The organism is Candidatus Kuenenia stuttgartiensis (assembly GCF_900232105.1).
In the GTDB taxonomy this organism is placed as follows: Bacteria; Planctomycetota; Brocadiia; order Brocadiales; family Brocadiaceae; genus Kuenenia; species Kuenenia stuttgartiensis_A.
In genome coordinates, this window is record NZ_LT934425.1 from 2,477,998 (window position 1) to 3,400,743 (window position 922,746).

Genomic DNA, 922,746 nt, shown 5'->3' on the forward strand with positions numbered 1-922,746 from the left:
GTAAGATGTCATCCTGATTTTTAATAAATCTTGCATGCTTGTCAGCTTGTCAGCCTGTTTTTGACCTTTGACCGCTCACGGCCAAACTGCCAACTGTTTATTATCTAATCAACCATTTAACGTCTTAACGACTCAACCGTTCTAATGCAGACCTCTGACCTCTGACTTCAGGCCTCTGGATAATATGAAAATTGAATCAGCTAAGGATTTGCGGGTGTATCAGAAAGCTTATGCACTTGCTATGGAACTGTTTGAACTTTCGAAAGAATTCCACTGTGAGGAGCGTTTTGCTCTTACAGATCAAATACGCCGATCATCAAGATCAGTCTGCGCCAACCTGAGAGAAGCTTGGGCAAAAAGGCGTTACCCTGCACATTTTGTAAGCAAACTTACAGACTGTGACGGAGAAAACAGTGAAACAGATACATGGTTAGACTTTGCACGAGACTGCAACTACATTACGGACAAACATCATAAGGAGCTGACGTCTATTTGCTTAGAAGTTGGAAAAATGCTTGGGAGTATGATCAATAATCCAAAGCCGTTTCTGATCTCCGCCCCCTGATCTCTGACCTCTGACCTCTGACCTCTGGTCTCTGGTCTCTGATCTCTGACTTCTGACCTATGACCTCAGATTAAAACCAATTAACGAATCAAAAGATAAATGTTACAGAAAGAGCATCAATGGAAATAATCAATCCACACGACAAATTTTTCAAAGAGACCTTTTCCATAAAGAAAAATGTAATCGATTTTCTCCAGGGAACATTTCCCCCTGAAATTTTGAAAAAGCTGGATTTATCCACTTTAACACAGGATAATAATTCATATATCGACGAAGAACTAAAAGAACATTTCTCAGACATTGTATATACCTGTTTCTGTAAAGACAAAGAACTCCGGATAACCCTTTTATTCGAGCACAAGAGTTATGCCGTAGCATGTCCGTATCTACAGTTGATGAAATACCTTTTAAAGATATGGGAAGCAAACAGCAAGCAGTCACAAAGGCTCATGCCGGTAATTCCGGTGATATTGTATCATGGCAAAGATGCGTGGAAAGTCAGGAGATTCAGAGACTATTTTGAAGGGATAGACGAGGTATTCTTTAGATTTATACCGGAATTTGAATATCTGCTGACGGATCTGAGTTGTTATAGTAATGAGGAAATAAAGGACAGGGCATTTAGAAGGGTATCCCTTCAAATAACCATGTTATTAATGAGGAATATATATAATGACAAAATTCTGGGAGACAAGCTAAAGGCATTCTTTGAAATAGGGAAGCAGTATTTTGAAGAGGGTGAAGGATTAAAGTTTCTGGAAAGTGTGATCAGGTATTTGTACTATGCGTCGGATATAGAGGAAGAAAGGGTAATAGATACCCTAAAAGAGATATCGGAAGAAGGAGGTAGATTAAGCATGACAATAGCAGCCAGATTAATAGAAAAAGGCAAAATGGCCGGTAGGGCGGAAGGTAAAGTAGAAGGTAAAGTAGAAGGTAGAGTAGAAGGCCGGATAGAAGGCCTAAAAGAAGCGATAGAGATTGGTTTGGAGCTAAAGTATGGCGTTGAAGGTTTAAGGCTTCTGGAACGTATCAGTAAAATAGTAGTAATAGAGAAACTGGAGGCAATAAAAGAGGCGGTGAAAATATCAAAGAATATGGAAGAAATTGAAAAATTGCTCTAACATGAAAAACTCATATCGTAACAATTTAGCTTGCCGCAGAGAACGCTGGGACTTCGTCGTGAGCTCAATCGAACAATCGCAGAGGTTTTTAGGAGATAAAAACAGAAAATTATGCAGGTGCCCACGGGTATTTGTTTTCTCCGTGTTATCCGCGCCCTTTACGGTGAACTATTACCTCATATCTTATCCATGAAATATGGAAAAGAACTAAATTCACTGGTCAACTCATTAGAAAAAAAGACTCGACCGCAGACCTCCGACTTCTGCCCTCCGACCCCTGACTTCCGACTTCTGACTTCTAGTCTCTGCCCTCTGACTTCCGGGTGTATCAGAAAGCTTATGCACTTGCTATGGAACTGTTTGAACTTTCGAAAGAATTCCCCTGTGAGGAGCGTTTTGCTCTTACAGAGTAACTGTTCAGCGTAAATATTATCGTTTAATACCGACTTGCTCCCAAACTCCGGTTTCTCGTACATCGTTTCGTTAAAATGTGTACGTAAAAAATGTCATTGCGAGGAGTGGAGCGACGAAGCAATCTCTTGTTCCCAAAAGACTTAAGATTGCTTCGCTGTCGCTCGCAATGACGGTATCAATGTAGATATTCTAATGAAACGCTATACTAGATTTAAAAATCCAGTAGATATTAAAACTTTTGTTGCTAATGGTAAAAGGAAGGCCGAAAGCTGAACTGAAAAAGATTCCTTTTAGTTCTGGGGACACCATACATAAATTATTGACTTCATTATTAAAATAGTTAAGAGGTGTTCATGTCCAGAATTGCGCATATGGTAGTTCCGGAAACGCCACATCATATTACTCAACGAGGAAGTCGACATTTGCAGGCATTCTTCTGCGACTAGGATTGTGAGGCTACATATACTTGATGTCTCAGTGGTGTAGGCGCTGGGACATTGAAATATGTGCATATTGCTTGCTACCAAACCATGTACACCTGATTGGGGTCCGTCCTCTGGAAATGCGCTTAGTCAGGCGATTGGATAAGTGCATCGACGCTACACAAGTCGCGTAAACTTCCGGGAAGGCTGGAGAGGGCGCCTGTCACAAGGACGTTTTGCCTCTTCCTTAATAGACAAAACCCATTTGTACTTAGCCGCACGCTATGTTGAACTGAATCCGGTGAGAGCAAAATTAGTTAAGAAACTACAGGAGTACCGATGGAGTAGTGCACCGGCACACATTGCTGGGAGGTGCATTCCCGATTTTTTGTAATTATCTGCACAATGTAACACAAGCATACTGCTTGTGATATTTAATACACAAGCTGCCTGCCTATACGGGTTGGCACAGGCATTTTGCCTGTGCGAAATACAGGCAGGAATGACTGTACCACCCTTGCTGGGAGAGATGACCGTCTTGTGCATGTAGAGCCGTTGCTTGAGATGTTTGGCAAGTGGGACGATTTTCTTACCAGCGGTCTATCGGAAGAAGAAGTCGAAGAGGTTAGATGTCATGAACGAACCGGAAGACTTCCTGGCGCTAACAGTTTTTTAGTCCAGCTTGAAAATGCCCATGGAAGAATACTCCATAAGCAAAAACCTGGCCCAAAGAGGTCTCAAAAGGAAAAGAAGCCTCTCCTGAATTAAGTATGATGTCCCTGTAATTCCCAATGCTATTGCTGAACTTTTGAATAAAGAGCCTGAATTAAGGGAGAAATTGATAGTAGGCGCCTATATTGACGGAGAGATAAATCCTGGAAAAGCGGCAGAACTATTGGGGATTCACCCGGTTAAGCTGAGAGGGCAACTTTTATCAAAAGGCATACCTGTCAGGATAGGTGTAGAAACGATAGAAGAAATAGTAGCCGAAGGGATAGCTGCAAGAGGTACCAGGGAAAGTGCTGAATGATACTTATGGACAACAATGTCCTGTCAAACTTTGCCCTGATAGGAGAGATAAACCTTCTACAAGACTACAGTTTGCTGAGAATGTGGATATTCAGACAGAGGAATTTTGTGAAGATATGGCTGCCAAAAAAATAGAATATGTCATAATGATTGTAATCAACGATAGATACAGACATCGGCATATTCATGAGACATGAGGGAGGAAAGATAGTATTTTTCAGGGTACCATATAAGACAAGAATTAATGATAAATGGTGTCCTGTTGTCAGATATGATACTGCTCGTGGATTTGTACATGGGGATTTGATGAGTGTCAATGGAGATGTAAAGAAAACACCTTTATTTAATCAAGACAATAACAGTGCATTAACTTTTGCTGAAAATGATCTAAAATCTAATTGAGAGTATTACAAAAAGAGATTTTTGGAGGAGGGGTGATGTGCAAGGAAAAAGAAATGATAGAGCGCAATATTGAGCTAAGCGCTGAGTTTAGCAGGTATTTGTTTGAACATCCGGAAGTTGAAACAAAGATACCACTGGATGCAAAGGTTGTGCTTTTGCCTGAATTTGACAAAGAATTAAAGAGATTTAATCTTCAATTGGGAAAAAACATCGAAGCGGATGGTGGGCGGGTGGTATATATACTGATCAAAAATATTCGCCCTAAGGTTTTGTCAAGAATAGAAAAAATAGAATTTGAACCTGTTGCGAATTAAGTGTTTTTCTCCATAGAGAAAATCTTAGAGGGGCTTCTCTGTGATAGATAAAAAGAGAATTGTAGAGAAAAGCGGCATGCTTGGCTTTGAAAAACACGAGGTGGAAAATGAAACTGCTGCTTATAAATCCATATTTTGAATGGACGTGTTTATACGCCATCCATTGTCTTCTTGTCCTGGCTATCACATTAAAGATGCTGTTTTGAAATTAATTCAAGTAGTTTTGGAACGGGAAAAGAAGAAAAAGACGTAGGACTAAAAAAGGGGAGATATTCTATGAGATGGGATGAATTTATAAGGGGAATTAAGAGGTTCTGTGGTTTTTTGCAAGACCAGGTTGAGAAGGGGGAAAATAATCTTTTGAAATTTTGTGCCCCTTGCGTCTTTGCGTGGAACAATTTTCTCTTCCGGCTCGTTCGGGTTAGGCCATCTAAATGAAAACTATTTTTTCTAAATTTTTATATTTATTTAACCGCAGAGAAAAGCTACAGATATTTGCCCTGTTTATTTTAATACTTGTAAGCGCCTTATTTGAGACATTTGGGGTGGGGCTAATGTACCCCTTTATTTCGATACTTAAAAATCCGGAAGTTATCCACTCTTATAGAATCTTGCATTGGTTTTATGTTTTCATGGGTATGGGGTCCTTGAAAGAATTCTTAATTTGGGCTGTAATAGGATTGATTGCATTTTATTTACTCAAAAATGTCTTCCTGGTTTTATTGGCTTATGCACAATCAAGATTCATTTATAATAAACAGATATTGTTTGCCCACCGTTTATTTGTTTTCTATCTTAATCAGCCCTATACCTTTCATGTGCAAAGGAATACCGCAGAATTATTGCATAAAATCAACGTTACGGTTTCTACGCTTTTTAGTGGTTTTCTGCTTTATGCGATAATGTTCGTGATTGAAATAATAACTACTCTGTCTATCCTTTGCCTACTCATTATATTAAAACCACTGCCGTCTATAATTGCAGTAAGCGTGTTGGGCATTATTACAATTTTTTTTTATAAGTTAATTCGGAAAAAGATCGGGAAGCTCGGTGAGATGAGGCATCATTTCGGCGAACAGATGGTCCGCTGGGTTACTCAGGGTTTGGGCGGGATAAAGGAAACCAAGGTGCTGGGGAGGGAAGGGTTCTTTGCTAATGAATACAATAAAAACAGCAAGGGATATGTTAATGCAGAAAGATTTCTCTATGTGATTAATCAACTCCCTCGCCCATTTCTGGAGACGATATGCATTTTGAGTATGTTCCTGATAATGCTATTAATGATGGCTCAGAATAAAGATTTGGGATCGATCATACCCACATTGTCATTATTTGCAATGGCTGCTTTTCGAATCATACCATCTATGAACCGCATCTTTGCAGCCGCCACACTGATGCGCTACAACAGTTCTTCGGTTGAAATAGTTTATAATGAACTCACTTCCTTCGATAAACATCCTGCTTCATTTGAAAGGGCGCCTGCTGATGTTATTGCAAAAACAGTGGACAAACCAAAAACTCCTGCTGTTTCCTTTCCCGCAGGAGAGTCCTTCTTTGATAATGCAATAGAGCTTAAGAACGTTTCCTATCAATATCCCAATACTGAGAAGGCTGTTCTTAACGGTATTTCGCTCGTAATTCCAAAGCACTATTCTATCGGATTTGTTGGTCCATCGGGGGCGGGTAAGACTACTCTTGTGGATGTGATTATCGGCCTGCTTACGCCAACACATGGAGAGGTATTGGTCGATGGTAAAATTATGAAAGATAATTTATCAGATTGGCAACGCCGAATAGGTTACATTCCACAGAGCATATATCTCTCCGATGACACCATTCGGCGGAACATAGCTTTTGGTTTGCCTGATGAACAAATCGATGAGGATCAAATCTGGTCGGTTCTTGAATCTGCGCAACTTAAGGAATTCGTTAATAATCTACCTGATAAACTTGGTACTTTTGTAGGGGAGCGGGGCATTCGTCTTTCAGGTGGCCAACGGCAACGCATAGGTATTGCCAGGGCATTGTATCGTAATCCTGAGGTGCTGGTGATGGATGAGGGCACTGCTTCATTGGATAACGAAACGGAATGGGAAATTATGCAGACAGTAAAAAACCTACGTGGGGAAAAAACAACAATAATTATTGCGCACCGTTTAAGTACTATAAAAAATTGCAATCTGCTTTATTTCATAAAAGATGGTACTATTACTGACTATGGGGTGTATGACGAATTGTTCGATAAAAGCCAGGAGTTTAAATCGATGGTTATGGCAACGGAGTACAAATAGAATTCATGGAGGCTATCATCTTGGCAGGTGGTTATGGCACAAGGCTTCAAAGTGTTATAAAAGATATTCCAAAACCTATGGCGGATATAAACGGCCGCCCATTTCTATCCTATCTAATGGATTATTTATTATGCCAGAATATTCGAAAAATCCTGCTTTCTGTTGGATATAAACATGAAATTATTAAAAACTATTTTGGTTTAAGGTATAAAAATTTGGATATCGAATATGTAATAGAAGATAAGCCTCTCGGAACTGGCGGCGCTATAAAGGAAGCGTTAAAATGGGTGGAAGGAGATGATGTTGTAGTTTTAAATGGTGATACATTTTTCTACCTTGAACTTAAAAAATTAATTGAATTTCATCTTGCACAAGACGCAATTTTAACCATTGCAGTAAAACTTATGCATAATTTTGATAGGTACGGAACGGTGGTATTAAAAGAAGGCAAAATAATTAATTTCGAAGAAAAAACGTTTAAGGCTGCTGGCTATATAAATGGCGGAGTGTATGTTATTAAAAAAAAGATTTTTGAGTCTTTTGATATGAAAAAAGATAAATTCTCGTTTGAGATGGATTTTTTGCATAAAAATATAGAGGCAATCAAGCCAGCCGCTTTTTCTAGTGACAGTTATTTTATAGACATTGGAATACCCGAAGATTACAAAAAAGCACAAAAAGAAATAGGGCTTATTTTTAAGGAAATAGTCGGATGATTATTTCACGAACACCGCACCGGATTTCATTTTTTGGAGGCGGAACAGATTATCCAGCATGGTATTTGGAAAATGGGGGAAAAGTTTTAGGTGTGGCAATTGATAAATATTGCTATATAACCTGCCGAAAGCTTCCCCCCTTTTTTAGTCATAAGCACAGAATTGTATATTCTAAAGTGGAAACGGTAAATCAACTGAAGGAAATTCAGCATCCTTCTGTAAGAGAAACCTTAAAATACCTAAATATCAAAAATGGGTTAGAAATTCATCACGATGGAGATATTCCTGCTCGCTCTGGTATGGGTTCAAGCTCTGCCTTTACCGTAGGACTTCTTAATACTCTATACGCGCTCGAAGGAAGAGTCGTAACGAAAGAGAGCCTTTATAAAGAAGCAATACACATTGAACAGAATTTAATAAAAGAAAATGTGGGATCCCAGGATCAGGCTTGGGCTGCTTGTGGAGGACTGAACATTATTGAATTTCTACAAAATGGAGAGATTTTAGTTAAGCCAATAATAATGCGAGAAAGTCTTTTGAGAAGTTTTGAAAACAAGTTCATGCTTTTTTTTACATGGTTATCAAGGAATTCTTCAGAAGTAGCAAAAGAGCAGATCGAGAATACGCAGAAAAACAGGAACGAGTTAACAGAAATGACTGGGATAGTCAATGCGGCGTATAAAATACTTGTTTCAGGGAAAAGTGATTTTGCTGAGTTTGGAAAACTTTTAAATGAATCCTGGAGATTAAAAAAACGGCTTTCTACAAAAATCACCAATGGTGAAATAGATGCTATTTATGAAAAAGCGCTTAAAAATGGGGCTGTTGGTGGTAAATTGCTTGGGGCGGGTAGTGGAGGTTTTATCCTTTTTTATGTAGAACCTGAAAATCAAGCTAGGGTAAAAGAGGCATTAAAAGGATATTTGCACGTTCCCTTTAAGTTTGATTTTTCGGGATCTGAAATAATGGTGTATCAACCTGGTTTTTAAGTTAAGAATAAGGAAAAATATAATGAGATACGAACTTACCAGTTCAACATGGAGTGAAGAGGAAAAGCAAACCATACGAGAGATTATTGAGTCTGGAATGTATACCATGGGAAGGCATGTAAAGGAGTTTGAAGAGAAATTTGCAAAATATTTTGGTATGAAATACGCCGTTATGGTAAATTCCGGCTCATCAGCGAATCTTATTGCGGTGGCTTCATTTTTTTATAAAAAAGAAAACCCCCTCAAAAGAGGTGATGAAGTAATCGTACCATGTATTTCATGGGCAACTACTTTTCATCCACTTCAACAATACGGCTTAAAACTGAAATTCGTTGATATTGATTTGAACACATTAAATTATGATATAGATGAGCTTAAAAAAGCCTTAACTAAAGATACCAAAATGATAGTTGCGGTAAGTATTTTAGGGAATCCCTGTCCGTTTGATGAAATAACAAAATTATGTGAAGAAAATAATATCATTCTTTTTGAGGATAATTGCGAATCAATGGGCGCTAAGTTTCATGGTAAGTATACAGGGACATTTGGACTCGTGAATACCTTCAGCACGTTCTTTTCACATCATATTTCAACTATGGAAGGGGGGCTTGTTTTAACCAATGATAAAGAAATTTACAATCTCCTGAAATCAATCAGAAACCACGGCTGGATAAGGGGGCAGGATGCAGATAGTCCGATTTTCGAGAGGAGAGGGGACGATTTTTTTGAGGCATACAGATTCATTCTTCCTGGTTATAATGTAAGACCAGGAGAAATCCATGGCGCTGCAGGCAGAAAACAGTTAGATAAATTAGAAAGTTTTGTGAAGACCAGAAGAGAGAATGCAGGACATTTTGTGCAACTTTTTGGCAATGATGAAAGATTTATAATACAAAAAGAAATTGGAGAAAGTTCGTGGTTCTGTTTTACAATGATTATTAATCCAAAACTAAATATTGATAGAAAAAAAGTATTGCAGAAACTAACGGCAGCAAATATCGAACATCGTATCATTACCGGTGGAAACTTTTTAAGGCATGATGTAATTAAATATTATGATTACGAGGTCGTAAGTAGAAAAAATGCCGATATAGCCCATGACTACGGATTTTTTGTTGGGAATCATCCTTACGATATAAGAGATAAAATACATTATTTGTATAAAACATTGGAACAGATTTAAAGGAGAAATAGTAAATGAGTTACAATATATTAGTTACCGGCGGAGCTGGGTATTTGGGTTCAGTACTGGTTCCCGAATTGTTAAAATTAGGACACAAAGTAACTGTTTTAGACAATTTTATGTTCGGTCAAAGCCCTTTGCTGGACTGTTGCTCAAGTGAAAATTTTAATGTGGTAAGAGGAGATGCAAGAGATGAGGATATTCTAAAACTTCTTCTGGAAAAAGCTGATTATATTATACCTTTAGCGGCATTAGTAGGCGCCCCACTTTGCAGCAGAGACAAAATAGGAACGATAACCACTATTCGAGATGCAGCGGCTTCCCTGGTTAAGCTTGCCTCAAAAGAACAGAGATTCATCATACCTACAACGAACAGCGGTTATGGCATTGGACAAAAAGGGGTGTATTGTACTGAAGAAACTCCTTTGAATCCCATTACACTATATGGAAAGGCTAAGGTAGAAGCGGAAAAGATTGTACTCGATAAAGGAAATTCAATAAGTTTCAGGTTAGCAACGGTATTTGGCACGTCTCCCAGGATGCGACTTGACTTATTGGTAAATGATTTTACCTACAGGGCAGTCAAAGATAGATTTGTAGTGATTTTTGAAGGTCATTTTAAACGAAACTACATCCATATTCGGGACGTAGCAAGGGCATTTATACATGCCGTAAATAATTTTGATACGATGAAAAATGAGCCTTATAACGTAGGCTTGTCGGATGCAAATCTATCAAAACTTGAACTCTGTGCAAAGATAAAAGAGTATGTTCCGGATTTTGTATATTTAGAGTCGCCGATAGGTGAAGACCCTGATAAAAGAGATTATATTGTATCAAATGAAAAAATTGAAAAAACAGGATTTAATCCTGTCTATTCGCTTGAAATGGGAATAAAAGAGCTTATTAAAGGATACAAGATTATTACGAATAGTAAGTACTCAAACGTATGAAAATTAGAAAATGAGACACAGTCAATGCGAATTTTGGAAAAGAAAACCTATTTAAGAAATGGGGGTTAGAAAGATGACCATTTTAAAGGCATTAACAGGTAGTATTGAGAATTTGCCGTCTTTGCGCCTGCATATATTGCTAACAAAGGAGGATGATGTTATAGTTGCGCGGTGTTTGGATTTTTCGGTTTCAAGCCATGGGAATAGTGAAACTGAGGCGCTTAACTCTTTAAGCGATAGTATAAAGGACTATATTGGCCATGCTATAGAACATGATGCATTAGATGAAATTATCGATCCAGACGAAGATGAGTTTTGGGAAGCATTTAGAAAATCAGAATTACAGGATGAGTTGCTAAATATCAAGGAGAACATTGATATTTTAAAAACTAAGAAAATAAACGAAGTAACCTATGCCTAAAGCCCTTGAACTAAGAAAGGTTATTGAACTACTAAAAAATTATGGAATTGAATTTGACTCAAAAAGTGGCGGCAGGCATTCTGGGAAATTTATAAAAATGGGGAAATCTTTTCCCGTTAAGGCGCATGGCATGAAAACAACAATATTGCCGTATGCGTTAAAAGGACTGATAAAGAAATTTGAACTTCCTTCTGATATCTTTGATAGAAAATAATTATGAATAAAGATTCAAAAATCTATTTGGCTGGACATACTGGCCTATTAGGCTCTGCGTTACTAAAAAGATTGAAATCAGAAGGTTATTCAAATATCGTTATGCGAACTCATACTGAGCTTGATTTAACAAGGCAAGAATCTGTTGATGAATTTTTTAAGAATGAACAACCGGAGTATGTATTTTTGTGCGCCGGACTGACAGGAGGTATTATTGCAAATAAGACATATCCTGCAACCTTCATGCATACGAATATAGCAATCCAGGACAATGTTTTTGAAGCAGTTCAAAAATACGGGGTTCAGCACTTAGTGTTTTATGGTTCGTCATGTGTGTATCCAAAAAATTGTCCGCAGCCCATAAAAGAAGAATATTTATTGACTGGTGAAATAGAAGAAACCAGTGAGGCTTATGCAGCAGCGAAAATTGCAGGCATAATTGCTTGTAAGTCGTATAACAATCAATATAAAACAAACCGATTCATTGTCCTGATTCCCAATTCAATGTATGGTCCAAACGATAATTTTGACCTGGAGAATTCCCATGTGCTTTCTGCCTTAATAAGAAGATTTTATGAGGCAAAGACAGAAGGAAGAAACAGAATAACTCTTTGGGGCAGTGGGAATCCGCGAAGGGAGTTTATGTTTAGTGATGATGTTGCTGATGCTTCCGTTTTTGCCATGAAAAATGTAGAAAGACTTCAAAATACACATTACAATATAGGAACTGGAATTGATTATTCAATAAAAGAGCTTGCTGAAATTATAGCAAAAGTTGTAGGGTTTAAGGGTAAGATTGAATGGGATACAACAAGACCAGATGGTATCCAGAGAAAACTCTTGGATAGTTCAAGGTTTTATAGTCTGGAATGGAAGCCATTTACTGCGATTAAAGATGGACTGAAAATAACTTATGAGTGGTTTAAAAATATCCAAAAACAGTAAGGATAATATACCTAAAGAAGAATCAAAAAATTTGATCGAATTTTTAAAAAATAAAGCCTTATGGGTGCGTAAAGAGACCTTGAATATTCACAGGATAGCACAGGAAACAAGACTGGCTTCCTCTTTATCTGCTGTGGAGATATTTGTGGCTTTGTTTTATGGTAGGATTCTAAATTTTGATCCCAAAAATACCCTATGGGGAAATAGGGACAGATTTATTATCAGTAAGGGTCATGGTTCAATTTCATTGTATCCGGTACTTGCAGATTTGGGATATTTTGATATGCAGGAATTGAAACGGGTGTGCAAAGAGGGTTCTTTTCTCGGAGCAATTCCGGATACTATAATCCCCGGATACGAGACAATAAACGGCTCTTTAGGACACGGTCTTGGGGTTGCGTGCGGTATTTCCCTTGCTTTGAAAAGAAAAAACAAAAGTGAAGAAGTTTTTGTACTTCTTGGTGATGGTGAATTATACGAGGGTTCGGTATGGGAAGCAGTCATGTTTGCAGGGGCGCATAAATTGGATAATCTGGTATTAATAATAGATAACAATAAAATTTGTATGCTTGATTATTGTAAAAATATACTGGATTTAGAACCTCTTAGCGAGAAGTTCAAGATGTTTAGATGGATGGTTAGAGCAGTTGATGGGCACGACATTAATCAATTATATAAGTCCTTAAAAGAATTAAAAGAGAGTAAAGATAACAAACCAAAATTATTGATAGCTAGTACTGTAAAAGGAAAGGGTATACCAAGCCTTGAAAATGACCCCTTGAGTCATATAAAAAACATAAAACCTGACGAAATTGACAAAGCAATAGAGGAATTAAAATGATTACAGAGAGAAAGAGCATGAGGGATGTCTTTATAGAACAGATTTATCATCGTATGTCTGATAACAGCTCAATCTTTTTTCTCTCTGCTGATTTTGGTTCACCGAAGCTTGATAAACTGAGAGAGGATTTTAGTGACAGATTTATAAATGTTGGTATTGCAGAGCAGAACCTAATAAATGTCTCGACAGGTTTAGCGTTGGAAGGGTTTACTGTGTATGCCTATGCTATTGCACCATTTTTGATAATGAGGGCTTATGAACAGATAAGAAATAACCTCTCTCTGCTTTCCCATACTCATAAGGTAAATGTAAACTTGGTGGGAGTTGGCGCAGGCTTGAGCTACGATGTATCAGGACCAACGCACCACAGCCTCGAAGATATCAGTATAATAAGAACCTTACCCAACCTAAGCATTTTTTCTCCCAGCGATTGTTTACTCGCAGAGAAGTTTGTGGATTATTCAATAGAACACAAAAGCCCGAAATATATCAGGTTTGACGGTAAGCCATTGCCGGTTATTTATGGAAACACGAAGAGTTTGGATATACAGATCGGATTTTTTGAACTGACAAAGGGCGACAATGTATGTTTGGTTTCAACGGGCTATATGACGCATACAGCCCTGAAGGTAGTTGAGAAATTGACCAAGGAAAATGTTTTTATCGGGCTTGTTGATGTTTTTCTGATAAAACCGCTTTATGAGGATTTACTTTTTGAGGCACTGAGTAAATATAAATATGTGATAACTCTTGAAGAGGCATTTATAAATAAAGGTGGCCTGGACAGTCTGGTATCAGGCATTTTAAATAATAAAGAAGCAAGCATTAAATTAAAAAAAATGGGATTTAGCGATAAATATCTTTTTGAGATGGGCGGAAGGGATTGCATGCACAAGTTAAATGGACTGGATGAAGACAGTATTGTCAAAGATATAAAAGACTTGCTGAGAAAGATATAAGGCAGAGAATGGATATAGTCTTAATTAATCCTGGTGACAGGAAGCAGGTTTATCAAAACCTTGGGGAAGACTACGCTGCAATTGAACCTCCGTTCTGGATTGCTGTAATAGGTGCTTATCTTAGAAATAATGGGTTTGATGTGGCAGTTATTGATGCAAACGCTGAAAATATTTCTCCACAAGAAACTGCAGAAAAAGCAAATAGATTACAACCGTTATTGTCTGCAGTAATAGTTTATGGCTCGCAACCTTCTGCATCTACACAAAATATGACAGTTGCAGGAAGAATTTGTAAGGCATTAAAAACAAACACATCTTCGAAGGTAGCTATAGGAGGACTTCATCCATCGGCATTGCCAAAAAGGACATTAGAGGAAGAAGAGGTAGACTTTGTTATTGAAGGAGAGGGTACTTTTACATTAGAACACCTTCTTAACATTTTAAGATCGGGTAGCAAGGATTACTCTAGTATTCCAGGCCTGTGGTATTTTGATAATGGAGCTATAAGAAATAATCCAAGACCGTCGCTTATTAAAGATTTAGATAAAATGGTACCTATTGCAGCATGGGATCTTTTACCAATGGAAAGATATAGAGCCCATAACTGGCATTGCTTTGATGATATAAATAACAGGATGCCTTATGGCGCAATATATACAAGCCTTGGCTGCCCTTACAATTGCGTATTCTGTTGTATAAATGCTCCATTTGGAAAACCAGGGATAAGGTATAGAAGCCCTGAATTGGTAGTAGCAGAAATAGGTTTATTGACAAGCAAATACGGCATAAAAAATATAAAGATAGTGGATGAATTATTTGTTTTTAATGAAAAGCATTACATGTCAATCGTAGATTTAATAATCCGAAAAGGTTATAACCTGAATATGTGGGCTTATGCAAGGATTGATACGATTAAGCAAGAACATTTTAAAAAAATGAAAAAGGCAGGAATTAATTGGCTTGCATTAGGTATTGAATCGGCAAGTGTTGTAGTAAGAGAAGGTGTCAATAAGAGGACCCGAGTAAAAGATATTATAAAAATTATAAGAATGATTCAATCTGAAGGTATTCGAGTGGGTGCAAATTACATTTTTGGTTTACCAGACGACAATCTTGAAACTATGCAGGAAACCCTGGACATGGCTATGGGAATAAATTCTGAACTGGCAAATTTTTATTGTGCAATGGCTTACCCCGGCTCGGAACTTTATGATATAGCCATAAAGGAGGGTTGGGAGTTGCCAAAGGAATGGTATGGATATTCACAGCACTCTTATGAAACCTTCCCTTTACCGACAAAATATATTAGCGCCAGAGAAGTATTAAAATTCAGGGATGATGCATTTCATAAATATTCATCAAGTCCCATTTATCTAAATATGATAGAGAATAAATTTGGGAAAATGGTCAAAGAACATATTCAAGAAATGACGAAAACCAGATTAAAAAGAAAATTACTTGAGAGCTGACTCTCTAAATTGCTCATTGCTCTATATTTCGCCTCTTCGATTTCTGTGACCTGATCATCGTGAGAGGATATGGCCTGAATATCTGGGCTTATGCCAGAGTTGATACAGTCAATGAAAGATGCTAGCCAGGAGGAAACAATCGGGCATCAACTGGGTGGCCTACGGTTTTGAATCCGGGCGCATGAAAGTGCTTGACGGGGTCAGTAAAGGATACTTTCAGAATGAAAAATAAAAATATGGAGGAGGAAAAAGATGGAAGTCATAAGCAAGACAAAGATACTCGGAGATGGTGATATTGAGCTTTCTCCCGAGGCAAAAGAAAAACTCAAAAAATTGGTGGGAAAAACAGTAAGGATCGTTGTGCAAGAGGAAAAGGAGCTTGCCAGTCCCCTTCTTGAACTCTGTGGAAGGGCCGATGTGAAAATCAAAGACGGCTCCCTAAATCATGATAAGTATATCTATGGGGGAAAATAACCCTTGGAAAAAGCCTTTATTGACATTTCCTACTGGATTGCTTTTTTGAGTCTGTTTAGAAAAATAGAGTATAAAGATCTGAGTTTTGTAGATTGTACCAGTTTCACCCTAATGAAAAAGGAAGGGATTGCAAGGGCTTTGACATTCGATGCACATTTCGAGCAGATGAGTTTTCTCAAAGAGCCATAAAGGGTAACAGATGTAGGTAAAAATGGATTGCCATGCGGTAGTGCGGATAAGGTCGTCCGGGAAAGGTTGAAGATGAAAAATAAACCTAGTGTCTAATTGCATAAATTGTTGATAGTATTTCTCTCCAGAAATCCCTTTATTCTATGGGTATTCGAGGCAACAAGATATCTTGTGTACTATTGCAATTAAACACTAGAGAAAAATGTGGGAAGTGTACCAAATTTAAAGGAGTTTCTAAATGAATTACAATCCTGTTAAAATAACCGTTGAAGAGATAAAGCATATCTTGCCCAGACTTTCGAGGTGCCAGATCATAGAATTAGATCAAAGAATTCACGAATATCTGGAGACATCCCTATTGACCAGGGCTTCAGAAACAGCATTCTCTGAATGGGAAGACCCTGAGGAAGACCTCTATAATACCGATGTTTAAACCCGGCACTATAGTATTGGTCAATTTCCCTTTCACTGATAGCCAGTCTTCGAAGGTAAGACCTGCTTTGGTGCTTACCAAGAAGGGGGATGACGTTATCATCCTTGGTATTTTTTCCAAGTCCATTGATGGGCTTCGTGAGTCATGGATCAAAGTTGATGGACTTAACCCGGATTTTCATAAAACAGGATTGAAGAAGACCTCTATCATTAAAACGGAAAAAATCACAGTAATTCACCAGTCCTTGGTTCAGAAAGAACTCGGTTCCCTCTCCTTTGAATTAATGCAACAAGTTAGAAAAATACTTCGTAAAACTCTGGAAATTGAATAAAAAGAGGCTGGGCAAGTACATCACGCAATCCGCAATCGTCCTAATGACCCAATGGCCTATTGATTTTTTGCTATGCGATGTCAAGATTAGATTCTGCTGCCCCATGAAAATGGGCAATTGCAACATGCCACAGTGCAACGACTTAAAAAGGCGCGTTTTGGCAAAATGGCTCTTTTTCAGCAGAATCAAGATTAAAGACATGGTCACATGACAGCCATTGAAACAATGCAGGAAACCCTGGACATGGCTATGGAAATAAATTCTGAACTGGCAAATTTTTATTGTGCAATGGCTTACCCTGGCTCTCAACTTTATGATATAGCCATAAAGGAGGGTTGGGAGTTGCCAAAGGAATGGTATGGATATTCACAGCACTCTTATGAGACCCTCCCTTTACCGACAAAATATATTAGCGCAAGGGAAGTTTTGAAATTTCGAGACGATGCATTTTGTAAATATTTCAAAAATGCAGATTATTTGAATATGATGGAAGGAATATTTGGGAAAGAAGTTAAAGAACATATTCAGGAAATGGCGAAGACGAGATTGAAAAGAAAAATTCTTGAAACAGGACGTTATATTTTTTCGGAATTCGGAATAGGGATCAGCATGAAGTGCCTCTTTGCAGACGCTCGATTCTTGGAGAATGGAGTAGTATTTAGGGGTAAATGGGACAGGCTGAATTGTAAGGAGGATTTTGAAATATGCCCAGGATTCCAAGGGGATTGGTAGATGGATTTATTTATCATGAGGCGAGAAAAGGTAGAAAGGTAGCCTGTCCCCTTCCCCCCTTTGATTATATATCCCATTGGGGTTATCGATGATGCGAAGGCTTGTTTAAAAAATGTTTTTGGTAAAAAGAGTGAGGAGGTTGAAATATGCACAGCTTAATAGAATTATCCCCTAATTTAAAAGGTATATTTAAAGAATTTGGAGAGAAGGCAGAAGATATAGTAATGAAGGCATTGTCTGCCGGGCTCAGGGAACTTCTGAGAGAGTGCGAAGAGGAAATATTAGAGTTTGAGATAAAATATGGACTCTCTTTTGAAAAGTTTAAAGAACATCTCGAAAAGGGAAATGTAGGCGATTTTCACTCTTATCCTTTAGAAAATGACGCAATGTTATGGGAAGACCTTGAAGAAGAGAAACGGATTAGATTAGAATCATTGCGCAAATTGGAACGACTAGATTGATGTTGGGCAACTTAAAAAATGAATTGTTTCAATTATTAGAAAAATATTTTCCTTCAATTCGAATCGACAGTAAGGAAAAACGTGGAATTATACTCGAAGTGAGGGCGCATATCGATGAGGCAACTTTCATTGTGGTTTATGCTAATGCCATAACTGGAAAGAGGAGTTTTGCTCTAATCTCAAAGGGTGAGAGGATAATTGGCTATGACAACTACAAGTTTTGGCACTATCATCCTCCTGGCGAGCCAAACAGCCACATTCCTTGTGATGAACCTTCCATAGAATCGATAATTTTAGAGTTTAAGGCTGTACAAGAAAAATACTAACTTTTTACGAGAGGGTAAAATGGGACAGGCTGAATTGTAAGGAGGATTCTGAAATATGCCCAGAATTCCAAGGGGATTGGTATATGGATTTATTTATCATGAGACAAGGAAAGGTAGCCTGTGCCCTTTGTTTTTAATGCTCTTTTTTTAAAATGCATAACTGTAAGGCATTGATTATATGAGGCTTCCGTAAAGTTTGGAGCATTGGGTTTTTTGTCATTTGAATTTGTTTCGTATTTCGATATTCGTATTTCGAATTTGGTTGCGGCCAAAGGCCGCTCTAGGTACTTCATGGTGATACTATGAGTAGTAAAAATATGGAGGAGGAAAAGGATGGAAGTCATAAGCAATGCAAAGATACTCGAAGATGGTGACATTGAGCTTTTTCCGCAAATTTAAAGGAGGTTCTAAATGAATCCTGTTAAAATAACCGTTGAAGAGATAAAGCATGTCTTACCCAGACTTTCGAGGCGCCAGATCGTAGAATTAGATCAAAGAATTCCTAGCGCGGCCTTTGGCCGCAACCAAAAAGGTGATTTTTAGTTTATTATAAAGTATAGTAGTATCCTCGTAAATAGTAATCAGACAATTTGGAGGACACTACTTATGAATAAGTTGATGGAATTATATCGAGACAGGATCGTGGGTGCAATAAGCGGTCTGGACAGGATTCGTTTTCGCGGGACATTGCGGTGGTTGGCCAGTGAGCGTGGGATGGGAACATTCATGAACCAAGCGAGAATTCTGCTTAAGGATTTTTCCGGTTGGGTCAATGGGCTTACGGCACAGGTGCGAGACAGTTGTGAATCGCGGGCGAAAGATTTGGGTATCGAGGTGCGGTATTTGATGAGCAGCGGTGTTGATAAGGAGAAGTTGGCTCGCCAGATCGCGGCGGATAAGAGGATTACGGAAGGTTCCATCTGCCTGTTGAGTGTGGTAGAGCCTTGTATTGCGCCGATGGTCAAGGGCAACAAGGCCAGCAAGAAGCTCGAGTTGGTAATGGCGCCCCGCAAGTGTGTCTTTGTGTATCATTATTTTAACGATCCAGTGTTTGGTTTTGGTCATGTTCGTATCCAGAGTTGGGCGCCGTTTAATATTTTCATTTGTCTCAATGGTCGTCATTGGCTGGAGCGGCAACTTCAGAAGCAAGGTATTGATTATGTTAAGGACGGCAACTGTTTTGTGCGTATAGAGGATATTGCGGCTGCGCAGGTTCTGCTCCATGAGCAGCTTAAGACTGACTGGGCGAAGCTGCTGAACGGGCTTGCGTTGGGCAGTTGCCCGGCATTGTCGCAGATTCTTCGTCCGTTGGAACCGGAGTATTACTGGTCTGCGGATGAGACGGAGTGGGCGACGGACATCATGTTTAAATCGGTTGAGGCATTGGAGGAGTTGTTTCCATCGTTTGTTCATCATGCGATGCGGGTTTGCGACAGTTCTTCGGTGATGAAGTATTTGGGTAGGCGTAACCTTGCAGGCGCTGCCCCTGATGAGGTTATCAGCGACTATCGAAGACGCTATGAAGGTATACGGGTCAAGCACAGTGTGAATTATAATTCAGTGAAGATGTATAACAAGAGCGGTAGTCTCTTGCGTATTGAGACAACGATCAATAATACGCGGGACTTTAAGGTCTTTCGGAGTCCCAATGATGATGAAGGCAAACCGGCGTCATGGCAGAAGATGCGTAAGGGCGTAAGCGATCTTCATCGACGGTGTGAGGTGAGCCAACAATGCAATGATCGTTATGGGGATGCTTTGGCGGCGGCTCAGGTAGAGGAGAAACTGAAAGAAGTGGTGAGCAGCGCTTGTAACAAGGTTGTCAAAGAGGGCAAGAGGTATCGAGGTTTGAATCCCTGGCAGCAGGATGATTACCAGATGCTGATGTTCCTGTCCAAAGGCGAAAACGCGATAAATGGATTCCGCAACCATGATTTGCGTAAGTGGCTTTACCGGGAATCCGAACAATCCGGCAAGGATCAGCAAAAGAAATATTCCGGACGAACGACCCGACGGATAAAGATGCTGCGGGCACACGGTCTAATCCGCAAAGTTCCGAGGGCCAACCGCTATGTTTTGACGGAGAAAGGCCAGAAGTTCTCTTGTTCACTGATGACCGCTTCAGCCCTTGATATTAAAGCACTTACGGAAATGGCGGCATGAAAAACACGCATAAAAAACAAGAAATTGATGGATAGTAGTACGAATATCTGGAGACCTCCCTGCTGACCAAGTCTTCAGAAACAGCATTCTCTGAATGGGAAGATATTGAGGAAGACCTCTATCATTAAAACGGAAAAAATCACAGTAATTCACCAGTCCTTGGTTCGGAAAGAACTCGGTTCCCTCTCCTTTGAATTAATGCAACAAGTTAGAAAAATACTTCGTAAAACGCTGGAAATTGAATAAAAGAGGCAGGGTAAGTATATCCCGCAATCCGCAATCGTCTTAATGGCCTATTGATTTTTTGCTATGCGATGTCAAGATTAGATCCTGCTGTCCCATGAAAATGGGCAATTGCAACATGCCACAGTGCAACGACTCAAAAAGGCGCGTTTTGGCAAAATGGCTCTTTTTCAGCAGAATCAAGATTAAAGATCTGACCCCATGACAGCCATTGAGACAATGCAGAAAACCAAGAAAATGGCAATGTAATTAAATACTGAATTAGCAAATTTTTATTGTACAATGGCTTATCCTGTCTCGGAACTTTATGATATAGCCATAAAGGAGGGTTGGGATTTGCCAAAAGAATGGCATGGATATTCACAGCATTCTTATGAGACCATACCTTTACCGACAAAATATATTAGCGCAAGGGGTGTTTTGAAATTTCGAGACGAGGCCTTTTGTAAATATTTCAAAAATGCAGCTTATATGATGGAAGGAAAATTTGGGAAAGAAGTTAAAGAACATATTCAGGAAATGACGAAGACGAGATTGAAAAGAAAAATTCTTGAAACAGGACGTTATCCTTTTTCTGAATAGGAATCGGCATGAAGTGCCTCTTTGCAGACGCTCGATTCAGTAGTATTTAAGGAATAAAATAATGAGCTGGAGGAGTAAATGGATAAGGTAATATTCAATGACAACGAAGAGAAAGCTGTTTTGAAACTTAAAGAGGTTTTGACGGAAAGATTCAAGCTTCTGGACTTTCGGGTTTTTGGCTCAAAGGCACGTGGCGAAGCCTTGCCTGATTCCGATATCGATGTCATGATAAAAATTGATGAATATTCACCGGAAATTGAGTCGGCAATTGACGATCTTGTATATGAACTAAACCTCAGCTATGACTGTTTTATATCGGTTATCATCTTCAGCAAAAAAGAGATAGAAGAAGGTCCTATGAGTGAGTCACAGATATATAAGGCGATCGAAAGAGAGGGAATTAAGGTTTGATTCCTGATGATAAGAAAGATGCCCTCGCAAGATACAGGATAAAACAGGCAGAAGAAAGCCTTGCGGAGGCGAAGTTTCTCTTGGTAGGCAAGCAGAGTCCCCGCTCTGTGATCAATAGGTCATATTATTCAATGTTTTACGCTGTATCGGCTTTACTTGTGTATGAACAATACTCATCTTCAAAGCACAGTGGTGTTTTGAGTTATTTCAATAGACGTTTTGTAACAGGCGGTATTTTCAGTGAAAATCTCGGACGGTCTATAAACAAGGCATTTGAATTAAGACAGCGAGGAGACTATCGTGAGTATTTTGAATTGACTTATGAACAGGTTGAACCTTATATTTCTGAGGCGGAAGTCTTTATAAATGCGGTGAAAAACTATTTACAGAAAATAACAAAACCCGCTGCTGAACAGAATGAACATTGAAAGAGAGCGATTTTAGTGGGTGATCCACCTATTGAAATGCCAGTAGAATGGGATAAATATGTAGATGAACCATTAACAGAGAAGGAACTGGAAAGGTTGTGGCAGAGCGTAAACAGGCAATCGCCCTTTGGGGATATTATCTGGCAGCAAAAGGTATGCAAAGCATTATGGATTAGAATCGACCATAAGACCTGTGGAAAGGCCAAAGAAAAATGAGGAAGGCAAGAAAAAGTAGCCTGTCCCCTTTCCCTGCCTTTCCCTTTCAAAAGAATGGCATGGATATTCACAGCACTCTTATGAAACATTACCTTTACCAACAAAATATATTAGCGCAAGGGATGTTTTGAAATTTCGAGACGATGCCTTTCCTAAATATTTTGAAAATCCAGTTTATTTAAAAATGATAGACGAAAAGTTTGGGAAAAAAGTCAAAGAACATATTCAGGAAATGACAAAAACCAAATTAAAAAGGAAGTTAATTGAAAACCAATTCTAAAAATAACCAAAAACATAGTTTGGTTTTAAAAAATATTCAGTTAATAGTATACGATTTTGATGGTGTTATGACAGACAATAAAGTTATCGTACGAGAAGATGGGCTTGAAAGTGTTGTTGTTAATCGGTCTGATGGTCTGGCAATAGAAATGATAAAGAGTAAGGGAATAAAACAAATTATATTGTCAAAAGAAAAAAATAGGGTTGTAGAAATGAGGGCAAAGAAGCTTGGTATTTCGGTCATTAAAGGCATAAACAACAAAAAAGAAACCCTTATTTCTTACTGCAAAGAAGAAAATATTCAACTCAATGGTGTGGTTTACATAGGAAATGATATAAATGACCTTGAGGCTATGAAGATGGTAGGTTATCCCATATGCCCTTTAGATGCATATGAAGAAGTGAGAGAAATATCAAAGATTATTCTTGATGTTCCAGGTGGAAATGGAGTGGTTAGAGATTTCTTAAAATATATAAAGATTGATTGTAATCAAGGGGATACATAATGAATACAAATCCGTATGTAAATGAAGAAAAGTTGCCATTTATAATTGCTGAAATAGGTATAAACCACAACGGCAGTGTGGAAATAGCCCAAAAGCTAATCGATGGGGCAGTCTTCGCGGGTTGCGATGCCGTAAAATTCCAAAAAAGAACAGTAGAAAAAGTATATTCAAAAGAAGAACTCGATAAATATAGAGAAAGTCCTTGGGGAACTACAAATAGGGAACAAAAACTGGGTCTAGAATTTGGTAAAGATGAATATGATGAAATTGCTATGTATTGCAAGGAAAAGGGAATCTATTGGTTAGCATCAGCTTGGGATTTAGATAGTCAAAAGTTTTTAAGGCAGTACAATCTTAAATATAATAAGATTGCCTCTGCTCTGCTCACGTATAAAGAATTGTTGGAAATGGTTGCAGAAGAAAAAAAATATACGTTCATTTCTACAGGAATGAGCACCATGGAAGAAATAGAACGAGCTGTTAATATATTTAGAAAAAGAGATTGCCCTTTTGAGCTTATGCATTGTAATTCCACCTATCCTATGAAGGACGAAGATGCAAATCTCAGGATGATTCAAGTATTGCGTGAAAGGTTCAACTGTAAAGTTGGATATAGCGGTCATGAAGTAGGATTAATAGTATCCTGCGCTGCTGTAGTCTTCGGGGCAACTTCGATTGAGCGACATATAACACTTGATCACGCCATGTATGGTTCTGATCAGTCAGCCTCTGTTGAGGTAACGGGGTTCTGGAAATTAGTAAAATATATTAATGCGATTACGTTGGCAATGGGAGACGGTATCAAAAAGGTAACCGAAGAAGAAAAAAAAGTTAAGGCTAAACTAAGAAAATATGAATGGGACTGATTCACATTAAATATGGAGACAAAACGTGTAGCGATTGCTGGTTGCGGCAATGTTTCGGGTGACATCGACAATGATGCTAAGAAGAGGCATATTTATGGCCATGTAAAGGCAATCGGAATGGTAAAAAAACTTAAGCTCACGGCCTGTTGCGATATAAACGAAGGCCGGTTAACAGCATTTGCCCAGAAGTGGAAAATTTCACGTTCTTATCTGGATTTGCAAGAGATGCTGCGCAAAGAACCAATCGATATTCTCGTTATAGCAACTCCAACAAAAACTCATTATGAAAATGTCCTCTTGGCTTTGTCGAGCGATGTTAAGGTGATATTTTGTGAGAAACCAATTGCATTCGATCTCTCGCAAGGTGTTGAACTGGTGAAGAAAGCGGAAGAATCTGGGAAATTGCTGGTTGTTAATTACATGCGGAGATGGGATGAATTTTATGCCGAATGTAAGAACTTGGTAGAAAGCGGGAAACTGGGGAGGATCGAGACAATCGTTGCTTATGTAGATACTGCTTTTTATATGAATTCAAACCATATGCTGGATATGCTCATTTATTTTGGTGGCGATGTCCTTTCATGTGTGGGGCATATTGACAGGATTAATAATACCAGAGTTGTTCATGATGAAAAAGATTTTGGAGGCATTGCTTTTATCAAACACAAAAATGGTATTATCAGCTTTGTAAAAGCTACCGGCGAGTCACAGAGAAACCATTTTTTCGAACTTGATATTCAATGTACAAAGGGGAGGCTTAGGATATTGGATGATGATATGAGATATGAGGTGTATAAGTTCAGGGAGAGTCCTCAGCATAAAGGGTTGGATGAACTGGCCATTGACTATACCAAAGTTAATGATATTAAAAGTGAGCGGGTAGTTAATGCCTATCTCGATATCCTGGATTGTATCGAAAACAAAAAGGAACCTAAAATTACTGCTAAAGAAGCACTGAAATCATTGGAGTTGATTAATTTAATCTATAAATCAAATTCTATAGGTCATTTACCAGTAAATTCATCGCTATAAGAAAGATTATGAAAAATAATAGATTAGCTATTCATGGAGGAAAGCCGCTCAGAACAAGAGAGTTCAGGTCAAAACCCTTTATTACAAAGGAAATGATAGATGGTGTCAAATCCTTAATGCGTGAAGGTAGACTGACAAGGTTTATTGGCTCTCCTGTACCGGGCACCCATGAAATTATCGGGCTTAAAAGCTCTGAAGTAGAGGGTCTTACCAATAGCGTTTCTTTTCTTGGTGGGGCAAGCGTGAGAAAACTTGAGAGTAAATGGTCGGGATTGCATAAGGTAGATTATTCTATATCAGTAAACTCGGCGACATCAGGGCTGACAGCAGCAATTATGGCCCTTAATATAGGGCCTGGAGATGAAGTTATGTGTTCTCCATTTTCATTTACAGCCTCAGCGACTTCGATTGTTCTTGCCAATGCAATTCCTGTGTTTGCTGATATTGATTTAGATACGTTCTGCCTGTCTCCTGAGGCTGTTGAAAAGAGTATCACACAATCTACTAAGGCAATTATGCCCATCCATTGGAATGGTAATGCCGGGAATCTGGGTGCAATAATATCGATAGCAAAGAGAAAAGGGCTCAAGGTAATCGAAGACGCAGCACAGACACCTGGCATATTATATAAGGGCAAATTTCTTGGTACTTACGGTGATGCCGGAGTTTTCTCGCTCAATGAACCAAAGAATGTAATGACAGGCGAAGGAGGAATAATTGTTACCAATAGCAAAGAAATAGCTATAAAATGCAGGCTCATTAGAAATCACGGTGAGGCTGTTGTTAATGAAAACTCACCGGATGATCTGGTAGCCAATGCAATCGGCTACAATTTCAGGTTGGTCGAATTATTAGCTGAAATAGGCGTTGCACAGTTAGATCATCTTAATAATTTGAATAAGATAAGAGAAGAAAATTATACCTATCTGGTCAAAAAGCTCATATCAGAATTCGGTGAATATCTCAAGCCTCAAAAAATTACTCATCCGAAGTCTTATTCACCTTATACTGCGGGTTTCCGCTGGATGAGTAAAAAATCAAAAATACACAGGAATATAGTGGCGGATGTCCTTCGCGCAGAAGGAATACCGGTTGCAAGTGGAGTAGCAAGGCTCATGTCTGATAACCCGTTGTTCCAGCGGCAGCTAGCATATGGAAAAGACCATTGTCCTTTTTCGTGCCATTTGTATAAGAGAAGAGGAAAATATTCCATCCCTGACATGCCGAATGCAAGAAGACTGCAGGATGAAGAATATTTAGGTTTTTTCCAGGTAGGATGGCCAAATACGATTAAAGATATGAATGATATTGTTAAGGGATTTAGAAAGATTATGGCAAATAAAGACTCTTTATCCCGAATGCCTGTTTTATCAAAGGCGAATATATTTACATCTGGGAGATAGAGATGAAGAATGAGGTCTTGGTTGTAATCCCCGCCCGTGGAGGGTCGGTTCGTGTTCCGAAGAAAAACATAAAAATGCTTAACGGCAAACCATTAATTGCCTACGTTATCGAGGCTTCCAGAAATGCAAGGACTGTTAGCCGTATAATTGTTTCAACGGATGATGCTGAGATTAAAAATGTCACAACTAATCTTGGGGCAGAGGTTCCTTTTAAAAGACCGGCAGATATCTCTGAAGATGTCCCTACAGAAGATGTGATTATACACGCTGTCAAGTGGCTTAATGAGAATGAGCGTTATTTTCCGGATATAGTTGTGACTCTGGAACCGCCATCACCTTTCAGAAAATCCGAACATATAGACAGATGCGTTAACAGTATCATTGCTGATAAAACAATTGACTCAGCCGTTACAGTCTATTATGCCGGGGCAAACAGGCCTGAATGGATGGTATACGTGGATAAGGATAATTTAATCAGGCCATATACTGATTATTTTAAAAAACAGGGCGAGGCATTATTAAGATTTCCTGCCAGCCAGGAATTTGAAAAATTATATCAGGTTAGTGGTGTGGTTATCGCCTGCAGGACTGAGGTTCTCTTTAAATCCAAGAGTCTGGTTGGTAAAAAATGTGCCGCTGTTGAAATTGATCGAAATGAGACATTTGACCTGAACTACCAAGAAGATTTTGAGATATGCGAGATATTAATGAAAAAACGTTTTCAATAAGTATTATTCATAAAAAAGGAGAGGGATTTGCCTAATTATCTTGAAACCAATTACTTTGAAGATGAATATGCTCAGGACAGGTATCCGCAGAAATTGTGCAATTTTTTGACCGAGTGTTACTTTAAAACGGGAGATTCTGGCAAGATTCTGCTGGACATAGGATCTGGGAAGGGCAACTATCTTGTTGGTTTTTCAAGAAATGGTATGATTGTAAAGGGTTTGGATAAGAGAAGAGAATGTATAAGGATATTACCAGATTTTGATATCTGTGAATGTGACTTGGGAAAAGACCCATTCCCATTTGAAGATAATTATTTTGATTTTGTTTTCTCTAAATCTGTACTGGAGCATGTATATAATACTGAAAATATAGTCAAAGAGACTTATCGAGTGTTAAAACCTGGGGGTATTACGGTACAGTTAACACCTGACTGGGCTACGGATTTTAAATACTTCTGGGATGACCCTACCCATGTAAAACCTTTTACCAGAAAAGGTCTCAGACAGGCCTTTATACTCGGTGACTTTATAGAGGTCGAATGCAAGGAATTTTACCAAATTCCTTTTTTATGGAGACATCCGGGTCTTGTTTTTATTACACGAATTATATCTTTACTGCCGAATTCTCTTAAGTGGAAAGATAAAGAAGAAAGAATTCAAAATGTTCTTATTCGTCACTCTAAAGAGCGTATGCTTCTTTTGAGTGCACAAAAGCCATCTCAGCGATGAAAAATTCCGTGGGAATCATGCAGGGGAGATTATCCCCTCCAGTTGATGGGAGGATACAGGCGTTCCCTTGGGATTGCTGGGAACGGGAATTTTTTCAGGCTAAAGAAATTGGCTTAGATCTGATAGACTGGATTGTAGAAGCAGATAGACTTCATGAAAATCCAATTTTGACTAATCAGGGTAGTAAGACAATAAAGACACTTATGTCAAAGACCGGAATTCGCATTGGTGCAGTATGTGCTGATTATTTTATGGATTGCCCACTCCTGAGATGTTCTCCTTCTGAACTGAAAGAACGTTTGGAAGTACTTGATTTATTAATTGTTCGTTTAAATAACCTTAATATTAAATATCTAGAAATACCATTTGTGGATAATTCCGCGATTAAAGATGCTGCAGAATTAGAGCAGATAAAGCAGGTTATCAAACCGACCCTTGAGAAGGCTTACCAACTCGGGGTAACTTTTGCATTTGAAACCTCACTTCCAGATGAAACATTTAAGGCCTTTTTGCTAAGTCTTAATCATCCTGCAGCAAGGGCAAATTACGATACAGGCAATAGTGCTTCCCTCGGCTATAACCCGAAGGAGGAATTAGAGGCTTACGGTAAGCTGGTAGTTACAGTTCACATAAAAGACCGAATATTAAATGGAGGAACAGTGCCTTTGGGTCAGGGTAATACTGATTTTGCCACATGTTTTTTGACGCTAAGAGCTAAAAAATATGCCGGGCCTTTTATACTCCAGGTAGCAAGATCTGGTGATGAGATCGAATCAGCCAAGGGAAATCTGGCGTTTGTAAGAAAGTATTTGAATGAGTGAGGAACTATGTCAAAAAATAAAATGAAAATTCTATTTATCGGTCTTGGTGGCATAGGGCAGAGGCATTTGAGAAATATTTATGCCAAGTTTGGGGGCGATGCGACACTGCTTGCCTATCGTGTGCGGAATCTAAAGCAGGCTATAACTCCGACTCTGACCATAGATGAAAATGTTGATCTTATAGAAAAGTACTCGGTCGATATTTTTACGGATATGGATAATGCCCTCTCTCAATTGCCAGATGTGGCCTTTATTTGCAATCCATCGAGCCTTCATATTACTTCTTGTCTAACTGTCGCTAAGGCAGGTTGCGACTTTTTTGTGGAAAAACCTCTATCAAATTCTCTCGATGGCATCGAAGAATTAGTATCCATTTGTCAATCAAAAGGACTGATAAGTTTCGTCGGCTACCAGCTTCGATTTCATCCCTGTTACAGATTGTTTAAAGAGCTTATAGCAAAGGGAACCGTTGGGAAATTATTGTCTATTCATGCTGAGGTTGGAGAATATCTGCCTGACTGGCATAAGTATGAAGATTATCGGCAGATGTATGCATCGAGAAGTGATTTAGGTGGAGGGGTAGTGCTGTCACAGATACATGAACTGGATTATTTATATGATTTATTCGGCGTGCCAAGCAGGGTGGTTGCATTAGGGGGTCATCTAAGTAATTTAGAGATTGATGTAGAAGATGTAGCCGATATTTTGATGGATATGACCTTTAATGGGGGGAGACTGCCTGTTTCTGTGCATATGGACTATATTCAGAAGCCTCCTTCTAGGAATTGTAAGGTAATAGGAGAATCGGGAAAGATTACTATGGATCTCACCGAACTTAAGGTGATTGTGGAAAAACCCGGTAAGGAAAAGGATATCCATGATTTTGGCGGTTTTGAACGCAACGAACTTTTTGTCAGAGAAATAGATCATTTTTTTGAATGTGTTGCTAGCCGTAAGCAACCTGTCGTAACACTTATGGATGGAACGAATAGTTTGAGGATGGCGTTAGCAATTAAGAAATCGATGGAAACTGGAAAAATTATTGGTCTCTAAATGAATACGAAAAAGGTAAAAACAAAGATAAACCAGCTATTTGACCTTTCTGATCGTGTTGCGATAATTACAGGAGGCGCTGGTATGCTTGGTGAGATGCATGCCGAAGCTATCGCCGAAGCAGGAGGGTGTCCAGTTTTAGTCGATATTAACGAAAAAGAAGCTATAAAAAAAGCAAAAATTATTTCTGAAAAATATGATGTAGATTCAATTGGGATTAGGACAGATATCACTAATAAAACCGACGTAGAGGCAATGTTGGAAACTGTCTTAAAAAGATTTGAGCGAATTGATATTTTGATCAATAATGCAGCAAATGACCCCAAAGTAAAAGCTAATAATGAGAATAAAGCGGGGAGCAGATTTGAGAATTTTCCACTTGAAACTTGGAATCAGGATATAGCAGTAGGATTGACCGGAGCCTTTTTATGCACTCAGATAATCGGTTCTGAAATGGCAAGGCGAAAAAGTGGCGTCATATTGAACATTTCTTCTGATCTTGGGTTAATTGCTCCAGATCAGAGAATTTATACAAAAGAAGGTTTACCTGAAGACAAGCAACCTGTTAAGCCAGTCAGTTATCCAGTAATAAAAAGCGCTCTTATAGGACTGACACGTTATGCAGCTACTTATTGGGCTGAAAAAAATATTAGAGTCAATGCGATATGTCCTGGCGGCGTCCAGAGCGAACAGCCGATGGATTTTTTGGAAAAATTAACTTTCAGGATTCCAATGGGCAGGATGGCAAGAAAGGATGAATATAAAGGCGCAATATTATTTCTCATCTCAGAGGCTTCTTCCTATATGACTGGTGCGGTTTTGGTTGTGGATGGGGGAAGAACATGCTGGTGAAAAGGATTTGTGCAACAGCCTCATGTGCTATTTGTAATAATTCAGATTTTATTCGGTATCCATACAACAAGCATAATAGAATTGCCAAGAAATTCTTCAAGTATTATAAGTATTATCTCTCTCTCTTTATTTCACCTATACTGAAATTGAAAGTATTCAATCCAAATTATTATAGAATTAATTTATTAAAAAAAAGATTAATTTGGTTAAATAATTTGGCTAATTGGGCGAAGGAAGATGTTCTCTTTTCCCCTAGATTTGATATCCTGAAATGCAAAAAATGTGGATATGGGGTATATGATAGACAATTAGATGTTAAATTCCTGCATAAATATTTCAATGATACATATTTACCCCATCCCTTCTCGATTTCATCTAACGAATATCATAATGAAAGCCTATACCTTGAGGATATTCGTGCAATAGGACAGTATAATTTTGTTAAGGATGAACTTCGACATTTTTCCAAGATTAATATGCTTGAGATTGGAGGTGGCGGGACTTTATTTCCAAGATTAGTAAGAGAAAAGCATCAAGGACAAGTATTTATAAATGTAGTTGAGGCAAATGATTTTTGGGTACCATATTACAATGAATTAGGTATAAAATTAATAGCAAAATTTTTCCCTGAAGGCGAAATAGATCAAAAATTTAACTACATCCATGTTTCCTTTTGTCTTGAATATGTCTATGATTTGTTTGGTGCGATAAACAAGTTAAGGTATATGTTGACAGAAGATGGGCTGCTTTTTATAGCTGTGCCAAATTGCAATTCTGATTGGTATTCATTAGATCTTACTGACACGCCGCGTATTCATTTTTTCGCAAAGGAATCCTTGGCTAACCTCATGGAAAATTATCATTTTAAGGTATTATCGCTTCAAGAATATGGATTAACCCATTACGAACAATGTATGAGGGAAAGAGCCCCTAATAATTTCGATGAAAAAATACTTGAGGAAGCAAATATTTCTATAAGGGAAAATACCCCTCGCGCAGACGGAAATTGTTTGAGAGGGTTGTTTACTTTAAAAAACCATTCATTATTTGATGTATAGGCTGGATGGAGCAAAATTTATAATGTTATATAGGAAAAGAAGCTGTTAATCGATATATAACTATTATATGAATGAAAACATTACAAACTTTTACAATGTCAACTTTAAACAAGATGCGAGCTTTCGAGGTGCTAGACATATTTAATATAAAAATTTTACTATTTCCTTTGTTTTAAGTCTATCTGGAGTTTCGGATTTAATGCTATTGAAGACCGATAAAGAGACAAAAAAGGTAATATTTTTCTGCCCTGGCCCTGAGTATTTGTTTTATAACACTGGTATTTATTGTCTTTGGGAATTGTCACGCTCCTATTCAGTTGTTTTGCTATTAGATTTTCCATACCATGATTTAAACAAACTAGAGAAGTTGAAAGAAAAAGGAATAGTGCAAGATTATATATACATTTTTTTTAATCCGACAACGCACTTAAAACTATTTAAAATGTTTAAAAGGCATTGGCATTACTATCGGGTATGCAGATTTATTTTTGCCAAATATCAACCTACCGCGATCATTCAGCACAATGATTACGATCCACTAAATATTTATTGGTTCAAAGAAGCCTCCTTTCGAAAGTGTAAAAGAATAAGGTTTAATGCTAGCCATTCGCCTGATGATCCAAATCGTGATATTCAAAGGATGCAGCTTATGCATATAAACAGCCTGCAAAATAAATTTAAAATCCCGTATTGGCTGGCATTTCTCTTTCACTATTTTAATCATATTACGTCATATTATTTTGGTTATTATATAGTGCCTTTCGTAATTACAGGTCGTGTTTTTAAGCCAAGCATAAGATCCTTTCCAATTAAAAAGAAATGGTATAATAAAAAAATAAATTATTATGAACATAGCATTGCTTATTCAGAAAAAGAAAAGAAAGGTTTAGTGGTTTATTGTGGAGAACCAGCGACTGCAATAAGAAATCCTTTATATGATATTCAGGAGGATGTATTTTTCTGCCTTTACGGGCCAATAGAGGAAATGAATACAATTCTTATTTTGCTAACTGCCTCCGAAATGCAATATATAGCGAAAGCGAAGGATATGCCGCAGGAGGACGTAATTCAGTTCTTTTTTGATAGGTGGTCAGAGGCCATTGATATTTTAAAGAACAAATTCATTAATTATAAAATATTCTTGAAATTGAAACCCGGCCAATCAAGAGATATTCAGTTCCAATATAATGAACTTGCCAAACGCCTTTTAGAGCATAATGGGCATATCTCTATTATCCCGAGTGAAGAAAACACCCAAAAATTAATACTTGAAGCAAAAATTATTGTAACCAGTTATTCCTCTGTTCTATGGTGGGCCAATCATCTTAAAACTAAGAAAATCTTAATCAGCCTTGATATATTTGATATACCGGAGGGTGACCTTTTCTCAAATACAGAGGGTATTTGCTATTTTGATAGCTTAGAAGCATTGGCTAAGTATGACTTTTCAAAAGTTTCACAAAAAAGGAAAAGTATTTTGCCGGAACTTACATTGACAGCGTTTATGAAAAAACATGTTGGGGTTTGAATTTTATAACGGATGGTAAGATAATATGTTTGAAGATTTACTTTCAGTAAAAAAGCCTAAAATATCGATACTGACTCCATCATTAAACCATGGTAGGTTTTTGGTTGATACAATAGAATCTATTCTCAGTCAATCCTACAGAAATTTTGAGCATATTGTTTTTGATGGAGGTTCAACAGATAATACTATTGAAATTTTGAAGAAATATCCGCATATCCGGTGGATTTCTGAGAAAGAAGACAACATAGTTCAGGCATTTAGAAGAGGATTGGATATGGCTAAGGGAGAATATGTCATGCAATGCTGCGTTTCAGACGGCTACCTAAATAAAGACTGGTTTAAACATTGCGTGGAGATATTGGATTCAGATGAGGAAGTTTCTCTGGTGTGGGGATTACCACAATATATGACAGAGGATGGCTACCTTCGCAATATTTCATATGTAGAATTTTTTAATGATCATCCTCCCCAGAAGATGGACTTCTTTCCTTTTTGGTTAGCTACAGGGTTTTGGTATCCAGAAGGAAATTATTGCGTTTCCCGAAGGGTTTTTGATATATGCCTTCCCAAAGATGACCCTAGAGATCCTTTTATAGATCATTTGCATATGGGATTTATTTATAATTTTAATGCCCTTGGCTACCTTCCTTATTTTCTTCCTGTAATTGCAAATTATGGCAGAACGCACGAAGATTCAAGAGGGAAGCGGTTATCTAATATAGAAATGCCTATTATGGATAGATATTATAGGTATGTAAAAGATTATAAAAATAAATTTCTCAAAGGAAGTAGCATTCATGTTTTTAAAAACAGAGTGTCTACAATATTGAAGGAAGTTACTCATGCTGAGATTAGAAAATGTAGGTGGAAAATACTGAGATATCGCATTATTAACTCAAGATGTGTTCGGACTGATATTTATACTATGCAAAAAAAGTTACGTAAGAAAATAAAGGACAAACAACTATTAAGTTCCATTAAAAAGTTTTATAGCACTTTTTTTTGAAGGTTATAGGAATATTTTTACGTGGCAAAACACATTGAATAAGATTTTTAAAAAAACGAAATATAACTTGAAAGAAATTTTTTTTAAAATTTTCTTAAAATCTCTAAAAACAACAAATATAGAAAAACGTGAAGAATGGTTGAAGAAGACACTAAAAAAAATTCCAGATGGTTCTCGTATTCTTGATGCTGGTGCAGGAGAGCAGCAGTACAGGTGCTTCTGTACCCACCTAAACTATGTAGCTCAGGATTTTGCTCAGTATGACGGCAAGGGCAATGATGCAGGGCTACAGATGGGAAATTGGAATCAATCCAACCTCGACATCATTTCTGATATTACAGCAATTCCAGAACCAGACGCCTCTTTTGATGCCATAATGTGTGTGGAGGTACTTGAACATCTAACTGATCCCATTAAAGCAATTCATGAGTTTGCTCGCTTACTCAAACCAGGTGGACGTTTGATTTTAACCGCGCCTTTTTGTAGCCTGACGCATTTTGCCCCTTTCCATTTTTATAGTGGATTTAACCGCTATTTTTACCAAAAATGGTTGAAAGAACTTGGGTTTGATATTGTTGAGATAGTGCCAAACGGCAACTACTTTGAATTTCTCCAACAAGAAATTATGCGATTAAATCTTATGTCACTAGAATATGCAACAAAAGCTAAATCATTAAGTATGATTGAATATTTTGCTATATGGAAAATACTGCGAACATTAAAACGTTTGTCCAAAAATGATAACGGTTCAAATGAAGTCTTGTGTTATGGGTATCATGTCCTTGCTACTAAAAGGTAATTAATAAAACGGATAATTGATGAACCTTAAGAGTAAAATAAAAAAAATTCAATTCTTATATACTATAAATGCATATTGGAAGGCAAAACAAACAAAAAGAAATTACGCAACTATAAAAAAATATTATGAGGTTCTTTCTGCCGAAAGAAAAATCATATATCAGGAAAATAATATTCCAAATCAGTTGGCTGATTCTTTTAGTGAAAGAAATATCAAGATAAGGCCATTACCAAAAGGGAATTTAAGAATTATCTATGTAGGAACAGATGAGGGGCAAGATTTTGGAGGGATTATACAGGGTTTACGAAAGTTCGGAGAGGTTATTGCTTTTGATCAAAAATCTGGTCTATATGGACAAATGCTTTTTGATAAAAAGGGAGTAGATGTTGCCCAAATTAACGGAAAACGACTAATGGCAATTGTCCATGACAACATTAATTCATATCCTTTGCACGTTGTTATCGGCCAGATGTGGGGCGGGACAATGGATTCCAGTATATTGCAAGCTGTGAGAAATATGGGAATCCCAGTTGTCAATATTTCTATGGATGATAGGCATGCATTTCGATTGAGAAAAGTTGATGGCAAATGGATGGGAACATCCGGTCTTATTGGGGCAGTAGATCTTGTCTGTACAACAGCAAAGGAATGTTGCTTATGGTATCAAACAGAGGGTTGTCCAGCTATTTACTTACCGGAGGCAAGTGATCCAGAGTTATATAAGCCAGGTACTGTTACAAAGGAGTACGATGTCTGTTTTGTGGGAGCAAATTATGGGATTAGACGTAAAATTGTTAAGGCTATCGAGAAAAAAGGTATCAGAGTTACATCTTATGGGAATGGCTGGCCAAATGGGAGGATAGATGTAAAAATATTACCGGAAATTTTTTCTAAGTCCCGCGTAGTATTAGGTGTAGGCACTATTGGTCATTGTACAGATTTCTATTCGTTGAAGATGCGGGATTTTGACGGGCCGATGTCAGGGAGTTTTTATTTAACTCATGATAATCCTGATTTATATGAGCTTTATGATATAGGGAAGGAAATAGTAACTTATCGTAATCCCGAAGAATGCGTTAATAAAGTTGAATATTATCTTACACATCCTGATGAAAGGGAAACCATTGCTAAAGCTGGGAAGGAAAAGGCTATAAAGAACCATACATGGGAGAAAAGATTTGATAAGGTATTACGAGTCGTTGGAATTATTAAATAGAAAAATACAGGGATTTATTAATGCCTAAAGTTCCTTTAATAAGTGTAGTAATGCCGGTATACAACTGTGAGCAGTATGTACGAGAGGCAATAGAGAGTATTCTTCACCAAACGTTTCAAGAGTTTGAATTTATAATTATAAATGACGGTTCAACTGATCAGACACCAGAAATATTAAATGAGTATGCAAAAAAAGATATTAGGATAAAAGTAATAAATCAACTTAATAGTGGTATAGTTGTAGCTCTTAACAGAGGCTTATTTGAATCGAAAAGTGAATGGATATTCAGAATGGATGGAGACGATATTGCTTTGCCCCATCGGTTTGCAGTTCAGATAAAGGCAATTGAGAAAAATCCTTCTTTAATTCTTCTTGGTGGATGGTGTCAGCAAATTAATACAAAAGGAGTTTTTTTAAAGGTTAATAAATATCCTTCTCATCATAATAAACTAATACACAATTTAGAGGCACATAACCAGTTTTTTCCACATCCAACTGCATGTTTTCGCCGTGGAGTAGTTATGAAATTAGAAGGATATAGAGAAAGATTTCGTCATGCAGAAGATATTGATTTGTGGTTTAGAATGGTAGGACATGGTCAATTTGCTTGTTGTGACGATGTAATACTTTGTTTAAGAAAACATGAAAAGAATATATCTGATTTTGATTTTGGCAGAATTCAACAGGTGAAAGCTGTTGCTGCATTTATATGTAATTTTCAACGCAAATATAGACGTTTTGATCCATCGCAGATGAATGAAAAAAACTGGCAGGAATTTTTGTTTTGGATTGAAAATGAAATGGACTCAAATGGATACTTTCGAAAAATGCGAGGAATGGATGCATTAAGAAAAGTCTGGTACTCCAAACCAGGAACAAATATGTTAAAAAGGGGGGTATCTGTAGTCCGTGAACTAATTCGCAATCCTGTAGCCAGGAAAATTATTTGGAAGCAATTTGGGAATAGCAATTTTATTCTAAAATTAGCAAAGAGAAGCGAAGAAGCATTGAAGTAAATGAAAGATATAAAAGCAACAAATTTGTAAGTTGTCAGATAGTGTTGTGTCTCTTTAACCGTGCAGTTATCACAAATATTGTTAAACCGCACTTTCAAAAACTCTTAATGTATTTTTTACTGCATTTTCCCATGAAAAATTTTCTGCCCTTTTTAATGAAATTTTTTTCAATGTTAAAATTAAATTCTTATCTGTTATTGTTCTGCATATTGTATCTGCCATGGTAATAGGATTCATAGGGTCGAAGTATACAGCAGCGTTTCCGCACATCTCCGGCATGGGTTCTATATTAGAAGATAGTATTGGAGCGCCACAAGCCATTGCCTCTATTAAAATATTTGGGCAATTCTCACAGGTAGAAGGGTAAACAAAAAGTAAACACGAAGCATAAAGAAAAGGAAGCTCCTCGTACGACACCTCTCCCAGAAATAAGACCCTTTCTTCAAATTTCCTTTCTCGTATAAATCGCATCATTTCATCATAATAACCATCATCAAAACATCTCCCCACTAATACAAGTTTTATCTCATTATCTATTTTGTTACAGATTAGTGAGAATGCCTTTATAAGCTCAAAAAAGTTCTTATAACGATGGATATTTGAAACATAAAGTATAAATTTACTAAGATTATATTTGTTGCCTATTTGTTGTTTTTTATCTAAATCAACGTTTTCATGAAATAATTCTTCATTCTTTCCATGATATATGAGATTGGCATGCTTTAAAGAAAGCCCAAGATTCTTCATATCGTGAATCGCCTTTTTTGATATAAATATTACCTTTTTTGCTCTCTTGATGGATGCTATAGTTAATAATTTTAGGAGTTTTAGTCTGTACTTTTGAATTTTACGTTCGGCATCAATAATTGCATCGTCGAATGGGGCAAGATTTTGTATCATGACAACATTTGGTATCGTTGAAAAAAGAGGGCATATATTCCCAGGAGAAAAAAGAACATCAACGCCTTCTTTTTTCAGGATAAAAGGCAAGATTAATTGTTCCCACAAAATGCGTAATAGAGGATTTCTTGAGGCCATTCTAAAAGATAAAAATGTAAAATCGGGGTGTTGAAAATAAAATACATCTTTTCCTTTGAGTGTTGTGAGTATAAGAAATTGATGGTGAGTGTTTATTTTTGACAAATACGTTAAGAGATTTTTTATATAGGTGACACCTCCGCCGGCAACGGCAGATGTCGTATTAATGGCTATTTTCATGTAATATTAATCCATTAGGACACGGATAAATACTGATAAACGCGGATTATATAACATTCCCGTATCTGAAACAACGAATAAAATATTGTGTGACAGTTCTGTTTACCGCAGAGAAAGCGGAGACTTAGTCGCGAGTCTTCGGTGTGAGCGCAGACGAACACTCAGTTGAACGATCGCAGAGGCAGCAAGGTAGGTAATGGTTCACCAGGCGCAAAGGTAGTATTTTAATTTTTCTTTGCGTCTCTTATTATAAGGAGTATAACCTATAATTATCCGTCGGAGGAGCTTGAAGAAGAAATCAGGAAAGATTTAAATACTTTAAAGAATGTGATAAATTAAAAGATAAAGGTTGCTGGCTTGTCAGTTTTAGTAAATATCGTTGTCCCTGTTTTCCAATGTTGCTGAGGCACTTAGACATGCATGGCTTGTGTAAAGTAAATATGTCAGCTATGAACATTGGAGTGTCAAGATTCAAGATCTGACCCTCGGTACTGTCATATCAGATGGAAAGCGATGATAATGCAGTAATAAACGGCATACGTCAGAATACAAAAACCGGCAGACCTTGCGGTGGCAAGTCTTTTATAAAAAAAGAGATTAATGGCATTATCAAAGGGAAGACCGCCAAAGAAAAAATAAATGGTTGCCATCCCTATTATTCCCTCATATCGATAGGTGTATAATGCCTTGCTGAGAAGGGAGCAGGAAAGCCGTATGAGGGAAAAACCTCACGTAAGGTTTGATGAGAAGATGCTGGAAATAGGGTATGGTTGAGATGGTGTGTGACACTCTCAGAGGAAACGGAGAGAAACAGGGAACACAAATCTTAACCTGTAGCCACTACATCAGTGTTTTGCTTTACATTTAATAAGGAAGATTGTTAAAGATATGATTGATGCTATGCCAGAGGATGAGCTTAAAAAAGTCTTTGGAATCCTGGAACGTCTTATAGAAAAAGACAGTAATGAAGCGTGGTCAGTATGGGAAGAACTTGGTAAAGACGCTGCTGAAGGCAAATGGAATGATGCTTCAGAAAGACACGATTTCTATTTATACGGAATAAAGAAATGAAAATCTTTATTGATACCAGCGCGTGGGTTGCCTTAGAAAACAGAAAAGACATTCACTTGATAAAGATTTTGAACAAATGGGCTTTGCAAAAAGCCCTTTGCTAACGTATATATGACGTGGGGAATATTTTCCAAACTACTTTTAAACAAATATGGAAATCACAAAAAATATTCACAGTTTCGCAATCGGGTTCATAATAATGTTGTACCCTTTTCAGTGCCGGTTTTGCCCGTCATTCCATGTTTCTACGTATCAAGAAGATACTGAAGAACTCAAATGTTTTCTAATTAAATAAAATGAGAATTTATTTTGATAGTTGTAGCATTCAAAGACCATTTGATGATAAATCTCAAATTCGTATTAGAATTGAGACAGAAGCGATTTTAAGTATTACCTAAATCCTGCAAACAAGGCAAAGCCTTGTTGCAGGAATAGGATTGAAATGGTAGGATTTCCAAGGTATTCGGCGGTATATTGATAACAAAAAACACCTGAAAGGAGATTCACCATTTCGATGAAGAATATAGCAAAAAAATACAGCAAAAGACAACCGAAAATCAAGGCAGAGATGAGCGGGAAAGGCTTAACGGTACATGCAGGGCTTTTACCGGTATTGAATTTTATGGGTAAGCTGATGTTCCGGGAGAGAGTCCATGAAGCGGTCCATAAGGATCGTGGAGCAAATGCCCGGTATCAGTTTATCGATGCGGTACAAATGGTAGTGATAGGGTTGATAGCAGGGGCGACATCGATGGTAGAGGTGATGAAGGTGTGTACAGATGAGGTATTGAAGAAGATGTCCGGGTGGAAAGAGGTACCTGTAGATACTACGATAGGACGTATTATGAAGCTGGCGAGTCAGGGAGATATAGTGGAACTGACGGGGGTGATCCACCGGTTTAGGGGAAAGATATGGAAGCGTGCGGTGAGATCAGGCCATAAACTCAGGAGTGCTCTTTGCGAAGTATGGATAGATGTTGATTCTACCGTAGATGGTGTATATGGGAAACAGGAGGGTGCAGAGGTAGGATATAATCCGCACAAGAAGGGGCAGAAGGCGTATCATCCCTTAATGGCATTTATTGCAGAAACAAAGGAGGTATTACATAGTTGGTTCCGCTGTGGAAGCGCCTACACGAGTAACGGAGTAGTAGAGTTCATGAAGGAATGTATGGCGTACATGAATAAGGGGGTAAGGGTGGTATTTCGGGGAGACAGCGGTTTTTTTACCGGAGAATTACTTGAATACCTTGAGTCAATATTGGCGGGATATCTGATTAAGGTAAAGCTGAAGAATCTGGAAGGATTGCTTGAAGGGCAGAAATGGAATGAGGTGAAAGGGGAGCCAGGATGGGAACAGGCTGAATTTTGGTATCGATGTGCAGGGTGGGATCGTGCGAGACGTTTTGTGGCAGTGCGGCAATTGGTCAAAAGAGAAAAGAAATTAGTAGAAGTGTCCGTGTATGAGTATTTTTGTTACGTTACAACGGAGCGGTTAAGTCCGATGGAAGCGCATCGTTGTTATGGAAAGAGGGCTACCTGCGAGACTTTGATAGAAGAGAGTAAAGGACAGATGAATGCGGGGCACATACGTACGGGTGAATTTTTGGCCAATGCTGCGCTATTTCAGTGTGCGGTGTTAGCGTATAATCTTTTGAAGTGGATGGGATTGCTCAGTGGTGGAGTGATACAAAAGTGGGAAGTAAAGACGATGAGACTGTGGTTAATCCGTGTGGCAGGGAAACTGGTGGAGAGAAGCCGGCAGATGACATTAAAATTGCCGGAGAAATTTCTCCATCAGGAGGAATGGGAAAAGTGGGAACGCATGTCACTGGATGTAGTTTTTCAGTAGAAAACCGACGTTGTATTTCGTTTTTTTAGTCTTTTGAGAGTGGTAAGTATACCGCAGATGGAGACAGTACATCCCTATCTTGATTTTCATTGCATCAGAGAGCACGTTTCCGACAATTTCCCATGTCTTTTTGTTTAAAGTAGTACAATAGCGCTACCACAATTGCTAAAAAACGGATATCTGTTATCGCTTTTTGCCAATCTTGGTAGTGGAAAATACTGATTTTCGCATTGCGAAAATCGTTTGCAGGATTTAGGTATTATAGAACTGATTGAGGATGGAAGGATTGACCTGATTACCTCATCAGTGGTAGAATTTGAGTTAAAGAAAACACCTGATCCGGAACGAATATCTTCTGGATTAAAAGTAATATCGTTACATTCAGAAAGAATTACTTTGTCTGATAAAATTGTTAAGAGAGCCAAAGAATTTGAAATGCGAAATATAAAGGCAATCGATGCGCTACACCTTGCGATTGCTGATGTAGAAAAAATAGATTATCTTTGCACATGCGACGATAGGTTTCGCAAAAGTGCAAGCAAGATCAAAAAGCTAGATACAAAAATTGTTTCTCCTATAGAATTTATAGAGGAGTATGAAAATGATTACGATAACAAATAATGAAATAAATAAAGAAGCGTTTGAAGTTCTTTTTAAAGAACTTGGCGTTAGCAAAACGATACGGTTTATAAACCAGTTTAGCGCTGGAAAAGGAAACTATACTGAAATGAAAGATAAAATATTTAAAGGAATGACGGTGGATGATATAGTTTCTGAAATCGAATCAAACAAAGATTTACCATAAAATTTATGAGGAGATTCGTAACGCAACGTTTTTAAAAGGAGAGAGAGGATGCTATGCCAGAGGAAGAATTTAAAAAAATCTTCGAAACACTGGAATGTATTATGGAAAAAGACAGTAATGAAGCGTGGTCAGTATGGGAAGAACTTGGTAAAGGCGCTGCTGAAGGCAAATGGAACGATGCTTCTGAAAGACACTATTTCTGTTTGTACGGAATAAAGAAATGAAAATCTTTATTGATACCAGCGCGTGAGTTGCCTTAGAAAACAAAAAAGACATTCACTTGATAAAGATTTTGAACAAATGGGCTTTGCAAAAAGACCTTAGCTAATATGTATATGCCATGTGAAATATTTTTCAAATTCTTTTTAAACAAATTTGGGAATCAGAGAAAAATTTTTCCACTTTCGTATCCGGGTTTATAATAGGAGCATTTCCGATTTTTTGTAACCGTTTGTGTGATTGGGGCAAAACAACGCAGCAAGGGGGATGTGGCAAGCCTGTCCCCCGCTGGCGGGGGATTAAGGGGGTGGAATTGTCTGCGGAGGAAATCTGGGAGGTTTATAACATGAATAGCCATAAATTTTTCTTCTCATTCCTACGTTCTGCGGGAATGCATGTCACGAAGCAGGATAAAATTGTCCATTTGACCAGTCTGCGGAGCGTGGGAAAGAGGGTCAAATTTGTTTTCATAATAAAGGGGTAGTTGAATCGATGGAGAAATCCAGTCCACCCCCTGCACCCCCGCCAGCGGGGGACATAGTTTGAACAACAGGCGCATTCCCGATTTTTGGTTAACTAATTGTACATTGTAACACAAGCATCCTGCTTGTGGCATTTTACCCTCAAACAGGAAGCTTGTGTTACTATTCCTTTCCCTCTCCCCGCTAATGACATTTTTACAAAAATCGGGAATGCTCCCGTTCATAATAAAGAAACAGGCTTGCCCACAGGTATCTGAACTTTCGCTGACAGGCAATGAAGTTTTACAGCAATAACAAGACACTTAGTCAAAGATTTATCTGATAGATTGTGTATAAAATTTATGTATTGTATGACAAGGTGAGAATGTTGCATTTTTTTGAGAGAGGCGTACAAGCGCTGCAAATCCAATGGAGGAAGCGCCGGGGCAGACGGGATTACATTTGAAGATGTGGAGTCATACGGGGTGGAGAAGTTTCTTGGAGAGATAATAGAGGAACTTGAAAACAAAACCTACGAACCACAGCCGGTACTGAGAGTGTACATACCTAAAACCAACGGTAAGACACGACCATTGGGAATCCCTGTGATAAAAGACAGGGTAGTGCAGATGAGTGTAAAGCTTGTAATAGAGCCGATATTCGAAGCAGACTTTGAAGATAGCTCCTACGGATTCCGACCGGGACGTTCAGCGGGCGATGCTGTGAGGAAAATCAAAAGAAAGACTGCGAGAAGGGAAAACAGAGGTATTTGACGCAGACCTTAGTTCTTATTTTGACACAATACCGCACAAGGAATTGTTACTGTTAATAGGGATGAGGATAAGCGACAAGAACGTACTGCACTTGATAAAAATGTGGTTAAAAGCACCGGTGGTAGAGGAAGGCAAACCAGGTGGCTGGAGGAAAAATAAGATAGGAACACCGCAGGGAAGCGTAATATCACCATTATTAGCAAACATATATCTGCACATGCTCGATAAAGCAGTCAATAGAGAGAATGGGGTTTTCTATAAGTATGGGATAACAAATCATACGTTATGCGGATGATTGGGTACTGATGGCAAAGCGAATACCTCGTGAAGCATTAGACTATCTCAATAGGAAACACAAGAAATACTGGAACATAGAACCAAGCAAGAAATCACAAAAGAAGGTTAGGGAAAAGATAGGAAACTACCTCAAGGGCAATGGGCATAAAGCGGCGGAAAAAGTAGCTAATGAATTGAATGCAATAACAAGAGGATGGATAAATTATTTCACAATAAAGGAGTAACGTATCCAAACAAGGTGAAAAGAGACCTACGATATTATCTTTTCAGGAGATTGACGAGATATTATAAGAGGAAAAGTCAGCGCAGGAGCAAGCTCTATAATCGGGGAGCGTTTAAGGAATTAGTCAATAGATATGGACTAATAGACCCGACAAAATATGTTCCTGTCAGACAACCTGTGAAAGCTTAAGAAGAAGACTGTCCGGAAAGCCGTGTGCGGGAAAATCGCATGCACGGTTTGACGAGGGGGGCAGATGATAAGTATATGGCGGAGATATGGTGGCACTGGCGGAAAACCAGCCAGCAAACAGAGAAAACAAACTTCTGCCTAAATTCTCGTCGTCTGTTTCTACCTCTACCGTTTATTCGTGGCTAAATAATTAAATGGAGAGAAAATATGTTTGATAGAATATACATTTGATTCTCAGATTATGGGTGGAAGAGCGTGTATTAGAGGTATGAGATTCCCGGTTTCTGTAATTGTTGGGCAAATTGCACATGGGGCTACCTATTGAGGAGGTACTGGTTGACTATCCAGACCTGGAACGTGAAGATATACAGCAGGCATTAGAGTATGCAGCGTGGTTGCAGCAGGAGGAAGTCCATACGGTATAAGTGGTTAAAATGAGATTTATTGCAGATATGGGTATTGCCATGAAGGTTGTTGAATGGCTAAGGGAAAACGGACACGATGCAGTGCATCTTCGGGAAGAAGGTTTACACAAACTTTCGGATAGGGAAATTTTTAAAAAAGCTGGCCTCTGAGGGGCGTATTATTTTGACTTTTGATTTAGATTTCGGAGAAATTATTGCCCTTTCTGAAGGAATATTAGTTAGTGTTATTCTTTTCCGACTTCGAAATACTCGCACACCACATGTCATGAACGTCTTGAACATGTATTGATGAATCTTGTGATTCGCTTAAAAGAGGGGTCAGTTGTTGTTGTAGAAGAGACACGACATCGTATCCGTAAATTACCCATAAAGACTGAAGAGGATTGGCGATAACAATGAAACCAATTATTTCTGTGGAGATCGGATTTTAGAAATGGTTTGGACACAGATGAACACTGATGGACACGGATTATCGGCATATTAATTTAAAGATCTGACCGAGAAGATTATCGAAATCTTCTTTAAAGTTTATAATAACTTGGTTACGGTTTTCTGGAAAAAGTTTATGAAAATGCAATGATGATAGAATTCAAAAAAGAAGGCATTCACGCTGTATCACAATAATTATTTGTTGTTCGTGTAAATTTAGAAACCGTTCAAGATTACTGCCAAGCTATAGGACACAGATAACGCAGAGACGACACGGAGAAAGTATTTAAATGCACCTGTGAAAGATGGGATTTAGAGATTTGTCCCTTGGTTTTTGCATGTGCCTCTTTGGTTATGTGGCACACACTATGAAGAAAGGAAACGCAACCAATCTTCCCCTTTTGCCGTTGATTTCACATAATGATTTTGTTACTTTTGTGTTATGTATAAGTCTTCGACCTTATAAAAACCCTGAACCCAAAATCGGCGAAGAAGAGGCCCATAGAGTTCATTGAATCATTTATTAATCATTTAAGGGCGATATTGCTACGAAAACTGACCTTCAATTGCTAAGATAGACATCGAAGGTAGCTTGACAAACTCGATACAAAGATTGAATGGGTAAAGAGCGAGCTTGAGGGTAAAATCTAAAATTCCAGGCTTGATTTAATGGACAAATCGGGGCGGCAAAGATAGATATGCTCAATGGCTTTTTGGTTTCTGGATTACACTCATGGGAACTATTATTGCCCTATGGTTATCCAAATAGCATCCTGCCTGAATTTTTTTGAGAAAATAACTAATAATGCCAACAGTTCTTAACATAGCGCCAAGCGCCTAAAAATCTGCCATAGTCAGAACTCTTACCGATGCACATTGCATGTTACTTTAAGATACGGAGGTTTTTATGCCCATTATAAACACCCTTGAGATTTACGAAGACTTAAAATCACAATTCAAAGAAGATGAGGCGCGCACTTTGACAAAGGCATTAGAAAAATCTTTGGAGGAATACCAAAGAAAGCAGGAAAGTTTTTTGGCAACAAAGGATGATATTGCTAAACTCCGTGAAGAGCTGAAAGACGATATAATAAGTTTAAGTTTAATAACAAAAAATGATATTGCCAATTTGCGAAGTGAACTGAAGGATGATATTGCCAATTTGCGAAGTGAACTGAAGGATGATATTACCAAATTCCAAATAGAAACGAAAAACGATATGACTAAACTTCGTGAGAGCTGAGAAAGATATTAATAAGGTAAGAAATGATCTTGCTAATGCAAAGGCCGAAATTATCAAGTGGTTATTTATATTCCTGATAGGTCAGGGAGCGACAATTATTAGTATTTGAAGTTTATAAAGTGAAAATAAGGAGGTTCGCCATGACACCGGTTCTGGAAAATAAAAGTACACCTATGAAGATTATTTGAAAATTTCTGATGATAAAAGGTACGAACTGATTGATGGAGAATTAATTATAACACATTTCCGAGCACGAGGCATCAAAGGATTTCGAGGAAGATTGAATTTGTTATTGAGAAATTTGTAGCAGATAATAATCTGGGAGGTCTTTGATGCTCCCTATGATGTTTATCTTGATGAAGAAAATGTTGTTCAGTCGGATATCCTATTTGTTTCAAGAGACAGGTTGAGTATCATTGGTGAAAAGAATATCAGGGATCACCTGACATGGTAATTAAGATAGTTTCTGAAAATAGCGCATATAGAGATATTGTGCAAAGAAAAATCTTTATGCGAGATTTGGTGTAAAGGAATACTGGATCGTGATACCGGAGACCTAAGAGATAGAAATCTATATGCTGGAAGAAAACCATTACGGTTGTATAAGACAACGGGAAAAACGAATCTCTTGAATCGCCTGTGCTAAAGGGCTTAAGAATGGAGTTAAATAATATACTTTAGAAACAAGCATATGACCAGTTGGTAGGCTAGCGTTAAAACCTCCAGCCCCCAATCGTCGCCAGGTATATTTGTTACCAAACAACATCCCCTTTTAAACCATACGGCTTTCCCGTAGTTAGCGACCCCTGCAGAGTTGCGCTATAGCAGAGAATGGACGTTAATACCATGCAAAGCATCTGGCGATCTCCAATTGTCATTAGAATTTGTTTCGGTTTCGCGTTCGTGAAGGTTGCAGTTTAATTCCAGTTGCAGGGTTTAATTATTTGGGGTGAAGTTCCGTTATAGGGAAAAATTGAAAAGGTCTGCCTTCCGGATCGGAGAAATTTATTCGGGAAAAAAGATTGCAGGCAGACCGCCGTTACGCCACGCCATGCAGTCTGTCCCAAAAATAAAAATGACAGGTGTAAGAGGTAGTTCCCATTCCCTCTCTTTTGTTTTTTTCTTGCTTCAAGGTAATTAATTATATAAAATCTTCAAATTTTGCAAAAAAGCAAATGTACCTATTTTACCGAAATACCAACAGGCTTGTTTTACGGCATTTCGATAAAAAATACAGTGTTTTTATTCTTTTTTTCTGTAGTTTACAGCGTAGTAAATTTTTCGGGTATGTCGCAAATTTTTGACTTTGTTGTGTTTGCGGTTTTTGCGCCAGTAGCTCAGATGGATAGAGCATCGGATTTCTAATCCGGCGGCCGAGGGTTCGAATCCTTCCTGGCGCGCCATATTCATTTCAGCTAAGCCTTATATACATTTGTGGTGAGCGTAGCTCAGTTGGTTAGAGCATTAGACTGTGGCTCTAAGGGTCGCGGGTTCGAATCCCGTCGCTCACCCATTTTTTTCAATTCCTGATTGATACATCTTTCGTTATTCTTTAATAATAAAAGAACAGCGTATTTAAATACATTAAGTGTCTATTAGCGGTTTTGGACGCCATATTTATTTCGTGATAGAATTTTTGCGGGGTGAAATCAGGTTGACATTTGTCCTATCTTCTATAATAAATTGCTTGGACTTTATTTTATTGTCCAATTTTTGATGTATGAACGACTGCGCCGACATTGCGTTTTTTTTGCGCTCGTAGCTCAATTGGATAGAGTGGTGGACTTCGAATCCAAAGGTTGCCAGGTTCAAGTCCTGCCGGGCGCGCCATTCTTAAATTTTTTCAATAAATAACCTTTTGCGCCCTTAGCTCAGATGGTAGAGCAACTGACTCTTAATCAGTGGGTCGGAGGTTCGATCCCTCCAGGGCGCACCAATAAGATTGTCGTTTTTAGTACGTCGGGCATATCGTTTAATTGAAATTAAAACAGTGCCATTACGATGAGGGCATTGAAAACTCAATACCTTGCAAATGTAAGATTAAAACTGCTCAGTCGTTGTTTATGATGGAAGACAATAGGTCTCTGTTTTAGTAAAACGCGATACTGGCTTAGCAAAATTGCAAGAAGTATTTAAACGTAATTGCTGTTTATTCGGTTGATATATTTTTATGCCGCAATTGTAATTTTAATTGAGAAATTTTATTTCTTGATTTTAAACAGAGGTCTGCGAGGGTGGCGGAACTGGCAGACGCGCAAGACTTAGGATCTTGTACCTTAACGGTGTGGGGGTTCGATTCCCCCCCTCGCATAAATATGCGAATATAAAAAGCGGGTGTAGCTCAGTGGTAGAGCATCACGTTGCCAACGTGAATGTCGTGGGTTCGAGCCCCATCACCCGCTCCAATTTTTTAGCAAGTGTTTAGAATACGGAATGATGAATCATGAATATAACAATTGAAAATGCAGGGCCTTGTAAGAAACTTTTAAAGTTTGAAATTCCCAAAGAAGCAATAGAAAGCGAATTAGAGAAAAAGACGTTGGAAGCCTGTAGTACTGTACAGCTTCCAGGTTTTCGAAAAGGACACGTACCCAGAAAACTGGTTGAGAAACGATTCGAAACCCAAATCAAAGAAGATGTGAAGCAATCCCTCATAAGCGAATCGTATGAAAAGGCATTAGAAGAAAACAAAATCGAACCTGTAGGCGAACCTAAATTTGACCCTGAGTTCGGAAATTTGAATCTTGAAATCGGGAAACCGCTCACCTTTGACGTTACGCTTGAAGTTTTGCCTGTATTTGAAGTAGGCCAATATAAAGGTTTACAGTTAAAGAAGAAGGCGATCGATGTGTCTGAAGAAGAAATTGATAAGCTCCTAAAAGAATTGGCGCTGCAAAAAGCGCAATTTACTGTTGTGAGTGGTGGAGGTATAGAAGAAAAGGATCTTATTATTTGTGACTGCAAAGTTGAAGTAAATGGTATAACTGTTTTTGAAGACAATGACATAGAAGTCAGTGTTGTAGACGGAAGCAAAATTGCTCATACGGAAATCCCTGAGTTGGTAAAATATTTAAAAGGAAATACAACTGGTGCCACATGTACGATTAATGTTGTATTATCTGATACGTTCAATATAAAAGAATATCGTGGAAAAGAAGCAAGTATAAAACTTGTGGTTAATGAGATAAAACGTTTAAGCCCTCCGGAAATAGATGAGGATCTTGCCAAAACCTTAAATTTTAAATCACTGGAAGACTTAAAATTAAATGCCAGAAAGCGCCTGGAAATAAATAAGAATATCTGGGCAGAAAACGATTTGAGGACGCAGATTCTTGATACACTTTTGGCTCAAACACAATTTGATCTGCCGAAGGACTTTATTAACAAACATGCAGAAGAAAGGGTATATAAGCATCAGCTTGATTTGGTAAAAAGAGGCGTTCCGTTTGAAGAGGTTCAAAAACAAACTGAATCAATGAAAAGCGTTTCAGAAGAATCCGTAGTGAAAGAATTAAAGGCATCGCTTATAATTGAGTATATTGCGAAAAAAGAAAAAATATTTGTAACTGAAAACGAAGTTGAACAACGAATAGTGGAAATTGCATATTCTTATAACACAGATAAAAAAGTTGTTCGAAAACAACTGGAAACACAGGGAAACTTATCTTATTTACGGAACGAAATGCGGGAAGATAAGACATTGGCTTTTTTGTTAAAGGAAGCAAAAATTGAACAGGAAGCAGCGAAATAATTTCTGATTTATTAACCTAAAGGAGTTTTTGTGTATAAAGATTATTTGTCGCGTTTAGAAAATGGTGCGTTTCCGGATGTTTCTCCACAAATGAAACAAGGGGCGCTTTTTGTTCCGTATGTTGTGGAAAAAACGGGGCATGGAGAAAGACATTATGATATTTTCTCGCGGTTACTTAAAGATCGTATAATTTTTATCGGATCAGCCATCGAAGATACGTTAACAAATTTAGTTATAGCACAGATACTCTTTCTTCAGAATGAAAACAAAAATCAGGATATTAATATTTACATTAACTCGCCCGGAGGATCCATAACTGCAGGTTTAGCCATTTACGACACGATGCAATTTGTACAATGCGATGTTGCTACTTTCTGTATTGGGCAGGCATACAGCATGGCTGCTATTCTCCTTGCAGGTGGCACAAAAAACAAAAGATTTGGTCTCCCCCATACACGTATCATGTTGCACCAACCTTGGGGAGGAATGCGGGGTACTGCGACTGACATTAGCATCCAGGCGGAAGAAATTCTGAAAATGAAAAAGTGTTTAAACGAAATCCTTGTAAAACATACAGGACAGCCTTTGGAACGTATAGAGGCAGATGTTGACCGCGACTTTTACATGTCATCACATGATGCAAAAGAATATGGTTTGATTGATGAAGTAATTGAATCGCTACGAGATAAGAAGGAGAAGGAATAAGTATTTTGCAATGCAGAAATATTTTGACAAAACACAAGTATAGATCGTGACTTTTATTTTTAAGTTTTTTTAAAGGAGGAATGTTGATGCATAGAGTGCAAAAACGCGTAATGGTTGTTTTGTTAATGTTTGCAGTAGCCTTTATCGTAGGTCAGGGTAACGTTAGTTTTGCAAAGGCGAAGCTGCAAGGGCATGTAAATATTAATACGGCAACTGAGGCACAATTGGCAATGTTGCCGGGCATTGGTGAAAAACTGGCAAAAGAAATAGTTGCGCATAGAACAAAAATAGGACCTTTCAAAACAACCGGAGATATTATAAAAGTAAAAGGACTAAAAGATAAAAAGTTTGAAAAATTTAAAGATTTCATAGTTTTGGAAGGCGAAACAACGATAGAAGAGATAAAAGAGAAGAAGTGATTGCCTTTTAAAGAATAAATACAATACGAATCTTAGATAGTAAGAAAAGAAGGGGCGTCCAAAACAGGCGTCCCTTCTTTGTTTTAAAGTGTAAGGTTGTTGTAATTAACAAATAGTCGTAACTATTCAGCGTAATCTATTAAACTACCGAAGCACAACTCGTTCTCAAATCTTGTACTGAACATAGTGAAGTATATGATTGGGTACATAATGGCAATGGAAACTTCATTCGTTGGTTCAGGTTTGTAAACTGAACCAAACGTTTTATACTTTCAATCCCGCCTTCTATTAGCAGAACAAATTACAAATAAATTCCGGATTCCAACCAGTCATCATGTTTCATTTGCAACACCCGGAAACGATCAAAATGGTTTTATAACCATATCGTGTTGTAGTATCTGTGCTTAAACTATTTTTTGTAGTCTTACTTTTGAGTCGGAAACATCCGGCATTTCCGTTTCTGTACCGGTTCAAATGTATAGGGCCATCCAAAGGGCCTCAGCTTGTCATTGCAGGTGTTATTTGCAAGGGTCTCGGCTTTGTCATTGCAGGGGGTCTCCGCTTGTCATTGCGAGGGTCTTTTCTGAAGCAATCAGTATACTACGAGATATTTCGTGACGTAAGAAACGTCATATCCCGGGAGAAGCAAATTAAGGGTGGCTCAAGGGCTAAAAAAATAGAATTAATTAATGGAATGAATGCAGGATGGAAGGATCTCTATAAAGGTTTATGAGATTGCTTCGGAAAAGACCCTCGCAATGACAAAACGGATACCCTCGCAATGACAAGCTGATGCCCTTGTAATGACAAAATAAGTCACCTCATCATGTTGCATTTGCAATACCCAGAAACGATGAAAATGGTTTTATAACCATATCATATTGTGGTACCTGTGTTGGGATTTGGGCATTGGAATTTTACCGCAGTACATGGCCCCATTATACACATAAACTCATAGGCTCAGGCTGCAAGCCAATGTCATTAAGTTAAGCAACCTGCCTGAAGAGCCTAAAAAACAATGTAGCCCCTTTAGAGGCAGTCTGTTTGTAGCACAATAAAATTCAACAGGTAAATAGCTCCGTAGGAGCGGCCTGTATATGATTGACAGGAAGACCGGCCGCTCCTACGGAGCTTATCGGTAATACGTTTTTTTAAAAAACCAAAGTGTTACAATAATTCTTAACTTAATGACATTGGGTTGCAACCTGAACCCGCCGGGAGTCGTGTAATGTTTACGCTGAATAGTTACAAATAGTTTACAGAAGCGCTTTCTATGCTGATTATATCAATGTGTGTTTTTGGATCGCATGCGTGTCTTAATACTGCCTCTTTTTTGGTACAAATGGTCCTATATTTACCGGAGCATAATCAAGCCTGACTCCCTCTTCTGTAAAATAGGACAACGTATGTTTTAGCCAGTTTGTATCGTCTCTTCCGGGAAAATCCGTGCGAAAATGAGCTCCGCGGCTTTCTTCCCGTGCCAATGCGCCCATTAGGCATGCTTCCGCTACATCTAAATTCCCCTTTAGCTCCAATGCCCAAACCAACCCTAAATTTACTCGCGATCCCGTATAATCTAATTTAATTTGTCGATACCTTTCCTGTAATGCTTTTATTTCACATACTGCTACCCGCAAGTCAGGGGCATTGCGAAAAATTCCCACCTTAGCATCCATTATTTTATTTAGTTCATTTTTAATTGTTACCGGTTTTTCGGCGCCTGTCGATTTACCAATCTTGTCGATGTTTCGTTTTGTTAGCTTTAAGACATCATTGAGGCGATTTTCACTTTTTTGCCTCTCTGAATTTTGCACGTATTTAGCGGCATTCCCTCCTGCGATTGCGCCAAACACAATAGTATCCAACAGAGAATTTCCACCCAATCTGTTAGCTCCATGGACACTTATGCAGGCGCTTTCTCCCGCAGCGTACAATCCCTTTATTTTCGTTTCACATTCGATATTGCAGTCAATCCCTCCCATAGTATAATGCTGACCCGGTTTAATTGGTATAAGGGAATCAACAGGATCTATACCGATAAATTCCATGCATATATCTCTTATGCCGGGTAATCTCTGTAAAATTTTCTCTCTTCCCAAATGTCTTAAATCCAAAAACACATAACTATCATCATAGCCATACCCCGCCATAATTTCTCTTACGATATTTCTTGCAATAATGTCCCTGGGCGCGATTTCCATATCTTTTCGGGAATCATCATATTTTTCAAGAAATCGCTCGCCTTTATTATTCAGCAAAAATCCACCTTCTCCACGACACCCTTCTGTGATTAAAATATTTTTCCCCAAAGTAGTTGTGGGATGAAATTGAATGAACTCCATGTCTTTCAATGGCACGCCAGCCCAATACGGGATTGCCATGCCCAGCCCTGTATTAATCAAAGCATTTGTTGTATTGCCATATATCCTACCGGACCCTCCCGTTGCAAAAATTACTGCTCCGGCCTGTAACGCCTCAATCTCCCCGCTAATGATATCCATCACAATCACACCGACACAAACGCCTTCTTCGATTACCAGGTCTGTAACCAGCCATTCATCATACATCACCATTTCTTCCCGTTCTGATGCATGTTTCAATTGAATGATTTGTTGATACAGGGTATGTAACAATGCATGTCCTGTCTTGTCTGAGGCATAGCAAGCCCTCGGGAATCCTGCTCCGCCAAAAGGCCTTTGTGCGATCCGCCCCTCCGCTGTCCTGCTGAAAGGACATCCCCAATGCTCCAACTCATAAATACGATCTGCCGCATCTTTTGTCATCCGTATTACTGCATCCTGGTCCGCCAGATAATCACTCCCCTTTACGGTGTCAAATGCATGTTTTTCCCAGGTGTCATAAATCCCGCGGAAATGGTTTCCCAAAGGGGCGTTTATTCCCCCTTGTGCTGCGATAGAATGAGATCGCAGTGGATGTACCTTGGAAATTATTGCGATCTTAACGTTGTGGCGATTTATTTCAATGGCCGCCCTTAAGCCTGCTAATCCCCCGCCGACAACAATAACTTCATATCGTTTCATGGCAACCCCCCGCCCCAAAAAGGTGCGGCAATACTGTATTTAATTTCCCGCAACAATGTAGTTTTTTGAAAAGAAACATCTAATGCATTCGTTATGTATTTACAGGACTACTGAATAAAAACCAATAACTGCTATTATAAAGAGAATGAAGATGGCAAGTCTCAGCATTTGTTTCTGGCTGCGGGTAAACCCGCAAAAATCCATAATGGTAATCCTTATTCCATTAAGCAGGTGAAATGCTATTGTTAAAAGTAAAATATATTGAAAAATATAGCCAAAATCTGTGTCGAACTTACTAATTGTGTAATCATACGCATCTTTACCGCGAAAGACTGCGCTTAGTGTCCATATGTGGAGAAATAAAAACAGTGTCAGCAATATGCCTGAAATACGATGTGCCCAAAAGGCAGCCATGCCAATGTTTTTATTTCTCCAAAGATCATAAAGGGTTTCTTTTAATTTTTGTGTAATCATCAACAAAACTCAAAAAACAGTGCAAATGCTACATGTCACGGTAATTCCATGTAATTGCATTATTTGTTAATTACCCTGAGCTGGCATAGCCAGAGACAAACAAGACAAGCACGAAAACAGTCCTCAATCTGCAATCTGCCGACTGCAGAAGTGACCCTTAATATTTTGTCAAAAAATGCAAAGAAATTACTGCTAAGGTACTAATCCCTCAGCTTTTATTTTAGCAAACCAAATAAGTATATACACTCCTGTGCCAAATAAAACCATTCCCATAAACCATAAGGCTTGTTTGAATAGACCACCAGACCTCCTTTTAAAGTTGTAATCTGCAAAAATCCCCCAGATTCCATTCAAACCATGGAAGATTACCAATGCAAGCAAACAAATGTTAAAGGCAATCCACCCAGGAGAACAAAAGCGATTGACAATCTCATCATAGTAGCGGGAAGTATAACGACTCGGACTAAAATGAAATAAAAAGAAATGCACCGATATGCCCAATACCAGCAACAAGGCAGTGACCCTTTGTAAAAACCATGATAAAAAGCCCTTATTTTCCGTATTCATTTAAACTAATATTCCTGATAAAGCAAAAGGTATGTAATTTTTCTTAAACGAAGAATAAGTCGTATTTATATACACAGTTTAAAAAGTAACGTTTTATAAACACGGATAAACGAGATGAGCTTATGACATAACCATTGTATTATTGGATGGTTAACTACATTCTCTTGCCAAAGAATCATATGTGTGCCTTATTTGGCATGTACGTTGCGCATTTAACAAATTAAACAATACTACAAAAACCATGCTTTAATTTTATAGAATATACCGGAGTCATCCATTATGAAAAACAGAATATTACGTTTTGCAAGTAAGGGGAGTTTTAGAGAAGTTTCAGTTAAGTTAAATCCATCAATTCAAAAAGATTTGGAATATGTAGTTAATTCTTTACATATTTTTGCCTTGCTAAAAAAAATGCCCACTCATCATAATCGAAACACACTCAATCTTTGAGGTACAAATTAATTTTGTATAGTAGATATTGGGCAGATAAACGTTAGCCTTGCACTAAAATATTTTCCTTCAAAAAGATACTTTTCAGCAATACGGCATACTTTTCTGAAGTGTATGCAAGATCTCGTGACAGAAGTCGGTCAAGGTGTTATCCCTTGCGCCCATTACCAATATACAGTCCCCCTTTTCTACTGTTCTTACTATCTCCGGTATAATATCCCCTCTTTTTTCTACAAAGAATGCATTTCTGCCGCTTTTCCCTATTTCACGGATAAGGTCTGCAGAGGAAATCTCTTTGCTGACAGAACCGCCAATATAATAGATTTCAGGCATAAAAAGTACATCTTCAGGGGAAAGTGATTGTATAAATGCATTTATCAGTTCCTCTCTCATAAAACGAGCGGGAAAGAATCCATGTGGCTGAAAAACTGCAATTACCCTGTTCCCTCCAATTTTTACTGCGCGTATTGCCGCTGCGATTTTTTCAGGATTATGGGCGAAATCGTCTATCACTTTTATGCCATTGTATTCCCCGATATTATCCATCCGCCGCTGTACGCCTTTATACTCATACAATGCGGCGGCAATTTCATTATCCTTTATGTTCATATGCCTTGCTACGGAAATTGCAGCCAATGCATTTGATACGTTATGAATTCCAGGCAGTTTTAATTCAAATGATTGTCCATTAATGTCAAATGTCGAGAGGCATGGTCTGTTTATTATGTTGGAAGCATAAATGTCTGCGGATTTTCTTAAGCCAAACGTTATGGTATTCTTGTGTCTGAAAGGTATTTTTTTTAGTTCCGGACAATCATCATTAATAATAAGCAAATCCCGGGTATTTTGAGAAAATGTTTCAAACAATTTTGAGATGCTTTCAATTGGTTTGTGGTCTTTTGACATATTTGTAATGATGGAGATTTTTGGTGTGTAATTGACGATACTCCCGTCGCTTTCATCCGCCTCAATAGCAACAATATCAGAATCGCCTACCTTTGCATTGCCAGGAAAGTCAGGAGTAAGATAATTTTTAATACACCCGCCCACGATTATTGTGGGAGACATTCCCGCATGGTCGAGCACATAGCCCACCATACTGCTGACGGTGGTTTTACCGTTTGTTCCTCCAACGGCAATTCCAAATTTAGTATTAAACATTTCAGCAAGAATGTTCGAGCGTGTTGTAATTTTTTTATTGAGGGAAAGCGCCTTCTTAATATCCGGATTTTGCTCCTCTATTGCGGAAGAAACAATTACAACATCCGTTGTCTCTTTAATGCCTGAACCATCCTGGGGGGTCAGGTTGATGCCAAGGGAAGAGAGTTTTGAAAATATATTACCTGCAATTTGATTATCAAAATTCCTGTCAGAGCCGCTGACATGGTGTCCCATTTCTTTCAATACCTGTGCTATAGCACTCATTCCAATGCCGCCAATACCAACTAAGTGGTAGTAGCAAGGATTTTCGATAGGATTTTTCTTTAATGGATGTTTCATGGGCGCATTAGAATATATCTTGCAATGTTTTGATAGTCAAAATATTTATTTTGTAAAGAGGTCTTTTTGCTTTATATTCGTTTCTTGACAACGGAAATGTATCCATTTAAAATAGAACTTTTTACAGATTTTCCTGCATTTCACTTAACGCTTAAACATTGTCTAATCGGGGTGTATCCTGACATAGTTGATGATAAAATGGGGAAAACAGGATAGCAAAAGTACAAATAATTTATACCAAAACCAAAGAGCCTTTTCCTGAAAATACCGTTTTTGTAAACTATTTTTAAAAGCCGTTTATGCAAACAATAAACCACCATGCCTGCAAAAATCATACAGGGAAAGGAGATGTGACCGTTGGCTCTATTGGGGAAACATATTATTCTGGAAATGAAGGGTTGCTGCAGAGACATTATTAACAATGTCTCCTCAGTGAAAAACATCCTTGAAAAGGCAACCGAGATTTCGAATGCAACATTGGTCGACGTGATATGCCATCATTTTAGCCCTTATGGTATTACCGGAGTTGCTATTCTGGCTGAATCACACATATCAATTCACACATGGCCGGAGCACGAATATGCAGCGGTGGATATTTTTTTGTGCGGGAGCACTATGAATCCTCATAACGCGGCCTCGTACATTTCACAAGCATTTCATGCAAAAGAAACCTTTACTATGGAATTAAGAAGAGGCGATTTTCTTCTCCATGAAGCCGAAAACAGTTTGCCGTCAATATACCCTTGATCAATATCAATCTTTATTACAAAAATAACCATGGAAAAATTACCCTTAAACTGGATAGATGATTATTTCAGCGACTATGAACTTCACAAACTGGCATTCAAAAACATTGTGTACGAGGCAGAATCAAAACATCAAAAAATAATTGTTGTTGATACTTATAGCTTTGGCAAATGCCTTATACTTGACAATGAATTCCAGTCGGCTGAGTCAGATGAGTATGTGTATCATGAATCCCTGGTGCAACCTTCCCTTATAATGCATCCGGAGGCGCAAAGCGTCCTTATTATTGGCGGAGGCGAGGGCGCAACCCTGAGAGAAACGCTTCGCCATAAATCGGTAAAAAAGGCGGTAATGGTTGACATCAATGACGAGGTAATCTCGTGTGCGAAAAAAAGCCTCCCCTCATTTCATGAAGGGGCTTTTGATGATGAACGAACCTCGCTTGTTATTGAAGACGGGAGGAAATATCTGGAGAATACAGATCAACAGTTTGATGTTATTATTATTGATGTAAATGACCCTGTTGGCGGCAGCCCTTCTGCCATGCTTTTTACGAGGGAATTTTATCAGATCGCCGCAGGCAGGCTAAAGAAGGACGGCATTGTTGTTGTTCAGTCCGGCGCGGTTTCTGTTACGGATAATGACCTGTTTTCCGGTATATTCCATACGCTAAACGATGTATTCCCGCACGTATTTCCATACACCACCTACATACCGTCGTATGCATGTCTGTGGGGTTTTACCATAGCAACGCACAATCTGGGGGATTTAGACATCACCGGAGAAGAAATCGATTTCAGAATCGGGAATCGGGTTAATTCAGCATTGCGCTATTATGACAGCATTACCCATCATTCGCTTTTCAACTTGCCAAAATATTTGCGTGAAGAGTTAAAGAAAAGCAAACACATCATACGTGACAATGCACCTCTCATTAAACAATACCCCGGCGTTTCATCGGAAAAGATTTAGCGCCTTGTTCCATTTCCAGCAACCATTGCTTGACGTGAATCCCCGTTGCATATCCCGTTAATTTGCCATTTACCCCTATAACCCTGTGGCAGGGAATGACGGGCGGCAAAGGGTTTTTATTGTTTGCCATCCCTACTGCCCGCGCTGCCTTAGGATTACCAATCTGTTCTGCCACCCATTTATAGGAACGGCATTCACCGTAAGGGATTTCCCGCAGTTTGTCCCATACCTTCCTCTGGAAAAGAGTTCCGATGCTTAAATCAAGCGAAAAATCAAATACAACCTTTTTCCCTTCAAAATATTTTTTTAAAACAGCGATTTCGTGTTTCAGGAAAGCATCATTTTCGTGAAGTCTTGTATAGATTGCACATTGGTCATGGAGGGGCAAATCATCCCCTGAGGTGAGCGGAAATGCTATTCTGCAGATACCTTTTTTTGTTTTTGCTATGTACACATATCCAAGGGGGGTGGGGAATGTGCTAAAATGAATCTCTTTATAATTATTTGTTCGACCCTTTTTGTCCAAACGTCAACCGGTACCCTTTTATAAATCCCATAATGATTAAAGTAAAAAAAAGTAGTGTCGCAAGTACGGAAATGGAGAGCGTGGTTATTGTCCACAGCTCTTTTATAAAATAACTCCACCATGAATTTTTTAGCAAAGATACACCAAATTTTTCAAGAAAGAAGAGTATAGCAAAAAGGATGGCGAATCCGGGTATCAGATATTTAAAATCCTGTTTATGCGGGGACATTGATACGGTAAATACAATAATAGCAAAAAGGAACAGTACATGCCGCACTTCTTCTATATGAAACTGGCTGCGAAAAGAATGAAAAGTAATCCATACCGAATCAAGCAAATACCGGATTAAATTGAAAAGTCCATTAAATGAAAGAGGAATTTTTTCGGGAAATGCATTGTTTACGCGAATGGGATTGGACAGAATACCTGATATTAATAAGATGGAAAACGCACAGCCAAAAAGAGGCGCAGATGTGATAATAAAGTCGAAAACAAAGGGGATCTTTGGTTTATCATACTTTATCCCCGTGTTATCCGTTCGAAACAAATTAAGTTCGCTGATGGTGGTTCCCGTAATAAGACATAAAAGAGCATGGCTAAGTTCGTGAACAATAGCTCCGGGTAGGAGAAATCCTTTAAGAAACTTGTTATTGATATATTTAACCCATAGCTCATTCGTGGCAAAACTTAGGAATAGTACCAAAATAATGCCTATTGCAAGTGAGAAATATATCATAGTGCACTTTTACGAAACCGTTTTAGACGATAAGGATAACAATGCCAGTCAAAAATCATGATCTTCAACAGCATTCTTCACACCTTGCTCTACATTGTCATCTCACGGCTTTTCACAAACTTACCGACGTTGATAGTGGGCACAGGTGAATTTCGATATTATTTGCGGCATAGAGTATCAGAGCTTTTGTTCTATGTCAATCCAAAAAAGAAATCAATATAAGTAACTGAGGTGAAAAAATGTATAATGTATAATGTATAATGTTTAAAATTATCAAAAAAATAGTGAAATTGAATCAAGAGATTGTTATATTGAGAAAAAATATACCTTCTTTTAAGCTGTATTGAAATAGGGGCGGGGGCATAGCTCAGTTGGGAGAGCGTCTCGTTCGCAATGAGAAGGTCAGGGGTTCGAATCCCCTTGTCTCCACCATTTTATATAATCATCACTACAAGGAGCGATTGCATGAAAATTTCTATTGAAAGCCCGTCAAGAATAAAGATGACTCCGGAAACGGAACATGAAAAAGAGAGCCTTGAGGCGTTGTGGAAGATTCTTATACGATGTGAAAAAGAGAGCAAGACTCTTTGCCCTATCGGTGAATACATCCCCTCAAAGAATGATGGCGCCAATTTTGTCATACAGGAACACTAATTGGTTCTAAAGCAGGTGAGGTTTTTAAAACATCGCTTGTTTTATAGCCGGTTTAAATTATTTCATCTCTCGTTTCCATTTTAGCCATCAAGGGCAGAGGTCACAACGAGGCATGAAAGTAGTCCTGATTGTGATTAATACCGTATTCCCAGTGGTTTCAAGTTTTTTTTGTAACATAATAAATCCACGCGCTATGGTTATCGCTATCGCCAGGATGTAATGTATTGCCAAAGATATCGTACATTTCCACCGTTTCTAGTCCAATATCTTTGTTTTGTAATAGTTGATTATTTTTATTTATATAGTAAGTTAATAAAGCATAACTATGTGCCTTATCATTAATAATTGCGTATGTTTCGTTAAACTGTTCCCGCCTTTTATTTTTTAAAAAATTAATCACTGAGCTAAAATATTTTGCAAAGAGTTTTGCCTGAACGTATGGGCAGGGTGCAAAAGACATCCTGGGAAAGGAATTTTCAAGGCGGTAATTTCTATTATGAGAAGAAAACACAAATACCCCATCTTTTTTTAGTATTCTATGAATTTCCTTTAAGGTTTTTAGCCGGTTATTATTGCCCATAGAATCTAATCCATTATATGAAAATAATACAAAATCAAACGTGTCATCCTCAAAAATTTTCATATTTCTGACGTCATGATGGAGAAAAGTTGTATTGGCGAATTTTTCCTTGCAGAGTGCTATCATATCAAGAGAAAAATCCATCCCAATGTAATGCTTGCTTAATTTCGCCAGCGGTAAAGTTGTCCTTCCGGCGCCACATCCGATATCAAGTACCTGTCTGTCGGCAATATATTCCTTGTATTTTATAAAAATCATTACTTCGGCTATTTGCAATGCTGTAAGGGCATACTCTAGCACCGTGCGTTTCTTTTCATAACATCTCTTGTTTATAGCTTCGTAAGGCATTTTTCCCCTTTCAAAGAATCCTTTTCGTATCCTCTCAAAATTTCATCGTATTAAGATAGATATAGATATAGATTATAGATAAAGAATCCCTGATTTTTATAAAAAGTGACAAAAAATTAAGTTGAGAAACGAAAGACAGCAAGTTGTTTTCTTATCATAAATCAGGATAACGATAAAGCAAAAATCTATTTCTGTTATCACTACTGCTTACTGCTTGCTGCTTTCGCATCACTTATCATCAGGCTCTTTCGCGCATTTCTCCAACTCTTGGAAACATGTCAATGTGGATTTTACCCTCCCATGTGGCGAAGTGCATCGGCTTAATTTCCTGCTAAAGCAGATTTTATTATTTCCCCCCCCATGCGGCAGCATGGAGCTTGCACATGGAATGATTTTTCAAAAAATTAAAATGGTACATGGTTTTTAAATTTTAACGAATGAAGAATATATCGATATGACCGACTTCCGCCGGACAATGACCATATATAGACATGGTTTAACATGTTGCTGTCGCATTGTTTATTATACTTGCATTGCTATAAGATAGATATCCGGTGACCGTTTCGCGTCTATCTCCGTAAGTGATATTAATTTAAGAAAATCCGTATGCCGTTATTCACCAATAGGTTATAAACTAATAAACATAAAAATAAAGACGGCATAGATGTTGCTTGCCTTTTGTTCAATCTTTTGCAATAGGTTGTTGCAAAAATTATGGGCAATTTTCAAATGGACCTGGAATTCAGTCTTAAACTCAAAAAAAGAAAAATTTTGAGGCCTTGCCTCAGAAATAGTTGTTGTCAGCGCGTAATTGTGCAAATTGACAATCATAATTTGCACAAGGTAAAGCAGGGTGTTTAGGCTATATTCTGATGTGCAGGCACTATCAATTATTTTTGCAATCAGACATCCGTCGGCAAAATTCAAAGAGTAAAAATTATTCGCTTTTTGTATTGACTTGAAAAGCAGATTAAGTATAATAATCTGTCCGAAAAAAACGATGGTAAGGAAGTTCAGTCTACAGTTAATTTTAGAGATAGCGTTTAACAGTTTAGGTTTAGTGTTTCGGAAAGGGGGTGGTTTGAGGGGTTCCAAGGTGGTGAAGTATGTTTATTGTTCCGCAATCAAACGTGATTGTGGTATGAGAGAAATGCGAGAAAGGAGGAAGATAAAAAGTATCATGCGTAAATTTTTGAAAGTTACATTGGCATCAGCGTTGATTGGTTGTGGCGTTATAGGTACTGTTTCAAGCCTTATGGTGAAAGAAGCTAAGGCTGTAGAAATTATCACTCACTGGGTACCACACGAAGTTTATGGTATGCCTGGGGAGCCTGATAATAGTGGTAAGGTATTTTTCTCTGGTTTGAAAGCAAAATATATGGGTTACCCAAAAGATGCACAGAGGTCGCCATACCCGGGAAAATACAGCAAGTTTTGGAAGACATTGCCTGCGTACCGTTATTACATCCCGGATTATATGTACAACAGGGATGAGGTAAGGCCTTCAAACCCGATTAAGGGCACATTTAAGCTGGAGCAGTGTGTTGCTTGTCACTCAGTTATGACTCCCGGCATTGTAAGGGATTATAATAAGAGTGCTCATTCAAAGGCAGAGCCGGCACCAACTGGTTGTGATACCTGCCACGGCAACAACCATCAGAAGTTAACTATGCCTTCATCAAAGGCTTGCGGGACAGCGGAATGTCACGAAACGCAGTACAATGAGCAAGGGCAGGGAGGAATTGGTTCCCACGCATCTTGTTCCAGTTTCGCTCAGGTTGAGTGTGCATGGTCAATTGAAAGGCCACCCGGAGATACAGCGGGTTGTACTTTCTGCCATACCAGCCCTGAAGAAAGGTGCAGCACTTGCCACCAGAGGCATCAGTTTGATCCGGCAGTTGCAAGACGCTCTGAGCAATGCAAGACCTGTCACTGGGGTAAAGATCACAGGGATTGGGAAGCTTATGATATAGGTCTTCATGGTACAGTATATCAGGTTAACAAGTGGGATACGGAACAGTTTGACTTCTCAAAGAAGCTTTCTGATGCTGATTACGTTGGTCCTACCTGCCAGTACTGTCACATGAGGGGCGGGCATCATAACGTGCAGAGAGCAAGTATCGTATATACCAGTATGGGTATGTCGATGGCTGATCGTGGTGCACCACTCTGGAAGGAAAAGAGAGACCGTTGGGTATCTATCTGTGACGACTGTCATTCACCAAGATTCGCCCGCGAGAATTTGCAGGCGATGGACGAGTCTGTTAAAGACGCTAGTTTGAAGTATCGTGAAACATTCAAGGTAGCGGAAGATCTTCTTATTGACGGTGTACTAGACCCCATGCCAAAGGATCTTTGTCCTGATTGGTCAGGTCAGCACATCTGGAGTTTGAAGATTGGGGCTTACCACGATGGAGAAGCTTACGGTGGAACTACCGGCGAATCCGGAGAGTTTAGAATGTCAAACTGTACTGATGTGGAGAGGCTTTGTTTTGAAAGTGTTGGTTACTTCCAGACATACATTTACAAGGGCATGGCGCACGGCTCCTGGAATGATGCTACCTACTCAGACGGTTCATTCGGTATGGATCGTTGGTTGGTCAACGTAAAGCAGAATGCTTCACGTGCAAGAAGGCTTGCTGCTTTGGAAAAGAAGGTTGGTATTTCATGGCAGCCTGAGCAGTTCTGGAAAACAGGCGAATGGCTGGATCAGTTGACCGGGCCATATATCGTAAAGAATCACCCTGGCAAGACGATCTTCGATCTTTGTCCAGATCCAGGCTGGTTAGACACACATCATGCACCTGCTGAAGAGGTTGAGTACATTGAGAGAAAACTCAAGGAACTCGGCATTACCGCTGGTTCACACAGTGCGCATCATCATGAATCTGGCCATGATCCAGCTGCAAGATCCATGAAAGAGCATTAATAACGTAACTTTTTTCATTAGTATAAAAGATGTTTATGAAAGGAAGCTGTGCAGTAATGCACAGCTTCCTTTTTTATTATAAATGAGTTGAAATACAAGAAATTTTACCTATACTTTCGTATACTTAAACATAAGCGACAAATATTCTACTTTTTATTTTCGTTGGAGATTCCGGCAATGAAGTTAAAGTTTTTTTACCTGTTACTATTACTCTCTATGGTTTGTATCTCATTTGCATGTGGCAAACGGGAGAAACATATTGAGCGAGCAAACACTTTGGCAAAGGAAAATAAATTAGAAGAAGCACTTAGTGAATATACGAAAGCTATTGAGTCGGATAAGTCTTCCGAAATAGCATACTATGGCAGAGGTGATGTTTACTTTAAGCTGGGGAAATTAGAAGATGCTGCTAAGGATTTTCGAAGTGCTATTGATATAAAACCGGGCTTTATTGAGGCGCACAAAAAACTAGCAGAAACTTTTGATAAAATAGGCGCACCGCCAGATGAATTCCAAAAAAGAATTATTGCAATTGAAAATGAACCTGATAATCCGTTAACGCATGTGGAACTGGGCCTTTTTTTACATAAATTAGAACAAGATATCGATGCCATAGAAAATTATAAACATGCGCTGTCACTTGATCCAAATAACCCGTATATAATGTTTAACCTCGGCGTTGGTTATTTGGATATGGGCTTATATGAAGATGCAGAAAAAATATTTAGCGATGCCACTAAAATCGACGAGAATTATGATAACGCCCATTATAATCTTGCGATTGCATTGCATAGGCAGGGTAAAATTGATGAGGCGATAAAAGAGCTAAATACCACTCTTGAAATCAATCCAAAATATTCCAACGTTTATGTTGTATTTGGTTTAATGAGTTTAAGAGAGAAAAAATTTGAAGAAGCCCTCGTCCATTATAATAAAGCGATGGAAATAAACCCGGAAAACATAGAAGCCCGGTATCAGAGGGCAATTGTCTATGCATTACAACAGCGGTACGACGAGGCCTTGGAAGAAAACAGGGAAGTATTGAGAAGAAATCCGAAACATGCTAATGCCGCATACAATATCGGTACGATTTATCATAGAATGGATCGGATGGACAAGGCAATGGAATGGTATGATAAGATTACAAAGAAAATCGACCCTCTTTATGAAGACGCCTATTACAACAGGGCGCAAATTTATAGTATGCAAGGGGATCACAGTAAGGCATATAGCGACTATATGTCTTATTCTATGATTACAAAATGGAGAACGGGGAAAGACCCTGCTGTCGTTTATAATCAGGATGAAATAAAAGAATTATTCACGACTGCCGTACCTGCTTTGCAAGAAGAAGTGCGTGATCAAAAATTAGAATTGAAAACGAATTAAATAGACATCATCTGTTATCGTTCAAATGCATAATTGAACGATTCTTCAGTTAAGTGTGGTTGGTGTTTCAGCATAAAACAGTCGAGTTCTTTTAATAATGTCATCTTCTCTTTTGCAGTCTGGAATGTTGCCTGAAAGGAATTCCTGGCGAGCCGGTAAATATCGTTATGATCTAAACGCAAAGCTTCCTGGACAGCAAGGAGGTTTTCATTTATGTATCCGCCAAAATAAGCGGGGTCGTCAGAATTGATGGTGACATGCAGCCCCATATCAAGCATCTTTTTTAAAGGATGCATCTTCAAAGAATCAAATATATGTAATTTTATATTAGATAAGGGGCACACCGTCAAAGGGATGCTCTCTGCCTTTAACAGAGCCACTAATTGCATATCTTGTATGCAGGCAGTTCCATGGTCAATACGCAATGCTTTCAAATAATGTAAAGCCTGCCAGATGTATTCAGAAGGGCCTTCTTCTCCTGCATGCGCAACCGTGAGAAATCCTTCCTGCCTGGCTCTTGCAAAAACAGAAGCAAATTTTTTGGGAGGATACCCAACCTCGTATGAATCCAGGCCAACGCCAATAATCCATTCTCTATAGGGCAAAGATAACAACAGTGCTTCCATTGCAGACGCTACACTCATACAGCGTTGAAAACACATTATTAACCTCGCAGAAATACCAAGTTTCTTTTCTCCATCCATCATGGCTCCTAAAATACCTATAAATACGGACTCAAACGATATACCTCTTGTTATGTGCGCTTGCGGGTCAAAAAACATTTCTGTATGCCGTATATGTTGTGAGGATGCTTTTTTCAGATAGTTCCATGTTATTTCATAGAAATCCTGTTCGGTTAATAGCACCTGGATACCGCTGTAATATATCTCCAAAAAAGACGAGAGGTCTTCAAATGTATATGCCCTTCGCACATCTTCTACCGATTTATACGGGAGTTTTATTTTGTTCCTCTCTGCAATGGCAACCATAAGTTGGGGTTCTAATGTGCCCTCTATATGAACATGAAGCTCCGCCTTTGGCATACCGCAAATAAATTCATTCATACGTTTTCGAATTAACTCTCCACTATGAGGGAAAGAATCTTTTTTCCCCAATATTTAGTAAATAAAAATGTATGCCTTTTTCGAGTCCTTACCGAAAAAGGTGATGCTTTAAATGCAGACGTAATTATTGCAAGAAACAGCGTATTACAAGACATTGACAAAAATTTACTACTGTTTTGGTGTCGTGTGTAGTCAACAAAAACAGGAGCTATTCCAATACCTATTCCTTTTTATATTTTTCTATCAAATAAGGTTTTTGTTTTTCAAACTCCATTGCCTGTAATTCTATGATGTCTTCTGCTTCTGTGGAATCCATTTCCTTCACTTCACGGCAATATGATGCTGTTCGTCCGAAATAGAGGGGCGTTAACATGTCAACAAGCCGCCTTCTGTTCCTTTGCCAGTGGTTATACGTAAAGGCAAAGTCGCACAATATCCTTGCCCAAAGGTCTGAAGGGAAATGTATCTCTCCGGTTTTGTTGAAATCTATTGAAATATCATATAAACGGTTAAAATTCTCAGCATCAAGTATCTGTTCATAAAAGGGTTCAAATTGTTCAAACCCATCGCTGAATTCTGCCAGTAATTTTGTAAAATTAACCGATACAGGCTCAACCTTTGCCGCCTCGCCGGTAATTCCAACGGTTTCTATATCCACAGTCTTTTCCGCTTGTTTCCACTTTGATTCATATTTACTCATCAGATAATATAAAGTACTGATAACCTGCTGAAACATGGGGCCAAGGTCCGCCGCCGGGTCTTTTGCATTATGAACCTTTGTTCCCAAATGCGCCTGCACGATTTTAAACCCTTCATTAAGGGCAGTAGTAGTCATCCAGACGTCTATTCCGAAACGGGCAACATCTGACTCCCACACATCCTCGTTTACATAATATGCCGCCAGGTCGCCGCAAAATCCAAAATCTCCGCCAATGGGCTGCCGGATTTTTGCGCCATATAAAGCACGGGTAAGCGGATAAACAATGTTGTTTGTAATGGTGCCATCATATTTATGGCGAAGATATAAAGGGGCAACAAAACCTGCCTGTTTGTTTATAATGGGGTCAGCAAGCATCTTAATCCATTCCGGTGTAATGCTCCTCAAATCAGCATCAACAACAACGATGGCGTCTGCCTTCAATAATTGGGCAACCTCGAAAATTGCCCGGAATGCCGTTCCCTTTCCAGGAGTACCCCGGTAAATCGTTACGCGGCGCTCAATGCCGTCAGGAATGGTTGCGGAGTAAGCCTTTTCTCGTGTATCGTCAAGGGAACCACCATCGGAAACAAATACAGCGCATTTTTTATCGGGGTAATATTTTTTTAAACCTTCAGCGGATACTGCCACAACATGCGAAATGGTGTCTTCACAATTATAGCAAGGAATGCCGACAATTATATCCACCTCCTGCATTTTACTTATCCACATGTGTACATTTTGACGAACGGCTGATGAGTACTTCTTTTTTAAATTGATCATGAAAATCCCCCCCCTTCTTTTTGTTTATCCCCGGTTAATTATAAAATTACTCTGTATCGATGCACAATCTTTACCCTACTCCATATGTCCGAAAATGTAAGGTATATTTTTCAGATTAACGCGTTTTTGTATTATCAGCTTCTACTGCAGCAATTAATTTATTAAAGAAATCGGGGATTGCAGAAATAATCCTGTTCCAATTTGGAATAAAAGGTATCCCCGATGGGTCATTTAGAAATTGTTCTCCTGCTATGCCAATACTTTTGACGAATGCGTCAACGGCATTCATTTCCTGATGACGGTCAAAAACAAGCCCGTTAATTGCAGAGTCGTGGTTGTATTTTTCAATGAATTCATGACCTGCCCTTTGGTATGTAGCCCTCAGCGTTCTGAAGCATTCACCTGAAAAAACAACACCCATACTAGCCAGATTTTTGTAAATGGACTTAGCGATGTCAATGCTCATTTTGGTAAGCCCGGTGGTTGGGTCTTCGTCAGATAACGGTTGATGTTTGTGTTCATACGTTTCACACAAATCAACCTGGCAAATCCTTCTCATCGAACAATTTCTGTAAACTTCAGCCAAAACACCCACCTCCAGTCCCCAATCTCCCGGTATTCTGTTAATACGTGCAAGGTCGGTTGCCATTGAAAATTCTCCTGCAAGCGGATAACGAAAGCTGTCGAGGTATTCGAGGAAATCGTTATTGCCTATTATTTTTTTCAACGACCTGATGAAAGGAGTCACAAATAACCTTGTGACACGGCCGTGCATCCGATCGGTAATACGGTGATAGTATCCTTTGCAGAATTCAAAATCCAAATTGGGATTTACCACAGGATAGCATAATCGTGCCAAAAGTTCACGGCTATAGTTTGTAATGTCGCAATCATGCAAGGCAATTACTTTTGATTTTTCTGTCGCCAGCACATATCCATAAGCGAGCCATGCTGACCGTCCCTTTCCGTCAATGCCCGCAGATATCTTCTCGTCCGTTAAAAGCTTATACAGATTTTGAATATTTTCTCCGTCATTCCAGATTAATTTTGTTTCCTGAGGGAGAACCGAAAAAAATCGTTTTGCTTCGGCAAATTCGCTTTCATTAAACCGACCAAGCGTCACAACAACCTGGCTTATATACTTTACCTCCTTAATCTGTTCAACGATTCCCCGTAAAGCAGTTCCTTTCAGTTCAACGGGCGTCGCCGGCAAAACAAGCGCAACAGGCCGTGAATAGGCATATTTTTCAATGCCATGCTCTATCTTTTCTATTGTGGTGGTGTCAAACCTGTGAATTGTGGTAATCTCACCATTTTGAAAAAAATCTCCCATGTTTTTCCTCTTTTTATAGGTCTTCGAATATCCTTAATATCTCCCTATTCCAACCTGCCGGGCCAATTCCATCGGCATAAACAAGATTTGGAAGCTGAATCCTTTTATCATAATCTCCCGTTTTTTTCCGGACAATAACGGGAACATCTACCGCGGCTAACATAGGCAGATCTATATGGCTGTCGCCAATGCCAATTGTGCGTATTTGATCATGATAATGATCGCAATACATATTGATTAGCATTCTTACTGCTTTCCCTTTGTCGGTATTTAAGCTAAAAATGTGATGAAAACGTCCTCCTTCCATAAAATTAAAACCCAAAGCATTAAATATTTTTTTGATTTTGTTAATATTTTCATGACCACTTTCTATAAAAATTGGTTCAGAATAAAGACGCTGTTTCGCTCGTATCGCGGAAGAAATATCGATTCCCGTAATAGCCGAAATTTTCCCGGGCGTTAAATCGGAAAAACCTGTTATGGCAATACCGCAAGATTCCCTTATCTTGTGTAATGCAGCTACAATTTCCTTATAGGGGGTTCCAAGCCTGACTATGCTATAGTTCCCGTTTTTTTTATCAATGACAGATTTGAAATATCCGTCCGGTATAATAATAGCACCGCCATTTTCAGGGATAAAAGGGTCTTTATTGTCCAGTTTTTCACGATATACCTCAATCTCGGCCTGTGTTTTACTCGTACAGATTACTACAGGAATGTTACGCGCACGAACCAACGCCAGGGCCTCTTTTGCCTTTTCGAAGGAATAGGTGGTATGGTCTAACAACGTTCCGTCCAGATCAGTTATTATGATATACTTCATGGTTGATTTGTCTCCGTCTTTCCAAAAGACTTTTTCATGTAAAAATAGCTGAACCCTGCGACCAGAAGCAAAATAAATACAGAAGCTGCAGCTCCCTGTCCGAAATCGCCTTTATAAAAGAAAAGTCTGTAAGAATATACCGATAACGTTTCAGTAGCTCCTCCTGGCCCGCCGCCTGTCAAAACATAAACAAGATCAAATATCCTTAAGGTGTCAATTGCACGGAACAAAACGGCCACCCCCAATATGGGTAGTATTAATGGAAGCGTTATGTATCTGAAAGACTGCCAACTGTTTGCCCCATCAATTATGGAAGCCTTGTATATTTCACGCGGTATGGCAGAAAGGCCCGCCCATACAATTATAGCTACAAACGGAGACGTCTTCCAGACATCTGCCATCACCAGGGATAAAAAAGCGACAAATGAATTTCCGAGCCAATTAATTCTGCCAATTTCAATAATTCCTAAAAGATAATTCAAAATGCCAAGGTTGTAATCCAGCATCCATTGCCACATTCTGGCCGTTACTACAGTCGGTATTATCCAGGGTATTAATATAAAAATTCTCAAAAACCCTTTTTTTTCAGAAATAAGATTGAGCATAAGCCCAAAACATAAACCTACTATTGCCTCAAGAGATATCGAAACAAAGGTGAAAAGAAGGGTAAAAAAAAGAGCATGCCAAAAGCGTGAATACGATACTAAAACTTTGTAATTATGAAAACCATTAAATGTTTCGTCAGGCAGTATTGTTTTTGAGTTTTTGAAAGAAAGCACAAGCGTATCAATGAACGGGAATAGACTAAACAGCGCCACTAATACTAATCCTGGGATTAAGCAGAAATAGGGGAATCTATTCCTTTGCAAAATCATCCTTAATCCTTTCTATTTTATCCTGCATGATCTGCAATGCCTCCTGAATTTCCATTTGACGGGATAATACCTTGCTGAGATATTTCTGCAAGACGTCGCTAATCCATTGATAATACGGGACATTTGGCCGCATTTGTATATTTTCAAGCGACTGTTCTACTATTGGGAGGAAGGGCAATTTTTCAATCAACTCCGCATCTTTATACAAGGAACTTCTCGTGGGCGCCCACGATACATTTTCTGCCAGTCTTTTCTGAACTTTGGCGGAGGTTAAAAATTCAATTAATTTCCATGCCTGTGCTTTTTTCCCGGAGTTTGCATTTATTGCCAGATGCCATCCTCCACATACGGAAGCAAACGATCCATCGGGAAACTTTGGTAACAGGGCAACACCTACTTTGTCTTTCAGTGTTATGTCTTCCTGGCATAAATCCCACACATATGTCCAATTCCGCAAAAAAAGTCCCTTACCCTGTTGGAACAAATGCCTTGAAGATTCCTCCATTAGCTCGCTATAAGTATTTTGTGGAGAGATTTTATATTTCCAGATTAAATCATGCATAAGCTGGAGGGCTGTTTTGTTTTGTGCAGAATCTATCACAGTATTTCCGGTATCATCAATTATTTGACCATTGTTACTGCCAATAAATTCTATAAAATTGCAAACCAAACCCTCATACTGCTTGCCCTGCCATAAATATCCGTAAACATCCTCCTTTCCTGAAATCTTTTCACATACTGCCACAAACTGATCCCAGTCAACAGGCAGAGGAAGATGATATTTTTCCAGTAAATCTTTCCTATAATAGAGAAGTCCTATATTAATATTCCAGGGAATTGCATAAAGGGTATTATTGTAAACATTCGTTTTTTCCGTTACAGGAATGAACGCACCTCGTTCTTTGCTGTTAATATAGGCATTCAGAGGCTCAATCCAATGTGCTGATGCGAACTCAGGGATCCAAATGGTATCGATTCGCATAACATCTACATACTTGGTTCCGGCGTCTAAAGTGGAGAGATAATAGTGGTGTTGTTGATCTGAGGGGGAGGGAAGGGCATTTAATTTTACTTTTATTCCATGATTTTCTTTTTCATACGCAGCAATTATTTCTCTGATAAAGGAAATTTCTTTTGTACCTGCGCCAACACTAAAAACAATTTCATCAGTTTTTTCCTGTTTTAAAAATGTATAAACAATCCAAGTCCCTAACAAAAAATATACTGATAATACGGCAATTAGTCTTATATTGAATTTCAACTGAAATCTCTGTGTTTACCTATAGACATAGTAGTTTTATCTTTGGTCTTCTCTCTTGGTGATACTTGTCCGTTCCAACATTTTGAAAATTTAAACATTTGTTTATTGGAGAAAAGAGGCGTTTTTATCCTTAAATTACCATTACAGCGACATTTTTATTTCAGAATTGCAGCAATTTTTTGGAAAGAAACAACCCTGTCAGAGTTAATATCCTGCCGGTTTTCGTGCAGAACGTAAGAATAAAATGTCACAGAGGTACTACCTACTATGCCCGGCAGGACTAACAACCTCTCTCGCCTCCCGATTCCATGCTTTATGTTTTTTAACTAATTCATCCAATTCTTTTACGTTTAAAATATTTTGTTGCAGGAAATATTCGCCGAAAGGACGCTGAAGCCTCCGCTGTCTTCCCAGAAGTGCCAAATACTGAAAATGTGTTATAAAACCGTTCCGGCATGCGTATTCAGCGAATTTTTCACGATGGTTTCTTGTTGTCAAGATGTTTCGTATATCTTCAGTCGTTAAAATATTCCAATCTCTTGCAAGCTGCCCGATAAGCGGTCTTTGCTTCCTCTGCCAAAAAATAGCGGATAGCAATGTCCTCCACGAAATAGCGCCTGAATAATACATATATTGACCAATCAGTAGTTTCCGCTTTGGAATGCTGCCTTTGTAAAAAAATTCTGTAACATTGTTTTGCTTTTTAGAATGTGCCGTATGCCTTACGGTCTTTTGTACATCCTCCCTTTGTTTTGTTGTTTTGTTTCCGGCGATAAGCACGTTCGCACTTTGGCTCTTTATGAAAAGATTTAGTCTTTCATACGCCAGAACTATCTCTTTAAAATGCTGTATCATATCGGATTCTAACCTTCCCAGCATTTTAGCCCTGTCCGGGTGGGTTTCCAGCACCTTCTTCCTGTAAACCATCCTGAGTTCGGAAGGCAACATGTTTTGCAAGAAACTGGTGATATTTACAATGTCAGGGCCAAATAACAAACGGCAATCATTGAGAAGTTTTGTTCCGGATATAATATCTGGCATTATTTCCCCTTTATCATATTATCACTGCTTGGTATACAGGAAATAAAAAACATACAGGATTTTGTCGTTACAATAAAAGAATTTTTTTGCCTTGTCAAGCCATAAAACATTTTACTTCATATGGCCAGGCACTATTAAATTGCAGGAACGCGTGCGTCTCTACTTTTTGGTTGCGGCCTTGCTGCGCTATGCATTATGCCTTTGACGTCCGACAATTATTCCAGAGCTTCGGAAGGGAAAGATATGCTTCGTATCCCTTTATCTTCCGGTCGTTTTTTCCATTCCTCTTTTGCGGCAGAAATTGTTGCCCCTCGGCTTCTAACCGGTTAATTATTCTGTACAGTGTCGGTAGCGAGATGATAATGTTCTCCTCCTTCAGCAAGTCCTGTATCTCTTTTTTACCGGCTCGAAAATAAGACTACAAAAAATAGCTCAAACACAGGTACCGCAATATGATATGGCTATAAAACCATTTTCATAGTTTCTGGGTGTTGCAAATGCAAAATGATGAAGGAAGACTTATTTTGTCATTACAATTGCATCAGCTTGTCATTGCAAGGGGTCTCAGCTTGTCATTGCGAGGGCTTTTTCCGAAGCAATCAGTATACTACGAGATATTTCGTAACGTAAGAAACGCCATATCGCGGGAGAAGCAAATTAAGGGTGGCTCAAGGGCTAAAAAAATAGAATTAATTAATGAATACAGGATGGAAGGGTCTCTATGACGGTTTATGAGATTGCTTCGGAAAAAGCTCTCGCAATGACAAGCTGAGACCTTTTGGATGGCCATATATATTTGAACCGGTACAGAAACAGAAATGCCAGATGTTTCCAACTCGAAAGTAAGACTAGAAAAAATAGTTTAAGTACATATATTACAACATGATATGGTTATAAAATCATTTTCATCGTTTCTGGGTGTTGCAAATGCAACATGATGACTGTTTACAAAATATATTTCGAGTAATACTTTTATCCTGTCAGTTGTTTCTCTGGGTATCTATAAGCACCTTTTCTGCTTTGGCCTGCGGGATTTTTTCATCCTCAAGGGAAGAGGGGTCGCCCGGACGATAACGCTTCTTCCTCCGGTAAAACGTATCGGGAGAAATACCAAAATGCCTGCACGTTTTTCTCGCATTTGTCCCGCATTTTTCGTAATACTCAAACCATGCATGTCTTTTTTTGGGCTTCTTCTGACATTTCTATGCTTTTTCTAAAACCCCTGTTTTCCTCGGTCTGGCAAAACATCTGACCATACCGGAGTTTATAATGTATAGGCTTAATGCACACAAAGAGAAAATAATTTGACTTATTTCTTCAAATATACTAGATTAATCCCCTAATTTCCTGTCAAATAAATACTTATTTACTTCCTTTACCGTTAATATCGAATAGCATTTTGCCGGCATTGTCTATGAAATCCTGTACTGCCAGTAAATCCGAAATAACGAACCTGCTTGCCCCATTAAGAAAATGTTTAGGGGAAAAAAACGTCCTTATTGCCCTTGAAGACCGGATATGCTATGCATACGACGGCTCAAAACAAAAATACCTTCCCGATATTGTTGTGCGGCCGCAGACGACGCAACACGTTGTGGAAGCGGTGCGGCTCGCAAATGAACATGAAATTCCGGTTTATCCGCGTGGAGCCGGCTCAGGACTTACCGGCGGCGCGGTTCCTGTCTTTGGCGGCATGGTATTAGACTTTGCCCAAATGAACCGTATCCTGGAAATCGTTCCGGAAGACCTTGTTGCCACCGTAGAACCCGGCGTTGTTACACAAACATTACAAACAGAAGCTGCCAAATATAATCTTTTTTATCCCCCTGACCCTGCAAGTGCAGCATTCTCTACTATCGGGGGTAATGTGGCGGAATGCGCTGGTGGGATCACCGGTTTAAAATACGGCGTAACAAGGGATTACATCCTTGCACTGGAAGTGGTTCTTGCCGACGGAAGTGTTATTAATACCGGACGCAAAACGCTTAAGAGCGTTACCGGATATGATATCACCCGGCTCCTTGTTGGTTCTGAGGGTACGCTTGGTATTTTTACAAGAATCACAGTAAAACTGATTCCATTGCCGGAAAAAATTGAAACGCTTCTCGTTTTTTTCCCTACGCCAAAAGACGCCGTGGAATCAGCAAGTACCATCATCTCTCACAATATTCTGCCCCGTGCACTTGAATTTATTGACAAATCAAGCATCGATTGCATCAAAGGATACCGGCAGGAAATCGAATTGCCGGAAGATGCAAACGCAATCCTTATCATAGATATTGACGGGGAAGAAAAAAGCGTTCAAAAAGGAATTGCACGGGTAAAAACGTTTGTTTCAGAACACCGCGCAATTAAGATTATCGCCGCAAGTGATGCGAAAGAGCGCAATGACCTCTGGGAGGTTCGGCGCATTCTTTCGCCCGCTCTTTATAAAATCGCACCGTATAAAATCAATGAGGACATTTGTGTTCCCCGAAGCCGGATATTAGAAATACTTCACGCTATTAACGACACGAACTCCCGTTACCCTCGCCTGAAGGCTGCAAATTTCGGACATATCGGGGATGGCAATATCCATGTAAATGTTATGTATGAGGAAGAAGGGGACCGTCCGTTTGCGGAAAAAATGATTGATGAAATTATCCGCAGCACTATCAGGTTAGGTGGAACCATTTCCGGAGAACACGGCATTGGAAATGTAAAATCAAAATTCCTGCCGCTTGAAATAGCGCCGCAGGAATTGCAGATTATGAAAGATATCAAACGCTTGTTTGACCCAAAAGGAATATTAAATCCGGGCAAATTTTTTTAATAATTACACTGCCCATTCCCGGTCTCCGGTTTAGGACCTCTGATTTCTGTACATATTTAGATTAATTTGGCGTTTTACGTTAGCGCTTATGGGGCGAAGCTACCTGCTATACTAAACTGATTCACTACTTATAAACACTTCGGGTTGAGCAGTGTCTTCCATTTTATATATGTTTTCATTTTTTGTTTAGAGAAGGAGTCTTTTTTTTTATGGTATTATCAAGAGTTGCGCGAGAGATACAAGCATCAGCCACCCTTGCCATTACCGCCAAGGCAAAACAATTGGCCGCTGAAGGCAAAGATGTAATTGGTTTTGGCGCCGGAGAACCGGATTTTGACACGCCGGAAAATATTAAAAACGCTGCCATAAAAGCTATTAAAAACGGCTTTACCAAATATACCCCCACTTCCGGTGTGCCAAAATTAAAAGAGGCGATCTGTGAAAAACTTTTTAACGACAACCACCTGAAATACGCCTCATCACAAATTCTTGTTTCCGCAGGGGCAAAACAATCTATTTGCAATATAGCACTCGTTCTATGCGATACCGGAGACGAAGCAATCATACCCTCCCCTTATTGGGTTAGTTATCCGGAAATGGTGACATTGGCAGGGGCAAAGCCCGTTTTCCTGGAAACGACTGACAAAGATAGTTTTAAGATTACGAAGGAATCCCTGGCGAAGGTTATTACGCCCAAATCGAAACTACTTTTTTTGAACAGCCCTTCCAACCCTACCGGCATGGTTTATACAGAAGAGGAATTGCGGGAAATAGTTATGTTTGCCGTTGAAAAGGGACTATATGTAATTTCCGATGAAATCTATGAAAAAATTCTTTATGATGGTGCTGCGCATTTCAGCCCGGCGGCGATTAATGACGACTGCTATAATAAAGTTGTAACGGTAAATGGGTTTTCAAAAGTCTATTCAATGACCGGCTGGCGTCTGGGCTATGCCGCGGGACCTGAAAAAATAATTAAAGCGGCAACCAATATTCAGGATCATACCACTTCCGGTGCAAATTCTATTACCCAGCTTGCAGGACTTGAAGCCCTTCGTGGCAGTCAGGAGTCGGTAACCGTCATGGTGAAAGAATTTGACCGGCGCAGGAAATATATCGTAGAAAGACTTAATACCATAAAAGGCATTTCCTGCTTATTGCCGCAAGGGGCTTTTTATGCCTTCCCCAATGTATCCCGTCTTTGTGAAAACCTCTCCTTAAAAGGTTCTTTTGATCTCGTCTCTCTCCTGCTAGAAAAGGCACACATTGCATTTGTTCCCGGTGCTCCTTTCGGTGCTGACGCACACATAAGGATTTCATATGCAACGTCAATGGAGAATATTGAAAAAGGGATGGATAGGTTTGAGAAATTCCTAAATACCTAAACCGGGACAAACAGAACCAAACAAGCACGAAAACAGTCCTCGGTCCTCAATAGGCAATCGGCCGACCGCCGACTGTAGGAGTGTCAACAACAAATAGTAAAGGCCTTTGGTGTTTTAGCAATAAGTGTGAAGCTGAGTGTAAAGCGGCTAAGAGAACATGGTCCGAAGGGATTTTTTCGTCAGGCAGTGCGAACAATGTCCGCCCACCTGCTTACACCTGAGGTAAGAGAAAAGGTATAAAAGCGACTGGACAGAGGGCAGGGTGTTTCTGAAACAGGCAAGAAATTAAATATCAATTCAAGTACGATTCACAAAGCAATCCAAAGCAGACAGTTAGAGAAAAAAAACGGCAGAAGGCTTTCGGGGGCAAAGAAACAAAAGTGAACGTGCGGTGATCTATAGTCGTGCCGGTATGGGTATTGGATGTATGCTGGAATAAGCGTAAGCCGCAGGATAAATAGCATGCGAGCGGGTATGGAAAAGAATCTAAGGCTTAAAATGACTTTTGATATGCTGAAATCACGAACCAAGAGGTGATACAGACCTACTGCGCCTACTCATTCGCAGGTGTTCGTCAAATAAATATCCCTATCGATCCGTACTCCGGCAGTCGGACAAACATTAACACACTCCTCGCAACCATCGCAGTGAGTCTCGCCTAAAGGAATATTTATCATGGGAGTAATGCGTGTTGAAAATCCCCTTCCCGCATCGCCCAATATATAGCATTTTTTAACTTCATCGCAGGCCCTCACACAAGCATTGCAATTTATACACTTATGTATTTCCATCTTTATTTTTTCATGGGAATAATCGGTTTTGTAAGTTCTTCTCTCACCTACATATAAGTTCTGATCAGCCTGGTATTTCTGAGAATGCTTCTTTAACGAACAAATGTCCACTACATTACATCCACATTCCAGGCATCTATTCGCCTCATTTGTCATCTCATCTCTGGTAAAACTACATTCGACTTCTTCAAAATTGCCAAGGCGTTTTTCAACCGGCAGCAAATCGATTTCTTTTCTTGTAACAGGTTTAAAAGATTCAAACATTTCAGCGGGCAAAGTATCCAGGTCGCCCGGATAGGAACTGAAGCGGATTTTTTCTCCCACCACCTCTTCCCCGTTAAGAAATTGATTTATTGACTGTGCGGCCTTTCTTGCATCTGCAACTGCACGAACGGCAAGATCAGGCCCTTTGTAACAATCTCCGGCAACAAAAATTCTTGGGTCTGCAACTGTTTGGTAGCTGTTTCCTTTTGTATCGAACATGCCCCATTTATTCACCGCCTTGTTTTTAACAAAAGAAAAGTCCGTTTTCTGGCCAATGGCCATAATAATCGAATCTGCCTCAATTGCAAATTCACTGCCTTCTAAGGTGACGGGGCGCCTTCTTCCGCTCTCATCGGGTTCACTCAGTTCCATCTTTACGCAGATTATTTTAAGGCCTTTGCCAGATTTTTCTATTTTTATGGGATTGGTTAATACCTGAATATCCACCCCCTCGTCATAGGCATCCCGGACTTCGGCATGATGGGCGGGCATTTCTTTTTCTGTACGCCGATACACAATAGTTGCTTTTGCTCCCAACCTCACAGAAGCCCTTGCGGCGTCCATTGCTGTGCTTCCTCCCCCAGCAACAACCACACGCCTTCCAATATTTACAGGTTCATATTTAGCAAGTTTTTCCAGCAAATCTATGCCAGAAAAAACTCCTGGCAAATCCTCTCCTTCTATATTCATATACGATGCCCTGGAAGCCCCCACAGCCAGGAGGATTGCGTCAGAATCCTGCATGATTTTTTCAAAATCAATATCCTTCCCTACCTCCGTATTATAATGAATAGTGACGTCTAGCTGGTTTATTATGGCGTCTCCTTCCAAATCCATAACTTTTTCTGGAAGCCTGTAGTATGGGATTCCGTAACGTAACATTCCTCCATGTTTCGGATGGCGTTCGTAGATAGTTACTTCATGCCCTTGTAATCTGAGATAGTATGCTGCGGAAAGACCGGCAGGTCCCGCCCCTATAATCGTTACCTTTTTGCCTGAAGATTTTTGAGGTGTTTTCGGCAAAAAGGGGCCGCCTTCTTTTTCTTCCATTTCAGAAATATAGCGCTTTTGAATGCCAATTAATATCGGTTTATCCACTTTTTGACGGCGGCAAACTTCCTCGCATGGCCTTGGACAAACACGTCCCAAAACATTTGGGAAAGGTGCCTTTTCCCGAATAAGATTCGCCGCTTCTTTATACAGCCCCCTTGCTTCTAAAAAAAGGAAACCTTGTATATTGATATTAGCAGGACAGCCTTTTTGGTTGCATGGCGCATAACAATCGCCAAAATGATCTGAAAGGAGTAAATCCAGCGCAGCCTTCCGTGATGCCCGGACCTTTTCGTTTTCCAGTTCCACCACCATGCCATTTTCCAATTTAGTGGAACAAGATGGCACCATACCCCCACGACCGCTTTTCTGCTCTACCGTACAAACCCAACAACTTCCGTAATGCGATATTTTATCATTATGGCAAAGAGTCGGGATTTCCACCCCCAGCGATTTCGCCGCATCATATATGGTCATACCAGTATCAAACTGGTAATCCTTTCCATCGATAGTAACGTTGACTTTGTTTGACATAATTATCCTTTTAAAATAGCGTCAAATTTGCAGACTTCATAACACATCCCACACTTAATACAGATTTTCTGATCAATATGGTGAACCTTTTTCGTCTCTCCGGTTATAGCGTCTACCGGACAGTTTTTATAGCATAAGTGGCAACCAGTACATGCCTCCTCAATAACCGAAAATTTGATGAGTTCTTTACATACGCCAGCCCTGCATTTATTTTCTTTAATATGTTCTACATATTCATCTTTAAAATATTTGAGTGTGGTCATAATAGGATTAGGGGCTGTTTTTCCCAATCCGCACAGTGAAAGATCTTTGACTTTTTCTGAAAGGCTCTCTAGTTCATCCAAATCAGCCATACCCCCTCTGCCTTCTGTTATCTTTTCCAGTATCTCAAGCAACCTTTTAGTTCCAATACGGCAGAAGGTACATTTACCGCATGACTCGTTTTGCGTAAAAGTAAGGAAAAATTTAGCGACATCCACAATACAGGTATCATCATCCATAACTACCATACCGCCGGATCCCATAATTGCACCTGTTACAGAGATACTTTCATAATCTACCGGCGTATCAAGCAACCTTTCCGGAACACAACCACCTGAAGGCCCGCCTAATTGAACTGCTTTAAAAGGTTTACCTGAAGATGTCCCCCCACCAATGGTGTATATGATATCTCGTAAAGGAGTTCCCATATCAACCTCAATAAGTCCACCTCTGGCAATTTTTCCCGCCAGTGAAAAAACCTTCGTTCCCTTGCTTTTTTCCGTTCCGTATGAGGCATATATTTTCGCGCCATTATTGATAATCCATGGTACTGAAGCCAGTGTTTCAACATTATTTATATTCGTAGGATACCCCCACAATCCTGATCCTGCAGGAAAAGGTGGTTTTAATCTTGGATGTCCGCGTTCGCCCTCTATAGAGGCAATCAGCGCTGTTTCTTCTCCACAAACAAAGGCGCCTGCACCTTCTTTAATCTTTAAGTGAAAAGAAAATTCACTATTTAATATATTGTGACCTAAAAGGTTTTTTTCTGTTGCCTGACTAATGGCTAATTTTAACCGCTTTATCGCCAGAGGATACTCGGCGCGAACATACACATAACCATGTTCTGCACCAATTGCATATCCACCAATTATCAATCCCTCAATTACCTTGTGTGGGTCGCCTTCCAAAACTGCCCTGTCCATAAATGCGCCGGGATCACCCTCGTCTGCATTGCAGATCATGTATTTTTTTTCTCCGGTGCTATTTCTGGCAAATTGCCATTTAAGACCTGTTGGAAATCCAGCACCGCCCCTGCCCCTTAATCCGGAAGTCTTTATCTCCTCGATAACCTGTTGCGGAGACATAGTTCCCAAAACTTTTTTAACTGCCTCATAGCCGCCTTTTTTAATATAGGGCGCAATATCGTCAGGATCGATAATACCGCAGTTTTCTAAAACAATCTTATGCTGTTTCTGCCGAAAATCTTCTCTTCTGTCTGGCTTACTTGAATCTTCGATGATGAATTTTTCATCAATTGCGCCCTGATTAAGGAGGGGATCCAATATCTTGTCTAAATCTTTTTTATGAACGTTTCCCATCATCAGATGGTTGCCATCGGGATAAAAAACTTCCAGGATTGGTTCTTTAAAACACATTCCATTGCATGATGTGTGGCTTAAAGAAACATCGGGATTGTTTTCAATTTTTGAGGCTAATTCTCCATAGAGATCCTTAGCCCCTGCTGCTATGCCACAACTTCCTAAACCAATTACAAATCTTATGTGCTGATTATTCTTTTCCATATTTCTTTAGCGTCCCCCGCACTTTTGCTGATGAAAATCCACCAAATACATCTTCATTAATCATAATTACAGGGGCAAGAGAGCAACACCCTAGACAAGCCACCGTTTCCATGGAAAACGCTCCATCTTCCGTTGTTTGGTCAATATCAATGCCCAGTTGGTCTTTCATCGCTACAATGGTAATATCAGCGCCTTTCACATGGCAGGCGGTGCCTTTGCACACTTTAATGGCATTTCTCCCTTTGGGGGTTAATTTAAACTGTGCATAAAACGTGGCTACGCCATAGAGATGGGATTTTGTTATCTCCGACTCCTCACAAACCTGATCTAAAACATCAAGAGGAAGGTATCCATACTCTTCCTGAATCGACTGTAAAATGGGAATAGAAGCTTCTTTTGTATTGCCGCAGATTTCTAAATATTTTTTAACATTGGATTGGGACATTTTTGCACCATTATGCCTTTACAGGATGACAGGGAAGTTTGGTTTTGATCGATAAACTCTATTATTAAATCACAAAATTATAGAATTACAAGTGTTTTAAATTGTCTTGACAATTATGTCCCAATGTATTGACATTAATTGTTATCTTGATATAATTAAAAAGTTTTAGGATAGCGCAAACAAAATAATTCATCTTACCTATCTCCAATTCAATGGTACATTTTATTCCACAAGAAAAGATTGCGGAAATTCAGTTTGCCGCAGACATAGTTCAGATCATTTCAGAATACATTCAGTTAAAGCAAAGCGGAAAGGCGTTTATTGGCTTGTGTCCTTTCCATTCAGAAAAAACACCTTCTTTTTTTGTTAACCCGGATAAGAAACTTTTCAAGTGTTTTGGGTGTGGGGAAGGTGGTACCGTTTTTCAATTTGTCATGAAACAGGAAGGGATGGATTTTGTGGAGGCCGTGAAACTGGTAGCCTCAAAATCACGTGTCGACCTTACCCAAATATATGCGAAAGAAACGTCCCTTTCATCTTCAAAAAAGACGCATCTGTACGAAACAACCAGGTTTGCCGCAACCTTCTATCAGAAGATGTTGCTTGATGCAATGAAGGGGAAAAAGGCCAGAGACTATTTGTTGAAACGGAAGATAAATGACCACTCCATCAAAAACTTTTGCATTGGTTATGCTCCGGCAGAATGGGATTCGTTAGTAAAAATGTGCAAAGGGGGCAATGTTTCGATGTACCAGTTGCAACAGGCAGGATTAATTATACAAAAAAAGGAGCGCGATTCTTACTATGACCGTTTTCGGGACAGACTGATATTTCCAATACTGGATATAAGAAAGCAGGTGGTGGGTTTTGGAGGGCGGGCGCTGGATGATTCCCTCCCAAAATATTTAAACTCCCCGGAGACGGTTCTTTTTAACAAGAGTAATATATTGTACGGCATTGATATTGCGAAAAGTGCCATCTTAAAAAAACAAAAAGTAATTCTCATGGAAGGGTACACCGATGTAATAATGGCGCATCAGCATGGGATAGAATGGGCTGTGGCGGTTCTTGGGACTGCTATCTCAAAACAACATCTCAGGAGTTTGAGACAATATTGCAGTCGGGTAATACTCCTTTTAGACGCAGACAGTGCCGGCCAAAAATCTTCGGACAGAAACCTGGATATCTTTATCGAAGAAGAATTTGATGTAAAAATTGCCCAATTGCCGAAGGGATATGACCCATGTGATTTTTTGCTGGCGGAAGGTCCCGAAAAGTTCTTATCATATATTGATAGTGCAAAGGACTTTTTTCACTTTAAAATAGAATTTGCCGCAACTAAATGGGACATGTCCACCGTACATGGCAAGGCAAATGCTCTTAACAATGTGCTTGCTACAGCCATGAAGACGCCTGATGCTATAAAACGCAACCTGCTTATCAAATTAATTTCAGAAGAAATGTCTATCGATGAAGCAGCCTTGTGGTCACATATAAAAAATGTTAAAAGGCCTCTTTCTGTTCCTGCCAACAACAATAACCAGAAAACAAAGCAGAGGCTGGATGCTTCTTCTATGGCTGAACGGGAAATTTTATATTTGATGTTATCTTGCAACAGCCTTATACCACGGATAATAAACGAAAAGATTCCGGAAGAGTTTGATAACAAAGATTTCCTTGAGATAGCGGGAAGAATAGTAGAAATATATCAGAAAAACAAGGCCGTCAAAGAAGAAGATGTACTGCATTCAATTGGCGAAGCGCGGCTGAATAAGTTGCTGGTTGACATTGTTACCACCCGGGAATTTCAAGACATGACCGATTACAGAGATAGATTGGAGGCATGTATTCTTTTCTTCAAAAGACGAAACAGAAGAAAGGATATTCATATTACAAAGAAAAAGATGCTGGAAACTGCACGGTCTTCTCATAAAGAAGAAGATATTGTTATGCTGCTGGAAGAATATCATAAAAAGAGCAGAAATATTCACGCGTTAAAAAATAAACCCTAGTATCTCGTTTCTGTAAAATGCATACACCAAACAATGTCATTGCAAAGAGTGGTACGGCGAAGCAATCTCTTGTTTCTCAAAAGACTTAAGAGTGCTTTCATGGCGCTTGCAATGAGGGTATGGGTAAACATTTTGCCGAAGCGATATACGAGCGTCATTTTTAATTGCATTAAAATTATGAAATAAAGTTTAAGTGGGCAGGCTAAATGAATATTTCCCCGCTTTATTTTATAGGATGAGATGAATAGTATAGGGAGGTCTAATCTCTGAATGGAAAACTTGAATCAAAAAATCAAACTACTTACGCAAAAGGGTAAAGAAAAAGGGTATTTAACCTACGAAGAACTCAACGATATGTTGCCTGATGATGCAGAGATTCCACCAGGAAAAATAGACGATATATTGATGATGCTGGACGAACTGGGAATCGATCTGATTGACGAGGCGGATATTGAAGGTCGTGAAGTTGTTGATTCTGAAGAAGCAGAACATTATTCGGAAAGCGAATTCGGATTTGGCGAGGTTTCCACTGTTACGGAGAAGATAGATGATCCCGTTCGGATGTATTTAACCCAGATGGGAGAGATTCCACTTCTTACGCGGGATGAGGAAATCATGCTTGCAAAAAAAATAGAGATTACACGTCGTGGGTTTTTGAAAAAGGTTTTGCATTCTGACCTTTCTTTGCAGACCTGTTTGAAGATAGTTGAGGATGTAAACAATGGGGAGCTTTCCTTTGACCGTACGCTAAAAGTTGACGCAATGGTGGAAAATTACAAAGATGACATTCTGGAGGAGTTTCCCAGAAGCGCAAAATATTTACGGTCAATTATTCAAAAAAATAAGGAAGATTATCAACGGCTGAAACGAAAACAAACACCGGAGAAAGAAAAAATAAAGCTGTTAAGAACGATCCGGAATAGAAGACGGAAGGGCATCCGCCGTCTCGAAGAAATTAATATTCGAACAAAAAGAATACAACCGATGATGAAGCGACTCCAGGAGATCGCGCTCGAAATGGAGCAGCTTGAACAACAGATTGGAGAGAAAAATGGCCGCTCAAAAGCTAATAATCATTATAAGGAATTAGAGGAACAATATCTGGCTCTGGAGAATACCGTTTTAGAGACGGGCGAACGTTTGAAACGGCGCCTGCTTTCTATCGAAAGTATTTACAAGGAACATGAGTCAGCAAAAAGAAAGCTTTCAGGGGCAAATCTTAGATTGGTGGTGAGCATTGCGAAAAAATACAGGAATCGCGGCCTGAGTTTTCTCGATCTTATTCAGGAGGGAAACACAGGGCTTATGCGTGCAGTGGACAAGTATGAATACCGGCGCGGATATAAATTCAGCACCTATGCAACGTGGTGGATACGGCAGGCCATTACCCGCTCCATTGCGGATCAGGCGAGAACTATCCGCATTCCTGTACATATGATCGAGACCATGAGCAAGATACGTAATATTTCAAAAAAACTGTTACAGGATAAAGGACGGGAACCTACAATAGAAGAGATTGCACGAGAGGTAAAGATTTCCGTGCCAGAGGCGAGAAGGGTACTGAAAATATCCCGGCATCAGATTTCGCTGGACCGTCCCGTTGGCGAGAGCGAAGACAGTTCTTTCGGAGATTTTATTGAAGATGAAAAGGCAGAATCGCCGGTTGCCGCGGCAACACAGGAAATGCTAAAAGACAAGATTGAATCGGTGCTGGAAACGCTGACATACCGTGAGAGGGAGATTATAAAACTTCGTTATGGCATAGGGGATGGTTATACATATACACTGGAAGAAGTTGGAAAGATTTTTAAGGTAACAAGAGAAAGAGTGCGGCAAATAGAGGCAAAAGCGGTGAGGAAATTACAGCATCCGATCAGAAGCAGAAAGCTGGAAGGGTTTTTGGATGGCATTGGCAGTACTATTTAAAATGTGATTTAGTAAATCCAATATGGACTATTCATAAAAGTGATGGGAAATCAATGAGTGAAAAAATAGAGACGCTTCGCAGATTACAATCAATAGATAGCAAGCTGAAAAGGTTGGAAGGCGATAAGCTATACAGAGCCCATGATATAGAGAAAAAGAAGGGCGAAATTAAAAAAAAGAGGGACGAGCTGGCAGATATTGTGCGGGATATAAAGAATTATCAAAAGAACATTGGCATGAAAGAACTCGAACTGAAAACGAAAGAGGGAGAAATTGATAAATTAAACGTACAGATGAATCAGGCAAAAACGAATAAAGAATTCAGTGCGTTTAAGACGGAGATCGGGGGGAAGGAAGCGGATAAATCTCTCATAGAAGACGCCATACTTGGAATGATAACAAAGCTTGAGGAAATGCAGCAACGGCAAAGCACGTTTGAAAAAGAAATTGAGCATGAAGAAGTTCTTTTAATAGAACTTCAAAAGAAGGTAGAAACTGATATGAAAGCAATGGATGCAGAAATTGTAGCGCTCAAAGAAAAACGGAATAAATTCGCAGCGCTCCTCGATAATAATACATTGCAACAATATGACAGATTGACAAACAATAAGGACGGCATTGCTGTAGTGGGTGTCGTAAATAAGGTATGCCAGAGTTGTTTCATGTCCGTTACCTCTCAAACAATCAACCTGCTTATGTCGAATAAAGATATCACGTACTGCCACAGTTGCGGCCGCATTTTATATTTGGATGACGGCAGCAATGATCGGGAAGAATTATAAAAAAGTATAAAAGTAGACGAGGTGATCGCCGGTTATAATGAATCTTCGGATTTATTATTGGACGGGAGGAAAGTCCGAGCTCCATAGGGCGCAGTGCTCCGTAACGCGGAGTCCCGGCGACGGGAAGGAAAGTGCAACAGAAAATATACCGTCTCATCTTTTTTTCGATGGGATAAGGGTGAAATGGCGGGGCCGAAAGGCTTAATGTAAGAGCCCACCGCTCCGGCGGCGACGTTGGAGGCATGGCAAACCCCACTGGGAGAAAGGCCAAATAGGGAGGGATGAAGCTGCCCGCTTCGCTATACCTTCGGGTAGGCCGTTAGATCTCGCTGGCAACAACGAGGCTAGATGAATGATCACCCACGACAAGACTCGGCTTATTGTCTACTTTTACCAATAAATCCCCTGCGGCGTGAAACTGCCGCAGGGGATTTATATTGTTGTGATGTAAAAACCTCTTTTTTGCATATCCTTACCAACATTTTTCATATTCTGGCAAGGTATGTTGATGTATTCAAAATGTTCATGGGTTTATTTTTATAGATGCATGTATACCACCGATGTTTATGTTGTCATCCTCTCCTTATTGCGATATTCTTTCCGATTAAATACTCTTTTACTTCCCGCATAGAAATTTCTCTGTAATGAAATATCGATGCCGCCAGGGCAGCATCCGCCTTTCCCACGGTGAAGACATCATAAAAATGTTCTCGTTTTCCGGCGCCACCAGATGCAATAATCGGTATGTTTACTGATTCCGAGATCGTTTTGTTCAACTCAATGCCGTATCCGTCTTTCGTACCGTCATGATCCATACTGGTAAGAAGTATCTCTCCCGCACCCCTCTCCTCCATTTCAATTGCCCAGCGAACGGCATCTAATCCGGTTGGCGTTCTGCCGCCATTGATATATACCTCCCATTTTACGTTATTTGGTACCTGCTTAACGTCTATGGCAACCACGATGCACTGCCTTCCAAATCTTCTGGAAGCTTCCGTGACAAATTCAGGATTTTTTACCGCAGCGGTGTTAATTGAAACCTTGTCAGCGCCTGCATTTAATAACCGGCGAATATCCTCAATGTTTCTAATCCCTCCCCCTACAGTAAAGGGAATAAATACCTGTTCTGCCGTCTTTCGGACAACATCCAGAATAATATCCCTTTTCTCATGAGACGCAGTAATGTCAAGAAAGGTTAATTCGTCAGCGCCTTCTTTATCATATAAAGAGGCTATTTCTACCGGGTCGCCTGCATCCTTCAGGTTTACAAAATTTGTTCCTTTCACGACACGCCCGTCTTTGACGTCAAGGCAAGGTATGATTCTTTTCGCAAGCATATTTATTTAATTGTCCCTATTCATAATAGGAAGGGAAGTAGTAATTGTTTTTTGAGGGTTAACAATGTTGGAGCACATGAAAATGATCTGACGGGAAAAAGATTAAAAATCCTTTTCTGGACTGCTTGCATTTGCGTAAAGTTTTTTAGGGATACGGCCGGCAAGATAGGCAAAACGACCCGCTTCGCAGGCCAATTTCATGGCTATTGCCATCTTCACAGGATCTTTTGCATGGGCAATGCCTGTATTCAACAGCACGCCTTCACAGCCAAGCTCCATCGCCATTGCAACATCTGATGCAGTACCAACACCTGCGTCAACAATGATGGGGATTTTGGCGGATTCAAGAATAATCCTTATATTGTTTCTGTTAAGGATGCCCTGTCCTGACCCAATAGGAGAACCTGCAGGCATAACGCAGGTAGCTCCGGCATCTTCCAGTTTTTTCGCAACAATAGGATCGTCAGAAGTGTATACCAGTACGGTAAAACCTTCATTGACCAATACCTTTGTTGCTTTCAGTGTATCTATAGGATCAGGCAAAAGCGTTCTCTCGTCGCCGAGAACTTCCAGCTTAATCATGTCGGATAGCCCTGTTTCACGGGCAAGGTGTGCAACCCTGATTGCTTCATCGGCAGAATAACATCCTGCCGTGTTGGGCAAAATTGTGTATTTATTTGTATCAATGTAATCAAACAGGGATTCCGATTCGTTGATTTTTGCTCTTCTGACAGCAACTGTAATCACTTCAGCGCCGCTAGCCTCTAAAGCCTTTGCCATTATATCAAGAGTGGGGTATTTCCCAGTGCCAACGAAAAGCCTGGATGTAAATTTACGACTGCCGATCGTTAACCTTTTATCCATGTTCCCTCTTTTTTTTGTATTAACCGCCGCCTACAAAAGTAACCACTTCCAGCACATCTGTATCTTTTACTATTCGGGAAGAATGCTCCTTGCGCGGGATAATTTGTGCATTTAACTCTACCGCAGTGCGATGCTTATCAATAGTATACAACTCCAGCAGTTTTTCGATAGTAGTCCCCGCAGGACATTCTTTTATTTCACCGTTTAAGGTAATTCTCATTCTTTCTTCCTGGCCGCAGATGTCTTTTTTATCCATCACAAATTCTCCTCCCACCCCGCTATAAAATGGGGAGTTTCCTATAACACTACAATAAATTCTCAGGCAAAAATGTTAATGTATATAAAAATGAAATGCAAGTGAAAAGAACGGCCTGAAAAGAAGTTTTGCAAAGGGTTTGACAATAAGTTGCAACTGTTTTAAAATCCGGTTTGTTCATTATTTTAAAAATACCATATATGAAAAATGAAACCTTCCGACACGACCCTACGTAAAGACGAAATCGTCAAAATAATCAATCAGCATAAACGTTTCTATATTACCACGCATGTCCGTGCAGATGGAGATGCGCTGGGTTCAGAAATAGCCCTTTTTTATGTCCTTAGACAATTGAATAAATCTGTTTACATTGTGAACGAATCTATCGTTCCCAATATTTATAAATGGATCGCCCCTACCTCCGGAATGTATATTTATCCGGATATTCCTTCAGAAAAACCAGAAGTAGTTTTCTGTCTGGATTGTCCTACGCTTGCCAGAATTGGAAAGATTGCTGATTTCGTGCCAAAAGACGCCGCCATAATAAACATCGATCACCACATATCAAATGAGCTTTTTGGTGACATCAACTGGGTGCTTGAAGATATGAGTTCCACAGGAGAAATGATATTATCCCTTATTAAAGAAATGGATATTACCATTACCCCTGATATTGCCACGGCGATATATATTGCTATTGTGACCGATACCGGAAGATTCACCCATAGCAATACGACTCCGGCTGTCTTTCTGGCGGTGGCATTTCTTCTGGAGCATGGGGCAAGACATGCGGAAATATCTAAAAATGTTTACAACACAAATTCCTTTCGCTTATTGCAATTGTACGCGCAAGCGCTTAATACAATAGAACTGCATTTGGATAATAAGGTTGCTACCGTATTCCTTACAAAAGAAATGCTGGAAGAAGCAAAGGTTGATCCTATCGATACACACGAATTTGCGGATATCCCCGTTTCAATAGATGGGGTTTCTGTGGGGATATTATTCCGCGATGTGACGTCATCTCATTTTGTCAAAGTAAGTATGCGGAGCAGAAACGGTTTTAATGTAAACAAGATTGCAATGAAATTTGGCGGAGGGGGGCACAAATACGCTTCAGGCTGTGAAATAGAAGGAAGCATTAAAGATGCGCAGCGATTAATACTCGGGGAAATTAAAAAAGCTTTACAGGAAGGCTCTTATTAGAATCAATGCATTTGCCGGATTTAAAAACCGAATTAGCAGGTATCATAAAAGACCTCAAAGCGAGACTGGCATTTGAAGAAACATTCGGGGTAGAGGTAATTTCCCTTAACGCACAAAACAATCGGGTAAGATCCACCACAACAATTACACAGAAAAATGATATGCCAAAAACTTCTGCACCCCAAACAGAATCGAACGATAAAAAACCCTTAACGACACGCCCAAAAGAAGGCAAGGCAAAATTGCTGGAAGAACTCAAAAACGAAACGCTGGTTTGTCACAAATGTCCTCTCGGCGAAACGAGGACAAATCTGGTGTTTGGCGCAGGAAACCCCATGGCCAGTCTCATGTTTGTTGGCGAGGCGCCAGGGCGTGATGAAGATCTTCAGGGAGAACCATTTGTTGGCAGGGCAGGCCAGCTCCTTACAAAAATAATAGAAGCAATCGATATGAAACGCAGTGATGTTTATATTGCAAATATATTGAAATGCCGGCCTCCGGGTAATCGCAACCCGCTTACTGATGAAATTGCCCTGTGTATCCCCGTGCTTACGAAACAAATTGATATAATAAAACCTAAAGTATTGTGTGCCATGGGTACTTTTGCTGCCCAGACGTTACTTAACACAAAAGAACCTATCGGTTTCCTTCGCGGTAAATTCCATGATTATAAAGGCATTCCCACCATGGCTACTTTTCACCCGGCATATCTCCTGAGAAATCCTGGCGAAAAAGCAAAGGTTTGGGAAGATATGAAAAAGATTCGGGATCTTTTAAAAGAATTGAATAATAAGTAAGTCGATAATGAGATAAAACAAAATACCGTTTTATTGTCCCACAAAATCGTGAAAAACATCTTCCAACTCTGTAATAGTTCACCACAGAGGGCGCCGGGAACGCTGATAAAACAAATAAAATGGTGGAAATTAGCATAATTTTCTGTTTTTATCCTCTAATAAATAACCTCTGTGATCATTCGACTGAAGAAAAGAGGAAAAGAAAGAGTCGCACCTTGATTAGTGATTAGTATGTATGGTATTCATCATTACTGCCAGATAATCACAGATCAAGGTGTGACTTCATGCCTGCTTTATAAATGAAACAAGCCGCAGGGACATTGTTTGTCCCTGCGGCTTGTTTGTGGTATTTGATTCTTTGTCGAGGCTTTTGCGCGGTCGTCTGCTACCCTTGGTGTTTTTGGCTTACCAGTAATTGTATTATAGTGTCTATCCTTTGGTTAAGCTGCCCTATATCGTTTCTCAGACTTCCTATTTCGCCTCTCAGACTTCCGATCTCACCTCTCAGACTTTCTGTCTCGCCCTTGATCTCGCCTCTCAGACTTCCGATCTCACCTCTCAGACTTTCTGTCTCGCCCTTGATTTCGTTTCGCAACTGCCCCATTTCACTTCTTATGCTGCTTATATCGGTATCTATCTTTTGGACAAGATACCTGAAATCATCTTCCTGTCTCTTTCGTACTTCCTCTATTTTTGCCAGTATCTCTACTGTCCGCTCGTCAACTACCTGGTATATTAACTCTAGTGTTACTTTTTTTATAGCTGATGCGAAGAATCCCTTCACCATAGGAATAACCCTCCTGTGAGAACAAAGTATTATGTGTTTTACAATCCTGCACATGTTAACAATCCCGAGGGAAATATACAATAATTATTCCCTATACGCCGTTCCGGTTCCAGCCAGACGCTCCATTAGCTCTCTGAATTGCCGCCCAAGCTCTAGCTGGTAGGCTGGAGGCCATTAGCCTCCAACCCCCACTCGTCGCCAGATACTTTGGACAACGTGACAAAGCATCCTTTTTAAACCATACGTCTTTCTCGTAGTCAGCGACCCCGAAGTGTTGCTCTATAACAGAGAAAAGTCAAACATCATGCTTTAGCACACGCCTTAAGAAATTCTCTTTCGAATGAGAGTAACCCCATTTTAAAGAATCGGTGAACAGGGAAACGCTTGTTGTCTGTTCTCCATTTTCTTGAGAACTTGAAACATCTCAGTCTCATGCGTACCCAACAGTCTAATGAGCGATATACCTTTTGTACATTGCCCAGCCGAAAATAGTTGACATGCCCACGAATTACGGGGTTTAATGTATCAACGATGGCTTGCAGATTGACGCCCTGTGTACGTCTGGTGATGTCTCTGATGTTGTTCCTTCGGCAGGCTCAGGACAGGCTCTTGAGTTTGTTCAGTGATTTCGTGCTTATACCCTTATACTTGCCCTTGAAATCGTATCCGAGAAACCTGAAACCTCTTTTGAAGTTGGTGAGCTTGGTTTTATCCTCGCTCAGCTTCATTCCAAGTTTCCCTGCAATGATTTCTTTGACATAGCTGAGGGCGGCTGGGAGTTCATCTTTTGTTTTAGTCATGACAACGAAATCATCGGCGTATCGGACAAACTTATATCCAGCCTTTTCAAGTTCCTTGTCGATGATGTTACCGATAAGGTTTGCAAGCAAAGGGGAAATTACACCTCCTTGCGGAGTGCCTTTGTTTGTCTCATGCACGATGCCGTCCTCCATGACCCCTGCCTTGAGCATGTTCTCAATACTGTTCAAAACCCATCCATCAGCAATTTTCTCACGTAAGGAGTCCATAATAAGCTTATGGGGTATGGTGTCATAGAATGCCATTATATCGGCATCAAGGACGCTGGTATACCCTTCCTGCTTATACTGTTCAAGCCGTTTGATAGCATCGTGACAGCATCGTGACAGCATCTGTCAGGGCGAAATCCAAAGCTGTTATCTGAGAATCCTTTCTCAAATATTGGCTCTATGATTTGCCTGAACGCCTGCTGTACAATCCTGTCCTTAACAATGGGAATGCCAAGAGGTCTCTTGTCATGCCTGCCTTTGGGGATGTATACCCGCAGGACAGGCGCAGGGTTGTATATGGCAGTCTTGAGTTCCTGATGGATACTCATGATATTCACATCAAGATTGGACTCAAATTGCTTAATACTTACCCTGTCAAGACCAGCTTTGCCTTTATTCTTCTTTACGTGTTTGAAAGCAGCATAAAGGTTTTTCAGACTAAACACCTTGTCTCTTAATGAATGATACTTAAGCATCTCTCGATATATTCCTTTCGATTGATTACGGATAATAGATTTGTCAATCGTGTTTCCTGGGTACGGATTCTCCCAAACATAGGCAAAACAAGAGAGGCTCTTGTTACTGCTTACCTACGCAAAAGAGTTTCTTTTCTCATTGAACGTATTCAATCTGCCACTTTCATCAATTCCACTACGGTTATGCCCCTTTCATTTCCGATTCACACCGGAAACTATTATGAGCAATGCTGACGACTTCAAAGATAGACTTGTGAGAGAAGCTTGTCTATCACCATCTCATACAGCTCGGACTTCGGAATTTCCTTATACCTTGCTGTTAGGGAATTTTGCCCAAGGCGTAAGTCCTCCCCCGGTCATATGGATTACCCCTTTTCCCTTCGTGATGTATGTTCAAACGCATTAACCAGAGATGGTTTTACTTAATCTGTTTATCCATCTCCAACAAAGGACATTGTCAGTGCTTCGCTGAGAAATGGCAGTTGGCACGGAATAACACGCCACACTCATACACCCCAAAAGGTCGTCTGTACCTCGTAACTCCGTCATACCCCTCACGGGTATATGCTATCTTTCTACGCATACGGATTGCTCCATTGTGTGCGCATAGGCACAAACTTCTCTACGAGGATTAGGCTCGCAGAGGTGGTATTTTCAACCACTCAGGTATTCCATACTTCAAGGCACACATGAGCTCAGGGACAACCTCTTTTTCGAGGTTTCGGATTATATCAGAGGCGGACTTAACCGCCTCTCTTATGTCCTCGGTGTTGAAGTCTTTATGTACCTCTTTGATTTCAACATCTTGTTCGTGGGTAACAGGCAATGCCTGGCACGAAAGTGATGTTGCCGCTATTATTACCCCTATAATAGCGAATAATAACCAGTATTTTATTTGATACTCCCCATGTCTGAAGACAGAGGAATTATAGGGACACTTCCCTTATTTCCCCACCAGATCAAGCAGAAAATATGGGATGTATCTCTGATTTTCCCGTTTTGTTAGGTCCGCCAATGATAATACTTTCTAACATTACTCTTTTAGTTTTTTCAATTTTTTGTATCTAACAAATTATTCCTTAAATTATACCGTTAAACGCAGTAATAAATTACAGATGTTGCAAGAAATATTGGAAGTGTCCCCTAATTCCAAAGAAGCTGTGTTTGTTTGCATTTCCATGAATTTGAGTACTCTCGTAAATATACCTTGCTGGTTTACAAAATGTGAAATGTAGAGCGAAGAGACTCTTCGCTCTACAACTACAGTCTTTGAGAAATCACAATTTGTGAACCCGTAAGGTATATCAAAAACGTTTTTGGGAGGAAGCTAAGAGGTCTTCCATTAGAATATTCTTACCCGCTTATTTGACTCCTTTTGCATTTGTAAGTGATTATAATGCAGCGAAACAACATTCTAATCAATTGTTTTCATGAAACCGATACAACTCATTGGTCAACAGATGCGGTTTTTTTAAATATTTATGTATGGCATTTTTATTATTGTACCGATAAATAATTTTTATGAGCGGTAAATAGTACTTACCAAAGGTGGTGAAATAAAGCCTGTTGAGCCAACGCAGGTATTTCTCCCAATTTATTCCGTTCCTCCGGAATGTAAGGCGGATAACGTCATTCATATCCATGTCAAAAAAGTTTTTTGGCGGTCTTGGCGGCACGCCTTCGATCGGATAATATTCCTGAAGAAAAGGAATCAGCCTGAGTTTTCTCATAAGGACAAACCGTTCATAGTCTTCACTCAGGCGTGTATCAAAACCATACATTGCAATTACCGTAACCCTGTCTTCTCCAAAACTTTTTAAAATATCTTTCCTGTCTAAAAAATGTTTGACAGCCTTAACACTATTGCAGCTAAAGTAAAACATGGGTTTTGTAAATTTAGAGTTTCGTGAATCGATCTTATACAGAAGTTGAGCAATATGTTCATCTACATATTGTATATCAAGAGATTGGCTGAAATTAACGGCATATTTTTTGTTGATTATTTCGTAGAGTATGTCTTCAGAGCGTGGATATGTTAGCAGGTTATCGTCAAGCAGCATTATATTCCGTTGCCCGGAGGGAACGAAGTCTTCGAACGAAGACGTCTTTTTGATTTTCCCTTCTTTTTTTGGAACGAGACAAAACGCACACCTTTTACTGCAACCCCTTGTTAAAAAACCAATCGCATATGCCGTATGATTGTACAATTTGTAATCGGGAAAGCAGGATTCAATTTGCGGTGGCAAACGCGTATTGAGACATATTCCGGAACCGCCAATATCTATGTTATTGTGGTATATCTTTTTCAGAGTAGCAACTTTTTCATGTGAGGATTTGATGGAAAAGACCGTGCTGGCGTAATATCTGTCGGCCTTACTAAATCCAATATCTCCGGATAAAGCAACGCGATACCCTTGCTTTTTATAGAAGGCGCTGATCTTCATGAGCGCAAGGTTGGGTATGGTACTGTCTATATCGTAAAGGACAATGCTGTTTTTCAATCTACCTATGACCTGATTCGTTCAATTTAGCCAATACGTTTATGGTTACATCAAGCATAACAGCATTCCCTTATGCATAATAACATTGTCTTAGTTGTACTTCTGCCTCATTGCTGCAGAAATTTCACCCGTTAATTTCATTACCTTTTCAGCCTCTTCTATCGTTAATGTTCCGGCGCCGCAGCTTGGCGTCACCATTGACCGCTCTTTAATCAACGTTTTCGATAATCCCTTATTGACGAGAAATTGAATCCCTTCCTCCAATCTTTTTACCAGATCATCCAATGATACGTCCGCTATCTTTGCTGACGTAGGAACAATTCCCCATGCCAGATAACCGCCTCTTTCCATAAATGCAATTATTTCACGCCAATACATCAGGTACTTATCCATAAACTCATACGCATCAAAACTTACAATATCAACATTCGATTCCATAAGCATTGCCCAGTCGGTATTGCCGCAGCAATGAGAGCCTGTTAAGCCGCCGCGAGATTGAATACCTTCATATACCTCATTTAGAGCGCCAATGACTCTCTCCCGGCTGATATTCATAAATGAAGATCCGAAGCTGGTTAAATACGGTTCATCAACAAACATTAACACCGGAAGTTTATATCGGGCTAATTTAGTAAATTGCCAGTATGCCTTCATTGACAACAATTTAACAATCACATCAAAGAATTCGTCGCTATAAAGCGCCAAAATGCCGGAAGCAAGTTTCAGAGAACCTGCCAAGGTAACAGGACCTACAACCTGCCCTTTTACAGCACGAAGAGACGCCGGAAGCGATTGGTCAAGACGCTCCAGCATAGCATAAAATCCCACAGAACACGCCCTGTTTATTTGAAACAAATCAGGATCGTTTTTTAAATACGCCTCATAGAATTTTTCCAACCCGGATGCCGTATCGTTCGTGTCATCAATACTTACCGTCTTTTTTTCTGCATCTATTTTAATGCACGGAAGCCCTTCTGTATATTGAATACACATATCTTCCCTGCGGTCATATTTGGGCAACTGGACCCAGCATGGAATTTCACGGAGCGTTTCAAACATAAGGTTGGTGGCGCATTCAATATCAACATGGGGAAGACTTCCAATTGCGGTTGCCGCAAAGTTGGCGTTAAAGGTATTTGGCATCGTTTTTAATCCCTCTTTCTACAAAATAAGGTAAAAATAGTTAGTCTAACCTGACATGGCCAGAACAGATAGGTAGGGTGAGCGGCATGGACAAGCAGAGTTTATCCATGCCGCCCACCCTTGCAATGAATTTTATTTAAAATGTGCAAATCCTTAGCATTCATCCATCTTTCGAAAACCTCAATTGTTGTAACAATTTAGTTCTTTGAAAAAGTAGGGGCGAAGCATTTGCCCGTTTGGGTATGAATGCATTTATGACAATTTACAGCAAATGCTTCGCCCCTACGCTATGCGGCAAACATCGATATTATTAGAGTTTTTCAAAAAACTAAATTATTACTATCTATTTGACTATAAATATTTTGCCCAAAAATGCAAAGAAATTACTTTTAAGGTACTGACTCTTAAATTCCATTAAATTGCGGTGAGAAAACTACGCTATTGAAACCATGGGAAGAAGTATGCCAACTGTTTTTAGGGCAGGGTGTTTCTCTTTATGCCTTAATTTGTCCTTGACTTTTATTCCTAAAACGTTTAGTTTTTAAAAAAAAATTTAAAGAGGAAAAAAATATTGGCACAAAGTAATTGGCAGGAATTCTCAAAAGGTCTTTTTAAGTATAACGCATTGTTTGTGTTGGTGTTAGGTATTTGTCCCAGCCTGGCAGTAACAACTTCATTAAAGAATGGTGTATCAATGGGGGGCGCTGCGACCTTTGTTCTTGTGTCTTCCAATTTTATCATCTCTCTCATCCGCCCGTATGTCCCCCGCGAGATTAGAATCCCTTGCTTTATTGTTGTTATTGCTTCGTTTGTAACGATTGTTGAATTAATGATGAAGGCGTATTTGCCAACAGAGATAAACGCCTCGTTGGGAATATTTATTCCTCTTATCGTAGTCAATTGCATTATTTTGTATCGTGCGGAGGCCTTTGCTTATAAAAATAAACCCTTTGTTTCCATATTAGATGGTTTGGGTATCGGTTTGGGATGGACTTTATCCCTCTGCCTTGTTTCCGGTGTGCGTGAAATGCTTGGAGCGGGCACTCTTTTTGGATTAAAACTGTCCGAGCGCTATGAGCCTGCTTCTATAATGATTATGGCGCCGGGCGCGTTTATTATTACAGGTCTTCTCATGGGTTTATTCAACTGGAGAAAGCAACTAAAGATTGAAAAGTCGATGAAGGCTTATCAGAAAAATGATTAAAGAGTTAGCGATAATAATTGTTAGTGTTGTTTTTGTAAATAATTTTGTCCTGGCAAAATTCCTGGGGCTCTGCCCATTCCTTGGTGTTTCTCAAAAGACCTCCTCGGCGCTTGGCATGGGCGCCGCCGTAACGTTTGTAATGACGCTTGCTTCCGCCATTACGTGGATTTTATACAATTATATTCTGTTGCCGGGTGATGCGAACCTCGTGGGTATGGTTTTCCCTTCTATTGGGGAAACAGGGCTTATTGAGGTGTTAAAGACGATCAGCTACATACTTGTGATTGCAACGCTCGTACAGTTAGTTGAAATGATGCTTCGCAAGATGGTTCCTGCGTTGTACGACAGTCTGGGCGTCTTTTTGCCGCTTATTACCACAAACTGCGCCGTGTTGGGTGTGGCGCTTTTAAACACTACGGATTCTCCGCAGCATTTAGGGTTTATAGAAGCAATCGTTCAGGGCTTTGGTGCGGGTATCGGTTTTACGGTAGCCATATTACTAATGTCTGGTATCAGGGAGCGCCTGGCGTTGCTTAGCATACCAAAACCTTTACAGGGGCTTCCCATTGCGTTTATATGCACAGGCCTTATGGCATTGGCTTTTTTCGGATTTTCAGGGATGGTACCATAGATATGCGTCACGTTATTTCTGTGTTAGTAGAGAACAAAGTTGGGGTTCTTGCCCGGATTACCGGCTTAATCAGCGGCAGGGGATTTAACATCGATAGCCTTGCCGTGGGCGAGACCGAAAATCCCGATCTTTCCAGGATTACGATAGTTGTCAGGGGAGATGACGCTATTCTGGAGCAGGTAAGAAAACAGATCAACAAACTTATTGACGTTATTAAGATCACCGATTTTACCAATGAAGAGTTTGTCGAACGGGATTTAATGTTGCTGAAGATAAATTGTCCTATCGGGAAACGCGGCGAGATTATAGAGATTGTGAATATTTTCAGAGGAAAGATTGTAGATGTTGGCCTGAGAGATCTCGTTATCGAGATTGCCGGAATAGAGGATAAGATTGAAGCAATGCTGGCGTTATTGCGTCCTTATGGAATAAAAGAACTGGTGAGAACGGGGAGCATTGCTATCACAAGGGGAGCACGGTAAAAGATCAAGCGTGATTGGTATTGTTTGACTGAAAGACAAAAGGAAGGGTTATGATAAAAATATATTATGAAAAAGATGCTGATATCAGCGTTTTAAAAGGAAAGAAGATCGCCGTCATAGGCTATGGCAGTCAGGGACACGCTCAGGCGCAAAACCTCAGGGAATCCGGTATGGAGGTAATTGTTTCTACCAGAGAAGGTACGGCTAACTATCGGTTGGCCGTTAAGCATGGGTTTAAGCCGGTGAGTGCGGAGGCAGCGGCAAAAGAGGGCGATTTTATCCAGATACTTCTTCCTGATGAATCCCAAAGGGCTATTTACGAAACGCAAATCAAGCCTCACGTTACGAAAGGAAAGACATTATGTTTTTCCCACGGGTTTAACATTCATTTTGGACAGGTAGTTCCTTCCGGCGATGTAGACGTAATTATGGTAGCGCCGAAGGGGCCAGGCCATCTGGTTCGCTCTGAATTTGAAAAAGGCGGCGGAGTTCCCTGTCTTATGGCAATCCATCAGGATGTTACGGGAAAAGCAAAGGAAAAGGCATTGGCATATGCGCATGGGGTTGGTGGCACAAGAGGAGGGGTGATAGAAACTACCTTTGCCGAGGAGACGGAAACCGACCTGTTCGGCGAACAGGCGGTACTATGTGGTGGGGTATCTGCATTAGTAAAGGCAGGGTTTGAGACCCTCGTTGAGGCTGGTTACAAACCGGAGCTGGCTTATTTTGAATGCATGCACGAACTTAAACTGATAGTGGATCTTTTCTATCAGGGCGGCCTTAGTTATATGCGGTATTCGGTAAGCAATACTGCAGAATACGGTGATTTGACCCGTGGCCCCCGCATCATTACAGAAGAAACAAAAAAAGAAATGAAACGTATATTAGGCGAAATACAGTCGGGGCAATTTGCCAAAGAGTGGATATTGGAAAATCAGGCTGGTCGTCCAAGTTTTAACGCCCTGGAAAAGAAGGATAGAGAACACCAGCTTGAAAAAGTTGGCAGAGAATTGCGAAAAATGATGAAATGGATAAACGTTAAAGAGGTTACATAATGGTTTTTGAATAGGAGAAATAAATGTTAAAGTGCCGTAGCAAGGTTTTGGGATTTGTCTTATGTGGAATAGCAAGCATCTGTTTTAGCTATTCCGCCATGGCGTCAAAAGAGAAAGAAGCGACTGCCCCAAAGCAACAAGAAAAAACAACGGAAGCAAAACAGATAGGTGATTCAAAGAAGGTGGTTGCGACTATCAATGGTGAAAGCATTACGAAGGCAGAGGTGGAACGAGTGCTGGAGAGATTTAAGAATCAGCTACCTCCGGACAGAATTGCTTCTGTTGAAAAACAGATAATTGATGGCTTGGTGGCACAGAAGTTGTTTTTGCAATTTATTAAGAAGAATAAGATTGCAATAGGCGATGATGCGCTGAAGACGGAATTGGATAAAGTTCGTGAGGATATAAAACTGAATCCGGGGTTGCAAGGAAAGTCACTGGAAGAAGTGTTGGAATCACATGGTAGCAATATCGAAGACTTAAAGAGGGATATTACAATTTCTTTGTCTTTGGAAAAATACTTTGCTGATACCGTAAGCGATGCAAAAGTAAAAGACTATTTTGAAAAAAACAGACAGATATATGATGGCACTGAGGTTCAGGCCAGCCATATTTTAGTAGATACGCGTAACCTGCAGGGTGAAGAAGATCTGGCAAAGGCAAAGCAAAAGATAGAAAAGGTAAAAGCTGAGATCGCTGAAGGGAAAAAAGACTTTGCCAAGCTTGCCGAAGAATATTCTGATTGTCCGTCCTCGAAAAAAGGCGGAGATCTTGGCTATTTTGTAAGAAAGGGCCAGATGGTGGAACCATTTGCGGAGGCGGCTTTTGCTTTAAAAGTGGGAGAGGTGAGCGATGTTGTAACGACCCAGTTTGGATATCATATCATAAAGGTTACTGATATCAAAAAGGGCGGGGAAATTGATTTTAATGAATTAAAACCTGAAATTAAACTGGACATATTAAAACAAAATGCCGATTCCCTGCTGGACAGATTAAAGCAGCAGGCAAAGATTGAAATCAAGTAACATACGTAAACAGTAAAATATTTTCGATGCATTTTGGAGGTCTTTTAAACAAAAAGCTTCCCTTCCGGCAATTAAATGAATAGGAAGGGAAGCTTTTTTTATCTGTAAACAGTCTTAAAGTGTCTTTTAAAGCACAAGGGGAAAACAATAAATCAGGCTGCCCTTGGCACCTACTTTATGCTGCTGCTGCTGCTGTTGATGTTAATGTAGAGACGCATGCAATGCGTATCTACAAAAATATTGAAATTTCTAAACTGGCATAGCCAGAACCAAACAAACAGGAAATAAAAAATACGAAATTCGAAGTACGAAATCCAAAACAAATTCCAAAATCCTCCCCCATCACCCCTTCCAAGGCTAATCTTTACCCACAAATTTCAAGAGCACCGTAGTTGTACGGCCAATTGAGCTGAAGGCTAAGTGGTGTAAAGTTCGTAAGCAACTTCAATATCAGCCAAACGTGACATGCCTCGCCAAAGTACTTCACTTCCGGGATGGCCATCACCACGGCGACCCAGATGACCGCCAAGTTTACCTAAAAGCCGCACGGCATCATTGAGGCTTGGAGGTAAATCAGGAGGCTCCTTGACCTTGTTCGCAAAAGTTGTCAATGCTTTCCATTCAGAATCGCTGAAGTAGACAGTACAAGGGACATCAGGTGTTTCTTGTCCTAAAGTAGTCAGGTAATGGATACGCCAAGCTATAATCATATCAATGGCCAAAGCGTTGCACAGACGACGGGCACTCTCCAACTGCCGGGACTCGACACGACAACCGCTCTTGATAATACGATGATAACACTCAATACCCCATCGGCGAGCATACCATTCCAAACGTTCGTAAGCATCTTTTTCTTGCTTAACCGCAACTGTGGTTAACAGCATCCATTCTAACCCATCAATTCCTATAGGCGGATTGACTTCCTGCGCCAGCACCGCCCACACCCTGACCGCAGGCATATTCTTTTTTAGCATAGGTGGGCGCAGCGTAACAGGCATCGTTCGTACCATAAGTATTGCCTGACGTGCGGAGCGTTTCTCACTCGGAGGTATCAATATTTCGCGGGTACCTATAACCGGTTGCTGTTCCAGTTTAGTCCACAAAAACTCGCATGATTCTTTATCATCAACAACCTTTCTATTGCGCGAACGTTCTGCGCGGATCAGCAACTGAGCGCCATCAGGCGTATTATACTGCTCAGCGAATACCTCGTGAATATCGGCCTCACGATCTGCCACAACCACCAGTAAAGATTTGTTTCGACAGCGTTTCTGTACTTGCGATACTGCATGGTAACTCTCCACCCATTTCCAGCTTTCCTTCTCTTCGATAGGCTTCTTGTGTCGTTTATGTTTGCTGCCTATTCCGTCCCGCGCCCAGCATTGCACATTCAGAAGTCCCAAGGGTGTACCACTTTCAGTAAACGCCATCGTATCATGCACCATCAGTCCACGAACTTTTTCACTCTTAGTACCTATCGGTCCTAACCCCTGCGTATTCGGATGTGTGCTATAATTCAGAGTCGTAGTATCTTGCGCTACCAAAACCAAACTATTCTCCTTCACACGCTCTTCCGTGGCCTCATAATGAGCTTGCAATATCGCCTTCCAATCTACATTCTCATTGTCAAGGAATCGGTATGCAGCCTTAGTCGCACTGACTGAGCCGCACGCCTGCGGAATGTTTGCCAAAGGTTTGTCATAAAACATACCTGTCATTTCTAAAAGTCTTGAGGTCAATCGTGCATCGCCCAATTTTGTTCCTCCAAGTTCCGCTTCTATCCAATCCCGAGGCTCTTTTTGTGCCACTCTTTGGCGAACATGTACTTTGCCATCGGCACAACAACACAACACCGCCTGCCATTTCTTTTGCAACGGCATAACATAAACGTCTTTGACCGTTGCACCTGTTCCTTTTCGTCCTCGACCTTCCGTGCCTCCTACATACTTCCAGTTAGCTGCCCGATAACAGCTTCCGGAAAACCGTCCTCGTTCCACATAGGTTTCTAAAAGTACAGGACGATATTTATACACTCTTTCCCAATCATCTACCAAACGTGTTTGGCATTTTGCCAATACATGCGATGCCAAACATTTTACTCTTACCGTAGGCGCTATTAAATACCGACTGTTATTGATAACAAACGTATGATTCCGCTTACGTGCTTCCTCCGTCCATCCTATCCACTCGTCGCGACTTTCCACCCGTCTGGCACAGGCACTATAACTTAGCCCTCCTATCCATCCGTAATGTTCACTGCGTACAAGATACCGAAGTTGCGCCCCGCATAGGGGCCCACTTCCAAGATAATGATGCGCTTCTAACATGCTACGCCAAAGTTTCGAATGGAATCTCGTTGTAACCCGTATAATCTCTACGTCACCCAACTCCGCTAGCTCGCATGACACTTCCGCAATCGGAGGCGCCTCCGCAGGTTTATTGACTTTTTGAAATGCATAATGCTTGTTCACCTTTGGAAGATTGATCTCTTTACGACGATCCAATTCCAATAACGCCTTGCGACAACTCATCTCTTGCAAACGGCCCGCTTGATTCCTCCAGTCCATCCATTCGCATACCAGACGCGACAGTTTACGACGCGATAGACAGGGTTCCTTTTGGATAGTTTCTGATAAACGCTTTATTACATCATCTGAAAATATTCGACCTCCTACTCTAAGCATGTACACAGTGTAACATACGGTTAACACGGTGTCCAGCAAAAAATATGGGTCATCCCCAGTTCCAAGGGGGGAGAATGTCCTCCGCTGACGGGGGTGCAGGGGGTGGATTCGTATTTAGCATTTCGGATTCACCATGTAATATTTTGGCCAAAAATGCAAAGATATTACTGATAAGGTACTAATAGAAGCAAGATATTTTAAGTTGATTTTTCATCGTGGCTATAGTATCTTGCCCGGTGAAATTTTTATTAAACACTCTTATAATAAGCAGATGGGACAATGGCAATGCAAATAATACTTTTGACTATGTGAATCACATGTGATATATTCCCGTCTACGTAACCAAATAAAATTCGATAATGATGTGTAATTTTAATGCATTTGCATTGAAAAGGGGAACAAGTCAATGCCAATAAACAAAAAAAAACCAAAAACAGCAAGCATGAAAAAGACTGCAAAAAGTGCCATGAAAGCTACAAAAAAATCTACGGATAAGATTGTTTTGAGTTCTCTTTTTAAAACAATCATCATTGACGGCAAAACGGAGCAGGCGACCAGGCAGATTAGGCGGACGCTCTTTTTTGACCAGGTGGAAGTGTTTCCCTTTACGCAAATTAAAAAAATAGAATTAGTAAAAAATGAGAAAGAATCAATAACAGACAGCTATTTGACATACGCAGTTTTATTGCATCTTAACAACGGAAAAACCATGTTGGTTGATGAACTTGGCGAAACATCCGTCAGAGGAGGTTTCAAAGAAATGAAAAACCTCGGGAAAAAGATCAGCATGATTACAGGCAAAGAATTTATTTTGTGTGACGAGTAACCTATTTCCATCGACAACCTTTACCACAAAGCAGTTGTGGGGGAGTTTCATCATGTTCATTACGAGAAGTTTTTTTGCCGCCATTTTTATGGCGATACTTGTCTCTTCCCGCATCGTAAATGCCTTTGAATCTGAAATGAACGAAGAACAGATTGCTGCGGCGATTGGTTACGGGAAGAAGCATAAAGGTATGGATGTTTTTAAAGGCACTGTGATAAAAAATGCTTGTTTTGGAAAATATCCTGAATTAGATAGTGGATTGATTATGAGTAAATACATTGAACTTGCCATTGTTTCTGCCATGAATGCGGTGAAAGAAAAGGAAACGACCGCCGACGATATAAATGAAATACAATCTGCGGATTTTTTTAAAGTAATTGTACTTGTTTTAGAAGAAGGCATTCAAACTCCAGGAGGCGTGCAGATTACATTAAAACAAGGTTTAAACAACATCTTGCCGCAAAAAACCGAGTTTGGGAGAAAGCATAAGGACGGTAAACAAAGTGTGATAGGGGTCTTTCGGTATGACAAGATAGATACGTATGCAAAAACTGAGGTTATCATAAAAACGAGGGGACGGGAAAAAACCTATAAAATTGATTTTTCTGTTATAAAATGATCAGGGAAGCAGAAGAAATAAAGACATGCCCAAAGCATACCTTTAGAGATAAACTTTTCGATTTTTCCTGCCGTCGCATTGGTTCTCAGCAAACAAAAACTTTATTTAAATTATACGATCTAGCCACCTTCGACCTCTATGGCAAACCAAAAGGGGCAATAGGTGCGATTGATATTACCAACCGTTGTAACTTGCGTTGCAAACACTGTTATTTTTATGCGCATGATTACGCAGAAAAACCGGAGTTGAGTGACGATGAGTGGATTGAAAAACTGGAGGGACTGAAAGAAACAGGTTTCCCCTTTTATCAATGTTCATGGATTGGCGGTGAACCTTTGCTTCGGAAAGATTTGCTGGAGCGCTGCATGAAGTATTTCCGGTCAAATCTGATTGTCACAAACGGAACACTGGAACTTCCCAATTGGCCGGATGTGAATTTTTATATATCGGTTGACGGCAAAAAGGAGACACATGAAGCCATCCGTGGAAATGGTTGTTATGACATAATAAGAAAAAATGCGGGGAGAAACGATTTAAAGATTAGCGTTTCAATGGTAATTAATAAAATGAATTACCGTGAAATTGAATATTTTATTGAGGAATGGAAAGAGGTTGGCGTTCGGGGTTGTTTGTTTCAAATACATACGCCGGTAAAAGGGTTGGCGAACAATGATTTTTGGCCTGGCTGGAAACTGCGGGATGATATAGTAGATACATTGCTTCGATTAAAGGAGGAAAAGTATGGTGATTTTATAGGAATGCCGGTCCATGTGCTTAAGCTTATGAAATCCGACAAATGTAAGGAGGTGACACGGAATTGCATTTTCAAAAAAGTATCGTTTTGTTTTGACCCGCAGGGCCAGATTAAAAAACCTTGTATGTTTGGACAGCAAGCAGACTGTCTGCGGTGTGGCTGTATCCTTCCTTTTCACCTGTGGGCATTGGAAGGTAAGTGGCTTTTAATGAGAGAGCTTATGATATATTTTAAACGCCGAGTGGGTAAAAAAATGCTTCGTTAGCATATCGATACCAAAATAACATAGTAATGATGGTTGTTTTTAATACCTTTACTTTTTATTATTTTGGAATTGCACTATCAGCCGCTTATACAATTCTTACATCCTCATGCCTTATGCCCCTGGCAGTGTGTTGTCTCTATCATAAAACACATATACGAGCACTATTACCAAACCCGAAAATATGAAATTCCAAAAAACGCAATAGTTCCCCCACCCCTAATGGTAAAATCCGAAATGCTAAATACGAAATCCGAAACAAATTACAAATTCTAAATTCATCCCGTTAGATAACATTCAATAATACATCTATTATTTGATAATTCTGTATCTAACGGGGTAAAATTTTCAAATGTTCAAACCCCGGTTTTTTCATTGGGATTTTGTATTTTGCAATTTGTTTCGTATTTCGTACTTATTGTGTTCTTGCCTGTCCATATTAGGATATTAATTATTTATGTCTTATATTAAGAATATTGCAATTCGTTCATTCTTTATTAGCGGCATAATTTTTTTTCTTTTGTGCGGCGTCTATTTCTCGATTCCGGTAATTTTAGAAAAGAAAATTCTCCCTCTTCTTTTTAACAAAGCAGGATTCGTTCAATCAACCGGTAAAATCAGAAAATTTGGCTTTACCGGGTTAGATGTAACTTCGGTTCGATTGGGTAACCCGGAAAATCCCTCCATTTCCCTCGATTCTATCCGCATTGATTATTCTTTAATGGGGCTGGCAAGAAGGCATATTAAAAAAATAATAATCAGCGGGGTGGAGATACGGGCGGAGTTTAAAGACGGCAAAATGGGTATTCCCGGAATAGATTTCGGCAAACTCTTCAGAAATTCCTCAAATACCGGACGGGAACAACAAACGGTTTCACAAAGAATTCCCATTAACATTGGAGAACTAGAAATACGGCATGCCGCAGTTCTTTTGAAATCAGGCGTTGAAGATTTTTATATCCCTTTCAGTATGCGGATATACCCAGTCTTTGAGAATAAGGAAGAACAACCTTCCGGCTACGCAATACAGTACAGATTAGACCCGCAACATGCGAATATCTTCCATGGAGTAAGGATAAAATCCAGGATAAATGGCAGTGCAATGTATAATTTTACGACCTCTGATTTGGCATTGCGGCTTGATCTTACTGATATGGATGTAGTGTATAATGACCTGCAATTTAAAAATACATCGAAAGATGTTCCGTTAATAATAACCATCACAAGAACAAAAAATATCGTTCAAATGCATTTTAACCGGTTTAGTGTTATGTCGCTCCTCCCATTTGAAGTATCAATGAATCCTGATAGTCACCTTACGGTGAATATGGATGAAGACACACTGAATGCCGAAGGGAGCGTGAAGGTGTTTTTAAAGAAAGAATTGATGAACAACGATCCCCATATTGGCCTAAAATTAGGCCAGTCAGCAGAGCTGCCAATTTTTCTTAAAGGAGAAACCCAGGGAAAGCAGTGGCGTTTTTCACTAAACTCTGCCGGGACATCTCACCCTTTGACTTTTTCCCGGGGAACCGAAACAATGACTCTTTTCCCCAAAGAGCTTTCCATACAGGGAGAAGGTCTGAATACCAGCGGTTCTCTGCAATTTGATGCAAACCTCACTCATGTGCGGTATAAGGGGGATAATATGCATATACTGATTCCTCTTGTCTCATTGCAGGGCAGCGGATTGCTAAACTCTACGGAGAGTTCTTCTCTCCGGGCATTTGTGCAAATAACTGATGCGGAATGTGCTTCTCACGATTTTAATGCAAGGAAGATACAGGCGAAGATTCCCATTCAATGGCCATTCCCAGCTTCCGAAGATAACGACAGTATTGCGGAAGATACGAATTACCCCTATGTTGCCATCGATGATATAAACTATGGCGGCATAAACATCGGGTCAATTGTCGCAACGCCCTATCAAAACGGCGCAAACCTTCATTTTACAGGATTGTTTAAGGGCTTACTGTTCCCTGGTTTTAATGTAAATTTTAAGGGTATGGCGGGTCTGAATGATGAGAATACCTTTATTTCCAAGGTAGACTTCAACTCTGCGGAACCGGAAAAGACACTGCAATTTGAATTATCTTCTGTTGCATCGCAATTTAGCGGGATATTTTTTAATGGCATTGCCGACATCCGCGGTAATTGGAGCTTTGATGGAACCAGGGGAACAAGCACGGGCATGGTGTTACTTCGCAATACGAAAATAGATAGTCCTCAAAAAAAGATGACGATAGAAGGAGTGGAACTTCAACTTGCCATGAGCGACCTGTTAAACCTCCGCAGCGATCCTGGACAAGTGCTGAAATTCCAGCGTTTCACGTGGGGAGATATAGAAATAAGCGAAGGCGAGGCGTCGTTTCAAATAGAATCCCCTTCTTCCCTTTTCCTTAAAAAAAGTAGTTTTCTCTGGTGCGGGGGGAATGTCTATACGCATGGCCTGCGCTTAAAACCAGGCAATGATGGATTAGATATTATCTGTTACTGCGACCGGTTGAGACTGGCGACTGTTTTAAAACAGTTTCATCTCGCATCCGCTGAAGGTGAAGGCTCTGTAAATGGTCGTTTGCCTATCAGTTATAAAAATGGAGAGATAAAAATTGCCGATGGTTTTCTTTATTCCACGCCCGGGGAGGGCGGCATTATTCGTTTTAATACAGAAACGCTTATTCCTGGCGCGGCCGGCACACAAAAGGGTATACAAACGGATGTTGCGATGGAAGCCCTTAAGGATTTCCACTATGATTGGGCAAAGCTTTCGTTGTTGAGCAAGGGAGAAGACCTCCACGTTTATTTACAGATGGAGGGAGCGCCTGTTAATTTACTCCCGTTTGCCTACACAAAAAAATCAGGACTGGTGAAAGCAAAAGGAGAACCAAAGGCTCGTTTCCAGAAAATACTCTTTCATTTTAACTTTACATTACCCATTGATGAATTATTACACTATAGCGCAGGCTTGGGGGAATTATTACAATATCAGTAACATATAAAGATTTAGTAACACTTTAGTTTTTTGAAAAACGTAAGAGCGAGAGATGAAGCACGAGAGACGAGAGACGAGAGACGAAAGATGTCTGTCATCCATCATCCGTCGTCCCTACATCGTGCGGAAAACAGCGCTATTATTGGAATTTTTCGAAAAACTAAAGTGCTACGGAATATTGAGTTTTTTGTCATTAGAATTTGTTTCGTATTTCGAATTTGGTTACGCCCAAATGTTGCGCTAAGATAATTATTGTGATAGGGTATTCTTGCTTTTATACCAATGTATTCGTAAGGAATTACAGTTAAGGAGGGATTGATGAAACAAAATAGTGTCATTTTATGTATAGTGTTTTTTCTTGTCTTGCATGGTTGTAAAACGGAACATAAGGTAGAACTTGAAGTCAAACCAATGCAAATTACCATTGATGTGAATATACGAATAGATAGGGAGCTGGATAATTTTTTTGGCAACCTTGATGAAGCCGCAAAAACACTCGGCGGGGAAGTCGGTGATTCTAAAGCAGCGGAGACGCCAAACCCTGGCCAGTAGTTTTTTATTGATTAAGAGATTTTTGTCAGAAGGAGAAAAATAAATGAAGTCAAATTTTTTTGCAATGTTTTTTCTTATTTTATTGAGTGGAATTTGTCCTGTCGCTACAGTAATCTTTGCCGATAATATACAGACAATAAAAGTGCAAATGGAAAAACGCCTTCCTCTCATAGTAGAGTTAAAATCGAAGGGAATTATTGGTGAAAACAACACAGGATATTTACAGTATGTGCAGGCAAACCGTGAAAACGAAGAGGTTGTTAATGCGGAAAATGAGGACAGAAAAAAGGTGTATGCTATTATAGCAAAAAAGGAAGGCGCAAGCATCGGGCAGGTAGGCAGTCGCAGGGCATTGCAGATTGCAAAAAAAGCGCTAAAGGGCGACTGGCTACAGGACAGAAACGGAAAATGGTATCAAAAGTAGCACATGTAAGCATACTATGCCAGGGTTGATGTGCGGGCAGAATGCTTCATTTATTTTTGTTGTGCGATGTCCGTTTAGCACAACTCTGTTACTCGTGGCTTTCGCAATGATGGGTTTGTTTGATTATTAAACGGCAATATATGAGGTAAGAAATATGTCTTTTAAAGCAATTATTTTTGATCTGGACGGCACGCTTATAGACTCTCTGGAAGATTTATGCAATGCCGCGAACCGTGTATTAAAGAAAAATAATTTTCCAACGCACGAAATGGAAGAGTATCGGTATTTTGTTGGGGAGGGAGTTGCTGCGCTTATCACACGCGCATTGCCGGACGAAATAAAAAATGAGGACATAATAAACTCTTGCGTAGGGGAATTTCGTGAAGAATATCGGAAAAACTGGAATATAAAAACAAAACCATACGAAGGGATTGCCGAGATGCTGGACTTGATCACATTGCGCGGCTTAAAAATGGCAGTCCTTTCAAATAAACCTGATTACTTTACAAAAAAATGCGTAGCAGCATTTTTGCCGAACTGGAAATTTGACCGGATAATAGGCCAGCGCGATGATGTTCCTAAAAAGCCCGATCCCGCAGGCGCAAAAGAAATTGCAGAATACCTGGCCGTTTCTCCGTCGGAAATTATTTATGTTGGCGATACGCCCATTGATATGGAAACGGCCATTGCTGCAGGCATGCTTCCTGTAGGTGTTCTGTGGGGGTTCCGTCCTGAAGACGAACTTAAAAGGAGCGGTGCGCATAGAATAATTCAGAAACCAGAAGAAATTATTGAAGTTATCGACCATTCAACGGACGGAATAAGTAAGACTGACTTTTGAGAACCCATATTTTCTGGCAAAATATTTAATGGTGAAATCCGAAATGCCAAGTCCTAAAAAGAAACCAGGTTCATCTGCAGAATGTTTCTTATTCATCCACTTGGGCTTATCGCTTCCGGAGTATTGTTGGTAGCATTGTCACCCCCGGAGATACAAAAGAAGTTGTTGATAACATTAGGGAAAGTGGATAGTATGTACTGTGGTTGGAAAATTTACCCCAAAAGCGTGGGATTAAAGCTGCTGAGAAGGGGAAGGGTTACAAAATACCTGTTTTTAAAAAAGATACGATTATAAAGATTTTGTAAAAATAATCAATGTCAACAACGCATTGATACGGCAATGCACAACACCGTGCTGCCAATTGAGTGATTAGAGAAAAGGAGGTCGTAAATGCCTGATTATGGACCGCGCAGAAAACAGCCGGATATAAATTTCGAACAAATATCCTTGCAGCCATTAAAAAAGTTTCTCCCACCCATCATTATGCTGATCTTCATTATCATTAGCGGGTATTCGGCATTTTACACGGTAAAGGCAAATGAAGAAGCGGTAGTTTTACGGTTCGGAAAATATAAAGAAACGGTTGGACCAGGATTGCATACTAAAATTCCTTACGGCATTGATAAAATACTAAAAGGAGAGGTAAAAACAATCTATAACGAGGAATTTGGCTTCAGAACAAGACAACGCGGCACCACGAGTATTGTGGACTATGAATTCCCTGCGGCGCAGGAGGAAAAACTTATGCTTACCGCGGATCTTAATTGTGCGGAAGTGAATTGGGTTATTCGCTACAAAATTAAAGCCTTAGAAGAGTATTTTTTCAATGTAAGGGACGTTCGTGAAACAATCCGTGGCATTTCGCAATCGGTAATGAGGACACTGGTGGGAGACCTCTCCATCGATGAAGTTTTAACCATTGGCAGGATCGAAATAGAGCAAATGGCCAAAGAAAATATACAAAAAGGCCTGGATGAATATAAATGCGGTATCAGCATTCAATCGGTTTTGCTCAAAGGAGTTGATCCTCCTCTTGCCGTCAAGGACGCCTTTAATGCGGTAAACCAGGCAATACAAAACAAAGATAAAATCATTAATGAGGCGGAAGGTCAGAAAAATAAACTACTGCCCGCGGCTGAAGGGAAAAAAGAGCAGGCAATCAGGGAGGCTGAAGGATATTATGTAAGAAGGATAAACAGAGCAACAGGGGACGTAAAGGCATTTCTTGCAGTATATGAAGAATACAAAAAGGCGGAAGATGTAACAAGGCGGAGGCTCTTCCTTGAGACGATGGCGGATGTGTTGCCAAAATGCGAAAAATTGTATATTATCGATAAAGATTTAAAAGGATTATTACCTATCCTTGGCCTCAATGAGGAGGGAATGAAGAAATGAAAAGGAACGTTATAATTATACTAATCGCAATAGGCATCATTGCAATATTCCTGAAAAGTTCCCTGTATGTTGTTGATGAACGATTGCAGGCCGTTATCACGCAGTTTGGAAAACCCGTGCGAACGACGGTGGTACATGGACTTCATGTAAAAACCCCATTTATTCAGGACGTCAGATATTTTAATAAACGCATACTAAACTGGACGGGTGATATTAGTGATATTCTCACAAGGGATAAGGAAAACATAGGCGTAGCTTCCTGGGCGCGATGGAAAATTGTCGATCCTCTCAAATTTTATACTTCGCTGGGCATAGAAGCACGCGGACAGGGATTGCTTGATGAGGTTATCGAGTCGGCTGTGAAAAACGTTGTGAGCGCCTATCCGTTAAAAGAGGTTCTCCGAAACTCCAATCGTAAACTGGAATATACGACAAAGGAGCTTGAAGTAGCGGAAGAAACAAAAAAAGTAATCATTAAAAAAGGCCGCGATGAAATTACAGCAGAAATTCTTGCTATGGCACGACGCTCGCTTGAAGACCGGTACGGGATTGAATTGGTGGATGTGAGAATAAAATACATTAACTACGTGGCGGCAGTAATCCCAAAGATTTATGATCGTATGCGCTCGGAACGTATCCGCATCGCAAATAAATATGAATCAGAAGGGAGAAGGGAAGAAGCTGAAATTTTAGGCACGATGAGGAAGGAACTGGAGAGAATCGAATCGGAAGGGTATCGTACGGCAGAAGAAACCAGGGGACAAGCTGATGCAGAGGCCATTAAGGTTTACGCGGAAGCATATACAAAAGCCCCGGAATTATATTCCTTTCTCAAAACACTGGAAACTTATAAAACCACAATAAGCTCACAGACACGGCTTATTCTCAACACGGACGGAGAATATTTCAGGTATCTCAAGGGCTTTGAAAAAGATGTTGGAGCCGTTGAAGCGTGGTCTTTAGAGTAAAAAAACTGGAAGGGTTTCGCCTGTAGATCAGGAACCCCTTTTTTAAGAACTGGCCTGAAAAATCAGAGAAAGGCTGCGGGTTGCATTTATATTTGCCCCGCAGCAAAACCCAAAATACTCCAAGGGGGATGCACCTCAATTTTTTGTAAAAATGCAGTGAATTGAATACGTTTTTAAAAAACTAAACTATTGCAGAATTATGAAAATAAAAGACCTTATAGAAGAAGCAACTTCTTTGCCTGTTGAAGAGAGGGCGATGGTTATTGATTCTTTGTTAAAAAGTCTAAACCCACCGGAATTGGAAATAGAAAAAAAATGGGTATCAGTGGCTAAACGACGACTTGAGGAACTTCGTTCTGGTAAAGTAAAAACAATACAAGGTGAAGAAGTATTTGAAAAAATATGGAATAAGTTCTTAAAGTGAAATATTCCTTTCATCCCGAAGCAGAGATAGAATTCATTGAAGCGATTGAGTATTATGAAGAAAGGGAATCAGGTTTGGGATACGACTTTGCTATTGAGGTATATTCAGCTATTGAAAGAATGATAGCTTTCCCAAAAGCCTGGCCAATTATAGAGGAAGATATCCGACGGTCGTTAGTCCGAAGATTTCCATATGGAATTTTATATTCCGCAGAGAAAGAAGGGGTTTGCATTGTAGCCGTCATGCATTTACATAGAGAACCAAAATACTGGAAACACAGAATCTAAATATAGTCAAGCAAATCATAACAACAAATCTGATTTCAGAAATTTAGCGGTAATGTTTTTCTGAAAATAGATTTGTTTGACGATAATTCCAAAAAGGGATGCTTGTTGCATTTATATCTGCCCCCGCAGCAAAGCCCAAAGTATCCCAAGGTACTCGTAAAATACTTGTTCTGCCTTATCAAAACCATGTGAACTTGGGAAAAAATCACCGGGCGCGGTTGTTTGTGATTTCAGAATAGTGTGCCCCGCAGGAGCAGGTATGGGACTCATCCCTGATTTTCTGAACATTCCCATTGCGCGCGCCATGTGATTTGCCGATGTAACTAAAATAAAATGGTCATTCCCCACAATGGGTTTTACAAATTTCGCCTCATCATGCGTATCTTTTGATTCGGATTGCAAAATCAGTGATTCCTCTTCGACTCCAAGCGCCATTGCCAATTCTGCCATTGCTTCCGCTCCTGAAACGGGATCAAAAACCCTTCCCCCAGATAAAACAATCCTGCTTTCAGGCACCAACCTGTGCAGCCGTATCCCTTCCGCAAGACGAACGAGCGTTTCCCCGGAAACCCTGCTGGTTATCGGTATATCCGGATCGGAAGTATGCCCTCCGGCCAAAACAACAATCCATTTCACTTCGGGAACAATAGCTCCTCTTGTATCATCGGAGGATTGTATTGATAAAAGAGGAGGGTATTTATATTCTAAACGTCTGATAAAGACTTTGGAAACAGGAGAGGAGTAACAGAAAAATGCAAACAGCAGAATGCCAGACAAAACGATATACTTCCCACGTTTCTGCTTTCTGGAAAAGAACATCAACACGGCGCCGACTATCAATATTTCAAGACATAATGGAACTGGAAACAGCAATTGGGCAATAAGTTTTTTTAATGTAAGCATTTTTACCTTTCATGAGTCACAGACCACAAACGATAGAACGGGAAATCCTCAAACCATGCAGTAAATTGTTATAATTCTTCGGGATTGAATTTTATTGTGCTACAAACAGACCGCCACCCCTAACGAGACTACATTTTTAAAATACCCCCTGGATTTTTCAAAAAACTAAAGTGCTACGATTACGGAAATTTTTTCGCAAAAAAATATTGCATTATAAATATTATGATATTTATGATATTTATGATAAGTTTAAAAACAGATGTTTAAGTTTTTTAAATAATAACGAGTATACGCTTGTGCTGAGCTTGTCGAAGCAGATGAATTGCTTACCCTTTTAACTAAAAAATTTCAAATAATTGGGATCAAATTTAGAAAACCTGATTTGTTTGATTCTATACCCTAACTTATTGAGAAGTTGCCATAGAACGGAGAGCCAATATGAGACAATTATTAAAATATGAGTTGCTTGCTGCAGTACTCTTAAATATTTTTGCTCCAAATCTTCTTCATGCGGAAATGAGGGAAACCGAAGCGGTGCAGCAGATGATTCTTGCAAGGGAAAAGCAATTTACGCGGGCAAAACACGGTTTGACCGTATTATATGATGAATATCTTGCCTACAAAGAAAAATCGAAATTTCCTGCAAAAATCGCAAAATTTGAACCGGAAATGCCCCTCTACCGAATAGAAGGGGATATGGTGGTTATTGATGCTGTTGCCGTAAATGATGCAGCTATTTTAAAAGAACATCTTGAATCACTCGGCATGAAGCAGGCAGTTGTTTATGGTAATATGGTATCGGGATTGATGCCCATCGAAGCGGTTAAAAATATGGATGCACTGGAAAACCTCCGTTTTGCAAGGCCTTCATACGCCATAACCCGCGCGGGAAAGGTGGATGGTCAGGGCGATATTGCGATGAAATCTGATTTGGCGCGCAATACCTATGGAATTGATGGGAGAGGGATTACCATAGGAGTTTTATCGGACAGTTTTAACTGTTTGGATGGCGCAGTAGATGACGTAAGAAATGACGACCTCCCCTTCGAAATTACCGTACTGGAAGAAGAGTCTGGCTGCTCTTCCGGTTCGGATGAAGGACGGGCGATGATGCAGATCATACACGATGTTGCGCCGGGAGCAGGTCTCGCATTTCATTCGGCATTTAATGGCATGGCGGATTTTGCCGCAGGAATTATAAAATTAAAAACGGATGCGGGCGCACATGTCATTGTGGATGATGTGCAATATTTTGCAGAGCCGATGTTTCAGGACGGAATTATTGCCCAGGCGGTTGATATTGTGAAGGATTTGGGCGCAGTCTATTTTTCAGCGGCAGGCAATTCAGGGCGGGACGCCTATGAAAGTCTCTTTCGTCGGAGTGGCAAAGCCCCCGTGTTTTTCGGTGAACCGCATGATTTTGACCCCGGCGCTGACACCGATACATTTCAGGGCATAACCATACCGCCAGGAACAGAGGTTTACCTTGTCCTTCAATGGGATTCTCCTTTCTACTCGGTAAGCCCTCCAGTCTCCCAAAACGACATCGACGTCTTTCTTACCAACGACCCGCCAACAACAGTCCTTGCATACGGTATAGATAATAATATTGGTGGCGACCCGGTGGAGGCCTTGTATTATTACAATCCCATTGGTTCAGGAAACACAGATTTTAATATAGTAATTGAAAATATCAAAGGGCCTGCGCCAAGGCTTATAAAATACGTGCTATTTAATTTTGAAGGAACGTTGAACGAATATGCTACAAAAAGCGGCACAATCTACGGGCATGCGAACGCAGCCGGCGGAGTTGCGGTTGGCGCATCGGCATATTTTGAGACGCCTGAACTTGGCGTTGATCCGGCCATTCCGGAATATTACTCTTCCGCGGGGCACACAGTGGTATTTTTTGATGAAAATGGAACCTTTTCAACTCCACAAGTGCGTAAAAAACCGGAAATTGTAGCCATTGACGGAGTGAATACTACTTTTTTCGGAACGGATTGGGAGGAAGATGGATTCCCAAACTTCTTTGGAACATCAGCGGCGGCGCCTCATGCGGCGGCAGTTGTCGCATTAATGCTGGAAGCAAATCCACTTCTATCGCCGGATGACATTTATTCCATACTTAAAGATACCGCACTTGACATGGAAGAATCAGGATTTGACTATGACAGCGGATATGGTCTCATCCAGGCAGACCTGGCTGTGGAAGAGGCATCGTCACGATAAGTTTTTCTTGTAACGTTTTCGTTTTTTGAAAGTAACTATTCAGCGTAAACATTACGGTCTAACACCGACTTGTTAGAGAAACTCCGGTTTCTCAAAATAAAATCAATATGTCTGGTTTCTTATCCCTGCCGGAAACAGAGTTTCCTGCGTAATTGCCTGTCTGCCCACAGGCCGGCGTTCCCAAGCTGATACTTCACTATGTTCAGCACAAGGTTTGGGAACGAGTCGTGTTTTGGTCGTTTAATATATTACGATTAATGGTTACAAAGTCAATTAGATAATAAGCAACAGCAGTTACGCATATACTCCTAAAGAATGATGGGAGATGGGATATGAGTATTTTTATGACGCATATAACAAGTTGTGCTTCATTTCAAAACGATCGTGCTTAGTGGACACTGACGAGTAAAAAATGGGACTGCCTTGAAATGACACTTACGACAGAAAACCTACTTTTAATTGGTTCAATATTATTATTGTTAAGTATTCTTGCCAGCAAGACAACAGGAAAACTTGGCGTTCCTGCGCTTATTATTTTTCTGGCAGTGGGTATGTTTGCAGGTTCGGACGGAATTGGTGGCATCCACTTTGATAACCCCAATCTTGCACAATCACTTGGTGCTATTGCCCTGACTTTTATTTTGTTTTCGGGCGGACTTGAAACAAAATGGGAAAGTGTAAAACCTGTTTTGTGGCAGGGTGTTACTCTATCAACTTTGGGAGTATTGCTCACAGCAGTTTCTTTAGGATTTTTCATTTCCTATATTTCTGGCTTTACACTTACAGAAGGACTTTTAATCGGTGCAATTGTATCGTCAACTGATGCTGCTGCGGTATTCTCTATTCTTCGTTCAAAAAGCATAGGGCTAAAAGGAAATTTAAGACCATTGCTGGAATTGGAATCGGGTAGCAACGACCCGATGGCATATTTCCTGACTATTGGTATTACATCTTTGCTCGTGCATAAAGGTACCTCTTTTGCTTTATTAATTCCAATGTTCTTTCAACAAATGATTATTGGCGCAATTGCGGGTTACTTATTGGGTAAGGCAATGATATGGATGCTTAATAAGATAAATCTTGACCATGACGGGCTTTATCCCGTCCTGACGCTTGCTCTCATATTTTTTACTTATGGCATTACTACTTTTTTCAATGGCAATGGTTTTCTTGCTGTTTACCTCTCAGCAATTATTCTTGGCAATGAAAATTTTATTCACAAAAAAAGCATTATACGGTTTTATGACGGGCAGGCATGGATGATGCAAATTGTGATGTTCCTTGCTCTTGGTTTGCTTGTGTTTCCAAAACAAATGTTGCCTTTCATTGGAACAGGAAGTGTCATTGCTCTTTTTCTGATGTTTGTAGCAAGACCACTTGCCGTATTTCTTTGTCTTTTATTTTTTAAAATGAGAAACAGGGAACGCTTGCTTATCTCGTGGGTTGGGTTAAGAGGTGCAGTTCCTATTGTATTTGCCACTTATCCACTCATTCAAGGTGTTGAAAAATCAGAAATGATATTCAATATTGTTTTTTTTATCGTGCTGTCCTCTGTAATGCTACAAGGAACAACCATTCCGATTGTTGCAAAGTGGCTTTATTTATTTAAACCTGTAAAATTCAAAACCCGTTATCCGCTGGAACTGGAACTATCGGACAATTTTAAAAATGAACTTTTTGAAGTAGAAATAAAAGAGAATTCAAACGCAATCGGCAGACAAATTTTTCAACTCAAATTTCCGAAAACATCACTTATTGTATTGATTAACCGTAGTGACAAATATATTACACCAAGCGGGACAACTACCATAGTACAGGGCGACAAATTATTGATTATGTCGGACAACAAAAAAGACAAGGATGAGATTGAACAAGTAATTCTTAACTACACAGAAACACCATCAAACTAATGCTATGGACACGGAAGACAAAAAAGAACGAACGCGAACCGTCAGACCGGACAAGGGAGGGGGCTGCCTTTGAAAATAAATATAGAATCTGTTGTGCCGATTGTTTAAATCTTCTTTGTGTTTTCGTTTACCCCGATTATCTGCAGAGCAGCTTTTGTTGCCGCGCTTAAACTTGCACCAAATTACGCAGTGCCAAATAACTTAATGTCTGTGTCATCTTGTTTTTTCGTAACACTTTAGTTTTTTGAAAAAGTAGGGGCGAAGCATTTGCCCGTTTGGGTATGAACGCATTTATGACAATCTATATCAAATGCTTCGCCACCTACGCTTCAATTGTGAATTAATGAAGCAATTGAATGGCAACAAACGAAACACATTTGGAAACTCCATGTAATTGCACCTTGGGAAAAATTGTGCGGCAGAAGGAATTAGTGAAGGAATAGGGGTAGGGGAACTATTACCAAAAAAGCCATTAACAAAAGAAATTAATGGCTTTCCATGGACACATTGGGGATGTTATTTTTGACAGGTTAAAATCATTAGATATTTAATTACAATAACTTAATTGGTGGAGGCGGCGGGAATTGAACCCGCGTCCCTAGATGTTTCAATATAGGCTTCTACGTATATAGTCTGTTTTTTAATTTCGCCGTTAAAACCCTAACAGACAAGGTTTTTAAAAGCTAGCACAACTACTAGTTCATTTAAGACCCCGCGGTGCAAAAGGTCTAAACTAACCTGCTATTCTTCGTTTCATCAATTTCGCAGGTAAAACGGATGAAACGTGGCTGTCAATTAAGCAGCCATTGCCATTGGTTCTTCGGCATTTAATTGTTTTGCCAGGTTTTTAATGAGGCCGCCTGACAACCTCAATACGCAACCTATATATCGTACAATCCGGTCGAATCCTTTCGCCCCCTTATTTTATCTTTATTAAAAATTAATATGTAATACTTTATAAAATGATTATAGCATAAATGAGGGGAAATGCAATTCTCCAAATTACGTTTACCAAATAATTCTTTGGTTTTTGTGACCAATTTCACAACGGTATCACCAATAATCGTTTTTTTTTAAACGGTGAATAAATCCTATGCTTTATAAAAGCCCCTTCCAAAAAAATTTTATTAACAGCGTATCCACATTAAAAATAATCCGCATTCTTTTCAAAGAAACATGCCTTACCGAAAACATATCGCTAATTATAAGTATTTAAATTACATACAAATACATCATCTATTCGGAGAAAGATATCGAGTAAAAAAACAATATCGTTTCCTGCTTTATTTTATTTCTCTCATGGCGAAAACGTGTAACTATCGTATTTGGGCATGAAAATAGCTCGTATGCTATGCAACTTTAGAAATTGTATATGGGATTATTAGGTGGTTTTGGGGAAAGTAAAAATATGATAAATAATGTGAACTCATCGACGTCAGAACTGTTAAAACAAATACAAAGATTGTCTTCTCAAACAAAAACAAAACCAGCGCCAAAACCAGAAACGCATGCACTTTACAAAGGCAATGAAGTAAATACCCGCGCAGAAAACATAAAAAAAATACTTAATACCATAAAAACAAATAACTTAGAAAAAACACAAAAGGGAAATACGGTGGCGGGGCAAAAAATTGATGGAATGAAAAAGGTGAACAATGACGGGAAAAACCTTCAGATAGCAGAGAATTACAAACCCATTCCCTTAGAAAAGATATCCTTTAGCAGGCAAGTTGGTTCGTTTCTTGATACATATGTTTAAACTGTTTCGTCAATGAAAACAGACTGCCGTTTCGTATAACAATCCACTATTACTCAATACCACCATAGCAACAAATACTTCCCTTGATTTCCAGCTTGTTTTCCTTCTGCGTTTCTGTGTGCTTATCGTTGCAACATAAAATTCCCCAAAAAAAGCAGCAAGCTGGTTTTTGTAGAAAAGGAGGAAAACAAAAACCAGCTTGCCATTGAGAAAAGGAGAGTAATGTTGCTTTGTAAAACAACTATATTTCATAAAAAGTTCCAATGTGACTAATGTAAAATTTGTTTTTATGTTTCTTTAAATTTAAGTATAATTATTGACAATACATTGTAGTGTTCCCGCATCAGTTGTGTTTCTGTTTAGTTGTAAGGGAATGTTTCTTTTGCAACTCCTTAGCGATTGTATATGACAACAATTTCAAAACATGCCAATTTAATAAAAAAAGTCCTATTTATAACCGGGATATGCATTTCTTATAGCAGTATCATCTTCCTTACGTATTGTGCCATTATTAAAGTACATAATATTAACGACCCTGAACATGCAAAAAAAATTGTTATTAGTACTTTTTTTGCCAATATAATTCTCTTTGGGGGGAGTATTTATTTGATTTTAAAGCTGAAAGGTCTATCAAAATAAAAATGAAAATTACCAAAAAACTCTTTCTTGTTTTGCCGCTAACACTCTTCCTTTTCTCAAGCAATAGATTTGTCTTCTCAAATCAGGATATTAATGCAGAGACGTTGAGGCAGGAACTTGTCGAACTCGAAAAACACGCAAAACCAATCATAGAAATATTTCGAAAGGTTCCTGCGCTGGTGAATCCTTCCGTTGTAAGCCTTATTACGGAAAAAAAGGTATATGGGGGAGATAATCATCCCGCCCAACCGGCAAATCCTGACCAGGTCCCGCATGCCGGTGCAATTCCCAAAAAAGGACTTGGTTCCGGCATTATAGTGGATGAACGCGGTTACATTTTGACTAACAATCACGTTATCAGCGATTATTCGCCGGAAGAAATTACGGTGGTCACGTATAACGAGGAGCAATATCATGATATTACCATCATTGGCATTGACCCAAATACCGATCTGGCGGTCATAAAAATCGATGGTGAAGGATTTATGCCGGCAAGGTTTGGCAACCCTGAAGAGGTACAGGTAGGGGATTGGGTTATTGCTATCGGCAATCCTTTCGGATTTCAGCAAACAGTTTCCATGGGTATTATCAGCGCCAAAGGAAGAACACATGTAATCCCGCTTGCGCTTCCCTTTCTCTATGAAGATTTTTTCCAGACAGATGCGGCCATTAACCCTGGTAACAGTGGAGGACCATTGGTTAATCTAAGAGGGGAAGTTATTGGTGTGAATACCGCAATTGCCACCCGTTCCGGCGGATTTCAAGGCGTGGGTTTTGCGTTGTCTGCAAGCATCGCGCAAGAGACAGTCGAAACCATAATAAATACCGGTACAATCGTGAGGGGTTACCTGGGTATTGGAACACAGGATATTACCGATGAATTTGCGTTGAAGCTTGGTTTTGAAAATAAGTATGATATGGTAAAACACTTTGGCTTAGTCAAAGACAAGGGTGTATTTGTCATGGAAGTATGGAGCGAAACCCCTGCATTTAAGGCGGGAATCCTTCCCGGAGACGTTATATGTGAAATGAATGATGATGTTATAAAAAATTCACTGGATTTGCAACGCGTTATAAGACATGCGAAGATAGATGCCCGTATCATGATTAAAGTTTTAAGAAATGGGGAGGAAAACATCCTTACAGCCATAGTTGAACAGCAACCCGAAGACCTTTCCGGAAGAACATATGCCGCTTTTAGAAAACAAGATGAACCCTCGAAGTTTTCAATAGGGCTGATTGTCAATGATGTAACGTATGAAATCGCGAGATCGCTTGGACTGGAAAAAGAAGAAGGTGTGTTGGTGCTTGAAGTGGACGATAATAGCCCTGCCGGGCATGCAGGCATAGAACCAGGCGATTTGATTACCAAAGTCGGAACGAAAAATGTCAATTCTGTCATTGAATTCATGGGAATTATTGAAGAGTACCTAAGCTCTAACAAAACAATCACGGTGTATATTAAAAACAAAGGATTTGTTACCCTGAAGTAGCTATTTTATTTTGCCACACCAAGGCTTGTATCCGTAGCTTTTGTTATACAATCCTCCACAACAATACACCTGAGCTGCCATAACCAGAACCAGAACCAAACAAGCACGAAAACAGTCCTCAGTCCTCAATCTGCAATTTGCCGACTGCCGACAGTAGATTGCCGATTACAGAAGTGACAATTAAATATTTAGCCAAAAAATGCAAAGAAATTACTGATAAGTACTAAAATGCCCTGTGATACTGCAATCATCTTAAGGAAATCAAATGCGAACCCAAACCCAAATGTATAAACTCTATCAGATATTTTTCACACTGTTTTCATGGCTAACATTTGTTTTTGCCTGGATGCTTGCCACATTTCTATCAATACTTCTCAGTATGGACACAAAGAATAAAGAAAAGGTATTTAACACGATGGAAAGGGTTTTCAGCCGTATTTCTTTTAAGATCATTGGTATGAAGGTTGCTTTGGAAGGATTGGAAAATATTCCCAAAAACGAACCTGTCATCTTTATTGCAAACCATCAAAGCATGATGGATATTAAACTTTCTCTTGCGTACATTCCGGTAAATTTTAGTTTTATCTCGAAAGAGGCTATATTTCACGTGCCGGTATTGGGCGCATATATGACTGTTTCAGGACATATACCTATTAAAAGGGAAGAGGACAGAAAGGCATACACTAGTCTCATAAAAGCAATTAATGAGTTAACCGCAAAACAGAAATCACTGGTGATATTCCCGGAAGGCACAAGAAGCGAAGACGGCACACTGGGGACATTCAAAAGAGGGATATCGCTTATTGTCTTAAAATCAAAAAGAAGGGTCGTCCCTATGGCAATAAGTGGAAGTAACCGATTTATGCCAAAGCACGGATTTTTATCGTATCCCGAAAACAGGAACGTGAAAATATCATTTGGCAAACCGCTCTCCTTTGATAATTCAAGGACTGATCGGGAATACACCATTTATGTTACCAATACGCTGAGAAATGCAGTGATGGAACTTTTGTGAAATACTCAAGCAACTAAGAGACACGGAGAGGTGTAAATGCCATTAAAAAGATTCCGCTTTTCCTCCTTTGAAATCATGGAGATGTCTTTCTATCACTGTTTTTTAATATTGACTTTGAAAGTATTTATCTATAGATTAAAATAACTAATACTGCAAAATGCCGAAAAGAATTTATCCTGTAACTACTGTTTGTTAAGGAATTTGCAATTGAAGAAAACATTGATTTTCATGTGCCTCGTAGTGTTCTGTGCTGGCTGTTCCTTTAGTCACACAGGGGAGACGGTGAGCCAAAGTAAAGCAAGAAAATACCAACTGGCAATGGATTATAACAATCTTGGGACGAAATATTTCGACAAGGACATGATTCATGAAGCCATCATCCAATTTAAAAGGGCTATTGCTTTGAATCCTGACCTTGCAGAGTCGCACAACAACCTTGGCGTGTCCTATTGCAATATACAAGAATACGATAGCGCAATAGAAGAATTCAAACTTGCCATTAAGCTGAATCCTGATTACTCAAAGGCGCACGATAATCTGGGCTTTGCGTACACAAAGAAGGGTTTGTTTGAAGAGGCAATTGCCGAACATCAGAGGGCATTAAAAATAAATCCGCAGGATATGGAGGCAAAAAAGAATTTAGAGATTGCCAAAAGGGAGGCAAGCCTTGAAGTAACGAAAAAAAAATTCCAAATCGAAACTAAAGGCATTTCTCCCGGATACATTATCGGTTATAATCAGTATGCGAGTGGTTTATTTGACGACGCCCTCTCTTCGTTTAAAAATATCCTTGTAGGGTATCCTAATGATTTGATGTCCTGTTACTATCTCGGTTGTACCTATACCATGAAGGGAATGGTAAATGATGCCATAAATTTATACAAAAACCTCCTGGCAAAAGACCCATCCAATATTATCGCCCGATTAAATCTCGCGGATATTTACATGGAAAACGGACTTTATGACGAGGCGATTTTAGAATATGAGAATATCATACGAATCACTCCGAACAACATCCATGCACTGTGCAAACTTGGAGAGGCATACGCAGAAAAAGGACAGCCGGAAAAAGCAATCCTTATATACAACAAGGCTATTGCCTCAAATCCTGCTTTCTCCAAGGCTTACAAAGAACTAGGCAGTGTTTATATGCAAACAGGCCTTTATGATGATGCAATATCGGCATGGAGCAAATTTATCGCACTGAGTCCTGGTTCATCTAAAATACATTTCAATCTTGGCTTGGCATATGCCAACAAAGATATGTTTTCAGAAGCGATAGCAGCGTTTAAAAAAGCGTTGAGTATTGATCCGGAAAATATACAAACCCTTTATCATTTAGCAGATGCCTATGATAAAAGCGGTTTGATTGATGACGCTTTCCATGAATACAATATTGCCGCCAAATTGATCTCGAAAGCGAAAAATAAGAAGAATAATGCATCTGCAGATAAACAAAATAATTCTGAAGAAATAGTTGTTACATTTGGAGAAAAATGAACTTTGAGAGGAAAAATGACCATAAAGCCAAAATTAAAAATACTCATTATAACTGTTATGGCGCTGATTATTACACTAATTTCGCTTTATTCATTCGTAAGCGTTTCGCGCTCAATAGATCAAATTCGTGGCGCCGATTTATTCTGGAACTGTTTTGCAATATGGATAAAGGGTATCATACTAACACAAGGGGTGCTTGTTGTTGGAGGACTTTTTTTATTCATGCTGAGAAAACCAAAAGGTACCGGATAAACCAGAAATGTTGCGATTTATTATTATCTTTGCCATAATCTATCTGGTGTACCTTTCGCTAAAAAAGAGTCTACAGGGGGGGAAACAAAGGGAGGGGAGTACAAGAAGCCGTACTGAACAAAAAAAAGATGTTTTCAATACAAATCGTGTTAAAGAAATTTCTTATTTGTTTTATTCTGCAACAAAGGACGATTCAACATGTGATATTTGCAAAGAACTTGATGGGAAACATTTTTTACCCAACCACGAAATACATCATTCAATAAAACCCCCGCATCACCGTTGCAAAAACCCGAACGGCTGCCGTTGCTCGCTTGTCTACGTTACGGAAGATGAAGCACAGAGTGAAAAAATAGAATTGATCCTTAAGAAATATGGCGGTACATGCAATAAAAGCACCATAGAAAAAGAACTGAGAGGGTAAAAAATTGTCTGCTAACATAACGGAAACAATAATTGTATTTGTAACGGCAGGCTCAATAAATGAGGCCAGAGAAATAGGTAAAACATTAGTGGATGAAAGGTTAGTTGCCTGCTGCAATATAACGAATCCTATTGAATCCATATTTCAATGGCAAGGAAAGGTTACTATTGAGAATGAGGCGCTCATGATCTGTAAAACAAAGGAAGAACTCTTTGAAAGAGTTGCAGACCGTATCCGCCAATTGCATAGTTACGAGGTACCTGAAATTATCGCCGTACCTATAGTTCGCGGCTCAAATGATTATCTGAACTGGATCAGAAAAGAAACCATTCAATAAGACCGCAATAGGCGTTACTTTGAAAATTTGTAACACTTTAGTTTTTTGAAAAATTCCAATAATCACAGTGTAGGGGCGAAGCATTTGCCGTAAATTGTCATAAATGCATTCATACCCAAACAGGCAAATACTTCGCCCCTATTTTTTCAAAAAACTAAATTGTTACGAAAGTTAAGATTATTTTTTTACTGTTTTAAGGAGCATTACGTTGGCTAAGGCTTTGGCATTATTATCCGGTGGTTTAGATAGCACTTTGGCGATACGCGTTATTCAGGAGCAAGGTATTGAGGTTATAGCGCTGAACTTTGTCACAGTTTTTTGCCGATGTACTTCACATGGCAGTTGCAAATTGGAGGCGGTAAAAGTTTCAGAAAAATTTGGAATACCGATTAAGGTAATTAATACCACAGATCGATTTTTGGAAATAGTGAAAAAACCAAAACATGGATATGGTAAACACATGAATCCGTGTATTGATTGCAGGATTAATATTTTCCATGCGGCAGGAGACTACATGCGCGAAATTGGCGCAGATTTTATTATCACCGGGGAGGTATTGGGGCAAAGGCCTATGTCACAGCGAAAGGAAGCTATGAGGATTATTGATAAAGAGGCAAATCTTACCGGACTGGTATTGAGACCATTGTGCGCAAAGCATATGGAACCGACTATCCCCGAAAAACTCGGGCTTGTGGACAGAGAAAAGTTGCTTCAAATCAGAGGACGTTCCAGGAAAGAGCAGATACAACTGGCAGATGTTTTTGAGATCAAAGACTATCCTTGTTCTGCCGGCGGATGTTTGCTTACTGACCCGGAATTCGCGCACCGCATGAGAGATTTGATAGAGACATCCGATGCTGATGTAAATGATGTGAATCTTCTGAAGGTAGGAAGGCATTTTAAAATAGATAATACAACAAAAGCCATTGTAGGAAGGAACGAAGCGGAAAATGAAAGAATAGCCGCCCTTTTTAAATCCGGTGATTATCTATTAAATTTGATTGATGTGCCAGGTCCGATCACGTTGCTTCGCGGTGAAATTACGGAAGAAAAAATTCACACTTCTGCGCGTATCACAGCGAGATACGGAAAATCACAATTTCTTCCACAGACAAAAGTGGCTGTGAGAAAATCGAACAATGGAACACCTGCGAAAATAATGGAAATTGTTCCTATGACGCGTGAAGAAGCTGACGTTCTCATGATAAACAAAAAAAATGATTTTAACTGAGTAATAAAAGGCCAACCGTAGCGTCTACAGCCTACAGAAATTGAGGATTGAGGACTGACTTATTACCCCCCTGATAAACAAACAGGGACTAATTGCTAATATTCGATTTGCAATTTTTACAAAATAAAAACAAAACGCTTTCCAACCATGAAATTCATCTCTTTTAATATTTCTAAATACCTTGATAAATTTAAAAAAACTGCATCAATCGCAGAAAAACCATCCTTTATCAGGACAAATAAACAGATTTCTTTGATTATCGGAAGTATCTTTGCAATTTGTGTTGTTTCCCTTTGTTGCTATTGGTTTCTTAAAGAAAAACCTTATTATGAAAAACTGCTTTTAGAAAAGGATGAACAAATAAAGACGTTAAAATTTTTACGCATGAAACGGCAAAAGATCGATGAAAATGCGTTCGAAGCAAAAATTGCCGAGTATGATGAAAAAATAAAAAATGAATACATTCCCAGGTCTTTTTATGAGGAAAAGATAAAGGAATCTGAAGAAAAACTCGCTTCTTATGAAGGGGATTATTTTTCAAAAAAAGAACACGAAAAACAGATGAAGGAATTAGAACAAAAATTCAGAGAAGATCATTTATTGGAAATAACTGCTATTAAAAAAGAAAGTGAAAAGAAAACGACAAGGCTTGAGCAGAAAATATCCTTACTGAAGGACAAAAATTTTGAACTTACGAATATTTTTGACAAATCAGTTGGTTTTATTGAAAAAGAAAAAGAGGCATTGGAAAATGCCCTTTCTGCAGAAAGGAAAAAGGCCTTCATATCTTCATTGATTCTACCTGAAACTCAAAATAAAACATTAGATGCCAATACACTCAAAAAACTTGTTGCAATAAAAGAAAAATTAGAAAATATTGAGAAACTGAATATCAGCTTAAACTCAAACACTTACTTTGAATTGGGACTTATTTCCTATTATAACGGTCAATATGAAAAAGCAATAGAACAGTGGGAAAACGCGGTATCTCTCAACAAAAACAATTTAAGAGCGTATTTATGTCTGGGAATAGCATACAACCAGGAAAATATGTCGGAAAATGCTATTATAATTTTAAAACGAGCAATAACAGTCAACCCAAAACATGCAACCTTGCATCTAGCGCTGGCACGTATTTATGAAGAAAAAGAGCTGTTAGATAGTGCTATCTATGAATATTCAAAAGTATTGGAAATACAGCCAGACACCGTTGAAATATTAAACAATTTAGGTAACTTATACGAAAAAAAAGGTATGAAAGAAGAAGCAAGAAAGGCATTTGAAAGATATAGAAAATTAAAAAATGATACTACTGGTTAAATTGCCTTCCCCCAAGGACTTAAAAATTAAATGACTTTGCATTGCTTAGCATGCGCCTTTTTTGCTCAATACTGCAAACAAGGTCAAAAAGATAATTTTAATATCCAGAAATATTGATCTGCTACGTACATACGCTATATCATATTTTACCCAATCACCGAATTTCCCTGTAGGTCTGCCATAAATCTGCCACAAACCTGTCAGGCCAGGTTTTGCCGTAAGCCTTATATTTTTCCATAGGTCGTAGCCTGCCATTTCTTCTTTCGCCAAAGGCCTTGGCCCCACCAGGCTCATTTCACCTTTTAAAATATTAATAAACTGTGGCAATTCATCAATGCTCCATTTTCTAAGAAATAATCCGATTCTTGTAATCCTTGGGTCTTTTTTTATTTTAAATACCGGCCCTTCCATTTCATTAAGAAGATTTTTTTTCAAAATCTCGGCATCATCAACCATGGTTCTGAATTTTAACATAAAAAATTCTTTACCACTTTTCCCGCAGCGTTTTTGTTTAAAAAAAACAGCGCCTTTACTATCCACTTTGATTAAAACTGCAACAAAGAAAAATATTGGAGAAAAAAGCATTATAAAAAATAGACTACAGGCAATATCAACCCCCCTTTTTACCACATTTTCTATAGTGTGTTTCATAGTAGAATAATCTTTTGAATCTATATTTGGGCCAAATACGTCCTGTGTAATAATCTTTTCTGATAACATATAAATCCCCCATCTTCTTCTATAACATTAAAAAAAATACAATTTCAATGCACATGGTGAAAATTTAGAAAATGTACTCACAGCTTTTAAATATATCAAAATAGCAGACATAGTTTTCACAATTCTTATTATTCATCGCTAATTTTTAAACAATTATCGATGATAATTAATAAAGTAGCAATACTTGTGCCAAACATCTATGAAATTTGCTTGTATTATTACTTATTCAGTAATAATTTAAGGTATGGTCAATAGCGTGAATAAACAATAAACATGTGTTTTGCCTGTTTCACTATTTGCTATTATATAAAAAATATTTATTTATGAATATGATGTATATCACATTTATAAAGATCTTGTAATAATTCCAGAACTCCTGATCAGGTGGAATTTGATTTGACACCAAATTAAATGTTTGGTGGTAACAGAACGAATCGCAATGGCAATGTCTTTGCTCAAACTTTTGTCTATCTCACTGTAATTAATTGACTTAGATACTTTTTTTTGTAAAAAAGAACACTTCTTGAGTTCTGGATTTGGTTTTTTGAAAAAGTAGGGGCGAAGCATTTGCCAGTTTGGGTAGGAATGTATTTATGGCAATTTACAGCAAATGCTTCGCCCCTCCACCATGAGGCAAAAGAGGATATCCTGCTTTTTATTTACCTCTTCAGATTTTTTATATTTTCCATAACTTCATCGGCATCTGGCGCTTCGGGATTAAGCTTTAAGTAGGTTACATAATCTTTTAATGCTTTTTCTTTACATGCTAAATCGCGGTGAGTATTTGCACGATGAAGATATGCAAGGGGATTGTAAGGAAAGAGTTCTATGGAGGTATTAAGATCCGAAATGGCTTCAGAAGGCATTCCTAATATTTTTTTTACAAGTGCACGTTCATAATAAACACCTGCAAGCATTGGTTTCAATGCTATCATTTTGTTAAAATCTTCAAGAGATTCCCTGAAACGCCCGCTTCCGCGATACGCCTTTGCCCTTATGTAATATGCAAAGGCATTTTCAGGAACAGATTCAATAAAGGTAGTTATGTCCTGTATCGCCTCTTCGTAACGCATTGCATCGGCATGAAGGATGCTTCTTTTCATGTAAATATCTACATTGCCCGGATCAAGTTCCAATGCCTTATTAAAATCGTTTAACGCCTTTTCCGGTTCATTTGATTCGGCGTATGCCAGTCCCCTCGCTGCGTAAGCAGGGGCATATGCCGGATCAAAAGTTATCACCATGCTTAAATCGTGTATTGTTGATTCTATTTGTCCAATTAAATAGAATGCGATGCCTCTGTTATAATACGCCAATTTTGAGCCGGGGTCTAATGATATTGCCTTGTTATAATCCATTATGGCAGTATCAATATTTTCCATTTTGGCGTGATATGACCCCCGGTTATAATACGTCGACGCATAATCCGGATTCAAATCAACCGCCCTGTTATAGTCTGCTATTGCCAGTTCATTATTGCCAAGTTTTTCGTGGAGTACGCCCCTGTCACAAAAAGCAACTGCATCGGTATCGCGCAATGCCATAGCTTTGTTCACGTCGTGTAATGCATCTTTTAAATTGCCTTTTTGTTTTTGAACAAGGGAACGATTTAAATAAACACTGGCAAGCACCTCATCCACGGTAAGGTTTTTTAAATAATATCCATTCACAATACTTTTTTCAGAGATAGCCTTTCCTGGAACGTTTATGTAATAACGATCCGGTATGGAAAGTCCGTTATAACCTGTCTCTATGTTTATTTTATAACTTCCGTCATCATATCGCACAAACATATGTTCCGGCACACTTACTCCATATACCGGCAATTGAAGATTCTCTGCTATGCAAAGATACAGGAGAGATAATCCTACACAGTTTCCAATTTTATTGTCCAATACCTTATTTAGAAATATATATTCAATATCCCCCTTTTGTGTATATTTAAACCCGAATGTATCAAAAAGAATAGCATTTATCGTACTGATGATATACTCCGGCGTTTTATTTTTTCCTACAGATGTTTTTATGCTTTCACATATTTCATCTAATTGTTGAAGGTAATGTGTTTTGTCTATTCCCTGGCAGGATTCCGAGGCAATGTCAAGAATAATGCTTGCAATACCTTTTTTCTCCGGTTCGATTTCCCATACATGGTTAGGAATATGGTCATCTGCTGATACGTGAAAAGCAACGTTTCCCTTATCCGTAAAAAAGAAACCCTCATAGATTGCACAAAGAAGAAAACAAAGTAGCAGGGCTTTTTTAACGCTATGTTCCATAATCAATAGGCATGTTTGTTGATAAAGCCGCGCCATAATGTAAGCCAGATAATCTTCAAATCAAATTTCATCGACCAATGTTCAATGTAGTATAGGTCGTATTTTATACGTTTTTCAAGGGACGTATTGCCGCGGAAACCGCAAACTTGCGCCCACCCGGTAATCCCCGCCTTCATTTTGTGCCGTAACATATATTTTGGTGTGGTATTTCTGAAATTCTTTATAAAAACAGGCCTTTCAGGACGCGGTCCGACAATGCTCATATCTCCCCACAACACATTAAAAAATTGTGGCAATTCGTCTAAACTTGCCATTCGTAAGAATTTCCCGATTTTCGTACAACGGGGATCGTTTTTCTTTGTCCAGACAGGGCCGGTTTGTTCCTCCGCATTTATGCACATCGTCCTGAATTTAAGCAGGTTAAAAAGTCTTCCATCCAACCCCATCCTTTCCTGTTTATAGAAGACAGGCCCCTCCGAGGTGAGTTTTATTACTATTGCTATCGTTAACATAATTGGGGCTGCTACGACCAGCACAATGATGGCAAAAACAACATCCAATGTCCTCTTCAAAATAACACTCCACCCGTAAAGTGGAGTATCGCGCAGGCTTATAAGGGGCATGCCCTCAAATTCACTAACATTTCCGCGTAATGTCACAAAATCAAAAAGATCTGGCAAAACCATGATCGTAACCATTTCATCGCCAATATGCTCTAATACCTCTTTTAATTGGTAATGTGAGTGAAAGGGCAATGTGATAAAAACAATATCAATATTATGCCGTGTAATTAAATCACGAATATCAGAAAATTTACCTATAACTTCTATTCCGGAGATTTTTTTGCCGATAATGCTTGCGTCGTCCGACACAAACCCTGCTACCTGTATGCCCAGTTCCAAATGTTTTCTTAATTTGCCTGTAAGTTCTTGTCCCAGTTTTTCCGTGCCAACAACCAATGCGTACCTTTGGTTAAAACCTTTGTGCCGTATAAACCGCAAAAACTTTCTGAATATTACCCTTATAAAGCACAGGAATACGATGCTAATAATCCAAAAAAAGAGGAATATTACCCTGGAAAACTCATCCTGACGGAAAAGAAACGTTAGGGAAATGAGTATTAATGTTGCAAAGGTAGATGCCTTCACAATATCTATAATCTCTGATAATTTAGTAGAAACCCGGCGGGGACGATATAAACCAAATGTCTTAAATACAATTCCCCAAAGGGGAATCATAAAAATTAATAAAATGATGTAATTTTTGAGAGGAGGTATACCCTTATACACAGGGATAATTTCAGCATAACAGCGTAAATAATACGCGGTTATCCATGAAACAGACAAGGCACACCAATCGGCAAGCAACAACAATGATTCAAAAAATTTGCTGTGTTTTTTTAGCATAGGTAAGCACTACACCAAACTACCCTATTTGTTATTTTAAAAAAACACCCGCATTGCATAGAAAAAATTCTCAAACCAGCAGGACTTATCTGTAAAAAATCCGTCACGTTACTCTATTGCTTGAGCAAAAAGTTTTAAAAGCAATGGGTTTTGTAAAAAAAACATCTTAATAGTGCAGCGTATAAATTCAGGCTATTTTGTGTCCTATACGTAAACAAGAGCCCCTGTTTTACACGCCTCAACACACGCCATCGTATCGAATCCCTTACAATCATCACAATTAAAAGCGTATTTAAGTTCAGTATTTTTGGTAATGGCGCCAAACGGGCAAGCACTTACACACTCCCAGCACCCAACACATTTTGCGGTATCAATTACAACATTTCCATCCTCATATTTTGTAATTGCCCCATACTCACAAGAAGCCATACACTTTGGTTTTGCGCAATTCTGGCACACCGTCATATATGGATGATCTTTCCGGATAGACACTTGCAAGCGGTACTGCGATTTTGGATTTTCGGTAAAAGCATCATAAAGGTTTCGGGACGATGAATGCCTCACCGCACACTCGATCATGCATTGTTTACACGTTACGCATTTGCTTTTTATAAATTTTTTTTTCAGCATAGGTTCATACTCCTGCGTTTGACAAGTTCATTAAACGGTTTCTCTACAATTTATCTTCATAAATAAGTCAACGTGGGGAGAGCTTCCTGAAACCATGGATTGCTCAGATAAAAATATCAATACTCTGTGAAATCAGTAGCTTCAATCTTTTTTAATTGGTGGATAGTTTCTCCTCTCCAGTACAACGAGTATTTTATAATAGAATGATAAAAGCCGCAAACAAAATTCTGCTATGGTTGTTTTTCAGGGTCAACAATAGTAGGAGCGACTATCTTCTTCAGACCAGCCCCTTTAGCGGCATCCATTACGTCAATGACAAGTCCGTAGGGAACATTTTTGTCCACCCGCAAAACAAGGGTCTTTTCCGTTTGTTGAGAAAAAGCCTTCTTCAATACCTGTATAAGTACTTTTCTTTCAACAGGTTCATTCTGGAAAAATAACCTTCCGTCACGGGAAATATTTAATACTTGTTCATCTACTTTGCTGGTTGGTGTGTGTTTTGTCGTGGGAAGTTCCAGTTGAATATTTGGCTGATCGATAAAGGTTGAGGTAACCAGAAAGAATAATAGGATAATGAACAACATATCCACCAATGGAGTAAGATTAATAAATGATTTTGAAGGAGTTTTTTCTCTGAATCTCATTGTTTAATTACCAAATTTCTACGGGTTAGGGTTTGTAACCCGAAGCCCACATGTTTTCTATGGTTGATTTCTCTATCGCTCGCATAGAGTGTTATTAACTAAATTGTAGAGACGTATTGCAATGTGTCTCTACCCTTGTTCAGATTTTAAGCCCTAACCGTCGGAGTGCGCTGTCGCTTCTCTCACCTTAAATAACTCAAATTTTGGCTTTTTTCTCTTGAACTCGTTTCAAACAAGATGGGCTTTCGGATGCTTTTTTATACCATAGAGCGCGCTTATTCGATGCCTTTATTTCCTTAAAACCTTCTTCTTCCAGATGTTTTTTAATAGCATTTTCTTTTAATATTCTTTCAGCCATTTCTGATACCTTTCTTTGTAAAATTCGAAATTGTCTTTAATATCCTTTATTGCCATCGTCAATGCCTGTCCGTTATCGAGGAAATCATACCAGATTTTTCTTGTAACTTTTCCATCTGTATTGAGAATATCTTTATGTGGACAGCCGTGTCCACTATCATATCTAAGAATTTCATGCCATTCGCCTTCAAACGCGGACAAAAGCTTTACGACAAATTCTGTAACATATCCCTTTTCTGTTTTAAAGTGCACATAAACAATAGTTTTTTCTTCCAATTCCAAAAAATATTCTTTATCCATATTATCAAAGGAAATATTCCATTATTGAAATAATAATGTCGCATTTGTTTAAATCAACAGTGCTTTTCCGCCGCTTATATAGCTTCTTTTCAAAAAACTAAAGTGTTACCAGTAAATAGCATCAGGCATTTACCTCTACCTCATAAATAGCGCCTTTGTTTTCCTCAGCAAGCATTGTTAAATATGTATGAATTGCATCTTTAATGTTTTCCAGAGCATCTTCTAAAGTATCTCCTTGGCTGTGGCAGCCATGGTAGATTGGACAATGCACATCATAGCCATATTCACTTTTATGCACCACTACCGGGTATTTCATTTGTCAGCCCTCTTTTCAAAACAAAATTAGTTTATGATTTTACTATTCATCAGGTTTGTTGGCATTGCCATTAACTGGCACACGCGCCAAATACCACTATCCTTTTTTCCAGGATTCGATAATTAATGGCAACTTCATAAAATCTATCCTTTTTCTAAAGCTTGTTTTCGATGTATTGTCTTCCTTTAATTCTTTTCTGAAAAGCCCTTTTATTGTAACTCCAAACAAAAAATATCTTTTCTCTATACTTCGGGTGGATAAAGCTTGTTGAGAATAGTGAGGGAATATTCTTCTATTTCACGGACATAACCATCCACCTTCCTGTCAAAATAATTATATGCAACCAAAGAAGGAATTGCAATGCACAGGCCAAACACCGTTGTACGTATGGCAACCGCCAGGCCTCCGGCAAACGCCTTCGCATGTCCAAGTCCCAGTTCAGAGATAATGGCGAAGATATCTTCCAGCCCTAATACGGTACCCAGCAACCCCAGCAAGGGAGCGATTGCGGTAATAACCTCCAAAAGCCAAAGACGCTTTTCAAGCACCCTTGTTTCCTGCCTTCCCATGGCCTGGATATCAATAAACTTTTCTTCCCGCGAGAGGTGGTTATTCGAAAGAATACGCCGCAAAAGATTCGAAAAAGGGCCTTCTATTACCTCGCATTTTGAGATTGCAAACGGTATGTCTCTCGGGCTCTTTATTGCTTCTATTGTCTGTATTATTTCAGGTTTGAGTATCTTGTTCTTTCTTAAATTAATTGCCCGCTCCATAATAATTGCGAGTGAAAACACCGAACATACCAATAACGGTATCATTATCGGCCCTGCTCCCAATAGCCATTCCAAATTACTATTCCTCCTGTTATGTATTTTTCTGAATAATTAGAAAAAATAAAAATTAAACTTTACATTAATAGATGATTCCTTAATGTGTGAGGGAAAGGGGTCCAGCGGAGAAGCACTCTTAATAGAAGAAACAATACGCGAGGCAAGTTGAAAATTACCCGCATCCTCCACAATTTTTACCCCTTCAATAGCACCATTTGGCAACACTTTGAATTCAATAATAATCGGCTTGTCTTTGTTCGTCACCAGGTTAATCTCTGCCCGTGTGCCATATCCCAGAAACCAATACAATGATATTCTCTGCCGGATATGTTTAAAATATGCTGCATACTTGTGTTGTTTAACGTTAAAAGACGGCGCCCCTGGAATTTCTGCATTAGACAGCGTATCTTCAAACAACACCGGATCATTGCCGGAGCCTTCATCCTTGGCAGCAACATTAAAGGAGGCCTTGGGCTGCTCCTTTTCAGCTACAACCTTCTGGCTTTCCCCGGTGGTTTCTCTTTTATTTTGCTGTGTAACACCGTATGTTCCTGCTGGCGGTGTAGTTACATGGTCTTTTCTCTCTTTTCCAGTTTCTTTCGTTATTTCACTTTTCCTTATGCCTTGCAATTCTTGCGGCTCTGGTAACAACTCGCCTTTTTCCACCTTTGACGCATTTTTAATATTCCTTGTTTCTTCCAGAACATGTATCCCCTCCTGGCGGGAAATTTTCTCGGGGAATCTTTCCTGCCTAACGCCGGCTTCTGCCGCTAACGTTTGTTTCTGCAGTTCTTTTCCATCGGTATCCGTCAGGGTAGTGGTTTTATCGGTTTCATCTGCCTTTCCCGCGGAGGGCACTCTTTTGTATTCTTTTACGTCAACCCTTTCCTGCTGCATACCTATGGAGTCAATTTGTTCTTTCTGAGGAGCTGGATTTTTTTCTGTCTGCCGAGATTCCTTGGCAGCATTGTTTTCTGCAACTCTCTCTTCCTTACTGCCAGGCTTTTCAACCGTTTTCTGCGCCTGGTTTTGCCGCTGGTCTTCAATGGAAATGCCCTGTTCGCCTTTTCCCAGCAAAGGAACCTTTGACTGTCCGCCTGCGTATGGTTCGTTGTTAAGCACACTTGTGTCATCCGGGTTTTTGCCTTTTGCGGAAGCCCCTTTTTCACCAATCCTGTCTGTTTCGGCGGAGGGTTCCTCTTCTTCTTTGTTTTGGGAAGTATCCGTAAACGTCTTATCCTTCTTCTCCTTTTCTAATAGGCTTTTTTCCTTCGATACTTCAGAAGCCGTGAGTTCTTTTTTATCGTCCTTACTTTCCAGGTCAAATGTAATTGTGAATTCATCCGGTTCACGCACAAAACTATCTCTGAGCGATCTGATGCTTAATAACTGATTTCCCTGAGGAGAAAAGAAAAAAAAAAGGCCATGGATTGCTACAGAAACAATAATAAGGAGGGCAAACAGGTATCTTTTATAAAAATCGGAAAGGTGTTTAATGAACATATTATACCGTCACGGGTTAGCCGACAACAGTTTTAACGCAGGTATTAGGAGGAGATATAAAGCATAATAATCGTTTTTTTTATTCGTACTAAAGTTTAACGCACGCATATTTTCTTGTCAATATAATATAAGAGCCGTCCTTTCTGCGGTAAATAACTATCCTATTGATAATTTGTAACATTTTAGTTTTTTGAAAAAGTAGGGGGCGAAGCATTTGCCGCAAATTGTCATACATGCGTTCATACCCAAAACGGGCAAATGCTTCGTCCCTACACTGTGCGGCAAACATCGCTATTATTGGAATTTTTCAAAAAACTAAAGCGTTACGATAATTTTCAAATTTTTTATTGAGAAAACCCCGTAAAGTCCATATAGTTATCCAAATTTGCGAAAAAGATAAATTACAGGTAGTATGTATTTTTACAAATTGTATGTTTTTAATAAATACAACGTTCAGGAATTTCAATATTCTTGTAGAGACGCATTGCATGCGTCTGGAAACTGCTGCGCGTGAATAAAATGTTGACAAAAACAGAGAGACGCATGCAATGCGTCTCTACATTTAAAAATGGGGATAAAAAATGGGTTTAAACTGTGGTATCGTAGGTTTGCCAAACGTTGGGAAATCTACCATCTTTAATGCGCTAACATCTGCCAAGGCAGCATCTGCAAATTATCCCTTCTGCACAATCGACCCCAATGTGGGTGTGGTATCGGTGCCGGATATACGTATGGATAAAATAGCGGAAATAATATCAACGGAAAAAATTGTCCCTACAATAGTTGAATTCGTTGACATTGCAGGACTGGTAAAAGGGGCAAGCAAGGGCGAGGGACTGGGGAATCAGTTTCTGGGACACATCAAAAACGTAAATGCCCTATTGCATGTAGTGCGCTGTTTTGAAAAAAGCGATACCATCCATGTGGAAGGTAGTGTTCACCCGGAAAGGGATATCGACATTATTAATACAGAACTGATCCTGGCGGATATTGAAACGGTAGATAAAAGATTAAACAGGAGCGAAAAACTAGCAAAGACCGGGGACAAAAAAAACCTGGCAACTATTGATGTTCTGAAAAAGGTTAAAAACTCCCTGAACAATGGCGTACCGGTACGGTTATTGTGTTTGACCGATGAGGAAAAAGCCGACATTGCAGACCTGCATTTAATCACGTCGAAACCCGTATTATATGTGGCAAATATCTTTGACATAGAACAGGACAAAAAATACATCGACACCATTACCGGGTTTTCAAAAAAAGAAAACTCCGGGTTTGTCGTCATTTCCGGAGATATCGAATCTGAAATTGCGCAAATGGAACCTTCTGAAAGGAAGGCGTATTACGAAGAAATGGGGCTGCAGGAATCGGGACTCGAAAAGCTTATCCGGGAAACATACCAATTACTGGGATTGATTACCTATTTTACCGCCGGGCCAAAGGAAATAAGGGCATGGACTATCCTTCAAGGCACAAAAGCGCCTCAGGCGGCAGGGGTAATCCACTCGGATTTCGAGCGGGGTTTTATCCGTGCGGAAATTTATAATTATAACGATCTTATCACCCTGGGTTCTGAACAAAAGATAAAAGAAAAAGGGCTTTTGCGGCTGGAAGGCAAAGACTACGTCATGAAAGACGGCGATATCGTTCATTTCAGATTTAATGTGTAACCTTTTTACCACCCATCATCTCCCCTCTAAAAAGAGGGGCCGGGGGGTGTGTCAATTTTTCGAAAACCTTATTTGTCTGACTATATTTATAATGAGAGGGTGCCGGCTTATGCTGGGGAGAGATAGGGTTACGGTTTGTTTTTATAAGCGTCAATCAATTCATCCCGCGTAAAGAGGGACTCAAATATAACCATTTTCTTTTCTATATTCTCCCTGCCGCCTTCCTGCCTGTCTACAAGCGCAATTACCTTAACAATTTCAAGTTTGTGTTCCCTTGCCCTGTCTATGGCCTGAATAGTAGAACCCCCTGTGGTAACCACATCGTCCACAATCACCACCTTATCGCCTTCCGACACATTGCCCTCAATAACCTTCATAAGCCCGTGTGATTTGGCTTCCTTCCTGATAACAAATGCCTGAACTGGTTTTACTCTGAGGTCTGACCATTGATCTCCGACCTCTGACCTCTGACCTCTGGCTTCTGACATAGCGCTTACCATGGCGGTTGCAAATGCTATAGGATCTGCGCCATGGGTTAGGCCGCCTATGGCATCTACGTCAAGATGCCTGATTTTTTCATAAAAAAGACTGCCAATAAGCAACATTGAGGATGGATTAAGGGTTGTCGCCTTACAATTAATATAATAATTGCTTGTCTTTCCGGATGTAAGCTTGAAAACAGGCCTTTCATCATACTTAAACGATCTTTCTATAAGTGCTTGCAGTAATGCTTTTCTGGCGTTATCGATGTTTATGGGCGAGTTTTGTACAGATTCAAAATTAATTGTCAATTGTATACTTCTCCTTTTTAAGCCGTCTTCCATGTTAATATCATCTCCGGATAGTTTGTAATCATTTTTTCAAAATAGGTGCTTGCCGGTGCAATTCTATCCCACATTAATATTGCCGGCTTCAGAAAGATACGTTGCTATTTTTTATCTTTCATCGGCGCCAATGTTATCAAAATGTATACTGGCCAGATATGTTTTTTCCTTCGCCCCGGCATACATTCCATTTCTAACGCGCACAATTATTCCAAAGCCCTCAACAGTTTCGTTCTTAACAGGCAGATCAAATGTTATTTTAACCGGCGTAAAAGAGGGCAAATATTCTGTGGTCTCGCAACACCCCCCCCCGTTCACTCAAATTTATGCTATTCGCGGGAAAAGTATTGCCATCCACACACAATGTGACAGGAAAGTTAGTCCCAAATCTTGGAGAAACCCTTCTTTCTTCAGACACGTTATGCAACTCCTTTCATTTGCCTAATGATGTTTATAATAAACGTATAGCTCAATTAACAACGCGGTAATAACAATAATAGAAATAATGATAATTGTTTTTTTCACATAACCCTCCTCCGGTTTAGAGAGTAATTTAGCAAAGGTGTAATGATTTTAAAAGTAAATATTTATTATTTTGCAACAATATGCTAAAAAATGGAAAGAAAAGGAGTTGGCGGCACAAAACTGGAGTTCAACAACCCATGCTGAAGCAGTTGCGCAATCCACTCACAGTCCTTCATGTCGGTCTTCCGGTCGGTTTACAATATACGCATGCCCCAGACACATTTTCATCGTTTCTGGGTGCCGCTAAAGCGGCATGATGACTGGTTCGTAAAACGTAAAATACGGGAAAAAATTTGCATTCTTCTTTATTTTTGTGTTACCATCCTTTCTTTTCCAGGGAAACGCAATTTCCTATCCTCTCTCCATTTAAAAGAAACTTGATATTTTCAAACAGTGAATGATAGCCAATGACTCGAAAATAAGCCGCAACAAAAAAGTATAAAGATACCAATATCGCCATGTGATCGGCCGCGAAATCGGCGATCTCGGCAAGGTCATATGTACCCGCAAACCAACACGCTTGCCAGTGGTTATGACTCGCGATGAAGTGAAAGCTGTTCTTGCAAACTTGACGGACGATAAGTGGTTCATGGCCTCGCTTATGTACGGCTCGGGGTTATAGTCAAAAGCGTCTGGTTTTAGAATAATAAACACACCCCTTATATGATGAGTAATTTTAGAGAGATAGGAGGTTATCAATGAAATTTACAGCAATTATTGAACGTGAATGTGATGGACATGTATCACTGTGTCCGGAGTTAGATATTGCAAGCCAAGGTGATAGTATTGAACAAGCACGGGACAACCTTCGGGAAGCATTAGAACTGTTTTTTGAGACAGCATCCGCTGAAGAGATAAAACATCGACTTCACGATGATGTTTTCGTAACGCAGGTTGAGGTGGCAGTTGGGTAAACTCCGAGTTTTGTCTGGCAAAGATGTATGCTCGATTTTGGCAGCACATGGTTTCATAGAAGTGCGTCGCCGTGGTAGCCACATCGTCATGCAAAAAAACTTCCCCAAGGCACAATAACGGTTACTGTCCCAGACCTTGATGAAGTCAGAATTGGAACGCTTCAATCCATCATCCGTCAATCAGGGCTGCCTCGGGGTGAATTTGAAACATGAGGATTTGGTGTCTAACAAACCGCTGCACCTGACCGCGATTCCGCTGCGCTCCATAGCGGCAGGTGGGCTTTGTCGTTATGCGGTATAATTAAATCATTGGTGTCCAATAAGGCCACTGGCTTCTTGAAAATTTAATTTAGATAAGAGTGTAATTAAATATAAAACATTGGAGGGGATGTGAGAACCCCTGAAGAGTCAAAGATCGTATGGACTGACTATATGAAATATAGAGCCGAATTAAGAGGATTTGAACTACTTAAGGTTGAAAATATATTGCGGTATTCGGGAGAAATATACTTCGATACTGCAACCCAACGTTTAATTGCAGTAGGTAAACATGATGATAGACTGGTTATAATTCCATATGAGAAACAGGGGTGTGAAATAACACCTATCTCAATTCATGCTACTACGCGTCAACAAATTAATTTCCGACTTAAAACGGGGAGGTTCATATATGGATAAAACAAAGATGGCATATTTTAAAGATGAAGATATTCTGCATATAATTATCTCTGAGGAAAAAGAAGCAGATAGCATTGAGTTAAGCCCGAATATTACAGCGGAGCTGAATGAAAGCGGAGAATTAATTGGCATAGAAATATTAGAGGCAAGTTCTTTTCTTCGCGATTCAATATTGGAATCATCACAAGCTAAAATACTTAAATTAAAAAAAACCGTATAACAATCAAATTCAGCGGACGGCTAATAGTCCACCGCTGATTTCTGTCGTTATGTTTCACGATGACTGGAGTGCGGCATGAAGCTGGAAAGCTTTGGCGATGTACTTGCATCCATAAGGAAGAACTCTATTGATCCCTCAGATTACAGCGATTGTACGGGTGCATTCCTGATTTTTTGTAACTTCCGCTATGTTTTAATGAAACGTTGCAGTAGTGTTAACCCTGACAGGGTTGTTTCGTCCTGACCCCATCATTAACGGTTACAAAAAAACGGGAATGCTCCCGATTGTACAGATTAAAAAAACGTAGGAACACGGAGCACCATGTCCCTGCAATTGACCAATGACCAATGACGAAACACCTTCTAATTACAAGCCCAAATTCCGCAGACAAGGAAAAATGTTCAATATTCAATTCTCAATGTTCAATTCTCAAATTGTTGCTCATTTGCCTCTATTCTTTTACATTGAGCATTGAATATTGAATATTAATTTTCAAAAAGGTGCTAACGGAGCTTTTCGCGGTGTTTTTTCAAAAATCTAAAGTGTTACAAAAGACTTCTTAATGAAGATGGGGAATAGCCGCATTGTGAACTCAGATTTAACCTTTATTACCAATGAAGAAAATAGAAGCCTCCTGGAAAGATTCAGGGTCCTTATTGCAGACACCCGGCTCTTTGATGTACTCGTTGGTTATTTCTATACCAGCGGATTCCATGCCATCTACAAATCCCTGGAAGATACCGAAAAGATCAGGATTCTTATCGGGATAAGTACAAACAAACAGGCAATAGAACTCATTCAAAAAGCAAAAAACAATCACCAGCCATTCCTTCCATATTCTCACGCCGAAGTAAAAGAACAATTCGAACAATCTGTCACGGAAGAAGTAGAAAATGCTGAGGATAGAACAGAAGTTGAAGGGGGGATCCTTAAGTTTATTGAATGGCTGAAAAACGGAAAACTGGAAATCAGGGCTTATCCCACCGAAAATATCCACGCAAAGCTTTACATTATGACTTTTGTGGAAGGTGACAGGGATACCGGGAGAGTCATTACCGGGTCTAGTAATTTTACTCAATCAGGCCTTGTTGATAACCTTGAATTTAATGTAGAGTTAAAAACCAGGGCGGATTATGAATTTGCACTCCAAAAATTCAATGAACTGTGGAAAGACGCCGTTGATGTAAGGGAACGATATATCTATACGATTCAAATAAAGACATGGCTGAACAACACCATTACCCCTTACGAATTGTATCTGAAATTTTTATATGAATATTTCAAAGACGAACTCAGTCAGGCAGATGAAGTGTTTTTGAAATATCTTCCCCATGAATTTAAAAAACTGGAATATCAGGAGCAGGCAGTTTTAAACGCCAGGAAGATACTTCTGGAATACGGCGGCGTTTTTATCTCTGATGTTGTAGGGTTAGGCAAGACATACATATCGGCAATGCTGGCAGGACAGCTTGACGGCAGGACACTTGTCATTGCCCCTCCTGTGCTGCTTGAAAGATCGAATCCCGGTTCATGGACTAATGTATTTTCCGATTTCAGGGTATCGGCGGATTTTGAATCACTCGGTAAATTGGATGACCTTATTGACAGAGGGACAGAGAAATACACCAATATTATCATTGATGAGGCACACCGTTTTAGAACGGAAACAACGGTTACCTATGAGAAATTGGCGGAAATCTGCCGTGGCAAAAGAATTATTCTTGTAACGGCAACGCCTTATAACAATGCGCCAAAAGATATTTTAAGTCTTTTAAAATTATTTCAAAAAGCCAAAAAAAGCACTATTCCAAATCTTCAGGACATGGAAGGCTTCTTTAATGGACTAGATAAAAAGTTAAAAAAACTGGACAGGCAGAAAGATTATATTAGATACATAAATACGGTAAAAGAAAATGCGCGGGAATTACGGGAAAAAGTCCTCAAATATCTCATGGTTCGCCGTACCCGAACAGAGATTGAGAGATATTTTGGTGAAGACATAAAGAGCCAAAACATTAGATTCCCTTACGTTGAAAAGCCTGTTCCTCTTTTTTATGAACTCAACGATACGGAGGATGAAATATTCAGCAAAACCATAGCATTGATAGCGCAAAAATTCAAATACGCCCGTTATATGCCTATGCTTTATTATGACGGTAAAGTTGGCCAGCTTGAAAAGCAGTCACAGAAAAACATGGGCAAGTTTATGAAAATACTGCTTGTTAAGCGTCTTGAAAGCAGTTTCTTTGCATTTAAAAATTCGGTGGACAGATTCCTCCGCTCTTACGAGATGTTTATAAAAGAGCTTGATGACGGAAGTGTTTATATAAGCAAGAAACACACTGGTAAAATATTTGAGTTGCTTGATAGTGACGATGATGAAGCCGTCCAGCGATTGATAGAGGAAGGCAAGGCGGAAAGATATGCAAGCAGTGAATTTAGAGAAGGCTTAAGAGATGATTTACAGCACGACCATGACATTCTGCTTGAAATTAAAAAACTATGGCATCACATTGACCGCGACCCAAAGCTTTTAAAATTTTTGTGGGAATTATCCAAAAACCCGGTCTTAAAAGAGAATCATCTGATTATCTTTACGGAATCAAAGGAAACCGCAAACTATCTGTTCAAAAACATAAATGAACATTATCCGGATAAGGTGCTGTGTTTTACTGGTGATTCAAGCGAGGCAACGCGAGACAAGGTTATTGAAAATTTTGACGCCAAAGCACGTCATCCTAAGGAAGATTACCGGATACTGGTCTCTACAGAAGTATTGGCTGAAGGCGTTAACCTGCACCGTTCCAATACAGTGATAAATTACGATATCCCCTGGAATCCTACCCGCATGATGCAGCGCGTAGGGCGTGTCAACCGCGTGGATACGCTATTTGAAACGATACATACCTTTAATTTTTTCCCGACCAAACAATCGAATGACCAGATAAAACTGAAAGAAGCGGCAGAGGCTAAAATCAATGCCTTCTTAACCCTGCTTGGAGGCGACGCAGAACTTTTAACAGAAGGAGAACCCATAGGCTCGCATGAATTATTTAACAGGTTGATTTCCAGACAAACGCTGGAAGGTGAGGAAGGGTCGGAGGAAAGCGAATTGAAATACCTCCAGGTCATTAAAGAGATTCGCGATAAAGACCCCGACCTTTTTGAAAAAATAAAACGCCTCCCCAAAAAGGCGCGCACTGCAAAAACCCTGACAGGGTTCTCAACCCTGTCAGGGTTAATTACCTACTTCAGACGGGGAAAACTCCAGAAATTTTTCAAAGCCGGCAGTAAAAATGTGGCGGAAGAACTGGATTTCATATCTGCGGCAAAGATTTTGGAAAGCGCCCCTGATGAAGAAAAGAAAGACCTTCCCGGACACTTTTACGAACTTCTGGATAAAAACAAAGCGGCATTTATCTTAGCGACAACGGAAGAAGTGCCGCAGCAATGGCAAAGGGGCGGACGTGACAGCACGGCAAGTATCCTGAGAATTTTAAAGGCAACCACGAAGAACACCCAAAAACTGACAGAAGACCAGGAACTATACCTCAAAAAAGTCCTCACCCAACTCGAGGAAGGCGGACTGCCCAAACAGACTGCAACGCAAACACTGAAAACCCTGAATGCGCTGAAGAATGAAATCGTTAACCCCCTCAAGGTACTGGCAGTACTTCGGACGCATATACCGAAAAAACTTCTGGAAGAACATTATGCTGAGCAAAACCCAGCGGTATTTGGCAAGCGGGAAGTCATATTATCATTATATTTGACAGCAAAACCCTGACAGGGTTCTTAACCCTGTCAGGGTTACTTGTCCTTGGAGGAAGACAATGAGCACAACTATCACGCCACTGTTACCAGGACACTGGTATCATATTTATAACCGGGGTATCAATGGCGAAACCATTTATCACACCGAGGCAAATTACCAATATTTTCTGGACTTGCTCGCCAAATATGTTTTTCTCACAGCAAAAGTATATGCCTATTGTCTTATGAAGAACCATTTTCACCTGTTGGTTTCTATTCATGATGATACAAAGAGAAAGCCACATCTGTATTTTTCAGATATGTTTAACAGCTATACACAAGGGCTTAACAAACACCTGGGAAGGACGGGGAGTCTCTTCGAACGCCCCTTTCGCCGTAAGGTGATTTCATCCGAAAAACAGCGGGTTCAGGTGACTTTATATATACACAACAATCCCAGGCATCATGGTATCATGAACGACATTGCGAAGTACCAATACTCTTCTTACAGGGCAGTGATGTCAAGCGCCCCAACGAAAGTAGAGCGTGAAGAAGTGCTTTCGTGGTTTGGTGGGCGTGATAGTTTTGTGGCTTATCATGGTGCCAGTCGTGATGACATTTCAGATGATTTAACATTGGAGTAAATTTACCGTCAACCCTGACAGGGTTTGAAACCCTGTCAGGGTTAAAATGAGGCATTGACATGGATAAACAACAGGCAAAACAAATTATTCAGGAGACATTTGAGAACCCTTTTGATAAGGGCAGGTTTACCCTATTCATCAAAAATCTTCTGAACCATATTGAAGAAAACCGCATTCCTCCACGTCATGGTCAATTCATTCCTGACGCTTACAAGCCATACATCAGCAGTCTGGCGCGAATCGGCAAATTCAATGACAATGAAAACAGGGTTGATATCCTTATCATAAAACTTCAGAAAGAGACCTCCCTTGAACGCGCCCGCACCATGCAGCGAAACTTTGTTGCCGGGTATTTACAGGGCAAATACGGTAGTTCAAATGAAAAAGAAGCTGCACTGGTTGCCTTTGTATCCCCGGATTCGGCAGACTGGCGTTTTTCACTGGTTAAGATGGACTATAAGTTTGAACAGACTCAAGCCGGCAGAATGAAGGTAAAAGAAGAGTTTACACCTGCACGCCGATGGTCATTCCTGGTAGGCGCAAACGAAACCAGCCACACCGCCCAGAGCAGGCTGGTTAATATGTTGGCAAATGATGAGCATAACCCAACCCTTAAAGAACTGGAACAGGCATTTGATATTGAAACCGTAACCGAAGAATTTTTCCGAGAATACCGTGGGCTTTTTATCCGTACAAAAGAAGAACTGGACAAAATAGTAGAGACAGGTTTCAAACCTGTCTCTACCAGCCTGAAAAAGGAATTTGAATCTAAAGGAGTTGATACCGTAAACTTTGCAAAAAAACTATTGGGCCAGATTGTATTTCTCTATTTTTTACAGAAAAAAGGCTGGTTCGGTGTAGCCCGCGAAGCCGAATGGGGCACAGGCTCTAAACACTTTTTGCGAGAGCTTTTTGAAAAAAGGCACGGCGACTATAAAAATTTCTTTAATGACATTCTGGAACCACTCTTTTACGAAGCCTTGCGTAACGACCGCAGTCATGATGATCACTATTACAGCCAGTTTAACTGCAAAATCCCCTTCTTAAACGGTGGTCTTTTTGATCCCATTGGCAACAATGGCGGATACAACTGGGTACATAACGATATCTGTCTGCCGGACAGCCTATTCTCTAATAAAAATAAAACCAAAGAAGGCGATGAGGGTAATGGTATTCTGGATATTTTTGACCGTTACAATTTTACTGTTAGAGAAGATGAACCACTGGAAAAAGAGGTTGCCATTGATCCTGAACTTCTGGGCAAGGCGTATGAAAAGTTTAATGCAGTCCGTCCTGACAACTTTGAGGAATATGAAAAAGCGTTAAAGAGCGGTAAAAAAGGTGAAGAAAGCAAATTCAACAAGCAATATGGCGTTTATTACACACCCCGTGAGATTGTCCACTATATGTGCCAGCAGAGCCTGATCAATTACTTGCACACAGAATTGATCGCTTCCAACCCTGACAGGGTTCCAAACCCTGTCAGGGTTAAAGATATCGAAACCCTGATACACTTCGGCGAGCAGGTTAGCGAAAATGAAGAAATAGCATTGATCAAAGAACAAATAATCTTAGAGGGTAAACAGAAATCTTCTGATTACAAATCAAAACTACCCGAAAGCATACGCAAGAATGCCGTATTAATTGATCAGAAACTGGCGGACATCACCGTCTGCGACCCGGCAGTTGGCTCAGGCGCCTTTCCCGTTGGTATGATGAGCGAAATTGTAAAGGCGAGAAATGCGCTAGCACCCTTTATTGTAACTCAAGCTTCCCTATCTGCGTGTGTAGACGCACAGGCAGGCAGCTTGAGCCCAGGAACCCTGTCAGGGTTAAGGTTAGATACGCCAAGAACAACCTATGATTTCAAACGGCAATGCATCGAAAAATCTCTTTACGGCGTGGATATTGACCCCGGCGCGGTAGAAATTGCAAAACTTCGGCTGTGGCTATCGCTTGTTGTGGATGAAGATGACATAAAAACCATCAAACCGCTACCCAATCTGGATTATAGAATTATGCAAGGCAACAGTCTGATTGAGATTCTAAACAACGAATTTTTTGATGTGGCATTTAATCAAGAGAAGAAGGCACTTATAGAGCAACTTAAAAAAGCAAAGGACGAACTTTTTGCAATTTCAACTCCTTCATTAAAAGATGCAAAGCGAAAAGAAATTGAGGCATTGATTGCCAAAATTATTGAGCATGACAAAAAGGCAGCAATAGAAAAAATAAATTTAGAAATTCGTAGTAAGAAGGAACAAGGCAAGTTGTTTAATGATAAAATAATAGAAGAAGTAAATAGTAAGAGGATATTAGAATTAGAGGGAAAAATTCAAAAAATAAAAGACCTTAAAATCCCAGGACCATCAGAACATTTTGAATGGCATCTTAATTTTGTCGAGGTTTTTCTCGAAAAAGGAAGATTTGATATTGTGATTGCAAATCCACCTTATTTACGCATTCAAGAAATCCAGAAAAATACTCCGGAACTAGCTGGAAAACTTAAGGATTGTTACTTATCAGCATCAGGCAGCTTCGATATTTATGCCTGTTTTGTTGAATTGGGAATAAGGTTAATGCATGATAGCGGTAACATTGCTTATATATTACCGCACAAGTTTTTCCAGGCATCTTTTGGGAAGAACCTACGAAAATTAATTTCCTCACAAAAGCTTTTACGAAAAATTGTAGATTTCGGTAGTAGTCAGGTATTTGAATCAGCAACAACATATACGTGCCTTCTGTTTTTATCTTCTCAAAATAAGAATTTCAAGTTTGCGGAACTGAAACCAAATACAAAATTAGACGATTTAAATGATGTATTTGCGTCTATAAATAGCAATAATGACTTGCGTTCAGAAAATGTAGATGTTGCAATCATATCAAATAATACTGTGACAGAAAAAGAATGGCACTTTTCTGCAAGTAGTGCTGGAAATATCCTGTCCAAATTGAAGCAACAGCCAAGAACACTTGCTGATATTTGTGAAAAGATTTTTGTCGGTTTGCAAACAAGTGCTGACAAAATATATTTTCTTGAGCATATCTCAGAGAAGGATGGTGTGATAAATGCCTTTTCTAAGTCGCTCGATCGGGAAATCTCTATTGAAAAAGAAATTGTTAAACCATTATTAAAAGGTGCGGATGTTCATCGTTATTCAAAGTTACAGCCTAAAATATGGTGTATTTTCCCGTATGAACTGAAGAATAATAAGGTATTCCTTTATTCACAGAAAGAGATAAAGAGAAAATTCCCTTTAGCATGGAAATATTTACTAGAGAATAAGAATGAACTAGAAAATAGAGAGCATGGGAGATTTAAAAAAAATTGGTGGTGTTTCAGTAGACCGCAAAATTTAACAGAATTTGAAAAGATGAAGATTCTTACACCAGATATTGCTTCAAATTGTCAAATGACAATTGATGATAAAGGTCTTTACCATACAACAACAGTGTACAGTTTTGTTTTTAAAGAAAACGGTAAAGAATCATCGAAATATTTCTTAGCCTTATTGAATTCAAAGTTATTGTGGTACTTTTTAACAACAACTGGTTCTGTTCTTCGCGGAGGCTTTTTTAGATTTAAAACAAACTATTTATTGCCTTTCCCCATCCCGAAAGAGCTTTCACAAAGCGAGCAAAAGCCTTTTATTGCCGTTGTTGATCAAATCCTCATCACTAAAAAGAAAGACCCAAGCACCGACACGTCAGCGATGGAAAGGCAGATTGACCAAATGGTTTACAAACTCTACGACCTCACGCCGGAGGAGATTGCGATCGTTGAAGGGTAAAAGATGAACAAAAAAAGGAACTATTACATCTCCTAAAGATATGAATAAAATACTTGATAAATTACATCACATGTCTAAAATTCCCAGGCATGGTACAGACTGTTATAAGCAATGGCTTGAACAGAAAGATTTTTTGCAGTTTCTTTTAGATACAAGCCATGGAGATATTCCTTTATATGTCTCTTATAAAGAAAGCTATATTTATTCTGTATTTCTACCGCAAAACTGTCTGCGGGGGAATTATATTGACGATTTAATGAATTGGAACTGCTTCCCTGACAGTTCATGGGGATACAGTTATTCTTATGGTAAAAAGGAAAGGGCAATAGATATTTCTCTTTTGCATCCTTTCGATTCTTCCGGGTCAAAATTATTAAAGAATGCAACCCCTATAACTTTTCTAAGGAGTTTTGAAGGCAGAATAGGGCAAAAAAGTTATATAGAGGTTCTTCAATTGTTTACCCATCTTAATGGTTTGCACTTTGTAGAAGAAAAGAATGCCTATTGTCGCTTAAATGAAGATGGAGATATTGAAGAAATTATTAAAATTCATCATACACCGGATGATATTTTAGTTACCATTAAACAAGATGTACTGGATCATCATTTGTTTCTATCTAACTCAGTATTGTTACGACTTTTTGACAGAACTCTTTGCAATAACTGGATAAAATCTAGCGCAGAAACCCGGAATAAATCTAATTTTTCTGATAAAAAGAATAAAATATATGCTCGACAAGGTATTGCGTATGATAAAGAATGTCTGCCCACTGCGGGCTGGCTGAGAGGATTTCAAATCATACGAAATTATCAGCCACGCAAAAAGATGATAAAGATTTTAACCGATGGACATTCAAAACCTCAAAAGTATGAAGAGTTTATTGCCCATGATTGGAAGCGTAAGAAAATTGCGTCTTTTTCCTGTGACCCCAAAAAACTGGACAATTATTTTGTTGAATCAGATAAACCTTTTGAGACATCTCCTGTGTTTTTTAAACCAGATGTCCTTTTAAAGTATAAACAGAATCCAGAAAAATATACTCTCGAACAACGAAGTATACATTGTAGGGAGAGTTGGAGTTTAAAAACATACGATATTAACGAAGCGGGCCAAGTCCATACCTATTTGATTTACTTGGGAGATCTTCCGCATTCAGAACAACTTCATTGGAAGTCTTATAATGAGAAACCAAAGGCTAAAATATCCAGGAGAGCTTTTACAACAGATTTCATGGGGAAGTGTGATTTATCGTATGAGCCTTTATCTGCATTAAAAAAAGCTCTAAAAGATTTAGAGGAAGAAAAACCAGATTTATGGTCATGTTCAGATGGAAAACTAAATCAGCAACTCCACTATCCGGTTACTGATTCACTGAAAGAATGGATAGACGAAATTCATACATTGGATAAGCTTGTAGTTGAAGGGCTTAAAAAACCGTATTTAAGGAATATAGCGATATCATTGAATTGTTATGACAATAAAGTGGGCACTATAAAACTACTAAAAAAGATTCTTGAGACAAAAGAAATTGATAGTCATGAAATCAACGAAATCATATCCCCTTTGGAAGATATTCATTTTTTGAGAACAAAGTTAGCTGGGCATAGCTCTGGAAAAGAAGCAGATAAAATCAGAAAAGATCTAATTGCAAAGCATGGAGACCTAAGAAAGCATTTTCGCAACCTTGTTGAAAAAACTGATAAAAGCATAAAAGGGATGAAACGAATCCAACTATAAGCGTACGACAAGGGAATCGAATCTTTCCATAGTCACACCTTGATTAGTGATTATAATGTTGAGTATTCATAACTGTTTTAAGTTTTTTTTGGCGCATCTTTGCTATCATGAAAGAGGATTATCTGCAAAACATGAACAAACAAGCCCCGCTAGACAGGCATGTCCGTTATCTAACAAAGCAAACCAATATGCCTGCCTGAGCGAGGATGTTCACAGACATGTCCACGATTTGAAAAACACATTGACCCCATTAGATGTTTACTATCTAACGGGGCTGTCCAAATGGTTTACAAACTCTACGACCTCACGCCAGAGGAGATTGTGATTGTGGAGGGAAAATAAACAGGATTGATTTATCATATCTATTGTGACGAAAGCAGGCAGTCGAAAGATCGCTTTATGGTAATAGGCGGCGCAATTATTCCATCGGATAATGTAGAGCCGTTTAATAAAACGATGCAGAAATACCGAAATGAACAAAAGATGTTTTCAGAGCTAAAATGGTCAAAAGTAACCAATCAGAAACTTACCGAATACAAAGGTTTAATAAATAATATAAATTGATATAATGCTTATATCTTATTCTATCATTGCTTGAAAGAGGATGTATTTAAATGCGGGAATTGAAAGTGCCCGTATCGGCAGATGAAATTATAGAAGCGGTGAAAAAGATGAAAAAAAGCGACAGGGAGGCTTTTGTTGAGGATCTACTGGCTATAACTTCTCCTGAGTATTTACAGAGCATTAAAGAAGCAAGGGCAGGCTACAAGACAGGCAAGACAAAATCCCATAAAGAGATTTTTGGAAAATGAACTATAACCTTGTTTATACTTACAGGGCAGAGAGGGACATAAAGAAACTGGATTCTTCGATAAAAAACCGTATCGGGAATGCCCTTTTAAAACTTCGGGATAATCCCTTATTATATTCTGAAAAACTGAGTGACCCTGCACTTGGGACATACAAATTCAGGATGGGAGATTACAGGGTAATCTTTGATATTGAAGGCAGCGAGTTGTTATTCTCAGAATTGGCCATAGAAGGGAAATTTATAAAAGATTGATATAACCCTTAGCTCCCACTCAATCCATCCTTGCCAAAACCTTCCGCGGCGAACGCTGGGAGTGATTAAAGGGAAGAATCATTCAAAATGACAAGTTATATTTGAAGGGAAAAGTTCAAAGGCGAATCTTTTCTATCAAGAAAGACGAGTATTACTTGCAAAACATGGATAAGCAATTTGAGAAAACAGTTAGTGGGTTTGTTATAATATAATAAGAAAAGTAATTAGAGTACTGAGCGTACGTTTTAAAATAGAAAGGAATTACGTAAAATGAATACGGCAATTGAGAGAATAGCGATTGATCCAAAGATATGCAGTGGAAAACCCTGTATTAAAGGCACAAGAATACCAGTACATATAATACTTGACCTTCTTGCCGCTGGAGAAGATTTTGATGGTATAAAAAAGGCATATCCCAATATTACGGATAAAGATATTAGGGCATGCCTGAATTATGCAGCAGTTCTTGCTGATGAAGAAGCCGGGGTTACGGCGTGAAGATTTTTGCCAATGAAAACCTCTTTGAGCCAATTATTGATTATTTAAGGTCTTTAGGGAATGATGTGCTGAGTATCAGAGACTGCGGTCTTTCCGGTATTTCTGATGATGAGGTATATGAGATGGCGTGCAAGGAAAACAGGGTCATTATTACCATGGACAAAGACTTCACAAGAATATTCAGATTTCCTCTCCAAAGATGCGGGGGGAATTGTTGTTGCTAAAATTTATAAAAGACCTGTTGATGAGACGCTCACAATATTCAGAAAATATTATCAGTCTATCAAGGCGGAGGACGTAAAAGAAAATCTGGTTATTATTACCCCGGAAGGTGTACGGATAAGAAGGTCAGCAAGATGACGAACGACTTCCAATTCTCCCTTACTCTTGTTACCCAAACCCCTGCTGTAAAAGAATAACATTTCTTTTTATCCCGCTTTGATAAACCAGGGGGGGCGTGCCTTGATCAGAGATTATAATGTTGAGTATTCATGACTGTTTTAAGTTTTTCTGCGCATATTTGCTCTCATGAAAAGAGGATTATCTGCAAAACATGGACAAGCAAGCCAAAGTCCGCGATTTGGAATGCCAGAGTAATACCAGATGTTTACCGTCTAACGGGGTTGACAAGATTGTCTACAACCTTTACGACCTCGCGCCGGAGGAGGCTGAGATTGTGGAGGGGAAAAAGGGGAAGAATGGGAATAAACAGAGCATACTGTATAAATATTTCATCGAAGTAATGCCATGTGCCGCCTTGCAGAAAATGTTTGGTTTTGAAGTACATCGGAAGGAAAGAATATGTATTATTTTGAGATACTGGAAGGATTGTATAAGAGAGATGTCAGATATCTCATCGTAGGCGGATTGTCCGTCAATCTCTATGGTGTTCCACGGGTAACCCAGGACATAGACATCGTTATTGCTATGAGTAAAGAAAATATTCTTAAGACAACCTCCCTATTGAAAAAATTGGGCTATATTCCTCGCCTGCCCGTAAATCCCGAAGACCTTGCAAACCCCGAGAATGTAAAAGACTGGATAGAAACTAAAAACCTTAAGGCGTTTAGTTTCTATCATAAAAAAGATAATTATAAGGTTGTTGATATTGTGCTTGTTCATCCATTGGATTTCGAAAAATCGTTTATAAACAGAACAATCAAAAAGGCAATGGATATAGACATTTATCTGGCATCAATAGATGATATAATAAAGATGAAAGAATTTAGCGGAAGAAGTCAGGATTTAAGTGATATTGCAATGCTCAGGAAAGTAAGGAAATATCTGGAGGAAGAGAATGGATAAGGGATTTATGTATACACTTGAAGATGAAAAAATAATGGAATATATGAAATTATCCACAGAGGAAAAATTAAAATGGCTGGACGAAATCAACGAGTTTAACAAAATAGTATTAAGTGAACGCGAGAAGGGGTTAAGGGAGAAATTAAGAAAATGCGAAATATAATAAATAAGATGGTAAAATGTAGGAGGGGAATGGGGTCGCACCTTGATTAGTGATTATAACGTTGAGTATTCATAGCGGTTTTAAAGTTTTTGGCGCATATTTGCTATCATGAAGGATGATTATCTGCAAAACATGGACAAGCAGGCCAACGTCCGCGGTCCCGTTAAAATGTTTCGGATAAATCGTGGATGCCTGAACCGGTTATCTGTGTCTCCCGGGGAGAATTTTCCCCAGAACCACCTGTTCCCTTGCCCCCGTTGCATTAGGAACATTGTTGGTGTTTCCCGATATCGTTTCGTTTGCAAGGATGGCAAAGGCGAGGGCTTCTTTGGAATCAGAGGTAATGCCAAACATGTCTATTGGATATACCCTTATGGAAGGGTCAAGGTTTTGCTTAATACATTTTAATAGCGTTTTGTTGTGGCAACCCCCTCCGGAAAGGATTACCTCCGAGATACTATGCCTGTTTAATATCCATTGTTTATAGCTTTCCGCAATCGAGTATGCGGTAAACCATGTAACGGTTGCAAGGATATCCATGTTGTTTATGCCTGCCTTCACGGCATCGTTGTAAATCTTATCTGCGTAGCAGACGCCAAATTCCTCGCGTCCGGTAGTTTTTGGAGGCGGCTTTGACAGGAAAGAATGTCTTTGCAGATTCAACAGGAGTTCCCTGTTTATCTGCCCCTGCGCAGCCAGTATTCCATCTTTGTCAAAGTGCGCAGCGTTGTTTGTAATGCGTTCTGTTATTCTGTCAATGATCATATTGCCGGGTCCGGTGTCAAAGGCGATTACCTCGTTGATATTGCAATCTTTCGGCAGAAACGTAACGTTCGCGATTCCCCCGATATTTTGCAATGAGCGTCCCTTTTCTTTATCCCTGAAAAGAATAAAGTCCGCATATGACACAAGAGGCGCCCCCTGGCCTCCTGCTGCTATGTCTCTGGGGCGAAAATCCGCCACGGTGGTAATGCCTGTTTCATGGGCTATTACGGAAGGTTCTCCGATTTGAAGGGTTGAGCCGGCAGGAGCAATGCCAGGCAGCATGTTGTCATGTGGAGGGGAATCTGAAGACAAACAAGGTATATGATAAATAGTTTGTCCGTGAGACCCGACAAGATCAATATCAAGGAGAGAAATGCCGGATGCATTTGCAATGTTCTTTACTGCTTCCGCAAAGAGTTTTCCAAGGGTGAAGTTTAACCGGCAGATTTTTTCAACCGTACCGGAAGAAGGGTTGCTCGCTTCCAGGACAGCATTGCGAATGTTGTCGGGATAAGGATACGTGGCAAAGGCAAGGACGTTTACTCTGGTGCTTACCCCATTTCCTGAAATCTCAGCGAGGCAGGTATCTATTCCGTCAACGGAGGTTCCGGACATAAGCCCTACAACCTTCTTTGTAGTCTTTCCCTTTAATCGTAAAAGTTCCGCTAACATTTATTAATTCTTTTTGTTTAACTATTTTATCAAATGTCGTCGGTTCTATTCGTGTTGCCTTTTGAAGAAGCCGGTAGAAAAGCTTGCCGCGATGTTTCGAGGTTATCCGGTTGAATCTAAACGCATACTCAAAATAATCTAATCCTCAATCCTCAATCTGCAACTTGCAATTAGCCGACTGTAGATTGCTGACTGCCTTACCCTCTTATGCACAAGACGGGGCAAGGGGCATTTCTTATCACATTCTCTGTCACGCTGCCAATAAACATATGAGAAATGCCCGTACGGCCGTGAGTACCCATAACTATAAGATCTACCCCCACATCGCGGGCTGCTTTTAAAATCTCTTCGAAAGGAACACCCGCTCTCATCAGTATTTCAACATTTATACGATGCCTTATTTCTTCAGGAATACTGCTCCTCAATTTCTGTTCTATCTCTGCATCCGTTTCCGCAGTACGGTTTAACTCAGCGTCAAATTTAAGCCCGCCATAATCAGAGGTATGCTCTTCATGGACATGCATAAGATAAAGCACGGCAGCATCCTTGATCGCCAATTTCTCCGCATATGCAAGCGCATTCATGGAACAATCTGAATAATCTATGGGACAAAGAATTTTCTGATAGTGAATCATTTTTACCTCGGAGTATTCAGTTTAACACTGCCCCTTCTAATTCCTTTTTTCTTTTAGTAACAGGAAGAATCTCAGGAGAACAGCCTTTCTTTAGCAAGATGTTTCTTAAAAGAGAGGGGCATATGATGGAAGTAAATACAATTGCCATAATAACAGAGGAAAATACCGTATCACTTAACGTTCCCATATCCCTGCCAAGTCCTGCCAGAATTAATGTCCCCTCCATCTTTGTCGCCATCCCTATGCCTATGGCCAGACGGTTTATACCTTTCTCAATCGGGCAAACACTGCAAAACATCTTTCCGATAACGGCAGCGCCTGTTATGGCAAGGCCGAGGAGGAGGGCATTTAGATTGAAAAAACTCCCCAGTTCTACCTGTGCCCCCACCCGAACAAAAAGTATCGGTACGAGGAGCATATAAAATGGTCTTATAAACGATTCAACATTACGATGTTCCCCATCATCAGAGTTCCATAACTTCACATTCCGCAGGAATAAACCTGCAACAAATGCGCCTATTACCGTGTGGAGTCCTACAGACCCAAACATAAAGGCTAACAAAAGGGATAAAATTACCACTATGGGTATATTTAAACCCTCCGTAAGCCTTTTCGTGAGAAAATTCCCAAACTTATCACCATATTTTACGATAACAATCAAACTGATTATCAGAGAAGTGATTGCTATGCCAAAGCTGAGGGACATACCTACGAGAGAACCTCCTCCTTTTACAACAAATCCACTTACTACACCGAAGGTTAAAATTACAATAATATCGGTAAGAATAGTAGCACCGGCTATTACCCTTCCTTCCAGGGTATTTATTGCCTTTAATTCGCTCAAAACCGCAAGTAATAATCCGGTACTCGAATTACAAAGAACGATTGCCAAAAGAAGTTTCGTGCCGCTTGAGATATCCGGAAGGAGAAAATGCCCAACCATAAGTCCCAGCCCTGCAGGGGCTATTATACCGCCCAGACATACCAGGAGAGAAGATGTTCCTACCCGTAATAATGCCCTGAGGTCTGTATTGAGACCAGCGGTAAAAAGAAGTATCAACGTTCCAAAGTATGATATCATCTTTACGAATGGCATAGTCCTGAGAAAATCAAAAAAATCCCATCCGGTAAAGGTGATGACGTTACCCAGTATCATTCCTATTATCAGTTTTCCTACTACACCGGGAAGCCGTAACCTCCTTGCCAGCCATTCTGCTATCTTGGCGGCGATAAGTATTATGGCGATGGCAAGGATTACCGCATGGGTTGGATCTTTATGCCATATCTCCCACACATGCCCGGAACCTTCACTTTCTGCTATATCTCCAACTGGTTTTTGCAGAGATATTTCCTCATTGCGAACTGATTGGTACTCGATAGGTAATTTTTCTTCCTGTAAGAGAGAAATACTTTCCTCATCAGGAACAACAGATGATTGTGTACCCTTTTCTTCTTTAACCAATACCATCTCTTCTCCGGGAGAAGGAGTAGAAGGTGTTGACGTAGGCGCGATAGAAAGGGTTTCCTCTTCTTTAACATCCGAAAGCATATCTTTATCGATAACAATATCTTCTTTATCTTCATTGGTAGGAGATGTCTCTTCTGAACTTTCATTATTCGCGACATCAAATTCAGGAAAAGGTCCCTCCTCACGAGCAGTCGCAGGAGAGGGTTCTGGCAAATAAGAAGAGACACCCATCTCTTTTATATCCTGAAACTCGCCCTCGTCGGTATTTACCTGATGGCTAATAGGTGATTTCTCTTCTTCATGAGAAGATGCTTTTCCCTCATCAGGGGTATTTTCCTGCTGTTCGTTATCTACAACCGATGTTTGATCCCCCTTTTCTTCCTCAATTGAGGATACTTCTCCATCGGGGGAAGGATTAGAAAGTATTATCGGGGATGTGACATCATAAATTTCCTCTTCAGTTGCAATTTCCTGACCATCCTCACGAATGGAGGTGTTCTCCTTAAGGGTTTCCCCCTCTGCAGTAACGGTACCAGAAGGAGGAGTTTTCTCTACAACAATAGCCTGAAAGGGTTTTTCATCTAAGGCAGGTGACTGTATTTCGCATTGCTCGATAGGGGCGGATTGTGTCTCTAAAGTCTCTTTTTTATTATTGGCGGGAACTTGCTCCGAATCCTTTGTTATTGAAACTTTTTCTGCTTTTACCTGGGGTAACCAAATTCCATAAAAGTAAAACAAAAAAATTAATAGTATTACGGATGCCCGTTTCAATTTTATAGTATGCATCTGAAAGTTAATCATCGTTAACCCCTATTCAGTTTAAAGCTGACCCTTCTCATTCCTTTTTTTCGGCAGCACTATGCAAACCTTTGCAATGAACACCTTTCTTAAGTGTGTAAGAATGGTCTTAAGATTTTAGGTAACCGCGCACAGGGGATAAAATGGCGTTAAATATAATATTCTAAGCAAGTTATGTATTTTTTATGAAATTCATGAATTAGCCAGCAAATATTTAATGCGCTGAAAATAAGCGCTTTAGCAATTCAAATTTTTTTCTGTAATAAATTCATAATTTATTAAGTACCAATTTAACAGTAACTTAAATACTGTGAACGGTTACGGTTTTAGTAACACTTTCGTTTTTTGAAGAATTCCAATAACAGCGCGACTTGCCGTATTAAAAAGGTAAAAAGGATGGTATAGAGGCGGAGCATTTGCTGTAAACGGATGTTGTTCGTTCCTCACTTGAAACACCTAAGCCCACTAAATTCAAATAGTGCGACGGACCTCGTCACACTACAAAGGACTTTTTCCCGTTTCAAAAGGCTAAGGTGTTACAGGTTTTATGATTGTTCCTGCGTGGTTTTTGTAGTTATTGGCAATTGCAGCAAGCAATATTCAGTATACTTTCGTTTACATATTTGTCAAGAAAATGTAAATATAGGTTTACACATGGGAGGGTATTTTGTATCATAGTGTTGTCGTTGCACCAAAATACTTAAGACAATGAGAAAAGGCATTAATCGATTTACTTATTTTCAATAAAAGGTAATCACTCAAAATGAAAAAATACATTTCTTTTATCGCCTTTGTAATAAGTCTGTCTTTTTTATTAACGGGATGTACAGGGTTTTCCAAAAAAATTAACGAAATCCAAAAGGAACAAGAAGAACATGCTGCACTCGTTAATAAGAAGATTCAAGACCATGGGCAAATACTTTCAAATTTACAATCTTCCTGCCAAAATATTGAAGGACAAATTGAAGAACTTTCACAAAAAGCCACTAATACGGACAGCGATTATTCAAAACTTCAAACAGCACTGGATACCCTCAATAATAAAATTGAGACAAGAGGTAATTTCCTTGATACTATTTACCCGAAAATCCAAAAACGCATCGATGATCTTGAAATGAAGGTAAATACCCTTCTCGAGATAGAGCATGATTTACAAACTAAGATTACCGCACTTCAATCACAGTTGTCTGATATCTCGTCTGAAACAAAACAATATGATACTAGTTATGATGAGCTGGGCTACTCGAATAGGTGGCTAAGAAACCTTTCTAATAAAAAAGGGCAACAGGAGGAGGTTCAGAAACAAGAAAGGAAATAGTGGGGAAGAACTAACGGAATAGAAAGGAAGATAACGAGGTCACACATTAGAAGGTTTTAAAATAAAACCTGACTTAATAGGATTTTCATATAGCACTAAGACACTTTTAAGCCGATTTCGGGGCAGAAACTCGATGGACGATTTTTGTTTTTGTCCGTCAACGAATAGACCGCACAATGACAGAGCAATATCGTTGTGCGGCCTTTTTTTTGGTTTGCATATTTGCGATATTTGCGTTAGCCCGACTTTCGCAACTCAATGGGTAGATAAATCGCTAAGCCAGTAAATACAAGAGGTCCTCTGCTCCGGTGCAAGGGTCATCGGCGCAGATAAGCCCCTCGATATATTTACTATGGAGACAAACATGGCGTCCATTTCGCCACTATTTATCCAACATACCGCCAGTCCTTATGTTTAAATTTAAAGAGAAGGATATTTGATTGAAGCATTAGTTGTTGTACGTCTCTAATTATGTGAGAATTAGCCGGTCAAGTGAATGCCCCAATTATCAATATTTAATATGTGACTCTAAAAATCCCCTAAAATGAATTTAAGTTTCAATACAAAACTAGCAGAAGGATATTCTAGCAATTCGCAAATTGCAAGAGTATTAACTGAAAATTGGGTTAAAGAAAATTCTTATTGTCCTTGTTGTGGTAATTTTCCATTGAGTGAATTTAAAAACAATAGCCCTGTAGCTGTCTTTTATTGTCTTAAATGCAGCGAAGAATTTGAATTGAAAGGAAATAGACTCGAAGTGTCTCCTGAATTTGCTCAGGTTTGCGTTGTGGCTTAAACTATCATGTGATAGTAATTTTAATTTTCCATGCGGATAGAAGTGATAGTTCCAACATCAGCCAACATGGCACCGTCTTTGTCCCAATGATAACTACCCTCTTATGCACAAGACGGGGCAAGGGGCATTTCTTATCACATTCTCTGTCACGCTGCCAATAAACATATGAGAAATGCCCGTACGGCCGTGAGTACCCATAACTATAAGATCTACCCCCACATCGCGGGCTGCTTTTAAAATCTCTTCGAAAGGAACACCCGCTCTCATCAGTATTTCAACATTTATACGATGCCTTATTTCTTCAGGAATACTGCTCCTCAATTTCTGTTCTATCTCTGCATCCGTTTCCGCAGTACGGTTTAACTCAGCGTCAAATTTAAGCCCGCCATAATCAGAGGTATGCTCTTCATGGACATGCATAAGATAAAGCACGGCAGAGTCCTTTATTGCCAATTTCTCCGCATATGCAAGCGCATTCATGGAACAATCTGAATAATCTATGGGACAAAGAATTTTCTGATAGTGAATCATTTTTATCTCGGAGTATTCAGTTTAACACTGCCCCTTCTAATTCCTTTTTTCTTTTAGTAACAGGAAGAATCTCAGGTGAACAGCCTTTCTTTAGCAAGATGTTTCTTAAAAGAGAGGGGCATATGATGGAAGTAAATACAATTGCCATAATAACAGAAGAAAATACCGTATCACTTAACATTCCCATATCCCTGCCAAGTCCTGCCAGAATTAATGTCCCCTCCATCTTTGTCGCCATCCCTATGCCTATGGCCAGACGGTTTATACCTTTCTCAATCGGGCAAACGCTGCAAAACATCTTTCCGATAACGGCAGCGCCTGTTATGGCAAGGCCGAGGAGGAGGGCATTTAGATTGAAAAAACTCCCCAGTTCTACCTGCGCCCCCACCCGAACAAAAAGTATCGGTACAAGGAGCATATAAAATGGTCTTATAAACGATTCAACATTACGATGCTCCTTATCATCAGAGTTCCTTAGCTTCACATTCCGCAGGAATAAGCCTGCAACAAATGCGCCTATTACCGTGTGGAGTCCTACAGACCCAAACATAAAGACTAATAAAAGTGATAAAATTACCACTATGGGTATATTTAAACCCTCCGTAAGCCTTTTCGTGAGAAAATTCCCAAACTTATCACCATATTTTACGATAACAATCAAACTGATTATCAGAGAAGTGATTGCTACGCCAAAGCTGAGGGACATACCTACGAGAGAACCTCCTCCTTTTACAACAAATCCACTTACTACACCGAAGGTTAAAATTACAATAATATCGGTAAGAATAGTAGCACCGGCCATTACCCTTCCTTCCAGGGTATTTATTGCCTTTAATTCGCTCAAAACCGCAAGTAATAATCCGGTACTCGAATTACAAAGAACGATTGCCAAAAGAAGTTTCGTGCCGCTTGAGATATCCGGAAGGAGAAAATGCCCAACCATAAGTCCCAGTCCTGCAGGGGCTATTATACCGCCCAAACATACCAGGAGAGAAGATGTTCCTACCCGTAATAATGCCCTGAGGTCTGTATTGAGACCAGCGGTAAAAAGAAGTATCAACGTTCCAAAGTATGATATCATCTTTACGAATGGCATAGTCCTGAGAAAATCGAAAAAATCCCATCCGGTAAAGGTGATGACGTTACCCAGTATCATTCCCACTATCAGCTTTCCTACTACAGCAGGAAGCCGCAACCTCCTTGCCAGCCATTCTGCTATCTTGGCGGCGATAAGTATTATGGCGACGGCAAGGATTACCGCATGGGTTGGATCTTTATGCCATATCTCCCAGCCATTACCTGAATCTTTCCCTTTTTTCACTGCGGCTATGCGGCGTTCTCCTGAAGCTATTACCGTTGTGGATTCACCAGCATCCTTTCTCGGCGGTTCCGTATCTCTATCTTCCTTCCCCTGTAAAAAACCTTCAAGAGGCGTAGAAGGCAACCTCTCCACGGAGGCATTTGGGGAGGACTTACTTCCTCCATAAGGCGACGGCTCCTCCTTTTCTCCTGTAATCAGTGATTCTTCCACGTCAACGGATGCAGCGGAATATGTCGGCGTAGGTGCAGGCGCAGGCGTGTCGGAGAGGACACTTTTTTCTTCTGTATCTCTGTGATTTTCCGTAAGAATACTATGCTGCGGCGGAACTTCCCCTATTGATGATTCATCTCTTGTATGCTCTTCTGTTCCATGAGGAGTTTCGTTTTCAATAGGAATCGCCTGAGATAATTCTCCTTCCGGCGATGGCGTGTGGATTTCTCTTTCTTCCTCAATCAAAGATTGCCCATGGACAGTGGGTGTAACAGGTAGAATCGGCATTGGTGTAACAAGTGTATTATCTTGTGCCGTGGTATCCGAAAGTGCCTCTTTTGCAAGAATATCAGTATCGCTGCGACTCCCTGTAGTGATGGCATGCTGTGGCGGAACCTCTTTTATTGATGATTCTTCTTCAGGATGCTCTTCTGTTCCATGAGGAGTTTCGTTTTCAATAGGAATCGCCTGAGATAATTCTCCTTCCGGCGATGGCGTGTGGATTTCCCTTTCTTCCTCAATCAAAGATTGCCCATGGACAGTGGGTGTAACAGGTAGAATCGGCATTGGTGTAACAAGTGTATTATCTTGTGCCGTGGTATCCGAAAGTGCCTCTTTTGCAAGAATATCAGTATCGCTGCGACTCCCTGTAGTGATGGCATGCTGTGGCGGAACCTCTTTTATTGATGATTCTTCTTCAGGATGCTCTTCTGTTCCATGAGGAGTTTCGTTTTCAATAGGAATCGCCTGAGATAATTCTCCTTCCGGCGATGGCGTGTGGATTTCCCTTTCTTCCTCAATCAAAGATTGCTCATGGCCAGTGGGTGTAACAGGCAGAATAGGCATTGGTGTAGCAATGGTATTATCTTGTGCTGTGGTATCCGAAAGTGCCTCTTTTGCAAGAATATCAGTATCGCTGCGACTTTCTGTAGTGATGGCATGCTGTGGTGGAACCTCTTTTATTGATGATTCTTCTCCGGGATGCTCTTCTGTTGCATGAGGATCTCTTCTCGCAATAGGAATGGCCTGAGATAATTCTCCTTCTGGCGATGGTGTATGGATTTCTTTTTCTTCTTCAACCAAAGATTGCCCATAACCAGTGGGTGTAACAGAGGGAATCGGTGTTGGCGTAGCTACAATATTATCTCGCCCTGTGGTATCCGAAAGCGCCTCTTCTGCGTGAACAATCGGCCGGTCATCTTTATTGGTGTGTGCTATTTTCTGCGAATACTTATTTTCTGCATGTTCAGAAGTATAGGGTTCTTCTTTTTCAGTTGTGATAACATCGCTATTACTATTCGGCGTCTGAATACCGACGTCTCTCATATCAACCGTTGTGGGGGATGGGTGTTCTATAACAGGCGTTTGAATGGGTTGATTGTCCCCAGCAATAGTTTGTGTCCCATTTTCTTCTACTGCTAAAGAAACCCTTTCTTTTTGAGTGTCGGCATGAATTGGTTGTGAATCGTTGGAAGGTTCCAAATGCTTCGCTTCCAACACTGGCGCACCTAACATATCGGTACAATACAGGGAGATGAATACTATCAGAAAAACCAGGCTGGATTTGTAGCTACTCATGAAAGCATTGTGGGCTAGAGAACTTTCTGCGAGGATAGAATTAAGAACAACAGAATCAATATATTTACATTATAAAACAGGAAACATCTTAAATACAGAAAAAGTTTCGCAAGGGTTCAATATATTTTTAATTGGGGTATTTACCTGAATTTGTTAAGTATTGCTAAATATTTTAATGATTTTGTGTTTTATGCCCTTGATAAATTAATTTTAGATGATTATACTATGTCTCATTTCTTTGTTGGAAGGGGGTATTATTTCTTACGATTTAACTTTCGTTAAAACCTTTTGACTTTTATCAAATGTCGTCGGTTCTATTTGTGTTGCCTTTTGAAGAAGCCGGTAGAAAAGCTTGCCGCGATATTTCGAGGTTATCCGGTTGAATCTAAACGTATACTCAAAATAATACAATCCTCAATCTGCAATTTGCCGACTGTAGATTACTGACAGCCTTACCCCCTTATGCACAATACAGGACAAGGGGCGTTTCTTATCACCTTCTCTGCCACACTACCAATAAACATATGGGAAATGCCCGTACGGCCGTGAGTACCCATAACTATAAGATCTATCCCAATATCTCTGGCTGCTTTTAAAATCCCTTCACAGGTGTCCCCCGCCCTCATCAATATTTCAATATTTATACAGCACCTTATTTCTTCTGGAATACTGCTAATAAATTTCTGTTCTATCTCTGCATCCGTTTCCTCGGTACGGTTTAACTCCGTGTCAAATTTAAGCCCGCCATAATCAGAGGCATGTTCTTCCTTTACATAAATAAGATAAAGGCCTGGCAGTTTCCCTTGTTGCCAATTTTGCCGCATATGCAAGCGCATTCATGGCACAATTTAAATAATCAACGGGACAAAGGATTTTCCGATAGTGAATCATTTTTACCCCTGTGTATTCAGTTTAACGCAGCCCTTTTTAATTCCTTCTTCTGCTTTTGCAACAGAGACGATGTCTTGTGCGTCGCCCTTCTTCTGCAGGAATGCCCTTAAAAAATAAGGACATATGATAGAGGTAAGCACGATTACCATAATAGCAGAGGAAAATACGGCGCTGTTAAATATTTCCATATCTCTGCCTATTCCTGCAAGTATTAGAGTCCCTTCCATCTTTATCGCCATACCTATGCCTATAGTCAAACGATTTACTCCGCGCTCAATCGGGCAAACGCTGCAAAACATCTTTCCTGCAATAGCGGCACCCGTTATAGCAAGTCCGAGGATCGCTGTATTTACATGTAAAAAACTCATTAGATCAACCTGCGCCCCCACTTTAACAAAAAGTATTGGCACTATAATCTTATAAAATGGCCTTATAAAAGATTCAATAGTACGATATTCTTCTTCGTCGAATTCGTCGGAATCACTTAGTTTTACATTCCGCAGGAATAACCCTGCAACAAATGCCCCTATTACTGTATGAAGCCCAATTGTTCCAGTCATAAAGGCTAACAAGAGGCACAAAACTATTACAATAGGAATATTTAATCCCTCTTTAGCTCTTTTCGTTAAAAAGCTGCCGAATTTTTCGCTATATCTCAAAATAATTACTAACGCAATGGTAAGGAAAGAAATTGCGATACACACGCTAACTAAAATATGCAGGAAAGAATTCCCTTCACGAGCGACAAATCCGCTAACGAGGCCGAAGGATAAAATAACCATGATCTCTGTAAGAACGCCGGCACCGATGAGTATCCTTCCTTCCAGGGTATTCATAGCCTTTAATTCGCCTAAAATTGCCGTTAATAATCCCATTCCTGTACTGGCCAAAATAATTGCTAAAAGCATCTTTGTACCATTTGAGGCATCAGGAAGGAAGAAATGCCCTGCCACAAGACCCAGTCCGGCAGGGACGATAATACCGCCCATGCACACCAGTAAAGAGGAAGCCCCTGCCCGTAATAACATCCTGATATCGGTATGAAGCCCTGCGGTAAAGAGAAGTATCAACGTTCCAAAATATGATATCATCTTTAAAAAGGGCATTGTCTTGAGAAATTCGAAAAAATCCCCTCCGGTAAAGATATAGATATTGCCTAACACTAGTCCTGCCAATAGATTACCCACTACCGAAGGCAACTGAACGTTTTTTGCCAGCAATTCTCCTATCTTGGCAGCAATAAGTATTATGGCGATGGCAAGGATCACACTATGGGATGGATCTTTGTGCAATATATCCCAGGCAGGCCTTGAAACTCCCTCTTCTTTCACAGTGTCTAAGCGGTGTTCTTCTGAAGCTATTCCTGTTGTTGATTCATCGGTATCCTTTGTTGGCAGTCCAGCATCTCTCTCTTCATTCACCTGAGAAGAACCTTCAATATGCGTAAACGGCAACAACTCCAAGGGGATAGTTGGCGCTCCGCGTTCTACATCATGCGATGGCTTATCCTTTTCTATCGGAACCAGTGATTCTTCTGTGTGAGCGGATGCAGCAGGATATTCCGGAGTTGGAACAGGCATGGCGGAGATGGCGCCTTTTTCTTCAGCATCTCCCGGAGTCGCTGTAATTATAGCATGCTGCGGCTCAATTTCCTCTATCGATGACTCATCTCCGGGATGCTCTTCTGTTCCATGAGGAGTTTCGTTTTCAATAGGAATCGCCTGAGATAATTCTACTTCCGGAGATGGCGTGTGGATTTCCCTTTCTTCCTCAATCAAAGACTGCCCATGGACAGTGGGTGTAACAGGTAGAATCGGCATTGGTGTAACAAGTGTATTATCTTGTGCCGTGGTATCCGAAAGTGCCTCTTCTGCAAGAATATCAGTATCGCTGCGACTCTCTGTAGTGATGGCATGCTGTGGCGGAACCTCTTTTATCGATGATTCTTCTTCAAGATGCTCTTCTGTTGCATGCGGAGCGCTTATCTCAATAGGAATAGCCTGAGATAATTCTCCCTCTGGCGATGGTGTTGGTGTATGGATTTCCTTTTCTTTTTCAACCAAAGAGTGCCCATAGCCCGTAGGTATAACAGAGAGAATCGGTGTTGGCGTAGCCATGATATTATCTTGCTCTGTGGTATCCGAAAGCGCCTCTTCTGTGGGAACAATCGGCCGGTCATCTTCATTGGGGTGTGCTATTTTCTGCGGATACTTATTTTCTTCATGTTCAGAAATAATATAAGGTTCTTCTTTTTCTGTTATGATATTGTTGCTATTACTATCCGGCGTTTGAATGGGCTTATTGCCCCCTGCAGTAGTCTGTGTACCATTTTCTTCTACCGTTAAAGAATCTCTTTCTTTTTGAGTGTCGATATGGATCGATTGTGAATCATTGGAAGGTTCCAAATGCTTCGCTTCTAATTCCGGCGTACCTAACATAATAACACAGAACAGGGATATGAAAACTATAAGAAAAGCCAGGCTGGATTTGTAGCTACTCATAAAAGCATTATAGGCGAAAAAACTTTCTGCATGGATAGAATTAAGAACAACAGCGTCAATATATTTGCATTATAAAACAGGAAACATCTTAAATACAGAAAAAGTTTAGCAAGGGTTCAATATATTTTTAATTGGGGTATTTACCTGAATTTGTGTAACTATTCAGCGTAAACGATACACGGCTCGTTCCCAAACCTTGTACTGAACATAGTGAAGTATCTGTTTGGGAACGAGTTGCGCTCTTATCTCCGGTAGTTTAATAAATTACACTGAATAGTTACGAATTTGTTAAGTATTGCTAAATATTTTAATGATTTTGTGTTTTATGCCCTTGATAAATTGATTTTAGATGATTATACTATGTCTCATTTCTTTGTTGGAAAGGGGTATTATTTCTTACTGTTTAACTTTCGTTAAAACTTTTTGACTTTTTCATAAATAGTTCTATAATCCCGGTCAAATGATACAATATCTGCCCATTTTAATTTTATTCTTTGTAGCACTCGGTTTTGCACTAACCAATGTAGGGATTTCAGAGATCCTTGGCAGGAAAAAACCATCCGAAGAAAAACTTACTCCTTACGAATGCGGCGTTGAGCCGGTGGGGTCCGCGCACGAACGTTTTTCCGTAAAGTTTTACCTGATTGCAATGCTTTTTGTTGTATTTGATATAGAGGTTATCTTTATGTATCCATGGGCAGTTGCCTTTAAGTCATTAAAGCTTTTTGGATTCATTGAAATGGTGATATTTATTGGCATATTGCTTATTTGTTATTTATACATTTGGAAAAGGGGGGGATTGGAATGGGAATAGAGAGCCATCTGGGTGATAATATTCTGACAACCACCTTGACAACAATGGTAAATTGGGCAAGAAAATCCTCTCTTTGGCCAATGCCCTTTGGTTTGGCTTGTTGTGCAATAGAGATGATGGCCGTTGTAGCGCCGCGTCATGACCTTGCACGTTTCGGCGCCGAAGTGTTTCGATTCTCTCCGCGGCAGTCAGATCTAATGATTGTTGCGGGTACGCTTACCTATAAAATGGCCTCAGTGGCGAAGAAGATATACGAACAAATGCCTGAGCCTAAATGGGTTGTTGCGATGGGCGCTTGTGCTGTTTCCGGGGGGGTATTTAACACGTACAGCGTTGTACAGGGACTTGAACAAGTAATACCGGTGGATGTTTATCTTCCGGGCTGTCCGCCGAGACCCGAGGCGTTGATTCATGCTATCATGGAAATACAGAAGAAAATCCAGAAAGGATCACTATAAAAGAATATTTCAAAGTATGCCGCGATGAATAATGATTCAATTATTACATTAGTGAAATCTCATTTCCCAGAAGCGATAACCGATTGTTATGATTTTCGTGGGGAATTGACGTTTGTTATAAAAAAAGAACACATTATGCAGGTAGCTGAGTTTTTTAAGAAAAACGAGGAGCTTGAGTGTGATTATTTGTCCGATGTATGTGGCGTTGATAAAATTGAAACAAATGGTGTTTTTGAGGTAGTATATCACCTGTATTCTATGCAAAAGAAACACAGAGTGCGTCTTAAAGTTCCCGTTCCCTCTGATAATCCAACCATTTCAACTGTTACTCATATCTGGAAAACGGCAAACTGGCACGAAAGAGAAACTTATGACATGTTTGGCATTCAGTTTCAGGGTCACCCCGACCTGAGGAAGATACTCATGCCGGAAGATTTTGAAGGCCATCCATTGCGGAAAGATTATCCCATAGATGGAAGACAGCCTGCGAGCCTGAGAGCTATCTACAGAAAGGATGAAGCATGACTACGGCTACTTCCGCAAAAACCACTCATATGATGTCCATCAATATGGGACCCCAGCATCCGAGTACTCATGGCGTGCTCCGGTTAATACTCGAGATGGATGGCGAAACCATTACAAAGGCGGCGCCTGATATTGGATTTCTGCACAGGGGCGTGGAAAAACTAGCAGAATACAAGACATATCATCAATTCATTCCCCTTACCGACCGCCTTGATTACGTGGCGCCTTTCTCAAATAATTTAGCGTATGCGCTTGCGGTTGAAAAATTAATCGGCGTTGAAATTCCCGAAAGAGCGCAGCATATAAGGGTTATGCTTTGCGAACTTACAAGGATATCTTCCCATTTATTGTGGCTGGCCACGCATGCCCTTGATTTAGGGGCAATGACGGTTTTCTTTTATTGTTTCCGCGAACGGGAAACGCTTTACGATATTTTCGAGATGGTTTCCGGTTCGAGAATGAATCTTTCCTATATACGGATTGGCGGTGTTGCGCACGATTTGCCCGGAGGTTTTCTGAAAAGCGTTGAAAAGTTCGTGAATGAATTTCCTTCAAAACTGAAGGAATATGAAATACTATTAAAAGATAATCCGATTTGGAAAAAACGCACAATTGGCGTTGGTTATATTTCCCCGGAAGAAGCGATTGATTACGGGTTGAGCGGGCCGAGTTTAAGAGGTTCCGGGGTGGACTGGGACGTAAGAAAGGCAGAACCTTATTCCAGTTATGACAAATACGATTTTAACGTTCCACTGGGAGTGCATGGCGATGTGTACGACAGATACCGTGTGCGTATTGAGGAAATGATTCAAAGCAACAACATTGTTAAACAGGCCTTGGATATTCTTCCGAAAGGAGATCACATTGCCCATGCCCCGGCTGTTGCATTGCCGGCAAAAGAAGCGGTGGAAACAAACATGGAGGCTATGATTCACCATTTTAAATTAATTACCGATGGCATTTGCCCGCCAAAAGGCGAAGTCTATTCATGTGTGGAAGCCCCGAAAGGGGAATTGGGATTTTATATCGTCAGCGACGGTTCGAACCGTCCCTATCGTTTAAAAATCAGGCCGCCGTCTTTTGTAAATCTTGAGGCGTTGCCAAAAATGGTGGAAGGAAAGATGCTGCCCGACGTCGTTGCCGTAATCGGGAGTTTAGATATAGTTTTGGGTGAAATTGATCGTTAAAAACAAAAATGGCTGAAACAAATATACAATCCGCTGAGAATGAAGCATTATATCTTTCTAAGACAGAAGATGTTTTAGAAAAGTATAAACACGGCAGGGGCTCGCTCATTCCCATCTTGCAGACGATACAGACGGCATATGGTTATTTGCCGGAGAAGGTTGTTGATTTTGTTTCGGAAAGATTGAATATAAGCGTGAATGAGATAATCGGTGTTGCGACATTTTACGCCCAGTTTCATATGAGACCACGCGGCAGGCATATCATTAAGGCATGCAGCGGAACTGCATGTCATGTAAAAGGCGCAAAGCAAATTATTGAAAAACTGGGCAAAAAACTGGACATTCCTGTAGGGGAGACAACAAAAGATACAATGTTTACCCTCGAAGAGGTGGCTTGTTTGGGCGCCTGTTCGCTTGCGCCGGTTATAATGGTGGATGAAGATGTTTATGGCCAACTGTCGCATAATACCGTTGGGAATATAATAGACGAGATAAAGGGTTAGAGCTTGTGGGTAGTTTCTTTGCATTTTTTGCAGTACATTTAATTCCCAAATTCCAAGCTCAATTTATACACTACAAATTATAAAGAGCAATAAAGTAAGATAAATCAATGTCTTTTCGACTAATTGAATTCTTTAAACATGTTATGTATAGTGTATATTGTATACACTACACGAATAGTTTATGTTTTTATTAAAGGAAGCGAAAACTATTGAATATACAGGCTTTCCGCATATATATTCAATGTAGTGTATAAAATTAGCTTCGAAGTCAGGTTAATTGTGAAATCCGAAGTTGCCAGTCTACAGACTGCCGACTGGAGACTGCCGGTTGCAGGTTGCAGATTTTCTTATTTGTTTGGTTCTGGCTTGTCCTTGTTGAGGAGTTTCTGCTAAATGGTTCTTGACGAAAGGTCTGAAGGTTCAAAAGTGGATGCAATGCCCGCCAGGGCCAGGATAATTGTTGGCATGGGAACATGTGGCATTGGCGCTGGCGCGAGGGGGGTATTAAAAAGTATCGAAAGCGAACTTGCCAAACAACAGATTCAGGCGGATATTGTTCATACAGGGTGCATTGGTTTATGTTCCTATGAAGTACTTGTTGATATAATAATCCCTGGCCGTACCAGGGTAACGTATAAAAATGTGAAGCCGCAGACCGTCCCTCTGTTATTGGAGGAACACGTAAGAAAAGGGGAAATTGTTAAAAACCATGTATTGTCTCAAATGGTTGCGGAAGAGGGGTGCGAAGAGCCATATCCGCTAGTTCCTTTTTTTGATGAACTGATCATTAATAGACCGCAGCGCAAGCAGATTTTGAGGAATTGCGGCTACATTGACCCTGATAGCATTGAGGAATATATTGCCCGCGGCGGGTATGAAGCCCTTAAAAAAGTACTAAAGACAATGAGTCCGGAGCAGGTGATTGAGGAAGTGTCTAAGTCAGGTTTGAGAGGAAGAGGGGGCGGTGGGTTTTCTACCGGCAATAAGTGGGCGTCGTGTGCAAAATATTCTACCGATGAAAAGTTTGTTATCTGTAATGCTGACGAGGGCGACCCTGGTGCATTTATGGACAGAAGTCTACTGGAGGGTGACCCGCACGCAGTCCTTGAGGGCATGATTATTGGCGGATACGCCATTGGCGCAACCAGTGGTTACATATATATCCGTGCGGAATATCCTCTGGCGGTTAGAAGGATTAAGCATACTATTGAGCAGGCAGGAAAATATGGGTTTTTGGGTGAGAATATTTTGGGCAGCGGATACAGCTTAAATATTTACATAAAGGAAGGCGCAGGTGCTTTTGTCTGCGGAGAGTCCACGGCATTACAATATTCAATAGAAGGCAAGCGGGGAATGCCGCGCACAAGGCCCCCTCAATCTGTAGAGGCGGGACTGTGGGATAAGCCAACTGTGTTAAATAATGTGGAAACCTTTGCGAATGTCCCTCTTGTAATGAATAAGGGGGCAGGTTGGTATGCTCAGATGGGAACAGACAAAAGCAAAGGTACGAAGATATTTTCATTAACGGGGAAAATAAAACATCCGGGCCTTGTAGAAGTTCCCATGGGCACAACTATCCGGCAAATCGTATTTGATATAGGAGGGGGGATTCCCAGGAAAAGACGGTTTAAAGCCGTTCAGATTGGAGGGCCTTCCGGCGGTTGTTTGCCTGAATCATTGCTGGATTTTCCTATCGACTACGAATCATTATTGGAAATTGGCGCGATGATGGGTTCAGGTAGTTTTGTAGTGGTGGATGACGGCACCTGTATGGTGGAAATGGCTCGCTTTTTTATGGATTTTTGCGCACGGGAATCATGCGGAAAATGTCCTCCATGCAGAATAGGCACAACCCTTATGCTTGATATACTTACGCGGATTACTCAGGGAATGGGTGAAGAGGGCGATATTGCAATGCTTGAAGAGATGTGCGGAGAGGTGAAGACCATGTCCCTTTGCGGTCTTGGGCAATCAGCGCCCAATCCAATCAAGTCCACTTTGCGGTATTTTAAAGACGAATATATCGCTCACATCAGAGACAAAATTTGCCCCACCGCCACATGTACGGCGTTGCACAGGTATGAGGTTATCCCCGATAAATGCACTAAATGCCAGGTCTGTATACGTAATTGTCCTGTCAAAGCAATCAGTGGCAGCAAGACGGAAGTTGCTTTTATTGATAAAGCAAAGTGTATTAAATGTAATGTGTGTTACGAAAAATGTAATTTCCTGGCAATAAAATGAAAATTATCCATCTGACAATAGATGATAAATCAATCGTAGCGCCTGAAGGCACAAATATTTTTCAGGCGGCATTGGACAATAATATTTATATTCCAGGCCTGTGCTACCATCCAAAACTATCCCAGTTTGGCGGATGCAGGCTTTGTTATGTTGAAGTTACTGAAAGGAATCAAACAAGACGCCGTTTCGCCTGTGCACATCCGGTATCCGAGGGGATGAGCGTAAAAGTAAATACAGCAGAAGTGAATCGCCATAGAAAAGCGGTAATGGAATACCTGCTTGCTCATCATGAACTTGCCTGCCCCACCTGTAATAAATCCGGAGAATGCGGACTGCAAAATATTGCCCATGAACAGGAATCCCCTCTGGGAAGATTCAAGACGGCAAGGATGTCTGCTCCGGTAATTCGGGATAATCCGGTTTTGGAATTAAACAGAAACCGGTGCGTTTTGTGCGGACGCTGTGTAAACGCCTGCAAGGAAATAGAGGGTGTTGGCGCCATAGACTTCCAGAACCGCGGGTTCAGAACGGTTATTGGAACCGCCTTTGACAGGCCATTGGATTGCAGTTTTTGCGGAGGGTGTCTGGCTGTGTGCCCGACAGGTGCTTGGCAGGACAGAACGCTGAAGTTCAGCGGCAGGTCGTGGGAATTCGAGGGTTTTCAGACAATTTGCCCATATTGTTCCGTTGGCTGCACAATTGTTTTAAATACAAAAAATGGAAGCGTCAGGCGCGTGCTTTCCGAAGATAAACTGGGAATAAATGAGGGAAATCTTTGTGTGAAGGGAAGGTTCGGGCATGAATTTATTCATTCCCCTGAACGAATAACCACCCCATTGATAAAAAAGAATGGTGAATTTCAGGCTGTCCGGTGGGAAGAGGCGATTGGGTTTGTGTCGGAGACGCTTGGACGAATTATTGAAAAACATGGCAGCAATACGATAGGCGGCATCGGTTCTGAAAAATGTACCAACGAGGAAGATTACCTTTTTCAGAAATTTTGCAGAACGGTACTGAGGACAAATTGTATTGACAACATAGCAAATATGAGGGCGCCATTCTTAAATAGCGTTTTATATAAATCAGTTGAAAGCGGGTTTGCAGCCGCTCCATTGAAGGAAATCGAAAATGCCGGCACCCTGTTCTTTTTTGGCGTGGATATTACCGAGGCACTTCCCGTCATAGGATGCATGGCAAGGAAGGCAATAAAATTGAATAACGCAAATGTGGTGATCGCCAACCCGCGCACTATCATTTTTAAAAATACCGCCCCAAATGAAGCGCGACTAAACTATTCTTTGGGAAGTCAGCATATATTGCTCAACGCAATAATCAAAGTTATTGTTGAGGATAAACTTGTTGATATTAAAAAGTTAGAGTCTTCGGCAAGTAATCTTAGCGATTTACGTTTAGCGGTAGAAAATCTTAGTTTAATTGATGTTGAACGATTGACGGGAGTTTCGCCTGAAATGATACGCAACGCTGCCGGATTGCTGGCGAAACCGGGCAACTGTTGCATTGTTTACGGCAAAGACGTTATTGAAGACCCGCTTGGTGCGGATACCATAAAAACGCTGTTAGACCTTTGCACATTGATTGATATTTCCAATCGTAGTGAAATTCATCCTGGCAGGGTGTCTCTTTTCTGTGCAAGATATCATAATAATTCGCAGGGGGTAAACGATATGGGAGTCGTTCCGGAATCATTACCCGGTTATCTTGATATAAACGATGCATCGAATAAGGAGAGAATTGAAGAATTGTGGGGCGTAAAATTTTCTGAAGATCTTTTATCAAAAAAACCCTTAAATCTGATTGACGCCGCAAAAAATGGGAGCATAAAATCGCTTTACGTAATGGGCGCAGATCCTGTCACGGAGTATCCGAACGGAAAAGAGATAAGAGATAGTTTTAAGAATATGGAATTTATTGTCGTTCAGGATTCATTTATGACGGAAACAGCAAAACAGGCAGATGTGATCTTCCCCTCTGCTACATTTGCCGAAAAAGAAGGTACTTATACCAGTATGGGATTGATCACGCAGCGATTAAACAAGGCTGTTTCACCTGTGGGTGAATCGAAGGCTGATTGGAAAATTATCTGCGATGTATCAGAAAAAATGGGACATGCTTTCCCCTATGCGAATGTAACGGAAATTGTGGATGAAATAAAAAAGGCAGCCCCTCTTTATTCATCCTTAAGTTATGACCGCCTGAAGCGAAAGGAATTTCACTGGCCTTCATCGTTTCCTGAAAAAAAAGAATCAAATACCTGCACGTTTTTTGCGATTCAGGGTAAATTCCTGAAAGTGAATGTAGAAAAAGAATTTCCTTTCATCGTAATGACAGGTGCAAGCCTGAATCACCATGGCGCTTATTCAGCAAAATCAAGGGCATTGGTTTCGATTGCCCCTGAATGTTGTGTAGAAATAAACGAAAAAGACGCAAAGGATATGCAGATTAAAAATGGGGATATGGTTATGGTTGAGTCGCGGGTGGGAAAATTAAAACTGAGAGCAAGGGTAACAAAGAAATCTCCTCCGGGCATAGTTTTTGTGCCAGATGCATATGCAGACTCACCTGTTAATATCTTGATATCTCAGGCATATACACCGGTGAAGATTTATACTGTTTCTGATTTGGTGTTACGCCTGAGCCAAGGTGAATAAAAAAAGGATGTAATAAAGTAGACATGGTGTTTTCGTTAAACGAATCCGCACGGGATTGCTATCCTCTTTCTGGCAGCAAGACAGTCACGAACAACAATGTGACTTATTTGCGTTTTGCCTATAAAATGGGCGGCAATTCCGGGCTGTTATTCGAATAGACTAATTGGCAACACTCCTTGGCGGATTCAGGTCTGCGACCTGAACCAATGGGTTTATATGTTAACAACGCTTTGTGCGAACGATGACGGGATCAACAATATAAAATTGAAGAAATTATGGGCAAAAAATGGGTTGCGTGGTGGACAGAAATCTTAATTATTGTAACACTTTAGTTTTTTGAAAAATTCCAATAATCGCAGTGTAGGGGCGAAGCATTTGCTGTAAATTGTCATAAATGCGTTCATGCCCAAACGAGCAAATGCTTCGCCCCTGCTTTTTCAAAAAACTAAAGTGTTCATAATTATCAGGCAAGAAAAGAGATAAAAATATGGGAAAAACTAAAATTACTAATGAACAGAAGCCACAATTTGTTCAAGGTATGCCTTTGCTTAATATTTATATTATCAAAGATAACGGAAAATATATGGTTAAATGTCCGGAACTGGACATAGTAACCGAAATGGATACCGCAGAACAAGCCTTAGATGCTATTTTAGAAATAATAAGAGAATATTCAGAAGATTACAGGAATCGTGAAGAAATATTTATCAAAAGCCCTAATAGGTTCCATCATAAGCCTTATGTCGATAAGGTCCTTGAATGTAAAGATAAATGGGAACTATGCGAACTGATAACGGTTAAATATGGCCATATATACATACGATGATATGCGGTTTGTACTTAAGAGATTGGGTTTTAATAAGATTAGAAGCCAAAAACATGAGACATGGGAAAGAATTACGGATGCGGGGACCGTATTACAGGTAAGATTAAGCCACAAAGGTAAACGAGATATATCTAAAGGGACCTTTAATGAGATGTTAAAACAAGCAGGTATTGATAAAAAAATGTTCAGAGATTTACTAAAAAAATAATACAAAAAGGAAAATATACCATACTAAAGAAAATATGCATGAATATTGTGCCTATTTTCTGTGACGGCAGGTTTCTCCTGTTGCCTGAGCGTGAGAGACAGTCAGGAGGAAACTCCTGACTGCATGGGGGTATAAAATGTGGGGTTCAAATTACAAATTTGAATCCGCGATAATCCGGATTTAAATGCAGTATTGAGGTTTTATACATGGCGAAAAAAGGACAAACGTTTTTCTGCGAGATATGCAAGCAAAAGGTTGTTGTTGTTGACGGAGGTTTTGGGGTGCTTGTATGTTGCGGCAAGGAAATGACCCTGGTTGGGAAGAAAGATATGATGTCTGTCTGGACGTCTGCGCATAAGTCTCCTGAGGAGGGAAGCGGGGTGCACTTTATCTGCGGAATATGCGGACAAAAGATAAATGTGATTTACGAAACGACTGGGATATTGGAATGTTGCGGACAAAGAATGATGATGGAAGAGGTTTCAAATGGATAGAAAGCTACTCATTTTTCTTATCATTGCATCCGTTAAGATTTTCATTGTCTTTAATGTAGTGCAACTAATGATTGTCTCAATGATCTGGTTTGAACGAAAGATATTGGCGCACATGCAGGTGCGTCTCGGCCCGATGCGCGTAGGATTCCATGGTATACTGCAGCCTATTGCAGACGGCATAAAGCTTTTGTTTAAAGAAGATATTATTCCCGCGAAGGCGGAAAAAATACTTTTTGTGCTGGCGCCGGTAATGACTTTGATCCCCGCGTTGTGTACGTTTGCCGTTATTCCCTTTGGAGGGGTAATCAATGTATTTGGACATCGTATAGATATGGTCATTACCGATATTAATGTGGGAATCCTTTATATTTTAGCGGTTTCTTCAATGGGTATTTATGGCATTGTTATGGCAGGCTGGTCATCGAATAATAAATATTCGTTGTTAGGGGGGATACGTTCCTCCGCTCAGATGATAAGTTACGAGTTAACTATAGGCCTTTCTCTCATTGGGGTTATCATGATGACCGGATCGTTGAGTATGGTGGATATTGTGAATGCCCAATCAAAAATGTGGAATCTTGTTTGGCAGCCTTTAGGTTTTCTCATCTATTTGATAAGCGCTATAGCAGAAGTAAACCGGTGCCCCTTTGATATCCCGGAGGCGGAGACAGAGCTTGTGGCAGGTTACCATACGGAATACAGCAGTATGAAGTTTTCCATGTTTTTTATGGCGGAATACGCAAATATGATAACAGTGTCTGCCATTGCGGTAACATTTTTTCTCGGCGGCTGGCATGGGCCGTTTTTGCCGGGGGTTGTTTGGTTTATGCTGAAATTGTCCTTCTGCCTTTTTGGTTTTATCTGGCTGAGGGCAACATTCCCAAGGCTTCGTTATGACCAGTTGATGCATTTTGGGTGGAAATTTCTGCTGCCACTTTCATTGTTTAATATTTTAGTAACAGGACTTATCATGGTTATTCGAGGACTATGATTTTACCGTTAGTGAAAGGTCTATTACTTACGTTAAAACGGTTTTTGAATCCGTTTACGTGTGTCACCGAAAGCTATCCTGATGCGAGGCCAAGGCTTGCCAAAAGATTCAGGGGATTGCCGGAACTGCAAATCGGTGAAGATGGGCGCGAAAAATGTGTTGCGTGCGGACTGTGCGCCAAAGTATGCCCTTCTCAGTGTATTTCCATAGAGGGTGCAGAGGATGAACAATTCAGAAGGTATCCGTCGATGTATGAACTGGATTCTTTCCGGTGTATATTTTGCGGTTTTTGCGAAGAGGCATGCCCTGAAAGGGCCATTCTTCTCGGGGACGTTTTTGAACTCGCCACTGACAAGAATAGCGGCGTTTTAGATAAAGAAAAATTACTGGAATCTGCCAGAAAAAGAAAATTATAGCATGGTAATTAAACTATAATGGAACCATATTTATTTTATGTAATGGCGGCGACTTCTGTAGTTGCGGCGCTCTACCTTATATTTGAGAAAAACCCTATATACTGCGCTTTATATCTGGTTTTTTCCTTTTTGAATATAGCGGTGCTGTATGTTTTGCTTGAGGCGCAGTTTATTGCCGCAGTGCAGATAATCGTATATACAGGGGCGATTATGGTCCTCTTCCTCTTTGTCATCATGTTATTAATGACGAACAGTGAACAAAAGCAGAAAGATGGCCTGCCTTTTCAGCGGATACCGGCAATGGTTCTGGGTCTCGTATTGCTTATTATTATGGGGTTGACGATCAAATCAAAGCTATTCCAGGGCAGGGAAGGGATTTATACTTCCGCAAAGGTCGAAAGCATAGGGCATACACAATTAGTTGGCAAACTATTATTCACCGATTACCTTTTGCCGTTTGAAATGACCTCTGTTTTATTATTTGTGGCCGTTATCGGGGCTATTATATTAGCGAAAAGGAAACAGTAATATGATTACGCTGACTCATTATTTAATTTTGAGCGCTATATTGTTTTCAATCGGGGTTGTCGGAGTACTTATAAGGAGAAACGCAATCATAATCTTTATGTGCATAGAGCTTATGCTGAATGCGGTAAATCTGTCGTTTGTGGCATTTGCCCATTATCTGCACTCTATGGAAGGGCAGATGTTTGTATTTTTTTCCATGACGGTTGCCGCTGCTGAAGCAACGGTTGGTTTGGCCATAATTATTGCAATATTCAGGAACAAAGAAACCGTTGATGTCGATGACATGAATATCATGAAGTGGTAGGGGGCCTATGCTTAATCTGGTTGCATTCATTTTGTTATTTCCCTTAATTGGTTCCGCAATTAACGGGTTTTTCGGCAGACGATTGCGTAAAGAATCGGTAGGATATATCGCCTGCGGGGCAACAGGCCTGTCCTTTTTCATTTCCGTAATTGTTTTCTGCGGACTTCTTTTCTTACCGCCGGAAGAACGTCTTTTTGAAAAACACCTGTTCGGTTGGATTCAATCCGGATCATTCAATGCAACAGCCGGGTTTCAGGTAGACCCTTTGTCCGCCCTGATGATTCTTATTGTGACTGGTGTTGGATTCCTGATTCACATCTATTCGATAGGGTACATGCATGAAGACAAGGGATATCACCGCTATTTCAGTTACCTTAACTTATTTACCTTTTCAATGCTATTGCTTGTACTGAGCAACAATTTCCTCCTCATGTTTGTTGGTTGGGAGGCGGTTGGGCTATGCTCTTACCTCCTTATCGGATTCTGGTTTGAGAAGAAATCCGCTTCTGATGCAGCGAAAAAGGCATTTGTCGTTAACCGCATAGGGGATTTTGGCTTTGCATTGGGCATTATGCTCATCTTTCTGACGTTTCACAGCATTGATTTCACGGAGGTTTTTAGTGCGGCGTCTCACGGGAAATTTGCCATTGGGAATATAACGATAACATTCATTACACTCCTCTTGTTTATGGGTGCGGCGGGAAAATCTGCGCAGATACCCTTATATACATGGCTGCCTGATGCAATGGAAGGCCCCACTCCGGTGAGCGCCCTTATACATGCAGCAACGATGGTAACGGCAGGTGTTTATATGGTTGCAAGGTGTAATGTTCTCTATATGTTGTCCCCTTTTACCATGACCGTGGTTGCTTGTATAGGGGCTGCCACGGCGTTGTTTGCTGCTTCAATCGGGCTCATGCAAAACGATATCAAACGCGTTTTGGCGTATTCAACGATCAGTCAGTTAGGTTATATGTTCCTTGCCTGCGGTGTTGGAGCGTTTACGGCAGGCGTTTTTCACCTTATGACGCATGCATTTTTTAAGGCGTTGTTGTTTCTCGGTTCTGGAAGTGTCATTCATGCCATGTCCGGCGAACAGGATATGAGAAAAATGGGTGGTTTGAAAAACCACATTCCGGTTACCTATAAAACATTTTTGATAGGCACAGTGGCTATTGCAGGTATTCCGCCTTTTGCGGGATTTTTCAGTAAGGATGAAATATTGCTGGAGGCGTTTGTACGGGGAAATATTATTTATTGGTCTATAGGTGCTGTTGCAGCGTTTTTAACGGCATTTTATATGTTTCGCCTGTTGTTTATGACGTTTCATGGAGAATCACGTGTCGATCCTCATGTGAAAGAACATTTGCACGAATCTCCCAGGAACATGACGACCCCTTTAATAATACTGGCAGGTCTTTCCATAATAGGCGGTTTTTTCGGGATACCTGGTGCAAGCGCCTTGAATCATTTTCTATCTCCAGTGTTCGGAGGACATGGTCATGGGGAAATGCACGGCTCTGAAGCAGGCGGACATCATGGCGGGGGGCTTCCCTATCTTATGATGGTGGTCTCAACCCTTATTGCTGTCGGGGGTATTTGGCTTGCATATCAAATGTATGTGAAAAAACAGGCACTTCCCAAAAAGCTGGCAGAACGGTTTGCGTTGCCTTATAAAGTCTTGTTAAACAAGTATTATATTGACGAAATATATGACGCCGTATTTGTCAACCCTGTGAAAAAGATCTCTGTTCAGTTATGGAAGCGGGTTGATGCGATGATGATTGACGGTTCAGTAAACGGAATTGCACGTTTCTTTGTCGGGATAAGCAATGTCTTTCGCCTCTTTCAAACAGGTTATGTGCGTAATTACGCATTTTATATTGTGGTTGGATGTATTTTTATTCTCATACTGACGACGTGGTTAAATAAATGAGGTTTGTGGCAACAATTTCGTGCCGTGAAAAATTAAAAATGCCTGCTCCAAAGCTTCGGTTTGGGGCACAAGCCAATGTTTGACGGAAATGTTTACGCTGAATAGTTAGTGTGTAAGGCGGATTAGGGGTACATTTTGATTGTTAAACCCGTTCTTATACAAAAAAAAGGAAACAGAGAAAATGAAATCTATATATAAAATTACCATTCCAAAACGTATCACCGAAGGTGAAGAGCTTATAGTGATTCGCCGCCAGGAATATGATTAGCTAGTAAAACGTCTTGCTGAAGTTAAGGATGCTTTGGCTAAGATAAGGAACAGGTACAGAAGCTTGTCTTGCTAATCCCGGAAGAGAGTATTAAAGAATACAAAAATGCTGCCCAAATAAGGAAGGCGTATATGAAGGCTACGAAAGATTTTCATCCGGCATAATAAATGTTAATTCATAAAACTAAAGATTTTATTGAAGAATTAGCAGGATTGCCCGCTGAGATAGGAAAATTTTATAGAAAACAGTAGGCTATTTTCAAGAAAAATTGGCTCGATCAAAGATTGCATACAAAAAGGCTTAAGGAGTTTTCTGGAGTTTATTCTTTCTGGATTACCATCCGTTATCGGGCATTATTTTATTTCAGAGATGCAGAAGCAGTATTCTTTTCCGTAGGTCATTGAAAGGATATTTATAATGAGTAAATCTAAAAAGGGTTCGTATAATAATACCGGAATGTTCAAATGAATTTGCCAATTCTTACATTAATTACTTTTCTTCCGATTGTTGGGGTTCTCTTAATCCTTTCATTCGATTCCCGGCATAAAGAGTTGATAAGGGTAACGTCCCTTCTTGTCTCTGTAGTCACATTTCTGATTTCTGTTCCGTTATATTTTGCCTTCGATGCGAACACGTACGATATGCAATTTGTCGAAAAATTGCGATGGATACCTTCATTTGGAGTTTCTTACCATCTTGGCATCGATGGAATCAGCCTTTTCATGGTGCTTTTGACGACCTTTATTACTCCCATTGCCATTTTTGCGTCATGGAATGTAAAACGTAACGTGAAGGAATACATGATTGCCATGCTGGTGCTTGAGACGGGTATGGTCGGAGTTTTTGTTTCTCTGGACGTATTTTTATTTTATGTGTTCTGGGAACTTATGCTGATACCCATGTATCTCATTATTGGTATCTGGGGTGGGCAGAGAAGGATTTATGCCGCAATAAAGTTTTTTGTCTATACAATGGCAGGCAGCGTATTTATGCTGCTGGCGATAATCGGATTATTTTTCCTGAATCATAAAGCAACGGGAGAATATACGTTTAACCTGCTGGAATTTTATCGGCTGGATATTTCCTATGCCGTTCAGTTCTGGCTGTTTTTGGCATTTTTTCTGGCCTTTGCCATCAAAGTGCCAATGTTTCCCTTGCATACATGGCTGCCGGATGCCCATGTCGAAGCCCCGACTGCGGGGAGCGTCATCCTGGCGGGTGTTTTACTAAAAATGGGCACGTATGGATTTATCAGATTTTGTCTGCCACTCTTCCCGGAGGTAAGCCACTCGTTTATCCCGGTTATTTCATGGATGGCCATCGTTGGCATTATCTACGGGGCGCTTGTTGCAATGGTACAGGACGACCTTAAGAAACTTGTAGCATATTCAAGCGTAAGCCATTTGGGGTTTGTTATGCTGGGCATATTTGCCTTTAATATTCAGGGCATTGAAGGCGGCATTACGCAGATGATAAACCATGGACTGAGCACGGGTGCTCTGTTCCTTATTGTCGGGATGCTTTACGATAGAAGGCACACGCGTTTAATCTCTGACTATGGGGGATTGACGAAACAAATCCCCGTTTTTGCCATCCTGTTTATGATTGTTACGTTTTCTTCAATAGGCCTTCCCGGTTTAAACGGTTTTGTCGGCGAATTTCTGATCTTGGTGGGGGTGTTTAAATCACGCATTTTATACGCATCAATTGCTACTTCCGGAATAATCCTTGCCGCTATATACATGCTATGGATGTTTCAAAGGGTTATGTTTCACAATATTACCCATGAGGAGAATAAGACGTTGAAAGATGTGAGCAGCCGTGAATTGGCTATTATGATTCCCATTGTGCTGATGATATTCTGGATAGGCATTTATCCTAACTCATTTTTGAGAAAAATGGATAGTTCCGTAAAACATCTTCTGGAACAGGTGGAAAGGAAAGTGCCTGTTGTGTTTAATATGCAAAAACAGGAAACCCATGATACGCGGCATGGCAGGAGTATTCCTAAAATTGATATCGTTCCGGAGAACGAAACTGAATGGTAGCAGCGGGGCAACTTATCAATAAATTGAGGCAAACTACCCCATTTGCTTCCTATACTTTCGGCGAATACTGTATAATCGGCAACCGGCAATCTGCAGTTTGCAAATTACAGACGACAGAAATTATTACAAAAACCTTTTTTTATGAATTAAGGTGAGTTTTCCATGCCAGGTATATCGATAATGACATTTAACATCTTAAGCATCCTGCCGGTTCTCGTGCTTGCAGGTTTCGGGATGATAGTGTTGATGATGGATGTTTTTTCATCACGGAAAATGGGAGAAAAGAATTTTCTGGCGTATCTCTCTTTGATAGGAGTAGTAATAGCCGCTATTGTATCCAGAAGTTTTACCGGTACTACCCTCTTTTCTTTCTACAGCGTTTATACAATTGATAACTACGCCCTCTTTTTTCAATTTGTATTCCTGCTGTGCGCCGGACTCACCATCCTTATCTCCAAAAATTATGTTCAAAGAGAAAACATAAACCATGGGGAATATTATACCCTGATATTGTTTTCCACCATTGGCATGATACTCATGGCCTCAGGTGCGGATTTGCTGAATATCTTTATCGGCCTGGAGATTATGTCGATAAGTATTTATATCCTTGTCGGCATGAAACGGACAAGGCTCACGTCAAACGAGGCGTCATTAAAATATTTTTTGCTTGGGGCATTTTCAACCGGCTTTTTATTGTACGGTATTGCAATGGTGTACGGCGCAACGGGTACGATAAACCTGCGGCAGATTGCCGTTTTTCTTGCGGGTAAAGGAAGTGTGGTAGACCCTCTTTTATTAGCCGGTATGGGACTGCTCATTGTAGGGATAGGGTTCAAGATTGCATCCGTACCCTTCCATGCATGGGTGCCTGATGTGTATGAAGGGGCGCCCACTGCGATAACGGCATTTATGGCGATTGGGCCAAAGGCTGCAGGATTTGCCGCTTTTATGAGAATATTTTTTACCGCCTTTGGTCAGGCACACCATGATTGGGAAAAGGCTATTTGGGTACTAGCGGTACTCACCATGACAACCGGCAACATTATTGCGTTAGCGCAGACAAACATTAAGCGCATGCTTGCCTATTCCAGCATTGCACATGCGGGATACCTTCTTATTGCTTTGGTAGCCGCAAACAATATGAGTGTATCGGCAGTGTTGTTTTATCTCCTGGCGTATTTGTTCATGAATATTGGCGCGTTTGCCGTTGTCATTGTAGTAAGCCAGAAGGAAGATAGTTTCCTGAAGATTAGCGATTTTAACGGTTTAGCCTTTAAGCATCCGAGGCTGGCAATTGCCATGACGCTCTTTTTACTTTCCATGGCCGGAGTTCCGCCTACTGCCGGTTTTGTAGGAAAATTTTATATATTCAGTTCCGCCATAAAATCCGGCTACGTGTGGCTGGCCGTTATCGGAGTGATAAACAGTGCCATCGCCGTTTTTTATTATTTAAGGGTAACGGTAGCAATGTATATGCGCGACCCGGAAAGAGAATTTCAGCCACTCACCCTTTCCCCCTTCATCTTTGTCGCAATAGTCATATCAATCATCGGCACTATCCAACTCGGTATCTTTCCCGCGAAAGTGCTCGAAATTGTCCGGCAGTCTGTTCTGATTTTAAGATAGATACTTTGCAACCGGCTGATCCGCATTAAAAACACTGCTACTGCAGAGATGGATAGTAGCACAGATTAAAAAATTCACCATCGGTAGGGGGCGTTCCTTGTGGTTACCCATTACAATAGACCAATAAAGAAATAAATTCTGGCAAAGCATAAAATTCAAAACAAATACAAGACATCCAACTTTCTTATCAAAATGGTGGCGTTATTGAATTCAGGGCAGAGTGGGCAGAGGAAGCGGAAATAGCCTTCGGAGCATTTATGAGGTATGGAGAGGACGTCAGCGATGAGTCGATCGATGGGGATATCGTTTCGTAATGAGCGCAAGAGTTGAGGGGAAAAGAGACTGGCCATGGCAGACCTTCTTAAAAAGATTAAATTTCAGCAAGAGCCTGATGGAAGATATCCTGGGTAATTTTCTGTGATTGTCTGATGGAAGCGTTAATCAGGCAGGCGGTGGAAATGGCGTTGATTTGCCTGGGGATGCCGGCAGAGAACTCATGGATCAGGTCTTTGACATCTGAGTCAAAGATTTTATCAGATGCGCCGGAAGATTTCAGATGGAAGTCTATGTATGCAGCGGTTTGAGTTTTAGTAAGGGGATGGATGTGGTAATGTACCGGGATGCGTTGTGCGAAGTCGGCATGGATGTCTCTTTTGAGGATATATTTGAGGTGTTCCTGCCCCGAGAGGATGATTTTGAGATGAGTGGAAGAATCAAGCGGAGAGCTGACAAGGAGTCTGAGGTCTGTGATGGCGTCGGTTTTCAGGAGATGAGCCTCGTCGATAACGATAATGGGAGTGAGATTTGAGAGCAAGGATTTATCCATAATTTGGAGGAAGAGCCGGTCTTTGGTGTGTTTTGGTATTTCACCGGGCTGTGAGACGATTAAGGAGAGAAGGCTGGATGATTTTAGGTGGGTAAAATGGAGGTAGATGGGGAGAAACAGGTTTTGGGGGATTTGTGAGAGGAAGAGTTTGAGGAGTGTGGATTTTCCGACTCCCGTCTGTCCGTAGAGGACCGCGATAACACTGAATAGTTATAATCATCTTTTTGAGTAAATACAAACTGTATTACAAGAGGAGAAGAGCCGATCGCAGATAGAGATATATTTTAAAGTATTAAAGAGCGGTTGCAAGATAGAAGAGCGCCAATTGGAGACAGCGGAGCGTATCAAGCCGTGTATTGCTCTTTATATGATAGTGGCATGGGGGGTATGTTTGTTACCATGTTTGTAAGGGAATGCCCGGATTTGCCTTGTACAGCACTTTTAGAGGATGATGAATGGAAACCCGTGTATATGATTGCCAAAAACGAAGCTCCACCCGAAACCCCGCTATCGCTCGGAGGCTTTACCGTAATGGTACCAAGTCTGGAAGGATACTTAAATCGCAAATGCGATGGCCCACCAGTAAATTTTTAAAATCAGGTTTATTTGACTATAAGCCACAGATTAGGATAAGATTAAAAAGTTTTTTTATGTTTGCTAATCTGCAAAATCTGCGGAGAAAAAGTATTTTCAGGTGAAAGCTTCTGTATAATATTTTATATTTTTTGGCAGTAACCGTCATCCTGAACGGCGAGACCAGAATATCTCTTTCTTACGAATTGAAAAGGTTGGTTATGAATTTTTCGTGGCTACATGTATCGGTGCGTTGGATTATTTTTGTAAAGACCGAAGCGGGAGCAGTCCTCATTGCTGCAGTGCCTGTCTGCCTTTTTACGCATTCGGGGAAATCATGAAGAACAACCTGAGCGCAAAAAGAGTCTTATGGAGGTACTTTACTCTTAGTTACATCGCAGTACTTTTCAACACCCTGTTTTATCTGAAACAGATCCATTATAATGACACGGTCACGATCCTCTTTGGCCTTTCGATGTATCTCTTTTACAGTTTTTTGTACCTTTTCTTAGTATTCATTCCCGTCTTAATCCTTGAGATACTTGTACGAAAGGTGTTGAAAAGGCATGATCGATCACTTGTCAGAAAGCAGTGCCTTGCGGTTATTTTTGGAATTACCATCGTGTTGTTTACCTTGGTGCAAATCCTGATTTTTACCGACAAGCAACTCTTTCAACTCTACCACTTTCATATCAACGGCTTTGTCTGGAACCTTATCACCACACCGGGCGGTATAGAGTCGCTTGGCAGCAGCGATTCAACCCTTATCAGTGTTGTAATGATCTTTGCCGGATTTTTTGCCCTGCAGGTGGCGCTTTTTGTCATGGCCAGGTCTGGGGTTTTGCAAAGGGTTTCTTTCGTCTCGTTAAAATTTCGCTATCAAATATTATTTCCCATTTTTCTGATTTTTCTTTTCGGCTTTCAGTCCTTCACATACGGTATTTGTCATCTGCAGGCCAAAAGTGCCGTTTTGAGTGCGTCAAATGCCTTTCCACTCTATATCCCGGTCACCTTCAGGAGTTGGGCCAAAAAATTTGGCATTTCACCGAAAAGAACAGTTCAACTGAAGTTCAATGAAAATGAAAATGATCTCCAGCTCCATTATCCTTTACAATCAATGCAATACACCTGGGATGCTCCGGACTATAACATCGTGTGGCTTGTTGCTGAATCATGGCGGGCAGACATGCTTGACCATGAGATCATGCCGCAAACTATGGCCTTTGCGAAAAAATCAACGTGGTTTCTCAACCACTATAGCGGAGGCAACGGCACACGAATGGGTCTTTTCTCAATGTTCTACGGACTCTACGGCAATTACTGGTTTGAATTTTTGCATCATCGAAAAGGCCCTGTATTAATTGACAGGCTTATTGACCTCGACTATCAGATGGAGTTGTTTACCAGCGCAAAATTTTCTTATCCGGAGTTTGACAAGACCCTCTTTGTCGATATCCCCTCGAAAAACCTGCATGAATATACCAAGGGGCTGAGCGGTTGGGAAAATGATCGCAGGCATGTAACGGCAATGATCGATTTTTTAGAGCACAGGGAAAAAGGCAGGCCTTTTTTTACATTCATGTTCTTCGAATCGCCTCACGCACAGTACTATTTTCCGGAAGAGTCGATCATCAAAACCCCCTTTCTTAAAGACATGAACTATGCAAGGATGGATCTTGAAAATGATATAACGCTTATAAAAAACCGTTATATCAACTCATGCCATCATCTTGATTCACAACTCGGCAGGATAATACATTATTTGGAATCAAATCAACTGCTTGAAAAAACCATTGTTATCATTACGGGCGACCATGGTGAGGAATTTATGGAAAAAGGACATTGGGGACACAACTCCGCCTATACGGAAGAACAGATCCGGGTACCTTTAGTACTCTGGCTGCCAAAGGGACAGCCTCAGCTCGTTACAAAAATGACCAGTCACCTGGATATCCCCGCAACCATAATGCCTCTCTTCGGTACGACAAATCCTGCGAGCGACTATTCGCTGGGACACAATCTCCTTGAACCTACCGGGCGAACATACACTGTTGTTTGCGATTGGGATAGTCTTTGCTATGTTAACCATGACTACAAGGCTGTTTTCCCGCTGCAATCGTATAATTTTCACAAACAAACCACTACCACCAGAACAGATCAGGAAATAGCAGACAAAAAAAGATTCTTTACGTCATCTAAAAACGATCTTGCACTTTTGATGACGGAAATCAATAAATTCAATCAATAAATTAGGCCTCCGGCAATTTTTTCATGTAGAGCGAAGTGTCATTTCACTCGTGACGAAGCAATCGTTTCGTCCTACAACATTGAAATTCCTAAACGTTAAATTAATGAGAATAGCTCCGCTATTTCAAAAGCGGTTCTCTCCATGGGTAAGTATTTTATTCCTTTTTCTTATGCTACTATTCCTTGGTTTTGAAGTATACGCCATGCTTTGGTATCACTTCAAAGGACACGAGGAGCTATCCCAGCTATCCGGAAATTTTTTGCACGTCAGAGAAGAATTGATAAGGGAAAAACCGAAGGAAGAATTCCGGTTTCCGTTATCGGCGATACGAAAAGTGCGGGCACCTTTGAGAAGATTGCCAGGGAACTGCGCGAAGAGCCCTTATCGTTCGTTGTCTTTCCCGGAGATTTTGTGCGTAGAGGCACAGAAGGAGAACATCGTTATTTCAAGGCGGAGTTTGCAGCCGAATTTGCATTTCCCTTTTCAGCATCTTTTCTTAATAGAATACTTTTCGCAAGCGTTGTCTGGTTAGGTATTGGGGTCGCCTCCCGACTATTGACGATGTTTGCACGCAATGCATAGTCAAATGAATCTGTTTTCCGAAAAACACCACAGACAAGAAATGTTGTATCTGACAGTAGATTATGGTGGAATGACATTAACAGAAACAGAGCAAAGGTAGTGCAGGGGCGAAGCATTTGCTGTAAATTGTCATAAATGCATTTATACCCAAACGTGTAAATGCTTCGTCCCTGCTTTTGCACGAGTGATTATGAAATGAAAAGATCAAAATTATTATTCTTTATTTTTATTACTGAGGGTTTTGCATTACTGTTGGCACTGGTTCTTGCAAAATATCTAAGAATTCAATTGTTGCCTCTGACTGAAAATATTTTACGTGATACTTTCACTGGCACTATTGGGGCTGCTATTCCTTTCTCTATCTTTGTGCTTCTTCTTTCGGAAAAATCGGGGAAGATGCCTTTCGCAAATTCACTGAGGCAAACGATACTGCATGACCTAAAACCTCTGTTTTCTCATTTAACGCTCCCTGATATGTGTATAATTTCTCTTTTAGCGGGATTTTCCGAAGAATTACTGTTTCGGGGAGTACTGCAAAATAAACTTGGCATTTTTGCAGCAAGCGTGATTTTTGGGCTACTCCACTTTATCTCACCGGCATATTTTGTTATTGCATTTTTAATGAGTATATATATCGGATTTTTATGTTACTATTTACAAAGCCTGCTTATCCCCATACAAATACACTTTGTTTACGATTTGTGCGCATTGATCTATCTGAAACATTTCAGGAGGTTTAAATAAAGGCAACACTATTTAGTTTTTAGAAAAAAATCTGCCGATAAGTGATAGGATTTGTAGTGCGACGAACCTGGTCGTACTACATTGTTGGAATTTTTCAAAAAACTAAAGTGTTACGAAAATTGAGACAAATATTTTCGATCAACAAGGGTGGCACGGACAAACTCTGTTTGTCCGTGTCATCCTTGCAATGAATTTTATTTAAAAGGAATACGATTATGAGAAATATTTTTTCCCATTTTATCTTCTCCGTATGTAAACTGTTTTTGTGCCTGGTTGTTGTGTTTCTCGTTTCAACACTGGCGGTCAAAACTTCCTTTGCTGTTCAGGTTGCGCCCAAAATAGCGGCTGGCGCATTTCATACCCTTGCGCTAAAACCAGACGGCTCTCTCTGGTCGTGGGGAAAAAATGAATACGGCCAACTTGGTGACGGCACCATCAAAAACAAACATTCCCCCGTGCAGGTAAAACACCTTAGCAGTATTATTGTAATCGATGGAGGAGCGTGGCACAGTATTGCTTTAAAATCCGATGGAACAGTGTGGGCATGGGGAGGAAATTGGGCGGGTCAATTAGGAGACGGTTCCTATAAAAGCAGCAACATTCCTATTAAAACAAAAGAATTAAGCGGCATTATCGCCATTTCCTGCGGAGGACAACACAATCTGGCGCTAAAATCTGATGGAACGGTATGGGCATGGGGCATTAATGACAAGGGACAGCTCGGCATTGGCGATGCTAAAAACCAACAGATTCCCATCCGGATACCAGGACTAAACAATATTGTTGCTATTAGCGCCGGGGGGTATCACAGCCTTGCCATTAAATCTGACGGGTCACTGTGGGCATGGGGCTCAAACAATATGGAACAATTGGGTGATGGAAGCGCTACCAACAGGTGTAGCCCTGTCCATGTAAGCAATCTTCGCGACATCATTGCCGTGAACGGGGGAGGCGATTTCAGCCTTGCATTGAAATCCGACGGCACAATCATGGCATGGGGGTCAAATGGCTTGAGTCAATTGGGCGATGGAACAACTACAAACAGAAACACACCCGTTAACGTATCTGATGTACGGGATATCATAGAAATAGCTGCTAAAGGGAATCATAGCCTTGCGCTTACCATTGAAGGCAAGGTTTGGGAATTTGGCAGCATAGGAGCGACTCCCACGGAAAAAGAAGTTACATTGCCTGCCTATCGCCCTGTTTTAGTAAACGAGATAACCGATGTTATTGCAATAGCATGCGGAGAATTCCACAATGTTGTGCTTAAAAACGACGGCAGTTTGTGGGTGTGGGGCATAAATAATTTTGGTCAATTGGGAGATGGCACTGTCGGCAGCAAAACAAAACCCGTTTTGATCTGCAAATGGTATTGAAGAAACATTCCCGTTGGCAGTCTACTGTCGGCAAATTGCAGATTGTGGACTGTGGGCTGGGCTAAGCCATGAGTGGCCGTTTACTGGGAACATATGTCGTCATGTATAATTTACAACGCACAAACCTTTCTTTTTATAAAAGACTATGAACACTATAAAATATTCCCAACATCTTTTCACCGCTCTTTCCGCCGCCGGTAAAGCGGGACGCGCAATCTTAGAAGTGTACTACACCGATTTTGCAGTTGAGCACAAAGACGATACATCTCCTTTGACGCTGGCAGACAAGCATTCGCATGAAGTTATTACAAAAGACCTGAAAACCCTGACTACCGGCAATAATTCCGGCAATGCCAATGCTGTCTCCTCACTGCCTGTATTAAGTGAGGAAGGGAAAGAGATACCCTATACCGAGAGGAGATACTGGGAATCTTTTTGGTTGGTTGATCCGCTTGACGGTACCAAGGAATTTATTAAGAGAAACGGCGAATTTACCGTAAACATTGCCCTTATCCATAAAAACAGGCCTGTTTTAGGTTGTATTTATGTGCCGGTCAAGGATGTTCTTTATTTTGCATGCGAAGGATTAGGGGCATATAGGCGGGAAAACAATCAAGGCATAGCAAATGTTTTATCATTAAAAGAACTTGTTGATAGTTCGGAAAGATTGCCATCACGCCATACTCATAAAAAGAATGTTGAAAACAATCGTTCCCCGGACGAAGATGGAATTCATCTGACGGTTATCGGAAGCCGTTCACATCCTTCGGAGCAATTTGCAAAATTTGTGGAAAGTTTGCGTGGTGAAGGGCGGAAAATTGAAATCATCTCCGCAGGGAGTTCTCTGAAATTCTGCCTTTTGGCTGAGGGCAAGGCGGATATTTACCCAAGGTTTGGCCCAACAATGGAATGGGATACGGCGGCAGGACAAGCAATTGTCGAGCAGAGCAATGGGAAAATAATGGATGCAGAAACCAATATGCCTTTGAAATATAATAAGGAAAATCTGGTCAACCCGTTTTTTATAGGAAGGGGAGAAAATAGTCCCTTCCCGCCCATTACAGGGCAATAGTTACCAAAATTCTTAACCTTCATGCTATGTACTCAGGATTTCGCTTACTTTATGAAATAATTTATCAGGAATTATCGGTTTTTGCAGAAAATATACTCTCCCATCCTGGAGGTCTTTGTTTGTTAAAATATTTTCTGAATATCCGCCCATAAATAATGTTTTAATATCGGGTTTGATTTTTTTAATACGGTCATATGCATTCCTGCCATTCATTCCCGGCATCATGACGTCGAACAGCAGCATATCAATGCAGCCTTTATGTCCCTCAAATTTATTTACCGCGTCCTCACCGTCCACCGCGGAAATCACCTTGTATCCCTTGTTTTCAAGCAGTTTTTCCATTATTTCCCTCACGGCATATTCATCTTCGGCCACAAGGATTGCTTCCGGCTTTTCGCTGCCTGCGGCATACATTGTTTCCGGCACGTCTATTACCACTTTTTTGCAAAATGCAAAGAAATTACTGATAAGGTATTATTGTATCAAACGATCGCTCACGGTTCACTAAATTATTGTCGTCAAAATCAATGGATATATTGTTGCAGAAACATCTGCCTCCCGACGCATCCGTTCACATTCTATTTCCACGAACGGCGACCGGACTTCCCGCTACAATAAAGAATTGCGGCTTGATGTTCCCCATACCGTATAGTAAAATCAGACCCGGTATGACATTGTTTCCCAGTAACAATTAAAAACGCTCGTTCCCAAGTAGCGGCAAAGGCATGCCTTGCCGCTACTTGGGAACGAGCGCGTAATGACAAAATGATTTAAAATGCTAAACAAGCACATCTTTCGTATTTCGCATCTCGAATTTCACCATTTCAGTCCGGAAAGTAGTATATGATAAAAGGCGTCACCCTCTTTAGCGGCATTGGCAGAAAGCTATTCTGCTGGTTTTTGCTGTTATCTATTTTCCCCATCATAGTTGTCGCTACACTTACATATCGGTATGGTAAGGAAACTATTAAGAATGAACTCCTCAAAGAGGAAGCATTCATCGCCGAAGGGATCAAAAACCACATACTTACCATTCTTGACGCGGGTGAATATTCGGCACAATTTTTCGCATCTGACGAGTTTATCCGAATGCATTTAGAGATGCTTAATCACAATCCTGACAACAAAAATGTCGTAAAAAAATTTAATGATTATCTGGTGTACAAGACGAACCTGAATAAGGATTTTTATGAAACCTTTGTTTTAAACCCATCGGGCATAGTTGTTGCCTCAAGCGACGAAAACAGTATCGGAAAGAAGGAATGCGATGTTGATTATTTTATTTATGGCAAAAATGGTCCTTATATTAAGGATATCTACATAGACAGGGATACGGGAGAGTCTTCTATGGCCTTTGCGTCTCCTATCATTAGGAAACGCGGACGAAAATTCCTGGGAGTTTTAGTGATCCGTTATAACGCAACGAAGTTAAATGAGATTACCACTGGCAAAAAGCTGCTTATAAAAGATTATGGCGGCACTTTCCTCAGAAGGGGAGAAACCAGCGAGGCATATATTATAAATAAAAACTATTTGATGATTACTGAATCAAGATTTAAAACGAATGCTATTTTAACGCAATCGGTTCCTTCTGAACCGGTCACTGCTGTATTTTTAAACGGGCATGAGTTTGTAGGGGTTTACAAGGATTACCGGGGTGTTAGTGTTATTGGCGCCGCACGGTACTTAAAGAGAATGGAATGGGTTTTACTGGTGGAAACAGATGCATCGGAGGCATATTATCCGATCTATAGATTAAAATACCGCGCAATCACCATGGTTGGCATATGCATTATCGGCGTGATATTTGTATCATTATTTGTTTCACGGGGGATTATCAATCCCATCCTCATGCTTGTTAGGGGTATGAAAAGAGTGGCAGCAGGCGATTTGGATTTTCGGATAAAAAACAACCTGAAAGACGAACTGGGAGAATTGACCGATTCGTTTAACAAAATGACGTATTATATTAAAGATTCCAGTGAAAAGATCCTGAACCTAAAGGAGTCCCTTGAAGAAAAAAAAGAATATTTAGAGGGCATTTTAACGTTTGCAAATGAATTGATCTTTATGCTCGACGCACAGGGCAATTTTACCTTTATCAATCCTAAGATAAAAGACTGGGGCTACGAAGAAGACGAGCTGATAGGGCGGCATTTGATTTCTCTTTTATTCAACAAACAACAAATGCAGGTGAACCAGATTCTTCATGCCGGTTCCAGCAGGAGAGTGAAAGTCGAAGCGGTGGATAAACAAAACAATGTACGAAATGTATTGCTCAGCACTTCCCGGATAAAAAACAAGGAGGGACAATTAATAGGCATATTGGGGGTTGCCAGCGATATTACTGAACTAAGAAGTCTGGAGCATAAACTTGTGCAATCGGACAGGCTGGCGTCCATCGGCCAGTTAGTGGCGGGAATTGCCCATGAACTAAATAACCCTATCGGCGTAATATACCTCTATAGCACAGAAAGTCTGAGGCTTTTTGAAAGGATTACCAACACTTTTAAAGAAAGCAACACACTTTCCATCATTGAAGATACACAGCGGCTGATCAAGGTTCTTTCTGCCATTGACTGCGGGTCGTTTGTTAATAAGGAACTGTTTGAACAGGAATTGTCCTCCATAATTGAAAACCTGAAAAATAACAGCAGGAGATTTGAGGAGACCTATAACGTTATCAGCAAAAACAGATTTCATTTACATGAATACCTTGAGGGTTCCGCAAAGGAATCCATTCGATGTAAAGAATTAATTGGCGGGTTGCTGGATTTTTCCCGGCAGAAAGAGCCGAGAATGAGCTGGTCAAATGTCAATAAGTTGATCGACAATATACTCAATATTGTGGAAAAGCAATACCGAAAAGAGAAGATTGACGTTGTGAGAAATTTTGATCCCCGTATCCCTGATACGATGATGGATAGCAGCCAGGTAGAGCAGGTTATTATTAACATTGCCAACAATGCCGTCTTTGCAATAAAAGAATCTCTGAAAGAAGCCTTGCGTGAAGACGTCCGCAAAAAAGGGATACTGACAATTGGCACACATTTTCACGCAGATAAGGAATCGATAGAAATATGCATAAAAGATAACGGCATGGGCATCAATAAGCATGATTTGGGGAAGATATTTGATCCTTTTTTTACGGCAAGAAAAGATGGAAAGGGGACGGGACTGGGATTAAGCATCAGCTACGGAATTGTAAAAATGCACGATGGAAGTATTGAGGCAGAAAGTATGGCGGGAAAAGGTACAACATTCAGGATATTCCTGCCGGTAAAGGGGAAAAAACCAAAATGAACAGAACTAAAATATTGGTCGTTGATGATGAAGAGGGATACCGAAAGGTGCTTTATAACGCACTCACCGAACGCGGATTCCAGGTCAAAACAGCAGCATCGGGAGAAGAGGCGCTTGCGGAATTTAAAAAAAACTCGTTCTCTCTCATTGTTATCGATATGAAACTTCCCGGCAGCATTGACGGGCTTGAATTGCTTCAAAGGGCAAAGGAAATGAATAATGCTTCCATCCTGATAATGACCGCCTACGGCGGGATAGACACTGCCGTAGAGGCAATGAGGCGAGGTGCGTTTAATTACATCACAAAGCCCTTTAGCATTGATGAAATCATGCTTAATATTGAACGCATGATTGAGCAAAATAAAATTATTGAAGAAAACAACTATCTTCATTCCGAGCTGGAAAAGGCATTTGGGCGAAAAACCATTATCGGGAATTCGAAAGAAATACAGAAGGTTATGGATATGATTTCCAGGGTTGCATTTAGCTCCGCCACCGTTTTAATCACCGGCGAGAGCGGCACAGGTAAGGAACTCGTGGCGCGGGCAATCCATTTTAACGGCAATAGAAAGCATAAAAAATTCGTAGTAATCAATTGCGCCACCCTGTCTGAGCATCTTTTGGAAAGTGAATTGTTCGGACATGTCAGGGGCGCCTTTACCGGCGCTATAAAAGATAAAAAGGGCCTTTTCGAAGAGGCAGACGGCGGCACCCTCTTTATGGATGAGATTGGAGATATTCCAACACCGGTTCAGGCAAAAATCCTGCGCGTTCTGCAGGAAGGGGAATTTATCCCGCTGGGAGATACCGTTGCACGAAATGTAGACGTCCGGATTATTGCTGCGACAAACCAGCACCTGCTCAAAAAAGTACGGGATAAGGAATTTCGCGAGGATTTATACTACCGGCTGAATGTAATCAATATAAAAATGCCTCCGTTGCGGGAGAGAAAAGAAGATATTCCGCTATTAATAAAACACTTTATCGAAAAATATAATAAAAAAGAAAACAAGCAGATAAAGGGGCTTTCTCCCGAAACGGAAATGGAATTATATAAATATCACTGGCCGGGTAATGTGCGTGAACTTGAAAACGCAATAGAAAGGGCCGTTACCCTTACCAATGAACCAATCATTCCGCTACATGTTATTTTACCCATTGTACGGAAAGAAGACGGCAACAACATGCTCTTGGACGACCTGCTTTCTCATCCTTACAAAGAAGCGCGAAAAAAGGCCCTTGATGTCTTTAATACTAAATATGTAATGAATATCATTAATAAAAATAGTGGTAACGTAACCAACGCAGCAAGAGAATGCAAGATAGAAAGACAATATTTGCAACGCATGTTGAAAAAATACGCTATCAAATCAAGGCAGATAATATAATTGCCAACCTACAGTCGACAATCAGCAAATTGCAGATTGAGGATTGGGGATTGCTACAATAACTAAGGCATCCATATATACATAAACGAAGGGGCGCCGGAATGGATAAACGTCTTTATATCAATGTTGAAAAGATTAATGTTTCCTGCGCTTGCGCCGGTTAATTGCGAATATATGTTGTTTTTATATGACCCGGGTCTGTGGTAAAGAATAACTCGCGCCTCCGTAAGATTAGTTTCTTTTTTTGCGATTGAAACCGCGTCATCCAGATACCCTATTTGATCAATCAGCCCATTCTCCAGCGCCTGTTGAGCGGAATAAATCCTTCCGTCTGCAAGTTCTCTTATCTTCTCCATCGAAATGCCCTCCCTGTTTTCCTCAATGACGCAAAGGAATCTCTCATACATAGCATTAAGTATCTCTGAAAATATCCTCCGATCCTCTTCTGTCATCTTCTTCAAAGGAGATCCCATATCCTTGTGTTCTCCGGTTTTAACAGAGGCGTCGGCAATTCCAACCTTCTGCAAAAGCCCTTCTATGCTAAGGTTGATCATAATGACGCCGATACTTCCTGTTACCGTTGTCGGGTGCGCTATAATTTTGTCTGCAGAAGCCGCAACATAATAACCCCCCGATGCACCAATATCCATAATACAGGCAATAACCTTTTTCTTCGTCTCCTCTTTAAACCGCATAATTTCATAATACATCATGTCCGATGCTGTAACCTTCCCGCCCGGACTGTTTATGCGCAGCAGAATTGCCTTCACTTGTTTGTCCATCTTCGCCAGCGTCAACTCTTCCTTAACACGTGAAACCATATCCAGCTCTTCCGTCAAACCGGGAAAGCCTGCCTTTTTTTCATCAGAAATAATTCCTGAAATATCAATAATGAGTATTTTGTCTTTCCCCCTTCCCGAAACGGTCTTTTCACTAAGCGGACCCACCGTAGGCACCAAAGAAACCGTTATAAAACTACAGCCTGAAATCAAAAACATGAGACAGGAAAGAAAATAAGGAAGTAACATGTGACAATGATTGTTTTTCATAATTGATTATGGGGACGATTTTTAATAATAATTTATGTACCTTAATAAAACAGGAGTATTACTGATTTTTTGTGACTTCCGCCATGTTTTAATAAAACGTTGCAGTAGTGTTAACCCTGACAGGGTTGTTTCGCCATAACCCCATTAACGGTTACAAAAAATCGGGAATGCACACTAATAAAACAGATACCGGTAACTTCTCAATAAATTGTAGTCCACAGTCTCCATTCGGCAATCTGCAATTTGCCGATTGCCGAATGCACAGTATTCCCCATTATCAGGGCAATACCGTCCAGCTTTCTTGTCCATTCGTAAGTATCACCTTTTTAATACCAAATCTTCTTAGCGTTGACATCATATCTTCCTGGTGTTCAAGCAATGAGACGGTAAAACGCTTCATATGCTCCCATTCCACCTTCAGACAGTCTTCCTCTTCATTTTCAGGAATCGATAACTGGATTTCGTATCCCTGTTCCGATATTTTGCGCTGGAGCAACGAAACGAACTCTTCCTTATCTTCCGCATTTGTTAAAATTTCCTCCAATGAGAGGTCGCCAATTTCATCGTAAAGAAACAATTCCTTATCTACAAAGGCCATAATAAAAATTATCGCCGTAAGAAGGGCTATTGCTCCAAGGATTATTACAACATCTTTATATCGTTCTTTTTGTTTACGTTTTGCCATAGTTTATGCCTTTGCGTATTTTATTTCTAGTCACTATATTGCGAAAGCGGGTTTTTAATGCATACATTTGTTCTTGTCAAAAATGTATTGAATCTCGCATCATCATGCATTACAGTAAACCTTATGATTTCTTAACCCCCACAACAGGCCGGAAGAGAGGTGCAAGGCAGTCTTCGCTTTGCATTTATTGATTGCCGGTAAGTTTGAAATTCACTGTATGTGCCGGCATAAATGAGAAACAAGTATAAATTTATATCATTGGGTAATAGACAAAAACAACCATAAAATAATTAAGGAGCAGAAATAATGAACAAGCAAAAATGGAACTATGTAGCGATTGTATGTGTGGCGGCTATTTTTTTTACCTTTAAAATGTCGATTGCCTCAACCGATACCGTGGAGCCAATAACAGTATCTGAATTAAACACCCTTTTGCATAATAATAAGGGGAAAATCGTAATAGTTGATCTATGGGCAACCTGGTGCCCTCCATGCAGAAAAGAAATACCGGGATTTGTAAACCTCTATAACAAATATAAAAACAGCGGGTTAGAGATTATTGGTATCGCCTTTGATGAAAATGGACGTGAAGTGGTGCCTGATTTCGTAAAAAGCAACGGCATTAATTATCCCGTTTATCTTGCGGGAAACGAAATCGCTATTTCTTACAACCTAAGGGCATACCCAACCACCATTATTTACGACAAAAACGGAGACGTTGCAAATAAACACATTGGATTTGTGACGGAAGACGCATTCGACCAGGAAATTGCCGCTCTGCTGAAAAAATAGCCCTCTGGCAGGCTTGCCTGCCAAGGCGGTGCACACAGCAGGCAACCTGAAATCAAGATGTTTGTTTGAATAATGGCGTCATGTACCGCGGTAAAATTCCAACAATGTAGTGTGACGAGGTTAGTCGCACCGTATTCAGTGCAGAGATAGTCGTAAAAAGACCGGCTTTAGCAATGACTTTAGGCTATTTCATAACCCTGTCATGGTTAAAGCCCGCCATTCTCCACACAGCGAAATGCATGGGGTTAAGCCTGGACTATGCGGCAAACATCGCTACTATTGGAATTTTTCAAAAAACTATAGCGTTATAAATATTTCTTATCGATTGAATGGAAGCAGGAGCTTCCATGACACGTACATTCCCAAGTCGGAACTTGGGAATGAGAATGGAATCAGGCCACCTTTGGCAACGACTTTATTCTGTTGTGGATATTAATGCAGAGACGCATTGCATGCGTCTCTACAAAAATATTGAAATTCCTAAGCTGGCATAGCCAGAAACAAACAAGTACAAAGCACGAAATACTAAACAAATTCCAAAATCTCTTCCCCCCTATCCCCCCTCTCCAAAGGGAAGAATGTCTCACGCTGGCGGGGGTGCAGGTGGTGGAATTAAATATTTTGCCAAAAAATGCAAAGAAATTACCGATAAGGTATCAAACATCAAGTATAAAGAATTACCATGAATACAAAGGTTATTATTGCCATGAGCGGAGGTGTTGACAGCAGTGTTGCGGCACACCTCCTGGTGGAGCAAGGATATGAAGTCGTCGGACTTTTCATGCGCCTAGGACTTGAAAAACTGGACGCCATGACGAAAACAAAGGTGTGCTGCAGTCTGGAGGACGCCAATGACGCGCGAACCGTTGCCGAGCAGCTAGGGATTCAATTCCATGTCCTGAATTTTAAAGAAGCCTTTGATCACATTATAGACCATTTCTGCACTGAATACCTGAACGGAAGAACGCCCAATCCCTGCATCATGTGCAATCAGGAACTAAAATTCGGAAAACTGTTGAATTTTGCAAAGATGCTAAACGCGGACTTTGTCGCCACGGGACACTACGCAAAGGTAGAAAAACACAACGACAGGTTTTTATTGAAAAAAGGTGATGATCTCAATAAAGAGCAGTCATACGTTCTCTTTTCACTCAACCAGGAACAACTCTCAAAAACCCTTTTCCCCTTGGGAACGCTGACGAAAGAATCCGTCCGCCGGATAGCAAAAGATTTAAACCTGAAAACAAAAGACAAACCTGAGAGCCAGGATATCTGTTTTGTGCTGGACAATAATTACCATTCCCTTCTTTACGAGAGATATGGCAACCATATTATTCCAGGCCCCATCAAGGACAGGCAGGGAAACATCCTGGGAGAACACCAGGGGGCGCCGTTCTTTACCATCGGACAGCGAAAAGGTCTCGGAGTTGCTTTTGGCTCGCCACGATACGTAGTCGATATAAACCCACGTGAAAATGCAGTAATAATCGGCACGGACAAAGATCTCGAGGAAACCGGACTGATTGCCTCCTCACTAAACTGGATTTCCGTTCAGCAACTGGAATTACCCATGGAAGTGCAGGCAAAGATACGTTATCATCATATGCCGGCGCACGCTACCGTATCCCCCTTTGGAACAGACAAGGTTAGGGTACACTTCAATGAACCGCAAAAGGCCATCACCCCGGGACAGGCAGTGGTCTTTTACGACAATGACACTGTTGTGGGGGGGGGATGGATTGACAGGAAAGATTAATCGCACGTAGTTTTATATTCATTATTCAACAAAATGAAAAGGAAAAAAGACAACGACTATTCTTGTCCTTTCAAATGTATTGCTGGCTTTGTGCCTGGCGTAGTATTTTTCTTTATCATGCTTATCATGCCGGCGCCGGAAGGTATGTCCCCGTTTGCCAAAAAACCGCCGCAGTAACCTTGTTAATGGTGTGCTGGTGGATATCGGAAGCGCTCCCCATCTTTGTCACTGCTTTGACGCCTCTTGCCCTGTTTCTGATCCTGGGGATTATGAATGGCAGGGAAGTTGCAATGCCCTATGCGGAAGACGCGGCATTCCTCTTCCTCGGAGGATTCTGTATTGCAATATCCATGCATAAATGTAACCTGCACCGGCGCATTGCCCTTTCTATTATAAAGATAATTGGCAATAAACCGAGGCAGCTTGTGCATGGTTTTATGATAGCTATAGCCTTTTTGCCTATGTGGCTTTCCAATACGGCAACAACTATGATGATGCTTCCCATCGGGATGGCGTTGATTACCCATTTTTGCGGTAGTCAACACGGCCAGAAGAGTAAAACACTTTGGCACTGCATTGATGCTGGGTATTGCTTACAGCGCAAATATTGGCGGCATATGGACGCTTGTTGGAACACCTCCAAATCTTGTTTTTGCCGGACAGCTAAAATCCTGTTTCCCCATGCGCCGGAGATTGGGTTTTTTCAATGGATGAAGGTTGGTGTTCCCCTTGTATGTACATTTATTCCCTTAACAAAGGTTGAAAACTCATAAACTAAAAGGGAACCTCAGGGATTATTATATCTTTTTATAATGGAATTTATAGAATTGTATTTTGAAGATTCCGCTGAATTTGTTAAATTTGCGGAAGAATTTCGTGAGAGTATAAAATATTTGATACAGATGAATAGACAAAATATAACCGGTTACAAACAAGTGCTTACAGAAATATCAAAAACAAGGGTTGTTTTTGCCGAACTCGATGATTTCTTCCGCAAGGCAGATGAAAATATTTTCCATGACCCGGATGACCCGCGGGACGGAATCGGCCGCCTCCCTGGCCCTGACCGGTTGATGCTCCTCATACCCTGTGTTTTCAACCGCCTTGAGGAAGATATATCTAAGTGCAGAGAATGTGAAAATGTCACAATAATCATAGAAAGTTTACAGGTGTTAAAAGAAGGCATAAATAGTATATTGACCTATTATCTTCGGGATGATGTTGAAGACGCAATCAATTTACTCAGTAACGTCCTGTCAAAGATGGACAAGCTTTCCTCCCAAAAATCTCAATCCGGCATCCGTTTCCTTAGCGACATAGCGAGAATTGCGCCAGACTTTCAAATTTTCCTTAATATGCTTGAAGGTTTCAGGGAAAACAGACGAATAAGACCCAGTGAACCGGAGGCCGATACATCGTGGTCGCCTGAATGCTGGCTGGATTATTACATGGAACAAGCCAGACTAGCGTGAGTTTATCACGAAATAAGGTGTAAGACAAAGACATCAAGTTGCAATCCAATGATTTGTATCGGGTTGCGACTTTTTTTGTCTAAAAAATTATGTATACACTGAATAATACTATATTTATATTGCATTATATGCCTGTATATACTATTATACACGGAGTATTAATCTATTACGTATACACTAACAACTAATAGCCATGGCTACCATTCAATCTAAAAACTCCAGAGGTTATAAATATTGGTATATTGTCGAATCGCGGCGCGTTAACGGCAAGCCCAGGCCCATCGTCCTGGCCTATCTTGGCAAGGCAGACGATTTATTAAAACAACTGCAAGGTCTTACCGAAAAATTACGGCTCAAATCTTATTCACATGGCGCGGTAGCCGCATTGCTAAGTGTGGCCAATGCCCTGGACGTCCCTTCCGTGATTAATAAATATATAAAGTCGCCACGGCAGTATTGTGCTAAAAAACCTGTTCGAAATAATCTGACCGCCGGAAGTACCCTCTTGTTGGGTGCCGTGGGGAGAGTGTGTGTGCCTACCAGCAAAAGAGGATGGTGGGATTGGGCAAAGACGACTACTGCCGAATACTTACTCAGACACAGCTTGAGTAAAATAGACAGTCAGCATTTCTGGGATTTGATGGATGCACTTCCTGAAGAATCCATTGCAGAAATCGAGCGCGAATTAATTGAAAAGACATTTAAAACATACAACCTTCAAAGCGACACACTGTTTTTTGATACAACCAATTTTTTCACGTATATCGACACAACTAATCTGCGATGCACTATTGCCCGGCGGGGGAAAAACAAACAAAAGCGATACGATCTCAGGCAGGTCGGGTTGGCGATGGTCGTTACACGTAACGACATGATACCGTTGTTTCACCATACCTATCAGGGGAACATGGCGGATGCAAAGGTGTTCAGCGCGGTTCTTGAGACGATAAAAGACAGGATGACCGGATTAGGTTTCGACAGCAAAAAGCACACTATTGTTTTTGATCGTGGAAACAATTCCATGGACAATATGGCTATTGTAGAGAGATTGGCATTGCATTACGTTGGAGCGCTTACACCGTATCATCACAAGCAGTTGGTAGGGGATGCCATGTGTAATTTCAGGGAATATGACGTTGACGGCAGTAAGATACAGGTGTACCATGACAAACGGGTTATTTGGGGGCAGGAAAGAACCGTTGTCGTATTTATTTCCGAGAAATTAAAGGTTGGGCAATTAAGGGGAATGTCTCAGTCTCTGGAAAAGGCAGAACATCAGTTAAAGCTCTTACAGCAGCATCTGTGTAATCCAAAGGGAAAGATGCGGGACAAAGAGGGTCTGGAGGATACGATAAGAAGTGTAGTGAAATGTCAATTTGCGAAGGATGTTATCGATTGGTCGTTAAAAGAGGTATCTGAAGGCAAGTTTCAATTGAATTTTTCAATCGACCAGAAAAAGCTCGAAGAAATAGAAGGGGAACTGGGGTTCAGGATTCTTATGACAGACCATCACGATTGGGATACCGCGGACATTATAAAAGCCTACTATGGGCAATCAAAAATTGAACATGCCTTTAGAAATCTCAAGAACCCCTATCACCTTGCTTTAAAACCGCAATTTCACTGGACGGATCAGAAAATCAGGGTGCATTTTTTTATTTGCGTCCTCGGATACCTAATGGCGGCGATTGTGTGGTATCAGGCAAAAGCGCACGCACAATTTAGTGGAACGTTAGATACCCTGTTAGACACCCTTAATAATATAAGGCTTTCTGCTATGCTTGAAGAAACAAAGGCCAGAGGGAGAGTTAAGGCTACCTACAAATTGGAAGAAATGTCCGACAAGGAATCTCTGTTGATGAATGCGTTAGGCATTATGGATTTCCACAAACATCGGCTGAAACTTCAAGGACTCAGTGTATACAATTGATGTTGTGCTTAACGCATTGACTGTATTTATGTTACGTTGCTTCATGCCTTATTTTGTGATAAACTCACGCTAGAAGAACCCATCATTGCTGTGGTTGACGCCGAAGGACTTTCAGTGGCAAGCCTTGAAAAAGGTATGCAACTTATGATGGAAGAAAGCGCACAAAGGGACAAGATGATGGAAAAACAGTTCATCGCTTATGAACTGATGAAAAAGAGGGACGCAGCCTTCAACCCCGAACACCCGGAAAGGTTTTTAGACATTTCATTGATTCCGGACATAAGAGAAGAGGATGGTGATGAAGATTATGAAGTCAGAGTTGTAGACCTCCGTTACGAGGAAATGGAAGAAGAGCCACCTGAACCGTGGGCTAGTTCCCTGCCGGAACTATGCGATTGGAATAAATTCACACATGAATCGTCCTTTGACGATTCGGAATTTTACCGCAAGGATTTTGAAGACGATCCGGTTTACAGTCTGCTTAAGCCTTTTGTACACAACCTTTTTAAATGCCTGAAACAGGACTATCTCCGTCAGGATAAAGAAAGCAAAAAAGAAGAACATCAAATGCGTTCTCCTCTGGAGCATTATTTAATACTTCTGGCCCTCAAGGCGCAGGTACGAATATCATCTTGTGAAGTATGGGTTGAAAGCGTTGGACACGAAGCGCCGAGAAAAGGGGTTTATCTGTTTGCGATGGAATGTCTGGGACGGATTGCTGAAGCCATAGAAAGATTCTCACCGGAACATCATTACCATCTTGCTACCGAAGCAGGAAATATCAAAAAACAGATTGAAAAAATATTTTAATCGCAGAGGATAAGGAAATATCCGGTTTATTCTATTAAGCCAGTCAAAAACAAATGGTGAAATCCGAAATGCTAAATTTCAATCCTCCCCCCTACCCCCCTCCAAGCCTGATCATAATACGCGCTTAACACCGGGAGTGAAAATGTTTATACTGTTCACTATGAGAATATGTGGACAAGAATTTTCTATTGGAATCCTTGATCGAATAGGTACAGCGATTGCCGGGATGCCTGACATTTCCAGGCGGGCCCTGTCGTGGAAGGTGTGCGAGTGGCTCAACTGACGTTCCTCCAACGGTAAACTTCAGGAAGGGGAACTGCCGTAAGGCGCGGAACAAACTGCAGCAACAAGGCATACAGAGCCTTCCTGCGGCAGAGAGCATAGCCGGTTTTCAGCAGGCAAGGCAACGTTTGGACATGAAGTGAACGAAAGCAACGATAGAGCGGATAAAAGAACATAATGTATGCCATTTTCAAACATATTCCTCTTCCTCATAAACAATTTTGTCCTTTCTCCGTCCCGCCCCTCCCTGAACCCACGGCGTTTGGAGTGGTTAAAGGTTAGCGTAAACGTGGAGGGAAGGGGTGGAGTGTAATCCAATACCAGTTGCCGAAGGTCTAATTTATTGTTACAAAATATTTTATTTAAAAGCAATACGTGAATATGCAAAATAAAGACTATTTCAGCAAAGACAGGACGCCAACGAGGGGTTTTAACAGGGTTGTGATAAGAAAACTGTTTTCTTATATTTTACGCTATAAGGCATTGGGCATATTATCGCTCTTCATTGTTATTGCAGGTACAATTCTTTTTTTAATGGGACCGTATCTTTTTGGTTATACGATTGACCATGGTATTGTCAATGGGGATATATCGCTATTATACAAAATGGCAATTGCGTTGTTTGGAATAAAAACGGTACGGCTATTGTTAATAGTAATTCAGAGCTATAATTTACAAATGATTGGGCAAAAAGTAACAATGGATATGCGCATGGAACTCTTTCGCCACATCCACTCATTGCCGGTCTCGTTTTTCGACAAAAATCCTGTGGGCAGAATTGTTACGCGGTTGACAAATGACATTGCTTCCATCAGCGAGCTTTTTTCTGTGGGCGTTATCACCGTAATAGGAGACCTGTTCATAATAGCAGGGATTATTGTCGCAATGTTTCTCCTGGATGTACAGCTTGGGTTGTTGAGTCTTTTGGCATTTCCAATAATGATAATATTGGCATGCTGGTTCGGCGCCCGTATGAAAAACTCGTTTCGTGAAATACGCCGCAAACTTGCGCAGATAAACTCTTATCTAAATGAAAATATTACGGGGATGAAAGTGATTCAACTTTTCAACCGGGAAGGGAAGAATTATAAGATATTTGGAGAAATCAGTGATGACAATTTGAAGGAACAATCAAAGTACATTACATACTTTGCAATTTTTCAGCCATCAATCCACATGGTGAGCGGCTTTACCATTGCCATTATTTTATGGTATGGAGGAATGAGATACCTGGATGGTGTTCTTACTTTGGGAGTTTTAGTGACATTTCTGACGTATGTTCAAAATTTATTTGATCCGATAAGGGATATAATTGAAAAGTATAACATTTTTCAAGGGGCAATGGCTTCTTCAGAGCGTGTATTCGGTTTAATGGAAGAACAGCAGGAACCGGATTATAGTATTGCAAATCCCTACAGGGAAATCCCAAAAAAGGAATTTAAGGGAGATATAATCTTTCGTAATGTCTGGTTTGCTTATAACGACAGCGATTTTGTATTGAAGAATATTTCCTTTCAGGTAAAACATGGCCAGTCTGTTGCGTTAGTAGGCGTAACCGGAAGCGGCAAAACGTCTATTGCCAATGTGTTGACACGGTTTTATGAAATTCAGAAGGGGGCGATTTTTATTGATGGGATTGATATTAAAAAAATTGAGAAGATTGGGTTGAGGTACATGATTGGATATATCAGTCAGGATGTTTTTTTGTTTTCGGGCACGTTGCGGGAAAATATTACGTTGTTCAGGCATATGGAGGATTCCGAATTGTTGTCCATAATTAATTCTTTAGGTTTAATGCCGTTTATTAATCGAATGCAAGATGGATTGGATACGAAAATTTCAGAGCGGGGGGCAAATCTTTCGGTAGGGGAGCGGCAATTTATTTCACTATCAAGGATTATTCTGTACGACCCTCAAATTATCATTCTGGACGAGGCGACTTCCAGCATGGACCCCATTTCAGAAGTTTTTATCCAGGAAGCGATGCATAAAATTACAAAAGGCAAAACATCTATTTTAATTGCACACCGGCTATCAACCATACTTCATTGTGATAAGATAATTGAATTAAACAGGGGAGAAATTATAGAAGAGGGTACTCATGAGGAATTATTAAAAAAAGACAGCCTTTATCGTCAACTCTATAAACTCTCTTTAAAGGGAAAATTTGTGGAATCCCGGTGAAAGTAGAGATGCACGGCTGTGCATCTCTACAGCAAATTCCCCTATTGGGGAGGGGACAGGGGTGGGTAAAAATGGATACCGTTGGGTTTTTGTCTTTTAAAAACCCAACCTAATTTAATGATAAGTAAATTCAAGGTTGCAATTGTAGAGCGACGAGCCTCGTCGCTCTACATTGAGAAAGCCGCCAAAGGCAGTCTAATTTAAATAACTAAGCATGGAGTCCCCGGAATTCCGTCCAACGTGATAATCATGAAAGGCCCTCAATTAATTTCGCTCCAGGAAATAATTTCATAGCCTAAAACAGGATACCCTTCCAACCTTCCAAAAGCTTCATCGTAATGGAATTTTGCGTTTGAACGGCTCTTTATGTATTTTCCCCTGATTGCTCCCAGCGAATCGGAATTTGAGCTAATGTCAATTGCAGCGTTAGGGGCATAGATAGCGCCGGTTATAGTAGAATTTGAGCTTATGCTGATCTTATAGTCACTGTTACTGGAAGATGCGGCAGAAGAATATATCATAAGGTCTGTCGGCGCCCCCGGATTAACAATGGTATTGGATGAGATATCTAACTCGCCTGTAACATAAACAGCCAACGTTGAACCGCTACTCAATGTCAAACTGCTATTGCTAGCGTCTTCAAAGTCCCCGCTTACATAAAAAGTTACACTTCCATTTATGGTTAATGTTGAATTGGAATTGAGTTCAAAACTGTTGAAATGATAATTCCTGGTCTGTCCGGGACTTCCAAGAGAAAACGCATCGTTACTACTAAGGCTGAATGCCTTATTAGATGAATTATAAGGATTGTTGGTGGAAAGATTGACTATCTCAGCATTGTTATTGCTGTCCACAATATCATCTGCTTCATCAAAAATAGTCGCGGTATCTAATGGGTCACAATCGGTGGGTGGATTATTTTCGGTGGGGATTCCATAAATAACGGCATTAACGCCGGTGGTGTCCGGAGAGCCTCTATATCCGGTAAGATTTGCCGGGGTTCCCAGTCCCGTTACAGGAGAACCCGTTCCGGATGCCCCAACATATCTTGTTGCCCTGGCATTTCCATGTACCTGTGCATTGCCATCGACAGTTATATCGGCACCGGCATTGGCGGTACCTACATTTCCTTTATCCCTTGCCCATGCATTATTTTGGTTGTCCTTCCTGGTACCAACGGGAATTACCTGTGAATCATAAGTTCCAAGGTCAGAATCATAACTATCGGTAAAACCATTGCTTTCTATTGTTACACCGTCGCATCCCTCCAATGCCTTTGTGAAAGGAAGCGCATACACGAGGCGAACAACAGCTTCTATTTGCTTTATTGAAGACGAGCTGGAACCCGTTGATGTAATCAGAAAAAGGGGAGTGCCTCCGTCATCCGTCACAACACTGCTGTCAATAACCTGATGTGTTACGGTGAAACTATTGTTAAAACCGGTAGAAGAACCTGCAACGTTCCAATCCGGGTCTGTCTTTGCTCCATCATCTGATATGTTGCCATTCATTAATCGGCCAATTCCATCATATATCCCCGCCTCCGCCACATAGAATGCCTGGACGCTGGTCTTGTAATTTCCGCTTATTTTAATATCTGTTGTGGTTGTGTAAACAGCGACTGTGCTTACTATGGCTAAAATTGCTATTAATGCAAGAACAACAATAAGGACTAATCCCTTGTCCTGTCCACCCATCACGTTTAGAGAAAACTTTTTTTTGGATTGTTTTAATTCCATTATTGATTTCTCAATTTAATAATTGATGTGAGAGTTCCGCGCCGATAACCGTCTCCGGAATAATTTGGATCGATGTTAGCAGTACGTCCTGTTATAGCAATGGTAACGGTGTTTGTAGCTCCTGTGACGGTATTTGTACCGTATGTTAAACTAATAAATTCAATATTTTCTGCAAGTGGCTGACTATTTCGATATATCTTTAAATTAGCCGTGTCATGACTAAAAGTAACATTTTCCACGGTACGAACGGTAGTACTCCCTGCAATGTATGAATACAATAAACCTGAGCTTAAATAAATCGGGTCTGGTTCACCTACCAGATGACTGGCGGAACTATCAGAAGGAATAACTTCTGTACGGTTTCCATCGGAAATATAGATATAATCAGTGCTTGCTATCGAATAATTACTATCTGGCGTTAAACTAACGAAAACTACGGTTGTTCCTGCATTGGCATTAGTAACAAGGGTGGCGGCAATGTCGCTATCAATATCGCCCAGGAAAGTAATTGTGCTCGTGCCAGAAGTCCTGATTGTGCTTGTACCTGTTACCATACAACCAGCCATTCTGATCTCGCGGGTCATTATGTCCATGGCTGACCGGATATATTGCTGCATCTCACTTACCTGCTCCTGGACACTAAATGCCTTCCGCTGTGAAATAAGTAACTTGACCGCTGTACTCAGAATAATAACAGTAAGGACAAGACCTACTAACAATTCAACTAACGTAAAGCCATATTCATTATCGTTGCGAAAAACTGACATTGGAATTCCTATTGTGTAAAAATAGTTTTTAATTGAACATTATGTACCGAAGTACTTGTTCCAGGATTCCAGTAGACGCTTACTGCTACGGTTTTTGTGTTTACGATAGGAGTGTCATTGCCAACAGTTACTTCCAGATAATAGTCAGGATTATTGTATATGGTGTATGTGCCGGTAATTTCATCATAATCCATATTCCTGAAGTCCTCTAACTTATCCTGCGCTAAGGTTACAGCCGTAGTTGACTTGTTGCTGTGGGCATTCCCTTTTACTACTATGATGAGTACGCTCATTACCGCAAATAATCCAATGGCAATGATTGCGATAGAAATCATTATTTCGATTAAAGAAAAACCTGCATTATCATGAGGATCGAGCATTTTTTTTATTTAAAAAAATATTAATTAATTTTAACCCGGCCGGTACGTGCAATTGTAAGAGATTTTTTCCCATGAGGATTTTCCAGGGTTATGGTAATACCGAAAGGCCAGTGCAATAAACCATTTGTGCCGAATATAGGATTTTGTGATGGGACAGGATTAAAGGTTATTCCGGGATATTTTCCATTTAAATCTTTTGTTATTATTTTTTCATTTAAATCTGCAGTTCCATTACTATTATCGTCATCTAAAATCTGATATTGGTACTCATTCAAAAAAATTATCCTGTATCTGTTGTTTTGACTGACTGCCTGCATTCTTGCCCACATAAGATCTCCCATTACCTGTCTTGCCGCACCATTCAGCCTTATTTGCGGTTTCATATTATTATAAACAGGCACTGCTATCCCGGTGGCAATGCCCAGGATAGCCATGACAACGATCAGTTCGATAAGAGAAAACCCTTTTTGGTTTTGCATAATAATTACCTCAAGCGGGTTCAGGGTTGCAACCGGCATCGGCAATCTACAATCAGCCGTCGGCAGATTGCAGATTGCCGATTGAGGACTGGAAACTGCCGACTAAGAAAGCATGCTGAGAAGTTGCGAAAATCCTCGGCGCCTACTGCCTTTTTGTCTTTGAAACAGAAGGTACATAGGATTTTTCATTTGTCAGATGGAGAAACCTTTCCTGTTCCTCCTTAATGATGATTGTTGGTTTTAGCAAGATGATGAGATTCGATTTATTTCGTGTTTTCTGATCACGGGTAAACAGTCTTTTAATGATGGGTATTTTGGATAATACCGGAACTCCGCTTGTCTCATCCTTATTACTGAGAGAACCCAGTCCACCAATCATGAGTGTGCCTTTATCCGGCACATATACGGTCACAGACACCTGAGAGACATTTAACCTGGGAAGCTGTATTGTCTGTTCTGGAGGTATGTAAGTGGTGCCGTCGCCTCCACCAACACTCACCCCTTCTGATAATCCGCTAAACGTAAAGGATTCTATTTCTTCAATAGCAAAGACAGAAGGGGTTACTTCCAGGTAGACAAATTTTCTGTCAGCGCTTACGATAGGCCTTACGTCAAACGTTGTGCCTTCCGGCACTGTGCCGATAACCGGAGTGACTATCCCGTCTTCAACCGTGGTGCTCTGAATGTAATTTCTGGTTTGCAGTACGGCGATATTCCCGCGCTGCGTGTTTGAAAGCGTTATTCGCGGCGAGGTGAGCACTTCCGACCCTTTACTTTCCTGCACCGCCTTCAAAAAACCTTTTAATGCAGAATTTCCGAATATGGCAAAGTTGAGGTCAATACCACTGCCTAAGTCTCCCGCAATATCAGCTGCACCTGTACTGACGGATGTATTATCACTGAAAAACCGGGTTATATCTGTACCGATATCCTCTAAAAACTCATCCGTTACGGTAATAAAACGCGCCTCTATATTTACCTGCAGATTTTGAGAGGTTCTGAGCGACGCCAGCACGTCTTCAATTTGTTTATGAATGAACGTTGTGTTCACTACTACCAAATCTCCAGGTTGCCCCATTCGGGCGGTGATGCTCCCTTCTCCCTGCCCGCTTGTCCGGATGCTTCGTTGTACTCCGGTAGTAGGATTTCCAATAATTCCGGCATTGGCAGACCATGAAGAAGGTTCGATTGCTGTAACAAGCATCTCTATTAAATCCAATACTCTTTCAGAAGGGTCTCTTACCCTGGCAGACTCACCCCTTGTCATGCTTAACTGGCTGGATGTTGCGGCAGTGATATCGAATTCAAGGGGTTCTTTATCGTCGAGGTTGATTAATATGTCCCTTACATCATAAACCCGCAGCTCCATTTTCTGTTTGTATATATGCAATATGTCGCCTTCAACGAGATACTCATATCCTTTCGGAAGCAAGTAGTTCAACGCGGTTTTTACAGACACTTCGTTTAATCTTAACGTAATGGGAACATCCCCCGTATCTGCGTCAAATACCATATTTATGTTTGTTTTTTCCCGAATGAATGCAATGACGTCCTCTAATGATGTATCAATAAATTCAAAGGAAATAATGGTGTTTAAGGCGTCTTCAATTTTTTGTGAAAATTGTATTTCTGTGGGATTTGGTATTGTTCTCAGGAGTTCAGTCCTGGCCTTGTTTTCCTTTACCGATGCCGATAATTCAGGGAGTTTGCGGTTTGAAATACCGTCCCACTGTTTTTGATCCGGGAAACGAATAATATCCTGGTAGGGAACAGATGATTCCTTGAGATATTCCTTGCTTCGTAGTTTTTCCTGCGAATAGATTGCTTTAAGATTTTCATAATTCGATTTGTGCTTTGTTATATTTACCTTTTCTTTGTAATACAAAGCTTCTTCATTGTAAGGTTCTATTTCATCGAGTTCTTGTTCCAGATGCCTTCTGTTTTCTATAGAACCTAAAGCATATTGTTTCTGTCCGGTAATCATATCTCCGGAAAATGTTTCGGCAATTTCCAGGGTTTCTTCATAGGGCATTTGCAATAGTTCCTTATTTTTGGCAGCAGCGGAAACAGTTTGTGTGGAAGTGGTTTCACCTTCTTTATTAAGCAATTCAGGACGTTCGTTTTTGACGCTTCTGTCTATCGCTTCTTCTGCGTTTCTCTTTGTGACTAAAGGGTCTTTTTTCTCCGGCGTCACAGCGGGTGCTTTTTGTTTTATTTCCATCAGCCTCTTTTTAAAGTACAAGGCTCTTTTATTGTCAGGTTCTGTTTCAAGCACCTGTTCTATCAGTGCTGTAGCGTCATCGTAGCGGTTGTTTTCTGCCGCAGCACGTGCTAGTTTCAACAATTCTGATGTATCAATTGTTTTTGCAGGAACGGATGTTGCCGCCTTCGTTGTTTCGGGCAAGACGGCATCTTCTTTGAGGCGCGAAATGGCTTCATTTTTAAGTGCTAGCGCTTCCGCGTTACCGGGGTCTAATAAAATAGCGAGCGTCAGTTCATTAACAGCCCTTTGATAATTATTTAATTCAAGGTGTTTTTTTGCGGATTTAAGATAGTAATTGTCTGTGAGAGATGAATTATTTTCAGCGCTATCGTTATCTTGCGACCATGTTTTATATGTGCCAAGGGGCAAAAAAAACAAAAGGGCAAAAGTGGTAAACACAAATACACTTTTCATGTAGTTTCTCCTTTACCAGCGTGATGTATATGGGATTTTATTCTTTGACAACACTTAAGTTTTTTGAAAAAACAAAAACGCTAGTTCCCAGGCTCCAGCCTGGGAACGAGATCAAACCTGTTTCTCCTGTTGTACTCAATTAATTGCCAGTCATTGTATTTCAGAAAAACCGGTTGATACCGTTTCTGTCCCTAAATTTATCAATTCTCCCGCCCAAAGGTTGTACAGTTCTCCGTCCCTGTTTTTAAATAAGATACTGGATGATGTAATCATATGCGGTTCTTCCATAATGGTTGTTCCTACAAATTCGCCTTTTTCATTTTGTTGAAGAATGCGTCTTTTTATGATAATCGGTTTTTGAGCGGAGGGGATAATTTCCACAAGTTTGCAACGGGTATCAAAAGGTATAGTTTCTTTCCCGATGATCCTCTTTTCACCGATAGACATTCCTTTTGAAACAGTAAAGCTGCTTTCTTTCCAAACATCCCGATATAATTTTCTCACCTGAATCAAGGCGAGGTCTTCTGTGCCGCCTTTATAAATAAATTCCGTATCACCTTTTTCCGTTACCGTCAGACGGGAAGCGTCCTGATAGCGTCTCTTTTTTAGCAAATCCCTGAGAGTAATACCTTCACGGCGGTCTTTTATTGATGGAGTAAAAACAAACGCCCGTTCCAATATTTTTGGCTGGGGAGGCGTGGTAAAGCGTAATTCCATTTCCCGCGCGTTTGTTAATGATATTTCTACTTCAGGCGGTTTGCTTGTCAAAGGTTTTCTTTCAATTGCTTCGGATGACGCTTCCAAAGATGATACCATTTTGTGTGTTTTTGCATTCAACAGAACAAATGTGTGAAACATCGTATAAGAAAGACAAAACACCATGATGCCTGCAATACATTTTCCGCTATGTTTAATCTGTAAATTTCTTATATCCATCGTACTCAAAAAAATGTTTGCTCTTTATGTTTTAAAGTCAATCACATATGCATCAATAAGAATAGAAATTGTTGGCATTGCCGCTAAAGTATCCTGATTTTCTATCGGATTGCCGTCGTTTTTTCTGTAATTTATGCCGACTGTTTTTTTGCCGGTGCTTTCAATGTTTATATTTTCAATAACAAATGGAATACTGGCAGTGAGGAGATCATTCAATAAAAATGGTAAACGTTCTGCTTCAAGCGCTAATGAAATAGTTAAGGGGATGGTGGAATAAATCGGCAGGTGGGTATCGTCTTTGTTGTTAGGCGCAGTTTTGAAAGAGATTTTTTCCAGATTTATTACGCCCGTATTTTTAAGAAGTGCGTTGACCAGCGCTTCAAGTATCCAGAATCTTTTTTGTTCGGGCAGGATTTCATCCCATGTAGGAATAGTGGTTCCCCAATCATAAAATGGCAAGGCGGATCCATGAAAGCCGATAGTGCTTTCTTCTAATTTTGCAAATAACCGGGAAACCTTTTTTAAATATTCCTGTCTCCATAAGGCTTCATCTTCAATCTTTACTATTCCCTTTCCTGGAATGTTCTTTAAGAAAAATGTTTCCAATTGACTATCCATACGATGTATCAGGGCGCGGCATTTTTCAATTTCCTCATTATATTTATCCGTCTCTGCCTCTTTTGCCTGTATCCATTTGCTATTGTACGTAATTTTTGACAGGGCATACCTCTCAAGCATGGATGACATATTTTCCAGGTCGTGGTGAATAGTAGCGTGTTGTTTTAAAAGAGAGTAGTTGAAAACAAAAAGAACAATTACCATCGCAAGAAAAACAGCGCCAATAATTGTCCAGAAATTGTACAGGGATGAAAGAACGCTTTCCGTATGTTTTTCACCTTTTGCAAGATTGTCGTTTATGCCGGAATCCATACAATATTTTTCACGTTTAATTGTTTAGCAGTTATTATTTACCAATACAGCTACATTTTATTCTTACGTCCTGCACAAAAATCGGCACGGCATTAACCCTGACAGGGTTGTTCTTTCATTTTTCAAGGGTTAGGCAGATTTGAAACCTGCCTATATCAAAAAATTGCTGCAGCATCTGAAATAAAAACGTCGCAGTAGCGATACTTTGTAACAGTTTGGATTTTAGAAAAAGCAAAAATGCTCGTTCCCAGGTAGCGACAAGGCATGCCTTGTCGCTACCTGGGAACGAGCGGTTTTTTTTATAGAACTAAAGTATTACGATACTTTTGATTCCGCCTTTTTACAATTTACGATTCAAAATCCCAAATCGTAAATTGTTACATTTTTTCCGATTCTGCGATAATTTCTTCCTGTGATTTTACCAGCCATCGTATTTCAAAGCTGATGCACTCTGTTGCTTCGGCTTCAGAATATACCTGACGGCAGGAGTTGGGGACAAGTTCTACATTTTTAAATGCCGCGATTTTTTGTCCGGAAAGCGTTAGATTCTTAATCGGTTGTAAAACATGCTCTTCGATATAACGTATGCCAGGTTCTCTGCTTTCTCCTCTTATGCCCATAAGAAGACATTTTTTCACGATACTATCCTTTTGATTTTTCTTCGCTTTGCCTTCGCCGATATTTAACGCATCAGGGTCTATCCAGGAAGATTGCAGGGAGTTTATCGAGACATTGTCTGGAATTGACGCCAGTAATTTTTCCGTTGATTCAATCCAAAAAAATCGCGCGGGGTCTATGGATGATATAAATTCCAGTTCGGACTTTTTTTCATTGAAGATTTTATCAGCGTTCTTATAAGTGTTTTCAAGGTTTTTCACATTTTGCAGCATCGCCTGGTGATAATTGCGTGCGTTGTTAAGTTTGGAAATATGGGTGCGAAGCCCAATGTATTGAATGGCTATTAACAGCGCAAAACATCCAAGGGCTACGACTGCATAGGGTTTCATTTTTGCAATTTGTGCGGCTAGTATTCGCTCTTTAGGCAGTAAATTAATCGCTGTTTTTCCCAGTCCGATGCCTTGAATGGCTAGCCCCAGCGCAACACTTAATGAAGCACAATTACCGGAGAAAAGGGCTTGATCAACTGTGCGGGAAATTCTTATGTTATTTAAAGTATTTAATAATTCAACCTTATAGGTGAAATTGTCCTGAATGGTTTTTTGTAATAACGGATCATTTGATTTATTCCCGACGAACAGGAGTTTTTCGAAATGGACAGTGTCTGTGCTTTTGCTCAAGGATTTATAATATTCCATAGACCGTTGTATTTCTTTTACAAAATCTGCATTTACCTCATGTAATGGAATAGTTCTCAGCCAGAAGTGCGCGTGATCAATAATGATAAGGTCGGTATTTTCTTCCTCTCTGTTGACGATGATGGTTGGGCCTTCCACGTGTTGATCGAAAAGAACCAGATTATATATTGCTAACGGTGAACTAAGTATGCCGGTCAGGTTGAACTCCGGGAAAGAGATATTGTTTATAATGGAATCAAGTGTTTCCCGTTTTGACGCAAAAAATCCAATTTCGATGCCTTCTTCATTTGGAGTTCGCCCGGATAATCGATGATAATCCCACACAACGTCTTTAAGGTCGAACGGTATCTGCTGTTGTGCTTCAAAAGAAACAAGGCTTTTTAATTGCTTTTTGCTCACTAAAGGAATAGTGCTGAATCTTGACAAGGCAAGCTGTCCGGGAACGGAGACCACGACGTCCGTTTTTTTACTGAAAGTATGCTTTGACAGAAAGATTTTAATTGCATCTCTGATGTGATGGGATTCCAGTAATTTTGTATTTGGCAGGGCAGCAGGGTACTCAATGATATCAAAGTCCACAACGGTTACTTCATTATTTTTTTTAATAATCTTTACTGCCTTTAATGCATTGTTACCAATATCAAGCCCCAATACTGTTTTTATATTGTGCTGTTTAAAGAGGGAGGGCCTTTTTTGCAAAGCAGGTTTACACGTATCAGCGTGTTTTCGTGATTTCAATAAATGCATCATTTTCATATTGCCCGGTAAAAACCTCGTTTTTGCGCTTTTTTTCATTGTGGACTCGGTGTGCTTTGTGAGTACAATCTTCAAAAAGATATTTTTTGTCTTTTCAGCAAGCAAGCGTTTTCTTCAGTGCAGGATTTTTCAGAGCAAAGTAATCCAGGATGTTTTCTGCAAGGGAATCGGCATTTTCAGGTGAATCTGCCGTGACCCAGTGAATATCGGAGAAACTTCTAAACCAGGTCATTTGCCTTTTTGCTAACCGGCGCGTGCCTTGTTTGATTGCATTGACTGCATCCGGAAGCAAATAATTCCCTTTCAGTAAATCAATAACCTCCTTGTATCCAAGCGCTTGAGAAGCTTGTTTACTTAATCCCAGGGGGTTACTTATCAAAGCTTTCACTTCATCAATAAGACCCCGCGAAAACATATCATCCACGCGCGATTCTATACGCCGGTACAATTCTTTGCGATCATGCATAATCGCAACAACAATGCAATGGTACTTCGGATTTTTATTCCCAAACTGGGTTTGGTAAGAAGAAATGCTTATCCCCGTTTGTTGAAAAACCTCAAGCGCCCTGATTATCCTTCTCTGATCATTGGAGTGTAACCGGCTGGCGGTCTTTGGATCAATTGTTTCAAGCATATGGTATAAAGACTCTGTTCCTTGTTCTTTTGCGATTGTTTTTAACCGGTTCCGATATTCCCAATTTGCCGGAGGACCGTCAAATAAACCATCCATGATCGCTTTAAGATAAAGCGCCGTGCCGCCGACAACAATAAAGGGTTTTTCCTGTTCATAAAGATTATTCGTGATGATTTCAAAGTCTTTTATATAATTTCCCACACTGTATTCTTCCCACGGTTCCCTAATATCTATTAAATAATGGGGAATTTTGGTTCTTGTCTCAGCGCATGGCTTTTCCGTCCCAATATCCATGCCACGATAAATTAGCATAGAGTCGGCGGAAACAATCTCTGCCCCGGTTTTTTCAGCTATTTTCAGGGCTATTTGCGATTTTCCACTGGCAGTGGGGCCGGTTAGTATGCAGATTGTATGTGACATAAAATTTTTATTTTCTGTTATCAAAAGCCAGGATGTTTTTATTATATTTTTTAGGGGACAGCCGTAACAGCATTATACAAAATGATTTATAATAAGCAAAATAAATGTAATTCCGGCTTGTTCCCAAAATTCGTTCTTCTAGTTCCTACGCCCTGCGTCACATCAAAGTAAAGGCCATCGAATAATATGAAGCCTGTGCCACCAGACATAAAGCGTCTTGAATTCACACCTCTCCCACGGTAATTAATCAACTTGGGTACTTTCTGACAAAAAAAACACTTTAAGAGTTCTGACATTAAGAGCAATAACCGAATAAAGTTGCTACCAAACCCAGCCTAATTTAAAATTCCGTACCCTTTGCCATTTTTGCATTGTCTGATCCTCTGTTTTTCTTTAACGGGTCAAAAAAATTGTTTGAGGTAATTGCTGCTACATTTTGCATTCCATTTCCCATTACCGTTGCTATTTTCGAGGTGCAAACCATTTCGCATGCCGGCATGGAGCATAAATTGAGGATGCCGAAGATGATCGCACCACAGAGGATAGTCCCTTTAACAAATCCTAATACCGCGCACAATACATTATACCAACCGCCCATTTTCAAATTGTCGACCATGTTTTTGGGAAAATCTGAAATAATTGTGGTTATAAGCGCTGCAAGGCCGAACAGGATGAAATAACTCAATACATTGTGCAATGAAACCGAAAACACATTGCAGAAGATGTTGCTTATGACTGCATGGTAAAAAAGCGCCACACAAAAAGAGAGAAACAAACTACAGATTCTAAGAATTTGGCATATTGGTCCGTCAACAAAGCCAAAAATCACTGAAATACAAAGGACTACAGATAGTATTATATCAATCCAATTCATTTATAAAAATCCCCTCTGAACTCGCCAAAATGGTATTGCTAATTCAAAGCGTTTAAAATTTCCCGGCACATTTTATTATAGGAATACAATGAAAGGACAAAATGGATTCTGAGGATAATTTCCTCTTTTTTTGCTGTTTCGGGATTTGAACAATACTGTAAATATTGAGCGTGTATAATACTCACCTGTACATCCTCCTGAAACGGGTTTGATGCAATGGATTGTTTTAAGGCTTGTTCTGCGGCAGAATAATTTGAAATGAATAAATACATTTCCCCCAGTTTGTTGAGGATTATTACTTCCTGCGGATTCAATTCAGAAGCCCGTTTCAGAAGCATGATAGCCTCATTGCTATTCCCTAATTGGGCGTAAAGACTTCCCAGATTAAACATTGCCTTTACATAATGAGGGTCTTTTCCCAAAACAAGCTCATATTCTCTTATCGCATCGTCAAACATGTCATGTGTATCATAGAGAACTGCCAGGCAGAAATGCGGAAAAATGGCATCAGGGTAGCGTGCGATAGTCTTTTTATATTGTTCTATTGCTCCGTTGTAGTTACCTTCCAATTCCAGAATTTTAGCAATATTAACCAGCGCCTCAATATTTTCAGGATTTATTGTTAAGGCTTTTTTGTACATTTGTTTTGCGCTGGCAAACCGAAACATTTTTTCATAAACATAGCCAAGATTGTTAAGTGTTTCTGCGTTATCAGGTTCTAATGAGGCTGCTTTTTGCAGATAATGGAGCGCCTCGCCGTAATCGTTTCTGGCAAGGTAGATAAATCCCAGTTTTACATAGGCGTCAGTGAAGGCACTATCACTCTTAAGGCTTTGTTTGTAAGCATCTATTGCTTGTTCCGAATTGGGGAAAAGGCGGTCATATTTTTTCCCTTCCGCAAACAATTTTCGTGCTAATATTTTCTTGTTCATTGTGGTAGACATGATAATAGAGTAGTAAAAAAATTTACCGAAAAGTATGCAGCATACTTGCTGCCGTACCGGTATGATTTGATAGTATTCAGCAGCATATTAAAATCATTTTGCGGAAAAACCTCCTTTCATCAAAAGAAAAAGACCCGGGGCAGATATTGGCATCTTACGTCCGGGTCTTAGTTACACAATGAGAAGGTAAATACCTTATTATTTAAAGTTCATAGATCGGGTATTGCCGGATTCATTGTTACCGCCGCAATACCCGCGATAAAGCATACAAAAGCTATGCAAGATATGTTGTGAACATTAAATAAACTCTTTTACCGACTGAATTTGGCGACCTGGCATTCTTCTTTCCTGAAGACCCATGGCTTTGCGTCCCAGCCTCACAATTGGTTTGCCTTTTTTCAAATTGTTTTTGTTTTTTGTTACATTATATTTTTGCCTCATCCGCAGAATCTGTGGGTAAGTATTGGTTCCGGCAAATTACCAAGAGTATGATACAAGGCTGTTTGCAGGCATTCCAGAGATTTATAACCATAAGCCTTTCTCATAGTCAGTTTCGCCTTAAGGTTAAACCCCTCAACCGTACCGGAAGAAAGTCTGCCATCAGCCTTGAACCAGTTGAGAATGAGCTGCTTGTGATTGCGCAACATCTTTGCCACTTTTTTCATAGGTTCCAGGTTGGTTTTTAGGGTTCTCGTAATCCAGTTCTCGAGAAACCTGTCTGCATACGCCGGATACTTATACTCCCAAAAACGCTGAAAATCTTCACGCATTAAATATGCCTTTATTGAACTCAGGTTGATCTTAACTATCTGGCTTAACCGTACCGTTTGCTTTTCTGTCAAGTTCTCAGGCCTTTTCAACAGTAACCAACGGCTCTTTTCCAAAACATTGTCTGTGCCTTCATCCTTGAGCTTTTTGACCTCTTCCCTCCGTATCTGGTCTATGGCTTCATTGAATTTCTTCATGATGTGGAAACGGTCAAGAATATTAAGCGCCTGGGAAGCCTTCTTCGCTATCACCTTCAGGTACGGCGACCACATATCGCTGCAAACGAATTTGATTCTCAGACAACGTTCTATACCTAACTCCATGAAAAACTTCCGCAGGGTCTTTGCCTTCCGCTCAGGGCCACTCCATAAAAGCCTTTTGGCATGCGAATCAAGCTGATATACAAGGGTTAAATACTTGTGGCCACTCCAGACTTGTATCTCGTCTATTCCTATTTCCGTTATATTCTCCAAGTCCCTGTGGGCAAGGCCGTAGGCAACTACAAACTGCACTGCCCTATACACACTGTCCCAACTGGACTTGAATATCTCGGCTGTCTCTTTCCAACTCAGGCGTTTAGCCCATCGAGACAGGAATACCTTGTATGTGGTGGTCATCTGCTCCTTACCTTCTGACCAGGGAATTCGCTCTACATGGATTCCGTCCACTGGACAGGCGGCGCGTCGCGGGGAATATCGGAAAAATACTTGAAACCCCCATAATGGCGGATACTCGTATAACCGGGACGGCTGTGTATCATACCCAGACACTCTCTTCCCACATACTGAACATTCAGGCTTGGCATTTACCCTCGGCTTTATATTTGCTACTAATGCCTTTCTACCATTTATGACCTCGAAACTGACTGCTTTGTAAACAAATGACTTGAAATTCTCTACCGTATTTAATAATGTCTTTATCTGCATTGCCTCTCCTTTTGGGTTAAGATGCTTTCTTGATAAAAAACATCTTACTCCCTTTGGGATGGCAATGCACCTTTTCTCTTACTAATCCTTACTTATTACCCACAGATTCTGCGGACGAGCCATATTTTTTTACAAGTATGTTTCATCTCCTTATCTGATAGTTGCAGTTATTGGAAGTAATCGGTAAACAATCGTAACGATTTAGTCTTTTGAAAAAGTAAAAACGCCGTTCCCAGATTCCGGCTTGAGAACCAGGGCTGAATCCGCTTGCCTTTGGCAGCGGCTTTGTTCCGTTGTATATGCTAGTCCGGTTGGATTTTAAAAATAAAAAACCAACGGCTTTTGTTTTTACCCACCCCTTAGTCCTCTCCGGGAAGGGGATTGCGGGAGGTTCTCCCAAGAGAGGACTTTCCCAATTTCCCTTATTGGCAGAACAAACGTTTACGCTTGTCATCGCAATGCCAGGCAAGTATGCCAGGTCTACCACAGGGGCAGGGGTGGGGTGGAGGTTGTTTTTTCACCAAAAAATCGTAACACTTTAGTCTTTTGAAACTGGAGATAATTATTTGTAGTGCAACTAGGTTAGTCGCATTGTCTTGAACATATACTATGCCTTATCGCACTGCTTTTTTTTGGTGCGACGAACCTCGTAGCACTACATTGTTGTAGTTTTTCAAAAGACTAAAGTGTTACAAAAAATCTGAAACAATTACACACTAAATATCCTTCTCTCCTTCAACCATAAAAAAAGACCCATGGCAGATTTAATATCTGACGCATGGGCCTTAGCATTTTTTTTACTTTGCAAAAAATAAAATAGCTTTACCTTTTAACAAAGCAAAAGTTCCTTTTACGCTAAATCTGGCAACCTGGCATTCTTCTTTAAGAAAGACCCATGGCTTTGTGTCCCAACCTCACGATTGGTTTACCTTTTTTCAAATTGTCTTGTACTTACCCGTAGCTTCTATCACAAACAAAAAAGCAAATCAAGCAAAAAACTATAATGCTTTTATTGTCAGGGAATTAATTCCTGTAAACAGAGTACATTATACCATTCTTGTTTAGTAAAAATGTTATAGCGCCATCCCGATGTGTTTGAGTTGTTACGACATGGTAATCATTTAATGTATTGGTTGTCATGTGGGACACCGTATTATGCTGCGAGTTGATAAAGGCATATGACGGCTGAACCCTATTGATAAACTGCGGCAGGTTTACTGAATAAGAGCCGTGATGCGGTATCTGCACAATGTCTGACCTGATGGCCTGCTGTTCTGATAAGAGTGTGTTTATCCCTTGCTTTTGAATATCACCACATAAAAGAATGGAATGCCCGGAATATTCAATCTTCACTACGCAGGAATTATCATTTGTTGATAAAGAAGATGAAGGGGAAAAAGAGGGATGGAGTATCTTTACCGTTACGGGTTCAAAACCTTTTATCTCTAATCCATGGGAAAGCGCAGCGGTATGAATATTTTTTTTATGGAGACGTTCGTGTATTATACGGCCTGTTTCCGATTGGAAAAAATATGGTTGTGAATACACTCGTTTTACGTTGAATCTTTCGATGATTGAAGGCAAACCGCTCCAGTGATCATTGTGTTCGTGGGATAAAATTACCAGGTCGATTTTTTTGATTTTTTCACTCCATAAAAAAGGCGCGACGATTTGTTTTCCCACATCATAATTGTGCCATGTACCTGCATCGTACAGGATGTTTTTCCCGTTGGGGAATTGAATAAACAGGGCAGCGCCATGCCCAACATCTAAGCAGGTCACTTTTAAAGCATGTGGCCTGGATTTTATTATACCGGAGAAGGTGAGAACATTAGCGCTTATCAGCCCCCATAGTACAATATGAAGATAGTGTATTGATAAATACGTGCGATAAAGAAGGAAGAAGAGCAGCAAATAATAGACGAAAATCCCTGTTAAAGAAGGCCCAATCACATAAAAATGGGAATACGGCAGGAAAGACAACGTTGAAACAATTGATTCCAATGCGATATCAGTGGCAGACGCCAGCCATGCAAAAACCGAAGCGAATGGAGGAAATATGGTCCCGAAGAATAACAAAACAATCCCGCTGACAATGATAATCCAGAATAAGGGAAACACTATGATGCTTATTACGGATACGTATGGCGTGAAAAGATGAAAGTAATATGCGGTGAGTGGCAGGGTGGCAATCCACGCTGCCAGAGAGACGCAAAGGAGTTTACGTACATATTTTTTTATAAAAAATAACCTGCCTCGTTCTTCAGGCGCCTGTAATTTTTCTACAAACAAAGCAGTCTTAAATAACACTGCCTCAATCTTTGGCGCACCATAGACGATGCCCATCGTTGCCATGATTGACAACTGAAACCCAATGCTAAAAAGGTCTGATGGATTTTGCAGGAGAATAAATAATATTGCCGTAAAAATACTGCTGGTGATGTCCCATTGCCTATGCACCAAATAGCCGCAAAAGAAAACAATGGCCATGATGCCCGCGCGTTGCACCGGTGGGTTAAAGCCCGTTAAAAGTGCATAGAAAATGGTAACGAACACTATTATACCTATGGTCGCTGTTTGATTGACGCCCAGGGCACGCAGCGGCAACAGCACGGTAACTATTACTATTCCAACATGAAAACCGCTGATGGCGATGAAGTGGATGATCCCTGTTTTTGCAAAAGTATCAATTGTTTCTACCGATAACCCCGCCCTGTTGCCTAATAACATGCTGCTGATTAACGGAGCACTATTACTGAAAGCGTGAGTGTAAATGGTGTTGTTTAAGTAATTTCTTAAAGCGTATATAAAACTATAAAACCGGCTGCGGAACGCGGGGTCTGCTATTTTTATGTTATTTATGTGTAGTATGGTCATTAAGGAATTAATAGACGGTTTTTGCCTCTTTAGATAATTTTCATAGTTAAACTCTCCGGGGTTGCCCGGTGTTTTGGGAAGATATGCGTGGCCAAGCAATTCCACTCGTTGACCGTAGACTAATTCTTGTAATGTGATGCCTGAAAGTAATTCCTCGTCCTGCAGGTATACGGTAACCCTGATGTGTCCAAATATTTCTTCCCATCCGGATACGGTTTTCATCTCTTTTGCCTGCAGTATGAAGGATATTTTATGGTGAGATTTTTCACCAAAGGTATTTGATTGGCGATTCAGAAATAGTTTATTATGTGCGTTTCCCTCCAAAATAATGGGAGGTTTGACAATTATTCCCCTTACGCGGAGTAAAGATTTTTGCGTACCCAGCGCGTGTTCAATGTGATTGCGTGGGATAAAATCATTACGGCAATCGTAGTAGGCAACGGCAAGGATAATGATAAAAATACACAACAATGGCAGCAGGAATACGCAACTTTTGTTTAAAAATAAGGTGAAAAAACATACTATCCAGAAGAACAGGCATATTCCAAGGGTTATGGAGAGGGGAATTTTTGTCTGAGATCCAAGATAAATACCGCAGAGAAATAAAAGTGTAATGGGGATGATAGGTCTTTGCATATTTTTGGATAAGGCAGGTTAATAACGGTAACACTTTGGTTTTTTGGGAAAAGTAATTGTTAAATCATTGCGTAAAGCCTTATTTAACGAAAAATGTTAGTTGAATGCTTGATTAATGTCAACGTAATTGGTTATATTTACGAAGGGTTAAATTGTAACGGTATTGTAGGTATTTCATTTATCGGGGAGGCAATAGCAATGATTTATAAAGGGAAAATAATAACAGATCCGGCAATAATGCTTGGTAAACCTATAATTAAAGGGACGCGAATAACCGTTGAACATGTTCTGAGAAAGCTATCGGAAGGTATAACCGTAGAAGAATTATTAGAGGTATATCCTCATCTCACAAAAGAGGATATCCTGGCTGCTCTTTCATATTCCGCAGACGTAATTGAACTGGAGGAATTAATTGCCACTTAAAATCCTTGCCGATGAAGATGTTGATTTTCGGCTAATAAAAAATTTAAGGACTACTGGAAATGCCCACCCCAAATTGCTGTTCGGGAACGTAACGGCGCCGGAAACTACATCTGCGGGTTCAGGTTACAAACCTGGACCCGCCTGGAATCTTTTGAATGACAAATCCGTTTCAATCCTTTCAATAATTTCAGAAAGCTTCTTATCTCTTATTCATTTTACTTCAATCTGAATCCCTGTTCCCCCTGAGTTGAACTGACGCACCGCTTCTTCCGAATGTTCATGAATGCACAATGTGGATAATATGTTAAAAGGCAAGGTCAGATGGTCGGCGCCGCAAAGAAGCGAGCTGCTTGCTTCTTCAGAAGATTTGATGCTTGCCGCCAGAATTTCCGTGGTGCTACCGTGAAGTATCTTTGACATTGCATTCAGAAGCGCAAGCCCGTCTCCTATCAACTTTGTTGCGCGGTTAACATACACCGCAATGTATTGTGCGCCTGCCTCACTTGCCACTAATGCCTGTGATACGCTGTATAGTGCAGTTACGCAACAGGGTATTTCTTTTGAAAGAGAATAAACTGCCTGAAACCCGGCGGCAACCGGAGGGATTTTCAGTACAAGCTGGTCGCCTGCAATCTCTTTTGCCATACGGGCTTCCTTATGCATGTCTTTACTATTAGATGAAATAAGCTGATAAAACAGCTTTCCCATATTGAGTTCTGCAAGTTGTGCTAATACGGATTCAGCCTTCCTGCCTGCTCCGGCAAGGAGCAAGGGATTTGTCGTAATTCCTTTAACCCATCCGAAATCCTTTGCTATCTTTGCTTCTTCCGGAGTGGCGGTATCTATAAATATTGACATAAATGATGTATATTAAAAACTGGGAACCCAAGGCTGGCATAGCCAGAACCAAACAAGTGCGAGATAAAAAATACGAAGCACGAAATACGAAACAAATTCCCAAATCCTCCCCCTTGCCAGCTCCAAAGGGGGAGAATGTCCCCCGCTGGCGGGGGTGCAGGGGGTGGATTCGTATTTAGCATTTCGTATTTCACCATTAAATATTTTGCCAAAAAATGCAAAGAAATTACTGCTAAGGTACTAAAAAGGGGGGCTGAATCATGGATTATTCACGTTACAATTCAAATCATTGTAAAATCACTGCCTATCAGATACAATGCCATATCATACCTTTTATACACTGTTGTGTAAACAATCACATAATTTTTTAATTTCTTTCACTGCCCACTATGTTTTGTACAATGCCAGCAGATTGTCTAAAATCTTCTTCTGAAATCCGTCAGTGGTATGAAGAGAAGTATTACTCTCTTTCTATTGCAGGTCTTTGGTTAAAAGGCGGGGAGCCTAATACTATGTCCCCAGCCCTGTTTTCTGAATCTGAAGTGCGATTTCTTATATGCCGCCTGTCAACATACCGCGATGTGTCTGCTTCTATCTCCCACGCATTGATAGCGCAAATAGCACAGGAAACCGAAGGGGTCTTTACCGACTTTGCCTTTCTTCCGCCTCCCAAAGACCTGAAAATAATGATCGATGCAAAAATTCCACTTTGGGTGGGAACCACCACAAAGGAGCCGCCTTGTGCTTTTGACGTCATTGGTATAAGCAACTCCTTTGTGCTGGAAATGCTTAATTTGCCCAAATTATTGCTCTTTTCAGGCATACCCCTTTATAAAAGCGAGCGCATTGATCAAAATACTATTCCTCTGATTGTGCTGGGAGGCGCTAATGCTGCTGTTACCCAAACACTACACGGAACGGTGAATGAACAGGGCGGTAAAAATCATTACGGACTTGTGGATGCTGTGTTTATTGGCGAAGGAGAGTACGCCGTAAAACAATTCCTTGAAATAGTAAAACAAGGAAAGGCACTTGGCTGGACAAAGGCAAGGATATTAAAGGAATGCCACGGCAAAGTAGACGGGTTTTATGAACCCGATAAATATGAACACCGCTATAAAACAATTGTACAAAACAATCTATCGGCACAGGAATTATCGGAAATTGCCCCGAAGGCGCCTTACGTATCCTGTCCGGTAAAGAGCGCCATAGTATATGACCTTGATCAAACACGGACGCTGGAATCAGGCCCGATATGGTATGACCCTGAAAATTTGGGCAGCGGTAGTATACAAATCAGCAATGGATGCCCATGTTTTTGCTCGTTCTGTGCGGAAAGCTGGGAGCGGAAACCGTACAGGGAAAGATCGCTGGCAAAATTGTCAGAAAGTATGAAAAAGGCAAAGGCGCTTCAGGGGCTGGATACCATAAACCTCATGAGTTTTAACTTTAATACCCACACGGAACTCTATCCCATGATCCTGTCGTTTTACCGGGAAATCACCAATGTAAATCTGAAAAGCCAGCGCTTCGACCTCCTCTCTACAGATAAATTCCTCGCAGAGGTGCAAAGAATCATTGGCAAGACTACGGTAAGCTGTGGTATGGAAGGCATCAGTGAACGATTGCGCCGTTACCTGCATAAGAATCTTACCGAAGACCAAATATATACTGCCTGTGAATATTTATTCGAAAATGGTATGCGGGAACTCAAGATTTTTTTGATTTACACAGGACTTGAAAACAAAGAAGATCTTGAGGAATTCAGCAGATTTGTGGAAAGCCTCGCCGATTTAAAAAACCTCTCTCATTGCAAAACAAGGGTTATTTTCAGCCTGACGCGTTTGTACTATCCGCCACACACTCCACTCCAATTCGATATTTGCAAGACAGCGCTTGAGGAAAATAAAAAGATATTTATTGCAATAGAAAATATATGCAAAGTCAACGCTATGGAATTTCGTGAAAGCGCCTCCCATGAAGATACCTGGCTGATGCAGCTCCTGGCAATGGGTGATCGCAGATTAACCCCCGCCCTTATACGTTCATCGATTGCCGATGATTTTATTTATTACAATACGGTTCCCAAACAAGTGAAAAAGAACTGGAAAATATATTTAGAGGAGTCAGGTCTTTCAGAAAATGACTTTTTTCAAAAAAAGAGCGAAGAGCGGATACTCCCCTGGGATGAAATTGATACAGGCATTACTAAACATTTTTTATGGAAAGAATACGAACGTTCCATAAATTTTACCGAACAGGATTACTGTTTAGGCAGGGAGGGTATTGAAGTAAATTGTACTGGCTGCGGCGCATGCCCAACGGCAACTCATAAAAAAAGCCTGACCCAACACACCACTTTTCCTCCCTTTTTGCGGGAAGATATTAAACATGTTGCCGACGGCAAAAAAAATCAGATTACACTGCGGGTTATTGCCGAAATCGACCCTGTCCTGCGTTTAATCCCGAAACGTTTTATAGGGGTAGCTATTGCGCGTTCTCTTATGATGGCGCTGCCCCACATTACCCCTTATTATTACGCCTTATCAGGGTATATAGGAGAATTTATAGATGGAAAACCGGCGGTAGATTTTGCTTATGGCATAAATATCTATCACCTTTCTTTCCTTTCAAATGCCATCACAGAAGAAGCATTACAACGGGAAACGCTCGCCGGGAAAATTGCCGGTATACAAAAATATTGTTCCGGCTTCAGCATACATGAACTCATACCTGAACCAACAGACAAATCAGACGTAAAATTCATACTTTACAAAATGCAATTTCCACCGGATATTTCGGAGTCCCTTATTGAACAAACATTGGGGAAATACCTTCATGACACCTATGTAAAACATACCTTATTGAAAAGAGGCGGCGGCATTATATTTAAAGTAAATGAAAAGAGTAAAAAAAAGGCGTCTGTTATTTATGCCAGAATTGATGCATCCACAGCGGGGCATGAAAACGGATTCCAACTCATCATGCTCGTAACACAACGCTTTGATTTCAGATCGTTTCTTGCGGCATGCTATGGGTTTGAAAGAAGGAGGGAAATCATTCGTACAAAGATTGAAGCGTTAGGATATTACCGTAGAAAAATTGATCTAATAGAAAACAAGAAATGCGTGGTATGCAACAGTTTTATACATGAAGACACCTTTGCAGGTAAATCAGCGAAAGAAAATCAGTGTCTTGTTTGCAGTATAGATGCGGATTAAATGCCGCCTAATGAAAAATAATTACCTTGGGTTTTAAGGTACTATGTTTGTAACTACACAGAGGGGGACGTTCAGTTGTTCTTATATATATCGGGGCGGGAAAATTGTCACGCCGTTTTCTTTAATTCCTGGGCAATCAAAGGTATCTTGCCATTCACAACGTCAGGGGTAACTAAAAAGGTTGAACCATTTTTACAGTCAGGCAAGTGATACATAGGATCTAACATAAAACTTTCAAATACAGAACGTAATGCCCTTGCGCCAGTTTCTTTTTTCAGCGCTATTTTACTAATTGCCATCAGTGCCTCATCGGTAAATTCCAGTTTAGCATTTTCCATTTCAAAGAATTTTTGGTATTGCTTTACCAATGCATTCTTCGGCTCAGTCATTACCTTGATCATATCCTGTTCCGTAAGCGGCAATAATGATACAATTACCGGCAATCTCCCCATAAACTCCACAATCATGCCGTATTCAATAAGGTCTTCAACTTCAACCTTATTCAGAAGAGCGCCCAGGGATGTATCATTATCGGAGGTTTCGTGAGTACTTTTTTTTGTATCAAATCCAATACTCGCCTTGCCAATCCTCCTCTTAATAATCTCATTAACGCCGCTAAAAGTTCCGCCGCAAATAAAGAGGATGTTTTTTGTGTCTATCTGTATATATTTTTGCTCCGGATGTTTTCTTCCCCCCTGGGGAGGGACATTCGATACCACACCTTCCAAAATCTTTAATAATGCCTGCTGTACCCCTTCACCTGAAACATCCCGGGTAATGGAACTGCTTGCATTCTTTCTTGCGATTTTATCTATTTCGTCTATGTAAATAATTCCCTGCTGTGCGCGCTTTACATCAAAATCCGCATTTCTTAACAAACCCAGCAAAATATTTTCTACGTCTTCTCCAACGTATCCTGCTTCTGTCAGAGTTGTTGCATCTGCAATAGCAAAAGGAACATTGAGCAGTTTCGCGAGTGTGCGGGCTAAAAGCGTCTTGCCGGAACCTGTAGGGCCAATTAACAGGATATTGCTTTTTTCTATTTCAACCTCATCATCCTTGCCTCTGTTGCTTGTTAGCAATCGTTTATAATGATTATATACAGCAACGGCAAGTGTTCTTTTTGCCTTTTCTTGTCCTATGATGTATTCGTTTAATTTATCATTTATTTCCATCGGAGTAAGAATTTTGCCCGCCGGCCTAACATCGGCGACGGAGGCATGCTCTTTCTTAAACAACATGTAGCATGTGTCAACACATTCATTACAAATAAAACTGTTCGCATTCCCCTGTATCAATCGCCCTATGGCTTCACGATTTCTACCACAAAAGGAACAGGTCATTTTATTATCAGCGGTCTTTTTTGCCACTTTAAAGCTTCTCCATAAAACGAAAAAGGTATATATGATACATAACGCAACTAAGCTGCAATCAGAAGGAGTTTTACCACGAAGAGTACGAATGGCGCGAAGAAAAACTTATAAAAAAAGTAGTTTTGTCGGGTAATACTATGAATGGTGAATGTAACAAACAATCAAAAAAGATGCAAATTTATTTTAATGGGTTAGTGGGAGAGATATCGTAACAGAAGGTGTTTATGGTTAAAGAATTCTTATTCCCCCACTTTTTTTGGCATTAGATTATGATAAGGATTTGACCTTGACAAGATATTTTAATTGAAGTAGATTCATTTTAGGATTTATCATTAACTAAAACTTCTCATTATTTTTGATTGTTGCGGGATTTGAAATGGGCGACTCTGATAAAATTGTTGACAGGCGACAGTTCTTTAAAGACTTATTTTATTATGTTGGCAACAAAGCCGCAGATTATACAAGCAAAAAAATCGACCGGATAATGCCAAAAGGGGATTATTTGCGTCCTCCAGGAGCAATAGAAGAAACGGAATTTCTCTCATTATGCACCCGTTGTGATGAGTGCATAATGGTTTGTCCCGCAAAGGCCATTAAGCGATACGAAGGGTTCATGGATGTGGCGATTGGCACTCCCGTTATAAAACCAAAGGAAAGTCCGTGTGTATTATGTAACGGGTTATTGTGTATTGAGGCGTGCAAAGACGGCGCATTAAAGCCCGTCGATACTGTTACTCAGGTAAAAATGGGGATTGCACGTATCAATAAGTCACAATGCTTTGCATGGGACGACCAGGATTGTCACCTGTGTTATATTAAGTGTCCTTTACAGGATGAAGCCTTGTATCAGGAAGACGGCAAACCGGTAATTAACGAAGAAAAATGTGTCGGTTGTGGTATTTGCGAATACGTATGCAGTACGATAAACAGTACGTGTGCAATCAAGACGCTTCCGCAGGGTTAACGTCCGTAAAAAATATCATACCATTAACACACACTATGTTAGAAAAATGCGGAGAAAGATGCGGTATTTTTCTTTATTGGAACAGGTAATTTTTTCATCTCACACCAACAAATACGTTGTGCCATTTTTGGCGTCAGCGATTAGAACAAACTTATGAAAGGGGTAATGATGTCTGACTGTAAGATACCGTTTACTTGTGAACTTTGTGATAAACAGTCTTCCTGCCAATTAGACCATATAGAACACAATAAGTGGGCAATCGCCCAACGCATGAAGGAGATTACCTACAAAATCGTTGTAATAAGTAATAAGGGCGGTGTGGGAAAAAGCACCGTCACTACAAATCTTGGCGTGACATTGGCTTTGAAGGGATACAAGGTAGGCGTTGCCGACGCGGATATACACGGGCCAAATATACCCATGATGCTGGGAGTAGAGGGACAAAGACTTAAGGGGACAGAAGAAGGCATACTACCGTTAGAAGTGCTCCCAAATTTAAAGATTGCCTCTCTTTCCTTTCTCATCGAAGATCCCGCGCTTCCCATAATATGGAGAGATGCCGCAAAGTGGGATTTTTTATGTGAATTAATGGGAAGTATCTGTTGGGGAAAACTTGATTATCTGCTGGTTGATTTACCGCCTGGCACAGGCAACGAGGCCATTTCAATCATTGAACTTATTGGCAAAGTGGATGGTTCTGTTATTGTCACTACGCCCCAGGATGTAGTTTTGCTTGATGTAAAGAAATCGGTTTATTTCTCAAGAGACAGCAATGTGCCGGTCATTGGCGTGGTAGAGAACATGAGTGATTTAGTATGTCCCCACTGCAAAGGGCACATAGAAGTGTTTAAAACGGGAGGCGGCGAAAAGATTTGCAAAGAATTAGGATTGACATTTCTTGGCAAGATACCGTTGGATCCTGAAGTCACAAAGAAATGTGATGATGGCGAGGCATTTGTAACTGCTTTTCCTGATTCGGAAGGAGCAAAGGCCTTTAGCGAGATAAGCAAAAAGTGTGAAGTATTTGTCAGAAAACAAACAGAAGAAAACACGGAAATAAGAGAATACAGGGAAGTCCCTTTTTTGGGTAAAGTACCTGTAGACCCTAACTTTGTTGAATAAGGAATGCTGTCTGAGTAGTTGTTTATAATGACTCCGCCCATACTATTCAAATAATAAGCGTATTCCTCACAAAACATACTCCGCTAACAACTGCCCGCCGCAAAATAATGTTACCCTCCCGCTGATTTTAACCAGGATAACGTAGGAGGGGTTTCTTGCCCGACTTTCAGGATTAACGTGTTGCAAAAAACAGGTGTTTTTTCATATTTTTCTCCCGATCCATCTGAGCGTCACGATCATAAAAAGAGAGAGAGATAACGGATATTTTAAAACAAAAAAGAGACCTCTTATGTTTCGTTCTATCAGAATAAAATTAATATTTTTCTTCCTGCTGGCTGTCCTTACTCCATTGTTGGTGATGCGTCTTATCGCTTATCCCACTGCACGAAAAGCTATCCATGAAACGACCATTAATAATTTACAACTGATTACCTCTAAAAAAGCTTTTCTGTTGAATGACCGGTTAAAAAAAATACGGCGAGATGCGGAACATCTCGCAAAAAACCCTTTTATGGCTGCTGCTGTTTGTTTAGCAAAAGCAGATAACACTACCACCACACGATTCGTTTCTCTCCTATCCACGGAAAACAATTTACATGAATTTATTATCAGTGACATTGACGGTAATATTTGTGTGTCAACTGACGGTAGCATTATAGGGTTAAACATTGCCGGCAGTAAGGGTTTTCTCCAGGCAGGGGGTGGTGAAATATGTTTTTCAGAAACACCTCCTATAACTACATTTGATACACTTGAAGCACAAAACTGGCAGGCAATTTTTAACACATTATATGCCTACATACCAATAAAAGAAAATGGGCATATAGTGGGTATAGTAGTATTAAAATCAGACCTCTCTTTCCTCAGTAAAGAGATATTAGAAATACCACATGGAGATAATTACGCAGTACACATTATCAATAGGGAAGGGCAATTTATTGCCGGATTGGCTCCTGGAAAACTCCTCCACACTACAGGAAATTTTGCCAAAGAAATGCCACTAAAAACCCTCCTGACAGAACCGGGAACAAACCAATTTACCAGGAGTGTAAAAGCATGTTTAGCCGGCGCTAATGGATATGACATGATTGGTTATGTTAATAACGCCGGAAAAACCGTACTGGGGGCATGGCATTGGGTTCCCGAACTGCAGTGGGGTATTATTGTCGAAGTTGACGCAGATAAAATATCTCTCGTTATGAATGAACTTAAGAATTCTATATCAAAAATACTTTCTTATTTGACCGTTGCAGGCATTATTATGGCGATATCGGGGATCGCATTTGCTTTTATAACCGGCCAAAAAATAGGCACCCCCATTCTTACCTTAACAAAAGCAACTCGTAAAATGTCTGCCGGAGATTTTTCGCAACGCGTGGAAATAAACACACGGGATGAAATACAGGAACTGGGAGATGCGTTTAATGTCATGTCAGCATCCGTTCAGGGAAAAACAACAGCACTGGAAGAGGCGACAAATTTCTTAAAAAGCATTCTGGTCAGTTCTACGGAACATTCAATCATTGCAAGTGATCTTTGTGGAAATATTCTGGAATTTAACGAAGGCGCAACAAGAATGTTTCAATATGCGCCGGAACAAATGATAAACAAATCAAATATAAAAATGTTATACACCAGAGAAGAAATACTGTCCGGAAAATTTCAAAAAATACTTAAATCTGCATTATTTACCGGCAGCTACAAAGATGAAATGAAACTGGTGCGTAAAGATGGAAAAACATTTACCGGATATACAACCATCACCAGGAGGAATTCTTTCAGCGGCTCACCAACAGGTTACGTAATAATCATAAGGGATATTACCGAACAAAAGTTACTGGAAGAAGAGGTCAATAATTATACGGTTCACCTTGAAAGAATTATCGAAGAAAGAACACATAAATTAATCATCTCTGAAGAAAAATATAAACGTTTGTTCGAATCAAGCAAAGACGTCGTTTTTTTCTGTGATATAAATTGTCAGTTTGTCGATATTAATCAGGCCGGCATTGAATTGTTTGGTTATGACACAAAGAATGATATTTTACAACTCAACCTGATTCATCATTTATTTTACAAAGCGTCAGAAGGTAAAATAATAAAAGAAACCATAAACAAAAACGGTTATGTAAAGGATTTCGAAATAGCGTTAAAAAGAAAGGACGGCAGCAAAATTCCCTGTATGATGACCGGCAGCCTGAGAAGGGATATGCGGAACAACATCATTGGCTACGAAGGTATTATTATAGACCTGACTGAGTGGAAGAAGATTGAGCAGGAAAAAGATATCCTGAATAATATAAATAAAATATTAGCCTCAAGACTGGATATCAGAGAGGTTTATAAGTCCCTCAGCGAAGAATTTCACAAAGTAATTGCTTTTGACCGCTTAAGCATTGCATTGCTTGATGAAAAGAGGGTTGAATTTTTGACTTTCGCCGTTTCGAAAGATTATCGTTTTTCTGAATTGGAAGAGGGGGTGCAGTATTCTAAACAGGGTACACTGGCGGGAAAGGTGGTGGAAGACGGTGAGTTTTTTGTCGTTCACGATACTTCCAGAGGCCCGTTTTCAACAGACCCTATTTTATCAAAGGAAGGTATTAAATCCCGCCTGTCGGTCCCTTTAATTTGCAAGGGAGAAATCATAGGAAGCCTTAATTTCGGAAGCAAAAAGGTAAACAATTTTACAGAAGCACACGTGGATGTTATTAATAAGATTGTTCCGCAGCTAGCTATTGCAATTGACAATACACGCCTATTTGATAGAATCAAATACTCTGAGGAAAAATACAGAAATCTGGTAGAAGATATAGAAGACATCATCTTCCGTCTTGATAAAAACGGAAGGTTTATGTTCCTCAACAATGCATTAAAAAATGTAACGGGATACCTCCCCCAGGAGTTTTATGATGCACCTTCTTTAGCATTTAAAATAATCCACAAGGATGATGTTGCATTGGTTAAGCATATAACAAAAGAAATCATTGGCGGCAGAACAAAGGTATTTAAGGGTCTGGAATACAGGGTTTATTGCAAAAACGGCAAAGAACTCTGGTTTTCTCAAAACACATATCCTATAAAAAATAAGAACGGATGTGTGATCGGTGTTGAAGGCATTATACAAGACATTACTGAAAAAAAGAAAATAGAAGAGCAAATACGCCGTTCAGAGCGGCTGGCGTCCATTGGCGAATTGGCGGCTTCCATTGCCCATGAAATAAGGAATCCGCTCGGAGCAATATCAAATTCCGTCTGCATGCTGAAGAGAGATTTGGTTCTTAGCGACGATGATAAAAACCTGTTCAATATGGTTGTTGAAGAGACCGAGTGGCTGAATAATATAATTTCCAATTTCCTTACCTTTGCGCATCCCGCCGAATACCATTTTACCAAAAGTGACATTGCAAAAATGGTTGAGGAGACATTAATTCTTTTGAAAAAAGACGCCAGGTTCAACGGGAATATCAGGATTAAAAAGAACTATAGCAAAGCCCTTCCAAAGATATTTCTGGATAGAATCTGGATAAAAAAGGTATTCTGGAATTTATTGATAAACTCTATAGACGCCATGCCAAATGGAGGTGAAATCTCCATTAGCCTGAAAAAAACCGGAGTCCCGAATGATGATAAAATAGAAATTATCATTTCCGATTCAGGTATCGGCATACCGCCGGAAAGAATTAAAAAGATCTTTGAGCCTTTTTTTACCACAAAAAAATCAAGAGGCACCGGATTAGGGCTCTCCATCGTACACCGCATTTTAGACAATCATGACGGTACGATCGATGTAAAAAGCATACAAAACAGGGGTACAATATTTACAATCAGGCTACCGTTAAACAATAAGAAATCCCGCACCGTTTCCGTTTGAGGTTTTTAAAAATTATGTATACTATTCTTGTCGTTGAAGATCAAAAAAATATGAGAGAATCTCTTGTAATTGCTCTGAAAAGGGCTGGTTACAAGGTTACAGGGGTTGATAATGGCGAAATGGCCATACAACAGCAAAAAGAAATTGGCTATGATTTAATTATTGTGGACCTGAAAATGGGAATTATGGACGGACTTGAAGTGCTGTCAAACGTAAAAGAAATCAACCCCTCAACGGAGGTTATTGTCATGACTGCATTTGGCACTATTAACAGTGCTATCCAGGCGATAAGAGACGGGGCATACGATTACATCACAAAACCCTTTCATCTGCCCGATATGCTTTCCGTCATTGAGCGTGCACTGGAAAAGAAACGTTTGTCTGAAAAGGTCAATAATTTACAAAAAGGCACAAAAGAACATTACAAATTTGAAGGTATTATTGGCAATTCTCCGGTAATGATGCGAATACTGAATATACTGGCAGAACTGACGAACAGTGAAAGTACGGTATTAATAACCGGAGAAAGCGGGACGGGGAAAGAACTGGTTGCACGTTCCATACATAACAACAGTCCAAGAAGCAACAAACCATTTGTGGTAGTGAACTGTGGAGCACTGCCTGAATATTTGCAGGAAAGCGAATTTTTCGGGCATGTTATGGGTTCCTTTACCGGTGCGGTAAAGGATAAAAAGGGGCTGTTTTTTGAGGCGCAGGGGGGGACTTTATTTTTAGACGAAATTGGCGAGGCGTCGCTTTCCACCCAGGTTAAACTACTAAGGTTTCTGCAGAACGGAGAAATCCGCAAGGTTGGTGATAATAAACCTGTATTCCTTGATGTACGCGTTATTGTCGCAACGAATAAGGATCTTGAAGAATCTACTAAAAACGGCGGCTTTCGAAAAGATTTATTCTACCGGTTAAACGTCATAAGAATTCATGTACCGCCCCTTAGGGAAAGAAAAGAGGATATCCCCGCCCTGGTGAATTATTTTGTAAATGCGTGTTCACACAAACTCAACAAGAAAATACCTGAAATTTCCGAAACTGCGATGAGTACACTTTTAAACTACTCATGGTACGGGAATATCAGGGAATTGGAAAATGTGATTGAACGGGCAATTACATTATCAAAAAATGGCCGCATCATGCCGGCAGACCTTGCAATACAGGAATCCCTTTTTCATGATTCTATCGACATACTTCACGATTCCGGAGGAATCAGAGCCGCATTAGCCCAACAGGAAAGAAAAACAATTGTAGAATCCTTAAAGAAATTTGCAGGAAACCGCAAGCAAGCGGCAAATAATTTAGGAATTTCCACCACCACTTTGTGGAGGAAAATGAAGGAATACCACATCATACCAAAAATAAATTATAATGTTGAAAATGGTTGAGGAATAACTTAATGGCTATTACGGACTCATATTCCAGGCAGATAAACCGGCTGCGAATCTCGGTAACAGAGCTTTGTAATCTCAGGTGCACTTATTGCAGGCCGGAAGCCGGCATTGCGCTTATGGAACATAAGGATATCCTTACTTATGAAGAAATAATAGCTATCATACAATCTGCCTTAAAATTCGGCATAACAAGTTTTCGATTAACCGGCGGAGAGCCGCTTGTCCGAAGGGGTATTGATTCATTTATCGGAATGCTGGCAAAGGTAGAGGGCATAGAAGACCTTGCAATGACAACAAACGGCATTTACCTGAAAGACTATGCAAAAATACTCCGGAAAATTGAGGTGTTTAGGCTAAACATCAGCCTTGACAGCATTCAGGAAACAAAATACAAACAAATCACGCGCGGAGGGAATTTAAGTGATGTATTGGACGGCATAGAAGAAGTCCTTCAATTACGATTTAAAAATACAAAAATCAATGTAGTTGCAATGAAGGGCATTAATGATGATGAATTTGAAGATTTTGCAAGACTTACACTGGAACGTGATATCGAGGTGCGTTTCATTGAATATATGGCGATGAATAAAAGCAGCCTGACTTCAGAAAATAAATTCATTTCCTCCTCTGAAATAATAAGTACTATCGAAAAAGATAATGAACTGATTCCTCTACCTAAACCAGTGCTTGGCAGCGGCGCCGCACGAGTATATAAAATAAAAGGGGCTCTCGGCACGATAGGATTTGTTTCCGCTGTAAGCCAGCCTTTTTGCGATTCGTGCAACCGGCTTCGGTTAACTTCAGAAGGAAAACTTCGCTCTTGTCTTTTATCGGGAGGAGAGGTTGATTTGAAGTCTATACTGCGGAACAATTTCAGCGAAGAATTGCTTCAGGACGCCTTTATCCGTGCCGCACATTTAAAACCCCGCAAACATTCCGGCAGAGGGCATGTGGTTATGCACAAGGTAGGCGGTTAAGAGTAGAGTAGTATCCCCCCCAACTCAACTCAACGGGAGCATTCCCGATTTTTTGTAAAAATGCCATTAGCAGGGGGGAGGGGAAGAATAGTAACTCAAGCTTCCAGCTTGAGGGTAAAATACCACAAGCAGTCATCATGTTGCATTTGCAACACCCAGAAACGATGAAAATGGTTTTATAGCCATATCATATTGCGGTATCTGTGCTTGAGCTATTTTTTGTAGTCTTACTTTCGAGTCGGAAACATCTGGCATTTCTGTTTCTGTACCGGTTCAAATGTATAGGGCCATCCAAAAGGTCTCTGCTTGTCATTGTAGGGGGGGGCTCAGCTTGTCATTGCGAGGGTCTTTTCCGAAGCAATCAATATACTACGAGATATTTTGTGACATAAGAGGCCCCATATCGCGGGAGAAAGAAGCAAATTAAGGGTGGCTCAAGGGCTAAAAAAATAGAATTAATTAATGGAATGAATGCAGGATGGAAGGATCTCTATTACGGTTTATGAGGTTGCTTCGGAAAAGACCCTCGCAATGACAAGCTGAAAAGATCATCGCAATAACAAAACGGATACCCGCGTAATGACAAAATGAGTCATCAGTCATCATGTTTCATTTGCAACACCCAGAAACGATGAAAATGGTTTTATAGCCATATCGTGTTGTATATCTGTACTTAAACTATTTTTTGTAGTCTTATTTTCGAGCCAGGATGTTTGTGGTACAATGTACAATTAGTTAACCAAAAATCGGGAATGCTCCTGTTCAAACTATGTCCCCCGCTGGCGGGGGTGCAGGGGGTGGACTGAATTTCTACATCGATTCAACTACCCCTTTATTTATGAAAACAATTTTGCCCCTCTTTCCCACGCTCCGCAGACAATTCCACACCCTTAATCCCCCGCCAGCGGGGGACAGGCTTGCCACATCCCTTGCTGCTTTAATGCCCTTGTGGGGTTGATACAGATGCATTCCCGGTTTTTTGCGACACATCTGCCATGTTTTAATGAAACGTACAGTAGTATTAACCCCTGCCAGCGTTGTTTTCCCCTAATCACACAAACGGTTACAAAAAATCGGAAATGCTCCTCTCCCCCCTATGTTATTTCAGCCTCGTTCTTTAGCTGTTTCCATAGTGGTTCAACGCCTAATTTCTTTACCCAATATTCCATATAATTCATATCAAGTTTTCCAAATTGTACCTCATAAACTCGTAATGCGTCGGTAAATTGTTTTTCACTGCCGCCTGAAAGTTTTGCCCATCTCAGTTTGGCCAGGATTGTATCTTCAGGTTTTGAAACCTGCAGTTTTATCCCAAGAACTTCCTCGACATACCTTCGTGAAAAACGGGATTGGTCAAAAGGTTCATCGGTTAATATCCAGAAATCAACTTTATCGCCCTCTTTTACATCAATTATATTGAACATCTTTTGCTTGTTAATTGCATCACAGATACTGTCTTCATCTGCATAAAAATCAGGCGGTGAAAAAGACTCTATCAGTTTCTTTACCGCCGGTTTCTGAATAGCTACAATTACATCTATATCGTGGGTAGAACGTGGTTCACCTTGCAGGCTTGAAGCAACGGAACCTGTTATCATGTACTGAATTCCGGCGTTTTTGAGCGCCTGAATAACCTTTTTTAATAATTCCTGTTGTGACACTTATCGATACGTTTCAAAAGTATTTTTTGAAATTCCTCATCTGAAAGATGCGGAAATCTTTTCTGCAATCCATGAATAAATAGTTGCCTGGTAAATTCAGATAATTCAAATGCCTTAAGTAACCTTTTTTCAGGTGACATTTGACGAAGTACTTGAATATACAGCTTATGATTCAGGCGCTCTTTTAAGTTCATATTTAACTCCCAAACAGATAACAACGCCTCTTAAAACTACCACAGGCATAAAATCCGCCGCTACCAAAAAATATCTTATCGGCAAAGAAGTACCTTACCATACCGGATAAACCTATCCGCGAATCCCATGATAATTGTAGGTGATTATAGTAAAACAAAAAAATATAATCAATCTGAAAAGATACGTATATCAGGTGTATCCAATGGATGACAATGACAGGCTCGATGTTGGTTAGAGCTGATAAAACAAAAGAACTTGTAATTTTCTTTGTTTTTGCTAAACTGACTGCCGGATGGAAAAAAGCAATTTTCTATCATCTCCTATCATCTCATCGCATCTGAATTCCATGGACATCACTGCGGTTTGTGTAAAGGTTATTCAGGAGCAGCAGAATGCGATTGCAGCATTGTCCGCAAAAGTAAAAATGCTTGAAGATAAAATTCAAAATATTCAACATGAAGAGGAACGCAGATGTCTACTAATATATTAGCAAAAATTCAAAAAGACCTGGAATTCATAAAATCCAAATTAATTGTAATAGACAATGAAATTGAAGACATAAGTAATGACTTGCATGAGGTTCGCCCAGAGTACATAAAAAAAATAAAAACGCTGGACAAAAGGGGGAAGTTTTCCCCCTTTTCCAGCGTTGATGAATTGCGCAACGAGATAGAACAGGAACAAAACTTATAAAATTTATAGATTTTGACCATCACGACAAAATATATTGTAAAAAGTATTCCATTAAATAAAACTATGACACAACTCACACATTTTGACGAACAAGGCGCTTCCAGAATGGTAGACGTTGGCAATAAAGACGATACCAACAGGACAGCTATCGCACACGCAAAGATCTCCACAAAACCTGAAACATTCCGCCTTATTATGGATAAAAAAATGCACAAGGGGGACGTGCTTGAGGTTGCAAGAATTGCCGGAATTATGGCGGCAAAACAAACTTCTCAGCTTATCCCGATGTGCCATCCGCTCAATATTACCAGCGTTAAAATAGATTACAAAGACAATGCCGCAGACACCATTGAAGTTTTTGCAGAAGTAAAAGTCACAGGGAAAACCGGCGTTGAAATGGAAGCCATCACCGCCGCCGCCATCTGCGCAATTACCATTTATGATATGTGCAAATCTGCCGATAAGGAAATGGTAATCAGCGATATCCACCTGGTAAAAAAATCCGGCGGTAAGAGCGGAACCTTTACCTTTGGAAAACAGTGACCGTTTTGTGGTTTTATTCCTGCTTTTCAACCACTGTATACAGCTAATTTCGGAAAGCTGAATCGGATGCGACTACTCAGCGTAATTTATAACACGCCCCCTTAAATCCTGGGGATGACCCATATTTTTTGCTGGACACCGTGTTAACCGTATGTTACACTGTGTACATGCTTAGAGTAGGAGGTCGAATATTTTCAGATGATGTAATAAAGCGTTTATCAGAAACTATCCAAAAGGAACCCTGTCTATCGCGTCGTAAACTGTCGCGTCTGGTATGCGAATGGATGGACTGGAGGAATCAAGCGGGCCGTTTGCAAGAGATGAGTTGTCGCAAGGCGTTATTGGAATTGGATCGTCGTAAAGAGATCAATCTTCCAAAGGTGAACAAGCATTATGCATTTCAAAAAGTCAATAAACCTGCGGAGGCGCCTCCGATTGCGGAAGTGTCATGCGAGCTAGCGGAGTTGGGTGACGTAGAGATTATACGGGTTACAACGAGATTCCATTCGAAACTTTGGCGTAGCATGTTAGAAGCGCATCATTATCTTGGAAGTGGGCCCCTATGCGGGGCGCAACTTCGGTATCTTGTACGCAGTGAACATTACGGATGGATAGGAGGGCTAAGTTATAGTGCCTGTGCCAGACGGGTGGAAAGTCGCGACGAGTGGATAGGATGGACGGAGGAAGCACGTAAGCGGAATCATACGTTTGTTATCAATAACAGTCGGTATTTAATAGCGCCTACGGTAAGAGTAAAATGTTTGGCATCGCATGTATTGGCAAAATGCCAAACACGTTTGGTAGATGATTGGGAAAGAGTGTATAAATATCGTCCTGTACTTTTAGAAACCTATGTGGAACGAGGACGGTTTTCCGGAAGCTGTTATCGGGCAGCTAACTGGAAGTATGTAGGAGGCACGGAAGGTCGAGGACGAAAAGGAACAGGTGCAACGGTCAAAGACGTTTATGTTATGCCGTTGCAAAAGAAATGGCAGGCGGTGTTGTGTTGTTGTGCCGATGGCAAAGTACATGTTCGCCAAAGAGTGGCACAAAAAGAGCCTCGGGATTGGATAGAAGCGGAACTTGGAGGAACAAAATTGGGCGATGCACGATTGACCTCAAGACTTTTAGAAATGACAGGTATGTTTTATGACAAACCTTTGGCAAACATTCCGCAGGCGTGCGGCTCAGTCAGTGCGACTAAGGCTGCATACCGATTCCTTGACAATGAGAATGTAGATTGGAAGGCGATATTGCAAGCTCATTATGAGGCCACGGAAGAGCGTGTGAAGGAGAATAGTTTGGTTTTGGTAGCGCAAGATACTACGACTCTGAATTATAGCACACATCCGAATACGCAGGGGTTAGGACCGATAGGTACTAAGAGTGAAAAAGTTCGTGGACTGATGGTGCATGATACGATGGCGTTTACTGAAAGTGGTACACCCTTGGGACTTCTGAATGTGCAATGCTGGGCGCGGGACGGAATAGGCAGCAAACATAAACGACACAAGAAGCCTATCGAAGAGAAGGAAAGCTGGAAATGGGTGGAGAGTTACCATGCAGTATCGCAAGTACAGAAACGCTGTCGAAACAAATCTTTACTGGTGGTTGTGGCAGATCGTGAGGCCGATATTCACGAGGTATTCGCTGAGCAGTATAATACGCCTGATGGCGCTCAGTTGCTGATCCGCGCAGAACGTTCGCGCAATAGAAAGGTTGTTGATGATAAAGAATCATGCGAGTTTTTGTGGACTAAACTGGAACAGCAACCGGTTATAGGTACCCGCGAAATATTGATACCTCCGAGTGAGAAACGCTCCGCACGTCAGGCAATACTTATGGTACGAACGATGCCTGTTACGCTGCGCCCACCTATGCTAAAAAAGAATATGCCTGCGGTCAGGGTGTGGGCGGTGCTGGCGCAGGAAGTCAATCCGCCTATAGGAATTGATGGGTTAGAATGGATGCTGTTAACCACAGTTGCGGTTAAGCAAGAAAAAGATGCTTACGAACGTTTGGAATGGTATGCTCGCCGATGGGGTATTGAGTGTTATCATCGTATTATCAAGAGCGGTTGTCGTGTCGAGTCCCGGCAGTTGGAGAGTGCCCGTCGTCTGTGCAACGCTTTGGCCATTGATATGATTATAGCTTGGCGTATCCATTACCTGACTACTTTAGGACAAGAAACACCTGATGTCCCTTGTACTGTCTACTTCAGCGATTCTGAATGGAAAGCATTGACAACTTTTGCGAACAAGGTCAAGGAGCCTCCTGATTTACCTCCAAGCCTCAATGATGCCGTGCGGCTTTTAGGTAAACTTGGCGGTCATCTGGGTCGCCGTGGTGATGGCCATCCCGGAAGTGAAGTACTTTGGCGAGGCATGTCACGTTTGGCTGATATTGAAGTTGCTTACGAACTTTACACCACTTAGCCTTCAGCTCAATTGGCCGTACAACTACGGTGCTCTTGAAATTTGTGGGTAAAGATTAGCTTAAATCCCCTCAAATACTTCGCTGCTACTTAAAAAAAACCAAAATGTTACGATTGGTAACATTTTAGCTTTTTGAAAAATTCACGGGATAGAAAAAATACCATGTAGCCCCGTTAGGGGGCGGTCTGTTTGTAGCACAATAAAATTCAATAGAGTAAAATAGCTCCGTAGGAGCGGCCTGTCCGTATTCAGGCAGACCTGTTTAATATGGATTTACAAGAGACAGGTCGCTCCTAATTGCAGAGACAGGTTTCAAACCTGTCTCTACGATCTGTTATAATATTCTGTTTTGCTACAAACAGGCTGCTCCTACGGAGTTTATAGGTAATACATTTTTCAAAAAACCAAAGCGTTACGATTGAAATTACTATACATTTAAGCAGGGGCGAAGCATTTGCCAGTTTTGGGTTTGAGCGCATTTATGACAATTTATAGCAAATGCTTCGCCCCTACAATATTTCTATGCCTTCTTCCAGCTCCTCTTTCCTGTAAAGCGCCGAATATTCCCCGTTCATTTTTATAAGCTCTGCATGTGTGCCCTTCTCAACAATCATGCCCTCTTTCATAACAACAATTACATCAAAATCCCTGATAGCCGGTAATCTGTGTGTAACAATAATGAGTGTTTTGCCGGGAAATTTTGTCGCTATGTTGTGCAGAATAAAATGCTCCCCCTGAACATCCACCGCAGAGAGGCAATCATCCATAATAATAATGTCCGGATTTACCGCCAGCGCACGCGCAATGGTTAATCTTTGTTTCTGCCCGCCCGACAAATTAACTCCGCGTTCGCCTAAATAACTTTCATACTGCTCGGGTAGTTTTTGGATTTCTGCCTCCAGTTTTACCATACGGGCAAGTTCTCTCACTTTTTCACCCGTTTCCTCCCCTGCATTGCCAAACAAAATGGCATCTGCAATTCGTTCAGAAAACAGAAATGCCTCCTGAGGAACAAAACCAATACACCTGCGCAACAATGTAACATCCATAGCATTGATATCCATCCCGTCTATAAATACCGTACCGTCTTTTACTGATAGTATCCGGGGCAAAAGGCTTAACAACGTTGTTTTACCGCTGCCGATAGACCCTACAATTGCCACACGTTGCCCAGCGCGTATTTTAAGGTGTATGCCCTTTAATATCCATTTATCCTGTTTATAATATTGAAAATGTACGTCCCTGAACTCAATATCTCCTTTCAAAGTTACTTTTTTACTTGTTACAGAATGTTTGTCGATCTCAGGCTTTTCCTCCATCACTTCATCAATACGTTTCATAGACGCATTACCGCGCTGCAATAATGAGACACACCAACCTACAGCCGTCATAGGCCAAATCATCATTGATATGTAACTTTGAAAAGCGACCAGGGTGCCAAGCGTAATATCGCCTTGAATGACCATTCTTCCGCCAATACAAAGCAGCATGATTATTCCCAAATAAGTAATATACTCAAAGGCTGGACCCAAAAGAGACTGCGGAATGGCAAGCTTAAGATTCTTCTTTACAAAATCTTCTGACAATTCCCGTAAAGCCGCTTCTTCCTGTTGAGAAATGTTAAAAGACTTTACCACACGGATACCGGAAATGCTCTCCCGTACCTTTTCGCTGACCCTTGAAAATTGTTCCTGGACACTACAAAACTGGCGGTCAATAACATTCCTGATTTTATAAGCAATAAAAGGCGTTAAGGGCATCAATATACAGGTAAATAATGATAGTTTGGGGGACAACCAGATAATAATCGGAGGAATAACTATAAAATACAACAAGGCGTCAAGCCCGATTAATAATCCAGGCCCAACTGCCATACGGATAGCATTCATATCGTTTGTAGCCCTGGACATCAGATCGCCAGTTTTATATTTCTGGAAAAAACGCTGTGATTGTGTTTCTATATGCTTAAAAAAAGCCATACGGAGGTCATGCTCGCACCGAAAAGACGTTCCTATGAAATATATCCGCCACACATAGCGGCATGCCCCCTGGAAAAATGTCGCCAGTAGAAATAAGCCGATATAATATGCAATGCCTCGCATGTTACTGTCACCGGAAAGCATATCTATGGTTTTTTTTATAATAAGTGGGGGAAATATATTAATAATATCCACAGTAATGAGCGAGATTGCCCCAATAATAAAATAGCGCCGGTATTTCTTTACAAATACCCTGTAAACAATGCTTCTTTGCCAAAGTGTTTTCAATTTTTTCATAAAACGTATTAACATTGAAATTCCTAAACGCTAACATAATTGAGAATAAAAACTTCATTTTAGAGAAGAAGTCTTGTACAAACAATGATAAACAGCATTTTCACCGTAACTATTCAGCGTAAATGATACACAGATCTGTGGCACAGGCATCTTGCCTGTGCGAAACGCACCTAAAAATGCTGTTGCTTAATGGTGTTAGAATGATAAAATTCAACCTTTAATTCAAAAGAATAAAATATCCATGACCTTCGGTCGCAAAGGAGTGAAATAATATGTCTACAGATAATCCTGCTTCCGGGATTGATTTTATAAGGGAAATTATTGCGGAAGATATAAAAACGAATAAACACGGCGGTAGGGTGGTTACACGTTTTCCGCCGGAACCAAACGGATACCTGCACATCGGGCATGCAAAATCAATTTGTCTTAACTTTGGTATTGCCCTGGAAAATAAAGGTGGTGTATGTCACCTGCGGTTTGATGATACAAACCCTTGCAAGGAGGAAATTGAATATGTTGAGTCAATTAAAAACGATGTACATTGGTTGGGCTTTGACTGGGGAACGCATCTTTATTACACATCCGATTATTTTGAAAAGCTGTATGAGTATGCGGTACAGTTGATACGGCTAGGCAAGGCCTATGTATGTAGTTTAAGCGCTGACGAGATAAGAGAGCACCGCGGCACCTTGACTCAACCGGGAAAGGATAGCCCCTATCGCACACGAACCATAGAAGAAAATCTTGATTTATTTACACGCATGCGCAACGGAGAGTTTGCGGATGGCGCTCAGGTGCTTCGCGCAAAAATTGATATGTCATCTCCCAATTTAAACATGAGAGATCCTGCTATCTATCGCATCCGGCGTACAAAGCATCACAGGACCGGCGATACATGGTGTATTTATCCGATGTACGACTTTGCCCACTGCCTTTCCGATTCCATTGAAGGGATCACGCATTCCATATGCACAACAGAATTTGAAAACCATCGCCCCCTGTATGATTGGATACTCGACACGTTAGGGGTGGAATGCCATCCGCAACAAATAGAGTTTGCACGCCTCAACCTCAGCTATACCGTGATGAGCAAGAGAAAATTACTTGAACTGGTAGAGGAAAAGCAGGTAAGTGGGTGGGACGACCCAAGAATGCCTACTATTTCAGGCATGCGAAGGAGGGGATATACACCGGAAGCAATACGCAATTTCTGCGAACGAATTGGAGTGGCAAAGAGAGAGAGCATGGTTGATATCGCACTGCTGGAACACTTTGTCCGCGAAGACCTTAATAAACATGCTCTCCGGGTAATGGCGGTATTGCGCCCGCTTAAGGTAGTCATTGTTAATTACCCCGAGGGTCATGTGGAAGAATTGGAGTGTATAAACAACCCGGAAGACCCAAATATGGGGACACGAAAGGCGCCTTTTTCCAGGGTTTTATATATAGAACAGGATGATTTCTGTGAAGAACCGCCCAAAAAATTCTTTCGCCTTGCCCCCGGGCGTGAAGTCCGTTTACGCTACGCCTATTTCATTACCTGTATAAAGGCAATAAAAGACGAAGTGACCGGCGAAATCAAAGAATTGCACTGCACCTATGATCAGGAAACACGGGGCGGTTCCGCACCGGATGGCCGTAAAGTCAAGAGCACAATACATTGGGTTTCTGCCGAACATTCAATTGAAGCAGAAGTGCGTTTGTACGACCATTTATTCATAAAGGAATCTCCATGCGGAGAAAAAGATGAAACTGATTTTAAAAAGTTTCTAAACCCAAATTCCCTGGAAATAATAGCTAAATGCCGTGTAGAACCTGGACTGGCAGATGCTAAACCCGGGAGCCGTTACCAATTTGAGCGCATAGGTTATTTTTGCGTTGATGCAAAAGACACCGCCAGTAAAAAACCTGTTTTTAACAGAACGGCGCTACTGCGTGATACGTGGGCAAAGGAGCAAAAGGCCGAAGTAAAATGACAAAGACTAAAATGCGCAGACTCCAGGCGGGCTCAGGTTGCAAACATGAGGTTTGGGTTCACACCTTGATCAGTGATTATAAGTCGGAGTGTACGAGAGTAGCTACTATGAAATAAAGTAACACTTTAGTCTTTTGAAACTGGAAATTATCCTTTGTAGTGCGACGAGGTTCGTCGCACTATTTGAGTAGACCCTATTCCTTATCGCACAACTTTTTTTTTGGTGCGACGAACCTCGTCGCACTACATGGTAGAGACAGGTTTGAAACCTGTCTCTACTTAGATAGCTCAAATGAGGAACGAGCCGCAACCGTTTATACCAAATGCTCCACCCCTACACTACTATCCGGCAAGCAGCAGCACTATTATTGGAATTGTTCAAAAAACTAAAGTGTTATGAAATAAAAGATATTTAAAGAAGATGAAGCCAATAAACAATTATAAAAGGTAAAATCACTAATCAAGGTGTGACCCTATTTTTCCAAAAGTACCCTCTTGCGGAATATCAAGGAAAATGTAATAATCCCCATTCCTTACAGACAATATACAAAAATGACGGATTATCCATGATAAATTATTTGTTTTTGAAGAAAAAGCAATAATAGAATAAGAATGTGTAACTTTATATGGTGTTATCTATAAACTTAACAATTACTTGTTATAGTGCGATAAAGAATTATACAAAAGCAGTCATCATGTTGCATTAGCAACACCCAGAAACGATGAAAATGGTTTTATAGCCATATCATATTGCGGTACATGTACTTAAGCTATTTTTTGTAGTCTTATTTTCGAGCCAGAATGATTATGAAACCCTCAATAAATGGATGTTATAGGGTCCTATGAATGATATTTTGGAAAAATTTGCATTTGCTCTTCTTGGAGCTTTTATTGGATATCTTGTGAGCAACCGACTCGCTATCGGAAGAGATAAAAGGAAAGAGTTTAATGAATTGATTAATCCAATTCGTAGTGAACTCTTAGCTATTAGAAATAACCCTCGCTTCAATTTGACAGGATCCTATGGCATAACCCTATCTCTAATTTGCGAACAGCTCCATTTTTGGAATAGACGTTCCTTTAAAAGGGCAATTGATAATTATGAGAAAAGTAAAGGTAGTGAAAACATTAAGTTAAATATAGATGGCATGGGTGGATGGGCTTACAAAGATACTGATTGGATTGTTCATGCTGCCAATGAACTCCTAAAGTATTTGAAGCCAAGGTAATACGAAAAAGCACTATAACCCGTCAGTTCAGGTAACAGCCAGGGCCGAGGCGTTTTTGTAGTTCGTTTTTATATTGAAATATTTTTGTTTTTATTGAGGTCAGTGGTAGCCCTGGCTGTTCCTGACTTCTATCGTTAGTCGCGACACGATGTCGCATAATTGATTGTACTAAAAGAAGATTTTCTTCTTGAGTGTACTAAGCATGTTCCTGCTTATTCCTACGTGAGCGTGCTACCATTGCGCTGACGACGGGGTGCGAAGCCTCACGGACAACGTACCGAATTGAGTCGAAATGGCGACAGGCAGACCCCTCCGGAAAACCTATCCGGTTAAGGGCTAGGAACGAATGATATGATGAAAATATATGAATGTCCGCACGCATCGTCAATGAGCGACAGACCTACTAGGTTTAACAGGTCGAAGGTTATTCCCCAGTGAATAGCATGTTGGTAAAGTTGCAAGTCTCTAACGTGCTTGCACGGAACTGTAGAACCACCGGTGTCCAGGACGCATCTAAGTCATTTACAGGGTCAATTATACGGAACGTGGAAACTCAGACCTTCGCCCTATGGGCAGGCTAACCGTGAGGCATGCTGTTGGAGGACTGGGGGTGAGATGCCATAAGGAAGCGAATGCTTTTCTGTAATGGAAGAGATACCGGTTGAAATATTACCGGCTCAGTAATGAGGCTGATAGTTGGCAGGTGCCTTATTACGTGAACATTGAATGAATCAGTTGAAAGAAGGGAACGCAAATGACGGGTGCTAAGCCTGGTGCCCCCTTCGTTTTTTTTGATATACTGACAGTCAGTTATTAACGTGAAGAAATTTATTAGCGGGTTTCTCCATAAGAGAAGCTTAAACAGGTGCTTGAGCTGTATGATGGGAAACTATCACGTACAGTTCTTAGGAGGGAATCGGGCAGCAATGCCCGTGACCTATCCGGTACAAAAAGGAGAAATCATATGGCGATATCGAGACAAGCAATACTAATTGGATCCCCAAGCGTAAAACCGGAACTTCCTGGCGTGACCACTGATATGGGGAATATTAAACAGTTTTTATTGTCGAATAAGGGTGGGGCTTGGAGGGCAGACGAAATAGTAACCCTTTCAGATCCCAGTTCCGCCGCTGTGGATGCGCAAATCGAATCGGCTAGGTACAAAGATTATGTTTTTATTTCTTGCTCTGGGCATGGTGAGCATCGTGTCGGAAAAGGTCTTGATGAAACGGTAATGTATGTAAAAGAAAATGAGACTGTTTCGATTAGCAGTATAAATCCTAGAAACAAACGTCACTTGGTCATAGTCGATGTGTGTCGAAAATTAATTAGAGTCGAGACAATGGAAGAAACGAGAGCCGCAATGAAGGCATTTATGAAAAGTGCGGCCATACCCATAGATTATAGAAAAATATTCGATGACGCAGTAATGGCTAACCCTGAAGGTCGTATTGTTGCATATTCATGTGATATCAACCAATCTGCTGGTGACGACGGCAGTGGCGGTGTTTTTACTCAAGAGTTGTTAGCTGCCCCGAAATATTTTTCGCCTACAAACAACAATCAATATGGCATTGTCAAAATAAATGCAGCTTTTGATCAGGCAAAAACAATGACATACGCAAAAAATGCACCTCAAAGCCCTGTATTTAATGCTGGGAGACGTATGGACTTTTACCCATTTGCTATTGTTTAAACGGTGAGAAAATGATCACAGATTACAACAAAGACAAATGGGGGCCACTTGAACTAAAACATCTAATTTTAGATACAGAGGAATTTATTGCCTTTATAGATCATCGTAATGATTTAGACTGGATAACAAGTAAAGAGTTTGATGCAAAAGGCCCGCAATCTCCAGAGAAGCATCACGAAATATTAAATACGGTTGCATTGTTGGAATGCAAACCAATTGTTCATCTTTCCGAAAACAACCAGTTAAATTTTAAAAGATTATTAGGTGAGGCTTTGGCAAGGAGCCTAAAGCATGATTACAAAAAGGCTTCGAGTATACTCGTCCATGCTGAAAACTTCCTTATGGATAGAGGTAAGGAAATATCGCGTCAATGGTATTTAAACCGAGCAGGTATAACCTCACTAATCATATTTGCAGTTGGTGTTCTCTTTTGGGTTTTTCGTGATTTAAGCATAAAAGTCCTAGCGTGAGTTTATCACGAAATAAGGTGTAAGACAAAGACATCAAGTTGCAATCCAATGATTTGTATCGGGTTGCGACTTTTTTTGTCTAAAAAATTATGTATACACTGAATAATACTATATTTATATTGCATTATATGCCTGTATATACTATTATACACGGAGTATTAATCTATTACGTATACACTAACAACTAATAGCCATGGCTACCATTCAATCTAAAAACTCCAGAGGTTATAAATATTGGTATATTGTCGAATCGCGGCGCGTTAACGGCAAGCCCAGGCCCATCGTCCTGGCCTATCTTGGCAAGGCAGACGATTTATTAAAACAACTGCAAGGTCTTACCGAAAAATTACGGCTCAAATCTTATTCACATGGCGCGGTAGCCGCATTGCTAAGTGTGGCCAATGCCCTGGACGTCCCTTCCGTGATTAATAAATATATAAAGTCGCCACGGCAGTATTGTGCTAAAAAACCTGTTCGAAATAATCTGACCGCCGGAAGTACCCTCTTGTTGGGTGCCGTGGGGAGAGTGTGTGTGCCTACCAGCAAAAGAGGATGGTGGGATTGGGCAAAGACGACTACTGCCGAATACTTACTCAGACACAGCTTGAGTAAAATAGACAGTCAGCATTTCTGGGATTTGATGGATGCACTTCCTGAAGAATCCATTGCAGAAATCGAGCGCGAATTAATTGAAAAGACATTTAAAACATACAACCTTCAAAGCGACACACTGTTTTTTGATACAACCAATTTTTTCACGTATATCGACACAACTAATCTGCGATGCACTATTGCCCGGCGGGGGAAAAACAAACAAAAGCGATACGATCTCAGGCAGGTCGGGTTGGCGATGGTCGTTACACGTAACGACATGATACCGTTGTTTCACCATACCTATCAGGGGAACATGGCGGATGCAAAGGTGTTCAGCGCGGTTCTTGAGACGATAAAAGACAGGATGACCGGATTAGGTTTCGACAGCAAAAAGCACACTATTGTTTTTGATCGTGGAAACAATTCCATGGACAATATGGCTATTGTAGAGAGATTGGCATTGCATTACGTTGGAGCGCTTACACCGTATCATCACAAGCAGTTGGTAGGGGATGCCATGTGTAATTTCAGGGAATATGACGTTGACGGCAGTAAGATACAGGTGTACCATGACAAACGGGTTATTTGGGGGCAGGAAAGAACCGTTGTCGTATTTATTTCCGAGAAATTAAAGGTTGGGCAATTAAGGGGAATGTCTCAGTCTCTGGAAAAGGCAGAACATCAGTTAAAGCTCTTACAGCAGCATCTGTGTAATCCAAAGGGAAAGATGCGGGACAAAGAGGGTCTGGAGGATACGATAAGAAGTGTAGTGAAATGTCAATTTGCGAAGGATGTTATCGATTGGTCGTTAAAAGAGGTATCTGAAGGCAAGTTTCAATTGAATTTTTCAATCGACCAGAAAAAGCTCGAAGAAATAGAAGGGGAACTGGGGTTCAGGATTCTTATGACAGACCATCACGATTGGGATACCGCGGACATTATAAAAGCCTACTATGGGCAATCAAAAATTGAACATGCCTTTAGAAATCTCAAGAACCCCTATCACCTTGCTTTAAAACCGCAATTTCACTGGACGGATCAGAAAATCAGGGTGCATTTTTTTATTTGCGTCCTCGGATACCTAATGGCGGCGATTGTGTGGTATCAGGCAAAAGCGCACGCACAATTTAGTGGAACGTTAGATACCCTGTTAGACACCCTTAATAATATAAGGCTTTCTGCTATGCTTGAAGAAACAAAGGCCAGAGGGAGAGTTAAGGCTACCTACAAATTGGAAGAAATGTCCGACAAGGAATCTCTGTTGATGAATGCGTTAGGCATTATGGATTTCCACAAACATCGGCTGAAACTTCAAGGACTCAGTGTATACAATTGATGTTGTGCTTAACGCATTGACTGTATTTATGTTACGTTGCTTCATGCCTTATTTTGTGATAAACTCACGCTAGGAGAATCCGCATTTATTATCAGTCTTGCAATGGTTTCTGGCGGGCTAGGGGCATTTTTATCAATTATTTTCCGAATGGGAAAAGAATCCATAGATTGTCTTGCAGGGAAAAAGCTCCATGAACTCGAAAGCATGTATCGGATAATAGCTGGAATGTTATCGGCCCTTTTGGCCTCATTGCTTGTGCGATCTGAAATGTTTTTGCCTGCTTTTTCTAAAATGAATCATATTGAATTGTCAATAATTGCTATAGGTTTCATCGCTGGTATGAGTGAAAGATTTGCTCCTTCAATACTATCAAAATTAGAAAAGAATAAAAAAATTGTATAACAATGCTAATTAACGCGCCGGTTATTGGCAGCGTTATACATTAATTAAGGTTGAAAAAGAAGGAATGTGTCATAATGAAAAGAGCTCGGCAAATCCCTATATTCGCTAATTGAATTGCCCGGCTTTAAAATACAGTCCATGGCCTTGGAAGAGAGAAACAAGAAGGATTGAAAGGTGAATGTGAATGACATCTGAAAGACAAATAGAAGAACTTTAATCAATAATCTTAAAGACCTTAAATACACATACCGCGATGATATTCTGGATAAGGTCTCGCTTGAAGCAAATTTCAGAGAGCACTTTCAAAGACTCAATAAAGTAAATCTGAATGATTCTGAATTTGCACGACTTAGAGACGAAATTATTACTGCTGATGTATTCACAGCAGCAAAAACATTGCGTGAAATAAATACTTTTCGCAGAGATGATGATACACCCCTGCAATATACCCTGGTTAATATCAAGGACTGGTGCAAAAACGAGTTCGAAGTCATCAATCAACTACGAATAAATACTGAAAATAGTCATCATCGTTATGATGTCATCTTACTGATTAATGGTGTTCCGGCTGTTCAAATTGAGCTTAAAACTCTTCAGGTAAAACCCAAAAGGGCGATGGAGCAGATTGTTGAATACAAAAACGACCCCGGAAATGGTTTTACTAATTCACTTCTCTGTTTTATGCAACTTTTTATTGTCAGTAACGAAAACAATACTTATTACTTCGCTAATAACCATAAAGACCATTTTGCTTTCAATGCGGATGAAAGATTTTTGCCCATCTATCAGTTAGCTGATGAAGCCAATAAGAAAATCACCCATTTGCATGATTTCGCCGAAAGGTTTCTTGCAAAATGTACACTGGGACAAATGATCAGCCGTTATATGGTACTAGTGGTTAGCGAACAGAAATTAATGATCATGCGGCCGTATCAAATTTACGCTGTCAAAGCTATTGTGGACTGTATTCATCAAAACAGAGGAAATGGCTACATCTGGCACACCACCGGAAGTGGAAAAACCCTTACATCTTTCAAGGCATCAACACTTCTAAAAGATAATCCCGATATTGAAAAATGCTTATTCGTGGTTGACTGCAAAGACCTCGATAAACAGACCCGAGATGAGTTCAACAAGTTTCAGGAAGGTTGTGTTGAAGAAAACACCAATACGGAAACACTGGTACAGCGGTTGTTATCAGAAGACTATGCTGATAAAGTGATTGTTACCACTATCCAGAAACTTGGTCTTGCCCTTGATGAAAACAGTAAAAGAAACCAAAACAGTAAGCAAAAAGGCAGACTGACCTTTAAAGAAAGGTTAATGCCGCTTCGTGATAAAAGGATTGTCATTATTTTTGATGAATGCCACCGCGCACAGTTTGGCGATAATCATAAAGCCATCAAAGAGTTCTTCCCCAAAGCACAGCTTTTCGGTTTTACCGGAACGCCTATATTTGAGGAAAACGCAACTTATAAACAAGTGGATGGTACCGTAGGCTCTTACAAGACAACCAAAGATATTTTTGAAAAACAACTGCACGTTTACACCATTACTCACGCCATTGACGATGGCAATGTCCTTCGTTTCCATGTGGATTATTTCAAGCCGGATAGCAAGAAAAAGGTTAAAACAGCAGATACCATCAGTAAAAAAGCCGTTGTGGATTCGATTCTTGACAAACATGACTCTGCCACTAATGCAAGACGATTCAACGCATTATTGGCGACAGGCTCAATAAATGACGCTATAGAGTATCATGAACTCTTCAAAGAGATACAAAAAAAGCGTGTACAAGAGAATGAAGATTTTACGCCATTAAATGTTGCCTGTGTCTTCTCACCTCCTGCCGAAGGAAATAAAGATGTCCAGCAGATTCAGGAGGATTTGCCGCAGGAAAAAGCGGACAACGAACAAGAACCGGATAAAAAGAAAGAAGCTCTAAAAGCAATTATTGTTGATTATAACAAGCAATACGGGACAAACCATCGTATTTATGACTTTGATTTGTACTATCAGGATGTACAGAAGAGAATCAAAGACCACAAGTATAGCAATGCCGATTATCCGCATAAAAACAAGATCGATTTGGTTATCGTTGTCGATATGCTGTTAACCGGCTTTGACTCAAAGTATCTGAATACCCTTTATGTTGATAAAAATTTAAAGCAACATGGATTAATACAGGTTTTTTCTAGAACAAACCGGGTGTTGAATGACACAAAACCCTATGGAAATATCCTTGATTTTAGAATGCAAACCAAAGAGGTCGATGAGGCCATCGCACTCTTTTGCGGTCAGGGTACAGAACGGGCTAAAGAAATATGGTTGGTTGACCCGGCTCCTGAAGTAATTGAAAAATACAAAAAAGCAGTAGCCGCATTAGGTGATTTTATGCAAGCAAGCGATTTGGTATGCGAACCACAAGAAGTTTATAATCTTAAAGGAGATACTGCGCGAATTAACTTCATTAACCGCTTTAAAGAAATACAACGTGTGAAAACTCAGTTAGACCAATACACCGATCTAACACCTGAACAAAAAGCGCATATTGAAACACTTATTCCCGAAGACCAATTACGTTCGTTCAGGAGCTCTTATTTAGAAACAGCCAAACAGTTAAAAGAAAGACAGCAAAAAGAAGGAATCAATGCAGATCCCTCTGTGCAGCAACTGGATTTTGAATTTGTACTGTTTGCCTCTGCTGTAATAGACTACGATTACATTATGAAGCTGATTTCCCGTTTCACACAAAACAAGCCGGGCAAACAGAAAATGACACGGGAGCAACTCATCGACCTGCTTAGCTCAAGCGCCAATTTGATAGATGAACGTGAGGATATTGTGGCGTATATTAATAGTTTGGAAGTGGGTAAGGGTTTAGACGAAAAGGAAATAAAAGAAGGTTATCAGAAATTTAAAACTGAAAATGCCGAAAAAGACATGGCGGAGGCAGCCTGCAAGCATGGGCTAGAGCCGGAAGCATTACAATCATTTGTAGATGCAATTATTGACCGAATGGTTTTTGACGGCGAAAAACTCAGCGATCTGATGGAACCACTTGGATTGAGTTGGAAAGACAGAACAAAAAACGAACTGGAATTGATGGAAGATTTAATACCGTTGTTGAAAAAACTTGCCGGTGGGCGCGAGATTGCTGGGTTGACAGCGTATGAGTAATCAATTATCAATAGAAAAAATAATATACACAATCCGAGACTTTCAGGTGATGCTTGATCGTGATCTTGCCGTACTGTATGACGTGGAGACAAGGGCTATCAATCAGGCAGTGAAGCGGAATATGGGCAGATTCCCTACTGAATTTTGTTTTCAGCTATCGGATGAAGAATTTGAAAATTGGAAATCACAGATTGTGATTTCCAATGAGGATAAGATGGGACTCAGAAGACCGCCATACGCCTTCACAGAGCAAGGCGTGGCAATGCTATCGGCAGTCTTACGGAGCGAAACTGCCGTAAAAGTAAGCGTCAATATTATGAAAGCCTTTATAGCGATGAGACGATTTTTGACGGAGAACGCTTATATATTTAAACGCATAGATACTATTGAGCAAAAACAAATAAGAACAGATAGTAAAGTCGATGAAAACAGTAAAAAAATTGAAACTGTTTTGAATGCAATAGAAGCGAAAGCGTTACCGCAACGGCAGGGCATTTTTTATGAAGGTCAAGTATTTGATGCTTATACATTTGTGTCTGATTTGATACGCTCGGCAAAGTCTTCGATTATCCTTATCGACAATTATATTGACGAATCAATACTTACTTTTTTCACAAAAAAGAAGCGAGATGTTACGGTTACAATCTATACAAAAAAAATCTTAAAACAATTCGCCTTGGATATAAAAAAATTTAACGAACAGTATCCTTTACTTTCAGTTAAAGAGTTCTCCAAATCACACGATAGATTTCTCATAATAGATGAAGATGCTATTTATCACATCGGTGCTTCACTGAAAGATCTGGGGAAAAAATGGTTCGCATTTTCCAAAATGGAATTCTCAGTGGCGGAAATGCTGATGAAAATTAAAGGACAAGAAGAGAAATGAACCACGAAAAATGGCGTTGAATATTGGCTGGCACGTGATTTACAGCACTTGCTGGGATATACCAAATGGGACAATTTTTTGAATGTAATCTCCAAGGCGAAAACAGCCTGTGAAGTCTCCGGGCATGAAATCCAAGACCATTTTGCCGACGTCGGGAAAATGGTTGATCTGGGGTCGGGCAGCCAGCGGGAAATTAACGATATCATGCTTACCCGCTATGCCTGTTATCTGATTGCTCAGAACGGAGACCCTGCCAAACAGGAGATTGCCTTCGCTCAGACCTATTTTGCTATGCAGACACGCAAGGCGGAATTGATTGAGCAACGCTTACTTGAATCCGAGAGGGTATCAGCCCGAAAAAAGCACCAAATAAGAGAACACAGCGCTCTCGTGGTTAACGGGTAGCAAATTAAAAGTTTTATTGAGGTTTGATATTATGGCTAAGATCAATGTATTAGATAAAGAAATCGCAATATATTCTTACAATGATGATGACTACATTTCTTTAACGGATATGGTTAAAAACATTGAAAACGGACTTTCTCTGATTGAAAAATGGCTCCGCAATAAAAACACTATCGAATTTATGGGAATTTGGGAAGAAATGTATAACCCGGATTTTAAATCCACCGAATTCGAGGGAATTAAAAATCAGGCAGGCTTGAACAGGTTTGTTTTATCTGTGAAACAGTGGGTAGAAAAAGAGGAATGAACCACGGAAGACCTAGCGCGGCCTTTGGCCGCAACCAAAAAGGTGATTTTTAGTTTATTATAAAGTATAGTAGTATCCTCGTAAATAGTAATCAGACAATTTGGAGGACACTACTTATGAATAAGTTGATGGAATTATATCGAGACAGGATCGTGGGTGCAATAAGCGGTCTGTACAGGATTCGTTTTCGCGGGACATTGCGGTGGTTGGCCAGTGAGCGTGGGATGGGAACATTCATGAACCAAGCGAGAATTCTGCTTAAGGATTTTTCCGGTTGGGTCAATGGGCTTACGGCACAGGTGCGAGACAGTTGTGAATCGCGGGCGAAAGATTTGGGTATCGAGGTGCGGTATTTGATGAGCAGCGGTGTTGATAAGGAGAAGTTGGCTCGCCAGATCGCGGCGGATAAGAGGATTACGGAAGGTTCCATCTGCCTGTTGAGTGTGGTAGAGCCTTGTATTGCGCCGATGGTCAAGGGCAACAAGGCCAGCAAGAAGCTCGAGTTGGTAATGGCGCCCCGCAAGTGTGTCTTTGTGTATCATTATTTTAATGATCCAGTGTTTGGTTTTGGTCATGTTCGTATCCAGAGTTGGGCGCCGTTTAATATTTTCATTTGTCTCAATGGTCGTCATTGGCTGGAGCGGCAACTTCAGAAGCAAGGTATTGATTATGTTAAGGACGGCAACTGTTTTGTGCGTATAGAGGATATTGCGGCTGCGCAGGTTCTGCTCCATGAGCAGCTTAAGACTGACTGGGCGAAGCTGCTGAACGGGCTTGCGTTAGGCAGTTGCCCGGCATTGTCGCAGATTCTTCGTCCGTTGGAACCGGAGTATTACTGGTCTGCGGATGAGACGGAGTGGGCGACGGACATCATGTTTAAATCGGTTGAGGCATTGGAGGAGTTGTTTCCATCGTTTGTTCATCATGCGATGCGGGTTTGCGACAGTTCTTCGGTGATGAAGTATTTGGGTAGGCGTAACCTTGCAGGCGCTGCCCCTGATGAGGTTATCAGCGACTATCGAAGACGCTATGAAGGTATACGGGTCAAGCACAGTGTGAATTATAATTCAGTGAAGATGTATAACAAGAGCGGTAGTCTCTTGCGTATTGAGACAACGATCAATAATACGCGGGACTTTAAGGTCTTTCGGAGTCCCAATGATGATGAAGGCAAACCGGCGTCATGGCAGAAGATGCGTAAGGGCGTAAGCGATCTTCATCGACGGTGTGAGGTGAGCCAACAATGCAATGATCGTTATGGGGATGCTTTGGCGGCGGCTCAGGTAGAGGAGAAACTGAAAGAAGTGGTGAGCAGCGCTTGTAACAAGGTTGTCAAAGAGGGCAAGAGGTATCGAGGTTTGAATCCCTGGCAGCAGGATGATTACCAGATGCTGATGTTCCTGTCCAAAGGCGAAAACGCGATAAATGGATTCCGCAACCATGATTTGCGTAAGTGGCTTTACCGGGAATCCGAACAATCCGGCAAGGATCAGCAAAAGAAATATTCCGGACGAACGACCCGACGGATAAAGATGCTGCGGGCACACGGTCTAATCCGCAAAGTTCCGAGGGCCAACCGCTATGTTTTGACGGAGAAAGGCCAGAAGTTCTCTTGTTCACTGATGACCGCTTCAGCCCTTGATATTAAAGCACTTACGGAAATGGCGGCATGAAAAACACGCATAAAAAACAAGAAATTGATGGATAGTAGTACGGAATATCCAGAAAGGCTGGAAGAGAATTGAAACACGGATGCTTCGAGAAACTCAGCGATTTAATGGAGCCGCTGGACTTAGACTGGAAAGAGCGGACAAAAAAGGAACTGGAATTGATGGAAGATTTAATACCACTATTAAAAAAACTTGCCGGCGGGTGCGAGATTGCGGGGTTGGGGGCGTATGAATAAGAAAAGAGGAGTGCGATAAAATGGAAAATGATTTGATTTACACAATGACCGCAACCTTTGAAGGGCATGCTCAAACAACAGAAAACGGGGTTGAATACTGGCTTGCGCGAGACTTGCAACAGTTGTTGGGCTATAACGAATGGCGTAACTTCCTCAATGTCATCACTAAGGCGAAAACAGCCTGTGATGTATCCGGACATGCCGTCGTCAACCATTTTGTTGATGTCAACAAAATGGTTGATCTGGGATCCGGCAGCAAGCGGGAAATCAGCGACATCATGCTTACCCGCTATGCCTGTTATCTGATTGCTCAGAACGGAGACCCGGCCAAACAGGAGATTGCCTTTGCGCAGACCTATTTTGCCATGCAGACGCGCAAAGTGGAATTAATAGAACAACGCTTGCTTGAATCAGAGCGGGTTTCAGCCCGTAAAAAGCTCTCTGCCACAGAAAAGGAATTATCGGATGTGATCTATGAACAAACAGGCGGCAATCAGAATTTTGCGCTGATTCGCAGTAAAGGTGATCATGCTTTGTTCGGAAAAACCACGCAGGCCATGAAAGCCCAATGGCGGGTTCCTGACAACAGGCCTCTGGCGGATTTTGCTCCCACGATTATTCTAAAAGCCAAGGATTTCGCAACGGAAATCACCATCCACAATGCCCGTGAAAACAAGATGAAAAATGAGTCTGAAATATCTGGCGAGCATGTGACCAACAATAGGGCAGTGCGGGACACCCTGCTGAATCGAGGCATCCGTCCGGAAAGCCTGCCACCGGCTGAAGATGACAAAAAGGTAGAGCGCCGTCTGGATACGGCTCAGAAGAAAACAATCAAAAACCCTGATAGACTGGAAGAATTATGAATCACAAAAGGCACGAAAAGCACGAAAAAAAACAATTGGTGCCAAAGCTGAGATTTCCTGAGTTTCGGGATAAGGGGGAGTGGCAAGAAAATGAACTGAAGCAGTTTTTAACAGAAAGTCGCATCTTGGGTAGCAAGGGAAATACTGCAAAGAAAATCACAGTAAAACTTTGGGGAAAAGGCGTTTTTGAGAAGAACGATGAAATCCAAGGTAGCATCAATACGCAATATTACCGAAGAACAACAGGTCAGTTCATTTATAGCAAACTTGATTTTCTCAATCAGGCATTTGGTCTTATTCCTGAACACTTAGACAGTTATGAATCCACCGTTGATCTTCCATGTTTCGATATAAGCCAAGGTATCAGTCCTGTTTTTTTGCTTGAATATGTAAAGCGAAAAGATTTTTACGAAAAACTAGGTGAAACAGCAGATGGTAGTAGAAAAGCAAGGCGAATACACGCTGATACGTTTCTATCTTTTCCTATCTTTATGCCTTCGCCTCAAGAACAACAAAAAATCGTCGATTGCCTCACCACCTTCGATGAACTCATCACCGCCGAAGCCGGGAAGCTCGAAGCCTACAAAGCCCATAAAAAAGGGCTGATGCAAAAGCTCTTCCCTGCCGAAGGGGAAACCATGCCGGAATGGCGGTTCCCTGAGTTTCGGGGTAAGGGGGAGTGGGAGCATTATGTAATTAACGATATTGCAAAGGTTACTACAGGGAATAAAGACACTCAAAATAAATTTGATGATGGAGAATATCCATTTTTTGTAAGATCACAAACTGTTGAGAGAATAAACTCTTATTCGTATGATGGCGAAGCAATATTAACTTCCGGTGATGGTGTCGGTGTTGGCAAAAATTTTCATTACATTATTGGAAAGTTTGACTTTCATCAAAGGGTTTATTGTATATATGATTTTGAAAAAACTGTTTCAGGACATTTTGTTTATCATTATTTTACTGAGCATTTTTACAAAAGAGTAATGCAATTAAGTGCTAAAAATTCCGTTGATTCAGTAAGAATGGCAATGATTACAGAAATGCCTATTAGCTTGCCAAGCAATGAAGAACAACAGAAAATTACAACTTGCCTCTCTGCCCTCGATAACCTCATCACCGCCCAGTCTAAGAAAATCGACACCCTCAAAATCCATAAAAAAGGCTTGATGCAGGGGCTTTTCCCGTCTGCTGAGGTGAATATATGAACCACGGAAAACTTGGCGCGGCCTTTGGCCGCAACCAAATTCAAAATACGAATATCGAAATACGAAACAAATTCAAATGACAAAAAACCCAATGCTCCAAACTTTACGTAATCCTCATCTAATCAATGCCTTACGGTTATGCATTTTGAAAAACGAGCATAAAAAACAAGAAGTTGATGGATAGTAGTACGGAAGGCACGGAAGAGGGAAAGAACATTCCGTGATTTCGGTGCTTTCCGTGGTTAAAAATAAGGAGTTAAACAATGAATGATACAATGCAAAAACAATTAGGTGCAACCCTCTGGAAGATTGCCGACCAACTCCGCGGCGCTATGAATGCCGATGACTTCCGCGATTATATGCTCTCTTTCCTGTTTTTACGCTACCTTTCAGACAACTATGAAGTTGCATAAAAAAAAGAGCTTGGAAAAGATTACCCGAAGCTGAAAGAAGACGACAAAAGAACGCCCCTCTCAGTCTGGTATAAAGAAAACAAGGATGATACGGCTGTATTTGAAAAGCAGATGCGCCGTAAAATCCACTATGTAATCAAGCCCGACTATCTCTGGCGCAGTATATACGAGCTGGCAAGAACCCAAAGCGATGACCTCCTTAAAATCTTGCAAGCCGGGTTTAAGCATGTTGAAAATGACTCCTTTGAGAGTACATTTCAGGGCTTATTTTCTGAAATCAACCTGGACTTTGAAAAACTTGGCAAAAACTATTCTTTCCGTAACGCAAAACTCTGTACGATTGTAACCAAAATCGCTGAAGGGCTTTCCGGGTTTTCTACCGAGAGTGATATTCTAGGCGATGCTTATGAATACTTAATCGGTCAATTTGCTTCCGGTTCAGGGAAAAAAGCCGGAGAGTTTTATACACCACAGCAAATTTCAACCATACTGTCCCGAATTGTTACATTGGATAGTCAAAATCCGAGTTCCGGTAAAAAGAAAAAACTTAAAAAAGTCCTCGATTTCACCTGTGGTTCAGGTTCACTTCTTTTAAATGTAAGGAAACAACTTGGTCCCAATAGTATCGGGCAGATATATGGGCAGGAAAAAAACATTACCACTTATAACCTTGCAAGAATGAATATGCTGCTCCATGGGTTAAAGGATTCTGAGTTTCAAATTCATCATGGAGATTCACTTCTCAACGACTGGGACATATTAAATGAAATGAACCCAGCTAAAAAGCTTGAAAGTGATGCTGTGGTTGCCAATCCTCCTTTCAGTTATCGTTGGGAACCAAACGAGGCTTTAGCCGACGATTTCAGGTTTAAAAGTTATGGCCTTGCACCTAAATCCGCAGCAGACTTCGCCTTTTTGCTTTATGGTTTTCATTTTTTAAGCGATGAAGGAACCATGACAATTATTCTGCCTCATGGTGTTCTTTTTCGCGGAGGCGTTGAAGAACGAATCCGCACAAAATTACTCAAAGATGGAAATATTGATACAGTCATAGGCTTACCGGCTAATCTTTTCTTCTCAACGGGTATTCCGGTATGTATCCTCGTACTGAAAAAATGCAAAAAGTTTGACGATGTTTTATTCGTCAATGCCAGTGAATACTTTGAAAAAGGTAAACGGCAGAATTTTCTTTCAGAAGAACACATCGATAAAATCATAGATACATATCAATACCGAAAAGAAGAAGAGCGGTATTCCCGATGCGTTTCGATGGAAGAAATAAAGAAGAACGAATACAATCTGAACATTTCGCGGTATGTGAGTACGGCAGAACAGGAAGAAGCTATTGATATCAAAAAAGTCAATAAAGACTTAGCTGAAATTGAGAAGACGATAACCAAGGCAAAGAAAACGCATAATCAGTTTCTTAAAGAACTTGGCTTAGCAGAGTTACCATGAATATAGATGTTATTCACATTGTTAAACTAAATGAAACAAATAGGGACGACTACCTTTTATTTCCCGCAAAAATAGTAGCTGCCCCTATTAGCTTAAGTGAATAAGCAATGAAATATAAGGTCTTTGTCAGGCCTAAGGAGGATTGGGGTCACCTTGACCAGTGATTATAAGTCGGCGGGTACGAGAGTAGCTACTATGAAATAAAAGGAAGCATTCCCGATTTTTTGTAACTTCAGCTTATTTTTGGTGGACGGAGTATTAACCCTGACAGGGTTTTGGAACCCTGTCAGGGTTGTCTTGAAGCATAATACAATATTGAACTACAAAAAATCGGGAATGCTCCCCAATAAACAATGGTAAAAGGTAAAATCACTAATCAAGGTGTGACTCTATTTTTCCCTTAAAAACTAAAATTGTTACGGTTTTGTTCCTTGGGATTTTGTATTTTGGAATTTGTTTCATGCTTCTTATTTCGTATTTCGTGCTTGTTTGGTGCTGGCTATGCCAGCTTAGGCGCTAAGTAAGCACAGGCATTGTTAATTTTGTAGTAATTGTATGGAAATTTCAAAGTTGCCTAATTTGCCCTTTGATTTATCAGGAAAACACTCCCTTTAACGGCTTTGGCCTTCTTTTTCATTTCAGCCGCAACCGTGCTTATTTCAAGAAGTGATTGAAATCGCGAGTTCTCTTTTGATTCAACAACTGCGAGCGATACGGACATCAACGGGAACCTGCATTTTAGATTATTCCTGTCCAGGGTTTCGATGCAGCCGTTTTTCACGTCAATCTCTGCGTACAGCTTGGGTACCATGGCGTCAAATTCACGGATAAATCTGGCGCACAAGTCTTGTGCTTCCTCCGTGTGAATAATAGCGATAAAATCGTCTCCTCCAATGTGTCCAACATAGCCGATTCTTGAAACGCTAAATATCTCCATAATCAAATATGCCGTTTTTTTGAGTACTTCGTCACCCTTGCAAAATCCATAATAGTCGTTATAGGCCTTAAAAAAATCCAGGTCAAAATACACACAGGCAAAATCCTGACCGGCTCTTATCTGTTTTTCAACAAATACCTTTATGGAATCGTTTCCAGGGAGCCCCGTCAGCGGGTTGGCCTGGCTTGCATGTTTTATTTTTAAGGTGGTCATCTTCTCAAGTAGGGCATGAACCGTGGAGACGCCATAATATTTATTGTTATTGGTAATAATAAATATATCGTATAGCATGGAAAAATCTCTAGAGAGCACCTGTTTTGCAACTGAATCAATATCCTCGCTTACATCAACGGTTAAGAACGTTGTTCCCATTAAGTATGAAACAGGACGTTTATAAAAAAGATCATAGCCGAACTTTTTACTCAACTGAGAGAAAAGGTTGGTTTTCATGACAAGCCCCGCTGGAATTCCATTATTCACAATTGGTATGCCAAGCATTTCTGGGTTCTGATTAAATGTTTCTACCAATTTTCCAATCTGCGTGTCGCAATGAAAGGCAGGTACATTCAAAGACGCTATGTTTTCAATTCTCGATTCATCAGAAAAGACTTCTCCGCCATTGGCATGCTGCTGTAAAATGATTTTGTTTTTAACGTAGCCTGAAACTAGTTGTAGTGTTGATGATGGTTTGCCGAAAAGGTAGCCTTGTCCCCAATCAATCCCAAGCATTTTTACGGTGGTAAATTCTTCAAACGTCTCTATGCCTTCCGCTACAATTTTTGAATTCAAGACTCTGTGGCACATATCTACCAGCATTTTTACAATGGCCTGCTTTTTAAATGATTTATCTATGTTTTCAACAAGAAATTTATCAATTTTCACTTTCTGTGGATTTATTTCCGATATCAGCCGCAGGCCAGCACTTCCAGACCCAAGGTCGTCTATAGCTATTGAAAACCCTTGCGATTGATAGTGTGATAACGCCTGGTGGAAAATCTGAGAGTCATTTATGAACGTCCTTTCCGTAATCTCAAGTACAACGTTGTCCATTTCAAACTCAAATTCCTCAATTAATGTCTTTGTCTTTCCTTTATCATGTTTTGAATAGGTTATACATGCCGCGTCTATGTTGATAAATAATTTAATTGGCTTTGTATTCATGCCCAATATTTTAGCGTTCATAATAGCCTTTTCCCTGCACAGCATGTCCAGGTCTTCCAACATCTCAAGTTTTTCGGCTACTTCGAACAGGAATATTGGATTTTCGAACATACTTGCTTCCGGACCTCTGCTTAATGCCTCATACGCAACGACGTTTCCCGTGGCAAGGCAAACAATGGGTTGAAATTTGGTGAAAATCAGCCCCTTCTCAATAATGTTTATGAATTCTTCTTCCAATTCTTTGCTGATACCTGATTTTTTATTTGTTTCGGAAATGAAAGCGATTGCGGCTGTCATAGCGCATACCCCCATTTTTATGAACGGCACGTTCTCGTTTCGCACCAAACTTTAGAAATACGCCTAAAACATCTATTTTTCAAAATATTTAATACGGTTTTACAGTGAAACGGCTCAACATCATAACAGCACGGACAAACTGGGTTTGTCAGTGCTGCCCTTACAATGAATTTTATTGTTCATCTTTAAAGAATCTAATTTGTTTGACTATTTATTCCTACGTTAAAAGACACACTTACCGCTGAGACATAGGGTAAGTTTTTTTAAACCTCCCAATCGCCCTAACGTATCTCCTCCCGTTCGTTAATGCATCGTTATAATCATACCTTTTAAGACAGGGCACACATTCGATGTAATTGTCATGTTGCCGCAGATTAGGCAGGGCAAAGCTTGAGTCAATGCATCGCCCCAATTCTGGCGATTGTCTGACGATCTGAAAGTTGCTCGTAAAGATTTTAAAATCCTTGTCATTCCCGCATTCAGGACAAATAAAAAACGTGTTCATTTTCATAATAGTAGCTCCTTTCCATAAATATAAAATTAAACTCTCTAAACCCTTACATTACAAATCATACCTTCGGCAAATTTCTTTTGCACAACTTGTACGACTGTGTGACCGGCTTGAAATTCCTATACTATTAAACAACTCTTATGTAAAGGCAGTATAAAGAACATGTTAATTTTATGTTAAGGTTGCTATGGGTCAGGGGTGTTTTATACCTGGAGAATATTTAACGGAAAATACCCTCATAACGCACAATACTAAGACGAGGACGGCTATCGTACCCAGTTTGTACAGATCGAATTCCTTAAACCAACACGCCATGATTTCCGTAAGCATTACAACAATGACCGTGTCTATAATATAGGTCACCTTTATGCGGCCTTCGGAAAAATACGCCATAGTGGTTTTAAATATCTCCAGTAGGGCAAGGATGGTGAGGGCGTCTATGATAATAACCCGCAGGGCGTGTTCTATGTCCAGGCTAAAGAGGAGCCGCAAATGAAACATCGTAATGACAACGCCGCCCAACATACCGGAAAGGATGACCAGGATGAGGATGCTGAGTATCCATTTTGCCAGCTTTTCATAAAATATCGAAGAATCAAATTCCAGCCATTTTCGCGGTAAATTAGTTTTCATATTCTCTAATTTCAGAATAGTTTCTACCTGCTAAATGTAAGACAGGTACAGAGGTTACACTAAAGTAGGGGCGAAGCATTTGCCCGTTTTGGGTATGAATGCATTTATGACAATTTACAGCAGATGCTTCGCCCCTACACTCAAGAATGATATTTTAAGACGAAACTATTTGTATAAGATTTCGCCGTGCTTTTGTATCAAAACTATCGTGGTTTGGCAATACGCTCCACCTGTTCCATGTACTTAAGAACGTCGTCTCGTGGTTTAAGTTGCTGCGCCTTGCGGAGCAGTGGCAGGGCTTCGTCATACTTACCCATTCCTACAAGTAACTGTGCATGGCGCACCCTGGCATCCGCCTCATATTTTTCTATATTGGCCGCCCTTTCGTAATAAAACACTGCCCTTTCAGTGTCTCCGTTACGGTTGCTATGTTGTCCAAGCAAAATCAGCGCCTCGCCATCCAGCGGGTCAAGTCCGACAATCTCCTCCAGCACGCGCGCCTCCTCGCCGCCGGAACCTTCAGCAACGGCCAGCCTTGCACGAAGTTTAAGCAGGTCTTTATTATCTTCAGTGCTGAGCTGTCCGCCATGCAAGGCCTTTATACTATCAAGCAGTTTCCTTGTTTCTTTAATCTCTCCACGAGCAGTCAACGCTTTGGCGGCACGAATGGCGCACTCAATCTTATACTGTGTACCTTTTCCCATAGCACGAATATAAGCATCTACCGCCATTTCGTATAACCCCTCATTGATATAAACGTCACCCAGCATGTTGAGGCTATCTATGGTAGATTTGCCAATGCGATCGACAAGTTCATAATTTTCAGCAGCCTTAAGCGGCTGGTTAAGCCCGATATAGGCATTTGCCTGCAGCAACCAGAAATCTGCACGGTCGGGATTGCCGGAAATCAGACTATCACAAAGCGAAACAGCCTCTGCATATCTTTCCTGTTTAAAAAGGCTGCGAGCCAGCCCCATTTTCCAGTCAATAGTGGCAGGGTCAAGCAAAACGGCCATGCGAAAAGACGATTCGGCAGAAAGGTGATTTTCCACAGATGAATATGCAAAGCCCAGCAGCCCGTATGTTAATGAATCGCTTCCGCCGAGTTCAATCACACGGGTAAGCGCAGGCAGTGCTTTTTCGAACTCGCTCATGCGCACATATATAAGGCCTAGATTGCGCCATGCACGGCGAAATTTCGGATATTTTTCCACGGCAATCTGATATATCCCTGCAGCCTGGTCAATCTTTTCCTGTTGAAATAGTATGTTAGCAAGCATAAAGTCATAAAGTGCATTCGCCTTGTCACCACGGCTCTTTTCCAGCAGGCCGGCAGCCTTGTCCATTTCACCGGAAGACATAAACCCAAGCACCTTCTGCATCCTGTCGCGTTCCTCCATAGTCACGCGCGGCTCAATTTCAGTCTCTGCCATATAGCTTTCGGCAAACCGTTTTTGGAACGACAAATCGTTCCAGATTTTCAGTTCTGATTGACTTAATCCCGAAGCACAGGCCTGCCGTTCTTCAGGGACGGTTATCCATGAAATCAAATAAAATATACCGGCGATGATAAAGATAAGCATACTATTTGTAATCTGCAAAAATAATCTTTTCATAATTACTATCCTTTCGGGAAACTGATGGGAACACGCATGCGAAACCGGACAGCCTTTCCGTTCCGTTTGCCAGGTTCAAATTTCCATTGCTTTACCGCTGCAAGCGCTGGCTTTTCAAATACAGAATCAGTAGAACGCTGCACCATGGGGTCTTCAACACGTCCGTTCTGATTAACAATAAAAAGTATGTAGACCGTTCCCGGCGCCTTTTTTCTTACCTGTTTGTCAATGACAGGCCCCGGCTGATAGACAACACGCGGCTTCTGGTCAAGATCCGCCATTGAAAACAACGCGTCAAGATTATCGTCCCCTGCGCCTGCGGCAACGGTATTTAGTTTTACGGCAAAGTCACCGGACAGCCAGCCTTCGTTTAAACCCGGATTAAGGGCCAATTCAAGCTGCGACAGGTCTAGCGGTGGTGATTCGTCCATAAGTTCGGGCGGAGGTTCTTCAGGTTCCGGCTCTTTTTCCGGTTCTTCTTCCGGAGGTGGCGGGGGTGGAGGCACATAAGCCGTATCTATATCCCGCACCGCCATATCAGCCCGGGGAGGTTTGCTTATCGTCTGCATTAGCGGCAATATTAGAAAAAAGAGAAACGTCAACCCCGCTGCGGCAGAAACAACCCTTATGTAATGAGATATATGGCCCGAAGTAGAACTCGTTTTATAATCTTTCACTCTATTTATGCTCAACTTTTAGACTGACGGGAAGCAATACTTACCTTGACGGCGCCCGCCAGCTTGGCTTCGTCAATGATACGTACCAGCAGTCCGGACTGCGCTGCGGTATCAGCCTGAATTATTACCGGAACCTCTTCCTTCTGAAGCATGCGTTTCACCAGCGGCTGTACTCCGCTGACGCCGATTTCCCTACCGCCGTAAACTACCTCTCCCTTATCTGTCAGCGCTATCAGTATGCTTGTTTTTTCCAGCCTGACAGAGGATGCAGCCTGAGGCTTATCAACCTCAACCCCTGTCTCTTCAACAAAGGTTGTTGTGACGATAAAGAAGATAAGCAGGATAAAAACACAATCAATCAGCGGCGACATATCTATCCCTGTATCACTGTTGTCCTCCGCCGCTAAATCACGTAAACGTCCCATAAAGTTCCTTCCTGTTAAAATGGTTTCGCAAGTTTTTTATAAAGTTTCTGTGTAAAAATTGTTTCCAGATGGGCAAGGAAGCTTTTGTACCTTTCGTATTGACGCGACAGGTGATACTGAAAAAAAAGGCCTGGCAGCGCCAACACCAATCCGGTTTCAGTCGTAATCAATGCCTCCGAAATCCCTTGTGCAACAAGCCCCATAGTTTTTTCACCGCCTGACCCTGTAGCAAGGGCGCTAAATGTCGTAAGCATACCGGTTACCGTCCCAAGAAGACCTAAAAGCGGTGATACGCCTATACATATTCTCATAACGAGCAAATCCCTTCCTAACGGGGCAATCTCCGTTGTATGGAGTTCCTGAAACAGAACGATCGCATGTTTTATCGAATTGCCGCCTGCAACAAAATCGAGCAGCGCTCCGATATGCCCTTTTCTTTCTTCAGGATGATTTATCCAGCGGCTCCATATCTTTTCAGGAACGCGGCGAAAGCCCTTTTCGTTCAGTTTAAAGTGCATATGCGCTCCAAGTCCAAACAGTACCAGGGCGTTTGCCGCAAGGGCAATCATGCTCCATCCTCCGGAAAGCCATAAGGATAATGCCTGTTCCCATAGGGTTTTTAAATGTTCGGTCAGTACATTCATTGTATATACCTTTTTATCAATTATCACTCATTGCTAAATAACTATCTTCTTCTTTCATTTTAACGCGTTCATAAGGTGTCTTATTCACCTGATTGATAAAGGCAGCAGCGGCTTTTTGCATCTGATCAACAACACTGCGCGCCTTGCGTGAAAGAAAGGCATGCAGCAGCAATGACGGAATTGCCACAATCAAGCCAAATTTGGTGGTAATCAGAGCCTCTGAAATACCGCCGGAAAGGGTTTTAACGTCTCCCGAACCAAATACGGTAATCAGTTTAAAGGTGTTTATAATGCCGGTTACCGTCCCCAACAGTCCAAGCAAAGGAGCTGAAGATGCACTGATGGCAATGAATGGCAACAGGCTCTGAAGTTTCAGGCGTGTGGCAAGTATCGTTTCGTACATGACCTCTTCAATCAGTTCGCTTTTTTCTTTAACATGTTCAACTCCGGCTGAGAGCATTTTGCCGACAGGCCCTTTGATGGCTTCAGCCGCCTGCATGGCTGCGTTTTTATCGTGCCTCGCAATGGCGTTGATAAATACACCTATATCTTTTGAAGGCGGATTGCGTAAAAAGGCTAAACCAATGAATTTGTAAATTGCCATTAAAAGCGCAGCCCCCGCCAGTGCAAAAATGGGAACCATGACCACCCCTCCCTTGCGTATATGCTCCCAAAATGTTTCTTTGGTAGCTTCAATTTTGTGAGCATTGCCAAGTGTCGGATCGATCGGAAAATATCCACGGGAATTTGATACAACCTGTGCCGCCGCAACGGCGTCGCTGTTACTTGCAAAGCCGATAATTGAGGGTTCAAGCGAGCCGAGGCGCTGTTCCGCAGTGCCTACATTATTTCCATCTTTTGAGCGAAAAATCGCAACCGGCCCGACGAGAGCAAAATCACCGTGTCTTACCAATCCGTCGGTATCAACCGCCTCGCCTTCAAAACATAAACCGCCAAGCGCATCTTCGAGACGTGTTATAGATACAGAAACTAATGCCGCCTGCGCCTTAAATACCTCATCTTTGGAGAGATTGTTGTTTTCGGCAGCAAGCCTGGCTTTTTCAATTATTTCCCCATAGCGCTGGATTTCTGCGATGTGCAGCCTTGTTTCAAAATTTCTTACGTATTCTCCCATCAGGTTGGAAAGATACGTAGCCTCCTCATGGCGCGATTTAATTTCATTTCTCAGGTTGCTAAGGTCAAGCGTATGGCTGTCAAGCATACGTGAAGTCTTTTGATAATCCATACGTACCCGGACGAGTTCACTTTCAAGGTCGTTAAGCTTGCGGTTAAGCGGGATTTTTTCATCTGCTATCAATTCACGTAGGGCGCTGAGTTCCGCCAGGCCTTCCTCAAGCTGCCCCTGCACCATTACTTCAGCACGGGCAAAGGAGCCTTCAACATTCTTTTGCTTATCATCAGCAAATGCATACCCCCAAAAAATAGTAAGCAGCATTACAATACCGATACAATTAATTGTCTTCATAATACCCTCATTTCCGTTTATTGAATTTCTATTGGCAATTGCACAAATGCCGCTGCGGTTTCATTTTTCAAAATTGCTATCGCTTTGGCAATAGCAGCGGCATGTTCATTGGCAGGCCTCCAAATCCAGCCGTCTTGTGAAGCAATCCCTAATCCTGCCTTGTCGCAATTACCGTTAACAAAATATGATTGGCCTATTCCAATATAAAGAGATGTCGCTTCAACATGGTTTCCGTCCGGCAGACCATGCACTTCACTTACAACGGATATCTCTCCGTTAAATTTATTTACTTCGTTTAGTATTCCTATGATATTCTGAAATCGTTCTCCCAAAGATAGTTTTGTATCTTCCTGGTTTTCTGAAAGCCTCTGGCTGAGCGGTTTCACACGTCCTCTAATAGGGTCGGGCAGTTTTTTCAAGAGTTCCTTTGTTCTGGTTTCAAGTTCTATCACGGTAGCGCTTAAAGTTGTAGATGCTTTTTTAAGTTTTTCATTTTCTTCAAACATTTCCGCCCTCTTTTTATCCGCTTCCGTTATACTTGCTTCGATCTCACTGTTTTTTTTACGCACGGTCTCAATTTCGCGTCCCAGCAGTTCTATCCGCTCAGAAAGCATTTCCTTCGCAAGCTCAAATTCCAGTTTCTCTTTTGAAATAATGCGACGGGTTTCAACCCATTTTTCAAGGGCTGCCCGTGCGCTATCCACACTGCCGTTAGCCGTTTCGAATGGTATTGTTATAAAGGCAAACATGAAAAAAGCAATGAGCAGCAATGCGACTGTGGGTGGCCGGCAACGCATTTTCACTAATACACCGCCAATGGTTTTTATTCTCCGGCATTTATATATTTTTTTGTTTTTCATAATTTATTCGTCCTCTTTTAATAAAATACTGGTATTTTTGTAATTTTTTAAGCAAACAAACATTGCCATTTCCATGCATTTAATGTAGAGACGCATGCAGTGCGTCTCTGCTAAAATAATGTCTTACCATGTACCGCTTATATAAATTGAAAAATCTATCCCCTTCGTATAGGAGGTTCTGACCTCGTCATTTCCTAAATAACCCGGCGGCCTATATACCTCTTCAATTTCAGGGTTAAGCAGGTTTTTCGCCTTAAACGTTATGTTAAAGTGTTTCCCGATATTTTTTGAAGCGCTGAAATTAAGCGTGCCGTATTCCGTTGCATAGACGTCCGGCACATAGTTTCCGTTTACATTTCCCGCACCGGCCACCAGCGTATCTCCTTTCACCGTATAAAAAAGCCCTATTTGCGTACCAATGCGTTCAATATCATACATTGTGTAAATATTGTACAGATATTCAGGCGCATTCATCATATTGCGGCTGGTCGTTTCCACCCCGGCATCGGCAAGCCGTGTTCGTTCGCTCTCAGGAAGCGTCACTTCCGAGTCAATAAACGTTGCGTTGCCTCCTATCGAAATACCCTTCAGCACATCCCAGAAATAGCCCAGATGCTGTCGTGTCTCTACTTCAAAACCGGTCAATTTCCCTTCAGGAAAATTCAGCGGGGTCGTAAATGAAAAAGCGTTCACCAGATCCTGCACGTATTCAATGGGGTCTTCTATGTCTTTATGGAACCAGGAGACTGATACCAAGCCGCCATTATAGGGAGTATAGTCGAGCCGCAGGTCGTAATTTTTTAGTGCACTCATTTGCAGTGCATTATTTCCGATAAAAACATCGTCACCCAGAAATTCCTGCTGTTGAATCGGAGTAAGTTCCTTAAAAGTCGGACGCGCCACGGTTTCACTAAATGAACCGCGCAATGTGATCTTGCTAAAGGGTCTCAATACAAATCCGAGTGAAGGCAACACATCATCCTGACAATACGCGACGTCCGCATCTCCAGGAAGCAGGTCAACGTATAGACGATTCCCGTTTTCATCGGTAGTAACCCATTTAGCGTCTTTTTCAGGGTCATTTATTACGTTCAGTTTCGTTGTTTCATAGCGTGCTCCGCCAATCACATTGAGGAATGAGCAGAGGGGTAAGTCCGCCATGTAGTACCATGCCGAAATCTTCTGTTCTCCCTCGTAGTCGACATCAACAAAGGGAGGGCCGTCTTTCATTGTAGGGCCGCCCAAGTCAAGGAATTCGTCGCTATAAGAATAGTCATCCCATGATCCTTCATACGTTGGAATAGCGCTATCCCCCGTTAGCCGGTAATTGCCATATGAATCCTGATCATACTTACGATCTACCTTATCCGTGAAAAGCCCTAATTTCACATATCCTTTATCTCCGCTCCATTGCTCAAAAGGGAATTTCAGATTTAAAAAATACTGGTTACTTTTTTCTGAAATATCGGTCCATGTCCGTGATGCATTTCCCAGCAGGAAGTTTGCAGCAGGCGTGTATGGGCCATAATAAGCGGGTTTGTATTCCGGATCGATTCCATAAACCGGAGACCCTTCATCATACGATTCTGCATACCATGCAGAACCAAATTGCCGTTTGTCAGGTTCATTAAGACCTGAAAAACTCATGGCAACTGTCCAGTCGATTTTAGGAGAGAGTATTGTAAAGAAATCATTAATGCCCGCTTCAGAGAACGGCACGGTATGATCTCCTGTAAATTGTAGTGTATCGGTCTCCCTTTCCGTATATTTTAACGTTTCAGTTCTGAGGTAGGGGGCTGCAAACCTATTGTCCGGGTCATTCCCCAGCCCTTTCGGGTCGTTTGGGTCATATCCGGGGAAATAGTATGCCTTGCCCCTGGTATCTTCAGCAAGAATCGACTTGTCCTCCGTAACCTGGGTATGCATATGAAGCGCTTGCAGCGAATGGTTTTTTATTTCCATCCCAATTGCGCTTAAAACACCCCATTGCACTTCTTCAGATGACTCCGTGACATCAAATAGAGAGGTTTTAAAATCTTCTCCAACAGCGGGTATGGGTGGATCGGGTGGGGAGTCGGGGTTTCCATACTGCGGAGTCAGCCCATCGCCCCTGTATTTGCTGTCAACCCACAAAGCATCATCGATACCATTGTCGAAATGCGAACTGTCCTTCTTATAATAGGAACTGACAAGCCCCCCTACGCTGATGCCCTTCCCCAATTCAATTCTTCCCCCGGCGGCCATCGACATTGAATAATCAATTGGCGCTTCGTCTCCGATAACTCCCATTGAACCGGTAAATACACCGTCCGAAGGGATATCCCTGCTTTTCTTGTCTATCCCCCAGAAATTCACTCCTCCACCCTTGTAGGTGAGGAAATTATCGTTACCTGCCGCCTGCGTGTTATATTCATATCCAGTTTTAAATCTGATTACATTTTTATCAGGAATACCTTTCAGCACCACATTCACAGCGCCACCGGATGCATCGCCCTGTTGATCCGGTGTAAATGTTTTGCTTACCTGAATGCTTTCTATTACTTCCGTAGGAAATTGGTCCAACTGTACGGCACGTTTATCCGGGTCCGCGGTAGGCAGCCGCACGCCGTTCATTTGTGAACTGACATATCTGTCCGGCAGCCCTCGCACGACAGCAAATTTGCCGTCTTGCACCGTAGCGCCCGATACAAGACTCAATGCACTTGCCGCATCAGTCACTCCTGCCTGACGTAGCCATTCTGAACTAATGGAATCCAGAAGTGCCGGGCTTTCAGCACGAAGCTCCATAAGGCCCGCCTCTGTATCTCCTGTACGAATATCCTCAACAATAAACTCTTCCATATCCGTAAACTCTCCCGACAATGAAACTTCAACTTCCGTCATCTTCCCTGGAGAAACCACCACATTTGCCTGCACCTGACGGGTATAACCGCTTTTCGAAAAGATAAGCGTATAGCTGCCTGGAGCTACATGGTCAAACAAATATATTCCTTCGTCTGTAGCAATTATCTTATCTCCCGTTTCTGCAATAGTAACCTGTACAGTAGCCAATGGCGCATCAAACTCCTTGTCATACACAATCCCACGAATTGAGCCTTTCTGTTGAGCGAAAGCAACACCTGCAAATAATAATGACAAGATGATGCTTAAACAGCCACTCCGTTTATTCGTCATTTTTAAACAAATCTACCTTTTCTGCCAGAATTCAAACTAATCATTTTATAGGAGCATTCCTGATTTTTTGTAACAGTTTAGATTTTTGGAAAAACAAAAATGCTCGTTCCCAAGCTCCGGCTTGGGAACGTAATTGCGTTGGGAGCTCTAGCTTCCATTTAGCAAGTAAGCGAAGCTTTGCGTATTATTCGGTTCAAAAGAGGTCTCCAAATATCTTGGGTAACATACTGAAAAGCCTCCAAGCTGACATCATGGGTTCATTCCCTTTTCCATTCGAAGCTGGAGCTTCTCAAACAATCCCGTTCCCAAATCGGAGCTTGGGAACGAGCGGTTTTTTTCATAGGACTAAAGTGTTACAATCTTTTGTAAAAAAACAAAATGTGTGAAGATATACAAAAAATCGGGAATGCACCCCATTTTATTTGCATAAGTACGTTTTATATTTATAGGGTTAAGAAATAATTTATTATTTTATTCACCAGGGATCGCCAAGTCCCTCTTTAATACCGCGTATTCTGCCCCACAATTCAACATCAGGCTCTACACCATGCAGCGCCATAGATAAACAGGCGGCAGATAAATCTTCTGCCCGTGGTCTGGAATTGGGATTTTCAACGCCTTCCTGAATCGCCATCGCATATATTTGAAGCGCTTCCTCTGTGTTACCCATTGCCTGATACGCTTCGGCTAATGGCAGCAACGCTCCTGCCCGGTAGATAGTAATTATTTTTTCTTTCTGCAAATTATAAAAATTAAGGATATCGCCGGCATCTGCCATTGCTTTTTGCCTGTCACCTGCCAAATAACGCAGCCTGGATACCCTGGACATAAGTGAAACATAATGTTCAGGCCGCCATTGTGCTGAATCAATAATCGATTGCGTTTCATTTACCAATTCAAGCGTCTTCGGCTGGTCGGCATGGTCCAGCGCAAATCCTGCCAGTCCCATAAGTAGATCAATGCGCTTAAATACCGGAAGTACTTCCCATGATGCTTTAAGCTTCTCTTCCGCCAGCATACGCCACCCCTTGTTTTCATAAAATCTGTTAAATAATTTAGCGCAAGCCTCCAATGCATTTACGATTGCGTCATAATTTCCAGATTCAATCCATGCATCCAGCGCATCCATTTGTTTCTCAAAATGATCTTCACTGGCAATCATCGCCCGAACGCCAGCAACTTTTCCGGACGCAGCATTTTCTACTCCCGATGCATATTGTGCAGACTTCTCTGTTTCACCAAGCAGCAGGTAAGCATTAGCAATTTTCACTTTTATATGTACTTTGCGCCATTCTTCGGCAGAGGAAGAGACCTGATCTGCAAGGTCAATGTACTGCATCGCTTCGTCAGTGTAACCATTTTTAGCGCAATAAAATGCAACATCACCGTAACCGGAACCGCGGCGCCAGTTGTCAATATGTTCAATAAAACCAATAGCGAGGAAAGGCTGATTCAGCTCAAGACAAGCCGCCGCCGCTTTTTCCTGCATGCGCGACCTATCTTTAATATGTGGCTTAACAGGAATTGCTGACGACGTTTCAAACGCAAGGACAAGCAATTCTCTTTGGTAAGCAGCCAGGGGTTGGTCCTTTAGCGTCTCTACCAAAAGTGTTGTATGCTGTTCTGCAGCGTTGTCGGTATCGTACCTGCCGCAGCCCAACGTAAATGAGAATAGCAGGAAAACAATCCTTAAGAGGATATATCTTGATCGTATTGTCATTTTATATTAATGGTTTTAAGAAAAAGGGTTCGATGTCCGTTAGCCGGACGTATATCCAGAAAAGTGCGGTAAATACCTTTGTCATTTGCGTCATTAGTTACTCGCCTTATGTAAAACAGGGGAAAACGGACAAAAATAATCTGTCAGCGCCTCCCATTCCTTATGCAACACGAACAACTCTGTGCGGGTTCAGGTTACAAACCTGAACCCACCACAGTATTTAATCCACAACCGTACTTGTTTATTTCTTCACCTTGACCTTCAGTTTTTCTTTCAGGCTGTCTGATTGAAAGGTAATCACCGCTTTACCTTTTTTCTTAGCAGTAACGGTAAATACAGCCTCACCGTTTTCATCTGTCTCTTCACTGTTTGACGATATACTTACACGTTTTTTACCTGCACGATTTAGCTTCGTTTTAACCGTATTGCCTTCTACGGCATTTCCGTCTTCGTCTGCCAACGTTATGGCCACATCAGCGCTATCACCCTTATTCAGGGTTAGGCTAGACGGCGATACCGTTATCGATTTTACCGGGTTTACGTCAGGATTTTCGTCGTCATCGGAAACGATCATTCCGTATGCGTACGCAGCAGTCCAGCCCTGCATCCAATTATCATCCGCACTGAAAGCGCCGCGAAATTGAACAGGTGTGAAAAACCCGTCATTAGGTGCAGTACCCGCACTAACAAGGGCGTCATTAGCGGCACGTGGGTCTACAGATTTTACAGGAAGGACGCCTTTGCCTTCTGAGGAAGTAAAACTTGTACCACGGGTTAAGCTAACAATAGGCATATCCTTATCATCGGTACCGGTAACCACCACGTTGTTCTTTCCGGAATTACTGCCGCCGTTAGTTGTTACGCCGACTGTGTCAGCGTCCGTATATGCATCCGCATGAAGGTTCCTGAAGAACACACTGTCTGTAATTTCTGCAAGTTTACCTGACGTCTGGGCTGTATAAAGCTTACTGGCGTTATTGAAAGCAGCGGAAGGACATCCGCCACAATCATTCACAGTGGAAGTAACTGTGTAATCTGTCGTCCACGTATTCTCCCATGACAATGTGCCGTTATATCCATAGCCATTAGCGCCGTCACCATCATCATTGTCGGCTTTTACAAGTTTTTCTCCCAGATCCATAAATATGCAGTTTCGAAACTGCACCCGGGCGTTGTCACGCCATGCGGTTCCATGGTCACCATCAAGTGGATTGCCAATAACTGTGGCATTATAAATTACGGATGTAGTAACTGGCTGAGCGTCAGAATCTTCAGCGCCATCCATTTCAAAACAGTTGTCGCCTACACCGGAACCTTGTTTTGCATCGACGCTGTAGCCCTGAACAACAAAAAGAAACTGTGCTTTACCGCGCCAGCCCTGGTCAACGTCAAAACTGTCGTCACCAACGTTCCAGATGCTGACGTATTTCAGATTAACCGTACCGCCCCAGATTTCAATACCATCATCCACATTGTTCATAATCTCAACATGATCGATATCGGTTTCACGCCCGATACCGCCCAGCGATAAACCGTTGAGCTCATTACCAAGGCCAATCACTCTCCCTGCATATCGTAAGGACAAATAGCTGATGGAACCGCTGTCATCATTGTCATCTGCGCCGCCATACAATGAGTAATTAGCATCCGTAAGGCCTTCCATTTGCGCCTCATTTAGCCCTGAAGGATCTTTAGTGTTACTACCCACCTGAAGACCTTTGGAGTGGGAAGCGGATATTACTCCTTCACCCATAATAGTCAGATTCCCCCACTCATTTGCGCCTTCACGCCATGTGCCGGTTTTGGGGTCGCCGCCGCTGGGGTGGCTGGAATCTTTTTCCCATGTAGCCACATCGTCGGTAGAGGTCATTATTACCGGGTTGTCTTCTGTGCCGTTTACGAAGATTTTTGCGCCGCGTGCTACCGCCAGACTGCCTCCAGCGTCTGTAGTGCTGGCAATGACTGTCCCTGCCTCTATCGTAAGACTAGCGCCAGGCAAAACAAAGATTTGGCCTTCTAACCGGTATACGTTGTCAGCAGTCCATGTAGTAGAAGTATCAATATTTTTTGACACTTTTACTGTGGCGGCGCTGGCAGCACTTGTAAAGAAAAGTGTTGTCAACGCTGTCAATACGATCTTTCTCATATTCTTCACGATATATTTCTCCTTTAAATCATAGTTTTATTAATTACTGTTTAGCGCATCAGTATAGCTCCATTATTTTCATACGATTTTCTGTTTCATTCGTGCCTCCTTTCATTATTTTATTATTCGTTTTTGTTCATTTAATATTTAAGTCCACCGATGGCCTGATTTATTGAGCGCCAATCTGCATGAAGCGGATTGTGAGCATCACATACGTGAAAATGTAACTTTTATTTATTAAGAGAATATGAAGGATTTGTTAATTTTGTGTTAAGATTGAAAACGGGATGGATGGGATACAATTACAAAAGGGGTAGCCGTGATTTACCCATCTGTGATTTGTTGTTTACATATTTCATAATAATGTAGCCATTTAAACAATCCGTACATTTGAATCTTTGTCGTACGGAGTTTTTACGAACGGGGGGCATTCCCGATTTTTTGTAACCGTTTATTGGGCCAGGACGACATAACGCTGACAGGGTTCAGAACCCTGTCAGCGTTAACACTACGGCAATATTTCATTAAAACATGGCGGAAGTCTCAAAAAATCAGGAATGCACCCTTATGAACGGGCACACTTCTTTAGTTGGTAACAATTTAGCTTTTTGAAAATCCAATATATAAAAAACAATATAACCCCGTTAGGGGTGGTCTGTTTGTAGCTCAATAAAATTCAATAGGGTAAATAGCTCCATAGGAGCGGCCTGTGTATGATTCATAGATAAACAGGCCGCTCCTGACGGAGCTAGTACCTCTTCATCCTTATCTTGCTACAAACAGTTCGCTCCTATGGAGCTTATAGATAATACGTTTTTCGAAAACTAAATTGTTACTTTAGTTGTTATTTTATTTCACCTTTACCTTGCTATACGTTATAACACGTGCCTTATTTTATTTAACTATAATGGGACATTAATTTTGTCTGCTTCTCTTCTATCTGACAGGTAAGCTTGTTAAGGCATTCAACCGCCCTATTGTGCCGCTTTGCAATGGCACTCACCATGTCTTTCACAAATTCCGGAAGTTTTTCGAGTTCCATTTCCAGTGTTTTTGCCGCAGTCATTTTTGTTTCATGGTCTTGCAGTATCTGGAATAAAACAACCAGCCGGCTGTAGATTTCAGCAATAATTGTGAGATTTTTATCCATTGCATACAGATTAGCCTGTACGTCCTTTGGTAATTCATGAAAAAACCTCATAAAGGAATCTCTTCCGATCATTTCCACCATAACGTCACCTTCTGCAACAACGGAAGTAGTTCTCCTTGGTTCTCCGAGAAAACCCGTTTCCCCAAAAATATCCCCTTTGTTTAATGTGCCGATAACCACTTGCCTTCCATCAACTTTTTTCATCATCCTTGCCTTCCCCTCCCTAAGCACAAAAGCAAAGTATGCCCATGTGTCCTCCTCCATAATAAATTCACCGTCTTTTACTTTCTCTATTCTTGAGTACATTTTTTCCACTATCTGCCTCCTTTCTGTTTTAATGTTTTTTAGCCATCACGGTACAAAAATATATAAAGCGCTGGTTGTACATAACGATTTAGTTTTCTCAATATTTTTTCAATGCGGGATTATTCAAGTGTGCCTGGCATATATTTCCACAAAATGTTTTCCGTATTGCAAACTTTCGTTTGCCGGTTTGAGCTGACGAGTGGGATTTCGCAATTTATCAATCAACAATATAAGCAACGTACTATGTAATTTCTAAAAAGCATAGTACACGGTAAATATTAAGGGAGTATTAAGGAAATGTTAATATTGTATTAAACCGCAAGGGGATAATAAGCAGATTTTGTAACGCTTTAGTTTTTTGAGAAATTCCAATAATAGCGGTGTTTGCAGCATAGTGTAGGGGCGAGGCATTTGCTATAAATGGTTCCAGGCGGGTTCAGGTTTGTAACCTGAATCGATGCGTTTATGCGGATAATGGGGCCATGTACTGAGGTAAAACTCCAATGCCTAAATAACAAAATCCGTAACACTTTAGTCTTTTAGAAAACTCCAACAACAATCATTTGTAGTGCGACGAGGTTAGTCGTACTACAAATGATTATTTCCAGTTTCAAAAGACTAAAGTGTTGCCAAAATCCCTGTTTGGAATTTTGAATTTATTTGTCATTTCCTCTGTCAATAGAAGGTGTGATTGAAAGTATAAAACGTTTGGTTCAGGTTACAAATCTGAACCCGTAGAGAGGTAGTATAAAGAAATATAGAAAGGGAATATAGGGCCACACCTTGATTTATGATTATAGAGATAAAATTGCTATGCGCGTAACAAAGATTAAATAACTAATCAAGGTGTAGCTACAAATTAACCTGCAAATTAACCTGACAAAAGCAAAAGGGGACATTGTAGATATTAGCCAGCCTTGTCACCTTTATATTTCCTGAAATTATTTATAAGACTTGAAAATGAATCCGGTTTATATTTCTTGAAATCCTCCTCATCAACAAATACATAATCAAAGCGTGCTTTCTTTTGTGAAGCGTTGATATCTTCGCACCATTTTTTTAAACGAGCCATTTTCAGGAGAACATCCGGGTCTTCAATTTAGTTTTTTGAAAAAAAATCGCAACTATTCAGGCACACGTGTAAATGAATGTAACCACAGATTTCACAGATTAAAAAAATCGTAAATTTCCGGCGAGTTCAGATTACAAACCTGAACCCGCGAATAAAAGTCTTCTCTATCAAGAAGGGATAAGGGGTGTGTTATAAATTACGCGGAATAGTTACAAAAAATCTACCTATAGTATTCGCAGTTCAACCTACACCGTATTATTAAATACACGCTGTACAGAAGATAATACCTCTTCCAGTTCGTAAGGACTTGTTATAATGAAGTCAAATGCTAATAGTTGCCCGTTCTTGTATTTTTCTTTAATATCAGGAATCCCGGCGAGGATGCCAATCTTTGGTTTCTTTTCCACTGTTTCTATAAACTTTATGATATCCCACACAGAGACGTCAGGTAATCCGATATCACAGAGCATAAGGTCAAAGCACTCTTTTGATAACAAATCGATGGCCTTACGTCCCTCGTTAACATATTGAACGATATATCCATTATCAGAAAGAAGGTTTTCCAGAATTTTGCCAATAGCCAGTTCATCTTCTACCAAAAGGATACGATACTTACTCTTTCTTTTTTTACCGGCGTCGTCTTTCGATGAAGGCTGTGGTGGTAACTCTTCTGCCGTTGCAGGGAATTTCAGGGTAAAAGTACTGCCTTTCCCAGGCTGGCTCTGCACTTCTATTGTTCCCCCGTGCCGTTTGACAATACCATACACGACGCTCATTCCCAGTCCCATCCCCTTTTTCTTAGTAGTAAAAAAAGGATCAAATATCTTTGCCTTTACTTCATCAGTCATGCCTGTTCCAGTGTCGGCGATACTGAGAAAAACATAGCCTTCTTTTTCCCATGTGGAAAGTGAAATAGTTCCTCCTTCAGGCATTGCGTCCAGCGCATTCAGGAAAATATTTAATACTACCTCCCTTAATTCCGGGGAATTGCCCTTTATATTCGGCACGTTCTTAAGGCAATCCGTATTCAATTGATATTTTAAGCCTTTACCTTCGGCAATGTTCTTCCACAATGGCTTGGTAAAAACTATTATATTATTGACTAAGCTGTTCATATTAACCTGGATCATTTTCCGGGGGTCGACAGACGTGCTGGTAAACTCTTTCATTCTGCGAACGACTTCAGCGCCGTCTATGCATTGTTCGCGAATAATAGAAAGCGCTTGCAGCAATTTTATCCTGCCCTTGCTTTCTTTTATCAATAGTTGGATATTTGCGTCAATGACTGCGAGGATGTTATTTAATTCATGCGCAATGCCGGAGGCCATCACACCCAACCCTTGCAGTTTTTGCGCATGGAGAAGTTCTGTTTCCATCTTCTTTAAATCGGTTATATCGGTAGAAATACTTCCGATTGCATACATAATGCCGTCAGCCTTGAATATGGGAAATTTGACGGAAATAAAGGTGTGTTGCCCGGTATCGGAGTCCACTTGTATTTTATATTGTACCGGTTGTTTCGTTTCAAAAACCTTTTTATCGTGTATTACAATTTCATCTGCTGCTTTTCGGGGAAGGATATCATGTACGGTCTTTCCTGCAACTTCCTCTGTTTTTTTATGGATAAAATTTTCATATTCTTTGTTAATCAGAAGGTAGCGACCATTCATGTCAATTATTGATATGAGGGCAGTGGTGTTGTTGATGATTGAACGATATTTTAGCTCGCTTTTAACCAGTTCAGACATGGTATGGCTGCTATACTGTATTTCTCTCTCAATGGTATCTGCCATACTATTGAAGCTGTTTGCAAGCTCTCCTAATTCGTCATTTCTGCGCAGAGAAACCCTTCCTTTAAAATTCCCCGCAGAAAATGACTTTGTAGCGGCTTTTAATTTTTGAATAGGCCTTGAAATTGATGCGGCGAATAGCGTCCCTGTGCAAGATACAAGTAAACAAACGGAAACGCCTAAAACCAAAGATATGATTCCCAACGTTTTTAAAGAGGCAAACAACTCTGCCTTATCGGTTTCAGCCAGTAATATCCACTGACAATCAGGAATGTCAATTGAAACCCCAACAACCTGTCTTTCCCTGTAATCAGTATAAATCCCTACCATCTCCTGTGATGATTCCAGTATTTTGCGAACCGGTTCGGTATCCACTTTCTGCTGCAATGGCGCATCTTTAACAAATCGTGATTCCGTAATCATAATCTTGTCTCTGTTTACAAGATAAACCTCCCCGGTATCTCCAATATTCCTGTAATCAGTGAAGATTTCATTTATTGCCGATACATCAAAGCAGGCAATAAGATATCCTAACGGTTCTTTACGGGAGATTCCAAGATGGTGTATGGGGGATATTATATGAAAACCTTTCATCCCGCACAAAGAGCAGAAATGGAGAGGATAAAGGTATACCTTTTTCTGTGTAAAATCCATGTTGGTTAAAAGTTTTTCTTCCGTGTAGATATTTTTTCCGGCCATTTTTTCATCTGTTGATACAATAACGTTATATTCAGTATCTACTATATGAATACCTAACATGTGAGTATCTATGGGCAACTTGGCGGTTTTTAAGTACTTAGTTAATGATTGTATGATAGTGCTGCGGTATTCCCCATGCGTTATTTTTTCGAGACTTTCTCTTATATATCCGTCGCTGCAGAAATCAATTACCCTGTTCTCTTTCGAAGCAATGCACAAGAGTAAATAATTTTTTTTTGCTTTTGCAAGTGCTGTGAATCTGTTTATTTCACGGTCACGGATTTCCGTTCTGAGATACAGATAATACATCGTTGTAATGAGGGCAATTGGTATGAGTGCGGCGCAAAGCCCGAATAGCAATATTTTCCATTTTATGTTAAATGATTTCACTTTTTTTTCCTCCCTTCTGCAAAAAAAACGTAACACTTTAGTCTTTTGAAAAATTCCGATAATAGCGATGTTTGCCGCATAGTGCAGGGACGAAGCATTTGCTATAAATTGCCATAAATACGTTCATACCCAAACGGGCAAATGCTTCGCCCCCTACTTTTTAAAAGACTAAAGTGTCACAAAAAACCAAAGGGGATTTTCAGGTTGATTCCAGTAGATACCGGCGCTTGTCGTTTGCTTATATAATTGATCATCACGAATATCTCCTCCCTTTACTGGTTCAATGCTATCTGTTCCATAAATTAACATTTTTGAATTGCGCACCTTTCATTAGTTTCTCCTTTGCACTTACGTGATAATAGGCTTTCTACTCAGGTTTCAAAGTCATGTATTACGGAAAAAAACAAAAAAACCACCGATAGTTTTATGCAAAACATACACGTTATTTGAAGAAGGCAACGGGTGTGTACACGCAGAAGATGCTTTTTTAATATCGGTAGATAAAGGTATTTGTTTAATAATTAGGGTGTATTCCCGATTTTTTGTGATTTCCGCCATGTTTTAATGAAACGTTGCAGTAGTGTTAACCCTGACAGGGTTGTTTTGCCCCGACTCCATGAACGCTTACAAACAATCGGGAATGCACCCGTCAACATGTGCATTAATAATTATCACGTGGAAAGGGTAGATTTAAACTGTTTTAAGGGAAGTGCTGCGTATACTATACTATAAAGCTACATTGTTACTAATTTTTTATTTTGCGGGAATATATCCCGGTTCTTATTTGTCATAAGATTATATTTGGCATTTTTACGCCCTTCGTTCCCACGCAGGAGCATATGGGCAAGTCCTGCCAGTCACAAATTTGCGTCTTGTATTTAATTTGGTATCAAATAAAATTCCACCAGTTCAGGAGTTCTGAATTTATAAAAGGTATTTGTGAATAACAGACTCCCCGTATTTTCTCTTATGTGCTATCCTTATAATCTGTTATGGAATAATTTGGGAATCTGCGGTTCTCTTATCTCTCTTCAAACCCGGCGTATTTAAGATAAATAATCGGTAATGATTTTTAATATCATCACTTTTTTAATTTTGCTTATAACAAAACGTGAACCAAAAAGACTCCCTACTTATTCATATAGATGCTCTATACAGATCGGCACTGTATCTCGTCAAAAATGAACATAACGCATATGATCTGGTCCAGGAAGCCTATTTAAAGGCATTCAAATCTCTCCGGAATGGCGAAATAGTTAATAATGAAAGGGCATGGTTGTTTAAAATATTAATGAATACCTTCATCAATCAATATAGAAAAAGTAAAACAGAACCTTCTTTGGTTGATTTTGACAGCATTGAGTCCTTTCATAAATCAATAAAAGAAGAGGTATTAACGCCCTCAAATACAGAGAATGAGGCAGCATTTGATGAGTTACTTGACTCAGATGTGAAAAAAGCGCTTGAAGAATTACCCGATGATTTTAGACTGGTCGTCTTACTTTCGATAGTAGAGGGCTTTTCCTACAAGGAGATTTCCAAAATGCTTAACTGCCCAATCGGGACAGTAATGTCCAGGATCTATAGGGGACGAAAGTTGTTAAAGGAAAAATTGACAGGTTATGCAAAAAAACATGGCTACGAAAGAGAATAAGAAATGAATTGTACCGATGTAAGAAAATATTTTTATGCCTTTCTCGACAACGAACTCGATGTGGAAAGGAATATCGAGGTTTTGTCGCATATTAATATGTGCCATGCATGCGGCGTGAAAATAGAAAGGGAAAGACTGCTTCAGGAAAGAGTGAAAGAAACTGTTTGTAAGATAAAAGTCCCTGCATACCTTGAGCAAAAAATTTTTAGGAGTGCAGAAAGCCGTCCTAACTTTTTTGCTCAATTTATAAAGAATTTCTCGTTGAGAGGCAGATTCGTATTAGTCTCTGGCATAGCAACCGCAATAGTTCTTATTGCTTGTTTTTTCGTAATACAAAATAAGCTGAAGAAAGATAATATTTTTTACCTCACGGAGTCAAAGTATCACGACTATATAATGAAGCAACTTGTTCCAGACATACGTTTACAGAATGCCGGAGAAATTATAGGACGCCTTCAAAATCGAACCGGCCTAAGTGTAATCCTGCCTGGCATTGAAGAAAATATGCAGATACAGAATGCAAAAGCTATTGTGGATTACTTTCAAAAACAAACTGGTTTAACGGTAACGCTCCCTTTTATGAAGGGAAATGTACAGTTGGTGGGTGCGTCTTTGACTAATATTAACGGCAAAAATGTACCCCTGGTTTTTTACATGCTTGATGATACCCCAATTACGTTGGCTGTGGTTTGTAATTCCGACATCACTTTTAGAAAAATGAAAGAGGTCGTAGCTGATAAGATGGTGGTATATACAGGTACCGGTTTTTGCGGCTCCTGCCAGATTGTTGGATGGAAAGAGACTGGCGCTCAGTACGTTATGGTATCGATGTTAAATAGTGAAAAAATGATAAAAGCGCTTACAAAGGTATAAAAACGGACCATGAATGACAAGAAATTTTTAATATTTAAGATGCGGCTCTAATTCTATATCTTTAACCTTTTTTATTCGATATCGGAGGTATCGGGATTTTAAAATTACTGTTTATTTATATTTTAATTAGTTTGGAAAGAAAGGATGTATCATGATTATAAAAAAGAAGTCTCTGCTTTCTGTGACACTCGGTGTGGCATTTTTTATTGCATCTGCGTTAGTCACCGTTGTATCTGCTGGGGCCAATCCATTCGCACCCGGCGATGCAACCACCTTCAAAACCGATATGGAGAAAAAAACAGAAGGGAAATGTGGTGAGGGTAAGTGCGGTGAAGGAAAATGCGGCAGTGATGAGAAAAAGAAGGAAGGAAAGTGCGGTGAGGATAAATGCGGCGGCAATGAGAAAAAGAAAGAAGGGAAATGTGGCGGTGACGAGGGGAAAACAGAAGGTAAATGCGGTGAAGGCAAATGTGGCGGTGATGAGAAAAAGAAAGAAGGAAAGTGCAGTTAATTAAAATAAACCGATGCCGAATAAAGTGGGCTTACGTGGAGGAACCACAATTCCTTTGCGTAAGCCCTTTTTAGGCGTTCCTTCGCTGTAAGCTGATGTCTCGAATGTTTATTACATTTTGATTTACATGGAAAAAGGTATACTTGCGAAGGTTAATCTATGCGCATTAAAAAACACAATGTAAAATGCTTACTGCGAGGAAAACATAATGTATTTCCTCGCAGTAAGCATGGGTCTGAGAGCATCGGCAGGCGCACATTTCTTTCGGGCGCTGCCGGTTTTATTGCCACACTGCTTTTGTCCCCGGTGATAGCAAGGACTGTTAAAAGCCACGCATCTGCTTTGACAGAAGACCCGTGGCAAACCCTGTCCGTAGTGCAAGACCATCTCTTTCCTTCGGAAGCAGATTCTCCGGGGGCAAAGGAAATCAATGCGATTTCGTATTTGCGCAATATGCTCGCAGATCTGGTGACGGATACTGATGAGAAGGAATTTATACTGAATGGCGTCGGGTGGTTGAATGAACTGGCGATTGAAAGGCACGAAGCCGTTTTTGCAGATTTGCCGCAGTTGCAGCAATCAGATTTGCTGCAACAAATTTCAAAAACCACCGCCGGCAGAAATTGGATTTCTAAGCTAATTTCTTATCTGCTGGAAGCCTTGTTAAGCGATCCTGTGTACGGAGGAAACCCGGACGGCATAGGATGGAAGTGGCTTGAACATCGGCCAGGTTATCCACGGCCGCCGACGAATAAACGTTATTATGACCTGCTAAAAATATGAATACAGATTTTGACGTGTGTATAGTAGGAAGCGGCGCCGGCGCCGGCCCCGTAGCGCTCACCCTTGCAGAATCGGGTTATTCGGTGGTTGTCCTTGAAAAAGGCCCCTGGTTTAAGGAAGAGGATTTTTATAAGGATGAGCTTGCCAGTCGCAGACGCGATGTTTACACGCCGAATCTGCAGGATGAACAGCATGTAATTGAAGAACCGGATGGACTGGGTGGATGGGACTGCGAGCCAACCTCTGTTTCCGGATGGAATTTCTGGAGGGGCTGTTGTGTTGGCGGTTCCTCAAATTTTATGAGCGGATTTTTTTTCCGGATGAAACCCGAAGACTTTCGCTTGCTTTCAACCTTCGGCCCGATAGATGGCGCTAATCTTATAGATTGGCCCATCTCCTACGAAGACCTTGAACCGTATTATACGAAGGTAGAATCGATTGTCGGCGTATCGGGCAGTGTTGTGCCGCATCCACTTCTTGAACCGCGTTCTACCGGCAATTTCCCTTACCCGCCTACGCTGGAACACCCCATTTCCGGATTGTTTGATACTGCCTGCCGCAAACTCGGATTACACCCATTACCGACTCCGCGTGCAATTCTATCCAACAGCGCCATGAAACGGCAAAGCTGCGGCTATTCGGGGTGGTGTGGCAGTTATGGCTGTTCAACCGGCGCTAAAGGCAGCTCCCGGGCAGCATTACTAAATCCTGCCCTTGAAACCGGCCGTTGTGAAATCAGGCCGCATGCCAAGGTATATAAACTTACGACCAATGCTCAGGGCAAAGTGATTGCGGCGGAGTACTATGACAGGGATGGCAAGCAACAACGAGTCGATGCAAAAATATTTGTTGTCGCATGCCAGTCAATCGAAACCGCGCGTTTATTGCTGTGTTCTACAGGAACGCGTCATAAAAACGGTCTGGCAAACAATACCGGGCAGGTAGGCAAAAATCTTATTTTTTCAGCGGGTGGCACGGGAGGGGGAGACCTTATCTATAAAAAACTTGGCAGGACAATTACAGAGTCATTGAAATTCCAGGGACTGTTCCTCAACCGCAATTTGCAGGACTGGTATTTTATCGATAATCCAGTATGGGGAAGGATGCAAAAGGGTGGAACCATTGATTTTCTGCTGGAACACCCTGGCCCAATCGCAAAGGCGATAGACCTGAAATGGGACGATCATGGCAACCTGATATGGGGGAAACCGTTAAAACAGGCATTAAAAAAACACTTTACCGAAATGCGCGAGTTTAAATATGAAATCTTTTGCGATTGGCTGCCTACGGATAACTGCTTTGTCTCCCTTGATACGAAAGTGAAAGACAAGTGGGGAACACCGGTAGCCAGGGTAAGGGTTGGTTATCACCCGCACGACATCAAGATAGGTAACTATCTCGCGAAAAAGGCAACATATATTATGAGGACAATGGGCGTAAGAAACGTCTATTCTAACATAAGCGGTTCGCCGCCGCCTAACCTGGCGGCAGGCGGCTGCCGGTTTGGAAATGACCCGAAAAATTCCGTGCTTGACCCTGATTGCCGTGCCCATGATGTTGAAAATCTTTTCGTTACCGATGGGAGTTTTATGCCAACGGGGGGAAGCATTCCTTATACATGGACAATTTATGCAAACGCCTTCCGTGTTGCAGATAAGATTGTGAAACAACTTGGTGGATGATTGAACGTTTTTATGATGAAGGAGGTGGTATGCCCAGAGATATACCGGTAGGGAACGGTTCAATGTTGGTTACATTTGACTCCGAGTATCAGATACGTGATATTTATTATCCGTATGTTGGCAGTGAGAATCATACGATTGGCCATCCGTGCAGAATGGGTATTTGGGTGGATGGACATTATAGCTGGGTGGACAGCGAGTGGCAAAAAACGCTGACGTATAAAACGGATACACTAGTTACTGACGTAAAGGCAAAAAATGACCGGCTGAAAATAGAACTTCAGATGTACGACACGGTCGACTTCCATCTGAACATATTTGTAAAGGAAATCATCATCAGGAATCTTGATGGGAAAGATCGTGAGATCAGGCTGTTTTTTTATCATGATTTTCATATTTATGGCAATGAGATCGGTGACACGGCGTATTATGACCCGGATACCATGTCAATTATTCATTATAAATCCCAGCGTTATTTTTTAGTTAATTGTTGCGACCCATCCAAGTGCGGAGTAGACCATTTTGCCACCGGCGAGAAGGAGATGCATGGTGCGGAAGGTACGTGGAGAGATGCGGAGGACGGTTTTTTGAGCGGCAATCCCATTGCTCAGGGGTCAGTGGACTCTACAATCGGCATTAACCTCCATATAAAGGCACACGGGGAAAATTTAACCCATTACTGGATTGCTGCAGGCAGGAAACATAGCGAGGTGGTAGCGCTCAACAAGAGTATCTGGGAAAAAACACCGGAAGAACTCATTCGGCGCACGGAGAACTATTGGAAATTATGGGTAAATAAGGAATCACTGCAATTTTACGATCTTCCCGAAAGTCTGGTGTCTTTTTTTAAGCGGAGCTTGTTGATAATGAGGACACAGATTGATAACAATGGCGCGATTATTGCGGCAAATGATTCTGATATTACCAAGTTCGGGAAAGACACCTATTCCTACATGTGGCCTCGCGATGGTGCCCTCGTTGCATACGCGCTTATACAATCTGGATACAGTGATGTATCAAAACGTTTTTTTCAATTTTGCGCGGATGTTATTTCTCCGGAAGGCTATTTACTCCACAAATATAATCCTGATCAATCTCTTGCCAGTTCATGGCATCCGTGGTTCAAAGACCGGAGAAAGAGCCTTCCGATACAGGAAGATGGCATTGCGCAGGTAATTTGGGCATTATGGCATCATTACGATAAATTCAGAGATATTGAGTTTGTGAAGCCCCTGTACCGGCATTTAATCATGAATGCCGCAGAATTTATGGTGAAATTCAGAGATGAAGAGACGGGATTGCCTCTTGCCTCATACGATTTATGGGAAGAGCGATATGGGGTGCATACCTTTACCGTATCGGCAGTGATCGCGGGACTAAGGGCGGCTGGAAATTTTGCCTGCGCCTTCGGGGAAGAGGAATTCGGCACAAAATATTATGAAATAGCGGATAAAATCAAAGACGCCCTTATTGCGAATTTTTATAATAAAACGGAAGGGCGTTTTGCGAGGATGGGAACAAGGAACGCAAAAGGGTATGATTTGGATATGACTGTAGATGCAAGTCTTTACGGGCTTATTGCATTTGAGACACTTGCCCCTGGCCAACCGATGGCTGTATCAACAATGGAGGCTGTTAAGAAGAGTCTCAGGGTAAACACTTCTGTCGGCGGCATAGCGCGATATTCCAATGATTATTATCAGCGAGTAAATACCGGCAGAGAAGGCATTCCTGGGAATCCGTGGTTTATCTGTACTCTATGGATGACGGAATACGATATCATGCGGGCCGGAAATCTTGATGAATTGAATGAGGCACTGTCAGGTCTGGAATGGGTTGTTGGCAAGGCGTTGAAATCCGGAGTCCTGGCAGAACAGGTAAATCCGTTTACCGACGAACCTCTCTCTGTATCCCCCTTAACATGGAGTCATGCGACATTTGTTACTGCCTTACTAAAATACATGGAGAAGAAAGAACGGCTGTTAACCTGTAAGTCATGCGGCCATTCTCAGTATTATATGCACCGTCAGGTACAAAAACCCTGTAATGTATAAACAGATTGTACGGAAATTTTCACCTGAAAAATGAAAGAAACACCCCTGACAGGATTTGAAACCCTGTCATGGTTAATATACAATTCTGTGAGAGGATGAAAGCATGAAATATACAAAATTTTTCATTATCGCCGCGATTTTCCTCTCGTTCCCAAGCTCCGGCTTGGGAACGCAATTGTTTGAGAAGCTCCGGCTTCGCATGGAAAAAAGAATGAAACCATGCTACCCAGGATATTTGAAAATATACTTTCATGCTTCGTTAAATCTTTAAATCCCTTCCCAGTGGGGGGCAAGGGGGCATAAGCGCTAACTTGTTTTAGGTATGCTCGAAGTATTTTGATATCTGTGTTTTTCGGATTCTTGTATTTTCTGCTAAAGAACAAGCAATGTCATTCCAGCACTTAAGAACTTCCTGTAATGATAACGCTGGTTCTATAGCCCGTTTTACTTGATTAAGCATAAAAGCAAATTCACGCCATTTGCTTTTAGTCTTCTTGCTTGACAATGAAGTATCCCCAGGGGGAAAAAGACGTAGCAAAATCTATTAGTTTTTCTGTCAAAAGAGCAACGAATAGTTTGCCATAAAGCCAAGCTTTTGAGCTATCATCATCGTATTTAGGTAAGTGTCCAAATTGTGCTATTTGTTTAAATCTTTTAAAGACCAGTTCAATTTGCCATCGAACTCGATACCATTCTAAGATATCAAAAGCGGTAAATTGATTTTCAGGAAACGTTGTGAATACTATTACGTACTTGGCATAAATAAGGGTCTCCGGTTTTAGTTCAATGCCCTTTTTGCTTGCATGTCTTTTAAGTTTTTTATGAGCTATTTTAATGGCTTCTTCTGTTTTGCGTATTATACAAAGACGACCTTTGACATATTCAGTATTATCAACGTTTGGAATAAAAACGTTCCATGATTTTATAGCAAGGGGTCTTTTTAAATATTGGATTTCTTTCAATAAAGGAAAGGGTTTCTTTTCTTCGCCGAATATCCGTAGAGATTGCGAATTAACTCTAACGCTAAGATAAGCGCCTTTCCTTGTTGCATGATGAATTCCTTGGCCAGTACAGTAACCTCTGTCAGCTATAATATAATCATCTTTTTTCATCGGAAACTGCCGAAAAGATTCTCCTGTGCCTTCTCCTTCAGTTCCCGTAAGTTTAAAGAAATCGCAAGATAATGAAGGAACCTCAATACTATAATGAATGCGCCAAAGACTTCCTGTTTTCCCAGGTTCCTTTACTGTTGTTGCATCAAATAAGCGAAGATGAAAATTATTCCGTTTATTAATTTGGAGGCCACGCTCACGGAATAAAGATAAACATAATTTATATAGCCATTCTTTGCTCTTTTTTAATCGCTTTAATAAGGCAACATCGGATAAATCTGCTAAGTTAGCACGCTTGGCTCGAACTACTGTTTCACGCAATGAATAGCCACATCCTAAATGAATTAATAATGTTCGAAGAAGCTTTTCTTCAGATTTATCCTTGCGCAAGCCTTTTAAAGCATTTGTATCAACGGCTAAACTTTTCCAATCGTTTGGGAAGAAAGTTCTTAGAAGATCCCAATCTTCTCTCATCATGGCTTTATCCTCCTATAGAGTGATTAGCGGGATAATTAACATAAAAATACCATGATGAATAAAATTTGTCAATAAAACAAGTTAGCGCTTATGGGGCAAGGGGGGGGATGCTAATCCCTTTAACCACTTACAAAGTTTGGACCAAATAATTATTACGAAAGGGAAGCGGGAGCTTCCAATGCACTTGCGTTCCCAAGCCAGAGCTTGGGAACGAGCGTTTTTAAACAGATTGCATGGAAATCTTCATTTTTTATGTGAGGTGGTAATACTTCCCAAAACAACTCTTCAACAGGAGACCAGGCATGAAATATACAAAATTTTTCATTATCGCCGCGATTGTTGGCTTGTTCGTCGTGTTCTATATGCTGGGCTTCAATAAGTATCTTTCATTGGAAGCCTTGCAGACAAACAGAGAGGCGTTGAATACCCTTTACCACGAGCATCGGGTAGCCTTTACGGGCGCATTTATGTTGATTTATATCATTTCAGCCGCCATTTCCTTGCCAGGAGCGACCATTCTTACATTAACAGGGGGGTTCATTTTCGGCCCCCTTCCTGGTTCTGGTATTGTAATTGTATCCGCAACAATTGGCGCTTCTTTGGCGTTTCTCGTTGCCCGGTTTATCTTAAGAAATACCCTGGAAAAAAAATATGAACGTAATCTGAAAAAATTTAACGAAGGTATTGCAAAAAATGCCTGGAGCTATCTCCTGTTTTTAAGGCTGGTTCCGCCTTTCCCCTTTTTCCTGATTAATATCGTCATGGGACTCACCCGCGTACCATTACGGACATTTGCCTTGGTAAGTTTCATCGGCATGTATCCCGGCACTTTTGTTTATACCCTGGCAGGCGGTCAGCTTGCAACCATCCATTCTGTAAAGGATATCGCCTCTCCCCGGTTGATAGGCGCTTTCACCCTCCTGGGGTGCTTTGCTTTAATACCAGGTATTTACAAAAAGTTAAAGGGAGCAAAAAAATGAGATATGATTATCACATTATTGTTATCGGCGCAGGGAGCGGTGGATTGGTCGTTGCCTCCGGAGCGGCAAGCCTGGGCGCCAGAGTAGCATTAATCGAAGCGGAAAAAATGGGAGGCGATTGCCTGAATGCCGGTTGTGTACCCAGTAAGACATTTTTAAAGAGCGCCCATATAGCCAAGGCAATTCGGGATGCATCAATGTACGGCTTAACTGCAGATTTGAAGAAGGTGGATATTACCACAGTCATGGACAGGGTTAACAAGGTAATCCGTGAGATAGAACCACACGATTCCAGAGAGCGTTATGAAGGGCTTGGAGTAGATGTTATCTTAGGCTTCGGTGAGCTTCAGGATAGACACACGGTAAAAATCGGGAATGAAACAATAACGGGCAAATATATTGTCATTGCCACGGGTTCCGAACCAGCCGTCCCGCCAATCCACGGTTTAAATGAAGTCAATTATCAAACAAATCGTACCATTTTTCATCTAAAAGAACTTCCAGGACATTTAATCGTATTAGGCAGCGGGCCTATCGGTATTGAACTAGGTCAGGGATTTCGCCATCTGGGTTCTCAGGTAACGATCATTAACCGCAGTCCGGGCTTATTCAAAAAAGATGACCCCGAAGTAGGGCCTCTTATGGAGAAACAACTGAAAGATGACGGCATAGAGCTTCTTTTGGGGATTGTATACCGGGAGGTCAGGCAGGATAGCGATGTAATATCTGTCGAAATAGAACATGAAGGCAAGGGGCGTATTATTACCGGGGATCAGCTACTGGTAGCTACCGGACGATTACCGGCAACGAAGAATCTGGGACTTGATAAGGTTGGGGTCAGAGTAGACGAAAAAGGATATATCGTCACTGACAAAAAACAGAAGACCTCCGTAAAAAATATCTATGCCTGCGGAGATGTAACAGGTCATTATCAGTTCACTCACATGGCCGGTTATCAGGCTGGGATTATCATTCGCAATATAATATTCAAACTGTGCGCTAAAGTAGATTATTCAGCAGTTCCATGGACTACCTATACAAAACCGGAGGTGGCCCATGTGGGATATACAGAACCCATGGCAAGGAAGACCGGTACATATAAAAGTTCGCTGAAGGTAGACCTGTGTGCGATAGACAGGGCAAAGGCAGAAGATGACCGTGTAGGTTTTTTAAAGCTGAACCTGGGCAAAAAAGGGCGTATCATTGGAGCGACGCTTGTCGGTGAAAAGGCAGGGGAAATGATCCCAGCAATAACAATCGCCATTAAGCAGAAACTTACCGCCGGCATTTTCATGAATATGATATTCTCATATCCTACAGAATCGGAAATTCTCAAATCTGCCTCCCTGGAGGCAGCGAAACAGTCATTGAAACCCTGGATGAAGAAGGTGATTCGGGCGGTGTTGTTACGCTAACAATTTTAAAAATCCTGGCGGGTGGATTTTTTACTTTATGGGAATAAATTATGGTTTTTATTTGTCATTAATGTCATAGAAAGACAGTAATACCTGTCTTTAGGCACAATGAAGTTGTTTCTGCCCGGGGGGTGTTAGATCATTTTGATTGTATCTTATCCGAAGGGATTTTTTATAGGAGAGCAACATGTTTAAAAACATTGCGTTATCTTTATGCTTTATAATGGCCAGTGGATATGGATTTTCGTACAACACGGTAAAAGCCCAAACACCTACCCCTACGTTAGTGCCTACACCGACACTGAAAGGTAGTGCTTCCGGTACAGTAACAGCTAAAAAATCCGGCAAACCAATTAAACGTGCAAAAGTTTCTTTGAAAAGCAAGGAACTGAATTTTAAAGACAAAACCACCACTGATAACGACGGTAAATATGTATTTTCAGATTTAAGCGCTGGCAATTATACCCTGAAGGCGAAGAAGCACGGCTTTAAGAATGCAAAAAAGAAATTTGAACTTGCAGAAGGTGAAAATGAGGTGGCCGACATTCAATTGAAAAAAGAAACGAGCGATGACGGCAATGGTGACGATGGCGATGGTGGATACTAAGGGACTTGGAATTTTCTATTATACCGTTTAACTCCCGGCGGGTTCAGGTTTGCAACCTGAACCTATGAGTTTATGCGTATAATGGGGCAATGTACTACGGCAAAATTCCAATGCCCAAATCACAAAATCCCTGTTTGGAATCTGGAATTTATTTGTCATTTGTTCTCCTATTAGAAGGCTGGATTGAAAGTATAAAACGTTTGGTTCAGGTTACAAACCTGATAATCATATAGAAGGCACCTCCGAGCGCACTCTTCATGGTAAAATGGAGGATACCGTGAAAGGCGATTGTTAAATAATAACAAAGTAAGGAGGGAGCGAGCAATGGGATATTTCGTAGGAATAGATTTACATGGTGATAATAATTATATTGGAATACTCGATGAGGAGGATCGGAAGGTATTCAAGAGGAGAAACCGTAATGACATCAATGAAATAAAGCGCGTATTAGAGCCATACAAAAAAGAAATAAAGGGTATAGTAGTAGAATCGACCTTTAACTGGTACTGGATAGTGGATGGTCTGATGGAGGCAGGCTATCAGGTACACCTGGCAAATACATCGGCAATGCAGCAGTATGAGGGATTAAAGTACATTGACGACACGAGGGATTCGTTTTGGTTGGCAAAGATGTTACGGTTAAAGATATTACCAGAGGGATATATTTATCCCAAAGAGACGCGGTCAGTGAGGGATTTACTGAGGAAGCGGATGATGTTGGTACAACAAAGGACAGCGCATATATTGAGTATGCAAACGATGGTAAACCGTAACAAAGGAGTACCGATAAGCGGTGATACGATAAAGAAGCTGAGTAACGAAGAGGTAATGGGGATGTTCAGCGACGTGCATTTGACCATGTCAGCACAGTGCGATCACGAGGTAATAGAGGTATTAAATAAGCAGATATACAAGATAGAGAAAGCGGTATTAAAGGAGGTGAAGCTAAAGAAGCCGTATAAGAAATTGCTCAAGGTGCCTGGGATAGGCGAAATCCTGGCAATGACGATAATGCTGGAGACTGGGAACATAGAGCGATTTAGTGATGTGGGGATGTATTCATCTTATTGCAGATGCGTATCGGCAAAAAAATTATCGAATGGTAAGAGCAAAGGGAAAGGAAACCGTAAGAACGGGAATAAATACCTTGCGTGGGCGTATGTGGAGGCAGCGCATTTTCACGTAAGATTTTGCGAAAAGGGAAGGAAATGGCATCAGAGGAAGGCGTCAAAGAGCCATGTAGTTCTGGCAACGAAAGCCTTGAGCAATAAGCTGGCCAGGGCATGTTATTACATAATAAAGGAGCAAGTAAACTACGACGAGAAAAAAATGTTTGGGTAGCAAGCAGATTAGGTGGTGCAAGGAACCGGTTGCGGGTTAGGTAACCAATCCATGAAACCTGATTGGAAGTTGTTCCACCTTTTATTATGAGTTGTGCCGGTAAAGGAATCGGCGAAAAAGAATATTCCATTCTGATCTGCCCATACCATGAGCCGTGAGGTTTTGGCCGTAGAGCCGAATATTCTGTGAATAACGATTGGACACTGGTATGGAACCGATGGTTTTCTGGGACAGAAGATAAGTCAGGGGCGGTGAGAAAGTCTTTCACAAAGCCTTGATCCCGATGGGTGAATGGTGCGGATGAGAACGATACCAAAACAATTGCGAAATACCACGGGCGTAGATAAACGTGAACGGTATAGTCATTTTCGTAAACAGCAGTAAGAGCGATTCCGTACTTGGAGGGGTATTCAAAACGTGAAAATGTAGATATTTTTGCGACCGGAGATATTTTGTCCTTGACAAAAGCCTTCTAATGAGTGAACCCGCGAATGTAGTTTCCAGCGCCAGTTTTAAAAGGCTAAAGTGTTACGGCAGAAATGACATTGGGTTGCAAACCCGCCGGGGGAATTCGAATGAAAATAAATCCTGCGTTATTTTTCGTTATTGCGCTATTTCTGGTTGGGTGTGGTAATGCTCAAAAATATGATAGGCCTTCCGATCAAGGACCCTATTATCCGGAGCACCATTACTCTCCCTACTACCACAGTCCTTACTACCATTATTATTCTCCCTATTATTATAGGCATCATCATTACCGGCGGAGTTGCGGTACATTTACGAACACTATTTACGATAATACCGCAGCTATTTATTAACGTTTATAGACTATAACAAGGATGAATATACCATGAAAACAGTTCCCCTCATAAAAAGATGCTCTGCTATTGTCTTTGTTTTAATCATATTTCCCCTTATAGCCTTCGGAGAAACCTCTCCGTTTAAATCAGGCGCGACACTTTTAAAAGAACATGTTCCAGCGGGTGAGCTTATCCCTGTTGCAGTTAACTTCACAATTGCCCCAAACCACCATATTTACAAGGATCAGGTTAAGATAGAAAGCGGAGATAACACTAGATTCGCGGTGGTTTCCACAGAACTTCCTCCAGGGGAAATCCGATACGATCAATTTTTTGAGAAAGAAGTAGAAGACTACGTAGGAGAAGTACTGGTAAAGTCATTCCTTCAGGTATCAAAGGATTTACCGGCCGGTTCGTATAATGTGCAACTCAAGGTACATTATCAGGGATGTTCCGATAAAGTCTGCTTTGCCCCAACGATGGATGAATTTACACTTCCGGTACAGGTGGAGTTAGCAAAATCGGGCGTTTCTAAAATACAGGAAGAAAAAATCCCGGCCGTTTCAAAACCTGTGGAAAAAGCGGAGGCCACTGGTATCCAAAAGACTATCGAGAGCCGTGGAATTTTTGTTTCACTAATTATTATTTTCCTGGCAGGTGTGGGTCTGAGTTTTACTCCGTGCGTGTACCCTATGATACCCATTACCGTTGCCGTAATTGGCGGACAAGCTGCCGGAGGCCAGGCTACGGCCAGAAGCCCTTTAAGGGCATTTTTCCTCTCACTGATTTATGTCCTGGGCATATCCATTGTATACTCAGCAATGGGGGTGGCAGCGGCTTCTACCGGGGCATTGTTTGGTACTGCTCTGCAAAGTCCCTGGGTCATAGGGTTTGTGGTGGCAGTTTTTGTCGCGCTTGCCATGAGCATGTTTGGGGTATATTACCTGCGGGTGCCATCTTTTATCTCAGATCGGCTTGGAACAAAAACCGGAAAGGGTATTATTGGCGTTTTTATTATGGGGTTAGTTTCCGGGATTGTTGCTTCGCCATGTATCGGCCCGGCCCTGGCAAGTTTGCTTGTTTACATTGCCAGCACGGGTAATAAATTCATGGGGTTCTGGATGTTGTTTGTATTTGCCTGGGGATTGGGCGTGCTTTTGATTGTGTTGGGCACCTTTTCAGGCGCTATAAGGGCCCTCCCGAAATCGGGAGGCTGGATGGAAACGGTGGAGAGAATCTTCGGTCTCCTTTTAATCGGAGCCGCACTCTATTACCTGAGTTTTATCATCCCGGGAAGCGCCTTCATCATCATCCTGAGCGTATTCTTGATTGTTACTGCGGTATTTTCCGGCGGTTTTGACCGGCTGACTCATGAAAGTACTAATTTTCAACGGGCCAAGAGATCCTTCGGACTTATAGCCTTTATCTTTGGAGCGTACTTTCTTGTGGGACATCTCATGATTAGTGGATTTATTTTGCCTCCCTTCCCGACTACCGTTTCCACTCAAGCAATCGCACAGGAAAAAATTGATTGGGTTTTAAGTGAGGAAGAAGGACTTAAACAGGCAAAGGACGAGGGTAAGGCGGCAATGATTGATTTCTGGGCGTCGTGGTGTGCAGCCTGTATGGAGTTTGAAAAACTCACTTATACTGATCCGGAAGTTATCAGGGTATCAAAGAGATTTGTGAATATTAAGATTGATTGTACCAATAGTAACGATCCAAAGATTAAACAACTTTGGTATAAGTATGGGATTGTTGGCTTGCCCACCATCGTATTTGTAGGCAGGGATGGAAATGTACTCAGGGATAAAACTATTACCGGTTTTGTCAATCCCAGGGAATTTCTTAAAGTCATAAAAAATTTGGAACAATAAAATGAAGCTTAGGAAAAAAATAATTTTACAATCTGTAATTACTTGTCCGGATTGTTGATGTCAGAAAGAAGAAACAATGCCTACTGATGCGTGTCAATTGAAAATTGTAAATCAAGACTAATATCTTCAAATGGTATGAAGGGGATTTTATTCAAAAGGATGAAAAATTGGAAGAGTACATTGCAGGATATTTAAATCCGGAAGATGCAGCATTTATTCGAAATAATAAAGTAACGATAAAATACCTCGACTACGATTGGGGTTTGAATGAACAGGAATAAGGCGGGATAAAATATCAGGTTTTGAATTGAAGGAATATATCGTCAAAGACTGGAAAAGATACAGTCCAAGGAGAAACTTTACAGTCAACAACAAACAAATCCGGAGGAAAAAAAGAAATGAATCCCCTGTTAATGTTGAAAGAATATGGTCAAAGTGTCTGGTTGGACTACATTCAGCGTGGTCTCATCACGACCGGAGAGTTACGCCGTTTTGTGGAAGAATACGGGTTGGGGGGAGTTACCTCCAATCCGGCAATCTTCGAGAAGGCAATCACTGGGAGCGCTGATTATGCGGATATGCTGGATACCCTGCAACAAAAAAAAGATATGGACGCTATGGCAATCTACGAGTATCTGGCGATACGCGACATTCAGGATGCTGCTGATGTACTGATGCCTGTCTATGAGAAGACTGGCAAACGAGACGGCTATGTCTGCCTGGAGGTCTCACCATTTCTGGCCAATGAGACGCAGGGTACTATTGTTGAGGCCAGGCGGCTCTGGAAGGCCGTTGGCCGGCAGAATGTAATGGTCAAGGTACCTGCCACATCAGAAGGTATTCCGGCTATCGAACAGCTTATCAGCGAAGGGATCAATGTCAATGTGACGCTGCTCTTTTCCCGGGAAACTTATGAACACGTAACGCAGGCTTATATCAATGGATTGGAAAAGTTAGCATCCCGCGGCGGTGATGTGAGAACAATCGCCAGTGTGGCCAGCTTCTTTGTTAGCCGCATAGATACACTTTTAGACTCCATCATTGAGGCCAGAGTTAAAACGTCTGCGCATGCAAACGAACAGGCATTGTTGCAAGGAATCATGGGGAAAGTAGCCATTGCCAACGCCAGGCTTACCTATCAGCGATATAAAGAGATTTTCCGTGGTGATCGCTGGCAGAAACTTGCCGAAAAAGGGGCACAAACGCAGCGTGTTCTGTGGGCTAGCACAAGTACCAAGAATCCGAAGTACCGGGACGTGACGTATGTCGAGGAACTCATCGGGCCAGATACGGTAAACACCATGCCATTATCTACAATTGAAGCCTTCCGGGATCATGGACGTCCCCGTGCGAGTCTTGAAGAAAATATTGTAGCCGCATACGACACGATGAAGACACTTGAGCAGTTAGACATTTCAATGAAAGAATGCACCGACAATTTACTCCGGGAGGGGCTACGCCTCTTTGCCGATGCCTTCGGGAAATTGTTAAATGCATTGGATACGAGAGGTATAAAAGGCGCATAGCGCAAGGGTCAACCTCCAGGCCCTATACCCTCCCGGATGATCTTCCCGTCAAGGCCAAAACTGCTATCGAAGACTGAAAAATCAATGGGGAAAACCGTGTTTACCTGCTATGGGAGGTTGTTGTATGTTTGCATGCCGGGGGTTGCGTAAAAATGTCATTAAGTTAAGGTTACTTGATTAAAAACAACCCCCTTCGCGGGGGAGTGACGTGTAGTGCCAATTTGGCCCGTTTTTCTCAATGGACTCCGAACGTTCAAAAGTTTGTTGAGTACCTGACCGACCGGGAACACTGCAGGGAATAGTGCTGCTCACTCCGGTATGCCGGTGCGCTGGTCGTTGACCTACATAGTGTTTTGCTGGAAGGTGGAGTTTATTTCTACCCTGAAGATGCAGGGCACGAAGGCTGGAAGCTGCGCCTGTTGTATGAATGTGCACCACTTGCATTTCTTGTAGAACAGGCCGTAGGCCTCTCCAGCACCGGCACGCGACGGATTCCTGATATTAAGGCTGAATCTATTCACCAACGGGCACTACTGGTAATCGGCAGTACCGAAGAAGTGTCACTTTATGAGAAGTTCTTTATGAACGGTAGTCCATAATATTACGCATCAAAAAATAACAAAGCAAAAATTGATCTTAGGCTTAGAGAGGTATGTAACGTGAGAATAGCGGTAAAAGCAATAAAAAAGTATCCATGGTACTTGAAACCTTTTTTTTGGAATCAAAAAAGGAAATACGGGCAGGTACTCAATCCAGGGTTGATATGGGCAAGGGTGCCCCGTTTATTTGCAACGGTAGCTCTGTTGTATAGGGCTTTTGATACAAGGCGTTCTCCCTTAACCCCGGTGTTGCGGTCTTTAGTGACCGTTCGGGTTTCACAAATTAATTGGTGTCATTTTTGTGTCGATATAAATTCGTTCACTTTAGCAAAGCGATGTGGATCGATGGAAAAAGTCAGAGAGCTGGCAACGTGGAGAGAAAGCACGCTTTTTGATGACCTTGAAAGGGCGGTTTTAGATTACGCAGAGGCAATAACTTATACTGATCGTCAGGTTACTGATGAGCAATTTGAATCATTGAAAAAACATTTTGATGACGAAGCTGTTGTGGAGATTACCGGGCTAATCGCGTTTCAGAATATGTCCAGTAAATTCAACAGCGCCCTTGACATACCACCACAAGGTTTTTGTTCACCAACGGGGCGTCGCTGGTAATCGGCAGTACCAAAGAAGTGTAACTTTATGAAGAATTCCCGGCAAAAACAAAATCCGGGATGCATTCTTTTATATTCTTGCTCAGAGTAACATCTCAATTAATGTATTCAACGCACGGTTGTTGAGTACACGGCTCAATGTTGATTCAGCACCGGGTATAGAATATCTGGAATACCTGACACCAAAAAACGGCCGCCCGATGATTAACGAATAAAAAGGAGAAAATTATGAATTCAGAAAAAATGCGCCTTGAAGAAGATAAAAGCGGGGAAAAATCGTGGAAGAAATGGGGTCCATATGTAACGGAACGCCAGTGGGGAACCGTCAGGGAAGATTATAGTCCTCAGGGTACCGCATGGGAATATGTTTCCCACGATGCCGCACGGAGTAAGGCATTTCGATGGGGAGAAGAGGGAATCGCCGGTTTTTGTGATGACAGACAAACGATATGCCTTTCCCTTGCCCTCTGGAACGGCCGTGATACAATCCTGAAAGAACGTTTTTTTGGCCTGACAGGGAACGAAGGGAATCACGGTGAAGACGTGAAAGAATATTATTACTACCTCGATAATACCCCGGTGCATTCTTATATGAAAATGTTGTATAAGTACCCGCAAAAAGAATTCCCCTATACGGAGCTGGTGAATGAAAATCGACGTCGCGGAAGACATAAACCGGAATTTGAACTTATTGATACCGGGATATTTGATGAAAATAGGTACTTTGACGTGTTTATCGAGTACGCCAAAGTTTCGCCGGAAGATATCCTGATTCGTTTTACTATTCACAATCGGGGACCGGAAGATGCGACCGTATCCATTATACCGCAGTTGTGGTTTCGAAATACCTGGTCATGGGGACTAACAGACTTTAAACCTGAACTGTTTGCGGTAAATAAAGAAATCATCCGTGTAGAACACGTAGATCTTGGCAGCAGGTGGCTTTATTGTGATGGAGCACCGGAGCTGTTGTTCTGTGAAAATGAGACGAATTACCGGCGGTTGTATGGGTTGTCATCTATGGAGGGTTTTTTCAAGGACGGCATTAATGATTATATCGTAAACGGGCATAAGATGGCCATAAATCCTGCAAAAAAAGGCACCAAAGGAGCGGCACATTACCAGCGCACCATTTCATCAGGTAATGCAACAAGTATTCGTTTAAGATTCTCGGGACATGCCTTGTCCAGCCCCTTTAAAAAATTTAACAAGATGTTTCAGCAAAGCATTGCGGAAGCGGATGAATTCTACGCGGACCTGCAGTCAGAAATCAAAGAGGAAGATGCAAGGAATGTGCAGCGCCAGGCATTTGCCGGCATGCTCTGGTCAAAACAATTTTATTATTTTGATGTGCGCAGATGGTTAACGGGAGACAGCGGGCAGCCCCCACCGCCTCACGAACGGTTGGATGGACGCAATCATGAATGGGTTCATCTTCACAACGCAGACATTATTTCCATGCCTGATAAATGGGAATTCCCCTGGTATGCCGCATGGGATCTGGCATTTCATTGTCTGCCACTGGTGTTGGTTGATCCGGAATTTGCCAAAGGGCAGCTTTTACTACTCACCCGCGAATGGTACATGCATCCCAACGGACAATTGCCAGCCTACGAATGGGCCTTTAGCGATGTGAATCCCCCTGTCCATGCCTGGGCAACGTGGCGTGTCTATAAAATTGATAAAAAAAGAAATAAGGGGAAAGGGGACATTGATTTCCTGTCACGGGTCTTCCATAAACTTTTGCTCAACTTTACCTGGTGGGTCAACATAAAGGATGAGCATGGTCATAACCTATTCCAGGGGGGCTTTCTGGGATTGGACAATATTGGCGTCTTTGACCGAAGTGCGGCATTGCCAACCGGTGGGCATATCGAACAAGCCGATGGAACGAGCTGGATGGCTATGTATTGTCTGAATCTCATGCACATTGCCCTTGAATTGTCAATATATAATCCCATCTATCAGGATCTGGCAATCAAGTTTTTCGAACACTTCCTCTATATCGCCGCCGCAATGAAAAATCTTGGTAACATTGGCATTAATTTGTGGAATGAGGATGATAAATTTTTTTATGATGTTCTTCATTGCCCCATAGCAAATCATAGCAAGTGTGATGTCATGCAGTTAAAAGTGCGCTCTATGGTGGGATTAACTCCTCTTTTCGCAGTTGAGACCCTTGAGCCTCACCTTCTTGAACAGGTCCCGAAGTTTAAGAAGCGGCTCGATTGGTTTCTGGAAAACCGGCCCGACCTGGCAAGTCTGATTTCCCGCTGGACAGAACCCGGTGTTGGCGAGCGGCGGCTGCTTTCGCTGCTGCGGGGACACCGGATGAAACATCTGCTTAAGCGCATGTTGGATGAAAGTGAGTTTTTGTCTGATTACGGGGTTCGGGCATTATCCCGTTATCACCTGGAACACCCCTTTGTCTTACATTTTAACGGCAATACATTTTCAGTGTCTTATCAGCCTGCCGAGTCGGACTCAGGTTTGTTTGGCGGCAATTCCAACTGGCGGGGACCCATTTGGTTTCCCATGAATTTTTTGATTATCGAGTCACTGCAAAAATTCCATCACTATTATGGAGACGATTTCAAGATTGAATGCCCGACGGGGTCAGGAAATTTTATGACCATCAATGATGTTGCCAATGAGCTGTCGCGGCGTCTGACCCGAATATTTTTGCAGAATAAGGATGGGAATCGTCCTGTATTCGGCTACAGTGAAAAAATTCAAAAAGACCCGCATTTTCGAAATTACCTATTGTTTCATGAGTATTTTCACGGCGATACCGGAAGGGGTGCTGGCGCTTCTCATCAAACCGGCTGGACCGGTTTGGTGGCAAAACTGCTGCAACCCAGGGACGTCGGACAACCTTGATTCTATAGGAATCAAAAGAAAGGCAGAGGGATTCAATGAAAGCCATTGCAGTTGTACCGGGTCGGCCAGATTCATTGCATATACGGGAGATACCCAAACCAATGGTGACTGATGTCCCTGATGGAAGAGGTGTTCTGGTAAAGGTGCTGAGAGTGGGCGTTGACGGGACAGATAAAGAAATTAATGCCGCAGAGTATGGTACTGCGCCACCCGGAGATGATTTTCTCATTATTGGTCATGAGTCTTTTGGCATTGTCGAAGATGTGGGCTCTCATGTGAGTGGTCTGAAGGCCGGTGATTATGTTGTGGCAACGGTCAGACGTCCTGGAACTTCCCTATATGATAAAATCGGGACGTACGACATGACTACAGACGATGTCTATTATGAACGGGGAATCAATCTGAGACATGGGTATATGACTGAGTATTATGTGGATGAACCGGAATATATCGTTAAAGTTCCACCGGGGTTAAAAGAGGTAGGCGTACTTCTGGAACCTACCAGTGTGATCGAAAAGGGGATAGCTCAGGCGTATGAAATCCAGCGACGGTTAAGGGTGTGGCGTCCCAAGCGGGCCGCTGTGCTCGGTGCCGGTACTATCGGATTGCAGGCAACTCTGGCGCTGCGTCTTCGCGGATTGCAGGTTTGTGCTTTCGGACGGACCAAACCACCTTACTTAAACTCTCAGCTTTTGAATCAAATAGGTGCATGCTATCATAGTCTTCAGGATGTTACTTTAACGGAATCTTTCGGAGATCATGGCCCTTTTGATCTCATTCTCGAAGCGACGGGCTATTCACCGCTTGTATTTGAAGCGATGAACATCCTGGGGAAGAATGGTGTTCTTGTTCTTTCCAGTGTGACAGGCGGCGGGAGATCTGTTGAGATACCATCTGATAAAATTAACATGGGATTTGTTCTGGGCAATAAGGTTGTTGTTGGTACAGTGAATGCAAATCGGGAGTATTTTGAATTAGGTGTTAAAGACTTTTCTCTGGCTGAAATGCAATGGCCTGGATGGCTGTCGAAATTGTTAACCCATCAGATCGGAGGTCTTGAAAACTATCAGGATATTATCCCCATTCTAACGAAGGCGAAAAATGTGATTAAGGTTTTTGTTCAAGTTGCAGACACGCAATAGTTTAATTTTCTGGCTATCGCCCATAATATGCCTCTTCAGTAATAGGGCCGCAATTTTGATATGCGTTTGTTTCTAAGACTTTAGCTTTTTGAAAATTATGTTTCGGTTTAGTTTTGGGTGGCACGGACAAACACAGCTTGTCTGTGCCACCCATGTTGAGCGATAATAGATGCATCAATTTCCAAAAATCTAAAGTGTTACTAAAATTTTTATTTTGTTGGAATAAATCATGATTATTGCTTGTCATTAAAAGCGTAAGAACAAAATTATTTTACAGATACTTTATTAAAAAGCAGGGAGTGGATATGGCCCAAAGCCACTCATAAGTCGATTGGGTGATGAGTGAGGAGGAAGGACTCAGGCAGGCCAAAGCAAGTAGTAAGATAGCGATGATTGATTTTTATGCGTCGTGGTGCGCAGCCTGTATGGAGTTGTTGGTTTGCCTACTATCGTGTTTGTTAATAAGGACGGAACTGTGGTCAAAGATAAAACTATTGCCGGTTTTGTCAATTCTAAGGAATTTCTGAGTATCATAAAAAGCCTGGAGTGGCGTAAAATAAAGCGCCATGCAAATTATTTTATAGCGCCAGGTACTGAATAACGCGCTATATCAAGAGTGTTATGGAAGCAAAAATGAAGATAAAGAAAACAATAATAATTTTTATGCCCATAGTCTTAATCCTTATTGTGCTGGCTGGAGGAGGTATCTGGTTTAAAAGGAAATATGCCACCTCGGTTAATATGGATATTCATCTCAAAGAATATTCTCAATTTGAATATCCCGAAGATCCTGCAAATCGCAGTGTTCATTATGCGCAGTATTCAAACAGGAATTTGAAAATTGTGAAAAAAGATAAAACCCATTTCGATCTGATTTTGGAACCAACAAATGATCATACGGCAAAAGTTGTATTTAATGATATTGACGCAGGTCTTTTTGTAACAGGCCTGCCGGAATGGACAAAAAAGGATAAAGATTTAGAGATTATTGCCCTGACCGATAGGGAATGGAACAGGCAGCAGGTAAGTTTTGAGCCAGATTCAAAACACATTGAAATTACCGGTGGTGATGGATTTGAAAAAAGCAATTTGCATTCAGCCGCAATTGCTAAGAATTGTTTAAATGCCGGTCTTTGGGAAATTTTATTGTTTACGAAAGAAAAAGAGGAAAAGGCCTTATATTATCAAGGATGGTTTACGTTCCCCCTTGGACACTATAAAGCTGTATTTGAGGAAATCACCGGCCTGTCGTATTGGGAGCACTGGCGAAGATTGGAACATTGGGTAGACCCTGCTGGCGCCTCTATCAATTTAAAAGCCCTCAGAAAAGTTTTAAATGAGAGAGAGGTACAGGCTGAATTCCTGGCACAAGAGCGTATTTTTGCATCGGGTGAACAGGTAAGAAAGCTCAGAACTACAAATGTGCAGAACGTTATCACCTGGAAGGATTTTTGTGGTAGTTCGGTTGAATTTGCGACCTTTGCCCCGCCAGGCAGGTACTATGTTGAAAAACCCTGGAAGAATGAGTATTGGAGGATTGCAGAGTTCAAAAAAGCGATACTAAGGGACATTCAATCACCAGCATCGGAAGAAGTCTTACAGGAAATAGAGCTGGTTTTTAAAGATTCCAAAACTGGCGAAGAGAATAGATTTTTTGTCAGCGGATTCAAGCTGAACCAACTTCCTCAGCTTCCTGTTGAACATTACCCACAGGGGTTATACATGCCCATGGGAATCGGGGTTCCGCCTTTCTTCTTAAGCTATCAAGACCTGGAACGGAATCCACCCGATAAGAGCCCTTATTTCAGTGTACTTCTGGATTCAAATGACACATGGATTAATCACCACGAGGTGGCTATCGACGGGCCGGTTCTTCACAGAGATATTAATAATCCGAATGTAATCCATGTTTATTTGCTTTCTTACGAACGCCATAGTCTGGTCGGTCATTACCTTCTGAAGATTTAACTTTTTGAAAATATGTTGCAGTTTAGTTTTGGGTGGCACGGACAAGCTGTGCTTGTCCGTGATCGCGCGCAAATAGGTTTAGTGTAGAGACGCAAAATCTTGCGTCTCTACACCCCACATGGACAAACAGAGTTTATCCGGCCACCCATGTTGAGCGATAATATCTGCATCAATTTCCAAATATCTAAAGTGTTACAAAGGAAGAAATAATACTTATGGATGCCTGTCCGTTGCAATTTGTTGAAAATAAGGGAGCGTTAGCATGAAGAGGACACTTTTCATTATCTTATTATTCACTATAGCTATTATATTTGTCGGATATTATGCATTAAAGGCAAATATACAAAACAAGAAATTTGCTATCATTCTTCAAGCAGGTAAAGAGACTCACGAAGGAATGGTTCGTGCTACGCATGCTTTACTATATGCCACAGAATTAAAAGGGAAGGGCTATGAGGTAGTTTTGATTTTCGACGGTGCAGGAACGGTGTGGGCAGAAGAGGTGTCAAATCCTGATTCACAAAGCAAACTCTTACCAATGTATAATGCTATAAAAAAGGCGGGAATTCATGAGATTGTATGTGATTTTTGCGCTCATGCTTTTGGGGTAAAGGAAGAGCTCCAGACCCGACAATGCCCCCTCCTATCGGAATATAATGGCCATCCGAGTATTGAAAAATTGGCGGGAAAAGGCTATCAACTTATTGTGTTGTGAAGTAATAAATAATTAAAAAGAGTCCCAATAACCTGATTCAGAAAGGAGAGATTTTAATGAAAGTACTTGGGATCAGTGGCAGTCCGAGAGCTGGTAAAACAACAGAGAGCCTGGTGATGGCCATTTTGGATGCAACTGGCTTAGAAACGGAATTCATATCCTTACACGGCAAGAAAATTAACGGTTGTATATGCTGTTTAGGTTGCGTGGAAGACAACCTCTGTAAAGTACAGGATGATTATCTCCCAATCATGCACAAAGTTATGGAGGCAGATGCGATTATTATCGGTGCTGCAAATTATTTTGGCAGACTGAATGCCCTTACGCACGCCCTTCTTGAACGATTTTACTGCTTTAGACACGATAGTAACGGACACGGCGGCATGAAACTCTCCGGTAAATTGGGTGCAATTGCCTCTGTGGGCGGTGGTGGAAACTGGAAGATGCCGGGGAAGGATATTAAAATGAGCGAGGTTGCAGGAGATGATATTAAAGGCTTTTTTGCATACAATGAGATTGAACTTGTTGGCGCTGTAAAGGCACAGGGGCCTGTGGCATGTTTTACCTGTGGATACGGAGAAACTTGCAACGTAAGCGGCATAAAGAAATTCTTTGGTAAGGATACCAAAATCACCCCGGACATTATACCATGTTTAGAAAAGCAGCCCGAAGTCATAGAGAAGGCAAGGGCACTTGGAAAGGCATTGGGAGAAAGATTGAAAAAATAAAATGGAACATAATGTAATTTTACAATCGGTAATTACCTGTCCAAATTGTGGACATCAGAAAAAGGAAACAATGCCTACTGATGCCTGTCAATATTTCTACGAATGTGAAATTGCAAATCAAGATTAAAACCCAAAAAAGGGCATTGTTGCGTGTTCTGTTCTTATGGAACAGTTCAATGTCCATCAATACAAATACAACAAAAAAGAGGCCACAGTCCTCTACGTTGATGTCAACGACTTTGAGGAGCAAAGGGATGCCTTTGATGCCGCGTGGGAGCTTGGAGTAAGGAATGAGAGGCAAATGTAGGGTGGATGAAGCGAAGCGCATCCACCATTTCTCAGGAAGGCGGGAAATGACAGGAAAATTACCGCTTTTCTGTGTTCCTGATATTAAATCTGGTGGATACGGCGTGAAAAGGCGCACGCCTTTATCCACCCTACCCAAAACAAAAATAATGTCCATCAATACAAATACAACAAAAAAGAGACCACAGTCCTCTACGTTGATGTCAACGACTTTGAGGAGCAAAGGGATGCCTTTGATGCCGCGTGGGGGCCTGGAGAAAGGAATGAGAGGCAAATGTAGGGTGGATGAAGCGAAGCGCATCCACCATTTCTCAGGAAGGCAGGAAATGACAGGAAAATTCCCGCTTTTCTGTGTTCCTGATATTAAATCTGGTGGATACGGCGTGAAAAGGCGCACGCCTTTATCCACCCTACCCAAAACAAAAATAAGGGAATATCCATGAGCGAATATCGCCGGCTCTATCGTGAACAAGGCTGGTATTTCTTTACGATTGTGACATACAATCGACAAAAAATTCTTACCCATCCTGATAACGTTACCAGATTACGACGTTCGTTCCAATATGCGATGAATAAACACACCTTTTTTATCGATGCTATTGTTGTTCTTCCTGATCATATTCACTGTATCTGGAGGTTGCCTCATGACGATGATGATTTCTCAACACGATGGAGATTGGTTAAATGGCATTTTTCTTTGGGCATGGATACCCTCTTGACCGAAAGAGGTGAGAAGAAGGTATGGCAAAGGAGATTTTGGGAACATTTGTTGAGGAATGAAAAAGATTGGCGCTATGGGTCATTTCATGATGCTGTAAAGAGGGGATTCTATACCATAGATTGGGGTTCGCAAGAACCTGATTCCATAAAGGAAATGGATTTAGAGTAGGATGGATGAAGCGAAGCGCATCCACCATAGTTTATCTCTGCCTAATCCCCTTCATACATAGTTGTTTTTTCAGAAAACTAAATTGCTATGAAATTTTTTATAGAGAGGCTGGATAATGGCACGGATTTTGGCTAGAGAAAAAGAAGAAACGTCGATGGACGTACAGGAGGTTTTTGCAGAAATTGAAGGTGCTTTTGGCATGGTTCCAAATTTGTTTAAGACCTACTCGCATTTTCCACCTTTATTGAAAGCCAACTGGAACAAGGTAAAGGCGGTAATGATGCAAGGGGGTTTGAGTAGAAAAACAAAGGAAGCTATTGCCCTTCTGGTTTCAAAGGACAATAGCTGCGCATATTGTGTGGCTGCTCACACGGCTGCCCTCAAATCCATCGGTGTGACGGAAAAAGAAATTAACATAATTGAGAGTGAGATTGAGAAATCAAAATTTACAGAGAAGGAACGAGAAATCATAACCTTTGTCAGGAAGGCGAACAAAGACCCAAATAAGATAACTGATGAAGAATTTGAAGAGCTAAGGAAGAGGGGCGCTAGTGATTCGGAAATTGTTGAGGCACTTGGTGTAATGGAACTCTTTACAGCATTTAATAAATTCCTCGATTCTCTTAACGTGGAGATAGATTTCTGATGGCAATCTTAATAATCCTTTTTCTTGCTACTTGTTTTCTCTCATATTCAAATGGCGCTAATGACAACTTTAAAGGGGTAGCTACGCTCTTTGGAAGTAAGACCACGAATTATAAATACGCAATCTGGTGGGCAACTATTACAACATTTGCAGGTTCGCTGGCTTCCCTATTTTTTGCATACGGTCTTGTGAAGACCTTTTCTGGTAAAGGCTTGGTTCCCCAAAGCATATCCTCTGCTCCTGAATTCCTCACAGCAGTGGCGATTGGCGCTGCCATTACCGTTATGGTTGCAACGATTACAGGGTTTCCAATCTCAACCACTCATAGCCTGACAGGCGCCCTGGTCGGCGCTGGTTTTGTAGCCGTGGGTTCACAGGTTAATTTTGCCGTTCTGGGCAGCGCCTTTTTCATGCCGCTTTTACTCAGTCCTGTTATTGCCACCGCTCTTGGCAGCGGTCTTTATATTATTTTTCGGAATATGCGTATCCGTTCCGGCATAACTAAGGAATGGTGCCTTTGTGTTGGTGAACAGAGAAAAGCAATTCCATCATGTACGCCCACTCCCGCTCTGAGTGTAAAATACGGTAACACTATCAGTGCTGCAATTGACACCGAAGAAAACTGTCAGGAAATTTACCATGGACGTTTTCTGGGTATAAATAGCCAGAAATTGCTGGATGCTTTGCATTTTTTCTCTGCCGGGGTTGTCAGCTTTGCGCGGGGTCTTAATGATACGCCAAAGATTGTGGCGCTCTTATTATTGGTTAAAGGTTTGTCGATACACTGGGGCATGCTGGCTGTTGCTGTTGGAATGGCTGCCGGCGGGCTTTTGAATGCAAGAAAAGTGGCTGAAACCATGAGTAATAAAATCACAAAATTAAACCACGGTCAGGGCTTTACAGCAAACCTTGCCACCAGTATTCTTGTAATATTTGCCACTAAGCTTGGGATGCCGGTATCTACAACACACGTATCCGTAGGCTCTCTTTTTGGCATAGGGTTAATTACAAGGCGTGCCAACATTCGCAAAGCGCTGGAAATACTTTTATCATGGTTCATAACCTTGCCTGTTGCCGCAGTATTTAGCGGCGGCACGTATTGGATATTAGGAAACTGGTTATTCAATTAATTCTTCGGAAGCGAACTTTCAAGGCTGAAACCTTGAATCATTGTAATAATTTTTAACAGAATGGAGAGAAGCGTGAATAAAAAAATGTTTAAATATAGATGTTTTGCTTTTTTGTTTGCAGTGAGCCTGACTATAGCCCCGGCAATTTCTTATGCAGAAGATGCAGTCAAGACGATAAAACTTACTGAATTAAACACCTTGCTTGAGAGCAACAAAGGCAAGGTGGTGATTCTTGACCTGTGGGCAACATGGTGTCCGCCCTGCCGGAAGGAGATACCCGGTTTTATCAGTCTTTACAAGAAATACAAGGACAAAGGCTTAGAGATCATTGGTGTTGCATTTGATGAAAATGGGCCGGAAGTTGTTCCCCCATTCATGAAAGCGATGGGCATCAATTATCCCATTTATCTTGGTGAGGGCGATATTGCCCGGAAGTATGATCTACATGCCTACCCAACAACTATTGTCTACGGAAAAGACGGCAAAGCAGCCAGCAAACATGTTGGTTACGTATCAGAAGAAGAATTCGAAGACGAACTGGGGGAGTTGTTGAAAAAGTAAAGAGAACGGGGCACCCGTTAGAAGTCTCTTGTCAAGCAAAACGTCACCGAACAAAAAAATCAGCTGTCGTGCTTTTTACGGTCGGCTGCATTGCCTCGTTATGATTTGTTTTTTAGCCTTTTTGCATCTTCAATATCTTTTGGTCTACCTATTGCTTCCTTGTTTTTAATTAAATCATCACTTGTTTTTAATTAAATCATCAACGGACAATATATTTGGGGAAATTCCTTCGAATTTGGCTTTAATAGAGCGTCTTTTTGCATCTGCAAATTTTATATCGCCGGAAATTTCTGTTATAATGTCAATCCGGCATGGTGCAACACCAATTTGGAATATAATTCCTTTTTCCTTAAAAGTATCTTCATTAATACCATCAAGAGGGGCACCGAATTCTACCAATGCCTTGTAAAGTTTTACGGAATTATCCTTGTCTGGTTTAACCCAAATGTCAATATCAAGAGTACTTCGAGGATAGCCATGGGCGGCTAGCGCATACGCGCCAACCAAAATATAATCTACATCATGCTTTTGTAAGATTTGTAACATTTCTTTGTAATCTTGATTTAGCATTTATATTTCCTTTTGTTGAAATTGCCCATAATTCTTGCGTAATATCCCAAACCATTTCTATCCGATCTTTTATAGAGGCATCGACATATTCATCATTAACAATATTTTTCATTTGAGATAATTTTACAATATTTTTATTTAGTTTCATCTTAATCCTTTTATTTTAATCAATCATAACGTAGAGCTAACCGGGCACGGCACGAGAGGGAGTAGGGTTGCAGCTTAAATCCTAAATAATGGCTAAAATTTATTATAATAACGCAATAGAAAATATCAATATTTAACATTTAAGATGTGACCCTTCCCCATTCCCTTGGGAGGTTTGTCCGTATTTGGTGAGTTTCCCGTTAGTACATGATAATTTGTCACTAAAAATATAATTTTCCCTTTTGTGCTATCTTCTAAAAGATAATAGAATCCAGTCCCTTGAGAGATAACAACATTGCCTTTAAGCAACTGTATTGGAGTTGTAATTAAAGAAATATGTTCTATTTCTTGAGCATTTGCTTGCATAACGAACACTCCTAATATTAGGAATAATATTTTTGTAGCTAAATTTTTCATGCTGTATAACGCCTCACATCACCGGCAGCGAAAAGCAGAGTGAGGAACGAGCGGCGCTTTTTGCTGTCCGAGTGCATGTGATTGTTAGGCCTTAGTTGATTCCAGTGCATCTGCTCGTTCTTTACTGGCTGCAGTGTAAACTTGGCGTGCAGCATCCAGATTAATGAGGAATATTGCTAGCCCTACGATCAAGTCGGGCCATGCACTTAGGGTAAGTAAGGTTATGAAGCCTGCTCCAATAATGGCAACATTAGCGAAAGCGTCATTACGCGCAGAGAGAAAAGCAGCGCGTGTAAGGCTACCGCTATGTTTGCGGTAACGAACAAGGACAAATGCACAAATAATATTAACAACCAAAGCACCACTTCCAGTAAGCGACAGGAGGGTTGCGTCTGGTGGCAATGGAATGAGAAATTTCCCCCAAGCTGTCCAAAGCGTGAAAAGCCCTGGAATTAGAAGAATTGCCGCAAGCGCCATGCCGACCATTGATCGCCGATGCAAGCTCCAGCCTAGCGCCATAAAGATTAGAATATTAACTGCTGTATCTTCAAGAAAATCGATGGAGTCTGCAAAAAGTGAAACCGAGCCTATTGAATGTGCGACAGAAAACTCAACAAAAAAGTAGCCGAAATTAAGGAGGGCTACGACAAATACTGCTCGACGGAGGAGAGAATTTTTAGCGTTCATATAATGTTTTCTTGAGGCCTAACTATTAATATACGAAATTCCAGATTACCAAAAGCTTACAGTAACTTTGCGGGATTATAGCCGGATATTTGATGTCGGTCAAGGGAATATAGTCAAACAAATCTGGTTTTATAAACTTAGCGGTAATTTGGCTTTTTGAAAAATGGGGGCGAAGCATTTGCCTGCGTACAGTATAACTCCTTCAACATAGCGGGGTTGGCGTATGTACAGCATTTTACGTCTCTCTCTTATATGCAGGCAAATGCTTCGCCCCTACCCAGAATGTTTTTCGAAAAACAGATTTATTCGACTATATTAGGAAAAACGTTGATACGACTTCGTATAGTCTGTATAATTCCACAAAATAAGAACTTTGTATTTTATGGAATATTTGTCCATTTAAGGATTTTATGTTGAATAATATACTACCTGAATATCAAAAATATTTAATTTTCAATAAACTTGTTCCTGAAAAAAATGTCCAGTTTTACGCCTTGTGGGTGAGTAAGTTTCTGTCGTTTTCAAACAAAAATGAGGCTTTTACCGTTGATATCAAGATTGAGAAGTTTTTGGAATCTCTATCCAATGATGAAGAAATAAGAGACTGGCAAATAGAGCAGGCCAAGACAGCATTACATTTATATGTTAATAATTTTCTTGAAGGCGACAAATCGTTAATGGATCCAAACTACCAGAAGAATAACCATAGTAAATTTCCCGACTTTAATGCTGTTATTGATAAATTACGAGAATTAATACGTTTAAAACATTATTCATACAGCACGGAGCAAACTTATATTGAATGGGCAAAAAAATTTCATACCTTTATTTTAGATTCGAAGGGAATCAAATTTGAAATAGATACATTGGATTCAAATGATGTCCGTAATTATTTAAGTTATCTGGCATTGAAGCAAAGAGTGTCGTCTTCAACTCAGAATCAGGCATTCAGCGCGTTGTTGTTCTTATTTAAAAATGTGTTGAATGTTGAATTGGGTGATTTAGGAGATACTGTCAGGGCGAAACGTGGGACAAAATTGCCGGTGGTTTTGGCGGTGGAAGATGTGCAGGAATTATTTAAACAGGTAAAAGGAAGGAATCTTCTTATTATTCAGTTGATATACGGTTCCGGGCTCAGGCTTATGGAACTGGCCAGATTGAGGGTTAAGGATATTGATTTTGATTCGAATATGATTTTTGTACGCAGCGGCAAGGGCGATAAGGACAGGTCAACCATGCTTCCTGAATTTGTTAAACCGGAGCTGAAATTGCATCTGGATAAGGTCAAAGTACTGCATAATGAGGATGTGGAAAAAGGATACGGTGAGGTATATTTGCCGAACGCGTTAGATAGGAAATATCCCAACGCGCCGAAAGACTGGGGATGGCAGTATGTTTTTCCTTCCGAAAGGCTTTCCGTTGATCTGAGAAGCGGGAAAATCAGGCGGCATCATTTAAGTGATAAGGCGATTCAGAATATGGTAAAAGGGGCAGTTAAAAAAGCAGGGATTGTCAAAAATGCGTCTGTTCATACCTTACGGCACAGTTTTGCGACCCATCTTTTAATGAACGGGGTTAATATCCGGGAGGTTCAGGACTTACTTGGGCATAAGAATCTCGAGACTACGATGATTTATACGCATGTAATGCGGGATATGTCGAATGCGCCGAAAAGCCCGCTGGATAATCTCTATGGGAAAAAAAAGCTATAACAAAATTGATAAACGGGTGCAACCTCTGTATTATGTAAATCGACTATGCTGCAATAGGAAATCGGAGATTCCGGGGACACCATACTTAATTTTAGGAGGTTAGAACCATTAATACGCCAAAGGTTTATTTAAAACAGCTCGAAACGTTGTGGTTTCAGGTAACAGGCACTCATTGTAACCTACAGTGCGCCCATTGCTTTATCTCCTGCGGCCCCAAAAATACAACGCATGAGATGATAACCATTGATACAATACAGTGGTACTTGAAAGAGGCTGCAATGCTGGGTGTAAAAGAATTTTACTTTACCGGAGGCGAGCCTTTTTTACATCCTCATATAGTAGATATTTTACAAGAGTCACTAAAATACGGTCAGACCACAGTCCTTTCAAATGGCACCTTAATAACAGAGGATATTTCACAAACGCTAGCCCAGGTATCTCGCACATCCAAACATAAATTAGCATTCAGGGTAAGCCTGGAAAGTTTTATAGAGGAAGAAAATGACCAGATTCGTGGAGAGGGAGCATTTAAGATGGCAATCAGGGGTATTCAATCCCTGACACATGCTGGTTTTAATCCGATTATTACGGTAGCCGATTGGTCGAAATATGGAAAGTTTACGAAAGAAACGGCAGAAGAACTTCAGTTGCTTGAACGTTCTTTGAATATCCCACAGTTAAGACTCAAAAAACTACCTTTGGTTCTCCTGGGACGATGCGCCGAATTTGTCAGACCTTACGATGAGGGCGAACGGGTTACCGATCAGTGCTTTGATAATTACCCGATGGACAATCTCCAATGTACTACCAGCCGTATCGTGACCAGTAAAGGGGTCTTTGTCTGTCCAATACTTATTGACGATCCCAAAGCATGGATGGGACGGACTTTGCAGGAATCCCTCAATCCATATACGATGGAATCGCCCGCTTGTTATACCTGCAGAACAACGGGATTAACCTGTAAAAATGAAGCGGATGATGCTAAGGATGCGGTCAGGAAATCGGTTAATGAATTTTATGCGGCGGCCGCCATTCAGCCCCAAAAGGAACTATGCTGTCCCACCAGTTATAATGCGGCGGATATATCACACATTCCCCTGGAGGCGCTGAATATCTCATATGGATGTGGTAGTCCAGTGACACAAGCCAACATCAAATCTGGGGAGAACGTGTTGGATTTGGGATCCGGCGGTGGAATAGACTGTTTTATTGCGGCAAAAATGGCCGGAGAACAGGGACAAATTATCGGGGTAGACATGACAGACGAAATGCTGAGAAACGCCAATGCCACAAGAGAGATTGTTGCGCGGAACCTTGGTTATAATAACGTCCGTTTTATGAAGGGGTTTCTGGAAGAAATACCGGTTACGGATGAATGTGTCGATTTGGTAACATCCAATTGTGTCATTAATTTGTCAGCACAAAAGGAGAAGGTCTTTCAGGAGATATTCAGGGTACTAAAGGCGGGCGGCAGATTTGTGATATCTGATATAGTTTCCGACAGGGAAGTTCCTGTGTCTATGAAACAGGATAAAAAATTGTGGGGCGAGTGCATTTCCGGGGCAATTACAGAAGCAGAGTTTTTTAATATAACAAGGAAGATTGGTTTCTACGGACTGGAAATAGTAAATCGTTATCTCTATAAAGAAGTGGACGGCTTTACGTTTTATTCTATAACTGCGCGGGGACACAAATTTAAGAAATCAAAGGAGTGCGTGTACACCGGCCAATATGCAATCTATAAAGGGCCATTCAGTAATGTCTCAGATGATGACGGCCATACATATCCGGTAGGAACGCCAATAGAAATTTGCATTGATACGGCATGGAAACTCTCAAACCCTCCATATGAAGGGATGTTTATACTGTCCGGTGGTATGCAAAGCAAAGATGTAAAGACAGCATGCGGGCCAAAATGCTGTTAAGATAAAATTAAAAAGAATGGTGTAGCATGTAACATATCCTTTCTCGTATTCTGCCGAATCGTCAACTGCCATTTAACCTAACAAGTTCTTTTTATTTTTTTGCAATAAAATCAGGGCTTGGGAAAATATAGCTTTGCAATCGGCAATCTACAGTCGGCAGTTGACCAATGACTAAGACCAAATGACTAATGCAAACAAAACTAAGCAGTGCTTTCTTGAACTGTTAAATCCCCATAAGGATTTACTGTACAAATACGGCAAACACATAATACGGAACGTGAATGATGCTGAAGATGCATTGCAAACAACGATTATGAACGCCTACAAGACTCTTGATATATTTATGGACAATAGGTTCCGGCGGGCTTTTTTTCAAGGGACGCAGGGAAAAGGCTGACGTCAGATACCGGTCATCTGAAATACCATTGGCAAAGGTACAGCAGGATATCATACAAGATATAATCGTTGTCCATACACAGGTACATATCAGGCAGGAACAAATAACGATTGCAAAACAAGGTGTTATGGATGCGGAGAAATCTCTCAGGCTGAATGAAAACCGGCTGAAACATGGTATGGGATTGCCCCTTGAGGTATACTACAGGCCGAAGACGCCTTTATACAAGCAAGAAGGGATCGTATCCCGGCAATTATCGATTATAACAAGGCGCAATACACACTTTTTGTAAGTGTGGGAAACAGACCCTGGCGCCGGCATACCTCACTTGAAAGTCTTTGCAATCCGAACGGATGCTTTCCCGATTTTTTGTAAAAAAATTCAAAGGTAGGGTGCATTAAGCGATAGCGAATCCACCATTCAATACCATGTCCCTACAATAAATATCTCATCAATAATTAAGTATGGCGTCCCCTGAATATGATCACAAAAATTGACATTCAGGTTTTTATTGACAAAGCTTTTTAAAAAAATTACCCTTGTGCAAGGATGAACGAAGCAAAGCCGACTCTGCATTAAAGATAATTTTTGTAACTATTCAGCGTAATTTATTAAACTACCGGAGATCAGAGCGCAACTCGTTACCAAACCACAGTTTGGGAACACAATTGCACTGGAAACTTTGTTTCCAGTGCGTGTCAGACTTGACGAATTACAAACTGTCTTAACCCTGTGATTTTATTCCCTATCTATCAGCAAACAGGCGAGAAACCGGAGTTTCTCGAACAAATGCATTCCCAAACTGGAGTTTGGGAACGAGCCGTGTATCGTTTACTCTGAATAGTTACTAATTTTTCCATGTTTAAGGAGATATAACAAAATGATAAAAAAATTAGCCAAATTTAAACCCCGGTATGTTCTCGATAAGAAAGGTAAAAAAATTGCTGTTGTTTTTGATCTTCATGAATATCAATCTATTATAGAGTTTATTGAAGATGTCGAAGACTCCAGAGACCTATTAAAAGCGGAATTGAACGCCACCGACTTTACACCGTACGAGGAATTCCGGAAAAAATGGCTAAACCACAAGGTTATCAGATAATTCTTGAAAAGAGGGCTAAGAAGGAAGCTGAGAACATTCCTCCGCCACAGAGACACAGAATTGACAAAGCCATTAGTTCTCTTTCGGTTAATCCAAGACCTGTCTCATGTAAAAAAATTACACAAAAAGAAGGTTATCGCATTCGTGCCGGAAACTATAGGATTCTTTATACGATAGATGATAAAGCAAAGATAATCGTTATTTACCGCATAAAAGTAAAAGGCAAGGATACGTATAAATAAATTGATTATAACAAGGCGCAATACACACTTTTTGTAAGTGTGGGAAACAGACCCTGGCGCCGGCATACCTCACTTAAAACACGCACCTGAAAGTCTTTGCAATCCAGACACTTGTATTGGCAGCAATTCTGAAACATATGAGAGTAAAGGCCGCGCATATGAAAAAAACTTTATTTATATTTCTCGCCATATTCACAACCATATCTGCGGTGAATTTAAGAAATGTATCTTCCGATGCTGAGACAAAGGAAATGAAACATAGCTCCGCGCTCAACGATGCCGGAAAGAAACACAACAGGCTTATCCATGAAAAGAGTCCGTATTTACTGCAGCATGCAGACAACCCCGTAGACTGGTATGCCTGGGGGCCTGAGGCCTTTGAAAAAGCCAGGAAGGAAAACAAACCCATCTTCCTTTCCATTGGTTATTCAACCTGTCACTGGTGCCACGTAATGGCGCACGAATCATTCGAAGATCCGGAGGTTGCCAGGTTAATGAATGAGGTATTTATCTGTATTAAGGTAGATAGAGAAGAGCGGCCTGACATAGACAATATTTATATGCGTGTCTGCCAGATGATGACGGGCAGTGGCGGCTGGCCGCTTACTATTGTCATGACGCCTGACAAAAAACCCTTTTATGCCGGCACATATATCCCGAAGAAAAGCTATGGACGGATAGGCATGCTGGACCTGGTACCCCGTATCAAAGAATTATGGAACATACAACACGCTGATATTCAAAAATCAGCCAATCTGATTACGGCCAGTCTTGGCCAGTTTTCTCATGACCCTTCAGAGGCAAGGCTTGACGCCTCTACCTTAAAGGCTGCATATGAGCTGCTCGCCAGGCGCTTTAGTGAGCAGCATGGCGGTTTCAGCACTTCGCCAAAATTCCCTAGCGTGAGTTTATCACGAAATAAGGTGTAAGACAAAGACATCAAGTTGCAATCCAATGATTTGTATCGGGTTGCGACTTTTTTTGTCTAAAAAATTATGTATACACTGAATAATACTATATTTATATTGCATTATATGCCTGTATATACTATTATACACGGAGTATTAATCTATTACGTATACACTAACAACTAATAGCCATGGCTACCATTCAATCTAAAAACTCCAGAGGTTATAAATATTGGTATATTGTCGAATCGCGGCGCGTTAACGGCAAGCCCAGGCCCATCGTCCTGGCCTATCTTGGCAAGGCAGACGATTTATTAAAACAACTGCAAGGTCTTACCGAAAAATTACGGCTCAAATCTTATTCACATGGCGCGGTAGCCGCATTGCTAAGTGTGGCCAATGCCCTGGACGTCCCTTCCGTGATTAATAAATATATAAAGTCGCCACGGCAGTATTGTGCTAAAAAACCTGTTCGAAATAATCTGACCGCCGGAAGTACCCTCTTGTTGGGTGCCGTGGGGAGAGTGTGTGTGCCTACCAGCAAAAGAGGATGGTGGGATTGGGCAAAGACGACTACTGCCGAATACTTACTCAGACACAGCTTGAGTAAAATAGACAGTCAGCATTTCTGGGATTTGATGGATGCACTTCCTGAAGAATCCATTGCAGAAATCGAGCGCGAATTAATTGAAAAGACATTTAAAACATACAACCTTCAAAGCGACACACTGTTTTTTGATACAACCAATTTTTTCACGTATATCGACACAACTAATCTGCGATGCACTATTGCCCGGCGGGGGAAAAACAAACAAAAGCGATACGATCTCAGGCAGGTCGGGTTGGCGATGGTCGTTACACGTAACGACATGATACCGTTGTTTCACCATACCTATCAGGGGAACATGGCGGATGCAAAGGTGTTCAGCGCGGTTCTTGAGACGATAAAAGACAGGATGACCGGATTAGGTTTCGACAGCAAAAAGCACACTATTGTTTTTGATCGTGGAAACAATTCCATGGACAATATGGCTATTGTAGAGAGATTGGCATTGCATTACGTTGGAGCGCTTACACCGTATCATCACAAGCAGTTGGTAGGGGATGCCATGTGTAATTTCAGGGAATATGACGTTGACGGCAGTAAGATACAGGTGTACCATGACAAACGGGTTATTTGGGGGCAGGAAAGAACCGTTGTCGTATTTATTTCCGAGAAATTAAAGGTTGGGCAATTAAGGGGAATGTCTCAGTCTCTGGAAAAGGCAGAACATCAGTTAAAGCTCTTACAGCAGCATCTGTGTAATCCAAAGGGAAAGATGCGGGACAAAGAGGGTCTGGAGGATACGATAAGAAGTGTAGTGAAATGTCAATTTGCGAAGGATGTTATCGATTGGTCGTTAAAAGAGGTATCTGAAGGCAAGTTTCAATTGAATTTTTCAATCGACCAGAAAAAGCTCGAAGAAATAGAAGGGGAACTGGGGTTCAGGATTCTTATGACAGACCATCACGATTGGGATACCGCGGACATTATAAAAGCCTACTATGGGCAATCAAAAATTGAACATGCCTTTAGAAATCTCAAGAACCCCTATCACCTTGCTTTAAAACCGCAATTTCACTGGACGGATCAGAAAATCAGGGTGCATTTTTTTATTTGCGTCCTCGGATACCTAATGGCGGCGATTGTGTGGTATCAGGCAAAAGCGCACGCACAATTTAGTGGAACGTTAGATACCCTGTTAGACACCCTTAATAATATAAGGCTTTCTGCTATGCTTGAAGAAACAAAGGCCAGAGGGAGAGTTAAGGCTACCTACAAATTGGAAGAAATGTCCGACAAGGAATCTCTGTTGATGAATGCGTTAGGCATTATGGATTTCCACAAACATCGGCTGAAACTTCAAGGACTCAGTGTATACAATTGATGTTGTGCTTAACGCATTGACTGTATTTATGTTACGTTGCTTCATGCCTTATTTTGTGATAAACTCACGCTAGCCCCCAAAACCTTCTCTTCTTACTGCGCTACTGGAAGAGTACGGGCGAAGGGAATGCCCTTAGGATGGTGGTCAAAACCCTCCATTCCATGCGGAAAGGCGGCATATACGACCACATCGGATATGGTTTTCATCGATATTCTACTGACCCCGAATGGCTCGTCCCCCATTTTGAAAAAATGCTTTATGATCAGGCAATGCTGGCAATGGCATATACAGAGGCATATCTGGCAACGGGGAGGAAAGAATTCGGTGAGACCGCAAAAGAGATATTTGCATACGTTATGCGTGACATGACAGACCCGAAAGGAGGATTCTGCTCTGCCGAGGATGCTGACAGCGAGGGTAAGGAGGGGAAGTTTTATGTCTGGACAGAAGAGGAGATTCGCCATGCCCTCAAAGAAGATGATGCAAACCTGATTATCAATGTATTTAACATCGAAAAGGCAGGTAATTTCAAAGATGAAATAGCCGGCAGGAATACGGGAGACAACATCCTGCATCTGAAAAAAAGCCTTGCAGAAATAGCCTTAGAGAATAAGACATCATTGGATGAACTCAAAGAACGTGTCGAAACTGCCAGAAGGAAATTGTTTGCTGTGCGCAGTAAAAGAATTCGTCCGCACAAGGATGATAAAATATTGACAGACTGGAACGGGCTAATGATAGCTGCCCTGGCAAAAGGGGCGCAGGCATTTGATGCGCCGGAATATTTGGCTGCGGCAAAACGTGCGGCAGACTTTATTCTTTCGGACATGCGCAGGCAGGATGGAAGATTGCTGCACCGTTACCGTGGCGGCCAGGCAGGCATACCGGCCTTTGCAGATGATTACGCCTTCTTTATATGGGGACTACTTGAACTCTATGAAACAAACTTCAATGTAAATTATCTCCGGACAGCGCTGGACCTGAACAGTGACATGATAAAACATTTCTGGGATAATCAAAACGGTGGTTTTTATTTTACTGCGGATGATGCAGAGGACCTTATCGTTCGGCAGAAAGAAGTCTACGACGGCGCCATACCATCCGGGAATTCAGTAGCGGCCCTGAACTTATTCAGGCTTGCGAGAATCACCGCAGACCCTGAGCTTGAAGAGAAGGCAAATAAAACAATGCTCGCCTTTTCCACGGAGGTGAAAAAAATGCCTGCCGGTTACACACAGATGATGATAGGGCTTAGTTTCGGAATAGGCCCTGCTTATGAGATTATCATAGCAGGCAACCCGCGCGCAGTGGACACCAGGGACATGCTTAATACTCTCAGAAGACATTTTATACCCAATAAGATCGTACTCTTAAGACCGACAGATGAAGAAACCCCGGAGATCACCAGAATCGCCAAATTCACAGAGCATCAATCAGGCATAGACGGCAAAGCTACCGCTTATATCTGCCGTGATTACACATGTAAGATGCCTGTGACAGATACGAAAGAAATGCTTAAACTGCTCAAAGAATAGGGAACACTTCCCGTATTTCATTATAGCCCGCCGCTTCTTTTATATTTGCGGTTTATGTATTATGTGTATACCGGATTTGTCCCGCCTATCCTTCTGGCAAGGGATTCTTCTTGTTCAGGCGTCACAAGTATATGGACGTGGTCTGTCATAAGACAGTATGGGGTGCATTCCCGATTTTTTGTATATCTTCACACATTTTGTTTTTTTACAAAGAATTGTAATACTTTAGTCCTATGAAAAAAACCGCTCGTTCCCAAGCTCCGGCTTGGGAACGTAATTGTGTTGGAAGCTCCAGCTTCGAATGGAAAAGGGAATGAACCCATTATGTCAGCTTGGAGGCTTTTCAGTATGTTACCCAAGATATTTGGGAACCTCTTTTGAATCGAATAATACATGAAGCTTCGCTTGCCGGCTAAATGGAAGCTAGAGCTTCCAACACAATTACGTTCCCAAGCCGGAGCTTGAGAACGAGCATTTTTGTTTTTCAAAAATCTAAACTGTTACAAAAAATCAGGAATGCTCCCAACAGTATGCCCAAATATCCAACCCCCGTTTTTTGCTATAGACACTGAGAGTTTTTAGATAAAACGCCTTGTCTTCATCGTCAAAAAAGACGTCTCCCTGATTGTTTCCACGTTGAGTGATATGGTGCGGATAATTCACAGCGCATACTCTCGCTATTTTTTTGGCATACAGAGGAAAATATCACACCTTAAAGTGCATGTCAAAAATATGGGAAGTGTCCCTCCAATTCCTGTAATGCATCGCGCAGCCTTTGGGCATTTCGAAATGCGAATTTGTGTAACACTTTAGCTTTTTGAAAAATTCCTACAATAACGATATACCGTATTAATGCATCAGGAGCAAGGATGCTCCGGCATATCTTAGTTTTTTGAAAATGTAGCGCTGATCCCTTGTGGTAGGCTTGTGCGGGGGATAAACCTCCCGCGCTACGTATTCTGTTTAGTACTTATCAAATTCCCCTCATGGAAGGGGTAAGGGCTTATGTTTATACACATCTTTTTCCATTCCGTGTTTTCGGTTGCACAGGCCCAAAGGCTTTCCAGGCCAATGTGAAGTCTACCATTCGTTGCAGGCCAACCCACATGGTTTTTTGGCCTGGTGAGCCATCGCATTTGCGATTTAAGTATCCTCCCAGACTTGATACCATTACGGTAAAGTCTCCGGGCGATGGCGGGGTTTCGGGTGGAGCTTCATTTTTGGCAATCATATACACGGGTTTCCATTCATCATCCTCTAAAAGTGCTGTACACGGCAAATCCGGGCATTCCCTTCCAAACATGGTAACAAACAATACCCGCCATGCTACTATCATATAAAGAGCAATACACGGCTTGATACGCTCCGCTGTCTCCAATTGGCGCTCTTCTATCTTGCAACCGCTCTTTAATACTTTAAAATATATCTCTATCTGCCATCGGCAAAGGTAACATTCCACCACGAGACACGCTTGCCTGAAGGTGTCTGCGGGGAGGCTGGTGAGCAGCAACCAGGCGATCGGCTCTTCTCCTCCGGGAGGATTGATCTCTTCACTGAAGGGCGTCGTGGGTAAACGACCTTCCGCATAATCGCTCTGGTATTCCTTTATTCATCCATCATCTCCTTGTAATGCAGTTTGTATTTACTCAAAAAGATAATTATAATTATTCAGTGTTTCTGTACCCAGCTAAATTTCTTAATATATCTTCTCCCTCGCCACAATGACTCTAAGGAAACGAAAAAGATGTGTATAAACATAAGGGGTAAGGGGTGGGTAAAAGTGAATGTTGTTGGGTTTTTGTCTTTTATAACCCAACCTAATTTATATTCGTTTATTATGACTTTGGCGTTGCCGTGGCGTAGAATGCTTTTAACTTGCATTCACCAACATGTTATGATATACAGTTGTGAACATTTTCTTTACGTATTTTGAAGGGCTACCGTTTAATAAAAAGGAAGTATTACTATCCAGAAAAATATACCGGATGTTTCTCATCCGTGGTTCTACCTTGTATTTTTTGTTGCGGGATTAGTGGTAGGGAGTTTTCTCAATGTCTGTATCTATCGAATCCCGAAGAATAAATCCTTGATACATCCCCGCTCATTTTGCCCGCACTGCAAGGTGTCTATCAATTGGTTTGATAATATTCCTGTTATTAGTTATATGTTTCTGCTTGGGCGTTGCCGGGCATGCGGAAACAGGTTATCAATACGTTATCCGCTCGTAGAATTGCTGACAGGTTGTGCTTTTTTACAACTGTATTATATTTTTATTGTATGCCGAAGTGAATCTTTCTGTGTGCTTTTTGGATATCTGGCTCTTTGTTGTGCGCTGATAATATCTGCCTTTGTTGATCTTGAATTACGCATAATTCCCAACGAAATCACCTTTATCGGTATTCCGGTCTTTGTTGTTTTAAGTATTGTATGTCCGGATCTGCATCATGCACAGAATACATTGAGAAGATTTACCTTTATTGACATACACCGGCTAGACTCGTTTATTGCCTCGCTCATCGGTATTTTTACCGGAGGCGGACTCATTTTCCTATGCGGTGTGATGGGAAAACTTCTTTTTAAAAAAGATGCCATGGGTTTTGGCGATGTAAAACTTATGGGTATGATTGGCGCTGTTGTCGGCTGGAAGCTGGCGGTGGCGGTATTTTTTGTTGCGCCATTTTTCGGACTTCTGATGGCAATCCCCGTATTTGTGTTTAAAAAAAGCCATTTGATCCCTTACGGGCCGTTTTTATCGATAGCTGCTTTGGTATGCATCTGTTTTCAGGATTATTTTATAGGGCAAATCAATTTATATATACTGGTATTCCGTGTTTTTTTAAATGGTTTTCCTGCCTAAAAATGCGGTATTTATCCTGTCAAAGCACCTATAGTCAAACAAATCTGATTTTTGAAAAGTAGGGGTTAAGCATTTGCCAGTTTGGGTATGAACTTATTTATGACAATTTATAGCAAATGCTTCGCCCCTACACTATACGGCAAACATCACTATTATTGGAATTTTTCAAAAAACTACAGTGTTACCAAAAAGAATGTATTTTTATAATGAGAAACTGCTTTGCGGTTTTCTGTATCCCTTAATTTCTAGTGGCATTGCTCGTGAAAGGAAAAAAAGAATATGTTAAAAAAGGTTGGATTGATGCGGGGTATTTGTCTTTTGGGAATGTTCGGAATGTTTGCGGTGGGAACAGGGTGTGGCGAGCTTAAGCAATTACGCGTTGAAAATCAGCAGTTGAGCCAGAGCCTTGCCAGTCTGCAGCAGGAAAACGCGAACCTTTCGGCGACGGCAAGCAGGTACGAAAGCGAACTCAACAGGCTTGAAAATTCGAGACGGGATCTTGAGTCAAAGCTGGCAGGCACAGGAGCAATCACAAAAATAAAGGACGGCTCTGTTTCTATTGTATTGCCAGACTCAATACTCTTTGATCCTGGACAAACGAAATTACGTGAACAGTCAAAGGCGACTTTGAAAAAAATAGCCGGAATATTGAAAACCGATATTTCAAATGAAATGGTAAGGATAGAAGGGCATACGGATAGTGATCCTATTCAAAAGCAAAAAGATAAATACCCTTCAAACTGGGAACTTTCAACCGCAAGGGCAAACTCTGTTTTGCATTATTTGGTAGATGAATGCGGCATTTCTCCCACAAGGGTATATGTTGCCGGGTTTGGGCAATTTCAGCCCATTTCGGACAATAAAACAAAGGCAGGCAAGGCGCAAAACCGCCGTGTAGAGTTTGTTATTATTAGCGGGGGTGGCTGAAACGCACTGCATGATTACCGTTGTCGATTATGGGATGGGGAACCTTCGCAGCGTAGAGAAAGGGTTCGAACGGTTTGGTTTTGAAGTCAAGGTAAGCGACAATCCAAACGATATCAAACATACTGACAAGCTGGTGCTGCCAGGGGTAGGCGCCTTCAAGGATGCCATGATCGGATTACAGAAGAGAGGATTAATAGAACCCATCATTGACTTTGTCCGGCGCGGGAAACCATTTCTGGGCATATGCCTCGGTCTTCAGTTGTTGTTTTCACGAAGTTGTGAAGATGGTGAGCACATGGGGCTGGACATTATCCCGGGCAAGGTAATTCGATTTGATTTTTCCGGCAGGCAAACAAATGAAAAATTAAAAATTCCCCACATGGGCTGGAATCAGATTGATATTGTCAGGCAGGATAATCCCCTCCTGAAAAACGTTCCTTGTAACTCGTATATGTATTTTGTGCACTCGTACTATGTATGCCCTGAAGATAAAAATGTTGTTGCTACGGAAACGGAATATGGTGTGCGATTTACTTCAATGATATGGCACAAAAACATTTTTGCCACGCAATTTCATCCTGAAAAAAGTCAAAAATACGGCCTTGCCATACTTGAAAACTTTGGGAATTTATAGTGTAGGGGTGAAGCATTTACCATAAACTGTCATAAATGCGTTCATACCCAAGCTGGCAAATGCTTCGCCCCTACACAACCCTGTATGGGTTTGTTTGTGTTTTTTAACCTTTAAACATCTGACCTTATCCTATGATTATTTTTCCGGCAATCGACTTAAAAGGCGGGAAATGTGTGCGATTAACCCAGGGGAAAAAAGACGAAGAAACCGTCTTTTCCGATGACCCCGTGGATATGGCGAAATCATGGGAAGATCAGGGTGCACAGTATCTGCATGTGGTTGACCTTGACGGGGCATTTGACGGGCTGCCTAAAAATCTTTCTATCGTAGAACAGATTGTCAACAACATAAACATTCCCATCGAATTCGGCGGCGGTTTAAGGACCACTGAATCAGTAAAATCCGTGCTAGGCCTCGGTGTGGAAAGGGTAATAATAGGAACAAAGGCCATCGATTCCCCATCATGGGTTGAAGAACTTTGTTCCCTATTTCCCGGGCGTGTCGCGGTTGGCATTGACGCGAAAAACGGCAAAGTTGCCGTGCATGGATGGACGTCTCTCAGTGAAAAAACTGCCATAGATTTCGCACGAGAGATGGAGAAATTCTCGCCATGCGCGATTATTTTTACTGACATTTCAAAAGATGGAATGCTTCAGGGACCAAACATTGAAAGCCTGAAGGAACTTTTATCCTCTATAAAAACCCCGGTAATTGCTTCCGGAGGAATATCCTCGCTCAAAGATATTGAATACATCTGTCAATTGCCAGTAGAGGGTATGATTGTGGGAAAGGCGCTCTACACGGGACACATTAAATTCTCAGAGGCGAAGCAATTGTGCGATTCGATTTGCCTGAATAAATAATACGCCACTGAACTTCAATTCATCCTGTAAGCCGGGGTTAAAGTACGAAACCCAACCGTTCGGTAAATACCGCAAACCGTTTGCTAAAATAAGATAAAACAAAAATGCAAGACATTTTGACAATTAAAGAAGCCAGTGAATGGGCGACAAACTACCTGAAAAAAAATGTAACGACTTCAAATATTTCTTACTTAATACAATACGGAAGGATTAAAAAGATTGGAGACAATGGAACGGTACAGGTTTCCAGACAGGACTTAATAAATTACTACAAATCTTTCAATGGCAAACGAGAAGTCTCCTGGAAAGACCAACTCGGTAACGACTTAAATTGGGCTTTATCATTTGACCAATACAAAGAAGCAGAAACAACCAAGCATGTTCACCGGCTTCATCCTTACAAGGGCAAATTCATTCCTCAACTTGTAGAGTATTTTCTTGACGACCACACCGACAATTTCAAAACAGAGATATATTTTAAAAAAGGTGACATTATTCTAGACCCTTTTTCCGGTAGCGGCACTACAATGGTTCAATGTTGCGAACTTGGAATGCATGCACTTGGTATTGATGTTTCAGTATTCAATGCTCTTATTGCAAATTGTAAAGTGACCAAATATAACTTGATTAATGTCCAAACAGAAATTAACCGCATCACAAAAGCATTAAAAGAATTCCTTTTTAATTCACAGACTTTGGAGTTTGAAGAAAAACTGTTACAAGCACTTTATGAATACAACAACAAATATTTCCCTATTCCTGAATATAAATACCGTTTAAGACAAGGCGAGATTGACGAAGTACAATATGGAGCAGAAAAAGAAAAAGAGTTTTTGCCTGTTTACAACAAACTTCTTAAACAATACGAGCTGAAACTCCGCCAGGAAAAATCCGACACGTTTCTTGGCAAATGGTATTCTCAGCATATCCGGGAAGAAATTGAATTCGTATTCAATGAAATTAAGAAAATCAAAAACATTGACACCAAGAAAATTATCAGTGTAATTCTAAGCCGGACAATTCGAAGTTGCAGAGCAACTACCCATGCGGACCTTGCGACTCTTATCGAACCAGTGTCAGCTACTTATTATTGTGCGAAACACGGCAAAATATGTAAACCGCTTTTCTCCATCTTAAAATGGTGGGAAACATATACCCGGGATACCGTTAAACGGATCGCCCAGTTTGACAAGCTGAGAACACAAACTTTCCAAGTTTGCCTGACCGGAGATAGCAAGACTATCAACATATTTGAAGAACTACAAAAGAAAAATACTGCTTTTGCAGAATTAGCCCTGAAGAAAAAAATCAAAGGTATCTTTTCTTCACCTCCTTATGTAGGGCTGATTGACTACCATGAACAACATGCTTACGCTTACGATTTGTTTGGATTTAAGCGAAAAGATGAATTAGAAATCGGCCCGCTTTTCAAAGGCAAAGGCAAAGAAGCAAGAGAATCCTATGTTCAAGGAATCGCTGATGTGCTAAATAACTGTAAAAGATTCATGGTGGAGGGTTACGACGTTTTCCTTGTCGCAAACGACAGGAGTAACCTTTATCCTACGATTGGAGAAAAAGCAGGAATGCAAATTGTCAATCAATACAAAAGACCCGTATTAAACAGAACCGAGAAAGATAAGGGAGCTTACTCGGAGATTATTTTTCACCTTAAATCAAAATATTGAATGGCATTATCAAAAAATCAGAAAGACAGAATCAGTGAATTATTGTCTCAAAAAATAGAGGGTAAGCTAAAAAAGTATGGCAGAGAAACGACATCAATGCCATTTCTTGCAAGGTTAATCCAGGACAATGAAAAGATTGCTGCATATTCTTTTATTCATTCACTTGCAACAACCCTTGGAATGTCTATCTATGAGGACGTTTCATTGATTATTGCCAGCGAGACAAGTGATGAATGTTTCAAAAGCTACGGAATTGGTGGTGCAATTTCAAGACAACAAAAGTCTGTTATTAATAAAATTATTACAGAATTGAGGAATGGCAATAGAACCGCCGACATTAAAAAGGAAATTTCAGAGATAATTGCAACCCCCTCTTCAGGTGGACAATTTCAAAAGTCAGGTAACATTGCAGATTTCTATATGCGAAGGGGAAACGATGAATGTTACTTTGAAATAAAAACGGTAAAACCAAACATTGACGTTTTTGAAAAGAGCAAAACAAAATTGCTAGAATGGGTCGCAAGAAAAAGGAAACCTATAAAGGTATTTCTAGCTTTTCCTTACAACCCTTACTATCCGGAACCATATTCAAGATTTACAGAAGTCGGTATGATGGACCACCCAAACGACTTTCTTATTGGAGAAGAATATTGGAACTTATTGGGAGGTAATAAGACTTTTCAGGAATTACTTGACGTATTTGATAAAGTTGGTAAACAATTTAAAGCAAAACTTCAGGAAAAGTTCAAACAAGTTGCAAAAGATAAATTAGATTCCTACTAATTTCATCTGCTTGTTCCAAAGCTCCTGTTTGTGAACAAGCAGTTTGGTATTTCGGTAGATTGGGGTTGAGGTACGAAACCAAACCAAACCAAACCAAACAGTTCAACTATTCCGGGTAGAAATTTGATTAAGAATTTGCAATCTTTCCAGCAGGACAAATCATTTATTTGTAAAAACAGCCTTCCCATCCTGCATATCTACCATGATTTCCGAGCCGTCTGGGAATTTCCCTCCCAAAATTTCCATAGAAAGCGGGTTTTCGATGAGCTGCTGGATGGTGCGCTTTAAAGGCCGTGCGCCAAAATGCGGGTCATACCCTTCTTCAATCAAAGTCTCTTTTACCCGGTCTGTAACGGTAAGTTTAAGGTTGTTTCTGGCGAGGCGCTTTCGAAGGTCGTTCAATTGTATGTCGGCAATCTGTTTGATTAGTTCTTTGGAGAGACTGTGAAAGACAATTGTTTCATCGATACGGTTAAGGAATTCAGGGCGGAAGGTCTCCTTCAGCGCCTGTTTTACCTCTCTTTTCAGTTCTTCTTCATTTTCAGGGCCGGTTAAATCCTGTATCCACTGGCTTGCGATGTTTGAGGTCATTACAATAATGGTATTCTTAAAATCAACGGTTCTGCCGTGTCCGTCAGTAAGCCGTCCGTCATCAAAAACCTGAAGCAAGACGTTAAATACATCCCGGTGTGCCTTTTCAATTTCATCGAATAGCACCACTGCATAGGGTCTTCTTCTTATAGCCTCAGTGAGTCTTCCGCCTTCTTCGTATCCCACATAACCAGGTGGGGCGCCTATAAGCCGTGCAACCGAGTGTTGTTCCATGAATTCAGACATGTCGATACGAACCATTGCATCTTCGTTATCAAACAAAAAGGCCGCCAGCGCCTTGCAAAGCTCCGTTTTCCCAACTCCGGTAGGACCAAGAAACAGGAAGGTACCGATAGGCCGGTTCGGATCCTGGAGTCCGGCGCGTGCACGCCGGATGCCGTTTGACACGGCGGAAATTGCCTCTTCCTGACCAACTACCCTCTCTTTCAGTCTTTCTTCCATCTTTAATAGTTTTTCCTTTTCACTTTCCAGCATACGTGATACGGGAATTCCAGTCCATTTGGCGACTACCATGGCAATGTCATCCTCACCCACCTCCTCATTCAGGAGGGATTTGGATTTTTGCAGTTCCTGTAATTCAAGGTGCTTTTCCTTTAATTTTCTTTCACATTCAATAATACGTCCATAGCGTATCTCAGCAACCTTTTCTAAATTTCCCTCCCTTTGGGCTGCTTGCTCCTCAATGCGCGCCTGGTCAATCTTTGCGTTAATGTCCTGTATTTCCTTGATAACCTTCTTTTCGTTTTCCCAGTGTGCCCGGAAAGCCCTGGATTCTTCTTTCAGGTCGGATAATTGTCTTTCAATTTTCTCTATGCGTTGTTTAGAAGCTTCGTCTTTTTCTTTTTTTAAAGCCTCTTTTTCTATTTCCAATTGCAGGATCTTACGCTCTATCTCATCAAGCTCAACAGGCATGCTGTCGATTTCTATCCTTAATTTTGACGCAGCTTCATCGATAAGATCTATTGCCTTGTCGGGCAGAAACCTGTCCGATATGTACCGGCTGGAAAGGGTCGCTGCAGCAATAATCGCTGAGTCTGTTATGCGCACTCCGTGATGCACTTCGTATCGTTCTTTTAGTCCGCGCAGGATTGCGATAGTGTCTTCAACGGTAGGTTCTCTCACATATACTTGCTGGAACCGTCGTTCCAGGGCGGCGTCTTTTTCAATGTATTTTCTGTATTCATCAAGAGTGGTGGCGCCCACGCAACGCAGTTCTCCACGCGCCAATGCCGGTTTTAGGAGGTTGGAAGCGTCCATTGCCCCTTCTGCGGCTCCTGCCCCAACCACGGTGTGCAATTCATCGATGAAAAGTATTATCTGCCCTTCCTTCTCGCTTATCTCTTTAAGAACCGCCTTAAGACGGTCTTCAAACTCCCCACGGTATTTTGCGCCGGCAATAAGCGCACCCATATCGAGCGACATTACCCGTTTGTTTTTTAAGCTTTCAGGGATATCTCCGTTTACAATGCGCTGGGCAAGCCCTTCGACGATAGCGGTTTTTCCCACGCCTGGCTCGCCGATGAGAACGGGATTATTTTTTGTCCTTCGTGACAATACCTGTATTACCCTGCGAATTTCGTCATCACGGCCAATAACGGGGTCAAGCTTTCCTCTTTGTGCCAGAGCAACCAGATCTTTACTGTATCGTTCAAGTGCACGGTACTTGTCTTCGGGAGTCTGGTCGGTGACTCTCTGGCTGCCCCGGATTTCTTTTAAAGCCTTGAGAATATTTTCCCGGTCAATGCCTGCCTCGTTTAATATTTTGCATGCGGAGGTATTTTTTTGCCGTGCCAGCGCCAGCAGCATATGTTCGGTGCTTAGGTATTCGTCCTTCAGCTTGCCGGCTTCTTCCCATGCAAAGTTTATCATATCGCGCAGTTCCGCACTCACATATGCCTGCCCCGGCGCTCCTGAGCCGCTTATTTGCGGAAGCTTGTTAACGGCCTCCATTGTTTTATCAAGAACAATATTTGCATCCACACCTAATTTTTGCAGGAGAGGAACTACGATGCCCTGCTCCTGCGTCAATAAAACCTCCAATACGTGCGCCGAAAGGATTTGCTGCTGCCTCTTTGATTCGGCTAATTCCTGAGCTTCCTGTATGGCTTCCTGCGCTTTTATGGTAAACTTATCAAGTCTCATAGTCTTCCTTTCAAAAGGTTAATTCTCACATAATGTTATTAAATAAGAATTCGTATGGTACAACCCTTCTTCCCTAACACGGCATAGCCGGAACCAAACAAGCGCGAAACAAATTCTAAAATACAAAATAACAATGAAAAAAACCGGGTTTTGAATATTTAAAAATTGAAATTTAGAATTTGTTTCGTATTTCGTGCTTTCACAAAGGGTTATAGATGGTGGACAATTCTTTTATAACACGTCGGACATGGTGTACATGCCGGGGGGTTTTTTTGCAATAATCTTTGCCGTATAAACTGCGCCCCGCGCAAACGTATCTCTTGTGTGTGCCTTATGGGTAATCTCTAATCGTTCTCCAAGCCCGCCAAAAACTACCGTATGGTCGCCAATGACGTCTCCGCTCCTGACTGCGTGTATGCCTATTTGGTTTGAAGGGCGTTCACCGATGATCCCCTGGCGGCCATAGATAATGTTTTTTTCTTTATCCAGTCCGGTTGCATCGCATATTTTTTCTGCCAGTCTCAGCGCTGTACCGCTAGGGGAATCTTTTTTATGTCTGTGGTGTGTTTCAATAATTTCAATGTCAAAATCTTTGCCCAGCATTTTTGCCATTTGGGCGGCAACCGAAAACATTACGTTTACCCCCAGGCTCATGTTTGGCGAAATCAGGCAGGGGATTTTTTTTGATATTTCCAGCAATTTTTCATGATGCAGGGGGGTTAGTCCGGTAGTGCCAGTTACAAGTGCAACGTTTTTTTTCGCGCAGCATTCCGCAATATTGACGGCAGATTCAGGCGATGAAAAATCTATCAGCACATCTGTAGGATTTTCCATCGCAGTTGAAATTTTCAGCCCTGATTCTCCAAAACCGGCCACCAGCCCAATGTCTTTGCCAATGGACACATGCCCCGGGTGTTCCAGCGCCGCAGTTAAATCAGATGCTTTATCTTCGAGGATAAGGGCACAAATCCTTGTTCCCATTCTGCCGCATGCGCCATTTACCGCAATCTTAATCAATGTTTGTTCCTTTTGTATTTTTTGCTGGCGGTCTTGAGGATGTTTCTTTCCCGCCATGTTAAATTATGCAACCCTTCACGATTCACCTTGTCAAGGATTTCATCCACCTTTTCACGCAACTCCATGTCTTTTCTCAGTTCTTTTTCCTGTTGAAGTATTTGGCATCGTTTTAAATAATCAACAACACGGTTTGAGTACCGTACGAACAAAAACCCGTACACAAGTCCCCCCAGATGGGCAAAATGCGCAATATTGCCTCCCCTCGGTGTAATACAATTAAATACCGTAATAGAGGCAAATATCATTACCAGATACTTTGCCCTGATAGGAAAGAAATAGAAAATAACCATGCTATTGGGGAAATACATCGCGAAGGCGACTTCTATAGCGAAAATTGCACCGGATGCCCCGAGAATAGGAACTTTTGGCGTAAAGATACAACAGCATATCCCCGCGAAGATTCCCGCGGTAAAGTAAAGTGTCAGAAATTTTTTTTGACCGAGAACCTTTTCGACCTCGCTGCCAAACATCCAGAGCACCAGCATATTAAAGATCAAGTGCCAAGGGTCTGTTGTACTATGCAAAAACATATACGAAAAAAACTGCCAGAACCACAAATTCCCTATAGCGTCCGGCGGATAGAGCCAGAACATTTTTGTGAATTTATCTGAAGCGGGATAATGCCACGGCAGGGCTGGAGCCTCTGATAATGAGTTAACCGGAAGGGGGGGTAACTGGGGGCTTATCGTGGAAAATAGTAATTGGAACATGAACACCCCGACATTGGCGATGATTAGCATCATAACCAGGCGGGTCCATTTGCTGCCAATATTTAATCCGAAAGGGTTTCTCCTGTAATACATTACGCCCGATCTCTCATAAAACGTTAAACGAAGTTAATTAAATTATAGTAAGCCCTATCCTGAAAAAAGTCAAGAATTGATGTCCGTTACAGGACAATGCCAAAGACGTCTGAAAACGTATCTGCTTGCATGGAAAGCACGATATAAAAAATACGAAATTCGAAGTACGAAATACGAAACAAATCCAAAACATACAACAATATGAAGCACGAAATGCGAGATACGAAAAAGGCGTTTGTTTAGAATTTCAAATCATTTCGTCATTAGAATTTGTTTCGGATTTCACCAGTAAATATTTTGCCAAAAAGTGCAAAGAAATTACTTATAAGGTACTAAACGTTTAAATCAGGTCTTTGATGGCTTATGCCTGTTAAGATTTATTATATGCAAAAAGTTTTTGGTAAATACATATGCCAACGATAAGAAGTATGCCATTCGCACCCCATAAAACAGGCACAACGGGCAATAATGTATCATCTGCAAGTACTGAACCTGTTACCATCAGGGGGTAATAGATAAACAAGATAATCATAAAACTTACTCCAAACCCTATTATAAGGTGAGAGCTACGCAACTTAATGCCCAATGGAATGCCAATAACAATAAAACTTAAACACGAAAGTGCCTGTGAGATTCTTTTGTGTATGGAAATATCGTTTTTGCGTCTTAATTTCTTTTTTGACGCTAACGTCAGGTCGCTTTCAAAGCTTGTAATTTTCCTCAACAAAACAGATATGTTCTTTTCTGTCTCTTCAAGCGATTTTGTGAGTGTGGCTATGTTATTTGTTTCACTATTTTGTATCTCACGTGTTTCAATCATTCTTTGTGATATAACGCTAATCCGCTGTTTTTCTCTTTCTATAGTCTCTTTTATTTCCATTAATTTTAAATCGATATCATCAGCGATGTAATATCCGGCTTTATTTTCCCTTTTTAACTGCATAAGATTTTCGGTTGCGACAAGTATATAATTATTTGCCAGTTTACTCTCGTTTGCCAGTCCATCAATCTTTGATTTCTGCCGTTCCAGATTTTGTTTTGATTTTTTTAATTCGGATTCAAGGTGTTTTTGCTTTTTATTTAATTGCTGCAACTGGTTTTGGTGTTCAGCAAGTTTTCTTGATGCTTCAACCCGTGCCTCTTCAAAATTGTCGGGAATTTCTTTGCTGTTTGCAAGTTCCCTGTCAATTTCATTGTTGTATTTAAAGAGCTGGAATATCGTCATATGCTTGGTGGAAAAGTCGGCCTTGTCTTTTCCCATGGGAATTTCAAATGTGGTCTCCGTAAACACGCCTAAACGCGGAACCTCTTCGGCTTTTTTGTAGTTTGGTTTGATAAATTCCCCCTTGCGCAGCGTAAGGAAGATTGTGTTTTTTTCGTTATTCACCTCGATACTGCCTTCTTCCGCAAAGATGATATCCGTAACATAATCATCCGCATACTGAATAACGGTGACGTCTTTGTTGATGTTGTCTACTACATTTCCAATGTATATTTGATACGGCTCCATGAGTACTTTTTTCTGGAAGGTTGCTAATCTGCCGGCGAGGATATTGTTTATCGCCCTTTCTTGTAATAATTTTATCTGGTAAAGGGATCTTGGCAAAATTTCCGCCGATAGCACCAGCGTAAAAAAACTGAAAATAATGCCTATTACCAAAACCGGAGTAATTATCTTCCGTAAATGGATGCCGCTTGCTTGTATGGCGATAATTTCTCTGTCGGCGCTCAATCTTCCATACGTTAAGGTAGTGGCGGTAAGCAGTGCCGAAGGAATGGAATAAGGCGCCACCTGGATAAACATATGAGGGATGAGAGCTTTTAGGGCTATAATATCAAGCCCTTTGTGTAATATCTGAATTACAAACCCTAAGAACATTAGGATTTCAAAGCACAAAAAAGAAGGCCAGAATGTTTGAAACCATTCTCGTATAACGTAGCGTTGTAATATATTATTAGCAAACATTTTATGTATTTCTATTCTTGTGCCGGTTCTAAATGGATTGTTTTTGTAACAATTTAGTATTTTGAAAAATTCCAACAATGTAGTTCGACGAGGTTCGTCGCACCAAAAAGAGTTGTGCGATGGTGAATAGGGTTTACTCAAGACAATGCGACGAACCTCGCCGAACTACATATGACTATTTCCAGCTTCAAAATACTAAAGTGTTACATTTTTTTTAATTTTATCAGCAATCGCAATGCTTTCAATCGATTTTAATTGTTTTATGTTTTCGCTATATCGTTTCGGCTAATCTGAGGTTAGATCTCAGTCCATTACTCTCTAAGATAGGAGGAAAGGCTTATTCCGTCGATATGAAAATAAAATTACGGTAAATGCCTTGACGTGTATTTTTATTCTTCGTGAAAATTTATTCGAAAACCTTCAGGAGTGCCGTTGCTAAAAAGAAATAATAGCATTCTCTTGTCACTACATCCGGGAAAAGGGGGAAGATTGCGGGTTTTCAGAGAGGGGTGGAGGATGTTTTGTAGATTTGCTGCAATTCCGGAAAGGGGTAATTTATTTCATGCCTCTTTGTGCCCGGCCACTGTTTTTGTTTTTTCCTGCAGGTGAATTAGCTTGTTAATGGTATCAATAACCGGTTCAGAAGAATTTTGGAATTTAGCAATGGGATTAACGATTGCAAGCCCTTTATAGTAGGTGACGAGCCCTTCCGCAACCTCGGTCAAAATCTTGTTAAACGAATTCCGCTTCTTTGCCCTCGCGAGTTTTACCTCAGGGCCTTTATCCCCGGTAATAGGTATCCTCTCATAATTTCCAAAGTCCATACGCAACACATTAATCATACCACCCTGTCCTGACAATTGGTTTACGATTTCGGCGGAAGGCAGCGAGGCGATATATGCTAAAGGATAGGTGTAGTCTTTATATTTCCCCTTTTCAACATAAGAATCGCTCCGGATGCCCAGGCTTTTAAAATAAGCCTGTACCTTTGCGAAACACGACTTATTTACCCGGAGTTCGTCTACCTGTTGTATTTGTTTATTCAGGGATTTTGGCCTTCCCAGTACAATGGCGCTTGCTATAATCTCATTCTGCTGATACGTTCTTATATCAATCTGGATGTTGTTATCATTAATAAACTGCCAGAGGAACAGACTACAGGTTTTCGCGCCATAAAAGGCGGAACGGGTAAATTTAATGTTAACGGAAGATATCTCCATATCCGCAAAAAGGATTTCCAGGGGAAGAATTATTTTGGAGACCGTCATTGCGCCAGGAACAATATTTCCCTTCCTGTGGATGAGATTTTTATCATTTGTGACGTCAACAAAAAGCTCACCGTCTTTTTTCGCAATTTGGTATTCATGTTTGATTAAAAACTTTCCCCAAACCAGCATCTGGGGATCGTTCGCATTGTCTTTCTTTAATTCAAGATTAGGATGTGGGGTCCGGGCTTTTGCATCCCTAAAGATTATTGTATCCGACAAAAAACCTTCAGTGCGGTTTAATGGAATTTTGAGAATAGGAGCGCCTGTTCTGTTCATCTGTTAGTCCAGCAATTCTTCTTATTCTGTAACCGTTGCTTGCCTGTCAAGCCCGCCTTAACACGAATAATAATGGGTAGTTAAAGACGCAAGATTTTACTGTTGAAAATGGAAATTTTCTGTTGCTGCGAGGAAAATATCTGTTGATTCAAGTATGGTTCATTTCGCAAAATCTCAACTTATTGGATTCTATAATGTCATGTTTTCCCTGTCAAGCATATAAAAATTAATTTTCCATTATACTACCGTAGTAGTAGGCAATCTACAATCTACAATCGGCAAATTGCTGATTGAGGAGTGGAGACTGGGGACTGCCAATTTTAATTTGGGGTCAGTTTAAATACTTAATCTCCCCATTGCTTTTCCCATGGACCCCTTTGCGAATAACCAGATTTTTTCCATGGTTGATCCCGGAGGCATAGGCTTCATGGCAGCTTGTTGAATATCGGTGAGAAGTACGCGAGCGCCTTGGGTTTCTTCTGAAGAAAAACTCTTTAAGCCTGGGATCTCCCTTCCAAACAAGTTTATTTGAATGGCTGGTAACGGCCCGGTTTTCCAGTTTAGTGTAAAAACCTTCCAGGAGGCCGTAGATGAAGGTTCTCCTGTGTTTGTTACCGTCGATTTTTTTTTGTTCTTTATAGTCTGTCCACAATAATTCGGAGATGTTTTGAAGGTAATTATACACATACTCAGCCATCTCCACATTTTCCGGCAGTCCATAAATTTCCAGCGCCCTGCCATTTTTATTTTCATGCTGTTCGTACCCGAATTTCCAAATGGCTTCTACGAAAAAAAATTTACAGAGTATGGAACAGATTAATGATTTGATAGCATCCCTATTCCCTATATTCCCGATTTGTTTGTAAACGTAATGCCGCCCGGCATGCGCATCCAATAATGACAGGTTGTGTTTTAACAGTAGTTCGTGTGCCTTTGCCATTGCCAATTGCGCCTCATGTTCATTTTTGCTCTGGGCTAATGCCAAAAGCTTGTGTACCTTGTCAAGTATGGTGTGGTTGCCTGATTGTGCAGAAAAGCTGTTCCTCTTTCTTTCCATCCACGTATGAATATCTCCGGTGGCAGAGGAATCAATACCATTTTCCCGGCAAATACTCTTAAATATTTCACCATGGGGTAAATCATCCCGTATTCCCAGAATTTCATCCACATACTGATGTGCCATTTCGTGATAAAGCACCTCCTGGACATATTCCCACGGATAGGACTGGATCAGGAAAATGCTGATAGAGAGTCGCCGCCAATGCCCTCCCTTCCAATTCCCCAGCATTCGGTCCGCACCCGAAAGTTCAAAGTGAGGGGGACGCATGGAATTTTTGAAATAATGGTAATTCGCGGTTTTCCAGTCCTCTTTCAACTGCATTATCCATGCCGTTTTTAAGGTGTTGTCAATCGTTTCTCTATTTTTATCCATTTTCATTTGCGAAGCGTATTCATTTATCATTAGTACGAAAAGAGGAAAAAAGCATAACAGATATATTTGTATAAATAAAAAGAATTTTTGCTGAAATGGGACAACATCACGCGCACGGTACACTTTCAGTTAAGCAATGAGCCGTACGGAGAGGATGGCACTTGATACGTGTTCTAAGCCCACTAAATTCCCATGTAGTGCGACGAGGTTAGTTGCAATACAAATGACAATTTCGTTGTATATCCATACAAATGACCTTTCTTTATAATATTGAAATTAAAACATTTTGCCCATTCAACCATCAAAGAGGAAAACGCGCAAGCAGAATTTTTGTAGCAGAAAGGCTTTCTCGTTTTAGCAATTTTTTTTATCAGTAGAGAATGGTTTAAATTTTCCTTACTTCTTTATTACCCATACCGGTAATTCTAAAAGCGCTATACCAAAAACATGGACGGCCAAGAAATAGATAAGCGCTGTTATCAATACTACGCCGAATAGGTTAAGTACAAGGCCGGTTTTATCCAGCATTGGTATTGTGACCTGGTCACTGCTGAAAATAATGGCTTTGGGCTATGTTGCAACCGGAAGCATGAACGCACAAGATGCAGAAAGTGTTGCGGGGAGCATTAAAGCAAAGGGATGTATATTAAGCGTTCATGGAAAATAGAGGGACACTTCCCATATTAATTTTTGAAATATGGGGAGTGTCCCTTTATTGATCAAACTGATTAATTGTTTTCCTGCCGAAAAGACAGGATAAACAACATTGACGAAATACCTGAACCCGCTTTAAGCACTTTTTACCAATACGGAAAAACAACTACGCTATCGCTTCCAATTCATTTTTTAATAATTCTGCAGAATGTATACGATTTAACGGGTTTTCCTCCAATAATCCTAAAATAACCTTGTGTAGTTTCTCGGGTATTGATGAATTTAACTCCCATGGGGGGACCGGATTCTCTTGCCACAACTTATTTGTCAGGGCTTCATAAAGAATCAACCCAACAGAATACAAATCGGATGTGGCCGCAATCTTAATCTTTTTCAACACATCCTTTTCCCGCTCATTTTTTCTCAAGAGTTGTATCATTTCTTTCTGTTCCGGGGATGCATATTCCCTGCTCATACCAAGAAGCGTCTCTCCTGTTTTAATAGTGCATTCAAGGTCAATAAGCGCCATTACACCCGTAGTTGGATTTAGTATAAGATGACCGGGTTTGATATCGGAGTGAAGGTATCCTTTGGTATGCATGTGCATCAAAGGCAAGGTCACGCTTGCAAAATGCTGAATTACCCCTTCGATTTCTTTCCGGTCGGTCATATCCCTTTTTTTATAATATTCAAGTACGCCCTTTCCTTCAAAGTGGGTCATAATGAGATAATATTGTGCCAAAACAAACTTGTCATCATTATACATGTTATCCCTTCCCACTTTATATCGAACCGGAATTTGCGGATGTGAAAAGAGGGCAAGGATTTTGTATTCTCTCGCGTAATCATTGGAAGGGTGATATTTTATGCCCCACTGATTTTCTTTGAACTCAGGATTACAAAGGATTGCGTAATTAGCCCTGTGTCCGGGCGTAATCTTAAACTCTTTAAACGTATATTTGTTAATAGAATACATTTTATATACTCCCGACAAAAAAAATAGTGAAATTCTAAATACGAAACAAATCCCAAAAAATAAAATTCGAACTGTCCAAAACTGTAAGAGCCGATTTGTTTTTAACATTTGAATTTTGAGTTTCGGTATTGTTTCGAATTTCTATATTCGTAACACTTTAGTTTTTTGAAAAATTCCCGGGATAGAAAAAATACCATGTAGCCCCGTCAGGGGCGGTCTGTTTGTAGCGCAATAAAATTCAATAAGGTAAATAGCTCCGTAGGAGCGGCCTGTCCGTATTCAGGTAGACCTGTTTATATGGATTTACAAGAGACAGGTCGCTCCTAACAGAGCTAATCTCTGTTATAATATCCTATTTTGCTACAAACAGGCTGCTCCTACGGAGCTTATAGGTAGTACATTTTTCAAAAAACTAAAGTGTTACCTATATTCGAATTTAGAGGCTTCGACATATCGACAAAATTTTGTCAATATTAGACGCTAAGCGCCTAAACCCCTTTTAAAACCCTCTGGGCTAACTCATTCGGCAATTTTGCTTCGGTTATTCTTCTTGATGCAGCTTCAGCATTATACCTCACACGCCTGAAGCTTATCTGGTTTAAAGTGGAATCAAAAACAACATAACACCCGTCGGGATTTCCATCCCTAGGCTGACCCAGTGAACCAACGTTAACATAATATTTCCAGTCATTGTTTTGATCCACCGTAAAAGATTCTGTCTTGTCGGAGCATTCTTTTTCAATCACCATTAATCTCATATCATAATTGTCGGTAGGGATGAGAACGGAGGCATTTACCAATCTCTTCTCTTTCGTGTAAATGTACGCCGCTGGCCGGTGTGTATGCCCGCCAAATGTTATCTTTGACCATAAGGTGGTGTACTTTAAAACGCTTGCATTTTTGGCATATTCATAACCAATCGGGTACGAAGGGGTACTGTGTACTATTTCAAACCCCTCATGCTTAAATTTTTTTCTCAGCGATAAACGTTTTAAAAAGGTATAATTCTCCTTCGTCAATACCCCTTTTGTCCAATCCGCTGCGGCTTGTGCTACGGGATTCATTTCAGAGGTAAGGGATGGTTCCCCGACTACCTGTTTATCGTGGTTTCCTCCAATGACAACGCATTTCTTTTCCATTAATTGAATGGCGTCCATAAAATCCCTGTCGGGAGAAGTTTCCGGATTGATTTGTTCAATGATTTTATATATTCTTTCAATCGGTACTTTTCTCTTTCCATACTTCATGTAGCGTACAATGTCGCAGCATTCATTTGGAGAGGCGCCATACCCTACTATATCGCCTGCGATAAGCAGCCTGTCAATGGTACCTTCCTTTTTCGCAATCTCTTTAATAAATGCAATCAGAGAATCAACATTTCCATGAATATCTGATATTATAATGTTTTTCAAGAGCTTGCTTTCCATAATAAGTAAAAGGCATTTATTAGATACTGCGCAACATCTTTTCCAGTTTCTCTGCGGAAGAAATTCTGTTCGAAACATCTTCTTCCAAAAGCCCCATGATAATTTCTTCCAGTTTTTGAGAGATATTTTTATTAATTTTGTGCGGCAAATCCATCCCTTTTTGCCATTTTTTTTTCGTTAACGTTTCATAGAATAAGAGACCTATGGAATACAAATCTGTTCTGCCATCCAACTGCATAGAAGAGGGAAGGCCGTCTTCGCCATGATCTCCTTTTTGGCTCCTCAAATAATCAAGAATGCGAAACTGTTCAGGCGAGGCATACTCCCTGCTGATTCCCCGCAGAACTTCTCCATGTTTAATAGCCAGTTCAAAGTCAATGATATGCCCCAAACCTGTTTCCCTGTTACAAATCAAATGCCCTGGTTTTATATCACAATGAATGTACTTCATAGCATGCAGATATATTAAGGGGTCGCAAACCGTAAGAAACATCTTTACCACTTCATTTATGACCTTTACCTTTTCCACATCCTTTTCCCTGAAATATTCCAGAATATCTTCACCGTCAATATGTTGCAATACGATAAAGTTCTGTTTTATCAAAAACCTCTCATCCTTGTATAAATCACCATGTCCAACATCATACACTTTAGGAATTTGTTTATGATTAAGCTTTTTGAGGACATTGTATTCTCCGGAAAAATCAGCATAAGGGGCGTATTTTATCCCCTTACCGGCAGCATTAATCAAAACAGCATAGTTAGACTTATGTAAATTTGATTCACACTTAAACGTTTGAAAACGATAATTATTAATTATATACATACGTGTTATTGTTATCCAAGAAAACATATACCCTGCCGGCAGTCGGCAGTCTACTGTCAGCAAATTGCAGATTGCAGATTGAAGATTGAGGACTGTTTTCGTGCCTGTTTGGCTCTGGCTATGCCAGCCGGGAGCGGACTTTATACATATATCAATTGGTTGGTGGCAATAATCCTGTACAATGTTGTTTTTCGACCATTAGTTCGCATAAAAAATGCCAAATATTCAATTTATGACTTCAAAGCGTTGATTTTCATATTTTCATAAAGAAAAGAGGTGAAAAATTAAAACACTTCATCTGCCTGTAAGGTATTCATATGTTTTGCATTATACGCAAAATTTAAAACAACTATTTTTCTAAACAAAAAATGAATCTATATTAAATTTTTTACACGAACAAATGAAAAAATGATACCTACCCATGAATGCTGTGGCTGAAATAAACCGTCGTTGCATTTCGAATTTAAATCGTAATTTATTCATAATTGCCAAATTATTAAATACTTATGCAATATATTTACAAATACTAATATATTAATTATTTATAAACTATTTTGCCTATAAACCATGGAGGAAGTATTATTTATACTGCAGCATGGTTTTATCTATTTTGTTTTAGGATAGTTACGGATTTTAACATTATAGGAAACTGCCTTTAAAAAAATATACCGCAAACGGATGGAATAATAATTGCTCCAATAAGCCAATTAAAGTTGAATTGCTTTTATCCTTAAGTATATTTTATAGATAGAGAAGAGAATTCTATCGCCAATTATCCATTCAACACATTAAAATTATGCGGAATTCTCAGGTTGCATTTGTTATATTTCTCCGTTTTTTGGAAGTTTTATTTTAGAAAGGGAGGTACTATTGAAAATATAATATGCCAGCATAACATTTTACATTGTAGACACATTTGTAATTTTAGTAGGGTGATAAAAAGGAGAGAGACTTAACTTATGAAAATGTATAACAAATTTATGATCGGTGTTTGGCTTTTACTAATAATGGGTCTGTTTGCGTTTGGCACGGGGGTTGCTGAAGCGGCAGGAGACCCAAACGGTTCCGATACGTATTCTGAGAGTATTGAAGGATTAAAGATTTCAATCAACGTCGTATGGACGTTAATAGCCGCATTCCTGGTATTTAGCATGCAGGCGGGTTTTGCCTTTTTAGGGGGCTTTTTACGACAAAAGAACATGCTCAACTACCTAGCACATTGTTTCATTGATTCCACGTTGGGTGCATGCGTTTTTTATTTTTTCGGTTTTGCTGTGATGTTTGGCGGGTCTCAGGCGTATTCAGGCCTTGATAGGGGCTGGCCTGGTATTGGCTGGGACGGCTTTATGCTTTTAGGGGATGCATATGACGTAAAAACGGTCATGTTCTGGCTCTTCCAAATGGTATTTGCAACAAAAACAGTAACAATTATTGCAGGCGCTGTTGCAGAAAGAATGAAATTTGTGCCTTATATTATCTACAGTTGTTTAATGTGCGGCATTATCTATCCGCTTTATGGTCATTGGGTATGGGGAGGCGGATGGCTGAGTACCCTTCCAATTGGTGCCGGGGTAGTAGATTTTGCGGGTTGCGCCGTAGTTCATACAGTAGGGGGTATTATGGCCCTCATGGGCGCATGGGCTGTTGGTCCCAGAAAAGGCAAATATAATCCCGATGGCTCGCCAAACGCCATTCCCGGGCACAATATGACCTATGTTGTCATTGGCTGTTTTATTCTTGCCTTCGGCTGGTTTGGTTTTAATGCCGGAAGCACCGTGGCAGGCACTGATTTACGTATAGCAATAATTGCGACAAATACCTTTCTTGCCGCTGCTGCGGGCGCATCAATTATGTTGTTCTTTACATGGAAGAGACAGGGCTTTGTTGACGTATCGTTTGTTTGTAACGGAGCTTTGGCTGGGTTGGTTGCGATTACCGCGCCTTGCGCTTATGTAGCGCCATGGGCAGCAGTTGTTATCGGAGTCCTTGCAGGCCTTATTATGAGAGGCGCCGTAGCGCTGGTAGAAGTCGTTTTCAAGATTGACGATCCCCTTGGGGCGGTGGCAGTGCATGGCGCAAACGGCATGTGGGGCATGCTTGCCGTAGGTTTATTTGCCGATGGAACCTATGGTATAAATGGTTTAATCCTTGGCACCGGCGAGCAATTGCTTGCCCAATTTATCGGAACTGTTGTCGCTTTTGCATATGCATTTGCTTTTGGCGGAGCGGTCTTCTTCGGATTGAAAGGAACAATTGGTTTAAGGGTTTCCGACCTTGAAGAAGAAGAAGGTCTTGATATTGCATATCACGGTACTTCATGCTATCCTGTGGAAGGAGGGTTCTTTGGCGCTGTGGGGGAACACCTCATCGATGTTCAGGCAGAAAAAGAACAAATCTCTTTGCTTGAAGAAGCAATCAGCAAGGACCGTTCACGCGAGAGGATTTATTCTGAGAAACTTGGCAGATGGGTATACGGAAAGGCAAAACAAGAAAAACAATCGTCGAATTCTAAGAAATAAGACCTGTTTGTGGTCAAATAAACATATATAGTATTAATAATATGAATGGAGGAGTTTCATGAAAAAAATAGAAGCAATAATCAGGCCGGAGAAGTTCAATATTGTGCGGGACGCCATGACGGAGATGGGCTATCCGGGAATGACCGTTACGGAAGTAAAAGGGCACGGCAGTCAAAAAGGAATCAGCGAAGTATGGCGCGGTAGGAGGTATCGTGTTGATTTGCTGTCAAAAATAAAACTGGAAATTGTGGTAAAAGATGAGGATGTACAAAAGATTGTCGATACTATCACCACGGAAGCTCAAACGGGAAGCATCGGAGATGGAAAGATATTTGTCATAAATGTAGAAAACGTTTATAGAATTCGTACAAAAGAGAAAGATGCGACTGCCATTTAAGGTGGATTCTATACCGCGCTAAATCCAAAGTTGGCGCTACCATGAATAGTTTTGATAGCGCCAGCTATTTTTTTGTAGTAGGGACGAAGCATTTGTCTGCATAGAAGATAAAGACTAAATGCTGCACACGCGCCCCAACTAGGTCCTATTTGACGAGTTATGATGTATGCAGACATGCTTCGCCCCTGCTGTTACGAAAAATTTTTTCCCCTGACATTATAGTATTTATAAAAAATTTATTGGGAGTGGTGTATTGAAAAGGTGTCTTCTTTTTATCACTTTAATTGTCATAGTAACATGCCTGGCAAATGATATGTTTGCAGGAGACCCCAGCGGAAAAGAAACATACTCTGACAGTATACAGGGATTAAAATTTTCGGTAAACTTCGCCTGGATATTAATGAGCGCTTTTCTGGTTTTTAATATGCAGGTTGGTTTCGTCTTCCTTGGGGCTGGATTTGTACAAAAGAAGAATACCCTGAATTACGGCACTATGAGTTTTATGGATTTTTGCGCCGGAGCAATAATTTTCTGGCTTTTTGGCTTTGCTTTAATGTTTGGAGGTTCTCAACTTGCTCCCGGGCTTACCAACGGAAACAAATTTATCGGTTATAGCGGATTTTTGCTGATAGGCGACTCATACGACGTTCATATTTCTGCGCTCTGGTTATTTCAGGTTATGTTTGCATCTACTGCCTCTACGATAGTAACCGGCGCTATCGCGGAAAGATGTAAGTTTCATGCCCATGTGCTTAATAGTATTTTCCTTTGCGGCATATTGTATCCTGTTTATGGACACTGGATGTGGGGCTACGGCTGGCTGGAAACGCTGCCATTTGGGGTAGGGGCAAGAGATTTTGCAGGTTCGGGAGTTGTACACGGAGTAGGGGGACTGATTGCTTTTGTCGCGGCCTGGCGCGTTGGGCCGAGATATGGCAAGTACAATCCGGATGGCAGCTCGAATGTTATCCGCGGACATAACCTTCTGTATATAGTAATAGGGACACTTATCTTAATTTTCGGCTGGTTTGGATTTAATGCCGGCAGTACGCTTGCCGTTACAGAATTGCGCGTATCCATAATAGCAACTAACACCTTTTTAGCCGCCGCCGCAGGTGCTCTAACCCTGCTCTATATTTCTTATTTTATGACAAAAACGTTTGGCGTAAGCATGGCATGCAACGGTGCTCTTGCAGGCTGTGTTGCAATTACAGCATCCGGTGCATATGTTCCCCATTGGGCGGCTATTGTAATCGGGGCTATCGGCAGCGCATTGACATGTTTCAGCCTCGATTTCATTGAAAATAAACTAAAGATTGACGATCCTGTGGGCGCCATATCGGTTCATGGAGTAAACGGGATATGGGGCTTACTTGCAGTAGGTGTATTTGCAGACGGGACATATTGCGAAGTAAGAGGATTGATTACAGGTTCAGGCTGGCAATTGCTCTCCCAGTTTATCGCCAGCATCACCTTAATTGTGTGGTGTCTGGGAATGGGCTTTCTTTTTCTCTCTTTCCTAAAACGTGTTATAGGATTAAGAGACCCCATCAGCGCAGAGCAAAAAGGCCTGGATCTCTACGAACATGGCTCCGGGTGCTATCAATAATTTTGTAACATCAGGCTATTCCCTATACGGTTAAATGCCTGGACGGATTTTTCAAAAAACTATAGCGTTACATTGTTTTAAAAATTTTCCCTGACTCCAAAAACAGATAATGTAACATTCGCCTCCTAAACTTCATTATTCGTAAATATTTTATCCTTAATAACCATGGCTTGGTTAAGGCAATAAAGGCAATAAAGATGTACTTGCGATAAGAACAAGCACTGCACTTTTCGCCTTGACGTTTAGGAATTTTAATATTTTTGTAGAGACGCATTGCGAATACGTAATGAAAATGTTGATACAACAGAGAGACGCATGCAATGCTTCTCTATACTAACATCAACAACAGTCGTCATGTTGCGCTTGCAACATGACGACTGCGGTTTTTTTTGTTTATTGTCTGAAACGAATATTGTTCCAGACTAATTCACATTATTTCTATGAAAGGAGGTTTTAGTTTTTTGTCATGTTTTACGAATATTTTTTCTCTTTATTGTTTTCGTTAATGGGAGGTGGTAGTAATGAAAAAAATTGAAGCAATTATCAGGGACCAGAAATTAACAGCCGTAAAAGACGCCCTAAAAGCCATTGGGGTAGCCGGTATGACCGTCTCGGAGGTAAAAGGACACGGCACACAGAAGGGAATAACCGAAGTATACCGCGACAAACAGTATTCTGTGGATTTGCTGCCTAAAATTAAGATAGAGATCATCACTACAGATGAAAATGTGGATAAAATTACCAAAACAATCGTTGATGCGGCACAAACCGGCAGCATCGGTGATGGTAAAATTTTTATCTACGATATAAGAGATGTTATACGAATAAGGACCGGAGATACCGGGGAAAAGGCAATTTAGCATTATTCCTGCAAATTTAAAGATAAGGATTTTTAAACTGACGAATAGGAGGTTTTAAAAATGAAAAAATTTAGTTTACTGACAATGTTAAGCCTTGTACTGGTGATGGCCGCATCATCCGTAGTATTGGCAGGTGACGATGTATTGGATTCGGGCGATAATGCATGGATTCTTATGTCGGCATCATTAGTACTTCTGATGTCCCCGGGCCTTGCCTTCTTTTATGGCGGCATGTGTTCATCCAAAAATATCATAAATATGTTAATGATGGTTTTTATGAGTATGGCGGTAATCAGTATCCAATGGGTATTCTGGGGATACTCTCTCTCATTTGGAGAGGATTGCGGCAACTTTATCGGAAATTTGGCAAAGGTCGGCTTGCGCGGTATAACGCCCGATACACTCTCCGGCACCATTCCGGAATACACTTTTTTGGCATTCCAGGCAACATTTGCGATTATTACCGTGGGGCTTATCATGGGTGCAGTTGAAGGGCGCATGAAATTCAGCGCACTTTTAATATTTATTCCCCTGTGGGCGACTGCCGTATATGACCCGGTATGTCATTGGGTGTGGGGCGGCGGTTTCCTCCAAGCCTGGGAAGTGCTGGATTTTGCCGGCGGAACGGTGGTACACATAAATTCAGGTGCGGCAGCCCTTGCCCTCGTGATATTACTCGGAAAACGCAAGAAACAAAACATAAGGCCACCATGCAATGTCCCGATGGTGCTACTCGGCACGGGCCTGCTCTGGTTCGGATGGTTCGGTTTTAATGCTGGCAGCGAACTGGCTTCTGACGGAAGGGCGGCATTTGCGTGGGTAATAACAAACTCGTCTGCAGCCACTGCTGCTTTCGTTTGGATGGTATGCGAATGGATTCATAGGAAAAAACCTACGCTTATCGGTGCGGCTTCAGGCGCAGTTGCCGGCCTTGTAGCCATAACCCCGGCGTCTGGTTTTGTAGGGCCTTTAGGCGCTATACAGATTGGAATTATGGCGGGTGTTGGATGTTACTTTGCCAGCATGAAGCTAAAAGCGCTTTTTGGATATGACGACGCTTTGGACGTAGTTGGAGTACATGGGATTGGCGGTACGATAGGCGCCTTTGCCACAGGTCTATATTGTACCAAAATGGTAATGGGGCCTGATGGAGTTGACGGCTTATTCATTGGATGGGGTATGGAAGGCTTCAAACAATTGGGCTTACAATGTATTGGTTTCCTGATTTCATGGTCATACGCATTTTCAGTGACAATGGTTATCGGATTATTTCTCAAGTATACGATAGGCTTAAGGACAGCAGAAATACAAGAAGACACCGGGCTGGATATTACTCAGCACGGCGAGATTGGCTACCACCTTGAGATGGAATCTACTAGCACATTGAAGATACCTGCCGGGCACTAATTCCGGACCTCATGCATTACTGTGGTTTGAGGGATTAGATTTACGGAAAAATACAAGGCGCTGTCTCTTTGGAGACAGCGCCTTTTTTAATGGTAACGCTTTAGTACCTTATCAGTAATTTCTTCGCACACTTCCATTCGTCAGTGCATGCTTTTTGGGAAAATATTTAATTGTCCCTTCTGTAATCGGCAATCCACAGATTGAGGACTGTGGATTTTCTATTATGCCGTTTAACAACAATCTGTCATTCCGACTATTCCCATTCAATTGTGCTCGGAGGTTTTGTGCTTATGTCATATACCACACGGTTAACGCCCTTCACCTCATTTATAATCCGATGAGAAATACTTCCGAGCGTTTCATTGGGAATGCGGTACCAGTCTGCAGTCATAAAATCTGTTGTTTCTACCGCACGAACAGCAATCACATTTTCATAACTCCTCTCATCACCCATAACCCCAACGGTACTTAACGGCAGGAGCACCGCAAAACACTGAGCAATTTTATTGTATAAGCCCGCTTTGCATATCTCCTCAATGACTATTTTATCTGCCTTACGCAAGACTTCTAAACGCTGTCCGCTAATTTCTCCTATTATCCGGATAGCCAAACCAGGCCCTGGGAATGGATGGCGTCCGACCAATTCTTTCGGAAGCCCCAGTTCTTCACCTATTTTCCTTACTTCATCCTTAAACAAAAATCGTAATGGCTCAACCAGTTCAAACCCTAATTCTTCAGGCAATCCGCCGACGTTGTGATGGCTTTTTATAGTGACTGTCGGGCCGCCATGTGCAGGTATGCTTTCTATAACATCAGGATACAATGTGCCCTGGGCGAGAAATTGTACATCGCTTATCTTTTGCGCCTCATTTTTAAATACCTTTATAAATTCATGACCAATAATTTTACGCTTTTTTTCCGGGTCTGATACACCCTTTAATTTCCCCAGAAATCGGTCCTGCGCCCGAACCACATGGAGGTCTGCTGAAAAATTTTCTTTAAATGTTTTAACTACCTCTTCTGCCTCAAAATTTCTTAACAGTCCGTTATCAACAAAAATACACGAAAGACGATTGCCAATTGCCTTGTGAATAAGCGCTGCAGTTACCGCGGAATCAACCCCGCCGGACAAGCCACAAACGACGCGCCCGTTTCCCACTTGTCTATTTATGTCATTCACCGATTTTTCAATAAAGGAATCCATCTTCCAGTTTCCCGAGCAATGGCATATTTCGTAGAGGAAATTCCTTATGATCTGACTGCCATTTGGCGTATGTGTCACTTCCGGATGAAATTGTACCCCATAGAAATCCCTATTCTTATGCTTTACTGCCGTATAAGGACAATTTTTTGTGTGTGCAAGCGACTCAAATTCCGCCGGTAATTCAGTAACGATATCGCCATGACTCATCCATACCGTGATCTCTTGTGGAAGGGTTTTTAAAAATCTGTTTTCACCGCTGATGGCACATAAAGTACGCCCATATTCTCTTGCAGCGCTAGGGCTTACTTTTGAGCCAAGCATCATACATCCCAATTGCATGCCATAGCAAATGCCCAAAACAGGCACTCCTAGTTTCATTATTTCCTCATCACATCCCGGTGCATTTTTTGAATATACACTGGCAGGTCCGCCGCTGAGTATAATGCCTTTTGGTTTTATCTTTTTTATTTGTTCTGCAGTAATAAGGTGTGATACTATTTCGCTGTACACATGGTTTTCTCTTACGCGTCTGGCAATAAGCTGCGCGTACTGAGATCCAAAATCAAGGATTAAAACTTTTTCAATGTTATTTTCGAGCATTTCTTTTCCTAATCAGACATATTTTTATACGGCCTGTTTTTAAAAACATGGCTTTATTCAGTGCAAAATAAAACCATGCCTACGTTGGTTTAAAATACTAAAACAGAATCATTTGAAAATGGCAACAGAAAATATTCCTTATAAAATACCGGAAAACGAAGCGTCCGTTTTTTATCCGCCTATCGGAGACGCCCCGGAATTGACGCGAGACAATATGCGGGAAATACAGCATTATGCCTTTAAAATAACTGATATCACTTTTCAGACATTACGGAATGAAACCCGCTTGGAATTATTAAACATCGCAACACAATACACAAAAAAAATCTTTTCGTTCCTACCGCACAAATCCAGCGAAACAACTAGCCACACGGTAAATGATAGCGGAAAAAATGCCGCTGAACAATTATACGAAAGTTTTTTGCCTGTTGAACCAATAATCTCACATCGTTACTGTCCTGAAAGTATACCAATAATACTCACCGGACATGAACCCATTTTCTATCATCCAGGGATATGGATAAAAAACCATCTCGCATATTATTTGGCAGAGAAATTAAAAGGTATAAGCATAAATCTTATTGTGGACAGTGATTCATGTAAGGCTGGTTTTGTGTATGTGCCGTGTTTCTCCGAAGAATCAGCATCTATTCAGAAAGTATCATTTGTTGAGGGGAAAGAAACTCAGGCTTATGAAGAAATTTCGCTTGAAAGGATAGAGGTGATAGAACGCTTTAAAGATAAAGTTGATGCATTGCTCCGGAAAAACAATCACGACGACGTAAAAAATACCGTTAAAGATATGCAAATCATGTTTGATTGTTTTATGTATCAAATACGGCATGCGTATCAGCAAGGCTGCAAGGACATGACGGGATTGTTTACGGCGGCAAGAAAGGGTCTTGAAAACGCCTTTGGCATTAAAAATCTTGAAATCCCTGTTTCGCTGATGTGTAACACGAAAGGGTTCTACTCTTTTTTCCTGCACATTTTGTACAATGCAAAACAATTTACAGAAATTCATAACGAAAAATTAAATGATTATCGAAACACTCATGCCATTTCCTCTAAAGCAAATCCGGTTCCCGACCTGGAAATACATGATACCTTGGTGGAACTGCCCTTTTGGATATGGGAAAAAGGCGGCGCACGTAATAAATGTTATGCACGATATGATGCCGGTTCCATAATAGTAACAAATGGCAATCAAATGGAATTGGCATTAAAGAAAGATGAAGATCCGCAGAAAATCATCTCCAGACTCAGGTCGTTGGCGTCGCATCCTTTCCACCCTATTAAATTGCGGCCCAGGGCGATTACCCTAACGATGTTTTCCCGATTATTCCTGTCTGATGTATTTATCCATGGAATCGGCGGATCAAGGTACGATGTGATAACAAATGGCATCATGAAAGATTTCTTTCATATAAACCCGCCAAAATATATTACGACAACAACCACATTATTTCTACCTGTCAAAACACATGATATTGACGCGAAAACATTCCCTGCTTTACAAAAAGAGCTGAACGATATGCGTACCAATCCCGAAAGACATGCTTCGGGAAAAACAAGGCAACATCCCCTGTTTTTAAAAATGGTGGAGGAAAAACGTGCATTGATAGAGAGGATGAGGGGAAGCGACAAGGAGAAACGAAGTCAGTTATTCCATCAAATCAAAAAATTGAATGCGTCTATGTTTAAACAAATAACTAATGAGTTCGGGAACAGACAAAAAAAACTAGCGGCTATTAAAGAGAAAAAGGCCTACAACAAGGTGGTAAAATGCAGGGAATATCCAATAGGTATATTTCCTTTTAATGCCTTGCATGACCACTTTGCAAATGTCTTTTCCGAAAGTAAAAATAAAGATAAACAATCGTGATAACGGCTATGACCGTGCCAATGATGATAAGATTTGTTTTCAAGGCAAGCACGGCATAAAACGCCTCCTTTTTATCTATTTTTATCAAAAGCACCCAGTGGACATCCCTGAGGTTTTCAAGGGGGGTATAGGCGTTGAGTACGGGGATATTGCGATAATCTTTTATGATTTTTATATCCGTATGCCCCGCAAGTGCTTCTTTCGTTGCTTGTGTGTCAATTTCCAGTTTTAAAATAGTGTTTTGTTTCAAAAACCTTGACTTTGACCGCATGAAGTTGTCATCACCAACCACATAAATCTCCCCGGTTTCCCCTAATCCATCCCTTTGCAATAAAATAGGATCAATCTTTGAAAAAGGTATTTCAACCATCACCAACCCTAAAAGAGTATTAGAAGCATCATACACAGGGGCAGCCCCCAGAAAGACAAAATCTTTTGATTCCTCACTCCATGTCAAATCAGAAAATTTAATATTATTTAAACCTTCTTTAAACACTTCTCCAATGGTAAATGAGCTATAAACGCCTGTTTTTAAATTTGTACCGAGGTATTCATTGCGCTTTATCCCGAAAACAACATTTCCGTCTTTATCAACAAGAAAAATGTTTTGATAACCGAACCGTCTTTGGTAATGTTCTAAAAGAGGTCCGTAATAGGTATCGACCTGTTTGTATGAGGCAGAATCTAAACCTGCAGATCTAAATGCATTGGAGAATCGGGGTAAACTTTGTTCTACGAGGGGGTTTTTGGAAAGGATATGCACGTCTCCGTATTTTTCATAAAAGAAGTTTTGAATCTGCACCTTTTTTATCTCTCGTACTGAGATCAAATGGTTCTTCACCTCGCTTTCCAATGCGGGGATAAGTGTCCGATACGTCAATGGCCCCATAATTACCAAAAATGTGAAAAAAGCAATACTCGATGCGACTAATATCCTGTACATTTTATCTTTACCATTTCAAAATTAAATTATAGATACGATTTCTCATGTAAAAAAAATAGACTTCCGCATGATACTAATAAATTTTGTTTTGTCAAGTTTATTGATTGAGTTAGGGGAGGAGGGTAGACAATCTACAATCCACAATCTGTCGGTTGCCGGTTTCGCCGGGGCAAATGATTTCGACCATACACACTATCACGCATTTCGATATGTCTCAATGAAAAATGCTACATCCTTTTCATTTCCACCAATAATTTCGATGGTAAAATGCGTAATGTGATTTTTTTTAAGAAGAGAAATGATTTTTTCCATATCCATATCATAGTCAGTAGAAAAATGCGAATGGGTATCTCCCATTGGCGCTTTGAAATTCCAATCGAGTGGCGTTTGATTTGTATTTAAATGCACCCCCATAACACTACATTGCGTACATATCTCGTTAATTCCCTCGTAAAAATCAAATTTATTTAAAATCGCTGATGCCCATAGGTGGCCGACGTCCAGCCAGATTGGGCAATCAAGATATTTTAAATGCTCCGGTGTTTGATTTCCATTCCCAAGCCCGGGAAAATCATTCTCAATGCACAGGATGTAGGCCGGGAAATGGCTTCTTAGCCTCTCCATATTTATTTTCACCCCTTTTTGGTAGCCCTGAAACTCTTCCGTAGCTAAATATTCCGGATTCATTACACGGGTATTGTGTAAAAGGTATTTACTGTCTATTGCCTCGCGCAATACATTCCCATAGTTGGCAGGATCATTTTTAATTGGTTTTGTGGTCATGAAAAATCCATGCAGCACGGCAATAGTGCTGTTCAACTCTTCAAGAATATTTGCCGTGTTTTCAAAATCCTCAACAATACGCTCAAAATTATCTCCTGCCAGATTTATGAAATGTTGAGAAAATAATGGGGCATGAACGGTATACTTTACATTATATCCCTTAATTTTGTTATACAACTCCCTTGAAATGGTATTATGAATTTGAATACCAAATTCAAACCCTTGTGATTCAACCATTTCCTTACAATTTGTTACCTTTGCAAACACCTCTGTGTCTTTGAAACACATGGTACTCATCTCTATCAATACCGTCATTATAAAAACATTCCTTTCTGAACAATATCAGGACACAATACGGGGAAAATTTTTCCACACCGTTTTCTTTAATATATATTCACATTAAAATAAAATCACTTACCCATTTGGGCGAAGCGTTTGCTGCATATAGTTATAACTCGTTCAACAAAACGGAGTTGTCGGGTATGTAGCATTTTAAGTCCTTATCTTCTACGCAGGCAAATGCTTCACCCCTATTATTTTAAAGGCACTATATTTGCTAAAAATTCTTATGCCTCATACGAAAACATTCTTTAAAGAAGGTTTATCATGATACAGAGTACAGAAATTTCGACGATCAGTACCCAGGTCAATTCTGGTTTCACCACAGATGCTGCCAAAGGTACTGACAATTCTTTGTTCCGGGATATTATTAACCATGAATTAAAAAGCCAGGCATCCCAAACGACGTCACATTCCGCCACTCAAACTATAGAAACCGGCAAACCAGCTTTATCGCAGTTAGAGCGTAATAGTTTTGCCATTCAAACAGCCTCTGAAAACATAAAAAAAGGAAAAACCTCACCATCGTTTATAGAACAGCTAATAATGTACAAAGAAGACCAACTGTTATCAAAACCCGGCGGGGACTCTTTTGCGCTTAATAAAGAAACAAATACAATAGATTATGACTTAAATCAATCTCAATTTAGTAAAAGAGTAGGAAAAGACCTGAAAGATGCCGGCGAAAATATTATTAACATTTTTAAAGACGTAGGCGCCGGCGCGCCATTTAAGTATGTTGATAGCAATGGTTCCATTCAGGCGGGGGGAAAAGTCGGTTTTTTCGGCACAATAATAAATTTCTTTAAAGATATTGCCAGCGGATTCACCCTTGGCAAATACACCCCGGAAGGGGAAAGTTCCCCTACAAATGCACTCGACGCAACAAAACACTTTTTCAAAAAGATATTTGTTGATGCTGTTTTCAAAGACATTGTAGTAGGCGTGCCAAGGAGCGCAATACATGTCAGCGAGAATGCACTGTTTGCAGGTATAAATTTATTGGAAACTATTCCGGACGCCACCATTGGCAATTTTAAGGCCGGACGGACAGTGACTACTGAAATCTTTGACGATATGCAGGTGTTCGTTGATTTTGTAACCGATGTAGTCCCTATGGGTGAAGCAAATTCCCGGACGCATGCCTTTGCGCTGAATGAGGGTCTCAGGGGGCTTCCTTTTATCCGTAACATTACCAAACAGGCGCCGGAACCAAATGATGAGAGGTGGAAATATGTGCGAAATACCCCATTCAGAAAATCAATTGAATCGCTTGCAACAATAATCCCCATACGCATGTGAAACAGGGGGGGGCGATTTACGAATTACGATTTGGGATTTGAATCGCACCTTGTAAACCTACGCTGGCGATACCAGCACCAAGCGAGATATAAAAAATACGAACTTCCAGCTTGAGGGTAAAATGCCAGAAGCAGTCATCATGTTGCATTTGCAACACCCAGAAACGATGAAAATGGTTTTATAGCCATATAGTGTTGTAGTATCTGTACTTAAACTATTTTTTGTAGTCTTATTTTCGAGCCGGGATGCTTGTGTTACAATGTACCATTAGTTAACCAAAAATCGGGAATGCTCCTGTTCAAACCATGTCACCCGCTGGCGGGTGTGCAGAGGGTGGACTGGATTTCTCCATCGATTCAACTACCCCCTTTATTATGAAAACAAATTTGACCCTCTTTCCCACGCTCCGCAGACGGGTCAAATGGACAATTTTATCCTAATTTTACGACAGGCATTCTCCACTTTAATGGGAAAACAGCACTAAATAGGGTCAAAAACAGGCATAATGCGGGGAGTTGCCCCATAAGCGCTAACTTGTTTTAGGTATGCTCGAAGTATTTTGATATCTGTGTTTTTCGGATTCTTGTATTTTCTGCTAAAGAACAAGCAATGTCATTCCAGCACTTAAGAACTTCCTGTAATGATAACGCTGGTTCTATAGCCCGTTTTACTTGATTAAGCATAAAAGCAAATTCACGCCATTTGCTTTTAGTCTTCTTGCTTGACAATGAAGTATCCCCAGGGGGAAAAAGACGTAGCAAAATCTATTAGTTTTTCTGTCAAAAGAGCAACGAATAGTTTGCCATAAAGCCAAGCTTTTGAGCTATCATCATCGTATTTAGGTAAGTGTCCAAATTGTGCTATTTGTTTAAATCTTTTAAAGACCAGTTCAATTTGCCATCGAACTCGATACCATTCTAAGATATCAAAAGCGGTAAATTGATTTTCAGGAAACGTTGTGAATACTATTACGTACTTGGCATAAATAAGGGTCTCCGGTTTTAGTTCAATGCCCTTTTTGCTTGCATGTCTTTTAAGTTTTTTATGAGCTATTTTAATGGCTTCTTCTGTTTTGTGTATTATACAAAGACGACCTTTGACATATTCAGTATTATCAACGTTTGGAATAAAAACGTTCCATGATTTTATAGCAAGGGGTCTTTTTAAATATTGGATTTCTTTCAATAAAGGAAAGGGTTTCTTTTCTTCGCCGAATATCCGTAGAGATTGCGAATTAACTCTAACGCTAAGATAAGCGCCTTTCCTTGTTGCATGATGAATTCCTTGGCCAGTACAGTAACCTCTGTCAGCTATAATATAATCATCTTTTTTCATCGGAAACTGCCGAAAAGATTCTCCTGTGCCTTCTCCTTCAGTTCCCGTAAGTTTAAAGAAATCGCAAGATAATGAAGGAACCTCAATACTATAATGAATGCGCCAAAGACTTCCTGTTTTCCCAGGTTCCTTTACTGTTGTTGCATCAAATAAGCGAAGATGAAAATTATTCCGTTTATTAATTTGGAGGCCACGCTCACGGAATAAAGATAAACATAATTTATATAGCCATTCTTTGCTCTTTTTTAATCGCTTTAATAAGGCAACATCGGATAAATCTGCTAAGTTAGCACGCTTGGCTCGAACTACTGTTTCACGCAATGAATAGCCACATCCTAAATGAATTAATAATGTTCGAAGAAGCTTTTCTTCAGATTTATCCTTGCGCAAGCCTTTTAAAGCATTTGTATCAACGGCTAAACTTTTCCAATCGTTTGGGAAGAAAGTTCTTAGAAGATCCCAATCTTCTCTCATCATGGCTTTATCCTCCTATAGAGTGATTAGCGGGATAATTAACATAAAAATACCATGATGAATAAAATTTGTCAATAAAACAAGTTAGCGCTTATGGGGAGTTGCCCCCATTTTTGAGACAACAAAGTTCATTTGACCCAGTCTGAGAGCGTAGAAATTAGAAGAAAAACTTATGGCTATTCATGTTATAAACCTCCCAGATTTCCTCCGTAGACAATTCCACCCCCTTAATCCCCCGCCAACGGGGGACAGGCTTGCCACACACCCTTGCAGCTTTCATGCCCTTGTGGGGTTGATCTGGGTGTATTCCCGGTTCTGCCATGTTTTAATGAAACATACAGTAGTATTAACCCCTGGCAGCGTTGTTTTGCCCCAATCACACAAAAGGTTACAAAAAATCGGGAATGCTCCTCTTTCAAAATTTTGATTCATCTTTCAATTGCAACCATCAGTATGCTTTTGTCCCGCATGGTTTTAAATTCCTGCTTTGCCCTGCTATGATAACATCATTAATTTTTTATTGACATATAACACTGTTTTTTAAATAATGTGTTAATTGTTTAATAATTATTTTTTATTAGGACTGTTTTTTTATTAGGATTTACTATTTGTCATGCAAACGGTAGAAAAACTTACGGACACATTAAAGAATAACAGGCTTAAAATTACACCGCAAAGATTGATGATTTTCAAAGTATTGGAGAATAACACCTCTCATCCCTCTGCCGAGGAGATTTACAAAAAAGTCAAAAAGGTGTATCCGTCCGTATCTTTTACCACAATTTACAAAACCCTGGAAACGCTAAGGGATCTTGGTGAAATAAAGGAACTCACCATTGATAAAGACCGCAAGCATTATGATCCTGATATTAGTGTTCACCATCATTTTATTTGTTCTGATTGCAGGGAGATATATGACATTCACGAAGCTTTTACCGCCAATATAAAACTTGATGATTCATTAAGAAAAGATTTCTCTGTTTCCGGCTTTCAGATATCTTTCTTCGGCGTTTGCAGTAAATGCAGCAATAGCGACCGTTTTTGAAGCAATTCATCTCTCCGGTAACTTCCCTGAAATTATGAACAGGCATTTCAATATTTTTGTAGAGACGCATTGCATGCGTCGCTACATTAACATCAATAACAGAATAAAGTTGCTGTCAAACCCACCCAAATTCATTTTTTTGCTCATTTCGCACGGTTGAATGGTGTTCTCTCCGTTCCATTTTATACATCTACCGCCAGGATTGCCTTTCTCTTTCCTCACTGAATGTTTCGCTGGCGCGTATAAATTCACAAAAGAGTGCTTTTTTGTGTGAGGAACTATTGCACAGACGCTCCGGATGCCATTGCACCCCCAACAAAAACGGATGGTCTCTGCCTTCAATGGCTTCAATGATTCCGTCAGGTGCACGGGCAGAAACAATTAAACCGCTGCCCGTTTTTTTTATAGCCTGATGATGTGCGCTGTTCACCTCAATGTGTTCTTCTCCCACAACCTTATGGAGCAAGGTATTTTTTTTTATGGTGACAGTATGTGTCTGTTTTTTACCGGTTAGCCTATGATTACAACATTTGGTGTTCTGGCTGGGAATATCCTGAATAAGGGCGCCCCCGCAAACAACATTTATCAACTGAATGCCATAGCATATAGCAAAAACGGGGATCTTTAATTGAAGGGCATGATGTAAAAGGGCAATATCTGAAACTTCTTTGTCAGGATGGATGCATGTCGTGTTTTTATGCCTTGTTTCACCGTACAATTCAGGGGAAATATCATCCCCGCCGGTAAGAAGAAGTCCGTGCATTTTTTCTAAAAGAGAAACAACCTCCTCTTTTTCTCTCGGCACAGGCAATAAAACAGGTATGCCTCCCCCCATGATTATCGCATCGCAATACTCTCTGTATACAAAAGAATGAGGCCGGGTTTTTTCCCAGCGATAATCACAATTTACCGCAATGATTGGCTTCATAACCTTAAGCAACTATCGTAAAGGTTTTGACGAAACAGCAAGGCTCGTTTTTATAGTAATGGGATTAAGGAGAGGGGCATTATAGGCGGGAAACATACGTTGGATGATACAGCGGGAATATTCCTGAAGTGGTTGGAGTATTAATAATGATGGCCGAAATACATTAAACGAAATAAGTTTTCTTTTTTCGCGTACGTTTGTCTCTTATTCATTTTTTACAATATATACCGGCTAAGATCTTCGTCTTTGACAATTGCCTGCAATTTATCATTAACATACTTATCGTCAATAATCACTTCCTTACCCCCTTCCATATCAGGTGCATCAAAGGAGGCGTCCTCCAGCAGTTTTTCCAAAACAGTATGCAGCCTCCTTGCTCCAATGTTCTGAGTACGTTTATTTACCTGCACGGCAATTTCCGTAATAGTTTCAATGGCTTCCTTTTTAAAATGAACCTTTATCCCTTCTGTCTCAAGAAGTGATTTATATTGTTTGAGTAACGCATTTTTTGGCTCTGTTAAAATACGTAAAAACTCTTCCTTCCCCAAATCTTCCAGTTCAACACGAATAGGGAATCTCCCCTGCAGCTCAGGAATTAAATCCGAAGGTTTTGAGACATGAAACGCTCCTGCTGCAACAAAAAGAATACGGTCTGTTTTGACAATTCCGTATCGGGTATTAACGGTGGTGCCCTCTACAATCGGCAAGAGGTCTCTTTGCACCCCTTCGCGGGACACATCAGGGCCTCTGCTTGTTTCGCGCCCCGCAATTTTATCAATTTCATCAAGGAAAATAATCCCAAACTGTTCTGTCCTGCGAATCGCCTCCTGTATTGCCTTTTCCTTATCAATAAGTTTTTCCGCTTCTTCCTGTATTAAAATCCTCTTTGCCTCGGCAACCGGCGCCTTTCTGACCTGTGCCCGCGGCGGGATCATTTTTTCCATCATGTTCTGAAAATCTATCCCCATATCTTCCACACCGGCGACAAATCCCTGCAACACATATGACTTTTCATGTACGGTAAGCTCCACCGTGCGGTTAGCAAGAGCGCCATCCCGCAATTTTTTCCTGAGTTTTTCCCTTGTTTTTATCCGCTGGTCTTCTTTTGCCACCTCTTTTTCCTTATCCATTTTCTCAGAATTCTTTGGAGTCGGCGGCAATAGCAGGTCAAGAAGGCGTTCTTCCGCCAACTCTTCTGCTTTGCCCTGAACATCTTTCACCATCTCTGCCTTTACCATATTAACGCCAATTTCGGTAATATCGCGTATCATAGATTCAACATCACGTCCGTGATATCCAACCTCTGTGTACTTGGATGCTTCGATTTTAAGAAAGGGCGCCTTTACCATAGATGCCATGCGGCGTGCTATTTCAGTCTTTCCCACGCCGGTAGGCCCTATCATTATTATGTTTTTTGGTAAAATTTCTTCACGTAATTCCTCAGAAAGCTGATGCCTGCGCCAGCGGTTTCGTATCGCAATCGCCACGGCGCGCTTGGCGCTTTTCTGCCCAATAACATATTTATCAAGCTCCTCAACAATCTTTCGAGGCGTCAATTCCTCCACTTCTATACTTCCTCCACTTTGATATTTTTGTTGGTATAGACACAAATATCCGCCGCAATATTCAACGATTCCGCAACAATTTCTTTCACAGACAACGGAGTGTGTTTTGCCAAAGCGCGGGCAGCAGCAACCGCATACGAACCTCCCGATCCAATGCCAATGATACCGTCATCCGGTTCAATCACATCGCCGCTTCCGGAGATCAGAAAAGAATGCTGTTTATCTACCACCACCAGGAGGGACTCTAGTCTTCTTAATACCTTATCTGTTCTCCACTCCCTTGCCAGTTCATGTGCGCTCCGCAACACGTTACCCTGGTATTGTTCCAGCTTTGCATCAAAACGCTCCATAAGCGCGAAAGAATCCGCCGACGAACCGGCAAACCCGACCAGTACCTTATCATGATACAACCGTCGAATCTTTTTAGCATCATGCTTCACCACCGTGGCTTGCATAGTAACCTGCCCATCGCCGCCTATGGCAACATGTCCGCCCTTTCTCACTGATAAAATTGTTGTGGATGAAATAAACGGTTTCAAAATAAATTCCTCAATGTTTTACCCTAAAATAATTTAAGTTCAAATGGTATCAACAAAACTAAGAGTTATCAAGGGTTTTTCTCTTATGCGACACATTCCCCTTTGCCGGCATTTTACACATAAAAAATGATTGTATGATTTTGTAAAACTAAAGTGTTACATGATTTTTGAAAAGACTTTCGTACAGAATTTGTTATATAATGAAAAAGTTATTTTAAGGTTTTTATCTTTTATAAAGGAGGAGAGAATTATGCTTGCAAAAGATGTTATGAATAAGATAGTTGTTGCGGCAAAAAGAAACACCCTTGGCAGGGATTTAACGGTAAAACTTCTATCAGGCATGTATAGCGGAGTACCCGTGGTGGACGAAAAAGGAAGGGTTATTGGTGTTGTAAGCGAATTCGATCTTCTCAAAGTGATTCAGGCGGGAAAAAAACTGGAACAGGTAACGGCTGAAGAAATTATGACAAAAACCCCTGTATGCGTAAAAGAAGATTCCTCCATAGAGGAAATTATCGACCTTATGACAAAGCACAATATTATCAGGGTCCCAGTAGTAAGGAACGATATGCTTGTCGGGATTATTTCACGGTGCGATATCCTTAGCAGTATGGTAGAACCTGAGTTTGTAACCGTTTGCTACGAATAAGATTGTTCGCAATACACCAGACTCAGCAATCCGCAACCCAAAAAGTAGAGAAGCATGGCCATGCTTCTCTACTTATTTAAAAAAGTTTTTACAGGTAATACCATAGGAAGGCAAAATGGCTGAACAGACTATTAAATTTGATATTTCCGGCATGCATCGCGTTAACTGTGCCGCTACTATTGAGCGAAGGCTGCGTGAAGTAAAAGGTATTACATCGGTACGAGTAAATTTCTCCACGGCATCCTGCCTGGTCAGCTATGATACACATGCTATAAACAAAAGTAGTATCGCAAGATGCATAAAAAGCATTGGTTATACTGCAAAAGAAAGGATGCGAATGGACCAATCATCAAAAGGGTCCGTTCAGATAGCATGGCTGATTTATAGCATTGCAGCTTCCATTGTAATGATGGTAATCATGTATGTTCCTTTTCCAGGACTGGATAATAAGCACCTTTCCTTCCTGCAGATGGGAATCGCAACAATCACCATTCTTGGTTCCGGTATGGACTTTTTTATCAGCGCCTATAAATCCATTAAAAATCTTTTTGCCAACATGGATGTTCTCGTCTCCATAGGAGTTTTGTCTGCCTTTCTCTACAGCGTCTTTGCCGTTTTCGGCATTTTTGGCGCTTCAGGCCACGCATTTTTCGAAACATCCGTAATGCTGATTGCCTTCATCCGCATCGGAAAGTATCTGGAAGAACGCGCAAAAGGCAGGGCAGGCAAGGCGCTGCAAAAACTCATAACACTACAGGCAGACAAAGCGCATTTGTTGTCCCCTGAAGGAAAGGAAACGAAAGTAAACGCCTCCATACTTAAGGTGGGAGATACGGTTATTGTACGGCCCGGTGAAATTATTCCGGTGGATGGTGAAATAACAGAGGGAACGGCAACAATTGATGAATCCATGGTAACTGGCGAATCAATGCCGGTTGTAAAGAAAAAAGGCGACAGCGTTATTGGGTCAACCATTAACAAAACGGGAGTCCTCATTATAAAAACCTTGCGGGTAGGCGAGAAAACCGTTTTATCTCAGATTATTACTATGGTAGAAGACGCCCAGATGGACAAGGCTCCCATACAGCGGTTTGCGGATAAAGTGTCCAATGTCTTTGTTCCAATCGTTGTCGCTATTTCCATAATAACGTTTTTCTGCTGGTATCTCATATTTTATGACGTCACTCCCACCCTCCCTTTGTATGGGCTTTAAAAACGGCGGTAGCAGTCCTGGTAATAGCGTGTCCCTGCGCCCTTGGGCTTGCTACGCCAACTGCCATTATGGTGGGGAGCGGCATTGGACTCAACAATTCAATACTCATAAAAAAAGCCAGCGCCCTTGAACAGATTGCGCGTATAGACACTATCGTATTTGATAAAACAGGCACTATTACCGAAGGAAGGTTTGGGGTGACAAGCATCTTCCCGTCGGGAAAAATAAATGATAATGAACTGCTCACCCTCACCGCCGCAGGCTGCGCCTTTTCTAATCATCCCCTTTCCCTTTCAGTTGTTGACGAAGCAAAGGCAAGAAATTTTACATGGGATACAGTTCAGGACTTCGAAGAACGTGCCGGCAGCGGGATACTTTGCAAATACAGGGATAAAGCACTGATGATAGGCAATGAGTCGCTTATGACATCAAACAATATCAATATTGAAGACTTACGAAACAAAGCAGGGGAGTTGGAATATAGGGGAGAATCCATTCTCTACGTCTCTTACGACAATGTCTGCAAGGGCATGCTGGGGCTTGCGGATACAATAAAACAAAACGCAAAGGACGTGGTAGCGTCATTACAAAAAATGAATATACGTGCCGTAATGATTACAGGAGATAACGAGCCTGCGGCAAATGCCGTCTCTTCCGCGGTAAACATAAAAGAATACCATTCGAAAGTTTTGCCGGGAGAAAAAAGGGACATTGTAAAAAACTATCAGGAACGGGGAATGAAGGTGGGAATGGTAGGCGACGGCATAAATGATGCGCCGGCCCTGGCGCAGGCGGATGTAGGCATTGCCATTGGCGCGGGAACAGACGTTGCAAAGGAGGCAGGCGACATAATACTTATGAAAAATGATATTATGGACATTGTGCGGGCTATCCGGTTAGGGAAAAAAACACTGGCAAAGATACGGCAAAATTTGTTCTGGGCATTTTTTTATAACTCCATTGGAATCCCGGTTGCCGCCGGCGCCCTGTATCCTTTCTTTGGCATCAGCCTTAAACCTGAATATGCCGGACTTGCAATGGCGCTTTCTTCCGTATCCGTAGTAACAAACTCCCTGCTCTTAAAACGGATGTCCTTCCGCTGACGTGTATGATAAATCTTCCTGACCGCTTATTTTCGGAATATTTGCCAATGCTGACTGTTTCATAGCGAGGCGCAGCAGTAACCAGGAAAAGTTACTTAGTTCTGAATAATAAATACTGTTGTTTTTTTGACAAATTCGAAACTCGAATATCGAAATCCGAAAGAAATTCTAATATCAAATTAAAGAAATTAAAAACGAGGTTTGGAACATTTGAATTTGTAATTTTGAAATCGTTTCGGATTTCGTGCTTCGGACTTTGTCGTAAGCTCAATCGAACGATTTAGCAATCTTCAATAAACAAAAACCTACAAAAAAAGATGTTTTTACGGAGTAATATTATAGAGGCATAAGATCCCTTCCTGCTATTTTTGCCCCTAATTTCCACGATACCGAAGTCTGTCTTCTTTCCTTCTTTGTCAATTCCGTATACGCAGAAATCACATCTTCGCCCGATTTAATACAGGCGCATATCGCTTCCGCAGCAAAAAGCCCCGACGACAATGCACATGAAATCCCTTCTCCAAAGGCATTCAAAAACCCCGCGGCTTCCCCCACCAGAAGGATATTGCCCTTCCCCAGAGAAAAATTCCCCGAAGCGCACATAGTATTTCCCAGGCAGCTTGTCTTTCGCACCAATTTTTTCAATGCCAGCCCATGTTCTTTCTCCAACATTTCGTGAAATGCATTTAGACAAGGAAGGATTTTAGCCCCCTTTCTTACGGATGTGCCAAACACCTGCAAATCATCCTTTACACTGAACCATGCATACACTTCGCCATATTTTTGGTCAAGGAATCCATGATAAAAATATGGGTCTAAACTGGACTGCCCTTCATAATAATTTTGATATGCAATAAACCATTTCACATTACGCTCAAATGCTGGTGAAAGCATTGCCCTGATACAAGAAACACTTCCCTCGGCGCTTATCAAATACCTGCATTTTGCCTGGCGGATTTTATTTTCTCTGGCATCATAATAATGAACAACAACCGCATTCCCCTCCGTTTCAAACCCTTTAAACACAGCACAATCCATCACTTCTGCCCCGGAATTGCTGATAAGCCAGTAATCGTATTCCGAACGCCATACATTCGGCGCCCCCTCACTATCCTTTGAAAACGGCCAGTCTGAATAATTCCCAAGATCACTCCAGAACCTTACCCCTTTTAACAGCTTTGGCTGTACATAAACGGCATCGGGAATCCTGCCAAAATAGCGTTCGGTGATCTCCTGGGATTTTTTAAAAATAATGCCTGAACATATCTTATATCGGGGAAGTTTCTTTTTCTCCAATACCAGTACCCGGAGTCCCTCGCCGGTCAGCCTTTTTGCAGCAGCAGCGCCCGAAGGGCCTGAACCTACCACTACGGCATCATATATCGCATTCATCTTATACTCGCTTTCTCCAAATAAGTTTCCGGGAAACGATAGTTAACTTTTCCCATCAAAAAAACGTATTTGCCGGAACAGACTTTCAAAGGTAAAATGAAAACAGTTGTTTATCAATTATATATTACATTATGTACTGGCAATAATAAAAAACACTTTGGTTGCGGAATGTGCTTTTTATGGGGAATGTGCCCCTGATTTTCCATTTCTCCAAAAGTCTGAATTGTTACCATAGCATAGCAAAGCCGCAACCGAAAAGAGTTTAACCACAAAGGGCTTGGCGCGGCCTTTGGCCGCAACCAAATTCAAAATACGAATATCGAAATACGAAACAAATTCAAATGACAAAAAACCCAATGCTCCAAACTTTACGTAATCCTCATCTAATCAATGCCTTACGGTTATGCATTTTGAAAAACGAGCATAAAAAACAAGAAGTTGATGGATAGTAGTACAAAGAAAAACTTACAAAAAAAGAAGTTTTTACATGGTAATACCATATCTTACAACTCATTCCGGAGGGAACAAAAATGAAAAAGACGTTCCTTGTATATCGATTAGCGCTTATACCATTTATTTTATTTACATTCTGTAGCGTTATTAACAGTAAGGAGGCACATGCCATGCAGTCAATAAAAGGAAAAAAGGTTGTAATAATTATCGCAAAAAATAATTTCAGGGACGAAGAATTGCTGGAACCAAAGGCAATTCTGGAAAAAAACGGTGCGGCGGTAACAATCGCTTCTTCTTCATTAAAAGAATCAAAGGGGATGTTAGGGGCAAAAGTATCTCCGGATATCCTTTTTACGGATATCGCTGTTGGCGATTATGACGCAGTAATATTTGTGGGGGGGACAGGGTCAAGCGAATACTGGGACAACCCTACGGCGCATACGATTGCCAAAGAGGCAAACAAGGTAAACAAAATAGTGGGAGCAATTTGCATAGCGCCGGTGACGCTTGCAAAAGCCGGATTGCTTAAAGGGAAAAAAGCCACAACATATTCCTCCACCGTAAATGATATCAAATCCGAAGGGGCAAATTACACCGGCGAGGGCGTTGAAAGAGACGGGAATATAATAACGGCAGACGGACCTGCATCGGCAAAGAAGTTCGGCGAGGCCATTGTAAAGGCGCTTCAGAAATAAAAAATATATCCATTTAGGCGATTAGCGCCTCAACATCGACAAAATTTTGTCGATATATCAAAGCGTCTAAATACGAAAGTCGAATGTCGAAATTCGAAACAATACCGAAACTCAAAATTCAAATGTTCAAAACCAAGACCATGAGATGTGTCCGTTTGCTGTGGCCATAAAACCTGCCTGTTTCGTATTTCGTGCTTAGTATTTCGGATTTCCTTTTCGCAGCACTGTCTGCGAAAAGGTTTAGCACCTTATAAGTAATTTCTTTGCACTTTCTGGCAAATAAAGTAGGCCTTTGGTTGCTTTCTCAATGTAGAGCGACGAGCCTCGTCGCTCTACAACGGCAACTTTTAAAAAATCACAATCTGTGAACCCGTAATGTATAATGTAGAGACCCATTGAAGAAGGCTTTGGAAAAGGATTATTTGTAGTAATTTCAGCGGAAGCAACGAAATGAAAATATGTATGTGAAGGGCAGGGAGGAATATGTGGCCTTTTGTTTCCTTTAACAAATTAGTTGATTATATTAGCCAAAAGTCTTAAATTGTCGCAGAATATAAGGGATGCAAAACAGATAATGGCTTTTTCAGATAAGGAGAAACGAATATGAATCCGCTTTTACAACGTATTACCATCGATCAGGGTGTCTGCTTTGGCAAACCCTGCATTCGTGGCACTCGCATCTGGGTATCACTGATTCTTGATTTTCTGTCCAATGGGATGAGTATTGAGGAGATTCTTGCAGAATATCCTCAACTGACGGAGGAAGATGTTCGGGCTGCTCTTGCCTATGGAGCTGAGATGGCGCGAGAACGATATGTTGAAATACCAACCGGGACGACAGGATGAAGTTTAAATTAGATGAGAACTTTGGAACACGAACACAGGAAATTTTTCGTGCAGCGGGACATGACATTCAAACAGTCCGTAGTCAGGAACTCCAGGGGTGTTTGGATCGAAATCTCTATGAGGTATGCTGTAAGGAACAACGTTGTCTGATAACGCTGGACTTGGATTTTGCGGATGTAATCAGCTTTCCACCATGTTCAGCAAGTGGCATAGTTGTCATTCGTATTCCCCGGAATCCAGGTTTTGCTTTGCTGGAACAACTGGTCCTGCAATTTCTACAATTACTCACTCAAATGCCCGTAGAGAAGAAGCTTTGGATTGTCGAGGTCGGCCGAATTCGGATTCATCAGTCAGAAGCAGGAAAATGACTGTGATAATCAAATAAAGGCGGGGCGGGGGTTTTAACATTTGCCCGCCCCGCGTTGGAGCTTGAGCTTAGGCGCTGTAAATAAATTAACGTCTCACTTTGAAGCCTTGATTGCATGTTTCCAGAGCATGAAATTGATCTACTTGATACCTTTATTTATTTACAGTGCCTTACTTGCCTTTAAGTTCCTGGATGCGTTCTGCTGCTCCTGCGAGCTCTTTCTTCAGTTGGTCACTGTACTCTTCCAACATTTCCTGTTCCTCTTTTGTGGATATGAAACGTCGGAAGAAAGGACGACATCCACACCCGCAGCAGCCACAGCTACATCCCAAAACCCCCGTCATTCTTTGGCTTCCTCCTGGTTTGCAACACATTTTTCATCACCTCCTTCCTATAAAATTCGATATTGTGCTGACCACGTCAGCAAACATATAAAGATAGTAGTTAGGTATTTAAGCATATACTTAATTATAAAATTAAAAAAATTTACCTACTTCTTTGGGGTTGCTATTTCTTTAATCCTTTCATGGACAGTTCTGATTTCATTTTGCAATTCCTTCTCATATTTCCTGAGTAATTCTAAACTTGCTCCACTCAGTTCTTTCTCTTTGAATTTGCCGGTTTCTGAGCATCCACATGTACAAACTTCGTTTAAAATCTGTCGGCAATTTTCTAACGCCTCTTCATCTATGGAATACGGTATCCAGTATCCCTTTCTTTCACTCCTGACAAGACCTGACTGCTTCAATATTTTTAGATGTTGTGATACCGCGGCTGGTGTTATGCCAACCAGTTCTGCAATATTTTTGACGCCAAGCGGCCCCTTGGACTTCAGGAGATCAATTATTCTAACCCGTGTTTCCACGGCTAATACCTTAAAAATTTCGGAAGGTACTAACTTCATTTCTTTATGCTCCTATTCTGTTAAGTATTTTAGTAATAACTTAATTAAAATATTACAAAAGAGCGTGTTTGTCAAGCGCTTTTTTTACAGCAGCAATATTTTTATTTTGGATGCAGATACACGCAGATTATCAGGATTACATACAAAATTGCCAGTGTGTGTCTGAGAAAATCAGCGTCCTCTTTTGATGGAAATAAGTGCCTTTGAAGAAGGTTTCGGGAAGGGATTGTTTGTCATAATCGTTGCGAAGGTAATGAAATGAAATTCCTGTACGAATAAAATTTATTTTCTCGTGGCTGTTTTTGTCTGTCTTCTTTCACTCTCCTTTCGAACTTCTTCGCATGAACGTCGTACAACAGGGTAATTTCCGGAAATAAACATAAATAGCGAATCTGCCATTTTGGGGCGTGTGATGTAATAACAACGAAGCGCTCCATCCTCATAAAAATCAATTATCTTAAGCCTTCGCAATACCGAAAGATGTTGAGAGAGGTTGGACTGTTCAATGTCCAATAAATCCTGGATATCCGTTACACACTTAGCCCCTTCAGCAATCTCTTCCAATATCAACAATCTGGTTGGATGTCCCAGGATCTTTAAAATTTCCGCTTTGTCTCTTATATCTAATTTATTCATTTGTCATTCCTCTCTTTGTATATTTTACTTGATTGAAATATAATATGATAATATTCTAATACAATCAATAATATTTTCAGGGGTTAGTTTTTTTACATCTGGAGGTTCAAGGGATACTTCAGGTGGCGGTATTTTAACTCAGATAACTTGCTAAAATAAATGAAGAATGGCTTTAGATAAAAAGGGGGAAATTTATGAGTGAAACCATTTCCGATATTGGCGTATTTAAATCCCGGCTCCAGGCGACCTGGGCAGCAGGAAATTTCGGAGAGATTGCAAAATCGTATGAAGATGGCGCAGCAGAATTTGTTGATAGACTGAAGGTCACTCCCGGCCTTAGAGTACTTGATGTTGCATGCGGTACCGGTAATCTTACTTTGCCATGTGCGCGGGCCGGCGCATGTGTTACCGGAGTAGACATAGTTCCTAATCTCCTGGAACAAGGCAGAGATCGTGCGAAAACAGAGGGACTCCTGATCAAGCTTGATGAAGGCGATGTTGAAAACCTTCCCTATCCCGACCACACCTTTGATTTGGTGGTTACGATGTTTGGGGCAATGTTTGCCCCACACCCGGAAAAGACTGCGGCAGAGCTTGTCCGCGTATGCCGCCCTGGCGGACGTATCGCTATGGCCAACTGGGTGTCTTCCGGATTTATTGGACAGGTATTCAAGACGACCACCAGTCGTGTTCCTCCACCGCCGGGAGTGCCATCTCCACTTCTTTGGGGAGACGAAGCCACGGTGCGTGAACGCCTGCAGAAAGGCACATCAGCATTAGAGTTTGCTCGATGCATTATATCCTTTAAGTTCCCGTTTGCTCCTGCAGAAGTGGTCGAGTTTTGGAGGCAGTTTTATGGTCCGACACAGCGAGCGTTCGCTGCACTTGATGCCGATGGACAAGCCGCATTTCGCAAAGATCTCGAAGGGCTTTGGACCGCCCACAACAAAGGAAATAGAGGCTCCACTCTCGTTGAGTCGGAATACCTGGTGGTGGTGGCGCTCCGGACATGATCATTTCAACCGCTTGACAACCCTTTTTCTGCCGGGAATATTGCTAACATTGTGTCACTCGTAAAACTCTTCTTGGTTTTCCTGAAAGGTGAAGGCAATAAAATGAAACTGTGGTTATCTTTATTCTCTTTCTGTCTTATTATTTTTATCGCCTTGCATGACGTAGCCTATGCAGATATCGAACAGGTTGGCACTAATGCCCCTGATTTTACACTTCCCAATATCAAAGATAAAAAAAAGACCGAAGATATAAGTGATAAATACCTCAGAGCCCCTTTGCTTGGGTTAGACATGGATAGGGTTGCCGATGCACTTCAAGAGATAAAGCCAGAATCCAACTGGTTCCAGACGAAACCCGAATCAGATAGATACAAAACCATTTTTAGTATTGAATCTATAGCAACGGGTATTGACGTTGACTTCAAAGACGCTACTGCAAAAACTCAAGGCGCCTTTGATTATACGATGGGATTTCTCACACAGAGGATGCACAAGGAGTGGGAACCAACGTACACACTACCCCGGCCGTCGAATGTATTTTCCATCGAAGAAGGTGCGGCAATAACGACAAGGGCAAGGGCGGGTGTTTATGCAGATATGTCAGAGGACTGGACTGTAGGCCTGGAGGTTGATGCATATGGACTGGGAGGTGATGCCGGTACCGGAGATATATGGGGTGTTACCCTGCCGTATTTTTCCAATCCTTTTGCGGGACACTCGAATGACGTCTCACTCAACACGGCCTGGGCGCGGTACCAACCCTTAGATACCACTATGTCCGTAGGCGCCTTCACTCCGCTGCACGTGGGTGATTACGGAACCCAATCCGACCTTTTACGGACCAGACTATTTGCCCTTTTATGGAGTTAATGTTGTCAGGCGATTTTATAACCCCTTCGTTATTCCATCAACCCTGTACGAGGTATATTTTGCAGAATTACCGGAAGATTCAGATTCTACCAGTTGGGTGGGTGGATTCTACGTGGGAAGGGAATATGAAGATATGAAATTTGGTTTCAATTTTATGAGTCCGTTTAACAGGGGCGCATCAACATCTGAAACAGACTCACCCTTACAGGGTATGGTGGATGGTAATCCGGTACGATGGGAGTCTCCTTACAATAAAACAGGGAAACAGGACGCGTTTGTCCTCGGTGCAGAGTACTCGTATAATTTCCTGACGACCTATAAGGCATGGGTTGCCTATGCACATAGTATTTATCGACCGCAATGCGTTCTCTATCTGCCATGTCTTTTTCTCTAGTTGCCTATGCACATAGTATTTATCGACCTATCGGAAGCGATGGAATCGATGTTCATGGAAATCTGTTTAATACGGGCATCAGTGGCACAGTCGGGAGGGTAAGTTTTAACTTGGAAGGCATTTGGGTCGAACCGAAGTATGACCCCTTTGTGATAAAGATGGAAAGACCAGGCGATGTCCAATCTCCTGGTCTCTTTTATGAACTTCCCTATTTCACAACATATGCGGATAGTTGGCAACTCCACGACGCAAAGAAGTATCCGCAAAATAGAGAGGGAGTACGACTGCACCTTGACTATCCATTCCCTGGAATCCTTTCTTTTACAAGGCTTTTTGCAGACATGGATTACTTACGACAGATAGAAAGTTCAAAGGCAGGCAATGTTCAAGAGCCTGGTTTTATAGAGCCTTTCTTTGGTATCAGAACACAGGAAGGCACTGGAAAAAAGGGGAGTATATCTCACGGAGGAATAGGTGTTGCCTCTGATTTGCCTTACAATCATAAGGTCTCCCTGGTATATTCGCTGTATCAATACAGACGTAAAACGGATGATGCCAATAATATGGATTTTGATGTGAATGCTATTTCCCTGACATACGGGATCCCAATACTTTATCGGCTCAGGTCTAAGATGTATTTTAATGTAGGGAATACCTTCTTAGCAGTTGATGGTAAGGCACTGTAAATAAATAAAGGTATCAAGTAGATCAATTTCATGCTCTGGAAACATGCAATCAAGGCTTCAAAGTGAGACGTTAATTTATTTACAGCGCCTAAGTATTTCTCTGAATCGCATAATGCAGACTTCTTTCAATCAGCGCCGTTTATGGGAATTGATTATAAGTATCTACGATCGCCTGATACTGTCATATCGTTCTTTGTTAATTCAAGGTATCTTGTACAGAACGACAGAGCAAAGACACTACTCTTGGGTGATTATGATGCCTTTTTTACCAGCTTTGGTTTAAAAATCGAATTTTGAGCATAGACATGAACACCTTTAAAATAATTCTGTTTTTAACAGTTAGTATTATCGCCTCCCATGTTTTGTTGGGTAGTGATGCAGGTGTCACATTTATTGGCCCATCAAATTATATTCCCCGGTTAGACTTGCCCCAAAATATTCCTTTACATAGCGCCGACTCATGTAAAGATTGTCACCGGGAAATTTATGACCAATGGCGGGAGTCCTTGCACAGCAAATCATCGACAAACCCTGTATTTCAGGCATGCTGGACGGCAAGGAATAATCCTCCCTTCTGCTCTAATTGCCATTTTCCCATGCTGGAACAGAAGCCTAAAATATTACGGGGGTTTAAAGAAACTGGCCCTTCGCCTTTTGTCGCAATAAAAAACAAAGAATTTGATGCTATTCTTATGAAAGAGGGCGTGACTTGTGTGGTTTGTCATTTGCGAAATAAAACCATTTATGGCCCCCGAAAGATAAAGGAAGGGGAAGCGCCGCACCCGGTTAAATACGATCCGTCTTTTCAAAAGTCTGAGTTCTGTTATACCTGTCATTCCTGGGGCTTTCCACGGGCAAGGATTAAAAAGACATGCTATACCAGCGATGAGTATAAAAGGTCGGGCAAAAAGGAGACCTGTCAGGATTGTCACATGGAGAGGAAAGAAGGGCTTGCCTCATTGGGAAAGCCAAGGCGTATTTACGGTATGCATGACCAGAAAAGCTCTCGCAGTCCTGAGGAATTAAGAAAAGCGCTTAAAACAGAATTAAAAACGGAAAAGGATACCTCTAAACCGGGAGATAAGGTAAAGGCCGAAATAAGGGTCACCAACACCGGGGCCGGGCATTATGTGCCAACGGGTTGCCCGGTCAGGGCCATTGCTGCCCGCGTGGCGGTGCTGGATGAAAATGGAGAGGAAAAGGGATTAAAGGAATATTTCATTACAAGGACATTCGAGTTTCCCGGATACCCAACGGAGGTGAAAGATGGGAGATTGGCGCCTGGAGAGTGTAAATCATTTTATTACAAATACAAAATCCCACGTGATGCATCCTTTAAAAAGCTAACGTTGCGATTAGACATGATTGAATATTTAATATTCCCCAAGAAGGCTGATGAGGCGCCCATACCTTTCAGCAAGATTACCGTACCTTTTTATTCTACATCGGTGGAAATAATGAAATGAGGAAGTTTGAAATTGAAAAAACTTGATTTAAGAAAAAAAGCTGATCGATTACGAATTCTTGCACACCCGACAAGGCTGGCAATCCTGGAAGAACTTTCCCGTGGAGCTAAATGTGTCACAGACATACAGGATTTGCTTGATGTGCCTCAGTCAAACGTCTCACAGCATTTAACGGCTCTTCGTCATGAACAGATTGTCGATTATCATGAGGACGGCAAACTTAGGTGTTATTACATTACGCGCCCAAAGCTGGTTGAAAAATTGCTTGCATTCTTATCGGAGGAATATCCTGTGGAGAGACGTTCTCCGGAGTCAGTTCACGGAGAAGGAAAGAGTCGGGAAAAGGCGTGCTCTCTTCGGTAGAAAACTTTTATGCATTTTTAGGAGGTAGTTATTGGATGGGTGAAGTGAAAGTTTACTTTGATAATAATGCAAGCACTCCAATTGACCCAAACGTGATCGTTGAGATGGAGCCGTTTATCAGGCAATATTATGGCAATCCTTCCAGTGGCCATTGGTTTGGTAAGAAGGGAAGGGAGGCTGTTGATACGGCAAGAAGACAAGTAGCTGAATTAATCGGGGCGAGTCCTCATGAGATTATCTTTACGAGCGGCGGGAGCGAGTCTAATAACCATGCATTAAAAGGTGTCGCTTTTGCCCTTAAAGGAAAGGGGAATCATATTGTTACTTCGGTTGTTGAGCATCCTGCAATAATCAATCCCTGCAAATATCTTGAAACAAAGGGATTCAAGGTAACGTATGTTGGCGTGGATGAGTATGGCTGCGTCAATGCCGATGATATTGAAGAAGCGATAATTGATGAGACAGTTTTAGTTTCGGTGATGCATGCAAACAATGAAACCGGAACTATTCAGCCGATAGCGGAAATTAGCAAGATATGCAGAAAAAGAGGAATTTATTTTCATTCTGACACGGCACAGTCCGTTGGAAAAATACCAGTGGACGTGAACGAGCTAGGCGTCGATTTGTTGACCATTGCAGGCCATAAATTTCATGCACCCAAAGGAGTCGGGGCGTTATACATCCGTGAAGGTGTGGACGTGGAACCATTGATTCATGGCGCCAGCCACGAAATGGGCCTGCGGGCAGGGACAGAAAATGTTGCAGGGGTAGGAGGGCTGGGAAAAGCAAGTCTGATGTCTGCCGTGAGAATGGATGAGTACATTAAAAATATCCGGTATTTGAGAGATTTGCTGCATGAAAAACTGAAGGGAATTGCAGCAGTGAAGTTAAACGGCCATCCCACGCAAAGACTTCCTAATACCCTGAATGTGAGTTTTGAGGGCATTGACAGCTCAGCATTGGTATCCAAGCTGGAAGACGTCGCTCTCTCAACAGGATCTGCTTGCCATGATCAGGTGAGACGGCCTTCCACTGTACTAACCGCCATGAATATTCCGGCAGAATTGGCAATGGGCGCAGTGAGGTTTAGTCTGGGGAGATTCAATACGGAAGATGAGGTAAATTACGTTGTTGATGAAATAAAAAGAGTTATGAGTGAAATAGGTATTAAAAAGATGAGGGGGGAAGATGTATGAAGATTGGAGTTATTATTTCAAGTAATGATGCCGAAACTTGCTGGAATGCCTTACGTTTTGCAAACTTCTGCCTGTCCCGGGAAGACGCGGTCAAGATATTTTTTACAGGCAAAGGAGTTGATTATCAAAGGATAAGCACTGAGAAGTTCAATACGATTGAGCAGGCGGAAAAATTTGTGCAAAGCGGGGGAAGGGTTTATGCCTGTGGCACTTGCATCAGATTAAGAAACCAGGAAGGTTCTGAAATGTGTCCTGTTTCTACAATGAAAGACATGTACGAAATTGTAAAAGAGAGCGATAAAATCGTAACATTCTAGACAAATTTCGTATCTATTCAGCGAAAATAATTTAGAATTTACTTGACAGATAATGAGAAAAGCAGGCAGCAAGTATGGTTAGCGATATATAGGGTTGCAGATGCGGTCACTGCAGTCCATAGGAAGTCTTTACAAAGAGAGGCGTGAGGTCTGTTCAGTGATAGAAATTCGAGCCTTTGTGGTGTGTTATAGAGCGAAAGAAAAGGGTGAAAAAATCTGTGGTATAATAGATGCAGTAGATAATTTCAGGCTAATTATACAGGTATCATCCATTGACGATAGAGAATATAGACGTAGACGCAACACTCCGGAAAGTAGAGAAGCTACTTTCTGAAGAGAAAGGGCTGTCACCGGCGGTGAGGTCAATGATAGAGTTGTTGGTATTATTGATAACACTGCTGGCAGGACGTCTGAACCGGAACAGCCGCAACAGCAGCAAGCCGCCCTCAAGTGATCCGAATCGCAAGAGAGAAAGCAAGGCGAAGGGTGAAAGGAAGGCAGGCGGGCAAAAGGGCCGTGATGGAGTAACGCTCAAAAAGGTAGACAATCCTGATGAGGTGGAAGTAATAAAAGTAGACCGGAGGAAGTATCCGCGCAGCAAATACAAGGTGGTAGGTTACGAAGCACGCCAGGTGTTTGATATAAAGATTTCGCGTGTAGTAACGGAGTATCGTGCAGAGGTAGTTGAGGATGCGAAAGGGAATCGGATTGTAGCGTCATTTCCGGAAGGGGTAACAAAGGCGGTGCAGTATGGTCCGGATTTGAAAGCGCATGCAGTCTATATGTCGCAGTATCAATTGATACCCTACAAGAGGATACAGGAGTATTTTGAAGGGCAGATTGGTATACCGCTGAGTGAAGGTTCTATTTACAACTTTAACAGGGAAGCCTACGAGTCATTGGAACCCTTCGATGTGAGAGCCAGGGAAGAACTTACAAAATCAGAGGTGATGCATGTGGATGAAACGGGCATCAACAAGAATGGAGACAGGTATTGGTTGCACAGTGCATCCAATAGTTTGTGGACGTACTTTTTCCCACATGAAAGGCGTGGAACAGAAGCGATAAATAGTATTGGTATATTACCTGAATTTAGGGGGATTCTTTGCCATGACCATTTGAAGTCGTATTACACCTATAGCAACTGTATGCATGCGTTGTGTAATGCGCACCACTTGAGGGAATTGGAGGGGGTGTGGGAAGATGATAATAAGCAGGAGTGGGCGAAAGAGATGAAAGCATTACTTAAAGAGATAAACCGTGCGACAAGCGATGCGGGGGGAATACTGGGAACCGATGAGTCTGAAAAATACCGGCAAAGGTATAGGACGATACTACAAAACGCAGAAGCCGAAAGCTCTCCTCCTGATGAAACGAACCGTAAGGGAAAAAGGGGTAGGGTAAGAAGGACAAAGGCCCGGAATCTTCTGGAACGATTGAGGAAGTATGAGGGTGATGTGCTGAGGTTTATGGACAATAAAAATGTCCCCTTTACGAACAATTTGGCAGAAAACGATATCAGGATGACGAAGGTTCAGCAGAAGATATCGGGCTGTTTTCGTTCTTTGGAGGGAGCGAAAATTTTCTGCCGCATTCGGAGTTATCTCTCGACCTGTCGAAAACAAGGGGTAAATTTGAGCCGGGCATTACAGATGCTATTCCGTGGTGAATTGCCTGATTTTGCCAGCTCGTAGCGACAGTGGATGAAAATACGCTGAATAGATACCAAATTTCTGCTAAAACATTCTCAAAAGAATTATGATTATGAACAATACATTATATAGAGGGATGCAAAGCGATGGACAGTAGCCGAAAGAAACATTGGGAAAATGTTTATGAACAAAAGAAACCGTCAGAGGTCAGTTGGTACCAGGTTAACCCTGCTGTGTCACTGGAGTTTATCACCTTGGCAAAACCAGACAATGCTGCAAAAATTATTGATGTGGGTGGCGGTGTGTCTGTCCTTGTGGATGAATTGCTGGAGAAGGGATATCGGGATTTAACCGTTCTGGATATTTCATCAAGAGCTATTCAATATGCTCGGGAGAGACTGGGCAGGCGGGCTGAAAATGTATGCTGGATTGAGGCCGATGTAACAGAATATGTCGCGCCCTATCCGTTTGACCTTTGGCATGACAGGGCGGTGTTTCATTTCCTGACCGATCCATCGGACAGAAAGAAATATGTTGAGGTATTACAAAATTCTTTGAAAAGGGGAGGGCATTTGATTATCGCCGCTTTTGCAATTGACGGCCCAACAAGGTGCAGCGGTCTTGATATTGAACAATACGACGCGGAAAAATTACAAAATGAATTAGGAAGCGAATTCCTTCTGATGGAGGAAAAACAGGAAATTCATGTTACTCCAGCCAGCAAAGAGCAGAAATTTGGTTTTTTCCGGTTTATGAGAAAATAATTAAATGGTATAGGAAGCAGAGAGGTGCATTCCTGTGCTGTATTATCAGCGATATCTATTATTTAAGGCCAATAACTATTTACATTTAACCTATGCTCCTGGGAGTACATTGTTCAATAAAAGGCAGTTTGCATAACGCCTTCAATGAAGCCGCGTCTTTGGGAATAGACACCTTTCAAATCTTTACGAAAAACCAACGCCAATGGAAAGAAAAAATCGTCGGTCCGGCGGAAAAAACAATTTTCAGAGAAACATTGCGGCAATCAAACATAAAAACAATTTTTTCACACGCATCCTATCTTATCAATCTTGCCACCAGCGATAGCAGAATTCACGCACTTACCCACAATTCCCTCCTGGGAGAGATTCAACGATGTGATGACCTTGGCATTGCGTCTATTATTATACATCCCGGTTTCACAAAAAATACCGGCAAACAAACCGGCATGAAAAACGTAATCAAAATGATAAAATCAGTACTCAAAAAAACAAACAACTCTCCCGTAAAAATCCTGATGGAAAACACTGCCGGCCAGGGGTCAAGCATTGGTTATCATTTCAAGCAGTTACAGCAATTAATTGAGGGAATCGGTTCTGGAAGAATAGGCGTCTGTTTTGATACATGCCATGCTTTCGCAGCGGGCTATGATATAAGGACGAAGATCGGATTTGAAACAACGATGGAGGAATTGGATGCCACGGTAGGCCTCAACTCCCTTTATGCCATTCATTTAAATGATTCGAAAGGGGCTTTGGGTAGTAAAATTGACCGGCACGAACATATCGGGCAAGGCGCTATAGGACTGGAACCCTTCAGACAGATTATGAATACAATGAAACACATACCGAAAATACTGGAAACACCAAAAGAGGGCGGCATGGATGTGAAAAATTTAAATATTTTAAAAGGATTGGTTGAAAATCGTTGATCCCAAAAAATCAAAGGGGATGTACACTGGTAAGAGAGAATATTTTTGCTTCATCACTTATCCTCCTCAAGACATTAATTCGCAACGAAAACCACACGTAAATATCGCTAGAATTCATAATATATTATTGTTAGACTAGATATCTTTAATAGCTACAGGCAAATGTAAATCTGGCTTTTCACAAATCCTTAGTAGTGCCATGCAATCTTCCCCAACAAGTAGTGAATACATCGTATAAAAAACTTTCCTATTAATATTATGAAGAAGTAACGTTATCCAGTGGAAAAAAACAACGAAAAAAAACGAAAGGGAATAGTTCACATAAATCATAAATATTGCAAACGCTGCGGTATCTGCGTAAATCTTTGCCCGGTGAAGAATCTGGAAATTAAAAACAAAATATTAATGGAATTGAATAAATGTATTGTCTGCAGAACCTGCCAGCGTTATTGCCCGGACATAGCCATTGAAATAGAGGAAATAAATGTCTAAACAATTATTGCAGGGAAACCAGGCAATTGTGTTGGGATCTGAGGTTGCAGGCCTGACATTTTTTGCCGGCTACCCCATTACTCCGGCATCGGAAATAATCCACAACCTGGTGAGCAGGAAAAAAGTAAAAGTACTGCAGATGGAAGATGAAATTTCCTCATTAAGCGCCGTTATCGGTGCGTCACTCGCCGGCCTTAAATCAATGACAGCCACGTCCGGCCCTGGATTCTCTTTAATGCAGGAAAACATCGGTCTCGCACACATGATGGAAGTGCCTCTGGTGATTGTTAATGTACAAAGAGTAGGGCCCAGCACCGGCATGCCTACCTTGCCCGCGCAGGGAGATGTTATGCAATGTATATATGGCAGCCACGGCGATTATTTTCCTATAGTATTTTATCCCAATTCCGTGACGGAGCTTTATACTCATACGATAACGGCATTTAATGCCGCCGAAGAATCGTTAAGCCCTGTTATACTGCTTAGTGACGGCTACATAAGCCACCTCTCTGAGACAATTGCCCCCCCTGTTAATTTTGTGATCAAAAATCGGGAACGGCTTCCGTTTGGCTGCGGGAATCGTCATTTCACCGGTTTATCACACTATGATTCTCAACCAAAAACCTCGGATGTTGACAATTACCGAAAACTTATTGCACGTCTGCATGAAAAACAATTACGCATTGCGGGGCAATATAACTATTACGAATACATTGAATGCCCGAAGAAAACCGACACATTACTTATCTCTTATGGAGCTTTATCAAGGGTGGCGTATTATTTCAAAAATGATTTTTCATTATTCCGGCCAATATTGATGTTTCCGGTTTTTGACGACCTTAAGCGCATCGCATCCCAATATAAAAAAATTATCGTTATGGAAATGAATACAGGCCAATATGCCCGTGAAATTGAACGTTTATTACACCGCGAAGTAACTTTGATCCCTATCCTCGGCGGGCGCATAAGCCTGGAAGAAATAAAGAGTGTACTCTCTGAAGTGATTAAAAAATGCTAAAAAACAAGGGTGTCGTTTTATCATGGAAAACAATGCTATAAAAGACGTCCAGTTCAAACGTTATCTGAAACTCGAACTGCTGCCAACGCCATGGTGCGGGGGTTGCGGAAATGGTATTGTGCTGAAAACCATATGCCAGGCCTTTTATGAACTCAACTACCCTTTGCAAGGCACGGTAGTCGTTTCGGGGATTGGCTGCGCAGGGAGAAGTGCGGGATTTTTTAATCTTGATTCAGTACATACCACCCATGGCAGGGCAATTCCCGTAGCAGAAGGTATTAAATATGCGAACGAAAAGCTTAATGTGGTAGTCGTGAGCGGGGACGGCGACCTGATGGGTATTGGCGGCAACCATCTTTTGCATGCCATCCGGAGAAACACAAACATTACTGTTATTTGTTATGCAAATGAAATCTATGGCATGACCGGCGGCCAGGTTTCTCCCATCACCCCAAGGGGTTGCGAGACGTTAACCACGCCGGGAGGAAATCCTGATAATCCCATGGATATACAATATCTGTTTAAAGGCAACAAAAGTTTCTTTGCACGCACCACGGCATATCACCTCAGCCACATGAGAAAATGCATCGTGGCGGCCTTGCAATTTAACGGCTTTTCTTTTGTCGAAGCAAGAACCATGTGTCTCGTCAATTACGGACGCCGGTTAGGGTACAAAAACTCCAATGCAATGTTGAACCACTATAAGGAATTTTACAAAATTAATGATAATGCTGAAGAACTGGCGTCAAATGAGATTGGTATATTACAACACCGCAATCGGCCTGATACATAATTAGTTGTCAACAAAAAATACTTCATCAAAAGTGGAATTTATTACCACACTTTTCTCAGCGTCTTTAGGCTTTTCAAATAGTCTTCGTACTCCAGGTTTGCCTCGATTTTGTACTCTTTTAATATATCCATCATCTTTGCTATTGAGACACCTGCAATATGCGCAGCTTTTTCGAGAGATGCCTCTGATTTTTTATATTTTTCTATGGCAAGCATAACCCGCCCGAGGTCTACCAGCTCTCTTATTTTTTTTGAGACATCTTCATTTTCCTCTTTTGCCAGTGAGGAAAGAAATTTGTAATCAGTATCACCTATGCGGATACTCAAGGTCTTTGTTGCCATTTTATGTACCTCCTCTTAATAGTTTTGTAGCATCGCGAATTATTTCTTTACTATATCGTCCTATTAATTGTAATTTCTGTAATTTAAGAAGCGCTGTTTCGCTATCGATAAGCGTTTTTTCAAATGCTCTTATCAAAATAGTTATTGCAGTAACAAAATCTAACTTGAGCATTTTGCATGCCCTTATCGCATTTCTATCATCGGTCGCCACCATGGATATCCCTTTCTCGATCGATAAAATAATTGCCTCTGCTTCCCCTCTATCGATGCTAAAGTCTTCCATAATATTTTTTGTCTGTGCAATGCCTTTCACCTTAAAAACTTCGATTTTATGATCATTGATTAGTTTTTCTATAGCAGGTACTTCAATTCTGCGATCTTCGCATACTTCCGTCATAACTGTTTCTGGAATCAAGACTTTACCTCTAAAATTAGAGACAACCATGTCGAGCATGTCTATTTTAGCGAGAAGTATTAATGTGGATGAATCAAATACTATCATTCACTAATTGTATGACAAATGTAATACAAATGTCAATATTAGAGATAATTGATTTTGGTATTCAATTTATTTGCCTGACAATCCATGCCGTGTAACATCTTGTGCGCCATGCCGGTTGACATAAATAAACAATAAGTATTACAAGAAATGAAATTGCACCCTCTCTCAACGACACGGCTTTTTTTAAAAGCCGGATTGCTACAATATTTCTTATAGTGAAACCAAAATTTTTAATAAATATTTTGAACTCTCATTGAAAAGAGGGTATAAACCAGATAACACGCTAGCGTTAAAATAGAGTTTTCATCCCCCCCCAAAAACAACATAACAATTGCATCAACCCGACCCTTACGGGTAGTGCGTTTTCTTAAAATTTGTAGTCCGCAGCGGGTGTTTGGGTTTATGAACGTACGCCCCCTTTTTCCCTGCTGCAGGTTATGTAAAACGTTAAAATCTGATTTATTATGAATGCAACTGCAGTTTCAACCAAAATGCCGGGAAGCTGGAAATGGCAGGTAATCCCTGTTGCATTTATGGTTATATGGTCATGTATTATCTTTGTTAACACGTTGCGGAATAATTTTGTTTATGATGATTCTGTTACGATTGTTAATAACCATTTGATTAAGAATTGGGATAATTTCCGGACGTTGTTTTCCTTTCAGTATTTCATGCTTTCCGGAGAGATAAGCTATCGTCCTATGGTTACGTTTACCTATTTTCTTGACTATTCTCTTTGGGGAGAAAACCCATCGGGGTATCACTTCACTAATCTCCTCTTTCATATTGCAAATGTAACAGTATTCTACTTTTTTATTAAAAAGATAACGCGGATACATTCATTGGCGTTTATTTCAGCATTATTGTTTGCCACCCATCCCGTAATAACAGAAACAGTTAATTCTATCAGCTATCGCGAAGATATCCTTGCCGCCTTCTTTTATCTAATGACGTTTATCCTGTTCTTAAAAATCGACGATGGCTTGAAGAAGAAAGGCGCATTTTATCTGTGTTATTCCGGTTCTTTGACTTTCTATGCACTGTCGTTATTTTCAAAAGAGATGGCAGTAACTCTGCCGGTAATGCTCGTGATATATACATTCTTTTTTCCATCAAAAAATAATCCTTTTAAAGAGTGTGTTAAAAAAATGAAAGGCGTCTATATTGGATATTTTTTAGTCACGTGCTGCTATTTAATTATTCAGTTTTGGGTATTTAAGGATGTGTCTATTAATCTGAGCGAGTCCGGGCAAAGCATCTTTGTGATGTTTAAGGTACTTGCCTCGTATATAAAGCTTTTGTTCCTACCTTTTGACCTTAATGCTGATTATGTGATTCTGCCGGTATTGGCAGATGTGGTATCGTTTTCAATCTCTGTCGTTTTGATAATTGTACTGATTATTGTTTTATTGCGTATAGGGAAAGGAAACAAATTATTCTGTTTTTTTGCAGTGTGGTTTTTTGTCACCCTTTCGCCGGTGTCAAATATAATCCCGTTAAGCAATATCATGTCAGAGCGTTACATGTATATTCCCCTCATGGGATTTTCGGGCGCTGTGGGTGTACTGTTCTGGAAGGGTGTTTCAGAGAATATTTTTGCGAAGATATGCTTTGGCGTGATTTTAATCGTTTTTGCCTTTATAAGTATTTCCCGGAATGTCGTATGGCATGATGAATTTGCTCTGTGGCATGATGCCCTGGCAAGAGAACCTGACAGTGCACGCGCACACCACAACCTTGGGGTGGTATATAATTCAAAAGGGATGTATGAAAAGGCGGAGTATGAGTATAAAAAGACCCTGGAAATAAAACCGAATGATGCCGGGGCGTATTATAATCTGGGGAATTTATACGAACGAAAGGAACTGATTGGCGATGCTATCGCAGCATATGAAAAGGCAATACAATCAAATCCCTACCATGCAGATGCATACAATAATATAGGAAATATTTATAAAAAAAAGAAACAGTATCCTGCGGCAGTGAAAATGTATGAAAAAGCGATCCGGTGCAATCCGTTCGATTTCCGCTATCACAGTAATTTAGGGCTTATCTATCTTGAAACAAAAAATTACCGTGAGTCTGTTGACGCCTTTCTGAAAGCATTAAAAATCGCACCCGATAAATCTTCAACGCACAATTCACTGGGAAATGTTCTTAAAGAAATGGGAGATTTTGATGGCGCGGAAGAGGCATACAAAACAGCGCTTCAATTAGACCCTGCCGATGCAAATATTCACAATAGTTTAGGGATGTTATACACAAACATGAAACAATTTGATAAAGCAATGAGAGAGTTTGATACGGCGATCCGGCTCGACCCGAAAATGGCAAGCGCATATAACAATTTGGGAATTGCCTATGCAAATAAAGGCGACGGGGAAAAAGCGGCAGAGGCATTAAACACAGCGGTAGCCCTTGGATTTGACGGCGCGGATGTGCATAATAATCTGGCATGTGTGTACATGACAATGGGAATGACGGATAATGCCATCCGGGAACTTGACATCGTCCTGGAATATGACCAAACAGATTGCTATGCGCATTGCAATCTTGGCATTGCCTATCTATCCAAAAAAAATGTTGATAAGGCTATTTCTGAGTTTGAAGAGGCTATTAAAATCAATGCGGATGACGCGGATTTTCACCATTACCTTGGCAATGCCCTTATGGAAAAAGGAAGATATGGAGAGGCAGTTGACGCATTTGCACGAGCAATAGAAATTAATCCTGAAAATTCCTCGGTGCACAAGGCGCTCGGCGTTGTGTATGCGAATTATTTCAACAACACCCGGAAAGCATTATTTCATTTAAAAGAAACACTGCGGTTAAATCCAAATCAGCCAATGGCAGGCGAAATAGAAGCGGCTATCGTTACATTAAGCGGCGGTAGCGATGGCATGGCGCAAAAGCCATGATAGGCGAATAAGTAGTTCATGTCATATCAATTTAAAATTTCATAACTCTTGATCTGGTGGAATTTGATTTGATACCAGATTAAATACAAGACGCAAATTTGTACATGGCAGGACGTGCGTATAGCCTGTCCAGTCTCCATGTTCCATTACAGGGTTTAAAAACAGGTGTCATGCCATTTCCCACTCAGCAATGGTGAAGCTTTTTAATCCTTGCCTATCCCACTGGAATTAATAGGCTTAGGTACTTTTTGACTAAAAAAAATACTTCAGAAGCTCTGAGAGTTGAGGCGAGATAGGTGGGCGCTTGCCATTTGGACAAAGACGGAGCATTTTTTTCGAAATATCCTTTTCAAGCGCACAGATTTTCTCTACAATATCGCACAGCGCCACATTTTTGTTTGGGAAAATGGGCTGGTGCGCGTGTTATTTACCCCAAAAATTGATTATCCTGCCCTGTGATTTTATGGCCAGGGAAAATTTTACAAAAGCCCTATCAGTGCAATTTTGCATTCGGCACAGTCTATACATTACATTTAGGTACTTTTTGGCGAAAAAACACTTCGGGAGTTTTGAATTGCCGTTATTGCCGTTATTGATGTATAATGCTTAGTAATTTCGGAAATTCTTAAAAAAACTAAAACGGTTGTAAAATATCGTTTTTTACCGCAGTATAAGAGGTTTTAATGCGGCGTTAACATTGCACTGGCTGCAATGAAAATGTCCTTGACAAGATATTCTACCGCTGTATAATGTTGAAAATTTTTATGCCTTGAAATTTTGCATGAAAATCTTTTAAAAATTTGTTTAATAAAGAACCTGGGAAGGGGGTGGTTAGGCTAAAGATTATTTAATGTTCCTGCTTTTACCTGTGATTCTCGCTTGTGTCACTTAGGTAATAACCGTAGTTTTAAAAGTGTTTAAAGTAAAGAAAGGAGAAGATGTAATGTTTGAAATTTTTAAGAAACCATTGTCCAGGATTGTAGGTGCGACGTTTGCCTTTGCAGGCGTAACCTTGCTAGCTTGCGCTATGGAAAATGGTGTTGCAATGGCTGAAGGACCAACTTTTCAGGACGTAGCATCACAGGTATTCGGCCAGCCAGTTGGCCCGGATAATGATGGCACCTTGTATATATTTGGGTTGACCGCTAAATATACTGAACCTGAATATGTTGATGGACGTGGGCCATACAAGTCTTTTTTGAAGATGTTACCGTCGATTCGTTGGTACGATCCGGAGCATTATTGGACAAATGGAAGCCAGACAGAAGGGGTATTCAAGAACGAAGAATGCGTATTGTGCCATACAGTACAAACTCCGACGATTGTGAACGATTGGAAGCAAAGTTCGCATGGCAGCAAGGACATAAGGAGAGGGATTGGCATAAAGAAGGATGGAAAACCGGTTGAAGATTTGGTTGGTTGTGCTGATTGTCATGGTAATAACCACCAGAAGCTTGAAATGCCAACCTATAAGCTCTGTAACGACTGTCATCCAAAAGAAACAGCGGAACACAGGGCTGGCGGTTTGGGGTCTCATACTCATGCATACACAGTTAACGTGTTGGAATTTTCATGGCACGTAGGGAAACCTGCTGAAGAGGTTACTGGCTGTGCGCATTGTCATGCTATTGCGGAAAACAGATGTTCCGGTTGCCACACAAGGCACAAATTTGACCCGGCTGAGGCAAGAAAACCGACCGCTTGCAGGGTTTGTCATATGGGTATAGACCATGATGAATGGGCTATGTACAATACCTCTATCCATGGAGCATTGTATGAAGCAGAATCAGCCAGGATGGACTGGGGCAAGAAGTTGAAGAAGGGTAACTACAGGGTGCCGACCTGTGCTTATTGCCATATGCAAAACGGCGATCACAATCCGCAGAGGTTTGGAACGATCTATAGCGATATGGGCATGTTCCAGGTAGACCGCGGGGCACCAAAACATAAAGCGAAAAGAGACTCTTGGATTAAGTTATGCCAGGACTGTCATTCGCCAAGGTTCGCAGCGGATAAACTCAAAGAAATGGACGCAGGTGTTAATTTGAGTTTTACAAAGTGGAGAGAGGCAGCTGCGGTTATCGTGGGTTGTTATCTTGATGGTGTAGTTGACCCAATGCCTGAAGGATCAGCTCCTGATTGGTACGGTCATTATACTTTCAGCTTGTTACCAGGCGGAGATCCAAGGTTCTACGCGACTTCTAACTTAGAGCGTTTAGGGCTGGAAATGATTTGTTACCTGACCGGTAACGTTTATAAGGCATATGCACATATGTCTATGTACAATCAAACGTACGGAAATGGAAGCGCCTTTGAGCAGGACAGAAAATTGGTTGAAATCAAAACCGAAGCAGCTAAGTTGAGAAGGTTTGCAGCTATTGAGAAAAAGATCGGTTTAGAACACAAATCTGCTGATTTCTGGAAACATGGTGAATATCTTGATTTACTCCCAGGCTGGAAGAGAAAACCTGGCGACGTGGATGTTGAATGGTTCAAGAGAACTGATATTCCTCACCGTGCTAATGCAGATGCTGGTGTAGAAATACATCACTAAGTTTCATGTACCTGATTTAATTTTCAGGATATATATGTTGTCGAGCAATGAGGGTAGCAGAGGTCAATTTGCTACCCTCATTGTATTTATTCGGTACTTTTATGTGCGTTGTATCTTTATAAATGAGTTAGGTTTTTAGGGAAATTCAAGATAAACTACAGATTGTGCAGAGATAAATACATAATCTGTGTAATCCGTAGTTTCAATCCTTTTTTGCCTGTTTGAAACCTTGTATCTCCAGGCAATTAAGTATTAAGAGAAAATTACTTGTTTTAAAATGAAAGAAGGAGGTTTAAATTATGAGCATCACTACTTCAAAAATAAGAACTCCTGCGTATGAAAAATTATCGGTGGCAGATGGTTTTTCTGCTAAAATGGGGCATTTTGGCCGCTTTGGCGGAAAGTTTGTGCCGGAAACGATTATGCCCTCTCTCGACCAATTGGAACAAGCATATAATGATGCGAAAAACGATCCGACATTCAATACAGAACTGGAATACTATTTGAGAGAGTATGTGGGGCGTCCTTCAACCCTTTATTATGCGGAAAGGCTGACAAAAAAACTTGGCGGCGCTAAAATATATCTCAAAAGGGAGGATTTAAATCATACCGGAGCACATAAAATTAATAATACGATTGGGCAAATATTGCTTGCTTTGAGGATGGGAAAAAAGCGCATTATTGCTGAAACTGGCGCTGGACAGCATGGCGTCGCCACGGCTACTGCTGCTGCAATGTTTGGTGTTCAATGTGATGTATATATGGGCGAAGAAGACATGAGACGTCAGTCGTTGAATGTTTTTAGAATGAAGCTGCTCGGAGCAAAGGTTATTCCCGTCGTCAGTGGTTCGAAAACATTAAAAGATGCTACAAATGAGGCTTTGAGGGACTGGATGGGGTCGGTAAAACACACTCATTACATTATTGGTTCTGTTGTTGGTCCTCATCCTTACCCAACAATGGTAAGAGATTTCCAGTTAGTAATAGGACGAGAAGCAAAAAAGCAGATATTGGAAAAGGAAAACCGGCTGCCGGATTATCTTATTGCCTGTGTTGGTGGCGGTAGTAATTCAATAGGATTGTTTCATCCATTCATTGACGACAAAGAGGTAAAAATGATTGGCGTAGAAGCGGGAGGCACTGGCCCTGGAGTAGGCCAGCATGCATCGACTCTGACAAGCGGGAAAGTAGGTGTGTTGCATGGAAGTGTAAGCTATGTTCTTCAGGACGATGATGGGCAAACATTGCCGGTGCATTCAATTTCTGCCGGTTTGGACTATCCCGGCGTTGGTCCCGAGCACAGCTATTTGAAAGACATTGGAAGGGCTGATTATGTTTCGATAACTGACGAAGAAGCGGTAAGCGCCTTTCAGGAATGTGCCCGATTAGAAGGGATTATTCCAGCCCTTGAGGCCGCACATGCTATTGCGTATACAATGAAACTTGCTCCTGTTTTGAGTAAGGACAAATTGATTATTGTTTGTTTATCCGGTACTGGAGATAAGGATTCCTTTGAAGTGGCAAAAAAACTAGGCTACGTCATCTAGTGGAATACCACATATAAAATAATCGTAAGTAAATAAGGTATTTAATTCGAAGTAAAGCACAGTCTCTATTTGATTTTTAGAGTAGAGAAATCGTTATAGTTTTGTTGAGATGATTCCAATGAACAGGATTGATAAAAAATTTGAAGAATTAAAAAGAAAAAAGGAGCCTGCTTTTATTCCGTTTATTACGGCCGGAGACCCTGACATCGAAACAACAGAGGACTTGATTCTTGCTTTTGAGAAAAAAGGGGCAGATATTATTGAGCTTGGTGTACCATTTTCCGACCCTATTGCAGATGGGCCTGTTATTCAGGCATCATATCACAGGGCATTGGGAAAAGGGGTAAAGGTTGCGCAAATATTCGATATGATTTCGAGGCTTCGCAGTAAAACTCAAATACCTGTAGTCGGAATGATTTCTTATAGTATTGTGTACAAATTTGGAAGTAAAGCTTTTGTTGAAATGGCTTTAAAGGCAGGGTTTGACGGATTGACTATCCCAGACCTTCCCATTGAAGAAAATGAAGAAATATTTGAAATCTCATCCAAAAATGATTTAAAAATTGTTTGTTTTGTGGCCCCAACAACAACGAATCAACGAATGAACCTTATTACTCAAAGAACGCAGGGGTTTTTGTATTATATTTCGGTGGTGGGGATTACCGGAGCAAGGGATATGTTGCCCGATGATATTGTACAAAATATTAATAAACTTAAACAGCTTACTAGTATTCCTATTGTAGTAGGTTTTGGGGTATCCACAGCCAAACAAGCAAGTATGGTCGGAAAGATCGCAGAAGGCGTAATTGTTGGCAGCGCTATTGTAAGAGAAATTGAAAAATATGAACACGAACTTCATGAGAAGCGGATAGAAAATGTTGGTAATTTTGTTGAGGAGTTAGTTATTGGGACAAAGAATTTGCCGAAAACACCTTTGGTAAGCATTGGTTAGTTGAAGTTTTATTTTTAATATCATTTAAAAAAAAGAAAAAACGTAACTATTCAGCGTGTTTGAGCAAAAAACATTATATGTGGTAGAGAATGCTTGTTTTGTATTTTCAGACTATATGTGGTAGTACAACCTGTGGCTAAATTTTATGTTTTTAGTCATTTTATGCCATATATGGTAGTCGCAAAATCACGCTGAATAGTTACAAGAAAGAAAAAACAGGATATATTTTGGATCAGAACAAAGAAAAAGGGTACACTCAATATCAAAAGAAGGTTATTAAGGGATTTTATGAAAATAAAGACCTGCGACTAATACAAAACCTTGGAGAGCTGGTTTCTGATATGTACCTGATAACGGACGAAAAAAAGAAGGATTCCGGCTGGAAGAGAATTAAGAAAATACTTGCCGATTTGAAGGTGCACCCTAACGAAGTGGAATATTTGACTAAAGAGAGAAACCTTGCGGTAATTTCAAAAAAAATAGAAGAAATATTCTAATGGCAAGCAGGAGGCCGGCGTTAGTTAATATGGGCAATTTATGATTTATCAAAATCAACCGCAATGTCGGTTATAAGTGTCTGTGCAGACACTTATAATTGCTACGTTTTTAAGTTCTGCCACTAAAAATCAGTATGTCTGGTTTTCCACAATACAGCTTCAGATGGGAATTAAACTGTGACCCTCTCTTAAAGCGGATGTTCACCCCAAGTCAAAAAACAAAAGTGCCGTAAAAGCCTTATATTTATTGACTTTTACGCCGAACAGCAAGCTTTTTTCTAGTGACTACCCGTATGTTCCGGCTTGGCAATACTTCTGGCAACTTTATCTGTAATGCCTCTAATAATTCATGTGATTGTTGCCGCGGACGCGGGATCTTCTGGCAACTAGCTTTTTGGCCTTTGATTGTTACTTCCATCGAACAAATGGTCGTCAATTGTGCGAGACCTTCCTCTACCGTCAAGTCAAAATTCTTCCACGCTCTGCGCAGCCTTCGAATTATCATGTACGCAAGCATTACCACAAACACATGTCCCCGTGTACTATCCTCCTTTCTTACATACACCGGACGAACCTCCAAATTCACCGTCTTACAGTCCCGAAACGCCTTCTCCACTTCCGTTAAATCCTTGTATCGTTCATGTACCAGATTGGTATCCGCCTCGTTCTCCTCAAGATCAGTCTTGATTGCGTAACAACCATCAAGGTATGATGCCTCCTTTAATGCTTCCTCATCTCTCTCTATCTTTAGCGTCCTATCCTCTTCTTTTATCTGCACCCACCCATCAAGTTTCAATCTCGTTAGCCTTTCCCTTGTTGTTTCCAGGGCCTTCGATACTGACGACTTAGGATGTTCCTTCAGATAACTGTTCTTCTTCACGATGTATTTCTCTATACTCTGTAATTTTGATACACGGGTCTTTGACATCTCTTCCGCCCTTACCGGATTGCGCCTCAGAATATATCTAACCTCATCATCCTTTATCTCGCAGAGCTTTTCTTCGAACAATCCTAATTGCAGTATCCCTTTATTTATCAACGACTCTATCTGCGGCTTGGTTATCGCCGTTATGTAATGAAACCCTTCCGGTAAACTTTCGATTTGCACCGTCTTGATCATCCCACGATCTCCTACAATCGTTACATCTTTGCATCCAAACCGCTCTAATACCTTCTTTACCTGAGATTCAAAGGTCTTCGGATCCTGGGTGTTGCCCCTAAATACTTCTGTTGATACCGGCTCCCCGGATTCATCACAAAGCATACCGATCACTATCTGTTTTTTCCTCTTTTTGCCGTCACGATTATACCCGTACTCACCAAAATGATTCGACTTCCCCTCTAAATAACTGCTCGTCACGTCATACAAAAACAACTTCGGCTTATTGCCTCCTCGTCTTAATGCTACGTCTTAGAATAAATGCTCCAAAAATGCCCAATTAGTCTCAGAATATTTGAGTCTAATACCCAGCAAATGATTTGAAAAATCTTACCCAGCTACCCCGCATTTTTTTTATCCTGCGTAAGTATTTCACTTGATTTTTTGTTCACGTTAAGAAAAATACATCGTTTACCCCGTTAGAAAGAAGTTACGTCCGTAAGGCGGAGTAAAGCCTCATTAAATAGTTTGGAAGGGGTTAAAACCACTTCCAAACTTCCTAACGGCGGTTTACTTCCCAGTTCCCCGTTTTCACGAGGACAAGTTTTGTAAGATTTTTCCGGAACATAAAAAACTCAGGGCAGGAGGACCGAACGTTGGGAAACTTCATCCTCCTGCCCATTTCCCCTCTATACAAAGGAGGCAGTGCGTGAATATTATAGAAAAAATCCACAAGCATGAAAAGCTTATTGCGACAAAACAGAAGCCATGCTTTTGTCCAAAGTGCAAGAGTACCCATGTCAATTTCACCCTTCATGAATGCAGATATCGGTTGTTTCACGTTATTATCGACTCCCTTGTTCATACGATAGAATCTTTCCTGGGACGTTGGAAATGTTCCTTGTGCAAGAAGACGTTTACTTCCTATCCTGAGTATGCGCTCCCTTACAAGCGGTACGTAAAGGATCACTGTCTCTCCTTCAGTCAGGCTTATGTCAAAGATGATACAGAAACCTACCGGAGTGTCTCCTCTGCCATCGGATATACTACCCGAACACAGGAAATAGACAACCGCATGCTTGCCTGGTCAACCGTTTGGAGGTGGCTGCGTTTCTTTGGCTCACTGAAATACACACTCCGCAACGCCTTTGACCTCATCAGGCAGGCCGACCCCAACTCTCCGGTTTTTCGCCAAATGTTTCCCATTTACCACGGAAAGTATAAAAGCAAACAACGAAAAACCTCCCTCGATCAATCGATTCAATTGTTCAGCGCCGAGCCGGAATATCACCGAATTTTTGGGCATTCATTTTTCCCCGAACTGGCAACAAAAAGCGGCTGGTCTTGAGTTACAATCACCTCCACACTTAAAAAAGGAGGTGAATTATGAAATCGAAAGACGAAAAATGGGCTTTATTCTGGTGCAATCTTCTGCATCCTGTCATCTTCGGTGAGATTGAGAAGGAGCAGACCAACCTTTTTCTGAAAAAACTCTGCCTTCAGGAGGTCGTATTCCCCAACGGAAAGCGGAAAAGACCCACTATCTCTACCCTCAGGAGAAAACTCAACCGCTACCGCAAAGATGGATTTCAATCTCTTGCAAGAAAGGCGAGGAGCGACCGTGGCGCATCCAGAAGGTTTTCTCCTGAAATTATCGACAAAGCCGTTGAACTCAAAAAAGAACAACCACGCCGCAGCGACGATTGCCTCAACCGCTTTCTTGAGAAATACTATGGGAAAACGATCCCCAAATCCACCCTCTACCGCCATCTCAGACTCGCAGGGGCGACCCGGCTCAAACTCGGCGTCTCACAGCAAAAGGTGCGTATACGCTCTTAGCCGTGAGCATACCCACGACCTCTGGATTGGCGACTTCCAGGAAGGCCCTTTCGTGCTCGTTGACGGCGAGGCGCTTCCCACAAACCTCTGTCTCTTTATCGACTGCTACAGCCGTTATGTGGTCGAAGGACGGTATTATCTCAAACAAACCCTCGATATCCTTATCGATTCTCTCATCAGGGCCTGGACTATCCACGGCTCGCCCAAAGAACTCTACCTCGACAATGCCAAGGTCTACCACTCTGACGCCCTGCGCTCTGCCTGTTACAACCTCGGCATTAAACTCATCCACAGACCACCACGCGACCCTGCTCCCGGCGGACTGGTCGAACGTTTCTTCGGCACCAGCCAGACACAGTTCGAGTCGGAAGTCCGCTCCGGCGACATTATCACCCTTGATGCCATTAACCAGGCCTTCTCCGCTTACCTTGCCGTTGTCTATCACGCAAGAATCCACTCCGAAACCAATCAATCTCCAAAACAACGCTACGACGAGGGGCTTACCGTCATCCGACACGTCGATATGGACGCCGCTCTTGCCTTCTTCATGAAACGCATCCCCAGAACCGTTGACAGAACCTTTGCCGATGTCCGCATTGATAACCGCTTTTACCGTGTTGACCCCAAACTCAGAGGCGATAAAGTAGAAGTCCGTTACGACCCATACGGCGATCTCAAAAAGGTCTTGATCTATTCCGCAAACGGTGAATACCTCGGCTCGGGAAATCTCTACCTGCGCGACCAGGGCGCTGAAACTCCAGCCGCCTCACCTTCAAAACCAAAACATAATTACCTCGACCTTATCACTCAGAAACACAAATCCATTCTCCAGGCTCAGGCCAAAGGCATTGATTACCACCAAATCATCTCCGAACGACCCTGGCCATTCATGGCATTCGTCCAGAAACTCGCACTCCTCATGGGACACAAAGGCTCTCTCTCCGCCTTCAGCTCTCATGAACTCGAATCGCTTAAAAAATGCTACAACCGTATCCCCGCTCTCAACGAATCATTGCTCACGGAGGCATTCCAAAATGCCTCCGTGAAAACCTTACCCTATATCATTCGTGAATTACAAATCGCTTACTCGAAAAAGGAGGTCTCTTAACCATGTTTACTTCTCATTTTTCCATGACTACTCAGCCGTTCTCTGAAAGAATCAACACCAGCCTTATCATGAAAGACGAACGCTTTACCCAGGGGCTTGCACGACTCCAATACCTCTTACACTCAGGCTCTATCGCCGTCCTCTACGGACAGACGGGAGTCGGAAAATCCACACTCCTCAAACTCTTCCTCTCACAAATCCCCCAAAACCTGTTTCTCCCCATCTACCTCCATTTTACCCACCTAAAATCATCCAGCCTTCTCTCCTTAATCGTCTCCCAGCTCGGTGAAATACCAAAACACACCAAAGACCGGCTCTTCCTCCAAATTATGGATAAATCCTTGCGCTCAAATCTCACTCCCATTATCGTTATCGACGAGGCTCATCTCCTGAAAACCGACGCCATCACAGACCTCAGACTCCTTGTCAGCTCTCCGCTTGATTCTTCCACTCATCTCAAAATCATCCTCTCGGGACAGGAACACCTCAAATATATCCTCAAAAGAGACATCCATGCCGACTTCGCACAACGCATCTCGGTACATTACCACATTCATCCCCTTACTAAAACTCAAACCGCTGCATACATAGACTTCCATCTGAAATCTTCCGGCGCATCCGATAAAATCTTTGACTCAGACGTCAAAGACCTGATCCATGAGTTCTCCGCCGGCATCCCAAGGCAAATCAACGCCATTTCCACCGCCTGCCTGATTAACGCTTCCATCAGACAATCACAGAAAATTACCCAGGATATCTTCCATCAGGCTCTTGCTGAAATTCAATCTTTTTAAGGAGGTCTACCATGGCCCGTCTCTTTTCCCCTCAACTCTTGCGCTCATTACGAAACGATATCCCCATCGATCGACTCATCACTGATGTCCTCTCCATACCTCATAAATACTCCGAAGGCTATTTCCGCTTCCTCTGCCCTCTCTGTTCTGAATTTAATTCCGCCACCAACCCAAATACGAACCTCGCCAGGTGTTTCCGTTGTAAAAAAAACTTTAATACCATCGACATCGTCATGGTAGATTCCAACTCCTCTTTCCCAGATGCTGTCTATCTGCTAAAATCCGTTTTACCTCAATATATTAATTCCACTTAATCTGAGAATTCCAGGTTCATTTATTGTGGGGCTTAGCAACCGGGCATTTGCTCCACGATCCTTATGGACCGCTTCATGGACTCTCTCCCGGAACATCAGCTTACCCATAAAATTCAATACCGGTAAAAGCCCTGCATGTACCGTTAAGCCTTTCCCGCTCATCTCTGCCTTGATTTTCGGTTGTCTTTTGCTGTATTTTTTTGCTATATTCTTCATCGAAATGGTGAATCTCCTTTCAGGTGTTTTTTGTTATCAATATACCGCCGAATACCTTGGAAATCCTACCATTTCAATCCTATTCCTGCAACAAGGCTTTGCCTTGTTTGCAGGATTTAGGTTGTAGTTTATTGTAAATCGTGTGCTGCTTTTCCGTGGGCGCTGTGCAGGTTCTGACGTCAATAACGCAGCCGTCCTTTGTGTTCATGGTCGTTGTTACCCTTATATGGGTGGCAAGGATATTACGAATCGTATTCCAATTATAATGAACCCCTGCGGTTCTTAGCTTTTTTAATATCCCGGCAAGTATGTGATAGGCCAATACAGTGACATGCACGTGGGCAATGGTTGGGGTATCTGTGTGGTGAAAGTTTGGCCGTAAACCAAGGTTGCCTTTCATTGTTTTAAAACTTTCCTCAACAGTACTCAACGACCTATGGAGCTTTGATATCTCTTCCCCGCTAAGATCAAGTCGGTTTGTCCGTAATACATACGTGCCTATGGCTTCTTCCTTTGCTTGCGCCTGAGCATTTTTCTTAAATTTGATATCGGTCGCTTTGCCATCCGTCTGTTCCACTTTGATCGTATATAAATTGCCCACCTTGTAGCGTTCTTTTAACCGGCCTATCCTCTCTATGATCGTATCATATTTTTTCTGTCTTTTTGGCTTCTCTAATCCTTCTTTTATTGCCGAGAGCGCCTCTTCAAACCTTTGTTCTTTCAGGGAAAGGATGGACTTCTCTTTTGGCTCTTTTGCCTCGCTGTGGCATAAAAGGAATGCCTCTTCTTCAGTACGGACTAATTTCATGCCCAACGTTGTTTTCCCGTCTGATAACATAATCTTCTCTTCGTCCGTTTCAGGCCAAAAAGTATCTTCAAAAGATTTCTTGCGCGAGACGACCACATATTTATAGCCACTCTTCCTGATAAGCGCAATGTTCTCTTCCGTTGCAACCCCTGCGTCCATAACTATCGTTCTATCATTTGAAAACATACCGTCTTCTTTTTTTAATCCCTCCAAAATATCTTTCAGGGTACCAGGCTCCGACACATTGCCCTCAAAAACCTTGCTCTGCTTGGGAAATCCCTCTTCATCAACGGTAAGGGATAGCGTAATTAACGGACAATCATTACGGCTCTCTTTTGATTTGTAGCGCCGGGCCACCTTACTCCCTCTTTTGCTACCCTCAAAATAGGTATTTGTTAAATCATATAAAATCACCGTCTCTTTAAGGGAAAATATCTCTCGCGCCCGCTTTGACAACTCTTGCTCTATGGCGGCATGATTCTCCCAAAGCAAGACTGCCGCGCGATGCAGCGCTTTATCATACAGTTTAACCCCGGAGTCCAACAGCTCTCCCGCCCCGCTTGTTTCAGAAAGCCATCGCACGGTATCACGCTCGCTGCCGGGATGAACCATTCTCCCCACAATGAGCATCTTGGAATAGGCAATCTGGTCATCTGTAAAATCAAGCCCTTGCAATATCTTATCAAACCCGTATTCATTCATTTGGCTTATGGCCACGTGTTCGGCGCCTACGGTCTTTGCATCATTTGTTATCAGGGAATTAATATTCACATGCTCGTATTGAGCAGGTTCTTCCCCTGCTGATTCACCGCCGGTAATACGTTCTTGCGCCCTGTCCAACCGCTCCTGTCTTATCTGGCTGGCATAATGCCTTGCTTTCGCCTCTATTTCAGGATCTTGAGGAAACAACGTTTTTTGATTTGCTAAAAATCCTTCAATGCAATTGGCAAGGGTCTTCCACTTCTCCTCGGGCAGACTAAGCTGCCCAAGGTTTAAGACTATTTGCTGTCTTGGCCCTGAAGGGGTGCGAATGGATTCGATGAGTTGGTGTTGTATGTAGCTCTTCCCGCCATTCACTTTTTTGATCTTTTCACGGATAAACACACCGGTATTTTACCATGTAAGCAATGGCGCCGCAAGCATAAACAATAATATTCAGGCACTACATTAAACGCCGAAAGCAACATTCAACCATACCAATAGGTTACGACTATTATACGCTCAATTTCTTGCCTTTTTCAGGGTAAATTTGTCGAAGTTGGGTTAAGAGTACCGTATTTTACAGTAGGCACTAATCCCATTCTCACGAGTAAAAATACCTTGTGAGTGAAAATAAAATAGTTAAAAAGTGTAGTAAAAGCAACTATGCGACCAATCGAGCCCCTTCTGCCCTGGAAAAATCGATTCGTTCAAGAATAAATTTTGTAAGGATTGACTTTTGAGATGAATCCACGAGAAATTCAGGAAGGCAATTTCTCATTGCAATGGCCGTCACTTGTTCTGAAGGACAAATTCCCGGTCTCATAGTCCGCAACCATGACCCGAAGGAATTCCAAACAAGCGATGGAAATGCTGAAGAAATATATTGCAAAAGCCCCTGTGCAATAACGCCGGCCTGTATATGTCTGTGATAGGCTGCAAGTTTTCTGCGAACTGCATTTCTGTATTCAGAGCTTCTTTTGTGAACATGTTGATTGCCGGAACGCCTTTTAATTGGCTGCATATTTCTCATCCAAAAATGGTAGGCATATGTGCCCAAGGTTCTAAGCGCCTGTTTGAAAGACACTTCGATTTTGAAACGCAATCCATACAGGCAGATAATTTCCATTGCATTAATAGTTAAATCCGTACTCATTAAAATAATTTTCCCTCTTTGAGGGTGATCCACCAATACAAATCGAATAAGAATACCCACGGGTTTCCAAAGCAGATCAAGGGTTCTATAATTTATGCCTCATCCGCAGAATCTGTGGGTAAGTATTGGTTCCGGCAAATTACCAAGAGTATGATACAAGGCTGTTTGCAGGCATTCCAGAGATTTATAACCATAAGCCTTTCTCATAGTCAGTTTCGCCTTAAGGTTAAACCCCTCAACCGTACCGGAAGAAAGTCTGCCATCAGCCTTGAACCAGTTGAGAATGAGCTGCTTGTGATTGCGCAACATCTTTGCCACTTTTTTCATAGGTTCCAGGTTGGTTTTTAGGGTTCTCGTAATCCAGTTCTCGAGAAACCTGTCTGCATACGCCGGATACTTATACTCCCAAAAACGCTGAAAATCTTCACGCATTAAATATGCCTTTATTGAACTCAGGTTGATCTTAACTATCTGGCTTAACCGTACCGTTTGCTTTTCTGTCAAGTTCTCAGGCCTTTTCAACAGTAACCAACGGCTCTTTTCCAAAACATTGTCTGTGCCTTCATCCTTGAGCTTTTTGACCTCTTCCCTCCGTATCTGGTCTATGGCTTCATTGAATTTCTTCATGATGTGGAAACGGTCAAGAATATTAAGCGCCTGGGAAGCCTTCTTCGCTATCACCTTCAGGTACGGCGACCACATATCGCTGCAAACGAATTTGATTCTCAGACAACGTTCTATACCTAACTCCATGAAAAACTTCCGCAGGGTCTTTGCCTTCCGCTCAGGGCCACTCCATAAAAGCCTTTTGGCATGCGAATCAAGCTGATATACAAGGGTTAAATACTTGTGGCCACTCCAGACTTGTATCTCGTCTATTCCTATTTCCGTTATATTCTCCAAGTCCCTGTGGGCAAGGCCGTAGGCAACTACAAACTGCACTGCCCTATACACACTGTCCCAACTGGACTTGAATATCTCGGCTGTCTCTTTCCAACTCAGGCGTTTAGCCCATCGAGACAGGAATACCTTGTATGTGGTGGTCATCTGCTCCTTACCTTCTGACCAGGGAATTCGCTCTACATGGATTCCGTCCACTGGACAGGCGGCGCGTCGCGGGGAATATCGGAAAAATACTTGAAACCCCCATAATGGCGGATACTCGTATAACCGGGACGGCTGTGTATCATACCCAGACGCTCTCTTCCCACATACTGAACATTCAGGCTTGGCATTTACCCTCGGCTTTATATCTGCTACTAATGCCTTTCTACCATTTATGACCTCGAAACTGACTGCTTTGTAAACAAATGACTTGAAATTCTCTACCGTATTTAATAATGTCTTTATCTGCATTGCCTCTCCTTTTGGGTTAAGATGCTTTCTTGATAAAAAACATCTTACTCCCTTTGGGATGGCAATGCACCTTTTCTCTTACTAATCCTTACTTATTACCCACAGATTCTGCGGACGAGCCGGTATTTCATTACAGAGGAAGTTGTTTCCACAAACCAAAATAATTGGAGAAATCACTTTGTACTACTATCCATCAACTTCTTGTTTTTTATGCTCGTTTTTCAAAATGCATAACCGTAAGGCATTGATTAGATGAGGATTACGTAAAGTTTGGAGCATTGGGTTTTTTGTCATTTGAATTTGTTTCGTATTTCGATATTCGTATTTTGAATTTGGTTGCGGCCAAAGGCCGCGCCAAGTGTTTCTATGTCTGATTATTCATCTGTTATATCTGCTGTTGCTACGGTTGGACTTGTTGCATTTTCTGTCTTCCAGTGGATAAGTCTAAAAGCAAGGGTAAAGGAATCGGCCAAATCCCGTTACGCTTCATTGATTCTATCGGTTGAAGAAATAATGCAAAAGTTGGTACCTGATCTACTCTCCATTCACAGTCTTGAGGCTACAAGACATGCAAGTTGGGAATTGGATGAACGCCGTGCCGCTGACCATGTTGTGGGTTAACTTCAACGTGTATCATTTTTATGCGAAAATAGAAGGTCTTAACCCCTTGAAATTTTTTAATAGTTCACTGCAGAGGGCGCGGAGAAAACAAATACAACATATATCTGCATAATTTTCTGTTTTTTATCTCCTATTGGATCGTGCTGGGAGGGTTGGTAGGGATGAACATATGGTTCACTCCTGCATGGGCGTTGTAAAAAATTTGCCGAAGGCTTGGTTTAATTGAAAATGTGGTATTTCGTGGAAAACAATTTTCATAAAAAAAGGAAGGTATTGGGGTTAACCAATGGGGGGATTCTTTCCTTTTCTATCAGTTTTTGGACAGCGATTTCATTTTTTCCTTTGTAATTTCAATATTGAATTTTGCTTCCAGATTATCAGGTTCCAGTTCAAGCACTTTTTCCCATCTCGCAATCGCCTCCTGGTAGTTTCCTTCCCGATATTGTTCTAATGCGTCATCTAAAAGTGTTTGTAATCTTTCTTTTTTTTGCGCATCGGATAATTCTTTCATTTCTTCCCGCGCAAAAGGTTTTTTATCTGTTTGAATCTCCAGTGCTTCCTCGTTTTCAGGGAATTCTACTTCATTCTTTTCCTCTTTAATCAGTTCACGGTTTGCGAGAGGTGTTTCTTTTGTTTGTGGTATAATTGCTTTTTTTGCAAACGTAGTATCTTCTTTTTGGCTAATCAAACGTTGGTTTTGCAGGATAGCAATCTGATTGCGTAGCTCAGAGTTTGCCTTCTCGATTTCACCCAGATGTTTTTCAATAGTCTCTATATCGTTTGTGAGATAAGAAAGGGTGGTTTCCATGGAATTATTTTTTGATTCAAGGTCGGTTCTGATAGTAGTTAGCATTTCAGATAAATTCGAATATTTTGCATCCATGCTCATATTTTTTTGTGTAAGCATTTCAATGCGTGTCGTCGCATTTTTAGTAGTATAATCTAAATCCTTAAATTGTTTCTCGAAAGTATTTATTTTTTGATCAATCTGCGCCAAATGTGCCTCAGTATCTTTGCTGGTTTTTGTCTCAACAGTAATACATCCTGTTAGTGTAGAAAATACCATCGGTGCCAGAAAGAGCGTGACAAATTTTGCCATAATCGCCCCCTTCTATGGGTTAAGTTTGGAGGTAACGAGCTTATCTTGTTTATGCATCACGTTATCGTAAGGATATATGTGGCAGGAATATAAAATTCATTTCATTTTTTCTAAATCGAAAGGGAATGATGCCTCTTTTTCTTCTTCCGGATCAAAAACAACCAATGTTATTGGCATATTTAAATCAATATCGTAAACAGGGAATTTAAATACCATTCTTGCCATTTGGCTCGGGGGATTTGGCCAAAATTCACTGGCATCGGCAATATCTGGTTTAAATTCATATATAGGTCTGATTTCCAGATCTTTTTGACAAAGTTTTGCAGTTTGAAATACTGCGAAATTAAATGCGTCCCCGTAAACAGTTACGGTAAATACAAGCGCATTTCCTATTTCTAAAGCATTCAAAATGTCCCGGTTGGTAAGATTTTTATGTTCTATTTCAAACTTTTTTGCCTTGTAAGCAACATTGTGGTAAGGAGTGAATAATGTGGCAAAGCCTATTCCCTTTCCGAGGGATACCGTCCATTCTTTTGAAAAGGCAACGAAATCAACCTCTTTATTTTGCCTTCCGTATTGGATTGCCTCCTGTATCTGTTCTGGCGCTAAACGTAAGGATACTGCTTGTGCTGGTGCTAAAAAACAGAGGGCAAGGACAATAAAGATGCTATTCGTTACGAGAAAGATTTTTTTCACCATATGCCATCCTACTTACTTTTAAAACGTTATAAGCAACGTTAAATAAAAATGATACCGGTCATCTGCCGTGTCTTATTCATCCTCATCCACATCTTCTTCCTCTTCGTCTTCACCGTGCCCCCATTCAGCATCTTCCACTCCTTCTGCTCCTGCTTCTACGGCCGTATCAGCGGTAGGCCTCACGACATAATTCTTTCCGGTTTTCATTAAACTTGCGGTACACATGATGAAAACTATACCAAAAGCAATTGCACCGAGGAAGGTAACCATTGCGCCAATACCGTTTACCATCCCCTCTACTTTTTTGTTTGTCATAACCTTCTCTGATTTCTCAGAAACAACTCCATTTACCTTGTCGATCATCGCGTTGACCTTGTTGAGCATTTTTTTCTTCCTCCTTTGATTTTTACAGCGTTTACGTTATTGCCTGAAAACTAAAATAAGACTATGTTTTTTTACCTCTCCGTCCGGGTCAGGTTGTTGTACTTTGATAGTTCTTCATCTGCTTCTACAATTAATCCTTTTTGCCGATAGGCAGATTCCAGATTTTTATAAGCTTTAATGTAATAGGGATCTATAGCAAGGGCTTCTTTAAATTCGCGTATTTGATCTTCAACCATTTTCATTTCACCGTAAGCAATACCAAGGTTAAAGTGAATCTTTGCGTCGTTTGGCGCTAATGTCAACGCTTTTTTGTATTGAATAATTTCCTCGGTTAACATGCCTTTTTGTCCATAGACAACACCCAAATTGAACTGCGCATTGAAATAATCAGGATAGAGTTCTGTTACTTTTTTGTATGCGGCAATTGATTCATCAAATTTCTCTTTTTTACGGTAAGCATGCCCTAAATTGTACAGACCCTCTAAATTATACGGATCGATGCTTATTAATTTTTGGTAAGTGGATACTTCCTCATCTACCATGCCTTTCGAGCCATATGCAATTGCCAGGTTAAAATATGCATCCTCAAATTCAGCATTCAGGTCAATTGCCGTTTTGTATGACTCTATTTCTTTATCAAACATCCTTTTTTTGCTATACGCAACCCCAAGGTTATTGTAAATATTTGCATAGCCTGGATTTATCTTTATTGCGGCATGGTATTCCGAGATTGCCTCATCCAGCATTCCCTGCATATTGTATTCGTTTCCCAACTTGTAATGTATCTCAAAATCATCAAAAAATTCTGTTGCGAAAATTTGGAGGGTACAAAACAGGTTGAGTAGTAATAAAAGAGGTGCAATTCGTATCATAAGTTTATTTGGCTGGGATAAAACCAGAATATTTTTTTGTTTTTATCGTCAATTTTTTTAACGATTTCATAAAACTCAGTTTTAGAAATGTCTTCTAATTTTTTGCCGTATGTTTTAACGGTTTTATTAAAAGCCATTACCTTTTCCGCAAGGTTGTCATGGGTTTTGGCAGATCCGCCAAGGATATAAAAATTTTCTCCCGTGGTAATCCTTTTATGATTATCTTCGTGGTCAAATGCAAGGCCAAGCAAGACGATATTTTCGTTTGAAGATTTGCGTTGATATGGCAATCGCGCCTCCGTTCAAAGTTTGCTATAATTCACAATGATAAAAGTATCAAAGGATACCATCGGTCAAAAAAAAAGTCAAGCTTCGTTTATACGGGTTCCTTGCGATTTTAGCGGTATTTTTTTAAGGGAAGCATGGGCGAAGCATTTGCTATAAATTGTCATAAATGCGTTCATACCCAAACTGGCAAATGCTTTGTCCATGCTGTTTGTTGGGGAAAAAAATGTTAGTGGGTTGTTATCAAAAGCACCCTTCTGGCGATTTCGAAATAAATAATAAGTCCCGTTGCGTCCAGTATCGTTGCAATTAATGGTGCAGATACAAACGCCGGATCCAGTTTTATCAGCCGGAAAAGCAGCGGGATAGAGACTCCTACGATGTTCCCGGCACTCACTACGGAAAATAAGGAAATTCCTACCGTTGCGGCCAGTGCGGGTTGTTTTGTGGATATTGCTGCAATGGAAAAAGCAATAAATCCTAAAATTAGTCCAAGCACAACCCCTACCCGTAATTCCCTTAGTAAAATTTTCCACCATTCCCTGGTAGTTATCTCTCCCGTAGCCAGCGCCCGGATCACAAGGGTAGATGACTGGGAACCAGTATTGCCGCCTGAACCCGTTAGCATAGGGATGAAATAGGCAATTGCAATCATCGAGCTTAAGATTTCTGAGTATCCCTTCAGTATTGTTTGTGAAATGGTTGCAGCGATGACAAGTATCGCGAGCCAAACTATCCGGTTAATCACGCGTTTTGATACTCCAACGCGGAAATATTCGTCTTCTATAGTCTGGATACCAGCCATTTTTTTAAAATCCTCGGTTGCTTCTTCTTCTACAACATCAAGCACATCGTCAAACGTCACAATACCAACGAGCCTGTTTTCGTTATCGACTACCGGTACCGCAAGAAGATCGTATTTCTGAACCACTTTTGCCGCTTTTTCCTGGTCATCGGTGGTGTGAACAAATAAAACATGTTCATTCATTATCTCTTGTATCAGTTGGTCTGGATTCGCAAGGATGATGTTTTTGAGAGAGGTAACCCCCCGCAATTTTTTTGTTTCATCAACGATATAGCATATGTAAATAATTTCACGGTTCAAACCTGTTTTCCGTATATGTTCAAGCGCCCGTGCAACGGTCATATGCATTTGAAGCCCCACGAACTCAGGGGTCATTATGCGGCCTGCGGAGTTAGGGGGATAATTTAAAAGCTCGTTTGCTTCCTTTCTTTCCGCGGGAGGGAGTAATTTCAGGAGTCTTTCCACAACGTCTGCAGGGAGTTCATCAAATAGCTGGGTTCTGTCGTCCGGCTCCATTTCAATTAAAAGCGTTCTTACATGTTGTTCTGTAAATTGCTTTAGGAGCGCTTCCTGTTCGGAAGAATCAAAGAGTGAAAAGACTTCAGAACTTTTGCTCTTGTCAAGCAATCTGAAGCTTACCACCTTCTCTGCAGGTTCCAGCCCGGCGAGAATGTCGACAATATCGGCGGGATGGCGTTCGCGAAGAAAATCCCGCAGCCGGCTGAAGTCTTTTGTCCTTATAAGTTCCTTGATTTCAGGAAGGAAAATATTTGCCCACTTTAGTTCCATTTTTACAAAGGTATTAAAATTTTTTGGCAACGTTCTGCCTTATTGGTTCCAGTCTGATAAATCTATTGACCTGAAAAAATTTCACAGGGGTAAAACAATGCTATTTTCATTCAACGTACCATTATTTTTTCTTTTGCACAGTGGAGGAATTTATTCTACCTTTTCTACTCCTAAAGCCTTCGCCATACCCAGCAACGCTCTGCCAACCAGAGAGCGTTTCATCTCTATTGCATGAAAATCGCATACCTCATCACAGCAAAAACAACCAATACATTTCTTTTTGTCGACCTCTACTTTTCCCGTGTCTTTTGACATGGCGCCGGCAGGGCAATTTCTTACACACTCATAACACCTTGTACAATTGGAATGGTTTACGGTGGAAAAAGTAGAACAGGTATTGTCAAACATCATCGCAAGAAGAAAATTGGGGAGATACTTTCCCGCAAAGTCCTGTGCACCGCTGGATGGTTTTTTAAAATCATGCACCGCTACATTTTGAATGGATTCTCCTGCTACAGTAATATTGCGCAATTCGCCAATGCCCAAACCGCGCTGATGTGCAAAACGGATAGTCGGTACGGCCATAGGTTCGAAACCAATGATGTTGCTGGCTACCGTATCCAGCGCGACGCTGTCCCTGCTGGAAATAATTAAACCGACCTTTTTTGGGTTTCCCGCATTAGGGCCGTTTCCTTCCATGCCTACAATTGCATCCATTATGATGAGATGAGGCGGCGCCATTTGGTAAATATCCACCAACGCCTTGGCAAAGACGGTTGGTTTCGGCGCTATTAAATGGACATTCTTTTTGCCATTGCCCGGTATCGAGCCGAGCATGTTTTTTATCGCTCCGGTATACTGCGTTAAACCGTGCGTTTTCAGTTTAGGAACGGAAACAATAAAATCTACCTCTCTCAACGTCCTGGCTATACGGAATTTGTCTAAGATTTCATAATCCTTGTTGTAAACATCGATGTATTTGTCTTTATCAAAATTTACAATCTTTGCGCCGGTATTTTCCGCAATTTCGTTGATACGGGTAACCCGGAAGGCGTTGAACGTGGAACTGTTTTTTACGCTTCCTGATGAATCCCCAATATATACCTCGCACCCAAAATCTTTCTGAAATATATCCACCAGCGCCCTGACAACTGCAGGGTGGGTATTTACCGCTCTTTCCGGGGTTTGTGATGATGAAAGAAGGTTAAGTTTTAACAGTACCTTTTTTCCTGGTCGTACAAGCATTTCAGTGCCATTAAGCAAGCTTAGAGACCGATGTATCGCATGGTAAACCTTTTCCAGGGTATAATCGTCACATTTTGCAATTGATACTATAGACATGGGTAAACCTCGTAAAATGTTTCTTGTATCTACGTTACAAAAGAAGTCTTTGCTGGGTAATACTATACCACAGCATATATCATGATAGTAGTAAAAATGAGCAGATGGGTACTAAAATTTAAGAGGCACGGGGGTAAAAGACAGGAGAAAAATAATGAAAAGGGCAATGCCAAGCATCTTTCTCCTGGGATCGAGAGGCGTATATTCATCTGCGGGCGAGGGATGTCGAAATCCAAAAATCAGAAGGAGTATGGCAAATAAAATCCAGCCCTTATAAAAAAAAACGGTGATTACGCAAAAAATAAATATACCTATACGATAAACGATGTCACTCTTTTTCCCCAGCAGTGCGTACATAATATGTCCTCCGTCAAGCTGCCCGATTGGCAAAAGATTAAGCGCAGTGACGAATAATCCGGCCCAGCCTGCAAATGCAAGAGGATGAAGATAAATATCCATTCCTTCCGGCAGCGTTCCAAATAGAAGCTTTGCGATAAATGAAAAGAGTACCGGTTCCCCAAGTCCCAGGTAATTTGATGAATCGGCTGGCACAGGTCGTACGTCTGAAAGGATAAGGCCTACTACAATGGCGGGAATGGCAAATACCAGGCCCATAAGCGGACCTGCCGCGCCAATATCAAACAATGCCCGCTTGTGGGGGATGTGCCCTTTCATTTTTATGACTGCTCCAAATGTACCAAAAGGTGGCAGTGGGAGGGGTAGAAAATAGGGCAAGGTGGCGTCTACATGGTATTTTCTGCACATAAAAAAATGTCCTAATTCATGAGAAAGCAGGATTGACATAATAGCTAGTGAATACCATATTCCATTAACGTAATACGTTGTCAGAAAAGTGGCAATAAAAAGCAATACATGGATTCGCACCTTTTTGAAAAAAGGTGGAGATTTCTGGTCTTCTCTTGTCATTTACCTTTATTTTCCTCTTTCTCAATGTTTTTTTAAATTGTTGCCCGGTAAAAAACCCCTCTTTTTTGTAAGCAATTCTCTGTTTTCTTCATGTGTTCTTTTTTACATTAACATGTTAAATAAGTTTTGTAAATTATATTAAACGTTAATATTGACATTGCCTCTGGAATCGTGATACTATTTTCCGATTAGTAACATCGTTTAATGTCAAAAAACCAGAGCGTTACGCATAATTTTATATTGAGGCGCATGATGTCTTTTTTGGTTAGATTCGGGGTTTCTCTGGAAAAGGAACTCCTTAAGAAATTTGATACCCACATAAAGAAGAAAAAATATACCAACCGTTCGGAGGCAATACGTGATCTGATACGCGGTAATTTGGTGATGGAAGAATGGCAGGAAGGCAAGGAGATTACCGGTTCTATCACACTTGTTTACGATCATCATAAAAGGGAACTGGTAAACATGCTCATTGATATCCAGCACGACTATCATGGTATTATCCTTTCTTCCCAGCATATCCATCTAGATCATGATAATTGTCTTGAAATCATTGTTATAAAAGGCAAGCCGCAAATGGTAGAGGAATTATACGGAAAACTGAAATCGGCAAAAGGTGTTAAACACGGGGGCATATCCATGGCAACTACGGGAAAGGGGATTTTGTAAATATGGCCTTTTCTAATCAAGCCCGGATTTCTGCACTATGCTTGCATAGCGGCAAACATGGATACAATGAGAACGGGTTTCCTTCTGCCATTGCAAAAAAACATCCCGGAATATTCGTGATATTATTTTTTTTGTGCTATGCAATAGCACGAGTATATTATACGTACTACTGGTAACCGGAGGAGACATTTTTGCATATTAGCGACGGAGTACTTTCTCCCTACATTGTCATTACCGGATGGGCTGTTGCAGCCCCTTCGTTAGCGATGTCGGTAAAAAGCCTGAAACCTGACAAAGTCGGTGCATACGGAGTAATTGCCGCTGTTTTTTTTGCAGGTTCGACAATCCACATACCCCTTGGACCTTTCAGCATGCATCTTGTCCTCAATGGTATTGCAGGACTTTTACTGGGATGGAGCGCTGTAACCGTAATAACGGTAGGCCTTTTGCTGCAGGCTTTGTTCCTTGGTTTTGGAGGATTGACTGTGTTGGGGGTAAATATTGCTGTTATGGCGTTGCCTGGCGCGATTATCGGCATGCTTGGACGCCATTGGATGAAACAGTTTTCAGCGAAAAAACGGCCATGGATAGGATCGTTCGCGGGTGGCGGTGCTGTATGTATTTCGTCCGTTTTACTCTTTGTTGCGCTTTCTACAACCCATGCGGCGCTGGCGCCCCTTGCCAAACTGGTTTTTTGGGGACATGTTCCTGTCATACTTGTTGAAGGCGTTATCAGTTATTGGCTGGTACACTTTTTGCAAAAAGCAAAACCTTCGTTATTAGGAATTTTACATTGAAAGCTTTCTTATTCGTTTTTTTTTGTATCTTTTTTTCGGTGCCTTTAGCGGTATATGCACACGGACTTTCTCTTTTTTCTAAGGAGAAAACATTGTATGCATCTTACAGCGATCATACACCTGCCTCAGGAGCAAAGGTTGTTCTTGTGGATGCAAATGGCGTAATAATTCTTCAGGATAAAATGGATGAAAAGGGGATAGTGGAAGTTGCCGGAGAATTTGGAGACAATACCTCACTTAATCATTGTAGATGATTCCGGAGGTCATCGTGCAATGATAACATGGGAGGAATTTCTTAAAGAACGCCCAAAGGGGTTGTTAGACATTTTAAGTATCCGCGTGGTAATTGGAGTCATGTTCATTATCGGCGGCGGTTATGCCATACAACGGTTTTTATTAAAAAAAAAGACATAATGCCATTTTGCAAACTACAAAAATTGAAATTGCCGCCGGCTTCTACCCGCACAGGAACGATACTGGTTTTGCTTGTACTGGTGGGTATAGGTTTGCTGAATAATTTTGGGCCTCTTGTTGTTTGCCTGTTTATGGTGTTATTGTTTGGTGTATTCACAGTTGGAAACATATTCATTGTTGTATGCCATGCAAAAGGAGTCTGGGTTTTTTCCCTTCTCACCGGTGTAAGCCTTTTGCTAACAAAAGAGGGCAGAGCGCTTGCCCCAATCCTCATGGTCAAAATGTTTTCAATGTGGTTGTGGAGTGTAATCTGGATTAAATGGGTGGGATTTGAACGTATTTTGTCAACCTTAGAGAAAATGGGAATACCGGCAATTTTGTTAAATGTCATTGCATTTACCACGCGTTTTTTACCTATTATGGGGGAACGGATAAAAATGACGTTTGCCGCACAGTCTTCACGCGGTGCAAAAAAGGGGTTGCGTTCCCTGCAATTACGAAACCTTGCCGGGGGGATTGGCAGTGTGCTTTTGTCTAGTTTTGAGCAATCTGAAAATGTTGAACGTGCAATGCAATCACGCGGATTTTGCGGAACATATACTATCAGCACAGACAAAGACGAAGCGCCCTCGTATGTTGTTTTGTCTCTGATGTTTTTAATGGCTTTTTTAATTTGGACCGGAGTGATTTGCGATGTCCTGTGTGGTAAGTGTTTATAACGTTACGTTTCTTTATCCGAATGGTGTGCAGGCGATATCAGGATTATCATTTTCCGTTCACCAACATGAAAAGGTGGGTCTGATCGGGCCTAGTGGCGCTGGCAAAACAACCCTTTTTTGGCACTTAAACGGGCTTTTAAGACCACATTCGGGAGAAGTTCGTGTTTTGGACAAACCGCTTACCGGACTCAAAAATATTAATGAAGTTCGGAAGCATGTCGCCCTTACTTTTCAGCAGGTAAACGATCAGCTTTTTTGTTCTTCCGTCTGGGAGGAAATTGCATTTGGACCGAAAAATTTGTATTGGCCAAAGCAGCAGGTGGCAGACACGGTGGAAAAGTGGCTGGCGTATTTTGAATTAAATGATGTTCGGGAACGGCCGCCGCATCATTTATCGGGAGGGCAGAAGCGCAGGGTTGCACTGGCGGCAGCTATGGCGATGGAACCCGATTTGTTAATCCTCGATGAACCAGCAAACGACCTGGACCACCGTCATAGACGTAAATTAATAACCTATCTGAAAGGATTAAGAATTGCTCTTCTGGTGGCCTCACATGATTTACGCCTGATAGAGGAATTGACCGAACGGTGCATTCTTATGGATAAAGGCAGGATTGTTGCAGACAAAACTACCGTTGAGTTGGTACATAATGAAGGTATTTTAAAAAAGTACGGGATGGAGGCAATACCGATAAAAGAATAAATATTTTTTTAATTATGGTGGCACGATAGTAATAAGTGTGCTATTTAATTCCCTTTATTTTGTTAAAAGGAGTTCTTGTGATGAACAATCGTTTTTTTTACAGTTTTATTCTTATACTTTTTTTCTGTTGCGCAAGTAACGCTGGAAAAGTGTATGCCCATCATGGAGGCGTTTCTACCGCCTTTGGCCCTGGCGCACCTGTTGAAACTGCATCGCCTATGACTCTCGGGAAAGGGAAATTTTTGCTTTACGAAAAAATAGAATTTGCGTCTTTTGAACAAAAGAACCATGCTGACCCTGAAAACATTGAAAACTTTACCTTCTTTAACACATTAGCCGGCTATGGCATTACTGACTATTTATCCCTCTATCTTGTGATGCCTTATGCTATTAAAGAACAAGACTCCTTAGGCACATCGAAGGGGTTTGGTGATGCTGGATTTTTAGTACAATACGGTTTTAAGTACGGCGAGAGAAACGGGATTCGGGGTTTTTATAATAACGGCCCGGAAGATACTATTGGAGAAAGTTACACGACTAATGATCTGAAAATGTCGGTTTTAGGGGGTTTTACTGTTCAGACCGGTGATATTACAAACGAAGATAATAATGGCAACAGGTTTGACATGGGCATGCAGACAGGTTTTGCCGCGCCAACGTTTATGACAGGTTTCTCCGCATCAAAAATGCTTTTTCAGCACTTTACTCTTACCGGGGAGACATCATTTACCACCTTTACCCGTCATGATGACGGTAAACCTGGAAATGAGATCCGTTTCAATCTGGCCGGAGGGTATGAAATATTTGAAAATCCTCAGGGATTTTTCCAAAGGGTAGATATTATTACTGAATCAAACTTCCTCCATCTGACAAAAGATGAAGACGAACACCATCACGATGAAGATGACAGCGGGGGAACGATTCTGTATCTTTCACCTGGCTTTCGCGTTTCTCTTAAGAAAAATATCAGTATCGGAGGGCTTCTGAAATTTCCCGTATGGAAGGATTTGAACAGGGAATCGGAGCAACAGGGCGCTGAAGGACTTGAACACTATAGGGCAATTCTCACCGTGACATATTCTTTTTAAGGACGCCAACCCTGGCAGGGTTTTCTGGTCAATAATACCTTAAACCATTTATAGAGAAGGAGGAAAAATTATGCTAAAAACACGAATATGGAAAAAGCAGATGATTGCAATACTTTTTTGGGCTTGTTGTACATTTCTGTCTCATCAAAAATGCATATTTGCACATGAAGGCCATGACCACTGGAGTAATACCCCTATAACCATTAAAAGATCGACAGTAGTGCATTTGCAGTCGCTATTGGAATCATATGATCTTCTCTACAAAAAACTTATAGAGAAAGATATCCAAAATATTCCTGTATTGGCGCAAAATATTATGGATGCTGCGCAACAGGGTGTTCAAACTGAAAATAAAGGTGAGGGGCGTTATATGATGGAACATATTTTTCAGCATGCGATATCTCTTAAAGAATGTGAAACCCTGGAAAATGCAAAAGAATCTTTAGGGTTAATAAGCCGTGAACTGTTTCCGTTCTTTATTGCATGGCCAATGCAGCTTAAAGAAAACAAGTTAAGGCTTTATCATTGTAAAAATGATGAAAAATACTGGTTTCAGGCAGAAAATAGCGCTCCAAATTGCCCTTATGCTCACGATGAATTATCAACATGCATTATTATTGAGGAAGTAGCGTATAAATGAATTGAACGACCATCTTTGCTTTAGAAAAACATGACAGTCTTATGACACCGTGTGCCCATAATTGGTCACTGTTTATATCAAGCCTTGCAGGATAGATGCGACTTTGTGTCTTAAGAAAAAAAACCGATGCGTGACCATTTATAGTCTTTCTGCGTTCTCATGTACTAATTGCATCTTTTTTGTGCTGTAATCGTAACATATTTAACAGTAGTAGCTTGTGCTTTCTTTGGTTGTGGTGGTCGTGTTGTTTTTTTCGAAATGGCGCACTTCTTGCTAAGTGTTGTTACATACAAAGTGTTTTGTTGTGTATTATTTTGCGCAGAATTTTTTACGGAAGGGGGGTGAATGTACGGACGCATTTAAGTGTAAAAGCAGAAATTTTCGTGAGTTAGGATTGAGCAGATGTTATGAATTTTGAAGGAGGTAAGCGAAGAATTATGATACGAAAGGGAATGATAGGAGCGGTGATGCTTGGAGCTGCGGTAGCGATAAGTGGCGGAGTAGCGACTGCGGGGTATATACAGGGTACGCATGTAAAGACGGATTTACCCGGGCCGTTTCACATAACGATGTCGCCGGATGGTAGTACGTTATTTATATCGAATCAATCTGGGCACAGTGTAACGTTTGTGGATGCAAGGACGCAGAAGGTAACGGGTGAGGTCGCTGTGAGGGTACAGCCTGAGGCTTCAGCGGTTACGCCTGACGGGGCATTTTTGTATGTATGTAATGCAGAGAGCGACAGTGTATCGGTAGTGGACATACAGAGGAAGCAGGAGATCAAGGAGATAAAGGTAGGTGACTGGCCGAGCGGGATCAAGATTTCGCCTGATGGCAAGACTGCCTATGTTGCATGTTCCGGTTGCATGTGGAACGCGATTGATGTAATTGATACGGGGAGGATGGAGAAGGTAAGGTCGATATATACTTCAGATTACGGTCCCAGGATGGTGGAGATATCTCCTGATGGGAAGACCCTTGTTGCGATACTTGACACGGTAGGATCGATCAACCGGAGCGTTGATTTTATTGACATTGCCAGTGGCAGGGTAGTAGAGAACAGGGTAATCCATGAGAGTTCCAACCTGAGGGATGTTGTATATACGCCGGATGGTAAATACATAGCTGTAACCCACCAGACGCCGAAGAACTGGTTGCCGGTATGTGAAGCGGAGAATGGTCAGGTATTTACGAACAACGTAACAATCATAGAGACCAAGGCCGGTGGTAAGGTAGCGAGATTACCGTTGGACGATCTCAACAATTACGATGGCAATCCGTATGGTATGGCGATGGACCCTAAGGGCAAGTATTTGTACATTGGGGTAAGAGGGATGCATCGTGTAACGATACTGGATATGGATAAGGTATTGGGTCTGGTGAGGAGCAGCACGCAGGAGGAGCTTGATTATCTGAGGGACGACCTTGGGTTGGTAAGAGATTATCTTGTTGCCAGGGTTCCTACGGGTCTGGGGCCAAGTTCGGTATGTTTATCACCTGACGGCAAATTTTGTTATGCGGCCAACTATTTTTCCAACAATGTAACCGTGATAAGGACTGCGGTTGATTAAGGATTGTATGGAGTGTGAGAGTTATTTATTTTTGGAAAACAAATGGCAAGAGAAATGAGATTAGGAGGAAAAGAAAGAATGAAGACAGGAGTAGTGAAAATAGGATTAGTTGCGGCCCTGGGGGTAGTGGGGCTGATATCGGCGGGCGGCGTATATGCCGGTCAGCCGCGGGTAATTTCCACGATCCAGACGGGAGCTACGTGGGAACCGCTGGGAAGGGAAGAACCTTTGACGGTGCCGGAAGTGCATTTTCGTGTAAAGCATTCACCTTTTAAGAGTGAGCTGGTAAGATACGGGCAGTTCCAGTTTAACGATGCAGCGTGGAGTTTGCAGGGATCATACTCATGCGCCAGTTGTCATTATGAGAGAGGCCAGACAACCGGTTTGATTTGGGATTTGGGAGATGAAGGATGGGGTAGCTGGAAGAACACGAAGTATATTCGTGGCGGCCGATATCTTCCTCCGTTCAGGCATGAGGGGTTCACTGGTCATCCTGATGAAATAGTAGGGGCAACCAGTTCACTTGACAGGGTATGTGGAAGGGATCCTGGATTTGTGTTCAGGAGTGAGAATTTTTCTCCGATGAGATTAGAGGCGCTCATTTGTTACATCAGGGCGTTGGAATTTACCGGGAGTCCATTCAGGAATGCGGATGGGAGTTTAACCGAAGCCCAGAAGAGGGGTCAGAAGATATTTGAGGATCCGAAGGTAGGATGTCTTGAGTGTCATCCTGGCGATCCGATGGATCCGAGGGCATTGTTCAGTGATGCACAGACGCATGATGTAGGAACCGGCAGGGTAGGTGTAAATGGTTTCAGGTCAACACCTGGGAAGGTATTTAACATATCGGCGTTAGAGGCAGGTGAGGATCCATATGGTGTTGAGAGCAACACGCCGATCATTGGATTGGATCTTGTGAAGGAATTTGATACGCCGACATTGAGAGACATCTATGCATCAGGCACCTATTTCCATGATGGTGGTGCAAGGACATTGATGGACACCATAAACAACACGGTAAATGATAAGGACATGCATGGAAGGACGTCTCATTTAAAGCAGCAGGAGCTCCAGGATTTGGTGGAGTACCTGAAGGCGTTATAAGAGAGAAGTGTATGAATGTGTAGTATAAGCGATAAAAATTTAAGGACAATAAGTGAAAGGAGAAGGCCAATAGATGGGTAAAAGGTGTTAAACACGGGGGCATATCCATGGCAACTACGGGAAAGGGGATTTTGTAAATATGGCCTTTTCTAATCAAGCCCGGATTTCTGCACTATGCTTGCATAGCGGCAAACATGGATACAATGAGAACGGGTTTCCTTCTGCCATTGCAAAAAAACATCCCGGAATATTCGTGATATTATTTTTTTTGTGCTATGCAATAGCACGAGTATATTATACGTACTACTGGTAACCGGAGGAGACATTTTTGCATATTAGCGACGGAGTACTTTCTCCCTACATTGTCATTACCGGATGGGCTGTTGCAGCCCCTTCGTTAGCGATGTCGGTAAAAAGCCTGAAACCTGACAAAGTCGGTGCATACGGAGTAATTGCCGCTGTTTTTTTTGCAGGTTCGACAATCCACATACCCCTTGGACCTTTCAGCATGCATCTTGTCCTCAATGGTATTGCAGGACTTTTACTGGGATGGAGCGCTGTAACCGTAATAACGGTAGGCCTTTTGCTGCAGGCTTTGTTCCTTGGTTTTGGAGGATTGACTGTGTTGGGGGTAAATATTGCTGTTATGGCGTTGCCTGGCGCGATTATCGGCATGCTTGGACGCCATTGGATGAAACAGTTTTCAGCGAAAAAACGGCCATGGATAGGATCGTTCGCGGGTGGCGGTGCTGTATGTATTTCGTCCGTTTTACTCTTTGTTGCGCTTTCTACAACCCATGCGGCGCTGGCGCCCCTTGCCAAACTGGTTTTTTGGGGACATGTTCCTGTCATACTTGTTGAAGGCGTTATCAGTTATTGGCTGGTACACTTTTTGCAAAAAGCAAAACCTTCGTTATTAGGAATTTTACATTGAAAGCTTTCTTATTCGTTTTTTTTTGTATCTTTTTTTCGGTGCCTTTAGCGGTATATGCACACGGACTTTCTCTTTTTTCTAAGGAGAAAACATTGTATGCATCTTACAGCGATCATACACCTGCCTCAGGAGCAAAGGTTGTTCTTGTGGATGCAAATGGCGTAATAATTCTTCAGGATAAAATGGATGAAAAGGGGATATGGAAGTTGCCGGAGAATTTGGAAACAATACCTCACTTAATCATTGTAGATGATTCCGGAGGTCATCGTGCAATGATAACATGGGAGGAATTTCTTAAAGAACGCCCAAAGGGGTTGTTAGACATTTTAAGTATCCGCGTGGTAATTGGAGTCATGTTCATTATCGGCGGCGGTTATGCCATACAACGGTTTTTATTAAAAAAAAAGACATAATGCCATTTTGCAAACTACAAAAATTGAAATTGCCGCCGGCTTCTACCCGCACAGGAACGATACTGGTTTTGCTTGTACTGGTGGGTATAGGTTTGCTGAATAATTTTGGGCCTCTTGTTGTTTGCCTGTTTATGGTGTTATTGTTTGGTGTATTCACAGTTGGAAACATATTCATTGTTGTATGCCATGCAAAAGGAGTCTGGGTTTTTTTCCCTTCTCACCGGTGTAAGCCTTTTGCTAACAAAAGAGGGCAGAGCGCTTGCCCCAATCCTCATGGTCAAAATGTTTTCAATGTGGTTGTGGAGTGTAATCTGGATTAAATGGGTGGGATTTGAACGTATTTTGTCAACCTTAGAGAAAATGGGAATACCGGCAATTTTGTTAAATGTCATTGCATTTACCACGCGTTTTTTACCTATTATGGGGGAACGGATAAAAATGACGTTTGCCGCACAGTCTTCACGCGGTGCAAAAAAGGGGTTGCGTTCCCTGCAATTACGAAACCTTGCCGGGGGGATTGGCAGTGTGCTTTTGTCTAGTTTTGAGCAATCTGAAAATGTTGAACGTGCAATGCAATCACGCGGATTTTGCGGAACATATACTATCAGCACAGACAAAGACGAAGCGCCCTCGTATGTTGTTTTGTCTCTGATGTTTTTAATGGCTTTTTTAATTTGGACCGGAGTGATTTGCGATGTCCTGTGTGGTAAGTGTTTATAACGTTACGTTTCTTTATCCGAATGGTGTGCAGGCGATATCAGGATTATCATTTTCCGTTCACCAACATGAAAAGGTGGGTCTGATCGGGCCTAGTGGCGCTGGCAAAACAACCCTTTTTTGGCACTTAAACGGGCTTTTAAGACCACATTCGGGAGAAGTTCGTGTTTTGGACAAACCGCTTACCGGACTCAAAAATATTAATGAAGTTCGGAAGCATGTCGCCCTTACTTTTCAGCAGGTAAACGATCAGCTTTTTTGTTCTTCCGTCTGGGAGGAAATTGCATTTGGACCGAAAAATTTGTATTGGCCAAAGCAGCAGGTGGCAGACACGGTGGAAAAGTGGCTGGCGTATTTTGAATTAAATGATGTTCGGGAACGGCCGCCGCATCATTTATCGGGAGGGCAGAAGCGCAGGGTTGCACTGGCGGCAGCTATGGCGATGGAACCCGATTTGTTAATCCTCGATGAACCCGCAAACGACCTGGACCACCGTCATAGACGTAAATTAATAACCTATCTGAAAGGATTAAGAATTGCTCTTCTGGTGGCCTCACATGATTTACGCCTGATAGAGGAATTGACCGAACGGTGCATTCTTATGGATAAAGGCAGGATTGTTGCAGACAAAACTACCGTTGAGTTGGTACATAATGAAGGTATTTTAAAAAAGTACGGGATGGAGGCAATACCGATAAAAGAATAAATATTTTTTTAATTATGGTGGCACGATAGTAATAAGTGTGCTATTTAATTCCCTTTATTTTGTTAAAAGGAGTTCTTGTGATGAACAATCGTTTTTTTTACAGTTTTATTCTTATACTTTTTTTCTGTTGCGCAAGTAACGCTGGAAAAGTGTATGCCCATCATGGAGGCGTTTCTACCGCCTTTGGCCCTGGCGCACCTGTTGAAACTGCATCGCCTATGACTCTCGGGAAAGGGAAATTTTTGCTTTACGAAAAAATAGAATTTGCGTCTTTTGAACAAAAGAACCATGCTGACCCTGAAAACATTGAAAACTTTACCTTCTTTAACACATTAGCCGGCTATGGCATTACTGACTATTTATCCCTCTATCTTGTGATGCCTTATGCTATTAAAGAACAAGACTCCTTAGGCACATCGAAGGGGTTTGGTGATGCTGGATTTTTAGTACAATACGGTTTTAAGTACGGCGAGAGAAACGGGATTCGGGGTTTTTATAATAACGGCCCGGAAGATACTATTGGAGAAAGTTACACGACTAATGATCTGAAAATGTCGGTTTTAGGGGGTTTTACTGTTCAGACCGGTGATATTACAAACGAAGATAATAATGGCAACAGGTTTGACATGGGCATGCAGACAGGTTTTGCCGCGCCAACGTTTATGACAGGTTTCTCCGCATCAAAAATGCTTTTTCAGCACTTTACTCTTACCGGGGAGACATCATTTACCACCTTTACCCGTCATGATGACGGTAAACCTGGAAATGAGATCCGTTTCAATCTGGCCGGAGGGTATGAAATATTTGAAAATCCTCAGGGATTTTTCCAAAGGGTAGATATTATTACTGAATCAAACTTCCTCCATCTGACAAAAGATGAAGACGAACACCATCACGATGAAGATGACAGCGGGGGAACGATTCTGTATCTTTCACCTGGCTTTCGCGTTTCTCTTAAGAAAAATATCAGTATCGGAGGGCTTCTGAAATTTCCCGTATGGAAGGATTTGAACAGGGAATCGGAGCAACAGGGCGCTGAAGGACTTGAACACTATAGGGCAATTCTCACCGTGACATATTCTTTTTAAGGACGCCAACCCTGGCAGGGTTTTCTGGTCAATAATACCTTAAACCATTTATAGAGAAGGAGGAAAAATTATGCTAAAAACACGAATATGGAAAAAGCAGATGATTGCAATACTTTTTTGGGCTTGTTGTACATTTCTGTCTCATCAAAAATGCATATTTGCACATGAAGGCCATGACCACTGGAGTAATACCCCTATAACCATTAAAAGATCGACAGTAGTGCATTTGCAGTCGCTATTGGAATCATATGATCTTCTCTACAAAAAACTTATAGAGAAAGATATCCAAAATATTCCTGTATTGGCGCAAAATATTATGGATGCTGCGCAACAGGGTGTTCAAACTGAAAATAAAGGTGAGGGGCGTTATATGATGGAACATATTTTTCAGCATGCGATATCTCTTAAAGAATGTGAAACCCTGGAAAATGCAAAAGAATCTTTAGGGTTAATAAGCCGTGAACTGTTTCCGTTCTTTATTGCATGGCCAATGCAGCTTAAAGAAAACAAGTTAAGGCTTTATCATTGTAAAAATGATGAAAAATACTGGTTTCAGGCAGAAAATAGCGCTCCAAATTGCCCTTATGCTCACGATGAATTATCAACATGCATTATTATTGAGGAAGTAGCGTATAAATGAATTGAACGACCATCTTTGCTTTAGAAAAACATGACAGTCTTATGACACCGTGTGCCCATAATTGGTCACTGTTTATATCAAGCCTTGCAGGATAGATGCGACTTTGTGTCTTAAGAAAAAAAACCGATGCGTGACCATTTATAGTCTTTCTGCGTTCTCATGTACTAATTGCATCTTTTTTGTGCTGTAATCGTAACATATTTAACAGTAGTAGCTTGTGCTTTCTTTGGTTGTGGTGGTCGTGTTGTTTTTTTCGAAATGGCGCACTTCTTGCTAAGTGTTGTTACATACAAAGTGTTTTGTTGTGTATTATTTTGCGCAGAATTTTTTACGGAAGGGGGGTGAATGTACGGACGCATTTAAGTGTAAAAGCAGAAATTTTCGTGAGTTAGGATTGAGCAGATGTTATGAATTTTGAAGGAGGTAAGCGAAGAATTATGATACGAAAGGGAATGATAGGAGCGGTGATGCTTGGAGCTGCGGTAGCGATAAGTGGCGGAGTAGCGACTGCGGGGTATATACAGGGTACGCATGTAAAGACGGATTTACCCGGGCCGTTTCACATAACGATGTCGCCGGATGGTAGTACGTTATTTATATCGAATCAATCTGGGCACAGTGTAACGTTTGTGGATGCAAGGACGCAGAAGGTAACGGGTGAGGTCGCTGTGAGGGTACAGCCTGAGGCTTCAGCGGTTACGCCTGACGGGGCATTTTTGTATGTATGTAATGCAGAGAGCGACAGTGTATCGGTAGTGGACATACAGAGGAAGCAGGAGATCAAGGAGATAAAGGTAGGTGACTGGCCGAGCGGGATCAAGATTTCGCCTGATGGCAAGACTGCCTATGTTGCATGTTCCGGTTGCATGTGGAACGCGATTGATGTAATTGATACGGGGAGGATGGAGAAGGTAAGGTCGATATATACTTCAGATTACGGTCCCAGGATGGTGGAGATATCTCCTGATGGGAAGACCCTTGTTGCGATACTTGACACGGTAGGATCGATCAACCGGAGCGTTGATTTTATTGACATTGCCAGTGGCAGGGTAGTAGAGAACAGGGTAATCCATGAGAGTTCCAACCTGAGGGATGTTGTATATACGCCGGATGGTAAATACATAGCTGTAACCCACCAGACGCCGAAGAACTGGTTGCCGGTATGTGAAGCGGAGAATGGTCAGGTATTTACGAACAACGTAACAATCATAGAGACCAAGGCCGGTGGTAAGGTAGCGAGATTACCGTTGGACGATCTCAACAATTACGATGGCAATCCGTATGGTATGGCGATGGACCCTAAGGGCAAGTATTTGTACATTGGGGTAAGAGGGATGCATCGTGTAACGATACTGGATATGGATAAGGTATTGGGTCTGGTGAGGAGCAGCACGCAGGAGGAGCTTGATTATCTGAGGGACGACCTTGGGTTGGTAAGAGATTATCTTGTTGCCAGGGTTCCTACGGGTCTGGGGCCAAGTTCGGTATGTTTATCACCTGACGGCAAATTTTGTTATGCGGCCAACTATTTTTCCAACAATGTAACCGTGATAAGGACTGCGGTTGATTAAGGATTGTATGGAGTGTGAGAGTTATTTATTTTTGGAAAACAAATGGCAAGAGAAATGAGATTAGGAGGAAAAGAAAGAATGAAGACAGGAGTAGTGAAAATAGGATTAGTTGCGGCCCTGGGGGTAGTGGGGCTGATATCGGCGGGCGGCGTATATGCCGGTCAGCCGCGGGTAATTTCCACGATCCAGACGGGAGCTACGTGGGAACCGCTGGGAAGGGAAGAACCTTTGACGGTGCCGGAAGTGCATTTTCGTGTAAAGCATTCACCTTTTAAGAGTGAGCTGGTAAGATACGGGCAGTTCCAGTTTAACGATGCAGCGTGGAGTTTGCAGGGATCATACTCATGCGCCAGTTGTCATTATGAGAGAGGCCAGACAACCGGTTTGATTTGGGATTTGGGAGATGAAGGATGGGGTAGCTGGAAGAACACGAAGTATATTCGTGGCGGCCGATATCTTCCTCCGTTCAGGCATGAGGGGTTCACTGGTCATCCTGATGAAATAGTAGGGGCAACCAGTTCACTTGACAGGGTATGTGGAAGGGATCCTGGATTTGTGTTCAGGAGTGAGAATTTTTCTCCGATGAGATTAGAGGCGCTCATTTGTTACATCAGGGCGTTGGAATTTACCGGGAGTCCATTCAGGAATGCGGATGGGAGTTTAACCGAAGCCCAGAAGAGGGGTCAGAAGATATTTGAGGATCCGAAGGTAGGATGTCTTGAGTGTCATCCTGGCGATCCGATGGATCCGAGGGCATTGTTCAGTGATGCACAGACGCATGATGTAGGAACCGGCAGGGTAGGTGTAAATGGTTTCAGGTCAACACCTGGGAAGGTATTTAACATATCGGCGTTAGAGGCAGGTGAGGATCCATATGGTGTTGAGAGCAACACGCCGATCATTGGATTGGATCTTGTGAAGGAATTTGATACGCCGACATTGAGAGACATCTATGCATCAGGCACCTATTTCCATGATGGTGGTGCAAGGACATTGATGGACACCATAAACAACACGGTAAATGATAAGGACATGCATGGAAGGACGTCTCATTTAAAGCAGCAGGAGCTCCAGGATTTGGTGGAGTACCTGAAGGCGTTATAAGAGAGAAGTGTATGAATGTGTAGTATAAGCGATAAAAATTTAAGGACAATAAGTGAAAGGAGAAGGCCAATAGATGGGTAAGAGGAAATTAGGAGTGATAGCATCGGCGTTTGTAGCGGGTGCGTTGGTCTGTGGGAGTACCCTTGTGAATGCTGAGCCTGTAATGACAGGCGGCCCGGTGCAGGGGAAGGCCTTATGGACTGATTATAGTGGGATGTCAAAAGAGGTGCAGGGTCCTGTGAGTCAGATATTGTTTACGCAGTCGCCGAGGACAGCCAAAGGGGATCCGTACCAGAACTATCCGCACTATATACCGGAAGGAAGCCGGATAGTGTTATTTGATTTAAACACAAAGGAATTGAAGGTATTGACCAATGATTTTGCAACAGCCTTTGATCCATGCACCTATTGGGACGGCAAGAAATTTGCGTTTGCCGGGGTACACAAGAAAGGCGGCGGGTGCCAGATATGGGAAATGAACATAGATGGCAGTGGTTTAAGGCAGATGACTGATCTTAAGGGAACCTGCCGTTCACCGATTTATTATGCAGCGGGAAGTATTGAAGAAGGCGAAGGCCGTATCATATGGCGTGACCGGTATTTTGAAGGGGACTGGAAAGAGCATGGCATGGTAGAGAAGACGGGCATGATAATATTTTCAGGTTCACCGGAAGGCGTAATGGATGAGTTCCACAATCCATATGCGTATAATCTTTACCGTTTGGATACGCAGGGCGGTAAGATCATACAGAGAATCACCGGACACGTGCTATCTGGCATAGAGTTTCCGCACCTCAATACCACGATAGACCAGATCACCTACAATTTAAGTTCCAACTTTGATCCATGGTTAACTCCTGACGGAAACATCCTTTTCTCAAGCGTGCAGGCAAATGGCAGCAGGGCTGGCGGAGAAGGCAGGGTGATGATTTGTGTGGACAACTGGGATGGTGCGTATCCAAGGCCTATCTATGGAAACTGTGATGGGGAAATCGGTGGCACCAGCGGAAGGTCTCAGGCGAAGATCACCTTTGGAGACAGGAAGATTGTCTATGTTGAGTCTCCGTACATGAATTGGGGCGTAGGTCAGTTGGCAGCGGTGAGCTGGGATGCTCCGTTCAACAAGACGTATGAGAAGTTGACAGGAAAAGATGGTGGATTGTACAGGAGTCCATATCCGCTTCCGGACGACAGGATGTTGGTATCCTATGCAGAAAGAGGGGATTTTGGCATATACTGGTTTAATTTTAGCAAATGTGCTGCAGGGGACAAGGTATATGATGATCCTAACTGGAATGATCACCAGCCTGCGCCGGTTTATGTGAAGTACAAGCCAAGGTGGATTAACACCTTTACCGCCGGTAAGAACTTTGGTGTAACGGTCGTAACGTATCAGCCGTTTGATCAGGTGAAGGTGGAAGGATATCCGCATTCATGGGGAACATGGATATGCTTTGATACGACATTGTCGGATCAGCCTGTAGGTCCTTATCCGCATCAGAAGGCAAAAAACGTAAGCCATGGAGATATCAAGGCAGTAAGAATCATCCAGGGATATCAGTGTGTAGAACCGGATTCAACCCGTTTCAGGGTAGGAGCTGGAGCACATCTTCTTGGTGGAGAGAGATCAAGCAGCAATTCAGGTACAGCATTTCAGCAGAGGGGTATCATCGGGTATCAATATGTAGAGAGCGATGGTTCAACAGTTACATCCCAGCTTTCAGATGTTCCTTATTACATGCAGATATTGGATGATAAGGGTATGTCTGTACAGACTGCTTTAACCTGGGCATATTTGAGGCCATATCATGGCAGGATTTGTAGTGGATGTCACTATGGATCATATCGTGGAAGGGCGTTCAAGAACATCCATGCAAAGGCGTTGTACAACTGGTGGTATGATGACAGAAGCCACTATGATTCACCATTTGCGTTCAGGTATTTGAAGTTTGACAACGATGGGAATTACAAGGGCGTAAAACATGGAGAGGATGTAGTAGTACCATCTGACATTTACTATGGTGGTCCATCCGGAACGACATCACAGCCGGTGGAAGGATTGACGCTGGATAAGCAGAGGACGGTGGATTTCCGCAGGGACATTCAGCCGATACTTGATGCGAAGTGTGCGATGTGTCATGATTCGAACAATCCTCCGAACCTTGGTGGCGGATTGGAATTGGTAAGTGTAGATGGTATAGCAGCATACAGTCGTGCATACAACAGCTTGCTTGAGCCGCAGAGGGGGAAAGACCCGAACATTGGCGGAAAATATGTTAATCCGTCAGCAGCGATCAACAGTTTGTTGGTATGGAGGTTGTATGAAGCTGAGTTAAGCGCGAATGCTCCCAGGGAGAAGATATTCCCGATAGAGGGTCGTTTATTGCACAATAAATTCCTTACTCAGGATGAGAGATATGCGATAGTAGAGTGGATAGACCTGGGTGCGCAGTGGGATAACATTCCGGGACCAGATTTTTATCCTGGATATCTTGTAAAATAAGAGAGGTTATTAACAGCATTTTATATAGTTGTGGTAAGTAGTAAGAGGTAAAACAAGCGAAGAGCCGGGGAAAAGTGGCAAAACCACGTCCCGGCTCTTTGTGCTTCCAGAGAGATTTGCATGTTTACCGAATAAGCATGAAGCACAAAATATGATATGTTATGACGGTTTCTTTTTCCTCACCTGATTGGCAAAATTGATGCATTTAATACCTTTTGGCCTCCATGCCGGAGAAATGACGCCTTTATGGTGGTAACGATTCATCAGCGTGCCAGATGTGATACTGAATTCCCCATAACGGTTGTTTATCTCGTCCATAACACGCACAACTTTTTGCTTTGTCCTTTCTGCCGGGAAAAGGGGTATTTGTGTATAATCCTTGTGCAGGTTGCTTAAGCATACTCCTAGTAACCGTATCGGATGGCAAGGTCTGGTAGCATTCAATATATCACAGGCAACGAGATAAATATTTAATCCGTCATTTATTGGCGTTCCAATGGTTTTACTTTTGGTAAGGGTGCTGAAATCCGAATAGCGGATGGTGAGGGTTACCGTTCTGCCGGAATACCCCCCTTTACGCATTCTCCGGCCAACCATTTCTGACAATTGAAGAATCATTCTTTCAATGGTTTCCTTATCGAGGATGTCTTTTTCAAGGGTCATGCTGTGGCCTACCGATTTTGCGTCAGATTCTTTTTCTGACGGTATTACGGGACTATCATCAATCCCCTGCGCTATAAGTACCAAGCGTTCGCCGATAATGCCGAATGTGTGTTTTAACTGCGTTACCTGTGCCCGCCCGAGTTCTCCGCATGTGGTGATTCCAATAGCGGCCAGGTGTTTTGCCAGTTTTGGACCGATTCCCCAGAGTTCCTGTACCGGCAAGTTTTCCAGCAATGAACGGATGTCTTTTTCTTCTATAATAAAAAGTCCGTCGGGTTTTTTCATATCGCTGCCAAGTTTTGCCAGGAGTTTGTTTGGGGCAATGCCGATGGAGCAGGTCAATCTTCCAAGGTGTTTGTGGATATCCTGTTTTATTTTCTTTGCAATATGCTCTATGCTATTAAAAAGAGGAATAGAACCGGCAATATCAAGGAATACCTCGTCGACAGAATATACTTCAATAGCGGGGGTGTAGCGCGAATAGCTGGTAGGCTGGAGGCCATTAGCCTCCAACCCCCACTCGTCGCCAGATACTTTGGACAACGTGACAAAGCATCCTTTTTAAACCATACGTCTTTCTCGTAGTCAGCGACCCCGAAGTGTTGCTCTATAACAGAGAAAAGTCAAACATCATGCTTTAGCACACGCCTTAAGAAATTCTCTTTCGAATGAGAGTAACCCCATTTTAAAGAATCGGTGAACAGGGAAACGCTTGTTGTCTGTTCTCCATTTTCTTGAGAACTTGAAACATCTCAGTCTCATGCGTACCCAACAGTCTAATGAGCGATATACCTTTTGTACATTGCCCAGCCGAAAATAGTTGACATGCCCACGAATTACGGGGTTTAATGTATCAACGATGGCTTGCAGATTGACGCCCTGTGTACGTCTGGTGATGTCTCTGATGTTGTTCCTTCGGCAGGCTCAGGACAGGCTCTTGAGTTTGTTCAGTGATTTCGTGCTTATACCCTTATACTTGCCCTTGGAATCGTATCCGAGAAACCTGAAACCTCTTTCGAAGTTGGCGAGCTTGGTTTTATCCTCGCTCAGCTTCATTCCAAGTTTCCCTGCAATGATTTCTTTGACATAGCTGAGGGCGGCTGGGAGTTCATCTTTTGTTTTAGTCATGACAACGAAATCATCGGCGTATCGGACAAACTTATATCCAGCCTTTTCAAGTTCCTTGTCGATGATGTCACCGATAAGGTTTGCAAGCAAAGGGGAAATGACGCCTCCTTGCGGAGTGCCTTTGTTTGTCTCGTGCACGATGCCGTCCTCCATGACCCCTGCTTTGAGCATGTTCTCAATACTGTTCAAAACCCATCCATCAGCGATTTTCTCACGTAAGGAGTCCATAATAAGCTTATGGGGTATGGTGTCATAGAATGCCATTATATCGGCATCAAGGACGCTGGTATACCCTTCCTGCTTATACTGTTCAAGCCGTTTGATAGCATCGTGACAGCATCTGTCAGGGCGAAATCCAAAGCTGTTATCTGAGAATCCTTTCTCAAATATTGGCTCTATGATTTGCCTGAACGCCTGCTGTACAATCCTGTCCTTAACAATGGGAATGCCAAGAGGTCTCTTGTCATGCCTGCCTTTGGGGATGTATACCCGCAGGACAGGCGCAGGGTTGTATATGGCAGTCTTGAGTTCCTGATGGATACTCATGATATTCACATCAAGATTGGACTCAAATTGCTTAATACTTACCCTGTCAAGACCAGCTTTGCCTTTATTCTTCTTTACGTGTTTGAAAGCAGCATAAAGGTTTTTCAGACTAAACACCTTGTCTCTTAATGAATGATACTTAAGCATCTCTCGATATATTCCTTTCGATTGATTACGGATAATAGACTTGTCAATCGTGTTTCCTGGGTACGGATTCTCCCAAACATAGGCAAAACAAGAGAGGCTCTTGTTACTGCTTACCTACGCAAAAGAGTTTCTTTTCTCATTGAACGTATTCAATCTACCACTTTCATCAATTCCACTACGGTTATGCCCCTTTCATTTCCGATTCACACCGGAAACTATTATGAGCAATGCTGACGACTTCAAAGATAGACTTGTGAGAGAAGCTTGTCTATCACCATCTCATACAGCTCGGACTTCGGAATTTCCTTATACCTTGCTGTTAGGGAATTTTGCCCAAGGCGTAAGTCCTCCCCCGGTCATATGGATTACCCCTTTTCCCTTCGTGATGTATGTTCAAACGCATTAACCAGAGATGGTTTTACTTAATCTGTTTATCCATCTCCAACAAAGGACATTGTCAGTGCTTCGCTGAGAAATGGCAGTTGGCACGGAATAACACGCCACACTCATACACCCCAAAAGGTCGTCTGTACCTCGTAACTCCGTCATACCCCTCACGGGTATATGCTATCTTTCTACGCATACGGATTGCTCCATTGTGTGCGCATAGGCACAAACTTCTCTACGAGGATTAGGCTCGCAGAGGTGGTATTTTCAACCACTCAGGTATTCCATACTTCAAGGCACACATATCTCTACAAGCCTGCGACAGGTATCTGTATAGCGGCCGGTATTACCTTCCACCAATATAATATGAGGACACAGCCGCTTCGCCTCATATTTAGTCATACCCGTTTTGACGCCGTATTCCCGTGCTTCATAAGAAGACGTGGTAACGACCGTTCTTTCATTGGAACCGACCACCGCAATGGGTTTTCCCCGCAAGGATGGGTTTATCTGCTGCTCAACGGAGGCAAAGAAGGCATCCATGTCGATATGCATAATGGTTCTTTGTGAGCCATTGACTTGTGAGGGTTTCACCTGAAAATACTCATGGAAACCCTTATGGCAACGCTTTCGTACCTTATCAGCAATTTCTTTGCATTTTTAAACAAAATATTTAATCGTGAAATCCAAAACAAATCCAAAACATCCAACAATGCGAAGCACGAAATACGAAAAATACGCTCGTTTAGCATTTCAAATTATTTTGTCATTACGCTCTCGCATTTAAGTGCTCCCATACCGTTGTTTCATGTATGCGTAATGCCTGTGCTATTTGCTTTAGGGTCCAGCCTTCGCTAGTCAATAATACAGCCTTTATCCGATCATATATTCTACTGCCTTTTTAGATTTTGTGCTGTTCTTCTGGCTTTTGCATCTGATCTTCGGTTAGGGTTGTTTTTATAGGTCGGTGGTTTAACATAATAAAGGAGATATCAACTTTGAATTTTCAATCCGTTTGAGTATATACGTTTAAAAAACTCTTTTAACAGTATTTTGTTAAAAATTAAGCAGCGATTTTTTTCTTAAATCGAGCGGATTTAATTTTAAAATATTCTTGTGAGAGTTTTTCGTTCTTTGATAAAGCGTTTGTTGATGAGAATTCAAGCAGGGAATTGATTGCTTTTTTGAATTCATTAAAGGTAGAAGGTTTTGTTTCCATGATTTTATCCAAATAAGCATTTTGTTTTATCCAATAAACGAACGTCCATGAGATCAGACAAATATTCCAATACCGCTCAATCTTGTTAATGTGCCTTACCTGAGAATGATCAAAATAAAAAGTATCCTTCAATTCCTTGAAACAGTGTTCAATGCTCCAACGCAACAGATAGTTTGTGATAACCGTTTTCATAGAGGCATCGAGTTGGTTGGTGATAAGGATATGATGTTTTTTGTCATCTTCCCTGTTCCATTTTCCCAAAATTATCATAAACTTCAAATGGACATTCATTGCAACCATTCAGTTCGGCGTCAAACGTGTAGGTTTTATCGGAAACTTCGCTTCCATCCGAGAATTTTAAAGTAACATGCCTGATTTTGTCGGCATAATGTTTTTTGATGAGGGTCACGAGCTCATCGGGTTTGACACGACAATGTTTTTGTTTTTCCGGATGGTACATGAAGATATTTCTGTCTCGAAAGTAAGACTACAAAAAATAGCTTAAGTACATATACTACAACACGATCTGGTTATAAAACCATTTTCATTGTTTCTGGGTGTTGCTAATGCAACATGATGATTGTTTGCTTTTATTTCTGAAAAAAAGTATTTCTTTTTTGCGTGAATATGTTCGAGATACCGTTGAGATGCATACCATGAATCGAAGGCAATGGCTGAAAAATCAAAGACGTTCGAAGCAGTATCAAATATCCATTGCTATTTGTATTTTGTCTTTAAATTTGGGGTCATTTTTTCCTTACCCGAACTCGTCGGCAGGAAGGTAGGGGATAACATCCAGAGGAAAATGTTTTATTTTTGAGACAAATGCGGCGCCAACAACAACATTGCGGTTTTCCGGCCTTTTAAGCGAACCGCAATATTGCCATTTGGCGGCTTCTGTGTTTTTAGCATAGGGCTTTGGACACCCAGTATCATCTATGGTAAGGATGCTGTCTTTTGTCAATGCCTTGGTTCTTTGTTTTTAGATAATGTCCATTCTTTTCTGCTTTAATGCGGGTAAATCCCATTTGGATTCAGAAAAGAAGTATTGAAATTTCTGGTAATCCGTATGAACGTCTTGTGCCATGGCCCTCCAGTGAATTTATTTTATAGTCTTTAAACATTACTTAGGCGACAAGGAGAAACATTGCAAATTGTTTTTTAGTAAAACACGATGCAAAATGTTCAAGAAATTTATTTAATAACGATGCTTTGATAAACTCAGCAACCATATGTTTGTTATGAAAATACTCAAATCCTTTCCCTTATCATTACGAACAAGCACACTCTTTAAAACATACTCACTTTTTACTACTTTAAGATGTTGGTCGACATCTGCATAGTCCTTGTCTCTTCTTGTACTCTTTGCACATTTAGCCATCAACGGATTGTTTGCAACCACATGGGTATTCTTCATCCTTTCGCTAATCCAGGTTGTGACCAGTTCTGACTGCTTATGCCCAATGTCGTCGAGGTTTCTAATTAACACATGCCTGAATATCCGACTACATCCCTGGATAGGTCACAATCCTTTGCAGAACAAACGGTAATTACGGAAATACAATGAGTAAGAAAATGAGCCGATTTTTAATCGAGAGATACATTTTCTCTCCGTAATTTAACGAAATTGGACATCCATGTTCATGAAATATCAGACATCTCCTATGCTTATCATACATCCTTCACCACCAATGTGCCGGATAATCTCTCTTCATCGCCTTATTAAAGATAACCGCTATCACCACCATGGTAAACACTCCCAGAACGGTGGGATTCAGGATAAAAAGATACCCGACACCCAACCCCCCCGATTGAATAGCTACATATGCCGTTGCGCCTGCCGGGGGGTGTACCGAGTACGTCACAAACATAAGAACAACAGCAAGGGCAACGCCAAGCGCAAGCGACCACCACGTCACGCCAAATAAATCATAGATAATCACCCCGATACTTGCGCCAAGAAAATGCCCCATCAGAACATTCCTTGGCTGTGCCAGGGGCGACTTATACGCACAATAAAGCAATGGTGCGGTAGATCCTAAAGACCCTAATAACATCGGACAATTCCATGTAAAGGCCAGTATCGCCGTTACCCCTATCCCAAGAATCGTTCCCCAGAGAGAAAGCCACGTCTCTCTTGTGGTGAGCACGGGTTGCGGCGCTCTGGGTAACTTTTTTACATACACACAAAATTTATTTATTCCATTCATTACCAGCATTTTTTTATCCCCTCCTCTGTATAAGCCCTTTTAAAACCTCTTATTAAACAAGCAGAAAAACTCTCTTTATCTGCTACAAAATCGTTTTTTACCTCAAGTGCAACATCGATAACTTTTTTAACCTCTGTGTTTTTTCTTTTCTTGAACATCTGATAAAACTCTTCACTTCTTCCTCATCTCCAGTCGCAAGATTCACAAAAAACAATCTATGAAGTACAGAAGAGGAATTATCACCCACATCGGTTTTTCACTATCTTTGTCTTGAGGCGATTTACAAAGACAAACCAGCTTTTTGCTTTGTAACCTTATTAAATCAAGCAAGGTATAAATTTTACTTTCTGGTTCGTTGTAATAACGAAAGATATACCAATGTCGTAATGAGGAGGAAAAATACCATTTATATTTCACATAAGTGGTATTTAATCAACGTTTTATTAAAACGATTATATTTTCATCTTCTTAATAATCTGCGTCTTATCGGTTCACGAAAACATTCCATTATGCAATAGTGGTTTCAGTATGAAATTAATTATTTGCCGATAGTGTCCGAGATTTAGTGTTGTTATTTGATTCTGTATTTTAAAATCTTCCTACACAGTGTCGTTGTGGATATTCCAGGCACCTGCGAAACCTTTGTTTGAATTACCACCGTATTTGTTCATGGCCTCAATAATGGCATTTTTTTCCTGTTCAGCAAGGGTAGTAACAATAAATGTTTTCCTTCTCTCATCATCTTACGGATTTCTGGAAAGTGCGACAAATTCTTCCACGGTAACTGGAAGCGGAAGTTCATCAATATTCATTATCTCGCTTTTAGACAATGCAACTGCTATTTCTATCATATTCTGCAGTTCCCTGATGTTGCCTGGCCAGTCGTAATTCATAAATGCGTACATCGCCTCTTCGGAGAACACTCTTTTAACCTTTTTAAATTTTTCTAAAATTTTCTCTAAAAAATACTCCACTAAAAACGGAATATCTTCCCTTTGCTCCCTCAAAGGAAGAATATGAACACGTATTACATTAGATCCGAGAAAACAGATCTTTTCTAAATATTATTTTGTTAAAAATTAAGCGGCGTTTTTTTTATTAAAGCGAGCGGATTTAATTTTAAAATATTCTTGTGAGAGTTCTTCGTTCTTTGATAAAGCGTTTGTTGATGAGAATTCAAGCGGGGAATTGATTGTTTTTGAATTCATTAAAGGTAGAAGGTTTTGTTTCCATGATTTTATCCAGATAAGCGTTTTTACAGAGGTATCGAGTTGATTGGTGATAAGGACATGATATTTTTATGACAGATGCAGATATAATGCCGGATGAAAAGAATGGCGTCTTAAGGATAACGATTCATAACATGACAAACCCAGGGAACAACAGATATGTTCAGCAATTATGCGATGTACTTAATAGTTCCGAAACATTATTCCCAGGCACAAATCCGCGCCTTGTATATAATCTGGTATCAAATCAAATTCCACCAGATCGGGGGTTCTGAGATTATGCTGAATAGTTACCTAAAATCATCATAATCACCGTCTTTTTGTTATATGATTCCTGCCTTCAGACTAATTAAAAAATGACTTGAACATAAAAATGCTTTGTGGTAGAATCCCTTAGATTTTTGTGTATTTTAAGGTGGTTCACTTGTAGTGAAAACACCATCCTTTTTAACAAGCACCGCAAATTCCACATTGTCATCTATCGTCTTAGCGGTTATCGTTATGGGTTATAGGTCTTTTTTACACGCTGCAAATCCCACGCAATAATTAATATTATTGTAATTTAGATGTTAATTGTTTTATATAAAAGCAGCAGATTTCATTAAACAAAATTTAGGAGGTATCTATGGCGCGGTTGAAGCAGTTGATAGAGTTTATTAAGCGAAGAAAAAAGCTGGTAGGCTTCTTCTCCATAATTGTTCTCGTTGTTTTTTTCGTCACGTTAAATAAAGTATACCACTATTCGGAGACAAACGAGTTTTGTGCAAGCTGCCATGAAATGGATATCCATTACGAATCTTTTATGGCGTCGAAACATAATAATGAACATGTTGAACATTGTCACGCATGTCATGTGGGGCCTGGGCTGAAAGGTTACGCACACGCAAAGTTAAGCGATGGAACGCATGACTCCTTAATGCATTCATTTCAAGCCTTTTCCGACGGTTCACTCATTGAGGTTGCCGAAGACAGCATAGAGATAATAAATGGTAATTGCGAACGTTGCCACGCGGAAGGTTTTACAAAAGACAAGACGCATATCGAGTTTGTTGCAAAGAGTAGCAAGCACAGTAAGGATGGAAGGGAACTAGAAAAATTAATGTGTACCGATTGTCATTTAGGCGTTGCGCATCCGCACATGCCAGGAGACCTTTACGAGCTTTATGCCGAAAAAAAGGTGAAGCCCTATGGCAAATATAAAGAAACGGATTGTTTTGCATGCCATAAGATAGCTACTCCCGATGTCATAAAGCAATGGACGGGAAGCCCTCATGCTGCAAAAGGGGTAACCTGTATTAGCTGTCACGGCGATGACCATGGATATATCACAAAGCGACACGGTCGTGTGTCAGCGAGCGCTTGTGGAGAATGTCACATGGCTCAATTTACAGAGTTCCAGGAAAGTTCTCACCTCCAGGGACGTACGGTGGCATTTGGTGGTACGTATGATGTGATTACTACAAGGCAGCTTAGTATGGAAGGTTGCAAAGAGTGTCATAAGCTGGGTTTAACATATGAAGACGACAGGGTTGGTGGAAGTTGCAATGCATGTCACGGAAGCCATAAATTTTCTACCGTCGAAGCGATGGCTTATGACGCGTGTGAAAAATGCCATATTGGCGGACCGGAACATTCCCAGTTAAATTCAAGCGAAAATTCCGTTTTTGGAAGGGTGCAAAAGATGCGTAGTCAGGGATTAATCTCTGACGATCTGGTGAAATGCCAAGCATGTCACGGACCTAATAAATCCCATAATTTCAATAAAATATCAATCCCTCAGGAAATCGATGTGCTACTTTTCGGGGGGCACGGGTTAGTAAAAGTACCGGAAAATCATTAATAGGTTTACATGTTAAATCTTATTCAAAGTAGTCACGAAAAATCCCACCCTTATAAAGGTGGGATTTTTTATTATATCGGCATGCTTTTATATATAAGATACAAAATGCAAGTGTTTTACACGCTTTTTTAGATGTATGGGAGGACAGAATTATGGGGAAAAATATAGTTCAGAAGATTTTAAGTTCACATCTTGTTTCCGGCAGACTAAAAGCAAAAACCGAGATTGCGATTGTTGTTGATCAAACCCTTACTCAAGATGCAACAGGCACGATGGCATATTTACAATTTGAGGCAATGGGGTTGCCGGGGGTAAAAACGAAGTTATCGGTGAGTTACGTTGATCATAATATGCTTCAGGCCGGATTTGAAAACTTTGATGATCATTTATTTTTGCAAAGCTTTGCAAGCAAATATGGCATATACTACTCTAAACCTGGAAATGGTATTTGCCACCAGGTACACCTCGAACGTTTCGCTGTGCCTGGTGGAACATTGTTAGGTTCCGATAGTCATACACCAACATGCGGTGGGTTGGGGATGCTTTCTATTGGGGCGGGCGGACTTGACGTTGCAATTGCAATGGCCGGAGGGTCATTTTATTTCTCAATGCCGGAAATTGTATTGGTAAAACTCTCCGGGGCCTTGTCCCCCTGGGTTACAGCAAAAGATGTAATCCTTGAATTATTAAGAAGACTTACGGTAAAAGGCGGCGTCGGGAAAATCTTTGAATATGGAGGAGAGGGAGTCAAAACGCTTACGGTAACAGAACGTGCAACTATTACCAATATGGGCGCGGAGCTTGGCGCCCTTACCTCAATTTTCCCTAGTGACGCTCAGACAAAAAAATATTTAAAAATGCAGGGGCGCGAAGATGTTTGGCAGCCTTTAAAGGCGAGCGCAAACGCACAGTATGATGAAACGGTGGAAATTGATCTTTCATCCCTGGAACCAATGGTAGCGAGGCCGCACAGTCCGGATAACGTCTGCAAGGTGAGAGAGATCCAGGGGACTATGGTACATCAGGTTTGCATAGGCAGTTGTACTAATTCATCTTATCACGATTTAATGGTAGCGGCGGCAATGTTAAAAGGGAAAAAAGTTCATCCGGACGTCAGCCTAACCATCTCCCCCGGATCACGGCAGGTACTGGAAATGATATCGAAAAACGGGGCATTAACAGATATAATTGCCGCCGGAGCAAGGATATTGGATGTTGCTTGCGGACCATGTATCGGAATGGGGCAAGCACCGCCTTCCGGAGGCGTCACTGTCCGGACATTTAACAGAAATTTTGAGGGACGAAGCGGAACCCTTGACGCAAAAGTCTATCTGGTAAGTCCGGAAACCGCGGTCATTACTGCAATAAGAGGTGTGATTAGCGATCCAAGAGATTACGACATGCCCATTATTATTAAAGATCCGAAAACATTTTTAATAGACGACAGCATGATAATCCCTCCTTCTGAAAATCCTGCACAAGTAACCATAATCAGAGGCCCTAATATTAAACCTTTGCCTAAAAAAGAACCCATGCCGGATACGTTGCATGGTGAAGTCCTTTTGAAACTAGGGGATAATATCACCACCGACCACATTATGCCGGCAGGCGCCAAGGTCTTGCCCCTGAGATCAAATATTCCCGCTATTTCTGAATTTGTGTTTGAAAAAATTGACAAAGAGTTTGCGAAACGGGCAAAAGAAAAAGGTGGCGGTTTTTTGGTCGGCGGCATAAATTACGGACAAGGTTCCAGCAGGGAACATGCAGCGCTTGCCCCGATGTATTTGGGTGTGAAAGCTGTTATTGCAAAATCTTTTGCGCGCATTCACCGGTCAAATCTCGTTAATTTTGGCATATTGCCATTAACCTTTACCGAAGAAAATGATTACCTCGTGCTGGACCAGGGAGATAGTTTAGAATTAGTGGATATTAAGAAGCAATTAAAACCTGGCGGTATCCTTGTTGTTCATAACCGGACAAAAAATAAAGAAATCAAGGTAACGCACCTGTTATCATCCCGCGAAATTGATATCCTTTTCGCAGGAGGCCTGTTAAATTACCAGGCACAAAAAAATTAACCTAATATAAAAGTGCATTGAATTCAATAACTTATTGCCTTGTTAAAATATTAATTCATCTCCATTTTGCGAGGATATTTGTGCTGAATATCTCATCTTTTCATTCAAATACATTGTAAATACACTATGCGTATCTCTTTAACAAAATATGGCATAAGGGAACTTGTGCTTTTTGGTATACCCTGTGTTGCTGGAATTTATTTTTCCCTTATTCTTTTCCCCTGGGCTGTGCCGATTCCCTTGTTTTTTATGTTGTTCCTGCTTAATTTTTTTAGGGATCCTGAACGAAACACACCGCAAGGCAAGGGACTTGTCATTGCTCCGGCGGATGGTGTTGTCTCACACATTGTTCCTGTTTTTGAGGAACATTATCTGAAATGTGACTCAATAAAAATAAGTATTTTCATGTCAGTCACCAACGTTCATGTTAATCGTATACCGGCGTATGGAACCGTGGAATTTATCAAACATACCCCCGGTAAATTTCTGGATGCCAGGGATGACGAATGTTTCAGCAGTAACGAAAATAATGTGGTTGGGTTATCGCTGGCAGAAAAGAAAGGGAACATCGCGGTAAAACAAATTGCCGGCAGGATTGCCAGACGGATTGTATGTGCCTGCAAAATCGGCGATGTCATGCAGCAAGGCGAGCGTTTTGGCATGATAAAGTTTGGCTCACGAGTAGAAGTATTCGTTCCCAAAACCATTCCGTTCGAACCAATGGTAACGGTAGGTGGAAAAGTAACCGCCGGGAAAACAATATTGGGGAAAATGCACGGGAATGGCGCCTCTGCGGCAGAATAAAACCCGTACTTTTTTAACGAAATTTATTTCATACCTTTTGTCATTCTTCTATGTATAAGACGCTGTTATGTTCACTGGAATTATAGAACATCTGGTTGTGGTAAATAAACTCTCCACTTCTCCTCACGGAGCAGAATTGTTTTTGGATTTAGGAGGTTTTTACGATAATCTTGTAATCGGCGAAAGTATTTCCGTAAATGGTGTATGCCTTACCGTAAAAACAATTCATGGCAATGTGGTTAGTTTTGACGTTTCAGGTGAGACGCTAAAAAAAACAACAATAGGGTCTTTACGAAGCCGGGAAATGGTAAATATTGAGAGAGCGCTAAGGATTGGTGACCGGCTGGGAGGGCATTTTGTAACTGGGCATGTGGACAGCATTGGCACGATAAAAGAAAAGAAACACATTGCGGAGCAATGTCTCATAACTTTTTCCACTGATAAGAGATTTACCGGCATGTTGATTGAAAAAGGTTCCGTGGCAATAGACGGCATAAGTTTAACAAATTTTGAGGTAAAAGAAATCGCTTTCTCCGTGGCCATCATTCCCCACACACTTGCTTCAACCACGTTGGGTTATAAAAAACCGGGAGACAATGTAAACATTGAAATAGATATGATGGGAAAATGGATAAATAAACTTTTAGAAAATAATTTTACAGGGAAAAAGAGTGTTCTTACCATGGATAAGTTAATAGAACAAGGTTTTGCCTAATAAAATGAATGCCTTGTATATAAATAAAAAACCAAAACTGCTTATTGGCATTACCATGGGGGACCCTTGCGGTATTGGACCGGAAATAATTGTACGTTCCCTCGCATCTTCCGCATTAAAACGTGCTGCAAACTATATAATAATAGGGAATCAGGCTGTATTAGACAGTACGGCGCAATCTTTAAAAATTCCCTTTCGATACCGCGTTGTTTCACTTGAGACGGATATAGAGCGCGTATCCACCCCAATATCATTGCTATCTTCTGAACATTTTGACCTCAATCTTATAAAAAAAAGGCTCCCCACGGCGGAAGGGGGAGAATTATCTTTCCTATGGATAAAAAAAGGCATCGACCTTGCCTTACAGGGAAAAATTAATGCCCTCGTTACAGCGCCGATATGTAAAGAAGCTATTCACATGGCAGGCTATCAATATCCCGGCCATACGGAAATATTACGTGACCTCTCGAAAGTAAAACGCGTTGTGATGCTTATGATTGGTGGTTCGTTAAGGGTTGCCTTTGTCACTACCCATATTGCCCTGCATGAAGTTGCGCAGAGTATTACGGTTAAAAACGTTCTGGAGACAATTACCATCTGCAATACATATCTGAAAAAATATTTTACTCCAAGAAACCCAAGGATAGCCGTTTGCGGCGTTAATCCCCATGCTGGTGAAGAAGGAATTTTTGGAAATGAAGAAAAAAATATTATAGTCCCTGCCGTAAAAAAGGCAAAGAAACTAGGCGTCGAATGCAACGGCCCCGTTTCCGCAGATACCGTATTTTATAAGGCGTTAAAGGGCCAGTACGATTTGGTGGTCTCCATGTATCATGACCAGGGCGCAATCCCTTTGAAACTGCATGCCTTTGAAACAGGAGTAAACATTACGCTGGGAATTCCGTTCATCAGGACCTCGCCTGACCACGGCACCGCCTACGATATTGCAGGCAAAGGCATTGCAAACCCTGATTCAATGAGGGAGGCAATAATGACGGCAATAATGATGGCAAAATGTGAAGGAAAGGTGTAACTTCTCAATAAGTTGTGGCAGGAGGTAGTAAAAAACTACCATCTACCATACTATCATTTTATTTATGTTTATACGGATAAACCCGTGTCCTATTGTTGCTGGCCATAGGAATATTCTATAAGAGGATACTACGCTGGAAGAAAATACTATTATTCCTCACACTCCTGATTTTTTACGGAAACTCTTTGCCAGAAAAGGCATCGTTCTCAATAAAAAGTACGGGCAGCACATTCTTATTGACCAGAATATACTATCTTACATTGCCAATAGTGCTTCTTTGCAAAAAGACGATGTGGTATTGGAAATTGGGACGGGAACAGGAAGTTTGACAAGGTATCTGGCGGAAAAGGCGTGTCATGTATTCACGGTGGAAATCGACAACAAACTCTTCGATTTATCCTCGGAGATTCTCAAATTTTACAAAAACATTACTATTATTAACGCCGACATATTACAATCCAAACACAAACTCAATGCGGAAATCGTTACGGTGATATCCGGCTGGCTTGCAACAAATAATCATACTGCCTTCAAAGTAGTTTCCAACCTTCCCTATAACATCAGCACCCCTGTTATTATTAATCTTTTGGAAAGTAATCTGCCAATCAGCCTTATGGTACTGATGTTACAAAAAGAAATTACCGAACGTTTGACAGCCGCTTCAGGCTCCAGGGAATATGGAATCCTCTCTGTTATTACGCAACTGTTTTCGGAAGTTGAACTCATGAAAACATTGCCGCCGGAAGTATTCTGGCCAAGGCCGGAAGTATCTTCCTCTATCGTAAAAATGTCTGTTCACCGGGCAAAATATGCAAACAAAATAACAGATTATCCATTTTTTATAAAAATCATTTATGCCATATTTACGTCAAGACGCAAAACACTGCTGAACAGTATTGAAAAATTGAAACTGCCAGGCGTTTCAAGAAGTGAATTGAAACTAATACTTGCTGCCATGCAGTTGAACGAAAACATTCGGGGAGAAATGTTAGATCCGGAACAATTAATCCATTTAACAGAGTCTCTCTTTCTGGCAATATCCCGCGCTAATACACTTACCTTTTGAAATGTGTCGCTAAAAACAAATATCTCGTACGAAAAAAGGGACAGGTTTAAAACCTGTCCCTTTTTTCGGCAAGTATACATCTTTAAGCAGTATTACAAATCCTTAACCCCAGTGCCTCTAAACCTTTTCTACACATCAAGTGTGGAAAATTTGTTTTTGTGAGTTGTCAAATGCAAAATGTACTTTAACTGACTTTTACAGAGATCTGCTTCGGACGTACCTCTTCTTTTTTCGGAAGCGTAATTTCAAGAACGCCATTTTTGCACTCTGCGTTTACTTTATCCATGTCTACAGAAGCGGGAAGCTCTACGGAACGGGAGAATCTGCCATAGCTCCTTTCCATACGGTAATAGTTTTTCCCCTTTTCTTCCTTTTCTTCTTTTTTCTCTCCCTTTATGATTAAATTATTATCTTGTATTGAAATGTTAACCTCTTTTGGGTCAATACCGGGAATCTCCGCTTTTACGACAATGTTGTCATCCGTCTCTGAAAGGTCGATGCTAGGAGACCACGCTCCGGCTTCCTGGCCGAACCCTGAAAAGTCCCAACCCCTAAAGAACTGGTCAAACATGCGGTTTATCTCGTTCTGAAGAGATGATACATTCGTCCACTTCATTAAATCCTTAGCCATAGAATATCCCCTATAAAAAAAACCAATAAAGTAAAATTACTACTGGTACTTTGAGCAATATTCGTGCCTAATAGTATGGTTGGGAGAGCGGCAGATATAAGTCTTTTGAAAATCACGCATTGCGAATCAGGTTATACTTTAGCTGACCTAAATATATGCTGCCATATTGGCAGTAGATTTGATATCCTCACCTGTCCTGCGTAAAAGATTTCCTGTTACTTCATTATTTTATTCTTACGTCCTAGACAAAAATTGGCATGGCATTAACCATGACAAGGTTGTTCTTTCATCTGAAATAAAAATGGAGCTATAAATATTATAAGAGCTGTGGGTTTTTATTTTAAACAAAATTTGTAAGGACAGACGGTAAACATCCGCCCGATACTTCTTACTACTTACCTCGTACAACGTGTATAACCAGTAGGTCTAACGCAACAAGGTTAGCCGTTCCTACGACAACCATAATGCGTATGGGCTGGTCCCAGTTTCTCCAAAAGTTCCTCATCCGTATATGTCTCTATTTTTGGTGCTTCGTATTTTTGCAGTTTGTTTTCTACCATTATACACCTCTTTCGGGGTTAAATTTTAAACACCTTATTCCCATTTGATTAAACATGTGCCTTGCCACAAACAAGTACCCATGGGTGGGTTTGTTTTGCGGTTTTTTACCCACAGCTCTTTTTTAATTCACCGATAAAAAATTTATGTTATGTCGTTTTTCTCCAACACTACATGCTCTTCTTTATGGCCGCACACTACAATTCTTATTGTCTACTATTTATTAAATTTGTCAATACCTGCAAATGGGGGTATCCATTTGGATATCTGTTTTTCAAAGCGCTGTTTTGTTTTTACGTAAGGAGTTGTCAGATAATAACTTTTACAACTATGGCGCGGGATAACAAGGTGTGAATGACTCAATTTTTTGAAATTGTATAATTCCAATCTCAATGGAAATTATGCTTTCCAATATTAATCTTTTCCATTTCCTGATCGGAAACCTTTATCCCTGTTGGATATTTCCTTTTGTCAATTTTAACTACAACCTTCAATCCGGTTTTTGTTTTTGTTGCGCCAATTAAATTAACCATAACATCATGGCTGGTCAGCGGATGGCCTTTCCAATTCATGCTAATATGAGAAAAAAGTCTATGTTCAATTTTGTTCCATTTACTTGTTCCTTTAGGAAAATGGCATACTGTAATTTCCATGCCTGATTTATTTGCAAATTCTTGTAGTTTGATTTTCCACAGGCGAACTCTATAGCCGTCACTGCCACCACTATCTGCACATATCAACAGCTTTTTTGCATCAGGATAAATCTTTCTTCCCATATAAGTCCACCACCTATGAATGCTTTGTACTGCAAAATCTGAGGTATCATGATCGCATCCGACATTGATCCAACCTAAATTTTTACCCTGATCATAGATGCCATAGGGGATGCCTATTTCTTTTCCTTTGGGATCAGGGAAATCTCGACCATTAACTTTTCGGGGAGAACCTTTTTTCCGCCATTCCTGCCCTTTGTTTGCATAGTTTCCCAGCAATTCCTTCTTTTTAGTGGCAACAGAAATGACAGGAAAATTGTCTTTTAAAAACTTTTTTACTTGCATAGTGATATACTTGAATTGTGCATCACGATCAGGATGAGAATCTTCCAAAGATTTATCATTACCTTGAAGACTATACCCAAGTTGTTTAAGAATGACTCGAATTGTTTCGTAAGAAACTTCATATCCTTTTTTATAAAGCTCCTCGGATAAATGACGCGTACTTTTAGAGGTCCATTTCAGTGGAGACATTGGGTCCCCTCGGGTAGAATCTTCAATTAACGACTCAATTGTTTTTAATAATTTTTTGTTTTGAGCATGTTTGGGTTTAGGGTCGCCACCAGAAACTCTCACACTCTCACTGGCATTATTCCCTCCACTCTCTAAATCAGATATCCCCTGATGGATAGTAGGCCTGGATACGCCTGCAAGTCTTGCGATTTTAGAAATTCCACCATAGCCAATAGATTTTGCTTCTGCCCCTAAAAAGATTCTCTTTTGTCTTTCATTTAAAAAGGGTAAAATATCATTGATTTTTTCTTTAAGTTTTTCGGTAGACATAAAAACTTTTTAGCCGATTCCAGAATATATTTCAATCCAAAGTTGTACATGTTATTATCTGACTGCCCCTAAGACCTTAACCTGGAAATGCACCCTTTGTTATTCAATCGCAAATTGCGAGCCTCCAAAGTATGATTCATAAATCTCGCAGGGACTCCACGGTGTTCATGCGTGATGCGCGAAATGCAGGCAGTATGCCCCCAAGAAATCCCATAAGGAGCGCAAATGCCATTGCCTTGAGAAAGATTCCATGACTAAGCCTGAAGCGGAAGGCGAGTTCTGAAAATGTCTGGGAATTGGTTGTCGATACACTGATAAATTGCAGCACGGAAGCAAAAGACAATCCGGTACATCCCCCTAAAAAACCAAGAATAAACGATTCCAAAAGAAATGCCATAAGGATGTTTACCCTGCCAAAACCCAACGCACGCAATGTGCTAATTTCTGAAGTGCGGTTTGCGACTGCCGCGTACATGTTCTTTCATCTGAAATAAAAATGGTGCTATAAATATTATAAGAGCTGTGGGTCTTTATTTTAAACAAAATTTGTAAGGACAGACGGTAAACATCCGCCCGATACTTCTTACTACTTACCTCGTACAACGTGTATAACCAGTAGGTCTAACGCAACAAGGTTAGCCGTTCCTACGACAACCATAATGCGTATGGGCTGGTCCCAGTTTCTCCAAAAGTTCCTCATCCGTATATGTTTCTATTTTTGGTGCTTCGTATTTATGCAAATTGTTTTCTACCATTCTACACCTCCTTCGGGGTTAAATTTTAAACACCTTCTTCCCATTTGATTAAACATGTGCCTTGCCATAAACAAATACCCATGGGCGGGTTTGTTTTGCGGCTTTTGCCCACAGCTCTTTTTTAATTCACCGCTAAAAATTTATGCTATGTCGTTTTTCTCCAACACAACATGCTTTTCTTCAGGAGGGCACATTACGACATCTATTATTTACTATTTATTAAATTTGTCAATACACGCAAACGGGGGTATCCATTTGGAGATATGTTTTTCAAAGCGATGTTTTGTTTTTTTTGTAAGACCTAAACCTGGGAATATGCCATTTGTTATTCAATCACAAATTGCGGGCTGTCAAAGTATGATTCATACCTCTCTCAGGGACTCCACTATGTTCATGCGTGATGCGCGAAATGCAGGCAGTATGCCGCCGAAAAATCCCATAAGGAGCGCAAATGCCATTGCCTTGAGAATGATTCCCGGACTAAGCCTGAAGCGGAAGGCGAGTTCTGAAAATGTCTGAAAATTGGTTGTAGATACACTGATAAACTGCAGCACGGAAGCAAAAAACAATCCGGTACATCCCCCTAAAAAACCAAGAATAATCGATTCCAACAGAAACGCCAGAAGGATATTCACCCTGCTAAAACCAAGCGCACGCAATGTGCCTATTTCTGAAGTGCGGTTCGCTACTGCCGAGTACATGGTAACCATTGCGCCAATTACCGCCCCGATTGAAAATATCGCGGTAAGTGAAATACCCAATATTCTTAAAAACTTTGCCATCATCTCGGACTGTTTTTTGTAATAATCTACTTCAATCATCGCATCAAAGGTCAACCGCGGATCGTTTTCAATACGGCGTTGTAATTTCTGCAAGGAAGCATCGTCCTCCGCGCGAAAAATAAGGGATGAATATGCGTTTCTTCGAAAAGCCTGCATAAACTGATCGGCGTCTCCCCATATTTCAGAACTGAACCCGGTATCGCCCGCGTCAAAAATCCCCACAACCTTCCATGGCCTCATTGCAAAAAATATCGAATCGCCCAACCCTGCATTTTTAAACCGTTTTGCCACGCTATTCCCTGTCATTATTTCTGATGTTCCCATAAGAGGCAGCCTGCCCGCCGAAAGTTTTACCTGAGGCCGCATATCAACGGAGGCATTGCCAATCCCACGGATAACAACATTTGCAGAACTGCTGCTTCCTTTTTTTTGAAGAGTAATTAAAACCACCAGTTCTTTTGCAAACATTCTGCGCCCGTTTTCATCCAATGCCACTTCCGGCTGCGTTTCAATAATAGACGCCTGATATCTTTCGATGATGCTTTGCACCTCTGTAGACGAGGACTTTCTAAGCACAACGATATTATTGTATGACCCTGTTTCGATAAGGGTTTTTTGCAGTCCTTCGGCGAGCATAATAATTGCGGCAAAGACGAATACAACCAGCGCCATGCCTGATGCAGTTAGCGCGGTAGTCACCCGGCGGGTCAATAAATTCCGAAAACTATAAAAAAAAAGGAGTCTCATCTCACCCTATCTTTCTCAGCCCTTCGGATATTCGCACACTCATTGCCCTCCATGCAGGAAGTATGCCGGCAGATAGACCTACGATTATGATAACAACCGCATCCATAAAAATAGTTTTTCCGGTGATATTAAATACCGGGAAATAAGTCCCTACGGCATTTGAAAATGCGATAGCCGCCGGATATGTTGCAGATATGCCCAGTATCCCTCCGATTAGCGTAATCATCATAGACTCTCCAATGATAAGCGCAGCAATATATCCGCCTGAAAAACCTATGGTTTTAAATATCGCATACTCCGCAGTGCGTTCACGTACAGACATTACCATCGTGTTTGCGACAACGATGAGAATAATCACAATAATCACAAACGAAACCAGTTGAACCGCTTTAAGGATGGCTTCGCTCATGGCAACAAATCCGAGTTGAAATGCCTTTTCAGTTTCGGTAAGCGTTTCCGCCAGTGAATTTTTAAACATAGCATCAATAGCCTCTGCAATGCCGGCAGCGTTTTCAGGTCTATCGATGCCAATAATATAAAATCCTACATTATCCGCTGAAAAGGGTCTCACCTTTTTCATTGTTTCATTAAAATAATCCCAATGGAAGAAGAACATGGTCTCGTCCACATTTTTATGTTTCCCTTCATAAACGGCGCTTAAGACAAATTCCCATTTCCCGGGGTAAATGGCACTGACCAATGTAATACTATCCCCAACTGCCCACCCAAATCTGTCGGCCAATTTCTTCCCAACAAGGCAGCCTTTTCTGTTTTTAAGAAACGATGTCGTTTCATTTTCAGGTATTTTGTATTCGGGATAGAGTTTAAGATATGAGGTGGGTTCCACGGCGAAGTTTGCGAAAAAGTCTTTTTCATCTTTATAATATCCGCCAAACCAATTGCCATAGGAAACTATTTTGACGCCATCGGCAGAGCGGATTTTTTCGCGATAGGAAAGCGGTAGACGGAAAACAAGTGATATTGAATTCCTCGTGACCAGCCGGTTTGCAGATGAAGCTGCAACCCCGGCATACCATGCGTCAATTACAGTGTGAAGTAATCCATAGGCTAACACGGCGATTGCTATGCCCGCTATGGTTAAAACACTGCGGAGTTTATGCCTGAAGGCGTTACGAATGAGAATCTTGATCATCATTGCTCAAAACTCCCTTGTCAAGATGCTTCATGCTATGCGCCCTGTTTCCCGCCCAGGGATCATGGGTTACCACGATAATGGTTTTCCCCATATCCTTGTTTAAACGATCCATAAGCTCAAGCACTATTTCCGCAGAAACCCTGTCCAGGTCTCCGGTCGGTTCATCGGCGACAAGTATCGCCGGGTCTGTTACTATTGCCCTCGCAATCGCAACCCTCTGTTGTTGTCCTCCGGATAGTTGGGAAGGATAATGCCACAGCCGGTCTTCCATATTTACGGCTTTTAAAGCGGTATACACATGTTCTTTTCGTTCTCTGCCGGAAAGGCTGGTGAGGATAAGGGGCAATTCAACATTTTCATATGCCGTAAGAACTGGAATGAGATTGTAAAACTGGAAGATAAACCCCACATTAGTAGCACGCCACCGCGCGAGTTCGGATTCTGATAATATGGCGATATCTATGCCGTCCACTTCTATCGAACCGGCGTCTGCACGATCAAGTCCGGCAATAAGGTTCAGGAGCGTGCTTTTCCCCGAACCTGAAGGCCCCATAAGCGCTAAATATTCGCCTTGTCCGATATTCAGGGAAATGTCTTTTAATACACTTATTACCTCGTTTCCCCTCTTATAGGTTTTTGTCACATTTTGAATAGATACCATCGAATCAAATAGTCAAACAAATAAGGTTTCAGAAAGATGTATAATGTAACTAAAAAAACGTAAACCCGAACCCTCACGAAGTTGTTCTTTTACTTACGAATTATTTCAATAACTTTACCGATAATCGCATTAATTTTTATTTTAGTAAGATTGCCAATGCGGTACAAGATAATATGACTATCTGCGGTAAATAACCGATTAGGTCTTATGTTACTTGGTTGTTTGAGGCTCCCTGTCTCGAAATCTCTATCATCAATGGAAATAGAATAATTGTCTTTTATGGTTTTGCTTGTTATCTGACAGAGAATTACATCATCTCCTTCTAAGGTTGCAATTACTAAAGCAGGCCGTCTTTGGGATTGTGATATAGTCAAACAAATAAGGTTTTCGAAAAATTTACACCCCCCCGGCCCCTCTTTTTAGAGGGGAGATGAGAAGTCCCCTCTATCAAGAGGGGATTTAGGGGTGTGTTTGATAGTATGCTTAGTCAAATAAATCTATTTTTCAGAAAGCCATTTTATCGCCAAATTTCTAAAATCATATTTATTTGGCTATAGATCGGAGAAGGGAAAAGGAACAACAACGACATCACCTTTTACAAACTTTGCCATGCCTCGTCTTCCTCTGGTCTTAGCCAATCTTTTTTAAGAGAAGATTCACTCACAATAGTGATATCGAGCTTTTCCCTGAGTATCTTTGTCTTTAGAAAATGGACAAAATCTAATACCTCATCAAGAAAAGGTTCTGGAACTTGTTCAATTTCACGTATAAGTAATTCTTTTTTGCTCATAGTCTGCCTCCGTTCTTGCTCTTTAAATTCAAGTTGAAAAGATTTTTTACGATGGTGATCGTGTTGGCTTCGAATATGTTGAACTATTGCCTCTTCCGATGATTTTCTCACGGAAAAAGCCCCATATCCATTCTGCCATTTTGGTGCTAACCACAAAATGCATTCCGAGAAATGTGAAGGTATCAGCCAAAACAAAACATCTTTTTCTTTCGTCCCTTCGTGGCTTGATATTTTTTTCTCTTTTTTCAGAGGGCTTCACCCTCTGCTATATCCTTACGGCCTTTCGGGCCTATAAGAACACCTTTGTTTCGAGTAATTGCTCTCAGATAAACCCTGCGGCATTTTACAAATTACGGTTTAGGATTTCAGATTTACGCCATTTTCAATCTAAAATAACAAATATTTTACAAGGTGAAATATTTTTGAAATAAACTAAATCAAGGGTTCAGGTTGCAAACACGTAAGAGTTTGAAACTTAAACCCTAACTAGGGAATAAAAAAGGTGTGAGATAAGTGTCACCATTTTGGCGCTTGAGAGGAAGGGATGTATTACCAGAAATGATAACGTCTTGAAAGCTGATAGTTGACGGATACAGGTAATTTACCACCTTATTATGGAGAAACTTCTTTAGAGATTCGGAGTCTTCAACACCACAAAACTCACCCGCGATCTTATACCCCTGCGGAGACTTAATTTCTTCCACTCCAACAAGAAGGCACCCTCCCCATGTGTTTGCAAACTGAGCTATATCTCTGGCAGTTTCTTTTGCACTATTCGGGTTTTTCAAGGGAATCTCTTTTTTAAAATCCAATATGATAGATTCATGAGTTTTACCGAGTATGATGTATTTCTGAATATCATCCCACGAACGGATAGATAATGGCTTCTGATATTTAAGTTGCATGGATCGGTGGCTCCATTTCAAGGTTCCTCTGCATTAATACGAAACTTAAGGGACGTAAGAGACCATTCACCGAAAATCTGTATATATCAATATCTTCATATTTACTAACTATTCCTAAAATATTTTGCAGATATTATAACAAATTTTTAGATAAGTTGAAATCATCGTATGATAAATACGATTACCTAATTTTGATATTTGAAATCATTTTCTTTCAATCTTTATCTCTGATTATCTGCTTTATATACTTTTATATATCGATCTTCCATACATGATAGCTTCTTATGTACTCTTTCTAAAAGCTGCACGTCTTTTTGTTGTGTAACGAAATATATTCCAGTGCCTTTGGATTTACCACACTCACCTTTTCCCATAATTCTGGTGACAGGGTAGTTTTTTGACTCCTCGTATACCCATAACCTCCGCCATCACGTCTAAACGGTTTCTCTGTAGTTTTAGGTTATTGTTTGTTTTTATGCATTGTACTTAGAATATTATCTATAAATTTCTTGTCATTACTCGTGTTTACTTTTAACTCTATAAAATGATCAAATTCTACTTTTAAATGCTTTGATAATCCATTTTTGAAAAAACCGCCTCCAACTATTTGTCCATAGCGCTTAACATCTTTAACCAGTACAACATAATCTTCATCGCTTGTAATAAGAAAGCCAATATCAAAATTCTGGTTAAATGCATTAATTAACATTTCTCGGGTTAGAGCTATATCAACTCCTTTTTCTCGATCTCCGCGTTTCTTAAAAAGAACAGGTTCAAATCCTAAGCATCTCAATTCTGTTTTTAGATTATTACCAATGTCTTCACTTCCTTTATAAGAGGAGAACCAGTAACGTCTAATTGTTATAGTATTAACATAGGGAGTAAACTCATCACGTTGAAAAAAATTTGTTACAAATGCTTTTGTATATTTATCAATAATCACCTTGGAATATTCCAGAATTGCATTGGTAGGTTTCTCAACACAAGAAGGAACCTTAATTTCTTTGCTTAGGGAGCGACCACAAATAACATGGTATTGTATAGTACCAATAGTATCGTTGCAGTGTCTTTGTGTATGTCACGGTAATAGCCGTTACAACTAGTAAATATAGGCATTGACACCCTCCAGCCATTATGATAACATTAGGATTAAGTGGTATTTTATCCGGCGTATTAATCCTAATGGTGTCATTATGCGTTTAGCTAAGTATTCTCATCGCAAGCTCTTGGGACTATTCAGCAGGGATGTCGTTTTAACTCTGGACAGTATCAAAGAAGCTTTGGGAACGACTTCAAAAGCAACGGTTTTCAGGAAGCTAAAATCGCTCGGACATCGTGCGAGTTATTCCCATGCGGGCAAATACCATACACTGGATACACTTGCAAGCTATAATAAATATGGCATTTGGAGTTTCAATCAAATATATTTTTCTCAACAAGGAAGTCTTGTAGATACTCTCGAGGCCATCATTAATAAATCCCAGGAAGGTTATTTTGCCTCGGAGCTTCAAACGCTGGTACATGTGCGAGTCTTTAATGCACTGACTCAATTAGTGGTATCTGGAAGGGTCTTGCGCGAGCAGATTGCCGGAGAATATTTGTATATCTCCAAGGTGTTAGGTACGGATCAACTCGCCAGACGTAAACAGTCAATCATGTTGTGTGCTTGTAAGGAAGAAAAGGTATTAATTCCCGGCTTTGGGAGTGAAGTGGTTACGGATTGCCTGCAGACATTTCTTTCCATACTTGATGAAAGGCAGAAACGGCTTTATCTTGGTTTAGAATCAATGAAACTGGGACATGGCGGCGATTTAAGACTTTCACAGCTAACCGGCATAAATGTAAAAACAATTGCCAAGGGGCGTCGGGAACTTTCGAGTAAGAACATTACACCGGGACGGATACGTAAGGTTGGTGCAGGTCGTTCTTCGATTAAAAAAAAACTGATGTGGTAAAACTTCTTGAAGAATTGATGGAGGGCGATACTGCAGGAGACCCAATGGGTAAAGGAAAAATATGGACGAGAAGAAGCACACGTACTCTAAAAAAAGAATGCGGTGATAGAGGTGTAAGCGTATGTGCAACAACAGTTAGCAGGCTTCTTAAGGACATGGATTATTCTCTGAGAGTAAATCGCAAAACGATAGCAGAGACACGTCATCCGGACCGTAATAGACAGTTTGAAATTATTAATGAGACAAAAAAGTATTTTGAAGATTCTGGTCAGCCAATAATCAGTGTTGACAGTAAGAAAAAGGAATTGATAGGTAATTTCAGAAATGAGGGCAAGGCGTGGACAAAAATAGTAAATGAAGTTTTGGCCCATGATTTTCGTTCTCAGGCAATTGGTGTTGGATGTCCGTTTGGTATCTATGAATTGCTGACTAATTTAGGGACAGTTATTGTTGGTACGTCCTATGACACACCGGAATTTGCAGTCGAGTCAATTAAGATTTGGCTGGATGAATTTGGTTGGAAGAGGTATCCATGCGCAAAAGAACTCCTTATTCTTTGTGACGCAGGAGGGAGCAACGGATTTCGTCCCCGGTTGTGGAAATATGCGCTTTATCAAAATATTTGTAAAGTTTACGGACTCTCCATCAGGATTTGCCACTAGCTGGTAGGTTGGAGGCCATTAGCCTCCAACCCCCACTCGTCGCCAGATACTTTGGACAACGTGACAAAGCATCCTTTTTAAACCATACGTCTTTCTCGTAGTTAGCGACCCCGACGTGTTGCTCTATAACAGAGAAAAGTCAAACATCATGCTTTAGCACACGCCTTAAGAAATTCTCTTTCGAATGAGAGTAACCCCATTTTAAAGAATCGGTGAACAGGGAAACGCTTGTTGTCTGTTCTCCATTTTCTTGAGAACTTGAAACATCTCAGTCTCATGCGTACCCAACAGTCTAATGAGCGATATACCTTTTGTACATTGCCCAGCCGAAAATAGTTGACATGCCCACGAATTACGGGGTTTAATGTATCAACGATGGCTTGCAGATTGACGCCCTGTGTACGTCTGGTGATGTCTCTGATGTTGTTCCTTCGGCAGGCTCAGGACAGGCTCTTGAGTTTGTTCAGTGATTTCGTGCTTATACCCTTATACTTGCCCTTGGAATCGTATCCGAGAAACCTGAAACCTCTTTCGAAGTTGGTGAGCTTGGTTTTATCCTCGCTCAGCTTCATTCCAAGTTTCCCTGCAATGATTTCTTTGACATAGCTGAGGGCGGCTGGGAGTTCATCTTTTGTTTTAGTCATGACAACGAAATCATCGGCGTATCGGACAAACTTATATCCAGCCTTTTCAAGTTCCTTGTCGATGATGTCACCGATAAGGTTTGCAAGCAAAGGGGAAATGACGCCTCCTTGCGGAGTGCCTTTGTTTGTCTCGTGCACGATGCCGTCCTCCATGACCCCTGCCTTGAGCATGTTCTCAATACTGTTCAAAACCCATCCATCAGCAATTTTCTCACGTAAGGAGTCCATAATAAGCTTATGGGGTATGGTGTCATAGAATGCCATTATATCGGCATCAAGGACGCTGGTATACCCTTCCTGCTTATACTGTTCAAGCCGTTTGATAGCATCGTGACAGCATCTGTCAGGGCGAAATCCAAAGCTGTTATCTGAGAATCCTTTCTCAAATATTGGCTCTATGATTTGCCTGAACGCCTGCTGTACAATCCTGTCCTTAACAATGGGAATGCCAAGAGGTCTCTTGTCATGCCTGCCTTTGGGGATGTATACCCGCAGGACAGGCGCAGGGTTGTATATGGCAGTCTTGAGTTCCTGATGGATACTCATGATATTCACATCAAGATTGGACTCAAATTGCTTAATACTTACCCTGTCAAGACCAGCTTTGCCTTTATTCTTCTTTACGTGTTTGAAAGCAGCATAAAGGTTTTTCAGACTAAACACCTTGTCTCTTAATGAATGATACTTAAGCATCTCTCGATATATTCCTTTCGATTGATTACGGATAATAGACTTGTCAATCGTGTTTCCTGGGTACGGATTCTCCCAAACATAGGCAAAAACAAGAGAGGCTCTTGTTACTGCTTACCTACGCAAAAGAGTTTCTTTTCTCATTGAACGTATTCAATCTGCCACTTTCATCAATTCCACTACGGTTATGCCCCTTTCATTTCCGATTCACACCGGAAACTATTATGAGCAATGCTGACGACTTCAAAGATAGACTTGTGAGAGAAGCTTGTCTATCACCATCTCATACAGCTCGGACTTCGGAATTTCCTTATACCTTGCTGTTAGGGAATTTTGCCCAAGACGTAAGTCCTCCCCCGGTCATATGGATTACCCCTTTTCCCTTCGTGATGTATGTTCAAACGCATTAACCAGAGATGGTTTTACTTAATCTGTTTATCCATCTCCAACAAAGGACATTGTCAGTGCTTCGCTGAGAAATGGCAGTTGGCACGGAATAACACGCCACACTCATACACCCCAAAAGGTCGTCTGTACCTCGTAACTCCGTCATACCCCTCACGGGTATATGCTATCTTTCTACGCATACGGATTGCTCCATTGTGTGCGCATAGGCACAAACTTCTCTACGAGGATTAGGCTCGCAGAGGTGGTATTTTCAACCACTCAGGTATTCCATACTTCAAGGCACTCATTAACTCAACGGTGAGTTCCGAAGGGAATGCTAGTTCGCGGTACTCAGCATAAATTTTTTCCGTTTGGCAGCGATCAGGTATTTCTAAAATTGGAGTAGCTAATTTATTTGCATCGGCATTGTTCTGTGATGCTGCAGCGTGGATATCCATATTATCAAAGAAGTAGTATTCTCCCGGATTTATTACTTCAAATTCACAATTACTTGTTTCTTTAGGATTGGTTTCAAGTTTTAAGCCATATACATAAAGATCTCCATCCATGTGAAGATAATGATTTTTCAGGTACTCCCGGACGTGTTTAGGCAAATTGTTTTGCCGTGCATCGTATATCATAAAACGAGCGCCGGAATTGCGATAATCTGAAATAATCTGTTCGGAGAAATATTTTTTATAGATTTCCATTTGTGCCAGGCCATTTTGGAAAAAATAGGTTGCCGGTTCTAAAAACATAGCGCCACCTGCATTATCAATAAAACGGTCATTGTCTGATGATATTTTTTCGAGTTTATCGAGTAATTTCAACTGATGCGTATTATTGGATTTTCCAGTAGTAAAAATTACCTGGTTATATATTACAAACAACATGCCCAGGCAAAAGATACTGCTTACGGCTATGTTTTTATACAAAGACAATTTTTGAGACAGACAATACATTCCCCGCAAGCTGCAAATGCCTAAAATAAAACAGGGGAAAACAAAGTTATAGGGATATTGGGCTTTTATCAGAAAAACAGAAATAATAGTGGAGAAACAAACAACAGACCAGAGCAGGTCTCGCTGATCTATCAAAAAATATACCGCTAAAAAGATAAGCACAAGCGTGGAAATCTTTGTCTGGTCTAAATAATTGTGAAGATAGGCTGAGAAATGTATTGCAGGGTATACTTGTTCGTGTTTTATGGCGTCAAAGAAGGTTAATTGAATCATTTTTGGCAACAGTCCAAAACACGCGCATAGAATGAGCATAATTCCAACAACTGAAACAAACCCGATAATAAGTGTTTTTGGATACGGCAAATGACAAGGCGAGTGTTCCTTCCGGAGATATCTTACATTCAGGTTGTTGATAAAAAGGATTATTAACGCAATGCCTCCATAGTAAACAAATTTCTGAGACATAAAGATCGCTATTCCAAACAAAATACCCGATAAGGCGGCGAGTGATCTTCGTTTCAATTGCCTGTTTGCGTCAATACAAAGTATTGAGATGGTTAAAAAAACTGCGCCGAAACAGTCTGTCCTATAATCTATGGATGAAAGAAGTCCAAATCCAACACTAAGCGGCACAATAGTGCCCAGCGAAGCATAAGAATATCTTTTAGTTACATGGTAAAAATAGAAAAACAGTGAAACAGAAAGCAACACCAAATAAGAAAATGATATTTTTCGTAAAAGAAGCGCCTTTTCCTGAAAATTGCCGTTATTAAGCTTTAGTATAAGGGAGTGTAAAAAATGACTAAATGGGGGATGATGTTCATAAAAATCGACATATGGTAATTTTCCCTGTGAAACAAGATGAGTCATGCAGCCATATTGATATTCATCAATGGTAAAATAACGTGTTTGGCCAAACCAATAAACATAGCAGATAAACAGGAAAGAGCTTATTGATAACAGGATGATTAATATCAATTGAAACTGCTTTTCACTTCGACCACTTAATTTATTCATTTAACCTTCCCATTTTAGCCGCCGTTACATCTTGAATAGTGAATTAGCTTTTCTAAATATTTTTTTTGTTTATGGTTCTTTGCTTAACTTCAACTTCAGGAGTTCTGAAGGTATTTCTCGTTTTCAACGAGAAATGATTTGAACCAACCATGAAACAAATGCTCGCTACGTATATGCCTAATGTTAAACCATCGTGTCTAGGTAACTCCCAGCTACTGTATGGATTTTAAAATATTCATGGACAATAAATGGTAGTGATTGCCCATGTGTAAATAAGTAAAGATGTCAACTGAAAATCTTGAAGACATTTCTCCATGTATTTCCCTAAACGCACTTATTAGCTTTATCCTCCCGGAAGATCACTTTTCGCTCATTTCTTGGCGATAGGACAGGATAAAAAGCACCTAAATATTCAATGCACAATGGCCTTGTCATGGCAGGGCATTATAATATGCCTCAAGATGTGACACCATTTTCCTCTTTTTCTTGTTCATTCAATCCATTCTGCTGGAATCAACTTTTTCCCATTTCGCCATTCCTCGACTTCATGGACACCTTCAATCCCACCATATATACTATTGTCTGCATGATCAAGAATGATGCTTTGCCATGCGCCTTCTTTATCTAAAACCGATTTGGCGAGAGTTTTGAACATGCTCTTTACTGCGGCAACATCTTCATCACCCTCATATTTAGGATCATTTTCCACATTCTCAACACCTCTCTTTACTTTGGGGAAATATACCTGGCTGGGTTGATCAAAAATTACGAAACTAGGAACACACGATGTCGCTTGCTCCAAAAAATATTCTTGCAAAGAACACATTAAAGCAATATGAAAAGACACCCAGTTTGAAGCACTACCAACTTCAGCAAGAAAATGCCAATGACCATCATCACTCAGTACTGAAATATTTAAATCTTTAACACTAAATTTAGGGGCAATCTTTCGATACTTATCCTCTACATCCAAAGACTTTAAATGGTTAAGAATCCCCTGAGAGATGTGGGCCGTTGCGTTGTCAATACGTCGTTGTACACCTTTGGGGTCGACCAAATTTATCAGACCTTTATATTCCTCTTGCAAGATGGATATATCTTTTTGAAACTCACCACCATCTGCAAGACTTTCAAATGTTTCCATAGATGCTTTTAAATGTCCAAGAAATAGAAACATATTTTTCCTGCGCTGAAATTCTTCCTGCGCTTTTTTATCCCGTGCCATCAACAAATCAAATCGTTTCTGATGCTTTTTCATTTGATCTAAAAGGTTCTTCAATTCAAATTCGATTCGCACTTCTTCTCTTGCAAATGAAGTAGGCACTGCCGCTACGCTTTTTGCTTCATCTTCATACTTCTTGAATGCAGAGGAAATCCTAAAAAATTCAGAGGTGCTATTGGGGTGTTCAGAACTCCCGCAGGCGAGACATCCCTGCGATTCTGATACTATATTTTCCAACCATTGTGAAATATGTAATCTATCGACCCTCTTTCGCACAGAATTCCCATAATCGAGCAAGCTAGATTTTAAGCGTTGAACATCATTAAGTCTTTTTTTGGAAACACCAATCTCTGCACTTATCCGTTCCTCTTCAAGTTCCAATTCTAAGACTTCTTTATTCGCCTTTTCGATATTTTCAAATTTTGTCTGCGAATGTTCAGGAATATGCTCAAAGATACGTTTTGCCGCCGCTAACAAGTCTTCTGGGCTAGTCGCATCTGAAACATCTTCTTCCAGTATTCCATATTCCTTTGCTACTTTTATATGACCAAGCATATTAGCCATCCAGGAAGCAGATATTGCCTTAGATTTTTCAAACTCTCTCCTCAATTGGTTGAGCCGCTTTTCGACAATCTGAAGACGTTGTCTTGCCGTTAAAATTTCAATATTCTCTGCACCCAAGATGAAAGGAAACCAATTCCGCAACCGTTCCCGATGTTCATGTGCATGAGTTTTATAAAACAGTATGTTTTGATTGGCCACAATGTCCTGGTTTTGAAAAACCAATGCCATCAGATCTCGAAACCCTAATCGAGCTTGATAAGCTCTTTCCCCATCCCCACCATCCAAGGGAAGATAGGGCACAGATGAAATGGTGTTCAAAATATGCTTTACTCCGTCAGTGTTTTCGTTTGCCTTTTTGATTGCAGGAGGAATGCTTACTATGGATCCACGCAAAAGATAAAAATCATTTGAAACTTTATTGCCAAGAGGGATTTTTCGGGAAATCAGAATTTGTTCTGTTTCTGTTTGGAAAACAACCCCATACCAAGATGCATAATTACGAATAGTATCTATAGGTATAAAACAATCACTTGAAGCTAAACAATAATCAATAATTGGAATAATCGCAGATTTCCCTGTACGTGACGCCCCTGTTATGACGTTCACTTTTCCCGGTTTAAAGTCTACAATTCTTGGCGGAAATTCATCAGACCTTGGCCAAACGATTAATTTTAATAGTTGAAATTTCATCAGAATACCACCTTAAGATAAGCTGCAATAGTAGGCAGGTCGTGTTTAGAAAACCACTTCCCAAGAATCTCAGCCTTATTCCCATCATCCCTGATTTGCCCTTTCAAAGTTTTTTTGCGACCAGGGAGTTGTGTTAAATTGCGAGGATACAATTTGCCACTATCAGCATCCCAGACCATTAATCCTTCAGCAATAGCAATATCAATTGCCGCCAAGGTATACTCACGCTTCTCTCTTGCCCGCTCCTGTATGGTTAACAATATGTCTGAGTCTTTTGAGACTTCAAAGCTACGAGCAAATGATTGTAGATCGTTTCTTTTATTGCTTATTGGTTTAAGAAGTGTCTTATTCGTCAGTATGGCACTAGCCACAAAATGTAACAGCCCAATTGGAGCATCCCCGTGCGGATGTCCATTGCAGTATCCTTGAGTAAACCTCCAAAGCAAATAGGCACCTACCAGAGGAGTGTTCCAGAGTTTTACTTCCTCCACTAATTGTCCCATAATCAATCCTCCTTTTGTTTTGGAAATAGTTTTTCCCAATTAGGATGCCAGCCAAGAACTGGTTTATTAGTCAGAGCATGATATGTCCCAGCGATCGTTGAGCATGGGGGCGACATATCTCTGATTGTTTCCGCCCTTGACTTACAATCTCTGAAAAGCAATTGTCCTTTATCTTCTTCACTTAAACTTTTTTCAGTAATGTCTATTCTTATTCTTTGGTTTTTCCAAAAGTTATTTAACTTTGTCTCAAAATCAGAAGCAATATCTTCGTCAATGATGCCGCTCTCTATCCACCGTTCACGATTTACATCTGCTCTCAAAAAATCTGACACTGCCTCTAATATATCATCATCAGTAGTGCCGATTACATCAAGCTGTTTCAGATATACCGGACGAACTTTTACCTGGCTTTGGATATCTTCGTCCTTTAGAGGATACTGCAATGTAAAATCAACAAGTTCTCGACAACGAGCACGATTAAACAGAACTAAAAACTGTTGATCAAATTTTTCCCAACTTATGATTGCTAGTTCCCGTGCTGCAATTTTTTCAGTGATTACTTTCTGTAACCAACCACTGATTTGATCCATAAGAAATTCAATTTGGCTTACTGGAACATGCTTGCGCCGAATTTCGTAGCGCACGTTATCATAACCAGTGTCACTTCCGATTTGAAGCTCAAATCTTTCCACAACTTTTACCAGCAAAGACTCGTTTTGATTAACCACTAAATCATAGTATTCCCAAATATCATGGTCCTTTTTTATATCATTAAGCACTTTTTTTGCGTCATCAATTGCAGATTGCGCTTCCTTTTGGTTTCGCGCAGAACTAAATTTATCGACAATACCGCTTCTTCCAGACTGATTACAATACAGGATAAATTTTGTTTTTCCTACACCTAGGTTTCTACTTGTGATTGCTTTTATCCAATTTGAAAATGTTTTCCACAAATCGGTCGATTTGTCGGTCAGGGGATTTCCAACTATTGAAGATTTGTCTTCCTCGGTAATTACCCCTCCATCTGGTTTAAGAGTTGCTACATCGCCCCGAACTTCAACACAAACAGCATCGCCTGGGCCACTCCTAAGAAGGTGGTACAATGCACGTGGAAACTGAATTGTATACCCTAGTAACTGACCTGGTGCATTTGATTTCATTCGTATCCGCCTATTAGCATTCCAGAGAAGTCGCTGTCGTTTCACGAAGGTTGACCTATAGAGAAGGGCGCATTCCCAAATATTTGTAGATCCCCCATCCTTGTTCTCGATCTCCTCAGACTGGGTCAAATGGGCAATTTTCCTCTATTTCGAGATATGCATTTCCTACTTTAATGGAAAAACAGTAATAAATAGGGCATGAAACAGGTAAAATATAAGGAGTTGCCACCACTTTTGAGATAACAAAGTTCATTTGACCCAGTCTGTGCGCGCCTTGCCTACAAGGAAAATGTTTTGTGCCTGTTATATAACAGGCACACGTGAATATCTTTTTCAAAAAACAAAACTAATACAGAATCCTTAATTTTATTGAGTTTTTTCAAAAAACTAAAATCTTACCAATTGTAAAGGAAGCTCATGCTTTCTATTTTAGAAGCAGAGCTTCTAAAGCAATTACGTTCCAAAGCTGGAGCTTTGGAACGAGTTGTGATCCTATTTTTAAATTTACAAATATTTGGAAATGCTTCTCATAGAGAATTAGGGAAAGCCGATGTCACATTTTGAATAGTGAATTAATTTTGGTTAATATTTTTTTTATTTGCGGTTCTTTTGCTCAACTAAACCTTTATATTACTTACTTGTTTGCTGACAGAAGAATAACCATGATTAAATATTTTTGCAATTTCATTATTTTCAAATTTAGAAATTCGGTTTCCTCCATTAAATATTTTGCCAAAAAGTGCAAAGAAATACCTTTTAGGGTACTATGCGTGAACTATATTACCTCATTTCCTTATAGGCATTAATCAAACCGTTTGTTGACGAATCATGAGTGGCTATCGGTTTGTTATCCGTTAATTCCGGTAATATTTTTTTTGCGAGTTGTTTTCCTAACTCAACCCCCCATTGATCAAAACTAAAAATGTTCCAGATAACACCCTGTACAAATATTTTGTGTTCATACAGGGCGATTAAACTGCCTAATACTGTGGGGGTTAGTTTTTTGAAGAGTATGGAATTGGTGGGTCTGTTTCCTTCAAATACCTTATGCGGGGCTAACCTTTGTATTTCATTATCACTCTTGCATTCCTTCTTTAATTCTTCGAGGACTTCATCTCTTGTTTTTCCTTTTAAAAGCGCCTCCGTCTGTGCGAAAAAGTTTGATAAAAGAATGTTATGGTGTTCTCCAAGAGGGTTATGGCTGATTGCAGGTGCTAGAAAATCAGCAGGGATTAATTTTGTACCCTGATGGATTAACTGATAAAAGGCGTGTTGTCCGTTTGTCCCCGGCTCGCCCCAAATAACGGGTCCTGTCTGATAATTTACCTTATCGCCGCTCCGGTCTGTAGATTTCCCGTTACTTTCCATATTGCCTTGCTGGAAGTATGCGGGGAACCGGTGCATGTATTGGTCGTAGGGCAGAATAGCCTCTGTTTGTGCGCCAAAGAAATTGTTGTACCATATCCCGATAAGCGCAAGTATTACAGGAATGTTTTTTTCAAACGGAGCAGTTCTGAAATGGTTATCCATTTCAAAGGCGCCGTGCAGCAATTCACTAAAATTTTCATAACCGATAAAACAGGCTATAGACAAGCCAATTGCCGACCAGAGCGAATAACGGCCCCCAACCCAGTCCCAGAATACAAACATGTTGTCCCTGTGAATGCCAAACGCTTCCACCTTTTCCGTATTTGTTGAAATTGCAACGAAATGCCTTGCAACATGTGCGTGATCTTTTGCGCATTGTAAAAACCACTCCCTTGCGGAGAACGCATTGGTCATTGTCTCCTGTGTTGTAAATGTCTTGGATGCAATCATGAACAGGGTAGTTTCAGGATTCAGTGTTTTTAGTGTTTCCACAATATGCGTGCCGTCTATGTTTGAAACGAAATGAACCGATAGACCTTTTTTGGCATAGGGACGCAAACATTCTGTGACCATTACCGGTCCTAAATCAGAACCCCCAATGCCAATATTTACAATGTCAGTAATCTTCCTGCCGGAAAATCCTTTCCACTCTCCGGAAATGACATTGCGCGAAAATGCTTCCATCTTCTTTAGCACCGCATTTACCTGTGGCATTACGTTTTTGCCGTCAGCATAGATGGGTGTATTTTCTCTGTTTCGTAAGGCGGTATGCAAAACGGCGCGATTCTCCGTTTCATTTATTGCATTGCCGGAAAACATTTTTTCGATAGCGTCTTCGAGTCCGGTTTCTCTTGCAAGAGCGATAAGGTGTCTTAAGGTTTCGTCCGTTATGATATTTTTGGAATAGTCAACAAGTATGTCGTTAAATCTAATGGAAAATTTTTTAAATCTGTCAGGGTCTTTAGCAAAAAGCGTTTTCATGTGAATATGCTGAATATCTTTGAAATGTTCAGCGAGGCTGTTCCAGCTTTTTGTCTTTATCGGGTTGATTTTGTTTAACATAATTACATCTCCTTAAAGCTCCAATAGGGGTATTCTAACTGATAAGTGGCAATTTTGCCCGGATTGTTTTCGCGGCTGGCAACCAGCCATAAAAAGCTCTTTTTATCCAATGAAGATGCTGGACCAGGGTGTTCCACTCGTGAATTAAGAACATGGCATTGTCTGCGCTGTATTCTATATCTCCTGATTCCTTGAAGCCTAATCTTGTAGCTAGTTCATGCGCCGAAAGGTATGCCTCCGGTGTGTTGTTTACCACAATAAAAATATAGTTTATGTAGGCAAACCGTTCCGGACTCAGATGCTCTAAATCCGTCGCATCTTCTTTAACTATAGTCAAAAGCGTATTGATAGGGGGGACTTCCCGTTTTTCTCTCTAAAAAGAGGGTGGCAGCGGAGCTGACGGGATGTTTATTAAACGCCGGGTTACCAGGAATTTCCAAAATCTGATTTCTTTGACTATAAATATACGGTTCGTCATACGTAAAACAACCCCCTTCCTCCCCTTTTTAAGGGGGGACTTTTGCTGCTGGTAATGCCAATATGAATATTTTTGTGTGGGGGATATTAAATCAGAAAGGTTAAAGATAGCAAGTTTTTAATTCTTCCGGCTTCGCCAAATACTATAGTATACGCACAAATGATTCTTCCCTTGTCTCTTTATTCTGTATTTTGGTTCATCTTATTTGTTTATTTAAATACCCAAATTCCAAGCTCAATTTATACACTACAAATTATAAAGAGCAATAAAGTAAGATAAATCAATGTCTTTTCGACTAATTGAATTATGTATAGTGTATATTGTATACACTACACGAATAGTTTATGTTTTTATTAAAGGAAGCGAAAACTATTGAATATACAGGCTTTCCGCATATATATTCAATGTAGTGTATAAAATTAGCTTCGAAGTCAGGTAAATAGTGACGTAACTAATTTATGAATACAAATAAATGCTGTTGACAATTTTGCATTTGATAAATATTATTAAATAAAAATCGTTGTAGGTAACATGGGATTATGTTGTTATGGATCACTTAATGGCTACGTTTTCATTACACACGAAAAAGGATGATATATGAAGATTACTAGATTTGCTACCATGTGTTGTTTGTTGGCATTTGCTGCTATTACCTTTGTATTACCTGTACTGGTTTCTGCGGAGGAACCGCCCCGGAATATCGGCTATGGCAGAGGCGGAAGAATGCAGGGAGGCGCTGTATCTTCACGGTCAAAAGAACCCATCAAGCCGATCCCGATTAATTTTGACGATAACAGGGCAAAGACGGATTTAGGGAAAAAGTTATTCTTTGAACCAAGGTTGTCTAAATCCGAATGGATTACGTGCAATTCCTGCCACAATCTTTCTACGGGCGGTACGGATAATCTGCCGACTTCTATTGGACATAAATGGACGCTTGGTCCTATAAATTCACCAACCGTCCTGAACTCAAAATTTAATCTGGCGCAATTCTGGGATGGACGCGCCAAGGATTTGAAGGAGCAGGCAAAAGGCCCTATCGCCAATCCTATGGAAATGGCTTCGAACTATCAACTTGCGGTAGATGTATTGCAATCGATCCCGGAATATGTGGGGTGGTTTAAGGATGTCTATGGAGAGGGAAAGATTACTATAGATAACGTTGCGGATGCCATCGCAGCATTTGAAGAAACGCTGACTACTCCAAACTCACGGTTCGATTCATGGCTAAACGGTTATGACGAAAAAATCACCGCTGAGGAAAAGGCGGGGTACGACCTTTTTAAGGAAAAAGGATGCATAGGCTGCCATAACGGATTCGGGGTGGGAGGAAACTCTTTTGAGAAATTTGGCATTGCAAAACCCTATGACAAAGACACCCAGACGCTCGGACGCTATAACGTGACAAAGGATGAGAATGATAAATACGTTTTCAAGGTGCCGCTGCTCAGAAATATTGAGCTCACAGCGCCCTATTTTCATGATGCAAGCACGTGGAGTTTGAGTGAGGCGGTGAATGTGATGGCGGAATATCAGTTAGGCATAAAACTTACTGAAAATGAAACAAGCAGGATTGTTGCGTTTCTCAAAACACTGACCGGTGATCAACCCGAACTTATTTATCCCATTTTGCCACCTTCAAGCGCAAATACACCGCAACCAAACCGGAATTGAGGGCATTGGCGGAAGAAACAAGAATATCCTCCATTTTTGTCCAGTTGTATATGGATGGTCTCACAGGTCATTATGAGCAATTCTTTAGGGTCATCCGGAAACAATGCCAGGCACTCGACGGGTCTCCACTACGCTCCAATAACGGTACATTTTGCCATCCTTTATCCTTGATTTCGCTCGTAAAAGCATGAAAGCATTTTCTCCGTTTTTATTGGACTCGTCAAGAGGGTCGGTAGGCACTACAGCGCATTTTGAAAACCTACTTTAGCAAAATCAAGGGTTTCAAGGCGATATATGTCTAAAAATCATCGTTTTTCGGTGCGAATTGCGAAAGTCGGGTTAACAGGGAGATTGTATCAAGCTTGTCCTCGCAGTATTTCAGCGGGGAAAGATATGTGAAATCGATCCATTATGTTGTCCAAAATGTAGCTGTGAGATGAAAGTCATCCGTTTCATTACCGTCGTTTCATTACCGTGCATAATTTTAAAAAATAGTTGAATTGTGAGAATATTTTACTACACTCATGAAAATAATTTTATTTACACTTTTAGTAAAAGCCACTGTTGCATATTTATGGATAAACAATTCTCAAAAATAATTCTTTCATTAATTTTTATAAGTAGCACTCTCTGCTTTTTTGGATTTGGAGAGTCTTTTACCTTTAATACTCAGTCAAATCATCATCAAGTTGAGATTTCGCTTGATTCACATCTGGATAGCTTTTCCGGTTTTATTGTTAGTGACCACAGTGATCCTCTGAACATCTATTTCACATCTTTTCCTGGAGACGAATGTGGACTGGAAGAAAAAAAAGCGAAAAAGAAACGAGAGAATCTTCGAGGATATTATTCCAACGAGGAGCAATTAACACATAATGTAAATGCACCATCGTTCCGGTCTGTCCCCTTATCAACGTGCTACCTTTACCATTCCTCCCTTTACCTTCTTTTTGAAGTATTCCTACTTTGATTCTTTCTGAATCAAGGAGCCTTTGCTACTTGGCGTTTAATTAATTTACTTACTGCTTAAAGCGCTACATTTAGTATGTGGACGCATCGGTGATGTAAACAGGTTAAGCTGGTTTTCAAGTTGAGGCTCTATCTACCCTTTTTGCTTACAAACTCAGCACAAAATATACCCGTTTTAATTTTCTAATTGTTTAATAATAAAGATTTTCAATGTCTGGAGTATTGATGAAAAGAATGCTCATACTCGTAAGCCTGATTGCTTTGTTATGCCATGCAGGCTGTGGAACAGAACACGAAGAACATAAAAAAGAGGAAGTCAAATTTCTGGTTACCAGCCCGTTGAGAAAAGACACTTCCCTCACCACGGAGTACGTATGCCAAATCCATGCCATACAACATATTGAAATAAGAACGTTCGAAAGAGGCTACTTAAATAAGATTTTTGTGGATGAAGGGCAGTTGGTCAGGAAAGGGCAGCTTATGTTCCAGGTCCTGCCCGTCATATACCGTGCCGAATTTCACAAAGCACAGGCCGAAGCAAAGGGGGCAGAAATTGAATACTTAAATACAAAATCGCTTGCAGACAACAATATAGTATCTCCTAATGAATTGGCACTGGCTAAGGCCAGATTTGATAAAGCAAAGGCTGAACAGGCATTGGCTAAGGCACGCTTAGGGTTTACGGATATCAGAGCTCCCTTTAATGGTTTGATGGATCACTTCCATGTAAGGCTTGGAAGCCTTTTGGATGAAGGCGAACTGCTTACCACTTTATCGGATAACAGTGAAATGTGGGTGTATTTCAATGTGCCGGAAGCGGAATATTTGGATTACAAAACAAAGATAAATAAAGACAACCAGGTACAAGTAAAGTTACTAATGGCAAATAATCAGCTTTTTGAATACCCCGGAGTGGTTACCACCATTGAAGCCGATTTTAACAACGAAACAGGTAATATTGCTTTCAGGGCAACATTCCCCAACCCGGAAGGGCTGTTAAGGCATGGAGAAACAGGTAATATCCTAATGACCAAACCGCTCGAAAACGCACTGCTGATTCCGCAGAAAGCCACTTTTGAGATCATGGATAAGAAATATGTTTTTGTGATAGATGAAAACAATGTAGTAAGAACAAGGCACATTACCATAGGAGCGGAAATGCCACACCTATTTGTGGTAAAAGAAGGTTTAACTGAAAACGATAAGATACTTTTAGAAGGCTTGCGTAAAGTAAGAGATAAGGAAGAAATAACTTATGAATTTATGGATCCAGATTCGGTAATGGCACATCTGGATTTATATGCAGAATAATGTAAGTATTAGAAAAGAGAAGAAAGAAAAAAAACATGTTCAGTAACATTCTTCACAGGCCCATATTTGCAATTGTCATATCGCTCGTCATTGTTTTCATGGGTGGATTGTCCATAACACAGCTACCTATATCACAGTTTCCTGAAATTGCTCCCACAACGGTAAATATTTTTATTGCCTATCCTGGCTCCAATGCCGATGTGTTGGTTAAATCCACCCTTATTCCATTGGAAACGGCTATCAATGGTGTTCAGGGAATGAGGTACATAGCATCTGACGCTACCAGTGCAGGAGAAGCTACCATCCGGATAATATTTGAACCCGGTACTGATCCTAATCAAGCGGTTATAAGGGTGAAAACAAGGGTGGATCAGGTGATGCCCCTTCTTCCTCCGCTGGTTCAGCGGGAAGGAGTTATCATCACACCTATACAACCCAGTATGTTGATGTATGTGAACTTATACAGTGAAGATGAAAATACCGATGAAAAGCTCCTTTACAATTACGCCTATACCAAAATGATACCGGAAATACAACGAATTAACGGTATAGCGATGGCGCAAATACTGGGGAGCCGGAAATACGCCATGCGCATCTGGTTGAAACCTGATCGGATGCGTGCATATAACATCTCGGCAGAAGAAGTGATGAAGTCAATGTCGGAGCAAAGCATCATAGCCAGGCCGGGAAGATTAGGGCAAAGTTCAGGAATACATGCACAATCGATGGAATATGTGCTGACATATCAGGGAAGGTATAACAAGCCGGAACAATATGGGAATATCATCATTCGGGCCAATGAAAAAGGCGAAATACTCTACCTTAAAGATATAGCCAATGTAGAGCTCGGAAGCGAATTTTTTGACATCTATTCCAACATTGACGGTCATCCGGCGGCATCCATTGTTTTAAAACAAACAGTCGGCAGTAATGCCAAAGAGGTCATTAAGCAGGTAAAGGCCAAACTGAAAGAATTAAAAGCGGAATTCCCACCTAAAATGGATTATAAGATCAGTTATGATGTATCGCAATTTTTGAGTGCCTCTATTGAACAAGTGATGCATACGTTACGAGACGCATTTATATTGGTAGCTTTAGTCGTATTTATCTTTCTTGGCGATTGGCGCTCCACGTTAATTCCAACACTGGCCGTTCCTGTATCCCTGATCGGCGCCTTCTTTTTTATGCAGTTTATCGGACTTTCCATCAACCTGGTCACCTTATTTGCCCTTGTGCTGGCCATTGGTATTGTCGTTGACGATGCCATTGTGGTGGTAGAAGCCGTACATGCCAAAATGGAAAAGGAAAACCTGTCGCCATACAATGCCACCCAACAAGTGATGCGTGAGATCAGTGGCGCCATTATTGCAATTACGCTGGTAATGACAGCAGTATTTATCCCTGTCTCATTCTTGTCGGGCCCGGTAGGTGTATTCTACCGGCAGTTTTCCATTACGATGGCCGCTTCCATTGTTATTTCGGGTATTGTTGCACTTACGCTTACACCGGTGCTGTGTGCCATTATATTGAAGAATACGCACGGTAAACCGAGAAAAAGATCACCGATTAAGTGGTTGCTAGGCTATTTTAACAAGGGGTTCGGAAAGCTGACAGGAAGATATGTAGGATTGCTGAAATTAATAGCAAACAGAAGATTGGTCACTTTCGGGATATTGCTGGTATTTGGTGTCGGGATATTCTTGGAAAGCACAGTTGTTCCAACAGGATTTGTTCCCGGTGAAGACCAGGGTACAATCTATGCCATTATACAAACCCCTCCAGGCTCCACTCTGGAATTAACCTATCAGGTAGCCCAAGAACTGCAAAAAGTTTGCAAAGAAATTGATGCAGTTGAATCGGTTGTTTCATTGGCCGGTTATGAGATCATGACAGAAGGACGAGGCTCTAATGCGGGGACATGCCTGATCAGCCTGAAAGACTGGTCGGAGCGTAAACAATCGGTTCGTGAGACCATAGAGGAAATGGAAGAAAAAACGAAGGATCTTGGAGCCATCATAGAGTTTTTTGAACCACCTCCTGTGCCGGGATTTGGTTCTTCCGGCGGTTTTTCTCTGCGCCTGCTCGATAAAACCAATTCTACAGATTACCATGAATTTGAAAAAATAAATAGTGAATTTATGGACGCCATGCGCGAGCGAAAAGAGCTGTCCGGCTTATTTACTTTTTATGCGGCCAATTATCCTCAATATGAGTTGGAGATAGACAACAAAGCTGCTATGCAGAAAGGGGTGTCTATCGAAAGAGCAATAGAAAACCTCAACATTCTGATAGGGAGTACTTATGAGCAAGGGTTTATTCGATTTGGCCGTTTTTTCAAAGTTTACACACAGTCGGTTCCGGAAAGCCGAAGGTTCCCATCGGATATTGAGAAACTGTATGTAAAAAATAAATATGATGAGATGGTGCCTTATTCATCATTTATGAAGATGAAAAAAACACAGGGCCCCAATGAAATTACCCGTTACAACTTATACAATTCGGCTGCCATCAGGGGGTTTCCCGCACGGGGGCACACTACTGGCGAGGCCATACAAGCGATACGGGAGGTAGCTGAGGAAGTTTTGCCCATAGGGTATGACATCGCCTGGGAAGGCCTTTCGTTTGATGAAGCCGCACGGGGAAATGAAGCGATTTATATCTTTGCTATCGTGCTCATTTTTGTCTATTTGGTGCTTGCCGCACAGTACGAGAGCTTCGTCTTGCCTTTAGCGGTAATCTTTTCCCTGCCGATCGGAATATTTGGTTCGTTTTTACTGCTCAAACTCACGGGATTGGCCAACGACGTTTATGCCCAGGTAGGGATGATCATGTTGATCGGCTTGCTGACAAAGAATGCTGTGCTGATCGTGGAATTTGCCGTTCAGAACCATCATCAGGGAGCGACCATAATCGATGCGGCTATAGAAGGTGCCAGGATGCGTTTTCGACCGATCCTGATGACTTCCTTTGCCTTTTGTGCGGGATTGATACCCCTGGTTACTGCCACCGGTCCTGGCGCCATTGGTAATCGTACCATAGGCTCATCTTCTCTTGGGGGTATGCTTATTGGAACCGTTTTCGGGGTAATCGTTATTCCCGGATTGTATTACATATTCGGTAAACTCATAGAAGGCCGTCAACTCATAAAAGATGAATATTTAGAACCCCTGAGCGAAGAATATGTGCATTCAAGAGACAAATATCTCAGCGTTTGTACTGGTTTTCCCACAGGCCTGAACGAAGAAGAAAATGAACATACAAAAGAAAGTTAGAACATGATCTCAAAAAACCTGCGGAAGGCTTCTAACAAGCTAATTAAAAAATTGTTAAGGTCGAAATAAAGAGTAATCAAAGAAATTAAAGACAATGAAAAGAAACAGCATATTGAGCTATATAGGGATAATCTGTATTTCGCTGGTATTCAAAGGCTGTGCGCCTATGTTGTCACAAAAAACAGAAAATAGCAGCGTTCCTGAAAGTTATAATAATGTACAGGATACAGTCAATACGGCAGAGGTTAGTTGGATGAAATTTTTCACCGATACCAGTCTTATAGCCCTGATTGATACCGCACTGCAAAACAACCAGGAACTGAATATCACTTTGCAGGAAATTATCATTGCCGAAAATGAAGTACAAGCCAGAAAAGGGGAATATCTGCCTTTTGTAAATCTTAAGATGGGAGCCGGGGCTGAAAAGGTGGGCGAGTTTACCAGAAATGGGGCTGTTGAAGAAAACCTTGATATTAAATCCGGTAAGGAGTTCCCTGAACCACTGCCGGATTATTTGATATCTGCCAATGTTTCATGGGAAGTGGATATATGGAAAAAGTTGCGGAATGCCAAAAAAGCAGCAGCATTGAGGTATCTGTCCACAATTGAAGGGAAAAATTTCATAGTAACTAAGCTGATTGCCGAAATATCCAGTTCTTATTACGAACTGATGGCGCTCGATAACATGCTTGAAGTAGTAAAAAAGTACATTGAAATCCAAAAAAATGCCCTGAAAACCGTAAAGCTACAGAAAGAAGCAGCTAAAGCCACCGAACTGGCAGTGCGTAAGTTTGAAGCAGAGGTGCTCAAAAACCAAAGTTATCAGTACAATATTGAACAAAAGATCACGGAAACGGAGAACAGGATCAATTTCCTGGTGGGTAGATTCCCACAGCCTGTTCAGCGAAATTCTCAGGGATATAATGATTTGGTGCCAGACACGATCCATGCCGGTCTCCCATCACAATTATTGACCAACCGTCCTGACATTAAACAAGCAGAACTGGAGCTGGCAGCAGCAAAGCTGGATGTGAAAGTGGCGAGAGCACGGTTTTACCCTTCTTTAGACATTGTTGCAGGTGTAGGTTACCAGGCATTTGATCTGAAGTATTTAATAAGAACGCCAGAATCCATACTGTATAACCTGGCCGGAGAGTTGGCGGTACCCCTGATCAACAGAAACGCAATAAAGGCGACTTACAACAATGCAAACGCAAAGCAAATACAGGCTGTTTACAATTACGAACGTACCGTTCTGAACGCTTACATTGAGGTTGTCAATAAACTGTCAAAGATCAGTAACCTGGGAAAAAATTATGACCTGAAGGCAAAGCAGGTGCAGGCGCTTACCCAGTCGATTACTATTGCAGATAACCTGTTCAAATCAGCCAGGGCCGATTATCTGGAAGTGTTAATGACCCAACGTGATGCGTTGGAAGCGAAAATGGAACTGATTGAAACGAAAGTACAGCAAATGAACGCAATGGTTAATATTTACCAGGCATTGGGTGGGGGATGGAAGTCGATTATGTGATATACTAGTACATCGTTTCGTTAAAATGTGTACGTAAAAAAATGTCATCGCGAGGGGTGGAGCGACGAAGCAATCTCTTGTTCCCAAAAAACTTAAGATTGCTTCGCTGTCGCTTGCAATGACGGTATCAATGTAGATATTTTAATGAAATGCCATACTAGGTAGAATGAAAACGAGGGCGGATAGCGGCTGGGTTTTTCCAGTTTCAAATTCTCATAGGTAGAATGAAAGTAACTATTCAGCGTAAACGATACACGGCTCGTTCCCAAACTCCAGTTTGGGAACGCAATTGTTCGAGAAACTCCGGTTTCTCGCCTGTTTGCTGATAGATAGGGAATAAAATCACAGGGTTAAGACAGTTTGTAATTTGTAAAGTCAGACCCTCACCGGAAACAAAGTTTCCCGTGCAATTACGTTCTGATCTCCGGTAGTTTAATAAATTACGCTGAATAGTTACGAATGAAAACTCGCGGCGGGTAAGGTACAGCCACTCAAATAGTTGGTTTCAATTCCTCATAGGTAGAATGAAAACTCATTATAATAGTGCAACTTGTAATTCTCCCGTACCCGTTTCAATTCCTCATAGGTAGAATGAAAACACAAACGTGCAGATTAATAATACAGTTAGTGAAGGCCTGTTTCAATTCCTCATAGGTAGAATGAAAACAAGTTGCCGGAAAGTTGTATCAATCGGGAAAGTTTGTTTCAATTCCTCATAGGTAGAATGAAAACCGCGATCTTTGTGTTGCAGAAGACGAACAAGTTATTGGTTTCAATTCCTCATAGGTAGAATGAAAACATCCTGTCGCTTTTGGAAAGTGGATTTCGCCATCTTGTTTCAATTCCTCATAGGTAGAATGAAAACGCAGCTCGAATGGGCAAGGCATGTCGCGGCGCACGCGTTTCAATTCCTCATAGGTAGAATGAAAACGCTGGAGAGGCCACATTATAAAGGAGATATGGGAAAGTTTCAATTCCTCATAGGTAGAATGAAAACACTTCCATGACGAGACGGTGCTCTGGTACGTACCCGGTTTCAATTCCTCATAGGTAGAATGAAAACCAGGCGGCATCGATCCAATGTGCTTTGGGATAATCCGTTTCAATTCCTCATAGGTAGAATGAAAACAAAACTGTCAACATAAATTAACGAATGGTTTTTGCACGTTTCAATTCCTCATAGGTAGAATGAAAACTCGTCTTTCTCTCGTATTTCCCTGTATTCGTCTATCTGTTTCAATTCCTCATAGGTAGAATGAAAACTCTCGTTTAGAGTTAATGTATGGACTAGGACAAAGTTAGTTTCAATTCCTCATAGGTAGAATGAAAACGTCTGTCCGTATCCATTGCTGTCCTTTTTGCGGCTGTTTCAATCCCTCATAGGTAGAATGAAAACATTCACATAGAGAGACACTTAATATCCCTGCAATGTAGTTTCAATTCCTCATAGGTAGAATGAAAACATGAATTAAGCATTATGATTAAAATGAATTCTCAGAAGTTTCAATTCCTCATAGGTAGAATGAAAACCAAAAATCAAATGCTTCTGCATTTCCTTTTGAAAAAGTTTCAATTCCTCATAGGTAGAATGAAAACCATGCATATTTGGTAAATTCCCTAATGCAACATTTAAGTTTCAATTCCTCATAGGTAGAATGAAAACAAGGATTTTTTTGACGTCTCGAAAACTGGAAGTGTCGTTTCAATTCCTCATAGGTAGAATGAAAACCTGAATGCCAGGCGCAAAAGGAATTTGAAAAGGCGCGTTTCAATTCCTCATAGGTAGAATGAAAACCAAACTGTAGAGATGTTGGGAAACTGGACATTGCATTGTTTCAATTCCTCATAGGTAGAATGAAAACCAACCGCTGTAAAACAAATTTTTACGAGAAACATGGGTTTCAATTCCTCATAGGTAGAATGAAAACACTCAAGGGAACATTACATCAAGGACTTTATTGTCTTTGTTTCAATTCCTCATAGGTAGAATGAAAACGCGATAAATATTTTGTTTGTTCAAGTTGTAGAGATGTGTTTCAATTCCTCATAGGTAGAATGAAAACATTAAAATCATAGCGAATAATAAAACTACTTACACTGGTTTCAATTCCTCATAGGTAGAATGAAAACGAAAAATGGCTAGTTCAGAAAAGAAAAATCGAACTCTGTTTCAATTCCTCATAGGTAGAATGAAAACGTCGTGCCGGGGGTGGAAAATTATTCACACGCGCAAGGTGGTTTCAATTCCTCATAGGTAGAATGAAAACGATGCAGGATTCAAGGCAAAAATAGATGCCCTTCGGTTTCAATTCCTCATAGGTAGAATGAAAACTCGATTGCGTTCCCCGGCGTTGTCTCTAAGAATCCAGTTTCAATTCCTCATAGGTAGAATGAAAACAAACAAATACTCGCTAACATCCTCCCCCCGAACGAAGTTTCAATTCCTCATAGGTAGAATGAAAACTTGTGCCGCCAGTAAAATAATCAACCAGCCATTGCGTTTCAATTCCTCATAGGTAGAATGAAAACGGATTGGGTTTGGCGGGGCACTGGCTTTTGAACAAATGTTTCAATTCCTCATAGGTAGAATGAAAACATAAACTCCATTCTTTTCAAGTTTGCAGTCCATTGTCTGTTTCAATTCCTCATAGGTAGAATGAAAACCCCAGTTCAAATCCCAGGACGCAGGGATTTAACTTCGTTTCAATTCCTCATAGGTAGAATGAAAACTGTATTCCATGTATAGGCGTTTTCAATGCAATCTTCCAAGTTTCAATTCCTCATAGGTAGAATGAAAACGAAACTGCTGGGGACTATACCACTTTTGCGCCTTATCGGTTTCAATTCCTCATAGGTAGAATGAAAACCCGATGCTTGTTTTTCCTCTCCGCTCATTTCCCCCGGTTTCAATTCCTCATAGGTAGAATGAAAACTTATTAATTGAAGAAATTTTTAGCGCGTCTGTGAGGGTTTCAATTCCTCATAGGTAGAATGAAAACTGAGACAACAACGATTGGATAGGTGGTATGATAGGCGTTTCAATTCCTCATAGGTAGAATGAAAACCAGACAAATCCTGAATCTCTTTACCAATATTTTCCCGAGTTTCAATTCCTCATAGGTAGAATGAAAACGTAAAGAGGCATTAGCAACAGGCAGGGTACTGACCCGTTTCAATTCCTCATAGGTAGAATGAAAACATAAATCACATAACATTAATATATCATTATCAATATAGTTTCAATTCCTCATAGGTAGAATGAAAACCCGCCTCTGTTCAGCTTTTCGTTCTGTTTCTGTCTTGTTTCAATTCCTCATAGGTAGAATGAAAACGGCTATGCAGTACCAATACGTTGCGAGGTGGACTAGTTTCAATTCCTCATAGGTAGAATGAAAACGCGCTATAGAATCAAGTACCATGCTTGCCATATTCGTTTCAATTCCTCATAGGTAGAATGAAAACGCTTTTCCACCGTCTTGAAAAAAGAGGAAAAGATAAGTTTCAATTCCTCATAGGTAGAATGAAAACTTTTAGAAGTGTCTAATAGATTTTGGGGGATAGAGGAAGTTTCAATTCCTCATAGGTAGAATGAAAACCAACTGCGGCGTTAACCCTTGCATTAGTATAATATGTTTCAATTCCTCATAGGTAGAATGAAAACCCTGCAATCATCCTTTAAACCTTTATGCTTCAAACAGTTTCAATTCCTCATAGGTAGAATGAAAACTTGCATATCTACCTATGTAATTTTGTGCAAGGATTATGTTTCAATTCCTCATAGGTAGAATGAAAACTTAAATTTAGAATGGGATTTCGTCAAATTTTGGTTCTGTTTCAATTCCTCATAGGTAGAATGAAAACGATTACTATTATCAATTATATTTCGGACATAATACTTGTTTCAATTCCTCATAGGTAGAATGAAAACTAAAGTTTGTCCGAATTGCCTAATTCGCAAAGGGAATTGTTTCAATTCCTCATAGGTAGAATGAAAACAAAAACAAACATTGTTTCGGGCCACGGCAATAATTTAGTTTCAATTCCTCATAGGTAGAATGAAAACGGCAGTTCTACATTATATGTCTTTTTCTTTAACACTGTTTCAATTCCTCATAGGTAGAATGAAAACCTATATCTTTTCCTCCAACATAATATATTATGTTTTTGTTTCAATTCCTCATAGGTAGAATGAAAACGCACTACAAACACAACATTATCGCTGAGGGGGAAGAAGTTTCAATTCCTCATAGGTAGAATGAAAACGTTTTTGTTGTCTCAATATTCATTTCGGCTCCTTTTCGTTTCAATTCCTCATAGGTAGAATGAAAACATATAAAATTGTAACCGCAACACAAATGTACATCGTTAGTTTCAATTCCTCATAGGTAGAATGAAAACTTGTACCCGGATTGCTGAATTGCACAAAGCTGGGTTTCAATTCCTCATAGGTAGAATGAAAACGGTACTAAGGTACTAAGGTACTAAGGATAATACCAGGTTTCAATTCCTCATAGGTAGAATGAAAACTTGGAATTATGCAGAACTCTTTGATAAATTGGAAATAAAGTTTCAATTCCTCATAGGTAGAATGAAAACATAATTACAAACAGTAACATTATCGCCCAAACGATGTTTCAATTCCTCATAGGTAGAATGAAAACGGAAACGCTTGATACAGCTTTTCCAGCACATCTAGAGTTTCAATTCCTCATAGGTAGAATGAAAACCTGCTGCAAAGATTGCCAAAAGAAAAGCATTGCGGGTTTCAATTCCTCATAGGTAGAATGAAAACCTGGCGTAGGTATTACGCTTACAGCCGCAAGACTGGGTTTCAATTCCTCATAGGTAGAATGAAAACGGGCATTGCACGCACAAGAATGGTTTTTAGGAAAAAGTTTCAATTCCTCATAGGTAGAATGAAAACGCTCAATTCCGCGAAAAGGCATTAGCAACGCTTGCGGGTTTCAATTCCTCATAGGTAGAATGAAAACTACCGGCATTTCAAAAAGAAGTAGAAGATTACTTCAAGTTTCAATTCCTCATAGGTAGAATGAAAACTGTGGCAAAAGAATCCAGTATAATAGATTTCGGGTTGTGTTTCAATTCCTCATAGGTAGAATGAAAACCTTCAAATTCTCACGCCGTGGTTGATATGGAATTTTATGAGTTTCAATTCCTCATAGGTAGAATGAAAACAAATCCGAATGGAGCTGCAAGACCGGATTTCTTCCCTGTTTCAATTCCTCATAGGTAGAATGAAAACTAGATATTGGAATTAAAACTATTAGTGGAATTAATTAGTTTCAATTCCTCATAGGTAGAATGAAAACTCAAGGGAACATTACATCAGGGACTTTATTGTCTTTGTTTCAATTCCTCATAGGTAGAATGAAAACTCTTTTTGGACACCCAAATAACCACATTAAACATATGTTTCAATTCCTCATAGGTAGAATGAAAACAATTCTTAAAAAAGATTTTCCTAAAGAAAGATTAAAGTTTCAATTCCTCATAGGTAGAATGAAAACGAATGGTTTTTCCACCTAACTTTGTTGTAGGCATTGTTTCAATTCCTCATAGGTAGAATGAAAACTTTATTGCACTTGAATGGCAATGACCAATTATTATGTGTTTCAATTCCTCATAGGTAGAATGAAAACCCCCGATAGTAAACAACCATTCTTTGGACTTAGGGGTTTCAATTCCTCATAGGTAGAATGAAAACGCAAATTAAATAAACTTTTTGCTTCGATCTTGCACTCGTTTCAATTCCTCATAGGTAGAATGAAAACTGGTATCCCTATCGCAGATGGAAGCGGCAAAATCGAGTTTCAATTCCTCATAGGTAGAATGAAAACGGCAGTACAAATAAATATTATACAGACGCAAGGGTTAAGTTTCAATTCCTCATAGGTAGAATGAAAACGATAAATATCCCGTAGTACCGCTACCAGTCACGCTTTGGTTTCAATTCCTCATAGGTAGAATGAAAACATTGAAATCGTACCGTATTTTAAGCGTGCTTGTGGTGGTTTCAATTCCTCATAGGTAGAATGAAAACTTGGTTCTGGCGTAACCGGAACAAGTACTTCTACGGGGTTTCAATTCCTCATAGGTAGAATGAAAACTACACAGACGCAAGGGTTAATGCTGCCGTTGGAAGTTGTTTCAATTCCTCATAGGTAGAATGAAAACTTATCTGTGCCGGTGCCGGCATTAGACAGGATGTACGAGTTTCAATTCCTCATAGGTAGAATGAAAACTTTTAGACTCTGGCGAGATTTTGAGCGGTAATATTTAGTTTCAATTCCTCATAGGTAGAATGAAAACGTTTGCTTTTTCTTTGTTCAAAGCATGCCATTTTTTGTTTCAATTCCTCATAGGTAGAATGAAAACATTTTAAATTATTTTATTATTTTATTATTTTAATATGTTTCAATTCCTCATAGGTAGAATGAAAACCCAAGAAGGAGATTATGTTTGGGTTCAGTTGCAAGAGTTTCAATTCCTCATAGGTAGAATGAAAACAGATGAAAATGGTATGCTTTTTGAGAAGTATGGAAAAGGTTTCAATTCCTCATAGGTAGAATGAAAACAACTCACTCAGTGGTGAAAACCATCGAGGGTAGCAGGTTTCAATTCCTCATAGGTAGAATGAAAACGGACATATTTTCTGGTTTGTTCATAATTATAGTCTAGTTTCAATTCCTCATAGGTAGAATGAAAACGGTATGCTGCGCATAAAGAAGATCGAAAAATTTACAGTTTCAATTCCTCATAGGTAGAATGAAAACGGTTTTGTCAAATTTGCGCAAGAAGGAGATTATGTTGTTTCAATTCCTCATAGGTAGAATGAAAACGCAAGCCATTAAAAAGTCTTAAAAATGGTTCGGTTTCTTGTTTCAATTCCTCATAGGTAGAATGAAAACCAGTGCAGTGCAGTGCAGTGCGTAGCACTGAAGCACGTTTCAATTCCTCATAGGTAGAATGAAAACCTTAAAGAAACGCAGGAAAGAAAAGCTAAATATTTGGTTTCAATTCCTCATAGGTAGAATGAAAACACTTAAAGAAACGCAGGAAAGAAAAGCTAAATATTTGGTTTCAATTCCTCATAGGTAGAATGAAAACTTAAACTAAAGGCAAAAAAAGCCTATGCCGAAAACCCGTTTCAATTCCTCATAGGTAGAATGAAAACCAAAAAATCGCATTTTTCATGGGGTTTTTCAACAGCAGTTTCAATTCCTCATAGGTAGAATGAAAACAAATTATTAGAAAAGCAAAAAGTTTTTGCAAAACTAGGTTTCAATTCCTCATAGGTAGAATGAAAACGTTAGAGAATATCTTAAAAAGGAGAAAAAGCCTAAGTTTCAATTCCTCATAGGTAGAATGAAAACGCATGATGGGGAAGATTATTGTCAAGATTGTTTTGAGTTTCAATTCCTCATAGGTAGAATGAAAACGTAGTAAAATCAATACAGACCGGAGATATAATAATATGTTTCAATTCCTCATAGGTAGAATGAAAACTTATTGCCGTATCTCTTACATATGCTCTAAACAATTGTTTCAATTCCTCATAGGTAGAATGAAAACCAGCCATTTAAGCGAGATAAGACGTTCTGCAGCGCTTTTTAAACAATTTTAAAAGGAAAAATGCCATAAATTTCTAAAAATGTTATACATTTTCTGTCGATCTTTAATAGATTTTTCTGTATCAAAGGTCGACAGATGTTAAATAAATTGAATATCATCCTTTTTATCCATGCCATAAACACATCTATCATAGTATTTCATTTGTCTGAATTTATAAACGATAATTGAATCGTTATCTTCACTTTTAATTATTTTTTTAAGTTCTAAAATCATTTTTTCATATGCAGCTTCTGATATTTCACCTTCAAAAACCGAATTTTGAACCCATTGAAGATACTTACGGCAAGCCTTCACCATTTTTCCGCAATGCTTACTGTTGACATCATAGTACAATATAACAAACATTACCAATCCATAACAAAGGGTTTGTATGTTTCCTCTTCCATAAGATGTTTTTCCAGTTTGTAAAGCTCCAGCCTCATGAGTCTTCGATAACTTACCTGTTTATTCAACCCGGAATGTTTAATCGTTTCTTTCAGACGTTCTTCCATGTATTGAAGAAATCGTTTTCTTGCGGAGTCTTTTAATAGTATTCCGTTCAACTGTTTTTCAAAATCGTTTTCTGTAATGATTTTTTTGTTGAGTACGGCAAAAATTGTCCTGTCACCTATAACGGGCTTAAATATTTCTGCCACATCCAGGTTAAGTGTGAATCTCCTGAAGTTGGTTGTGTGGAGAAACCCTATGCGCGGGTCAAGGTGTGTCTGGTATATTTCGGAAAGCACATAGGAATATATCACTGAATTAGAGAAACTTATCAGGGTGTTTAAAAAATCTCTGGGCGGCCTTTTTGTACGCCTTTCAAAGGAAAACTCCGGATCGTCAATAATACAATTAAAGGCGTTGTAGTATAATTGCTTTATCTGGCCTTCAATGGCCATTGCCTTTTCAATACTTTCCTGTTCTTCAAGTTTTGAAAGAATATCTTCTATCCCGTTTATGTACTGCGTGAGGTCTTTCCCCCGTCTTTCATAATACTTCAGAATCTTAAGGCAGTTTTTTACGGCGCCCTCAATGAACTTCTTTGCAATAAACTGTCTTTTCGTCTCGTCGGTATAATGGTCTGCCTGTCTTAGAATCATAAAGCCTGAATTGTAATGCTCCCTGGGATAAAAACTGCCGGCATAATAGCCGTAGTAATTAAAATAGGAGAGGACGATTTCGTTTTGGGATAGAAAGTTAAGCACCTTCGAGTTCAGATCCGTCTCTCCGAACATAAAGATTTCCTTTGTGTTCTCAACGGGAATAAATTTCTTATTTCCATCTTCGGTTTCAAAGAAAAGGGTATTGTCTTTCCGTTTAAGGCGTCCGTTTGAAAATATATATACAGTTTCTTTCATGATTGTTTACGACCAGCAAAATTCAAGATATGAGCACGTCTTGCAAAACTTTACCCAAACTTTTTCCGGGGCAGATTCTTGTTGAATCAGATATTTGATTTTTGCGATTAAATTTTCGACCTCTATTATGCGTTCATCTGTTAATTCTACTGGCACTACCTTTTTTTCTTTTGGTATCCGGATCTCCCCTTTGATGGTTCGATCTTTTCTTGAAACATTATAAAGATAAAAGAGCAATTGCATTTGGGAAGCCTCAATCATCCTGGAACTCTTTTTCGTTTCAATTAAGGTAATAATGCCATCTTTCTGTCTGATAACGTCAATTTTACTACCGTCTATCAGTATTTCCTTTTTATCCCTTTTGTATGTTTCTTCTGAAAGCAGGCGACCGATAGCAATAAATTCATTATACTGATTACCCGATATATTCCTGGACATCAACCACGCCTGTCTTTGGCAAACAACATATGCCTGCAATATTGACCCTGTTACTTTTAGCTGGTCAGACAAAAATAGCCTCTCTTTCTCCGACAGTCTTTTTAAATCCCTCCTGATCAAGTCCTTTTTCTATGCTATAAAATTGATGCCAGTTTTCACAATAGTAAAATCCGTGCCTTATCTCTTCATCGATTATTTTTCTAAGTTTTCCATGTTTCGTATAACAGTTGAAAACATTTATTGAATAAGGTATCAATTTCTTTTTAAATTCCTTGATTCTAATTGCATTCTCTAAGGATTTTTCTCCATCAAAAAGCGACATGTATTCGATCCATAATGTTTCACCTTTCTCATTATAAGGAATATAAATGGAAATCGTATCGCCATCAATCAGATGTACATTTCGGTCTACCTGTTTTAAAAATAGATTTCTTATGTCTGATATGTTTGTTTGAGAACTGTCAACAAAGGACATCTTGTTCTTTTGATCTATTCCATTTATAACTCTTTTGTAGAATTCTTGTAATTCACTATTTTCGTCAATGGTTTTTTTACTAAAGAACGCTTCTTTATTTGTTTCTCTTGATTTTAAATCTTTTCCATAAACTTTTTCACTTGCGTCGTCTTCGAATACAAACATTTCACAACACTCTTTGCCGCTATTCCTGTTTATCCTGCCTGCTACCTGAACGATGCTGTCAAAAGGCGCATAAGCTCTAAACCCCACATCAAAATCAATATCAACACCAGCCTCAACAGACTGAGTCGATACAAGTACAATCTTCCTGTTTGCATCTTTACAGGCTATAAGTATGTCTTTTTTCCTTGCTTCTATAATTGTTGAATTAAGAAGGTACACCTCAAATTCTTCAGAGATTGTTTTTTCCTTTTGAATTTTTATGTATATATCAAAAGAATCTTTTACCGTATTTAGAACGATAAGAATCTTGTTTTCTTTATTAAGTTTTTTAATCCGGTTTACCAATTTGTCGAATCTGTTTTTGTCATTTGATTCGTTAATTTTTAGTTTTTTATCAGGTGTTATTCTTGTCCTGTTAAATACTTCATGTTTGAATACTTTGCTGGATGTATCTTCAGGTATGATTTGATGAAATGTTGAATTTGTGAGAATATCCAACCTTGGTAGTGTTGCGCTCATTACAATGAAATGGGTATTGAGAAATCGGCCTATTACATCAAACATATAAGCAACTTCCGTCCAAACTGTATCTTTATAAGCCTGAATTTCATCTATTATAACGACACTGTTAGCTATTTGGTAAAAGTTATAATTGGAGTTTTTGTCGTTTCTAAAGAAAAGGTCAAAGAATTTCACATGACTTAGGAAAAGGACAGGTTTGTTGAAAAACAAATTATCAACATAATTTGCAAATACAGAGGTATCATCCTCATAATTGTCTTCATTGTCAGACGAATCTATGAACCGCGAATCCAGCCGTGCCATATTTCTTAAACCTATAAATTTTCCAAGTACTTCGTAACTCTGCTCAATCAAATTAATAAAAGGAAAGACATAAAAGAGTTTTTTAATCTCTCTTTTCTCCATAATCTTTAGTGCTAAACGAAGTGAAATATTTGTTTTACCACCACCCGTAGGTATATTAAGAAAGAATGTTCTGATATCAGATTGTTCATCCAGGATATTCTCAAGATTGTTTTCTGTAACAACATTTAAAATTGAACGAATCTTGTTAAGGGCTTCTTTCCTTTTTTGATTATCTGACCATTTAATATCCTCAATATTAACATTCCTGAGGGAGTTTCTATCTTTACTAATATTTACATTAAAATTTATTTCTTTTTTTTGATTAATTTCAAACTCATCAACTTTATGGAAATTGTTAAAAACCTCCTCTTTAATTTCATTGCGTAGAATATCGTGATTGAATTTTTGCCCTGTCTTGAACTCCATTGTGGCAAAATAGTCAGACGAAATGAGACAGGAGTGAAACATTTTTACAAGAATGAAGAATGACATGGATTCTTTCGACAGTTTTCTTACAAGCTCTCTCATGCCCCGATCGTTCCATTTTTTCCAGAATCCTCCCGCAGACACTGCTTCAAGAATATTATTGTCAGGTATTTCATTAAGCTGTTGAAGTATATCAATCAAAACTTTTACATCAGCTCTGCATGAAAAGTTTTGTATATCATTAAGTATGTCATTTAATCTGCCATGATGTTTGTATACTGAATAAAGCAGTAAAAAAAGAATCATGAACTCTTTGTTGTTGACCGTATCAGTTTTTTTCAATTTCAGAACAGCATACACCAGTACAAAAAAACTCTTATCACTATGTGTCGTTTTATTCTTTTCTCCATCCAGCTTTGCCTGAAATTCAGGAGTTAATTTGCCTATATCATGAAAAAACACAAATTCCCGCATGATCTTTAATAGCTTTTCATTGTCAACACTATTGTCCACATCTATATCTGTTATTAACCGGTGGAAGATGTCCTCAATTTCATACGTTTGTATTATGTTGTCAAAATAAAATAATGTTTTGTCACAATGTGTATGAAAAGGCTCCTTTACGCTATCTGTTTTTGAATGGGCAAATGCTTTAATATCTTTTAAAACTACATTAAATAAACTGGACATTGAACGGTTCTCCTTCGTTTTTATTTACAAGCGTATAAAAACCTGTTTTATCTTTTATGATAATTTCCCGCTGAGTCAGAACGAACACATCCTTTTTATAAAAACCTCTCGCATCAAAATCGTATGGCAGATGTTCATATATTGTGTAACCTTCATTTAATTTTTTTTCAAAGGGGTCGAAATCCTCAAAAGAGAATTCACGTAAAATATTTGTGTTCTTATCTCCCGCTTTAACTAACCCGCATACAGATGCTTCGGAAGCAGACAATGGTGCTGCTTCATATTCCTGATAATTCTCATGATAAGCAAAAAACTCATTTTTCCCGAAATAAAGAGGGTATTCGGATTCTCTGTTTATTAAAAGTTTCTTTAGCTTACTAATCAGGCCATCCTGAATTGCGTTATTATCAAGAACAAATACCGTATATCTGATTTCTTGTTCTCCTATGAGGATTTGTTCTCTTATCTGCCATGTTTGTCCCTGGCCGCCAGAGCTTTTGGATGCAAGGCAAGAGGCATTATTAAAACCCGTAATAACTTTTTTCAAGGGTTTCTCATAATGGGGAAGTATTGCAATTTTCATATCCTTTAAATTTGTATAAAAGTCAGGATGTTGCTTTGCCTTAGATTCAGAATAACCGGGTATTCCGAGGATAGCGCCGATAATGCCTAACACAGCCGGTTTGTGCAGAAAATTATAGCTTATATACACCATATCATTGGCATCGTTTTTCTTGAAGAAAGCCATATCACCCGCAAGTTCAAAAGAAAATACATTCATTGATTTTCTCCGGTATTCGTTTTATTTCTCTATTTTAAATAATTGTTTTATCCTGGATATTATTTCGGGTTTATATGAGCCCACCAGCGTTCCAAATCTCTTTTCCACTCTCTGTTTTGAAAGGGTTGCCAATTTATCTATTCTAACAACGGATGGGTATAACAAGCCCACATCCTTCCAAGCATCTATTGCTATATCATATTCGCCTCTTTGTTCCATACTGGTCACTTTTGCGGTCACAATATCTTCTAAATCTGTCTGTGCTAAGACAACTACTGGTCTTTTCGCATCTCCTTTTCCATCGCTATAAGGAAATTTCAGTAGTAATATCTCGCCAAAATTATAGTTTGTCATATGCGGCATCCTTTTCGGAATATCCTTTCATAAAATCCCCGGCAACAGTATCTTCCCATAGCCTGTCTTCTTCGTCATCAAGAAAGATAATAATTACCTTCTTGTCTGTTTTGTAAGGAATTCTTTCCAATGGTTCTATTTTCCCATCATGACAAACTCCCTGTATTGCCGTAATAGCCATAAAGTTCACCTCCAATATAAAGCTGAAATAAAATTAATGCGTATTATTGGATTGATCCTTTTTAATAATTTTGTCACGGCCTTCAACAGTTATCATATCGTTATCGTAAACCAATTCAACATTTTCAATATCATCGCGGTATTTTCCAAGGGTTGCAGCAATTGTAGACAAATCAACGGATGTTTTACCCTTTTCCTTTGATATCTTAACAAAGTTTTTTAAGGTTGGTATCTGTTTCTTTGAGTCTTCAAGCATTTTTATAAACAGAGTAAGGATGTTTTCAGACCCTATTTTTGATGCGGTATTCAGGTTTGTCACAGCATTCTTCAAGGCTTCTTTTAGCTTGTCTATATCTGTGGTATTAATCTTCATCTTTTCTTGCACTTCTGAATTATCTTCATAGTGGTTAAGTATATTTTGTGGGTTTATAACAAAATCATACACATAGCAAACTTCCTTTGCTTTGTTTTCGTTGCCTATTGTTGAGCTTTTGTCTCCTGAATCTGTCGCGTATGGAGAGAGTATGTCGTTTGCGAAGATAATGTTTTCTTCGTACTTATTTACGCCATAACTTATCTGAACCGGTCCCGTTAGAGATATGTTCTTATTATCTTCTTCCACACCAGATTTCATAGCGAAAGTTATTCCAAATAGTTTTGTATCGATACATTCAGAAAAAACTTCCAAGGGAGTGTTTTTATTTAGTTTAGCTTTCATGTTGTTGTATCTTTCTTCAAGGGTATTTGGCAGATACTTTCCGTTATCTTCTTTAAAGGTTTTCCACACAAAGACATTCTCTTTGTTATCTACCCAGTATTTTCTCATGGCATATTTCAGAGCCTTATCGGTTGCGTAGATAGTCCCGTTCTCATCAGGCAGTCTCCTTGGATTGCCCGTAAAATCCGCATTGAAGTTGCTGTTTTCACTTTTTATCAGGACAATTCCATAACATCTATTCTTGAATTCGCCGTTATCTTGTTTTTTTACCTTTGTTTCTTCTTTTATCTCGCTCATTTTTTATCCTCCTTTGATTTGGCATAGAAAATATTTTCGTTACTATTGAAATAACCGGCATAAAAAAGTGTTTTTAAATCCCTAGTGAATTTCTCTTCTTTGTTATCATAAAGAAACCCCCACATTTCAGAAAACGTTTCATTGAATTTTTTAACATTAAGCGGAATAGCATGTTTGTATGCTTTAAATAAACTCTCAATTCTTTCCGCAAGCAATGCAAAATTTTGCATATTTATGAAAGGTTCGATCATGGTATGTGTTTTCTCGGAGGATTTTGACTGGTTTAAAAGATAGTAGGCAATTTGTCCTGCATAATAAGCGAAACTCTCTTTATCCGTAATCTTTCCTTCCCTTTTAATCCTTTCTACAGTTTCCATTTTTGTCTCCCTTTTGCTAAAGATATTGTCTAAGTCAAGATAAACATCGCTCATTTCTTTAAGGCTATAATAGGTTTTTGTATTATCTTTTTTCTTATCAAAAAACTCTTTAAGTCTAGCTTTCAAAGAATCAAAATAGATATCAGCCAAAATCTTTTGTGATAACCCCGCATATTTTGCTCTATAAAAATAGTCAAAAAGCGGCTGTCTGTATTTGTGTATTATGATATTCATATGGGGTGAACCTGTATCCACATCTTTTACGAAGTAACTTTTTTCAAGCTGATAGGTAAAAAAATATCTATTTATTAAACCTTCAATGGTGAACAGGTTTTCTCCGTACATCTTAAATTTAAAACCGGTAATATAGTCAAAAGCGAGTATGTTCTCACCACGATTGTATATAATCAAGTAAAAGTCCAGTTCTTCATTTGAACTGGTTCTATATACTTCCTGAATAATCTCTTTGAATCCTTTTTTCTCTAATCTGCCTTCGTTTTTAAAAAGATTAACAATCGCGGCTCTTTCTTTTGTATCAATAAATAAGGGGAATAAAGTAATGCTTAGCTTATTCAGGAAATATTCCTGAAATTTATAAATATCAAGCGAACATGTTTCACATACCTCAATGTTGTAATCAATATATCTATTACAGTGTCTTAAGAAAGGTTTTCCTGAGTCAAGATTATGAAATGCATTTGGTATATATATACTTACATGTTCTCTGTTACAAATAGAACATTTCCCTTTTGAATATCTTTCCGGTTTATCTTCTGCAAATATTTTTTTTGAAAGATACCTTTCATACCATTTTTTATAATTTACATAAAAGCTTTCCTGAAACTTAAATACTACAAACATTGAATTACCTGGAAATTTCCACTCATTCTTTTTTTCATCAAAAACAGATAAAATATTTTTTAAATTTTCTATTTTATTCCATATCTTTGTAACGTTGATGTCCGACCCAATAGAATCAAATAACTTTATATAATTATCCTTCAACTCGTCATCTAAATCTTCCGGCAGACCTTTCAGAATGTTTGATTTTCTGTATGTATTTGTAAGTTTTTGTGCAAAACCTTCTTTGCAATTAAAAATATCACCTTTAAACCTCCCGGTACTTAATGTGCCGCTATCAAACTTGCCTTCAAAAATAAGCAGGTTGTACGAATTTGTGCCTTTGTTGCTTCCTATACTTTTATTACCTTTAGGATCATCAGAAGGTTTTTTTGTGTAAAGAGATAACGATTTTAGAATCTCTTGCCATTCTATATTTGCATCAGAAAGTTTCTTCAAGGTTAATAGATGTTCGCCAGTATTTTTGATTTCCCATGAAATGTCGTTTCCCTTTTTTCCATCTAAGGTAACATACTGTTTTATTATAGTAATCCCATTTTCAACCGCATCTTTCTCAATAATATCTTTAAAAACAAAATATGCATCATCAGGTTTTATAGTCGCCATATCCTCGTTAACCGGTATAACCATAACAGGTTTATCAAGTTTCCTCTCTACTTCATTCACCAGTGCATAAATTCCTGCATCCTCTAATTGTTTTGAAAACTCAACAATTTCTTTCAGCATTCTTTAAATATCCTTTCTTTCCCTCACCTTTTCAATAAACCCAAACCCTCCGCTGTTCCTCGATCCCAATCCTGCCGCCAGTGCAAACTGCAGAAACTCAGGCTCGCCTTCCAGCCAGAAATGGCCGGTCCATCCCTTTATAACGGTATCCTTAAAAGACCTTATCCTTTCCCTGCAATATTTCATTTGAACAGGTTCGGTCTTAATGCTATAGGGACATTCTTTTCTATGATACGCACACCATTTTTTCCTGAGATTTTCATTTATTAATGTGCTGTACTCAGATTCCGTCGGAGAGTAATAATACGTTTTTTTCGTACCATCCCCCTTTAATAAGGTTGAATGTGTTTCTATGGGTGTTAGCGCATTGACCCGTATCTTATTTGTCTTAATATCTTCATCCTTGATAACCTCCACCGATGAGATGTTCATTAGATTCTTGCCAAACAGTAACTTTTCACTGAAAACGGTATTCTTTGCAACCTGTTCCAGAATCCAAAAGACAGGGGAAGATACGTAAAAGCTAACCATGTGGGGAAAGATGAATAATTCCTTTGATGATTGATACCTGCCTTTTTCAATAATGGAGGAAAAGGTGAATAGCTTAAAGGAACGGTTTTCCACCTTAAAACCACCTTCATGCAGCCATTGAGCAGGTACCCTGTCGATAAGCCGGTAGATCAATGCCTGGGTTATAGCGTTAAACTCCTTTGGTAAAATAATCTCTTTGTCCGATAGTAGGGATATTTTTAATCGCATAAAACACCAGCTAAGTAATGGAAGCCTATATTGTACGCACTTTAAATTAGGTTGGGTTTTTAAAATGCAAAAATCCAACGGCATTCATTTTTATCCACCCCTAACCCTTCCCAAGAGGGGAATTAGATGAGTCACAAAAAATCGGGAATGCCCCGAATACGCCACCCTACTTCTTTAATCTTTTACTAATCTGTGGATTGTTTATTTTCATTCCCTTTTGTGAGCAACTGATCATGGATGTTTCATAGTAAATGATTACTATAAAATCCTTTAGAAAATCATCGCAAAACAAACATCAATCAGGAATAAGGGTCTGATACACTGGCATCCTGAAAGGTTGCCATTTCATTTAATAATTTTACGCCGGCTTCTATCAGATTGATTCCCAGTGCTGCACCTGTTCCTTCTCCCAGGCGCATATTTAAATTCAATAATGGTTCTTTTCCCAAAAACTTTAACATGTGTTTGTGGCCTTGTTCCCCGGAGACATGGGATGCGATAAAATAATTGCCTGCCTTTGGTTCTAAGGCACTGGCAATTATTGCACCTGCTGTGGAAATAAAACCGTCGAGAACGATGGGGATGCGATGGCGGGCAGCGCCAAGACACAAACCGACAATGCCGCCTATTTCGTAGCCTCCCACTTTTGCCAGGACATCAATCGGGTCATTCGGGTCGGGACGGTTAATGGCGATTGCTTTCTCTATGACAGCGATTTTTTTCTGTACCGCTTGATCATTTAGTCCGGTTCCGCGTCCGGTTGCCACGGAAACATCAACATTCCCTAAAACGGAAAAGATGGCGCTGCTGGGAGTCGTGTTGGCAATCCCCATGTCGCCCAGTCCAATAATGTCCAATCCGTCCTGAAGTTCTTCTTCGATGAGTTCTATGCCCATTTCAATGGATTTAACAGCGTCTTCCCTGGACATTGCCGGCCCCAACGCCATATTATTTGTGCCGTGTTTCCATTTTTTTATCTTGAGACCCGGAGAAGGAGGAATGTTTGAGGCGACGCCGCAATCCACCACAATTACCTTTGCACCGGTTTGCCTTGCCAGGACGTTGATAGCTGCCCCTTCACGAATAAAATTTTGTACCATTTCGCGGGTAACTTGCTGAGGGAATGCGCTTACCCCTTCCGCAATAACACCATGATCCCCTGCAAGTGTAAATATCTTTTTATGCCTTATTCCGCAAGAGAGGCTTCCTTTTATTGAATAATATATGGTTGCCAGTTCTTCCAGCCTTCCCAAACTTCCCCTTGGTATAGCAAGAGTATCAAACCTGGCCTTAATGTGCCCCTGCGGGTCAATTAGAACGGTTTCTATGTTTTCGATAGTTTGTTTTAGATATGGCATTTGCGGGTATATATGTTGCATTCGGTTGTAAGTTTTTTTATAGTGAGACTTATGGAATTGCCACGGAAGAATGCCTTTTTTGTAAGGTTTTTATTTACCTGCCCAGTGTGCTTTGTGTTTGAAATCTTATCTGATGCGGCATTGCTGCGCTATGTTAATATATATCAGTAAATAAATTCAAGTCATATTTGTCATGAAGAATTCTACCCATTTAATAGAGCAGGTCTTACTCAACAAGATAATAGATAAAGACCAGTTAAAAAAGGCGAAAGAAATACAGTCTAAAAAACTAATTGGGCTGGAAGATGCACTGGTGGAGCTTGGCTATACCACCCATAAGGAGATAATTAAATGTTTATCATGGCATTATGATTTGCCGGTGCTTGATCTTGCGAACCTGGAGATACCTGACGAAATAATTAATTTACTGCCCACGCACATTATTAAAAAAAACGGTATTTTACCCATATCAAAAAAAAGCGGCGTGATAACCATAGCAACGAGTCGGCCTCCCGACCTTGGATTTATGGATAATTTACGGTTTATATTGGGTTCGGATATTAAATTTATTCTTGCCACCGCTGAACAGATTGCATATGCCTTTCGCAAAAACTGTCATAATGAATCAACTGAAATGGTAGGTTCGTTGCTGAAAGAAATAAGGATGGGCGATGTCACCATAGTTCAAACGGAGAGTGAATCTGGCGGGGCATATCGGAGTGAAGCCAAATCCGCAGAAGACGACAGCCCTGTTATACAATTAGTTTCGCTTATTATAAATAAAGCCATTGTTGCACGTGCGAGCGATATCCATGTTGAGCCGCTTTTAAGCAAGCTGCGCATCCGTTATCGCATTGATGGCGTATGCCAGGAGGCGGAAGTCTTACCAAAAAATCTTCAGGATTCAATTATTTCCCGCATAAAAATACTTACCGATATGGATATTTCTGAAAAAAGGAGGCCGCAGGACGGAAGGATAAGCCTTTATCTTTCAGGGAAGGATATGGATATACGTGTATCATGCCTACCTTCCATTTACGGTGAAAGCATTGTTATGCGTTTACTGGAAAAATCACAAACGCTGATGTGTATTAAAAATCTTGGACTTTGCACAAGTGATTTTCAGCGTTTTCAATCGATTATTAAAATGCCAAACGGTATATTTCTCATTACAGGCCCTACCGGCAGCGGGAAAACGACAACGCTCTACGCAATTATTAATGAACTCAACCAGACGGGCGTAAAAATTGTTACGGCGGAAGATCCCGTTGAATACACAATAAAAGGCGTTAATCAAAGCGAGGTGCATGATAAAATCGGTTTTACTTTCCCAAAGATTTTAAGGACTATGCTCCGTCAGGACCCAAATGTTATACTTGTCGGGGAAATCCGTGATACAGAAACTGCGGATATTGCAATTGCTTCCGCCCTGACAGGACACCTTGTCCTCAGCACCCTTCATACGAACGATGCACCCTCCGCCATTACCAGGCTCATTGATATGAACATTAAACCGTTTCTTGTTTCGACCTCTTTGCAGGGAATCATGGCGCAACGGCTGGTGAGGGCGATATGCCACGATTGCAGGGAACAGACGCATTATACGCCGGAACAAATCACGCAAATGGGTTTCGATCCAGGCATGTTTACGGAATATTATTTCTATAAGGGAAAAGGGTGCAAGAAGTGCAATAATATTGGTTTTAAAGGCAGGATCGGCATATACGAACTTTTGGAGATGAATGAGACCATGCGCGATATGGCGTACAACGCAGCTTCTACCGATGAAATGAGAAAAGCGGCAAAAACAGCGGGAATGACCACGCTGAAAGAGGACGGCATCAGGAAGGCAAAAGAAGGCAGGACCACCCTGGAAGAGATATTCAGGGTGACCGGAACGGAAGAGTGAAAACGATGCAGGCAAAAAGTAAATCAAAACCGGATGCAAAAAGCGACGCACAAAGAAGACTCTTTGGGCAATTGCTGAAAGAAAATGGGTTTGCCACAGAAGATCAAATCCAGGAAGCCCTTGCAGTGCAAAAGCAGAATGGGGGGTTGCTGGGAGATATTCTTATTAGCATGAACTATGTGACGGATCCGCAAATAATGCAGGTGTTGAGCGAATACCTGGGAGTGGAAATTGTAAATATAGAAGATAGAGAAGTGCCGGGAGATGTGATTAATTTAGTGCCCGCTGCCATTGCGCAATTGTATAGAATTATCCCTATAAGTTATGAACAGGAGAAACAGGTTATTACGATTGCCCAGGCGAACGCCCTTGCAATTGAAACATTGGATGACTTACGATTGGTGCTGAAACTCAACGTGAAACCGGTACTTTGCCACAAAGATTCCGTAGCCCGCGCCCTGGAAAAATATTATCCCAAAAAACATGAGTCTGTGGAGCAGTTGCTACTGGAGTTTAAGGAGGATAAGTCATATGCGCAATCTGTTTCAGGGAATTACATAGATATTGAAGAACTAAAGAAAATGGCGTCTACCGCCCCGGTGAAGAAATGGGTAGGCCTTATGTTTTTATATGCGGTTCTGGATAAAGCAAGCGATATTCATTATGAGGCTTTTGAGGATAGCTTTCGGGTACGGTACCGGATAGACGGCGTATTGTATGAAAGGGTGTCCCCACCCAGAGAGCTTGGCATTCCTATTAATTCCAGGATAAAGGTAATGGCGGGAATGGATATCTCGGAAAGAAGACTGCCGCAGGATGGAAGGATAAAACTGAATGTTGGCGGCGCGTCAATAGATTTGCGTGTTTCTACGCTTCCGACAAAATTCGGGGAAAGCATTGTGATGCGACTGCTCGATAAGTCGGCGGTATCACTTAGTTTGGACAAGCTGGGGTTCAGGTCTGAAGAATTAAAAAATATCTATCAATTGCTGAATATCCCGAATGGTATAATTCTCGTTACAGGCCCTACGGGGTCTGGCAAGACGACTACATTGTACGCCGCATTAAACTATTTGAACGAAATAACCACTAAGATAATAACCACTGAAGATCCTGTAGAATATGATGTTGACGGGCTTATTCAGGTGCAGGTAAACCCGTCGATAGGCGTTGACTTTGCAAGTTGCCTGCGGTCTATTTTGCGCCAGGATCCTGATATTATACTTGTTGGTGAAATCAGGGATGAGGAAACGGCCAGGATTGCCATACAGGCTTCATTGACGGGTCATTTGGTTTTTAGTACGTTACACACAAACGACGCCCCGCTTACGATAACGCGTTTAATTGATATCGGTGTTAAACCTTATTTGATTGCTTCAACACTGGAATGTGTCATCAGCCAGCGGTTGGTAAGGAAAATATGTGCATCATGCAAAGAAGAATATGAGCCTTCCGATGAATTGTTAAATGAGTTGAATCTCACAAAAGCCATAGCGGAGGGAAAAAGATTTTTCCGGGGGAGAGGGTGTAGTGATTGCAGAAAAATCGGATACAGGGGACGTATGGGTATATATGAAATAATGCCTGTCAATGAAGAAATACGGGGTTTAATTACCGAACAGGCAAGTACAAATGTAATAAGGAATGTTGCAAGAAAAAACGGCATGAATACATTGCGCGAAAACGGACTAAAAGCAATTTTTGAGGGGCAAACAACGGTTGAAGAGGTTGTACGTGAAACCATTTCCACATAAGCGCTAAGTTAACATTACGGATTAATTTAACCGTGTAATGAAATTTACATATTCGCGTTTATTAGCGTCATTGGCGGTTCCTTTATTAACCGTGAATACACGCAAATAGACGCTAATGAAAAACGAATATCGAACAAGGAATTTCGAATTATGAAGTTTTCTTATCCTCCGACATTCATTTCATGGGGTCAGGACGAAACAACCCTGACAGGGTTACAAACCCTGTCAGGGTTAACACTACGGTAACGTTTTATTAAAACATGGCGGAAGTCGCAAAAAATCAGGAATGCACCCGCTTAGGGGGGTTGTTTCTTTAAATTAAATTGAGAGATTATGTAATGTCCATTTTTCAATATTATGCGGTAAACAGTACAGGAAAGAAGATAAAGGAGAGGATAGAAGCGGCATCATCGGAGGAGGCGATTTCTAAAATCCGCGGATTAGGCTATTTCCCTACCGGCATAAAAGAATTAACTGTACGTGGAAAATCGGCGGAACAACATGCCGCGAAAACGCAGAAGAAAAAATTTGGCGAGATAAATATATCTATTGGAGGAGTAAAGTCTAAGCATTTGACGCTGTTTACGCGTCAGTTATCCACATTACAGGATGCGGGTTTGCCCATAATCAGGAGTTTGCAGATACTTGCCGCACAGCTTAAAAAAGGCATGCTGAAAAAAACGGTGCTGAAGGTCATTGAAAATATTGAAGGCGGAAGCACATTTTCGGGAGCGCTTGCAAGACATCCGCGGGTATTCGACAAGCTATACGTAAATATTGTCAAAGCTGGTGAAATAAGTGGTTCATTGGATATCATTTTGAGGAGACTGGCTGATTTCAGGGAAAAGATGGAACGGCTTATCCGAAAAATAATAACCGCTATGATTTATCCTTCTGTGGTGGTCGTGGTTGCTGCGGCAATCCTTATAGGCCTTATGATCTTTGTCGTACCCAATTTTGCGAAAATATTCGATGAACTGGGATTAGACCTGCCTGCCCCAACCAGGATGCTGATTCAGTTCAGCACTGCTCTTAAGACAAATTGGATGTATTTGCCTGCCGTGCCCGTTGGAACTTTTATTTTTTACAAACTCGTAAGAATGATTAAGAAGGTGAGGCTGCTCATTGACCGGGCAAAATTTAAGATACCGGTTTTTGGGGCAATAATAAATAAATCTACCGTATCCCGGTTTACCCGTACCCTTGCGACGTTAACATCAAGCGGTGTGCCTATTTTAGATTCGCTCATAAATTCGAAAGATACCACCGGAAATGCCGCTGTTGCCCAGGCGATACAAAATATTCATGATAGTATCCGCAGCGGAGAAACTATCGCAAAACCGCTGCGTGAATCAAAGATTTGCAATGAAATAGTCGTCAATATGGTTGAGGTAGGAGAGGAAACTGGCGAGCTGGAAAAAATGCTTACAAAGGTTGCCGACAACTATGACGATGAAGTGGACAGGGCTGTTGAAGGGCTTGTAAGCCTGATAGAACCGATTATGATTGTGTTTTTGGGTGGTTCGGTTGGGTTTATTGTAATCGCCATGTTTCTGCCTCTCGTAAAATTGATGCAGAGTATCGGCGGGTAACATTTGTAGTAAATCAGAGATTTTAAACTACAGTCGGCAATCGGCAAATTGCAGATTGGGGATTGGGATTGGGATTGAAAACTGAGGACTGAATCACGAGAGGCGAGAGACGAGGGAAACAACCTCGGGGTTATTTTGTACCGATCCCATGAACGGTTACAAAAAATCGGGAATGCTCTGGCTTTGGACAGGACAAAAACGAAATTTAACATGTTTTATAAAAGGTGCTATAGTGATAGTTTACTCCGGAATAAGAATAAGTGTAAGGAAGGATGAAGTTGCTCTTGATGACGGAAGAAAGGTGATGCGGGAGGTAGTTGACCATCCCGGCTCTGCCGCCATCATTCCTTTTATTGCAAACGATGAGATTCTGTTAATTAAACAATACCGGTATGCGGTAAACGAAACGATATATGAAATACCAGCCGGTACCCTTGATGAAGGCGAGACTTTTTTTGAATGTGCAAACCGGGAACTGGAAGAAGAAACAGGGTATAAAGCAGGCATTCTTACCCCTTTGTCGGTCATTTATCCGTCTCCCGGTATTTTGAATGAAACCATGCATCTTTATAAGGCAACAAACCTGATCAAAACGAAAACGAATCATCAGGCAGATGAATCAATCAAAGGGATTGTTGCGATTAAAGTAAAAGAAGCGTCTGAAATGATAAAAAGGGGGGAGATCAAAGATGCAAAAACGGTGTGCTGTATTTTAATGACGATTTCGGGGGTTCACGTTTTTAAATAAAGCACGTTTGTGAGTACGTTAAGTATATTTTATTGACAACAAGTGAAACGCTATGATAGGGGGCTCTCTGATTCAGGGGCTGGTAAGTGATTTGGCAAAATCATATCCGAAGATTGAACACTTTTTCAAAATTTCTTCTGTAGGGATAAAATTAGCTTTTAGGGAAGGTTGCACAACATTTAACTTTAGGCCTCTTAAACGGTCTTCCATTAGTTTAACTGCTTCTCCGCTCCATCCATACGTGCCAAATGTTGCACATTTCCTGCCTTTAATGTTAAGACTAAATAAAATATTCATCATATCCCACATGTGTTTTACCGCATCTCCATTCATTGTTGGCGAACCAAACAGCAACCCATCGGCAGATTCTATTTCGAACCGTGCATGTTCCGGAGAAATAGCGGCAACATCCAACAGCTTTGCTTCACTGCTTACCGTACAAGCGCCTTTTGCTATCGCCTCCGCCATTTTTTTTGTATTCCCATAGACAGATACATATAAAATTACGATGAGTTTTTTGCTCCGGGGGGGGAGTGGCGTGCTCCACTCTTTATATGCCTTTATGTATTTTTGCGGGTCTGTTCTTAATATAGGGCCGTGGCTGGGAGCAATCATTTTTATGTCGAGTTGATTTGTTTTGTCTAACGCTTCAAGTATTTTTTTTCTGAAGGGACCCATTATGTGCTCAAAATAATATCTGAAATCTTCAAAAAATTCATCCACCCTGTCATCAAAAAGCCTTTCATCGCAAAAATGGGTGGCAAATCCATCACAGGGAAACAGTATCGCATCGTCATGCAAATAAGTAAACATGGTATCCGGCCAATGCCAGAATGGGGCATGAATAAACTGTAATTGTCTGTTTCCCAGAGAAATGCATTCGCCGTCCTCAACCGTTTTTCCGTTAAACTCAGAGTTAAGAATGTTTTTCAGAAACATTGAGGCGGTCTTTGTTGATAAGACCTGGGCATTTTTAGCTAGTTTTAATAGCTGTCCTAGCGATCCGGTATGGTCCATTTCCGTGTGATTTACCACAATATAGCAAATGTCTTTAAGTGGTATTAACGATTGCAGTTTATTGAGATATTCAGGGGTAAATTTTTCATGAACGCCATCAATGATTGTTGGTTTATCCGCCATGATAAGATAGGAATTATACGTGCTGCCAAACCGGGTTTCAAAAACAACGTCGAAAGTCCTGAGGGTGGCATGTAAGACGCCTGTCCAATAAACGCTATTTGTAAGTTGCAATGTCTGCATTGATTATAAGAGATTAGCTGTTAACCCTGCCAGGGTTGTTTTTTTCTGAAATAAAAACGCCGAGGTAGTTATAAATACTTGCTGCGGGTTGCAAAACCTGAATTCGCCGGGAATGAAGTTTACGTAAAGTTTGGAGTATTGGGTTTTTTGTCATTTGAATTTGCTTCGTATTTTGATATTCGTATTCCGAATTTGGTTGCAGCTAAAGGCTGCGCTAAGGATTGTTTGTGTTATTGCCCTATTTTATTTTTCACAAAATTCATCAACCCGCCCGATTGAATAATTTCCTGCATTTCGTGTGGAAATGGTTCAAAGGTAAAACGCCTGTTCAAGGTATGGTCAAAAATTTCGCTCTTTGTCAAATCCACCTCTATTTCATCTCCTTCTTTGATGTTATCCGCAGCTTCAGGACACTCGAAAATAAGCAGACCAATGTTTATAGCATTTCTGAAAAATATTCTGGCGAATGATTTTGCGATGACGCAGGAAATGCCTGCTGCTTTGATAGCGATCGGTGCATGTTCACGTGAAGACCCGCAACCAAAATTCTCTCCCGCTACAATAACATCTCCTTGTTTTATCTTTTTTATGAAATCAGGGTCGGCATCTTCCATGCAATGCTTTGCCAATTCATTTGGGTCTGTCGTATTCAAATACCGGGCCGGGATGATTTCATCGGTATTAATATTATTGCCAAACTTCCAACATTTATTTTTCATTTATTTTTTTGTTCTCATCCGGAAAAAGTTTACTGATGCCATTTACCATTTAGCTCCATTTTTTCATCCTGCCTTTGCATACGACTCAGAAACGGTTTTCGATGCAGGCGGATATTTTTTTATCTCTTGTTTTTTTTGATTCAACCGGCACTCCATTCTTTGATAGGCCTGGTGCATAAAGGCTTCCAGCCGTGTTTCTTCGTTTGTTTGCTCCTGACCGTCAAAGGATAATTTCAGGCAGGGAATACCGGCATTCTCCCTTTGAAATCGCTCAAGTATCCCGTTTACTATTGTCCCCGGCATACAATGGAAAGGAATAATATTTACAATACCATCGAATCCCTCTTCGGCATATTCAACTGCTTTCCCCATACTCAGCACAGGGTCTCCTTTATAGGAGTCGTCGATGTATTTTTTCCCTCTCCTTATAAGCTCTTTGATTGTTGCGTCCTTATAGAAATGCCTTATTTTGCCTTTAAAGATGTTTGTGAGTTTATATGCATCATATCTCTGTACAATCGCAGATATGAATTCCCCCAAATATCCCTTATAATTTTTTTCGTTAAGACATGATTCCCTGCGACAATGTGCAATATAGTTAATCCATTCTGCGAATGGAGGATTAAAGGCCTCTCCATTTAGCCGTTCTATATTTTTGATGAGAAAATTGTTTGCAAAATCATTGAGCCGCACATAATTTTCGCCAATAATGCCAATCAACGGCCTCGGCTTACTCCTGTCTACCTTTATATTGGTAAATTCGTGCCTTGCTTCTCTTGCAATATCAAGCAGATTCATGCCTTTGTCCAGGGCCGATTCTGCTTTTCTAAGGTACTTCTCATATAAGGCGTCAGTTTCTCCCTTATTTATCTCATAAGGTCTTATTTCCCTTTGCAATTTCTGCATGAGATCGGTAAAAACAATACCATTCCATGCAAGTTTTCTGAATCCTGTTCCCAGCCCTTTTGTATCTTCCTCATAATTTTCTCCCTGATCCAGTGTATATAAAGGAACATTCATAAGACCTAGATCGTCCAGTACCATGCGTTGAAATTTATTGTACTGGCCGAATCTGCAAGGGCCTGAAGCCGTTGCCATAAGGAAGGCGCTTGCTTCCGGATCAAAATCGGGCGACATTGATTTTTTAACAATATCCCCTGTGGTAAGTATTGCGGGGTAGCACTCTTTTCCGGAAGTATACTTTCTTCCGATATCTACAGAATTTTCGTCTGCCATGGGCATCGCTTCTGCCGGTACCCCGTTAGCCCTCATGGCGGCAGCGATCATTCTGCCATGATCACACATATGCGGAACATAAAGTGTTCTCTTTTTTCCGCCGGTAATTTGGCGTGTGGCGATATCTTCCTGCCGCCTCCTGGTTTTTGTTGCAGGTTTAACGTTTTTAAGGCTATCAATAAACGCCTCGCAACGGGTTATAGCGCCAACATCAGCGCTGTGTTCATCTATTTCTATGGTCAGGCATGGTTTCCCAGCCAGCTCCTTATAGAAAAATTTGGAGATAAATGAATCAGGGCCGCAGCCAAAGTTTGTGATATATAAAGGATAGAGCCTCTTGTCTTTTGCAATCAACCTTGCGGCGGCAATAAACCTTTGCCCTGTTTTCCAGTACATATTAGGGTAATCGTGCGAAACTTCTTCAATGTCCAGCGTCAAATAGTCAAGAGGTATAACTAGTATTCCCAGGTCGCGTAATTTTTCCGGAAGACCAAGATTCATTCCCGTATCGCACCCATTGTACGATCTGCTAATCAGGATAAAAGCCTTTTCATCATCCGCAATAGTATCTAAAATTTCTTTTCCGCGTGCCTCTAATTTTTCAGTGAAAGCGCTCTGCGCTTCAAGTGCCGTTTCGATTGCCTTTTCTACAACGCCTCCGGTTACTCCAACGCTTTTCGCAATTTTATGGAGGGTTTTTACCAGAAATTCCATTCCATATTCGAAATGAATCACGGGCGATAGTGTCTTGAACCCGCGTTTATCCAAATCGATGCCTGAACGCACGAGGTATGGTATACATTGCACATAGGGACAGGCATATGAATGAGTAATATTCTTACTGGAGTGTGTTAAATTTATAACGCTGGGCAAAAATAAATAATCAATTTCCCTTTCCAGCATATCAATGACATGCCCATGGGCGACCTTTATGGGAAAGCATGTTTCTGCCGTAATAACCTCAACGCCATTATAAATAATGTCCTTGTTTGTATCACGGGAAGTAATCACCTCGAGACCCATTTCGGTAAAAAACGCTTTCCACATGGGAAACAAATCATAAAAAGTGGATACCTGCGGTATCCCTATTTTCTTCCCCAAGGGGTTTTGGGGTTTATTTTTTGGATAAGTATTATATAGCGCCTGTTTTCTTTCATTGAAAAGCCTTGGCAAATGCTTCCCCTTTTTTAACGTCCTTTCGTCATCGAATTTTCCGCACCGGCTTCCGTAATGAAGGGGGTCTTCTCCTTCGATGCTGACCTTTCTTATTTCGCAAATATTTGAACAATCTTTGCAAACAAAAGAGGAGAGTTCATATCGTTTGTGCCTGATATCAAATCCTCTAAACCGTGATTTCTCCCATGTTTTCTCTTCCATTGCAATAATGGCGGAACCGATTGCCCCCATAATATCATGGTGTGGAGGCACAATTACTTTTTTACCGGTTACTTTTTCAAATGCAGATTTTACTCCACGGTTTGCTGCTACCCCTCCCTGGAAAAAAATGGTGTTTCCAATAGGGCGGTCTTCAACAACCCTGTTTATGAAATTGAGTACAACGGAATAGCTCAAGCCGGCAAGCAGGTCTTCCTTCGAGGTACCTCCCTGCTGATGATGATTTAAATCAGATTCCATAAATACCGTACATCTCTCGCCAAGATGCGACGGGCAGCATGATGAAAGTGCGCGGTCATTAAATTCTTTCTTTATATTTACATTCAGTTTTTCCGCCTGTTCTTCCAGGAATGAACCGGTACCTGCCGCACATACCTTGTTCATGGCAAAATCCACGACAGCGCCATTTTCCAGCCGGACAAATTTTGAATCCTGTCCGCCGATTTCAAAGATCGTATCGACATCCTTATTTACACTTGCTGCAGCAGTGGCATGGGCGGTAATTTCGTTTTTAGCGATATCGGCGCCGATAAAATCCCCCGTTAAATAACGTCCCGAACCTGTCGTCCCTGCCCCGTTGATAACAACCCTGTCGCCAATTTCCAGTCCCACCTCATAAAGGCCATGTTTTACCGCTTCAAGCGGCCTTCCGGCGGTCATAAGATAACGCCTTGCCAGGATGTTTTTGTGTTTGTCGATAACCACAACATTCGTACTGATGGAACCTACATCGATACCTACATATGCCTCGACTTTCCCGTTTTCATCAAGATGATGCGTCTGGTCAACAATTTTATAATTATCCGAACGAAGAGGTTCGAGATTTGATGCTTTTGAACTGCGGTTTTTAAAATATTCCTCTATTGCCTTCAGACCACGGAATGGCGACTTTATTTCCTTATCTATCAGAGTAAATACCGAACCAATCGCCCCCATTACCTTGTAATACTGCGGAATAACCAGTTCTCCGGATTTTAATTCCAATATATCTTCAAATGCCTTAACCATCCCGGAATTTGCAACAACACCTCCCTGGAAAGCAATGGGTTTTACAAATTCCTTGCCCTTGCCGATGTTACTTTTAAAATTCCTTGCCATTGCATAGCACAGCCCTGCGACGATGTCGTAAACCGGCGTGCCTTCCTGCTGTAAGTGTATCATATCTGTTTTGGCAAACACACTGCAGCGACCGGCAATACGCGGGGGGTTTTTTGATTTTAAGGCAAGTTCCCCAAATTCTTTTTCTATGGAGACCCCAAGCCTTGCCGCCTGTTGGTCCAGAAATGAACCGGTGCCGGCTGCACACATTGTATTCATTGAAAAATCAGAGACTTTCGTCTGGCCGGTTGATTCGTCACGTTCAATAAGCATTAGCTTGGAATCTTCTCCGCCAATTTCAATAATTGTGCGGACATCAGGGTGTAACGTTGTCGCGGCCTTACTATGCGCAACAACTTCATTTATAAAGGCGATATCCATTAATCCGGCTATTAACTTCCCGCCGGTCCCGGTTATTGCAATGCCGTCAATATCGTCCATATGTGTCCTGTTGAGCATATCTCTTATTACCAGGAGGAACGTTTCGACCGGCTGCCCGTGTGAACGAACGTAATGATCTTCTAATATCTCTTTTCTTTCATTAATTAAAACTGCTTTTATACTGACAGAACCAATGTCCACGCCTATATATTTTTTTTGATACATACGTTTATCTGTTCCCTTCATCAATTTATTACCTTAATCCTGCACCAAAAATGATATTTTTCGTGCAAATAATTTCTTGAACTCATCTTAACACATACAATTGCAGTTATTTATACCTTACAGGTTCACAAATTACGAAATGTAGAGCGAAGAGTTTCTTCGTTCTACAACAGCAACTTTTAAGAAATCACAATTTGTGAGTCCGTAAGGTGTGCAAATATTTAAAATCTGGCAATCGCTTGAAACCCTTACAAATACCGGCTAAGACAGATGCTTTGTTTTATGCTGCTTCTATAGGGCAGCCGAAAATCATAGAGAGAAGTATCACTAATGCTGGATATTAAACGGTTTTGCAAGCCTATGGTCAAATAGAAGGTATTTTTGTGCAAGATTCAGGCCGCATTTCACTTGGTGGTGTTATTTTGCCGGTAATAGCAGACGCAGCAGCCACTGCAGGACTACAAAGATATATTTCGCTCTTTGGATGTCCCATGCGGCCAACAAAATTACGGTTTGTAGTGGTAAGTGCCCTTTCCCCTTCTGCCAGTATTCCCATATGACCGCCAAGGCACGGGCCGCATGTAGGTGTTGAGACAACTGCTTCTGCGTCAATAAATATTTCAATAAGCCCTTCTTTTAACGCCTGTTTATATATTTCCTGAGTAGCCGGAATTATAATCAACCGGAGAGAAGGATGTGCCTTTTTCCCTTTTAATATTTTTGCCGCTATCCGCAAATCTGATATCCTGCCGTTAGTGCATGAACCAATAACTACCTGGTCTATTTTAATTCCACAGACATCATAAACGGATTTTGTGTTTTCTGGAAGACTGGGTAGGGCGACTTGCGGAACGATTTCCTCCGCGTTGAATTCATATACCTTTGAATAATGGCTGTCGGGGTCGCTATGATATGCCACATATTCCCTTTTAACTCTTCCGGCGACATAATTTTCCGTAATTTTATCGGGAGCAATAATTCCGCTTTTTGCCCCGGCTTCAATCGCCATGTTGCATATGGTAAAGCGGTCATCCATTGGTAAATCGGATATGGCGGTCCCTGTAAACTCCATTGCTTTATAGAGCGCCCCGTCAACGCCAATTTTCCCGATGGTATATAGTATGAAATCCTTTCCCGACGTCCAGTTTCTTGCCTTACCATGAAAAACGAACTTAATCGATTCCGGCACTTTAAGCCATACCTTTCCTGTTGCAAAACATGCGGCCAGGTCTGTACTGCCTATCCCGGTTGAAAATGCCCCCAGCGCTCCATAGGTACAAGTATGAGAGTCTGCCCCAATTACTAATTCTCCCGGGGCGACAATGCCCTGCTCCGGGAGCAAGGCATGTTCGATTCCCATGCGTCCAATCTCAAAATAATGTTTTAAATGGTGTTTTTCAGCAAATACACGGAGTGATTTTGATTGTTGGGCGGATTGAATATCCTTATTCGGCGTGAAATGATCCGGTACTAAAACAATTTTTTCGGGGTCAAAAACTTTTTTAATGCCCGCCTTTTCGAATTCCTCAATGGCAATTGGGGCGGTTATATCGTTTCCGAGGCAAACATCTACATTTGCATAAACGAATTGTCCCGGACGTACTTCCCTCTCGCCACAATGCGCAGCGATAATCTTCTCTGTTATTGTCATTCCCATAAATTGTACTCTGCATGGCAATACTTCCGTCTTTTCTCACTAAAGGAAGTGGTTGTTTTTGTAAATAAAGTATAAAAAAACTAATTTTCTGAAAATCGTGTTCTATTCCATGATTTTAAAAACAGGGGGTCTTGTAAATATTTTTTATGACACTTATGACACAAATCAAAGCGGAATGTTTTGTACTCTTCTTCCTCTCTATCATCACCAAGCTCTTCCCCATCCACCCGGTCATTTTCATCGTCGTCGTCATCATCGTCATCTTCCATTTCCCAAAGTTCTTCATCAAGGTCATCTTCTGTATCCATTGCGTCGCAAGTAGCGTATACTTCAATTTTTACAACATAACGTATATCCTCACCCGCAAGTAACGGTTTCCCACACATATCACATGTATAGTGCACCATCAATGTTCCTCCAAAGAAAAAAAATCATTTTACTAAAGTTAAGTTGTTTTGACACAATTCAATACGGTGAATAAGTGATTGAGTCTGTATTATTTATCAAAAACCAAATCAGACATCACCTTCCCTTCGGCTGGCATACTAAATCATGTCACGGATAATTATACTGCAATAATTATCCCCCTTGGATAAACCCAATTTACGCCATTGATCGAAGCCTTTTTACTCTCTCCTCAATTGGCGGATGCGTACTAAAAAGCGAAGCAAATGAACGACCGCTTAATGGATTTACTATAAACAGATGTGCGGATGACGTTCCCGCATCTAACGGCCTGACCCTCGCGGCCTGGTGCAGTTTTTCAAGGGCGCTAGCCAATCCTGCCGGATTACGTGCCATAAGCGCTCCGCTTTTATCCGCGGCATATTCTCTTGAACGTGATATAGCCATTTGTATCAGCAAAGCAGCAATAGGAGCTACTATGGCGAGAGCTATGAGACCGACTACGCCTCCTCCCCCGCTATCGTCATCATCATGCCTTCCAAAGCCGCCAAACATGGCAGTCCATTGCGCCATATTCGCCAGCATGGTAATTGCGCCGGCTATCGTCGCAACAATAGTACATATTAAAATATCTCTGTTTTTAACGTGAGAAAGCTCATGTGCCAGGACGCCTTTTAACTCTTCATGCGTTAAAGAGTTTAACAACCCTTCCGTGACTGCTATGGCGGCGTGCCCAGGGTTTCTACCGGTGGCAAAGGCATTCATCGCCTGAGTGGGGATAATATACAAATTTGGCATGGGCAATGCGGCATTTGCGGTGAGTTCTTTCACCAGCGCAAAATACTTCGGTGAATCTTGTCCTGTAATCTGGCGTGCACGGTATATTTTCAGGACGATTTTATCACTGTACCAATAACTAAAAAAATTCATCCCCATTGCAATCGCAAAAGCAAAAACCGCCCCCTGCCTACCGCCAAAAATACTTCCGGCCCAAACGAGTATCAGGGTTAATACTACGAGTAGAACCGCTGTTTTGAAATAATTCATATCTGCTACTCCAAAACAATAACTATGGAGGAAAAATTACTTTGCCATTACAAAGGCCTGTTCAAAAATTTATTATTCTCGAACATTTTCAGACCTCAAAGACCTCAAAAGTCATTATAAATGTCACCTATTTTTTGTCAAGCAATTAAATAGGCAGGCCAATGCAGCATTATTTGTTTTTATAAAGACAATATAGCATGTGGTATATAACAACTTACATACACTAAATATACGACTTATTTACTTCCATATTTCTCTGCCAGGGCATTTTTTCTCTAAGGATTGTTTCTCAGGTAAAAACAAAAGGTTAATTTACGTATAGTATTACTATTGGCTAACTTATATGAATATTCGCCGTCTGATTATCTCCTGTTCGATACATCGGGCTATCTTCTTGTTTTCATTATTTACAAAAGACGGCAAAACATACCATTAAAAAATTTTTTCTGTAAGAATTTGTGAGGCAAACAAACCTTTTTGTTTCGGGGTATCTTGAAAATGTTTTCCCCAATTTATATCACATAATGGTTCTTCCGTGATATCAGGATTCTTGCAACCGCAAACATAAGCGCTTATTTTATAAAGACCTGCCAGTTCATCAATAGCGTGGTAACTATTTTTTCTATAGTGTACATCCAGTGCCTGTACACGTGATTTTTCTGCCAGCAGGTTGATGGAACTGCCATTTTGGTAATGTGCATTTATCTCTTCCCATAAAGAGGTTTTCCTGAGAGATTTATAGAGATTTTTCTTAATAAATGGTCTTAAAAAGAGATAATTAATGCCCATAGCGTTTACCTCATATTTCTGCAAAACTCTGAATAATGCGGTTAAGTTGGTTTTTGTGTCGGTTATTCCCGGTATAAGGGGGTCTAATTTCACTTCCGGCACAATCCCCACGTTGCACAATTGTTCAATGTTCCGTATTCTTTCGCCTGGAGTGGCGGCGTAAGGTTCTATGATTCTTTGTATATTCCGGTTTAATGTGGTAATACCTATCTGAATATGTACTAATTTTTTATGTCTTTTAAACAGGTCAAGAAATTTTATTGGTATCCGTCCTTTTGTAAGGAGATTTATACCAATATTATATTCTAACAGGGTCTGCATTAATTCATACGACAAATTTATTACCTGAGGAATCGGCTGAAGGGCATCACTCGAAGAACTGAAAAAGACATATTTTGGTAGTTTTCTGCGTCGTGGCAATTCTTTTTTTAACTTTTCGGCCATATTTTCATACACAAGTACCTTACCATCTCCAGGATAGATTGAATATCCCCTTGCATAGCAATATGCGCATTGATGGCTGCACCCTATTGTAGGGTTAATTGTTGCGACCTGACTCAAACATTTCAAAGTTGGTCTTGCCAAAACAGCCGTTTTCCGTTCAATAGATTCTATGTGCATTTTGCGATAAGAGATAACTATACATGGATTATTTAACAATGTTCCTGAATAGCGCTGCTTGCCGCATAGTATAAAGCGGTTGATGTTTCTTCCCCACTTGATATCTAAGCCCATTAAAGCCATATAAATTCATGTAGTACGATGAGGTTAGTCGCACTACAAATAACAATTTCCAGTTTCAAAAAACTAGAGTGTTACCAAAATCAAGTGTGGTTTTATCAATAAGTTAAGAAGCCTCGGCTCTTTAAAAATGAGTGTTTTGTGGATTTAATAAGCAGGGTTATCTGTACGCTATTTTTCGAAGTAATTGGGGTCGTTGGACTGAATTATTTTCAGTAGTTCATTGTGGATTATCTTAGAACCGGCAATGATGTTGCCGGTTTTAAGATAGTTGTTTTTACCATTAAAATCAGTGGTTATTCCCCCGGCTTCCTGAACTAAAAGAACGCCAGCGGCAATATCCCATGGCGATAATGCATATTCAAAAAAACCGCCGAAAATCCCATCCGCGGTATATGCAAGATCCAGGCTTGCAGAACCGCATCTTCTCATGTCAGAGGCATGGTTAAGCAATTCCCTGAATATCTTTACATAGGTGTCAACAATGTTTTTCTTTCTGAATGGAAAACCGGTTGCGATAAGAGAGTCATTCAGATTTTTCTGGAGAGAAACATGTATGGGTTTTGCCATTTTTTGATGCACCTTGTCCCTTTACTGCGGAAAAGATATCGTCTTTTATAGGATCATATACAATCCCCACGCAGAGTTCTCCCTTTATTTCCAAAGCGATTGAGATAGCAAAAGCCGGCACACCGTGGATGTAGTTTGCAGTGCCGTCTAATGGGTCGATGATCCATAAAAAGGGAGAGGTATTTGTTTGTGTTTCAGACTCTTCCGCCAATATGGCATGATCGCTGAAATGCGTAATGATGTGATTTTTGATGATTTGTTCAGACCTTCTGTCTACATCCGTGACAAAATCATTTGCGGCTTTTTCTTCAATCATAGAAGCATCTAACTTTCTGAAATATTTTTTCAGGACGTCGCCTGCTTCCATGGCTGCTTGTTTGGCTACTTCAAGATATGCCGCCAATGTATTTGGGTGAACCTTCATCATTAGTTCGTAAGAGTTAAATAAGACTCTTGCCAGTTAACGTTTTATATGCATTCAGATACTTTTCAGATGTTTTCTGGATTATGTCGGGCGGAAGTGCTGGTGCTGGTGGATTTTTATCCCAATGTATGCTTTCTAAATAGTCGCGTATGAATTGCTTGTCGTATGACGGCTGTGGTTTTCCTGGTGTATAGAATTCAAGCGGCCAAAATCTCGAAGAATCAGGGGTAAGTACCTCATCAATAAGCATCGTTTTATTGTTATTCGTTATGCCCCACTCAAATTTTGTGTCACAAATAATGATTCCTCTGCTTTTTGCATATTCACTTGCCTTCGAATAGATTTTGAGACTTTTCTCCTTTAATTCATCGGTGAGCGTTTTTCCGATCAGATTGATTACTTCAGAAACCGGTATGTTTTCATCATGGCCGGTATGTGCTTTTGTTGAAGGAGTAAATATGGGTTCAGGGAGTTTGTCCGATTCTTTTAACCCGGCAGGCAGCTTTATTCCGCAAATTGATTGGAATTTTTGGTATTCTTTCCAGCCGGAACCTGCCAGGTATCCACGGATAATACATTCTACCGGGATAACGTTTACTTTTTTCACAAGCATAGACCGGCCCTGAAGGATGTCTTTATGGTGTCTGACAAATGTATTATCAATAGAATCGATATCAGTGGTAATGAGGTGGTTCTCAGTGACATCGGCAGTATAATGAAACCAATATTCTGACAATCCTGTAAGCACCTGTCCTTTATAGGGAATCCCGTTTGGGAGAACCACGTCAAATGCGGAAATACGGTCTGTGGTAACGATAAGCAAATCATTATTAACTTCGTAAATATCACGAACTTTTCCGCGGTTGTGTAATTTAAGCTGTGAAATGTTGGTGGTCAGTAACGGTTGTGTTGTTTTCATAAATTTTATTTTATATAAAACAATTCTGCAGGTATTGATTAAGATTTATTCTCAGTTTATTTAATCCCTGAAGTTTTGGTTTTAGGGATAATGCAACATGAAGATACTTTAAAGCGTTTTCGTAGTCCTGTAATTTAAGAGAGCATTCGGCCATTTTTTTGTAAACAAACGCCTGTTCGTTTTTGCATAAGTCCAATTTGAGTAAATTTTGATAATGTATAAGGGCTTTATCCGGGGAGGATTTTTTTGCTAATTTACGGCAATAAATATTTCTGATTCTTTCTTTTGTCTCCTCCAGCAGATGTTGCCGATAAGCAGCCTGTTTCCCTTTTTCCAGTATGTACTCGTAAAGTTTTATTGAAAGTTCATATTCGCCGGATTTTTCATAAGCCTCTGCCAGCAAAAATTTGCAATCGATAAAATCCCGATGGTTAAGGTGGAGGAAGAAGTCCGTATCAGGGGAAGTATTTAGCAAATACTCATATTTCTCAATAGCGCTACTTGTGTACCCATTGAGAAGGTCGGAAAAAATAATACGAATTTCCATGCTGATTTTTTCTGATTTAGTGGAGGATGTTTTGGGCTTTGCGTCCCGAACGGTGTTCTGTTTGTTTTGGGAATGTTTGTGAAGCGTATCATATTGTTTGCGGGAATGAGTATCGGAAAGAGTTTTATACGCCTGAATAATAATTTTTGTTTTTGATTCCGCCCATTTTTTGTTTGAGCCATTTATATCGGGATGGAATTTTTTAATCAGGGTTCTGAATGAGCGTTTTATTTCTTCAGCGCTTACTTCTTCATGCACTTCCAGGATATTGTAATAATTTACCATGACAAAACTACGAATTTTTAAAAATAAAATAAAATCATATGTCGTTTAAACGAATCTTGAGATGTTCGCGTAATTAAATATGATCGGAGAGACACTTTAAATATACATTAATAACATTTTCTCTTCTAAAACAGAAGGAAATGCTAACAGCAATTTTATCAGTTGTCAACAAATTTGATTTCTTTTGAGGAAGTTATTCATACCGTAGGGTTTCAACGGGATCTAGCCTTGCCGCCCTTATAGCGGGATATATGCTAAAAATCACACTGCTGAGTATTGCGATGAATATAGTAATCATAATGCTTGCCGGTTTGATGACAGTAGGTATCTGGTCAAAGTAATATACTTCAGGTGGGAATGGCCTCCAGCCTGTCATATTATATAATATGCTTTCCAGCCAATTAATACGCAAGACAACGGAAAATCCTATAGCAGCTCCCACGCAGGATCCAATGCTGCCAATGAATAGTCCGTTCAATAGAAAAATGGACATAATACCTTGTGTGGTAGCTCCTAATGCTTTTAGTATGCCAATGTCTTTGGATTTTTCCAATACAATCATCGTCAGAATTGCCAATATATTAAAGCCTGCAACAACGATGATAAAAAAGAGTATAAATGCCATTACACGCCTTTCTAGCATTACAGCGGTCAAAAATGTCCTCCTGGCATCCTCCCATGTTTGCACATAATATTCAAAGCCCAATGAAGATTGCAACTTGTCACGCACTTCATTTGCATAGCGGTAATCATGAAGTTTTACGCTTATTCCGGATACGGCGTCCCTTTCTTTTATACCCGTCAATTCTTGTGCAGCAGCAAGAGGAATATACACATAATTCTTGTCGTAATCGTACATTCCCGATTTAAATGTTCCTTCAATAACAAATGCTTTTACACTGATTTTGTCCCAGTTTTTTAACGTAACCAGCACTATTTGCTCGCCTTCCTGCACAAAACTTATTGGGTCTGTTTCCGGGTCACCCGGACTAACCCTCAGTAGTTCTATACCACAAAATGCGCTAGCGGTTTGGTTTTCTCCATGAGTTTTTTGTAAATCTTCAGGTTCTTTCCTGAAAGGGGATAAAAAAGCCTTAAAATCGCCAACGGTTGCCTCTTCAACGGGATTAATTCCTTTAAAATATACAAATTCCTTTCTTCCACGTATTTTTATAAGAGCAGGCCCTTCGACAAAGGGAGCACAGGAAGATACATGTTCGGTTGCTTTTACTTTCTCCATCACCTGTGTATAATTTTCAAGGCCATACATGCCTCCTTTTGTAATGATAATGTGTGTTAACGTTCCTCTTATTCTGCTACGTAATTCCTGATCGAACCCATTCATAACAGAAAGGACAACAATTAATGTCATAACGCCTACTGCAACACCGGCTACTGCAAAAAAAGAAATTTTCCTGCTGCGTAAATAACGGAGGGTAATAAAGAATTTGTACATTATAACTTTGAATTCGAATTGTTATTTAAAATGATTATGTATATAATCCTGAAATTCTAGCACAATTAAATTGCATTAAGCAATTAATAATTTATCATTACCGGAGGCGTTGAATGTTATATTTTAAAACAGCAGGAGAATCTCATGGAAAATGCATGGTTTCTGTTTTGGAAGGTTTCCCGGCGGGTATTTTTCTTGATAAAGAATTGATAGATAGAGAATTAAGGCGCAGACAAGGAGGCGTTGGCAGAGGTGGAAGAATGAAAATAGAAGCAGATTGTGTGGAAATTCTTTCAGGGGTAAGAAATAATATCACGTTGGGCAGCCCTATTTGTTTAATGATAAAAAACAGCGATTATAAGATTGATGCGCTTCCAGTTGTTACACGACCGCGCCCTGGTCATGCGGATTTGGCAGGCGTAATAAAATATGGACATAAAGATGCAAGGAATATATTGGAGCGTGCGAGCGCAAGGGAAACTGCCGCAAGGGTAGCAGTTGGCGCTGTGTGTAAAATATTGCTTTCGCATTTTGGGATAAAGGTTTTTGGTTATGTCAAAGGTATCGGAGGAATCAATTCTGAAAAACAATTAGAAGATACTATAGAGACGGCGGTCAAAATCCGTGATGATAGCGCAATATATTGCATTGATCGTGAAATCGAAAGTAAAATTGTTGAAAAGATAAAACGGGCGGTTGAAATGAGTGACTCACTTGGCGGAATAATAGAGGTGGTGGCAAATGGTTTACCAATCGGGATTGGGAATCATACGCAGTGGGATTTGAAATTGGATGCAAGACTTGCTTTTGCAATTATGTCTGTTCAGGCGATTAAAGCGGTTGAAATCGGTACTGGTTTTGACATTGCAAACAAATTTGGATCGGAAGCGCATGATGAAATATTTTATGGGTATCCGAAGCAAAAAAAGACATTAACCGGAGGTTTTGAAAGGAGGACAAATAATGCGGGGGGGATAGAAGGTGGGATAAGCAACGGAGAGCCTATTGTTGTGAGGGCGTATATGAAACCTATCCCAACATTAAAAAAGTCTTTAAGGTCTGTTGATTTACTGACAAAGGAACCGGTAGCCGCTTCATATGAGAGATCAGATATTTGTGCGGTTCCTGCCGCGTCTGTTGTTTGTGAAGCAATGATAGCTTTTGAAATAGCCAGGGCTTTTACGGAGAAGTTTGGAGGCGATAGCATTGGTGAAATGAAAAGAAATTACGAAAGCTATATTGAAAATATCTTACAATAACATGTTTTTAAAAAGTCATTTAGCGTTGACTTTAAAATAGTTATCGACGAGTTCTCGTTGAAACATGGGTGTGGGAAAAGCATTGATGTTGAAACGAAGGAATCGCTGACATTGCAGATGTTTTATTGCAAAAGTGCCTTTTTGCCCCGTTGTATTTTTGCAAAGGGTTCAGGGTCGCTTGTCTTTTGTGGGCGCAAAAGTATTGAAACGTCTTAAGTTCATGTCCTGCCTGATGTATGATTTTCAAAATATTTTCTGCTGCGTTTTTTTGACAAAACTATTTATCATTTGGACATCTACCTCATTTAGTAAAAAATTATTAAAAACTTTTAAAACAAATTGGCATAAGTATAAATTTTGCTTGAATAATGTTAATGTTTTGATATCATCGAAATTTCGCTGTGCTAGCGTAGCTCAATGGCGGAGCAGCGGTTTTGTAAACCGCAGGTTGTGGGTTCGAGTCCCACCGCTAGCTTTGTAATTTATTATTTTTTAATAACTAAAAGATTTTATTGTAATTAAGGTTATTGGACGTATAATCTGTGCCGAATGAATTTTGTTTGGAAAAACATTAAAGTAAGATGTTCGACCGCAAAAGGGTGGATACCCGAGTGGCCAAAGGGGACAGACTGTAAATCTGTTGGCATAGCCTTCGGAGGTTCGAATCCTCCTCCACCCACCATCTTATATTTATGTCTGAAGAAAACTAAAACAATGCCACTTACCAGAACAAAAACAGGAAAACAATTACGAGGTCTCTCTGGAACGGAAAACAAAATCTTGCTGTTTGCATTTCTCTCTTTGGTATTGAAATTTTAAATAGTGACGTAGTTTGTATGCTATATTGTAGGGGTTCACAAATAGAGATTTCTAGATTAGATTTAACTTTTGTTAACATAAATAGTTATAGCATTTCTGAAATCACATTTTGTGAACTTCTTGAGTATATTTAAAGGTGTAGCAATAGATGATTTCTGAATGACCTTCCAAAAGTTAAAAATTTTAGTCAGCAAAGTAATCACGCAATATCATTTTGAGTTTTTGCATAGTCTTAATAAATGTAACTATTCAGCATAAACGATACACGGCTCGTTCCCAAACCTTGTACTGAACATAGTGAAGTATCTGTTTGGGAACGAGTTGCGCTCTGATCTCCGGTAGTTTAATAAATTACGCTGAATAGTTATCGCTGAATTGTCTGCGAACCTTTTTTTATTGACGGACAGACATTTTCTTGGGGTTGTTGGGGAGGGAAACTAAAAAGAGGTTCTTCTGGAACATATTGCCATATTGGCTTGACAGCAAAATATTCGTTTTTTTTGAATAATATCTAGGTTTCGCAAACTATCTTGGTTTTTGATGTCTTTTGAAAAAATGTCATAAATGATGCTTTGTTTGCGGGCGTAGCTCAATGGTAGAGCCCTAGCCTTCCAAGCTAGTCATGTGGGTTCGATTCCCATCGCCCGCTTTTGAAAAATTCGTATAAAATTTTATAATTATCGAGAAAGTCTTTCGTTCAACATGGTACGTATAATATCGTATACGTTGCATTATTAATGTATGTTGTAATTCTTCAGCGGCACTAAGTTTAATCTTGCCATGTTTAAGTATGCAAGGGTTTAAAATGTAAAAAGTTTTACTTTTGCAATATTTCCTAATCAATGTAAATCATTTCAGACGGAAGTATTTTTGCCGAACAATTTGGATGCAATTGATGTTTTGATATTACTTAATTTTGGATTGCTTAGATAATTTGTGGGTTTCGGCTTATTTTGTTTGACATTTATATTTTTTTTGTTATATTTGATAAATTCTGGCTTTTTTGAAAAAGTATGTATAGTTTAAATATAACGGTATCTATAGTTTTGTTGAATAATGAGCAATTGCTGCTGTAGCTCAGTGGTGGAGCACGTCCTTGGTAAGGACGAGGTCATGGGTTCAAATCCCATCAGCAGCTCCAGATAAAATGCAGGCAGCGCTTGCGTTTGATATGCAGTGTCGTGGTCTTTGCTAGTTTGTGGATATGTGTAGTGGGAGTTTTTAAGGAAATATATTTTGGGCAATTATATAATGGTGAAAATATTAAGATAAAAGGGGTAGCGCATGGCTAAAGAAGTATTTCAGCGAACAAAGCCGCATTTAAACATAGGTACGATAGGGCATGTGGATCATGGTAAGACAACGCTGACGTCAGTAATAACGCATGTATTGTCGAAGCAGGGGTTGGCGAAGGATAGGCCGTTTGATTCAATTGACAAGGCTCCTGAAGAGCGCGAACGAGGTATAACGATAGCGATATCGCATGTGGAGTATGAGACGAAGAAGAGGCATTACGCGCATGTGGACTGTCCTGGACATGCAGATTATGTAAAGAATATGATAACAGGTGCGGCGCAGATGGATGGAGCGATATTGGTTGTAAGTGCGCCGGATGGTCCGATGCCGCAGACCCGCGAGCATATATTGTTGTCAAGGCAGGTGGGAGTTCCCAGGATTGTGGTGTTCCTGAATAAGGTGGATATGTTAGAGGATCAGGAGCTGTTGGAACTTGTAGAGATGGAAATAAGGGAGCTATTGAGTAAATATGATTTTCCTGGGGATGAGATACCTGTAGTGAAGGGTTCTGCGCTGAAGGCGGCACAGTGTGGATGTGGAGGTGCTGAATGTGCGAGTTGTGGTCCGATATTGAAACTAATGGATGCGGTGGATACTTACATCCCCGATCCTGTAAGGGAAATAGATAAGCCGTTTTTGATGTCCGTGGAAGATGTGTTTAGCATAAAAGGGCGTGGTACAGTTGGAACAGGCAGGGTTGAGAAGGGTAGAGTGAAGGTAGGAGATGAAGTAGATGTTGTTGGGATTAAGCCGGATATAAAGAAGTCTGTGGTTACTGGTGTGGAAATGTTTAACAAAACGTTGGATGAGGGACAGGCAGGGGATAACCTGGGATTGTTGCTGCGGGGGGTGGAGAAGAATGATCTGGAGCGTGGTCAGGTGTTAGCGAAACCCGGCAGTATAACGCCGCATACTAAATACGAAGCGGAGGTGTATATATTGACTAAGGAAGAGGGAGGAAGGCATACTCCCTTTTTTAATGGATATAGACCACAGTTTTATTTTAGGACGACTGACGTGACCGGGGTGGTAACTTTGACAGGCGGTGCGGAGATGGTGATGCCTGGAGATAACGTGAAGATCAATGTAGCATTGGTAACGCCGATAGCTATGGATGAGGGGCTGCGGTTTGCAATTCGGGAAGGTGGGAAGACAGTGGGTGCAGGTGTCGTTACAAAAATTGTTGAATAAATTATAATGTGGTTTTGAGGGTTTGTTGATGCGAGAGTATATTACCCTGGTTTGTCGTGAATGTTCCAACAGGAACTACAGAACGCCTAAAAAGGCAAAGCAGGCGGAAAAGTTGGAATTGAAGAAATTTTGTAAGAACTGTGGAAGGCATGTGTTCCACAAAGAATATAAAAAGTAGTTTTCTGTGTGTTTGGGTGTAACTAAAGGTCTGTAGCTCTAATTGGTAGAGCACTGGACTCCAAATCCGGGTGTTGGGGGTTCGAATCCCTCCAGACCTGCCATTTAATTATTTTCAATCTTAGATCAAGAGTAATAAGATAAGCTAATGTCATTGTTTGTTATTCATAAGAAGGGCCAAGGATCTTATAGCAGGATAGTTGTTGGTATTGCGTTAGGGTTGCTAGCGTTGTTTGCTTCCATTTCGTTGTACAATGTCTTGATAGGATTGCCAAATATATTTGAAAATGCGAGGGTTCCCCTTGTAGATATTGAGCTTACATGGGGATTAATTTGTTCGGTTGCGCTTTTTGTTTTTCTGGGGTATCTGATTTGTATCTTGGTTGCTGGCTTTAAAACCGGGCTGAGGCCTATTGATGAAGGCGGAAAAAAAGCAGTAGAATTTTTAGTTGAAACTCAAAATGAACTTCAGAAAGTATCATGGCCTACAAGATATGAGTTGGTTGGCTCCACGATTGTTGTGATTATATCTGTGGTAATCATAGGATTTTTTATATTAGGTGTAGACTGGGTCGTCTCCTTCTTCATGGAGTATATTGGAGTACTATAAAGCCTGTGTGCTGATTGACGTACTTTTGATGGGTTTTTCGGCGCATTTTACTCATTCCTTGATTATACGCGATGCAATCGCATTGAATTTTAGACGTGAAATTTTTAGGTTTTTATAGGTTTATAAATAGATGCCAAAGGAATGGTTTGTTTTGCGTGTGCAAAGCAATAGAGAAGATAAAGTCAGGGACAATTTAGTAGAGCGTATAAGAGCACAGGGTATGGAGAGCCTGATTACAAATGTACTGGTGCCGAGTGAGAAAATTTCTGAGGTTAAGGGTGGTAAGAAGAGGGTATCTGACCGCAAAATATATCCAGGATACATAATGGTAGAGATTGAGGTAGACGAAAAAGGTCAAATTCCAAAGGAAGTTTGGTTTACGATTCGCGAAACTTCAGGCACAGGGGAATTTATTGGCGGCCAGAGTAAGCCTGTGCCTATGACCAAATATGAGGTTGAAAAACTTCTTTCTGATCTGGATCAGAAAGAAGAAAGGCCGCGTGCAAAGATCGAATTTAATGAAGGCGAGAAGGTACGAATAAAAGAAGGACCGTTTGAGAATTATGATGGAATAGTTGAAGAGGTTTTGCCTGCGAGTGGCCGCGTTAAGGTTATGCTTACCGTGTTCGGAAGGGCAACGCCAGTTGAATTAGAATATTGGCAAGTAGAGTCAATTTAAAGGTAGGAGAATGTAATGGCAAAGGAGATTTTGGCTAAAATCAAGTTGCAGTGTCCGGCAGGGCAGGCAACCCCTGCACCTCCGGTTGGTCCGGCACTTGGGCAGCATGGAGTAAATATCGGGCAATTTGTGAAGCAGTTTAACGATAAAACGAAAGATTTGCAGGGAATTTTAACTCCTGCAGAGATTACTGTTTTTAAAGATAAAACGTTTACCTTTATAATTAAGTCTCCGCCTGCTTCTGTGCTATTAAAACAATCCGCAGGTATTGTTAAAGGTTCGCCAGAGCCAAATCGGCAGAAGGTTGGGCAAGTTAACAAACAACAAATCAGGGAAATAGCAGCTAGAAAGTTGGCAGATTTAAATGTTAGTAATTTAGAAAGTGCAATGAGGATAATAGAAGGAACTGCTCATACTATGGGGCTTAAAATTGTGGATTAGTGTATGAAAATGGGAGAAGTTGTGTTTAATCAGAAGGATTTATAAAATGCTAAAAAGAAGTAAAAGATATTTAGAATCTTTAAAACATATAGATATAAACAAAAAATACGAATTAGAGGATGCCTTAAAACATCTTAAATCTTTTAAGACTGCAAAGTTCGATGAAAGTGTCGAAGTCGTAATTAAGTTGGGTATCGATGCAAAACAATCAGACCAGCTTGTTAGAGGTGCTATATCTTTGCCGAAGGGTATTGGCAAAAGTTTAAAGGTGATAGTTTTTGCCGTTGGAGAAAAAGCAACTATTGCGAAAGATGCAGGAGCTGAAGAGGTTGGTGCTGAAGATCTGGTGAAAAAGGTTGAGGGGGGATGGGGGGATTTTGACGTCGCAATTTCTACTCCGGATATGATGAGAATAGTTGGTAAATTAGGTAAAGTGTTAGGTCCTCAGGGTAAAATGCCGTCTCCCAAGTCGGGAACTGTAACCGACGATGTAGAAACAGCTGTTAGGGAGTTTAAAGCAGGTAAAATTGAGTTTAGAAATGATGCTGGTGGAAATGTTCATGCAATTGCTGGAAAGCTGTCGTTTTCCGTTGCAGATCTTGCCGACAATATAAACACATTTATTAAACATATATTGAACTTGCGTCCATCGGCTGCAAAAGGGATGTATATAGAGAAGGTTTCACTTTCTTCGACGATGAGTCCTGGCGTAATGTTGCAAATTTAATTTTAAAATGTGTAGCTAAGGGAATAGACAGAACAATGCCAAATGAATTAAAAGAACTTACAATAAAAGAACTGATTTCTCGTTATGATGATAAGAGTAGCTATCTGGTAGTTGGTTATAGAGGTATCACTGCTTTGCAGTTTAATCAGTTGCGAAATGAATTATGGCAGAAGAAGATACTTATGGAGGTTGTTAAAAATTCTCTTGCAGCGGTTGCGTTTAAGAAAATAGGCAAGACGGCAATAGTTGGTTTGCTAAATGGTCCTTCTGCTATCATAAGTGGCGGGGATGATCCGGTATTAATGGCAAAAGAAACAGTTAAATACTCTGAAGATTTGCCATTTTTTACGTTGCAGGGTGGGTTTTTTGAGGGAGAGGCACTGTCAATTGATTCTATCAAGAGTTTGGCGAAGCTTCCTTCCTTGCCAGTGCTTAGATCCCAAATAGTATTTAGTATAAATGCTCCGATAGTCGGGGTGGCAACCGCTTTTAACAGTATATTGCGCAGTTTAGCAACTATATTTCAAGAGATAAAAACACAAAAAGAAGAAAGTAATGGGTAATTTGTATATGGTTTCTGAAAGTTAGGAGGTGTAAAATGACTCAAATAATGGAAGAAAAAGAAGTCGATGTAACCGGGAAAATAGCGCAGGTACTAGATATAGTATCGGGAATGACACTGTTGGAGGCATCTGAATTAGTAAAAGCATTCGAAAAGAAATTTGGTGTTTCCGCATCTGCAGTAGCCGCAATGCCTGTTGGTATGCCTATGGCTGGAGCCGAGGCTGCCGTAGAAGAAGAGAAGACATCTTTTGATGTAATTCTAAAAGAGGTGGGAGCTAACAAAATTCAAGTAATTAAGGCGGTTCGAGCGGAAACAAATTTAGGCCTCAAAGAGGCGAAAGATCTTGTAGAGGGTGCGCCTAAGGCTGTTAAAGAAGGGGTGACGAAGGAAGACGCTGACAAAATTAGAAAAACATTAGAAGAAGCTGGTGCCAAAGTAGAAATAAAATAAACAGTTTTTTTGCCAACTTTTAAAGTTCTGGGAATTTATGGAAATACGAAACTACAGTAAAGTAGATGAAGTAATAGAGCTTCAAAATCTTACACAGATTCAAACGAAAGCATATATGGACTTTTTGCAGTTGGATATTCCAGCATCGAAGAGGAAAAATGTTGGTATTGAGGCTATATTGAGAGAGATATTTCCTGTCAGCAACTACGATGGCAACATAACTTTAAATTATGTTAAATATGAGTTAGGAAAACCTCGTTATTCACAAGACGAATGTCGCCAGTTGCGATTGACATACGGGCGTCCTTTTCGCGTCTGGTTGCGTTTGGATAAAGATGAACCTATAGAAGAAGAGGTTTATCTGGGTGAGATTCCTGTTGTTATCGGTGGCGGAGAATTTATTATTAATGGTACAGAACGGGTGATTGTTGCTCAATTACATCGTTCGCCAGGGGTAGATTTTATAGAAGAATTTTACGCAGAAAAAAGATTACATTCTTGCCGAATAATTCCTGAGCGGGGAAGTTGGATTGAGTTGGAGGTGGGTAAGAAGGATGTACTTACTGTCAGGATTGATCAGAGTGGAAAATTACCCGCTACTTGTTTTCTCAGGGCGTTATCCGCAGAATACGCAAATGATGAGGATATTATTCGGTTGTTTCATGAAGTAGAAACGGTGAAAATCGCTGATTATGATGTGGCTGCAAAGTTGAGAGGTAGGTTTACTGCAGAGCAGGTTGTTAATCCTGAAACTGGGGAAATTTTGCTGGACGCGGGTCGTCAGTTTTCTGATTCAACGGTTAAGGCAATCACAGACCTGGAAATAAAGAAAGTAGATGTGATCAAAAAAGTAGAAGACAACTTAATATTAAATTCTCTGGAGTCAGATTTTACAAAGTCTCATGAAGATGCATTGTTGAAAATTTACGCAAGATTCAGACCAGGCAACCCACAGCAAGTGGAAAAGGCAAGGCAGTTATTTTATGATAAATTTTTTGATGAAAAAAGATATAGGTTGGGGCCTGTAGGCAGATTTAGATTAAATAGGAAGATGGGTCATGATGTCGATTCATCTAAAATGACTTTGCAAAAAGAGGATTTTGTAGAAGCTATTAGGTATTTGATGAAGTTGAGGAAAGGTACCCCTGGGGCATCAATTGACGATATAGATAATTTAGGCAACAGGAGACTTCGGACGATAGATGAGCTTGTTGGTGAAGAGTTGAGAAAGGGGTTTTTAAAGTTAAGAAGAACCATACAGGAAAGGTTAAGTGTAAAAGAGACAGAACAATTAACACCGCGTTCTTTGGTAAATTCGAAAACCATATTTTCAGCGATCGATTATTTTTTTAGCCGAAGTGAACTTTCGCAGGTTTTAGACCAAACAAATCCGTTGGCACAGCTAACTCATGAAAGAAGGTTAAGTGCGTTGGGACCTGGCGGCTTGAATAGAAAGAGGGCTGGGTTTGAGGTGAGAGATGTACATGTTTCTCACTATGGGAGGGTGTGCCCGATAGAAACGCCAGAAGGTACAAACATTGGTTTGATAGCTTCTTTAAGTATATACGCAACAATCGATGAGTACGGTTTTTTGATTACACCATATCGTCTAATAGAAAAAGGAAAACCTTCTAAAAATATAATATATTTACGGGCAGACGAGGAAGAGGGTCGTTTGATAGCGCCGGCAGATATTTTAATCAGTACTAAAGATACGCTGGGCAAGACGGAAGTGCTATGCAGACACGATGGCGACTTTAAGCACACGGCTTTCAAAGATGTAAATTATATGGATGTTTCTCCTAAACAAATGGTTGGTGTTTCCGCAAGTTTAATACCATTTCTGGAACATAGTGATGCGAATAGAGCGCTGATGGGGTCGAATATGCAGAGACAAGCTGTTCCTCTGCTGAAGACAGAACCTCCTATTATCGCAACGGGCATGGAACGGGTAGTCGCCAAAAACTCAAGCATGACTGTTCAATCGGAAAAGAATGGAACTGTTACAAAGGTATCATCAAATGAAATCGTAATTGATAACAATGAAATTTATAAACTAAGAAAGTTTGTTGGGTTAAACGAAGGTACTTGTCTAAATCAGAAGCCTATAGTCACCGAAGGGCAAAAAATCAAAAAAGGAGAGGTCATCGCTGACGGGGCGGCTACACATAATGGTGAACTTAGTTTAGGTAAAAATGTATTAGTAGCGTTTATGACATGGGATGGATACAATTTTGAAGACGCTATGGTGATAAGTGAGGCCTTGTTAAAAGATGATCGATTCACTTCTATACACAGAGATGAATTTGAGGTGGAAATACGTGAAACAAAGTTGGGTAGAGAAGAATTTACTCGCGATATTCCAAATGTTTCAGAAAAAGCACTAAGAAATTTGGATGAAAATGGAATAATTCGGGTTGGAACAAAGGTGAAACCCGGAGATATCTTGGTAGGGAAGATAGCGCCCAAGAGCAGGAGTGAACTTTCGCCTGAAGAAAAACTGTTACATGCAATATTTGGACGTGCTGGTGAAGATGTTAAAAATGAATCGCTGGAAGTTCCGTCCGGCATGGAAGGTATTATTATAAATACGCAAGTATTTTCAAGAAAGTCGTATATTTCAGAAGAAAAAAGACAGAAAATATTGGGTGAGGTAAGCGAGATAGAGTCAAAGTATAATGAGACTATTGCTAAAGAATTTGCAAAGATGTTAAAAGCTATAAATGCAGAGATTGAAGAAGCTCTTGTAGATATTCAAACCGGTCAGGTTTACAAAACAGAGAGAGCTATGTCTGAAAAAACGATACTTGCAATGGAAGATCATTTTAATATTGAAAATATCGCATTTAGTAGTAAGAAGAAAAAGGAACTGGCACTTGAAATTTCACAGGAATACAAAAGAAAAATGGAGGAGTTAAAAGAAGAAAGAGATGGGAAAATAAACCAGTTGAAGCGCGGAGATGAATTGCCGACAGGGGTTTTGGAACTAGCGAAGGTTTCCATTGCAACGAAGAGAAAGCTTTCCGTTGGTGATAAAATGGCCGGCAGGCATGGTAACAAAGGAGTTATTTCCAAGATACTTCCTGAAGAAGATATGCCCTTTTTGGCAGATGGAACCAGGGTAGAGATGCTACTGAACCCATTGGGCGTGCCATCCAGAATGAATGTCGGACAAATTCTGGAGACCCACCTGGGATGGGCAGCTAAAAAGCTAGGTTTTAGGGCAATTACGCCCATTTTTGAAGGTGCTTTAGAGGAAGAGATACGCGAGACACTGAAAGAAGCAAAGTTGCCGGAAGATGGAAAGGCAGTGTTGTATGATGGACGTACTGGAGAATCTTTTGGGCAAAAAGTTGCTGTGGGTTATATGTATATGCTAAAGCTTCACCATCTGGTTGATGAAAAAGTACATGCAAGAGCGACAGGTCCATATTCGCTGATTACTCAACAACCTCTGGGCGGAAAGGCTAGGTTTGGTGGGCAGAGATTTGGTGAAATGGAAGTATGGGCGTTGGAGGCTTATGGTGCTGCACATAATTTGCAAGAGTTGCTTACTGTGAAAAGTGACGATGTAGAAGGAAGGACGAAGATTTACGAATCCATGGTTAAGGGTGAAAACACATTGGAGGCTGGCACCCCAGCATCCTTTGAGGTGCTTTCAAATGAAATAGCGGGGTTGGGATTAAATCTAAAGTTAGAAAAGAAAAAGATGGATATTTTAAAAGTATAGCATTTTATGATGAATATTTGGATATTAGTTTGAAAACTGTGAGTTTATATAAGTAATATTAAGGGTTCGAGATATTACATTAGAATTTTTATAAAAAAGAGCTTGAAGTGCTGCGCGTAATATTTAGATTTGTGCGGACTCTTTGAGATTATTATATGGCAGAAATAATTTACGAAAGAATAAATGAGTATAGTTCGGTTAAAATATCGCTGTCTTCTCCGGAAGATATCCGCGGTTGGTCTTATGGCGAAGTTAAGAAACCTGAAACTATAAACTACCGTACATATAGGGCAGAGAAGGATGGTTTATTTTGCGAGCGTATTTTTGGCCCGGAACGTAATTGGGAGTGTTTTTGCGGTAAATATAAGGGCATTAAACATAAAGGAATTGTTTGTGATAGATGTGGTGTGAAATTGACCCATTCACGTGTGAGAAGAAGGAGGATGGGCCATATAAATTTAGCAGCACCTATCGTTCATATTTGGTTTTTTAAGGCAATGCCCTCACGTTTGGGTACTCTTTTGGGAATGAAAACTACGTCGCTGGAAAGAATCATTTATTTCCAGGGTTATGTGGTTATAGACCCTGGCAGTACAACACTCAAAGAATATCAGGTGCTTAGCGAAGAAGAATATAAAACAACTAAAGAAAAATTTGGTGAAGAGTCTTTTGTGGCAGCGATGGGTGCTGAGGCAATACGAATGTTATTGCAAAAAATTGATTTAGTTGTGTTGTCTAATGAACTGCGCGAGGAACTTGGCCGTACCCGTTCAAAACAACGTGCCAAAGAAATAATAAAAAGGTTAGAAATTGTAGAAGCTTTTCGGGATTCGGACAACAAACCCGAATGGATGGTTTTGAGTGCGATTCCTGTTATTCCGCCAGACCTGAGACCATTGGTGTTGTTGGAAAGCGGCAATTTCGCTTCATCAGACCTGAATGATTTATATAGAAGAATTATTAACAGAAATAATCGACTTAAGAAGCTGATAGACCTTAATGCCCCCGAAGTTATTATAAGAAACGAAAAAAGAATGCTTCAACAAGCGGTTGATGCTTTATTTGATAATACGAGGGGGAAACGTCCAGTTCTTGGAAGCAACAATAGGCCATTGAAGTCTCTTACTGATATGATAAAGGGGAAACAAGGCCGATTTAGAGAGAATTTACTTGGTAAACGTGTGGATTATTCTGCACGTTCTGTGATTGTTGTGGGACCTGAGCTGAAATTGCATCAGTGTGGGTTGCCAAAGAAAATAGCGCTAGAACTATTTCAACCATTCATAATAAGAAGATTAAGAGAGTTTGGATATGCGGATACAATTAAAAGTGCAAAAAAGATGCTGAGTAGAAAGGACAAAGAAGTTTGGGATATTCTAGAAGAAGTGGTAAAGCGGAGACCAGTGTTGCTTAATAGAGCTCCCACACTTCATAGAATGGGTATACAAGCGTTTGAGCCTATACTTGTGGAAGGTAATGCAATAAAGCTACATCCACTGGTTTGCCGAGGGTTTAATGCTGATTTCGATGGTGACCAAATGGCGGTTCATTTGCCGTTGTCCATTGAAGCACAGACGGAGGCAATTACTCTTATGTTGTCTACAAATAACATCTTTTCTCCCGCTTCAGGAGAGCCAATTATTGTGCCATCACAGGATATTGTATTAGGATGTTATTATTTAACCGCCAGCATACAGAATGAGGCGGTGCAAAAACTAAAAAGATTTAGTGGTAATGAAGAGGTAATATATGCCCTGTCTGTAAATAAATTACACCTACACGACAAGATTGAGATAAAATTAAAACAGGTCACTGTTGTTAACGATCGCTTAGTAAAAGAAGAACCAGTTTGCGGCTTGTGCGAAACGACTGCTGGGCGTGTTGTATTTAATAGTGTATTACCTGAAGGAATTCCTTTTTACAATTATCCTTTAGATCAAAAGGGAATAAGCAGGATAATTCAGGATTGTTATAAAATGCTCGGAAGAGAGAAGACCATTACTTTATTGGATGATGTAAAAGAAATTGGATTTAAAGAATGCACTAAGGCTGGGTTATCATTTTCAATAAGTGATGTTAAGATGCCTGAGAAAAAAAGTGAAATAATCGATAAAACACAGTTGGAAATAGAAAAGATACAGAAGTTATACAAAAAAGGTGTTATTACGGAAGGAGAGCGCTACAATCAAATTATAGATGCATGGACATACACCGGCGAAAAAATAGCCGAAGAAATGATGGGTGCTCTTAAAAATGATACAAGAGGCGGTATACCTTATTTGAACCCTGTCTATCTGATGTCTGCTTCAGGGGCAAGAGGAAGTTCACAGCAGTTGAGACAGCTCGCTGGAATGCGTGGTTTAATGGCGAAGCCCTCGGGAAAAATCATAGAAACCCCTATAAAGGCAAATTTTAGAGAGGGTTTAGGAGTGTTAGAGTATTTTAGTTCTACTCATGGTGCTAGAAAAGGGTTAGCGGATACAGCGTTAAAGACTGCGGATTCTGGATACTTAACAAGGAAACTGGCGGATGTTGCTCAGAATGTAGTGATTACTTCTTTAGATTGTGGTACCAAGAACGGCATTACAAAAAGTGTAGTTTACAGGGGGGAAAAAGTGGAGGTTCCTCTAAGTAAGACTATAACTGGAAGGGTTGCAAGAAACAATATTGTAGATTTAGTTAAAGACGAAGTAATTATCAGAGAAAACGATTTAATTACCGAAGAAAAAGCCAAAAAGATCGAGGCTTTAGGATACGAAAAAATAAAAGTAAGGTCTCCATTTACGTGTGAAATGTCTCTGGGGCTTTGTTCGAAATGCTATGGAATGGATCTATCAAGGGGAGGACTCGTTGAGGAAGGTATGGCCGTAGGGATAATTGCAGCTCAGTCAATTGGTGAGCCTGGTACCCAGCTAACAATGAAAACTTTCCATATCGGTGGTACTGCTACTCGTTCGGTAGAAGCTTCTGAGACAAAAGCAAAACGTTCGGGCAAAATTAAGTACCATAATTTGAATGTTGTTAAAAATCCACAGGAAAAAAATGTTGCTATTAACTCAAAAGGCGAAATATTAATTATAGATGCAAAAGAAAGACAAATCGAAAAACATTCGGTGGTGCTTGGTGCGGAAGTTTTAGTTAAAGAAGGCGATAGTGTTGCTGTTCGCCAAACACTGACCCGCTGGGACCCACACATGGTTCCTATATTAGCGGAAATGTCAGGGTCTATTCGTTTTGAAGATATTGAAATAGGCAAAACTGTCAGAGAAGAATCCGATGCATCCACCGGATTTAAACGTAAAGTAATTATGGAACATAAGGGTGATTTGCACCCTCAAATAATTATAGAGGATGAGAATGGTAAGATTTCAGGGTTGTATCCAATACCTGAAAAGGCTCATCTGGAGGTTGAGGAGGGAGAGAAGATTACTCCGGGTACGTTGCTTGCGAAAACACCGAGAGAGATTTCCAGGACGGAAGATATAACTGGTGGACTACCGCGAGTCGCCGAAATTTGTGAGGCACGAAAGCCAAAAGACCCTGCAGTTATGAGTGAAATAGAAGGGGTCGTGGAGTTGGGGGAAAAAAGGCGCGGTAAGCGAACTATTATTGTCAGAGGAGAAGGTGGTATGGAGAGTGAACACCTTGTACCAAGAGGTAAACATTTAAAGGTACATAGGGGTGATCTTGTTAAAGCTGGAGACCCACTTGTAGAAGGGCCGTTGGTTTTGCAAGATATTTTGAGAATACGTGGCGAGGAAGAATTGCAGACTTACATGTTAAAAGAAGTTCAAAATGTTTATCGGTCTCAAAACGTACCGATTGACGATAAACATATTGAAATAATAATTGGTCAAATGCTTAGGAAGGTAAAAATAGAGGATGCTGGGGATACCAATCTTCTTCCGGGACAAATCATGGATAAATTTAAATTCAGAGAAGAAAATAAGAAGATAAAAGATATGGGCGGAAAACCGTCAACTGCAAAACCTTTATTGCTGGGTATTACGAGAGCATCTCTGCAGGCGGATAGTTTTATATCTGCAGCTTCTTTCCAGGAGACAACAAAAGTATTGACTAGAGCTGCGCTTGAAGGAAAAGTTGATAATTTGGTAGGATTAAAGGAAAATGTAATTCTTGGTCATTTGGTGCCCGCCGGTACCGGATATAAGTCGTACAATACACTTTATGCAATTTCTACAGATGAGGTTGCAATCAAGGAAGCAAGCAAGCAAAAAGAAGAGTTATTAGAGCCAACATTATAAATAGTGGGGGAGATATGCCTACAATAAATCAATTAATAAGAAAAGGTCGAAAGAAAACAAAAAATAAAAGTAAAAGCCCAGATTTAGAAAAATGTTCTCAAAAAAAGGGTGTCTGCCTTCAAGTAATGACGAGAACTCCGAAGAAACCAAATTCAGCTTTGAGAAAAGCTGCGAGGGTGAGGTTGTCAAATGGCAGGGAGATAAGTGCTTACATTCCAGGCGAAGGTCATAATTTACAAGAACATTCAATCGTATTGGTGAGGGGAGGAAGGGTGAGAGACCTTCCAGGTGTTAAATATCACATAGTCCGTGGAACATTGGATTGTGCCGGCGTAAATGGCCGAAAACGATCCAGATCTAAATATGGCGCAAAAACCCCTAAATAGGTCTTAATTTTGGAGAATTTAATAGATGGCTCTTGCGTATAGAAGTACTGAGAAATTTTTACAACCGGATGCAAAATATAAAAGTAAGTTAATAACAAAATTTATCAACTGCCTTATGAAAAAGGGAAAGAAGAGTACGGCAGAAAAGATATTTTACGGTGCTATGGATCTGATAGAAAAAAAAGTATCTGATGTAGCTCCTATTGAACTTTTTGAAACAGCAGTAAATAATGTTAAGCCTTTGGTCGAGGTTCGGTCGAAGCGTGTGGGAGGTGCCACATATCAAGTACCTGTTGAAGTCCCGAGACAAAGACAGATAGCTTTGACGATACGGTGGATAATAGAAGCTGCTAAAAGCAAAAAAGGACGTCCTATGTTCCAACGCTTGGCAGATGAGTTGATGGACGCATACAAAAAACAAGGCATATCAATAACAAAAAGAGAAAACACGCATAAAATGGCAGAAGCTAATAAGGCGTTTGCACATTTTGCATGGTCAAAGTTTTAATTGAGGGTGGATTAAAAAAAGATGAAGTTTGAAAAATTAAGAAACATTGGAATTGCTGCACATATCGATGCTGGAAAAACAACTACATCAGAACGTATACTATATTATACTGGAAAATCTTATAAAATGGGTGAGGTTCATGAAGGCACTGCTACCATGGACTGGATGGAAGAAGAGCAAAAACGAGGCATTACTATTACTGCGGCTGCCACTACATGTAGTTGGAAAGATTATCAGATTAACCTGATTGATACTCCGGGGCACGTCGATTTTACTATGGAAGTGGAGCGATCTCTTAGAGTTTTGGACGGCGCAGTGTGCGTTTTTTGCGGTGTTGGAGGGGTAGAGGCGCAGTCGGAGACTGTATGGCGGCAAGCGGATAGATATAAAGTGCCAAGAATTTGTTTTGTAAACAAAATGGATCGGGTAGGTGCAGATTATTATAAGGTTGTTGACGAAATTAACGAAAGGCTTGGATTTACGGCAGTTCCCATACAAGTACCAATTGGCAATGAGTCGAATTTTAGAGGATTAATTGATATAGTTCGTATGAAAGCCAGGATATATTCAGACGAAGAAGATAAAACGGGTATGAATTTCTCTGATGAAGAGATTCCTGCAGAATACCAAAAAAAGGCAGAAGAAGAACGAGAAAAGTTGATTGAAGCCTTGGCCAATCACACTGATTGGCTTACAGAAAAGTTTTTAGACGGGAAAGAAATCACAACAGAAGAAATAAAGAAGGCTATTCGTGAAGGGACGATAAATTTAAAGTTTGTTCCGGTATTGTGTGGATCGTCATTTAAGAAAAAAGGCGTGCAACTTTTACTTGATGCGGTATGCGATTATTTGCCATCGCCAGTGGATAAAGAGGCCATTGTTGGTATTGATCCAAAAACTAATAAAGAAATTTCCAGAAAACCGTTTGTGGAAGAACCGTTTTGTGCGTTGGCTTTTAAAATTGCTTCTGATAAACATGGCGATTTGACTTTTATACGGGTTTATTCTGGAAAGTTAACTTCCGGAACGAGGGTGTTAAATTCGGGAAAAGATAAAAAAGAGCTGGTTAGCCGTATATATAAAATGCATGCGGCAAATAGGGAGCAAACTAACGAGGTAATAGCCGGTGAAATTTGCGCTGTGATTGGCCTCAAAGATACAGTTACCGGCGATACGCTTTGTGATCTGGACAATCCTATAATTTTAGAAAAGATGGAATTTCCGGATACGGTCATTTCAATGGCGATAGAGCCGAAATCAGATAAAGAAAAAGAAAAACTGGGGATGGTGCTAACGAAGCTGGCGAAAGAAGACCCTACCTTCAGGATGCACTTGGACAAGGAAACCGGTCAAATGATTATTTCCGGAATGGGAGAGTTGCATTTGGAAGTAATTAAAAACAGGATGTTGAGCGAGTATAATGTGGACGCAAATGTTGGTGCGCCAAAGGTATCATATCGTGAGACGATTAGGAAAAAAGTTGAGGTGGAAGGAAAATTTGTTCAACAGACTGGCGGACATGGACAATATGGTCATGTATGGATAACTGTGGAGCCATTTAAAGAAGGTGATGAACCGGTAACTTTTGTTGATGCAATAGTCGGTGGTAAAATCCCAAGGCAATATGTGAGATCTGTAGAAAAAGGTATTCGTGATACTGCGGTAACTGGTGTTGCAGGCGGTCCGCCATTGATTGATATCAAAGTAACGTTGATAGATGGTTCTACGCATCCTGTAGATTCTTCTGATCTAGCTTTTTACACTGCTGCATGTATTGCTTTTAGAAAAGGTGTTGAAATGGCGAATTCCATATTGCTGGAACCAATAATGTCTATTGAAATAACAGTTCCGGAACAATACATGGGTGATGTGATAGGAGAAGTTCATAGTCGCAGAGCAAATATATTGGAAATGATAACCAAGGGAAATATAAGGATTATTAAAGGTGAAGTCCCCCTTGCTGAAATGTTTGGTTATTCAACGACATTACGTTCCATTACTCAAGGAAGAGGCACTTTTACTATGGAACCTTTAGAGTACAGACCGGCGCCTGCAAAATCTGTTGGCAATGTTACATAACGTATTCATAAATCAAAATATTGGAGGTTTAAATTAATGGCTAAAGAAGTATTTCAGCGAACTAAGCCGCATTTAAACATAGGTACGATAGGGCATGTGGATCATGGTAAGACAACGCTGACGTCAGTAATAACGCATGTATTGTCGAAGCAGGGGTTGGCGAAGGATAGGCCGTTTGATTCAATTGACAAGGCTCCTGAAGAGCGCGAACGAGGTATAACGATAGCGATATCGCATGTGGAGTATGAGACGAAGAAGAGGCATTACGCGCATGTGGACTGTCCTGGACATGCAGATTATGTAAAGAATATGATAACAGGTGCGGCGCAGATGGATGGAGCGATATTGGTTGTAAGTGCGCCGGATGGTCCGATGCCGCAGACCCGCGAGCATATATTGTTGTCAAGGCAGGTGGGAGTTCCCAGGATTGTGGTGTTCCTGAATAAGGTGGATATGTTAGAGGATCAGGAGCTGTTGGAACTTGTAGAGATGGAAATAAGGGAGCTATTGAGTAAATATGATTTTCCTGGGGATGAGATACCTGTAGTGAAGGGTTCTGCGCTGAAGGCGGCACAGTGTGGATGTGGAGGCGCGGAATGTGCGAGTTGTGGACCGATATTGAAACTAATGGATGCGGTGGATGCTTACCTCCCCGATCCTATAAGGGAAATAGATAAGCCGTTTTTGATGTCCGTGGAAGATGTGTTTAGCATAAAAGGGCGTGGTACAGTTGGAACAGGCAGGGTTGAGAAGGGTAGAGTGAAGGTAGGAGATGAAGTAGATGTTGTTGGGATTAAGCCGGATATAAAGAAGTCTGTGGTTACTGGTGTGGAAATGTTTAATAAAACGTTGGATGAGGGGCAGGCAGGGGATAACCTGGGATTGTTGCTGCGGGGGGTAGAGAAGAATGATCTGGAGCGTGGTCAGGTGTTAGCGAAACCCGGCAGTATAACGCCGCATACTAAATACGAAGCGGAGGTGTATATATTGACTAAGGAAGAGGGAGGAAGGCATACTCCCTTTTTTAATGGATATAGACCACAGTTTTATTTTAGGACGACTGACGTGACCGGGGTGGTAACTTTGACAGGCGGTGCGGAGATGGTGATGCCTGGGGATAACGTGAAGATCAATGTAGCATTGGTAACGCCGATAGCTATGGATGAGGGGCTGCGGTTTGCAATTCGGGAAGGTGGGAAGACAGTGGGTGCAGGTGTCGTTACAAAAATTGTTGAATAAATTATAATTATTAAGTTGATTTTTTGTAAATATATGATATCCTCGTGAACTTGAGTTTTTTGTAGGTTTGGGCTTTTTTGGGAGCATAGAAGTGTTGGATCAGAAAATTAGAATACGAATGGAAGCATATGACTATAGAATATTAGACCAATCGGCGCTGGAAATCGTTGAAACGGCAAAGCGTACTGGTGCAAAAGTGTTTGGTCCTGTTCCCCTGCCGACTCGCATAGAAAGATACACCGTCCTAAGATCTCCGCATATTGATAAAAGGTCTAGAGAGCAGTTTGAGGTAAGGACTCATAAGAGGTTGATTGATATTTTGGAGCCTACGGCGAAAACGATGGATGCGTTGAATCGGATTAACATGCCCGCTGGTATAGAGATCAAGATAAAAGCATAACTTTTATAGAAATTTAATAGCGTAAGGTTTGATTGAAATGTTAAATAGTTTATTAGGTGAGAAGGTAGGAATGACCCAAATTTATACTGGTGAGGGGGCGTTGGTTCCTGTCACGTTGATAAAGGCGGGGCCTTGTAATGTGTTGCAAGTAAAAACGTTGGGGAATGATGGGTATTCTGCTGTGCAGCTTGGGTATAAAGATAAAAAAATAAAAAGAGCAAAGAGGCCAGAAATTGGACATGCTGCTAAAGCGTCTTTGCTTCCAGGCCGGTTTGTTAAAGAGGTGAAACTGGATACTGTTTCTGATATCCATCTTGGGCAGGCGGTCACATTGGATATATTCGAAGATGTCAAATTGGTTGATGTTATAGGTATATCAAAAGGAAAAGGCTTTGCCGGTGTTATGAAAAGGTGGGGTATGAAGGGAGGTCCGCAAACGCATGGGTCTACGAGGCATCGTTCTGTTGGCTCTGTTGGTGCTGGGACCGATCCAGGAAGAGTCATTCGTGGGAAAAAGATGCCGGGACAGCTTGGTAGGGAGCGTGTTACAATTAAGAATCTTGATGTTGTCAAAGTTGATAAGGAAAAAAATATGCTTTTTGTTAAGGGAGCTGTTCCTGGGTATAAAGGTAGTTATCTAATAATAAAAAAAATTGTATAATTTTAGGGTAAGAGGAAGTATGGAAATAATAGTATACAATGATGAAGGAAAAAAGATAGAAAATATGCAGGTTCCTGACAGCATATCCGATTCTCCTGTGCGCTATAAACTTTTAAGGGATGTGGTAAAAATGTATGAGGCAAATAAAAGACAGGGGACGGTTTCGACGAAAACAAGGGCGGAGGTTTCTGGGGGCGGTAAAAAACCGTGGGCACAAAAGCACACAGGTAAGGCGAGGGCTGGAAGCAGTAGGTCTCCCATCTGGAGGGGTGGCGGTGTTGCATTTGGGCCAAAACCAAGGGATTACTCTTATTCTATTCCGAAAATGGCAAAAAAGCGGGCTCTTTTTTCCGCACTGTCGTCTAAGATCAAAGATAACGAAGTCGTGGTAGTGGATAAATTAGATTTTGCTTCTCCGAAAACAAAACATATGGTTTCGTTACTAAAATCTTTTGGAATGGTGGGGATAAGTAGTTTGATTGTAATATCAAAAGCCACAGAATCTCTTTTGAAATCTTCGAGAAATATTCCTTATGTAAGAATGATGGAGTGTCATGATTTAAATGCATATGAGATTCTTAAGCCAAAAAAAATATTAATAACCAAACAAGCACTGAGTAGTTTGCGTTAGGTAGGGGACCAAATTATATGGATAAATACGATGTTATTAAGGGTCCGCTAAGAACTGAAAAGAGCGTTTCAGATGGTGAGAAAACGAATTCCTATCATTTCGATGTAGACTTAAAAGCGAACAAAATTCAAATAAAAAATGCAATTGAGGGCATTTTTGGTGTTAAAGTAAACGGTGTGAGGACCTTGATAAAAAAGAGCAAGAGAAGAAGGGTTAAATTTATAATGGGTAAAACAAGAGAATTAAAAAAGGCTATTGTAGCTTTAAAAGAAGGGCATACAATTGATTTCGGCTATTAAAGTTTTAACTTTGAGGTAAAAAGTTCTTATGGGTATTATATATTACAAACCCGTAACTCCGGGAAGAAGATTTGCCAGTGTTTCAGATTTTTCAGAAATAACGAAAACAAAGCCGGAAAGATCTTTGATTCGGCCTCTTAAAAAAACCGGTGGTAGAAATTCTGAAGGGAAAATTACGGCTGGGAATGTTGGTGGAGGCAGTAGGAGACAATATAGAAATATTGATTTTAAGCGGAGAAAGGATGGTATTCCAGCAAAGGTTGCCAGTATTGAGTATGATCCTAATAGATCCGCTCGTATTGCTTTACTTAATTATGTCGATGGAGAAAAAAGATACATTTTGGCTCCAGAGAAATTGAAGGTCGGTCAGTTTGTGAAATCGGGTGAAAAGGTAGATCCTGACATTGGCAATACTATGCCACTTAACAATATACCTTTGGGTATGGATCTGCACAATATTGAGTTGCGTGCTGGGCAAGGAGGTAAGATAGTTCGGTCTGCAGGTAGTGTTGCAAGATTGCTGGCAAAAGAAGGTGGATATGCTCACATAACACTCCCCTCTGGTGAAGTCCGGAAAGTTCACGGTAGTTGCAGGGCCACAATTGGACAACTGGGTAATACTGATCATAGTAATATACGTTTAGGAAAAGCAGGTAGAAATAGATGGAAAGGGAGAAGGCCTCACGTAAGAGGAGTTGCAAAAAATCCCGTAGCACATCCGATGGGAGGTGGTGAAGGAAGAAGCGGGGGTGGTAGGCACCCTTGCTCAAAGACTGGCTTGCTTGCTAAGGGTGGAAAAACAAGGAAAAAGAGAGCTGTAAGTAGCAGATTTATAATTAGAAGAAGGAAAGTTGGGGCTAGAGGTAATTTGTAAATTTTGAAAGATATTAGGAGATTTGATGAGTCGCTCTATAAAAAAAGGACCATATGTTGATAAGAAGTTGTTAGAAAAAGTAATGAAGCAAAAAGAATCAGGTGTGCATGAATCTTTACGTACTTGGGCAAGAAGCTGCACCATAATACCTGAATTTGTGTCACACACCTTTATGATTCACAATGGTAAAGTATTTAATAAGCTATTTGTTACCGATGATATGGTAGGGCATAAGTTAGGTGAGTTTTCGCTTACAAGAACTTTTCGGTCTCATAGTGGCAAAAAGAAATAGTAGGCAGTGCATAAACCAATGTTGATATAAAGCTTTACAAGAAATTAAATTTTGTATCGAAAGGTAACGGTTGATGGATTATAGATCATGTCATAGGTACGCAAAAATCTCACCGAGAAAGGCTCGTTATGTTATTGATCTTATTAGAGGAAAATCAGTTAATGACGCTTTGAGAACTTTGAGACTGACGCATAAGCGTGCATCTTACATGATAGATAAAGTCATCAGGGCTGCGTTAGCTGCGGCAAACGAGAATGTCTCTGCGGATGTTGAAGCGTTGTATGTTAAACATGCCTTAGTTGATGGTGGTCCAAGCAGGAAGTGGTTTCGTCCAAGACCTCGAGGGATGTCCTCGAGAATTTTAAAACGTACAAGTCATATTACAGTCGTTTTGGCTGAAAAGGCTAAAAGATAAAAAGATAAGGAGAAGAAATGGGACAGAAGGTTTGTCCAATTGGTTTTCGGCTGGGAATAACGCAAGGGTGGAAATCTGTCTGGTATGCTGACAAGAAATCTTTTGGTTCTTTGCTAGTTGAGGATTTCAAGATACGCAAGCTAATTAAAAAAAATTATGGTTTTGGCGGAATACCATTTGTTGAAATAGAAAGAACCCGGCAAGAGGCTAAGATAACTCTTCATACCGCGCGCCCTGGACTAATAATTGGCAGGAAGGGTGCGGAAGTCGATAAGCTTAAAGATGAATTACAGAAATATATTGGACGTGTTGTTGTTGTAAAGATAAAAGAAATAAATAAACCCGAAACTTATGCGCAGCTAGTAAGCGAAAATGTGGCAGAGCAATTGGAAAGACGCGCTTCTTTTCGAAGGGCTATGAAAAAAGCGATGGAGGCATCACTTAATGCAGGTGTTAAAGGTATGAGAATTCAGGTTTCGGGAAGGTTAGGTGGCGCAGAGATTGCGAGGACAGAGAAGATTACTCACGGAAGTGTTCCGTTACACACCCTCAGAGCGGACATAGATTATGGTTTTGCCGAAGCTAAAACTACTTACGGTGTAATTGGCGTTAAGGTATGGTTGTATAAAGGTCTTACAAGTTCAAAAGGGGAGGATGCAAATGAGGTTAATGCCTAAGAGGGTAAAGTTCAGGAAATCGCAGCGTGGAAAAATTAAAGGAAATGCCACACGAGGAAACGCTGTATCTTTTGGAGAATTTGGCTTACAAGCTTTGGAGCCTGGATGGATCACGGCTCAACAAATTGAAGCAGGAAGAATTTCTGCAGCACATAGTATGCCAAAAGAAAGCAAGCTTACGATAAGGATATTTCCTCATAAGTCAGTGACGTCAACACCAATTGAAACTCGTATGGGTAAAGGCAAGGGGGAACCGGAGTTTTGGGTTGCTGTTGTGAGGCCAGGAACTATTTTGTATGAGATCGGCGGTGTAAATGAAGAGGGAGCTCGTGAAACTTTTTGCAGAATAGCGCATAAAATGCCTGTAAAAGTCAGACTAGTGCGAAGGAGACGTGCGTTTTGAAGATTACTGAGATAAGAGTTAAATCGCGCCTGGAAATTGCAGAAGAAGCAGAGTCAACAAGAAGAGAACTTTTGAATCTCAAATTTCAATGGCAATCGGGGGAAACGGGTAATACTGCACAGCGGAAATTTATCAAAAAGAAAATTGCCCGACTAAAAACCGTATTGCGGGAGATTGATTTAGGAATTAATAAAAATCTAGTTTCAGGAGGGTAGTTATAAAAATGCAAACTGCAACTGAAAAAAGAAGTAGGCGAAGAAAGTATGTTGGGAATGTCATAAAGACAAAAATGAATAAGACAATAACTGTAGAGATAATGCGCCTTGTAAAACATCCCAAGTATGGAAAGTATATAAAAAAATCTACTGTTTACAAAGCTCATGATGAAGAAAAAAGCGCAAATGTTGGGGACAAGGTAGAGATAGCCGAATGTCGACCCATTAGTAAAACAAAATTTACAAGATTTATTCGTATTATTGAGAAGGCAAAAGATTGATCATTAGCTGGGGTGTGTTTAGATGATAATGGAACAAACTAGTTTAGACGTCGCGGACAACAGCGGGGCGAAAAAGGCAAAATGTATAAAAGTTCTCGGTGGTTCTCGGCGAAAATATGCAACGGTAGGCGATGTAATCGTAGTAGCTGTAAAAAAATCTATTCATGGAGGAGTAGTTAAAAAAGGCGACGTTTGCAAAGGCGTTATTGTTAGGACACGGAATAATGTGCGTCGGGAAGATGGGTCCTATTTGAAATTTGATAAGAACGCAATTGTTATAATCGACAACGATGGTAACCCAAGAGGGACTAGAATATTTGGTGCAGTGGCAAGAGAATTAAGGCAAAAAAACTTTATGAAAATAATTTCCTTGGCTGCAGAAGTAGTTTAATTAGTTGAGAATGAGGTTTTAGAGAAGGAAAACAGTGGTTATATGCATATTCGCAAGAATGATATAGTGGCAGTAGTTGCTGGAAATGAGGCGGGAAAAACTGGGAAAATAATGAAAATATTACCAGAAAAAAATCGTGTGGTAATAAAAGGGGTAAAGGTAATATATAAGCATGTTAAGCCCAGCCAGAAAAATCCACAAGGCGGTAGGATTCAGAAAGAGACTTCAATATCAGCTGCAAATGTTTTGCCTGTTTGTCAGAACAGAAGTTGCAAAAGGAATGGATTAGGGGTACGAATAAAAAAGAAGGTTTTGGAAAATGGCGCTAAATTGCGTACGTGTGTTTATTGTGACGTAGAAATATCATCGGATGAATGATAGTTTAGGATTAATTATGGCAAGGTTATTAAAAAAATATAAAGAAGAAACCGTTCCTCATTTAATAGAGAGGTTTTCATTAAGAAACAAATATTCAGTACCCAAAATACAAAAAGTTGTAATCAATATGGGTGTTGGAAAGGCAATTGACAATAAAAATTTTCTTGAAGAAGCTATAGGGCATCTGACAACAATAAGTGGCCAAAAGCCGGCTGTTACTGTCGCAAGAAAATCAGTTGCTGGTTTTAAATTAAGAGAAGGCCAGGCGATTGGTTGTAAAGTTACCCTACGTGGGAAAAGAATGTTTGAATTTATTGATCGTTTTATCAGCATCGTTTTACCACGAATAAAAGATTTTCGTGGAATATCTGTGAAATCTTTTGATGGAAGAGGAAATTACACATTAGGTCTCACAGAACAGACAGTTTTTCCTGAAGTGAATATTGATAAAATTACAACTATACAGGGCATGGATGTTACATTCGTTATTAGTGGCAAGTCAGATGAATATTCTCATGAATTGCTAAAGTCATTGGGAATGCCTTTTAGGTCTGAATAAGGAGTTTTAAATGGCAAGGAAGTGTTTAATAGAAAAAGCTAATAGGGATCCTAAATACAAAACTAGAAAATATAATAGGTGTAAATTATGCGGGAGAAGGCGAGCCTATTATCGTAAATTTCAAACATGCAGGATCTGTTTTAGAATGCTCTCGTTAAAAGGTGAGATACCTGGTGTTAAAAAAGCAAGTTGGTAAAATTAAAATTGATTTATTGAAAAGGGATAAAATATGTGCATGACAGATCCAATTTCAGACATGCTTACACGAATAAGAAATGCTAATATGATTCGTAGGGATTGCGTTGATATTCCTGCTTCTAAAATTAAGCAGGAGATATTAAAGATTATGAAAAATGAGGGTTATATTGAAGAATATAAAGAAATTCCTGATAATAAACAAGGGATCATCAGGGTTTATTTAAAATATGGAGCGTTGAAGCAGAAGGTTATTAACAATCTCGTAAGAGAGAGTAAGTCAAGCAGAAGGGTTTACAAAAGTGCCAAAGATGTAGAAAAGGTTTGCGGAGGTTTCGGGTCTGCGATATATTCTACGTCGAAAGGGATATTGTGCGACAAGGAGTGTCGAAGGTTAAAAATTGGCGGTGAACTTATTTGTACAGTGTCTTAATAGGTTTTTTTATTTAAGGGGTTAGGATGTCAAGAATAGGGAAGCAACCTGTTAAGGTTCCGAGTGATGTAAAAGTTGCAATAAATAATAAAGCTATTGAGATAAAAGGGCTTAAGGGTACCTTAAATTTAACCGTTCATCCGAGCATTGATGTTGAATACGCACTAGGTAGTCAACAGATTATTGTGAAGAGAAGCTCGGATGAAAAGCGATTTAAAGCACTGCACGGTTTAACTAGGGCATTGCTCGCAAATATGATGATAGGTATTATGCGTGGGTTTTCTAAAGATATTGAGATTGTGGGATTAGGATATAATGCTAAAATACAAGGCAATACGTTAGTTTTATCGCTGGGTTTTTCTCATCCTGTACATATGGAGATACCGAAAGATATTAAAGTTGAGGTTAAAAATCCAACAAACCCCGCTAAATTGACGATTTCTGGTACTGACAAACAATTGGTAGGTCAGTTTTCTGCAATGATAAAAGCTAAAAAGCCTTCTGAACCTTATAAGGGCATGGGTGTGAAGTATGCCGGAGAAGTAATAAGAAGAAAGGCTGGTAAGGCTATGTCTTCCGGTGGATAATGTTTTGGTTAAGGGTATAGATTATGGATCCAATTAAAGAAAAAAGAAGAAAAAGAGCAGGGCGACATAAAAGAATCAGAAAGAAAGTGATAGGCAGTTGCGAAAGACCACGTTTGAGCGTTTATCGAAGTCTGAAGAATATTTATTGTCAGATTATTGATGATAATGAGGGCAAGACACTAGTTGCAATTTCTACTTTAACGCCAGATGTTAGAGCAAGTATCGTATATGGTGGCAACATAAAGGCGGCGGAGATCGTTGGTGAAAAACTGGCAGAACAGGCTATAAAGAAAGGTATTACAAAAGTAGTTTTTGATAAAGGTGGATATGCTTATCATGGAAGGGTTAAGGCTTTAGCGGAAAGTGCCAGAAAGAATAGTTTAAATTTTTAATTATTTGATAAGTCGAACAAGGAGATACAGTTGGCGCAACCAGAACAACCGATTAATCTAGAAGAAACAGTTGTAAAAATTAACCGATGTACGACTGTAACCAAGGGTGGAAAGTCGATGAGCTTTAGTTCTCTTGTTGTTGTTGGAAATAAGGCGGGGAGTGTCGGTATCGGCTTTGGAAAAGCGCGTGAGGTACCAAACGCGGTAAATAAGGCCGTCAAGGAAGCGAAAAAACAGCTATTTAAAATAAATTTAAAGGGCGACACGATACCACACGAGATAATGGGACGTTACAAGGCTGCCAGAGTATTCATGAAGCCCGCTTCACCAGGTACAGGTATTAAAGCTGGTGCGCCTGCAAGAGCAGTTCTGGAATATGTGGGAGTAAGAAATATCTTGACTAAATGTTATGGCAAAAGGAATCCACTTAATGTCGTTAAGGCTACATTAAACGGTTTGAGATCCCTAAAAACAAAAGAAGAAGTTGAAGAACTACGGGGAGTAAGGATAGAATGAATCTTTTTGATTTAAATGCGGTTCCAATAAAGAGGAAACGTAAGAAAAGGGTAGGGCGAGGAATTGGGTCCGGTTGGGGAAAAACTGCAGGTCGTGGAGCAAAAGGAGCTTCTTCGAGATCTGGCTTCAGCATGAAAAAATTGTTTGAGGGTGGACAAACACCTCTTTTCCGCCGATTACCAAAACGTGGTTTCAACAACATATTTAAAAAAGAATATAACATTGTAAATTTAAAGGACATTGCACATTTTGGCAGTGGTGATATAGTAACGATTGCTATACTGAAGGAATCTGGGATAATTAAAAAAATAGGTGTAGGAGTGAAGGTGTTGGGTGAGGGCGAGTTAAAAAATTCAATTACAGTTGAAGCGCACAAATTTAGCAAAGTCGCAATGAAAAAGATTAAAGCGGCAGGCGGAGAGGCTAAAATAATTTCATGATTGAACAATTTGGAAATGTTTTTCGCATACCTGAGTTACGTAAAAAAGTTCTAATCACACTTGGTTTAATAGCATTGTGTCGGGTAGGTGTTTATTTACCCATACCCGGTATCGATACTACTGTATTAAAATCGTATTTTAATCAGTTTTCACAGTCCGGAATTGGGCAATTATTAGGAATGGTAGACATGTTTGCAGGCGGTGCCATGTCTTCCGGTGCTATTTTTGGACTAGGAGTGATGCCTTACATCAGTGCCTCTATCATCTTTCAGTTGTTAGTTGGTGTGGTTCCTTATTTAGAACGGCTACAGAAAGAGGGTGAGGTAGGCAGGAAGAAAATTAATCAATATACACGGATTGCAACCGTAGGTTTGTGTCTTTTCCAAGCTTTTGTGATGACGAGAACACTTTACACTGTCGAGTTTAATGGAGTTCCAGTTATACCAGTATATTTACAGGGCGTTAGTTTTCAGTTAATGGCGGCAATTTTACTAACAACTGGCACTATGATCTTGATGTGGATCGGGGAGCAGATAGAAGAGCACGGGATCGGTAGTGGTATATCGATAGTTATTATGGTTGGGATTATTGAGCGCCTGCCTTGGGCTTTTAACCAAATAGTACAGAACTTTACATTTTCTGTAGCTCCGGCAGAACATCAGATTGGAATCGTTAAACTTTTAATATTGTTGGGTATGTTTTTCGCCATTGTAGGTGGTGTTGTCTATATAACGCAAGGGCAAAGGCGTATTCCTATACAACAAGCTAAGCATACGCGTGGTAGGAGGGTGTACGGTGGACAAAGACACTTCTTACCGCTAAGAGTGAATCAAGCTGGCGTGATGCCAATAATATTTGCGCAATCATTGTTGATTTTCCCTGCTGCAATCATGCAAGGTATACAGATACGGTTTGAACCCGGGAGCGTTGGTTATTGGATAACCTCGCGCTTATCGGGTATTTTGCAAGAAGGTGTTTTATACGTTATGTTGTATATTTTACTAATTACTTTTTTTTGTTATTTTTGGACGGCTATCCAATTTAACCCAAGAGAAATGTCCAATAATATGAAAGATTATGGCAGCTTTATTCCCGGGATTAGACCGGGGCATAGAACTGCAGAATATCTTGAGAGTATTATGGGCAAGATAACACTTGCAGGTGCTGCCTTTTTATCTTTAATTGCTATTCTTCCGAAGTTGGTAGCAGGAGGCTTTGAACTTAACAGGGCTATTGCTGGATTTTATGGAGGCACTGGATTACTGATAATTGTTGGTGTTGCATTGGATATGGTGCAAAGAATCGAATCGCATATGATAATGAGGCAATATAGTGGCTTTCTTAGCGGTGGTACACGAATTAGAGGTAGGATGGGATGAGGATCGTATTTTTAGGTCCTCCAGGTGCAGGTAAAGGAACTCAAGCGGAAACAATTAGTAAGATTGAGAATATTCCTCATATTTCTTCAGGGAATTTATTACGCGAAGCTATTGAGGCCGGAACTGAGACAGGTGCTAAGGCTCGTTTTTATATAGAGAAAGGCATATTAGTACCAGATCAAGTTGTTGTGGGAATTGTTGTAGATAGAATTTTAAAGCATGATTGTGAAAATGGTTTTGTTTTGGATGGTTTTCCAAGGACACTTTCTCAAGCAAAAGTGCTTGACGAAATGTTAAAAACACTTGGAGATAGTCTTGACATTGTTTTTTATTTTATTGTCTCTGAGCAGACGGTTATTGATAGATTGTCTGGTAGGATGATTTGTAGTGTGTGCGGTGCGAATTATCACATAAAATTAGTGCCACCGCTAAAAAATGGTATTTGTGATAAGTGTGGCGGGAAATTACTTCAAAGGGCCGATGATAAACCAGAAACAATTATAGAAAGACTTAAAGTTTATCGTGAACAAACGGCAGACCTAGTTGAATATTATAAGAAAAATAAGATATTAAGGGAAATAATTAGTGACTTGAGAATAGAAGTGATCTCAAAGACTATCGCTGATATCATAAATCAAGAGTGCAAGAAGCAAAAAAAGACAATGGCCGGGTAACAAAGGTGATAGTGCGCAAATCTCCACGTGAAATAGAAATAATGCGAAGTGCTGGAAAGATAACGGCAGAAGCGCTAAGACTGGCGAGAGAACTCACTAAAATAGGTATAACAACAGATTATTTAAATGAAGAAATAGAGAAATTCATTATAAGTAAAGATGCGGTACCTGTTTTTAAAGGCTATAGAGGGTTCCCTAAGAGCATATGCACTTCAATAAATGAAGAAGTTGTTCATGGTATACCTAGCCAAAGAAGATTAGACGAAGGTGATATTTTAAGCATAGATGTTGGTGTCCGTTATCGTAAATATGTTGCAGATGCTGCACTGACAATACCCGTTGGGATTATTTCTGAGGAAGCTGAAAGACTTTTAGATGTGTGTGAAAAATCGTTATATTTGGCCATAAGTGTGATCAAGTCACATGAAAAGTTGTCATTGATTTCGCGAACAATACAAGAGTTTGTTGAGGAAAACGGTTATTCAGTTGTAAGAGATTATACTGGTCACGGCATTGGTAGAAGCATGCATGAAGATCCACAAGTACCTAATTTTGTTAGTAAGTCGCTTTTAGAATATGATGAAATATTAATGCCTGGCGTGACTATTGCAATAGAGCCTATGATTTGTGTTGGAAAGCCAGGTACGAAGGTGTTGAATAATAGGTGGGTCGTCGTGACAAAAGATGGAGAATTATCAGCCCATTTTGAACATACGGTCGTAGTTACGGAAAATGGGGCTGAAATTCTAACGCTGTAGAAATTTTTTTATTTATATAATATGGCAAAAGAAGAACCGATTCGTGTGGAAGCAGTTGTAAAGGAATCTCTTCCCAATGCAATGTTTAGGGTAGAGTTGCAAAATGGACATAAGATACTTGCGCATGTTTCTGGTAAAATGCGCATGCACTTTATTAAAATATTGCCTGGTGATAAAGTGACTGTTGAGATGTCTCCATATGATCTTGATAAAGGTAGGATAATTTATAGGCAAGTTTAAAAGATTCGGCATATTTTAATTATTATTTAGAGAAGGCCACCATGAAAGTTAGAACTTCGGTGAAGAGAATTTGCGAAAACTGTAAAATAATAAGAAGAAAAAATGTAGTTCGTGTAATTTGTTTGAATCCTCGGCACAAGCAGAGGCAAGGATAGTTTTTGTGATTTCTAGAAAGGAATCTATTAATGCCTAGAATTGCAGGTACAGATATTCCCGCAGATAAAAGAATAGTTGTTGCGTTAACATATTTTTACGGTATTGGGGGTGCTCTATCTAAGAAAATATTAAGAGAACTTAACATAGATGAAAATGTGCGCGCTAAGGATCTTCATGAAGACCAGCTTAGTATTTTAGGCGCTCATATCGGGAAAAATTATAACGTAGAAGGTCAATTACGTAGACAAGAATTACAGAATATTTCACGTTTGAGAAGCATAAGTTGTTACCGTGGAATGCGTCATCGAATTGGATTGCCGGTGAGAGGTCAAAGGACAAAAACAAACGCTCGAACTCGAAAGGGGCGAAAGAAAACTGTAGCGGGCAAAAAGGGAGTTAAAGAAATGAGGTAACCTTTTGTATTCTGAACTATCTAATAAATTTTTGATATGTAATTATGAATTTTAAAAGGTTAAGATGGAAAAAAAAGAAATAATTGCAGCATTAATGACAGCTAATGTGAATTTTTTAAATGCTCTCGGATTGAATATAGATGTTTCAATTAGCAGAGAAAACAAGAAGTTTAATGAAGTCGTAGGATTCTGTGAACAAGTTATAACAATAATCGAAACCTTCTATAAAGAAAAAAAAGAAATTGTATTTCTTGACTGTTCTTGTGGTAAATCTTATTTGTCGTTTGTCTTGAATTATGTACTTTCAAATGTCTTTGCTTTAAATACATATTTCTATGCGGTCGATAAGAATACGGCAATAATAGAAAAATGCGAGAGGATCAATAGCCTTCTCGGATTTAAAAATATGTGTTTTATAAATGCTAAAACAATTGATGTTCTACCAGAAAAATCTGTCGATTTTGTTATTGCACTTCATGCTTGTGATGTCGCTACGGATGAAACTATTGCAAAAGCAATTAAAATAAAATCCAGGCATATTCTGGTAGTACCCTGTTGTGAAAATAATATTAGAAATCGGCTTAAAGAAGGACATCCGTTGGTGGATATAACGGATTTTGGCTTATTGAGATATCGGTTTGCAAGTATCCTTACCGAAGCATTAAGAGCACAGTTTTTAGCTGGAGCAGGTTATAGTGTTAAGCTCGTTGAGATCGTATCCCCAAAATATACGCCAAAAAACCTGATGATCATAGCAAAAAGAAAAAAAAGAAATAAAAAATACAATATGAATAAGTTTCAGAAATTAGATGAGATGTTTAATACTGACTTTGCCTTGCAAAGTTTTTTTGCCGATACAGGTTCAAATCGAAGTGAATGTTATAAGGCAATATGTGGGTGATATATTGTAATATACTGTAAGGGTTTGCAAACATGGACTTCTATGTTTACTCATAACTTTTATTTTTATAACTGGTTATAGCATTTGAAAAATCTTATTTTGTGAACTCCTTGAGTATCGTTAATCTGTTCGTTTTGCGGTATACTGATAAGCTCATAAAAAATATAATAGTTTTATAAAAGTGTTTGTATGACATTATAAGCTGTAATTAAAGTTAAAAAAAAGTGTTACTATGTTTTTTGTGTACTAAACACAATAACCAGGATGATTTTGATTGATGAGGTGAAATATGTCTAAAACTAGCAAAAAAATTAGGCGCAATGTTACAAGAGCTATCGCAAATATTAAAGCTACATTTAATAATACTTATGTGACAATAGCAGATGTTAATGGTGAGACAATTTGCTGGGCAAGTGCTGGTACCGCAGGTTATAAAGGATCCCGGAAAAGCACCCCTTTTGCAGCTCAAAAAGCAGCGACAAGTGCTGCTGAAAAAGCACAGAAATATGGAATACAAGAAATAGAAATAAGAGTTAAGGGGCCTGGGCCTGGCAGAGAATCTGCTATCACGGCCCTTCAAGCCGCAGGATTGAGTGTAAAAGCGATAGAAGATGTTACGCCTCTTCCACATAATGGTTGCAGACCCCGTAAAAAGCGCAGGGTGTAAAATAAATACAAATGTAGTTCTGGAAAGGAAAGATATGGCGAGATATGTAGGACCGCAGTGTAGGTTGTGTCGAAGAGAAGGTGAAAAACTGTTTTTGAAAGGATTTCGTTGTGAAACGGCTAAGTGTGCGATAACAAAGCGAAAATATCCTCCTGGACAATTTTCATGGGGAAGAGGAAAACTTTCGAAGTATGGTATCCAGTTCCGGGAAAAACAAAAAGTGAAACGTTTTTATGGTGTTTTAGAAAGACAGTTCCGGAATTACTTTAGAAAAGCGGAAAAACAAAAAGGGAATACTGGTGATAATCTATTAGTAATGTTGGAACGAAGGTTGGATAATGTTGTACATTTACTAACATTTGCACATTCAAGGAAAAGCGCCAGACAGCTTATTTTACATGGCAATGTAACGGTCAATGATAAAAAAGTTGATATCGCCTCTTTTTTAGTAAAAGTTGGTGATGTGATAAGGCCAAAAAATAGCGAAAGAAGTCGGAAGCTTGTTCAGGATAACGCGGAAGCTTTAAAATCCAGAAAAATATCCTCTTGGTTAGAATTTCGGCAGGGTGCATTGGAAGGTGTGGTGACACAACTTCCAAACAGAGATGATATTTCTGTTTCCGTGCAGGAACAGTTAATAATCGAACTTTGCTCAAAATAATCTTTTTAGCCGGATCATTCCACAATAATAAGAGTTGTCATTGTAGTCGTCAATTGAATTTGTAATCCCGCAAACATTCGTAAGAAAATTACTTACGTCAAATTTATTTTTATAAATTCCCTTATAAATAGATTAGGGAGGAAAATATGCGAATAAGGTGGAGAGGTCTTGAACTACCAGTACGAGTAGATGTTGAAAATGAAACTTTGACCGACAGGTATGGTAAGTTCATAGCAGCCCCTTTCGAACGTGGTTTTGGTCACACAATAGGAAATAGTCTACGAAGAATTTTGTTGTCTTCTTTAGAAGGTAGCGCTGTTGTTTCAGTTAAAATTGAAGGGGTGGCGCATGAATTTACCAATGTACCAGGTGTAATAGAAGATGTTGCTGATATAATCCTGAATATCAAAAATTTGATTGTCAAAATGCATTCTGATCAGCCGAAGATTATAAAAATTGAGGCTAATAAAAAAGGTAAAGTTACCGGCAAAGATATTATTACTGACGAAAACGTGGAAGTTGTTAATGATGATTTACATATAGCAACACTTTCAGAGGATATGGCTTTTAATGTTGAAATGGAAGTGAGAAAAGGTCGCGGGTATGTAACTGCTGATGAAAATGAAGCTGAGGATCAAGAGATTGGTTTGATATCTGTAGATTCTTTTTTTTCTCCTGTCAGAAATGTACGGTATGTCACTGAGGAGACACGTGTTGGAAGACGAACAAATTATGACAGACTTATTTTAGAGATTTGGACGAATGGTACTGTTACTCCCGAGATGGCTTTGGTTGAAGCCGCAATGATTACTCGAAAGCATTTGAATCCGTTTATACAATACTTCGAAATAGGCAGAGAATTACAACAAATCGAAAAAAATATGAGTGCTGAGTGCATATCTGACATGTCTTCTGAAGAATTTAATAGGACTTTGAGCATGCCGATTGCGGAATTAGATTTATCGGTGCGAGCTTCTAATTGTTTAGAGACTGTTAATATCGTAACGGTAGGTGATCTTGTTGTTAAAACAGAGGACGATCTTTTACAGATAAAGAATTTCGGAAAAACCACGATGAAGGAATTAAAGAAAAAACTAAGTCAGTTAAATTTAGCTATTGGGATGCCATTGGAAATAAAACGAATGGAAAAGGGAAAAGGTTGATACAATGAGACATGGAAAGAGAGGCAGGCATTTATCTAGAACTTCCGCTCACAGAAAGGCATTGAGGCAGAATATCGCAAATAGCCTTTTTATTCACGGAAGAATAGTTACAACTGTTGAAAAAGCAAAGGAGACAAGATCTTTTGTTGAAAAGATAATCACCATAGCTAAAAAAGGATTGGACAAAAAAGAGAGCGACAGGCCAGGCTATGTACACTGTTATCGACAGGTTCTTTCTAGATTGAAAAATGTCGATATTGTAAAAAAGATTTTTGGAGAAGGAGATTGGCGCGAGAGTGAGGGTATTGCAAAAAGATTTACAAACAGGAATGGTGGATATACACGTATATTGAAATTGTCAGGTACACGCTTAGGAGTTCTTTCTGGGAGCAGTGTTGGTAAGATACCAGAGCTTGAATATTCTATGGGTGGAATATGTAGAAAATTAAGGTTGTTGGGAAGAAGGCTTAATGATAATGCATCCCTTGCTATTTTTGAGTTGGTAGAAACTGAAACAGATGTAAACAACTCAGAAGAGATTAAACCCAAAGTTGCCACCTCTTCGCTTAAAAACTTCTGATTTTTTCTGATATGCCTTTGTTTATGTGGGTAGAAAGTTCAATACCAGGAGTGATTTTTTCCAGGAAGCGTTTTGTCCTTGCTTCAAATTCACCGCAAAGGATCAAATTGTTAAAATTGATGAGGTTATCTTTTGACGTGGTACCTCACGGAGTCGAAGAAAGCCTTTATAACAAACGATTACCACCGGACGTACTTGTTCAATATCTTGCATCGTTAAAGGCAGGTAGTGTCGCTAAAGGGTTGAAAGACGTGTTTATCATTGGAGCAGATACGGTTGTTTTGCATAACAATGAGGTTTATGGCAAACCAAAAGATGAAGATGATGCGCGAAGAATGCTTTTTTTATTAAATAATTCGGTTCATGAAGTATTTTCCGGACTCTGTATTAAAGAACTGCCGTCTGAAAATGAATATGTAGGTGTTGCACTGACCAAGATAAAAATGAAGAATGTTTCGGTATATGAACTTGAAAGTTACGTGCAATCAGGAGAGCCAATGGGAAAAGCCGGTGCTTATGCTGTCCAGGGAGCGGGCAGAAGGTTTATTGATAGAATAGATGGAAGTTATTCAAATGTTGTTGGTTTACCGCTAGAGTTATTGTATAAAATGCTTAATGATTTTGTAAATAATGAATATTCCTAGAAATTTTAGTTGGTTATTAAAAGGTGAAATTGCTGGTATGGCTAGACCCATATCTGTAGTATCTGATTTTGAATTTCTTAGGGAAAATGGTATTGATGTTATAGTTACTTTGTCAGAGTGGCCACTTCATAAAATATTATTAGAGGAATTTGGTTTTGTCAACAAGCATATCCCCATTGCAGACCTTACCCCACCTACACAAGAACAGATAGAAGAATTTATTTTTTTTGTAAATGAAGCTGTGTCTTCTAGTAAAAAAGTGGTTGTACATTGTGATGCAGGAATTGGGAGGACTGGTACTATGCTGGCATGTTACCTTGTAAATAAAGGATTTAGCGCAATAGATGCTATTGTAGAAGTTCGCAAAAAGAGACCGGGTTCTATTGAGACTGCTGCACAGGAAGAAACTGTATCAAAATACGAGAAAAGACTTTCTAAAAAGATTAAGAAATAGCATGTAGTATCGCATGTTAAGCGAGCAAGAAATATCTTGTATTTTATTGAAGTGATATTAAAAATTAAGTTTTGTCTAATTCTAGGTCGATTACTTTTTTTACTGTAAAAAGTATACTTGTAACAATTTCCTTATCCGCAATCATTCAATTCTCCTTAGGTTTTCCTGCTGTTCCTTTAATACAAATCAAGTAAGCAGCGCAATTTTTTTGCACGTACAGCAGTGCAGTTTAATTTCTACCTTATAAACAGAAAATCTTTCGTAAAAAAGAAAATATATGACTCCATTGATTTTTTTTGTTTTTGGAGAATATGCAAGATTTCAACCTTACAATGGCTTGGAATTACGATAACCATTTTTCAGAAAATGGTTAAAAGTTGGGTAAACTAACAAAGACAGATATGCAAAAAGCTTTTAAATGGACTGCTCTGTTTTACAGATTTTGTGGGGAATTGTTATGGAGAGGCTATTTTATTAAATCTCTCAGAAAAAATATTAGTATTTTAAGCGCACAATACATTGCAGATATCAATGTTGTAAAATCCAATTAAAATCACTGCATTCATTTGCAGAATGTTTTTAGGTTTGTTTTTCGATAACTTGTTTATGCAAAGTAAGTTATTGCAACTAAAGGATTATTTTTCTACCTTGAAATTTTCTTGCCAGTTAAATTTGTTTATGATAGTATTCACGAAAATTTGTGTCTTTTAAATACTAAAATATAATGGCTACACTTTTTATAGAAGAAATAGTTTTATGATTTATGTAGTTTATATTTGTTTTATGCGGTTGTTTTTAAATGAAATATATCCCTATGTTTTGATCTCCGGTAGTTTAATAAATTACGCTGAATAGTTACAAAATATTTATATAGTCAAACAAATAAGGTTTTCGAAAAATTTACACACCCCCGGCCCCTCTTTTTAGAGGGGAGAGAAGAAGTCCCCTCTATCAAGAGGGGATTTAGGGGTGTGTTTGATAATATGCCTAGTCAAATAAATCTGTTTTTTAGAAAGCCATTTTATCGCCAAATCTCTAAAATCATATTTGTTTGGCTATATTAATTACTTGATTTTGATAGAATTTGATTAAAGTTTATACCGTCCAAAATATTTTTAAGCGTTCGGGATTATAAAAGCACTTTCATTGTTTAAAGGAAAACGCTTAAGAACAACATTTCGTTGCTGAAAATAAGTCATCCCAGCGTTTGGTTCTTTTCTTAGAAAATAATATTATTGCTTTAGTTAGTTAGATTTATTGGTATAATTTTTTTCACAAAGATGATGCTCTTGTGATTATGCTATTAAAGAAAATTTGCAAAAAAGGTTGATAGTTTGTTATCAAAATAAGAATAAGATTGTACCTAAATCCTGCAAACAAGGCAAAGCCTTGTTGCAGGAATAGGATTGAAATGGTAGGATTTCCAAGGTATTCGGCGGTATATTGATAACAAAAAACACCTGAAAGGAGATTCACCATTTCGATGAAGAATATAGCAAAAAAATACAGCAAAAGACAACCGAAAATCAAGGCAGAGATGAGCGGGAAAGGCTTAACGGTACATGCAGGGCTTTTACCGGTATTGAATTTATGGGTAAGCTGATGTTCCGGGAGAGAGTCCATGAAGCGGTCCATAAGGATCGTGGAGCAAATGCCCGGTATCAGTTTGTCGATGCGGTACAAATGGTAGTGATAGGGTTGATAGCAGGGGCGACATCGATGGTAGAGGTGATGAAGGTGTGTACAGATGAGGTATTGAAGAAGATGTCCGGTTGGAAAGAGGTACCTGTAGATACTACGATAGGACGTATTATGAAGCTGGCGAGTCAGGGAGATATAGTGGAACTGACGGGGGTGATCCACCGGTTTAGGGGAAAGATATGGAAGCGTGCGGTGAGATCAGGCCATAAACTCAGGAGTGCTCTTTGCGAAGTATGGATAGATGTTGATTCTACCGTAGATGGTGTATATGGGAAACAGGAGGGTGCAGAGGTAGGATATAATCCGCACAAGAAGGGGCAGAAGGCGTATCATCCCTTAATGGCATTTATTGCAGAAACAAAGGAGGTATTACATAGTTGGTTCCGCTGTGGAAGCGCCTACACGAGTAACGGAGTAGTAGAGTTCATGAAGGAATGTATGGCGTACATGAATAAGGGGGTAAGGGTGGTATTTCGGGGAGACAGCGGTTTTTTTACCGGAGAATTACTTGAATACCTTGAGTCAATATTGGCGGGATATCTGATTAAGGTAAAGCTGAAGAATCTGGAAGGATTGCTTGAAGGGCAGAAATGGAATGAGGTGAAAGGGGAGCCAGGATGGGAACAGGCTGAATTTTGGTATCGATGTGCAGGGTGGGATCGTGCGAGACGTTTTGTGGCAGTGCGGCAATTGGTCAAAAGAGAAAAGAAATTAGTAGAAGTGTCCGTGTATGAGTATTTTTGTTACGTTACAACGGAGCGGTTAAGTCCGATGGAAGCGCATCGTTGTTATGGAAAGAGGGCTACCTGCGAGACTTTGATAGAAGAGAGTAAAGGACAGATGAATGCGGGGCACATACGTACGGGTGAATTTTTGGCCAATGCTGCGCTATTTCAGTGTGCGGTGTTAGCGTATAATCTTTTGAAGTGGATGGGATTGCTCAGTGGTGGAGTGATACAACAGTGGGAAGTAAAGACGATGAGACTGTGGTTAATCCGTGTGGCAGGGAAACTGGTGGAGAGAAGCCGGCAGATGACATTAAAATTGCCGGAGAAATTTCTCCATCAGGAGGAATGGGAAAAGTGGGAACGCATGTCACTGGATGTAGTTTTTCAGTAGAAAACCGACGTTGTATTTCGTTTTTTTAGTCTTTTGAGAGTGGTAAGTATACCGCAGATGGAGACAGTACATCCCTATCTTGATTTTCATTGCATCAGAGAGCACGTTTCCGACAATTTCCCATGTCTTTTTGTTTAAAGTAGTACAATAGCGCTACCACAATTGCTAAAAAACGGATATCTGTTATCGCTTTTTGCCAATCTTGGTAGTGGAAAATACTGATTTTCGCATTGCGAAAATCGTTTGCAGGATTTAGGTTGTATATTTTGTCTGATTTTTGGTGGTATAATTTGTTAAAAAAGTTGAATTTCTTTTTGTGTTAAGAATATATTCGTTGAAAGGAGCATTCTGAATGGCGCCCAAGTATGTCTATTTCTTTGGAGAGGGTAAGGCTGATGGGAAAGCGGATATGAAGCATCTGCTTGGTGGTAAAGGGGCAAATTTAGCGGAAATGACTAATATTGGCATCCCTGTTCCCCCTGGTTTTACTATCACAACGGAGGTTTGTGATGCATATTATAAGAATAAGCAACAGTATCCCAAGGGACTTGACAAAGAGATAGCGCAAAATCTTTCCATGCTGGAAAAATTGATGGGAGCAAAGTTAGGCGATTCAAATAATCCTCTGTTGGTTTCCGTTCGAAGTGGCGCTGCGGCATCTATGCCGGGAATGATGGATACGGTATTGAATCTTGGTTTAAATCCAGAAACGGTAATGGGGTTGATAAAAAAAACGGGAAATGAGCGTTTTACGTGGGACGCATACCGCAGGTTTATTTCAATGTTTGGTGATGTAGTTATGGGGATTGAACGACATTATTTCGAAGAAATCCTGGACAAATATAAGAAAAAATCACGGGTCAAAAATGATACAGATTTGACAACAGAACAATTGAAAAATATTGTAGAAGAGTATAAGGAAATTTATAAAAAAAATGCGCGTGAACCATTTCCGAATAATCCTGCAGAACAACTTCATAGAGCGATTCAAGCCGTTTTTGCATCATGGAACAATCCTCGCGCAATAAAATACAGACAGCTTTACGAAATTAAGGGGCTTATTGGTACGGCAGTAAATGTTCAGGCGATGGTATTTGGAAATATGGGAGATCATTCTGCCACGGGGGTCTGTTTTACCAGAAATCCCTCAACAGGAGAAAACAAATTTTACGGGGAATTTCTTATTAATGCACAGGGAGAAGATGTTGTTGCGGGTATTCGTACGCCAGAGCCGATTGCAAATCTTGAAAAAGAAATGCCAGCGGTCTATAAACAGCTTTTTAAATATAAGAACATATTAGAGAAGCATTTTAAAGATGTTCAAGATATCGAATTTACTATTCAAGAGAATCGCTTGTTCATGCTGCAAACAAGAAATGGAAAAAGAACTGCTCCGGCAGCAATAAAAATTGCAGTTGATATGGTAAAGGAAAAATTAATAGATAAGAAGACGGCTATTTCCAGAATAGACCCTAATCAACTGGATCAGTTATTGCACCCGACTTTTGATCCTAAGGCAAAAAGAGAAGTAATAGCAGAAGGTCTGCCAGCTTCTCCCGGAGCGGCTACCGGCAGGGTCGTTTTTAGCGCTGAACAAGCAGAAAGATTAGCCGAGAAAAACGAACAGGTAATTTTAGTCAGGAAAGAAACTTCTCCGGAAGATATTGGCGGAATGCATGTTTCTCAAGGAATCCTTACTACCAGCGGCGGTATGACTTCCCACGCTGCTGTGGTTGCGCGAGGAATGGGTAAATGTTGTATCGCTGGTTGTAGTGCTATACATGTGGATTATAAAAAGCAGCTTTTTAAGGTAGATGGCAAGGTGATAAGGGAGGGAACGTTCATTTCATTAGATGGCAGTAGCGGTGAGGTAATGATGGGGAATGTGGCAACTCTTGTACCCAAACTTAGCGATGATTTTGCCACACTCATGACTTGGGCGGATGAGATAAGAAAGTTGAAAGTGAGAACTAACGCAGACACTAAGATAGATGCACGGAAAGCTCGCGAGTTTGGCGCTGAAGGCATCGGACTCTGCAGAACAGAACACATGTTTTTTGGCGAGAATAGAATCGATTTCGTTCGGCAAATGATTCTTTCCGCCCCGGATGTGAAAAATTTGAAAACCAAAATTGCTTATATACAAAAAGAAATAAGTAATGCACAAAACAACAAGATAAATGTTCTCAAAAAAGATTTAGCAAGGGCGCAGAATGAAATTAAATATCCCATGACGGCATATATGTCTGCATTGAAGAAATTGCTTCCTATGCAACGCAGAGACTTTGAACAGATTTTTAAAGAGATGGATGGGCTTCCTGTGACTATCCGTCTTCTGGACCCTCCCCTTCATGAATTTTTGCCTCAAGAGGAAAATAATCAAAGAGAAATAGCAAAGCGGATGAAAATTAGTTTTCAGGAAATACAGGAAAAAGTTTCGGCGCTTCACGAACTAAATCCTATGCTTGGCCATAGAGGATGCAGGCTTGGTATTACCTATCCCGAAATATATGAGATGCAGGTACAGGCAATTATCGAGGCTGCATGTAACATGAAAAAAAAGGGTATCATCATTTATCCGGAAATAATGTTGCCCCTTATTAGTACTGAAAAAGAATTAATTATCTTAAAAGAGTTGATTCAAAAAAATGCAAAAGAAATAATGGAGAAAAAAGGCGTAAAGGTAAATTACCTTATAGGAACAATGATCGAATTACCACGGGCAGCTTTAATAGCAGATAATATTGCCAGACATGCTGAGTTCTTTTCCTTTGGGACGAATGACTTAACGCAGATGACATTTGGTTTTAGCCGTGATGATGTTGGATCTTTCGTTCCGGAGTATATTGATAATGAAATATTAGAGAAGGACCCTTTTCAGGTTTTGGATCAGGAGGGCGTTGGGAAGTTGATTCAAATAGGTATTAATGGAGGGAGAAGCACGAGAAAAGAATTAAAAATTGGAATTTGCGGTGAACACGGGGGAAATCCTCAAACAGTTTCCTTTTGCCATGGGATAGGTATGGATTACGTAAGTTGCTCTCCTTTCAGGGTGCCAATAGCCCGTCTTGCCGCTGCACATGCAGCACTTGAGCAACCTGTATCGCGTGCGACAATTTAATCAGAAAGATTAATTTGGAATATGCTTATGCATTTAACTCCTAACTAAACGAGTCAGAGAATACAAAAATACCCTTCTTAAGGGCACTATTAGGAGTCAAATGCATAAGCATTTTTAGAATAATCGTGACACAGAAGGCATCCTCATTTTAGAAGGATGCCTTTTGTGTTATGATGGAAAAAATACCTGTTAATGCATGAAATCCGGTTCTTTATGTATATATTGAATATAACAGTATGATTGAAATATATAAAAAATTGCCAAAGACAAATTGTGGTGAATGTGGAGATGCAACTTGTACCGCGTTTGCACTTAAAGTAATAAACTCTCAACGTAGAATACAAGATTGTCCATATGTTGCAAACAAAGACAGCAAACTGGCATTAAATAAACCCGTAGCTACCATGGACGATAATTACAGTCGTGTAAGTTATGAATTAGAAGCTGTGGCGAAATGTGTGAATTTTAAGGATGCAAGCGCTGCAATTGGCGGCGGGTATGAGATTAAGGATGGCGAAGAGAGAATAACGCTTAAAATGATAAATAAGCCATATGAGATTCGCAGAAAAGGTTTATATGAAAATGATACATATTGTATTGATTCGTGGTCCAAAATTATCATTTACGATTATGTGCGCAGGCAGGGCCGCAGATCTTTAACCGCTGAATGGGTCACATTGGGATATTTTACAAATACCGCTTCACACGTTAAAGCCTTTCAGCGGAACGCCGAAGAGAAGATTGCCACAAAATTCAATGATAATAAACAAGGATTGATAATTCGATGTAAAGAATTGGGTGGAGTTGCTGCACAAGGGCAAATGAGGGCCGATTATATTTATCAATTTGGTTTGTTGCCAAGGATACCCTTGTATATGTGTTTTTGGGAAGCAGACGATGAATTTTCGGCTAGTTGTAAATTGTTTCTTGATAGTAGTGCAGAAGATTATATCGATATAGAATATCTGGCGTATCTCGTTGAAAGATTTGTGGAAATTTTTGTTCACTAACAAGACAACTTTTTTCCCTACAAGAAGAAAAAGGTAAAATACCCTCTTGTAACAGGTTCGTTTTTTTTAAAAGTCGGGGCAAAGCATTTTCTATAAATTGCCATAAATGTGCGCATACTCAAACAGGCAAATGCTTCGCCTCGACACTATGCGGCAAAACACCGATATTATTGGAGTTTTTCAAAAAACTAAAGTGTTAGTGCGCCAGGCGAAGCTTGTAAAAGCCAGTTGGTTGAAAAGCCAACATGAATGTTATTTTTGGTCGCGCCTTAGTGAATCTGTTTGAAGAGCCGTGTGCAGGAATACTGCATGCACGGTTCTATGTGAGGCGGCGGGAGTAATCCTGCCGTCTACACGACCTCCGCCTTAATTTTTTTTTGCCTTATAAAAAACAAATCAAGCAGTGTCCCTCTGTAAAATAGAGGCAATGCAATGCACCGCACTGCAGCACCGAACAATTTCCCTTCATCTCATGTTCAGAAAAATAACACATCTATTAATGAAGAGATTTAAAGTTGATAATAGATGAAAAATAAGATAGTATTCCCAAAGTCGGGGTGTAGCGCAGCTTGGTAGCGCGCTTGAATGGGGTTCAAGAGGTCGTGGGTTCAAATCCCGCCACCCCGACCAATAATGACAACTACTTACGACTACCATATACTTCCTGAATACTGAAAATTGTATACTTTTTGTATACTTCATTTTTTATTCAGTACTTTATCAAGTATATCAACAGCTTTTATTTTATGACTTGGTGAAAGGTGTGCATAAAATGACTAAAACATAAAATTTAGCCACAGGTTGCACTACCACATATAATCTGAAAATGCAAATCAAGCATTCTTTACCCACGGCAACGTCAAAGTCACCCTACGAAAGACGCGGATCAAGGATTTGTGCCAAAAGCTCCCGTCAATAAGTGGAGAAGAAGATAAAAAACAATAGAATTTTCATATAAATGGGCAAAAATGAGTAAAACAAGCAAAATAGAGCGGGAGTATCCCTGTAGTAATGAAAGAGAGAGAGAAAAAAAATAAAGTGTTTTTTTTGTTCTCTACATGTTACATGCGAAGCATTTGAAGTGAAAGAAAAGGTCTTGCCGCAAAATTTCTGAGCGTCTTTGTTCGCAGCCTATAATGCTGCATTACTAAATGGGTGAAAGTCCCATATCGGAAATTGGTTGTTTGACCGATTAGCTATATCTGACATATTGTAAAGGTAACTTGCAATATGAAAGCTCAGAAGTAAAAGTCCTTGCAAGCGAAGGGCAAACAAGTTTACGGGTCGTACCATAAAGGGAATATTGCAACCTCGTTACGCAGACCACCATAGAACTTGCGAAGTGGCGGCGAAACAGATACTAAACCACTGCAAAGATGGTGAAAGTTAGTATTACTGATGAAGCAACAACCAAAAGCAATCGGTAAATCTGTCGGGGTATGGATGGCGACACGTAAACAAAGTAGTGCAGAGTAAATTAGGGAAAATCTTGCTATCAGCCAATACAAGTCCGTACGGCAAAGACCTGTTAGACGAAGTATAATAAGGTAATGGGAGATAGCGAGCTGGTAGGTTGGAGGCCATTAGCCTCCAACCCCCACTCGTCGCCAGATACTTTGGACAACGTGACAAAGCATCCTTTTTAAACCATACGTCTTTCTCGTAGTTAGCGACCCCGACGTGTTGCTCTATAACAGAGAAAAGTCAAACATCATGCTTTAGCACACGCCTTAAGAAATTCTCTTTCGAATGAGAGTAACCCCATTTTAAAGAATCGGTGAACAGGGAAACGCTTGTTGTCTGTTCTCCATTTTCTTGAGAACTTGAAACATCTCAGTCTCATGCGTACCCAACAGTCTAATGAGCGATATACCTTTTGTACATTGCCCAGCCGAAAATAGTTGACATGCCCACGAATTACGGGGTTTAATGTATCAACGATGGCTTGCAGATTGACGCCCTGTGTACGTCTGGTGATGTCTCTGATGTTGTTCCTTCGGCAGGCTCAGGACAGGCTCTTGAGTTTGTTCAGTGATTTCGTGCTTATACCCTTATACTTGCCCTTGAAATCGTATCCGAGAAACCTGAAACCTCTTTTGAAGTTGGTGAGCTTGGTTTTATCCTCGCTCAGCTTCATTCCAAGTTTCCCTGCAATGATTTCTTTGACATAGCTGAGGGCGGCTGGGAGTTCATCTTTTGTTTTAGTCATGACAACGAAATCATCGGCGTATCGGACAAACTTATATCCAGCCTTTTCAAGTTCCTTGTCGATGATGTTACCGATAAGGTTTGCAAGCAAAGGGGAAATTACACCTCCTTGCGGAGTGCCTTTGTTTGTCTCATGCACGATGCCGTCCTCCATGACCCCTGCCTTGAGCATGTTCTCAATACTGTTCAAAACCCATCCATCAGCAATTTTCTCACGTAAGGAGTCCATAATAAGCTTATGGGGTATGGTGTCATAGAATGCCATTATATCGGCATCAAGGACGCTGGTATACCCTTCCTGCTTATACTGTTCAAGCCGTTTGATAGCATCGTGACAGCATCGTGACAGCATCTGTCAGGGCGAAATCCAAAGCTGTTATCTGAGAATCCTTTCTCAAATATTGGCTCTATGATTTGCCTGAACGCCTGCTGTACAATCCTGTCCTTAACAATGGGAATGCCAAGAGGTCTCTTGTCATGCCTGCCTTTGGGGATGTATACCCGCAGGACAGGCGCAGGGTTGTATATGGCAGTCTTGAGTTCCTGATGGATACTCATGATATTCACATCAAGATTGGACTCAAATTGCTTAATACTTACCCTGTCAAGACCAGCTTTGCCTTTATTCTTCTTTACGTGTTTGAAAGCAGCATAAAGGTTTTTCAGACTAAACACCTTGTCTCTTAATGAATGATACTTAAGCATCTCTCGATATATTCCTTTCGATTGATTACGGATAATAGATTTGTCAATCGTGTTTCCTGGGTACGGATTCTCCCAAACATAGGCAAAACAAGAGAGGCTCTTGTTACTGTTTACCTACGCAAAAGAGTTTCTTTTCTCATTGAACGTATTCAATCTGCCACTTTCATCAATTCCACTACGGTTATGCCCCTTTCATTTCCGATTCACACCGGAAACTATTATGAGCAATGCTGACGACTTCAAAGATAGACTTGTGAGAGAAGCTTGTCTATCACCATCTCATACAGCTCGGACTTCGGAATTTCCTTATACCTTGCTGTTAGGGAATTTTGCCCAAGGCGTAAGTCCTCCCCCGGTCATATGGATTACCCCTTTTCCCTTCGTGATGTATGTTCAAACGCATTAACCAGAGATGGTTTTACTTAATCTGTTTATCCATCTCCAACAAAGGACATTGTCAGTGCTTCGCTGAGAAATGGCAGTTGGCACGGAATAACACGCCACACTCATACACCCCAAAAGGTCGTCTGTACCTCGTAACTCCGTCATACCCCTCACGGGTATATGCTATCTTTCTACGCATACGGATTGCTCCATTGTGTGCGCATAGGCACAAACTTCTCTACGAGGATTAGGCTCGCAGAGGTGGTATTTTCAACCACTCAGGTATTCCATACTTCAAGGCACTCAGAAGCTCAGATGAGACCGTAGTAGCGTTTGACTTTGAGGGACAACATAACCCACAAAAGAGCAAAGGGTCTCTGGACAGGATTTGCTACCAAATAATAGTGAAATCAAATGCCGAAATTAGTAGGCTACAGTAACTAAAAGGCGGTAGCTATACTCTCCTATAAGATGGAGAAATGCAGGTGAATGTGGGACTTGCACTTAATCCTAAATATCTTTATCGAAGGTTGAGAGCGGATATTCTGTTTGAAGCCGTACTGGGGAAAACCCCATAAGCGCTAACTTGTTTTATTGACAAATTTTATTCATCATGGTATTTTTATATTAATTATCCCGCTAATCACTCTATAGGAGGATAAAGCCATGATGAGAGAAGATTGGGATCTTCTAAGAACTTTCTTCCCAAACGATTGGAAAAGTTTAGCCGTTGATACAAATGCTTTAAAAGGCTTGCGCAAGGATAAATCTGAAGAAAAGCTTCTTCGAACATTATTAATTCATTTAGGATGTGGCTATTCATTGCGTGAAACAGTAGTTCGAGCCAAGCGTGCTAACTTAGCAGATTTATCCGATGTTGCCTTATTAAAGCGATTAAAAAAGAGCAAAGAATGGCTATATAAATTATGTTTATCTTTATTCCGTGAGCGTGGCCTCCAAATTAATAAACGGAATAATTTTCATCTTCGCTTATTTGATGCAACAACAGTAAAGGAACCTGGGAAAACAGGAAGTCTTTGGCGCATTCATTATAGTATTGAGGTTCCTTCATTATCTTGCGATTTCTTTAAACTTACGGGAACTGAAGGAGAAGGCACAGGAGAATCTTTTCGGCAGTTTCCGATGAAAAAAGATGATTATATTATAGCTGACAGAGGTTACTGTACTGGCCAAGGAATTCATCATGCAACAAGGAAAGGCGCTTATCTTAGCGTTAGAGTTAATTCGCAATCTCTACGGATATTCGGCGAAGAAAAGAAACCCTTTCCTTTATTGAAAGAAATCCAATATTTAAAAAGACCCCTTGCTATAAAATCATGGAACGTTTTTATTCCAAACGTTGATAATACTGAATATGTCAAAGGTCGTCTTTGTATAATACGCAAAACAGAAGAAGCCATTAAAATAGCTCATAAAAAACTTAAAAGACATGCAAGCAAAAAGGGCATTGAACTAAAACCGGAGACCCTTATTTATGCCAAGTACGTAATAGTATTCACAACGTTTCCTGAAAATCAATTTACCGCTTTTGATATCTTAGAATGGTATCGAGTTCGATGGCAAATTGAACTGGTCTTTAAAAGATTTAAACAAATAGCACAATTTGGACACTTACCTAAATACGATGATGATAGCTCAAAAGCTTGGCTTTATGGCAAACTATTCGTTGCTCTTTTGACAGAAAAACTAATAGATTTTGCTACGTCTTTTTCCCCCTGGGGATACTTCATTGTCAAGCAAGAAGACTAAAAGCAAATGGCGTGAATTTGCTTTTATGCTTAATCAAGTAAAACGGGCTATAGAACCAGCGTTATCATTACAGGAAGTTCTTAAGTGCTGGAATGACATTGCTTGTTCTTTAGCAGAAAATACAAGAATCCGAAAAACACAGATATCAAAATACTTCGAGCATACCTAAAACAAGTTAGCGCTTATGGGGGAAAACCCACCGTACGGAATTTTAGAGAGGGAACAGGAAACATACTAAAAAGAGATTGAGTAAATACCTCCGCTTCAGTATGAAAGAGGTTTCAAACGTTTAGCAATGCGCCTGTTTTCTACTCGGTAATATTTGTTACCTGTGGAAAATGAAAAAAACCAACCACTAGTATAGCGTTTCGGCAAAACATCGACATATTGTTTTCCATTATGAACTACGACTGAACAGTCTTAAATCTTGTATTTACAAAGGATTGGATTTTCAATGCCCTCATAGTAATGATGCTATTTTATGTGTATATTTTAATGAAACGTTATACTAGATTCCCCAAAGAAGCCATTGCCCTTTGGGGCATTTTTTGTGCGTGTTTGAGAATTATCTTCACGGGAAGCGGTATCACGCACATAATGAAGTCCATTTTCTATTGACCAGTGTCCGCGAGAAGACTTAAGAATGGTTTTGGGACTTGCTTTTTGTTGTGTCAGGCTGGTAATACCGTAAACAATTTCCTCGGTTTTTTTGTCGGTCTTGACTTCTGTAAATATTCCATGAATGCAAAATACCTGGCGCGAAAATAAGACTACAAAAAATATTTTAAGTACAGATACTACAACACGATATGGTTATAAGCCCATTTTCATCGTTTCAGGGTGTTGCAAATGAAACATGATGACTAGTGACTTATTTTGTCATTACAAGGGTATCAGCTTGTCATTGCGAGGGTCTTTTCCGAAGCAATCTCATAAACCGTCATAGAGGTCCTTCCATCCTGCATTCATTCATTCCATTAATTAATTCTATTTTTTTTAGCCCTTGAGCCACCCTTAATTCGCTTCTCCCGCGATATGGCGTTTCTTACGTCATGAAATATCTCGTAGTATACTGAACTGCTTCATATTGTTTTTGTCTTTGTGAAACAGGATTATTGAAATAGGAAACGAGATTAAGTTTGTCATGTATTAGTGTGTTATTGTGATGATTATGCATTTGTGATATTCTTTCTGAATATTGATAATCCTGCCAGATACCTTCTATTTGAAAGGTATTGGCGCTTATGAATTGGTGGATATTTTGAATTATAGCGCACTTATAATCACCATTCAAGCATTTTGTCCATCATATTATCACCCTAAAATCCCAAAATTTGTTAAAGTTCCCGAATAGTGCAAAAATGTCCTGATCTTAAAATGTATTTTGTTGCTACTAACAGGCAAGCAAGTAGACTATTTTGTAATATAGGTTTACAAGGTAAGGGCTAGATAAATTCGTCGCTCTGCGGCCTTCAAACACAAAAGACTTTAAGGGGTGTATTATGATGGTTTATGTGTGTAAAAATAGGTGTTTAAGCAAAGAGATCGCAATCAGTATGTATGGTAGAGGGCGGGCATTTGATAACATTTTTACGGAACGTCTTTGGAGGAGTGTGAAGTACGGAGAGGTTTATCTCAAAGAATATCAGGCTTGTAGTGAAGCACGTGAGGGTTTGGAGAAGTATTTTACATTTTATAATATTAGGAGGTATTACCAATCACTGGAATATAAAATACCGTATGAAGTTCATTTTGGAGTTTCTTCAGTGAGCAAATGAGGAAAAGGAGCGGTGGGGCGAAGGAAAATTGCAGAGTGTGCAGAAGGGTAACGGAAGGAGCCTGCTGCACACTGTAGATTGATGAATTAATGCATCTAAATATTAATAGTAAATGGTCTTGACAAACCAGTCCACCTTATAAAAAAACTTTGACAGCATAGTGATATAACACTGCAGCCGCAGAAACGGCTTGTTTCCAAACTAATCGCTGGTACGCATGGAAATAAGTGCTAATGTACTAATGATAATTTAAGTAAGATGTTAATTTGTTTTCCTTTTTTTGGATTTTCTAAATCTTCCAATATTCAAATAAACGCCTATATTGGCATTCTTGTCTTTATAGGGAGAGATTTTGCCTTCAGCGGAAGTAAACAATGTGGTAACCCCAGGTCCGTGGCCTGCTGTTATACAATTTGTGTGAACAACAACCCCTACTGTGATAGCCCCGGTTTTATATATTCTTCCATAGGAATGGTCTGCATCCATAATCGCAACTATATCTCCCAACCGTAAGGTATCCAGGTTATGTTTTTCTATTGTTTGTTTGTCGAACAATTGTATATCATAATCTCCCCGATAACAGTGTTGTGAACCAAGCCCTGATCCCATAATTGCTGCCGGTATAGTGTGTGTTACTGGAATTTGCATCACCCCTTTTGTCTTGTCATATTTTATTGGCAATGTTTCTAGAAGATGAGGGGAGAGATTGATGGTTTTTATTTGCGGACAATTTGTAAAAGAAAAGCCCAAACCGATACAGCGAATAAGTATTTTGTCGCCTATTACGAGTTTTTCAATAGTTTTATCATCAAAATCTACCAGCACGTTTTCTATGCCGCCATGTTTTCCCGTAACGATGCCTGTATCTCCCTTTGCGTCTCCGGACACAACTTTTGCGCTATTTCCGATGCAAGCCAATAAATTGAGTGCACCATTTTCTTCCTTGTCTTTATTCCTGATGGATACACAGGGCTCAACATGGTCAGCTTCCCATTGTATCGCACTATCCCCTATTTTTACATTATAAGTAATTCCGCCTATACCTGGCAATATGGCAGGTATCCCTTCGGGAGATATGCTGTATGCCTTTGCGCCTCCTGATGGACTGGAGACTTCCCCCAATGCAGATATTTCAACAAGACGATTCCCATTTGTTTCCATAGTATGTCTTTTTTTCTCCTCTAATACTGAGGTTTAACGAATCTTCACTAATATGCAGGCGTAATCTAGCATAGGGTACGGAATAATGGCAATACAAAATTTGTAACACTTTAGTTTTTTGAAAAAGTAGGGGGCGAAGCATTTGATGTAAATTGTCATAAAATGTGTTCATACCCAAACGGGCAAATGCTTAGTCCCTACTTTACGATTATTGGAATTTTTCAAAAAACTAAAGTGCTACCAAGATTTACATTGATATTTTTCGCGCACTCTCCGCCATAGTTGTTTTTGGGATAAAGGAATTGTTTAAGTAAGGGAAACCGAATAATATATTTTTTTTTTGCAATTTCAAACGTATTATTGTTATAAACTATACACATATTAAATTTGATGTGTTTTTATTACGATTAATACTAAAACAAGTACAGGCAAATAGATACGATGATAATAAAGTTACAGAAGGGGTTTTCAGAAAACATGGTGATTAACATTTCTTATTGTATTTTAATAGTAGCGGCAATGTTAACTTTCTGTTGTTCATTATTTGCTGCCGTTCCTCAAATATCAGGCGGAGGTTCTCGCAGCCTTGTTTTGAAACCAGATGGTACCGTTTGGGCGTGGGGGGGGAACCATGCCGGACAATTAGGCGATGGTACTACCAATCCCCGGAAATTTGCCATACAGGTGAAAGGACTGGAGGATGTAGTTTCTATTGCTGCCGGATGGGAGCATAATCTTGCCGTTAAATCAGATGGAACAGTCTGGGCATGGGGAAATAACCGATTTGGACAATTAGGCGACGGCACGAACGAAAACCGCAACACGCCGGTAAAAGTGAAAACCATAAAAGATGTTACTGAGATTGATGCCGGATTCTACCATAGTATTGCTTTGCAATCAGACGGAACAGTTTGGGTATGGGGCAATAACGAGTTAGACCAGCTAGGCGATGGAACAAAATCGGATGCATATAAGCCCATGCAAGTACAGGGACTTAACAATGTTGTTGCTGTTTCTGGCGGCAATCATCACAATCTTGTGCTAAAGGCGGATGGAACAATATGGGGTTGGGGCGCCAATGGATATGGACAGTTGGGGGATGGTACTATGACGGAAAGTTCTATCCCTACTCCGGTTTATGATTTCAATGGGGCAGTTTTTATTGCAAGCGGGAACAATTACAATGTAGCCGTGAAAGCTGATGGCAGTATTTGGGGATGGGGCATGAATACCTATGGTCAACTGGGAAACGGAACACAAACAAATAGCAAGATTCCAATTCGTATTAATGGGCTTAATAATAGTGTTTCAATTGCAACCGGTGGCTATCATGCTCTCATTTTGCAACAGGATGGCACTGTGCTGTCAATGGGATACAACAGGACAGGGCAGCTTGGGACAGGCGCTACTTCCAATTATCAATATACTACATTAAAGGTGCATGGACTCAGCGATGTTGTTTCAATAGCGGCAGGATATTATCACAGTCTCGCTTTAAAGAAAGACGGAACGATTTGGGCATGGGGAAATAACGAATATGGCCAATTGGGAGATGGTACGCTCAATTACAAAAAACTTCCCATTCTCTCACAGATCAAATTGGATCAAACCATTACGCCTGCCCCAAAGGAAGATAGCGCATCTGCAAACACTCCAATTCCCACCCTCGTGAAATAGTTACAGTATTAATAGGCGGCTACCCGATGTATTTAGTCGACAGAACTATTATTAAATATTGTCCATTTTAACGTAAAAATTGTCAAAATAAACACTTGACAAATATCAGGATTAAATGTATAAGCATTACGAAATGGGCGATTTCTTCAAAAGCATGCCAGTAAATATCTTAGAGACAAATTACGTTTTTTTATTCTAATAATCTCGTTTTAAGGGTGGAATTTGTTTTTTTAAGATAATACAGTAACTATAAGGTTTAGCATTATTTAAGCTTCATCCTGTTAGATGTTTGTGTCCTGTAGAAAAATGTGAAAGTTTCGTTTTTTATATTTTGTGTTTTAGAAACTTAATAGAGGAGAAATCCGGGGTGGACTCATTCAAAAAATACATTGCAGAATTTTTAGGCACTTTTACGCTTGTTTTTATTGCCGCTGGCGCAATTTGTACAGATTATTACCTGCGGAAAGCAGGAGGGGACGGTATTGGGGTTTTAGGGATTTCCATTGCTTATGGGTTGGCAATTGTCTCTATAACATATGCACTGAGCTATATTTCAGGCGCACATATTAACCCTGCCGTTACAATAGCATGTTGGATCACCAGAAGGATGAATCCGAATCTGGCTATAAAGTACATTGCAGCACAGATTGCCGGCGCTGCGTTGGCTGGTTTTGTCCTTAAGATTTTATTTCCTGAAGCAATATATACGGTTCATCTGGGAGCAAGCATGTTAGGGGACGGGATTTCTGTAATGCAGGGACTCGTTATGGAGTTTATCGTTAGCTTTCTGCTCGTTCTTACAGTCTTTGGGACGGCAATTGATAAAAGGTCTTTTGGTAGTTTTTCCGGATTAACTATCGGGCTTGTTGTGTTGTTCGGCGTCCTTATTGGCAGCCCGATTAGCAGCGGAGCAATGAACCCGGCAAGGGCATTTGGGCCAGCTATCGCGTCCTGGCAGTTTGCAAACCATTATGTTTGGTGGGTAGGTCCTGTTTTAGGCGGTGTGGCCGCCGCTTTTTTCTACGATGCTGTGTTCGCCGAAAAAGAAAAAAAGATGAAGGCAGCAAAGAAAACGACGATTCCTGCTTTCCGCCGAAAGAGAAGACGGTAATGTAGCAGCATACGGATTGCAAAACCCCCTTCTTTCCAGTTGCAACAAAAAATCGTTTTAAAATGTATTTTGTGTTTCCCTTTTACCTAACGAACAAACTGAGATTTTAACGGAGACACCACGAACGATCAATCCTGCATATAGGGACAGCATCCCTAATCTCAGAACTCCTGATCTGGTGGAATTTGATTTGATACCAAATTATATACAAGGCGCAGATTTGTGCCTGGGAATAATGTTTCGGAACTATTAAGTACATCGCATAATTGTTGAACATATCTGTTGTTCCTTGGGTTTGTCATGTTATGAATCGTTATCCTTAAGACGCCATTCTTTTCATCCGGCATTATATCTGCATCTGTCATAAAAATTTGACGTACCAGTGATCTTGCTTCATCTTTTTTAGAAATATATTCCTGCAATGTATTTGCCATTGCCGTCTCTGCCCGATAAGCAATCATTTTGATTGTGTCTACGAATTGCTTTCCGCTCTTCTTTAAATCCTGAAATTTCTTATCTTCCGGGAGTTTTGAAAACTCTATATGTTTCTCCGTATTCTTTTTTGTCGCCTTGAGTTGTTCAATCTCTTTCTCCAGCGTATCTATCGATTCTCTTATTGTTGCTTTCTCCTGTACATACTTCCGGATATCGGGTTCTTCTCCTTCTGCTTTTAATACCAATGCCCCATATTTTACCCGCTGCCTGTTTAACAGTGTAGTTTTGGTTTTTATCTGACTTTCCAATTCCCTGTAACGGGGATTCACCACCTTTGTCGTCTCACTTATTGCCTCCTGTTCGTACTCGATAAGTCTGTCTATACCATAATGTTCCATCATATATTTAAGAAAGTTCTCCTGAGACCATCTGGAGAACATTCTTGCTGCCAGTACCTCAGCGTTATTCATAAAATCAGTGGTTATTATCGATGTCTGATGACCTGTATCGGTCAATTTGCGTATCTCGCGCACCCAAAGGTCTTGCTTCCGGAAATACACTCCTCGTTCCGCCAGTTTCATCTTTACCACTTCGCCATTGTTAAGAACCACCTCTTTCTCTATAAATTCTGATTCCGGCCAAACATCATTTACATACTTTTTGTAGGTATAACACGCTATGCGTTTCTCCCACATTTCTTTGAAAAACTCAGGACTGTAACCCTCACGGTCAAATACTACACCAAAGCGATAGAGATGACGATTGGCTTTTAATTCTTCCCCGGTAGGCTGCTTTGGTATGTCTCGGAGCAACCGGGGTATGATCTGTTCTCTCATTACCGAAAGCAAGCCGGGATTTACCGCTTTGCTTACCACGAAAAATGGCTTACCTACTGCATCATTTACCCAATAGTCGGTTAAACCCCTTAAACATAGCTTTTGCCTCGATACATACCGCTTCGGTAACGGTGTCTTGCTTCCGCTATATACCCGTACATGGCCGTCCACGTAAAGGATCCCGGCCAATTCCGGATCCTCTTCCATCCAGTATTTTGATAACTCTTTGCTCCACTGCTCAGGTTCGCCATGGTTTGTTATATATTTCACTTTTTTGCGCAGTGTTCGTATTTCAGGTATACGGTCTAACCCGATTGCCTTGCCCAATTCCCCAGCTTCACAATAGCGAATTGCCTCCAGTGATTTGATCCTTAAGAGGGCTGCAAACGACAGTAGCAGCAGAAACGATTGTAATCCATAGTACCCTTTGGGAAATGAGAGATAGTTGTTTGCATACTTTAGCAAACCATTTAATAATAATGCCGGCAGTGCAAACAATACCCCTGCCGATTTGACGTCCTGATCGGGAACAAATGCCGGAACTGCCTCATTAAGCCCACCTAATGCGGCTTCTACACGTTCTTGTTCCCGTGTACATCCAAGACCCATACCAGCACGACTATCGGTTACGGCACGCTCACTTTTGTTTCTTTGCTCCGGAGCGCTTTCTGCCGTTTTTTTTTCTCTAACTGACCGCTTTGGATTGCCTTGTGAATCGTACTTGATTTGATATTGAACTTCTTACCTGTTTCTGAAACACTCTGCCCTCTTTCCAGGCACTTTTGCACCTTCGCTTTTACCTCTGGCGTAAGCACATGGGCTGACCTTGTTCGCGCTGACTGACGGAAAAATCCCTTAGGCCCATGTTCTCTTAGCCGCTTTACACTACGCTTAACACTTATTGCCGAAACACCGAAGGCCTTCACTATTTGTTGTTGCTTGACATTACCGCCGACTACTAATTGACTGGTGATGAACCGAAATGATTCCAGGTCGTCTTCCTCATGACTAAACACAGGAAGTCTTCCGTGAAAATAATATATCTTGCTACCTATTTTCTCAAAACCTACCTGATTATTTATCAGTTTGCAGTCAGGGGAAAATAGGGGTAATACTAACTGTGGCATGAGTACCCTCCCTTTCTCCGAAAAAAAGGGATCATATCATTTTCCACCCACGTATGGCAATGCCTTCTCTCTATATACACCTATCTCTACACAATTCAATAGCTTACATACTTTTTGACTAAAAAGGCACTTCCTGGGTTCTGAATCTGAAGAATCAATTCAATAAACTTGACTATAGAACTACAGTTGCAAAACATACCAACAAACCGCCCACATCACCTTAGATTAGGCTGGGGTTTTAAAAGGCAAAAATCCCACGGCATTCATTTTTATCCACATTTATTTTCACACTTTTGACATATAGTCAAACAAATAAGGTTTTCGAAAAATTTACACCTCCCGTCCCTTCTATAAAGAGGGAATTAAGGGGCGTGCTTGTATAGTATGCTTAGTCAAATAAATCTGTTTTTTAGAAAGCCATTTTATTGCCAAATTCCTAAAATCATATTTGTTTGGCTATATTCCATTTTTTCCCTTAGAATATAGTCAAACAAATCAGGTTTTCGAAATTTGCTCGCCAATAATTTGAAAATTTTCAGTTAAAAGAGTAGACAATTCATCTGTATACTCGTTAATATTTTTGAAAAAACTTAAACATTTGTTTTTAAACTTCTCATAAGTATCATAATACTTGTTATACAATATTTTTTTGCGAAAGAATTTCCATAATCTTTCAATGAGATTTAAATTGGGCGAATAGGAAGGGAGAAATTTGATCTTTATTCTCGAATTTGCAAGGTATTCTTTGACCAACTTAGACCTGTAATATTTAGCATTATCAGAGATTATGTAAATAGTACCGGCTTGAGCATACCTTGACTCTATTTCATGGAAAAGCTTTATTGTTGATTGAGCATTGATGCTTTCATCTTCCCGGATTGTTACTTCAAAGGTTTCTATGTCAATAGCACCGTTTAAATTTATTCTTTTCCTGCCGGTATTAGAGGGTATTTCCTTCTTTTTGCCTTTCTCTATCCAGCAATATGCAGACGTAGAATTATGCTGTGGATGAACTCCATCCATAAAAAGTATCTTATCTCCAGGGGCTTTCTCTTCTTTGAGTTGTTTGTAGTTTTCGATAAATTCTTTTTGTTTTTCAGGGTTTTGCTTTGCCTGGAACTATTGTAGTTTTCTTGTAAGTAAAGCCTAATCTATCGAGGGTATGTACCATTCCTTCGGGTGTATAGATTTTATTGAATGTCTGTTTTACATATTCAACAATTTCTTTTGCCGCACTATAGTTGTTTTTCCTGATATGATCTTTTAATTGTTCTTCTTGTTCGCAGGTGAGTTTTGGCACACAGCCAATATAATTGTCAGATAAAAGCCCGTCAAAACCTTTATCTTTGTATAGTTTTTCGTAATTCCTGATTGTTTGATCGTCTAACAAGAGCGCCTCTGCTACTTTTTCATAACTCCATCCTGAATCAAGAAGAAGTATAGCTTTGATTCGGTCGGCATGACGTCTATGAGGCTCTTTCTTATGTGCTTTTTTAAATTCTATTCGGGTTTTTTCACTGAGAAATGGATTCATGCAGAATTTAATACTCTAGAAACAATTCAAATGCAAGAAAAAAACAGATTTTTATAAAAATAAATGCTTTTTACTATACCACCTGACAATTGTCCTGTTTTTTTCATCAGATTAAAAAAAGTGTAAAAGAATGTCATCGTGCTAAAAAAGCTGCTCACCACCACTATACTACTATTTATTATCGCAGCCTTCGTGTTATTTGTAGCGAAATCACTTCAAAAAACGAGCGGATTCAGACTTATGGGAGGTAGGAGCAAAAGTAGTATAACGATAACAAAGGAAGAAATATATTTATGGGAAAATTATAAAAATGGCAAACTCTCCGGTGTAATTGGGAAAGCGCATCACGGGGAAAAAATTGTGTTTATCAATAGAATGGAAAAGGCGGCTTTTGTAAAAACCGCAAAAGGGCAGGTAGGCTGGGTGTATACACGCAATATTAAAGAGTCCCCTAATAGCGGTATCTTTACAATCTCCACAAAATAATCCAACCAGCATAAAAACATCTTTCCGGTCTATCATTGTGGTGGACATTCTCCCATAAGTGCAAGATAATAAATACACCTTTATTAATAGGAATTTTAAAAATTACTCGTTAGGAAGAGGGACAAGGGGAATGATTCGTTGATTCATTTTTACATACTCCTTAACCATTTAGCGGATGTTCACCCCTGCCAAAACGCATAAGTGCTTAATAAATAGTTTGTTAAGGCTGTATTTTTAATAAATATGTAGTCACTAATATATTGTTATTATACGACAATATACTTGACGGATAATGGTTGTTATCTGTACAATGGTGGACATGCATATTGTAGAGAACAAGTCAAAATCCGGTAAAAAAATCTATCGATCTACCCTTCTGCGGGAATCGTACCGTGAGGATGGGAAGGTCAAGAAACGCACCATTGCGAATCTGTCGAATTGCACTCCCCTGGAGATTGAAGCGATAAGACTTGCACTCGCACATAAAGACGATCTCTGTGCATTGGGCGCATTGTCAGAATCGGTGAAACTCCATGAGGGTTTGTCTGTGGGAGCAGCGTGGAGCGTGTACCAAGTGGCAAAGGAATTAGGGATAGAAGAGGCATTGGGAAAGGACTTTGAAGGAAAGCTGGCGCTTTGGCAAGTAATGGCAAGGGTAATAGGCCAGGGGTCAAGACTGTCTGCAGTAAGGTTGGCGCAGATACATGCTGCGGGTGACGTCCTGGATATGAAGCGTGGGTTTGACGAGAACAATCTGTACGATAATTTGTCATGGTTGTCAGAGAATCAGGCAAAGATAGAGCGAAAGCTGTTTGAGTTAAGACGAGGAGGCAATAAGCCGAAGTTGTTTTTGTATGACGTGACGAGCAGTTATTTAGAGGGGAAGTCGAATCATTTTGGTGAGTACGGGTATAATCGTGACGGCAAAAAGAGGAAAAAACAGATAGTGATCGGTATGCTTTGTGATGAATCCGGGGAGCCGGTATCAACAGAAGTATTTAGGGGCAACACCCAGGATCCGAAGACCTTTGAATCTCAGGTAAAGAAGGTATTAGAGCGGTTTGGATGCAAAGATGTAACGATTGTAGGAGATCGTGGGATGATCAAGACGGTGCAAATCGAAAGTTTACCGGAAGGGTTTCATTACATAACGGCGATAACTAAGCCGCAGATAGAGTCGTTGATAAATAAAGGGATACTGCAATTAGGATTGTTCGAAGAAAAGCTCTGCGAGATAAAGGATGATGAGGTTCGATATATTCTGAGGCGCAATCCGGTAAGGGCGGAAGAGATGTCAAAGACCCGTGTATCAAAATTACAGAGTATAGAGAAATACATCGTGAAGAAGAACAGTTATCTGAAGGAACATCCTAAGTCGTCAGTATCGAAGGCCCTGGAAACAACAAGGGAAAGGCTAACGAGATTGAAACTTGATGGGTGGTTGCAGATAAAAGAAGAGGATAGGACGCTAAAGATAGAGAGAGCTGAGGAAGCATTAAAGGAGGCATCATACCTTGATGGTTGTTACGCAATCAAGACTGATCTTGAGGAGAACGAGGCGGATACCAATCTGGTACATGAACGATACAAGGATTTAACGGAAGTGGAGAAGGCGTTTCGGGACTGTAAGACGGTGAATTTGGAGGTTCGTCCGGTGTATGTAAGAAAGGAGGATAGTACACGGGGACATGTGTTTGTGGTAATGCTTGCGTACATGATAATTCGAAGGCTGCGCAGAGCGTGGAAGAATTTTGACTTGACGGTAGAGGAAGGTCTCGCACAATTGACGACCATTTGTTCGATGGAAGTAACAATCAAAGGCCAAAAAGCTAGTTGCCAGAAGATCCCGCGTCCGCGGCAACAATCACATGAATTATTAGAGGCATTACAGATAAAGTTGCCAGAAGTATTGCCAAGCCGGAACATACGGGTAGTCACTAGAAAAAAGCTTGCTGTTCGGCGTAAAAGTCAATAAATATAAGGCTTTTACGGCACTTTTGTTTTTTGACTTGGGGTGAACATCCGATTTAACCACGTAACAAATATGTTGCAATATTATTTTAAACGGTAAATAAGAAATCCTCCTGGAACGGCAATGTCCTTTACCTGAGCCGTCATGTTGTAAAACGGTTGCTGTATAAAATGTGCCAGATAATCTTTGTCTGTGTTATAAAAAACAAAAAGGGCGGTTTTGGGCATTTGCCCTTTGTAGGTTATCTGCCCGTATAGCTTTTCTTTCTCCGGGGTATTTCCTCCGCCTCCCAATATGACGGGCCAAAGCAGTTTTATCCTGTGTCTTTGATCTTCCGGAGTTAAATAGTAGAAGGTAAATACGTTAATATTGGAAATAAAAATGTATTCTGCATCTGACTGAAGCAGTGCTTCTGTGATCTGGCGGTGATCGTAATAATCCCATGTATTGTCGGTTTTACCGCCCACATAAATAGAAGGTTCTATTACGCCGTTTGAACGGCTGTTTGGAATATAATAATTTGTAGCCAACAATATCAAATTTATTAAAATCACAATACCTCCCAAAACACGCCACATCCCTCTATTAGCGTTTGTCTTGCAAAACCCTAAGAAAACAGGTAATACCCATGCGATAATCAGCCATATGCGCGAACCGACAGAACCGAATGGCGTAATTTGCCATATACCGGCAAAGTTAATGGCAATAAAGGTAATGATACCCCAAAACATCTTCTTTTCTGTTTTATCATGTTTTGAAATAAGGAATATTGTTGCGAAGATCGCTAATATTGCCGGGATTCCCCATACGAAGGGAAGGATGCTCCCCCCTGAAAACCGCGCGTAAAGTCCGTCTCCCGATAGGGTATAGAGAAGATTTAAGAGAGCGGTTTTCAATGAAGCCGGCGGAATGGAAGGTTTTTGGGGAAATAAGTCCATTCCCAGCGCAAGCATTGAAACAAACCGTGGTATCAGCCCAATTGAAAACCCGATAAGGCAAAACATACCATGGATTAAAAAACACCGCAGTCCGGGCCACATGAATAGTGCATAGCAAATGACGAGAGAAACTGCGCTTGGGAGAAAAATTACGTGATTCCAGATTCCAAACGACAGAACAAAACCGGCGAGTATCCATCCTGTTATCCGGACGTATTTTTTTGCGTTATTACAGAGTTTTACGTATATCCAAATTGTTCCGAAAAAGAAAAAGGGATTAAGCACAAAGACTTCTCCGCAAAGCCGTGAAAGCATGACAACGGGCGGGAAGGTGAGAAGAAGTCCGGCTGTCCATCGCGCCCGGTTAATGCAATGTTGCCGTGTAATATCAAAAATTGCAATAATGGTTATGAGGGTAAAGACGGGACCCAGACACCGCAGACTCCATACAGAATTCCCAAAAAACCATACGCAAACAGCAAGCATGTATGAATGTACCGGAGATGTATAATTGTTGAAAATACCGGTGAGAGGCCGCACTCCTTCAAGAATCATTTCCGCTAAGAGGCCAAATATCGCTTCGTCTCTGTGGATACCGACAATGTCATCCAGTCCCCAGAACAGGATGGCGATTCCTCCAAAAAAGCCAATAAAATACCAATATATTTTTTTAGCAATCAAGGCTATTTGTATGCAGGTGTAAAATAGTTAAACGGTTCAATTATTGTAACTTCTCAACTTATTGATAGTACCTTATCTGTAATTTCTTTGCATTTTTTTGCAAAATATTTAATGGTGAAATCCGAAATGCTAAATACGAAACAAACTCTAATGACAAAGCATAAAATTCAAAACAAATCCCAAAATACCCAACAATACGAAGCACGAAATACGAAAGATGCGCTTGTTTAGCATTTCAAATCATTTTGTCATTAGAATTTGTTTCGGATTTCGTGCTTCGTACTTGTTTAGTTCTGGCTATGCCAGCTTAGGTGTGAACATGAGCATTCATCTGCTTATGTAATGAATGTGGGGATCACGCGAGGCCGTTAAGAATTTTTATGCCCTTTTCGATGGTTTCTTCTGTAGCGGCGTAAGAAATGCGGAAATGTGTGTGGCGTTCAGAAAATACGCTGCCCGGAATGATTAACAGATTGTTCTTGATGGCGGCCATAACAAATTCTTCATCGGTCCCCCAGGGAACCTGCGGGAAGAAGTAAAAAGCCCCTTCGGGTTTTATGATCCGGAACTTGTCTTTCAGCCCTTCGTACATCATGTCCCTTTTCTTCCTGTAATCCGCAATATATTTGCTCAGATCAAATCCCCATGACCGGAACACTGCGTATTGTGAAAAGGAAGGGGCGCATACAAAGGTGTATTGCTGAAGTTTTATCATTTCCTTTATGATCGTTTCCGGACCTGCTGCGTAACCCAAACGCCACCCGGTCATGGCAAAGGATTTGGAGAATCCGTCAAGTATAAGCGTTTTATTATAATACTTTCCTATACTCTCAAATTCGTTGTTATAGTCGTAGTCATGATATATCTCGTCGGAAATTACCAGCAGGTCATGTTTTTTTGCCAGTTCTGCGATATCTTTTAACTCCTGCGGCGTATTCATCACCCCTGTGGGATTGGCAGGACTGTTTATGACGATTATTTTGGTTTTTTTTGTGATATGCGGCTCAATACGTTCCGCGGATAATTTGAAGTCGGGATATGTATCAACAAACACTGATTTTCCGCTGCAAAAATTCACCATGTGTTTGTAAATAACAAAAGCGGGGTCAGGAATTATTACCTCGTCTTCATGATCTACCAGCGTCATAATCGCTAAGGTTAATGCGCCTGAAACTCCTGAAGTGACCATAATATCTTCCGCAGTCACCTCTCTATCTTTTTTAAGGCGGTCCATCAGCACATTGCGAAGTTCTGGTATACCTTGCGTCAATGTGTATTTGTTTGCGCCTTCATTTATGGACTTAATCGCTTCTTCTTTGATCTCTCCGGGAACATCAAAGTCCGGCTGGCCTATGCTGAGGTTTACCGGACTTTTCATTTTTTGTGCAAGGTCAAAGACCTTTCTGATGCCGGAGGAGTCTATATTAGACATCCTGCTGGCAATCATTTTTTCGCCTTTCCTGCCTTTTCTGCCTTTCCTGCTTTTCCTGCTTCTGCCGGTTCAACTTTCTTTGGGGCCTTGCCTTTTCGCTTTAGTTTTTCCACTTTTACCTTGGGGAGACCAAAAACAGATGTATCCTGATCCCAGCGATTCTCTGCCTTAAGTATTGCGATACGTTCCACCTTTCTATACACATTTCTCGGCCTCGAAAGTTTCCCTTTTGGTTTTAAACTCTTATCAATGCTCATACTTCTCCTCCTTATTTTATCTCATACGTACGGGATAGCATCCCGAAAACTGTTTTTTATTTTGATATTCGAAATTGGCAACGTCCCTTTGGGTTTTCGTTAAGTCGGCGCTATTCAAATCGTCAAATTCTCCCACACAAACAAAAAGCTCTTTTCCCGTGTTGACAACAAAAGAGCTATAACCTAATGATTCCTGCAACATACCTGCTATTTCTTTGGCGCGTTGCACATTTGCCTTTGAATTTTTATAGGAAATCACGCGTATCGTCCACCGGTCCTTTATTATTGCATTATCCTGGATAACGAGTTTCGCATCGCTGCCTGATTTCTTTTCAACTTTCGAAGCAGTATCCTTTGCCGTCTTCTCTTTCGGTGCGTCAATGTGTTTTAACTGACCAATACCGCCAGGTTGAGTTTTCTTCGGCTCTATTGTTTCCAGCCACTCTTCCGCCTGGTTGGTTATTCCCTTATTGTACCCCGCCTTGTGTCCCACAAAGAAACAGGCAACGGAGAGAAAAGTAGCCGCAATGGCGCCAATGATGAGCGTTTCCTGCCGCAATACCACCTCGTCTTTACGTAGCACCACTTCATCTCTCAAAGGAGCAGGCGGCGTAGCAATTGTTTGCTTTGAAGGAATGGGTTCTGGCGTAATAGGGCCATGCGTTGCATGCCTTTTCTCCGTCTTTTTTTCAATCGAAAGTGCTTCCGTACTTGTATTTTTAATCCATTGTAAAGGGTCAGATGTTCCTGATTTTCCCCTCATTTCTGAAGAAGCGGATGCAGGTGGTGGATTCGTGGTTAAGCCTTTAGATTCCGGCTTTTCATTCTGCGTAACCGGAGTTCCAACTTCTTGCGGCGGTGTTGTTTCTGCAGCCTCTGCATTTGGTTGCAATTCTTCTTTTTGAACACCGTCTTTTTCCTGAGGTTTTTTAAACAACTCAAAGAAAACTTTAGAATCACTTCCTTTAACCATAATTCATCACCCCTTTATGCGGGATCTCTAAGAAAATATGTGGTTAATTACCACATCATTAAAATGAAAAAGTGATTCAATTACGCAGGTTTTTCCCCGAACGACCATCAACACAGTAAATAATTAAACGCCGCAAACCCTGACTTCCTTTATGAAAAACAGCATACATTTTTCAACGTTATTGTTTTGTTGTCTGAAAGGAGGCGGTTTTTACCGTAAAATTATTATCGGATTAAGTTTAACGATAATACATAACGTTAGCGTTAAAAAACACGTTTTAGCGAGTTTATAAAAAATGCAGAATAAAGTCAAGTGATTCCATCATTATAACAGAATACGTTGACTCTTATATAAAGTTTGTTATACTGGCAGCTTAAAATTCCTTTCATCCGGAAAATTACATCAGGGAGAACCTGGTTTTCCATAAATTTTTCTCTAAATGGTTAAGATAAAAAAGTGTCGTCAACGGTAAAAGAAAAAATAGAACAACTCCGCTGCATTATAAGATATCACGACCATAAGTATTATGTGGAAAATAATCCTGAGATTTCTGATTATGAATATGATCAACTACTCAGGGAGTTACAGAACCTTGAGAGCGCACATCCTGAATTAATAACTCCGGATTCCCCTACCCAAAGGGTCGCAGACCAACCAATCAGTCAGTTTCCCGCCGTGGAACATAAGAAACCAATGCTGAGCATCGATAACACCTATTCAAATGAGGAGTTGAAGGAGTTTGATCAAAGAATAAAACGCATGGCCGGCATCAATGCCAATACAGATATTGAATATGTCGTTGAATTAAAGATTGACGGGATAGCTATTACACTTTGGTATGAAAACGGATTATTTGTACGGGGCGCCACCCGCGGTGATGGTTTCCGGGGGGACGACGTCACTGCAAACCTCAAAACAATCCGGCAGATCCCATTAAAACTTTCCGTATCGGGCGCTCACTATAAAATACCGCCGGTTGTGGAAATAAGGGGAGAAATTTATTTGCCAAATAAAGAGTTCCAGCGGATAAATGAAGAAAGGGAAGAGAAAGGTGAGATTCAGTTCGCAAATCCCAGAAATGCGGCGGCAGGGTCATTAAAGCTTTTAGACCCCCGTATTACCGCGAAAAGGCGACTCAAAATGTTTGCCTATGTTATAGGATATGTTGAAGGAATGGAATTGGAGTCGCACGTACAGTGTCTTGATTTTGTCAAAGCGATAGGGCTTCCGGTAAACCCGTACACGCAATTATGCAAAAATATTGATGAGGTGGTGCGGTATTGCCGCGAATGGGATAAACGACGCGGAATCCTTGACTATATGGTGGACGGAATGGTCATAAAGGTGAATTCCCTTGCTCTTCAGGAGCAATTAGGGGCGACAAGCAAGGCACCCCGCTGGATGATATCATTTAAATTTCAGCCTGAGCAGGCGATAACAAGGATTGAGGAAATTGTTGTTCAGGTAGGGAAAACAGGCACGCTCACGCCTGTAGCCAATCTTACGCCGGTATTGCTGGCGGGTACGACGGTAAGCCGCGCTTCACTTCATAATTTTGACGAAGTAAAGAGAAAAGACGTCAGGGTGGGGGATCATGTTGTTGTACAAAAAGCGGGAGAAATTATTCCGCAAGTCGTAAAAGTACTGGAAGAAAAGCGAAGCGGACGGGAAAAGGTTTTTGTTGAACCTGCCTGCTGTCCTGTATGTAAAGGCCCTGTACACCGGGATAACAGTGAAGTATATTTGCGCTGCCACAACCCGTTGTGCAAGGCGCAGACGAAAAGGCGCATCCAATACTTTGCGGGCAGAGACGCAATGGATATCGAAGGGCTTGGCCCCGCCATTATCGAACAATTGGTGGATAAAGGCCTCGTGGATGATTATTCGGACATTTTTTCCCTACAGTATGATGACCTTGTTAATCTTGAGCGCATGGGGAAAAAATCCTCATCCAATCTTATAAGTGCGATTGAAAATAGCCGTGGACGTGACCTTGACCGTCTGATTTGCGCTTTGGGCATACACAACGTTGGTTTGCACACCGCAGAAGTGTTATCGGATCATTTTGATTCTCTCGGAAAACTGTCAAATGCAACCGCAGATGAACTGGAAAAGATACATGAGATAGGGCCCGTTGTAGCACAAAGCATTGTTGAATTTTTTCAAAACAAACATACGCAGGAAATTATAAAAAAGCTTCTTGCAAAAGGAGTAAACACCGGAAAACTGGCGTCAGATATGCCACGGAAAAGCAGTAAAGTAGCGGGAAAATCTTTTGTAATAACCGGCAAACTGCAAAAATATTCCCGCAGCGATGCGGAAAAACTTATCAAGCGCCTCGGGGGGAGGGTTTCGTCTGCCATGAGCAGGAAGACAAATTATCTCATTGCCGGAGAAGACCCCGGTTCAAAGCTGGACAAGGCGAAAGAACTTGGCGTGGTTATTCTTGACGAAGAAGCATTTTATTTGTTGGTAGGGTAATTCAGCAGCCGGCAAATTGCAGATTGAGGACTGCCGACTGAGGATTGAAGATTGAGGACTGCGGATTGTATAAATTGTTCAATGGTAATAAGGATTTGATAATCTTAATTTCAAAAGGGATAACCTAAATGGAAAAAATGATAAAAAACGCATTAAAACTGGCAAAAGCGGACTACGCTGAGGTTCGTGTCCATGAAGGGGTCAGTACGGGTGTCACTTATGTAGGGAAAGAGCTTGAAGGTATCGGTGAAAAAAGCTCTTTTGGCGGATGCGTAAGGGCGTTAGTAAACGGCGGCTGGGGTTTTGTCGCCTTTAACGATATAGAACATCTTCCGAAATACATTGAAATGGCCTGTGAACAGGCAAAATTCGTTGGGAAGAATAAAAGCCAGCTTTCCCCCATACCCATACTAAACGATCATACAAAGACGACAGTTGTCAATGACCCGGCGGAAATATCCTTGAAAGAAAAACAGTCGCTTTGCGACAAATACAACACGATCATCCTTTCTTCAAAACAAATACAGACGTCCAATGTCCGGTATCTGGATTCACGCGGCACAGTATTTTTCTCCAATACAGAAGGGAGCTTTATAGCGCAGGAAACGATTTTTTGCGGCATCTCTCTGCTCGCTATGGCAAGGGACGGCATGAACGTCCAGCAGGCATATCATTCCGTAGGGGACTTGCGCGGGTATAATAACGTATTAAATATGGAACAGGAATGTGAGAAGGTTGCAAAACGCGCGGTTGACCAGCTTTCGGCAAAACCGGTGAATGGCGGCAAATATACGGTCATCATTGATCCCAAGCTGTGCGGTGTATTTGTCCATGAAGCGTTTGGGCACCTCAGCGAGGCGGATTTTGTTTATGAAAACGCTCAATTGCGGGAGATCATGGTTCTTGGGAAGCGTTTTGGCTCTGACGCCTTGTCGATTGTTGATGATGGTACTTTAGTCGGTGAAGCCGGATACAACAAGTATGACAGCGAGGGGACTCCGACGCAAAAGACGTATCTTATTAAAAATGGTATATTAACCAACAGGCTTCATTCGCGGGAAACGGCAGCAAAGATGAATGAAAAGCCTACGGGCAATGCTCGCGCCATCAGTTATGGCAATGAACCCATCGTCCGTATGACGAATACCTTTATGGAGCCGCGTAATGATACCTTCGAAAAAATGTTATCGGAAGTTGATGATGGTATTTACGCAATCGGCGCCTTAGGGGGGCAAACCAATATGGAGATGTTTACCTTTAGTGCGGAAGAGGCATACATGATACGCAACGGGCAGTTGAAAGAGAAAGTACGCGATGTAGTTCTTACCGGAAACGTGTTTGAGACACTCATGAATATTGATGCCATTGGAAACGATCTTGAAATTTATGGGGGTATGGGAGGGTGTGGCAAGGGAGGTCAATCGCCTTTGCGCGTCAGCGACGGCGGGCCTCATGTGCGAATACGAAATGTCGTTATTGGAGGAAGATGAATGGATATAATGGAACTCCTCGCTTTTGCAACCAAAGAAAGCGCGTCGGATGTGCATATAAGTTCCGGTGAACCGCCCATGATCCGTATACATGGTGATATGAGAAAAATTGACATGCCGCCATTGATGAGGGAGGATGTGCATACGCTTTTGTATAATATTCTTAATGACCAGCAACGCAAGGTATATGAGGAACATTATGAATTGGATTTTGCCATTGCAATAACGGGCGTTGGCCGTTTCAGGGTGAACGCCTTTCTGCAGAACAGGGGCGAGTCTATTGTGTTCAGAACCATTCCAGAAAAAATCCCGCTTCTGGAACAACTTAATATGCCCCCTATTGTGGCAGAATTAACGAAAAAGGAGAAGGGGCTCATCCTCGTAACAGGACCTACCGGCAGCGGAAAATCAACCACGCTGGCGGCTATGCTAGACCTCATTAACCGGGAATATAAATGTCATATCCTTACCGTTGAAGACCCCATAGAATTTGTCCATAAGTCCAAAAACAGCCTCGTTAATCAAAGGGAATTGGGGTCAAATACCCATAGTTTCTCTAACGCCCTGAGATCGGCGCTTCGCGAAGACCCTGATGTTATTCTGGTGGGAGAAATGAGAGACCTTGAGACCATATCGCTGGCGCTCACCGCCGCAGAAACCGGTCATCTCGTACTTGCCACGTTGCATACTTCCAGTGCGCCGAAAACGGTTGACAGGATAATTGATGTATTTCCCGCGGAACAACAACAGCAAATCCGCACCATGCTGTCCGAATCGCTTCAGGCGGTAATTGCCCAACAACTGATCAAGAGAAAGGAAGGGGTTGGGCGTATCGCAGCGTTAGAAATTATGATCGGCACCCCTGCCGTAAGAAATTTGATCAGGGAGAATAAGATTGCCCAAATCCCTTCGGCATTGCAAACCGGACGCCAGCACGGCATGCAGACAATGGACCAGGCGCTGTTGGATTTGTGCAGAAACGGCCTTGTTTCCAAAGAATCAATCAGGAATTTTGTAAGCGCCCCCTCTGTCCTCGACGGCATAAAGTAAATTCTCAGGGAGATCTTCCATGGAAATAAAAGATTTATTACAAGAAATGGTGCGTTTGGATGCTTCTGATATTTACATTACCGTTGGGCTGCCCCCTGTGTACAGGAAGGAAGGGAACAACATTCCCGCCGGTCAGGAAATGGTAACGGGCGATGACACCCGCACCCTTGCCGAATCAATAATGAGCGAAAAACAAAGGGCAGATTTTTACGAACAGATGGAAATGAATTTAGCCCTGTATTATCCGGAACTTGGACGTTTCAGGGTAAACATTTTTTTTCAGCAAAGGAATGTCGGCCTTGTTATCCGGCAGATAAAGATAAATATTCAGTCTATTGACGATTTACGGCTACCCCAGGTGTTCAAAGACATTGCCATGACAAAACGGGGGCTTGTGCTGGTAGTTGGCGCAACCGGTTCAGGGAAATCAACCACACTGGCGGCGATGATTGATCACAGGAATGAGAATAATTCAGGCCACATAATTACGGTAGAAGACCCCATTGAGTTTGTGCACCGCCATAAAAAGTCTGTTATCACACAAAGAGAAATCGGACTGGACAGCTTGTCGTTTCACAATGCACTAAAAAATACCTTGCGCCAGGCGCCGGACGTCATCCTGGTGGGAGAAATCCGCGATACCGAAACAATGGAGTCTGCCATTACCTTTGCGGAAACGGGCCATCTTTGTTTGGGAACACTTCATGCAAACAACGCAAACCAGGCGATTGAAAGGATTATAAACTTCTTTCCTCCGGAACGGCATGAACAAATATACATGCTCCTCTCGCTGAATCTACGGGCAATAATCTCGCAAAGATTAATTCCAGCAAAAGATGGAAAGCGGTCAGGCGCCTTTGAAGTATTGCTGGACACCCCAAGGATAAAGGATCTTATCTTAAAAAAGGAAATAGGGTTATTGAAGGAAACAATGGCAAAAGGGAATCAGGAAGGGATGATGACCCTGGACCAGTCCTTATTTCATCTTTTAAAAAAGGGGGAAATAACTTACGAAAACGCAATTGCCTACGCCGATAGCGCGAATGATCTGCGTCTGCGGATAAAGGTGGAAGGGATTGAAGGTGAGAAAGAAGAAGGGCAGGCTGCGCGTTTTAAATTAAAGTAAAAAAAATTTTCAACTTAATCGAGGTATATGCATGAAAAATGAAAAACCAAATTATTGCAATCCAGGGCTTCTTTTGTTGAGTTGAATTTTCTTTCATCTAAGCAACTGCTAATTTCTCTTCATTTTGAATAATTATCCTGGGATTTTTGCTTTTTGGTGGGATGGGCAATCCCTTTTCTTTTAGTAAACTAATATGTTCCTTCATTCCCCATTTTGCTTTATAAATGCAATCCTCTATAGAGTGGCCAATGCCACTAAAACCTTCTAAATCTTCTGAATAAAATCCAAAATAGTCAGGTTCTTCAGTTGCCTCTATTATTAATGAATATTCTAAATCAATCATTATTTGCCTCCTATTATTTCTTTTTTATTCCTGCTGATTTTAGTACAGCATGACAGGTACCTTTTGGAACTTCTTTTGAACCATGATAGTCTACACGAATTAATTTGTTCCATCCAGCTTTTCCATAATATCTTATAGACCTTTTTTCTTTTATAATTTTGAATCCTTCTTTTTCAGGAAGTTTAACAAGTTCGCTAAATTTCACTGTTTATCCTGTATATTAATTTTTCATAACGTACTCTTCAGCAGTCGCGGCTTTTTGCGGTCTGCTGGAAGAGATGGTTAAGCGATGTCCTCTGCGTTGTTCACCAATTCTTTAAAGTCACTTTCTCTTAAAATTCTGATTTGTTGCCCTTTTGTAATTAGTCGCTCAGCTTTTTGGTGCTTTGAGCTTTTTTCCTTCCCAGCTAACTTTGTTACATCTTGATCACCAACAACTAAAATTGTAGTTTTTTTTGTGACTCCAGACTCCACATTGCATCCTATTTGGGCAGCAAGATCTGCCGCGTCTATACGGCGAATTGTCAGCGCCCCTGTAAAAACTAAATTTTCACCATAAAGCACTCCTTCAGGATTACCTTCACGACGAATTGCACCGCCAGTGCTAATATTAGAAGGATCAATTGGTTGTTTTACTCGCTTAAGCCAATCTTCAATTCCCAAACCTGTTTTGGCTATCGCAGCAATTAAAATATGTCCAGAAGCTTTTGCATCCTCCAGCGCATTATGATGTTTAAATTCATAGCCAATTAATTCACAGACATTTTTTAATCCATATCCGCTCCATGAAATTTCATTCCAGGTTCGACGAGCAACCCTTGCAGTATCCAACCATTTTGGTTTAGGTATTCTAATGTCGTATTTATCAAAAGCTTTACTAACGGAAACTCTGTCAAAGTGAGTATGGCATACAGTTAATACGCCATCGAGATATCCGTATATTTTTTGTGCAACCTCATGAATCTTAGGGGACCCCTCAACATCTGTTTCTGCTATTCCGTGAATATAAATGTTTATTGGATCAAAATAATCTTCTGGATCAATTAAAGAGCACCATTCGTCAATGAGTTTATTATCTTCGAATTTAGCAATGCCGATTTGACAGATGGAGGAAATATCTGCATTTGCTGTTTCAACATCAAGTGCTACAAATTTCAACTGGCTGTTCCTCCGGAATCACGGGTTAGCATATTTCGTCGCATCGCTTGTATAGATAACTTTCATACCAGTTTTTGAGCAAACAATTTCTCTTTCTTCAGTTAGATCGATGTCTAAATCTTCACCCCTTAGACCTTGCCACTCTGCCAAGTAATTAAGGCTACCATACTTTTCTTTTTTTTGTGTTTTTTTCTCTACGCCACCTTTCCAGCCGAGTACTGGCAACTCTCCATTTTTTGCTTGCTCTGCCAACTCAGGGGATTCGATGCTTCTTCTTCGCCCAACTTCCCAGCATGTGATTAGACCATTGTCTGGTCCCCTCCATCGCTCATCAAACGAAGGGTTTTCCCTTATAGGCTCATGACAGGAGCGGTAAATACGTTTGCTCATTAATTTCTCCTTTTGTTTTAGAAGCTTAATGTGCGCTTGAGCGGTACGCCGTCGGGCGCGTTCGTCTCAAAGCGCTATACTCAATCAGACTGGAATCACGGGTTTCTGACGTGCTCATCCATTACCTTCCATGCCCTTTTAATTGTGCTCAGATTGGGATTATATTCAATCAAACCGAAGCCAGTGGTTTCAGTCTGATTGAGTATAGACGTGAAACATTCACTTTAGCCATTGTTCAATATCGAACTTGATTGCCTTACCAACATATTCGTTTGACGCCTAATCGGAGAATCGACCACTGAGTTTTATGACTGATGAGTAGCCGCGCTGTTTTAATTGCACAGCCAAGGGTTTTACATCAAACCACATAGTCAGATTCTTTCCGTGTGTCAGCTCACAAGGGAGGCGATGGGTAGAGTTATTGGAAGAATTTATAAACTGGGAGCCATCGGGGAGCAGCAGTCCCACAGATGATAGCGTGACGGGTTTCTCTCCAATATTTGCGGCTTCCATAAGAATGTGCGTGTCGCTAATTTGTGGCCCAGCCGTAAGAAAGCCATATGATGTTCTTACTTTTACCCGTGGTGCTTTATCTTGACGCTGAACGACTGCCACATATGTTGACAGAAGTGCTGCATATGCAGCTACAAGCAGAGTAAGTATGTCTTTCAGTTCCATCAATACTCCGTGTTTACGTCTAACAATGATTATACAGTCTGTATAAAACGTCAAACGCAGACTGTTTCGATATGTATAAGAAGTTGCCGTGCCTTCTCGTCACATATTGTAACTACTTTCGCATTAAAATAAAAGAGTTGCGTATCATCATAAAAACTTTTCATTATTGAAATGATAAAGAACAGTTCGTAATTTTAGACACCGTAACCTCCTTTGCCCAAAACATGGGTGTAGATCGTCGTTTTTACACCGTGATGGCTAAGGAGTTCCCAGATGGTTTGAATATTTGATTTTAAGCAAATATCAATCTTTCCCCCTTAGGCTCAGGTATGGGATCACCAAACTCCTTAGCGGTATCAATCCATAATTGAATTGCCTCTTTAGCATTTTTTAATGCTTTTTCATGAGTCTCTCCATGAGCTATACAGCCAGGAAGTTCAGGCACTTCTGCTATAAATGCATTGTCTTCATTACTCCAGTAAATAATAATTTCGTATCTATACATCAAATAGTCCCTCCGCGTTTATATTTTACTATAATGTTTCTTACTTGTTTAACCTGATAAGGCTTTGCCTTATTGCCCTCACGCTGAAGATTAATTTTTTCTATAACAGCTTTCTTTCTGAACATGTGATGGCTGCTTTTAATCCTCATGTCAAAACCGAAATGTTTCAACAGGCTGCATAAATCTTCAAATTTAATATTTGCATCCGATGTTCCACAAAGAATCTTAAGCAAGAGCTTCTCATGTTTACCTATTGGTTTATTTTATCATTGTTGTTGTGGTTATTTTATTATTTTTTATGCACCGGATAGGTCACGGGCATTGCTGCCCGATTCCCTCCTAAGAACTGTACGTGATAGTTTCCCATCATACAGCTCAAGCACCTGTTTAAGCTTCTCTTATGGAGAAACCCGCTAATAAATTTCTTCACGTTAATAACTGACTGTCAGTATATCAAAAAAAAACGAAGGGGGCACCAGGCTTAGCACCCGTCATTTGCATTCCCTTCTTTCAACTGATTCATTCAATGTTCACGTAATAAGGCACCTGCCAACTATCAGCCTCATTACTGAGCCGGTAATATTTCAACCGGTATCTCTTCCATTACAGAAAAGCATTCGCTTCCTTATGGCATCTCACCCCAGTCCTCCAACAGCATGCCTCACGGTTAGCCTGCCCATAGGGCGAAGGTCTGAGTTTCCACGTTCCGTATAATTGACCCTGTAAATGACTTAGATGCGTCCTGGACACCGGTGGTTCTACAGTTCCGTGCAAGCACGTTAGAGACTTGCAACTTTACCAACATGCTATTCACACTGGGGGAATAACCTTCGACCTGTTAAACCTCGTAGGTCTGTCGCTCATTGACGATGCGTGCGGACATTCATATATTTTCATCATATCATTCGTTCCTAGCCCTTAACCGGATAGGTTTTCCGGAGGGGTCTGCCTGTCGCCATTTCGACCCAATTCGGTACGTTGTCCGTGAGGCTTCGCACCCCGTCGTCAGCGCAATGGTAGCACGCTCACGTAGGAATAAGCAGGAACATGCTTAGTACACTCAAGAAGAAAATCTTCTTTTAGTACAATCAATTATGCGACATCGTGTCGCGACTAACGGCTAGCGTTACCTGCGCTGGGGCGGGCGTGGATTCGGCTTGAAAGCAGGATTCTGTTGAGGCGTAGAAAAAGGTCAATAAATCGCACAGAATCCCCAGCGTCAGGTGCACGCTTTGTTAGACCCCGCCTTTGACCTGCAAGACTCTTTGCCGAATTCATTTCTTGATTGTCCGTAAATGCTTCCATCCAGTCAAGTGAGCCTGTATCTTAGGTTCTAAAAGTTCCTTGACTTTTTCATCGGAAAATCCAATGATTCCCAATAAGTACAACTCAAATATCATTGTCAATACATAAATAATGGAAGGCAACTCTTCTTTTTGGAAAGTCAATTTCCGTTCGTTGTGATGCACAAATTCATTTCTCGTGTTAGTAACTCTTTTAGCAAAAAGTTCCATATCATCAACAAATCGTCCAGAGGTCTCTTTTTTATTATCAAGAAGTTCAAAGATTTTTTGTCGAAATCTTTTGTAGTTCGCGTTACTCAATGCGCCTTCCACCCATTCAGTTAATTCAGCAGGAACAGCGCTCAGCACTCTCTCCTTTTGCTCAACAAATTTATCGTGCGATAAATATTGACCATCAAACAAAATACTGTGCAAAGACTCTAGCGACTGAGCGATATTTAGAAATTTTGTATCAATAAACAATCGGTTGCTATAGAATAACGAGCGATATAAATGAATTATCGTTTCGTATTTATCAAAGGATGTAAACCATGCAGAGATTTGGTCTCCTGATAAATCCTTGAAGGTATATAAAAATTCCTGCGGCAATTTTTGTTTTCTGCTTACAATCGGCTCTATAGGCGTATAGAAGATATTTATTTCTGGATAATGTATCTTGCCTTCGCCGAGTTCTTGTGGGTTCTCCTTTGAAAAGCCAAACACAGACATAGGATAAGGTATCCTTTGGATTGCAAATTGAAGTAAATACGCGAATATATTTAATTGTTTGAATAAATCATCAAATTGAATATCGCCATTTTTGCTTTTTACGACAAGATACGCGCTCTGAGAAATTGTCACTTCAGTTTGTATTATAGTGTGGTTTGGACCACGACTCGAAAAACCTATGCCAACCTCGAAAGTTTCTCCAACATCGAAAAATTGCGACATAGGTTTTTCATATCTTATTTTTGAGACAAATTTGCTGTCAGCAGTATCCACTTCAATTGCAAATCCATAAATATCTACCCAAGCGTCTAAATCTGTGTAACTACCACATAATTGATTAAATCTAATTTTTTCTTCTGCCTCAAAATGCACCCCTTCAAAAACAAAGTGCACCAAGTATTTACCTCCGCCTAATCCAACCAGCGGATAAGCCCAAGAACTGATAATGCACTTGTATAAAGTAATAGATTTTCCCTGTTGAGTAACCCCAAGAATAATAGGCAATTGTTGTATTGGTTCTAGTTTTTTTGAATCAAACACTCCTACCAGTTCAAGATCGGCACCATCTTCTTGAGAATAAGTTAGTGTTCCAGGCAATTTATTCTCTTCTGAGTCGGGGAGCCACCAGTATCCTTTCAATTCAAATGGACTTTGCATTATTTCTCCGCTTACTATGAATCAAACTTTATCTGCAATGATTTTACTTGTTGATCTAAAAAATGAGATTATTGTGCAAGAAGGGGGTCGAACAATGATTATACAATCTGTATAAAACGGCAAATACAGACTGTTTCAGTATATATAAGAAGTTGCCGTATCTTCTTATAACGCATTGTAACTTATTTCTTATAAAGCTTTTGTGTATTTTTTTGCTTTTGTTCATTCCGGTTTATACAGTCTGTATAAACCAACCTACAACCTATCGACTGGACTTCGGACACCGTGACCACCTTTGTTCAAGACATGGGTGTAGATCATCGTCATACTCAGATATGATAGCAAGATAATAGAAAATTGTTTTTCCCATAAAATCGAGCACTAATAAAACAAAAATGAAGAAAATTTCAAGCTTTTTAATTTTTTCAGCAAAATAGACAAACAAAAAGAAGGGGATACTTCCCTTATTTTCTCACCAAATCAAGCAAGAAATATGGGAGGTGTCCCCGATTCACCAAAAACATTCAAATACCCGTATTTCAGCTTTAATAAGCATTACCAACGGTAGCTAACTGCGCTGGGATTTACTGGAGATGTACACGGTGCACGCGGTTGGAATCCTTCCCAGAAACACAATTGATAGAATAATTGATAAGGGATACCGCAGTAATCTGCCGGCATTTCCGTAACAATGAGAGCCAGAGTGTTAAACCCTCATGCGTTTAACATTTCTTTTATATTATTTTCCACAACTGGACTTGCAATAACAGCCTCACGAAGTTTTTCAACAATTCCAATAGGCATTTCCGTCTTACATGCTAATTGTTTGCTTTTTAGAAGAGAAACTATTTCTTCAATGGTCTTTTTAATTACCGAGTTACAATCCACGACTGATTCTTTAGTAAAAATCGCATATTCGGCGTTGTCTATTTTTACCAAAGTATTAGGCATATGACGTCTACGCTTTATAGCTTTTTCGACTTGTGAGGTTGAATTAACCATGATTAGGAATTTGTCCTTTAGCGGGGCCTTATTCACAACTATAAAATAGTGTGGTTCCGGATTACAAAAGCTTTTTTCTGTAAAGTAGTAAACAGAACCGGGTTGTATTGTAGACTTGATTTGTATATCGGGCGGAATATCAATCAGGAACTTGCTCCCATTGATTTTTCAGTTCCATTTGTTCTTTTACATAATTCAGCATTTCTTCTTTATCATCAGTATCCATAGCAAATAAGTCCTTACCTTCTAATGGGATTAACTGCTCGCTTCCGGACATGGCATCTTTAAAGAAATCTTCGTAATCCATGTTAAATACAGAACCAATACCTGACTCCAACCTCTTTTCAAACCTCTTCCATTCCGGATATGCGTGGGAAACTTCTGCAAGCTGAAATTTGTCAAGATGTCCGAAATATTTTATTGCAAACTCCAGCGCTTCAATATCAGAATCTGAGAAAACATTCATATCTACATCATGTATAGACTGAATATCATAAATACCTTGTTTTTCGATATATTGTCTATTATATTCACTCTCAATGGTGTCCAGAAAAGAGGTATTTTCAGCAATATCTTTCGTTTTAGAACCTACCGGACCGTATTCCATTGCAACATATTCATCGTTGGTTACCGGTCGACCATATTTGCGCAAGTGGTACCTATCGGCAAAATAAATAAGCTTTATGGCCTTCATCTTATTTACCTTTCCGCCGGATATTTTTGCAAGGTAGTTCAGGGCTTGAGTAGCTTTTTTGAAATCAAAATTGAAATGGATACACATATATCAAATCATGTTCTCGTGTAAATGGTGATAGGATAGAATTATAATGAAAATTCAGGATTTGTTTTGATTTATTATAGGTCATTTTTGGTAACTATTCAGCGTAAACGATACACGGCTCGTTCCCAAACTCCAGTTTGGGAATGCATTTGTTCGAGAAACTCCGGTTTCTCGCCTATTTATTGATAGATAGGGAATAAAATCACAGGGTTAAGACAGTTTGTAATTTGTCAAGTCAGACCCTCACTGGAAACAAAGTTTCCAGTGCAATTACGTTCCCAAACTGGACAGACTGGGTCAAATGAACTTTGTTTTCTCAAAAGTGGGGATAACACCTCACATCTTGCCTGTTTTATACCCTATTTATTACTATTTTTCCATTAAAGTGGGGAATGCATATCGAGAAATAGGGTAAAATTGCCCATTTGACCCAGTCTGTGGAGTTTGGGAACGAGTTGCGCTCTTATCTCCGGTAGTTTAATAAATTACGCTGAATAGTTACCATTTTTGAGATTTATCAATAATCTTGTTTTGGATAAAGAGGGATAAAGAGGGGACACTTCCCTTATTTTTTCACCAAATCAAGCAAGAAATATGGGAGGTGTTCCTATAATTTCATTTCAAGATTTAATGCCCCATGAGGGGATTTTCCCTTGTAGCCTAAAATCACTCCAACTTGACTTGTCAATTCTTCATTTAACAAAATTCCAGTCCATTGTGTTTTTGTTAAGTCAGTCGCCATTATTCTCTTTTTTATTTGTTTGTCTACCGTACATAACACGAGGCTGAGTTGCGGCGGGCCTAAGGAAGCACTGCACCAGCTAATTTAAAATAAGATCTGAGAGGGCACCAAACCCAGCCAACAAGCCGGAACCCGCGGTCAACTCCAGCCGATGTTATGTGGTCGGAACTGACCTCGCTTCTTGTGTCTCAATTTCAGAGTAAATATCTTACTATAATTACTATATCTTACAAAAATTCAAGATGATTTTTCATCTCATCTGATTCGAGTACTTGATAAATTAGCATGAGTCCTCTTACAATGTCGCCAATTGGAGTACGTTGGTGAGCATACACGATACCGCTGTGTTTAACACCTCTTGAATGTAGCTTCAGAAAATCCTCATCTTGCGTAAATATGACTCTTCTTTCTTTCATGGCAAAAGCTATATGTTCCTTATCATCTGCGCCCAACATCCCAGCTTCTTTTGTCGTCAAAGCATCCACGCCTCGAAGTCGCAATCCTTTCACAACAGAATTGGATACATGTTCGTCTGTATAAAACTTAAGCTTTTTACTCATTTAATTTTTGCAATACTTTTGAAGGCGTTTTTTGACGTAATGCTTCCACAAAAGATTCACTCTCCTCAATCGATTTGTCAATTTCAGCGCGATGATCGTAGTAATAGGCCAAAGCAGCGTAAACATCGGCTAAAGTCAGATCATATTCAGCAGCAATTTCGTCTGCGCTACGTCCCAACAGTTCGTGCCAAAGAACAATATTTTGAACGGTGATACGATGTCCAGCTATTCTCGGCTTACCACCGGTGATACCTTCGGTAATCTCGATGTGTCCATCTAAAGTTTTCGTAATCATTTACTCCACCTCTCAATTAAAAATCCAAGAATCAGCACACAGAAAAATTTAACTACTTTAGTAAAGAATGGCAAGAAAATGTTCGGCTGACTACTATTTTATTTAGATGATCGCTGAATACCTGCCACATAACAATGATTATACAGTCTGTATAAAACGGCAAAAACAGACTGTTTCGATATGTATAAGAAGTTGCCGTGCCTTCTTGTCACATATTGTAACTACTTTTCGCATTAAAATAAAAGAGTTGCGTATCATCATAAAAACTTTTCATTATTGAAATGATAAAGAACAGTTCGTAATTTTAGACACCGTAACCTCCTTTGCTCAAAACATGGGTGTAGATCGTCGTTTTTACACCGTGATGGCTAAGGAGTTCCCATACGGTTTGAATATTTGATTTTAAGCAAATATCAATCTTTCTCCCTTAGGCTCAGGTATGGGATCGCCAAACTCCTTAGCGGTATCAATCCATAATTGAATTGACTCTTTAGCATTTTTTAATGCTTTTTCAGGAGTTTCTCCATGAGCTATACAGCCAGGAAGTTCGGGCACTTCTGCTATAAACGCATTGTCTTCATTACTCCGGTAAATAATAATTTCGTATCTATACATCAAATAGTCCCTCCGAGTTTATATTTTACTATAAAGTTTCTTACCTGTTTAACCTGATAAGGCTTTGCCTTATTACCCTCACGCTGAAGATTAATTTTTTCTATAACAGCTTTCTTTCTGAACATGTGATGGCTGCTTTTAACCCTCATGTCGAAAACCGAAATGTTTCAGCAGGCTGCATAAATCTTCAAATTGAATATTTGCATCCGATGTTCCACAAAGAATCTTAAGCAAGAGCTTTTCGTGTTTACCCATTGATTCATTTTACCATTGATGTGGTGGTTATTTTATTATTTTTATATGCCGAACAATGATTATACAGTCTGTATAAAACGGCAAATACAGACTGTTTCAGTATATATAAGAAGTTGCCGTATCTTCTTATAACGCATTGTAACTTATTTCTTATAAAGCTTTTGTGTATTTTTTTGCTTTTGTTCATTCCGGTTTATACAGTCTGTATAAACCAACCTACAACCTATCGACTGGACTTTGGACACCGTGACCACTTTTGTTCAAGACATGCGTGTAGATCATCGTCATACTTAAGAAGATGTTGATAGCTTTTCCATATTGAATATTGAAGGTTTGGCCGTATGTTGAACTATCGGAGTGAACGGACAATTCCCCGGACGTGACTTTAACCCCTAAGAGTAAGAAAATGTAACTGCATACTAACGCCTTGCTTATTTCCAGACTATTCAAGTGATGAGGAAGGATGATTACGTATGGGTCCGCAGAATTGGACTACCCGCTTCTTCGAGGAGTTTGTTGATTTTAATGCGAGACGTTGCTTCTTTCTGCGCCATATTCAAAATTTATTTCAATAAAGCAGTTTTTCAAATACAAACTGACACATAACTATCTAATGAATTACCCCTTGATTTGAAAGGTATATAAAGGAATGCATTTGCCATAAGCTCAAATAAATACTGCATTTGATGTGCAATATCAAGGAAATTTTTAGGGAATGGGGATGATGGTAGGGAAAACCTCTTTTATCGTGATGAAGTGTTTTCTGAAATGAATTTTTCCAGGAACCGCAAACGCTCTTTCTTGGGATGTGGTTTGTTCAGATATCGCCATCCGTGCAATTTTGCATTTTACCAGACTGCGGAGATTGGGGACGACCTGTATTCTTGGTGGATCGTTGCAAAAAAACCGCACCTTGATCCGCCCTTACACGTTTGAAACACCAGGTGAAACAATATAGTATTTGCAAGCATTGTATATTAACCCTGTCAGGGTTTTTTCATAAAATTAAAGTGTCACAAAAACTTTTGATTGAGTTTTACTTACGCTTTTGTTTAAACTTGACACGAAAGCCTCTTTTGTTATAATCACCCGCTTCTTTTTATTTAATTAAAACATCCCTTTTTTTATTATATGAATGATCAAATATCCATGGAAACTGCTATTCAAAAAGCCGGTATACTTTTAGAGGCGCTCCCATATATTAAAAGATTCAAAGACAAGATTGTCATTATCAAATTTGGCGGAAGCGCTATGTCAGACGACAAGGTTCTCACAAACGTACTGCAGGACACGGTATTTATGAAAACGGTCGGCATGATGCCAATACTGGTGCATGGCGGGGGGCCGCATATTAGCAGGGAAATGGAAAGAAGAGGCTTACGTCCGAAATTCGTAGATGGACATCGCATCACCGACCGCGAGACCCTTGAAATTGCAAAAACCGTACTTGTTGACCAGATAGGGGCTTCTATGGTTAAAAAAATCTCTGAAATGGGCAACGACGCTGTATGTGTATGGGAAGACGGATATTGCCCGATTACTGCTGAAAAACATTATATAGAAGTGAAGGAAGATGACGGCACCACAAATCAGCTTGATATTGGTTATGTTGGCAAGGTGACCTCTATCATCAGAGAAAGATTTTTAAGCTTATGCAGTGAATGTACAATACCTATTGTGCCGCCTCTGGCAAAAGGAAACGACGGGGAAATATATAACATTAACGCAGATAGCGTTGCGGCATTTCTCGCGAAGGCACTTGGGGCGGAAAAACTCGTGTTTTTATCGAATACTCACGGTATCATGACAAGGCCAAACGACGAAACTTCTTTTGTTTCCACCCTGCATGAGGACGAGGCACATTCGCTTATTGATAAAAAAATTATCAACGGAGGAATGCTTCCCAAGGTATTCGCCTGTATTGCTGCCGTAAAAGCAGGTGTTAAAAAGGCGCATATCATTAACGGGCAAATACCCCATGCACTTTTGCTGGAGATTTTTACCGATAAAGGGGTGGGAACTCAGATTATTGTTTAACCACCGGTATTGCAGTTTTGTAACAACTTGTTTTTTTGAAAAAGCGAAACAGTTGCGTAGTTTTTTTATTTCCCATTTATCTGTCTTTTTGAAATAATTCACCGTAATGAATACGCAAGAAATCCAAAAAATTTATGAACGCTACGTTATTCCCAATTACATAAGAAATCCGATATTGCTGGTAAAGGGGAATGGTGTGGAAATATGGGACGCTGAAGGCAAACGTTACCTTGATCTTTTTTCAGGTTGGGCTGTCAGTCTCCTTGGGCATTGCCATCCCGCGACGGTAAAAGCCATTCAAAACCAGGCGGCAAAACTGCAGCATGCTCCGAACATTTATTACACTGAGCCGCAGGGCATGCTGGCAAAATATATCTCTGAAAAATCGTTTGGAGGGCAATGCTTTTTTTGTAACAGCGGTGCAGAGGCAAACGAAGCGGCTATTAAACTTGCACGTATTCATAACTCTGCGAGGGGAAAATACAAAATCATTACCTTCTCCGACTCATTCCACGGCAGGACGATTGCCACGGTAACGGCAACTGCACAACCAAAATATCAGAAGGGGTTTGCGCCGCTTGTTGAAGGGTTCTCCTATGTTCCTTTTAATGACACGGAAGCATTACGAAATGCCATTGACGACAAGACCTGTGCAATCATGTTGGAAACAATTCAGGGAGAGGGCGGTATTAACATAGCGACAAATGGATTTTTGAAGGATATAAGAAATATTTGCAATGAAAAAGGATTGCTGCTAATCCTCGATGAAGTACAATGCGGGATGGGAAGAACGGGCAAATACTTTGCTTATCAACATTATGGCATTGAGCCGGACATTATGACATTGGCAAAGGCGCTGGGCGGCGGAGTCGCAATCGGGGCTATGACGGCAAAAAAAGAAGTAGCCAAAGACCTTGTACCGGGCAGCCATGCTTCCACCTTTGGAGGAAACCCCCTCGCATGTGCAGCAGGAGTCGCTGTGTTTGAAACCATTGAGAAAGAAAACCTGCTGGATAATACAAAAAAGATGGGGGAATACGCCATGGAACAATTGCGCTCGCTCAAAACACAATGCAATATTATTAAAGAAATACGCGGCGTAGGTCTTATGATAGGAATTGAACTCGCGATAAACGGAAGTACTATCATCAAAGATTGCATTCAGGCGGGTCTGTTTCTCAACTGTACCCATGACACGGTTATCCGGTTTATGCCCCCTCTCAACGTAAAAAAAGAAAACATCGATGAGGGGTTGGGTATTTTAAAATCAGTCCTCTCAAACTATTAATGTGTCAAAATATTTTATGAAAAACAAAGATTTAATTTCTATTGCCGACCTGTCGCGACCTGAGATCGAGGAGATTTTTCAGGTTACAAAAGAGTTGAAAGACCTGCACATAAAGGGTGTTGAGGAAAAATGCCTGAGCGGAAAAATTCTCGGGCTTATCTTTGAGAAAAGTTCCATGCGCACACGGGTATCCCTGGAAGTGGCAATTGTGCAATTGGGCGGTTATGCCATCTATCAGACGCAGACTGAAATCAATCTCGGCAAAAGAGAGGCAATTAAAGATGTAGCAAAAGTGTTGTCACGTTATTTAAACGGGATAGCGATCCGCACATTTGGGCATGACACGGTGCAGGAATTGGCAAAATACGCAACTATTCCCATCATAAATGCCTTAACGGATCTTTACCACCCGTGCCAAGCGCTCACTGATGTATATACGATTCTGGAAAAATTCAAGACACTGGAGAATATAAAGATAGTTTTTATCGGAGACGGAAACAACGTTGCAAAATCTCTTGCGCAAACCTGCATAAAATTAGATATAGATTTCCACATTGCATCTCCAAAAGGCTACGAATTCGATGCGGATTTCATTTCGGAACTGAAACACATGGCGAACGGAAAAAATCTGATTCACCTTTACCGGAATCCTGAAGAAGCGGCAGAGAACGCAAACGTTATTTATACAGATACATGGACCAGCATGGGACAGGAAGCTGAAGCAGAAATACGCAGACAGGTTTTTAAAAATTATCAGGTCAATGCTGCGCTTTTGAAAAAATGCGCAGACAATGTCAAGGTAATGCACTGCCTGCCTGCCCATAGGGGAGAAGAAATTACCGATGAGGTGATTGATGGCAAATGTTCGGTCGTATATGATCAGGCTGAAAACAGACTACACGTTGAAAAGGCAATTTTAAAACTTTTATTAGTCAGATAAAACCATGAGAGTTGACAACCGCAAATACGATGAATTACGCCCTGTTACCATCACAAGAAATTTTACCAAATATTCTGCCGGGTCTATTCTTGTAGCATCTGGCAATACAAAAGTTATTTGTACTGCTTCAATAGAAGAATACGTGCCGCCACACATTAAAAACACCGGCACAGGATGGATTACCGCTGAATATTCGCTATTGCCTGGCGCAACGCCTTCCAGGGTGCCAAGAGAATCCACAAAAGGAAAGATATCCGGAAGAACGCACGAAATTCAACGCCTTATAGGCCGCTCTTTACGGGCAATCTGCGATCTTGCCCTGTTAAAGGAACGAACGATCTGGATCGATTGTGACGTAATTCAGGCTGACGGAGGTACCCGCACTGCGGCAATTACAGGGGGCTATATCGCATTGGCAGACGCGGTTCAATGGTTAATCGATAAAAATGTTATAAAGGAAAATCCCCTCATCAATAGTGTCGCAGCCATAAGCGCAGGAATTGTAAATAATATCGCATTGCTGGATCTGTGCTATGCAGAGGATGCCTCTGCGCAGGTAGACATGAACTTTGTAATGACCGGCAGTGGAAAATATATTGAAGTACAGGGCACAGGCGAAGAATACGCCTTTGATGAAGATCAATTAGCAAAAATGCTCACATTAGCCCGTAAAGGAATTTGTGAGATAACTGAAATTCAAAAAAAGGCATTGGGAACGTAATAAACACGTTATAATTCATTGGAAAAGAAATGTGGTGCTTTTACGGTTGGTTACCATTTAATAATACGAAGAAGCGCAGGAGGTTGAAATGGGTTCATATGTAAACGAGATTCATTCAAAGACAATTGTTATTGCCACGCAAAATAAGAAGAAAAAAGAGGAAATATTAGCTATCGCAGGAAACATTCCGGGCATTATTTTTCGCGGTACCGAAGATTTCCCTTTTATTCCCGTGGTGGAAGAAGACGGTAGAACCTTTAGGGACAATGCGATTAAAAAAGCAACCACCCTGGCAAAGGCATGTAATACATGGGCAATGGCTGATGATTCGGGACTTGAAATACGGGCGTTAAATGGACGTCCTGGCGTTCTTTCAAACAGGTATGCAGGCCCTGGCGCCACAGACGAAGCAAATATCCAAAAAGTACTCTCTGAATTATATAACTTTACCGAAGAAAAACGTGCTGCCCGATTTGTCTGTTCCATTGCACTGGCAAGTCCGCACGAATTACTATTTGTGGTAGAAGATTACTGCGAAGGATTCATCGCAAAAGAACCAAGAGGTTCCGGGGGTTTTGGGTACGATCCTGTTTTTTTCGTACCATATTACAATCAGACACTTGCAGAGCTTTCCCAATTTTCAACATCGGTTAAGAATAAAATCAGCCATCGGGCAAAGGCATTGCAACAATTTAATGAACGCATAATCCCCCTTTTGCGCAGTAGATAATATAAGGGACTTGGAATTTATTATTCCGTAGCAGTCAACAGTCAACGGTCGGCAATCGGCAAATTGCAGACTGTTGACTGTTGATTGAGAACAAAAACAAAGAAATTACCTATAAGGGACTAACAACCTGATTTCAACCCTGAATTCCTTTCCAATACCGGTCCACAAATGACTGGATTTGACTGATCACCCCTTCCTGCCTTACCGGTTGAAAGAGATGTGCAAATCTTCCCTGTTCCCTCAAATATTCTTCAACCGGTTTAAATTTTTGGGGGATAATCGTATGGCTTATTTCGCCATAAACAGCCTCTTTCAATGCCCAAACGCCAGTATCAACCGCAAGCTTCGCAAGTTTTGCTGAATGTGACGGGTCGGTATGCCAGCCCGGAGGACATGGAGAAAGATTAATAAACAATTTTGGCCCTTTATAGTGTTTTGCCTTTTCAAATTTATTTATCAAATCCACCGGATGGGCGGGAGAAATAGTTGCAAGATACGGAGGTTTATGGCTTCTCCATATCTCAAAAAGATCCTTCTTATAAAATAACTCTCCCAACGGATTCATTTTCCCTGCCGGGGTAGTGCGCGTATTGGAAGCAAATGGCGTTGCTCCCGAAGATTGAAAACCGGTGTTGCCATATGCCTCATTATCGGAACACAGGTAATAAAAATCTACATTCCTATAAAGAGCGCCGGAAGTAGATGCGAGTCCAATATCATACGCAACACCATCTCCTGTTAATACGACTACCTTCAAATCTTCATCGGGATTTAACCTTCCCTTTTTTATCAAAATATCAAGGGCGTCCCTTATCCCTTGTGCCCCGGCAGGGGCGCATGCCATTGCCGTATAAAGCCACGAACTCCTGAACGGCGTGTAAGGATAGACAGACAAAAGGTATCTATTCAGCGTATTTTCACCCACTGTCGCTACGAGCTAGCAAAATCAGGCAATTCGCCACGGAATAGCATCTGTAATGCCCGGCTCAAATTTACACCTTGTTTTCGACAGGTCGAGAGATAACTCCGAATGCGGCAGAAAATTTTCGCTCCCTCCAAAGAACGAAAACAGCCAGATATCTTCTGCTGAACCTTCGTCATCCTGATATCGTTTTCTGCCAAATTGTTCGTAAAGGGAACATTTTTATTGTCCATAAACCTCAACACATCACCCTCATACGTCCTCAATCGTTCCAGAAGATTCCGTGCCTTTGTCCTTTTTACCCTCCCCCTTTTTCCCTTACGGTTCGTTTCATCAGGAGGAGGGCTTTCGGCTTCTGCGTTTTGGAGTATCTTCCTATACCTTTGCCGGTATTTTTCTGACTCATCAGTTCCCAGCATTCCCCCGGCATCACTCGTCGCACGGTTTATCTCTTTAAGTAATGCTTTCATCTCTTTCGCCCACTCCTGCTTATTATCATCTTCCCACACACCATCCAATTCCCTCAAGTGGTGTGCATTACACAACGCATGCGTACAGTTGCTATAGGTGTAATACGACTTCAAATGGTCGTGGCAAAGAATCCCCTTAAATTCAGGTAATATCCCGATACTATTTATCGCTTCTGTTCCACGTCTTTCATGCGGGAAAAAGTACGTCCACAAACTATTGGATGCACTGTGCAACCAATACCTGTCTCCATTCTTGTTGATACTAGTTTCATCCACATGCATCACCTCTGATTTTGCAAGTTCTTCCCTGGCTCTCACTTCGAAGGGTTCCAATGACTCGTAGGCTTCCCTGTTAAAGTTGTAAACAGAACCTTCACTCAGCGGTATCCCAATCTGTCCTTCAAAATACTCCTGTATCCTCTTGTAGGGTATCAATTGATACTGCGACATATAGACTGCATGCGCTTTCAAATCCGGACCATACTGCACCGCCTTTGTTACCCCTTCCGGAAATGACGCTACAATCCGGTTCCCTTTCGCATCCTCTACTACCTCTGCACGATACTCCGTTACTACACGCGAAATCTTTATATCAAACACCTGGCGTGCTTCGTAACCTACCACCTTGTATTTGCTGCGCGGATACTTCCTCCGGTCTACTTTTATTACTTCCACCTCATCAGGATTGTCTACCTTTTTGAGCGTTACTCCATCACGGCCCTTTTGCCCGCCTGCCTTCCTTTCACCCTTCGCCTTGCTTTCTTTCTTGCGATTCGGATCGCTTGAGGGAGGCTTGCTGCTGTTGCGGCTGTTCCGGTTCAGACGTCCTACCAGCAGTGTTATCAATAATGCCAACAACTCTATCATTGACCTCACCGCCGGTGACAGCCCTTTCTCTTCTGAAAGCAGCTTCTCTACTTTTTGGAGTGTTGCGTCTACGTCTATATTCTCTATCGTCAATGGATGATACCTGTATAATTAGCCTGAAATTATCTACTGCATCTATTATACCACAGGTTTTTTCACCCTTTTCTTTCGCTCTATAACACACCACAAAGGCTCGAAATTCTATAACTGAACAGACCCCACACACGTCTCTATGCACGGCATCTTGCTGCCTGGTTTTAACGCATTTACAAACATATACATACACTACCAGGTAAATTGCTTGTTTGTAACATTTCTGCTGTCAAGCAAATTCTAAATTATTTTCGCTGAATAGTTACGACAAAAGGGTAAAACATCCCGCAGCATTGACGATAACAATATTTTCCCCCAAAATCTTTAGGCAGTGCCTCAATGATAAAAGCCCGCCACAACCCGCACATGCAGGGGTACCGGGATAAATATTCTCATGCAAAGGAATATCGCGAATAGATTTAATAGTATTCATCTTTATACAAAATCACACCCTTATAAATTTGGTGAAATCCGAAACCCAAAACAAATTCTAACGACAAAATGATTTGAAATACTAAAGCTCCGGCTTGATAACTAGAATATTAATGTTTAAAACCCGGTTTTTTTCACCTGTCTGCGTGCAATGTAAAGGCAGGTTGGGATTTTGTATTTTGAAATTTGTTTCGTATTTCGCACTTCGAATTTCGTATTTTTTATTTCGTGCTTGTTTGGCTCTGGCTATGCCATGTTAGGAATTTCAAAAATGTGGTTTTTCCCTATGTTAACCATTTCTACCGGCGATTTTTTTCAAATTTTCCATTCCGTTCCATTCTTCTTTTGTATAAAGAAGGTATGGATCTGAAGTCGCGCCTGTTTTGTTTGCCTTTTGCAAATGTGCAAAAATCACTTCAAATTCTTCCGGACTTACGTTTTTGCCGCCAAGGCCGCCAATAAAAGAAAGTAATACAGGCCTTTCCCTTTCGTTATACATACAACCGGCAATTTCTGAAAACAAAATACCGCCTTTTCCAACGCTTATATTCTGATCAAACACTGCAACGGCCTTCTTCCCTCTAAGTGCCGCCTGAATGTCAGTTCCAGGGAACGGTCTTATCATCCTTATTCTCAGAAGGCCGATGCGAATGCCCTTTGCCCTTGCTTTTTTAACTGCTGCCTTTCCAATGGTGGAAAAGGAATTTGTCATGATTAATACATATTCTGCATTCTCCATCATAAATTCCTCTACAACACCATGGCGCCTTCCGAACACATCTTCAAATTCCCCGGCAATTTCTTTATAAACATTGAGACTATTTCTGCTGGCAAGATGCATTTGGTATTTGAAATACGTATATGCAAACCCGCCCAGCACAGCTACGCCTTGTGACGATGGCTGGCTTGCCTTGAAAAATGCATGCCTGGAGGTATACGCAGGTAGAAAACTTCTTACTTCTTTGATATCGGGTATTTCAACCGGTTCTCTCGTAAAAGAAAGATGGAAACCATCAAAATTGACAAGCACCGGCAAGAGGACTCGCTCATCTTCCGCCAATTTATACGCAATCAAAATCGAATCTAAAATTTCCTGGCACGACTCGCAGTGAATCTGTAAAAAACCTGTATCACGTGCGGAGAGAATATCGTTGTGGTCCGGTTCAAGTGTTATCGGCGCAGATAAGCCCCTGGAGACATTTACCATAACAAAAGGGGCGCGCCATCCTACCACGGTGTAAAGCATTTCGTAGCCGTACAGAAGGCCCTGGCTTGACGTTGCGGTAAAAACCCTTACCCCCGTTACATTCGCTGCGCCAGCGGCGGTAATCATTGAATGTTCCGATTCCAGGGAGACAAACATGGCGTCCATTTCTCCATTATTTATCCAATACACCAGTTTTTCGATTATCTCCGTTTGTGGAGTGATCGGATATGTTGGAACATAGTCAACTTCCGCCAGTCGCGCACCCCATGCCGCGGCAGCATTGCCCGTTAGCATTTCCCTTTTATTGTCAATAGACATATCTCTCTTTATTACAGTATTCCTCTGTAAAAACCTCGTTTTTGTAAGTTTTTCTTCGTGGTTAAAGTCTTTTTGGTTGAGGTTTTACGGAATGGGGTAAAATCTTTATCCCACCAACTTAAACTTATTCCTGGGAGCACCGCATATCTCACATGTATCAGGAGCTGCTTTTTCAACAGTATTGCCGCAGACCTGACACACATAATAGTCCACAATTTCATTATCCCCCAGATTATTTAATGCTCTTTTGTAAAGATTTGCATGAATACTTTCCACTTTATTTGCGAAGGCAAAACTCTGCTCCGCTTTTTTATGGCCCTCTTTTTTTGCATTTTCGATCATTCCAGGATACATTTTGGTAAATTCATACGTTTCGCCGTTTATTGCTTCCTGGATATTTTCTTTCGTACTGCGGACTCCGTCTAAAGCACGAAGGTGACTGTGGGCGTGTACGGTTTCGGCTTCGGCAGCAGCACGAAAAAGCTTTGCAACCTGAGCATATCCTTCCTCTTCAGCCTTTTTTGCAAAAGCAAGATACTTTCTGTTCGCTTGCGATTCTCCTGCAAACGCCTCTTTTAAATCATCGGTAGTCGCCATAATGAATCCTCCTTTAAAAATGATATTTATTTTATTACAGAAAAACACAATTTCATATGGCAATATATTAGCAAAATACCTCGTGTTTTTCCAACTTTTGAATAAATAACTATTTTGGGAAGAAATCGGCAGTCCATAGTAGGCAATCGGCAATCGGCAGATTGCACATTGCACATTGCACATTGTGGACTGTGGACTGTGGGGGGAGAAATTGAGAAAAACAGGGTGTTCATTCCTACGCTTACGAATCAGACGCAGAGTATCACTTCCTGATTAGTGGAACAAACCGGACCGGAATGATAGATTTTTTTACAACATTCGATGAAGCATCTTTTGTAATCAATATTAATTCCTGTATTTCATACACGCCGCCTACCGGAATTACCATACGTCCTGATGGTTTAAGTTGATCAATAAGTGGTTGTGGAATTTTTTCTGTTGCGGCAGTTACTATTATGGCGTCAAAGGGAGCATGTTCCGGCCAACCGTTATAACCGTCGCCTATCCTGACTTCTACATTATCAAATCCCATGGTTTGTAACTGTTCTTTTGCCCGGAGGCCTAATTCTTCCACTATTTCTATTGTATATACCTGCTTTACCATTTTGGCAAGAATGGCAGCCTGATATCCAGAGCCGGAGCCAATTTCCAGGACAACCGCATCTTCATCCGGCTGCAATAGTTCTGTCATAAATGCCACAATGTATGGTTGGGATATTGTCTGTCCATAACCTATCGGCAAAGGATTATCAAAATAACTATAATGACGGTTTTCTTCCGGAATAAACAAGTGCCTGGGGACGGATTCCATGGCATCCAATACCCTTTTGTCAGCCACACCCCTGTTCGCAATCTGCCTTTCTACCATCTGTTTGCGCTGTAAGGTAAAAGCATCTTCATTTAATATAGTATTTTTACCGCCCATCGCTGAAACAGCACCTTTACTAACAATGAAAAAAGAAATGAAAGCTATCACAATTATGAAGCTGGGAGAAATTGAAGCCGTTAGTTTTGTCTCTCTATAAATTGTATCCATACTAATAAAACAATATTATCTTGTACCAAATAACACAAGCTTTTTTTACTGTTTTTATTTTTCGCAAAATGCTTATATCCGTAACATTTTATCTTTTTGAAAAATTCACGGGATAGAAAAAATACCATGTAGCCCCGTTAGGGGCGGTCTGTTTGTAGCACAATAAAATTCAATAGAGTAAATAGCTCCGTAGGAGCGGCCTGTCCGTATTCTTAATTTATCCTGATTGTCAAACAATACTACAGTATAATTCAGGGAAATAACAACCGGAGACATTGTATAAAATCATGGGAAATGGGCGCAGTGACAGAAATTTCCTTTTTTGTATAGGGGTGAACGAAGGATATCCTATGCGCATGAAGCATTTGCCTTTTCGCCTCTCTGTGTAGTATATTCTCAATTTCTTTCCGTGCGTATTCTGTTTCTCCTATTACCGGGTGGCCAATGGATGCAAGGTGAATTCTGATTTGATGCCTTCTGCCCGTTTCTGTGGCTACCTCAAGGTAAGATGTGTTTTTCCCTTTCTTTAATAATGTAATGTGTGTTACGGCTGTTTGTCCGCCAACAGGACTATTGATAGTGAAGGCAGGTTCACAAATCTTTCCCGTTACAATTACACGATAAATCTTTTGAATGTCGTGTTTTTTAAACACCTTTTTCATCTCTTCAAAAGCGTTTTCGTTTTTAGCAAAAATCAATGCGCCGGAGGTATCTTTATCTAACCGGTGAACAGCCTGTATCCGGTCACGGTTAAACTGCGTCCGCAAATCACGCTCGATACTATTCTGCCCATTTGTTACGATGCCAGGAGGTTTTGAAACAATTACATAACAATCATCGTTAAAAAGAATATCGTATGTCTTCTTTTCCGGTTGGCGCGTCTTACCGGAAAGAACCTCAATGCTATCACCTGGTTTTAATTGATAGGAAGCAATCCACACCCTTTTTCTATTGACAAACACTAGGCGGTCATCCAGAAGCTGTTTTGCTTTTTTATTAGACAAGGAAAGTTTATTTGCAATAAAATGAAGCAGCGTAAGCTCACTATCCCGATGCGTGACAATAAATTTATGCATTTTTGCCTTCCGTTCAGGAGTAAATGGAAATCATAGGTGAACTACCGATTTCACAAATTAAAAAATCCTTCACAAGCTTACAATTAACCAATGACCAAATATATTACTACACTGTTATCCGGTAAAAAATCTTTTTTTGGCAACACTTTAGTTTTTTTGAAAAATAAAAATGTCAGGGAATTTCATCATGTATGGCAGGCACTGTCTACCGGAAATTGGGCGTCGATTGGGTAGTCTCTTGAAGAAGCTTCCCCTGCACAATTTTTCTTTGCTTTTTTGGTACCCACACAATATGATATTTGCATTCCCATACCGTACGTACTAAACTCTTTTTCATCTTTAACTCCTTTCTCCAGGATTGGCTACTTTAGCAACCTTAAGCCATACATGATACAAAGAAGTTTTGTTTTTATTAACAAGTTGGTTTTTTGAAAAGGTAGATGCGAAGCATTTGCCCGTTTGGGTATGAACGCATTTATAAAAATTTATAGCAAATGATTCGCCTCTACTCCATTTTTGGCAAAATATTTAATTGTGAAATCCGAAAATGCTAAATAAGAATCTACCCTCTGCACCTCCCAGCGGGGGATATTTTCCCTCTTTGGAATTTGTTTCGTATTTCGCATGTAGCACTTCGAATTTCGTATTTTTATTTCCTGTTTGTTTGGTTCTGGCTATGCCATTTTAGTTTGTTACGCTATGAATAAGACTGAAATAATAAATAAACACCCTGAAGCATTTAATCTCATTTGTTATGAAGACCAGCATAAGAATTTCTCATGGGAGACGGTAAAGAAAGAACTAGGTGTCGGCGGTAACAAGGTAAATATTGCTTACGAGGCCATAGATAAACACGCCACAACATGGAGAAAAAACAAAGTTGCGCTGTATTGGGAAGGTTCTGATGGCACACACTTAAAGTATACCTTTCAGGAATTGAAAATCCTTTCCGATAAATGTGCCAATATGTTGCAATCATTAGGTGTAGGCAAAGGAGACCGCGTTTTTTTATTCTTGCCGCGTTTGCCGGAGCTTTTTATAAATATGATTGCAATTGCAAAACTCGGCGCCATTTCAGGCCCGATGTTTTCCGCATTTGGGCCTGATGCGGTGCGGGACAGGTTGCAGAACAGTGAGGCGAAAGTCCTTATCACTACACCTGAATTAAAAGAGCGTGTTGATGCCGTGCTATGGGAATTGCCTAAATTGGAACGGATTGTACTGGTGAGTGTTAAGGAAGATTATGAATTAGAAGAGGGAAATGTATGTTATAAAACATTGATGAAAGACGCACCTGAACGGTTTGAAATGGAATGGATGGATATGGAAGATCCTTTGTATCTCTTATATACTTCCGGAACTACCGGAAAGCCGAAGGGCATAACACATGTGCATAACGACATGATTTCATACTATATTACCACAAAATGGTCGCTGGATCTTAGAGATGACGACATTTATTGGTGTACGGCAGACCCCGGGTGGGTGACGGGAACGGTATATGGCATGTGGGGGCCATGGTTAAACGGCGTCTCAATGTATATATATGATGGCAGATTTGATGTAAATAAGTGGTATGAAGCCATACAATCATATAAGATTACGGTATGGTATACCGCTCCCACCGCTTTACGCATGTTAATGAAATCCGGCGATTACCTTGTTGCTCAATATGATTTGGAAAGTTTGAGGTATATTTGCAGCGTGGGAGAACCCCTTAACCCTGAAGTCATCAAGTGGGGCATGAATGTATACAATCTTCCAATCCATGATACATGGTGGCAGACAGAGACAGGTTCCATCATGATAGCTAATTATCCGTGCATACCGATAAAACCCGGTTCTATGGGAAAGCCGTTTCCTGGCATCAAGGCTGCAATTATTGATAGTGAGGGAAATGAACTCCCGGATGGACATCACGGTATTCTGGCATTAAAACCAGGCTGGCCCTCTATGTTGAGAAAAGTATGGGGAGACGAAGGCCGTTTTAATGAATATTTCAATATAACGGGTTGGTATACCACCGGGGATACCGCATATAAAGACGAAGAAGGTTATTTCTGGTTTGTTGGAAGAGCCGATGACGTTATTAACACGTCAGGCCATAGGGTAGGGCCTTTTGAAGTGGAAAGTGCCCTGCTTGAACATCGGGCGGTTGCTGAAGCAGGGGTCATAGGCAAACCTGACCCTGAAAGGGGTGAGATCATCAAGGCATTTATCGCCCTTAAAGAGGGATTTAAACCTTCCAGTGAATTGGGGGAGGAGATTAAAAAATTCATAAAACATCATCTCGCGGCACACGCTTATCCCCGCGAAATAGAATTTTGTGAAAATCTGCCAAAAACCCGAAGCGGCAAAATTATGCGCAGACTTTTAAAGGCGAAAGACCTAGGACTGCCTACCGGAGATATTTCTACACTTGAAGATTAAAAGAGACGCTTTGGAATTGTCGTCAAACAAATAGGGTTTTCGGTAACACGGTAGTTTTTTGAAAAAATAAGGGCGAAGCATTTGCCCGTTTGGGTCTGAACGCATTTCTGCAATTTATAGCAAATGCTTCGCCCCTACTATTACATTTTTATTGAGAGGAGAAACTCAAATAATGGAAAAAACACGTTTTAACAAGACTTTTTTTAATACGGTTGAACCCATAAAGATTAGAGATATGCTTGCGGTGGTGCTTGGCGCAATTGATAAAAACGAACCATTTGTCTTTGACTATACAGACGTAATAAAGCTTGCCGGGCATTCATGCCCCGCTGTTTCCGGTGCTTATAAATTGACGCAATTAGCCTTAAAAACCTTATACAAAAATGATATGCCCGAACGCGGACGCATTCTGGTTACATTCAAGGGCGGCGTGGACTACAAGGTAAACGGTCCGATATCACAGGTTGTTACTTTGATAACAGGTGCTTCCGTAGAAACAGGTTTTAAAGGGCTGGGAGGAGGCAAATACAACAGGCACAACCTGCTTTCGTTTAATGAGGAAGAAGAGGCGGAACCAAACGCGGTATGTACGGTGATATTTGAAAGAATGGACAACAATAAAAAAATAGAAATCAGCTACCGCAATCACATGCTTCCTATGAACCCTAAAATGGGTGATTTAATGCCGCTGGCAGTGACGGGAAAGGGTACAGACGCCGAAATAAAGGAATTTGGCGAATTATGGCACGAGAGAATTAAAATCATATTATTGAATCCTCCAAAGGGAATGTTTGAAATAAAGGAATTAAATTAAATGAGGCCTTGCCTTATCAGGCGCTTTAAAAGAGGGAAGAATTGCTTTTACGCAGGTTTTCCCCTCTATCCCTTTTGGAAAGAAAAATGCTTACACTGTTACGCAAAATCCCGCCAATCATAAAAAAAAGCGGTAGGCGTCTTTGCATAAATATCTCTATCCGCCGGACAGTTCACGGGTGAATATATAACTTGACGAAGAAAGTTTAAAATGTATAATAAGTCACTATTTTAAAAGAATGAGCAATACTGTTGCTACGATATACATGATGAAAGGGGGTGGAATACAGGGAAGGAGATAAATACTTTGTATACTCTATAGTAGTCTTATATGTTATATTTCAAAAAGATAGAAAAGGAGAATTAGTAATGTTAAAGAAGGTATTGGTGGGAATGTTTGGCGCAGCGCTTATCGCAGGAATTGGTATGACAACAGCACAGGCTTACGACGTAAAACCGGCAAAATTATGGGTAACTGCTATTGCTATTGGTACACCAATTGTGGGCGCTGAAATCAAAGTTGGTGATGAAGAATGCACTACGGGCAATAATGGCACCTGTGTATTTGAATTGAGGCCTGGTACATATGCGATTTCCGTTCACGAGCATGGCGGACAAAGCGCACACAAAGAAGTTAGCCTGGAAGAAGGGAACATCCTATTTGTGTCATTGGATCTTGGCGCAAAAGCTCGTCATCCTTCAGGGAGCCACTAATCTAACGTTAAACAATTGCAGTGTGCTATTTTATAAAAGCAGTTATCACGTGTGTTGGTAACTGCTTTTTTATTTTACTAAAAGGCTATCCCCCGGCTGGTTCAGGGATTGCCGTCTGAACCAGCGCATTGTGTCAACGCTTCGTTGGCTGATTATTACCAATAAATTCATTCTTTTCGCACGATATCATGTCCGCAATTTTTGCATGACAAGCCATTGAAAAATAATTCTAATTACTTATCTACAGAACACTCCAATGTTTGCAAAATACTTTATGCCGTATACATAAACAACTTGAAGATGGCATTATAATTGCGCTAACGATACAAATGTAGTAAATAGAAATCATAAACATTAAGTGATACCTTGTTAGCAAACGTCATTTTTGCAAATCATTTGCATTTGTGTTTTACCATGAAAACCAGTAAAAACCGTAGCATATCATTAATATTTTCAGAGAAGCATTGGGGAATCGACTCTTTCATTGATTCAATAACAGATCCCATTGTCATATTTGATGCAGAACTTAATATAAAAAAATTAAACAAGGCTGCCAGGCAATTTTTCCCGGGCAAACCTGTTGACAAGAAATGTTTTGCGACAAAGCATAAATTTGTATCCGCATGCAAAGATTGTCTGATCTGGCAAACCTTAAAAACAGGCCATTCAATATGCGGAGAAATGTTGAACTTTAAAACGGGCGACCCTATACTCTTAAAATCATACCCCGTGTACAATAGTCAAAAGAAACTAACAGGCGTAGTGCTTATTGGGAGAAATAGCAGTGATGTTCCAATAAAGTGGATGAGATAAAACATCGCGTTAGAAAATAATTTCCCGCCTGAAAAATTTATTCCGAAGGAATGAAAAGAGCGAATGGTTATAACGTTGAAATGTATTAAAAAGAAAACCAGCTTAGTTTTACTTGTTTTTTTGATGCTGGGTGGTTGTTTCAGCACGCAAAAACCCCCAGTTACCATAGCCCCTTCAATCGACAAGAGGCTTTATGAAATACCACAGCAACCATTGACTATGGGTATTTATATCGACCCCGACCTGAGAAATCATGAACAGATTGAAAAAGTATCGAATCACATCATAGGTATTCAAGACTTTGTTTTTCCCGTAGGAAAACCTCTTGCTGAAAAAATCAGAGAAACCTGCCAAATTATCTTTAGAGAAGTCATTTTTTTAAATAACCTTGATGATACGGCTTTACCGGAAGAAAAATCACTGGATGGGATTTTGGAGTTTCGCCTAAAAGATTCGGACATACGGCTGAAAATCGAGGAGGCGGTATTACATGCGGTAGGAGAACATAAGCTTTCTCTTTTCGTCACGCTCTATGACGCAAAATGGAACAAATTGTGGGAAGAGGAAGTTTTTGCAGAGGGGATAGGATTGGATGTCGTTACCTCACATATCGAATGGGAATGGTGGATTACCTCGGGTCCTAAATTTGGCCCCGCTGTTGATATGGCAATTGAAAAAATCACCTTTCATCTGGCGCAGAAACTTACGGTAGTAAAAAAAATCCTTAATAAATAAAAATGTTTTCCATGAGGGATATTTGGTATGCGGTGATAAACGCTATTGTATAATTTCAATCTTTGCTTCACTTCGGAGTCTTTTCAGTAATCCAAGTATTTCTTCATCCAACATTGTTGAACGTACATCATCTATAACATCTTCAAAGTTTACGGCAACCCCTTCTTTTTTGCCGGTAACTTTTATCAGATGATATCCATACTCCGACTTTACCGGTTCACTTACTTTCCCAATGCGTAGCGAAAATGCCGTGCTTAAGAACGGTTCATCATATGTACCGCCCCTCCTTTGAATAAAACCTAAATCTCCGCCTTTCGAAGCAGAAGGGCAGTCAGAATATTCTCGGGCAAGTTCTTCAAAATCAGATCCTTTATCAAGTTCGGATTTCAAGGTATTGATCAACTGCGCCACCTTTTCGACCATATCACCGGAATTAAATTTTTTCGTATCTATAAAAATATGACTTACCCTTACTGCCTCCCCATTAAAAAAATGCTTGTTTTTCTCAAAGAATCTTTTCAGGTTTTGGGAATCGAGCGAGCCTTTAAAATATTTCTCAAGGGCGAGGGAATGTTTTATTGTTTTCTCGAAATCATATAAATTCGAACCGATGGAAGCAAGCATATCCCTTAAAAAGGCGTCCGCTTCGCCTTCATTGTCGGCAATTTCTTTTTTTATCAGCAGCAGTTCCCTGCTCATTTCCATTGGAGTGACAACAATCCCTTGTTTATCGATGAAGTCTTCCAGTAAAATATCAGTGATAAGTTGTTCGATTATCTCTTGCCGGATTGCATTGTACGTTTCAACATCGGCATCCTTAAACATGTTTAAACGCTTATCGACATCGTCTTTTTTAATCTTCTTGCCATTCACAACTACCGCAATATTCTCCCCCAGGAGAGGATTCTCCGGGAAACAAATTATCGCGGGAAATAGCAAAAAAACGGCGCATAAATAAAAAACGGCTTTTTTACACATTGTTACTCCTCCCCGAAACAGAAAATATCGTGAAAGTGCTTGTATTGCCTTTGTTAAGCAGGTATCAAAAAATAACCATACTAAACATTCTTTCAATTGTCAATTTTATAAAACACCACTATATTCAAATGGTGCACAGTTTGTGTTTTATCAAATTGACACATAGCAATCATTCCGCAAGGGTGGCACGGACAAACACAGGTTGCCTGAGCCACCGCCCTTATAAAACTCCGATTTTGTGAGCATTTTGAATATAGTTATCATTCCCTTGCTTGACTTAGCTGCGCATGAGGGTTACAATTTTTACGTGAGAATGCAATCTTAAAAGTATTCATTTTTGACGGACGTATTGTTTTATGATTACAAGAAGAATGTTAATCAAAACCGGTGTATTTGGCGCATGTTACCCGTTTTCCGCCGACATTCAGGATAAAAAACCTGCCGCACACCTCAGTAAAAACATTGGAAAATGCAAGGGAAATTGCATTTGATGCAGGGCCCTTTTTCCCTATGTAGGCAATGTTTCAGGTCACAACGGGGAAAAAATACCTATTGCCCTAATTGTAGGCATATTTTAGTCAGGCGGGCAGGATACAGAATATTAGAAAACCATATTGAAGATAACAAATGCAAAGACTGCGAAACTGTAATGCCGGGCATATGGTCATAAAGAAGCTATGTTTATTTAGCTTAGATTAGGTTGGGTTTGGCAACGACTTTATTCTGTTGCTGATGTTGATGTAGAGACGCATGCAATGCGTCTCTGCAAAATTATTGAAATTCCTAAACATTAGATTAGAAAGGAAAAATCGTGACACTTAAAATAAAGCCTGTTCGCACGGAAAGAAATAGAACGAAGCGTGAGAGATTGAAAATGTGGGGGAAGATTGTCGCTGTTGCAATTATCGTCTTCTTGGGAATTGCATCACGGCAAAGTAACGCTTCGGAAGAAATAGATGTAGAGAAGGACGTCTATCTGTTTCTTCACGGAAGAACAGATCTGCGGGAAAAAGTCATAAACTCACTGGTCACCTACGGATTTTCAAGGGAGAAAATAACTATGGCTACATCAGAAAAGGTGGGCAATGTAGGCGATTATATGGCAATGCTTTGGAAACCACCGGAACCGGATCACATAAAAATTCAAAAGATTACCCAAGTTGAAAAAACAGAACCGGAAAAAATCAAAGGACTCTGGCGAGGTGTTGCCAGAGAGGATATAGACACTATTCTGCTGGAATAGAATAATTGTAGTGGCAAGGCGTGCCTCATACGCATCAACCTAACTTTTACTGAAAAGCCAGCAGTTGAAGCAAAGCAGGAGTAAAGATATTAATTTTTCAGAATGGGGATTCACCTCCCTCATATACTAAGAACTTATTGGGATTGTTGTAACACGGAACGGAATTCTCTGCACAGTGGATACACCATTATTAATTTTACATTTTCGTAAAGTTTGGAATAGTCTCCCAATTTCCCCCTCCCCTTCGTTTCTCCTAAATAAATCCAATTTGCTGCCTTATAGCATGTACCCCTGAAACGTTTTTTTTCTACAAACGTCTCTAACATTACAGGCCGGTATTTGTAACGATCTTCCCAATCATTCGGCAGTTTTTTGGCGACTAAGCCCAATACCCTTGATGCAAGATTCCTTGACTTTATCCAGGGCAAAATCAAAAACCGGCAATTATTTACTATCAGATTGAGATTTTGTTCCCGAATCTGACTACTCCATCCGATAAAGTCTTCTCTTGCCTGCACATTCCACGCTGATGCACCAAAACCTAATGCCCCAAGTACGCCGTAACGACTGTTTATCTGATAGCGAAGTTGGGCGCCTACCAATCTTTTATATCCTAAATAATGCCAACGATGAATCATTTCGTTCCATATACGGGATTCTACAGGGGTTTTTACTATATCCAGACTTATATCTCCAATCTCTCCGGCTGATAGGTTGAGCAATGGCTGGTTATCATTTAACATATTACTATGCTTGTACGGCTTGCCATCGCCATTCCCATTTCGATTCAAAGATGGCGGCAAGGAGAACCACCCATCTCTTTCCATCCGCAGCAGCGCTACACGGCAACTCATATCCTTTAGCTTGCCGTCTGCCTTTCTCCACTCAAAGCGCTCACATATCTTCACCGAAATAGCCGTCCGGCACAAACCCTTTATCTTGGCCGGCATCTCCTGTCATAGTGAAAAACCCTCTAAAAATCCAACCTGTCCACTTATTAATTCAAGGGTTGTTTTGCGCCGTCTCTTTTGTTTTAACAGTCCTTTGTGGGAACTCTTTAACAATTCTTCCATAAGCGCCGGAAGCATATTATTTGCAATTGCACGGCTCAGACGCCCTTTTCTTTGTAACCATTGAATCAGCTTTACCCCACTCACCCCCGACACATAGTACTATGACAATACTATGCGCTTAGCGCATATATCCGCGTTACGATACATATTTCCTTCAATATCCCCTAATACCGAAAGATCAAAATATCCCAAATCCCTCAACAGCAAATCCCTTTCCCCTATATGTTTCAATACCTTTGCTCCGTTTTTCTGATCAGGATAGGTGCCTTTCGTAATAGAAACTTCTTTCAATATATGATGTACCGCCTCATATAATAAATCTATCTTTACGGATGATTTGCTCGCACTGCCTCCCGCACCTTTGAATTCTTCCGCCAAATGCTCATTGAGCGCTATTTGGGTACTATCCTGGAGGATACACATTCGAAAATTGCTCTAATACCGCAAAAGGTATCTTCTCTAATTTAGGACATACCTGTTCTTTGTATATTGCTTCAAACGTACGCTCTAAAAACGATACTGCTTTATCGCTATTTATCTTTTTACTCAATGCCTGCGGGGTTATATCTGACTCGGGAGACTTCTCGCGAAGAACATCCCTTAATCCTTCCAAAGAAATTATTCCGCTTCTTGAAATGCTAACCTTTACAACTACTGCCAAGTTAGGTTGATGCGTATGAGGCATGCCTTGCCGCTACAAATCATACATCCTATAGGCAGATTTTTTTTTCAAAAAACTAAGGTGTTGCTAAAATTCAAAGTAAAAACGCTTATTCCCAGCATTTGCACACAGTGAAATAGGGCTACTCAATGGGTTGTCTGGATAAAGAGCCTTTTCCAGTTATCCCGTCCGTCTATAATCTCTGCCCCGATTTGATATCTGTTTTGGCACATTCTTTTTGCAAACGCTACGCGGATGGAAAACTGGCCTGGTTTATGGTCATCGGTATTCAGAACCACCTTGCCCGAATATACATTACCAATTTTGGCCGCAAATTCAACTTCGCCCCGGAATCCCATTTTACTTATATCCTTTACTGTACACATCTTCCAATTGCTATCCGTTTCAATTTCAATGGACTGGGGCTGATGCAATCCGCTTACAATCTTTAAAGCGGTCATGTACCTGCTTGCTACCCTCTTTTCAGGTATGGCAACCTTTGCGTCCGTAGCTGCTGAAACGATCTTGTTGCGCCCGCTTTTTTTCCCCAAATAGAGAAACCTGTCTGCCGATGCAGTTACCTCTTCTACGTTATTCCCGTCCTCAGGATAGCAGGCAACGCCAGCCGTTATTGTCACTTTCTCTTTGTGTCCTCCTCCTACCTCTATAGCAAGTTTCTTTTCTATTGCTGACCTGAGTTTTTCGGCGCTTGCGACTGCCCCGGGTTTATTTGTTCCTGGCAGTAAAATGATAAACTCTTCACCGCCGTACCGGGCAATAACATCACTCTGTCTCGCGTTCAGTTTTAAAACAGATGCCAGCTTTCTCAACACTTCATCGCCAAGCAAGTGGCCGTAAGTGTCATTAAAATATTTAAAATGATCGATATCCACCATGATTATTGAAAAGAATTCTCCACGCCTTTCCGCCTGGCGATATTCTCTCTGGCTGCTCTCGAGAAAGTATCTTCTGGTATATAGCGAAGTCAATTCGTCCACCATGGCAACCTTTTGCGCATGCTCATAATTACGCGCCCTATCTATGGCAATTGCTACATTATGTGCTATAGCAACAAACAACATTTTGTCCGTATCCCTGAAGGCATTCTTCTCCTTCTTGTGAATGTTCAAGACTCCAATTACTTTGTCGTTATTTAATTTTAATGGTATGGAGATAAAAGACCCGATATCTGGTATCTTTCCCTTGTAAAAAAGAAATCGTGGGTCTTTATCTGTGTCAGGAATCAATATAGACTCACCGGTTTGGGCCACGAGACCGGAAATTCCTTCGCCTATTTTAAACGTTATACCCTTCGCCTCCCCAAAGCTGCAGTCATCCACTTTCCACATTTTCAACTCATTACATTCATCATCTATCAGCATAAAGCAGAAATCTTCAATCCTTAAGGACTCCTTCAAGACATTTATAGTGTTGTGGAAAAGTTCATTCAACTGAAGTGAAACGTTTAAATTTTTACTGAGGCTGTATAGCAGGTAAAGTTCAAAGAGACGTTCCTTTAATGCCTCACTCTCCTTCTGTGCAAAGACAAAAAGGTCATACTCACTGCCAATCTGTGCTTTTTTGGGGGTATTCATCAGTATAACATTTTCCTCATATCCTTATCTTGATCGTGCAGGGATTTTCACCTGAAAATCTCCATTTGCGTAACAATTTAGTATTTTGAAAAATTCCAACAAATGTAGGGGGCGAAGCATTTTCTATAAATTGTCATAAATGCGTTTATACCCAAACGGGCAAATGCTTCGCCCCTACTTTTATGTTAAATTATCCGACTCTTTTATCATGCCTCACCTAAGAAAAATAGTTTGCGGCGAATGTGCTTTAAACAGGGAAGATGTTTTCTCACTTCGCCAAGAAACGCAAAATCAATTTCGCAAACAATAACGTCTTCCATGTCCTGGCATTGCGCCATAATACGTCCCCACGGGTCAATGATCATCGTTCTGCCGTAACTGATGCGCTCATCGTTATGCCGTCCGTATTGGGCGGGCGCTACCACATAACACTGGTTTTCGATGGCGCGCGCCCGCAAGAGAACTTCCCAATGATCCTTTCCTGTTTCCATTGTAAATGCGGACGGCGCAAACAAGACTTCCATTCCACGCAGCATCAGCTTGCGAAAAAGCTCCGGGAAACGTAAATCATAGCAAATACACAGCCCCATGATATGCCCGAAAAGTTTTACCGTTTCAATATGTTTCCCATGTTTCACATAATGAGATTCCCTGTAAACAGTCTTGTCATCAAGGTGAAAATCAAACAGATGAATTTTATCATAACTCCCTATTATCACACCAGATTGATCAAAAACCAGGCAGGTGTTCGTAACTTTTGCTTTGCTTGATGATCTGAGCGGAACACTCCCGCCAATAATCGCTACACTATGTTTCATTGAAAATTTTTTGAGAAAATGAACAATTTCCCCGGTTTCTCTCTCTTCCGCGAATGTTATGTTTTCTCTTTCCTGTCCGATAAACGAAAAATTTTCAGGGAGCGCAATCAACCTGGCACCCTTTTGCACTGCCTTTTCCATAAGTACACGTGCTGTGTTCAGGTTCTTATTACGGTCATGTACAGAGCACATTTGAATTGCGGCAATCGACAATATTTCCATAGTAATTGATTTGCTCTACTTAAGTGTTCATATATACTCAAGGGGTCCACAAAGTGTGATTTTAAAAATGCTATAACTATTTATGTCAACAAAAGTTAAATCTAGTCCTGGAAATCCCTATTTGTGAACTCTCACAGTATGGTTTGCCTTATACTGCTTTTTACAACCGACAAGAGAATATCACGCAATGAATTGGTAAGGCAAGGATATTCCCTGATGGCTTTGTTGCGCATAATCTCATCCTATCGCCTTATTTTTCTATAGACAAGTTGTTTTTTTTAATGGAAGAATATTGTATACAGTTTTATTTTGGAAGATGTGTTAATTCCTGTTACATTATACCCGATACCTGTTTAAAGAAAATGTTCTGCGGCATAATAAAATACGGCAGAAAATACGATAATTTTTGTATCGGGTAAATATGACAAGAAATTTTACCGGAAATTGGTTTGGTAAAGACGATCATTCACGTTGCATAATTTCACCTGTTGATTGTTTAAGCAACGGGCAACCCGACCTGCGAAAATCCGCAAAAATTGGCGAATGTTTGGTGATGTTTGAAACGAATGCTGGCATCCCTTATGTAAAAAGGCGATTGAAAGCCAAGAAAAATGTTTTTACACTGCCGGGTTTTATTCCTCATCCTGATGTATATAGTGTCGAAGGGAAAAATACTGTTTCTTTTATACAAGGCGGATTTGGCGCTCCTGCCTCCGTATGTACTTTTGAAATAGCGGTAGCGTTGGGGTGTAAATGTCTTTTCGTGTTTGGATTGTGTGGCGGAATAGGAAAAAATCTGGAAGTGGGCGATATTGTAATTCCGACAGAAATTATCAGAGAAGAAGGCACCTCTTACCATTATGCATCGGCAGAAACAAACGCATTACCCGATAAAGACCTGCTGGATGAGTTGAAAGATTATCTTTGCCAAACCGGGGAAAATAGTGTTATGTATGGCAAAACAGTCAGCACTGACGCAGTATTCAGACAGACAAAGGCCAAAGAACTCTTCTGGAGAAAAAATGGCATTATTGGAGTGGATATGGAAACCTCCGCATTGCTAACTGTAGCCGGATTCCACAAAATACCTGCAATAGGCATGCTTATTGTGTCTGATAAACATAATCTGGAAAACGACGCACCCTGGAAATGGGGAGGAAATGGTTTTGCAAAAAACCAGTGTAAGGCAATTAATTTATTAGTTGAGTTTGCAAGGAATACCACACGTTTATCAAATTAGGCTGGGTTTTTAAAAGACGAAAACTCAACGGCATTCATTTTTATCCACCTCTCAACCCTCCCCGCAAGAGAGGAATTTTATAAGTCCCCTCTTGGGAGGGGCAGGGAGGGGTTTGTTCATTACGATAACTTTCTATGAAAGATATAGAGTCCCGCTATAAACGTGAAAACAATTCCTATCTCATCGAGATAAAATTAAAAGATATACGTCAGTTATTCAATACGTTTGACCCCGCTCCCTTTAGAGAGAAAGACATGGATGATGACGCGGAAGAATATATTGTTGCTTCCGTTAGAGAATTTCCTCTCGATACACTGCTTAAATTAGTTATTTATTTGCCTGAGAATTCCAGAGAAGAAGCGATACCGTTCATACCGGATGCAATTCGTAGTTATTTTAACTACCGGTTCAATACTTCTAACGAGGAGTTGAGCTTTATACTTAAAAAGGGACGTATTTCATTGTTAATCGGTATTTTGTTTTTGTTTTTTTGTATCAGCACTGGAGCGGTTATTGACCGTATAGGAGATGGGATGCTGGCGCAAATTATTAAGGAAGGATTGCTCATTAGCGGCTGGGTAGCCATGTGGCGTCCTATTCAAATATTTTTATATGATTGGTGGCCCATACGATACATGAGCAAGTTATATGATAAAATCAGTAAAATGCCGATTGAAATAAGATCCCTCTGAAACCGCAACTTGTGCGTTTCGGCGGGGGTGAATATCCGTTAAAAAAAATAGCAGTATAGTAGAAAGCCTTTTCAAAAGATAATTTTTTACACTTTATCGCAGGGAGTAGAAGAGATGTCTTTTCTAGAAACAAATGATGCACAAGGAGATAGTACTTCGGGGAATAGGGCGCCGGAGCCGAAAGAAAATTGTGACCATGAAAGAATACACGATAAAATAATGGACACTTTATTACAAACCCCAAAGGCGGATGAGGAAAAAGGTGAAAAGGAGACAGTAGAAATCGGGAAAGACGAAACAATTCCGCATGAAGAAACAAAAAATGACAGAGAGGTAGTTCAGGCGCAAGCAGAAAGTGCTCTGGCGTATGTGGAACAAAATGAAGATCCTATGATTGAAGAGTTTGTTGAAAAGGCAAAAGAAGCGATACCAAACATGGGCGAAAAAGCCAAACACCTCCATACCACGCCAAATGACATAGAAAAACTCATCGAACAAAGGGAATATCTGGAAAGCCTCCTCAAGGAAAAATTTACCAAACGCATGACGGTAATGTTTACCGACCTGAAAGGTTCGACTGCCATTGCGGATGCGGAAGGTGATATCGCAAGCCGTACTATTATGAAACAACACAATGACGTCCTTTTCCCTATTATCAAAAAACATGACGGCATACTGGTAAAGACGATGGGAGACGGTACGTTGTCTTATTTTGAAGATGCACAGAAGGCGCTTCGCGCTGCAGTCGAAGCGCAAATAGGTTTTGACAGGTACAATATAGAAAAGAAACCCAAAACCCTCCTTCTCGTTACCATGGGTTTGCATACCGGAGATGGCGTAGTGGAAGAAAATGACATTTTCGGGGACGTGGTAAATGTTGCATCGAGAATTGAATCGGCATCCAATCCGGGAGAGATATACCTTTCTGAAGACACATACAACTCGCTGACAAATAAGTCCGAAATATATATCCGATTTATAAAATCCACTACGTTAAAAGGCAAAAAGGGAGAATTCAGACTTTACAAAGCCTTCTGGGATGAAAAAGAAATCGAATTGGATAAATTCGATACAAAGGAAGAAGAGATTGTTGTTAAAAAACGTTTCCCCTTCGTAAAGGTATCGATGATGGTTTCAATACCGCTCATGATCTCTTATTTGCTCATGCTGGGCGGAGTCATACCCAACCCGTTTATAGCATTAACCGCATCAAAAACAGAACTGCGCTCACTTTCAACAGATATTTCCGATGAATACATAAAAAAGACATCAGAACACACCGTTACTATCATCTTTGATAACGAAGAATGACTTCAGCGGCATAGCCAGAGCCAAACAAGCGCAAAACGCAAAATATGAAGGGTGAAAATCAGTAGAGTAGAAACAGATGACGAGGACTTAACAAAACGCTAAATCATTCTGCTATTTACCGTTATATAATCATTGACAACTTTTTTATTCTGGGTAGCATAATAGCGTTAAAAAAGATTGTAACAGCACAATAAAAATAATAAGAGAGATTCATACTCATCTTTTTTGTATGAAAATAATATTCGTATAGTAAAAATAACGTATTTTGATCCTTAATAAATAAGGAGATATTATGATTATTCCTGAAATTAAAAAAATGTCTACCGTTGAACATTTACAGGCGATGGAAGAATTATGGGATGCCTTGTGCCATGAAGAACTTGGCGCGGCCTTTGGCCGCAACCAAATTCAAAATACGAATATCGAAATACGAAACAAATTCAAATGACAAAAAACCCAATGCTCCAAACTTTACGTAATCCTCATCTAATCAATGCCTTACGGTTATGCATTTTGAAAAACGAGCATAAAAAACAAGAAGTTGATGGATAGTAGTACGAAATCGAATCTCCTGCATGGCATGAAGAAATTCTTGACAAAAGGAAAAAGAAAATTGAGAGTGGCAAAGCAGAATTCATTTCTATTGAAGAATTAAAAACAAAAACACGTCAATGAATGTAAAGAAAGTGCTTGTCTTAAAAGAAGCGGCAATGGATTTAGAAGAAGGAAGGCTTTTTTATGATAGAAAAGAGAAAGGGATAGGTGATTATTTTTTTAATTGTTTAAAGGGGAGCATCCACTTGACTGTCCCATCCAAATTGTAACCACTTGATAAATAATTAGTTAAGGTACTTTAGGCTGATTGCTCAATTATTTCCGTTAAGTTATATATACTCAATATATTAAGAAATTTTTATGACAGTCAAGTGGATACCCCCTTTGTTTAATTTCTGATCTTGAATCTATCAAACTTTATGCAGGAGTGCATAGTAAGCGTTTTGGCTTTTATCGAATGCTTTCAAAGAGATTTCCGTTTGCCATTTACTATGAAATAGATAAAGAAATCGCTCGTGTTATAGCTATTTTGGACATGAGGCGCAACCCTGCCTGGATTCGTGGAAAACTTTCAGTAAGAAAAATTACATAGTCAATTTTTACAAAAGATATAAAGACTTTATAAAAATTAATATGAAAGGTATTTTAGTTTTACTCACGTTTTACTTAACCAACGGTAAGTATAGATAAATGAATGGTTGCAGGCATAGCAATATTCCCCACTTTCCTTAATTAATACTTAGAAAATTAAAACCCTGCTTCGTCTTTTTTTTACCCATGACTGATTTTGAAACTATTAAGCAAATACTCCAAGAGGTCACTTTGGCAATATCAAATAGAGTTAATGATTCCACCGATTTATGGGATGCTTATTTCGATTGTAACAAGGAAGGTCTCTTTAAAGAACTCGACATGGCAATCTTGGATTGCAAAGAATTAAAGATATTCGAAGATGCCAGTCTCTGTGTGGGTGATATTATTATTTTTTTCAATTTTGAACGTTTACGTGAGTGGTTGGTAATTCATTCGATGAAAACAGATACAAACAAATCTATTTCTGCTATCCAACGACTTTTACTCGGAGAACCCTTTTTTGCTACGGCAGTGCTAGCATTGGCTAGAGTATCACTCCCAAAAACAATTCAGCTTGGGAATAATGTCACCTTATGTGAGTTTTCTTCCAATGAATTTCTCAATCAATCTAAAGACGAAAATATTGAGCACCATGAGATTGACGTTCATCATATTAGTGCCGCAATCACTGTTGAATTCGAGCATCCGGTACATTTGGGACCACGCGGGCATTATAGACCTTCTATTTATATGGGCATGGTAGATGAATTTTTTTATGCGCTGCAAAAAGCCTATCGCGCCTTGTTGATTCTTGGCATTGTTCGACCACAACCACCTGCATTGGTTGGTCACGCGATCTTTGTTCCTTTGGATTTTCCCGGGGCATATAGCAAAAACCTTCACCATTCGGTAAAAATTGATTCATACTGGCCTCGACTTGAATTTAACGATGATGAGTGCTCTTTGGCAAAGTCCCTCTTTGAGTCTTTTGAAAATCTTAGTCCAAATCTTAGGGACTCGCTCTTTATACCAATGAGTCGGTTAAGATCAGCAATGACCGAGTTCAAAGACTTTGCAGATGCTGCTATTGACTTGGGCATTGCTCTTGAATCAATATTGATAAAATCTGACGAATCTACAGAAATTACTTATCGAATATCCATGAGAGGTGCACGTTTATTGGGTAAGACACTTGATGAACGACTCGATCTCAAAAAAAAACTAACTAAAATTTATGGAATGCGATCTAAGGCTGCTCATCGCGGTATAGTGCAATCAAAGTCTATAGATAAGGAAGTATTACTTTTAAGGGAAGGATTTAATCTAACGGCAAAAGCAATTCAAATTGTACTCACCAATAAACTTTATACCGACAAAGACCTTGATTCACTCTTATTACAATCAGAATCTTAATACAGGAATAGTGAATATTTTCTATATCTATTACACTATGATAATTAATAAAATGTTCATTATCTGGATTTATTATGTACTTCTGCCTATATAAAAATTGTTTTAAATTTTTTTATTCTTTTAATGGCAATACATTAAACTTTTATATTTATTCTCAATGTTTTTACAAAAGATGTATTATTAAAATTCAATATGAAACGTTCTTTTAAGCATTCTCCGAACACTAAAAACCAAATTATGCACCAAGAAGAAAAAGCAATCCTTTTGTCTGTAGATCGTGCCCTTTCCTCCTCATCAAATTCACAAACGATCGGAAGTAATGGCGAATTACCACTAATTCAATTTTTCAATCGTTACTTACCTCTTACATTAAAAGCTACTACTGGATACTTTATCACGCCATCAGGAATATTATCGCCACAAATTGATATTATAATATTTGATTCAAGATACCCATTGCTTTCTGAAAACACCGATGGATCCGTTTTAACCATGCTTCATTCAGTAATTGCGTGCATAGAAGTTAAAACGAATCTCAAATCAAGTGATATTAAGAAAGCATGGACAAATAGCATCAAAATAATGCAATTGGCATCGGAAATAGAAGGATACGGAACAATTTATGGTTGGCAATCAATCCTTAATAGTTTAATTGCTTATCGTTGCAGACAAACATTAGATACTATTAAAAACGTATTTAAATCCTTACGTACAAATCCTCGTTCAAATCTATTAACAAATTTCTCGATAGAAATTTTACGTATCCCTGAAAAGAAACAATCTAATAAATTCGAATTTGGTGGGTCGTTGCACTTTGAACCATATAAAAATTCAAATAAAGATAGTGCTTTTGTTGAGTTTTTACCTACTTTTGCTAAAAGCTATTCACCTCTTTCAGATTTTTACTATCGCACAGTTTATGATTGTTATTACACATTAGGTCGGAGGAATTATTCATACAATGAAATTGGATGGCATTTCACAAAATATATGTCATGGGCAACTGCTTCAGTAAATTTAATAAATAAATGAACTGTGACCAAATTGTGACCGAACCCTGCGGAATCGAAAGGAATGAGAAGGAACTAGCAGAAAAATTTCTATGTTGTAAGGTTTATGTTATAAATAATTACAGTCGTAACAGACACAAAGCCAGTTGGTTATAAAAAATGCTAAAAATGACCTTTAAAGAAATGGGGTTCAAGAGGTCGTGGGTTCAAATCCCGCCACCCCGACCAATAAAATCAAAGGTTTCAGAAATTTGCCACTCTCTTCTTACTCCCTAATAAGGGATTGCCATATGTCTTTGCAATTGTTTATGCCAGCCTTCTCCTTCCGGCCAGTTCTTGTCAACCGCAATAGCGATCCGTTCAAAAATCTTTTCGATACCACAATAGAAATCATGAAGAATGCTTCCCGCAGCCCGTGTTTCAATAGAACCGGGATTTTCAGGTAACTCACGGATTAGTTCTTCCATCTCTTGTATGATCCTTTTGCAGATTTTAGAGTTATATAGCCAAACAAATATGATTTTAGGAATTTGGCAATAAAATGGCTTTCTAAAAAACAGATTTATTTGACTAAGCATACTATACAAGCACGCCCCTTAATTCCCTCTTTACAGCCTGGGGATGACCCATATTTTTTGCTGGACACCGTGTTAACCGTATGTTACACTGTGTACATGCATAGAGTAGGAGGTCGAATATTTTCAGATGATGTAATAAAGCGTTTATCAGAAACTATCCAAAAGGAACCGTGCCTATCGCGTCGTAAACTGTCGCGTCTGGTATGTGAATGGATGGACTGGAGGAATCAAGCGGGCCGTTTGCAAGAGATGAGTTGTCGCAAGGCGTTGTTGGAATTGGATCGTCGTAAAGAGATCAATCTTCCAAAGGTTAACAGGCATTATGCATTTCAAAAAGTCAATAAACCTGCGGAGGCGCCTCCGATTGCGGAAGTGTCATGCGAGCTAGCGGAGTTGGGGGACGTAGAGATTATACGGGTTACAACGAGAATCCATTCGAAACTTTGGCGTAGCATGTTAGAAGCGCATCATTATCTTGGAAGTGGGCCCCTATGCGGGGCGCAACTTAGGTATCTTGTACGCAGTGAACATTACGGATGGATAGGAGGGCTAAGTTATAGTGCCTGTGCCAGACGGGTGGAAAGTCGCGACGAGTGGATAGGATGGACGGAGGAAGCACGTAAGCGGAATCATACGTTTGTTATCAATAACAGTCGGTATTTAATAGCGCCTACGGTAAGAGTAAAATGTTTGGCATCGCATGTATTGGCAAAATGCCAAACACGTTTGGTAGATGATTGGGAAAGAGTGTATAAATATCGTCCTGTACTTTTAGAAACCTATGTGGAACGAGGACGGTTTTCCGGAAGCTGTTATCGGGCAGCTAACTGGAAGTATGTTGGAGGCACGGAAGGTCGAGGACGAAAAGGAACAGGTGCAACGGTCAAAGACGTTTATGTTATGCCGTTGCAAAAGAAATGGCAGGCGGTGTTGTGTTGTTGTGCCGATGGCAAAGTACATGTTCGCCAAAGAGTGGCACAAAAAGAGCCTCGGGATTGGATAGAGGCGGAACTTGGAGGAACAAAATTGGGCGATGCACGATTGACATCAAGACTTTTAGAAATGACAGGTATGTTTTATGACAAACCTTTGGCAAACATTCCGCAGGCGTGCGGTTCAGTCAGTGCGACTAAGGCTGCATACCGATTCCTTGACAATGAGTATGTAGATTGGAGGGCGATATTGCAAGCTCATTATGAGGCCACGGAAGAGCGTGTGAAGGAGAATAGTTTGGTTTTGGTAGCGCAAGATACTACGACTCTGAATTATAGCACACATCCGAATACGCAGGGGTTAGGACCAATAGGTACTAAGAGTGAAAAAGTTCGTGGACTGATGGTGCATGATACGATGGCGTTTACTGAAAGTGGTACACCCTTGGGACTTCTGAATGTGCAATGCTGGGCGCGGGACGGAATAGGCAGCAAACATGAACGACACAAGAAGCCTATCGAAGAGAAGGAAAGCTGGAAATGGGTGGAGAGTTACCATGCAGTATCGCAAGTACAGAAACGCTGTCGAAACAAATCTTTGCTGGTGGTTGTGGCAGATCGTGAGGCCGATATTCACGAGGTATTCGCTGAGCAGTATAATACGCCTGATGGCGCTCAGTTGCTGATCCGTGCAGAACGTTCGCGCAATAGAAAGGTTGTTGATGATAAAGAATCATGCGAGTTTTTGTGGACTAAACTGGAACAGCAACCGGTTATAGGTACCCGCGAAATATTGATACCTCCGAGTGAGAAACGCTCCGCACGTCAGGCAATACTTATGGTACGAACGATGCCTGTTACGCTACGCCCACCTATGCTAAAAAAGAATATGCCTGCGGTCAGGGTGTGGGCGGTGCTGGCGCAGGAAGTCAATGCGCCTATAGGAATTGATGGGTTAGAATGGATGCTGTTAACCACAGTTGCGGTTAAGCATGAAAAAGATGCTTACGAACGTTTGGAATGGTATGCTCGCCGATGGGGTATTGAGTGTTATCATCGTATTATCAAGAGCGGTTGTCGTGTCGAGGCCCGGCAGTTGGAGAGTGCTCGTCGTCTATGCAACGCTTTGGCCATTGATATGATTATAGCTTGGCGTATCCATTACCTGACTACTTTAGGACAAGAAACACCTGATGTCCCTTGTACTGTCTACTTCAGCGATTCTGAATGGAAAGCATTGACAACTTTTGCGAACAAGGTCAAGGAGCCTCCTGATTTACCTCCAAGCCTCAATGATGCCGTGCGGCTTTTAGGTAAACTTGGCGGTCATCTGGGCCGCCGTGGTGATGGCCATCCCGGAAGTGAAGTACTTTGGCGAGGCATGTCACGTTTGGCTGATATTGAAGTTGCTTACGAACTTTACACCACTTAGCCTTCAGCTCAATTGGCCGTACAACTACGGTGCTATTGAAATTTGTGGGTAAAGATTAGCTTTACAGCTGGGGACTGGGAGGTGTAAATTTTTCGAAAACCTTATTTGTTTGACTATATTTCAATGTCCTTCTTCAGTCGTTCCCTATCCGTAAACAAGTTCCCCTTCCTTTATTGTTTTTCCCTTTAAACTTTCAAAGGCATCTTCAAATGGAATAAGATTAATTTCGACACCGGGGGGCAGGAGGTTGTTCAATTCCGACAGCGCTTTTATATAAAACTCAGAAGGCAACCCTTCGGCAACCAAATCAATATCATACCTTTCATGGACAATACCATCTACAAGCGATCCTATAAGGAAGACTTTTTTAAACTGATATTTGTTAATGAGTATTGCAATACATTTATTTGCCAATAATTTTAATTCTTCTTTTTTACGCATTGAGTTCGTTATGGCAATAGAAAAGTGTAATTAGAAGGACAATTCATGAAGAAACACCGTTCTTTATATCCGTGATAAGAATACTTTCTGCTAATCATCCATAACCTTCTGCGCAGCAACCATAGGTTCTCCATAAAATATCGGGTCCACTCTTTCTACAACATCCGCCGGTACATCAAAGAAGTGGCGTTTGTTTTCTATGGGAATACAAGCCCTTCTTGCTCCGTTATCCATACCTACTTGCAGTGGCTCATTCAAAGACGGTAAAGGCTTAATATTGCCCTGAATACTTAAGTCTCCGAGCACCAATGTTGCCGACCTTAATGGTCGTTTTTTCAAGGCAGAATACATTGCAACAAAGAAGGCAACGCCTATCTGACAATCAATATTTGTATTTAGTAAGTCTACACCTTCCACATGAAAATCTGTTGTATCTATATCTCTTCCAATTCCGAACTCAACTTTATGGCTTTTAAGATAATCAAAAGCCCTTGATAGGGAGTCTTTCATCGACTTGCTCAGTCCTCCTGAACTTTTTAGCTTTCCCGTACCGGCCGATATACCTACCTCTATTCGATAGAGTGCTGCTCTACCATCAGTGCCGACAAATGTCGTATATGCGCTTCCCGGTGGTAACGGATCTGTGGAGATAAGATCACGTCCCCCTTCTTCTGGAACACCGACAAACCGCTCTTCCCGTATCTCCTGATCGATATATGAAAAGCTGGTATGGCTATACTCATAAGAGAGCATTTTCTTCAATTGCTCTTTTACCCGACGCCTGCATTCCAATGCAATTTTCAGGTACTCTTCTAATTCTTCTTTAATGAATTCCCCGTTAGGGTGTAGCAGTTTAAGAAAGCCTGATACTGTCTTTCGTACAGCTTTGGAATCTCTGGCATTAAGGTGGGTTCCCAGAGCGAAGTATTTATCAACGGATTCTGTGAAATTCGCCTTGCGGAGTTCTCTGAACGCTTCAGCGAGGTAATCAACCACAAAGCCATAGTGATCAGTGAACATCTCCGCGGACATCTTTGCTATTTCCCACCCTGGAAGATAGAAATGCAATCTATCTATTAAGGCCGGATCTTTGAGTCCGTCAGGAAATGGTTGAAATAGATGGCTCGATTTGACTAGAATGTCAACTGGCTGATTAATGTTTCCTAACATACAAACACTTGCTTTTGCAGATATCTCTTCCCGGCCACGACTGAAAGAGCCAGATTCAAGATAATCCTTCATGATATCCACGACATAGTTATCATCAAGGTTAATCCCGCCTACCTCATCAAACGCAACCACATCCCAAAGTCCTACCAACCCAACCTTTCTGGTGCTCATGTTGTAAAACATGTTTGCTACCGTTGTTTTTCCGCCACTAATTAAAATGGCATAGGGTGTTGTCTCTCTGTATACAAAGGACTTCCCTGTACCTCGTGGCCCTAATTCAACAAAATTATAGTTTGTTTCGACCATCGGGATGAGTCTTGATAAGTAGAGCCGCTTAATACGTTTGTCCATTCCCGCTGGTTCCAGGCCTATAGAACGAATCAGAAGATCAATCCATTCTTCTGTTGTGAACCCGGAACGCCCAGCCAGATACTCATTGTGATCATACGAAGCAAGCTGAATCGGATTAATTTTCGTTATCCAGAAAGGACTTCTTTTACCCCTCTGTTCCTCATCGTAGCGATAAATCATTTCAACCTGTGCCCAGATACCGCCTTCAAGAAGCCGTTCATATTGTTTTACAAAGTTATCTGGAATATGGATTTGAGTATTGCTGAAATTCACAAGCTCTGCCCAGTATTTATCCTCGCTGGCGAGAAGCCGGACTTTTACCTTATCAATGAAGGTGTAGCTCCCCTTCTCTTTTACCCATGATTGTGCCTTATTAGCTTCATCTGGATTAATGAAGTTTTTTGCCAGAGTATTATTAACCAGGCGTAGCCCTGACTCAATTGCCTGTGTGTCGTCTGTTGCGCAGTATTTTCCCAGCAAAAACTCAAGCACATAGACAGGCACATTCGCGCCAACCTTCACCTTCCTTACGAGGTCTTTGCGAACAACTTTACCTCCAAAAAACTCATTTGTTTTTTTGTCAAGGATTGCCATGTGTATTCCCTCTAAATAATTAGGTTGACTACTATATTTTCTAGCCGCGCAAGTTCCACCAATGTTTCAGCATCCACTAAAACCAAATATAGAACATTCTGAGCAGGTTCTCCCGTAAGCATTATTGTCACGAGGTTTGGTTTGTTCTGTTCCAAAATGATGTCCTTTGTTCCATCTTCGTATCCATATACTGCATGAACTGCCTCACCTACATCATTCTTGCCAGATTTTACCGCCACTCGTACCCGTTTCTTTGTTTCCGAAGTTCCCAGAAGTTTCCGTTTAGCAGGCGATTTCCAAACAAGCTGTACAGAGAAAAGCCTGTTCGTGATTTTTGCTTTTTCCAAAATTATCTTGATTTCTGGCGCCGTTGGTAACGGTACAACTTCAGTTTTAGTGATTTTGATGATTGGAACAACCATCTCTTGTAACGATATTCCGCCATGGAAATACGGATTCTCTGGTCCTTTAACCATAAAACATGCGATTCTACGTGGGAATACCAAATCGTAATTGCCAGAGAGTCCAACATCGCTTTCTTTAAAACGTATATACGCATTACTTGCCTGTCCGCCATTCCCAATCCATGCTCTACGATGAAGTGCGAGTTCTTCTCCGCCTGGTTTCTGTATCTTATTGCTTGGTTCGATTTCGTCTAGAAATATATAACCATGATCAGCAGTAACTATAAAGGTATCAACACCCAGTACCGATAAATTCACTATGGCTCTGCGAATCTGCTCTAAAATGTCCTGCATGGTTCGATGTGCCAGCGTTGTATTCCCCCGTTCACATATCTCATCGATTTCCTGTGAAGTAACCAATATAAAATTGCTTGCGGCAATCTGATCTTTAAGTTTTTTACGTGGTTTCTGAAGCGCCTCAATTTTTACCTCAACAACTTGTCCTTTTAAGTTTTTTGTCAGATAGTTTACTCTATCCTGCCGCGTAGTAATTATAGTATCACCGCACCTAACCGCCAATTTACCTTTGTTCTCCAGAATAGCAAAGTTTTCTTCTGCACCGGGGAGAAGGGATGCCATTCCCATTTCCGTAATTCCTGGGATTGTTGCGATAGCCGGTTTCAATTCGCTGTGAAAATCTGGCCCAAATCCCGATACAAGTTCCGCGGCCATTTCATAGCGCAGTGCATCTACCCAGATATATGCTATCTTATGCTTACCAACTAGTGGCTTAACTTCCCTGCTAAAAGTATCGCGTTGAAGTTGAAAACCAAAGCCAAATTCCGGGAATTCTGAATCCTGTAAAAATTCTGCCAGATCACCAGCCATGTTTGTATAAAATTGCCGTGCTTTGGCAATGACCTTTTCAATTGGGCTGTTTTCGTCCGAGAGATCTATATTATATCGCTCATATCTATGTTCCAGTTCACGATGAAACCTATCCAACTCATACCATGGTAAAGTAGTTCTGCAATAATTCTTAATCAAGTCTTTGGGTAAATATTTTTTACCTTTAAGTTCTTTTTTTATATCCCCGGTTTTGATACAAATACTAACGACGGTCTCCAGGATACTCCATTTCAACATAAGCGTTTCTTCGGTACGCGGCCAAAATGAATCTTTTTGCGCATCAACTAATTGAGTAGCTTGAAGTAAAGCATTTTCTAAAATGAGTTTACAAGCCCAATCTATTAGCTTGCTTTCTGTTGATAAAAATGTCTGGGATTTGACAAGCTTTTCAGGTGGGATAGAGAATGCCGCAACATTGCATTTCTGATCAACCATCTTTGACACGTCAACATAAGAATCCTTATGCTCAATATCGCTTCGCCATCGCTGGGCAAGTTTTGATGTATTTTGCTTATGCGATTCCAGTGAAGGAATGTCCATTTGTGATATTACTGATGGAATGCCATCATCATCAATGTTGTTTACTAAATCTCCTAGCAATACATACCGAACGAACCTTTCCCTGGTCTTGTCAGGAATCTTATCTGTCGTGTCAAAGCCGAATGAGTTTTTGAGAATTGCCTGAAGTTCCTGTATTGCGTTTTTTTTGACGATATTGTCATCAATTTCCGGTTTTGTTAGAAATAGGTAAGCAATCTCTACCGGATCAATACTTCCGAAGATCAATTTTACCGTTCCTGATCCAATCTCAGCTCCATGTTCAGCGATACCCTCTACATCATCATAGGTCAGACTACCGGATGCAATCTGTTTGCAGATATTTTCTGCTGCATCTGGCATTATGGGCTTAAGCACTGCACGTGCTACAACCTCAAGGCGGGTATTCTGATTTATAGACGGATGACCCGGCTCAAGCACACAGCCGGCTTTCTCTATTTCTATAAGGGCGTTGTCAGTCTCGCTCCTTTCTTTCGCGACATAAACCAGTATTTTTGGTGGTGTTATTCCATCAAGCATCGGTTCTAACTGGTATTTGAGTTCAAAGAAGCTATCGTTAAAGTTGAACAGTTTTGCACCAGTGTTGAGTGTTTTAACGATCCCCTGATAGTGTTTCTCCGGATCATACCATACCACTATTCCGAAATCCTTCACCTGCTTTGTTATGAGTTCTTGAAGGTAATCGGTAATCTTACCCATGGCGTTACCTCCATTTTATTGGAACGATATTTTGTATCCTTCGGCCAGCATTTTCATCATCTTTTCCTTAAGTTTTTGCAATGCAATTTCAACGTCTTCTTCTTTCTCAATATATCCTGATATAATTTCGGACGCCCGCAGATATTCGATTTTGCCAGAATCGGTAAGTTTCTCTATCTGTCGGGCAGCATTATCCTTCATACCCTGAATTGCAAGCAGGTCAGAATCCATCTGATCAATTGTTGCCCTGCATTTTTCACAAGCGCAGGTATCTTTGAGCATCGCTTTCTCGCAACAACGTTCGATAAAGGGTGCCAACAATATATTTTGCTCTTCCTCACTCAGGAGAGCAAAATTAACATGCCCTTTGACAGATTCGATTGCCTTTTCAACCCTTTCTTTGCGATGATCATGCTTCTCGCTATAAGCTTTTATGTATACTGCATAGATCCCCTGCGTATTTAATCTGATAGCTTCAAGTTTATCATAGAAGTTTTCCGAATTGAGTGCAATTCTAAGCGCTTCTGCCTTCTCATAAACTTCACCATCCAGTCCCAATTTTTCCAACATTGGTATTATTGTGGAGAGAGCAGCTTTGGCATTTTGGACGTTTTTCATATCTTCATCAGACATGACATCTGCAAGACGGCGTATTTTCTCTCTTAATTCCTTGTAGGACATGCCCTCCCCGGCAAGTATCTTTACGCAGTCGTCAATGTCACTGTTCAATACACTGTCTATAGTCTGCCTGAATTCGCTCAGTGTATCTTTAACCGGAAGCCCAAGAGCACTGACCTGAACCTGAAGCGGCAGGAGTATTTCTTTGTCATCTTTTGCTAACTCCTTAAATGCGGATGCGATTGCTTCTTCTTCGATGTTTACTTCATTTCCGGTTATTTCCTCATAGTGCTTTGCTGCATCTGCACGCATTTTAAGATCAAGCGTTTCGCGGGGTGCAAACGTCGCTGACTTGAATGCGCGATTGCTGATAAACGGTAATCGTGCATCAGGGTCACTATATCCCCTGTGCCTTACAGCCTGATGGGTTACCTCAATGGCGCCTCCACGAAAAAGCACTGCAAGCACCAGACGGAGAATGTCGCCTTCCCAGCCATAATCAAATCCCCGAAAATGCTCTTCCAATGAATTTCCTGTGACCTTAGTACCATACGAGTGTTCATTTTTAATATAGTTGAGAATCTCCTGCGCAATTTCAGCGTTTATGTTCGGTTGATATTTGTTATCGTGTTTTACCACGAGATTAAGCCCGTCGTCTTTATCATAAAAGATAGATGGCAGTCCTTTTAGATTAGCCGCGGTCAGTATCTTTTCAGGTTCATCTCCCTTAATTTTCCGGGTACCCATTTCCAATTTTGGGTAGAGTTCCGGCACTGCGGCATCCAACATCCCTGTAATTATTTCTGAGATGGAATTTCCCAACTCGCTTCCATCTTTTTCTACACCTCTGAATAACCCGGAGCCTGATTCTATAACTTTTGTGATTTTACTCCGTAAATCCTGATGGATGCGGTTTTCCCGCTGTTTCTCATCCTCCAAACATGCACTTTGCTCCGGAGAAATTTGATTGTGTGCGCGAATCCTGGAGTAAGTAGCGATCATCTCATTAGACCTGTACTTCTCCTCGATAAGGCGATAGATATCCTCATTTACCGAAAACACCCAAAATATTTCGTTGTTGTGTGAATCTTGCCGGCTTTGCACACGCAACTGCTGGTTTTTCTCTTTGAAATCGTTTTCGTTGTCTGCGATATAGATTGATAACGGTATATCCCCCTCTTCGACTTTCTCGCCGTCTATAAAGAGGCCTACCCTGAAAGTCCTCATGCCCTTGTAGCTGTATGTGCGGGTCTTTGGGGCGCTGAATATTTCCTTTATACTCTCCTGCTTAATGATGTTCCTCTGTTTTGGTTTTGGAGATAAACTTGCCCGCTCTGTGTCCCAGTTTTTCTCCTGGACTGTGAGCAGTTTGTAGCCTTCCTCTGATGCCCTTATTATTTGCGCCTTCTCCAGTTCTGTGATAGCGTCCTTTACGTCACTCAGAATGGACCCTGAATTAACCGAAGGATGCAAAACAACAGCGATGTTGTGCGCTGTTCTGGGTAGGTTTTTTACTGCTTCCAGGAGTGTAATAGCTTTGGTTACCTTAAGTGCCATCTCGTTGTTGTGGATGTGCCTGGCAACACTGTCCACTTCCCGGGTTACTTCCACAGGCAAAAGGCTTCCTGCGTAGAGTAGCTCATACACCTTGTCCAGAGTCACCAGATTACCTATCTCCTGATCAGCGAGATTTGTCCTTGGATGGATAAGCATTTCCTGTGCTTGCTTTATAATTGTTCGGTTACTGCCGCCTATATGCTTCTGTGCCCCGCGTTTTTGTCTGAGTCCTGCGACTATGTCAATACACAGCTCTATTTGATAGGGTAAATACGGATAGAGGTTAATAAAATCTTCTTTTGTAATAGTAGTGTTCCTGCTTGTACGTTCCAGCTTGCAATAGGTCTTGAGATGCCCCTCATTTTTGTCAAATAACTCACAGAGACTCTCATATCCTTTATCTTTCTTTTCAAGGACGCGTTTTGCTGTAACTTCCTGGATATTGGATTGCTTAAGGTCTATTGGAATGGGGAATCGGTCTTGCAGACGTGCAAGCTCAATAATCCTCCCCCCCATTGCATCCACGACCTCATTCAGCTTCTCCTGTGATGTTACCACGATCCAACACGGTGCGACAATTTGCTTCGCCTTAAACCTGTTTTTGCTTTCCCTGCCAAATGCCTGTACCACTGCCTGTAGATCCAACATCTTCTGGACACTTCGGGATACATACTGTCCTACTTCATCAATAATAAATACCAATCCAGCGCCGGGTTTGCGTTTGGCCATAAGCTCAAAGGCACGCTCCGCGAGTTTATTGGGTGTGATGTCAGCCCTGCCGATGAAGTTTCCGGAATCTTTCTTTATCCCAAGAGAATTTGACCAGCTATCTTCCCGTGGGAAGACGTTCGGCATCATCTTGTACAGGATAGCGCTGGCCTCAGAGATTCCCATTGCCATATCCCGTTCCTCTTCCCATGTAGCCGGGCTATACTCTTTGTTGAAGAGAGAGACGAATTCCTTAAGTCTGCCTTTGGCTTCCAGGGTGATTTCAAGCTCCGCCAGATCAAAATCCTCGGCATATCCCAATTCTCTCAGCAGGGCTTTATACATTATTTCCGTGATCTGCTCATTGGCGGTGCGTACGCCGCGGTCCATGGCGACGTCAAAGATTATGGCGTGAATTGTGAAGCGGGAGTTGATGTTCTGGAGAAAATTGGTGATTTGCTTATCCTGGACGTTCTCTATAAACCATTGGGAAGCACTCTGTGTTATGATTTTGCGGTTTGCCAGTGTGTAGCCAAGTATCTTGGCAAAGGATGATTTACCAGAACCGAAAAACCCTGACACCCAGATACCAATACCTTCATGTGGTTCTGAAGGGTATTCAGCAACAGCATTGTACACCTGGCAGAAATGGTCTTTGATGTCCGGGGTTGCCACGTATTCCTGTATTTCATTTTTAACAGTTCCCTCGTCATGCTGGTCTACCTTTATTACCTCTTCTATCTTACGATAAATATCTTTCCGAAACAGGTCTTTAATTATTTGCATAGCTATCATGCCTTTATATTAAATTACTTTGCAAAGGATCTTACTATCTCGTTTATGACTTCTGTAATATCTACATTTTTGGAAGGTAAAACTTCATTTTGAATATGCTTGTGATGTGGATAGGTTTCAATTTCTGTATAATGTTCTGCATTATCATATCTAAAAATTAATTTCTTGTCATGAGCCTGATAATGATAGGAATAAGCCAGTCTTTTTAAAGCGGGGATAGCAATAAAGTACTCTTTAAAATGCAGTTCACTTTTATCAGCAAATATAATCTCTCCTTTGACATACAATGCAGCATCGCCTCTATTTTCCGACTGAACATTGGTAAGGAGTTTAAACGGCACATTACTGAGAAATTTATCCAATTGAGCAAGATACTCTTTTATGACTGACATATCTCAATGTTTTCAATTATTGACAATTTCTGTTTAAGTTCATTTACAAGTTTTTCTTCTGCCCACCAGTTAAAAGTATCATCATCCTCTTCAATTTCCCTATTTCTGAACTTTTCAATGAAGACACTCGTAGAAATTCCGTATTTCTCTTCATATTTTTTTGTTTTTGATAAGGACATTTCAATGGCAAATTTTATTCTTCTTTTTTCCTCTTCCAGCCCTCCGGCCAGAAGTTCCTTAATTGTTTCTGCTTCACCTGAAATACTTTTTACATTTAAAGTAACCATATCATATTCACCTCTAAATAATTTTCATTTATTCACTACAATTCATTGGCTCCTGCATGGCAGGACAATAAATGCACAACTAAAAACAGTCACAAATATGTCATTTGTGACTATCTATTATAATGTTTTCTATAAAAATTTGTGTAAGAAATGGAGAAGAGAGAGAATAAAAGTTTTTGTAACGCTTTAGTTTTTTGTTTTTTGAAAAATCCAAGGGGACATAAAAAACAATGTAGCCCCGTTAGGGGCGATCTGTTTGTAGCACAATAAAATTCAATAGGGTAAATAGCTCCGTAGGAGCGGCCTGTATATGATTGACAGGAAAACAGGTCGCTCCTGACGGAGCTAATATCTGTTATGGCTCCTATCTTGCTACAAACAGGTTGTTCCTACGGAGTTTATAGGTAATACCTTTTTCAAAAGACTAAAGTGTTACAAGTTTTTTGATATTTGTTTTTTCCCCCTTTTCCCCTACTTCACCATTCCCCACTTTTTATTATTCATAACCATGCGCTATGGCAAGGGATTTGTCCTTTTTGCATTTTGCTTTAACTCTTTCCGACCAATACTTCATTGCAATATGTGCCCAGTCATATTTACCAGATTCCAAATCTTTCCAGTATTTTGGAGGCTCGCTCCATGGTATCACAGTATGAAGCGGTGCCATGTTTAATATCACTCCATCGTCAAAGTTTGGATCGTAGCCCATCTTTGCAACCTTCTCCAGTTCCTCTTTGAACTCTGTTATCTCCTGCCTTAATTCATCTAGCTTTTCCAGTTCCTTTTCATAGGTTAGCTTATCTCTTCCGTCAGTATTTACGACCTTTTGAGATACCTCTAAAATCTGGCTGGAAATAAGGTTTAGCTTTGGCTCAACGTAGTTCCGTAATATTTTAAAAAGGGTGTCGTTATCCAATTTGTGATAATAGAGCCAAATTCCATAGTTTTTCTTTTTCGTTTGGAGAAGCCAATATATCGGTGCTTTGCGACGACTCTTTGAGTATCTTTTGATATGAAAGTCAAAGAATCTCTTTGGTTGCCTGAAATAGTCACGAAGGCTTTTTACATCAAGAATCTCCAATATCTCCCGCTCTCGTTCGTCCGCATGTTCACCATAGATTAAAACCAACACTTCATGCACTTTTTTTACAATATCATTGCTGTGTCCTTCATCATCAACTAAAATGCCGTTCCAATCAACCTGTATCGGGTAATCTTTGTCAGCAATAGTGGGATTTGGCACGTCCGTTGGAACATCAAGCACATTAACCCGCCTTTTTAGCCATGCTTCACTGACGATACTCCCCAAAGTCGCAGGATAACCATCTGGAGAGAGGAGCATTCCAGGTGAGCATACAGGCATCGGATCAAATGGGTTTGCGAGTTTTGGAATGAGTGATTTATCTAAAGCCATCCGCACATCCCAACGACCAAAGACGGCACCAATGCACCACATAAGCAGATTTTGAACACGATCAACAATGCTTTCGGAAATGATCTCTTCTTCAGTTTCAGCTTTGTCTGATTCCTTTTCCACTTCATCTTGTACTTGAATAGTTTGTCCTAATTCGTGTTCAATAATTCTGCGATCAGTAAAATCAATATCATATAAGTCATAGATAATATTATTGACTTTCAACTGTATACAGACAATTTCATTATTTTTTTTGATTTCTTTCTCTTGAATATCTTCACTCGTTTCTGATAAAGGGATGTTAATCAATCTAAGTAGAGGTGGAACTAAAAAAACATGAGTTGTTTCATCGCCGTAATAAAGTGATTGTTGACAATTAACGATTTTTAACGACAATTCTGTTAATTTATCGACATTGGGTTTCTTAACTGGTATTCTCTGCACTTGACCAACTTCATAACCATGTTGAGCTCTTAGCATCATAATAAACTTCTCAGTCAAGGTACTATTAAAAAAACCCAAAGCATTTAATAATCCAAATTCTGAGAAAATCGCTATTCCTTTATGGCTAAAAATACAACCTGCGTTCATCTCTCTTGAATTGAAACGTCTATTTACTAATGGATATGTCAATCCAGAACGAAAGTAATAATCTGGATTTCTAATTACTGAACCTGCAAACAAATACAGTTCTCTACCTTTATATTTATAATTTACTACCAAATGAATATCTGAATAATATGGAGAATACTCTCCACCCTTAACAAAAGTTGCCCATCTTTTATTTGCTGTCTGTTCTACGAAAATAGTTTGCTGCTCAGAAATATTTTCGTCTTTCACATTTAACCAATCAGCCCATTTTATTGCGTTAATATCTGTTGGTTTTACTTCCCAGTTTGCACGAACAAAACGAAAATCATCAGCAGTTGCAAGCCCTTGTTTTACTGTTCCCCCATTTCCTTCAAATGGTGGAAACTCCTTAAACTTATTCCTGATCCTATCGCAGACCCAATAGGAGAAAGGTGTATTCGGCACAAGGGAAAATGAGTCCAATTGTATATCAAAACGTTTCTCGCTTTGAGCATTCTGTATAGCTTCCAACAACTTTTCGCCTTTAGCATCAACATCATCCTTTAGTAATCTAAAGAAAATTGCTTTTCTTCCGGTTGCGGGAGTTTTTTCGATTGTATAAGCGGCTGTTTCAACCATCGCCTCAAGGACACCGAAACCAAAATCTGCAACGGCATGTAAACTTGATTCCTTCATCAGTATCTCTTCTCTCCACTTTGTAAAGCTAGAAAGGAAAAAGCCTGTCCTGCTTGAGATAATCCCAATAAAGCCTTTATCATGAAGCAATTGAAGGATCCGCTCTACAAATGCGGCATAAACATCATTTTTGGTTCGGGGGTATGTCTTGTCAATATATCCCCTAGACGGTAAGCTTGCTGCTCCAAACGGTGGATTCATCAAGACAACATCAAAGCGATTCTGCAACACTTCTACAAACTGAAACCCCCTGATTGATTCCTCTGCAAACAGCCGTCTGCTATAACCGTGATTTTCTGCTTTAACTTTCTCCGCATAATCTCTCAGGGCAGAAAAAACCTTCTCCTCTGCCTCTTTGAAGAAATCCTCATCTTTTATCTCTGATAAGGAGAGCGATAATTGCCTGGGCTCTGATTTTCCAAAAAGGGGCACTTGAACCGGCTTCAGCGGGCCTTCCCATTTTCGCTTTGCCTCTTGTATTGCTGCTCTCAACTCCTGCTCTATTTGTAATAATGAGCCTGCCTCACCAGCAAGCTTCATCTTTTCCCATACATTTCTCACCAGATCACCCAAAAGGGCAGGTTTTAGCGTGGAGACAAAATCCTCAAAAAGCTTCTGGTTACCTGGCATTGGTTCCGCACAAATAAAGTGTGCATTCCTTACTCTTGGTCTGTCTTCCCTGCGTATCTTGACCCACTCCCTCTGCGCCCTGAGCCAGAGGGCAAGGGCGGCAATCTGAATTGCTCTCAGGTCAATGTCTATGCCATAGAGGTTATTTTCGAGTATCAGGCGAGGGATCTCACGCTCAAATGCATCTTTATCAGGATAATCTTTCTGTAATGCTATTCCCAGGTCTTTATCGTCATAAGCCTCTCTGTATATAATCATCAGCAGGTTAAATACATACAGCAGAAAATGCCCGCTACCGCATGCCGGATCAAGTATCTTTAGCAATCGCGGGTCTTTTTTCTCACGGAAAGGAACCTGAAAGCTATCTGCTTGTGCAGCCGGTTTTTCATCCCTCTGAAGGAATACCTCATTCCTGGGCTTGACCATATATTCGCAGTATTCTGAAAGCCTGGTATTCCCCTGCATAATCTCATACCACATCCTGCCGAGGGTATTATCAGTGAGAAACTGCACAACGTATCTTGGCGTATAGAATTGATTGCGGAATGCCAGTTCCCAGGAATTGCGTGGTGCAGAGCTTTCAGCCCTTGCCTGCTCCCTGATCTCTTTTGGCGTGAAATATTGATAAATCCACCCGATGGTTTCATCAAAATCCCATATATTGTCAATCTCCGGATTATTTATGATTTCTAAAACAGCCTTTAATGCCCGCGGTCTTGGAAATACATAAGATGAAAGGTCTTCCTGGTCAAAGAGGACTTTAATCTCCTCTGCAACTTCTCTGCATTGGTACAAAATATAATCCTGGTAAGCAATGTCTATGTCATCAAGCTGTGATAAATCAGTCTTTTTTAACACATCCACCACGTAGTGGACGAAACCATTGGATTTGCTGCCGCGGGAAACAGTCTCCCGGATGACCTTTCTCCGCTCCATGAGTTTCAAGGCCACAAGACGGTTCAGGTGGGTAAATGTCAAACCAAGTATCAATCTTTCCACAGCTTCATGTCTCTTGCTTCCGGCCACAGTTTCCCGCTCAATGACGTATGCAAATCCTTCACGGGCTTTTATTACGTTCTGATCATCTTTGATTTGTGGCAAGCGGGAGATATCTTCGATAGTTCCATCTTTGTGCAGTCCAAATGCACCTTCAAGTAACTCACCTATCTCCTTTAAAAGCGCTTTACGCGCATCCTGCACCATCTTTTTTATTTTATTACGGATTTCTTTATCCACCAGAATACCTCAGTAAATTTTTACCCTGTAATTATAGCCGCTAATGCCCTCTATTTCCTGAATGTCCATGAACCTAAGCTCGTTTTCGCCTTCTCTTGCACCCGGGTAAAATAAAATCATAGGGACCATAGTTCGGCGGTGCATCTCGTCCAGAAGTTTACTCATACGGTAAATTGCTGGCGCCAGGGCTGCTGCCCGTGTAAGGAACACAATATCGATTTTGGGATTAAGCCCTTCCATAAGTTTTTGAAGCATATCAGGCAATGGGCTGAGCTTTGAGAGGATATTGTTTACAGTTGACTGTGTCCTTTGGAATCCAAATTTTTTCTCTGTTTGTATAACATAGGATAACCCACGTGTTTTCTCAATTCCTTCCCATATGGATTTTGCCAGAGAAATGGTAGTAACCTTCCTTCCTTTATTGTTTAATCTGGTGGCTAAACGGGAGACTTCTTCGCGTAGTTTATATTCTTCCTGCGGTGGATAGCAGAAGATGGCAAAGGGCAAATCATGGTATGCGCTGATACGTAAGGGGTCTGATACCAAATCCTGTTCCAGATTATCAATACGCTCCCGAAGCGATGTCATGAGCTAACTCCTCCGTTGAATGATAGGGAAATTCTATGCGGATGAGCCTTCCAGCGGCATGGTATTTCAGGTATCCTGTCTGATGCGATTCAAGAAACATACGTTCCACGGCCTGGGGTTTGAGGAGAAACAACTTCCAATCCTCATTTTGAATAATAAGCTCTCCGGTAGAAACCCGTGAATGGATAAGAAATGCAACATACGCAAATGCTTCAATGGGCAGGTAGAAGTTGGCTATCTGTTTTTTCGACTTACCTTCCAATATACCAAAGTCCCTCAGAGTTGACATTACCCCCCGTGATAGCCTTCCCTTTACTGAATCACTCCACATCTGGTCAAACATGCCGGGTTTTGCACTTTCTATAAATTTGTATACATCTCCTGATGAAATAGCAAGTTGTCCTGCGTAATATCGGTCAAAAAGATCAAGGATCACGAAATCATAAAAGAAATCGTCAATTTTTGCTGTGTGATAATACATAATAGAGCGGATAATGGATAAATCAACATTTTTAGCGCATAAAATTTTCAGAGCCTTCCATGCATAGCTTGACTCTTTTGTAACAAACCGGGCGAGGAAATATCGTTTAACAATCTCATTGGTCCATGAACGGGATCTCTTTCCTAAAACATTTTTGCGCACGATCTGCTCCACCCACGTATTAATATCTACCGCAGGATCGAATATATCTAATAAAATGCGCGTTTCATCAATGAATGCGCCGCCGTGTGCTAACCATGTCATGTATTTTTTTTCTGCCATTCAGAATAACCAACCCTAATGTTTGTATTTTTAAATGAAGGCGGTATGACAACCAAATATTACTTAGTTCCTTAACTAAACCACTCTCTATGCGGGTGTGAATAGCAAAAGCGGTGCTATTGTATCTACAAAAAAATATTCTTTAGTATATTGCGAGTAGGAATGTTTTAAGGTTCGCACTGGAGCAGAAGAAAACAAGGACAAAGGTAACACTTTAGTTTTTTGAAAAATTCCAATAATCGCAATGTAGGGGCGAAGCATTTGCTGTAAATTGTCATAAATGCGTTCATACCCAAAACGGGCAAATGCTTCGCCCCTACTTTTTCAAAAAACTAAAGTGTTACGGACAAAGGCGTTTATCAAATTAAGTAGATGATGAACTGTATCAGATACCACTCATCGGGGTATAATCCCTTCTGCCCAGATAAATCAATCTGATGATAAGTTTTGAGCGATACCATCTCACGATGATTGGAGTTAGCTAGTTCTTCGGCCTCATCAGCCTGGAAAGTAAACTTTCAGTCAGAAGTATTGCAACATGAGCGACACACACGTGGAAGTGAGGTGTACCCCATTGTCAAGACAGATTTGATCGATGCGCTTCCCTCTTGTTTGTAGCTATAGTAGTAGAAGGCTTTGAAAGGATCCAACAGATCAACTATTCGGGCTTGTATCTTCTGATTTCACTCCCCGTAAGCCGGAAATACTTCGCATGCTTTGTTGAGTTTATCTTTTTCAAAGTATGCTTTGTATGCAACAATCGATCCTTTAGTGTCAAGGTGTTTTTTCAATAGCTTTAATAATTCCGGACGTGGATCGTCTTTGCCTTCTGCCAAATAACTGATGTGCTCAAGTTTACTCTTTGGTGATGCTTGAATATGAAGCGAGAACTGAAATGGAATCTGTTGATACGGCTTTACAGAATCAAACATCAGTATTGCAGTTCCGATAGTCTCAAAATCAAAATCAAGGTAACACTTTAGTTTTTTGAAAAATTCCAATAATAACGATATTTTGCCGAACGATGTAGGGGCGAAGCATTTGCATGCTTGGGCATGAACGCATGTATGCCCGTTATAGCAAATGCTTCGCCCCTACGTTTTCAAAAAATTAAATTGTTACAAATCAAGATTATAATTGTAATCTCTATTTAAGTAAAATTCTCCAAAAAACGCAGCTTTTCTACAGTATAGTAATTCCAATGCATACAGGGTTTCTTGAATAATTCAGGAAAGCAACGGCGGCTTTTAGGGCGGTAACTCAAGCCTTCTTTTTAGCCTTTTTATCTGCCCTCTTTTCTTTGAGGGTTTTGGTAGGTTTTTTCTTTTCTTCTTTACGAGAGTCTTTTCCTTTACTCATTTTTTTTCTCCTTTTTATAGATGAACTGATATGAAATTGTTTTCTCCATGTGATGCAATATTAAAACAAAAAACGAAGATGATTGCCATTTTTTTATTCTAAACTGGTTGCCATTTCAGTGCTGAGACTATGCCTGTCGCGAGGGCAATTCCCGTCGAAGGTTCTTCTTTGGGTACCCCCATAAAGGTTGCAAACACGGCCACGTCGTAGTTTTGGCGCCACTCGGTACTGGAAATTGTTAAAGGTCAATTTGTAACACTTTAGCCTTTTGAAAAATTCCAACAATAACGATGTTTGCCGCATAGTGTAGGGGCGAAGCATTTGCCATAAATTGTCATAAATGCGTTCATACCCAAACTGGCAAATGCTTCGCCCCTACTTTTTCAAAAAACTAAATTGTTACAAAAAACATCACTTTTTTTTAAATAGTGTAAAACATCTTTGAAAAACGTGGGAAAAAGGCGTCTTTACTTTTCAGGAAAGAAACATATTTTGAATGAAAAACCGTAAATAGCAGAGAAAAAAGCATGCTCACCTATCGCTTCAAAAAATATATCTTATTGGTTGATAACTATCATTGTGGTAGTGTAAAATATATATGCTTGCATACGAATTAAAAATTTGTCTTCCTGTTTCAGCGGAAAGAAATAGGGCTTGATTGCCACCTAATTTATTGCTTGGCCTTTAAAATAATTGTAAGATTATATGTTTTTTGTCGTGATAAAGATTTAAATTCGGTATATAAAAAAAGGGTAACTATTCAGCGTAAACGATACACGGCTCGTTCCCAAACTCCAGTTTGGGAATGCATTTGTTCGAGAAACTCCGGTTTCTCGCCTGTTTGCTGATAGATAGGGAATAAAATCACAGGGTTAAGACAGTTTGTAATTCGTCAAGTCTGACACGCACTGGAAACAAAGTTTCCAGTGCAATTGTGTTCCCAAACTGTGGTTTGGTAACGAGTTGCGCTCTGATCTCCGGTAGTTTAATAAATTACGCTGAATAGTTACAAAAAAGGAGGATTTATAATGGAAAAATGGGAATGTAGTGTTTGCGGCTACGTATATGATCCGGAAAAAGGTGACCCGGATAACGGGGTTGCACCTGGGACTTCTTTTGAATCGATACAAGATGATTGGGTCTGCCCTTCATGTGGTGCGAACAAGGATTTATTTGACAAACTCGACTAATGGTAATTTTTTTCATCTTATTCTTATGCTAAAATTTCTTCTCAAAAAAAACATTCGGGTTTACGCTGCTGTTATTAGTATGCTGATGACACTTTCGTTCTGTAAATACGCTGCAACTGGTACAGAAAAGAGAGATGAAACAAGCCGACCCTCTGTAACATATTCAAACCCCTATTTTAAAGGAACCATGGAAGAGAGGTTTTCTCAAGTGGAAAAGATATCCAAACTTTTTGGAGTAGAATGCGATCATTGTCATAATGAAGAGTTAACTGTTTTTACGGAAAATGGTGAAATTTCAAAAAAAATGATGGCTGCCTCTGTTGCCCTTGGAGTAGATTGCGATTATTGTCATATAGACGGTAAGCGCTATACCGAAAAAGAAAACCAGGCAAGGAATATGTTTGAGCTTTCCGAAACGATGGCGGTTGAATGCAATTTTTGTCATATGGGGAAAGAGAAACTGACGTCACGAGGGTTGCAGGCAAAAACTGCTTTTCTAACACGTGATTGGGCGACAAAAGGTTCAAAGCAATGCCTGGAATGTCATATTGAGAAAAAACAATTTGCGCTGAATTTTTATGGCTGGCAGGTTTTAAATGCCATGAAAGGATTAAAGGGGATGTGAACAGGGATTACGATGTAATAATAGTGGGTGGCGGGCCTGCAGCACTTGCAGCGGCGGTTTACACTTGCCGGGCATTATTAAAGACGGTGGTTTTTGAAAGAAAAATTACCGGCGGTCAGTTAGCCGGCACAGATATGATAGAGAATTATCCTGGGTTCCCAGACGTAATCAGCGGCGTAGACTTAACACAGCGGATGGAAGAACAGGCGAAGCGCTTTGGATTGATTGTCCGCTATGAAGAGGTTCTGAAACTAACAGTAGAAGATGGACTGAAGGTAGTAACCACAGATACTGGTGTGTATGCAAGTTATGCGGTTATTCTTGCCTGCGGAGCCGATCCAAGAAAATTAGATATACCGGGTGAAAATGAGTTTTACGGAAGAGGTGTCAGTTATTGCGCTACTTGTGACGGGGCATTTTTCCGAGACAAAGATGTAGTTGTCGTTGGTGGCGGTGATTCCGCTTTGACGGAAGGTATTTTCCTGACAAAATATGTTAAAACAGTTCAAATAATTCACCGGGGGGAAGCATTCAAAGCCGCAAAGATTTATCAGGAAGATGCTTTCGCCAATCCGAAGATACACGTCAGTTTTAATACCACCGTAGAAGAAATTCATGGCAAAGAAAGTGTAGAAGGCATTATTACAAGAAATGTGGTTACAGGGGAGAAAAATAGTTTGCCCTGTCAGGGTATTTTCATTTTTATTGGAAGTGTGCCGAATACCTCATTTTTGGGAAATTTGTTGTGCGTTGATACGGGTTGCCACATTGAAACAAACATGCACATGGAAACGGAAATAGAGGGTGTCTATGCTGTCGGCGATGTGAGAAAATGGTCATACCGGCAAATTGCAACTTCGGTGGGTGACGGCGTTACAGCGGCTATTGCTGCCGAACATAAACTTGCCGAATTGAAGGCGTTAGGCAAAATAAAAAACTAACTTGATACGTTTAAATAAAAAATCCATGTTATAACTTTTAACGGTAGGGAGGGATTGCAATAATGAATGTAAAAGAACTCATTGAAAAAGCTGTAATGCATGAAGACAAATCGCAGAAGTTTTATTTGGATGCCTTAAAGCATGTTACAGACCCAGCAGCGAAGGTCTGGTTAAAAGAACTTGCGGCAGAAGAGGTAAAGCACAAGGAGATGTTGCTAAATTTTGATACGTCCAAAGTGATGAGTTTCAAACCTGGCGAAACACAGGATTTGCATATCTCAGAATTCCTGGTAGACAAGGACGTCTCTGAAATCAAAGATTTTCAGGATGTATTGATTATTGCCATGAAGAAGGAACAAAAGTCATATAATTTTTATGTTAGTATGTCTCAATCAACCGATAGCATGGAGATGAAAAAAATGTGCAGAATTCTGGCACAGGAAGAACTAAAGCATAAACATAAATTAGAAGTAGCCTATGATGATATGGTGTTTTCAGAAAATTAAATGTAGCCTGCTAAGTTCCATGCGACACCTAAAGTAGATGGATTTATCGAGGCCATTTATTCTTAATATTTAGATGCATTAATCCATCGATAACAGTATGCAGAAGGGTAACTAAGGGATGCCGTAGGGCGAAGACTGGTGTTACCCTTCTGCGCTCTCCGCAATTTTTCTTCTCACGTAGCCCCCTAGTTTATTCTTTCTCATAATAAACTACAAAATGAACTTCATAGGGTGTTTTATAGCCAAACAAATATGATTTTAGAAAGTTTGGCAACAAAATGGCTTTCTGAAAAATAGATTTATTGTATTAGTTTAGTTTTTTGAAAAAGATATTCACGTGTGCCTTTTATGTGATTGGGACTTCCGCCATGTTTTAAGGAAACGTTACAGTAGTGTTAACCCTGTCAGGGTTGTTTCGTCCTGACCCCTTGAACGATTACAAAAAATTGGGAATAATCCCTGGCGCTTTTCTTCAGTAACTACAAACTCAACATCGGTTTCGAAACCGATGTTGAGTTCCTCGAAATGGGTTCATGATTCGTTTCCAGTCACCGCAATCTTCTCCTTGACTTGGCTCAAAATTGCCGTTTTGCATATGTTCCACGCCTTGTTGTGCAAACAGGTGGCTACACTGGCGGGTTTTCGCCATCTCAGGTGCGGGGAACTGTCAAATTGCTTATTGACAAAATCTTGTTTCCTGTTATAAGAATGGCACGTCTGCGGAAAAATTATAGACTAACGAGCCGTGTTTATTTACGCGTAAAGATTGTAAAAAGGCAACATTTCAGTTTTTTGAAAAAACTCAATAAAACTAAGAATTCCGTATTGGTTTAGTTTTTTGTAAGTTTTTATTCGTGTTTCTCCATTACCCTGTTAATACTCTATGCGTTTTGTGTTTAAAATCTTTTTGGTTGAGGTTTTGCTTCGCCGCATATATGTTTTTTATAAATAACTACAGGTAAAATACCCCCCCTTTTATTAACAGTAACAATGTCCCAAATCAATCTTGAAAAACTGGTTTCCAAAAAAGATTTGTTCAGTCTTTTGAAAGACTTAATAAACGTATTGGGAAACCCAATAGAAATTCAAGGCAAAGAAGGGAAAACCATTGCCTCCTTTTGTGATCAACCAGACGTAAACGTACAAACCCATAATGACGTCATAAGTACAAACAACACCTATCCTATAAAGCTCAACGACATTGCCATAGGCTGGGTAAAAGGGGACCAACCGGCTCACGTATTTTCAGAACTGCTTTCATATCTGGCAAATAAAGAGTTTGAAAAAAAATCCCTTGCCAGCGATATGCTTGACAAATACAGGGAAATAAACCTCCTTTACGACATCGCAGATAAAATAGCCGCATGCACTGAAGTTAAGGACGTTGCGCAGTTGATTATTGACGAGGCAAGGCAGTTAATAAACGCAACAAACGCTTCCCTGATGCTGTTGAACGACAATAATACACTTGAAATACTGTCGGCGTATGGAGAGGAATATATCCCAAAGACCATATTGCAATCAGGCGAAGGCATTGCCGGGAATGTGGCCGTTACCGGCGTCGCAGAGATAGTGAATGACGTTGCTTCTGACCCGAGATTTGTGAATGGACACAATGCTGTTTCTTCCTTACTATGCGCCCCGCTCAGGCTTAAGGACAGGATTTTAGGCGTAATGAACCTCAGCAGCCGCTCCCCTTACCCTTATAGCGCCAGAGACCTGAAGCTGCTCAGTATTTTTGCGTCCCAGGCGGCGTCTTCCATTGAGAATGCCATTTTATATGAAAACAGAATGAAGACGGAAAATATTAAGGCGCATTTACAACGTTATGTTTCGCCCCAGATTGTAAGCTCCATCCTGGAAGATTCCGGGGGAAATTCACTAAACCCATCAAAAAAGAAAATATCCATTCTGTTTTCCGACATTAGAAATTTTTCCACTGTATGCGAGAAGCTTGCACCTGAAAAAATTGTAACATATCTCAATGAGTATTTTTCACATATGGTGGAAATAATATTTGAACATCAGGGCACAGTAAACAAATTTGTAGGCGACATGATTGTTGCCTTCTTCGGCGCTCCTTTTCATTGCGATAATAATGAAACGCAGGCAATTAAATCTGCTATTAAAATGCAGCAATGCATTAAAAAAACGGGCAGTAGTTGGATACGGGATAATTTTACTACCGGCATCGGCATAACTGCCGGAGAAGTGGTGGTTGGCAATATAGGCTCTCCCCGGCATATGGACTATACAGCAATAGGTGATGAAGTAAATATCGCAGACAGGCTGCAATCCCTTGCAAAAGGCGGACAAATATTGGTGGAGCATAATGTATATCATGCAACCAAAAACATATTTGAATTTGAAAAATTTGGCAAAATCACCGTAAAAGGCAAAGAAAAACCAATAGATATCTTTAACGTAATTTATTAGATAACAAAGGGGGGGAGTAGTATGCCGAAGGTATTAATTGTAGATGATGAGCCACATATAAGACTGTTGCTGGAACAAACGCTTGAAGAATTTGAAGAGAAAGGAGTGGAAATTATCACTGCCGGAAATGGCAAACAAGCGTTGGAATTAATAAAAAAAGAGACGCCCGATATTGTCTATCTTGACGTAATGATGCCGGAAATGAATGGCTATGATGTATGCAATGCGGTAAAAAACAACTCTGCACTGAAGGGCGTCTATATCATTCTGCTTACTGCAAAAGGGCAGGAATATGACAAAAAAAGGGGTGACGATTCAGGCGCAGATATTTATATGACAAAACCCTTTAATCCCGATGTGATCATTGCAAAGACAGCAAGCATTTTGAATATAACATTATAACTGCGTTAATGAATTTCATTGACTATTCCTTGTTGTTTACAGTATAATCAATTTCAATATGTGACTGTAAAATACTATTATACAACTACTTATGAATATGCTTGCCTGTGGATGCATTTTCAGAATTTATGATTTTTTGAAACTATGGACAAAGACGTTATGAAAGAAATCTTCCTCTTAATCCTGGAGATTTTTAAAGCGCTGACAGAGATCTTGTGGGAAAAAATAAAATACGTTTTAAAAATACTTTGGATTCGGTTTTTTGGTTATGAAGAAATACCTCAAGAGAAAAAAGAAGCGGTAGTGGAATGGGGGGTTACAGGGGAAGATGAATGGCCTGGCATAACTGAAACAGAGACGAAAGAGCCTCCGGTAAAAGAAATGGTGGTCTCTCCCCCATCCGCAATTCCCGATCTTCCGGATAGCTACGGGGAAAATCGAATCGTAATCATGCAGAGAGACCCATTATGCCTTTTCTGCTATTGGGAACTACAGCAGGCCAAAATAGACAACTTCCTGAAAAACCTTTCTACGTTGGCGTATGACGCAAGCCTCGTCCTGAGAGTGTATGATGTGACAAACATTCTTTTTGACGGCAATAATGCCAATAAGTATTTTGATAGTGTCTTAGTGCAGGGAGCCAAAGACTGGTATATTCATTTAGAGGAACCAAACAGGTCATTCTGTGCAGACATAGGCTTTTTAACCTCAGACGGAACCTTCCATATGCTGACAAGGTCAAATACCATAACAACACCAGGTATGTGCCCTTCTGATATAACAGAAGATCAGCGGGTTGAAATTGAAGCGCCTTATGAAAAGGTGTATGCTTCTATGGGCATTGATGCAGCTTCACATGTCCCTGAAAGCGCCTCTGCGAAGTGGCAAAGATTTTTTTCACACATTTTATCATCCAGTGAAATTTGCTGATTAGTTCTCATTCTGAAAAAGATATATGAAAAAAGGCTATCTATCCTTAATATTGCATGCCCATTTGCCCTATGTCCGCCATCCGGAATTTGATGCATACCTTGAAGAAGATTGGCTCTTTGAGGCAGTGGCCGAAACATATATCCCGCTGATTAATGTGTTTGATAACCTGATAAATGAACACATTGATTTTCGTATTACAATGACTCTGACTCCTCCACTTATTTCAATGCTTACCGATGAACTTCTGCAGCAGCGTTGCCTCCGGTACATAGAAAAACGACTCGAACTTGCGGAAAAAGAGATTAAACGGACAAATAATCAATCCGAATTTAATCAAATTGCAAGGATGTACTATAATCATTTCCACGATGCAAGATATGTATTTGCGGAAAAATACCAGAGAAACATTATTACTGCGTTTAAAAAATTCCAGGATGCCGGAAAAATGGAAATTATTACCTCCTGTGCTACGCATAGCTTCCTTCCTCTTATGAATAATAATGTAAATGCGATGCGGGCGCAGATACACGTTGCCATGAATCATTATGAAAAACATTTTGGCAGAAAACCGCGTGGAATATGGCTTCCCGAATGTGCTTACGAACCCGGCATTGACCAGCTTCTTAAAGAAGAAGGTATCAGGTTTTTCATAGCCGAGGCACACGGACTCCTCTTTGCCTCGCCACGGCCAAAATACGGTATCTATGCCCCCATAGTATGCCCGTCAGGGGTTGCTGTTTTCGGGAGAGACATAGAATCTTCCAAGCAGGTTTGGAGTTCCAAAGAAGGATATCCAGGCGACTTTTATTATCGAGAATTTTACAGGGATATCGGCTTTGACCTTGATTATGACTATGTAAAGCCGTATCTCCATGGCGATGGAAAACGTTCGAATGTTGGGATAAAATATTACCGCATTACCGGAAAAACAAATCACAAAGAGCCTTATTCAATAGAAATGGCGCGGAACAAGGCTGCGGAACACGCCGGGAATTTTATGTTTAACCGGGAAAAACAAGCAGAATATCTGGATTCCCTGATGGATAGAACACCGATTATCATTGCCCCGTACGACGCTGAACTCTTTGGTCACTGGTGGTTTGAAGGTCCGCTCTGGATTGATTTTCTTTTCAGAAAGATTGCGTTTGACCAGCAGACGATTTCGCTGATTACCCCTTTGGAATATCTTGACAGATATCCTGAAAACCAATGCGCCGTCCCTTCCGCCTCCAGTTGGGGATATAAAGGTTACAGCGAATACTGGCTGAATGATAAAAATGACTGGATTTACCGCCATCTTCACATAGCGGCAGATCGTATGGTTGCGCTGGCAAGAACATACCCCCGCACCGATAAATATTCCATACAACAGCGGGCCTTGAACCAGGCCGCACGGGAACTTTTATTGGCACAAAGCAGTGACTGGGCGTTTATCATGAAAGCCGGAACCATGGTAGAATACGCCGTAAAACGAACAAAAGAACACCTCTTTCAATTCAATAAACTTTATAATGATATCCGGGCAAATGCTATTGATGAAAAATGGCTTTGTGAAATAGAACATAAAAATAATATATTCCCCGATATAAACTATTGCATTTACCAGTAATAGCAGCAATTATTTTTATTATCCCATACATTTTTAGAGAAGGAGACACGAACATGTCCTCTGAAATGATGAAGTGGCCTTATCTGCCAATGATGGACACATTCAAAAAAGAAATGAATAAACTTTTCGATACCTTTGGAGGTATCGGCGAAAATGTTTTCCGGGAATGGATGCCCCCTCTTGACATATCCGAGACAGGAGAAACCGTTGTTGTTAAGGCCGAAATACCCGGTGTTGACCCAAAGGAGATCCACATATCCGTTAAAAACGATGCGCTTACCATAAGAGGCGAAAAGAAAGGAGAGAAGGAAGAAAAGGGGAAAAACTATCATTTTATCGAAAGGAGATACGGAAGTTTTGTGAGAACTGTTTTACTACCTACCGCCGTTAAATATGAGCAGGCAAAGGCGGAATACAGAAATGGCATTCTGGAAATAACGTTGCCAAAGCAGGAAAAAGAAGAATCGAAAAAGATTCCGATAAAAGTGAATTAAATGCTGGACCACGGTTATTGCATAACTATCCCGGCTTTCAATAACTCTTTGGCATGATAAACCATGACAGGAGTATACGCTCAAACAAGACCCTTGTTTTTTTGCGCTTTCTGACAAAAGGAAATCTGTACGACGTTTTTTCAGATGCGCGAAAGGAGGAATGCCTAGTATGAAAATACCAAAAGATGTAGGCAAATTTGCCCGTGACAAAATACATGCAGAAAACGACCCGTATTTGCCCAAAAAAGGGTTCATTGATTACTCTATATGTAAAGATTGCAATGCGATTTATCACAATAAAAAATGGTTTCTGGACGCCAATCTTTATGAACAAAAAAAATCCCTGAAGGATATTAACTGGGTAGAATGCCCTGCATGTAAAAAAACAAAGGAAAACGTGCCCAGCGGTATTGTTACTTTGAAGGGAGAATTTTTGCAACAACACAAACAGGAAATTCTGAACCTCATTAAAAACGAGGATGACCGGTCGAAGAAGTTTAATCCGCTAAAAAGAATCATGAAGATTGATGAAAAAGGCGGGGAAATTGAAATCTTTACTACCTCAGCAAAACTCGCACAACGTATCGGCTCGATTCTGCACAAGGCTTACAATGGAGAAGTAGATTATAAAAAACATGAAAATGCAAAATTCATGCGTGTTGCATGGACGCGTTGATTGCATGGCAAGCGCTTTGTAATAATCCGGTAAAATAACTTTATACTGAGGGGCCGATAGCATGATTATTGTCAAAAATATTCTCTTCCCAACCGATTTTTCTCCATGCGCTAAACAAGCTTTACAATATGCCTTATCCCTTGCCACGCTCTTTAAGGCAAAACTGCATATCCTCTATGTTGTTCCAAGAATGAATGTCTCCATTAGCGCAGGCGGGGTAATGTATCCCATTTTAAAGGTATATGAAGATATGGAAGGAAAAGCAAAAAAGAAGATGCATCACTTAATCCCAAAAAGGTTTCTGGAACAAATAGAGGTAAATAATATCATTGTTCGTGGCACGCCATATGTGGAAATTATAAAAGTTGCCAAAAAACAGAACATCGATCTTATCACCATTGCAACACACGGGCGTACAGGGATTTCCCATGCCCTTATGGGCAGCACGGCTGAAAGAGTGGTGAGGAAGGCGCCATGTCCCGTTTTAACAATCAAGCACCCGGAACATGAATTTGTAATCCCCGCATAATGTATTTCAATTTCTTATTCTTTAAGTACCGCCGTTGCCTGAATCAGAGTGAGAGGTAAACAACCCCTCTTGCCCCCCTTTATTAATGGGGAATAAGGCACAATCGGCAGTCGGCAAATTGCAGATTGCAGACTGTAGACCGAGGCTTTTTATGGAAATAATAATAGAACAAACACGGGAAACGCCCGTCGGCAAATCTTCGGTAGAGATTGTGGAACGTAAGGGCATAGGACATCCTGACACACTTTGCGACGGCGCAGCAGAAGAGTTAAGCAAGGCCTTTTCAAAATACTATTTGGAGCATTTTGGAAGAATCCTGCACCATAATGTCGATAAATGTCTTCTGGTGGGCGGATGCGCTGAAGTCTCTTTCGGAGGCGGCAGGGTAACCGTTCCTATGAAATTAATTATGGCAGGCCGCGCCACTGAATATGCCGGAAATAGCAAAATACCACTGGAAGAAATTGCAAAAGAAACCATTTATGCGTGGCTAAGGAATCGCATGCGATTCCTGGAACCGGAGAAGAATGTTGTCATTGATATGCAGACAAGAACAGGAAGCGCAGATTTACGGGCAACCTATGATAGTACGCAGCTTTCGGCAAACGATACTTCGGTTGGCGTAGGGTTTTCACCAATGACGGAACTGGAATCCATTGTGTATTCCACCGAACAATTTCTCAATTCTGCAGAAACAAAACGCAATTACCCCATGGTCGGCGAAGATATTAAAATTATGGGGATCAGATTAAACGATCAAATAAATCTTACTATTGCCATTGCCTTTGTAGCCCGATTCATTTCATCAAAAGAAGAATACCTCAAAATCAAACGTCTTCTCGCAGAATACATCGATGCATTTATTAAAAAACATACCTCAAAAAGAATCACCAGTGTCATCAACGCCGCAGATGATGCAGAGAGGAATATTTACTACCTGACCGTTACAGGTACAAGCGCGGAGTGCGGAGACGACGGACAGGTAGGAAGGGGAAACAGGGTAAACGGCCTTATTACCCCCTATCGTCCTATGACGATGGAAGCGACTGCGGGGAAAAACCCTGTTACCCATACAGGAAAATTATACAATATAGCCGCGCATGAAATATCCAGGGAACTTACACAGAATGCGGATATTCACAATGCAGAATGCTATCTGGTGAGCCAGATAGGAAAACCTATTACCGAACCGCAAATTGTGCACATAAAAATACATTCCTCCATTACCAGAGAGTCCCTGGAAGACATATGCACAAATATTGCAAAGAAACATCTCCACCTGATACCGCAATTGTGGGAGAGTATTTTAGAACAACGTTTTACCCTCTTTTAAATCAGGCTGCTTTTGGCAGCGACTTTATTATGTTGTTAATGTTAATGTAGAGACGCATTGCATGCGTCTTTCTGTTGTGTCGGTAAGTTCTTTTGTGTCGACATTATTATCAATCATTTAAAACAGCACATATTTTCATGGCAATTCTATTTAGCAAGGAGAAATTTACTTAAATGGCTATAAAAATAAGCTTCAATTCCGGCAGGATAAAATTCCTCATACACCTTTCGGTTTTTATCAGTGCGTTATGTTTTGTAATGAATACAGACGCTGGAGAAAAAAAGACGGGAGAGATACATGGCACCGTAGTAGCAAAAAAGGCAAAATATAGAAAACATGCTATTGCTTATATAGAAAAGACATCTGAAACGTACGACACTCCCGTTGAACATGCCGTTATGGACCAAAAAAATATCACATTTATCCCCCATGTCCTTCCTTTATTAAAAGGTACAACGGTAGATTTCCTGAACAGCGACGATGTACGGCACAATATCTATTCTTCTGATGATGTTGCAGATAATATGAATCTTGGCTCATGGTTTAAGGGGGAAACACGATCTTTTACTTTTAACAAAACAGGAGTGGCAACAATGCGATGTAACGTGCATAGTGATATGTTGGCTTATATTGTAGTATTGCAGAATCCGTATTTTTCCAGGGTAGACGATGAAGGCTTTTTTACAATAAACAATGTGCCGGAAGGTAAATATACTTTAAAACTTTGGACGGCGCCAAAAAGAGTCTTGTGGGGAAAATATCCTGAAGCAAAAGATATATCAATTGAAGTAACTGCGGGGGGGATTACGAAGGTTGCCTTTACAATCGAATAACCGCACAATGAAATATACACCGATAATCTTTTAGGGAGCATTTCCGAATAATCCTCTGATTTTGTGAGCCAGTGGGGTGGGGTACGGGCAATTCCACCTCCTCTGGTTTTCCTTAAAAGACACCCTTTGCATTCAAATAGGGGCCATACTTTCTGTCTTCAGTAAGGATATGGTCAATAATCCAATCTTTAAACAAATCCAGCGCCTCCATATTCATCTCCATGTCTTCATTACTGATTTGCTTTTTTATTTTCATTATATCTTCTATCAGCCTCTGATGTTTCATTCGATGGGATTCATAATCATTATAGTAGTGTTCTCTTAATAAGTTTTCTTCCTCGGCAAAATGATATAAAACGAAATCAATTAAAAAACTTATTGATGCGTCTAAAATGGGAGTTTCTTTTTTTGAATCGATTGCTTCGCAAAGTTTATTTGCCTTTGCCAGCAGCTGTTTGTGGTGGTAATCGATTTTTTGTATATTGATGCAATACTCATTTCTCCAGTAGAAAATAGGTAGGCTGTTGAGGGTTGGGTCTAACAGATGTTTTCTTCTTTTTTTAAATGTTTCGAAAAGTTTCCATCGTATTACCGGGATATCCCTGAGTTCGTTGCCTGATATTTTACAAATCTCAACCGGTTCCGTTGCGCGAATCTTAAACAGGCTGGGCATACCGAAAAGCATGCCTTCTTCACCGAAGAAATCGCCTTCTTCCAGGGTTTCCAATACGTCCTTTCCGATATAGATTTGCAACTTTCCCATCTTAACAACATAAAGATCGGAGCAGTTTTTATCCAAAAAGATTTCTCCTTCGGGATAGTGGTGGAAACTCATTGCGCGCGTAAGCATAACCTGCCTTAGATATGATATGGAATAACCAAGAAGCCATGTCTTTTGCAGGAATTTTCTTTTTTCCTGTATTTTCTCAATCCTGCCATACAGTTCATTCTTCTTTACAAACCCGATATACAATGAGTGGGGCAGTCTTAATGCCTGCACAAAACTTGCCGCACGATACGTATCTGCCGAAGGGGCATTGTTCAGAGCTGACATTTCACCAATCAAAGCGCCCGCAGACAATATGCCCTGTCTTCCCGTGCCGGCTTGTATGTGTTCTACGTTTCCGGTTAAAATTAAAAAAATATCATCCGGGATGGTTCCTCCCTTTAGCATGATCGTTTCCGGATTAAACGAAATTACCGGGTTGTTTAACAGGATTCTTACCTGATAAAGAGGCACGGAGGGGAAGTACGATTTCAGATGTTGAAAGGCATATTGGCGGGCATACTCCTGATGGGTGGGAATTAATACGTCAACCATTCCAAAAGGGGCGCCTGAGCCGATTTCTTTCTGCTGACTGGTCAATTCCGAAGAGGTATGCGATAATATAATCTTTTCCGATGTATCCTCCCGGAAATCTTCTGCTTTCCCATGAATCAATCCGCCCCCGATATCAATTTTTTTTAAGGTGACTTCTTGTAAATATTCTTTTTCTACCCGGTCATAAAACTTTTTGGAAATCCCGGAGCCTGCGTTGTCCTCTGAAATCATGCCGTTTAACGCATCAAGGTCTACGGTATCAGCATAGTGTGCATAGGTTTTATAGCCATCTTCACATAAAGCGCGAAAAATGAATATGTTGTTTTCCACGGGGTGGGGGGAAATCATAGGGTATACCTCTAAGCCGTCAATATTATTCCAGACGTTAAACTCAAGATCGTTGACTTCAAAGTAATCGGAAAAATTTTTCTCTTCAATGGAAACCAACGCGGAGAGTTTTTTCGCGACAGAGACACGCACCAATGGAGTAGCAAAATACTTGACACGGTGATCCGCCCGCATTAATGTAGTAAGTCCGGCAAAATGGTCATCGTGGGCGTGGGTATGGAAGATGCCTTCAATCTCGTTAACATTAATTCCTAATGCTATAAGACTATTGGCAATATTCGGTTCTGCGTCAATCAGATATACTTTCCCCTGAAACATTATAATGCTTGACATAGCAGGGCGTTTGATATCCCATCCATCGCCCTGCCCGGAGTGAATTATCGCAAAATACTCCCTCTTTATGTTGTGAAACCCAAGTGAATAGGGGGCGCTGTAGTTTTCGTGGCGGGCAAGATTCAGGTCAACCGTAATAAACTCGCCTTGGTACTGCAATTCAAAGACATTCAGGCGTAAATGTCTGATAAACACGCCATTTCGAATTTCCGTAGGCTCGTTTTTCACTATTACGGCGTCGAGAAGATCTTTAGTTTTATGGATTTTTCCATAGGCAAATTTTAACTTTACATTCATTAATTCCTTTGCCTCGTCAGGAGACATACCGGCGTTTATTAATTCTTCTTCAGATACCAAACCGTAATTGCCTCTATATATATATTGCATTTGAGCCTCTACTTGGTCCTCTGACCCAATAAGCATTGGTTTGGCATTTGTATTATTGGGGTGATTGGGCAACATCATTCCCTGGCGGTAGAGCATCTGCATTACGGGAAATTCTGCAAGATTTGCAAATCTTCCATTTTGTACTAACAAGTCTGACAATAAAATAGCATTAGGCCCCGATTCATACTTATCTTCCCCTACTATTCTGTTTTGGATAAACCCCTGTTTTTTTAAATGTTTTACGGCATCCGCCGGGCAACCACACAAGATATAAACACCGGCTTCGGGTATTTCTACCCAAAAGACTCCATTCGTAATCTTGCATTTTCTTAATTTGGACATTTATAAAAACCTTCCTGCAAATACTAAAAATAGAACGTAAACTATTATAGCCAAACAAATACTGTTGCCGAAAGATGAGCAATAAAATTCACTGTAAGGGGTGACACGGACAAACTTGTTTGTCCGTGTCACCCCTTACAGTGAATGATAGAAGCACCATTTTGCGTGACTTTTCATAAACGCTAAAACTATACCATTGTACCCATGGCAAGTAAATTAATTTTAAATAATTCATAACAATTTAGTACCTTATCGGTAATTTCTTTGTATTTCTTGGCAAAATATTTAATTGTGAAATCCGAAATGCTCAATATACTAGAGAGGTTCACAATTTGTGATGTATCAACTTGATACAAGGCAATTATTCCATAAGGGGCGGCACTGACAAGCCTTGCTTGTCAGTGATATAATTAGTTAACAATAAAACTCTCTTTCATCAGCGATGAGCATTGCAGATAAATCATCAAAACTTCAAGATACGCCAACCGGCCAGACGCTACAGCAATTATTTGCGGAAGTGGTTTTCAATATTCCGTTAAACAAGCTGTTTCACTACAGCGTGCCTCCGGATTTAAGGGAACTCCTCACGCCTGGTATGCGTGTAAAAGCGCCTTTTGGCAATAAGGTAATTACAGGTTTTTGCGTAGGCCTTACCACCATACCTTCCGTATATAAGACCAAAGATCTCATGGGGATACTGGATGCGTTTCCTCTGGCGGACGAGACTATGCTCAGGATTACAAAATGGCTTTCTTCCTACTATTGCTGCGGATGGGGAGAGGCGATACATGCGGTGATACCGCCGGTCGTCAGGCGCGGCGCTAAGGAAAAGATTGACATTTTTGTTACCTGTGGCAAACCCCTTACCGCTTTTGAAAAAGAAACGATTTTGCAATCAAAAAAACGCGCGATAAAACAAGCGAAGGTGATGGAATTCCTTTTTAACCAGGCGCAAAATACAGAAATACGCGCAAAAGAGCTGATGAAGGCGACCGGCGGCACTATGTCAATGCTCAGGCAGTTGGAACGGGAAAACCTCCTGCAATTGGAAGAACGGCAGGCAGATGCCGTAAATGCCCAGAAGGGAGGTGCACCTGTACAACATTTAGCGCTTTCCGAAGAACAGCAGGCCGCCTTCACCTTAATCAAAGAGAAACTGGCGGAACCGTCTCAGGGAATCATCCTGCTTCATGGCATAACTGGAAGCGGGAAAACGGAACTATATCTTCAGACAATAGCCAAACTATTGGAACAGGGGAGAAAAGCCCTGTTTCTTGTCCCGGAGATATCGCTTACCTCTCAAAGTATTCAGAGGATAAAGGAAAGATTCAATAACGTGGCGGTATTGCACAGTCATTTACAAGGCGCCTTTCACCACGCACAGTGGAAAGATATAAAGGAGGGCAGGGTGGACGTTGTTGTCGGCGCCAGGTCATCTATTTTTGCTCCGCTGAAGGACGTGGGGTTGATCATTCTTGATGAAGAACACGAGAATACGTATAAACAGGAAAACAGCCCCAGGTATAATGCGCGTGATATAGCCATTCTCAGGGCAACCTACGAAAATGCAATGGTTATATTGGGCACCGCTACTCCGTCGCTGGAAAGCTATTATGAGGCGGAAAAGGGGAATTATACAAAGATAGTCCTTTCCAAAAGGATCGGAACCCTTCAACTTCCGCAGGTTGAAATCGTGGATATGCTTGAAGAAGTACGTAAGAAAAGGGGATACCATGTTGTATCACAACGGCTTGAATATTATATGAAACAGGCATTGTCCCGGAGGGAGCAGGTAATTTTATTTTTAAACCGCAGGGGTTTTACCCCTTACATTCATTGTAAGAGGTGCGGATTTGTATTAAAATGCCACCGGTGTGATATCCCCCTTACCTTTCACAAAAAGTTAAACATCGTACTGTGCCATTACTGTCATGCGGAGGCAATCCCCCCGGAATCATGTCCGGATTGTATGGCAAATTATATTAATTACCGTGGTTTTGGCACTGAAAAAATAGAAGAGGTGATTGCTAAAAAATTTCCCGGATATAACATTCTCCGGATGGACAGCGATTCCATGCGATCACACGGCTCCCATGAAAAGGCATTAAAGGCATTCGGAGAAGGAGAATTCCAGATATTACTCGGCACACAAATGATTGCAAAGGGTCTGGACTTCCCCAATGTTACCCTGGTTGGCGTAATTTCTGCGGATACCATGCTGAATCTTCCGGATTTTCGTGCAGGCGAAAGGACCTTCCAGTTAATATCTCAGGTTGCGGGACGTACGGGAAGAGGGCAAAAGGGGGGACGCGTGATAGTGCAGTCCTTTAATCCAAGACATTACAGCATTACCTACGCAGCAGCCCATGACTATGAAGGTTTTGCAAAAAAGGAATTGGAATATAGAAGGCCATTGAACTATCCCCCGTTTGGCAGGATGGCAAGGATTATCTTTCGGGGCGCATCGGAAAAAAACACAGAGGAAAAGGCATCGGTGATTGCCGGTAAACTGAAAGAAATCGCAAAAGAAAGCAATAATCAACTGCAAATACTGGGGCCGTCGCCCGCCCCGGTAATGAAAATTAATAATCTGTTCCGATGGCATCTTCTGCTAAAAGCAAAAGACCACCAGCGCATCCATGATGCATTGCTATGCGTTGCCGATACGTTGAAACCAACAAAAGGCGTCCAGTCGCTCGTTGATGTCGACCCCTATATGATGTTATAGCACCGGCATTTTTATTTTTTTGCATGCTTGTATGTCTGGCTTCTCAATGAACATTTAATCCGATATTCCTGACGATATGGTTGTTTTCCCTAAAATTTTACTTTAGGCACTTCCTTCTCTGCCTCTGATACTTCAAAATAACTTGCCTCTGTTACACCAACACGTGCGGCAAAGAATCTGCCAAAAAAACTTTTTATATAGGTGTTAAGTTCTTTTACTGAATCGTTATAGCGTTTACGCTCTACGGAAATCCGGTTTTCAGAACCTTCCAATGTATCCTGTAGCTTAAGAAATGATTCATTTGCCTTGAGATCCGGGTATGCTTCTCTGAATGCAAGCAGGCGGGAAAGAAAACCTTCGATCTGTGTTGCAGCCTTTGCCTTATCCGCAATTGTTCCTGCGCTAAAATATCCCCTGCGGGCCTCCGCAAGTTTTTCAAAAACTTCTCTTTCGTGCGATGCATAACCTTTTACGGTTTCTACCAGATTAGGAATGAGGTCATACCTTCGCTTAAGCTGTGTATCCACTTGTGACCATGAGTTCTTGACGTTTTCATTCAGTTTTACCACCTTATTGTATCCTTTGACATACCAGGAAACAGCAATGATTCCTACAAAAACCAAAACAGCAATGACAGGTAATATCTTTCTCATAACCGCCTTCCAATAATATATTGTAAAGTTAATTTAGTACTGTTTTAGGGACATAGAAGAATTTAATATGCCAGTAATTATCATTACTTTGCTCAGTTCTCAGTTCTCAGTCCTCAGTCCTCAGTCCTCAATCCTCAGTCCTCAATCTGCAATTTGCCGACTGCCTACAATCGGACTGCCGATTGCCGAGCACTACGGTATAATAGAAAAATCCAGGTCCCTTACCACCTGCCGGAGGCGCCGCCCCCGCCAAACGAACCGCCCATCCCGCCGCCAAAGCCTCCGAAACCACCGGAACCCCCCGATCCAAAACCCCTTGAACCGCCGGAACCGCCCCAATAATACGGTGAGAACATCATCCTCCGCCGAAGTATACCGCCGCCAAACAAGAAGGGTAATATGAAAAATATTAATAACAACGACGACAGTGGGCTCCTGCGCCTTTCTGCTGCCCTGCGTATTTTTGTCATGTCAGGCATGCCAGTTATTTTGACGCCTTTTTCTTCGGCAATTTTATCCACCATTACCAATGTGGCCAGAAAAATGCCTTCGCCAAACTGCTCCTTTTTAAAATTAGGAACAAAAAATGTCCTCCCGAGAGTACCACAAAAGCTGTCAGGCAATATACCCTCAAGACCGTATCCTATTTCAAATCTGTATGCCCGGTCATTTTTTGCCACGACGATAAGCGCCCCGTTATCTTTCCCTTCCTGTCCCAATTTCCACTTAGTAGCAAGGTTGATAGTATACATCTCAATAGGTATATTGTCGGTGGTATCCACCGTAAGAACCACCATTTGCGCACCCGTTTTTTGTTCCAGTTCCTGCAAATATCCGTTCAGCTTGTTTTCTATCCGGGCTTCGATGATATTTGCCTTGTCTTCCACATATCGTTTGGGCACGGGTAAATCTTGTCCGTACGAAACAGCGGAAAAGAAAAAAATAAGCAGAAAAAAACAGATATGTGTAGAGAGAGAATGTTTTTTATACATTTTCCACCTTAAATTCATCAATTTTCCCGGCAAGGGCATCAATTTCACAGTACAATTCTTCAAAAATTTCTTTCAGTTCCTCAGCGGAAGGATTCAAGTCCTTCGCCTTTATCGCAAGCAATTTGGTAAATGGGTCAATTTTGATATTACAGCAATCCCTTATTGCAGAGAGAATCGCACTCTTTTCTTTAGGGATTTTTTGACCGTACAAAAAGAGGATGCCGCAAAAAATAGGAAAGTAGCCGGAAATGGCGCCTTTGAACAAATCCCTTAGCACCGTCTTATTACCCATAGCCCTTATAAATCCCTGACAAATTTGCTGAAGTCTGCTTTTCAACTCGCGCTCGCATTGAAGCCTGATATCTTTTTTCTCAATCGTTATATTTTTCAGGATATCTTCTCCGTAAGCAAGCTGATTGTTGTTCTTCATATCTAAAAACTCTAATGGAAATTCGGCTAAAGACCTTTCGATATAATTTTTTGTCATTACAAGAGGCGCATGTAGCTTTTTTTTGCCATATTGCTTCCCCAAAGAAGCAATAAAGTCGAAAAAGGTGACCTTGATCTCCTTAACGACAATTAATGTGTTGATATCGGAATGTTTTACATCAAAATCTTTTGTTATGGCGCTGCCGGTGAGGTATATAGAAACGATATTTTCTTTGTGATGCGATAGAATATCGAGAAAGAACGATTCTACATTTTTTTTAATTTCAGCAGATAAATAGGAAAGATTAAGATTTTCCATTGACTCGTTCCTCCAAATATATGCACCATACGTTTTAAATTAACTAACTTTCCCGCTCTTCCAGTTTTTTCCGTAATGCGATATTTTCCTTTTTCGTAGTTTCCAGGTCAAATTGCAGATATTTTATGTTTAATCGCAATGTGTCAAGGGTTTCCTGTAACATCTTAAATGATTTCAGGAGATCTTCACATTTTTCTCCCATTTCACTATACATGGTTAACCCTTTTAATTCGGCCAGTTGTTTAATTTCTTCCAATAGTTTTAACAACCTGTTCTGAAAAACCTGATCATCCATGAAGTATGCCTCCGTCAGTAATTTTTTTGTATTTTTTGGCAAAATATTTAATGGTAAAATCCGAAAACAACTTCTAATGACAAAATGCTTTGAAATTCTAAACAAATGCCTCTTTCTTATTTCGTGTTTCATATTTTGTTGTATGTTTTGGATTTGTTTTGAATTTTATGCTTTGTTATTCAAATTTGTTTCGTATTTCGTGCTTCGTGCTTGTCTGGTTTAACTTGCATGATAAGTCACAGGGTGTTCAATGTCAAGCCATAAGATGGTTAAGGGTAGAGAATGCTGTATTGACAATAAAATTTAAATTTGACAATGCCGTTTTTTGCCCATATACTTTTAAGCATTAATGTAAGGAAAAGGGTTTTTCGCTATTAAATTCTGAAATTTGACTCAATTTTGTTGTGGCAATTTTCTTTTAAGGAGTTATCGTTGGAGTGGGATGAATCAGCAACGCTGTTACTGGAGAAAGTGCCTCCATTTGTACATAAAAAAGTGCGTGACAGGGTGGAGTCGCTCGCCCGTGAGCAGGGAAAAAACCTGATTACCTCAGTTGAAGTTATTGCGGCCAGAGAAGCTTTTGCCTTCAACCAAAATCTCCCCCCTCAAACAGTAAACAAAGAAACCGAAACCGGCAAACTCTCCGTACTCAGGAAATATCAAAAATACTTTGACGCACAGGGCAACCCTGTCTTATATCAGGCAAAAGCCTGCAGAGGAGCGGAGGTTAACTGTCCATTTCTTATTAAAGATTCCGAAATTTTAGCGGATAAACTCCGCGAGAAGTTAAAGGAATTGCATTTCACTGACAGATTAATAGAAAAAATTGAGGGCAGAATATTGCCTCACCACACCATGAAACTTGCGGTAGCCGGCTGTCCCAACAGTTGCTCTATGCCGCAAATTAAAGATTTTGGAGTTCATGCGGTTGAACCAGTTTTTGTTGACGCCGAATGCGAATGCATTGAATGCATGAAATGCGTGGAAGCATGCCGCGAAGATGCCATAACGGTGAAGGATGCACAGGTAACCATTGATAAGGAAAAATGTGTAGAATGCGGTATTTGCGCAAAGGTGTGTCCTGTTGGCACGATAAAGGCATCGGAAGTCAAATTCCGTGTAATGATTGGCGGAAAACTCGGTCGCCATCCCAGGTTTGCCCTGGAGCTGTTCCCGAATACAGATGAATCTACGGTGCTAAAGGCATTGGAAGTGTGTGCAGAAATGATTATTTCAAATAAGGAAGAACACCGGTTTAGAGTACTGGTGGAACAAAAGGGAATAGAGGAGATAAAAAACAAGATATGATATTGTGCGATACCGACAGAAAGATTCTTCATCGATTGCAGTCAAATTTGCCGCTGGTATCAAGGCCCTTTGAGGCATTGAGCAAAGAGCTGGGCATTGATGAAGACACGATTATTGAACGAATTAAATACATGATTGACAATAAATTTGTCAGACGCCTCGCCCCAATAATAAACACCCAGGCAATGGGAAGGGAAGCAACGCTAGCGGCAATAAATGTTCCTGAGGAACGGATTGAAGAAGTAAGTGAAATTATCAATGGATATACCGGCGTATCTCATAATTATCTCCGCAACGGAAAAAACAAAGATATACCATACAATATGTGGTTTACCATGTCCGCCAAAGATGACGAAGAATTGCGCAGCAATCTAAAGGAAATAGAGTATCGTACAGGGCTGGTTGTAAGAAGTCTGCCTACAACAAAGAAATTCAAGATAGGGGTTAAATTTAAAATTTATTAATAATTATGGAAGATAAAAAAGAAGATATAGACCTTAAACTCATAAAATATACCCAGGAAGGCCTGCCGGTTACGAAGACGCCATATAAGGATATTGGCATTGCCATAGGGATATCAGAAGAAGAGGTAATCCAACGGCTGAAAAATCTTTTGGAAACTGGAAAGATCCGAAGGCTTGCGGCGTCAATTGCCCATCGCAAGATAGGCATCAATGCAAATGCCATGTGCGTGTGGAAGGTTTCTGACGAACGGGTGGATGAGGTAGGTAAGATTATGGCAAAATTCGAAGAGGTAACCCACTGTTATGAACGCCCTACGTATTCAGATTGGGAATATAATGTTTTCACTATGATACATGGGTATACCGATGAAGAATGTGAAGCCGTAATCGCGGCGATAAAGAAACAGACAGGGTTAAACGATTGTGTTATTTTGTATAGCGAGAAAGAGTTTAAAAAAGTAGGGGTGCGGATATAGCAAATTCCAGCTAAGCTGGCATAGCCAGAACCAAACAATTGCGAGATAAAAAATCCGAAATCCGAAACAAATTCGAATCACAAAGCATAAAATTCAAAACAAATACAAAACATCCCCGTCTGCATGCGATCACTCACTCACTCACTCACTCACTCACATGCAGGCAACAACATGAAACGCGTTTAGAATTTTAAATCATTTTGTAATTAGCATTTGTTTCGGATTTCGCCATTAAATATTTTGACGAAAAATGCAAATAAATTACTGCTAATATGCTAAATACCCGCCGTGTGCTGTTGTTCCTCGCCCTTTATTTATTCTATTATCCCGTCCTGTATGCGGAACTGAGAATTAAGGCGCGGACGGGAAATGAGTTTTCCCGTGTAGGTAATGGTATCTCCCTGTGAAATATTCATAACTTTCTGATACATCTTCCAATGAAAAACTACAACAACATCTGCCTTTTCTTCGTCACCTTGATGGCTGATTCCAACACGGTTCCAATCTACACGCCCTGCTCCTTTATGCACAACCGTGCCATTCCATCGAATGTACCTGCCATTGTATTCTTTCCATTGCGCCTTTTTTTCAGCACCTGAGAGGGCGCTTTCTTTACCAAATAATTTGTTTAATTCCCCGAAGGAGACATCTATATATTTTTTTTGAGTCAGGCCGTTCTCCATTTCAGTTGGTGGTGTAACGGAGATTTTTGTTTTTCCATCATGGCCGGAATTTTTTTGGGTGAGACTTTCGCCATCTTTTGTTAATGAAGAGGGGAGGGAAATGGGAAGGATGTTTGCTTCCTCCTGTTCTTTCCGGACAATGAAATTTGCCGCATTATCTCCTTCCGTAAATAATGTGTAAAACGTGTTTTTATAGCTAAGTGCTTTCTCTTTATTGTAGTGGAAGGAAACATAATCGTGAATGTTTCTGTTCCGGTATGCCATCCAATTGTAAACGCCTGTAATCAATATCCTGTCGTCAAGTATAACAAAATCCTGGTGTATGCTGTTGCCGTGGTTTTTGTTTGGCGATTTTATCACGCGAACATCAAATCCCTTTTGTATTAATGCCGTTGCCAACAGGCCTTTTGAGATGTCCTTCCCGTGCATGATGACAGCGACTCTTATACGAACACCCCTTGTTTTTGCGTTTACTAAAGATTCTTCAATGTCCAATGAGGCAAAATCATAGATACATATATCCACGCTGTGTTGTGTATAGTGCAGCGCATCTTTTACCCTGTCTCTGATGGTGTTACCTGTAATTTGAGTTGAATGTTCGGCATAGATAAATCCGGGCACACACCATTGTACAAAGATTGATATTATGAATAACCGTAGTGCGTTCATTTGTTTTGTATGTGATTTAAAAATGCTTTTGGCAAATTATCCAGAATATCCGTAGCGGTCATAGATATTTCACCCACTGCCTGTTTTGCATAATCTCCAGCAGTACCGTGTAAATACACTCCCAGTTGCGCCGCTTCAAAAGGCGGAAAGTTTTGTCCGAGCAACGCGGCTATCATGCCGGTTAATATATCTCCAGAACCGGCGGTAGCCATTCCCGGATTACCGGTGGTATTGACATAATATTTTTCGTTATTCATAACAATAGTGTTGTTGCCTTTTAAAACCAGCGTCACCTTGTCTCTTGAGTTTATGAATTTTTCGGCAATTTCTTTGCGTTTTGATTGTATTTCTTTGGTGGTATATACCTTTAAAAGGCGTGCCATCTCTTGGGGATGCGGGGTAAGTATAACGTGCTGTTTTATTTTATCCAGGGTTGCCGTATCTTCGGCAAGGGCATTAATACCGTCAGCGTCCAGTACGATAGGTCGTTCAATATTTTGCAGCAGCCACAGCACGAGCCTTTTTGTTTCCACACACTGCGATAACCCTGGTCCAATGGCAACTACATCAAAACGTTGTGAAAAGTCAAGGATATCCTGCCTTCCCATATCTGAAAGGGTTTTCAAATGGGTTTCAGGCAGCGGATGAGTCATAACGCAGGTTAACTTCGTCGCGACAATTCCATGCAGGCTTTCAGGTATCCCCAGAGTTACAAGACCTGCGCCGGAGCGTAATGCCGCTTCGCTGCACAGGCATGCCGCCCCCGTCATACCATAAGAACCGGCAATGACTAGCACCCGGCCAAAGTCCCCTTTGTGACTGTCAGGTTTTCTGGGAGGTATTTTTAGTATACTGTTAATCTGTTGCATCATATATTTCTGCAGTCATCAATCTGCAATCTGCCGACTGCTACGCGGTATAATAGAAAATTCCAAGTCCTTAATATCATTACTCTTTCCTTTTGCTGTTAATCAGCGAGGCGACACATGCAGCGCCAAAACCATTATCAATATTTACCACTGCAACACCGGAGGCACAACTGTTCAACATTGATAAAAGAGGGGCGATGCCATTGAAACTTGCTCCATAGCCAATACTTGTGGGAACACCAATGACAGGGCAATCTACAAGCCCTCCCACTACGCTTGCAAGGGCGCCTTCCATTCCTGCAACGACAATGATAACGTTGGCCTTTAGCAACTCTCCGTGGTTTTTCATTAGCCGGTGAATGCCCGCAACGCCGACGTCATATAACGTTTCCACTCTATTGCCCATAAATTCTGCAGTAATTCTTGCTTCTTCCGCCACCGGAATATCAGAGGTGCCGGCGGAAACGACCATGATGAGTCCTTCGTTTGTATTTTCATGCGTTTTGCGCAGGGTAATTGTCTTTGCCTGTTCATGGTACACAGCTTCAGGGAATTTTTCGGAGACAGCGTAATAAACCTCTGCACTTGCCCTCGTTGCCAGCATGTCTTGTCCGCTTTCGACAATATGCTCTACAATCTTTACCACCTGTTCAGGCGTTTTCCCCATGCAAAAGATTACTTCAGGATAACCACAACGAATTTTCCGGTGAATGTCTATCTTCGCAAAGCCAATGTCCTTGTAAGGAAGTTCTCTTATTTTATCAAGAACATCGTTTAAGGGTATTTTATCTTTTTTATAATTTTCCAGTAATTGCTGTATGTTGTCAATGTCCATATAAATATTCTCTTATCCCTTTGTTTAAGCTAGCCATTCCGGCATAAGTAGTGTCTGAACGAAAACTATCTTTTTTATGCAAGATTCTTTCTCTGAGCAAATTTAAATTTTTTTAAATTGCCCCTTTTTCAACTTTTTCTTCTACGCTTTAATCTATGATACGGTTGTTTTATTCATTTCCCTCGTTTTTACCATCTTTTCATGTTCTCCGGACATACTATCCCTCATGGATTTTTATTCGAGAGTGTTTTTACGCTGCCTTACGTACTGTTTCTTTTTCTTCCCGGACTTTCTTCTGCAATATACTCCCCATCGTGTGCAAATTTGCCGCCAGCACTCCTAATGCGCAGTATCTTTTAAATCCTTCTATCCCTTTGTCTAAGCATCTGTCCAGCCCATGATGTTCTAACCGGTTAATATCTGACTCCACCGCTGAGTGCTTGTGCCTGAGTTTTTTAAATGTACTCTCCGATTCTTCTTCTGTCTCCGCCTTATTCCTTTTTCCTTTCTTCGGTATGATCACTTTCGGTATATAAAGACTTATCAGTTCCTTGTATTCCTTCTTGTAAAAACCCTTGTCTGCACTTATACTTTCTATCTCTTCTTCACCAAACAAATTTAATAGCTTGTCTGCTAACGGCAGAATTAACGCCACATCTGCTTCTTTTTCCACTACTTGGTGATATCCGATAAACCCCCATTGGTCACTTGCTATCACCAGATTGTGGCCTAATTCCACCCTCTTATTCGCCTTCCCTTTACTCAACCATTCTGTGTGTGGTTCAAACAGTGAATATACCTTTTCCCCTACCGGTATTTGCTCTTCCTTGATAATTCTCCTCTCTACCAAATCTCTGTGCTTCTCCAGCATCTGATAAAAATATTCCATCGACTCCAATGCCTCTTTCTGCATTTCTTCCGCACCCGTTGTTAATATTTTTTCGTACACCGCTATTATGCTCGCACCTATCTTCTCACTTAATCTCTTTGCTAATCCAAGATACTCTTTTACTTGCTTCTTAACCGCCTCCTCTTTCTTGTTTCCACCACCACTTGCCGCTTTCGAACTACTCCTCATCAGACTCTTTAGCTCTTTCCTCCAATTCTTTACCTTTCTCCATCCTTTCCCGTTCAATACCCCTCCCTCTATAAATGCCTCTATCCCATCAAGGCACTTCCTACCCGCATCCCACAGCAAATTCATGTCCGTAGGAAAATGTACGTTTGTCTCCACCACATACGTATCCGTCTTTATGCGGAGCTTCTCCTCCCGTCCGTTCTTTGCCAGCCTCTGGCCTGCCTTTACCACCACATCATTAATCTTCCCCAACGTCTCCTCATCGAGCAATCTTACGTTATCCTTGATGCTTTGCAGCGAATACTTCTTACCCCTCCCAAATACGGTATCTACTCCCATTATCTGACGAATCAGACTATGGTGATTCACCATATCTTCCAACCTGTCATAATCCGCATCTAATCCCAATCTCACCACTCCTATTACCATTATCTGCCATAACTCCATACCATTACGCCCTGTCTCTTTCTTCCCACCCTTTACCTTTGCTTCCAATACCCTGAATACTTCCTCTCGTAATTCCTCTGTAACAAATATGTATTGTAATGCCCTCAAAATCGGCGCTAACTCATCCCTGCTCTTTTCGGGAATTTCTACCTCTGATATTGGTGTGCTTCCAAGTCTCCTTTGCGGCTCGAATCTTTTTCTCATGGCGTGGCAGTTCTCCTTTTGATGACTCTGTTTTTCTGATGTTTTGGGCGAATGTTTGTCTCTTTTCACCCCTTGGTACCCTCGCTTCCCTTATTCTACGCCCTAAGTTTAACATCTACTCACTATACTTTCAACCCTTCATGCAGATACTTTCAACCTCCTTTACCACGTATTTCAAGGCTTACAGCGTTTTCGTTCAGACACTAAGTATGAAAGCAATTGCCAGAAGGTTCAATGAATTTCATAAATCTTTTTGTCTGTTAAATAAATGTATGAATAAAAACCAGGACTCACGAAGGATTGGCTTCCATGCGCAGGTCTGAAATATTGCCTTCTGAATATTTCCAATAAGCTAGTCCCGCCACCATAGCGGCGTTGTCAGTACAAAGTTCTCTGGAAGGACAATACACGGGTAAACGTATTTCGCGCGATATTTCCTGGAATTTTTCCCTCAACCGTGAATTTGCCGCAACCCCTCCGCCAATTAATATGCTCCGGGCGTGATGTATTTTTGATGCAGCCACTGTTTTATGAACAAGCACATCAATAACTGCTTCCTGAAAACTTGCGGATATGTCGGCAATATCCATGGTGTTTTTTAATGATGTTTGTGACCGATTTTGGTCCTGTCCCTTAACATGATATAATACAGCAGTTTTCAGTCCGCTAAAACTAAAATCGAGGGAATCTTTCCCCAGATATGCCCTTGGGAATGGTATCGCTTTGCGGTTGCCTTGTTTTGCCAATTGGTCAATTACAGACCCCCCGGGATACCCAAGACCCAAAATTTTAGCCACTTTATCAAACGCCTCTCCTGCGGCGTCGTCAATGGTTTCCCCCAATACGACATGTTGCGTTTCCCTTTCCGACAAAAACAATGTGGTATGTCCCCCTGAAACAACAAGACTTACCGCAGGGTAGGGAATTGCATCATGCTCCAGATTGTTTGCGTATATGTGGGCATGCAGATGATGAACGGCAATGAGGGGAATGTTGAACGCCATGCTTAACGTCTTTGCCGCAGTGACGCCAATTAACAGCGAGCCAATTAATCCCGGAGAATTTACCACGGCAATGGCATCGATATCGGTACATTTTACCTCTGCTTCCGTAATGGCACAGTGAATAATTCCGATAATGGATTCAAGATGCGCACGGCATGCAATTTCAGGTACTACGCCACCGAACGGACGGTGAAGTTTGTCCTGGGAGAAAATTACATTCGATACGATTTCCCTGCCATTTCTCACTATTGCAACAGACGTCTCGTCACACGAGGTTTCGATTCCAAGAATAAGCATTTTACAAAAAAAGGGTAACAGTTCAGATTTTTGAAAAAGTCAGGAAACATAAAAAAACAATGCAGCCCCCGCCAGTGATGATTTGTTTGTAGCCCAATAAAATTCAATGCTGTTATGACATTGTGTTCTGCTGCAAACAGGTTGCTCCTTCAGAGCTTATAGCCTGGCAAGGTTGGGTTGAGGCAAGAAACCCGATCTAATTTAATGTAACACTTTAGTTTTTTGAAAAATGTACTACCTATAAGCTCCGTAGGAGCAGCCTGTTTGTAGCAAAATAGGATATTATAACAGAGATTAGCTCTGTTACGAGCGACCTGTCTTTTGTAAATCCATATAAACAGGTCTACCTGAATACGGACAGGCCGCTCCTACGGAGCTATTTACCTTATTGAATTTTATTGCGCTACAACGGATGTTCACCCCAAGTCAAAAAACAAAAGTGCCGTAAAAGCCTTATATTTATTGGCTTTTACGCCGAACAGCAAGCTTTTTTCTAGTGACTACCCGTATGTTCCGGCTTGGCAATACTTCTGGCAACTTTATCTGTAATGCCTCTAATAATTCATGTGATTGTTGCCGCGGACACGGGATCTTCTGGCAACTAGCTTTTTGGCCTTTGATTGTTACTTCCATCGAACAAATGGTCGTCAATTGTGCGAGACCTTCCTCTACCGTCAAGTCAAAATTCTTCCACGCTCTGCGCAGCCTTCGAATTATCATGTACGCAAGCATTACCACAAACACATGTCCCCGTGTACTATCCTCCTTTCTTACATACACCGGACGAACCTCCAAATTCACCGTCTTACAGTCCCGAAACGCCTTCTCCACTTCCGTTAAATCCTTGTATCGTTCATGTACCAGATTGGTATCCGCCTCGTTCTCCTCAAGATCAGTCTTGATTGCGTAACAACCATCAAGGTATGATGCCTCCTTTAATGCTTCCTCAGCTCTCTCTATCTTTAGCGTCCTATCCTCTTCTTTTATCTGCACCCACCCATCAAGTTTCAATCTCGTTAGCCTTTCCCTTGTTGTTTCCAGGGCCTTCGATACTGACGACTTAGGATGTTCCTTCAGATAACTGTTCTTCTTCACGATGTATTTCTCTATACTCTGTAATTTTGATACACGGGTCTTTGACATCTCTTCCGCCCTTACCGGATTGCGCCTCAGAATATATCGAACCTCATCATCCTTTATCTCGCAGAGCTTTTCTTCGAACAATCCTAATTGCAGTATCCCTTTATTTATCAACGACTCTATCTGCGGCTTGGTTATCGCCGTTATGTAATGAAACCCTTCCGGTAAACTTTCGATTTGCACCGTCTTGATCATCCCACGATCTCCTACAATCGTTACATCTTTGCATCCAAACCACTCTAATACCTTCTTTACCTGAGATTCAAAGGTCTTCGGATCCTGGGTGTTGCCCCTAAATACTTCTGTTGATACCGGCTCCCCGGATTCATCACAAAGCATACCGATCACTATCTGTTTTTTCCTCTTTTTGCCGTCACGATTATACCCGTACTCACCAAAATGATTCGACTTCCCCTCTAAATAACTGCTCGTCACGTCATACAAAAACAACTTCGGCTTATTGCCTCCTCGTCTTAACTCAAACAGCTTTCGCTCTATCTTTGCCTGATTCTCTGACAACCATGACAAATTATCGTACAGATTGTTCTCGTCAAACCCACGCTTCATATCCAGGACGTCACCCGCAGCATGTATCTGCGCCAGCCTTACTGCAGACAGTCTTGACCCCTGGCCTATTACCCTTGCCATTACTTGCCAAAGCGCCAGCTTTCCTTCAAAGTCCTTTCCCAATGCCTCTTCTATCCCTAATTCCTTTGCCACTTGGTACACGCTCCACGCTGCTCCCACAGACAAACCCTCATGGAGTTTCACCGATTCTGACAATGCGCCCAATGCACAGAGATCGTCTTTATGTGCGAGTGCAAGTCTTATCGCTTCAATCTCCAGGGGAGTGCAATTCGACAGATTCGCAATGGTGCGTTTCTTGACCTTCCCATCCTCACGGTACGATTCCCGCAGAAGGGTAGATCGATAGATTTTTTTACCGGATTTTGACTTGTTCTCTACAATATGCATGTCCACCATTGTACAGATAACAACCATTATCCGTCAAGTATATTGTCGGATAATAACAATATATTAGTGACTACATATTTATTAAAAATACAGCCTTAACAAACTATGTATTAAGCACTTATGCGTTTTGGCAGGGGTGAACATCCGTTACAAACAGACCGCCCCTAACAGGGCTACATGGTATTTTTTCTATCCCGGGAATTTTTCAAAAAACTAAAGTGTTACAATTTAATGGGAAGTATGCTGAAATAACTGTTCTTTTAATTCTGATGCATTCTTCAGGAGTTCCTCTTTGTGTTCTTCCACAGGTCTTTCTTCCACCGGTTCCAGTTTATAAAGGAAATAATGTGCATCTTCAATTTTTATAGGGAGAATGAGTTCTGCGAAAAAATCCAGAGGTACATATTGATAATAGGGTGTTTTGATTTTTTCATAGACAGTGAGCCGTTTTGCCAGCAACCTGCCGTCTATGTCTGTTTTTTCCAGGGAAAATTTTCTGGTTCCGTAATAGGTGAATTTTGTGGTCACCGGAGTTTGCCCGATAGGTTCGTCGTCCAGATAAACCGTTGCTCCGGGAGGTTCTGAATCAATGGTGATCGTACGAAGTACACAGCCGCACAAAATTGAGCTGGCGGCTATGCAGGGCGCAATTGATTGAAAGATTATTTTGAAAAATTTCATATATTTTAAGTGGTTGTTAAGATGCCGGTGAAAGATCGACTATCTCCGCATGGAATGTTTTAAGATTTAATAAAGCTACGGTACTTTTGCCGCTGACCCAGCCACAGCATTCTCCAGGGTTTATGTATAATGGTTTCCCTCTGGAAATTTCCGGCGTATGCGTATGGGCGCTTATAATGATGTCAATATTTTCAATATTCACACTGCCGGTTAACATTTCAGGCATATGTGACACAAGGATTGTTTTTCCGTCTATGGTAATAGTATATGGCGGAATGTGGATATCGTTGCAGACGCCAAGCAAGCCCTTTTGTTCGCCATCATTATTGCCAAACACCCCAATAAACCGGGCTTTCACATGCATCAATTCTTTCAGGGAAAATGGGGCGACAAAATCGCCTGCATGAATGATATATTCTAAATCCTGTGTATTAAAAAAACGAACAGCTTTTTTGATTGCTGGAATATTATCATGCGTATCTGCAATAATTCCGATTTTCATACAGATAAGGAGGGAATGTTCATTCTGAAGAAACGCAGCATAATGGTGTTTTTCTTAATGCCAGGGTTTCTGAGGAATGTTTTTCTTTTTAGAAAAATGCCGTAACCAAAAAGGCTTTAACTGCAAAGTACACAAAGAAAATCTTACAAATAAAAAAGGGTTTTGCCTGGCAATACTACCTGTTGCGCCAAAGAACAGGGCAATCGCCTGCTAACAAGCCACACGTAAGGTAATACAGGAATTAACAGGGCATATAGTATATGGCGGAGAGGCCGGGATTCGAACCCGGGGTAGGGCTTTAGACCCTACAACGGTTTAGCAAACCGTCGCTTTCAGCCGCTCAGCCACCTCTCCGGTAATAGTTTTATGTATTGGAATTATTTAATAAAATAATAAACCGCTGGTTTCTTACTTGTTATCAGGAATAACGCCAGCGGTTGATATAAAAACTTCCATCAGTAAAGTTAAAACTGAAAAATGGCGGAGGGAGTAGGATTCGAACCCACGGAAGGCTTACACCTCCTGCAGTTTTCAAGACTGCCGCCATAGTCCACTCGGCCATCCCTCCGTTTTAAAAACAGTCTTCTGTTTTGCAGACTTCTTCCAATACCTTGCTTGCAACAAAGATAGGTGTATTTTTCTGCATAGCCAGCGCTACTGCATCGCTAGGCCTTGAATCAATTTCAATGATATTTCCGTCTTGTCGCAATACAATTTTTGCATAAAAAGTATTATTTCTCAGATCGCTGATGACCACCCGCTCTACGTCTGCATTAAGACTTTCTATAATTCTTGTAATTAAATCATGCGTCAAAGGGCGTGGGGTACTGATTCCCTTTACTGCGCGGTCAATTGCCCATGCTTCATTAAGGCCAATTATGATGGGAAAGCTTCTTTTCCCTTCCAGTTCTTTTAACACAATGACCTGATGATCACTTGTTTCAGTGATTACAATTTTTGAAAGTGATACGGGAATCATTGGCCACATCCTCAAGATAAACTTCTGTTTAACCGTAAATTACTGCAATACGGCAAACCGCAATAGGCATTTCAAAAATTGTAGCACATCGACCCCTTTTGTCAAATAATTTTTAATTACAAGGAGTTTCAGGTAATAAAAGTGGGCAGGTAGGGTAAAATAAGCTGCAATCGGTAGTCGGCAAACTGCAGGCTGAGGATTGAGGATTGTATTTGGGCGTTAAATGAAACGTTATTGACAGCCTTCCGACTGGCTGATATACTGGCAAACCTTTATTGTATTACCCGGTAAAAGTTTTTTTATTTGTAAGTTTTTCTTTATATTCTTTGTGGTTAAACCTTTTTTAGTTGCGGCTTTGCTGCGATATGAATAATGGATATTAAAAGCGAGAAATTGTATGATTGAACATATTGTCCTTGGGATAATCCAGGGTTTAACGGAATTCCTGCCGGTAAGCAGCTCCGGTCATCTGGTTATCTTAAAAGATTATTTGCAGGTGAAAGAAACCAACGGCGTCCTTTTGGAGGTGGTGCTGCACCTGGGCACATTGCTTTCTATCTTTGCTGTTTTCTGGAAGGATATTCTGGAAATCTTTCGCGGGACAATTATTTCCACGCTAAAACTATGTTCCGGATGTCGTCCAAAGGAAATTTGGGCGGAGGACCAATACACACGGTTATTTATGTTAATTCTTATTGGAACTATACCTACCGGGATCATTGCGCTGTTATTTGAAGATATGTTTGAGTCATTATTTAATGAACCACTTCTTGCTGCGGTTGCAATTCTTATCACAGGCCTCATTCTGTGGTTGACAAAATTCATTGGAGTAAAAAACCCTGGCGGAAAGCCGTTAAATGTGTTACGCGCTTTGGTTATAGGCGCTGTACAAGGGATTGCAATTATTCCGGGCATTTCCCGTTCCGGCCTGACAATCTCGGCGGCTTCCTACATGGGAGTTAGCCGTGAATCAGCGGTTCGGTACTCATTTCTTCTCAGTATACCTGCGATTGTTGGCGCGGTGATTCTTCAGGCACGAAAGATAGATGTTATGCATGATAAAAACCTTATCCCTCTGGCTGCCGGCGCCGGCGCGGCCTTTATCGTAGGATATCTTGCCTTGCAATTCCTTATAAAAATTGTACAAAGAGGCAGATTGTATATGTTTGCATATTATTGCTGGGGTTTTGGGTTTGCAGCGACAATCTCTTTTTTCCTGAAATCTTTTTATCAATGAAGAGTTTGTATTTTTCCCGTTCGAAACGTCTTGCAAATAGTTTTGTATTTATCTTGCCCTTACTTATTCTCTATGAAGCGGGGATTGCATTTTACGGCTCAGCATTAAAAAACACCGCAGATACCATCACAAAAACACCATTAACACTATTCGGCAAAAGCGGGTCGCTGGTATTCAATCTACTGGTAATAGTGTTTCTTCTGGTAGCGGTATTTTATATTGAAAAAGAACATAATCTTAATGTATTTCTGTACTTCCCGATGTTCATTGAAAGTGTTGTTTATGCCCTGTTTATTGGTTATGTGGCTGGTTTTGTAGTATATAAGGTGTTATTTCCGTATTTGCTTGCTATGCCCTTTCATTGGGAGACAGGAGGAGGAATACTCCTTTCAGTAGGCGCCGGCGTTTATGAAGAAATAGTTTTCAGACTGTTGCTTGTTTCTGCTTTCTATTTATTCATAACAAAAGTACTAAAGGCAAGCAAACCGCTTAGCGCCGTAGTGAGTATTATTTTCAGCGCGCTGATATTTACGATTATGCATTATATCGGAGGTTTGAGCGGCGCGTTTACCTATACAAGTTTCATGTTTAGAATGCTATCCGGTATAATATTGGCATGTATTTTTATGTTTAGAGGGCTTGGTATTGCCGTTTATACTCACGCAATATATAATGTACTTGCGGTGTTAAAATTGTTTCAGGGATAAGGAATTGTGTGTGGAAAATATTGTCGTTGGAATTACTGGCGCAAGTGGTGTTGTGTATGCACAACGGCTTTTGCAGGTGTTAAGTAAAAATGATATTTCACTCCATATATCAATTTCCGACGCCGCATTTAAGGTGATACACCATGAATTGGGCATTGATTTGCCTTGTGAAAAACCAAATTATGATGCGTTATTAGGGCGCTCCGCGAATAATATAACGTATTACAATAACTCGAATATCAGCGCAACGATTGCCGGCAGTCAATTTCCTGTAAAAGCAATGGTTATTGTTCCGTGCAGTATGAATACACTATGTTCTATCGCATGTGGGATTGCGAGCAACCTCATTCAGCGTGTTGCAAACGTAACGATAAAAGAACGAAGAAAGCTGATAATGGTACCCCGTGAAACGCCTTTATCGTCGATTCATTTGGAGTCGATGCTGAAACTGTCTTCAGCAGGAACGTGTATTTTGCCGGCAATGCCGGGTTTCTATCACAATCCGGGGACAATAGCCGATCAGGTGGATTTTGTAGTTGCAAAAATACTGGATATGCTGGAGATAAAACATTCGCTCATACCAATATGGCAAGGCGAAAATGATGATACGAAATGAAACAGGTAATTTTGGTAGTTTTTTTGATATCTGATGTATGAATATTAGTAAATTTCAGAAGCTTATTGAAGAAATGTATCTGGAGAAAGATTCGAAGCGGGGTTTGGCAAAGACCTTTATGTGGTTTACCGAAGAGGTTGGAGAGCTTTCGCGTGCGTTGAGAGATAACAATAAAGAAGAATTGGAAAAGGAGTTTGCCGATGTGCTTGCATGGCTTTTTTCCCTGGCAAGCATATCAGGAGTTAAAATGGAAGAGGCAATTGCTAAATATACTACCGGTTGCCCTGTGTGTGGAAAAATTCCCTGTATGTGTGAAGAAATAAGGTAGGGTTAAATGTCAGAAATAAATAATACCGTTTTGCCAAATGGAATAACCGGACCGTTTGTCTATATTAAAAATAAAAGGGGCGCCGGTTTTTGGGTAGCCACCGGCCTTGCGACATTCTTCTTTTTATGTACTCTTTTTTCGTTTCTGCTGTTGATTGGGTCGCTTATGATGGGCAAATCGATTATTGCAGGCGGTGCTATGGACAAAAAATATGTCACAGAAGAGATAGTTGAAGGAAGTGGTGAGAATAAGATTGCTGTTATTTCTGTGAAGGGGATTTTGACAAATGAGACTACTGGAAATCTTTTTATAGAAAAACCGAGTATTGTTGAAATCGTAAAGGAACAACTGGAACATGCGGCAAACGATGTTCAGGTCAAAGCGGTTTTGCTTGAAATAGAAAGCCCGGGCGGGGGCATCACGGCAAGTGATATTATGTATCATCAAATTATAAAGTTTAAGAAGAATACGCAGAAAAAAATAGTGGTATATATGGAAGATATTGCCGCTTCGGGGGGATATTATATTGCCTCTGCGGCAGATTTTATCGTTGCTCACCCTACGACCATTACAGGAAGCATTGGCGTAATTATGCCGTTAATAAATATTTCGGAATTTATTAACCGTCATGGTGTTGTCGATAATTCAATTGCATCAGGGGATATGAAGGAAATCGGGTCTCCTCTGAAACAGATGACGGAGGAAGAAACCGAAATACTCCAAAATATTATCAACGAAATGTACATGCAGTTTGTTGAAGTTGTTTCCATCGGGAGAAATCTGGACGTAGAGGAGGTAAAAAAGATTGCCGACGGCAGAATTTATACAGGGAAACAGGCCCTTGAAGCCGGTTTGGTTGACAAGATCGGTTATTTGGAAGATGCGATTGGTATGGCAAAAAAGGCATCAGGTATTGATGAAGCAACCATAGTAAGATACAAAAGACTATATGGGTTTGCAGAATTGTTTGGCCTGCTATGCACGAAACTTTCACAAAAAAACACAATTACATTAGATATTTCCCGCTTTCCGGAGCAGAGCCAGAGCATCACAAAACCAATGTACCTCTGGAATGGTAGTTCGAGGGGTAATTGATTTTCAAACAACACAAAGCCCCTTATACTCAGGAAGCTCCTGGCAAGGCCTTTGGCCGCAACCAAATATCGAAATACGAATCAAATTCAAAATGTTTTGAGCATTCAAACTCACGGCGGGTTAAGGTTACAAACCTGAACCGGCACCGGATTTTCAAAAAACTAAAATATTACCTTTTATGAAAACTGAGAAAAATAAATCATGACGCTAAAATTTTACAATTCAATTACAAAGAAAAAGGAAGTATTCAAACCATTGGTTGAGGGGCACGTCAATATGTATGTTTGCGGTCCTACGGTTTATGATCATCCTCATATTGGACACGCAAAGAGTTACGTGAGCTATGACGTCATAGTCAGGTATCTGAGATATCTTGGATATAAGGTGTGCTACGTGCAAAATATAACGGATGTGGGACACCTTACCGACAACGCAGACGCCGGTGACGACAAAATCCTGGCGCGCGCTCAAAGGGAACGTATAGAGCCTGCAGTGCTTGTGGAAATATATACGCGCAGTTATTTTGAAGATATGGATGCGCTGAACAATCTAAGGCCGGATATTTCTCCAAGGGCTACAGCGCATATACCCGAACAAATAGAACTTATAGAAAAGTTGATCAGTAAGGGGTATGCGTATGTGTCCAATGGTTCCGTTTATTTTGAAGTAAGCAAATACAGGGAATACGGAAAACTCTCGGGACGAAAGCAGGAAGATCTGGAGGCGGGCGCAAGGATAGAAATTAACCTGGAGAAAAGGAATCCCAATGATTTTGCGCTTTGGAAAAAGGCGGAGCCTGCGCATATTATGAGATGGAAAAGCCCGTGGGGAGAAGGATTCCCAGGATGGCATCTTGAATGTTCCGCAATGTCAATGAAATATCTTGGCGAATCGTTAGACATTCATGGCGGAGGCATTGAGAATATGTTCCCTCATCATGAATGCGAAATCGCGCAGAGCGAGGCGGCAAACGATATGACCTTTGTTCGTTATTGGATTCATAATAATATGGTTACCGTAAACGGGCAAAAAATGGGAAAATCCTTGGGAAATTTTGTAACCCTCAAGGATGCGTTTAAAAAATACCATCCGTTAACGATACGATTCTTTATTCTCTCAACCCACTACCGCAGTCCGCTCGATTTTAGCAATGAGGCGCTGGACGCTGCGGATAAAGGTTTGAAACGTTTGTTTAATACGATAAAGAGGGTGCGGCGGCAAATAGATGAAGCTGCGAATGGAGAAACGACTGTTCTTGTTTATGAAAAACTGGAAGAGCATAAAAAGGCTTTTCTTAACGCCATGGATGAGGATATTAATACATCAGGCGCTATTGCAGCCCTTTTTGATTTGTCTAAAGAGGTGAATGCATTACTGGATTCCGGCGAAGAAGTGAGTAAAAAATGCATGGAAGATATAAATTCACTCTATCAGGAACTTGGGGATGGCATACTCGGCATTGTTCCTGTGCGCAAAGAAGTGAAGGCTGATATTGAGGATGATTTCAGTGAAGGCGATAAAAGCGTACTGAAAGAAGTAATGGGAGTTCTTATCGATACCCGAAACCAACTCCGGAAGGAGAAACTATTTCAATTGTCAGATTTTATCAGAAACAAACTCACGGAAATAGGAATAACACTTGAAGATACACAGGACGTCACTCTGTGGAAAAAAAGATGAAAAAATGAAATTTCAATGGAGCGATGATTTATCTGCTGGCGTTCTCAAAAGACAGATAATGAAACTTGTTGACATTGGACGGGCGCTCTCCGGAGAGAGGAATCTGGATAAACTGCTTGAGATGATTGTTGATGAAGCCTGCAGATTTACGAATGCCGATGCAGGCACTCTTTATACTAAGGAAGGTGAATATCTGAAATTTAAGATACTGCAAAATGTTTCTATGAATATCAGGATGGGGGGATGCTCAGGCAAAGAAATAACATTTCCTCCGGTTGAATTGAAGGAGTCTAATGTTTCAGCTTATGCAGCAATTAAAGATGTTAGTGTTAATATTCCTGATGTTTATGACTCTGAATTATTTGACTTTACCGGGCCTAAAAAATTTGACGCCACTACCAAGTATCGGACAAAATCCATGCTTGTCGTCCCCATGAAGAATCATGAGAATGACGTTATTGGCGTTCTTCAGCTTATTAACGCGCAGGAGAGGCGAACGGGAGAAGTGATTCCTTTTTCCGCTGATTTTGAAAATCTTGTACATTCGCTTGCCTCACAGGCTGCAGTTGCATTTACGAATGCAAAGTTGATTAAAGATATGGAAGAATTGTTTAGCGCGTTTGTAAAAGTAATGGCTACTGCGATTGACGAAAAATCACCCGTTACCGGCGGACATATCCAGCGTGTTGCTGAGTTAACCATGATGATGGCGAAAGCAATGAACGCACAAAAAGAAGGACCTTTTGCGCATGTTTATTTTAATGAAGATCAGATGTGCGAATTGCGAACTGCCGCCTGGATGCATGATATTGGAAAAGTCACTACTCCGGTAAATGTCGTTGAAAAAGGAAACAAACTTGAGGCGATTTTTGACCGGATTCATTATGTGGAATTGCGTTTTGATTATTTAATCCAACAGACAGAAAAAGTGTATTTTCAGAAAAAGGCAGAGCTGCTGGAAAAGCACGCTGAAAAAAATGAGATTGAGAATTTGGATGAAGAAATGCTCAAAGAGGTCTGCACATTGAAGGAAATGAAAGAATTTGTGCTCCAATGTAACAGGCCGGGAGAGTTTCTGGAAAATGAAAAAACAGAACGATTGAAAAACATAAGCCAATTAACCTACATAGACGCAAACGGGCATGAGCAAAATTATTTGAGTGAAGATGAATTGAAAAACCTTTCCATCCGTAAAGGAAGTATAACGGAAGAGGAACGGAAAATTATGCAGAATCACGCGGCTATGACGTTGAAGATGCTTAAGCAGATCCCTTTTACAAAAAAACTTAAGAACGTGCCCTGCTTTGCCGGGACGCACCATGAGTATATTAATGGGAAAGGATACCCACTTGGGATGAAAGGTGATAATATACCGATTGAAGGCCGCCTTATTGCCGTTGCAGATATTACAGAAGCCCTTACGGCAGCTGACCGTTCATACAAAAAAGCCATGCCACTGGAAAAGGTATATGAAATACTGGCGTCTATGGCAAAAAATGAAGAGCTGGACAAAAATCTGGTGGAGTTTCTGATAAAAGAGAAAATTTACGAACGTTATTTGGAAGAAAAGAAGAAAAAAGAGAAAAAAGAAAATGACGTGCCGCCCGGTGGGGTTTAAATCGTAATGCGTAAGACGCATCCCCCTTGCCCCCAGTGGGAGGGAGATTATCGTAAATCGTAGATCGTAAATTCCCCTGAAGCCGTTTTTTTGGGGAGGCATTAGTGAATGTATGGCAAAATTAAAATTGGATTTACACGATATTTGTAAAAATGGTTCTTTGATTGAAAAAGAATTGAACCGGGCAATAAATGAAGCGGTTGAGAAAAGGATTGCGCTTGTGGAAATTATTCCAGGAAAAGGAAGCGGGCAGTTGAAGAAGGCCGTCCTGAGATTCCTCAACCGTCCTGAAGTAAAAAAATTGTATCATCGAATTGACAAAGACCGTGATAATTTTGGAAGGCTTTTTGTACGGTTTAAACATTGAGTGATGGTCTGTATTTTTTGTAACGCTACTGCGATTATTGACAATACTCTTTGTATCCGGCCATATAGTCAATGACTTTCTTTTTTGCCTCTGTGCGTAAATCCTGTTTTAAGTCTTCATTCATTAAAACCTTTTCTACACTCTTCCATACTTCACACAAATCCATGCTGAGAAATAATTGCGATTTAACAAGGGCAAAAATCATTGAAACGGTGAAGCTGTTGTTTAGTGTTTTATATGCTTCTTCCAGTATTGGCAAGGCGTCTTCCGGATGGGAAAAATTATCCATTGCCATGAGATAACCAAGGCAGAATATTTCATCCGCATTTAGGAAGTCTGTATCCAATTGAACAAATGGCACATGGTATCGCAACGCCAGGTAGTACATATAAAATTCAGCATTGTTGTTCCCTTCAAATTTCCATGACAGGGCGTTTATTACGGCGGCTTTTTCGTCTATGGGATTCTCTGGAGAGGAAAGAAATTCCGCTATTTCAAACCCCAGCACACTTTGTAAATGTGCACGTTGAACCATTTTCACATCCATGTAAGCTTCATAAAATTCAGTGGACGTAATAGGTGAATCTGCCGAAGCAATTTTGTGGGACAAAAAAAGCGTATTTATGATAAGGACGAATACAACTATTTTTTTCATATCAAATCATTCTCATTTTTAAAGTGGAGGGAAATAGTTTTACGTAACTATGTATTTTTTTATTTAATATCTTGTTTTAAGATTGTATGCAATAAACATCTCTTCTCTTCTATCGGAGCAACAGCAATAAATAATATACTACATGATAAATCCGGATATTACTAATGGAATTAACAGGAATGCTGATTTAACAGGTGAAAAGTTTGCAGAGGGGTTTTAATGCGCATCATCATCCCTAAGCTGGACAAGATACGAAAGGGAAACCACAGATTACACAGATTAAAAAAATCGTAGGAAAACACAGAGAGCGTGTTCCTATAATGGCAAATGACTATTAAAATTAAATCTGGAAATGAGTAATATCCATTTGCATGTAATGGCGTAAAAAGCAAAAATGTATTGGATATACGGGAAGTTGCATGTATTGTAACACTTTAATCTTTTGAAAAAGGTATTACCGATAAGCGCCGTAGGAGCAACCTGTTTGTTGCAGGAAATGATATTGATCAGTTATTTCGGATAAAATAATATGCGAAACTATCTCATTACCATACTGTTGCTTTGTTGCAGTAATGTTTTTATGACATTTGCATGGTATGGACATCTTAAAAATTTGTCTCATAAAACGTGGATTATTGCAGCCCTTGTGAGCTGGGGCATTGCCTTGTTTGAATATCTGCTTCAAGTGCCCGCAAACCGTATTGGGCATCAGGTGATGAGTCTTGGGCAACTGAAAATACTTCAGGAGGTAATCACTCTTATGGTGTTTGTGCCATTTTCCGTAATTTACATGAAAGAAAAGATACATTTTGATTATTTATGGGCTGGCATATGTTTATTCGGGGCAGTCTATTTTATTTTTCGCCCTAAACTTCTTCCATAGCAGTTTCCGTCAAGGCGGTGAGCGCCTCTACGTATCTTAAGGCAGTAAATATATTATTAAACAAAAAAGAGGAGTATTTTATGGCTGATTTTCATCAGGAAGGAACGATTACCACGTTACATGATATATACAGGGTCTTTGATCCAAATGAGTATTTAAAAAGTTTGGAGGAAAAGCTTGAGGATTATGCACGCCAGGTAAGCATTTGTCTTTTGCTGCCCTGCCTTTACAGTGAACTTGAAAATACGGAAGTCATGGAACGTATTGTTGGCGAAATTAAAAAAGTCCGCTATTTGCGTAATGTTGTTATTGCCCTGGGAGGCGCTCCGGATGAAGAGAAGTTCCGGGATGCAAAAAAATACTTTGGAAGGCTTCGTACAACAAAACGCGATGTTAAAATTGTTTGGGTTGAAGGGCCACGCATTCAGAATGTATTTCAGCGCATCCGGGAACGTGAGATTCAGACAGGTATTCAGGGAAAAGGCCAATCAGTGTGGATTGCCCTTGGTTATATACTTTCAAGGGGCAATGTGGACGTCATAGCACTTCATGATTGCGACATTGTAACCTATGACCGCATATTTTTAGGGAGGCTTATTGAGCCTGCCGCAAATCCGAATAACGAGTATGAGTTTTGTAAAGGGTATTATGCCCGTGTTTCACTTACGGACAGATCAATCAAAGGCAGGGTGACAAGACTGTTTGTAGTTCCTTTTGTCGATTCAATGATGAGAATTATGAATACGCATGGACATAAAGAACTAGAGCGTTTTTTCGGATATCATCGTATATTCAAATATCCGCTGGCCGGAGAGTTCAGCCTAAGCGCCCGACTTGCAAGGGGTATTAATATTGCTTATGATTGGGGTCTTGAGGTGGCTACGCTATCCGAGGTGTACCACAATACAATGAACAGAAAAATCGCACAGGTGGATCTCTCCAAGAACTATGAGCATAAACATCAAGATCTTTCTGCTGACGATTCAAGCAAGGGATTACACAGAATGGCAGTGGATATTGCCACCTTCTTTCTCCATTATATGCGTTCTCACGGAGTGCCACTGGACGATGCCTTCGTTGATATGATGCTTCATACCTATTACGATAATGCCCTGAAATTTATTAAGTATTATAGCGATGACGCAGAAATGAACAATCTGATTTTAAATCGTCATGAGGAGGAACTTGCCGTGCGACATTTTCGTGGCGTTTTATGGACGGCATGGGAGCAAAGCAGAGGGCCTAGAGAGGCAACCCTTATTCCTTCATGGAACAGGGTTACGTATAGCCTTCCTGATATATATACGAATCTCTATGAAGCTGTAGAAAAGGATAATGAATAGTATGGTTTGATAAGGTGCGATTTGAGATTTAAATCGTGAATGAGGTATATTATAGAAACAGGGATAATGCTATGTATGCAAAAACACCGATTGTGTCCTTTGTAGGAAAATCGAACAGCGGGAAAACAACGCTTATTGTAAAGGTCATTAAAGAATTAAAATTAAGGGGGCTTAGGGTTGCTACCATAAAACATACCCATCATAATGTTGATATGGATACGAAAGGCAAAGATAGCTGGAAACATTCACAGGCGGGAGCAGATGCCGTCATCATTGTCTCTGAAAACAAGATGGGTCTTTTTCGGACGACGCAAAAAAGGGTTCTATTAAAGGAAATGGTGGAAACCTATCTCAGGGATTTCGATATAATAATACTTGAAGGATATAAGACAGAACCCATTCCCAAAATAGAAGTCTTTAGGACAGAGAACGGCGATCAGATGGTGTGCCGGGATGATGAACATTTAATTGCTGTAATAGGTGATAAAGACCCAATAATGAATGTACCTTATTTGCATATTGATGCGGATGTTCGAAAGATTGTGGATTTTATTATGTCATATCTGAAAATAAATGTATCTGTATAAAACCCTGCAACAGCCTGCATAAATTACCCACGGCAGGTTCAGAAAGAGCGGAAGGACAAAATCAATATGAACAAAAGTAAAACAATCTGGTTTCTTATTGTGATAATAGCGGTTATTTGTTTCACATCGCAAAAAAGGGGAACGGCTGAAATGCCCGGCATAAATGAAAAAATAAATGCGCAGAGATTATGGGAGTATATGACAAAAGAAAATCCCTACAAATGCTATCCGGCATGGCCAGGTAAAGAGGGCATTTATGAGAGCACTATGCCTCCCGGTGATATTCTGCGGCTGTATATAAACGACCTTGCCCTGGATACCGTTGTCAACAAAAAGAGAATATTTCCCAACGGCTCTCTCCTGATAAAAGAAATCTATACAGAAGAAAATAAGTTGTCTTTGCTTACCGTGATGTATAAAGAGAAGGGATTTAATCCGCAAGGAAATGATTGGTACTGGGTAAAATACGGCCACGATGGGGAAGTTAAATTGGAAGGAAGGGTCGGGCTATGTATAGAATGCCATGTGGGCGTTGCAGATAATGACTATGTATTCACGGGAAGTATAAAGAAATAAAAAGCGTGAATGGTAACGTTAATATTAATCAAACCAATGAAATAAGGCATTCTCGATCTTTGAACAAAACTCGTTGGTTAGTAAGAATTAGAATTAAACCACACAGTGTAACTATTCAGCGTAAGCGATACACGGCTCGTTCCCAAACTCCAGTTTGGGAATGCATTTGTTCAAGAAACTCCGGTTTCTCGCCCGTTTGCTGATAGATAGGGAATAAAATCACAGGGTTAAGACAGTTTGTAATTTGTCAAGTTTTTAAAGGATATCGCGTATATCCTTCAGGCCTATTGGTTCGTGGCTCGCAAATGGTTCTCCGTAGTCAACGTGAATAAGGCCTCCATAATAACCGTTCCTTTCCTTAATCATCGTGCTGATGTATTTCCACCTGGCAGCATCGTACACAAACTGTGATTGATACACGCGCATACTATCGAGTTTTCGTACAAATTCATTGCTTATATCTAAAATAAACGATGGATTGATAGTTACATTTAAGTGATAGCAGAAATAATAAAAGATGTGTGATGGATAGAATGGTTCTCCCGGAATTTCTGACTTGCTGAGCTTTGCATAAAAACGGGATGCCTCTCCGATTTTAGATGCTTGAACGTGGTCAGGATGGGCGTCAACCCAGTAAGGCAAAAATACAATCTCCGGGCGTATTTTACGGATTACCCCGGCGACTTCTTTGCGAACTTCTATGCCGTCCATAAGATAACGGTTGGGGAATTTTAATACCGTTCTGCTCTTTATTCCCAGCAGATTTGAAGAACGCTCCCACTCTTCTTTCCGTGTTTCAATGCTACCATATGGGGTGGGCTCACCGTTTGTCAGATCAACAATGTGAACGTCGTAACCAAGCGAAACAAATTTAAGAATACTTCCGCCCATACCTATTTCCACATCATCAGGATGTGGTCCAATGGCAAGAATCGTAGACATATTATGGCCCTTTAAAAATTATCGGTAGAGAAACAGATTCAGAGATAACAATAGTACCTTAAAAGTTATTTATTTACAGTATTTGGCAAAATATTTAATGGTGAAATCCGAAATGCTAAATACGAAACCCGAAACAAATTCCAAAATCTTCCCCTTATCCCCCTCCAAGGGGAGAATGTTCCCCGCTTGCGGGGGTGCAAGGGGTGGTTGTCCCCCTTTGGAGTGGGGTCGGGGAGGATTTTGGAATTTGTTTCGTATTTCACGCTTCGTATTTTTTATCTCGTGTTTGTTTGGTTCAGGCTATGCCAGCATAGGGTACGACAATTTTCGGAAAATATTGCCACTTATGTAAAGTCATAACCACCACTTGATTCCATGCCTTGAAAAATAGGGCAGGGAATGGCTATTATTCCGTTTCAAATTTTCCTTCTTTATGGGTGTATTTCGGGTTGTCAAGTTCTGCTGATCTGAGAATAAATTCGGTGTCTGAAATTTTAGTGTACCAATGCCCGGTTACCCTTGCAGTATTTGTCAGGATAATAAAGAAACCGACCAACATCGCTGCATACAGCCAATAGTTAATCTTTTTCCTTTTTCCTGCAAGTTTCATATCCAATGCGCCGTTTACCGGGCAAACATTGACACAATCGTAACATGCAAGACATTCATGGGTGAGAACGTGGTCCTTCTTTTCAACGACAATATATGACGGGCATGCCTTCGTGCATTTTCCGCAATCAATACATTTTTCTTTGTCCCTGGTTATTGTAAAAGGGCTTATGTATGCAAGGATGCCGAGAATGGCGCCATACGGACAAAAAAATCTGCACCAAAAATTCTTGCTTACTACCGATAGCATCAAAAAAACAAGCACCACAACAAGGCCAATACCTGACAGATTAACAAAAAACTTTAACATCTTTATATCGGCGACCCGCATAAAAGGCGCACGTTCGTATAAAACTTCCAGTTGCTCAACAGGTATTTTTATAACAACCATCTGTAGGAAAAAGGCGAGGATTGAATATTTCCATGCCCTTGCAATGCAGTCATTTACTTTATCAGACCAATATTTTCGCGGAACGGCGAAAGGCAGGATCATTGCAACAATAAAGGCAGGGATCAGTTCCCTGAAGAAAGGGGATTTGAAAAACTCCATAGTGATGACTTCCAGGAGCATTAAAATGATAATGGGGGTAAAAACCAGACTCAGCCCTGCCGTAAAACGGGTAGGGATATTACGTATTAAGGAACTGACCCGCCTGGGGAGTTTGTTCAAAAATAAATCGCCAAGTTTCCACTCCCATTCAGAAATAGTGCCAACGGGACACATCCAACTGCAAAAACCCCTTCTAAAAAAAACGGCCATCAACAACAATGTTCCAAAAATAACAAACCCTGCAGGGTGGATGTCATTAATTTTGCCTGTTCCGAAAAAGTACTTTGTCCCCATAAGAGCGCTTATCGGCAGGAATGATTCAACTCCTGGCGGCCTTGGCAGATAAAATCCTTTCCCGCCCGCCTCACAATATGCAACAAAGGTATAAAATTGCCAGCCAATGACAATAACTAAAATTAAAAATGCTATCTGAACAGACCAGCGCAGCTTTTGAGAAGTGAATTTTTTGCGCTTTCGCTGCCCCCTTTTTGTAGTGTCAAAACAAATATCTGCACTCTTCGTTACTTTTATAGTTTCGGTTGTTGAATACCATTGTTTCACCTCTTCCAAACAGCAAGCCTCCCTTAATTGTGATCTTTTAATATAAAAATGCCTCATCCGCAGAATCTGTGGGTAAGTATTGGTTCCGGCAAATTACCAAGAGTATGATACAAGGCTGTTTGCAGGCATTCCAGAGATTTATAACCATAAGCCTTTCTCATAGTCAGTTTCGCCTTAAGGTTAAACCCCTCAACCGTACCGGAAGAAAGTCTGCCATCAGCCTTGAACCAGTTGAGAATGAGCTGCTTGTGATTGCGCAACATCTTTGCCACTTTTTTCATAGGTTCCAGGTTGGTTTTTAGGGTTCTCGTAATCCAGTTCTCGAGAAACCTGTCTGCATACGCCGGATACTTATACTCCCAAAAACGCTGAAAATCTTCACGCATTAAATATGCCTTTATTGAACTCAGGTTGATCTTAACTATCTGGCTTAACCGTACCGTTTGCTTTTCTGTCAAGTTCTCAGGCCTTTTCAACAGTAACCAACGGCTCTTTTCCAAAACATTGTCTGTGCCTTCATCCTTGAGCTTTTTGACCTCTTCCCTCCGTATCTGGTCTATGGCTTCATTGAATTTCTTCATGATGTGGAAACGGTCAAGAATATTAAGCGCCTGGGAAGCCTTCTTCGCTATCACCTTCAGGTACGGCGACCACATATCGCTGCAAACGAATTTGATTCTCAGACAACGTTCTCTACCTAACTCCATGAAAAACTTCAGCAGGGTCTTTGCCTTCCGCTCAGGGCCACTCCATAAAAGCCTTTTGGCATGCGAATCAAGCTGATATACAAGGGTTAAATACTTGTGGCCACTCCAGACTTGTATCTCGTCTATTCCTATTTCCGTTATATTCTCCAAGTCCCTGTGGGCAAGGCCGTAGGCAACTACAAACTGCACTGCCCTATACACACTGTCCCAACTGGACTTGAATATCTCGGCTGTCTCTTTCCAACTCAGGCGTTTAGCCCATCGAGACAGGAATACCTTGTATGTGGTGGTCATCTGCTCCTTACCTTCTGACCAGGGAATTCGCTCTACATGGATTCCGTCCACTGGACAGGCGGCGCGTCGCGGGGAATATCGGAAAAATACTTGAAACCCCCATAATGGCGGATACTCGTATAACCGGGACGGCTGTGTATCATACCCAGACGCTCTCTTCCCACATACTGAACATTCAGGCTTGGCATTTACCCTCGGCTTTATATCTGCTACTAATGCCTTTCTACCATTTATGACCTCGAAACTGACTGCTTTGTAAACAAATGACTTGAAATTCTCTACCGTATTTAATAATGTCTTTATCTGCATTGCCTCTCCTTTTGGGTTAAGATGCTTTCTTGATAAAAAACATCTTACTCCCTTTGGGATGGCAATGCACCTTTTCTCTTACTAATCCTTACTTATTACCCACAGATTCTGCGGACGAGCCATAAAAATAAAGTAGGGTCGAAGTATTTGCCCGTTTGGGTATGAACGCATTTATGACAATTTACAGCGAATGCTTCGCCCCCACACTATGCTGCAAACAGCGCTATTATTAGAATTTTTCAAAAGACTAAAGTGTTATAAAATTATGATAATCGAAATCAACCTTTATCTGCAAGTATTTTGATTTTGCATACTGCAGTAAGGAGGTTAACAAATCTTCAGCAGGGACATTCCCAGCGCCGGGTCAAATTCACGTACTGCATCTATTCCACAGAGTTCTAAAATAACAACTTCAAGCACAAGGAATGTTTCAGTTTTTTCCCTGAGACAACCAACTTTTACCGCATCACCCTTTCCGAATGCGCCATGCAAATGAACCTTTGGTTCCTCTCCCTGATAAAATACTGTGCCAAAACCCACTACTTCATGGCTTTCTCCAAGTTCTCTCCACATGGGCACCGGCGGGAGTGTATCGCTTTCAGCACCGACGACAAATTTACCTTCACGCATACCACCAACTAAATAAAGGACTGCTGCCAGGATTTTCTCCTTTTTTATTATGTGAATCACATTTTTCAACACATCTTCACCGTCCTCAAATTTGGCGACAACAACTTTTCCTATATTGCCAACACGGTATTTCATACAAACATTTTCCTCCCTACATTAAAAAATGCGTCAAGTTTTGCCAAATTACAAAAAGCAATGATAAAAATGTAAATTAATCTAACCCCCTTTCCGGAAAGATTTCAACAAAATCCTTATTTTAAGCGGGTTTCCACAAATTCAAAATAATATGTAGTCGCAGAATAAATGGCCTATTTATTAATACAAATCCTTTATAACCCTATAAATACTGACTTGACAAAATATTTTATTAATGATAGTGTAGTCAAAGAATATTGGGACTACATTATGCACCTTACTTATAGCGATTCTAAATACAAAGGGAAAACCTATAAATCTTACTCTATTGCCGAATCCTACAGGGATGGCAAAAAGGTCAGAAAAAGAATACTTTGGCCCATCGGGAAACTTTCCGATATTCAAGCCGAGCAAATCAAACTGATATGTAAAACAGTTGAAAACACAGATCAATTGCAGACTCAGCTCAAAGACGTTGCAGTCCTGGAAAGCAGGGCATATCTCGATATAGCCGTTGTTAATGAGTTGTGGAACCAGTGGCAGCTTGATCAGGCTTTTGACTACGATGTCACTGCAGGCGCCCTTCCTACCAATATGATTGCAAAGATACTGACTATTAACAGGTGCACCGATCCGTGTTCTCATTATTCCATTCCTCATTGGGCGAAAAAGAGCGCGCTGGAGGACATTCTTAAAATTGATCTTTCAGGCCTAAATGACGATAAAATCTATTATGAATTAGATAAAATACACAAAAACAAAATATCTATAGAGAACCACCTTTTTAACCAAACCTTCTGGAAACGTCCGGAATCCTATAAATTTATCAACTACGACCTAACTACTTCCTACTTTGTGGGATATAACTGTGATCTATCGGCATTTGGCAAGGGCAAAATAGAGTGTCATGGCAGGCGGCAGGTCTTACTGGGTGTTCTTATCAACTCTGAGGGATATCCTTTCAAATGGGATGTATTCCCCGGGAACACCGCTGAGGTAAAAACCCTCAAACAGAATATCAATGCCTGTAAAACCAGATTCAAATTGACTGATAAAAACGTCACCCTTGTATTTGACAGAGGCATAATCTCTGAGGACAATGCCAATTTGATAGAAGAAGCCAAACTCAAATACATCTCGGCATTGGATAGAAATCAGATACCCTCTTGCGGTGTCAGTTTAAAGTCTCTTAATGGGTTATCCATAGAAGATAAGGACGCCTCCGATATACCTATCCCGCAAGGGTTTTTAAACTATGATGATGAATTATACTACCATGACAATGGCGTCATAGGAAACAAGCGTTTTATTACCGGTTTTAATCCCACTTTATTTATAGAAGACCGCAATAATAGAGACGAGAAAATAACCTTTTTTAAGGATTATCTCAAAGAAGAGAATAAAAACCTTAAAAATGCCCAAAGAGACCGGCAATATGACGCAACAAAGAGCCGCATTGTAGATGAGCTGAAAAGGTTAAAGATTCATAAATATTTCGAAGACCCTGTTCTGACGTCCATCACCGTTACCCATAGACTGAAAAACGGGCAGGTCAAATCCGTCAAAAGTTTCAAAATAGAAATCAAGCTGTTAACTGATGTTATAGCCGCAGATAGATTGTTGGATGGCGTATGTGTTTTTATCACTAACCATACAGAACGGGAAGATGGAGGTGCGTTTAAAGCAAAACCCCAATCTATAGTTAGAGCCTATCGGGACAAGACAAAAATAGAAGATGTCTTTAAAAATGTAAAATCGTTCTTAAAAATCAGGCCCTTCTTTGTCAATACCGAGGCACATGTTAAAGCCGTCTATACTATCTGCATCCTGGCATATTTTATAAACCGTTATCTATCAAACCAACGAAAGGCAATAGGAGAAAAAGATTTTTTAAACTCAAAGGAACTCTATGCGCCGTTCAAAGATATAGATATCGCCACTCTTGAGGCTAAAAATACCGGTGAAACCTTAAAGAAAGCCGTGAAACTTCCCGCCGTCACACAAATGCTATTGGAAAAACTTGGAATGTCCAATGTTGTTTTCGGCCAGTAATTAAAAGACTTCCAAAAGACATGTAGTCGCAGAATCAATGTTTATAAGTGTTTGCCAAATTTGACTTTAGTAATTTCTTTCCGGAACATGGGATCTAATGCATTTATCCTGTTCATTCCTGTTTCTGTTTTGTGCTATAAATTTTTCACCGCGTTTTCTATCCTTCGGAGCGCTTCGGACAAAACAAAACGGGGACATGCAATATTCATCCTCATAAAACCCTCTCCGCCCTGCCCGAACAGATATCCCTCATCAAGGCCTACCTTCGCTTCTTTTGCCATGAAATCCCTGAGATACACCGGGTCGAACCCTAATTCCCTGCAATCAAGCCAGATCAGGTACGTGCCTTCCGGTTGTATTACCTTTATTTTTGGTATCTTTTTCTCAAAGTAATCAAACAGGAACTCATAATTTTTGTGTAAATATACAAGAAACTGCCCCAGCCACTCATCGCCATACCTGTATGCTGCTTCCATGGCAACAAACCCGAACACATTAACACCCGGCAGAATTCCCTTTCTCGCCTCCTGAAATTGTTTGCGTAATCCGGCATTGGGAATGATGACAACGGAGGCTTCAAGCCCTGCAAGGTTAAACGTCTTACTGGGGGAGATACACGTTATGGAATTTTGTTCAAATTCTTCTGATAATGCAGCAAATGGCGTATGGGTAATATCGGGGAAAAGCAGCTCGCCGTGTACTTCGTCCGAAACTATTATTGCGTTATGCCGGATGACTATTTCTCCCGTTCTGATTAATTCCTCTTTAGTCCATACCCTTCCGACAGGATTATGCGGACTGCACAGGAGCATCAATCTTATGCGATGCGGGATTGGTGGCCTTCCGTGCCTGATGGCAAAACAGGCGTCAAGTCCTTCAAGATCCATTCCATACCGTCCGTTCTGTAAAACAAGCTTGTTATTTACCACATGGCAGCCATTGTTCTTAATTACATTCCAGAAAGGATGATACACGGGGTCTTGGAGAATGACTTCATCTCCAGGATGAGTGTATGCCTTTACTGCAGCATATAATGCAGGCACAATGCCCGGAGTAAAAACAATCCATTCCGGATTCACCTTCCATCCGCAGCGTTTTTGCATTCTGTAGATAACCGCATCCACTACTGATGCAGGACGGGGAAGTGAATATCCATAGATCTTGTGGTCAGCCCTTTTTTTTATGGCGTCGGTAATAGGTTTTGCTATGGGGATATCCATATCCGCAACCCACATGGGAATAACCTCCGGGCTGCCAAAAAGCGACAAAGCCCCGTCCCATTTCGCACAATCAGTATTCTTCCGCGATATAGAATGGTCAAAATCGTATTTCATCATATTTAACGCAGAAGCATTGAGTCAAAATACTTTCAAAAAATAAAAAGGAACTACAAAAAATGTAACACTTGAGTTTTTTGAAAAATTCCAATAGTAACATTGTTTGCCGCACGATGTAGGAGCGAAGCATTTGCCCGTTTGGGCATGAATGCATGTATGCCAGTCATGGCAAATACTTCGCCACTACAGATATTACTTCTTCTTTGACGCCCTTTTCGCAGCTATTATCTGTCGGGCAAGGTCATCGGCAACTTCAGAGGTAGGCCTCCCCTCTTGCTGTGCTGTTTCGAAAATCCGTAAAGTTGCATCGTACAATCCTGATAGTCGCTTCATTACCTGGTTTGCATCATATTGACCAAAAATATCGCCCGAGGCATTGAGCATACCACCCGCATTAATCACATAGTCTGGTGCATAGAGTATGCCTCTGTCGCAGAGCATTTTACCATGACGCACTTCTGCCAGTTGATTGTTGGCGGCGCCGGCTACAATGCTTGCTTTTAGTTGTGGGATAGTATCATCGTTCAGTATGCCTCCCCTGGCACACGGGGAAAAAATATCAACATCCTGTGAGTAGATTTCTTCCGGAGCAACTACCTTTGCCCCAACGTTTTCGGATACATGAGCCGCAGCTTCCGGATTCACATCGGTAATGATGAGTTTCGCACCGGCTTCGCGCAGATTTTTACAAAGGTGCCGGCCTACATTGCCGACTCCCTGCACGGATACGGTAAGCCCATGAAGGCTGTCACGGCCAAGTTTATGTTTTACCGCCGCCCTCATGCCATGAAAACAACCAAGGGAGGTAAAGGGGGAAGGGTCGCCTGTTGTTGCTAAACCAAAGGCATAATCACACTCCCTGGCTAACAGCTCAACATCCTTTATGCCAATGCCGATGTCTTCTGCCGTGTAGTACTGTCCGCCTAACCGTTGTACAAATCCGGCAAAGGACGCGAGGAGTTTATCATTCTTCTCCTTGAACGGGTCGCCAATGATAACTGCCTTTCCTCCGCCAAGGGGCAAATCGGCGAGTGCGTTCTTGTAAGTCATTGCACGGGAAAGACGAAGCGCATCCAATAATGCCTCTTCCACAGAGGCATATGGCCACATTCTGCATCCTCCGGCAGCAGGCCCTAAAGTGGTGTCATGGATAGCAATAATAGCAAACAGACCAGACTCTCTGTCGTGACAAAATAAAACTTGCTCATGATTATCATATTCACTATTATCAAATACCGGCATATAAATAGTTCTCCTCTCTTAGTACCCTGGCAGTAATTTCTTTTGCATTTTTTGGCAAAATATTATAATGATGAAATACGAAACACAAAATACGAAATTTCAAAATATGGGTCACATAGGGCTTATAATACTTATATTTTTGAACATTTGAAATTTCGTATTTTTTACTTCGTGCTCGTTTGGTTTTTGTCCATGTTTTAATGCGATAAAACTAAGTAAGAATGCCAAATGTGTTCGATATAAGTCAAGGCAAATATTATTGTGTGGATCATATTGGCGGATTGATAAAACGGTAGAAACGTTATACCCTGAACGGTATAATTATACCTTGCATTTTAGCGTTTGAATTGGTGTATATTTTTCAATTAATTAAAAAGACAAAAGGCAGTTATGAGTCAAAAGTTACCGCAGAATTTCTCTGACATTTATGGACAACTTAATTCGATTGAGCAGTCTTTGTTACAGATTCTAGCCATTAATTATGCACCAATGACACAGGGGAATCTTTATTCAGTCGCGAGGAGGACAAAGGGGCTGCCAATTATTAATAAAGACCTTTTTAATATGCGGGATTTTAAATATGCTTTAGACAGGCTCGCAAAGTTCGACTTAATCGGGCCTGTGGGAACAGGTGTGGTACAATGCAAATCAGTTTTGGTTGATGAGATTTTGGCTCGTATCTCGAAAAACGATTATTTCAGAGAATTAGTTGACGCTGTGCAGTGTTGCGTGCCGGTACCGCCGTACGTCTATATCGATAGCCAGCTTATTGTCCGTGAAATTCGCATTGGGCTATATACAGGCAATGCTGATATTGTCGTGGAAAATCTGAATCGTAGTGCAAATTATTATGGAGAAAGATTTGATGCGAAAAAAGTGGTGGTGGACGTCTGTACCAACCCGCTTTTCCATGCAGAAATGTTTGATTCGCTGCATCCGGCCATAAAAAAAATTGTTTTTCAAAATATGGTGGATCATGCCATCATGAGCTATCGCCCGCTTTCTGAAGAGCAATGTGCATCTTTGGCAAAGTATGGTACGGTTGATGAACGTGAATATGTAATCATAAGAAATATTTATGCGATGTATCTCATATTCCGCGGTAATCTGACGGAGGCTGAGAATATTGTTCAAAAAGACTTTGGATATATGGATTTAATGCTTGCACAGGGGTGTGTGGCATTTTTAAAAGGGGAAAACAGCAAATCTCTGGCAATATATGATCAGGCATTAAAAGCTTTCCAAAAAAAAATGATAAAGAAAATTGGGTTTTTCACACAAATATTAGGATTATTTTATTTATTTGCGCTTGCGAAATCAGGGCAGCCGGAAGACCTGCGCCTGGCAAAGGAATTACTGGCGTGGGGGACAAGGAATGAACCCGAAAATTTAACAAATATGTGCAAACGATGTATCTACGCCGCAATTATTGCCCAAAATAATTTAATTCCCGAAGCAAAGGAAATACTTTCCGGGATTTTTTCTCACTTCCACAAGAACAGCGTATTTGCTTTATTTTATGAATTGGCGGCATACTGGATTGACGAAGATTTGGTGAAGTTACACGCGAAAACAAACAAAAGCCGTTTTGAGATCGCTAATAAGAACGGCTTTTTTCTACCCGCCCTTGTTCATGGCCGTCTTTTTTTAAAAAGTAAGAAAAACGCATTAATTCAACGAACCTGCGACCAATTGGCGGAGTCCACAGGCATTCAGGATATTACTGATAGTATTCATCGAAAAGAAGACTGGGAAAAAATGCTGAATGCGTTAATCGATTTATCTTTAAAAGAGAAAACCAACGCTTCTTCCAGGGAATGCAGGCTGGTCTGGATGGTTTCCCTGGACAAAAAATATATTCAGATAACCCCTAAAGGGCAGAGGCTCAATAAAAACGGCAAGTGGAGCGCCGGCAAAAGAGTCTCGCATAAAAACCTCCTGGAAGGACTGGATTATATGACCTCGCAAGATCGTAAAGTAGTGCAGGTTTTTATTGAAACGCCGAAATCAAACATGGACTACTATGGCCATTTTTACAGTGAAAATCATGAGAAAGCCCTTCTTGCACTTGTCGGACATCCATTGGTATTTCTGGAGGATTCGCCGCATATTGCCGTTGATTTGGTAAAAGGAGAGCCGGAACTTATTGTGGGACAGACAAAGCGGGGATACAGCCTGCAGTTTTCGGAAACATTTAAAGACACTGGTATTGAAGTCGTTAAAGAATCGCCGACACGGTATAAGATTGTTGAGATAAAGGATGAACATGTACGGATAGCAAAGTTTATGGGTAAGCGGCAAATTTCGATTCCCGCTAAGGCAAAAGAAGATTTGATAAAGGCAGTGAGCGGAATTTCCTCCCTTATAACCGTTCACTCTTTCATTGAAGGTGCGGATGAAACTATTCCAACAATCGAGGCAAGTGCAAATACATATATCCACTTACTTCCGGTGGGGCATGGTTTTAAACTTGAAATATTTGTAAAGCCGTTTGTAACCTCCCCACCTTATTTTAACCCGGGTGCCGGGGGGAAACACGTTTTTACAGAAATCAACCAACAGCGTGTGCAAAGCAGCCGTGATCTTTCACTTGAGAAGGTCAATGCGGAAAATATAATAAATGCGTGTCCGTCGCTGCAGCAATCAGGCAATACCCAATGGGCATGGCTTTTTAATAACAACGAAGATTGTTTGCAGATTTTGTCAGAACTGTATGAGGTTAAAGACAGGGTTACAGTGGAGTGGCCGGAAGGAGAAAAATTAAAAATACTGGCTGTCGCCTCATTTCCGCAGTTTAGTATGAATATCAGCCATGAAAATGACTGGTTTTCCGCTTCAGGAGAATTAAAAATTGACGACGATTTAATCATTAAAATGAGTGATTTGCTGGACTTGCTCGATAATGGCTCCACCCGGTTTATTCAATTGAAGGATGGCCAATTTCTGGCGCTTGCAGAACAATTTCGCAAACGCCTTGAAGAAATGAATGCTTTTGCAGAGAGAGGCAAAGACGAAATAAGATTCCACCCCTTAGCCACAGTGGCTCTGGAAGATACACTGGAAGAAATCAAACAATTGAAGGTTGATAAAGCGTGGAACGATAACATTGCCCGTTTAAAAAAAGTACGGGAGAGAATTCCTGCAGTGCCTACCACCCTGCAGGCGGATTTACGAAATTATCAGGTGGAAGGATTTCAATGGTTGTCACGCCTGTCTGACTGGCGGGTAGGCGCATGCCTTTCAGATGATATGGGGTTGGGTAAAACCATTCAAGCCTTAACGGTAATCCTTGAACATGCAAAGGAAGGTCCGTCGCTGGTTATTGCCCCGGCCTCCGTTTGTATGAACTGGATATCTGAGGCCAGCCGGTTTGCCCCTACGCTTAACGTATCTATTTTCGGGGAAGAAAAAGACAGAAAAGAGGCCATTAAAAAACAGGGGCCTTTTGACCTGCTTGTTTGCAGCTATGGCTTGCTGCAACAGGAAGAAAAAATACTCGCCGACAAAAAGTGGACGATTATCATACTGGATGAAGCCCAGGCGATAAAGAACTCCAATACCAAGCGGTCAAAGGCGGCGATGGCGCTGAAAGGGGATTTTAAAATTATTACTACCGGTACGCCAATTGAAAACCATCTGGGAGAACTGTGGAATCTGTTTCAATTTATTAATCCAGGTCTGCTGGGAAGCATAAAAAGATTCAACGAAAAATATGCAATTCCCATAGAACGGGACAAAAGTCACCAGGCAAGACTGCGGTTAAAGAAACTTATCCAACCGTTCATTTTAAGGAGAACAAAGGCACAGGTATTGGAAGAACTTCCGCCTAAAACGGAAATCACCCTTTCGGTGGAGATGACGCCTGAAGAATCCGCCTTCTATGAAGCATTGCGGCAAAAAGCAATAGACAACATCGAATCTTTTGATTTCGGAAAAGGAGAAGGATATTTGCGGGTATTGGCGGAAATCATGAAACTTCGCCGCGCATGCTGCCATTCCAGGCTTGTTGTTCCCGGCCATTCTTTAGAAAGCTCAAAAATCAGATTGTTTGGAGAGGTTGTACAGGAACTTATGGAAAACAATCACAAGGCGTTGGTATTCAGCCAGTTTGTTGATTATTTGGCGATTATCAGAGAATATGTGGAAGGCCTTAATATTTCTTATCAATACCTAGACGGCAGCACGCCGATGAAAGAACGCAAAAGAAGTGTAGATGCGTTTCAGTCGGGAGAAGGAGAATTATTCCTGATTAGCCTAAAGGCCGGAGGGCTTGGTCTGAATCTGACGGCTGCTGATTATGTGATTCATATGGATCCGTGGTGGAACCCGGCAGTGGAAGATCAGGCGTCAGACCGGGCGCACCGGATAGGGCAAAAGCGCCCGGTTACGATTTACCGTCTGGTAACAAAGGGAACTATAGAAGAAAAAATAGTCAACCTTCATCAGCACAAACGGGAATTGGCCGACAGCCTTCTCGAAGGAAGCGATATGAGCGGCAAAATTACTACGGAACAATTATTACAACTGATTCACGGGCAGTAAGTGTATTGAATAGTGTAGGGGCGAAGCATTTGTTATAAACGGTCGTTGCTTGTTCCTTACCTGATATCTCAGCCCACTAAATTCTCATGTAGTGCGACGAGTTTCGTCGTACTACAAATGACAATTTCCAGTTTCGAAAGGTTAAAGTGTTACCAACTTATTGAGAAGTTACTATCAATCCCCTTTTTCCATAGAATATCGTATCTTTGCCCTGACTAATTTTATTTCATCGTAGGAATACTCTTCTCCTAATTTTTCTTTAACAGGGGTTAACGCCTCCATACCCAGTTCTCCCAGCACCGTGCGGATTCGTTGCTGTTTTGCCGGAGCAACAAATTTATCTATGGAGACATCTTCTCCCGCGATTATAAGCGTTTCAAGATGAGTGGCGATTGTAGATGTTGCAAGGCCTCTTTTCCCGGCTATTTCCCGAAGCGAAAGATTGTTTTTATAGAGTTCCAGCGTTGTGTAAACAGTGGGAGATTTCATTTGTTTCCTCAAGGTTGCCTGCCGTCTGGAGTTCGCCTCTTTTGGCGTTATCTGGTGTTGTCTGCAATAATTGCATATTTCTTTTAAGAAAAGGTCTCCGTATTTTCTTAATTTCAGTTCACCCATACCGCTGATTTTTTTTAAATCAGAAGCTGTTTGTGGATACCGCATCGACATTTCCTTTAAACTTGTGTCATGGAAAATAACATAAGGAGGCATAGACTCCTGGTCTGCAAGCGTTTTTCTTAGCGTCCTCAAACGTTCAAACAACGCCAGATCATAATTCTTATCTTCTCCGGACACGGCCAACGAAGCGGTTTCCTCTGGTTTTACCAAAAGAACCTTCTTCTTGCCTTGCAATACCTCACGGCTCTGGCTGGTCAGTTTTAAGACGGGGTATCTGTCGCCTTCCTGCGCCAGATACCCCAACTGGATCAATTCACGGGAAAATGTTAGCCATTGGGATTTTGAATATTCCTTTCCTATGCCAAACGTTGTAAGAGCTGTATGGCTATTTTGCAGTATTTTCTGGTTTTGCGAGCCTAGCAGGACGTCGATAACGTGATGCATGCCAAAAGATTCACCCACTCTATAGACACACGACAACAGTTTTTGCGCAGCAACTGTTCCGTCAAATTGTTCCTTTGGGTTAAGACAGGTATCACAATTTTCACAATTGTGCGTAGTAAATTTTTCTCCGAAATAATCGAGCAATATCTTTCTCCGGCAAACGTTGCCTTCGCAATATGACACGAGCGCCTTTAATTGTTGATATGCCGCCTGTTTTTCGTTTTCATCCTCCTTTTGATGTATAAAATATTCTATCTTAATCTTATCTGCATAACTGAAGAGAAGGATGCAGTCGCTTTTTAGCCCGTCTCTGCCGGCGCGTCCTGTTTCCTGATAATATCCTTCAATGCTTTTCGGCAAATCATAGTGAATCACGTAACGTACATTCGGTTTATCGATGCCCATGCCAAACGCAATGGTTGCTACAATAATCTCTATGTCTTCACGAATAAAACGCTCCTGATTTTCTGTTCTCATTTCAGCGGACAATCCGGCGTGGTAGGGAAGGGCGCGATACCCTTCTCCCTGTAAACTCCCTGCCAGGCTTTCAACTGTTTTACGTCCCTGACAATAGATGATGCCCGACTCCTTCTTTCGTTCTTTTAAAACACAAAGAATCTGGTGGTATGGATTGTCTTTGGGTATGATCTGATAAAAAAGGTTTTTTCTGTTGAAGCTGGCATTAAAGACTTTGTAGTCGGTCAATTTTAATTGCGTTACAATATCTTTCTGCACGGAAGGCGTGGCGGTGGCCGTCAATGCCATGAACGGCGTCTTTGGGAATTTCTCCCTCAACATCTTTAATTGGCGGTATTCCGGCCTGAAGTCATGTCCCCATTCAGAAATACAATGCGATTCGTCTATTGCGAAAAGGGAAACTTTCAATTCCTGCAGGAACTGAAGGAATTCACGCATGGCAAGCCTTTCGGGGGCGATATAAAGAATCTTGATTTTACCCTCCAAAAGGTCCCTTTTTCTTGCCGCAACCTCGCGGGCATGCACGGAGCTGTTAATGAATGTTGCGGAAATGCCGTTTTCCGTTAATCCATCCACCTGATCTTTCATCAAGGCAATTAAAGGAGATATAACAACCGTTATTCCATCGAAAAGCAGTGCGGGCAATTGATAACACAAAGACTTGCCGCCCCCTGTAGGCATGAGGACAAAGAGGTCTTTTTGCTCCAGCACCCACCGGATAATATCTTCCTGAAGCGGATAGAACTTTGAATAGCCAAAATATTTTTGTAACGCCGAATAAATACGGTCTTTCATTTTATCAATACATCCTAAACTGGCATAGCCAGAACTAAACAAGCACGAGATAAAAAATACGAAATTCGAAGTACGAAATACGAAACAAATTCGAATAACAAAGCATAAAATCCAAAACATACAACAAAAAGAAATTACTGCTAAGGCACTAATCAATTGCAAGATGAATCTTTATGGCGTTTTCCACCTTCGAGTCCATCACCAAGAGTGTCTTCCCATTCCTTGTATAATTCATAATCTTCATTAACTGCCTCTTTATATGCAGCCTCTAATTTATTTCGGAGCCTTTTCTTCATGCAATTTCTTTTTCTCTCCAACGCATTATTTATTCGTTTTCTGCGCAGCTTGAATTTTTTCGATAGTTCTCCGTATTTCCGCTGCTTCATCACCGTCGGGATTCCGCTTCAGAAATTCCTGGAAATATGCTATCGACCTTTGTATATCTTTTTTATAAGTGAGATAAACCATGCCGAGGTTTTTATATGCGGTTATATAGTTTGGCTGCAGACGCAAGGTTTCATTATATGCCCTGATAGACTCCTCAATCATACCGGCATTTGCGTATGCCGTTCCAAGGCAGCTATGCACTTCGGGATGGTCCGGTTCGTACTTCACAGCAAGCCTGAATTCCTCTATTGAGTCATTCAAAAGTCCTTTCTTGAATAAAGCAAGCCCTAAATTAAAATGGGCGTCATAATAATGCGGTTTTAGCCTGATTGCCTCTTTAAATTTCATTATTCCTTCGTCGATATTCCCCAAACTAATAAATATATTGCCCATATTATTGTGCGTGAGGGCGGAATCTGGATTTGCCCCGAGAACAAGTAAATATTCCTGCATCGCCTCTTGCTGCATGCCTTTTCGCTGATACGCCATACCCAGGTTGTGGCGATATTCAGGGTCTGCTTCCAGCGAAACCGATGTTTGAAATTCATGGAGTGCTGGATCAATATCTCCTTTCCCGAAATAGATCATTCCAAGATTATTATGCGCCCGTGCACTGTAAGGGGAGTCCTGTACGGTAGTTGACCAAAAGATGAACTGATCCCTCCAGCACCTGTTTCTATGCATAGTTGTTACTGAATAGGGGATTACCGGGATTGCTATCAATAAAACAATCATAATGGTTTGGGGAAGGTTTTTTTGTTTCACCATGGCTTCTTTGCTTCCGGAAAGGAGTGAATACCCTTTTGTTGTTTTCCGACCCGCATCACTTTTTTTGAAAAATAGTAATGCACAGCCCTTTTCCCATGCGCTGTGTATTGTTAATGCTAAAATTATGCAAAAGCCTACAGAAGGAAGATAAAGATAACGTTCCGCCATTATATTGGCAATAGGAAGGATATTCATTGCCGGAGTAAGGGTGACGAAAAACCATACCGTAAAGTAAAAGAACGGTTTCGAATAGAAATAAAACCGGCAGGCAATGATTCCCGCAACACATAAAAAAACCATACTACAAAGAAATGCGGGGGCAAGGGGAGTTGTTGTATGGGCGATCATATATTCAGCGTTGAAATGTACTGGGATGAACAATAGTTTTATGTATGCGGCAACCACCTTTGGCATGGTGAGCATATTAACGAAAAAACTATCTTCCGGATAGGTCAACTGTCCCTCCGCAGGATTATGCAACAGCACAAACCTTATAAGAAGATAAAAAATACTTACCGCCAGGAAACCAATATAATAGCGAACGGCATTCTTTTTTATTTGTGCGCTATCCCCCAATATCCAATCGAAGAGGAAAACCATCAACGGCAAAGTAATTGCCATTTCTTTCGAACATAATGCGAAAAGGTATAAAAAGAGCGATGCCGGATACAGCAGGAGGTATCTATGGAAATTTTTGGTTGAATTAATGAATAATAAAAGAGCGCCAAGAAAAAATACAGTAGTAAGGAGGTCTTCCCTATAACTGATTGCGTTTACTGTTTCAGTCAGGATTGGGTGCATGCTGAAAAACATTCCCGCCATAAATGAAACAGTTTTTTTCCGAATAACGGCAGACGTTATAAAATAAACAAGTATGACGGCAACGGCATGGGATAGAAGATTTGTCAGATGATACCCAATGGGATTGAGTTTCCCTATTGAATAATCGATGAAATATGAAATGGTTACAAGAGGACGATACGTTGCTTCCCCTGAAAGTTTAAAATATTCAGACGTAAATAAATCCCGGAAATTTCCCCAATCCCTGATAAAATAATTATCGGTGACCGTAAATACGTCGTCATAGACAAAGTCGTTATTGAGAGAATTGAGGAAGGCAATAAAAGGCAGGACAATGAGTATGGTTAATGGTAAAATTCGTAACATGTTATTGGTCATTGGTCAGTTTGTGATGAATTTCTTAATCTGTATAATCTGTGGTTTCCCTTTTGTATTTCGTGATTTGACCTTGTTTGTTTTTGGTTATGCCAGCTTTGGAAATAGGAGTTTATTTGTTATTCAGATATGATCATTTTTTGTATTGTACACTGAAGTGGTGTTTTTTTTAGTAGAAAAAAATGCAGCTTCTTTGCAATTGTTACAAAACCCATGCTTGACAAAGCATCATACAATTATAAATAATTAAACCGTAAAGGAATTTTCATCTACCTTGAAAGGATACGATATGAACAAGAAATACACAAAATTTCTCCCCTACTTTTTTTTAATTATAGCAGGATTATTTTTTTACCACGCGACAGGAAGTTTATCACGCGATAAAGTAGTGTTCCGTCCTGTAACACCATCTCCAGGTGAATTTAGCAGCGAGGAGCAGGCTACCATAGACATTTTCAAGATGACCTCTTCTTCTGTGATATATATTACAAACAAACAGGTGCGAAGGGATTTGTTCTCACTGGATGTCTTCAAGATTCCGCAGGGTGCCGGTTCCGGTTTTATCTGGGATGAAAACGGTCATATCGTAACTAATTTTCACGTTATCTACAATGCGAATGAAATAGATGTGACGTTGAACGATGGTTCTGTGTGGGATGCCCGCCTCGTGGGCGTTGACCCTGACCATGACATTGCGGTGCTTAGGATCAATGCGCCAAAAACAAAACTGATACCTGTACTCATAGGTACTTCTTCCGATCTGCAGGTGGGCCAGAAAGTACTGGCGCTCGGCAATCCATTCGGTCTGGATCTGACCCTTACAACAGGGATTATCAGCGCGCTTGGAAGAACGATTGAGGCGATGACGGGAAGAACCATTTTTGACGTTATTCAGACAGATGCCGCTATTAATCCTGGAAATTCAGGAGGCCCCTTGCTGGATTCCTTTGGAAGAGTTATCGGAATGAACACATCAATTATGAGTCCAAGCGGTGCGAGCACAGGAATTGGATTTGCGGTTCCCATTGATACAATAAACCGTAATGTATCTCAATTAATTGCAAGGGGGAAAGTAGAACGTCCAGGTTTGGGCATTACCCTTGTTCCAAATAACATTACAAAACAGCTTGAAATACAAGGGGCATGTATTCTTGAAGTCATTCCAAATGGGGCGGCAGACAAGGCCGGTTTACAGGGAACAAAAAGAAACAGGACGGGCAGCCTCCTCATGGGGGATGTAATTATAGAGGTAGAGGGAAACAAGGTGAATAATTCTGAGGATCTCATCAAGGAGTTGTCCCGCTACAAAGTGGGGGATAGTGTTACATTAAAGGTTTTGCGGGATAAAAATGTCATGGAAAAAAGAATTAAACTGCAACCCATTGATAGTAAATAGTACTACAGCGACATTTTATTCTTACGTCCTCCACAAAAATCGGCAGAGTATTAACCATGACAGGGTTGTTTCTTTCATTTCCAACATCTGAAATAAAAATGTCGCGGTGGTGATAGTTTCTTAATAAAAATATTTTCTCATACGCTCTGTCCATGCGGTATGAGCCAATACCTTATAACCGCCGACTATTTATGTAACACTTTAGTTTTTTGAAAAAGTAGGGGCGAAGCATTTGCTGCAAATGCTTCGCCCCTAACACTATGCGGCAAACATGGCCATTATTGGCCTTTTTCAAAAAACTAAAGTGTTACATATTTATTATTCGAAGTGCAGGAGTATGCATTCTGTTTTAAGGTATTTTTCTCTTGCTTCATCCTGTGCGGCAATACGAGCAGAATTAATTTCATTAAAATGCAAGAGTAGTGCTGAAACAATATTGGGATCGAGTTTCGATTCTTCTCCCAATTTTTTAAGCTCTTCGTGTATTGTTTCGCCGGAAAATTTATTCCGGTATGGTCTGATTTCTGTGAGGGCGGTAAATACATTGGCAACTGCCAGGATTCGCGCTCCCAACGGGAGAAGATCCTCTTTGACATGGAAAGGATAGCCTGTCCCTGATAACGTTTCGTGGTGATACGACGCCCACGAAACAATATCCTTGAAAGCCGCGATGCTTTTAAGGATAAGATGCGTATAGAAGGGATGCTTACGAATAATGCCAAACTCCTCTTCCGTTAACGGTTCTTCTTTTTCCAACAGCTCTATCGGCACCACAAGCATTCCGATATCGTGTACATAACCGGCAATTTTCATCCATTGGCATTCTTGTTTTGAAAAACCGACAAATTGCGCCAATTTTTCAGCCGTAGCCGCAACGCCGGCAGAATGCGTGGCAAAAAAAGCGCTTCTGAAATCTACAATTCTTGAAAATACCTTAGAAAAGGAAACAAGGTGCTCCATGTCCAATGAAATAGAAGGCATTTTTACCCTGCCGGACAGAATTACATAGAGCAGTGACGAAGTGGCTTCAAGCCAGAAATACTCCTTTTCTGCTAATTTCAGAAAGGCATCTACCAGTTCCGGCATGAACATTTTTCCGGATTGTGCCTTTATCTTTTCACGAATACTGTCCACCTGCCCGAGTATTTCTTCCTGTTTATTTATTAAAGTAGAAACCCTGTCCGCAATATGTAATATATAACTGCCATATGGCACCTTTTTTCCCGATTTCTGTATTTTATTTTTTTTATCCCAGCGGACGTGATGAAATCGTATAAGATTTGCGATGGAACTAAATGGTTTAAATTCGTTAAGGAAGAGGTATCCTAATTCTTCATGTTCGTGAGGAAATTCGCTTTCAAATTTAAGAAGGTCCATCCTTTCTGCACGGCAATAACATCCAATATCATGTAAAGCCCCTGCCAACACGAGACCTCTTTTTTCTTCCATGGATAACCCCAGTTCTTCGCTGAGGCTAAAAGCGATATAAGCAACTTGCATGTGATGATTTACCCATGCGGGATTAACCAAATCAACGGTTTCTGATAAACCCGTAGTTAAATCTAATAAGGATATTTGTGATTCTTTTGCCATGGTTTGAAAAGGGGCAGGAAGGGATTATTTTTTGTCGGCGATTCTATCGTTAAGGGACTGGATAAATTTTTCTCTATCTACATTATGCATTTTTGCAGCCATATCAATCGTTGCTACTCTTCCCATCGTATTCCTAATAACAGGATTCGCCATTTGGCTGAATCCATAATCAAGAAATATCTGCAATGTTTCAGGATATTGGTCCACAATATCAAATACCTTCGTATCCTTGTCGACTACCGTTATTTTTTTAATTTCAGAAGGCTTAGGTTGTTCCTTCGTGTTCATAGTCTTCCACAAATTGTATCCAAAAAAACCTATCGCGGCCAGCTCAAACCATCCCGATGTTCCCACAATACCGTAAAAAATAGGTTTTCCTCCGCTTATCCCGACGGACATTTGGGAAAATACCCGGATAAAACATCCTGTGTTTAAAAGTATGAAGGTAATATGTGAAAGTTTAATACTGTGCATATTTATGCCGGTAAACGTTGGAACCATTTTTGAAGCATAACCAATCATCATCATCGTAATAAAACCAACGGTGACGGCATGATTAAACGAACCATGAAATTGCTTTAATATCTCTGTTTTATTATGCAAAAAAGGCATGGTAATGAGTATTAGCATGCTGATGATAAGCCATATGTAAGCAGCATGTATCGTTTTTGTATAACTCCTGTCCATTACAACACCATGAAGTTCTTTTGTAGACCTCTCAAAGACGCGCAAACCGTAAATGAATGAAAAAACGGCGAACGCAATGAAGAATACCACCAATTGTGAAAACCGCAGTGCAATGACACTTTTGCCGGCAAAAACGCATGTAATAAAATAAACTGGTATGGATGCGTTAAGCATCCAAAAACTGAGGTTAATCGCCTTTTCACGGACAGGCTTAATGTCAAGAAAAGCATATACTGTCCTTATATTGACAGCAAAAATAAACATAAAAACAAAACCAAAGAGGTACAAATGTACGTAGGGGCTAAAAACTGATTTGGGTATCTCCTGAACCGATTTATTATATAAATAAAAAACCATCCCCAAGTTCACCAATGAGGAAATCAACAACCACAGTAGTCCTGCCTTGAAAAATTTGTCGAATATGCCGACCTTTTCCTGACTGGAAGATATCGTACTAAAAAGAATGAAGGAAAACAACAGGACTGCACCAATCTCAAACATCGCGGATGCAGGAAGCAGGAATCTTACAGAACTATACGGAACAGGCTGCACGACGGCCCTTAAAACAATGCCGATAATGATGAATCCGAAGCAGACATTTACCAGATTTTTGTGCCGCAGTTCGGTATTTTTTACCCTCGGTATGATGTATAAAGCAAACCCCATAATAAAAAGTCCTACCCATCCTACTAACTGGGCATAACCATGCGCCTGGATGTGGGCATAGTGCGTTGCGTTGAAATTCAATTTAATCGCAATATAACTAAGAATAACGGCACCAAATGTTACCCCTACGGTAAGTGTAAATAAAATCGCAGCTTTCGCGAACTTTTCATATACCTTATCTACCTCTAACAGAGGAAGTTCAACATACTCCCCTCCGCCTTTTTCAATGGCTTCATTTAATTCTCTCACCAACGTGTCATAATCAACCTCATGTGCCTTTGCAAAAAAAGCTATTGGCTCATTAGGTCCCCGCACACCGCCGGCAATGACCAGGTTATACTTTTTGAATACTGCAAGTGTTTCCGGATGCGCCTCTATAAGGTCTTTAATTACGGTATTTTTATTTATTTCCATAAGTGTTAATAAAACAAATTTCTATAAACCTTTCAAGAAAATTAAAAATAAACCGTTAATATTATTTATAATACTGCCGTATCTTTTGAAGAAACGGATTGGAAACACTCAGATTTTTCGTGTCGTGCATTAAATCGAAGGGATGGTAATTTTATCTGTCATTTCCTGCATGTCAAAAATAGTATCACGATTTTCAGAAGCTCTGGAATTTCCTAAATTTTATTTAAAATCTTTACCTTAATTCTGTATAATGCCGCCTTTAATTTAACTTCTTAGCGCAACTAATTTGAGATTTGGTTTTTGTCTTTTTGAATATTTTCCGTTTATTGGACGTACTCAAAAACTTACAAAAAAAGAGGTTTTTACAGATTGATAATATATACTGCTGTAACTTACTGTCTACTATAAGAAATATATTCATTTTAATCTTTAACAGAAGGAGATAAGAGTGTTATGCCAAAAGTATTAATAATTGATGATTCCTCCGTAATGCGCAAAATGATCCAGAGAAACATTCAACAGTCCGGTTTGATGGTTGATTCATTTGTGGAAGCAGGAGACGGAAAAGAAGCTCTGGCTAAAATTGCCGCAGATAGCAGCATTGACCTGATTCTTTGTGATTGGAACATGCCCAATATGACAGGTATTGAATTTGTGAAGGCACTCAGGGGCAGTGGAAACCAGACCCCTATTATAATGTGTACTACTGAAGGCAGTGACGCAAAAGTAGTAGAGGCTACAGGCAGTGGTGCTAATGGCTATATCACAAAACCATTCACCCCTGACCAATTAAAAACCAAATTAGGTGCTTTTTTACAAATTAAATAGAAAAGTACCTTCTTAATAGCTATTTGCGCCCGGGCAATTTAAAAAAACCGAAAAAGAAATCAAAAGGAGCTTACACAATGGATCTTAAGGGGATCATGGATGGGATTACTTTAGATATTAAGGAAACAACGAAAATATTATTTGAAACAATGATTATGCTGGATTTAAACTATGGAGATGCTTCGCTCATTGACGAAACACAGATTAAAACTGATGTTATTGGCATGGTAAGCTTTACAGGCCAGTATCACGGGGTAGTCGGTATATTTTGTTCAAAAAAATTTGCGCTAAAAGTAGCCTCCAGCATGTTAATGATGGAACTGGAGGAATTCAATAACGACGTGAAAGATGCCGTCGGAGAAGTATCTAATATGATCGCCGGAAATATTAAGACCAAAATGTCAGAAAAATATGGCGAAATGCACCTTTCTATCCCCATTGTAATAGCGGGTGAAGGCCTTTCCATTACAGCGGTCGGCAACGTGCCTACCGTATCAGACACCGCCTTGTCATGCTTTAGCAAGGACCCATGGTTGATGACGTATTTTAGCGCAGAAAAAGAAAAATTTGGCGTAGGTTTGCTGTTGAAAGAGTCAAAATAATAATTTATTTTCCCTATTATCTTATGGAAAAACCTGCCGATAAATCAGAGAAAAAGGCGCCCGCGTCTCAGTTTGAGAAAACGTGGGTTAGTACATTTCCGCGCGTTTGCGAAGGATGCAGCCAATTAACAAACAAGCAATTTTTTCTCATTAACCCTGTTTTAAAAATTACCACCATAGGAACTTTTATTAAAAATGCCAATGCAAAGTTTGTGTTATCAAAAATAATTGTCGAGGATTTTTATGAGGGCGAAATATATTTACTTTTATCTTTAAAACTAGCGATAACAATTGGTAACATTCTCCTGCTTCTCGAAGATGAAGCAATAAAGGAAAATGCTAATAAGGAAAATTTCGATGCTGATTGCGCGGACGGTTTCAAAGAGTTTTCGAATCAGGTATGCGGTATTTTAGATAATGACCTACGCCTGAAATTACCCAAACCGATTCACCTGAAATTATTATCGGTAGAGCCAATAAACAAAGAAAATATGACCACCGTATTAAAAGACGACATCCTTAACGAAGAATGCCTTTTCCTCTCTACTTCTTTAAGAATAATGGGTTTTGACGATGATCAATTTATTATATGTGTCCCTAAATTGATCGGAGAAGAATTTTTCGGGGAAATCATTGAGGAAGAAAACAAAGAATATCGGGGAACAATACTTGCAGTGGACGATTCAAACACCGATTTACGAATCATCAGAAAATTACTCGGTAATGATTATAAAGTATTGGTGACAGACAATCCGGGCCATGCGCTCTCAACTCTGGGGAAAACCAATATCGATCTGGTATTAATGGACATTTACATGCCAGGAGTTGACGGAATTACCCTCTGCGAAAGAATTAAAAGAAATGCAATGGTTGAAGATGTGCCTATTATTATCTGCTCCGCCCACCCTACGCAGGAAAATGTAATACGCGCCGTAAGGGCAGGCGCTGCTGATTTTATAGTAAAACCGGTAACGAGACAAAAATTAATGGAAAAAATTAACAAACATATGCTTAATAAAAGCTTAAAAATCCCTGCAAACCGATAGTTGTTTTTTTAAGGATAAGAATATGGAAGATACCTCTTTTTTAATGGATGACCCGGAAATTGTCAAAGAATTCCTGACAGAATCGGGGGATCATCTGGAATCGGTAGAATCACAAATCCTCCAATTAGAAGAAAACCCGGACAATACGGATATTATCAACACAATATTCCGCCCTATTCACAGCACGAAAGGAAGCGCCGGCTTTTTAGGATTGAAGGATATGGGTACAGTAAGCCATGAACTAGAAACACTTCTTGACGAAGCAAGAAAGGGCAATCTGAAAATAACCCCGTTAATCATAGAAATATTGTACGAAGGCGTGGACATACTGAAAAGATTAAGGGGGCTTGTTGCAAAGAAAGTCGAGAAAATAGACGTTTCGGACGAAATTGTAGATTACGCCCCGGTTATTGTAAAAATAAAAAATGCCCTCGTAGGACAGAAAGCAACGGAAAGCGCACCTTCAAAACCGCAGCACTTAGGTGAAATACTTGTAGAAAAAGGGGAAATTACCGAAGATGACCTTGACAAGGCATTAGAGGAACAGGAAAAACTACAGCAAAAAAAAATAGGAGAAATCATTGTTGAAAAGGGCATCGTCACAAAAGAAACTATAGACAGCGCCCTCAAAACCTTGCCGGCAACAGCGCCAGTCTCAGAAACGGTCAAGGTCGATATACAAAAAATAGACAGCCTTGTAAACCTTGTGGGCGAACTGGTAATCGCCAACGCCCTCATAAAAGACCTTCTGGAAAACACGAACAGCACATCAAATAAAAATATTTCACACCTGGGAAAGATAGTAAAAGACATACAAGATCAGGTAATGTCAATACGAATGGTTCCCATTAAATCAACCTTCCAGAAAATGTCGCGGCTCGTCCGTGATGTTTCCAAAAAAGCCGGCAAAAAGGTAAAGCTGGAAGTTTCCGGAGAAGAGACTGAACTAGACAAATCGGTAATTGAATCAATTGGAGACCCGCTGGTACATATTCTTAGAAATTCGGTAGATCATGGAATCGAACCGGAAGAAGAACGGATTGCCGCGGGAAAGCCTGCCTTGGGACATGTGTATCTTGATGCCTTTCACAAAGGGGGGAACATTTTTATTGAAATAAGAGACGACGGCAGGGGTTTACGAAAAGATAAATTACTGAAAAAAGCCATTGAAAAAGGAATAATGAGTGAAAACGCCACTCTTACTGAACAACAAATCTTCGGTTTGATTTTTGCCGCAGGATTTTCCACTGCTGAGAAGATAACCGATATATCAGGACGCGGCGTAGGGATGGATGTGGTTAAGAAAAATATTGAACGCCTGCGCGGCAAGGTCGAAATCTCTTCAGAAGAAGGCAAAGGCACGAAAATCTCTATCAAACTTCCCCTGACAATGGCAATCATTGACGGAATGATCGTCCAGGTAGGGAATCAGAAATATATCGTTCCAATGCTTTCTATAGAAGAATCCATACGCCCGAAAAAAGATGATATCTCAACGATACAACAGCGCGGTGAAGTAATAAATGTGCGGGGCAATATTTTGCCAATGGTACGGCTGCACCAGTGGTATAATGTAGAGCCTAAAAAATACGCCCCATGGGAGGCCATTATTCTCATTGTTGAAAGTGAAGGGCAACGATGTGGGATTCTTGTCGATGATTTAATAGGGCAACAACAAATTGTCATCAAACGCCTTGGAGAACAATTCCGCAATGTCAAAGGGGTTTCCGGCAGTGCCATACTTGGGGACGGAAGGGTAGGGCTTATATTGGATGTCGGCGGCATTATGAATCTTGCTCTTAACTAATATACAAAAACCAAACGTTTTACTTTTTATAGGAGGAGAATTATGGAAGGTGTTCTTAGTCAGCAAAAACCTGCCGAAATTTCCAGTCTGGCTTCTCATGAAGGAAAATATTTAACTTTTGTTCTGGGCGATGAAGAATATGGTATCGAGATTTTAAAAGTAAGGGAAATCATTGGCGTCATGGCAATAACGCCTGTGCCTCAATCGCCAAATTATATTAAGGGCGTAATTAATTTAAGGGGAAAGGTAATTCCCGTAGTTGATTTAAGGTTAAAGTTCGGGTTTCCGGAAAAGGAACACACGAAAGAAACCTGCATTGTTGTGGTGGAAGTAAACAATACCCTTACGGGCGTCATTGTAGACACAGTATCGGAAGTCATTGATATTGCCACAGAAGACATGGAACCTTCTCCGCACTTTGGGCAGGACATAGATACCGATGTTTTTTTAGGCATTGCACAGATAAAAAATAAGGTCAAAATACTACTCGATATTGACAAGATATTACGCCAGGAAGAAGTCTGCATGGCGAGCAATTTTACAGAAATATGTTAAACATAATAAAAATTTTTCAAAAGAAAGGGATTATAATGTTCGGCAAAATGACGATAATGACAAGGCTCATCGTGACAATAGTTATCTCAATCGCGATAGGATCCGGTATTTTATCGGTGATTGTCATGAAGAGGGAAAAGGCGCAAATGCTGGAGGAAGTAAAAAAGGAGGCGCGTATGGCGGCGAATCAGCTTATGTCTGTCCGGCAGGTGATTGCGACAAAACAGCAGGCCATAAACAATGATTCCAAAGGCAACTTCGAATTCAAAGGGGTAATCCCCGCAGTGGTTGGTCGTGAAGTGGCAGAGCACTTCAGCCAGACTACCATATACAAAATGAAGCAAACAAGCCTGCAATACAGAAATCCATCGAATAAACCCGATGCGTGGGAAACCAGACAGTTAGAACGCTTTGCCGCAAATCCTGATTTAAAAGAGATTTCAGAAATAACCATCGAAGACTGGAACCTGGGAGCGGCGTCGCAAATATTCCGCCTTATGGTACCACTAAAAATTACAGAAGCCTGCCTTGTATGTCATGGATATCCGGAGACAAGCCCTACGGGAGATGGCAAAGACATATCGGGAAGGCAAATGGAAGGGTACAAACTTGGAGAAATCAGGGGCGGAATAAGCGTGGTGGCGCCTATGGACAGTATAAATGCGGCAATTGCGGCAAACAGAAATTTCAGCATTCTGGGAAACGGGATTTTTGTCCTTCTTATTAGTGGTGTGGTATTCTTCGTTACCAAGGGGGTTGTATCTTTATTGAAAAGGACGGTTAATCACCTGAATGCGGGAGCGGAAGAAGTGGCTGCGGCGTCATCGCAAATATCTTCTTCAAGCCAGTCGCTTGCCGATGGGGCATCGCAGCAGGCAGCTTCCGTGGAGGAGACTTCCGCTTCAATAGAAGAAATGTCTTCGATGACGGCAAAGAATGCAGATAATGCAGAAGAGGCAAGCCATTTGACGGTCAAGGCAAAATCTTCGGCGGAGGAAGGCCACGAGACGATGAAATCATTGCAGACAATTATGCGTGAATTGCATGGAGGAAATAATCAAATTCTTGCAATTATCAAGTCGATTGACGAAATAGCGTTCCAGACAAACCTTTTAGCGCTGAATGCCGCAGTAGAGGCCGCAAGGGCCGGTGAACACGGGAAGGGATTTGCCGTGGTTGCGGACGAGGTTCGCAATTTAGCCCAAAGGTGCGCAACGGCGTCAAAAGAAACGGCAGACCTGATCAATGCGCGTGTACAGAGCAATGACAACGCCTTAAAGATTACCGAGGTGTTTGCAGAAAAGCTGAAGGAAATAGCAACGGATACGAAGAAGGTTGCAGATTTGATGGGAGAGATCTCAGCGGCTTCAAGGGAACAATCGGAAGGGGTAGGCCAGATAGGAAAAGCTATGACGTCCATAGATAACGTTACCCAACAAAATGCAGCCAATGCAGAACAAATGGCATCCGCCAGCGAAGAACTATCTTCCCAGTCGGTGAATTTAAGAGAAGTCGTGCTCGAACTCGCAGCACAGGTCGGCGGGATACGGGAGGAGGCTATGGAACCGGAGGTTAAGAAAAAAACATCCTTGAAAAAAGAAATCACTTATCACAGAAGACCTGCCCTAGAGGCTTACAAGGCTGGAGGGAGCAAAGGCCGCAAACATGTTCGCAAAAATGATGAGGGGGAATCAGGGAAAAAACCTGAAGATATAATACCTATGGATGGTGAGTTCAGTGATTTCTGATTGTGCAGTAAAATGGATATAATCTTCATATTTCGGAAAGGAAAATTTTTTATTGTATGCTTCGCGCAGAGACGTTATATAAACCCGTTGGAAATTTTCGTATAACATGAACGACGCCCCTAATATCTACACCGTTGGCGTTGGAGATGCAAAAATAGCACGGGCTCCTAACCAATTAAAGACATTGCTCGGTTCATGCATCGGAATAGCATTGTACGACCCCATAGTAAAAGTAGGGGGCATCCTTCATATCATGCTGCCCAAAAAAATAGGGAATGATCAAAAATTAACGAAATATGCTGACCCGGGATTGCCTTTTTTTATCGGACAAATCATCAAAAACGGCGGAGCGTCAAAAAACACCCTCCTTGCAAAAATATTTGGCGGCGCAAAGATGTTCGAAACCGCCGGGAAGCTCATTAATATTGGCGAAAAAAATGAACATGAAGTGCGCAGGATATTAAAAGAAGAAGGTATCAAAATTGTAGCGGCAAAAACGGGTGGAACAAAGGGATACAATATAGCGCTTGATACAACCACCGGCAATGTGGAATGCCGCATATTCGGAGAAGCTGTCTGTATTTATTAAGTATATTAATTTTATTATTTTATTTGCGAAAAGATAGCATTTATCAAAAACAAAGGTAAAAAATGGTTATTTCACCGGAACGCTTACGGATGTTGGAGGTAATAATGAAGCTTTCTATCGACAATGCTTCAAGGGCCCTTTCCAAGACATTAAGGACCGGTGCAAAAATCACTCTCTCTAAAATCTACATGGCAGATTTTAACGAAGCCACTGAGAAAATGAATACTGACACGAGGGAAATGACCGGCATTATTGTCAATTTTAAAGGCAACTTCGGCTGTAAAATGCTGTTTATGCTGCCTCTTGAAGGTTCTACAATACTGACGGACTATTATCTCCGTCTACCGGTGGGTACAACAAAAGAGTTTAACACTGATACCGAAAGCGTCTCTCAGGAATTGGGGAATATTCTTGCAAGCCATATCAGCAACACGCTGGTTTCAGACTTCGACGCTACATTATTGCCGGAACCGCCGCAAGTGCATAACGATTATGCGGGAATAATATTTTCAAGTCTTTTGTTGGAACAAGGGATCTATAGCGATCAATTGCTACTTGTTGAAACAATTTTTGAAATCTGTAAAACAGAAATTATTTGCTATCTTTTCCTCCTGCCTGAATTGGCATCTTTGGGAAAGCTATTAGATGCAATAGGAGAACGTAAATGAAACGAATACTTGTTGTGGATGACGCGAAGGTTGTAAGAATGGTTATCAAACAAATATTGACGCGTAACGACTTTCTGGTGGTCGGAGAGGCGGAAAACGGCAGGGAAGCCCTTGAAAAATATAAGGAATTAAAACCTGATGCGGTAACCATGGATATCGTAATGCCGGAAGTAGATGGGATCCAGGGGCTGAAGGACATACTCGCTTATGATAAAAATGCAAAGGTAGTTATGATTTCGGCAATTGACCAGCGGGACGCATTACAGGCGGCGCTTCTTAACGGAGCATGTGATTTTGTGGTAAAACCATTTGAAGACGACCGCATGGTATCGTCCTTAAATTCTATACTTGCCAAAGAATAAATAAGAGAATCATCTCCCTCCCCAATAATAACAATGTATCATTGAGGCTGATAAACAAATAAAAATCCATCTACCACAACCGCTTCCCTTTATAAAGGCTTCCGCAACAGATATTCACTATGGCATAAATGCCATTGTTTTTATTATAATGGACAGTTTTGTGGTATAAATTCAATATATTTTTTTGTTATTCACATCGCAATCCTTTAACAAAGATACTTCCGTAAAAACCCGCTATCGTATACAGAAAAGCTGATATTTCATGGCGCATGGCAGCGGCCTGTGTTTCAGATTTAGCTGAACATCCCCATTAACTTTTAAAAAAAAATTGTATGGAAATAGACCTTACTGACCAGGAATTTGCCCTATTTCAGAAATTAATTTATGACGAAAGCGGCATCAACCTTTCCCCGGCGAAAAAAGAATTGTTAAAATCCCGCCTGGCAAAGCGTTTACGCACTCTTTCCCTGAAATCCTTCCGGGAATACCATACCTATGTTACGGAAAGGGATGTTACCGGGAAAGAAATGATTCACATGATTGATTGCATTTCAACTAATCTTACTGAATTTTTCAGGGAAATTGCGCATTTTAATTTTTTATCAGAAAAACTCCTTCCGGCATTGCTAAAAAAAAAGAAGAAAATGAAAGAAAAAAAATTAAGAGTGTGGAGCGCAGGATGTTCAACCGGGGAGGAACCTTACAGTCTTTCTATGGTTTTTAATGAACGTATCGAACAAATAGACAAATGGGACGTAAAAATATTGGCGACAGACCTTTCTACCAGGGTATTGGAAAAGGCAAAAAAGGGATTGTATCATAAAGACCGCTTAAAAAGCATAAACGCCCAGTGGTTACAGACATATTTTAAAAAAGGCAGCGATAACTTTGAAGACTACTATCAGGTGAAGGACGTATTGAAAAATATTATTGTGTTTAGAAGGTTTAACTTAATGGAACAAACCTTTCCCTTTAAGGGACAGTTTGATTTTATATTTTGCAGAAACGTTATGATTTATTTTAACAAGCAAACACAAACCGAACTTATTTCAAAGTATTACAAACACCTTGCACCTGAAGGCCATCTTTTCATCGGCCATTCCGAAAGCCTGGCAGGCACAAACAGCAAATTCAACTATGTTATTCCAACGGTATATCAGAAATAATATTGGTGTATTTATGAAAAACACCTTTTTAAGGAGGTTTTCTTTTGAACGGTAAAATAAAGGTTTTGATTGTAGATGATTCCGCTGTCGTGAGAAAAATTCTCTCTTCCGGCCTGAGTAAATACCCTGACATTGAAGTTGTAGGTACAGCGCCTGACCCGTTTGTCGCCAGAGATAAGATAGTAACGCTAAAACCTGATGTTGTGACTTTAGATGTAGAAATGCCGCGGATGGACGGGATATCTTTTTTGCAGAGATTGATGGCGTATTATCCTTTGCCGGTAATTATGGTAAGTTCTTTGACACAATCAGGCTGTGAAACCACATTAAAAGCATTAGAGGTTGGGGCGGTGGATTTTGTGGCGAAACCCACACTGGATGTTTCAAACTCTCTTAACGACGTCATAGATGAATTGGCGGAAAAGATAAGGACATCCGTAAGGGTCAAAATTAAAAAAAAGGTGTTAAAAACAACTGATACAAAACGCCCACAAACAAGCCAGGCACTAATTAAAACCACGCATAAAATTGTTGCTATCGGCGCTTCCACTGGAGGCACAGAAGCATTGAAAGAAGTGTTGACACAAATGCCTCCTAATGCACCCGGCATAGTAATCGTGCAGCATATGCCGGCTTTATTTACAAAAGCATTTGCCGACCGACTGAATACCCTATGTGCTATACGTGTAAGCGAGGCGAAGGATGGAGAAAGTGTTGTTCCTGGAACTGCGCTGATCGCGCCGGGTGGTTACCATATGGCGCTAAACAGGAGTGGCGCGAGGTATTACGTTACCATAAACCAGGATCCCCCCGTTCGCAGACACAGGCCATCCGTGGAAGTATTATTCGAATCTGTTGCAAAATATGCCGGAGCCAATGCAATCGGCGTCATTATGACGGGCATGGGCGATGACGGTGCAAGTGGTCTCTTGAAAATGAAGGAGGCAGGGGCGAATACTATCGCTCAGGATGAAGAGAGTTGCGTTGTATTTGGCATGCCGAAAGAGGCGATTAAACTGGGAGCGGCGGAAAAAATAGTATCTCTCGAAAAAATTCCTTCCGCCATCTTATCATTTCTGAATTGACGCGATTCTGACCGATTCGAGAAAACGCCTTAACAATCTGATATCTGATGCAAAATGGATGTGTACATAGGAACAAAGCGCACGCGATGTAAAGAAGCCTTCCTGTTTTGGTTTATCATGTCCTTCTTTCACAATTTCATAGGCAGAAGGCGTATGCCCGGGTATCTGGTGCAGTGATGACCAGTGAAATTCGTGCGCTCTGAATACCTCGTCTTTTCTACATAACAGGGTATCGTGGATACCCTTCACGGTAATATACCCCAGGCCCTGCCTCTTTTGCTCCATTTTCGTGCCACCCTTAAAGAGTCCACACATTTCATATGACTTGTTATTAAACGCTGTTAAATGCTCAAGCAAATACATCATTCCCCCGCATTCACCATAGAATACTACCCCGTTCTTATATGCCTTTCTTATCGATTCCTTCATAGTGGTATTTGACGAAAGCAATGGAGCATGCAATTCCGGAAAACCGCCTCCTATATAAATGGCAGAAACATCCGCCGGCACATATTTATCATACATAGGGCTGAAATAGGCAAGTTCAACACCATATGCCTCCAGCAAATCAAGATTATCATGGTAATAAAAATTAAACGCCTCATCCATTGCGACCGCAATTCTTAAATTATATCGTTCCGAAATGCCGCTAAATATCTTCTTTTGAAAAGAAGGAAGCTTGTCCGCCGAGAAACCAATGTCAATTATTCTTTCTATATCAACCGTCTTTGATAATATGTCTCCTATTTTCTGATACACGGCTTTGGAAAACTCCTGTTCTATGGAAGGTACAAGTCCCAGGTGGCGCTCCGGCAGTCCTATTTCATCATTCTTCGGCAGATATCCGAGCACAGGAATGCCGCTGTTCTCTTCAATTGATTTTTTAACAGCATTGTAATGCCGCTCGCTTCCCACCCTGTTCAAAATTATTCCATGGATAGCTAATTCCTCATCAAACTTTTTGAAACCCAGAGCCACCGCCCCCGCACTCCCTGACATACCCTTTGCATCCATCACCAGTATTACCGGTGCTTTTAATACCTTTGAAAGACCGGCGGAACTTCCGGATTCCGTTCCATTTAATGAGCCGTCAAACAGCCCCATTACCCCTTCTATGAGGGCAATATCCGCATTGTCCATCGCATGGTCAAACAATTCTAGGCATACATCCCTGCTCATGAGCCATGTGTCCAGATTACGGGACAATCTGCCGGTAATGGCCGTATGATGCGAAGGGTCAATATAATCAGGCCCCGTTTTAAAGCCCTGTACGGAGTATCCCTTTTCTTTTAATGCCGACATTAAACCAAGGGTAACGGTTGTTTTGCCAGCACCGCTATGCGTGCCTGCTACCAATATTCTCGGATAAGCTGATGATGATTTTTCCATAGTTCAACGTTTGGTACTTTATCAGTAATTTCTTTGCACTTTTTGGCAAAATATTCGTAACTATTCAGCATGAATGATACACACTGAATAGTTACGAAATGGCTCTATTATACAGACTTCGTCAGGAATCCCTAATAAAAACAACTATTCCATGTTTAAAAATTCCACACAACCGAAGCCATTATCCGCCAATCCACTACCTGCTGAATGCCTCTTACATGCTGATATAGCGGATACTGAAATTTCAAGTCGGTGCTGCATCCCGTCTTAGGGATTTTTACATTAACAAGGGGTGTAACGTAAAATGCTGTGATACCCGTGTTGTCAGGATTGTCAAGCAGAGACGTTTCAGGTCTTGAGAAATTATTATCATGGTCATTGTTACTGCCTGTGTGAAGTCCGTTTAATTCAAGCCCGGGGCTGATATATTTATTCACAGGATATCTTGCAGAAATATCTAATGAAATCTGATCGCCAAACTCGTAACCTTCGTCTCCTGCCGTTGTAAGCTGGTAGAGCAGATTCCCTTGCAAAACAAAGGGGGAAAATTCACGCATATAATTAACAAGGAAAAGAGGATCCCATGAGCCTGTTCCCAATTGCATCATAGCATGCACACGATTGCCGGAATCGGTATTTTCGTCATTTTTACCGGTAGGAGTTTTTAGTCCAAACCCGACCATAAGCCTCTCTGCAGGGCGATCAATCTCATTTTCACGCAGGGAGTATAATCCCATAATGGATATATCACCAAGCCCTTCAACAGTTTCCATCTCCATTTTCATATCCATGTCCATAAAATGTTCCCCGTCCATTTGATGCCGCATCCGCATTTTCATGTCCATATCATTGATAAGATAGGGAACGGAAACAAGAAACTGTAATCGGTCTGTGGCTGCATATGAACCGGTAATCGTGTATTTCTGCATAATCATTCTCGTAGGTATTGTAAAACTTTTTGACCCTTCAGGCATATCAGGCCACTCAGAAGCAACCTTATCCAATAATGTGTTGCTGCCGATACGACTGTCACCGTCCCTTATTGTCTCCATTTTCGTATAGACATACTGAAGTGACAACCCAAATTTATCTCCAAAAGTTACTTCCGAAATTGTTGAGCCTGAAAGGCTGCATGCAAGGCCGCATTCGCCTAAAGCAAATACCGCCCTGTTGACAAATAATAAAAACAAAGCCATCGTTATTAGAATTCTCATACAACAGACCCTTTCCTGAGAATAGAAAAACAAGATAAAGACAGTGGAGGGACAGGTTTTAAGTCTGTCCCTCCACCAGAACCATAACATTAAAAAATTATGTAAAAAGCATCATTAATGATTATGTCCGCTATGGTCTTCATGCTCTCCATCGTCTTTATCTTTTTTACCACCTTTTCCATTCTTCCCTTCTGCAGGCCAATATCCGTCTACCGGCAGGTATTCATCAATTGCCTCATCTGAAGGATACACACTGATCTCAAATCCTCCATCGCACCCCTCAGGAAGGGGATTGTTTTCAAGGTCTCTTACTACCTTAAGGTACGGCCAAAAGCCAACGGAAACGACGTCTTCGTCATCAAACTTTTTCGTTAAACGGCCAATCCAGATATCGGCACGGTCGGTATCGTCTGTGGATTTGGTACAATAATTGGCAATGGCAATGTATACGGTAAGCGCTGTTGCGCAGGAATCCGGTTTGAATGTAGGAAAGGTTGCGCTCCATGGAATAACCCCCAGATAACCATCCTTCAGATTCCCATTTGTAAATACAAAAGCCCTGACGTCTTCTGTTTTTTCAGTACCATGCGAGGTAAATGCCGGGACAGATCCCTCCAGTGTTTTTATTTTTTTAAAAAGACTGTTTACCGCAGGTTTCGCGCCCATGACAGGATTGCCTTCTATATGATCGTGAAGATTAACCGACTCTTCTGTATCAGATCGCTCGGCAATAGAATCCGCACCATTGGGGAAAACAACACTTTGCGCCCGTATGGATTGTCCGTCGCACCCGTGAGTTATACTAAAATAATTAAGGCTGGTCGTTCCTTCAAGTTCATCACGGGAATTGTAACTATCCGGGGTATTTTTCGACATGACCGTTGTATGGGCAATAGCATTCCCCGAAATAATCATTGCCCCTAAAAATGAGATAATGGGAATATATCTTTTAGGTTGTAACATATGTTATTTTCTCCTGTTTTTAAAATGAGTATAATTCGAATGCATCAGGCTTTCATGCCTGATACTGACAAAATATAAGGCAGAAAACAGGCCGTCGCAGCCAAAAACATATGATGGGGTGCTCTGGTGTGCAAACACTATCTCTGTTCATCTGCCGCATCTTATTTTATCGAAGGGTATATTGTTTTGTGTTGTAACAAAAGGTGGATTTATGAGAGGTAACGCGGTGGCTTTTCAGGAGGCGAAACTACAGGTTCGCATGGTTGAATGAATGGGTCATTGCAGAGAAAACATAAAAATGCCAATCGGTAGTCTGTTGCAGGGTCTTCCAGTATGTATTTAAGATTGCCCTTTATAAAAGCCAGTGTATCGCTTCCCGATTTACATTGTATACTGCTTATGAAAGAATGAAATCCGTTTTTCTGTTGCTTTGCATCATTTTGTGACACTAAACGGTCTCCGGCAGGAAAACAACAGCAATTTGTCCTGCAATCCGCTTCGGATTTGCAGCCACATTCATGATCCATACACGAAAATGCAACCTGCTTTTTCGGAGGGTTAATAACAATGCCGGCGCTGCATAACGCCAAAAACACCATAATCAGTATCTGAAAACAGGCGATACTATTTCTGATTCTGTTCATTCTCATAATTGATAGAATTGAGTTTTATCCTTTACAGAAAAGGCACATTTTATTCCCGGAAGACAACATTTACAAGCATATTATCTTGCGGTAAATCAGTCGCCGTTGACGGAAGATTTTTCCTGCATTGGTGTTTTTCAAAAAAACGAAACCGTTTACATGTTTTCAAACGGGGATTGTCGCATAAAAAATGGTGCAATATTTCCTTTGATATAATACGGGTAACGAATAAAATAGAGCCTGTTAATAAATGGTGAAATCCGAAACACTAAATCCGAAGCAAATTCTAATGACAAAATGATTTGAAATTCTAAACAAGTGCACCTTTAGTATCTCGCGTCTCGTGCTTCATATTGTTGCCTGCCTGTGCGTGATTGCACGCAGACAGGTATGTTTTGGATTTGTTTTGAATTTTATGCTTTGTTATTCGGATTTGTTTCGTACTTCGTATTTCGTATTTTTTATTTCCTGTTTGTTTGGTTCTGGCTATGCCAGTTTAGGAAAGGCAGTATGATATGGCAGGTTTATTCCGAAGGGGAACGATGGTTTCCGATGAAAGAGAAAAAAATAGTAAATCAAAAAAGGAGGTTGGGATGGGAGAGGGAAATATAACGTATTTGACGCCGGATGCGGAGTTCAGGGGTACTATTAAGTTTACCAGAACGCTAAAAATTGACGGAAAATTTGACGGAGAGATGTTAACAGACGAAGGAGAGGTTATTGTCGGAAGCACCGGCGTTGTCAAGGCGAATGTTAAGGTGAAGAATGCCATTGTCGAGGGGCAAGTGGACGGAAATATTATCGCTTCTGAAAGGGTTGAACTTAGGAAAAACGCAAAATTAATGGGGGATTTGCAGGCGAAAACGCTTGTAATTGACGAAGGCGTTATATTTGTCGGCAAATGCAGCGTACATCCTGAAGGATTTACGGAGAGGCCTAAAATGAACGAAAACAAGACGGCAGGTAAAGCCCTGTAGGCTGGAGGTACGAAGTACGATTTAAAATCTAAAATCGTACTTCGTAAATCTAAAAGTAACGAGGTTTTTACAGAGCATGCGATATCCCCCTTATTTGTGGTATTTTTAATCTGATGAAGTTTAAAAACAATGAAGTGCCTGATGTTATCGAAATAACATGCCCCTATTGCAAGGGCTGTCTTACCGTATCGGTTTATTGCGAGTCGATACTATGCAGCCATTGTAGCCGGCATGTCAATGTGAAAGAAATCCTTTCCCCTTCCCAAAAAGCAAAAAGCACAACTGTTGGGAAAAGAGAGGTTTTTTGTTTTAAGTGCGGGAAGGGAATTTATGCAGATAAAAACGCGCAGGCGGTATCATGTATTTATTGTTATAACCGAAATGAACTGAGCGATTACAAGGTAAAATCGATTTTAGGAAGAAATCTTCAGACTCACGGTACGTTGTATTTAAAGAAAAAAGGAACGATAGAGATATCAAATATTTTGGTTGGGAATGCCTTTATCGATGGCAAAATAAACGGCGACCTCACCGCAATGGGCGCGGTGGAAATTTTAAAACATGGAGAAGTTCATGGCACAATAACCTGCCGTAAATTAATAGTAAAAAAAGGCGGTATTTTTGAAGGAAGTGTACGAATGTTGCAAGGCGAGGCAAGGCCTTAACCAATCGGCAATCGGTAGTCCTCAATCTGCAAATTGCCGACTACCGACTAACGACTGCTATCGGGCAAGTTTCGTATTGTACTGCTGCTGGAATTTGAAGAGGGAGGCGTTGTGGAAAAAGAAGTTGCCGTACTCTATAAATGGGCGTCTGTACTTGCCCTTATTACTATATTTTATAATATTGCGGAAGGCGGCGTTTCTGTTGGTTTTGGGCTCGGAGATGAGACTGTTTCACTTTTTGGTTTTGGATTAGATTCATTTGTGGAAGTGATTTCAGGCGTAGGCATCTGGCATATGGTGAGGAGGCAGCGGAAGAACCCTGCTGCGGTACCTGATATATTTGAACGACAAGCGCTCCGGATAACGGGTTTTGCCTTTTATTTGCTTACGTTTGGGCTTGCAGGTACTGCCATAGTAAATATTTTTACCCATCATCATCCGGAAACTACGTTTTGGGGTATTATTATCGCAGCAGTCTCTATTGTCACCATGTGGATATTGATTCATTATAAGGTGAAAATTGGCAAGGCGCTTCGCTCTCCGGCGATATTAGCCGATGCAAATTGTACAAAAACGTGTGTATATCTTTCCTTTGCGCTCCTTTTTGCGAGCATCGGTTATGAACTTACCGGTATAGGCTGGTTTGACTCAATTGGTGCGGTAGTGATCGCAGGTTTTTCCTGGAAGGAGGGTCGGGAATCATTTTTGAAGGCAAAGGGTATCGGATGTAAGTGCCAGACAAATTGCCCCTGAACATTTATACTCAGACGGTTCACCATTTGTGGTATAGCTAAAAGCACCTATTTTTAGAGTAATTTCAGAACTCCTGAATTTAGAGTTTGAGAGCATTATTATTTTGTTGAGGCGATTGTTATGCGGACAGAATATATTCACAAAGCAATGGATATGGCGAAGTACGGGATAATTGAAGATAACCATACATACTGGGGAGAGATGCCATGTTTTAAGGGGGTATGAGGCAGGGCAAAGACGCTTGAAGAATGCCGTGAGGAATTGCGGGAAACCCTCGAAGAATGGATTGTATTCAGGTTAAAAAATCAACTTGAACTGCCTGAAATTGGTCGCAAAATTGATTAATAATATGGATAAGGTTATTTCAAGCGGACCAATTTGTTGCGGAGCGTGGTTCTTGGAATACCGAGTATTTCTGCCATCTTCACCTGATTACCGTTTGTTTTCTGGTGCGCCCATTCGATAAGTCTTTTTTCTACCTCGGTAAGAACATCGTGTAATTGAATTGTTTGAGTGTTTGATAAATCCATAGAAATGAGTTTTTTGTGGATTTCTACTCTTTTTAAATAATCAGGCAGTGTATCGATAGTAATGCCATGAGAATGGGAAAACGCAACGGCATGTTCTATTACATTTTCAAGTTCTCTTACATTTCCGGGCCAGTTATATTCCATAAGAACATTTAAGGTTTCCCTGGAGACTCCCGGCAAGGCGTCTTCATGCCTTGATACAAATTTTTTAAGAAAATAATTGATTAAACGAGGGATATCGTCCTTCCTTTCACGAAGGGGGGGAATGGTAATCGGCACCACGTTTAACCGGTAAAACAAATCTTCCCGGAACTCTCCCTTTTTTGCCAGTAGCAGAAGATCTTTTTTGGTGGCGCAAATGATCCTTACGTTAATGGAAAGGGTTTTTTCGCCGCCTACTCTTTCAAATGTCCTTTCCTGGATTACCCGCAACAATTTTACCTGCATATCCAAAGGGATGTCATCCACATCGTCGAGGAAAATAGAGCCTCCGTTTGCAAGCTCAAATCTGCCGCGTCTTGTCTTTATCGCACCGGTAAAGGAGCCTTTTTCATGTCCGAAAAGTTCGCTTTCCAGTATTTCTCTGTTTAGGGCGGCGCAGCTTACCCGGATAAAGGGACCCATTTTCCTGCCGCTATGATAATGCACTGCCCCCGCAATTTTTTCTTTGCCGGTACCGCTCTCTCCCTGTATGAGAATGGTGGAATCTCTGTCAGATATTTCTTTTACCGTTTCAATAAGTTTTTTCATTGCGTGACTGCTTCCAACGATATTATGAAACTCAAATTCAGATTGTATTTCTCTTCTCAGGCGGGTCACTTCAGCGGTTGTGTTTTTGTGTTGAAGCGCCCTTTGTAACTTAATGATCAATTCGTCAGTGGAAAAGGGTTTTGCAATATAGTCATACGCCCCTTCCTTTGTTGCGGCGACAGCGCTTTCGAGGGTTCCATACGCAGTCATAATTACGACTATAATGTCCGGATTATAATTTTTAATTTCTTTTAACAGCTCCATGCCATTCATGTTTGGCAATCGTAAGTCCGTCACCACTATGTCAAATTCTTCCGACCTTATCAAACTCATCCCTTCATTTGCGTTGTCAACAGAACTTACATCATACCCTTCTTTTTTTAACTGACTCTCCAGTGAAATCCTCATTAGTTTTTCATCATCGACAATTAAAATCTTGTTGCTCATGTGAAACTCCTAAACTGGCATTGCCAGAACAAAATAAGCACGAAATACGAAATACGAAAGGCGGAACCAAAGATTACACAGATTGTACAGATTAAAAAAATTAAACATTCGGATTTTACCATTTAATATTTAAACCGCCGGTTCTCAAGCTGGAGCTTGGGAACTAGCGGTTTTTTTCATAGAACTAAAGTATAAAATTATTTTATCCTCTCCATTCTGCCGCGGTGGTTTTTTTTAAGTTAACAGGAAAATATTGCTATTGTAAAGAGAAAGTGTTTTTTAGTCGCTGTTTTACGTCATTGTACGGTTTTCCCAGGCGTCTTTATCCGCAGTCCTTGCTACGTTGTTGCCTTTCTCACAGGCAAACATATAGAGAATGTTGTTCCTTTGCCGGGCTTGCTATCCACAAAAATGTTTCCGTCATGGTCTTCCACAATCCTTTTGCTAATGGCAAGTCCCAGGCCGCTTCCCATTTCTTTTGTGGTGAAAAAAGGGTTGAAGATCCTGCTGGCAATATCATCGTTAATGCCAGGCCCGGTATCGGTAATTTTTATGTGTATGCTTGATTTCAGATGGTTGCAATGGCCGGTGGCAATGGTGAGTTTTCCGCCGTCATCCATGCAGTCAAGCGCGTTTACCAGAATGTTAATTATCACCTGTGAAATCTGATCAGCATCTGCGTAAATTTCCGGCAAGCCGGAAAACAGACGTTCTTCCAGTGTTATCCGTTGTTCTTTGATGCGGTGATCCAAAAACCGTATGGAATTTCTTACTACCGTATTTACGCAATGATTGTCCATATGTGTTGAATAAGGACGGGAAAATGCCATGAGCTGTTTTACAATAACTTCTATCCTTTTCAATCCTTCTGCCATTAATTCCAGAAATTCTTTGTTTTGTGAAATATTTTCCGGTTCCCTGGACATCATTTTTACGAAATTTAGCAATCCTCCCAGCGGGTTGTTTATTTCATGGGCAACGCCCGCCGCCAATTCGCCGACAGCGGCAAGGCGTTCGGTTTGAATAAGCTGCATTTCCATCCTTTTTCTTTCGGTGACGTCCCTGCAAATCCATTGAATCGTCCTTTTTTTGCCATATGCAATAATACTTGCGCTAATGCTCGTGGGGATGATTCTTCCGTCAGCATGCTGGCAATCAAGGTTGTCCAGCATACCGGAGCCTTTCTTATTTATTTCACGCCATAAATGTTTGGTTTTTTGCCGGTCATATTCCGGCACAATCTCCCATATTTTTCTCCGGCTTAATTCCTTTTTTGTGTATCCCGATAGTTCTTCCGCCTTTTTGTTTGAATCAACAATATGCGCCATATCCGGGTCAAGGGTGAAAATGGCGTCATTGGCAAGATTTATTGATTCCCTGTATTTTTCTTCAGAAGCCCTCAACTGAGAGGTTCTCTCTCTTATTCTTTGTTCAAGTCCTGCGTATGATTCTTCCAGCTTTTCTGCCATTTTGTTAAACTCGGACGCAAGCCTGCCAACCTCATCTCCTGATTTAATTGATATTCTGTGGTTAAGGCTTCCCTTGCCAATTGCTTCCGCTCCCTTCACCAGTTGAAGAATCGGCTGAGTTATTCCATGGGTAATGATGAAAACGATAGCTATGATAACGAGGACGCTTGCGCTGACTAAGGTAATGACATGTATTTTTAATTTTGTAATGGGCTTAAAGGCCTCCTGTTTGTCCTGCTTTACCAGCAGCCCCCACTTTACAGGGGAAATATGGCGGAAAGCGCAAAGGACTTCTACCCCTCTGTAATCATACGCTTCCATAATGCCTTCTTCCATAGAGTCGAGCATAAAAGATTCAGGCGCTATTAGTCTTATGGGAATACTCAGGCTTAGTGCAGTATTTGCCAAATGGCGCGAGTTGTTGAGAAATATCAACTTGTTGCCATTGCGGCGTACTAATAACGTTTCGCCGGTATCTTCCCTTCCCGGCCAGTCCTGCATTAACGCATTGATGGAGTCTTCCGTGTTTACCCTGATAAGAACAATGCCATTGACTTCGTCCGTTTCCTCCATAGTTATCGGATCAGTGAGTTTTGTTGTACTAAAGAAAGTCATGCCTATTTGCTTTGTATATTCTGAATAGTGGATATCTTTAAAAGGCATTCCCTTATTATTCAGGACATCAAGGTAATAAGGGAAATCCTTGTCGAACATACCGATATTGGAAGGGTTCGTGGATATAACAATTTCACCGTTTTCAATATCGAGGATAGATATCTCATCACAATAAATGAGTTTTTCCTTAAGGCTGTTTAAATATTCTGACAACCGGTTATAATACACCCTTCCGATCTCGGTTTCTTTCATACTGCCGATGGTGCGAAATGCTTTTCTCAGATACAGCAGATTGGAAAAAGATACCTCTAAAGATTTGTTTGTAGAAAGAACGCTAATATCTACGACCCTTTCCTGTAGCCAACTGTTCAGTTGTGTTTTTTTTAAATCAGCAATAGAAGTGAGTTTTTCCACCACTTTTTCGCTTAATGCCTTTTTCCCTTTTTTGTATGAAGTACTGATTACTACAAGAATCGGGATGGTAGTAATTAGTATAAGATAGAAAATAAGTTTTATTTTTATGGTCTTGAAAAAACGGAAATATGTTTTTTTCTGTTTGGGCATATTTTTTTCTGCAGTTTTCAACGGCAGTTCCAATCCTGGTTAAGTATAAGAAAGTTCATATAAATTAAACCCCGCAATGGGCATGGCAATCGCGGTATAACGACAATTTTTTCGGGTTTAGACCCTAATCCGGACAAGCAAGAATCAAACAAGCGCGAAATAAAAAATACGAAATACGAAATACGAAACAAATTTCAAAATACAAAATCCTAATAAAAAAACGGTAACACGTTAGTCTTTTGAAACTGGAAATTGTTATTTGTAGTGCGACGAGGTTCGTCGCACTACATGAATTTAGTGGGCTTAGATATTTTAAGTAAGGAACGAGCAGCAACTGTTTATATCATCCGCCCCCTACGCTTACGGCAAGCAGCGCTATTATTGAAATTTTTCAAAGAACTAAAGTATTACAAAAAAACGGGGTTTTGAATATTTCCCCTGCTTGTTTCCAAACGCTGGCTTGAAAACAAGACTACAAAAAATAGCTTAAGCACATGTACCGCAATATGATATGACTATAAAACCATTTTCATCGTTTCTGGGTATTGCTAATGCAACATGATGACTGTTTGGGAAAAAGCAGGAATCCTCCCCTTACCCCTCCAAAGCGGGAGAATGTCCCCCGGTGGCGGGGGTACAGGGGGTGGATTCGTATTTAGCATTTCGGATTTACCATTAAATATTTTGCCAAAACATGCAAAGAAATTACAGCTAAGGTACTAAAAGGCAGTTTTTACTTTTTCAAAAGACTAAAGTGTTACAAAAACGTTTATTTTACTATCCGTTCAATTTTTATATAATATTTAATCTGAATGTGATACAAATAATAAAAAAGGACTTTATTTGGCTAATTTACAGGAGCAAATGTTATGTTGAAAAAAATGAACCTTTCTTTTATTTCCTGTTTTTGCATTATAGTAACAATTCTTATTCAGTTCAAATCTATCCATGCCGAAGATGCGGATATTCCATGGCAGATGTTTCGAAGGGATTTGCAGCATACCGGCCAAAGCCCTTTTGTTGGGCCAAAAAACAGTGAGGTAAAGTGGGCTTTTAAAATTGATACGCGTATTACCTCATCTCCTGCAGTAGGGTGTGACGGCGTCATTTATTTCGGCTCGGTAGACGGCAGATTATATGCTCTTAACCAGGATGGTGCAGAAAAATGGGTACTTCAGGTAGGTGACGAAATAACAGCTTCTCCTGCTATCGGAAGGGATGGGACAATTTATATTGGTTCGCGGGATAAAAAAATGTATGCTGTTTCTCCTGAAGGAAAGGTAGTGTGGACTTATAAAACGGAGGGTATCATTCTCTCCTCGGCAGCGGTAACGAAAGATGCCGTATATTTCGGCGCTGATGATAACAACCTCTACGTCCTCTCGCTTGATGGAACATTAAAATGGAGATATACTGCCCCAAGCAATTTAAAAGCCTCCCCTTCCCTATGGGATGATGGCTCGGTCTGTATCTTTGCAGAAAAAGGCACCCTTCATGCAATTTCCGCTGATGGCGCCCAGAAGTGGGTAAAAAGAGTGGGGTCTGGCGTCTATTCCTCGTTTTCATCCCCCGCTATCGGAAAAGATGGGGTGGTGTATGTCGGCGCGGATAATGGGAGAATGGTTGCCATAAATCCTGACGGAAACATTCGCTGGTATGTCAATACCGGCAAAGCGGTGCATAGCAGTCCTGCAATAGGAAAGGATGGGGCAATTGTGTTCGGCGCATATAATGGCTTTGTATATGCTATTTATCCTGACTGTAAATTAAAGTGGAGCTTTAGAACAGGGGGTTGGGTAGAATCATCCCCTGCAATCGATGCCGATGGAACTGTTTACATTGGTTCCAGTGACGGAAAACTTTATGCCATCGACTCAAAAGGCAATTTGAAATGGTCATTCCAAACAATGGCCGCGGTTGAAGCATCACCTGCCATTGGGCCAAATGGCGCAATTTACATCGGTTCCAATGATAATCATTTTTATGCAATTGGCGGGGAAGAAAGAGATACTCCAGTGCCTCTGTTCGATAAATAGTACCTTAACATATGAGGTACTATTTAAAATCGTACATCCCAAACCGTAATTCGTAAATCTAAAAAGATGAATAGCAAAGGGAAAATCAGTAGACGAGGTTTTTTAAAGACAGGCATTGCCGTAGGCGCGGGAGTGTATGGACTTCCGTATCTTCGTGCAATAAAGAAGAAACCTACGCTGAAACAATTGAAGGAACATGATCTGAAGCCAGGGATAGTTGTGGTTCACGGAGATAGTGCAAACGCAAATGGAGAAGATGTGGTTGTTAAAGAAATGGTAAGGCGTGCAATAAGCGCACTGGGTGGGATGCGTAAACTTGTTTCCAATGGCGACCGGGTACTTATCAAGCCAAACATTGCATGGAACCAGTCTCCGGAATTTGCAGCCAATACAAACCCCTGCGTCGTTGCCGCGCTTGTTGCATTATGTAAAGATGCAGGTGCCCGTTCGGTAGTGGTTATGGACCATACATGTTCCGCAAACCCAGAAACATCTTACAATAGGAGCGGCATTGTTTCCGCCGCCATCCGGGCTGGTGCGAAGGTTTCATACATAAACAAAAATCGGTTCAGGGATTTTGTTATCCCGGACGGCACGGTTTTAAAACAGTGGTCATTTTACGAGGAAATGGTGTATAAGGACGAAGTCGACGTCCTCATTAATGTGCCCATAGCGAAACAACATGGCACATCAAGGCTTTCCATGGCTTTGAAAAATGTCTTTGGCATGATCGGAGGAGACAGGGGAAGTCTGCATACCGATATACACCCAAAAATTGCAGATCTCAACAAATTTGTGAAAGTAGATCTTACCGTGCTTGACGCCTTCAGGATTTTAAAAAAGAACGGACCCACTGGCGGACGGCTGGATGATGTAGATAATTCGCAGGAACACGCAAGGCGCATCATTGTCAGCACTGACCCCGTTGCAGTTGACGCATATGGCGCAACATTGTTTGGCATTCAGCCAAAGGACGTGGGCTATATCAGGAAATCCCATGAAGAGGGATTAGGGGAAATCGATTATACATCAATGGGTTTTGAAGAATTTCACGTGTAATCAACGGCGATGCAGGACAAACACACACAAAACAATTGGCCTTTTCATTTCCGCAGGGTCATACAATACATTAGCTTCTCGGCATTCATTTATCTGCTGCTCTTTTTAGATCCTCTAACCGAAAGAGATGCACCGGCGAACATATTTCTTCGCATGAGGCCCCTTTCTGCTATAGGGGCAATGATGGCGGTAAGGGCGTTTATTTTCAACTACTGGCCTGCATTCATTGTCTTATTGCTAACGATACCCTTTGGGCGCTATTTCTGCGCGTGGATTTGCCCTCTGGGAACAACAATAGATATCACAGACCGTTTTTTTGCCAGTTTTCGAAAACATGCGCAAAGAAGGCTCTATGACGGAAGATGTCTGAAATACTATCTCCTTGCATTTCTTTTATTAAGCCTGCTCCTGGGGCTGCAATGCGCCGGATGGTTTGATCCCCTCTCCATCGCGACAAGCGTATTTGCAATGAGTATCCATCCTTATATTATCCATCTGGACGATTCCCTTTTTGTTTATTTGGAACATATTCCTCTTTTGGGTTATTTATTTTCCTTTTTTCATGCCTTTTTCCAGAAAATCCTTTTTGCCTGGCATGCCCCTTTCTTCCGTTCACACGGAATCATTTTGTTTGCCTTTGTGATCATCATTGCCTTTGGAATGGTATTGCGGCGCTACTGGTGCAGGAATATTTGTCCGATGGGTGCGCTGTTTGCTCTTTTCTCCGACTGGTCATTCTTTAAACGGAATGTTTCGTCAACATGCACAAGCTGCGGTTTGTGTGTTGAAAAATGCGGTATGGGTGCAATGGAAAGCGATGGGAAAAGCACGAAAGAGGGAGAGTGTATTTTGTGTATGACCTGCCGGAAGGTGTGTCCGGAACAGAGTGTCACCTTCAGGAGGTTTCAGCCTTCTTTGCAAAAACATGCTATCAGCCTTTCCAGGAGGGCATTTGTTGTAAGCGGGATTACCGGCGCGGCAATCGCCCCTTTTTTGAAATTAAACTACCGGAAAAAAATAAACAAGGAAACCGTTTCCATAATTCGTCCGCCAGGTGCGGTGAATGAAAAAGAATTTATTGCCCGCTGCATACGGTGCGGGGAGTGTATGAAGGTTTGCAAAACGAACGGACTGCATCCTGTGTTATTGGAATATGGCATTGAAGGCATATGGACGCCGCAATTAATACCCCGGATAGGATATTGTGATTATGGATGTGTGCTGTGCACACGGGTATGTCCGTCAGGGGCTATAAAACCTTTGCCGCTTGAAGAAAAACGGTGGGTCGCGTTAGGAAAGGCCAGAATAGACCATAACAGATGTATTCCATGGGTGGGCTATTCACGCCTTCCCGAACTGAAGAAGGAATGGCAGGATTTTAATTGCGGTGTATGTGAAGAGGTGTGCCCCGTTCCGACAAAGGCGATCCATTTTAATACCTATGTGGACGAACAAGGCCGGGAAATTCGCAGGCCTTTTGTAAGAGAAGATGTTTGCGTAGGGTGCGGTTTCTGTGAAAAGGTCTGCCCCGTTTTAGGGACTTCCGCTATTGTCGTGGAAGGCATCCAGCCGCAAACTACGGTAAAAAAAGAAAGGTCTGTAAAAATAGTATCGTCCGGCAACTTTCTCCCCAAAACACTTGGAAAGTGGAAAAGGATTGCAGAGCCGAGGATTTACGAAGGAGGCGAAAAATTATATGAATATATAAATGGAGGCGCGGAGCTGTATTTAGCGTATTCGTTTATCCGGGTGACGAATGCGGAGTATGGAGATGATACAGGGAAGAGGATTTCCATAGATGTTTGGGAGTTTGAAACTGCGGAAGACGCATTCGGCGTCTTCACAAAAGACCGTGCGGGTATTGGGATACCATTAGGCAACAGGGCGTCTTTGTTTGAAAATTACTTGTGTGTATGGAATGATGTGTATTGCATAAAGGTAGCGCCATGGGAGGGCAGTATTTCTGGCGGAGAAATTACTTCTTTTGGTAAATCCATTATCGATTTAATGCCCTACAAAAAAGAAATCCTCCCCGATATAGTACGTTATTTGCCGGAGGATTCTCTTGTGAAAGAAAGCCTGAAATTTTTTCACGAAAAGATCATTCTGGATAATATCTATATATCCGATAATTTTATTGAAGAAAATGTATTTCATTTAAGCAAACAGACGGACGCCCTTATCGCAGAATACAAAACGAGGGAAGAGACCGCCCCTTTACTGCTACTGTTGATAAAATATCCAGACCGTGATGCGACATCAATCGCATTTGAAGCGGTGGTTCAGTTGTGGAGGTCATGGGGAGAAAAAGAGACGCACTCAAATGCCATCCATACCTTTCAAAACGAAAACGGATACTTTACCTCATGGTTGCAGGAAAAACATCTTCTGTCAGCAACATTTCTTTCCCAAAAAAAGGAAGAGGGTGAAGAATTGCTTCGCCGTGTACTGCAAAATGATAAAATCAAATAAAGGACTCGAGCGGTCGGCAATCTACAATCGGCTTTCAATAGAGGCCAGAGGTCGGAGGTCAGATGTCCGCGAAAAACTCTGACTTCTGAAATTGGCAATCGGCAAAATTGCAGATTGAGGGTTGCGCCTTGCGCTTTTCCCCCGGAGCTATTTATTTGACGCCGAATTAATTATTGACAAAAAAATGAATGATTTTATAATGTACTTACTAAAACAATAGCTCTTTTTTATAGTAACTATTGATAAAGGCAAACCAGTCGTGAGGCTGGGACGCAAAGCAAAGAGTCTTTAACTTATTCAGCGGCGCACAAAGCGTAAAACAAAAAATCCGCAGAAGGATGAAGAGAAAAATTTCGCGATACCGCTAAACAGTGAAGAAAGCCCTGCTACCGAATAAAAAACTGTATAACGTTTATTTTATTCCGTAGCAGGGCTTTTTTATTTATTACTATAGTGTGATTTAAAATGAATACAATGAGAAATCGTACATACGAAAAGATTATTCAATATGTGTCGTTAACAATGATTGTTGCGGCAGGAGGTATTATTGGCGCCTTGCCTCTTATTAGCAGCAGTTCCGCAGAGGTAAGAACGGTGATATCGGAAAGCGATATGCTGAGAGCGGCATTTGCACAAAAAATATCTCAGATTTGCGAGATAGATACAATAGATACAAAGGAAAGACCGTGGCAATATATTGTTATACACCATAGCGCTTCAGAGAAAGGAAATGCAACCCGGTTTGATACCTATCATAGAGAAAAGAAAGGGTGGAAGTATGGATTGGCATATCACTTTGTGATTGGCAATGGAACTCTTTCTGGCGATGGAGAAATAGAGGTAGGAAATCGCTGGAAGAACCAAATTCATGGCGCTCACACGGCAAATATGGATTGCAACCAGGTGGCGATAGGCATTTGCCTCGTGGGTGATTTTGAAAACGGCGGGAAACCTTCTGAGGATCAATTTGATTCGCTGGTTAGGTTGACCCGTTATCTTTCCTCGAAATATGACATCCCTTTATCGAACATCATATTACATAGCCAGGTTCATCAAAAAGGAACTGCATGCCCCGGTAAAAATTTCCCCATGGCTGAATTTAAGACGAGTTTAATTCAGTTTGCCTCTAACGAAATATCCCCTTCGCGAAAATCATAACCACAAAGCACATAAAGTTTAACCACAAAGGGCCTAGCGCGGCCTTTGGCCGCAACCAAAAAGGTGATTTTTAGTTTATTATAAAGTATAGTAGTATCCTCGTAAATAGTAATCAGACAATTTGGAGGACACTACTTATGAATAAGTTGATGGAATTATATCGAGACAGGATCGTGGGTGCAATAAGCGGTCTGGACAGGATTCGTTTTCGCGGGACATTGCGGTGGTTGGCCAGTGAGCGTGGGATGGGAACATTCATGAACCAAGCGAGAATTCTGCTTAAGGATTTTTCCGGTTGGGTCAATGGGCTTACGGCACAGGTGCGAGACAGTTGTGAATCGCGGGCGAAAGATTTGGGTATCGAGGTGCGGTATTTGATGAGCAGCGGTGTTGATAAGGAGAAGTTGGCTCGCCAGATCGCGGCGGATAAGAGGATTACGGAAGGTTCCATCTGCCTGTTGAGTGTGGTAGAGCCTTGTATTGCGCCGATGGTCAAGGGCAACAAGGCCAGCAAGAAGCTCGAGTTGGTAATGGCGCCCCGCAAGTGTGTCTTTGTGTATCATTATTTTAATGATCCAGTGTTTGGTTTTGGTCATGTTCGTATCCAGAGTTGGGCGCCGTTTAATATTTTCATTTGTCTCAATGGTCGTCATTGGCTGGAGCGGCAACTTCAGAAGCAAGGTATTGATTATGTTAAGGACGGCAACTGTTTTGTGCGTATAGAGGATATTGCGGCTGCGCAGGTTCTGCTCCATGAGCAGCTTAAGACTGACTGGGCGAAGCTGCTGAACGGGCTTGCGTTGGGCAGTTGCCCGGCATTGTCGCAGATTCTTCGTCCGTTGGAACCGGAGTATTACTGGTCTGCGGATGAGACGGAGTGGGCGACGGACATCATGTTTAAATCGGTTGAGGCATTGGAGGAGTTGTTTCCATCGTTTGTTCATCATGCGATGCGGGTTTGCGACAGTTCTTCGGTGATGAAGTATTTGGGTAGGCGTAACCTTGCAGGCGCTGCCCCTGATGAGGTTATCAGCGACTATCGAAGACGCTATGAAGGTATACGGGTCAAGCACAGTGTGAATTATAATTCAGTGAAGATGTATAACAAGAGCGGTAGTCTCTTGCGTATTGAGACAACGATCAATAATACGCGGGACTTTAAGGTCTTTCGGAGTCCCAATGATGATGAAGGCAAACCGGCGTCATGGCAGAAGATGCGTAAGGGCGTAAGCGATCTTCATCGACGGTGTGAGGTGAGCCAACAATGCAATGATCGTTATGGGGATGCTTTGGCGGCGGCTCAGGTAGAGGAGAAACTGAAAGAAGTGGTGAGCAGCGCTTGTAACAAGGTTGTCAAAGAGGGCAAGAGGTATCGAGGTTTGAATCCCTGGCAGCAGGATGATTACCAGATGCTGATGTTCCTGTCCAAAGGCGAAAACGCGATAAATGGATTCCGCAACCATGATTTGCGTAAGTGGCTTTACCGGGAATCCGAACAATCCGGCAAGGATCAGCAAAAGAAATATTCCGGACGAACGACCCGACGGATAAAGATGCTGCGGGCACACGGTCTAATCCGCAAAGTTCCGAGGGCCAACCGCTATGTTTTGACGGAGAAAGGCCAGAAGTTCTCTTGTTCACTGATGACCGCTTCAGCCCTTGATATTAAAGCACTTACGGAAATGGCGGCATGAAAAACACGCATAAAAAACAAGAAATTGATGGATAGTAGTACAAAGACTAACCACATAGGACACAATGACTGAAAACGAGCTTTCACATAAAATTATAGGGATAGCAATAGAAATACATAATGCATTTGGTCTCGGCTTGCTGGAAAGCGCATACAAAGAGTGTATGTATTACAAAATTAGCAAATCAGGACTTTTTGTAGAAAAAGAAAAACCGATGCCGCTGTTTTTTGAAGAAGTACAATTAGAATGTGGCTACAGGATAGATTTGTTGGTAGAGAATAAATTGGTGCTTGAAATAAAAAGTGTTGACGCATTAAATAATATTCACCTTGCACAAACCCTCACCTATCTGAAGTTAGGGAATTACAAACTGGGGTTATTTTTGTGGTTAATTTTTTTTATTAATCAATGAATAAAAACGCCTTTTTTGTATTAAGCGCCATCGCCTTCCTTATAATAACCATAGTTTTCTACCTAACCATAGACTCCTTACGTATACACAAGACACCTATTCGTAATAACCATCTGGAATTTCAAAGACTTTTACATGGTGTTGGTATTGGAGCAACAACGAAACCTGCCTGGTGTTTTATTAATTTTGACCCGCGAATAGACCCAAGATGTACTTGTATAGAATGGCCAATTCCGGGTGGATACTGTTATTGCCCTGACCATACCGGCACCGTTTCTTTTATCTCCGATATGATAGAAATGGGGGTGGCGGTGGAAATACTTAAATAGCCCCCTAAAAATAAGCAGGAACATTAGTTTTTGAAAAAAACACCGTGAAAAGATACGTTAATACATTTTTGAAAACTAATGCTTAATGTAAAAGAATAGCGGCAAATGAGCAACAACTTGAGAATTGAACATTGAGAATCGAATATTGAATATTTGGCCCGGTCTTCGGAACTTTCGGAAAAGCATTTTGCTTTTTCAAAAGACTAAAGTATTACATTAAATGACACTTTCAAAGTGTGATTGCACGCAGAAAGGGATATTTTGGGTTTATTTTGAATTTTATGCTTTGTTGTTCGGATTTGTTTCGGATTTCGCACTTCGCACTTCGAAATTCGTATTTTTTATTTCTTGTCTGTGGCGGAATAGTTAAGGATTTTTCAGCAATGCATCACGCAACACCTGTATTGTGTGAGTGCAGGAGACTTTTGACCCTTTTGTGGCAAGTATATCCTCAATTTGCAGACGGCAGCCCGGGCAGCCTGTTGCAACGGCCTCTGCCTTGCTATTTTCAATAGCCTTTGCCTTGTATTCGGCAATCTTCATTGACAGATCGTAGTGCAACAGATTAAAGACGCCACCACCCCCGCAGCACCGTTCCGGAGTATCCATTTCATGGAAATCGGCGGACAGCTTCAGGATGTTTCTGGGTTGTTTTGAAATATTTTGTCCCCAGTAAAGATGGCAGGGGTCGTGGTAGGTAATTTTCGTTTTTAGCGGCTTGATAGTGTACGGTAAATATTTTTCAATAAACTCAGATACGTCGTACAGTTTCTTTGCAAAAATCTGGCAAGGGTCGTTCAATGTGCGTGAATAATCTTTCCGTAATGCCCTGCCGCAGGTGGCGCATGCGGTGACAATATAATCCAGATTTTCACTTTCAAATACACGGCTATTTATCTCTGCAAGTTTACGTGCTGTCCTGAAGTCTCCCAACGAATTCGCTGGAATACCGCAGCACAACTGTTCTTCTGGTACAATTACTTCCACGCCAAGGTGGGTAAGTGTCTCAACAACCGCATCGGCGATGTCCGGATAAACATAATTGGTGAGGCATCCTACAAAAAACCCAACCCGCATTTTTGCAGTGTTTGTTTTTGTCCGGGAAGAATGCCATTTGTCCAACGCGGGTTTCTTTGCCAATGGAGGAATCCATCTTCCTCCCATAAGTGCAAAGGGGAGGTGTCTCATGGCGCCACGTTGTTTTAACGGTATGATACGCTGAAAAATACTTGCGGTTTTTAAGAAAAAATTAAAAAGCCACCTGCGGGTTAAAACGACCCTGAAAATAATACGGGGAATAAACCATATCCCAATGTGATTTGCCAGGTCATTCAGCATCGTTTGTATGATTAAATCGTAATCAACATTTGAAGGGCAGATACTGGAACACCGAAAGCATTTTTTGCATGATAGCAAATAATCTCTTAACCGTTCCGTATAAAAAATCTCACCATTCCTGATTGCCTCAGCAAGACTGATGCGCCCCCGCGCAACCATTGATTCCTCTCCGGTTTCTAAAAAAACCGGGCATATGGAGCGGCATTTCCCGCATTTCGCACATTTGTCAATTTCAGTTTTGAAGGCGTTATTATCCATGGTTATTCAAAAAAAGGGAAAAACGCTTGTACCGCCTCCCCTTTTGCAGACCCTGTTGTATTAAAAACAATACGATGCTGTTGCAAATAGTATAAATCATAATTGTTTATAAGCAATCAATTATAAAAAACAGGCATTAGTACTACTGCGACATTTTATTCTTACACCGCAAACACAGTATAGGTAAATTATTTAATATCTATAAATTTTTGTAGAATTCTGTAAAAATCATGTTAAACTGGCACTTGTCGTAGGAAAACACATTTTATTATCTAAACATTTCTTAAACAGAGAGGAGGCTATTTGTGTCTGACCATCCAAAAAATGATATGAATGAGGAGTATTGTGAAAATATAAACGAATCTGAATACGTCCAGAACGATACGGAACGTCAAAACAACAATGCAGATGAGCATCACGAAATTAATCCTGATAAAAACAAACCAGTATTTGAAAAAAAGGAACAGAAGAAAGAGGTAAATAATGTATACGGAATTCCTGTAATTGATATTGACGCTTATGCGCCAATCAAGATGGCTGACAGGGTGGGACAGGTTGGAATCGCAAAAACACAGATGAGCATGCTCACTACGCTTGTCCTGAGTATTTTGGCAGGCGTTTTTATTGCATTGGGAGCGCAGTTATCGATGCTGGTGACCCATACTGCAACCTCAAACCTTGGCATGAATCAGTTATTGGGAGGCGTAGCCTTTACCCTTGCACTTGTGCTTATTGTCATTGCAGGAGCGGAGCTTTTTACCGGCAATTGCCTTATTGCGATGTCATATATGGCTGGCAAGATTACTGGCAGAGATCTTACCAGGAATTTGATTATTGCGTTTATTGGCAATTTTATTGGGGCGTTAACGCTCGTATTGTGGATATATAATTCCGGGCAATGGACATTTAGCAATTATCTCCTGGGAGCAAAGATTGTGCTTGCAGCAAACGAAAAGGTAAACCTGCCATTTAGCGTCGCTTTTTTCAGAGGCCTTCTCTGTAATATGCTGGTTTGCCTGGCTATCTGGTTATGTTACAGCGGGAGAAGCAATATGGATAAGATACTGTCACTGTTGTGGCCCATATCCTGCCTTATCGCCTGCGGATTTGAACATTGTGTGGTGAATATGTGGCTTATACCTATGGGTATTATCCTTAAGGGAAATAGCTCAGTCCTGGCCGCCATAATGAAGGTTCAGGGCAGAGTGGACTTTTCAAACCTTACTTTTTTTAAAGGATTTATGATTGACAATCTGATTCCGGTGGTTTTAGGAAATTTGATGGGAGGTATGGTCCTGGTTGCAGGGATGTACTGGTATATTTATTTGCGTCTGACGTCAAAAAAAGAAAACAGAATTAGTTTAAAACGTATTATGGAGTATATTTTAAAAACCTAAATATTAGGAATTTCAAAGTTGCAGGGCAAAGCGGCACTTCGCTCTCCATCGAAAAAGTCGCTGAAGGCCTAACTCTATTCTCGTTCCAAAGTTCCGACTTGGGAACGCACGTACCCTGGAAGCTCCTGCTTCCATTTAATAAGAAATATTGGGGTCAAAAGACGCTTTCAAATATTTTTCAACTGGGTCCCATTCTTTTTTTATATTCGAAGCCGGAGTTTCTAAACCTATCCCGTTCCCAAGCCGGACAGACTGGGTCAAATGAACTTTTTTGCCTACAAAGTGGGGAGTTATACCCACAAAATAAAGCAGAATTGTCCATTTGGCCCAGTCTGCGGAGCTTGGGAATGAGAGGAAAAACGTATTATGGATTATATTTTAAAAACTTAAATATATTAGATTTACGATTTGGGATTTTAAATCGTACCTCGTACTTCATGCTTTGTAACGATCCGATTTCCGGTAGGCGATGCCTACCCTACATGTTTATTTCAGATATTTAAGCAAAAGATTATGTTAATTACCCGATAGTTAAGAAAGGAGGCAAAAGGTGACGGAAAGTAAAATTGCAAAACATGTTAAATTAATAGATATTGACGCCTATTCGCCGCCGCAAATTGCGGACAAAATTGACAAGATTGCTTTGGTAAAAGCAAAATTGGGTATCACCCAGACTTTTGCCCTGGGGGTTCTGGCCGGGCTTTATATCGGAATTGGTGCGCAATTCGCTACTTTAGTAATAAGCGATTCGACTTTACATTTTGGCATTAATTCATTAATTGCAGGGGTAGTGTTTTCTTTGGGTCTCATGCTTGTTGTTGTTGGAGGTGCAGAGCTCTTTACCGGCAACTGCCTTATTATTATGGGGTATGTCAGCAAGAGGGTAACTACGATGGAAGTGGCCAATAACTGGACAGTATCCTTTTCCGGCAATTTTGTGGGGAGTTTATTGATGGTATTCCTGATGTACAATACCCATCAATGGGAATTGTTTAACCATATGGTTGGTGCAAAGGCCTTGCTTATAGCAAATACAAAGGTGAATTTGTCTTTTAAATTTGCATTGGCGCGGGGTGTACTTTGCAATGCTATGGTATGCCTTGCTGTCTGGCTCTGCTTTAGCGGGCGGAGTTCTGCCGATAAGATATTATCGATTCTCTTTCCCATAGGGGGTTTTGTTGCCAGCGGTTTTGAACACTGTGTTGCAAATATGTATTTTATCCCGATAGGTATTTTCTTGTCAAAGCAACCGGAAGTTGTTGTTGCTGCTGAAAAGATGGCGGGAAAGCCCATAGACCTTTCACTTTTAACATGGAAAGGATTTTTTGTGAATAACCTTGTTCCGGTTACCCTTGGGAATATTGTGGGCGGGGTTATTCTAGTGGGTATCGTGTTTTGGTTTGTTTATCTGCGTCCTGTTATCAAAATAAATTTTAATGTCAAACAGGATTTTTTCGACAAATAGAAGCGCTTCAAAAGATACCATTTTGTCTAAGATTTCCTTTGATTATCTTTTATAGTCATATAGAATACTTGTCTGTTGGAAAATGGTGGAGGAGCTTTTATCGATCAAAAATTGTAATGGTTCCCATGATGTGTAGAACAACCCCTCAATTCCTATAAGCGCTAAGTTGTTTTTGATATTTTTTTACAGGTAGTCCAAATCGAAGTCGGCAGTCTACAGTCAGCAATCGGCAGTCTGCAATCTACCGTCGGCAAATTGCAGACCGTGGACTGTGGATTGCAGACTGAACAGTCGGCCGTCAAATATCGAACAAGGAATATGGAATAATTGAGAGAATTAACTTGTAATCGGAATGAACTGTTACTAGAAATTTAGTTTTACCTATCATAATTTTGAAGAAAAGGGAAATTCATTATGAAATTGTGCCTGAATCATTTTTACACCGGCATTGTAATTGTCCTTTTATTAACAGGAATTAATTTTGGTTGTGCGACGCAGAAAAGATCGTTGCTTATTCCGGAAGAATCCGGCAGCGGCCTGGTGGAAATCAAAGACCCAAGGCAATTTCCTTATTTCAGGGACGATTATGATAAAAACTCTCTTTTACTGTCGATAGACCATAGCCTCAGGTATTTTGCCATGTCAAAATCCAATAAATATGGATTTCGTATGAAGGATTTTTCTCATGAAAAACTGAAGGAAACCCTGGAATATTTTCGCGATGGTGTTGTACATTGTAACAATGACGCAGAACTTAATGCGTTTATAGCGGAACATTTCAGAGTCTTTCAGGCGGTTGGCAAGAAATTTTACGGGGAAGTGCACTATACTGGCTATGGGACGCCGATTTATCAAGGGAGCCTTACCGCGGATAGTGAATTTAAATACCCTCTTTACAAAAAACCTGCTGATTTCAGAAAACCCTACTTTAAAAGAAAAGAGATTCAGGAAAATAATCTCTTGAAAGGAAATGAGATTGTCTATCTTAAATCGAAATTGGACGCCTACCTTATCCATGTTCAGGGATCAGCGCAAATTGATCTTATATCGGGCAATAAGCTTTATATAGGATATGCTGCGGATTCCGGACATGAATACACCAGTATCGGCCAGCAGTTGATTTTGGATGGAAAAATACCTGAAGAAGAACTAACGCTATCTGAACTCATAAGCTACTTCGACCGGCATCCCGACGAGCTGGATTTTTATATTAATAAAAATGACCGTTTTATTTTCTTTGAAGTGGTAAATCATGCAGTGCCTCATGGGTGTATTGGCGTGCCTGTTACCCCGATGAGGAGTATTGCTACGGATAAGAAACTGTTTCCTGCCGGCGGTTTGGCATTTGTAGTCTTAGAATCGAGGACGGCAAAAAAAACAGGCTGGTTTACTAAAAAAAATGTGGTGGAAAAGCTTTTTTTTGTGTCGGACCAAGACACGGGAAGCGCCATACAGACTGCTGCCCGGGCGGATATTTATTTTGGAATCGGGGAGCGGGCAATGTCGGATGCGGGTAGTTTGAATACCTATGGAAGGCTTTATTATTTATTAAAACGTTGAGTTCTTTTTAATCCTTGCTAGTTATTTTTTGCAAAAAATCGGGAATACTCTCATTTATCATGGCAAAATGTTTGCTCTGCAATAAGCTTTTAGGGACTTGAAATACTCTATTGTACCGTAGCAATCGGCAATCGGCAGTCGATAGTCGGCAATCTACAGTCGGCAAATTGCCGATTGCCAATTGAGGAATCTGGTAGAAATGACAGTTACAGGTATATTAAATTCTTCTATGTCCCTTCTTAGTGCTACAAATGAATGTCCTTGACAACCTTTAACCAGTGTGTTAACATTTTGCCTGTGCCTTGGCGAGTTATAATTTATTGTGAGGTATGGTTTTATGGAAATTCCTGAACGGTATAAATATTCTGTGGATCATGGATGGTTTTTTGATAACAAAAAATCGATTACCTTTGGTCTCACAGATTTTTTTATTAAAGATTTGGGCAAGCTTTTGTTTTTAGACCTTCCGCGATCAGGAGATGAAATTCTCTCCGGGATATCTTTTGGGGAAATAGAATCCCTGGATAATCTGATAGATATTATACTCCCTATAAATGCTGAAGTAGTTGCTGTTAACGAGCGTTTATACGAAGATTTGGAAATATTGAGCAATGATCCTTACGTCCGTGGCTGGTTGATAAAGTTTAGGATAGAAGATGTTAATATTTTTGATGAGTTGTTAAATGCACGGGAATATGCCGAATGTATTCGTAAGTATAAGGGATTTTCCAAACAAAGACTCCAAAGAAAAATTAAGGAAAAGAAGAGTAAAAAATAACCTTCCCAATGATTTCAACATCGAAACGCCGTCTTGTTATTCTAACAGAGGGAAAACTTGATATCCATAGTGCAAAGACTGCCGTCAGCATTGTTCGTTATTGCAAAGACGAAGTCGTTGCCATAATAGATCTCTATAATGCCGGAAAAGATCTTGAGGCAATCATTGGGATAGGAAAAGACATCCCGATTTTTAGTACGGTTAAGGAAACATTGCACCTCAAACCTGATTCACTCCTTATTGGAATTGCTCCTTTGGGTGGAGTATTGCCCATTGAATGGCAGATACACATCAGAGATGCCCTGCAGAATAAACTCAATGTTATCAGCGGGCTTCATACCTATATCAGTGATGACCTTGAGTTTGGCAAACTTGCACAAAAGAATCAGTTGAACATTTATGACGTTCGAAAACCACCTGAAAAATTATCCATTGGCACAGGAAAGGCAAAAGAGGTAAAGACATTTCGTGTGCTTACTGTCGGTACGGATTGCAATGTTGGCAAGATGGTTACCTCTATAGAGATTGCAAATGCCGCAAAAAAACGAGGTATTGACGCCTGTTTTGTCGCAACCGGACAAACAGGTATTCTTATTGAAGGTAGCGGAATCGCCATAGACCATGTCCTGTCTGATTTTATCTCCGGCGCAACAGAAAAACTCATTCTTGACCGCGCTCAATACAATCTCTTGTGCATTGAAGGACAAGGCGCGGTAATACATCCTGCATATTCCGGTGTAAATGTAGGTTTGCTGCATGGTGCGCTTCCGCAGGGTATTATTATGTGTCATCAACCAACCCGCAAAACACTGCGTCATTTTGAAAACTTTCCTATTTTGCCTATTCAGCATATCATTGAACTTAACGAAAAACTGGTGCAACCGTTTCAATCCTGCAAGGTACTCGGTATATCGCTTAATTGCTATGGCATGTCTGATGAAGAAGCATTGCGGGAAATAGAAAAAACAGAACGGGAAATAAAACTGCCGGCTACCGACCCCATTAGATTTGGCGTTGACAAATTTTTAGAGGTCATTCAGCCCCTATTACCATGAACATTTCTTTTCAGCCGTTAGACCTGGAACTAAAACATACATTCAGGATTTCAAGGGGAGCAAAAGACACCCAGAGCAACGTCATAGTTTCTTTAACAGAAGAAAGCGGTGTCTCGGGCATTGGGGAAGCGGCTCCGTCTCTTTTTTTTAAAGAGAATTCAACAAGTGTTGTGGAAGCGTTTCGCCAATTCGCCGGCTTATTGAAAAACAGCGACATTTTTCATATTGAAGATATTACCAATCAGTTAAAAAAACATTTTACAGCGAATGCAGCGGCACGCGCTGCAATTGACATAGCCCTCCATGATCTTGTATGTAAAATACTTAAAATACCTCTCTCCGCATTATTAGGGTTAAACCCTCATCACACAATGGCTACATCCTTTACAATAGGCATGGACACGATGGAAAAGATGTGTGAAAAGATTGAAGAGGTGAAGGACCTTCCCGTCTTGAAAATAAAAGTTGGCTGTGATAATGATATAGAAATCCTTGAAGAGCTGCGAAAAATAACCCGGGCGATTTTTCGTGTGGACGCTAATACCGGATGGAACAAAGAAGGGGCAATCAAAAGGTTGCATCGTATGGAAGAGCTTGGCGTTGAATTGGTGGAACAGCCTTTTCCTGTTGGCGATTTTGAGGCATTGGCATATATTAAAAATAAAGTAAAAATTCCCATTTTTGCCGACGAAGAAGTGGTAGATTCAAAAGACATACCGCGATTGGCGGGTATGGTGGACGGAATTAATATAAAGCTGATGAAATGCGGTGGCATTCGGGAAGCGCTGCGTATGATTCATACCGCAAGGGCTCATAGGCTCAAAGTTATGATAGGCTGCAATATAGAGAGTTCTGTGTCTATTACTGCGGCAGCCCATTTAATGTCGTTGGCAGACTATGTTGATCTCGATGGAAACCTGCTTGTTTCAAATGATCCGTATGAAGGAGTACATTTTGAGAAAGGACGGTTATCTTTGCCGGAAAGGGATGGTCTGGGTGTTCGATTGAAGGCTGGATAACTATTTTTAAAGAAAGTCTTGTGTTTAGGCGCTAAACACCTAAACTGGCATAGCCAGAACCAAACAAGCAATATATAAAAAACACGAAATCCGAAACAAATCCGAATAACAAAGTATAAAATTCAAAACAAATCCAAAATATCCCCGTGCCTTTTTTCTTTTACATTGAGCATTGAATGGGATTATTCAATTGATTTAGCACAACGAAACCCTATGATATCGCTTTTAAATGAAGGCTCATCATAATCCCTGTTTGCGCAACGAATATGCACAATACCAGACCCATTCCAGGAACCGCCGCGAATGACCTTGCAGGTGGCGAGTGTTTTACTGAGGGAGGGTTTCAATTCATAAATAGAAACGCCTACCTCTTCCGGTCTTCCGGAATAAGGCTTTTCTTCAGGGACATCAGGCCCTTGAGGGTTTTTATCCGGGGCATTATGGTAGTATTGACTATCATACCAATCCTTAATCCATTCCCAAACGTTTCCAGCCATATCAAAACATCCGTAAACGCTTTGTCCTTGTGGATATTGCGTCACCGGGGTTGATTTTTCAATTTTTGCTTCGGCGCAATTCAGACGTGTTTTGTCAAAATCATTTCCCCACGGATATATTCTTCCGTCAGCGCCCCGGGCCGCTTTTTCCCACTCCGCTTCAGTAGGCAGCCTTTTCCCAGCCCAATTGGCAAATGCTTCCGCCTCATACCACGAAATATTTACTGCCGGACAATCTTTATCACCTTGTAATATGGCGTCTATGTCATTACTACCCGACGGATTGAAATCAAGAACATACTGCCATCCCGCTTCTGACCAATACAACTTTTTTTTATACCCGTTCGCCTCAATAAATTGAGAAAATTGTGCATTGGTGACAGGGTATTTATCAATATAATAAGCACTCAAAAAAATCTCTCTCTGCGGAATTTCATTATTTAACCGATACGTTTCGATACTTTTATCCTGTTCCAATAATTTCTCTATGTCTTCCTTTGTACTCCCCATCAAAAACGTACCTTCAGGAATCAGGATCATATCTTCGAATAAAACATTTCCAGTTTCGTAAACCTTTATCATACTTTCGCAATCACCCCTTTCTGCAACAAAAAATTCAGCCAATAAAACCTTCTTTCCGGAGATTGTTTCCCCCTAAAAAAGGAAAAGATAAACGATAATTCCAAAAACCGATATTATACCGAGAAAAACAAGGGATATATGGAATTCATCATCCTTACGCTGGCATCTCCTGGAGTTTATAACCAGCCCTGTAATGCTTACACAAAGCCAAACGATCATTATTATGAAAAAGATACGATGACAATTTCCGGTTCCATGTGCTGATTAACTGCATACTAAATTTCCTATCAAAGAACGATTCTACTTCTGGTATTGCTGCCCCAAAAATCAGTAATGCAGTAATCATAAGTATCCAACTCGTCACAACAAACCACCGAAGAGACCTAATCCAAAAATCCGGTTTTCTGCGTCTATTTTGGTGCTTGATTGCTTCGTCTTCTTCCATGGTTATAACAGTTTAGTATTTTGAAAAAACTTCAACTTTTATGAACACACCCCACATAAGCCTATGGAAGGTCTCTACATCAAAAGGGCATTGAGCGTTGAATATTGAACATTAATTTTCAAATACGAAAGATGTACTTGTTTAGCATTTCAAATCATTTTTTCATTAGAATTTGTTTCGGACTTCACCATTAAATATTCTACGACCTTGTCTCCCATCTGGGAGGTTAAAAGGATTTTTCCCTCTTGCGTAGTTTTATTTGCGAGATCTGCTGTCCGATAACCATTTTCCAGCGCCTTCATTATTGCCTCTTCAATAGCCTTTGATTCCCTGTTAAGGCCGAATGCATATTTTAACAGCATTGCCCCCGAGAGTATTTGCGCTAACGGATTGGCCTTATTCAGTCCGGCAATGTCAGGGGCGGAGCCATGAATGGGTTCGAAAAGCCCGAAGCCTGTTTTCGCAAGACTTGCGCTTGGAAGCATGCCAATGGAACCGGTAATGGCGGAAGCGAGATCTGACAATATGTCCCCAAACATATTCTCGGTAACTATCACGTCGAATTGTTTTGGATTCGTTGCCAGTTGCATGGCAGCATTGTCCACATACATGTGATTAAGTTGTATCTGGGGAAAGTGGGACTGAACGTAGTCAGTGACTACCTTTCGCCATAATTTTGAACTTTCAAGGACGTTTGCTTTATCAACGGAGGTGAGTTTTTTGTTGCGTTTCATGGCGGCGTCACAGGCGACAGCCGCAATCCTTTCGATTTCCGGTACGGAATAAATCATGTAATCTACCGCGTAATTCCCCTGCAGGGCACCTTCGTGGAGGGTGAGGGTTTTTACCTTGTTTCTCCCAAAATATATTCCTCCCGTAAGTTCCCTAACAATCAGTATGTCAAGACCTCCTTCGAGACGTTCTGATTTTAATGATGCCGCATCAGCCAACGGACCGAAAATTATTGCGGGACGCAAGTTTGCAAATAGATTATATGTGCCCCTTAAGGGAAGCAGCGCCCCGCGTTCCGGGGTAAGTTCCGGAGGTAAATTTTCCCATTTGGGGCCTCCAACTGCGCCAAAATAGATAGCATCTGAATTGTTGCAAACTTCTTTGGTTTCATCGGGCAGGGGGTGTCCGTATTTATCGTAAGCACAACCGCCTACCAGCGCTTCTTTGTAATCAAAGATATGGTTGAATTGTTTTGCTATTGCATCCAATACTTTCAAACCCTCTTTCATTATTTCAGGGCCTATTCCGTCTCCTGCAAGCACCGCAATGCGTTTTTTCATTTATAAATCTCCATCTTTCATGTCATCAGCAATTAATAATTAAAAATAGAGTTTTATCTTATTTGATTAAATAAGATTTTTTAGATAAATCGTAAACAGTGGTATTGTTCAAAAAAAACAGTGAATATGATTATCGGTCGTCTTTGATTATTTCAACGGTAAAGGTATACATTTCGATGTCTCTGTGTTTCCAGGCTTCTTTGGGCAAACCCGCTTTGCCGGAGCAACAGTGGGAAAGGAATTCTTCTTTGCTCCATCCGGTTTCAGTTGCCACCTGGGGAAGAAAACATCCTGATTGAAAGCCTTTTTTGACGTACATGCCATGTTTTCCTAATTCAAAATCAAAGGGGTCTGTGATACGTTTTAGCGGAGATAGGATGGAGAGTTCAATGTTAATTTGGTCAAGTTCAGACGAGGTAACCGGATTGTCGAAAAAACGTGAATCTTCAGTCGCTGAGGAAATTGCCACCTCAGAAACAAGCTTGTAGAGTGGAATATCAGATACAAACCGGCCAATGCAGCCACGAAGCTTTCCCCGGTTTTTTATAGTGACAAAAACACCCTGTTTTGCCTGAATATCAGGATGATCATAGGAAAAGTCCGGGGCAGGTTCTTTTTTTACCGCGGACGCGACGCTCTTTCTGGCAATTTCCAAGAGTATTTTTTTTGCAGTTTCTTCCAATAATATACTCCGATAGAGAAAAATCTGTTTAATAAGAAGCTTCAATACGTTTTGGGCAAAAACTGCAGGCAAACTATTTTAAATTCCTATTGCCTCGTGAAATATGTCTGCCGTGAAAACAAAGAACTCCATATCGTTGTCTCTCCATGCATTTATGGGTAATCCGGCTTTTTTGCAGAGATGTTGAAGGGTTTCCGTTTTGTCCCACCCCTGTTCAGCGGCAATGTGTGGAAGAAATACTGCGTTTGCATATCCTTTACGAATTACTATGCCTTCCTGTCCAACGGTAAACCCTTCAGGTCCGCTTATTTTTCTTGGCTGACTCAAAACGGAAATTTCTATATCAATGTCATTCATTTCTTCATGGGTTACCGGCAGAAATCTATTGTCTTTTGCAGAGGAGTTGATGGTATTTTCAACTACCGCCTGGCAAAGGGAGGTTTTGGGAAGGATATACCCAATGCACCCGCGCAATTGCCCCTGTTCTTTTAATGTTACAAACACGCCATATTTTTCGAAAAGCCTTGGCGTTTGTGTGAAAAGCTGCAAATCAATTTCAGGAGAAGCACCTGTATTTGCATACGTTTCCAAAGTGTTTCTGGCAAGCGATAAGAGTGTTTTCTTTTCTTTTTCTGAAAGACAAATGGATTGCCCTTCCGTTTGTGGTTTTTCTTGCGGGTGATATTCGCCTGATTTGATTTCCGCCTCTTTTGTGAAAAGAATGGATGCATAGCTAACGGAATAGACGAAATTATTTGTCTGATGCCCTGACGTATCGTAATGAAGAATTTGTCCTTTTGCACTATCTGGCAGTAGTTTTAAAAGAATTGAAATAGGCAATATTCCACAGGCATTTATTCCCGTTTGTTTTCTATATTCCCTGAGTCCGTCAAAATCTTTATTAAGAATCTTTTCAAAAGCGCCATAGTCAAGAATCTTTATGTTTTCTTCCACATTTTCTCTGAATGGTACATATCGGTACGCATCGCCGTAATGGGTAAAATCAGAACTGACGACGAGCAGTGTTTTGTCGTCCAGCAATGGCCGAATGGCTTCTGCAACTTTGTCAAAATCATTATCGATCAATATGCCAATCATGATGGGTACCAGATTAAAATCCCCCAAGGTCATTTGCAGGAAGGGTAGTTGCATTTCTAAAGAATGTTCTCCCTTGTATGCGCCGTCATAATCTCCGAATAGCTTCAGGGGGCTGCTGTTGCGTTTATTTTTTGATTCTGCGGTGAAAGAGGTGTTAAGCAAATAATCACATGCTTCCTGGTCAATAGAAATTTTCCCTAGAGGCGTTTTATAGCTGGTTGCTTTTAATATTGAGGCGCCCCGGTATCTCCTCCCACTGTGGGAAGGGGAAAGCACAATCACCCTCTTAAATCCATGTCCCTTTATAGCGCTATAACCATAGGCTGCAACTTGTCCGGAATAAACATATCCAGCATGGGGGGATATGATCGCAAGGGGTCTTCCATTTGATTTTTGACTGGAAACCTCATTTAGAAATTCATTTATTTGGCCTTTTAATGCCGCTTCATTGCCAGGATAAAACCTCCCTGCAACTTGTGACTCCCACGTCTGAGGTGGTTCCGTTTCCGCAAGCAGTAAGGAAAAGGAAGATATTAAGGTAAATATGAAAAATGTGAATATAACCATTGTGTGTTTCATGGTACTTTCCTTATTTAAGTAATTTGATGACAAAAAAACCGGCTACTATCAATACGACAAAGGCAATGGAGATAATATTAAAGTATTTTTCTATAAAATGTTTTATCTTTGGCCCAAAAATACAAATGAGAGCGGCAACTATGAAGAATCTTCCCGACCGGCTGATTGCTGACGCAATTAAAAATGTCCACAAATTAATTTTGCAAGCCCCGGCCGCAATGGTAAAGACTTTGTATGGGATTGGGGTAAACCCCGCAATGGCAACGGCGGAAAAGGCATTGGTGTTGTATTGTTCTTTTACATAATCAAATTTTTCTATAAGCCCAAGGGTGGTGAGGATTGGTATTCCAACAAAATCAAACAACCCGAAGCCTATAAAATATCCAAAACCACCGCCCAATATGGACCCCACGGAACAAATGGCGGCATATTTAAAGGATTTTCTTGCGATTGAGAATGCAAGCGCCATTAAGAGTACATCCGGGGGAATGGGAAAGAAAGAAGATTCACAAAACGCCAGTATAAATAAGGCAATGGAACCATAGGGAGTATGTGCCCAATGTAGCGTCCAATCATACAGCCTTCTATGCAACCCCGCCCTTTTTATCTGTGATATTTGCAATTGCTCAGTATGGTTCATAAAATGCTCCTCGAATTTCCAGGTATTAATAATTTAGTAATGAAATGAATGTTTATCCGGCTAGTTGTGTGAGACTTTCTCTCCAGTTATACTCAAGAAGTTCACAAAATGTGATTTCAGAAATGCTATACCTATTTATGTCAACAAAAGTAAATCTAATTTAGAAATCTCTATTTGTGAACCCTTACAGTACCTATACGGCGCTAAACTCTTAATGTTAAAATATATACGGAATAAGCATCATTGCCGCTCAAAAGTTTAAACGTGGTGTTATAGGGAAGTCAAGCGAAAATCCAGTTGTGGAAATATATTAGGGTAATTATTATTAAAATAGTTGATCTAAAAGAGGGGGAATCTCCATATTATTTTTGGTTTGTAGCTAATTATACTGCCAAAGCATAAGGTAGTTTTGATTTGACAATAGTAAGCTTTTCGCTATAATGAAAATTCACAATATTATAGGCAGATAAAGGTTTACATAGATTGGAATGGCATGGAATTGAGAAGCGATAAAATTACGAAAGGTCTTGAGCGTGTTCCTGCACGGGCACTTTTATACGCAACTGGTTTAAGCAAAGAGGATTTAGATAAACCGTTCATTGGAATAGCGAGCAGTTTTACCGACCTTATTCCCGGACATGTCCATATGCGTCCGCTGGAGAGGGCCATTGAAAAAGGCATCCATGCGGGAGGAGGGGTAAGCTTTGTTTTTGGTATACCGGGTATCTGTGACGGCATTGCAATGGGGCATAGCGGAATGCATTATTCTCTTGTGTCAAGGGATCTGATTGCAGACATGATAGAGTGTGTGGTAAGTGCTCACTGTCTGGATGGGTTGGTGATGCTTACAAATTGCGACAAAATAACGCCGGGAATGTTGATGGCCTGCGCAAGATTGGATATCCCCGGGATTGTTGTTACTGCTGGCCCTATGATTTCCGGACGTTATGGAAAGCAAAAGTTATCCCTGGTGAAAGATACCTTTGAAGCGGTAGGGAGAAGACGTAAAGGCGAAATTGACGATAAAGAATTGTCGTGTTTAGAGATGGATGCTTGTCCCGGAGCTGGATCGTGTCAGGGGTTATATACGGCCAACACGATGGCATGTGTATCGGAGGCGTTAGGTATGTCTCTGCCAAGATGCGCCGCTTCTCTTGCAATTTCGGCGGAGAAGGAACGTATTGCCTATAAAAGTGGCCAACGGGTTGTAGATCTTGTAAGAAAAGATATTACTTCGAGAAAGATTATGACGCGTAAAGCATTTGAAAATGCGATCATGGTAGATATGGCGCTTGGCGGGTCAACAAATTCCTGTTTGCATATTCCTGCGATTGCAAACGAGGCTGGCGTGGAAGTAAATTTGAAGTTGTTTGACGAAATTAGTGCAAGAACACCTCATATAACAAGCTTGCAGCCTGGTGGCGAATATTTGCTTGAAGATTTATATTATGCGGGCGGCATTCCCGCCGTAATGAATCGATTACAGGATGACCTGTACGATTGTATTACCGTAAGCGGGTTTAATACAAAAGAGATAGCGAAATCCGCCATAATTAACGATGACGAGGTGATAAGGTCAAAGGATGCCGCATATCATAAAGAAGGTGGGATAGCTGTTTTATATGGTAATTTATCTCCCGATGGTGCCGTGATAAAGCAGAGCGCTGTATCCGAAAACATGATGCAGTTTACTGGGAAGGCAAAGGTTTTCAATAGTGAAGAGGCTGCAATGAATGCAATTATGGATTCCATGATTAGCAAAGGCATGGTGGTCGTGATACGATATGAGGGTCCGCGCGGGGGGCCTGGGATGAGAGAGATGTTGTCTCCTACGGCGGCGCTTGTGGGACTTGGGTTAGGAGAGTCCGTTGCTTTAATTACGGATGGGCGTTTTTCCGGGGGAACGCAAGGTCCCTGCGTTGGGCATGTATCGCCTGAAGCAATGGTTGGGGGTCCCATTGCCTTGGTGGAGGATGGTGATGAAATAACGATAGATATTCCAGGTCGCACATTAAATTTGAATGTTTCGAAGGAAATTCTTACTCGTAGAAAGGAAGCATGGAAACCGCCAAAACCAAAAATAACACATGGGGTGTTGTCCCGGTATGCAAAATGTGTTACATCGGCGGATAAAGGCGCTGTGTTAACGGCGGAATAGTACAGAATAACGCGATGTGCAATCCATAGTATCATTGTATAAAAAATAGTAGAGCAGAATGCTACCCGGTGGTGTAATGGTAACACTAGAGATTTTGGTTCTCTCATTGGAGGTTCGAGTCCTCCCCGGGTAGCCATTCTATTTTTAGGGAATGAGTAAGTTGCAGTAGTTTTATGATTTTGTGTATTGCAATACAAAGATGAAAAAGATTACGGCAGTTATTTTGGCTGCTGGCAAGGGTACGCGAATGCGTTCACAATTGCCAAAGGTTTTGCATGAAGTATGCGGCAGCACCCTTCTTGAATGTGTTATTTGCTCTGTGCAAAAGGCTGAAATTCCCCGGATAATCATAGTAGTTGGTGACAAAAAAGAAGAAGTAGGAGAAAGTTTAGAGGGATTACCTGTTGAAATAGTAGAACAACGGGAACAATTAGGAACAGCACATGCCGTTATTGCGGTAAAAGAGAGAATTAATAGTTCGGCGGACATCGTTTTAATTTTAAATGGCGACGCGCCTCTTATTAAACCCCGGACACTGAAAAGGCTGATAAGCATAAATAATGAAACGGCGGCTGATGTTGTATTATTAACCGCACGCCTGGAAAAACCAAAAGGGTATGGGCGGATATATAGGGATAAAAATGGTAGTATAGCGAAAATTATAGAAGAAAGTGAAGCCGACGGTGATGTATTAGCAATTAATGAAATCAACGCGGGAATATATGCATTTAAAACGAAAGCCCTTCTTGAAGGATTGAGCGAGGTTCAGCCACACAATAAAAAAGGGGAGTTTTATCTAACCGACATCATTTCAATATTACACAATAAGGGGAAAAAAATAGAGGGAATTGAGGCGGATGACGCTGTTGAGGTATTAGGGATAAATACCCAGCAAGAATTGGCAATCGTTAACAAAATAAGGCATGATGAGATTCTGCAGGGTTTTATGGAGAGCGGGGTAACTATAGTAGACACAGGAAGCACATTTGTTGAAAATAATGTGGAAATTGGGGCGGGAACGAAAATTTATCCCTTTTCTTATATAAACAAAAATGTAGTTATTGGCCGGTATTGTCGTATAGGACCATTTGCATATTTGGAATCTGGCACGAAAGTGAGCGATGGTACAGTTGTAAAAAGCAGTGGGAAGAATGGAAAACAAGTTTTTTAAGGTAGAGAAATGGACAAAAAGAGAAGGATAGAAGAGTTAGATCATTTGAAAATTTTTTCCGGAAATGCAAATCCTGATTTGGCAAGAAAAATTTGCGAACACCTTTCGATCAATCTGGGGAATGCCTACGTTGGCCGTTTTCCCGATGGCGAAATTGACCTGAAGGTCAATGAGGATGTTCGGGGTGCTGACGTATTTTTGGTTCAACCAACATGCGCACCTGTCAATGAAAGCTTAACGGAACTTCTTATATTCATAGACTGTCTAAAGCGGGCATCTGCCGCGCGTATTACTGCGGTGCTGCCGTATTATGGTTATGCGCGAAAGGATAGAAAAGACGAAGGGCGTGTACCAATAACGGCAAAATTGGTAGCAAATCTCATAACTACGGCAGGGGCTGACAGGGTTCTAACCCTTGATTTACATGCCGCTCAGATTCAGGGATTTTTTGACATTCCTGTAGACCATCTGCTGGCATTTCCTGTAATGATGAAATACTTTGAACAATTAAAGACAGAAGATTTGGTGGTGGTTACTCCCGATGTCGGAGGTATAAAACTCGCCAGGAATTATTCAAAGGGCTTGGGTGTGAAGATGGCAATCGTTGACAAGAGGCGGGTAGGGCCTGAAGAGACAGAGGTAGGATTTATAATCGGAGAGGTAGCAAATAAAAATGTGATTATGATCGACGATTTAATTGCAACGGGTGGGTCTATTGCACAAGCGGCGTATGTCCTGAAAGAAAAAGGCGCCAGAGAAATATATGTCGGAGCGACTCATCCGGTTTTTTGCGGTTCAGCGATAGAAAAATTGTCAGCTGCCCCGATAAAAGAAATAGTGATAACTGATTCGATACCGCTTTCTGAAAAAGCAAGAGCGACTGGCGATAAGTTTAAAGTGCTTTCTATTTCAGGTCTGTTAGGAGATGCGATCATGAGAATACATCATCATGAATCGGTAAGCTCTTTATTTGTTTAATAGGTTATTTTTAGGAGTTGTAAAACGATGGAAGTTTTAGAATTGAAGGCGGAAAAAAGAACATTAAAAAGAACCAAGGCGGTGAGAAAACTGAGGGCGACCGGACATATACCTGCAGTGGTTTACGGCCACAAAGAAGATAATGTGCTTTTGAGTGTTGATGGCGGTGAATTCGGGCGTGTTTTAAATGCCGGTGCTCGTATGATCAGTCTGGCTTACGACAGGACAAAGGAGTCTGTTCTTATAAAAGATGTCCAATACGATAATCTTTCAGACAAGGTATTGCACGTAGATTTTGCGCGTGTCTCTATGGATGAAAGGGTAACTTTAAAAGTGCCAATAATACTGTCAGGGAGTGCTGTTGGAGTGAAAGCGGGCGGTGTGTTAACCCAGACTATGAAAAATATAGAGATAGAATGTTTCCCTGCGGCTGTTCCTGAGGATATTAAGGTAAATGTATCTGAACTTGAAATGGGTAAGTCTATACATGTCAAAGAATTACCTTCTATAGCAGGTATTAAATATTTATCCGATGCAGAATCGGTTGTTGTTTCTGTGCACCATGCTGCGGAGGAAAAAGCGGCATCAGAAGAAGAATTGATTGCCGGACCTGAAGTAATCACTAAAAAGCCGAAAGAAGAAGCTGGTGCTTCAGAAAAATCGTAGTATGGAATTTGTTGATGAAGATGATAGTTGGACTGGGAAATCCCGGCGAGAAGTATTTAAGGACGAGGCATAACCTGGGTTTTATGGTAATTGATGAATTTTCCCAACAACTGGGAATGGGAGGGTTTCAGCATAAATTTCAATCTCTGTTTTGTAAAAAAGAAGTGGAACATGAAGAAATTATATTGCTAAAGCCACAAACATTTATGAATTTAAGCGGCATTGCAGTTCAGGAAGCGGTAAATATGTACAAATGTCAACCTAGGGATGTTATGGTCGTATGTGATGATTTAGATCTCCCATTCGGCAAATTACGTATTCGGCGCTCCGGTGGCTGCGGTGGGCATCGTGGTTTGGAATCAGTTGCGTCATCTTTAGGGACTGCCGATTTCCCCCGTTTGAGAATAGGAATAGGACGTCCCAAATTTAATGATACGAGCCGTTTTGTCCTTTCAATGTTTTCTGCAGAAGAAGATGTTGAAATAGCGAAATCCCTTCAGGAAGCATGCAAAGCCTTGAAAACATGGGTTTACAAGGGGATAGAAAGTTGTATGAATGAAAATAACTAATTTTTTTGTTTTATGTAAGGTTTTTATGAATAATGTTAGGAGGAAGAGAATTTGAGATTGTATGAGGGTTTGTTTCTGATTGACAATGTCCCCGCCAATTCCGACTGGGACGGCGTAGTAAAAAGTATTCACGATATTTTGGCAAAGAATGGTGCGGAAATTTTAAAGACTGAAAAATGGGGAGAGAAAAAATTAGCTTATAAGATTAAAAGTCACAAACGCGGCACATACTTATTGATACATTTTAATGCTGAAAACACATCCATTACGCAGATGAAAAGGGATTTTCAGTTATCCGAGTTTCTTATTCGGTCTTTAATACTAAGAGATACTGTAATTGAAGAATTATCTGCTGCCGGCATTGAGGAAGGTTTTTCAGATAAAGAAGCTGAAAAAGAGCCTAAAACGGAGGAAGTATTATCAGCAGAAAAATGTGAACCTGTTTTAGCTGTTGGAGACGTTTAACTTTAAATCTAGTCTTATTATAGAAAAGAAATCATCTCGTACTATAGATACTGACGGTCGTTTAAATAAGAAAAATTTTAGTTAGAGATAAAAGGAGTAAGGAATGGCAAGCCTTAATAAAGTATTTCTTATGGGAAACCTTACGAGAGATCCTGAACTGAGATATACCGCAGGAGGGTTGGCAGTGGCAAGTTTTGCGATAGCTGTGAGTAGCAAATGGACGTCCAAAACCGGGGAACAAAAGGACGAAGTTTGTTTTGTAGATGTCAGTATGTTTGGCAGGAGAGCTGAAGTTATTGGCGAATACTTCAGCAAGGGAAGCCCTATCTTTATCGAAGGCCGCTTGCAATTTAATCAGTGGGAAACAAAAGAAGGACAAAAGCGTAGTACATTGCGTGTAGTTGCGGATAATTTTCAGTTCATTGGCGGCGGTGCAGGCAAACGGCCAAAAGACGATTTGGGGCAATCACTGGATAGCGCAAATTCAGATACGACGTCTGAAAATATGGTTTCGGACATCAATGGTGAAGAGATACCGTTTTGATGTAAACGTAGACATTTTTTATAAGAAGGTTAAATACTATGACAAGAAAAATATTTAATAAAACAAGCAAATGCAGATTTTGCAGAATGGGGGTCGAGGAGGTTGATTATAAGGACATCCAAAATTTACAGAAACTTGCAACTACCCGGGGGAAACTTTTTTCAAGAAAACGGTCGGGGAATTGTGCCCGGCATCAACGTTCTGTTAAAATGTCCATTAAAAGAGCAAGGTTTATGGCTTTGCTTCCATACGTAACTTAGGAGGTTATTTTTCCATGGAATTATTATTGACAAAAAATATTGACACGCTTGGCAGGATCGGTGATGTTGTTAAAGTAAAAAAAGGGTATGCGAGGAATTATCTGTTGCCCAGGGGAATGGCCACTTACGTTACCGAAGGGAATTTGAAGCAACTGGAGAAGGCAAAAAAGAAAATTGAAATACAACTGAAAGAAGAATGCGAAAGATTGCGGGAAATTTTGGAGACTATTTCCAACGCCGTTTGCAGGATTCCTGCAAAGGTGAATGAAGAAGGAAGGTTGTTTGGTTCCGTTACGTCTGTTCATATAGCCGATGTGCTGAAGAAACAGGGGATACCAATTGATGTGGATATGATTAAACTGGAAAATCCTGTAAAGGAATGCGGCGAATATGATGTTGCGGTTGTATTAAGCGCTGAAATGAAGACAACATGTAAAGTGCAAGTGGTGAATGAAGAAGAGGATGTTGTCTGATTTTTAAAGGGACAAATATATGGCAGTAGAATCGGTGCTTGAACGTACGCTGCCTCAAAGTCTGGACGCCGAAATGAGTGTTATTGGCGCCATGTTGCTTGACAATGAGGTTATAAATGTAGTTGTGCCAATATTGAATAAGCAAAGTTTTTATAAAACGGCGCACCAGAGCATATACCAGGCCATAATAGATTTGTATGATAAGGGGCAGGCCATTGATTTGGTTTTGTTGCGGGAAGAATTAAAGAAGCGTTCCTTACTTGAGAATGTTGGCGGAGCAGAGTATTTGGTGGAACTTGAGGAAGCGGTTCCAACTATTGGGAATGTAGAATATTATGCGAATATAGTACGGGAAAATGCCATAAAAAGAAATCTCATTGAAGTTGCCGCAAATATTCAAAAACAGGCATTTGAAGGTGCCGTTGATACCGGCTTTTTACTTGATTCCTCTGAGAGGGCGATCTTTGAGATTACGCAGAAAAAATTTAACGCATCGTCCATTAAATTAAATGAAATACTGAAAGAAACCTTTAGCCGTATTGAGAATCTGCATGACAGGGAAAGCAGGTTAACGGGGTTATCTACCGGATTTTACGATTTCGATGACCTTACCTGCGGATTGCAGCCTTCCGAACTTGTTATTGTTGCCGCAAGGCCCAGCATGGGGAAAACAAGTTTTGTTATGAATATTATCGAACATATTGGGGTGGTAGAAAAAAAACCGGCGGCAATATTTTCTATGGAAATGTCTGCCCAGCAGTTGGCGCAAAATATGCTTTGTTCTCACTCAAAGATCGATGCGCATAAACTAAGAAAAGGATTTCTGGAAGATGATGATAGATTATGGAGTGCACTTTCAAATGGGTTAGGGTCTCTTTCCGAAGCGCCTATTTTTATTGAAGATACACCGGGGCTGACAGTATTGGAAGTGCGTGCAAAGGCAAGGAGATTAAAAGCTCAATACGATATTCAACTAATTGCGGTAGATTATTTGCAATTGATGGAATCGCCTCGTGGAGAAAATCGCCAGCAGGAGATTTCTATAATTTCCAGGGGTTTAAAATCTCTTGCCAGAGAACTGGCAATACCGGTAATTGCGGTATCCCAGTTGAACAGGTCTGTGGAGTCTAGGGAGGGGCACAGACCAAGGATGTCAGATCTTCGTGAATCAGGATCGATTGAACAGGATGCGGATGTTATTGCTTTGTTACACAGAGAAGATTATTTTAATCCCGAAAAAAAGGATGGTACCGCAGAACTGATTATAGCAAAACAGCGGAATGGGCCTACAGGAACGATAAAATTGACTTTTCTCTCACATTGTATGCGTTTTGAAAATTTCTCGTCTTCAGGAATCGAATGAAACCGGACAAGGTTTTATTAACTACCGCTAAGACAATTGTGGCACTTGTTTTGGTCTTGTGTTTTGTAAATGTTAAGGTTTCTTGCGATGAAAATCTGGATAAAAACACGCATATTCTAAAAAAAATTGAAGTCAGAGGAAACAAAAGGATTAGTGATGCTGCAATAAGAAGCATCATTCGGTCGAAGGAAGGTGACGTGTATGACCCTAACCTAGTAAGTCAGGATGTGGATGCTATTTGGTCACTGGGGTTCTTTGAAAACATAGAGGTTGAAATAGAAGAGACAGCCGATGGGTTAAACCTGATTTTCCTTGTCTCTGAACGTGCAGTAATTGACAAGATCCTGTTTTCGGGTAATAAAAAGATTAAATCCAAAAAATTGGCAAAAGAAATTGGGATAAGAGAGGGAGACGTATTAAAGCATCATCTGCTGAAGTTGGATGAAGATAAAATACGGGATTTATATAAGAAAAAATGTTTTTCCAGAATGCAGGTACATGCGGAGTCCAAGGTGGTAAATGGAGAAACAACGGTTATCTTTAATATAGAAGAAGGTCCCCGTATACGTATTGCCGATATTGATTTTAAGGGTAATACCAGTTATAAACCCAGAAAACTCCTTAAGCAAATGGAAACCCGCAAGAAGAGATTCCCGAAAATAATGTTTCCCGGAAGATTTGAACAAGATGTATTTGCATCTGATATGGTTAAAATCAAAGAGTTTTACATGAATAATGGATGGCTGGATGTTGATGTTGGATGGGAGATAACATATGAAAACGATGACAGTGAGATGTACATTACCATACACGTAAAAGAAGGGGAAAGATATTATGTAGATACATTAGAAATAAGTGGTACAACAATATTTACCGCAGATGAATTGAAAGCTGCATTAAAATTGAAGGAAGGCGCCCCTTTCTCTTTAGACGCGGTGGAAAAGGATACATATCAAATCCGGCTTGCTTATGGTGCGCAGGGATATCTTGCAACTAGTGTTAATGAAAAACACATATTTGCTGCTGATGAAACTAAAGTAAAGGTGTTTTTTGATATTGAGGAGCGTGACAGGTACTATATAGACAAAGTAAAGATTATCGGAAACGATAAGACAAGGGACAATGTTATTCGCAGGCAGCTAACCTTTAATCCGGGTGAACGGTTAAATGTCGAAAAAATACGTGATAGCCAGAGACGATTGGCAAACACGGGGTATTTTGATATGGATTCTGGAATGCCTGCGGGAATTAGTTTTGAACAAGGCTCTGTGCCAAACAAGAAAAATTTAATAGTTGAAGTAAGAGAAGGAAGGACCGGCATGCTAAGGTTTGGCGGAGGGTATGGGGCAAATGTCGGCGCTTTTGGCGATATTTCATATACAGATAGAAATTTTGATGTTCTTGATTTTCCAAAGGGCTGGAATGATTTTCTGAGCGGGAATGCATTTCGCGGCGCAGGACAAATATTAACGTTGCGTTTCAGTCCCGGCTTTCAGAGAACTGAAATCCTTATTTCTTTGACGGATCCCGCGATATTTGATTCCCCTTATAGTGCAGGAGCAAGCTTATCCAGCTATAGCAGGTGGTATAACCTTTATCAGCAAAAAAGCGCCGGAGCGCAGATCTCTGTGGGGAGAGAACTGGTGAGGGATGTTTATGTGAAAGTGAGCCCGTCATTTGAATTGATCGGTATTGAAAGAAGGAAAGATAAGAATGACACACCGCAGGATGTGTTAGATGTCGAGGGGGGTAATTGGAAAACGGGAGTTACCTTTTCTGCACAGGCGAATAAAACAGATAATATATTCATGCCAACAAAAGGATATGCAATTAATACATCGTTCGAGGTTGCAGGCTTAGATGTGGATATTGTAAAATACGATGTAAAGGCAAAAAAATATACTACAGTTTTTGAGGTACCTAAGTGGGGAAAACATGTTGTCGCTTATGGGGGAACCATTGGGGTGGTCGAGTCCACATCGGGAGAAAACGTTCCGATATTTGAAAGATTTTATGCAGGAGGTTATGGGTCTATTCGGGGTTTTAAATACAGAGGCGTCGCACCCATTGATGAGAAAACAGATGAACAGGTAGGTGGGGAACTTTTAATGTTGCTTAATACTGAATATTTGGTGCCTTTGTATAAAGATATTGTTCGTATGGCAGTATTTGTTGATGCAGGAAAAGCAGATGAATCTTTGGCGGATTTCAATTTTGATCGTTTCAGGATGTCGGGAGGGCTTGGTTTAAGGTTGAATATTCCTTTCCTCGGCCAATCAACTGTTTCAATTGATTATGGTGTTCCAATAATGAAAGAAGAAGGGGATGAAACCCAGGGATTTTCATTTAATTTTGGAGGGGGCGGCAGCTTTTAAGTATGAAATATAAAAATTATTTGAATGGTATAAAGTGTATTTGTGTTTGTGTTGTAATTATGGCGAGTTTATGTATGGTTTTGACGAATCAGGTACAGGCTCAAAATGTTAATACCCCTGCAAGTGGTTTAAAAATCGGAGTGGTAGATTTAAACATTGTGTTTGAAAAATATGAAAAACGAAAACAATATGATGCTGATTTAAGAGAAGAAGAAAAATCATATCAAACCAAAATCAATGATAAAAAAAAGGAACTGGTGGGCCTGAAGGACAAAATACAACTATTGGATCTTGGCAGCAAGGATAGAAAAAAGTATGAAGAAGAATTTGAAAGGAAAAATATAGAATTGGAATCTTATGCGAAAGTTGCTGAAAAGAGTCTGATGAGAACGTATAAAGAATCGTTTGAACGGTTGTATTCGGAAGTTTTAAGGGAGATAGAGGCAATAGGAAAACAAAATCGTTACGATTTAATTATTAAAAAGGAAGATGCTGAATTACAAAGTGGGGGTATTTCTGAAATGCAATTTAAAGTAGGGATAAAAACTGTTTTATATCACTCTGATGGCGTAGATATTACAAATCATGTAATAGATCTGTTAAACAAAAAATATTCCAAAGCAGACAAAGGGAAATAGTTTTTGGATAACTTGCAAAAAACAATTGGGCAACCTGCAGAGTGTTCTGGTTGGGGCATGTTTCGGGGGGAAAGTGTCCGAATAAAGTTTAAACCAGCCTCGGTGAATTCCGGAATACATTTTGTGCGTGTCGACCTGCCATCTCGTCCAATAATACCCGCGAATGTTCACTTCTTATCAAACACTGCAAAACGCATTTTTTTGAAGAAGGATGATGCCGAAGTTGAAGGGATAGAGCATGTAATGGCCGCTCTTGCCGGATTAGGCATTGACAATATAGAAATTGAAATCCATGGACGGGAAATGCCTGCAGGCGATGGAAGCGCCAAATATTTTATGGATATCCTGAAGGAGGCCACCATTGTTGCATTAGCAGGGGAAAAACATATATTCATAATTCGAGAGCCTATTATGGTGAGCAATGGAAATGCAAGTATTATAGCGTCGCCTATTAATGAGGGATTGTTGCTTTCCTATACCCTGGACTTTGATGGTTTTTTTATAGATCCGCAAACATATGAATATGAAATTGAATTTAATGAAGAAAATTTTTCCAGAGAAGTTGCTTCCGCCAGAACGTTTGGTCTGAGTACCTACGTAGAAGAATTCAAAAAGCTTGGGCTGGGAAAAGGCGTCACGGACGATAATAGCTACGTAATACAGAAAGATGGAAAGATAACAAAACCTCTTTCTATGAGTCCTGCAGAATTACGGTTCCCGAATGAACATGTTAGGCATAAAATTTTGGATCTTATCGGAGATCTTTATTTGGCCAATGTTGTTGTTAAGGGACACATCGTGGCAAAAAGATCCGGACATTTCCTGAACGCAGAATTGGCAAGAAAAATAGCAAATATCGCATGTAAGGCATGAATTATTGTCTGAATCTTACATAATATTTTTGGTATCTTCCTTTATAATCGTTAATAAATGAAGGTTTAGAGAGAATACGCTGTTTCAGGTTTTTAAACAAATGGATTAAATTCACCTTTTGTATAAAACGATGGCAGCAACTGTTCGAGGTAGCGTTTACAAGGTACACTATTCAGTGGTAAGCAATGAGGCAAGATTCAGGTATGAATAAAATGGCCTGATCATTTCAAGAAAACAAAGAAACGGGGAGACGCAATGAAAATTCATCGATGGGCACTTGTTCACCCCGGTGCTAAATTAGGCAGCGATGTCGAAATTGGTCCTTTTTCTGTTGTCGGTGAACATGTTACCATCGGTGATAGGACCGTAATAAAGAATAATGCAACGGTAATTGGACATACTACTATAGGGAAAAATAGTGTTATTCATCCAAATGCGGTATTGGGCGCTGAACCACAAGATCTTAAGTATTGCGGCGAACAATCTTTGCTGCTTATGGGAGATAATAACATTGTGAGAGAAGGGGTCACCATTAACAGAGGTACCGCTGGCGGTGGTGGGAAAACGGTAATAGGCAACAATTGTTTTTTTATGGCTTGTTCGCATGTTGCCCATGATTGCATAATAGAAAATAACGTCCTTCTGGCGAATGGTGTGTTATTGGGAGGACATGTTGTATTGGAAAAAGGGGTTAAACTTATGGGTTTAGTAGGTATACAACCATTTGTGACGATAGGTCGTTATGCTTATGTAGGCGGACACACAAGAATCGTTCAGGATGTGCCTCCATACGTAATAATTGAAGGGCACCCGGCAAGAATAAGGCAGGTTAATGTAATCGGGCTGGAAAGAGAGGGGTTTTCCGGAGAGCAAATTGATAAGATTAAAGATTCATTCCGTGTATTATTTCGTTCTGATGAGTTGAATAGAAATAAAATTTTGGGGCAATTAGAGAAACAAGAATACATTTCACCTGAAGTTGAATATCTGATTACATTTCTGAGAAATATTGAAAAAGGTAAGCATGGGCGTTATAGAGAAATACTGAGAGTTTCACCCCAAGTAGTAATTTAGTTTTTTGAAAAACTCCAATAAAAGCAATGTCTTTTTATATTCCGTGCACCCCGCGCAAAGGCCTCCCTTACCCTCTACTTTTTCAAAAAAATAAATTGTTACCACAAAACCAAAAGTCGCCGTCCGCAATTGTTTCGTAGTCTGGTGTATTCTCAACCACGTTAAGGAGAAGAAGGGTGGTTTGTTTTTGGCAATATTAGAAGGTAAGTATGCATAAGTTAAAGGTTGCGGTAATAGGTGTCGGCCATTTAGGGAAAGAGCATGCCAGGGTATTTGCCGAATTACCAGGCGTCGAATTGGTTGGAGTGGTTGATGCACTGAACAAACAAGCAGAAGAAATAGCCCGGCGCTATAATACACAATGGTATGTAAATTATCAGGATGTAATAGATAAGGTTTCTGCCGTAAGTATTGCTGTTCCCACAAAATCGCATTACGCAATTGCAAAAGACTTCCTTACTCATGGTGTTCACGTCCTCGTTGAAAAACCAATGACAGGAACTGTATCTGAAGCGAAAGAATTAATAAGTCTAAGCAAGAAGAAAGGACTTGTGCTTCAGGCGGGGTATATTGAGAGGTTTAATCCGGTTATTGTTGCAATAAAAAAAATCTCTTCCAATCCAAGATTTATAGAGTGCCACCGTTTAAGTCCCTTCACGTTTCGATCTGCCGATATAGGCGTTGTCCTAGATTTAATGATACATGACATAGATATAATACTGAATATGACAGGCTCAAAGGTAAAAAAAATTGATGCTGTTGGCGTAAATGTTATTGCCGACAAAGAGGATATTGCAAATGCACGCATTCAATTTCAGAATGGCTGCGTGGCAAACATCACTGCCAGCAGGGTGTCTATTCAGCCTATGCGGAAAGTGAGATTATTTTCCGAAGACTCATATATTTCCATTGATTATCAGAAGAAAGAAGGGTTAATATATAAAAAATCCCCCAAACTAACCCTCAGTGCGCTTAATATTTCAGAGATGGATGTTTCGACCATTGCAGACCTAAAAAGCCATGTGTTTGGAGATTTGCTAAAGGTAGAACATATTAAAATGGATGATTACGAACCACTAAAAAAAGAACTAGAGTCTTTTGTTACGTGTGTTTTGGAAAACAAGGAACCGGAAGTTTCCGGAGAAGAAGGTTTAAAGGCAATAGAGGTTGCAAATGATATTTTGCAGGAGATAGAAAGAAATCTTGCGCACTCACGCGCACAATGTATGGAGGATTAAATTATGGAGAAAGAAGTTCTTATTACAAAAAAAATGAGTACAGGGGAAGTGACAAAGAAATACCCTGCGACTAAAGAAGTTTTTGCAAAGTATTTTGGAAAGGGTTGTTTTGATTGCCCCTCTTTTGGTACGGAGGATATAAATTTGGCATGTATGATGCATAATACGGATGTTGATAAATTTGTGCAGGAGCTAAATGAAGCCGCATATAAGGAAATAAATAAGACATAATAGTTAAATAGCCTGTGCGTCTATAAACGGAAAAATAGTTGATAAGTATATAATTTAATTTTTAAAAAGATTTAAGAGGACGATAGATAAACATTGAAACATATTGACCTGCAAGAAAAAATAACATTCCACAAAGATCATTTTATTCCCAATATTCTGTATGCCTCCCCGAAAGTTAAAATGCCTCTCATTTGCATGGAGCCGGGGCAAGTAATTCCTCCACACGGCGGGAATTCTGCAGGTATATTTTATGTGAAGGAGGGCAAAGGGATTTTTACCTTGGATGATGAGAAAATCACAATGGAAAAAGGAATGGTTATTGTTGCGCCTGAGGGTTCTTCTCGGGGGATGAAGTGTCTTGAAAGAATGGTCGTTTTAGCAGTAAGCGCAGGAGGGTAGAGGTATTAACATGGGTAAAATAGTTTTAGAAGAAAAAGTAAAATTTTCACAGCAGAGTTATTTATCGGACACATTATTTAAGAGTAACAACCTCCTGCTGGAATTGTTGTGCATGGAAGAAGGCCAGGAAGTTATTTCGAAAATAACGAATTCGCAGGTAATTCTCTTAGTTGTTTCGGGCAATGGTTCTTTAACGCAGGGGTCTGATACCAGTACCCTTAAGGCGGATTCGTTAGTAATTTTTGAAGGCGTTGAACAGTTTGAAATAAAAGCAAGTAAACAAATGACTATATTGCAGTATGTTATACCGCAACCGTAAGAAATATTTTTGAGAAGGAGAATAGATGAATATTGAAGACCGAATTATACTGGACGTGAGAAATATTATACCAAGAGAGCGACATCCAAAAATTTTTAATACGTTTGATGGATTAAGAGCGGGAGAGATGATGGTATTGATAAATGATCATGACCCAAAACCTTTAAAGTACCAATTAGAAGCGGAGCGTCCCGGTCAAATGGAATGGAAATATATCGAGCAAGGACCGGATATCTGGAAGGTTGAGATAGTAAAAAAATAATGGTTTTCAGCAAGGAAAATTAATTAATGTACAAAGGAGGCATAGAGTATGTATAAATTTTCAAAAGTCGCAGTGGTGGTGTGCCTGTTCGTCCTTTTTGTTGGCGCATGGTTTGGTTTCAGGTCTGTACACGCAGATGCGGAAATTAACGTAAAGGAAAAAAAAGAAAAGAAAGAAAAAATTTCTTCCAAATCTGAAAAATCAGAAAAAAGGGATGCTACCGCAGAGATAAAAGATACAAAAACCGAACAAAAGACTGTGACTCCAAAAGAAGAGAAAAAAGAAATTGTAAAGCAGGAAAAACCAGAAGAAAAAGCAGAACCACCTGCTTCTGAAAAACAGGAAGAAAAACATGCCCCTGTCGTCAAAGAAGATATGGCTGACACTCATCCTAAAGATGCCAGAACCATACAACAAATTATTTCCGAACTTACCGGAGAGAAAATCGGGCCAGACAACTCCGGAGATGTGTATCATTTAGGTTTAACAGCGACATATACGCCGCCAAAGGAATTATTGCCTGGCGAAGGCAAATTTGGGAAATTATTTAGTTTTTTACCTCTTATGAGATGGTACGATCCTGATCATTATTATACACCAAACCAGGCAATTGGAGGTGAATTCACGCACGGCGAATGTCTTATGTGCCATACGATCCAGACCCCCGGTATTGTAGCTCAATGGAAGAAGAGTAAACATGCTGCGGTAGAACAGGTGGTTGGCTGTGATAAATGCCATGGCAACAATCACCAGCAATTATACATGCCTTCATGGCAACACTGCGGGGAGTGTCATCCGGAGCAAAAAGAAGGGCATCGTGGTGGGGCAATGGCTTCGCACACCTATGCCTTTCATGTGAGTACAATCGAAGCCCCGTGGCAGATTGCAAAGCCTGCAGCCGAGGTTACTGCCTGTGCTACATGTCATGGGATAGCGGAGAACAGGTGTGACGGATGTCATACCAGGCATGATTTTTCCTTAGCTGAAGCAAGAAAACCAAACAATTGTGGTATTTGCCACACAGGTTTGGACCATTATGAATACGAAATGTACAGGGAATCCTATCATGGGATGATTTATGAGTCGGAGCAGCATACGTGGGACTGGACAAAACCCATGAAACCTGAAAATTACAAAACGCCCACTTGTGCATATTGTCATATGAGAGATGGCGAACATAATGCACAGAAATTCTCCACAGTTAATAGTCACATGGGCACATCATTGGTCGACAGGGGCGCCCCAAAATATAAGGAGGCCAGACAGAGTTGGATAAACACATGCAAAGGGTGCCATTCTCCAAGATTTGCGGCTGATCAACTTGAGGCGATGGATGAAGCGATAAAAGTCAGTTTTACAAAATGGCGTGAAGCCATGAAAATAGTGGTTGACCTTTATAATGACGGGATGCTGGATCCGATGCCGAAAGATTTGGCGCCTGACTACGCAGGACATTATACCTTTAGTCTCATTGGTGGTGAAGGCAGGATGTATAATGTATCCGATATAGAGCGGACGGCATTTGAGATGCTGGTGTATATTACCAATGCCGTTTACAAGGCAATGGCACACGGAGCAATGTATGGCGCTACTTATGGTAAAGGCGCTTTTCTGCAGGACCGCTGGTTGATTCAGGTAAAGGCGGAAGCAAGCAAACTTAGAAGAATAAGGGCGTTGGAAGAAAGAGTGGGGATAAAGCATAAGGCATACGATTTCTGGAAGCACGGTGAATATACCGACTTGCTCCTGGGTTGGAAGAGAAAGCCGGGAGACGTGGACAAGGCAGCATGTAAACACGAGGGCGCTGATTGTTTGGTTGAATAGTATTTTAGACTTTTGATAAAGTATTGTAATAAACAGAAGGTATAATGCTTAATAAAAGGTTATGCCTTCTGTTTTTTTATTGTTGTTTTGACAATACAGAGATAGAATCGGGACTCCACTTTAAGCAGATTTTTGGTTATGCATGTATACGATAATAATTACAGGAGTAATAAATGAAAAATTATCAATATTGTTTTTTATTCATCGCTTTTTTTTCCTCCTGTTTTTTGGGATGCTATAAAAAACAGACAATTTTACTGGAAAGAGAAGCTATTTGGGAAGTATTCGAAAGAGAATGCCAAAAATGTCATAAGATGAATGGAAAAGGGAGTCTTGTTGGCAGATTATTCTTTAATATTCCTGATTTTAACAATGTGAAATGGCAGGATAATGCTTCGGATTCGAGATTGATTATTCATGTAGGAAATGGATTAAGAAAAATGCCAGGCTTTAAAGGCAAGCTAAAAGATGAAGAGATTGTGGACTTGGTAAAAATATGTGTTCGGAGTTTCTATCCGCCCGTCGGGCAAAGATAATACTGCATGAATTTTAGTTGAAACAATAGTGATTTTTCACCGATTTTATGATATCATTCTTGCTTATTTGAGAGTATTTCATTTCTTTATTTTGCTGTCGATGACGGCTTTTTCATTTTTTGAGGCAAATTATGCTGCGAGAGATGTGTAAATCCAAAATACATGGCGCTACGGTAACTGAAACCAATCTGGAATATAACGGAAGCATTACCATCGATAAGTCTCTTCTCACTGCGGTAGATATTCTGCATTATGAGCGGGTGCAGGTTTTGAATATAAATAATGGAACAAGAGTAGAAACATATGTCATTGAAGGAGAACAAGACTCCGGGATAATTTGCTTAAACGGGGCAGCTGCAAGATGGGCGCAACCTGGAGATCGTGTTATTATTATTGCATATTGCCTTATCAATAACAAAGACGCTATAGGATGGAAACCAAAGATTATTTTGGTTGACGCAAAAAATAAACTCATCAAAAACCTGCCAACATGAGACGGATTTTATTCGAAATCCCTATCCCTTTTTTCTCCCAAAGCGTACCTATATACTCCTATGGGTTCATGTTAATGGTGGCATTTCTTGTTTCCATAGCCGTTGCGCGCTGGAGGGCGAAGAAAGAAGGTATCGACCCTAATGCCATCACAGATTTGGGGATATATCTGATTTTTGCCGGAATAGCAGGGGCAAGGTTGTTTTTTGTAATACAATTTTATGAAGATTATAAAAATAATTTATTAAATATATTCAAAATTTATGAAGGTGGTCTGGTGTATTATGGTGGATTGTTTGCCGCAATTATTATGCTATTCGTTTTTGTTAGAAAACGAAAGTTGCCCGTATTAAAGGTGATAGACATTATTGCGCCATCTACTGCACTGGGATTAGCCTTTGGACGTATTGGATGTTTTTTGAATGGATGCTGTTTTGGCAAGATTTCACTTAATCTGCCGTGGGCAGTTTATTTTCCCAGGACAGTTGATAGTCAAGGCATGGTTGATGGCAGCCCGGTATTTATTTATCACTATCAACATGGGTTGGTTCTCCTTTCCGCTCTGCATTCATTACCGGTTCATCCCGTACAATTGTATGCTTTTTTTTCAAATATAGCATTATTTTTTATTCTCAACAGTTTTTTCAGATTTCGAAAAAGAAATGGAGAGATTGTGCTCCTTTTTGGCATGGTGTATCCCATTATAAGATTTTGTATGGAAGCACTTCGGGGAGATAATCAATTATATTTTAACTGCTTTACCATTGCGCAGATAATAAGCATTATACTATTTGCCGTTTCAACTACTATTTTTGTTTTGTTCAGAATAAAAACAAGTAAAAACATTTCGCATATTTCTTCCTTGTAAAGATATTTTGCTAAGGGACTAATTCCTTTATTTGAATATCATCATGCAACTTCAGTAATTTACTAAGGAACTTATCTTCTATCTGAAGATGGAATGTTAATCGGCGGTCGTCTGATGTGCGGTTTAGAATGTGGGCATTTTCATGAAGGGTGGCTATTAATTTGCCATTTTCCTGACTACATGAGATTTCTATATTGAGAAGTCTCTTTTCCAGTATTTCGGCAATCTTTTGTTTCAGCGCCGGTATCCCCTGGCATGTTTTTGCAGAAATGACAATACAATTCTTATAGCGATTTTTCAGTAAAGGGATAACAGATTCATCTTTCAGTGCATCGATTTTATTCAATACAATAATTGTTGGTTTTTTTTCACATCCAAGTTCTTTTAATACTATATTTACGGATTCTATTTGTTTATGAATATGCGGGGAGCTGATATCCGCGACATGCAATAAAATATCCGCGTTTCGGGTTTCTTCGAGCGTTGCCTTGAATGAAGAAACAAGATAGTGCGGCAATTTTTGTATAAACCCAACAGTATCACTGATAAGAATATTTTTGGAATTTTCAAGTTTGCATATACCTGTTTTTGTATCTAATGTTGCAAAGAGTTTATCTTCTACCATGGCATCAACATCGGTTAGGGCGTTCATTAGGGTAGATTTTCCGGCATTAGTGTAACCGACGATGGATACGGTAGAAAATTCTTTTCTTGAAGCAACTACTCTCTGTTGCCGTTTTTCTATTTCACCCAATCGTTTTTTAAGATCATGTATTTTTCTTGAAACAATACGATTATCTACTTCAAGTTGTTTTTCTCCTGGCCCCCTTGTGCCTATTCCTCCTTCAATTCGTGAAAGATGTGTCCACATCCGTTTAAGTCTTGGTTTTGTGTATTCCAACTGAGCTAATTCTACCTGAAGTTTTGCCTGGTGGGTCTTTGCCCTTGTGGCGAATATGTCTAAAATCAACTCACTACGATCAATTACCTTTTTTTCAATGATTTTTTCCAAATTTTTTACCTGTGCGGGGGTAAGGTTATCGTCACAAATGAGTACATCTGCGTCCATTTCAACCGCTATTTTTTGCAGCTCTTGCGCCTTTCCTTTTCCAATATAATACAATGGGTCTATGTGCGCTCTTTTTTGGATTACTGTATAAATTACGTTTGCTCCTGCAGTTTTTGCCAATCTGCTTAACTCTTCCAAAGGTTCTTCATCAAGGTCAATAATATTGGGATAAGAAAGCGCTCTGAATAGGATAGCGCGTTCCGCCCTGACAGAAAAACTGGTATCTTTTAATTTCACGTAATCAGTTTACTCCCTTTTCGATAAGACAATTCTTGCGTCAACGGTTTTTGTCCCTTTCGGGTAAATAAGGATTGGGTTAAGATCTATTTCTTTAATTTCCTCATTAGAAATCATGATATCTGATACCCGAATAATGATATGGCATATTTCTGAAATATCCAGTGGCGCTGCATTTCTAAATCCGCTTAAAAGTCTGGCGCCTTTTACTTCGCGAATCATGTCAAGCGCTTCGTAATCTTCTACGGGAGCGATACGAAAGGAAACGTCCTTAAAAAGCTCAACAAAAATACCTCCTATCCCGAACATCACTGTTGGTCCGAATTGCGGATCTCTCAGGCCGCCTACAATAATTTCGGTTGAGGGAGTTGACATTTCTTCCACGAGGATTCCATATATCCTTGCATCCGGTACAGTTTTACTAATGTTTTTAAAGATTTTTTCGTATGCAGCCGCAACTTCTTTATCATTTTGTATGTTTAACATTACTCCGCCTGCATCCGTTTTGTGGCTGAGGTCAGGGGATATGATTTTGAGAACGACAGGGTATTTTATGGAATTTGCAGCCTGGATTGCTTCATGGGCAGATGAGGCAACTAAAAATCTGGTAGTAACGATTCCGTATGTTCCAAGTAGTTGTTTTGCTTCCGGCTCTAAGAGTTCATGCCGGTTTTGCTCCAAAGCGTTTTGTATTATCTTTTGAGCATTACGGGCGGTATGCGATAAAAATATATTCATCCTTTGTGTTTGTAAAGAATCCACCCGCGGAGCAGGTGGCTTTGGGATAACCCCTATAAGGGGATGAAAATGCCTTCCTTCCAAAGGAAGCAAGGTTGAGTTGTCCCCATTTTAAATTTACCGTTGTGACTCTTCTTGGCGCTCTTTCTGCTCTTGATATTTCACATATTTACGTATCTTTTCCGTATCCAAACCAACGGTATCGACACAGTAACCTCTCGACCAGAAATGATTACCCCAATAAGGTTTTTGCTTCAAATGTCGAAACTTATTGAAAACTCGAATAGCTGTTCTGCCTTTGATTATACCTACAAAATCGGATATCGATATCTTGGGTACTACCATGACAAGCAGATGAACATGGTCAATTTGTACATTTAACTCAACAACTTCACAGCCTTTTTGTTCAGAAAATGCTCTGATACACTTACCTACTTCTTCTGCTACTTGACCAGTAAGTATTCTTAGACGATATTTTGGTGTCCAAAGAATATGATATTGACAATGCCATATCGTATGCGATAATTTGCGAAATCGACTCATTTGTTACTCCTTTGTTGATGTTGTGGGACAACTCAACTTAGATTGTAACAATGAGTCGTTTTACTGGCAAAGCCTTTAAACTCTGACCACGCCCACAGGGCGTGGTTTTCCACATTATTAATAAAGATAAAAAATCTTGAATTCCAGCGGTGTAAACAATAGATTAATGTAATTATAACGAAAGAAAGACAATGTTCAAAGAATATATATCCTATACAGAAAGCAACAACCAATGGCTGGTACATGAGCAGTTTACTTTCCTTGTATCACACCTCAAACATCTCAAAACGTTAAACAATCATACCACGATCAAAATTAATAGAGAAGATAGGTTTAAAATACTTGCCGGGTTTGAAGTTGTTAAATCAGATGAAGCATATAGCTTTATTCTTAAGATTTATAAATATCCTTCACTATTTCAGCAATTGAAGCAATTGTTTAAACGAACCAAGGCATTTAGGGAGTTTTATATGACGTACCTTGCCGCTTCAAAGGGCGTTCCTGTGGAAGTACCCGTTGCGTTTGGCGAACAAAAATGTTTTTTCATTAAAAAATCATACCTTATCATAAAAAAAATCGAAAATTCTCATACCTTAAACGATTATTTTAGAGACAATAATTGTTTTGCAGAACGAAGGTCTGTTCTAAAAGAATTTGGCAAACTATCAAGATTTATTCATGATTCCGGCATAAAACAGGATGATTATTCGTTAAATAATTTCTTAGTTTTTAAGCGTGATGGGGACACAAGGATTATTTTAATTGATTTTGAAAGGGTATCAATACAACGCGGGAGTCTTTTGGAAAAACAAAGTATTTTGTATCTGGCAAAGTTGAATAGAGCAAAAGGGATATTCTGCAATACGGAGCGTCTTCGTTTTCTCATGACATACGTCGAAGGTGATTATGTATATTGCAAACAACTGGCAAAACGAATTGAATCCCTGACATTCGCATTGCAAAAAAAGGATTCGAAAAAGTTTGTGCAGCAATGTATTCATGAGAATAGAAAATTTGGCATTTTTAAAAATGCCGGATTCTTTGGCAGGTATAGAAAAGCATATTCTCAGGAAACGATACGGATACTATTAGCGACGACAGACCAAATGGTTAATGGTACAGTGCAGGCCAAGCAATATCAGATAGTACGGTTTACAAAAATGCCTTCATACCAAAAGCGATTTAGAGGCGCAGTAGATTTGTGGAAGCATGCGAATGCCTTGTTTGCGCTGAGAATTAACGTTCCTGTTCCGGTAGGGATATTTAAGAGAATATCATCCGGATGGCCAAAAGACGAATTTTTCATTTATCAACTGCCAGATAACTGGACGCCAATAGACCAGCATCTTTCTTCAACCGATGATTTAGCAATTTTGATGCGAACGATAAAGGTGTTTATAGAAGAAATATCTCCGTTCGGCATCGTCAGACAAGATATGAATACGCGCGATATCATTCTCCATACGGATAAACATCACCGGCTGAAATGTTTTTTAAAGGATTATTCCGCATTTTTTTTAAACAGACAATCATATCAGCAAAATAAATCGTTCAATATGAAGGTTTTTGATCAGGCTTTAATGATACATGGTCAGTTAAAAAAATCTGAAGGGTAATTGCTAACGAAAGCAATGTGTAGGGCATTGCATCGCCTGCCAAAAAATAAGCTGCAAGATACAGGGAATCCCCACGTTTAAGCTGAATAGTTACAATCGTTCATACTTATAGATAACTCCGTTGATATACTCTTTTTCTGGGAAATCCGTAAATTTGTGATCCATTAATTAAAAAGACTTACGACAACCATTGTTTGCAACGGATGTTCACCCCTGCCAAAACGCATAAGTGCTTAATACATAGTTTGTTAAGGCTGTATTTTTAATAAATATGTAGTCACTAATATATTGTTATTATCCGACAATATACTTGACTGATAATGGTTGTTATCTGTACAATGGTGGACATGCATATTGTAGAGAACAAGTCAAAATCCGGTAAAAAAATCTATCGATCTACCCTTCTGCGGGAATCGTACCGTGAGGATGGGAAGGTCAAGAAACGCACCATTGCGAATCTGTCGAATTGCACTCCCCTGGAGATTGAAGCGATAAGACTTGCACTCGCACATAAAGACGATCTCTGTGCATTGGGCGCATTGTCAGAATCGGTGAAACTCCATGAGGGTTTGTCTGTGGGAGCAGCGTGGAGCGTGTACCAAGTGGCAAAGGAATTAGGGATAGAAGAGGCATTGGGAAAGGACTTTGAAGGAAAGCTGGCGCTTTGGCAAGTAATGGCAAGGGTAATAGGCCGGGGGTCAAGACTGTCTGCAGTAAGGCTGGCGCAGATACATGCTGCGGGTGACGTCCTGGATATGAAGCGTGGGTTTGACGAGAACAATCTGTACGATAATTTGTCATGGTTGTCAGAGAATCAGGCAAAGATAGAGCGAAAGCTGTTTGAGTTAAGACGAGGAGGCAATAAGCCGAAGTTGTTTTTGTATGACGTGACGAGCAGTTATTTAGAGGGGAAGTCGAATCATTTTGGTGAGTACGGGTATAATCGTGACGGCAAAAAGAGGAAAAAACAGATAGTGATCGGTATGCTTTGTGATGAATCCGGGGAGCCGGTATCAACAGAAGTATTTAGGGGCAACACCCAGGATCCGAAGACCTTTGAATCTCAGGTAAAGAAGGTATTAGAGCGGTTTGGATGTAAAGATGTAACGATTGTAGGAGATCGTGGGATGATCAAGACGGTGCAAATCGAAAGTTTACCGGAAGGGTTTCATTACATAACGGCGATAACTAAGCCGCAGATAGAGTCGTTGATAAATAAAGGGATACTGCAATTAGGATTGTTCGAAGAAAAGCTCTGCGAGATAAAGGATGATGAGGTTCGATATATTCTGAGGCGCAATCCGGTAAGGGCGGAAGAGATGTCAAAGACCCGTGTATCAAAATTACAGAGTATAGAGAAATACATCGTGAAGAAGAACAGTTATCTGAAGGAACATCCTAAGTCGTCAGTATCGAAGGCCCTGGAAACAACAAGGGAAAGGCTAACGAGATTGAAACTTGATGGGTGGGTGCAGATAAAAGAAGAGGATAGGACGCTAAAGATAGAGAGAGCTGAGGAAGCATTAAAGGAGGCATCATACCTTGATGGTTGTTACGCAATCAAGACTGATCTTGAGGAGAACGAGGCGGATACCAATCTGGTACATGAACGATACAAGGATTTAACGGAAGTGGAGAAGGCGTTTCGGGACTGTAAGACGGTGAATTTGGAGGTTCGTCCGGTGTATGTAAGAAAGGAGGATAGTACACGGGGACATGTGTTTGTGGTAATGCTTGCGTACATGATAATTCGAAGGCTGCGCAGAGCGTGGAAGAATTTTGACTTGACGGTAGAGGAAGGTCTCGCACAATTGACGACCATTTGTTCGATGGAAGTAACAATCAAAGGCCAAAAAGCTAGTTGCCAGAAGATCCCGCGTCCGCGGCAACAATCACATGAATTATTAGAGGCATTACAGATAAAGTTGCCAGAAGTATTGCCAAGCCGGAACATACGGGTAGTCACTAGAAAAAAGCTTGCTGTTCGGCGTAAAAGTCAATAAATATAAGGCTTTTACGGCACTTTTGTTTTTTGACTTGGGGTGAACATCCGTTGCAAAACGGGCAAAAATGTTGGTTAATCAAACAGCGTTGAATGGCATAGTAAAATATAAATATGAAAAAAGTGAGAAAATTATTTAGAAAAAATATTAAACTGTTTAGAATTTGTGTCGATAAAAAAAACAGACATAAAGCGGAAATAAAGTAAAAAAGCGTACAAGGACACGACTAGTCAGTCTAAAAGGTGTTTTAACAAATGTAATTGTGATAGGGTTATATCCGTTAAATAAACAGGGAAAACATTTAAAAACAAGGAGGTTGGGATATGTCAAGAATTAATACAAACATTAATGCGTTGAATGCGTTGCGATCGTTAAATGATATTAACACGCAACTGTCGGTTTCGCAATTAAGGCTTGCGACTGGCAAAAGAATTAATAATGCCGCCGACGATGCCGCGGGTTTTACGATTGCCAAGAAATTCAATGCCCGTTCACAAGGGCTTGGACAGGCACTTGCGAACATAGGTTCTGCCAAGAATCTTATGTCGGTTGCGGAAGGCCATCTGAATAACATCCTCGATATTTTAACACAGATGAAGACAAAGGCGACGCAGGCGGCAGACGATTCGTTAGGGAGTGCAGAACGTAACGCTATTCAGTCGGAACTCAAAGCATTGGCAACACAAATTGATCTCGAAGTTACCCAGTCCACATGGAACTCCAAGTCAATATTTGGTACGGGGAATTCTACTACGGGAGCGGCAAGTAGTGTGCAGTTTAAATTCCAGATTGGCGCAGGGGCAAGCAGCACCAATGATGTGTTGAAGTTTGACTTGTTAGCGAAAGACAATGTAAGCTTTGATGGCGGCAATACAAACTATAAGTCTGATGGATTGCGGGTAAGTGTTGCGACGGCGGGCAGGGCGGTTACTTCTTCGGCGTCCGCGCAGGCATTGATGAGCAATATAGATACCGCCATTGCGGATGTATCAGAAGGGTTGAGTTACATTGGTGCAGTAGTGAACAGGCTGACCTATCAGGAAACCAGTTTAACGGTAGCGAGGACTAATACCGAGGCGGCTAGGAGCCGTATTGAGGATGCGGACATGGCATACGAGCAGTTGCAGTCAACAAAGCTGCAGATATTACAACAGACTGCAAGCGCTATGTTGGCGCAGGCGAATGCAGGGCCTCAGTCAATCTTACAGCTTTTCGGATAATAAAGGGTGTATTATCGGGGATGGGCAGCAATGCCCGTCCCCTTTTCTATTAATAGTGAAATTGTCTTTAAATTTTATTAGGCATAATGTATTGTTATTTTCATATAGGAATCATATATTAGCTTGCCGGTTTTTGGCGTTTTTTTCTTAAATCAGGGGAATTTAAAATGGCACTATCCTCTCTTACATCAGCGTATAGCTCGAATTCTGGACTCAATTCGTTAATTGCGCAATATATGTCGTTAGAGAAAAGACCCCTATATGATTTGCAAAGCCAAAGGACGAAACTATATAGTAAAATAGACCTGTATACAGACCTGAATTCAAAAATTTCAGGTCTGCTCGACCCAACAAAAGATCTAGCCAGCGCGGATAACAGTTCTGTCTATAATTCCAGAAGCGTAAGTACCAGTGAAAGCAAAGAAGTGTCTGCTACTACAGGTAGCAATGCCGCTACAGGGACGTATCAAATACGCGTTAAACAGTTGGCCTCCGGATCGTCCGTACAAAGTTCCAGCGGGTTGATTACTAAAGCAGCGGTGGTTAGCAGTTCAAAGGTTGCGCCGGGTTCAGGAACGATTGATGTGACAAAGAGTTTTGGTGATGCGGGATTTGGAACTGCTCCAACGGGAGCGGTAACGATTAATGGGTGGACTTCATCTGATTTGGCAACATATGCTTCGGTGCAGGCGTTTATGGATGATGTCAATACGAATGCTGCGGCAAATATGTATTATGATAGTACTGAAGATACATTTTATTTAGAGGATACGACAAGCGGTTCTTTGACTTTTACTGAATCGGAAACTCCGGGTGGGAGCGGGTTTTTTACTCAGGTAAAAATGAGAAATGCAGCGGGTGATTATAATAGCGCTACTGCAGTAACCGGTATTCAGGCGGATGTACTTTTGTCAGAGGCAAATTTTGATACGGCAGTATCAGGCTCCGGGAGTTTTAAGATTAACGGAATAGAAATTTCATGGGATGCAAGTACGGATACTTTGAATAGCGTTATAAACAGGATTAATAATTCAGATGCCAACGTAACGGCATATTATGATACATCGCTGGATAGAGTGGTAATGAATTCCAAAAGCACAGGGAGTTCTGATACTATTACCCTGGCAGACGTATCGGGAACATTCCTGATGAATACGTTTAAATTCAGTGGACAAACCGCCAGCGGAGGTGCCGATGCCAAGTTTACTATTAATAGCACAAGCTCCGGTGATGAAATCTCAAAAAGCTCTAACGATTTTACCATAAATGGCATTAACTATACTTTAAAACAAGCGAATGTTTCCGCTTATACGGAGAATACGTTTACAACAATCACTGTGAATCAGGATACCAGCGCGATTAAAACAAAAATTAATGACTTTCTTGAAAAATTTAACGCACTGACAAGTCATATAAAAGACAAGTCTGGTGTTGATACGGAAAAGTTCACCAGGGGGCCTCTTGCGGGTAATACAACCTTTATTAATATAAGGAGACAATTGTTACAGATAGTGGTTGAGAAGGTGACAGGTCTTACTGAAGGAGAACCCAATTACCTCCGTAAGATAGGCATTACCGTGGACAGTAATTTAAAGGTGAGTTTGTCCGATACCTCTGCATTTGATAGTGCTATTAAATCGAATCCCAAAGCGGTTGAGAATTTATTTAACGCTACAAATGGCGTTGCAAAAAAGATAGAATCTTTACTAAAACCGTTTGTTGAGAGCACGTCTTCTACGACCGGTTCCCTCATTGATAATACAAAGAGCACAATAAATACCCAGATAACAGGGATCAACAATAGAATTAAAAGTATGGAAACACGACTGTCGTTAAAAGAGAACCAATATCGCCAACAGTTGTCTAAAATGCAGGAATTATTAAACAATCTGGTACTTCAGGGTTCTCAGATAACAATGCTTACAAACTCGGCTTTAAACATGATGGGAACATAGATGAGGTTCTAATAAATAGAGGGTCTTCTCCCTATCGAGTGGGTAAAAATGAGCGAAAATTGCTTTGTGTTAGATATCAGGCAGCATGCAGGCCAAGATTTTGAGTCGAAGATATTCTTCGTCTCGTAGACCGTAAGCTCGGCGTTGAATGACCCTGATTTTGTTGTTCAGCCCTTCGACAAATCCTAGCGGAACTTTATTTTCTGGTTTGCAGAAAGCGGCAATGCCATCCCAGTGGCGTTCAACCAGTTCTGCAAACTCCTCATAGGGTTTAAGCCGTTGCCATTTTAACGAGGCCTTCCAGTTATCAAAAAACTTTCTGGCCCAGGCCTCTGACGTGTAGCTCCATAACTGTCCGAATGTTTCTTTGAGGACATATGCCGTATTAAGTCGTTTATTAGCGGTCAGAAGTATCTTTAATGCCTTTCTCCCTTCTACCGTAAGGTTTTCACGATGAGAAAGAAGTGTGTATTTCTGACCTTTAATGAACTTACGATCTTTGCCACTCAGTCTGGCATATTCGCTCTTTCTCACTTTGTCTAAGGCGTCGTTCAGATGCTTTATGATATGAAATTTATCGTAAAGGATGGCCGCCTGTGGTGCGCGACAACGGATGGCATTCTCAAAAGCCTTCCACATGTCCATAACCGCAAGCCGTATCTTCCTGGTTTTGTGCACACCTAACTCGTCGTAGAAGAGGTTCATGCTCTCTTCTGAACGGTCTTTACCACCAAACCAAATCACCCGCTTCCTCTCAAGGTCGCTTACTATGATACGGTAACGGTGACCTTTACGAATAGAAATTTCATCAATACCGATTACCTTTGGACCAGGATTCCCGGCACGGCGGAGTTTCTCCAGCATGTACTGCTTTTCGAGTTCCTTGACAGTCTTCCAGTCCAGGTGCAATTCTACGGCAACGTCTTTAATCGTCTGAGTATTGCATCGCTTGCCAACATAGAAGGCAAAGCGCTTGGTGTAGAAAGGATTATCCGCAAGGAACTTCAGCTTCTCTTGCTTCACCTTGTTGCAGCAAATACAGAAAACCCGGCGAATCTCAAGTTCAAGGTATACACGCCTATTGCCGCTGGAAAGATCACGCACTCGCCTATTCTTGCGGTCATAGATGGTTCGGTATACTTTACCGCAGTTACCGCAGACGGTTTTTTTCCCTGTCGGGTAAGCTTTATTACCATGGCATTGGAGTCGCCAAAAACGCCTGATACCTTGTGTTGTGGTTTAAAACTACAAAACTGATATGCATCATAAAGTGATCGTTTTTTTCTCATGCGATTTTATATCACATTTTTAGACGCTAAAACAAGCTGAAAACTCCCTCTAATTGCGGGTCGCAAGACTTTTTTCGCTCATTTTTACCCACTCAGTAGGGAGAAGACCCTAAATAGATAATGAATGGAGTTTGGATTTGGTTAATAATAAAATAAATTCATACGATGAAATAATAAATCTTCTTGGGATCAGGCTGGATGATTGTGATAAAATACTTCGTAATACAATTGAATTGAAGGAAATGTTGAACGGCGGAGATGAAGAAGACTTGTTAATTAAAAAAATGCAGGAAAGAGGGATAATAATAAAGAGGGCTTCCGCCCTTGGTGAAGAATGTCATTCGATAAAAGAACTTGTTGGGGGTATTGACGATGAGGAAGGAAAATATTTATTAAAAGAGCGAGTGGGGAAGATGAGAAAACTTTTAGACGAGATTGCTCTTCTGGATAAAGAAAACAAGTCTCTCATAGAAAGCAGAATAAATGAAATTGCTTTAAATCTTGAAAAAATACAGGAAAGCAAGCAATTGGTACGTAGTTTAGACCAGAACATTAATGATAATCCTTCATTTATTGATGTGTGTGGATAATACAATACTTTTTTATGGAGGTGAAAATTTATGGTAGGAACAAAAAAAGTTGGGCATGCATATCTTGAACAGGGAATAATGACGTTAAATCCGCTCCAATTATTAATAAAAGCGTATGACGCAGGTATTACCGCGTGTAATCGTAAGGATGAAGAAAAGGCAAGTATTGTGCTGGCAGAATTAATTGACTCTTTGAACTTCGATCAGGCAGAGATTTCAAATTCACTTTTCAGGCTATATGAATTTTGTATGCGGGAGATAAAAAACGGAAGATTTGACGCTGCGTTGAAGATTTTTAAAGAGTTAAGAGGCGCATGGTTGCAGGTACAGGACGCCGCTTGATTTATATTTTATGTGTAAATATGCATATACGTTTTTAAAGTTCTTGCGCTGGCAGTAAATCAACCCATGCCACCTGTGCAAAGGATTAAATAATTATTTTTAATTTTATCTGTATAAACAATATTTTTGGAGCAAAATTATGGATGTGGGCAAGATTCATAGTTATAGTTCTAATAATAAGTTGTTTACTGAAGTTGACAAAAAAGATATTGTCAGCAAGGAAAAGGGGAAAGATGTATCTTCTGATAAAATAACAGAAGATGCGAAGGTTTCTTACCAAGCAATTATTGATAAGAAAATTGTATCGCAAAATGTGAGCAGTAGCGCGAGTGTTAGCAATACATCTCCTCAAAGCAACAGTAACAGCGACTCTAATGATGTGGCTGTTTCAAAAAAGGAAATACCATCGGAACAACCAGCTTCTTCTGCCTTATACGATTCTCATTCCCCTCCCGTTTTCCCCGGTGTTTCTCCTATTGGTACGCGGGTTGAATTTGCTATTGAGAAAGAGTTGAATCTTGTTGTTACCACCGTGAGAGATTTAGACACCGAAAAAATCATCAGACAATTACCCCCGGAAGATACCATTTCACGAATGAAAATGCTGAAATCGTATTACAACCAAATGGCTCAGGCAAATTTGGGCAATAAAGTGGATGAAGTCGTTAAATAAAGTAGACAAACGATTGTAGTCTTTTTTTGGTACTATTTAATCGTCCCTATCATTATCCCCACAGTTTTTCCTTACCTTAATTCAAACATCTATTCTTTTTTGAACAGCGCTGGGGCTTCGCACAATATTCCTTGTTTGGCTAGCTTTATCCGTGTTGCAGGGCATACTCTTCTACGTTCATGTTTCTATTCATTAGCAAGGGCTGATTTTTCATTACTGCAGAGGGTAAGTCCGCTTTTTGCCTCTGTTAGTTGCGGGTTAATGGTTAGCGCTTGTTCGAACATGTCTTTTGCTCCCCTTTTGTCTCCACGTATAAGACGGGAATTCCCGATCAGGATATAGGGGTTTGTGGCAGACGCGTCGTATGCCAGTGAACGTAAAAAATCATTTTCTGCACCAACAAAGTCGTGAAGTGAATAACGGCAACTGCCTAACTCAAGATATATCTGCGCCATGTTTAATTCTACGTTGGGGGCAATACCTGTTTCGCCTTCAGATATTTTTATTGCAGTTTCTAAATGTTCAATTGCCTTCTGAAATTGTTTTTTTGTCACAGCGATTGTTGCAAGCATATACGCAGACAAAGGATTGTTAGTGTCTAAAAGCAAGGCTTGTTGCGCGTGGTAGACGGCTTTCGTAGTATTATCATTCTCTAAATATATCTTTGATAGGTTTATGTGCGATTGTCCTGTAAGTTCGTTTTTAATGTCAGTCGGTTTTTCAAGCATGCGCAGGTATACCTGAATCGCTGAATCATTGTTTCCCAGTTCCTGGTAAGTCATGCCCAGATTGAAGAGTGTGAATGAATCGTCCGGATTTTTTTCAAACTCTTTTAGTAAATAATTAAGATTCCGTTCCGCCCTTTGCCTCTTTTTCTCTTTGTTGAAAGCGTAAGCCCAGTGGTGAATTATTATGTCAGCTCTGAGTATTTTACCGCCTAATCTTTTAATTGAAGGCAATATTTGTTCGTGAATGGTCCCTTCAAAGCGGATTTCTGGATGTCTCCGGAAAACCCTGCAGTATTCGCTGTAGAAAGAGGTTGCTATGTTGTCACATTGTTGAGGAATACATTGCCTTACCGTAAGCGCCATAATATCCTTGCTGTTAATTAGTGACCGAATTTTTAGCGCGTTAGCTTCATCAATAATTTCATCTGCGTCAATGTAAAGTATCCAGTCGCCATTTGCATATCGCAATGATTCGTTGCGGGCTGCGGAAAAATCGTTTCTCCATTGAAAATGATGCACTTTTGCCTTATAGCGCAGGGCAATTTCTACAGTATTATCAGTAGAACCTGTGTCTACAATGATTATTTCATCTGCAAAAGATTGAATACTTTCCAGGCAACGGGGAAGAATACCGGACTCGTTTTTAACTATCAGACAGGCAGAAAGTTTGACCATAATGTGAACGTATCGCCTTTGGCGAACTCCTGGATGGATCAATCTTTCAGATTGATCCATATATTTTGGTATGGTTTGTGTGTTGGTTCACCGTGAATTGGAATTTTTAAAAGAGCTAAATTGTTACAAAAAACCTGGTTTTGAACATTTGAAAATTGAAAATTAGAATTTGTTTCGTATTTAGCATTTCGGGGTTCATCCGTAAATATTTTGTCAAAAAATGCAAAGAAATTACTGATAAGGTACTAACAGGCATCGGAAACATGCAAAACGATAAAACGTAATGTTGTGTATTTTCAAGATAAAAAAACCGTTTTATTAATATAAAACGGCCTTTTTGTTTTTTTCTGACATAATAAAATGTTTTAACCCTGAAAGAGCTGCATTATTATCTGAGGGCTGGTATTTGCTTGTGCAAGCATAGCGCTGGCAGTTTGTTGCAATATCTGTAGCTTGGTGGCTTCTAATTGTTCATATGCCATATCTGCATCCTCAATCCTGCTTCTCGCAGCATCGGTATTTGTTCTTGCTACCGTTAAACTGGTTTCCTGATACGTCAGCCTGTTTACCACCGAACCAATGTAGCTCAATGCCTCTGATACATCTTCAATGGCTGTGTCTATATTGCTCATCAATGCACGTGCAGAAGCGTTTGATGCTACCGATGTTGTAGCGATACTTACATTCAATCCACTTGCGGTATAGTTTTTATCAGTAGCCCCACTGTCAAAGCTTACATTGGTATTTGCTAACAAGTCAAACGACAACACGTCATTGGTACCGCTTGAACCGGCGCCAATCTGGAATTTGAACTGCACGCTGCTTGCGGACCCGGATGTTGCATTCGCTCCGCCAAATATTGAATTTGAGTTCCATGTTGCTTGGGCAACCTCAAGATCAATTTGGACTGCCAACTGGTTCAATTCCGCTTTTATGGCATTACGCTCTGCGCTCCCTAACGAATCATCTGCCGCCTGTGTTGCCTTTGTCTTCATCTGTGTCAGAATATCAAGAATATTGTTTAAATGGCCTTCAGCAACAGCCATCAGATTTTTGGCAGATCCTATGTTTGAAAGGGCCTGGCCAAGTCCCTGTGAACGGGCATTAAATTTTTTGGCAATCGAAAATCCTGCTGCATCATCTGCGGCAGAGTTAATTCTCTTACCGGTAGCCAATCTTAATTGAGATACAGAGAGGCGGGTGTTAACATCATTTAATGATTTCAATGCGTTTAAAGCGCCGATATTTGTATTAATCCTACTCATTTTACAACCTCCTTGTTAAATGTAATAAATTGACTATTTATTGTTTATATAGAAATTGCATTTATGCTTGTATTAAGAAAACTTATAAATTTTTTTAATATATCATTATCAAAACTCCCGTCCATCTTTCCTACCATATGCTGCAGTACTTTAAATGCTGGGTTTTGTTCGTATTTTGAATCAGTGGACATTTGTCGTTCGTATTCGTCAAGGAGGTGAGTTATGCGGCTATAAGGGTGGATTTTTTCTCCAATTATGCCTTCCGGATAGCCCTTCCCATTTAATTGTTCATGATGTTGTCTTGCGATAAGACAAGCTTCTTCTGGGACAAGAGTATTTTTTGACAAGAGAAAGAATCCAAATTCTGCATGTTTCTTATAGGTTTCCTTTTCTTGTTTTGATAGTTTTTCAGGGGTTTCTTCTTCGATAGTGTTAGTGCTTAGGCATGTGGCGCCAATATCGTGAAGCAATATGCCCGTGCCCAATATTGCCAGTTCTTTCTTTGAGTAGCCTAAATAATGGCCAAATAGTATGCCGAGTATGGCCATATTTGCGGAATGGTTAAATACTTTTCCATTGTATTTTAGCACTTTTATTAAATGTGCATGCTTATCCTGATTTACTAATACAAAGTCTAATAGTGTCGTTGTCCAATCCCGGACTCTTTCAATAATGACATTAATGTCAATGTTTTTGTAGGCGTCTTTTATTATATTTGACGCAATATCATAGAGCATACGCGCTCTTTCTTGTAATGATACTGTTTCGTCACGAACAAACCGATCCATGTTTGTTTCCATATATCGAAGGTATTGTTCCGTGCCATTTTTTGCGACGTATATTCTGTTAATATTTTTCTTTACGAAGGATTCTTTCCGTTCGTCTTCCAACAATTTAAAACCTTTACAGTAAAGCAAATGCTTGGCTTCATTATTTACAATTGTTTGTAAATATAAATCACACCCTGCAAAAGCGCCAGATTTAATACTTCTTAACGTTGCGGGAAGATATCTGTTTTTTTCATCATAATAATTTAATGTAAGTTGTTCTAGCGCGTTTCCGTTTTTTAAGCGTTCTGATAAATGAGAATTTCCAATGGCGATAGCAGCATAGGTTGCAATAGTTTCCAAAAATCTTACATCAGCTGCTCCATAAACATCTCCGGACTTTTTATTGCTTACGCTTACAATTCCCACAACCTTCTCTTTCACTTTAATAGGAACGTAAAGAATTGTTTTGCCGAGAATCCAATCAGATTGATCCTGTTTAAAACGGGGATCTTTGTTAATATCATTTACAATAAGTGGATTTCCATTTTTTATTATCCATTTGAGGATGTTGTCATTTATCCTGAACGATTTATTGCTTGCGATATGATTAGCAATGCCTTCTGAAGCCTTTAGCAATAGTTCATTATTGCTATTGATCAAAACGATAATGCCGGTTGCGCTTCCTGTGCCGCTTATTGTAAGATTATTCATCAGGGGGAAAAGTCTATCTACCTCTATTTGTGAAATTAATGCGTGGCCGACCTCTTTAACATTCAAGTCCTTGATGTTTGCAATAGAATCATTGTTTCTTATGCCTATGGCGTCGGGGTAACGCAGTAAATGAGATAAACTGGTAAGCCTTTTAATATCAGACAATGATTCCTGTACATTTTTAAGCTCTTTCTGTATCTCTGTATTTAAATCTTTGGAAGATTCTGCATATCGCTTGATATAAACAGGCATTTTTAGCGTATTCATTGTCATATTGTTTTCCCTCACCGATTAGGATTTAAATTGGGTAATTCTTCGAGAACAATTTCATCTGTTTTGTTACTCTCGCAAGGTATATGCCAAATGTGATTTATAAAAATGAATGGGAAGTATTGGTTTTTATAAGTTATTCAAAATAAATTAAATAGGTGAATTTATAGCGCTACGGAATTTGCGGTGAAATGTTAATAATTTCTACATTTGAGAGGGGATGATGTAAATATTTCCGCTTTTTAGGAAATATATTCTGTGTGTTTTTTAAACCAAATAACGTTTTTTTGCTTTAATTTTGATGAAAGGATGAAGATGAGTAAGACGAAGTGATATTATTAGGGGATTAAAAATATGACACGTGTGGTTCTGGTTGCAAATCTGAAATCACCCAGAGGTAGCAGGAATAATTTAATTGTATAAAAATTTCATTTTATCTATGCACTTTTCACGGTGGTAAGGACAAACTTCGTTTGTCCGTGATTGTTTGAATATGCGCACCGATATGGAATATAAAAAAAGTTTTAGTGCCGCCCTTTAATTTAAATGCGTCTTTCAAAAGATTATATTGATGCTGCTACTCCATCAGCAGTTTTGATATGATTCCTGTCCGGCTATTAACGTCAAGCTTTCGCATAAGAAGCTTTAAATATCCTTTAATGGTATTACAGCTCAAATTAAGATAGAGAGCGATCTCTTTATTGCTGTGGTCGCCAAGCAGCAATTGTACGATTTCCTGTTCCCGTCTGTTCAGCTGCCATTTGCGGAAGTTTTTTGCGATATGCGTATGGTCGGAATGCGTTCTGTCTAATATAAACAAATGGGGACACTCCGCCTGATTTATTTTCTGTGGCGAATCTGAAAGTACAATCCCCCGAACAGCATAAAATCTTTTCTGGCTCTTTATTACATCAATAAAGTAGACCTGCTCCGACCGTTCTTTGAAGGCACTCCCGATTCCTTCGAATTTTTTATCCAGCAATTTTTTCCATTTGTCACAAAATGATGATATATCAGAAACAGCTTCTCTTTCTTTCTTCCTTACAGTATGTGTGCGCATCAGAATATCGAAAGCCATAGGGCTATAAAATACATCCAGAGCCGATTTTTCATTTCCTGGAATATAGAAAATAAACGCAGCATTTTTAATCACGTCTTTGGAATAAAAACCAAATGCACTGTCCATGCTTAAGAATAATTAACGTTAAGATTGTTAATATAGAGCAGCCTTGATATAATCCCTGCCCTGCTATTTACATCAAGCTTTCGCATAAGAAGTCTCAAATATCCTTTAATGGTGTTGTAGCTTAAATTAAGATTGAGAGCGATCTCTTTATTGCTGTGGTCATCAAGCAGTAATTGAACGATTTCCTGTTCCCTTCTGTTCAGATGCCATTTGCGGAAGCTTTGGGCGATATGCGCATGGTCGGAATGCGTCCTGTCCAATATGAACAAATGGGGCCATTCCGCCTGATTTATATTCTGTGCTGAATCTGAAAGTGTTGTTCCGCGCACGGCATACCTTCTTTTCTGGCTCTTAATGAGATCGATAAAGTAAGTTGGTTCGGTCTTCTTTTCTGATTCATTTCCGATTTCTTCAAATTTTCTATCCAGCAATTTTTTCCATTTATCACAAAATAACGATATATCAGGTGCAGCTGCTTTTCCTTTTGTCCCAACCAGATTTGATCGCAGCAAAATGTCTATTGCCGCCGGACTATAAAATACCTTTGAGGCATATTTATCATATCCTTGCCGGTAAAAGATAAATGCCTTGCCATGTGCGAAATTATTATAATCATAATGACATGTTTTATTCATGTTGCTTCTCCTGTAAGAAACCCTCCAAACCTGGACAAACCAGAATAATACAAGCACGAAATACGAAAGAAGTGCTCGTTTAGAATTTCAAATCAATTTTAACGCTTCAGTCTTTTGAAACTGGAAAATTGTCATTTGTAGTGCGATGAGGTTCGTCGCACTACATTAGAATTTAGTGGGCTTAGATATCAAGTGAGGAACGAGCACCGTTTATAGCAAATGCTTCTACCCTACACTATGCGCCAAGCGGTGCTGTTATTGGAATTTTTCAAAAAACCAAAGTTGTTAAGTTAAATTGGTTTTCTTTCTACCATTGCGCTACACTTGTTCATTTAGCCCCGGAACCTGCTAATACCGCAGGCACTGTTCCAAAAAGTATTTTAAAATCCAGCCAGACTGACCAGTTGTCAATATATTCCAAATCCAACCGCATCCATTCATCAAAATTGGTAATTTTATTTCTTCCTGACACTTGCCATATGCAGGTTAACCCTGGTCTCATGCTCAGCCGTCTTCTATGCCATGGTTCATATTCATCCACTTCCTTTGGAATGGGTGGGCGAGGCCCTACCAAACTCATATCGCCTTTCAATACATTCCAAAATTGCGGGAATTCATCTATACTATACTTGCGCAAAAACTTTCCGATTTTTGTCACACGCGGATCATTTGACATCTTAAAGACAGGTCCTTGCATTTCATTGTTCTTTAACAGCGCCCCCCGTTTTGCTTCAGCATCTGCAACCATTGTCCTGAACTTGTACAATTTAAATACTCTTCCGTTTAAACTGCATCTCTTCTGTTTAAAAAATAAAGGACCGTTTGACGTAGTTTTTATTGCAATTGCTATAATGAGAAACACTGGAAATAACGAGACAAGCGCTATTCCTGAAAAGATTATGTCCATAAGACGTTTAATAAAAAGCTGCAATAATTTGTCCGGAGCGCTTTCAAAAACAAGCAAAGGAAATTCCGACAGATAACTCCTGGTCTTACCGATGGTATCCGGGGTTACATGGCTATACTTTGTCCTTGCCAAATTAAGCGTAAACAAATCCACTGCCACACTCACCTTTAGTCCCTCTATATCGCACAAGTACCGAATCATTTCTTCCACCGTGTTTAACCATGACCTGGGAACAACAAACATGACTTCGTCTACAACAGTTTTATGAATTATTGCAGGGATATCTTTAACGGCGCCAATTACTTTATTTCCGCATACCACAGTATTCTTTTTTGCCGCATCGTTATCAATAAGACCGATAACATTAATACCCCATTCCACATTTTTTCCGATGGTGTTTATAAAATGCTGCGCCCTTTTACCAGTACCAACAATTAAAATGTTTCTCGTGTTAAAGCCATTTTTACGCTGATACTGCATAAAAAATAAAAGCGAAACCTTTTCGCCGCATAATAATATAGTCGCCATGAAAAAAGAGTAAAACAAATGCTCACTGCCTATCGTTTGAATCTTTGCAAGGAACACAAAGCTTCCCAAAAGACCTCCTCCCACTAAAGCTGTTTCTATTACGGGGAAGATCACTTCGGTAATGTTCTTTGTCCTGAAAGATTCATACATGCCAAAATTATGCAGAAATATCCCCCACACGCTCAACAGCGCAGGCAATAGTATGAAATAGTTGCCAAACTGCTGAATAACATCGCCGTAGTCGCTGAATAAAAACGGGGACAGGAAAAAAGATATTGTGACGATAAACAAATCGAAACAAATCATCAGCCTTCTGAAAAATAGGTGATATTCTTTTAACATATGAATTTCCTGCCGTTATCCTTACAAGAAAAGTGTATGAATAGTTCATATTTATAATGCAATGATTTACTCCCCGGTAAAAACGTTAACAATTTAATAGTATAGGGGTTTCAAAGTTGCAGGACGAAGCGATTGCATCGTCACTAGCGAAATGGTGTTTCGCGCCATATTGGAAAAAGAGATAGGCCTAAAACCTGTCTCTCCGCGGATCCAGGTTTGGAACCTGAACCCTCCTGGAATATCTCATTTGTCTTACAGTTTTTGCATACTTTCTTCGTATGCTAGCGGTGCTTCATGGTTAAAATCTTTTTGGTCGAGGCTATGATGTTTATAGTGATAGGTTTTAGACGATAGGTCATTGTTTTTCATTTTGTTAATGCAAAATCGATAAAAACTATTCCTTTCTTCATCAACTACCCATTCATTTGCAAATTCTTGTATATTGTTTTTATGAGAGGTAAAGTAATCCCAAAAATTGCCGCCGTTTTTTTCTAATATTTCCAGGGAGTCTTGTAGATACCACACAACAAACTTCTTCCATGTTTGCAAATCCTTTCTTATCCACATGCACCACAAATTTGCGGGATTATATAAATTCTCTTTTCTCATCTCCTGATGTCTATTGATTTCAAAAAACTTAATCATGTCATACAATTCATCTGATACCGCCATATTATCCCCCTCTTTAATTATCGATACCTAAGTGTGTACATAACTTACCTTGAATCACACCCTTCCCTTTATTCCCTCTTGCGAAGGAGGGGATGATGGGAGGTAATCCACTTTGTACCTCCTATAAATACCTCTCTTTCCATAAACCACTTTTCTATCCGTTTTCAACCCGTGTCAATATGTGGCTCTATCATCTATTAATTGGATTTTAACATTTTTAATTTTTAGCCAGCATCAACACAATGGCCATGAAATTTCGCTGTGTTTTTTTGAGAAGGCATATTCAATACAAACGCTCGAATCGTGACATACGGCGCAGGCATTAAATAACGGCCACATTTATCTAACACAATTAACGTGCCAAAACAAACTGGATGTTGCTGTTTCATAGGGCGTAAATGTGGTCACAATAGAATATTAAGAGGCGGTTTTTCCCCTTTTTTGAAAACGAAAAAGACCATTTGTTGCCATTGCATTATGTCTTCAAAAAACATCTTCCCCGCTCGTATTCACAGAGAATTAAACCATTCGGGATCATTGTTTGTGTAATGGAATGTATGAATTTAAGTTATTAAAAAGGAACCCCAACGTGAAATACTTTGCGCAATTTTTAATAAGAGAAGTAAGAATTTATTATGATTCAGGGAAGAGGATAAATTACAACTTCTTTGTTGAACAGCGGTAAAGAACACGATGGTTTGTGCAAAAATTGCAGCCATAATAATGTTTCACGTAATTCCGTCTATGCCAAACGGTTATATCTTTTTCCGATTGTACCGTGCAACGTTTTGCACATCCCTTATTGCGTGCACTCGTTTTTGTTTGTAAGTGTTTCCCGGCAATTAAGCCGGTTGCAAGGATTTCCAGAGAAACAGTATCACTCGCAAATATTGCATTAAACGGTTCACCGCATGAAGCTTTTTTTACGCAATCCGTTTGTTTTGTTAACGGCAGCATACAATGCCTTCTTAATTATTCCCTGATTGAAAAGAGAGTAGTATTGTAAATCTGACCTGACCTGAACGAGCAGGGGCGGCCATTTGCTCGTGTAAGTTTCAACATATACTATTACTATATAAGCACAATTCGTATGCGATATTTTAAATAGTGCTACCCTTTTTTTCGAAAAGTAATTTTGCGGGGTACGAAATTTGCGAATACCCTTACATTATGCAATATGAAGAACCGCGGGCTTTTATTTTTAGGATTTGCGGACAGTAACAATATTTATCGTATACCATAAAAATGTTATTAAACATAAACAAACACCATAACGGTAAGTATGGCTCTGATAAGAATATTGAGAACAGCACCAGAGAAGGTGCGTTTTCGCTTTATTTGCTTTACTTGTTAAATGAGAACCTGAATTTATCAATAAAAATTGAAGAACTATTTGAATATACGGCCATTTTTTTGAAGAATAATCTTTGTATTGATGACTTCTGTTTCATGTTAAATAACGGGGACAACGATGAATTGACGATATTTAAAACGGGAAGTGATATTTTTGAAGCGGTGAAAGACGTCACCTTTAAAAAGGGGGAGGAATATGCATGCATTGCTGCCCAGACGGGGAAACCCTTTTTATTAAATGACATAAGCAAGAAAAAAGACCAGTTTTTTTATAAAGGAAAACTGGAAAATATCGGATCGTTTTTATCTTTGCCATTGCGCTCTAAAAATAATCGAATGCTTGGATTATTAAACATACACAAGAAAGAAATAAATGCATTTACCGAAGAAGATATGGGATTATTTATTACGGTGGCATTGAATATTGCTAATACCATTGAGAGGATTGAGCTATACGAAAAAGCTGAAAAAGGCGCAATGTACGACGATCTTACCATGCTTTACCAAAGAAAATTTTTTTTTGACAGTTGTCATCTCGAACATAGTAAAGCAATACGCCATAACCTACATTTTTCAATCGCTATGATTGATATAGATCACTTTAAATACTATAACGATACCTACGGGCATTTGTTTGGAGATGAAATTCTTAAAAAATTAGCATATATCCTGAAATCAAATGTAAGATATAGTGATATTGTGAGCAGATATGGCGGGGAAGAATTTGCGATACTTTTGCCAGGCATGGACAAGAATAGTGCCACCCTTGTCATTGATAAACTCAGGGACGTGGTAAAAAGGATTTTGTCGTTAGAAGTCGCTGAAGGGAAAGTGGAGTGTGTGACAATAACTGCAGGTGTTGCCGGCTATCCGGAGGATGGAAATTCTGTAAAACAGATTTTATCCGTCGCGGATAAATATCTTTATATTGGCAAATCATGCGGCCGTAACAGAGTCGTCAATAATACATTAGACGATCATCAGCCTTTTCATCAGAACGTAAAAAAAACTAAACATAGTTCATTGCTAAGCAAAGAAGAGGTTAATCTTCTCCTGTACAAAAATGTAAACAGGCGGATTAGCAGATTTAAAACATTGTTGAGGGTTGATAAAGGAATTAATAATATACAATGTTTTGAAATCAAAGTAATGGAAGATGACTGGAGAATTTGTGTAATTGGCGATATCGGCAAGGGAGGGTTCAAAGGGGATCTTGATTTCAAACCTAAATTAGACGAAATATTTACCTGCCGGGTTGTTGTTGATTCTGAAGTTTACCTGCCTGCGATCTTCTCAATCAGAATTGCCCACGAAAAGATAATTCATAAAAACAGATACGAAATAGGCGCTGAGATAGTAGATGGGCATAACAATTGGAAATATATTTTCTCCTTATTAACGAATAATAAATAACCACCCCAAAGAGGGTATTTATTATATATGATAAAAAGTAGATAATATATATTGTAACACTGTATTAGTTACTTCTCAATAAGTTGCGGTAAACAACCCTCCTTGCCCCTTACTCCCTTTATTAATTGGGAATACTGTACAGTTGGCAAATTGCAGATTGTGGACAGAGGACAATAGAAATCATTATAAAACCTCAACTTATTGAGAAGGTGCCTTTATTATTGTCCATAGAGCGCACCATGCGTGGCATTGTTTTTTAGGCGTAAGGCTATAATGATATCATTTGAAAAAAGAAAATATAAAAGAATCGATTCAAATACTCGGTTGGAGCTTTATTTTGATGATACCCTCTTTAAAGCAGAGGTGATAAATCTTAGTCTCAGCGGTATATGCTGTAAAACAATAGCACGTTACAATTACTTGCCTGACAAGATACTCAATTTTGACCTTTTTATTCCAATCAATAATGAAACGTACTTAATAAAATCACACGGATTAATCGTTAGGGAAACATACTCCGCCGGAATATGTTTTTTGGCAATTTATTATAACGGTTTAATAAATGACCAAAGTAAAGATATACTTAAACGCTATATTTTTGCTTAAGAACTTAATAATTGCCCGGCTTAAAGCAAAATAAAGTATAGAAAACATTTTTCTTATATGCTTTTTCCCGTACATAGCCTATCAGTGCAATTTTGCATTTGACCCGGCCTGAGAGTTTTGGAACGAGAAAGAGCGAACGCATCTTTCATATTTCGTGCTTGTTTGATTCTGGCTTGTCCATGTTAGGTTAGGGTACTACAAAGCTTTCACGAAACACGCTGTTGTGGTAATGAGGGTGGTTTCTTCCAGAAAACGAAGACATTTTTCTCCAGACCGTGGTTCCCCAAAATAATACCCCTGAACAGCATCACAGCCTTGATTCTGTAAGTATTTAATTTGAGTCATGGTTTCTACCCCTTCAGCGACGGTGCACAAATGGAGTCCTTTTCCCATAGCTATTATGGCATTAACCAGGCAGGATTCATCTGTTTCATTTTGGATGCTCTGCATAAATGATTGGTCAATTTTAAGCGTATGAATGGGGAGTTTTTGTATGTACGATAATGATGAATATCCAATCCCAAAATCATCTATAGCAACTGTTATCGAGTGTTTATGAAGATGATTCAGTATTTGTGCCATATGTTCCAGATCGGCCATTAATATACTTTCCGTCAGTTCGATTTCCATATTTTTCCCGGGAAATTGGCATGTGTCAAGCATATGCACGAAATTTTCCACAAAAAGGGGGTTTTCAATCTGCAGGGGAGAAATATTAACAGACAGGCGAATGGTATCATGGCCCTTTTTAATCCACTCTCTGACTTCACAACATGCGTGGTGAAGAACCCAATCACCTAAATCCTCTATTAGCCTTGTTTCTTCGGCAACAGGAATAAACTCGCAAGGACGAATTTTCCCTTTTTCAGGGTGATTCCATCGAACAAGTGCCTCAAAACCAATTACCTTTCCGGTATTGATTGTTATTTGCGGTTGATAAACAATCTCAAATTCATTGTTTTTCAAAGCCCGTCTCAAATCCCTTTCCATCGCTAAATGGTGTGGGCTGGAAGTCTTCATTCCTTTATCAAAGAACTGAATCCCCTTTTTTCCCCGGCCTTTTGCCTGATACATAGCGATTTCTGCATTTTGAATAAGCTGTTCAATAGTTTCACCATGTTCCGGGAAAAAAGAAATACCGATGCTGACGTTGCCAAAAATCTCCTGATCACCAATCACAAAAGGCGCATGCATTATATCAGTAATTTTTAACGCTACCTGCCTGGTATTTTCAGGGGCGTTTATTTCCGGAAGCAGGAGCATGAATTCGTCCGCGCCAAAACGGGATAAAATATCATATTTTCGCAAACAGGATTCCAATCTCTGCGTTACCGATTGAAGCAATTGATCTCCCACTGCATGACCAAGTGAATCATTAATTATTTTGAATCTGTTCAGGTCGAGAAACAAGACCGCGACAATACAATTATTTTGCCTTGCCTTGTTTATGGCCAGCCGGCCACTTTTTTCAAAAGATGCCCGATTTGGCAATTTGGTTAATAAATCGTGGCAGGCTTGAAAGTGTATGTATTCTTTCGCCTCTTTTCTTTCTGTCATATCATGAGCGATTACGTAGACGCCAAATAATTTATCGCCTGAAATATTTCCGTTTTTTGGCTGGAATCCAAGCAAATTTAATTCAACAGGAAATAGCGTAAGCTCGAAATAACGGCTTTTAAAATAATTCTCTTTTGGTACAAGGCAAACCTCTATTTTATCGGACGGATAATTTCCAGAGCCACGCCTTATTTTTTCTTTCACAAATACATTTAACCTCTCAACGTCTTCCGGGCGGACAATTTCGGAGTATAGTTTGCCTATCAGTTCCTGCGGCTTATATCCTAGAAAATTTTCAATTTGGGTGTTTATGAACATAATCCGTCCTTCGTGATCTATCGTACAGATTATGTCCGGAGAATTATTGACAATATATCTGTGAAGCACCTCGGATTTCTTCAGATGACGCTGCATTTTTATGTTTAGCACTTCCCTCTGTATTTTGGTGGTGGTATTTTTAATTTTCACTAGCAGCTCTTCAGGGTCGTATGGTTTTTTTATGTAATCCAAAGCTCCCCTTTGTATTGCCTTGCTGACGGAAGCAAACGAGGTATTTCCGCTGATTACAATGACAGGCGTTTTAATTGAATGGTCATTCATAAAATTCATGACGTCATAGCCGGATATGCCGTTAAGGTTAAGGTCCAGCAATAAGAGGTCGTATGATGTTGCCGAGAGTGCCCGGCAGGCCTGAGACCCTCCTTTGATAGTGGTGACGCAATATCGGTGGATTTCCAAAAGCTGTTTAACACTTTCCAGCATTCCGGGGTCATCATCTACTACCAGGATATGGATATCGTGAAAGTCATTTCCTGCAGTTAAATTTTGATATATTGGCGGTGGATTCATAGGATATACCTTGTTAAATTACGGTTGCCTTCTGTAAACGGGGCATAGTTCCGTGTGATATAGCCGTCTGTCTGTCTGCATACTGAAAGTTAGATACCATAGCATGCCGGGCCTTTTATCAAATACCTTTAACAGAAGAACAACATGTTTTCTATCTGCTTTTTAAGAAGGTGAGTTTTTCCTGTGTCAGCAGTAATTTTCATGCAATATCTGCCTCCTGTGTTTTTATGTTACCGTCCGTCCTGGCAGGTAAATTGTAAATGCAGTCCCTGCCTTTGAACTCTGGCAGTTAATAGAACCATTCATGGAAGAAACCAGATTTTTTACAATGCTAAGTCCAAGTCCGGAATGGTTTCCCCCCTTTGTACTATGCACGGGCGTAAAGAGGCTCTGAAGGATATGTTCCGGTATGCCAGGTCCGTTGTCCTTTATTATTATTTCGACGAAAGGCTTGCCGTCTATAGTAACATTGTCTCTTGTAGATGCGTGGATTTGTCCGCCTTTCTGCATGGTTTCTACAGCGTTTTTCAGGAGGTTTATCATTACTTGTTTCAGGGCAGTCCCATTTGTTTGAAGAGGCAGCATTGATGTATCAAGGTCAAGTTGATACTCAATGTTATTGGTGATGAATAAGGATTGTTTAAAAATGAGAAAGGTATCACTAATCAATGTGTTTACATCGATACCTCCATTTTCAACCGTGCCGGAATTAACGTCAGAAAACCGCAAAAGAATTTTACCTGCCCGGTCAATTTCTTCTTTTATAATCTGCAGCTCTTTTTGAATATTCGAATTACTTCTCAGTTTATGCCCTAACATTTCCAAATAGATTTTAACAATACATAAAGGGTTACTGGCTTCGTGTATTATTTCTCTTATCTTTTTTGACAATTCATGGGATTCGGTATTTGAGGCGGATTTTTTCCCTGAAATATTTGATTCAAACTTTTTGATAAAGAGTCCTGTCTCCGCCGCAAAAAGCTCCAATAGCCGCTGTTGATCATTATGGCGAGTTTGATAGTTTTTATCTGCGCCGATAACTAACGCTCCTATGAATTCATCGTCTGCAACTAACGGCAGGCATACTATTCCGTCAGAGTGTGATAGTCGTATCAGTTGCCGGTCGATAATACTCAGTTTGGAGGCACTTTCAGTGAAAGACGAAGTTATGCGGTTTTGTAACAAGGCGTTTGCAACCAGGCTTCTGCCGGATTCAACAGCGATTAAAAGTTTATCCGGCCTTTTAACAAACTCATTGCCGTTTCCGGTAAGGTTGGCTTTTAAGGTATTTGCGGGTGCATCGTAAAGAAATATATGACAATTATCCAGTCCAAACAAAAGCTTAATGGCAACCCTGATGTGTTCCAGCAAATCTGCTGTGCTTCTTGCCTGCAGGAGCTGATTTTTCGCAGAATTTATGAGGCTGATATGCTTTACTTCTTTCGCAAGTTGGGCATGTTTGTTTTGATCTGAGTCTTCAATCTTTCCTGCGTGGGTATTCTTTCCGGCAACAATATCCATTGAATTTGCGATGAGCTGCACTTCTCTTTCGGCGCTACCGGTAATTTCCCTCACCATAGGAGCTGTCAGCCCGAACAGATAGTCTGCAGTTTCAATCGTTAATTGCCGGTTTGTGTCATTTTCGCTGCTAAGTACGCTGGCCAAATTAACTATTTTTACAAGGTGATGTGCATCTAAAATTGAATGCGCAGGTTCGTGATGATAGAGGATCGCATCTGCAGCAAAATTCTCCAGATTCCAGCCATTCACAAGCCAAAAACCCACTTCGCCGTGAGTAATCCCCATATCCTTTTTCTCTATAATTACAAGATCGTCATCGCCCTTCGCACGGTGGGCAATCTCCACATATCTTTCCGGATAACAACTTATTAAGACGAGTTGGCCTACATTATGTAGAAGGCCTGCCAGATAGGCTTCATCTGGATAGTTGTATCCGGTTAATACAGAAAGAGACTTGGCAAGCAACGCACCGGTAAGTGAACGGTGCCAGAATGTTTTAAGAAAGGAGGTCTTTTCAGCATTAAAACCTGAGAAAAATTGATGTACTGCTGTTGTCATAGCAATCGTCTTCAGCGTTTCTACGCCAAGCGCCACCAGGGCATTGTCGATGCTGGTTATTCCTCTTCGGCGCCCGTAAAAAGCCGAATTGGCAAGACTGATTACCTGAGTGCAGAGAGCGGCTTCTCTGCGGATAAGTTCTGCAATCTCTTGAAATGAGGTATCGTTTTTATAGCAGGCATGGAGAAGTTGCAACAAACTTTGTGGAAGCGATGGGGGGGTAAATCCATGCAATTCATTCAAAATATTTTGCGATGCTTGATCGATGGTCAGCGGCATTTGCAATTGTCGTTAAAAAATATCAGAAAGTGTTTCTGCATTTAGACTTGGTGGGTATTAAAGCAAAACTGAATAAAATTGCAAGCATTTTCTGTTTTACTTTAATTGTATAGGAATTTTCACCTGAAAATCCTTTTTTCACACAAAGGTACTTGTCTGCGTGCGACGCACAGACAGGCGAAAAGCACAAAGAAGATGATAAAAAAGAGAAAGATTTCTCCTACCTCTGTGGTATTTGGTACGCCAAGGAGCATATATATCAGTTTGTGCAAATGCATTCAACGGCAGGATTATTCGGAGATACAGACGTTTGAAGAGTTTTTCACGTCGAGACAGTTCCGGACGAATTGATTTGATACCAGATTATATACAAGACGTATTTATCAGTTTACACGCATGGGAAAAATAGGGATAATATAGTCAAATAAATCTATTTTTCGAAAAAGATTAACCACTTACGAAGTTTGAACAGGATAACTTTTGTTAAATGGAAGCTAGATCTTCCAATGCAATTTAGTTCCCAGGACGGAAACTGAGAAAGAGCGTTTTTTGCTTTTTCAAAAAACTAAATAGTTACCAATACAATAAATTTAATACTTTAATACTACCTGTACTTTTTAATCATATAAAGAGTGCTGTCATATGAAGAAAAATCATTCCACGAAAAATAGTATACGCATAAAATTGCTTATAACAATGATAAGCTTGATTGTCGGCTTGTTGACCGTTTTAACCTTTATTCAGATTTCCACTCAAAAAATAGTCCTGAAAAAAGAATTTGGACGCAGAATCGAGCTGATGAAAAATAATCTTGTAGAGAAAGGAAAAATCTTATCAGACAATCTGGCAAGACAAACGGAAAACAATATTGCGTCGTATAACTTCTCCAATGCTGCTGAAATACTAAACAAAACAGTACATGAATACCAGGAGTTGGATTACATTATTCTGATGGATTCCTCCTGTATGGTGTACACCCATACATTACATCCTGAATTACAGCAGGAAAAACTTTCAGGGGAGGAAGATTTATTTGCGGCAAGCCGGAGGAACCCAACTATCTATGAATTTTCAAGAAATACTACTTCGTTCATGGAAATCATTATTCCAATAAGCGTAAGTACCGAACAATGGGGAACGCTGCGCCTCGGCTTTTCCCTGAATACCCTCAACAACGAAATATTAAATTCAAGGAATGAAATACGAAAGAAAATAGAGGAAATGGTTCTTCGGTCTGTCCTTACCTCAATTCTATTCGTTGTAATTGGTGTAATAATTGTTTATATATTATCAACCAGACTCTCTAAACCTATTGTGAAATTGACAGAATCCGCCCGTTTATTGGCTAATGGCAATTTTACTGCCGCTTTAAATCTAAAAATTACTTCAAAAGATGAAATTGGCATACTTGCAGCATCATTTATTGAAATGTCAAATAACCTGAAGGCTTCGTACGAAAAACTGGAAGAGTACAGTCACACCCTGCAACAAAAAGTTGAAGACAGAACACGGGAACTCAAGGATGCTAATCAAAAATTACAAGATCTCGATAAAGCAAAATCAGGATTCTTATCTACCGTATCACATGAACTCAGAACCCCGCTCACGGCAATCATTGGATTCACGAACATTATTAAAAAACGATTAGATACCTTCATCTTTCCGCAAATAGAAACGAACGCAATAAAATCACAAAAGGCTATACAACAGATAAAGGAAAATATTAACATCATACTCTCGGAAGGAGAGAGGTTAACAAATTTGATTAATGACGTGCTTGACCTGGCGAAGATTGAAGCAGGCAAAATTGAATGGAAAAGGCATCAGACTTCGGTAACAGAAGTAATTATGAATGCTACAGCGGCAACCACTGCCCTTATAGAACAAAAAGGCCTTGCGCTGAATGTTGATATTGAAAAAAATATACCCGATTTTTACGGGGATAAAAACAGGTTTATACAAGTCGTGATAAACCTAATTTCCAATGCAATAAAATTTACCGACAAAGGCGCCATCTCATGCTATGCAAAACAAACAGACAATAAAATCCAGGTTACCGTAATGGACACTGGCGTAGGGATTGCACCTGAAAATCTTGAAAAAATCTTTGACAAATTCAAACAAGTGGGTGATACGCTTACCAATAAACCTGGCGGCACCGGTCTGGGCCTCCCGATATGCAAACAGATCGTTGAATATCATGGAGGCTCTATCCATGCAGAAAGCGAACCAAACAAAGGCACCGCATTTTCATTTACAATACCCTTGCGTGCTGATGTGTAAACCCCTTTAGCAGGGATTCTTCATCTGATATCTATGTGCTTCCAAAGTACCCCGAAACTCTTTCTCATAGAAGCAGAACAGACTTTGTTTAAATAACATACTTTGCTTGACGAACATGTTCTCTGTATCTATACTTAAACCGTTCATAATTTGTAATTCATCTTTTAAGCATCTTGAGTATATTATAAAAATGTGCATAATACGCTGTTTACTTTTCTGCAGCATAAAGAGGGCTAGGGAGGATTAATGAAAATACTTGTCACGGGAGGCGCAGGCTTTATCGCTTCTCATTTAGTGGACAACTTAATTGCCAAAGGGCACGACGTAGTAATTGTTGATAATCTTTCCACGGGAAGAGAAGAAAACATTAATCCCAAGGCGCGGTTTTACAAAATGGATATTTGTAATGTCGCTGCCTTGGCAGACATCTTCGACAAGGAAAGGCCTGATGTAGTAAATCACCATGCTGCGCATGCTGATGTACGTAAATCGGTAGAAATGCCGGCTTACGATGCAAATATAAACATACTCGGGTCACTGAATCTTTGTCAATTATCGATGAAATACCAGGTAAAGAAATTTATTTATGCTTCTACGGGAGGGGCAGTCTATGGAGAACCGAAGCGCATGCCTGTAACGGAGGAATCACCCATTGAACCTCTTTCCCAATACGGAGTAAGCAAGCATACGGTAGAACATTATTTGTCCGTTTTTAACAAATTATACCATATGGACTTCACTATTCTTAGATACCCAAATGTTTACGGTCCAAGACAATCACCGTATGGAGAAGCAGGCGTTGTAGCTATTTTCAGCGAACATATTTTAAATAATAAACGCCCAACAATTTTTGGGGATGGCAGTAAAACGAGGGACTATGTTTTTGTAGCAGATATTATTGAGGCAAATCTTAAAGCATTGGAAAAAGAAGGGAATGGCGAAATCTTTAATTTAGGATGGGGGCTGGAAATTCCCGATTTGGCTGTTTTTCAGGCTATTCGGGATGCCTTAAATTCAAAAATAGAGCCTATTTTCGGAAATAAACGGAATGGAGAAATAGAACGTATATGCCTTGATAGCACTAAGGCAATAAAAATGCTTCATTGGATGCCAAAAATCAATTTTAAAGAGGGGATAAAACTATCCACTAATTACTATAAGCAATTAAAGAACGCTTAATTATCTGGGTATGACATCCATACCCAGTGATATACTACGAAAGATTTATAATAATTAATGGTACAGCAATTCCCCGTCTTTTATAAAAGGAGCTATCTCCAAAAAGATATTTTGCCATGCAGAAATATCTCTTGCTAACAGGTTGTTTTTTATTAAAAACAACCTGTATAATGGGATATTATCGTTTCGTCCACTGGAAACTCTTCCTTGCACCCTTTCGACCATACTTTTTGCGCTCTTTCATCCTGCTGTCACGCGTCAAAAGGCCATTTTCACGTAAGTCATCTGCCAGGGCAGAGTCAATCTTTGTCATTGCGCGTGCAATACCCATACATACCGCCCCTGCCTGGCCACTTATCCCGCCTCCCCTTACATTTACCAGCACATCATATCCACCAAGTGTTTTAGTGGCCTTAAATGGGTTCAAAACTACCCCTTTATGGCGGTCAACAGGAAAATATTCATTAATATCACGCTTGTTCACAGTTACTTTACCTGTGCCTTTTTTTATTCTAACGCTGGCAACTGAAGTCTTGCGCCTTCCTGTTCCCCATACATACTGTTCTGTAACCATATTTCTCCCTTAATTTCTAATTGTTAACTCTTTTGGTTGTTGAGCCTGATGCGGGTGATTTGCATCTTTATATATTTTTACTTTTTTCAGCATTGATTTTCCCAATCTTGTTTTTGGCAGCATTAGCCTTATGGAGCGATTCAGTATTTTTTCCGGTGTTGTTTTAAGCGTATTTCCCACCATGCGTTTTCTCAATCCACCCTGATATCCAGTCACATAATAATGAATTTTTTCCTGCATTTTTTTCCCGGTAAGCTTCACCTTACTTGCATTTGTAATAATAACAAAGTCTCCTACATCAATGTAAGGCGTGTATTCCGGTTTATGTTTACCTTGCAATACTCGGGATATCGTTGTTAAGATTCTGCCAAGCACCTTATCCTCAGCATCAACAATATACCAATCCCGCTTCACCTCTTCTTTTTTTGCCATATAAGTTTTCATTGCTTTGTATCCCTGAATATTTCAAAAATAAAAAACGCCTTATCGGTATAAGGCGCCTCTTTATAAATTAAAAATGCAACTTAATTGATAAAATCCCTTATATTTTCAAATGTTATACCCTCCGGTAAACCAGAAAACCACTGTTCTTGGTTTAGCCTCTGATAAAGCACAGAAGTTCAACATCAATATGTGGCGATAAGATACTATAAACGTTTATCAAATTTTGCCTTAAATGTCAATGGCATTTTAAAATGCCATTTTGATTTAATTTTCATTTGACCTATCCAGCAATAGCATTTAACATAAAGTACGTACGTTTTTCATTGTAATATCAGTTACCAATTTTTCAATAGGATTTTTTACTGTGCCAAATGATATTTTTATAAATTTAAATACCCTGGATTTAAACAACACTATCGTAGATATAGAGGGAATACGCAGCATAATTCCGCACAGGTACGAAATGGAACAGCTTAGCGGCATTTTGCAATTTGACCCTGAACAGAAACTGATCGTGGGTTACAAAACTGTTTCAATGAATGAATTTTGGATAAGAGGACATATACCAAACCGTCCACTCATGCCTGGTGTGATGATGCTTGAAGCTGCCGCCCAATTATGTTCCTATTATTATATGAAGACAACGAAAGACGCCCGCTTCCTAGGTTTTGGAGGGATAAATGATGTAAAATTTCGTGGGAAAGTTGTGCCGGGTGACAACCTCATACTTATTGCAAAGAATAAAGAATTAAGGCCACGCAGGGCAATCTTTGATACACAGGGAGTCGTTAACGGAAAACTTGTGTTCGAAGGAGTTATAATTGGAATGGTCGTATAGGCAAAGGCAAAATACTATCGTTGACACATTTGAGAGAGTGGTGGAAAAACTTTTCGCCCACAATAACACATTGTAATAAAATCGATTTCCCATTTCTTAATACATTTATTAGCAAAATCCCAGGCCAGAATACAATAAAGAAATTATACTGGTCTGCGAACTAATTCCAAAACATCCGCTATCTTTTTTATGGTGTAATCCGGTTTAATTTGCATACCCTTATTCTGTAAAAATGTCCTATAATGCCTCCCATGTTCGAACAAAATCGTAATCATGCCTAAAGTTTTTCCGGCAGCGATTTCATCATCTATCTTGTCCCCCACACAAATAATTTCTTCCGCTCGCAGATTACCGTGTTGCATGATTTCCTTAAAATAATCTTTTTTTTTCTTTTCCCTATCCCTTTCTACAATCAATATTTTATCAAAATAATTATTTCCCAATCCGAGCGCATTAATTTTGTTTTTTTGGACAAGCATTTCTCCCGATGTAACAAGGAATAACATATATTTCTGTTTTTTAAGTTGAATAAGCGTTTCTATTACGCCTGGAAACAATGTAATATCAGATATTTCAACGCATATATATTCATCTAACAACCTTTTGCCACATGAAGGTGGAAGATTATACATTGCAACAATGTAGTCATAAACATTGCATTTTGTTCCATGTTTCTCCTCTAAATCATTTTGTAACCGGAACGCTTCTTCTTCGCTACAACTTATTAATTTAGCGATAGTTTTTGCAACCTGCCGTCTTCCCCTGACGATTAATGTGCCACTGCAATCATACAGCGTATCGTCAAGATCAAAAATAACGGCCTTTATTCCTGATAGATCATTTTCCATGTGTTTATGGCCTGCCTCTTGCGCCAAATAGGCCGCTCCCCGATGACCGGTAAAATTTTATCAAATATCTATACAACGATAGGAATTAAAAAAACCTTGCCATTTTCTTCATTTTTGTTGTAATCTTATAAAAATGTAAAAACAAATTCCTGTCAGTTCTTTGTTTGTAAAAAATTCCACCACATGAAGGATTTTATTTGGAGCAGAAAATAGAAATTCCGTCCTCGCCTGTAACTTCTGCCTTAAAATCAACCTGCACCTCATGCATTCAGTGGTTTCCTTTTTATTCCCGATATTTAGAAGTTTTGTAATACGTTAGTTTTTTTGAAAAAAAGCTCATAGTATTACAAGGTTTTTAATTAGTTTTTCAGAACTAAAAAGGATTTTATGTTTTAAAGTTTGCCGATTGTGGACCATCTCCATATTGATATTTGCAAATATCCCGGCGACTATGTCAGGTAAGTAAAGGTATTGAAAGTGATAAAAAGCGTTTTTAAACAGCGGATATTAGATTCCTGATTATAATATTATATTATTATGGATATTTCAACTCAAACGGTAATTACGGACACTAAATTAAAAAGTATGAGCGAAGAGATATCGCGGGAAGCATCGCGCCGTCGTACATTTGCGATTATTTCGCATCCGGACGCTGGTAAAACAACGTTAACAGAGAAACTTTTGTTATATGGAGGAGCTTTAGAACTGGCGGGTTCTGTTACAGCAAAGAAAAAACAGCGTGATACAGCCTCGGATTGGATGGATATTGAGAAAAAACGAGGGATTTCTATTTCATCCACTGTTCTCCAGTTTGATTACGGGAACTACAGACTGAATTTGCTTGATACACCGGGCCATAAAGATTTTTCGGAAGATACGTATCGCGTATTAATGGCGGTTGATGCAGTAATTATGGTCATCGATGCCGGAAAAGGGATCGAGAGTCAAACCCGTAAACTCTTCGAGATATGCAGAAAGCGTGGCATTCCCATCTTTACGTTTATGAACAAGCTTGACCGTCCGTCAATGACTCCTTTGGAGTTGATAGACCAATTGGAGAAAGTGCTGAACCTGCATGCCTTTCCTGTTGTCTGGCCATTGGGAAACGGACAGAATTTTAAAGGTGTTTATGACAGGCTCAGGAAAGAAGTACATCTGTTTGAAAGGGTGCCGGCAGGGGAGTATAAAGCGCCTGTGTCGATTCGGGATATTCGTGACCATTTGGTAAAAGACCTCCTAAGCGAGCAAACCTACAACGAAGTTGTAGAAGAAATAGCGCTCCTGGATGATGCGCACGGAGGTTTTGAACGGGATGCGGTTCTCCATGGAATGACGACACCGGTTTTTTTTGGAAGTGCGGCTAATAATTTTGGCGTGGAGCTTCTTTTGAGAGGGTTCCTTGAGTATTCGGCTGGTCCTTCTCCCAGAAAAGCAATAAGTGGCTGGATACCGTTGGATAATCCTCACTTTTCCGGGTTTGTTTTTAAAGTCCAAACGAACATGAACCCACTGCACAGGGATAGAATGGTTTTTGTAAGAGTTTGTTCCGGAAGATTCTATCGCGATATGATGATTCACCACGTGCGACTTGGAAAAGAAATAAGGTTATCCGGTTGCCATAGTGTTTTTGGACGCAACCGGGAAATAGCCTGGGAAGCTTATCCGGGTGATATCATTGGTTTTGTAACGAGAGCGGATTTTCGTGTCGGAGACACAATCAGCACGGATCCAAACCTTGTTTTCGAGGAGATTCCGCGGTTCGCTCCGGAGTGTTTCGCTTTTTTGCATAATTCTTTGTCATCAAGTTATAAATCTTTCCGCAAAGGCGTGGAACATCTTCTTGCCGAGGATATTGTGCAGGTGTTTCATTTGCAGGACCATGGGAGCAATCTCCCTCTTTTAGGGGCGGTGGGGCCTTTGCAGTTTGAAGTTATGCAGTATCGCCTCAAGGATGAATATGGGGTTGAATCCAGATTAGAATCCATGCCGTGGGAAGTTCTCAGATGGCTGGATGCACCTTTGAACGATACGGATTTAAAACGGTCTTTACCGCACGGTGCTGCGTTAGGTACGGATGAACAAGGCCGGATGGTTATTCTTTTCCCGTCTGAGTGGTCATTAAAATATTTTTCGGAAAAGAACCCTTCAACAAGGCTTTTAGATTCACCCGGTAAAACCAAATGAAAAGGTTTTTTTTAACGCCTGTATAAGTACATCGAATCGATGAGCATCGTTTGGTTTGAGGTGTACCCCATTGTACCTTGTGACTACAACATGGAGTAGAAAGGTGATTCTCTCATATTTGAATTTTCATAATAGCCAAATACAATCATTAATACTTGATTGATAAAGACTTTCAAGGTATTTAAATATAGTAAAAAGCATTTATTTTTATAAAAATCTGTTTTTTTCTTGCATTTGAATTGTTTCTAGCGTGAGTTTATCACAAAATAAGGCATGAAGCAACGTAACATAAATACAGTCAATGCGTTAAGCACAACATCAATTGTATACACTGAGTCCTTGAAGTTTCAGCCGATGTTTGTGGAAATCCATAATGCCTAACGCATTCATCAACAGAGATTCCTTGTCGGACATTTCTTCCAATTTGTAGGTAGCCTTAACTCTCCCTCTGGCCTTTGTTTCTTCAAGCATAGCAGAAAGCCTTATATTATTAAGGGTGTCTAACAGGGTATCTAACGTTCCACTAAATTGTGCGTGCGCTTTTGCCTGATACCACACAATCGCCGCCATTAGGTATCCGAGGACGCAAATAAAAAAATGCACCCTGATTTTCTGATCCGTCCAGTGAAATTGCGGTTTTAAAGCAAGGTGATAGGGGTTCTTGAGATTTCTAAAGGCATGTTCAATTTTTGATTGCCCATAGTAGGCTTTTATAATGTCCGCGGTATCCCAATCGTGATGGTCTGTCATAAGAATCCTGAACCCCAGTTCCCCTTCTATTTCTTCGAGCTTTTTCTGGTCGATTGAAAAATTCAATTGAAACTTGCCTTCAGATACCTCTTTTAACGACCAATCGATAACATCCTTCGCAAATTGACATTTCACTACACTTCTTATCGTATCCTCCAGACCCTCTTTGTCCCGCATCTTTCCCTTTGGATTACACAGATGCTGCTGTAAGAGCTTTAACTGATGTTCTGCCTTTTCCAGAGACTGAGACATTCCCCTTAATTGCCCAACCTTTAATTTCTCGGAAATAAATACGACAACGGTTCTTTCCTGCCCCCAAATAACCCGTTTGTCATGGTACACCTGTATCTTACTGCCGTCAACGTCATATTCCCTGAAATTACACATGGCATCCCCTACCAACTGCTTGTGATGATACGGTGTAAGCGCTCCAACGTAATGCAATGCCAATCTCTCTACAATAGCCATATTGTCCATGGAATTGTTTCCACGATCAAAAACAATAGTGTGCTTTTTGCTGTCGAAACCTAATCCGGTCATCCTGTCTTTTATCGTCTCAAGAACCGCGCTGAACACCTTTGCATCCGCCATGTTCCCCTGATAGGTATGGTGAAACAACGGTATCATGTCGTTACGTGTAACGACCATCGCCAACCCGACCTGCCTGAGATCGTATCGCTTTTGTTTGTTTTTCCCCCGCCGGGCAATAGTGCATCGCAGATTAGTTGTGTCGATATACGTGAAAAAATTGGTTGTATCAAAAAACAGTGTGTCGCTTTGAAGGTTGTATGTTTTAAATGTCTTTTCAATTAATTCGCGCTCGATTTCTGCAATGGATTCTTCAGGAAGTGCATCCATCAAATCCCAGAAATGCTGACTGTCTATTTTACTCAAGCTGTGTCTGAGTAAGTATTCGGCAGTAGTCGTCTTTGCCCAATCCCACCATCCTCTTTTGCTGGTAGGCACACACACTCTCCCCACGGCACCCAACAAGAGGGTACTTCCGGCGGTCAGATTATTTCGAACAGGTTTTTTAGCACAATACTGCCGTGGCGACTTTATATATTTATTAATCACGGAAGGGACGTCCAGGGCATTGGCCACACTTAGCAATGCGGCTACCGCGCCATGTGAATAAGATTTGAGCCGTAATTTTTCGGTAAGACCTTGCAGTTGTTTTAATAAATCGTCTGCCTTGCCAAGATAGGCCAGGACGATGGGCCTGGGCTTGCCGTTAACGCGCCGCGATTCGACAATATACCAATATTTATAACCTCTGGAGTTTTTAGATTGAATGGTAGCCATGGCTATTAGTTGTTAGTGTATACGTAATAGATTAATACTCCGTGTATAATAGTATATACAGGCATATAATGCAATATAAATATAGTATTATTCAGTGTATACATAATTTTTTAGACAAAAAAAGTCGCAACCCGATACAAATCATTGGATTGCAACTTGATGTCTTTGTCTTACACCTTATTTCGTGATAAACTCACGCTAGAGTATTAAATTCTGCATGAATCCATTTCTCAGTGAAAAAACCCGAATAGAATTTAAAAAAGCACATAAGAAAGAGCCTCATAGACGTCATGCCGACCGAATCAAAGCTATACTTCTTCTTGATTCAGGATGGAGTTATGAAGAAGTAGCAGAAGCGCTCTTGTTAGACGATCAAACAATCAGGAATTACGAAAAACTATACAAAGATAAAGGTTTCGACGGGCTTTTATCTGACAATTATGTTGGCTGTATGCCAAAACTCACTTGCGAACAAGAAGAACAATTAAAAGATCATATCAGGAAAAACAACTATAGCGCGGCAAAAGAAATTGTTGAATATGTAAAACAGACATTCAATAAAATCTATACACCCGAAGGAATGGTACATACCCTCGATAGATTAGGCTTTACTTACAAGAAAACTACAATAGTTCCAGGCAAAGCAAACCCTGAAAAACAAAAAGAATTTATCGAAAACTACAAACAACTCAAAGAAGAGAAAGCCCCTGGAGATAAGATACTTTTTATGGATGGAGTTCATCCACAGCACAATTCTACGTCTGCATATTGCTGGATAGAGAAAGGCAAAAAGAAGGAAATACCCTCTAATACCGGCAGGAAAAGAATAAATTTAAACGGGGCTATTGACATAGAAACCTTTGAAGTAACAATCCGGGAAGATGAAAGCATCAATGCTCAATCAACAATAAAGCTTTTCCATGAAATAGAGTCAAGGTATGCTCAAGCCGGTACTATTTACATAATCTCTGATAATGCTAAATATTACAGGTCTAAGTTGGTCAAAGAATACCTTGCAAATTCGAGAATAAAGATCAAATTTCTCCCTTCCTATTCACCCAATTTAAATCTCATTGAAAGATTATGGAAATTCTTTCGCAAAAAAATATTGTATAACAAGTATTATGATACTTATGAGAAGTTTAAAAACAAATGTTTAAGTTTTTTCAAAAATATTAACGAGTATACAGATGAATTGTCTACTCTTTTAACTGAAAATTTTCAAATTATTGGCGAGCAAATTTCGAAAATCTGATTTGTTTGACTATATAATAGCGCAGAAAGAGTTACACCATGCCGCCCTCAGAAATATCATAAACCCATGAGAGGTCTATTGGTTGATAATCAACGATCTCTTCTTTTGTAAAAAAAGCAGCTATTTCTTTTTCTGCGGAAGAAGGAGAATCCGAACCATGTATTAAATTAAAGCGGTTGCTTACCGCATAATCGCCCCGAATAGTTCCGGGTTCTGCCTTTGACCCGAAAGTGACGCCCATCATTTTACGCGCTATTTCTATGGCATTTTTACCCTTTACCACGATGACAACTACGGGAGAAGAAGTGGTATAGCTCACTAGAGGCTCGAAAAAATCCTTCCCCTTATGGGAAACATAATGCGCTCGTGCCAAAGAGTCAGGGATCATCATCATCTTCATGCCGGTTATCTGCAATCCTTTTTCTTCAAACCGGGAAATGATCTTGCCAAGCAGGCGGCGCTGAATGGCATCCGGTTTCAATATAATTAACGTTTTTTCCATGTACAGCTATCCTTTCATTCCCTTAAGTTTCTTAACATAATGCCCCCTGACCAAAAGAAAAAATTCCTGATATTCAGACGATTTATAATCGGGGAACGTCCACGGGAAGGATTCATATTTACCTTGGCGATAATCCAATGTAACTTCAGCATATATGCCATCCCGTAAATAAATACGATGAGAAAAATCTTTGGTGGAAGCTAAAATAAGCCTGCTTTCATTGATATATCCCGGATCTATATTCACCGGACGAGCTACAACATACTTTTCCTCTGAGGCGATTGCCTCCTCCAATGCGTTTGTTTTTATTTTTATGGCTGCGATTTCATCCGGCATGATAAGCCTTTCAAAACTAAAAAACTGTCTCAAAATGCCTTCGCCCATCTCATCATTATAATATCTGGTATAGTGAAAAGGTTGTATATTGCTGCGAAGGTCAATTTCCCCAAAATATCCTTCGAGTGTTTCGCCTATTTGTGCAAAAAGTACTTGTACACCTGACAATACCCCTATAATTAAATTTGCCGGTTTTGGCCTTCCTATCTCACCCACATTATGTTAATTCGCACTCCTCTCTGTCTTTATCAGATGCTGCCGTATACGTTCAAGCTCTTGTTTGGTATTTTCGATGTGTGTTAAAAAAACTTCACCACTTTTTCTTAATTTTATCTCAAGTTCTTTTGTTTCGGTATATTTTTTCCCAATAATTATCTTTACGGGAATGCCTATTAAATCGGCATCCTTGAATTTTACCCCTGGCCGCAAATCTCTGTCATCGAGTAATACATCGATTCCTTTCATGTTCGTCATATCGTCATAAATACTTCTTGCCGCGTCCATACATATTGTATCTTTGACGTTTACGGGAATAATGATAACATGGTATGGAGCAAGTGACATAGGCCATATAATCCCGTTTTCATCGTGTGATATTTCTATAATCGCCGCAATAATCCTATTCACTCCGATACCATAGCATCCCATAACTTTTGGCTTTTCTTTTCCATCCGCATCAAGGTAATGCGCTTTTAAAGCGCTCGTATATTTTGTTCCCAATTTAAAAACATGGCCTATTTCAATTCCCTGCGAGATTTCAAGAACATGATTACAATGCGGGCAATTATCACCCTGGGTTACATAACGAATATTTGCAATCTGATCAATTTTGAAATCCCTTTCGGAGTTAACGTTCAATAAATGATAATCTGTTTTATTCGCCCCCGTAACGAAATTAGAGAGCGTTGTAACCGCCTGATCGGCAATTATTTTAATTTTTAGACCTACAGGACCTGTAAAACCAACGTTTGCGCCGGTAGCGCGCTCAATAGTCTCACGGCTTGCTAATTCAAAAGATTTCAAACCAAGAACACCTGACAATCTTGCTTCGTTCACTTCATGATCGCCTCGTAGGAGAACGGCAAACAGTTGTTCTTGTGAAGTATAGATTAGGGTCTTTACCATGTGATGTTGTGAGATATTCAAAAAATCACTGATTTCCCGGATAGTACGTTTGTCCGGCGTGTATATTTCCTCAAGCTTTCGCAGGGAATAATTCTCTTGTTGTGGTAAGGGGGCGGCTTCAGCCCTTTCACGATTTGCACTATAACCACAGTTCCGGCACAAAATCAATATGTCTTCTCCCACAGGACTTGGGACCATAAACTCATGGGAAGCATCCCCTCCCATTGCCCCGGAATCTGCTTCTGCAATAATATAATCAAGTCTGCACCGGTCGAAAATACGGCAATACGCATCATACATTAACTGATAACTGTTGTTTAAGCCCTTCTCGTCGAGATCAAAGCTATACGCATCCTTCATAATGAACTCCTTGCTCCTCAAAACACCAAAACGGGGCCTCATCTCATCTCTGAATTTCGTTTGAATTTGATACAACGTAATAGGAAGTTGCTTATAAGAATTGATTTCATTTTTAACTATATACGTAATAACTTCTTCGTGGGTAGGACTTAACACGGTTTCTTTGCCATGCCGGTCCTGAAAAGTTATCAGGTCTGCGCCGAAAACATCTAATCGGCCACTTTCTTTTAACAGGTCTAAGTGTTGTAGTGCGGGAAGAAATACCTCTATCGCTCCAGAACGATTCATTTCTTCTCTCACAATGGCAATAACCTTGTTGAGAACCAACGTTCCTAATGGTAGGTATGCATACGCTCCGGAAGTTATTCGCCTGATAAGACCGGCGCGAATCATAAGCTTGTGGCTGTCTATTTCTGCTTCTGACGGACTTTCTTTTAATGTAGGAATTAATGTTTGAGACCATTTCATTTTCTTGTTATTCCTTGATAAATTTTTAGTTTAGTATATGGTTTTAACAGCAAACTGCCATGAGAAAACATTATAATTCCTTATTCTTTGCGTTCAAGAGATAAAAATATACTATGTCTCTATTATAAAAAGCGAGTTACACTTTTATAACTAACCGTTAGGCTATGATGAAAATATTTGACATACTACATTTTCGAATTATAATGTGATTTTTATTTTTAAACCTTATGTTTGCCCATGAATAACCCTGTTAATTGTGCCCAAAAAACACTCATCTTTGAAGAATATTGGTTCTTTAGCCAGTTGATAAAGCGCCACTAAGTTTTTGATGTTTTTAAAAAGCCTTACGTAATTAACAGCTGCATTGATTCAAGAATTAGTAGCAAATATTATTTGTTATGTAGGTTAGTGAATTATAGGTTGTGGTATTATTTTTGACTAGGTGCTTATAATTGGTAATTTTTATAGTACGTCTGGACTTTTTGTAATGGAAGGGGAAAAAGCGTTGCGAAGTAAAATTCTGTTGATGTGCATATTCTCGATTGCTATCTTCAGTTTATCGGAAGACCGTTTTTGCTTGTGTGCTGAAGAAAATACTCAGGTTGAGGGTGAAAAAGAAGAGAAGAGCGAATTGGCCAAACTTATGAAAGAAATAGATAAGAACTATAAGGCAACAGAAGAAATCTCTGGTTATTATAACTATAAAGAGAAAGAATGGAAAATTATAGGAGATGCGAGTGTTAACCTCATAAATCTCTGCAAAATTGCTTTAAAAAAATTCGCGCGTCCAGATGATGAAAAATATCAGAAACTTAATAGAATGATGCTGGAAGAATCTGAGAAAATGCATGAAGTATACGAACGCAGAGAGCAGGTTGGCGCATTAGAAGATGCCCAATGGCAGGTGCGCCGTTTGAGGCAAACATGCGCGTTATGCCACAAACATTTAGGTATTCATCTCTACCCCAATTTATATCCTGGGCATAAAGATTGGGGAGTAAAATGAGGCGTAAAACATTTGTTCTGCTGTTTTGCCAAACCTCAGGCCGGTGAAAAACACGATATGCACATGTGATTTATTATAGGGCTATATCACGCATCGAAAAAGTGGTTCATTTCTTAAAATGAAGTACATAACTGTAATCAAATTAAACTTCCTCAATGCAAAAAATTTGATCAAAACCTTTAGTATTGCAACTTACAGTTATAAACCGCACACTGGTATAAATTAAACATTTTAGGTTTGTTGTGCTTAAAAATGTATAAAAGGCTAAAGCCATAATTGCGAATTACTTATAAATTTGTTTGTTGTTATTGGAATTGATGCTTTAGTATTTTATAAAAGTTTATTTATGTCCGTCTGCAGTATATTTCTTAAAATTATAAGGACAAGGTTTTTCCTCGAGTTCCAGACTGTTTTGGTATTCAAATTTTTGCTTGACTCACTTTCTTTTCAATGATATATTGACAAGCCCTGAAGAAGCCGTACTATTTCTGAAATTAAATGGGTTTGGAGTGTCATTCAAAGAATTTATGAGGGGAAAAGCATCGCTTACCCAATAGATAGTACTAATTTGCTTGGTAATTACAGTAACCATGCAAATCTGGCGGTGTTTTTCATCATTTTATCGGAACGGTAGAATCTTGTGGATGGTGGTTGTAAATGTATAATGCAGTTAATTAGAAAAAAACTTTATCTAAGGAATAGTAGTTTTTATTCTGTGTATTTCTGAGTGAGAAAACATTGATGGGTTTTGTAAACACATGCTGCTTCAAATATTTTTGCGCGAAGGGGGGGGGTGAAGAAGTATCTAAATTAACAGTAAATTTTTCTATTTCAGAGATTTCTGGAATGTAAGCGCTAAGTAGGTAAACTTTTGATTAATATAATATAAATAAGTGAGGAGGGAAAAGAAAGATGAAGCTAAAAAAAGGCATTTTAGCTGGGATTTGTGCGATGGTTATTTCTGGGATGGCATCGATTGGATATGGCGCAACACAACAAGAGATATGTAAGAATATGTGGGATCCTTTTCAATCAATGAGGGCTGTGACTGGATTAATGGAACTTACATCGGGTCAGTGTACACAATTATCAAAGGATGCGGCGGCTATTTTGGCAGGTGTAAAAGAATCACATGACAGTATTTCAGTAGATAAAAATTATAAGGTTTTGAATGATGAGGTTGCTTATCATGCTGCGAACATTGATGCTGCGGCAAAAGCGAATGATTTAGAGGAAGTTCAGGTGCAATTCAGGAGAATGACCATTGCATGCAGGAATTGTCATAAGATTTACAAGACAGAGCAAAGACTCGTTCCGTAATATAAAATGCCTACGTTAATTTCCAAATAGTGAGGAGGGATTATTATGAAGTTGTTTCGTTTAAAATATGTATTACCACTTATTGCAGGGTTGGGTTTGTCTTTGACAAGCACAGCTTGGGCTTTGAATGAACACACCGCAGGTGATACAACAAAGAGTCCATATACTATATATGCGGGTCTTGGTTTTGCTGTACAAGAAAGTTGTTATTATTGCCATGGAAATGGCGGGAAAGGAACTACCGAAGGACTTATTTTTGGAGTTCCTGATTTCACTAGCACAGAATTTCAATCATCAATGACAGATAAACAGATCATAGATCATATTAATAAGGGAAAGGGTAAGTGTCCTTCTTACCAAGGAAAGATGTCTCCTGAAATGATTGAGAAAATGGCTGGTGTTGTGAGAAATTTTGCTGTAAAGTAAATTCTCGCTATCGGGTTAATAGTAAACAAACCTTAGAGATGCAAAAATCAAAGGGTATATGAACAGCACAGTACGTTCATATGCCCTTTTTATTTCAAATATGGTAATGTACCTTTTTTAATAGCCGGTGTTTTGATTATATTAATCGATGTCTCATCGCGACAATAAACATTGTGCCATTCCAAGTTTTAAAACTTCTTTCTAAAGATTTATCAAACTTCTTCCCATGGAAACAAACTTAATTACTACTGAAAATTATTTTTACACCTTATTAAAAAAAAATTATCATACTTCGGAAAAAATACGTGCGCAAATTAGAGAAACGAAGGAAAAAGTTAGAAATATTGTACAAAGAGAGCCGTTAAAAGGGTTTACTATTAACTTTCAAGGAGAAGTCATTGGATGTTCTTTTGAAAAAACACTGAAAATAATTGCCAAACGCTTATTTAGCAAAGGAGTCGTTAATCATATTTTAACATTAAGGGATAAAAATTCGGTAGAAGTAGATGCTACAGCAACACAAACTGAAGTGGAAGAACTCATTCGCTTTCTCATGAAACGTCATGTTGTCTTGCATTATAAGAAAAAAACGTCAAAAGATATCAGTAATATGTTGATAATCGATGAGAATGAACAAAATCAATTAGGAAGTTTTATTCCTGATTCACTTTGCTGTAATTATGCATCTTTTGTTGAATCTACTGAAAAATACACCGGAAGGCTGAATAGTTATCTTATTCTTAATAGTTTGCCCTTAACAACAGAAAAACTCGGTCGGGAGCTTCGTTTTAACAAAATTGAAACAAAAAATAAAGTTTTCACGGGTACCGGTTTAAAAGAAATTTACTTAAATTTAAATTTTTTAAACCTTATCCTCATGTTGGATTTAGAAGAACACTATTTGAAACTTAGAATTTTTAGCGCACAGGAAGAATACCTGAAATCTGTCGAGGAAAAAATTGACAGTCTTGGTTTTTTTGCAGATATTTTTCAATATATTGCAAGTGAAGATAATCCATTATTGTTCAACAAAAATTTGTTCATCGATTTAATGAGGATTGAACATATTATTGAAAAAGAAGATTGGAAATCACTCCCTGCATATGGAGGTTATATTTACTCAGCATTAAATAAACTTAACGAACATTTCAAAATCATGGAGGAATATAATCTTTTTTTAACTTACGCCAACTGTATTGAGAAATTTTTGGCAAAATTAGACAAGAAGCTTTTCAAACAGAAATCAGACTTTAAAAATGAAAAAAATGATTTAAATGCAAACTACAATGAATTAAAAAAGCTACATATTTTATCCCGGCACCCCTCAATAAAGCATACCTATCTGGAGCTATTGAATTCTTTTAGTAAATTATTGACATACATTGATTTTATGTCCATGCAAAACAAATATTATGGCAAAGAAAATACGAGGCAAAAAGCGCTTTCCCTAAAAAGACAGGGAAATAGATTTATTTCAGGCATAAAAAAGTTTGTAACATCTGTTCTTGATCATTCGACCACTAATTCTATAAATTCCTTGCTTTCTAAAAAGGAAGTTTTTGTGAATGAACAAGAGGTAGATGTCCATAAGCTCATAGAAAAACTGAAAAAAAAGCTGAAAGAAATATCCCAATTAAAAACTGCTTCTGGAAGGGATGCTTATATGGAAGCCAGGACATGCATACCATTGCTCACCTATTTGTCTGATATTTTAGATCAACTAAATGAGATAGTTAAAAAAGATGAATTGGGCAAGAATACTCAGGATTTATATAAAAATGTTTTTCTTAAATCGAAATTGAATAAGTTCACTACGCTATTTAATGAATTGGACCGCTTAGTTACATTTGACGATGAAGATGAAAAGGAATTTGTCCGTAAAATATCGGCCGATTTACAAAAATTCCTTTATAGTAAACCTTTAAAAGAAGACAATTATACAAAAATTATAGATAAAATTAGCGCTTTGGAGGATTTTGTAATAAATAAAAACAAACCACATCTCGAAAGTGTTGATAAAATACATACCTTCACTCAAAAATTTAATCAGAATAACGTTTTTAAAAATATAATTGATATAAAAACGGAAATTGAAAAGATGCTTGAGCTAGAGAGGAAGTTCTTGCAAATTGAAACCTTTAAAAAGGAGGGTGATTTTTTTTCTTATAGCAGCAAAGAACTTGACTGTTTTCTTGAAGAAATAATAATATTTAATAAAAAATTGAAAGCAAACGGCTATTGGAACAACAAATCAAATTTTGAAGAAATCGAAAAAAAATTTGATCAATTGATTGCAGAGGTAAATGATATTGAAAACCGCATTGTTTCAAGCGCAAGGAATGAAAACAATAAAATATCTAAAGAAACCATAAAATACGTTGATTATTTAAAAAATTCCATAGTGACAAGGAAGGGTTTGGAAGGTGCAGTTATTCTTATACAAAACCAAATTAGTCAAATAGCAGGATTTATTCATGCAATTAAAGCTTCTCTCTGCCAACAATCATTTGTCCACTCCGGAGTCTCAACCAGCGTGCTTTTTGATCAAATAACCTTTTTACTTAGTAGTATTGATGTAAAATTGCTGGATATGGACAAATTAACGGAAGACATGTTCATTGACTGTATTAGTACGATATCTCACTATCAAGTAGGAGAAACGTTTCAAGAGCCGCAAAATGACGATATTAATCGCTTAATGCTGGAAATTAGAAAAAGGGAAATAATCAAAACATATAAAAATTAGCGTAAACTGGTACAAATTTTACTTCCATTAATCCCGCACTATAGTGTGAGTGATATCAGTTATAAAATACATTTGTTTTCGCCCTGACTTTCAATATACGATGAAACACAAATGAATGGATTTTCTAAAAAACTAAAGTGTTACAAAATCTGCATATTTTTAGCCGGACAATAACAATTAATCATGACAACCATTTCTCATAAAAAGGACAAAAATTGGGACTAATCTGCAAAGTCATATACCGCTATCGTCAACTCTGTAAAAAATATTATTTTTGTATGGTCTCTTCGTGCCCTTTGAGATATTTTAAAAATATCCTATGAATTTAAGTTACAAAGAACTTCCATTAATAGATTTATTTGCTCAAAAGGTTGCAAGCACTCGAGAGAGAAAAAATACCGATAAAACACCCCATGATTATGCACTGGACAAGGTAGATGCAATGTCGGTTCTACATTGTGCAAATTTGCTCAATGACCAATACCTGAAAAATGCAATTCAAGCTTCAGAAAAGCATATGATCAAAACTCAGCCTCAACACAATAATATTCCGCAAAATACAATATCCATTAACACAAATAATAATCGACCAACCAGCAGAAAAATACCACACTATACCCATCTTATTGAATTGAATGGCCATTTGATTTTTCAAGCAGCATGTTGCCTTCCGTTAAAAATATTTGCGGCAAGTCTTGACGGTAAAACCGTCTCTGGCAAGACCTTGTTTAATAGTCACTCAGATTCTGGCGGAGGAAAGTTGGTATATGAATTTTTGGGAACAGGAAAAGAATTAATAGTTGATTTAAAACGCAGGGAAAGCACCAACGTACAACGTCTGATTTTTCAAATATAAAGAAAAAAATCCCTGAGTAATTCAACTCAGGGATTTTTTCTTTAGTAAAAATAGGGATTTTTGAAATATTAAATCCATTCCTCGGATAAAACGCCACCTTCAATACCTACGACAACCTGCTTAACCGGTATTTTACGAGTTGCCCTTTCTGCACCCTCTTTTGCTACCTGAACTAACCCAAAACAACACGGTACCTGCATGATCATTACAGTCAAAGTATTAATCTTTGCGTTATCAATTAAAGACTTTACTTTTTCTATATAGACCTCTTGATCCGAATCCAGTTTAGGGCAAGCAATAGCAATGCTTTTGCCTTTCAGATAATCCTTATGAAAATCAGCTAATGCAAAAGGAACACAGTCAGCGACCAACAAAATATCTTTTTCCTGAAAATAAGGCGCTTGTGGCGAAACTAGGTGCAACTGTATCGGCCACTGCCTTAACTGAGACTGGCGCTTGCCTGATTCACCCTCGCTCTGTTCTTCCTTTTCACTAAAATCTATCGTTTTTGATCCTGGACAACCACTCATTTTACAACCTCCCTTAAAAATTTCTCTTCCAATTCAATAATAAAATTCTCGTACTTTCTTGGCAATTCATCCCCAACAGAAGCATCCGCATCATTACACCTTTGAAACATTTCACCTACCTGTGCGTCAGATAATTGACGATCAATCCAAGGATAAAGGATTTCATCTTCTTTTTTGATATGTTGTGTAAGCAAATCCATGTATCCAAAAAGGTGTTCTTTTATCGCAGCTTTGTCACCACTTTTCACCCCCTCTACTACTTGCCGGATATGGTTTCTTCCTGTATCGTGATCTTTATACATAATTTGTATAACTTCAGCATTTTCATCAACGTATTTAAATAAAATATCCTCTTCCTTCATATGATGATATTTGTCTGCATAATTACGTATAAAATCAACGCAACTTAACACAAGGTCTTTATCAAGTTCCATGCTGCTTTCAATATATTCAACAATGGAAGGTATGAGAGCCAAAAGTCGTTTAATAAGAACATGTTCATCCACAAGTTTTTTCACCGAAGGAGAATAGGTAATTTTCCTAGGAGCAGCCATCTTTGTCAAATCCACCTTTGGCTCAGGTACCTCCCTGTCCGGATAAATAGCCTTTTCTATCCTATACATCAACGTCGCTTCTTGCAGAGGATCAAGATTGTGAATTCCAACTATATCCTTCATTAAGCAGCTTCCAACAGAACATGGTGCACACCCTATGCCATATTCCTCAAGAATTTTGCCTACTTCCGGATAAGTATCAATAATCCCCTTTATCTCTTTATTTAAGATATTTTCCAAAAACACCTCCTTAATTCAATACTATTATAGTGCCGTCAATCTCAATATTTAAGAAACCATTATAGCCAACGATTATATAACATGTCAAGCAAAGAAATAGGTGAAAATTTACCAGGGAATGCTGATATCAAGCTTTTTTGCCGCTTGCAATTATTGTTTGTTTTTATTATATTCTAAAAAGTCGACTAGTCGAATTTAATCCGCTCTTAAATAATACATTTTCACACGTTAGCCATGGCTTTAGGCTATTCTATAAATGCGGTGAGGTTTAACGCATGGACGGATTTTTGAAAAACTAAAATATTACCGTAATTTTTTTAAAAAGGGCTGTTATCTCCCAGACTTTTTTAAACCTTTATATTTTTCAGAAAAAAATAATCAAGTGAATATTGTTACTTATCCAGCCCCTGTATTGCGCCAAAAGGCAAAACCTCTGACAGAAATCAATGCAGATGTGTATAAAAAGGCAGAAAAAATGGTTGAATTGATGCGTCGTGTGCATGGTATTGGATTGGCGGCGCCACAGGTAGGCTGGTCTGTGCGCTTGTTCGTTATTGATGTTGTTGGAAATAATGTAGACGATAATGTGTTTATCAACCCATCAATTATGGAAGAAGCTGGTGAAACAAGTAATGAAGAAGGATGTTTAAGTTTTCCAGGCATTATGGGAAAGGTTATAAGAACCCACAAAATTAAGGTATGCGCGTATAATCTTAATGGACAGAAAATTGAGGTTGTTCTGGAAGATTTACTTGCCCGTGCATGGCAACACGAGCTTGACCATCTGAATGGATGTCTTTTCATAGACAGAATGAGCCCTGCCAGCAGACTTGCTGCATCTCAACAATTAAAAGAATTAGAGCAGTCATATAAAAAAGACCGGGTTCCGGTTTAATACACTCTTTTGCAAAATCTGAAAAAGGGAGAAAAGGAACAGTTGGTTAAATTATGAACGTTATTTTTATGGGAACTCCGGAATTTGCAGTTCCCAGCCTGAGTTTTTTGGCAAAATCAAGGTATAATGTTGTTGCCGTGGTAACACAACCAGACCGGCCAAAAGGAAGAAGCAAAAAACTTTGCCCTTCGCCGGTAAAAATCAAAGCTATGGAATTGGGATGGGAAATATTACAACCAGCCAATGTAAATGACGAACCTGTAATAAAACAATTGAAAAGATATGCCCCTGACTTTATCGTTGTTGTAGCATTCGGGCAACTTTTATCCAGCCGAATAATCGATATTCCACGATTCAAATGTATAAATATACACTCATCTTTGTTGCCAAAATACCGTGGAGCCGCCCCTATAAACTGGGCTATTATAAAAGGTGAAACTATGAGTGGCGTAACCTCTATGGTGATGACCATTAAAATGGATGCAGGTGATATTATTGCGCAAAAAAGCGCTTCAATATCCTCGGATGAAAACGCAGGGGAACTTGAAAAAAGATTATCATTTATGGGTGCTGAGTTGTTATTGGAAACATTGGATAGTATTGCAACAGAAACGGCGCGTTATAAGAAACAAGAGGAAGAAAAGGTGACTTTTGCCCCAAAACTGAAAAAAGAAGACGGATTGATCTCCTGGGTAGAAAAAACACAGGAAATTCATAATCGAATACGCGGCGTTACACCTCTTCCTGGGGCATATGCGTTTTACAATAAGAACAACCTGCCAGAAACGAGAAAGAGGATTATTCTCTTAAAGACACGTATTCATGAGGGATGTAGCACGCAGGAATCTATTATACCGGGAACAGTTGTCGAAACGGCAACCTGTGGAATTCACGTTGCAACATTGGATGGCTCTATTTGTATTACGCAGTTGCAACCTGAAGGGAAACGCGCAATGGATGCGCAGGATTTTATTCGTGGTTACAAAGTTGCATCTCAGGACATGTTTACTGCATAAACACTAACATTTTTATAAGAGGCCGATAATTATGGAATTTATTGATAAGAAGTTTGTTTCTATCAATAATCTTATGGTAAAACTCAGGAAGAAAAAATGCTCTTCAAAAAACTTACTTATTCTCTTCCCGCATTGTATTCAACACTCGGCGTGTAAACAAAATGTAAAGAACGATTTGAACGAATGTAAACGCTGCGGAAAGTGCAAGATAAAAGATCTGATAGAATTTTCTGAAGAATATGGCGTTCACATATCTCTTGCCACCGGAGGACGTATTGCCCTTCAAAAAGTAAAATCAGCAGAGATACACGGAGTTGTTGCTATTGCCTGCGAAAAAGAATTAAGAACCGGTTTGATGGCCGCTGCCCCAAAAACCATTTTTGCAGTGCCGAATCTCAGACCACATGGATATTGCAAAGATACGGACGTATATATGGATGAAGTAAAAGAAGCAATTGAAAAATTCCTCAAATAAGATTGATGTACGCCTTGAAAGTATTCGCATTCTGCGGAAGGTTGATGAAAAAGATGTTTTAGCACAGGAACTTGTTGAGGAGCGATGCCAACAAACGAATGTATCAAGGCGAGACAAACACCTTCTCCTTGAACTGGTAAACGGCATTACCCGCCATCGATTATCCCTTGATACCATACTTTCTTTCTTTTCTAAGATTCCGCCCCAAAAAATAGAACCCTGGTTGCTATATGCATTGCGTCTGGGAATCTATCAAATGATTTTTTTAGATAAAATACCTCATTCAGCCGCGGTAAATACCTCCGTAGAACTCGTTAAAAATCTAATACGGCGCCCGGATGCTGCGCGGTTTGCCAATGCGATACTGCGTGCAGTAGACAGAACCATAAAGAATAAATATTCAGTCAATCATAAAAATGTCAATCAGCAAAAATTGTTATACAAGAAAGAAAACGTTTGGTGTGAGTTCAGCGAGCCAATCTTTCCAGACCCGGGGGAAAACCTTACATCATATATCGCAAAAAACTATAGCCATCCGGAATGGTTGATAAAGCGCTGGCTCACCAGATACGGGATAGACAAGACAATAGAAATATGCAAGGCGAACAATCACATCCCGACATTATCTCTGCGTATTAATCATAACAAAACTTCAATCAATGAATTTGCTTCCCTCCTGGAACAGAATGGCATTCTTGCGCGTGTAATAGATAACAATGCATTGATAATAAACAAGAGTGTTGTTTCTGACATACCTGGATTTTCTAATGGATTATTTTCGGTGCAAGATATAACTTCCATGAAAGTTGGTACCTTTCTCATTGCAGAAACACCCACCGCCGGCGCAATCACCCTATTGGATATGTGCGCAGCGCCTGGGGGAAAAACAACACATATTGCCGAAATAATACAAAACAAAGGCAGCATTTACGCTTTAGATATTTCTCTGAAAAGGCTGCATCGTGTAAAAGAAAACTGCCAAAGACTAGGCATCAAAAACATTACCATCATCTGCTGTGATGCTTCAGAAGGAAAAATCCCCTTTCGCTGCAAATTTGACCGTGTGCTTGCAGACGTGCCATGTTCCAACACCGGAGTGCTTTCACGGCGGGTAGAAGCCCGGTGGAGGATCACGGAAAAAAATATAAAACAGTTGGCGGCACTTCAATATTCTCTGCTAAAAACAGGTTCCACCATGCTTAAACAGGACGGTATTTTGGTATACAGTACCTGTAGTATCGAACCGGAAGAAAACCAGGAGGTAGTGCAAAAATTCCTTAAAAATGAACCACAATTTTATCTTGATAAAGAAGATTGCTATTCCCCGGAAATAAACAAAGGAGATGGTGGATATATGGCAAGGATACGGAAAAGAAATTTGGGGTGGTAATATATTGTGTGGAATTTTATTATATTTGTTATTGTGGTATACAAAAATTATACAGTAGAAATATTATTATACTATACTCAAACGGATTGAAAATTCAATGTAGAGATCCCCTTTAACTATGGTAAACTATTGACCTATGAAAATTACCCTAACCGAAGAGCAGAAACAAAAGCTGGAAGAACAGCACAAAACCGAAAGAGATAGTAGAATATGCGATCGGATAAAGGCTGTATTATTGGCTAACGAAGGCTGGACTCAAAGGCAAATAGCTCAGGCATTACGCATACATGAAACCACGGTATGGGGTCACGTAAAGGATTACGTAATTCAGGAAAAATTAAAACCAAGCAGTGGCGGCTCTTCAAGTAAGTTGAATGAACAGCAAACGATAGAGATAATATCACATTTAGAACAAAACACCTATTCATCAACCAAAGAAATCATTCAATACGTCCAAGACACTTATGGTGTAAGTTATACGCAACAAGGCATGCATGATTGGCTGATTAAGCACAAGTTTTCGTATAAAAAGCCTAAAGGGGTTCCCGCCAAGTTCAATAAATTACGGCAAGAAGCATTTATTCGGGAATATGAAGAATTAAAAGCCAACCTCGGACCTGGCGAGGTTGTGCTGTTTATTGACAGTGTCCACCCTACTCAAGCGACAAAAATTACCAGTGGTTGGATTAGAAAAGGCGTAGAAAAGATGATAGCTACCGTTGCAAGCCGGAGTAGAATAAACCTAACTGGTGCAATTGATTTAAACACCATGTCGATTATTACTCGTGAGTACGAGACCACAAATGGTAGCGCTACCGTTGACTTTTTAAAGGCAATCGAAGCAGCACACCCTGCATCCGCTAAAATTCATATAATCGCTGATGGTGGCGGAGCCCATACGTCAAATGAAGTAGGATTATTTTTATCAGAAGCAAATGCAGTAAACCGATTATTTTTAGATGAAACGTACGGGATCAAATTACCTGGCAATAGCGTAAAATTACCGAAGAAAATGAAAGTACAGCTAAAATCAATTGTAGAAAAAGAGGCACAATTGTTTAAGGATCATTCAATTTTAGATGTTGACAAATTAACTGCGCGTGAATTATTAGATACGCTAAAAGCACCACAACCGCATCCTAAATTAGTGATGCATATCTTGCCACCCTATAGTCCCAATTTGAACCCAATTGAAAGAGCGTGGAAGGTAATGAATGAGCATGTCAGAAACAATAAGGTATTCGATTCATTTACTGAATTCAAAGCTAAAATCCGTACGTTTTTTAGTTCAACCTGGAATATCATTTTACCTGATTTGACAGACAGAATTAATGATAATTTCCAGAAGCTGAAACCAGTGGTTTCAGTCTGATTGAGTACATACGATATAAAATTATAAGGTAATTTTTGAAACACTAAGCAACAATTTTACCTGATAATAGTGTTTTTCTCAAGTTATCAGGGCAAATGATTGTGATAATCAATGGTTGGCTGTTAAAGAGGAGGTAAATATGATAGAAATCATCAAAGCAGATAGTCGTCATTTTTCAAACTTTGGGTGGCTCAAGACTTATTGGTTATTTTCTTTTTCTAACTATTTTGATCCACATAACATTCAGTTCGGAGCTTTGCGGGTATTTAATGATGACATCGTTGAGCCCGGAAAAGGCTTTCCAACCCATCCACATGAAGAAATGGAGATCATCACTATTGTTTTAGATGGTGAGATGACCCATGAGGACATTATGGGTAACAAAACCGTTATAAAAACCGGTGATGTGCAGCGCATGTCGGTAGGAACAGGACTTACCCATTCTGAATTCAATTTGGCCCAGGAGCCGGTGCACTTTTATCAGATATGGATATTCCCTGACAAGTCTGGACTGAAACCAACATATGATCAGAATAGATACGAAACGGCCAAATGGGAAAATCGACTTTTGCCTGTGGCATCCGGCCAAAATATACCGGAGACAGTATCTTTTCATACTGACGCAACAATCTATCGGTGCTCGTTGGATGCAGAAAAGGAAGTGACTCATGAGGCGACCGCTGGACGCAGGATTTTTATTTATCTTGCTGAGGGGCGAATCTCAATAAACAATGAAACGTTGAATGCCAAAGACCAAGCACGCATTGATCTCGAAGAACCCCTTGTTCTCAAAGCTCAGCAGCCCTCTGATCTTATCCTGATTGACGTTCCCTCATGCAAGGGATGGGGCTACAGCGAAGAGACTCTGAAGGGTAAAGAACAATAAAAGCCAACAAAAAAATTCAGCGGACGCAAAAAGCCGCGTCGCTGATTTAATCGTTAGATCATCTAAAAAGAGTCATGGATTTACTAAAATCTATCAAAGAAAAGTCAAAATACTTTGCTGAGACAGTAGAAGACCAAGGGGTATTAAGTGTAATTTCGCATATAGAGATTGCAAAACGACACTATGAGGGCGGAAAAAAATGGCGACAACTATTTGTATAATGATGTTGTCTATGGATGCAATCAGGCTTTTGAAGGATCATTGAAGGAAGCATATGGAATAATTACAGGGGATGACCCAAATAAAATTATGCCCCACCAGATAGAAAAATATTTTGAACAGAACAGCGTGCTAAGAGAATGTGTACTTACACTATTTACAAATCACAGAATGGCGTGGAGAAATAAATCTACACATGATTACAAACTGTATTTTTCAGAGCATGAGGCATTTTTAGCAATCGTAAATATTTCAGAATTTATCAAAATCCTCTTAGACCAAATGATTGAAAAAAGGTAACTATTCAGCGAAAATAATTTAGAATTTGCTTGACAGCAGAAATGTTACAAACAAGCAATTTACCTGGTAGTGTATGTATATGTTTGTAAATGCGTTAAAACCAGGCAGCAAGATGCCGTGCATAGAGACGTGTGTGGGGTCTGTTCAGTTATAGAATTTCGAGCCTTTGTGGTGTGTTATAGAGCGAAAGAAAAGGGTGAAAAAACCTGTGGTATAATAGATGCAGTAGATAATTTCAGGCTAATTATACAGGTATCATCCATTGACGATAGAGAATATAGACGTAGACGCAACACTCCAAAAAGTAGAGAAGCTGCTTTCAGAAGAGAAAGGGCTGTCACCGGCGGTGAGGTCAATGATAGAGTTGTTGGCATTATTGATAACACTGCTGGTAGGACGTCTGAACCGGAACAGCCGCAACAGCAGCAAGCCTCCCTCAAGCGATCCGAATCGCAAGAAAGAAAGCAAGGCGAAGGGTGAAAGGAAGGCAGGCGGGCAAAAGGGCCGTGATGGAGTAACGCTCAAAAAGGTAGACAATCCTGATGAGGTGGAAGTAATAAAAGTAGATCGGAGGAAGTATCCGCGCAGCAAATACAAGGTGGTAGGTTACGAAGCACGCCAGGTGTTTGATATAAAGATTTCGCGTGTAGTAACGGAGTATCGTGCAGAGGTAGTAGAGGATGCGAAAGGGAACCGGATTGTAGCGTCATTTCCGGAAGGGGTAACAAAGGCGGTGCAGTATGGTCCGGATTTGAAAGCGCATGCAGTCTATATGTCGCAGTATCAATTGATACCCTACAAGAGGATACAGGAGTATTTTGAAGGACAGATTGGGATACCGCTGAGTGAAGGTTCTGTTTACAACTTTAACAGGGAAGCCTACGAGTCATTGGAACCCTTCGAAGTGAGAGCCAGGGAAGAACTTGCAAAATCAGAGGTGATGCATGTGGATGAAACTAGTATCAACAAGAATGGAGACAGGTATTGGTTGCACAGTGCATCCAATAGTTTGTGGACGTACTTTTTCCCGCATGAAAGACGTGGAACAGAAGCGATAAATAGTATCGGGATATTACCTGAATTTAAGGGGATTCTTTGCCACGACCATTTGAAGTCGTATTACACCTATAGCAACTGTACGCATGCGTTGTGTAATGCACACCACTTGAGGGAATTGGATGGTGTGTGGGAAGATGATAATAAGCAGGAGTGGGCGAAAGAGATGAAAGCATTACTTAAAGAGATAAACCGTGCGACGAGTGATGCCGGGGGAATGCTGGGTGCTAAGCCCCACAATAAATGAACCTGGAATTCTCAGATTAAGTGGAATTAATATATTGAGGTAAAACGGATTTTAGCAGATAGACAGCATCTGGGAAAGAGGAGTTGGAATCTACCATGACGATGTCGATGGTATTAAAGTTTTTTTTACAACGGAAACACCTGGCGAGGTTCGTATTTGGGTTGGTGGCGGAATTAAATTCAGAACAGAGAGGGCAGAGGAAGCGGAAATAGCCTTCGGAGTATTTATGAGGTATGGAGAGGACATCAGCGATGAGTCGATCGATGGGGATATCGTTTCGTAATGAGCGCAAGAGTTGAGGGGAAAAGAGACGGGCCATGGTAGACCTCCTTAAAAAGATTGAATTTCAGCAAGAGCCTGATGGAAGATATCCTGGGTAATTTTCTGTGATTGTCTGATGGAAGCGTTAATCAGGCAGGCGGTGGAAATGGCGTTGATTTGCCTTGGGATGCCGGCGGAGAACTCATGGATCAGGTCTTTGACGTCTGAGTCAAAGATTTTATCGGATGCGCCGGAAGATTTCAGATGGAAGTCTATGTATGCAGCGGTTTGAGTTTTAGTAAGGGGATGAATGTGGTAATGTACCGAGATGCGTTGTGCGAAGTCGGCATGGATGTCTCTTTTGAGGATATATTTGAGGTGTTCCTGTCCCGAGAGGATGATTTTGAGATGAGTGGAAGAATCAAGCGGAGAGCTGACAAGGAGTCTGAGGTCTGTGATGGCGTCGGTTTTCAGGAGATGAGCCTCGTCGATAACGATAATGGGAGTGAGATTTGAGCGCAAGGATTTATCCATAATTTGGAGGAAGAGCCGGTCTTTGGTGTGTTTTGGTATTTCACCGAGCTGGGAGACGATTAAGGAGAGAAGGCTGGATGATTTTAGGTGGGTAAAATGGAGGTAGATGGGGAGAAACAGGTTTTGGGGGATTTGTGAGAGGAAGAGTTTGAGGAGTGTGGATTTTCCGACTCCCGTCTGTCCGTAGAGGACGGCGATAGAGCCTGAGTGTAAGAGGTATTGGAGTCGTGCAAGCCCCTGGGTAAAGCGTTCGTCTTTCATGATAAGGCTGGTGTTGATTCTTTCAGAGAACGGCTGAGTAGTCATGGAAAAATGAGAAGTAAACATGGTTAAGAGACCTCCTTTTTCGAGTAAGCGATTTGTAATTCACGAATGATATAGGGTAAGGTTTTCACGGAGGCATTTTGGAATGCCTCCGTGAGCAATGATTCGTTGAGAGCGGGGATACGGTTGTAGCATTTTTTAAGCGATTCGAGTTCATGAGAGCTGAAGGCGGAGAGAGAGCCTTTGTGTCCCATGAGGAGTGCGAGTTTCTGGACGAATGCCATGAATGGCCAGGGTCGTTCGGAGATGATTTGGTGGTAATCAATGCCTTTGGCCTGAGCCTGGAGAATGGATTTGTGTTTCTGAGTGATAAGGTCGAGGTAATTATGTTTTGGTTTTGAAGGTGAGGCGGCTGGAGTTTCAGCGCCCTGGTCGCGCAGGTAGAGATTTCCCGAGCCGAGGTATTCACCGTTTGCGGAATAGATCAAGACCTTTTTGAGATCGCCGTATGGGTCGTAACGGACTTCTACTTTATCGCCTCTGAGTTTGGGGTCAACACGGTAAAAGCGGTTATCAATGCGGACATCGGCAAAGGTTCTGTCAACGGTTCTGGGGATGCGTTTCATGAAGAAGGCAAGAGCGGCGTCCATATCGACGTGTCGGATGACGGTAAGCCCCTCGTCGTAGCGTTGTTTTGGAGATTGATTGGTTTCGGAGTGGATTCTTGCGTGATAGACAACGGCAAGGTAAGCGGAGAAGGCCTGGTTAATGGCATCAAGGGTGATAATGTCGCCGGAGCGGACTTCCGACTCGAACTGTGTCTGGCTGGTGCCGAAGAAACGTTCGACCAGTCCGCCGGGAGCAGGGTCGCGTGGTGGTCTGTGGATGAGTTTAATGCCGAGGTTGTAACAGGCAGAGCGCAGGGCGTCAGAGTGGTAGACCTTGGCATTGTCGAGGTAGAGTTCTTTGGGCGAGCCGTGGATAGTCCAGGCCCTGATGAGAGAATCGATAAGGATATCGAGGGTTTGTTTGAGATAATACCGTCCTTCGACCACATAACGGCTGTAGCAGTCGATAAAGAGACAGAGGTTTGTGGGAAGCGCCTCGCCGTCAACGAGCACGAAAGGGCCTTCCTGGAAGTCGCCAATCCAGAGGTCGTGGGTATGCTCACGGCTAAGAGCGTATACGCACCTTTTGCTGTGAGACGCCGAGTTTGAGCCGGGTCGCCCCTGCGAGTCTGAGATGGCGGTAGAGGGTGGATTTGGGGATCGTTTTCCCATAGTATTTCTCAAGAAAGCGGTTGAGGCAATCGTCGCTGCGGCGTGGTTGTTCTTTTTTGAGTTCAACGGCTTTGTCGATAATTTCAGGAGAAAACCTTCTGGATGCGCCACGGTCGCTCCTCGCCTTTCTTGCAAGAGATTGAAATCCATCTTTGCGGTAGCGGTTGAGTTTTCTCCTGAGGGTAGAGATAGTGGGTCTTTTCCGCTTTCCGTTGGGGAATACGACCTCCTGAAGGCAGAGTTTTTTCAGAAAAAGGTTGGTCTGCTCCTTCTCAATCTCACCGAAGATGACAGGATGCAGAAGATTGCACCAGAATAAAGCCCATTTTTCGTCTTTCGATTTCATAATTCACCTCCTTTTTTAAGTGTGGAGGTGATTGTAACTCAAGACCAGCCGCTTTTTGTTGCCAGTTCGGGGAAAAATGAATGCCCAAAAATTCGGTGATATTCCGGCTCGGCGCTGAACAATTGAATCGATTGATCGAGGGAGGTTTTTCGTTGTTTGCTTTTATACTTTCCGTGGTAAATGGGAAACATTTGGCGAAAAACCGGAGAGTTGGGGTCGGCCTGCCTGATGAGGTCAAAGGCGTTGCGGAGTGTGTATTTCAGTGAGCCAAAGAAACGCAGCCACCTCCAAACGGTTGACCAGGCAAGCATGCGGTTGTCTATTTCCTGTGTTCGGGTAGTATATCCGATGGCAGAGGAGACACTCCGGTAGGTTTCTGTATCATCTTTGACATAAGCCTGACTGAAGGAGAGACAGTGATCCTTTACGTACCGCTTGTAAGGGAGCGCATACTCAGGATAGGAAGTAAACGTCTTCTTGCACAAGGAACATTTCCAACGTCCCAGGAAAGATTCTATCGTATGAACAAGGGAGTCGATAATAACGTGAAACAACCGATATCTGCATTCATGAAGGGTGAAATTGACATGGGTACTCTTGCACTTTGGACAAAAGCATGGCTTCTGTTTTGTCGCAATAAGCTTTTCATGCTTGTGGATTTTTTCTATAATATTCACGCACTGCCTCCTTTGTATAGGGGGGAAATGGGCAGGAGGATGAAGTTTCCCAACGTTCGGTCCTCCTGCCCTGAGTTTTTTATGTTCCGGAAAAATCTTACAAAACTTGTCCTCGTGAAAACGGGGAACTGGGAAGTAAACCGCCGTTAGGAAGTTTGGAAGTGGTTTTAACCCCTTCCAAACTATTTAATGAGGCTTTACTCCGCCTTACGGACGGAACTTCTTTCTAACGGGGTAAACGATGTATTTTTCTTAACGTGAACAAAAAATCAAGTGAAATACTTACGCAGGATAAAAAAAAGGCGGGGTAGCTGGGTAAGATTTTTCAAATCATTTGCTGGGTATTAGACTCAAATATTCTGAGACTAATTGGGCATTTTTGGAGCATTTATTCTAAGACGTAGCAGCTGGGAACTGATGAGTCAGAAAAATACCGGCAAAGGTATAGGAAGATACTCCAAAACGCAGAAGCCGAAAGCCCTCCTCCTGATGAAACGAACCGTAAGGGAAAAAGGGGGAGGGTAAAAAGGACAAAGGCACGGAATCTTCTGGAACGATTGAGGACGTATGAGGGTGATGTGTTGAGGTTTATGGACAATAAAAATGTTCCCTTTACGAACAATTTGGCAGAAAACGATATCAGGATGACGAAGGTTCAGCAGAAGATATCTGGCTGTTTTCGTTCTTTGGAGGGAGCGAAAATTTTCTGCCGCATTCGGAGTTATCTCTCGACCTGTCGAAAACAAGGTGTAAATTTGAGCCGGGCATTACAGATGCTATTCCGTGGCGAATTGCCTGATTTTGCTAGCTCGTAGCGACAGTGGGTGAAAATACGCTGAATAGATACGAAAAAAGGGCGTATGATAAAGAAACAACAGTAATAGCATCTGGTCAATTTGAGCGAACACATGATTATCGAAATTCAAATCTATTAGATAGCACGATCGAGCTTTTAAAAGGGTTTTTCCGAAGTTAATCCAGGGAAGGTGTCTGGAGTTTTGATACCAAGAATTACGGAAAGAGAAGTCATTGGATCACTCACTGCATTATGTAAATAAACTTGGCGATGATATAAGAGTATTTCCTGAATACTCTATAGAATTAAAAGGAAGTAATGGCCAATATAGAGCAGATTTTTTATTTGAGAAAGCCGAGGAAAGGCTGTTAATTGAGAGCAAACAATGTAGCGATGTTTCAAAGCGTCATCTTAGTGATGGTTCTGACCAATTGTCAGCATATTATGGCTGCATCTGGCATAGAAAAATGGTGTTCTTTATATTCCACCGCTTTCTCATGGAGTAGAAATGGAAGTGGCTCGTATTGAGAGAATGGTTGAGAATAAAATATATAACCTAAATCCTGCAAACAAGGCAAAGCCTTGTTGCAGGAATAGGATTGAAATGGTAGGATTTCCAAGGTATTCGGCGGTATATTGATAACAAAAAACACCTGAAAGGAGATTCACCATTTCGATGAAGAATATAGCAAAAAAATACAGCAAAAGACAACCGAAAATCAAGGCAGAGATGAGCGGGAAAGGCTTAACGGTACATGCAGGGCTTTTACCGGTATTGAATTTTATGGGTAAGCTGATGTTCCGGGAGAGAGTCCATGAAGCGGTCCATAAGGATCGTGGAGCAAATGCCCGGTATCAGTTTGTCGATGCGGTACAAATGGTAGTGATAGGGTTGATAGCAGGGGCGACATCGATGGTAGAGGTGATGAAGGTGTGTACAGATGAGGTATTGAAGAAGATGTCCGGGTGGAAAGAGGTACCTGTAGATACTACGATAGGACGTATTATGAAGCTGGCGAGTCAGGGAGATATAGTGGAACTGACGGGGGTGATCCACCGGTTTAGGGGAAAGATATGGAAGCGTGCGGTGAGATCAGGCCATAAACTCAGGAGTGCTCTTTGCGAAGTATGGATAGATGTTGATTCTACCGTAGATGGTGTATATGGGAAACAGGAGGGTGCAGAGGTAGGATATAATCCGCACAAGAAGGGGCAGAAGGCGTATCATTCCTTAATGGCATTTATTGCAGAAACAAAGGAGGTATTACATAGTTGGTTCCGCTGTGGAAGCGCCTACACGAGTAACGGAGTAGTAGAGTTCATGAAGGAATGTATGGCGTACATGAATAAGGGGGTAAGGGTGGTATTTCGAGGAGACAGCGGTTTTTTTACCGGAGAATTACTTGAATACCTTGAGTCAATATTGGCGGGATATCTGATTAAGGTAAAGCTGAAGAATCTGGAAGGATTGCTTGAAGGGCAGAAATGGAATGAGGTGAAAGGGGAGCCAGGATGGGAACAGGCTGAATTTTGGTATCGATGTGCAGGGTGGGATCGTGCGAGACGTTTTGTGGCAGTGCGGCAATTGGTCAAAAGAGAAAAGAAATTAGTAGAAGTGTCCGTGTATGAGTATTTTTGTTACGTTACAACGGAGCGGTTAAGTCCGATGGAAGCGCATCGTTGTTATGGAAAGAGGGCTACCTGCGAGACTTTGATAGAAGAGAGTAAAGGACAGATGAATGCGGGGCACATACGTACGGGTGAATTTTTGGCCAATGCTGCGCTATTTCAGTGTGCGGTGTTAGCGTATAATCTTTTGAAGTGGATGGGATTGCTCAGTGGTGGAGTGATACAAAAGTGGGAAGTAAAGACGATGAGACTGTGGTTAATCCGTGTGGCAGGGAAACTGGTGGAGAGAAGCCGGCAGATGACATTAAAATTGCCGGAGAAATTTCTCCATCAGGAGGAATGGGAAAAGTGGGAACGCATGTCACTGGATGTAGTTTTTCAGTAGAAAACCGACGTTGTATTTCGTTTTTTTAGTCTTTTGAGAGTGGTAAGTATACCGCAGATGGAGACAGTACATCCCTATCTTGATTTTCATTGCATCAGAGAGCACGTTTCCGACAATTTCCCATGTCTTTTTGTTTAAAGTAGTACAATAGCGCTACCACAATTGCTAAAAAACGGATATCTGTTATCGCTTTTTGCCAATCTTGGTAGTGGAAAATACTGATTTTCGCATTGCGAAAATCGTTTGCAGGATTTAGGTATAAAATTATACAAACCTTTCCAAAAAAAATACCTAACACGTAGCATAAACATGGGGACAATTCCCATATTAGAAAACAATACGGGGGTTGTCCCCGTATTTCCGAACAGACGTAGTTAAAAAAGGGGAATAAGAAAATGGATATATATGAATTTGCAATGCAGATGGAAAAAGACGGTGAAAAGTATTACCGTGATTCGGTCCAAAAAATTAACAACGCAGGGCTTAAAAACATACTGTGTCTACTGGCAGATGCTGAAGTGAAGCATTACAATATTCTTCAGAAAATGAAAGAAAATGAAAAAATTCACATGTCTGATACACAATTATTATCAAACGTAAAAAATATATTTATACAAATGAAAGAAGAGAAAGACACATTCGGTGTTACTATCTCGCAAATAGATTTATATAAAAAGGCTCAGGATATTGAGAAAAAGAGCAAAGAATTTTATTTAGAAAAAGCGGAGGAAGTAAAAGACCAATCTCGAAGATCACTATTTTTGAAGATTGCAGAGGAAGAAAAAAAACACTATTCAATACTGGAAAACATAATCAATTTCGTATCCCGACCGCAGAATTGGCTTGAAAATGCCGAGTGGTTCCATTTGGAAGAATATTGAAGAAGTTGGTAATTACTTTTGTCGGTCAGGTTCGTCAGCGTCCTTTTTTGCTTACGCACCTATTTCTTTTAAATCTTTTAACACTTCCTTTGCGTGATCAGCAGGTTTTACCTTTTCATAAATTTTCGCGATGTTGCCCTTAGGATCGATTTAAAATGACGTTCTAATGGCTCCCATATGTTCTTTCCTCATGAATTTTTTCGTTCTCCATTGAGATATACTGTAAGAGTTCATAAATAGGGATTTCCAGAATTAGGTTTAACTTCTGTCAGTACAAATAGCTATAGCATTTTTGTAATCACATTTTGTGGACACCTTGAGTATAGTTTCAACAGTTTAAAAATCAAATTCCAATACCGTTCACGAAAACTGCATGCTTCTCGATGAGCGCCTTTATAAAGGCGCTCATCGAGAAGCATTTTCTCAGAGGTCGGACTTATATTTCCTGCGAACTATGCAAGCATCGGAACTGGGTGCAGCCCAATGGCAAACATAAAGAATACGCAGCACTGGGAGTATCTCTTCCATCACTATCACTACCTCGGCAATCCCCGGCTTGTTGGCGAACACCTCAGACACATCGTACGTATCGGCAATCAGGTTGTTGCCTGCCTGGGGTGGGCAAGCGCCGTATGGAAGGTCAAAGACCGTGATCGTCTCATTGAATGGGATGAGACTACTAAACCGTACGCACTTAGGCACTGTCCAAAAATAATTTGGTATTTTTATTAATTTAGTTAAGTGAAATTGTATAATTCCAATCTGGCAAGACACTGTGTTTGTTTATGTTTATTTCTTTCATTTGGTCATCAGTGATTTTGATTCCTTTTTGGTATTCTTTCTCGTTAAGAATGGTTTGTACGAGAAGACCCGCTGTTGTTGTAGTGCCAGCAATTAAACTTAGCATAACATCATAAGACCTCAAAGGATTCCCCTCCCAATTTTTACTGATAAAACTAAACAGACGATGTTCTACCGGATTCCATTTTGATGCTCCTGAGGGATAGTGGCAAATCCTGATGGAGAGTCCGTAAACTTTACAAATATTTTGATAAAGCGCATATTTCCACAACCGGGGACGAAATCCGTTGCTCCCTCCTGCGTCACAAAGAATAAGGAGTTCTTTTGCGCATGGATACCTCTTCCAACCAAATTCATCCAGCCAAATCTTAATTGACTCGACTGCAAATTCCGGTGTGTCATAGGACGTACCAACAATAACTGTCCCTAAATTAGTCAGCAATTCATAGATACCAAACGGACATCCAACACCAATTGCCTGAGAACGAAAATCATGGGCCAAAACTTCATTTACTATTTTTGTCCACGCCTTGCCCTCATTTCTGAAATTACCTATCAATTCCTTTTTCTTACTGTCAACACTGATTATTGGCACGGCAACGTCAAAGTCACCCTACGAAAGACGCGGATCAAGAATTTGTGCCAAAAGCTCCCATCAATAAGTGGAGAAGAAAGTAAAAAACGATAGAATTCCCATATAAATCGGCAGAAATGAGCAAAACAAGCAAAATGTAACGGGAGTATCCCTGTGGTAACGAAAGAGATAGTAAAAAAATAAAGGCTTTTTTTTGTTCTCTACATTACAAGCGAAGCATTTGAAGTGCAAGAAAAGGTCTTGCCGCAAAATTTCTGAGCGTCTTTGCTCGCAGCCTATAATGCTGCATTGCTAAATGGGTGAAAGTCCCATATCGGAAATTGGTTGTTTGACCGATTAGCTATATCTGACATATTGTAACGGATGTTCACCCCAAGTCAAAAAACAAAAGTGCCGTAAAAGCCTTATATTTATTGACTTTTACGCCGAACAGCAAGCTTTTTTCTAGTGACTACCCGTATGTTCCGGCTTGGCAATACTTCTGGCAACTTTATCTGTAATGCCTCTAATAATTCATGTGATTGTTGCCGCGGACACGGGATCTTCTGGCAACTAGCTTTTTGGCCTTTGATTGTTACTTCCATCGAACAAATGGTCGTCAATTGTGCGAGACCTTCCTCTACCGTCAAGTCAAAATTCTTCCACGCTCTGCGCAGCCTTCGAATTATCATGTACGCAAGCATTACCACAAACACATGTCCCCGTGTACTATCCTCCTTTCTTACATACACCGGACGAACCTCCAAATTCACCGTCTTACAGTCCCGAAACGCCTTCTCCACTTCCGTTAAATCCTTGTATCGTTCATGTACCAGATTGGTATCCGCCTCGTTCTCCTCAAGATCAGTCTTGATTGCGTAACAACCATCAAGATATGATGCTGCTACGTCTTAGAATAAATGCTCCAAAAATGCCCAATTAGTCTCAGAATATTTGAGTCTAATACCCAGCAAATGATTTGAAAAATCTTACCCAGCTACCCCGCCTTTTTTTTATCCTGCGTAAGTATTTCACTTGATTTTTTGTTCACGTTAAGAAAAATACATCGTTTACCCCGTTAGAAAGAAGTTCCGTCCGTAAGGCGGAGTAAAGCCTCATTAAATAGTTTGGAAGGGGTTAAAACCACTTCCAAACTTCCTAACGGCGGTTTACTTCCCAGTTCCCCGTTTTCACGAGGACAAGTTTTGTAAGATTTTTCCGGAACATAAAAAACTCAGGGCAGGAGGACCGAACGTTGGGAAACTTCATCCTCCTGCCCATTTCCCCCCTATACAAAGGAGGCAGTGCGTGAATATTATAGAAAAAATCCACAAGCATGAAAAGCTTATTGCGACAAAACAGAAGCCATGCTTTTGTCCAAAGTGCAAGAGTACCCATGTCAATTTCACCCTTCATGAATGCAGATATCGGTTGTTTCACGTTATTATCGACTCCCTTGTTCATACGATAGAATCTTTCCTGGGACGTTGGAAATGTTCCTTGTGCAAGAAGACGTTTACTTCCTATCCTGAGTATGCGCTCCCTTACAAGCGGTACGTAAAGGATCACTGTCTCTCCTTCAGTCAGGCTTATGTCAAAGATGATACAGAAACCTACCGGAGTGTCTCCTCTGCCATCGGATATACTACCCGAACACAGGAAATAGACAACCGCATGCTTGCCTGGTCAACCGTTTGGAGGTGGCTGCGTTTCTTTGGCTCACTGAAATACACACTCCGCAACGCCTTTGACCTCATCAGGCAGGCCGACCCCAACTCTCCGGTTTTTCGCCAAATGTTTCCCATTTACCACGGAAAGTATAAAAGCAAACAACGAAAAACCTCCCTCGATCAATCGATTCAATTGTTCAGCGCCGAGCCGGAATATCACCGAATTTTTGGGCATTCATTTTTCCCCGAACTGGCAACAAAAAGCGGCTGGTCTTGAGTTACAATCACCTCCACACTTAAAAAAGGAGGTGAATTATGAAATCGAAAGACGAAAAATGGGCTTTATTCTGGTGCAATCTTCTGCATCCTGTCATCTTCGGTGAGATTGAGAAGGAGCAGACCAACCTTTTTCTGAAAAAACTCTGCCTTCAGGAGGTCGTATTCCCCAACGGAAAGCGGAAAAGACCCACTATCTCTACCCTCAGGAGAAAACTCAACCGCTACCGCAAAGATGGATTTCAATCTCTTGCAAGAAAGGCGAGGAGCGACCGTGGCGCATCCAGAAGGTTTTCTCCTGAAATTATCGACAAAGCCGTTGAACTCAAAAAAGAACAACCACGCCGCAGCGACGATTGCCTCAACCGCTTTCTTGAGAAATACTATGGGAAAACGATCCCCAAATCCACCCTCTACCGCCATCTCAGACTCGCAGGGGCGACCCGGCTCAAACTCGGCGTCTCACAGCAAAAGGTGCGTATACGCTCTTAGCCGTGAGCATACCCACGACCTCTGGATTGGCGACTTCCAGGAAGGCCCTTTCGTGCTCGTTGACGGCGAGGCGCTTCCCACAAACCTCTGTCTCTTTATCGACTGCTACAGCCGTTATGTGGTCGAAGGACGGTATTATCTCAAACAAACCCTCGATATCCTTATCGATTCTCTCATCAGGGCCTGGACTATCCACGGCTCGCCCAAAGAACTCTACCTCGACAATGCCAAGGTCTACCACTCTGACGCCCTGCGCTCTGCCTGTTACAACCTCGGCATTAAACTCATCCACAGACCACCACGCGACCCTGCTCCCGGCGGACTGGTCGAACGTTTCTTCGGCACCAGCCAGACACAGTTCGAGTCGGAAGTCCGCTCCGGCGACATTATCACCCTTGATGCCATTAACCAGGCCTTCTCCGCTTACCTTGCCGTTGTCTATCACGCAAGAATCCACTCCGAAACCAATCAATCTCCAAAACAACGCTACGACGAGGGGCTTACCGTCATCCGACACGTCGATATGGACGCCGCTCTTGCCTTCTTCATGAAACGCATCCCCAGAACCGTTGACAGAACCTTTGCCGATGTCCGCATTGATAACCGCTTTTACCGTGTTGACCCCAAACTCAGAGGCGATAAAGTAGAAGTCCGTTACGACCCATACGGCGATCTCAAAAAGGTCTTGATCTATTCCGCAAACGGTGAATACCTCGGCTCGGGAAATCTCTACCTGCGCGACCAGGGCGCTGAAACTCCAGCCGCCTCACCTTCAAAACCAAAACATAATTACCTCGACCTTATCACTCAGAAACACAAATCCATTCTCCAGGCTCAGGCCAAAGGCATTGATTACCACCAAATCATCTCCGAACGACCCTGGCCATTCATGGCATTCGTCCAGAAACTCGCACTCCTCATGGGACACAAAGGCTCTCTCTCCGCCTTCAGCTCTCATGAACTCGAATCGCTTAAAAAATGCTACAACCGTATCCCCGCTCTCAACGAATCATTGCTCACGGAGGCATTCCAAAATGCCTCCGTGAAAACCTTACCCTATATCATTCGTGAATTACAAATCGCTTACTCGAAAAAGGAGGTCTCTTAACCATGTTTACTTCTCATTTTTCCATGACTACTCAGCCGTTCTCTGAAAGAATCAACACCAGCCTTATCATGAAAGACGAACGCTTTACCCAGGGGCTTGCACGACTCCAATACCTCTTACACTCAGGCTCTATCGCCGTCCTCTACGGACAGACGGGAGTCGGAAAATCCACACTCCTCAAACTCTTCCTCTCACAAATCCCCCAAAACCTGTTTCTCCCCATCTACCTCCATTTTACCCACCTAAAATCATCCAGCCTTCTCTCCTTAATCGTCTCCCAGCTCGGTGAAATACCAAAACACACCAAAGACCGGCTCTTCCTCCAAATTATGGATAAATCCTTGCGCTCAAATCTCACTCCCATTATCGTTATCGACGAGGCTCATCTCCTGAAAACCGACGCCATCACAGACCTCAGACTCCTTGTCAGCTCTCCGCTTGATTCTTCCACTCATCTCAAAATCATCCTCTCGGGACAGGAACACCTCAAATATATCCTCAAAAGAGACATCCATGCCGACTTCGCACAACGCATCTCGGTACATTACCACATTCATCCCCTTACTAAAACTCAAACCGCTGCATACATAGACTTCCATCTGAAATCTTCCGGCGCATCCGATAAAATCTTTGACTCAGACGTCAAAGACCTGATCCATGAGTTCTCCGCCGGCATCCCAAGGCAAATCAACGCCATTTCCACCGCCTGCCTGATTAACGCTTCCATCAGACAATCACAGAAAATTACCCAGGATATCTTCCATCAGGCTCTTGCTGAAATTCAATCTTTTTAAGGAGGTCTACCATGGCCCGTCTCTTTTCCCCTCAACTCTTGCGCTCATTACGAAACGATATCCCCATCGATCGACTCATCGCTGATGTCCTCTCCATACCTCATAAATACTCCGAAGGCTATTTCCGCTTCCTCTGCCCTCTCTGTTCTGAATTTAATTCCGCCACCAACCCAAATACGAACCTCGCCAGGTGTTTCCGTTGTAAAAAAAACTTTAATACCATCGACATCGTCATGGTAGATTCCAACTCCTCTTTCCCAGATGCTGTCTATCTGCTAAAATCCGTTTTACCTCAATATATTAATTCCACTTAATCTGAGAATTCCAGGTTCATTTATTGTGGGGCTTAGCAATGATGCCTCCTTTAATGCTTCCTCATCTCTCTCTATCTTTAGCGTCCTATCCTCTTCTTTTATCTGCACCCACCCATCAAGTTTCAATCTCGTTAGCCTTTCCCTTGTTGTTTCCAGGGCCTTCGATACTGACGACTTAGGATGTTCCTTCAGATAACTGTTCTTCTTCACGATGTATTTCTCTATACTCTGTAATTTTGATACACGGGTCTTTGACATCTCTTCCGCCCTTACCGGATTGCGCCTCAGAATATATCGAACCTCATCATCCTTTATCTCGCAGAGCTTTTCTTCGAACAATCCTAATTGCAGTATCCCTTTATTTATCAACGACTCTATCTGCGGCTTAGTTATCGCCGTTATGTAATGAAACCCTTCCGGTAAACTTTCGATTTGCACCGTCTTGATCATCCCACGATCTCCTACAATCGTTACATCTTTGCATCCAAACCGCTCTAATACCTTCTTTACCTGAGATTCAAAGGTCTTCGGATCCTGGGTGTTGCCCCTAAATACTTCTGTTGATACCGGCTCCCCGGATTCATCACAAAGCATACCGATCACTATCTGTTTTTTCCTCTTTTTGCCGTCACGATTATACCCGTACTCACCAAAATGATTCGACTTCCCCTCTAAATATAGTCAAACAAATCAGGTTTTCGAAATTTGCTCGCCAATAATTTGAAAATTTTCAGTTAAAAGAGTAGACAATTCATCTGTATACTCGTTAATATTTTTGAAAAAACTTAAACATTTGTTTTTAAACTTCTCATAAGTATCATAATACTTGTTATACAATATTTTTTTGCGAAAGAATTTCCATAATCTTTCAATGAGATTTAAATTGGGTGAATAGGAAGGGAGAAATTTGATCTTTATTCTCGAATTTGCAAGGTATTCTTTGACCAACTTAGACCTGTAATATTTAGCATTATCAGAGATTATGTAAATAGTACCGGCTTGAGCATACCTTGACTCTATTTCATGGAAAAGCTTTATTGTTGATTGAGCATTGATGCTTTCATCTTCCCGGATTGTTACTTCAAAGGTTTCTATGTCAATAGCACCGTTTAAATTTATTCTTTTCCTGCCGGTATTAGAGGGTATTTCCTTCTTTTTGCCTTTCTCTATCCAGCAATATGCAGACGTAGAATTGTGCTGTGGATGAACTCCATCCATAAAAAGTATCTTATAGCCAAACAAATATGATTTTAGAGATTTGGCGATAAAATGGCTTTCTAAAAAACAGATTTATTTGACTAGGCATATTATCAAACACACCCCTAAATCCCCTCTTGATAGCTGGGGATGACCCATATTTTTTGCTGGACACCGTGTTAACCGTATGTTACACTGTGTACATGCTTAGAGTAGGAGGTCGAATATTTTCAGATGATGTAATAAAGCGTTTATCAGAAACTATCCAAAAGGAACCGTGCCTATCGCGTCGTAAACTGTCGCGTCTGGTATGCGAATGGATGGACTGGCGGAATCAAGCGGGCCGTTTGCAAGAGATGAGTTGTCGCAAGGCGTTGTTGGAATTGGATCGTCGTAAAGAGATCAATCTTCCAAAGGTGAACAGGCATTATGCATTTCAAAAAGTCAATAAACCTGCGGAGGCGCCTCCGATTGCGGAAGTGTCATGCGAGCTAGCGGAGTTGGGTGACGTAGAGATTATACGGGTTACAACGAGATTCCATTCGAAACTTTGGCGTAGCATGTTAGAAGCGCATCATTATCTTGGAAGTGGGCCCCTATGCGGGGCGCAACTTCGGTATCTTGTACGCAGTGAATATTACGGATGGATAGGAGGGCTAAGTTATAGTGCCTGTGCCAGACGGGTGGAAAGTCGCGACGAGTGGATAGGATGGACGGAGGAAGCACGTAAGCGGAATCATACGTTTGTTATCAATAACAGTCGGTATTTAATAGCGCCTACGGTAAGAGTAAAATGTTTGGCATCGCATGTATTGGCAAAATGCCAAACACGTTTGGTAGATGATTGGGAAAGAGTGTATAAATATCGTCCTGTACTTTTAGAAACCTATGTGGAACGAGGACGGTTTTCCGGAAGCTGTTATCGGGCAGCTAACTGGAAGTATGTAGGAGGCACGGAAGGTCGAGGACGAAAAGGAACAGGTGCAACGGTCAAAGACGTTTATGTTATGCCGTTGCAAAAGAAATGGCAGGCGGTGTTGTGTTGTTGTGCCGATGGCAAAGTACATGTTCGCCAAAGAGTGGCACAAAAAGAGCCTCGGGATTGGATAGAAGCGGAACTTGGAGGAACAAAATTGGGCGATGCACGATTGACCTCAAGACTTTTAGAAATGACAGGTATGTTTTATGACAAACCTTTGGCAAACATTCCGCAGGCGTGCGGCTCAGTCAGTGCGACTAAGGCTGCATACCGATTCCTTGACAATGAGAATGTAGATTGGAAGGCGATATTGCAAGCTCATTATGAGGCCACGGAAGAGCGTGTGAAGGAGAATAGTTTGGTTTTGGTAGCGCAAGATACTACGACTCTGAATTATAGCACACATCCGAATACGCAGGGGTTAGGGCCGATAGGTACTAAGAGTAAAAAAGTTCGTGGACTGATGGTGCATGATACGATGGCGTTTACTGAAAGTGGCACACCCTTGGGACTTCTGAATGTGCAATGCTGGGCGCGGGACGGAATAGGCAGCAAACATAAACGACACAAGAAGCCTATCGAAGAGAAGGAAAGCTGGAAATGGGTGGAGAGTTACCATGCAGTATCGCAAGTACAGAAACGCTGTCGAAACAAATCTTTGCTGGTGGTTGTGGCAGATCGTGAGGCCGATATTCACGAGGTATTCGCTGAGCAGTATAATACGCCTGATGGCGCTCAGTTGCTGATCCGTGCAGAACGTTCGCGCAATAGAAAGGTTGTTGATGATAAAGAATCATGCGAGTTTTTGTGGACTAAACTGGAACAGCAACCGGCGATGCCTGTTACGCTACGCCCACCTATGCTAAAAAAGAATATGCCTGCGGTCAGGGTGTGGGCGGTGCTGGCGCAGGAAGTCAATCCGCCTATCGGAATTGATGGGTTAGAATGGATGCTGTTAACCACAGTTGCGGTTAAGCAAGAAAAAGATGCTTACGAACGTTTGGAATGGTATGCTCGCCGATGGGGTATTGAGTGTTATCATCGTATTATCAAGAGCGGTTGTCGTGTCGAGGCCCGGCAGTTGGAGAGTGCTCGTCGTCTATGCAACGCTTTGGCCATTGATATGATTATAGCTTGGCGTATCCATTACCTGACTACTTTAGGACAAGAAACACCTGATGTCCCTTGTACTGTCTACTTCAGCGATTCTGAATGGAAAGCATTGACAACTTTTGCGAACAAGGTCAAGGAGCCTCCTGATTTACCTCCAAGCCTCAATGATGCCGTGCGGCTTTTAGGTAAACTTGGCGGTCATCTGGGTCGCCGTGGTGATGGCCATCCCGGAAGTGAAGTACTTTGGCGAGGCATGTCACGTTTGGCTGATATTGAAGTTGCTTACGAACTTTACACCACTTAGCCTTCAGCTCAATTGGCCGTACAACTACGGTGCTCTTGAAATTTGTGGGTAAAGATTAGCTTGATAGAGGGGACTTCTTATCTCCCCCCTAAAAAGAGGGGCCGGGGGTGTGTAAATTTTTCGAAAACCTTATTTGTTTGACTATATCTCCAGGGGCTTTCTCTTCTTTGAGTTGTTTGTAGTTTTCGATAAATTCTTTTTGTTTTTCAGGGTTTGCTTTGCCTGGAACTATTGTGGTTTTCTTGTAAGTAAAGCCTAATCTATCGAGGGTATGTACCATTCCTTCGGGTGTATAGGTCTTATTGAATGTCTGTTTTACATATTCAACAATTTCTTTTGCCGCGCTATAGTTGTTTTTCCTGATATGATCTTTTAATTGTTCTTCTTGTTCGCAAGTGAGTTTTGGCATACAGCCAACATAATTGTCAGATAAAAGCCCGTCGAAACCTTTATCTTTGTATAGTTTTTCGTAATTCCTGATTGTTTGATCGTCTAACAAGAGCGCTTCTGCTACTTCTTCATAACTCCATCCTGAATCAAGAAGAAGTATAGCTTTGATTCGGTCGGCATGACGTCTATGAGGCTCTTTCTTATGTGCTTTTTTAAATTCTATTCGGGTTTTTTCACTGAGAAATGGATTCATGCAGAATTTAATACTCTAGAAACAATTCAAATGCAAGAAAAAAACAGGTTCTTCTAAAAATAAATGCTTTTTGCTATAACTGCTCGTCACGTCATACAAAAACAACTTCGGCTTATTGCCTCCTCGTCTTAACTCAAACAGCTTTCGCTCTATCTTTGCCTGATTCTCTGACAACCATGACAAATTATCGTACAGATTGTTCTCGTCAAACCCACGCTTCATATCCAGGACGTCACCCGCAGCATGTATCTGCGCCAGCCTTACTGCAGACAGTCTTGACCCCTGGCCTATTACCCTTGCCATTACTTGCCAAAGCGCCAGCTTTCCTTCAAAGTCCTTTCCCAATGCCTCTTCTATCCCTAATTCCTTTGCCACTTGGTACACGCTCCACGCTGCTCCCACAGACAAACCCTCATGGAGTTTCACCGATTCTGACAATGCGCCCAATGCACAGAGATCGTCTTTATGTGCGAGTGCAAGTCTTATCGCTTCAATCTCCAGGGGAGTGCAATTCGACAGATTCGCAATGGTGCGTTTCTTGACCTTCCCATCCTCACGGTACGATTCCCGCAGAAGGGTAGATCGATAGATTTTTTTACCGGATTTTGACTTGTTCTCTACAATATGCATGTCCACCATTGTACAGATAACAACCATTATCCGTCAAGTATATTGTCGTATAATAACAATATATTAGTGACTACATATTTATTAAAAATACAGCCTTAACAAACTATGTATTAAGCACTTATGCGTTTTGGCAGGGGTGAACATCCGCTATAAGGCCGCAGGATGGATTTTTTTAGGACATTCAACCGGTTTTGCCAGATCATCACAAGGCTATCTTCTGCACAATAAGCCAAAGATGGTCTTTGTTCGCTCATTGAATGCACAAGTCCAAAAACAACTTAACAACCTTAATCTTACCATACAATTAAGAAAGGAGACAAAGCCTATGAAATTATCTTTAAAAGATGCGGAATTTCTTGACCGTTGATGAAGAGGGATTTCCCAAGCAGAGCAAGGTTTTTGAGGGCAATGTGTCGGAGCCTGGTACCCTAAAAGATATTTTGGATGGATTAAAAAAAGAAGACGGTATGTTTTCAAATGATAGAACGATAGTTATGGACGCAGGGATAGCAACGGAAGAGAACATTGCGCTTATCAGGAAGAGTGGCTATAAATATGTGGTCGTCTCGCGCAAGAAATCTTTTGAAGATACTTTTTGGCCTGAAACGGACGAAGAGAAGATTATGTTATCAGACGGGAAAACAACGTTGGGCATGAAATTAGTCCGTACTGAAGAAGAGGCATTCCTTTTATGCCACAGCGAGGCAAAAGAGGCAAAAGAGGCAAAAGAGAAGTCCATCCTTTCCCTGAAAGAACAAAGGTTTGAAGAGGCGCTCTCGGCAATAAAAGAAGGATTAGAGAAGCCAAAAAGACAGAAAAAATATGATACGATCATAGAGAGGATAGGCCGGTTAAAAGAACGCTACAAGGTGGGCAATTTATATACGATCAAAGTGGAACAGACGGATGGCAAAGCGACCGATATCAAATTTAAGAAAAATGCTCAGGCGCAAGCAAAGGAAGAAGCCATAGGCACGTATGTATTACGGACAAACCGACTTGATCTTAGCGGGGAAGAGATATCAAAGCTCCATAGGTCGTTGAGTACTGTTGAGGAAAGTTTTAAAACAATGAAAGGCAACCTTGGTTTACGGCCAAACTTTCACCACACAGATACCCCAACCATTGCCCACGTGCATGTCACTGTATTGGCCTATCACATACTTGCCGGGATATTAAAAAAGCTAAGAACCGCAGGGGTTCATTATAATTGGAATACGATTCGTAATATCCTTGCCACCCATATAAGGGTAACAACGACCATGAACACAAAGGACGGCTGCGTTATTGACGTCAGAACCTGCACAGCGCCCACGGAAAAGCAGCACACGATTTACAATAAACTACAAATTAAACATACACCATTAGGCAGAAAAAATATAAAATCACCCATGAAAACTCAAAGATGTAGTGCCGAAAAATGAAGGACTAAAGTCGTATCACATTGGCAATAAAAGAGATACGATTTCTGCTTGTCGAAGTTGGGTTAAGAATGACCTTGTGTTTACCGGTGGCGCTGGGACCAAAATTGACAGTGACAATCTCCGAAGGGCACTTGACAGGGCATTGCAGAAGGCGGGTATTAGAGACGTACTCCGCATACATTCCGGCATACCTTTGCGACGCGTTTGGCGCAAAGAGGTGTGGATATTTACAAAATAGCAAAACTGCTGGGATATAAAGATATTCGTATGACACTGCGTTATGCCCATCACTGTCCTGATAGTCTGCGGGATGGTGTTCAGATTTTATGGACTGACTACAATTTGACTACAGTTGAGGAAAAACAAGTAGTATCAAATTCCTGAAAACCATTGAAAATAATGGTGGAGCTGAGGGGATTCGAACCCCTGACCTTTTGAATGCCATTCAAACGCGCTCCCAACTGCGCCACAGCCCCACATAGAATAGGTGATAGTTTTTTTAGATGAAGTGTTGGTAAGTTTCAAATATCGATGAGATAAAAAGCTACCATGATACTTGCTGATTGTCAAGGTTTTTCAACAGAAATCAATGGTCTTTTCAATTGATTACGTATGAAATTCTGTTAGAATCTGAATCTGTTTTGTATCGTTGCGAAAGATGAAGAAAGGCACAGGGCTAGATTTACCCACTTGCGCCTTTTTTTAATGGGGAATACGGTACAGTTGGCAATCTGTAATCTGCAGATTGAGGATTGAGGAGGATAAAAATTATTATAAAAACCTCAACTTATTTAGAAGTTACGTTTGTTTTTATTGTCCTATCTATCCTGTGTATCCCTGTTAAAACTAAAAATTATTACTAATTTTTTTGCAATACCTCGCTTTTAAGGAGTAGCTAATGGCGCAAAGGGAGTACAATTTTACCGGTATTGAAACGAAGTGGCAGGGATACTGGGAAGGCTGCGGCTTATTTTATACGGATGATACAAAGAAAAAGGACAAGTTCTATTGCCTGGTAATGTTTCCGTATCCATCCGGCACATTGCATGTAGGACACGGCAGGAATTATATTATCGGAGACGTTGTCGCCCGGTACAAAATGATGAAGGGATACAATGTGCTTTCTCCCATCGGATGGGATGCTTTCGGGCTGCCTGCTGAAAATGCCGCTATCAAAGGAGGTACGCATCCTGCCGCATGGACGCACAAAAATATAAAAGCCATGAAGCACCAGCTTCACCGATGGGGAGTCGGATATGATTGGGACAGGGAAATTACGTCCTGCAATCCTGATTATTATAAATGGACGCAATGGATTTTTCTGAAACTGTATGAGAATGACCTTGCATATAAAAAGAAGGCGGCGGTGAATTGGTGTCCCTCGTGCAGTACGGTATTGGCCAACGAGCAGGTGGTAGATGGATGCTGCGAACGGTGCGACAGCCCTGTGCGGCAAAGGGATCTGGTGCAGTGGTTCTTTCGTATCAGCGACTATGCCCAGAAGCTTCTTGACGATCTTTCGTTGCTGGAAGGATGGCCGGAGCGGGTAAAAACAATGCAGGCGAACTGGATAGGGAGAAGCGAGGGGGTGCGCATTGATTTCCGGCTGGAAGGTTCGGGAGAGATATTGCCTTGTTTCACCACACGGTCCGATACCCTTTATGGCGTTACTTTTGTCTCTTTGGCGCCGGAACATCCGGTAATTGAGCAACTAGTCATCGGTTCTCAGCGCGAGGGCGAGGTGATGGCGTTTGTTGAAAGAGCGAGAAACCAGGGGATGGTGGAACGTACGGCGGAAGATGCCGTAAAAGAGGGGATTTTTACCGGAATGTATGTTATCAATCCGGTTAATAATACAAAAGTACCCCTGTGGGTAGGAAATTATGTGCTCATGGAATATGGTACGGGCGCTGTCATGGGCGTACCTGCGCATGACCAGCGGGATTTCCTTTTTGCAAAAAAATATCATTTGCCGGTTAAGGCCGTTATTCAACCGGAAGGGGAATCATTTGACGCCGAAGCGATGAAAGAGGCCTTTACCTGTGAAGGCGTTCTGGTTAATTCTGAGGCATTTAACGGCATGCCCAATACGAGGGCAATGGTTGCGATTGCTGAGCATCTTGAAACGAAGGGGCTTGGGAAAAGGACGGTGACGTACCGGTTGCGCGACTGGCTAATATCGAGGCAGCGTTATTGGGGAACGCCTATTCCTATTATATATTGCGAGACGTGCGGAACGGTTCCTGTTCCGGAATCACAGCTTCCTGTACTTCTCCCGGAAGAAATCGAGTTTCTGCCACAAGGCATGAACCCCCTGGCAAAGATTGATTTGTTTGTCAACACGACTTGCCCTAAATGTGCAGCGCCTGCAAAGCGCGAGGTTGATACGATGGATACTTTTGTTGATTCGAGCTGGTATTTCCTCCGATACCTTTCTCCTAAGGATAATAATCAGCCTTTCGATAAAAAAAAGGTAAATGTGTGGCTGCCGGTGGATCAGTATATTGGCGGTGTGGAACACGCCATTTTGCATCTTTTATATTCACGGTTTATTACGAAGGCTCTTTATGATCTTGATTTCATCGGATGTAAAGAACCGTTTCACCATCTCTTTACACAGGGGATGATTATTAAGAATGGCGCGAAGATGTCGAAGTCAAAGGGGAATGTGGTAAGCCCTGATGTACTTATCGAAAAGTATGGCGCGGATACCCAGCGTCTTTACACCCTTTTTATAGGGCCGCCGCAGAAAGATGCAGAATGGAACGACCGGGGTGTGCCAGGAGCGCACCGGTTTCTGAACCGGCTCTGGCAAAAGGTTATAGAATTTGAAGAGAGTTATGCAAAGGTTGGGCGCACACAAATTGACATGCAAAAACTTCCCCCGAAGGCAAAGGCAATTTACCGTCAAACGAATCAGACGATTAAAAAGATTACGGATGATTTAGACACTTCGTGGCATTTTAACACGGCGATTGCCTCGATTATGGAATTACTAAATAATATTGATTCATTTAAGGTTGTTGCGCCTCGCAATACGGAAGAAGAATTGGAGTTCCGGGTTTTTAGGTATTCTATGGAAACGATTCTATTGCTCATGGCCCCGTTTGTTCCTCATATTTGTGAAGAATTATGGGAGGCGATGGGGCATAAACCCAGTATCTTCAATAATAAATGGCCAGAATACGACAAGGATGCGATTCAGGAAGAAGAGGTTGAGATTGTTATTCAGGTCAATAGTAAGGTAAGAAGCCACATTTCTGTACCGGTGGATATCAGCGATGAAAATTTAAAAGAACGTGTAATGATAGACGAAAGTGTTATTTTATGCATGAAAGGAAAGACAGAGGTCAAGACCATTATTATTCCCAAAAAACTGGTGAATATTGTGGTGAAATAGGAAGTAGTTGTTGATACCGTGGATTCCTGAATGTAGCGCGAAGTACAACTTCGCTCTATCTCAAAAAAAACGCCGAAGGCTTAACTCCATTCTCGTTCTCAAGTAGCGGCAAGGCATGCCTTGTCGCTACTCGGGGGCACACATGTCCTGGAAGCTCCTGCTTCCATTTAATAAGAAATATTGGGATCAAAAGACGCTTTCAAATATTTTGTAACGGTGTTCCGATCTTTTTTAATATTCAAAACGTAGAGACGCACGGCCGTGCGTCTCTACTTCAGCATAGGAAACTATCCAGGAAGGTATTAATGTCTTTTCGATAGATATCCTTTCGTTTACTTGAATCCTCTATAACAATTCGTACCTTTCTGGCACCCAGTTCATAAGAGTAGGCATGTCTAAACAGATGCCTGAAGGATCGCAGGTTCTCTAATAGCGCATAGCTTTCCTGAGACATCAAAGAAGGTCTGATTCCTTCTATCGATATAGCCATGCGTTTCAATAATTCCACGTGGTATGAAGCTTTATTTGGAATATTGTTCTCGAAGGTATTTGCTACTATTTTGAAAAGATCTTCAAAAGCACAATAAAGATTGTGTAATTGATACGCGATACTTTCTATTCCTGTAGGTCTGTTTTCTTCCTGTCTTCGTTCCTCCAGTTTGGCATAGATGTTTTCTATCTCTCTTATTTGCGCATCTATATCGGCTTTCAATACTGTGAATTTTCCTTTATCCATTTCACCCCATTCTTCTTTATTTTTTCTATCAGCCTGTGTTCCTCTAGTTGTACCACATCTAGCTGGTAGGCTGGAGGCCATTAGCCTCCAACCCCCACTCGTCGCCAGATACTTTGGACAACGTGACAAAGCATCCTTTTTAAACCATACGTCTTTCTCGTAGTCAGCGACCCCGAAGTGTTGCTCTATAACAGAGAAAAGTCAAACATCATGCTTTAGCACACGCCTTAAGAAATTCTCTTTCGAATGAGAGTAACCCCATTTTAAAGAATCGGTGAACAGGGAAACGCTTGTTGTCTGTTCTCCATTTTCTTGAGAACTTGAAACATCTCAGTCTCATGCGTACCCAACAGTCTAATGAGCGATATACCTTTTGTACATTGCCCAGCCGAAAATAGTTGACATGCCCACGAATTACGGGGTTTAATGTATCAACGATGGCTTGCAGATTGACGCCCTGTGTACGTCTGGTGATGTCTCTGATGTTGTTCCTTCGGCAGGCTCAGGACAGGCTCTTGAGTTTGTTCAGTGATTTCGTGCTTATACCCTTATACTTGCCCTTGAAATCGTATCCGAGAAACCTGAAACCTCTTTTGAAGTTGGTGAGCTTGGTTTTATCCTCGCTCAGCTTCATTCCAAGTTTCCCTGCAATGATTTCTTTGACATAGCTGAGGGCGGCTGGGAGTTCATCTTTTGTTTTAGTCATGACAACGAAATCATCGGCGTATCGGACAAACTTATATCCAGCCTTTTCAAGTTCCTTGTCGATGATGTTACCGATAAGGTTTGCAAGCAAAGGGGAAATTACACCTCCTTGCGGAGTGCCTTTGTTTGTCTCATGCACGATGCCGTCCTCCATGACCCCTGCCTTGAGCATGTTCTCAATACTGTTCAAAACCCATCCATCAGCAATTTTCTCACGTAAGGAGTCCATAATAAGCTTATGGGGTATGGTGTCATAGAATGCCATTATATCGGCATCAAGGACGCTGGTATACCCTTCCTGCTTATACTGTTCAAGCCGTTTGATAGCATCGTGACAGCATCTGTCAGGGCGAAATCCAAAGCTGTTATCTGAGAATCCTTTCTCAAATATTGGCTCTATGATTTGCCTGAACGCCTGCTGTACAATCCTGTCCTTAACAATGGGAATGCCAAGAGGTCTCTTGTCATGCCTGCCTTTGGGGATGTATACCCGCAGGACAGGCGCAGGGTTGTATATGGCAGTCTTGAGTTCCTGATGGATACTCATGATATTCACATCAAGATTGGACTCAAATTGCTTAATACTTACCCTGTCAAGACCAGCTTTGCCTTTATTCTTCTTTACGTGTTTGAAAGCAGCATAAAGGTTTTTCAGACTAAACACCTTGTCTCTTAATGAATGATACTTAAGCATCTCTCGATATATTCCTTTCGATTGATTACGGATAATAGACTTGTCAATCGTGTTTCCTGGGTACGGATTCTCCCAAACATAGGCAAAAACAAGAGAGGCTCTTGTTACTGCTTACCTACGCAAAAGAGTTTCTTTTCTCATTGAACGTATTCAATCTGCCACTTTCATCAATTCCACTACGGTTATGCCCCTTTCATTTCCGATTCACACCGGAAACTATTATGAGCAATGCTGACGACTTCAAAGATAGACTTGTGAGAGAAGCTTGTCTATCACCATCTCATACAGCTCGGACTTCGGAATTTCCTTATACCTTGCTGTTAGGGAATTTTGCCCAAGGCGTAAGTCCTCCCCCGGTCATATGGATTACCCCTTTTCCCTTCGTGATGTATGTTCAAACGCATTAACCAGAGATGGTTTTACTTAATCTGTTTATCCATCTCCAACAAAGGACATTGTCAGTGCTTCGCTGAGAAATGGCAGTTGGCACGGAATAACACGCCACACTCATACACCCCAAAAGGTCGTCTGTACCTCGTAACTCCGTCATACCCCTCACGGGTATATGCTATCTTTCTACGCATACGGATTGCTCCATTGTGTGCGCATAGGCACAAACTTCTCTACGAGGATTAGGCTCGCAGAGGTGGTATTTTCAACCACTCAGGTATTCCATACTTCAAGGCACACACATCTCTGCCAATTTCTCTTGAAATGACGGACATTGCTTTAAAAAAATACTCATCCTTTAGCCCAATAAAACCAATATCAACATCAGAGTCTTTTTGAAACCTATATGGCTTCGTTATCGAACCAAAGAGATAGGCTTCTTTAATAGGTATTTCATGGCTCAGCATATCAAATGTTTTAAATAGTTTTTCTATCAACCGAAGTCGTAACTCTTCCCGTTCTTTTTTTTCTTGCTCAAGTATTCTATCAAGTAAAAATGTCGAAAATCTTTTACCCATTTTCTATCTGTTTTGTTAAATAATTGTCTCAATATACCGTTTAAACTTTTCTTTAAATATAAGGCTATCAAAGCCTTCAGCATGTTTTCGAATCGAAAGCGGATCAAATATATTTTTATTATGTTCGAAAAACCTTACAGCCTCCAGGAGAGATTCTGTTGTTTGTTCTGTAAAAAATACCCCTGTTGGTGTTTCTGGCTGTTTTTGTTTCATTTCGGGTCTGGATTCAGAGTCAGGATAAATTCCACGTACGGTTTCCAGCACACCTCCCTTAGCATAGGCAATTACCGGTTTCCCGCATGCCTGTACCTCAAGAGGCACAATGCCAAAATCTTCCACTCCGGGAAAGATCAGTGCCTTGCAATTTCTGTAAAAATCTTTCAATACTTCTCCCGGTTGCCAGCCGAGGCACTTAATGTTATTCTTTGCCATGTTTTTAATGAGTTGCTCTTCCTGTCCCCCTCCGATAATTACAAGAGGTAATCCCAATTCCCTGAATGCCTCAATGGCAATATCAATTCTTTTGTAAGGGGCAAATGCGGATACGATAAGATAGTAGCCGCCTTCTTCATAGGTATCCGGTGGAGTAAATAATGAACAATCCACTGGAGGATGAATTACCTTTGCGGTTCTTCGGTAATATTTTTTAATGCGGTTTGCCACATTGTACGAGTTGGCGGTAAAATAATCCACCCGGTTTGAAGACGATACATCCCACATCCTCAGATAATGGGCAAAGATATTCATTGCCGTCCTTGTCATAAATCCCTTCTTGTTTTTCCCGAAATACGTATGGTAGTGTTCCCACACATACCTCATGGGGGTGTGGCTGTAACATACGTGAAGCGTGGAAGGGGGGGTAATTACCCCTTTTGCGACACAATGGCTGCTGGAGATTACCATGTCGTATGCATCGACAGAGAAACTCTCTATTGCAAGTGGAAACAAGGGCAAATATGTGCGGTAGTGTGTCTTTATCAGGGGTAATTTCTGTAAAAAGGAGGTGTAGATAGTCCTGTTTTCTATTAAGGGCGATACTGACCCTGGAATATGGAGCAAAGTAAATATATCTGATTGCGGGAAAAGCTCACAGAGACACTCCAGTACCTTTTCCCCCCCACGCATGCCGGTGAGCCAATCGTGAACAATAGCAATTTTTTTCATATTATTTTACGTTCGATACTATTTTAAGAGACGTTAGTTCACCGCATAAGATGCCGGGAGTGCAGAGAAAGCGTGGTTTGAACGACTGGTTTTAGGTATCTTGAGTCCGTTGGGTCGTGAGGGTTAGTCGGGTCACCCCAACAAACCCTATAATAAATTAGGCCTTCGGCAACTTTTTCGATGATGTAGGGCGAAGTGCCACTTCGCCAGTGACGAAGCAATCGCTTCGTCCTACAACTTTAAAATTCCTATACACCCAGGCAAACTCGACCAAAGCTGGGGTCTCTGTAATTTAAAACGTTTGTTATTATATTGAAACTATCTTCATGTTTTCAATGTAATAATGACGGTTTATAGGTTGACATCTGTCATTTTACGAGATAGTATGCTGAAAATTGAAGAGGAAAGATAAAAATATATCCCCCTTTCCGGAAAGATTTCAACAAAATCCTTATTTTAAGCGGGTTTCCACAAATTCAAAATAATATGTAGTCGCAGAATAAATGGCCTATTTATTAATACAAATCCTTTATAACCCTATAAATACTGACTTGACAAAATATTTTATTAATGATAGTGTAGTCAAAGAATATTGGGACTACATTATGCACCTTACTTATAGCGATTCTAAATACAAAGGGAAAACCTATAAATCTTACTCTATTGCCGAATCCTACAGGGATGGCAAAAAGGTCAGAAAAAGAATACTTTGGCCCATCGGGAAACTTTCCGATATTCAAGCCGAGCAAATCAAACTGATATGTAAAACAGTTGAAAACACAGATCAATTGCAGACTCAGCTCAAAGACGTTGCAGTCCTGGAAAGCAGGGCATATCTCGATATAGCCGTTGTTAATGAGTTGTGGAACCAGTGGCAGCTTGATCAGGCTTTTGACTACGATGTCACTGCAGGCGCCCTTCCTACCAATATGATTGCAAAGATACTGACTATTAACAGGTGCACCGATCCGTGTTCTCATTATTCCATTCCTCATTGGGCGAAAAAGAGCGCGCTGGAGGACATTCTTAAAATTGATCTTTCAGGCCTAAATGACGATAAAATCTATTATGAATTAGATAAAATACACAAAAACAAAATATCTATAGAGAACCACCTTTTTAACCAAACCTTCTGGAAACGTCCGGAATCCTATAAATTTATCAACTACGACCTAACTACTTCCTACTTTGTGGGATATAACTGTGATCTATCGGCATTTGGCAAGGGCAAAATAGAGTGTCATGGCAGGCGGCAGGTCTTACTGGGTGTTCTTATCAACTCTGAGGGATATCCTTTCAAATGGGATGTATTCCCCGGGAACACCGCTGAGGTAAAAACCCTCAAACAGAATATCAATGCCTGTAAAACCAGATTCAAATTGACTGATAAAAACGTCACCCTTGTATTTGACAGAGGCATAATCTCTGAGGACAATGCCAATTTGATAGAAGAAGCCAAACTCAAATACATCTCGGCATTGGATAGAAATCAGATACCCTCTTGCGGTGTCAGTTTAAAGTCTCTTAATGGGTTATCCATAGAAGATAAGGACGCCTCCGATATACCTATCCCGCAAGGGTTTTTAAACTATGATGATGAATTATACTACCATGACAATGGCGTCATAGGAAACAAGCGTTTTATTACCGGTTTTAATCCCACTTTATTTATAGAAGACCGCAATAATAGAGACGAGAAAATAACCTTTTTTAAGGATTATCTCAAAGAAGAGAATAAAAACCTTAAAAATGCCCAAAGAGACCGGCAATATGACGCAACAAAGAGCCGCATTGTAGATGAGCTGAAAAGGTTAAAGATTCATAAATATTTCGAAGACCCTGTTCTGACGTCCATCACCGTTACCCATAGACTGAAAAACGGGCAGGTCAAATCCGTCAAAAGTTTCAAAATAGAAATCAAGCTGTTAACTGATGTTATAGCCGCAGATAGATTGTTGGATGGCGTATGTGTTTTTATCACTAACCATACAGAACGGGAAGATGGAGGTGCGTTTAAAGCAAAACCCCAATCTATAGTTAGAGCCTATCGGGACAAGACAAAAATAGAAGATGTCTTTAAAAATGTAAAATCGTTCTTAAAAATCAGGCCCTTCTTTGTCAATACCGAGGCACATGTTAAAGCCGTCTATACTATCTGCATCCTGGCATATTTTATAAACCGTTATCTATCAAACCAACGAAAGGCAATAGGAGAAAAAGATTTTTTAAACTCAAAGGAACTCTATGCGCCGTTCAAAGATATAGATATCGCCACTCTTGAGGCTAAAAATACCGGTGAAACCTTAAAGAAAGCCGTGAAACTTCCCGCCGTCACACAAATGCTATTGGAAAAACTTGGAATGTCCAATGTTGTTTTCGGCCAGTAATTAAAAGACTTCCAAAAGACATGTAGTCGCAGAATCAATGTTTATAAGTGTTTGCCAAATTTGACTTTAGTAATTTCTTTCCGGAACATGGGATATATGGGGAAAGACAATTATAGCCATAGGGAAGTGGCCGATTATTTTGGGCGGCATTATTCTATAGTCAAATAAATCAGATTTTCGAAATTTGCTCGCCAATAATTTGAAAATTTTCAGTTAAAAGAGTAGACAATTCATCTGTATACTCGTTAATATTTTTGAAAAAACTTAAACATTTGTTTTTAAACTTCTCATAAGTATCATAATACTTGTTATACAATATTTTTTTGCGAAAGAATTTCCATAATCTTTCAATGAGATTTAAATTGGGTGAATAGGAAGGGAGAAATTTGATCTTTATTCTCGAATTTGCAAGGTATTCTTTGACCAACTTAGACCTGTAATATTTAGCATTATCAGAGATTATGTAAATAGTACCGGCTTGAGCATACCTTGACTCTATTTCATGGAAAAGCTTTATTGTTGATTGAGCATTGATGCTTTCATCTTCCCGGATTGTTACTTCAAAGGTTTCTATGTCAATAGCACCGTTTAAATTTATTCTTTTCCTGCCGGTATTAGAGGGTATTTCCTTCTTTTTGCCTTTCTCTATCCAGCAATATGCAGACGTAGAATTGTGCTGTGGATGAACTCCATCCATAAAAAGTATCTTATCTCCGGGGGCTTTCTCTTCTTTGAGTTGTTTGTATTTTTCGACAAATTCTTTTTGTTTTTCAGGGTTTGCCTTGCATGGAACTATTGTAGTTTTCTTGTAAGTAAAGCCTAATCTATCGAGGGTATGTACCATTCCTTCGGGTGTATAGATTTTATTGAATGTCTGTTTTACATATTCAACAATTTCTTTTGCCGCGCTATAGTTGTTTTTCCTGATATGATCTTTTAATTGTTCTTCTTGTTCGCAGGTGAGTTTTGGCACACAGCCAATATAATTGTCAGATAAAAGCCCGTCAAAACCTTTATCTTTGTATAGTTTTTCGTAATTCCTGATTGTTTGATCGTCTAACAAGAGCGCCTCTGCTACTTCTTCATAACTCCATCCTGAATCAAGAAGAAGTATAGCTTTGATTCGGTCGGCATGACGTCTATGAGGCTCTTTCTTATGTGCTTTTTTAAATTCTATTCGGGTTTTTTCACTGAGAAATGGATTCATGCAGAATTTAATACTCTAGAAACAATTCAAATGCAAGAAAAAAACAGATTTTTATAAAAATAAATGCTTTTTACTATATCATAAGTAGATCGTTAAAAAGGAATCAACTTCAATAGCAAGAATAAAGACCCGACCCTAGGACTTAGTCTGTTCTATTTAAAGGTTATTTTGCGTTGCCTAGCATCAAAAAAGCCAAACCTTTTGTGGCAAAACAATGTACAAAATAATACCGGAAGTAATTATTTACTTTATGTTTGAATATTTGGGTATTCGATACCTCTGGCGAAAGATTCGGCCACTTAATGAAAAAGAAGATGAACAACCCCCTTCCGTTTTTTTTTATTTTGGTAATAGGGATTTATTTTGCTATGTATGGTATTGCTTCTCAAAGGTACGAAAATAGAAGAGATACCCTAGAAAATAAAGTTAACATTGTCATTGCACAGCTTGATACCCCTTATGCGAAAAAAATAATGACGCGAATACCGTTGCTTCAAAAAAAACACTGTCCTGCAAAGCCAGAAGTTGTGAACCCGTTATCAATAATTCATTCTCTTTTTGGTAAAGAAGAATCAAACTATGAAATAACAGATAAGGATAAACATTTGACGGCGCACTTTTATCACGTTACATTAAGAGGCAACGCAAATGAACCCATATTTATTACCGATACAAATCGTGTCCTGTTTATTGTTAAAAAAGAATCAGCTTTAATAGCAAGAGTAAAGACCTAACATTGGGACTTGCTTTTATATAAAGCACACAATAATGATTTTTGAAATTATAGGAAGGATTCGTGACGTTGAGACCTTTGCAATAGGAACCTCAATCCGCGAGATTAAGCGGTTGCAGAAACGTTTCGGTGCTGGTCGTTGGAGAAAGCGTAAAGGATTTGCAACAGTGCGTCTTTCTGATGGCACAATACATGAAGTTGAATTACATTGGTACGAGGCGCATGGTATAGGCAAAAAAGAAATTAAAATAAAACATTTCTTGGATTAAAAATTATGAAACACCACAAGGTCGAACCAATATTTGCTGTTTGCATTAACAACAAAGACTATGAAGTATCGCTGGAATTGAGAAAAATTTACAAAGTTCTCCATGACGCTAAAGCGGCCGAACATCACTATATAAGAGTCATAGATGAATCAGGAGATGACTACCTATATCCTGAAGATTATTTTATTCCGATTGAGTTGCCCAAGGCTGTAGAAAAAGCGCTGCTGCTGGTATCTTAATCGTATCTGAAATATCACCCGGCAAGGAGGGGTTAGAGTGACCAATCTTTATCGTTGGCGAACGATGTCATTTTGAAACTGTTCCATGACCCCGTTTTGAGGAGAAAATCTATGGAAAAGAAGAGATTACAGTCGGTTCACCCCGGAGAGGTTCTTTTGGAGGAATTTCTCAAACCTATGGGCTTGAGTCAAAACAGAGTTGCACTTAATATCGGTGTTCCTCCCCGGAGAATCAACGAGATTGTACTTCAAAAAAGACGGATAACCGCGGATACTGCTCTCAGACTGGCTCGTTTTTTTGGTACTTCCCCTGAGTTTTGGCTTGGATTACAGGCACAGTACGATTTGGATGTTACTTCTGACGAACTTGGCGAACGCCTCGAACGCGAAGTAAAAGAGTATACAAAGATTGTATAAATTAATATCATGCGAAGAGCATTTCTCCTTGAATTATTATGATAAAAGTCTTTCTATTTCATCATCGGTAAAACCAAATTGTCGGAAAATACGAAGCACATACGGGGGAGAAAGTTCCCCTGCTCCCATATCAATAGGAACAACCCTTTTCTTGCCTTGACAATAGCGAACATATATTCGATGATCTCCTTTGCCCTCCCTGTGAAACATACAGCCTCCACGTTTTAATAGGCGAATTAATTCTTTTGGCTTGAGAGAAGGAACATTTTTAGGCATGTACAGCCCTTAATTCGTATGTTTCTGTGGTTGGTTCTACCCCTTCAACAGTTAAAAATTCGTGGAGTTCTTTAACAGATAATGGTGAAGTATAGATGTCGTTCTCTGTTTTGTGTACGGCATCAAAAGAATCAATGGCCTCTTTAAGTTTTTCAATCGCCTCTTCTTTTGTAATCCCCTGCCCTACAATACCATTTTCCAAACATAAAGCTACCCAATAGTTTCTACTCTTTCGTAACACCATTGTATAAAATTCCATTCCTTTATTCTCCTTAAGTAAGCATAGACGAATATAGCGCTACATGCTGAAGTCCGATATTATCCCAGGAAAAACACTTTCCCAACTCCATGGCGTTATCTGAGATTTTATTTCTCAGGACGGGGTCATGGAACAGTTTTAAAATGACATCGGACATGGCCTGATAATCGCCGATTGGCGTTAAAATTACATTTTCCCAATTTTTTAATACCTCCGGGACATTTTCACCTATAGTGGTTACTACGGGGAGACCATGCCGAAGCGCAGTGAGAAATGTTCCCCGCCGCAAAGAGACTCCATCCTTAAATGGCAGAACGCAGGCCGTTGCATTCGTAAAATAAACAGATACCTGTTCAGGGGTACAATAGCCGGTAACCGTTATTGCATGTTCAATGCCTAACTCTTTCATAACATGATGATCATCATCCGAAAGATAGGTTATCATTACCAATTTACATTTAACCCCATGTATGAGCAATTGTTTAAATGCATGGAATAAAGTAATAACGTCTTTTGACTTTGTGGCAAAACCAAAATAAACGATGTACGGTATTTCTGCTATGCGCCTGCTTGAAACAATGTTAGGAACCGGCTCAATGTTGGCGCCAATCGGGATGACCGTATATCGTCCTTTAAGCCAGGGAAACCACTTTAAAACGGCTGATGCTTCACGCTTGTCAGGGAATATAATCTTATTTGAAAGGAGCAAGAAAAAGATCATTCCAATCTTGCGAAACTTATGTGCAATGCTAAATTCATGGATTGTAGCTATTCTACATAATTTGGGAAAGATCGCCCAACAAATAAGGGGAAGAAAATTGGGCAACAGAAACCGCCGATATTCCCGCGTAGGATACTGGATATGGATGATGTCCGGTTTCATTGCCTTCAGGAATCGAACAAATCGAAATGTATTATACAATTGCCAGGATTTAACGACTTTGCATACAGTTATTGAAGGCTGAGGGGGCTTGATTTCAGGCAGATCAGTTGTCAGTACAGAAACGTGTATCCCTTGTCTGGCTAACTCCTGCGACAATCTTGCGGTATAATCGCCTACACCGCATGGCGCATCAGGAAAGCTTCCGGTGATCATAGCCACTTTGTAAGCCTTGGATTTTGTAGCAGATGTATGAGAATTATTTACCACTAAAGACATAGCTATTCCTGTAAATCTGTTTATAACTTAAAAACATAATTTTAATACCTTTCCGTAGCCGGATAGTTTTTCCGCTGCCGTTTTTGCATTTGCAGGGTACAGTGTCAGCCAAAGAATAATGCGAAGCAGTGATCTTGAGAATAGTATCATCTTCAGAAAAATCAACTGGTGTGGCATGTGTTTTCTGAAATAATAAAAGAGGCTTTTGTGATAGTGGATGATTTTTTCTGCATTATAAAGTTCAGGGCTGCTTGCCCCGCCAAAGTGTATGAGTCTGGCCCCGGGCAGAAGGTATATCTCATACCCGGCATTTCTCAGCCGTAGGCACAGGTCTGTTTCTTCAAAAAAGAGGAAATAATTGCTGTCAAAATTTCCCGCTCTATCGAGTGCTTCTCTGCGTACAAAGAGGCACGACCCCATAGTCCAGTCAACCTTCAATACTTTTGAACGGTCGATATGGCTCATCTTATGCAACCCAAAAAAACGGCTGTTTGGGAAGAGACGATCAAGGAAAAATGATTCACTCAGAATATTTTTAAGATTGGGAAAGGTATTGCCGCTCAACTGGAGTGTTCCGTCAGGATTAAGTAGCGTGGGGCCAATTGCACCTGCTTCCTGATGTTTTTCCATGAATGCCAACAGGCTTTTCGTCATGCCTGGAATCACTTCTGTATCGGGGTTTAAAAAGAGGACATACTCAGAGCATGATTTTTGCAGCGCCGTGTTGCACGCCTGCGCAAAACCATTATTGGTTTTGTTTTCGATAAGAATTATCTCCGGAAATTGTGTTTTGATATACGATACGGTTTGGTCGGAGGATGCATTGTCCACGATGATGATTGAATGAGAAAAAGCGCTGAGATCGCTTTTAAGGCTTTTCAGGCAATTAGCTATCCATGAATACGCATTCCACGTTACGATAATAACAGAGATTTTACCTGTATGCTGTTGTTCAGGAGTAATATCTTTTTCCATAGAGATTGTTGACCAATAAGGGGCGAGGTGTGACGGATTATTTTTCAGTGATAGTATCATAGCCTAGTTTTTTCATGATATCTTCTTCCTTTATGTGCCGGTAAATTTCCAGTAGGGCGCTGTCCTTTATAAAGGTAAATTTATTCCCGGATAACACGTTTTTTGAAACGGCATTTATTAATGGAGCATCAGCGGTCAGGCCGATAAAGCGTACAATTTTGCCAAGGGTGTCCGCCGGATTGTCCAGAAATGTTTCATATCGTACATGGAGTATGTTTCCATTCCATTCCTCTTCTAAGGAAAGCGCTTTTTGTACATAAACCCTCCACAATTGAATCCCTTCATAAATATTCTGAAGCCTTACGGAGTCCTGGTAGAAAGCCTTTCCTAATACCAAACGTTCTTTAAAAAAACACTTCCAGTTATGCTTAAAATTATTTTGAATCTCAATTTCTCTTTTTCTTGCGCTGTTTGCAACGTCAAGGGGATTTCTGTAAATATGCAATAGCTTTGGATGGGGGAAGATATCTTTCCAGATATCAATGGTAAAGGTGTTTCTTGGGTCTTTCCATCCCCATGGAAAATCAATATGCCGGATGTCGCCATAGCGCAAAAATTTTCCAAAACCTAAATATTCAAACCTTCGCATACCCTTCAGGTGCTGCTTTAGCACGTGAAGAACCCTCTCCTTAAAGACGGCATTTATAAAGGTGAAATTATGCGGATTATCCCATGTGGCATTTGCCTGGCGCAGCAGCCAGTCGTTTAATTTGAAAAAGAACAAAGATTCATCATTTTCCTGTTTTTTTGCGCCGATAAATAGTCCCAGTTGTTCCAGCAGTGAAGCAAGCATTGTGGTGCCGGAACGGTGCATACCCATGATTATTACTGGTTGAAGAGCGGTTTTATTCATTATTTTAATTTCAATACTTTTTCAAACACCAACAAATGTTCTTTTGCGCTTTTTTGCCATGAAAAATGTTGCGCGTGGTCCAAGCCCTTTTTTCTTAATGCATCTTGTAAGGAAACATCTTCTCTCAAACGCTGCATTGCGTGAGTAATATCATGTTCTGAACGCGGATTTACGAGAAGGGCGGCGTCGTTTGCTATTTCGGCGCATGCAGTGGCGTTTGATGTTATTACCGGACAGCCGCATGCCATTGCCTCTAAAACAGGCATGCCGAATGTTTCATGCAGAGAAGGGAATATAAATCCAATTGACCCTCTGTACCATTTTGCCAATTCATGGGGAGAGCACTTTTCCTGAATATGCCTTATTCCTTTAACGCGGATGGTTTTTGTGTATCCGGGCGCTATCATGATAAGTTCCGGCTTTCTGTTATTTGAAAGATTTTCATATGCACGGATAATCCTGTCAACATTTTTTTTTGGACTATATTGTGAGACATGGAGAAAATAGGGTTCTGATACCTTTGCAATGTCGCCATTCTGGTGAAACGTCTCATGATCGACGCCATGGTAGATAGGGTGTATCTTTCCGCGAGGAAGCGCAAAGACATGCGACACTTCCCGTACGGCAAATTCTGAAACGGTAATGATTGCGGAGGTCTTTTCCCGAAACCATTTCCACGCGGATAATGTTATACGGTTTTTCAATTTGCATCTTATTACCTGCAAAAAAGAGGTGTTAATTTCATTCCATTTCATGGTAAACAGCGCCGCCCCGTGAACGGTTGCAACAATTGTTGTGCGCGAGTTTTTATATATATCAGGCGGAGTATGGTTTCCCGCCAGGCCAGGTTCCCAGATGATATCGCAATTTTCAGGGGCAGGGCCGGATTCCGTAAAGGGAGTGATCTCTACGCCAAGGATTGATAACTCCCTCCTGATACTTTCGCGGTATGTTTCCAGACTAAAAGGGATTTTATGGCGGGTAAGGACGGATATTTTCATTTAATTCGCAAATGATTAATGTGCACACCAATAGTTTAAATCTCTTCCCAGCATATCGCTCAACTGTTTGATTTCAGGTTTAAATTCATCCTGCAATCTCTTTCGTAATTCCGGTCTCATGGGAATACGGGATTCGTACCGGATATTGAAATTCCACATGCCCTTTCTCATTCTGCTGCGAATTGCGTGGGGTATTAATCTTCTTGACATATTCAGTAAAAAGGGAGGGGGGTTTTGCAGTAAATTTCTTAAAAAAACGCTTTTTGCGCGTTTGTTTGGGTTAATCAATTTTGTATCATTGCTGATATCTTCATTCACCCCCAAAAAGCGGAAGGTATCCTGTAAGGATGTTTGGGGATTATTCTTTATATCGTCAAAAATAATGAATTGAATGGCTTTCTTATCAAATATTTCAAAATATCGTTTTATCTGTTGCGTGTATTTTGCCGTTTCACGATATAAAAGACCTTCCACAGGATAAGCGTTTTTCGGTAAGAATAACCCTTTTTTCCTCAAATCCTCTTTTCTAAGGGCATCTTCAAAATCAATAATATCCTCGCATCCATTATACAGGTATTGACTGTGTAAGGAGTATATCATATCGACGGGATTTCTAAGCATAATGATAATTTGCGCCGAAGGGTAAAAAGCCTTTATCTCACGCGCCGCCTGTTTTGAATAAAGATACCATACGGACGCCTCTCCTATTCTCCTTTCATTTTCCGCGTTTTGAAAAAAAGACAGATAGGTTGTTGTGTCTCTGACAAAATCAGGATGATATATATCCGTCCCGAAATGATGCAATTCCTTTCTCTCCGGCATGAAGATTTCAGGGTGGTTTTTAAGGTGGCTATATAAAAATGTCGTCCCGCATTTTGGTGCGCCCACGATAAAAAAATCAGGTTGTTTCATAATGAATAAAGGCTTTTAAAAATCATCATCGTCCAGGTCGTCATCAAGGTCGAAGTCATCGGCTCCTTTTTCAGTGGTTCTGTTATATTCCGGCATTTGTATTTCTTTGATGGCGTCCTGATTCCTTCTAAACCATTCTATTGACCCCAAACCTATAATTTCGCCATGCCCCATTGCCGCTATAACCTCTTCCCCGTAATTGCCTGCAGCGACATAGTCTTCAAAGAAGACGATTGTTGTTATTTTATCGGAACAGTGGTTAAGCATATAATTTCCTGCGCTATCCGGCAAGGTTCTTAACCCCTTTTCCGCAATCATTATCCACTGACAATTTGATTGCAGCGCATTAAGTAATGCCAGCGAAAATTTCAGGCACGGGTCTATCCTTCTCCAAATATCAGGCGATAAAGATGTATCCAAGTTGTCAGGCATCTGTGCGTTGTATTTATCCCACAGGCCCATTTTTGTTAAATCTTTTTGTAAATTATCGGTGGTGTATTTTTCTGAGAAACCCAGGGATTCCCGTAAAGAACGGTTCGGGAGAAATTCATAATCCGCAGTTACAAACCACATGGATTCAAGGGCGGTTTTTGTCTTCTCCACAGAATGCCCGAGTATGCAATCGGTCAAAAATCCCAATGTATAACGATTTAATGTAACTGTGCTCAGGAGTCCCATACGGCTTCCTGCCTTTAGCTCCCCGTATTCAAGAGAACCTTCTATTGCAGGATGAGTAGTTGTTGGGACAATGATATAGCTTGCCGGTGGAACTGCCCCTGTCTTTGGGGTAATGACTGTAGCGCAGAGAAACTGGAAATATCTTCTGATTTGCGGATAAAGGCGGTTGATACCGGTTGCCTTTCTGTTTACCTGCCGCATATTTGTCAACATAAAGCGCAGCGCTATTAAATAGACAATTAATTCGCCCCACCCTTTGCCTTCAGAAATAATAGATCTGCCCATGATGAGCAATATTAAAAAAATCGCCAGTGCGAAGACAATGTTGCTGATTAACTGGCTATACTCCAGGGATCTCAACCTTCCCTCATAGGCATCGTGAAATTTCTTTATTGCCCCGGAGGAAAAAAGGGTTTTCCCCAGCCATTGTTCGTTTTCATGCGCTGAGACGTGCAATGTCTTTTGCCGCTGAATAATTTTTAAATATTCCCTGCTTGTTCCTTTTGCGAATTTTTCCAGTGATGACGAATTTCTCGCCGCATAAACACTTACTTTATAAAGAAATATGGCAGAAATGCCCATAAGGGTAAAGTTTAAAAGTGTTAAAAGCGTGTTGATGTATAATAATGTAGCAATGGCGACCATGAAAGTGACCAAAGGTATGATCGTATCAAGTATCATCCATAATGCCCTGCTGCAGAACCTTGAATCCCTTCTTGCCAGCCGCACGATAATTTTGTCGTTGCTGAAATCCTGCTCAAGGGATGTTCCGATTTTAAAGCCTGAGCCGAAGTGCAGAAATATTCTCTTTGTACAAAATTCTTCGTATTTTCTCCTTAGTTTTAAGCCATTAGAGTTTGAAAAATAAATAGCCCATGCGGCGATCAACAGCGAGAACAGGATTGATAATCCGCATAAAATAAGAAATACATTAGATGTTCGTGCATTGAATTCATAGTGGAGGAGTTTTATGGTGCTGCCGCTTTGCATAGCCTTGGCGTAATAAATTGCAAGGCCAATAGTCCATACCTGAAATGATACCCCGATAAAATTGGTAAAAAGGATGAGGAATGATTCTTTCCTGAACCGCCAGATAGAATCTCCTATTAGCCATTTAAGCACCAAACGGTACTGATCGAAGGTTTTCATAAAACCGTCGTATCGTGTCTTTAAAAAGCAGTAGATGTTCATAGTGTAATTGAATTAAGGAATGCAGAGAAAATGGTGAAAGGGGGAGGGCGTTTTATTTTTTATATCCCCAGAAATCGCAGTAGTGCGGCATTAAGTCGATAATTTTGGTTGCCTCGGCAACTAACCTTTTATCCGGCTCCTGCTGCCAGCGATGTACCCTTTTGTCAGTGATGATGTTGCCATGCAGTTCATATTCATCCTTCCGTTTAACGTTTGCCGCATTAAAACTCCCGATGTCTCCGGTATCTGGGATTTCACTTTCCAGGAAGGTCTTTATTTTTTGATATATTTCTGTATTTGTACATAATTCTTCATATTTTACCTTTATGCAGTTTGCCTGTTCAGCCATTTCCAATTGTCTGTTAAACTCATTGTTAAGGTGTGTCGATAATGTTTCCGGCGTTAATTCTTTTTTCCAGCTTCCCTTCCCCTGTTTTTTCCGGTAATAAAGGGAAACATATATATCCCGTGGGTCTCTTGCCGTCAGGATAAACCGTATATCTTCAAATACCCGATAATAATTTTGCCAGCCGCGGTGATGGATTTCTTTTACTCCCAACTGATGGATGTGAGGGGCAAGGTTTGGCATTATTTGGCTTTTCAAGGCATTGATAAGGGAATTATCTTCTTCATCCATATATTTTTGTTTAAATGCCTTGAGATCAATCCCCAATTGTAAAAACAATGTATAATCATTTTCCTGTATGCGGAATTTGTTTTTCCCCAAATTCGGTTCCCGAAGAATAAAAGAATAAGGCAGCATGGTTAATGCCTCGCTGAGTACAGTGCCGCCTGTTCTTCTTAGTGAGGCGATGTAAATAAAGGGTTTTTTTTGCATAAAATTATATCTTTCTGGGTAACAGTTTACCCACCCCTAAATCCCCTCCCAGGAGGGGACTTCTTGTATTCCACTCCTGGGAGGGGATTTAGGGGTGGGTTTTTTTCAAATACCGGGACAATCCGGAAGGGGTGAACTGTTGCCTTCCTGAAAATTATACATCAACTACATGCCAATAATCCATGCACACATACGGCTATATCCTGAGAATATTGAAAAAGGTCGAGAAGCCTTCCTTTTTCAATATCAATTTCCGCAATAGTCGCAGGAGAAAATCCCACAAGGATACGGGATTGACCGGCAGGGCAAAGTCCGCGCAAGAATAACGGGCTTTTAATCTCATGCTCCATGTTTAAAAAACGTGAAAGAAAGTGAATGCCTCTGAAAAAAGAAGATGACTTTGCCTTAGAAGATTTGATTGCAAGTTTGTATAGGGCATTTATTTCAGGAAAGTCTAATAAAGATAAAGCCTTGATCAATGTGCCGTTCTGTGTATAGACCATAACCCTTTTTCCCTGGGTGTCATTAATTATTATTTTATCTTCAAAAAACACAAGATTATGGCATCCTTTTATAGAGGGGTCTTCCAGTACAAGGCGATTTGTTGTCGTATTGTAAACGGCGCCAAACCGGTTAAAGAGGACGTATAACTCATTATTATGCACTGCAACTGCATTTAAATGCGTATGGCTTGGCTGTCTGGCGGGCAAGACTTTAAGCCACAGCAGTCTGTTGTCGGTTGTTTTATCAATTTTCAACGGTGAGAGGGAAAAATGCTTCTGCAGGGTTGGACTTTCTCTTGCCCACCAGGATTTGATGGAATTTCCTTGTGTATCAATGCCAATCACGCAATCTATTGCGGTGGAGGTAAGCCAAATTACGTTATCATGATGAAAAATCTCATGCAATCCGACAAACAAATTATTTGATATCTTCCCTTTTGGCGTAAGGGAGAGGTCAAAAAGAATCAGGCTATGGTAGGTTGCGACATAGATTGTATCATTAATCTTAACGATGCCCCTTCCGCCCCTTGAGTTGCCCCGTGGGTTAGCATCGTCTTTTTCTGTAATAAGCGGATCGGTAGGCGATAACGTTGTTTTCCTCTTTATTTTTTTGGTTGCCCAGTCAATGCTAACCAATTCCCCGCCCTGTGCAATAGGCCCCTGTCGTACCACCGTGCTAAAATAAACTTCCATTCACTTATATCTCCGCAAAAAAGTATTTAAACCAAAACAACATTTTACAGGCCAAAGGCGTCTTTTGCATGTTTTATCGTATTTTCCCATGAAAAGATTTTTTGTGAGGCCACCGTATTTCTTGCATATGCTTCGACCGTTTCCGGATCGGATAATTCCGCTATTGCACGTGTAAGGTCTTCAACATCAGGGTCAAAGTAGGGAATACCGGAAGCGGTGTAGCCTGTCTTGTGTGATTTAACGAGGATGCCATTATACCGGTCTTGTATCACCTCATTATGGGGCGGGATGTTGTTGGTGATTGTGGGTAATCCGAAAGAGACTGCCTCATAAAAATGCTGTCCTAACCCTTCCCACCTGCTTGGTGCGAGGCACACATGGCATGATGAAAACAAATCATAATATTCCTTTGCGGATAAATCTTCTTTAATGTGTATAATTCTTTTATCAGTAAAATCATCAATATGTTCCGTATTTGACCGCTCCCCCTGCGCCTTGATAATGAGCCTTATATTGGGATTTTGTACTTGTGTAAAGGCCTTGACTGTTTTTCGTATGGGCTTTCTGCCGCCCTGAAAGCCGCCAGGAAAATAAAAATAAATGGCGTCTCCCCGTTTTTTCGACACGGAATTAAGAAGTTCCGGATGGCATCCCCACGGCACCCACGGGCTGTCAACGCCAAAGTCGGCGTATCGTGTGCATTCGCATTTGTTTAAAGAATAAATTATGTCATATGCGTCGATGGCGCCTTTCATGGGGCGTATGCCTGAATTACTTAATAAACACCTTCCTGCCATTTTCCACATAAATGGTTTCAACGGTATTTTTTTATAACCGGTTAGGTGTTGTATCCCGAAACTTTCCCAGATAAATCTTCCGATGGTCTTTATCCCCATTGCGCGTAACGCCGCAATTTCCTTAAATTGCAAATTTGAATCAAAGAATATCAGATCGAGTGAATTGTGAACAGCCCATTCTTTGTATTCTTTTAAGGGGATTACAAAATTAGAGGCATGGGCAACGCCTTCCTGTTCCCATACATCTGATTTGGCAATGAATTTTGGCAGGGCGTCATTATCCCTTGTGGGCCTTGCAAGCACAAAGGTCTTGTGTCCAAGTTCATCTAATATAGAGCGCAGATAACGTGAAACAGTAGCCTGTCCTCTGTTTAACCAGGTGCTGACTATGCCGATATGCATCATTTTGCCTTTCTTTAATTTTACTATCGTCAAACAAATCGTAAAAGCTGAGGATACGTTAATGCCGGCGGTGTGCAATGAGTTCTCTTACTTTCGGATGTTTTATTTTTTATATGACTGTGCCGCAGTTGTTCTCAAGAGGTTTTTAATATGAATTTCAAAATATAATTGCAATATTTTGCATATTGATTTATAGCATCTCCGACTGTTTTATAGATAATACTTTTATCTAAATTGTTATATTCATGAACAATTGCATTTCTAAATCCGGCGCTTTTCGAGATTTCTTCGGCAAAATCCCTCTGCAAAACATTCAAGTCAGCAAGGAGTAAGAATGTGTCTCTATATGTCTTTGGCGCTTCCATATCCGGTCTGGCCAATTCAGAAATAAGGTGCTCATTAATATCGATAGCCCTGCCAATGATCTCCATTAAGATATTTTTTAGCGCCGCATACTTTATAAAATCTTCCGCAATCTGGCTAATTGTAAAATCATAGAATATCTTTAATCTTTCCAAATCACGGGTAATTAAATTCAGTTTTTCTTTTAAAAATTCTTTATCAATCATCTGAAATACTAAACGCCTAAATTTTGCAGCCGTTTCTTAATAAGCACTTCTTTTAACCTTAAAAGGTCTTGGCTATCATAATAATCGCGGAAGGCATAGGATTTAAAAGAATTATAATCATAACTCTTACCGTAAAGCAGAACTCCTTTACTCATTACCTGATAACGAAACAGGGAATTGGTATTATGAAGGGATTTTACATCTATTTCCTTAACTTTAAATATTTCAGCAAATTCGTTATTCAAATCAATCAGATTTTCAAAGGTGATGGGTCTTGTTCCCAAAACAGCAATATCAATATCACTTTCTTTACAAGTTCGCCCGCTTGCATGAGAACCATAAAGTATAACTAACAAGAGGTTGTATTTCCTGGCAATATGATCAATTTCAGGCTTTGACATTAAAATGTTCATCAGTGGCCTCTCTCTCTCTTTATAATCTAAAAGTCTTTTTTATATGTTCGGTGGTGGTATTCCATGAATATTTTTTTTGCAATTGTATCGTATTGTTTGAGAGTTCCGTTATTTTATTTACGTCAGACAGTTCCTCTATTGCCCTTGCAAGGTCATCCACATCAGGGTCGTAGATGGGTATTCCCGATTGTTTATAACCAATTTTTACCGATTTTACAAGCAGCCCATTCTTTCCGTCTTCAATGACTTCATTGTGAGGGGGGATGTTATTGGTGATTGTGGGCAATCCGAAGGAGATTGTTTCATAAAAATGTTGCCCTAAACCTTCCCATCTGCTTGGCGCCAAACATACATGACAGGAGGAGAATAAATTATAATATTCCTTTGCGGGCAGGTCTTTCACTATTTTTATGAGTCGTGTATCCGGGAAGTCTTCAATATTCTCGGTCGTTGTCCTTGTTCCCTGTGCTTTAATAATCAGGCGAATGTCAGGATTTTTTACCTTCATAAAGGCTTCAACCGTCTTTCTCATCGGTTTTCTCGCCCCCTGAAAACCGCCCGGAAAGAAAAAATAAATAGCATCTTCACGTTTTTGCGGTTTTACTGCAAGTAGTTCCGGATGGCAGCCCCATTGGATCCAGGGGCTGTCAATCCCAAAGTCTTTGTATCGCGCCTGTTCACATTTTGTGAGAGAATAGACGATATCAAATGCCTCCTTTGCACCAATGACGTCCTTGTTGGTAAAGCACTCCCGCATATACCGGCAAAAAGCCTTCATATCCCTTGTCCGAAGGATTGTTTTAAGGCCTTTTGCATGTTTTTCTCCAAAACCTTCCCAGACGAAACGGCCAAAGGTTTTAATGCCCTTTGACCGCAGATATTTAATCTTGTCATACTCATTGTTTTCATCAAAAAAAATGATCTGGATGGCATTTTTTTCTATCCAGGAGAGATATTCTTCTAAGGGGATGAAAAAACGAGACGCCCTGGTAACGTCCCCCTGGTTCCATACGTCAGCCGTAGAGATAAAATTGGGCAAATCATCGGTATCGCTTGTGGGGCGGGCAAGTACGAATGTGTGATGTCCCAAATTGTCAAAAACAGACCTGAGATAACGGGACACCGTGCTTTGTCCCCTATTCCACCAGGAGCTAACTATTCCTATGCTGAGTTTTTTCATCGGCGAAAAAAATGGGTAAGGTTGTTGTACCATCGTTGCGTGTTCATAAGCTTAAGACAATCGTGATATCCTGCCTGTTCAAGTGCTTCTCTCATATTGAGGAGGGTAAAACCTTTTCTCCAGTAATTACTGGATGGGGCAAATAGCGTTACCTTTTTTTTCACATGTTCTGTCGTCCATTGAAGAACGTTACCGGGTAATGTTCTTTCCATAAAATCATAGAGCAATTTCAGTGTTTCATGCGGTTCCGCTATTAAATCCTCATTGCGTAATAAAAGAAAATTTTTCCCGAATGTTTTCCTGCCTGCCTCGTGTGTTTGCTGAAAGGTATATTTCCAAATCATTAAAACCTTCAAATAGTCGTTGCAATTTTTCATATGGGCATATTCGGGTGTTTTTATCAATAATTTATAAAGTTCGTAACTTCCCCACGGATTCCTTTCGATGATGGTTTTGAAAAAGGTTTTTTTCGTAGAATACTTTTCTCTGTGTTTCTGTTCTCTGCCAAAAATATACGACGTGGTGATTGCACGCGGGTCCCGAACGATAAGGATGAGTTTTGAATCCGGGTCGATTCTCTTGAGTACCGGGATTTTGGTGTACATTCGTGTAAATTTAATAACGGTATCTTCAGAGCGGGAAATCAAATATTTTATGTAATCAATGCAATATTGCGGTAAATCTCTTTCGAGTTCCAGGGAGGCGTCCCTTGGTGTGCCATAATTTAACAAATCGATGTCTTTTAATAAGGGGTATGTTTTTTGAAAATCTTCCCTGCATTTTCTGATCTTTTCAAAAAGATCAACATTTTGTATGCCGCTACCCCCTCCGTGTTTTGGAATTCTACCTGCGGCAAAAGGTTCATAATATAAATCAAGATTCTTGTCCTGACACAATATATCATAAACAATTGTTGTTCCTGACCGGCGCATTCCCTGTATAAAAACATTCATTTACGATCCCCCCCCATGAGTGGAAAAGAATGAGAGACAAAACAGCAGCCGCCTGCGTGTATTACTTTTATTTTAGTGTATGTAAAATCAAGGCGGCAGTATATCAAAATACGGAAGAGAAGGAAACGGAAAATAGAGAGATAGTTGAAGGGGAAGCAGTGGGGGGAGACAGTCGGCTGTTGGCAATCTACAGCCTGCAATTTGCCGGTTGCCGATTGTATTTATTTTGTTTTCACATTTACATAATTACCAGTTCCGCATGCAATGCGCCGGCTTTTTTAATGGCCTGGAATATCGAGATGAGGTCCCTTGGGGTTACGCCCAATACATTAAGTGCACGCGCAACGTCGGAAATAGAGACGCCTTCCTGCAGTACGGTCAATCTGCTTTTTTCTTCGCTTACCTGTATATCCGTGCGTGCCATATCCCTTGTTTCACCTGCACCCAGCATATTTGGCTGTGAAACCTCCTTTTCTTCCTTGATCGTTATACTGAGGTTTCCATGGGCAACTGCAACCGTGGATATTCTTACATGCTGGTCTGCAACAATGGTGCCGGTGCGTTCATTAATAATTATCTTAGCGACGCTGTCGGTTTTAATGTAAAGTTCTTCCAGGGTAGAGATAAATTTTACTATAGTCTCATCGGACTGAAACCCCTGCGGAGGTCTTATATTGATAACCGCCGCATCAACCGCAACTGAAGAATTTGGATAAATATTATTAATAAGCTCTGTTACCCTTGTGGAGGTGGTGAAATCAGGGTCTCTCAGCACAATATTCAGTGCCTGCCCCTTCAAAAAGGTGGTGTGAATCTCCTTTTCAACGATCGCTCCGTTTGAAATATGGGCGGTAGTGGATATGTTTTTCCTGACAGACTGTGCATCGCCTTTGATGCTGTAACCGCCTACGGTAAGCGCGCCCTGAGCTACGGCATACACTTCATTATCAGCGCCCTGCAATGCGGTCTGAAGCAGCACGCCGCCTTCCAGACTTTTACAGTCACCAATGGAAGAAAGCGTTATGTCCAGCTTATCGCCCGGCCTTGCAAATGCAGGGATATTCGTGGTGACCATGACCACCGCGGTGTTTTTGGAAAAGAAGTCTTTTTCATCCATTAGCACCCCCAGTTTTTCAAATATATTTACTGCCATTTGGCTGGTAAGTTTAAAGATTTGACTGTTATCGCCTGTTCCCTGAAGTCCGATAACTATGCCATATCCGTAAAGCTGGTTTTCACGCACGCCCTGAACATACGCAATATCTTTAATTCTGACTGCGGCCTGTACGTGATGTACAAAGAGGCTTATCAGTGTTGTGCCTGCGATAATAAAAGACGTTATAACACACTTCAACATAAACCTTATTGTAAACTGTTTTTTTCCCATAGCATTCACCGTAAGTTGTTAATGGATAATTTGTCTTTCTGTGTTTTATTAAATCTGTATAATCGTAACACTTTAGTTTTTTGAAAAATTCCCGTTATAGAAAAAATACCATGTAGCCCCGTCAGGGGCGGTCTGTTTGTAGCGCAATAAAATTCAATAAGGTAAATAGCTCCGTAGGAGCGGCCTGTCCGTATTCAGGCAGACCTGTTTAATATGGATTTACAAGAGACAGGTCGCTCCTAATTGCAGAGACAGGTTTCAAACCTGTCTCTACGATCTGTTATAATATTCTATTTTGCTACAAACAGGCTGCTCCTACGGAGCTTATAGGTAATACATTTTTCAAAAAACTAAAGTGTTACGTATAATCTGTGGCTTTTTTTATTAATTTAGGATTTTAAATCGTGCTTCGTAACTAGCTTAAAATGGCGATACAAATTCCTTCAGGCGATAAAACCAGCCCCGTTTGGCGGCATTTGTCAAAAAACCTTTGCCTTCAAGGCTTATACTGGCATTTGCAATCGAGCTTGATTGAATTACATTATCCACACTTACATCGATTGGCCGTATGATCCCTGATACCTTTATATTGTATTTTTCCTTATTAATATCCACCTCTCTGTTCCCTTCAATAATAAGATTCCCATTTGATAATATTTCCGTTACCACAGCGGTGATTTCCAATTGAAGGCTGCGGCTGCTGTCGTATTGCCCCGTACCGCCAAAAGTGTGCTCAGTTTGTGATTTTACATTGGGTAAATAGTCTTGCAATGCCCCTAATTTCTTGGAAAAATCTGAAGCGTCCACATTTATGTTATGGCTTGTGCTTTGGTCTGCGCTGGAATCTTCTTTTCCGGTAATTGCCGTTGACTCATTTATCGTGACCGTCACAATGTCGCCGATACGCATTGCCCTGTTGTCATTATAAAGGTTTGTATTTAACGTAATGCGTTTTTGCCAGAGAGATTCTCCCATAGCATCGGTTACGAATGCAATACAAGTGAAACATGCAATAAGATAGGGAATAGTTTTCTTTTTCATAAGAGACTCCGCCAGTGGTTGTTCTGATTTAAAATATTTTGACCAAGTAGGGGCGAATAATTATTCGCCCTAAAGGATTATCTTCACGGTACAATCATCCTGCACTTCGCCGTATAATTCCTTTTTTGTATCTAAATTCATAACCTTAATCGCCCGTCCTTTGTAACCGTCTTCTTTCGCAACTCCCTTTGTGAGAATACTAAGGTTGCCGATTTTTACAAGAATCTTGACGAGTTCGCCCTTTTTTATCACTGCGGGGTCATCTACCATGTTTTGCGTAAGGGGTTTGCCGGGAGGAATGGTATATAAGACACGTTTCCCCAAAAGAGGTTCTACACTGTCAATGGTAGTAAACCCTGGCATGCTTGTTGTTTCGATACGTTTTATACAAATATCCTTAGTGGTTAAAATATCGTTTCTGTTGATTTTCCTGTTGGCGACTACGATTTCTTCATAGCGCCGTATAGTAAAATACATTGGTATTTTATGATATTGTTTCTCATCAAGATAAATCCGTACCACTACCTGAACCCTGCCGCTGCTTTTGTTTGCATTTACCTGTGAAACCTCTATGCGCATAATTCCTCCGCCCAGTGGCAGCATTATATCGTTTGGAGGCCTTTCGGCTTCGACAACGATTTCTTCATTTCTCTCAGAGTATGCAAGCTTTGTGATGACAAACTCTTTTGCGGTTTGTAAAATCTCGTCGCCGGTAATGGTGAATGATTCTACGGATATCATGGTAAAATCATTCCTGCCAAACGAGACTTTATTGGGGTTTATTCCTGCGTCCAGCATACGTGAAGCTATAATATTCTTTTCTATTTTTCTGACGTTGCCCGGCCACGGAGTGTTTCCGATAAATACGTTATGCGCTCTTTTTAAAAGGTCTGCGTCACTGCATGACAGGTCTGCAATATCGCCAAGGGTAACTTCCTTTTCGGGAAGTGATACGGATTCTTTCAACTCGACCGTAATCTGTTGTCCAAAGGATACAGAAACGATTGCAAACATTATGAATATTATGAATATCCCCCCCTTAGCCCCCCCCAGAGGGAGGGGAATTATCCCTCGTCTTTTGTCCCTCATTTTTCGCCCCTCATTCTTTACCTGGCCATACTGTTAATGGTGGATAACATTTCATCGCTTGCTGATATTGCCCTGGAGTTAATTTCGTAAGCACGCTGTGCAGTGATAAGGCTTACGAGTTCCGTAACGGTTTCAACATTGGAGTTCTCAAGAAATCCCTGATAAATCTCTCCTGTTCCCTGTTCCCCCGCCACAGTTACAATTGGGGAACCCGACGCCATAGTTTCAAGATAGAGATTTTTGCCCAGACTGTCGAGTCCGGAAGGATTGGGGAACATTGTCAACATAATTTGCCCGACGTTTTGAAGCGTCCCGCTGGGGTCTGACCCTTTCACATAGACCGTGCCGTCGGTGCCAATGGAAATTTCCGTTGCGTTAGTGATCGTAATGGAGGGCGATAACGGCAATCCGTCTGCTGTCACGACTTCTCCTTTACTGTTTAATTGAAATGAACCGTCTCTTGTGTATGCAATGCTGCCGTCAGACTGCTGGATTTGGAAGAACCCTTTTCCCTGGATGGCGAGATCTAACTCTCTCTCAGTGTTTACGTGATTACCCTGGGAAAACACCTTGGAAATGGAAATTGTTCTCACACCGCCGCCAAGCTGAATACCTGCCGGGATCTCGAAACCCTGCGCAGACTCAGAACCCGCTATATACCGTTTGCTGTAAAGGAGGTCCTGAAAGTTGACCTGGCTCCTTTTAAACCCTGTGGTATTAATATTTGATAAGTTGTTTGAAACATTGTCCAGAAAAAGCTGTTGTGCCTTCATACCTGTTGCTGCTGTGTAGAGCGCTCGTAACATTTTATATTCTCCTTAGATTTTTATGAGACAAGTCCGATAAGTTTTTTCAAAGAATCGTTTATGGAGTCAGTTGATTTATTGCCGGATTGAAAGCTTCTCATATTGGCAATCATATTTACCATTTCATCGATAACGTTTACATTTGATTTTTCCAGATAACCCTGTGCAATCTCAACCGTTCCATCTGCGGTGGTAGGGTTTGCTTTATCCGATGCGATATAAGCGCTTCCACCGATTGATTTAAGACCGTCAGGGTTCAAAAAATTAACGATATTGAGTTTGCTTATCGTTTTGCCGTCGACGGAAACAGAGCCGTCTGTTTTAAAGGTAAATGATTGTGCTTTCGCCGGTATTTGAATAGGGCCCCCACTGCTCATCAACGGCCAACCTTCAGGGGTTACCACTGTCCTGTCGCGGGAAAGCATAAATTGTCCGCTTCTGGTATAAGCGATCCCTGCTTTGGTTTGAACTTCAAAAAAACCGTCGCCCTTTATTGCAAGGTCAAGTTCATTGCCGGTGAATTGCATCACCCCTGGTGAAAAATCGGTCGCCACTTTTCCTAAAGTACTGCCCGTCCCTTCTGAAGCCTCTTTTGTCTGGTTTTTTGCACCGGCAACGAAAGACTCAAATACGGCAATATTCTTTTTGTATCCGACGGTATTTACATTTGCCAGATTCCGGGCAATAACGGCCTGGTATTCCCCCTGTCCCATCATATTCGTTGCTCCGGTGTATAAGCCGCTAATCATTCTATCTATCCTCCATGGTTGCAAAAAAAAAGGATTAAAAAACTCTGTTGCTGCATTAAGGCAGCAATCCCAATACCAAATGCAGGAATAAATAAAATGATGCATGATATGTGCGCTTAAGGGGTGTATTTGCAAATGGTTACAATATCGTTGCACCGGGTATGGAATAATACATTTTCAATATGCTGTGAAAGAAGGGGGCAATTATTTCCTGTCTGGGGTGAATAAATTTTCCTGGTGTGAGAGGGTATTGTTGAAAAAACTTACAGGGAAAAGGCTAATGGCTAATGGCTAATGGCTCATGGCTCATAATTTATGGTTAATGGTTTAGCACGGTTGGGATGGGAGTAACGGTAGTGGTTGAATGGTTATGCAGAGAGGCGGTGGAGGAGTACAGCTAAACCCAACATTAACCATTCGCGGTATTCAAAAAGCTAAAGTATTTCTATTCCGTTTATTTATGAGGTTTGTTTATGGAAATGATATTCAACTTTTCCACAATTTTAAAATGCTTTATATTGTTGGTGAGAAGGGTTAAATTATAACAAAGGCAAGTTGCAGCTATTAAAAGGTCGAAGTCACCTATTACTATTTTAAGTTTTCTCAGTTTTCCCCGCTCTTTTCCGAAGATTTTACATATTTCATCTTCAAGTCCCAGGATCAAGACTCCGGTTAGAAAATCGTCTAAAGCTTTTTTATCTCCTTTAGGATTCGTTGAATAATAAACACCTTCGTATAATTCTGCTAAAGAGATAACGCTAATGGCCAGTCCTTCTTTTCTAAGAGCCACAAGCCGTTTAACTATCTCTTCTTGTCCATTGAGATAATGAATAATCCAGTCGGTATCGATAAGATATGAGGGTGTCATAATTTTGGTTCATTTCTGGTGGATACAAGGCGATCCGCATAAATATCCTTCATTAATTTTTCTGCATCAATGGTTCCTTTCCAACTTCCCGCGGATTTTTCAAAGGCATCTTCTTCTTTCCCAGAAGGAATTTCGATTATGGTTATAGTAATTTCCTTTCCTTCCGCAATGTCTATTTTCTCCATAGGCTCAATTATTCCCCTGGAAAATCTGGCTTTAATTGTTTTTCCCATCTTTAGTCCTCTTTTTAAATGTAAAATAATTGTTCTGGAATATTATATTTATTTCTCTATAGTATTTTTTGTGATTATCGCTTATCGCATCAATAATGATATAAGTAATTGGATTTGAAATCATCTTAATTTTTTAAAAGGGTTATTGAGTTATCCCTGCTTTCCCTAAGCTGGCATAGCCAGTCGGGTAGGGCATGGCATTGCCTGCCTTACATGGCTAAGCCCACTAAATTCATGTATTGCGGCGAGGTTCGTCGCACTACAAATGACAATTTCCAGTATCGGCTCAATAAATAAGGGTAATACATTTACATTCCCCGTATAAACCTGATAGATGCTTACCTTGACACGTGTTTTCTTCTATTTATTGAGCGGATATTGGGAAATGTTAATTTGGAGAACTCCTCTCTCTGTGGGCAAGTGAAAAAGAGAGAGGAGCTCCAAATTATTATCGAAAAGGCTGGAAATTACCTCTTGAGGTTAACGGCTTCCGCGAGTACCTCGTCTGCGGTGCTGATAACACGTGAGTTAAGCTGGAAACCTCTTTGCGCCATGATGAGCGACGTTAGTTCCGACGTCATGTCCACATTGGACGCCTCTAAATATCCATTGTATATATCTCCGGCGCTTCCCGTACCTCCGACTGTGTAAAGCGGTTCTCCGGAGGAGTCTGTTTGTTCATATAAATTGTCTCCAGACCTTCTTAGTCCCTGTACATTGCCAAAGGTGGCGAGTTGTAACTGGGCAATTTTGCTCGATGTTCCGTTTGAATATAATGCGGACAAAGTGCCGTCAGTATTCACCGAAAAACTGCTGAAACTACCCGATTCGGAACCGTCCTGCTCTGATGCGGTAACCGAAGAACCTTTGCCGCTCTGGTAAATACCGTCAGTTTTTCCGAATGTTCCAAGTTTAAACTTCACAGTTTGTGAAGTGGTTATTCCATCAAATTTAAAGGTAAGGGTTGTATCCCCTGATGATTTAAGGCTACCGTCATCATTAAAAGTAATTGCGCTTATGGTATCGGTGGTAATTGTGCCGTCAGCGCTTGGCATACTTGCGCGCATATCCCATTCTCCATCATTTTTCTTAATAAAGGAAAGCGTTACGTTATGTCCTGTTCCCTGTGAGTCATAAATGGTTGTGGAGGTCGTATAAGTTGAAGCCTTTAAACTGTAATTTGTCCATGTGCCGGTAGCAGTGCTGCTATCTGATATCGAAAGAGAGAGTTCATCTTCGCCAGCGGTGGTTGATGTTACAATAATTTTTCCACTGGAAGAAAGAGTGGCAAATGCAGATCCATCACCCGCCGTTCCGGTGGTATCACCAAAAGCATTTGTATTTATATATGCCAGCAAATCGTCTACCGTGGTGCCGTCGTTTGCTGCACCATAAGTAAAATCTACAGAACCCGAAGTACCATCAGGTTCTGTGTAAGAGATAGTGATTATATCTGTTCCAGAGGTGTAATCTGTCGTATTGGTATCCAAGGCGTTTAATGTGGTTGCTCCGGTTGCAGCTACGCTGCTACTAGTAAGGGCGCTGGACAATATCAATACCTCACCCGAAGAACTAGACGGTGTTGATTCCAGGGTACCGGTCAGGGTCATCGTTGATGTTTTTGTCGCTGAAACTGACGAACCGTAAGGAATGGTAATGGTTTTACCGGATGAATCTAATATCTGATAACCGGTGGTTGAGTCAACGAGCTGGTTACTGGCGTCTGTGGCAAACGTCCCGACCCGGGAAAAGAAGTTTTTATTGCCGCCGTTCAATACAAAGAACCCATCACCCTGAATGGCAAAATCGAATTCATTGTTCGTTGCCTCAAGGGTTCCCTGGCTAAATAGGGAAGAAATGCTTCCGACCTTCACGCCCATGCCGATCTGCATAGGATTAACCCCGCCGCTCCCTTTATCCTGGCTGATCAGGTCGGAAAACAGCAACCGGGATGATTTATACCCGTAAGTATTAATATTGGACAGGTTATTTCCGATAACATCCAGCCAGCTCTGGTGCGAACGGATACCCGTTACACCCGCGTATAATGCTCCTCCTAAGCCCATTGTGTGCCTCCTTTCATTTTTAGATTTACGATTTACGATTTTTTTATCTGTGTAATCTATGCAATCTGTGGTTTCTTTATATCTTCCATTTTGACTCCGCGCCTATGGATGATATCCCGTCGCCCGAATCAGTTTCGGTTTCTCCTTATACGGTGGCGGCGGTGCTTTCCACTTGTATAAAATTCGATATGGAAACGGATTCGCCGTCTATGACAAACGATACCGTGCCGTCTTCTTCCAGCTTTACCCCTTCCACCACTCCGCTATATTCTCCTTCTCCATCGTCATCGCTGTAGGTAATGGTTTTGCCGATGAATCCGGAAGCGATCCCGATTTGATCCAGTTGCAGTGAAGCGGTATCAAGCGATGACAGGTCAGCAAGGTATTCCGTTTGCTGCGATGTCTGCTCCAGCGTGGTGAATTGCGCCAACTGTGACAGAAATTCTGAATTGTCCTGTGGGTCTAAGGGGTCCTGATAGCGCATCTGCGTGGTAAAAAGCGTAAGAAAGCTATCCGTTGTGATTTCAGAGCCTAAACTTGTGGTACTAGTAGTACTCATAGGTAATCTCCTTAAAAAATGTAATCTATTGTTAAATTTGATGATGCTGCGATTTTATTTTTAATTGATAGCACTTTATGACTATTTTCATTTTCTCCTGTAAGGTTTTCTTCTTTATGGCTGCCGTCTCTGGCCCCGTCCCGGCGCGGTGAATCGCCTTCGGCAAAATATGCCTGGGATTGCCGTTCGTGGTTGTTTTTGCTTTCATTTTGTACATACACTTCTACCCTATGTATCTCAACGCCATTTGTGGCGATTGATTCCTTCAGGCGATGGATATTGTTTTGTATTGCCGCCTTTACCTCCGCATTTTCCACATATATCTTTGCCCTGACCTCATCATTTTCCTCGGTGAGATGAAGTCTTACCGTGCCCAGCGCGGGTGGGGTTAGTTGTAGTTTGATTTCAGACGTATTGCCGTTGCGTAACGTCTTGATATTTTCCAATAGTTGTTCCATTACGTTATTTTGCAGGGTATTTGTACCGGCAGGGGTATTGCCCTGGAACAAGGGGGACGCAACATTCTTTTGATTTTCAGCGGAAGACAATATCGTAGTTGCTGAACCAGTGAGGGGTTCTGATATATTTTGCCGGAAATCAAAGTTGTTTAACTGGGAGTTATTTACCGGCGTCTTTTCCTGTTGATTATTGGGGGCAAAAGCAAACGTATCCTTCCCTTGTTGTGAAAGATTGCCGGATGAATTACCCTCCTCATTTCTCTGGAATGAGCCGGAACCGGAAGATGTGTTGAGAGGGGAAGCGGTCTGTTCTTTTGTACCGGCATCCTTAGTCTCATTCTTTCCCGCGGAATTATTAGGGTCGTTTGTTATTTTATGTGCGAATCCATTGATTTCCCCTGTGGTATGCTGCAAAAATGTCTTCAGTGTTTCAGCGGTTTTTGACGCCCTGTTCATAGTTAATCCTGCAAACTCCTGCATGGAAATACCGGCGTCCATAGGGGTGTTAAACGAGAATGCACTATTCCTGCCTTCGTTTACCATTGTTTGCAGGAGGGATTTTAGCGCATTGTGTGCCTCTCTTGTTTTTGAATCCGTGAGAGAAATCTCTGATACGGTAATATTCCCCTCATAATTGTTGAACAATCCATTCAACTGCGAAACAACACCTTCGCCGGCAGCAGGCGGCATATTTGTTATCGAGGAATTCCCTGATGAGGCCATTCCCTTAGTATTGGCATTAAAAATGAATGATTCTAAAAGGGTTGAACGTGTATCACCACCCGGGAGGTGTTTTTTTGTATTTCCTTCGTTATCCGCAAGTATATTTGGATGCAAAGAGATACTCTCTCCGGCAAAAGCAGGGAGATGCCTTTCTGCAAATACACCTGATTGCAAAGAAACGCCATCGTTCTTTGAGGGGTTTGTTTGAAAGAATGACGTTAAGGTGTTGAGCAACTTAATCCCCTCCCTTTGGGGGGGATAGGGGGGGGATTTCAGTGCGTTTAATAACTGTTTCAATGCGGCAAGTATTTCCCCTTTATCAGTATCAGAAAACAATGCCTTTTCTGCGGTAAGTGTATTAAAAAAATTATAAAGTTTTTCGGATTCCGCAGTGTTTGCATTTCCCTGAAGTACGTTGATTATTGTATTTGCCAGAGCATCTGGATTTAACATGTTTGCAAAAATCGTGTCGCCTTCCGGTTCTTCGCCTTCAGCGATTTTTTCAGTAATTGTTTTTGAAAGGGTTTCAAGGGCGTTTTTTGCACTTTTCCCCTCTGGCTTTTTTGCGGATGGGGAAGTGTGGTGTGTAAGAAATTCTTCAAACGGTTCTGCAAGGTCTTCTACTTCATTATCGGCGAAACCAGTATTTGAACCATTAGCGCTGATGTTGGCATTGTTTGCGTCTTGCCGTGCTTCATTGAGCATTTTTGGTGAGGAATAGCTGCTGTTAAAAAGTTCGAGTATTGGAGACATGTTTTTTCCCCTTTTTGGTTAAAATGTGTATAGTGTTACAACCACGGAACACACGGAAAATTCTTTTTAATTAAAATGGGTATGGTATTACCCGGTAAAAATCATTTTTCATTATAGTGGCAAGATACGCCTTGCCACTGCATGAACAGTTTGAAATTCCTGTATGTGAACATGCGCAATAATAATGCCATGATTTTTTTTCAGAAAAAAGAGCGGGGGGATGCACGGTTTTATCCTTTCATACGCAGTTCTTTTTGATAGAGAAAAAAGCGCTATAAGCCTTAAGACGCCTTTCCCATGTTGGCGGTGGTTTAGTCCTGCAACCCCTGATACTATGACTGTCCGGTGGAAACACCCCTGAGTACAAATCGCGGGTTTAATGGTATTTTTCAGGTAATAAAATATTTTGTCCGGAGATATAAAATTACATGAAAAATTTTAGGACTATTTTGTGGATTAGGGAAAACGAGGAGGAAACAAGGGGGCTTTTTTTCCTATGAGCAGGTAATTCTTTCCGTTTACGATTTACGATGATGAAAAAGCGGAAACCACAGATTTCGGTAGAGTAGAAACAGACGACTAGAACTTAGGCAGAAGTTTGTTTTCTCTGTTTGCTGGCTGGTTTCCCGCCAGTGCCACCATATCTCCGCCATATACTTATCATCTGCCCCCCTCGTCAAACCGTGCATGCGATTTTACCGCACACGGCTTTCCGACAGTCTTCTTCTTAAGCTTTCACAGGTTGTCTGGCAGGAACATATTTTGTCGGGTCTATTAGTCAATATCTATTGACTAATTCCTTAAACGCTCCTCGATTATAGAGCTTGCTCCTGCGCTGACTTTTCCTCTTATAATATCTCGTTAATCTCCTGAAAAGATAATATCGTAGGTCTCTTTTCGCCTTGTTTGGATACGTTACTCCCTTTATTGTGAAGTAATTTATCCATCCTCTTGTTATTGCATTCAGTTCATTAGCTACTTTTTCCGCCGCTTTATGCCCATTGCTCTTTAGGTAGTTTCCTATCTTTTCCCTAACCTTCTTCTGTGATTTCCTGCTTGGTTCTATGTTCCAGTATTTCTTGTGTTTCCTACCAAACAAATCTTCTGAGAAGGATATGGTATGTCCGAGAAAGTCAAAGCTCTCTTCTTCAGCTTTTACTATTTTACTCTTATCCTCGTTAAGACTCAGCTTTAACTTCTTTAACAACCTGTTGAGATAGTCTAATGCTTCACGAGGTATTCGCTTTGCCATCAATACCCAATCATCCGCATAACGTATGATTGTTATCCCATACTTATAGAAAACCCCATTCTCTCTATTGACTGCTTTGTCGAGCATGTGCAGATATATGTTTGCTAATAATGGTGATATTACGCTTCCCTGCGGTGTTCCTATCTTATTTTTCCTCCCGCCTCCTGGTTTGCCTTCCTCTATCACCGGTGCTTTTAACCACATTTTTATCAAGTGCAGTACGTTCTTGTCGCTTATCCTCATCCCTATTAACAGTAACAATTCCTTGTGCGGTATTGTGTCAAAATAAGAACTCAGGTCTGCGTCAAATACCTCTGTTTTCCCTTCTCGCAGTTTTTCTTTGATTTTCCTCACAGCATCGCCCGCTGAACGTCCCGGTCGGAATCCGTAGGAGCTATCTTCAAAGTCTGCTTCGAATATCGGCTCTATTACAAGCTTTACACTCATCTGCACTACCCTGTCTTTTATCACAGGGATTCCCAATGGTCGTGTCTTACCGTTGGTTTTAGGTATGTACACTCTCAGTACCGGCTGTGGTTCGTAGGTTTTGTTTTCAAGTTCCTCTATTATCTCTCCAAGAAACTTCTCCACCCCGTATGACTCCACATCTTCAAATGTAATCCCGTCTGCCCCGGCGCTTCCTCCATTGGATTTGCAGCGCTTGTACGCCTCTCTCAAAAAATGCAACATTCTCACCTTGTCATACAATACATAAAAGCGAAATCCTTCTTCCTGTTTGGCTTTTCGATATAGTTTACGCTGAAAGTCTCGGACTCTTTCATCATCGCTCATTTGCGATTTCGGTATTGCTTGTAGGTCTCCCAATACAATTTCCTCCTTTCTTTGTAAACGTTAACTGAAGTAATGCCCCTTCGCTACGGTGAAGTTATGTTGTCTTCACCATCTTCACTACTATGGGCATCTCCGACTTCTCATTATCCCGCTATACCCTTCGGCTTCCCTTATAGTATGCGTTACGGTCATCAACCTGAACAATGAGACCTCCCAAGTTCATATATATACCTTTTACAGTCATACCGTCACTCTCAACTCCGACGACACCGCATAGTTCTACCGTTTGTCTCTTTCTACCTATGCGATTACAGATTTCGCCCAATCCGGGAGGCTCATCTATCGTATTTTTAGCGTAACGAAGCCTGCGTGTTCGCTTGCGCTACGGTCTGACTGCTCGCTACAGGGGACTCGAACGTATTCATCGCTGTTTACGTCCTCCCGTGAGGCTTTCTGCCTCTTTCACTACCGCCCGAACGGTCAATTGGCGGGTTGGATTTGCACCAACTGATATATATACGCTTCTTGGCGTACCAGATTGCACAGATTGAAAAGGTGGGAATTTAATATGTAGAGACAACACATGCGTTGTCTCTGTTTTAATATAATAGCGTCTTTGTAATCTGGTTGGCGACAAACTGAGAATAACGTCTCATGGAAAGCAGGATAAGCTTCCAGCCGTAGAGAGCGCTTTTTTGGTGGGTGCTTTCAAAGTAATATTTTACCAGTTCTGCGACTTCATTTTCGTTGCTGTCATATACACCGTCCGCGCTCCATAAAACTGTGCCGGTATCGGTGGAAACCATTCCTGCTTTAACACCAAGCAGCATTGGTTCATAGGGACGATAGTGAGTAATGGCGCCAAAAACAATGGCGTCAACGTCGTATTTTTTCCTTAATTGCAATACAGTGTTGAGATTGATAGACCCTTTATCCCATATCTTATTTTCCGATAACATTTTTGCCTTTCCTTCAAGTACAACAACTTCAAATCTGCCTATTTTCCTCAGCTCTACAGAAAATGCCTCTGCAATTTCATCGATAACGGCTTCCCGGTCGATGGTGTATTCAAAGGGCAAAAGCAATACCCGTTGCAAATGGGTTACTCTTAATTCTTCGGATTTGTTATAACTCAATCCTGAATACCGGGTAATTTTAGGGCTGCTTATACAACCGGAAAGAAGGATTAAAAATATGATACTTACGCTGATTCTACGATACACAAACACCTCCAGATGCGTTATAAAAAATAGTGGCTGTTCACAATCCGCAATCTCCAATCTCCAATCTGCAATTTGCTGACTGCTGACTGCCGACTGCCGACTGTTCACTCCACCCTACACTATTTTTAAAGAGATTTACACGTCATTTACTGGTTTTTCTTTTTATCTACCAGTAATTCTATCTTTAGGCCAACAAGCTCTTGTTTCGCTTTTGTTTCCTCGAGCCTTGACCTGGCTAATTCCAGGGTCAGTTCTTTAATTTTATCCTCATAAGGCGCCTGTGCGTTCACAAGTTGTTTTCTAAGTTGTTCATTTTCCTGTTGAAGTGTTTCCAGAAACTGCAATTGCCGCTCGTTTTCTTCAATCTTGTATTCAAGCATCTTGCGAATTTCCCTTTGCTCTGCTATTTCTTTTTCGAGTGAAGCGACCTTTTCTTTTTCCGTTGTAAGGTTTTTGTTTGCCTGATCAAGCTGTTCCAGGATAGAGAGTCTATTGGTTTTGTAGCCGGTATCTATTTTTACGGTAGCCCCTTCTGTAAGATAGCCACTGCTTTTGGGTGGAGGGGGCGGTGGTTCCGTTGAAAGCGAAGAGTTCATAATGCTTTCACAACCAAGGCAGGTTAAGAGCATAAAAGATAACAGAGAAAGTAAAAATAAAAATTTCTGCATGGTGTATTCCTTAATTAATGTAAAATCTTATCTGTAGGGGCTAAGCATTTGCCAGTTTTGGCAGGAGCGCATTTATGACAATTTATAGCAAATGCTTCGGCTCCTACACTGAGGAAAATAATACCAAAATAGTGGCGCAAATAGAATGCCTTAAATAGTACCGGCAGGGTATTGCCTTGTCATTTGGTTGGAAATATTTTTTAATTGTTTCAAAAATAGACACTTATGATATTATTCAAGTCTTGTATTGAAATCTTCATTCCTGCATTTCGTGACGGCGGAAAAAACATCAATGGTGAAATATTTTCCGGTTTTTTTATAAAGGCAATTTTTTCTCCTGTCCTGAAAAGGGATTATTTTTGACTAAGAGGTCTTTAAGGGTGCGTGTTGCCTGCGTTATATTTTCACTGCAAATAATTGCAGAACAAATAGCAATCCTGTTTCCGCCCGCCTGTATTATTTCAGCCGCGTTGTTGGCGGTAATGCCGCCAATCACTACAAAAGGAAGAGAAATTTCCTGACGTACCTGCTGCAAATAGCGTAGGCCTACGGGGGGCTCATGGGATTTTGTGGCGGTATAAAATAAGGGACCAACGCTAATATAGTCAGCGCCTTCCTGTTCTGCCAGGCGTGCCTGGAATATGTTGTGTGTGGAGCGTCCGATTATTTTGTCATTTCCAATGATTTTGCGTGCGTTATTGATGTTCATATCTGTCTGCCCGATATGTAATCCATCTGCATTTACTTTTCCGGCGATTTTCGCCCGGTCATTTATGATAAATAGTGTATTTGTTTGTCCGGTTATTTCCCTGAAATCTTTTGCAATGGCAAGGAATTCATTGTCTGGCATTGTTTTTTCCCTGAGTTGTACCGCATCTGCGCCACCCCGGATAACTTCCTGCAGGATGTTTCCTCCGTTTTTCCGTACCAGCGTGGGGCTTATTATGACATACAGGAGGACATCCGAAAATCTTTTTTTATATTTTATCGTACTATTCTTCATGTACCCGCTCCTGAGACATAATTATAATATTGACACTAAACGTATGTTTGATATAATTTCTTTTCGTTACCAAACCTGCCGAAAAATTCAATTATTTGCATCTCTTAGTGAACAATCTTCAAAACAAATTGACGCATATTAATGACACAAAACAACTGATTATTGTTAAAAAAATTGTGCAGAGGATAATATTCCAATGCCACAATTCCTGCCCTGTACGGAAAAATGTCAGCATTAAAGAACAGCGTTTTTCTCTTTTTCCTCATTTTAAGCAATATTTTATATAATACTGGTTTGTGCATGGAATTTCAAAGGAATCGTAAGATGCCCTCCCTCAAAGGGAGGATTCGTAAATTTAAAATCGTAAATGGATTTTTATAAAATACTTAACAATTTTAACGGGCTTATAGATAAATGGGTTACATAAAAGAACATTGTGGTTTGTTTGGTGTTTACGGCTGTGAAGATGCTGTTGAGAAGGTGTATTATGGGTTATATTCTTTACAGCACCGTGGGGAGGAAAGCGCCGGGATTGCCTCAACGGATGGCAAAGATATCATTTGCCGTAAAGGAATGGGGTTGATCAGTGACGCCCTGGATGCCCGTATGCTTAAATTCTTAAAAAACCCCGTTGCGATCGGGCATGTGCGATATTCTACTTTTGGTTCGAGCAATATTGAAAATGCACAGCCTATGCTGGTGGATTATTATCGGGGGAAAGTGGCAATTGCCCATAATGGACAATTGACTAATGCAAAAAAACTGCGGGATGAGTTTGAAGGAAATGGGTCGATATTCCATACAACTTCTGACACTGAAGTAATTGTGCACCTGATGGCGAAGCCTTCGGTTTCAAGGCAAAGCGGGCTGCCAGGCGTATTAAATCAACTGAAAGGGGCATTTTCATTGTTGATTTTAACCCCAAATGAGATGATTGGAGTACGTGATCCGTATGGCTTCAGGCCGCTTTCTTTGGGAAAACTTAATAACGGATATGTTTTTGCTTCTGAAACATGTGCCCTTGACCAGATCGGCGCAGAATACGTTCGGGATGTGCAGCCGGGGGAAATAGTCTCTATAAGTAAAGGCGGCCTTCGCAGTGAATTTTATAGTAATCAAAAAAAACATGCCTTCTGTATATTTGAATTGGTGTATTTTTCCCGACCCGATAGCAGCGTGTACGGGGAAAGCGTCCATTTGTTCCGTAAGAAATTAGGCGCGAAGCTTACGGAAGAGTCGCCTGTTGATGCTGACGTGGTAATTTCCGTGCCGGAAGGGGGAAATTCCGCAGCAATTGGATATTCGCACGCCGCATCAATACCTTTTGACAGAGGTTTTATCAGAAACCATTATGTTGGAAGGACTTTCATCCTGCCTCAGCAAGATATGAGACATCGTTTTGTCGAGCTGAAATTAAATCCGCTGAAAGAGACAGTGGCTGGGAAACGTGTTATTGTAATAGATGATTCGATTGTGCGGGGTACTACCTCGAAATCCAGGTTTGGTTTATTAAGAAAAGCAGGTGCGAAGGAAATACACGCGAGGATTAGTTGTCCGCCCCACAGGCATCCCTGTTATTATGGAATTGATTTTCAGCAAAAAGGCGAACTTATTGCAGCCAATAAAACGGTTGAAGAGACAAGAAAATTTTTGAATGTAGAGAGCCTGAGTTATCTTAGCGTGGAAGGAATGATGAGCTGTACCACACAGCCGAGGCAGAATTTCTGCAACGCTTGTTTCACCAGTGATTATCCAACAAACGTTAATGAAGAAATGGATAATGTAACGGATAGTTTTTCCGTTGATGAAGCGGAAAGATTGAGCCGATGTGTAATTAAATAAACTCCCCCCTTGGATTATAGGCAAATGTATTTCATAAATCCCCTCTATCTGGTAAAAGGTATATTTGGCAGAACATTTTATATCTTTCCGGAACGACCGGAACGTATTCAGATAGAAATTACCAACCGCTGTAATTATAGCTGCGGTATGTGCCCGAGAGAGACATTCAACCTGCCGGAAAAAGACATTCCTTTTGACCTCTTTAAACATATCATTGACAGGATTGATTCCCGTTATAACGTTACGCTTACCGGCTGGGGAGAACCTTTGTTGCATCCGCAATTAATGGAAATGATTGCCTATACAAAAAACAAAGGGCATAAAGTCGGATTAACGACGAATGGTTTATTGCTGGCGCAATATACAGAAAAATTCATAGAAATACGGTTAGATAAACTTACCATTTCGTTGGATAGTATCGATGATGAATCTGGCGCAAAAGAGGGACATCCGTCCAGCAAGGTAGTGCAAAAGAATATAGAGTCGCTTGTTAAACTGCGGGGTACAAAACCCATTCCTGTTGTTACCATACAAATTACCATGCACGATGAGAAACAGTGTTTGGATGCCGTTCGTTTGGCGGGAGAAATTGGCGCAGACCGTGTTTATTTAATACGGTTAAATATGCCTATGGATAAAAGCGGTTTTAAAAGGCCTGGCTTAAAAGAAGAACTGGAAATTTATGAGAAATCGGAGCAAATAGCCAGTGAATATGGATTACAGGTGGACAACAATTATACCGCATTTGACAATATTTTGTTCCGTTTCCTCTATAAAAAAATGCGTCCGGCAATGTACCGGTTTGATAAATATTGCCCTAAGCCATATGATTACTTGTATATTAACATTGACGGCAGGGTTACGCCATGCTGCGACCTTCCCAGGCATGAAGTCGGCAATATTTTAAAAGAAGACATTGACGAAATCTGGAATAGTGAAAATATGCAGTATTTTCGCAAAAACCAGAATGATATTTGCGGCAATTGTGACGCATTGCGGCTGAAACAAATTGGATAATGATAAATTGAATATGGTTAAAAATAGTAAACTACTCCAGCAGTTTGAACGAAGCCTTAAAAAAGAAAAACCTGACTATCAGAAAAACATGGAAATCTTTGAAGGAATGTATAAGGAGGCGGTTTATCTCAACGCAATCCCTTTGAAAGACCCGCTGGATGGGCTGGAAGTAGATATAAAAATTGCCCGAGTGAGCAATAGTGTTTAAAGAACTTATTGAAAGAATTGCTGTGAGTTTGGATCAGGATATGATCCCTTATATGATCATCGGCGGGCAGGCGGTTCTTTAAAAAATCCTTTGCTACTGTATCAAATCGGGAAATATGGTGAACCTGTCTATGAGAAAGATGAAGAAGTTTACATTTGCTTCTTAAACTGGGCACGGTTTACCTACGAGGACAATATGAGGTTTCACAAGGGATTGGACGAATTAATCATGGAAGACCTGAAAAAGCTATGATTATTCCTGACTGGATTAACTGGAAAAATTGGGTGGCACAGACAAACCCTGTTCCTGTGCGCTTTGAACAGGAATTGTTTGTCTGTGTTTAGTGAAAATAGTTCTTATAAAGAGAAATATGTCAATAAGTGAAATTTTTAAAGTATCATATGAGTGACGACAATAAATCACACATCCCTAAACTCATTCTTGCTGGTGTCATTGGAGTGCTTGCTGGAAGCTGGTGGAAATCTGCTAAGATTGCAGAAAGTAAGAAAAGTAGAGCCGAATGTGAAAGCCCGGATTTTGTGAATGAGGCATGTTACAAAATTAATGAGCTATTGAATGAATTAGAGATTTTAGATGAAATGGAAGATGAAGATGATTTCCGTGATGTTTTGGCTGAATATTTAACTAAATATACAGATTTTGAAATTGAACTTACACCAAATACTTTAATTGGGCAACCAGATATTTTGATTGGTGGTGTGTTAGCCCTTGAAGTAAAGTATAATCCCAACAAATCTGAAATGGATCGTTGTATTGGTCAATGTGCTGGTTATTCAAGGGAATGGGTAACATGGATAATTCTTTATGATACACCTCCTAGTCGAATCAATTATATATCTGAAGTATTAGTCGATAAAGGGTTGGACTATATTCCAATTATTTCGTTTTAAGAAGATAACTTGTTATTTGTAAATTCTTTATCCTTTTCAGAAACGAGATAGTTCACTCTTACGATGTGAATATTTACTTGGTCAGGAGTAAAAGAAATATAAATGTGATAATTCGGTTTTATAAGAAGTACGTGGAAAAGATTTAATTACTGTTGTGGGAGTCGCTTTGATTTAAAAGTTGGAAATTGATGCGTAATAAAATTGTAAGGCGGGTGGGTATTTATAAGTCTCAAACTATACATCCAAACCAGTATGGGTACACATAATAAGATGGATTTTTATGATTCTTTAGCTGTATTGGGGGCTTTAGCGTGGCTTGTTCCATTGATTTCTTGGATAAGAAATTTATTGTTAAAGCCTAATTTGTCTATAATTTCCCATAAAGAATTAGAGATAGGATATTCCATAGATGGGCCAATATTAAATATAAACTTGGCATTTTCTGTTGAAAAAAAAGAAGCTTTAATTAAAAAAATTGATATTATTTTAAGACACGAAAACAACGAAACGCATCAATTTTTATGGGATTGGTTCGAAGAGCAATTTCTTCAAATGGAAATATCAGATCCAGATTTGGGTTCAATGCCGTTTAAAAAAACCCAAAAGGCAATAGCTATCAAAGTTCTAACAGATACATTAATAGAAAGGAAATTTGGATTTCAAAAAGAAGAATTTAAAGAGGCATATAACAAATTATTTAATTCCACTAATGAAATTTACAATAATATTTATCAAAGTAGCGCGGGCATTGATAGTTTTAAAATATCAAAGGAGTATAATGAATTTTTGGATTACTTCAAAAATTCATTCATCTGGAAGGTTGGAAAGTACTCGGCGAAAATTAAAGTATATATAGAACATGTCGTAAAACCTTTTGAACATGACTTAAATTTTCAACTTACAAATTTAGAACTGAAAGGTCTAGAAACTAATATTAATACTTGCCAAAAAACTATAAAAAACCACTATACAAAAGAAGACCCTGATTATAAAGCAGATTGGAAATTAGTAAATCCTTATAAAATTGAATAAAAATGAGGTGCAACTAATTAAAATGACGCACGTAATTATATTCATAGCTGTAAAAGGTGGTATATATGTCCCAATTTCCAATTAAAGGTTGGCCTGCCGATGTGGTAAATAATCTCAATAATTTGATTTCGGATATTATCAGGAGACGAGAAATTAAAGAGTTTTATATTGGACGGACCAATGATTGCAATGCTACCCAATCGAGGCATGGTTGTGATGATATTTTTGCATTGTACGAAACTAATAGTTCCGAAAATGCTATTACAGTTGAGGATACCTTGATAAGAAAATTTTTTGGCCATCCGAAGTGTAATAATGATAACAGTCATGGAGGCGGTGGAGTATCGAGCGAGTATATATATTATGTTTATCTGGCATCTTGGTACTAATGATTGTGAGTTGAATAGATTGAGTGAAGCAAAGCATCTCTAACAAAAACGTGCATTTGCCAACGGACAAGGAATGATAATGATGGGTTTGCTTCACTTAACTCATCCTTGACCATTTGACATCGAAAATGTCAAATGAAAGTATTTAGGAATGTCTAAAATACAAAAGATACGGCAGAAGATTATTGATAAGGACTATTACATCTCATCCCATGCTGAAGATGAAATGTTAGACGATAAATTGGAACGTGCAGATATTAAGAATGCTATTCTTAAAGGGAAGATTGTAAAGAAATTTACAGAAGATGTAAGGGGGACAAGGTATCGAATAGAAGGAACTGCCAGAGACGATAGAATAATTCATATCATTTGTAGGTATAGAGAAGATGGCAGCCTTATTATAATAACGGCATATGCTTTAACGGAGGAGATATGAGATATGATATGTGAATTTTGTAAAGGCAATACGGTAAAGAAAAAAGTAAAAAGGCAACACTGGCTTCATGGCAAGTTATATATTGTAGAAAATGTTGAGGCTGAGGTTTGTCCTGAGTGCGGTGAGCGTTATTTCCATGCTAAGGTTCTCGATGAAATAGACCACCTTCTTGAAAAGGAACATGACGTAAAAGAACGAATAAATGTGGAAGTCGTTAGCCTATAAATTATGATTACTTTCTCGTAATTTGCTGATACATACAGTTTGTCTGACTTCCAGGATAAGACAAAAGAAGCAAGTTTTGAGGTCGAAACTAAGTCTAAGACTATGTATTACGCAGTGGATAAAAAAAAGACCAATAATAAATCGGAAGATAAACTGTGGAAATAGCCACAAGAATTGGTGTCGATGAGAAAGTGCGTTTTGGTAAACCTGTCATTACAGGGACACGAGTTCCTGTTGATCTTATCCTCGGTAAATTGGCAGGGGGGATGACTTACGAATAAGTTATGGTTGAGTATGAGATTACACGCGAGGATATACTGGCGACTCTCGATTATGCGGCCAAAACATTGGCAAGTGAAGAAATCAGGGCAGTAAGTTAACATGCTGTAGTGTTAATTATTTGTTGGAGGATTTTTAGGTATGAGAAAAATAGTTACCTATGGAAAATATAGAAAAGTTAATATGATATAAAATATGGAAAGTATATATCATGGACAAAATAGAAAAAGCTATTGAAACAACTGCTACTATTAATGCAAAAAGACAACTTGTATTAGATGAACCATTACCTGTTGCTGGTCCCCAAAAAGTTCGTGTTATTATATTATTGCAAGAAGAAACAGACATAGATGAAAAGGAATGGCTCAAGTTGGCAAGTGTGAATAATGCGTTTGATTTTTTAAAAGAACCTGAAGAGGATATTTATACTTCTTTTGATGGAAAACCATTTCATGACTAGGGGTAAAGTAGTATTAGTTAATTTTCCTTTCGACGACCTTTCAACATCAAAAGTACGACCAGCAGTATGTTTGACGAATCCAATTGGTTCACACTCTCATGTTATACTTGCATTTATAAGTAGCAGAATTCCATCAGATTTACTCGAAACAGATTTAATAATAGATACATCACACGAAGGCTTTAGTGGAACTGGTTTAAAGGTGGCTTCAACTTTGCGATTGCATCGTTTAATGACGGTAACGACTTCACTGTGCCAACGTGAATTGGGAGAGTTATCTCCCAAATTTCTGAGTGAAGTAAATAATAAACTAAAGAAGTTGTTTTGTATAAGATGAAGATAACCATTATTCCTGAATTTGATTAATAAATACAATTATGAAAATTACTTTTCTAGTACCACCACCCATTGATGGAAATATCCCGGAGCGGGTTGCCGGGTGTGCATACCTGCTCTATTATGTCCCGAATATCTTCCTCCTCAGCGCAGCGGCTGTTCTGGAAAAGGCAGGTTGCGAAGTTCGATATATTGAAACTACCATTAAAAAATGGGACCGAAGACAATTCCGGACGTTCCTCAGGGAAGATTTGAGTGATATTTACAGCTTCTACTCAGTCAATCTCTCACAAAAGACCGATATGCAGGCATTGCATGACATCCGTGAGATAAGGGGAGATATACCGGTTGTATTTTTTGGCCCTGCACCATCAGACAGACCGCTGGAATTTGTTGCAGACGACGATACCTATGCCGTCAGGGGTGAACCGGAATACACGATGCTTGAACTGGTAAATGCATTAGAGGATAAATCAGCCATTAACGGTATCAAAAGCGTGTCTTTCAGAAGCAATAATGGAATTATCAATAATGATACCAGAGAGCCAATAGAAAATCTGGACGAACTTCCCTTTCCCGCAAGACATCTTTTGGAAGAGAAGGACGTCTATTATAATCCCAAACTGGGGATGCGGCCGTTTACTGCCGTTTGTACTTCACGGGGTTGTTCCTACCGCTGCATTTACTGTGTTCCTTCTTCACTGAGCTTCTCAAGAGAACTTGAATACAAGCATTACTTTGACAAAAAACCGCCCGTAAGGAAGCGGTCGTCTGAGAATATCATTGGGGAATTTGCCTTATTGAAATCGCAGGGGTATAAGGCAGTGAATATGCAAGATGACCAATTCGTGTGGGGAGAAGAAAGGACTATTAAAATTTGCGAGGGCATTAAAGATTTAGACATAGTATGGGGGTGTTCCGCAAGGTCGGATCATCTGACGGAACCCATAGTAAGGGCAATGGCTGCGGCAAATTGTAAATTTATTGATCTTGGCGTGGAATCATTTAACCAGGAAATACTGGATTATGTGAAAAAGGATATTGACGTTAAAAAGAATGAAGAGGCGATACGACTGGTAAAAAAATATGGCATATCTGCAAAAATAAATATTATGTTCGGGGCTTCTCCATTAGAAACAATGGAAACCATAAGAAAAAATACAGAAGAAGTGAAACGGTTAAAGGTAGATCAGGTAATGTATAATATCGCAAATCCATTTCCCGGGACTGATTTTTATAAAACGGCGAAAGAAAACAATTTATTTGTTTATGGTGACTATAAACCGGTGAATGTGGCAAAGGAAGCCAACATAGCCTATCCCCATCTGAGCAAGACAGACCTTGAAAGAGCGGTGCGCAGTGCCAATTTTGCATTTTTCCTTTCCCCCCGTTTTGTTCTTAAAAATATCAGAAGAATCGGTTCGCTTGATGCTTTGAAAGCGATGTTTCGAAAGCTTTTCTAACAATGAAATTTTCAATCCTTATACCCGCTTATAACGAAGAAAAATCCATTTCCACCTGCCTTGATTCTCTTCTTTCCGTGACTTATCCCGACAAAGAAATTATTGTTATTGACGACGCCTCTTCGGACCATACCGTAAAAGAAGTCGAAACGTTTGCAAGCAGGGGCGTTATATTGGTAAAAAGAGAAAAAAACGGCGGGAGGGCTGCCGCCTTGAACTCGGGATTATCCCGGGCTACCGGAGAGATTGTCGTCACAACCGATGCGGATACCGGCGTTTCTCCCCATTGGTTAACCCTGTTTGAACGTCATTTTGCAGATGAAGAGGTTATTGCGGTTGGGGGCGCTTATAAAGCGCAAAACAAGGGTAATCCGCTGGCAAATGCAACAAGTGTATTAGATCAGATTTTGAACGGCACATTCAGAAAAACGTTTATTCCGAACAAAGTATCCGGAGTAAACTCTGCGATACGCAGGGATACATTGCTGGATTTGGGAGGGTTTAATGAAAGCGCATGGTGGAGCGAAGATTCCGAATTAGGATGGAAACTGGATAAAACCGGCAAGGTCATTTATGATCCGGAGAATGTTGTATATACACAATATCCTGATACATGGGAAGGCATATGGAGGAGGAAGTTTTACTGGGGATATGCGATGGGATTGAAATTCCGTCAGCATATGCCTTTCAGACTGAAATTATGGATACGTCCCACCGTATTTATGGCACTTTTTGTGAGCCTGGTTGTGTTTTTGGCAACGATACCCTGCGGAATGAGGGTATACTTTGTACCCGGATTATTTTTTGGAACATTATTGAGTGCATTAACATTAGTATATGTCCCGATAGGCGCAATCGTTATGATAAGAACGGGGGATACCGGTTTGGCAAAAACATTGCCGCTACTGGCAATCCTGCCTATTTTTCGGGAATTTGCGTATGTGTACGGCATGTTTCTTGGTTATTGTAAAGGTAAGCCATCCGCCTTGAAACCTTCATGGAAGAGGAAACAGGGAAAGAAAAAATTATGAAAGAAAAAACAAAAAAGAGTGTTTCATATAAAGATGCCGGTGTTGATATTGATACGAAAGGTTGTTTTACGTCGAATATCTATTCGAAAATGCAAACAACATTTGACGGCAGGGTAATTGAGAACCCAGGGGGATTTGGCGGGTTGTTTGCATTAAATTCAAGGCTGAAAAAATATCGACAGCCCGTTCTTGTTTCTTCCTCCGATGGCGTGGGCACAAAATTAAAAATAGCCTTTATGATGAATAAGCATGACACCATTGGCATTGATTTAGTGGCCATGTGTGTGAACGATGTTGTAGTGTTGGGTGCCGAGCCTTTGTTTTTTCTGGATTACCTTGCAAGCAGCAAAATCATACCTGAAGTTCTTCATGAAGTTATAGATGGTATCGTTGAAGGGTGCCGCCAGGCCGGTTGTTCACTCATTGGAGGTGAAACACCTGAAATGCCGGGATTTTACCAAAAAGGAGAATATGACATCGCTGGTTTTGTTGTGGGGGTGGTAGAAAAAGACGAGATTATTAATGGTAAAAACATTACACCGGGAGACGTTGTATTGGGGTTAGGTTCCAACGGCATTCACAGCAACGGGTATTCACTTGTTCGAAAGATTTTTTTTGAGGAAGCGGGAATGAAGCCTTCCCGGAGTTTACGGAAATATGGGTTGAAAACAACCCTGGGAGAGGAGATTCTTAAGCCTACCAGGATTTACGTAAAAGCAATTCTCAAAATATTAAATAAATATAAAAATAAAACTGTTATTAAGGGGATGGCGCATATCACCGGCGGCGGTTTGCTGGAAAATATACCGAGAATCCTGCCGGAAGGGTGCTCGGTGAAAATAGACAAAACCAGGTGGGACATTCCGGCAATATTTAAAATAATGCAGGATATCGGCAATATTAATGAGCGGGAAATGTTTCGTGTTTTTAATATGGGGATAGGTATGGCGCTGATTGTTTCTGCGTTGGATGTGAAAAAAATAATGAATGACCTAAACGCTGCCGGTGAATCAGTATCGGTTATTGGCGAGGTAACTGAGGGGGAAAGAAGC

The 922,746-nt window shown here is 40.6% G+C and carries 857 protein-coding genes, 17 tRNA genes, 2 other RNA genes, 24 pseudogenes, 1 CRISPR repeat array and 3 riboswitches (2 of these 904 cut by a window edge); of the genes and pseudogenes, 547 read left to right on the plus strand and 353 right to left on the minus strand.

Annotated elements, in window-relative coordinates; all coding sequences use genetic code 11:
* The 45 genes from KSMBR1_RS11440 to KSMBR1_RS11675 all read left to right on the plus strand — a co-directional run.
* Positions 1-17: the 3' portion of a PIN domain-containing protein gene (locus KSMBR1_RS11440; RefSeq protein WP_099325451.1), read on the plus strand. 487 nt of this gene lie to the left of the window's left edge; the window shows 17 of its 504 coding nt (coding positions 488-504); its start codon lies off the left edge, out of view; its stop codon occupies positions 15-17.
* A 167-nt stretch (positions 18-184) separates the two neighbouring features.
* Positions 185-565, plus strand: coding sequence for a four helix bundle protein (locus KSMBR1_RS11445; RefSeq protein WP_099325452.1), 381 nt, complete (start codon positions 185-187; stop codon positions 563-565).
* Between the two features lie 119 nt (positions 566-684).
* A complete protein-coding gene (locus tag KSMBR1_RS11450; protein WP_099325453.1) occupies positions 685-1,689 on the plus strand; it encodes an Rpn family recombination-promoting nuclease/putative transposase in 1,005 nt (334 codons plus the stop codon).
* A 1,319-nt stretch (positions 1,690-3,008) separates the two neighbouring features.
* Positions 3,009-3,293, plus strand: a complete 285-nt coding sequence (locus tag KSMBR1_RS11460; protein WP_099325454.1) for a hypothetical protein — start codon at positions 3,009-3,011, stop codon at positions 3,291-3,293.
* 28 nt (positions 3,294-3,321) lie between these two features.
* Positions 3,322-3,555: a UPF0175 family protein gene (locus tag KSMBR1_RS11465; RefSeq protein ID WP_261341101.1), complete on the plus strand. Its 234-nt coding sequence runs from the start codon at positions 3,322-3,324 to the stop codon at positions 3,553-3,555.
* 185 nt (positions 3,556-3,740) lie between these two features.
* Positions 3,741-3,956 (plus strand): DUF7718 family protein, encoded by a 216-nt coding sequence (locus KSMBR1_RS11475; RefSeq protein ID WP_099325457.1) that lies wholly within the window; start codon positions 3,741-3,743, stop codon positions 3,954-3,956.
* Positions 3,957-3,991: 35 nt separating this feature from the next.
* Positions 3,992-4,270: a DUF5647 family protein gene (locus KSMBR1_RS11480; protein ID WP_099325458.1), complete on the plus strand. Its 279-nt coding sequence runs from the start codon at positions 3,992-3,994 to the stop codon at positions 4,268-4,270.
* A 434-nt stretch (positions 4,271-4,704) separates the two neighbouring features.
* Positions 4,705-6,561 (plus strand): ABC transporter ATP-binding protein, encoded by a 1,857-nt coding sequence (locus KSMBR1_RS11485; RefSeq protein ID WP_099325459.1) that lies wholly within the window; start codon positions 4,705-4,707, stop codon positions 6,559-6,561.
* A gap of 5 nt (positions 6,562-6,566) precedes the next feature.
* Positions 6,567-7,277, plus strand: a complete 711-nt coding sequence (locus KSMBR1_RS11490) for a nucleotidyltransferase family protein (protein WP_099325460.1) — start codon at positions 6,567-6,569, stop codon at positions 7,275-7,277.
* Complete coding sequence (locus KSMBR1_RS11495; protein WP_099325461.1) at positions 7,274-8,266, plus strand: GHMP family kinase ATP-binding protein; 993 nt, start codon at positions 7,274-7,276, stop codon at positions 8,264-8,266. The genes KSMBR1_RS11490 and KSMBR1_RS11495 overlap by 4 nt, the downstream gene beginning before the upstream one ends.
* A gap of 22 nt (positions 8,267-8,288) precedes the next feature.
* A complete protein-coding gene (locus tag KSMBR1_RS11500; RefSeq protein ID WP_099325462.1) occupies positions 8,289-9,449 on the plus strand; it encodes a DegT/DnrJ/EryC1/StrS family aminotransferase in 1,161 nt (386 codons plus the stop codon).
* 14 nt (positions 9,450-9,463) lie between these two features.
* Positions 9,464-10,402, plus strand: coding sequence for an NAD-dependent epimerase/dehydratase family protein (locus KSMBR1_RS11505; RefSeq protein WP_099325463.1), 939 nt, complete (start codon positions 9,464-9,466; stop codon positions 10,400-10,402).
* A gap of 58 nt (positions 10,403-10,460) precedes the next feature.
* On the plus strand, positions 10,461-10,823 hold the full coding sequence (locus KSMBR1_RS11510) for a hypothetical protein (protein WP_164995619.1): 363 nt from the start codon (positions 10,461-10,463) through the stop codon (positions 10,821-10,823).
* Positions 10,816-11,037 (plus strand): hypothetical protein, encoded by a 222-nt coding sequence (locus KSMBR1_RS11515; protein ID WP_099325465.1) that lies wholly within the window; start codon positions 10,816-10,818, stop codon positions 11,035-11,037. Before KSMBR1_RS11510 ends, KSMBR1_RS11515 begins: the two co-directional genes overlap by 8 nt.
* A 2-nt stretch (positions 11,038-11,039) precedes the next feature.
* Positions 11,040-11,981: a GDP-L-fucose synthase family protein gene (locus tag KSMBR1_RS11520; RefSeq protein WP_099325466.1), complete on the plus strand. Its 942-nt coding sequence runs from the start codon at positions 11,040-11,042 to the stop codon at positions 11,979-11,981.
* Positions 11,950-12,822: a transketolase gene (locus KSMBR1_RS11525; protein WP_099325467.1), complete on the plus strand. Its 873-nt coding sequence runs from the start codon at positions 11,950-11,952 to the stop codon at positions 12,820-12,822. The genes KSMBR1_RS11520 and KSMBR1_RS11525 overlap by 32 nt, the downstream gene beginning before the upstream one ends.
* The gene (locus KSMBR1_RS11530; RefSeq protein WP_099325468.1) at positions 12,819-13,781 is read left to right on the plus strand and encodes a transketolase family protein; all 963 of its coding nucleotides are present in this window, start codon (positions 12,819-12,821) and stop codon (positions 13,779-13,781) included. Before KSMBR1_RS11525 ends, KSMBR1_RS11530 begins: the two co-directional genes overlap by 4 nt.
* Positions 13,782-13,789: 8 nt before the next feature.
* Entirely contained in the window at positions 13,790-15,250 is a 1,461-nt protein-coding gene (locus tag KSMBR1_RS11535; RefSeq protein WP_099325469.1) for a B12-binding domain-containing radical SAM protein, read from the plus strand.
* Between the two features lie 252 nt (positions 15,251-15,502).
* Positions 15,503-15,724, plus strand: coding sequence for a hypothetical protein (locus tag KSMBR1_RS11540; protein WP_099325470.1), 222 nt, complete (start codon positions 15,503-15,505; stop codon positions 15,722-15,724).
* Positions 15,725-16,151: 427 nt separating this feature from the next.
* On the plus strand, positions 16,152-16,346 hold the full coding sequence (locus tag KSMBR1_RS11550) for a hypothetical protein (protein ID WP_099325472.1): 195 nt from the start codon (positions 16,152-16,154) through the stop codon (positions 16,344-16,346).
* Entirely contained in the window at positions 16,339-16,677 is a 339-nt protein-coding gene (locus KSMBR1_RS11555) for a type II toxin-antitoxin system PemK/MazF family toxin (protein WP_099325473.1), read from the plus strand. The genes KSMBR1_RS11550 and KSMBR1_RS11555 overlap by 8 nt, the downstream gene beginning before the upstream one ends.
* A gap of 207 nt (positions 16,678-16,884) precedes the next feature.
* On the plus strand, positions 16,885-17,409 hold the full coding sequence (locus tag KSMBR1_RS11560; RefSeq protein ID WP_099325474.1) for a hypothetical protein: 525 nt from the start codon (positions 16,885-16,887) through the stop codon (positions 17,407-17,409).
* Positions 17,410-17,555: 146 nt separating this feature from the next.
* Positions 17,556-17,870 carry a hypothetical protein gene (locus KSMBR1_RS11565; protein ID WP_099325475.1) on the plus strand — a complete coding sequence of 105 codons (315 nt, stop codon included), beginning with the start codon at positions 17,556-17,558 and terminating at the stop codon, positions 17,868-17,870.
* Positions 17,870-18,196 (plus strand): hypothetical protein, encoded by a 327-nt coding sequence (locus tag KSMBR1_RS11570; RefSeq protein WP_099325476.1) that lies wholly within the window; start codon positions 17,870-17,872, stop codon positions 18,194-18,196. The genes KSMBR1_RS11565 and KSMBR1_RS11570 overlap by 1 nt, the downstream gene beginning before the upstream one ends.
* Before the next feature lie 606 nt (positions 18,197-18,802).
* Positions 18,803-20,359 carry a hypothetical protein gene (locus KSMBR1_RS11580; protein WP_099323647.1) on the plus strand — a complete coding sequence of 519 codons (1,557 nt, stop codon included), beginning with the start codon at positions 18,803-18,805 and terminating at the stop codon, positions 20,357-20,359.
* Between the two features lie 105 nt (positions 20,360-20,464).
* On the plus strand, positions 20,465-20,605 hold the full coding sequence (locus tag KSMBR1_RS23475) for a type II toxin-antitoxin system PemK/MazF family toxin (protein WP_157820546.1): 141 nt from the start codon (positions 20,465-20,467) through the stop codon (positions 20,603-20,605).
* A 279-nt stretch (positions 20,606-20,884) separates the two neighbouring features.
* Positions 20,885-21,184 carry a hypothetical protein gene (locus KSMBR1_RS11585; protein ID WP_099325478.1) on the plus strand — a complete coding sequence of 100 codons (300 nt, stop codon included), beginning with the start codon at positions 20,885-20,887 and terminating at the stop codon, positions 21,182-21,184.
* Positions 21,185-21,262: 78 nt separating this feature from the next.
* A complete protein-coding gene (locus KSMBR1_RS11590; RefSeq protein ID WP_099325479.1) occupies positions 21,263-21,595 on the plus strand; it encodes a nucleotidyltransferase family protein in 333 nt (110 codons plus the stop codon).
* A complete protein-coding gene (locus KSMBR1_RS11595) occupies positions 21,592-22,023 on the plus strand; it encodes a HEPN domain-containing protein (protein ID WP_099325480.1) in 432 nt (143 codons plus the stop codon). The genes KSMBR1_RS11590 and KSMBR1_RS11595 overlap by 4 nt, the downstream gene beginning before the upstream one ends.
* Positions 22,024-22,038: 15 nt before the next feature.
* Positions 22,039-22,239 carry a hypothetical protein gene (locus tag KSMBR1_RS11600; RefSeq protein WP_099325481.1) on the plus strand — a complete coding sequence of 67 codons (201 nt, stop codon included), beginning with the start codon at positions 22,039-22,041 and terminating at the stop codon, positions 22,237-22,239.
* A gap of 263 nt (positions 22,240-22,502) precedes the next feature.
* On the plus strand, positions 22,503-23,024 hold the full coding sequence (locus KSMBR1_RS11605) for a KdsC family phosphatase (protein ID WP_230407995.1): 522 nt from the start codon (positions 22,503-22,505) through the stop codon (positions 23,022-23,024).
* Positions 23,024-23,890, plus strand: a complete 867-nt coding sequence (locus KSMBR1_RS11610; RefSeq protein ID WP_099325482.1) for an N-acetylneuraminate synthase family protein — start codon at positions 23,024-23,026, stop codon at positions 23,888-23,890. The genes KSMBR1_RS11605 and KSMBR1_RS11610 overlap by 1 nt, the downstream gene beginning before the upstream one ends.
* A gap of 12 nt (positions 23,891-23,902) precedes the next feature.
* Positions 23,903-24,922 (plus strand): Gfo/Idh/MocA family protein, encoded by a 1,020-nt coding sequence (locus KSMBR1_RS11615; RefSeq protein WP_099325483.1) that lies wholly within the window; start codon positions 23,903-23,905, stop codon positions 24,920-24,922.
* Positions 24,923-24,930: 8 nt separating this feature from the next.
* Positions 24,931-26,325 carry a DegT/DnrJ/EryC1/StrS family aminotransferase gene (locus KSMBR1_RS11620; protein ID WP_099325484.1) on the plus strand — a complete coding sequence of 465 codons (1,395 nt, stop codon included), beginning with the start codon at positions 24,931-24,933 and terminating at the stop codon, positions 26,323-26,325.
* Positions 26,326-26,327: 2 nt separating this feature from the next.
* Entirely contained in the window at positions 26,328-27,053 is a 726-nt protein-coding gene (locus KSMBR1_RS11625; RefSeq protein ID WP_099325485.1) for an acylneuraminate cytidylyltransferase family protein, read from the plus strand.
* 27 nt (positions 27,054-27,080) lie between these two features.
* On the plus strand, positions 27,081-27,782 hold the full coding sequence (locus KSMBR1_RS11630) for a class I SAM-dependent methyltransferase (protein ID WP_157820547.1): 702 nt from the start codon (positions 27,081-27,083) through the stop codon (positions 27,780-27,782).
* Complete coding sequence (locus KSMBR1_RS11635) at positions 27,779-28,603, plus strand: sugar phosphate isomerase/epimerase family protein (protein WP_099325487.1); 825 nt, start codon at positions 27,779-27,781, stop codon at positions 28,601-28,603. Before KSMBR1_RS11630 ends, KSMBR1_RS11635 begins: the two co-directional genes overlap by 4 nt.
* Positions 28,604-28,609: 6 nt before the next feature.
* Positions 28,610-29,656 carry a Gfo/Idh/MocA family protein gene (locus KSMBR1_RS11640; protein ID WP_197705182.1) on the plus strand — a complete coding sequence of 349 codons (1,047 nt, stop codon included), beginning with the start codon at positions 28,610-28,612 and terminating at the stop codon, positions 29,654-29,656.
* Positions 29,657-30,508 (plus strand): SDR family oxidoreductase, encoded by an 852-nt coding sequence (locus tag KSMBR1_RS11645; protein WP_099325488.1) that lies wholly within the window; start codon positions 29,657-29,659, stop codon positions 30,506-30,508.
* Entirely contained in the window at positions 30,499-31,566 is a 1,068-nt protein-coding gene (locus KSMBR1_RS11650) for a methyltransferase domain-containing protein (RefSeq protein ID WP_099325489.1), read from the plus strand. Before KSMBR1_RS11645 ends, KSMBR1_RS11650 begins: the two co-directional genes overlap by 10 nt.
* Before the next feature lie 367 nt (positions 31,567-31,933).
* Positions 31,934-33,094: a hypothetical protein gene (locus KSMBR1_RS11655; RefSeq protein ID WP_157820548.1), complete on the plus strand. Its 1,161-nt coding sequence runs from the start codon at positions 31,934-31,936 to the stop codon at positions 33,092-33,094.
* A gap of 25 nt (positions 33,095-33,119) precedes the next feature.
* Complete coding sequence (locus KSMBR1_RS11660; RefSeq protein ID WP_099325491.1) at positions 33,120-34,100, plus strand: glycosyltransferase; 981 nt, start codon at positions 33,120-33,122, stop codon at positions 34,098-34,100.
* A gap of 34 nt (positions 34,101-34,134) precedes the next feature.
* Positions 34,135-34,899 carry a class I SAM-dependent methyltransferase gene (locus KSMBR1_RS11665; protein ID WP_099325492.1) on the plus strand — a complete coding sequence of 255 codons (765 nt, stop codon included), beginning with the start codon at positions 34,135-34,137 and terminating at the stop codon, positions 34,897-34,899.
* Positions 34,900-34,918: 19 nt separating this feature from the next.
* Entirely contained in the window at positions 34,919-36,115 is a 1,197-nt protein-coding gene (locus KSMBR1_RS11670) for a CgeB family protein (RefSeq protein WP_099325493.1), read from the plus strand.
* Between the two features lie 20 nt (positions 36,116-36,135).
* A complete protein-coding gene (locus tag KSMBR1_RS11675; protein ID WP_099325494.1) occupies positions 36,136-37,131 on the plus strand; it encodes a glycosyltransferase family 2 protein in 996 nt (331 codons plus the stop codon).
* An 81-nt stretch (positions 37,132-37,212) separates the two neighbouring features.
* Here KSMBR1_RS11675 and KSMBR1_RS11680 read toward each other — a convergent pair whose 3' ends face one another.
* Positions 37,213-38,349: a glycosyltransferase family 4 protein gene (locus tag KSMBR1_RS11680; RefSeq protein WP_099325495.1), complete on the minus strand. Its 1,137-nt coding sequence runs from the start codon at positions 38,347-38,349 to the stop codon at positions 37,213-37,215.
* A 494-nt stretch (positions 38,350-38,843) separates the two neighbouring features.
* Positions 38,844-38,999: a hypothetical protein gene (locus KSMBR1_RS22460; protein WP_157820550.1), complete on the minus strand. Its 156-nt coding sequence runs from the start codon at positions 38,997-38,999 to the stop codon at positions 38,844-38,846.
* 238 nt (positions 39,000-39,237) lie between these two features.
* Here KSMBR1_RS22460 and KSMBR1_RS11690 point away from each other — a divergent pair, with 238 nt between their 5' ends.
* From KSMBR1_RS11690 to KSMBR1_RS21030, 5 genes are all read left to right on the plus strand, one after another.
* Positions 39,238-39,420 (plus strand): hypothetical protein, encoded by a 183-nt coding sequence (locus KSMBR1_RS11690; RefSeq protein ID WP_099325497.1) that lies wholly within the window; start codon positions 39,238-39,240, stop codon positions 39,418-39,420.
* 514 nt (positions 39,421-39,934) lie between these two features.
* On the plus strand, positions 39,935-41,272 hold the full coding sequence (locus KSMBR1_RS11695) for an IS1380-like element ISCku8 family transposase (RefSeq protein WP_099325498.1): 1,338 nt from the start codon (positions 39,935-39,937) through the stop codon (positions 41,270-41,272).
* 243 nt (positions 41,273-41,515) lie between these two features.
* Entirely contained in the window at positions 41,516-41,893 is a 378-nt protein-coding gene (locus tag KSMBR1_RS11700; protein ID WP_099325499.1) for a type II toxin-antitoxin system VapC family toxin, read from the plus strand.
* Entirely contained in the window at positions 41,874-42,077 is a 204-nt protein-coding gene (locus KSMBR1_RS11705; RefSeq protein ID WP_169703637.1) for a hypothetical protein, read from the plus strand. The genes KSMBR1_RS11700 and KSMBR1_RS11705 overlap by 20 nt, the downstream gene beginning before the upstream one ends.
* Positions 42,078-42,130: 53 nt before the next feature.
* On the plus strand, positions 42,131-42,301 hold the full coding sequence (locus tag KSMBR1_RS21030; RefSeq protein WP_157820551.1) for a hypothetical protein: 171 nt from the start codon (positions 42,131-42,133) through the stop codon (positions 42,299-42,301).
* Between the two features lie 371 nt (positions 42,302-42,672).
* Here the strand turns inward: KSMBR1_RS21030 and KSMBR1_RS11715 are convergent, their stop codons facing one another.
* Complete coding sequence (locus KSMBR1_RS11715; RefSeq protein ID WP_230407996.1) at positions 42,673-42,894, minus strand: hypothetical protein; 222 nt, start codon at positions 42,892-42,894, stop codon at positions 42,673-42,675.
* A gap of 261 nt (positions 42,895-43,155) precedes the next feature.
* Here KSMBR1_RS11715 and KSMBR1_RS11720 point away from each other — a divergent pair, with 261 nt between their 5' ends.
* The 19 genes and pseudogenes from KSMBR1_RS11720 to KSMBR1_RS11810 all read left to right on the plus strand — a co-directional run bounded on the left by KSMBR1_RS11720 (position 43,156) and on the right by KSMBR1_RS11810 (position 51,944).
* Positions 43,156-43,530, plus strand: coding sequence for an RNA-dependent RNA polymerase family protein (locus tag KSMBR1_RS11720; RefSeq protein ID WP_157820553.1), 375 nt, complete (start codon positions 43,156-43,158; stop codon positions 43,528-43,530).
* Between the two features lie 28 nt (positions 43,531-43,558).
* A complete protein-coding gene (locus KSMBR1_RS23480; protein WP_420886566.1) occupies positions 43,559-43,825 on the plus strand; it encodes a hypothetical protein in 267 nt (88 codons plus the stop codon).
* Between the two features lie 10 nt (positions 43,826-43,835).
* Positions 43,836-44,051, plus strand: coding sequence for a group II intron maturase-specific domain-containing protein (locus KSMBR1_RS11730; protein WP_099325505.1), 216 nt, complete (start codon positions 43,836-43,838; stop codon positions 44,049-44,051).
* Positions 44,021-44,239 (plus strand): hypothetical protein, encoded by a 219-nt coding sequence (locus KSMBR1_RS21035; protein WP_157820554.1) that lies wholly within the window; start codon positions 44,021-44,023, stop codon positions 44,237-44,239. The genes KSMBR1_RS11730 and KSMBR1_RS21035 overlap by 31 nt, the downstream gene beginning before the upstream one ends.
* A gap of 241 nt (positions 44,240-44,480) precedes the next feature.
* Positions 44,481-44,664: pseudogene (locus KSMBR1_RS22030) on the plus strand (DUF433 domain-containing protein).
* Between the two features lie 9 nt (positions 44,665-44,673).
* Positions 44,674-44,814: a DUF5615 family PIN-like protein gene (locus KSMBR1_RS22035; protein WP_197705185.1), complete on the plus strand. Its 141-nt coding sequence runs from the start codon at positions 44,674-44,676 to the stop codon at positions 44,812-44,814.
* Between the two features lie 13 nt (positions 44,815-44,827).
* Positions 44,828-44,953, plus strand: coding sequence for a hypothetical protein (locus KSMBR1_RS23485; protein ID WP_420886521.1), 126 nt, complete (start codon positions 44,828-44,830; stop codon positions 44,951-44,953).
* Positions 44,954-45,240: 287 nt separating this feature from the next.
* Positions 45,241-45,288 carry a hypothetical protein gene (locus KSMBR1_RS23490; RefSeq protein ID WP_420886567.1) on the plus strand — a complete coding sequence of 16 codons (48 nt, stop codon included), beginning with the start codon at positions 45,241-45,243 and terminating at the stop codon, positions 45,286-45,288.
* A 712-nt stretch (positions 45,289-46,000) separates the two neighbouring features.
* Complete coding sequence (locus KSMBR1_RS11755) at positions 46,001-46,336, plus strand: CCDC90 family protein (RefSeq protein WP_099325507.1); 336 nt, start codon at positions 46,001-46,003, stop codon at positions 46,334-46,336.
* Positions 46,337-47,662: 1,326 nt separating this feature from the next.
* A tRNA-Arg gene (locus KSMBR1_RS11765) sits at positions 47,663-47,739 on the plus strand.
* A 34-nt stretch (positions 47,740-47,773) separates the two neighbouring features.
* Positions 47,774-47,847, plus strand: a tRNA-His gene (locus tag KSMBR1_RS11770).
* 241 nt (positions 47,848-48,088) lie between these two features.
* Positions 48,089-48,166 (plus strand) — tRNA-Arg (locus KSMBR1_RS11775).
* 30 nt (positions 48,167-48,196) lie between these two features.
* Positions 48,197-48,272: transfer RNA gene (locus tag KSMBR1_RS11780), tRNA-Lys, on the plus strand.
* Positions 48,273-48,563: 291 nt separating this feature from the next.
* Positions 48,564-48,647 (plus strand) — tRNA-Leu (locus KSMBR1_RS11785).
* Positions 48,648-48,666: 19 nt separating this feature from the next.
* A tRNA-Gly gene (locus tag KSMBR1_RS11790) sits at positions 48,667-48,741 on the plus strand.
* Positions 48,742-48,779: 38 nt separating this feature from the next.
* On the plus strand, positions 48,780-50,087 hold the full coding sequence (gene tig / locus KSMBR1_RS11795; protein ID WP_099325509.1) for a trigger factor: 1,308 nt from the start codon (positions 48,780-48,782) through the stop codon (positions 50,085-50,087).
* 90 nt (positions 50,088-50,177) lie between these two features.
* Positions 50,178-50,792, plus strand: a complete 615-nt coding sequence (locus tag KSMBR1_RS11800; RefSeq protein ID WP_099327043.1) for an ATP-dependent Clp protease proteolytic subunit — start codon at positions 50,178-50,180, stop codon at positions 50,790-50,792.
* Positions 50,793-50,878: 86 nt separating this feature from the next.
* A complete protein-coding gene (locus KSMBR1_RS11805; protein WP_157820555.1) occupies positions 50,879-51,211 on the plus strand; it encodes a ComEA family DNA-binding protein in 333 nt (110 codons plus the stop codon).
* Positions 51,212-51,641: 430 nt separating this feature from the next.
* Positions 51,642-51,944 (plus strand): GIY-YIG nuclease family protein, encoded by a 303-nt coding sequence (locus KSMBR1_RS11810; protein ID WP_157820556.1) that lies wholly within the window; start codon positions 51,642-51,644, stop codon positions 51,942-51,944.
* A 583-nt stretch (positions 51,945-52,527) separates the two neighbouring features.
* Here KSMBR1_RS11810 and KSMBR1_RS11815 read toward each other — a convergent pair.
* The 3 genes from KSMBR1_RS11815 to KSMBR1_RS11825 all read right to left on the minus strand — a co-directional run bounded on the left by KSMBR1_RS11815 (position 52,528) and on the right by KSMBR1_RS11825 (position 55,293).
* Positions 52,528-54,252, minus strand: a complete 1,725-nt coding sequence (locus tag KSMBR1_RS11815; protein ID WP_099325512.1) for an FAD-binding protein — start codon at positions 54,250-54,252, stop codon at positions 52,528-52,530.
* A 99-nt stretch (positions 54,253-54,351) separates the two neighbouring features.
* Positions 54,352-54,726, minus strand: coding sequence for a succinate dehydrogenase, cytochrome b556 subunit (gene sdhC, locus KSMBR1_RS11820; protein ID WP_099325513.1), 375 nt, complete (start codon positions 54,724-54,726; stop codon positions 54,352-54,354).
* Between the two features lie 192 nt (positions 54,727-54,918).
* Entirely contained in the window at positions 54,919-55,293 is a 375-nt protein-coding gene (locus KSMBR1_RS11825; RefSeq protein WP_099325514.1) for a succinate dehydrogenase/fumarate reductase transmembrane subunit, read from the minus strand.
* Between the two features lie 279 nt (positions 55,294-55,572).
* On the opposite strand from KSMBR1_RS11825, the gene KSMBR1_RS21040 reads away from it, so the two are divergent.
* A complete protein-coding gene (locus KSMBR1_RS21040; protein ID WP_157820557.1) occupies positions 55,573-55,743 on the plus strand; it encodes a hypothetical protein in 171 nt (56 codons plus the stop codon).
* Positions 55,744-55,827: 84 nt separating this feature from the next.
* Here the strand turns inward: KSMBR1_RS21040 and murC are convergent, their stop codons facing one another.
* Positions 55,828-57,243, minus strand: coding sequence for a UDP-N-acetylmuramate--L-alanine ligase (murC, locus tag KSMBR1_RS11830; RefSeq protein WP_099325515.1), 1,416 nt, complete (start codon positions 57,241-57,243; stop codon positions 55,828-55,830).
* A 357-nt stretch (positions 57,244-57,600) separates the two neighbouring features.
* On the opposite strand from murC, the gene speD reads away from it, so the two are divergent.
* Both speD and speE read left to right on the plus strand, forming a co-directional pair.
* The gene (gene speD / locus KSMBR1_RS11835) at positions 57,601-57,990 is read left to right on the plus strand and encodes an adenosylmethionine decarboxylase (protein ID WP_099325516.1); all 390 of its coding nucleotides are present in this window, start codon (positions 57,601-57,603) and stop codon (positions 57,988-57,990) included.
* A gap of 30 nt (positions 57,991-58,020) precedes the next feature.
* On the plus strand, positions 58,021-58,962 hold the full coding sequence (speE, locus tag KSMBR1_RS11840; protein WP_099325517.1) for a polyamine aminopropyltransferase: 942 nt from the start codon (positions 58,021-58,023) through the stop codon (positions 58,960-58,962).
* Here speE and KSMBR1_RS11845 read toward each other — a convergent pair.
* Positions 58,925-59,488 carry a methylated-DNA--[protein]-cysteine S-methyltransferase gene (locus KSMBR1_RS11845; RefSeq protein ID WP_197705186.1) on the minus strand — a complete coding sequence of 188 codons (564 nt, stop codon included), beginning with the start codon at positions 59,486-59,488 and terminating at the stop codon, positions 58,925-58,927. The two genes, speE and KSMBR1_RS11845, sit on opposite strands and share 38 nt — an antisense overlap.
* Positions 59,463-60,224 carry a hypothetical protein gene (locus KSMBR1_RS11850; protein ID WP_099325518.1) on the minus strand — a complete coding sequence of 254 codons (762 nt, stop codon included), beginning with the start codon at positions 60,222-60,224 and terminating at the stop codon, positions 59,463-59,465. Before KSMBR1_RS11850 ends, KSMBR1_RS11845 begins: the two co-directional genes overlap by 26 nt.
* Positions 60,225-60,580: 356 nt before the next feature.
* Here KSMBR1_RS11850 and KSMBR1_RS11855 point away from each other — a divergent pair.
* A tRNA-Ala gene (locus tag KSMBR1_RS11855) sits at positions 60,581-60,656 on the plus strand.
* 33 nt (positions 60,657-60,689) lie between these two features.
* A complete protein-coding gene (locus KSMBR1_RS11860) occupies positions 60,690-60,878 on the plus strand; it encodes a hypothetical protein (RefSeq protein WP_099325519.1) in 189 nt (62 codons plus the stop codon).
* A gap of 157 nt (positions 60,879-61,035) precedes the next feature.
* Here KSMBR1_RS11860 and KSMBR1_RS11865 read toward each other — a convergent pair whose 3' ends face one another.
* Entirely contained in the window at positions 61,036-61,806 is a 771-nt protein-coding gene (locus tag KSMBR1_RS11865) for a class I SAM-dependent methyltransferase (RefSeq protein ID WP_099325520.1), read from the minus strand.
* Between the two features lie 1,180 nt (positions 61,807-62,986).
* Between KSMBR1_RS11865 and hdh the strand changes: the two genes are divergently transcribed.
* Positions 62,987-64,735 carry a hydrazine dehydrogenase gene (hdh, locus tag KSMBR1_RS11875; protein WP_099327045.1) on the plus strand — a complete coding sequence of 583 codons (1,749 nt, stop codon included), beginning with the start codon at positions 62,987-62,989 and terminating at the stop codon, positions 64,733-64,735.
* 216 nt (positions 64,736-64,951) lie between these two features.
* Complete coding sequence (locus KSMBR1_RS11880) at positions 64,952-66,124, plus strand: tetratricopeptide repeat protein (RefSeq protein ID WP_420886568.1); 1,173 nt, start codon at positions 64,952-64,954, stop codon at positions 66,122-66,124.
* A 14-nt stretch (positions 66,125-66,138) separates the two neighbouring features.
* Here the strand turns inward: KSMBR1_RS11880 and KSMBR1_RS11885 are convergent, their stop codons facing one another.
* The 8 genes from KSMBR1_RS11885 to KSMBR1_RS11920 all read right to left on the minus strand — a co-directional run bounded on the left by KSMBR1_RS11885 (position 66,139) and on the right by KSMBR1_RS11920 (position 74,383).
* A complete protein-coding gene (locus KSMBR1_RS11885; protein ID WP_099325523.1) occupies positions 66,139-67,188 on the minus strand; it encodes an adenosine deaminase in 1,050 nt (349 codons plus the stop codon).
* A 220-nt stretch (positions 67,189-67,408) separates the two neighbouring features.
* Complete coding sequence (locus KSMBR1_RS11890) at positions 67,409-68,668, minus strand: glycosyltransferase (protein WP_099325524.1); 1,260 nt, start codon at positions 68,666-68,668, stop codon at positions 67,409-67,411.
* Between the two features lie 115 nt (positions 68,669-68,783).
* Entirely contained in the window at positions 68,784-70,001 is a 1,218-nt protein-coding gene (locus KSMBR1_RS11895; protein ID WP_099325525.1) for a glycosyltransferase family protein, read from the minus strand.
* 13 nt (positions 70,002-70,014) lie between these two features.
* Positions 70,015-70,824 carry an HAD-IIB family hydrolase gene (locus tag KSMBR1_RS11900; protein WP_099325526.1) on the minus strand — a complete coding sequence of 270 codons (810 nt, stop codon included), beginning with the start codon at positions 70,822-70,824 and terminating at the stop codon, positions 70,015-70,017.
* Complete coding sequence (locus tag KSMBR1_RS11905; protein WP_230405708.1) at positions 70,821-71,642, minus strand: carbohydrate ABC transporter permease; 822 nt, start codon at positions 71,640-71,642, stop codon at positions 70,821-70,823. The genes KSMBR1_RS11900 and KSMBR1_RS11905 overlap by 4 nt, the downstream gene beginning before the upstream one ends.
* A gap of 37 nt (positions 71,643-71,679) precedes the next feature.
* Positions 71,680-72,915 carry an ABC transporter substrate-binding protein gene (locus tag KSMBR1_RS11910; RefSeq protein WP_230405707.1) on the minus strand — a complete coding sequence of 412 codons (1,236 nt, stop codon included), beginning with the start codon at positions 72,913-72,915 and terminating at the stop codon, positions 71,680-71,682.
* 303 nt (positions 72,916-73,218) lie between these two features.
* Positions 73,219-74,001 carry a J domain-containing protein gene (locus KSMBR1_RS11915; RefSeq protein ID WP_099325529.1) on the minus strand — a complete coding sequence of 261 codons (783 nt, stop codon included), beginning with the start codon at positions 73,999-74,001 and terminating at the stop codon, positions 73,219-73,221.
* Between the two features lie 193 nt (positions 74,002-74,194).
* On the minus strand, positions 74,195-74,383 hold the full coding sequence (locus tag KSMBR1_RS11920) for a hypothetical protein (RefSeq protein ID WP_099325530.1): 189 nt from the start codon (positions 74,381-74,383) through the stop codon (positions 74,195-74,197).
* Positions 74,384-74,498: 115 nt separating this feature from the next.
* Here KSMBR1_RS11920 and KSMBR1_RS21045 point away from each other — a divergent pair, with 115 nt between their 5' ends.
* On the plus strand, positions 74,499-74,726 hold the full coding sequence (locus KSMBR1_RS21045) for a GIY-YIG nuclease family protein (protein WP_157820559.1): 228 nt from the start codon (positions 74,499-74,501) through the stop codon (positions 74,724-74,726).
* Positions 74,727-75,041: 315 nt separating this feature from the next.
* Here the strand turns inward: KSMBR1_RS21045 and KSMBR1_RS23495 are convergent.
* A pseudogene (locus tag KSMBR1_RS23495) lies at positions 75,042-75,185 on the minus strand (helix-turn-helix domain-containing protein); the annotation flags it as partial.
* Positions 75,186-75,415: 230 nt separating this feature from the next.
* On the opposite strand from KSMBR1_RS23495, the gene KSMBR1_RS11930 reads away from it, so the two are divergent.
* Positions 75,416-76,813: an FAD-binding oxidoreductase gene (locus KSMBR1_RS11930; RefSeq protein ID WP_099325531.1), complete on the plus strand. Its 1,398-nt coding sequence runs from the start codon at positions 75,416-75,418 to the stop codon at positions 76,811-76,813.
* A gap of 209 nt (positions 76,814-77,022) precedes the next feature.
* On the plus strand, positions 77,023-78,198 hold the full coding sequence (locus KSMBR1_RS11935; RefSeq protein WP_099325532.1) for a pyridoxal phosphate-dependent aminotransferase: 1,176 nt from the start codon (positions 77,023-77,025) through the stop codon (positions 78,196-78,198).
* A 557-nt stretch (positions 78,199-78,755) separates the two neighbouring features.
* Here the strand turns inward: KSMBR1_RS11935 and KSMBR1_RS11940 are convergent.
* Genes KSMBR1_RS11940 through nuoE (KSMBR1_RS11950) form a run of 3 tightly spaced genes read right to left on the minus strand, consistent with a single transcriptional unit; the run spans position 78,756 to position 83,069 of the window.
* Entirely contained in the window at positions 78,756-80,837 is a 2,082-nt protein-coding gene (locus tag KSMBR1_RS11940) for an FAD-dependent oxidoreductase (protein WP_099325533.1), read from the minus strand.
* 2 nt (positions 80,838-80,839) lie between these two features.
* Positions 80,840-82,624, minus strand: a complete 1,785-nt coding sequence (gene nuoF, locus KSMBR1_RS11945) for an NADH-quinone oxidoreductase subunit NuoF (RefSeq protein WP_099325534.1) — start codon at positions 82,622-82,624, stop codon at positions 80,840-80,842.
* Positions 82,611-83,069 (minus strand): NADH-quinone oxidoreductase subunit NuoE, encoded by a 459-nt coding sequence (gene nuoE / locus KSMBR1_RS11950; protein ID WP_099325535.1) that lies wholly within the window; start codon positions 83,067-83,069, stop codon positions 82,611-82,613. Before nuoE (KSMBR1_RS11950) ends, nuoF begins: the two co-directional genes overlap by 14 nt.
* Before the next feature lie 212 nt (positions 83,070-83,281).
* On the opposite strand from nuoE (KSMBR1_RS11950), the gene dnaG reads away from it, so the two are divergent.
* The 4 genes from dnaG to rnpB all read left to right on the plus strand — a co-directional run bounded on the left by dnaG (position 83,282) and on the right by rnpB (position 88,184).
* Positions 83,282-85,081 carry a DNA primase gene (dnaG, locus tag KSMBR1_RS11955; RefSeq protein ID WP_099325536.1) on the plus strand — a complete coding sequence of 600 codons (1,800 nt, stop codon included), beginning with the start codon at positions 83,282-83,284 and terminating at the stop codon, positions 85,079-85,081.
* A gap of 270 nt (positions 85,082-85,351) precedes the next feature.
* Entirely contained in the window at positions 85,352-87,007 is a 1,656-nt protein-coding gene (rpoD, locus tag KSMBR1_RS22830) for an RNA polymerase sigma factor RpoD (protein ID WP_099325537.1), read from the plus strand.
* Positions 87,008-87,060: 53 nt separating this feature from the next.
* Positions 87,061-87,789 carry a zinc ribbon domain-containing protein gene (locus tag KSMBR1_RS11965; protein WP_099325538.1) on the plus strand — a complete coding sequence of 243 codons (729 nt, stop codon included), beginning with the start codon at positions 87,061-87,063 and terminating at the stop codon, positions 87,787-87,789.
* 9 nt (positions 87,790-87,798) lie between these two features.
* Positions 87,799-88,184: RNase P RNA component class A (gene rnpB / locus KSMBR1_RS11970), an RNA gene on the plus strand.
* Positions 88,185-88,361: 177 nt separating this feature from the next.
* On the opposite strand, the gene hisF is transcribed toward rnpB, so the two are convergent.
* The 3 genes from hisF to thiS form a co-directional block, all read right to left on the minus strand.
* A complete protein-coding gene (hisF, locus tag KSMBR1_RS11975) occupies positions 88,362-89,126 on the minus strand; it encodes an imidazole glycerol phosphate synthase subunit HisF (protein ID WP_099325539.1) in 765 nt (254 codons plus the stop codon).
* Between the two features lie 102 nt (positions 89,127-89,228).
* The gene (locus KSMBR1_RS11980) at positions 89,229-89,990 is read right to left on the minus strand and encodes a thiazole synthase (RefSeq protein WP_099325540.1); all 762 of its coding nucleotides are present in this window, start codon (positions 89,988-89,990) and stop codon (positions 89,229-89,231) included.
* Positions 89,991-90,009: 19 nt separating this feature from the next.
* A complete protein-coding gene (gene thiS / locus KSMBR1_RS11985) occupies positions 90,010-90,246 on the minus strand; it encodes a sulfur carrier protein ThiS (protein ID WP_099325541.1) in 237 nt (78 codons plus the stop codon).
* A gap of 207 nt (positions 90,247-90,453) precedes the next feature.
* On the opposite strand from thiS, the gene KSMBR1_RS11990 reads away from it, so the two are divergent.
* Together KSMBR1_RS11990 and KSMBR1_RS11995 are read left to right on the plus strand one after the other, a co-directional pair.
* Positions 90,454-91,452, plus strand: a complete 999-nt coding sequence (locus KSMBR1_RS11990) for a DHH family phosphoesterase (protein WP_099325542.1) — start codon at positions 90,454-90,456, stop codon at positions 91,450-91,452.
* An 11-nt stretch (positions 91,453-91,463) separates the two neighbouring features.
* A complete protein-coding gene (locus KSMBR1_RS11995; RefSeq protein ID WP_197705187.1) occupies positions 91,464-92,249 on the plus strand; it encodes a uracil-DNA glycosylase in 786 nt (261 codons plus the stop codon).
* Between the two features lie 385 nt (positions 92,250-92,634).
* On the opposite strand, the gene KSMBR1_RS12000 is transcribed toward KSMBR1_RS11995, so the two are convergent.
* The 6 genes from KSMBR1_RS12000 to KSMBR1_RS12030 form a co-directional block, all read right to left on the minus strand.
* Positions 92,635-93,036: a hypothetical protein gene (locus KSMBR1_RS12000; protein WP_099325543.1), complete on the minus strand. Its 402-nt coding sequence runs from the start codon at positions 93,034-93,036 to the stop codon at positions 92,635-92,637.
* Positions 93,037-93,338: 302 nt separating this feature from the next.
* Positions 93,339-93,614: a group II intron maturase-specific domain-containing protein gene (locus KSMBR1_RS23500; protein ID WP_099323535.1), complete on the minus strand. Its 276-nt coding sequence runs from the start codon at positions 93,612-93,614 to the stop codon at positions 93,339-93,341.
* Between the two features lie 18 nt (positions 93,615-93,632).
* Entirely contained in the window at positions 93,633-94,187 is a 555-nt protein-coding gene (locus KSMBR1_RS12010) for a reverse transcriptase domain-containing protein (protein ID WP_099325544.1), read from the minus strand.
* The gene (locus tag KSMBR1_RS12015) at positions 94,100-94,540 is read right to left on the minus strand and encodes a reverse transcriptase family protein (protein WP_099325545.1); all 441 of its coding nucleotides are present in this window, start codon (positions 94,538-94,540) and stop codon (positions 94,100-94,102) included. The genes KSMBR1_RS12010 and KSMBR1_RS12015 overlap by 88 nt, the downstream gene beginning before the upstream one ends.
* A gap of 1,418 nt (positions 94,541-95,958) precedes the next feature.
* Entirely contained in the window at positions 95,959-97,041 is a 1,083-nt protein-coding gene (locus KSMBR1_RS12025; protein ID WP_099325547.1) for a radical SAM protein, read from the minus strand.
* Positions 97,042-97,131: 90 nt separating this feature from the next.
* Positions 97,132-98,184, minus strand: a complete 1,053-nt coding sequence (locus tag KSMBR1_RS12030; protein ID WP_099325548.1) for a uroporphyrinogen decarboxylase/cobalamine-independent methonine synthase family protein — start codon at positions 98,182-98,184, stop codon at positions 97,132-97,134.
* Positions 98,185-98,755: 571 nt separating this feature from the next.
* Between KSMBR1_RS12030 and rsxE the strand changes: the two genes are divergently transcribed.
* From rsxE to KSMBR1_RS21050, 6 genes are all read left to right on the plus strand, one after another.
* Positions 98,756-99,388 carry an electron transport complex subunit RsxE gene (gene rsxE / locus KSMBR1_RS12035; RefSeq protein ID WP_230407997.1) on the plus strand — a complete coding sequence of 211 codons (633 nt, stop codon included), beginning with the start codon at positions 98,756-98,758 and terminating at the stop codon, positions 99,386-99,388.
* Positions 99,381-100,019 carry an electron transport complex protein RnfA gene (locus KSMBR1_RS12040; protein ID WP_099325550.1) on the plus strand — a complete coding sequence of 213 codons (639 nt, stop codon included), beginning with the start codon at positions 99,381-99,383 and terminating at the stop codon, positions 100,017-100,019. Before rsxE ends, KSMBR1_RS12040 begins: the two co-directional genes overlap by 8 nt.
* 2 nt (positions 100,020-100,021) lie before the next feature.
* Positions 100,022-100,501 carry an acetolactate synthase small subunit gene (gene ilvN, locus KSMBR1_RS12045; RefSeq protein WP_099325551.1) on the plus strand — a complete coding sequence of 160 codons (480 nt, stop codon included), beginning with the start codon at positions 100,022-100,024 and terminating at the stop codon, positions 100,499-100,501.
* 50 nt (positions 100,502-100,551) lie between these two features.
* Positions 100,552-101,556: a ketol-acid reductoisomerase gene (gene ilvC, locus KSMBR1_RS12050; protein WP_099325552.1), complete on the plus strand. Its 1,005-nt coding sequence runs from the start codon at positions 100,552-100,554 to the stop codon at positions 101,554-101,556.
* 23 nt (positions 101,557-101,579) lie between these two features.
* Positions 101,580-102,581, plus strand: a complete 1,002-nt coding sequence (locus tag KSMBR1_RS12055; RefSeq protein ID WP_099325553.1) for a peptidylprolyl isomerase — start codon at positions 101,580-101,582, stop codon at positions 102,579-102,581.
* 119 nt (positions 102,582-102,700) lie between these two features.
* Entirely contained in the window at positions 102,701-102,844 is a 144-nt protein-coding gene (locus KSMBR1_RS21050) for a hypothetical protein (RefSeq protein WP_157820560.1), read from the plus strand.
* Between the two features lie 153 nt (positions 102,845-102,997).
* On the opposite strand, the gene KSMBR1_RS12060 is transcribed toward KSMBR1_RS21050, so the two are convergent.
* Positions 102,998-105,265 carry an IS4 family transposase gene (locus KSMBR1_RS12060; protein ID WP_099325554.1) on the minus strand — a complete coding sequence of 756 codons (2,268 nt, stop codon included), beginning with the start codon at positions 105,263-105,265 and terminating at the stop codon, positions 102,998-103,000.
* Positions 105,266-105,671: 406 nt separating this feature from the next.
* On the opposite strand from KSMBR1_RS12060, the gene KSMBR1_RS12065 reads away from it, so the two are divergent.
* The 12 genes from KSMBR1_RS12065 (at position 105,672) to KSMBR1_RS12120 (ending at position 115,609) form a co-directional block, all read left to right on the plus strand.
* Positions 105,672-106,091 carry a hypothetical protein gene (locus tag KSMBR1_RS12065; protein WP_099325555.1) on the plus strand — a complete coding sequence of 140 codons (420 nt, stop codon included), beginning with the start codon at positions 105,672-105,674 and terminating at the stop codon, positions 106,089-106,091.
* A 52-nt stretch (positions 106,092-106,143) separates the two neighbouring features.
* A complete protein-coding gene (locus KSMBR1_RS12070; protein ID WP_099325556.1) occupies positions 106,144-106,710 on the plus strand; it encodes a hypothetical protein in 567 nt (188 codons plus the stop codon).
* Positions 106,707-107,729, plus strand: coding sequence for a radical SAM protein (locus KSMBR1_RS12075; RefSeq protein WP_099325557.1), 1,023 nt, complete (start codon positions 106,707-106,709; stop codon positions 107,727-107,729). The genes KSMBR1_RS12070 and KSMBR1_RS12075 overlap by 4 nt, the downstream gene beginning before the upstream one ends.
* A 454-nt stretch (positions 107,730-108,183) precedes the next feature.
* Positions 108,184-110,718 (plus strand): intermembrane phospholipid transport protein YdbH family protein, encoded by a 2,535-nt coding sequence (locus KSMBR1_RS12080; RefSeq protein ID WP_099325558.1) that lies wholly within the window; start codon positions 108,184-108,186, stop codon positions 110,716-110,718.
* A 318-nt stretch (positions 110,719-111,036) separates the two neighbouring features.
* Positions 111,037-111,270, plus strand: coding sequence for a YnbE family lipoprotein (locus tag KSMBR1_RS12085; RefSeq protein WP_099325559.1), 234 nt, complete (start codon positions 111,037-111,039; stop codon positions 111,268-111,270).
* A 43-nt stretch (positions 111,271-111,313) separates the two neighbouring features.
* Positions 111,314-111,694: a YdbL family probable chaperone protein gene (locus tag KSMBR1_RS12090; RefSeq protein ID WP_099325560.1), complete on the plus strand. Its 381-nt coding sequence runs from the start codon at positions 111,314-111,316 to the stop codon at positions 111,692-111,694.
* Between the two features lie 154 nt (positions 111,695-111,848).
* Entirely contained in the window at positions 111,849-112,535 is a 687-nt protein-coding gene (locus tag KSMBR1_RS12095; RefSeq protein WP_099325561.1) for an HAD family hydrolase, read from the plus strand.
* 81 nt (positions 112,536-112,616) lie between these two features.
* Complete coding sequence (locus KSMBR1_RS12100; protein WP_099325562.1) at positions 112,617-112,829, plus strand: hypothetical protein; 213 nt, start codon at positions 112,617-112,619, stop codon at positions 112,827-112,829.
* 96 nt (positions 112,830-112,925) lie between these two features.
* Positions 112,926-113,930, plus strand: coding sequence for an FtsH protease activity modulator HflK (gene hflK / locus KSMBR1_RS12105; protein ID WP_099325563.1), 1,005 nt, complete (start codon positions 112,926-112,928; stop codon positions 113,928-113,930).
* A complete protein-coding gene (gene hflC, locus KSMBR1_RS12110; protein ID WP_099325564.1) occupies positions 113,927-114,898 on the plus strand; it encodes a protease modulator HflC in 972 nt (323 codons plus the stop codon). The genes hflK and hflC overlap by 4 nt, the downstream gene beginning before the upstream one ends.
* Before the next feature lie 199 nt (positions 114,899-115,097).
* A complete protein-coding gene (locus KSMBR1_RS12115) occupies positions 115,098-115,322 on the plus strand; it encodes an addiction module protein (protein ID WP_099325565.1) in 225 nt (74 codons plus the stop codon).
* Positions 115,319-115,609, plus strand: a complete 291-nt coding sequence (locus tag KSMBR1_RS12120; protein ID WP_099325566.1) for a plasmid stabilization protein — start codon at positions 115,319-115,321, stop codon at positions 115,607-115,609. Before KSMBR1_RS12115 ends, KSMBR1_RS12120 begins: the two co-directional genes overlap by 4 nt.
* A 111-nt stretch (positions 115,610-115,720) precedes the next feature.
* Here the strand turns inward: KSMBR1_RS12120 and KSMBR1_RS12125 are convergent, their stop codons facing one another.
* On the minus strand, positions 115,721-116,512 hold the full coding sequence (locus KSMBR1_RS12125; protein WP_099325567.1) for an ElyC/SanA/YdcF family protein: 792 nt from the start codon (positions 116,510-116,512) through the stop codon (positions 115,721-115,723).
* Positions 116,513-116,950: 438 nt separating this feature from the next.
* Here KSMBR1_RS12125 and KSMBR1_RS12130 point away from each other — a divergent pair, with 438 nt between their 5' ends.
* Positions 116,951-118,744 carry a S8 family peptidase gene (locus KSMBR1_RS12130; protein ID WP_099325568.1) on the plus strand — a complete coding sequence of 598 codons (1,794 nt, stop codon included), beginning with the start codon at positions 116,951-116,953 and terminating at the stop codon, positions 118,742-118,744.
* A gap of 428 nt (positions 118,745-119,172) precedes the next feature.
* Positions 119,173-120,654 (plus strand): potassium/proton antiporter, encoded by a 1,482-nt coding sequence (locus KSMBR1_RS12135; RefSeq protein WP_099325569.1) that lies wholly within the window; start codon positions 119,173-119,175, stop codon positions 120,652-120,654.
* A gap of 566 nt (positions 120,655-121,220) precedes the next feature.
* On the opposite strand, the gene ssrA is transcribed toward KSMBR1_RS12135, so the two are convergent.
* Positions 121,221-121,573, minus strand: a transfer-messenger RNA (tmRNA) gene (ssrA, locus tag KSMBR1_RS12140).
* Positions 121,574-122,062: 489 nt separating this feature from the next.
* On the opposite strand from ssrA, the gene KSMBR1_RS12145 reads away from it, so the two are divergent.
* Entirely contained in the window at positions 122,063-122,413 is a 351-nt protein-coding gene (locus KSMBR1_RS12145) for a hypothetical protein (protein WP_157820561.1), read from the plus strand.
* A 9-nt stretch (positions 122,414-122,422) separates the two neighbouring features.
* Here KSMBR1_RS12145 and KSMBR1_RS12150 read toward each other — a convergent pair whose 3' ends face one another.
* Positions 122,423-122,665: a hypothetical protein gene (locus tag KSMBR1_RS12150; protein ID WP_099325571.1), complete on the minus strand. Its 243-nt coding sequence runs from the start codon at positions 122,663-122,665 to the stop codon at positions 122,423-122,425.
* A 389-nt stretch (positions 122,666-123,054) separates the two neighbouring features.
* On the opposite strand from KSMBR1_RS12150, the gene KSMBR1_RS12160 reads away from it, so the two are divergent.
* From KSMBR1_RS12160 to KSMBR1_RS12195, 8 genes are all read left to right on the plus strand, one after another.
* Positions 123,055-124,545 (plus strand): trypsin-like peptidase domain-containing protein, encoded by a 1,491-nt coding sequence (locus KSMBR1_RS12160; RefSeq protein WP_099325573.1) that lies wholly within the window; start codon positions 123,055-123,057, stop codon positions 124,543-124,545.
* Between the two features lie 265 nt (positions 124,546-124,810).
* Positions 124,811-125,560, plus strand: a complete 750-nt coding sequence (locus KSMBR1_RS12165) for a lysophospholipid acyltransferase family protein (RefSeq protein WP_099325574.1) — start codon at positions 124,811-124,813, stop codon at positions 125,558-125,560.
* A 282-nt stretch (positions 125,561-125,842) separates the two neighbouring features.
* Positions 125,843-127,060, plus strand: a complete 1,218-nt coding sequence (locus KSMBR1_RS12170) for a tetratricopeptide repeat protein (RefSeq protein WP_169703911.1) — start codon at positions 125,843-125,845, stop codon at positions 127,058-127,060.
* A gap of 15 nt (positions 127,061-127,075) precedes the next feature.
* Entirely contained in the window at positions 127,076-127,312 is a 237-nt protein-coding gene (locus KSMBR1_RS12175) for a hypothetical protein (protein ID WP_099325576.1), read from the plus strand.
* 7 nt (positions 127,313-127,319) lie between these two features.
* Positions 127,320-127,736: a phage minor head protein gene (locus tag KSMBR1_RS12180; RefSeq protein WP_099325577.1), complete on the plus strand. Its 417-nt coding sequence runs from the start codon at positions 127,320-127,322 to the stop codon at positions 127,734-127,736.
* 4 nt (positions 127,737-127,740) lie between these two features.
* On the plus strand, positions 127,741-128,073 hold the full coding sequence (gene cutA, locus KSMBR1_RS12185) for a divalent-cation tolerance protein CutA (protein WP_197705188.1): 333 nt from the start codon (positions 127,741-127,743) through the stop codon (positions 128,071-128,073).
* 208 nt (positions 128,074-128,281) lie between these two features.
* Complete coding sequence (locus KSMBR1_RS12190) at positions 128,282-129,304, plus strand: hypothetical protein (protein ID WP_099325578.1); 1,023 nt, start codon at positions 128,282-128,284, stop codon at positions 129,302-129,304.
* Between the two features lie 147 nt (positions 129,305-129,451).
* Positions 129,452-130,624: a tetratricopeptide repeat protein gene (locus KSMBR1_RS12195; protein WP_099325579.1), complete on the plus strand. Its 1,173-nt coding sequence runs from the start codon at positions 129,452-129,454 to the stop codon at positions 130,622-130,624.
* Positions 130,625-130,669: 45 nt separating this feature from the next.
* Here KSMBR1_RS12195 and KSMBR1_RS12200 read toward each other — a convergent pair whose 3' ends face one another.
* The 10 genes from KSMBR1_RS12200 to KSMBR1_RS12240 all read right to left on the minus strand — a co-directional run bounded on the left by KSMBR1_RS12200 (position 130,670) and on the right by KSMBR1_RS12240 (position 139,609).
* Complete coding sequence (locus tag KSMBR1_RS12200; RefSeq protein ID WP_099325580.1) at positions 130,670-131,344, minus strand: sugar transferase; 675 nt, start codon at positions 131,342-131,344, stop codon at positions 130,670-130,672.
* A gap of 659 nt (positions 131,345-132,003) precedes the next feature.
* A complete protein-coding gene (locus KSMBR1_RS12205) occupies positions 132,004-133,623 on the minus strand; it encodes a tetratricopeptide repeat protein (protein ID WP_164995566.1) in 1,620 nt (539 codons plus the stop codon).
* Positions 133,624-133,625: 2 nt separating this feature from the next.
* The gene (locus KSMBR1_RS12210; RefSeq protein ID WP_099325582.1) at positions 133,626-135,029 is read right to left on the minus strand and encodes an undecaprenyl-phosphate glucose phosphotransferase; all 1,404 of its coding nucleotides are present in this window, start codon (positions 135,027-135,029) and stop codon (positions 133,626-133,628) included.
* A gap of 204 nt (positions 135,030-135,233) precedes the next feature.
* Positions 135,234-135,659, minus strand: coding sequence for a 4Fe-4S dicluster domain-containing protein (locus KSMBR1_RS12215; protein WP_099325583.1), 426 nt, complete (start codon positions 135,657-135,659; stop codon positions 135,234-135,236).
* 230 nt (positions 135,660-135,889) lie between these two features.
* On the minus strand, positions 135,890-136,303 hold the full coding sequence (locus KSMBR1_RS12220; protein WP_099325584.1) for an ExbD/TolR family protein: 414 nt from the start codon (positions 136,301-136,303) through the stop codon (positions 135,890-135,892).
* A gap of 196 nt (positions 136,304-136,499) precedes the next feature.
* Entirely contained in the window at positions 136,500-136,661 is a 162-nt protein-coding gene (locus tag KSMBR1_RS21055) for a hypothetical protein (protein WP_157820564.1), read from the minus strand.
* Positions 136,643-136,960 carry a DUF7718 family protein gene (locus tag KSMBR1_RS12225; RefSeq protein ID WP_099325585.1) on the minus strand — a complete coding sequence of 106 codons (318 nt, stop codon included), beginning with the start codon at positions 136,958-136,960 and terminating at the stop codon, positions 136,643-136,645. The genes KSMBR1_RS21055 and KSMBR1_RS12225 overlap by 19 nt, the downstream gene beginning before the upstream one ends.
* A gap of 121 nt (positions 136,961-137,081) precedes the next feature.
* Entirely contained in the window at positions 137,082-137,276 is a 195-nt protein-coding gene (locus KSMBR1_RS12230; protein WP_099325586.1) for a type II toxin-antitoxin system HicB family antitoxin, read from the minus strand.
* A 242-nt stretch (positions 137,277-137,518) separates the two neighbouring features.
* Positions 137,519-138,094: a MotA/TolQ/ExbB proton channel family protein gene (locus KSMBR1_RS12235; protein WP_099325587.1), complete on the minus strand. Its 576-nt coding sequence runs from the start codon at positions 138,092-138,094 to the stop codon at positions 137,519-137,521.
* A gap of 66 nt (positions 138,095-138,160) precedes the next feature.
* A complete protein-coding gene (locus KSMBR1_RS12240) occupies positions 138,161-139,609 on the minus strand; it encodes a TonB C-terminal domain-containing protein (protein WP_099325588.1) in 1,449 nt (482 codons plus the stop codon).
* 581 nt (positions 139,610-140,190) lie between these two features.
* Here KSMBR1_RS12240 and ychF point away from each other — a divergent pair.
* The gene (gene ychF / locus KSMBR1_RS12250) at positions 140,191-141,279 is read left to right on the plus strand and encodes a redox-regulated ATPase YchF (RefSeq protein WP_099325590.1); all 1,089 of its coding nucleotides are present in this window, start codon (positions 140,191-140,193) and stop codon (positions 141,277-141,279) included.
* A 128-nt stretch (positions 141,280-141,407) separates the two neighbouring features.
* Here the strand turns inward: ychF and pyrE are convergent, their stop codons facing one another.
* A complete protein-coding gene (pyrE, locus tag KSMBR1_RS12255) occupies positions 141,408-142,103 on the minus strand; it encodes an orotate phosphoribosyltransferase (protein WP_164995562.1) in 696 nt (231 codons plus the stop codon).
* Positions 142,104-143,326: 1,223 nt separating this feature from the next.
* Between pyrE and KSMBR1_RS12270 the strand changes: the two genes are divergently transcribed.
* From KSMBR1_RS12270 to KSMBR1_RS21070, 16 genes and pseudogenes are all read left to right on the plus strand, one after another.
* Positions 143,327-143,542 (plus strand): type II toxin-antitoxin system HicB family antitoxin, encoded by a 216-nt coding sequence (locus KSMBR1_RS12270; RefSeq protein ID WP_099325592.1) that lies wholly within the window; start codon positions 143,327-143,329, stop codon positions 143,540-143,542.
* Positions 143,535-143,755, plus strand: a pseudogene (locus KSMBR1_RS23505) (type II toxin-antitoxin system HicA family toxin). Before KSMBR1_RS12270 ends, KSMBR1_RS23505 begins: the two are co-directional and overlap by 8 nt.
* A gap of 457 nt (positions 143,756-144,212) precedes the next feature.
* Positions 144,213-144,440 (plus strand): DUF2283 domain-containing protein, encoded by a 228-nt coding sequence (locus KSMBR1_RS12285; RefSeq protein ID WP_099325593.1) that lies wholly within the window; start codon positions 144,213-144,215, stop codon positions 144,438-144,440.
* Between the two features lie 586 nt (positions 144,441-145,026).
* Positions 145,027-148,227, plus strand: a complete 3,201-nt coding sequence (locus tag KSMBR1_RS12290; protein WP_197705190.1) for a helicase-related protein — start codon at positions 145,027-145,029, stop codon at positions 148,225-148,227.
* A gap of 46 nt (positions 148,228-148,273) precedes the next feature.
* Positions 148,274-148,837 carry a transposase gene (locus KSMBR1_RS12295; RefSeq protein ID WP_099325594.1) on the plus strand — a complete coding sequence of 188 codons (564 nt, stop codon included), beginning with the start codon at positions 148,274-148,276 and terminating at the stop codon, positions 148,835-148,837.
* 59 nt (positions 148,838-148,896) lie between these two features.
* Positions 148,897-152,631: an Eco57I restriction-modification methylase domain-containing protein gene (locus KSMBR1_RS12300; protein ID WP_099325595.1), complete on the plus strand. Its 3,735-nt coding sequence runs from the start codon at positions 148,897-148,899 to the stop codon at positions 152,629-152,631.
* Between the two features lie 40 nt (positions 152,632-152,671).
* Entirely contained in the window at positions 152,672-154,369 is a 1,698-nt protein-coding gene (locus tag KSMBR1_RS12305) for a hypothetical protein (protein WP_099325596.1), read from the plus strand.
* Positions 154,370-154,717: 348 nt separating this feature from the next.
* Positions 154,718-154,933 (plus strand): DUF3800 domain-containing protein, encoded by a 216-nt coding sequence (locus KSMBR1_RS12310; RefSeq protein WP_157820566.1) that lies wholly within the window; start codon positions 154,718-154,720, stop codon positions 154,931-154,933.
* A 50-nt stretch (positions 154,934-154,983) separates the two neighbouring features.
* On the plus strand, positions 154,984-155,181 hold the full coding sequence (locus KSMBR1_RS12315; protein WP_099325598.1) for a hypothetical protein: 198 nt from the start codon (positions 154,984-154,986) through the stop codon (positions 155,179-155,181).
* Entirely contained in the window at positions 155,178-155,432 is a 255-nt protein-coding gene (locus KSMBR1_RS12320) for a type II toxin-antitoxin system RelE family toxin (protein WP_099325599.1), read from the plus strand. The genes KSMBR1_RS12315 and KSMBR1_RS12320 overlap by 4 nt, the downstream gene beginning before the upstream one ends.
* 270 nt (positions 155,433-155,702) lie before the next feature.
* A complete protein-coding gene (locus tag KSMBR1_RS12325) occupies positions 155,703-155,930 on the plus strand; it encodes a DUF433 domain-containing protein (RefSeq protein WP_099325600.1) in 228 nt (75 codons plus the stop codon).
* A complete protein-coding gene (locus KSMBR1_RS23510) occupies positions 155,927-156,154 on the plus strand; it encodes a DUF5615 family PIN-like protein (protein WP_157820567.1) in 228 nt (75 codons plus the stop codon). Before KSMBR1_RS12325 ends, KSMBR1_RS23510 begins: the two co-directional genes overlap by 4 nt.
* Positions 156,048-156,290, plus strand: a complete 243-nt coding sequence (locus KSMBR1_RS21600; protein ID WP_169703904.1) for a hypothetical protein — start codon at positions 156,048-156,050, stop codon at positions 156,288-156,290. Before KSMBR1_RS23510 ends, KSMBR1_RS21600 begins: the two co-directional genes overlap by 107 nt.
* A 193-nt stretch (positions 156,291-156,483) precedes the next feature.
* On the plus strand, positions 156,484-156,792 hold the full coding sequence (locus tag KSMBR1_RS12335) for a hypothetical protein (protein ID WP_099325602.1): 309 nt from the start codon (positions 156,484-156,486) through the stop codon (positions 156,790-156,792).
* Positions 156,732-157,235 (plus strand): DUF6036 family nucleotidyltransferase, encoded by a 504-nt coding sequence (locus tag KSMBR1_RS12340; protein WP_099325603.1) that lies wholly within the window; start codon positions 156,732-156,734, stop codon positions 157,233-157,235. The genes KSMBR1_RS12335 and KSMBR1_RS12340 overlap by 61 nt, the downstream gene beginning before the upstream one ends.
* The gene (locus KSMBR1_RS21070) at positions 157,228-157,398 is read left to right on the plus strand and encodes a hypothetical protein (protein ID WP_157820569.1); all 171 of its coding nucleotides are present in this window, start codon (positions 157,228-157,230) and stop codon (positions 157,396-157,398) included. The genes KSMBR1_RS12340 and KSMBR1_RS21070 overlap by 8 nt, the downstream gene beginning before the upstream one ends.
* Positions 157,399-157,599: 201 nt before the next feature.
* Here the strand turns inward: KSMBR1_RS21070 and KSMBR1_RS12345 are convergent, their stop codons facing one another.
* The 4 genes and pseudogenes from KSMBR1_RS12345 to KSMBR1_RS12355 all read right to left on the minus strand — a co-directional run bounded on the left by KSMBR1_RS12345 (position 157,600) and on the right by KSMBR1_RS12355 (position 161,739).
* Positions 157,600-158,835: an anhydro-N-acetylmuramic acid kinase gene (locus KSMBR1_RS12345; RefSeq protein WP_099325604.1), complete on the minus strand. Its 1,236-nt coding sequence runs from the start codon at positions 158,833-158,835 to the stop codon at positions 157,600-157,602.
* Positions 158,759-158,977, minus strand: a pseudogene (locus tag KSMBR1_RS22475) (hypothetical protein); the annotation flags it as partial. The gene KSMBR1_RS12345 and the pseudogene KSMBR1_RS22475, both read right to left, overlap by 77 nt.
* A 55-nt stretch (positions 158,978-159,032) precedes the next feature.
* On the minus strand, positions 159,033-159,470 hold the full coding sequence (locus tag KSMBR1_RS12350) for a universal stress protein (protein WP_099325605.1): 438 nt from the start codon (positions 159,468-159,470) through the stop codon (positions 159,033-159,035).
* A gap of 16 nt (positions 159,471-159,486) precedes the next feature.
* Positions 159,487-161,739, minus strand: a complete 2,253-nt coding sequence (locus KSMBR1_RS12355; protein ID WP_099325606.1) for a cation:proton antiporter — start codon at positions 161,737-161,739, stop codon at positions 159,487-159,489.
* Positions 161,740-162,499: 760 nt separating this feature from the next.
* Between KSMBR1_RS12355 and KSMBR1_RS12360 the strand changes: the two genes are divergently transcribed.
* Positions 162,500-163,054, plus strand: coding sequence for a hypothetical protein (locus tag KSMBR1_RS12360; protein ID WP_099325607.1), 555 nt, complete (start codon positions 162,500-162,502; stop codon positions 163,052-163,054).
* 544 nt (positions 163,055-163,598) lie between these two features.
* Positions 163,599-163,805, plus strand: a pseudogene (locus tag KSMBR1_RS12365) (DpnI domain-containing protein); the annotation flags it as partial.
* A 138-nt stretch (positions 163,806-163,943) separates the two neighbouring features.
* On the opposite strand, the gene KSMBR1_RS12370 reads toward KSMBR1_RS12365, so the two are convergent.
* The 5 genes and pseudogenes from KSMBR1_RS12370 to KSMBR1_RS12390 form a co-directional block, all read right to left on the minus strand.
* Positions 163,944-164,381, minus strand: a complete 438-nt coding sequence (locus KSMBR1_RS12370) for a universal stress protein (protein WP_099325609.1) — start codon at positions 164,379-164,381, stop codon at positions 163,944-163,946.
* A 16-nt stretch (positions 164,382-164,397) separates the two neighbouring features.
* Complete coding sequence (locus KSMBR1_RS12375) at positions 164,398-167,490, minus strand: cation:proton antiporter (protein ID WP_099325610.1); 3,093 nt, start codon at positions 167,488-167,490, stop codon at positions 164,398-164,400.
* A 261-nt stretch (positions 167,491-167,751) separates the two neighbouring features.
* Positions 167,752-167,898, minus strand: a pseudogene (locus KSMBR1_RS12380) (IS1595 family transposase); the annotation flags it as partial.
* Positions 167,899-167,942: 44 nt separating this feature from the next.
* Positions 167,943-168,314 (minus strand): universal stress protein, encoded by a 372-nt coding sequence (locus KSMBR1_RS12385; RefSeq protein ID WP_197705191.1) that lies wholly within the window; start codon positions 168,312-168,314, stop codon positions 167,943-167,945.
* A gap of 69 nt (positions 168,315-168,383) precedes the next feature.
* Positions 168,384-170,882 (minus strand): cation:proton antiporter, encoded by a 2,499-nt coding sequence (locus KSMBR1_RS12390; protein ID WP_099325612.1) that lies wholly within the window; start codon positions 170,880-170,882, stop codon positions 168,384-168,386.
* 460 nt (positions 170,883-171,342) lie between these two features.
* On the opposite strand from KSMBR1_RS12390, the gene KSMBR1_RS12395 reads away from it, so the two are divergent.
* The 17 genes from KSMBR1_RS12395 to KSMBR1_RS12475 all read left to right on the plus strand — a co-directional run bounded on the left by KSMBR1_RS12395 (position 171,343) and on the right by KSMBR1_RS12475 (position 188,927).
* Positions 171,343-171,696 carry an NADH-quinone oxidoreductase subunit A gene (locus KSMBR1_RS12395; RefSeq protein WP_099325613.1) on the plus strand — a complete coding sequence of 118 codons (354 nt, stop codon included), beginning with the start codon at positions 171,343-171,345 and terminating at the stop codon, positions 171,694-171,696.
* Positions 171,687-172,154: an NADH-quinone oxidoreductase subunit B gene (locus tag KSMBR1_RS12400; protein ID WP_099325614.1), complete on the plus strand. Its 468-nt coding sequence runs from the start codon at positions 171,687-171,689 to the stop codon at positions 172,152-172,154. Before KSMBR1_RS12395 ends, KSMBR1_RS12400 begins: the two co-directional genes overlap by 10 nt.
* A 24-nt stretch (positions 172,155-172,178) precedes the next feature.
* Positions 172,179-172,679 carry an NADH-quinone oxidoreductase subunit C gene (locus KSMBR1_RS12405; RefSeq protein WP_099325615.1) on the plus strand — a complete coding sequence of 167 codons (501 nt, stop codon included), beginning with the start codon at positions 172,179-172,181 and terminating at the stop codon, positions 172,677-172,679.
* Positions 172,676-173,866 carry an NADH dehydrogenase (quinone) subunit D gene (gene nuoD, locus KSMBR1_RS12410; protein WP_099325616.1) on the plus strand — a complete coding sequence of 397 codons (1,191 nt, stop codon included), beginning with the start codon at positions 172,676-172,678 and terminating at the stop codon, positions 173,864-173,866. Before KSMBR1_RS12405 ends, nuoD begins: the two co-directional genes overlap by 4 nt.
* A gap of 8 nt (positions 173,867-173,874) precedes the next feature.
* The gene (nuoE, locus tag KSMBR1_RS12415) at positions 173,875-174,369 is read left to right on the plus strand and encodes an NADH-quinone oxidoreductase subunit NuoE (protein ID WP_099325617.1); all 495 of its coding nucleotides are present in this window, start codon (positions 173,875-173,877) and stop codon (positions 174,367-174,369) included.
* A gap of 393 nt (positions 174,370-174,762) precedes the next feature.
* Complete coding sequence (locus KSMBR1_RS12420; RefSeq protein ID WP_099325618.1) at positions 174,763-176,613, plus strand: NADH-quinone oxidoreductase subunit NuoF; 1,851 nt, start codon at positions 174,763-174,765, stop codon at positions 176,611-176,613.
* Positions 176,610-179,282: a molybdopterin-dependent oxidoreductase gene (locus KSMBR1_RS12425; protein WP_099325619.1), complete on the plus strand. Its 2,673-nt coding sequence runs from the start codon at positions 176,610-176,612 to the stop codon at positions 179,280-179,282. Before KSMBR1_RS12420 ends, KSMBR1_RS12425 begins: the two co-directional genes overlap by 4 nt.
* Positions 179,283-179,769: 487 nt before the next feature.
* Positions 179,770-180,108, plus strand: coding sequence for a hypothetical protein (locus tag KSMBR1_RS12430; protein ID WP_099325620.1), 339 nt, complete (start codon positions 179,770-179,772; stop codon positions 180,106-180,108).
* A gap of 1 nt (position 180,109) precedes the next feature.
* Positions 180,110-180,316: a type II toxin-antitoxin system HicA family toxin gene (locus KSMBR1_RS23515; protein WP_419470091.1), complete on the plus strand. Its 207-nt coding sequence runs from the start codon at positions 180,110-180,112 to the stop codon at positions 180,314-180,316.
* Between the two features lie 206 nt (positions 180,317-180,522).
* Positions 180,523-180,810, plus strand: coding sequence for a hypothetical protein (locus KSMBR1_RS12440; protein WP_099325622.1), 288 nt, complete (start codon positions 180,523-180,525; stop codon positions 180,808-180,810).
* Positions 180,803-181,801, plus strand: coding sequence for an NADH-quinone oxidoreductase subunit NuoH (nuoH, locus tag KSMBR1_RS12445; RefSeq protein WP_099325623.1), 999 nt, complete (start codon positions 180,803-180,805; stop codon positions 181,799-181,801). Before KSMBR1_RS12440 ends, nuoH begins: the two co-directional genes overlap by 8 nt.
* Positions 181,798-182,217: a NuoI/complex I 23 kDa subunit family protein gene (locus KSMBR1_RS12450; RefSeq protein ID WP_099325624.1), complete on the plus strand. Its 420-nt coding sequence runs from the start codon at positions 181,798-181,800 to the stop codon at positions 182,215-182,217. Before nuoH ends, KSMBR1_RS12450 begins: the two co-directional genes overlap by 4 nt.
* An 18-nt stretch (positions 182,218-182,235) precedes the next feature.
* Positions 182,236-182,745, plus strand: a complete 510-nt coding sequence (locus tag KSMBR1_RS12455) for an NADH-quinone oxidoreductase subunit J family protein (protein WP_099325625.1) — start codon at positions 182,236-182,238, stop codon at positions 182,743-182,745.
* Position 182,746: 1 nt separating this feature from the next.
* Complete coding sequence (nuoK, locus tag KSMBR1_RS12460) at positions 182,747-183,049, plus strand: NADH-quinone oxidoreductase subunit NuoK (RefSeq protein ID WP_099325626.1); 303 nt, start codon at positions 182,747-182,749, stop codon at positions 183,047-183,049.
* Between the two features lie 7 nt (positions 183,050-183,056).
* On the plus strand, positions 183,057-184,985 hold the full coding sequence (gene nuoL, locus KSMBR1_RS12465; RefSeq protein WP_099325627.1) for an NADH-quinone oxidoreductase subunit L: 1,929 nt from the start codon (positions 183,057-183,059) through the stop codon (positions 184,983-184,985).
* Positions 184,986-185,717: 732 nt separating this feature from the next.
* Positions 185,718-187,301, plus strand: a complete 1,584-nt coding sequence (locus KSMBR1_RS12470; RefSeq protein ID WP_099325628.1) for an NADH-quinone oxidoreductase subunit M — start codon at positions 185,718-185,720, stop codon at positions 187,299-187,301.
* A 180-nt stretch (positions 187,302-187,481) separates the two neighbouring features.
* The gene (locus tag KSMBR1_RS12475; protein WP_099325629.1) at positions 187,482-188,927 is read left to right on the plus strand and encodes an NADH-quinone oxidoreductase subunit N; all 1,446 of its coding nucleotides are present in this window, start codon (positions 187,482-187,484) and stop codon (positions 188,925-188,927) included.
* Positions 188,928-189,297: 370 nt separating this feature from the next.
* On the opposite strand, the gene KSMBR1_RS12480 is transcribed toward KSMBR1_RS12475, so the two are convergent.
* Positions 189,298-189,951, minus strand: coding sequence for an ExeA family protein (locus KSMBR1_RS12480; RefSeq protein ID WP_099325630.1), 654 nt, complete (start codon positions 189,949-189,951; stop codon positions 189,298-189,300).
* Positions 189,952-190,056: 105 nt separating this feature from the next.
* Here KSMBR1_RS12480 and KSMBR1_RS12485 point away from each other — a divergent pair, with 105 nt between their 5' ends.
* The 6 genes from KSMBR1_RS12485 (at position 190,057) to KSMBR1_RS12515 (ending at position 196,351) form a co-directional block, all read left to right on the plus strand.
* Positions 190,057-190,347 (plus strand): hypothetical protein, encoded by a 291-nt coding sequence (locus KSMBR1_RS12485; RefSeq protein WP_157820572.1) that lies wholly within the window; start codon positions 190,057-190,059, stop codon positions 190,345-190,347.
* A gap of 316 nt (positions 190,348-190,663) precedes the next feature.
* Entirely contained in the window at positions 190,664-192,574 is a 1,911-nt protein-coding gene (locus KSMBR1_RS12495; protein WP_099325633.1) for a DUF3413 domain-containing protein, read from the plus strand.
* Positions 192,575-192,781: 207 nt separating this feature from the next.
* The gene (locus KSMBR1_RS12500) at positions 192,782-193,156 is read left to right on the plus strand and encodes a hypothetical protein (protein WP_099325634.1); all 375 of its coding nucleotides are present in this window, start codon (positions 192,782-192,784) and stop codon (positions 193,154-193,156) included.
* Positions 193,157-193,351: 195 nt separating this feature from the next.
* Complete coding sequence (locus KSMBR1_RS12505; RefSeq protein ID WP_157820573.1) at positions 193,352-193,900, plus strand: CPBP family intramembrane glutamic endopeptidase; 549 nt, start codon at positions 193,352-193,354, stop codon at positions 193,898-193,900.
* A 215-nt stretch (positions 193,901-194,115) separates the two neighbouring features.
* Positions 194,116-195,279, plus strand: a complete 1,164-nt coding sequence (locus KSMBR1_RS12510) for an RCC1 domain-containing protein (RefSeq protein ID WP_099325636.1) — start codon at positions 194,116-194,118, stop codon at positions 195,277-195,279.
* 145 nt (positions 195,280-195,424) lie between these two features.
* Entirely contained in the window at positions 195,425-196,351 is a 927-nt protein-coding gene (locus KSMBR1_RS12515; RefSeq protein ID WP_099325637.1) for a 3'(2'),5'-bisphosphate nucleotidase CysQ family protein, read from the plus strand.
* A 24-nt stretch (positions 196,352-196,375) separates the two neighbouring features.
* On the opposite strand, the gene KSMBR1_RS12520 is transcribed toward KSMBR1_RS12515, so the two are convergent.
* Positions 196,376-196,777: a response regulator gene (locus KSMBR1_RS12520; RefSeq protein ID WP_164995544.1), complete on the minus strand. Its 402-nt coding sequence runs from the start codon at positions 196,775-196,777 to the stop codon at positions 196,376-196,378.
* 417 nt (positions 196,778-197,194) lie between these two features.
* Here KSMBR1_RS12520 and KSMBR1_RS12525 point away from each other — a divergent pair, with 417 nt between their 5' ends.
* Both KSMBR1_RS12525 and KSMBR1_RS12530 read left to right on the plus strand, forming a co-directional pair.
* The gene (locus KSMBR1_RS12525; RefSeq protein ID WP_099325639.1) at positions 197,195-199,654 is read left to right on the plus strand and encodes an ATP-binding protein; all 2,460 of its coding nucleotides are present in this window, start codon (positions 197,195-197,197) and stop codon (positions 199,652-199,654) included.
* Positions 199,651-201,042, plus strand: coding sequence for a sigma-54-dependent transcriptional regulator (locus KSMBR1_RS12530; RefSeq protein WP_099325640.1), 1,392 nt, complete (start codon positions 199,651-199,653; stop codon positions 201,040-201,042). The genes KSMBR1_RS12525 and KSMBR1_RS12530 overlap by 4 nt, the downstream gene beginning before the upstream one ends.
* A gap of 62 nt (positions 201,043-201,104) precedes the next feature.
* Here the strand turns inward: KSMBR1_RS12530 and sppA (KSMBR1_RS12535) are convergent, their stop codons facing one another.
* A complete protein-coding gene (gene sppA / locus KSMBR1_RS12535; RefSeq protein ID WP_230405705.1) occupies positions 201,105-201,989 on the minus strand; it encodes a signal peptide peptidase SppA in 885 nt (294 codons plus the stop codon).
* A gap of 379 nt (positions 201,990-202,368) precedes the next feature.
* Positions 202,369-202,776: a hypothetical protein gene (locus KSMBR1_RS12540; RefSeq protein WP_099325642.1), complete on the minus strand. Its 408-nt coding sequence runs from the start codon at positions 202,774-202,776 to the stop codon at positions 202,369-202,371.
* A 306-nt stretch (positions 202,777-203,082) separates the two neighbouring features.
* On the opposite strand from KSMBR1_RS12540, the gene KSMBR1_RS12545 reads away from it, so the two are divergent.
* The 6 genes from KSMBR1_RS12545 (at position 203,083) to KSMBR1_RS12570 (ending at position 209,536) form a co-directional block, all read left to right on the plus strand.
* Positions 203,083-203,568, plus strand: coding sequence for a TlpA family protein disulfide reductase (locus KSMBR1_RS12545; protein WP_099325643.1), 486 nt, complete (start codon positions 203,083-203,085; stop codon positions 203,566-203,568).
* Positions 203,569-204,250: 682 nt separating this feature from the next.
* On the plus strand, positions 204,251-205,324 hold the full coding sequence (gene mnmA, locus KSMBR1_RS12550; protein ID WP_099325644.1) for a tRNA 2-thiouridine(34) synthase MnmA: 1,074 nt from the start codon (positions 204,251-204,253) through the stop codon (positions 205,322-205,324).
* A 62-nt stretch (positions 205,325-205,386) separates the two neighbouring features.
* A complete protein-coding gene (locus KSMBR1_RS12555; RefSeq protein ID WP_157820575.1) occupies positions 205,387-206,097 on the plus strand; it encodes an SLC13 family permease in 711 nt (236 codons plus the stop codon).
* Between the two features lie 54 nt (positions 206,098-206,151).
* Positions 206,152-206,796, plus strand: a complete 645-nt coding sequence (locus tag KSMBR1_RS12560; RefSeq protein WP_157820576.1) for a hypothetical protein — start codon at positions 206,152-206,154, stop codon at positions 206,794-206,796.
* A 193-nt stretch (positions 206,797-206,989) separates the two neighbouring features.
* Complete coding sequence (locus KSMBR1_RS12565; RefSeq protein ID WP_099323573.1) at positions 206,990-208,726, plus strand: IS1634 family transposase; 1,737 nt, start codon at positions 206,990-206,992, stop codon at positions 208,724-208,726.
* 90 nt (positions 208,727-208,816) lie between these two features.
* The gene (locus KSMBR1_RS12570) at positions 208,817-209,536 is read left to right on the plus strand and encodes a hypothetical protein (protein ID WP_099325647.1); all 720 of its coding nucleotides are present in this window, start codon (positions 208,817-208,819) and stop codon (positions 209,534-209,536) included.
* Positions 209,537-209,839: 303 nt separating this feature from the next.
* Here KSMBR1_RS12570 and KSMBR1_RS21610 read toward each other — a convergent pair whose 3' ends face one another.
* Complete coding sequence (locus tag KSMBR1_RS21610) at positions 209,840-210,016, minus strand: hypothetical protein (protein WP_164995541.1); 177 nt, start codon at positions 210,014-210,016, stop codon at positions 209,840-209,842.
* Positions 210,017-210,199: 183 nt separating this feature from the next.
* On the opposite strand from KSMBR1_RS21610, the gene KSMBR1_RS12580 reads away from it, so the two are divergent.
* On the plus strand, positions 210,200-212,002 hold the full coding sequence (locus tag KSMBR1_RS12580) for an ABC transporter ATP-binding protein (protein ID WP_099325649.1): 1,803 nt from the start codon (positions 210,200-210,202) through the stop codon (positions 212,000-212,002).
* A gap of 260 nt (positions 212,003-212,262) precedes the next feature.
* Here KSMBR1_RS12580 and KSMBR1_RS12585 read toward each other — a convergent pair whose 3' ends face one another.
* From KSMBR1_RS12585 to KSMBR1_RS12640, 12 genes are all read right to left on the minus strand, one after another.
* Positions 212,263-213,741: a pilus assembly PilX family protein gene (locus tag KSMBR1_RS12585; RefSeq protein WP_099325650.1), complete on the minus strand. Its 1,479-nt coding sequence runs from the start codon at positions 213,739-213,741 to the stop codon at positions 212,263-212,265.
* Complete coding sequence (locus tag KSMBR1_RS12590; RefSeq protein ID WP_099325651.1) at positions 213,741-214,508, minus strand: PilW family protein; 768 nt, start codon at positions 214,506-214,508, stop codon at positions 213,741-213,743. Before KSMBR1_RS12590 ends, KSMBR1_RS12585 begins: the two co-directional genes overlap by 1 nt.
* 8 nt (positions 214,509-214,516) lie before the next feature.
* The gene (locus KSMBR1_RS12595; RefSeq protein ID WP_099325652.1) at positions 214,517-214,888 is read right to left on the minus strand and encodes a prepilin-type N-terminal cleavage/methylation domain-containing protein; all 372 of its coding nucleotides are present in this window, start codon (positions 214,886-214,888) and stop codon (positions 214,517-214,519) included.
* Positions 214,889-214,908: 20 nt separating this feature from the next.
* On the minus strand, positions 214,909-215,406 hold the full coding sequence (locus KSMBR1_RS12600; RefSeq protein ID WP_099325653.1) for a GspH/FimT family pseudopilin: 498 nt from the start codon (positions 215,404-215,406) through the stop codon (positions 214,909-214,911).
* A gap of 103 nt (positions 215,407-215,509) precedes the next feature.
* Positions 215,510-218,044 (minus strand): hypothetical protein, encoded by a 2,535-nt coding sequence (locus KSMBR1_RS12605; RefSeq protein ID WP_099325654.1) that lies wholly within the window; start codon positions 218,042-218,044, stop codon positions 215,510-215,512.
* A 150-nt stretch (positions 218,045-218,194) separates the two neighbouring features.
* The gene (locus tag KSMBR1_RS12610) at positions 218,195-218,989 is read right to left on the minus strand and encodes a hypothetical protein (RefSeq protein ID WP_172953486.1); all 795 of its coding nucleotides are present in this window, start codon (positions 218,987-218,989) and stop codon (positions 218,195-218,197) included.
* Between the two features lie 15 nt (positions 218,990-219,004).
* Positions 219,005-219,910 (minus strand): hypothetical protein, encoded by a 906-nt coding sequence (locus KSMBR1_RS12615; RefSeq protein ID WP_099325656.1) that lies wholly within the window; start codon positions 219,908-219,910, stop codon positions 219,005-219,007.
* Between the two features lie 377 nt (positions 219,911-220,287).
* On the minus strand, positions 220,288-221,976 hold the full coding sequence (gene pilM, locus KSMBR1_RS12620) for a pilus assembly protein PilM (RefSeq protein ID WP_169704205.1): 1,689 nt from the start codon (positions 221,974-221,976) through the stop codon (positions 220,288-220,290).
* Between the two features lie 100 nt (positions 221,977-222,076).
* Entirely contained in the window at positions 222,077-223,036 is a 960-nt protein-coding gene (gene miaA, locus KSMBR1_RS12625; RefSeq protein WP_099325658.1) for a tRNA (adenosine(37)-N6)-dimethylallyltransferase MiaA, read from the minus strand.
* Positions 223,037-223,376: 340 nt separating this feature from the next.
* Complete coding sequence (locus KSMBR1_RS12630; protein WP_099325659.1) at positions 223,377-223,910, minus strand: CvpA family protein; 534 nt, start codon at positions 223,908-223,910, stop codon at positions 223,377-223,379.
* Positions 223,911-223,948: 38 nt separating this feature from the next.
* Positions 223,949-224,842, minus strand: coding sequence for a tetratricopeptide repeat protein (locus KSMBR1_RS12635; protein WP_164995531.1), 894 nt, complete (start codon positions 224,840-224,842; stop codon positions 223,949-223,951).
* Positions 224,843-225,177: 335 nt separating this feature from the next.
* Positions 225,178-225,257: riboswitch (cyclic di-GMP riboswitch) on the minus strand.
* A gap of 34 nt (positions 225,258-225,291) precedes the next feature.
* Positions 225,292-226,548, minus strand: coding sequence for an ISL3 family transposase (locus tag KSMBR1_RS12640; protein WP_099325661.1), 1,257 nt, complete (start codon positions 226,546-226,548; stop codon positions 225,292-225,294).
* Positions 226,549-226,859: 311 nt separating this feature from the next.
* Here KSMBR1_RS12640 and KSMBR1_RS12645 point away from each other — a divergent pair, with 311 nt between their 5' ends.
* Complete coding sequence (locus KSMBR1_RS12645; RefSeq protein ID WP_164995530.1) at positions 226,860-227,090, plus strand: hypothetical protein; 231 nt, start codon at positions 226,860-226,862, stop codon at positions 227,088-227,090.
* 318 nt (positions 227,091-227,408) lie between these two features.
* Positions 227,409-227,488: riboswitch (cyclic di-GMP riboswitch) on the minus strand.
* 83 nt (positions 227,489-227,571) lie between these two features.
* On the opposite strand, the gene KSMBR1_RS12650 is transcribed toward KSMBR1_RS12645, so the two are convergent.
* Positions 227,572-230,061 carry a DNA internalization-related competence protein ComEC/Rec2 gene (locus KSMBR1_RS12650; protein ID WP_099325663.1) on the minus strand — a complete coding sequence of 830 codons (2,490 nt, stop codon included), beginning with the start codon at positions 230,059-230,061 and terminating at the stop codon, positions 227,572-227,574.
* Positions 230,062-230,154: 93 nt separating this feature from the next.
* Here KSMBR1_RS12650 and KSMBR1_RS12655 point away from each other — a divergent pair, with 93 nt between their 5' ends.
* On the plus strand, positions 230,155-230,484 hold the full coding sequence (locus tag KSMBR1_RS12655) for a DUF433 domain-containing protein (protein ID WP_230405704.1): 330 nt from the start codon (positions 230,155-230,157) through the stop codon (positions 230,482-230,484).
* Complete coding sequence (locus KSMBR1_RS12660; RefSeq protein WP_099325664.1) at positions 230,474-230,713, plus strand: hypothetical protein; 240 nt, start codon at positions 230,474-230,476, stop codon at positions 230,711-230,713. The genes KSMBR1_RS12655 and KSMBR1_RS12660 overlap by 11 nt, the downstream gene beginning before the upstream one ends.
* Here the strand turns inward: KSMBR1_RS12660 and KSMBR1_RS12665 are convergent.
* A complete protein-coding gene (locus KSMBR1_RS12665) occupies positions 230,695-231,342 on the minus strand; it encodes a transaldolase family protein (RefSeq protein WP_099325665.1) in 648 nt (215 codons plus the stop codon). The genes KSMBR1_RS12660 and KSMBR1_RS12665 overlap by 19 nt on opposite strands.
* Before the next feature lie 401 nt (positions 231,343-231,743).
* On the opposite strand from KSMBR1_RS12665, the gene KSMBR1_RS12675 reads away from it, so the two are divergent.
* On the plus strand, positions 231,744-234,563 hold the full coding sequence (locus KSMBR1_RS12675; RefSeq protein ID WP_157820579.1) for a B12-binding domain-containing radical SAM protein: 2,820 nt from the start codon (positions 231,744-231,746) through the stop codon (positions 234,561-234,563).
* Positions 234,564-234,670: 107 nt separating this feature from the next.
* On the opposite strand, the gene clpX is transcribed toward KSMBR1_RS12675, so the two are convergent.
* Positions 234,671-235,933, minus strand: a complete 1,263-nt coding sequence (gene clpX / locus KSMBR1_RS12680) for an ATP-dependent Clp protease ATP-binding subunit ClpX (RefSeq protein ID WP_230405703.1) — start codon at positions 235,931-235,933, stop codon at positions 234,671-234,673.
* 379 nt (positions 235,934-236,312) lie between these two features.
* Here clpX and KSMBR1_RS12685 point away from each other — a divergent pair, with 379 nt between their 5' ends.
* The 5 genes from KSMBR1_RS12685 to moaA all read left to right on the plus strand — a co-directional run bounded on the left by KSMBR1_RS12685 (position 236,313) and on the right by moaA (position 244,273).
* The gene (locus KSMBR1_RS12685) at positions 236,313-236,900 is read left to right on the plus strand and encodes a 4Fe-4S dicluster domain-containing protein (RefSeq protein WP_099325668.1); all 588 of its coding nucleotides are present in this window, start codon (positions 236,313-236,315) and stop codon (positions 236,898-236,900) included.
* 165 nt (positions 236,901-237,065) lie between these two features.
* The gene (locus KSMBR1_RS12690; protein WP_230407998.1) at positions 237,066-238,022 is read left to right on the plus strand and encodes an Mrp/NBP35 family ATP-binding protein; all 957 of its coding nucleotides are present in this window, start codon (positions 237,066-237,068) and stop codon (positions 238,020-238,022) included.
* A gap of 289 nt (positions 238,023-238,311) precedes the next feature.
* Positions 238,312-241,893: a PAS domain S-box protein gene (locus KSMBR1_RS12695; RefSeq protein ID WP_157820580.1), complete on the plus strand. Its 3,582-nt coding sequence runs from the start codon at positions 238,312-238,314 to the stop codon at positions 241,891-241,893.
* Positions 241,894-241,907: 14 nt separating this feature from the next.
* Positions 241,908-243,290, plus strand: coding sequence for a sigma-54-dependent transcriptional regulator (locus KSMBR1_RS12700; RefSeq protein ID WP_099325671.1), 1,383 nt, complete (start codon positions 241,908-241,910; stop codon positions 243,288-243,290).
* Between the two features lie 11 nt (positions 243,291-243,301).
* Complete coding sequence (moaA, locus tag KSMBR1_RS12705) at positions 243,302-244,273, plus strand: GTP 3',8-cyclase MoaA (protein ID WP_099325672.1); 972 nt, start codon at positions 243,302-243,304, stop codon at positions 244,271-244,273.
* 810 nt (positions 244,274-245,083) lie between these two features.
* Here the strand turns inward: moaA and KSMBR1_RS21075 are convergent.
* The 3 genes from KSMBR1_RS21075 to KSMBR1_RS21080 all read right to left on the minus strand — a co-directional run bounded on the left by KSMBR1_RS21075 (position 245,084) and on the right by KSMBR1_RS21080 (position 246,128).
* Positions 245,084-245,242, minus strand: coding sequence for a hypothetical protein (locus KSMBR1_RS21075; RefSeq protein WP_157820581.1), 159 nt, complete (start codon positions 245,240-245,242; stop codon positions 245,084-245,086).
* 125 nt (positions 245,243-245,367) lie between these two features.
* Positions 245,368-245,934, minus strand: a complete 567-nt coding sequence (locus KSMBR1_RS12715; protein WP_099325673.1) for a nucleotidyltransferase domain-containing protein — start codon at positions 245,932-245,934, stop codon at positions 245,368-245,370.
* Positions 245,913-246,128 (minus strand): hypothetical protein, encoded by a 216-nt coding sequence (locus tag KSMBR1_RS21080; RefSeq protein WP_157820582.1) that lies wholly within the window; start codon positions 246,126-246,128, stop codon positions 245,913-245,915. Before KSMBR1_RS21080 ends, KSMBR1_RS12715 begins: the two co-directional genes overlap by 22 nt.
* A gap of 472 nt (positions 246,129-246,600) precedes the next feature.
* Here KSMBR1_RS21080 and KSMBR1_RS12725 point away from each other — a divergent pair, with 472 nt between their 5' ends.
* From KSMBR1_RS12725 to KSMBR1_RS12735, 3 genes are all read left to right on the plus strand, one after another.
* A complete protein-coding gene (locus KSMBR1_RS12725) occupies positions 246,601-246,822 on the plus strand; it encodes a DUF2683 family protein (protein WP_099325675.1) in 222 nt (73 codons plus the stop codon).
* A 63-nt stretch (positions 246,823-246,885) separates the two neighbouring features.
* Complete coding sequence (gene moaC, locus KSMBR1_RS12730; RefSeq protein ID WP_099327053.1) at positions 246,886-247,365, plus strand: cyclic pyranopterin monophosphate synthase MoaC; 480 nt, start codon at positions 246,886-246,888, stop codon at positions 247,363-247,365.
* A gap of 167 nt (positions 247,366-247,532) precedes the next feature.
* The gene (locus tag KSMBR1_RS12735) at positions 247,533-249,800 is read left to right on the plus strand and encodes an IS4 family transposase (RefSeq protein WP_099325554.1); all 2,268 of its coding nucleotides are present in this window, start codon (positions 247,533-247,535) and stop codon (positions 249,798-249,800) included.
* Between the two features lie 509 nt (positions 249,801-250,309).
* Here the strand turns inward: KSMBR1_RS12735 and KSMBR1_RS12745 are convergent.
* Positions 250,310-252,091, minus strand: coding sequence for an ABC transporter ATP-binding protein (locus KSMBR1_RS12745; protein WP_099325677.1), 1,782 nt, complete (start codon positions 252,089-252,091; stop codon positions 250,310-250,312).
* A gap of 257 nt (positions 252,092-252,348) precedes the next feature.
* On the opposite strand from KSMBR1_RS12745, the gene KSMBR1_RS12750 reads away from it, so the two are divergent.
* The 15 genes and pseudogenes from KSMBR1_RS12750 (at position 252,349) to KSMBR1_RS12810 (ending at position 270,413) form a co-directional block, all read left to right on the plus strand.
* Positions 252,349-254,052, plus strand: coding sequence for a glutamine--tRNA ligase/YqeY domain fusion protein (locus tag KSMBR1_RS12750; protein ID WP_099325678.1), 1,704 nt, complete (start codon positions 252,349-252,351; stop codon positions 254,050-254,052).
* Positions 254,053-254,893: 841 nt separating this feature from the next.
* Positions 254,894-255,280 (plus strand): hypothetical protein, encoded by a 387-nt coding sequence (locus tag KSMBR1_RS12755; protein ID WP_099325679.1) that lies wholly within the window; start codon positions 254,894-254,896, stop codon positions 255,278-255,280.
* A gap of 964 nt (positions 255,281-256,244) precedes the next feature.
* Positions 256,245-256,976, plus strand: a complete 732-nt coding sequence (locus tag KSMBR1_RS12760) for a caspase family protein (protein ID WP_157820583.1) — start codon at positions 256,245-256,247, stop codon at positions 256,974-256,976.
* A gap of 11 nt (positions 256,977-256,987) precedes the next feature.
* Positions 256,988-257,446 (plus strand): hypothetical protein, encoded by a 459-nt coding sequence (locus KSMBR1_RS12765; protein WP_099325681.1) that lies wholly within the window; start codon positions 256,988-256,990, stop codon positions 257,444-257,446.
* A 193-nt stretch (positions 257,447-257,639) separates the two neighbouring features.
* Positions 257,640-259,376: an IS1634 family transposase gene (locus KSMBR1_RS12770; protein ID WP_099323573.1), complete on the plus strand. Its 1,737-nt coding sequence runs from the start codon at positions 257,640-257,642 to the stop codon at positions 259,374-259,376.
* Positions 259,377-259,523: 147 nt separating this feature from the next.
* Positions 259,524-259,778: a hypothetical protein gene (locus KSMBR1_RS12775; RefSeq protein WP_157820584.1), complete on the plus strand. Its 255-nt coding sequence runs from the start codon at positions 259,524-259,526 to the stop codon at positions 259,776-259,778.
* Between the two features lie 216 nt (positions 259,779-259,994).
* On the plus strand, positions 259,995-262,958 hold the full coding sequence (locus KSMBR1_RS12780) for a type I restriction endonuclease subunit R (RefSeq protein WP_099325683.1): 2,964 nt from the start codon (positions 259,995-259,997) through the stop codon (positions 262,956-262,958).
* Complete coding sequence (locus KSMBR1_RS12785; RefSeq protein ID WP_197705193.1) at positions 262,951-263,847, plus strand: ORF6N domain-containing protein; 897 nt, start codon at positions 262,951-262,953, stop codon at positions 263,845-263,847. Before KSMBR1_RS12780 ends, KSMBR1_RS12785 begins: the two co-directional genes overlap by 8 nt.
* A 3-nt stretch (positions 263,848-263,850) precedes the next feature.
* Positions 263,851-264,210 (plus strand): annotated as a pseudogene (locus KSMBR1_RS21615) (BRO family protein); the annotation flags it as partial.
* Between the two features lie 73 nt (positions 264,211-264,283).
* Positions 264,284-264,550: pseudogene (locus KSMBR1_RS12790) on the plus strand (KilA-N domain-containing protein); the annotation flags it as partial.
* A 125-nt stretch (positions 264,551-264,675) separates the two neighbouring features.
* The gene (locus KSMBR1_RS12795) at positions 264,676-266,232 is read left to right on the plus strand and encodes a hypothetical protein (RefSeq protein ID WP_099325684.1); all 1,557 of its coding nucleotides are present in this window, start codon (positions 264,676-264,678) and stop codon (positions 266,230-266,232) included.
* A 68-nt stretch (positions 266,233-266,300) separates the two neighbouring features.
* Positions 266,301-266,465, plus strand: a complete 165-nt coding sequence (locus KSMBR1_RS21085) for a hypothetical protein (RefSeq protein WP_157820585.1) — start codon at positions 266,301-266,303, stop codon at positions 266,463-266,465.
* Positions 266,466-266,485: 20 nt separating this feature from the next.
* Positions 266,486-267,331 (plus strand): DNA damage-inducible protein D, encoded by an 846-nt coding sequence (gene dinD, locus KSMBR1_RS12800; protein ID WP_099325685.1) that lies wholly within the window; start codon positions 266,486-266,488, stop codon positions 267,329-267,331.
* Positions 267,328-268,542 carry a restriction endonuclease subunit S gene (locus KSMBR1_RS21090; RefSeq protein WP_157820586.1) on the plus strand — a complete coding sequence of 405 codons (1,215 nt, stop codon included), beginning with the start codon at positions 267,328-267,330 and terminating at the stop codon, positions 268,540-268,542. The genes dinD and KSMBR1_RS21090 overlap by 4 nt, the downstream gene beginning before the upstream one ends.
* 263 nt (positions 268,543-268,805) lie before the next feature.
* Positions 268,806-270,413: pseudogene (locus KSMBR1_RS12810) on the plus strand (type I restriction-modification system subunit M).
* 574 nt (positions 270,414-270,987) lie between these two features.
* On the opposite strand, the gene KSMBR1_RS12815 reads toward KSMBR1_RS12810, so the two are convergent.
* The 15 genes from KSMBR1_RS12815 to KSMBR1_RS21620 all read right to left on the minus strand — a co-directional run bounded on the left by KSMBR1_RS12815 (position 270,988) and on the right by KSMBR1_RS21620 (position 292,431).
* Complete coding sequence (locus KSMBR1_RS12815; RefSeq protein WP_164995523.1) at positions 270,988-272,808, minus strand: GGDEF domain-containing protein; 1,821 nt, start codon at positions 272,806-272,808, stop codon at positions 270,988-270,990.
* A 703-nt stretch (positions 272,809-273,511) separates the two neighbouring features.
* Positions 273,512-273,952 carry a phosphate-starvation-inducible PsiE family protein gene (locus tag KSMBR1_RS12825; RefSeq protein ID WP_230405701.1) on the minus strand — a complete coding sequence of 147 codons (441 nt, stop codon included), beginning with the start codon at positions 273,950-273,952 and terminating at the stop codon, positions 273,512-273,514.
* A 203-nt stretch (positions 273,953-274,155) separates the two neighbouring features.
* Positions 274,156-275,568 (minus strand): tetratricopeptide repeat protein, encoded by a 1,413-nt coding sequence (locus KSMBR1_RS12830; RefSeq protein ID WP_099325689.1) that lies wholly within the window; start codon positions 275,566-275,568, stop codon positions 274,156-274,158.
* A gap of 5 nt (positions 275,569-275,573) precedes the next feature.
* A complete protein-coding gene (locus KSMBR1_RS12835; RefSeq protein WP_157820588.1) occupies positions 275,574-276,245 on the minus strand; it encodes an energy transducer TonB in 672 nt (223 codons plus the stop codon).
* A gap of 11 nt (positions 276,246-276,256) precedes the next feature.
* Entirely contained in the window at positions 276,257-276,670 is a 414-nt protein-coding gene (locus tag KSMBR1_RS12840; RefSeq protein ID WP_197705197.1) for an ExbD/TolR family protein, read from the minus strand.
* Positions 276,671-276,684: 14 nt separating this feature from the next.
* Complete coding sequence (locus tag KSMBR1_RS12845; RefSeq protein ID WP_197705198.1) at positions 276,685-277,314, minus strand: MotA/TolQ/ExbB proton channel family protein; 630 nt, start codon at positions 277,312-277,314, stop codon at positions 276,685-276,687.
* Positions 277,315-277,330: 16 nt separating this feature from the next.
* Positions 277,331-278,800, minus strand: coding sequence for a MotA/TolQ/ExbB proton channel family protein (locus tag KSMBR1_RS12850; RefSeq protein ID WP_099325691.1), 1,470 nt, complete (start codon positions 278,798-278,800; stop codon positions 277,331-277,333).
* Positions 278,801-278,817: 17 nt separating this feature from the next.
* The gene (locus KSMBR1_RS12855) at positions 278,818-279,660 is read right to left on the minus strand and encodes a DUF3450 family protein (protein WP_099325692.1); all 843 of its coding nucleotides are present in this window, start codon (positions 279,658-279,660) and stop codon (positions 278,818-278,820) included.
* 123 nt (positions 279,661-279,783) lie between these two features.
* Entirely contained in the window at positions 279,784-282,834 is a 3,051-nt protein-coding gene (locus KSMBR1_RS12860) for a TonB-dependent receptor (RefSeq protein WP_099325693.1), read from the minus strand.
* A 475-nt stretch (positions 282,835-283,309) separates the two neighbouring features.
* Complete coding sequence (locus KSMBR1_RS12865; protein ID WP_157820589.1) at positions 283,310-284,554, minus strand: hypothetical protein; 1,245 nt, start codon at positions 284,552-284,554, stop codon at positions 283,310-283,312.
* A 241-nt stretch (positions 284,555-284,795) separates the two neighbouring features.
* Positions 284,796-286,709, minus strand: a complete 1,914-nt coding sequence (locus tag KSMBR1_RS12875) for an Ig-like domain-containing protein (protein WP_157820590.1) — start codon at positions 286,707-286,709, stop codon at positions 284,796-284,798.
* A gap of 889 nt (positions 286,710-287,598) precedes the next feature.
* Positions 287,599-288,156 carry a cyclic nucleotide-binding domain-containing protein gene (locus KSMBR1_RS12880; RefSeq protein ID WP_230408080.1) on the minus strand — a complete coding sequence of 186 codons (558 nt, stop codon included), beginning with the start codon at positions 288,154-288,156 and terminating at the stop codon, positions 287,599-287,601.
* Between the two features lie 907 nt (positions 288,157-289,063).
* A complete protein-coding gene (locus tag KSMBR1_RS21095) occupies positions 289,064-289,228 on the minus strand; it encodes a hypothetical protein (RefSeq protein ID WP_157820591.1) in 165 nt (54 codons plus the stop codon).
* Positions 289,229-289,473: 245 nt separating this feature from the next.
* Complete coding sequence (locus KSMBR1_RS12885; RefSeq protein WP_157820592.1) at positions 289,474-292,107, minus strand: ATP-binding protein; 2,634 nt, start codon at positions 292,105-292,107, stop codon at positions 289,474-289,476.
* A 168-nt stretch (positions 292,108-292,275) separates the two neighbouring features.
* Complete coding sequence (locus KSMBR1_RS21620) at positions 292,276-292,431, minus strand: hypothetical protein (RefSeq protein WP_169703231.1); 156 nt, start codon at positions 292,429-292,431, stop codon at positions 292,276-292,278.
* Between the two features lie 787 nt (positions 292,432-293,218).
* Here KSMBR1_RS21620 and KSMBR1_RS12890 point away from each other — a divergent pair.
* The 6 genes from KSMBR1_RS12890 to KSMBR1_RS12915 all read left to right on the plus strand — a co-directional run bounded on the left by KSMBR1_RS12890 (position 293,219) and on the right by KSMBR1_RS12915 (position 299,664).
* A complete protein-coding gene (locus KSMBR1_RS12890; protein ID WP_099325699.1) occupies positions 293,219-293,761 on the plus strand; it encodes a sigma-70 family RNA polymerase sigma factor in 543 nt (180 codons plus the stop codon).
* A gap of 3 nt (positions 293,762-293,764) precedes the next feature.
* Positions 293,765-294,634 carry an anti-sigma factor family protein gene (locus KSMBR1_RS12895; RefSeq protein ID WP_099325700.1) on the plus strand — a complete coding sequence of 290 codons (870 nt, stop codon included), beginning with the start codon at positions 293,765-293,767 and terminating at the stop codon, positions 294,632-294,634.
* Positions 294,635-294,785: 151 nt separating this feature from the next.
* The gene (locus tag KSMBR1_RS12900; RefSeq protein ID WP_099325701.1) at positions 294,786-295,145 is read left to right on the plus strand and encodes an HvfA family oxazolone/thioamide-modified RiPP metallophore; all 360 of its coding nucleotides are present in this window, start codon (positions 294,786-294,788) and stop codon (positions 295,143-295,145) included.
* Positions 295,146-295,304: 159 nt separating this feature from the next.
* A complete protein-coding gene (locus KSMBR1_RS12905) occupies positions 295,305-295,928 on the plus strand; it encodes a gluconate 2-dehydrogenase subunit 3 family protein (protein ID WP_099325702.1) in 624 nt (207 codons plus the stop codon).
* Complete coding sequence (locus tag KSMBR1_RS12910) at positions 295,925-297,610, plus strand: GMC family oxidoreductase (protein ID WP_099325703.1); 1,686 nt, start codon at positions 295,925-295,927, stop codon at positions 297,608-297,610. Before KSMBR1_RS12905 ends, KSMBR1_RS12910 begins: the two co-directional genes overlap by 4 nt.
* 29 nt (positions 297,611-297,639) lie before the next feature.
* Complete coding sequence (locus KSMBR1_RS12915; RefSeq protein WP_099327057.1) at positions 297,640-299,664, plus strand: glycoside hydrolase family 15 protein; 2,025 nt, start codon at positions 297,640-297,642, stop codon at positions 299,662-299,664.
* A 485-nt stretch (positions 299,665-300,149) separates the two neighbouring features.
* Here KSMBR1_RS12915 and KSMBR1_RS12925 read toward each other — a convergent pair whose 3' ends face one another.
* Positions 300,150-301,253, minus strand: coding sequence for an IS4-like element ISCku3 family transposase (locus KSMBR1_RS12925; RefSeq protein WP_099323887.1), 1,104 nt, complete (start codon positions 301,251-301,253; stop codon positions 300,150-300,152).
* A gap of 302 nt (positions 301,254-301,555) precedes the next feature.
* Between KSMBR1_RS12925 and KSMBR1_RS12930 the strand changes: the two genes are divergently transcribed.
* From KSMBR1_RS12930 to KSMBR1_RS13030, 22 genes and pseudogenes are all read left to right on the plus strand, one after another.
* Positions 301,556-302,233, plus strand: coding sequence for a TVP38/TMEM64 family protein (locus KSMBR1_RS12930; protein WP_099325705.1), 678 nt, complete (start codon positions 301,556-301,558; stop codon positions 302,231-302,233).
* A complete protein-coding gene (locus KSMBR1_RS12935) occupies positions 302,230-303,648 on the plus strand; it encodes a dihydrolipoyl dehydrogenase family protein (protein ID WP_099325706.1) in 1,419 nt (472 codons plus the stop codon). The genes KSMBR1_RS12930 and KSMBR1_RS12935 overlap by 4 nt, the downstream gene beginning before the upstream one ends.
* A gap of 187 nt (positions 303,649-303,835) precedes the next feature.
* Positions 303,836-304,255 (plus strand): carboxypeptidase-like regulatory domain-containing protein, encoded by a 420-nt coding sequence (locus tag KSMBR1_RS12940; protein WP_099325707.1) that lies wholly within the window; start codon positions 303,836-303,838, stop codon positions 304,253-304,255.
* A gap of 324 nt (positions 304,256-304,579) precedes the next feature.
* A complete protein-coding gene (locus KSMBR1_RS12945; RefSeq protein WP_099323925.1) occupies positions 304,580-305,596 on the plus strand; it encodes an IS110 family RNA-guided transposase in 1,017 nt (338 codons plus the stop codon).
* Positions 305,597-306,171: 575 nt separating this feature from the next.
* Positions 306,172-306,414 (plus strand): hypothetical protein, encoded by a 243-nt coding sequence (locus KSMBR1_RS21100; RefSeq protein ID WP_157820593.1) that lies wholly within the window; start codon positions 306,172-306,174, stop codon positions 306,412-306,414.
* Between the two features lie 32 nt (positions 306,415-306,446).
* A complete protein-coding gene (locus KSMBR1_RS12950; protein ID WP_099325708.1) occupies positions 306,447-308,273 on the plus strand; it encodes a protein-disulfide reductase DsbD family protein in 1,827 nt (608 codons plus the stop codon).
* A 398-nt stretch (positions 308,274-308,671) separates the two neighbouring features.
* Entirely contained in the window at positions 308,672-309,799 is a 1,128-nt protein-coding gene (gene tal / locus KSMBR1_RS12955; RefSeq protein ID WP_099325709.1) for a transaldolase, read from the plus strand.
* A 317-nt stretch (positions 309,800-310,116) separates the two neighbouring features.
* Positions 310,117-310,398, plus strand: a pseudogene (locus tag KSMBR1_RS12960) (class 1 fructose-bisphosphatase); the annotation flags it as partial.
* A gap of 60 nt (positions 310,399-310,458) precedes the next feature.
* Positions 310,459-311,013: a carboxymuconolactone decarboxylase family protein gene (locus KSMBR1_RS12965; RefSeq protein WP_099325711.1), complete on the plus strand. Its 555-nt coding sequence runs from the start codon at positions 310,459-310,461 to the stop codon at positions 311,011-311,013.
* A gap of 227 nt (positions 311,014-311,240) precedes the next feature.
* Positions 311,241-313,892, plus strand: a complete 2,652-nt coding sequence (locus tag KSMBR1_RS12970) for an MGH1-like glycoside hydrolase domain-containing protein (RefSeq protein WP_099325712.1) — start codon at positions 311,241-311,243, stop codon at positions 313,890-313,892.
* Positions 313,893-313,927: 35 nt separating this feature from the next.
* Entirely contained in the window at positions 313,928-315,034 is a 1,107-nt protein-coding gene (locus tag KSMBR1_RS12975; RefSeq protein ID WP_099325713.1) for a glucose 1-dehydrogenase, read from the plus strand.
* Between the two features lie 439 nt (positions 315,035-315,473).
* Positions 315,474-315,635 carry a hypothetical protein gene (locus KSMBR1_RS12985; protein WP_157820595.1) on the plus strand — a complete coding sequence of 54 codons (162 nt, stop codon included), beginning with the start codon at positions 315,474-315,476 and terminating at the stop codon, positions 315,633-315,635.
* A 32-nt stretch (positions 315,636-315,667) separates the two neighbouring features.
* Complete coding sequence (locus KSMBR1_RS12990; protein ID WP_157820596.1) at positions 315,668-317,002, plus strand: hypothetical protein; 1,335 nt, start codon at positions 315,668-315,670, stop codon at positions 317,000-317,002.
* Positions 317,003-317,264: 262 nt separating this feature from the next.
* Complete coding sequence (locus KSMBR1_RS12995; RefSeq protein WP_099325717.1) at positions 317,265-317,717, plus strand: DsrE family protein; 453 nt, start codon at positions 317,265-317,267, stop codon at positions 317,715-317,717.
* Between the two features lie 56 nt (positions 317,718-317,773).
* Positions 317,774-318,445 carry a flavodoxin family protein gene (locus tag KSMBR1_RS13000; protein ID WP_099325718.1) on the plus strand — a complete coding sequence of 224 codons (672 nt, stop codon included), beginning with the start codon at positions 317,774-317,776 and terminating at the stop codon, positions 318,443-318,445.
* 1 nt (position 318,446) lies between these two features.
* Positions 318,447-318,673: pseudogene (locus KSMBR1_RS22835) on the plus strand (GDCCVxC domain-containing (seleno)protein).
* Complete coding sequence (locus tag KSMBR1_RS21625) at positions 318,609-318,752, plus strand: hypothetical protein (protein WP_164994264.1); 144 nt, start codon at positions 318,609-318,611, stop codon at positions 318,750-318,752. The pseudogene KSMBR1_RS22835 and the gene KSMBR1_RS21625 overlap by 65 nt, the downstream one beginning before the upstream one ends.
* On the plus strand, positions 318,736-319,194 hold the full coding sequence (locus KSMBR1_RS13010) for a hypothetical protein (protein ID WP_099325719.1): 459 nt from the start codon (positions 318,736-318,738) through the stop codon (positions 319,192-319,194). Before KSMBR1_RS21625 ends, KSMBR1_RS13010 begins: the two co-directional genes overlap by 17 nt.
* Entirely contained in the window at positions 319,191-319,640 is a 450-nt protein-coding gene (locus tag KSMBR1_RS13015) for an REP-associated tyrosine transposase (protein WP_099325720.1), read from the plus strand. The genes KSMBR1_RS13010 and KSMBR1_RS13015 overlap by 4 nt, the downstream gene beginning before the upstream one ends.
* 115 nt (positions 319,641-319,755) lie before the next feature.
* On the plus strand, positions 319,756-320,286 hold the full coding sequence (locus KSMBR1_RS13020) for a carboxymuconolactone decarboxylase family protein (protein WP_099325721.1): 531 nt from the start codon (positions 319,756-319,758) through the stop codon (positions 320,284-320,286).
* Entirely contained in the window at positions 320,286-321,416 is a 1,131-nt protein-coding gene (locus KSMBR1_RS13025; RefSeq protein ID WP_099325722.1) for an inorganic phosphate transporter, read from the plus strand. The genes KSMBR1_RS13020 and KSMBR1_RS13025 overlap by 1 nt, the downstream gene beginning before the upstream one ends.
* A gap of 72 nt (positions 321,417-321,488) precedes the next feature.
* Entirely contained in the window at positions 321,489-321,977 is a 489-nt protein-coding gene (locus KSMBR1_RS13030; protein WP_099325723.1) for a TlpA disulfide reductase family protein, read from the plus strand.
* A 177-nt stretch (positions 321,978-322,154) separates the two neighbouring features.
* Here the strand turns inward: KSMBR1_RS13030 and KSMBR1_RS13035 are convergent, their stop codons facing one another.
* The 4 genes from KSMBR1_RS13035 to KSMBR1_RS13050 form a co-directional block, all read right to left on the minus strand.
* On the minus strand, positions 322,155-322,547 hold the full coding sequence (locus KSMBR1_RS13035) for a hypothetical protein (RefSeq protein WP_157820597.1): 393 nt from the start codon (positions 322,545-322,547) through the stop codon (positions 322,155-322,157).
* Complete coding sequence (locus KSMBR1_RS21630; RefSeq protein ID WP_099325725.1) at positions 322,498-322,695, minus strand: hypothetical protein; 198 nt, start codon at positions 322,693-322,695, stop codon at positions 322,498-322,500. Before KSMBR1_RS21630 ends, KSMBR1_RS13035 begins: the two co-directional genes overlap by 50 nt.
* A gap of 125 nt (positions 322,696-322,820) precedes the next feature.
* Positions 322,821-323,111, minus strand: a complete 291-nt coding sequence (locus KSMBR1_RS13045; RefSeq protein ID WP_099325726.1) for a hypothetical protein — start codon at positions 323,109-323,111, stop codon at positions 322,821-322,823.
* A gap of 84 nt (positions 323,112-323,195) precedes the next feature.
* Positions 323,196-323,798 (minus strand): cation efflux transmembrane domain-containing protein, encoded by a 603-nt coding sequence (locus tag KSMBR1_RS13050; protein ID WP_099325727.1) that lies wholly within the window; start codon positions 323,796-323,798, stop codon positions 323,196-323,198.
* Between the two features lie 410 nt (positions 323,799-324,208).
* On the opposite strand from KSMBR1_RS13050, the gene KSMBR1_RS13055 reads away from it, so the two are divergent.
* The 8 genes and pseudogenes from KSMBR1_RS13055 (at position 324,209) to KSMBR1_RS13095 (ending at position 333,547) form a co-directional block, all read left to right on the plus strand.
* The gene (locus KSMBR1_RS13055; protein ID WP_197705199.1) at positions 324,209-325,510 is read left to right on the plus strand and encodes an integron integrase; all 1,302 of its coding nucleotides are present in this window, start codon (positions 324,209-324,211) and stop codon (positions 325,508-325,510) included.
* A gap of 146 nt (positions 325,511-325,656) precedes the next feature.
* On the plus strand, positions 325,657-327,435 hold the full coding sequence (locus KSMBR1_RS22055) for a methyltransferase domain-containing protein (protein WP_197705200.1): 1,779 nt from the start codon (positions 325,657-325,659) through the stop codon (positions 327,433-327,435).
* Between the two features lie 332 nt (positions 327,436-327,767).
* On the plus strand, positions 327,768-328,124 hold the full coding sequence (locus tag KSMBR1_RS13070; RefSeq protein WP_157820598.1) for a TolC family protein: 357 nt from the start codon (positions 327,768-327,770) through the stop codon (positions 328,122-328,124).
* 588 nt (positions 328,125-328,712) lie between these two features.
* The gene (locus tag KSMBR1_RS13075; protein WP_099325730.1) at positions 328,713-328,934 is read left to right on the plus strand and encodes a hypothetical protein; all 222 of its coding nucleotides are present in this window, start codon (positions 328,713-328,715) and stop codon (positions 328,932-328,934) included.
* On the plus strand, positions 328,907-329,176 hold the full coding sequence (locus KSMBR1_RS13080) for a type II toxin-antitoxin system RelE family toxin (protein ID WP_099325731.1): 270 nt from the start codon (positions 328,907-328,909) through the stop codon (positions 329,174-329,176). The genes KSMBR1_RS13075 and KSMBR1_RS13080 overlap by 28 nt, the downstream gene beginning before the upstream one ends.
* Positions 329,177-329,427: 251 nt before the next feature.
* Positions 329,428-329,896 (plus strand): annotated as a pseudogene (locus KSMBR1_RS23525) (thioredoxin domain-containing protein); the annotation flags it as partial.
* 379 nt (positions 329,897-330,275) lie between these two features.
* Positions 330,276-332,012, plus strand: a complete 1,737-nt coding sequence (locus KSMBR1_RS13090; RefSeq protein ID WP_099323573.1) for an IS1634 family transposase — start codon at positions 330,276-330,278, stop codon at positions 332,010-332,012.
* Positions 332,013-332,149: 137 nt separating this feature from the next.
* Positions 332,150-333,547, plus strand: a complete 1,398-nt coding sequence (locus KSMBR1_RS13095) for a thioredoxin domain-containing protein (protein ID WP_099325732.1) — start codon at positions 332,150-332,152, stop codon at positions 333,545-333,547.
* 1,009 nt (positions 333,548-334,556) lie between these two features.
* Here the strand turns inward: KSMBR1_RS13095 and KSMBR1_RS13105 are convergent.
* Positions 334,557-335,156, minus strand: a complete 600-nt coding sequence (locus tag KSMBR1_RS13105) for an IS4 family transposase (protein ID WP_157820829.1) — start codon at positions 335,154-335,156, stop codon at positions 334,557-334,559.
* Positions 335,157-335,579: 423 nt separating this feature from the next.
* On the opposite strand from KSMBR1_RS13105, the gene KSMBR1_RS13110 reads away from it, so the two are divergent.
* From KSMBR1_RS13110 to KSMBR1_RS13135, 6 genes are all read left to right on the plus strand, one after another.
* Positions 335,580-336,404, plus strand: a complete 825-nt coding sequence (locus KSMBR1_RS13110) for a prepilin peptidase (protein ID WP_099325734.1) — start codon at positions 335,580-335,582, stop codon at positions 336,402-336,404.
* A gap of 279 nt (positions 336,405-336,683) precedes the next feature.
* Positions 336,684-337,331, plus strand: coding sequence for an OmpA/MotB family protein (locus KSMBR1_RS13115; RefSeq protein WP_099325735.1), 648 nt, complete (start codon positions 336,684-336,686; stop codon positions 337,329-337,331).
* Positions 337,332-337,341: 10 nt separating this feature from the next.
* Complete coding sequence (hisH, locus tag KSMBR1_RS13120) at positions 337,342-337,965, plus strand: imidazole glycerol phosphate synthase subunit HisH (RefSeq protein ID WP_099325736.1); 624 nt, start codon at positions 337,342-337,344, stop codon at positions 337,963-337,965.
* A 131-nt stretch (positions 337,966-338,096) separates the two neighbouring features.
* Positions 338,097-338,828 carry a 1-(5-phosphoribosyl)-5-[(5-phosphoribosylamino)methylideneamino]imidazole-4-carboxamide isomerase gene (gene hisA, locus KSMBR1_RS13125; RefSeq protein ID WP_099325737.1) on the plus strand — a complete coding sequence of 244 codons (732 nt, stop codon included), beginning with the start codon at positions 338,097-338,099 and terminating at the stop codon, positions 338,826-338,828.
* A 104-nt stretch (positions 338,829-338,932) separates the two neighbouring features.
* Positions 338,933-340,513 carry a DNA methyltransferase gene (locus KSMBR1_RS13130; protein WP_099325738.1) on the plus strand — a complete coding sequence of 527 codons (1,581 nt, stop codon included), beginning with the start codon at positions 338,933-338,935 and terminating at the stop codon, positions 340,511-340,513.
* Entirely contained in the window at positions 340,514-341,296 is a 783-nt protein-coding gene (locus KSMBR1_RS13135; protein ID WP_099325739.1) for a TdeIII family type II restriction endonuclease, read from the plus strand.
* 159 nt (positions 341,297-341,455) lie between these two features.
* Here the strand turns inward: KSMBR1_RS13135 and clpB are convergent, their stop codons facing one another.
* The 9 genes from clpB to KSMBR1_RS13185 all read right to left on the minus strand — a co-directional run bounded on the left by clpB (position 341,456) and on the right by KSMBR1_RS13185 (position 354,782).
* Positions 341,456-344,050: an ATP-dependent chaperone ClpB gene (clpB, locus tag KSMBR1_RS13140; protein WP_099325740.1), complete on the minus strand. Its 2,595-nt coding sequence runs from the start codon at positions 344,048-344,050 to the stop codon at positions 341,456-341,458.
* A gap of 231 nt (positions 344,051-344,281) precedes the next feature.
* Positions 344,282-345,067 (minus strand): 4-hydroxy-tetrahydrodipicolinate reductase, encoded by a 786-nt coding sequence (gene dapB / locus KSMBR1_RS13145; RefSeq protein WP_099327061.1) that lies wholly within the window; start codon positions 345,065-345,067, stop codon positions 344,282-344,284.
* Positions 345,064-345,930: a rhomboid family intramembrane serine protease gene (locus tag KSMBR1_RS13150; RefSeq protein ID WP_099325741.1), complete on the minus strand. Its 867-nt coding sequence runs from the start codon at positions 345,928-345,930 to the stop codon at positions 345,064-345,066. The genes dapB and KSMBR1_RS13150 overlap by 4 nt, the downstream gene beginning before the upstream one ends.
* A 370-nt stretch (positions 345,931-346,300) precedes the next feature.
* Positions 346,301-347,896, minus strand: a complete 1,596-nt coding sequence (locus KSMBR1_RS13160) for an LptF/LptG family permease (RefSeq protein ID WP_099325743.1) — start codon at positions 347,894-347,896, stop codon at positions 346,301-346,303.
* 560 nt (positions 347,897-348,456) lie between these two features.
* A complete protein-coding gene (locus KSMBR1_RS13165; protein WP_099325744.1) occupies positions 348,457-349,440 on the minus strand; it encodes a hypothetical protein in 984 nt (327 codons plus the stop codon).
* A gap of 331 nt (positions 349,441-349,771) precedes the next feature.
* The gene (locus KSMBR1_RS13170) at positions 349,772-350,872 is read right to left on the minus strand and encodes a DUF2786 domain-containing protein (protein ID WP_164995483.1); all 1,101 of its coding nucleotides are present in this window, start codon (positions 350,870-350,872) and stop codon (positions 349,772-349,774) included.
* An 820-nt stretch (positions 350,873-351,692) separates the two neighbouring features.
* Positions 351,693-352,502, minus strand: a complete 810-nt coding sequence (locus tag KSMBR1_RS13175) for a protein kinase domain-containing protein (RefSeq protein ID WP_157820600.1) — start codon at positions 352,500-352,502, stop codon at positions 351,693-351,695.
* Positions 352,503-352,990: 488 nt separating this feature from the next.
* Entirely contained in the window at positions 352,991-353,914 is a 924-nt protein-coding gene (locus tag KSMBR1_RS13180; protein WP_157820601.1) for a metallophosphoesterase family protein, read from the minus strand.
* Positions 353,915-353,948: 34 nt separating this feature from the next.
* Entirely contained in the window at positions 353,949-354,782 is an 834-nt protein-coding gene (locus KSMBR1_RS13185) for a serine/threonine protein kinase (protein ID WP_099325748.1), read from the minus strand.
* 932 nt (positions 354,783-355,714) lie between these two features.
* Here KSMBR1_RS13185 and KSMBR1_RS13190 point away from each other — a divergent pair.
* From KSMBR1_RS13190 to KSMBR1_RS13210, 5 genes are all read left to right on the plus strand, one after another.
* Positions 355,715-357,274: an ammonium transporter gene (locus KSMBR1_RS13190; RefSeq protein WP_099325749.1), complete on the plus strand. Its 1,560-nt coding sequence runs from the start codon at positions 355,715-355,717 to the stop codon at positions 357,272-357,274.
* 58 nt (positions 357,275-357,332) lie between these two features.
* A complete protein-coding gene (locus KSMBR1_RS13195; RefSeq protein WP_099325750.1) occupies positions 357,333-357,671 on the plus strand; it encodes a P-II family nitrogen regulator in 339 nt (112 codons plus the stop codon).
* A 253-nt stretch (positions 357,672-357,924) separates the two neighbouring features.
* The gene (locus KSMBR1_RS13200) at positions 357,925-359,280 is read left to right on the plus strand and encodes an ammonium transporter (protein ID WP_230408001.1); all 1,356 of its coding nucleotides are present in this window, start codon (positions 357,925-357,927) and stop codon (positions 359,278-359,280) included.
* 521 nt (positions 359,281-359,801) lie between these two features.
* Entirely contained in the window at positions 359,802-360,140 is a 339-nt protein-coding gene (locus KSMBR1_RS13205; RefSeq protein WP_099325751.1) for a P-II family nitrogen regulator, read from the plus strand.
* 60 nt (positions 360,141-360,200) lie between these two features.
* Positions 360,201-361,547, plus strand: coding sequence for an ammonium transporter (locus tag KSMBR1_RS13210; RefSeq protein WP_099325752.1), 1,347 nt, complete (start codon positions 360,201-360,203; stop codon positions 361,545-361,547).
* Positions 361,548-361,800: 253 nt separating this feature from the next.
* On the opposite strand, the gene guaA is transcribed toward KSMBR1_RS13210, so the two are convergent.
* Positions 361,801-363,351, minus strand: a complete 1,551-nt coding sequence (guaA, locus tag KSMBR1_RS13215; protein WP_099325753.1) for a glutamine-hydrolyzing GMP synthase — start codon at positions 363,349-363,351, stop codon at positions 361,801-361,803.
* Between the two features lie 118 nt (positions 363,352-363,469).
* Between guaA and KSMBR1_RS13220 the strand changes: the two genes are divergently transcribed.
* Complete coding sequence (locus KSMBR1_RS13220) at positions 363,470-365,236, plus strand: hypothetical protein (RefSeq protein WP_099325754.1); 1,767 nt, start codon at positions 363,470-363,472, stop codon at positions 365,234-365,236.
* Here KSMBR1_RS13220 and KSMBR1_RS13225 read toward each other — a convergent pair.
* Together KSMBR1_RS13225 and KSMBR1_RS13230 are read right to left on the minus strand one after the other, a co-directional pair.
* Entirely contained in the window at positions 365,169-366,179 is a 1,011-nt protein-coding gene (locus KSMBR1_RS13225; RefSeq protein ID WP_099325755.1) for a cache domain-containing protein, read from the minus strand. The two genes, KSMBR1_RS13220 and KSMBR1_RS13225, sit on opposite strands and share 68 nt — an antisense overlap.
* A 195-nt stretch (positions 366,180-366,374) precedes the next feature.
* Positions 366,375-367,277, minus strand: a complete 903-nt coding sequence (locus tag KSMBR1_RS13230; RefSeq protein ID WP_099325756.1) for an apurinic/apyrimidinic endonuclease family protein — start codon at positions 367,275-367,277, stop codon at positions 366,375-366,377.
* A 291-nt stretch (positions 367,278-367,568) separates the two neighbouring features.
* On the opposite strand from KSMBR1_RS13230, the gene KSMBR1_RS13235 reads away from it, so the two are divergent.
* Complete coding sequence (locus KSMBR1_RS13235) at positions 367,569-368,603, plus strand: hypothetical protein (RefSeq protein ID WP_099325757.1); 1,035 nt, start codon at positions 367,569-367,571, stop codon at positions 368,601-368,603.
* A gap of 708 nt (positions 368,604-369,311) precedes the next feature.
* Here the strand turns inward: KSMBR1_RS13235 and KSMBR1_RS13240 are convergent.
* Positions 369,312-370,415 (minus strand): IS4-like element ISCku3 family transposase, encoded by a 1,104-nt coding sequence (locus KSMBR1_RS13240; RefSeq protein WP_099323638.1) that lies wholly within the window; start codon positions 370,413-370,415, stop codon positions 369,312-369,314.
* Positions 370,416-371,025: 610 nt separating this feature from the next.
* Between KSMBR1_RS13240 and KSMBR1_RS13250 the strand changes: the two genes are divergently transcribed.
* Entirely contained in the window at positions 371,026-371,457 is a 432-nt protein-coding gene (locus tag KSMBR1_RS13250) for a Fur family transcriptional regulator (RefSeq protein ID WP_099325759.1), read from the plus strand.
* Between the two features lie 190 nt (positions 371,458-371,647).
* Here KSMBR1_RS13250 and KSMBR1_RS13255 read toward each other — a convergent pair whose 3' ends face one another.
* The 3 genes from KSMBR1_RS13255 to hslV form a co-directional block, all read right to left on the minus strand.
* Complete coding sequence (locus KSMBR1_RS13255; RefSeq protein WP_099325760.1) at positions 371,648-372,385, minus strand: gamma-glutamyl-gamma-aminobutyrate hydrolase family protein; 738 nt, start codon at positions 372,383-372,385, stop codon at positions 371,648-371,650.
* A 215-nt stretch (positions 372,386-372,600) separates the two neighbouring features.
* Entirely contained in the window at positions 372,601-373,950 is a 1,350-nt protein-coding gene (gene hslU, locus KSMBR1_RS13260; protein WP_099325761.1) for an ATP-dependent protease ATPase subunit HslU, read from the minus strand.
* Between the two features lie 2 nt (positions 373,951-373,952).
* Positions 373,953-374,492, minus strand: coding sequence for an ATP-dependent protease subunit HslV (gene hslV / locus KSMBR1_RS13265; protein ID WP_164995774.1), 540 nt, complete (start codon positions 374,490-374,492; stop codon positions 373,953-373,955).
* Positions 374,493-374,739: 247 nt separating this feature from the next.
* On the opposite strand from hslV, the gene KSMBR1_RS13270 reads away from it, so the two are divergent.
* From KSMBR1_RS13270 to KSMBR1_RS22735, 3 genes are all read left to right on the plus strand, one after another.
* The gene (locus KSMBR1_RS13270) at positions 374,740-375,138 is read left to right on the plus strand and encodes a CBS domain-containing protein (RefSeq protein ID WP_099327063.1); all 399 of its coding nucleotides are present in this window, start codon (positions 374,740-374,742) and stop codon (positions 375,136-375,138) included.
* 115 nt (positions 375,139-375,253) lie between these two features.
* Positions 375,254-376,351 (plus strand): heavy metal translocating P-type ATPase, encoded by a 1,098-nt coding sequence (locus KSMBR1_RS22730; RefSeq protein ID WP_099325763.1) that lies wholly within the window; start codon positions 375,254-375,256, stop codon positions 376,349-376,351.
* A gap of 23 nt (positions 376,352-376,374) precedes the next feature.
* Entirely contained in the window at positions 376,375-377,454 is a 1,080-nt protein-coding gene (locus KSMBR1_RS22735; RefSeq protein WP_261341106.1) for a heavy metal translocating P-type ATPase, read from the plus strand.
* 336 nt (positions 377,455-377,790) lie between these two features.
* Here the strand turns inward: KSMBR1_RS22735 and KSMBR1_RS13285 are convergent, their stop codons facing one another.
* Positions 377,791-378,846: an NAD(P)/FAD-dependent oxidoreductase gene (locus tag KSMBR1_RS13285; protein ID WP_099325765.1), complete on the minus strand. Its 1,056-nt coding sequence runs from the start codon at positions 378,844-378,846 to the stop codon at positions 377,791-377,793.
* A gap of 530 nt (positions 378,847-379,376) precedes the next feature.
* Between KSMBR1_RS13285 and KSMBR1_RS13295 the strand changes: the two genes are divergently transcribed.
* The 3 genes from KSMBR1_RS13295 to KSMBR1_RS13305 all read left to right on the plus strand — a co-directional run bounded on the left by KSMBR1_RS13295 (position 379,377) and on the right by KSMBR1_RS13305 (position 381,208).
* A complete protein-coding gene (locus KSMBR1_RS13295; RefSeq protein WP_197705202.1) occupies positions 379,377-379,994 on the plus strand; it encodes a DJ-1/PfpI family protein in 618 nt (205 codons plus the stop codon).
* Positions 379,995-380,597: 603 nt separating this feature from the next.
* The gene (locus KSMBR1_RS13300; protein ID WP_099325767.1) at positions 380,598-380,840 is read left to right on the plus strand and encodes a DUF433 domain-containing protein; all 243 of its coding nucleotides are present in this window, start codon (positions 380,598-380,600) and stop codon (positions 380,838-380,840) included.
* The gene (locus KSMBR1_RS13305) at positions 380,837-381,208 is read left to right on the plus strand and encodes a DUF5615 family PIN-like protein (RefSeq protein ID WP_099325768.1); all 372 of its coding nucleotides are present in this window, start codon (positions 380,837-380,839) and stop codon (positions 381,206-381,208) included. The genes KSMBR1_RS13300 and KSMBR1_RS13305 overlap by 4 nt, the downstream gene beginning before the upstream one ends.
* Before the next feature lie 169 nt (positions 381,209-381,377).
* Here the strand turns inward: KSMBR1_RS13305 and KSMBR1_RS21110 are convergent, their stop codons facing one another.
* From KSMBR1_RS21110 to KSMBR1_RS13315, 3 genes are all read right to left on the minus strand, one after another.
* Positions 381,378-381,581, minus strand: a complete 204-nt coding sequence (locus KSMBR1_RS21110) for a hypothetical protein (protein ID WP_164995473.1) — start codon at positions 381,579-381,581, stop codon at positions 381,378-381,380.
* A 116-nt stretch (positions 381,582-381,697) separates the two neighbouring features.
* Positions 381,698-382,111 (minus strand): ArsR/SmtB family transcription factor, encoded by a 414-nt coding sequence (locus KSMBR1_RS13310; RefSeq protein ID WP_099325769.1) that lies wholly within the window; start codon positions 382,109-382,111, stop codon positions 381,698-381,700.
* 282 nt (positions 382,112-382,393) lie between these two features.
* Positions 382,394-382,747 carry an ArsR/SmtB family transcription factor gene (locus tag KSMBR1_RS13315; RefSeq protein WP_099325770.1) on the minus strand — a complete coding sequence of 118 codons (354 nt, stop codon included), beginning with the start codon at positions 382,745-382,747 and terminating at the stop codon, positions 382,394-382,396.
* Positions 382,748-382,941: 194 nt separating this feature from the next.
* Here KSMBR1_RS13315 and KSMBR1_RS13320 point away from each other — a divergent pair, with 194 nt between their 5' ends.
* The 14 genes from KSMBR1_RS13320 (at position 382,942) to KSMBR1_RS13385 (ending at position 394,700) form a co-directional block, all read left to right on the plus strand.
* Positions 382,942-383,760, plus strand: a complete 819-nt coding sequence (locus KSMBR1_RS13320) for a class I SAM-dependent methyltransferase (protein WP_099325771.1) — start codon at positions 382,942-382,944, stop codon at positions 383,758-383,760.
* 102 nt (positions 383,761-383,862) lie between these two features.
* A complete protein-coding gene (locus KSMBR1_RS13325; protein WP_157820603.1) occupies positions 383,863-384,630 on the plus strand; it encodes a hypothetical protein in 768 nt (255 codons plus the stop codon).
* Positions 384,611-385,024 carry a hypothetical protein gene (locus KSMBR1_RS13330; RefSeq protein ID WP_099325773.1) on the plus strand — a complete coding sequence of 138 codons (414 nt, stop codon included), beginning with the start codon at positions 384,611-384,613 and terminating at the stop codon, positions 385,022-385,024. The genes KSMBR1_RS13325 and KSMBR1_RS13330 overlap by 20 nt, the downstream gene beginning before the upstream one ends.
* Positions 385,009-385,710 carry a hypothetical protein gene (locus tag KSMBR1_RS13335; protein ID WP_099325774.1) on the plus strand — a complete coding sequence of 234 codons (702 nt, stop codon included), beginning with the start codon at positions 385,009-385,011 and terminating at the stop codon, positions 385,708-385,710. The genes KSMBR1_RS13330 and KSMBR1_RS13335 overlap by 16 nt, the downstream gene beginning before the upstream one ends.
* Positions 385,711-386,015: 305 nt before the next feature.
* The gene (locus tag KSMBR1_RS13340) at positions 386,016-387,176 is read left to right on the plus strand and encodes a multiheme c-type cytochrome (RefSeq protein ID WP_099325775.1); all 1,161 of its coding nucleotides are present in this window, start codon (positions 386,016-386,018) and stop codon (positions 387,174-387,176) included.
* Positions 387,177-387,188: 12 nt separating this feature from the next.
* Entirely contained in the window at positions 387,189-387,539 is a 351-nt protein-coding gene (locus KSMBR1_RS13345) for an ArsR/SmtB family transcription factor (RefSeq protein ID WP_099325776.1), read from the plus strand.
* Between the two features lie 35 nt (positions 387,540-387,574).
* Positions 387,575-388,735, plus strand: coding sequence for a cysteine desulfurase family protein (locus KSMBR1_RS13350; protein WP_099325777.1), 1,161 nt, complete (start codon positions 387,575-387,577; stop codon positions 388,733-388,735).
* The gene (locus KSMBR1_RS13355; protein WP_099325778.1) at positions 388,732-389,052 is read left to right on the plus strand and encodes a DsrE family protein; all 321 of its coding nucleotides are present in this window, start codon (positions 388,732-388,734) and stop codon (positions 389,050-389,052) included. The genes KSMBR1_RS13350 and KSMBR1_RS13355 overlap by 4 nt, the downstream gene beginning before the upstream one ends.
* Before the next feature lie 272 nt (positions 389,053-389,324).
* The gene (locus KSMBR1_RS13360; RefSeq protein WP_099325779.1) at positions 389,325-390,746 is read left to right on the plus strand and encodes an IS66-like element ISCku5 family transposase; all 1,422 of its coding nucleotides are present in this window, start codon (positions 389,325-389,327) and stop codon (positions 390,744-390,746) included.
* Between the two features lie 104 nt (positions 390,747-390,850).
* On the plus strand, positions 390,851-391,468 hold the full coding sequence (locus tag KSMBR1_RS13365; protein ID WP_099325780.1) for a class I SAM-dependent methyltransferase: 618 nt from the start codon (positions 390,851-390,853) through the stop codon (positions 391,466-391,468).
* A gap of 92 nt (positions 391,469-391,560) precedes the next feature.
* Positions 391,561-392,397, plus strand: a complete 837-nt coding sequence (locus tag KSMBR1_RS13370) for a deoxyribonuclease IV (RefSeq protein ID WP_099325781.1) — start codon at positions 391,561-391,563, stop codon at positions 392,395-392,397.
* 279 nt (positions 392,398-392,676) lie between these two features.
* On the plus strand, positions 392,677-392,889 hold the full coding sequence (locus KSMBR1_RS13375) for a 4Fe-4S dicluster domain-containing protein (RefSeq protein WP_099325782.1): 213 nt from the start codon (positions 392,677-392,679) through the stop codon (positions 392,887-392,889).
* Positions 392,882-393,907, plus strand: a complete 1,026-nt coding sequence (locus KSMBR1_RS13380; RefSeq protein WP_099325783.1) for a 2-oxoglutarate synthase subunit alpha — start codon at positions 392,882-392,884, stop codon at positions 393,905-393,907. Before KSMBR1_RS13375 ends, KSMBR1_RS13380 begins: the two co-directional genes overlap by 8 nt.
* A gap of 22 nt (positions 393,908-393,929) precedes the next feature.
* Positions 393,930-394,700: a thiamine pyrophosphate-dependent enzyme gene (locus tag KSMBR1_RS13385; RefSeq protein ID WP_099325784.1), complete on the plus strand. Its 771-nt coding sequence runs from the start codon at positions 393,930-393,932 to the stop codon at positions 394,698-394,700.
* A gap of 41 nt (positions 394,701-394,741) precedes the next feature.
* Here the strand turns inward: KSMBR1_RS13385 and KSMBR1_RS13390 are convergent, their stop codons facing one another.
* Together KSMBR1_RS13390 and KSMBR1_RS13395 are read right to left on the minus strand one after the other, a co-directional pair.
* Positions 394,742-395,041: a UPF0175 family protein gene (locus KSMBR1_RS13390; protein ID WP_099325785.1), complete on the minus strand. Its 300-nt coding sequence runs from the start codon at positions 395,039-395,041 to the stop codon at positions 394,742-394,744.
* Between the two features lies 1 nt (position 395,042).
* Complete coding sequence (locus KSMBR1_RS13395) at positions 395,043-395,543, minus strand: PIN domain-containing protein (protein ID WP_099325786.1); 501 nt, start codon at positions 395,541-395,543, stop codon at positions 395,043-395,045.
* A 464-nt stretch (positions 395,544-396,007) separates the two neighbouring features.
* On the opposite strand from KSMBR1_RS13395, the gene KSMBR1_RS13400 reads away from it, so the two are divergent.
* The 5 genes from KSMBR1_RS13400 to KSMBR1_RS13420 all read left to right on the plus strand — a co-directional run bounded on the left by KSMBR1_RS13400 (position 396,008) and on the right by KSMBR1_RS13420 (position 404,011).
* A complete protein-coding gene (locus KSMBR1_RS13400; protein ID WP_099325787.1) occupies positions 396,008-398,461 on the plus strand; it encodes a tetratricopeptide repeat protein in 2,454 nt (817 codons plus the stop codon).
* A gap of 943 nt (positions 398,462-399,404) precedes the next feature.
* Positions 399,405-401,015, plus strand: coding sequence for a hydroxylamine oxidase (locus KSMBR1_RS13405; RefSeq protein WP_099325788.1), 1,611 nt, complete (start codon positions 399,405-399,407; stop codon positions 401,013-401,015).
* 374 nt (positions 401,016-401,389) lie between these two features.
* Positions 401,390-402,562: a tryptophan synthase subunit beta gene (gene trpB, locus KSMBR1_RS13410; protein WP_099327065.1), complete on the plus strand. Its 1,173-nt coding sequence runs from the start codon at positions 401,390-401,392 to the stop codon at positions 402,560-402,562.
* A gap of 118 nt (positions 402,563-402,680) precedes the next feature.
* Positions 402,681-403,514 carry a tryptophan synthase subunit alpha gene (trpA, locus tag KSMBR1_RS13415; protein WP_157820605.1) on the plus strand — a complete coding sequence of 278 codons (834 nt, stop codon included), beginning with the start codon at positions 402,681-402,683 and terminating at the stop codon, positions 403,512-403,514.
* 227 nt (positions 403,515-403,741) lie between these two features.
* Positions 403,742-404,011 (plus strand): hypothetical protein, encoded by a 270-nt coding sequence (locus KSMBR1_RS13420; RefSeq protein ID WP_099325790.1) that lies wholly within the window; start codon positions 403,742-403,744, stop codon positions 404,009-404,011.
* A 244-nt stretch (positions 404,012-404,255) separates the two neighbouring features.
* Here the strand turns inward: KSMBR1_RS13420 and KSMBR1_RS13425 are convergent.
* Both KSMBR1_RS13425 and KSMBR1_RS13430 read right to left on the minus strand, forming a co-directional pair.
* Positions 404,256-405,398 (minus strand): annotated as a pseudogene (locus KSMBR1_RS13425) (IS1634 family transposase); the annotation flags it as partial.
* Positions 405,399-405,669: 271 nt separating this feature from the next.
* A complete protein-coding gene (locus tag KSMBR1_RS13430; RefSeq protein WP_099323529.1) occupies positions 405,670-406,080 on the minus strand; it encodes a hypothetical protein in 411 nt (136 codons plus the stop codon).
* A 105-nt stretch (positions 406,081-406,185) separates the two neighbouring features.
* Here KSMBR1_RS13430 and KSMBR1_RS21115 point away from each other — a divergent pair, with 105 nt between their 5' ends.
* From KSMBR1_RS21115 to KSMBR1_RS23535, 5 genes are read left to right on the plus strand one after another with little or no spacing between them, the layout of a single operon-like run.
* Positions 406,186-406,458 carry a hypothetical protein gene (locus KSMBR1_RS21115; protein WP_131493604.1) on the plus strand — a complete coding sequence of 91 codons (273 nt, stop codon included), beginning with the start codon at positions 406,186-406,188 and terminating at the stop codon, positions 406,456-406,458.
* A 38-nt stretch (positions 406,459-406,496) separates the two neighbouring features.
* Positions 406,497-406,949, plus strand: a complete 453-nt coding sequence (locus KSMBR1_RS23530) for a helix-turn-helix domain-containing protein (protein WP_164994994.1) — start codon at positions 406,497-406,499, stop codon at positions 406,947-406,949.
* Between the two features lie 52 nt (positions 406,950-407,001).
* The gene (locus KSMBR1_RS13440) at positions 407,002-408,057 is read left to right on the plus strand and encodes a Mu transposase C-terminal domain-containing protein (protein ID WP_230407994.1); all 1,056 of its coding nucleotides are present in this window, start codon (positions 407,002-407,004) and stop codon (positions 408,055-408,057) included.
* A gap of 2 nt (positions 408,058-408,059) precedes the next feature.
* A complete protein-coding gene (locus KSMBR1_RS13445) occupies positions 408,060-408,851 on the plus strand; it encodes an ExeA family protein (RefSeq protein WP_099323525.1) in 792 nt (263 codons plus the stop codon).
* 11 nt (positions 408,852-408,862) lie between these two features.
* On the plus strand, positions 408,863-409,165 hold the full coding sequence (locus KSMBR1_RS23535) for a CHC2 zinc finger domain-containing protein (RefSeq protein WP_099325792.1): 303 nt from the start codon (positions 408,863-408,865) through the stop codon (positions 409,163-409,165).
* Positions 409,166-409,204: 39 nt separating this feature from the next.
* On the opposite strand, the pseudogene KSMBR1_RS13455 reads toward KSMBR1_RS23535, so the two are convergent.
* From KSMBR1_RS13455 to KSMBR1_RS13470, 4 genes and pseudogenes are all read right to left on the minus strand, one after another.
* Positions 409,205-409,381 (minus strand): annotated as a pseudogene (locus KSMBR1_RS13455) (IS1380-like element ISCku8 family transposase); the annotation flags it as partial.
* 79 nt (positions 409,382-409,460) lie between these two features.
* The gene (locus tag KSMBR1_RS13460) at positions 409,461-411,293 is read right to left on the minus strand and encodes an IS1634 family transposase (protein WP_099325793.1); all 1,833 of its coding nucleotides are present in this window, start codon (positions 411,291-411,293) and stop codon (positions 409,461-409,463) included.
* 259 nt (positions 411,294-411,552) lie between these two features.
* Positions 411,553-412,140: pseudogene (locus KSMBR1_RS13465) on the minus strand (IS4-like element ISCku4 family transposase); the annotation flags it as partial.
* Between the two features lie 3 nt (positions 412,141-412,143).
* A complete protein-coding gene (locus tag KSMBR1_RS13470) occupies positions 412,144-413,400 on the minus strand; it encodes an ISL3 family transposase (RefSeq protein ID WP_099325794.1) in 1,257 nt (418 codons plus the stop codon).
* Positions 413,401-413,766: 366 nt separating this feature from the next.
* Here KSMBR1_RS13470 and KSMBR1_RS13475 point away from each other — a divergent pair, with 366 nt between their 5' ends.
* Entirely contained in the window at positions 413,767-414,021 is a 255-nt protein-coding gene (locus tag KSMBR1_RS13475) for a hypothetical protein (protein WP_099325795.1), read from the plus strand.
* Between the two features lie 310 nt (positions 414,022-414,331).
* On the opposite strand, the gene KSMBR1_RS13480 is transcribed toward KSMBR1_RS13475, so the two are convergent.
* From KSMBR1_RS13480 to KSMBR1_RS13515, 8 genes are all read right to left on the minus strand, one after another.
* Complete coding sequence (locus KSMBR1_RS13480; RefSeq protein WP_099325796.1) at positions 414,332-415,120, minus strand: hypothetical protein; 789 nt, start codon at positions 415,118-415,120, stop codon at positions 414,332-414,334.
* A gap of 96 nt (positions 415,121-415,216) precedes the next feature.
* The gene (locus KSMBR1_RS13485) at positions 415,217-415,819 is read right to left on the minus strand and encodes a hypothetical protein (RefSeq protein WP_099325797.1); all 603 of its coding nucleotides are present in this window, start codon (positions 415,817-415,819) and stop codon (positions 415,217-415,219) included.
* A gap of 72 nt (positions 415,820-415,891) precedes the next feature.
* Positions 415,892-416,203, minus strand: a complete 312-nt coding sequence (locus KSMBR1_RS13490) for a hypothetical protein (protein ID WP_099325798.1) — start codon at positions 416,201-416,203, stop codon at positions 415,892-415,894.
* A gap of 71 nt (positions 416,204-416,274) precedes the next feature.
* Complete coding sequence (locus tag KSMBR1_RS13495) at positions 416,275-417,075, minus strand: tetratricopeptide repeat protein (protein WP_099325799.1); 801 nt, start codon at positions 417,073-417,075, stop codon at positions 416,275-416,277.
* A complete protein-coding gene (locus KSMBR1_RS13500) occupies positions 417,072-417,365 on the minus strand; it encodes a hypothetical protein (protein ID WP_099325800.1) in 294 nt (97 codons plus the stop codon). The genes KSMBR1_RS13495 and KSMBR1_RS13500 overlap by 4 nt, the downstream gene beginning before the upstream one ends.
* Positions 417,366-417,589: 224 nt before the next feature.
* Entirely contained in the window at positions 417,590-418,984 is a 1,395-nt protein-coding gene (mgtE, locus tag KSMBR1_RS13505) for a magnesium transporter (protein ID WP_099325801.1), read from the minus strand.
* A gap of 120 nt (positions 418,985-419,104) precedes the next feature.
* Complete coding sequence (locus KSMBR1_RS13510) at positions 419,105-420,295, minus strand: DUF362 domain-containing protein (RefSeq protein WP_099325802.1); 1,191 nt, start codon at positions 420,293-420,295, stop codon at positions 419,105-419,107.
* 111 nt (positions 420,296-420,406) lie between these two features.
* Positions 420,407-421,222, minus strand: coding sequence for a site-2 protease family protein (locus tag KSMBR1_RS13515; protein ID WP_099325803.1), 816 nt, complete (start codon positions 421,220-421,222; stop codon positions 420,407-420,409).
* Positions 421,223-421,474: 252 nt separating this feature from the next.
* Between KSMBR1_RS13515 and nikR the strand changes: the two genes are divergently transcribed.
* From nikR to hzsA, 19 genes are all read left to right on the plus strand, one after another.
* Entirely contained in the window at positions 421,475-421,891 is a 417-nt protein-coding gene (nikR, locus tag KSMBR1_RS13520) for a nickel-responsive transcriptional regulator NikR (RefSeq protein ID WP_099325804.1), read from the plus strand.
* Between the two features lie 191 nt (positions 421,892-422,082).
* Positions 422,083-422,688 (plus strand): cobalt transporter CbiM, encoded by a 606-nt coding sequence (gene cbiM, locus KSMBR1_RS13525; RefSeq protein WP_099325805.1) that lies wholly within the window; start codon positions 422,083-422,085, stop codon positions 422,686-422,688.
* Positions 422,689-422,780: 92 nt separating this feature from the next.
* Positions 422,781-422,942 carry a hypothetical protein gene (locus tag KSMBR1_RS21125; RefSeq protein ID WP_157820606.1) on the plus strand — a complete coding sequence of 54 codons (162 nt, stop codon included), beginning with the start codon at positions 422,781-422,783 and terminating at the stop codon, positions 422,940-422,942.
* Between the two features lie 19 nt (positions 422,943-422,961).
* A complete protein-coding gene (locus tag KSMBR1_RS21130) occupies positions 422,962-423,102 on the plus strand; it encodes a hypothetical protein (RefSeq protein ID WP_157820607.1) in 141 nt (46 codons plus the stop codon).
* A 23-nt stretch (positions 423,103-423,125) separates the two neighbouring features.
* Entirely contained in the window at positions 423,126-423,821 is a 696-nt protein-coding gene (locus KSMBR1_RS13535) for an energy-coupling factor transporter transmembrane component T family protein (RefSeq protein ID WP_157820608.1), read from the plus strand.
* On the plus strand, positions 423,796-424,524 hold the full coding sequence (locus tag KSMBR1_RS13540; protein WP_099325807.1) for an energy-coupling factor ABC transporter ATP-binding protein: 729 nt from the start codon (positions 423,796-423,798) through the stop codon (positions 424,522-424,524). The genes KSMBR1_RS13535 and KSMBR1_RS13540 overlap by 26 nt, the downstream gene beginning before the upstream one ends.
* An 80-nt stretch (positions 424,525-424,604) precedes the next feature.
* A complete protein-coding gene (locus tag KSMBR1_RS13545; protein WP_099325808.1) occupies positions 424,605-425,612 on the plus strand; it encodes a hypothetical protein in 1,008 nt (335 codons plus the stop codon).
* A gap of 70 nt (positions 425,613-425,682) precedes the next feature.
* Complete coding sequence (locus tag KSMBR1_RS13550) at positions 425,683-426,252, plus strand: hypothetical protein (RefSeq protein ID WP_099325809.1); 570 nt, start codon at positions 425,683-425,685, stop codon at positions 426,250-426,252.
* A 407-nt stretch (positions 426,253-426,659) separates the two neighbouring features.
* Positions 426,660-427,823: a hydrazine synthase subunit beta gene (gene hzsB, locus KSMBR1_RS13555; RefSeq protein ID WP_099325810.1), complete on the plus strand. Its 1,164-nt coding sequence runs from the start codon at positions 426,660-426,662 to the stop codon at positions 427,821-427,823.
* 42 nt (positions 427,824-427,865) lie between these two features.
* The gene (hzsC, locus tag KSMBR1_RS13560) at positions 427,866-428,927 is read left to right on the plus strand and encodes a hydrazine synthase subunit gamma (protein WP_478210066.1); all 1,062 of its coding nucleotides are present in this window, start codon (positions 427,866-427,868) and stop codon (positions 428,925-428,927) included.
* A gap of 328 nt (positions 428,928-429,255) precedes the next feature.
* Positions 429,256-429,861: a cobalt transporter CbiM gene (gene cbiM / locus KSMBR1_RS13565; RefSeq protein ID WP_099325805.1), complete on the plus strand. Its 606-nt coding sequence runs from the start codon at positions 429,256-429,258 to the stop codon at positions 429,859-429,861.
* 92 nt (positions 429,862-429,953) lie between these two features.
* Positions 429,954-430,274 (plus strand): hypothetical protein, encoded by a 321-nt coding sequence (locus KSMBR1_RS13570; RefSeq protein ID WP_157820610.1) that lies wholly within the window; start codon positions 429,954-429,956, stop codon positions 430,272-430,274.
* Positions 430,275-430,433: 159 nt separating this feature from the next.
* Complete coding sequence (locus KSMBR1_RS13575) at positions 430,434-430,994, plus strand: energy-coupling factor transporter transmembrane component T family protein (RefSeq protein WP_157820611.1); 561 nt, start codon at positions 430,434-430,436, stop codon at positions 430,992-430,994.
* On the plus strand, positions 430,969-431,697 hold the full coding sequence (locus tag KSMBR1_RS13580; protein WP_099325807.1) for an energy-coupling factor ABC transporter ATP-binding protein: 729 nt from the start codon (positions 430,969-430,971) through the stop codon (positions 431,695-431,697). The genes KSMBR1_RS13575 and KSMBR1_RS13580 overlap by 26 nt, the downstream gene beginning before the upstream one ends.
* A gap of 80 nt (positions 431,698-431,777) precedes the next feature.
* Positions 431,778-432,785, plus strand: coding sequence for a hypothetical protein (locus tag KSMBR1_RS13585; RefSeq protein ID WP_099325808.1), 1,008 nt, complete (start codon positions 431,778-431,780; stop codon positions 432,783-432,785).
* A gap of 70 nt (positions 432,786-432,855) precedes the next feature.
* The gene (locus KSMBR1_RS13590) at positions 432,856-433,425 is read left to right on the plus strand and encodes a hypothetical protein (RefSeq protein WP_099325809.1); all 570 of its coding nucleotides are present in this window, start codon (positions 432,856-432,858) and stop codon (positions 433,423-433,425) included.
* A gap of 407 nt (positions 433,426-433,832) precedes the next feature.
* Positions 433,833-434,996, plus strand: coding sequence for a hydrazine synthase subunit beta (gene hzsB / locus KSMBR1_RS13595; protein ID WP_099325810.1), 1,164 nt, complete (start codon positions 433,833-433,835; stop codon positions 434,994-434,996).
* A 42-nt stretch (positions 434,997-435,038) separates the two neighbouring features.
* Positions 435,039-436,100, plus strand: a complete 1,062-nt coding sequence (gene hzsC, locus KSMBR1_RS13600; protein WP_478210066.1) for a hydrazine synthase subunit gamma — start codon at positions 435,039-435,041, stop codon at positions 436,098-436,100.
* A gap of 73 nt (positions 436,101-436,173) precedes the next feature.
* A complete protein-coding gene (gene hzsA / locus KSMBR1_RS13605; RefSeq protein WP_099325812.1) occupies positions 436,174-438,603 on the plus strand; it encodes a hydrazine synthase subunit alpha in 2,430 nt (809 codons plus the stop codon).
* Between the two features lie 159 nt (positions 438,604-438,762).
* Here hzsA and KSMBR1_RS13610 read toward each other — a convergent pair whose 3' ends face one another.
* The 12 genes and pseudogenes from KSMBR1_RS13610 to KSMBR1_RS23890 form a co-directional block, all read right to left on the minus strand.
* Positions 438,763-439,809, minus strand: a complete 1,047-nt coding sequence (locus KSMBR1_RS13610; RefSeq protein WP_099325813.1) for a DNA polymerase Y family protein — start codon at positions 439,807-439,809, stop codon at positions 438,763-438,765.
* 87 nt (positions 439,810-439,896) lie between these two features.
* On the minus strand, positions 439,897-440,172 hold the full coding sequence (locus KSMBR1_RS23540) for a group II intron maturase-specific domain-containing protein (protein ID WP_099323535.1): 276 nt from the start codon (positions 440,170-440,172) through the stop codon (positions 439,897-439,899).
* 18 nt (positions 440,173-440,190) lie between these two features.
* A complete protein-coding gene (gene ltrA / locus KSMBR1_RS13620; RefSeq protein ID WP_099325814.1) occupies positions 440,191-441,087 on the minus strand; it encodes a group II intron reverse transcriptase/maturase in 897 nt (298 codons plus the stop codon).
* A gap of 678 nt (positions 441,088-441,765) precedes the next feature.
* Positions 441,766-442,068 carry a DNA polymerase Y family protein gene (locus tag KSMBR1_RS13625; protein ID WP_197705204.1) on the minus strand — a complete coding sequence of 101 codons (303 nt, stop codon included), beginning with the start codon at positions 442,066-442,068 and terminating at the stop codon, positions 441,766-441,768.
* 190 nt (positions 442,069-442,258) lie between these two features.
* Positions 442,259-442,435 (minus strand): annotated as a pseudogene (locus KSMBR1_RS22490) (helix-turn-helix domain-containing protein); the annotation flags it as partial.
* Between the two features lie 102 nt (positions 442,436-442,537).
* Positions 442,538-442,963 carry a transposase gene (locus KSMBR1_RS13635; protein WP_157820612.1) on the minus strand — a complete coding sequence of 142 codons (426 nt, stop codon included), beginning with the start codon at positions 442,961-442,963 and terminating at the stop codon, positions 442,538-442,540.
* Complete coding sequence (locus KSMBR1_RS21640) at positions 442,929-443,153, minus strand: hypothetical protein (RefSeq protein WP_164994617.1); 225 nt, start codon at positions 443,151-443,153, stop codon at positions 442,929-442,931. Before KSMBR1_RS21640 ends, KSMBR1_RS13635 begins: the two co-directional genes overlap by 35 nt.
* Before the next feature lie 297 nt (positions 443,154-443,450).
* The gene (locus KSMBR1_RS13640; protein WP_099325817.1) at positions 443,451-443,657 is read right to left on the minus strand and encodes a transposase; all 207 of its coding nucleotides are present in this window, start codon (positions 443,655-443,657) and stop codon (positions 443,451-443,453) included.
* Positions 443,658-443,891: 234 nt separating this feature from the next.
* Positions 443,892-444,182: a hypothetical protein gene (locus KSMBR1_RS13645; RefSeq protein ID WP_157820613.1), complete on the minus strand. Its 291-nt coding sequence runs from the start codon at positions 444,180-444,182 to the stop codon at positions 443,892-443,894.
* 193 nt (positions 444,183-444,375) lie between these two features.
* Positions 444,376-444,912: an HPP family protein gene (locus KSMBR1_RS13650; RefSeq protein WP_099325819.1), complete on the minus strand. Its 537-nt coding sequence runs from the start codon at positions 444,910-444,912 to the stop codon at positions 444,376-444,378.
* Complete coding sequence (locus tag KSMBR1_RS21135; RefSeq protein ID WP_157820614.1) at positions 444,903-445,061, minus strand: hypothetical protein; 159 nt, start codon at positions 445,059-445,061, stop codon at positions 444,903-444,905. The genes KSMBR1_RS13650 and KSMBR1_RS21135 overlap by 10 nt, the downstream gene beginning before the upstream one ends.
* A 585-nt stretch (positions 445,062-445,646) precedes the next feature.
* A complete protein-coding gene (locus KSMBR1_RS23890) occupies positions 445,647-445,877 on the minus strand; it encodes an AAA-type ATPase lid domain-containing protein (RefSeq protein ID WP_099325820.1) in 231 nt (76 codons plus the stop codon).
* A 326-nt stretch (positions 445,878-446,203) separates the two neighbouring features.
* Here KSMBR1_RS23890 and KSMBR1_RS21645 point away from each other — a divergent pair, with 326 nt between their 5' ends.
* The 7 genes from KSMBR1_RS21645 (at position 446,204) to rsmA (ending at position 453,668) form a co-directional block, all read left to right on the plus strand.
* A complete protein-coding gene (locus tag KSMBR1_RS21645; RefSeq protein ID WP_099325821.1) occupies positions 446,204-446,407 on the plus strand; it encodes a putative transposase in 204 nt (67 codons plus the stop codon).
* A gap of 350 nt (positions 446,408-446,757) precedes the next feature.
* Positions 446,758-447,972 (plus strand): NapC/NirT family cytochrome c, encoded by a 1,215-nt coding sequence (locus KSMBR1_RS13665; protein WP_099325822.1) that lies wholly within the window; start codon positions 446,758-446,760, stop codon positions 447,970-447,972.
* A gap of 152 nt (positions 447,973-448,124) precedes the next feature.
* Positions 448,125-450,050, plus strand: a complete 1,926-nt coding sequence (locus KSMBR1_RS13670) for an aconitate hydratase (RefSeq protein WP_099325823.1) — start codon at positions 448,125-448,127, stop codon at positions 450,048-450,050.
* A gap of 126 nt (positions 450,051-450,176) precedes the next feature.
* Complete coding sequence (locus KSMBR1_RS13675) at positions 450,177-450,854, plus strand: phosphatidylserine decarboxylase family protein (RefSeq protein ID WP_099325824.1); 678 nt, start codon at positions 450,177-450,179, stop codon at positions 450,852-450,854.
* A gap of 67 nt (positions 450,855-450,921) precedes the next feature.
* Positions 450,922-451,569 (plus strand): riboflavin synthase, encoded by a 648-nt coding sequence (locus KSMBR1_RS13680; protein WP_099325825.1) that lies wholly within the window; start codon positions 450,922-450,924, stop codon positions 451,567-451,569.
* On the plus strand, positions 451,562-452,602 hold the full coding sequence (gene pdxA, locus KSMBR1_RS13685; RefSeq protein WP_157820615.1) for a 4-hydroxythreonine-4-phosphate dehydrogenase PdxA: 1,041 nt from the start codon (positions 451,562-451,564) through the stop codon (positions 452,600-452,602). The genes KSMBR1_RS13680 and pdxA overlap by 8 nt, the downstream gene beginning before the upstream one ends.
* Positions 452,603-452,801: 199 nt before the next feature.
* Positions 452,802-453,668, plus strand: coding sequence for a 16S rRNA (adenine(1518)-N(6)/adenine(1519)-N(6))-dimethyltransferase RsmA (gene rsmA, locus KSMBR1_RS13690; protein ID WP_261341107.1), 867 nt, complete (start codon positions 452,802-452,804; stop codon positions 453,666-453,668).
* A gap of 184 nt (positions 453,669-453,852) precedes the next feature.
* On the opposite strand, the gene KSMBR1_RS13695 is transcribed toward rsmA, so the two are convergent.
* The 10 genes from KSMBR1_RS13695 to KSMBR1_RS13740 all read right to left on the minus strand — a co-directional run bounded on the left by KSMBR1_RS13695 (position 453,853) and on the right by KSMBR1_RS13740 (position 463,152).
* Positions 453,853-454,299, minus strand: coding sequence for an Hsp20/alpha crystallin family protein (locus tag KSMBR1_RS13695; protein WP_099325828.1), 447 nt, complete (start codon positions 454,297-454,299; stop codon positions 453,853-453,855).
* A 947-nt stretch (positions 454,300-455,246) separates the two neighbouring features.
* Positions 455,247-456,413 carry an ISAzo13 family transposase gene (locus KSMBR1_RS13700; RefSeq protein ID WP_099325829.1) on the minus strand — a complete coding sequence of 389 codons (1,167 nt, stop codon included), beginning with the start codon at positions 456,411-456,413 and terminating at the stop codon, positions 455,247-455,249.
* 136 nt (positions 456,414-456,549) lie between these two features.
* Complete coding sequence (locus KSMBR1_RS13705; protein ID WP_099325830.1) at positions 456,550-456,888, minus strand: ABC transporter permease; 339 nt, start codon at positions 456,886-456,888, stop codon at positions 456,550-456,552.
* Positions 456,889-457,530: 642 nt separating this feature from the next.
* Positions 457,531-458,697: an ABC transporter permease gene (locus KSMBR1_RS13710; protein WP_099325831.1), complete on the minus strand. Its 1,167-nt coding sequence runs from the start codon at positions 458,695-458,697 to the stop codon at positions 457,531-457,533.
* A 1-nt stretch (position 458,698) separates the two neighbouring features.
* Entirely contained in the window at positions 458,699-459,853 is a 1,155-nt protein-coding gene (locus KSMBR1_RS13715; protein ID WP_099325832.1) for an ABC transporter permease, read from the minus strand.
* Complete coding sequence (locus KSMBR1_RS13720) at positions 459,828-460,514, minus strand: ABC transporter ATP-binding protein (protein ID WP_099325833.1); 687 nt, start codon at positions 460,512-460,514, stop codon at positions 459,828-459,830. The genes KSMBR1_RS13715 and KSMBR1_RS13720 overlap by 26 nt, the downstream gene beginning before the upstream one ends.
* 89 nt (positions 460,515-460,603) lie before the next feature.
* Positions 460,604-460,888 (minus strand): type II toxin-antitoxin system PemK/MazF family toxin, encoded by a 285-nt coding sequence (locus KSMBR1_RS23545; RefSeq protein WP_197705205.1) that lies wholly within the window; start codon positions 460,886-460,888, stop codon positions 460,604-460,606.
* 221 nt (positions 460,889-461,109) lie between these two features.
* Complete coding sequence (locus KSMBR1_RS13730; RefSeq protein ID WP_099327069.1) at positions 461,110-461,304, minus strand: DUF2281 domain-containing protein; 195 nt, start codon at positions 461,302-461,304, stop codon at positions 461,110-461,112.
* A gap of 482 nt (positions 461,305-461,786) precedes the next feature.
* A complete protein-coding gene (locus KSMBR1_RS13735) occupies positions 461,787-462,209 on the minus strand; it encodes an AlbA family DNA-binding domain-containing protein (RefSeq protein WP_099325835.1) in 423 nt (140 codons plus the stop codon).
* A gap of 460 nt (positions 462,210-462,669) precedes the next feature.
* Entirely contained in the window at positions 462,670-463,152 is a 483-nt protein-coding gene (locus tag KSMBR1_RS13740; RefSeq protein ID WP_157820616.1) for an NYN domain-containing protein, read from the minus strand.
* Positions 463,153-463,402: 250 nt separating this feature from the next.
* Between KSMBR1_RS13740 and KSMBR1_RS13745 the strand changes: the two genes are divergently transcribed.
* Together KSMBR1_RS13745 and KSMBR1_RS13750 are read left to right on the plus strand one after the other, a co-directional pair.
* On the plus strand, positions 463,403-464,164 hold the full coding sequence (locus tag KSMBR1_RS13745) for a hypothetical protein (RefSeq protein WP_099325837.1): 762 nt from the start codon (positions 463,403-463,405) through the stop codon (positions 464,162-464,164).
* Positions 464,158-464,826, plus strand: coding sequence for an ISAzo13 family transposase (locus KSMBR1_RS13750; protein WP_099325838.1), 669 nt, complete (start codon positions 464,158-464,160; stop codon positions 464,824-464,826). The genes KSMBR1_RS13745 and KSMBR1_RS13750 overlap by 7 nt, the downstream gene beginning before the upstream one ends.
* 146 nt (positions 464,827-464,972) lie before the next feature.
* Here KSMBR1_RS13750 and KSMBR1_RS23550 read toward each other — a convergent pair whose 3' ends face one another.
* The 6 genes from KSMBR1_RS23550 to KSMBR1_RS13780 all read right to left on the minus strand — a co-directional run bounded on the left by KSMBR1_RS23550 (position 464,973) and on the right by KSMBR1_RS13780 (position 472,665).
* Entirely contained in the window at positions 464,973-465,248 is a 276-nt protein-coding gene (locus KSMBR1_RS23550; RefSeq protein ID WP_099323535.1) for a group II intron maturase-specific domain-containing protein, read from the minus strand.
* A gap of 18 nt (positions 465,249-465,266) precedes the next feature.
* Complete coding sequence (gene ltrA, locus KSMBR1_RS13760) at positions 465,267-466,163, minus strand: group II intron reverse transcriptase/maturase (protein WP_099325839.1); 897 nt, start codon at positions 466,161-466,163, stop codon at positions 465,267-465,269.
* 632 nt (positions 466,164-466,795) lie between these two features.
* Entirely contained in the window at positions 466,796-468,526 is a 1,731-nt protein-coding gene (locus KSMBR1_RS13765) for a hypothetical protein (RefSeq protein WP_099325840.1), read from the minus strand.
* A 490-nt stretch (positions 468,527-469,016) separates the two neighbouring features.
* Entirely contained in the window at positions 469,017-471,002 is a 1,986-nt protein-coding gene (locus tag KSMBR1_RS13770; RefSeq protein WP_099325841.1) for a DUF3732 domain-containing protein, read from the minus strand.
* Positions 471,002-471,505: a three component ABC system middle component gene (locus tag KSMBR1_RS13775; protein WP_099325842.1), complete on the minus strand. Its 504-nt coding sequence runs from the start codon at positions 471,503-471,505 to the stop codon at positions 471,002-471,004. Before KSMBR1_RS13775 ends, KSMBR1_RS13770 begins: the two co-directional genes overlap by 1 nt.
* Positions 471,506-471,507: 2 nt before the next feature.
* Positions 471,508-472,665 carry an ABC-three component system protein gene (locus KSMBR1_RS13780; protein WP_157820617.1) on the minus strand — a complete coding sequence of 386 codons (1,158 nt, stop codon included), beginning with the start codon at positions 472,663-472,665 and terminating at the stop codon, positions 471,508-471,510.
* A 417-nt stretch (positions 472,666-473,082) separates the two neighbouring features.
* Here KSMBR1_RS13780 and KSMBR1_RS21140 point away from each other — a divergent pair, with 417 nt between their 5' ends.
* Positions 473,083-473,229 carry a hypothetical protein gene (locus tag KSMBR1_RS21140; protein ID WP_157820618.1) on the plus strand — a complete coding sequence of 49 codons (147 nt, stop codon included), beginning with the start codon at positions 473,083-473,085 and terminating at the stop codon, positions 473,227-473,229.
* A gap of 216 nt (positions 473,230-473,445) precedes the next feature.
* Here the strand turns inward: KSMBR1_RS21140 and pgi are convergent, their stop codons facing one another.
* A complete protein-coding gene (gene pgi, locus KSMBR1_RS13785; protein WP_099325844.1) occupies positions 473,446-475,095 on the minus strand; it encodes a glucose-6-phosphate isomerase in 1,650 nt (549 codons plus the stop codon).
* Between the two features lie 34 nt (positions 475,096-475,129).
* Positions 475,130-475,432 carry a hypothetical protein gene (locus KSMBR1_RS13790; RefSeq protein ID WP_099325845.1) on the minus strand — a complete coding sequence of 101 codons (303 nt, stop codon included), beginning with the start codon at positions 475,430-475,432 and terminating at the stop codon, positions 475,130-475,132.
* Between the two features lie 864 nt (positions 475,433-476,296).
* Here KSMBR1_RS13790 and KSMBR1_RS13795 point away from each other — a divergent pair.
* The 4 genes from KSMBR1_RS13795 to KSMBR1_RS13815 all read left to right on the plus strand — a co-directional run bounded on the left by KSMBR1_RS13795 (position 476,297) and on the right by KSMBR1_RS13815 (position 484,333).
* Complete coding sequence (locus KSMBR1_RS13795) at positions 476,297-477,247, plus strand: cytochrome-c peroxidase (protein WP_099327070.1); 951 nt, start codon at positions 476,297-476,299, stop codon at positions 477,245-477,247.
* Between the two features lie 1,194 nt (positions 477,248-478,441).
* Positions 478,442-479,527 (plus strand): efflux RND transporter periplasmic adaptor subunit, encoded by a 1,086-nt coding sequence (locus tag KSMBR1_RS13805; protein ID WP_099325847.1) that lies wholly within the window; start codon positions 478,442-478,444, stop codon positions 479,525-479,527.
* Between the two features lie 35 nt (positions 479,528-479,562).
* On the plus strand, positions 479,563-482,799 hold the full coding sequence (locus KSMBR1_RS13810) for an efflux RND transporter permease subunit (RefSeq protein ID WP_099325848.1): 3,237 nt from the start codon (positions 479,563-479,565) through the stop codon (positions 482,797-482,799).
* Between the two features lie 94 nt (positions 482,800-482,893).
* The gene (locus KSMBR1_RS13815) at positions 482,894-484,333 is read left to right on the plus strand and encodes a TolC family protein (RefSeq protein WP_099325849.1); all 1,440 of its coding nucleotides are present in this window, start codon (positions 482,894-482,896) and stop codon (positions 484,331-484,333) included.
* Between the two features lie 502 nt (positions 484,334-484,835).
* A CRISPR array of direct repeats spans positions 484,836-491,926; the repeat unit is 30 nt; unit sequence GTTTCAATTCCTCATAGGTAGAATGAAAAC.
* A gap of 138 nt (positions 491,927-492,064) precedes the next feature.
* Here KSMBR1_RS13815 and cas2 read toward each other — a convergent pair.
* The 11 genes from cas2 to cobT all read right to left on the minus strand — a co-directional run bounded on the left by cas2 (position 492,065) and on the right by cobT (position 502,798).
* Positions 492,065-492,331 (minus strand): CRISPR-associated endonuclease Cas2, encoded by a 267-nt coding sequence (gene cas2, locus KSMBR1_RS13820; RefSeq protein WP_099325850.1) that lies wholly within the window; start codon positions 492,329-492,331, stop codon positions 492,065-492,067.
* Entirely contained in the window at positions 492,331-493,326 is a 996-nt protein-coding gene (gene cas1b / locus KSMBR1_RS13825) for a type I-B CRISPR-associated endonuclease Cas1b (protein ID WP_099325851.1), read from the minus strand. The genes cas2 and cas1b overlap by 1 nt, the downstream gene beginning before the upstream one ends.
* A 6-nt stretch (positions 493,327-493,332) precedes the next feature.
* The gene (gene cas4, locus KSMBR1_RS13830; RefSeq protein ID WP_099325852.1) at positions 493,333-493,836 is read right to left on the minus strand and encodes a CRISPR-associated protein Cas4; all 504 of its coding nucleotides are present in this window, start codon (positions 493,834-493,836) and stop codon (positions 493,333-493,335) included.
* Entirely contained in the window at positions 493,829-496,387 is a 2,559-nt protein-coding gene (locus tag KSMBR1_RS13835; protein ID WP_099325853.1) for a CRISPR-associated helicase/endonuclease Cas3, read from the minus strand. The genes cas4 and KSMBR1_RS13835 overlap by 8 nt, the downstream gene beginning before the upstream one ends.
* Entirely contained in the window at positions 496,371-497,168 is a 798-nt protein-coding gene (cas5, locus tag KSMBR1_RS13840; protein ID WP_099325854.1) for a CRISPR-associated protein Cas5, read from the minus strand. Before cas5 ends, KSMBR1_RS13835 begins: the two co-directional genes overlap by 17 nt.
* 21 nt (positions 497,169-497,189) lie before the next feature.
* The gene (locus tag KSMBR1_RS13845) at positions 497,190-497,522 is read right to left on the minus strand and encodes a type II toxin-antitoxin system PemK/MazF family toxin (RefSeq protein ID WP_157820619.1); all 333 of its coding nucleotides are present in this window, start codon (positions 497,520-497,522) and stop codon (positions 497,190-497,192) included.
* Positions 497,509-497,703: a hypothetical protein gene (locus tag KSMBR1_RS13850; protein ID WP_099325856.1), complete on the minus strand. Its 195-nt coding sequence runs from the start codon at positions 497,701-497,703 to the stop codon at positions 497,509-497,511. The genes KSMBR1_RS13845 and KSMBR1_RS13850 overlap by 14 nt, the downstream gene beginning before the upstream one ends.
* A gap of 33 nt (positions 497,704-497,736) precedes the next feature.
* On the minus strand, positions 497,737-498,717 hold the full coding sequence (locus KSMBR1_RS13855; RefSeq protein WP_099325857.1) for a type I CRISPR-associated protein Cas7: 981 nt from the start codon (positions 498,715-498,717) through the stop codon (positions 497,737-497,739).
* Positions 498,714-500,681 carry a hypothetical protein gene (locus tag KSMBR1_RS13860; protein WP_099325858.1) on the minus strand — a complete coding sequence of 656 codons (1,968 nt, stop codon included), beginning with the start codon at positions 500,679-500,681 and terminating at the stop codon, positions 498,714-498,716. Before KSMBR1_RS13860 ends, KSMBR1_RS13855 begins: the two co-directional genes overlap by 4 nt.
* A gap of 3 nt (positions 500,682-500,684) precedes the next feature.
* A complete protein-coding gene (gene cas6 / locus KSMBR1_RS13865; protein WP_157820620.1) occupies positions 500,685-501,440 on the minus strand; it encodes a CRISPR-associated endoribonuclease Cas6 in 756 nt (251 codons plus the stop codon).
* Positions 501,441-501,739: 299 nt separating this feature from the next.
* The gene (gene cobT, locus KSMBR1_RS13870; protein WP_099325860.1) at positions 501,740-502,798 is read right to left on the minus strand and encodes a nicotinate-nucleotide--dimethylbenzimidazole phosphoribosyltransferase; all 1,059 of its coding nucleotides are present in this window, start codon (positions 502,796-502,798) and stop codon (positions 501,740-501,742) included.
* A 193-nt stretch (positions 502,799-502,991) separates the two neighbouring features.
* Here cobT and KSMBR1_RS13875 point away from each other — a divergent pair, with 193 nt between their 5' ends.
* From KSMBR1_RS13875 to KSMBR1_RS13890, 4 genes are all read left to right on the plus strand, one after another.
* Complete coding sequence (locus tag KSMBR1_RS13875) at positions 502,992-504,707, plus strand: GspE/PulE family protein (RefSeq protein WP_099325861.1); 1,716 nt, start codon at positions 502,992-502,994, stop codon at positions 504,705-504,707.
* A gap of 5 nt (positions 504,708-504,712) precedes the next feature.
* Complete coding sequence (locus tag KSMBR1_RS13880; protein WP_099325862.1) at positions 504,713-506,461, plus strand: GspE/PulE family protein; 1,749 nt, start codon at positions 504,713-504,715, stop codon at positions 506,459-506,461.
* Positions 506,462-506,799: 338 nt separating this feature from the next.
* Positions 506,800-508,053, plus strand: coding sequence for a type II secretion system F family protein (locus KSMBR1_RS13885; RefSeq protein ID WP_099325863.1), 1,254 nt, complete (start codon positions 506,800-506,802; stop codon positions 508,051-508,053).
* Between the two features lie 232 nt (positions 508,054-508,285).
* Entirely contained in the window at positions 508,286-508,801 is a 516-nt protein-coding gene (locus KSMBR1_RS13890) for an NUDIX hydrolase (protein ID WP_164994636.1), read from the plus strand.
* Positions 508,802-508,873: 72 nt separating this feature from the next.
* On the opposite strand, the gene KSMBR1_RS13895 is transcribed toward KSMBR1_RS13890, so the two are convergent.
* The 12 genes from KSMBR1_RS13895 to KSMBR1_RS13945 form a co-directional block, all read right to left on the minus strand.
* Entirely contained in the window at positions 508,874-510,061 is a 1,188-nt protein-coding gene (locus KSMBR1_RS13895) for an FprA family A-type flavoprotein (RefSeq protein WP_099325865.1), read from the minus strand.
* Positions 510,062-510,291: 230 nt separating this feature from the next.
* Positions 510,292-510,780, minus strand: a complete 489-nt coding sequence (gene leuD / locus KSMBR1_RS13900) for a 3-isopropylmalate dehydratase small subunit (protein ID WP_099325866.1) — start codon at positions 510,778-510,780, stop codon at positions 510,292-510,294.
* Positions 510,781-510,843: 63 nt separating this feature from the next.
* Entirely contained in the window at positions 510,844-515,136 is a 4,293-nt protein-coding gene (locus KSMBR1_RS13905; RefSeq protein WP_230408082.1) for an acyl-CoA dehydratase activase, read from the minus strand.
* A gap of 343 nt (positions 515,137-515,479) precedes the next feature.
* Positions 515,480-516,772 carry a 3-isopropylmalate dehydratase large subunit gene (gene leuC, locus KSMBR1_RS13910; RefSeq protein ID WP_099325867.1) on the minus strand — a complete coding sequence of 431 codons (1,293 nt, stop codon included), beginning with the start codon at positions 516,770-516,772 and terminating at the stop codon, positions 515,480-515,482.
* 80 nt (positions 516,773-516,852) lie between these two features.
* Complete coding sequence (locus KSMBR1_RS21145) at positions 516,853-517,179, minus strand: hypothetical protein (RefSeq protein ID WP_157820621.1); 327 nt, start codon at positions 517,177-517,179, stop codon at positions 516,853-516,855.
* 196 nt (positions 517,180-517,375) lie between these two features.
* The gene (gene htpX / locus KSMBR1_RS13920) at positions 517,376-518,224 is read right to left on the minus strand and encodes a zinc metalloprotease HtpX (protein WP_099325868.1); all 849 of its coding nucleotides are present in this window, start codon (positions 518,222-518,224) and stop codon (positions 517,376-517,378) included.
* Between the two features lie 432 nt (positions 518,225-518,656).
* Positions 518,657-519,757: an SPL family radical SAM protein gene (locus KSMBR1_RS13925; protein ID WP_099325869.1), complete on the minus strand. Its 1,101-nt coding sequence runs from the start codon at positions 519,755-519,757 to the stop codon at positions 518,657-518,659.
* Positions 519,758-519,925: 168 nt separating this feature from the next.
* Positions 519,926-520,324, minus strand: coding sequence for an inositol monophosphatase family protein (locus KSMBR1_RS22060; protein ID WP_197705208.1), 399 nt, complete (start codon positions 520,322-520,324; stop codon positions 519,926-519,928).
* Entirely contained in the window at positions 520,281-520,751 is a 471-nt protein-coding gene (locus KSMBR1_RS22065) for an inositol monophosphatase family protein (RefSeq protein WP_197705209.1), read from the minus strand. Before KSMBR1_RS22065 ends, KSMBR1_RS22060 begins: the two co-directional genes overlap by 44 nt.
* Positions 520,752-520,764: 13 nt before the next feature.
* Positions 520,765-521,667, minus strand: coding sequence for a phosphoribosylaminoimidazolesuccinocarboxamide synthase (locus KSMBR1_RS13935; protein WP_099325870.1), 903 nt, complete (start codon positions 521,665-521,667; stop codon positions 520,765-520,767).
* A gap of 10 nt (positions 521,668-521,677) precedes the next feature.
* Positions 521,678-522,499, minus strand: a complete 822-nt coding sequence (locus KSMBR1_RS13940; RefSeq protein WP_099325871.1) for a J domain-containing protein — start codon at positions 522,497-522,499, stop codon at positions 521,678-521,680.
* A gap of 193 nt (positions 522,500-522,692) precedes the next feature.
* Positions 522,693-523,955: an ABC transporter permease gene (locus KSMBR1_RS13945; RefSeq protein WP_099325872.1), complete on the minus strand. Its 1,263-nt coding sequence runs from the start codon at positions 523,953-523,955 to the stop codon at positions 522,693-522,695.
* A 113-nt stretch (positions 523,956-524,068) separates the two neighbouring features.
* Between KSMBR1_RS13945 and aroC the strand changes: the two genes are divergently transcribed.
* The 57 genes and pseudogenes from aroC to KSMBR1_RS14230 all read left to right on the plus strand — a co-directional run bounded on the left by aroC (position 524,069) and on the right by KSMBR1_RS14230 (position 569,686).
* Positions 524,069-525,214 (plus strand): chorismate synthase, encoded by a 1,146-nt coding sequence (gene aroC / locus KSMBR1_RS13950; protein WP_099325873.1) that lies wholly within the window; start codon positions 524,069-524,071, stop codon positions 525,212-525,214.
* Positions 525,215-525,617: 403 nt separating this feature from the next.
* Positions 525,618-525,689, plus strand: a tRNA-Thr gene (locus KSMBR1_RS13955).
* A 122-nt stretch (positions 525,690-525,811) separates the two neighbouring features.
* Positions 525,812-525,896, plus strand: a tRNA-Tyr gene (locus KSMBR1_RS13960).
* 715 nt (positions 525,897-526,611) lie between these two features.
* Positions 526,612-526,682, plus strand: a tRNA-Gly gene (locus KSMBR1_RS13965).
* A 417-nt stretch (positions 526,683-527,099) separates the two neighbouring features.
* Positions 527,100-527,174 (plus strand) — tRNA-Thr (locus KSMBR1_RS13970).
* Between the two features lie 143 nt (positions 527,175-527,317).
* Complete coding sequence (gene tuf / locus KSMBR1_RS13975) at positions 527,318-528,520, plus strand: elongation factor Tu (protein ID WP_099325874.1); 1,203 nt, start codon at positions 527,318-527,320, stop codon at positions 528,518-528,520.
* Between the two features lie 28 nt (positions 528,521-528,548).
* The gene (gene rpmG / locus KSMBR1_RS13980) at positions 528,549-528,698 is read left to right on the plus strand and encodes a 50S ribosomal protein L33 (RefSeq protein ID WP_099325875.1); all 150 of its coding nucleotides are present in this window, start codon (positions 528,549-528,551) and stop codon (positions 528,696-528,698) included.
* 26 nt (positions 528,699-528,724) lie between these two features.
* Positions 528,725-528,801, plus strand: a tRNA-Trp gene (locus KSMBR1_RS13985).
* A 44-nt stretch (positions 528,802-528,845) separates the two neighbouring features.
* Positions 528,846-529,307, plus strand: a complete 462-nt coding sequence (gene secE, locus KSMBR1_RS13990) for a preprotein translocase subunit SecE (protein ID WP_099325876.1) — start codon at positions 528,846-528,848, stop codon at positions 529,305-529,307.
* Positions 529,308-529,437: 130 nt separating this feature from the next.
* Positions 529,438-529,986, plus strand: a complete 549-nt coding sequence (nusG, locus tag KSMBR1_RS13995; RefSeq protein ID WP_099325877.1) for a transcription termination/antitermination protein NusG — start codon at positions 529,438-529,440, stop codon at positions 529,984-529,986.
* A gap of 15 nt (positions 529,987-530,001) precedes the next feature.
* Positions 530,002-530,427, plus strand: a complete 426-nt coding sequence (gene rplK / locus KSMBR1_RS14000; protein WP_099325878.1) for a 50S ribosomal protein L11 — start codon at positions 530,002-530,004, stop codon at positions 530,425-530,427.
* Between the two features lie 46 nt (positions 530,428-530,473).
* Positions 530,474-531,154, plus strand: coding sequence for a 50S ribosomal protein L1 (gene rplA / locus KSMBR1_RS14005; RefSeq protein ID WP_099325879.1), 681 nt, complete (start codon positions 530,474-530,476; stop codon positions 531,152-531,154).
* 35 nt (positions 531,155-531,189) lie between these two features.
* Positions 531,190-531,717 carry a 50S ribosomal protein L10 gene (rplJ, locus tag KSMBR1_RS14010; RefSeq protein WP_099325880.1) on the plus strand — a complete coding sequence of 176 codons (528 nt, stop codon included), beginning with the start codon at positions 531,190-531,192 and terminating at the stop codon, positions 531,715-531,717.
* Between the two features lie 47 nt (positions 531,718-531,764).
* Entirely contained in the window at positions 531,765-532,169 is a 405-nt protein-coding gene (rplL, locus tag KSMBR1_RS14015) for a 50S ribosomal protein L7/L12 (protein ID WP_230408083.1), read from the plus strand.
* A gap of 37 nt (positions 532,170-532,206) precedes the next feature.
* The gene (gene rpoB, locus KSMBR1_RS14020; protein WP_099325882.1) at positions 532,207-535,899 is read left to right on the plus strand and encodes a DNA-directed RNA polymerase subunit beta; all 3,693 of its coding nucleotides are present in this window, start codon (positions 532,207-532,209) and stop codon (positions 535,897-535,899) included.
* Between the two features lie 155 nt (positions 535,900-536,054).
* The gene (gene rpoC, locus KSMBR1_RS14025) at positions 536,055-540,164 is read left to right on the plus strand and encodes a DNA-directed RNA polymerase subunit beta' (protein WP_099325883.1); all 4,110 of its coding nucleotides are present in this window, start codon (positions 536,055-536,057) and stop codon (positions 540,162-540,164) included.
* Between the two features lie 14 nt (positions 540,165-540,178).
* A complete protein-coding gene (rpsL, locus tag KSMBR1_RS14030; protein WP_099325884.1) occupies positions 540,179-540,550 on the plus strand; it encodes a 30S ribosomal protein S12 in 372 nt (123 codons plus the stop codon).
* Positions 540,551-540,575: 25 nt separating this feature from the next.
* Entirely contained in the window at positions 540,576-541,058 is a 483-nt protein-coding gene (gene rpsG / locus KSMBR1_RS14035) for a 30S ribosomal protein S7 (RefSeq protein ID WP_099325885.1), read from the plus strand.
* A gap of 21 nt (positions 541,059-541,079) precedes the next feature.
* Positions 541,080-543,137, plus strand: coding sequence for an elongation factor G (gene fusA, locus KSMBR1_RS14040; protein ID WP_099325886.1), 2,058 nt, complete (start codon positions 541,080-541,082; stop codon positions 543,135-543,137).
* Between the two features lie 36 nt (positions 543,138-543,173).
* On the plus strand, positions 543,174-544,376 hold the full coding sequence (gene tuf / locus KSMBR1_RS14045) for an elongation factor Tu (protein ID WP_099325887.1): 1,203 nt from the start codon (positions 543,174-543,176) through the stop codon (positions 544,374-544,376).
* 91 nt (positions 544,377-544,467) lie between these two features.
* Complete coding sequence (rpsJ, locus tag KSMBR1_RS14050) at positions 544,468-544,776, plus strand: 30S ribosomal protein S10 (RefSeq protein ID WP_099325888.1); 309 nt, start codon at positions 544,468-544,470, stop codon at positions 544,774-544,776.
* A 37-nt stretch (positions 544,777-544,813) separates the two neighbouring features.
* On the plus strand, positions 544,814-545,437 hold the full coding sequence (gene rplC / locus KSMBR1_RS14055) for a 50S ribosomal protein L3 (RefSeq protein ID WP_099325889.1): 624 nt from the start codon (positions 544,814-544,816) through the stop codon (positions 545,435-545,437).
* Between the two features lie 19 nt (positions 545,438-545,456).
* Positions 545,457-546,068 (plus strand): 50S ribosomal protein L4, encoded by a 612-nt coding sequence (gene rplD, locus KSMBR1_RS14060; RefSeq protein ID WP_099325890.1) that lies wholly within the window; start codon positions 545,457-545,459, stop codon positions 546,066-546,068.
* A gap of 17 nt (positions 546,069-546,085) precedes the next feature.
* Entirely contained in the window at positions 546,086-546,367 is a 282-nt protein-coding gene (gene rplW, locus KSMBR1_RS14065) for a 50S ribosomal protein L23 (RefSeq protein ID WP_099325891.1), read from the plus strand.
* A 28-nt stretch (positions 546,368-546,395) separates the two neighbouring features.
* A complete protein-coding gene (gene rplB, locus KSMBR1_RS14070; protein ID WP_099325892.1) occupies positions 546,396-547,241 on the plus strand; it encodes a 50S ribosomal protein L2 in 846 nt (281 codons plus the stop codon).
* A gap of 25 nt (positions 547,242-547,266) precedes the next feature.
* On the plus strand, positions 547,267-547,533 hold the full coding sequence (gene rpsS / locus KSMBR1_RS14075) for a 30S ribosomal protein S19 (protein ID WP_099325893.1): 267 nt from the start codon (positions 547,267-547,269) through the stop codon (positions 547,531-547,533).
* 73 nt (positions 547,534-547,606) lie between these two features.
* The gene (rplV, locus tag KSMBR1_RS14080; protein ID WP_099325894.1) at positions 547,607-547,948 is read left to right on the plus strand and encodes a 50S ribosomal protein L22; all 342 of its coding nucleotides are present in this window, start codon (positions 547,607-547,609) and stop codon (positions 547,946-547,948) included.
* Between the two features lie 17 nt (positions 547,949-547,965).
* Positions 547,966-548,625 carry a 30S ribosomal protein S3 gene (gene rpsC / locus KSMBR1_RS14085; protein ID WP_099325895.1) on the plus strand — a complete coding sequence of 220 codons (660 nt, stop codon included), beginning with the start codon at positions 547,966-547,968 and terminating at the stop codon, positions 548,623-548,625.
* Complete coding sequence (gene rplP / locus KSMBR1_RS14090; protein WP_099325896.1) at positions 548,609-549,028, plus strand: 50S ribosomal protein L16; 420 nt, start codon at positions 548,609-548,611, stop codon at positions 549,026-549,028. The genes rpsC and rplP overlap by 17 nt, the downstream gene beginning before the upstream one ends.
* Entirely contained in the window at positions 549,025-549,243 is a 219-nt protein-coding gene (rpmC, locus tag KSMBR1_RS14095; protein WP_099325897.1) for a 50S ribosomal protein L29, read from the plus strand. Before rplP ends, rpmC begins: the two co-directional genes overlap by 4 nt.
* An 8-nt stretch (positions 549,244-549,251) precedes the next feature.
* Complete coding sequence (gene rpsQ / locus KSMBR1_RS14100; RefSeq protein WP_099325898.1) at positions 549,252-549,524, plus strand: 30S ribosomal protein S17; 273 nt, start codon at positions 549,252-549,254, stop codon at positions 549,522-549,524.
* Between the two features lie 22 nt (positions 549,525-549,546).
* Positions 549,547-549,915 (plus strand): 50S ribosomal protein L14, encoded by a 369-nt coding sequence (gene rplN / locus KSMBR1_RS14105; RefSeq protein ID WP_099325899.1) that lies wholly within the window; start codon positions 549,547-549,549, stop codon positions 549,913-549,915.
* Positions 549,916-549,957: 42 nt separating this feature from the next.
* On the plus strand, positions 549,958-550,293 hold the full coding sequence (gene rplX, locus KSMBR1_RS14110; RefSeq protein WP_099325900.1) for a 50S ribosomal protein L24: 336 nt from the start codon (positions 549,958-549,960) through the stop codon (positions 550,291-550,293).
* A 16-nt stretch (positions 550,294-550,309) separates the two neighbouring features.
* Positions 550,310-550,852 carry a 50S ribosomal protein L5 gene (rplE, locus tag KSMBR1_RS14115; protein WP_099327072.1) on the plus strand — a complete coding sequence of 181 codons (543 nt, stop codon included), beginning with the start codon at positions 550,310-550,312 and terminating at the stop codon, positions 550,850-550,852.
* 10 nt (positions 550,853-550,862) lie between these two features.
* Complete coding sequence (locus tag KSMBR1_RS14120; protein ID WP_099325901.1) at positions 550,863-551,048, plus strand: type Z 30S ribosomal protein S14; 186 nt, start codon at positions 550,863-550,865, stop codon at positions 551,046-551,048.
* Positions 551,049-551,081: 33 nt separating this feature from the next.
* Positions 551,082-551,480, plus strand: a complete 399-nt coding sequence (rpsH, locus tag KSMBR1_RS14125; protein ID WP_099325902.1) for a 30S ribosomal protein S8 — start codon at positions 551,082-551,084, stop codon at positions 551,478-551,480.
* A gap of 26 nt (positions 551,481-551,506) precedes the next feature.
* The gene (gene rplF, locus KSMBR1_RS14130; protein WP_099325903.1) at positions 551,507-552,067 is read left to right on the plus strand and encodes a 50S ribosomal protein L6; all 561 of its coding nucleotides are present in this window, start codon (positions 551,507-551,509) and stop codon (positions 552,065-552,067) included.
* A 23-nt stretch (positions 552,068-552,090) separates the two neighbouring features.
* A complete protein-coding gene (gene rplR, locus KSMBR1_RS14135; RefSeq protein ID WP_099325904.1) occupies positions 552,091-552,459 on the plus strand; it encodes a 50S ribosomal protein L18 in 369 nt (122 codons plus the stop codon).
* Positions 552,460-552,489: 30 nt separating this feature from the next.
* Complete coding sequence (rpsE, locus tag KSMBR1_RS14140) at positions 552,490-552,975, plus strand: 30S ribosomal protein S5 (RefSeq protein ID WP_099325905.1); 486 nt, start codon at positions 552,490-552,492, stop codon at positions 552,973-552,975.
* Positions 552,972-553,415, plus strand: coding sequence for a 50S ribosomal protein L15 (gene rplO / locus KSMBR1_RS14145; protein WP_099325906.1), 444 nt, complete (start codon positions 552,972-552,974; stop codon positions 553,413-553,415). The genes rpsE and rplO overlap by 4 nt, the downstream gene beginning before the upstream one ends.
* Positions 553,412-554,794, plus strand: coding sequence for a preprotein translocase subunit SecY (secY, locus tag KSMBR1_RS14150; protein WP_099325907.1), 1,383 nt, complete (start codon positions 553,412-553,414; stop codon positions 554,792-554,794). The genes rplO and secY overlap by 4 nt, the downstream gene beginning before the upstream one ends.
* Positions 554,791-555,468 carry an adenylate kinase gene (locus tag KSMBR1_RS14155; protein ID WP_099325908.1) on the plus strand — a complete coding sequence of 226 codons (678 nt, stop codon included), beginning with the start codon at positions 554,791-554,793 and terminating at the stop codon, positions 555,466-555,468. The genes secY and KSMBR1_RS14155 overlap by 4 nt, the downstream gene beginning before the upstream one ends.
* 5 nt (positions 555,469-555,473) lie before the next feature.
* On the plus strand, positions 555,474-556,226 hold the full coding sequence (gene map / locus KSMBR1_RS14160; protein WP_099327073.1) for a type I methionyl aminopeptidase: 753 nt from the start codon (positions 555,474-555,476) through the stop codon (positions 556,224-556,226).
* Between the two features lie 21 nt (positions 556,227-556,247).
* A complete protein-coding gene (gene infA / locus KSMBR1_RS14165; protein ID WP_099325909.1) occupies positions 556,248-556,466 on the plus strand; it encodes a translation initiation factor IF-1 in 219 nt (72 codons plus the stop codon).
* A 41-nt stretch (positions 556,467-556,507) separates the two neighbouring features.
* Complete coding sequence (gene rpmJ / locus KSMBR1_RS14170) at positions 556,508-556,621, plus strand: 50S ribosomal protein L36 (RefSeq protein WP_099325910.1); 114 nt, start codon at positions 556,508-556,510, stop codon at positions 556,619-556,621.
* Between the two features lie 30 nt (positions 556,622-556,651).
* A complete protein-coding gene (gene rpsM / locus KSMBR1_RS14175; protein WP_099325911.1) occupies positions 556,652-557,035 on the plus strand; it encodes a 30S ribosomal protein S13 in 384 nt (127 codons plus the stop codon).
* Positions 557,036-557,099: 64 nt separating this feature from the next.
* The gene (locus KSMBR1_RS14180) at positions 557,100-557,936 is read left to right on the plus strand and encodes a class I SAM-dependent methyltransferase (protein WP_099325912.1); all 837 of its coding nucleotides are present in this window, start codon (positions 557,100-557,102) and stop codon (positions 557,934-557,936) included.
* Positions 557,937-558,225: 289 nt separating this feature from the next.
* Positions 558,226-558,603 carry a 30S ribosomal protein S11 gene (gene rpsK, locus KSMBR1_RS14185; RefSeq protein ID WP_099325913.1) on the plus strand — a complete coding sequence of 126 codons (378 nt, stop codon included), beginning with the start codon at positions 558,226-558,228 and terminating at the stop codon, positions 558,601-558,603.
* 34 nt (positions 558,604-558,637) lie between these two features.
* A complete protein-coding gene (gene rpsD / locus KSMBR1_RS14190; RefSeq protein ID WP_099327074.1) occupies positions 558,638-559,264 on the plus strand; it encodes a 30S ribosomal protein S4 in 627 nt (208 codons plus the stop codon).
* A 146-nt stretch (positions 559,265-559,410) separates the two neighbouring features.
* Positions 559,411-560,427: a DNA-directed RNA polymerase subunit alpha gene (locus KSMBR1_RS14195; protein ID WP_099325914.1), complete on the plus strand. Its 1,017-nt coding sequence runs from the start codon at positions 559,411-559,413 to the stop codon at positions 560,425-560,427.
* A gap of 4 nt (positions 560,428-560,431) precedes the next feature.
* Entirely contained in the window at positions 560,432-561,007 is a 576-nt protein-coding gene (gene rplQ, locus KSMBR1_RS14200; RefSeq protein ID WP_099325915.1) for a 50S ribosomal protein L17, read from the plus strand.
* Between the two features lie 23 nt (positions 561,008-561,030).
* Positions 561,031-561,651, plus strand: coding sequence for a Maf family protein (locus KSMBR1_RS14205; RefSeq protein WP_261341064.1), 621 nt, complete (start codon positions 561,031-561,033; stop codon positions 561,649-561,651).
* The gene (locus tag KSMBR1_RS14210) at positions 561,638-562,105 is read left to right on the plus strand and encodes a dual specificity protein phosphatase 23 (protein ID WP_099325917.1); all 468 of its coding nucleotides are present in this window, start codon (positions 561,638-561,640) and stop codon (positions 562,103-562,105) included. Before KSMBR1_RS14205 ends, KSMBR1_RS14210 begins: the two co-directional genes overlap by 14 nt.
* A 1,483-nt stretch (positions 562,106-563,588) precedes the next feature.
* A pseudogene (locus KSMBR1_RS14215) lies at positions 563,589-564,925 on the plus strand (IS1380-like element ISCku8 family transposase).
* Positions 564,926-565,277: 352 nt separating this feature from the next.
* A complete protein-coding gene (ppdK, locus tag KSMBR1_RS14220) occupies positions 565,278-568,046 on the plus strand; it encodes a pyruvate, phosphate dikinase (protein ID WP_099325918.1) in 2,769 nt (922 codons plus the stop codon).
* Positions 568,047-568,282: 236 nt separating this feature from the next.
* Positions 568,283-569,056, plus strand: coding sequence for a DUF3786 domain-containing protein (locus tag KSMBR1_RS14225; protein ID WP_099325919.1), 774 nt, complete (start codon positions 568,283-568,285; stop codon positions 569,054-569,056).
* 553 nt (positions 569,057-569,609) lie between these two features.
* Positions 569,610-569,686: transfer RNA gene (locus tag KSMBR1_RS14230), tRNA-Pro, on the plus strand.
* Between the two features lie 1,081 nt (positions 569,687-570,767).
* Here KSMBR1_RS14230 and KSMBR1_RS23555 read toward each other — a convergent pair.
* Genes KSMBR1_RS23555 through KSMBR1_RS14245 form a run of 3 tightly spaced genes read right to left on the minus strand, consistent with a single transcriptional unit; the run spans position 570,768 to position 571,969 of the window.
* Positions 570,768-571,043, minus strand: a complete 276-nt coding sequence (locus KSMBR1_RS23555) for a group II intron maturase-specific domain-containing protein (protein ID WP_099323535.1) — start codon at positions 571,041-571,043, stop codon at positions 570,768-570,770.
* Positions 571,044-571,061: 18 nt separating this feature from the next.
* Positions 571,062-571,616, minus strand: coding sequence for a reverse transcriptase domain-containing protein (locus tag KSMBR1_RS14240; protein WP_099325544.1), 555 nt, complete (start codon positions 571,614-571,616; stop codon positions 571,062-571,064).
* Positions 571,529-571,969 (minus strand): reverse transcriptase family protein, encoded by a 441-nt coding sequence (locus KSMBR1_RS14245; RefSeq protein ID WP_099325545.1) that lies wholly within the window; start codon positions 571,967-571,969, stop codon positions 571,529-571,531. Before KSMBR1_RS14245 ends, KSMBR1_RS14240 begins: the two co-directional genes overlap by 88 nt.
* Positions 571,970-573,019: 1,050 nt before the next feature.
* Between KSMBR1_RS14245 and KSMBR1_RS14250 the strand changes: the two genes are divergently transcribed.
* Together KSMBR1_RS14250 and KSMBR1_RS14255 are read left to right on the plus strand one after the other, a co-directional pair.
* Positions 573,020-574,123, plus strand: coding sequence for an IS4-like element ISCku3 family transposase (locus KSMBR1_RS14250; RefSeq protein WP_099323887.1), 1,104 nt, complete (start codon positions 573,020-573,022; stop codon positions 574,121-574,123).
* A 1,544-nt stretch (positions 574,124-575,667) separates the two neighbouring features.
* Positions 575,668-575,901, plus strand: a pseudogene (locus KSMBR1_RS14255) (integrase core domain-containing protein); the annotation flags it as partial.
* Positions 575,902-576,162: 261 nt separating this feature from the next.
* Here KSMBR1_RS14255 and KSMBR1_RS14260 read toward each other — a convergent pair.
* Positions 576,163-577,062 (minus strand): DUF4438 domain-containing protein, encoded by a 900-nt coding sequence (locus KSMBR1_RS14260; RefSeq protein WP_099325921.1) that lies wholly within the window; start codon positions 577,060-577,062, stop codon positions 576,163-576,165.
* 441 nt (positions 577,063-577,503) lie between these two features.
* On the opposite strand from KSMBR1_RS14260, the gene KSMBR1_RS14265 reads away from it, so the two are divergent.
* Positions 577,504-578,739, plus strand: coding sequence for an RCC1 domain-containing protein (locus KSMBR1_RS14265; protein WP_099325922.1), 1,236 nt, complete (start codon positions 577,504-577,506; stop codon positions 578,737-578,739).
* A 367-nt stretch (positions 578,740-579,106) separates the two neighbouring features.
* On the plus strand, positions 579,107-579,850 hold the full coding sequence (locus KSMBR1_RS14270; RefSeq protein ID WP_099325923.1) for an MIP family channel protein: 744 nt from the start codon (positions 579,107-579,109) through the stop codon (positions 579,848-579,850).
* 161 nt (positions 579,851-580,011) lie between these two features.
* On the opposite strand, the gene KSMBR1_RS14275 is transcribed toward KSMBR1_RS14270, so the two are convergent.
* From KSMBR1_RS14275 to KSMBR1_RS22075, 4 genes are all read right to left on the minus strand, one after another.
* Entirely contained in the window at positions 580,012-581,730 is a 1,719-nt protein-coding gene (locus KSMBR1_RS14275; protein ID WP_099325924.1) for a putative transposase, read from the minus strand.
* A 17-nt stretch (positions 581,731-581,747) separates the two neighbouring features.
* A complete protein-coding gene (locus tag KSMBR1_RS14280; RefSeq protein WP_099325925.1) occupies positions 581,748-582,248 on the minus strand; it encodes a COG3415 family protein in 501 nt (166 codons plus the stop codon).
* A gap of 495 nt (positions 582,249-582,743) precedes the next feature.
* Entirely contained in the window at positions 582,744-583,328 is a 585-nt protein-coding gene (locus tag KSMBR1_RS22070) for an IS630 family transposase (RefSeq protein WP_197705424.1), read from the minus strand.
* Between the two features lie 16 nt (positions 583,329-583,344).
* Positions 583,345-583,782 (minus strand): helix-turn-helix domain-containing protein, encoded by a 438-nt coding sequence (locus KSMBR1_RS22075; RefSeq protein ID WP_197705210.1) that lies wholly within the window; start codon positions 583,780-583,782, stop codon positions 583,345-583,347.
* A gap of 240 nt (positions 583,783-584,022) precedes the next feature.
* Between KSMBR1_RS22075 and KSMBR1_RS14290 the strand changes: the two genes are divergently transcribed.
* Positions 584,023-584,268, plus strand: a complete 246-nt coding sequence (locus KSMBR1_RS14290) for an SH3 domain-containing protein (RefSeq protein WP_099325926.1) — start codon at positions 584,023-584,025, stop codon at positions 584,266-584,268.
* A gap of 319 nt (positions 584,269-584,587) precedes the next feature.
* Positions 584,588-586,243, plus strand: coding sequence for an IS1634 family transposase (locus KSMBR1_RS14295; RefSeq protein ID WP_099327075.1), 1,656 nt, complete (start codon positions 584,588-584,590; stop codon positions 586,241-586,243).
* Positions 586,244-586,323: 80 nt separating this feature from the next.
* On the opposite strand, the gene KSMBR1_RS14300 is transcribed toward KSMBR1_RS14295, so the two are convergent.
* From KSMBR1_RS14300 to KSMBR1_RS14315, 4 genes are all read right to left on the minus strand, one after another.
* Positions 586,324-587,859, minus strand: coding sequence for an ArnT family glycosyltransferase (locus KSMBR1_RS14300; RefSeq protein WP_099325927.1), 1,536 nt, complete (start codon positions 587,857-587,859; stop codon positions 586,324-586,326).
* 355 nt (positions 587,860-588,214) lie between these two features.
* Positions 588,215-589,306, minus strand: coding sequence for a pyridoxal phosphate-dependent aminotransferase (locus tag KSMBR1_RS14305; protein WP_099325928.1), 1,092 nt, complete (start codon positions 589,304-589,306; stop codon positions 588,215-588,217).
* Entirely contained in the window at positions 589,303-589,548 is a 246-nt protein-coding gene (locus KSMBR1_RS14310; RefSeq protein WP_099325929.1) for a small basic protein, read from the minus strand. The genes KSMBR1_RS14305 and KSMBR1_RS14310 overlap by 4 nt, the downstream gene beginning before the upstream one ends.
* 16 nt (positions 589,549-589,564) lie before the next feature.
* Positions 589,565-590,521: a hypothetical protein gene (locus KSMBR1_RS14315; RefSeq protein WP_099325930.1), complete on the minus strand. Its 957-nt coding sequence runs from the start codon at positions 590,519-590,521 to the stop codon at positions 589,565-589,567.
* Positions 590,522-590,977: 456 nt separating this feature from the next.
* Between KSMBR1_RS14315 and ligA the strand changes: the two genes are divergently transcribed.
* The 4 genes from ligA to KSMBR1_RS14335 all read left to right on the plus strand — a co-directional run bounded on the left by ligA (position 590,978) and on the right by KSMBR1_RS14335 (position 596,668).
* A complete protein-coding gene (gene ligA / locus KSMBR1_RS14320) occupies positions 590,978-593,002 on the plus strand; it encodes an NAD-dependent DNA ligase LigA (RefSeq protein WP_099325931.1) in 2,025 nt (674 codons plus the stop codon).
* A gap of 128 nt (positions 593,003-593,130) precedes the next feature.
* Positions 593,131-594,492, plus strand: a complete 1,362-nt coding sequence (locus KSMBR1_RS14325; protein ID WP_099325932.1) for a TldD/PmbA family protein — start codon at positions 593,131-593,133, stop codon at positions 594,490-594,492.
* Complete coding sequence (locus KSMBR1_RS14330; protein ID WP_099325933.1) at positions 594,493-595,542, plus strand: type IV pilus twitching motility protein PilT; 1,050 nt, start codon at positions 594,493-594,495, stop codon at positions 595,540-595,542. It begins immediately after the preceding gene.
* A 19-nt stretch (positions 595,543-595,561) separates the two neighbouring features.
* On the plus strand, positions 595,562-596,668 hold the full coding sequence (locus KSMBR1_RS14335; RefSeq protein ID WP_099325934.1) for a PilT/PilU family type 4a pilus ATPase: 1,107 nt from the start codon (positions 595,562-595,564) through the stop codon (positions 596,666-596,668).
* Positions 596,669-596,765: 97 nt separating this feature from the next.
* Here KSMBR1_RS14335 and KSMBR1_RS14340 read toward each other — a convergent pair whose 3' ends face one another.
* The 15 genes from KSMBR1_RS14340 to KSMBR1_RS22745 form a co-directional block, all read right to left on the minus strand.
* On the minus strand, positions 596,766-597,011 hold the full coding sequence (locus KSMBR1_RS14340; protein ID WP_099325935.1) for a HicB family protein: 246 nt from the start codon (positions 597,009-597,011) through the stop codon (positions 596,766-596,768).
* 13 nt (positions 597,012-597,024) lie between these two features.
* Positions 597,025-597,216: a type II toxin-antitoxin system HicA family toxin gene (locus KSMBR1_RS14345; RefSeq protein ID WP_099325936.1), complete on the minus strand. Its 192-nt coding sequence runs from the start codon at positions 597,214-597,216 to the stop codon at positions 597,025-597,027.
* A 77-nt stretch (positions 597,217-597,293) separates the two neighbouring features.
* Positions 597,294-598,169 (minus strand): exonuclease domain-containing protein, encoded by an 876-nt coding sequence (locus KSMBR1_RS14350; protein WP_099325937.1) that lies wholly within the window; start codon positions 598,167-598,169, stop codon positions 597,294-597,296.
* An 18-nt stretch (positions 598,170-598,187) separates the two neighbouring features.
* On the minus strand, positions 598,188-598,559 hold the full coding sequence (locus tag KSMBR1_RS14355) for a hypothetical protein (RefSeq protein WP_099325938.1): 372 nt from the start codon (positions 598,557-598,559) through the stop codon (positions 598,188-598,190).
* Positions 598,560-598,838: 279 nt separating this feature from the next.
* Entirely contained in the window at positions 598,839-599,237 is a 399-nt protein-coding gene (locus tag KSMBR1_RS14360) for a hypothetical protein (protein WP_099325939.1), read from the minus strand.
* Between the two features lie 292 nt (positions 599,238-599,529).
* Positions 599,530-599,742 (minus strand): type II toxin-antitoxin system HicB family antitoxin, encoded by a 213-nt coding sequence (locus KSMBR1_RS14365; protein ID WP_099325940.1) that lies wholly within the window; start codon positions 599,740-599,742, stop codon positions 599,530-599,532.
* The gene (locus tag KSMBR1_RS14370) at positions 599,742-599,996 is read right to left on the minus strand and encodes a toxin HicA (RefSeq protein ID WP_099325941.1); all 255 of its coding nucleotides are present in this window, start codon (positions 599,994-599,996) and stop codon (positions 599,742-599,744) included. Before KSMBR1_RS14370 ends, KSMBR1_RS14365 begins: the two co-directional genes overlap by 1 nt.
* Before the next feature lie 1,020 nt (positions 599,997-601,016).
* Complete coding sequence (locus tag KSMBR1_RS14375; protein ID WP_099325942.1) at positions 601,017-602,411, minus strand: ApeA N-terminal domain 1-containing protein; 1,395 nt, start codon at positions 602,409-602,411, stop codon at positions 601,017-601,019.
* Between the two features lie 714 nt (positions 602,412-603,125).
* Positions 603,126-603,413, minus strand: coding sequence for a hypothetical protein (locus tag KSMBR1_RS14385; RefSeq protein WP_099325943.1), 288 nt, complete (start codon positions 603,411-603,413; stop codon positions 603,126-603,128).
* Between the two features lie 139 nt (positions 603,414-603,552).
* Positions 603,553-604,194 (minus strand): Panacea domain-containing protein, encoded by a 642-nt coding sequence (locus KSMBR1_RS14390; protein ID WP_099325944.1) that lies wholly within the window; start codon positions 604,192-604,194, stop codon positions 603,553-603,555.
* Positions 604,195-604,801: 607 nt separating this feature from the next.
* Complete coding sequence (locus KSMBR1_RS22740) at positions 604,802-604,936, minus strand: hypothetical protein (protein WP_261341065.1); 135 nt, start codon at positions 604,934-604,936, stop codon at positions 604,802-604,804.
* 227 nt (positions 604,937-605,163) lie between these two features.
* Positions 605,164-605,496 (minus strand): DUF5615 family PIN-like protein, encoded by a 333-nt coding sequence (locus KSMBR1_RS14395; protein ID WP_099325945.1) that lies wholly within the window; start codon positions 605,494-605,496, stop codon positions 605,164-605,166.
* The gene (locus KSMBR1_RS14400; protein ID WP_099325946.1) at positions 605,489-605,791 is read right to left on the minus strand and encodes a DUF433 domain-containing protein; all 303 of its coding nucleotides are present in this window, start codon (positions 605,789-605,791) and stop codon (positions 605,489-605,491) included. Before KSMBR1_RS14400 ends, KSMBR1_RS14395 begins: the two co-directional genes overlap by 8 nt.
* Positions 605,792-606,193: 402 nt before the next feature.
* Entirely contained in the window at positions 606,194-606,406 is a 213-nt protein-coding gene (locus KSMBR1_RS14410) for a type II toxin-antitoxin system HicB family antitoxin (protein ID WP_099325947.1), read from the minus strand.
* Complete coding sequence (locus KSMBR1_RS22745; RefSeq protein ID WP_261341066.1) at positions 606,406-606,531, minus strand: hypothetical protein; 126 nt, start codon at positions 606,529-606,531, stop codon at positions 606,406-606,408. The genes KSMBR1_RS14410 and KSMBR1_RS22745 overlap by 1 nt, the downstream gene beginning before the upstream one ends.
* Positions 606,532-607,810: 1,279 nt before the next feature.
* Between KSMBR1_RS22745 and argB the strand changes: the two genes are divergently transcribed.
* The 5 genes from argB to rdgB all read left to right on the plus strand — a co-directional run bounded on the left by argB (position 607,811) and on the right by rdgB (position 612,377).
* The gene (gene argB / locus KSMBR1_RS14425; RefSeq protein WP_157820623.1) at positions 607,811-608,698 is read left to right on the plus strand and encodes an acetylglutamate kinase; all 888 of its coding nucleotides are present in this window, start codon (positions 607,811-607,813) and stop codon (positions 608,696-608,698) included.
* Between the two features lie 106 nt (positions 608,699-608,804).
* On the plus strand, positions 608,805-609,986 hold the full coding sequence (locus tag KSMBR1_RS14430; protein WP_099325950.1) for an aspartate aminotransferase family protein: 1,182 nt from the start codon (positions 608,805-608,807) through the stop codon (positions 609,984-609,986).
* 16 nt (positions 609,987-610,002) lie between these two features.
* Complete coding sequence (gene argF, locus KSMBR1_RS14435; RefSeq protein ID WP_099325951.1) at positions 610,003-610,926, plus strand: ornithine carbamoyltransferase; 924 nt, start codon at positions 610,003-610,005, stop codon at positions 610,924-610,926.
* 4 nt (positions 610,927-610,930) lie between these two features.
* Positions 610,931-611,647 (plus strand): ribonuclease PH, encoded by a 717-nt coding sequence (gene rph / locus KSMBR1_RS14440; RefSeq protein ID WP_099325952.1) that lies wholly within the window; start codon positions 610,931-610,933, stop codon positions 611,645-611,647.
* An 88-nt stretch (positions 611,648-611,735) separates the two neighbouring features.
* Positions 611,736-612,377 carry an RdgB/HAM1 family non-canonical purine NTP pyrophosphatase gene (rdgB, locus tag KSMBR1_RS14445; RefSeq protein ID WP_099325953.1) on the plus strand — a complete coding sequence of 214 codons (642 nt, stop codon included), beginning with the start codon at positions 611,736-611,738 and terminating at the stop codon, positions 612,375-612,377.
* A 133-nt stretch (positions 612,378-612,510) separates the two neighbouring features.
* Here the strand turns inward: rdgB and KSMBR1_RS14450 are convergent, their stop codons facing one another.
* The 8 genes from KSMBR1_RS14450 to KSMBR1_RS23560 form a co-directional block, all read right to left on the minus strand.
* Positions 612,511-613,302 (minus strand): thiamine pyrophosphate-dependent enzyme, encoded by a 792-nt coding sequence (locus tag KSMBR1_RS14450; protein ID WP_099325954.1) that lies wholly within the window; start codon positions 613,300-613,302, stop codon positions 612,511-612,513.
* Positions 613,303-613,307: 5 nt separating this feature from the next.
* Positions 613,308-614,729, minus strand: a complete 1,422-nt coding sequence (gene tnpC / locus KSMBR1_RS14455) for an IS66 family transposase (RefSeq protein ID WP_099325955.1) — start codon at positions 614,727-614,729, stop codon at positions 613,308-613,310.
* A gap of 262 nt (positions 614,730-614,991) precedes the next feature.
* The gene (locus KSMBR1_RS14460; protein WP_197705211.1) at positions 614,992-615,162 is read right to left on the minus strand and encodes a hypothetical protein; all 171 of its coding nucleotides are present in this window, start codon (positions 615,160-615,162) and stop codon (positions 614,992-614,994) included.
* A gap of 288 nt (positions 615,163-615,450) precedes the next feature.
* The gene (locus tag KSMBR1_RS14465) at positions 615,451-616,686 is read right to left on the minus strand and encodes a pyruvate synthase (RefSeq protein WP_172953488.1); all 1,236 of its coding nucleotides are present in this window, start codon (positions 616,684-616,686) and stop codon (positions 615,451-615,453) included.
* 105 nt (positions 616,687-616,791) lie between these two features.
* Positions 616,792-617,283 carry a rubrerythrin family protein gene (locus KSMBR1_RS14470; RefSeq protein WP_099325956.1) on the minus strand — a complete coding sequence of 164 codons (492 nt, stop codon included), beginning with the start codon at positions 617,281-617,283 and terminating at the stop codon, positions 616,792-616,794.
* Between the two features lie 262 nt (positions 617,284-617,545).
* Positions 617,546-618,319: a protein-L-isoaspartate(D-aspartate) O-methyltransferase gene (locus KSMBR1_RS14475; RefSeq protein WP_197705212.1), complete on the minus strand. Its 774-nt coding sequence runs from the start codon at positions 618,317-618,319 to the stop codon at positions 617,546-617,548.
* 251 nt (positions 618,320-618,570) lie between these two features.
* Positions 618,571-619,395, minus strand: coding sequence for an RluA family pseudouridine synthase (locus KSMBR1_RS14480; RefSeq protein WP_099325957.1), 825 nt, complete (start codon positions 619,393-619,395; stop codon positions 618,571-618,573).
* A 205-nt stretch (positions 619,396-619,600) separates the two neighbouring features.
* On the minus strand, positions 619,601-619,732 hold the full coding sequence (locus KSMBR1_RS23560; RefSeq protein WP_157820624.1) for a transposase: 132 nt from the start codon (positions 619,730-619,732) through the stop codon (positions 619,601-619,603).
* Positions 619,733-620,094: 362 nt separating this feature from the next.
* Between KSMBR1_RS23560 and acsA the strand changes: the two genes are divergently transcribed.
* From acsA to KSMBR1_RS14505, 5 genes are all read left to right on the plus strand, one after another.
* Entirely contained in the window at positions 620,095-621,825 is a 1,731-nt protein-coding gene (gene acsA / locus KSMBR1_RS14485) for an acetate--CoA ligase (protein WP_099325958.1), read from the plus strand.
* 172 nt (positions 621,826-621,997) lie between these two features.
* The gene (locus tag KSMBR1_RS14490) at positions 621,998-622,639 is read left to right on the plus strand and encodes a hypothetical protein (protein ID WP_099325959.1); all 642 of its coding nucleotides are present in this window, start codon (positions 621,998-622,000) and stop codon (positions 622,637-622,639) included.
* Positions 622,640-623,007: 368 nt separating this feature from the next.
* On the plus strand, positions 623,008-623,352 hold the full coding sequence (locus KSMBR1_RS14495) for a hypothetical protein (protein WP_099325960.1): 345 nt from the start codon (positions 623,008-623,010) through the stop codon (positions 623,350-623,352).
* Positions 623,353-623,766: 414 nt separating this feature from the next.
* Positions 623,767-624,165 carry a transcriptional regulator gene (locus KSMBR1_RS14500; protein ID WP_157820625.1) on the plus strand — a complete coding sequence of 133 codons (399 nt, stop codon included), beginning with the start codon at positions 623,767-623,769 and terminating at the stop codon, positions 624,163-624,165.
* Positions 624,166-624,228: 63 nt separating this feature from the next.
* Positions 624,229-624,900, plus strand: a complete 672-nt coding sequence (locus KSMBR1_RS14505; RefSeq protein WP_099325962.1) for a hypothetical protein — start codon at positions 624,229-624,231, stop codon at positions 624,898-624,900.
* A 42-nt stretch (positions 624,901-624,942) separates the two neighbouring features.
* On the opposite strand, the gene KSMBR1_RS22500 is transcribed toward KSMBR1_RS14505, so the two are convergent.
* The gene (locus KSMBR1_RS22500) at positions 624,943-625,878 is read right to left on the minus strand and encodes a peptidylprolyl isomerase (protein ID WP_099325963.1); all 936 of its coding nucleotides are present in this window, start codon (positions 625,876-625,878) and stop codon (positions 624,943-624,945) included.
* A gap of 356 nt (positions 625,879-626,234) precedes the next feature.
* Here KSMBR1_RS22500 and KSMBR1_RS22750 point away from each other — a divergent pair, with 356 nt between their 5' ends.
* Together KSMBR1_RS22750 and KSMBR1_RS14515 are read left to right on the plus strand one after the other, a co-directional pair.
* The gene (locus KSMBR1_RS22750) at positions 626,235-626,369 is read left to right on the plus strand and encodes a hypothetical protein (protein ID WP_261341067.1); all 135 of its coding nucleotides are present in this window, start codon (positions 626,235-626,237) and stop codon (positions 626,367-626,369) included.
* A gap of 320 nt (positions 626,370-626,689) precedes the next feature.
* On the plus strand, positions 626,690-627,121 hold the full coding sequence (locus KSMBR1_RS14515) for a hypothetical protein (RefSeq protein WP_197705213.1): 432 nt from the start codon (positions 626,690-626,692) through the stop codon (positions 627,119-627,121).
* A 134-nt stretch (positions 627,122-627,255) separates the two neighbouring features.
* Here the strand turns inward: KSMBR1_RS14515 and KSMBR1_RS14520 are convergent, their stop codons facing one another.
* The 4 genes and pseudogenes from KSMBR1_RS14520 to KSMBR1_RS14535 form a co-directional block, all read right to left on the minus strand.
* The gene (locus KSMBR1_RS14520; protein ID WP_099325964.1) at positions 627,256-628,071 is read right to left on the minus strand and encodes a Druantia anti-phage system protein DruA; all 816 of its coding nucleotides are present in this window, start codon (positions 628,069-628,071) and stop codon (positions 627,256-627,258) included.
* A gap of 6 nt (positions 628,072-628,077) precedes the next feature.
* Positions 628,078-628,822: pseudogene (locus KSMBR1_RS14525) on the minus strand (transposase); the annotation flags it as partial.
* Between the two features lie 179 nt (positions 628,823-629,001).
* Entirely contained in the window at positions 629,002-630,450 is a 1,449-nt protein-coding gene (locus KSMBR1_RS14530) for a sensor domain-containing diguanylate cyclase (protein WP_099325965.1), read from the minus strand.
* Between the two features lie 206 nt (positions 630,451-630,656).
* Positions 630,657-631,490 (minus strand): carbon-nitrogen hydrolase family protein, encoded by an 834-nt coding sequence (locus KSMBR1_RS14535; RefSeq protein WP_099325966.1) that lies wholly within the window; start codon positions 631,488-631,490, stop codon positions 630,657-630,659.
* A gap of 421 nt (positions 631,491-631,911) precedes the next feature.
* Between KSMBR1_RS14535 and KSMBR1_RS14540 the strand changes: the two genes are divergently transcribed.
* The 8 genes from KSMBR1_RS14540 (at position 631,912) to KSMBR1_RS14565 (ending at position 638,306) form a co-directional block, all read left to right on the plus strand.
* A complete protein-coding gene (locus tag KSMBR1_RS14540) occupies positions 631,912-632,730 on the plus strand; it encodes a nucleoside phosphorylase (protein WP_099325967.1) in 819 nt (272 codons plus the stop codon).
* A 134-nt stretch (positions 632,731-632,864) separates the two neighbouring features.
* Positions 632,865-633,422 (plus strand): hypothetical protein, encoded by a 558-nt coding sequence (locus KSMBR1_RS14545; protein ID WP_099325968.1) that lies wholly within the window; start codon positions 632,865-632,867, stop codon positions 633,420-633,422.
* Positions 633,423-633,536: 114 nt separating this feature from the next.
* Positions 633,537-634,733, plus strand: a complete 1,197-nt coding sequence (locus KSMBR1_RS14550; RefSeq protein WP_099325969.1) for an adenylate/guanylate cyclase domain-containing protein — start codon at positions 633,537-633,539, stop codon at positions 634,731-634,733.
* Between the two features lie 292 nt (positions 634,734-635,025).
* On the plus strand, positions 635,026-635,181 hold the full coding sequence (locus KSMBR1_RS21155; protein ID WP_157820626.1) for a hypothetical protein: 156 nt from the start codon (positions 635,026-635,028) through the stop codon (positions 635,179-635,181).
* 113 nt (positions 635,182-635,294) lie between these two features.
* Positions 635,295-635,408, plus strand: a complete 114-nt coding sequence (locus tag KSMBR1_RS23565) for an addiction module protein (RefSeq protein ID WP_099327079.1) — start codon at positions 635,295-635,297, stop codon at positions 635,406-635,408.
* Positions 635,405-635,557, plus strand: coding sequence for a hypothetical protein (locus KSMBR1_RS21160; protein ID WP_157820627.1), 153 nt, complete (start codon positions 635,405-635,407; stop codon positions 635,555-635,557). Before KSMBR1_RS23565 ends, KSMBR1_RS21160 begins: the two co-directional genes overlap by 4 nt.
* A gap of 553 nt (positions 635,558-636,110) precedes the next feature.
* Positions 636,111-637,274, plus strand: coding sequence for a HEPN domain-containing protein (locus tag KSMBR1_RS14560; RefSeq protein WP_157820628.1), 1,164 nt, complete (start codon positions 636,111-636,113; stop codon positions 637,272-637,274).
* 237 nt (positions 637,275-637,511) lie between these two features.
* Positions 637,512-638,306: a DUF6602 domain-containing protein gene (locus KSMBR1_RS14565; protein WP_197705214.1), complete on the plus strand. Its 795-nt coding sequence runs from the start codon at positions 637,512-637,514 to the stop codon at positions 638,304-638,306.
* A gap of 250 nt (positions 638,307-638,556) precedes the next feature.
* Here the strand turns inward: KSMBR1_RS14565 and KSMBR1_RS14570 are convergent, their stop codons facing one another.
* Positions 638,557-638,751, minus strand: a complete 195-nt coding sequence (locus KSMBR1_RS14570; protein WP_099325972.1) for a ribonuclease toxin HepT-like protein — start codon at positions 638,749-638,751, stop codon at positions 638,557-638,559.
* A 207-nt stretch (positions 638,752-638,958) separates the two neighbouring features.
* On the opposite strand from KSMBR1_RS14570, the gene KSMBR1_RS14575 reads away from it, so the two are divergent.
* Complete coding sequence (locus KSMBR1_RS14575) at positions 638,959-641,226, plus strand: IS4 family transposase (protein ID WP_157820629.1); 2,268 nt, start codon at positions 638,959-638,961, stop codon at positions 641,224-641,226.
* Between the two features lie 144 nt (positions 641,227-641,370).
* Here the strand turns inward: KSMBR1_RS14575 and KSMBR1_RS14580 are convergent, their stop codons facing one another.
* The 11 genes from KSMBR1_RS14580 to KSMBR1_RS23570 all read right to left on the minus strand — a co-directional run bounded on the left by KSMBR1_RS14580 (position 641,371) and on the right by KSMBR1_RS23570 (position 658,201).
* Positions 641,371-641,667, minus strand: a complete 297-nt coding sequence (locus tag KSMBR1_RS14580; protein WP_099325974.1) for a nucleotidyltransferase family protein — start codon at positions 641,665-641,667, stop codon at positions 641,371-641,373.
* A gap of 90 nt (positions 641,668-641,757) precedes the next feature.
* Positions 641,758-643,782 (minus strand): protease Lon-related BREX system protein BrxL, encoded by a 2,025-nt coding sequence (brxL, locus tag KSMBR1_RS14585; RefSeq protein WP_099325975.1) that lies wholly within the window; start codon positions 643,780-643,782, stop codon positions 641,758-641,760.
* 11 nt (positions 643,783-643,793) lie between these two features.
* Entirely contained in the window at positions 643,794-646,352 is a 2,559-nt protein-coding gene (locus KSMBR1_RS14590; protein WP_099325976.1) for a PglZ domain-containing protein, read from the minus strand.
* Positions 646,353-646,367: 15 nt separating this feature from the next.
* Positions 646,368-650,021, minus strand: coding sequence for a BREX system P-loop protein BrxC (gene brxC, locus KSMBR1_RS14595; protein ID WP_099325977.1), 3,654 nt, complete (start codon positions 650,019-650,021; stop codon positions 646,368-646,370).
* Between the two features lie 23 nt (positions 650,022-650,044).
* Complete coding sequence (locus KSMBR1_RS14600) at positions 650,045-650,422, minus strand: toxin-antitoxin system TumE family protein (protein ID WP_099325978.1); 378 nt, start codon at positions 650,420-650,422, stop codon at positions 650,045-650,047.
* Positions 650,410-650,709 carry a hypothetical protein gene (locus tag KSMBR1_RS14605; RefSeq protein ID WP_099325979.1) on the minus strand — a complete coding sequence of 100 codons (300 nt, stop codon included), beginning with the start codon at positions 650,707-650,709 and terminating at the stop codon, positions 650,410-650,412. The genes KSMBR1_RS14600 and KSMBR1_RS14605 overlap by 13 nt, the downstream gene beginning before the upstream one ends.
* A 496-nt stretch (positions 650,710-651,205) precedes the next feature.
* The gene (pglX, locus tag KSMBR1_RS14610; RefSeq protein ID WP_099325980.1) at positions 651,206-655,255 is read right to left on the minus strand and encodes a BREX-1 system adenine-specific DNA-methyltransferase PglX; all 4,050 of its coding nucleotides are present in this window, start codon (positions 655,253-655,255) and stop codon (positions 651,206-651,208) included.
* Positions 655,256-655,264: 9 nt separating this feature from the next.
* Positions 655,265-655,843 (minus strand): BREX protein BrxB domain-containing protein, encoded by a 579-nt coding sequence (locus KSMBR1_RS14615; RefSeq protein ID WP_099325981.1) that lies wholly within the window; start codon positions 655,841-655,843, stop codon positions 655,265-655,267.
* Positions 655,818-656,588 carry a BrxA family protein gene (locus KSMBR1_RS14620; protein ID WP_157820630.1) on the minus strand — a complete coding sequence of 257 codons (771 nt, stop codon included), beginning with the start codon at positions 656,586-656,588 and terminating at the stop codon, positions 655,818-655,820. Before KSMBR1_RS14620 ends, KSMBR1_RS14615 begins: the two co-directional genes overlap by 26 nt.
* Before the next feature lie 701 nt (positions 656,589-657,289).
* The gene (locus KSMBR1_RS14625) at positions 657,290-657,607 is read right to left on the minus strand and encodes a DUF2779 domain-containing protein (RefSeq protein WP_099325983.1); all 318 of its coding nucleotides are present in this window, start codon (positions 657,605-657,607) and stop codon (positions 657,290-657,292) included.
* A gap of 456 nt (positions 657,608-658,063) precedes the next feature.
* A complete protein-coding gene (locus KSMBR1_RS23570; protein WP_157820831.1) occupies positions 658,064-658,201 on the minus strand; it encodes a S16 family serine protease in 138 nt (45 codons plus the stop codon).
* A gap of 792 nt (positions 658,202-658,993) precedes the next feature.
* Here KSMBR1_RS23570 and rd point away from each other — a divergent pair.
* The 13 genes from rd to KSMBR1_RS14695 all read left to right on the plus strand — a co-directional run bounded on the left by rd (position 658,994) and on the right by KSMBR1_RS14695 (position 670,472).
* A complete protein-coding gene (gene rd, locus KSMBR1_RS14635) occupies positions 658,994-659,155 on the plus strand; it encodes a rubredoxin (protein ID WP_099325985.1) in 162 nt (53 codons plus the stop codon).
* Between the two features lie 208 nt (positions 659,156-659,363).
* Entirely contained in the window at positions 659,364-659,780 is a 417-nt protein-coding gene (locus KSMBR1_RS14640; protein WP_164995425.1) for a hypothetical protein, read from the plus strand.
* Entirely contained in the window at positions 659,777-660,721 is a 945-nt protein-coding gene (gene trxB, locus KSMBR1_RS14645; RefSeq protein WP_099325987.1) for a thioredoxin-disulfide reductase, read from the plus strand. The genes KSMBR1_RS14640 and trxB overlap by 4 nt, the downstream gene beginning before the upstream one ends.
* Positions 660,722-660,783: 62 nt before the next feature.
* A complete protein-coding gene (locus tag KSMBR1_RS14650) occupies positions 660,784-661,227 on the plus strand; it encodes a ferritin-like domain-containing protein (protein ID WP_099325988.1) in 444 nt (147 codons plus the stop codon).
* A gap of 990 nt (positions 661,228-662,217) precedes the next feature.
* On the plus strand, positions 662,218-663,663 hold the full coding sequence (locus KSMBR1_RS14655) for an adenylate/guanylate cyclase domain-containing protein (RefSeq protein WP_099325989.1): 1,446 nt from the start codon (positions 662,218-662,220) through the stop codon (positions 663,661-663,663).
* Positions 663,664-663,684: 21 nt separating this feature from the next.
* Complete coding sequence (locus tag KSMBR1_RS14660) at positions 663,685-664,065, plus strand: response regulator transcription factor (protein WP_099325990.1); 381 nt, start codon at positions 663,685-663,687, stop codon at positions 664,063-664,065.
* Between the two features lie 144 nt (positions 664,066-664,209).
* Positions 664,210-664,995 carry a DUF4912 domain-containing protein gene (locus KSMBR1_RS14665; RefSeq protein ID WP_099325991.1) on the plus strand — a complete coding sequence of 262 codons (786 nt, stop codon included), beginning with the start codon at positions 664,210-664,212 and terminating at the stop codon, positions 664,993-664,995.
* 25 nt (positions 664,996-665,020) lie between these two features.
* Positions 665,021-666,607 (plus strand): glycoside hydrolase family 57 protein, encoded by a 1,587-nt coding sequence (locus tag KSMBR1_RS14670; protein ID WP_099325992.1) that lies wholly within the window; start codon positions 665,021-665,023, stop codon positions 666,605-666,607.
* Between the two features lie 53 nt (positions 666,608-666,660).
* Positions 666,661-667,101, plus strand: coding sequence for an Hsp20/alpha crystallin family protein (locus KSMBR1_RS14675; RefSeq protein WP_099325993.1), 441 nt, complete (start codon positions 666,661-666,663; stop codon positions 667,099-667,101).
* Positions 667,102-667,270: 169 nt separating this feature from the next.
* Positions 667,271-667,777, plus strand: a complete 507-nt coding sequence (locus KSMBR1_RS14680) for a BCAM0308 family protein (protein ID WP_099325994.1) — start codon at positions 667,271-667,273, stop codon at positions 667,775-667,777.
* A 61-nt stretch (positions 667,778-667,838) separates the two neighbouring features.
* The gene (locus KSMBR1_RS14685) at positions 667,839-668,306 is read left to right on the plus strand and encodes a universal stress protein (RefSeq protein ID WP_099325995.1); all 468 of its coding nucleotides are present in this window, start codon (positions 667,839-667,841) and stop codon (positions 668,304-668,306) included.
* A gap of 151 nt (positions 668,307-668,457) precedes the next feature.
* Positions 668,458-669,639 carry a methionine adenosyltransferase gene (locus tag KSMBR1_RS14690; RefSeq protein WP_099327080.1) on the plus strand — a complete coding sequence of 394 codons (1,182 nt, stop codon included), beginning with the start codon at positions 668,458-668,460 and terminating at the stop codon, positions 669,637-669,639.
* Between the two features lie 173 nt (positions 669,640-669,812).
* Positions 669,813-670,472 (plus strand): plastocyanin/azurin family copper-binding protein, encoded by a 660-nt coding sequence (locus KSMBR1_RS14695; protein WP_099325996.1) that lies wholly within the window; start codon positions 669,813-669,815, stop codon positions 670,470-670,472.
* A 112-nt stretch (positions 670,473-670,584) separates the two neighbouring features.
* Here the strand turns inward: KSMBR1_RS14695 and KSMBR1_RS14700 are convergent, their stop codons facing one another.
* Complete coding sequence (locus tag KSMBR1_RS14700; protein WP_099325997.1) at positions 670,585-673,203, minus strand: bacteriohemerythrin; 2,619 nt, start codon at positions 673,201-673,203, stop codon at positions 670,585-670,587.
* A gap of 442 nt (positions 673,204-673,645) precedes the next feature.
* Here KSMBR1_RS14700 and priA point away from each other — a divergent pair, with 442 nt between their 5' ends.
* Positions 673,646-675,931 (plus strand): replication restart helicase PriA, encoded by a 2,286-nt coding sequence (gene priA / locus KSMBR1_RS14705; protein WP_099325998.1) that lies wholly within the window; start codon positions 673,646-673,648, stop codon positions 675,929-675,931.
* A gap of 89 nt (positions 675,932-676,020) precedes the next feature.
* Here the strand turns inward: priA and KSMBR1_RS14710 are convergent, their stop codons facing one another.
* From KSMBR1_RS14710 to KSMBR1_RS14725, 4 genes are all read right to left on the minus strand, one after another.
* Positions 676,021-676,584, minus strand: coding sequence for a LemA family protein (locus KSMBR1_RS14710; protein ID WP_099325999.1), 564 nt, complete (start codon positions 676,582-676,584; stop codon positions 676,021-676,023).
* Positions 676,585-676,805: 221 nt separating this feature from the next.
* A complete protein-coding gene (locus KSMBR1_RS14715) occupies positions 676,806-677,486 on the minus strand; it encodes a TPM domain-containing protein (protein ID WP_157820633.1) in 681 nt (226 codons plus the stop codon).
* 82 nt (positions 677,487-677,568) lie between these two features.
* On the minus strand, positions 677,569-678,324 hold the full coding sequence (locus KSMBR1_RS14720; protein ID WP_099326001.1) for a hypothetical protein: 756 nt from the start codon (positions 678,322-678,324) through the stop codon (positions 677,569-677,571).
* Between the two features lie 43 nt (positions 678,325-678,367).
* A complete protein-coding gene (locus tag KSMBR1_RS14725; protein ID WP_157820634.1) occupies positions 678,368-678,619 on the minus strand; it encodes a hypothetical protein in 252 nt (83 codons plus the stop codon).
* 432 nt (positions 678,620-679,051) lie between these two features.
* Here KSMBR1_RS14725 and KSMBR1_RS14730 point away from each other — a divergent pair, with 432 nt between their 5' ends.
* From KSMBR1_RS14730 to ahbB, 3 genes are read left to right on the plus strand one after another with little or no spacing between them, the layout of a single operon-like run.
* Positions 679,052-679,927, plus strand: a complete 876-nt coding sequence (locus KSMBR1_RS14730) for a 4Fe-4S binding protein (protein ID WP_157820635.1) — start codon at positions 679,052-679,054, stop codon at positions 679,925-679,927.
* Positions 679,924-680,391, plus strand: coding sequence for a siroheme decarboxylase subunit alpha (gene ahbA, locus KSMBR1_RS14735; protein ID WP_099326004.1), 468 nt, complete (start codon positions 679,924-679,926; stop codon positions 680,389-680,391). The genes KSMBR1_RS14730 and ahbA overlap by 4 nt, the downstream gene beginning before the upstream one ends.
* A 5-nt stretch (positions 680,392-680,396) precedes the next feature.
* The gene (ahbB, locus tag KSMBR1_RS14740; RefSeq protein WP_099326005.1) at positions 680,397-680,867 is read left to right on the plus strand and encodes a siroheme decarboxylase subunit beta; all 471 of its coding nucleotides are present in this window, start codon (positions 680,397-680,399) and stop codon (positions 680,865-680,867) included.
* Positions 680,868-681,181: 314 nt separating this feature from the next.
* Here the strand turns inward: ahbB and KSMBR1_RS14745 are convergent, their stop codons facing one another.
* The 11 genes from KSMBR1_RS14745 to KSMBR1_RS14795 all read right to left on the minus strand — a co-directional run bounded on the left by KSMBR1_RS14745 (position 681,182) and on the right by KSMBR1_RS14795 (position 691,230).
* On the minus strand, positions 681,182-682,219 hold the full coding sequence (locus KSMBR1_RS14745) for a phospholipase D-like domain-containing protein (protein ID WP_099326006.1): 1,038 nt from the start codon (positions 682,217-682,219) through the stop codon (positions 681,182-681,184).
* Positions 682,216-683,091: an NAD(P)H-hydrate dehydratase gene (locus KSMBR1_RS14750; RefSeq protein ID WP_099326007.1), complete on the minus strand. Its 876-nt coding sequence runs from the start codon at positions 683,089-683,091 to the stop codon at positions 682,216-682,218. Before KSMBR1_RS14750 ends, KSMBR1_RS14745 begins: the two co-directional genes overlap by 4 nt.
* A gap of 76 nt (positions 683,092-683,167) precedes the next feature.
* The gene (larB, locus tag KSMBR1_RS14755; RefSeq protein WP_099326008.1) at positions 683,168-683,923 is read right to left on the minus strand and encodes a nickel pincer cofactor biosynthesis protein LarB; all 756 of its coding nucleotides are present in this window, start codon (positions 683,921-683,923) and stop codon (positions 683,168-683,170) included.
* Between the two features lie 250 nt (positions 683,924-684,173).
* Entirely contained in the window at positions 684,174-685,652 is a 1,479-nt protein-coding gene (locus KSMBR1_RS14760) for an ISNCY-like element ISCku10 family transposase (RefSeq protein WP_070065843.1), read from the minus strand.
* 290 nt (positions 685,653-685,942) lie between these two features.
* A complete protein-coding gene (gene tsaD, locus KSMBR1_RS14765; protein ID WP_070065844.1) occupies positions 685,943-686,953 on the minus strand; it encodes a tRNA (adenosine(37)-N6)-threonylcarbamoyltransferase complex transferase subunit TsaD in 1,011 nt (336 codons plus the stop codon).
* Positions 686,954-687,412: 459 nt separating this feature from the next.
* Positions 687,413-689,068, minus strand: a complete 1,656-nt coding sequence (locus KSMBR1_RS14770) for an IS1634 family transposase (RefSeq protein WP_099327081.1) — start codon at positions 689,066-689,068, stop codon at positions 687,413-687,415.
* A gap of 228 nt (positions 689,069-689,296) precedes the next feature.
* Positions 689,297-689,749: a PEGA domain-containing protein gene (locus KSMBR1_RS14775; protein ID WP_099326009.1), complete on the minus strand. Its 453-nt coding sequence runs from the start codon at positions 689,747-689,749 to the stop codon at positions 689,297-689,299.
* Between the two features lie 16 nt (positions 689,750-689,765).
* Positions 689,766-690,251, minus strand: a complete 486-nt coding sequence (locus KSMBR1_RS14780; protein ID WP_099326010.1) for a metallophosphoesterase — start codon at positions 690,249-690,251, stop codon at positions 689,766-689,768.
* Between the two features lie 261 nt (positions 690,252-690,512).
* Positions 690,513-690,605: transfer RNA gene (locus KSMBR1_RS14785), tRNA-Ser, on the minus strand.
* 124 nt (positions 690,606-690,729) lie between these two features.
* A tRNA-Ser gene (locus KSMBR1_RS14790) sits at positions 690,730-690,819 on the minus strand.
* Positions 690,820-690,822: 3 nt separating this feature from the next.
* Complete coding sequence (locus KSMBR1_RS14795; protein ID WP_099326011.1) at positions 690,823-691,230, minus strand: bifunctional nuclease family protein; 408 nt, start codon at positions 691,228-691,230, stop codon at positions 690,823-690,825.
* Between the two features lie 397 nt (positions 691,231-691,627).
* Here KSMBR1_RS14795 and KSMBR1_RS14800 point away from each other — a divergent pair, with 397 nt between their 5' ends.
* The 8 genes from KSMBR1_RS14800 (at position 691,628) to KSMBR1_RS14840 (ending at position 698,878) form a co-directional block, all read left to right on the plus strand.
* Positions 691,628-692,467 (plus strand): undecaprenyl-diphosphate phosphatase, encoded by an 840-nt coding sequence (locus tag KSMBR1_RS14800; protein WP_099326012.1) that lies wholly within the window; start codon positions 691,628-691,630, stop codon positions 692,465-692,467.
* Complete coding sequence (locus KSMBR1_RS14805) at positions 692,464-693,174, plus strand: CPBP family glutamic-type intramembrane protease (protein ID WP_099326013.1); 711 nt, start codon at positions 692,464-692,466, stop codon at positions 693,172-693,174. Before KSMBR1_RS14800 ends, KSMBR1_RS14805 begins: the two co-directional genes overlap by 4 nt.
* 10 nt (positions 693,175-693,184) lie before the next feature.
* Entirely contained in the window at positions 693,185-693,790 is a 606-nt protein-coding gene (locus KSMBR1_RS14810; protein WP_099326014.1) for a UbiX family flavin prenyltransferase, read from the plus strand.
* Positions 693,791-693,827: 37 nt separating this feature from the next.
* Positions 693,828-694,118 (plus strand): MazG nucleotide pyrophosphohydrolase domain-containing protein, encoded by a 291-nt coding sequence (locus tag KSMBR1_RS14815; protein WP_099326015.1) that lies wholly within the window; start codon positions 693,828-693,830, stop codon positions 694,116-694,118.
* A 6-nt stretch (positions 694,119-694,124) separates the two neighbouring features.
* Positions 694,125-695,213 carry a signal peptide peptidase SppA gene (gene sppA, locus KSMBR1_RS14820; RefSeq protein ID WP_099326016.1) on the plus strand — a complete coding sequence of 363 codons (1,089 nt, stop codon included), beginning with the start codon at positions 694,125-694,127 and terminating at the stop codon, positions 695,211-695,213.
* Positions 695,214-695,414: 201 nt separating this feature from the next.
* Entirely contained in the window at positions 695,415-696,893 is a 1,479-nt protein-coding gene (cysS, locus tag KSMBR1_RS14830; protein ID WP_099326018.1) for a cysteine--tRNA ligase, read from the plus strand.
* A gap of 4 nt (positions 696,894-696,897) precedes the next feature.
* A complete protein-coding gene (locus KSMBR1_RS14835; RefSeq protein ID WP_099326019.1) occupies positions 696,898-698,511 on the plus strand; it encodes an HD family phosphohydrolase in 1,614 nt (537 codons plus the stop codon).
* 112 nt (positions 698,512-698,623) lie between these two features.
* Positions 698,624-698,878 (plus strand): Smr/MutS family protein, encoded by a 255-nt coding sequence (locus KSMBR1_RS14840; RefSeq protein ID WP_099326020.1) that lies wholly within the window; start codon positions 698,624-698,626, stop codon positions 698,876-698,878.
* 34 nt (positions 698,879-698,912) lie between these two features.
* On the opposite strand, the gene KSMBR1_RS14845 is transcribed toward KSMBR1_RS14840, so the two are convergent.
* The gene (locus tag KSMBR1_RS14845; RefSeq protein WP_099326021.1) at positions 698,913-699,533 is read right to left on the minus strand and encodes a hypothetical protein; all 621 of its coding nucleotides are present in this window, start codon (positions 699,531-699,533) and stop codon (positions 698,913-698,915) included.
* Between the two features lie 529 nt (positions 699,534-700,062).
* Between KSMBR1_RS14845 and KSMBR1_RS14850 the strand changes: the two genes are divergently transcribed.
* The 4 genes from KSMBR1_RS14850 to KSMBR1_RS14865 all read left to right on the plus strand — a co-directional run bounded on the left by KSMBR1_RS14850 (position 700,063) and on the right by KSMBR1_RS14865 (position 702,922).
* Positions 700,063-700,416 (plus strand): DMT family protein, encoded by a 354-nt coding sequence (locus KSMBR1_RS14850; RefSeq protein WP_099326022.1) that lies wholly within the window; start codon positions 700,063-700,065, stop codon positions 700,414-700,416.
* A gap of 80 nt (positions 700,417-700,496) precedes the next feature.
* Positions 700,497-701,759 (plus strand): glycosyltransferase family protein, encoded by a 1,263-nt coding sequence (locus KSMBR1_RS14855; RefSeq protein ID WP_099326023.1) that lies wholly within the window; start codon positions 700,497-700,499, stop codon positions 701,757-701,759.
* A gap of 35 nt (positions 701,760-701,794) precedes the next feature.
* On the plus strand, positions 701,795-702,346 hold the full coding sequence (mobB, locus tag KSMBR1_RS14860; RefSeq protein ID WP_157820637.1) for a molybdopterin-guanine dinucleotide biosynthesis protein B: 552 nt from the start codon (positions 701,795-701,797) through the stop codon (positions 702,344-702,346).
* A gap of 66 nt (positions 702,347-702,412) precedes the next feature.
* Positions 702,413-702,922, plus strand: coding sequence for a cytochrome P460 family protein (locus tag KSMBR1_RS14865; protein ID WP_230405697.1), 510 nt, complete (start codon positions 702,413-702,415; stop codon positions 702,920-702,922).
* 255 nt (positions 702,923-703,177) lie between these two features.
* On the opposite strand, the gene bshB1 is transcribed toward KSMBR1_RS14865, so the two are convergent.
* The 4 genes from bshB1 to KSMBR1_RS14885 all read right to left on the minus strand — a co-directional run bounded on the left by bshB1 (position 703,178) and on the right by KSMBR1_RS14885 (position 707,659).
* A complete protein-coding gene (gene bshB1 / locus KSMBR1_RS14870; protein WP_099326025.1) occupies positions 703,178-703,864 on the minus strand; it encodes a bacillithiol biosynthesis deacetylase BshB1 in 687 nt (228 codons plus the stop codon).
* A 406-nt stretch (positions 703,865-704,270) separates the two neighbouring features.
* Positions 704,271-705,584, minus strand: coding sequence for a 4Fe-4S binding protein (locus KSMBR1_RS14875; RefSeq protein WP_230405815.1), 1,314 nt, complete (start codon positions 705,582-705,584; stop codon positions 704,271-704,273).
* Positions 705,585-705,637: 53 nt separating this feature from the next.
* Entirely contained in the window at positions 705,638-706,894 is a 1,257-nt protein-coding gene (locus KSMBR1_RS14880; protein ID WP_099326027.1) for an ISL3 family transposase, read from the minus strand.
* A gap of 327 nt (positions 706,895-707,221) precedes the next feature.
* Positions 707,222-707,659: a PPC domain-containing DNA-binding protein gene (locus tag KSMBR1_RS14885; RefSeq protein ID WP_099326028.1), complete on the minus strand. Its 438-nt coding sequence runs from the start codon at positions 707,657-707,659 to the stop codon at positions 707,222-707,224.
* A 168-nt stretch (positions 707,660-707,827) separates the two neighbouring features.
* Here KSMBR1_RS14885 and KSMBR1_RS14890 point away from each other — a divergent pair, with 168 nt between their 5' ends.
* On the plus strand, positions 707,828-709,711 hold the full coding sequence (locus tag KSMBR1_RS14890) for an IS1634 family transposase (protein ID WP_099324133.1): 1,884 nt from the start codon (positions 707,828-707,830) through the stop codon (positions 709,709-709,711).
* Positions 709,712-709,845: 134 nt separating this feature from the next.
* Here KSMBR1_RS14890 and KSMBR1_RS14895 read toward each other — a convergent pair whose 3' ends face one another.
* Both KSMBR1_RS14895 and KSMBR1_RS14900 read right to left on the minus strand, forming a co-directional pair.
* A complete protein-coding gene (locus KSMBR1_RS14895; RefSeq protein ID WP_197705218.1) occupies positions 709,846-711,048 on the minus strand; it encodes a MalY/PatB family protein in 1,203 nt (400 codons plus the stop codon).
* Positions 711,049-711,240: 192 nt separating this feature from the next.
* Positions 711,241-712,290 (minus strand): Glu/Leu/Phe/Val dehydrogenase dimerization domain-containing protein, encoded by a 1,050-nt coding sequence (locus KSMBR1_RS14900; RefSeq protein ID WP_099326030.1) that lies wholly within the window; start codon positions 712,288-712,290, stop codon positions 711,241-711,243.
* Between the two features lie 390 nt (positions 712,291-712,680).
* Between KSMBR1_RS14900 and KSMBR1_RS14905 the strand changes: the two genes are divergently transcribed.
* On the plus strand, positions 712,681-716,832 hold the full coding sequence (locus tag KSMBR1_RS14905) for a DEAD/DEAH box helicase (RefSeq protein ID WP_099326031.1): 4,152 nt from the start codon (positions 712,681-712,683) through the stop codon (positions 716,830-716,832).
* A 174-nt stretch (positions 716,833-717,006) separates the two neighbouring features.
* Here the strand turns inward: KSMBR1_RS14905 and recQ are convergent, their stop codons facing one another.
* The 3 genes from recQ to KSMBR1_RS14915 all read right to left on the minus strand — a co-directional run bounded on the left by recQ (position 717,007) and on the right by KSMBR1_RS14915 (position 721,485).
* Positions 717,007-719,163, minus strand: coding sequence for a DNA helicase RecQ (gene recQ, locus KSMBR1_RS14910; RefSeq protein WP_099326032.1), 2,157 nt, complete (start codon positions 719,161-719,163; stop codon positions 717,007-717,009).
* A gap of 152 nt (positions 719,164-719,315) precedes the next feature.
* On the minus strand, positions 719,316-719,459 hold the full coding sequence (locus tag KSMBR1_RS21170; protein WP_157820638.1) for a hypothetical protein: 144 nt from the start codon (positions 719,457-719,459) through the stop codon (positions 719,316-719,318).
* A gap of 25 nt (positions 719,460-719,484) precedes the next feature.
* Positions 719,485-721,485, minus strand: a complete 2,001-nt coding sequence (locus KSMBR1_RS14915) for a tetratricopeptide repeat protein (protein ID WP_164995411.1) — start codon at positions 721,483-721,485, stop codon at positions 719,485-719,487.
* A gap of 298 nt (positions 721,486-721,783) precedes the next feature.
* On the opposite strand from KSMBR1_RS14915, the gene KSMBR1_RS14920 reads away from it, so the two are divergent.
* The gene (locus tag KSMBR1_RS14920; protein ID WP_099326034.1) at positions 721,784-722,890 is read left to right on the plus strand and encodes a S1C family serine protease; all 1,107 of its coding nucleotides are present in this window, start codon (positions 721,784-721,786) and stop codon (positions 722,888-722,890) included.
* Positions 722,891-723,208: 318 nt separating this feature from the next.
* On the opposite strand, the gene KSMBR1_RS14925 is transcribed toward KSMBR1_RS14920, so the two are convergent.
* Both KSMBR1_RS14925 and KSMBR1_RS14930 read right to left on the minus strand, forming a co-directional pair.
* Positions 723,209-724,483, minus strand: coding sequence for an HD-GYP domain-containing protein (locus KSMBR1_RS14925; protein ID WP_099326035.1), 1,275 nt, complete (start codon positions 724,481-724,483; stop codon positions 723,209-723,211).
* 24 nt (positions 724,484-724,507) lie between these two features.
* Positions 724,508-726,250, minus strand: coding sequence for a DUF1858 domain-containing protein (locus KSMBR1_RS14930; RefSeq protein WP_099326036.1), 1,743 nt, complete (start codon positions 726,248-726,250; stop codon positions 724,508-724,510).
* Positions 726,251-726,703: 453 nt separating this feature from the next.
* Between KSMBR1_RS14930 and KSMBR1_RS14935 the strand changes: the two genes are divergently transcribed.
* The 11 genes from KSMBR1_RS14935 (at position 726,704) to KSMBR1_RS14985 (ending at position 736,706) form a co-directional block, all read left to right on the plus strand.
* Complete coding sequence (locus KSMBR1_RS14935) at positions 726,704-727,078, plus strand: response regulator (protein WP_099326037.1); 375 nt, start codon at positions 726,704-726,706, stop codon at positions 727,076-727,078.
* Positions 727,079-727,155: 77 nt separating this feature from the next.
* Positions 727,156-727,680, plus strand: coding sequence for a chemotaxis protein CheX (locus tag KSMBR1_RS14940; protein WP_157820639.1), 525 nt, complete (start codon positions 727,156-727,158; stop codon positions 727,678-727,680).
* Positions 727,681-727,703: 23 nt separating this feature from the next.
* Positions 727,704-728,726, plus strand: coding sequence for a response regulator (locus KSMBR1_RS14945; protein ID WP_099326039.1), 1,023 nt, complete (start codon positions 727,704-727,706; stop codon positions 728,724-728,726).
* Positions 728,727-728,748: 22 nt separating this feature from the next.
* Complete coding sequence (locus tag KSMBR1_RS14950; RefSeq protein ID WP_099326040.1) at positions 728,749-730,533, plus strand: chemotaxis protein CheA; 1,785 nt, start codon at positions 728,749-728,751, stop codon at positions 730,531-730,533.
* A 42-nt stretch (positions 730,534-730,575) separates the two neighbouring features.
* The gene (locus tag KSMBR1_RS14955) at positions 730,576-731,088 is read left to right on the plus strand and encodes a chemotaxis protein CheW (protein WP_099326041.1); all 513 of its coding nucleotides are present in this window, start codon (positions 730,576-730,578) and stop codon (positions 731,086-731,088) included.
* Between the two features lie 35 nt (positions 731,089-731,123).
* A complete protein-coding gene (locus tag KSMBR1_RS14960) occupies positions 731,124-732,836 on the plus strand; it encodes a methyl-accepting chemotaxis protein (RefSeq protein WP_164995410.1) in 1,713 nt (570 codons plus the stop codon).
* Positions 732,837-732,942: 106 nt separating this feature from the next.
* The gene (locus tag KSMBR1_RS14965; protein WP_099326043.1) at positions 732,943-733,425 is read left to right on the plus strand and encodes a chemotaxis protein CheD; all 483 of its coding nucleotides are present in this window, start codon (positions 732,943-732,945) and stop codon (positions 733,423-733,425) included.
* A gap of 104 nt (positions 733,426-733,529) precedes the next feature.
* Positions 733,530-734,093, plus strand: coding sequence for a hypothetical protein (locus KSMBR1_RS14970; protein WP_157820640.1), 564 nt, complete (start codon positions 733,530-733,532; stop codon positions 734,091-734,093).
* The gene (locus tag KSMBR1_RS14975) at positions 734,090-734,455 is read left to right on the plus strand and encodes a response regulator (protein ID WP_099326045.1); all 366 of its coding nucleotides are present in this window, start codon (positions 734,090-734,092) and stop codon (positions 734,453-734,455) included. The genes KSMBR1_RS14970 and KSMBR1_RS14975 overlap by 4 nt, the downstream gene beginning before the upstream one ends.
* Positions 734,456-734,787: 332 nt before the next feature.
* Positions 734,788-735,621 carry a CheR family methyltransferase gene (locus tag KSMBR1_RS14980; protein WP_099326046.1) on the plus strand — a complete coding sequence of 278 codons (834 nt, stop codon included), beginning with the start codon at positions 734,788-734,790 and terminating at the stop codon, positions 735,619-735,621.
* 44 nt (positions 735,622-735,665) lie between these two features.
* Complete coding sequence (locus KSMBR1_RS14985) at positions 735,666-736,706, plus strand: protein-glutamate methylesterase/protein-glutamine glutaminase (RefSeq protein ID WP_099326047.1); 1,041 nt, start codon at positions 735,666-735,668, stop codon at positions 736,704-736,706.
* Here KSMBR1_RS14985 and KSMBR1_RS14990 read toward each other — a convergent pair.
* From KSMBR1_RS14990 to KSMBR1_RS15005, 4 genes are all read right to left on the minus strand, one after another.
* Positions 736,692-738,095, minus strand: a complete 1,404-nt coding sequence (locus KSMBR1_RS14990; protein ID WP_099326048.1) for a cobyrinic acid a,c-diamide synthase CobB — start codon at positions 738,093-738,095, stop codon at positions 736,692-736,694. The genes KSMBR1_RS14985 and KSMBR1_RS14990 overlap by 15 nt on opposite strands.
* A 155-nt stretch (positions 738,096-738,250) precedes the next feature.
* Positions 738,251-739,309, minus strand: coding sequence for a transporter (locus KSMBR1_RS14995; RefSeq protein ID WP_157820641.1), 1,059 nt, complete (start codon positions 739,307-739,309; stop codon positions 738,251-738,253).
* A 114-nt stretch (positions 739,310-739,423) separates the two neighbouring features.
* Positions 739,424-740,272 (minus strand): hypothetical protein, encoded by an 849-nt coding sequence (locus KSMBR1_RS15000; RefSeq protein WP_099326050.1) that lies wholly within the window; start codon positions 740,270-740,272, stop codon positions 739,424-739,426.
* A gap of 209 nt (positions 740,273-740,481) precedes the next feature.
* A complete protein-coding gene (locus tag KSMBR1_RS15005) occupies positions 740,482-740,916 on the minus strand; it encodes a hypothetical protein (protein ID WP_157820642.1) in 435 nt (144 codons plus the stop codon).
* A gap of 515 nt (positions 740,917-741,431) precedes the next feature.
* On the opposite strand from KSMBR1_RS15005, the gene KSMBR1_RS15015 reads away from it, so the two are divergent.
* From KSMBR1_RS15015 to KSMBR1_RS23575, 4 genes and pseudogenes are all read left to right on the plus strand, one after another.
* A complete protein-coding gene (locus tag KSMBR1_RS15015) occupies positions 741,432-741,893 on the plus strand; it encodes a bactofilin family protein (protein WP_099326053.1) in 462 nt (153 codons plus the stop codon).
* Positions 741,894-742,006: 113 nt separating this feature from the next.
* Positions 742,007-742,558 (plus strand): bactofilin family protein, encoded by a 552-nt coding sequence (locus KSMBR1_RS15020; protein WP_099326054.1) that lies wholly within the window; start codon positions 742,007-742,009, stop codon positions 742,556-742,558.
* Positions 742,559-742,669: 111 nt separating this feature from the next.
* On the plus strand, positions 742,670-743,311 hold the full coding sequence (locus KSMBR1_RS15025) for a cation diffusion facilitator family transporter (protein ID WP_099326055.1): 642 nt from the start codon (positions 742,670-742,672) through the stop codon (positions 743,309-743,311).
* 120 nt (positions 743,312-743,431) lie between these two features.
* Positions 743,432-743,656, plus strand: a pseudogene (locus KSMBR1_RS23575) (type II toxin-antitoxin system HicB family antitoxin).
* 14 nt (positions 743,657-743,670) lie between these two features.
* On the opposite strand, the gene KSMBR1_RS15035 reads toward KSMBR1_RS23575, so the two are convergent.
* Together KSMBR1_RS15035 and KSMBR1_RS15040 are read right to left on the minus strand one after the other, a co-directional pair.
* Positions 743,671-745,038, minus strand: a complete 1,368-nt coding sequence (locus KSMBR1_RS15035) for a sigma-54-dependent transcriptional regulator (RefSeq protein WP_099326056.1) — start codon at positions 745,036-745,038, stop codon at positions 743,671-743,673.
* Between the two features lie 338 nt (positions 745,039-745,376).
* A complete protein-coding gene (locus KSMBR1_RS15040; RefSeq protein WP_099326057.1) occupies positions 745,377-747,686 on the minus strand; it encodes a PAS domain-containing sensor histidine kinase in 2,310 nt (769 codons plus the stop codon).
* 869 nt (positions 747,687-748,555) lie between these two features.
* Here KSMBR1_RS15040 and KSMBR1_RS15045 point away from each other — a divergent pair.
* From KSMBR1_RS15045 to KSMBR1_RS15075, 7 genes are all read left to right on the plus strand, one after another.
* Positions 748,556-749,722, plus strand: a complete 1,167-nt coding sequence (locus KSMBR1_RS15045; RefSeq protein ID WP_099326058.1) for an outer membrane protein assembly factor BamB — start codon at positions 748,556-748,558, stop codon at positions 749,720-749,722.
* Between the two features lie 66 nt (positions 749,723-749,788).
* Complete coding sequence (locus KSMBR1_RS15050; protein WP_099326059.1) at positions 749,789-750,781, plus strand: DUF362 domain-containing protein; 993 nt, start codon at positions 749,789-749,791, stop codon at positions 750,779-750,781.
* A gap of 153 nt (positions 750,782-750,934) precedes the next feature.
* A complete protein-coding gene (locus KSMBR1_RS15055) occupies positions 750,935-753,253 on the plus strand; it encodes a 4Fe-4S binding protein (protein WP_172953489.1) in 2,319 nt (772 codons plus the stop codon).
* Positions 753,254-753,490: 237 nt separating this feature from the next.
* Positions 753,491-753,647, plus strand: a riboswitch (cyclic di-GMP riboswitch).
* A gap of 80 nt (positions 753,648-753,727) precedes the next feature.
* The gene (locus KSMBR1_RS15060) at positions 753,728-754,411 is read left to right on the plus strand and encodes a peptidoglycan recognition protein family protein (protein ID WP_164995405.1); all 684 of its coding nucleotides are present in this window, start codon (positions 753,728-753,730) and stop codon (positions 754,409-754,411) included.
* A 137-nt stretch (positions 754,412-754,548) separates the two neighbouring features.
* Positions 754,549-756,105 carry a hypothetical protein gene (locus KSMBR1_RS15065; RefSeq protein ID WP_099323647.1) on the plus strand — a complete coding sequence of 519 codons (1,557 nt, stop codon included), beginning with the start codon at positions 754,549-754,551 and terminating at the stop codon, positions 756,103-756,105.
* A gap of 64 nt (positions 756,106-756,169) precedes the next feature.
* Positions 756,170-756,517 carry a GxxExxY protein gene (locus KSMBR1_RS15070; RefSeq protein ID WP_099326062.1) on the plus strand — a complete coding sequence of 116 codons (348 nt, stop codon included), beginning with the start codon at positions 756,170-756,172 and terminating at the stop codon, positions 756,515-756,517.
* A complete protein-coding gene (locus KSMBR1_RS15075; RefSeq protein WP_099326063.1) occupies positions 756,514-756,846 on the plus strand; it encodes a hypothetical protein in 333 nt (110 codons plus the stop codon). The genes KSMBR1_RS15070 and KSMBR1_RS15075 overlap by 4 nt, the downstream gene beginning before the upstream one ends.
* A gap of 366 nt (positions 756,847-757,212) precedes the next feature.
* Here KSMBR1_RS15075 and KSMBR1_RS15080 read toward each other — a convergent pair whose 3' ends face one another.
* Positions 757,213-758,442, minus strand: coding sequence for a (Fe-S)-binding protein (locus tag KSMBR1_RS15080; protein WP_099326064.1), 1,230 nt, complete (start codon positions 758,440-758,442; stop codon positions 757,213-757,215).
* Positions 758,443-758,747: 305 nt separating this feature from the next.
* On the opposite strand from KSMBR1_RS15080, the gene KSMBR1_RS15085 reads away from it, so the two are divergent.
* The 6 genes from KSMBR1_RS15085 (at position 758,748) to KSMBR1_RS15110 (ending at position 765,716) form a co-directional block, all read left to right on the plus strand.
* Positions 758,748-759,839: a formate/nitrite transporter family protein gene (locus tag KSMBR1_RS15085; RefSeq protein WP_230408003.1), complete on the plus strand. Its 1,092-nt coding sequence runs from the start codon at positions 758,748-758,750 to the stop codon at positions 759,837-759,839.
* Between the two features lie 550 nt (positions 759,840-760,389).
* Positions 760,390-761,304: a formate/nitrite transporter family protein gene (locus KSMBR1_RS15090; protein WP_099326065.1), complete on the plus strand. Its 915-nt coding sequence runs from the start codon at positions 760,390-760,392 to the stop codon at positions 761,302-761,304.
* A gap of 414 nt (positions 761,305-761,718) precedes the next feature.
* On the plus strand, positions 761,719-762,864 hold the full coding sequence (locus KSMBR1_RS15095) for an MltA domain-containing protein (RefSeq protein WP_099326066.1): 1,146 nt from the start codon (positions 761,719-761,721) through the stop codon (positions 762,862-762,864).
* Positions 762,865-763,201: 337 nt separating this feature from the next.
* Complete coding sequence (locus KSMBR1_RS15100) at positions 763,202-763,642, plus strand: glycine cleavage system protein H (protein WP_099326067.1); 441 nt, start codon at positions 763,202-763,204, stop codon at positions 763,640-763,642.
* 8 nt (positions 763,643-763,650) lie between these two features.
* Positions 763,651-764,697: an N-acetyltransferase DgcN family protein gene (locus KSMBR1_RS15105; RefSeq protein WP_099326068.1), complete on the plus strand. Its 1,047-nt coding sequence runs from the start codon at positions 763,651-763,653 to the stop codon at positions 764,695-764,697.
* Positions 764,694-765,716 (plus strand): dipeptide epimerase, encoded by a 1,023-nt coding sequence (locus KSMBR1_RS15110; RefSeq protein ID WP_230408004.1) that lies wholly within the window; start codon positions 764,694-764,696, stop codon positions 765,714-765,716. Before KSMBR1_RS15105 ends, KSMBR1_RS15110 begins: the two co-directional genes overlap by 4 nt.
* 182 nt (positions 765,717-765,898) lie before the next feature.
* Here KSMBR1_RS15110 and KSMBR1_RS15115 read toward each other — a convergent pair whose 3' ends face one another.
* Positions 765,899-766,795, minus strand: a complete 897-nt coding sequence (locus tag KSMBR1_RS15115) for a formylglycine-generating enzyme family protein (protein WP_157820643.1) — start codon at positions 766,793-766,795, stop codon at positions 765,899-765,901.
* A gap of 138 nt (positions 766,796-766,933) precedes the next feature.
* On the opposite strand from KSMBR1_RS15115, the gene KSMBR1_RS22755 reads away from it, so the two are divergent.
* A complete protein-coding gene (locus tag KSMBR1_RS22755) occupies positions 766,934-767,059 on the plus strand; it encodes a hypothetical protein (RefSeq protein ID WP_261341068.1) in 126 nt (41 codons plus the stop codon).
* A 330-nt stretch (positions 767,060-767,389) separates the two neighbouring features.
* Here the strand turns inward: KSMBR1_RS22755 and leuB are convergent, their stop codons facing one another.
* The 4 genes from leuB to KSMBR1_RS15140 form a co-directional block, all read right to left on the minus strand.
* Positions 767,390-768,532: a 3-isopropylmalate dehydrogenase gene (gene leuB, locus KSMBR1_RS15125; protein ID WP_099326071.1), complete on the minus strand. Its 1,143-nt coding sequence runs from the start codon at positions 768,530-768,532 to the stop codon at positions 767,390-767,392.
* Positions 768,533-768,662: 130 nt separating this feature from the next.
* Positions 768,663-769,214: an AmmeMemoRadiSam system protein A gene (gene amrA, locus KSMBR1_RS15130; protein ID WP_157820644.1), complete on the minus strand. Its 552-nt coding sequence runs from the start codon at positions 769,212-769,214 to the stop codon at positions 768,663-768,665.
* A gap of 78 nt (positions 769,215-769,292) precedes the next feature.
* Positions 769,293-770,891, minus strand: coding sequence for an AmmeMemoRadiSam system protein B (amrB, locus tag KSMBR1_RS15135; protein WP_099326073.1), 1,599 nt, complete (start codon positions 770,889-770,891; stop codon positions 769,293-769,295).
* A 10-nt stretch (positions 770,892-770,901) separates the two neighbouring features.
* On the minus strand, positions 770,902-771,531 hold the full coding sequence (locus tag KSMBR1_RS15140; protein WP_099326074.1) for a YqaA family protein: 630 nt from the start codon (positions 771,529-771,531) through the stop codon (positions 770,902-770,904).
* A 499-nt stretch (positions 771,532-772,030) separates the two neighbouring features.
* On the opposite strand from KSMBR1_RS15140, the gene ilvD reads away from it, so the two are divergent.
* The 24 genes from ilvD (at position 772,031) to lgt (ending at position 791,307) form a co-directional block, all read left to right on the plus strand.
* Entirely contained in the window at positions 772,031-773,689 is a 1,659-nt protein-coding gene (ilvD, locus tag KSMBR1_RS15145; RefSeq protein ID WP_099327085.1) for a dihydroxy-acid dehydratase, read from the plus strand.
* 62 nt (positions 773,690-773,751) lie between these two features.
* A tRNA-Gln gene (locus KSMBR1_RS15150) sits at positions 773,752-773,825 on the plus strand.
* A 63-nt stretch (positions 773,826-773,888) separates the two neighbouring features.
* Positions 773,889-774,860: a sugar phosphate nucleotidyltransferase gene (locus tag KSMBR1_RS15155; protein WP_099326075.1), complete on the plus strand. Its 972-nt coding sequence runs from the start codon at positions 773,889-773,891 to the stop codon at positions 774,858-774,860.
* Positions 774,861-774,869: 9 nt separating this feature from the next.
* Positions 774,870-775,838 (plus strand): ribose-phosphate diphosphokinase, encoded by a 969-nt coding sequence (locus tag KSMBR1_RS15160; protein WP_099326076.1) that lies wholly within the window; start codon positions 774,870-774,872, stop codon positions 775,836-775,838.
* A 27-nt stretch (positions 775,839-775,865) separates the two neighbouring features.
* The gene (locus KSMBR1_RS15165) at positions 775,866-776,504 is read left to right on the plus strand and encodes a 50S ribosomal protein L25 (RefSeq protein ID WP_099326077.1); all 639 of its coding nucleotides are present in this window, start codon (positions 775,866-775,868) and stop codon (positions 776,502-776,504) included.
* A 14-nt stretch (positions 776,505-776,518) separates the two neighbouring features.
* Positions 776,519-777,073 (plus strand): aminoacyl-tRNA hydrolase, encoded by a 555-nt coding sequence (gene pth, locus KSMBR1_RS15170; RefSeq protein ID WP_099326078.1) that lies wholly within the window; start codon positions 776,519-776,521, stop codon positions 777,071-777,073.
* Positions 777,074-777,124: 51 nt separating this feature from the next.
* Entirely contained in the window at positions 777,125-777,538 is a 414-nt protein-coding gene (gene rpsF / locus KSMBR1_RS15175) for a 30S ribosomal protein S6 (protein WP_099326079.1), read from the plus strand.
* A 103-nt stretch (positions 777,539-777,641) separates the two neighbouring features.
* The gene (locus KSMBR1_RS15180; protein ID WP_099326080.1) at positions 777,642-778,082 is read left to right on the plus strand and encodes a single-stranded DNA-binding protein; all 441 of its coding nucleotides are present in this window, start codon (positions 777,642-777,644) and stop codon (positions 778,080-778,082) included.
* 38 nt (positions 778,083-778,120) lie between these two features.
* Positions 778,121-778,342: a 30S ribosomal protein S18 gene (gene rpsR, locus KSMBR1_RS15185; RefSeq protein ID WP_099326081.1), complete on the plus strand. Its 222-nt coding sequence runs from the start codon at positions 778,121-778,123 to the stop codon at positions 778,340-778,342.
* A gap of 14 nt (positions 778,343-778,356) precedes the next feature.
* On the plus strand, positions 778,357-778,815 hold the full coding sequence (gene rplI, locus KSMBR1_RS15190; protein WP_099326082.1) for a 50S ribosomal protein L9: 459 nt from the start codon (positions 778,357-778,359) through the stop codon (positions 778,813-778,815).
* A gap of 19 nt (positions 778,816-778,834) precedes the next feature.
* Positions 778,835-780,178, plus strand: a complete 1,344-nt coding sequence (gene dnaB / locus KSMBR1_RS15195; RefSeq protein WP_099326083.1) for a replicative DNA helicase — start codon at positions 778,835-778,837, stop codon at positions 780,176-780,178.
* Entirely contained in the window at positions 780,175-782,553 is a 2,379-nt protein-coding gene (gene bamA, locus KSMBR1_RS15200) for an outer membrane protein assembly factor BamA (protein WP_099326084.1), read from the plus strand. Before dnaB ends, bamA begins: the two co-directional genes overlap by 4 nt.
* Before the next feature lie 2 nt (positions 782,554-782,555).
* Positions 782,556-783,191, plus strand: a complete 636-nt coding sequence (locus tag KSMBR1_RS15205; protein ID WP_099326085.1) for an OmpH/Skp family outer membrane protein — start codon at positions 782,556-782,558, stop codon at positions 783,189-783,191.
* Between the two features lie 12 nt (positions 783,192-783,203).
* On the plus strand, positions 783,204-784,064 hold the full coding sequence (gene lpxC / locus KSMBR1_RS15210; protein WP_261341108.1) for a UDP-3-O-acyl-N-acetylglucosamine deacetylase: 861 nt from the start codon (positions 783,204-783,206) through the stop codon (positions 784,062-784,064).
* A 255-nt stretch (positions 784,065-784,319) separates the two neighbouring features.
* Positions 784,320-785,138, plus strand: a complete 819-nt coding sequence (lpxA, locus tag KSMBR1_RS15215; protein ID WP_099326087.1) for an acyl-ACP--UDP-N-acetylglucosamine O-acyltransferase — start codon at positions 784,320-784,322, stop codon at positions 785,136-785,138.
* A 209-nt stretch (positions 785,139-785,347) separates the two neighbouring features.
* Positions 785,348-786,376: a Gfo/Idh/MocA family protein gene (locus KSMBR1_RS15220; protein ID WP_099326088.1), complete on the plus strand. Its 1,029-nt coding sequence runs from the start codon at positions 785,348-785,350 to the stop codon at positions 786,374-786,376.
* Between the two features lie 3 nt (positions 786,377-786,379).
* Positions 786,380-786,607 (plus strand): DUF1858 domain-containing protein, encoded by a 228-nt coding sequence (locus tag KSMBR1_RS15225; protein ID WP_099326089.1) that lies wholly within the window; start codon positions 786,380-786,382, stop codon positions 786,605-786,607.
* A gap of 93 nt (positions 786,608-786,700) precedes the next feature.
* Positions 786,701-787,006 (plus strand): cupin domain-containing protein, encoded by a 306-nt coding sequence (locus KSMBR1_RS15230; RefSeq protein WP_099326090.1) that lies wholly within the window; start codon positions 786,701-786,703, stop codon positions 787,004-787,006.
* Positions 787,007-787,016: 10 nt separating this feature from the next.
* The gene (locus tag KSMBR1_RS15235; protein WP_099326091.1) at positions 787,017-787,325 is read left to right on the plus strand and encodes a cupin domain-containing protein; all 309 of its coding nucleotides are present in this window, start codon (positions 787,017-787,019) and stop codon (positions 787,323-787,325) included.
* A 25-nt stretch (positions 787,326-787,350) separates the two neighbouring features.
* On the plus strand, positions 787,351-787,587 hold the full coding sequence (locus tag KSMBR1_RS15240; RefSeq protein ID WP_169703460.1) for a DUF2249 domain-containing protein: 237 nt from the start codon (positions 787,351-787,353) through the stop codon (positions 787,585-787,587).
* A 48-nt stretch (positions 787,588-787,635) separates the two neighbouring features.
* A complete protein-coding gene (locus KSMBR1_RS15245; RefSeq protein WP_230405693.1) occupies positions 787,636-789,411 on the plus strand; it encodes a multiheme c-type cytochrome in 1,776 nt (591 codons plus the stop codon).
* 173 nt (positions 789,412-789,584) lie between these two features.
* Positions 789,585-789,947: a c-type cytochrome gene (locus KSMBR1_RS15250; protein ID WP_099326092.1), complete on the plus strand. Its 363-nt coding sequence runs from the start codon at positions 789,585-789,587 to the stop codon at positions 789,945-789,947.
* A 131-nt stretch (positions 789,948-790,078) separates the two neighbouring features.
* The gene (panD, locus tag KSMBR1_RS15255; protein ID WP_099326093.1) at positions 790,079-790,441 is read left to right on the plus strand and encodes an aspartate 1-decarboxylase; all 363 of its coding nucleotides are present in this window, start codon (positions 790,079-790,081) and stop codon (positions 790,439-790,441) included.
* Positions 790,438-791,307, plus strand: a complete 870-nt coding sequence (lgt, locus tag KSMBR1_RS15260) for a prolipoprotein diacylglyceryl transferase (RefSeq protein ID WP_099326094.1) — start codon at positions 790,438-790,440, stop codon at positions 791,305-791,307. The genes panD and lgt overlap by 4 nt, the downstream gene beginning before the upstream one ends.
* A 10-nt stretch (positions 791,308-791,317) precedes the next feature.
* Here the strand turns inward: lgt and hflX are convergent, their stop codons facing one another.
* Genes hflX through tnpA form a run of 3 tightly spaced genes read right to left on the minus strand, consistent with a single transcriptional unit; the run spans position 791,318 to position 793,894 of the window.
* The gene (gene hflX, locus KSMBR1_RS15265; RefSeq protein WP_099326095.1) at positions 791,318-792,613 is read right to left on the minus strand and encodes a GTPase HflX; all 1,296 of its coding nucleotides are present in this window, start codon (positions 792,611-792,613) and stop codon (positions 791,318-791,320) included.
* A 9-nt stretch (positions 792,614-792,622) separates the two neighbouring features.
* On the minus strand, positions 792,623-793,444 hold the full coding sequence (locus KSMBR1_RS15270) for an acetate--CoA ligase family protein (RefSeq protein WP_230408006.1): 822 nt from the start codon (positions 793,442-793,444) through the stop codon (positions 792,623-792,625).
* Positions 793,445-793,468: 24 nt separating this feature from the next.
* Positions 793,469-793,894, minus strand: a complete 426-nt coding sequence (gene tnpA, locus KSMBR1_RS15275) for an IS200/IS605 family transposase (protein WP_099326096.1) — start codon at positions 793,892-793,894, stop codon at positions 793,469-793,471.
* A 191-nt stretch (positions 793,895-794,085) separates the two neighbouring features.
* On the opposite strand from tnpA, the gene KSMBR1_RS15280 reads away from it, so the two are divergent.
* From KSMBR1_RS15280 to fliD, 4 genes are all read left to right on the plus strand, one after another.
* Positions 794,086-795,510, plus strand: coding sequence for a lipopolysaccharide kinase InaA family protein (locus KSMBR1_RS15280; RefSeq protein ID WP_099326097.1), 1,425 nt, complete (start codon positions 794,086-794,088; stop codon positions 795,508-795,510).
* Positions 795,511-795,857: 347 nt separating this feature from the next.
* Positions 795,858-797,513: an IS1634 family transposase gene (locus tag KSMBR1_RS15285; RefSeq protein ID WP_420886561.1), complete on the plus strand. Its 1,656-nt coding sequence runs from the start codon at positions 795,858-795,860 to the stop codon at positions 797,511-797,513.
* Between the two features lie 323 nt (positions 797,514-797,836).
* Positions 797,837-798,733, plus strand: a complete 897-nt coding sequence (locus KSMBR1_RS15290) for a flagellin (protein ID WP_099326098.1) — start codon at positions 797,837-797,839, stop codon at positions 798,731-798,733.
* 167 nt (positions 798,734-798,900) lie between these two features.
* Entirely contained in the window at positions 798,901-800,688 is a 1,788-nt protein-coding gene (fliD, locus tag KSMBR1_RS15295; RefSeq protein WP_099326099.1) for a flagellar filament capping protein FliD, read from the plus strand.
* Positions 800,689-800,757: 69 nt separating this feature from the next.
* Here the strand turns inward: fliD and KSMBR1_RS15300 are convergent, their stop codons facing one another.
* Both KSMBR1_RS15300 and KSMBR1_RS22505 read right to left on the minus strand, forming a co-directional pair.
* On the minus strand, positions 800,758-801,816 hold the full coding sequence (locus KSMBR1_RS15300) for an ISL3 family transposase (RefSeq protein WP_230408085.1): 1,059 nt from the start codon (positions 801,814-801,816) through the stop codon (positions 800,758-800,760).
* Positions 801,708-801,977, minus strand: a complete 270-nt coding sequence (locus KSMBR1_RS22505) for a hypothetical protein (RefSeq protein ID WP_230405763.1) — start codon at positions 801,975-801,977, stop codon at positions 801,708-801,710. Before KSMBR1_RS22505 ends, KSMBR1_RS15300 begins: the two co-directional genes overlap by 109 nt.
* A gap of 137 nt (positions 801,978-802,114) precedes the next feature.
* On the opposite strand from KSMBR1_RS22505, the gene KSMBR1_RS15305 reads away from it, so the two are divergent.
* The 3 genes from KSMBR1_RS15305 (at position 802,115) to KSMBR1_RS15315 (ending at position 803,582) form a co-directional block, all read left to right on the plus strand.
* Complete coding sequence (locus tag KSMBR1_RS15305; protein WP_157820645.1) at positions 802,115-802,567, plus strand: hypothetical protein; 453 nt, start codon at positions 802,115-802,117, stop codon at positions 802,565-802,567.
* A 30-nt stretch (positions 802,568-802,597) separates the two neighbouring features.
* The gene (locus KSMBR1_RS15310) at positions 802,598-802,909 is read left to right on the plus strand and encodes a flagellar export chaperone FliS (RefSeq protein ID WP_099326102.1); all 312 of its coding nucleotides are present in this window, start codon (positions 802,598-802,600) and stop codon (positions 802,907-802,909) included.
* Positions 802,910-803,048: 139 nt separating this feature from the next.
* Entirely contained in the window at positions 803,049-803,582 is a 534-nt protein-coding gene (locus KSMBR1_RS15315; protein ID WP_099326103.1) for a flagellar protein FlaG, read from the plus strand.
* 185 nt (positions 803,583-803,767) lie between these two features.
* Here the strand turns inward: KSMBR1_RS15315 and KSMBR1_RS15320 are convergent, their stop codons facing one another.
* The 8 genes from KSMBR1_RS15320 to KSMBR1_RS15355 all read right to left on the minus strand — a co-directional run bounded on the left by KSMBR1_RS15320 (position 803,768) and on the right by KSMBR1_RS15355 (position 813,228).
* Positions 803,768-805,045, minus strand: a complete 1,278-nt coding sequence (locus KSMBR1_RS15320; RefSeq protein ID WP_099326104.1) for a tetratricopeptide repeat-containing glycosyltransferase family 2 protein — start codon at positions 805,043-805,045, stop codon at positions 803,768-803,770.
* A gap of 305 nt (positions 805,046-805,350) precedes the next feature.
* Entirely contained in the window at positions 805,351-806,250 is a 900-nt protein-coding gene (locus tag KSMBR1_RS15325) for a flagellin (RefSeq protein WP_099326105.1), read from the minus strand.
* A gap of 44 nt (positions 806,251-806,294) precedes the next feature.
* Positions 806,295-807,998, minus strand: coding sequence for an HD family phosphohydrolase (locus KSMBR1_RS15330; protein WP_169704261.1), 1,704 nt, complete (start codon positions 807,996-807,998; stop codon positions 806,295-806,297).
* Positions 807,999-808,578: 580 nt separating this feature from the next.
* Positions 808,579-809,187 (minus strand): helix-turn-helix transcriptional regulator, encoded by a 609-nt coding sequence (locus KSMBR1_RS15335; RefSeq protein WP_099326107.1) that lies wholly within the window; start codon positions 809,185-809,187, stop codon positions 808,579-808,581.
* Positions 809,188-809,189: 2 nt separating this feature from the next.
* Entirely contained in the window at positions 809,190-809,822 is a 633-nt protein-coding gene (locus KSMBR1_RS15340; protein ID WP_099326108.1) for a helix-turn-helix transcriptional regulator, read from the minus strand.
* Between the two features lie 328 nt (positions 809,823-810,150).
* The gene (locus tag KSMBR1_RS15345) at positions 810,151-811,599 is read right to left on the minus strand and encodes a sugar transferase (RefSeq protein ID WP_230408007.1); all 1,449 of its coding nucleotides are present in this window, start codon (positions 811,597-811,599) and stop codon (positions 810,151-810,153) included.
* A gap of 252 nt (positions 811,600-811,851) precedes the next feature.
* Positions 811,852-812,271, minus strand: coding sequence for a hypothetical protein (locus KSMBR1_RS15350; protein ID WP_099326109.1), 420 nt, complete (start codon positions 812,269-812,271; stop codon positions 811,852-811,854).
* Between the two features lie 657 nt (positions 812,272-812,928).
* Complete coding sequence (locus tag KSMBR1_RS15355) at positions 812,929-813,228, minus strand: hypothetical protein (protein ID WP_099326110.1); 300 nt, start codon at positions 813,226-813,228, stop codon at positions 812,929-812,931.
* A gap of 288 nt (positions 813,229-813,516) precedes the next feature.
* Here KSMBR1_RS15355 and KSMBR1_RS15360 point away from each other — a divergent pair, with 288 nt between their 5' ends.
* Both KSMBR1_RS15360 and KSMBR1_RS15365 read left to right on the plus strand, forming a co-directional pair.
* Positions 813,517-815,037 carry a sensor domain-containing diguanylate cyclase gene (locus KSMBR1_RS15360; protein WP_099326111.1) on the plus strand — a complete coding sequence of 507 codons (1,521 nt, stop codon included), beginning with the start codon at positions 813,517-813,519 and terminating at the stop codon, positions 815,035-815,037.
* A 273-nt stretch (positions 815,038-815,310) separates the two neighbouring features.
* Positions 815,311-815,643 (plus strand): PilZ domain-containing protein, encoded by a 333-nt coding sequence (locus tag KSMBR1_RS15365; protein WP_099326112.1) that lies wholly within the window; start codon positions 815,311-815,313, stop codon positions 815,641-815,643.
* A gap of 195 nt (positions 815,644-815,838) precedes the next feature.
* On the opposite strand, the gene KSMBR1_RS15370 is transcribed toward KSMBR1_RS15365, so the two are convergent.
* Both KSMBR1_RS15370 and KSMBR1_RS15375 read right to left on the minus strand, forming a co-directional pair.
* Positions 815,839-818,049 (minus strand): EAL domain-containing protein, encoded by a 2,211-nt coding sequence (locus KSMBR1_RS15370; RefSeq protein WP_099326113.1) that lies wholly within the window; start codon positions 818,047-818,049, stop codon positions 815,839-815,841.
* 225 nt (positions 818,050-818,274) lie between these two features.
* Entirely contained in the window at positions 818,275-820,407 is a 2,133-nt protein-coding gene (locus KSMBR1_RS15375; protein ID WP_099326114.1) for an HDOD domain-containing protein, read from the minus strand.
* A gap of 642 nt (positions 820,408-821,049) precedes the next feature.
* Between KSMBR1_RS15375 and KSMBR1_RS15380 the strand changes: the two genes are divergently transcribed.
* Both KSMBR1_RS15380 and KSMBR1_RS15385 read left to right on the plus strand, forming a co-directional pair.
* Positions 821,050-822,690, plus strand: a complete 1,641-nt coding sequence (locus KSMBR1_RS15380) for a sensor histidine kinase (protein WP_099326115.1) — start codon at positions 821,050-821,052, stop codon at positions 822,688-822,690.
* A gap of 246 nt (positions 822,691-822,936) precedes the next feature.
* A complete protein-coding gene (locus KSMBR1_RS15385) occupies positions 822,937-823,869 on the plus strand; it encodes an NAD-dependent epimerase/dehydratase family protein (protein WP_099326116.1) in 933 nt (310 codons plus the stop codon).
* 178 nt (positions 823,870-824,047) lie between these two features.
* Here the strand turns inward: KSMBR1_RS15385 and rpsI are convergent, their stop codons facing one another.
* Both rpsI and rplM read right to left on the minus strand, forming a co-directional pair.
* A complete protein-coding gene (rpsI, locus tag KSMBR1_RS15390) occupies positions 824,048-824,443 on the minus strand; it encodes a 30S ribosomal protein S9 (protein ID WP_099326117.1) in 396 nt (131 codons plus the stop codon).
* 9 nt (positions 824,444-824,452) lie between these two features.
* Positions 824,453-824,887 carry a 50S ribosomal protein L13 gene (gene rplM, locus KSMBR1_RS15395; protein WP_099326118.1) on the minus strand — a complete coding sequence of 145 codons (435 nt, stop codon included), beginning with the start codon at positions 824,885-824,887 and terminating at the stop codon, positions 824,453-824,455.
* Positions 824,888-825,251: 364 nt separating this feature from the next.
* Here rplM and KSMBR1_RS15400 point away from each other — a divergent pair, with 364 nt between their 5' ends.
* Complete coding sequence (locus KSMBR1_RS15400; protein ID WP_197705219.1) at positions 825,252-825,725, plus strand: 3-hydroxyacyl-ACP dehydratase FabZ family protein; 474 nt, start codon at positions 825,252-825,254, stop codon at positions 825,723-825,725.
* Between the two features lie 143 nt (positions 825,726-825,868).
* On the opposite strand, the gene KSMBR1_RS15405 is transcribed toward KSMBR1_RS15400, so the two are convergent.
* Positions 825,869-826,573, minus strand: coding sequence for an HAD family hydrolase (locus KSMBR1_RS15405; protein ID WP_164995386.1), 705 nt, complete (start codon positions 826,571-826,573; stop codon positions 825,869-825,871).
* Between the two features lie 537 nt (positions 826,574-827,110).
* Here KSMBR1_RS15405 and KSMBR1_RS15410 point away from each other — a divergent pair.
* Positions 827,111-828,757: a peptide chain release factor 3 gene (locus tag KSMBR1_RS15410; protein ID WP_197705220.1), complete on the plus strand. Its 1,647-nt coding sequence runs from the start codon at positions 827,111-827,113 to the stop codon at positions 828,755-828,757.
* A 318-nt stretch (positions 828,758-829,075) separates the two neighbouring features.
* Here KSMBR1_RS15410 and KSMBR1_RS15415 read toward each other — a convergent pair whose 3' ends face one another.
* A complete protein-coding gene (locus KSMBR1_RS15415) occupies positions 829,076-830,812 on the minus strand; it encodes an IS1634 family transposase (protein ID WP_099323573.1) in 1,737 nt (578 codons plus the stop codon).
* A 217-nt stretch (positions 830,813-831,029) separates the two neighbouring features.
* On the opposite strand from KSMBR1_RS15415, the gene KSMBR1_RS15420 reads away from it, so the two are divergent.
* Positions 831,030-832,067, plus strand: a complete 1,038-nt coding sequence (locus KSMBR1_RS15420; RefSeq protein ID WP_099326120.1) for an IS630 family transposase — start codon at positions 831,030-831,032, stop codon at positions 832,065-832,067.
* A 31-nt stretch (positions 832,068-832,098) separates the two neighbouring features.
* Here the strand turns inward: KSMBR1_RS15420 and ndk are convergent, their stop codons facing one another.
* From ndk to KSMBR1_RS15435, 3 genes are read right to left on the minus strand one after another with little or no spacing between them, the layout of a single operon-like run.
* On the minus strand, positions 832,099-832,569 hold the full coding sequence (ndk, locus tag KSMBR1_RS15425; protein WP_099326121.1) for a nucleoside-diphosphate kinase: 471 nt from the start codon (positions 832,567-832,569) through the stop codon (positions 832,099-832,101).
* Between the two features lie 6 nt (positions 832,570-832,575).
* Positions 832,576-833,121, minus strand: coding sequence for a DUF4416 family protein (locus tag KSMBR1_RS15430; protein WP_099326122.1), 546 nt, complete (start codon positions 833,119-833,121; stop codon positions 832,576-832,578).
* A 6-nt stretch (positions 833,122-833,127) separates the two neighbouring features.
* Complete coding sequence (locus tag KSMBR1_RS15435; RefSeq protein ID WP_099326123.1) at positions 833,128-834,858, minus strand: proline--tRNA ligase; 1,731 nt, start codon at positions 834,856-834,858, stop codon at positions 833,128-833,130.
* 487 nt (positions 834,859-835,345) lie between these two features.
* Here KSMBR1_RS15435 and KSMBR1_RS15440 point away from each other — a divergent pair, with 487 nt between their 5' ends.
* From KSMBR1_RS15440 to KSMBR1_RS15460, 5 genes are all read left to right on the plus strand, one after another.
* Positions 835,346-835,864: a hypothetical protein gene (locus KSMBR1_RS15440; protein ID WP_157820646.1), complete on the plus strand. Its 519-nt coding sequence runs from the start codon at positions 835,346-835,348 to the stop codon at positions 835,862-835,864.
* Positions 835,865-836,776: 912 nt separating this feature from the next.
* Positions 836,777-837,184, plus strand: coding sequence for a cytochrome c (locus tag KSMBR1_RS15445; protein ID WP_099326125.1), 408 nt, complete (start codon positions 836,777-836,779; stop codon positions 837,182-837,184).
* Between the two features lie 45 nt (positions 837,185-837,229).
* On the plus strand, positions 837,230-837,610 hold the full coding sequence (locus KSMBR1_RS15450) for a c-type cytochrome (RefSeq protein WP_099326126.1): 381 nt from the start codon (positions 837,230-837,232) through the stop codon (positions 837,608-837,610).
* A 226-nt stretch (positions 837,611-837,836) separates the two neighbouring features.
* Positions 837,837-840,356, plus strand: coding sequence for a hypothetical protein (locus tag KSMBR1_RS15455; protein ID WP_099326127.1), 2,520 nt, complete (start codon positions 837,837-837,839; stop codon positions 840,354-840,356).
* 319 nt (positions 840,357-840,675) lie between these two features.
* On the plus strand, positions 840,676-841,212 hold the full coding sequence (locus KSMBR1_RS15460; RefSeq protein ID WP_099326128.1) for a hypothetical protein: 537 nt from the start codon (positions 840,676-840,678) through the stop codon (positions 841,210-841,212).
* Between the two features lie 68 nt (positions 841,213-841,280).
* Here the strand turns inward: KSMBR1_RS15460 and KSMBR1_RS15465 are convergent, their stop codons facing one another.
* Both KSMBR1_RS15465 and KSMBR1_RS15470 read right to left on the minus strand, forming a co-directional pair.
* Positions 841,281-841,742: a 4Fe-4S ferredoxin gene (locus KSMBR1_RS15465; RefSeq protein WP_099326129.1), complete on the minus strand. Its 462-nt coding sequence runs from the start codon at positions 841,740-841,742 to the stop codon at positions 841,281-841,283.
* Positions 841,739-842,536, minus strand: a complete 798-nt coding sequence (locus KSMBR1_RS15470) for a hemerythrin domain-containing protein (protein ID WP_099326130.1) — start codon at positions 842,534-842,536, stop codon at positions 841,739-841,741. The genes KSMBR1_RS15465 and KSMBR1_RS15470 overlap by 4 nt, the downstream gene beginning before the upstream one ends.
* 382 nt (positions 842,537-842,918) lie before the next feature.
* Between KSMBR1_RS15470 and def the strand changes: the two genes are divergently transcribed.
* The 8 genes and pseudogenes from def to tnpC (KSMBR1_RS15510) all read left to right on the plus strand — a co-directional run.
* Entirely contained in the window at positions 842,919-843,431 is a 513-nt protein-coding gene (gene def, locus KSMBR1_RS15475; protein ID WP_099326131.1) for a peptide deformylase, read from the plus strand.
* 53 nt (positions 843,432-843,484) lie between these two features.
* Positions 843,485-844,447, plus strand: a complete 963-nt coding sequence (gene fmt / locus KSMBR1_RS15480) for a methionyl-tRNA formyltransferase (protein WP_099326132.1) — start codon at positions 843,485-843,487, stop codon at positions 844,445-844,447.
* Between the two features lie 31 nt (positions 844,448-844,478).
* Complete coding sequence (locus KSMBR1_RS15485; protein ID WP_099326133.1) at positions 844,479-844,922, plus strand: DUF116 domain-containing protein; 444 nt, start codon at positions 844,479-844,481, stop codon at positions 844,920-844,922.
* On the plus strand, positions 844,903-846,312 hold the full coding sequence (gene rsmB / locus KSMBR1_RS15490) for a 16S rRNA (cytosine(967)-C(5))-methyltransferase RsmB (protein WP_099326134.1): 1,410 nt from the start codon (positions 844,903-844,905) through the stop codon (positions 846,310-846,312). Before KSMBR1_RS15485 ends, rsmB begins: the two co-directional genes overlap by 20 nt.
* A 136-nt stretch (positions 846,313-846,448) precedes the next feature.
* Complete coding sequence (locus tag KSMBR1_RS15495; protein ID WP_099326135.1) at positions 846,449-847,684, plus strand: IS630 family transposase; 1,236 nt, start codon at positions 846,449-846,451, stop codon at positions 847,682-847,684.
* Between the two features lie 139 nt (positions 847,685-847,823).
* Complete coding sequence (locus KSMBR1_RS15500) at positions 847,824-848,570, plus strand: pirin family protein (RefSeq protein WP_099326136.1); 747 nt, start codon at positions 847,824-847,826, stop codon at positions 848,568-848,570.
* A gap of 183 nt (positions 848,571-848,753) precedes the next feature.
* Positions 848,754-849,089, plus strand: coding sequence for a hypothetical protein (locus tag KSMBR1_RS15505; protein WP_099326137.1), 336 nt, complete (start codon positions 848,754-848,756; stop codon positions 849,087-849,089).
* A 262-nt stretch (positions 849,090-849,351) separates the two neighbouring features.
* Positions 849,352-850,389: pseudogene (gene tnpC, locus KSMBR1_RS15510) on the plus strand (IS66 family transposase); the annotation flags it as partial.
* A 19-nt stretch (positions 850,390-850,408) separates the two neighbouring features.
* On the opposite strand, the gene KSMBR1_RS23580 reads toward tnpC (KSMBR1_RS15510), so the two are convergent.
* The 5 genes from KSMBR1_RS23580 to KSMBR1_RS21175 are packed head-to-tail and all read right to left on the minus strand — an operon-like array spanning position 850,409 to position 853,388.
* Positions 850,409-850,711, minus strand: coding sequence for a CHC2 zinc finger domain-containing protein (locus KSMBR1_RS23580; RefSeq protein WP_099323524.1), 303 nt, complete (start codon positions 850,709-850,711; stop codon positions 850,409-850,411).
* Positions 850,712-850,722: 11 nt separating this feature from the next.
* On the minus strand, positions 850,723-851,514 hold the full coding sequence (locus KSMBR1_RS15520) for an ExeA family protein (RefSeq protein ID WP_099323525.1): 792 nt from the start codon (positions 851,512-851,514) through the stop codon (positions 850,723-850,725).
* A 2-nt stretch (positions 851,515-851,516) separates the two neighbouring features.
* Positions 851,517-852,572, minus strand: coding sequence for a Mu transposase C-terminal domain-containing protein (locus KSMBR1_RS15525; RefSeq protein WP_230407994.1), 1,056 nt, complete (start codon positions 852,570-852,572; stop codon positions 851,517-851,519).
* 52 nt (positions 852,573-852,624) lie between these two features.
* Positions 852,625-853,077, minus strand: coding sequence for a helix-turn-helix domain-containing protein (locus tag KSMBR1_RS23585; protein ID WP_164994994.1), 453 nt, complete (start codon positions 853,075-853,077; stop codon positions 852,625-852,627).
* A 38-nt stretch (positions 853,078-853,115) separates the two neighbouring features.
* Positions 853,116-853,388, minus strand: coding sequence for a hypothetical protein (locus tag KSMBR1_RS21175; protein ID WP_131493604.1), 273 nt, complete (start codon positions 853,386-853,388; stop codon positions 853,116-853,118).
* Positions 853,389-853,493: 105 nt separating this feature from the next.
* Between KSMBR1_RS21175 and KSMBR1_RS15540 the strand changes: the two genes are divergently transcribed.
* The 6 genes and pseudogenes from KSMBR1_RS15540 (at position 853,494) to KSMBR1_RS15565 (ending at position 858,177) form a co-directional block, all read left to right on the plus strand.
* A complete protein-coding gene (locus KSMBR1_RS15540; protein WP_099323529.1) occupies positions 853,494-853,904 on the plus strand; it encodes a hypothetical protein in 411 nt (136 codons plus the stop codon).
* A 257-nt stretch (positions 853,905-854,161) separates the two neighbouring features.
* Positions 854,162-854,569: pseudogene (locus tag KSMBR1_RS15545) on the plus strand (IS66 family transposase); the annotation flags it as partial.
* A 214-nt stretch (positions 854,570-854,783) separates the two neighbouring features.
* Positions 854,784-855,056: a hypothetical protein gene (locus KSMBR1_RS15550; protein WP_099326138.1), complete on the plus strand. Its 273-nt coding sequence runs from the start codon at positions 854,784-854,786 to the stop codon at positions 855,054-855,056.
* A 170-nt stretch (positions 855,057-855,226) separates the two neighbouring features.
* On the plus strand, positions 855,227-856,564 hold the full coding sequence (locus KSMBR1_RS15555; RefSeq protein ID WP_099326139.1) for an IS1380-like element ISCku8 family transposase: 1,338 nt from the start codon (positions 855,227-855,229) through the stop codon (positions 856,562-856,564).
* A gap of 395 nt (positions 856,565-856,959) precedes the next feature.
* On the plus strand, positions 856,960-857,445 hold the full coding sequence (locus KSMBR1_RS15560; RefSeq protein ID WP_099326140.1) for a ferritin-like domain-containing protein: 486 nt from the start codon (positions 856,960-856,962) through the stop codon (positions 857,443-857,445).
* A gap of 483 nt (positions 857,446-857,928) precedes the next feature.
* Entirely contained in the window at positions 857,929-858,177 is a 249-nt protein-coding gene (locus KSMBR1_RS15565) for a Druantia anti-phage system protein DruA (protein ID WP_099326141.1), read from the plus strand.
* Between the two features lies 1 nt (position 858,178).
* Here KSMBR1_RS15565 and KSMBR1_RS15570 read toward each other — a convergent pair whose 3' ends face one another.
* From KSMBR1_RS15570 to KSMBR1_RS15580, 3 genes are all read right to left on the minus strand, one after another.
* Complete coding sequence (locus tag KSMBR1_RS15570) at positions 858,179-858,841, minus strand: ISAzo13 family transposase (protein ID WP_099326142.1); 663 nt, start codon at positions 858,839-858,841, stop codon at positions 858,179-858,181.
* 410 nt (positions 858,842-859,251) lie between these two features.
* Positions 859,252-859,623, minus strand: a complete 372-nt coding sequence (locus KSMBR1_RS15575) for a hypothetical protein (protein ID WP_157820647.1) — start codon at positions 859,621-859,623, stop codon at positions 859,252-859,254.
* A gap of 355 nt (positions 859,624-859,978) precedes the next feature.
* On the minus strand, positions 859,979-860,389 hold the full coding sequence (locus KSMBR1_RS15580; RefSeq protein WP_099323529.1) for a hypothetical protein: 411 nt from the start codon (positions 860,387-860,389) through the stop codon (positions 859,979-859,981).
* A gap of 105 nt (positions 860,390-860,494) precedes the next feature.
* Between KSMBR1_RS15580 and KSMBR1_RS21180 the strand changes: the two genes are divergently transcribed.
* From KSMBR1_RS21180 to KSMBR1_RS23595, 5 genes are read left to right on the plus strand one after another with little or no spacing between them, the layout of a single operon-like run.
* Positions 860,495-860,767 (plus strand): hypothetical protein, encoded by a 273-nt coding sequence (locus KSMBR1_RS21180; protein WP_131493604.1) that lies wholly within the window; start codon positions 860,495-860,497, stop codon positions 860,765-860,767.
* 38 nt (positions 860,768-860,805) lie between these two features.
* Positions 860,806-861,258, plus strand: a complete 453-nt coding sequence (locus KSMBR1_RS23590) for a helix-turn-helix domain-containing protein (protein ID WP_164994994.1) — start codon at positions 860,806-860,808, stop codon at positions 861,256-861,258.
* Between the two features lie 52 nt (positions 861,259-861,310).
* On the plus strand, positions 861,311-862,366 hold the full coding sequence (locus KSMBR1_RS15590; protein ID WP_230407994.1) for a Mu transposase C-terminal domain-containing protein: 1,056 nt from the start codon (positions 861,311-861,313) through the stop codon (positions 862,364-862,366).
* Between the two features lie 2 nt (positions 862,367-862,368).
* Complete coding sequence (locus KSMBR1_RS15595; RefSeq protein WP_099323525.1) at positions 862,369-863,160, plus strand: ExeA family protein; 792 nt, start codon at positions 862,369-862,371, stop codon at positions 863,158-863,160.
* Positions 863,161-863,171: 11 nt separating this feature from the next.
* The gene (locus tag KSMBR1_RS23595; RefSeq protein ID WP_099323524.1) at positions 863,172-863,474 is read left to right on the plus strand and encodes a CHC2 zinc finger domain-containing protein; all 303 of its coding nucleotides are present in this window, start codon (positions 863,172-863,174) and stop codon (positions 863,472-863,474) included.
* Here the strand turns inward: KSMBR1_RS23595 and KSMBR1_RS15605 are convergent.
* A pseudogene (locus tag KSMBR1_RS15605) lies at positions 863,448-864,143 on the minus strand (IS1634 family transposase); the annotation flags it as partial. The gene KSMBR1_RS23595 and the pseudogene KSMBR1_RS15605 overlap by 27 nt on opposite strands.
* Positions 864,144-864,164: 21 nt before the next feature.
* A complete protein-coding gene (locus KSMBR1_RS15610; protein ID WP_099326145.1) occupies positions 864,165-864,692 on the minus strand; it encodes an IS630 family transposase in 528 nt (175 codons plus the stop codon).
* Positions 864,693-864,874: 182 nt separating this feature from the next.
* Between KSMBR1_RS15610 and KSMBR1_RS15615 the strand changes: the two genes are divergently transcribed.
* On the plus strand, positions 864,875-867,067 hold the full coding sequence (locus KSMBR1_RS15615; RefSeq protein ID WP_099326146.1) for an IS4 family transposase: 2,193 nt from the start codon (positions 864,875-864,877) through the stop codon (positions 867,065-867,067).
* 88 nt (positions 867,068-867,155) lie between these two features.
* Here the strand turns inward: KSMBR1_RS15615 and KSMBR1_RS15620 are convergent, their stop codons facing one another.
* Positions 867,156-867,710: a helix-turn-helix domain-containing protein gene (locus KSMBR1_RS15620; protein WP_099323679.1), complete on the minus strand. Its 555-nt coding sequence runs from the start codon at positions 867,708-867,710 to the stop codon at positions 867,156-867,158.
* Positions 867,711-867,725: 15 nt separating this feature from the next.
* Positions 867,726-868,367, minus strand: coding sequence for a hypothetical protein (locus tag KSMBR1_RS15625; RefSeq protein ID WP_099326147.1), 642 nt, complete (start codon positions 868,365-868,367; stop codon positions 867,726-867,728).
* A 109-nt stretch (positions 868,368-868,476) separates the two neighbouring features.
* On the opposite strand from KSMBR1_RS15625, the gene KSMBR1_RS15630 reads away from it, so the two are divergent.
* The 4 genes and pseudogenes from KSMBR1_RS15630 to KSMBR1_RS23600 all read left to right on the plus strand — a co-directional run bounded on the left by KSMBR1_RS15630 (position 868,477) and on the right by KSMBR1_RS23600 (position 870,148).
* Entirely contained in the window at positions 868,477-868,707 is a 231-nt protein-coding gene (locus KSMBR1_RS15630; protein ID WP_099326148.1) for a hypothetical protein, read from the plus strand.
* Positions 868,697-869,764, plus strand: a pseudogene (locus KSMBR1_RS15635) (IS1634 family transposase); the annotation flags it as partial. The gene KSMBR1_RS15630 and the pseudogene KSMBR1_RS15635, both read left to right, overlap by 11 nt.
* Positions 869,751-870,002 (plus strand): hypothetical protein, encoded by a 252-nt coding sequence (locus KSMBR1_RS21670; RefSeq protein ID WP_172953459.1) that lies wholly within the window; start codon positions 869,751-869,753, stop codon positions 870,000-870,002. The pseudogene KSMBR1_RS15635 and the gene KSMBR1_RS21670, both read left to right, overlap by 14 nt.
* A complete protein-coding gene (locus KSMBR1_RS23600; RefSeq protein ID WP_419470183.1) occupies positions 869,984-870,148 on the plus strand; it encodes a hypothetical protein in 165 nt (54 codons plus the stop codon). Before KSMBR1_RS21670 ends, KSMBR1_RS23600 begins: the two co-directional genes overlap by 19 nt.
* A gap of 16 nt (positions 870,149-870,164) precedes the next feature.
* Here KSMBR1_RS23600 and KSMBR1_RS15645 read toward each other — a convergent pair.
* A tRNA-Ala gene (locus KSMBR1_RS15645) sits at positions 870,165-870,240 on the minus strand.
* Positions 870,241-870,662: 422 nt separating this feature from the next.
* Here KSMBR1_RS15645 and leuS point away from each other — a divergent pair.
* Positions 870,663-873,164 carry a leucine--tRNA ligase gene (gene leuS / locus KSMBR1_RS15650; protein WP_099326151.1) on the plus strand — a complete coding sequence of 834 codons (2,502 nt, stop codon included), beginning with the start codon at positions 870,663-870,665 and terminating at the stop codon, positions 873,162-873,164.
* Between the two features lie 274 nt (positions 873,165-873,438).
* On the opposite strand, the gene KSMBR1_RS15655 is transcribed toward leuS, so the two are convergent.
* The 5 genes from KSMBR1_RS15655 to KSMBR1_RS15675 form a co-directional block, all read right to left on the minus strand.
* Positions 873,439-873,900, minus strand: a complete 462-nt coding sequence (locus tag KSMBR1_RS15655; RefSeq protein ID WP_157820649.1) for a ribonuclease toxin HepT-like protein — start codon at positions 873,898-873,900, stop codon at positions 873,439-873,441.
* A gap of 208 nt (positions 873,901-874,108) precedes the next feature.
* Complete coding sequence (locus tag KSMBR1_RS23605; RefSeq protein ID WP_099323535.1) at positions 874,109-874,384, minus strand: group II intron maturase-specific domain-containing protein; 276 nt, start codon at positions 874,382-874,384, stop codon at positions 874,109-874,111.
* An 18-nt stretch (positions 874,385-874,402) separates the two neighbouring features.
* Entirely contained in the window at positions 874,403-875,299 is an 897-nt protein-coding gene (gene ltrA / locus KSMBR1_RS15665; protein ID WP_099326153.1) for a group II intron reverse transcriptase/maturase, read from the minus strand.
* 632 nt (positions 875,300-875,931) lie between these two features.
* Entirely contained in the window at positions 875,932-876,267 is a 336-nt protein-coding gene (locus KSMBR1_RS15670; protein ID WP_099326154.1) for a hypothetical protein, read from the minus strand.
* A gap of 15 nt (positions 876,268-876,282) precedes the next feature.
* Positions 876,283-877,431 carry a glycosyltransferase gene (locus KSMBR1_RS15675; RefSeq protein ID WP_197705221.1) on the minus strand — a complete coding sequence of 383 codons (1,149 nt, stop codon included), beginning with the start codon at positions 877,429-877,431 and terminating at the stop codon, positions 876,283-876,285.
* Positions 877,432-877,934: 503 nt separating this feature from the next.
* Between KSMBR1_RS15675 and KSMBR1_RS15680 the strand changes: the two genes are divergently transcribed.
* Entirely contained in the window at positions 877,935-879,818 is a 1,884-nt protein-coding gene (locus KSMBR1_RS15680) for an IS1634 family transposase (RefSeq protein WP_099324133.1), read from the plus strand.
* A 169-nt stretch (positions 879,819-879,987) separates the two neighbouring features.
* Here KSMBR1_RS15680 and KSMBR1_RS15685 read toward each other — a convergent pair whose 3' ends face one another.
* Entirely contained in the window at positions 879,988-881,025 is a 1,038-nt protein-coding gene (locus KSMBR1_RS15685; protein WP_099326155.1) for an IS630 family transposase, read from the minus strand.
* Positions 881,026-881,327: 302 nt separating this feature from the next.
* Here KSMBR1_RS15685 and KSMBR1_RS15690 point away from each other — a divergent pair, with 302 nt between their 5' ends.
* The 4 genes from KSMBR1_RS15690 (at position 881,328) to KSMBR1_RS15705 (ending at position 882,683) form a co-directional block, all read left to right on the plus strand.
* On the plus strand, positions 881,328-881,759 hold the full coding sequence (locus KSMBR1_RS15690) for a hypothetical protein (protein WP_099326156.1): 432 nt from the start codon (positions 881,328-881,330) through the stop codon (positions 881,757-881,759).
* A gap of 34 nt (positions 881,760-881,793) precedes the next feature.
* Positions 881,794-882,027 carry a hypothetical protein gene (locus KSMBR1_RS15695; RefSeq protein WP_099326157.1) on the plus strand — a complete coding sequence of 78 codons (234 nt, stop codon included), beginning with the start codon at positions 881,794-881,796 and terminating at the stop codon, positions 882,025-882,027.
* Positions 882,028-882,032: 5 nt separating this feature from the next.
* Complete coding sequence (locus KSMBR1_RS15700; protein ID WP_099326158.1) at positions 882,033-882,266, plus strand: hypothetical protein; 234 nt, start codon at positions 882,033-882,035, stop codon at positions 882,264-882,266.
* A gap of 111 nt (positions 882,267-882,377) precedes the next feature.
* A complete protein-coding gene (locus KSMBR1_RS15705; RefSeq protein WP_099326159.1) occupies positions 882,378-882,683 on the plus strand; it encodes a HigA family addiction module antitoxin in 306 nt (101 codons plus the stop codon).
* Between the two features lie 36 nt (positions 882,684-882,719).
* On the opposite strand, the gene KSMBR1_RS15710 is transcribed toward KSMBR1_RS15705, so the two are convergent.
* The 29 genes from KSMBR1_RS15710 to thiE form a co-directional block, all read right to left on the minus strand.
* On the minus strand, positions 882,720-882,959 hold the full coding sequence (locus KSMBR1_RS15710; protein ID WP_099326160.1) for a type II toxin-antitoxin system HicA family toxin: 240 nt from the start codon (positions 882,957-882,959) through the stop codon (positions 882,720-882,722).
* The gene (locus tag KSMBR1_RS15715) at positions 882,952-883,218 is read right to left on the minus strand and encodes a type II toxin-antitoxin system HicB family antitoxin (RefSeq protein WP_099326161.1); all 267 of its coding nucleotides are present in this window, start codon (positions 883,216-883,218) and stop codon (positions 882,952-882,954) included. The genes KSMBR1_RS15710 and KSMBR1_RS15715 overlap by 8 nt, the downstream gene beginning before the upstream one ends.
* Before the next feature lie 13 nt (positions 883,219-883,231).
* The gene (locus KSMBR1_RS15720) at positions 883,232-884,377 is read right to left on the minus strand and encodes a glycosyltransferase family 4 protein (protein WP_099326162.1); all 1,146 of its coding nucleotides are present in this window, start codon (positions 884,375-884,377) and stop codon (positions 883,232-883,234) included.
* Positions 884,378-884,404: 27 nt separating this feature from the next.
* A complete protein-coding gene (locus KSMBR1_RS15725; RefSeq protein ID WP_099326163.1) occupies positions 884,405-885,412 on the minus strand; it encodes a glycosyltransferase family 2 protein in 1,008 nt (335 codons plus the stop codon).
* On the minus strand, positions 885,390-886,265 hold the full coding sequence (locus KSMBR1_RS15730; RefSeq protein WP_099326164.1) for a sulfotransferase family protein: 876 nt from the start codon (positions 886,263-886,265) through the stop codon (positions 885,390-885,392). The genes KSMBR1_RS15725 and KSMBR1_RS15730 overlap by 23 nt, the downstream gene beginning before the upstream one ends.
* Positions 886,265-887,266: a glycosyltransferase family 4 protein gene (locus KSMBR1_RS15735; protein WP_099326165.1), complete on the minus strand. Its 1,002-nt coding sequence runs from the start codon at positions 887,264-887,266 to the stop codon at positions 886,265-886,267. Before KSMBR1_RS15735 ends, KSMBR1_RS15730 begins: the two co-directional genes overlap by 1 nt.
* Before the next feature lie 15 nt (positions 887,267-887,281).
* The gene (locus tag KSMBR1_RS15740; RefSeq protein ID WP_099326166.1) at positions 887,282-888,178 is read right to left on the minus strand and encodes a sulfotransferase family protein; all 897 of its coding nucleotides are present in this window, start codon (positions 888,176-888,178) and stop codon (positions 887,282-887,284) included.
* A gap of 15 nt (positions 888,179-888,193) precedes the next feature.
* On the minus strand, positions 888,194-890,005 hold the full coding sequence (locus KSMBR1_RS15745) for an ABC transporter ATP-binding protein (protein WP_099326167.1): 1,812 nt from the start codon (positions 890,003-890,005) through the stop codon (positions 888,194-888,196).
* 94 nt (positions 890,006-890,099) lie between these two features.
* Positions 890,100-890,885, minus strand: a complete 786-nt coding sequence (locus KSMBR1_RS15750) for a sulfotransferase (RefSeq protein WP_099326168.1) — start codon at positions 890,883-890,885, stop codon at positions 890,100-890,102.
* A gap of 161 nt (positions 890,886-891,046) precedes the next feature.
* On the minus strand, positions 891,047-892,081 hold the full coding sequence (locus KSMBR1_RS15755) for a hypothetical protein (protein WP_099326169.1): 1,035 nt from the start codon (positions 892,079-892,081) through the stop codon (positions 891,047-891,049).
* 44 nt (positions 892,082-892,125) lie between these two features.
* Entirely contained in the window at positions 892,126-893,283 is a 1,158-nt protein-coding gene (locus KSMBR1_RS15760; RefSeq protein ID WP_157820650.1) for a glycosyltransferase, read from the minus strand.
* A 131-nt stretch (positions 893,284-893,414) separates the two neighbouring features.
* Positions 893,415-893,849 (minus strand): type VII toxin-antitoxin system HepT family RNase toxin, encoded by a 435-nt coding sequence (gene hepT / locus KSMBR1_RS15765; protein ID WP_099326171.1) that lies wholly within the window; start codon positions 893,847-893,849, stop codon positions 893,415-893,417.
* A gap of 8 nt (positions 893,850-893,857) precedes the next feature.
* Positions 893,858-894,262, minus strand: a complete 405-nt coding sequence (gene mntA, locus KSMBR1_RS15770; RefSeq protein ID WP_099326172.1) for a type VII toxin-antitoxin system MntA family adenylyltransferase antitoxin — start codon at positions 894,260-894,262, stop codon at positions 893,858-893,860.
* A 19-nt stretch (positions 894,263-894,281) separates the two neighbouring features.
* The gene (locus tag KSMBR1_RS15775) at positions 894,282-895,385 is read right to left on the minus strand and encodes a glycosyltransferase (RefSeq protein WP_157820651.1); all 1,104 of its coding nucleotides are present in this window, start codon (positions 895,383-895,385) and stop codon (positions 894,282-894,284) included.
* 53 nt (positions 895,386-895,438) lie between these two features.
* Positions 895,439-896,395 carry a sulfotransferase gene (locus tag KSMBR1_RS15780; protein ID WP_099326174.1) on the minus strand — a complete coding sequence of 319 codons (957 nt, stop codon included), beginning with the start codon at positions 896,393-896,395 and terminating at the stop codon, positions 895,439-895,441.
* 238 nt (positions 896,396-896,633) lie between these two features.
* A complete protein-coding gene (locus KSMBR1_RS15785) occupies positions 896,634-897,782 on the minus strand; it encodes a flagellar basal body P-ring protein FlgI (RefSeq protein ID WP_099326175.1) in 1,149 nt (382 codons plus the stop codon).
* Positions 897,783-898,202: 420 nt separating this feature from the next.
* Complete coding sequence (locus KSMBR1_RS15790) at positions 898,203-898,823, minus strand: flagellar basal body L-ring protein FlgH (RefSeq protein ID WP_099326176.1); 621 nt, start codon at positions 898,821-898,823, stop codon at positions 898,203-898,205.
* Positions 898,824-898,892: 69 nt separating this feature from the next.
* Positions 898,893-899,837, minus strand: coding sequence for a flagellar basal body P-ring formation chaperone FlgA (gene flgA / locus KSMBR1_RS15795; protein WP_169703722.1), 945 nt, complete (start codon positions 899,835-899,837; stop codon positions 898,893-898,895).
* 92 nt (positions 899,838-899,929) lie between these two features.
* Positions 899,930-900,718 carry a flagellar basal-body rod protein FlgG gene (gene flgG, locus KSMBR1_RS15800; protein ID WP_099326178.1) on the minus strand — a complete coding sequence of 263 codons (789 nt, stop codon included), beginning with the start codon at positions 900,716-900,718 and terminating at the stop codon, positions 899,930-899,932.
* A 20-nt stretch (positions 900,719-900,738) separates the two neighbouring features.
* Positions 900,739-901,467: a flagellar basal-body rod protein FlgF gene (gene flgF, locus KSMBR1_RS15805; protein ID WP_157820652.1), complete on the minus strand. Its 729-nt coding sequence runs from the start codon at positions 901,465-901,467 to the stop codon at positions 900,739-900,741.
* Positions 901,468-901,921: 454 nt separating this feature from the next.
* Positions 901,922-902,335, minus strand: coding sequence for a type II toxin-antitoxin system VapC family toxin (locus tag KSMBR1_RS15815; protein ID WP_099326181.1), 414 nt, complete (start codon positions 902,333-902,335; stop codon positions 901,922-901,924).
* Positions 902,332-902,568 carry an antitoxin AF2212-like protein gene (locus tag KSMBR1_RS15820; RefSeq protein ID WP_099326182.1) on the minus strand — a complete coding sequence of 79 codons (237 nt, stop codon included), beginning with the start codon at positions 902,566-902,568 and terminating at the stop codon, positions 902,332-902,334. The genes KSMBR1_RS15815 and KSMBR1_RS15820 overlap by 4 nt, the downstream gene beginning before the upstream one ends.
* Before the next feature lie 467 nt (positions 902,569-903,035).
* The gene (locus KSMBR1_RS15825; protein WP_099326183.1) at positions 903,036-904,634 is read right to left on the minus strand and encodes a flagellar hook protein FlgE; all 1,599 of its coding nucleotides are present in this window, start codon (positions 904,632-904,634) and stop codon (positions 903,036-903,038) included.
* A gap of 145 nt (positions 904,635-904,779) precedes the next feature.
* Entirely contained in the window at positions 904,780-905,193 is a 414-nt protein-coding gene (locus KSMBR1_RS15830) for a flagellar hook assembly protein FlgD (RefSeq protein ID WP_099326184.1), read from the minus strand.
* A gap of 11 nt (positions 905,194-905,204) precedes the next feature.
* A complete protein-coding gene (locus KSMBR1_RS15835) occupies positions 905,205-907,127 on the minus strand; it encodes a flagellar hook-length control protein FliK (RefSeq protein WP_099326185.1) in 1,923 nt (640 codons plus the stop codon).
* A gap of 778 nt (positions 907,128-907,905) precedes the next feature.
* Positions 907,906-909,204, minus strand: a complete 1,299-nt coding sequence (ltrA, locus tag KSMBR1_RS15840; RefSeq protein ID WP_099326186.1) for a group II intron reverse transcriptase/maturase — start codon at positions 909,202-909,204, stop codon at positions 907,906-907,908.
* Positions 909,205-909,770: 566 nt separating this feature from the next.
* The gene (locus KSMBR1_RS15845) at positions 909,771-910,502 is read right to left on the minus strand and encodes a CsgG/HfaB family protein (protein WP_157820653.1); all 732 of its coding nucleotides are present in this window, start codon (positions 910,500-910,502) and stop codon (positions 909,771-909,773) included.
* A 38-nt stretch (positions 910,503-910,540) separates the two neighbouring features.
* Complete coding sequence (locus KSMBR1_RS15850) at positions 910,541-911,062, minus strand: hypothetical protein (protein ID WP_099326188.1); 522 nt, start codon at positions 911,060-911,062, stop codon at positions 910,541-910,543.
* A gap of 316 nt (positions 911,063-911,378) precedes the next feature.
* Complete coding sequence (thiE, locus tag KSMBR1_RS15855; RefSeq protein WP_099326189.1) at positions 911,379-912,065, minus strand: thiamine phosphate synthase; 687 nt, start codon at positions 912,063-912,065, stop codon at positions 911,379-911,381.
* 414 nt (positions 912,066-912,479) lie between these two features.
* Between thiE and purF the strand changes: the two genes are divergently transcribed.
* The 15 genes from purF to purM all read left to right on the plus strand — a co-directional run.
* Positions 912,480-913,907, plus strand: a complete 1,428-nt coding sequence (purF, locus tag KSMBR1_RS15865; RefSeq protein WP_099326191.1) for an amidophosphoribosyltransferase — start codon at positions 912,480-912,482, stop codon at positions 913,905-913,907.
* Between the two features lie 24 nt (positions 913,908-913,931).
* Entirely contained in the window at positions 913,932-914,924 is a 993-nt protein-coding gene (locus tag KSMBR1_RS15870) for a radical SAM/SPASM domain-containing protein (RefSeq protein WP_099326192.1), read from the plus strand.
* A gap of 13 nt (positions 914,925-914,937) precedes the next feature.
* Positions 914,938-915,132, plus strand: coding sequence for a hypothetical protein (locus KSMBR1_RS15875; protein WP_157820654.1), 195 nt, complete (start codon positions 914,938-914,940; stop codon positions 915,130-915,132).
* A gap of 155 nt (positions 915,133-915,287) precedes the next feature.
* Entirely contained in the window at positions 915,288-915,476 is a 189-nt protein-coding gene (locus KSMBR1_RS21190) for a hypothetical protein (protein ID WP_157820655.1), read from the plus strand.
* 36 nt (positions 915,477-915,512) lie between these two features.
* Positions 915,513-916,043: a hypothetical protein gene (locus tag KSMBR1_RS15880; protein ID WP_157820656.1), complete on the plus strand. Its 531-nt coding sequence runs from the start codon at positions 915,513-915,515 to the stop codon at positions 916,041-916,043.
* A 270-nt stretch (positions 916,044-916,313) separates the two neighbouring features.
* Positions 916,314-917,075, plus strand: a complete 762-nt coding sequence (locus KSMBR1_RS15885) for a hypothetical protein (RefSeq protein WP_157820657.1) — start codon at positions 916,314-916,316, stop codon at positions 917,073-917,075.
* 65 nt (positions 917,076-917,140) lie between these two features.
* Complete coding sequence (locus tag KSMBR1_RS21675) at positions 917,141-917,464, plus strand: hypothetical protein (RefSeq protein WP_099326196.1); 324 nt, start codon at positions 917,141-917,143, stop codon at positions 917,462-917,464.
* A 151-nt stretch (positions 917,465-917,615) separates the two neighbouring features.
* Positions 917,616-917,900: a DUF4258 domain-containing protein gene (locus KSMBR1_RS15895; protein ID WP_099326197.1), complete on the plus strand. Its 285-nt coding sequence runs from the start codon at positions 917,616-917,618 to the stop codon at positions 917,898-917,900.
* Positions 917,901-917,903: 3 nt separating this feature from the next.
* Entirely contained in the window at positions 917,904-918,125 is a 222-nt protein-coding gene (locus KSMBR1_RS15900) for a YgiT-type zinc finger protein (protein ID WP_099326198.1), read from the plus strand.
* Between the two features lie 155 nt (positions 918,126-918,280).
* Entirely contained in the window at positions 918,281-918,406 is a 126-nt protein-coding gene (locus KSMBR1_RS23610) for a DUF433 domain-containing protein (RefSeq protein ID WP_197705223.1), read from the plus strand.
* A gap of 209 nt (positions 918,407-918,615) precedes the next feature.
* Entirely contained in the window at positions 918,616-918,864 is a 249-nt protein-coding gene (locus tag KSMBR1_RS15910; RefSeq protein ID WP_099326199.1) for a hypothetical protein, read from the plus strand.
* Positions 918,857-919,201 (plus strand): type II toxin-antitoxin system PemK/MazF family toxin, encoded by a 345-nt coding sequence (locus tag KSMBR1_RS23615; protein WP_099326200.1) that lies wholly within the window; start codon positions 918,857-918,859, stop codon positions 919,199-919,201. The genes KSMBR1_RS15910 and KSMBR1_RS23615 overlap by 8 nt, the downstream gene beginning before the upstream one ends.
* A 40-nt stretch (positions 919,202-919,241) precedes the next feature.
* Positions 919,242-920,663 (plus strand): B12-binding domain-containing radical SAM protein, encoded by a 1,422-nt coding sequence (locus tag KSMBR1_RS15920; protein WP_099326201.1) that lies wholly within the window; start codon positions 919,242-919,244, stop codon positions 920,661-920,663.
* A 2-nt stretch (positions 920,664-920,665) separates the two neighbouring features.
* On the plus strand, positions 920,666-921,694 hold the full coding sequence (locus KSMBR1_RS15925; protein WP_099326202.1) for a glycosyltransferase family 2 protein: 1,029 nt from the start codon (positions 920,666-920,668) through the stop codon (positions 921,692-921,694).
* Positions 921,691-922,746: the 5' portion of a phosphoribosylformylglycinamidine cyclo-ligase gene (gene purM, locus KSMBR1_RS15930; RefSeq protein ID WP_099327092.1), read on the plus strand. The gene runs 15 nt beyond the window's last position; only the first 1,056 of its 1,071 coding nucleotides appear in the window; its start codon is at positions 921,691-921,693; its stop codon lies off the right edge, out of view. The genes KSMBR1_RS15925 and purM overlap by 4 nt, the downstream gene beginning before the upstream one ends.

Coding starts and splice junctions, on each gene's coding strand:
- KSMBR1_RS14865 (WP_230405697.1), top strand. CDS start 702,413: ATGAACAAAAGTAAAACAATCTGGTTTCTTATTGTGATAATAGCGGTT.
- KSMBR1_RS22740 (WP_261341065.1), bottom strand. CDS start 604,936: ATGGCGACTGACTTAACAAAAACACAATGGACTGGAATTTTGTTAAAT.
- KSMBR1_RS14335 (WP_099325934.1), top strand. CDS start 595,562: ATGGAAATAAAAGATTTATTACAAGAAATGGTGCGTTTGGATGCTTCT.
- KSMBR1_RS11850 (WP_099325518.1), bottom strand. CDS start 60,224: ATGATATATTTCTCACTTGCAATAGGCATTATTTTGGTACTATTCCTA.
- KSMBR1_RS23535 (WP_099325792.1), top strand. CDS start 408,863: ATGGCCCGTCTCTTTTCCCCTCAACTCTTGCGCTCATTACGAAACGAT.
- rpsH (WP_099325902.1), top strand. CDS start 551,082: ATGTGCATGACAGATCCAATTTCAGACATGCTTACACGAATAAGAAAT.
- larB (WP_099326008.1), bottom strand. CDS start 683,923: ATGGACATTGACAACATACAGCAATTACTGGAAAATTATAAAAAAGAT.
- KSMBR1_RS15690 (WP_099326156.1), top strand. CDS start 881,328: ATGAAAAAGAAGATGAACAACCCCCTTCCGTTTTTTTTTATTTTGGTA.
- KSMBR1_RS15780 (WP_099326174.1), bottom strand. CDS start 896,395: ATGAATGTTTTTATACAGGGAATGCGCCGGTCAGGAACAACAATTGTT.
- KSMBR1_RS11805 (WP_157820555.1), top strand. CDS start 50,879: ATGCATAGAGTGCAAAAACGCGTAATGGTTGTTTTGTTAATGTTTGCA.
- rplK (WP_099325878.1), top strand. CDS start 530,002: ATGGCAAAGGAGATTTTGGCTAAAATCAAGTTGCAGTGTCCGGCAGGG.
- priA (WP_099325998.1), top strand. CDS start 673,646: ATGAGCATTGCAGATAAATCATCAAAACTTCAAGATACGCCAACCGGC.
- KSMBR1_RS13115 (WP_099325735.1), top strand. CDS start 336,684: ATGTTAAAAAAGGTTGGATTGATGCGGGGTATTTGTCTTTTGGGAATG.
- KSMBR1_RS15505 (WP_099326137.1), top strand. CDS start 848,754: ATGAGGGCGGAAAAAAATGGCGACAACTATTTGTATAATGATGTTGTC.
- lgt (WP_099326094.1), top strand. CDS start 790,438: ATGAGACGGATTTTATTCGAAATCCCTATCCCTTTTTTCTCCCAAAGC.
- KSMBR1_RS14930 (WP_099326036.1), bottom strand. CDS start 726,250: ATGGAAATAAATAAAAATACCGTAATTAAAGACCTTATAGAGGCGCAT.
- rpoC (WP_099325883.1), top strand. CDS start 536,055: ATGGCAGAAATAATTTACGAAAGAATAAATGAGTATAGTTCGGTTAAA.
- KSMBR1_RS12530 (WP_099325640.1), top strand. CDS start 199,651: ATGAACAGAACTAAAATATTGGTCGTTGATGATGAAGAGGGATACCGA.
- KSMBR1_RS14675 (WP_099325993.1), top strand. CDS start 666,661: ATGTCCTCTGAAATGATGAAGTGGCCTTATCTGCCAATGATGGACACA.
- KSMBR1_RS15445 (WP_099326125.1), top strand. CDS start 836,777: ATGAAGCTAAAAAAAGGCATTTTAGCTGGGATTTGTGCGATGGTTATT.
- KSMBR1_RS14815 (WP_099326015.1), top strand. CDS start 693,828: ATGAATATTAGTAAATTTCAGAAGCTTATTGAAGAAATGTATCTGGAG.
- KSMBR1_RS12240 (WP_099325588.1), bottom strand. CDS start 139,609: ATGTTCATTAAACACCTTTCCGATTTTTATAAAAGATACCTGTTTGCC.
- KSMBR1_RS23580 (WP_099323524.1), bottom strand. CDS start 850,711: ATGGCCCGTCTCTTTTCCCCTCAACTCTTGCGCTCATTACGAAACGAT.
- KSMBR1_RS15345 (WP_230408007.1), bottom strand. CDS start 811,599: ATGTTAAAAGAATATCACCTATTTTTCAGAAGGCTGATGATTTGTTTC.
- cas6 (WP_157820620.1), bottom strand. CDS start 501,440: ATGCGATTAAAAATATCCCTACTATCGGACAAAGAGATTATTTTACCA.
- KSMBR1_RS11500 (WP_099325462.1), top strand. CDS start 8,289: ATGAGATACGAACTTACCAGTTCAACATGGAGTGAAGAGGAAAAGCAA.
- KSMBR1_RS15365 (WP_099326112.1), top strand. CDS start 815,311: ATGATATCATTTGAAAAAAGAAAATATAAAAGAATCGATTCAAATACT.
- KSMBR1_RS15245 (WP_230405693.1), top strand. CDS start 787,636: ATGTATAAATTTTCAAAAGTCGCAGTGGTGGTGTGCCTGTTCGTCCTT.
- KSMBR1_RS12220 (WP_099325584.1), bottom strand. CDS start 136,303: ATGAGATTCAGAGAAAAAACTCCTTCAAAATCATTTATTAATCTTACT.
- KSMBR1_RS15360 (WP_099326111.1), top strand. CDS start 813,517: ATGTTATTAAACATAAACAAACACCATAACGGTAAGTATGGCTCTGAT.
- KSMBR1_RS12080 (WP_099325558.1), top strand. CDS start 108,184: ATGTCTTATATTAAGAATATTGCAATTCGTTCATTCTTTATTAGCGGC.
- KSMBR1_RS12135 (WP_099325569.1), top strand. CDS start 119,173: ATGACACTTACGACAGAAAACCTACTTTTAATTGGTTCAATATTATTA.
- rplW (WP_099325891.1), top strand. CDS start 546,086: ATGGATAAATACGATGTTATTAAGGGTCCGCTAAGAACTGAAAAGAGC.
- lpxA (WP_099326087.1), top strand. CDS start 784,320: ATGAAAATTCATCGATGGGCACTTGTTCACCCCGGTGCTAAATTAGGC.
- KSMBR1_RS13590 (WP_099325809.1), top strand. CDS start 432,856: ATGCTAAAAACACGAATATGGAAAAAGCAGATGATTGCAATACTTTTT.
- KSMBR1_RS13385 (WP_099325784.1), top strand. CDS start 393,930: ATGGAAAACAATGCTATAAAAGACGTCCAGTTCAAACGTTATCTGAAA.
- KSMBR1_RS14680 (WP_099325994.1), top strand. CDS start 667,271: ATGAAAATACCAAAAGATGTAGGCAAATTTGCCCGTGACAAAATACAT.
- KSMBR1_RS13855 (WP_099325857.1), bottom strand. CDS start 498,717: ATGAGCGAGATAAAAGAAGAAACAAAGGTAAAAAAACAAGATAACGGC.
- KSMBR1_RS12630 (WP_099325659.1), bottom strand. CDS start 223,910: ATGAATTGGATTGATATAATACTATCTGTAGTCCTTTGTATTTCAGTG.
- KSMBR1_RS15925 (WP_099326202.1), top strand. CDS start 920,666: ATGAAATTTTCAATCCTTATACCCGCTTATAACGAAGAAAAATCCATT.
- KSMBR1_RS15740 (WP_099326166.1), bottom strand. CDS start 888,178: ATGAAACAACCTGATTTTTTTATCGTGGGCGCACCAAAATGCGGGACG.
- KSMBR1_RS13545 (WP_099325808.1), top strand. CDS start 424,605: ATGAACAATCGTTTTTTTTACAGTTTTATTCTTATACTTTTTTTCTGT.
- KSMBR1_RS15410 (WP_197705220.1), top strand. CDS start 827,111: ATGGATATTTCAACTCAAACGGTAATTACGGACACTAAATTAAAAAGT.
- KSMBR1_RS11680 (WP_099325495.1), bottom strand. CDS start 38,349: ATGAAAATAGCCATTAATACGACATCTGCCGTTGCCGGCGGAGGTGTC.
- rplN (WP_099325899.1), top strand. CDS start 549,547: ATGATAATGGAACAAACTAGTTTAGACGTCGCGGACAACAGCGGGGCG.
- KSMBR1_RS13700 (WP_099325829.1), bottom strand. CDS start 456,413: ATGTCTACCGAAAAACTTAAAGAAAAAATCAATGATATTTTACCCTTT.
- KSMBR1_RS13895 (WP_099325865.1), bottom strand. CDS start 510,061: ATGCAGACATTGCAACTTACAAATAGCGTTTATTGGACAGGCGTCTTA.
- KSMBR1_RS12360 (WP_099325607.1), top strand. CDS start 162,500: ATGAAAAAATACATTTCTTTTATCGCCTTTGTAATAAGTCTGTCTTTT.
- KSMBR1_RS12115 (WP_099325565.1), top strand. CDS start 115,098: ATGAAAATAAAAGACCTTATAGAAGAAGCAACTTCTTTGCCTGTTGAA.
- ilvC (WP_099325552.1), top strand. CDS start 100,552: ATGATAAAAATATATTATGAAAAAGATGCTGATATCAGCGTTTTAAAA.
- KSMBR1_RS12225 (WP_099325585.1), bottom strand. CDS start 136,960: ATGGATAAAGAATATTTTTTGGAATTGGAAGAAAAAACTATTGTTTAT.
- KSMBR1_RS14475 (WP_197705212.1), bottom strand. CDS start 618,319: ATGGATACAATTTATAGAGAGACAAAACTAACGGCTTCAATTTCTCCC.
- KSMBR1_RS15065 (WP_099323647.1), top strand. CDS start 754,549: ATGAATAAGTTGATGGAATTATATCGAGACAGGATCGTGGGTGCAATA.
- KSMBR1_RS12230 (WP_099325586.1), bottom strand. CDS start 137,276: ATGAAATACCCGGTAGTGGTGCATAAAAGTGAATATGGCTATGATGTG.
- KSMBR1_RS13305 (WP_099325768.1), top strand. CDS start 380,837: ATGAAGTTTAAATTAGATGAGAACTTTGGAACACGAACACAGGAAATT.
- KSMBR1_RS12930 (WP_099325705.1), top strand. CDS start 301,556: ATGAAATATACAAAATTTTTCATTATCGCCGCGATTGTTGGCTTGTTC.
- KSMBR1_RS14545 (WP_099325968.1), top strand. CDS start 632,865: ATGAAAGATATAGAGTCCCGCTATAAACGTGAAAACAATTCCTATCTC.
- KSMBR1_RS13805 (WP_099325847.1), top strand. CDS start 478,442: ATGAAAAGAATGCTCATACTCGTAAGCCTGATTGCTTTGTTATGCCAT.
- KSMBR1_RS22460 (WP_157820550.1), bottom strand. CDS start 38,999: ATGGCAACCATTTATTTTTTCTTTGGCGGTCTTCCCTTTGATAATGCC.
- KSMBR1_RS12000 (WP_099325543.1), bottom strand. CDS start 93,036: ATGGTGAAGGGATTCTTCGCATCAGCTATAAAAAAAGTAACACTAGAG.
- KSMBR1_RS14295 (WP_099327075.1), top strand. CDS start 584,588: ATGCATATTGTAGAGAACAAGTCAAAATCCGGTAAAAAAATCTATCGA.
- KSMBR1_RS12345 (WP_099325604.1), bottom strand. CDS start 158,835: ATGTTAGCGGAACTTTTACGATTAAAGGGAAAGACTACAAAGAAGGTT.
- KSMBR1_RS15750 (WP_099326168.1), bottom strand. CDS start 890,885: ATGCAAAAAAAACCCTTTATTTACATCGCCTCACTAAGAAGAACAGGC.
- KSMBR1_RS15455 (WP_099326127.1), top strand. CDS start 837,837: ATGGAAACAAACTTAATTACTACTGAAAATTATTTTTACACCTTATTA.
- KSMBR1_RS13150 (WP_099325741.1), bottom strand. CDS start 345,930: ATGTATTACAGGAGAAACCCTTTCGGATTAAATATTGGCAGCAAATGG.
- KSMBR1_RS12925 (WP_099323887.1), bottom strand. CDS start 301,253: ATGATGAGAGAAGATTGGGATCTTCTAAGAACTTTCTTCCCAAACGAT.
- KSMBR1_RS13190 (WP_099325749.1), top strand. CDS start 355,715: ATGAAAATGTATAACAAATTTATGATCGGTGTTTGGCTTTTACTAATA.
- infA (WP_099325909.1), top strand. CDS start 556,248: ATGGCAAAAGAAGAACCGATTCGTGTGGAAGCAGTTGTAAAGGAATCT.
- KSMBR1_RS11900 (WP_099325526.1), bottom strand. CDS start 70,824: ATGAAGTATATCATAATAACTGATCTGGACGGAACGTTGTTAGACCAT.
- rpsK (WP_099325913.1), top strand. CDS start 558,226: ATGTCTAAAACTAGCAAAAAAATTAGGCGCAATGTTACAAGAGCTATC.
- KSMBR1_RS13845 (WP_157820619.1), bottom strand. CDS start 497,522: ATGACAAACTATAATTTTGGCGAGATATTACTACTGAAATTTCCTTAT.
- KSMBR1_RS11485 (WP_099325459.1), top strand. CDS start 4,705: ATGAAAACTATTTTTTCTAAATTTTTATATTTATTTAACCGCAGAGAA.
- KSMBR1_RS11570 (WP_099325476.1), top strand. CDS start 17,870: ATGTTGGGCAACTTAAAAAATGAATTGTTTCAATTATTAGAAAAATAT.
- KSMBR1_RS11860 (WP_099325519.1), top strand. CDS start 60,690: ATGAAAATTTCTATTGAAAGCCCGTCAAGAATAAAGATGACTCCGGAA.
- KSMBR1_RS15080 (WP_099326064.1), bottom strand. CDS start 758,442: ATGGATAATAACGCCTTCAAAACTGAAATTGACAAATGTGCGAAATGC.
- secE (WP_099325876.1), top strand. CDS start 528,846: ATGTCATTGTTTGTTATTCATAAGAAGGGCCAAGGATCTTATAGCAGG.
- KSMBR1_RS12475 (WP_099325629.1), top strand. CDS start 187,482: ATGACATTTAACATCTTAAGCATCCTGCCGGTTCTCGTGCTTGCAGGT.
- KSMBR1_RS14355 (WP_099325938.1), bottom strand. CDS start 598,559: ATGAGCAAACGTATTTACCGCTCCTGTCATGAGCCTATAAGGGAAAAC.
- leuB (WP_099326071.1), bottom strand. CDS start 768,532: ATGAAAAAACGCATTGCGGTGCTTGCAGGAGACGGAATAGGCCCTGAA.
- nusG (WP_099325877.1), top strand. CDS start 529,438: ATGCCAAAGGAATGGTTTGTTTTGCGTGTGCAAAGCAATAGAGAAGAT.
- KSMBR1_RS12585 (WP_099325650.1), bottom strand. CDS start 213,741: ATGGAATTAAAACAATCCAAAAAAAAGTTTTCTCTAAACGTGATGGGT.
- rplL (WP_230408083.1), top strand. CDS start 531,765: ATGGAAGAAAAAGAAGTCGATGTAACCGGGAAAATAGCGCAGGTACTA.
- KSMBR1_RS11450 (WP_099325453.1), top strand. CDS start 685: ATGGAAATAATCAATCCACACGACAAATTTTTCAAAGAGACCTTTTCC.
- KSMBR1_RS12075 (WP_099325557.1), top strand. CDS start 106,707: ATGATCAGGGAAGCAGAAGAAATAAAGACATGCCCAAAGCATACCTTT.
- nuoL (WP_099325627.1), top strand. CDS start 183,057: ATGCTTAATCTGGTTGCATTCATTTTGTTATTTCCCTTAATTGGTTCC.
- KSMBR1_RS12590 (WP_099325651.1), bottom strand. CDS start 214,508: ATGTCAGTTTTTCGCAACGATAATGAATATGGCTTTACGTTAGTTGAA.
- rplC (WP_099325889.1), top strand. CDS start 544,814: ATGTTAAATAGTTTATTAGGTGAGAAGGTAGGAATGACCCAAATTTAT.
- KSMBR1_RS12950 (WP_099325708.1), top strand. CDS start 306,447: ATGAAAACAGTTCCCCTCATAAAAAGATGCTCTGCTATTGTCTTTGTT.
- KSMBR1_RS14805 (WP_099326013.1), top strand. CDS start 692,464: ATGAAGAGTTTGTATTTTTCCCGTTCGAAACGTCTTGCAAATAGTTTT.
- KSMBR1_RS12525 (WP_099325639.1), top strand. CDS start 197,195: ATGATAAAAGGCGTCACCCTCTTTAGCGGCATTGGCAGAAAGCTATTC.
- KSMBR1_RS22500 (WP_099325963.1), bottom strand. CDS start 625,878: ATGTGTAAAAAAGCCGTTTTTTATTTATGCGCCGTTTTTTTGCTATTT.
- KSMBR1_RS12145 (WP_157820561.1), top strand. CDS start 122,063: ATGATAAATAATGTGAACTCATCGACGTCAGAACTGTTAAAACAAATA.
- htpX (WP_099325868.1), bottom strand. CDS start 518,224: ATGAATTATTTCAAAACAGCGGTTCTACTCGTAGTATTAACCCTGATA.
- KSMBR1_RS21095 (WP_157820591.1), bottom strand. CDS start 289,228: ATGGCTCGTTTAAAAAAATGGTGCGAAGATATCAACGCTTCACAAAAG.
- KSMBR1_RS13335 (WP_099325774.1), top strand. CDS start 385,009: ATGTCTTTTTCTCTAGTTGCCTATGCACATAGTATTTATCGACCTATC.
- KSMBR1_RS15495 (WP_099326135.1), top strand. CDS start 846,449: ATGAAAATTACCCTAACCGAAGAGCAGAAACAAAAGCTGGAAGAACAG.
- KSMBR1_RS15005 (WP_157820642.1), bottom strand. CDS start 740,916: ATGAACAGAATCAGAAATAGTATCGCCTGTTTTCAGATACTGATTATG.
- KSMBR1_RS11505 (WP_099325463.1), top strand. CDS start 9,464: ATGAGTTACAATATATTAGTTACCGGCGGAGCTGGGTATTTGGGTTCA.
- KSMBR1_RS15695 (WP_099326157.1), top strand. CDS start 881,794: ATGATTTTTGAAATTATAGGAAGGATTCGTGACGTTGAGACCTTTGCA.
- KSMBR1_RS13390 (WP_099325785.1), bottom strand. CDS start 395,041: ATGGCAACAAAGACCTTGAGTATCCGCATAGGTGATACTGATTACAAA.
- KSMBR1_RS15910 (WP_099326199.1), top strand. CDS start 918,616: ATGGACAAAATAGAAAAAGCTATTGAAACAACTGCTACTATTAATGCA.
- hepT (WP_099326171.1), bottom strand. CDS start 893,849: ATGATTGATAAAGAATTTTTAAAAGAAAAACTGAATTTAATTACCCGT.
- KSMBR1_RS15465 (WP_099326129.1), bottom strand. CDS start 841,742: ATGAGTGGTTGTCCAGGATCAAAAACGATAGATTTTAGTGAAAAGGAA.
- KSMBR1_RS14390 (WP_099325944.1), bottom strand. CDS start 604,194: ATGTGTATCCATTTCAATTTTGATTTCAAAAAAGCTACTCAAGCCCTG.
- KSMBR1_RS12440 (WP_099325622.1), top strand. CDS start 180,523: ATGGCGAAAAAAGGACAAACGTTTTTCTGCGAGATATGCAAGCAAAAG.
- KSMBR1_RS13860 (WP_099325858.1), bottom strand. CDS start 500,681: ATGCTGAAAGAAATTGTTGAGTTTTCAAAACAATTAGAGGATGCAGGA.
- KSMBR1_RS14835 (WP_099326019.1), top strand. CDS start 696,898: ATGAAATTTCAATGGAGCGATGATTTATCTGCTGGCGTTCTCAAAAGA.
- KSMBR1_RS15755 (WP_099326169.1), bottom strand. CDS start 892,081: ATGGAAGTTTATTTTAGCACGGTGGTACGACAGGGGCCTATTGCACAG.
- KSMBR1_RS15615 (WP_099326146.1), top strand. CDS start 864,875: ATGCTTAGAGTAGGAGGTCGAATATTTTCAGATGATGTAATAAAGCGT.
- KSMBR1_RS15785 (WP_099326175.1), bottom strand. CDS start 897,782: ATGGGAAAAAAACAGTTTACAATAAGGTTTATGTTGAAGTGTGTTATA.
- KSMBR1_RS21070 (WP_157820569.1), top strand. CDS start 157,228: ATGGATAAGGGATTTATGTATACACTTGAAGATGAAAAAATAATGGAA.
- KSMBR1_RS12055 (WP_099325553.1), top strand. CDS start 101,580: ATGTTAAAGTGCCGTAGCAAGGTTTTGGGATTTGTCTTATGTGGAATA.
- KSMBR1_RS21160 (WP_157820627.1), top strand. CDS start 635,405: ATGAATGTAAAGAAAGTGCTTGTCTTAAAAGAAGCGGCAATGGATTTA.
- KSMBR1_RS13130 (WP_099325738.1), top strand. CDS start 338,933: ATGCAAGACATTTTGACAATTAAAGAAGCCAGTGAATGGGCGACAAAC.
- KSMBR1_RS15220 (WP_099326088.1), top strand. CDS start 785,348: ATGCATAAGTTAAAGGTTGCGGTAATAGGTGTCGGCCATTTAGGGAAA.
- KSMBR1_RS23530 (WP_164994994.1), top strand. CDS start 406,497: ATGAAATCGAAAGACGAAAAATGGGCTTTATTCTGGTGCAATCTTCTG.
- rpmG (WP_099325875.1), top strand. CDS start 528,549: ATGCGAGAGTATATTACCCTGGTTTGTCGTGAATGTTCCAACAGGAAC.
- KSMBR1_RS13090 (WP_099323573.1), top strand. CDS start 330,276: ATGGCTACCATTCAATCTAAAAACTCCAGAGGTTATAAATATTGGTAT.
- KSMBR1_RS12270 (WP_099325592.1), top strand. CDS start 143,327: ATGAAATTTACAGCAATTATTGAACGTGAATGTGATGGACATGTATCA.
- KSMBR1_RS15375 (WP_099326114.1), bottom strand. CDS start 820,407: ATGCCGCTGACCATCGATCAAGCATCGCAAAATATTTTGAATGAATTG.
- KSMBR1_RS15625 (WP_099326147.1), bottom strand. CDS start 868,367: ATGGTTGTTATCTGTACAATGGTGGACATGCATATTGTAGAGAACAAG.
- KSMBR1_RS22060 (WP_197705208.1), bottom strand. CDS start 520,324: ATGGCAAAACCCATACATGTTTCTCTCCAGAAAAATCTGAATGACTCT.
- KSMBR1_RS15320 (WP_099326104.1), bottom strand. CDS start 805,045: ATGGATCAATCTGAAAGATTGATCCATCCAGGAGTTCGCCAAAGGCGA.
- KSMBR1_RS12970 (WP_099325712.1), top strand. CDS start 311,241: ATGAATTCAGAAAAAATGCGCCTTGAAGAAGATAAAAGCGGGGAAAAA.
- KSMBR1_RS15815 (WP_099326181.1), bottom strand. CDS start 902,335: ATGACACCCTCATATCTTATCGATACCGACTGGATTATTCATTATCTC.
- KSMBR1_RS11650 (WP_099325489.1), top strand. CDS start 30,499: ATGCTGGTGAAAAGGATTTGTGCAACAGCCTCATGTGCTATTTGTAAT.
- KSMBR1_RS12305 (WP_099325596.1), top strand. CDS start 152,672: ATGAATAAAATACTTGATAAATTACATCACATGTCTAAAATTCCCAGG.
- KSMBR1_RS14770 (WP_099327081.1), bottom strand. CDS start 689,068: ATGCATATTGTAGAGAACAAGTCAAAATCCGGTAAAAAAATCTATCGA.
- KSMBR1_RS12545 (WP_099325643.1), top strand. CDS start 203,083: ATGAACAAGCAAAAATGGAACTATGTAGCGATTGTATGTGTGGCGGCT.
- KSMBR1_RS21030 (WP_157820551.1), top strand. CDS start 42,131: ATGCCAGAGGAAGAATTTAAAAAAATCTTCGAAACACTGGAATGTATT.
- KSMBR1_RS11730 (WP_099325505.1), top strand. CDS start 43,836: ATGGCAAAGCGAATACCTCGTGAAGCATTAGACTATCTCAATAGGAAA.
- KSMBR1_RS14365 (WP_099325940.1), bottom strand. CDS start 599,742: ATGTATAGATACGAAATTATTATTTACTGGAGTAATGAAGACAATGCA.
- rplP (WP_099325896.1), top strand. CDS start 548,609: ATGAGGTTAATGCCTAAGAGGGTAAAGTTCAGGAAATCGCAGCGTGGA.
- KSMBR1_RS13095 (WP_099325732.1), top strand. CDS start 332,150: ATGGTGGTCAAAACCCTCCATTCCATGCGGAAAGGCGGCATATACGAC.
- mnmA (WP_099325644.1), top strand. CDS start 204,251: ATGAATACAAAGGTTATTATTGCCATGAGCGGAGGTGTTGACAGCAGT.
- KSMBR1_RS13695 (WP_099325828.1), bottom strand. CDS start 454,299: ATGGCTAAGGATTTAATGAAGTGGACGAATGTATCATCTCTTCAGAAC.
- KSMBR1_RS13470 (WP_099325794.1), bottom strand. CDS start 413,400: ATGCAGATAAAGACATTATTAAATACGGTAGAGAATTTCAAGTCATTT.
- KSMBR1_RS13355 (WP_099325778.1), top strand. CDS start 388,732: ATGAAGATTGGAGTTATTATTTCAAGTAATGATGCCGAAACTTGCTGG.
- KSMBR1_RS14745 (WP_099326006.1), bottom strand. CDS start 682,219: ATGAACGCACTACGGTTATTCATAATATCAATCTTTGTACAATGGTGT.
- KSMBR1_RS12675 (WP_157820579.1), top strand. CDS start 231,744: ATGCCAGCAGATTGTCTAAAATCTTCTTCTGAAATCCGTCAGTGGTAT.
- KSMBR1_RS11535 (WP_099325469.1), top strand. CDS start 13,790: ATGGATATAGTCTTAATTAATCCTGGTGACAGGAAGCAGGTTTATCAA.
- KSMBR1_RS13195 (WP_099325750.1), top strand. CDS start 357,333: ATGAAAAAAATAGAAGCAATAATCAGGCCGGAGAAGTTCAATATTGTG.
- rpsG (WP_099325885.1), top strand. CDS start 540,576: ATGGCTCTTGCGTATAGAAGTACTGAGAAATTTTTACAACCGGATGCA.
- KSMBR1_RS13240 (WP_099323638.1), bottom strand. CDS start 370,415: ATGATGAGAGAAGATTGGGATCTTCTAAGAACTTTCTTCCCAAACGAT.
- KSMBR1_RS13835 (WP_099325853.1), bottom strand. CDS start 496,387: ATGTCCAGTTTATTTAATGTAGTTTTAAAAGATATTAAAGCATTTGCC.
- KSMBR1_RS12200 (WP_099325580.1), bottom strand. CDS start 131,344: ATGTTATCAGAAAAGATTATTACACAGGACGTATTTGGCCCAAATATA.
- KSMBR1_RS11880 (WP_420886568.1), top strand. CDS start 64,952: ATGGTTTGTATCTCATTTGCATGTGGCAAACGGGAGAAACATATTGAG.
- KSMBR1_RS15160 (WP_099326076.1), top strand. CDS start 774,870: ATGGACAAAAAGAGAAGGATAGAAGAGTTAGATCATTTGAAAATTTTT.
- recQ (WP_099326032.1), bottom strand. CDS start 719,163: ATGAAAGACCGTATTTATTCGGCGTTACAAAAATATTTTGGCTATTCA.
- KSMBR1_RS21130 (WP_157820607.1), top strand. CDS start 422,962: ATGATAACATGGGAGGAATTTCTTAAAGAACGCCCAAAGGGGTTGTTA.
- KSMBR1_RS15015 (WP_099326053.1), top strand. CDS start 741,432: ATGGCAGGTTTATTCCGAAGGGGAACGATGGTTTCCGATGAAAGAGAA.
- KSMBR1_RS11660 (WP_099325491.1), top strand. CDS start 33,120: ATGTTTGAAGATTTACTTTCAGTAAAAAAGCCTAAAATATCGATACTG.
- KSMBR1_RS13475 (WP_099325795.1), top strand. CDS start 413,767: ATGTCTGATTATTCATCTGTTATATCTGCTGTTGCTACGGTTGGACTT.
- KSMBR1_RS14575 (WP_157820629.1), top strand. CDS start 638,959: ATGCATAGAGTAGGAGGTCGAATATTTTCAGATGATGTAATAAAGCGT.
- KSMBR1_RS12405 (WP_099325615.1), top strand. CDS start 172,179: ATGAATAATGATTCAATTATTACATTAGTGAAATCTCATTTCCCAGAA.
- KSMBR1_RS12390 (WP_099325612.1), bottom strand. CDS start 170,882: ATGAGTAGCTACAAATCCAGCCTGGCTTTTCTTATAGTTTTCATATCC.
- KSMBR1_RS15020 (WP_099326054.1), top strand. CDS start 742,007: ATGAAGTTTAAAAACAATGAAGTGCCTGATGTTATCGAAATAACATGC.
- KSMBR1_RS14725 (WP_157820634.1), bottom strand. CDS start 678,619: ATGGATGATCAGGTTTTTCAGAACAGGTTGTTAAAACTATTGGAAGAA.
- KSMBR1_RS14940 (WP_157820639.1), top strand. CDS start 727,156: ATGGATCTTAAGGGGATCATGGATGGGATTACTTTAGATATTAAGGAA.
- KSMBR1_RS21115 (WP_131493604.1), top strand. CDS start 406,186: ATGCTTGCCTGGTCAACCGTTTGGAGGTGGCTGCGTTTCTTTGGCTCA.
- KSMBR1_RS11705 (WP_169703637.1), top strand. CDS start 41,874: ATGATTACGATAACAAATAATGAAATAAATAAAGAAGCGTTTGAAGTT.
- KSMBR1_RS12940 (WP_099325707.1), top strand. CDS start 303,836: ATGTTTAAAAACATTGCGTTATCTTTATGCTTTATAATGGCCAGTGGA.
- KSMBR1_RS11475 (WP_099325457.1), top strand. CDS start 3,741: ATGAGACATGAGGGAGGAAAGATAGTATTTTTCAGGGTACCATATAAG.
- KSMBR1_RS13495 (WP_099325799.1), bottom strand. CDS start 417,075: ATGATACGAATTGCACCTCTTTTATTACTACTCAACCTGTTTTGTACC.
- mntA (WP_099326172.1), bottom strand. CDS start 894,262: ATGAACATTTTAATGTCAAAGCCTGAAATTGATCATATTGCCAGGAAA.
- KSMBR1_RS15875 (WP_157820654.1), top strand. CDS start 914,938: ATGGTTAAAAATAGTAAACTACTCCAGCAGTTTGAACGAAGCCTTAAA.
- KSMBR1_RS14265 (WP_099325922.1), top strand. CDS start 577,504: ATGATAATAAAGTTACAGAAGGGGTTTTCAGAAAACATGGTGATTAAC.
- KSMBR1_RS13850 (WP_099325856.1), bottom strand. CDS start 497,703: ATGGCTATTACGGCAATACAGGGAGTTTGTCATGATGGGAAAATAGAA.
- KSMBR1_RS14890 (WP_099324133.1), top strand. CDS start 707,828: ATGGCCTATTTATTAATACAAATCCTTTATAACCCTATAAATACTGAC.
- KSMBR1_RS12175 (WP_099325576.1), top strand. CDS start 127,076: ATGACCATAAAGCCAAAATTAAAAATACTCATTATAACTGTTATGGCG.
- KSMBR1_RS15670 (WP_099326154.1), bottom strand. CDS start 876,267: ATGGGTAAAAGATTTTCGACATTTTTACTTGATAGAATACTTGAGCAA.
- moaC (WP_099327053.1), top strand. CDS start 246,886: ATGACACAACTCACACATTTTGACGAACAAGGCGCTTCCAGAATGGTA.
- KSMBR1_RS14315 (WP_099325930.1), bottom strand. CDS start 590,521: ATGGTTAAAGGAAGTGATTCTAAAGTTTTCTTTGAGTTGTTTAAAAAA.
- KSMBR1_RS13720 (WP_099325833.1), bottom strand. CDS start 460,514: ATGGTATCTATTCAAAATGTGACAAAAACCTATAAGAGGGGAAACGAG.
- hflK (WP_099325563.1), top strand. CDS start 112,926: ATGCCTGATTATGGACCGCGCAGAAAACAGCCGGATATAAATTTCGAA.
- cas1b (WP_099325851.1), bottom strand. CDS start 493,326: ATGAAAGAAACTGTATATATATTTTCAAACGGACGCCTTAAACGGAAA.
- KSMBR1_RS14960 (WP_164995410.1), top strand. CDS start 731,124: ATGTTCGGCAAAATGACGATAATGACAAGGCTCATCGTGACAATAGTT.
- KSMBR1_RS11640 (WP_197705182.1), top strand. CDS start 28,610: ATGTCAAAAAATAAAATGAAAATTCTATTTATCGGTCTTGGTGGCATA.
- KSMBR1_RS23585 (WP_164994994.1), bottom strand. CDS start 853,077: ATGAAATCGAAAGACGAAAAATGGGCTTTATTCTGGTGCAATCTTCTG.
- KSMBR1_RS14225 (WP_099325919.1), top strand. CDS start 568,283: ATGATTGAAATATATAAAAAATTGCCAAAGACAAATTGTGGTGAATGT.
- KSMBR1_RS12385 (WP_197705191.1), bottom strand. CDS start 168,314: ATGCGGCAAAATTGGCAACAAGGGAAACTGCCAGGCCTTTATCTTATT.
- KSMBR1_RS21100 (WP_157820593.1), top strand. CDS start 306,172: ATGAAAATAAATCCTGCGTTATTTTTCGTTATTGCGCTATTTCTGGTT.
- KSMBR1_RS13135 (WP_099325739.1), top strand. CDS start 340,514: ATGGCATTATCAAAAAATCAGAAAGACAGAATCAGTGAATTATTGTCT.
- KSMBR1_RS12735 (WP_099325554.1), top strand. CDS start 247,533: ATGCTTAGAGTAGGAGGTCGAATATTTTCAGATGATGTAATAAAGCGT.
- KSMBR1_RS14685 (WP_099325995.1), top strand. CDS start 667,839: ATGATTATTGTCAAAAATATTCTCTTCCCAACCGATTTTTCTCCATGC.
- KSMBR1_RS14855 (WP_099326023.1), top strand. CDS start 700,497: ATGGCTGATTTTCATCAGGAAGGAACGATTACCACGTTACATGATATA.
- KSMBR1_RS14905 (WP_099326031.1), top strand. CDS start 712,681: ATGAGTCAAAAGTTACCGCAGAATTTCTCTGACATTTATGGACAACTT.
- KSMBR1_RS12565 (WP_099323573.1), top strand. CDS start 206,990: ATGGCTACCATTCAATCTAAAAACTCCAGAGGTTATAAATATTGGTAT.
- pyrE (WP_164995562.1), bottom strand. CDS start 142,103: ATGGAAGACGGCTTAAAAAGGAGAAGTATACAATTGACAATTAATTTT.
- hzsC (WP_478210066.1), top strand. CDS start 427,866: ATGGCAAGAGAAATGAGATTAGGAGGAAAAGAAAGAATGAAGACAGGA.
- ilvN (WP_099325551.1), top strand. CDS start 100,022: ATGCGTCACGTTATTTCTGTGTTAGTAGAGAACAAAGTTGGGGTTCTT.
- KSMBR1_RS12775 (WP_157820584.1), top strand. CDS start 259,524: ATGGGAAAAGAATCCATAGATTGTCTTGCAGGGAAAAAGCTCCATGAA.
- leuC (WP_099325867.1), bottom strand. CDS start 516,772: ATGGGAATGACAATAACAGAGAAGATTATCGCTGCGCATTGTGGCGAG.
- KSMBR1_RS11940 (WP_099325533.1), bottom strand. CDS start 80,837: ATGTCAAACAAAGTCAACGTTACTATCGATGGAAAGGATTACCAGTTT.
- KSMBR1_RS14505 (WP_099325962.1), top strand. CDS start 624,229: ATGGTTATAACGTTGAAATGTATTAAAAAGAAAACCAGCTTAGTTTTA.
- KSMBR1_RS13765 (WP_099325840.1), bottom strand. CDS start 468,526: ATGAATAAATTAAGTGGTCGAAGTGAAAAGCAGTTTCAATTGATATTA.
- ltrA (WP_099326153.1), bottom strand. CDS start 875,299: ATGCTTAAGTATCATTCATTAAGAGACAAGGTGTTTAGTCTGAAAAAC.
- KSMBR1_RS13550 (WP_099325809.1), top strand. CDS start 425,683: ATGCTAAAAACACGAATATGGAAAAAGCAGATGATTGCAATACTTTTT.
- KSMBR1_RS14360 (WP_099325939.1), bottom strand. CDS start 599,237: ATGGAACTGAAAGACATACTTACTCTGCTTGTAGCTGCATATGCAGCA.
- KSMBR1_RS12935 (WP_099325706.1), top strand. CDS start 302,230: ATGAGATATGATTATCACATTATTGTTATCGGCGCAGGGAGCGGTGGA.
- KSMBR1_RS14690 (WP_099327080.1), top strand. CDS start 668,458: ATGGAAATAATAATAGAACAAACACGGGAAACGCCCGTCGGCAAATCT.
- KSMBR1_RS14925 (WP_099326035.1), bottom strand. CDS start 724,483: ATGGCAAAAGAATCACAAATATCCTTATTAGATTTAACTACGGGTTTA.
- KSMBR1_RS15140 (WP_099326074.1), bottom strand. CDS start 771,531: ATGAACCATACTGAGCAATTGCAAATATCACAGATAAAAAGGGCGGGG.
- ahbA (WP_099326004.1), top strand. CDS start 679,924: ATGATATTGTGCGATACCGACAGAAAGATTCTTCATCGATTGCAGTCA.
- KSMBR1_RS12900 (WP_099325701.1), top strand. CDS start 294,786: ATGATTATAAAAAAGAAGTCTCTGCTTTCTGTGACACTCGGTGTGGCA.
- KSMBR1_RS14880 (WP_099326027.1), bottom strand. CDS start 706,894: ATGCAGATAAAGACATTATTAAATACGGTAGAGAATTTCAAGTCATTT.
- pth (WP_099326078.1), top strand. CDS start 776,519: ATGAAGATGATAGTTGGACTGGGAAATCCCGGCGAGAAGTATTTAAGG.
- KSMBR1_RS14760 (WP_070065843.1), bottom strand. CDS start 685,652: ATGAGAAAAAGATTCGAGCCGCAAAGGAGACTTGGAAGCACACCAATA.
- KSMBR1_RS21155 (WP_157820626.1), top strand. CDS start 635,026: ATGATTATTCCTGAAATTAAAAAAATGTCTACCGTTGAACATTTACAG.
- KSMBR1_RS14970 (WP_157820640.1), top strand. CDS start 733,530: ATGAAGCTTTCTATCGACAATGCTTCAAGGGCCCTTTCCAAGACATTA.
- KSMBR1_RS13055 (WP_197705199.1), top strand. CDS start 324,209: ATGTTGAATAATATACTACCTGAATATCAAAAATATTTAATTTTCAAT.
- ltrA (WP_099325839.1), bottom strand. CDS start 466,163: ATGCTTAAGTATCATTCATTAAGAGACAAGGTGTTTAGTCTGAAAAAC.
- KSMBR1_RS12905 (WP_099325702.1), top strand. CDS start 295,305: ATGCGCATTAAAAAACACAATGTAAAATGCTTACTGCGAGGAAAACAT.
- KSMBR1_RS22745 (WP_261341066.1), bottom strand. CDS start 606,531: ATGTTCAGAAAGAAAGCTGTTATAGAAAAAATTAATCTTCAGCGTGAG.
- KSMBR1_RS14660 (WP_099325990.1), top strand. CDS start 663,685: ATGCCGAAGGTATTAATTGTAGATGATGAGCCACATATAAGACTGTTG.
- sppA (WP_099326016.1), top strand. CDS start 694,125: ATGTCAGAAATAAATAATACCGTTTTGCCAAATGGAATAACCGGACCG.
- KSMBR1_RS15830 (WP_099326184.1), bottom strand. CDS start 905,193: ATGAGTACTACTAGTACCACAAGTTTAGGCTCTGAAATCACAACGGAT.
- murC (WP_099325515.1), bottom strand. CDS start 57,243: ATGAAACATCCATTAAAGAAAAATCCTATCGAAAATCCTTGCTACTAC.
- KSMBR1_RS15385 (WP_099326116.1), top strand. CDS start 822,937: ATGAAAATACTTGTCACGGGAGGCGCAGGCTTTATCGCTTCTCATTTA.
- KSMBR1_RS15100 (WP_099326067.1), top strand. CDS start 763,202: ATGGAAATTCCTGAACGGTATAAATATTCTGTGGATCATGGATGGTTT.
- KSMBR1_RS12370 (WP_099325609.1), bottom strand. CDS start 164,381: ATGATTCACTATCAGAAAATTCTTTGTCCCATAGATTATTCAGATTGT.
- rph (WP_099325952.1), top strand. CDS start 610,931: ATGAGAGTTGACAACCGCAAATACGATGAATTACGCCCTGTTACCATC.
- KSMBR1_RS14385 (WP_099325943.1), bottom strand. CDS start 603,413: ATGGTTAATTCAACCTCACAAGTCGAAAAAGCTATAAAGCGTAGACGT.
- KSMBR1_RS12865 (WP_157820589.1), bottom strand. CDS start 284,554: ATGACAATACGATCAAGATATATCCTCTTAAGGATTGTTTTCCTGCTA.
- hisA (WP_099325737.1), top strand. CDS start 338,097: ATGATTATTTTTCCGGCAATCGACTTAAAAGGCGGGAAATGTGTGCGA.
- KSMBR1_RS12315 (WP_099325598.1), top strand. CDS start 154,984: ATGCGGGAATTGAAAGTGCCCGTATCGGCAGATGAAATTATAGAAGCG.
- KSMBR1_RS11890 (WP_099325524.1), bottom strand. CDS start 68,668: ATGATCAATTTAAAAAAGAAGTACTCATCAGCCGTTCGTCAAAATGTA.
- KSMBR1_RS11525 (WP_099325467.1), top strand. CDS start 11,950: ATGAGTGGTTTAAAAATATCCAAAAACAGTAAGGATAATATACCTAAA.
- KSMBR1_RS12975 (WP_099325713.1), top strand. CDS start 313,928: ATGAAAGCCATTGCAGTTGTACCGGGTCGGCCAGATTCATTGCATATA.
- KSMBR1_RS21610 (WP_164995541.1), bottom strand. CDS start 210,016: ATGTTTGAAAATGGCATACATTATGTTCTTTTATCCGCTCTATCGTTG.
- KSMBR1_RS21180 (WP_131493604.1), top strand. CDS start 860,495: ATGCTTGCCTGGTCAACCGTTTGGAGGTGGCTGCGTTTCTTTGGCTCA.
- KSMBR1_RS13880 (WP_099325862.1), top strand. CDS start 504,713: ATGCAGGCAAAAAGTAAATCAAAACCGGATGCAAAAAGCGACGCACAA.
- KSMBR1_RS15735 (WP_099326165.1), bottom strand. CDS start 887,266: ATGAAAATATCCGTCCTTACCCGCCATAAAATCCCTTTTAGTCTGGAA.
- KSMBR1_RS14795 (WP_099326011.1), bottom strand. CDS start 691,230: ATGATTCCCGTATCACTTTCAAAAATTGTAATCACTGAAACAAGTGAT.
- KSMBR1_RS12495 (WP_099325633.1), top strand. CDS start 190,664: ATGAAGAACAACCTGAGCGCAAAAAGAGTCTTATGGAGGTACTTTACT.
- KSMBR1_RS15595 (WP_099323525.1), top strand. CDS start 862,369: ATGTTTACTTCTCATTTTTCCATGACTACTCAGCCGTTCTCTGAAAGA.
- KSMBR1_RS12125 (WP_099325567.1), bottom strand. CDS start 116,512: ATGCTTACATTAAAAAAACTTATTGCCCAATTGCTGTTTCCAGTTCCA.
- trpB (WP_099327065.1), top strand. CDS start 401,390: ATGGGGCATTTTGGCCGCTTTGGCGGAAAGTTTGTGCCGGAAACGATT.
- ppdK (WP_099325918.1), top strand. CDS start 565,278: ATGGCGCCCAAGTATGTCTATTTCTTTGGAGAGGGTAAGGCTGATGGG.
- hisF (WP_099325539.1), bottom strand. CDS start 89,126: ATGCTTGCGAAAAGAATCATACCTTGCCTTGACGTCAAAGACGGGCGT.
- tuf (WP_099325874.1), top strand. CDS start 527,318: ATGGCTAAAGAAGTATTTCAGCGAACAAAGCCGCATTTAAACATAGGT.
- hzsA (WP_099325812.1), top strand. CDS start 436,174: ATGGGTAAGAGGAAATTAGGAGTGATAGCATCGGCGTTTGTAGCGGGT.
- KSMBR1_RS12690 (WP_230407998.1), top strand. CDS start 237,066: ATGATGTCTGACTGTAAGATACCGTTTACTTGTGAACTTTGTGATAAA.
- KSMBR1_RS15610 (WP_099326145.1), bottom strand. CDS start 864,692: ATGGATGGAGTTCATCCACAGCACAATTCTACGTCTGCATATTGCTGG.
- ahbB (WP_099326005.1), top strand. CDS start 680,397: ATGGAAGATAAAAAAGAAGATATAGACCTTAAACTCATAAAATATACC.
- KSMBR1_RS21600 (WP_169703904.1), top strand. CDS start 156,048: ATGAGATGGCGTGCAAGGAAAACAGGGTCATTATTACCATGGACAAAG.
- KSMBR1_RS15225 (WP_099326089.1), top strand. CDS start 786,380: ATGGAGAAAGAAGTTCTTATTACAAAAAAAATGAGTACAGGGGAAGTG.
- KSMBR1_RS14895 (WP_197705218.1), bottom strand. CDS start 711,048: ATGATGAAATACGATTTTGACCATTCTATATCGCGGAAGAATACTGAT.
- KSMBR1_RS14915 (WP_164995411.1), bottom strand. CDS start 721,485: ATGTTACGAATTTTACCATTAACCATACTCATTGTCCTGCCTTTTATT.
- KSMBR1_RS11560 (WP_099325474.1), top strand. CDS start 16,885: ATGACAGCCATTGAAACAATGCAGGAAACCCTGGACATGGCTATGGAA.
- KSMBR1_RS11755 (WP_099325507.1), top strand. CDS start 46,001: ATGCCCATTATAAACACCCTTGAGATTTACGAAGACTTAAAATCACAA.
- KSMBR1_RS14670 (WP_099325992.1), top strand. CDS start 665,021: ATGAAAAAAGGCTATCTATCCTTAATATTGCATGCCCATTTGCCCTAT.
- acsA (WP_099325958.1), top strand. CDS start 620,095: ATGAATAAGACTGAAATAATAAATAAACACCCTGAAGCATTTAATCTC.
- KSMBR1_RS14845 (WP_099326021.1), bottom strand. CDS start 699,533: ATGAAAAAAATAGTTGTATTCGTCCTTATCATAAATACGCTTTTTTTG.
- KSMBR1_RS14580 (WP_099325974.1), bottom strand. CDS start 641,667: ATGCGTAAAAAAGAAGAATTAAAATTATTGGCAAATAAATGTATTGCA.
- KSMBR1_RS13340 (WP_099325775.1), top strand. CDS start 386,016: ATGAACACCTTTAAAATAATTCTGTTTTTAACAGTTAGTATTATCGCC.
- KSMBR1_RS21170 (WP_157820638.1), bottom strand. CDS start 719,459: ATGAAGAAAAGGCTCCGAAATAAATTAGAGGCTGCATATAAAGAGGCA.
- KSMBR1_RS12825 (WP_230405701.1), bottom strand. CDS start 273,952: ATGAAAACTAATTTACCGCGAAAATGGCTGGAATTTGATTCTTCGATA.
- KSMBR1_RS15560 (WP_099326140.1), top strand. CDS start 856,960: ATGGATATATATGAATTTGCAATGCAGATGGAAAAAGACGGTGAAAAG.
- KSMBR1_RS14655 (WP_099325989.1), top strand. CDS start 662,218: ATGTCCCAAATCAATCTTGAAAAACTGGTTTCCAAAAAAGATTTGTTC.
- KSMBR1_RS12335 (WP_099325602.1), top strand. CDS start 156,484: ATGGACAAGCAAGCCAAAGTCCGCGATTTGGAATGCCAGAGTAATACC.
- brxL (WP_099325975.1), bottom strand. CDS start 643,782: ATGGCAATCCTTGACAAAAAAACAAATGAGTTTTTTGGAGGTAAAGTT.
- KSMBR1_RS21675 (WP_099326196.1), top strand. CDS start 917,141: ATGTCCCAATTTCCAATTAAAGGTTGGCCTGCCGATGTGGTAAATAAT.
- KSMBR1_RS23615 (WP_099326200.1), top strand. CDS start 918,857: ATGACTAGGGGTAAAGTAGTATTAGTTAATTTTCCTTTCGACGACCTT.
- KSMBR1_RS15720 (WP_099326162.1), bottom strand. CDS start 884,377: ATGTCTTTAGTGGTAAATAATTCTCATACATCTGCTACAAAATCCAAG.
- KSMBR1_RS12650 (WP_099325663.1), bottom strand. CDS start 230,061: ATGCAAAGACCTATCATCCCCATTACACTTTTATTTCTCTGCGGTATT.
- KSMBR1_RS11885 (WP_099325523.1), bottom strand. CDS start 67,188: ATGAATGAATTTATTTGCGGTATGCCAAAGGCGGAGCTTCATGTTCAT.
- rpsQ (WP_099325898.1), top strand. CDS start 549,252: ATGCAAACTGCAACTGAAAAAAGAAGTAGGCGAAGAAAGTATGTTGGG.
- KSMBR1_RS14260 (WP_099325921.1), bottom strand. CDS start 577,062: ATGGAAACAAATGGGAATCGTCTTGTTGAAATATCTGCATTGGGGGAA.
- KSMBR1_RS13510 (WP_099325802.1), bottom strand. CDS start 420,295: ATGTCTATAGTATCAATTGCAAAATGTGACGATTATACCCTGGAAAAG.
- KSMBR1_RS14180 (WP_099325912.1), top strand. CDS start 557,100: ATGGAAAAAAAAGAAATAATTGCAGCATTAATGACAGCTAATGTGAAT.
- KSMBR1_RS13650 (WP_099325819.1), bottom strand. CDS start 444,912: ATGCTGGTAATGAATGGAATAAATAAATTTTGTGTGTATGTAAAAAAG.
- KSMBR1_RS11610 (WP_099325482.1), top strand. CDS start 23,024: ATGAATACAAATCCGTATGTAAATGAAGAAAAGTTGCCATTTATAATT.
- KSMBR1_RS12855 (WP_099325692.1), bottom strand. CDS start 279,660: ATGAAAAACAAAAAAATATATAAATGCCGGAGAATAAAAACCATTGGC.
- KSMBR1_RS14900 (WP_099326030.1), bottom strand. CDS start 712,290: ATGCCGGTATTTGATAATAGTGAATATGATAATCATGAGCAAGTTTTA.
- KSMBR1_RS12195 (WP_099325579.1), top strand. CDS start 129,452: ATGAAATTCATCTCTTTTAATATTTCTAAATACCTTGATAAATTTAAA.
- KSMBR1_RS22065 (WP_197705209.1), bottom strand. CDS start 520,751: ATGATGAAGGTTCACCCAAATACATTGGCGGCATATCTTGAAGTAGCC.
- KSMBR1_RS21080 (WP_157820582.1), bottom strand. CDS start 246,128: ATGAACTTAAAAGAGCGCCTGAATCATAAGCTGTATATTCAAGTACTT.
- KSMBR1_RS12130 (WP_099325568.1), top strand. CDS start 116,951: ATGAGACAATTATTAAAATATGAGTTGCTTGCTGCAGTACTCTTAAAT.
- KSMBR1_RS15675 (WP_197705221.1), bottom strand. CDS start 877,431: ATGAAAAAAATTGCTATTGTTCACGATTGGCTCACCGGCATGCGTGGG.
- KSMBR1_RS13810 (WP_099325848.1), top strand. CDS start 479,563: ATGTTCAGTAACATTCTTCACAGGCCCATATTTGCAATTGTCATATCG.
- KSMBR1_RS21090 (WP_157820586.1), top strand. CDS start 267,328: ATGAATCACAAAAGGCACGAAAAGCACGAAAAAAAACAATTGGTGCCA.
- argF (WP_099325951.1), top strand. CDS start 610,003: ATGAAAAACAAAGATTTAATTTCTATTGCCGACCTGTCGCGACCTGAG.
- KSMBR1_RS14205 (WP_261341064.1), top strand. CDS start 561,031: ATGTGGGTAGAAAGTTCAATACCAGGAGTGATTTTTTCCAGGAAGCGT.
- cobT (WP_099325860.1), bottom strand. CDS start 502,798: ATGCCATATCTAAAACAAACTATCGAAAACATAGAAACCGTTCTAATT.
- KSMBR1_RS14885 (WP_099326028.1), bottom strand. CDS start 707,659: ATGAAATACCGTGTTGGCAATATAGGAAAAGTTGTTGTCGCCAAATTT.
- KSMBR1_RS13665 (WP_099325822.1), top strand. CDS start 446,758: ATGGCGCGGTTGAAGCAGTTGATAGAGTTTATTAAGCGAAGAAAAAAG.
- KSMBR1_RS13185 (WP_099325748.1), bottom strand. CDS start 354,782: ATGTTTTCTTGGATAACAATAACACGTATGTATATAATTAATAATTAT.
- KSMBR1_RS14540 (WP_099325967.1), top strand. CDS start 631,912: ATGACAAGAAATTTTACCGGAAATTGGTTTGGTAAAGACGATCATTCA.
- rplX (WP_099325900.1), top strand. CDS start 549,958: ATGCATATTCGCAAGAATGATATAGTGGCAGTAGTTGCTGGAAATGAG.
- KSMBR1_RS21145 (WP_157820621.1), bottom strand. CDS start 517,179: ATGGTGCACTATACATGTGATATGTGTGGGAAACCGTTACTTGCGGGT.
- KSMBR1_RS15745 (WP_099326167.1), bottom strand. CDS start 890,005: ATGAAAACCTTCGATCAGTACCGTTTGGTGCTTAAATGGCTAATAGGA.
- ychF (WP_099325590.1), top strand. CDS start 140,191: ATGGGTTTAAACTGTGGTATCGTAGGTTTGCCAAACGTTGGGAAATCT.
- flgF (WP_157820652.1), bottom strand. CDS start 901,467: ATGATTAGCGGCTTATACACCGGAGCAACGAATATGATGGGACAGGGG.
- ltrA (WP_099325814.1), bottom strand. CDS start 441,087: ATGCTTAAGTATCATTCATTAAGAGACAAGGTGTTTAGTCTGAAAAAC.
- rpsL (WP_099325884.1), top strand. CDS start 540,179: ATGCCTACAATAAATCAATTAATAAGAAAAGGTCGAAAGAAAACAAAA.
- KSMBR1_RS14325 (WP_099325932.1), top strand. CDS start 593,131: ATGGAAAAAATGATAAAAAACGCATTAAAACTGGCAAAAGCGGACTAC.
- KSMBR1_RS15825 (WP_099326183.1), bottom strand. CDS start 904,634: ATGGGCTTAGGAGGAGCATTATACGCGGGTGTAACGGGTATCCGTTCG.
- KSMBR1_RS13935 (WP_099325870.1), bottom strand. CDS start 521,667: ATGAAAACAACACAACCGTTACTGACCACCAACATTTCACAGCTTAAA.
- KSMBR1_RS12300 (WP_099325595.1), top strand. CDS start 148,897: ATGGATAAACAACAGGCAAAACAAATTATTCAGGAGACATTTGAGAAC.
- KSMBR1_RS14920 (WP_099326034.1), top strand. CDS start 721,784: ATGAACAAGAAATACACAAAATTTCTCCCCTACTTTTTTTTAATTATA.
- KSMBR1_RS12840 (WP_197705197.1), bottom strand. CDS start 276,670: ATGGGACGTTTACGTGATTTAGCGGCGGAGGACAACAGTGATACAGGG.
- KSMBR1_RS15205 (WP_099326085.1), top strand. CDS start 782,556: ATGAAATATAAAAATTATTTGAATGGTATAAAGTGTATTTGTGTTTGT.
- KSMBR1_RS12150 (WP_099325571.1), bottom strand. CDS start 122,665: ATGAAATATAGTTGTTTTACAAAGCAACATTACTCTCCTTTTCTCAAT.
- KSMBR1_RS15725 (WP_099326163.1), bottom strand. CDS start 885,412: ATGATACTATCACTGAAAAATAATCCGTCACACCTCGCCCCTTATTGG.
- KSMBR1_RS13585 (WP_099325808.1), top strand. CDS start 431,778: ATGAACAATCGTTTTTTTTACAGTTTTATTCTTATACTTTTTTTCTGT.
- KSMBR1_RS13010 (WP_099325719.1), top strand. CDS start 318,736: ATGAGAGGCAAATGTAGGGTGGATGAAGCGAAGCGCATCCACCATTTC.
- KSMBR1_RS13250 (WP_099325759.1), top strand. CDS start 371,026: ATGCAAACGGTAGAAAAACTTACGGACACATTAAAGAATAACAGGCTT.
- KSMBR1_RS12355 (WP_099325606.1), bottom strand. CDS start 161,739: ATGATTAACTTTCAGATGCATACTATAAAATTGAAACGGGCATCCGTA.
- pilM (WP_169704205.1), bottom strand. CDS start 221,976: ATGATGCATTTATTGAAATCACGAAAACACGCTGATACGTGTAAACCT.
- speE (WP_099325517.1), top strand. CDS start 58,021: ATGGAAAAATTACCCTTAAACTGGATAGATGATTATTTCAGCGACTAT.
- KSMBR1_RS11530 (WP_099325468.1), top strand. CDS start 12,819: ATGATTACAGAGAGAAAGAGCATGAGGGATGTCTTTATAGAACAGATT.
- KSMBR1_RS13705 (WP_099325830.1), bottom strand. CDS start 456,888: ATGTACGCGGCAGTCGCAAACCGCACTTCAGAAATTAGCACATTGCGT.
- KSMBR1_RS14615 (WP_099325981.1), bottom strand. CDS start 655,843: ATGACATCGCTTCGGGAGCGTATTGATAATCTGGAACAGGATTTGGTA.
- KSMBR1_RS12990 (WP_157820596.1), top strand. CDS start 315,668: ATGAAGATAAAGAAAACAATAATAATTTTTATGCCCATAGTCTTAATC.
- KSMBR1_RS13035 (WP_157820597.1), bottom strand. CDS start 322,547: ATGCTAAATCAAGATTACAAAGAAATGTTACAAATCTTACAAAAGCAT.
- KSMBR1_RS13235 (WP_099325757.1), top strand. CDS start 367,569: ATGATACAGAGTACAGAAATTTCGACGATCAGTACCCAGGTCAATTCT.
- KSMBR1_RS15500 (WP_099326136.1), top strand. CDS start 847,824: ATGATAGAAATCATCAAAGCAGATAGTCGTCATTTTTCAAACTTTGGG.
- KSMBR1_RS14550 (WP_099325969.1), top strand. CDS start 633,537: ATGTCTTTTCTAGAAACAAATGATGCACAAGGAGATAGTACTTCGGGG.
- KSMBR1_RS12595 (WP_099325652.1), bottom strand. CDS start 214,888: ATGCTCGATCCTCATGATAATGCAGGTTTTTCTTTAATCGAAATAATG.
- dinD (WP_099325685.1), top strand. CDS start 266,486: ATGGAAAATGATTTGATTTACACAATGACCGCAACCTTTGAAGGGCAT.
- KSMBR1_RS12420 (WP_099325618.1), top strand. CDS start 174,763: ATGGTTCTTGACGAAAGGTCTGAAGGTTCAAAAGTGGATGCAATGCCC.
- KSMBR1_RS22755 (WP_261341068.1), top strand. CDS start 766,934: ATGGAATTCATCATCCTTACGCTGGCATCTCCTGGAGTTTATAACCAG.
- KSMBR1_RS15040 (WP_099326057.1), bottom strand. CDS start 747,686: ATGCCCAAACAGAAAAAAACATATTTCCGTTTTTTCAAGACCATAAAA.
- KSMBR1_RS13310 (WP_099325769.1), bottom strand. CDS start 382,111: ATGAAGTTAGTACCTTCCGAAATTTTTAAGGTATTAGCCGTGGAAACA.
- KSMBR1_RS12655 (WP_230405704.1), top strand. CDS start 230,155: ATGTTAGTTGAATGCTTGATTAATGTCAACGTAATTGGTTATATTTAC.
- KSMBR1_RS14565 (WP_197705214.1), top strand. CDS start 637,512: ATGCACCAAGAAGAAAAAGCAATCCTTTTGTCTGTAGATCGTGCCCTT.
- KSMBR1_RS15055 (WP_172953489.1), top strand. CDS start 750,935: ATGAGGCCCCTTTCTGCTATAGGGGCAATGATGGCGGTAAGGGCGTTT.
- cas5 (WP_099325854.1), bottom strand. CDS start 497,168: ATGAATGTATTTTCTTTTGAACTTGCGGGTGATATGGCTTTCTTCAAG.
- KSMBR1_RS13770 (WP_099325841.1), bottom strand. CDS start 471,002: ATGAAATTTCAACTATTAAAATTAATCGTTTGGCCAAGGTCTGATGAA.
- KSMBR1_RS13735 (WP_099325835.1), bottom strand. CDS start 462,209: ATGCAACTTAAATATCAGAAGCCATTATCTATCCGTTCGTGGGATGAT.
- KSMBR1_RS13045 (WP_099325726.1), bottom strand. CDS start 323,111: ATGAAAAATTTAGCTACAAAAATATTATTCCTAATATTAGGAGTGTTC.
- guaA (WP_099325753.1), bottom strand. CDS start 363,351: ATGCTCGAAAATAACATTGAAAAAGTTTTAATCCTTGATTTTGGATCT.
- hisH (WP_099325736.1), top strand. CDS start 337,342: ATGATTACCGTTGTCGATTATGGGATGGGGAACCTTCGCAGCGTAGAG.
- KSMBR1_RS22075 (WP_197705210.1), bottom strand. CDS start 583,782: ATGAATCCATTTCTCAGTGAAAAAACCCGAATAGAATTTAAAAAAGCA.
- KSMBR1_RS13020 (WP_099325721.1), top strand. CDS start 319,756: ATGGCACGGATTTTGGCTAGAGAAAAAGAAGAAACGTCGATGGACGTA.
- KSMBR1_RS12160 (WP_099325573.1), top strand. CDS start 123,055: ATGAAAATTACCAAAAAACTCTTTCTTGTTTTGCCGCTAACACTCTTC.
- KSMBR1_RS15920 (WP_099326201.1), top strand. CDS start 919,242: ATGAAAATTACTTTTCTAGTACCACCACCCATTGATGGAAATATCCCG.
- KSMBR1_RS12995 (WP_099325717.1), top strand. CDS start 317,265: ATGAAGAGGACACTTTTCATTATCTTATTATTCACTATAGCTATTATA.
- KSMBR1_RS12165 (WP_099325574.1), top strand. CDS start 124,811: ATGCGAACCCAAACCCAAATGTATAAACTCTATCAGATATTTTTCACA.
- KSMBR1_RS13875 (WP_099325861.1), top strand. CDS start 502,992: ATGAAGAATTCTACCCATTTAATAGAGCAGGTCTTACTCAACAAGATA.
- KSMBR1_RS12700 (WP_099325671.1), top strand. CDS start 241,908: ATGTATACTATTCTTGTCGTTGAAGATCAAAAAAATATGAGAGAATCT.
- KSMBR1_RS14840 (WP_099326020.1), top strand. CDS start 698,624: ATGGCAAAATTAAAATTGGATTTACACGATATTTGTAAAAATGGTTCT.
- KSMBR1_RS12505 (WP_157820573.1), top strand. CDS start 193,352: ATGAAAAGATCAAAATTATTATTCTTTATTTTTATTACTGAGGGTTTT.
- KSMBR1_RS15340 (WP_099326108.1), bottom strand. CDS start 809,822: ATGAATAAAACATGTCATTATGATTATAATAATTTCGCACATGGCAAG.
- KSMBR1_RS14700 (WP_099325997.1), bottom strand. CDS start 673,203: ATGTCCAAATTAAGAAAATGCAAGATTACGAATGGAGTCTTTTGGGTA.
- KSMBR1_RS14155 (WP_099325908.1), top strand. CDS start 554,791: ATGAGGATCGTATTTTTAGGTCCTCCAGGTGCAGGTAAAGGAACTCAA.
- KSMBR1_RS14620 (WP_157820630.1), bottom strand. CDS start 656,588: ATGACATGGTTAGCACACGGCGGCGCATTCATTGATGAAACGCGCATT.
- KSMBR1_RS12040 (WP_099325550.1), top strand. CDS start 99,381: ATGATTAAAGAGTTAGCGATAATAATTGTTAGTGTTGTTTTTGTAAAT.
- fusA (WP_099325886.1), top strand. CDS start 541,080: ATGAAGTTTGAAAAATTAAGAAACATTGGAATTGCTGCACATATCGAT.
- KSMBR1_RS13780 (WP_157820617.1), bottom strand. CDS start 472,665: ATGAAATCAAATGCACCAGGTCAGTTACTAGGGTATACAATTCAGTTT.
- KSMBR1_RS15485 (WP_099326133.1), top strand. CDS start 844,479: ATGGAATTTATTGATAAGAAGTTTGTTTCTATCAATAATCTTATGGTA.
- KSMBR1_RS14500 (WP_157820625.1), top strand. CDS start 623,767: ATGAAAACCAGTAAAAACCGTAGCATATCATTAATATTTTCAGAGAAG.
- fmt (WP_099326132.1), top strand. CDS start 843,485: ATGAACGTTATTTTTATGGGAACTCCGGAATTTGCAGTTCCCAGCCTG.
- KSMBR1_RS12010 (WP_099325544.1), bottom strand. CDS start 94,187: ATGCTGTCACGATGCTGTCACGATGCTATCAAACGGCTTGAACAGTAT.
- KSMBR1_RS11695 (WP_099325498.1), top strand. CDS start 39,935: ATGAAGAATATAGCAAAAAAATACAGCAAAAGACAACCGAAAATCAAG.
- KSMBR1_RS11615 (WP_099325483.1), top strand. CDS start 23,903: ATGGAGACAAAACGTGTAGCGATTGCTGGTTGCGGCAATGTTTCGGGT.
- KSMBR1_RS15415 (WP_099323573.1), bottom strand. CDS start 830,812: ATGGCTACCATTCAATCTAAAAACTCCAGAGGTTATAAATATTGGTAT.
- KSMBR1_RS15075 (WP_099326063.1), top strand. CDS start 756,514: ATGAATAAAAACGCCTTTTTTGTATTAAGCGCCATCGCCTTCCTTATA.
- KSMBR1_RS11645 (WP_099325488.1), top strand. CDS start 29,657: ATGAATACGAAAAAGGTAAAAACAAAGATAAACCAGCTATTTGACCTT.
- KSMBR1_RS15820 (WP_099326182.1), bottom strand. CDS start 902,568: ATGGGAAAAACAATTAAAGCCAGATTTTCCAGGGGAATAATTGAGCCT.
- KSMBR1_RS12880 (WP_230408080.1), bottom strand. CDS start 288,156: ATGTACTCAAGAATAGAGAAAGTAAAAGACGGTGAATTTATTATGGAG.
- KSMBR1_RS13370 (WP_099325781.1), top strand. CDS start 391,561: ATGCTCCTGGGAGTACATTGTTCAATAAAAGGCAGTTTGCATAACGCC.
- KSMBR1_RS13175 (WP_157820600.1), bottom strand. CDS start 352,502: ATGTATTCTATTAACAAATATACGTTTAAAGAGTTTAAGATTACGCCC.
- KSMBR1_RS13680 (WP_099325825.1), top strand. CDS start 450,922: ATGTTCACTGGAATTATAGAACATCTGGTTGTGGTAAATAAACTCTCC.
- KSMBR1_RS21140 (WP_157820618.1), top strand. CDS start 473,083: ATGCTTTCTATTTTAGAAGCAGAGCTTCTAAAGCAATTACGTTCCAAA.
- KSMBR1_RS13170 (WP_164995483.1), bottom strand. CDS start 350,872: ATGGATAAAAATAGAGAAACGATTGACAACACCTTAAAAACGGCATGG.
- KSMBR1_RS15370 (WP_099326113.1), bottom strand. CDS start 818,049: ATGAATCCACCGCCAATATATCAAAATTTAACTGCAGGAAATGACTTT.
- KSMBR1_RS13945 (WP_099325872.1), bottom strand. CDS start 523,955: ATGTACAAATTCTTTATTACCCTCCGTTATTTACGCAGCAGGAAAATT.
- KSMBR1_RS11980 (WP_099325540.1), bottom strand. CDS start 89,990: ATGGATAAAAGGTTAACGATCGGCAGTCGTAAATTTACATCCAGGCTT.
- rpoB (WP_099325882.1), top strand. CDS start 532,207: ATGGAAATACGAAACTACAGTAAAGTAGATGAAGTAATAGAGCTTCAA.
- KSMBR1_RS21135 (WP_157820614.1), bottom strand. CDS start 445,061: ATGTTCAAGAAAAGAAAAAACACAGAGGTTAAAAAAGTTATCGATGTT.
- KSMBR1_RS23560 (WP_157820624.1), bottom strand. CDS start 619,732: ATGAAAAAGAGTTTAGTACGTACGGTATGGGAATGCAAATATCATATT.
- KSMBR1_RS12285 (WP_099325593.1), top strand. CDS start 144,213: ATGGATAAAACAAAGATGGCATATTTTAAAGATGAAGATATTCTGCAT.
- KSMBR1_RS12540 (WP_099325642.1), bottom strand. CDS start 202,776: ATGGCAAAACGTAAACAAAAAGAACGATATAAAGATGTTGTAATAATC.
- KSMBR1_RS13075 (WP_099325730.1), top strand. CDS start 328,713: ATGATAAAAAAATTAGCCAAATTTAAACCCCGGTATGTTCTCGATAAG.
- KSMBR1_RS13885 (WP_099325863.1), top strand. CDS start 506,800: ATGTCCATTTTTCAATATTATGCGGTAAACAGTACAGGAAAGAAGATA.
- KSMBR1_RS14395 (WP_099325945.1), bottom strand. CDS start 605,496: ATGAGTAAAAAGCTTAAGTTTTATACAGACGAACATGTATCCAATTCT.
- KSMBR1_RS14605 (WP_099325979.1), bottom strand. CDS start 650,709: ATGGTTACTTTAAATGTAAAAAGTATTTCAGGTGAAGCAGAAACAATT.
- KSMBR1_RS12340 (WP_099325603.1), top strand. CDS start 156,732: ATGTATTATTTTGAGATACTGGAAGGATTGTATAAGAGAGATGTCAGA.
- bamA (WP_099326084.1), top strand. CDS start 780,175: ATGAAACCGGACAAGGTTTTATTAACTACCGCTAAGACAATTGTGGCA.
- KSMBR1_RS15885 (WP_157820657.1), top strand. CDS start 916,314: ATGGATTTTTATGATTCTTTAGCTGTATTGGGGGCTTTAGCGTGGCTT.
- KSMBR1_RS11825 (WP_099325514.1), bottom strand. CDS start 55,293: ATGAATACGGAAAATAAGGGCTTTTTATCATGGTTTTTACAAAGGGTC.
- KSMBR1_RS12860 (WP_099325693.1), bottom strand. CDS start 282,834: ATGACGAATAAACGGAGTGGCTGTTTAAGCATCATCTTGTCATTATTA.
- KSMBR1_RS21075 (WP_157820581.1), bottom strand. CDS start 245,242: ATGCATCTGTATCAACCCCACAAGGGCATTAAAGCAGCAAGGGATGTG.
- KSMBR1_RS13210 (WP_099325752.1), top strand. CDS start 360,201: ATGAAAAAATTTAGTTTACTGACAATGTTAAGCCTTGTACTGGTGATG.
- KSMBR1_RS15835 (WP_099326185.1), bottom strand. CDS start 907,127: ATGTCTCCAATACTCGAACTTTTTAACAGCAGCTATTCCTCACCAAAA.
- KSMBR1_RS14245 (WP_099325545.1), bottom strand. CDS start 571,969: ATGCTTAAGTATCATTCATTAAGAGACAAGGTGTTTAGTCTGAAAAAC.
- KSMBR1_RS14330 (WP_099325933.1), top strand. CDS start 594,493: ATGGATATAATGGAACTCCTCGCTTTTGCAACCAAAGAAAGCGCGTCG.
- KSMBR1_RS14950 (WP_099326040.1), top strand. CDS start 728,749: ATGGAAGATACCTCTTTTTTAATGGATGACCCGGAAATTGTCAAAGAA.
- KSMBR1_RS12090 (WP_099325560.1), top strand. CDS start 111,314: ATGAAGTCAAATTTTTTTGCAATGTTTTTTCTTATTTTATTGAGTGGA.
- tig (WP_099325509.1), top strand. CDS start 48,780: ATGAATATAACAATTGAAAATGCAGGGCCTTGTAAGAAACTTTTAAAG.
- tsaD (WP_070065844.1), bottom strand. CDS start 686,953: ATGCTTATTCTTGGAATCGAAACCTCGTGTGACGAGACGTCTGTTGCA.
- KSMBR1_RS14310 (WP_099325929.1), bottom strand. CDS start 589,548: ATGAGCATTGATAAGAGTTTAAAACCAAAAGGGAAACTTTCGAGGCCG.
- KSMBR1_RS14995 (WP_157820641.1), bottom strand. CDS start 739,309: ATGAGAATTCTAATAACGATGGCTTTGTTTTTATTATTTGTCAACAGG.
- KSMBR1_RS15555 (WP_099326139.1), top strand. CDS start 855,227: ATGAAGAATATAGCAAAAAAATACAGCAAAAGACAACCGAAAATCAAG.
- KSMBR1_RS15355 (WP_099326110.1), bottom strand. CDS start 813,228: ATGCTGCCGTTAACAAAACAAACGGATTGCGTAAAAAAAGCTTCATGC.
- KSMBR1_RS15460 (WP_099326128.1), top strand. CDS start 840,676: ATGAATTTAAGTTACAAAGAACTTCCATTAATAGATTTATTTGCTCAA.
- KSMBR1_RS15110 (WP_230408004.1), top strand. CDS start 764,694: ATGAACATTTCTTTTCAGCCGTTAGACCTGGAACTAAAACATACATTC.
- KSMBR1_RS13795 (WP_099327070.1), top strand. CDS start 476,297: ATGCAGGGAGGCGCTGTATCTTCACGGTCAAAAGAACCCATCAAGCCG.
- KSMBR1_RS13295 (WP_197705202.1), top strand. CDS start 379,377: ATGAAAAAGACGTTCCTTGTATATCGATTAGCGCTTATACCATTTATT.
- rpsS (WP_099325893.1), top strand. CDS start 547,267: ATGAGTCGCTCTATAAAAAAAGGACCATATGTTGATAAGAAGTTGTTA.
- KSMBR1_RS15350 (WP_099326109.1), bottom strand. CDS start 812,271: ATGGCGGTATCAGATGAATTGTATGACATGATTAAGTTTTTTGAAATC.
- KSMBR1_RS15165 (WP_099326077.1), top strand. CDS start 775,866: ATGGAAGTTTTAGAATTGAAGGCGGAAAAAAGAACATTAAAAAGAACC.
- sdhC (WP_099325513.1), bottom strand. CDS start 54,726: ATGATTACACAAAAATTAAAAGAAACCCTTTATGATCTTTGGAGAAAT.
- KSMBR1_RS15440 (WP_157820646.1), top strand. CDS start 835,346: ATGGAAGGGGAAAAAGCGTTGCGAAGTAAAATTCTGTTGATGTGCATA.
- KSMBR1_RS21035 (WP_157820554.1), top strand. CDS start 44,021: ATGGATAAATTATTTCACAATAAAGGAGTAACGTATCCAAACAAGGTG.
- KSMBR1_RS13485 (WP_099325797.1), bottom strand. CDS start 415,819: ATGGTGAAAAAAATCTTTCTCGTAACGAATAGCATCTTTATTGTCCTT.
- KSMBR1_RS14530 (WP_099325965.1), bottom strand. CDS start 630,450: ATGAATACCCCCAAAAAAGCACAGATTGGCAGTGAGTATGACCTTTTT.
- KSMBR1_RS14305 (WP_099325928.1), bottom strand. CDS start 589,306: ATGATTGCCAGCAGGATGTCTAATATAGACTCCTCCGGCATCAGAAAG.
- KSMBR1_RS13675 (WP_099325824.1), top strand. CDS start 450,177: ATGCGTATCTCTTTAACAAAATATGGCATAAGGGAACTTGTGCTTTTT.
- KSMBR1_RS11865 (WP_099325520.1), bottom strand. CDS start 61,806: ATGCCTTACGAAGCTATAAACAAGAGATGTTATGAAAAGAAACGCACG.
- rplQ (WP_099325915.1), top strand. CDS start 560,432: ATGAGACATGGAAAGAGAGGCAGGCATTTATCTAGAACTTCCGCTCAC.
- KSMBR1_RS14120 (WP_099325901.1), top strand. CDS start 550,863: ATGGCAAGGAAGTGTTTAATAGAAAAAGCTAATAGGGATCCTAAATAC.
- KSMBR1_RS22505 (WP_230405763.1), bottom strand. CDS start 801,977: ATGAGAAAAAAACGATCACTTTATGATGCATATCAGTTTTGTAGTTTT.
- KSMBR1_RS14280 (WP_099325925.1), bottom strand. CDS start 582,248: ATGCCACAGTTAGTATTACCCCTATTTTCCCCTGACTGCAAACTGATA.
- KSMBR1_RS13710 (WP_099325831.1), bottom strand. CDS start 458,697: ATGAGACTCCTTTTTTTTTATAGTTTTCGGAATTTATTGACCCGCCGG.
- KSMBR1_RS13445 (WP_099323525.1), top strand. CDS start 408,060: ATGTTTACTTCTCATTTTTCCATGACTACTCAGCCGTTCTCTGAAAGA.
- flgA (WP_169703722.1), bottom strand. CDS start 899,837: ATGTTTGCAATCGTTTCTGTATCCTTTGGACAACAGATTACGGTCGAG.
- KSMBR1_RS15730 (WP_099326164.1), bottom strand. CDS start 886,265: ATGAATAAAACCGCTCTTCAACCAGTAATAATCATGGGTATGCACCGT.
- KSMBR1_RS12325 (WP_099325600.1), top strand. CDS start 155,703: ATGAATACGGCAATTGAGAGAATAGCGATTGATCCAAAGATATGCAGT.
- KSMBR1_RS14650 (WP_099325988.1), top strand. CDS start 660,784: ATGAATGTAAAAGAACTCATTGAAAAAGCTGTAATGCATGAAGACAAA.
- KSMBR1_RS15790 (WP_099326176.1), bottom strand. CDS start 898,823: ATGAAAAAGAAAACTATTCCCTATCTTATTGCATGTTTCACTTGTATT.
- KSMBR1_RS13580 (WP_099325807.1), top strand. CDS start 430,969: ATGTCCTGTGTGGTAAGTGTTTATAACGTTACGTTTCTTTATCCGAAT.
- KSMBR1_RS12665 (WP_099325665.1), bottom strand. CDS start 231,342: ATGTCAATATTTATAGATACCGCCACTCCGGAAGAAGCAAAGATAGCA.
- KSMBR1_RS12635 (WP_164995531.1), bottom strand. CDS start 224,842: ATGAACAAGAAAATATTAGCACGAAAATTGTTTGCGGAAGGGAAAAAA.
- KSMBR1_RS13940 (WP_099325871.1), bottom strand. CDS start 522,499: ATGGTAAATTATTACAATATCCTGGAAGTGCATGAAGAAGTAAGCGCT.
- KSMBR1_RS13160 (WP_099325743.1), bottom strand. CDS start 347,896: ATGTTTGCTAATAATATATTACAACGCTACGTTATACGAGAATGGTTT.
- rpsM (WP_099325911.1), top strand. CDS start 556,652: ATGCCTAGAATTGCAGGTACAGATATTCCCGCAGATAAAAGAATAGTT.
- KSMBR1_RS23590 (WP_164994994.1), top strand. CDS start 860,806: ATGAAATCGAAAGACGAAAAATGGGCTTTATTCTGGTGCAATCTTCTG.
- KSMBR1_RS22730 (WP_099325763.1), top strand. CDS start 375,254: ATGGCTGAACAGACTATTAAATTTGATATTTCCGGCATGCATCGCGTT.
- KSMBR1_RS15155 (WP_099326075.1), top strand. CDS start 773,889: ATGAAAAAGATTACGGCAGTTATTTTGGCTGCTGGCAAGGGTACGCGA.
- hzsB (WP_099325810.1), top strand. CDS start 426,660: ATGAATTTTGAAGGAGGTAAGCGAAGAATTATGATACGAAAGGGAATG.
- KSMBR1_RS14570 (WP_099325972.1), bottom strand. CDS start 638,751: ATGGAAGAACTAATCCGTGAGTTACCTGAAAATCCCGGTTCTATTGAA.
- KSMBR1_RS12755 (WP_099325679.1), top strand. CDS start 254,894: ATGAATGATATTTTGGAAAAATTTGCATTTGCTCTTCTTGGAGCTTTT.
- KSMBR1_RS13730 (WP_099327069.1), bottom strand. CDS start 461,304: ATGAGCAAAAAAGAATTACTTATACGTGAAATTGAACAAGTTCCAGAA.
- KSMBR1_RS14340 (WP_099325935.1), bottom strand. CDS start 597,011: ATGATTGATTTAGAATATTCATTAATAATAGAGGCAACTGAAGAACCT.
- KSMBR1_RS13315 (WP_099325770.1), bottom strand. CDS start 382,747: ATGAATAAATTAGATATAAGAGACAAAGCGGAAATTTTAAAGATCCTG.
- cysS (WP_099326018.1), top strand. CDS start 695,415: ATGACGCTAAAATTTTACAATTCAATTACAAAGAAAAAGGAAGTATTC.
- KSMBR1_RS11515 (WP_099325465.1), top strand. CDS start 10,816: ATGCCTAAAGCCCTTGAACTAAGAAAGGTTATTGAACTACTAAAAAAT.
- KSMBR1_RS15310 (WP_099326102.1), top strand. CDS start 802,598: ATGGTAGGAACAAAAAAAGTTGGGCATGCATATCTTGAACAGGGAATA.
- KSMBR1_RS12205 (WP_164995566.1), bottom strand. CDS start 133,623: ATGGAACATAGCGTTAAAAAAGCCCTGCTACTTTGTTTTCTTCTTTGT.
- KSMBR1_RS13050 (WP_099325727.1), bottom strand. CDS start 323,798: ATGAACGCTAAAAATTCTCTCCTCCGTCGAGCAGTATTTGTCGTAGCC.
- KSMBR1_RS12210 (WP_099325582.1), bottom strand. CDS start 135,029: ATGCTAAAAAAACACAGCAAATTTTTTGAATCATTGTTGTTGCTTGCC.
- KSMBR1_RS23515 (WP_419470091.1), top strand. CDS start 180,110: ATGCGGTTTGTACTTAAGAGATTGGGTTTTAATAAGATTAGAAGCCAA.
- KSMBR1_RS14195 (WP_099325914.1), top strand. CDS start 559,411: ATGCGAATAAGGTGGAGAGGTCTTGAACTACCAGTACGAGTAGATGTT.
- trpA (WP_157820605.1), top strand. CDS start 402,681: ATGAACAGGATTGATAAAAAATTTGAAGAATTAAAAAGAAAAAAGGAG.
- KSMBR1_RS15420 (WP_099326120.1), top strand. CDS start 831,030: ATGAATCCATTTCTCAGTGAAAAAACCCGAATAGAATTTAAAAAAGCA.
- KSMBR1_RS14665 (WP_099325991.1), top strand. CDS start 664,210: ATGGACAAAGACGTTATGAAAGAAATCTTCCTCTTAATCCTGGAGATT.
- KSMBR1_RS14210 (WP_099325917.1), top strand. CDS start 561,638: ATGAATATTCCTAGAAATTTTAGTTGGTTATTAAAAGGTGAAATTGCT.
- hzsB (WP_099325810.1), top strand. CDS start 433,833: ATGAATTTTGAAGGAGGTAAGCGAAGAATTATGATACGAAAGGGAATG.
- hzsC (WP_478210066.1), top strand. CDS start 435,039: ATGGCAAGAGAAATGAGATTAGGAGGAAAAGAAAGAATGAAGACAGGA.
- KSMBR1_RS13670 (WP_099325823.1), top strand. CDS start 448,125: ATGGGGAAAAATATAGTTCAGAAGATTTTAAGTTCACATCTTGTTTCC.
- KSMBR1_RS15380 (WP_099326115.1), top strand. CDS start 821,050: ATGAAGAAAAATCATTCCACGAAAAATAGTATACGCATAAAATTGCTT.
- KSMBR1_RS12450 (WP_099325624.1), top strand. CDS start 181,798: ATGATTTTACCGTTAGTGAAAGGTCTATTACTTACGTTAAAACGGTTT.
- pgi (WP_099325844.1), bottom strand. CDS start 475,095: ATGTTAAACAAAATCAACCCGATAAAGACAAAAAGCTGGAACAGCCTC.
- rplO (WP_099325906.1), top strand. CDS start 552,972: ATGAATCTTTTTGATTTAAATGCGGTTCCAATAAAGAGGAAACGTAAG.
- KSMBR1_RS15620 (WP_099323679.1), bottom strand. CDS start 867,710: ATGAATCCATTTCTCAGTGAAAAAACCCGAATAGAATTTAAAAAAGCA.
- KSMBR1_RS23595 (WP_099323524.1), top strand. CDS start 863,172: ATGGCCCGTCTCTTTTCCCCTCAACTCTTGCGCTCATTACGAAACGAT.
- KSMBR1_RS13350 (WP_099325777.1), top strand. CDS start 387,575: ATGGGTGAAGTGAAAGTTTACTTTGATAATAATGCAAGCACTCCAATT.
- KSMBR1_RS11445 (WP_099325452.1), top strand. CDS start 185: ATGAAAATTGAATCAGCTAAGGATTTGCGGGTGTATCAGAAAGCTTAT.
- KSMBR1_RS15180 (WP_099326080.1), top strand. CDS start 777,642: ATGGCAAGCCTTAATAAAGTATTTCTTATGGGAAACCTTACGAGAGAT.
- tuf (WP_099325887.1), top strand. CDS start 543,174: ATGGCTAAAGAAGTATTTCAGCGAACTAAGCCGCATTTAAACATAGGT.
- KSMBR1_RS15050 (WP_099326059.1), top strand. CDS start 749,789: ATGAATAGCAAAGGGAAAATCAGTAGACGAGGTTTTTTAAAGACAGGC.
- KSMBR1_RS13400 (WP_099325787.1), top strand. CDS start 396,008: ATGAATGCAACTGCAGTTTCAACCAAAATGCCGGGAAGCTGGAAATGG.
- KSMBR1_RS22035 (WP_197705185.1), top strand. CDS start 44,674: ATGAGATTTATTGCAGATATGGGTATTGCCATGAAGGTTGTTGAATGG.
- KSMBR1_RS12350 (WP_099325605.1), bottom strand. CDS start 159,470: ATGATTCACTATCAGAAAATTCTTTGTCCCATAGATTATTCAGATTGT.
- KSMBR1_RS14590 (WP_099325976.1), bottom strand. CDS start 646,352: ATGGGTAAGATTACCGATTACCTTCAAGAACTCATAACAAAGCAGGTG.
- leuS (WP_099326151.1), top strand. CDS start 870,663: ATGGCGCAAAGGGAGTACAATTTTACCGGTATTGAAACGAAGTGGCAG.
- tal (WP_099325709.1), top strand. CDS start 308,672: ATGAATCCCCTGTTAATGTTGAAAGAATATGGTCAAAGTGTCTGGTTG.
- amrB (WP_099326073.1), bottom strand. CDS start 770,891: ATGAAACACACAATGGTTATATTCACATTTTTCATATTTACCTTAATA.
- KSMBR1_RS11590 (WP_099325479.1), top strand. CDS start 21,263: ATGGATAAGGTAATATTCAATGACAACGAAGAGAAAGCTGTTTTGAAA.
- KSMBR1_RS15335 (WP_099326107.1), bottom strand. CDS start 809,187: ATGGACAGTGCATTTGGTTTTTATTCCAAAGACGTGATTAAAAATGCT.
- KSMBR1_RS21055 (WP_157820564.1), bottom strand. CDS start 136,661: ATGGCTGAAAGAATATTAAAAGAAAATGCTATTAAAAAACATCTGGAA.
- KSMBR1_RS12060 (WP_099325554.1), bottom strand. CDS start 105,265: ATGCTTAGAGTAGGAGGTCGAATATTTTCAGATGATGTAATAAAGCGT.
- KSMBR1_RS15895 (WP_099326197.1), top strand. CDS start 917,616: ATGTCTAAAATACAAAAGATACGGCAGAAGATTATTGATAAGGACTAT.
- KSMBR1_RS15850 (WP_099326188.1), bottom strand. CDS start 911,062: ATGCAGAAATTTTTATTTTTACTTTCTCTGTTATCTTTTATGCTCTTA.
- thiS (WP_099325541.1), bottom strand. CDS start 90,246: ATGGATAAAAAAGACATCTGCGGCCAGGAAGAAAGAATGAGAATTACC.
- aroC (WP_099325873.1), top strand. CDS start 524,069: ATGTTATATTTTAAAACAGCAGGAGAATCTCATGGAAAATGCATGGTT.
- KSMBR1_RS11555 (WP_099325473.1), top strand. CDS start 16,339: ATGTTTAAACCCGGCACTATAGTATTGGTCAATTTCCCTTTCACTGAT.
- KSMBR1_RS21630 (WP_099325725.1), bottom strand. CDS start 322,695: ATGAAACTAAATAAAAATATTGTAAAATTATCTCAAATGAAAAATATT.
- KSMBR1_RS14975 (WP_099326045.1), top strand. CDS start 734,090: ATGAAACGAATACTTGTTGTGGATGACGCGAAGGTTGTAAGAATGGTT.
- rpoD (WP_099325537.1), top strand. CDS start 85,352: ATGGAAAACTTGAATCAAAAAATCAAACTACTTACGCAAAAGGGTAAA.
- KSMBR1_RS13205 (WP_099325751.1), top strand. CDS start 359,802: ATGAAAAAAATTGAAGCAATTATCAGGGACCAGAAATTAACAGCCGTA.
- KSMBR1_RS13230 (WP_099325756.1), bottom strand. CDS start 367,277: ATGACGGTATTGATAGAGATGAGTACCATGTGTTTCAAAGACACAGAG.
- leuD (WP_099325866.1), bottom strand. CDS start 510,780: ATGAAAAATAAATGTTGGAAGTTTGGCAATAATATTAATACCGATGAA.
- KSMBR1_RS11480 (WP_099325458.1), top strand. CDS start 3,992: ATGTGCAAGGAAAAAGAAATGATAGAGCGCAATATTGAGCTAAGCGCT.
- KSMBR1_RS21645 (WP_099325821.1), top strand. CDS start 446,204: ATGACAGATGCAGATATAATGCCGGATGAAAAGAATGGCGTCTTAAGG.
- KSMBR1_RS21640 (WP_164994617.1), bottom strand. CDS start 443,153: ATGTACCATCCGGAAAAACAAAAACATTGTCGTGTCAAACCCGATGAG.
- KSMBR1_RS15000 (WP_099326050.1), bottom strand. CDS start 740,272: ATGTTACAACCTAAAAGATATATTCCCATTATCTCATTTTTAGGGGCA.
- KSMBR1_RS21040 (WP_157820557.1), top strand. CDS start 55,573: ATGAAAAACAGAATATTACGTTTTGCAAGTAAGGGGAGTTTTAGAGAA.
- KSMBR1_RS12375 (WP_099325610.1), bottom strand. CDS start 167,490: ATGAGTAGCTACAAATCCAGCCTGGTTTTTCTGATAGTATTCATCTCC.
- KSMBR1_RS14275 (WP_099325924.1), bottom strand. CDS start 581,730: ATGGGTCTTGGATGTACACGGGAACAAGAACGTGTAGAAGCCGCATTA.
- KSMBR1_RS13000 (WP_099325718.1), top strand. CDS start 317,774: ATGAAAGTACTTGGGATCAGTGGCAGTCCGAGAGCTGGTAAAACAACA.
- KSMBR1_RS13015 (WP_099325720.1), top strand. CDS start 319,191: ATGAGCGAATATCGCCGGCTCTATCGTGAACAAGGCTGGTATTTCTTT.
- KSMBR1_RS14495 (WP_099325960.1), top strand. CDS start 623,008: ATGTTAAAGAAGGTATTGGTGGGAATGTTTGGCGCAGCGCTTATCGCA.
- nikR (WP_099325804.1), top strand. CDS start 421,475: ATGTCTTTTTTGGTTAGATTCGGGGTTTCTCTGGAAAAGGAACTCCTT.
- KSMBR1_RS12095 (WP_099325561.1), top strand. CDS start 111,849: ATGTCTTTTAAAGCAATTATTTTTGATCTGGACGGCACGCTTATAGAC.
- KSMBR1_RS11520 (WP_099325466.1), top strand. CDS start 11,040: ATGAATAAAGATTCAAAAATCTATTTGGCTGGACATACTGGCCTATTA.
- KSMBR1_RS14945 (WP_099326039.1), top strand. CDS start 727,704: ATGGAAAAACCTGCCGATAAATCAGAGAAAAAGGCGCCCGCGTCTCAG.
- KSMBR1_RS12765 (WP_099325681.1), top strand. CDS start 256,988: ATGATCACAGATTACAACAAAGACAAATGGGGGCCACTTGAACTAAAA.
- KSMBR1_RS13320 (WP_099325771.1), top strand. CDS start 382,942: ATGAGTGAAACCATTTCCGATATTGGCGTATTTAAATCCCGGCTCCAG.
- KSMBR1_RS13395 (WP_099325786.1), bottom strand. CDS start 395,543: ATGATAGTATTTGATTCATCCACATTAATACTTCTCGCTAAAATAGAC.
- brxC (WP_099325977.1), bottom strand. CDS start 650,021: ATGCAAATAATTAAAGACCTGTTTCGGAAAGATATTTATCGTAAGATA.
- rplI (WP_099326082.1), top strand. CDS start 778,357: ATGGAATTATTATTGACAAAAAATATTGACACGCTTGGCAGGATCGGT.
- KSMBR1_RS14430 (WP_099325950.1), top strand. CDS start 608,805: ATGAATACGCAAGAAATCCAAAAAATTTATGAACGCTACGTTATTCCC.
- KSMBR1_RS14375 (WP_099325942.1), bottom strand. CDS start 602,411: ATGCAAAGTCCATTTGAATTGAAAGGATACTGGTGGCTCCCCGACTCA.
- KSMBR1_RS14695 (WP_099325996.1), top strand. CDS start 669,813: ATGGCTATAAAAATAAGCTTCAATTCCGGCAGGATAAAATTCCTCATA.
- KSMBR1_RS12400 (WP_099325614.1), top strand. CDS start 171,687: ATGGGAATAGAGAGCCATCTGGGTGATAATATTCTGACAACCACCTTG.
- KSMBR1_RS15710 (WP_099326160.1), bottom strand. CDS start 882,959: ATGCCTAAAAATGTTCCTTCTCTCAAGCCAAAAGAATTAATTCGCCTA.
- KSMBR1_RS11670 (WP_099325493.1), top strand. CDS start 34,919: ATGAACCTTAAGAGTAAAATAAAAAAAATTCAATTCTTATATACTATA.
- KSMBR1_RS12180 (WP_099325577.1), top strand. CDS start 127,320: ATGTTGCGATTTATTATTATCTTTGCCATAATCTATCTGGTGTACCTT.
- rplE (WP_099327072.1), top strand. CDS start 550,310: ATGGCAAGGTTATTAAAAAAATATAAAGAAGAAACCGTTCCTCATTTA.
- KSMBR1_RS14990 (WP_099326048.1), bottom strand. CDS start 738,095: ATGGAAAAATCATCATCAGCTTATCCGAGAATATTGGTAGCAGGCACG.
- rplM (WP_099326118.1), bottom strand. CDS start 824,887: ATGAAAACTTATATGGCAAAAAAAGAAGAGGTGAAGCGGGATTGGTAT.
- KSMBR1_RS15235 (WP_099326091.1), top strand. CDS start 787,017: ATGGGTAAAATAGTTTTAGAAGAAAAAGTAAAATTTTCACAGCAGAGT.
- KSMBR1_RS13285 (WP_099325765.1), bottom strand. CDS start 378,846: ATGAATGCGATATATGATGCCGTAGTGGTAGGTTCAGGCCCTTCGGGC.
- KSMBR1_RS13365 (WP_099325780.1), top strand. CDS start 390,851: ATGGACAGTAGCCGAAAGAAACATTGGGAAAATGTTTATGAACAAAAG.
- rpmJ (WP_099325910.1), top strand. CDS start 556,508: ATGAAAGTTAGAACTTCGGTGAAGAGAATTTGCGAAAACTGTAAAATA.
- KSMBR1_RS21175 (WP_131493604.1), bottom strand. CDS start 853,388: ATGCTTGCCTGGTCAACCGTTTGGAGGTGGCTGCGTTTCTTTGGCTCA.
- KSMBR1_RS11965 (WP_099325538.1), top strand. CDS start 87,061: ATGAGTGAAAAAATAGAGACGCTTCGCAGATTACAATCAATAGATAGC.
- KSMBR1_RS14980 (WP_099326046.1), top strand. CDS start 734,788: ATGGAAATAGACCTTACTGACCAGGAATTTGCCCTATTTCAGAAATTA.
- KSMBR1_RS12605 (WP_099325654.1), bottom strand. CDS start 218,044: ATGAAAAGTGTATTTGTGTTTACCACTTTTGCCCTTTTGTTTTTTTTG.
- KSMBR1_RS14470 (WP_099325956.1), bottom strand. CDS start 617,283: ATGGCGACTACCGATGATTTAAAAGAGGCGTTTGCAGGAGAATCGCAA.
- KSMBR1_RS11625 (WP_099325485.1), top strand. CDS start 26,328: ATGAAGAATGAGGTCTTGGTTGTAATCCCCGCCCGTGGAGGGTCGGTT.
- KSMBR1_RS12295 (WP_099325594.1), top strand. CDS start 148,274: ATGAGCACAACTATCACGCCACTGTTACCAGGACACTGGTATCATATT.
- KSMBR1_RS11490 (WP_099325460.1), top strand. CDS start 6,567: ATGGAGGCTATCATCTTGGCAGGTGGTTATGGCACAAGGCTTCAAAGT.
- KSMBR1_RS21045 (WP_157820559.1), top strand. CDS start 74,499: ATGCAAAATGATGAAGGAAGACTTATTTTGTCATTACAATTGCATCAG.
- KSMBR1_RS11915 (WP_099325529.1), bottom strand. CDS start 74,001: ATGCCAGATATTATATCCGGAACAAAACTTCTCAATGATTGCCGTTTG.
- KSMBR1_RS14710 (WP_099325999.1), bottom strand. CDS start 676,584: ATGAGAAAGATATTACCTGTCATTGCTGTTTTGGTTTTTGTAGGAATC.
- rpsR (WP_099326081.1), top strand. CDS start 778,121: ATGACAAGAAAAATATTTAATAAAACAAGCAAATGCAGATTTTGCAGA.
- KSMBR1_RS14780 (WP_099326010.1), bottom strand. CDS start 690,251: ATGAAAATCGGAATTATTGCAGATACGCATGATAATATTCCAGCAATC.
- nuoH (WP_099325623.1), top strand. CDS start 180,803: ATGGATAGAAAGCTACTCATTTTTCTTATCATTGCATCCGTTAAGATT.
- KSMBR1_RS14935 (WP_099326037.1), top strand. CDS start 726,704: ATGCCAAAAGTATTAATAATTGATGATTCCTCCGTAATGCGCAAAATG.
- rplA (WP_099325879.1), top strand. CDS start 530,474: ATGCTAAAAAGAAGTAAAAGATATTTAGAATCTTTAAAACATATAGAT.
- KSMBR1_RS13745 (WP_099325837.1), top strand. CDS start 463,403: ATGCGTTTAGCTAAGTATTCTCATCGCAAGCTCTTGGGACTATTCAGC.
- KSMBR1_RS13775 (WP_099325842.1), bottom strand. CDS start 471,505: ATGGGACAATTAGTGGAGGAAGTAAAACTCTGGAACACTCCTCTGGTA.
- rdgB (WP_099325953.1), top strand. CDS start 611,736: ATGGGTTCATATGTAAACGAGATTCATTCAAAGACAATTGTTATTGCC.
- KSMBR1_RS15435 (WP_099326123.1), bottom strand. CDS start 834,858: ATGAAATGGTCTCAAACATTAATTCCTACATTAAAAGAAAGTCCGTCA.
- KSMBR1_RS14600 (WP_099325978.1), bottom strand. CDS start 650,422: ATGTCAGTCATAAAAGAGTATCTTGCTCAATTGGATAAATTTCTCAGT.
- KSMBR1_RS15325 (WP_099326105.1), bottom strand. CDS start 806,250: ATGAGTAGGATTAATACAAATATCGGCGCTTTAAACGCATTGAAATCA.
- KSMBR1_RS14400 (WP_099325946.1), bottom strand. CDS start 605,791: ATGATTACGAAAACTTTAGATGGACACATCGAGATTACCGAAGGTATC.
- KSMBR1_RS12615 (WP_099325656.1), bottom strand. CDS start 219,910: ATGGATTCCGGCATAAACGACAATCTTGCAAAAGGTGAAAAACATACG.
- KSMBR1_RS11510 (WP_164995619.1), top strand. CDS start 10,461: ATGGGGGTTAGAAAGATGACCATTTTAAAGGCATTAACAGGTAGTATT.
- KSMBR1_RS14250 (WP_099323887.1), top strand. CDS start 573,020: ATGATGAGAGAAGATTGGGATCTTCTAAGAACTTTCTTCCCAAACGAT.
- KSMBR1_RS15705 (WP_099326159.1), top strand. CDS start 882,378: ATGGAAAAGAAGAGATTACAGTCGGTTCACCCCGGAGAGGTTCTTTTG.
- KSMBR1_RS12785 (WP_197705193.1), top strand. CDS start 262,951: ATGAGTAATCAATTATCAATAGAAAAAATAATATACACAATCCGAGAC.
- KSMBR1_RS13715 (WP_099325832.1), bottom strand. CDS start 459,853: ATGATGATCAAGATTCTCATTCGTAACGCCTTCAGGCATAAACTCCGC.
- KSMBR1_RS12600 (WP_099325653.1), bottom strand. CDS start 215,406: ATGCCGGTTGCAACCCTGAACCCGCTTGAGGTAATTATTATGCAAAAC.
- hflC (WP_099325564.1), top strand. CDS start 113,927: ATGAAAAGGAACGTTATAATTATACTAATCGCAATAGGCATCATTGCA.
- KSMBR1_RS15565 (WP_099326141.1), top strand. CDS start 857,929: ATGGCAAACATAAAGAATACGCAGCACTGGGAGTATCTCTTCCATCAC.
- KSMBR1_RS13490 (WP_099325798.1), bottom strand. CDS start 416,203: ATGCTCAACAAGGTCAACGCGATGATCGACAAGGTAAATGGAGTTGTT.
- hdh (WP_099327045.1), top strand. CDS start 62,987: ATGCGTAAATTTTTGAAAGTTACATTGGCATCAGCGTTGATTGGTTGT.
- KSMBR1_RS13220 (WP_099325754.1), top strand. CDS start 363,470: ATGGCAACAGAAAATATTCCTTATAAAATACCGGAAAACGAAGCGTCC.
- nuoF (WP_099325534.1), bottom strand. CDS start 82,624: ATGGAAAAGAATAATCAGCACATAAGATTTGTAATTGGTTTAGGAAGT.
- KSMBR1_RS12215 (WP_099325583.1), bottom strand. CDS start 135,659: ATGCTGAAAAAAAAATTTATAAAAAGCAAATGCGTAACGTGTAAACAA.
- KSMBR1_RS15870 (WP_099326192.1), top strand. CDS start 913,932: ATGTATTTCATAAATCCCCTCTATCTGGTAAAAGGTATATTTGGCAGA.
- KSMBR1_RS12895 (WP_099325700.1), top strand. CDS start 293,765: ATGAATTGTACCGATGTAAGAAAATATTTTTATGCCTTTCTCGACAAC.
- KSMBR1_RS13325 (WP_157820603.1), top strand. CDS start 383,863: ATGAAACTGTGGTTATCTTTATTCTCTTTCTGTCTTATTATTTTTATC.
- KSMBR1_RS14850 (WP_099326022.1), top strand. CDS start 700,063: ATGCGAAACTATCTCATTACCATACTGTTGCTTTGTTGCAGTAATGTT.
- argB (WP_157820623.1), top strand. CDS start 607,811: ATGGAAACTGCTATTCAAAAAGCCGGTATACTTTTAGAGGCGCTCCCA.
- rplV (WP_099325894.1), top strand. CDS start 547,607: ATGGATTATAGATCATGTCATAGGTACGCAAAAATCTCACCGAGAAAG.
- KSMBR1_RS13480 (WP_099325796.1), bottom strand. CDS start 415,120: ATGGCAAAATTTGTCACGCTCTTTCTGGCACCGATGGTATTTTCTACA.
- dnaB (WP_099326083.1), top strand. CDS start 778,835: ATGGCAGTAGAATCGGTGCTTGAACGTACGCTGCCTCAAAGTCTGGAC.
- KSMBR1_RS12910 (WP_099325703.1), top strand. CDS start 295,925: ATGAATACAGATTTTGACGTGTGTATAGTAGGAAGCGGCGCCGGCGCC.
- KSMBR1_RS12470 (WP_099325628.1), top strand. CDS start 185,718: ATGAATTTGCCAATTCTTACATTAATTACTTTTCTTCCGATTGTTGGG.
- KSMBR1_RS22750 (WP_261341067.1), top strand. CDS start 626,235: ATGATTACAAGAAGAATGTTAATCAAAACCGGTGTATTTGGCGCATGT.
- rpsD (WP_099327074.1), top strand. CDS start 558,638: ATGGCGAGATATGTAGGACCGCAGTGTAGGTTGTGTCGAAGAGAAGGT.
- KSMBR1_RS13380 (WP_099325783.1), top strand. CDS start 392,882: ATGTCTAAACAATTATTGCAGGGAAACCAGGCAATTGTGTTGGGATCT.
- KSMBR1_RS12795 (WP_099325684.1), top strand. CDS start 264,676: ATGAATAAGTTGATGGAATTATATCGAGACAGGATCGTGGGTGCAATA.
- tnpA (WP_099326096.1), bottom strand. CDS start 793,894: ATGAGTCGATTTCGCAAATTATCGCATACGATATGGCATTGTCAATAT.
- KSMBR1_RS14520 (WP_099325964.1), bottom strand. CDS start 628,071: ATGCCGGCCAAGATAAAGGGTTTGTGCCGGACGGCTATTTCGGTGAAG.
- panD (WP_099326093.1), top strand. CDS start 790,079: ATGCTGCGAGAGATGTGTAAATCCAAAATACATGGCGCTACGGTAACT.
- KSMBR1_RS11580 (WP_099323647.1), top strand. CDS start 18,803: ATGAATAAGTTGATGGAATTATATCGAGACAGGATCGTGGGTGCAATA.
- KSMBR1_RS15655 (WP_157820649.1), bottom strand. CDS start 873,900: ATGGATAAAGGAAAATTCACAGTATTGAAAGCCGATATAGATGCGCAA.
- KSMBR1_RS14535 (WP_099325966.1), bottom strand. CDS start 631,490: ATGGAAATATTGTCGATTGCCGCAATTCAAATGTGCTCTGTACATGAC.
- KSMBR1_RS11935 (WP_099325532.1), top strand. CDS start 77,023: ATGGTATTATCAAGAGTTGCGCGAGAGATACAAGCATCAGCCACCCTT.
- KSMBR1_RS13225 (WP_099325755.1), bottom strand. CDS start 366,179: ATGTACAGGATATTAGTCGCATCGAGTATTGCTTTTTTCACATTTTTG.
- KSMBR1_RS12015 (WP_099325545.1), bottom strand. CDS start 94,540: ATGCTTAAGTATCATTCATTAAGAGACAAGGTGTTTAGTCTGAAAAAC.
- KSMBR1_RS21625 (WP_164994264.1), top strand. CDS start 318,609: ATGGAACAGTTCAATGTCCATCAATACAAATACAACAAAAAAGAGGCC.
- KSMBR1_RS12815 (WP_164995523.1), bottom strand. CDS start 272,808: ATGACAGCCGCAATCGCTTTCATTTCCGAAACAAATAAAAAATCAGGT.
- rplR (WP_099325904.1), top strand. CDS start 552,091: ATGGATCCAATTAAAGAAAAAAGAAGAAAAAGAGCAGGGCGACATAAA.
- KSMBR1_RS12845 (WP_197705198.1), bottom strand. CDS start 277,314: ATGAATGTACTGACCGAACATTTAAAAACCCTATGGGAACAGGCATTA.
- KSMBR1_RS12580 (WP_099325649.1), top strand. CDS start 210,200: ATGCAAAATAAAGACTATTTCAGCAAAGACAGGACGCCAACGAGGGGT.
- KSMBR1_RS13270 (WP_099327063.1), top strand. CDS start 374,740: ATGCTTGCAAAAGATGTTATGAATAAGATAGTTGTTGCGGCAAAAAGA.
- KSMBR1_RS12725 (WP_099325675.1), top strand. CDS start 246,601: ATGTCTACTAATATATTAGCAAAAATTCAAAAAGACCTGGAATTCATA.
- KSMBR1_RS15760 (WP_157820650.1), bottom strand. CDS start 893,283: ATGATGCATATCGGCATAGTCAGCACCTGGTTAAACAGAGGACAGGCT.
- nuoD (WP_099325616.1), top strand. CDS start 172,676: ATGACTACGGCTACTTCCGCAAAAACCACTCATATGATGTCCATCAAT.
- KSMBR1_RS13815 (WP_099325849.1), top strand. CDS start 482,894: ATGAAAAGAAACAGCATATTGAGCTATATAGGGATAATCTGTATTTCG.
- miaA (WP_099325658.1), bottom strand. CDS start 223,036: ATGTCACATACAATCTGCATACTAACCGGCCCCACTGCCAGTGGAAAA.
- dnaG (WP_099325536.1), top strand. CDS start 83,282: ATGGTACATTTTATTCCACAAGAAAAGATTGCGGAAATTCAGTTTGCC.
- KSMBR1_RS15035 (WP_099326056.1), bottom strand. CDS start 745,038: ATGAGCAACAAGATTTTAATTGTCGATGATGAAAAACTAATGAGGATT.
- KSMBR1_RS11620 (WP_099325484.1), top strand. CDS start 24,931: ATGAAAAATAATAGATTAGCTATTCATGGAGGAAAGCCGCTCAGAACA.
- KSMBR1_RS15715 (WP_099326161.1), bottom strand. CDS start 883,218: ATGGAATTTTATACAATGGTGTTACGAAAGAGTAGAAACTATTGGGTA.
- cas2 (WP_099325850.1), bottom strand. CDS start 492,331: ATGTTTGTTATATTGTACTATGATGTCAACAGTAAGCATTGCGGAAAA.
- KSMBR1_RS15060 (WP_164995405.1), top strand. CDS start 753,728: ATGAGAAATCGTACATACGAAAAGATTATTCAATATGTGTCGTTAACA.
- KSMBR1_RS15700 (WP_099326158.1), top strand. CDS start 882,033: ATGAAACACCACAAGGTCGAACCAATATTTGCTGTTTGCATTAACAAC.
- KSMBR1_RS12830 (WP_099325689.1), bottom strand. CDS start 275,568: ATGAAAAGATTATTTTTGCAGATTACAAATAGTATGCTTATCTTTATC.
- KSMBR1_RS15685 (WP_099326155.1), bottom strand. CDS start 881,025: ATGAATCCATTTCTCAGTGAAAAAACCCGAATAGAATTTAAAAAAGCA.
- moaA (WP_099325672.1), top strand. CDS start 243,302: ATGGCTATTACGGACTCATATTCCAGGCAGATAAACCGGCTGCGAATC.
- KSMBR1_RS11585 (WP_099325478.1), top strand. CDS start 20,885: ATGGCTTATCCTGTCTCGGAACTTTATGATATAGCCATAAAGGAGGGT.
- KSMBR1_RS13080 (WP_099325731.1), top strand. CDS start 328,907: ATGGCTAAACCACAAGGTTATCAGATAATTCTTGAAAAGAGGGCTAAG.
- ndk (WP_099326121.1), bottom strand. CDS start 832,569: ATGGAAAAAACGTTAATTATATTGAAACCGGATGCCATTCAGCGCCGC.
- KSMBR1_RS14480 (WP_099325957.1), bottom strand. CDS start 619,395: ATGCATAAATTTATTGTCACGCATCGGGATAGTGAGCTTACGCTGCTT.
- KSMBR1_RS12745 (WP_099325677.1), bottom strand. CDS start 252,091: ATGTTAATACGTTTTATGAAAAAATTGAAAACACTTTGGCAAAGAAGC.
- KSMBR1_RS12395 (WP_099325613.1), top strand. CDS start 171,343: ATGATACAATATCTGCCCATTTTAATTTTATTCTTTGTAGCACTCGGT.
- KSMBR1_RS11815 (WP_099325512.1), bottom strand. CDS start 54,252: ATGAAACGATATGAAGTTATTGTTGTCGGCGGGGGATTAGCAGGCTTA.
- KSMBR1_RS13025 (WP_099325722.1), top strand. CDS start 320,286: ATGGCAATCTTAATAATCCTTTTTCTTGCTACTTGTTTTCTCTCATAT.
- KSMBR1_RS15115 (WP_157820643.1), bottom strand. CDS start 766,795: ATGATAAAGGTTTACGAAACTGGAAATGTTTTATTCGAAGATATGATC.
- KSMBR1_RS12070 (WP_099325556.1), top strand. CDS start 106,144: ATGTTCATTACGAGAAGTTTTTTTGCCGCCATTTTTATGGCGATACTT.
- KSMBR1_RS15280 (WP_099326097.1), top strand. CDS start 794,086: ATGTTCAAAGAATATATATCCTATACAGAAAGCAACAACCAATGGCTG.
- KSMBR1_RS15105 (WP_099326068.1), top strand. CDS start 763,651: ATGATTTCAACATCGAAACGCCGTCTTGTTATTCTAACAGAGGGAAAA.
- purF (WP_099326191.1), top strand. CDS start 912,480: ATGGGTTACATAAAAGAACATTGTGGTTTGTTTGGTGTTTACGGCTGT.
- KSMBR1_RS15095 (WP_099326066.1), top strand. CDS start 761,719: ATGAAATTGTGCCTGAATCATTTTTACACCGGCATTGTAATTGTCCTT.
- KSMBR1_RS12515 (WP_099325637.1), top strand. CDS start 195,425: ATGAACACTATAAAATATTCCCAACATCTTTTCACCGCTCTTTCCGCC.
- secY (WP_099325907.1), top strand. CDS start 553,412: ATGATTGAACAATTTGGAAATGTTTTTCGCATACCTGAGTTACGTAAA.
- KSMBR1_RS14775 (WP_099326009.1), bottom strand. CDS start 689,749: ATGAAATTTTTCAAAATAATCTTTCAATCAATTGCGCCCTGCATAGCC.
- KSMBR1_RS13165 (WP_099325744.1), bottom strand. CDS start 349,440: ATGAACAGAACAGGCGCTCCTATTCTCAAAATTCCATTAAACCGCACT.
- KSMBR1_RS12850 (WP_099325691.1), bottom strand. CDS start 278,800: ATGAAGACAATTAATTGTATCGGTATTGTAATGCTGCTTACTATTTTT.
- KSMBR1_RS14800 (WP_099326012.1), top strand. CDS start 691,628: ATGATTGAACATATTGTCCTTGGGATAATCCAGGGTTTAACGGAATTC.
- KSMBR1_RS12640 (WP_099325661.1), bottom strand. CDS start 226,548: ATGCAGATAAAGACATTATTAAATACGGTAGAGAATTTCAAGTCATTT.
- KSMBR1_RS15680 (WP_099324133.1), top strand. CDS start 877,935: ATGGCCTATTTATTAATACAAATCCTTTATAACCCTATAAATACTGAC.
- rplJ (WP_099325880.1), top strand. CDS start 531,190: ATGCCAAATGAATTAAAAGAACTTACAATAAAAGAACTGATTTCTCGT.
- KSMBR1_RS15285 (WP_420886561.1), top strand. CDS start 795,858: ATGCATATTGTAGAGAACAAGTCAAAATCCGGTAAAAAAATCTATCGA.
- KSMBR1_RS15450 (WP_099326126.1), top strand. CDS start 837,230: ATGAAGTTGTTTCGTTTAAAATATGTATTACCACTTATTGCAGGGTTG.
- fliD (WP_099326099.1), top strand. CDS start 798,901: ATGGCACTATCCTCTCTTACATCAGCGTATAGCTCGAATTCTGGACTC.
- KSMBR1_RS15070 (WP_099326062.1), top strand. CDS start 756,170: ATGACTGAAAACGAGCTTTCACATAAAATTATAGGGATAGCAATAGAA.
- KSMBR1_RS15520 (WP_099323525.1), bottom strand. CDS start 851,514: ATGTTTACTTCTCATTTTTCCATGACTACTCAGCCGTTCTCTGAAAGA.
- rplD (WP_099325890.1), top strand. CDS start 545,457: ATGGAAATAATAGTATACAATGATGAAGGAAAAAAGATAGAAAATATG.
- KSMBR1_RS12030 (WP_099325548.1), bottom strand. CDS start 98,184: ATGCCAAATACCTTTAACGCCAACTTTGCGGCAACCGCAATTGGAAGT.
- KSMBR1_RS13540 (WP_099325807.1), top strand. CDS start 423,796: ATGTCCTGTGTGGTAAGTGTTTATAACGTTACGTTTCTTTATCCGAAT.
- KSMBR1_RS14720 (WP_099326001.1), bottom strand. CDS start 678,324: ATGGAAAATCTTAATCTTTCCTATTTATCTGCTGAAATTAAAAAAAAT.
- KSMBR1_RS11990 (WP_099325542.1), top strand. CDS start 90,454: ATGAAACCTTCCGACACGACCCTACGTAAAGACGAAATCGTCAAAATA.
- bshB1 (WP_099326025.1), bottom strand. CDS start 703,864: ATGTCTACGATTCTTGCCATTGGACCACATCCTGATGATGTGGAAATA.
- KSMBR1_RS12510 (WP_099325636.1), top strand. CDS start 194,116: ATGAGAAATATTTTTTCCCATTTTATCTTCTCCGTATGTAAACTGTTT.
- KSMBR1_RS12945 (WP_099323925.1), top strand. CDS start 304,580: ATGGGATATTTCGTAGGAATAGATTTACATGGTGATAATAATTATATT.
- rd (WP_099325985.1), top strand. CDS start 658,994: ATGGAAAAATGGGAATGTAGTGTTTGCGGCTACGTATATGATCCGGAA.
- KSMBR1_RS15405 (WP_164995386.1), bottom strand. CDS start 826,573: ATGGAAAATGATCTATCAGGAATAAAGGCCGTTATTTTTGATCTTGAC.
- KSMBR1_RS15240 (WP_169703460.1), top strand. CDS start 787,351: ATGAATATTGAAGACCGAATTATACTGGACGTGAGAAATATTATACCA.
- KSMBR1_RS14290 (WP_099325926.1), top strand. CDS start 584,023: ATGGGAGGTAGGAGCAAAAGTAGTATAACGATAACAAAGGAAGAAATA.
- KSMBR1_RS13405 (WP_099325788.1), top strand. CDS start 399,405: ATGTTTGAAATTTTTAAGAAACCATTGTCCAGGATTGTAGGTGCGACG.
- KSMBR1_RS11550 (WP_099325472.1), top strand. CDS start 16,152: ATGAATTACAATCCTGTTAAAATAACCGTTGAAGAGATAAAGCATATC.
- KSMBR1_RS12065 (WP_099325555.1), top strand. CDS start 105,672: ATGCCAATAAACAAAAAAAAACCAAAAACAGCAAGCATGAAAAAGACT.
- KSMBR1_RS14240 (WP_099325544.1), bottom strand. CDS start 571,616: ATGCTGTCACGATGCTGTCACGATGCTATCAAACGGCTTGAACAGTAT.
- KSMBR1_RS13300 (WP_099325767.1), top strand. CDS start 380,598: ATGAATCCGCTTTTACAACGTATTACCATCGATCAGGGTGTCTGCTTT.
- KSMBR1_RS13635 (WP_157820612.1), bottom strand. CDS start 442,963: ATGATAATTTTGGGAAAATGGAACAGGGAAGATGACAAAAAACATCAT.
- KSMBR1_RS14750 (WP_099326007.1), bottom strand. CDS start 683,091: ATGATGCAACAGATTAACAGTATACTAAAAATACCTCCCAGAAAACCT.
- KSMBR1_RS12760 (WP_157820583.1), top strand. CDS start 256,245: ATGGCGATATCGAGACAAGCAATACTAATTGGATCCCCAAGCGTAAAA.
- KSMBR1_RS13905 (WP_230408082.1), bottom strand. CDS start 515,136: ATGAAGGGAACAGATAAACGTATGTATCAAAAAAAATATATAGGCGTG.
- rplF (WP_099325903.1), top strand. CDS start 551,507: ATGTCAAGAATAGGGAAGCAACCTGTTAAGGTTCCGAGTGATGTAAAA.
- KSMBR1_RS11540 (WP_099325470.1), top strand. CDS start 15,503: ATGGAAGTCATAAGCAAGACAAAGATACTCGGAGATGGTGATATTGAG.
- nuoE (WP_099325617.1), top strand. CDS start 173,875: ATGGCTGAAACAAATATACAATCCGCTGAGAATGAAGCATTATATCTT.
- KSMBR1_RS12770 (WP_099323573.1), top strand. CDS start 257,640: ATGGCTACCATTCAATCTAAAAACTCCAGAGGTTATAAATATTGGTAT.
- KSMBR1_RS12235 (WP_099325587.1), bottom strand. CDS start 138,094: ATGATACCGTTATTGGTATGTTCGGTGTTTTCACTCGCAATTATTATG.
- KSMBR1_RS14955 (WP_099326041.1), top strand. CDS start 730,576: ATGGAAGGTGTTCTTAGTCAGCAAAAACCTGCCGAAATTTCCAGTCTG.
- nuoE (WP_099325535.1), bottom strand. CDS start 83,069: ATGTCCCAATCCAATGTTAAAAAATATTTAGAAATCTGCGGCAATACA.
- KSMBR1_RS14965 (WP_099326043.1), top strand. CDS start 732,943: ATGAACGACGCCCCTAATATCTACACCGTTGGCGTTGGAGATGCAAAA.
- KSMBR1_RS15315 (WP_099326103.1), top strand. CDS start 803,049: ATGGATGTGGGCAAGATTCATAGTTATAGTTCTAATAATAAGTTGTTT.
- KSMBR1_RS13925 (WP_099325869.1), bottom strand. CDS start 519,757: ATGGCTTTAATGGGCTTAGATATCAAGTGGGGAAGAAACATCAACCGC.
- KSMBR1_RS11895 (WP_099325525.1), bottom strand. CDS start 70,001: ATGGGAGATTTTTTTCAAAATGGTGAGATTACCACAATTCACAGGTTT.
- KSMBR1_RS15045 (WP_099326058.1), top strand. CDS start 748,556: ATGTTGAAAAAAATGAACCTTTCTTTTATTTCCTGTTTTTGCATTATA.
- KSMBR1_RS15900 (WP_099326198.1), top strand. CDS start 917,904: ATGATATGTGAATTTTGTAAAGGCAATACGGTAAAGAAAAAAGTAAAA.
- KSMBR1_RS11800 (WP_099327043.1), top strand. CDS start 50,178: ATGAAACAAGGGGCGCTTTTTGTTCCGTATGTTGTGGAAAAAACGGGG.
- KSMBR1_RS11675 (WP_099325494.1), top strand. CDS start 36,136: ATGCCTAAAGTTCCTTTAATAAGTGTAGTAATGCCGGTATACAACTGT.
- KSMBR1_RS11930 (WP_099325531.1), top strand. CDS start 75,416: ATGAAATCCTGTACTGCCAGTAAATCCGAAATAACGAACCTGCTTGCC.
- KSMBR1_RS12685 (WP_099325668.1), top strand. CDS start 236,313: ATGGGCGACTCTGATAAAATTGTTGACAGGCGACAGTTCTTTAAAGAC.
- rpsC (WP_099325895.1), top strand. CDS start 547,966: ATGGGACAGAAGGTTTGTCCAATTGGTTTTCGGCTGGGAATAACGCAA.
- KSMBR1_RS21110 (WP_164995473.1), bottom strand. CDS start 381,581: ATGTGTTGCAAACCAGGAGGAAGCCAAAGAATGACGGGGGTTTTGGGA.
- KSMBR1_RS11495 (WP_099325461.1), top strand. CDS start 7,274: ATGATTATTTCACGAACACCGCACCGGATTTCATTTTTTGGAGGCGGA.
- KSMBR1_RS12455 (WP_099325625.1), top strand. CDS start 182,236: ATGGAACCATATTTATTTTATGTAATGGCGGCGACTTCTGTAGTTGCG.
- KSMBR1_RS12100 (WP_099325562.1), top strand. CDS start 112,617: ATGTTTCTTATTCATCCACTTGGGCTTATCGCTTCCGGAGTATTGTTG.
- KSMBR1_RS11690 (WP_099325497.1), top strand. CDS start 39,238: ATGATTGATGCTATGCCAGAGGATGAGCTTAAAAAAGTCTTTGGAATC.
- KSMBR1_RS12085 (WP_099325559.1), top strand. CDS start 111,037: ATGAAACAAAATAGTGTCATTTTATGTATAGTGTTTTTTCTTGTCTTG.
- thiE (WP_099326189.1), bottom strand. CDS start 912,065: ATGAAGAATAGTACGATAAAATATAAAAAAAGATTTTCGGATGTCCTC.
- KSMBR1_RS12915 (WP_099327057.1), top strand. CDS start 297,640: ATGCCCAGAGATATACCGGTAGGGAACGGTTCAATGTTGGTTACATTT.
- KSMBR1_RS12430 (WP_099325620.1), top strand. CDS start 179,770: ATGGGAAAAACTAAAATTACTAATGAACAGAAGCCACAATTTGTTCAA.
- KSMBR1_RS12750 (WP_099325678.1), top strand. CDS start 252,349: ATGTCTACAGATAATCCTGCTTCCGGGATTGATTTTATAAGGGAAATT.
- KSMBR1_RS15250 (WP_099326092.1), top strand. CDS start 789,585: ATGAAAAATTATCAATATTGTTTTTTATTCATCGCTTTTTTTTCCTCC.
- flgG (WP_099326178.1), bottom strand. CDS start 900,718: ATGTTACGAGCGCTCTACACAGCAGCAACAGGTATGAAGGCACAACAG.
- KSMBR1_RS14460 (WP_197705211.1), bottom strand. CDS start 615,162: ATGAATACTATTAAATCTATTCGCGATATTCCTTTGCATGAGAATATT.
- KSMBR1_RS14465 (WP_172953488.1), bottom strand. CDS start 616,686: ATGTCTATTGACAATAAAAGGGAAATGCTAACGGGCAATGCTGCCGCG.
- KSMBR1_RS12425 (WP_099325619.1), top strand. CDS start 176,610: ATGAAAATTATCCATCTGACAATAGATGATAAATCAATCGTAGCGCCT.
- clpB (WP_099325740.1), bottom strand. CDS start 344,050: ATGAGACTTGATAAGTTTACCATAAAAGCGCAGGAAGCCATACAGGAA.
- KSMBR1_RS13255 (WP_099325760.1), bottom strand. CDS start 372,385: ATGAAGCCAATCATTGCGGTAAATTGTGATTATCGCTGGGAAAAAACC.
- rpsI (WP_099326117.1), bottom strand. CDS start 824,443: ATGGTTACAGAACAGTATGTATGGGGAACAGGAAGGCGCAAGACTTCA.
- KSMBR1_RS11635 (WP_099325487.1), top strand. CDS start 27,779: ATGAAAAATTCCGTGGGAATCATGCAGGGGAGATTATCCCCTCCAGTT.
- KSMBR1_RS11565 (WP_099325475.1), top strand. CDS start 17,556: ATGCACAGCTTAATAGAATTATCCCCTAATTTAAAAGGTATATTTAAA.
- KSMBR1_RS14410 (WP_099325947.1), bottom strand. CDS start 606,406: ATGTATAGATACGAAATTATTATTTACCGGAGTAATGAAGACAATGCG.
- KSMBR1_RS12320 (WP_099325599.1), top strand. CDS start 155,178: ATGAACTATAACCTTGTTTATACTTACAGGGCAGAGAGGGACATAAAG.
- KSMBR1_RS12695 (WP_157820580.1), top strand. CDS start 238,312: ATGTTTCGTTCTATCAGAATAAAATTAATATTTTTCTTCCTGCTGGCT.
- nuoK (WP_099325626.1), top strand. CDS start 182,747: ATGATTACGCTGACTCATTATTTAATTTTGAGCGCTATATTGTTTTCA.
- KSMBR1_RS15330 (WP_169704261.1), bottom strand. CDS start 807,998: ATGAATACGCTAAAAATGCCTGTTTATATCAAGCGATATGCAGAATCT.
- KSMBR1_RS13515 (WP_099325803.1), bottom strand. CDS start 421,222: ATGACAAGAGAAGACCAGAAATCTCCACCTTTTTTCAAAAAGGTGCGA.
- KSMBR1_RS15290 (WP_099326098.1), top strand. CDS start 797,837: ATGTCAAGAATTAATACAAACATTAATGCGTTGAATGCGTTGCGATCG.
- KSMBR1_RS14490 (WP_099325959.1), top strand. CDS start 621,998: ATGGAAAAAACACGTTTTAACAAGACTTTTTTTAATACGGTTGAACCC.
- rplB (WP_099325892.1), top strand. CDS start 546,396: ATGGGTATTATATATTACAAACCCGTAACTCCGGGAAGAAGATTTGCC.